The sequence below is a fragment of the Janthinobacterium sp. CG_23.4 genome, assembly GCF_029892305.1.
Taxonomy (GTDB): domain Bacteria; phylum Pseudomonadota; class Gammaproteobacteria; order Burkholderiales; family Burkholderiaceae_D; genus Janthinobacterium; species Janthinobacterium lividum_D.
Window position 1 is genome coordinate 573,835 of sequence record NZ_JARXUX010000001.1, and the last position, 922,746, is coordinate 1,496,580.

Consider the following 922,746-nt stretch of genomic DNA (forward strand, 5'->3'; position numbering starts at 1 on the left):
CATTTTGCTCGAACAGCAAGCCATTCCAGCTTTGCAGCGGCTTTTTCGACAGGTTCAGGCACGGCGTCTCGGGGAAGTGCGGCGCGCCGATCAATTTCCCCTTCAGGTCGTAGGTCCAGCGGTGCAGAGGGCAGACGATATGGTGCGCATTGCCGCGGCCATTGAACATCAGCGCCTGCCGGTGGCGGCACACGTTGGAGAGCACTTCGATGCCATTGGCGTTGCGCACGAGCATGCGCCCCTCGTTCTCAGACGCCAGGGTCGCAAAATCGCCGGTTTCCGGCACCATCAGCGCATGCCCGACATAGCGCGGGCCGGCTTGGAACAATTGCTGCATTTCACGCTGCAACAGCGTTTCGTCAAAATAGACGTGGACCGGAAGTTGCGCGTTTGAACGCGCCAGCTTGGCGTGAGTAGCCAGATCGGACATCCCAACCCCCCATAAATGTACAACGGTCAGCAGTGCCCCAGGCCATTCCCTGGGCAGCCGCTACAGAGAGAAAGAATCCGCAAAGACCTGAATTCAAATTTGTTGAAACGGTATTTCGGACACAACCGGCGATTATAGCGTGTATCGGCCTCGGCATTGCCAAAACCCTCCAGCAAATAGGCGGCTTTAATGAGATTAATGAGAAATATTGTCATTTGCAGTACAATTTCCGGCCGCAGGGAACGATTGCGCTAGAATTCGCCGCCAAGCCGGCAGCGTGTTTGCCTTTGAGCACACCGCTTGCGCTTTAGTTTTCACTTAATAGTGTAGTTTGTTCTAAAATAACGCTTCTATGCTGGCCGGGAGTCCCCGGCGTCTCCCTACATACCCCTCGTGCCACGAAGAGATCTGAGTCTATGTCGAAGAAATTAACTGCCGCTGCCGCCGCGCCGGCCTCGTTTGAAGAGGCAATGGCGGAACTGGCGCAGCTGGTAACGCAAATGGAAGCGGGCCAGTTGCCGCTGGAAGCATCGGTCGCGGCGTATCAGCGCGGCTCGGAACTGGTCAAGTATTGCGCCACCCAGCTCGATAGCGTCGAAGCGCAGGTGAAAGTATTGGAAGGCGACATGTTGAAACCGTTCGTCGATGCCGGCGAGGCCGCGCTATGATGGCCAATGTGCAACAAGACGGCGTGACCTTCGGCGACTGGATGCAAACTACGCAGTCCGGCGTGGAAGGCCGGCTCGATCAATTCCTGCCAGCGCCAGACGTGGTGCCGCACAAGCTGCACGCGGCCATGCGCTATGCGCTGCTGGGCGGCGGCAAGCGCGTGCGCCCGCTGCTGGTGATGGCGGCCGGTGAATTGTTTGATGCCGATCAAGACACCCTCGCGCGTGCCGCTTGTGCGCTCGAAATGATACACGTGTATTCGCTCGTTCACGACGACATGCCTTGCATGGATGACGATGCCTTGCGCCGTGGCAAGCCGACCGTGCACATTGCCTACGATGAAGCGACGGCCCTGCTGGTGGGCGATGCGCTGCAATCGCAAGCGTTCATGCTGCTGGTCGACGGCACGGCCATTCCACCGGCGCGACAAATGGCCATGCTCAAGCTGCTGGCGCACGCCTCGGGTTCCTTTGGCATGTGCGGCGGCCAGGCGATTGACCTCGATAGCGTCGGCCTGGCCTTGACCTTGCCGCAGCTGGAACAGATGCATCAATTGAAAACGGGTGCCTTGTTGCGCGCGGCCGTGATGCTGGGCGCGCTGGCGGGCAAGGACTTGACGTCGGACGAGGTGACGGCGCTCAATGCTTATGCACGCGCCGTCGGACTGGCGTTCCAGGTGGTCGACGATGTGCTCGACGCGACGGCCGATTCGGCCACCCTGGGCAAGACGGCAGGCAAGGATGCGGCGGCCAACAAGCCGACCTACGTATCGATACTGGGGCTGGAACCATCGAGAGCCTTGGCAGAACAATTGCGGTGCGACGCCCATGCGGCGCTGGCGCCATTCGGGGACAAGGCACGCCGTTTGCGCGAGCTGGCGGACCTGGTCGTGCAGCGGAAGGCATAAATGAAACTGTTAGAAACCATCAATGAACCAGCACAAGTGCGCAAGCTGGCCCGCTCGCAACTGGTGCCGCTGGCGCAGCAATTGCGCAGCTTCCTGCTCGACTCCGTTTCCAAGACGGGCGGCCATCTGTCGTCCAACCTGGGTACGGTCGAGCTGACCGTCGCGCTGCACTATGTGTTCAACACGCCGCATGACCGCATCGTCTGGGACGTGGGTCACCAGACCTATTCGCACAAGATTTTGACGGGCCGCCGCGAGCGCATGCATACCTTGCGCCAGAAGGATGGCATTTCCGGCTTCCCGAAACGTGACGAGAGCGAGTACGACACCTTCGGCACGGCGCATTCGTCGACGTCGATCTCGGCGGCGCTGGGCATGGCGCAGGCGGCCAAGATCAAGGGCGACCCACTGCACGCGATCGCCGTGATCGGCGACGGTTCGATGACGGCCGGCATGGCCTTCGAGGCGATGAACAATGCAGGCGTGCAGGAAGACGTCAACCTGCTGGTGATCTTGAACGACAACGATATGTCGATCTCGCCACCCGTGGGCGCGCTGAATCGCCACCTGGCGCGCTTGATGTCGGGCCAGTTCTATGCGGCGGCAAAAAATGTCGGCAAGTCGGTCTTGCCCGGCCCCGTGCTGGAGTTGGCGAAGCGCTTCGAAGAGCACGCCAAGGGCATGGTCGTGCCGGCCACCATGTTCGAGGAATTCGGTTTCAACTATATCGGCCCCATCGACGGCCACGACCTCGATTCGCTGATCCCGACCTTGCAAAATATCAAGCAATTGAAGGGCCCGCAATTCCTGCATGTGGTGACCAAGAAGGGGCAAGGCTACAAGCTGGCCGAGGCGCAACCGATTTTGTACCATGGCACGGGCAAGTTCAACCCGGCCGAAGGCATCAAGCCGGCCACGGCACCGGCCAAGATGACGTATACGGAAGTGTTCGGCAACTGGCTGTGCGACATGGCGACGCACGACAAGCGCCTGGTGGGCATCACGCCGGCCATGCGCGAAGGTTCGGGCATGGTCAAGTTCGAACAGCAGTTCCCCAACCGATATTTCGACGTCGGTATTGCCGAGCAGCATTCCGTGACCTTCGGCGCGGGCCTGGCGTGCGAAGGCCTGAAACCCGTCGTGGCCATCTATTCGACTTTCCTGCAGCGCGCCTACGATCAACTGATCCACGACGTGGCGCTGCAAAACCTCGACGTGACGTTTGCGCTGGACCGCGCCGGCCTGGTAGGCGCCGATGGCGCCACGCATGCTGGCAATTACGACATGGCCTTCCTGCGCTGCATCCCCAATATGGTCGTCATGGCCGCGTCCGATGAAAACGAATGCCGGCAAATGCTCACCACGGGCTACCACTACCCAGGCCCGGCAGCCATCCGCTATCCGCGCGGTGCCGGTGCCGGCGTGGCCATCGTGCCGGAATTGACGAGTATCGAAATCGGCAAGGGCGAGATCAAGCGCCAGGGCAAGCGCAGCGCCATCCTGGCCTTCGGTTCCATGGTGGCACCTAGTGTGGCGGCGGGCGAGAAGCTCGACGCGACGGTCGCCAACATGCGCTTCGTCAAGCCGCTCGACGTAGCGCTGCTGAAACAGCTTGCCGCTGAGCACGATTATCTGGTGACGGTGGAAGAGGGCTGCATCATGGGCGGCGCCGGTTCGGCCGTGGCCGAGGCTTTGGCAGCGGAGGGCATAGTCAAGCCGATTTTGATGCTCGGCTTGCCGGACGTCTTCATCGACCATGGCGACCCCGTGCAACTGCTGAAAAGCGTGGGCCTCGATGCTGCCGGCATCGCTGCCTCGATCGAACAGCGCTTCGGCGCCTCTCAGCCGCGCCTGGCCGCCGTCAGCTAACGCCGTTTTCCTGCGGACAGAAAAACGGCACTGTGGTGTTAATGCCGTTCAGTTAGTATGTTAGTGATGCTATTTTTAGCCCAAGAACTTGGACAGGGGTCGGTCACTTCGTGATCGGAATGTGCTCCATTGAAGCACATTCCCCCGGCGGGTCCGACCCAGCTCTTTGCCTCTGGGGTTAGCGAATTTACTGGCGCTCATCAATCACGCCAAAACCCTTAACTGAACGGCATTAGCGCTGCGGGGCCGTTTTTTTTCGCCTGCAGCGATGTTACGCTGCACTGCAACATTTTTCGTCCGGGAATGCTACGATGACGCTTTGATACCTTCTCAAAGTCGACCTTGCATTTCAGGAAACTTCACCGCCGTACACGCGCACTGGCCGCCCGCTCGCTGACGGGCATGCACGCCTACACCGACACCCTGGCGCAGCGCCGTCCCCTGTGGATGGTCACCCTGGCCATCGACGAAACCAATCTGTCCGAGGGCTTGCGGGCCGCCTGCGCCTCGAGCGCCATGCTGCTGCTGGGCCTGTTGTTCGAGCATCCCGATTTTTCCTGGGCCGCCATCGGCGCCTTCTGGACTTGTCTTGCCGACGCGGCCGGCACGCGGCGCATGCGCTTCGTCTCGATGCTGGGCTTCGGTTTGCTGTCGACCGTTGCCGGCGGCTTGACGGCGCTGGCGGCCGGCCAAGGTGTGGCGGTGGCGGCTATTGCCGTGCTGCTGTTTTCCTGGGCCGGCGCGCTGGCGCGCATCTGGGGTGCGGCCACGGCGCAAGTCGCGATCCTGGCGGCCACGGCCTGCGTAGTGATGGTCACGCATCCGCTGGACTCGATGACGCAGACGGCGCCGTTCCTGGGCCTGTACATGTTTGGCTGCCTGTTTGCCACCGTGCTCAGTTTTACGCTGTGGCGCATCCACCCGTTCGGCCCAAGCAGGCGCGCCATCGGCATCGCGTATTCGCGCCTGGCCGGCATCGCGCGCGACAATGCGCGCTTCCTGGCGCAGGGCCAGGCGCTGCCGGACGCCGCTGCGCATGGCGCCAACTACCGCTCGCAGGCGCGCGCCGCGCTGGAGGCGGCGAGAGTAGCGCTGGCCGCCGTGCCGCCTGCGCGCGCGGGCCGCAGCATCCTGTACGACAACCTGTTGCTGGCGCTCAGCGATGCTGAACGCATCTTCGCCTATCTGATCGCCGTCACGCATACCTGCGAGCGCGAGCAGCAGCGCTTGCACCAGGACCCGCGCGCGCGGCGCAGCCTGGAAGTGATGGCCGTGCTGTTGCGCCGCCTGGGACTAGTCGTGCAGCGCCAGCCGGAAACGCCGCCCCTGCTCCTGCAGCGTCGACTGGCTGTGTGCGGACGGCGCCTGGAAGCGGCACTGGGTGCCTTGCTGCCCTTGCGCCTGAACGTCGACTTCATGGAACTGGGCTTGCCGCGCGCGACGCAGTTGCCGTGGCGCCAGGCGGCCTTCCTGGCGCTGGGGCAGGCGTGGCAGACGGCGAAAGTCAACGCCACGCCACAGTCGCTGGGCTGGCGCCATGCGGCGCGCGTGTCGCTGGCGACGACGGCCGGCTTCCTGCTGGTCGAGGCGCTGCAGATTCCCTTTGGCTACTGGGCCACCATGGCAACGTTACTGATATTGCAGCCGTCCGTATCGACCACTTGGCCGCGCGGCATCGAGCGCGTTGCTGGCAGCGTGCTGGGCGCCGTGCTGGCCGTGCTGATCGGCCTGGCCGTGCACACCCCGCTGGCCATTTCACTGGTGGTGTTTCCCCTGATCGTCGCCACCATGGCTTTGCGCCGCGTCAGCTACAGCCTGCACGTGTTGTTCATGACGCCGGCCTTCGTACTGGTGGCCGACTATGCGGCGCCCGCCAGCGAAATGGTGTATGCCGCCAGCCGCCTGGGCAACAATGTGCTCGGTTGCGTGCTGGCCCTGGTGGCCACGTTTTTCCTGTGGCCGGACCGCGAGGCGGACGATTTGGACCAGCGCCTTGCGAAAGCCGTGTCGGCCAATCTGAAATACCTGCTGGCCGTGCTGGTGGCAGGCGGACGCTGGGATAGCGCCATCGCGCACTTGCGCCGCGAGGCGGGACTGGCCAGCAATAACGCGGAACAGGTGTTGCAGCGCCTGCGCATCGAGCGCCGTCTGGATCGCAGTAGCGGCGTGGGCCTGGCGGCGCTGCGCACCTTGCCGCTGCTGCGCCGCGTGGCGGGCAGTACGGCTCGCATCAGTTTGAGTCCCCAGGCCGAGCCGGCGCCGCCCGCGCTGCAGCAGTGGATTGCCGCAGTCAGCGGGGAAATCGATGCGCTGCTGCGCGGTGTGTCGGGCACGCCTTCCTGCGCGCCCTGCGCCAGCGACGGCTTGACCGCCCTGCAAGCCGATGCCGTGGCCCAGGTGCAGTTACTGCGTGGCTTGCTGCGCGAGCATGTGCACGTTCAAGGGGCGCCGGAAAAAATTGACGCAGGCCGCAGACTAGGGGCCGCCCACCCTGTCCCGTGATGACTGCCATGGCGCATGGTTCTCATTGCGCGTTAGCAGTGTTGATACCCGATGAGGCAGCGTGACGCGTGACGGGGTGGCGATAAAAAATGCAGCGCCGGCGGCCTTAGGCGCGCGCGCGGTCATGCCGCCACAGCACGTCGCTGCCGCCGGCAAAGCGGTTCAGCACGCGCGACAGCACGAACAGCAAGTCCGACAAGCGGTTCACGTACTGGCGTGGATGTTCGTGCAGGGTTTCCGCATTGGCCAGCGTGACGATGCTGCGCTCGGCGCGGCGGCACACAGTGCGGCAGACGTGCGCCAGCGAGGCTGCGCGTGAACCGGCCGGCAAGATGAATTCACTCAGGGCGGGCAAGTCCGCATTGTATTTCGCCAGTAAATCATCAAGGCGCAGCACATGCTCTTCCTTGATCAGCTGGTAGCCGGGGATGCAGATTTCTCCGCCCAGGTCGAACAGGTCGTGCTGGATGGCTACCAGCTCTTCGCGCAAGGCGTCGGGCATGGCTTCGCACAGCAGCAAGCCGATATTGGAATTGAGTTCGTCCACGTCGCCCATGGCGTGAACGCGGGCGCTATCCTTGCTGGTGCGGCTGCCGTCGCCCAGGCCTGTGCTGCCATTGTCGCCCGTGCGGGTGGCGATTTTCGAAAGTCGGTTGCCCATGATGCTGATCCTGTCAAAGAAGAATGGAAGCAGCATACGACACTGCGCGCCGCCTGACCGCAGATTTGCCTGCAAATTGGACAAAAAATGCGCTGCGCGCCACTTTTGTGCTTACAATCAGTACACGACCATGCCTGTCTGCCCCCTATCTTATGCTCAAAGCCGCCCCTAAATCCGGATTCACCGTCGCACGCCAGCAAGCTGTCGTCGCGGCCCTGCTGGCCGTGCTGCCGGCTCGCTGCGTGCTGTCCGACGCCGAAGATACGCGCCCGTACGAATGCGACGGCCTGGCCGCTTACCGTCAGTTGCCGATGGTGGTCACCTTGCCCGACACGGAAGAGCAAGTCATCGCCATCCTCGGCGTCTGCCGCGAGTTGAATGTGCCGATCGTGCCGCGTGGCGCCGGCACGGGCTTGTCGGGCGGCGCCTTGCCCATCGCCGACGGCGTGGTGCTGTCGACGGCGCGCCTGAACCGCATCGTGCGCCTCGATGCCTACGCGCGCACGGCCGTGGTGCAGCCGGGCGTGCGTAACCTGGCCATTTCCGAAGCGGCGGCGCCGTACGCGTTGTATTACGCGCCCGACCCTTCGTCGCAAATCGCCTGCAGCATCGGCGGCAACGTGGCGGAAAACTCGGGTGGCGTGCATTGCCTGAAATACGGCCTGACCGTGCACAATGTGCTGCGCGTGCGCGTCGTTACCATCGCTGGCGAGGTGCTGGAATTGGGCGGCGAATGCCTCGATTCGCCCGGCCTCGACCTGCTGGCCGTCTTCATCGGCTCAGAAGGCATGCTCGGCATCGTCACCGAAGTGACGCTCAAACTGATCCCGAAGCCGGCCACCGCGCGGGTCATCATGGCGTCGTTCGGCGACGTCGTCACGGGCGGCAATGCGGTAGCCAACGTGATCGCCGCCGGCATCATCCCGGCCGGACTGGAAATGATGGACCAGACGTCCTCGCGCATGGTCGAACCATTCGTCAAGGCTGGCTACGACACCGATGCGGCGGCCATTTTGCTGTGCGAAGCGGACGGCACGCACGAGGAAGTGGAAGAGGAAATCGCCCGCATGACGGCCGTGCTGGAAGGGGCCGGCGCCAGTGCCATCGCCGTCTCGCAGTCGGAAGCTGAGCGCATGAAGTTCTGGTCCGGCCGCAAGAACGCCTTTCCCGCCGCCGGGCGCATCTCGCCCGACTACTACTGCATGGACGGCACCATCCCGCGCAAGCGCCTGGCCGAAGTCCTGACCGGCATCGCCGCCATGGAAACGACGCATGGCTTGCGCTGTGCGAACGTGTTCCACGCGGGTGACGGCAATCTGCATCCTTTGATCCTGTTTGACGCCAACGAGCCCGGTCAATTCGAGCGCGCCGAAGCGTTTGGCGCGGACATCCTGGCCCTTTGCGTAGCAGTGGGCGGCACCATCACGGGCGAGCATGGCGTGGGCATGGAAAAGATCAATTCCATGTGCGTGCAGTTTACGCGCGCCGAACTCGATGCCTTCTTTGCCGTCAAGCGCGCCTTCGATCCCCACGCCTTGCTGAACCCGGACAAGGCGATACCTACCTTGAACCGCTGCGCTGAATTTGGCAAGATGCATGTGACGGCCGGACGCCTGCCGTTTGCCAACCTGCCGCGTTTTTAATTTTCCGGAGACTCCTTTGCAAGCGATAGTGGAACAATTCAGGCAGCGCATCGTCGCCGCCAGCGCAGCGGGCAGCCCCTTGCGCTTGCGCGGCAGCGGTAGCAAAGACTGGTATGGCCAGCAATTCGACGGCGAGGTGCTCGATACGCGCGCGTATGCCGGCATCATCGACTATGAACCGACCGAGCTGGTGATCACGGCTCGTTGCGGCACGCCGCTGGCCGAGATCGAGGCGGCGCTGGCCGCGCGCAATCAGATGCTGGCCTTCGAGCCGCCGCATTTCGGCCCCGGCGCGACGGTCGGTGGCGTTGTCGCTAGCGCCTTGTCCGGCCCACGCCGGGCCAGTGCCGGCGCGCTACGTGATTTTGTGCTGGGCGCCGTGCTGATGGACGGCCATGGCGAACGCCTGGCTTTTGGCGGGCAAGTCATGAAAAACGTGGCCGGCTACGATGTCTCGCGCCTGCTGGCCGGCTCGCTGGGGACATTGGGCCTGATCCTGGAAGTGTCGCTGAAAGTACTGCCCTTGCCGCTGCGCGAAGCGACCTTGCGCGTGGCGTGCGCGGAAATCGCCGCCTTGCGCATGCTCAATGAATGGGCGGGAAAACCGTTGCCGATATCGGCCAGCTGCTGGCATGACGGCGTGCTGACGCTACGCCTGTCCGGCGCCGAAGCGGCCGTGTCGGCGGCGCTGCGCACGCTGGGCGGCCAGTTGCTGGCAGCCGAAGACGCGGCCGCCTTCTGGTTGTCCGTGCGCGAGCAGACGCACGCTTTCTTTACAGACGCGGACAGCCTGTGGCGCTTATCGTTGCCGCCGCACGCCAGCGCCATGATTTTAAAAGGGCAGCAACTGATCGAGTGGGGTGGCGCGCAGCGCTGGCTGAAGCTCGATGCCGCCGCCGACGTGCAAGGTGCTCAGGAAATCCGCCAGGCGGTGGCTGCCGCCGGCGGCCACGCCACCCTGTTCCGCGGCGGCGACAAGACGGTGGGCGTGTTCCATCCGCTGGCGCCGGCTGTTGCAACTATCCACCAGCGCCTGCGGCAGGCTTTCGATCCTGCCGGCATCTTCAACCCGCATAGAATGTATTGAGCGCGCATGCAAACCAATCTCGCCGATTTCATCAAAAATACGCCGGCAGGCGACGAAGCCGAAGCCATCCTGCGCGCCTGTGTGCATTGCGGCTTTTGCACGGCCACCTGTCCCACTTACCAGCTGCTGGGCGATGAACTCGGTGGCCCGCGCGGACGCATTTATTTGATCAAGCAAGTGCTCGAAGGCGCGCCCGTCACTGCCAAGACACAGATGCACCTGGACCGCTGCCTGACCTGTCGCAACTGTGAGTCGACCTGTCCCTCGGGGGTGCAGTACGGGCGCCTGGTCGACATCGGCCGCAACGTCGTCGATCAGCGCGTGCAGCGCCCCTTGCGCGAGCGGGCCTTGCGCTTCGCGCTGAAGCAAGCCTTGCCGCGCCGCTGGCTGTTTACGCCCGTCTACAAGGCGGGGCAGGCGCTGCGGCCCTTGCTGTCAAAAAGCTTGCAGGACAAGCTGCGTCCGGGCGCCGAGGCTGGCACATGGCCCACACGCCAGCATGCGCGCAGCATGCTGCTGCTTGACGGCTGCGTGCAGCCGGCCATGTCGCCGAACATCAACGCGGCCACGGCGCGCGTGCTCGACGCCTTGGGCGTGCAGCTGGTCAATGTGCCGAAGGCCGGCTGCTGCGGCGCGCTGCGCCATCACTTGAACGACCAAGAGGCGGCGCTGGACGATATGCGCCGCAATATCGATGCCTGGTGGCCGTATGTCGAGAGCGCGGAAGCCATCGTCATGACGGCGTCTGGTTGCGGCGCCACGGTGAAGGAATATGGCCATCTGCTGGCGCACGATGCGCAGTACGCGGACAAGGCGCGGCGCATCGCCGCGCTGACGCGTGATTTGTCCGAGATCATGCCGGCGTTTGAAGCGCAGCTGGTGGCGCAGCTGAAGGGCGGCATCGGCAAAAGAGTCGCCTACCACCCGCCATGCACCCTGCAGCATGGCCAGCAAGTGCGCGGCAAGGTGGAGCAGGTGCTGCGCGCCGTCGGCGTCGACGTGCGCCTATGCGCCGACAGCCATCTGTGCTGCGGTTCGGCCGGTACGTATTCGATCTTGCAGCCGGCACTCTCGCAGCAGCTGCGTGACAACAAGGTGGCGAACCTGGAAGCGTGCGAGCCGGAGATGATAGTGTCGGCCAATATCGGCTGCCTGAGCCACCTGCAGTCGGGCACGCAGACGCCCGTGCGGCACTGGATCGAGCTGATTGACGCGGCCTTGAGCGCCGTTAAATAGGCGTTTCGCTGTACTGCGCGATGCGCCATTGCGGGGCAGGGATGAAATTATTTGCCCACTCCAGCACGGCGTCAGCCTGCATGGGGCGGGCGATACCGTAGCCTTGCGCGAGGTCGCAACCGAGCTGTATCAGGCGTGCGCCATGCTCGACGCTTTCCACGCCTTCGGCGATCACTGTCAGGGAAAATGAACGGGCCAGGCCGATGACGGCGCGCACCAGGTGCAGGTCGTCGCGGTCGTTGAGCATATTGCGCACGAAGCTCTGGTCGATCTTGACGATGTTCGCCGGCAGGCGCTTCAAATAGGACATCGACGAGTAGCCGGTGCCGAAATCGTCGAGCGCGAACGTGATGCCCAGCGCCTGGCAGGCGCGGATGATGCGGCGCACGTCCTCGATGTCGTGCAGGGCTGACGATTCGAGGATCTCCAGTTCCAGCATGCTGGCGCACACGCCGGGAAATTCGCCAAGGATGGTTTCCAGGCGCGAGACGAAGTTTGCTTGCTGGAAGTGGCGTGCCGCGATATTCACGCTGACCACCCAGTGCTTGCCGGCGGCGCTCCAGCGCTGCATCTGCCGCAGGGCCTGGCGCAGCACCCATTCGCCGATGTTGATGATCAGGTCCGTCTGCTCCACCAGCGGCAGGAATTGCGCGGGCGCCAGCACGCCGCGGCGCGCATGCTGCCAGCGTAGCAGTCCTTCCATGCCCACCACGGTGCCGGCGCGCATGTCCACCTTGGGCTGGTAGTACAGCCGCAGCTCGCCGTTGATCAGGGCATGGCGCACTTCCGTACGCTGGTTATGGTGAGTGCGCACTTCTTCATCGAGGTTGGTGTCGAAGAAGTGGTATTGGTTGCGTCCCGTCAGTTTCGCCTGGTAGACGGCGTGGTCGGCGTGGCGCAGCAGGCTTTCCGTATTCAGATCCTTGCCCGCGTAGACGGCGATACCGACGCTGGCCGTCATGTGCAGCGCCTGCTGGTCGCACTGGTAGGGGTGGCTCAATTCCTGCAACAATTGCGTGACATTGTGTTCGATGCTGGCGATGTTGGCCTGGCCGCACAGCAGAATGACGAATTCATCGCCGCCCAGGCGCGCCGCGTAGTGGACCTGGCCCGTAAAGCTGTGCAGCCGGCCCGCCACCTGCTTGAGGATTTCATCGCCCGCTTCGGCGCCATGGCGGTTGTTGATGGCCTGGAAGTGGTCGAGGTCGAACAGGCAGATGGCCAGCAGGCGCTGACGTTCGCGCGCGAGGAACAGTTCCTGTTCGAAACGGGCGGCCAGCGCGGCGCGGTTCGGCAAGCCCGTCAGCACATCATTGTAGTTCTGCCATGACATTTTTTGCATCGCTTGCTGCATGTGCACGGTCTCGTTCAGTTGTTCACCCAGTTGGCGCTGGCTGGTCTTGAGTGAGCTCAACAGCTCTTCGATATCGCCGGCCATGCTGTTGAACGACTGTGATACCGCGTGCGCTTCGGGCGTGGTACCGGCTGCCAGGCGCACGCCGAAGTTGCCTTCACGGAAGCGGTCGGTCGCTTGCACGAGCCGCGCCAGCAGCCGCCGGTGCGATGCCAGGATCATGCCCAGCAGGAGGAAGACCAGCACGATATTGATGGCGCTGAGGACGGCCTGCTCGCACACCCTGTGCCACACCTGCGCCAGGGGCAGGCCGGGCGTATAGTGCAAATCGAGGACGCCGTCGCCGCCGTCGGGCAGCGCCACTGTCAGGCGGCTGCGCATGGCCGTGATGCCGGCCAGGTGCGCGAACCAGACCGGTACGCTGGCCGTAGCAGTGCCGGCCAGCGCTGTGTCTGCCAATACCTCGACCTGTCCGTCAGATGTATGCCAGCGCGCGGAGGCGAGGCTGCGGTTCAGCGGCAGGGCGCTGCGCAGCACTTGGCGCACGCTGTCGTGCATTGCGTGGCGGTCAGTGCGCACGGCCAGCGGCAGCACCTTATTGGCCAGGAACAGGTCGAGTTGCCGGGCATCGCTCTGGTAGCGCGCGCTGGCCAGCGCGCTTTCAGTACTGAGCAAGGCATGATAACGGACAGCGGAAACGACGAGTATCAGGCAGGAAATAGGAATGAATAGGCGGCAATAAATGCCCATCCGCATCCATGAAGCTATTATTTTCCCAAAGACTGGCATCGTTTTTTGATCGATATTGACGAATAATTATGTCAACATTATCACCGAAATTTGCTATTGGAAACACAATAATAATATCAAGCATGAAATAAACACGGATAGCTTGTGAACTGACCCCGTAAAGTTGGACGGTTAAGTTTGTTAGGCGGCCAAGGGCTGGGTTCTGTATTGCACGGGACTCCCCCTATGTCAGGATAGATGTCGCGTCACTTGAATCACTTTAATCCATCCGGGGGCGGAGCAAAGACGTATAGTGAATCAGTATCCAGCAGAGCGCAAGGAAGCCATCCTTCGGCAAATGATGCCGCCGGAGAACAGGCCGGTATCGGCCTTGGCGAAGGAGAATGGTATCTCGGAACAGACACTTTATACTTGGCGACGAAATCTACAATCTCAGGGAGTGGCGGTGCCGGGAAATGGAAAGAATGCCGTGGTGTGGTCGTCGGCGGATAAATTTGGGGTGGTGCTGGAGACAGCACGCATGAACGAGGCCGAACTGGCTCAATACTGCAGGAGCAAAGGCTTGTTCGTCGAGCAGGTTGCCGATTGGCGCGAGGCCTGCCAGCAGGCCAATGAAGCGCCGGCCGAGCGTCACCGCGAACTGCGCGCGCAAGGCAAAAGCGACCGCAAGGAAATCAAGCAATTGAAGAAGGATTTGCAGCGTAAAGAGAAGGCACTGGCGGAGGCGGCGGCGCTGATCATTCTCAGAAAAAAAGCCCAGGCGATCTGGGGGGAGCCAGAGGACGATTGATCTGCGCCCCAGATCGCCAGCAAGTGATTACGCTAGTTGAAGAAGCTGTTGACGGCGGATGTCGCCGTGCGCAGGCGTGTGGTGCGCTGGAGATCAGCCTTCGAACCTACCAGCGCTGGATGCAGGGCAGTGATGGCAGTCAGGCGGACGGGCGCAAAGGCAGTCGGCGCGTGGCACCGGCCAACAAATTGAGCGAAGAGGAACGCCAGCAGATTGTGAAGGTTGCCAACAGCCCTGAATTTGCCAGTAGTCCACCTAGCCAGATCGTGCCGACCTTGGCTGATCGGGGCGAGTATCTAGCATCAGAATCGACCGTCTACCGGATATTGAAAGACGAGAAGCAGCAGCATCACCGCGGCCGAGCCAAGAAGCCCAGCACAAGGGTCGTCACAAGCCACTGCGCAACCGAGCCGAACCGCTTGTGGGCGTGGGACATCACTTGGCTGCCGACCAGCGTGCGAGGCTTGTATCTTTACTGGTACATGGTTCTTGACGTCTACAGCCGCAAGATCGTCGCGCACGAAGTGAACGTCGCCGAGTCTGCGGAAATGGCGTCGCTGCTGATGCGCAAGGCCAGCTTGGCCGAGGGGCTGGCCGGGCGTGAGGTGGTGCTCCACTCGGATAATGGCAGCTCAATGAAAGGCTCCACAATGTTGGCGACGCTGGAAAAGCTTGGGATCATGCCGTCGTTCAGCAGACCCCGTGTGAGCAACGATAACGCCTACGCCGAGTCGCTGTTCCGGACTTGCAAATACCGGCCAAACTATCCGAGCAAACCGTTTGAAAGTATCGAAAAGGCGCGACAATGGACGCTGTCATTTGTGCAGTGGTACAACCATCAGCACAAGCACAGCGGCCTGAAATTCGTGACGCCTGCGCAGCGCCATGATGGTCGGGACGGAGCGATCCTAAAATACCGCAAGCAAGTCTACGAGGCCGCCAAACAACGCCATCCTGAGCGCTGGGCCGGGACTACGCGGGATTGGGAATTGAACGATGAAGTCTGGCTGAATCCAGAACGGAAACCACCAGAGGAATTAAGAAAAGCTGCATGACTTGACGCGACATCTTTGTTGACAACTACCGGACTCAGCCCTTTTAGTTTCATCTTAATACGGTCGTGATTATAGTAGTGAATGTATTTCTTGATGCCGGTTTGTAGCTCTTCGACGCTGCTGAATTTGTTCAGGTAAAAGAACTCCGATTTCAGCACTGCGAAGAAGCTCTCCATTGCCGCGTTATCGAGGCAGTTGCCCTTACGCGACATGCTTTGCACAACGTGCTTGTTCCGCAACGCCCGCTGATACGCAGGCATTCGGTATTGCCATCCCTGGTCCGAATGAAGAATGGGGTTCTCGCCCGCTTTAAGCTTCGCCAGCGCCTTCTTGAGCATGACACCCACCAGTTCGAACGCTGGCCGCCTGGCGGTCTCAAATGCAACGATTTCGCCGTTGTACAAGTCCATCACCGGAGATAGATACAGCTTCTCGCCAGAGACATTGAATTCCGTCACGTCGGTGACCCATTTCTGATTGGCGCATGGTGCATCAAATTGCCGCTTCAGAACGTTAGGGGCAGCGTGGCCTACTTCGCCTTTGTACGAACGGTATTTCTTTGGCCGCACCAGTGACTTGAGACCGAGCTTGCCCATCATGCTTTGAACGGTCTTGTGGTTGACCTTTTCGCCCAGCTGCCGAATCGCCGCTGTGACCCTCCGATAGCCGTAGCGCCCCTTATGGAGGGCAAAGATGATGCCAATCTGCTTTTTCAGTTCCTGATGCTTGTCGCAGACCTGCGCCGCCTTCTGTTGATAGTAAAAAGTGCTGCGCGCCAAGCCGGCCAGCTTGAGCAGGCCAGCCAGGGGAAAGTGCTGCCTTAGTTCAATAATTACTTGCGCTTTTTGCGTGCTGTCGCCTGCGGTAGCTGCTGTGATTGAACTAAGGCCCGCAACTTTTTTAGGTAGGCCACCTCCATGCGCAACTGATTCACCTCTGCGACCAACTCCTCGTGGGTACGCTCTGAATCATTAACGGGCAAAGATGGCTTTGTGTCTGGAAGGCTGGGCATTTTCGTGGGTCTGCCACGGCGACGTGGCATGAGGGCGTCTATACCGCCCGTATGATAGCAGCGCTCCCATACGCCCACGGCGGCATGATGCCGAATATTGAAAACTGCAGCAGTCTTGCCATAAGACAAGTCATTGGCCCACATATGTTGCAATACCGAAAGCTTGAAGTCTGCATCATAGTGGCTGAACTTCTTTCGCAAGCCGTCCTCACCATGCTGGCGAAATAGTCCCACCCACTTGCGAACCATGGAGTAAGGAACACCATGCTGGTTCGCCAAGAATTGGAAACCACTCGCGCCGGCAAGGTATTGCTTGACCACTGCCAGCTTGAACTGTTCTGCGTACTTCGACATGAAAAACCCCAATAGGTTGGTGTCCAACTTATTGGGGTCAGTTCACTTGATTTCAGCGTTTTTTGTTACAAATCAAATCATCGAATCGCTATTCTTGCAGCAATTGCCGAATGTCAGCCGCCAGGCTGGCCGGTTTGCTGGTCGTCGCGTAGCGGCGAAACACGCTGCCATCCTTGCGCACCAAAAACTTGGTGAAATTCCATTTGATGGACTGCGTGCCCAGTACGCCGGGCGCTGCCTGTTTTAGTTGCGCAAACAGGGGGTGAGTATGCGGGCCATTGACATCGATCTTGGCAAACAGGGGAAAGGTGACGCCGAAGTTCTTTTCGCAAAAGGCTTTGATTTCCTCGTTCGAGCCCCTTTCCTGCTGGCGAAATTGATTGCAGGGAAAGCCCAACACGACCAGGCCCTGCGCATGGAATGTGCGGTACAGCGCTTCGAGCCCCTGGTATTGCGGCGTGAAGCCGCAGGCGCTGGCCGTGTTGACGATCAGCAATACCTTGCCCCTGTAGCGCGCCAGGTCGACCGGCGCGCCGTCCAGCGCCTTGGCCTGGAAATCGTAGATGCTGCTCATGTCAGAGCAGTCCCAGTGTGGTGGCGTTCGCCGGCGCCGCTGCGAACGCCGTTGAGCCCTTGAGCTTGATTGCCAGGCGCAGGTCGTTGACGGAGTCCGCATTGCGCAGCGCGTCTTCATGGCTGATGGCGCCCGCCTCGTGCAAGTCGAACAGGGCCTGGTCGAAGGTCTGCATGCCGTGCTCGCGCGACTTTTTCATCAATTCCTTGATTTCGTGCACCTGGCCCTTGAAGATCAGCTCGCTCATCAGCGGCGAATTGAGCAAGATTTCCAGCGCCGCCTTGCGTCCGCCACCATCCTTGTTGGGGATCAAACGCTGTGAAATCATGCCTTTCAAATTCAGTGACAGGTCCATCAGCAGTTGCTGGCGCCGCTCTTCGGGGAAGAAATTGATGATACGGTCCAGCGCCTGGTTGGCATTGTTCGCGTGCAGGGTCGCCAGACACAAGTGTCCCGTTTCGGCAAACGCGATGGCGTGGTCCATGGTATCGCGGTCACGGATTTCGCCGATCTGGATCACGTCGGGCGCCTGGCGCAAGGTGTTTTTCAGGGCCGTGGCCCAGTCGTCCGTGTCGACGCCTACTTCGCGCTGGGTGACGATGCAGTTGCCGTGCGGATGGATGAATTCCACGGGGTCTTCGATGGTGATGATGTGGCCATGGCTGTGGGCGTTGCGGTGGCCCAGCATGGCGGCCAGCGTGGTCGACTTGCCGCAGCCGGTGGCGCCGACCATGATGACGAGCCCGCGCTTGCTCATCACGATATCTTGCAAGATGCTGGGCAAGCCCAGTGCGTCCAGCGTGGGGATGGCGGTATTGATCAAGCGCAAAACCATGCCTGCCTGGCCCATCTGCATGAAGGCGGACACGCGGAAGCGTCCCAGTCCGTCCGGGCTGATGGCAAAATTGGCTTCGCGGCTGGACTCGAACTCGGCGGCCTGGCGTGCATTCATGATGGCGCGCACGTAGCCAGCCGCCTGCTGCGCGTCGAGCACGCCACCGGCCAGCGGCGTCAGTTTGCCGTCGAGCTTGATGGCGGCGGGAAAGCCGACCGTGATGAACAGGTCCGAGCCGCCGCGCGCGCGCATCTGCGCCAGCAGCGCGTGCATGGCGCCATAGTGTTCGTGCGTCGTTTGCATGGCTTATCCGGGGAAGTTTTCAGGGGCCTTGGCGGCCGTGCGGGCCGTTTCGGGCGAGATTGTGCCGCGCCGCACCAGGTCGGACAGGCACTGATCGAGTGTTTGCATGCCGACGTTGCTGCCCGTCTGGATGGCCGAATACATTTGCGCCACTTTCGCTTCGCGGATCAGGTTGCGCACCGCCGGCGTGGCCAGCATGATTTCATGCGCGGCCACGCGGGCGCTGCCGTCTTTGGTTTTCAGCAAGTTCTGCGAAATGACGGCTTGCAAGGATTCGGACAGCATGGCGCGCACCATTTCCTTTTCCTCGGCCGGGAAAACGTCGATGATGCGGTCGATCGATTTCGCCGCCGACGAGGTGTGCAGAGTGCCGAACACCAGGTGGCCCGTCTCTGCCGCCGTCAGTGCCAGGCGGATGGTTTCCAGGTCGCGCAATTCGCCCACCAAAATCACATCCGGATCTTCGCGCAGGGCCGAGCGCAGTGCATTGCTGAACGAATGCGTGTGCGCGCCCACCTCGCGCTGGTTGATCAGGCATTTTTTTGGCACATGCACGAATTCGATCGGATCTTCGATGGTGAGAATATGCTGGTGCAGGCGCTCGTTGACGTGGTTCACCATCGCCGCCAAGGTGGTCGACTTGCCGGAACCGGTCGGGCCCGTCACCAACACAAGGCCGCGTGGACGCATGGCCAGCTCGCCGAAGATGCGCGGGGCGTTGAGTTCGTCCAGCGTCAGCACCGTCGAGGGAATCGTGCGCAGCACGGCCGAGGCGCCCCGTTCCTGGTTGTAGGCGTTGACGCGGAAGCGTGCCAGGCCGGGAATCTCGAACGAAAAATCGCATTCCAGCGCTTCTTCATACGCCTTGCGCTGGCTGTCGTTCATGATGTCGTAGATCATGCCGTGTACTTCCTTGTGCTCGAGCGGCGCCACGTTCAGGCGGCGCACATCGCCATGCACGCGTATCATCGGCGGCAGGCCGGAAGACAGGTGCAAGTCGGAAGCCTTGTTGCTGACGGAGAAAGCGAGTAGTTCGGAGATGTCCATTTATAATCCCTGTGCCTGCATTGATGGGTTGGCGCACTGTGCCGCAGCCCCTATACACTAGAAAATGATTATGTCCACAATCGAACAGAACTTGCAAGCCGTGCGCGACAGTATTGCGCAAGCGGCGATGGCGGCGCAGCGCGCGCCGGACGAGGTGAGCCTGCTGGCTGTCTCGAAGACCTTCGGCGCCGATGCCGTGCTGGCAGCGATGCGTGCGGGCCAGACGGCGTTTGGCGAAAATTATTTGCAGGAAGCGCTCGACAAGATGGCCGCCGTCGCGCTGGCAGTGCCGCAAGGCGGTCCCGTCTGGCACTTTATCGGCCCCATCCAGAGCAACAAGACGCGCCCCATCGCCGAACACTTCGACTGGGTGCACACGGTGGAGCGGGAAAAGATCGCCGTGCGCCTGTCCGAGCAGCGCCCGCCCGGCTTGCCGGACCTGAATATCTGTCTGCAAGTCAATATCAGCGGCGAGGCCAGCAAGAGCGGCGTGACGCCGGCAGAACTGCCGGTGCTGGCGCGCGCCGTGTCGCAACTGCCGCGCTTGCGCTTGCGCGGCCTGATGGCCATTCCCGAGCCGGAAACGGAACTTGCACGCCAGCGCATTGCGTTTGGGCAATTGCGTGCGTTGTACCAACAATTGAATGCGGATGGGCTGGCGCTCGACACCCTCTCGATGGGCATGTCGGCCGACTTGCGCGCCGCCGTGCTGGAAGGCGCCAGCATCGTGCGCGTGGGCAGTGCCATCTTCGGTTCCCGGAATTACTCCTGATTATTCCTGATTTTTTGAAAGCACAGCCATGACGACAGAATTAACTATCGCCTTTGTGGGGGGCGGCAACATGGCCGCGGCCCTGATTGCCGGCCTGGCAGGCAAGCTGACCCTGGGCGGCAACATCCACGTGATCGACCCGTATGCGCCTGCGCTGGAAAAATTGCAGGCGCAATTTGGCGTCACGACGGCCCCTTGCGCCAGCGACGCGCTGCGTGCCGTGGACGTGATCGTGCTGGCCGTGAAGCCGCAAAGCATGCGCGAGGTGGCGGCGCAGTTGCTGCCCTTCCTCGATGGGGAACGAGCGCCATTGATACTCTCGATTGCCGCCGGCATCCGCGCCGCCGACCTGTCGCGCTGGCTCGGCGATTATCGCGCCATCGTGCGCTGCATGCCGAACACGCCGGCCCTGATCGGCATGGGCATCACGGGCATGGTGGCCAGCGGCGGCGTCAGCGAAGAGCAAAAGAAGACGGCGGACGCCATCCTGCGCGCCGTCGGCCAAACCGTCTGGCTGGCTGACGAAGCCAAGATCGACCCTGTCACGGCGCTGTCCGGCAGTGGCCCGGCATATGTGTTTTACTTTATCGAAGCGATGCAGCAGGCGGCCACCGAACTGGGCTTGACGCCGGAGCAGGGTACGCAACTGGCGCTTGCCACCTTCACGGGCGCAGCGCAGCTGGCGGCGAACTCCAGCGAAGCCGTGTCGCTGCTGCGCGAGCGCGTCACCTCGAAAGGCGGCACGACGTACGCAGCGCTGACCAGCATGCAAGAGAGCGGCGTGAAGGAGGCCATCGTCAAAGGCATCAAGGCGGCCGCGCAGCGCGGGCGCGAGATGGGCGAGGAATTGGGGAAGTGAGTGGGGAAATGAGTGGTAATGCCGTTCAGTTAGTGTGTTAGTGATGCTATTTTTAGCCCAATAACCAGGACAGGGGGCGGACCCTGAGGGGGAATGTGCTTCAATGGAGCACATTCCGATCACGAAGTGACCGACCCCAGCTCTTTGCCTCTGAGGTTAGTGAATTTACTGGCGCTCATAAATCACGCCAAAATCCTTAACTGAAGGGCTTTAGGAAATGTGTGGGGAAATAAGTGGCTGAGTAAGCATATCAGCTTGCCGCCGCGTCAGCCCGCCTGCATGGGCCGGCCCGGCGCTCGATCCTGCGGCCGCCAGCAGTAGATGGCGGCAGATAGCGGCAGATAGCAGTAGATGGTAGTAGGTAGCCGGGTGCACTAGCTGCTTGCAGCCGCACGCTGAACATCACGGCCAGTACTGCCGCGACCAGCGTGGCCGTGGCCGTCCTGTTATTTTTTCTAAAACGCTGCATTAGCGCCAGATAGGACAGGAAACGCAGCGATTCTTCTTCCATGTCCACGCCCGCCAGTGCCAGAGGGGTCTGGACGATGGCGGCCGCGTCGCTGCGGCTTGGGTGCCAGGGCGCTAGGGCAGCTGGCTGCACGATAGCCATCTGCTGCCTTTCGCGTCAGGCGACGGTCGGCGCCGCCGGTACTGTGCTGTCTAGCGCCGTGACGAAGCCAGCAGCAGGCCGAACAGCACGCCCACGACGGCGCCTGCGCCTACGGCTTTCCATGGATTGTCCTGCACGTATTCGTCGGTGGCCTTGGCTGCCTTCTTGGTGCGTTCGAGCAAGTCTTCTTCCAGCTTGATCAAGTCTTTCTTGGCCGTTTCCAGGGTGGCGATGAACTTGTCCTTGACGGCTTTGACATTCTCGCCCGTCTGATCCTTGGCGCCGTCGAGCCAGCCTTCCGCTTCATTGATGACGGTCTTGAGGTCGCCGACCAGTTTGTCGCGGGCCTTGTCGGCGTCGGCGAGAAAGCTGTCGCTGCTGGATTTTCCGGTATGTATTGAGCTCATGTATTACCTCATGGAAGTGAAACTGCACAGTGAAATACCAGTGTAGGCAGCAGCGGACGGCTTAGCCTTGCATCGGCGCAAGGGCTGCCGCAGCGCAAGGATCGTTGATTAGCGGAAAGCAAAGTCCAGCACCACGCCCGCAAACACCGCTGCTCCTAGCCAGTTATTATGCCGGAACGCCGCAAAACACGGCATACGCTCGCGTGCGCGGATCAGGGTGTAATGGTAAGCGGCGCAGCCGGCCGCCACCAGCAGGCCCGCCGCATACCAGTAGCGCAAGCCCAGGTGCCAGCCGCAGACTAGCCACAGCAGCAGGAAAGCGCCATAGCACAGCATGATGATAGTTACGTCGTAGCGGCCAAAGGTGATGGCCGAGGTCTTGATGCCGATCTTTATATCGTCGTCGCGGTCGACCATCGCGTATTCCGTATCGTAGGCTACGGCCCAGAAGACATTGCCCAGCAGCAGCAGCCAGGCAACGACCGGCACGCCATCCGTGATGGCGGCAAAGCCCATGGGAATGCCGAAGCCGAAGGCGATGCCCAGGTAGGCTTGCGGAATCGCAAAGAAACGCTTGAAGTAAGGATAAGTGCCGGCGATGATGACGGCGGCCACCGACAATTGCTTGGTGAGGGCGTTCAAGGGCAGGGTCAGGCAGAAGGCCAGCACGCTCAGCACGCCAGCGACGGCCAGCGCTTCCTTGCCGCTGATGCGCCCGCTGGTGATCGGGCGGTCCTGCGTGCGCTTGACGAATTTGTCGATATCCTGGTCGGCGTAGTCGTTGATGGCGCAGCCAGCCGAGCGCATCAGGAAAGTACCGAGGGTGAAGATGAGCAGCATTCGCCAGTCCGGTACGCCCTGCTGCGCCAGCCACAGTGCACACAGGGTAGGCCATAGCAGCAATACGGTGCCGATAGGCTTGTCGAGCCGTATCAGGCGGAAATACAGCGCCAGCTTGTTCATGGAAGACTCAATCTTGTTGAAGAGAAAAGTCGATTATCGCAAATAGTATGTGAATGTACTATTTTGCGCTTGGGGCGCTAGTGTTTTTCCTGGCCCAAGGGGGTGATGCCGGGCAAGTCGCAGCTGGCGATCGCCGCGCACAGGGTATCGATGGCCGCCTTGCGCGTAAAACTCTTGCGCCATAGCATCACCACCCGGCGCGATGGCACGGGAGCGGCAAATGGCCGGTATTCGAGCATGCCTTCGGCGGTATGCATATTCGATACGGAGGCACGCGGCAAGACGGTCAGGCCAATGCCGCTGGCCACCATGTGGCGGATGGTTTCCAGTGAGGAACCCTCAAACGTGCGTTGCATGCCATTGCCTGGCGAAGAAAAACGCGCCATTTCGGGGCACACTTCCAGTACCTGATCGCGAAAGCAGTGGCCATTGCCTAGCAACAGCATGGTTTCCGATTTCAAGTCTTGCGCGGCGATTTTTTCACGCGCCGTCCACGCATGCTGGCGCGACATGGCCACGACGAACGGTTCGTCATACAGTTCCTGCATGGCCATGCCGTGTTCGGGCAGGGGCAGGGCCATGATGGCCACGTCCAGTTCGCCCTGGCGCAGCAATTCGAGCAGGCGAACCGTGAAGTTTTCCTGCAAGATCAAGGGCATCTGCGGCACTTGTTCTATCATGGCCTTGACCAGGGGCGGCAGCAGATAGGGGCCTATCGTATAGATGACGCCCAGGCGCAGGGGACCGGCCAGCGGGTCCTTGTTTTGCTTGGCGAGTTCCTTGATGGCGGCCGTCTGTTCCAGCACGCGTTCGGCTTGCGCAATGATCTGCGCGCCCAGGGGCGTGACGGAGATTTCCGTGCCGCCCCGTTCGAACAGCAGCACGCCCAATTCGTCTTCGAGTTTCTTGATGGCCACCGAGAGGGTGGGCTGGGCGACGAAGCAAGCCTCAGCGGCATGGCCGAAGTGCTTCGCTCGCGCGACTGCAACGATATATTTCAGTTCAGTCAGTGTCATGGGGTGATTGAAACACAGGAAGTGCTTACTTGCAATGAATGAAAGGTGGCGCAAACGTAAAACTGTGGCGCCGATGGCGTATTGTAGCGGATCGCCCCCTATAATGCGGGACCGGACCGGGCCGCGCAGGGCGGCGGCGATGCTACTGCAGATGCAGATGCAGATGCAGATGCAGGCGCTGGAAGCGGCAATCAATGACTGGCGTCGCAGGCAAGCGTCGCGCGGCAATGCATATGCGCCGTCGCCGCCCGTCAGCTGTCTGGTCAGCTGTCTGGCCGGCGGGGATGCTTTGACGATTTAATCTCGGCAAGAGTGCATCGCCGAAGACTGTCTGGAGCCGGCTATCCTGGTGTGGATCGATGCCTGGTGCCACCGTGGCGGCGGCAGGCAAGGCGATAGCCACGCCGGAGCGTGCCCATATTTAACCCAACAAGAGACATCCATGCCTGATTTTGAAAACAAACTGTGCGCTCGTGACGACCTGCGCGCGCGCGCGCAAGCGCTGCCGAAACCGGTGGTGGTGACGAATGGCGTGTTCGATATTGTGCACCGCGGACACGTGACCTATCTGGCGCAGGCGCGCGCGCTGGGCGCCTCGCTGGTGGTGGCCGTGAATACTGATGCTTCAGTGAAACGCTTGGGCAAGGGCGACGACCGCCCCCTCAATAGCTGTGAAGACCGCATGGCCGTGCTGGCCGCACTCGAAGCGGTGAGCCTGGTGGTGCCATTCTCGGAAGATAGCGCTTTGGCCGTGGTGCAGGAAATTGAACCGGAAATCTATGCCAAGGGCGGCGACTACGACATGACGGCCATCCCTGAAGGGCAGGCCGTGCTGGCGTATGGCGGCCAGGCCGTGGCCATCGACTTCGCGCATGACCGCTCGACCACCAAGCTGCTGACGAAGGTGCGGATGCAGCAGGGCTGAGGAAGGTCGTCAATGTTTTCACATAGATAAAAAGACGATACTATGAGAAGTGCCAGGGCTGCGACTTCATTGTGCCAGCCCCAGCACCCGTTACACCGTCCGATATGCATTGCTTGTCATAGAAAATACATGGATCTTAAAACTTCTGGGGATTGGGCAGTGCCCTCCGGCGTCTGGTACGTCGATGACGATGGCGCGTGGACCATGCAGCGTAGCGCGGGCGGCCAGAATGTCTCGTCTTTGTTGAGTGCTGCCGATATCGGCAAGCTGATGCACGCGCGGCGCTTGCCGGCAGCAGCCGGCGCCCCCGTGCGGCAGTTTCCGCCTGAATTCTCGTTCGATCCCGTGTCGGGCGCGGCCTTGCAAGTGCCGTCCGACACGGCCGTCACGCCGCCTTGGGTGCCACCCTACGCGGCGCAGCCCGTCAGCGATGTGCCGTCGGCTGGCGCAGCCGGCTTGCGCCAGGCCAGCGTGCCACTGAAATTGCTCGACCGGTGCGCGCGTGAAGAGCATGCGCAGGCCGACGCCTCGCTACCCATGCCGCCGCCGGGCGAGTACGAATTTTTTTCCGCCCAGTTTGGTACCAGCGCCGCTGCGCTGTTGGCGCTCGACCCGCGCAAGGCCGTCTTGCACACCTGGCTGCCCGCCTCGAAACGCTGGCTGGCGCTGGACCCCGAGTATGGCGGCTTGCTGGCCGAGTCGGACTTGGCCCACGGCGCATGGCGTGCCGAATTGGTACCGCAGTTCAACAGCGTGCTGGTCTTGCCGACCAGCCATGGCCTCGCGTGCATTCGTCCCGACGTGCCTTCGCTGAGTTACGTCGTCGAGCATGTGGGCGACGCGCCGTGCGCGGCTGCCCCCGTCTGGTTCCAGAACCGTCTGTGGGCGCCCTTGCGCGATGCCGATGGCCGCATCCGCTTCGTCAACCTCGATGCGCAACAAAAGCCTGGCAGCGATGTGCTGCTCGATGGCATGGTGGACCTGGGTGCCGTGAGCGCCCCCGTGGCCTACCACCGCATGGCCGTGTGGCCTTGCGCTAACGGCCAGCTGCGGCTGCAACTGCAGCCCGATGGCAACGTGGCCGCCTCATTGACGCCCTGGCCCGAAGGGCTGGTGCCGCGCTTTGAATTCGGCAGCCCCTACCTGTCGCGCGACGGTGGCCTGTGGCAACTGTGCTTTGCCAGCCGCCGTGACACCTATGTGTATGTGAAACTCGGTGGCCAGGTCGAGATGGCCGACGCGCTGGCGCCGCGCCTGTGTTCGGGCAGCTTCAATTACCGCTTCGCCACCAAGCTGAAGACGGCGCCGTGGGAAGAACCGGAACACGGCGACGATGGCGGCAAGAACCAGGCGGTCATGCCGCTGCTCGAATCGGGCGGGGGCAACAGCGTCTTCGGCGTCAAGTTCGCCACCAGCGCCGGCCTGTCGAGCGTGCTGCGCTCGAACGAACGCGTGGCGGCCCAGCTGGTGCAGGACGATCAATTGCGTGAAACCGCGTTTCACACCTTTGCCGTCAGCGAGCCGTGGCGCATGCGCCTGTTTGTCCATGAAGGCATGCTGTGGGCATATCACCGGCTGCTGTCGCGCATCGATGGCTGGACCTTGCAGGCATGAAGGCGCATGTCCTGAGCGCGGCCTGTGCCGCTTTATCTTTATTCAGCGCAGCCGGTGTGCAAGCGGTGGGTATCCAGCAAGCGTTTCTGGTGCAAAACTCGGGCTGGATGGAGCCGTTTTATACGGATGAGCATTCGCAATTGAAGGCCCTGGTGGGCGCCGTGGCGCAGGCAGCCACGCAGCCGTCCGATAAAGTTTATACGCTGGCCTTCAGCCAGAGCAGCGGTGCGCACGTGTCGCCATTGCTGCTGGGGCAGGGACAGGGCGGCGCCGGCGTGGCGGGCCAGTTGGCCAGCCTGGGCCTGGCGCGCAAGGGCAATGGCGGCGCGCTGGCCGACACGGATTTTCAGGAAGCCGTCACAAAAACCATCACCGGCCCGTTCCAGTCGGCCTCCGGCATCGTGTGGATCTTTACCAATAACAAGAACAGCCCGAACAACGACAGCCAGACGGCCGAACGCAACCGCGATTTTTATCGCTTGCTGCACCTGGAGCCGTCGATCACCAAGACGCTGGTGTTTCCGCTGCGCATGCCGGTGCAGGGCAAGCTGTACAGCGCCAAGGGCTTGATGGTGTATGCGCTCGCATATGGCCAGCCGGCATCCGAGGCTCTGACCCGCATCCTGGCCGAAGGGCGCTTGTCGCAAGTGCTGACGCGCCCGCCCGCGCGCTTGAAACCGGTAGACCAGGATGGCGTGCGCATCGTGCCGCAGTCCGTCAAGAACAGCGCAAATGTGCATGCCAGCCTGGGCCGCGACGGTCGCACCATCGTGCTCGACGTCGATGCGGCGAACCTGGTGCCGCAAGTGGTGCTGCAGGCGTCGCTGCAAAACATGTTTTTCCCGTACGTCATCGACAGTGCCAAGGTGCACGCCAGCCTGGTGGGCCAGAATGCCTCCTTGCACGTTGCGCCAGACCAAATCCACCAGTTGCAGCCCGGTGCCAGCCAGTCCGTGCAAGTACAATTTTCGTTGCCGATGGCGCAGATTGCCTCGCCGTGGTCGGCGCAGGCGATTGTCGCCATGGGCAAGCAAGTGATGCTGCCCATGCAGGCGCAAGTGGGCCTGTCGCAGCAGCGGCTGGCGCTGGCCGGCAGTTTTAGCAAGGACTTGCAGGAACTGTTTCCTGGCGACCCAATCTCGGACATGTTTACGTCGCCCGACAGCGTGCGCGCCTCGCAAGCGACGATACCGTTGCTGGTACGCATACAGTATCCGCTGCTGCCCGTGCTGGTGATACTCGCTGCTGTGCTGGCACTCGTGCTGGGCTTGCTGGCGCTGGGCCTGCTCGGCACGCGCGCCACGCGCTACAAGGTGATGGCCGACGGCGTGCAGCGGCAGGTGGGTTTGAAGCCGTTCAAAAGCGTGCAGATTCGCGATGATAACGGCCGCGAGATCGGCGAACTCAAGCGTGGACTGGGCAAGCCGGTCGTCGTGCGCGTGACCGAAGGCCATACCCTGCGCCTGGCCTGAACCCCGATTCCTTAAAAATTACTTCCATTCAACAGAGGCATAATATGGCGCAAGATACTCCCAAAGACAACACAGGCTTTACCTTGCCGTCCCCGGTCCCGGTCCCGGTCCCGGTCCCGGTCCCGGTCCCGGCCCCGGTCCCGGCGTCCGCGCCGCCCGCCGCCGATGCCTTCGCAGCCAGCGGCAGCACTGAGTCAGTGCCGACGCTCGATTCTGCCAGCATGACCGATACCTCGTCGCGCGACACCCTGCTCGGCGGCGTGGTACTGCTGCTGCTGTTCATCGCCTTTTTCTTTGCCAAGAATGCCTATGCGAACGGCCTGGTGGCCAAGCGCGTGCCGCCGAACAAGGCCAACGCCTCGGGCTGGTGGCTGTTCATCTTCCTGGCCAGCTTGGCCACGGGCGTGGTGCTGGCCGCCGTGAATGCGCATAAATTTCTTGCGCCACTGTTCATGGGACCGCTGGTGCTGGTGGGCCTGGTCGCGTTACTGTTGACCTTTACATCGAGCCGCCGCTAAGAATTGACCGTTGCACGCATCATCGAAGGAACCACCATGGCAGAGAACCTGAACCTAACCATCACCGGCGGCGCCAGCGAGCGCAAGCAGGACAAGATCATCGAACTGCGCCCGACCTTGTTCATCGGCATCGGCGGCACGGGCATGCAAGTGCTGATGCGCGTGCGCCGGCGCATCCTCAACACCGTCTGGGGCGGTGCGGGCAAGCGCAAGCGCATTGAGGGGCTGGCGGACTTCCCCATCGCGCAATTCATCCATTTCGACCTCGACAATGGCGCCGTGATCGAAAGCGGCGAGTCGCAGGCGAAGGACTTGCAGTTCGACCAGGTGAAGTTCACGGATGACGACAAGGTGGTCGAATCGTTCGATATGGACAAGTACAGCCGCGATGAAGACTCTCTGGAAAAATATCCGCACATCAAGGAATGGCTGCCGCTGACGCCGCAGCGCATCCGTGAATTGCGTTTCGACATGAGCAGCGGCGCCGGCCAGATCCGCGCCGTCTCGCGTCTGTATTTCTTCGATAAATATGCCAAGATCCGCGACAAGATCCGTTTGAAGTTGAAAGCCCTGAAGGCGGGCCTGTCGCACGAGCGCCAGCTGGCCGAACTGGGTTTGCGCATGGAAACAAACCGTTTCCGCATCGTCATCGTCGGTTCCGTGGCAGGCGGCACGGGTTCCGGTTCCTTCCTCGACATGGGCTTGCTGGCGCGCTGGCTGGCGCGCAGCGAAGTGGGCGCGGCCGACGTGGAGCTGATGCTGTTCTTGCCGACCGGCTACACCAAGGCCAATAAGGACCGGGTCGAGGCCAACGGCTATGCGGCGTTGATGGAACTGGAATCGGCCATGATGGGCAACAAGGGCTATGTGGGCCGCTGGGATATGTATGATCGGCCGGAACTGACGCGTGAGCCGTACAGCGAAGTCTACCTCATCGATTCAGGTAATCTTGCCCAGCAGCACACCAAGGATGTCAGCGATGTTTACCATATGGTGGCCGACTCGCTGTTCGAGGATTTCGCCTCGGCCGACTTTGCGCGCGCCAAGCGCTCGATCGCCGTCAACCAGGCGCAGCACAAGAATTCCCCGTACAACGCGCCCGTGCCGCAAGACCGTTTCGGCGACATGCGCCTGTATTTTTCGAAGCGCTTTTCCTCATTCGGCATGGCCGTGCTCGATACGCGCCAGGAAGCGGCGCGCGACGAACGGGCCCACCGCTGGGCCGGCGCCATGCTGCAAGCGTTCTTTGGCGTCGGTGGCACGGATGCGGGCGCCAACCGCGCCACCGATACGCAGCGCGACCATTTCCTGGCCGCCAATATGTTCCTCAAGGGCACGCCGTTCAGCGATTTCCCCGAGTTTTCCGACAGAAGCATTGAATTGAAGCGCTCCAGCGGCGACTTCATCGATTTCCGCCTCGTCGACGAATTGCTGGAAGACCGTCACGGCCATTTGCTCGCCGGCGTGGAAAATCGGGTCAATACGCGCATCAACGATATCCGTACCGGCTTTGACCGCAGCGAATGGCCGGCGCAGGTGCGCGACGCCATGAAACACCTGGAACGCGACGCCGTGCGCGACCAGGATTCCACGGCCGACACGACGGAAGACCGCATCAGCAAGCGCCGCCGCGAAGTGCTCGAAGACGTCAAGAAAGTCGTGCGCGACCAGTTGTATGGTTATCTCGATAATAAAGAGTTTGGCGGCCTGGAATACGTGCTGTCGCTGGTGGAACAGATCAAGGACCGCATCGAGGCGCCCGGTAGCGGCTTGACGGCGCAGATCGGCGCGAATGCCGAGCGCTACCGAGAAATCAAGGAGGCCGTGCGCTCGCGCGAATACGAGCGCCTGTTGAATAATCTGGAGCAGACGCGCAGCACCTTCGGTTTCCTCAGCAATGGTGAAAAGCAGGCTGGCGTGGTGATGGACCATTTGCGTACGGAAATGGCAAACGCACTGAAATTCCATTTGCGCGCCAAGGCGGCGGACGAATCGGTCATCCTGTTGGGCGAATTGTCGCGCTGGCTGGGCAACCGCGTCGGCGTCGATGCGCAAGGCCGCGCGCAGTGGAATGGCTTGGTGGGCGAACTGCAAACGGGCCGCGAAGGCGTGCTGGCCATGCTGGCCGAATTGAAAACGGCCAATATTATCTTGCAAAAGGACTTGCTCAAGGAACACGCGACCCTGATCGTCATCCCCGTCACGGAAAAAGACATTGTGCTGCCGTCGGCGGCCACCTTGCGCCAGTGGGCCGATGAAGCGTTCAAGGACATGGGCGGCTCGAAAGCACTGTTCCCCATGCTGGGCGAAGCGGCGCAACGCGGCTTGATACTGTCCAAGGTCACGCGCATGGCCGAGAACATGATCGCCACGGCAGGCTTGGCCGAAGGGGCGACGAGCACGCCCGAGCCCCTGTTCGAGGCGCTGGAACAGATGGACGTGTCCGAACGCCTGGACCGCTTTCGCAAGCTGCTGGCCTGCGCCATGCCGTGGATCGACGCCAATATGGCAGGCGACTTCACGGTCGTGTCGGACCAGTTCAAGTGCGTGATCGGCGTGGCCAACGCTGCCGCCTTCAAGGCGAAGTTCGGCGCCGAACTCGAATCGTGCTTGCCGACCCAGGTGGGCATCACCGTGAGCCAGCTGGAAATCGTCGAGACGGGCATACGCGGGCGCGCCGTCTGCTATTGCGAGCTGGCCGGCGTGCCGATGACGGTGCTGCGCGGCCTGGAAGGCTGGCGCACCAGTTACCGCAAGGAGGGCGACAACGACAAGGCGCCGACCCACACGCATATCGATCCCACCCAATTTACGCACCCGATCGCACCGAACACGGACGAAATGAAGCGCCTGGCGGAAGATTTCGGCGAATTCCTGCAAGCGATCATGCTGGGCATACTGACGCGCCACACGGGCCGGGTCGTGCCGCCGGGGCAGTATCAGTTTGCGGTCGAACCGGGCGACCTGCGCCGCATCGGCAATGAACGGGCCATACGCCAGAACGGCATGCCCGCTTCCTACGCAAAAAATATCACCATGCGTATCGAAGAAAAGCTCGCTGCGCTTGACGCCGTGCAGACGGCGGCCCTGGCGGCGTTGGCAAAATACTATGAACGGGGCGTGTATGCGCCCAAGCTGGTGGCCCAGGCCGATGGCTCACAACTGCCCTATATCGGCTTCGGTAGCGCCATCGCCGCCGAAGTGGGCAAGCGCCTGGGTGAGTCGGCGCGGCGCAAGGGCATGGCCGGCGATGAGCTCGACCGCACGGTACAAGCCTTGCTGGGCCGCCTGAAGGAATGGGCGAATGTCATCGGCGACTCCGATAGCGATGCGTATGACTGGGAAGTGCGTGAGCCGGAAGCGGATGGCCAGCCGCGTTTGAAATACGCGATCAAGGGGGAAATGCTGGAAGCGGGGCGTCTGGAGCAATTGCTGCGCCCGGCTGCCACGCCGGCGTCCCCCGCGACGCCGGTTTTTGGCATGGCGCCACCACCGCTGGGCGGCATGCCGCCGCCGCTGGTGGAATACCAGTATTTCCTGGGCATCAATGGCCAGCAGCAGGGGCCGTTTACGGCCCAGCAGATCGTGCAGTACGTCCAGGCGGGGCAGGTCGTGCCAAGCACCACCAAGGTGTGGCGCGCCGGCTTGCCGGCCTGGCTAGACTTGGTCCAGTTTCCCGAGCTGGCGCTGCTGTTGCTGAGTGCACCGCCACCGTTGACGCCGCCGCCGCTGTGAATCCTGGAATGACGTATGACGTTGGAATGAAGGATTAGTTGTGGATATCTGCATCAAGTGTCAGGGCGGTCTGTTCAGCGCGGTCAGCCATTGCCCGTACTGCGGTCGCGCCGTCGCTGGCGCTGCCCGGCCAGCCGTGGTCGCACCGCCGCCGCTGCCGCCTGTGTCCGCTTCAGCGCCAGTGGCGCCCAAGCCGCCGCCCCAACCGCTTGCTGCGGCGCCTGTGCCGAAAGCAGCACCGGTGCCGATGCCACCACCGGCGCCAGCCCCGGCTCCGGCCCCGGCAATACTGCTGCCGCCATCGCCATCGCCATCGCCACCGCCACCGCGCAAGTGGCTGCGCTGGCTGGGCGGCGTGGCTGTGCTGGCGCTCGTCATTATCTACATGCATGGCAAGCCGGGCGGCAGCAATGACGCCGCTTGCAATGACGCCATCGATAGCGGCTTGAAGCTGGTAGTCAATGGCAGCCTGGACGGTGCCCGCCAGAAACTGGCGACGGCGAAAAATGCGTGCACGGGCCAGTCGAGCGCCAAGGCCGACGATTTACAGGCGGCGATCAGCAAGGCGGGCGCCGCGTCCAGTGCTTGCCAGCGCGACGTGCGTAGCGTCAAGCGCGCCATGGATGAGCATCAATTGCAAAACGCCACCCGCCGCATCGCCGCACTCGACGTTGATTGCGCCGGTGCTGCCAGCGTGGCATCGTTGCGCAAGCAACTGGCGCGCCAGCAGGCGGCGGCCGCATCCGTGCTGGTGGGGGTGCGTCAGGCGCTCGATGGCAACGATGCGGTGGCGGCACGCAGTCGCATCGCCCGTCTCGAAGCGATCGACCGCGAAGCGGTGGAATTGCCGCAGTTGAAGGCGGAGGTGCAAGCGTTGTCGGCGGCCCCTGCACCTGCGCCCGCTTCTGCTGCGCCAGCGCCGGAAACGGCACCGGCCCGCGTCGTGACAACGGAACCGGCGCCCGTGCGCGCGGTCGAACGTTCAGCGGTGGCTGAACGCCGTCCGCTGGAAACGTCGCCGCGCGATAGCGGCGCGGCCACGCGCAACGAGATGGCGCAATCATTCTTGCGCGATGCCGAGCGTTCTTTGCTGGAAGGCAAGTTCGATGCGGCCAAGACGTATCTGGAAAGCGCGCGCCGCGTCGATCCCGGCAATACGCGCATCGACAATCTGTCGCGCCGCATCCGCGAGCGTGAACGGCAAGTGCTGCAGACGGAAACAACGATCAATTAGTCACAGGGGGAGTCACCATGCTCAATTACACCACCTTGCGCGCGGCTGCAGCACTCACTATCGCGGCCATGCTGGCTGGCTGCGCCACGCCGACGATGTCGCCGAACGGCGGGCGCCACGATGGTCGCCATCGGCAAGACGTAACCCAGTCCGCAACGGATGAAGACCCGTGCAGCGTGGGTACGTCGGCGGCGGCCGGCGCAGCCGTGGGGGCGCTGCTGGGCGCGCTGGCGGGCGGCAGGGATGGCGCACTCAAGGGCGCGGCCATCGGTGGCGGCCTGGCGGCGGCAGGTTGCCTGGCCATCAATGTCAATTCGCGCCAAACCAAGACGGCGGCACAGGCCGATCGCGACTACATTCGCGCGCGTGGCGCGCTGCCGCGCGAACCGCAAGTGGTGTCGTACACGCCGCAGCTGAGCGCGTCGACCGTCAAGCGCGGCCAGCCGTTCAAGGTCACTTCGGTGGTGGAGCTGGTCAATGGCAGCGCGCAAAGCGTCAACGACGTGCGCGAAGAGCTGGTGGTGCTCGACCCGCAGGGCCAGCCATTCAAGTCCGGCTCGAAAGCGCTGGCCAGCAGCAATAAATCGGGCGGGCGCTTTGAAAACTCGTTTGAGCTGACCTTGCCGGCCGGCGTGTCGCAGGGCCTGTATGGCATCAAGACGAATCTGTACGTGAACGGCAAGCTGGCCGCTACGCGCGACTTGCGCACGCAGCTTGTGAGGCTGGACGAGCATGGCGGCGCTGCGCAGCTGGCGCTGCGCTGATTGCCGTATGCAAACGCGTAGGTCGGATTAGCGGGGTAAAGCCCCGCGTAGTCCGACAACACCACTAACGCCAACAACGTTGTCGGATGACGGCCCCTTGGGCCTAATCCGACTTACGCGCCGCCCTGGTACCCGTGCTGGCGCCAGGCTTCGTAGACCACCACTGCCACCGTATTGGACAGGTTCAGGCTGCGGTTGTCGGGACGCATGGGCAGGCGGATGCGCTGCTCGGCAGGAAAACCGTCGCGCAGGGCGGGGTCCAGGCCTTTTGTTTCCGAGCCGAATACGAACACGTCACCCGGTAAAAACGCCACCTCGCCGAACGGGCGCGAGCCACGCGTGGTCATGGCGAACATGCGACTCGGGTCGGGCTGGGTGTCGAGCAGGAAAGCAGCCCAGTTCTTGTGCACCTTCATCTTGGCGTAATCGTGGTAATCGAGGCCGGCGCGCTTCATCTTGGCGTCGTCGAGCGGGAAGCCCAGCGGTTCGACCAAGTGCAGCTGTGCGCCCGTATTTGCGCACAAGCGGATGACGTTGCCCGTATTGGGCGGGATTTCAGGTTCTACCAATACTACGTGAAACACGATGCTCTCCTCATGATGTTCTCTTGATATATATAAAAAATCTATCGTTGCCGCGGCGGCGTGCGCGCCACGACCAGGATGCTGACCTTCGCTGCTCCCGCGCGCTTGCAGGCGGCGGCCAGCGCGTTGACGGTGTGGCCGCTGCTCATCACGTCGTCGACGATGCCCACATGGCATCCTTGCAATAACGCCACATGCTGCGGCGCGATGGCGAACGCGTGCGCCAGGTTGGCTTGCCGTTCCTGCGGCGTCACGCTGCTTTGCGCACGGGTTTCGCGCACGCGCAGCGCCAGGCGAGGCTGCAAGTGTACGTCCAGCAGGCGCGCCAGCGGACGGGCAATTTCCAGCGCCTGGTTGTATCCCCGTTGCGCCAGTCGCGCCGGACCCAGCGGTACGGGACACAGCAGTTGCGGTGCGTCCCAGCGTGATTGTTGCTCAATAGCAGCATGTAGCAGTTGCGCAAACAAGGGCGCCAGTGCCAGGCGCGCGCCGAACTTCAGCTGCAACAGCAGCTGGTCGACCGGCGCCGCGTAATCAAACGCCGTGATCGTGGCGTCGTAGGCGGGCCTGTGGCGCAAACAACGGCCACACAGCGTTGCCACATCAATGTCCGCCAGCCGATTGGCGCACTGACGGCAGCGCGGCCGGATCTTTCCCAAGTACTGCGCGCGACACGGTGCGCACAGCACCTCCGGGCAGCCGATGCCGCATAGCGCGCACTGTGCCGGCAGTACTGTCGCGCCCAGCCAACGGTGCAGTGCCTGCCATGCGGCATCAAGGCGGCGCTGGGTGGCGGTCCGCATCGCGATGGCGTCGTTCCATGTACACTGCCGACATTATCTCACCTCACCGGTTTCAACATGCCAGTTCCCACCACTCCGCCCAAAATGAGTGCGCCCATCGATGCGGTGCAAGTACGCGATTTCTTTTCCCGTCCGACGCGCATCGCGCCGTCGGACTTCCTGCGCCGCGAAGTCTCAACGCGCATGCACGAGCGCCTGGAGTTGGTGAAAATCACGCCGCAGCGTGTGCTCGATGCAGGCTGCGGCTGCGGTGCGGACCTGGCGCAGTTGCAAAAGGATTATCCCGCCGCGCAGATTATCGGTCTCGATGCAGCGCAAGCGATGGTGCAGGCGGCGCGGGCGCCAGCCTCGAAACTGGCCAGCCTGAATCACTTCCTCAGTAAGTTGCTGCCAGCCAAGGCAGGCGTGGATTTGTTGTGCGGCGACCTCGGCGACTTGCCGCTGGCGCAGGGCAGCATCGACCTCGTGTGGTCCAATCTGGCGCTGCACTGGCATGCCCAGCCCGACCGCGTGTTTGCCGAATGGCGGCGCGCCTTGCGCCTCGATGGCTTGCTGATGTTTTCCTGTTTTGGCCCCGATACGTTGCGCGAAGTGCGCGACGCCTTTGCCGAGGCGGATTTGTTTGCGCATGCCTTGCCTTTTGTCGACATGCATGACTTTGGCGATATGTTGGTCGAGGCGGGCTTTTCCACGCCCGTGCTCGATATGGAGATCATCACTGTTACCTACGCTACGGCGGAAAAACTGCTGGCAGATGTGCGTGCCTTTGGCGGCAACCCGCTCACCACGCGCCGGCGCGGCTTGATGGGCAAAGCGGCCTGGCAGCGCATGCTGGACGCACTGGAAAAAACGCGCCGTCCCGACGGCAAGCTGGGCCTGAGTTTCGAGGTGATCTATGGCCACGCCTTCCGTCCCGCGCCACGCGTGACGCGCAATGGCGAGGCGATCATCCGTTTCGACCTGCCGCGCAAGCCGACATAAAAAGGCAAAGAAACCGATACTTGGTCGGCCGCCGCGCTTGAATGCCACAGCAAGCGTTGCAAAGCGCGCGGCGGCCAGGAGAAGGGCGCGCACAAAGCCGTATAGTGCTTGATGGATTGAAGTTTACTTGATTATAATCGTTGACTGTTTGTCAGCTTGCTAAGTAACCTCAAGCAAATAATTTCCCGAGGATTACTCAGTAAAAAACAAGGGCTGCATACAAAATAAAAAAAACAAAGCAAGACTTATTGGAAGTTACTGCATTAGTATAGTAACCATGTTCCGCGCGATGCTATTTCAAGGTGTGGAAAAAAACAGGGTTCCAGCATGCTTGCGCGCCGCCGTTTTTGCTGCCGCAGCCAGCATGGGATTCGCTGGTGCTTGACGCATATGGCCGTGTTCTGGCCGTGATGCTTTCATGGAGGAGCGGCAGCGGTCCAGTACGGAGAAGTCCGCAGCCGTTTAAAATATCATTATTTTTTGGGTGGTTGGGGAAAACATGACACATGCAAAGCGACTTCAATCGTTGCTGCTCGGGCTGTCTTTGACAGCGTTTGGCATCGGGCGATGGGCCACGGCGGCACCTGCTGCGGGCACCTATCCCGGCACCGGCGGTCCCGTGCCGTTTGAAATGAATCTGCAACCACCGGCGACGCAGATCGCCCATGAAATCTACGATTTGCACACCTGGATGATGATCATTTGCCTGGTGATCTTCGTGGCGGTGTTCGGCGTCATGTTTTATTCCATCTTCAAGCACCGCAAGTCCCTGGGCCACAAGCCGGCTACCTTCCACGAAAGCACTACCGTCGAGATCGCCTGGACCGTCGTGCCTTTCCTGATCGTCATCGGCATGGCCCTGCCTGCCACGCGCACCGTGGTGGGCATGAAGGATACCTCGAACGCCGATATCACGATCAAGGCTACCGGCATGCAGTGGAAATGGGGCTATGACTACCTGAAAGGCGAGGGCGAAGGTATTTCCTTCCTGTCCAACCTGGCCACGCCGCGCGCGCAAGTGGGCGCGCCAGGCCAGCCGGCGACGGAAAAGCGGGGCGAAAACTACCTGATCGAAGTCGACAACGAAGTCGTCGTGCCGGTCAACAAGAAGATCCGCATGGTGCTGACGGCCAACGACGTCATCCACGCCTGGTCCGTGCCCGCCTTTGGCGTGAAGCAGGATGCGATTCCCGGCTTCGTGCGCGATACCTGGTTCAAGGCCGACCATATTGGCACCTTCCGCGGCAATTGCGCCGAGCTGTGCGGCAAGGAACACGCCTTCATGCCCATCGTCGTCAAGGTCGTATCCAACGATGACTACAAGGCCTGGGTCGCGGTAAAACAAAAGGAAATGGCGGCACTGGCTGATGATCCAAGCAAGGTGTGGACCATCGACGAATTGAAGGTCAAGGGCGAGAAAGTGTATGCGGCCAACTGCGTGGTCTGCCACCAGGCGACAGGCAAGGGCGTGCCCGGTGCCTTTGCGCCGCTCGACGGCTCGGCCTTGGTGAACGGTCCGAAAGCGGAACAGATCCATGTCTTGCTGAACGGGCAAAAGAGCGGCAAGTACCCCGCTGAAATGCCAGCCTGGAAACAGCTGTCCGACACGGAAATTGCGGCAGTGATCACTTACACGCGCAATTCCTGGTCGAACAAGGCCGCAGAGAACATCGTTCAACCAGCCGAAGTCGCGGCTGCACGCAAGTAATGAGGAGCCGTACATGAGCACGAGCACTAGCACCTTGGACCACGCCGGTCACGACCATCACCACGACCACCCCACTGGCTACCGCCGCTGGCTGTTTGCCACCAACCACAAGGATATCGGTACCTTGTACCTGTGGTTCTCGTTCATCATGCTGCTATCGGGCGGCGTGCTGGCCTTGATGATACGTACGGAACTGTTTCAACCAGGCTTGCAATTCTTTCACCCTGAATTTTTCAACCAGTTGACCACCATGCACGGCTTGGTGATGGTGTTTGGCGCCATCATGCCGGCCTTCGTTGGCTATGCCAACTGGATGATCCCGCTGCAAGTGGGGGCCTCCGACATGGCCTTTGCGCGCATGAACAATTTCTCCTTCTGGCTGCTGCCGCCGGCTGCGCTGCTGTTGGCCACGTCCTTCCTCGTGCCGGGCGGCGCCACGGCTGCCGGCTGGACCCTGTATGCGCCGCTGTCGACGCAGATGGGCCCTGGCATGGACATGGCGATTTTTGCCATGCATCTGATGGGCGCTTCATCCATCATGGGTTCGATCAACATCATCGTCACCATCCTCAACATGCGCGCTCCCGGCATGACCCTGATGAAAATGCCGATGTTCTGCTGGACCTGGCTCATTACCGCGTATCTCTTGATCGCCGTGATGCCCGTGCTGGCTGGCGCCATCACCATGACGCTGACGGACCGCCATTTTGGCACTTCCTTCTTTAACGCTGCAGGTGGCGGCGACCCCGTCATGTACCAGCATATCTTCTGGTTCTTTGGCCATCCCGAGGTCTACATCATGATCTTGCCGGCCTTCGGCATCGTCTCGCAGATCTTGCCCGCGTTCGCCCGCAAGCCCCTGTTCGGCTATGCCTCGATGGTGTATGCCACGGCGTCGATCGCGATTTTGTCCTTCATCGTCTGGGCGCACCACATGTTTACCACCGGCATGCCGGTGACCAGCCAGCTGTTCTTCATGTACGCGACCATGCTGATCGCCGTGCCGACGGGCGTGAAAGTATTCAACTGGATCGCCACCATGTGGAAGGGTTCCATGACGTTCGAGACGCCGATGTTGTTCTCGGTCGGCTTCATCTTCGTGTTTACCATGGGCGGCTTCACGGGCCTGATCCTGGCCGTGACGCCGATCGATATCCAGCTGCAAGATACCTATTACGTGGTGGCGCACTTCCACTATGTACTGGTGGCCGGTTCGCTGTTTGCCCTGTTTGCCGGCTTCTACTACTGGTCGCCGAAATGGACCGGCCACATGTACAACGAAACGCGCGGCAAGATCCACTTCTGGCTGTCGCTGATCACCTTCAACGTGACCTTCTTCCCGATGCACTTCCTGGGCCTGGCCGGCATGCCGCGTCGCTACGCCGACTATCCGGCGCAGTTCACGGACTTCAATATGATCGCCTCGATCGGCGGCTTCGGTTTTGGCCTGATGCAGGTGTACTTCCTGTTCTTCGTGGTCTTGCCGACCATACGCGGCGGCAAGGCGGCGTCAGCAAAGCCATGGGAAGGCGCGGAAGGCCTGGAATGGACTGTGCCAAGCCCGGCGCCGTTCCACACGTTTGAAACGCCGCCTACCGTCAAGTAGTCATTGTTAATTGATGCCAGTGTCACGGGCCGGCGCTGCTGCCGGCCCCTTTGAATAGAGTGTCTGCCATGACCGAAGTGAAAACTGAGCGCAAGAAACCGAACAACCTGCGTACGGGCTTGATACTGGGGGCCCTGGCGGCCCTCTTCTTCGTGTCCGTATTCGTCAAGCGCATGTGGCTCTGACGTGACGACGCCCCTGCAACAGGAAACACGCGGCCTGAACCGCAAGATGCTGGGCAAGCTGATCGTCATTGCCATCCTGATGTTTGGTTTTGGCTATGCCTTGATTCCCGTCTACAAGCAGATTTGCGAAGTGATGGGCATCAATGTGCTGACGCAAAAAGATGGCACCGTCGCCTACGATAACAATACGCAGGTCGATACGACGCGCAGCATCACCGTCGAGTTCGACGGCAATGCGCAGGGGCCATGGCGCTTCCGCCCGACGGTGTCGAGCATGCAGGTGCACCCGGGCGAACTGGTGACGGTCATGTATGAAGTGGTCAATACACAAAACCGCGTGGTCAACGCGCAAGCCATTCCCAGCTACGCGCCGCAGAGCGCCACGCCGCATTTCAAGAAGGTCGAGTGCTTCTGCTTCCAGCAGCAGACCTTGAAACCGCACGAAGCGCGGCAAATGCCGGTGGTGTTCTTCCTCGATCCAGCACTGCCGAAAGAGGTGAAAACCATCACCCTGTCTTACACGTTTTTCGAGATTGCCGGTCTGAGCCAGGCTCAAACGCCGGCAGTCCAATAGGAGAGTGGCATGGGTGAACCCAAGCAGCGTGAAAAAGCCTCGTTCCTGTATTCGCTGCGGGCCGTGGTGTGGTCATTTACGGGGCTGCGCCGCAAGAGCGATTTCGACACGGATTCGGCCAAGCTTAATCCTGTGCATATCGTCATCGCCGGCTTCCTGGCGGTGGCTTGCCTGATCGGCATATTGATTTCAATTGTTCAATTCGTCGTTTGATAAATTATAAAAAAACCACCGTAAAGTTTTTGAGGAGATGATGATGAGTTCCAACCACGCCGCCGTACCTTATTACTTCGTGCCCGGCCCATCGCGCTGGCCCATGCTGGGCGGTGCCAGCCTGCTGCTGGCCATGATAGGCGCCTCGGCCTGGGTCAACGACGTCGCCTGGGGCCCGTACGTGAATTACGTGGGCATCGCCGGCATCCTGCTGGTGCTGTACTTCTGGTTTGGCGACGCCATCAGCGAATCGGAACAGGGCTTGTACAGCGAGCGCATCGACCATTCCTTCCGCTGGAGCATGAGCTGGTTCATCTTTTCTGAAGTCATGTTCTTCGCCGCCTTCTTCGGCGCCCTGTTCTATGCCCGCAGCATTTCCATGCCGTGGCTGGCCGATCTTGACCACAAGGTGATCTGGCCCGATTTTGCCGCCCAGTGGGGCAGTACGGGCCCGGCCGGCACGGTGCAGGAATTTACCACCATGACGCCGTTCTGGATTCCCACCATCAATACGGCCCTGCTGCTGACTTCGGGTGTCACCCTGACCATCTCGCACCACGCGCTGCGCGCCGGCCACCGCGCCATGACGGCCCTGTTCCTGTTCGCCACCATCGTGCTGGGCGCCATCTTCATGGGCTTCCAGGTCTATGAATACATGCATGCCTACAGCGAACTGAATTTGAAACTGACGTCCGGCATCTACGGCGCCACCTTCTTCATGCTGACGGGCTTCCATGGCTTCCACGTGACCCTGGGCGCCATCATGTTGTCCGTCATCCTGTACCGCGTGCTGAAGGGGCATTTCACGCCCGATCAGCACTTCGGCTTCGAAGGCGCCGCCTGGTATTGGCACTTTGTCGACGTCGTCTGGCTGGGCCTGTACGTAGTCGTGTATTGGTTATAATGGCTGGGCCGGGCGCGCGCCGTTGAAGGGTGCGCCTGCAGCATGAAAAAAGCCGTACCGGGAGATCCTGGGTACGGCTTTTTTCTTAGTTTAAGAATTTTGCTAACCAAGCAACGTCGTTAGCACCGGGGTCAGTCCCTGCGGGATCGGAATCCGCCCCATTGAGGCGCATTCCCCCGCGGGTCTGACCCCAGCATTTAATGTATTCCCGTCGGCTGAATGTAGCCCAGCTTGTGCGCCAGCAGTATCAGCAAAAACATGGTGATCGACAAGCCCACGCGCAGCGCCAGCGCATGCACGGTGCGATTGCTCTTGCCCTTGTCGCGCATGAGGAAGAACAGGGCCGAGCCCAGGCTGCCCAGAATCAGGATGAAGGCGATGGCAACGAGGATTTTCATGTATGGTAACGCCAGGCTTGAGGAGGTTTTATTGTAATGCGTATCGGCTTCCATTTTAGGGTGATTCCATTTGTTGTAATGCTGCTACTGGTGGCGCTGGGTATTTCTCTGGCGCAATGGCAGCAGCGCCGTGGCGACGACAAAATCGCCCGCGCCGCCCGGCTTGCGGCAGGCAATCTGGCCGCCCCCCTGGCATTGACGTCCGCCCCCCTGCTGGCGGCCGATGCGCAAGCTATCGAGTACCGCCGCGTCACCGTCACGGGCCGCTTCGTGCCTGCCTGGACGGTGTACCTGGACAACCGCCCCTACAAGGGGCAGGCCGGTTTTCACGTGCTCACGCCATTCCAGATCGACGGTTCGCAGATGCACGTGCTGGTGGCGCAGGGCTGGTTGCCGCGCAACAATGCCGAGCGCACGCGCATTCCCAACTTCACCACGCCCACGGGCACGCTGACGATACATGGCATTGCGCGTCTGAACGCGGGCCATGTGATGGAACTGGGTAAGGCACCGGCCCTGGCGCCGCACGCCATCGTGCAAAATGCCGATATCGGCCAGCTGGCCCAGGCCAGTGCTCTGGCCCTGCAGCCCTTACTCTTCGAGCAAACAGTGGACCCAGTTGCTCGTGCCACAGCCATCGTGGCCAGCGCGCTTCCCGTGCGCGACTGGCCAGCGCCCGACCTGGGCGCCGACAAGCACCGCGGCTACGCATTCCAGTGGTATGCACTGGCACTGATGGCTTTTCTATTTTTTGTCTTTACAGGATTTCGACGTGCAAACAAACAAGCGTGAAGCAATGCAAGACAACCCAGACAAGCAGGCACAGAACACGGGGCGCTGGAAACTGCTGGCCGTGGTGGCCGTGTGCGCTTTTCCCATCATCGCCTCGTATTTCACGTATTACATCATCAAGCCCACGGGCCGCAACAACTATGGCGCCCTGATCGATCCCCGTTTGCACCCAATACCCGAGCTGGCGTTGCAGGTGACGGAACTGGACGGCAAGGCCGCGCCGCTGGCGCAATTGCGGGGCAAGTGGGTGTTGCTGCAAACGGGGCCATCCGACTGTCAGGAAGCATGCAAGAAAAAGTTGTTTGACATGCAACAACTGCGCTTGATGCAGGGCAAGGAGCGTGAGCGCCTGGAACGGGTCTGGCTGGTGACCGATGGTCAGCCGCTTGACACACTGGTGATGCGCGAATTCGACGGCACCAGCATGTTGCGCGTGAATAGCGCCGCCCTGAAGGCTTGGTTGCCGGTGGCGCCCGGTGGCCACAGTAGCGACCACCTGTACTTGATCGATCCGCTGGGAAATTTGATGATGCGCTTCCCGAAAGACGCAGACCCGAACAAAATTAAGAAAGACATTGCCAAGCTGCTCAAAGCTTCGGCGATTGGTTAAGGAGCTGTATGACAATGATGAATTTTTCCGCGCTGGCCCAGCTGGGCTTGACGGGCTTGCTGGTGGCGCTGCTGCCATTGACCATGGTCTGGGTGTCTGCGGACGCCAATAAATATCGCAAGCTGGTGTGGGTTGCCGTCTTTTTAACGATGGACTTGATCATGTTTGGCGGCTTCACGCGCCTGTCCGATTCTGGCCTCGGTTGTCCCGACTGGCCAGGATGTTATGGTTCTGCCAATCCTTTCCTCGCACATGAGCACATCGTGGCGGCGCAAACCCTGATGCCGACGGGACCCGTGACGGTCGTCAAAGCGTGGATCGAAATGACGCACCGCTACCTGGCCATGGCCATCGGCGTGCTGATCGTGGCGATGCTGCTGCAGGCGTGGCGCCAGTGGCGCAAAAGCAAACGCGCACAATTCGCTCCGGCTTTGCCGACGGCGCTCTTCTTCTTTGTCTGCCTGCAGGGCGCCTTCGGTGCCTGGACCGTCACCTTGAAGCTGCAACCGGTGATCGTCACCATCCACCTGTTGCTGGGCATGGGCTTGCTGGCCATGTTGACGTGGCTGGGCGGGCGCCAGGACAATGCCGTCAAGCCCTTGCAGCGCGCCGATGCCGATGTGGCCGTGCTGCGCCCCGTGCGGGCGCTGGCCGTCATGTCGCTCGCGCTGTTGACGTTGCAGATCGCGCTGGGCGGCTGGGTGAGCACCAACTACGCCACCCTGGCCTGTATGGATTTCCCCCTGTGCGGCGGCAAAGTCATTCCGGAAATGGATTTCGAGCATGGTTTCCATTTGTGGCGCGAGCTGGGCAAGACCGCTGCCGGCCACTATCTGCCGTTTTCCGCGCTGACGGCCATCCACTGGGTACACCGCAATTTCGCCTTCGTCGTGCTGGCCGGTGTCGGCTATACGCTGTTGCGCGCATGGAAACTGCCGTCCTTGCGCGGTACGGTGCGCTGGGTGGTCTTGGTGCTGGCCTTGCAGGTCGCCACGGGCCTGGCGACGATTTATCTGAGCTGGCCACTGTCGATTGCGGTGCTGCATAACGGTGGCGCGGCGCTGCTCGTGTTGTTGCTGACCATGTTAAACTACAAGGCTAAATTCCAACTCGATGTAGCGCGGACATCTGCTTGCGCCCCCGCGACAGTGCCCACGGCACCAGCCAGTCCTTCCCGTATCGCATAAATGACTACTCAGACCATCAGCCGTAAACCTTCCCCCCGCATCGCCCAGTACTGGGCGCTGACCAAGCCCCGCGTGACGCAACTGGCCGTATTTTGCGCCGTTATCGGCATGTTCTTGGCCAGCGACGAGTTGCCTGACTGGCGCGCGGTGGTGTTTGGCACCCTCGGCATTTGGCTGCTGGCCGGCGCCGCGTTTGCCGTCAACTGCCTGGCCGAGCGCGAAATCGATGCGCGCATGGCCCGCACGGCGCGCCGTCCGATGGCCATGGGCGACATCACTGTCAAGCAGACGGTGGTGTTTGCGCTGGTGATCGGCGGCCTGGGCATGGCGATTCTGTATAACCTTGTCAACCCGCTCACCATGTGGCTGACCTTTGTCACCTTCGTCGGCTATGCCCTGATCTATACCATGCTGCTGAAACCGGCCACGCCGCAAAATATCGTCATCGGCGGCCTGTCCGGCGCCATGCCGCCCGCGCTGGGCTGGGCCGCCGTCGCCAACGATGTACCGATGCAAGCCTGGTTGCTGGTCTTGATCATTTTCGTCTGGACGCCGCCGCACTTCTGGGCCCTGGCCATGTACCGCCGCGACGATTACGCGCGTTCGGGCTTGCCCATGCTGCCCATCACGCACGGCTTGAAATTCACGCAGTTCCACGTCTGGCTGTACTCGATCGCGCTGGCGGCCACTACCTTGCTGCCCTTTGCCGTGCGCATGAGCGGCCTGATCTACCTGGCGTCGGCCGTGCTGCTCAATGCCGGTTTCCTGTATTACGCGTGGAAGATGTACCGCCACTACACGGACTTGATCGCGCGCAAAGCCTTTACGTATTCCATCATTTATCTGGCATTGCTGTTCGCGGCCTTGCTGGTCGACCACTATATTCCGCTCGGAACATGAAAAAAATCCTGATGCTGTTGTTGGCCGTTACCTTGGTCGCCGTCCTTGCCGGCTGCGGCAAGCCGGCCGCAGCCAAGCTGGCATTCAAGAACACGGATGTGACGGGCCTGGGCTACGCGCGCCAGTTCGCGCTGACGGACCACACGGGCCAGCCGCGTACACTGGCCGACTACAAGGGCAAGCTGGTGCTGATGTTCTTCGGCTACACGCAATGCCCGGACGTGTGTCCCACTACCATGGTCGAGATGGCGCAGGTGATGCAGGAAATGGGCCCGCAGGCGCAGCAGGTGCAAGTGCTGTTCGTTACCGTCGACCCCGAGCGCGACACGCAAGCCTTGCTGGCGCAGTACGTGCCAGCGTTCGACCAGCGCTTTGTCGGCCTGTATGGCGACGCCGCCGCGACGGCCAAGGTAGCCAAGGAATTCAAAGTGTATTACGCCAAGGTCGAGGGCGAAACAGATCGTAGTTATACGGTCGATCACACGGCCGGTACCTATGTATTCGACCGCGAAGGCAAGATTCGCCTGTTCGTGCGTCACGGCGAAAAACCTGCCACTATCGCGCACGATCTTAAACTTCTGCTATCCTGATCCGCTCGCGCCACCAGGCGCCATCTTCAGGATTTGCAGTACATGGATAAACGTTTCGAGCCTTACGCCCGCCTGGCAGCCATCATCTTCTTGCTGATCGGCTGCTTTTTTGTCTTGCGGCCCTTCCTGGCCGCCATGCTGTTCGCCGTCTGCGTGTGCATTTCCAGCTGGCCCTTGTATGTGCTTTTGCTTGAGCGCCTGAAAGGCCGGCGCAACTGGGCGGCCGCCATCATGACCGTGTCGCTGATCCTCGTCATCGTGCTGCCGCTGGCTCTCGTGACCTACAACCTGGCCGATAATGTCTCGCGCGTGTACGAGCAGATCCGTGTCGCACTGGAATCGGGCGGCCTGCATCCACCGGCCTGGCTGGCCAGCATTCCCGTGGTGGGCGAAACCATTGATCGCTATGTGCGGCGCTTGCTGGAAGACCGCCAGGAACTATTGAATTTGGGTAAGACCATGCTGGAACCGGCGCGCCATTTCCTCGCTTCCGGCGGCATCTTGCTGGGCACGGGCCTGGCGCAGACCAGCCTGGCCGTGTTTGTCAGCTTCTTCCTTTACCGCGACGGCCAGCAACTGAGTCGTGCCCTGATGACGGGTGCCGGCCGCATCATCGGCGACAGCGCGCCGGGCGTGGGCCTGACCATCAGCCGCACCGTGCGCGGCGTGATGTATGGCTTGCTGGGTACGGCGCTGGCACAAGCGCTGGTGGCCGTAGTGGGCTTCTTGATCGCCGGCGTGCCAGCCGTGGCGCTGCTGGGCGTGGCCACCTTCATCTTTTCGCTGATACCCGTGGGGCCGCCCTTGATCTGGGGTGGCGCCGCCATCTGGCTGTTGAACGACGGGCAGACGGGCTGGGGCATTTTCATGCTGGTGTGGGGGGCGCTGCTGATCAGCGGCGTGGACAATGTGGTCAAGCCCATTTTGATCAGCCGCGGCAGCAGCCTGCCGTTCCTGCTGGTGCTGCTGGGTGTGCTGGGCGGCGTGCTGGCCTTCGGCTTCGTCGGTATTTTTATCGGACCGACCCTGCTGGCGGTGTTGTACAGCCTGCTGCAAACGTGGACCCTGGGCGAGACCAGCGTGCCGCAGGGCAAGGATACGCTGACGCGCAAGAAGTAATCAGTCCCTTAAATCTGCATCCAGATCGCGCTCCTGCTTGGGGATCACCTTCAGTAGCACGATGCGCGGTCCGTTCATCTTCTTGACGACGATGTCGAAGTCGACAAAAGTGATGCGCTGGCCCTGCTTCGGAATGTCCCCCAGCTTGACCATGATCAAGCCGCCCACCGATTCCACGTCATCGAGCCCCAGTTCCTCATTTTCGATATCGATGCCGAGGATGCGTTCGAGTGAGAAGATGGGCAGGCTGGCCTTGCCGATCAGGGTGCCGTCGCTTTGCTTGAGCCAGTCGTTTTCATTGCGGCGGAATTCATCGCGGATTTCGCCAACCATGGCGCCGAGCAAGTTATCGAGGGTGATAAAGCCCAGCGGGCGCTTGCCCTTTTCGCCGATCAGGGCGAAGTGGGGCGCGCCGTCGCGGAAGCGACGGAACAGTTCCAGCGCCGGTGTGCGCGCAGAAATGATGTCGACGGGCCGCAGGAAGGGCGTGAGCGAGGTGATCGGTTTGCCCGCCTGCTGGGCAAAGAACAGGTCTTTCAAGTGCACCACGCCCAGCACGTCGTCCTCATTCATGTCGAAATACGGGTAGCGGCTGAAGCGGTTGCGCAGCACCGTGTCGAGGTTTTCTTCCAAGGTGCTCGAAGCGTGCAGGGCGATCACTTCATTGATCGGGCGCATCAAGTCCGACACCGTCATTTGTTCGAAATCGAGCGATTGCGCCAGGATGTTGCGCTCGTCGCGCGTGAATTTCTCGCCCGGCTGGCTGGTGCGCAGTATCAGTTTCAATTCATCGGACGAGTAATGGGCATCGTGGCCGCCCTTGCCGGACAGACCAGCCATGCGCAGCACCCAGTTGGCGCTGGCGTTGAGCAGGTAAATGGCAGGGTACATGGCCCAATAAAAACCATACAAGGGAATCGCGCACCACAGGCCGACCGCTTCCGGGTTGCGGATGGCCATCGACTTGGGGGCCAGTTCGCCCACGACGATGTGCAGGAAGGAAATGACGCTGAAGGCGACGACGAACGAGACGCCGTGGATCAGCTCTTGCGAGGTGACGCCGATGGCGCCGAACACAGGTTCGAGCAAGCCGGCAAAGGCCGGTTCGCCGACCCAGCCCAGGCCCAGCGACGCCAGGGTAATGCCCAGCTGGCAGGCTGACAGGTAGGCGTCCAGCTGGCCATGCACCTTGGACAGGATGCGGCCGCGCAGTCCTTGTGTCTTGGCGATGGCGCGGATGCGCGTGCGGCGCAAGGTGACGATGCCAAACTCGGCGGCAACAAAAAAACCGTTCAGCGCGACCAGGAAGAGGGCGAGCAGGACTAGCAAGGCATTGTGCATGGGGGCGCTGAAGATGGGCTGTAAAAACGTCATCTTAAACGACGAAGGCCGGCATAGCCTAATTTAGCCGCGCGCCGCGCCCGTGCCGGCGCGCGCGCGCTCGGTTGTTCAGGCTGCTTTAGTCTTTGGCCGCCGTTTGCTGCCCGCCGGGCATGACAAAGAGCATGGCCGCCGAGACGATGGCGGGGATGGCGACGACGAGGAAAATCGTGCTGTTAGGCCAGTTCAGGCGGATCAGCTCGCCACCGAGCACGGGGCCGATGATGGAACCGATGCGCCCGATGCCCAAGCTCCAGCCGATGCCCGTCGAGCGCAGGGTCGTCGGATAGTAGCTGGCCGCCAGGGCATTCACGGCAGGCTGCCCGCCCACCACGCAAAAGCCGGCGATGAAAATCGTGATGAAGAGGAAAGCCAGCGACACGTCGGGACGGCCGATCAGGGCAATTGCCACGGCAGCGACCAGGAAGCAGGGCAGCAGTACGCGGCGGAAGCTGGAGCGGTCGATCAGCTGGCCCATGACCAGGGTGCCGATGGTGCCGCCCACTTGCAGGGCCGTGCCGGCCAGCACGGCGTTGGCCGTGGACAGGCCCGCTTCCTTGGCGATGGTCGGCAACCAGTTGGACAGGAAATATAAATTCAGCAAGTTCATGAAGTTAATGACCCACAACAAAATCGTCATCTTGGCGCGACCACCCGTAAACAATTGCAGCACGGGCGCGCCCTTGTGTTCCTTTTCATGCACGACACACTGGGTCTCGGCCGTGATGCTCAGCGTCGGGTCGATGCGTTTCAGCCATTGCGCCACCTTGTCGAGCTTGCGTTTCTTCAATACCAGGAATTGCATCGATTCCGGCAGCAGGAAGAACATCAGCACGCCGATGATCAGCGGCACCACGCCGCCCACGTAGAACACGGATTGCCAGCCGAATGCGGGAATCAGCGCAGCGGACAGCAAGCCGCCCAGCACGGCGCCCAGGGTAAAACCGCAGGACACCAGCATCATCAGGGTGACTTTCTTGCGCAGCGGGCTGTATTCGCCGGCCAGCGCCATGGCGTTCGGCATCACGGCGCCCAGGCCCAGTCCCGTGATGAAACGGATCAGCTGTAATTGTTCAATGTTGGTGGCCAGCGGCGTGACGAGCATGCATAGCGAAAAGAAAATAGTCGAGCCGATCAGCACCGGGCGGCGGCCGAACTTGTCGGCCGTGATACTGAAGACGAGCGAGCCGACCAGCATGCCCAGCAAGCCCGCGCCAAAGACGGGGCCCAGGTTGGCCTTGCTGACGTGCCAGTCGGCAATGATGGCGGGCGCCACATAGCCCATCGCTTGTACGTCGAAGCCATCCATGATGACGCACAGGCCGCACAGGATCAGCATGCCGACCTGGAAGGAGCCGATCTTGTTGTTATTGATGAGATCGGGAATATCGATGGTCTTGCCTGCCGTGGACATGCTGCTGCTCCTGTTTTTTTATGGTGGTCGCGCCCTGCCGTCGAGGGAAGGGCGCGTGTTTGTTGCAGGCTTCATTACAATCGCTTTTGATTAATTATTCAAACGTTATTTTCGAATGGATTTATCAGATTTCCTTGTGAATCCTGGGGCGACTCTGGATGGCGGCCAGGATCACATCCAGCGCCGGGTGCATGATCTTGCGCTCGTTCGAGATGACGTAAAATTGTTCGCGCAGGGATGAGGCGTCGCCCACCAGCACGGCGCCGAACTGTTCCTCGATGTCGGCTGCCAGGCTGGCCGAGGCGAAGAACAGGCCCAGGCCCTTGCGGCCAAACGCGTTAAGCATGGCGTTGTCCTCGAATTCACCGACCACGTCGGGGCGTACGCCTTGCTGCACCATCCATTCATCGATGCGCCCGCGCAGGGCGTTATTGCGCGCCGGCAGTAAAAATGGCGCGCCGTGCAGGCTGTGCGGGAAATTTTCGCGGTATTGTGCGGCCAGCGCGGGCGTGGCGAACAGCTTCATGGCGCTTTCGCCCCACAGGTGGCTCGACACGCGCAGGCTGGCGCCGGCCGGCACGGCGCGGTCCGTCAGCACCAGGTCCAGCTTGTGCAGTGCCAGGTCGGCCAGCAGGGACTCGAATTCATCTTCCAGGCACACCAGCTTGACGGGCTGCTCCAGGCTGCGCGTGGCGTCGAGCATGCGATAGGCCATCAGTTTCGGCAGGGAATCGGAAATACCCACCGTCAGGCGCATCTTTTCCGCGTCCGCATCGGCCAGCGCTTCCTGCATCTGTTCGCCGAGCAAAAAAATCTGGTCCGCATAGCCGAGCGCCAGGCGGCCCGCTTCCGTCGGCACCAAACGCCGCCCCTGCGGCTGCAGCAGGGATTTACCCAGTTCCTTTTCCAGTAGGGCCAGCTGGGTGCTGATGGTTTGCACGGCTAAGCCCAGCCGTTCAGCCGCGCGCGTCACGCCGCCTTCCTTGGCGACTACCCAAAAGAAATACAAATGGCGGTAATTGAAACCGGTGGTTTTCATCGCTGTACTCTCTATCTTCTGTTTTTGCGAAGTAACACTTCCATTATCTTCTATTTTTAAATGTTACACACATCCCTATACTAGCTTCCATTGAATTGAGATAAAGGGAACTATCGATGAAGCATTTCAGAGTGTCATTTCTAGTGACATTTATCTGCCTGGGCATATCCGCCTGGTGGGGTTACACGCACGGTGGCGTGCAAACGATGCTGGCAGCGCTCGGTATCGCGGTGATCCTGGGCGTGATGGAAGTGTCGCTGTCGTTCGACAATGCGGTGGTCAACGCTTCGGTGCTGAAGAACTGGGACAAGTTCTGGCAGGGCTTGTTCCTGGGCGTTGGCATCATCATCGCCGTGTTCGGCATGCGCCTGTTGTTCCCGCTGGTCATCGTGGCGCAAGCGGCCGACCTGGGCTTGCTGGAAGTATGGAATCTGGCACTGAGCAATCCGGAAGAGTATTCGATGCACCTGACGAACCACCATGCGGAAGTGGCGGCCTTTGGCGGCATTTTCCTGTTGCTGGTCTTCCTGAACTTCCTGCTGGACTCGGAAAAAGAAACGCACTGGCTGGGCCGTATTGAAGAGAAACTGGGCGCGCTGGGCAAAATTTCCTCGCTTTCCGTGATGATCGCACTGGGCACCCTGATGGCCAGCCTGTCGATGATCGAAGAAGGCCAGAAGCTGGTGGTCTTGACGGCTGGCCTGTGGGGCATCCTCACTTACGTCGGCGTCGATGTGGTCAGCGGCTTGCTGGAAGGTGATAACGGCAACGGCAACGTGGGCGACATCGTCAAGCGCGGCGGTATTGGCGGCTTCCTGTACCTGGAAGTGCTCGACGCCTCGTTCAGCTTTGATGGCGTGATCGGCGCGTTTGCCATCACCAAGGATGTCGTGATCATCATGCTGGGCCTGGCTATCGGCGCGATGTTTGTGCGTTCGATGACGGTATTCCTGGTACGCAAGGGTACACTCGACGAGTTCGTTTATCTGGAGCACGGCGCGCACTATGCGATCGGTATCCTGGCCGTAATCATGTTGGCCAGCATGAAGTTTCACATTCCCGAGATCTTTACGGGTCTGATTGGGGTGGCCTTCATTCTCGCCTCGCTATGGTCGTCGATCCGTTACAAGCGCAGGATGGCGCACGAAGAGGGCAAGACGCAAGCGCTGGAAGCCGTCAAGGCAACAGTAGCGTAAAGAATGCGCGGCAAACGACTACACCGGTTTGTCGGCAAGTTGTAGCAAGCGCCGCCGCCGGCCTGGGGAGCCAGGCCGGTAGAGGGCGCCAGGTGTTATTTATTTCATTAGCTGGACTTTATTTCACATAGGAGAAATACATCATGGCAATCAGTCTGCAAAAAGGCGGCAACGTCAACCTGAGCAAGGAAGCCCCTGGCCTGTCGAAAATGATCATCGGCCTGGGCTGGGATGCCCGCGCCACCGATGGCGCCGCGTTCGACATCGACGGTTCCGCGTTCCTGTTGAAGGCCGACGGCAAGGTACGCGCCGACGTCGACATGATTTTCTACAACAACCTGAAATCGAGCGACGCTTCCGTCACCCACTCGGGCGACAACACCACCGGCGCCGGCGATGGCGACGATGAAACCGTCATCGTCGACCTGGCCAAGGTACCAGCCGAGATCGACAAGATTGCCGTCTGCGTGACGATACACGATGCCGAGGCACGCAAGCAAAACTTTGGTATGGTGTCCAAAGCGTACGTGCGTTGCGTGAACGCCAACGGCAACACGGAAATCGCCCGCTTCGACCTGTCGGAAGACGGTTCGGCGGAAACGGCCATGGTCTTTGGTGAAATCTACCGCAATGGCGCCGATTGGAAATTCAAGGCCATCGGCCAGGGCTACAAGGGCGGTTTAGGTCCTTTGGCAGCGTCGTTCGGTGTTGGCGTTTAAGTTGTAGGGTCAGGGCGGTCCGCAGTGCGGGCCGGCACCATCATCACCTAGTTGAAGAAGGAATAGGTATGCCAGTTTTCAATATTACCGGGGACGTCGACCCGTTTCTGCATGTGTCGCTGGCCAAGGGCGAGAAGATTTATTGCGAATCTAACGCGATGGTGATGATGGAAACCAATCTTGAGCTGAAAGGCAAGATGACGGGCGGCATCGGCGCTGCGCTGATGCGCACCTTTGCCAACGGCGAATCGTTCTTTCAGCAGCATATCGAGGCCGTGCGGGGCGACGGCGATTGCCTGCTGTCGCCCACCTTGCCCGGCGCGATGCGGGTGCTTGATGTGGGCAAGGAGCTTGGTGCCCAGCAATACATGATCAGTGACGGCGCCTTCGTGGCGGCCAGTGCAGGCGTGGAATTGAAGGTGCGCACGCAAAGCCTGGGTAATGCGCTGTTTGCCCAGAGCGGTGGTTTTTTCATCACCGAGACGGCAGGCAGCGGCCAATTGGCGGTGTCCGGTTTTGGCGCCATGTCGATACTCGAAGTGACGCCTGGCAAGGACGTGGTGATTGATAACTCGCACGTCGTATGCTGGGATAGCCGCCTGCAATATGAAATTTCCATGACGACCGGCAGTAGCGGTGGCTTTCTGGGCAATCTGATCAATAGCCAGACCAGCGGCGAGGGCATGGTGCTGAAATTTTCAGGCACGGGGAAAATCCTCGTGTGCTCGCGTAACCGCGCAGCCTTCCTCGCCTGGACACAAAGCAAGCCGGCGTAATTAGTACTTGATGCAATTAAACAAACAGGAGCAATGCGTATGTCTGTCAATTTGAGCAAGGGCCAGAAGATTTCTCTGGACAAAGAAGCTGGTACCACCCTGAGCCGTATCACCATGGGCCTGGGATGGGATGCGGTCAAGACCAAGGGTTTCCTTGGCTTCGGTTCGAAGACCGAAGCGGTCGACCTGGACGCTTCGTGCGTCATGTTCGACGAGAACAAGAGCACGTCCGATATCGTCTGGTTCCGCCAGCTGAAAAGCAAGGACGGCAGCATCGTTCATACGGGCGACAACCGCACGGGCGCAGGCGATGGCGACGACGAACAGATCAATGTTGATCTGTCGAGCGTGCCGGCGCATGTGAAAAGCCTGGTCTTCACCGTCAACAGCTTTACCGGCCAGAACTTCGCGCAGGTAGAAAACGCCTATTGCCGCATCTTGAATGCCAGCAATAACCAGGAAGTCGCGCGTTTCAACCTGTCTGTGCAAGGTTCCCACACGGCACAGATCATGGCCAAGTTGTATCGCCATAACGGCGAATGGAAGATGCACGCCATCGGCGAAAACGGCAACGGTCGCACCTTCGACGACCTTATGCCGCAGATTGCTGTGCATCTATAAACGTCAGGCCAAATCTGCTGCGCGCCGCGATTTGCGGCCTGTGATGCTCACTGTGCCTACGCACAGCTGCGCTTCTCGGCCACAACTCGCCTACGCTCGCGACGATTTTGCCAGACGTTATTAAAGAGCAGTACGCAGCGGGCGGGGGACGGACCGGATACCGGCCATTGTCCGCTGCTCTACATTGAAGGAGAGTATGTTGTGATGCGATTGCTGATAGCCTTGCTACTGCCGTGTCTCACGTTTTTTATGCTGGGGCGCCCGCTGGCCGGTGCCGCCGCCTTGATCTTGCAGTGCACTGTGATCGGCTGGGTGCCGGCGGCCCTGTGGGCCCTGTACACGGTGAACCAGCATAAAACGGAGCAGGAATTGGAAGGTGCATTAAGCCGCAGCTACATGCGCAGGCGTAGTCGGTTGATCTAAATCAGCCGGGCGCTTGGAATCCTTGCGCTAATGACACTCACGAGTTATCGTGCGTGTCATTTTTTTTAGCTGGAAAAATATCGATGCGACACAACACTTTCACCGCTTCATTTTGCTGAAGATAGCGCTGACACCCGAGGACGCGCGTTTGCCTGTCTTCGAGGGGTAGTCTGCGCGCCCTGGCGTTTAGCCGGCGGGCGCGCCCTGCGTAATTTTTACTTTGACCCGATACGTGGGCGCGGCCTCGTTCAGCGCCGGCGGCGTGGCCGGGTCGACGTCGAGCAGCGTGAACGTCAAGTGCTGGACGCTGACGGAACTGGCGGCACCGGGCATGGAATCGGACAAGACGATATCCGTGGCGCCCGCGCTGTTGCGCAAACTGAAGCTGTAGCTGACGTAGCCTTTCCACACGCATACGGCGCCCTTGCGGCAGCGGCTGTCGTTGACACGCTCCAGTTTCAGGGTATCGGTGGCCGTGATGGCAAACTGTTCGCCCGGCGAGAGCACGTGGCTGACGCTACGCGGTGTGTTTTCCGCCTCGCCGGCGCTGCCAGCCGCGCCGCAGCCAGACAGCATTGCCAGGCAGGTGATCAGCAGGGAGAGCAGCAGCGGAAGCAGCAGGGTACGATCAGAGCCGCTTAAATAAGCCATGTTTTTCCTTTCAGGTAAAGCGTCCCCGGCGTGGCGTCCACGCATGGGATAATGATATTAAAATGATATTTCTGCGGCGCCCTATTGGCGCGTGGCGAATGAATTGATGCGCCGGCCCACGCGGCACGCCGATTACTGCGTAGAATGGCTGTTTTGAAAATCAGGAAACAACCATGAAAAAAACTGCCCTGGCGAAAAGCGATGCCAAGAAACTGATGGGAAAGATGAATGTTCCCGGCGCCGGTGCATTCGGTAAGGAAGCGGTGGTCATCGACCGTCGCGAGCAGCGCAAGCGCGATCAGGCGCTGGGCCTGGTGCCATTCGCCGTCAAGCTGAACAGCGATCTGGTCTTGCAATTGCAGACCCTGGCCAAGGAGCGCGATGCGGATCTGAATGAACTGGTCGCTGAAACCTTGCTCAAGGGCCTGGCTGCAGCTTAATCGCCTGCCATGTTTATCTGTTGATAAACATCAAGTCATAAAACTAAAAGGCGCCTTGCGGCGCCTTTTGCATTGCGGCATTGCTTGTGCTTACACGTAGGCGGCCAGCGCGCCCTTCATTTTTTTCAGCGCCGCCACTTCGATCTGGCGGATGCGCTCGGCCGATACGCCGAATTCTTCTGCCAAAGCATGCAGGGTGGCGCCAGAACCATCGTCGTTGGCCAGCCAGCGCGCTTCGATGATGCGGCGCGAACGGGCGTCGAGCTTCGACAGTGCCGTTTCCAGGCCTTCCGATTGCAGGCGCGTCACCTGTTTCGCTTCCAGTACCTTGGTCGGCTCGCTGTGTTCCGACGCCAGGTAGGCGATTGGCGAGAACTTGTCGTCTTCATCGTCGGTCGGCGATTCCAGGGCGATATCGCGGCCGCTCAAGCGCGTTTCCATCTCGATCACTTCTTCGCGCTTGACGTCGAGCAGCTTGGCCAGTGCATCGATCTGTTTGGGCGTCATCGCATCGAGGCCCGTCTTGTGGCTACGCAGGTTGAAGAACAGTTTGCGTTGTGCCTTCGTCGTTGCCACCTTGACCAGACGCCAGTTTTTCAGGATGTACTCGTGCATCTCGGCTTTCACCCAGTGCATGGCGTACGATACCAGGCGCACGCCCTGGTCCGGGTCGAAGCGCTTTACGGCTTTCATCAAGCCGATATTACCTTCTTGAATCAGGTCGGCGTGTGGCAAGCCATAGCCCAGGTAGCCACGCGCAATCGAGACCACCAGGCGCAGGTGCGACAGCACCAGTTCTTGCGCGGCAGCCAAGTCATTTTTTTCGCGCAAGCGTTTTGCCAGCGAAATTTCTTCGTCGTGGGTCAACATGGGCAGGCGGTTCACGGCCGAGATATAGGCGTCGATATTGCCCAGATTGCCAGTGAAGCCGAGGCCCAGTGCATTATTTTTGGTCGGAACCAATGCGGACGTTGCGGACATCATAGTCATGCTTTCTCCCTCGTAGTCTTGCTTTGTTCCAGTCGGCCATGTCACGCGACATGGCCCGATTGTCTGTTCAGTTTTGCGTATTCGGTCTTGTACTTTGCGGATCGTGGCGCCACCTATATCTGGCGCTGATGGGGCTGATGGCGGTTCTGCGCTTGGTATGTGCTTATATTAGCACTCTCTGCTTGAGAGTGCCAATCAGCACTTTTAATCATCCCGATAGCCTAAATGCTATGACGATTCATCGGCCAATAATTTTTACAAAAGGCGCCCCCAGGGCGCTTGACCACCTTAGTATGCGCCCTTTCGGACGCGCCTGAAAGGGCCGCACGGCGCTTGGCGACAACAGGGCTAGTCTACGGTCGCAAGCTGAAGAGTAGCTTAATAATACTTGCTAAACATCAAGATAATTAGCGTATCGGATAGCGCCCGACAAGTGGCGCTGTGACGCATGGCGGCGCCAGCGGCGCCGCCATGGAAGGGCAGGTCAGTTCAGGCGCGCCAGATGGCGCTGCACGCAGAGGAAGGCGCCGATCAGGCCCAGGCCGGCGCTGACGGCCAGCAAGCCGGCCATCGGCAGCGGTGCCAGCGGCACCAACTGGAATTCGGACGCATACAGGCGGGCAAATTCGGCGATCGCACTATTGAGTGGCTGCAACGCAAGCGCCACGGCGCCCAGGGCCAGCGCACCGGCGCACAGGCCCAGCAGGGCGCCCGTGTAATAGAAGGGGCGGTGGATGAAGGTATCGGTGGCGCCGATCAATTTCGAGATGCTGATTTCATCGCGCTGCTGCATCACTTGCAGGCGGATGGTATTGAAGACGACGGCGATCACGGCCACACCCAGGGTAATGGCGAGCAGCAACAATACCAGGCGCAGCACGCCCAGCAGGGCTGCCAGGCGCTTGACCCAGGCCGAATCGACTTGCGCCGACTCCACGAATGGCAGGTGGCGCAATTGTTCTGCCACCGCATCGACATCCTGCGCTTCGCTGGCGCTGCCGAACGCATCGAGCTTCAGCACATAGCTGTCGGGTAGGGGATTGTCACCCAGGGTGCTGAGCACGTCGGCCAGGCCATTCTTGTTTTTTAGCGAGTCGAGCGCCTGTTCACGCGGGATGAAGACGATCTTCGCCTGTTGCGCGCCGACGATCTTGCGCATGGCGCTGGCCAGGGCCACTGCTTGTTCGCGCGGTGTGCTTATTTTCAAGAAAACGCTGATTTCCGGGTCGACCGACATTTGTTCCGACATGGGGCGCACATTGTCGAGCATGGTCAAGCCGGCGAATGGCAGCGACAGGGCGATGGCAACGACGACGACGTTCAACAAAAAGCCGCCCGGCGACTTGCGCAAATGGATCAGCGCCGAGCCGAGCGCAAAGCGGTGTTGACGGAACCAGCCTCTCATGCCTGCTCTCCCTGTGCGTCGTCCGGGTTGAGGGGCGGTGCGAAATCGGGATCGGGCGGTGCGAAGACGGGCGCCTGCGTGGCCTTGTCGATGGCTACCAGCTGGCCGTTTTTCAAGTGGATCACGCGGGCGGCGGCGTCGAGCATCTGTTCGTCATGGCTGGAAATGAGGCAGGTCACGCCCACCGAATGAAACGCTTTCAGGGCGTCGAGCACCTTGTTGGCGCTGGCGCGGTCGAGGTTGGCCGTCGGTTCGTCGGCCAGGATGATCTGTGGCCGGTTGACGATGGCGCGCGCGATCGAGACGCGCTGCTGTTCGCCGCCCGACAGCGACAGGGGGCGCGCCATGGCGCGGTCCAGCAGGCCCACCTTGTCAAGGGCCGCGCGCGCGCGCTGCTCGGCGGCCGCCTTGTGTGCGCCCACGACCAGCAGCGGCAGCATCACGTTGGCCAGGATGGAGCGGTCGTTCAATAATTTTTGCTGCTGGAAGATCAGGCCCATGTTGCGGCGCAGGAAGGGAACGCCCGCTGGCTTGATCTTGGCCATGTCCTGGCCATTGACGATCAGCTTGCCCGAGCTGGGGCGTTCCATGGCGGCGATCATTTTCAGCAGGGTTGACTTGCCGGCGCCGGACGGGCCGGCCAGGAAGACCAGCTCGCCTTTGGCAATACTCAGCGAAATGTCGCTGAGCGCCACGGCGTCGGAAGAGTATTGCTTGGAGACGTGCTGAAATTCAATCATGTATAGGCTTATCCGAGCAGCGCTTCGACAAATTCGGCAGCCACGAAAGGCTGCAAGTCTTCAATTTTCTCACCGATGCCGATGAAATACACAGGCACCGGGCGCACGCGGGCAATCGCCGCCAGCACGCCGCCCTTGGCGGTCCCGTCCAGCTTGGTGATCACCAGGCCGCTCAGCTGCAGGGCATCGTCGAAGGCCTTGACTTGTGTCAACGCGTTCTGCCCCGTATTGCCATCGATGACGAGCAGTATTTCATGCGGCGCACCGTCCATGCCTTTGCCGATCACACGCTTGATTTTCTTCAATTCTTCCATCAAGTGTAACTGTGTCGGCAAGCGCCCTGCCGTGTCGACCATGACCACGTCGATGCCGCGCGCTTTCGCCGATTGCACCGAGTCGTAGGCCACGGCGGCCGGGTCGCCCGATTCTTGCGAGATGACGGTGACGTTGTTGCGCTCGCCCCAGACCATCAATTGTTCGCGCGCGGCGGCGCGGAAGGTGTCGCCCGCGGCCAGCAGCACGGATTGATTATTTGACTGCATGTGCTTGGCCAGCTTGCCGATGGTAGTGGTCTTGCCGGCGCCATTCACGCCCGAAATCATCATCACCAGCGGCTTGTGGCGGCCCAGCTCGAAGCGTTTTTCCAGCGGGCTCAAGAGGTCGATCAACAGCACCTTCAGCGCGGCCTTGACGGCGGCGGCGTCGAGCAGCTTGTCTTCCTTGACCTTTTTCTTCAATGCCGTCAGCAAGAATTCGGTGGCGTCGATGCCCGCGTCGGACATCAGCAGCGCCGCTTCCAGCTCTTCGTACAGCGCGTCGTCGATCTTCGCGCCGACGAACAGCACGGATAAGGTGTTCGAGGTTTTCGACAGGCCGGCCTTCAGGCGCGTCATCCACGATTTTTTCTCGGGTTCAGCGGCCACGATCACGGGCACGAGCTCGGCCGGCGCGCCGCTCAGGGGAGCAGCGCCCGGCTGCGCGGCAGGCGGCGTGGTGGCAGGAAGAACGAGGGGCTCGGCTGGCGCAGCCTCGGGAGTGACGGGTTTTTTCTTGAAGAAACTAAACATGGATGTGTGGTGGCGGGTGCTGACCTAAGGCCCGGCGGCGCCGGACACTGTTGTTGCGGACTATTTTACCAGAGCGCGCCCAGCCCTTCATGCTTTACTGTTCGATTGGCAACATTGCGCGGCTATCCGAAATCCGCGATCCAGTCAGCGCTTGCACAATATTTGTATAGGCTCGCATGCCAACAGAATACGCGCGGTATGTATCTCTGCCATCGCTGCGCTGCAAATAGCTGAATCCAATTGAAAATTGTCGGCGTATAAGTTTTAGAATGGCTCAAGGAGCCGATTGACATAGGTCAATATTTGACTGACTATGAACTTATTTCGTCCAAGGAAAACATGAAACGGGTGCAGCCATGAAAATCGCCGTCGTCGGAGCGGGAATTGCCGGTTTGTCTTGCGCGTATCGGCTGGCGCAGGCTGGCCAGGATGTGACCTTGTATGAGGCGGGTGAGTATTTTGGCGGTCACAGTCATACGGTGGATGTCACGCTCGACGGCGTCACGCATGGCGTCGACACGGGTTTTCTGGTGTTTAACCACGCTACTTACCCGAACCTGGTGCAACTGTTCCAGGAGCTCGGTGTCGAGGCAGCCGATAGCGATATGTCGTTTTCCGTCAAAATGCCCTTGGGCACCACGCCCGATGCCCGCGTGCTGGAATGGGCGGGCGCCAATCTCGATACCGTGTTTGCCCAGCGTAGCAATCTGCTGCGCCCCGCCTTCTTGCGCATGCTGCGCGACATCGTGCGTTTCAACCGCCAGGCCAGCGCTCTGGCTACGGCGAGCGTGCCGGGGCCGGCCATGTCGCTGGGCGATTTTCTCGACCTGCACGGCTACGGCGACGAATTTCGCCACTGGTATTTGCTGCCGATGGCCGCCTGCATCTGGTCGTGTCCGGCGCGCCAGATGCTGGCCTTTCCGCTCGCCACGTTCATCCGTTTCTGCCACAACCATGGCTTGCTGCAAGTGAGTGACCGGCCGCAATGGCGCACGGTGCGCGGTGGCTCGCGCGTGTATGTGGAAAAATTGCTGGAGGGCATCCCCCAGCAGCGTCTGGCGTGCCCCGTACCGGCCGTGCGCCGCCAGCAGCACGGCGGCGCACGCACGGTCGTGCTACACACGGCTGCGGGCGTCGAGCATGTCGATCACGTGGTGCTCGCTTGCCATAGTGACCAGTCGCTGGCCTTGCTGGCCGATATACGCGACGACGAGCGCAAGGTACTCGAAGCCGTGCGCTACCAGCCCAACCGGGCCGTGCTGCACACGGATACATCCTGCCTGCCGCAACGCCGCCGCGCCTGGTCGGCCTGGAATTACCAGGGCAGGCCGGCCGCGCACGGCGAGGCGCCGCAGGTATGCGTGCATTATTTGCTGAACCAGTTGCAGCCGCTGCCATTTTCCACGCCCGTCATCGTCTCGCTCAATCCACTCGACGAACCAGACCCGGCGACCATCATCGACGAGTTTTCCTATGCCCACCCGGTGTTTGATGGCGCAGCCATTGCCGCCCAGGCGAGCCTGGCCGGTTTCCAGGGTGCGCAGCACACCTGGTTTGCGGGTGCCTGGACCGGGTATGGATTCCATGAAGATGGCTTGAAGTCGGGCCTGGGCGTGGCGCAAAGCTTGCTGGGCCTGGCGTCTGCGGAGCTGGTGCATGCCGCGTGATTCCGCGCAAGCCGCGCCGGCGCAGCCGCAGCTGTGCCTGGGACGGGTGCGCCATGCACGGCTGCGTCCGCGCACGCATGTTTTCAGTTATGGCATGTTCTATTTGCGCTTGCCCTTGCGCAGCCTGGGCAACCAGGATTTCCCGGCTCGCATGATTTCGCGCAACGGCGCCAATGTGCTGGCGTTTCGCGACAGCGACCATGGCGATGGCACGACACCGTTGCTGGCGTGGATCGATGGCCTGCTGCGCCAGCATGGCGTGCTGGACGCGGATGGTGAAATCTGGCTGCAAACCATGCCGCGCATGTTCGGCTATGTTTTTAATCCCATCAGTTTCTGGTTTTGCCACCGTCCCGACGGCGCGCTGCGCGCCGTGCTGTGCGACGTGCGCAATACCTTTGGCGAGCGCCATCTGTACCTGCTCGAGCACGGCGCCGTCATCGCTTATGGCAGCGAGTTGCGTGCCAAGAAGATTTTTCATGTCTCGCCGTTTTGCAAGGTGGAAGGGGCGTACCGTTTCCGTTTCCTGCGCAACAGCGAGCAGGACGGCGAGCGCCACCTGGCGCGGGTCGATTACGACGATCTCGACGGTCCGATTCTGGAAACGAGCTTGTCCGGCACGGCGCAGCCGCTGCGCGATGGCGCCATCGCCTGGGCTTTGCTGCGCTACCCACTGATGACGTTTGGCGTGATGGCGCGCATCCATTGGCAAGCCTTGCGCCTGTGGCTGCGCCGCGTCCCGTTTTTCAGCAAACCCTTACCTCCACAAGAAAAGGTGTCCCGATGAGCTCCGATTCCTTGCCGACCGGCCTGCATGGGCGCCGCAGCCCTACTCCCGCGCCCGTCCATGAACAGAGGGACATGCCCGCCGCCGGGCGCATTATTGTGCGCCTCTTGGAAGCATTGCAAGGCGGTGCCCTGCGCCTGCGCACGCCGGATGGGCGTATCGTGCTGTATGGCGATGGCAGCCATCCCGTTACCCTCGATTTGCACAACTGGCGCCTGTGTGCGGCCGTGCTGCGTTCGGGCGACATCGGCTTTGCCGAAACGTTTATCGCCGGCGGCTGGCGCACCGACAATTTGCCGGGCTTGATCGAGTTGATGATACGCAACCGTGCGCAGATCGAGTCCCTGATCTACGGCAACTGGTGGGGCAACCTGATTTACAAGATGCGCCATCTGCTGCACCGCAATTCGCGCGCCGGCAGCAAGAAGAATATCCATGCCCATTACGATATTGGCAACGCCTTTTATCAGCTGTGGCTGGACCCGTCGATGACGTATTCGAGCGCCCTGTTTACCGAAGGCGCCAGCCTGGAACAGGCGCAGGCTGCGAAATACCGGCGTATCGCCGACCAGCTGCAACTGCAGCCGCAGCTGAGCCAGCGCGTGCTGGAAATTGGTTGTGGCTGGGGTGGCTTTGCGGAAACGGCGGCGCGTGACTACGGCGCCCACGTGACGGGCCTGACCTTGTCGACCGAACAGCTGGCGTATGCGCGCCAGCGCCTGCAAGATGCGGGGCTGGCGGCGCAGGCCGATTTGCAGCTGTGCGACTACCGCGACAGCCATGGCCAGTACGATGCCATCGCCTCGATCGAGATGTTCGAAGCGGTGGGACAAAGCTACTGGCCCGGCTATTTCGCATGCGTGGCGCGCAACCTGAAGCCGGGCGGACGCGCCTGCATCCAGACCATCGTCATCGCCGACGCCTTGTTCGAGCGCTACAGCAAGAGCACCGATTTTATCCAGCAATACATCTTCCCGGGCGGCATGCTGCCTTCGCCGACCGAGTTTCGCCGCGCCGCCGAAGCGCGAGGCTTGCGCGTAGTGGACGCCTTCAGCTTTGGCCTCGATTATGCGCAAACCCTGCGCCTGTGGCGCGCCAGCTTCCTGGCCCAGCGCACGGCGCTCGAAAAGCAGGCTTTCGACGGCCGTTTCCTGCTGACCTGGGAGTTTTACCTCGCCTATTGCGAGGCTGCCTTCCAGGCGCATAACACCGATGTCATGCAATTTACCTTGGTCAAGGAGTAATCATGCGCCGTTTGCTTGTTGCTATTGTGTTGTACTTGAGTATGTACGCTGCCGTGGCCGCGCCGCCGGCCTTTGTGAATGCCGACGTGCCCGAGGCTCGCTTGGCGGGTGAGGGCGAGTATAAGTGGTTCGGCATGCGTATTTACCGGGCGCAGCTTTGGGTCGGTACGCAGGGTTATCAGGGCACCGCGTCGGCAACGGCACCTTTTGTGCTGGAATTGCGCTACGCGCGCGCTCTCGATGGCAACAAGATCGCCGAGGCCAGCTATGAACAGATGCAGAAAATTGGCGTCGGCACCGAGGCCCAGCGCCTGGGGTGGCTAGCGACCATGCAGCGTATTTTTCCTGACGTCAAGGAAGACCAGCGCATCGCGGGCGCTTACCGGGCCGGTATCTCGCCCGGCGTGCGCTTTTACCTCGATGGCAAGGTGCTGGCCGACGTGAGCGATGGCGATTTCGCGCGCGCCTTCTTCGCCATCTGGCTGTCGCCCGCTTCGACGGCGCCCAAGCTACGCGGTGCGTTGTTGCAGCATGCGGCACCGCTGCCATGAGTTCCGGTGCCAGCGCGTTGACCTTGCCGGCCTTGTTCCAGTATGGCCTGTTCGGCTTGCCGCTGGCCATGCTGGCGCTGCCCATTTACATTTATGTGGCGCCGTTTTACGCGCAGCGCAGCAGCCTTGATCTGGCGCAGATTGGCGCCGTGCTGCTGGCGGCGCGCATCGCTGCCGCCTTCATCGATCCGGCCCTGGGGGCCTGGATGGCGCGCGGCGGGCGCAGCTATGCCGTGTTTGTCGGTGCCGCGCTGCCCTTGCTGCTGCTGGGCTTTGGTGCCCTGTTCCATCCGCCATCGCTGTCGCATGGGGCCACCCTGGCTTGGTTCCTGGCATCGTTGCTGCTGGTATATACCGCCTATGGCCTGGCCGGCATCGCGCACCAGAGCTGGGGCGCGGCCCTGAGCCAGGCACCCACGCAGCGGGCGCGGGTGGCGGCCGTGCGCGAAGGCTGCGGCTTGCTCGGCGTGATCCTGGCGGCGGCCCTGACCTCCGTGCTCGGCTATGATGGCTTGTCAGTGGCCTTTGCCGTCTGCCTGTTGGCGACGGGTGCGCTACTGCTGGCGCGAGCGCCGCGCCCGGCCTTGCGCAGTGCCGCAGGCGTGGTCGCTGGTAGCGGCTGGAAGCTTCCTTTGCGCCAGCGTGCATTTCGCTGGCTGTTCGCCGTCTTGCTCGTCAATGGCGTGGCCGCCGCCATTCCCGCCACCCTGTTCCTGTTCTTTGCCGGCGACTATTTGCGCCTCGAGCATTACGCCGGGCCATTCCTGATAGTGTATTTTTGCGCGGCAGCCGCGTCGATGCCCCTGTGGGTGGCCCTGGCGCGCCGCTTTGGCGAAGCGCGTGCGTGGGGCGGCGCCATGCTGCTGGCCGCCTCCGTGTTTGTCTGGGCGTATGGCCTTGAGGCAGGCGCGGCCTGGGGCTTTGCCAGCATCTGCCTGCTGTCCGGTCTGGCACTGGGCGCCGACCTGGCCCTGCCGCCGGCCCTGCTGGCGGGATTGATCGGCGCGGCAGGCCATGCCGGTCGGCATGAGGCGGCGTATTTCGGTTGGTGGAACTGGGGCGTGCAAATGAGCCTGGCGCTCGCTGCCGGCATCGCCTTGCCCCTGTTGGCCTGGCTCGGCTATGTGCCGGGCAGCAGCAGTGGCTTGCCAGCCTTGTCGGCGGCTTACGCTTTGCTGCCCTGTGCGCTGAAACTGCTGGCGGCGCTGCTGCTGTGGCGCGCGCCTTTACAACATATAGATAGTCAACCCAGGGAGAAGCGACGATGAAGCTCATGAAATATTACCGGCGCGGTATCACGGCGACGGCCTTGCTGCTGGCGCTGACCGCCTGCTCCACGCCGCCCACGCCGGCCACCTACGCACAGGAACTGCCCGTGCTCGATTTGCAACAGTACTTCAATGGCACGCTCGATGCCCACGGCATTTTCCAGGACCGTTCGGGCAAGGTGGTCAAGCGCTTCACGGTGGTCATGCGGGCCAGCTGGGTGGGTGACAGCGGCACGCTGGACGAGGATTTCACGTATTCGGACGGCACTAAGCAGCGGCGCGTGTGGACGCTGCGCAAGACGGCGCCCGGACGCTTCATCGGCACGGCGCCCGACGTGATCGGAGAAGCCACCGGCGAAGTGGCCGGCAATGCGCTGCGCTGGCAATACGTGCTGGCGCTGCCCGTCGATGGCACGGTCTACCACGTCGACTTCGAAGACTGGATGTTTCTGATGGATGAGAAGGTTATGCTCAACCGTGCTGCCATGAGCAAATTCGGCTTCAACCTGGGCGCTGTGACTTTATCGTTTAGCAAGCGCCCACAGGCGGCCCCATGAATCGCAAGATCAGCAGCTGGGCCGGCAAGCACGTGTGGATCATCGGCGCCTCCAGTGGCATCGGTGCCGCGTGCGCCACCTTGCTGCTGGAGCAGGGCGCGTGCGTGGCCTTGTCCGCCCGCCATCGTGCCAGCCTGGAGCTGCTGTGCCAGGGGCAGCCGCTGGCGCAGGCATTGCCGCTCGATATCACCGAGCCCGCGCAACTGCAAGGCGTCTGCGCGCAATTGCAGCAGCAGTGGGCACATATCGATCTGATATTGGTGGTCGCTGGCGGCTATCAATCCATGCGCGCCGATAATTTCGACCTGGACGCGGCGCAGGGCTTGCTGGCCTTGAATGTGGGCGGCGTCTTCAATTGCCTGGCGCAGGCCTTGCCGTGGCTGTTGCGCCAGGGCAGTGGTGGCATCGGCATCGTTGCCTCGGTGGCCGGTTATGGCGGCTTGCCGAAAGCGCTGGCGTATGGTGCCAGCAAGGCCGCACTGATCAACCTGACGGAGTCGCTGTATTTGGATTTGCACGGACGTGGGATTGATGTATATCAAATCAATCCCGGTTTTGTCGCCACGCCGCTGACGGCGCGCAATGATTTCAAGATGCCTGCCTTGATGACGGCGCACGACGCGGCCGTCGCGATGCTCGACGGCATCGAACGGGGCCAGTTTCACATTCACTTTCCCAAACGCTTTACAAATATGCTGCGCCTGGCGCGGCTGTTGCCCTACCGTGCCTATTTTTGGCTGATCCGCAAGGTGACGGGCCTATGAGCGCCAGCATGCTGGACGCGGCGCAGATGGAGCTTGCGCTGGCGCGCCTGGTGGCGTTTTACGAGCACTTGAGCATGGATAGCCTGGCTCAGCTGGGCGACGTGTATGCACCACACGCGCATTTCAAGGACCCGTTCAACGAAGTGGCGGGACATGCCGCCATCCTGGCCATCTTCAAGCATATGTTCGTGCAAGTCGATGTGCCGCGGTTTGTCGTGCTGGAAAGTATGGGACAGGGGGCGCAAGCCTTCCTGACGTGGGAGTTTCGTTTCCGCATGAAACGCCTGGTATCTGGCGAACAATGTATTCGCGGCGCAACACATGTGCGCTTCGATGCGCAGGGGCGGGTGGTCTTGCACCGCGATTACTGGGATGCCGCCGAAGAATTGTATGAAAAACTGCCTCTGCTGGGCGGTTTTATGCGCATGCTCCGGCGAGCAAGTCAGCGCTGAGCGTGCTTTTTGATGCTTTTAAGCAAAAAAGCAAAAGATGCACTGCGTGAAACCGCACCGTGGGAAACGTGATTTCGATCAATGTGTAGTTTTTTTGACACAAATATATCAAAATATTGAGAAGGCAACATTGTAAGAAATTGTTTCAATTGATGCGCAATTTGCAAGCAAGAGTCGTCCTCATCCTTTCCTTTCGGCCAGCCGGTGCACGCACTGGAAAACAAGGAAAACATTTCTGCGCGCATAATTTAAGTTACCGTTAAGTCAGTAATTAAGTTAATACTCTGGCTATTTTTTTTGCATGTACGTCGACGTGAAAATTTGTCCCTACGCCCCTGAATAATGCGGCAACGCACCAAAAAAGGGCACGTCATTTCCCACTTTTGTGCATCCGGCAGCAAATATTGGCGATGCCGTGTATGCTTCTTCCCGTTTATCCACGATCACCTGACAAATTGAGTGCTTTGTCGCGCAAATCTTCGACGGGAAATCGTGGCTAAAGCATGTTGATGTTTTAATCACTCGCCTGATACTGTTGCACTAATACAACGGATGGCATGAAGCCATGCGCTATGATGGAATGGTTAATCAGGTCCATGCATTGCTTGGTAAGGGGCGCTAGCCCTGTCGCGTAGTACGGTTGGCGATGCTCGGGATACCTGAAAAGGCCCCCGGACTGGTACCGGAAGTAACATGTGGGAACTTGATGGAATGTGAAGCGCTGGTTATAGTGCCGTTTCCGGTGCCATTTGAGCACCGAACCGGCGCACGAATGACGGTCGTTATGCAGCCTTCAAGCTTATCGGCGCAATAGCGTGCCGATATCGACATGAATGTTCCCCTGATCGGAACAGCAATGTGGCAGGTGGAGACCTTGCCCTCACTCATAAAAAGCGCTCTGTTAGAGCGCAGCTCGAGATGCATAGGCTGTATTACTTTTTGCTTCAAAAATTAAAGGAAATCGCAATGAAAAAAACTCTGATCACCCTGGCAGTCCTGGCAGCAGCCACTGGCGTAGCCCAAGCTCAATCGAGCGTTGTTATTTACGGTACCGTTGACGCTGGTTTCGTCAGCGAGCGCGGCGGCGTTAAAGGCAATGTTAATAAACTGGACAGCGGCGTTGCTTCGGCTTCCCGTCTGGGCTTCAAAGGTACTGAAGATCTGGGCAGCGGCCTGTCGGCAATGTTCGTTCTGGAATCGGGTTTCAACGTTGACAGCGGTACGCAAGACAAAACTGGTTCGATCTTCAATCGTCAAGCCTACGTTGGCCTGAGCAGCAAAACCACCGGTACCCTGACCCTGGGTCAACAATACACGCCTTGGTACAACACCCTGTCGAAAGTTGCTGATCCATTCGCAGCTGGCTACGCTGGTTCCGCCAAGAACCTGTTCCCAGCGAACACCCGCACCAGCAACACCGTGCTGTACACCTCGCCTAACTTCAACGGCTTTGACGCTGACGTGGCTTACAGCTTCGGCGAAAAAGCTGAGTCGAACAAAATCGACCGCAAAATCGGCGCGTCGGTTGGTTACTCGAACGGTCCTTTGAATGCTCGTCTGGCTTACAACAACACCAGCAACGACACCGCAACCAAAGAAGCGGGCAGTGGCCGCAACTGGTTGGCAGCCGCTAACTACGATTTCGCAGTTGCGAAAGCATACGTCGCATACGGCGCAAACAAAGGCACGGGCAGCGCAATGCGTAACAACAGCGATCGTAACGCGTACAGCCTGACCCAACTGTCGGCAGCTCCTAGCACCGACAGCAACAACATCCTGGTCGGCGCAACCGTACCTGTTGGTCCAGCTGGCACCGTGATGGCTTCGTTCATCCGCACGAACGACAAAACCAGCTTCAATGCTGACGCTGATCAATGGGCACTGGGCTACTCGTACGCTCTGTCGAAGCGCACCAGCACCTACGCTTCGTACGCTAAGATCAAGAACAAAAACAACGCTGGCTACACCGTTGGTAACAACAGCAATGTTGGTACGGGCGACAAAGCCTTCAACGTTGGTGTTCGTCACTCGTTCTAATATTCGCGCAAGCGAAGCTTAGTATCGCCAAGGCATCCCTTCGGGGATGCTGCAAGCAAAGAAACGCGCTGTCTGGCTTCGGCCTGGCGGCGCGTTTTTGCATGTGCGGCGCCAGTTATAATGGTGCTGTTACTCAAGTAAAGGAATGCCATGTATGCATACACCTCGCCGCGCCTGGCTGCCATGCTGGCCGCGCTGCTGCTCGCCAGTGCCAGCGGTGCCGCCCTCGCCGCAGCCAAGGGCAAGAAGCCCGCTGGACTGGAACGTTATGGCGTGAGCGTCTACTCGGACCTGTGCCTGCAAAAAGATAGCGGCGAAATCGGCGGCCAACGCGTGACCCTGCACCGCTTTGCCGAGGCCGATTCCGTCATCTATGAATTCACGGCCGGTGCCCTGAGCTGGCCTATCGTCGCCAACGACGTCAACCTCAACGCCGCCACGGGCGCCTTCGATTTCACCATCGCCGGTGCCGACAGCGAAGAACGCACCATCGTCGGCAAGTTTTCCAGGGATGGGCAAACCCTGACCCTGGACGGTGATTACTGTGGCGGCAATGTGCGCATGCCCATGAAATTGAGCCGCGTGCGCGATTTTGGCCGTCCCTTGAAGCATTGCACGCCATGTCCGCCGCTGCCGGAAGCGCCGGCGCAGTTGCCAGCGCAAGATAGTGCAGGATAGTGCAGGATAGGGCCAGATAGAGCATTACGGTGCAGGGTGGCGGCGAGGCGCCCGTCGCCTGATACTGTGTTCACCTGCGCATGAAAAAGGCCCGGTATCGACCGTAATGCCGTTCAGTTAAGGGTTTTGGCGTGATTTATGAGCGCCAGTAAATTTGCTAACCCCAGAGGCAAAGAGCTGGGGTCGGACCCTCAGGGTCCGACCCCTGTCCTGGTTCTTGGGCTAAAAATAGCACCACTAACACACTAACTGAACGGCATTACCGGTATCGACCGGGCCTTTGTTGTTTCTCGCCTTGCAGCACGCTTATTTGGCTGCCTGCGCTTTTTCCGCCGTGGCGCGGATGGTGGCCAGGGTGGCGTTCGGCGTGATCAGGTTGCCGTCATAGCGCAGCTCGATCAAGGCCGGCAAATTGTGCGCCGTGGCGTGCGCCAGCGCCCGCTGCAGCGCAGGGGCGAATTCTGCTGTAGTGTTCACCACTTCGCCATGCGCGCCATACGCTAGGGCCAGTGCCGCAAAATCCGGGTTGTGCAAGGTCGTGCCGGAGACGCGGCCCGGGTAATCGCGTTCCTGGTGCATGCGGATGGTGCCGAACATCTGGTTATTGAAGACGATGATGACTACGCCCGCCTGGTATTGTACGGCCGTCGCCAGTTCCTGGCCATTCATCATGTATTCGCCATCGCCGGCAAAGGTGATCACGGTGCGTTCTGGGTGCACGATCTTCGCCGCCACGCCCGCCGGCACGCCATAGCCCATGGCGCCATTCGTCGGCGCCAGTTGCGTGCGCATGCCGCCGTAGCGGTAGAAGCGGTGTGCCCACGAGGCGTAATTGCCGGCGCCATTCGTCAGGATGGTGTCGTGCGGCGCTTGCGCCATGATCTCTTGCGTCACTTGCCACAGGTCCAGCGGCGCCTGGCCATCTTGGAAGATGGGCGGGCGCTGCTGATAGGCGGCCAGCTCGGCCTTGGCTTCGGCCGGTGTGTGTTTCCATGCGCTAGCGTCGACGGGGGGCATGGCGGCCAGCATGGCGCACACTTGCGGCATGCCGCTGTTGATCATCAGCTCGGCCTGGTAAACGCTGCCCAGCTCTTCGGCGTCCGTGTGGATATGCACCAGACGCTGGCGCGGCACGGGCGAGTCGAACAGAGTGTAGCCGCCCGTCGTCATTTCACCGAGGCGTGGGCCGATGGCGATGACCAGGTCGGCATTTTTCACGCGCGCAGCCAGTGTCGGGTTGATGCCGATGCCGACGTCGCCGATATAGTTCGGGTGGGCATTGTCGAGCAAATCCTGAAAGCGGAAGGCGCAGGCGACGGGCAAGTGATTCGCTTCGGCGAACTGTTGCAGGTCGGCGCACGCTTGCGGCGTCCAGGTGGTGCCACCCAGCAAGACCAGCGGCTGCTTTGCGGCGGCCAGCATGGCGCGCAGCTGCTGTAGCTGCGTCTGTGATGGCGCGGCCTGCACGGGCTGGTAAGCGCGCGTGTCAGCCACCGTGGCCAGCGAGATGAGCATGTCTTCCGGCAGGGCCAGCACCACCGGGCCTGGGCGCCCGCTGGTGGCCACCTGGAAGGCGCGCGCCAGGTACTCGGGGATGCGCTCGGCGCGGTCGATCTGTGCCACCCACTTGGCCATCTGGCCGTACATGCGGCGGTAGTCGATTTCCTGGAACGCTTCGCGGTCGACGAAATCATTGCCCACCTGGCCGATGAACAAGATCATGGGGGTGGAATCCTGATAAGCCGTGTGCACGCCGATCGAGGCATTGGTAGCGCCCGGTCCGCGTGTGACGAAACAGATGCCCGGCTTGCCCGTCATCTTGCCGTAGGCTTCGGCCATGAAGGCGGCGCCGCCTTCCTGGCGGTTGATGATGAAGCGGATGCCCGAGTCATGCAGGGCGTCGAGCACATCCAGGTAGCTTTCGCCAGGCACGCCAAACGCGGTGTCGACACCATGGATCTGCAGGGCATCGACCAGGATCTGGCCGCCGGTACGGGATAGTTGCGTCATGTTCGGCTCTTTATATTCTAGTGGGGTGGCAAAGAAGTGGGGCAAGCGCTGCGCATGCGCTTGCATGCAAGCAGCTTGCCCCATTCTATGTGAGCCGATTTGCTCAGGCTTTTGAAATGGCGACACCGAATTACATAATTCCCCGACTGCCGCGCCGCTCTTTTGCAGAAACATGCTGCGGCGCGGTACAATGAGCGGTGAAGCAGGCCAGACAGTCGCTGGTCGGCGCAGCAATGCGCTGGCGGGAGGAAGGTCCGGACTCCATAGAGCGGGGTGACGGTTAACGGCCGTCCGCCGAAAGCCGACCCGGCGTACTTGTATGCCGGGGGAGTATAAGGCGAGGAATAGGGCCACAGAGACGAGCGTATTAAGTTACGGTGAAACGCGGTAACCTCCACCTGGTGCAATTTCAAATAGGCACGCGATGATGCTGCTCGCGGAGCGTGCGGGTAGAAAGCTTGAGCGCCCGAGTAATTTGGCGCCTAGAGGAATGACTGTCATAGCACCAACCTGCAAGGGAAGGCGCCGTAACAAAATCCGGCCTACCGGCCTGCTTCACTTGAATTCTTGCTCCCTGGTCTGCCAGGGAGCGTATCGGTCACGGCAGTTTTCCTGCTGTGCACCACCCAAAAAGCCCCTGCAGAGGGGCTTTTTTTGTTTCTAAAAATATAGCAATTAAGATAAAGTTGTATATACAACTAAAAAATGAACAATTGGTTAAAGTTTCCCTGTAACAAATAATTGCCGCTGTGTCGAAATCGTATATCCACCTCAGGCTAGCCCCGGAAAACAGCGCCGGCAAGCGTCACGAACGATTTTTTTTTGACGTAAATCACGTCTTTTGCGGTGCTCGCTTACCGATGTGTATGGGCGGCGAAAATATTGTCATATGTCAACTAGCTGTAAAAAATTCAATTTTTCCATTTCGTCTTTTTTGATGTTTACGGTAGGAAAACACATGTGTGCAGATGAGGTAGCACATTCACTATCTTTCATAAGTATCTAATTTATCGATATATTTTATTTGAGACTGCTTCAACGATATGCGCTAAGTCCTTAATTTCATTAATAAAATTCCTGTTTTGCCAATCGGAAACCGCTTGACCACTATCTGTGCTTACTCTAAAGTAGGAAACTGTGTGAAAAAGTGTATTTTTGTGGGAAATTTCCCCTTTTCATCATGATGCGCAAGTGTCGCAACCCAAGTTAAAAAAGGTCTTTCGTGTTTCAAGGCGCGTCCGCAATCAATCTCGATGCCAAAGGCAGGATGTCTATCCCTGCCAAGCACCGTGACGCGTTGACGATCCACTGCGAAGGCCGTCTGACCTTGACCAAACACCCCGATGGCTGCCTGCTGTTTTTCCCCCGTTCCGTGTGGGAAAGCCATCGCCAGCAAATCGCCGCCTGGCCTATGTCGGCGCGGGCCTGGCAACGCATCTTCCTCGGTAACGCCGTTGACGTCGAGCTGGACTCGGCCGGCCGCGTGCTGATCTCGCCCGAATTGCGCAACGCCGTGGGGCTGTCGCGCGAGGTCATGATGATCGGCATGGGTAGCCACTTTGAAATCTGGGATGCCGCCAAATTGGCTGACAAAGAGCAGCAGGCGATCGATGCTGGTACCCCCGATGTACTTTCCAATTTTTCTTTTTAAGGCTCCGTAATGACACAACTCACGGTGCCGCAATTTCAGCATCGCACGGTGCTGCTCGATGAAGCGGTCGATGCGCTCGACCTGACGGGCGAGCGTGCACACGGCATTTACGTCGATGGCACGTTTGGCCGCGGCGGCCATAGCCGCCTGATTTTGTCGCGCCTTGCGCCCGACGCACGCCTGGTCGGCTTCGACAAGGATTTGCAAGCCATCGCCACGGCTGAACAGATCGGCGACCCGCGCTTTGCCATTGTCCATGACAGCTTTGCCACCATGACGGCCAGCCTGGCCGCGCGCGGCGTGCAGCAGGTGGACGGTATCTTGCTCGACCTGGGCATCTCGTCGCCACAGGTCGACGATGCGGCGCGCGGTTTCAGCTTCCGCAACGATGGACCGCTGGACATGCGCATGGATACTACGCGCGGCATCTCTGCGGCCGAATGGCTGGCGGTGGAAACCGAGCAGAATTTAGAGAAAGTGATACGCGATTATGGGGAAGAACGGTTTGCTTTTCAGATTGCAAAGGCGATTGTTGCTGGCCGGGCAGTCCAGCCAATTTCAAGCACACGACAGCTTGCCAGCATCGTGGCAGGCGCCGTCAAGACCCGCGAGAAGGGTAAGGACCCCGCTACCCGCACCTTTCAGGCCATACGCATTTTCATTAACAAAGAGCTCGAGGATCTCGAGATCGGGTTGAACCAGGCGTATGCCTGCCTGGCGCCCGGCGCGCGCATGGCCGTGATCAGTTTTCATTCGCTGGAAGACCGCATGGTCAAGCGCTTCTTTGCCTCGAAGGCGAACGTGGAGCAGCCTGACCGCCGCCTGCCGATCCGCGCGGTCGATTTGCCGCAGCCGGAAATGAAGCTGATATTGAAGATGAAGCCGTCCGACGCCGAGATCGAGGGTAATCCCCGCTCGCGTTCGGCCGTGATGCGCGTGGCGCAGCGCCTGCCGCTGCCCGCCCCTGCCAATGGCGGCCCTCGATGACTGGCAAGCTGTGTGTCGTGCTGTCGGCCCTGCTGGTGTGCTGCGGCCTGTCGCTGGTGAACGCGCAGTACCAGTCGCGCCATCTGCTGATCGACCTGGAACGCGCACAAGCGCTGTCGCGCCAACTCGACATCGACTGGGCGCAGCTGCAACTGGACCAATCCACCCTGGGCAAGCATGAACGCATCGAAGCGATTGCGCGGCGCGATCTGAGCATGACGCCGCTGACGGCGGCGCGTACGCAATACCTGACGGAGGGTGAGTAATGAAGTTGGGCGGTAACAGCAACGGCCGGGTGGCGGCATCGAAAGGTGTGCCATTCTCGAAGAACCCCGTACTGGCAGTGCGTCTGCCCGTCTGGCGTTCGCGCGTCGTGCTGTTCCTGCTGTTCTTCGCTTTCGCCGGCCTGGGCGTGCGCGCACTGTGGCTGCAGGGCGTGTCGACGCAGTTTCTGCAAAAGCAGGGCAAGGCACGCTACGAGCGCACGCTCGAACTGCCGGCCACGCGTGGCAAGATCACCGACCGTAACGGCCAGGTGCTGGCATCGTCCGTGCCCGTGAAAGCCATCTGGGCCATTCCCGACGACGTACTGCAGGCCTCGCCCGAGAAAATCGATGCGCTGGCCGGTTTGCTGGAAATGAACGTCAACGAATTGCGCAAGAAGCTCGATTCTGACCGCAGCTTCGTCTACCTCAAGCGGCAGGTCGAGATGGACGTGGCCGACAAAATCTCCAAGCTGGGCATCGACGGCATCGACGAGCGCAAGGAATACAAGCGCTTTTATCCACAGGGCGAAGTGATGACCCACGTGGTGGGCTTTACCAACGTGGAAGACGTGGGCCAGGAAAGCATGGAACTGGCGCAGCAGAAAACCTTGGTCGGCGCCACTGGCAGCCGCCGTGTGATCAAGGATCGCCTGGGCCACATCGTCGAAGACATCGGCTTCATCCACGAACCGCACGACGGCAAGGACTTGACCCTGTCCGTCGACAGCAAGATCCAGTACATCGCCTTCACGCAGTTGAAGGAAGCGGTAGAAAAATTCAACGCCAAGGCCGGCGGCGCCGTGGTGCTCGACGTGCACACCGGTGAAGTGCTGGCCCTGGCCAACTATCCCAGCTACGACCCGAACGACCGCCGTAAGCTGACGGGCCAGCAACTGCGCAACCGCGTCATGACCGATACCTTTGAACCTGGTTCGACCCTGAAGCCGATCACGGTCTCGCTGGCGCTCGACACGGGCAGGGTCAAGCCGACCACGCTGATCGACACAGGACCGGGCCGCTACACCATCGCCGACCGTACCATTACCGACACCAAGCCACACGGTGTGATCAGCGTCTCCGAGATCATCGAAATGTCGTCGAACATCGGCACCTCGAAAATCGCGCTCGGCATGCCGTCGCAGGAAATGTGGGAAATGTTTACCAAGGTGGGCTTCGGCCAGCAGCCGAAATGGGGTTTCCCCGGCGCCGTGGCTGGTCGCGTACGTCCTTACAAATCGTGGCGTCCAGTGGAACAGGCCACCATGAGCTACGGTAACGGCATTTCCGTGTCGCTGATCCAGCTGGCGCGCTCTTACATGATGTTCGCCCGCGATGGCGATACGATTCCATTGTCGTTCCAGAAGGTCAATGAGCTGCCCGTGGGCCAGCAGGTGATCAAGCCCAAGACGGCTGCCGACATGCGTGGCATGCTCGAACTGGTGGTGTCCGGCGCGCACGGCTCGGCCAAGCGCGCGCAAGTCGCCGGCTACCGCGTCGGCGGCAAGACGGGTACCGCCTACAAGGTCGAAAACGGCCGTTACGCGATGCCGCGCAAATACATCGGTTCTTTCGTCGGCATGGTGCCGATGTCGGCGCCGCGCTTCATCATTGCCGTGATGATCGATGAGCCGACCGGCGCTGCCCACTATGGCGGCCAGGTTGCCGCTCCTGCTTTCGCAGCGATTGCGACCAACGCGCTGCGCGCGATGAACGTACCGCCCGATTCCTCCGTTACCGAAATCGTGGTCCCTGCCAATGCTGGCCCGGAGGCCATGTGAAGTTACTCATGACCATACAAGATATCAGTTCGTGGATCAAGGCGGCTGCCCCGTCAGGGCAATTGACCTCCGATTCTCGCCGCGTGCAGCGTGGCGACGTATTTTTTGCCTACGCGGGCGCCACCCATTTCATCGACGCTGCCATCGGCCAGGGCGCCGCCGCTGTCGTGCATGACGCCGTTGAATGGAATACCGCATGGAATGTGCCGCATCTGCTGGTCAGCGACCTGAAACGCCTCGCTGGCCCGGTGGCGCATGCTGTGTACGACATGCCCGATAGTGCCATGTTCAGCGCTGGCGTGACGGGCACGAATGGCAAGACCTCGTGCGCCTTGTGGCTGGCGCAAGCCTTAGCACGACTGGGCGAAACATCGTCCGTTATCGGTACTTTGGGCGTCGGCCTGTGCAAGCCGCGTGGCGGCATCGAATTCGACGTCACCGGCTACACCACGCCCGACGCCGTGCTGCTGGCGCGTAAGCTCGCTGCCATGCGCGACGCAGGCGCCAAGGCTGTAGCCATCGAAGTGTCTTCGATCGGCCTGGACCAGGAACGTGCGTCCGGCATGCATTTCGATGTCGCCATGTTTACCAACCTGACGCGCGATCACCTCGATTACCACGGCGACATGGCCACCTATGAGGCGGCCAAAGTCAAGCTGTTCGACTGGCCGGGCCTGAAGACGGCCGTCATCAACCTCGATGACGCCATGGGCCTGCGCCTGGCGCGGCACGTCAAGGCCAAGCTGGCGGGTGAGTACCCGGTCATCGGCTACACCTTGCAGGATGCGGCCAGCCAGCCAGATTTGCCGGGCGTGCTGATGCTGCGCGCCAGCCAGTTCCGCAGCCGCAATGCCGGCACCGACTTCCACCTGGAATGCGCGCTGGGCGTGGCGCAGGTCAAAACGCAGCTGGTGGGTCACTTCAATATCAGTAACGCGCTGGCCGTGCTGGGTGCCTTGCTGGCGCATGGCATCGGCCTGCGCGCCGCCATAGATGGCATCGATTCGCTGCAGCCGGCTCCCGGGCGCATGCAGCAGGTGGGTGGGCAGGAAGCGCCGATGGTCGTCATCGATTATGCGCATACGCCGGACGCGCTGGAAAAAACCTTGGCTGCCTTGCGCCAGGTGGCGCAGGAGCGCGGCGGCCAGCTATGGTGCGTGTTTGGCTGTGGCGGCGACCGCGATCCGGGCAAGCGTGCGCAGATGGGTGCCATTGCGCAGATGGCCGATCACGTGCTGGTCACCAGCGACAATCCGCGCAGCGAAGACCCGCACGCCATCATCGCGCAGATCGTCGCCGGCATGCGCGCAGATGGCCCGCAGCCGCAGGCCATCGAAGACCGCGCCGCTGCCATCCTGTCGGCCGTCAAACATGCTGCCAAGCCGGATGTGATCCTGCTGGCGGGCAAGGGCCATGAGCCGTACCAGGAAATCAAGGGCAAAAAATTGCCGTTCTCCGATGCCGACCATGCGCAGCTGGCACTGTCCGCGCGCCTGACGATGATGAGGACGAACTGATGCACCAGCGTATTGATCACCCCATGCACGCGACCCTGGCCGAACTGATGCCTGCCCTGCACGGCGCGCAGCTGACGGGCGACGCCGTTTTTGACGGCGTATGCACAGACAGCCGCAGCGCGCCAGCCGGCTCGCTGTTCGTCGCCCTGCGCGGCGAAAGTTTCGATGCGCATGATTTCCTCGACCAAGTGGCCGTCAGCGGCGTTGCCGCCGTGGTGGTGGAGCGCTTGCCAGAAAACTGGGATAGCAGCAAGGTGCCCGCCATCGTGGTCGCCGATACTCTGGTCGCGTTGGGCCGCATCGCTAATTACTGGCGCTGCCGTTTCAAGCTGCCCGTCATCGGCGTTACCGGCAGCAACGGCAAGACCACCGTCAAGGAGATGATTTCGTCCATCCTGGCGGCGGCCTTTGGCGAAGACGCACGCCTGGCCACGCGCGGCAACCTGAATAATGAAATCGGCGTGCCATTGACCTTGTTGCGCCTGAGCGAGCGGCACCAGGCGGCCGTGATCGAAATGGGCATGAATCATCCTGGCGAAATCGCGCGCCTGGCGGCAATCGCCGCGCCGACGCTGGCGATGGTCAACAACGCGCAGCGCGAACACCAGGAATTCATGCACACGGTGGAAGCGGTGGCGCGCGAGAACGGCGCCGCACTGGCGGCATTGGGCGATGACGGCGTAGCCGTTTTCCCGCATGGCGATGAATTCACGCCCTTGTGGCACGAGCTGGCCGGCGCGCGCGCCGCCATCAGCTTCGGCCTGTCGAAGGATGCCGATGTCAGTTGTACGCACCGCGCGGCCGAAGATTTTGGCAGCGACATGTTCGTCAGTGTGCGCGCACAGGACGGCAGCTTGCGCCAGTTTTTTGTCGCCTTGCAGGCAGCGGGCGAGCACAACGTGCGCAATGCGCTGGCTGCGGCGGCGTGCGCCGTTGGCGCGGGCATCGCCATGGAACATATCAAGCAGGGCCTGGAGTCGTTCGCGCCTGTGAGCGGCCGCCTGCAGAAAAAACGTGCCGCCAACGGCGCCACCATCATCGACGACACGTATAACGCCAATCCGGATTCGGCGCGGGCTGCCATCGATGTACTGGCGCAGGCCGCAGCACCGCGCATCCTGGTGCTGGGCGAGATGGGTGAAGTCGGCACGCAAGGGCAGCAGTTCCACGAAGAGATTGGCGCCTACGCCGCCGCCAAAGGCATCGAATACGTGCTGGCGACGGGCGGCCTGGCGCGCCATCTGGTCAATCCGGCGCAGGCTGCCGCGAGCCAGGAATCGGGCACGCTCGTGGAGTATTTCGAACAGTTCGACGGTTTGCTGGCGGCGCTTGATGCGCATTTGTTCGGCCGCTCGGATGCAACAGTATTAATCAAGGGCTCCCGCTTCATGAAAATGGAACGGGCCGTGCAGCATTTGATTGGTTCAAACAACAATAACAAGGAAGCTCACTAATCATGCTGCTCTGGCTCGCTCATTATTTCCAGGACGACATTGGCCCACTGCGGGTCTTTAACTTCATCACCTTCCGCGCCGTCTTCGCCACGCTGACGGCGATTTTGATCGGCCTGTGCGCCGGTCCCGCCGTGATCCGCATGCTCACGCGCATGAAGGTCGGCCAGGCCGTGCGCACGGACGGCCCACAGACGCATCTGAAAAAACACGGCACGCCCACCATGGGCGGTGTGCTGATCCTCATCGCCATCGGCATTTCCACCCTACTGTGGGCCGACTTGTCGAACCGCTTCATCTGGCCCGTGCTGATCGTCACGCTGGGCTTTGGCGCCGTCGGCTGGGCCGATGACTACCGCAAGGTGGTGCATCAGGATCCGGAAGGCATGCGCTCGCGCGAAAAATATTTTTGGCAGTCGCTGATCGGTATCGCCGCCGCGTTTTACCTGGCGTTTTCCGTCTCGATCTCCGAGCCCAATGCTGGCCAGGTGTGGAATCTGATCTACGCCTGGGTGCAGTCCGGCTTTGCCATGGATTTGCCGCCGAAAGCCGATTTGATCGTGCCATTCTTCAAGACCATCAGCTATCCGCTGGGTGTATGGGGTTTCATCGCGTTGACGTATTGCGTCATCGTCGGCACCAGCAATGCTGTCAATTTTACGGATGGTCTCGATGGCCTGGCCATCATGCCGACGGTGATGGTGGGCACGGCCCTGGGCCTGTTCGCCTACCTGACCGGTAACGCCACGTATGCGCGCTACCTGTTCATTCCGCACATCCCGGGCGCCGGCGAACTGGTGATCTTCTGCGGCGCGCTGGCAGGTTCCGGCCTGGCTTTCCTCTGGTATAACACGCACCCCGCGAAAGTGTTCATGGGCGACGTGGGTGCGCTGGCACTGGGCGGCGCATTGGGTACCGTGGCCGTCATCGTGCGCCAGGAAATCGTATTGTTCATCATGGGCGGCATCTTCGTCGTCGAGACGCTGTCCGTGATCATCCAGGTTGTCTGGTTCAAGTACACCAAGAAGCGCTATGGCGCGGGCCGCCGCGTCTTCCTGATGGCGCCCTTGCATCACCATTTCGAACAAAAAGGCTGGAAGGAGACGCAGGTTGTCGTGCGTTTCTGGATCATCACCATGATGCTGGTGCTGCTCGGCCTGACCACCTTGAAGCTGCGCTGATGATGTACGACGCTAAAACCGCATTGGTACTGGGCCTTGGTGAGTCGGGGCTGGCGATGGCCCTGTGGCTGGCCCGCAGCGGTGCGACCGTGCGCGTGGCAGATACCAGGGAAACCCCGGAGCGCCTGGCCGCCTTGCAGGCTGCCGTGCCGCAGGCACAATTCATCGCCGGCGCCTTTACGGCCGACCTGCTCGACGGCGTCGACTTCGTCGCCGTCAGTCCGGGCCTGGCGCCTGGCCGTGAACTGGCTGGAATCGTACCGGCCGCCGCTGAAAAAAATATCCCTGTGTGGGGCGAGATCGAACTGTTCGCGCAGGCACTGGCCGCGCTGAACGCAGAACGCGGCTATGCGCCGAAAGTCATCGCCATCACGGGAACGAATGGCAAGACGACGGTGACCAGCCTGGTGGGCTTGCTGTGCGAACGCGCAGGACTTGTTACGCGCGTGGCCGGCAATATCAGTCCGGCGGCGCTCGACGTGCTGCGCGAGGTACTCGATGCCGAGCCAGTGCCGCAGCCTGTTGTCAAGGGCGAGGGCGAGGAAGCGGCGCAAGCCGTCGCCAGCACCTTGCCGCAGGCGTGGATACTGGAACTGTCCAGTTTCCAGCTGCATACGACCTTCAGTCTGCAGGCCGATGCAGCCACGGTCTTGAATCTGTCGCAGGATCACCTGGATTGGCACGGCGACATGGCCTCCTATGCGAGCGACAAGGCGCGCATCTTTGGCCACCAGAGCGTGCGCATCTTGAACCGCGACGACGCCGCCGTGATGCAGATGGCCAATCCGCTGGCACAGACGATCACCTTCGGTACGGGCGAGCCGCTTGCGGTGGACAGCTTTGGCCTGGTCAACGAACGGGGCATCTTCTGGCTGGCGCAAGCCGTGCCGAGCGAAGAAGTCATCGAGAAAAAACGCAGGAAGAATGATCCGGCGCCGGAACCTGTGCCAACGATGGCCAAGAAGCTGATGCCGGCCGATGCACTGAAGATACGTGGCCAGCACAATGCCTCGAATGCGCTGGCGGCGCTGGCCCTGTGCCGCGCCATCGGCCTGCCATTCGCGCCGTTGCTGCATGGCTTGCGCGAATACCAGGGCGAGCCGCACAGGGTGGAATTGATCACCGCCGTCAATGAAGTTGAATACTACGACGACAGCAAAGGCACCAACGTGGGCGCGACAGTGGCCGCGCTGTTCGGCCTGGGCAAGGCGTTTGGCGGCGCAGAACAGCGTCTGGTGCTGATCGCCGGTGGCGATGGCAAGGGACAGGATTTCTCGCCGCTGGCTGAACCCGTGTCGCGCTATGTACGCGCCGTGGTGCTGATCGGCCGCGACGCGCCGGCGCTGCGCACGGCCCTGGAACCTGCTGGCGTGGACATCTTCGACTGCGCCACCTTGCCGCAAGCCGTCAAGCGAGCCAGCAGCCTGGCCTTGGCCGGCGATGCCGTGCTGCTGTCGCCTGCGTGCGCCAGCATGGATATGTTCAAGAACTATGCGCACCGCGCGCAGGTGTTTGTCGACGCTGTGCGCGATATCGCACTGGAAAACGGACAGGATATCTGATGGCTTTCCAGCTGCCCTTCAGCTTTGGTTCCGGCTCGGCTGCCAAGCCGTTGGATAGCCGCGCGCGGCAATCGAAGATGATGGACTATGACAAGCCGCTGGTGTGGGTAGTTCTGCTGCTCATGTTGTTGGGCATGGTGATGGTGTATTCGGCGTCGATCTCATTGTCGGACGCGCGCAAGTTTGCCGCTTATACGAACAATTATTTCGTCGTGCGCCAGGCGCTGTTCATCGGCGTGTCGATCATCGCTGCGGCGCTGGTGTTTCGCATCCGTGTCGCGACCTGGCAAAAAATGGCGCCATGGCTGTTCATCGGTACGCTGGTGTTGTTGGTGATGGTGCTGATACCTGGCTTGGGCGTGTCGGTCAACGGTGGCCGCCGCTGGCTGAATTTGCCGGGCCTGCGGCCGCAGCCGTCCGAACTGATGAAGGTGGTGATGGTGCTGTACGCCGCCGACTACACGGTGCGCAAGCAGGAATACATGCACAAGCTGACCAAGGGCTTCATGCCGATGGCGCTGGCGGTCAGCTTCGTTGGCCTGCTGCTGCTGATGGAGCCCGACCTGGGGGCTTTTGGCGTGATCGTTTGCATCGCCATGGGTATCTTGTTCCTGGGCGGCGTCAACGCCATCTGGTTTGGCGGCATTGGCGCCATGCTGACGGCAATTTTCGTCACCATCATCGCCTTGTCGAAATTTCGTCGCGAGCGGTTTTTTGCGTATCTCGATCCATGGCAGGAAGACAATGCGCTCAACAAGGCTTACCAGCTGACGCACTCGCTGATTGCCTTCGGGCGCGGCGAACTATTTGGCGTGGGCCTGGGCGGCAGCGTGGAAAAGCTGCACTACCTGCCCGAAGCGCATACGGACTTTTTGCTCGCCGTGATCGGCGAAGAACTGGGACTGGCGGGCGTCCTGGTCGTGATCGGCATGTTCTACTGGATCATCAAGCGCGCCTTCGATATCGGCCGCCAGGCGATTGCCATCGACCAGACCTTCGCCGGACTGACGGCGAAAGGCATCGCCATCTGGATCGGCGTGCAGACGTTCATCAATATGGGCGTGAACCTGGGCCTGCTGCCGACAAAAGGGCTGACCTTGCCCCTGATGAGTTATGGCGGCACGGGCGTACTGATTAACTGTATCGGCCTGGCGATTTTGCTGCGCATCGATTATGAAAACCGGATCCTGATGCGTGGAGGCCGGCTATGAACAACGTGACGAACTTGAAAACGACGAAAAGATTGATGATTATGGCGGCCGGTACCGGCGGCCATATTTTCCCTGGCCTGGCGATTGCGCAGACGATGCGCGCGCGTGGCTGGGAAGTGAGCTGGCTGGGCACGACCCATGGCATGGAGCAGGAACTGGTACCGAAAAGCGGCATTCCCATGGACGCCATCGCGTTCTCCGGCATGCGCGGCAAGGGCCTGGCGCATACGCTCAAAGGCGGTTTCAAGATGCTGGCGAGCTTTTTTGCCATCCGTCGCTTCATCGCCAGCCGCAAGCCGGACGTGGTGATGGGCATGGGCGGCTACGTGACCGTGCCGGGCGGCCTGATGGCGCGCCTGAAGGGCGTGCCGCTGGTGCTGGTCAATGCCGACGCGGCGCTGCTGCTGTCGAATAAAACGCTGGTGCCGCTGGCGCAAAAGGTGTGCTTTGGTTTCCCCGCCGATTTCGGCATCGCTGCGGGCAAGGCCGTCGTCACGGGCAATCCCGTGCGCGCGGAGATCCTCGCCATGGCGCCGCCGGCATCGCGCTTTGCGGGCCGCAGCGGGCCGCTGCGCATCCTTGTCGTTGGCGGCAGCCTGGGCGCGAAAGCGCTGAACGACAATTTGCCTGCTGCGCTGGCCCTGATGCCTGAGGGCGAACGTCCGTTGGTGACGCACCAGTCGGGCAAGAAGAATATCGACGCCCTGCATGGCGCGTATGCGCAGGCGGGCGTGCAGGCCAATGTGGTCGACTTCATCGACGACATGGCCAAGGCCTATACCGAGGCCGACTTGGTGATTTGCCGTGCAGGCGCCATCACCCTGTCGGAACTGACGGCGGCCGGCGTGGCCAGCGTGCTCGTGCCGCTGGTAGCGTCGACCACCAGTCACCAGCGCGACAACGCGCAATGGATGGCGAAGCAGGGCGCGGCGATTCATCTGCCGCAGACGGAAATGAGTGCAGCATCGCTGAGCGCGATGCTGGCGTCCTTGACGCGCGATAGCTGCCAGCAGATGGCGCAATTGGCACTCGCAGCAGGCAAGCGCGACGCCAATGAGGCGATCGCACACGTATTGGAAAAATTGGCATGAGGTTAGCTCTGTGAAGCATAAAGTAAATAATATCCACTTTGTCGGCATTGGCGGCAGCGGCATGAGCGGCATCGCCGAAGTGCTGGTCAACCTGGGCTACAAGGTGTCGGGTTCTGATCTTGGCAGCAATGCGGCGACGCAGCGCCTGGCGAGCCTGGGCGCAACCGTCATGCTGGGCCACGCGGCCGACAATATCGGCGACGCCGATGCGGTCGTGACCTCGGGCGCCGTCCCGCAAGACAATCCGGAAGTAGTGGCCGCGCGCGCGCGCAAGATTCCGCTGGTGCCGCGCGCCGTGATGCTGGGTGAGTTGATGCGTCTGAAACGTGGCATTGCCATCGCCGGCACGCATGGCAAGACGACGACGACCAGCCTGGTCGCTTCGGTGCTGGCCCAGGGGGGGCTCGATCCTACTTTTGTGATCGGTGGACGCCTGACCAGTGCCGGCGCGAACGCCAAGCTGGGCTCCGGCGAATATCTGGTGGCTGAAGCCGATGAATCGGACGCCTCGTTCCTGAACCTGACGCCGATGATCGAAGTGATCACGAATATCGACGCCGACCACATGGACACCTACGAGCACGATTTCGAAAAGCTCAAGCAAGCTTTTGTGCAGTTCACGCACCGCTTGCCGTTCTATGGCCGCGCCATGCTGTGCATCGACGATCCGCACGTGCGTGCCATCATCCCGTCCGTCACCAAACCCGTCACCACCTATGGTTTCGCGCAAGACGCGGAAGTGCGCGCCGTCAACGCACGCGCCGTTGGCCTGGAAATGCATTTCACCGTGCTGCAGGAAGGCTATCCCGACCTCGACGTGGTGTTGAACCAGCCTGGCATGCACAATGTGCAGAATGCTTGCTCGGCGATTGCGATCGCGCGTGAAATCGGCATCGACGACAGCGCCACGCAGCAGGGCCTGGCCGAGTTCTCTGGCGTGGGTCGCCGCTTCACGCGCTATGGCGACGTGGCGCTGCCGAATGGCGGCAGCTTCGCCCTGGTCGACGATTTCGGTCACCATCCAGTGGAAACGGAAGTGACCCTCGCCGCTGCGCGCGCGGCCTACCCTGGCCGTCGCCTGGTGCTGGCTTTCCAGCCGCACCGCTACAGCCGCACGCGCGACCTGTTCGAGGATTTCGTCAAGGTGCTGGGCGCGCCCGATGTGCTGCTGCTGTCCGAAGTGTATGCAGCAGGTGAAGCGCCTATCGTCGCCGCAGATGGCCGCGCACTGGCGCATGCGCTGCGCGCGCGCGGCAAGATCGAACCGATTTTCGTCGAGTTCATGACGGACATGGCTGACACCATCATGAGCGTGGCGCGCGACGGAGACGTCGTGCTGACCATGGGAGCGGGCTCCATCAGCGGCATCCCGCAACAACTGATTACGTATCAATCCAACACTGTAAAGGCCTGACGTGAACCAAGCTTCAGCTATTGACGTAAAACAATTGGGCAAGGTTGGCGTGCTGTTCGGCGGCAGTTCGGCCGAGCGCGAAGTGTCGCTGATGTCCGGCACCGGCGTGCTGGCCGCGCTGCAAAGCCGCGGCGTGGACGCGCACGCGTTCGATACGGGCGAACGCAGCCTGGCCGAACTGGCTGCTGAAAAATTTGACCGCGTCTTCATCGCGCTGCACGGCCGCTTCGGCGAGGACGGCAGCTTGCAAGGCGCGCTCGAGCAGCTGGGCATTCCCTACACGGGCAGCGGCGTGATGGCGTGCGCGGTGGGCATGGACAAGGTCTACACCAAGATGATCTGGCTGATGCACCAGTTGCCGACGCCGCAATACGCGGTACTGGACGCGCAATCCGACCTGGCCAAGGTCGCCGCCGAACTGGGCTTGCCGCTGATCGTCAAGCCGCCGCATGAAGGTTCGAGCATCGGCATCACCACCGTCAACGAAGCATCGGCATTCCAGGCGGCCTATGACATTGCCGCCAGCCTCGATGATTCGGTACTGGCCGAGGAATTCATCAAGGGCCGCGAATTCACCGTTGCGATCCTCGGCAAGGGCGCCACGGCGCGCGCGCTGCCGCCGATTGAAATCGTCGCCCCGCAAGGCAACTACGATTATCAGAACAAATACTTCACGGACGATACCAAGTATTTCTGCCCGCCGCAGCTCGACCCGGCGATCGTGGCGGAGATGGAGCGCATCGCCGTGGCAGCTTACCGCGCTCTCGGCTGCGAGGGATGGGGGCGGGTCGATGTGCTGATGCGCGCGGCCGACAGCAAGCTGTTCCTGCTGGAAGTCAATACCTCGCCGGGCATGACGAGCCATTCGCTCGTGCCGATGGCGGCGCGCGCGGTCGGTATCAGCTATGAAGACCTGTGCCTGGAAATCGCCGCTGGTGCCCGCCTGAAAATGCACAAGGGACAGCACTGATATGTGGCATGACGCTAAAAGCCTCAATACGACAGCCAACGGCTTGCTGGCCGCGGTGCTGGTCGTATGCGTGGCGGCAGGCGTCTGGTGGGTGTCGCAGCGTCCCATGTTCGAGCTGCGCACCATCAAGGTGGAAAGCGCGGATGACAAGGGCCTGCGCCACGTGAATTACCTGACCCTGCGCAGCGGCACTCTGGGCCGCATCAAGGGCAATTTCTTCACGACCAACCTGGAAAGCGTGCGTGGCGTGTTTGAGTCGGTGCCTTGGGTGCGCCGTGCCAGCGTACGGCGCGAATGGCCAAACCAGCTGATCGTGGCGCTGGAAGAACACGAAGCGCTGGGCACCTGGGGTGAGGATGGACGCCTGCTGTCGGTCAAGGGCGAGGTGTTTACGGCGAATGTGGCGGAAGCCGAAGATGACCACGAATTGCCGGCCTTCGCCGGTCCCGATGGCAGCGAGAAGGAAGTGCTGGCTACTTACCTGCAGCTGGCAAAGTGGTTTGCGCCACTGAAGATGGTGCCTGAATCGCTGTCCTTGTCGAGCCGCTATGCGTGGACTGTGAAACTGGATAACGGCATGAGCGTGGCGCTGGGGCGCGAGCACAATCATACGACCCTGAAGGCGCGGGTCGACCGGCTGGTGGGCATCTATCCGCAGCTTGCGAGCCGGCTGGAAAATATCGATACGATCGATATGCGCTATCAGAATGGCCTGGCGCTCAGTTCCGCCGGCCTGGTGATACCTGCCGAAGGCAAGGATGGCAAGCCAGTCATGAAGAAGAAAAGTGGCAGTGCGCTTAAAAAAACGACTTAACCGAATAATTAATTTAACAATAGCCCAAAAAACTAGGCGACAGAAATGACAAAAGACGCAAAAAACCTGATCGTCGGCCTCGACATCGGCACCTCGAAAGTGGTGGCGGTGGTAGCCGAAGTGATGTCCGACGGGCGCCACGAAGTGATCGGGCTGGGCCAGCATGAATCGAAGGGCCTGAAAAAAGGCGTGGTGGTCAATATCGAGGCCACGGTGGAGTCCATCCAGCGTGCGCTGGAAGAGGCCGAGCTGATGGCTGATTGCAAGATCCGCAATGTCTATGCGGGCATTGCGGGCAGCCATATTCGCAGCTTCAATTCCAGCGGCATGGTGGCCATCAAGGACAAGGAAGTGACGGCGACCGACGTGGCGCGCGTCATCGAGACGGCAAAAGCGGTTAACATTCCGACCGATCAGCAATTACTGCACACGGTGCCGCAAGAGTTCATCGTCGACAGCCAGGAAGACGTGCGCGAGCCTATCGGCATGAGCGGCATTCGGCTGGAAGTGAAGGTGCATATTGTCACCGGCGCCGTGTCGGCGGTGCAGAATATCGTCAAGTGCGTGCGTCGCTGCGGCCTGGAAGTGTCGGACCTGATCCTGCAGCCGATGGCATCAGCCGATGCGGTGCTGACGCCCGATGAGAAGGAACTGGGCGTGGTGCTGATCGACATCGGCGGCGGCACGACCGATGTGGCGGTGTTCTCCGATGGTGCGATACGCCATACGGCAGTCATTCCCATCGCCGGCGATCAGATTACCAATGATATCGCCATGGCCTTGCGTACCCCGACCGCGGAAGCGGAAGAAATCAAGATCCGCTATGGCGTGGCCAAGCAGGTCCTGGCCGATCCCGGCGAATCGCTGGAAGTGCCGGGCCTGGGCGACCGCGGCCCGCGCAACCTGTCGCGCCAGGCGCTGGCGGCGGTGATCGAGCCGCGCGTCGAGGAGCTGTTCGCGATGGTACACCAGGTGGTGCGCGAATCCGGTTATGAAGGTGTGCTGTCGTCAGGCATCGTGCTCACGGGCGGTACGTCCATCATGCCAGGCATGGTGGAAATGGCAGAAGATATTTTCCTGAAACCGGCGCGCCTGGGCACGCCCGAGTATCGGGGCCAGCTGGCCGACGTGGTGCGCAGTCCGCGCTACGCCACGGTATTGGGTTTGCTGCTGGAAGCGAAGAAGCAATATCTGCGCGGCCACATCGTGACGCGTCAGGACGGCTCGGTGAAGGCAGTCTGGCAGCGCATGAAGGAATGGTTTTTAGGGAATTTTTAAGGGCTTGATTTACGCCCGGCAGTACAGGTTTTTTTGGCAGCATCGCAGGTACACACACATAACTTTATTTTATATTTAACCGCAGTTTTCAATCTCCAGTTCTCCTACGAATATGAGGCCTGGCGCTTGGAAACCGCATCTGATAGGAGTACATCATGGAGTTCGATATGGTCGATAACACAGCTTTAGGTACCGTCATCAAGGTCGTCGGCGTCGGCGGTGCGGGTGGCAATGCAGTCCAACACATGATCAACAAAGGCATGTCGGGTGTGGAATTCATTGCCGCCAACACCGACGCACAGGCTCTGTCGACGTCGAAGGCCCACAACATCATCCAGATCGGCGATACCGGTCTGGGCGCTGGCATGAAGCCTGCCGTCGGCCGCCAGTTGGCCGAAGAATCGCGGGCACGCATCGCCGATTCGCTGCGCGGCGCGCACATGGTCTTCATCGCTGCCGGCATGGGCGGTGGCACCGGCACGGGCGCCGCTCCTATCGTCGCCGAAGTGGCCAAGGAACTGGGCGCGCTGACGGTCGCCGTGGTATCGAAGCCATTCTCGTACGAAGGCCAGAAGTGCATGGATATCGCCGACGAAGGCCTGGAGCAGCTGTCCCTGCACGTCGATTCGCTGATTATCATCCTCAACGAAAAACTGGAAGAGATCTACGAAGACGAAAGCATGCTCGAATGGATGCAGCATGCCGATGATGTGCTCAACAACGCGGTCGCCGGCATTGCCGAGATCATCAATGTGCCTGGCCATATCAACGTCGACTTCAACGACGTGAAAACCATCATGGGCGAGCAGGGCAAAGCCATGATGGGCACGGCGACGGCCTCGGGCGTCGACCGCGCGCGCATCGCTGCCGAACAGGCTGTCGCATCGCCGCTGCTCGATGGTATCGACCTGTCCGGCGCGCGTGGCGTGCTGGTCAACGTCACGGCCAGCCGTGGCTTGAAGGGTAAAGAGATCAAGGAAGTCATGGCTGCCGTGCGCGCTTTTGCGGCGCCAGATGCGTCGATCGCGCAAGGCATCGCCTACGACGACGCCATGGGCGACGACATCCGCGTCACCGTGGTGGCCACGGGCTTGGGCCGTGCGAAGAAAAACATCCAGCTGGTACCGCAACAAATGCTGCGCACCGGTACGCACAACAGCCCGCTGACGCCATCGGCAGCGATGGGCGGCGCGCAGGCAGTGACGACCAGCGTGGGCGTGGCGACGCCGGCAGCCGGTTTCGACGGCATGAAGGCGCCAGCCGTATGGCGCCGCGAATCGGCTTCCGAGCAAGTGCGCGCGATGGAAAAGAATGGGATGGAGACGTATGACATTCCCGCTTTCCTGCGCAAACAAGCTGACTAAGACTAAGACTAAGACTTAGACTTAGACTTAGACTTAGACTTAGAGGTGAGATGATGTCGGCAATCACGACGGCGGCCTGAGTTCATGAGGGTCGCCGTTTTTTTTGCCATTTTTTGACTTTTGATTTTGCTTTTATGGCCATTTTCTGCATAAATGCGGCAAGTCAGGCATACTATTGCGCAGTGTCGGCAGCATGCCGGCAGAACCAGATCCCGGGCGTTGTCCGCTGTCTGCTGCAGGCAAGCGGCTGCGTCCTTAACCGACATTACATAAGGAGTCAACATGACCATCAAGATCGGCGACACCCTGCCAGAAGGCACCCTGGCTGAATTCATCGAAAGCGAAACCGAAGGTTGCGCACTGGGCCCGAACACGTTCAACGTGCAAGACCTGGTCAAGGGCAAGAAGATCGCCATCTTCGGCCTGCCAGGCGCTTACACCCCGACCTGCTCCGCACAGCACGTGCCCGGCTACGTCAAGCACGCTGCCGACCTGAAAGCTGCGGGCGTCGATGAAATCTGGTGCATCTCCGTCAACGATGCGTTCGTGATGGGCGCCTGGGGCCGCGACCAGAAAGCCACAGGCGTCGTGCGCATGATGGCTGATGGCAACGCCGCTTTTAGCAAGGCACTGGGGCTGGACGCCGACTTCAGCAAGTTCGGCATGGGCACGCGCTCGCAGCGCTATTCGCTGCTGGTCGACAATGGCGTGGTGACGCAATTGAACGTCGAGCAGGGCGGCAAGTTCGAAGTGTCGAATGCCGAGACGCTGCTGGGCCAACTGGCTTAAGCTATATGGGGTCAGACCCGGCGGGTCTGACCCCTTCAAACGGCGGGTCTGACCTCTTCAAAAAACGGTGCCACTGGCGCCGTTTTTTTATTGTACCGACGGTTTTGTCGCCTCGAACATGGCCGCATCGATGCTGAACGAATAATCGTCCTGCAGCGCGAAATACCGTCGCGCTTCCTCGGGCGCGCCATCGAACAGCTTGCGGATGGCTGCTACGCGTTCGGCGGGTGTGCGCATGCGTGCCATCCACGCGTCGAACTGCACAGGCAGCTTCCATACGCTGCGCAAGCTGTGCGTGAATCCTGCATTATCGAACATGGCGCCCCACTCGCAGGTGCGGTAGTGGCGTACGTGCGAGGCATCGCGCAGCATTTCCACCGCCTGCAAGGTGTTGTCGTACAGGGCCGTTTTCGGCGCCACGCTGTCGATCACCAGCAAGGTGCCGTTGGGACGCAGCACGCGCCAGGCTTCGGCCAGCGCGCCTGCCACGTCGCTCCAGTGGTGTGCGCAAAAGCGCGTGACGAGCATGTCGAAGCTGGCGTCGGCAAATGGCAGGCGTGTCACGTCGCCCTGCTGCGTGCTGATGTTGTGCAAGCCCCGCTGCGCCTTGGCGTGTTCGACCTCGTCGAGCATCGGCTGTGCCAGATCATAGGCGACGACCGATGCTGCCACGGGTGCGACGGCGAAGCTGGCGTGACCGGTGCCGCAGCCCAGGTCCAGCACCTTTGGTTTTCCTTGTTTGCCGTGGCGGCGCGCGCATTCCTGCAGCAGCACCAGGTCGGCGCCTTGCGCGAACATCGCGCTGCTCAGGTAGGCATGGGCCGTCTTGCCAAACTGTTCGGTGACAACATCGTGCTGCTGCATGGTTTTCTCCTGGTGATGGGGGCATCCCGGGAGAATAAGGATAAAATTATCCTGTAACAAGACCATAACTTATACTGGTATATTAAGTACCATGCATCCTTGTTATGTCAAATAAACTCGCTCAATTCATCCGTGCCCGGCGTGAAGCCGTCACTCCTGCCATGGCCGGCTTGCCCGGTGGTGGGCGCCGCCGCACGCCAGGCTTGCGACGCGAAGAGCTGGCGCAGCTGTGCGGTGTCAGCCCCACCTGGCTGACGTGGCTCGAGCAGGGGCGGCCCGTGTCGGCCTCGGCCAAGATGCTGGCGCGCCTGGCGCAAATACTGCAGCTCAGTACGGCAGAGCGCGCTTACCTGTTTGACGTGGCCGACAAGCATGACCCCAGCCACGGCACTGGCGAGGGCGAGGGGCCCGCTAGCGCCGAGCTGGCCGCCATCGTTGCCGCCATCGCCGCGCCCGCCTACATCCTCGACCGTGCATGGAATGCCGTGGTGTGGAATGGGGCCGCTTCCACGCTGTTTGCGGCCTGGCTGCATGGCGCAGCGGCCATGCCGAACCAGCTGCGCTTCATGTTCCTGGAGCCTGGCGCGCGCGACTTGATCGTGGGCTGGCCCGAAAGAGCGCAGCGCCTGGTAGCCGAGTTTCGCGCCGACGTCGGCCGGCAGGCGGACCAGGCACCGCTGGCCGGCCTGATCGCCGAACTGGCTGGCGCCAGCCTTGAATTTCGGCAGTGGTGGGGCGCGCAGCAAGTACAGGGCCGCGATGGGGGGTTGCGCCAGTTCCAGCACGCGCAACAGGGGCTGCTTGAGTTCAATCAGGTGACCTTGCACCTGGCGCGCCAGCATGAGTTGAAACTGGTGATGCTGTTGCCGCTGTCATAAGGTAAACGGTCGCGCTTGCTATAATCGGGCGGACGGTGTGGCTTTGCCTACCGGTCCTGGCTCCGGCCGTCGCCATGATGACGGTCCCGTTTTTTGTCCGGAGTCTGTCCTGATAGCCCGCAATCAAAATTTGCGCAGCATTTATGTGATGCTGGTCGCAGTGGCCATGTTTTCCCTGATGGACGCAGCCATGAAGCTGCTGTCCGCCCATTATCCGCCCATGCAGGTGACGGCCTTGCGCGCCCTGTCATCCTTGCCGCTGGTCTGCCTGTACCTGCTGTACCTCGGTGCCTTTAACAATGTGCTCAAGGTGCGCTGGCCGCTGCACTTGCTGCGCGGCGCGCTGGGCGTGTTGATGATTGCCCTGTTCGCCTATGGCTTGAAGCACATGTCGCTGGCCGAGACGTATGCGCTGTTTTTCATCGCACCTTTGCTCATTACGGTCTTGTCGGTGTTTGTCCTGAAGGAAAAAGTCGACTTGGCGCGCTGGTGCGCGATCGCCGTAGGTCTGCTGGGCGTGCTGGTGGCGCTGCGCCCGGACGGTGCGGGATTCTTTTCGCTGGCCGGCCTGGCCGTGCTCGGTTCGGCCGCCTGCTATGCCATTTCGGCTGTCACAGGGCGCATTCTGAGCCGCACGGACGCCAGTGAAAGCATGGTCTTCTGGCTGATGCTGATGATGGCTATCGGCGGCGTGGCCTTGTCGGCGCATGAGTGGGTGCGCATTCGGCACGAACACTGGTGGCTGCTGGCAGGCTTGTCACTCAGTGGCTTCCTGGGCCAGCTGGCCATTACGGAGGCGTTTCGCCATGGCAAGGCATCGAGCGTGGCGCCATTCGAGTACTCGGCCCTGGCCTGGGGCATGGCCCTGGACTGGATGCTGTGGCGCGCCTTGCCCGATAAATACACCTTGATCGGCGCGGCCATCATCATCGGCAGCGGGATTTACCTGGTGCGGCGTGAATCGGTGCATGCGGAAAGCGAACATCCCTGACGGCCGGATGTGGTTTTTCTGGCCTGGCTCATGCCGTGTCGCAACGAAAACTCAGCAAATAGATATAATCGACAGATGTTAAAACAACGCACTATCAAACAACTGGTCCGCACCATCGGTGTCGGTTTGCACTCTGGCACCAAGGTGGAGCTGATCTTGCGTCCTGCCGCGATCAACACGGGCATTGTGTTTCGCCGCATCGACCTCGATCCCATCGTCGAGTTTCCCGCCAGCGCCATGGCCGTGGGCGATACGCGCATGGCGTCGGTGCTGATCAAGGATGGCGCCAGGGTGTCTACCGTGGAGCATCTGATGTCGGCCGCGGCCGGCCTTGGCATCGACAATATGTTTATCGACGTGAATGCGGAAGAAATTCCCATCATGGACGGTTCCGCCTCGTCCTTTGTTTACCTGCTGCAGCAGGCTGGCGTGGAAGAGCAGCAGGCGCCGAAGAAATTCATCAAGGTCGTCAAGCCTGTGGAAGTGCGTCACGGCAAGGGCGACGCCGAGAAATGGGCGCGATTGTCGCCGTATGACGGCTTCAAGCTCGATTTCTTCATCGAATTTAATCACCCCGCCGTCGATGGCACGATGCAGCGCGCCTCCGTCGACTTTGGCGACGTGTCCTACGTGCACGACGTGGCGCGCGCGCGCACCTTTGGATTCATGCAGGACGTGGAAAGCTTGCGCGGCATGGGCCTGGCCCGTGGCGGTTCGCTGGAAAACGCTATCGTCATGGATGAATACCGCATCCTTAATGCCGATGGCTTGCGCTATGAAGACGAGTTCGTGCGCCACAAGATTCTCGACGCCATCGGCGACCTGTATCTGGTGGGCCACCCCTTGCTCGCCTATTACACTGCGCACAAGTCGGGCCATGCACTGAACAATCAGCTGCTGCTGGCGCTGCTGGAACAGCCCGATGCGTATGAAATCGTCTCGTTCGCCACCAACGAGGCGGCGCCGCAATCATACTTGCGTCAAATGGAGCGCGAATGGGCGTTGACGTAGGTCGGATTACGGCCCGAAGGGCCTAATCCGACCTACGTGCTGCCGCCTGGCGTTGCTAATCTTTAGGCTCGCGGTGGTGGCGCACTAAACTGCGCAGCGCCGCGATCAGCTGCTCGTTCTGCTTCGACGCGGGCAGGGCCGTGCTCAGCTCTTCCAGGGCCGACATGGCTTTTTCCGGCAAGACCAGCGCCCGCGTGTGCACGATGGGCGCGATGCTCTTGATCACCTGCACTTTCAGTCGGATGCCTGAAATCTGCCAGCCTTTTCTTTCCAATTCTGCTTGTAATTTCGGCAATTGCTGCTTGAGCTTGGCTGCCAGTGCCGCGTTCGGTATGGCCAGCACCAACTGGCCGCTTTCGAATTGCAGGATGTCGCAATGTTCGAACATCGCCGGCAATGCCTTGGCACAATCTTTTTGCAGGGCGGCCAGGCGCATGACGGTGGGCATCAGGGATGCCATCGTTGCATTGCCGCGCAGAAAATCGGTTGCGCCCGTCACGGCCGGGCCTGAGCGGGCAAAGCCGTAGCTGCGGCGCTCTGCCTTCAAGTAAGTGGGAGTTCGCATGGCCGAAACATAGCACACTCGCCCGCGCATGACGAGTGCGCTGGCCCGCGTGATGCAAGCGCGCGGGCTGGTTTGCTTTACAGTATGGCAAATGTCCGCAATTTCTGCCATTTGTTTGCTATTAAGATATTGTTATATAGTGCATTACCCCAACCTTGACGGTAACGCATGATAAAATCATCGTCTTTTGCCATAGTCGAACTCCGTGCGGTCACGCGATTGTTACCTCGTTGTTACCTACCGAGCTTTTTTTAACGGCGTTTTTTCAAGAATTCAAGCATGTCATTACTGACCCAGATTTTCGGTAGCCGCAACCAGCGGCTGCTCAAGCAATACCAAAAAACGGTACGCGAGATCAATGCGCTCGAGCCGGCCATCGAAAAGCTGTCGGATGCCGAGCTGCAAGCGAAGACGCCGGCCTTCAAGGAACGCATCGCCGCTGGCGAATCGCTCGATGCCTTGTTGCCGGAAGCGTTTGCCGTTTGTCGCGAGGCCAGCAAGCGCGTCCTGCGCATGCGCCATTTCGATGTACAGATGATCGGTGGCATGGTCTTGCATTTTGGTAAGATCGCGGAGATGGGCACGGGCGAGGGCAAGACCCTGATGGCCACCTTGCCAGCGTACCTGAATGCCTTGTCGGGCAAGGGCGTGCATATCGTGACCGTCAATGACTACCTGGCGCAGCGCGATGCCGAGACCATGGGCCGCCTGTATGCGTGGCTGGGCCTGTCGACGGGCGTGAACATGTCGCAGATGGAGCACAGCGCCAAGCAACAGGCGTATAACTCCGACATCACGTACGGCACGAATAATGAATTTGGTTTCGACTTCTTGCGCGACAACATGGTCTACGAAGCGCGCGAGCGCGTGCAGCGCAGCCTGAACTTCGGCATCGTCGATGAAGTCGACTCGATTCTGATCGATGAAGCGCGCACGCCTTTGATCATTTCGGGCCAGGCCGAGAACCACACGGATCTGTATTACAAGATCAATGAAGTGCCAGCGCTGTTGACTTTGCAGATCGGCGAAGAAACGCCGGACGGCAAGGGCAAGGTTGACGTACCGGGCGACTACACCAAGGATGAGAAGGCGCACCAGGTGTTGCTGACGGAAGCGGGCCATGAAAAGGCCGAGCGCATCCTGATGGAAATGGGGCTGCTGCCAGAAGGCGCTTCGCTGTACGATTCGGCCAATATCACCCTCGTGCACCATCTGTATGCGGCATTGCGCGCACACGCGCTGTACTTCAAGGATCAGCACTACGTGGTGCAGAACAGTGAAGTCGTCATCGTCGATGAATTCACGGGCCGTCTGATGACGGGCCGTCGCTGGTCCGATGGATTGCACCAGGCCGTCGAAGCGAAAGAAGGCGTCAAGATCCAGAACGAGAACCAGACCCTGGCCTCGATCACCTTCCAGAACTACTTCCGCATGTACGCCAAGCTGGCCGGTATGACCGGCACGGCCGATACCGAAGCGTATGAATTCCAGGAAATCTACGGCCTGGAAACGGTCGTGATTCCGCAAAACCGTCCGTTGCAGCGCAAGGATCGTCAAGATCAGGTCTACAAATCGTCGGCGGAAAAATACAACGCGATGTTGAACGACATCCGTGACTGCTACGAGCGCGGCCAGCCCGTGCTGGTCGGTACGACCTCGATCGAAAACTCGGAACTGCTGTCGGGCATCTTGAACAAGGCCAGTTTGCCGCACAACGTGCTGAACGCGAAACAGCATGCGCGCGAAGCGGAAATCATCGCCCAGGCAGGCCGTCCCAAAGCCATCACCATCGCTACCAACATGGCAGGTCGCGGTACCGACATCGTGTTGGGCGGTAACGTCGAAAACCAGATCAAGTTCATCGAAGCCAATGCTGAACTGAGCGATGCCGACAAGGCCGCCCAGTCGCAGACCTTGCGCGATGAATGGCAATCGCTGCATGACCACGTGGTCAATGCGGGCGGCTTGCACATCATCGGCACCGAACGCCACGAATCGCGCCGCGTCGACAACCAGTTGCGTGGCCGTGCCGGTCGCCAGGGTGATCCGGGTTCGTCCCGCTTCTACCTGTCGCTCGACGACGCGCTGTTGCGCATCTTCGCCGGCGACCGCGTGCGCGCCGTGATGGACCGTTTGAAAATGCCGGAAGGCGAACCGATCGAGGCGGGCATCGTCTCGCGTTCGATCGAATCGGCGCAGCGCAAGGTCGAAGCGCGCAACTTCGACATCCGCAAGCAATTGCTGGAATACGATGATGTCGCCAACGACCAGCGCAAGGTGATTTACCAGCAGCGTAACGAGCTGCTGGAAACGACCGATATTTCGGAAATGATCGGCTCGTTGCGCCATGGCGTGTTCACCGACCTGGTGTATGAGTACGTGCCGCGCGAATCGGTGGAAGAACAATGGGATATCAAGGGCCTGGAAAACACCCTGTCGGGCGAATGGCAGCTTGACTTGCCGTTGCAGGCCATGCTGGAAGCCGATTCGACCCTGACGGACGAAGAGATTCTGGAAAAAGTGCTGGTTGCAGCCGATGCCGTGTACCAGTCGAAGATCGATATCGTCGGCAAGGACTCGTTTGGCGGCTTCGAGCGCAATGTCATGTTGCAAAGCGTGGACAGCCACTGGCGCGAACATCTGGCGGCGCTCGATCACCTGCGCCAGGGTATTCACCTGCGCGGTTACGCACAGAAGAATCCGAAGCAGGAATACAAGCGCGAAGCGTTTGAACTGTTTGGCCAGATGCTCGACATGATCAAGAACGATGTCACCAAGCACGTGATGACGGTGCGTATCCAGTCGCGCGCCGAAGTCGATGCGGCTGAACAGGCGATGCAGCAGTCGCACGTGGAAAACGTGCACTACCAGCACGCCGAATTCGACCCCAACGCGGCGCCGGAAGAATTGCTGGCGCCTACAGCCGGCGGCAAGATGGATAACGTCGACGACATGAGCGTGAGCATGGGCCTGAAAGTGGGCCGCAACGACCCATGTCCTTGCGGCAGCGGCAAGAAGTACAAGGCTTGCCACGGCAAGCTGGCGTAAGGCGGTTTCATAGCCTGACAAAAAACGGATACCGCGGTCTCCGTTTTTTTATGCTGCGCCCTGTTGGTAGCTTATTGGGCGAGGAAGTCAAATGCCCCGCTACTCGCATCCTTTGATACCACAAGCTTGACGACGGGGATGGGAGCGCTGCTGCCAGATGAGCCCCTTACCGCCCCCACATCGACTGATTTGGATGACAGTACGCCACCGCTGGAGGTGGACACCTGGACTGTTGCAGTGCGCCCGGTCGCGCCGGAGAAGTTGTTGATGCCGAACGAGTACGTTCCAGCTTGCAGCACTTTTGCATCACACGAAGCGAAATAATGCTCGGGTCCGTTTGCAATGACATTATCGACATCGAGACGTCCGACGTTGCCATTGCGGTTGGCGTAATAGACCTGCATGCCGTTTGGCTCAAGGCTGTGCAAATCGACATCGCCCTGGCCGTCCCAGGTGAGCGTCACGGTAAATGCGCCGACGTTACCCTGCTTGGGCGGCGCCTGCAATTGCTGCATGGCTCTTTCCACCAGCGATTTGACCTGCGCGCGGGCCGGCCGGCTCGCATCAAGATAGGTTTCCACCAGCATGTGGCCGGAAGCATCGGCAGTCGATGCAGGCAGGTTCAAGTTAATCGGCGGCACTGAAGTGATGCCTGTCAAACGCAGGCCGTTGATGACCAGGTCGATGTCTGCCAGCAGATGGCCGCCGCGCAGGGTCGTCGATGCAGGCGCAATTTGCGCAACAGCGATGCTCGATGCGCTGATTTTTGTCAGCGCATAATCGTAGGCGCGGTTGACGAATAGATTGCCTTGCGAATGAGCAACGAAAATCAGCTTTTGTCCTTCTACTGAAAGCGCTTCGATCCGCGTTTTGTGCAGGGAGTAGGTGGCCTCGGTTGGCGGATTGCTGACGAGCGAACTGATTGCTCCGATCAGTTTGTTCATGATGCTTGTCGCGATCTGATCGAGTATCAAGGCGGCGGACGGCAGAAAATTGCGGATTTTATTGGTGAACGATTTGTCCCCAGAAAGATTGTCCCAGAAATACTCAAATCTGTTGCCCATTTCGCCGCTGGAGTCGATTTCGCGCGCGCGTTGAATAAATACCTCGGCAACATCTTGCATCATCGTTGCGCCGCTACCGGGATTTTTTCCGCTGTAGTTATAAAAGGTTTCGTACTTGACGTTCTCGCTGTTATAGCTGTCAGTCAGCAGATTTCGCAATGCATCGCGTCCATTGTCAGCTTCGAACTTGGTATTCCAGACGCCATTAAAAAAGCCGAGCGTATAACCTTTCGGCGTGCAAAGTGCATTTGCAGGGATGGCTGCGTGGGCCGGAGCCAGCAAGGCAGGGATCAAGATCAGGGCCAGCAGTTTGCGGAAAAAATAGGCCTTAATTTTCACAGCCGTCTCCTGCCGGTGCCAGGGAAGTCGTACCGCTCAGGGCTGCATTGTATGCATCATAGGCATCGAAACGCTGCCTGGTATTGATATGTAACTTTTCCATTTCTCTGGCGCGCTTGCTCGCAAGCGGACTCGGATATCGGCTGAACAGGCAAGACGATGCATTCGACAGTTTGGTGGACGACGCCGTCAACGCGCTGCTGTCAGCCAGATTCGTGGTGAGTACCGAGGTAAATGCCTGCGCGGTTTGCCGAAGCGCGTTCTTTTGAGTTGCGGTATCTGGCATGCTATTGATATGGGTTTCAATATCGTCGCGTATGCCGTTCGCATTGCTGTCCGTGCCTGACAGCGTCGCGCTGCGATCGAGCACAGGAATGCTCCCACTAGTTTCAGCCTTGCGAACCGCTTCGGTGAATGTCTTGAAGGTTGGGATGGGCGCTGGTATCTCGGGAGCGGGAGCATCCTTGCCTCCTGAACCGCATGCCGCAAGCAGCACTGCTGAAAGCAGAATGCTCAAAGAAGTTTTTTTCATATAGGAACTATAAATGCCGTTATTTTTTTATAAATAACGAATGGGTGGCTGGAGTCTCCAGCGCGCCAGCCATTCAGGCTTGCGCGAAGGGGGGCGAAATTCTACTGCATATTGGGATCATTAATATGCAAATATAATTTTGCAATTTCTTAAATTATACGCATGTGCAATGCTGCTATCCAAAGTGCACGCTGACCTAATACCTTCCATCTGACTTTATTGAAGATGTCCGATATGACTGCTGTGGCCGTGACGCGAATGGGTAGAGCGGAGATTGGAAGTAGCCGCGTGGCAGAAGTGAGCGCATGGACAGATGGCTTGTTGCATGCTGCATATGTGAGCGGCGCCGCGAAGGCGCTACAATAGCGTTTCCTTTTTCCCTCGCAGAAGAACTCCTATGGCCGTCAATTCCCCCAAGCCCGTCGCCGCCGACCTGAAAGCCGTCGCCGGCATTGAAATCGGTGTTGCCGAAGCCGGCATCAAGAAACCCAACCGCAAAGATTTGCTGGTATTGAAACTGGCGCCGACGGCCACCGTGGCCGGCGTGTTCACCCTGAACCGCTTCTGCGCTGCACCCGTGCAAATCTCGAAAGCCAACCTCGCTGCCGTGACGGCCGGCGCTGCGCCTATCCGCGCGCTGCTGGTCAACACGGGTAACGCGAATGCAGGCACGGGCGAATCGGGCCTGGCCGATGCACAAGCGAGCTGCGCCGCACTGGCCGAGCTGCTGGGCTGCACGCCGCAGCAGATTCTGCCGTTTTCCACCGGCGTGATCCTGGAACCGCTGCCCGTACAGCGCCTGGTCGCCGGCTTGCCGCAAGCCGTGGCCGCGCTCACTTCAGACAACTGGTTCTCGGCGGCCGAAGCCATCATGACCACCGATACGCAGCCGAAAGCGGGCTCGCGCAGCGTCACCATCGGTGGCCACACGGTGACGCTGACGGGCATCAGCAAGGGGGCCGGCATGATCAAGCCGAACATGGCCACCATGCTCGGTTTCCTCGCGTTTGACGCCACCGTGTCCCAGCCCGTGCTGGACCAGCTGGTGAAGCAGGCGGCCGATAAATCGTTCAACTGCATCACCATCGATGGCGATACCTCCACCAATGACTCGTTCATGCTGGTGGCCACGGGCGCTGGCAGCCTGCATATCGATTCGACCGATTCGCCGCACTATGCCGAACTGGCCGCTGCCGTTACCGAACTGTCGACGTTCCTGGCGCAAGCCATCGTGCGCGACGGCGAAGGCGCGACCAAGTTCATGATCGTGACCGTGGAAGACGGCCGCAACGTGGAAGAGTGCCGCAAGATCGCGTATTCCATCGCCCATTCGCCGCTGGTGAAAACGGCCTTCTTCGCCTCAGACCCGAACCTGGGCCGCATCCTGGCCGCCATCGGTTATGCGGGCGTGGACGACCTCGACGTGGGCCAGTTGAATCTATACCTGGACGACGTGTGGGTGGCCAAGAATGGCGGCCGCAACCCGGACTACCAGGAACAGGATGGCCAGCGCGTGATGCAGCAAAGCGAAATTACCATCCGCGTGAAGCTGGCGCGTGGCGATGCCACGGCGACCCTGTGGACGTGCGACCTGTCGCATGACTACGTGTCGATCAACGCCGACTACCGCTCATGACCACACTCGATCAATTCCTGATCCGCGCCGAAGCCTTGCTGGCGCGCGTGGAAGCGATCCTGCCGCAGCCGACGCCCGCGCCCGACTGGAACAGTTTTGCCTTCCGTTGGCGCCGGCGCCAGGGCGCAGCAGCCTATTTGCAGGCTGTGGCCCACGTGTCATCGATCGCTTTGGATGACTTGCACAATATCGGCACGCAAAAAGCGCAAATTGAACAGAACACGCGCCAGTTCGTCGGTGCACGTCCGGCCAACAACGTGCTGCTGACGGGCGCGCGGGGGACGGGCAAGTCTTCCTTGATCAAGGCGTGCCTGAACCAGTTCGCCAGCCAGGGCTTGCGCCTGATCGAAGTGGACAAGGCCGATCTTGTCGACCTGCCCGACATCGTTGACTTGGTGGCGGCGCGCCCTGAGCGCTTCATCATCTTTTGCGACGACCTGTCGTTCGAAGAGGGCGAGAGCGGCTACAAGGCGCTGAAGGTAGCGCTCGATGGCAGCATCGCCGCGCAATCGGAGAATGTGCTGATCTATGCTACGTCGAACCGCCGTCATCTGATGCCGGAACGGATGTCGGACAATACCAGCTACAAGACGGACGACGATGGCGATTTGCATCCGGGCGAGACGGTGGAAGAGAAAATCTCGCTGTCCGAGCGCTTCGGCCTGTGGCTGTCGTTCTACCCGTTCAAGCAGGATGACTATCTGGACATCGTCGCGCACTGGCTCGCTAGCTTTGGCTGCACGCCGGAACAGATTGCGGCAGCGCGTGGCGAGGCGCTGCGCTGGGCCTTGCAGCGCGGTTCTCGTTCGGGCCGGGTGGCCTGGCAATTTGCGCGCGATTACGCGGGAAAGCTGGCGCAATGAGCGAAGTGAGCTTGAAGGATAAAGTCCAGCCTGTCGATGTGGCCGTGGGTATCTTGATGAAGCCGAATGGTGACGTGCTGCTGGGCCAGCGCCCGGCTGGGAAGCCGTATGACGGTTATTGGGAATTTCCAGGTGGCAAAGTCGAACCGGGCGAGGCCATCTTTGACGCCTTGAAACGCGAGTTTGTCGAGGAGTTGGGGCTGTATATTGACAGTGCCGAGGCCTGGTGCGGCGTCGAATATGTGTATCCGCATGCCCATGTGCGCCTGCATTTTTATATCAGTCGCCATTGGCGGGGCGAGCCGCAAAGCCTGGAAGGGCAGGCGTTCGCCTGGCAGGGCACGGTCGGCGTGGAACCCTTGCTTCCGGCCACCATTCCCTTGCTGGAATGGCTCGATGAGGTGCGCCGGGAATTGCTGGCGTCTGCCTGATCTTCAATAGTGCCAGCGGGCAGCGCCATGCTGCGCGCTGGCGCAAACTTTCCTTTTGCTCTCCTTGTATCTTGCGCGCTGTGCGCTACAGTGCTTGCATCAAGCACCGGGGAGTTTCGCATGCCGCTGACACTGACCTTTACCGATACCGATGAATTGCTGATTGCCGCGCTGCACAAGCGTGCCCGAGCGCATGGGCGCAGCATCGAAGATGAGCATCGCGACATCCTGCGCAGCGCCTTGCGGCCGCTGCCGAAGCGTCCGCTCGACGATATTTTGGCCAGCATGCCCGACGTCGGGCTCGATACGGATTTCGAGCGCCGCTCCTGACCGGCCATGCCTATGCTCGCCTATCTGGTCGATACGGATGTGATCGTTGCGGCGCGCATGGGTAGCGTTGCGCCGACAGGCGTGCTCGCCTTTCTGGAACGGGTGCCGCCCGAGGCGCGCTATGTGCCGGTGCAGGTGATCGCGCAGTTGCGCGCAGGCATACAGCACAGCTGGCGGCGCGAAGCGGCGCTGGAAGCACTGGCGCTGGAAGGCTGGCTGGAGGCTGTGCTGGCAGAGTATGCGCCGCGACTGCTGGAATTTGACCTCGATTGCGCACATGTCTGTGCGCGTCTGCATGCTCGCGGCCACGCGCACGGCGTGGATGGACAGATCGCGGCGATGGGTATTGCCTACGGCTTGACGGTGGTAAGCGGCAGGCTCGACAGGTTCGTCATGCAGGCGCTGCGCCTGGAAAATCCGTTTAGTTGTGGCTAATTGCGGCTTACTGCGGCTTGTTGTCTTCGTCCGCCAGAGGATCTTCAAACGGGTCGGCGGCGGGGATCGTATATTTTTCCTCGGCCCAGGCACCCAGGTCGATTTGCTTGCAGCGTTCCGAGCAGAAGGGGCGGAATGTATTGGCTTCAGTCCATTCGACTTTGGCAGCGCAGGTAGGGCAGTTAACGACGGTCATGATGGGGCAAATAAGTAGCAGTTAAAAATTACAGAGCGTGAGCTCGAACGGAACATCTTCTTCCAGCGGCTTCGGTTTCAAGTCGCCGCCCTGGGTAGTGAAGCGTATCCATAGCATATATTTGTTGGCGGAAATTTCCGGGATGGCGCCGCTGTTCTCATCCAGGCTCAGGCGCAGCATCTGGTACACCTTGCCCTGCAGCATTTGCTGGTAGCTGCCGCCATTGGCGATCAGTTTCACGGGGCCGCCGGAATCGCGCAGCAGACGCAATACCAAGGCCAGCGCATCGAACAGCGGTGCCAGCGGCGCAAACCATGCGTGGATATCGTTCAGGCGCTGCTCGGAACTGCGCTTTTGCCAGGCGAAGTAGGAAGGCAAGTCGAATTCGCAGGCACCGCCCGGGATGATGGTGCGCCCGCGGATGCTCATCAGCCATTCATTGTCGCGGATATTCTGGCCCGTCTTGCCCTGCGCGGCCACCAGGGCGCCGCTGACGCTGTCGAGTTCAGCAAGGATGGCATCGAGGGTTTCCGGCTCCACGTTCGGATTGCTGCGGTAACCGAGCAGGCTTTGGCGTTGGCGTTCGAGTTCTTGCAACAGGTCGGACTTCAGGTCGGCGCGGCCGGCCACTTCGAGCATGTCAAAAATAGTCGCCAAGGCAACATGATGCTGCATTGCATGTTCTTGCTGGATGAAGAACTTGAATTTGTCGTACAGGTCTTCCAGTCGCAATAAGGTACGTATGCGTTCGTTGAAAGGGTATTCGTAGACAATCAAAATAATTCCCTTAAGTAAGGACCTGCAAACAATCCCGTGATTTTGAACCAAGCGTCGACAAATTACAAACGTTGCGGCCCGATTCCGGCCATTCTTTTTGAAAATGCCAGATATAAATCGTGCAACTGGGCAATCTGCGGTGTCAGGGCGTCCAAATCGGCATGATTGTCGATCACATCGTCCGCCGCCGCCAGGCGCATGGCGCGCGTGGCTTGCGTGGCCATGATGGCTTTGACTTGTTCTTCAGATAAGCCGTTGCGCGCCATGACACGTGATACTTGCAAACTTTCCGGGCAATCGATGACGAGCACGCGGTTGACGCGCTCCACCCAGCCACCTGACTCGACCAGCAGGGGCACGGCAAAGATCACATAGCTGCCCGTCGCTTCGGCGGCCGCCGCCAGCGTGGCCTGGCGGATGCGCGGATGCAGAATGGCTTCCAGCCTGGCCTTGGCGGCGGCATCGGAAAACACCAGCTTGCGCATTTTTGGGCGATCGAGGGCGCCCCGAGCATCGGCGTAGTCCGCGCCAAATTGCGCCAACAGGTCCGGCATGGCGGCGCCGTTTGGCGCTGTCAGGCTGTGGGCGATTTGGTCGGTGTCGACGATGGAAGCGCCGCGCGCGGCGAACAGGTCGGCCACGGTGCTCTTGCCGCAACCGATGCCGCCGGTGAGACCGACGCTGAAATAAGGGGCGTTTTGTTGTTGCATGTGTTTATCCATCAGGTGCACGCTGCTGCGCCGGTCAGCCGGTCAGGCCCAGCGTCAGCCGCGACAGTGGCGTGCCGTACAGCAGGGCGATCAGACCTGCTGCTGCCAGGTAAGGGCCGAACGGGATCGGTTTGTCGCGGCCCCGTTTGGCGAAGACGATCAGGCCGATGCCGACCACGGCGCCGACCAGCGAGGACAACAATATGATCGTCGGCAACATGCTCCAGCCCAGCCAGGCACCGAGCGCCGCCAGCAATTTGAAATCACCATAGCCCATTCCTTCCTTGCCTGTCGCCAGCTTGAAGGCCCAATAGACGGCCCACAGGGCCAGATAGCCGGCGGCTGCGCCGATGACGGCGTCTTGCAGCGGCACGAAGGTGGCGTTGATATTGACCAGCAGCCCCGCCCACAGCAAGGGAAAGGTGAGGTCGTCGGGCAGCATTTGCGTGTCGGCATCGATGAAGGTCATGGCGATCAGCAGCCAGGCAAACACCAGCGTGGCCAGGCCCGTCCAGCCGCTGCCGAAGTGCCAGATCAAGAGGGCCGACAGTGCGCCCGTCAGCAGCTCGACCAGTGGATAGCGCACGGAGACAGGCGCTTGGCAGGCGCTGCACTTGCCGCGCAACAGTAGGTAACTGATGACGGGAATGTTTTCCATGGCCGTGATGCGGTGACCACAAGCGGTGCATTGCGAGTGCGGCAGCATCAGGTTGTAGCGCTGCGTGTGCGGCAGGGGCAAGCCGCTTTCTTGCGCCACGTAATTATCAGACTCGCGCTGCATCATTTTTGGCACGCGGTGGATCACCACGTTGAGGAAGCTGCCCACGATCAGGCCGAACAGGGCGGCGATGAGGGCGACAGGCAGGTTGCCGGGCGCAGCGAACAGCAGGGTATCTTGCAGCATGGTGGATTTGTCTGAGGTGAAGATCGTTGCCGCGCAAACATTGCCTGGCACGACCGTAGTGTAAAACATCTGCCAGCACATGGGGATGTTTTGCGCAGGGCGCAGTCAAATCACGGCGCCCAGCTTGAAAATCGGCAGATACAAGGCGATCACGAGGGCGCCGACCAGCACGCCCAGCACCACCATCAGCGCCGGTTCCAGCAGCGTCGAAAGGGTGGCGACCGTGGCGTCGATGTCCGCCTCGATGATATCAGCCGCGCGCGACAGCATGGCGTCGAGCGCGCCAGATTCTTCGCCGATCAGCGCCAGCTGCGTCAGCAGCGGGGGGAACACGGCGCTGTGTTGCATGGCCAGGGCCAGGCTGCCACCGGCGCGGATTTCCCGTTCGATGCGCGTCGTCGCTTCCTGGTACAGCGCGTGGCCGGAGGCGTCGCCTACCAGGCCGAGCGAGTCTAGCAGCGGCACGCCTGCGGCGAACATGGCGGCCAGGGTGCGCGTCCAGCGGGCAATTGCCGCCTTGCGCAGCAGCGCGCCGAACACGGGCAGGCGCAAGGCCCACAGTTGCATCTTGCGCCGCAGGGCAGGCCAGCGCTGCCAGGCCAGGTGCGCTAGCAGCGAGGCCAGCAGCACTGCCGTCAGCAAGGCCAGCCAGTGGCGCACGAGAAAGGCGGACAAGCCCATGACGAGCAGGGTCGGTAATGGCAATGGCGCACCGAAGCTGTCAAATACCTGGCGGAAGGCGGGCACGACTACGCTCATGATGATGGCCGTGACAGCGATGGCAACGCACACAATGGCCAGCGGATACATCAGCGCGCCGCGTATTTTTCGCCGCAGGGCAAAGGCCTTTTCCTGGTGCGTGGCCAGGCGCGCCAGCAAATCTTGCACGATGCCAGCCTGCTCGCCGGCGGCCAGCAGCTTGCAATACAGTTCGTCAAACAGCAGCGGGAATTGGCGGAAGGCCTGCTGCAGGCTGCTGCCCGCTTCGATGTCGTGGCGCAAGTCGCGCATCAGCTCGGTGACGGCGGGCTTGACCTGGCCCTTGCCGGCAATGTCGAAGGCCTGCAGCAACGGCACGCCGGCCGCCATCATGGTCGACAGTTGGCGCGTGAACAGCGCGATATCCTGGCCGGTGATGGCCTTGCCCGGCGCGGCCCGTGCAGCCTGTACCTTGGTGGCGAGGATGCCTTGGCGCCGCAAGGCCATGCTGGCAGCGGTGGCGTCGGCGGCGCGCAAGATGCCATCGACCGCCTTGCCATGGCGGTCGATACCCTTCCATGCAAACCGCCGCTCTGCCGCCATGCGCACCTCCTGCCGTCACGGTAGCAGCGTCAGGTAAAAGCACCAGCGGCGCTTGCGGCAGGCTTGATCTGGTTCAGCCTTTTGTACTTTTTACTGCCGTCTGTACGAGGGCCAGAGCCTTCACGTCGGCCGTATCTTCCGCGTCGCGGTCCGTGCCCTTGCTGATGCTTTCGCCATCGTCGCGGCGCAAGGTCCAGAAGGTCAGCGAAGACAGCACCGTCAGGGCGGCCAGTGTCAGGAAGGTGTGGTGCAGGGCGGTGCTGAGCATGGCGCGATCCGACTGCGCCATGTCGCCCAGGTACCAGCCCGTGATCAGCGAACCGAAGGCCAGGCCAAAGCTCATCGACAGTTGCTGCATCGAGCTGGCGATGGTGCTGGCCATGCTGGAGTCGCTCTGGTCGACATCGGCATAGGCGATGGTGTTCATGCTGGAAAATTGCAGGGAATTGAAAAAGCCCAAACACAGGCTGATGGCGACGATCAGGGACAGGGGCGTGCCCGCGCCCACCTGCGAAAACATGGCGATGGTGATGCCGATCAGCACAGTATTGACGACCAGCACCTGGCGGTAACCGAAGCGTGCCAATACGCGCGCGGAAATGAATTTCATGCCCATGGCGGCTGCGGCCGACGGCATCATCAGCAAGCCCGATTGCCAGGCGGGCAAGCCCAGGCCCAGCTGGTACAGCAGCGGCAAGAGAAAGGGCAGGCTGCCCACGCCCAGGCGCGTGACAAAGCCGCCCACCACGGAGACGCGGAAGGTACGAATCTTGAACAGGGTCAGGCGCAACAGCGGGTGCAGCACTTCGCTCGCATGCCAGACGTACGCGGCCAGCAGGCTGATGGAAATGAATAACAGCACGGCCGCCGAGGTGGGATCGATCTTGTGCTCACCGAAGATTTCCAGCAGCCACGACAGCAAGGCGATGCCGGTACCGAACAGCACTAAGCCGATCAGGTCCAGCGGACGGGACTTGTCGCCGTAGTAATCGGGCATGTAGCGATGCGCCAGGTACAGCGCCGCCAGGCCCACGGGCACGTTGACGAAGAAAATCTCGCGCCACGACAGCCAGTGCACGATCAGTCCGCCCACCGTGGGACCCAGCAGGGGACCGATCAGCGCCGGGATGATGACGAAATTCATGGCCGCCAGTAATTGCGACTTGGGAAAGGTGCGGATGATGGTGAGCCTGCCCACCGGCATCATCATGGCCGCGCCCACTCCTTGCAGCAGGCGTGCGGCCACCAGCATGGGTGCATTCACGGACAGGCCGCACAGGATGGAGGCGAGGGTAAAGATGGCAACAGCGGCGGAAAACACGCGCCGCGTGCCGAAGCGGTCGGCCATCCAGCCGCTGATGGGGATGCACACGGCCAGGCTCAGGATGTAGCTGGTGACGACGGCCTTCAGGCTGAGCGGCGTCACATGCAGGCTGGCGGCCATGGCGGGGATGGCGGTGTTGACGATGGTGGAGTCGAGTTGCTCCATGAACAGGGCGGTGGCAACCACCCACGGAAGGTAGCTTTTAACGGGAGAACTGCTCATGGATGCGCGCCTGGGGAGTAAAGCCGACAGAACGGCGAATTGTTACATAAATGGCGCTGGCGTGCCGCCCGCGCCCCTTGGCCTTCCGTGATTGCAAAGTGGATATGTCTCGCGCCGCGCAGCACAATGCCGTCATCGCCCGCTGAAAGTGGATGTATTGCACCGTGAAAAAAATGAGTTCGATGTGAATAACAAGACGGCATTGGCGACGGCGCTGGCCGTGCTGACTCAGATGTTGCCGTATAAAGTCTATAGAACAATTGTTCCATAGTAATAACTTCCGTCTGGATCTAGCATGAGTGCTGTCGTTGCGGTTTCCGTTACTCGCAATTTGTCCTAGAATCTTGGAAGGTCACTGATGAAGAATACAATTTCGATCGTTTTGTTGGGCGCGGCCCTGTCCGCATGCGGTGGCGGCAGCGATGGCGGCACGCCGGAAGTACCGGTCAAGCCCCCCGTCGTGGTGACGCCTCCCGTCGTCCCCGCCGACAGCGTGACGCTGGCGTCGCAAGCGGTGGCGAAAGAGGCTGGTCTCAATCTCATTGCCGGCGCCAGTGCTGACGAAAGCGTGTATGACGTGGCCGCCGATATCGGCGACACCTGGCGCATCACGTTTGACAGCGTCAAGAAAACCTATGTCATCCGTGTCTTGTCGACGCAGTTCGGCTTGAGTGACCGCAGCGGTACGTTTAGCGCTAGCACCAGCGGCAATCTCACCACTTACACGGACACGGCGACAGATTTCAGCGTCACCGTCGATGCGCGCACGCGTCTGCTGTCGGGCAATATCAAATTGGGTAATATGCTCTCGACCGTCAGCGGCAGCGGCTATGCGGTCAGTGACGTGGCCAAGCTGGCCGGCAACTATATTTTCCTGGGGACCATGCGCAATGCTTCGAACGGCGCTTTCCCTTTCCATCCGAAAGGCACTCTCAAGATCGCAGCCGACGGAGCGGCCCAACTGTGCAATGGCGGCGTCTTCAACGCGCAAGGCGTGTGCTCTGCAGTATCGCCGCAACTGGCAGCGGAAAACGCCAGCCTGACGCTGGTCAAGGATGCGAAGAGCGGCTTGCTCGTCGCCCGCCAGGGTGATCAGGACTTCGGCATCGTGCATGTGCATGCGGGGGACCGGGGGCTGGCGCTGTTTATCGATCGCTACGGCCGCAACCAGGAAAACGTCATGCGCGTGGGCACCATCGTGGCCGCCAAACAGCAGAAGATCGGCACGGAACTCAATGGCAGCTACGCCTGCGCAGCGCAGGGCATCAGCGGGAAGATTGTCGTTGCCGGCAGTACCGCCACCGTGACGAATAATACGACTGGCAAGACGCATGCGGAAACCATCACCGTCAACAAGCTGGGCCTGGGCGCGCAAGCCGTCGATTTCGATGGCGTCGCCGTATTCAAGGACCCGGCCGATGTGCCAGCCGACTATTCGATGTTCATGCCCGTGTCGTCGAGCATGGCAGTCGAGTTTTCGACCGACCGTTCGTACATGGGCATGTGCCTGAAACAATAGTCGCTAGCGTTGGAGGTGTTCCAGGGCGGCCAGCAGCGGCAGCGCCGCATCGGCGATACGCTCCAGGCTGGCCTCGCGCAGGGCGTCGGTGTCCACCGTGTGGCGGGAGTCCAGCCCCGCCCAGCGCAGCAGCGCCGTACACGCGGCGGGCGTGTCGAACATGCCGTGCAAATAGCTGCCCAGGATGTTCCCGTCATCCGACACGGCTCCTTCTGCGCGGCCATCGATGACAAAGGCCGGCTGCGCCAGCGCCGCGCCATGCGAGACGCCCATATGGATTTCATAGCCTGACACGGGCGCATCGGCCGCGCCGGCAAACGCGCAGTGGCCAGCGACCTGCTGCAGGCGTTTTTCTGTCGTCAATTCTGTCACCATGTCGAGCAGGCCCAGCGCCGTGGACTCACCCGCCGCGCCTTCCACGCCCAGCGGATCACGCACGCTTTGCCCCAGCATCTGGAAGCCGCCGCAGATGCCGAGCACCTTGCCGCCATAGCGCAGGTGTTTTGCCAGGTAAGTGGGCCAGCCCTGCTGCTGCAGCCAGGCCAAGTCGCCGCGCGTATTTTTGCTGCCGGGCAGTATCACCAGATCGGCTGGTGGAATGGGCTGTCCATGTTGAATGAATTGCAGGTCGATATCGGGGTGCGCGCGCAGCGCGTCGACATCCGTGTGGTTGCTGATGCGCGGCAGTTGCGGCACCACTACCTTGAAGGCACCACGTTCGGCCTGCATCGTTGCCACGCCATCTTCCGCATCGAGAAACAAGCCTTGCAAATACGGCAGCACGGCCAGCACGGGCTTGCCCGTTTGCTGCTCCAGCCAATCGATGCCCGGTTGCAGCAGCGATATATCGCCGCGGAAGCGGTTGATGACAAAGCCAAGGATGCGCGCGCGCTCGCTGTCGGACAGGCAGGCCAGGGTGCCGATGATGTGCGCGAAGACACCGCCGCGGTCGATGTCGGCTACCAGGATTACGGGGCAGTCGACGGTTTCGGCAAAGCCCATGTTGGCGATATCGCGCGCGCGCAAGTTGACTTCGGCAGGACTGCCGGCGCCCTCGACGATGACAGCGGCGTATTGCTGGCGCAGGCGCGTGTACGATTCGAGCACGGCGCCCATGGCGATGGTTTTGTATTGCTGATAGTCGCGCGCATCCATTTCGGCGCGCACCTTGCCGTGAATGATTACCTGCGCGCCCGTGTTCGATGATGGTTTCAACAGTACCGGATTCATGTCCGTGTGCGGCGCGATGCCGCAAGCCAGTGCTTGCAGGGCCTGGGCGCGGCCGATTTCGCCGCCGTCGCTCGTCACCGCGCTATTTAACGCCATGTTTTGCGGCTTGAACGGCGCCACCGTCACGCCACGCCGTTTCAAGAGGCGGCACAGGGCCGCGACGACGGTGCTCTTGCCCGCGTCGGAAGTCGTGCCCTGCACCATCAGGACGGGGAAGGCGGCGTTCATGCCTGCTGCTGCTGCCACTGGGCGATGATGTCGCTGATTTGGCGCAAGCCTTGCGTGATGGCGGCCGGACCGGGCGAAAGAATGTCGGGCGACTTGATCTCGAACAGCATCTTGTTTTGCACGGCGGGAATCGCGTCCCAGCCGGGGCGTGCCGTAAATTGCGCGGGCTGGAACTTCTTGCCGCACCAGCTGGCGATGATGATGTCGGGTGCGCGCCGCACCACCTCCAAAGGATCGGCGATGATGCGTTCCCTGGCGCCCGGATGCACGGATAATTGCGGGAAGGCGTCCGTACCGCCGGCGATGCCGATCAACTCTGCCGCCCAGCCGATGCCGCTCATCAGGGGATCATTCCACTCTTCAAAGTAAATCACGGGTTTGCGCGTCCAGGAGGCGGCGCGGGTCCGGGCGGCGGCGATGTCCACGCGCAGGCTGGCGATCAGTGCGCGCCCTGCCTCCTCGCGCTGCACCAGCGCCGCCAGCACGGCGATCATGCGCAAGATGCCGTCCACCGTGCGCTGGTTGAACTGATGCACTTCGATGCCGGCCTTGACCAGGTCGCGGCAGATATCGGCCTGCATGTCGCAAAAGCCGATTACCAGGTCGGGCTTTACGGCCAGGATGCGTTCCAGGCTGGAAGACGAAAAGCCGCTGATCTTGGTTTTCTCGGAACGCGCGCGGGGCGGGCGCACGGTAAAGCCTGAAATACCGGCGATGACGTCTTGCGCACCGAGCGCATACAGCGTCTCCACGGCTTCTGTCGAGAGGCAGGCGATACGCTGGTAGTGACTCGCGGTGTGGCTCATTTTGCACCCTTGGAGGCGGGATTGGCGCGGCGCTGGCGTGCCACTTCCAGCTGCTCGCACATGGCGGCCGTGCCCTCGATCATGCGCGGACCGGCGCGGTTCAGCAGATCGCCATTCAGACGGAACAGGTTATTGCTGCGCACGGCCGTCATCGATGGGAAGGCGCGCCACATGGACAAGCCGCCTTCACTGCGCGGATCGCTTTTTTCGCTGGTGCCGAAAATGACTTCCGGGTCTTCCTGTAACACGCCTTCCGGCGTGACGACGGGCGCCACCACCTTCATCGCGGCAAAGATATTGTGCGCGCCGCACAAGCGCATGGAATCGCTGACGATGCTCGCGCCGCTCAAGGTATATATCGGTTTGTCCCACACCTGGTAAAACACGCGCACTGGCGGGCGCTGTGCATATTGCAGCGTCAAGCTGGCCAGTTTGGCGCGCAGCTGGGCGGCGGCCGCTTTGGCGACTTTTTCCGTTCCCATCAACTGGCCCAGGCGCTCCATGCTGTCCGGGATGTCGGCCAGCTTGCGCGGTTCACTATGATAGATCGGTACCTTCAACTGGCGCAGCATGGCGATCTGGCGCTCGGCGCTGCCATGCATCCAGACGACGATCAAGTCGGGCTTCATGGCGATGATGCGCTCCATATCGTACTGTCGGTTGTCGCCGACCTGCGCGATTTTTTTCGCCGCTTCCGGATAGTCGCTATAGCTGACGACACCGGCGATCCTGTCGCCGCCACCGGCTGCGAACAGCAGCTCTGTGACGTGCGGTGCCAGTGCCAAGATGCGTTGTGCCGGCTTTTCCACGGTGACGGTATTGCCGTCGTCGTCGCGCACGGTGATGGCGGCATGCGCCTGCAGCGAGATCAATCCGGCCAGCAGCAGTGCGGTTTTCAAGTGCTTCATATGTGCTTCCATGCAGTGAGGGCCTGCTGCAGGCGCAGCCAGGCATGTTCGTCGGGGGGCAGGCCCAGGCGGATGCCATGGGCGGCGTGGCGGAACAGGCGCACCCAGATGCCTGCTTGTGCCATGTGGCGCCAAAAAGCGGTGGCGCGTTCTTCCGGCCACCATTGAAACAGCGCCGTGCCAGTGCTGGCGATGTCGTGTGCTGCCAATAGCTGGTGCAGACGCAGGCCTTCGCCGCGCAGGCGCTCGCGCATTGCCTCCTGCCAGTGCGTGTCGTTCAGGGCGGCCAGCGCCATCTGCTGCGCCGGGCCGCTGACGCTCCATGGCCCCAGCATATCGGCCATCTGGGCCAGCAAAGCGGGATGGGCGGCGACAAAGCCCAGGCGCAGTCCTGCCAGGCCAAAGAATTTGCCCACCGAGCGCAGCACGATGAGTCCCGGCTGGCCCGTGTGCGATCCCAGTCCGGCTTGCGTTTCCGTGTCGCCAAACGCTTCATCGAGCACCAGCCAGCCACCGCGCGCGGCCAGCTTGGCGGCCCAGTCCAGCAGCAGCTCTGGCGCGATGCGTTCGCCCGTGGGATTGTTGGGATTGCAGACGACCAGCACGTCGCAGCCGTCGACGGCTGCGCCCAGTTGCACATACGGCACTTGCCGCAATTGATGGCCATGCTGGCCCCAGTGGTGCGCGTGTTCCGCGTAGGATGGCGCGGCCACGACCACGCGCGAGGGGGCGCGCAAGCGCGGCAGGGCTTGGATGGCAGCTTGCGTGCCTGCGACCGGCAGCATGGCTGGCGCCTTGTAGTAGGCGCAGGCAGCGCCCGCCAAGGCTGGATCGGCTTCCGGCAGACGGTGCCATGCACTGGCGTGCGGTGCTGGCGCTGCATACCAGTGTGGGTTGATGCCGGTCGACAGGTCGATCCAGTCGGCCAGCGCTCGTCCATACTCGCGCGCGGCGTCGCGCAGGTTGCCGCCATGTTCAAGCAAGGTATCGCCCCTGCAGGTAGTACAGGCCGGCCAGTAACGCCATCCAGATCAGCCACAGCACGGCCGTTTCAGCCACCAGATGCCAGGCGCGGTCGATGTCGCGCGCTTCGGCGGGGCGTCCTGCGCCCAGCGGCGGGCGGCGTTCCAGTTCGCCGTCGTAGATGGCATCACCACCGAGGGCCAGGCCCAGGGCACCGGCGCCGCTGGCCATCACCGGGCCCGCGTTCGGGCTGCCCCAGTTGCGGGCCTGGCTGCGCCAGCAGTGCCAGGCGCGCTGCTTGTCGGCCATAGTCTTGCCCAGCAAGACATAGGACAGGGCCGTCAGGCGCGCCGGCAGGTAATTAAGGATGTCGTCGATGCGCGCGGCGCAGCAGCCGAACCAGTCGTAGCGCGCAGTGCGGTAGCCCCACATGGCGTCGAGCGTATTGGCCAGGCGGAACAGCACCGCGCCTGGCCCACCGGCCACGGCAAACCAGAACAGCGTGCCAAAGACGGCGTCGTTGCCGTTTTCCAGCAGGGATTCCGTGCTGGCCTTGGCCAGGCTGGTCGCGTCGGCGTTGGCCGTGTCGCGGCTGACGATGCGCGCCGTCAGCAGGCGCGCCTTGTCCAGGTCATCCATGGCCAGGGCATCGGCGATCGGTTGATTGTGGTCGCGCAGGCTGCGCAAGCCCAGGCACAGGTACAGCAAAAAAACATGCAGCGTCGCACCGGCCAGGCCGCACAGCCAGTAGGCGGCATAGCTGATCGGCAGCACGGCCAGCGACCAGGCCAGCGCGCCGCGCAGAAAACGTCCCCGGCCCCGGTTCAGCAGGCGCTCGAGCGCGCTGGAGAGGCGGCCAAAGCCCACCAGCGGATGCCAGCGGCGCGTCTCGCCCAGAACCAGGTCGAGCAGCACGCCAGCCGTCATCAGCGCCGCCAGCATGGGCAGCGACAAGCCGCTTAACATGGGCCGCCTTTCAGGTACAGGGGCAGGCCGGCGGCGACAAACACGGCCCGCTCGCAGATGGCCGCCACGGCCTGGTTCAAACGGCCTGCTTCATCGGTGAAACAACGCGAGATGGCGCCATACGGCACGATGCCCATGCCCACTTCATTCGATACCAGCACAAGGTCGGCGCCGGTTTCTTCCACTTCGGCGAGCGCGTACAGCAGGTGCGCGCGCTCGCTGTGGAACCGTTCGGGCAGGGCGATATCGCCGACGTCCGGATAGGTCTCGCCGGTGGAAAACATCAAGTTGGTCAGCCACAAGGTCAGGCAGTCGACCAGTAGCAAACGGCCTGGGCGCGCCTGTTGCAAGATGGCGTCGCCCAGGCGCAACGGTTCTTCCACGGTGGCCCATTGGGCCGGGCGCTGTAGCCGGTGATGCGCGATGCGCGTGGCCATTTCGCCATCGCCCGCCTGCGCGGTGGCGAGGTAGACGACTTCCTTGCCCGACTCGCGGGCCAGCTTTTCCGCATAGGCGCTCTTGCCGGAACGGGCGCCGCCGAAGACCAGGGTGCGCGTCATGGCGCTGCTACCACTCGGTGCCGATTTGTGCGCCGATGCCGGCCGCATACGCATGCTTGACGACGGCCATTTCGGTGACAGTGTCGGCGATGGCGATCAATTCGTCCGGCGCGCCGCGGCCCGTGATGACCACGTGCTGCATGGCCGGGCGTTCCAGCAGGTCGGCGATGACCTTGTGCACGTCGAGGTAGTTGTACTTGAGGGCGATATTGAGTTCATCGAACAGCACCAGGCCGTAGCTTGGGTCGGTCAGGAAGGTCTTCGCCTGTTCCCATGCCAGTTCGGCCTTTTCGATGTCGCGCTCGCGGTTCTGCGTTTCCCAGGTATAGCCTTCGCCCATCGCATGAAAGCTGATTTCGTCGGGGAAGCGGCGCAGGAATTTTTCTTCGCCGGTCGACATGGCGCCCTTGATGAACTGCACCACGCCCACTTTCATGCCGTGGCCCATGGCGCGGATAGCCATGCCGAAGCCGCTCGAGCTCTTGCCCTTGCCATTGCCCGTATTGACGATGATGATGCCGATTTCCTTGTCAGCCTTGGCGATCGCTGCGTCGATGATGGCCTTTTTTCTCTCCATGCGTACGCGGTGGCGTTCGTTTATAGCGTCGATATTAGCTGCGGTATTGGCAGCCAAATCCGCGTCGATGTTGTTGCTCATGTCAGTCTTCTTTCGGTATGAATATCTTGCGTTTGCCGTGCTCGATGATGTCGATCGGGTGGCCCAGGTAGTCGCCCAGGATGGATGCCTGCATTACTTCGGCGACGGTGCCGGCTAGCCAGGCGCCGTCGCCCATCAGCAGCAGTGCGTGGGTCGAGACGCTGTGCGCCAGGTTCAAGTCATGCCCCACCATCACCACGGTTTTCTGCTGTTCGCGGCACAAGCTCGATAGCAGGCGCATGACGCTGACCTGGTGCGCCAGGTCCAGCGCGTTGGCCGGTTCGTCCAGTAGCAGCAAGGGCGTGTCCTGCGCCAGCATGGCGGCAATCGCCACGCGCTGGCGTTCGCCGCCGGATAGGCTGCGCACATCGCGCTCGGCCAGGTGTTCTACTTCCATCGAAGCCAGCGCCGCCAGGGCGATGCGCTGGTCGTCGCTGCCTTCCCAGTAATGGTTGTCGTGATACGGGTGGCGTGCCGACAGCACGGTCTCGATCACGCGATACGAAAACGCATCATGGCGCGCCTGCGCCAGGAAGGCGCGTTCACGCGCCAGCTTTGCCAAAGGCCAGTCGATCAGGGCACGGCCTTGTATTGTCACGTGGCCTGCGTCCGGTTCGCGCAAGCCGGCCAGCGCGCGCAGCAAGGTGCTCTTGCCGGCGCCATTGCGGCCGATGACGCTCCAGCATTCTCCATCCCTGATTTGCCAGGTGAGGTTTTCCACGAGGGAGCGCGTGCCCGCTTTCAGGCCCAGTTGGTAGGTGCGTATCATGTTTGTTTCATCCCCTGCGCAATCGATGCAGCTGGTACAGGAAGACGGGCGCGCCTATCATGGCCGTGACCACGCCGACGGGTAACTGCAACGGCGCCAGCACGGTGCGCGCCAAGGTATCGGCCAGTACCAGGAAAGTGCCACCGGTCAGCGCGGCGGCCGGTATCAGCAGGCGATGATCGGGGCCGCAGGCAAAGCGCAGCGCATGCGGCACGATCAGGCCGACGAAGCCCACGCTGCCGGCGCTGGTGACGGCGCTGGCCGTGAGCAGGGCGGAACAGAAGAACAATCCTTTGCGCAGGGCGCCCACGCGCACGCCCAGCGTGCTGGCCGCTTCCGCATGCAGCGCCATGACGTTCAGCGAACGCGCGCAGCGCAGCGCAAATACCATGGCGCCGGCCAGGACTAGCCAAGGCATCAGCCGCGCGGGGGCGCCAGACAGATCACCGATCATCCAGAACACCATGCCGCGCAAGCGGCTTTCAGGAGCGATCGAGAGCATCAGAGTGACGATGGACATGCAGGCCGAGGCGAGTATCACGCCCGTCAGCAGCAAGAGCGACGCGCCGCCTTCGGCCGCCGTGCCGCCGCGCAGGTCGCGCCGGGCAAAGAAGTACAGCAGCAGCGACACGCCGACGGCGCCGGCAAAGGCGGCCGCGTCAACTACCCACAGCGCGCACATGAATAGCAGCGCGGCCAGCGCACCGACGGAAGCGCCAGCGGAAATGCCCAGCACATACGGGTCTGCAAGGGGATTGCGCAGCAGGGCTTGCATCATCAGGCCAGCCAGCGACAGCGCCGCACCGGTGACAAAGGCCGTCAGTGCGCGCCCCAGGCGCAGGTCGAGCAGGGTGGCGGCGAGCGTATCGGGCTTGCCCTGCACGACATGGAACAGGGCGGAAGGCAGGTCGGCGAGCGCAATCGCGATCGAACCGATCATGCCGGAGAAAATAAGGCTGGCAATCGCGCATACGACCAGCACCGTCAAGATCACGGTGGCACGGTGGCGCATAGTGCGGAAAAATGGGTGCATGGACTGCCTTAGGTGAAGCGGGAGCGGTGCAAGTGGCTGCGGACTTCTTTAGATGCGTTGATGGTGAGAATACAAAAAATGGCCCGCATGCGGATGCGCGTACGGGCCATTGTAGTCAACTCCTGGCCACTTTAGAAATCGTAGCGTGCCGAGAGTTTCATCTGTCGGCCATTGCTAGGATAGATGCCGCCTTTGCATCTGTAGGCGTTGGTGAAGTACTGCTTGTCGGTCAGGTTTAGTGCATTGACCGCAACTTCCCAGGCGCCGAACTTGCGTGCATAGCGAGCATCAAAGGTGGTGAATGAAGGCATCTTGGCAGCGCAGGTATTGGTAAAATCGTTGCCATAGCGCTGGCTGTCCACCCATTGCGCGCCGATGTCCGCGCTCTGGCCATCTTTCGGTACCCATGACAGGCGGGCCGACAGCGTATTTTTCGGGATCAGTGTCAATTCCTTGCCCGAGTTGATGCCTTCGGTGAAGGTCGCCTTTACGTGCTGGTAGTGGCCGCTGACGCGCCACTCAGCCGCAATGTTCGCGCTGGCATCGAGTTCAATACCCTGGTGTTTGGTTGGATCCAAGTTGGTGTTGGCACCCCAGCCCGATTCGCCTGCCGTCGGATCGAAATAGATCTCGTTGCTCAGCTTGTGGCGGAAGATGCGTGCATCTAGCTTGACGATACTGTTGTCGTAGGTCGCGCCCAGCTCCAGGTCATGCGAGGTTTGGCCTTGCAAGGGTTTGTTAGCGATAGGGGTGTAGCCGTTTTCATCGGCGTTAGCAACGCGATAGCTCTGGCCAGCCTTGGCGTACAAATTTACCTGCGGCACAACATCGAAGCTGCCTTGTACGTCCCAAGCATTGAGGTTCTGCTTGATGTTGTAGGCATTCGTGGGGAATCCGATAGCGTCGTTGAAGTCCTTGTCGAAGGTTTCATGGCGTACGCCTGCGGCGATGCGGAAATTTTGTGGGTTGGCGAATTTCAGCTCATCGCGTACATAGAATGCCTGCGATTTTTGAGTCGCCTTGGCCAGCGAAAAGGCGCTGTCGATGTTGGAGTCCCATTTGATGAAGTCGAAACCTGCAACGATCTCATTGAGCATGCCGTCAAACTGCCCCAGATGACGCAGGCGTGGTGAAAACTGGTTTTGTTTAGTTTTGGCTTGCCTTGCGCTGCCGTAGTTCGACTTTGCCGTCTTTTCGCTACGAGATAGTTCCGCTGCCAGATCCACTGCTCCCAGGCGGCCTTCGGCGAACGCGGTGTAGCGGTCGCTGTCAATCGAGCCAAAATGCTTAGGCGTATTTGTCTGACGTGGATTGGCTTCAAACTGAGCCATTGTGAGATCGCCCGGCAAGCGGAAATTCTGGCGTGTGCTGTCGATACGCAGGCCGGCGCGAACATCCTTACCGCTCCATTGTGCGCCACCGCTGAAGGTATTTTGTTTGTATTCGTTGTTATCGCGGTAGTTGTCCGTTTCGAGTCGGCCGATGGCGGCGTTCAGCGCCACGTTGTCCCAAGATTGAGCAACGGAGGCGCGCACTTCGCGCTGGCCCAGTTGGCCTGCTTCCGCAAAGACTGTGCCGCGGCCAGCTTGCTTGCCTTGACGCTTGGTGACGATATTGATGATGCCGCCCGTCGCGCCGTCGCCGTACAAGACGCTGCTGCCGCCGCGCGTGATCTCGATTCGCTCCACGCTATCGATGGGAATGGTTGTCAGCAGGGGATCGGCCAGCTCATTTTCCGACAGGCGCACGCCGTCGAGCACCACGACCATGTTTTGGCTGGCGGTGGAGCCGAAACCGCGCAGGTCCAGGGTGAAGTTATCCGGATTTCCTTGCATGCTTTGACGGCCGTAGATGCCACCGATCTTGCGTATAGCCTGGTTGACGTCCGTGACGCCCGCGCGGCGGATTTCGTCGGCCGTGATGACGGTGGCGCCAATCGGCTGCAATGCCGGGTCGCTGTTGAAGCGGGAGCCCGTGACGACGATCTTGTCTAGCGTCTTGTTTGCGATTTGCGCGAATGCTGGAGCGGCGACGACGAAACACAGGGAGATGGCGGAAACCAGGGCGCGCGGCGCCATTGCCGGCGTGCGGCGGTGTAATACGGGAGCAGTCATGATATCGTTTTCTTCGGAAAAAGCACCCAGCCTGCGTCCCCGCAAGCCAGATTCAACGGAAGGCGCGGCGCCCGGCAAGGCCCGCGCTTCCACCTGTCCTGGCCGGTATCCGGGCTGGCAAGTACGGCTATCCCACCTTCCCATGCTCGATGATTGCAAGCACAGTGGTTGTTAGAGATAGCTTGTCGTCCGCTTCCTGTAGGAAGGGGGAGACACTTGCTTACCGTTGCGGGGGCAGCACACGCGCGCCGCGGTTGCGGCATCGTGTTTCCCGTTTAACTGCGCTCATGGACATGAGCGCGGGCACCAAAACCCCGCCATTATACGTGCAGCGGGCGTGGACTGAAATGGCTGGCTGGACGATTCGACATCAGAAATCGACGACAACCGTCTCACCGTAGGCGATTTTGTGGGCGCTATTGGCGGCCTGCAGAGCGGTTTCCTCCAATGGCAACCGGGCCTGTAGTGCCAACAGCAGACGGATGGTGCCCGCATGGCAGATGATGATGGCTGTTTCGTGTTGTTCGCACAACAGGTCGCCTAGAAATGCATGGACGCGGGTGGCCATCGCCAGCACATTCTCGCCTCCACCAGGGCGGTAATAGGCCAGGTCGGCAGCCCAGGCATCGATGTCCGCGCGCGCTATCGCGTGCCACGGCTGCATTTCCCAGGCACCGAAATCCATTTCTGCCAGCCGCGCATCGAAGCGCAAGGTGCTGGAAGGCAAGTCTTGCGCCAATGCTGTTGCCAGCCCGGCGCAGCGGCGCAGCGGGCTGGTGTAGAGTGGCACACCGGTCGGCAAAGTCGCTTGCAGGTTGGTGCGCACCGTGGCCATTTCGTGCGGCGCCACCGCCACGTCGCTGCGGCCATAGCAAGTGCCGCTGTTCACTTGCGGCGCGGGGTGGCGAACGAGAATCAGGCGCATGAGGCGAATAGTAGTTAGAAGTGTATTGGTGGCTGAAAGCTGGACAGGATGACCAGGTAAATCGCCACTTCCGCCAGTTGCTGCACGGCGCCCAGGCAGTCACCCGTGTAGCCTTGCAGGCGGCGCTGGCATTTGCGGCCCAGCCAGAATGCGGCGGCTGCAGCCGCCAAGATGGCAAAGACCAGCGCTGCCCAGTCAATTATCCCCAGCAGGGCGCAGGCGATGATGGGCAACAGGGTGCAGACGGCGGCGATGAGGAATTCTGTCGTCGTCATCTGCTGCGCCATCGGCTTGGCCTTGCCTTCGTCGCGCGCATAGTCCATCAACCAGATCAGCGAGACGGCGGCCAGGCGCGAGAGCGGATGGGAGACGAATAAGGTCGCCACGACGGCCGCTGGCGGCAGCGAAGCGAGCGCCGCGCACTTGATGGCCAGCAGACAGACGATGCCGATGGCGCCATACGCGCCGATGCGCGAATCCTTCATGATTTCCAGCACCCGCTCGCGCGTCAGTCCGCCGCCAAAGCCGTCGCACATGTCGGCGAAACCGTCTTCATGGAAGGCGCCCGTCAGATAAATGCCGGCGGCGACGGCCAGCAGCACGGCCATCGCCGAAGGCAGTAGCCAGCTGGCCAGCAGATACACGGCGCCGCACATTGTGGCTACCACGACACCGACCAGCGGAAAGTAGCGTGAGGCATGCTGCAGCCAGGCCGGCTCGAAACCCACCCAGCGCGGGATCGGCAGGCGCGTGAAGAACTGTAGCGCAATGAAGAACAGGCGGCACTGATGGACTGCAGCGGAAACGGGATTAGTCATCGTCTTAGTCCGGCGTGGACTTTTCGCTGACCTGGGCCGAGGCGAAGGTGGCCATCTCGCGCATGAAGTTGACGGCCGCATGCAGCAGCGGCAAGGCCAGTGCCGAACCCGTACCTTCACCTAAGCGCAAATCGAGGTGCAGTAGCGGACGCGCTCCCAGATTGGCCAGCAGCTGGCGGTGACCGTTTTCATCGGAGCAGTGCGAAAACACGCAATAATCAAGGATGGCAGGTTGCAGACGCGCCGCTACCAGCAAGGCGCTGCTGACGATGAAGCCGTCGATCAGCAAAATCATGCGCCGTTCGGCTGCTTTGAGCATGGCGCCTGCCATCATGGCGATCTCGAAACCGCCAAAGGTGGCTAGCACGTCGAGCGGATCATTGATTGCCGCATGATGCGCGACGGCCGCTTCGATCACATGCTGTTTGTGCAATATGCCTTCCTTGGACAGGCCGGTGCCGGCACCCACGCAATCGGCGACCGGTGTTTGCGTCAGTTTGTGCATGAGTGCGGCGGCGGCGGTGGTGTTGCCGATGCCCATTTCGCCAAAGCCCAGCACATTGCCATCGAGCGTAGCGGCCAGGTCCATCCCAGCCTGCATGGCGGCCATGCACTGCTCCTTGCTCATGGCGGCTTGCTTGGCAAAGTTGCGCGTGCCCGGGCCTTGCTTGCGGTCGAGCAAGCCGTCGCGTGGGCCAAAGTCGTGGTTCACGCCCGCATCTACTATATAGAGGACGCAATCGGACTGGCGGGCGAAGACGTTGATGGCAGCGCCGTTACCGAGGAAATTTTCCACCATTTGCCAAGTTACGCTTTGGGGATAGGCGGAGATGCCTTCGGCGACCACGCCATGGTCGGCCGCAAAAACGATGATGGCCGGTTGCTGCAATGTCAATTGCGTGCTTTGCTGGACCAGGCCGATCTGGTGGGCCAGAGTTTCCAGGAGGCCCAGGCTGCCCAGCGGCTTGGTTTTGCTATTGATACAGTGTTCGAGTTCGCTAGCCAGTACGGGATTGGCGGTGGGGGGGATGTGTGGAATAGGCATGAGAGTCAAGGTGAATGAGGCAGGGTATTGCCAGCGCTAAGATATCACACAGCAATATTTGCCCAGCTGAAAAAGGCCGCAAAATAGTCCTTGCGACGCAAGCGGGCCAGGGCTATAATTCGCCCCCTCGCTGAACGACGCATGTAAATGCAGAGTAAAGCAGGGTGAAAAAAGAAGGTTGACGAAATAGCCGAAACGCTTCATACTCTTTCTTCTTCGCAGCTGACAAACACAACGCTTTGTCGATAGCGCGAGAGTGGTAAATAAGTAGTACCGAATACGTTCTTTAACAATTAACAGTCGATAAGTGTGGGCATTTGATGTAAGTGCAGCAGCGATCTTCGGATCGCTGTAAAACTTAAAATATCAAATGTTCACAAGAAATAATGAAATAGGCGCTACGAAAGTAGTGGCCTGTCAGTTTTTTGAGTGAGCGACCCATCAGCAATGATGGTGCCGGTAAAACGGCAAAGTAACAGAGATTAAACTGAAGAGTTTGATCCTGGCTCAGATTGAACGCTGGCGGCATGCCTTACACATGCAAGTCGAACGGCAGCACGGAGCTTGCTCTGGTGGCGAGTGGCGAACGGGTGAGTAATATATCGGAACGTACCCTAGAGTGGGGGATAACGTAGCGAAAGTTACGCTAATACCGCATACGATCTAAGGATGAAAGTGGGGGATCGCAAGACCTCATGCTCGTGGAGCGGCCGATATCTGATTAGCTAGTTGGTAGGGTAAAAGCCTACCAAGGCATCGATCAGTAGCTGGTCTGAGAGGACGACCAGCCACACTGGAACTGAGACACGGTCCAGACTCCTACGGGAGGCAGCAGTGGGGAATTTTGGACAATGGGCGAAAGCCTGATCCAGCAATGCCGCGTGAGTGAAGAAGGCCTTCGGGTTGTAAAGCTCTTTTGTCAGGGAAGAAACGGTGAGAGCTAATATCTTTTGCTAATGACGGTACCTGAAGAATAAGCACCGGCTAACTACGTGCCAGCAGCCGCGGTAATACGTAGGGTGCAAGCGTTAATCGGAATTACTGGGCGTAAAGCGTGCGCAGGCGGTTTTGTAAGTCTGATGTGAAATCCCCGGGCTCAACCTGGGAATTGCATTGGAGACTGCAAGGCTAGAATCTGGCAGAGGGGGGTAGAATTCCACGTGTAGCAGTGAAATGCGTAGATATGTGGAGGAACACCGATGGCGAAGGCAGCCCCCTGGGTCAAGATTGACGCTCATGCACGAAAGCGTGGGGAGCAAACAGGATTAGATACCCTGGTAGTCCACGCCCTAAACGATGTCTACTAGTTGTCGGGTCTTAATTGACTTGGTAACGCAGCTAACGCGTGAAGTAGACCGCCTGGGGAGTACGGTCGCAAGATTAAAACTCAAAGGAATTGACGGGGACCCGCACAAGCGGTGGATGATGTGGATTAATTCGATGCAACGCGAAAAACCTTACCTACCCTTGACATGGCTGGAATCCCGGAGAGATTTGGGAGTGCTCGAAAGAGAACCAGTACACAGGTGCTGCATGGCTGTCGTCAGCTCGTGTCGTGAGATGTTGGGTTAAGTCCCGCAACGAGCGCAACCCTTGTCATTAGTTGCTACGAAAGGGCACTCTAATGAGACTGCCGGTGACAAACCGGAGGAAGGTGGGGATGACGTCAAGTCCTCATGGCCCTTATGGGTAGGGCTTCACACGTCATACAATGGTACATACAGAGCGCCGCCAACCCGCGAGGGGGAGCTAATCGCAGAAAGTGTATCGTAGTCCGGATTGTAGTCTGCAACTCGACTGCATGAAGTTGGAATCGCTAGTAATCGCGGATCAGCATGTCGCGGTGAATACGTTCCCGGGTCTTGTACACACCGCCCGTCACACCATGGGAGCGGGTTTTACCAGAAGTAGGTAGCTTAACCGTAAGGAGGGCGCTTACCACGGTAGGATTCGTGACTGGGGTGAAGTCGTAACAAGGTAGCCGTATCGGAAGGTGCGGCTGGATCACCTCCTTTCTAGAGTTTGCACGAATCAGTAATGATTCACGCATCAAATGTTCACACTTATCGGCTGTTTAATTAAGAAGAAACAGTAGTCGTAGTAGCACCGCGTTGGGGCTGTAGCTCAGCTGGTTAGAGCACCGTGTTGATAACGCGGGGGTCGTTGGTTCGAGTCCAACCAGCCCTACCAGCTAATTAGTACATAATTCCCGGGGGATTAGCTCAGCTGGGAGAGCACCTGCTTTGCAAGCAGGGGGTCGTCGGTTCGATCCCGTCATCCTCCACCAATACTTTGAAAGTGCAAACGTAAGCCAGTCAACAAGACTTGGGTTTAGGTTTGATCTTTTAGCGATCAAAGCTGTTTCGTTCTTTAACAATCTGGAAGAAGTAAAGATTATTTATTGATCAAGTCTATGCGTGCAGCAATGCATGAGGCGACTTGATGGGTAATGATTGTATGTATCAACAAACAAGCAACAACGTTGTACTTTCTTATCCCTGTAGCGCTCTTTGGTCACCTCGGTGAACAGAGGCTAACGTTATAGGGACAAGCGAATAAGTGCACATGGTGGATGCCTTGGCGATTACAGGCGATGAAGGACGTAGTAGCTTGCGATAAGCTGCGGGGAGTGAGCAAACACACTTTGATCCGCAGATTTCCGAATGGGGCAACCCACCCTTTTAGGGTATTGCATACTGAATACATAGGTATGCAAGGCGAACGCGGCGAACTGAAACATCTAAGTAGCTGCAGGAAAAGAAATCAACCGAGATTCCCAAAGTAGCGGCGAGCGAAATGGGAAGAGCCTGTACGTGATAGTCGGACCGATAACAGAATCCTCTGGAAATAGGAGCCATAGTGGGTGATAGCCCCGTATGTGAAATCGGACCGGTGATACTAAGCGTACGACAAGTAGGGCGGGACACGTGACATCCTGTCTGAATATGGGGGGACCATCCTCCAAGGCTAAATACTCGTAATCGACCGATAGTGAACCAGTACCGTGAGGGAAAGGCGAAAAGAACCCCGGAAGGGGAGTGAAATAGATCCTGAAACCGTGTGCATACAAACAGTAGGAGCGGACTTGTTCCGTGACTGCGTACCTTTTGTATAATGGGTCAGCGACTTACATTCAGTGGCAAGGTTAACCGCATAGGGAAGCCGTAGAGAAATCGAGTCCGAATAGGGCGATCAGTCGCTGGGTGTAGACCCGAAACCAAGTGATCTACTCATGGCCAGGATGAAGGTGCGGTAACACGCCCTGGAGGTCCGAACCCACTAATGTTGAAAAATTAGGGGATGAGCTGTGGGTAGGGGTGAAAGGCTAAACAAACTTGGAAATAGCTGGTTCTCTCCGAAAACTATTTAGGTAGTGCCTCAAGTATCACCATCGGGGGTAGAGCACTGTTATGGCTAGGGGGTCATTGCGACTTACCAAACCATTGCAAACTCCGAATACCGATGAGTGCGAGCTTGGGAGACAGACGTCGGGTGCTAACGTCCGGCGTCAAGAGGGAAACAACCCAGACCGCCAGCTAAGGTCCCAAAGATTGGCTAAGTGGAAAACGAAGTGGGAAGGCTAAAACAGTCAGGATGTTGGCTTAGAAGCAGCCATCATTTAAAGAAAGCGTAATAGCTCACTGATCGAGTCGTCCTGCGCGGAAGATGTAACGGGGCTAAGCCAGTCACCGAAGCTGCGGATATTGTTCTGTGATTTATCACAGATATATATGGTAGGAGAGCGTTCTGTAAGCCTGCGAAGGTGTCTTGTAAAGGATGCTGGAGGTATCAGAAGTGCGAATGCTGACATGAGTAGCGATAATGGGGGTGAAAAGCCTCCACGCCGTAAGCCCAAGGTTTCCTGTTCAACGTTCATCGGAGCAGGGTGAGTCGGCCCCTAAGGCGAGGCAGAGATGCGTAGCTGATGGGAAGCAGGTTAATATTCCTGCACCGTCGTATGATGCGATGGGGGGACGGATCGCGGAAGGTTGTCCAACTGTTGGAATAGTTGGTTTTTGGCTCATAGAAGGCACTTAGGCAAATCCGGGTGCGCAATTCAAGGGGTTGAGACGAGTGAACTTGTTCACGAAGCAATCGGAAGTGGTTCCAAGAAAAGCCTCTAAGCTTCAGTCATACGAGACCGTACCGCAAACCGACACAGGTGGGCGAGATGAGTATTCTAAGGCGCTTGAGAGAACTCGGGAGAAGGAACTCGGCAAATTGGTACCGTAACTTCGGGAAAAGGTACGCCCCGGTAGCTTGATTGGTTTACTCCATGAGGGTGAAAGGGTTGCAATAAACTGGTGGCTGCGACTGTTTAATAAAAACACAGCACTCTGCAAACACGAAAGTGGACGTATAGGGTGTGACGCCTGCCCGGTGCTGGAAGATTAAATGATGGGGTGCAAGCTCTTGATTGAAGTCCCAGTAAACGGCGGCCGTAACTATAACGGTCCTAAGGTAGCGAAATTCCTTGTCGGGTAAGTTCCGACCTGCACGAATGGCGTAACGATGGCCACACTGTCTCCTCCCGAGACTCAGCGAAGTTGAAATGTTTGTGATGATGCAATCTACCCGCGGCTAGACGGAAAGACCCCATGAACCTTTACTGTAGCTTTGCATTGGACTTTGAACCAATCTGTGTAGGATAGGTGGGAGGCTTTGAAGCGGGGACGCTAGTTCTCGTGGAGCCAACCTTGAAATACCACCCTGGTTTGTTTGAGGTTCTAACCTTGGTCCGTTATCCGGATCGGGGACAGTGCATGGTAGGCAGTTTGACTGGGGCGGTCTCCTCCTAAAGTGTAACGGAGGAGTTCGAAGGTACGCTAGATACGGTCGGACATCGTGTTGATAGTGCAATGGCATAAGCGTGCTTAACTGCGAGACTGACAAGTCGAGCAGGTACGAAAGTAGGACATAGTGATCCGGTGGTTCTGTATGGAAGGGCCATCGCTCAACGGATAAAAGGTACTCTGGGGATAACAGGCTGATTCCTCCCAAGAGTTCATATCGACGGGGGAGTTTGGCACCTCGATGTCGGCTCATCACATCCTGGGGCTGTAGCCGGTCCCAAGGGTATGGCTGTTCGCCATTTAAAGTGGTACGTGAGCTGGGTTTAAAACGTCGTGAGACAGTTTGGTCCCTATCTGCCGTGGGCGTTGGAAATTTGAAGGGGGCTGCTCCTAGTACGAGAGGACCGGAGTGGACGAACCTCTGGTGTACCGGTTGTCACGCCAGTGGCATTGCCGGGTAGCTAAGTTCGGAAGAGATAACCGCTGAAAGCATCTAAGCGGGAAACTTGCCTTGAGATGAGATTTCCCAGAGCCTTGAGCTCTTTGAAGGGTCGTTCGAGACCAGGACGTTGATAGGCTGGGTGTGGAAGTGCAGTAATGCATTAAGCTAACCAGTACTAATTGCCCGTACGGCTTGTCCCTATAACCTTAGCAGGTACAGAGGATAAGACAGTACAACGTTGTGAGTTTGTTGATACCATTCATTACCCAAAAATCTTTGCTTCTTCCAGATTCAGGCCTTGTTGCTCTACAGAGAACAAGCGCCAGTACAAGTTATGCCTGATGACCATAGCAAGTTGGTCCCACCCCTTCCCATCCCGAACAGGACCGTGAAACAACTTTGCGCCGATGATAGTGCTGCAACCAGTGTGAAAGTAGGTTATCGTCAGGCTTGTTATTTGGTGCAACAGCCCCCGGCTGTTGCACCTAGAGAAAAACCCCGCCAGCAGTGGCGGGGTTTTTTTTCGTCTGTTGGTTTTAGTGTTAGCCCCAAGCGAAGTCTGGGGTCAGACACCCTCGCCCATTAGCGTGACCTTTGCGTTAGCGGCATTGAGGGGCTGAGCCCGGCTGTTCAGTGCTACAGTGTTGCATAGACCATAAGCACATATACAGATGGATTATCAACAGCTCTCCGCCCAGCGGCGCAATCATCCGGCGTGGCGCCTACTTGCCGCCGATCATGCACCCATGATCGCCAGTTTCCTGCATCTTCATTTTATTGCACCCAATATCCGCACCATCGCACGCCAGCAACTGGCATCCCGTCTGGACGACCATCTGTACCATCTGCATGAACTGGCTGGCGAGGTGTTGTTTCCCAAAAGCGCGACCGCGTATCTGGACGACTGGGCTTCCGACGAGCGGGGCTGGTTGCGCAAATATTATCCGAGCGGCCAGGATGAACCACACTATGATCTGACATCGCCGACCGAACAGGCGATCGCCTGGCTGCTTGGCTTGGGGCAGCGCCAATTCATCGGTACCGAATCGCGCCTGATGACGGTATTCGATTTGCTGCAGCAGATTATCGATGGCACGGAATTGAATCCTCGTACCCGTATCGCCGAGCTGCAAAAACGCAAGGCGGCGATCGATGCCGAAATCGCGCAAATCGCGCAGGGTCGGCTCGACATGATGGAACCGACCCAGATACGCGAACGCTTCCTGCAAATGTCGTCGACGGCGCGTGAGTTGTTGTCCGACTTTCGCGCCGTCGAGCATAATTTTCGCAGCCTGGACCGCTTAGTGCGGGAGCACATTGCTACCAGGGAGGGTAGCAAGGGGGAATTGCTGCAGGAAATTTTCGGCAAGCGCGATGTGATCGCCGATAGCGATGAGGGTAAAAGTTTTCGCGCCTTCTGGGACCTGTTGATGTCGCCATCGCGCCAGGATGAATTGACGGCATTATTGAATGCAGTCATGGCGCTCGATCCGGTGCGTGAACTGGCACCCGATGGCCGCTTGCTGCGGATTCATTACGACTGGCTGGAAGCGGGTGAAGTGACGCAGCGTACGGTGGCCCGTTTGTCCGAACAGCTGCGGCGCTATCTTGATGATCAGGCTTGGCTAGAAAATCGCCGTATCATGCAATTGATACGCGATATAGAAAAAAGCACTCGATGCACGCGCGGTGGTCGAGCATGCGGCCTTTATCGACATCGACGCCGCAGCGCCGAGTGTGCTGGCACCAATGGACCGCACCTTGTTTGCGCCACCGTTCAAACCCGTCATCTTGCAGGGCGTGCTCGATGAAGCGGCCGAACCGGTGCCGTCCGATGCCTTGTTCGAGCAGGTCTATGTCGATCGCCTGAAGCTGGCGTCGAATATCCGGCGCGCTTTGCAGGAGCGCAAACAAGTGTCGCTCGCCGCGCTGATCGCCGAGTATCCGCTCGAACAAGGCCTGGCCGAACTGGCGACTTATCTGAGCCTGGCGACGCAAGAATTGTCCAGCGTGATCGACGATACGCAAGAAGAAACGATACACTGGACCGACGCCCAAGGTCGTGCGCGCATTGCCACGATGCCTCTCCTTATTTTTAGCGCATGATGAACTCTTCCAGCGAAACCCATTACAGCCAGATCCTGATCGCCTTGATGCAAGGCGTGTTGTATCAGGAAAACGATGTCGCCTTGTGGCAGCCGCTGCTGCTGTTGCAAGCGCGTGTGCGCGACTATTGCCAGCACATCGGCCTGGAACTGATACTCGATGAAGCCGAGGGCTATGCCTATCTGCGCCAGCGTGCCACGCCGGAAGGGGAGGTTGCGCTGCCGCGCCTAGTGCCGCGCCGCCAGGCTGGAAAAGCAGGCGCGTGACCTGGCATTGCGTATTAGCGCGCATGGCGCGCGCATCAGCTCGCTGAAGCTTGAACGTCAATCGTATCAGGATCGTCTTGGTCAGTGGCAGCAATTGGCGGTGTTCCAGCACTTTGGCGAGCAGGACTGGAAGCCGCTGCTGCTGGCGATCGAACAACTGCAGCGTGAAAAAGAGGCACTGGAAGCTGCGTCTGATCTGCTGCAAGAGCTGCAGGGCCAGCTTGAGGTGCTGACGCGAGCGCAAGCCGGCACGGATGAGGACATCAGCCGTCACACCACCGAACATGCCAAGCTCAGCGAACGCCAGGATCAGGCGCGGCGCCAGTTAGCCGACTGCGCCCAGTTGCTGGACGCCACCCCGGTGCCTGCGCGCGAGCTGTATTTTCCTCTGCTGCGGCAGTTGCAGCCGGAAGCCCTGGGCGAACACAAGCTGACGGTGGAGTCGTGCGACAACCGTAAAAAAGACATGCGCAATTTTTTGCAGACGCGTATCGATGCCGACAGCAAGAAAATTGCCAGTTTGCGCGATCGTATCATCAATGCCATGAGTGATTACGTGACGGCCTGGCCGCTCGATACGCGTGAAGTCGATGTCAGCATCAATGCCGCCGGTGAATTTGGCAAGATGCTGGCGGCACTGCAGGCCGATGACTTGCCGCGCTTTGCGCAACGCTTCAAGGAGCTCCTCAATGAAAACACGATCCGCGAAATTGCCGGTTTTCAATCCCAGCTCAAGCGCGAGCGCGAGACCATCCGCGAGCGCATCGATATCATCAACCGCTCGCTGCACGATATCGATTACAACCCCAACCGCTATATCGCGCTGGAAGCCGAGCCCAACCTGGACGCCGACTTGCGCGATTTCCAGGCTGACTTGCGCGCCTGCACCGAAGGCGCGCTGACGGGATCGAGTGACGAGGAATATTCAGAAGCCAAATTCCTGCAAGTGAAAACCATCATCGAACGTTTCCGTGGCCGCAGCGGCAGCGCCGAGGTGGACAAGCGCTGGACGCGCAAGGTCACCGATGTGCGCAACTGGTTTGTCTTTTCGGCCTCCGAGCGCTGGCGTGAAGACGACCGCGAGCATGAACATTACACCGATGCGGGCGGCAAGTCTGGCGGCCAAAAAGAAAAGCTGGCCTATACCGTGCTGGCTGCCAGCCTGGCATACCAGTTCGGCCTCGAATGGGGTGTGGTGCGCTCGCGCTCCTTCCGTTTTGTCGTGATCGACGAGGCGTTCGGCCGCGGCTCGGATGAGTCCGCACGCTATGGGCTGGAACTGTTCAAGCGCATGAATCTGCAATTGCTGATCGTCACGCCTCTGCAAAAAATCCATATTATCGAGCCGTATGTCGCCGGCCTCGGCTTCGTGCACAGCGAAGAGGGGCGGCAATCGATGTTGCGTTGCCTGAGCATCGAGCAGTACCAGGCTGAGCGCCAGGCGCGCAGCGCATGAGCGACGTGAGCGACATGAGCAGTAAATGGACCACGCCGGCTGCCATCGAGGCGCACTTGCTGCGCCTGTGGAACAGCGGCAGCTGGCTGGCCGCGCATGTCACAGCAATATCGCTGTTTCCCATGACGCTGCCTGTACGTCAGCCCGGCGCCGCGATGATGGGCGAGCAGTTCGATGCGGTACGGCGCTGGATACGGCAACTGGAGGACGGCAGCAAAAGTCACAAGGGCTACGGTTATGTGATCGAGTGGCGTGAGATCAATCATCGCCAGCTGGGGCGCAATCGGGTGCCGGTGCAAGTGGTGGTGGCCGACGAAACCGAGGCCTTGAAGCTGATCGGCAAGGCAGCTGACAAGCGGCGTTTCGAGCAGCTCGCGGCCATCACCCTGCAGATGTTTCCTGCGCTGGCCGGCTGGCTGCAGCGCCGTCCGATGACGATGCTGGAACAGGCGGGTGCATGGGCACGCATCCTGGCGATCTTGCAATGGTTTGTCGCCCATCCACGACCGCAGCTGTATTTGCGCGAACTCGATATTGCCGGCGTCGATGGTAAGTTCATTGAAACGCGCAAGACCCTGCTGGCGGAATTGCTGGACCAGTTGTTGCCGCCTGAAGCCGTCAATGCGGATGCCGTTGGCGCGCGTCAATTTGAAGCGCGTTATGGCCTGCTGGCCAAGCCTGCGCTGATCCGTTTTCGCTTGCTCGACGCCCACTATCATATCGGCGGCCTGTCCGACCTGAGCGTGCCGGTGGCGCAGTTCACCGCCTTGCGCGCCACGGTCAAGCGGGTCTTCATTACCGAAAATGAAATCAACGGCCTGGCGTTTCCGGAGGTGCCGGACAGTATGGTGATCTTTGGCGGCGGCTATGGCATCGAGCGCCTGGCCGATGTACGCTGGCTCGATGACAGGCAGATCATTTACTGGGGCGATATCGATACGCATGGCTTTGCGATTCTCGACCGCTTGCGCTCGTTCCTGCCCCAGGCGCGCTCGATGTTGATGGATCTGGCGACCCTGGAAGCGCATCACCTATTGTGGGGCAGTGAAGAGACGCACAAGCGTTATACCGGCAGCCTGAGCCGATTGACGCCGGACGAGTATGCATTATTTCAAATGCTGCGTGACGATGTGTTGGGCGAACGCTTGCGCATGGAACAGGAGCGCCTGGGTTTTCATTGGGTCAGCGCCGCGATTCGTGCTGTCCAAAACGCTGGGTAATGCGGCCGAGGATAATCGTCAGAGGCACCACGCATAGTCTGTTTTCAACCCCTGGGCCCGCGTCCAGTCGCAAGCATTTTCTTGATGGTTTGATTCGCGGGCGCTGGCCGATGCGCTGTTGCGCGATGGCCGGCTGGCCAGCTTGCCGGTGCCGCCCCTGACTAACTGGTGCGGCTACTTCCTGGTGCAGCCGCGTGGGCGTGAGCCATGGGAAGCGCTAGACAGTTTTCGCGAGTGGATCGTGGCTGCTTGCGAAGGGCTTAAATAGTGCTTGCGGGCCACGCGGCGCTTGGCTATAATTCGCCTCCTCGCTGAACGACGCATGTAAATGCAGAGTAAAGCAGGGTGAAAAACGGAGTTGACGGATTTAAAAAAATGCTTCATACTCTTCCTTCTTCGCAGCTGACAAACACAACGCTTTGTCGATAGCGCGAGAGTGGTAAATAAGTAGTACCGAATACGTTCTTTAACAATTAACAGTCGATAAGTGTGGGCATTTGATGTAAGTGCAGCAGCAATCTTCGGATCGCTGTAAAACTTAAAATATCAAATGTTCACAAGAAATAATGAAATAGGCGCTACGAAAGTAGTGGCCTGTCAGTTTTTTGAGTGAGCGACGCATCAGCAATGATGGTGCCGGTAAAACGGCAAAGTAACAGAGATTAAACTGAAGAGTTTGATCCTGGCTCAGATTGAACGCTGGCGGCATGCCTTACACATGCAAGTCGAACGGCAGCACGGAGCTTGCTCTGGTGGCGAGTGGCGAACGGGTGAGTAATATATCGGAACGTACCCTAGAGTGGGGGATAACGTAGCGAAAGTTACGCTAATACCGCATACGATCTAAGGATGAAAGTGGGGGATCGCAAGACCTCATGCTCGTGGAGCGGCCGATATCTGATTAGCTAGTTGGTAGGGTAAAAGCCTACCAAGGCATCGATCAGTAGCTGGTCTGAGAGGACGACCAGCCACACTGGAACTGAGACACGGTCCAGACTCCTACGGGAGGCAGCAGTGGGGAATTTTGGACAATGGGCGAAAGCCTGATCCAGCAATGCCGCGTGAGTGAAGAAGGCCTTCGGGTTGTAAAGCTCTTTTGTCAGGGAAGAAACGGTGAGAGCTAATATATTTTGCTAATGACGGTACCTGAAGAATAAGCACCGGCTAACTACGTGCCAGCAGCCGCGGTAATACGTAGGGTGCAAGCGTTAATCGGAATTACTGGGCGTAAAGCGTGCGCAGGCGGTTTTGTAAGTCTGATGTGAAATCCCCGGGCTCAACCTGGGAATTGCATTGGAGACTGCAAGGCTAGAATCTGGCAGAGGGGGGTAGAATTCCACGTGTAGCAGTGAAATGCGTAGATATGTGGAGGAACACCGATGGCGAAGGCAGCCCCCTGGGTCAAGATTGACGCTCATGCACGAAAGCGTGGGGAGCAAACAGGATTAGATACCCTGGTAGTCCACGCCCTAAACGATGTCTACTAGTTGTCGGGTCTTAATTGACTTGGTAACGCAGCTAACGCGTGAAGTAGACCGCCTGGGGAGTACGGTCGCAAGATTAAAACTCAAAGGAATTGACGGGGACCCGCACAAGCGGTGGATGATGTGGATTAATTCGATGCAACGCGAAAAACCTTACCTACCCTTGACATGGCTGGAATCCTGAAGAGATTTGGGGGTGCTCGAAAGAGAACCAGTACACAGGTGCTGCATGGCTGTCGTCAGCTCGTGTCGTGAGATGTTGGGTTAAGTCCCGCAACGAGCGCAACCCTTGTCATTAGTTGCTACGAAAGGGCACTCTAATGAGACTGCCGGTGACAAACCGGAGGAAGGTGGGGATGACGTCAAGTCCTCATGGCCCTTATGGGTAGGGCTTCACACGTCATACAATGGTACATACAGAGCGCCGCCAACCCGCGAGGGGGAGCTAATCGCAGAAAGTGTATCGTAGTCCGGATTGTAGTCTGCAACTCGACTGCATGAAGTTGGAATCGCTAGTAATCGCGGATCAGCATGTCGCGGTGAATACGTTCCCGGGTCTTGTACACACCGCCCGTCACACCATGGGAGCGGGTTTTACCAGAAGTAGGTAGCTTAACCGTAAGGAGGGCGCTTACCACGGTAGGATTCGTGACTGGGGTGAAGTCGTAACAAGGTAGCCGTATCGGAAGGTGCGGCTGGATCACCTCCTTTCTAGAGTTTGCACGAATTAGTAATGATTCACGCATCAAATGTTCACACTTATCGGCTGTTTAATTAAGAAGAAACAGTAGTCGTAGTAGCACCGCGTTGGGGCTGTAGCTCAGCTGGTTAGAGCACCGTGTTGATAACGCGGGGGTCGTTGGTTCGAGTCCAACCAGCCCTACCAGCAAAAACAAGCCTTACCAGCTAATTAGTACATAATTCCCGGGGGATTAGCTCAGCTGGGAGAGCACCTGCTTTGCAAGCAGGGGGTCGTCGGTTCGATCCCGTCATCCTCCACCAATACTTTGAAAGTGCAAACGTAAGCCAGTCAACAAGACTTGGGTTTAGGTTTGATCTTTTAGCGATCAAAGCTGTTTCGTTCTTTAACAATCTGGAAGAAGTAAAGATTATTTATTGATCAAGTCTATGCGTGCAGCAATGCATGAGGCGACTTGATGGGTAATGATTGTATGTATCAACAAACAAGCAACAACGTTGTACTTTCTTATCCTTGTAGCGCTCTTTGGTCACCTCGGTGAGCAGAGGCTAACGTTATAGGGACAAGCGAATAAGTGCACATGGTGGATGCCTTGGCGATTACAGGCGATGAAGGACGTAGTAGCTTGCGATAAGCTGCGGGGAGTGAGCAAACACACTTTGATCCGCAGATTTCCGAATGGGGCAACCCACCCTTTTAGGGTATTGCATACTGAATACATAGGTATGCAAGGCGAACGCGGCGAACTGAAACATCTAAGTAGCTGCAGGAAAAGAAATCAACCGAGATTCCCAAAGTAGCGGCGAGCGAAATGGGAAGAGCCTGTACGTAATAGTCGGACCGATAACAGAATCCTCTGGAAATAGGAGCCATAGTGGGTGATAGCCCCGTATGTGAAATCGGACCGGTGGTACTAAGCGTACGACAAGTAGGGCGGGACACGTGACATCCTGTCTGAATATGGGGGGACCATCCTCCAAGGCTAAATACTCGTAATCGACCGATAGTGAACCAGTACCGTGAGGGAAAGGCGAAAAGAACCCCGGAAGGGGAGTGAAATAGATCCTGAAACCGTGTGCATACAAACAGTAGGAGCGGACTTGTTCCGTGACTGCGTACCTTTTGTATAATGGGTCAGCGACTTACATTCAGTGGCAAGGTTAACCGCATAGGGAAGCCGTAGAGAAATCGAGTCCGAATAGGGCGATCAGTCGCTGGGTGTAGACCCGAAACCAAGTGATCTACTCATGGCCAGGATGAAGGTGCGGTAACACGCCCTGGAGGTCCGAACCCACTAATGTTGAAAAATTAGGGGATGAGCTGTGGGTAGGGGTGAAAGGCTAAACAAACTTGGAAATAGCTGGTTCTCTCCGAAAACTATTTAGGTAGTGCCTCAAGTATCACCATCGGGGGTAGAGCACTGTTATGGCTAGGGGGTCATTGCGACTTACCAAACCATTGCAAACTCCGAATACCGATGAGTGCGAGCTTGGGAGACAGACGTCGGGTGCTAACGTCCGGCGTCAAGAGGGAAACAACCCAGACCGCCAGCTAAGGTCCCAAAGATTGGCTAAGTGGAAAACGAAGTGGGAAGGCTAAAACAGTCAGGATGTTGGCTTAGAAGCAGCCATCATTTAAAGAAAGCGTAATAGCTCACTGATCGAGTCGTCCTGCGCGGAAGATGTAACGGGGCTAAGCCAGTCACCGAAGCTGCGGATATGTGCGCTCCTTTAAGCGCATTGATAGAGCAGAGCTGGGCAATACTTACTTGCGAAGCAAGTTAGTAGAGACCAAAGCTCTTGCGAACATCGAGTGTATTTAAAGGAGCGCACATATGGTAGGAGAGCGTTCTGTAAGCCTGCGAAGGTGTCTTGTAAAGGATGCTGGAGGTATCAGAAGTGCGAATGCTGACATGAGTAGCGATAATGGGGGTGAAAAGCCTCCACGCCGTAAGCCCAAGGTTTCCTGTTCAACGTTCATCGGAGCAGGGTGAGTCGGCCCCTAAGGCGAGGCAGAGATGCGTAGCTGATGGGAAGCAGGTTAATATTCCTGCACCGTCGTATGATGCGATGGGGGGACGGATCGCGGAAGGTTGTCCAACTGTTGGAATAGTTGGTTTTTGGCTCATAGAAGGCACTTAGGCAAATCCGGGTGCGCAATTCAAGGGGTTGAGACGAGTGAACTTGTTCACGAAGCAATCGGAAGTGGTTCCAAGAAAAGCCTCTAAGCTTCAGTCATACGAGACCGTACCGCAAACCGACACAGGTGGGCGAGATGAGTATTCTAAGGCGCTTGAGAGAACTCGGGAGAAGGAACTCGGCAAATTGGTACCGTAACTTCGGGAAAAGGTACGCCCCGGTAGCTTGATTGGTTTACTCCATGAGGGTGAAAGGGTTGCAATAAACTGGTGGCTGCGACTGTTTAATAAAAACACAGCACTCTGCAAACACGAAAGTGGACGTATAGGGTGTGACGCCTGCCCGGTGCTGGAAGATTAAATGATGGGGTGCAAGCTCTTGATTGAAGTCCCAGTAAACGGCGGCCGTAACTATAACGGTCCTAAGGTAGCGAAATTCCTTGTCGGGTAAGTTCCGACCTGCACGAATGGCGTAACGATGGCCACACTGTCTCCTCCCGAGACTCAGCGAAGTTGAAATGTTTGTGATGATGCAATCTACCCGCGGCTAGACGGAAAGACCCCATGAACCTTTACTGTAGCTTTGCATTGGACTTTGAACCAATCTGTGTAGGATAGGTGGGAGGCTTTGAAGCGGGGACGCTAGTTCTCGTGGAGCCAACCTTGAAATACCACCCTGGTTTGTTTGAGGTTCTAACCTTGGTCCGTTATCCGGATCGGGGACAGTGCATGGTAGGCAGTTTGACTGGGGCGGTCTCCTCCTAAAGTGTAACGGAGGAGTTCGAAGGTACGCTAGATACGGTCGGACATCGTGTTGATAGTGCAATGGCATAAGCGTGCTTAACTGCGAGACTGACAAGTCGAGCAGGTACGAAAGTAGGACATAGTGATCCGGTGGTTCTGTATGGAAGGGCCATCGCTCAACGGATAAAAGGTACTCTGGGGATAACAGGCTGATTCCTCCCAAGAGTTCATATCGACGGGGGAGTTTGGCACCTCGATGTCGGCTCATCACATCCTGGGGCTGTAGCCGGTCCCAAGGGTATGGCTGTTCGCCATTTAAAGTGGTACGTGAGCTGGGTTTAAAACGTCGTGAGACAGTTTGGTCCCTATCTGCCGTGGGCGTTGGAAATTTGAAGGGGGCTGCTCCTAGTACGAGAGGACCGGAGTGGACGAACCTCTGGTGTACCGGTTGTCACGCCAGTGGCATTGCCGGGTAGCTAAGTTCGGAAGAGATAACCGCTGAAAGCATCTAAGCGGGAAACTTGCCTTGAGATGAGATTTCCCAGAGCCTTGAGCTCTTTGAAGGGTCGTTCGAGACCAGGACGTTGATAGGCTGGGTGTGGAAGTGCAGTAATGCATTAAGCTAACCAGTACTAATTGCCCGTACGGCTTGTCCCTATAACCTTAGCAGGTACAGAGGATAAGACAGTACAACGTTGTGAGTTTGTTGATACCATTCATTACCCAAAAATCTTTGCTTCTTCCAGATTCAGGCCTTGTTGCTCTACAGAGAACAAGCGCCAGTACAAGTTATGCCTGATGACCATAGCAAGTTGGTCCCACCCCTTCCCATCCCGAACAGGACCGTGAAACAACTTTGCGCCGATGATAGTGCTGCAACCAGTGTGAAAGTAGGTTATCGTCAGGCTTGTTATTTGGTGCAACAGCCCCCGGCTGTTGCACCTAGAGAAAAACCCCGCCAGCAGTGGCGGGGTTTTTTTTCGTCTGCTGGTTTTAGTAAAAGCAGCGCTATGCGCTGCCTTTATTGTTTAAGGTCGCTCAACTCCCTCGATAAGTCGAATACGACCATGGCGACACCACCAGCGGCACGTGGTAGTTTTCATCTGTATGCGCAATGCCGAAGGCCAGCGTCACCAGGTCGATGAAGCGTGGTGTCGGCAGATCGAGACCCTGGGCAGCGAAGTAGTCGCCTGCATTGAATACCAGTTCATACTGGCCAGCCTTCATGCTGTCGCCTTCCAGCAAAGGCGTGCTACAACGGCCGTCACTATTGGTCATATCCATCTTCAACAGTACTTTCCCTTCCGGCGCGACTGAAAACAAGGCCACCTTGACGCCGGCTCCCGGCCTGCCGTGGGCGATATCGAGTACATGCGTGCTGAGTTTTCCCATTTGCTATCCTGTATATAGGGTGAGTGAATGTGCTTATCGTGCAAATCATATACCGGTGACCGCGCCGGGCTATATGATTGGGCGTATAGCCAACATTGTCCTCCTATAGGCGCGCCTCCGCATGAACAATTACGAACATTATCCACGCGACTTGATCGGCTACGGCCGCACGCCACCGCATCCGCAATGGCCGGGCAAGGCCCGCATCGCGCTGCAATTCGTCCTTAATTACGAGGAAGGGGCGGAAAACAGTGTGCTGCATGGCGATCCCGCCTCGGAAACGTTTTTATCGGAAATCATCGGTGCGGCCGCTTTCCCTGCACGTCACCTCAGCATGGAGTCGATTTACGAATACGGCTCGCGTGCCGGACTATGGCGCTTGCTGCGCATGTTCGAGGAGCGGCGCCTGCCGCTGACCGTATTTGGCGTCTCGATGGCCCTGAAGCGCAATCCAGAAGCGGTGGCTGCGTTTCAGCAACTGGGACATGAAATCGCCTGTCATGGCTTGCGCTGGATTTCTTACCAAAACATGGATGAAGCAACGGAGCGCGAGCACATGCGCGTAGCCGTGCAAATCATCCGTGAATTGACCGGTGCCGCGCCGCAAGGCTGGTACACCGGACGCGATTCGCCCAATACGCGCAAACTGGTGGTGGAACATGGCGGTTTCCGCTATGACGCCGATTACTATGGCGATGACCTGCCATTCTGGGACACGGTGGCGTACACGGATGCCGCCGGCATGGCCGCCGTGCAGCCGCAGCTGATCGTGCCCTATACCCTGGACACGAACGATATGCGCTTTGCCGCAATGCAAGGCTTTAATTCAGGTACGCAGTTTTTTGATTATTTGAAGGACGCCTTCGATGTGCTGTATGCGGAAGGTGATCCGAACGGCTTGAATCAGCCGAAGATGCTATCGGTGGGCTTGCATTGCCGCTTGGTGGGTCGCCCGGGACGGGCCGCAGCCCTGGCGCGCTTCCTCGACTATGTGCAGGGCCATGAGCAGGTGTGGATCACGCGCCGCATCGATATTGCCGAACATTGGCATGCGACGCATCCCTATACCGTTTAATCATTATTGAAATTGAATGATAAGTAAAATCAATCTTCAAATATAGTTGTCGCATATGCTGGTGTTAATCTCCTATACTGGGACTATACCGAGGCCAGCATGTCAGAACCTATCCGCTTTTACTACCGTGGTGCCGTACAGGAAGTACGCAACGCCGCCCCTACGCAGACTGTGTTGCAGCACCTGCGCGAGGATTTGCATTGTACGGGTACCAAGGAAGGTTGCGCCGAGGGCGATTGCGGCGCCTGCACGGTGCTCATCGGCAGCCTGGTCGATGGCCAGGTCGAGATGAAGGCCGTCAATGCCTGCATCCAGCTCATTCCCACCCTCGATGGCAAGGCCCTGTTTTCCGTGGAGGACTTGCAGCAGCCCGATGGCGCCTTGCACCCGGTGCAGCAGGCGATGGTCGAATGCCACGCTTCCCAGTGCGGCTTTTGCACGCCCGGTTTTGTCATGTCGCTGTGGGGCATGTACCTGGAGAAAAATGGCGCTAGGCCCACGCGCTGCGAAATCGACGACAGCCTGTCCGGCAATTTGTGTCGCTGCACCGGTTACCGCCCCATCATCGATGCGGCCAGGCGCATGGGCGAATTGCCGCATGTGACATTTGACCGCGCTGCGCTGGCGCAGCAATTGCAGGCCTTGCAGCGCGCTAGCCTGACTTCTTACGAGCACGGTGGTCAGCATTTCCACTCGCCGCGCAGCATCGATGAGCTGGTGGCCTTGCGCGCGGCAAAGCCGCAAGCGTGTTTGCTGGCCGGCTCTACCGACGTGGGCTTGTGGGTCACCAAGCAACTGCGCGACCTGGGCGACATCATTTATCTCGGTAACGTGGCTGCGCTGAAAAATATCGCCATCGTAGGCGACAAGCTGCATATAGGCGCTGGCGCCACCCTCAACGATGCCTATGCGGCGCTGTGCGTACATTATCGGCAAGAATTGTCGGAACTGTGGCAACGTTTTGCCTCCTTGCCCATCCGTAACGCCGGCACCCTGGGTGGCAATGTCGCCAATGGCTCGCCCATCGGCGACTCGATGCCGTGGCTGATTGCGCTGGGCAGCGAGATCGTGCTGCGCGGCCCCGGTGGCCAGCGTGTGATGCCGCTGGAAAATTTCTATCTGGCTTACCAAAAGAAAGACCTGCGAGCCGGAGAATTCGTCGAAGCCGTGCACGTGCCCTTGCCGCGTGCCGATGTGCATTTCCGCACGTATAAACTGGCGAAACGCTTTGACCAGGATATCTCGGCCGTATGCGCTGCGTTTGCCTTCCAGCTCGATGGCGAGCGCATCGTCGATGCGCGCATCGCCTACGGCGGCATGGCTGCCACGCCGCAGCGCGCCGCGCAAACCGAGGCGTTTCTGCGGGGGCAGGCGTGGACGCAAGACAATGTGCTCATTGCCATGCGCTTACTGGTCGACGATTACGCGCCCCTGTCCGACATGCGCGCTTCGAACACCTACCGCATGACGACGGCGCAAAACCTGTTACGCCGCTTCTGGCTGGAAACACGCCCCGGTGCGCCTTTGCTGGGCACTGCCGTCAACGCCTACGCCTGCCGCGCCTGAAAGGACCAGCATGAACTATCCTGCCACGCCTGAGTTGCAAGCGGCCGCCTGGAGCGCCGTGGGTAAGTCCAGCCCGCATGAATCGGCGCAATTGCATGTGCTGGGGCAAGCGACGTACACCGACGATATTACCGAATTGCAGGGTACCTTGCACGCGGCGTTGGGCCTGTCGCAAAAGCCGCACGCACGCATCAGTGCCATGGATTTGTCGGCCGTACGCGCCGCCGCCGGTGTTGTCGCCGTCTACACGGCGCAGGACATTCCCGGCACCAATGATTGCGGTCCCATCATCCATGACGACCCCATCCTGGCTTTTGATCTGGTGCAATACGTGGGCCAGCCCATCTTCATCGTGGTGGCCGATACGCACGACCATGCGCGCCGCGCGGCCCGCCTGGCGCAAGTGGCGTACGAGGAGTTGCCGGCGATTATGACGCCGCAAGCGGCCAAGGCGGCACAATCCTACGTGCTGCCGCCCATGCAGCTAACGCGCGGCAACTACCAGGCTGCGTTCGAGCAGGCGCCGCACGTCGTCAGGGGCCAGTTGTACGTGGGGGGGCAGGAACAGTTTTACCTGGAAGGACAGATTTCCTACGCCATCCCAAAGGAGGCACAGGGCATGCTGGTGTTGTGTTCGACCCAGCATCCGAGCGAGATGCAGCACGTGGTGGCGCATGCGCTGGGCGTGCATTCGCATAATATCACCGTCGAGTGCCGACGCATGGGCGGTGGTTTTGGCGGCAAGGAGTCACAGTCTGCCCTGTGGGCGGCGGCGGCATCGATTGCGGCAGCGAAACTGAAGCGTCCCGTCAAATTGCGCGCCGACCGCGACGACGACATGCTGGTGACGGGCAAGCGCCACTGTTTTTATTATGAATACGAAGTGGCTTATGACGACGCTGGCCGTATCCTTGCCGCCAAGGTTGACATGACCACGCGCGCCGGTTACTCGGCGGACTTGTCCGGCCCCGTCGCCACGCGCGCCGTCTGCCATTTTGACAACACCTATTACCTGTCCGATGTGGATATCCGCGCCGCCTGCGGCAAGACGAATACCCAGTCGAACACGGCCTTCCGCGGCTTTGGCGGGCCGCAGGGCGCGATTGCCATCGAGTACGTGATCGATGAAATCGCCCGCCACTTGCAACGCGATGCGCTCGATATCCGCCTGCTTAATTTTTATGGTCGCAATGATGCCGAGGGGCGTAACGTCACGCCTTACGGGCAGAAAATCGTCGATAACGTGATCCATGAACTCGTTGCCGAACTGGAAGACAGCAGCGATTACCGGGCGCGCCGCCGCGCCATCGATGCCTATAACGAGGCCAGCCCGGTCTTGAAGAAGGGGCTGGCACTCACGCCCTTGAAATTCGGGATCGCCTTCAATGTCACGCATTTGAACCAGGCTGGCGCCCTCGTGCACGTGTATGTGGATGGCTCAGTGCTGGTCAACCACGGCGGCACGGAAATGGGGCAGGGCATCAATACCAAGGTCATGCAGGTGGTGGCGCACGAGCTGGGCCTGGACCTGGAGCGCGTGCGTGCCACGGCCACCGACACCAGCAAAGTAGCGAACACGTCGGCCACGGCAGCCTCGACGGGCGCCGACTTGAATGGCAAGGCGGCGCAGGATGCGGCGCACCAGATCCGTGAACGCCTGGCCGATTACGCGGTCAAACTGTATGGCGGTGAGGCCGCTTGCGTGCGCTTCTTCGATAACCATATCCATGTTAACGGCCATGTCGTGGCGTTTGCCGACCTGGTGCAGAAGGCTTATCTAGCTAGAGTGCAACTGTGGTCGGACGGTTTCTATGCTACGCCCGGCCTGTCGTGGGATGCGAAGACGATGACGGGCCATCCGTTTTCTTACTATGCGTATGGCGCAGCCGCCGCCGAAGTGGTGGTCGATACCTTGACGGGCGAATGGAAACTGCTGCGCGCAGACGCCTTGTACGATGCGGGCCAGTCGCTCAATCCAGCGATCGATCTGGGGCAGGTGGAAGGTGCATTTATCCAGGGCATGGGGTGGTTGACCACGGAGCAGCTGTGGTGGAATGCGGCGGGCAAGCTGATGACGCATGCGCCATCGACATATAAAATCCCCGGCATTTCCGATTGCCCGGAAGATTTTCGCGTCAAACTGTTCCAGAACCGCAACGTTGAAGACAGCATCCACCGTTCGAAAGCCGTGGGCGAGCCGCCGCTGTTGCTGCCGTTTTCCGTGTTCTTTGCCATTCGCGACGCCATTTCCAGCGTGGGCCATCATGCCGTGCAGCCGCCGCTGAATGCACCGGCTACCAGCGAGGAAATCCTCAAGGCCATCATGGCTGTGCAAGCGGCCGGCGTTGCTATTTAGGCGGCGATGATGAGCGACTGGCTGACAGCGATGGCGAACGGCACGCAGGCATCCGTGCTGGTGACGGTCGCCCTGGTGGAAGGTTCCGGGCCGCGCGAGGCGGGCGCGAAGATGTACGTCAGCCTTGATGGCCAGGTCGATACCATCGGTGGCGGTCACCTGGAATTGCGTGCCGTGGAAATCGCCAAGACCATGCTGTCCACGACAGAGACCCATGCGCGGCTCGAGCGTTTTGCGCTCGGTCCCAGCCTGGGACAATGCTGCGGCGGTGTCGTCCACCTGGTGTTCGAGCCGGTCGATGGCAGCTTGAAAGAGGTGCTGGCGAGTCTGCAGGAACGGCGCCAGCAAGATAGCTGGAAAGTCACGGCGCTCGATGGCGACAGTGTGTCGGCCCTGTTTGATGCTTCAGGACAATTTATCGCTGGCACGCCAGCGGGAGCGCCCGCTACGTTTTCGCGCGAGCGCGCGCGCCAGCACGATACGCATGTGGCGCAGGGCAGTGATGGGCGGCGCTGGCTGGTCGACCCATGCCTGGCGCCGCGCGCGCATCTGACGCTGTTCGGCGCCGGCCACGTGGGTGCCGCCATCGTGCGCGCGCTGGCCCACTTGCCCTGCACGATTACCTGGGTCGATGAGCGCGAAGACATGTTTCTTGCCGCGTTGCCGGCGGGGGTGCCAGACAATGTGCGCATCGCCGCCACCGATACGCCGGAGCAATTCGTCGCCATGGCGCCGCCCGGTGGCAGTTTTCTCGTCATGACCCACAGCCATGCGCTCGATCAACGCTTGACCCAAGCGATCATGGAGCGCGAGGACGCGGGCTGGTTCGGCTTGATCGGTTCGCACACGAAACGCAAGCAGTTCGAGCACCGCCTGCAGGCGCGCGGCGTACCGGAGCAGCGCATTGCCGCCATGGTCTGTCCGATCGGCATGCCCGGCATTCGCAACAAGGCCCCGGCCGTGATTGCCGCCTCCGTGGCCTGTCAATTACTCATGGTGTGGGAGCAGGCCGCTAGCGCGGCCCTGGCCGCACCGCTGCGGTTTGCCTCTGCCAGCGCGCCATCGCGCCGCCCGGCACGCGCCGCCATTTATCCCTTATAGAAAGAAGTCATGCCGATTGTTCCTGCCTCATTGCAAGCTTACCGTGCCAGCTTGCTGCACTTCCACGCCGATCCTGCTGTTACGGAGGACGCGCACGCCTGGCATGCGGATGGCTTGCTGATCGTCGCCGACGGCAAGGTCGTGGCAGCCGGCGATTACGCGCAACTGCTAGCGACTTTGTCGCCTGGCACGCAGATCGTCGATTACCGGGGCAAACTGATCGTGCCGGGCTTTATCGACACGCATTTGCATTTCCCGCAGACGGAAATGATCGCCTCGCCCGCTCCTGGTTTGCTGCCGTGGCTGGAAACATATACCTTCCCCACCGAGCGTGCGTTTGAAGACCCGGTGCACGCGCGTAATGTAGCCGAGTTTTTCCTCGATGAATTACTGCGCTGCGGCACCACGACGGCCATGGTGTATGGCAGCGTGCATCCGCAATCAGTGGACGCCTTCTTTGGCGCCAGCGAGGCGCGCGGTTTGCGCATGGTGGCGGGCAAGGTCATGATGGACCGTCATTGCCCCGAGTTCTTGCGCGACACGGCCGAGTCCGGCGCGCGCGAAAGCGAGGCGCTGATCCAGCGCTGGCACAAGCGCGGCCGCTCGCTGTACGCGATTACGCCCCGCTTCGTGCCGACCTCGACGAATGAACAGATGCACCTGGCTGGTGAACTGGCACGCGCTTATCCGGATACGTATTTGCAAACCCATGTGTCGGAAAACGAGGATGAATGCCGCTGGGTGCGCGAACTGCATCCGCAGGCGCGCAGCTACCTCGATGTGTATGATCAGTACGGCATGCTGCGCCCGCGCGCCATGTTTGGTCACTGCATCTGGCTCGATGAGCGTGACCGCGCGCGCATGGCGGAAACGTCTTCGGCGGCCGCCATTTGTCCCACCTCCAACTTGTTCCTCGGTAGTGGCCTGTTCGATTTCGAGCGGGCCGACGCGGCGAAAGTGCTGTTATCGCTGGCCACCGACGTGGGCGGCGGCACCTCGTTCTCGATGTTGCAAACCATGAACGAAGCCTATAAAGTAGCACGCTTGAAAGGCAGCCATCTGCCCGCCTTGCGCATGTTCTACCTGTCGACTCTGGGCGCCGCGCGCGCCATGCAACTGGAAGGCACGCTGGGCAATTTCGCCGCTGGCACGGAAGCGGACTTCATCGTGCTCGACAAGCAGTCGACGCCGCTGCTCGAGCGCCGCACGGCCCGGTGTCAAAGTCTGGAGGAATTGCTGTTTGCCTTTGCCATGCTGGGCGACGACCGGGCCGTGGCCGCCACCTATTCTGGCGGGCAATGCGTGCATGTGCGGGGGCAGGGCTGACCTATTTGTTGTCCAATAAGAATTATCCTGAGCGAGAACAAGAATGCACAAGAAACTCATAGGCCTGGCGCTTGGCGCCGCGCTGGCATTGACCGGAACGGCGCAAGCGGCCAAGGCAGTGGCCACCCCGTCCGCCAACGAAGCTGCCACCGCGCGTCACTTTGCAGCCTTGCTGGCGGGTGCGCAGCCTAAGACAGCCGAGTTGAGCCTGTTCTTTTCCATGATGCCCAAGGGCGGCGATTTGCATCACCATTACTCGGGCGCCATTTACGCCGAGCAATTCCTCGATTGGGTCGATAAGGAAAACTATTGCGTCAACAAGACGACTTACCGCATCGAAAGCAATAAGGATGTCGTCGCTGCCGAGCGCGCCAAGCCATCCGCGCAGCGTGGCTGCCTGTCGTCCGAGGAAGTGTACGCCGATGCTGGCCTGTATGCGCAATTGCTGCAGCGCTGGTCGACCAAGGATTTCTATAACCACGGCGCCATCCAGACGCCGCCGGACCGCACTTTTTTTGATACCTTTGGCTACTTTGGCCCCGTCGCATCGAGCAACACGGCCGATGGCCTGAAAACCCTGAAGCAGCGCGCCATCGCGGAAAACCTCAGCTATATCGAGACGATTTTCGAGTTGTCGCCATTCGTGCAGAATGTGCAGTTCGACCAGCAGGTGCTGACACCGGGCTTGCAGCCGGCAGCGTTGCAAGCCGTGCTGGCCCAATGGACGCAGAGCCTGGAGCAGGATGCCAGCTTCCAGAAAAGCATTACTGCTTACAATGATAATGTGAATGCCAGCAGCGCTGGCATCGATGACGCCAATTTCACCATGCGTTACCAGGCGTATGTGCTGCGTTTCCTGTCACCATCGCAAGTATATTCCTCCATGCTGGCGGCGTTCAAGGCGGCCAGCCTGAATCGTCTGCTGGTGGGCGTCAACATCGTCGGCCAGGAAAGCGTGAATGTCTCCATGCGCGACTACAGCCTGCACATGGAAATGTTCAAGTTCCTCAAGGCAAAATATCCGCACGTCAAGATCGCCCTGCACGCCGGCGAACTGGCATTGGGCATGGTGCCGCCGGAAGGCATGGCTTTCCACATCGCTGAAGCCGTCGACGTGGCCGGCGCCGACCGGATTGGCCACGGCATGGACATCGCCTACGAGCGCAATGCACTGGCGACCATGCAAAAGATGCGCGAACGGGGCATCCCCGTGGAAGTGAACCTGACCAGCAACGATTACATTCTTGGCATCAAGGGCCAGGCCCATCCGATTACCCTGTATCGCAAGTACGGCGTACCCTTCGTGATCTCCACCGATGACGCCGGCGTCTCGCGCAACACCTTGTCGAATGAATACGTATTGTTTGCCAGCCAGTACAAGACCAATTATGCGGAAATCAAAAAGCTGTCCTACAACAGCCTGCGTTATTCCTTCCTGGCACAAGCGGACAAGCAACGTTTGCTGAAAGCACTCGATGCCCGCTTCACCCGTTTTGAAGCGGACATTGCCGCCGCCGAGAAGGCTGGCAAGCTTGGCAAGCCGTAAGTTGTACGACGTTCTCAACTTATACCCTCAGGCGGCCGGATCTTCCGGCCGTTTTCGATAGTCCTTCCAACGCGTAAAAATATTATTTTGTCAATTTTGTGGCTGCCATGCGACACAATTAACGGCAGATGCACGACTTTATCCAATTTCCTGGATGAATCAATTTCAAGTACATATTGCTCATTTATAATCACGCGCCATGAGCCCGGACGCTGTCAGACGATATCAATCCAACTAGTTCCTCTCTGCTATTTATACTGAAAATATATAAATATGTAAAAAAAAACGTATTTGTCATCCATTTTTCGATGATGCATAGTGGGACGCTGCTGATATTAAAAAGTTAAAATTAATATGGCTGATAGCGTATAAAGATGGGTATTTGCAGTAAATAAAGGTGAGATGCGGAGTGAAACAAACAGTTGCGCAGCTAAGTGACGACATTCCTCAGTATTTCGCCGCCGTGTCACAGTCTTGAAATATTTAACAATTACACTCGCGGCTTGCCATGTTAGCCGGGTAAGCCTGTTGGGCGAATGACACAGGTGTTAGCGCCCTGGGTCGTACGGATCGGTGGTTATTTTCCCGTCGTCATTGTCTAAATAGGAATAGTTGTGACGTGTGGAGCGGCGTTTGTGATGGTCTTGTCAGGACCACAGCCAGTCCAGCCGGCGTAACAGTTGCAGCATCGTAAAGAGGAAATCTTGTGTTTGTGTTGCTGTGCGGCGCAGCCGGACAGTTGGACAAGCCAGGATTTTCAAAAAATAATAGTCTTTTCTGGGGTTAAAGATGATCAATCACAAGCGACTTCGGCTAACGCAAATCGCGTTAAGCCTGTCTATTGCACTGGCGGCGGCACCATCGTTCGCACAGAACACTACGTCTTCCATCGGCGGCCGTATCTCGGCCACCGACGGCAAGCCGGCAGCTGGCGCCACTGTTACCATCGTACACATTGAATCGGGTTCCGTCAGCAATGTGACGACCGATGCGGAAGGCCGTTATGTCGCGCGCGGCTTGCGCGCTGGCGGTCCTTACACGATTACCATCACCAAGAATGGTGAAGTGGAAAAACGCGAAGGCGTTTTTGTGGACTTGGCTGAAACAGCCAACATCGATGCCACATTAGGTGCGCCGATGCAGGTGGTTAGCGTGGTTGGCTCTGGCGTGCGTGCACAGATTTTCAATCGCAACAATATGGGTGCCGGCACCAATATCAGCTCGGCAGAACTGGCTTCCCAGGCATCTATCTCGCGTAGCCTGCAGGACTATGCACGTGCTGACCCGCGCCTGTCGCAAACCGACAAGGATCGTGGCGAGATTTCCGTTGCCGGCCAGAACTCGCGTTACAACTCGATGACGATTGACGGCGTAGCCGTAAACGATACCTTTGGCCTGGAGGCTTCCGGTACTGCTACCGGTAAACAGCCGATTTCGATTGAAGCCATCCAGTCCGTGCAAGTGAACGTCGCCAACTATGACGTGACACAAAAAGGCTACACGGGCGCCAATATCAACGCGGTGACCAAGTCCGGTACTAACAAGGTCAAGGGTAGTGTCTATTATGTCTTCCGCAATGACAAGATGGCCGGTGATCGCTACAACGACACGACTGGCAAATATTATGCGCCACCGAAATCGAAAGACACTACCAAGGGTATCACCCTGGGCGGCCCGCTGATTGAAGACAAGTTGTTCTTGTTTGCAAACTACGAAAAGAGTAGCAGCAGCCGCAGTTCGCCGACGTTTGGTCCGATTGGCAGTGCGCTGACTAACGTGACGATTTCACAAGCGGCTATCGATAGCGCCATTGCGATTGGCCAGAATACCTACGGCATGCCAATCGGTACGTCGGCTGTACCTGGTGGCACCGAATTCACAGCCACTGAAAAGCTGTTGAAGTTGGACTGGAACCTGACCGATACCCAGCGGATGATGCTGCGCTACTCGAAGACCGAACAGTCGGAACCAATCTTCCCTGGCTTCTCGAAAGATGGCTTGTCGCTGAGCTCGTACTGGTATGCCCAGAACAAGAGCTTGGAAACTCTGGTGGCCCAATGGACCTCCGAGTGGACGCCGACTTTTTCGACCGAAGTGAAATTCTCGACGCGCAAATATGATAGTGTGCCGCAGAATAATGCCAATCTTCCATCTATTGGCCTGAAATTTACTGGCGCCGCGCCAATTGGCTCGCCTTCCGGTTTGAGTACTGCAGACCGTTACCTGAATTTCGGTACAGAATCGAGCCGTCAAAAAAACGTCTTGAATAACAAGGCACTGGACGCCTACGTCGGTGCCACGTGGTCGTTGGGTGATCATGAAATTAAGTTCGGTACTGACTATAACGCAACCAAGGCTTACAACGCCTTCTTGCAAAACGTCAATGGTAACTATACATTTGCTTGCTTGACTGGTCTCAGCTACTCGTTTGGTGCCTTGGACTGTGCACAGGCAACGGTTGCTCAACAGCAAGCTGCAATCCTGGAAAACTTCCAGAAGGGGCGCCCTGCTTCCTACACGCTGCAGGCGCCAGTCGCTGGTGGTTCGCTCGATGATGCGATTGCCCGCTTCACGCTGAAAAATATCGGCCTGTTCGTGCAAGACAGCTGGAATGTCAACAAGCAACTGACTGTAATGGCCGGTCTGCGCGTCGACGGTACGCGTATCGGTGAAAAACCAATCCGCAATGTGATCGCAGCTCAGCCTGTAGGCCCTGTCGTCGGTGGTCGTCAAACAGGTGGATTTGGCATCGATAATACGCATACGATCGATGGTGAAAACCTGGTCCAGCCACGTCTGGGCTTCAACTACAAGCTCGATGCGGCACGCCCAACGCAGGTGCGCGGTGGTTTCGGCTTGTTCCAGGGCGCTGCCATGGCCGTTTGGCTGGGTAATCCGTTCCAGAATACGGGTGTGGCCACGCTGAACTATACCTGTAGCTCAACCGGTAAAGCATGCCCTACGAACGACGGTTTCTTCAGTACCGATCCGTTGACCCAACCTAGGAACGTTGGCGCCACTGTCCCTGCCATGAAAGTTGACGTGCTGAGCAGCGATTTGGCACAACCTTCTGTCTGGAAGGGTAATCTGGCGCTGGAGCATGAATTGCCATGGATGGGCCTAGTGTTTGGTGCGGAATACATGCGCACGCAAACCAAGGATGCGATCTACTACCAGGAGCTGAATCTGGGTGCGCCGACCAAGACTGGTACGGATGGCCGCGCATTGTACTGGGGAGCGAATGCTTACCTGAACAAGTGCTGGGATGTAAGCAAGGGTTCCTTGACAGGAAAATCTGATTGCCGTGCTGACACCAAAGCTGGTAACAATGCCGCATTTGGCCAGGTACTGATGGCAACTAAGACCGATAAAGGCGCAGGTAATATCCTGACACTGTCGCTGCGCAGTCCAATGCGTAGTGGTCTCTCGTGGGGTACCTCGTACACCTACACGGACGCTACCGAAGTGTCGCCGCTGAGCTCGTCGACCTCCAGCTCGAACTGGGGTGGCCGTGCTTCGTTCAACCCGAACGAAAACGTTGCCTCCAATTCGAACTACATGGTTAAGGACCGCTTTACTGCCAACGTGAATTGGCAAAAGCGTTTCTTCGGCGAATACAAGACCGGATTCGGTCTGTTCTATGAAGGCCGTAGCGGCAAGCCATATAGCTGGACTTTCAACAATGACTTGAACGGCGACGGCTTGGCTGGTAATGACTTGATGTACATTCCAAAAGCACCAGGTTCGGGCGAAGTGGCTTTCTACGGTACGACTGCAGCTGCTCAGGCCGCTAATGAAGCAGCATTCTGGAAAGTCGTTGATGGAAACGGCGATCTGCGCAAGGCCGCTGGCGGCGTTACTCACCGTAACGATAGCTTCTCTCCCTGGACCAACAGCTTTGATGTGCGTTTCAGCCAGGAGGTGCCGGGCTTCTTTAAAGGAAATAAAGGTATCTTTACCTTTGATATCTTGAACGTTGGTAATATGATCAACCGTAAATGGGGACGTATCAACGAAGTTGCTTTCCAACCGCAAGGTGGCCAGGTACGCAGCTTTGTCGATTTTGTTGGCATCGACCCACAGGGCCGTTATATCTATAACACCCGTCCTGTAACGGAAGGCACGGAAACGCGCCAAGCCAAAGGCGAATCGCAATGGGCACTGCAGGCAACGATCAAGTACGAGTTCTAATCTCGTAGTTGCCTCGTAGCTTGGCAGGTGAAAAACGGCTGGTGGAGACACCCGCCGTTTTTTTATCGACCAGATGGTTTACTCTTTTCTCTTTTTGACAAATATCATTCCATGGCTCACTTCCTACGTACTCCGGCCGCTGCCGCGGCTCTTATTCTGTCTCTGTCTGCCTGCAGCAATTTCGCTTCGGCACCGCAGCCTGCAGCAAGCGGCCCGATTGAAGTGAATTTGGTCGCCCTGAACGATTTTCACGGCAACCTCGACCGCAGCACATTTACTTACACGAGCGCCGCCGATGCCGGGCGCAAGACGGTGCAGGCGGGCGGCATCGATACCTTGTCCGGCGCGTTGACGGCGTGGCGGCGCGAAGATGCGCAGCTGATTTTTGTCGGCAATGGCGACTTGGTGGGCGCCAGTCCGGCCATGTCGGCGCTGTGGGCCGATGAACCGAGCATCGTGGCCATGAACATGCTGGGCATGAAGGCCAGCTCGGTCGGCAACCATGAATTTGACCAGGGCAAGGCGGAACTGCTGCGCCAGCAGCGCGGCGGTTGCGAATCCGTGCGCGCCGACAAGGCATGCAAGTTCACGCCCGATTTCAAGGGCGCCAGCTATACCTATATGGCCGCCAATGTCATCGATACACAAACGGGCAAGTCGCTGTTGCCAGCCTACCGCATTGAAGAGGCGCATGGCGTCAAGGTGGGCTTGATCGGCGCCGTGCTGAAAGATACGCCATCCGTGGTGACGGCCGCCGGCATTGCCGGCCTGCAATTCGGCGATGAGGCTGACGCCATCAACGCCACCTTGCCGCAGTTGCGCGCGCAAGGCGTGGGCGTGTTCGTCGTGTTGCTGCATCAGGGCGGCGAGACGAAGGAAGCCGTCGATCAGCCCGATTGCAGCCACCTGAAGGGCGAAGTGGTCGACGTGGTGAAACGTCTCGATCCGGCGATTCAACTGGTCATCAGCGGTCATTCGCACCAGGGCTATCTGTGCCGTGTCGATGGCCGGCTGGTGACGCAGGCGCAGATGGGCGGACACATGTTGACGCGCATCAAGCTCAAGGTCGATCCCGTCAAGAATGCGCTGATCGATGCCAGCGCACAAAACGTCGTCATGCTGCCCGGCATGTATGCGCCGGACCCGGCCGTGGCCGCCTATCTGGAATCGGTGAAGCAGCGCAGTGCGCAAGAATTGTCGCGTCCGGTGGCCGCCATCGCCGTGCCTATCGTGGGCCGCAGCACCAAGGGTAGCGGCGCTTCGCCGCTGGGCGACCTGGTGGCCGACAGCACCCTGTTCGGCGCGCTCTCTGCCGGTGCACAAATCGGCCTGATGAATAATGGCGGCATCCGCAAGGACCTGGAAGCGGGCGCCGACCTGATGACGAACGTGGGGCAGAACCAGGCGGTTGTCCCGTTCGGCAATACCCTGATCGTGGTCAGTCTGTCCGGCGCGCAAATGCGCACCTTGCTCGAGCAGCAATGGCCGGGCGAAGAGGCAGGCGAGGGTAATGTGCTGCAAGTGTCCGAAGGTTTCAGCTATCGCTGGGACAGCACGCAGCCCCAAGGCCAGCGCGTGCTGCCGGGCAGCATCATGCTCAATGGCATTGCTCTTGAAGACCATCAACAATACCGTGTCGCCGCCAACAGTTTCCTCGCTGGCGGCGGCGACCGCTTTACCGTGCTGGCAGCCGGCACGCGCCGGCTCGACACGGGCGTGCGCGACATCGACGCCTTCAGCAATTACCTGATAGCCCGCGCGCGCGCCGGCAAGCCCGCTGGCAGCGCCACGGCGGCCGGGCGCATTGTGCGCGTCAAATAACTCTACAAGGAAAAACCATGCGTCGCTTATTTGCTTCCGTTCTTGTTTCGAGCCTGTTCGCAGGCACGGCGCACGCCGATTTCAGCATACCCGGCTTTGAACTCGTGCATACCTCGCCGGTGGAAACCAGCTTGACCAATCCCGACCTGCGCGAGCCCGTTGCCGTGTGGAGCGAGCTGTTCGATTCAGCCAAAAAAGAAATCGTCATCGCCCAGTTTTACGCCGTCAGCAAGCCGGGCACGGCTTTTGAAAAAGTGCTGGCCAGTTTGACGGCCGCTGGCCAGCGCGGCGTGAAAATCCGCTTCCTGCTGGACCAGAAGGGCGTGGGCCTGTCGGAAGCGGCGACCATCGCCCAGCTCAAGGCGATTCCCAATCTGGACTTGCGCCTCATCGACTTCAATAAAATTACGGGCAACGGCATCGTGCACGCCAAATACCTGGTCGTCGATGGCCAGGTGGCGTATATCGGCAGCCAGAATTTCGACTGGCGCTCGTTCGAGCACATCCATGAAACGGGCTTGAAGATCACGCAAGCCGCCATGGTGAGCCAGGTGCAAGCCATCTTCGAGCAGGATTGGCAAGCCCAGGCGTTGACGTCGCAAGGCGGCCGCGCCGCGGTGCTCAACAGCAAGGTCGTGCAGGCCAATTACGCGCAAAAATGCATTCCTGCTGGCCAGCCCGAATGCCTATAACCCGGCAGGCGTGGGCGACTCGGAAACGGGTTTGCCCGCCTTGCTGGCGGAAGCGAAAAGCGAAGTGCGCATCCAGTTGCTCGATTACGCGCCGCTGTCGTACGGCCCGAACCGCACGCGTCCGTACTACGCCGTGATCGACAATGCCGTGCGCGCAGCCGCCCAGCGTGGGGTGAAAATCAAGCTGATGGTGTCAAGCTGGAATACGGAAGCGCCGGCTATTGCCTACCTGAAAAGCCTGGCCCTGGTACCGAATGTGGAAATGCGCATCGTGACGATTCCTGCCGCCTCGACGGGTTTCATTCCATTTGCGCGCGTGATCCACAGCAAGACCATGAGCATCGACGGCAAGCTGGCCTGGGTCGGCACGAGTAACTGGGCTGGCGGCTATTTTGACTTGTCGCGCAACCTGGAAGTGGTGCTGCGCAACGAGCAGATGGCACAGCGGATTGCCGCGCTGCATGAGCAGACGTGGAGTTCGGTCTATGCGCAGCCTATCGACATCAATAAGCGGTATCCGAAACCGGCGAAAGCCGCGCCGCAAGACAAGGAGTCGTCGTGAGCATGAAAAAATTAATCTGCGTGCTGGCGCTGGGCGCCGCCTTCACCTCCGGCAATGTGCTGGCCTGGGGTAATGACGGCCACCGCGCCGTGGGGGCCATTGCCGATCAATTGCTCAAGGGTAGTGCCGCCCAGCTTTAGGTGGCCAAGTTGTTATTGCCGGGCGAAAGCCTGGAAAAGATCGCCAACTGGCCCGATTGCGTGAAGGGCACGTATTGCGGCCCGCAATCGCCGGAAATGCTGAGCTATGTGGCGGCAAATCCCAAACATGGTGAATATCATTACACCAACGTGCCATTCCAGAACGCGCACTACCATGATCATGGCGTGGGCACGGCCGACGACGATATCGTGCAAACCTTGAAACGGGCGATTCTGGTATTGCAGGGCAAGGCTGATGCGCTCAGCAATCCGCACGGTTTCAGCCAGCGCGAAGCGCTGATCTTGATCACGCATCTGGTGGGCGATATTCACCAGCCTTTGCATGTGGGCAATGCGTTTCTCGGCAAGGATGGTCAGTTTTTCGTGCCCGCCACGCAGGCGCAGATCGACGACGTCAGCATTTTCAATGCACGCGGTAGCAATGATTTGTTGCTCGACGATGCGAAGGTGACGGCGCTGTCGGAGGCCCTGATTCCTGCGCCGCTGCCGGTGCAAGAAGGCATGGCGAAAGCGCCTGCCTATCCGAAGTCGCCCACCAAGCCCTTGCACTCTTACTGGGACAGTACGGTAGTCGATTACGCCATGCGCCGCCTGAGTACGCGCACGCCACAGCAGTTTGCCAGTACGGTGATCAGCAGCCAGCCACAAGTGAGCCGCAATACGGGCGAGCCCGTTACCTGGCCGTATCAGTGGGCCGATGCCTCGCTGGCGGCGTCCAAGGTTGCTTTCACGGATGTGCGAGCCGGTCCGGCCATGCCGCAGACCAGCCGCAAGGGCGAGCTCTACCATGTGTGGGCTTTGACGGTGCCAGATCACTATCCGGTGCCCAGCTCGGCGCTGGCGAAGCAGCAGCTGATCGAGGCGGGCTATCACCTGGCTGCCGTGTTGCAGGCGATCTGGCAAGAATAAGCTGGGTAATGGAAAGCGATATGCAAAAACCCCGCAAGTTGCTTAGCAACTTGCGGGGTTTTTGCATTGCTCAGTGCACTCTGAAACTTAGCGCGATTTGACGAACGGTATGCCGATAGCCTTGGGGGCGATGGACTTCGCCATCAAGCCTGCCAGCACGATCACGGTGACCACGTACGGCACCATCTGGATCAGCGAGCCTGGGATGCGGCCCACGACCGGCAAATCCACGCCTTCGATCTGGATCTGGATGGCGGCGAAGAAGCCGAACATCAAGCAGCCGAGGAAAGTGTAGATGGGGCGCCAGTTGCCGAACACCATCGCCGTCAGGGCCAGATAGCCGGCGCCGGCCGACATGTCGCGCAGGAAGAAGCCGCTTTGCACGATGGCCAGGTAGGCGCCCGAGAACGAGCACAGGATGCCGGCCACCAGCATGGCCAGGTAGCGCGTCGCTTCCACGCTCACGCCGGCCGAGTCGGCCGCATGCGGGTTTTCGCCGCAGGCGCGCAGGCGCAGGCCGAAGCGCGTGTGGTACAGCAGCCAATGCACGAGTGGTATCAGCAGGAATGCCACATACACGAGGATGGAATGGCCGCCGATCAGGTGGGCATAGACCCAGCCGATGACGGGAATGTGCTCCACGTACTGTGTGCCAGGCAAGACCACGTCAAACAGCCGCGCCGAACCGAGGTCGGGCGCCCGCCCGCCTTGCTGGAAGAAAAATTGCGCCAGAACAAAGGTCAGGCCGCTCATGGCGATGTTGATGGCCATGCCGGCCACCAGCTGATTGCCCTTTTGCGTGATGCTGACATAGGCTTGCAGCAAGGCCAGGGCGACGCAGACGAGCATGCCCGCTGCCATGCCGTAATACGGGTTTTGCGTGGTGTAGGCTACGGCAGCGGAAGCGAAGGCACTGGCCAGTATCTTGCCTTCCAGGCCGATGTCGATCATGCCGCTGCGTTCGGCGAACAGGCCGGCCATGGCGGCAAAGATCAGGACGGGCGCATTGCGCACGGTCGATACCAGGATGCTGGCGAAATGAAAGTCGTCGAGTGTCATGGTGTTAGCCTTTGGTGCGCTTGAGCAGGGCGGAAATGGCCGGTGCGTAGAAGTTTTCCATGGCGCCGCAGAACAGGATGATCAAGCCCTGGATGAAAATGAAGGTTTCCGTCGGGATATTTGGTTTTTCCAGCGACAAATCAAAACCGCCCTGTATCAGCGCGCCAAACAGCACGGCCGATAAAAAGATGCCGACCGGATGCTGGCGGCCCATCAGGGCGATGGCGATGCCGATGAAGCCGGCGCCACCGACGAAATTGAGCGACAGATAATGCGTCGAACCCATGATGGAATTGACGGAACCGAGGCCGGCCAGCGCGCCGGAAATGAGCATGACGATGATGATCATCTTGCTGATCGACACGCCCGCATAGTGGGCCGCATGCTTGTTGAGGCCCGTGGCGCGCAGCTTGAAGCCCCACGACGAGCGCCAGACCATCACGCCGTAAATCACCAGCGCGGCAATCGCCAGCAAGAAACTGATGTTCAGCGGGGTGTCGCCCAGTGCCGGGAACCAGGTGGAGAGGCGCGGCATTTCGCCGCTTTCCGCAAACACGCGGCTGGCCGTGTTTTGCTCACCCGGCGGAATCAGGTATTTCACGATCACGAAGTTCATCAGACTGGCGGCGATGAAATTGAACATGATGGTGGTGACCACGATATGGCTGCCGCGCTTGGCTTGCAGATAGCCGGGCAGCAAGCCCCACAGCGCGCCGAACAGGGCCGCGCCCAGCATGGCGGCGGGAATCAGCAGCCAGGCAGGCAGGGTCTGGTCGAAGGCCAGCATGGCCACCGTCAAGCCCAGGCCGCCGATATACATCTGGCCTTCGGAACCGATATTGAACAAGCCGGCCTGCATTGCCACGGAAACCGACAGGCCCGTGAAGATGAAGGTGCTGGCGTAGAACAGGGTGTAGCTCAAGCCTTCCGGATTGAGGATGGCGCTGTTGACGAGGATACCCAGCGATTCGGCCGGGTCCTCGCCCAGCATATAAATGACCAGGGCTGCGACCAGCAAGGCCGACAGCAGGTTTAACATGGGCATGACAAAGGCTGTCGCCCAGCGTGGCAAGTCGTTATTCATGATTTATGCATTCCCCCCATCAGCAGACCGATGCGGGTGGTATCGAATTCTTCAATTTTCAGTTCGCCGGTGATGCGTCCGCCGCACATGACCAGAATGCGGTCGGCCAGCGCCCGCACTTCTTCCAGTTCGACGGACACCAGCAGGATCGCCACGCCCGCGTCGCGCAGGGCCAGCAATTGCGTATGGATGCTTTCGATGGTGCCGATATCGACGCCGCGCGTGGGCTGGCCCACCAGCATCAGTTTCGGCTTGGCCAGCACTTCGCGCGCGATCACCACCTTTTGCTGGTTACCGCCCGACAGCAGGCCTATGCGCAAGTCCGGGTTCGCCGGGCGTACGTCGAAAGTCTTCAGCAGCTCCGCGCAGCGCGCGCCGATGGCCTTGAAGTTGAACAAGCCCCAGCGGTTTTTCAGCTGGTCCTGGTAGCCGAGGATGGTGTTTTGCATGACGGAGAAATTTTTCACCACGCCATCGCGCAAGCGGTCTTCCGGAATGTGGGCGATGCCCAGTTCGCGGAAGGCCAGCGGCAAGCCGTCGGCATCAGTACGCTTGGCAAATGGCAAGTCCTTGTCCAGGAAGCGCAGCTTGCCCGAGGTGGGCAAACGCATGCCGGACAGAATTTCCAGCAGTTCGCTCTGGCCATTGCCGGAAACACCCGCGATGGCGACGATTTCGCCGGCGCGCAAGTTGAAGCCTATGTCGGCCAGCAACTTGACTTGCTGCGCGTCGGCCAGTTGCAAACCGTCCACTTCCAGCACCGTGGCGCCCGGATTGTAGGGCGCGCGTGGCAGATGACTCTGGATAGGGCGGCCCACCATCATATTGGCCAGTTCCTCTTTCGAGGTGCTTGCCGTGGTAACGGCGCCCACCACCGTGCCGCCGCGCATGACGGTGACGCTATCGGTGATTTCCAGGATCTCTTGCAGCTTGTGCGTGATCAGGATGATGGTCTTGCCTTGCTCCTTGAACAGGCGCAAGATTTCAAACAGCGAGGCCGTTTCCTGGGCCGTCAGCACGGCTGTCGGCTCGTCGAGGATCAGGATGTTGGCGCTGCGATAAATCTGCTTGAGGATTTCCACGCGCTGCTGCGCCCCGACGGACAGGTCTTCGATCTTCGCCAGCGGGTCGACGTCGAGGCGGTAGCGCGCGCAAATGTCGCGCAATTTGGCTTCCGCTTCGATGCGGTGGCTGGCCAAGCGAAAACCGCCTTCCGTGCCCAGCATGATATTGTCGAGGACGGTGAAATTCTCGACCAGCATGAAATGCTGGTGCACCATGCCGATACCGAGATTGATCGCTTCCTGGCTGTTGCGGATAGGCTGTACTTTTCCGTCGAGCAAGATTTCTCCGCCGTCGGCACGGTAATACCCGTACAGGATGCTCATCAAGGTCGATTTGCCGGCGCCATTTTCCCCCACCAGGCCGTGGATACTGCCCTTGGCGATGGAAAAACTGACGTCGGCGTTCGCCTTCACATGTCCAAAATGCTTGGAAATGCTGCGAAATTCTACTGCTGGCTGCATAGGTTCATAACTGGATAGTTTCATGGAAACGCGCCGCGCGGAGACAGGCCCCGGCGGCGCGCTAAAAGATACGGAGAAAAATTAAACCGGGCAGCTGCTGCCGACGCGGTAATCGATCACTTTGATCTTGCCATCGATAATGTCCTTACGCGCACCCAACACGCGCTTCTCGATTTCTGGCGTAATCAGCTTGCGGTTGTTGGCATCGAGCGCCCAGTCCACGCCGCCTTCTTTCAAGCCTTTATAGCTGACGCCACCCTTCCAGGTGCCGTTCTTGACTTCCATGAAGCTGTCGTAGACGGTGTTGTCGACGCGCTTGACCATCGAGGTCAGGATGCTGCCTGGGTACAAATGGTTCTGGTTCGAATCGACGCCGATGGCCAGCTTGCCTTTTTCCTTGGCCATTTGCAGCGTGCCCATGCCGCTGCCGCCGGCGACGGCGAAGACGACATCGACGCCGCGCTCGAATTGCGAGCGGGCCAGTTCGCCACCCTTGGCCGGGTCGTTCCAGGCGCCGGACGTGGTGCCGACCATGTTTTGCGTGATTTCCGCCTTGGCATTGACGGCCTTGACGCCTTGCGCGTAGCCGCAAGCGAAGTTGCGGATCAGGGGAATATCAATGCCGCCGATGAAGCCGACCTTCTTGCTCTTGCTGGCCATGGCCGCAGCCACGCCCACCAGGTAGGAGCCTTCTTCTTCCTTGAAGACGACGGAATTGACGTTGCTGCCGGTGGCCTGGCCGTCGATCAGCACGAATTTGACGTTCGGGAATTCCTTGGCGACCTTTTGCACGGCTTGCGTTTGCGCAAAGCCGATGGCGGCGATCATGTCGAGTTTCTTGCGGGCCAGGCCACGCATGACTTGTTCAGCCTGCGTATCGCTCGAGGCCTGCACTTCGATGAAGGAAATGCCCGTGTCTTTTTTGAAGCGCGAGGCGCCTTCGAAAGCGGATTGGTTGAACGACTTGTCGAACTTGCCGCCCGCGTCATACACGACACCCAGTTTTGGGGTAGCCGCGGACGCTTGAGCAGCTAAAAATGCAGCTGCGATCGTCAAACTAAATTGTGTAAGTTTCATGAGTGGCTCCTGGAAGATCGATATTGTATATTTTTTATAGGTCAAACATATAATTTGGGGCCGATTTAGCCTGTTTTTGATGCACGAGCTGATGATTCCTTATCAACATTGCACCGTATTGCACAAGATTATGCACAAGATGATTGCTGGCTTCGTGTATTTCCCTGCCATCAGTGTGATGCTCGCGCAACAGTCGCGCCCCATCTCTTTTATAGTGACAACATCGAATGGGGCTGCCGGAGCGGGCTGGAATACGCCGTCAGCTGACGCGCAGGGCAGGCGCAGGACCGGCGCCACGATGGGCGTCCGGTTCACTATGCATCATGCTAGATATGTATGACAAATACGTTTTTGTTTGGCTATTTATATGATAGCCATATAAATTGGAATGCAAACCCAAAACGAAGGGTTGGAGTCGGACCCTGAGTCCGCCCCGGTCTTGCTGCTTTTCGGGTTGGCGTTGCTTGCTGACACTTGAGGCTTTGCCTCAATTCGCTGGGGGATTGAGGATATTGAGGAAGGCCCGCACGACGGGAGCGTCGTCGAGCGTCGTGTAGCTGATGTACAGGTTGGCCGATGGCGGATTGGTCTTGATCGGCAGGAAGACGACGCCGGGCCAGCCGATGCGGCTCGTCGTTTCCGGTACCAGGGTGACGCCCAGGCCCGCGCCCACCATGGCCAGCAGGGTTTGCGGTTCGCTCGCTTCCTGAAAGATCACGGGTTCGAAACCGGCATTGATGCAACATTGCACCAGGTAGCGGGGAAAGGCGGATTTATCGAGGTTGAGGGTGAGCATGGGCTCAAGGGCGATGTCGATCAGCTCGATGGCCGTGTTTTTCGCCAGCGGATGGTGTTCGTTGACGGCCACGCACACGTTTTCGCGAAAGCATAGTTCCTGGCGTAAATTATCGTGACGCAAGTCGTCGTCGTTGAGCTTGGGTTCGCGCCAGAAACCTACATCGATTTGCTTGGCGCGCAAGGCTTCGTATTGCACCGTGGGACCGAGTTCGTGGATGGTCCAGGTGACGCGGGGAAATTTGCTTTGGAACTCTTCGAGCAGGCTGGGGATGGGGCCCCACATGGCCGAGCCGACGATGCCGACGCGCAAGCGGCCCACTTCGCCACGGTCGATCTGGCGGATGGTGTCGATGGTCATGCGCATCTTGGCCAGCAGGTCGGCCGCCTCTTGCATCAGCGCCTTGCCGGCCACGGTCAGCTCGAACGTGCGCGTGGTGCGCGCAAACAGGCGCACGCCCAGTTCGCTTTCCAGTTTCATGATCTGCTGGCTCAGGGGCGGCTGCGAGATATGCAGGCGCTCGGCAGCGCGGCTGAAGCTTTTCTCCTCGGCAACGGCAAGAAAATACTTTAACTGTTTCAGATCGATGGACATGCTTTCCTTGGCGTTGCGTGTTGCTAGGCGATAACGCTGTGTGCGCAGCGCGGGCAGTACGCACACTTCTATACAGCAGTCTTATTATCGTGCCACGACTACCTGCATGGCAATGGCCAGCTTGCTTCCCACTTGCGCATTGTGCTTGACCAGGGCGATATTCGTTGCCAGGCTGCGGCCATCCGTCAACTGCTTGATGCGTGACAACAGGAATGGCGTGACTTGCTTGCCTTTCACGCCGCCCGCATCGGCTTCTTGCAGTGCTTGCGCGGTAATGGCATCGATTTCTTCCTTGGGCATGGCTTGCGCGGCCGGCACGGGATTGCTGACGACGACGCCGCCTTGCAAGCCCAGTTGCCACTTGGTGTTGATGAAGGCAGCCTGCTCGGCGGCCGTATCGAGGCGGAAATCTGCCTTGAAACCGCTTTCGCGCGTAAAAAAGGCAGGAAAACCTTCCTGGCCCACGCTGATGACGGGCACGCCGTGCGTTTCCAGGTATTCCAGGGTCAGGCCAATGTCGAGGATGGATTTGACGCCCGCGCAGACCACGGCGACCGAGGTTTGCGCCAGTTCTTGCAAGTCGGCGGAAATGTCGAAGCTGGTTTCCGCGCCGCGGTGCACGCCGCCGATGCCGCCCGTGACGAACACGGCGATGCCAGCCAATTGCGCGCAAATCATGGTGGCGGCCACGGTGGTGGCGCCCAACTTGCCTTGCGACAAGACGAACGGCAGGTCGCGGCGGCTCACTTTCATGGCCTCGGGCGAAGTGCCCAGCAATTCCAGTTGCTCGGGCGACAGGCCGATGCAGATCTTGCCGTCGATGATGGCAATGGTGGCCGGCACGGCACCGCCGTCACGGATGATCTGTTCCACTTCGCGCGCCATTTCCACGTTTTGCGGATACGGCATGCCGTGCGAAATGATGGTCGATTCGAGTGCCACGATGGCCTTGCCGGCGGCGCGCGCGTCCAGCACTTCTTGCGAGAACGAAAGGAAATTATTCAATTGCGTCATGTTTCAATCCTGTTGAAAGAGGGTAGGGGGAGGTGGCGCCAGATCGGCGTCGTCAATGTCGTCGAGTGCGCCGGCCGAAATCAGGGGCGAGACGGTGGCCGCCGATTCCAGCGTCATGGCGGCCAGCTTCAGGCCGCGCCGGCAGGCCAGTTTCAAATCGCTGCTGTCGTGATAGAGCGACCAGCAGACGGCGGCGGAAAAGGCGTCGCCGGCGCCTGTCACGTCGACGGCGTCCACTTCGCGCGCGGCCAGGTGCATGACGGGCGCGTCCTGGCTGTCGCCATCGGTGAAGTACACGCCTTCGCTGCCGCAGGTGACGATCACCTGGCGCGCACCCTGGCGCTGCACTTCGCGGCAGGCAGCGCGCACATCAAATGCCGTCGGCAAAGCGCGCGCCACGCGCGTTTCCAGTTCGCCCCGGTTGAGGATCAGCAGATGCAAGCCCGTCAGGTCTTGCGGCAGGTGCGCCATCTTTGGCTGCGAGACGGCGACGATGACCAGCGGCGTAGCGTGAGTCGCATCCTGGCGCGCGTCGGCCAGCAGTGCCTGCACGCTGTCGTGGCCCAGGTTCAGGTCACAGACGGTGAGGGCGGCGGCGGCACGCTGCGGCTGGCGGCTGTGCAAAAATGCCGGCGTCAGCTGTTCATACAGTTGCATGTTCGCCATCGCCAGCAGCATTTCGCCATGTTCGTCGAGCACCGCCGTGTAAGTGCCGCTACTGGTATTGTTCAAATGCAAGCTACCGCGCATGTCGATGCCCGCGTCTTCCGCGTGCGTCTGCAGGGCGTGGCCTGCGGCATCGTCGCCCAGTGCCGTCAGCAGGGCCACGGGGAGCGACAGGCGGGCCAGGTTTTCCGCAATGTTGCGGCCCACGCCACCAAACACTTCTTCCGAGCGCACGGGATTCGAGGTGCCCATCTGCAGGGTCGCCAGGGTGCGCATCTTGCGGTCGAGGTTGGCGGCGCCTATGCACAGCACGGGGCGGCTGTCGGGGAGTACGTAGGCGCGTCCCAGCAAACGGCGCTCACGTATCAGTCCGGCGATATGGCCGGCGACGGCCGAGCGCGACAAGCCCAGTTCGCTCGCCAGGTCTTGCTGCGAGATGAAGGGGTTGTTGCGTATCAGCGTGTATAGCTGGTCTTTTTTATTGGGATCGGTCACAAGGTAGTCGCGGAAGTTCTAAACATTTGTCTAAAACTGTAAACATTTGTCTTTTTTCTGTCAAGCTTGTATTTTGCTTGTATTTAGCCTGCATAGGAAGCTTGTGCCAATTTCGCCTCAGTCATGCCGGGAAAGTGCGCGTATACAGCTTGTACACAGGTATTTTGCGCACATCGCAAGGGCCGTGTGGGCGCTGGCAGGTGAGTGCCTGCCTGGACTATAATATCGGCCATTTATATTTGAATTGTATAAATGGGCAAGAAAAATGGTATTTGCCATACATAATCCGTTTGATGCATAGTGGCGGAAAATAGTGGCAATACGCATCTGGATAGTCCAGCAACACCCTTACATACCCGATACCTGGGCGCGATACTATGCGTACACCGCCGCGCAGGCCGCACCATCATCATTAGCCAATCAGAGGATAACCATGTCGAATAACACCCCTTTCTACGCCGCCGAAATCATCCGTGCCCGCATCCCAGAAAATTTCAAGCCGCGCGTGGCAATGATCCTCGGCTCCGGCCTCGGTGTGTTGGCCGAGCAGATGACGGATGCCGTCAGCATCAGCTTTGACGAATTGCCAGGTTTCCCGATCAGCACCGTGCACGGTCACGCTGGCGAACTGGTGGTCGGCACCCTGTCGGGCGTCGCCGTCGTCTGCATGAAGGGCCGTGGCCACTTTTATGAAGGCTATGGCATGGGCGTGATGACGAGCGCTATCCGCACCCTGAAGCTGCTGGGCTGCGAAATGCTGTTCGTCACCAACGCCGCCGGTTCCTTGCGCCCTGAAGTGGACGCCGGTAGCCTGGTGGCCATCAGCGACCATATCAACCTGCTGCCAGGCACGCCGATGGTCGGCCCCAACGATGACCGCTTTGGCCCGCGCTTCTTCAGCATGGCCAACGCCTATGACGCCGAACTGCGCCAGCAAGTCAAGGACACGGCGGCCGCCAGCGGCATCACCCTGCACGAAGGCGTATTCGTCGCTTACCCAGGTCCGAACTTCGAGACGGCCGCCGAAATCCGCATGATGGCCCGCCTGGGCGCCGACACGGTCGGCATGTCGGTGGTGCCGGAAGTGGTCTCGGCCCGTCATTGCGACTTGAAAGTGGTGGGCGTGTCGGTCATCACCAACCTGGCCGAAGGCATGTCGCCATTCGCCCTGTCGCACGAGCAAACCTTGAAATACGCGGCCATTGGCGCGAAAGACCTGGTCAAGCTGATCCTCGCTTTCCTGGCCAAAGTGGCTGAAAAACCGCAAGCCTAAGATTGTAAAACGTTTCATTTTTTATGCAGTAGCGGCGCGCTGATCATCGGCGCTGCCGCGCGGCAGGCCGGAAAAATCCGGCCTACACTGTCCGCATCCTCCACAAAGCGAGCCTTATCATGTCACGCGCATTTATCCTCCTGCTTGATTCCTTCGGCCTTGGCGCGACGCCAGACGCTGCCAAGTATGGCGACGCAGGTGCCAATACCTTTGGCCACATTGCCAGCACTGTCGCCAAAAGCGGCAAGACCTTGAAACTCCCGAACATGGAACGCCTGGGACTGGGCGCAGCGGCGCACCTCGCCAGCGGCGAATGGGCCGTGGGCTTCGACCAGCGCGACGGTTTCACCGGCGCCTACGGCGCGGCGCGCGAGCGCTCCACCGGCAAGGACACGCAGAGCGGCCACTGGGAAATCGCCGGCGTGCCCGTCGAATTCGACTGGGGCTACTTCCCCCGCACCACGCCGTCCTTCCCCGCCGACCTGACCGACAAGCTCAAAGCCATGTCGGGCGTGCCCGGCTTCCTGGGCGACTGCCATGCCTCGGGCACGGACATCATCAACAAGCATGGCGATGAACACGTCGCTACCGGCAAGCTGATTATCTATACCTCGGGCGACTCGGTGATGCAGATCGCCGCGCATGAAGAATCGTTTGGCCTGGAGCGTCTGTATGCCGTGTGCGAAATGGCTTTCAAGCTGGTGGAACCGTACAACATTGGCCGCGTCATCGCCCGTCCGTTCACCGGCAGCAATGGCAACTACACGCGCACCAGCAACCGCCACGACTATGCCGTCGCGCCGCCAAGCAAGACCTTGCTCGATCACGTCAAGGATGCGGGCGGCGAAGTTGTCGGTCTGGGCAAGATCAGCGACATTTTCGCGACCCAGGGCATTTCGCGCGTCGTCAAGGGCGTCGACAACATGGCGCTGTTTGAAGCGCTGTTGAAAACGGCCGATGAAGTGCAGGACAAGTCGCTTACTTTTGTCAACTTCGTCGATTTCGACCAGGCGTTCGGCCACCGTCGCAACGTCGAGGGCTATGCCGATGCGCTGCGCGAAATGGATGGTCGCCTGCCGGAATTCATCGCCAAGCTCAAAGATGGCGACCTCGTCGTGATCACCGCCGACCATGGCTGCGACCCCACCTGGCCCGGCTCCGACCATACCCGTGAACATATACCGATGATTTTCTTCGGCCCCGGCATCGCCCCGCGCGCACTGGGCATTTCCGAGACCTTCTCCGATATTGGCCAAACCCTCGCCAAGCATCTTGGCGTGCCACCACTTGCTAATGGAAGCAGCTTGTTATGACACTCATGCACCCCGACTTCAAGCGTAACGAGGCCGTTGGCCTCGACCTGGGCTGGATCAACCAGATCCGCGTCAACCGCGCCGCGACAGATCGCCGCGCGGCCAGCCTGGCGAACCGCCGTACGGTGAAAAAGGAATACCAGGCTGCCTGGCTGGTCAAGGCCATCGAGGTGATCGACTTGACCACCCTCGGTGGCGACGATACGCCGGGTCGCGTCGAGCGCCTGTGCATGAAGGCCATGCGCCCGCTGCGCGCCGACCTGATGGCAGCGCTGGGCTTGACCGAATTGAGCACCGGCGCCGTGTGCGTGTACCACGAAATGATTCAACCGGCCGTGAAAGTCATCCAGGGCCGTTTGCCCATCGCTGCCGTGTCGACCGGTTTCCCGGCTGGCCTGACGAGCATGGAAACGAAGCTGCGCGAGATCGAACTGTCGGTCGCGGCAGGCGCTTCGGAAATCGATATCGTCATCACGCGCCAGCACGTCTTGAATGGCAACTGGCAGGTGCTGTACGACGAAATGCTGGCTTACCGCAAGGCTTGCGGCGCAGCGCACGTGAAGGCGATTCTCGCCACTGGCGACTTGCTGACGATGGAAAACGTGGCCAAGGCGTCGTGGGTCTGCATGATGGCAGGCGCTGATTTCATCAAGACGTCCACAGGGAAAGAGGGCGTTAACGCCACCATTCCCGTGGCCCTGACGATGGTGCGCACGATCCGCGAATACCACGAGCAAACGGGCTTTCAGGTGGGCTTCAAGCCGGCCGGCGGCGTCAGCTCGGCCAAGAGCGCGCTGCAGTATCTGACCCTGATGAAGGAAGAGCTGGGTAATGAATGGCTGCAGCCGCACCTGTTCCGCATCGGCGCTTCCAGCCTGCTGACCGACATCGAGCGCCAGCTCGAGCACTACGTCACCGGCAGCTACTCGGCCAATCATCGTCACGCACAACCTTAAAGAACATTCGTCATGCCTACAATTAACGAGATTCTCACTACTATGGACTACGGCCCTGCTCCCGAAAGTCAAAAAGAAGCACAGGCGTGGCTCGACGGCCATCAGCGCAAGTTCGGCCTGTTTATCGACAATGCCTGGAGCGAGCCGGCGCAACTGTTCGCCTCGACGAATCCGGCTGACGGCAGTGCCCTCGCTGAATTGACGCAAGCGAGCGACGCCGATGTTGCGCGCGCGGTGGAAGCGGCACGTCGCGCGCTGCCTGTATGGCAAGGCATGGGTGGCCATGGCCGCGCGAAAGTCATGTACGCGCTGGCCCGTTTGCTGCAAAAGCATGCGCGCCTGTTCGCCGTGCTGGAAACGCTGGACAACGGCAAGACCATCCGCGAAACGCGCGATATCGACCTGCCGCTGGCCGCGCGCCATTTTTACCATCACGCCGGCTGGGCGCAGCTGCAATCGGAAGAGTTTTCCGACTATCGCGCGGTGGGCGTGGTAGGCCAGATCGTGCCATGGAATTTCCCCTTGCTGATGCTGTCGTGGAAAATCGCTCCGGCCCTGGCCGCCGGTAACACGGTCGTCTTCAAGCCGGCCGAATTCACCTCGCTGACGGCCATGCTGTTCGCCGAATTGTGCCTGCAGGCGGGCGTGCCGGCCGGCGTAGTCAACATCGTCACCGGCGACGGCCGCGTCGGTTCGGCCATCGTCAACCACCCTGGTGTCGACAAGATCGCCTTTACGGGTTCCACCGAAGTGGGTCGTTTGATTCGTGTCGCGACGGCCGGCAGCGGCAAGAAGCTGTCGCTGGAGCTGGGCGGCAAGTCGCCCTTCATCGTCTTCGAGGATGCAGATCTGGACAGCGCCGTGGAAGGCCTGGTCGACTCGATCTGGTTCAACCAGGGACAAGTCTGCTGCGCCGGTTCGCGCCTGCTGGTGCAGGAATCGATCGAGGAGCGCTTCCTGAACAAGGTACGCGCGCGCATGCAAAACCTGCGCCTCGGTTCGCCCCTGGACAAATCGATGGACGTGGGCGCGCTGGTCGATCCGGTGCAGCGCCAGCGCATCGCCGCGCTGGTCGATTCGGCCCGTGCCGAAGGCTGCGACGTATGGCAGCCGGCGTGCGAACTGCCGGCAGACGGCGCGTGGTTCCCGCCTACCCTGATCACGGGCGCGTCGACGTCTGCTGCCGTGGCACAGGCTGAAATCTTTGGCCCCGTGCTCGTGGCCATGAGCTTTCGCACCCCGCCCGAAGCGGTACAGCTGGCGAACAATACGGTGTACGGCCTGGCTGCCAGCGTGTGGACCGAGTCGATCAGCCTGGCCCTCGATATCGCTCCGGCCATCAAAGCCGGCGTGGTGTGGATCAACAGCGCCAACCAGTTCGACGCCGCTTGCGGCTTCGGCGGCTACCGCGAATCGGGCTTTGGCCGCGAAGGCGGCCGCGAAGGCATGCTCGAATACATGACGGCCCTGGCCGAAGATGCGCGTCCGGCCTTGCCAGTAGTGGAAGCGAAGGCGAAAGGGAATGCGAAACCGGCGGCAGCCGATCCGTTCGCCATCGACCGCACGGCCAAGATGTACATTGGCGGCAAGCAGGCGCGCCCTGACAGTGCTTACAGCGCGCCTGTATTTGGCGCCAATGGCGCCTTGCTGGCCGAAGTGGGCGTGGGCAGCCGCAAGGATATCCGCAACGCCGTCGAAGCGGCCCATAAAGCGTCTGGCTGGAGCAGTGCCACGGCGCACAACCGCGCGCAAGTGCTGTACTACATCGCCGAAAACCTGGCGGCGCGCGCCGACGAATTTGCCGCCCGCATCGCCGCCATGACGGGCAGTAAAAATCCGGAGAAGGAAGTGCAGGCATCGATCGAACGCCTGTTCTACTACGCCGCCTGGGCCGACAAGTACGATGGCCTGGCGCATCAGCCGCCCACCAAGGGCATCACCGTTGCACTGAACGAAGCGATTGGCGTGATCGGCATCGTCTGCCCGAATGAAGCGTCATTGCTTGGCTTCATTTCGCTGGTAGCGCCGGCCATCGCGCTGGGCAACCGCGTGGTGGTGGTGCCGTCGCAAGCCCATCCCTTGTCCGCGCTGGACCTGTACCAGGTGTTCGATACCTCCGACTTGCCGGGCGGCGTCGTCAACATCATCAGCGGCAACGCCGATGAACTGGCGCGCACCCTGGCCACGCATGCCGACATCGATGCCGTCTGGCGCCATGACGGCTCGGCCGACGGTTGCGCGGAAGTCGAGCGCCTGTCGGCCGCTACCCTGAAGCGCACGTGGGTCGGTGGCGCCAGAGGCCGCGACTGGTACAGTGCCGCCCAAAGCGGTGGCCGCGCCGTGCTGGCGCATGCGTCGCAAGTGAAAAACGTGTGGATACCTTACGGTGTTTAACTGACTGATAACTGGCATTGTGAAGCTGGGGTCAGACCCTAATATCGTTCAGTTAAGGGTTTTGGCGTGATTTATGAGCGCCAGTAAATTCGCTAACCCCAGGGGCAAAGAGCCGGGGGCGGTCATTTCGTGATCGGAATGTGCTCCATTGAAGCACATTCCCCCGTCGGGACTGACCCCAAACCTATTTTTATTGGAGTTATTCGATGTTTTTAACCCAAGAAATCATCCGCAAGAAGCGCGACCAGGGCGTGCTGAGCACCGAGGAAATCCAGTTTTTCGTGCGTGGCATCACTGACGGCAGCGTCAGCGAAGGCCAGATCGCGGCGCTGGGCATGGCCGTCTATTTCAATGACATGAACATGGACGAACGCGTCGCGTTTACCCTCGCCATGCGCGATTCCGGCCAGGTGCTGGACTGGCGTTCGCTGAACCTGCCCGGTCCTGTCGTCGACAAGCATTCGACGGGCGGCGTGGGCGATGTGGTGTCCCTGCTGCTGGGTCCCATGGTCGCCGCGTGCGGCGGCTATGTGCCGATGATCTCGGGCCGCGGCCTGGGCCACACCGGTGGCACCCTGGACAAATTCGACGCCATTCCCGGCTATTGCACGGTGCCGGACAATGCATTGTTCCGTCAAGTGGTCAAGGACGTTGGTGTGGCCATCATCGGCCAGACGGCGCAGCTGGCGCCGGCCGACAAGCGTTTTTACAGCATTCGCGACGTCACTGCCACGGCAGAATCGGTGGCCATGATCACCGGCTCCATCCTGTCGAAAAAACTGTCGGCAGGCCTGGATGCGCTGGTGATGGACGTGAAAGTAGGCACGGGCGCCTTCATGCCGACCTACGAAAAATCGGTGGAACTGGCCGAGAGCATCGTCGCCGTGGGCAATGGCGCGGGCATGCAGACGTCGGCGATTTTGACGGACATGAACGAATCGCTGGCGCCGTACGCAGGCAATGCGCTGGAAGTGCGCGGCGCCATGGATTACCTGACCGGGCGTTCGCGTCCCGCGCGCTTGCATGAAGTGACGCTGGCGCTGTGCGCCGAGATGCTGGTGCTGGGTGGCCTGGCGGCAACCGAAGAAGAGGCGCGCATGAAATTGATGGCGGCGCTACATTCGGGTGAAGCGGCCGAGCGTTTCTCGCGCATGGTGTGCGCCCTCGGTGGTCCGGCTGATTTGCTCGAGAAGCCGGACAAATACCTGGAAAAAGCACCATTCGTCGTGCCGGTGCCGGCGCTCACAGGCGGTTACGCGCATGTGCGCGATTGCCGCGGCATTGGCCTGGCCGTCGTCGCCCTGGGCGGCGGGCGTCGTCGTCCGAGCGACAGCATCGATTTCGCTGTCGGCCTGACGGACCTGGTGGGACTGGGCGAGCAAGTGGCCGTTGGCCAGCCGCTGGCCATGGTGCATGCGCGCACGCAAGCGGCGGCGCAGCAAGCCGTCAAGGAAATACAGGAAGCGTATGCGATCAGCGCAGTGGCGTTGACGGCCAGCCCGGTGATTTACCGGACGATTCGAGCATAACTATTTTTAGCCCTAGAGCAGGGTCTGGGGTCGTACCCTGAGGGTACGACCCCGGCCTTTGCGGGTTTTACAGGTAAATAATCAAATGAACAACCAAGAACTGATCGCCGAAGCCAATGCTGGCCGTGAATTGGCCTACGCGCCGTATTCGCGTTTCAAGGTGGGCGCGGCGTTGCTGTGCAAGGATGGCCGCGTTTTCCGTGGCTGTAACGTGGAAAATGCCGCCTATGGCCTGTGCAACTGCGCCGAGCGCACGGCGTTTTTCAGCGCCATCGCGCATGGCTGCAAGCCGGGCGACTTCGCCAAACTGGCCGTCACAGGCGATACGGCAGAACCGATCTCTCCATGCGGCGCCTGCCGCCAGGTGATGTTCGAGATGGGCGGTGCCGATTTGCCGGTGATCCTGACGAACCTGAAAAACGACATCATGGAAGTGACGGCGGGCTGGCTGCTGCCACACGGTTTCGGCAATTCCGACCTGGACATGAAGTAACAGGCTGCGCTTGAACAAGACGATCGACATCCAGGCCGCTGTTGCCATCGCTGCGGCCGAAGCCATGGCTGCCAAGACGCAGGGTACGTTCGGCGTGGGCGGCGTGCTGCTCGATGGCGCCGGCAATGTGCTGCAATCGATGCACAACAACGTCGTGCGCCGGGGCCTGGTGTTCGACCCTACCGCGCATGGCGAGCGCCAACTGGTGGACTGGTATTTCGCCGAGCGGGCCAAGGGCACGCCCTTGCCGGCGCCGGGTGAGCTGACCATCGTCACCTCGCTCGACCCCTGCTGCATGTGCACGGGGGCGATATTGGCAGCCGGTTTCAACGTGGTGGTGGCCGCGTCCGACGCCAAGGCGGGCATCAATTACGATGGCGCTGCCACGTTCACGGCCTTGCCAGCGCCGCTGCAGGCGCAGGCTGGCCGCAGCTTTTGCTACCCGGCCGTGCGCGGCGCGACCGAGTATGCGCGCGGGCCGTCCGGTGCCGCGCCCAAATCTTTTTTCATCGGCAAGAGCATCCACGAGGCGACGCAAGCACTGTGCTCGCTGGTGTTCGAAGCGACATCGGCCCAGGTGATGCAGCTGCTGAGTGCCGGCGACGATGGGCCCCGGCGCGATCCTGTCACCTTGCCGTCCGAGCACGCCGTGGTGCGCGCCTTGCGCCGCCGCTATCCCGATGCCCTGACCTACCGCTGCGACCCGCATGCGCCCGACGCGGGCCTGGCACCATTCCTGCAGGCGGCCATGGAGCAGGACGTGCGCGATGGCGGCCAGGGCGATGCGGCGGCCTTGCTCGATTCCTTTGGCAACCTGCTGCTGTGCATGCCGGGCCAGCTGGCGCGTTCGCCCATCCGCACGCCATTCATGGAATGCACGCGCCAGTACGCGCAATTGCGTTATGAATTGATGGCCGGCGCCGAGCCGGCGCTGCAAGAAGAAATCAAAAGCTACCTGGGCCACCCCAAGCATGGCACTTTCGTGCTGGCCGTCGGCCCGGACGACAGCGCCGCCAGTTTCATGACTCTGGGCGCCTACGGCTCGACCATGGAAGGCGCGCTGCCGGAGAATAATCCGGCACAATTCCAGTACGTGCGCCCGGCCATGACGCAAGACGCGTTGCTGGCGCTGTGCAACGCCATGCCACCGCTGTACCGCAAGTTGATACGCATCCGACCGTGCCAGGTGGCCGACCAGGCGCTGGTCAAGGCCCTGGCCCTGGCCCAGGCTTAGGCGTCGTCGTCCGGCTGGTTCTGGAGTAAAAAGTGCCCGCTATGCGGCTAATGCCGTTCAGTTAGTGTGTTGGTGATGCTATTTTTAGCCCAAGAACCAGGACTGGGGTCGGACCCTGAGGGTCCGACCCAATCCACCCAAGTTAAGGAGCAAGCCCGCGCAATTGCTGGCAATTCAATGAAATAGTGCTTGACGTGGCACTGGCTTTGCGCGGCCGCCGCCTTGCTGACCTCTCTTTTTTCGACAGCGGCAAGGCGGCGGCCAATGAAGGTCTTTTGATCTTCATTGGCCCTTCATGTCGCTCGCTTCCTTGCTGTCCGATTTCTCCGACCATCTTCAATCCGACCAGTTTCGGCTTAGCGCCCGCCATCCTGATCATCCGATGGCGTTTCAACGTCGCCGCAAACTGCCGCTGCCATCCTTGGTGGCGCTCATGCTCACCGGCATGCGCAAGAGCGTGCAAACCGAACTTGATGAATTCTTTGGCCATCTGCAACAGCAGGCGCAACTGACGCACCAGGTGAGCGCCCAGGCTTTCGCTCAGGCACGCTCAAAACTTGCTACCACGGCCATCCCAGAGCTTAACGACTGGCTCATTGCACAAGCACAGCAGCATGGCTACCTGCCGCGCTGGCACGGTTTCAGGCTGGTCGCCGCTGACGCCTCGACCGTTCGCTTTGGCTTGCGCGCCAGCCATGTCAAACGCGCCGCCGTGGCCGATCAACTGGTGTTTGGCTTGTTTCTGCCCGGTGCCGAATTGATGCTCTCGGCCTCGCTATACAGTACCGACGTCGGCGAACGCCAGATGCTGTTCGAACAGCTCGACCAGCTTGGCAAGGAAGATCTGCTGTTGCTGGACCGAGGCTATCCATGTTACTGGATGCCCGCCGTGTTGAACCAGCGCCGCATTGCCTTCTGCATGCGTGTCGAGCAGGCCCGCGGCGGAGGCTTTCCCTGCGTCAATCAGTTTCTGAAGTCGGGGCTGCGGGAGCAGATCGTCACGCTGCGGGCGCCGGATCGGCGCGATGCGCTTGACTATGAATGTCCCGCTGAACCGCAGACCGTGCGCCTGATACGCCACGTTGCCTCGACCGGCAAGGTGCGTGTTCTGATGACCAATTTACTGGACGTTGAACAATTCCCTGCCGCATTGTTCGGAGACCTCTACCACCAACGCTGGCGCATTGAGGAAGCCTTCAAGCGCATCAAACACCGCCTCCATCTGGAGCACGTGACGGGACTGTCACAGCAGGCCCTGATGCAGGATCTGGCTGCCAAGGTACTATGCGATAACCTGCAGGCGTTGGCGAGCTGTGCCGCCGGCCAGCAAGATGCATTGCCGACGGACAGACGCATCAACCGCGCCTATGTCCATTCGGTACTCAAGCCGCTCTTGCCATCGTTGCTGCTTGGGCTGGCGGCAGCCCACTTGCTTGCCGACGCGCTGGCTCTGATCGCCAAGCGAACGTTTCAACATCGCCCAGGACAATCAAGGTCACGGCAAACCAACGCCTACAAGCCCCATAAATACATGGCCTACAAGGCTGCTTGATGGCAGCCTGTTGCTTAACTTGGGTGGATTGGGGTCCGACCCCAGCTCTTTGCCTCTGGGGTTAGTGAATTTACTGGCGCTCATAAATCACGCCAAAATCCTTAACTGAACGGCATTACCGCTATGCGGCCGATTTTCGCCTTTGATAAGCCCGCATCGAGCAGCGCCTCGTTAGCCCGTTGCAAGCGAGGAAAGTCGACATGTCCACGCTGGCTGTCGCGGTTCAGCTCGCGTTGTCGGGCAGGGCAAGGCTGGCGGCGAGGCTGCTGCTCATCATCGTTCTGCGTCTTACCATGGATCGTAGGTGCCCAGGCTCCAGATATGGCCTTCCGGGTCGCGGCAGGTAAAGCCCCGTCCGCCGTAGTCTTCATCCTTGATGTCGAGCACGATCTCGGCACCGGCCTCGCGTGCGCTGCGGTAGACGGCATCGGCATCGCTGACGACCAGGTAGCAGTTTTGCGTGTTGGCGCCACCGATGTCGCCAGGCAGTCTCATCAGGCGGCCATAGTCGCTGTCGAGCGCCGGTGCCACCATGACCATGCCGTTACCAAAGCTCAGTTGTGCGTGGGCGACGCCACCGTTACCGTCAGGCACGATCAATTGTTTTTCAAAACCGAGTGCGCTGCACAGCCATTCGATGGCGGCGGGAGCATCGCGGTAGCGCAGGCAGGGAATGGTCGTAGCTGCAGTCGCTTTTGCTGTCGTAGTCATCAGAAAACTCCTATGGCAGATGGGGAGTAGCTTCGATCATTCATCGGGCGCAGCGTTCCGTATCGAGGCCATCCATCAGGATGGCCTTGATGTCCGTCAGTGCCGCACCCAGACATAGTGCCATAAAATAATCTTGGCACTCCTGCCACGACGACAATTTTTATTGCGCTGACTGTCAACGATTTTCCGCCTGCGTGCCCGCGTGCGTGTCGTCGCTGCTGCTTACCCATCGCAACAGCATGACGAGGGCAAACAGCATGATGGCCAGTGGCAAGATGGTGATCAGGAACGCCAGTCCCAGGCAGCACCCCAGCAACATGGGCCAGGACATGATGCGCAGGGCGGCCAAGCCCTCGCGCGCATAGGTACAAAGTTCGCTCCAGAAAGAGCGGAAGGAAGTGTTGCCCGGTGCCCAATTGATGTCTTTCATGCCGTTCTCCAGTGGTTGCCGCTGCCGTATGCAGGCTGGCGATGAAGCCACTGTAGACAAAACCTTGTTGTCGGACATCGCGTATGCGACGAGTGGCAGGAATGGCGGAGCGAACGGTGAAAGACGGGGACGAACGGCTATTCAAATACCTTGAGTTTCAGCTGGAAACTGAGGGCGCCATACAAGCGGTCCTTGTAGGAAGGCACGATGGCGATATTCACACCCACGCGCTGGTATTCATAGCTGATGGTGGGGACCAGGGCCGGGAACCAGCCGCCGTCGCGCATTTTCGGATAGCCGCTAAAACCGCCAACGACGGCGCCCACGCGCAGCGGGCCCACCTTGATGGGCTGATAATACACGCCCAGATAGTTCGAGTAGGCGCGGTCGCTATTATAGAAGCGCCCGGCCGTGGCCGATGCGACCGTGGAAAATCGGTATTCGGCGCCCAGACCCGGATTGCTATCATTCAAATTCTTGTCGCGTTGAAAGTGATGCGAATAAAAGCCCGCATTGAGCCAGGTTTCGCTGAGCGGCGCGTTCTCTATCATGCCCACTGTCTGCGCCTGTGCTGTCGATGCTACTGCCAGCAACAGCGTGCCGGCAGCCTTGCCCAGCAATGACGCCGTGCGCGCCGATGACCATTGTTTCATGCCTGCTCCTTATCCTGTCGCTCTGGCGCCGCGATTGCAAACGCTCTAGCGCGTCATGCTATCACTGCCAGTTTATTCATTGGAAATTTCCTCACGCGCCCGGCGCTGCCGCAGGCAGAGCAATGGCCGTCTGTACCATGCGCGTGATCAGCATTTCGGCGTCCTCGTAATCCTTGCGCGTGAGCTGCTTGCGTTCCAGCACCAGGGCCATCTGCGCTGAAAAATCCGCATATGATTGCGTCATCGCCCAGATGGCAAACATCAGGTGCGTGGCGTTGACAGGCGCGATCCTGCCGGCGGCGATCCAGGCCTCGAAGACGGCGATATCCTTGCGCAGCAGCGGCACGACCCTGTCGCGTATCTGCGTGCCGTACAGCGGAGCGCCATTGATTACCTCCAGCGCATACACGCGCGAGGCCCACGGCTGTTCGCGCGAGAAACGCAGCTTGGCGCCGATATACGCGCGCAGCACGTCATGCGGTTCGTTGTGTTCATTGGCCAGCGACGCCATGCGCGCCAGCCAGTCGTCGAGCACATCGTCGAGCACGCGCTGGTAGAGCAACTGCTTGGAGGGAAAGTAATACAGCAGGTTTTGCTTCGACAAGCCGGCCCGCTTGGCGATGCTGGCGATCGAGGCGCCCTCATAGCCGCTTTCTGCAAATGCGCGCACCGCATGCTGCAGGATGTCCGCTTCCAGGCGGTCGCGGTTTTGCAGACGCCGGCCAGCGGCATTTTTTACGCAAACGGCAGGGGAGTTTTCGCTGGCCATGGCTGATTCTTTAGCGTGGACGTATCGATTGCAGGAACGCTTGCAGCACGGGGGTGTCAGTGTAGGCCACGTTGAAGCGGAACCACACTGTCTCGGGCGCGCGCAGCATGAAAAATTCGTTTGGCGACAGCAGGATGCCTGCCTTCAAGGCCATGTCGGCGATGATCTTGCCATTCCATTCCGGCGTCTGCAGCTCGGGCCAGCCGGCGCTGACGAACATGCCGCCGCGGGGCCGCGCCACGGGCGCCATGCCCGTCTGCGCCAGGCAATCGATGCTGCGCTCGCGGGCCGCATCGAGCTGCGCCACCAGGCGCTCGACCATGCGCTTGTAGGGGCGCGCGGAGATGGCGTGGTAGACGGCGCGCTCGTTGATTTCCGACGTCGTCAACCCCGCCAGCATTTTCACGCGTACCAGTTCGGCCACCAGCGATGGCGAGGCGCAGATGGAACCGACACGCAGTACGGGCGACAGGGTCTTGGAAAAACTGCCCACGCGGATCACGCGGCGCAAGCCGTCCATGGCCGCCAGCGATGCTTCGCCGCGCGCCGCCAGTTCACGGTAGATATCGTCTTCCACCAGCCAGAAATCGAACTGCTCGGCCAGCGCCAGCAAGCGGTGCGCCTGCGCCTGGCTGAGCGAGGTGCCCAGCGGATTTTGCAGCACCGTGTTGACGAACATCAGCTTGGGCTGGGTACGCGCGGCCTCGCTGGCCAGCGTATCGAGATCGAGGCCCGCTTCGCCACGGTTGACGCCGACGGGGATGCAGCCATGGTGGCGGATCAGCGAATGCAGATTGCTATAGCCGGGTTCTTCCACCAGCACCGTGTCACCGGGCTTGGTCAGGCTGCGCAGTATCAAATCGAAGGCATGCGTGGCGCCATGTGTCAGCAGGACCTGCTCCTGCTCTACCTGGAACAGGTCTGCGGACAAGGTCGTCGCCAGGTGCTGGCGCAGCGAGGGAAAGCCCAGCGGGTGACCGTAGCCGCGCAGCCGGCTGGCGGGAACGCGCATGGCCTGGCGCACGGCATCGAGCACGGTCGCTTCGCCGTACATCTGGGGTGGCAGCCAGCCCGCGCCCACAGGCAGGGCATCCGATACGCCCGAATACAGGTCAGGCGTGAGGGCGTCGATGGCGGTGGGGCTGGCAATGGTGTTGGCACTGAGGGCCGTATGCGGCGAGGCGGCGATATCGTGGCGCGCAACGAAGTAGCCGGAGCCGCGCCGCGACGACAACAGGCCCAGGTTGACCAGGCGGTCATACGATTCGACGACGGTAAAGGTCGACACGCCATTGCACTTGGCGAACTGGCGCACGGACGGCATGCGCGTGCCGATGCGCAGGGCGCGGCTGCCCACCATGACGCTGATGGCGCTGACGATCTGTTCTACCAGTCCGCCTTTTTTCTGGCGTTCGATTTCCAGCACGGGCCAGCCGCTGGCTTGCTCGGGGGCATCGTCTGTGCTCTCGCTGGGCTTCAATGCGACTCCTTATGCTGCCTTGCACAAAACTGTAGTGTTTTTTTCGACCTGTACGGTTGGAATACTTTGCCGTTTGTGTACCTGTGCCATTGGGGATGGCCTGTCTATTATTACATCAGATTTTTGCCAACTGGTAAATTATTTTATGCCGCGTCAAAAACCATCTGGGCGTTGCAGCAGCCGATCCAAAGGAGAATGTCATGAACGAAACAAGGCCAGAATCGATGTCGGCATTCTGGATGCCTTTTACTAACAACCGCGATTTCAAGGCTAATCCGCGCCTGTTGGTTTCGGCCGAAGGCATGTACTACAAGGACGTCGATGGCAACGCCATCCTCGATGGCACGGCCGGATTGTGGTGCGTGCCATGCGGCCATGCGCAGCCAAAAATCGTCGGCGCCATCCGCGAGATGGTGGGCCAGCTCGACTTCGCGCCTACTTTTCAGATGGGGCATCCGTCCGCCTTCGAGCTGGCGGAAAAGCTAATGCAGTACACGGGCCACAAGTTCGGCCACGTGTTTTATACCAACTCCGGTTCCGAGGCTGTCGATACGGCCCTCAAGATAGCGCTGGCCTACCACCGGGCACGTGGACAGGGCGCACGCACGCGCTTGATCGGCCGCGAGCGCGGTTATCACGGCGTCGGCTTCGGCGGCATTTCCGTGGGCGGCATCGGCGGCAACCGCAAGAACTTCGGACCCCTGCTGCCGGGCGTGGACCACCTGCCGCACACGCACAACCTGGAAAAGAATGCCTATACGGTGGGCGAACCAGAATACGGCACGCACCTGGCCGACGAACTTGAACGCATCGTCGCCCTGCACGATGCCTCGACGATTGCCGCCGTCATCGTCGAACCTGTGGCCGGTTCCACTGGTGTATTGATCCCGCCGAAAGGCTACCTGAAACGCCTGCGCGAGCTGTGTACCAAGCACGGCATCCTGCTCATCTTCGATGAAGTGATCACGGGTTTCGGTCGCATGACGACGCCGTTTGCGGCCGACTATTTCGATGTCGAGCCGGACCTGATGACGACCGCCAAAGGCTTGACCAACGGTATGGTGCCCATGGGTGCCGTGTTCAGCAAACAGTATATCCACGATGCCTTCATGGATGCGCCACCGGGCATCGAACTTTTCCACGGCTACACCTATTCCGGCCACCCGCTGGCGTGCGCCGCTGCCCTGGCGACCCTGCAAGTGTTCGAGGAACAGGACATCCTCGGCCAGGCTAAAAACATGCAGGCGTATTGGCAAGATGGCGTGCATTCGCTCAAGGGAATGCCGCATGTGATCGACTTGCGCAGCATAGGCCTCATCGCCGGCATCGAACTTGAGCCCATCGCCGGCAAGCCCGGCGCGCGCGCTTTCAGCGCCTTCAAGCAGGCATTCGCTGATGGCCTGCTGATACGCACAACGGGCGACATCATCGCCCTGTCACCACCGCTGGTGCTGAAGAAACAGCATATTGACGAGCTGTTCGGCAAGCTGGCCAAGGTATTAAAAAATCTCGATTAAGGAAGCACATGAACGAACTCGACATCATCACCCATTACATCAACGGCGCCAACGTCGACACGCAAAGTGGCCGCTACGGCGACGTCTACAACCCGGCCCTTGGCGTACCCGTGGCCCGCGTGGCGCTCGGTCCCGTGGAAGACGTGGACGCAGCCGTGCAGGCGGCGGCCGCCGCCTTTCCCTCGTGGTCGGCCACGCCGCCGTTGACGCGTGCGCGTGTCCTGTTTCGCTACCTGCAGCTGTGCCAGCAACACACCGATGAATTTGCCGCCATGCTCACGCGCGAGCATGGCAAGACCTTTGCCGATGCGCAGGGGGAAGTGGCGCGCGGCATCGAGATGGTGGAATTTGCCGTCGGTATCCCGCAACTGTTAAAGGGTGAATTCACGGACCAGATTTCGCGCGGCATCGATGCCTGGTCCATGCGCCAGGCACTCGGCGTGGTGGCCGGCATCACGCCATTCAACTTCCCCGTGATGGTGCCGATGTGGATGTTCCCCGTCGCCATCGCCTGCGGCAATACCTTCGTCTTGAAACCATCCGAGCGCGATCCCTCTGCTTCCTTGCTGCATGCAAGGTTGCTGAAAGAAGCCGGTTTACCCGATGGCGTCTTCAACGTGGTGCAGGGCGATAAAGTGACGGTCGATGCCTTGCTCGATCACCCCGTGGTGCAGGCGATCAGCTTTGTCGGCTCGACGCCGATTGCCGAATATATTTATGCGCGCGGCAGCGCCAGCGGCAAGCGCGTGCAAGCGCTGGGTGGCGCGAAGAATCATATGGTGGTGATGCCCGACGCGGACATGGACATGACGGTCGATGCGCTGATCGGCGCCGCCTACGGTTCGGCGGGCGAACGCTGCATGGCCATTTCGGTGGTGGTGGCCGTGGGCGATGCGGGCGACAAATTGATCGACGCACTGGCAACGCGCACGGCTGCACTGAAAGTGCGCGACGGTATGGATGATGGTGCGGAAATGGGTCCGGTCGTGTCGCTGGCCGCCAAGCAGCGCATTGAAAACCTGATCGCATCAGGCGTGGAACAGGGCGCGACCCTGCTTGTCGATGGCCGCAACCATGTGGTGCCTGGACGTGAAAATGGCTTCTTCGTCGGCGGTACCTTGTTCGACCACGTCACGCGCGACATGAATATCTACAAGGAGGAGATTTTCGGTCCCGTGCTGTGCGTGCTGCGCTGTCCTGACGTGGTGCATGCGGTGCAACTGATCAATGCCAACGAATACGGCAATGGCGTGGCTATCTATACGCGCGATGGCGGTGTGGCGCGCGAATTCGTGCGCCAGATCCAGGTCGGCATGGTGGGCGTCAACATTCCCTTGCCCGTGCCGATGGCCTTCAATAGTTTTGGCGGCTGGAAGCGCAGCATGTTCGGCGACCACCACGCCTATGGTCCCGAAGGCGTGCGTTTCTACACGCGCCACAAAGCCGTGATGCAGCGCTGGCCGAACACGGCAAGCGCTGGCGTGGAATTTGCTTTTCCCCAGATGAAGTGACGCTTGCAAACCAAAAAACCACTGCCGGATAAGATAAGGAAAACGCGATGATCGAGTCCTTGAACTATTTGCCGCATCCCGCCCTGCCTAACGAGGCATTGGCGGGCCATTTCACGGACTTGGCGCCGCCCCTGACGGCGCGTCAGGCGGCCATCGAAAGCGCCCGCTGCCTGTACTGCTACGACGCACCGTGCAGCCGCATCTGTCCGTCAGAAATCGACGTGGCGAGCTTCATTCGCAATATCCACGAGAAGAACATTAACGGCGCCGCAGCCGGCATCCTGAAACAGAACATCCTCGGTGGCAGCTGCGCTCGCGTCTGTCCCACGGAAATCCTGTGCGAGGATGTTTGCGTGCGCAACCACGATGCGGAAGCCCAGCCCGTCAAGATAGGGCTGCTGCAGCGCTACGCCGTCGATCATATGCATTTCGCCAGACATCCGTTCCAGCGCGCCGCCGCCACCGGCAAGACGATTGCCATCGTCGGCGCGGGCCCGGCTGGCCTGTCCTGCGCGCACCGCCTGGCCATGCTGGGGCACGCGGTGGTGATCTTTGAAAAGGCAGGCAAGGCTGGCGGCCTGAATGAATACGGCATCGCCAAATACAAGCTGACGGACGATTTTGCGCAGAAGGAAATCGACTTCCTGTTGCAGATAGGCGGCATCGTCATCCGATGTCGCCAGGCCTTGGGCGAGAACCTGCAGCTGCGCGAGTTGCACGCGCAGTATGACGCCGTCTTTCTGGGCCTGGGCCTGGGTGCCAGCCGCGCACTCGGCCTGACGGGCGAGGATGCACCGGGCTTGCTGGCCGCCGTCGACTACATCAGCGCGCTGCGCCAGGCGGACGACTTGGCCGCGCTGCCCGTTCCCCGGCGCGCCATCGTTATCGGGGCCGGCAATACGGCCATCGATATGGCGGTGCAGATACAGCGCCTGGGCGCCGAGGAAGTCACCTTGGTGTACCGGCGCGGTTTCGACGCCATGACGGCCACTGAGCATGAGCAGGACATCGCCAAGGCGAACCAGGTGCGCATGCTGACGTGGGCCCAGCCGCAGCAGGTCTTGCTCGACGCTGGTGGCAAGGTTGCCGGCATGCGTTTCGAGAAGACGCGCATGCAGGGCACGCGTTTGACAGGTACCGGCGAGACGTTCGACGTGGCGGCCGACGCCATCTTCAAGGCCATCGGCCAAAGCCTCGATGCGCAGGTGCTGCATGACCCGATGGCCTCGCTGCTGAAACGCGAGGGCGACAAGATTGCCGTCGACGCGCGCTTTCGCACGGTACTTCCGGGCATTTACGCGGGCGGCGACTGCGTGGCGCCGGGACAGGACTTGACGGTGCAAGCGGTCCAGCATGGCAAGCTGGCCGCACTCACCATTCATGCCGATTTAATGAGTAAATTGGAGGCTGCATAATGGCTGATCTCAGCATCGATTTTTGCGGCATCAAGGCGCCGAATCCTTTCTGGCTGGCATCCGCGCCGCCGACCGACAAGGCGTATAACGTGGTACGCGCGTTCGAGGCGGGGTGGGGCGGCGTGGTGTGGAAAACGCTAGGCGAAGACCCGGCCGCCGTCAACGTCTCGTCGCGCTACTCGGCCTTGTATGGCAAGAACCGCGAAGTCGTGGGCTTCAACAATATCGAACTCATTACCGACCGTTCTCTGGAAATCAATCTGCGCGAAATTACGCAGGTGAAAAAGGACTGGCCCGACCGCGCCATGATTGTCTCCCTGATGCTGCCCTGCGAAGAGCACTATTGGGCCGACATCCTGCCCAAGGTAGAGGCGACGGGGGCGGACGGCATCGAGCTCAATTTCGGCTGCCCGCACGGCATGCCGGAGCGGGGCATGGGCGCCGCCGTAGGCCAGGTGCCCGAGTATGTGCAGATGGTGACTGCCTGGTGCAAGAAGTACAGCCGTCTTCCCGTTATCGTCAAGCTGACACCGAACATCACGGACGTGCGCATGCCGGCGCGCGCGGCCAAGGCCGGTGGCGCGGACGCCGTCTCGCTGATCAACACCATCAACTCGATCACCTCGCTGGACCTGGACCGCATGGTGGCGCTGCCCATCGTGGGCGGCGCCAGCACGCACGGCGGCTATTGCGGCTCCGCCGTGAAACCGATCGCGCTGAACATGGTGGCGGAAATCGCCCGCGATCCACAGACGCGCGGCTTGCCCATTTCCGGCATTGGCGGCATCGGTAACTGGCGTGACGCGGCCGAATTCATTGCCCTGGGCGCCGGCTGCGTGCAGGTGTGCACGGCGGCCATGCTGCATGGTTTTCGCATCGTCGAAGAGATGAAGGATGGCCTGTCGCGCTGGATGGATGAAAAGGGCTATGAACGCATCAGCGATTTTTCCGGCAAGGCTGTGGCCAACACAACGGACTGGAAATACCTGGACATGAATTACCAGGTCATCGCGCATATCAAGCAGGATGACTGCATCAAGTGCGGCAAGTGTTATGTGGCCTGCGAAGATACCTCGCACCAGTCGATCGCGCAACTGATCGACGCTGCCGGCACGCGCACGTATGAAGTGATCAAGGAGCACTGCGTGGGCTGCAACCTGTGCGAAATCACTTGTCCGGTGCAGGGCTGCATTACGATGCTGCCGCAGGCCACGGGCAAGCCTTATATGAACTGGACACAGGACCCACGCAACCCGCATGCGTTGGTGGAGACGGCATAGGGCACGCTTTTTGCGTGTATTTATTAGATAAACGGCGGCGGGTCTTTGCGGTAAGCTAAACTGCAGCCGTTTCTATAATACCGATCCCCTCCCAACCGATGGAGCATAGCTGTGAACCAAGACTATTCAGGCAACACCCAACTCTGGAATGAAGACCTCGCACCCACCACGGCGGCGCAGCGCACCTGGCGCTGGTACCATTTCGCCGCGCTGTGGGTGGGCATGGTGATGTGTATTCCCGCCTACACCCTGTCGGCCAGCCTGATCGACAGCGGCATGTCCGGTTATCAGGCCGTGCTGACGGTCTTTCTCGCCAACGCCATCGTGCTTCTGCCCATGCTGCTGATCGGCCATGCGGGCACCAAGTACGGCATCCCGTATGCCGTGCTGGCGCGCGCTTCGTTCGGCACCATGGGTGCGCGCTTGCCGGCGCTGATGCGCGCCATCGTCGCCTGCGGCTGGTATGGCATCCAGACCTGGTTCGGCGGGCAGATGATCTATACCCTGATGGGCGTGCTGATAGGGCATGAACTGGGCGGCGAGAAGATCGCAGGCCTGGGCATCAACGGCAGCCAGTTGCTGTGCTTCCTGGCTTTCTGGGCCATCCAGTTCTATTTCATCCTGCATGGCATGGAATCGATCCGCAAGCTCGAAACGTACACGGCGCCGCTGAAAATCCTCATCTGCTTCGTGCTGCTGTACTGGGTGCATAGCAAGGCTGGTGGCGTGGGCGCGCTGCTGGACCAGCCATCGCAATTCATCCCCGGTGGTAAAAAAGCGGGCCAGTTCTGGAGTGTTTTCTGGCCATCGTTGACGGCCATGGTGGGTTTTTGGGCTACTCTGGCACTGAATATTCCCGACTTTACGCGCTTCGCCAAAACGCAGCACGACCAGATCGTGGGTCAATCGGTCGGCTTGCCCGTGCCTATGGGATTGCTGGCCATGCTGGCCGTGATCGTCACGGCAGGCTCCGTGGTCATGTATGGCAAGGCCATCTGGGACCCCGTCGATCTGGCCAGCCGCATGACGGGCGCGGCCGTGCTGATCGCCCTGATCATCCTGTTGATCGACACTGTTAGCGTCAACCTGGCGGCCAACCTGGTGGGACCGGCCTATGATTTTTCTTCGCTGGCACCCAAGCAGATTTCGTACAAGATGGGCGGCTACATCACTGCCTTCATCGCCATTGTCATGATGCCGTGGAAGGTGCTCGAGTCGACGCAGGGCTATATCTTTACGTGGCTGATCGGCTACTCTGCCCTGCTCGGTCCCATCGCCGGCATCCTCATCGTCGATTACTACTTTGTGCGCAAGACGCAGCTCGATGTCAAGCAACTGTACCGCGATGACGGCATCTATTCATATGGCAATGGCTGGAACATGGCGGCGCTGATCGCCTTTGTCGTCGCCGTGCTGCCCAATATCCCGGGTTTCCTGAATGCGGCCTTTCCCACGGCGTTTCCCGACGTGGCTGAAGGCTTTAAAACGATTTACACCTATGCCTGGTTCGTGGGCGTGGCCATCGCCGCAGCCGTCTACGGCGTCATGATGAAGGGCAAGACGGCGGCGCGCGTACAGCAGGTGCCGCAGTCCTGATCGTTTCGATAAGGAGACAAGATGACTACACTGATACGTGGCGGTACTGTTGTCAATGCTGACCGTGCCTTCCGCGCCGATGTACTCATCGAGGGCGACACGATTGCCGCCGTCGGCGAGAATTTGGCGCTGCCGGTGGGCGCCACTGTGCTCGACGCGGGCGGCCTGTATGTGATGCCGGGCGGGATAGACACCCACACGCACATGAACTTGCCCTTCATGGGCACCGTGACATCCGACGATTTTTTCACCGGCACTGCGGCTGGCCTGGCGGGCGGCACCACCACCATCATGGACTTCGTCATTCCCGCGCCGAAGCAGTCCTTGATCGAGGCATATCACCAATGGCGCGCGTGGTCGGCCAAGGCCGCCGGCGACTATACCTTCCACGTGGCGATCACCTGGTGGAGCGAGCAGGTACATGCAGAGATGGGCACGCTGGTGCGCGAGCATGGGGTGAACAGCTTCAAGCACTTCATGGCGTACAAGAACGCCATCATGGCTGACGATGAAACGCTGGTGAAAAGCTTCAGCCGTTCGCTGGAACTTGGGGCGCTGCCTACCGTGCATGCGGAAAACGGCGAGCTGGTTTTTCAATTGCAGCAAGCCTTGCTGAAAAAAGGCATTACCGGGCCGCAGGCGCATCCCTTGTCGCGCCCTCCCGCCGTGGAGGCCGAGGCGGCCAACCGCGCTATTGCCATCGCCAATGTCCTCAATACGCCCGTCTACATCGTGCACGTCTCGTGCGCGGAGTCGCTCGACGCGATCACGCGCGCACGCGCGAATGGCCAGCGTGTGTATGGCGAAGCGCTGGCAGGCCATTTGGTGATCGATGACAGCGTCTACCAGAGCGATGATTTCGACTTTGTGGCGGGCCACGTCATGAGCCCGCCGTTCCGCGGCAAGCATCATCAAGCGGCGCTGTGGCACGGCCTGCAAAGCGGCAACCTGCACACGACGGCCACCGACCATTGTACTTTTTGCGCCGAACAGAAGGCGGCCGGCAAGCACGATTTCACGCGTATTCCGAATGGCTGCGGCGGCGTGGAAGAGCGCATGGCCGTGGTGTGGGACGCGGGTGTCAATTCCGGCATGCTGACGCCCTCGGAGTTCGTCAAGGTATCGTCGACCAATGCGGCGCAAATCTTCAATATGTATCCGCGCAAGGGTCTTATCGCTGCGGGTAGCGATGCCGACATCGTGCTGTGGGATCCGCAAGGCACGCGTACCATTTCCGCCGCCACGCAGTTCGCCAAGGGCGGCTTCAACGTCTTTGAAGGACGCACCGTGCGCGGCATCCCGCGCACCACGATTGCCGCCGGCAAGGTGGTGTTCCATCAGGGCCAGCTGACGGCCATCGAGGGCGCAGGGCGCTATATTGAGCGCCCTGCGTTTTCCACCACCACCGCATGAATTCAGGAGGTAAAAATGGCTGATCTACGCGATGATCTACGCATTAATGGTGAACGATTGTGGGCAGCGCTGATGCAACTGGCGCAGATCGGCGCGACGCCGAAGGGCGGCGTGAAGCGCCTGGCCCTGACGGACCTGGACAAACAGGGGCGCGACCTGGTGGTGGGCTGGGGCCGCGCAGCGGGCATGAGCATCACCATCGACCAGATCGGCAATGTCTTCATGCGCCGCGACGGCACGGACAATAGCTTGCCGCCCGTGATGACGGGCAGCCATATCGACACGCAACCCACGGGCGGCAAGTTCGATGGCAATTACGGCGTGCTGGCGGGCCTGGAAGTGGTGCGCACCCTGAACGATCTGAAAATCAAGACGCAAGCGCCGATCGAGGTGGCCTTCTGGACCAACGAGGAAGGCTCGCGCTTCGTGCCCGTGATGATGGGTTCCGGCGTGTTTTGCGGCGCCTTCTCGCTCGAAACCGCATATGCGGCGAAAGACACGGAAGGGAAAACGGTGGGCGAGGAGCTGGCGCGCATCGGCTATCGTGGAGACCAGGTACCGGGCGAGCATCCCATTGGCGCCTATTTTGAAACGCATATCGAGCAGGGCCCCGTGCTGGAAGACGCCGACAAGGTCATCGGCGTGGTGCCCGCCGTGATGGGACTGTCCTGGTATGACTGCGTCGTGATGGGCATGGAAGCGCACGCGGGACCGACTCCCATGGGGCTGCGCAAGGATGCGTTGCAGGTGGCCACTGGCATCATGCAGGAAGTCGTCGCCATCGCCAATCGCTATCCGCCATACGGACGCGGCACGGTGGGCATGGTGCAGGTGTTCCCGAACAGCCGCAACGTGATCCCCGGCGAAGTGACGTTCAGCATCGACCTGCGCAATGTGAACGATGATCTGCTCAACGCCATGCACGGCGAAATCACGGCCTTCATCGACGCCACGCGCACCGCTACGGGACTCGATATCTCTCTTGAGCGGGTTTCCTATTACCCGCCATGCCCGTTCCACACCGACTGCGTGGACGCCGTGCGCAATGCCACGGCAAAGCTGGGCTACTCGGTGATGGACGTGGTTTCCGGCGCTGGTCACGACGCCATCTACGCGGCCCGGCTGGCGCCGGCCGGCATGATCTTCGTGCCCTGCAAGGATGGCATCAGCCACAATGAAATCGAAGACGCCAAGCCCGAACACCTGGAAGCTGGCTGCAATGTGTTGCTGCACGCGATGCTGGAGCGGGCCGTGGCCGTGTAGCTGTCGCTGCGCGGCGATGCTATGCTGGGCGTCTTGCGACAGCAGGCGGCCCAGCGATGAGCATTTCCGATACCGATACCGATACCCGGCAGCGTCCGGCCGCGCAGCACGCTGCGCGTGGCGGCGAACTGCTGTCGATGGGCGACGCGGCGGGCGCGCAGGCGTGTTTCCAGCAGGCGCTGGCACTTGACCCCGACAACGTGTTTGCCCTGGCCAACCTGGCCTGGATGGGGGAACAGGAGGGCGCACTCGAATACGCCGTGGCCTTGTACCTGCGTGCGCTGGCGCACATGCCGGACGATACGCATCTGCTGCAAAACCTGGGCGCGCTGCTGCTGCGCATGCGTCGCATGGAGGAAGCCGAGCAAATCTTGCGCCGCGTGCTGGCGCTGGAGCCCGAACGCTCTTCCGCTTGGTCCAACCTGGGCGTGCTGCAGGCCAGCCTGCAGCGCGAAACACAGGCAGAGCGTTGCTACCGCCATGCCATGGAACTCGATCCGGCCTACGCGAACGCGCGCTACAACCTCGCCTACCTGCTGCTGCGCCAGGGACGCCTGGCGGAAGGCTGGCAAATGCTCGAAGCGCGGCCGCAACCGTCCGCGTTTGGCGACTACTTTGACTTCCCGCGCTGGCAGGGGGAGTCGCTGGCCGGCAAGTCGCTGCTGATCTGCCCCGAAGCGGGCATGGGCGATATGCTGCTGCTGTGCCGCTACGTGCCCTTGCTGCGCGATATGGGCGCGGCCAGCGTGTCGCTACTGTGCCATGCGCCGCTCAAGGCGCTGCTGCAGACCGTGCCTGGCATCGACGAGGTGCTGGCCATCGGCGAGGCGGTCGCGCAGGGCGGACGCGATTATTGGGTCGCCCTGCTGAGCATTCCCGGCCTGTGCGGTACGGTCCTGGAAACGATACCGTCGAACGTGCCGTATGTGCACGCGGATGCGTGCGCCGTGGCCGCCTGGGCCGCGCGCTTGCCACCCGCGCCGCTGCGCGTGGGCCTGGCCTGGCGAGGCAATCGCGCATTTGAAAACGATGGCGAGCGTTCGCTGGCGGCGCTCGACGCTCTGGCGCCGCTGGGAGCGGTGGCCGGCGTGCAGTTTGTCAGCTTGCAGAAGGGTGCCGGCGAGGATGACACTTCGGCGTCACTGGCCCTGGTCGGCGGTGGCGCAGCGCTGGGCGACATGGCCGATACGGCGGCGCTGATCGCCAACCTGGACCTGGTGATCAGCGTCGATACGGCCGTGGCGCACTTGGCGGGCGCATTGGGTACGCCGTGCTGGCTGCTGTTGCCGCACTACCGGCCCGACTGGCGCTGGCTGGCGGGGCGCAGCGATAGTCCCTGGTATTGCGCGATGCGCCTTTTCCACCAGCCTGCGCCAGGCGGCTGGGCACCATTGATCGCGCAGGTGGCCGAGCAGCTGACGCGCTGGCGACAGAAGACGCTCCGCGCCGGGAGTGACTCTTAGTCGTGGGGCTTGGGCTGGAACTGGCGCAAAAACGCCAGCAGTGCGCGCGCTGCCATGTCGGCGTCGTCCGCCGTCATGGTTTCCAGCGGATTGTGGCTGATGCCGCCATTGCCGCAGCGCGTAAACAGCATGGCGACGTCGGTGATGGCGGCCATGGCCATGGCGTCGTGGCCGGCGCCCGACAGCAGCGCATATGGTTCGATGCCGACCGATTCCACGGCCCGCGCCAGCTGCGCCATCAGCCATGGCGCGCATGGCGCGGCACGCGCCGACAGCAGCAGTTCCAGCTGGCAGTCGATCTGGCGCCGCGCGCAGATGGCGGCGATGCCATCGAGGATGTCGTCGACGGCCGCCTGGCGTACCGCGTCGCTGGCGGCGCGGATATCGAGCGACAGGGTGCAGGCGCCGGCGATCACATTGACGGAACCGTTGGGCACCTGCAACTGGCCTACTGTGCCGACCAGCGCCTCGCCCTGCTTGCAGCGCTGTTCCACCAGCAAGATGATTTCGGCGGCCGCGCTGGCGGCATCCTTGCGCATGGTCATGGGCGTGGTGCCCGCGTGGCTGGCCACGCCGCCAAGATTGACCAGGTAGCGCGAGCTGCCGGCAATCGCCGTCACCACGCCCAGCGGCAAATCGCGCTCCAGCAGTACGGGCCCTTGCTCGATATGCACTTCCACATAGCCGAGCAAGTCGGACGGAACACGCGCGATGGCGCCGATGGCGCTGGCCTCGTGGCCGGCGCCAGCCAGCGCCTCGCGCATGCTCACGCCATTCGTGTCGCACTGTTCCAGCAGCGACAAGTCGAACTTGCCGGTGACAGCCGTGCTGCCCAGGAAGGTGCTCTTGAAGCGCACGCCTTCCTCTTCGGCGAAGCCGACGATCTCGACATGAAACGGCAGTTTTTCACCCCGCGCATGCAGGTGGCGCACGACGGCGATCGGCAGCACGATACCTAGCCGGCCGTCGTACTTGCCGCCGTTGCGCACCGTGTCGTAATGCGATCCGGTCATCAGTGTCTTTGCGCCCGGCACGTCGGACAGGTAGCGTCCGACGACATTGCCGACGGCGTCGATTTGCACCTGCATGCCCGCGTCGCGCATCCAGTCGGCCAGTTGCGCGGCCGTCTTCTGGTGGGCCGGCGTCAGGTAGGCGCAGGTCAGGTTGTCATCGCTGTCGCTCCAGGCGGCCAGCGTTTCCGCATGCTGCATGATGGCCGGGCCGAAGTCCAGGCGCACGTCGAACAAGTCATTGAGGCGCAGTTCGGCGATGCGCTTGATCTGGCGCAGCGATTCGGCCAGTTCGTCGGCGTGACGGTTTTTCAGGCGTCGTGCAAACGTGGCGATGATGTCTTGGCGTGTCAAGCCTTCCCCCGTCGGGCCCTTGACGGCGAGGATGAAGGGAAAACCGAACTTGGCGTTGTACTCGCCGTTGAGATGCTGCAGCGTGGCGAATTCCTCGGTGCTGCATAGATGCAAGCCGGACTTGGCCTGCTCGCGCGCCGATTCCGCCGTCAATTGTCCCGCGATGGCGGCTTTGCCGGCCAGTTCGGGATGGGCGCGTATCAGCCCCAGCTGCTCTTCGGGGGAGGCCAGCGCGAGTACGCGCTGGAGTTCCGTCTTCAGTGCCGTCAGGCTGGCAAACGGCCGGGCTGCGGCCGCGCGCTGGGCGATCCAGGGCGAATGTTCATAGATGCCATGTAGCTGCGCGATAAAATCGGCCTGGCTGCCGGTGTTCAGGTCTGAAAGGGTGGTCATGGTTTTCCGATCATGCAAGCGGTGATGATAGCGCCCCGTTCCTGCGTCCATTATATGCGCGCGTTGATAGCGGCTATCGTTGTACCAGCGCCTTGGCGGCAGCGCTGACCAGGTCGCGCAGCCATTTGTGTTCTGGGGCCTGGTGCACGCGCTGGTGCCACAGCTGGTAAAAGCGCATGGGCGGGAATTTCAATGGCACCGTATACGTCTTCAGCGGCAGGGTTTTCTCATAGAAGCGCATGAATTGCCGGCCCGTGGTGAGCACCAGGTCGGTCTGCGTCAGCATATAGGGAATCAGGCCGAAATATGCCGACTCCACCACCACGTTGCGCTGCAGGTTCTGACGCTCCAGAAAGGCATCAATGACGCCATGGTAGCCCGGCATCATCTGCGACGGCGCCACGTGGGGCAGGCTCAGATAATCGTCGAGCGTCATGGCGTCGCTTGCCGTGCGGCGCGCATAGGCGTTTTCCGCATGCATGGCGCAGATGATGGGATCTTCGAACAGCTTCGAGATGTGCAGATGAGCGGGCGGCTCGTCCCAGTTGGCGATGACCAGGTCCAGCCCGCCGTCGGACAGTTGGCGAATATGGTCGATGCCCGGCCCCAGGCTGTGCAGCACCACGCGGCTTTTCGGCGAACCGCGACGCAGCATGGCCACCACATTGGGCAGGAACTGGCTGTCCAGGTAGTCGGGCGCAGCGATATGGAAGGTGCGCGCCTCTTCCTGGGCCACGAACGGCGTCTTCTTGATGAACAGGCTCTCGGTCTGGTCGAGGATGCGCTTGGCCGGATTGAGCAGGCTTTCACCATGCTGTGTGGGGACCATGCCGCGCGCGCCGCGTACCAGCAGCGGGTCGCCCGTTAATTCGCGCAGCTTGCGCAAGGAGGCGGAAATCGACGGCTGCGGCTGATTGAGTTTGAGCGCCACGCGCGAGACATTCTTTTCCACCAGCAGCAGGTAAAGGATGCGGATCAAGTGCAGGTCGAGGTGTTGTGGCAAGCTGGACATGGGGTGGCGGCTTCGTTGTATATCGATTTGAATATGTCGAATATACGATATTTTTCATGTGAAGGGCGGTAAATCCGTTTATCTTGTGTAGATTGGCACGAATATGGCTTCGGTCTGACTTGAGGAAATTTATGGAAGTATTTGCCTACCTGATTCCGTACGGCCTTGAGTGGCTGAACCTGATCGTTCGCTGGTTGCACGTCATCACGGGCATCGCCTGGATCGGTGCGTCCTTCTATTTCGTCTGGCTCGACAACTCGATCCGCCCGCCGACACCCGGTTCCGAGCTGGCGAAGAAGGGCGTCTCCGGAGAATTATGGGCCGTGCACGGCGGCGGCTTCTACAACCCGCAAAAATATCTGCTGGCGCCGGCCGAACTGCCGAAGGAACTGCACTGGTTCAAGTGGGAAGCGTATTCGACCTGGTTGTCCGGCTTTGCGCTGCTGACGATTGCCTATTACTTCAATGCCCAGGCCATGATGATCGACAAATCCGTGGCCGACATCAGCAGCGCGCAAGCCGTTGGTATCGGCATCGCCACCCTGGTCATAGGCTGGATTGTGTACGACCTGCTATGCCGTTCCCCGCTTGCCAAGCATGAACTGTGGTTCGGCGTGACGGTGTTTGCGCTGATCGTCGGCGCTGCGTATGTGCTGACGCACTTGTTGAGCGGGCGCGCCGCCTACATCCACGTGGGTGCCATGATTGGCAGCATCATGGTGGCCAATGTGCTCATGCTGATCATTCCCGGTCAGCGCAAGATGGTCGAAGCCATGGCTGCCGGCAAGCTGCCCGATCCCAAGCACGGCCTGAAAGCCAAGCAGCGCAGCGTGCATAATAATTACTTTACCTTGCCGGTGCTGTTCATCATGATCAGCAACCACTACGCGATGACCTACCGGAACGATCACGCCTGGCTGGTGCTGGCGCTGATCATGGCGGCCGGTGTCTTCATACGCCATTTCTTCAATCTGCGCCACAAGGGCCGGGTTGAGTGGCGCTATCCGGCCATCGGCGTGGCACTGTTGTTGGGCGTGGCCGTGGCCATCGCGCCGAAAGCGCCCGTGGCTGTGGCGGGGGCGCCTGCGCTGGACCCGGCAGCGCAGTTCAAGAGCGTGCATGCCATCATTGCCCAGCGCTGCGCCACCTGCCACTCGGCGCGGCCCACGCAGCCCGGTTTTGCCACCGCGCCAGCGGGCATGATGCTCGATAATGAAGCGCAGATTCGCCAGCACGCAGCGCAAATCTACCAGCAGGCCATCGAGCTCAAAGCCATGCCGATCGGGAACCTGACCAACATCACCGACGCCGAGCGCAATGAACTGGGCGCCTGGCTACAACAGACCATGCAAGGAGCAAAATGACAACGCACGCAGAACGGATCACCGCCTGGATCGACGATCACTTCGACGAGGAAGTCGCATTTTTACAGCAGGTAGTGCAGCAGCCGACGGATACGCCGCCGGGCAATAACGCACCGCATGCGCAGTTGGTGGCGCAACTGCTGCAAGCCTATGGCTGGCAGGTGGAAAAGCACGCGGTGCCAGCCGAGCAGGTAGCGGCGTACGGCATGCAGAGCATCACTAACCTGATCGTGCGCCGGCCGTATGCTGCGGGCGGGCCGACGGTGGCGCTCAATGCGCATGGCGACGTGGTGCCGCCTGGTGACAACTGGACGTATCCGCCGTATGGCGGCCAGATCGAGGGTGGCTTTATGTATGGCCGCGCGACGGCCGTGTCAAAAAGTGATTTCGCTACCTATGTGTTTGCCGCGCGCGCGCTCGAAGCGCTGGGCGTTCCCTTGCAAGGCCAGCTGGAACTGCACTTTACATATGACGAGGAATTCGGCGGCTTGCTGGGGCCGGGCTGGCTGCTGGAACAGCAGCTGACGAAACCCGACTTCGTTATCGCCGCCGGTTTCAGCTACGCGATCGTCACCGCCCACAACGCCTGCTTGCAGCTTGAAATTACCGTACACGGCAAGTCGGGGCATGGCGCCATGCCCGAAACGGGGCATGATGCGCTGCAGGCAGCGAACAAGATCCTCAATGCCATCTATGGCCAGCTGCCGGAGCTGAAAAAGATCAAGTCCAAGGTGGCGGGCATCGATTCCCCGACCATGCTGGTGGGGCGTATCGACGGTGGCACGAATACCAATGTGGTGCCGGGCAAGGTGGTCATGAAGATGGACCGCCGCATGATTCCGGAAGAAGATCCGGTGGCGGTGGAAGCGCAGGTGCGCGCGCTGATCGAAGATGCCGTGTGCGGCGAGCCGGGCATCCGCATCGAGATCCGTCGCCTGCTGCTGTCGCACGCGCTGCGCCCCTTGCCAGGCTCCGAGCAACTGGTCGGCAGCCTGCAAAAGAACGCGCAGGCGATTCTGGGCGTAACCATTGCCGCCGTCGGCACGCCCTTGTACGCGGATGCGCGCCTGTATGGCGAACGCGGCATTCCTGCCGTGCTGTATGGCGCCGGACCGCGCACGGTACCCGAATCGAACGCGAAGAAGGCCGATGAACGCCTGGCGCTCGACGATTTGCGCAAGGCTAGCAAGATCGTCGCCCTGACACTGCTCGACTTCCTGGGAGAAAAATAGGCCGTCATCGGCCGCGCCGTGCCGGCGCTGCTGCGGGAGAGTGAAAAAGAATAGTGCTGCAGTGCAGGAAAATGCCAACTCTGTCATGATGGGCGGCATTGATATGAAATAGTCGCGCTTGCGCGCCGGCAAACTTCACACTGTGCACCAATACGACCTGATTAGCTGTCATGACTGCGGCGTGTTGTATCGCAAACGTCCGCTGCGTCCACGTGAGAAGGCGCGCTGTAGCCGTTGCCGCTCGGTTCTGTACCGAGCCGCATCGGGTCGGGGCGCCAGCGCAGGTCTGGACAAGGTGCTGGCGTTGACCCTGGCCGCCGCGCTGGCCTTCCTGATCGCGCAGTTCTTTCCGATCGTCGAACTCGACGTCAATGGACTGACCTCCAGCGCCACCTTGCTCGGCTCCATCCGCGTGCTGTGGTACGAGCAGATGCAGGTGGTGGCGAGCATGGTCTTCCTGTCCACCATCGTCTTCCCGGCCGTTGAACTGGCGTCCCTGCTGTATGTGGCGCTGGGCTTGCGTCGCGGCGTCAAGGTGCCCGGCTTTAACCGCGTGCTGCGCGCCGTGCAGATAGCGCGCGAATGGGGCATGACAGAGGTGCTGATGATCGGCATCCTGATCACTGTCGTCAAGATGAGCAGCCTGGCCACCGTGCTGCCGCAACCGGGACTGTTCGCCTTCGGCGCGCTGACGCTGCTGCTGGCCATCGTCGTCTCCTTCGATCCCAAGGCGCTGTGGAACCTGGGTGATGATTTGACGCCGCAGGCGCAGCCTGGCATCGCCTGCCAGGGCTTCGCGCAGAGCGCGAAGGTCGTGCCCTGCCACGCCTGCGCCCTGGTGGCGCCGCCCCTGCACAAGGACAAGGGCAAGCGCCTGGCGTGCGTACGCTGCGGCTCGACCCTGCACGTGCGCAAACCGAACAGTATCAGCCGTACCTGGGCTTTGCTGATCGCCGCCATGATCCTCTACATTCCCGCCAATCTGCTGCCCGTGATGGTGACGCATTCCCTGTTGGGCGCACAAAACGACACGATCATGAGCGGCGTGGTGCTGTTCTGGAGTAGCGGCTCGAAGGGCCTGGCCATCATCATTTTCATCGCCAGCGTGGTCGTGCCCATGCTCAAGCTGGGCGTACTGGCGCTGCTGGCGTTCACCGCGCAGCGGCGCTCGCGCTGGCGGCCGCGCCAGCGCACCATCTTGTACCGCATGGTCGAATTCATCGGCCGCTGGTCCATGCTCGATATCTTTGTCGTCACCCTGACAGTGGCGCTGGTGCGCTTCAACTCGCTGGCCGTGATCACGGCCGGGCCTGGTGCACTGGCCTTTGGCGCCGTGGTGGTGCTAACCATGCTGGCGGCGATGCAGTTTGACCCGCGCCTGATCTGGGACGCCGTCGATGAGCAGGTGCCTGGAGAGGAAGAGCCCGTGATGATGACAAATGCCGCAAACAATACCGTGATTGGAGAACCGCATGGCTGACAAAGCAGCAAACGACCTTGCCGAAACGGGGGGCCACCGATTGCCCGAACCCGATGTGGAACAGGGCAGCCGCTGGCTGCCGTCGCTGGTATGGCTCATTCCGCTGCTGGCCGCGTTGATCGGCGCCGGTCTGGCTGCCAAGTCCATCCTCGATCAGGGACCCACGCTGACGGTCAGCTTCAAGAGCGCCGAAGGGCTGGAGCCGGGCAAGACCAAGGTCAAGTACAAGGATGTCGACATCGGTCAGGTGCGCGCCATCACTCTCGGCGAGGACTTGAGCAAGGTGCTCGTAACGATAGACATGAGCAAGGAAGCACGCCGTTTTGCGACCAACGATTCGCGCTTCTGGGTGGTGCGTCCGCAGATCGGTGCCAGCGGCGTGACAGGGCTGGGTACCTTGCTGTCGGGCGCCTACATCGGCGTTGATACGGGCAAGTCGGAGCAGAAGAGGGAAAACTTCGTCGGCATGGAAAACCCACCCGCCGTGGCCGGTGACCAGAAGGGCAAGCTGTACACGCTGCATGCGGACAGCCTCGGTTCCATCGACGTCGGTTCGCCCCTGTTTTTCCACCGCCTGCGCGTGGGCAAGGTGGTCAGCTTCGCGCTGGACAAGGATGGCAACGGCATTAGCATGTCCGTCTTCGTGAATGCGCCGTACGATCAATTCGTCGGCAAGAATGCGCGCTGGTGGCATGCCAGCGGCGTCGACGTGCGCCTCGATTCGAACGGCTTCAAGCTAAATACGCAGTCCCTGGCCGCCATGCTGGTGGGAGGTATAGCCTTCGAGGCGGAAAATGGCCGCAAGCCGGAAGATCCGGCGCCCGCTGGCACCAGCTACCGCCTGGCGGCCGACGAGGCCAGCGCCATGCGCGAGCCCGATGGTGACGCCATTACCACCGTATTCTATTTCGACCAGTCCCTGCGCGGCTTGCAGCCTGGCGCCAGCGTCGACTTCCGTGGCATCGTACTGGGCGAGGTGCGCTCGGTGGGCATCGAGTTCGACCCCGTGAAAAATAATTTCCGCATGCCTGTCACCGTCAATCTGTATCCTGCACGCCTGGGCACGCGCTTCAAGGCGGCCGTCGATGATGCGGAAGGCTCGGCCGGTCATCAGTTGCTCGAACGCATGGTCAGTCGTGGTTTGCGCGCCCAGCTGCGCACGGGCAACCTGCTCACCAGCCAGTTGTATATCGCGCTGGACTTCTTCCCGAAAGCGCCGAAAGTGGCCTTGGACTTGAACAGGTATCCGCTGGAAGTGCCCACCGTGCCCAATACCCTGGATGAACTGCAGACGCAGATCGCCAGTATCGCGCGCAAGCTGGACCAAGTGCCCTACGCCGAGCTTGGCAACAATTTGAACGCGACCATCAAGCAGGCCAACACCCTGTTCAAGCAGCTCGATGGCCAGGTAGTGCCGGAAATGCGCGATACCCTGACGGCGGCAAAACAGACCTTCGGTACGGCCGAACAGGTGCTGCAAAAGGATTCGCCGCTGCAGTCGGACGTGCGCCAGGCCTTGCAACAGCTGACGCAAACCCTGCAATCACTCAATGCCCTGTCGGATTACCTGGAACGGCATCCCGAGTCCCTGATCCGCGGTAAAAAAGGAGATGAAAAATGATGAAGCCCGTCCTTGTAAGCTGCGCAGCGCTGCTGGCGAGCGTCTTGCTGGGCGCCTGCTCCACGCCCCAGCCCGAGTATTTCTATACGCTCGGTGGCGGCGTTGATGCGCAGCCGGCCAAAGCCGTCAAATATTATGTCGAGGTGCTGGCCGTCAGCGTGCCACAACAGGTGAGCCGCAATCAGTTCGTCGTGACGGCGCCGTCTGGACGCATCGAATTGCTCGAGCAGCAGCGCTGGGCAGGCCCGCTGGCCGGCGAGATCGGTCAGGCCTTGTCGACGGCCTTGACGAATGACCTGGGCGCCATCGATGTATTTCGCACGCCGCACTCCGACAACCTGCCCGTGTACCGCATCAGCACCAATGTGCAGCGCTTCGAGTCCGTCATGGGCCAGTATGCGCTGATCGATGCCGTGTGGAGCGCGCGCCAGTTGGCCAGCAACAAGGTGCTCACTTGCCGCACCATCGCCAATGAAAAAGTGGGCGCAGGCTACGCTGAACTGGTGCGGGGCCACCGCCGCGCCGTCGGGCGCATCGCTGCCGATGTGGCGAATGTGGTGCGTGCTTTTGACAACGGCCACGCTGCCTGCCCGGCCGCCTGAGCCGCTTTCTGCTACCCAGTCCCGCCGGCCGCTGGTAAAATGCCGGCATGGGAATGACCTCTTTCACACGCCGCTGCGCCGCCTGGATCGCCTGTTTCGCGATTCTGCTGGCGGCGCTCGCGCCGTCGATTTCCCACGCCGTCGCCAATGCCAAGCAGCAGTCCGGCTCCGGCTGGGCGGAAATCTGTTCGGTGGCCGGCATCCGTTTCGTCCAGCTTGTCCAGGTCGATGACGGCGCCGGCGACGGCAAGACCGGCGGCAAGGCCATGCAGATGGAGCATTGTGCCTTCTGTTCCACGCATGCGGGCTCCATAGGCTTGCCGCCCAGTCCCGTGCTGCCGCTGCTTGTGGCCAGCGGCACGGCCATTTTCCCGGCCCTGTACTACCAGTCGCCGTCCCCGCTGTTCATCTGGTCTACCGCGCAATCGCGCGCGCCGCCCGGCCTCGTTTAATTTCTAGCATCTTTAGTGCTTGCCTCTTGCGCCCTTGAGCGTGACGGGCGGCATCCGCACATTTAAACGAGAATCACATGAATAAAAGATTATTGGTGCTGGCCGTGGCCATCACCTTGGCCTACCCCTGCGCGCAGGCGCAAGCCGATCACGCCATCGATACCGTCGTCGTTTCCGGTTCGCGCGCACAATCGTGGCTGTCCGAGACGCCGCAAGCCATCGGCGTCGTCAATGCGGCATTGCTGGAACGCGACAAGCCCAAGACCATGGGCGATATCCTCAACCGCATCGCCGGCGTGTACTGGAATGATCTGGGCAACGAGCAGCACAGCATGAGCATCCGCCAGCCTATCGGCACGAATGCCGTCTACCAGTACCTGGAAGATGGTATTCCGATCCGCCCGCTGGGCGTCTTCAACCACAACTCGCTCAACGAGATGAATATGGCGGGGGCGAGCGGCGTGGAAGTGGTGAAGGGCGCTGCTTCCTCGCTGTATGGCAGCAATGCCGTGGGCGGCGCCGTCAATTTCCTCAGCGCTGGCGCCAGCGCCACGCCGACGGCCAAAGTGGACATCCGGCGCGATAATGTGGCCGGCTTCAGCCGCTATGACACCTCTGCCAGCGATACCTGGGGGCCGCTGGGACTGCGCTTTTCCCATTACAGTTCGCGCCGTTCGCGCGACAACTGGCAAGAGTACAGCTATGGCGACAAGGATTCGTTCTCGCTGCGCGCCGACTATGCGCTCAGTCCTACCTCGCAGCTGCGCGCCACCCTGGTCCACATGGATCTCGATGCGGCCATGACGGGCAGTCTGTTTGAAAATGACTACCGCAATGCGCCCGGCAAGAGCCTGAACACCTTTACTTACCGCAAAGACAAGACCACGCGCATGAATCTGGCGTGGGAAGGCGAGACGACGGTCAACGGCACAAGCACCGTCACCGTGTTTACGCGCAAGAACGACCATGGGCAGATTCCCGCGTATTCCATCGGTAGTTGCGTCGGTACGCTGTGCAAGGGTGTCATCAATAACAACCACGTCGATTCGCTGGGGCTGGATGTGAAACACCAGCAGGAATTCACCTGGCTGCGTTCGCGCCTGGTCGCTGGCGTGTACGTGGACAAGAGCGACAACCCTTTTGTCAGCGACAACCTGTCCATCGTGCGCGATGCCGCCACGGGCCGCTATCTGCGCTATACGCTGGCCAATGCCGTCAATCCGCAGGGCGTGCGCGACTACCAGACGGACATTCTGAATACGGCCGTCTTCGCGCAATGGGAATTTTCTCCGCTGGCGGGCACGCGCGTGGTGCTGGGCGCTCGCTCGGATGCCATTCGCTACGATTACCATAACAAGCTGGCGCCCGGTGGCAGCGTCAATTACGGCGCACCGGACGAGTCGCGCAGCTTTTCGCACCTCAGTCCGAAGCTCGGTGGCACCTACGCGCTCGGCCATGCGGGCAGCGCGTATGCCAACGTCAGCCAGGGTTTTACGCCGCCAGAAGTGAGTCAGCTGTATGGCAAGACGGGCATCGCCGACCTGCAGCCGTCGGTCTACAACAACTATGAGCTGGGCTTGCGCTGGGCCTTCTTGCAGGGCCGCCTGAAACTCGATACGGCCGTGTACCGCCTCGATGGGCGTGACACCATCGTCAGCTATACGCTTTCGCCGGGCAACAGCGAAAACCGCAATGCGGGCCGCACGCGCAGCGAAGGCCTGGAGCTTGGGCTGAACTACGATAGCGGCCCGTTCGACGCGCGCTTCGCCACGGCGATCGCGCGTCACCGCTATCTGCGCTACCAGGTGTCTGCCAGCCTCGATTACAGTGGACGCAGCATGCCGCAGGCGCCGCGCGACATCACCTCGGTCGAGATCGGCTACAAGCCTTTGGCCGGCGCCAGGGTGGCGCTCGAAGCCGTGCATCAAGGCCGCTACTGGATGAACAACGCCAATACGGTGCAGTACAAAGGCCACGCGTTGCTGAACCTGCGCGCCAGCTACCAGCTGGCGCGTGGCCTGGAAGCGTGGGCGCAGGTGCGCAACCTGATGGATAAGCGCTATGCCGATTCGGCCAGTAGCAGCTACTCGGGCGTGGGCAGTTACGCGCCGAACAGCCAGAACCAGTACACGCCCGGTGCGCCGCGCAGCGTGATGCTGGGCCTGGGCTATACCTTCAATGCACTGTGAAGACGGCCATGGACGACGCAACTTTTCTCATCGCACGGCGTAAAAGCCTGTACTGGCGCATCCACTTCTGGGCCGCGCTGATCGCCTCGCCGTTTGCGCTGGTGGCTACCTTGACGGGCATCTTGTATGTGTTCACGCCGCAGATCGAGGCCAGGCTGTACCAGCAACTTGACCATGTGGCCCCGCAAGCGTCCATGCTGGCGCTGGACGCTGCCGTGGCGGCAGCGGAACAGGCGGCGCCGCGTGGCTGGGCCGTGCAGCACGTGGTGCCACCATTTCAAGGGGACGACGCGGTGCAGGTGGCGTTCGCGCCGCCCGGCGGCGGCGTGGACGAGCATGCGGGCCATGGCGGACATGGCGCGCCGCGCAAACCGAAGTTCGGCCTGCCCGCGCAAGCCGTCATCGTCTACGTCAATCCGTATGATGCGCGCGTGCTCGGTAGCCTGGTAGGCGCGGAGCGCTTCGGCAACTGGGCCAAAAAGCTGCATTCGCGCCTGCTGCAAAACGATGGCTGGCGCTGGATGATCGAGCTGGCGGCCAGTTGGCTGATGGTGATGTTGGTGACGGGCGTAGTCCTGTGGTGGCCGCGCGGCAGCCAATCGGGCTTGCCCAAGCGCGGCGCGCGCGGGCGCAATGGCTGGCGCCAATGGCATGCCTTCCTGGGCGTGGCGCTTGGCGTCATCAGTTTGGTCATCTTGGCGACGGGCTTGACGTGGAGCCAGCAGGCGGGCGGGCGCATACGCGCGCTGCGCGACATCAGCGGCCAGGCGCCGCCGCCCGTGCCGCGCGGCTTGCACTCAAGCGAGCATGGCGCGGGAGGTCCGCTCGACTGGCAGGACGCTTGGCAGGTGGCGCGCAGCCATGCACCGGCCATCGCCTTGCAGCTGACCGCGCCGGCCAGCCAGGACGATGTGTGGCGCGCCACCATGGCCGACCGCAGCCAGCCCACGTTGCGCTTCGACCTGCAATTCGATGCCTATAGCGGCAAGCCCCTGTATTACGCCGGGTGGGAGGCGCAGACGGCGTTCGGCAAAGCCACCGCCATCGGCATACCGTTTCACCGGGGTGAGTTCGGCTGGTGGAACCAGGCGCTGTTACTGCTGTTTGGCGCCAGCGTGCTGTTCTCGCTGGTATCGGGCTGGGTGATGTTCTTCAAGCGGCGCTTGCCAGGCTCACTGGGCTTGCCCCGCTTGCTGCCTGACGCCTGGACCTCGCCTTCAGCGCTGGCCTGGCTGCTTGGCGCCGCCATGTGTGCACTGATGCCATTGCTGTTCATTTCCGCCTGCGTGCTGATGCTGCTCGAACTGGGGCTGGCAAAATGGGGTAAGCGTATCGGCAGGGCGGGCCTGCGCTAAAAGTCTGCGCTAAAATAGGGGGTGCGGCCCGGCTCGTTGCCTGGGGCCGCCCCCTTGTATTGGTTGACGCATGTTATTCATCGACTTTCCCGCCTTGTCCGTGCTGGCCGCCGCTTCGGCACTGGTAACAAAAAAATGCAGCTGCTGCACGGTGTCGCTGGCCGCGTGGCAGCGCCTGCCCACCTCGCTGCAACTCGACCGTTTCGAGGAGGTCGGCACCCTGCGCGAAGACCCGTACGAGGAGCCCACGTTTGAAGAGTACCATCCCGATGGCACGCGCTATGACAGCGTCGATGCACCCATCGCGCCGCGCTACTATCCCGCCAACCTGAGCCAGGTGGCGCGCTGCCTCAATTGCGCCCGCCACTACCTGCGCTACAACGAGGCGGGCGGCTACTTCACGGAACTGCGCATCCGCGCGCTGCGCCCCGAATTGCTGGCCGACGCCGCCTTGTAATCCGCGCCAAGCGTTACAGGCTGGTCTTGGCCTGTGCAAGGCCGTGTTCAGCGTAGATGGAATACACGGCGGCGAGGACGTTTCCAGTTCCGACGATCGCTCCAGATGCCGCATATTGAACAGTATGGTCGAGAACGCATGAGGAAGCTCAGTACGCCAGAACTATCAGGAACGACATAAGAGCGTACCCTAGTGCGATCAAAGTGCTCAATTGTTTAATTAATAGTGTACTTCCCGATCACACGTCAACGCGCAGATCAAATATTGCGGTGGCGTAATAGATACAGATGCCTACGGCCAGCTATTCCACTGTCGCGTTGGCCTTGCCGACGAGCGAGCATCCGCATGCCGTCTTGCAGCCATGTACGGCCACCGGTATGCCCCCGGCGGTGAGGGTTTCATGCGCAGTAATGATTTTATTGACGCCATGCGGCGCGCCACCGGGATAGCGCTGCGGGCACATGACGTCGTCGCCCAGCCGCGCAATCGCCTTGCCACCGATATCGTGTGTGGGTGAGCCGCTGATGACTTTCCCTCCATGGTCGGTAGAATCACCTACTGTGATGATTTTCAAGGGCATGTGGTTCTCCTGTTTGTTCTTGCTAGTCTCAGTAAGTGGGACGGCCGTTGGATTCGGGCTCCACAGCGCTATCCACGCCGGACCATTTCGGTAGTGGGGCTGGAGGCAATGGAAGTACTTGGTCGAGCCTGCTCAGTTTCAAGTCCGGATTGACATCCAACACTTCGGAAACGGTCTTGTATCGACTGCTGCGTTCCCGGTCCAATGTGACGCCGAGTAGTTTTAAGGCGGATTTTTCCTCATCCTTCGCATTGGTCCAATGCCCATCGTCAAATAACAACCATAGGGCAGCCGCGCAGTTCGAATTTCCAAATTTTACGCCCTCTTGGTAGATTGTTATGGCCTCCGTGAAGCGTTTATGGATTCTTGCAGTCATTCCCAACTCATACGCGGCGGGGCCATGACCTTGTTGGTATGCACATTGCTGCATAGTTTTTTCGTCGCCTAATCTTCCAGCGTCGCTATAGGCCTGGGCAAGTGTCATCTGTGCCTCTGGACTGCCTAGTTGGGCTGCCCTCAGATAGTATGCCCAAGCCAAATCGACATCGTAAGGTGCCCCTCCATAACCATGCTCGTAAGCTACGCCAAGGTCATACAGTCCCCAAGGTTGCATCTCCTTTGCCGCCATGCGGGCGATTTCGACACTCTTGGCGGGGTCTGCATCAAGCACGTGGTTGGTTTCGAGAACGCCGAGTCCGTGCAGATAAAAATGAGCCATCAGTGCACGCGCTCCCCAGTCCGCCAACTCGGCGGCCTTTTTCACATCGGTGAGTATGCGCGTGGTCTCCTCTCGGGTGAATTGCCACGCTATCTTGCTACGCCATACCTTGCGAGCCTCGATATAGAGCCGGTATGCTGCCGGGTCGCGGCTTGCCGGCATGTGGTCCTTCCAGCGCGCGCATGCGGGTAGCGGGTCAGACATACTGAACTTCTTGAATCCATATGGCAAGGCGTGCAAGGCTCTCTCCTGTAAATAGAAGTTGAGGGAAAATGCGCCTGCCGCCAATACCACTAGCAAGGTGAACGCATATATCAGGCGCAGTCGGTAATTGCTCATGTCTATACGACAGGCGAGCCAGGTTTGCGGTCCACATAGAACGGCATAATCTGGCTTTCAAGTGCCAAACCCGCTGCCATCAATTTCTTATTTTGGAGCGCCACATCCCCCCAGTTCCTAAATGTCTTGGACATATCACTGAATTGCGCTGGCCCCGCCATCCCAGAGCACTGGCTGAACAAATCACAGCGCAATTGAAACGCTACCTCCTTCGCCTCGCTCAGCACGTTAAGCTCGCTGTCTAATGCCATGCTGCGTAGATTCAGGTTGGCCGAGCCTATCGTGAACGCGGCGTCATCCACAATCGCCACCTTGGCGTGGATATAGATTTCTTCATAGTCCGTCGCTTGCAGCCTGTCTTTGTCCCTGGCACAAGTCCAAAGCGACCCCATAAAAACCTTGACGCCACGCTCGGCCAGTTCTTCCGCAGTAATCGGCGGTTTGGTCTTTTTCTCCCGCGCCAGCTTCAAGGCTTCTTCGTGCTCCACCTTCATTGCCTCACTCCTGCCCACCTTGCTGGCTACATCGTAGGTCGGCACGTCCATGCCATCATTTTCCGGGGTGGAGGTCAGGATGAACACATATATCGGCTTCAGGTAGCCGGCCGAACGCAGGCGGCCGACGCATTCGATGAGATGCTCCGCCCAAGGCTCATACTGGATATATTGGTTCTGTATGAAGATGTAGCGAAGAGTTTGCCGACTCAGGTTGGCGTAGCATTCCTTAATGGTTTTCTCTGTATGCTGCGGCTCGGTGCGCAGCAGCTGTACATTGTGTAAGCCGTTTTGTAGTCTGAACGCGCTCAATGGTATCTTCGCGCGCCGCGCGATGAACTCCGGGTCCATCTCATCATGAAGCCAGTCCCCAGCTTTCTTAACGATACGCTTGATTGGCGGATTAAAAAACCAGGCCGTGTCCATGAAGAGAGAGGAAGGCCTGGTTGACTTTTCCCACGCTTGGCAGAAATTATGATTGAGGTCGTAGAGAATCGGACCATGCAAGCGACAGGACACATCCTGATACGGTTTCACCACATGGCTATTCTTGTCGATGTATGATTGGACAAGCCACTCCTTGGCCGCCTGCTGCTGCGAACTCAATTGGTATCCTGGACCAGCACTGTCATAACACTCGCCTTCCTTCCAAGCCGCCTTCTGTAGCTTCACATGCTCCATGTGGTAGATGCGCTCGCGTCTGATGTCGCGGAAGTGGTGCTCTGACGTGTCCCAGAAGTCGGTGACGGAATTGTGTCCCATCACATAACCTATCGCATTGACCGGATTTTCATAGTCAATTAACAGCATTTTTTGGTGGTGCGTGGCAAACCTCCTGGTGACTTGTGTCATAAAACCAGTGGGCGCCAGCTCTCCCGACAATGAATTTTCTAACAAAGCGATAGGAACTTTGCGCACATGAAAATGAATATTCGGTATCGCGTCGTCGCAAACCTGCGCATACCATTCTGCGTTATAGGCTTGGTGCGATTCGCTAAAATAACCGCCCATGGCGCATCCGATATATGGAAATCGTCTGCCGTAGTAGCCTGGATTGTTTTTCATTAACTTTTGCGTCACGGCGCTGTCGTGCCATACCAGCAAACGAACTTTGACCGGATTGGGCGTGCGCGAGGCAATCTTCTTCAGTAAATCTCCATAACGTATGCCATCCTCGGCGCTCTTGCCGCGCACCAGCACCATGCCAGGGTCGAATCCCCATGTGATGATGTCGACGCTATGCTTGGCGCTTTCCACGTCCTTCGCTATTTTCCTGAAGACCGTTTCTCCGCAAATCAATGGTTCAATAAAACAGCGATAACGCGGCGGATGGACGGGGTATGGAACATGCACAAACCAAGGCTGTGCGAGGCATTGGTAGGGCGCGTCGTTGTCGCGATAGGATAGAGTTTGCTTGTAGAGGTCTACGTTGCTGTTCATGCCACTCATGGTGCAGTCCTTAAAAAAGTCAGCGATGGCGTCATACTTCGGATGAATCTTCGCCGTCGTCCAATGCAGGATTTGACAGCACACGACTCTGTTCCAGCGTCGCGTAGCCCTCGTTGGCAGCCCCGCCCGAATTGGTGTACCCGTGGTACCCGATGCCAGCGCTCATTTCCTGTTTCTCGTCATGTGGGTTCGACGCGACGGTATAGCGGTTGCCGTTGGGGAGCTCCAACTCGTAGGTGGACTGCTTTTCCAGCTCGTGCTGGAAAGTCATGTTGCCGTTGTCGTCAAACACCCCGTGTTCCGTCAGCGCGCCATCCTTGTAGAGTTTGTAAGGCAAGCCAGCATTGAGGGCGCCGCCCGCCGCCGGATGACTGTTCAAATGAAACGTGCCCGCGCCCTTCAGCTGGGCCTGTGGCGGTTGCACCTGGGCTATCTGCAGGTTTTTCGGGCCGCGCAAACTGTGGCTCACTGCATGCGCGACAAAAGTGCCGTTGCTGCCTTGTTCGATGCCGCCGGCGCTGAACCTGGCGTAGCTGCCGCCGCCGTTGATGAGCACTTCCTCCTTGGCGCTGATGGTGATACGGTTGGCCGTGTGCGTGATGTTGAGCTTGGCAAAGATGTTGATGCTGTCCTTCAACGCCCGCACATCGATATCGCCGGCTGCTGCGACTAGGCGCATGCCGGCCTGCTGCACGAACAGGCGCAATGCTTGCCGCACGCTGGCAAACAGGCTGGCGCCGCTGGCGATGGACAGGTCTTGTCCGGTGGTAATGGCCGTATGCTGGTCGCTGGCCAGATGGGTGCTGCCTCGGGTCGTGGTCTCGATGCCGGCCGGGCTGGCCAGCACCAGGTGCGGTGCGGCCAGTTGGGGAAAGCTGCCCTTGGCGCCCGCGCCGCCCTGGATGCTGTCGTTCTGCGCCTTAATGGCAGCCACCGTTTTGGCCTGGTCCTCGCCGTCCTGCGCGCCCGATTGCAGGGCCAGCTTGGCCAGCGTCTCTTGCCGGGCCTGGGCGGCCTTCAGGCGCAGCTGTGTCTCGCCCATGTCTTTGATGTGCGAGGCGCCATCGGGGCGCGCCTCGGTGGTGATGAGCATGCCCCGGTTCGCACGCGCCACGCCCCAGGCATTGGTCGCCAGCTCCCAGCCGTCGCCGCGCGCGTCCATGCGGCCGTCGGACGTGTCAATGCGGGTGATGCTGCCCAGCGACAGCTGGCTGTGCTCGTGGTCGCTCTTGAGCTGCGCCTGCAGAGCACCCTTGGTATCGTCCAGTACCAGATGGTTGCTGTTGCCATCGCCGCCGCTGTTCAATTCGCGGCTGCGCAATCCCGCCAGCGAGCGCTGTGCCGGCAAGTGCCAGGGCGGCATGTTGTCGCGGTTGTAGACGACACCAACGACGATGGGATGGTCGATATTTCCATCGACGAACTGCACCAGCACTTCCTGGCCCACGCGCGGCAAGCACATCTGGCCGAAGTACTGGCCGGCCATGGGCATCATGACGCGTATCCACGGCGAACTGGCCTGGTCGAATGTACCCAGCCGGTCCCAGTGAAATTGCAGTTTGACCCGGGCCAGCGCGTCGGTATAAATATCCTCGCCGGGCGGGCCGACGACGATGGCCGTCTGCACGCCGGGATTGCCACACGGCACGCTGTTATGCTGACGTCCCGGGTGCCAGCGTATGTCGCGGCGTAGGCAGACGAGGGTATTGCTGTATTCCGATTTGCCGTCCGGGCCGGCGGGATAATTGTTGCTCGCCACATGTTCCACCGACACGATGAGATAGTCGCGCGCACCGATACCCGGTTTCCTGTCTTCGCCGGGCGCCGGCGCCTTGACTTGTGCGCTGAAGTGGCCGGTCAGCTTGAACGTGCGGCCCGGCTGCGCGGCGCGGTCGTTGCCGCCCGCTTCGAAATACTGGGTGCGCTGGTTATGTTCTTCCATGCGGCGCTGCGCCAGGGTCTCGCCGTCCCGCAGATTCGGGTAGCCGTAGGCGCCGGTGTTTTCGTAGAGTTCATAGCCGTCCACGTCGCCCTGCGCGTTCAGGGAGCTGCCCTGGACCCGTTGCGGATGCGGGCTCTTATAGTTAAAACTGGCCAGTGTCAGTTTGCCGGAGCCGAGTTCCCGTACCGCTTGCCAGTCGTCAATCCCGTCCGCTTCCTCGGATCCGGCCTGGGCGCGAAACTGCATCTGGTCCGCAGCATCGGCGACATGCGCGTCGTCGATGGCTTCGGCGAGGGTGGAGTTGTCGCTGAGAATGAGCGTGTGGCCGTCGGCCCGGTGCTCGTAGTGGTAATACAGTCCCGCGTCTTCCCAACGACGGTGCAGATGGTTGTAGTCCGTCTCGTTATGCTGGTTGGCGCAGGTCAGTTTTTTATCGTCGTAACCGGGGCCTAGACTGGTCTTCCAGTCGCGCTGGCGGTAGTGTGCGAAGGTGGTTTCGGTCAGCTCGATGGTGCTGCGGTGGTGGAAGGAGACGTTGTCTTGGCGCAGCTTGGCGAAGGCCAGCCAGGGCGACAGCAGCATCTGGTAATAGGCGAAGCCGCCGTCGGTACGGACAAAACGGAAACTGCCGACGTAGCCGTTCATGTAGCGCAGGCTGCCGTTCTCGCGCACCAGGGAAATGGTGACCATCTTGCCCATCATGCTTTTGAGGGGGATGCCGGCGTCATCCGACAGCACCTCGGCCTCGATGCGAAAATCGCGCGATAACTCCTCGCGCATGCGCACCTTGTTGACCAGCATGACGGCATTCGCGGGACTGTCCACCTGCGGGAAGTCCATGCGCATGAGCCGATTGGCTTGCGATTGGGCGCCAAATACGGACAGCGCCGCCATGCCAGCGTCCACGATGTTGCGTATCATGCAGCCTCCGATGTGCTTCCCGCCGACGGCGGATGAGATGGGTCGTTATTTATCCTGTATCCGCCACTGTAGGTGCGGGTCGGGGCAGCCGTATTGAGGGGACTCAAGGGAGCTCATCACTGGTGAGCCGGTCTGCGCGCACTATCGTGGGGGAAATGAACATCACCTTGCGCAGCGACAGCCGCGGTCCGTGCGCCTGCATGCGGAAGTGGCCGCGCCGCCAGTGCGGCGACATCTCTCCGGACGCGCTGCGAAGATGGGCTGGCAGCGTGTCCGGTCCCAATACTACGCGGTCATAGAGGCGTTCGGTCTGCCGGAGCAGCTTGGCGGCCTTTCTGGGCCCCATGCCCTGCAAGCGCCGCAACGCGTCGCCATGCGGCGTCAGGCTTACATGGCGTGCCTGTTCGATGCCCCAGTACAGAAAAACCTTCGTGCAAAGCTGTGCCAGCGCCGTTTGCTGCGCCAACAAGGAATCGGACTCTACCGTCCCCCCGCACTGACTCCGGATGACGCTGAGCAGGGATTCCTGCTCGTCCTCGATGACAAAATCGAGGCTGCTGATGCCCAAGGGCTCGTCACGGTCTGCCGCATAAATCGCCACAATGGAAATGGCTCGTTTACCGTTGTACGTTGATGCGAACACATAGGCACCTTGGATGCGATGAACGCCGGTCTCTACGGGCAGCACGACTGCTTGCCGCATCGCCTCGCCGAATCGGATATAGCAGGCCGCCATGCGCGGTCGCAACTGGGCGGCGGGAATGTCTTCGCCTAGGTCGGAACTCGTCAGCAGCCGCTCCAATGCCGGTGTCAACTCAATGACCATGTTGGGCCGCTGCCAGAACATCAGGGCCGCCGTGGTGAACATGGCGTCGCATTCGATGGCGTCCCGGGAAAAATTGCGGGGCGAGTGGCGCAGTAAAATATTGCGTACCAGGTCGTCGTTCTCGGCGAAGCGCAGATGCAGCCTGGCCAGCACGTCTGCGGCGCTCAACTGGGCGGCCCCGTCTTCGCGCTGCGCGGCGCATCGTTGCCATGTTTGATAAAAACCGATATTTCGCACATGCATAGGATGCACATCGTCGCCGCGCGCGCGGCAGGCTGCTATCGCCATGAAGCAAGCCGACATGGCTGGGCTGCTTACGGATAGAAGTGGTCTCATCGCCTTACTCCTGCTCAAAGGCCACTTGGCCGGATTGAAGCATCTGCATCGCGCACCCCAGCCGCTTTCGGACTGTCGCCGCGTGGGCCAGCATCGATGGGCCGCAGCAGGTAGCTGGCCGTGTCTCTGGAAACTTTGCCATCTTGTCGTAACAGACAGGCGTCCCAATTCAGACGCCGCCCCACGCCGGGTTTGCTCGTCAGGATGAGGCGTTGCAGGCACGACGGCTTGAATAAAATCCGCACCTCGAATTGCAGATTCGGTAGTCCGAACATCGCCAACCTTTGCGCCAGCCCCACGGCGGCGCTTCCGCGTGGCAGAAAACGCTCGGCATCGGCCTCGTCGAGGGGGCCGATGTTCAAGCGCACGCGCAGGTCCTTGCGCCGCAAGCGCCCGCCCAGCGCCGCGCCGAAACCCAGCCTGGCGACCCTGCCACCGAGCTTGCTGCGTTTGTTTTTCGGGATGACATCCCAGACTTCGACGAAAGGTTCGAGCGTGACCTGCACCCCGAAGTGATGCGTCAACACGCGCGCGACCGAGCTTGCCGCCACCGGCCGGGTGCGCAACAATGCGGCATAGAATCCCGCCATATCGCAGGTGCCATCGTCTGCGCCGCCGGGCAGCGCGTCACGGCGAATACCCGCCAATGCAGTCAACAGCGGCAACTGACCATCCTCGCCACCCATGTCGAGCCGGTGCTCCAGGCGATACTTGCCCCAGGCTTGAAAAAACATGGCCACCATGCGCTGGGAAAATAGGTCGATAAACGCACGGGTGCTGTCGTCCCTGTCCCAGCGCTGCGCGGCGCTAATCCGCTCCGTGCGATGTAAAGGCAGGCCAGCGTTCACGCCAAGGAGCCCCAAGAACGCGGGCGTCAGGAATATCTTCGTGCCCGGCGCTTCCCGCATGGCCCGCAGCAATTCGATATCGGTCTCGCACGTCGCCGGCTGCGCCCCCAGCGCCTCGATTTGGCTGGCCGGAAAGCTCAGCGACAGGCTGTTCTGAAAGCGCAGTACCTGGCACAGCGCTTGCTCGTGGTCGTAAGGCAGGCCGGCCTGGCGCAGCCAGCGTACCAGGATGCGCACAGCCTGGATAAAATGGAACCGCTGGGGTTCATCCATTAAACCCTGGATTACACTAACGTCAGGTAGCCGCTTCTTGGCTTGCATCGCATGAGTTCCTTGTCGGATTGTTTGGATAGAACAAGCAATTCGATGAAGCTGTTCACCTGCACATACAGGCCCAGGAACTGGTCGATGACTTCCACAAACAGCAGCAAGCCGCTGCCCACAAAAGCTTCTTCGTCGAGTGTCATGCGCATCTCGGTTCCGTGCACCAGCGCGGCGCCATGCTTGTGCCGCATCCAGGTCACCGTCGCCGCTTGTTGCAAGTTAGTGATGCCTTCTATCTGACGCCGCGAAATCGGCGAATGTGGCAAGTCGTACAGGGCCAGCATTTCGCGCAAAGCCGGCAATCCGCCTTGCGACAGTGCGTGCTGGTTCACCGTCAGATGGGAAATCAATCGCCATTGCTGGCTCCCTTTGGCAAAACGGTAGGTGCGGGTCGGCCGACGCAGAAGGCGAACCGAGTAGCTGTCGGCGTCGCGCAGCGGCGTCAAGTCGCCACCGGCCTGCCCGTACTTCAGCGCGTTGGGCAAGTCCCTGTTGGTGCAGCTAAGGGCAATCGACAGGCTCGTCTTTTCGACCTCCATGGGGTTGAAGCCGCTGTCAATCAGGGTGATGCGCTTTTCGTGGCCGGGGCTGAGTGCAGCCAATTCGTCATCGCTGCGCAGCATCCAGTAATGCCCATTCTTTGAGGACGCGTTCTCGCCGTGGCGCAGCGAATAAAACGGCCGGAATTCAGTCACTGCCTCCTTCTGCCCGCGCCGGCGCACCATCTTGACCGAGTCTATCGAGTACACCTCGAACGACTTGGCGTGCGCGGCATCCGCCACCACCGCATAGTCGGCAGTCAACTGCGTCACGGATATCGGCTGGCCCGGCCGCTGGAACAGGTTGACCACCGGGCTACAACCGAGCAGCAAATTCGTCTCTGACAGACTAGCCAGAATGCGGGCGCGCGAGGAATCTGGCCGTAGTCCGGCCAAGACCACATGGAGCGTAAAGCGACGACATCCCTGTGGCAGCAGCGCCCGCAACGCCACCAGGTCAATGTCGAAGAAATTGAACTTTTCGGGAAAGACAAAATACTCGCTGAGCACCCGGTATGCCACGTGCGAGCGGGCGTCAAACGGGATGAGCGCCTCGTCCTCGGCGAAACCGACCGGCGCCAGTGGCACGGCCGGCAACGCCGTCCAGCGCCCCGGCTCGGTTTCAACATAGGCGCACACGGCGTGCATGAAAAGTGCGTCGCGCAGGGCCGCGCAAAACGAGGGCTCGCCATCGATGAACACGCGCAGGGCGGGGAGCTCGGCCGGCGCGGCGCCGTCGATGACGATGCTCAGTGCGGCGCTGGCAGATGACGGTAAGGTAACGCTGGAGGGCGCGCGTACTACCGGTCGAAGCGGGCGGCGGCCAGCGTCATCGACGAGAGTACGATGTCGTAGGCGGTCTTGAAACTGCAGCGTACGCCGTCGACGGCGCTGGAGTCCATCTCGGTACCGCGCGCGATGGTCAGCATCGGTGCCTCGCCCGCCGACTTGATGGAAGGATACGTGGCGCGCACTATCGAACAGGAGGGGAAGGGTCTCAGGTAGTGCGGAAACAGCGTCTCCAGCAGCGCTTCGGTCAATTCAGGATAGCTGTCGTCGAGCCGCTTCGCCACGCGCGCGGACAGCAGCGCGACGGACTGTATCAGTTGTTCGACATGCGGGTCCGGGCAAGTGTCGTCGCCCAGCTGCAGGGCGCCACCCACCCTCGGATAGCGCTCGTAAAATTCGCGGCCGAGGCGACGCAGATACACCAGTTCACGCTCGAAATACGGCAATAAGTCTTCCATCAAGCTCTCCTTGCCCCTCACGGACGAAAGCCGTGTGCAGATGTTCAAGTATCAATCAAGCGATGGCGAATATGTTGCGGTTGCGCAATATTGGTGGCAGTGGAGGGTATTGCTCGTCGTCATCGTGGCAACGGCCGGGCTTGGGACCTTTCTTGCGAAAACTCAATGAGTTTCCTAAATGCAGCGTCAAACTCTATCGACGAGCAATGCATGCCAATGGAGAGAACATGAGCATCTCATTAAAAGTCTTGTGGGCCGAAGGTCTCACACTCGATGCGCAGCATTTCCAGCAACTGGACCTGTATCACGAGGCCCGCTTGCGCCATATCGCCTCGGCCATCAATCCCTACACCTGGGGCGTCCAGCTTGCACGCTGGAGCATTGAAGGCGTGCCGAGCAACACCCTGTATGCACAGGCGCTGACCCTGATTTTCAAGGATGGAGAAATCTACCAGGCGCCGCTGTCCGATGAATTGCCCTTGGCGATAGACCTGGGCAAGCTGCCTGCGGATGAGCAAAGCTTTGTCTTTTACGCGGCCCTGCCTGTCGTCAAGGCACATGGCGGCAATCTTGCCAGCGGCGAGGTCCGCTACGATGACACCCGCTACGCGCCATTCGATGCGCAAACGCTGGACCTCTACACCGATGCGCTCAGCACCAACGTTTCCTACATGAGAAAAAAACTGCGGCTGCTGTCGCATCTCGATATGCGTGACGCCTACGATTGCATCCCGCTAGTTAAGGTGCGTCGCAAGGAGGACAGCACCTTTGAAATCGATCCGACGTTCATGGCACCAAGCCTGTCGGTTGACGTTGACCCGGCCATGCGGGAAATGCTGCGCGGCTTGCTTGGCAAGTTGAGCGCGAAAGCCGAGGCACTCTACCGTCTGCAACGCCAGCCGCGGGGAAACGCCATCGAGGCGCACAGTGGCGACGTGTCTTCATTCTGGATGCTCAGCACGGTCAGCGCCGCGAACGCGTCCCTGGCCCATTGCGCCAAGTCGGGACATTGCCATCCGGAGCGGCTGTTTGACAAGCTGATGGTGCTTGCGGGCGGCCTGATGGCGTTTTCCCGGAAGTATTCGGTATCAGATTTACCCGCCTATGACCATGAGAATCCGGCTCCCGGTTTCGACGCGCTGAACGCCATCATTTGCGAACTGCTCGATACGGTGGTGTCGTCCAGATACGTCGTCATTCCCCTCAGCTTCGACAAGGAACAAGGCCCTTATCATCAGGGAAAAATCGACGCCACGCTACTCGACCGGAAAGCTGGGCTGTACCTTGCCGTCACCGCTAATATGCCAGCGCTCAATCTGGTCGCGGAGGTGCCACGTCAGTTAAAAATCGCATCGCCCCACGACATCGAGGCCTTGATTCGTAGCGCCTTGCCCGGACTGCAATTGGTGCACATGACCCAGGTGCCGATGGAAGTGCCGGTCCGTCCAAACGCTTATTATTTCTCGATTGATAACCGTGGTGGGCTTTACGAAGCGATGATGAAGGCCCAGGCGATAGCCATTTATGCGCCTAGCACCCTCACAGAACTGCGGATGGAGTTGTTCGCCATTACCGACTAGGCTTAAATTTCGCGCACACGCACGAGATCCCGAGAAGACTGGAAGTGTTTCTTTGTCCCGTTTGGAACGTTCGTGGTTTTGCTTACATCAGAAGCATGAGGCAATACTTTCAATCAGTGCTGCATGAGTGGCATGAATATCAAGTTAAGCCAACAGCCCATCGCGCCTGATGCGCCATCTGATGCCAGGGCTGTCGCTTGAGATAATTCCATAATTCGAGTATTATTGAAATATGGAAAATGAAAAGACAATAGCCAGTCGGGTAACGCCGCTGACGAGTGCTTCCGCCATCGTTGCCTTGGCGGCATTGGCACAGGAATCGCGGCTGGCCGTGTTCCGCCTGCTGGTACAAGCGGGGCCGGAGGGCATGGCCGCGATGAAAATCGCCGAGGCGCTGACCATTGCGCCATCGTCGCTGTCGTTTCACTTGAAGGAACTGGCGCACGCCGATCTGCTGACGGCGAGCAAGGCTGGGCGCTCCATCATCTACGCCGCTAACTATGCGGGCATGAACGGCTTGCTGGCCTTTTTGACCGAGAACTGCTGCGCCGGCGCCCCTTGCTGCGTCACGGACAGCGGCCATATAACCAACGAAAGCACACCATGAGTGTCACGATTTATCACAACACGGCTTGCGGCACCTCGCGCAACACCTTGGCTCTGATCCGCAATACGGGCGTCGAGCCCGTCATCATCGATTACCTCAAGCACCCGCCATCGCGTGAAGAATTGGTCGACCTGATCAAGCGCGCCGGACTGTCCGTGCGCGCCGTGATGCGCGACAAGGGCGCCCTGTACGAGGAACTGGGCCTGGCCAATCTTGAGCTGAGCGATGCGGCCCTGCTCGATGCCATGCAAGCTCATCCTGTTTTGATCAACCGCCCCATCGTCGTCACGGAACGGGGCGTGCGCCTGTGCCGGCCTTCCGAAAAAGTGCTGGAGATCTTGCCGCTGCCGCAGCTAGGCGCCTTCGTCAAGGAAGATGGTCAGCCCGTGGTGGGCGACGGCGGCAAGCCGGTAGCCTGAGATGGATGATTTTCCCGAGGAACTATCGAATGCGCTGCCCAACATCAGCGCCGCTCACCTGGACCTGCCCAGCCTGGATAAATTGGCGCCGCTCACGGTTTCTACTCACGCGCCGCGCATCCTGCTGCTGTACGGTTCCTTGCGCGAACGCTCGTACAGCAAGCTGCTGACCCTGGAGGCGGAACGCATCTTGCGCCACTTTGGCGCCGACACGCGCGTGTTCGATCCGCATGGCTTGCCCATGGTCGACAGCGTCTCGCCCGAGCATCCGAAAGTGCAGGAGCTGCGCGCGCTGTCGCTCTGGTCGGAAGGGCAAGTTTGGTGCAGTCCCGAGCGGCATGGGGCCGTCACGGGCGTGTTCAAATCGCAGGTCGACTGGCTGCCGCTGGAGACGGGCAGCGTGCGCCCGACGCAGGGACGCACCCTTGCCGTGATGCAAGTGTCGGGTGGTTCGCAATCATTCAACGCCGTCAACGGCTTGCGCGTGCTGGGGCGCTGGATGCGCATGGTGACCATTCCGAACCAGTCTTCGGTGGCCAAGGCGTATCAGGAATTCGACGATGCGGGTCGCATGAAGCCGTCGCCGTATTACGAGCGGCTGGTCGACGTGATGGAAGAATTGTATAAATTTACTTTGCTGGTACGCGACCGCCGCGATTACCTGGGCAGCCGCTACAGCGAGCGGCTGCAAGCGGAGCCGGCCGTCGTGCGCGCATTGGCGGACGCGGCCATGGAGCATGAGCGCAAGTAGGGCGCCAGTAGGGCGGCCATGAAAAAACCGCGCAAGTTGCTATCCAACTTGCGCGGTACAGTGCAGTGCTGCCGCTTTGCCTTGTGTGGAGTGAAACGCGATCAGTGATTGCGGTCGACGGCAAACGAGCACAGTTGCAGCATGGATTGCTTGTAGGCGCTGTCCGGCCAGCCGGCGATGGCATCGGCGGCGCGGCGGCCGGCGATTTCCGCCTGCTGGCGCGTGTAGTCGAGCGCGCCGCTGCTGGTGATGGCGGCCAGGATGGCGTCGAAATGCTGTTCGTCGCCCTGCTCGATGCAACTGCGCACCAGTTCGCGCTGTTCCGGCGTGCCGTTTTCCATCAACCAGATCAGCGGCATGGTCGGCTTGCCTTCGCGCAAGTCGTCGCCCACGTTCTTGCCGATTTCGCTGGCATCGCCTGCATAGTCGAGCACGTCGTCGATCAGCTGGAAAGCCGTGCCCAGCGAACGGCCGTATTCGGCCGCCGCTTCGATATCGTCTTCGCTGGCGCCGGCGATCAGGGCGCCCAGTTGCGCCGACGCTTCGAACAGCTTGGCTGTCTTCGAGCGGATGACGTTCAGGTAGCTGTCTTGCGTCACGTCCGGATCGTGCATGTTCAGCAATTGCAGCACTTCGCCTTCGGCGATCACGTTGGTGGCGTCGGAGAGAATTTGCATGACGCGCATATTGTTCAGCGATACCATCAGTTGGAACGAGCGCGAGTGCAGGAAGTCGCCCACCAGCACCGAGGCGGCATTGCCGAACAGGGCGTTGGCCGTTTGGCGTCCGCGGCGCATCGACGATTCGTCGACGACATCGTCGTGCAGCAGGGTGGCGGTATGGATGAATTCGACGACGGCAGCCAGTTCATGGTGCGCCGTGCCGCGATAGGCATGGGCATTGGCCACTAGCAAAATCAGCACGGGACGAATGCGTTTGCCGCCTGCGCTGATGATGTATTCGGCGATCTGATTGATCAGCATCACATCGGAGTGCAGTTTTTGGCGGATCACTGTGTTGACTGCATCCATGTCGGCGGCAATCGTTTGCACGATGGTGTTTTGGTTAACGTGTTTGTTGGCGTCAGACAAGGCGAACCTGCATTAGATTGTGGGTGCGCCGATTATACGACAAGGCATGCGCGGGCGTGATGTTTGCCTATGGCTGCGGAGCAATTGTTTGACCTTATTGGCACTGGCGCACACTTTCCTGTCCGCTTGGCGCAAGCCTGACACGATGGTCAGGTTGTCGACATACCACGATCGTCAAGCTTTGTGAATAGTTTTTGACGCAATTTCTCAGTCCATGTATAATTGCAGGCTCCCCCTGTTGTGTACGGCTTGCTTTGCGTAGCAGTGGGACATATTCTTTCAACATTTGATGAGGTTTCAAATCATGTACGCGGTCATAAAAACCGGTGGCAAACAATACAAAGTTGTCGCTGGCGAAAAACTTAAAGTAGAACAGATACCGGCAGACATTGGTTCCGAAATCACCATCGATCAAGTTCTCGCAGTAGGCGCGGGCGACACCATTAAATTTGGTGCGCCATTGGTCGAAGGTGCAACGGTACTGGTTACGGTTGTGGCGCATGGTCGCCATGATAAGGTCAAAATTTTCAAGATGCGTCGTCGTAAGCACTACCAGAAGCATCAAGGCCATCGCCAGAATTTTACCGAAATCCAAATCGTTTCGATCAACGGCTAATCGCCGCTGTTTGAATTAATCAGCTATCAAGGAGTCTTAAATGGCACATAAAAAAGGCGGCGGCACAACGCGAAACGGCCGTGATTCAGAATCAAAACGTCTGGGCGTTAAAGTCTACGGCGGCCAAGCTATCAATGCTGGCGGCATCATCATTCGTCAACGCGGCACCCCAGTGCGCGCCGGCGAAGGCGTAGGCATGGGCAAAGACCACACCTTGTTCGCGTTGATCGCGGGCAAAGTGAAGTTCGTTGTCAAAGGTGCTGGCTCGAAGCAATTCGTGACCGTCGTACCTAACGCAGCAGTACCAGCGTAATTCATCGCGGAGCCAGTTTGCTCCGCTGTGATCGCATGATGTAAGGCGCAAGCCTTCAATCGAAAGGCTCTGCCCAAGGTAGAGCCTTTTTAGTTTTATGGCGGCAAAATTATGAAGTTTATCGACGAAGCAAAAATCGAAGTCATCGCGGGCGATGGCGGCAACGGCTGCGCCTCTTTCTGCCGTGAAAAATTCCGGCCTTTCGGCGGTCCCGATGGCGGCGATGGCGGCAAGGGCGGCACCATTTGGGCAGTCGCCGACCGTAACATCAATACGCTCGTCGATTTCCGCTTCTCCAAAATGCACAAGGCTCGCAATGGCGAGCCTGGCCGTGGCGCAGATTGCTATGGCAAGGGCGCCGATGACATTCACCTGCGCATGCCTGTCGGCACCTTGATCATCGACAACGCGAGCGGCGAAATCCTGGCCGATTTGACCGAACACGGCCAGACCGAAATGCTGGCCAAGGGCGGCGAAGGCGGCTGGGGCAATATTCACTTCAAGTCCTCGACCAACCGCGCGCCACGCCAAAAAGGCGAGGGCAAGGAAGGCGAACGCCGCGAACTGCGCCTGGAACTGAAAGTATTGGCCGATGTGGGCCTGCTGGGCATGCCGAATGCCGGCAAGTCGACGTTCATTTCGGCCGTCTCGAACGCGCGCCCGAAAATTGCCGATTATCCATTTACCACCCTGCACCCGAACTTGGGCGTCGTGCGCGTGTCGCACGAGAAGAGCTTTGTGATCGCCGATATTCCTGGCTTGATCGAAGGCGCTTCCGAAGGCGCGGGCTTGGGTCATCAATTCCTGCGTCACTTGCAGCGTACGGGTCTGCTGTTGCATATCGTCGACCTGGCGCCGTTTGAAACCAACGTCGATCCTGTCAAGGAAGCCAAGGCGCTGGTCAAGGAACTCAAGAAATACGACGAATCGCTGGTCGACAAGCCGCGCTGGTTGGTGTTGAACAAGCTCGACATGGTGCCGGAAGACGAACGCAAGAAGATCGTCAAGGACTTCCTCAAGCGTTTCGCCTGGAAAGGTCCCGTCTTCGAGATCTCCGCGTTGAACCATCAGGGTTGCCCGGAACTGGTGAATGCGATTTATCAACATCTGGAAGCGAAGAAACACAGCGAAAGCCGTGCCGAAGAAACGCAGATGACCGAAGAAGCACGCGGTATCTCGTCGATCGACCCGGATGATCCGCGTTTCAAGATTATCGACTAAGGCTGTATCTTGATGTCAGTACAGGCGGTCGCTGTCGCGCCCTCGCGCAAGCAAGCGTGGCAGCGCCGTGTATTGCATCTGATCGCGTATGCTTACGGGCTGAGCGCGGTCGCCTGCCTGCTGTTCGCCGATGAGTTGGCGGCCGGCATGGGCATCTTCCTCAATGGCGTCAACGGCTACAGCCAGTTCTACGCCTCCCATGTCGGTGTCTGGGGCGCTACCGCGCTCCTGGCGCTGTTCGCAGCACGGCAGGGCGAACCGCCCATGCTTGGCGATATCACTGCAATGTTGGTCCTGGCGCAGCCCGCTGGCCGTTTGTACGCGGTCCTCAGTTTCGGCTTGCCCCAGGGTTTTGTGTTGTTCATGTGCGCAATCGAGCTGCTGGCGGGACTGGCCTTGCTGCTGCTGCGTCCTGCGCGCTGACGTCTATTAAGTGAAGAGCGCCGCCCCATGGATTCCGTGATTCAAAAAGCTACCCGCATTATCATCAAAGTCGGCTCCTCGCTGGTCACCAACGATGGCCGCGGACTCGACCATGCCGCGATTGCCCGCTGGGCTGCGCAGATTTCCGGCTTGCGCGCACTGGGCAAGGAAGTCGTGCTGGTCAGTTCCGGCGCCATCGCCGAAGGCATGTTGCGCCTCGGTTTCGAGCAGCGCCCCACCGATATCCACGAATTGCAGGCTTGCGCCGCCGTCGGCCAGATGGGCCTGGCGCAAATCTATGAAAGCAGCTTCCGCGCCCACCAGCTCGGTACGGCGCAAGTGCTGCTGACGCACGCCGACCTGGCTGACCGCGAACGCTACCTGAATGCGCGCTCGACCCTGACGACCCTGCTGCGCCTGGGTGTGGTGCCGATCATCAATGAAAACGACACCGTCGTCACCGATGAAATCAAGTTCGGCGACAACGATACCCTGGGCGCGCTGGTGGCCAACCTGATCGAGGCCGATGCGCTGGTGATCCTGACTGACCAGCATGGCCTGTTCTCGGCCGATCCGCGCAAGGACCCGAACGCTTACCTGATCACGCAGGGTATCGCTGGCGATCCAGCCCTGGAAGTGATGGCCGGCGGTGCCGGCAGCAGCCTGGGGCGTGGCGGTATGCTGACGAAAATCCTCGCCGCCAAGCGTGCCGCCAAGTCCGGCGCGCACACGATCATTGCCTGGGGCCGCGATAGTGACGTGCTCAGTCGCCTCGCCCGGGGTGAAGCGATCGGCACGGAGTTGCGGGCACAAACGGGACAATTGACGGCGCGTAAGCAGTGGATGGCCGATCATCTGCATACTGCTGGCGCCGTCGTGCTGGACGCGGGCGCCGTGCAAAAGCTGCGCCAGGAAGGCAAGTCGCTGCTGCCGATCGGCGTGACGGGCGTGAACGGCGAATTCGGCCGCGGCGCCGTAATCACTTGCGTCGATGCCGCCGGCGCGCCCGTGGCGCGCGGCCTGTCCAACTACACGAGCGGCGAAGCGCGTCGCATCATGCGCAAGCCGTCCACCGAAATCGAGTCCATTCTCGGCTATATGGAAGGCCATGAGCTGATACACCGCGACAATATGGTTTTGCTGTAAGCGCTAGCTTGCAGTGCCTGACAGATCAAAACGGCCCAGATGGGCCGTTTTTTTTGCTAGACCACGGCCGGCATCGGCAACTTGTCCTTGTAATCGCATAGGTCGGCAATCATGCAGTTCCAGCATTGCGGTTTGCGCGCCGTGCATGTGTAGCGGCCGTGCAAGATGAGCCAGTGGTGGGCATCGTGCAGGAATTGCTTGGGCACGAATTTCAGCAGTTTTTGCTCGACGATATCGACATTCTTGCCCGGTGCGATACCGGTGCGGTTCGAGACGCGGAAGATATGCGTGTCGACCGCCATGGTCGGTTCGCCAAATGCCGTATTGAGGACCACATTCGCCGTCTTGCGACCCACGCCGGGCAAGGCTTCCAAGCCGGCCCGATCGCGCGGCACTTCGCCGCCGTGTTGCTCGAGCAGGATCTGGCAGGTCGCGATGACGTTCTTGGCCTTGGTGCGGAACAGGCCGATGGTGCGGATGTAGCTGGCCAGTTCGTCGACGCCCAGGGCCAGTATCTTGGCTGGTGTATTGGCGAGCGGATACAGCAAGCGGGTCGCCTTGTTGACGGACACGTCTGTCGCCTGCGCCGACAACAGCACGGCGATCAGCAGTTCGAACGGCGTCGTGTATTCGAGTTCCGTTTTTGGCGATGGATTGGCAGCGCGCAAGCGCGTAAAGATTTCCAGGCGTTTGGCAGCGTTCATGCGTCTTTTTTCGGCGTATCGGGGGCGGTGGCTTCGGTGCTGGCGGCGGCCTTGGCGCGCGCGCGTTCAATGGCGGCGGCGATGATGGCGCGCTTGCGCTCTTTTTCAGCCTGTTCGTCGGACGTGACGGATACTTCCTGTGTCACTTCCTGCATCTTGGCGACGGCCTTGGCGGCCAGGCGCGCATCGTTGGCCTCGGCTTCGCGGCGCAGTCGCTGCGTGCGCAAATCGTGGCGTGTGCGCGCGTCGTCGGCGTCCATCTGGCTCCAGGCATCCCAGCCGCTGGTATCGTCGTTGACGGGATACATCACGATGCAGTCGACGGGGCAGGGAGCCACGCACAGGTCGCAGCCCGTGCATAGGCTGGTCACCACCGTATGCATCTGCTTGGCGGCGCCAACGATGGCATCCACGGGGCAAGCCTGGATGCACAAAGTACAGCCTATGCAGAGTGATTCGTCGACGTAGGCAACAGATCGCGGACGTTCGATGCCGTTGACCGGATTGAGTGGAATAAATTTTTTATTCAGCAAGCTGGCCAGGCGCACGATGCCTTGCGCGCCGCCTGGTGGGCATTGGTTGATGTCGGCGTTGCCGTCGGCAATTGCTTGCGCATATGGGCGGCAGCCGTTGTAGCCGCATTTGGTGCATTGCGTTTGTGGCAGCAAGTCTTCGATTTGGTCGGCAAGTGAGGGAGAGGCGGGATGCGGCACGGTCATCTTCAAGACGATAAAACATCATTATCGGCCATCTGGGCCGCCTGTAAGTAAAAACCTGTGTCGCTATAGGGGATAGGGCGCGTCGCGGCTGGCTGTTGCAGGTGCGCCGCAAGCCTATTTTATTGTTCATATTGATATCAAAATGAAAATAAAAAACTTTGCAATTTCTATTTTTTTGTGGGAGCATGATTTTTATGCAGCCCATTATCAAAAAAAGCCGACGCCAGCCCTGTTGCCGCGCCTGCACTGTAAGGTGCGCCTAGCCATAGGAGCAGAACATGCGTTTCCTCCGGACAGTTGGTTTGCCCTTCTGTTTGTTCATGCACTGTACGCTTGCCGTTTCGCACGGGCAGGCGGGCTCTCCTGTGGCATCGTCGGGCGCTGCCAGTTTGCGCATCGTCCGCTTCGCGGCGGAAGACTGGCCGCCTTTCATTTCCCGTAGCCTGCCTGCCGATGGCATATCGGGTGTCATGGTCAGCAGCGTGTTCGCGCGTCTCGGCTATACCGTCAGATATGAATATTTCCCCTGGAAGCGCACCGTGCAGTTTGGCCTGACCAGTCCCCGCTACGCCGGCTTTCTGGCCGTCTGGCGCACGCCCGAACGGGAAAAACTCTGTCATTTTTCTGTTCCTGTTGGCAACACGCAGGCGGTGCTGGCCTACCTGAAGGAGGATGGCTCGCCCGGTGCCACCCTGGCACAGATGGGCAAGCTGCGCATCGGCACCGTGGCCGGCTATGCGAATGGCGAGCAGTTCGATGGCATGGTGGCGCGCGGCGAACTGAAGACGGAAGAGGGCTTGAACGACGCCACGAATTTGAAGAAACTGTTTATCAAGCGTTACCGCGTGATCCTTATCGAGCGCCAAGTCCTGCAGCATTTACTGATGGGACGCAACTTCAGCAAGGCCGAGCGCGAGCGTATCGCCATCATTGATACCATTTTCAAGAAGCGCTCCGTGCATGTGTGTTTCAAGCGCGACGAGGAAGGTGCTGCGTATCAAAAACGCTTCAACGAGGCGGCGCGCGATATCGACATGCTCAGGCTGGAGCGCGATTACTGGAAGCGGATCGAGTAGAGTCTGGCTATAAAAAAATGGCACGCCAGGCTTGCCCGGCGTGCCATTTTGATCGAAACGTGGTTTTTAGCCGTGTTTTTGTATGAATTCGCCGATTTTTGGGCAAATGATTTCGCGCCAGCGGCGACCCGAGAAAATTCCGTAGTGGCCGCATTTCGGCGCCACGAAGTCTTGCTGCATCTCGGCAGGGATGCCGGAACATAAGTCATGCGCCGCCTGGGTCTGGCCGGCGCCGGAAATATCGTCCAGTTCGCCTTCTACCGTGAACAGCGCCACGTTCGTGATGTCTTGCGGACGCACCAGCTGGCCACCCACTTTCCAGGTGCCCATCGGCAGGCTGAATTCCTGGAACACCGTTTTGATGGTGTCCAGGTAGTACTCGGCCGGCATGTCGAGCACGGCGTTGTACTCGTTGTAAAACTGGCGGTGGCCTTCCGCCGGCTCGTCATCGCCGGTCACCAGGTGCATATAGAACTCGCGGTGGCTTTGTGCGTGGCGGCCCGGGTTCATGGCGATGAAACCTGCGTGCTGCAGGAAACCCGGATATACCTTGCGGCCAAAACCTGGGTAGTTGGGCGGTACCGCGTAGATCACAGTGTTTTCAAACCACGAGAATTTCTTTTCCGTCGCCAGGTTGTTGACTTGCGTGGGTGAGCGACGCGGATCGATGGGGCCGCCCATCATTGTCATGGTCTTCGGCATGTGCGGATCTTTGGCCGTCGCCATCAGCGAGATGGCGGCCAATACCGGCACGGTCGGCTGACAGACGGAAATCACGTGCAAGTCAGGTGCCAGCAGGCGGATGAACTCTTGCACGTAATAAATGTAGTCGTCGAGGTGGAACGGGCCTTCCGTCAGCGGTACCATGCGCGCATCCGTCCAGTCGGTGATGTAGACATCGTGCTCGGCAAGCAAGCCGCGCACGGTATCGCGCAGCAGGGTCGAGTGGTGACCGGACAGGGGGGCAACCAGCAAAACTTTGGGCTGTTGCAAGCCAGTGGCTTCTTTTTTGAAGTGAATCAGACGGCAAAACGGTTTTGTCACGACAACGTGTTCGCGAATGTCGACGCTCTCGCCCTGGACGAGCACGGATTGGATGTCGAATTGCGGTTTTTCGTAGTCTTTGCCAAGGCGGTACATCAGCTCGTAGCCGGCTGCGATGCGTTGCGAAAACGGAGTGTGGGCCAGTGGGGACACCGGGTTGGTAAATAACTTGGAGGACATGTCTGCCCATTGCATCACCGGAGTGAGGAAAGAGCGTTGCAGTTCGTGCAGTTGGTAAAGCATATAGAGTCCTTGTTTAATTCCAAGCGCCAATATCGGCCCATTTATCATAATCCAATTCTACGATATTTGTTGAGGACAAAATGTGCTTTACCGCGCGTAGGTTCACAGTTTGCGCAATGCTGTGACAGCGCGCCACACTTGCGTGGATAGACCTACAACGATGTTTTAAAAACAAAAAAAGCAGCGTTTCCGCTGCTTTTTGTTCTTTTTTTACCGCCATGCCCCTGCGGCGAGGGTTATCCTCGCCGGAATGGCCGTCGCACTGTCGTGCGCTTAGCGCACCAGCATGTCGAGCTTATCCTTGACGTCTTTGTATTGCTCGGCTTCCGGCAAGGCAGCCTTCGTCTTGGTGATCGACGGCCAGTTGCGGGCCAGATCGACGTTGATCTTGATGAAGGCTTGCTGGTCGCCCGGCACGTCTTCTTCCGCAAAAATCGCGTTCACCGGGCACTCTGCTACGCACACTGCGCAGTCAATACATTCGTCCGGATCGATCGCCAGGAAGTTCGGGCCTTCCCGGAAACAATCTACCGGGCAGACATCGACGCAGTCGGTATAGCGACAGGCGATGCAGGATTCGGTGACAACGTGGGTCATAACAGTCCTATCAATTTTGGGGGGAGGTGCTGTAGCGCCTGCGGGAACGTCGGCGGCGCATACTAAAGCAAAGCATTGTATTTTAAGGCAATTCGCTGCTTCTCACAAATCCCGCTTATATACAATACATATAAGCAAATTCATTTTTTCGCGTTGCCGTTGCCACGTAGAGAGCGCAATTGTGCGACTATCAGGGACGTAGTCGTGTAGAACGCGGCAAGAAAGCGACAGTCGCCCGATACGGCAGGGCGTGGGGTGGGCGGCGTGTTGTGTTGCCGTGTGGTGTTTTTGTTTTACTCAAATCAAGATCGACACAAAATGCCTGCCAGAAAAGTCAGGCGCTGACACGTATTTTTGTCAGCAACTGTTGCCAACGTGCATTTTCAGCACTGCCATCCTCGTTAAACCTGATGGTGTGGCGCGCGGTGGGCGCATCGACGGTGATTTGCCAGTACGCGATATCGGCGCCCAGCTGTTCGCTCGTGGCCTGCTGGTGCGTGAAAAAGCCACTGCTGGCCAGTGCCGCTTCCAGCCCGGGGCCAGCCGGATGGGCTTGCGTATCGATATCATACTGTTCACTCAAGCCGGCAAAGCCGCCGCTGCTACGGGCTGAAATTTTCATGCTGCTCCTTGCTGTCAATATTGCTCGGACGGGCTATGGCCTGCCGTTGATCCGGCTGGCCTGAAGTGGTGCGCTGCTGTGCTATTTAGCGGGCGCCGTAACTGCGGCACCAGGCGGCCAGTGCTTCGCGTTCTGCTTCGAGCAATTGATCTGACTCGCTGTACTGCGCATGGTTCATGGTACCGCAGCAGGCGCGCCGGTCTTGCACGGCGCCGCCCTCGTCGACGACGTCGGGCGCAAATGTCATTTGGCCATCTTCTGTCATGGCATGAGCCTTGAGCACTTCGCGCACGCTAAAGCTGTTACGGATATAGTCCAGATAAGCGCTATTGCCATCGGCCTGTGCGAGCGTCAGCATGTGCCCGGCCACATCGGCATACGTGGCAGCTTGCTCGGGCGATGCCACCAGGGCGCGCAGCACAAGGCTGCGCAGGTAGTCGCCGCAGCGGTGCAGCACGGCTGCATCGTCTTCCAGCTGGGGTTGGCGTTCGTGGGCAAAGATGTCGGCCAGGATGTCGTAGATGGCGCCCGTAAATACTTGCGAGATGGCGTGCACTTCCGTGCCTGCTTGCGATAATTTGATGTCATTGTCGGCATTACGCAAGCCGTTTGGCCGGCCCAGTGCCAGGCCGAACTGTTCCGCCAGGTCGGCCAGGAAGGTTTTGTCGTGTAGGTCCGATTTCGTTTGGGCGATCACCGCTTCCACCTGGTCCAGCTGCGACAGGGCCAGGAAGATGGCTGTCAGGTCGCCGAACGATTCGTGCAAGCCGCCCGTTTGCGGCGGATTGTTGCTGAGCAGCCAATTTGGCTTCAGGCCATCGAGCACGGCGTGCCCCGTTTCATGCGAGACGATATCGAGCGAGTGGCAGGTGTAGACGCGCTCGGTGGCGCCATTGGGAATGAAGTCGCCGAACTTGAGAGCCTTGTCGCTGCGACTGTAATATGCATTCATGACATTGGGCAAGCCGTGCGGAAATACGCGCAGGGGTGCTGTGTCGCTGGCGCTATTCCATTGCCAGGGCAACGGTGGCGCCGTTTCCTTGCTGGCCAGCGCGCGCTGGTACATGGTGAGCGTCATGCGCACGATGGCAAAGGTGTGCACGGCGTCGAACTGGTCTGTGTTGGGCGAGACGATAAAGTCGCCGAAGGCATTCGGGCTGACCTGCGCGATACCCGGTTCGCCAAACGTGATGCGCGCATCGCGCGGACCTTGCAGGATCAGGCCGGGCAGGAAGGCCTTGCGCGTGCCAAGGTCGCTGACGGAGGGGTCTTGCTTCCAGATCAGCACGCGCGAACCGATGGGCACGGCGGCAAGCTTGCGCGCCGTGGCCTGGTTCAGGTGGGGGGCGCTCAGGCGGGGCAGACCCGGCTGCAAGGTCAGCTGTGCATTTTTGCGGTGCTGGCGGTATGGCGCCGAGGGGGTCGGGACATAGCCGACCGGCAGGGAAATGCATTTGCTCGGCACGGCTTCGACCGGCACGATGACTTTCTGCTCCATGGTAGCTCTCCAAGACACGCGCAGCTGGAACTGGAATAGTCGTCCCGCTTCGGCATGTCCGGTTTGATCCCGCGCAAACGAGATGCAGGGGGAGCGTTTTTCGCCAGGCCGCTGCCGGGCATGGTCGCGCCTGCCCCATGGCGGCTGGTATGATGCTGGCCGTATTGCCCCCGTATTTAATAAAAGGATAGTTTGATGGCGGATATAAATATAGTTCAGCAACATAAGCTGACAGCGCTGAAAGCGCGCGAAGCGGCGCAGCAAGTGGCCGACAAGCTGGCCCAGGAGTATGACTTGGCGTGCGCCTGGGATGGCGACGTGCTGCGCTTCGAGCGCAGCGGCGTCGATGGCTCGCTGACTCTGGAAAAAGACCTGGCGCAACTGCAAATCAAGCTGGGCTTCATGCTTAGCGCCTTTGCTTCCACCATCGAAGGCAAGATTGCCGAGAAGATGCGCCAGGTGTTTGCCGAGCAGGTTTGACGCTGGGCCACCGCCCCACCCAACCTTGTCAGGCACCATGTTTAGTGCTATTGAGTGCGCCACAGCGATGGGCGAAAAGACGATGAAAACACATCTCTTTTCGCCTTTTTTACGTCTGACTGTGCGCTAGATAACATTGCTATCACATTTCCATTTGGAAAGCCATTGGACTTTTTTGTTTTTTTGCGTTACACTTGAGTCATATTTACAACAACTACACCGCGTTTCATCCTCTGCTTCGCAGTACTCCCACTGGCTCAGTGGTGAATAATTCTTCGGGTTTTACACCCGCATCCAATTAAAAGTAGCTTGGTCGATTTTTTCTCGACTAGATACATTTGGTGCCATGTATTTGCATGGCGCTAGCGTTGTTAAAAGTCCTGAACCACAGCCTCTTTTAGCACGCACATGGCACCCCGGCACCGGCTTTTGCCATCCGCCGGTCACACGCGTGTCACCCCCTGTTTGCTGTCGCTCCCGTGCGCTGTGCGCCGTGGCGTAGCCGACGCAGCAGGGTTTGCTGATACCCGCCGCAAGCTAGCAGCTTGTTGGGTTTCATTCCATTCGTCAAATCGAGGGAGAACCACATCGTGGCAAAACAAATTACGATCGACCATGTGTTCAAAGTGTTCGGCGACAAGCCAACAGAAGCACTTGAACTCGTCCGCCAGGGCGTTCATAAGCAGGACATTCTGGCCCAGACCGACTGCACCATCGGCGTTTTCGACGCCAGCTTTACCATTGAGGCGGGCGAGATCTTCGTCATCATGGGCCTGTCCGGATCCGGCAAGTCGACCCTGGTGCGCATGCTGAACCGCCTGATCGAGCCCACTGCCGGTCGCATCCTGATCGATGGCAATGACATCAATACCTTGCCGGATGCCCAGTTGCGCGCCTTGCGCCGCAAGGACATCAGCATGGTATTCCAGTCGTTCGCGCTGCTGCCGCAAATTACCGTGCTCGACAACACTGCCTTCGGCATGGAACTGGCTGGCATGCCCAAGGCCGAGCGCCATGCGCTGGCCCAGCAAGCGTTGGAGCAGGTAGGCCTGGACGGCTACGGCGCCAGTTATCCTGACGAATTGTCAGGTGGTATGCAGCAGCGCGTGGGCCTGGCCCGTGCGCTGGCTTGCGATCCATCGATTTTGCTGATGGATGAAGCATTTTCCGCGCTCGATCCGATTATTCGTACGGAAATGCAATCGGAACTGCTGCGTTTGCAGCAAATCAAGCGCCGCACCATCGTCTTTATTTCGCATGACCTCGACGAAGCCATGCGTATCGGCGACCGTGTTGCCATCATGAAAGACGGTCACGTCGTGCAAGTGGGCACGCCGGAAGAAATCTTGCGCAAACCCGCCAATGACTATGTGCGTAACTTCGTGCGCGGCGTCGATGCGGCGGCCGTTTTCAAGGCCAGCGATATCGCCCGCAAGAGCCAGATCGTCGTCTCGGAATCGCCGAACCGCGGCTCGCGCGCCGCGTTGTCGATGCTGGAAGAGCAGGATCGCGCCTTTGCCTATGTCGTCAATCCTCAGCGCAAGTTTCTCGGTGTCGTCTCGGTCGATTCGCTGCGCAGTGCGCTCGACGGCCATGTCGGTCCGCTGGGCCTGGCGCATGCCTATCTGCCCGATGTGCAGAGCATCAATGCAGATGAGCCAGTCGCCGGCCTGTTCGGTCAGGTGGCGCAACTGCCTTATGCCGTTCCTGTGGTGGCCGATGACGGCAGCTTCCGCGGCGCCATCAGCAAGACGACCTTGCTGAAGTTCCTCGACCGCGATACGCCAGCCATAGCCGAACAACAACAGAAAGGACAAGCATGAACCCTAGCACCGATTCCACAGTAGAAGCTGTTGTTGAGCAAGCCGCCCAGATCAATCCCTGGGCCCTGACGCCGCCCACCGACGCCAGCACCGCCTGGCTGGACGCCGCCGGCTCTGCCGTGCAGCCGGAACAGGCGAGCGGCTTTCACCTGACACAAATTTTCGACGGTTCGCTGCCGCTGGAGAGCTGGATCAACCAAGGTCTGGGCTGGGTCGTGGCGCATTTCCGCCCCTTCTTTCAGGCCGTGCGCGCGCCGATCGACAGCGTCTTGTCCGGCATGGAGGGCGCACTGCTGGCCGTTCCGTCGCTGACGCTGATCGCTATCATCGGCTTGCTGGCATGGCAATTTACCAGCCGCACCCTGGCCCTCGGCAGCGTGCTGGCGCTGCTGCTCGTATCGATGCTGGGCATCTGGCCGGAAGCCATGACCACCTTATCGCTGGTGCTGACGTCGCTGGCTTTTTGCCTGGCCATCGGCTTGCCGCTGGGTATTTTCCTCGCCAGCAGCGACCGCGCGCAAAATATCCTGCGCCCCTTGCTGGACGCCATGCAGACCACGCCCGCTTTCGTTTATCTGGTGCCGGTGGTGATGCTGTTTGGTATCGGTAATGCGCCCGGCGTCATCGTGACGATCATTTTCGCCCTGCCGCCGCTGGTACGCCTGACCAACCTCGGTATCCGCCAGGTGCGTCCTGACCTGATCGAAGCGGCCCGCGCGTATGGCGCTTCGCCGTGGCAGTTGCTGACCCGCGTGCAGTTTCCGTTGGCCATGCCGTCCATCATGGCCGGTATCAACCAATCGCTGATGCTGTCGCTGTCGATGGTCGTGATCGCCTCGATGATCGCCGTCGGTGGCCTGGGTCAGATGGTATTGCGCGGCATTGGCCGCCTGGACATGGGTCTGGCAACCGTGGGTGGCCTGGGCATCGTGCTGCTGGCCATTACCCTGGACCGTTTGACGCAAGCGATGGGCCAGCCACGCCGTGGCGTGCGCCACTGGTATCAGACGGGGCCTGCCGGTGTCGTACTGCGTCTGGTGCGCGGCAATGCCGCCAAGCCTGAAGCCCATGCTGTACAGCAAGCTACGCTTGCCAACGCACAATAACAAAGACAAAGGAAGCACATGCATCAAATTGACAATTTTAAAGTGACACAAAAATCGCAACGCAAGTTCCAGCTGTTTTCTGCCCTGGCGATCGCCGTCCTGGCCCTGACCACCAGCCTGGCCATGGCGCAAACACCAGCCGCTCGCGCCGATGCGCTGCCCGGCAAGGGCGTCAAGGTGCAGCCATTGCAAAGCTCGATTGCGGAAGAAACCTTCCAGACCATGCTCGTTGGCAAGGCGCTGGAAAAGCTCGGCTATGCAGTGCAGCCGATCAAGGAAGTAGAGTACCTGACCGCGCATGTCGCCATCGCCAACGGCGACGCCACTTTCATGGCCGTGCACTGGGATCCCATGCACAAGGATTTTTATAGCAATGCGGGCGGCGACGCCAAGTTGTTTCGCACGGGCCAGTATGCCGGTCCTGCCGCACAGGGTTATCTGATCGATAAGGCGACTGCGGATAAGTACAACATCACGAATATCGACCAGTTGCGCGATCCCAATCTGGCCAAGCTGTTCGACCATGATGGCGATGGCAAGGCCGACTTGACCGGTTGCAACCCTGGCTGGGGCTGCGAAACGTTGATCGAGCACCACATAGATGCCTACAAATTGCGCAAGACAGTGGCGCACGTGCAGGGCAGTTATGCGGCCCTGATCGCCGACACTTTGGGCCGCTACAAGCGTAGCGAATCGATCCTGTACTACACGTGGACGCCGTACTGGGTCAGTGGCGTGCTGGTGCCGGGCAAGGACGTGGTCTGGCTGAAAGTGCCGTTCTCGGCCAATCCGGACAAGTTGAACACCCGCCTCGACGATGGCAGCGATTACGGCTTTGCCGTCAACACGGCGCGCATCGTGTCCAACAAGGCCTGGGCGCAGAAAAACCCGGCGGCGGCCAAGCTGTTCGAGGTGATGCAGCTGCCGGTGGCGGACATCAATGCGCAGAACGAGCGCATGCGCCGCGGCGAAAGCACGCAGGCCGACATCGCCCGCCACACGGCAGGCTGGATCAAGTACCACCAGCAGACGTTTGACGGCTGGATCGCGCAAGCGCTGGCGGCGGCGAAAAAATAAATTTGCCCTGCTGACAGGCGTAAAAAAGTGGCTACCGGTTTGGTAGCAACTTTTGCGTTTTTAGCCTGTTTTTGTGGGTTTTAGTGATTTTTTAGCCGTCTTCGGCCAGTTTTAGGTGCAAAATGGGGAATGGCTTGCCGAATGGGTCGAGTTCCGAACGGCTGGCCTCGACAAAGCCCAGATGGAGGTAAAAGCCATGGCCTTGCGTGTTGTGCGCGTTGACGTCGACGGCCGCGGCTTGTAAGTCTCTGATGGCGTACTGGAGCAGCGTGCGGCCGGCGCCGTTGCCACGCTGGTCCGGGTGGACGAACAGCATCTCGATCTTGGCGTGCTCGACGCACAGGAAGGCATAAGCGCTGCCATCGGCAGCGCGCAGCACGTACAGTAGGCCTTCGACCGTGACCCTGGCCAGCTCATCGTGCACGAAGGGCATCAGAAAGGTGATATCGCTGTCAGCGAGGAAGTCGTGGGTGGCGCGGACGGACAGGTGCCAGACGTCGAACAAACGGGGCAGGTCGGCGACGTGCGCCTTGGAAATTGGTGTTGTTGTCATACGGGAATTATAACTCTGCCCCGGCGCGTGCCGGGGCAGGCAAACATCAGTCTTTCAGGTCTTCGATCAGGTCGATGTACTGTTGTTGCGCGTCTTCTTTCGATGTGCCGGCCAGGGCCGCCCAGGCGTCGAACTTGGCGCGGTTGACGAAGTCGGTCATGCCAGGACGCTCGCCGGTGGCGTCGCCGCTCGCGGCTTGCTTGAACAAGGCATAGATTTTCAACAAAGTCATATTGTCCGGACGCTCGGACAGGGTCTTGGAATCGAGTTGCGCTTGTTCGAATTGCTCTTGTAAATTCATGATGGCTCCTGTGTACTGATGGAATCGCTGGAAAAGTGCGGCAGGCCTGGCGGAGTGGCCACCGTGCGTGCTGCAGTGCCTGACATCATAGTGAAAAAAGGGCGCCATGCATTAGAGGGGATACTCAAAAAAAAAGCGCCGCCGCACTATGTAGTGTGGCGGCGCCTGGCGCGCGCATTTAAGCGCGGCCTGCTTCCGCGAGAGCCAGCTTATACGCCCAGCAGTTCAACGTCGAAAATCAAGGTGGCGTTCGGTGGAATCGCGCCGCCGGCGCCGCGTGCGCCATAGCCCAGTGCTGCCGGGATGATCAACTGGCGCTTGCCGCCCACTTTCATGCCTTGCACGCCTTCGTCCCAGCCTTGAATGACGCGGCCTGCGCCCAGCGGGAATTCGAATGGATCGTTGCGGTCCTTGCTGGAGTCAAATTTCGAACCGGCGCTGCCGTCGTCGTTTTGCAGCCAGCCCGTGTAATGCACAACAACATTGTTGCCGGCTTGCGCTTCAGCGCCTTCGCCGACGACGGTGTCGATGTATTGCAAGCCGGAAGCGGTAGTGGTGGTGGTCATGATAATCCTTGTGTAGGCGATGAAAGCTTCAGATTGTAGAGCAATGAGTTACAAAGCGCCATTCCATGCACGGCACAGCTAAAAAGGGCAAATTACGGCGCTGTCTGGCTGCCGCGCGCATTTAAGGGGGGATTTAATACAAAAAATACAGTGTTCCACGTAAAATGCCTGTTTTGTATTTAACGGTGACTTCTTCCATGTTCCGCAGTCTACGCCGCCTTGTTTTTTCCTCGCTGTGCCTGGTTTCCGCAATGTCCACGGCGCAAGCCGAAGTGGTGGTGGTGCTCAATTCTCGTGATGCCACGGTGCAACTGCTGGACCAGAAAACCTATGCTCCCTTGTCTACCTTTGCCGTCGGCAAGGAACCGCATCACCTGATGGAAACGCCGGACGGCAAGTCGCTGATCGTCGCCAGTTCCGTCGGCAACGAGCTGATCTTCCTCGACCCGGTGTCGGGCCAGATCCAGCGCCGCATCAGCAATATCCTCGATCCCTACCAGATCGGTTTTTCGCCTGATCAGAAGTGGTTCATTTCCAATTCGCTGCGCCTGGACCGTATTGACCTGTACCGCTATGACGGCAAGACCCTGACCCTGGCCAAGCGCATTGCGCTACCCAAGCTGCCCAGCCACATGGTGTTTACGGCCGACAGCAGCATGGCCTTCATTACCCAGCAGGGCAGCAACCAGGTCAGCGCCATCGACCTGGCCACGCAAAGCGTCAAATGGACCATGCCGGTGGGCCCTGCACCGGCCGGCATCACGCTGACGCCCGATGGTAAATATTTGTTGGTGGGCATCATGGGCAGCGATTACGTGGAAGTGATCGACTGGCGCACGCAAAAAACTGTCAAGCGCATCAAGGCCGGTGCCGGCACGCATAATTTCCGCGCGCTCGGTGACAAGCGCATGACGTTTGTGTCGAACCGCGTGTCGAACACGATCAATATCATCGACCAGCAAACCCTGGAAAACGTGGGCACCATCAATGTGCCAGGAGGCCCGGACTGCATGGAAATCACGCCCGATGGCAAGACCATGTGGGTGACTTTGCGCTGGATCAAGAAGGTGGCCGTGGTCGATTTGACCACGCGCAAGGTGATCAAGATGATACCGGTGGGCCGCTCACCGCATGGCGTGTATTTCGCCACCCATGCGCCGCGCATATGACGACGCAGCGTTTGATACTGACTGGCAGCTTGCTCTTTATGCTGCTGTGCGCGGGCGCCACGCAGTCGTGCGCGCATGCGAGTGCAGCTGTTGTCCCGACCGCCTCTGCAGCGCCGGCTGCCTGCAAGGGCAGCATCTACATGACGTTCGACACGGGCAGCCAGTCGCAAGCGCAACTGATCGCCGATGTGCTGCATAAACGTCACGTGAAGGCAACGTTCTTCCTGGCCAATGAAAAAACCACGCTCGGCGACGATGCGCTCGCCCCATCGTGGGCGCCGTACTGGAAAGCCCGGGTTGCCGAAGGCCACGCGTTTGGCACGCATACGTTCGACCACGTGTACTGGAAGAAGGATCTGGCCAACGGTTTGATCCAGGTCAAACCACAGTTCGGCAAGGATGGCGGCCAGCTGGCGTCCTGGACCGAGCAGCAGTTCTGCGAGCAATTGCGCCGCGTCGATACGCGCTTCCAGGAGCTGACCGGGTATAAGCTTGATCCATTCTGGCGCGCGCCGGGCGGCTACACCTCGCCGCGCACCCTGGCTGCCGGCAGCGCCTGCGGTTACCAGCATGCGGGCTGGGCACCAGCGGGCTATTCGGGCGATGAATTGCCCAGCGACAAGTATCCGAACGCCATGCTGCTGAAAAAAGCCCTGGCGAACTTGCGCAGCGGCGACATTTTCATTGCCCACATGGGCATCTGGTCGCGCAAGGACCCGTGGGCACCGGCTAACCTCGATGCCCTGATCGTCGGCTTGCAAGACAGGGGTTTTTGTTTTGCTACCCTGCGCGAGCATCCTGCGTATGCGCAAAAGAAGGGCCAGCCATGATCGCCGCCGAGCTCGGTGCCATCGTGCACGCGGCCATCGACGCGGTGGTCGAGGCCTTTGGCGTGGCGCAAGGATGCTTATTCCAAAGCATCGTCAACCCGCTCGTGTACCACCTGGGCTTTGGTGAATTCACGGAAGAGGCGTTCGAGGGTACGGAGTGGCTGCTCATTGGCCTGTGCGAACTGGTGCTGCTGTTTCTCGTGCTGCGCCCGCTCGAAGCCTTGATTCCCGCGCAAAAGATCACTGACCCGCGCGCCCGCTGGAACGACTTTATATACACGCTGCTGCATCGCATCGGCCTGTTTTCCGTGCTGATCTTCTTCACGCTCGATCCCTTGATGGATGCATTGGCGGGCGTCTTGCGTTTCGACAATATCCATCCCTTGAACCTGGAGTCGCTATTGCCTGGCATCAGTCCCTTGCTCAGTTTTATCATTTATTTTGTGATACTGGACTTCGTCGACTATTGCTACCACCGTGCCTCGCACCATGTCGGCTGGTGGTGGGGCTTGCACAGCCTGCATCACAGCCAGCAAAACATGAATTTGTGGAGCGATGACCGCAACCATTTGCTCGATGACTTCTTGCGCGACGTGGTGATGGCGCTGGTGGCGCTTGGCATCGGCGTGCCGCCCGGACAATATGTGCTGCTGGTGTCGCTATCGCGCATCTTGCAAAGCTTGCAGCACGCGAATGTGAGGATACACTTTGGCTACATCGGCGAGCGGCTGTTGATTTCGCCGCGTTTCCACCGCACGCATCACGCCATCGGCGTGGGGCACGAGTCGAAAGGCAAGGGCAGCATAGGCGGTTGCAACTTCGGCGTCGTTTTGCCGATTTGGGATATGCTGCTGGGCACCGCGAATTTCTCGGCCGGCTATGCGCGCACGGGCGTGCGCGACCAACTGGCGCGCATCGACAGCCACGGCGTGGGCCGGCCGGGACGCAACTATGGCCGCGGCTTCTGGCAGCAGCAATGGCTGGGCCTGCGCCGCATGGTGGAATTTGCAAGATTAAAACGAAAAGGACGCCGTTGATGCGTAATGTATTGAATTCGTATGGGCGCGCCTTGCTGTCGCAATTGCACGGCAAGATACTGCTGCTCAGCGTCGCCCCCTTCATCCTGTCGCTGATACTGTGGGGTGCGGTGCTGTACGCGGGCCTGCAACCGCTGATCGACAGCCTGCATGCGCTGTTTGCCGACTATGATTTCTTCCGCACCAGCGGCGAGGTGCTGGCTACCTTCGGCTTGGGCATGCTGAAAGCCGTGATCGTGCCCCTGATCGCCATGTTCATGCTGCTGCCACTGATGATATTGACGGCGCTGATCTTCATGGGTTTGTTTGCCATGCCGGCTATCGGCCGCCATATTGGCGGGCGCCACTTTGCGCAACTGGAAAAGAAACATGGCGGCAGCCTGCTCGGCAGCGTCGGCACCTCGCTGGCCACGTTCTTGCTGTTTATTGTCGTCTGGGTCATCATGCTGCCCCTGTACGCGTTTCCGCCCGCCGCGCTGGTGGGCCAAGCCGTGCTGTGGGGCTGGCTGACATACCGCGTGATGGCGTATGACGCCATGGCCGATTACGCCAGCGTGGAAGAGCGCCAGGCCATCATGCGCACGCAGCGCTGGCCCCTGCTGGCTATCGGCATGGTGTCCGGCGTAGCCGGCGCCGTGCCGGGCATGCTGTGGATGGGCGGCGTGATGGCCGTGGTGTTTTTTCCCTTCCTGGCGGCGTTTGCCATCTGGCTGTATGTACTGATCTTTATCTTCACGGGTCTGTGGTTCCAGTATTACTGCCTGGAAGCACTGTCGCGTTTGCGGGGCGTACGTGGCATGAGCGACGTGGCGCCGGCAGACGCCTGACTTGCGTTCATCCTGACCTTTAATCGAATTGAACGAGGAAGTTCCATGGCTATCGGATTAATTATCATCGGCGACGAAATCCTGTCGGGCAAGCGTCCTGACCAGCATTTCCCGAAAGTAGTGAGCATGCTCAAGCAGCGTGGCTTGCAGCTGAGCTGGGCGCAGTACGTGGGCGACGAACCAGCCCGTCTGGTGGCCTTGCTCAAGCGCAGCTTTGCCAGCGGCGACATCGTTTTCAGCTTTGGCGGCATCGGCGCCACGCCGGACGACCATACGCGCCAGGCGGCGGCCGATGCGCTGGGCTTGCCGCTGGTGCTGCATCCGCAGGGCAAGCGCAATATCGAGCAGCGCATCATGGAAATGGGCGCAGAGGCGGGCGTGCCGGCGGACTTGAACTCGCCGGAAAACTTGCACCGCCTGAAAATGGCAGAGTTTGTCGAGGGTGCCGCGCTGATTCCGAATCCGTACAATAAGATTGCCGGCTTTGCCGTGCGCGAGCATTATTTCGTGCCCGGCTTTCCCGTCATGTCCTGGCCCATGATCGAATGGGTGCTCGAGACGCATTATGCGCACCTGTTCAACCAGGTGCCGCATGCGGAACATGCCTTGCTCGTATATGAAACGGCCGAGTCTTCGCTGACGCCGCTGATGCTGCGCCTGGAAGCGCAGTTTGCGCTCATCAAAGTGTTCAGCCTGCCTAGCGTGGGCGATGCGCAAACGCGCCGGCATATCGAACTGGGCGTCAAGGGCGAACCCGCGCAAGCGGCTGCCGCCTTCGCCGCGATGCGCGCCGCGCTCGACGCGCTGCAGGCCGAGTACACCCCTATCTGAGATGTTGCCAGTCCGGCACCAGTAGCCTTGTCGCTGGCGTCCGGCCGGTCTTGCATGCAGGTACGCAAGCAACCGTTACAAGACGTTGTTTTTTTGCGAAAATCTTCGATGAAGCAAGATTTTTGTGTGCGCTCGTCAGGTGTTTTCAGGCCAATGTGGTGGAATGGTGAGCAGGGACCTGGCGTGTCAAACGTGGGGTTGCCTGCCTGTGTAGTAAGAAGTTTTTTTGATTCACCGGTATGGACATCATGTTAAGCAAGCTTTGTTGTGAGCGGCCCTGGCTGGCCCCTGCCTTATCCTGCGCGGAGCGGTATCGCTACCGTATTTTTCGCGCTGTCCACATCCAACCTTTCCCCAGCATCCCATGAAAGACACAGGCGTCAATCTGGCCGCGCAAGAGCGGCCCCCCTCGGATCCAGTTGCCGAGGCGCCGCCGCCGGCGAGCCGGCCGAAGAAGCGCCGTTCGCGCATCTGGCCGATCTTTGCCATCATTGCGCTGGCGCTGATCGCCGGCGTGGCGTGGTTCGTCATGCGCGAAGTGCGCACCTCGGCCCTGCAGGCCGAGTTTTTTACGCGCCTTGACCGCCAACTGACGTTCAAGGTCGAGCCTGGCCCAGCAGCGGCCGGTGCCATCCGCTATCCGCAGCACGGTCCGTATGACGAGCGGCTCGGCTATGCCAGCCTGCCCGATTTCATTGCCAAGCTGAACGCGCGCGACTATGCCGTCACGGCGCAGGCGCGTATGTCGCCGAAGATGGTGCAACTGGTTGACCGGGGCATCTTTGCTACCTATCACGAGAAAAACCGGGACGGACTGAGCATCCTCGATTGCCGCGCCGCGCCCCTGTTCGCGGCCAGTTATCCCGAGCGCATGTTCGACAGCTTTGCCGAAGCGCCACCCGCGCTGGTGCAAAGTCTGCTGTTCATTGAAAACCGCGAATTGCTCGATCCCGGTATGCCCATGCGCAATCCTGCGGTGGAATGGGATCGCCTGAGCAAGGCGGTTCTGGACAAGGCGCTCAACCTGTTCGGCGGCCACCGCAGCGGTGGCGGCAGCACTCTGGCCACGCAGATTGAAAAATACCGTCATTCGGAAGACGGGCGCACCACTTCCATGCAGGATAAATTGCTGCAGATGGTGTCGGCCAGCCTGCGTTCCTACCAGGATGGCGAGAACACCATGGAAGCGCGGCGCAAGATCGTCGTCAATTACCTCAATACAGTGCCGCTGTCGGCCAAAAGTGGTTTTGGCGAAGTCAACGGCATTGGCGATGGCATGTGGGTTTGGTATGGTCGCCCCTTTGCCGAAGTGAAGACTTTGCTCAAGGGTAATATGGACCAGCCAGGCAGTGCGCTGGCCTACAAGCAGGCGCTGAGCTTGCTGATCGCGCAGCGCCGTCCCTCGCATTATCTGGTGGCCGGTGGTGCCGACCTGGAAGAATTGAGCAACAGCCATCTGCGCCTGCTGGCGCAAGCGGGCGTGATTTCGCCGCAGCTGCGCGATGCGGCTATCGCCGAGAAGCTGCAGCCGTCGACGGCTTCGGGCGTGCAATCGGAAGCGTCCACCTCGTTCGTCACGCGCAAGGCTTCGAATGCCGTGCGCAACCACTTGGCCAGCATGCTCGGCGATCCGCGCTTGTACAACCTCGACCGCCTCGACCTGAAAGTGGTCAGCACGCTCGACGCGCAGGCGCAAAATGCCGTTACCAAGGTCTTGCGCGAGTTGCGCGACCCGGAAGTGGCAAAAGCGGCCGGCTTGACGGGCAAGGGCATGCTGGGCAATGGCGACCCCGCCAACGTGGTCTACAGTTTCACCCTGCTGCAAAAGGGCGAGCAAGCCAACTTGCTGCGCGTGCAGACGGACAATTTTGACCAGCCACTCGACATCAACGAAGGCGCCAAGCTGGACCTGGGCTCCACGGCCAAGCTGCGCACCCTGGTGACGTATCTGGACATCATCGACCAGTTGCACCAGCGCTATAGTGACATGGGCGCCGCCGAGCTGGGCAAGATCGCCGTCGATCCGAAGGACATGCTGTCGCAGTGGGCGATTGCCTACTTGAAACCATTGCCGCTCGGCGAAGCGCGCAAGCTGCCGGCCATGCTGGCGGCCGCCATGGAGCGCAAATATTCGGGCAACCCGGGTGAAGGCTTCTTCACGGGCGGCGGCTTGCATCATTTTGGCAACTTTTCCAAGCTCGATGACAGCCGCATTTTGACGCTGCAGCAGGCGCTGCGCCAATCGACCAACCTGGTGTTCGTGCGCCTGATGCGCGACGTGGCCCGCTACTATATGTTCTCGCGCCCCGATTCCTCGGCCTCCCTGCTGGCGGACGCGGACGATCCGCGCCGGGCCCAGTACCTGAGCCGTTTTGCCGACAAGGAAGGGCGCGAATTTCTGCAACGCTTTTACCAAAAGTATCGCGGCAAGAGCGTTGATGAGCAGGAAAAGATTTTGCTGGCCAGCATACGCCCGACGCCCGTGCGCCTGGCCAATATCTTCCGCAGTACCAATCCCAAGGGCACGCTGGCGGAATTTGGCGATTTCCTCAATGCCAACTTGCCGTCGCAAAACGAAGTGCCGCCCGAGCGCGTAGCCAAGCTGTACCAGCAGTATGCGATGGAAAACTGGTCGCTGGCCGACCGCGGCTATTTGGCCAATGTGCATCCGCTGGAATTGTGGATGGTGGCGTATCTGCGCCAGCACGACGGTTCCACCCTGTCGCAGATGGTGGCGGCGAGCGAAAAGCAACGCCAGGAAGTCTATCAATGGCTGTTCAATACGCACCGCAAGCATGCGCAGGACCGCCGCATCGCCAATTTGCTGGAGGTGGAAGGTTTCCTGGAAATCCATCGCCAGTGGAAGAAGATGGGGTATCCCTTCGATTCGCTGGTGCCGTCCTATGCGACCACCCTGGGCGCGTCGGCCGACCGTCCTGCGGCGCTGGCCGAGTTGATGGGCATCATCATCAACGATGGCGTGCGCAAACCCAGCGTGCGCATCGATTCCATGCATTTCGCGGCCAATACGCCGTACGACACCATGCTCAAGCGGGGCAGCAAGGTGGAGGCGGAACAAGTGCTGTCGCCGGACGTGGCCAAGGCCGTCGCCAAGGCCATACGCGAAGTGGTGTCGGACGGCACTGCAAAACGCGCCAAGACGGCGTTTGTCGGCGCCGACGGCGTGCCTATTGCCATGGGCGGCAAGACGGGGACGGGCGACCAGCGTTTCGACGTATATGGCGCCGGTGGCCGCCTGATCGAGTCGCGCTATGTGAATCGTTCGGCCACATTCGTCTTCAATATCGGCGAGCGCTTCTATGGCAGCATGACGGCCTATGTGCGGGGACCGGAATCGAAGAACTACGATTTCACCAGCGCCTTGCCGGTGCAATTGTTGGTGTCCCTGGCGCCGAGTCTGATGCCGCTGATTGAGCCGCCCGCGCCGGCCGAGGGCGTGGCGCAGCAGTGCACGAATTAAGACGCCGTTGCCGCTGAAGAGCAGGCCCCTACGGCTAATGCCGTTCAGTCTAGGGTTTTGGCGTGATTGATGAGCGCCAGTAAATTCGCTAACCCCAGCGGCAAAGAGCTGGGGTCGGTCACTTCGTGATCGGAATGTGCTCCATTGAAGCACATTCCCCCAGCGGGTCCGACCCCTGTCCTAGTTCTTGGGCTAAAAAATAGCATCACTAACACACTAACTGAACGGCATTAGGCCGCTGTGGCCGGTTTTTTTGGTACGCTACATGACGCCAGCTTCGCTGCAGGGCGTGCGCCGCGCTCGCGCTTGCGCTTGCGCTTGCCATGCCATCGGCGGCAGGCGCGATGCCATCGTGCCCGGCTAGCCGGCAAATACGGCGGTTTTATCTTCCAGGCGCGCGTGGAAGGCGGCAATGGCGGGCGTGTCCGGGCGTTGCATGGGCGCCATCAGCCAGCGCTTGACGGACAGGCCCAGCACGATATCGGCTAGGCTGAACTGTTGGCCGCACACATACGCGCCCGTGCGCTGTAACTGCTGTTCGAGCACGCCCATCATCTTGTTCCATCCGGCAATCCCGGCCGCCAGCTGCGCCGCATCCTGGTGTGCGGGGCTGTGGCGCACCAGCGACATGAAGGCGTAGCGCCAGCTATTGTTCAAGTCGCCCATTTGCCAATCCATCCACTTTTCCACTTCCGCGCGGGCGCGGGGATGAGTCGGCAGCAAGTCCTCGCGGCCCGCCTGGGCGCACAGGTAACGGCATATCGTGTTCGATTCCCATAGCACCAGGTCGCCATCGAGCAGCACCGGCACCATGGCGTTCGGATTCAGGGCCAGGAAGGCCGGCTCGTCGGTGGCGCGAAAGCCGCTGCCCCAGTCTTCGCGTTCGTACGGCAGGTCGAGTTCCTCGCAGGTCCACAAGACTTTGCGGACATTGATCGAGGCGGCTTTTCCAAGAATTTTCAGCATGCAGGGCTCCAAGGCGCAGGTGATGGATCTGCCACTGTAGCCGAAATGGCCACGCCGCAGCGGCGAAAGTGCCTTGCGTAGTTGCGCTTTTCTTGGCATCGTAGCCACCCATGAAACCCATGCGCCACCACATGTCCAAAATCCTCGCGTTCAGCCGCTTTTCCGTGCGCGATTTCCTCGCCACCGCCGGTCCCACTGTGCTGCTGGTGGGCGCGTTTTGCGCGCTCGCTTATTGGCTGGTCGACCCGGCGCCGCCGCGCCAGGTGAGCTTGTCGACGGGGCAGGACAACAGCGCATATGAAGAATTTGGCAAGAACTATGCGGCTACCCTGGCCAAGCACGGCATCAAGGTGAGCTTGCAGCCATCGCTGGGCTCGCAGGACAACTTGCAGCGCTTAAATAGCGGCAAGACCGATATTGCCTTTGTGCAAAGCGGCTCGACAGAGCACGCCGATGCCGAGCGCCATGGCTTGATTTCGCTGGGCAGCTTGTTTACGGAACCTGTCTGGCTGTTCCTGCGCGAAGACAAGGCGGTCACGCAACTGACGCAATTGAAGGGCATGAAGATCAATCTGGGGCCGCCAGGCACGGGTGTGCCTGGCCTGTTCCGGCAGTTGCTGTCCGCCAATGGTGTGGATGCCACGGAACTGAGCGTGAGCGACTTGCAAAATACGCCCGCCACGGTGGAACTGCTGGAAGGGCGCATCGATGGTCTCGTATTCAGCTCGGCGCCGGAAGCGCCGCTGATCCAGATGCTGCTGCAAACGCCGGGCATCAAGCTGTTCGATTTTTCGCAAGCCGAGGCGTACACGCGGCGCCTGCCTTTTCTCACGCATGTGGTCTTGCCTCGCGGCATCGTCGACCTGGGCAAAAACATCCCCGCCCAGGATTACCACCTGATCGCGCCCACCGCTACCCTGGTTGCGCGCGAAGACTTGCATCCTGCCTTGATGGATCTGTTCGTCCAGGCGGCGGCCCGCATTCACGGCGGCACGGGCTGGTTCCAGCAGCAGGGGCAGTTCCCGTCCGCGCGCTATACGGAAATTCCCGTCGCGCCTGAAGCGCTGAAATTTTACAAGGATGGCGCGCCCGTGCTGCAGCGCTACATGAGTTTTTGGCTGGCCAATTTCTTTGACCGCATGTGGGTGCTGGTGGTGGCGCTCGGTGCCTTGATCTTGCCGCTATCGCGCGTGGTGCCACCGCTGTATGTGTGGCGTATCCGCTCGCGCGTGTACCGCTGGTATGGCCAGTTGCGCACGGTGGAGCAGGCGCTGGAAGACGTGCCGCAAGCGCAGCGCGCGCAAGTGTATGCGGCGCAATTGCAGCGGCTGGACCAGATCGAGGAAATGGTCAACCAGATCTCGATTCCGCTGTCGTTTGCCGATGGCCTGTATGGCTTGCGCAGCCACATCAATTTCGTGCGCAAGCGCATCTTGGGCCTGATGGCAGAGCCTCCAGCGCTTGACGCGGGCGAGCGTGCCTGAAGCGTCCAGCCACGCTGGCAACGGCATCTGGCCGAGGCCCAGCCCTGGCCCTAGCCCGGATACACAGCGCTTCAGTTGCTCCTGGCCTCAGGCGCCCAGCCACGGCAGTCCCGCCTTGCACCAGCCGCCGATCTGTTTGCGGTGGCCATCGGCGTCCTTGTCGCCCTCGAAGCCTTCGAGGATGTCGAAGCAGTTCGCATAGCCGTGTTCGCTCGCCAGCTTGGCCGCATGGCGCGAACGCACGCCGGAGCGGCACAGGAATAGCAGTACCGCGTCCTTGCCGGTCTGGGCTGCCAGTTGCGCGAGGAAGGCGGGATTCGGTACGCCGCCCGGATACGTGGCCCATTGCACCGCGACATGCTGGGTGTCGGCGATGTCAACCCGACCGACCCAGTCGCGCTCGGCATTCGTGCGCACATCGATGAGCTTGACGCCGGCATCGCCCTGCAGCAGTGCATACGCTTCGTGCGGCGTGACGGCACCGGCATACGGCGTACCTTCATTGGCCCGGCTGCGGGCAGTGCTCAGGATGTCGGCGGCGGTAGTCATGGCGTCCTCGGTGAAAGTGGAAAGGGATAAACGATTATAGTGCGCCGTGCGCATCGCGCAAATGGGGATACGCGCTGCACGGCGCATGCACCACAAGAAGGCATTTTTCAGGAATCCGCAAAAAATGCACGATAATAGTGCGTTGTTTGTTTTTTGCACTTGCATAGTGCATTCTGAACGTGATGCAAACGCGTGTGAAAAACCCGGGCATGAAAATTTTCACGGGGATGGCAGGTATTCTGCTGTCGCTACCACGCTGCTTCTGGAGCTGGCATGGAATCTGCTATGATCCTTGTGAGTTTTGGTGGCACGCAATGTTTGCTTCGCTGCATCAGCCCAGACGCATTAAGGTCGGCTCACCCCACATTCATTTAGGAGATACGCATGGCAATGACAGCCGCAGAAGTCTTGAAGATGGTAGAAGAAAACGAAGTCAAATTCGTTGATTTCCGCTTTGCCGACACCCGTGGTAAAGAGCAGCACGTGACGGTTCCCGTGTCGCACTTCGACATGGATAAATTCGAGTCGGGCCACGCCTTTGACGGTTCTTCGATCGCTGGCTGGAAAGGCATTGAAGCGTCCGACATGATTTTGCTGCCGGATCCAAACACCGCCAATATCGATCCGTTCATGGAAGAAACCACGCTGTTCATGCAGTGCGACGTGATCGAACCATCGGACGGCAAGGGCTATGACCGCGACCCGCGCTCGATCGCGAAACGCGCCGAAGCCTACCTGAAATCGTCGGGCATGGGCGACACCGCCTACTTCGGCCCTGAGCCAGAATTCTTCATCTTCGACAGCGTGCGCTGGAAGATCGACATGTCGGGTTGCTTTGTCAAGATCGGTTCGGACGAAGGTTCATGGTCGACCGGCAAGGATATCGAGGGCGGCAACAGCGGCCACCGTCCTACCGTCAAGGGCGGCTACTTCCCGGTGCCACCAGTGGACAGCTTCCAGGACATGCGTTCGGAAATGTGCCTGATTCTGGAATCGCTGGGCATCCCGGTTGAAGTACACCATCACGAAGTCGCCGGCGCCGGCCAGAATGAAATCGGCACCAAGTTCTCGACCCTGGTCGAGCGCGCCGACTGGACGCAAAACCTGAAATACGTGGTGTGGAACGTGGCGCACAGCTATGGCAAAACCGCTACCTTCATGCCGAAACCTATCGTTGGCGACAACGGTTCGGGCATGCACGTGCATCAATCCGTATGGAAAGATGGCAAAAACCTGTTCGCTGGCGACGGCTATGCCGGCCTGTCCGATTTCGCCCTGTACTACATCGGCGGCATCATCAAGCACGCCAAGGCATTGAATGCGATCACCAACCCGGGCACCAACTCGTACAAGCGTCTGGTACCAGGCTATGAAGCTCCGGTGAAATTGGCGTACTCGGCGAAAAACCGCTCCGCCTCGATCCGTATCCCGCACGTGGCCAATCCAAAAGGCCGCCGCGTCGAAGCGCGTTTCCCGGATCCACTGGCGAACCCGTACCTGTGTTTCGCTGCACTGTTGATGGCTGGCCTGGACGGCGTTGCCAACAAGATCCATCCGGGCGAAGCAGCCTCGAAAGATCTGTACCATCTGCCGCCAGAAGAAGACGCACTGATCCCTACCGTGTGCGCTTCGCTGGAAGAAGCACTCGATGCGCTGGACAAGGATCGCGAGTTCCTGACCCGTGGTGGCGTGTTCAGCGATTCCATGATCGACGCTTATCTAGAATTGAAAATGCAGGACGTGCAGCGCATGCGCATGACCACGCATCCAGCCGAGTTCGACATGTACTACTCGCTGTAATGGCGCCATGCCGGCAACTTGCCGGTAGTGAGTGAAAAACGCGGGTGAGGCGATGGTCTTGCCCGCGTTTTTTTATGCAGTACGCCCATGCGGCGGCAGCACGTGTTGTATAGTCGGCCCAGGAACGATGCGGCAGGTGCCGACAGGAGTCGAGATTGAGCAAGTATGACAGAATCGCGTTGATGGCCGCATTGCTGGCTGCAGCGGCGCAGGCGCACGCGCAGTTGTATGTGTGCGCCGATGCGCACGGACACAAGACGTACACGGACAAGCTGGCGGGCAAGCATTGCCAGTTGCTCGATTTGCCTGGCGCCATGACGCAGCCGCCACGCAAGACGGCGCCGCTGACCGGCCCGCTTGCGCGGCCCGCCACGCAGGCGCTGGCCACGGCGGTGCCTGCCGCCGGGGCGTTTCCCAAGGTTGACGGCGCCGAGCAGCGCGCGCGCGACCTGGACCGGCGCCAGATCCTGCAGGACGAATTGCGCAGCGAAGAACAGAAATTGGCGGCCCAGCGCCTGGAACTGAACGCCGGCCAGCCCGAGCGCCAGGGTAATGAGCGTAACTATGCGAAATATCAGGAACGCGTGGCGCAGTTGAGGGACAACCTTGGCCGCACACAGCAGAACGTCGAAGCGCTGAAACGCGAGATCGCCAATATCCGATGAGCAGACCATGACAATACACAACCCTCCCAGCCGTCCCGCCCACCTGGCGGGTCTCGATTTGCTGGCTTCTGCCGTGATCTTGCTCGATCGCGACGGGCACATCAGCTATGCCAACGCGGCGGCTGAAAACTTGCTGGAAAGCTCGCTGAAAGCGCTCTCGCGGCAGAAGTTGACGGCGCTGTTCCTCAATCCCGAAGAGCTGGCCGGCATCTGCGCGCAGGCGCTCGAACATAAATTCTCCGATTTGCGCCAGGATCTGAGCCTGGAGCGCCTGGGGCGCGAGCCGCTGCGCGTGCACAGCATCGTCAGCGCGCTCGACGCGCCGAGCGACGGCGTACTGATCGAGCTGCGCGAAAACGTGCAGCAGTTAAAACTCGACCGCGAGGAGCGCATCCTCGACCAGAGCCAGGTCAACAAGGAGCTGATACGCAATCTGGCGCATGAAATCAAGAACCCGCTGGGCGGTATCCGCGGCGCGGCCCAGCTGCTGGAGCTGGAATTGCCGGCCCTGCACCTGAGCGAGCTGCGCGAATACACGCAGGTCATCATCAAGGAAGCGGACCGGCTGCAAACCCTGGTCGACCGCCTGCTGGCGCCGCACCGCCGCCCGCACATCGTGGGCGACGTGAATATCCACGAAGTGTGTGAGCGCGTGCGCAGCCTGATCCTGGCCGAATTTCCCAGTGGGCTGACCATTGCGCGCGATTACGATGCCTCGATTCCCGAGTTTCGCGGCGATAAGGAACAATTGATACAAACCGTGATCAATATCGCGCATAACGCGGCGCAAGCGCTGGCCGAGCGCATCGAGGCGGGCGATGCGGAGCTGATTTTCAAGACGCGCGTGGCGCGCCAAGTGACCCTGGCCAAGGTCCGTTACGCCCTGGCATTAGACTTGCATATCATTGACAATGGACCGGGCATCGCACCTCAGATCCGTGACCGGATTTTCTACCCGCTGGTGTCGGGCAGGGAAGGCGGCAGCGGTTTGGGGCTGACCTTGGCGCAAACCTTCGTGCAACAGCACCTGGGCGTGATCGAGTGCGAAAGCCGGCCTGGATACACCGATTTCAGGATCGTTCTACCCTTGCCATAAGCGAGGGGGTATCCCACCCATGAAATCCATTGCGGGACGCACACACTAATGAAGCCAATCTGGATAGTTGACGACGACGAATCAATCCGCTGGGTGCTGGAAAAAGCCCTGGCGCGGGAAAATCTCGCTACCAAGAGTTTTGCCAATGCACGCGATGCTATCGCGGCACTGGAATTTGACACGCCGCAAGTGCTCGTGTCCGATATCCGCATGCCGGGCGCGTCTGGCCTGGAATTGCTGCAGACGGTCAAGTCGCGCTTTCCCGGCTTGCCTGTGATTATCATCACGGCTTTTTCCGACCTCGATTCAGCCGTCGCGTCCTTCCAGGGCGGCGCCTTTGAATACCTGGCCAAGCCGTTTGATATCGACAAGGCTGTCGAACTGATCCGCCGCGCGCTCGACGAGAGCCTGCGCGAGGCCAGCGTCGAATCGGGCCCGTCGGAAGCGCCGGAAATCCTTGGCCAGGCACCGGCCATGCAGGAAGTGTTCCGCGCCATCGGCCGCCTGTCGCAATCGAATGTGACGGTGCTTATCACGGGCGAATCAGGTTCCGGCAAGGAACTCGTGGCGCGCGCGTTACACAAGCATAGTCCGCGCGCGGCGCAGCCTTTCATTGCCCTCAATACGGCGGCTATACCGAAAGATTTGCTGGAATCGGAATTGTTCGGCCATGAACGCGGGGCATTTACGGGCGCGCAGACGACGCGCCGTGGCCGCTTCGAGCAAGCCGAGAACGGCACTTTGTTCCTCGATGAAATCGGCGACATGCCGTTCGACCTGCAGACGCGTCTCTTGCGCGTACTGTCCGACGGCCACTTCTATCGCGTCGGCGGGCATCAGCCCATCAAGGCGAATGTGCGCGTCATTACCGCCACGCACCAGAATCTTGAGCAGCGCGTGCGCGACGGCCTGTTCCGCGAAGACTTGTATCACCGCCTGAACGTGATCCGTTTGCGCCTGCCCAGTTTGCGGGAGCGGCGCGAGGATATCCCCATCCTGGTGCGCCACTTCCTGGTGCAAAGCGGGCGCCAGCTGGGCGTGGAAGCGAAGCGCATGAGTGAGCCGACGATGCAGTTCCTCAGCAGCCTCGATTTGCCCGGCAATGTGCGCCAGCTGGAAAACCTGTGCAACTGGATCACCGTGATGGCGCCGGGCCAGACGGTGGAAATCAAGGACTTGCCCTTGGAATTGACGCAGGGGCAGGGCGACGTTGCGACCGCGTCTGCCTGCGCTGACGTGGCGCCAGCGAACGTTGCTCATGCGCATGGTGGCCAGGTATTCGAGGCTGCCGTACCCGTCAACGGCGCGCCGCCGGGCTGGATCGGCTTGCTGGAATTGCAGGCCGCCGCAATGCTGGGCGCGGGGCAGCAAGAAGTCATGGCCGTGCTGGGGCGGCAATTCGAGTCGGCCCTGATCAAGACGGCGCTCAAGCATACGCACGGGCGCAAGAATGACGCCGCCGTGCGCCTGGGCATCGGCCGCAACACCATCACCCGCAAGATCTCGGAACTGGGCATCGACGGCGCCAAGGACGATTGATGCATGGCTGGACGGGCACTCGCCCCGTCCGCTTTTCCGCGCGGCGTCGATGGCACGCCACAACACCCACAACAATGACAGGCGATAAGGTAAGCTGGCGCTTGCCGGACTGTTTCGTCCGGTCTTAACTTTCATTGTGGAACTGTATGCTGATTAACTGCGTGGCCTACCAGGATGGCAAAAAACTGGCCGACTTGCCGATTGACGATATCAGCGATTACGTCGAGCGTCCCGACTGTTTCGTCTGGGTTGCGCTGCTTGATGCGACGCCGGCCGAGCTGAAACAGATGCAGCACGAGTTTTGCCTGCATGAACTGGCCGTCGAGGATGCGCAGCGCGGCCACCAGCGCCCGAAGATCGAGGAATATGGCGATTCCCTGTTTGCCGTGGTGAAAACCGTGGAAATGATTGCGAACGAACTGGTACTGGGCGAAGTCGACATTTTCGTTGGCGCCAATTATGTGCTCTCGTCGCGCAGCAATAGCTCGCAAGGTTTCCTCGGCGTGCGCGCGCGCGCCGAGCGCGAACCGCACTTGCTGCGCCAGGGGGCGGCCTTCGTGTTGTACGCGCTGATGGACGCCGTCGTCGACCGCTACTTCCCCGTGCTCGACGCGCTGGAATCGGAGCTGGAATTGATCGAGGACCGCATCTTTGACCGTGGCACCGAGCGCGACAATATCGAACGCCTGTATCAGTTGAAGCGCAAGGTCATGGTTTTGCGCCACGTGGTGGCGCCTCTGATGGAAGCGGTGGGCAAGCTGCATGGCGGACGGGTGCCGCCGCTGTGCCACGATACCCAGGAGTATTTCCGCGATGTGCACGACCATCTGGCGCGCATCAATGGCACGCTCGACACCATCCGCGACACTATCAGCACGGCCATCCAGGTGAATTTGTCGATGGTGGCCATCGACGAGAGCGAAGTGAACAAGCAGTTGGCGGCCTGGGCGGCCATCTTTGCCGTGTTCACGGCGTTTGCCGGGGTGTGGGGCATGAATTTCAAGTTCATGCCCGAGCTGGACTGGCAATACGGTTATCCAGTGGCCGTTGGACTGATGAGCTGTGTCTGCGGTTATATGTATTACTTGTTCAAGCGTTCCGGCTGGCTGTAAAAAATTCCTGCCTATCTGTATTATTAAACAATAGGCGGAGTACAATCGCGGCATACCTGCTCGGGCGGGTCATGGCCGAGGGGTGCCACGCCGGCAGGTTTGCTGGTGCTTCCAGTGTTGTACAGGAGCATACATGAGTATTCCCTTGTTTGATGTGAATTCGCGAGAACCTCTGTTCGATCCCGAGCAGCGGCGTACCCTGGCGGAAGCGGCGCTGCGCTCGATTACCGACTCGACGGCGCGTGCCCGCGGCGACGACTTCCTGCGCATCCTCGTCAAGGATCTGGCCGAAGCGCTCGACGTGCACTATGTGATCGCCGGGCGCCTGGTGCGCATGGATGATGGCAGCGAAGGCATCCGCACCCTGGCCCTGTGGGGCGGCGACGGCTACCAGGCGAATGTCGAATACAGCTTGCAGCACACGCCTTGCCAGGACGTGACTTGCCAGAGCATGTGTTTTCATGGCAGCGACATCCAGCGTCGCTTTCCACTAGACACCCTGCTGGTCGACATGCAGGCCGAAAGCTATATCGGCATGCCACTGATCGATACTGAAGGCAAGACCCTGGGCATCTTGTCGGCCATCGACACGCGTCCCATCGATGAAAACAAGCGCTTGCTGGCCTTGTTGTTGCTGTCGATCTTTTCGGCCCGTGGCGCGGCCGAGTTGCAGCACCAGGAGCGCACGCAGCAGCTCGAAGAAATGGTGCGCGTGCGCACTGAGTCGCTGCTGGCGGTGCAGGCCAACCTGATCGAGCAGGAACAGATGGCGGCCCTCGGTTCGCTGGTGGCCGGCGTGTCGCATGAAGTCAACACGCCGATCGGCGTGGCACTCACGGCGGCCTCGAGCATGGGTAGTTATGCCGACCAGTTGGTGCAGCTGCTGGGCGGTGCCAAGGTCAGCCGTGCCGAATTGATCGACGTTGCCGAAGCCTTGAAAGGTGCGGCGGCCTTGATCGAGCGCAACTTGGCGCGCGCCGCCGACCTGATCGGCAATTTCAAGCAGTTGGCCGTGGACCAGGTCAGCGAATACGTGGCCAACCTGGTGCTGCACGACTATGTGCATGGCCTGGTGTTGGCGCACAGCCCGGAACTGCGCAAGGCGGCGCTGAGCGTGGAAATCGATATCGCGCCCGATTGCCAGGTGCGCCTGGCGGCTGGCAAGCTGTCGCAAATTCTCTCGAACCTGCTGATGAACAGCGCCCGCCACGGCTATCCGCACGGTGGGCCAGGGCGCATCACGATACGCGCGCGCATCGAGGAAGGCGTGGATGACGCCCCCGCGCAATGGCTGCTGCTGGAGTTTTCCGACGACGGCATCGGCCTGGCACCGGCCGTGCGCGAACATCTGTTTGAACCGTTTTTTACCACCAAGCGTGGCCAGGGCGGTTCCGGCCTGGGCATGCACATCGTCTACACCATCGTGCAGCAACTGGGCGGCCAGGTGTGCGCCATCGACGGCACGCCCGGCTGTCACATACAGATCAGGCTACCGCTGGGCCACTGATCTGCGGTACGGGTCTCAGGCGGCTGCCATCGACAGAGCCACCGCTTCAGCCACCTTGATGCCATCGACAGCTGCCGACAGGATGCCGCCCGCATAGCCGGCGCCTTCGCCGGCGGGGAACAGGCCGCGCGTGTTCAGGCTTTGCAAGTCGTCGTCGCGGCGCTTGATGCGGATCGGTGACGAGGTGCGCGTCTCTACGCCTGTCAACACGGCATCGGCCTTGTAGTAGCCCTTGATCTGCTTGTTGAATGCTGGAAACGCTTCACGCAGGGCCGTGATCGCATACTCGGGCAGCGACGGCGCCAGGTCTGTCAGGTGCACGGCTGGCTTGTACGACGGTATCACGCTGCCGAACTCGGTCGAAGCGCGGCCTTCGACGAAATCGCCGACCAATTGCCCCGGAGCATCGTAGTTGCCGCCGCCGAGGGCAAATGCGCGCTCTTCCAGGTCGCGTTGCAGGGCGATGCCGGCCAGCGGGTCGCCCGGGTAGTCGGCTGGCGTAATGCCGACGACGATGGCGCTGTTGGCGTTGCGCTCGTTGCGCGAGTACTGGCTCATGCCATTCGTCACCAGGCGGCCCGGTTCCGACGCTGCCGCCACCACCGTGCCACCGGGGCACATGCAAAAGCTGTAGACGGAGCGGCCATTGCTGGCGTGGTGCACCAGCTTGTAGTCGGCCGCACCCAGAATCGGGTGGCCGGCGCTGGGGCCGAAGCGGCAGCTATCGATCAAGGATTGCGGGTGTTCCACGCGGAAACCGATCGAGAACGGTTTCGCTTCGATGTACACGCCGCGGCGGTGCAGCATCTCGAAGGTGTCGCGCGCGCTGTGGCCGATGGCCATCACCACGTGGTTGCTGGCGATGGTCTCGCCGCTGGCCAGTACCACGCCGCGCACCTGGCCACCGTCGGCGCCTGGCGCGATATCGAGATCGACGACTTTGCTCTCGAAGCGGTACTCGCCGCCCAGCTGTTCGATATTTGCGCGCATGGCTTCCACCATCTTGACCAGGCGGAAGGTGCCGATGTGCGGCTTGCTCATATACATGATTTCTTCGGGCGCGCCAGCCTTGACGAATTCCGTCAATACTTTGCGGCCATAGTGCATGGGGTCTTTGATTTGGCTGTACAGCTTGCCGTCCGAGAAGGTGCCGGCACCGCCTTCACCAAACTGCACGTTCGATTCCGGGTTCAGTTCGCGCTTGCGCCAGAAGCCGAAGGTGTCGACCGTGCGTTCGCGTACCTGCTTGCCCCGTTCCAGGATGATGGGGCGCAAACCCATCTGCGCCAGGATCAGCGCCACGAACAGGCCGCAAGGACCCGTGCCGACGACGATCGGGCGCGCTACATTGGTATGGCCGGCCAGCTGTTCGCCGCCGGCGACGAATTTGTAGTCGGTGTTGGGCGCGGGCATCAGATGGATATCATGCTGCAGGCGCGCCAGCACGGCGGCCTCGTTGTTGATTTCAACATGCAACGAGTAAATCAACACCACGGCGCTGCGCTTGCGCGCGTCATAGCTGCGCTTGAAGACGGTAAAGCCGAGCAAATCGGCTGCATCGATGCCCAGGCGCGCCAGGATGGCGGCCGGCAGGGCGGCTTCGTCGTGTTCGAGGGGGAGTTTTACTTCGTTGAGTCGCAACATGATGTGTATCCGAAAAGTGCAGGGCTCCGTATCTAGCGGAGAGCGGGCAACCGGCGCATGGCGCGGCGGAAGGCGGCATTTTACTCCTTCCAGCGCTCAATGTATTGCCTGTGGCGCCCCCGCCGGGAAGCGGATGGGCGTGACAAATACCGTCCTGGCTCTGGCTGCAGAGCCCATCGGCTGCGCATCGCCATGTTGATGAGACCAAAAAACAACATTTCATCAGGGCCGAAGTCGGCGCCGTCAGGGCGCCGCGTATGGACCTTGAAAAATTTCCATTTGCTGCATTTGCACAATCGTAATTGGACAGGGGGAAACAGTTTATTTCGCCAATAGTAAGAAAGCTAAAGAAGCGTGATTTGGCACAAATTAGTAACAGTGTTTTAATTAATGGACATAATAATTTTGCTGCAGTGCAAGGTAAATATTAATGCACCAAAAAAGGGCAGTTGCGCACTAAATTGGATGGTTTATGCACTATTTCCGAATAAGTTATGGCGCAAAACATGTTTATAAAAATTATCCCGTTGTTTTGAAGTTATCGTCGTCGCCTAATGAATTGACACCGTTCCATGCCATATGGTTCCATGTAACAGCTGCGTCACATTTGTAACGTGTGGACACATTTATCAGGAAAACCTTTACCCAAGGGTTTCCTTAAAAAAATTCAGGCACATGCCCAGAAGGAGTTTTTTACATGAAGTTACGTATTAAGCCTATGCCAGTTGCGATCTTGCAAATTATTGCAAGCGGTGCATTTTCCGTCGCTGCCATTGCCCCGGCAATGGCTCAACAAGCATCAGCCAGTGAGCCTGTGCAACGGGTCATCGTGACTGGTTCGATGATCAGTCGCGCCGATACCGAAACCGCCACGCCAGTACAAGTGGTAACTGCGCAGGATATCCAGCGCAGCGGTAAAACATCGATCGCTGAACTGCTGAGCGACTTGGCCTCTAACGGCGCCGGTACCCTGGGCACCGGTTTCAGCGGCGCTTTCGCAAATGGCGCTTCCGGTATTTCGCTGCGCGGCTTGACCGTGGGCGCGACCCTGGTGCTGCTCGACGGCCATCGCGTGGCGCCATACGCCCTCGGCGATGATTCGCAACGTTCCTTCGTCGATGTCTCGAACATTCCACTCGACGCCATCGAGAGCATCGAGATCCTGAAGGCCGGCGCTTCGTCGCTGTACGGTTCGGATGCCGTGGCCGGCGTGGTCAACATCAAATTGAAAAAAAGCTTCCAGGGCACCCGTTTCGCCGCTGAAGGCGGCAAGACGCAGCATGGCGGTGGCGCAACTCAGCGCGCGTCCCTGAGCACCGGTTTTGGTGATCTCGATGCCGACGGTTACAACATCTACGCTACCGCCGAGTGGCGTCATCAGGGCGCCATCAAGGTGGCTGACCGTGCCAAGAACGAGTGGGCTAGCCGCGACTGGCGCGGCCGTGGCGGCAACGACCTGACCCTGGGTGTGCCAACCGCACTGAACAGCTTCCTGACGCAGGGTAGCTCGCCATTCCTGTACAACCCGAGCGGTGCAGGCGGCGCCAACAATGCAGCCAACTTCACGTTCCTCGATGCGAACTGCAACTTCGCCAAGTACCGTGCAGGTCAGTGCGCAGTGACCGACAATTCGTCCTTCATCCAGCCACAAGTCGATAACATCAATGTTCTCGTCGGCGCCACCAAGAAACTGGGCGGGGATTGGGAACTGGGCCTCAAAGCTTCCTACTTCAAGCGTGACAGCAGCAACAACCGTGGCGTGCCGCCGGTCTTCTCGACCGCCAGCTTCGCCGGTAACAACGCCCTGAGCCCGGACGGCACCTTGCGTCCTGCCGTTGGTGCCATTGGCGCTACCACCTTCGCTCCTGGCGCTGCCGTCGGCGCAGGCATCATCAATACCTTGCCTGGCACTGCCCGCTTGTACGGCTACATCCCGGGCGCGGCGCCTGCCCAGACTTCGGACAATACTGCCACGGCTACCCGTTTCGCGGTGGACCTGAGCGGTACTGCTTACGGCTGGGACGTTCGCGCCGCTGGTGGTGTGACCGAGTCCAAGGTCGCCATCGACTATAGCGGTTACGTCGACCGCAACGCTTTGTACAATGCGCTGAAGGCTGGTACGTTTAACGTGCTTGGTGGTAACACGCCACAGCAGCTCGCTGCTGTGTCGCCGACGTTCTCGAATACGAACGATTCGAAGCTGAACTACCTCGACGCGACGGCCAGCCGTGAAGTGATGCAACTGGGCGCCGGTCCCCTGGTACTGGCAGCTGGTTTGCACTATCATAAGCGTGATTGGAATGCGCCGCCGTCCCCGCTGACCGCGAACGGCCAAGTCGCCAGCACCTCGGCTTTCGTGTTCGGTTCGGAAACCAACACCGCTGTCTTCGCCGAGCTGCAAGCAACGCCGATCAAGAACGTGGAACTGGGCGTGGCCGGCCGTTATGATCACTTCGACACCTATGGCAATTCGTTCACCCCGTCCGCCAACATCAAGTGGACGCCGACGAAGCAGTTCGCCATGCGCGGTAACTTCGCACGCGGCTTCCGCGCGCCAAACCCGGCCGAGTCGGGCAGTGCCGGTTCGTTCTTCCAGTACCACGCGATCAATGACCCGATCCTGTGCCCAACGAGCAACAAAGCCGCAGTCGGCAGCGTGCCAGTCTTCTGTGCCTTCACGCCGGCATTCGTCCAGCAAACCTCCAAGAATCTGTCGCCGGAAAAATCCAAGTCGTTTGACCTGGGTATCGTCCTGGCACCGGTCCCTGGTCTGGGTGCAACGCTCGATTATTACAAGATCACGCTGAACAACCAGATCGTCAGCGCTGCAACCAGCGATCCTAGCTACGTGCCAGCTTTCGTTCGCGGCGCGCCTGTTCAGATGGATACCGTGCAGGCCGATGGCACGACCAAGTCGGTACTGTCACCGGTGGGCCCGATCCTGTACGGTACGTCGGGCTACATCAATGCCGGTGAAACCACCACCAGCGGTATCGAAGCGGCCATCAACTACCGTTTCCGCCTGCCGGGTGAACTGGGCACGCTGCGCGCTGACCTGAGTGCAGCGCATACCTTCGATTACACCCAGAGCGTCAATGGTATCAGCTATCAGCTGGCCGGCACTCAGGGTCCATCGGGCGTAGGCGGTGCAACCGGTAATCCGAAAGATCGCGCTCAGTTCTCGCTGAACTGGACCCGTGGTCCGCTGGACATTACCACGAGCATGAACTACACCAGTTCATTCTCGACGCTGGATCCATCCGTTGACTCCAACGATTGCGCCAAGACCGGTGTCTCCACTGGCGGCCGCAATTACTTTGCCGGTCTTGTTCAGCCTAGCCAATACTGCCACGTACCTTCGTTCACCGTGACGAACCTGAACGTGCAGTACAAGCTGTCGCCGAACCTGATCCTGAAAGGGACGATCCTGAACGTGTTCGACAAGGCTCCGCCTATCGACGTCGGTACCTACGGCAATGCGGGCGTCCAAACTTCGTACAACGCATCGATGCATCAAGCGGGCGCTGTTGGCCGCTTCTTCAGCCTCGGACTGGCATACACCTTCTAATATAGTAAGGTGAACAAGGCGGCAGCAATGCCGCTGCCTTCTTCCGAAGGGCGCGATGACTGAGAAGTCATCGCGCCCTTTTTTCATGTCTGTATATCAGACACTGTTGGATACTATTAGATACCGCCCCAAATGGCGGCCAGAATAGACAGTGCCGCCAGGCCGGCTGTCTCGGTACGCAATACGCGCGGCCCCATGGACAGGGGCAGGGCACCAGCGGCGATGGCAGCCTCTTCCTCGGCGTGCGTATAGCCGCCTTCAGGACCGACCAGCAGGCAGGTGGCGCGCGGCGGCGTGGCCTTGGCCCACTGTGCCAGCGACTGCCCTGCACGCGGACTGAGCAGGACGCGCTGCATGTCTTCGGCGGGTGCCGTGACCCAGCGGTTAAAATCTTGCACAGATGCAACGCTGGCCAGGCGGTTGCGCCCGCATTGTTCCGAAGCGGAAACGATGATGCCTTGCCAATGCGCGAGTTTTTTCTCGGCCCGCTCGGCCGATAAGCGCACCACGCAGCGCTGCGCCGCCAGCGGGACGATGCCGGCCGCGCCCAGTTCGATGGCTTTTTCGATGATCCAGTCCATTTTTGATGCTTCCGGCAGCGCTTGCGCCAAGGTCACGGCATACGGCAGTTCCGCTTCGCGCGCCACGTGCGCCTGTACTTCAGCCGTTACGCTGCGTTTGGCCACTGTTACCAGGCTGGCCTGCACTTCGCCGCCTTCGCCATTGAACAGGGTGATGATGTCGCCTGGCGCCAGACGCACGACCTGGATGTGGTGAGCGACGGCGTCGGGCAGAGCGATAGTGGCGCCTATGGCGAGTGGCTGGGGACAGAAAAAACGCGGCATGCAACATCCTGGCGGAGAGAAATAATGGGAGGTGCCGCGCCGCGCGCTGGTGGGGGGCACGCGGCTGCGACTCGAGGGTGCAATTTTAGTGCCGCTGCGCGCGGCCGGGTGAAATTCTTGCCGCTGGGCTTGCGTGCGGCGCATCCGGGGCGGGAAATCACATGGAGATAATAAGTTGGATAAAAATGAAATGTTGTTTTTTGATCTCATAAACCATTGCATTATTGACAGTGATGCTTTTGGCGTGGTTTTATGACTATACAAGTTGTGTTGAACGACATCAATTGTTTCCGGCAATCTCGTCCGTGATGTGATTCGGTATGTTTTTGGGAGACGCCGCACGTTTTAATGCCTGGGCCTATGTGGCCCCAGGCGCGTTGCGACCAGCTTAAGTTGTTTGGAAAAGCATCACACTGTAGCGGGAGGGCCTTGCAGTTTTTTGCAAGTCTATGAGAGATTTAAGCGATTATAAAAATACAAACTAACCGCTTATCAAGTGACACCAGAGATCATTAAAAGGAATAAGTTATGATGTTTCGCGAAAAAAAGAGTGTGCAAGTGGTGAGACTGGCGTTGGCCGCGTTCGCCGGCATCGCAACGATGAGCGTCCACGCGCAGCAAGCGACCGATGCGCCGGCGCCCAAGCTGCAGCGCGTAGAAATCACCGGTTCGAGCATTAAACGCATCGAAGCCGAAGGTATTTCCCCGATCACCGTGATGACGCGCGAGTCGATCGCCCGCTCGGGTGCGACGTCGGTGCTGGACCTGATGCGCAACCTGACTTCGGCTGGCGGTAACGGCGGTGAGCTGGCGACATCGAGCTCCTTCCGTAACGGCGCCACCAGCGTCTCGCTGCGCGGTCTGCCGACCCTTATCCTGTTGAACGGCTACCGCCTGCCGGCGTCAGGTTCGGACGAGTACAGCGGCCAGACCTCGGTCGATCTGAACGCTATTCCACTGGCGGCGATCGAGCGCATCGACGTGCTCAAGGACGGCGCCTCTGCCATCTACGGCACCGATGCCGTCGGCGGCGTCATCAACTTTATCCTGCGCAAGGATTACCAGGGCTTGACCCTGGACGCCAGCACCGGCTCGACCACTTATGGCGACGGGCAAAACAATAAGGTGTCCGTATCCGGCGGTTTCGGCGACCGCGACGCACAGAAATTTAACGTGACCTATTCGGCCTCGTACGAAAAAACCAAGGCCATTCACGGTGTCGACCGCGATTGGGCGAACAGCACCGATTTCACCGGCCACAAGGGTGGCCTGTATCAGGGTGGCGTCTACGGCGCCAAGGGTAGCGATCCGGGCACCATGTCGCTGGGCGGTTCGCAGCGCATGCCTGATCCGGAGTGCGACGCAGCCCACCGCAAGCCCTATCCGAACGCGCCGGAATGGGTGGCTGCGCCTAACCGCAACGCCTGCCTGTATTCCGCCGCCGAGTCGGTAGACTTGGTGCGCCCGTCCACACGCTACGGCGGTGCAGTGACGGCGAACTGGGATTTGACGCCGGATGTGTCGCTGTTCGCCAATCTGTTCTACAACCACTTCGACACGCGCATCCAAGGTTCGCCGGCCTGGATCCAAAACGCCGACCGCTCGGGCGTGCTGCGTGTGGCGGCGGACAACCGCTTCAACACCTACGGCGTGCCGGTCACCATCCGTCGCCTCTTCCCTGCCGCCGAGGGTGGTACGGGTACCAATGTTGATACCACCTGGCTGGTCGGCGGTGCTACCGGCCGCGTAGCCAACTGGGACTGGACCGTGTCCTTGGGACACAGCCAGGAGAAGGGTGAAACGCGCGTCTACGGCTCCTTCCTGCACGATAAATTGCACAGTTACCTGGCGCAGGGCAAGTTTAACCCCTTCGGCGGTAACCATAATTCGGAGCAGGTCATCAACGAACTGACTGCGGACCAGTACACCAAGACCAAGTCCTCCACGGACTTTGCCAAGGTGACCGCTTCGAGCGAATTCGGTCAACTGCCCGGCGGCAAAATCGGTGTAGCCGTTGGTGCCGAGTACAAGCGCGAGAAGCTCACCTACGATCCGTCGCAGGCTTGGCGCGACGGCGAGATCGGCATCTACTCGACCCTGCGCGGCATCGACGGCTCCGAGTCGCTCGGCGCCGTGTTCGGCGAGTTGGCCCTGCCGCTGCTGAAAAACCTGGAAGCGCAGGCGGCCATCCGCTATGACCGCTACCAGATGGCCGGTGGTACCACCAATCCGAAGCTTGGCCTGCGCTGGACCGTCTTGCCGACCTTGATGTTCCGCACCAGCTACAGCACCGGTTTCCGCGCGCCGACGCTGTCGCAGCGCTTTAACGAAGGCCGTGGCGGTTTCGTCGCGACCAAAGATCCGAAGCGTTGCATCGTGGGCGATGCGTATTTCGACACCGCTTGCAGCGGTTCGGCGCTGTCCCTGCTGTCCGGCACCAAGGATTTGAAGCCCGAAAAATCGAAGCAGTTCAACCTGGGTGTGGTCGCCGAACCGATCAAGAACCTGACGTTGGGCTTGACCTACTGGAACATCAAGTGGAATGACCGGGTCGAGAACCTCGACAACGAAACCGTGCTGGCGGGCGAGGATGGTCAGTACAAGAACGCCGTCACGCGCTACGCCGTGACGGCGGAAGACCAGGAGAAGTACAACGCGCTGAGCGCCGCCCAGCGCGCGACGCTGGGTCCGTTGGTAGGTCGCCTGAAGCAGCTGCAGGTTGGCTTGATCAACCGCAGCAAGGTCGTCACCGACGGTCTGGATGTCGAAGCGGCGTACACAATGCGCACGGCCGACATGGGTCGTTTCAAGGTGTCCGGTGAAGCGACTTACACGCTGTCCTACAACCGCGTGCTGCTGCCTGACGATCCGGCGATCAATTGCCCTAACAACACGGCTTGCGAGGCTGGTGAATACGGCTATCCTAAGCTGCAGGCCAAGCTGGGCCTGAACTGGGATCGCGGTGCTTGGGCAGCGACGACGAGCGCTAACTTCACTTCGCACTACCACGTGGAACGGACACCGTCGGCAACGATCAATCTTTACTACGATACGTACGCGAGCGGCTTGATGATCCCGAGCGCGACCCTGGTCGATGCCTCGTTGTCCTACAGCGGCTTCAAGAACCTGGTGCTGCGCGGTGGCGTCAACAACGTGTTTGATCGTACACCGGCGTTCGATCCATCGTCGAACATCGGCTACGACAACGCCTACGGCAATCCGCGTGGCCGCTACATGTACGTGTCGGCGTCGTACTCCTTCAAATGATGTGAGGGCGGGCTGATGCGCGGAGCGGGCCGATTGACGGCGCGCTCCGCAGCGGCGCAAGCTGCAAAAGAACCGGGCCCGGCCCGGTTTTTTTTCGTCCCTCCGGGGCGCAGGAGGGGTAAGGTGCAGCGGCGTCGCGCGCGGTTTGATTTTTCCCCTTGTTGGTCTGGTAAAATACGCAGTTCTGACTGCGCCCAGCTGCGCTGCAAACGAATTTAAACTCCGCGATCGACCACACACGATGAACTCTACGCTCCCTACCACCAAAATGGCCAATGCGATCCGCGCACTGGCAATGGACGCTGTACAAAAGGCCAATTCCGGCCATCCAGGCATGCCGATGGGCATGGCCGAGATCGCAGTTGCCCTGTGGAGTGGTCATTATCGCCACAATCCAGCGAATCCAAAATGGCAAAACCGTGACCGTTTCCTGTTGTCGAACGGCCACGGCTCGATGCTGCACTACGCGCTGCTGCACCTGACGGGCTATGACTTGTCGATGGATGACATCAAGGCCTTCCGCCAGATGCATTCGAAAACCCCGGGCCACCCGGAAGTCGACATCACGCCAGGCGTGGAAACGACCACCGGCCCGCTGGGCCAGGGCATCGCCAACGCCGTCGGCATGGCCTTGTCGGAGCAATTGCTGGCAGCTGAATTCAACCGCCCCGGCCACGATATCGTCAACCACTATACCTACGCGTTTGTGGGCGATGGTTGCCTGATGGAAGGTATTTCGCACGAAGTGTGCGCGCTGGCCGGCACCCTGGGCTTGAACAAGCTGATCGCGCTGTACGACGACAACGGTATTTCCATCGATGGCAAAGTCGAAGGCTGGTTCACGGACGACACCCCAGCCCGCTTCGAAGCGTATGGCTGGAACGTCATCCGCGCCGTCGACGGCCATGACGTTGCCGCCGTGTCCGCTGCCATCGCCGCCGCCAAGACGGCCAGCAAGCCTACCTTGATCTGCTGCAAGACCATCATCGGCAAGGGTTCGCCGAACCTGCAAGGCGGCGACAAGGTCCACGGCGCCGCGCTGGGTGACAAGGAAATCGCTGCCGTGCGTGAATACATCGGCTGGGATGCCGCACCGTTCGAGATGCCCGCTGACGTGTACGCCGCCTGGGATGCCAAGCAACAAGGCGCCCTGCTGGAAGCGGATTGGAACGAGCGCTTTGGCGCCTACAGCAGCCAATTCCCGCAGCAAGCTGCTGAACTGACCCGCCGCATGCAGGGCGAGTTGCCACAGGCATTCGAAGCGGCCCTGAGCGCCGCCATCGCGTCCTGCGTCGAAAAGAAAGAAAACATTGCCACCCGCAAGGCCAGCCAGAACGCCATCCAGGCACTGGCCTCGTCTTTGCCGGAATTTTTGGGTGGCTCGGCCGACCTGACCGGTTCGAACCTGACGAACTGGAAAGAGTGCGTGGCCGTGCGTTCGGGCCAGCCTGGCAATCATATCAATTACGGCGTGCGCGAATTTGGCATGAGCGCCATCATGAACGGCATTACCCTGCACGGCGGTTACATCCCGTTCGGCGCCACGTTCCTGACGTTTTCCGATTACAGCCGCAATGCCTTGCGCATGGCCGCGCTGATGAAACTGCGTTCGATCTTCGTGTTTACCCACGATTCGATCGGCCTGGGCGAAGATGGCCCGACGCACCAATCGGTCGAGCACGTCTCGTCGATGCGTTTGATCCCTAACCTGGACAACTGGCGTCCATGCGACACCGTCGAGTCGGCCGCTGCCTGGGGCGCCGCCGTGCGCCGCAAGGATGGTCCGTCGACCCTGATTTTCTCGCGCCAGAACCTGCCATATCAAGAGCGTAGCGCCGAGCAGATCGAGAACATCTATCGCGGCGGCTATGTGCTGAACGATGTGGCCGATGCCAAGGCGATCCTGATCGCCACCGGTTCCGAGGTGGAACTGGCCGTCGCTGCCGCCAGCGCGCTGGCCTCGGAAGGCATCAACGTGCGCGTGGTGTCGATGCCATCGACCGACGTGTATGACCGCCAGGACGCCGCCTACAAGGCCAGCGTGCTGACCAAGGGCGTGCCGCGCGTGGCCATCGAAGCTGGCGTGACCAGCTTCTGGTACAAATACGTGGGCCTGGAAGGCGCCGTGGTCGGTATCGACACGTTTGGCGAATCGGCACCTGCCGGCGTGCTGTTCAAGCATTTCGGTTTCACGGTCGAGAACGTCGTCGCCAAGGTGAAAGCGGTTATCGCCGGCTAATATTGATTTTGAGCAGACCCCGTCCACGTGCTGGCCGGGGTGCTGTGCTGATACCTTTTTTTTTAATCAGGAGCAGAGTATGACGATCAAAGTTGCAATCAATGGCTACGGCCGTATCGGCCGTAATGTGTTGCGCGCTTTCTACGAAGGCGGCAAGAAACAGGATATCCAGATCGTTGCCATCAATGACCTGGGCGATGCCAAATCGAACGCTCACCTGACCCGCTACGATACCGCGCACGGCAAGTTCCCGGGCACCGTGACCGTCGAAGGCGATAACATGATCGTCAATGGCGATCCGATCCGCGTGTTTGCACAGCGCAACCCGGCTGAAATTCCATGGGGCGAGTTGGGCGTGGACGTGGTGCTGGAATGCACGGGCTTCTTCACCACCAAAGAAAAAGCTTCGGCTCACCTGAAGGGTGGCGCCAAGAAAGTCATCATCTCGGCACCAGGCGGCAAGGACGTCGATGCGACCGTCGTGTTCGGCGTCAACCATTCGGTATTGAAATCGACCGACACCGTCATCTCGAACGCATCGTGCACCACCAACTGCCTGGCACCGCTGGTCAAGCCGCTCAACGACGCCATCGGCATCGAAACGGGCTTGATGACCACCGTGCACGCCTACACCAACGACCAGGTGCTGTCCGACGTGATGCATGAAGACCTGCGCCGCGCGCGTTCGGCCACCATGAGCATGATCCCGACCAAGACCGGCGCTGCTGCCGCCGTTGGCCTGGTGTTGCCTGAGCTCAATGGCAAGCTGGACGGTTTCGCTATCCGCGTGCCGACCATCAACGTCTCGCTGGTCGACCTGTCCTTCATCGCCAAGCGCGATACCACCGTGGAAGAAGTCAACGCGCTGATGAAAGCCGCGTCGGAAGGCGCCCTGGAAGGTATCCTGACGTACCAGACCGAACCGCTGGTATCGATCGACTTCAACCACAACCCTGCTTCGTCGAACTTCGATTCGACCCTGACCAAGGTATCGGGCCGTCTGGTGAAAGTATCGTCGTGGTACGACAATGAGTGGGGTTTCTCGAACCGCATGCTCGACACCACCGTCGCGCTGATGTCGGCCAAGTAATTTTTGGCTAGCCTAGAAAAACGCCCTTCGGGGCGTTTTTTTATTCGTGGCTTTACGACGCCTGACAAAACTTACAGGCGGCGCCGGTAAAAGCGCCACAGCAGGCGCAAGTCACGTAGCACCGGCGCGCCCGACAGCAAGGTCAGCACGCCGGCCAAGATGATAGTGGCGGGCGGGAAACCGATGTGCTTGAAGGCCAGTGCGCCGCTGACGCCGCCGATGAAGAAGCAGATGATCAGCAGGCTGTGCGTTTTCAGCTTGTCGCGGTTGACCTTTACCACCCGGTCTGGCAATTGCCTGCGGTTGTAATACGCCATCTTGCCCAGTTCGATGCCGATATCGGTGGACAGACCCGTGACGTGCGTGGTGCGGATGACGGCGCTTGAAATCTTGGTGATGATGGCGTTTTGCAAGCCCATGACAAAGCACAGCAGCAAGATGGTGACAGGGCCCAGTATGTCGGGCATGGCCGCCAGGTAGTTGCCCGCCAGGCCAAATAGCAGCAACAAGGCCGCTTCGAGCAGGAGGCTGGCGGCAAATTGGCTGTGCAGCCGGCGCCGCTTGCCCCAGTTCACCATGATGGCCGTCACGGCCGCGCCGCTGACGAAAGCCAGCCAGGCGCCCAGCGCGGCCAGCGCCAGCGTGATATTGCCCAGTGCCAGGTCATCGGCCATGCCGGAAACGATGCCCGTCATGTGCGAGGTATAGCCGCCGATGGCGAGAAAACCACCGGCATTCACGGCGCCGGCGACCAGCGCCAGTACGCAGCCCAGTTGCAGATTGGCTTGTGTATCGCGTGCCGATCCGCTCAGGCGGGCCAGGTAATGGAGTGGCATGCGGGGCCGGTTTCCTCTTTGCGTTGCTTATTCGCTTATTTATAGATGCCGGAACCGACGATCATATTGTCGACCCGTTCGACGTAGCCCGATTTTTGTTCGACCACCTTGGTCAGCGGATTGGGCCACTTGAAGTCTACCCAGCCGCGTCCGGCCGGCGTGCTGGCAGTGGCAATCAGCGATTTGACGATGTCCTTGCCTTCATTGTCCTTCAGGTCGATCAGATTCTTGCCGACCATCTTGGGATTGTTGCCGTGCGCCAGGGTGATGCCGTTCGTGTCGTACACATAAATGTACAGGTCGCGGTCATGAAAACTGGTGTTGGCAGGATCGGTAATGGCGGCAAAGGCCTTTTCCTTGCCTTCAGCCTTGATCATGGCTACGGCGCGCTTGGTCATGGCGATGGCTTCGTCGGCGCTGCCTTTGGGGGCGGCCCATGCCGCTGCCGGCATGGCGCAGAGGATGCAACTGGCAACGAGGGCATTGACGCCCGTTTTTATACTCGTTTTCATACGCTGTCTCCTGGGTTGACAGGCAATCCCGGCGCGCCCTGTTGTACGGCACTACTTGGAAGTGGAATTGCCTATATGTATCATACGCCGCCGCCGGGCTTATGCAATCGCTGCGGGAAAGATCGTGTGCCACAGGCGCGTCACGTTGCCGGCATGTAGGCGCACGCGTTCCGGTTCCACGCGGGCCAGGTCTTGTCCCTGCAGGCGTAACTGGTGCTGCAGCTTGCGCAGCGCGCGGTAGGCGTCGGCGACCAGGGCGGCCAGCTGCGCGTCAATCAAGCCCAGTTCGCCGCACAGGCGCAGCAGGGCGATATTGCCCGAGTTGGCCGTCAGCTGCGGATACTGCGCCGCGTGTTGCAGCACCAGGTATTGCACCATGAACTCGATGTCGATCATGCCGCCCGGATCTTGTTTCAGGTCAAAGCTGCCAGGGCGCGATGGGTGGGCATCGAGCATCTTCTTGCGCATGGCCACCACTTCGCCCTTGAGTGGGCCGTTTTCGGGACGCTCCTTGCGCAAGATCGTGTCGCGGATGCGTTCGAAATGCTTGCCGATGGCGATGTCGCCGGCGCAGAAGCGCGCGCGCGTGAGCGCCTGGTGCTCCCACACCCAGGCGGCGCTGCCCTGGTAGCGCTCGAAGGCCTGCACGCTCGAGACCAGCATGCCCGAGGCGCCATCGGGGCGCAGGGCGATGTCGATGTCGAACAGGATGCCGGCCGAAGTGTGCGAGGTCATCCAGGTAATGAACCGCTGCGCCAGCTTGGCGTACAGGCCCGGTGCTTCCTGGTCGTCGTCGTCGAACAGGAAGATGACGTCGAGGTCCGAGACATAGCCCAGTTCCTTGCCGCCCAGCTTGCCATACGCGATGACGGCGAACTTCGGCACCTCGCAGTGGCGTGTCGGCAAGGTTTGCCAGACCGCTTGCACGGTGGCGGCGACGATGATATCGGCCAGCTGCGACAGGTAGTCGGCCAGCTTTTCCACACTCAGGTCGCCCGCCAGGTCTTGCGCCAGGCACTGGAACAGCTGCGCATGATGTGTTTCACGCAGGATATCCATCTGCCGCTCCGTGTCGCCGGGAGCGTCGTCGAGCTGGCGCTGCAACTCCAGCGCCAGCGCGTTTGGATCGGGCACCGTATTGCGGATGCCTTCGTCTAACAGCTCGTCGAGCAGGATCGGGTGTTGCGTGAGAAAGGTGGCGGCCCAGCCGCTGGCGCACACCATGCGCACGACGCGCTCGAGCGTATGCGGATATTCGGTCAGCAGCGACAGATACGCCGAGCGGCGCGCGATGGCTTCCAAAAAGTCGAGCAGCCGGCCCAGGGTGGCCAATTGGCTGGCGTTACCGTTGGAAACGGAGCAATCGGAGATCAGGGGCAGGGCGGCATTGACGAGGGCGACGAGGCGCGTGCGGCTCGCCTCGGGCAAGGACTGCAGGCGCGGTGCCTGCCACGTGGCCAGCAAACGGCGTGCGCAGGTGGCGCTCTCATGGAAGCCCAGGGCGGCAAAGCGCGCCTCGATGGCTTCCTGCTGGTCCGAGGCGGCGCAGTCGTTCGAGGTCTGCGGGTCGATGCCCGGATCGACCGGCGGCGTGCCGCTGCTCTTGTCGCTGAACATCTCGTCGAATTGCGCTGCGACAAACACGCGGTGCGTTTCCAGTTGGGCCAGCAGAGTGGGCGTGTCGGGCAAGCCCATCATTTGCGCTACGCTCAGGCGGTCGGCCTCGTTGGCGGGCAGGGTGTGGGTTTGCGCATCGTCCAGGTATTGCAGCCGGTGTTCGAGATTGCGCAGGAAAGTGTAAGAGTCCAGCAACTGTTGCACGATGGCTGGCTCCAGCAAGCCCTTCTCTGCCACCGTGCGCAAGGTGGCGCGCGTGGGGCGCTCGCGCAACTCGGCATCGCGTCCGCCGCGTATCAATTGAAATACTTGCGCCAGAAATTCGATTTCGCGGATGCCGCCACGGCCCAGCTTGACGTTGTTGCTGCGGTCAGGATGCAAGCGTTCCTGGCGGTTGACCTCGGCGCGGATCTGGCCGTGCATGGTGCGGATGGCGTCGATGACGCCGAAATCGAGGTAGCGGCGGAAAACGAAGGGACGCACGATGGCGTCGAGCGAGGCGATGTCGGCCGCCTTGCCCGTCACGGCACGTGCCTTGACCCAGGCATAGCGCTCCCATTCGCGCCCTTGCACGATCAGGTATTGCTCCACCATGCCCAGGCTGGCGGCCAGCGGGCCGGAGTTGCCGTTCGGGCGCAAGGCCATGTCGACGCGGAAGGTAAAGCCGTCTTGCGTAATCTCGGACAGGGCGGCGATCAGTTTCTTGCCCATGCGAATGAAAAATTCGTGGTTGGACAGGCTGCGCTGGCCCGGCACGGTGATGCGCGTGTCGCCATCTTCCGGGTAAACAAAGATCAGATCGATATCCGACGAGACGTTGAGCTCGCCGCCGCCCTGCTTGCCCATCGCCAGCACCATCAAGGCCTGTTCCTCGCCCGATTCTTCGCCAACCGGCATGCCGTGCAGAGTCACCATCTCGGCCATGATGGCGTCCACATGCGTGCGGATGGCAAAATCGGCAAAGGCCGTCATGGCCGTGACGACTTCGTTCAAGTCGGCCTGGCCGTTCAGGTCGCGCTCGATCAAGCCGCACACCAGCAGGTTGCGCAGGCGGCGCATGGCCCGTTCGGTCGGTAGCGGCGGCGTCGCGGCGTTCGATTGCTCGGCCAGTGCAGCGGCAAAATCGAGGCTGTCGAGCGGCGCTTGCACCAGTTGCGCGACCTGCGCTGTGCGCTCGGGGGCGGCGCCCAGCCAACGCTGGTAGAAACGGGAGGCGGAGATCAAAGGCTGTGTGCTCATGGTGTCGGTAAGGCTCTCGTGAATACTGCTTGCATGGTTCTTGATAACTTGGCTGCGAACGGCGGGGGATGCGGTAAAATTGTGCCGCTGGCGCAAATGCCGCCGGCAGTGCGTGCGCTTCCAGATGATGGTAAGGGAGGCTTTGCTCAGAAGCAAGCGCAAGGAGGCAGGCGCGCACCACGAATGCAGACGATTTTTGCCATTATTTGACGCCGGGCCAGTTTATTAGCTTATTGATGCAAAAACCGCCAGAAGCAAGCGTGACAGAGCATGTGCCCTTGGCCCTGCGCTGGCAGCGGCTGCGTGCCGCCTATCGCATGGCCAACCTGGCCACCCACCATGTGTTGGGTTTTACCATCAAACTGGTGCTGCTGGCGTATTTCGCCTTCGCCGTGCTGTTTTTATTGCTCCGTTACGCCATCTTGCCCAATATCGATTATTACAAGGGCGATATCGAGCGGGCGGCCAGTCGCGCGCTGGGCAACCGTGTCAGCATCGCGCGTATTTATGCCTCCTGGCATGGCGTGCGGCCCAATCTCTTCCTGGGCGACGTGAGCTTGCGCGACCAGGCGGGCCGCCAGGCGCTGAGTCTGCCGAGCGTCTCGGCGACCGTATCGTGGTGGAGCGTGCTCGGTTCCGTACGCTTCTATAATCTGGAAATCACGCGCCCCGACCTGGCCGTGCGGCGAAGCAAGGGTGGCCAGCTATACGTGGCCGGCGTGCTGCTCGACAGCACGCAAGGCAGCGATGGCAAGGGCGCCGACTGGCTGTTGTCGCAGCATCAGATCATCATTCGCGACGGCAAGGTGCGCTGGACGGATGAAGTGCGCGGCACACCAGAGCTGGCACTGGAACAGGTCAACTTGCTGCTGCGCAACCGCTGGCGCAGCCACCGGCTGGGCTTGCAGGCCACGCCGCCTGCCAGCCTGGCGGCGCCCATCGATGTGCGCGCTCACTTCGTGCATCCGCCCTTCAGCACGCGCATCTCGGATGTGTCGATGTGGAAGGGGGAACTGTACGCCGACCTGAAAAACGCCGACCTGGCCGCCTGGCGCAGCTATTTCGACTACCCGTTCGAGCTGAGCCAGGGCAAGGGCGCCCTGCGCGCCTGGCTGAGCCTGGATCACGCGCGCCTGGCCGGTTTTACGGCCGATGTCAGCTTGTCGCAGGTGCAGGCGCAGCTGGGCGAGCATATCGCCCCGCTCGACCTGTTGTCGGTCAGCGGGCGCATTTCGGCAAAGGAAGAACTGTCGGCGCAAGTGCCCGACGGCAAGCCCACCTTTGGCGCGTATGGGCACCAGGTGGAGTTGACGAATTTCGCGTTGGAAACACATGATGGGCTCAGCCTGCCGCCCACGACCTTGTCCGAACATTTTGTTGCGGCCACCAGACGCAAGCCGGCGCGCACGGAAATCACGGCCAAGTCGCTCGATTTGCAAACCCTGGCCGCGTTGGCCGACAAATTGCCGCTCGGCGAGCAGCAGCGTCAGCGCCTCGATGCCCTGGCGCCACGCGGGCGTTTGCAGGATTTTTCAGCGCAATGGGAAGGCGACATGGCTACGCCCGCCAGCTATCGCCTGCGCGGCAAGCTCATCGACCTGGGCCTCAATGCGCAGCCGGCGCGCCTGGCCGTGGCGAAGACGGCGACCAGCGCCGCGCAGGCGGCTGCGCCGGCTATTCCAGGCTTCGACAAACTCAGCGGTAGCATCGACGCCAACGACAAGGGTGGCAGCATCAGCATCGAGGCACAAGACCTGGTGCTGCAGTTCCCCACCTACCTGAGCGAACCGGCCTTGCCGTTTGAGCAATTTACCATGCAGGCGCGCTGGGCCTTCGAAGCGGACAATATGCTGCAAGTCGGCTTGGACAAGCTCGACTTCAATCAGCAAGGCTTGCGCGTCGTTTTGCAAGGCACGCACCGCCTGCCGCTCGACGGCAAGAACCTGGGCCAGGTCGACTTGACAGGCACGCTCGATAATTTCCAGATCAACACCATCGGTCGCTATCTGCCGCTGCAAACCCCCGAGCACCTGCGCCATTGGCTGACGGGCGCGCTGGAAGGCGGCATGGCGCGTGATGTCAGCCTGCGCTTGCGTGGCGAGCTCGAGCATTTCCCCTTCAAGGCCGACACCGCGGCCCAGCGCAGCCGTGGCGATTTCCGCGTGGCCGGCAAGATCGAGAACGGCATCCTCAATTATGCGCCCGGCGAATTGGCGGAAAACGGCCCGCTGGCAGGCAAGGCGCCGTTGTGGCCGCAGGCGGAAAAAATCAAGGGCAGTTTTGTCTTCGAGCGGGCGCGCATGGACATTCGCGCTGACACCGCGACCACGGGCGGCGTGGCTTTGACGAATGTCAAGGCCGTGATTCCCGACCTGACCGTATTCGACACCTTGCTCGATATCGACGGCAACGCGGCCGGTCCGATGCAGGAATTTCTCAAGTACGTGACGGCCAGCCCGGTGCTGGGCTGGATCGAACATTTTACGGATGAAACGACGGCGACGGGCAATGCCAGGCTGGCGCTCAAATTGCACTTGCCGATCGAACGCATGCTTGAGTCGACCGTGCAGGGCAGCTTGCAGCTGGCGGGCAATGACGTGGTACTGTTCCACGACATGCCGCCCGTGCTGGGCACGCAAGGCAAGATCGAATTCAATGAAAAGGGCGTCAACCTGAATGGCTTGAACGGCAGCTTGCTGGGCGGGCCGCTGGCCATCTCGGGTGGTACGCAGCCGGACAATTCCATCCAGGTGAAACTGGCCGGCAACATGACCATCGATGGCTTGCGCAAGACGTATGCGGCGCCCGTGTCGCAGCGCCTGGCGAAACATTTGAACGGCGGCGCGCGCTATAGCGGCCTGATCACGGCGCGCGACCATCAGGTGGTGGTCAATGTCGAGTCGCCGCTGACGGGCCTGGGTCTGGATTTCCCCGCCCCCCTGAAAAAGGCGGCTGGCGACAGTTTGCCTGTGAAATTCACACTCACGGGCAACGCGGCGAACGGCGCCGGCCTGCGCACCGACGATATCCGCATCGTGCTCGGTGCTGGCATCGCTGCGCGCTACCAGCGCCAGAAGCAGGGCAAGGATGCCTGGCGCCTGGTGCGCGGCGGCATCGGCGTCAACGTCGCGGCACCGGAACCGGACAGCGGCATGATGCTTAACGTCAATATGAAAACGCTGGACGTGGATAGCTGGATCGCCGTCGGCAGCGAGATCGCCGGCAGCGCCACCGCGCCAGCCGAGGCGGGCGGCAATGCCAACGATGCACCCGATATCGCACAATACGTGGTGCCCGACAGGATGGCGGCGCGGGCCAGTGAACTGATGCTGGGCGAACGCAAGCTGGAAAACGTGGTCGTGGGTGCCACGCATCAAAAAGATGTGTGGCAAGCCAATATTGACGCTAAACAAGTGTCGGGCTATGTGACGTGGCTGGAAACACCGTCCGGCCTGGGCAAGATGACGGCGCGCTTGTCGTCGCTGATCATTCCGGAATCGGCCGCCAATGATGTGAAGAATTTGCTGGAAGGCAAGAGCGGCGCCCAGTCGATTCCCTCGCTCGATATCATCGCCGAGCAATTTGAACTGTTCAACAAGAAGATCGGCCGGCTGGAGTTGCAGGCCTACAACACCATGGCCGCTGACGTGCGCGAGTGGCGCGTGGGCAAGCTACAACTGTCCAATGCTGATGGCGCGCTGAGCGGCAATGGCAAGTGGGTCATCAAGGATGGGCAAAGCACGACCAGTCTGCGTTTCGGCCTCGATATCGTCGATGCTGGCAAACTGCTCGAGCGCTTTGGCTTTGCCGACACGGTGCGCCGCGGCAAGGGCCGCCTGAGCGGCGACATCGCCTGGAACGGCTTGCCGTATTCGCTCGATATTCCCTCCCTGTCGGGGCAGATCGAGATGAACGTGGAGTCGGGCCAGTTCCTCAAGCAGGACCCGGGCGCGGCCAAGCTGTTGGGCGTGCTCAGCCTGCAAGCCTTGCCGCGTTTGCTGAAACTCGATTTCCACGACGTATTTTCCGAAGGCCTGGCCTTCGACGGCATCACGGCCAACGCCAGCATCAAGCGCGGCGTGGTGAGCACCGACAACCTCAAGATGCACGGCGTGGCGGCCACGGTGCTGATGGATGGCAAGGCCGACATCGCCAACGAAACGACGAATTTGCACGTGGTGGTGATCCCCGAATTTAATCTGGGCACGGGGCCGCTGGTGTATGCGCTGGCCGTCAACCCCGTCATCGGTCTGGGCAGTTTCCTGGCGCAATTGTTCCTGCGTGCCCCCGTGATGAAGGCGCTCACTTACCACATGCAGATCGCCGGTCCGTGGAAGTCGCCCGTCGTGACCAAGCTCGATGGTGGTAAATTGGAGCCTGTCGCCGTGCCTGCCGCCTCAGCCGGGGAGGCAGTGGCGAAATAGGCGAGGCGTTCGAATGGATAAGAGATGGCAATGATGGATACAGTCGCAGCAGTACAAATGATTTCCTCGCCTTGCGTGGAAGAAAACCTGGCCACGGCGCAGCGCCTGGTGGCGCAGGCCGCCGCCGCTGGCGCGCAACTGGTGGTGCTGCCCGAATACTGGGCCATCATGGGCCAGCAGGAAACGGACAAGCTGGCCCATGCGGAACAGCCCGGCAGCGGACCCATCCAGGATGGCATGGCGCAGATGGCGCGCCAGCACGGCATCTGGCTGATCGGCGGTACCTTGCCCTTGATCTCCGGCGAGGAGGGCAAGGTCTTGAATACCACGCTGGTATACGACCCGCAGGGCGAGCCGGCCGGTCGCTACGACAAGATCCACTTGTTTGGTTTTACGCGCGGCACCGAGTCCTACAACGAATCGCACACCATCGTGCCGGGCGCGCAAGTGCGCGCTATCGAGACGCCGTTCGGCCGCGTCGGCCTGTCCGTCTGCTATGACTTGCGCTTTCCCGAACTGTACCGCGCCATCGGCGATTGTGCGCTGATCGTCGTGCCGGCCGCATTTACCCATACGACGGGCAGCGCGCACTGGGAAGTGCTGCTGCGCGCGCGCGCCATCGAAAACCAGTGCTATGTGCTGGCCTCGGCGCAGGGCGGCTTGCACCCGAATGGCCGGCGTACCTGGGGCCATAGCATGCTGATCGACCCGTGGGGCGATGTGAAAGCCGTGTTGCCCGAAGGCGAGGGTGTTGTGAGCGGTAAAATCGACCTGGTGTTTTTGGCTGGCGTGCGCGAATCCTTGCCTGCCCTGGCGCACCGGACGATGTGAATTAAACTGTGAGAAAAAGCGATGAAGCCATTTGAACCCAATCTGTCCAGCCTGGCCGTGGCGCGCAGCATTCTGCTCACGCCCTTCGGCCTGGACGAAGACAAGCTGCTAAAAGCCCTGGGCACGATGTTTACGCACAAGGTCGACTATGCGGATCTGTATTTCCAATCGACCAAGAGCGAAGGCTGGAGCCTGGAAGAGGGCATCGTCAAGACGGGCAGCTTTTCCATCGACCAGGGCGTGGGCGTGCGCGCCGTGTCCGGCGACAAGACCGCCTTTGCCTATTCCGACGACATTTCCGAGCAGGCCTTGCTGGAAGCGGCGGCAGCGACGCGCACGATTGCGCGCGCCGGCGCGGGCAGAGTCAAGATCGCGGGCCAGATGCAGCCGCAGGGTGGGCGTTCCTTGTATCTACCCAATGATCCGCTGGCCTCGCTCGATGCCAAGGCCAAGGTGCAACTGCTGGAGCGCGTGGAAAAGATGGCGCGCGCGAAAGATCCGCGCGTGGTGCAGGTGATGGCCGGCCTGGCCGGCGAATACGACGTGGTGCTGGTGCTGCGCAGCGATGGCGTGCTGGCGGCCGACATTCGCCCGCTGGTGCGCGTCTCGCTCACTGTGATCGCGGAACACAATGGCCGGCGCGAAACCGGTTCGGCCGGTGGCGGCGGGCGTTACAGCTATGACTATTTCAGCGATGCCGTACTGGAACAGTATGCGGCAGATGCCGTCAATTCGGCCTTGGTCAATCTGGAAGCGCGCCCAGCGCCGGCCGGTCCCATGAGCATCGTCTTGGGACCGGGCTGGCCCGGCATTTTGCTGCATGAGGCGATCGGCCACGGCCTGGAAGGCGATTTCAACCGCAAGGGTTCCTCTGCATTTTCCGGATGCATCGGCGAGCGCGTGGCTGCCAAGGGCGTCACGGTGGTCGATGATGGCACCCTGGTTGGCCGCCGAGGCTCGCTAAATATCGATGACGAGGGCAACCCGACACAGTGCACGACCCTGATCGAGGACGGCATCCTGAAAGGTTACATCCAGGACACCATGAATGCGCGCCTGATGAAGATGCCTGTGACGGGCAATGCGCGCCGCGAATCGTTCGCCCACCTGCCCATGCCGCGCATGACGAACACGTATATGCTGGGCGGCGACAAGGACCCGGGCGAAATCCTCGCTTCCGTTAAAAACGGTTTATATGCCGTCAACTTCGGCGGCGGCCAGGTCGACATCACGAACGGCAAGTTCGTCTTCTCGGCCAGCGAAGCGTACATGATCGAAAACGGTAAGCTCAGCTATCCAGTGAAGGGCGCGACCCTGATCGGCAATGGCCCGGACGTACTCAACCGCGTCTCCATGATCGGCAACGACATGCGCCTGGACTCCGGTGTGGGCGTGTGCGGCAAGGAGGGGCAGAGCGTGCCGGTGGGCGTCGGGCAGCCGACCCTGCGCCTCGATGGCATCACCGTTGGTGGCACGGCTTAAGTGCTGAAACGCCCGCTAGGTCCGCCACGTTGATGAAGATCAGAACGTGTACTTCAGCCCGGCACGGATCCGGCGTGTATGCGAAGGTCAGACGGGAAAAGGTGGGGCACCTGGACGCGCCTGCCACGGTGGCCTCAGCATTGATAGCGAGCCGCCCGCGCATGTGCGTGCGCAGCGCACAACTTTTTATGCTTTTTTTCGCCCTTTGCCGTGTAAAACGGCGGCAGCATGCGGCTTTGCCGACAAATATGCTTGCCTATCCTTGCAATTTAGGTTTATAGTCGTTCATCACTTATGGATCACTCGCATGTTCGCTCGCCACTTTTTTACCGCTTATTTTTACTTTAGCAATTCCAACCCAAAGGCGGTGGAGTAGCGGTCGGTTCACGTAGCAGCAAAAACGAGATCCCAGCAAATTCTAAAAAACCGCCACTGATGGCGGTTTTTTTTTACCCAGATGTTTTACCCTTCCTTAAATTTTGGAGAAAATGATGCCCCGCACCGATGATTTGCGCATTCGCGAAATGAAGGAATTGACCCCGCCGTCCCACCTGATCCGCGAATTCGCCTGCTCGGAGCAAGCCGAGCAGACCGCTGCCAGTGCCCGCATCGCCCTGCACCGCATCCTGCACGGCCAGGACGACCGCCTGATGGTGGTGATCGGGCCTTGCTCCATCCACGATACCAAGGCGGCGATGGAATATGCGCGCCTGCTGGTCAAGGAGCGCGCGCGTTTCGCAGGTGAACTGGAAATCGTCATGCGCGTCTACTTCGAGAAGCCGCGCACCACAGTGGGCTGGAAGGGCTTGATCAATGACCCGTACATGGACAACAGCTTCCGCATCAACGATGGCTTGCGCATGGCGCGCCAACTGTTGCGCGATATCAATGAGCTGGGCTTGCCAGCCGGCACCGAGTTCCTCGACGTGATCAGCCCGCAATACATCGCCGACCTGATCAGCTGGGGTGCCATCGGCGCACGCACCACGGAGTCGCAGGTGCACCGTGAACTGGCCTCGGGATTATCGTGTCCCGTCGGTTTTAAGAATGGTACGGACGGCAATGTCAAGATCGCCGTGGAAGCCATCAAGGCCGCCTCGCAGCCGCACCATTTCCTCTCCGTCACGAAGGGCGGCCACTCGGCCATCGTCTCGACCAACGGCAACGAGGATTGCCACATCATCTTGCGTGGCGGCAAAACGCCGAACTACGATGCAGCTAGCGTGGATGATGCCTGCAAAGCCATCGCCGCACAGGGCCTGGCAGCGCGCCTGATGATCGACGCCTCGCATGCGAACAGCTCGAAAAAACCGGAAAACCAGATTCCCGTGTGCGCCGACATCGCCAGCCAGGTAGCCGGCGGCGACAGCCGTATCGTCGGCGTCATGGTGGAGTCGCACCTGGTGGCGGGGCGCCAGGATTTGATCGAGGGCAAGGAATTGATCTATGGCCAATCCGTCACGGATGGCTGTATCGACTGGAGCGCCAGCGTGGCCGTGCTGGAAAACCTGGCGGCCGCCGTCAAGCTGCGCCGCTTGCAGGGTGGCGCGAAATAGCCTTGTTTGAAAGCAGAAAAAAAACCCCCGACGGAGTCGGGGGCTGCTGAAAAGAGCATGAGCAGGGCGCCGAGGCGCCCTGTTTTTCATGCTGATTACTTGAAGGTATAGCCTGCGCTGGCGTAGATGAAGCGGCCGCGTGGGTCATACTGGTTGATGTCATAGCCCGACTGGAACTGATTGCTGACGGGCACAAAGACACTTGGCTGCTTGTCGAACAGGTTACGTACGCCAAAATTGAGCGTCACGGCCTTCATCGGTTTGTAGCTGACGTTGGTGTCGTACAGTGCTTGCGCACCGACGAAGTTGCGTACCTGGTCAACTTGGCGATTGCCGGTCTCATAGCGTGACGAGTAGTTCTGGGTCAGCGTGACAGCCCATTGACCCTGGCTCCAGGTGCCGCTCAGCGCATGTTTCCAACGCATTACCACACCGCCTTGAGCCGCGCCCAACACCGGGTTACCGTCTTTGTCGACGATGGTGCCAACCTTGTGCGAGACGTCGCCGCCAGGGCTGGTCTGGTCGTAGGTATCCATATAGGTACCGTTCATGTTGACGTCAAACCGGCCGACGCTGCTGTTCAGGCGATAGTTGGCAAACAAGTCAACGCCGCGCACGGTGGCGTCGCCGGTATTGGCCAGCGTCGTAATGATGCTGTCGACGTTGTTGCCGTTCAGAGTCACCAGGCCGGCATAGGCTTTATCGCCTGCGCGGAAGCGCGACACGACTTCCTGTGCCGATGGGGTAGCCAGGATGTCCGTGATCTTGATACGGAACCAGTCCGCGCCCACGGTGAAGTTCTCGAATGGCGACAGAACCGCGCCGAGCGACAATTGTTTCGATTTTTCCGGCTTCAGATTAGGATTGCCGCCATTCAGTGAGTTGACTTGCAACTGCGTCTGGTTCGTCGCCGGATCGTTGAACTGTTCCGAAGTTTGCAACGATTGCGGGGTCCACAGGTCGGTCAAGCTAGGCGCGCGGAAGCCGGTGCCGCCCGATGCGCGCAGCAGGACTGCCTTGCTTGGCTGCCAGCGGCCGTTCAGCTTGAAGTTGGTCGAATTGCCGACATCGTCGTAGCGGTCATGACGCACGGCCAGGCCCACGTCCAGCTTTTTCATCAGTGGTACATTGGTTTCGCCGAAGATCGATTTGATGACGCGATCACGGTTCACCGGTGGCACGCCGCCACCCAGGCCGGCGATGTCGCCAGATTCCAGGGCAGCGCTAGGCGAGGTCGTATAGGTTTCCTTGCGTGCCTGCACACCCACCGCGTATTGCGCCGTGATGCCGGCAAATTGCGGCAGGTCGCCAGCCAGTTTGGCATCGAAGATGGTGTTTTTCGATTTTGCGACCAGGGTGTCACCAGTGTATATCGCGCCTTTCAGCTTCTCGGCCAGGGCGCCCGTTTGCACGCCGCCATTGGCCCATGGGTTCCAATTGTTGCTTGGGTCATTGATGATTTTTGCATACGCCACTTGCGAGAAATAGCCGCCAGGAACGGTGCCGTGCGTCTTGCTTTCGTTACTGCTCAGTGCAACCTCATAGTCTTGCTTGCCTATCGTGCCCTTGGCACCCAAGACCAGGCGCGATTGAGTGGCTTCATCTTCGCTGGTACGGTTGCCGTAGTCAAACACGCGGCTGGTGATGGCCAGCGGCTTGCCAATCAGGTCGTTATGGCCCTGGCTGGTCAGATAAGGTACGGCGATCGATTGGTATACCGGGTTACTTGGGTACAGGATCAAGCCTGGGTAGACGCCCTGCTTGCCGAATTCGGCATCGCTGACCAGGAAGCTGCGGCGCAGGGGGCTGCCTTGGAACGATTGGGTTACCGTACTCTTCGAATACAGCATGTCAGCAAACAGTTCGGTGGTCGAGTTCAGCTTGTATGTTGCATTGCCTGTGAAATTGTTCAGCTTGCGTTTCGGGATCAGGCCGACAAAGGCATTGCTGTCGAAGGCGCAGTATGGCGAGCCCTTGGTGGTGTTGGTGTCGTTCTTTACCATGTTGATCGCACCGCAATTATTGCTGGCGGCCAGAGGGTTACCGTAACCTGCGCCCGGGTTAGCGCCGAAGCCTGGCAGGCGATCATCAGGGTACTTGCTTGGATCTACGCCGCCTTCGATATTGCCCTGGCCCGTAGCGCCAGCTGTGTAGTACGGTGACCGGTTGCCGGAAGACGCGTACTTGCGGTCTTTTGCGAACAGTGCTTTTTCATTTTCGGCCGAAGCTGACAGGACGACCGCGTAGCCATCCGATTCCAGGTTGCCGAAGCCGCCCGTGACCGATACTTTGTTGTTCTGTCCGCCGCCGCTGTTGCTTGGGCTGCCGTAGCCCGCGTTGACTTCGATACCTTCGAAGCTTTTCGACAGGATGAAGTTGACTACGCCTGCCACCGCATCAGAGCCATACACACCGGATGCGCCGTCTTTCAGCACTTCGACACGCTCGATGGCGGCCAGCGGAATGACGTTGACGTTGACGGCAGCGCCGCCGCCGCCGGCAAAGGCGGCCAGACGGCGACCGTTGACCAGGACCAGGGTGCGTTCGGCGCCGAGGCCGCGCAGCGAGATCGAGGACAGACCGTAGGTAGAGCTACCAGCGCCCGTGGCGTTGGCAGTTGAACCGGACGAGGACAGGGCGGAAATCGATGTCAGCAATTCTTCCGTGCTGCTGGCGCCGGTACGCGCAATTTCCGCTTTCGTCATAATCTGGACTGGCAGCGCCGTTTCGGAGTCAACCCGTTTCAGCGAGGAACCTGTCACTTCGACTTTTTGAATGGCAGTCTCTTGTGCCAACGCATTGTTAGTCAACAATGCCATACCGGCGACGATGCCGGTCGAGCAAATAATTCTGATGGAACGTGACAGCTTTTTTTCTTCGATCATTATTTTTCCAAAATAGTAAATTAATTGGGATATTGTATTGAGTATCGATTTTTTGTTGGTAGTTTGTCTTTAAACTCATTCATTTCCATCATTATTCAAGACGAGCTTGAATAAAATCAGGCATTCATCAGACCACTTCTGTCGCCGCACTGTCAAGAAGCCTTATTGATAAGTGAGACAAAAAAACAACAGTTGATTTCATGAGTTTTAGGGAGAGTTACAGAACAAGCCACTTGCCAAATACTTAGGCAAGTGGATGCATGGATAGCGCCGATAGAATGGCAGCGTCGGGCGCAGCTCTCCAGTGGCTGACCAGGTAGCGCGACAGGTGCTAAAACGTATAGCTTCCTCGCAAGTAGTAGGCGCGTCCGAGCGGATCCGTGTAGCGCGGGTCATAGCCTTTCTGGAACAACGTTCCCTGATTCGAGAATGGTGGTTCCTTGTCGAACAGGTTTTTCACGCCGGCCGTCAGCAGCAAGCCTTTCCACACGTAGCTGCCCGACAGGTTGAGCAGGCTGTATGACGGGACATCGTGCTTGTATTGCTCAGCAACATTGTTCTGGTCTGTATAGCCGGACTTGAACGATTGCGACACGGTGGCGCCCCAGTTGCCCATGCGCCAGTTCAGGGCTGCCGTATGTTTCCAGCGGAACACTGGGTTGTTGTCCGCATAGCGGCCCACGTTGGCAATGAATGCGCCGCCGCGCTCGTTCTGGTAGTCATACTTGTGGGTCCAGGTGCCGTCGACAGACAGGCTGAAGTCGCCATAGGCACTGCGTCCCAGGCGCGCATTGAAACTTGCGTCGATGCCGTCCGTCTTGACTTCGCCGAGGTTGTCATTCATATCGAGAATCGCAAACGGCGAGCCATCGGGATTGCGCAGGAACAGGGCCTTGTATTTCTCGTAGTTGCCGTAGATGGACTGTTCGGGCAAGGATGAAATCTTGTCCTTCAGGTGGATGTTCCAGTAATCGACGGCAACCGTGATTTCCTTGGTCGGTTCGAGCACCACGCCGAAGGCAAACGTGGTGGATTTTTCGGGTTTCAGCTTTGTATTGCCGCCTTGCAGCTTGAATTGCTGCAAGTCGCAGTCGCGCAGCGGATTGGCGCCCGGTTGCGGCACGCCACCGGGGCACAGGATGGGGTCATTGTAAGAATCGTTGGTATCGTTTTTCGACGGCGGCGCATTCTTTTCAAACAGCGTTGGTGCGCGGAACCCCGTGCTGGCCGAACCGCGCAGCACTAGCGCGTTGCTGGCCTGGTAGCGCAGGGCCAGCTTGGGATTGGTGGTGCTGCCGACGTCGCTGTAATGGTCGAAGCGGGCCGCCAGTTGTACTTCCAGGTCCTTGATAAGCGGCAAGTTGACTTCGCCGAAGACGGCCTGGATGGTGCGCGAGCCGCTCTTCGAGAGCGAACCGGACAGGCCTGAACTGGTGGCCTGGCTGGCGATCTCGCGATTCACATTGAAGTCGGCTTTTTCACGCCGCAGTTCGCCGCCGAGAGCGATGGCCAGCGGGCCGCCGGCCAGTTGCATCAGTTCACGGCTACCCTTGATGTCGAAGCCCGTGGTGGTGACCTTGGCACTCTGCACCTCGCCGCGCAGGGCGGTGCTGTCCAGGTAAGCCTTGCCGGCCGTGTCTTGCATGCCGAAGGGATTGAGGATGCCGTTCAACACGCCGGCGGCAAACGCGGCATCTTGCACATAGCCGCCTGTAAATTTCTCGGACGACTTGCTGATGGCATGGCTCAGGCCCGTCTTGTAGTCCCAGCCAGCGAGCTCGCCTTCGACGGCCAGCACCAGGCGGTCGGCCTTGCCGTCCGAATCGATCTGCCGCTGTCCCGCTTCCACTGGGCGCCAGTTGACGCTCAGCGGCTGGCCCGACAACCCAGGCTGGGCCGGCACGCCGCCTGCGTTGCCCGGATAGTATTTGCTGGTATTGGGCAAGATCAAGCCCGTTTGCGGCGGCGGCGCCGTGCGTGCTTTTACCTTGTTTTCCGAATGCAAGTATTCGAGCGTGGCCAAGTGGCTGCCGCCCAGCTTGAAGGCGCCCTTGCCGAAAAAGGCCATTTGCTCCTGCGCCGGCAAGTCGTCGATCTGGCGCGTGTAATCCTGGCGGCAGGTGCCGTTGGCCGCCGCCACCGACAAGGGCGGATTGCAGCCGCTGGCCGCGTAGGGATTGCCGGCCAGGCCCTTGCCGGCGTTGGCCGCTGCATCGAAGTAGTTGCCGGGGAAAGTGGTGCCGCTGGTGAGCGACAGGCCCCGCTCGGGAATGATGCCGGTCTTGGAAAAATCGCGATCCTGCGACGTCAGCACATTTTGCTTGTGGTAATCGAGCATGCCGAAAATATTGTAGCCGTCCGTGTCGAGCTTGCCGAAACCCGTCGACAGGTTGAGACGGTGCTCGCCGCCGCCCTTGTGTTCGGGCGCGACGACCTCGGCAGTGATGTTGGTGACATTCACCGAGCGCTTGGTGATGAAGTTGATGACGCCGCCAATGGCGTCCGTGCCATAGATGGCCGAGGCGCCGTCGCGCAGCACTTCGACGCGCTCCAGCGCGGCAATCGGGATGATGTTCAGGTCGACGCTGGCGCCGTCATACGGATGGTTGGCGATGCGCCGGCCGTTGAGCAGCACCAGGGTCTTGTCGCCGCCCAGGCCGCGCAAGTCGGCGCTGGCCTGGCCGCCCGTGGGCAAGCCGCTGGTGTTGCCGCCGACGGCGTTGCCGCTGCCCATGCTGGAGGAATTCGAGGGTATCTTGCTGAGCACTTCCTGGGCCGTGGTCAGACCCTGCTTGGCAAAGTCTTCGGCCTTGAAAATGGACAGTGGCGTGGCCGTTTCCGAAACGAGTCGCTTGATGGAAGAGCCGGTGACTTCGACGCGCTGCATGGTGCTCGTATCGCTGACTTCTTGCGCCAGCGCCTGCTGGCCGAACAGGCCGGCGGCGAGGCCACTGGCGCAGATCAAACGGATGGAACGGGACAAGCGTGTTTCTCTGATCATATTCAAGACTCCTGGAAAAGCGGTTGCCTAAAAGGACGAGAACGGCTGCGCCGGAAAGCGCGTCCGAAAATATTGAAAAAGTGAAATGATTTATCTATTTTCAATTAATTGAATGTAATGATCTGTAAAACTCTTTGTCAACACTGCTTTGAGCTTTGTGTATTTAAACAACGCCTGGAAATAGGCATCTTGATTTAAAACAAACACCGTATGTCTTGTGTCCTGTGTTCCTTGCCTGCTCAATCCTGTTTTTTAGCCCGCCGTGCAGGCCGTGGCATCGAATGCTGTGCTGCAGCGCAGACGGGCGCCTGTATATTTTCCCAAGGAAGAAAAAGTGGCATATTGCATCGCAGCAAATCAGGCTTCTGCAGCGCCCCGTGCCTGCACACGCGGGATTTCTCTTTGTCGACTAGGGGAAATATGCGTTATCGTTACGCGTTTTTCAAACCGACGGGAGCGCATCGGCGACCCCGACAAACAAGGCATAGATCTTGCGGTGACGGACTGTTTTTGGCGGTGGAATCCTGTATCGCAGGGCGACGCCAGTACAAGCGCACCAATACGGTGCGACAGATAATCGAGATGAAGGGTATGACATGAAGTCACCATGGATGCGGCGCGTGGCGCTGCTGGCCTGCCTGGCCACTTTGCCGCTGGCGGCCATTGCCGCAGATGCTGCTGCTGCTGCTGCCGCGTCGGTGAAAACCTTGCGCTATATCTTGCCGGCCGCCGAGACCGGCTTTGATCCGGCCACCGCGCGCGACCTGTATTCGAACCACATCACGCAGGCCGTCTTCGACACCCTGTACACCTATGATTATCTGGCGCGCCCCGTGAAGGTGGTGCCTGGCGCGGCGGCCGCCATGCCGGAAGTGTCTGCCGATGGCAAGACCTACACCATCCGCTTGAAGAAAGGCATCTTGTTTACGCCCGACGCTGCGTTTGGCGGCAAGCGCCGCGAACTGACGATGGCCGACTACGTGTATGCGTGGAAGCGCTTGTTCGACCCGCGCCTGGCCTCGCCGCATAGCTGGCTGTTCGAAGGCAAGGTGGTGGGGCTGGACGAGCTGGCGAAGGAGGCGGCCAAGTCGAACAAGCTCGATTACAGCAAGAAAGTGGCCGGTCTGGACATCCTCGACCCGTACACCTTGCGCATTACGCTGACCAAGACCGATTTCAATTTCCCCATGATCCTCGCCTATGTGCCGACGGCCGCCGTGGCGCGCGAAGTGGTGGACAAATATGGCGACGTGAAGGGTGAGGTGGGCTCGAATCCCGTCGGCACCGGCTATTACACGCTCGGTGAATGGACGCGCGGCAACCGCATCGTCCTGAACCGCAATCCACGGCATTTGCCGGAAACGTGGAATTTCATGGCCGGTGATGACCCGGACGACCAGCGCATCGTGCGCCAGATGCAGGGCAAGCGCATCCCCGCCATCGACCGCATCGAAATTTCCGTGATGATTGAAGACCAGTCGCGCTGGCTGTCTTTCCAAAGTGGCGGTACGGACGTGTTCTGGCTCGATGGCCCGCTGGCGCCGAAGGCATTGCTGAACGGCAAGCTGCGTCCCGAGTTGGCGGAGAAGGGCGTGCAACTGTCGCGCCTGCTGGACCCGGAAATCAGCTATTACTACTGGAATATGCAAGACCCGACCCTCGGTGGCTTCAGCAAGGAAAAGATCGCCCTGCGCCGCGCCATTGCCATGGCGCACAATATTGACGAGGAAATCCGCATCATCTGGAATGGCCAGGCCAAGCGCCTCGACTATCCGATCCCGCCCGGCGTGGTCGGCTACGATCCCCACTACAAGAGCTTGTTGCAATACGATCCCGTGCTGGCGAACAAATTGCTCGATAAATTTGGCTATAAGAAGGGTGCCGATGGCTGGCGTACTTTGCCGGACGGCAAGCCGCTCTTGATCCGCTACGCTTCGCGCAACGAAGCCAATGGCGTGCTGCAGGCGGAAATGTGGCGCAAGACGTATAACTCGCTGGGCATCCGCATGGAAAACGATCGCATGATTTTTTCCGATATTTTAAAGACGGAAAAGCAGTGCAAGATGCAGACGCGCACGGCGCCGTGGCTGGCCGACTATCCGGACGGCGACAATTTCATGCAGCTGTTCTACGGGCCGAACACGCACCAGAACAACAACGGCTGCTATCAGGATCCCGAGTACGACAAGTGGTACGCGGCCAGCCAGGCCATGCCTGCCAGCCCCGAGCGCGATGCGCTGTTCCACAAGATGGCGCGCCGCCTGGAAGTGAACGCCGGCGCCCTGATCGGCTACGCGCGCTACCGCAACATGCTGGCGCAAAAGACGGTGCAAGGCTACAAGAAGCACCCGATCCTGTTCCAGGAATGGGCGTATATGGATGTCGACAGCACGGGCACACCGGTGGCTACTCCGGCCCCTGCTGCTCAATAAGCGCAGCGGCCTAGATACGACATACACAATATATACAAGACATACAACAAGGAATCATTATGTTCGCTTATATCCTGCGCCGTTTGTGGCAGATGCTGCCGACCATGCTGGGCGTGGTCCTGCTGGTGTTCATGCTGTTCAATTGGGTAGGTGGCGATCCTGCCTACATTTTGGCCGGCAAGATGTCGAGTGCGGAAAGCATCGCCAACATCCGCCGCCAGCTCGGTGTCGACCAGCCGTACTACGTACAGCTGTGGATCTTCATCCAGCAGATCGTCACCTTTGACTTCGGCCAGAGCTGGGCCACGGGAGAATCCGTGTCTCACATCATCACTTCGCGTCTGGGGCCGTCGATGATGGTGCTGATCCCGCTGACCGTGCTGGAAACCTTTTTTGGCGTGGCGCTGGCGCTGGCCATCGCCTTTGTCCGCGGTTCGCTGACGGACCGCGCCGTCATGATCGCCTGCACGGTGGGCATGTCGGTTTCCATCCTCGTCTACATCATCGTCTTCCAGTACGGCTTCGCTTATAAACTGGGCCTGTTCCCCGTGCAGGGCTGGGGCGACAGCTTCTGGGAAAACCTGCTGCGCTATGCCACCTTGCCGATCCTGATCGGCCTGGCGGTGTCCATCGCACCGACGCTGCGCCTGTTCCGCACCTTCGTGCTCGACGAGGTGAACCAGGATTACGTGCGCACGGCGCGTGCCAAGGGCTTGACGGAAGGGCGCATCATGTGGGTGCACGTGTTGCGCAATGCCGGCATTCCCATCATCACCTATGTGATGTCGAACTTGCCGGCCCTGCTGATCGGTGCCTTCCTGCTGGAGCGCTTTTTCGGCATCCCCGGCATCGGGCGTGAAGTGATTTTGGCGGTCGAGCGCAGCGACTTTCCGGTGATCAAGGCGATCACCGTGTATGTCGCCGCCGCCACCATGCTCTTCAACCTGCTCACCGACCTGCTGTACCAGGCGGTCGATCCTCGCGTACAACTGAAGTAGAAAGAGATGATGTCGAAACCCCATACTTCGCCCGGCCTGTGGGCCCTGGCGTGGCGCCGCTTGCGCGGCGACAAGATTGCAATGGTATCGCTGGCCGTGGTCGCGGCGTTTTTCCTGCTGGTGCTGGCGTCCGCCAGTGGCCTGGTAGGGGCAAACTGGGAAGATGAAGTGGCCCTCAGCTATGCGCCGCCGACCTTCATCGGTGCCGACCAGGATGCGTCCGCAGCCGCTGACGGCGCCATCCCCTTGTCCGACGAGCGCAGCGCGCCCACCCCGGTCAATGTGCTCGACCCGCTGGCCGAGGATATCGCGGAGCTGCGCGCCCAGATGGGGAGTAACCCTGCTGCCGGCGTGGACATGTATGGCGTTGCCGATCCGCTGGCCGACGACTTGACGGCCTTGCGCGCCGGCATGGGCAAGACGAAGAAGCTGATCGCACACAAGGCGTCCACCTTGCCGTTCGGCGCCGACAAGTGGGGCCACGACATCGTGCAGAAAACCATCAAGGGCGGCGAAACGTCGATCGTCGTGGGCCTGGTGGCAGCCTTGCTGGCCGTCGTGCTGGGCACATTGTTTGGCGCCGTGTCCGGCTATTTTGGCGGCATGGTCGATGACTTCTTCAACTGGTTTTACAGCATTTTCACCTCGATTCCATCGATCCTGATGATCTTGACGGTGGCGGCCGTGCTGCAGCAAAAGGGCGTGCTGACCATCGTGCTGATCCTGGGGCTGACTGGCTGGACCGGGCCGTACCGCTTGATCCGCGCCGAATACATCAAGCACAAGGCGCGCGAATACGTGATGGCGGCCGACGCCATCGGCGCCTCGCATTGGCGCAAGATGTTTTCGCATATCTTCCCGAACGTGAGCCATGTGGCTTTGGTGCAAATGTCGATCCTGGTGGTGGGCTTCATCAAGGCCGAAGTGATTTTGAGTTTCCTCGGCTTTGGCGTGCCGGTGGGCACCGTGTCGTGGGGCAGCATGCTCAACGAGGCACAAAATGAACTGATCCTGGGCAAATGGTGGCAGCTGAGCGCCGCCGCCACGGCGATGGCCGTGCTGGTGACGGCGTTCTCGCTGTTGACCGATGCCTTGCGCGATGCGCTCGACCCGAAAGTGAAATAGGAGTTGCTCATGGACCAGAATAACCTGTTGGAAGTGCGCGACCTGCGCGTTACTTTCCGCCTGGACAAGAAGACCACGTTCGAAGCCGTCAAGGGCATCTCGTTCAACGTGCCGCGCAACAGCACCGTCGCGCTGGTGGGCGAATCGGGCAGCGGCAAGTCCGTCAGCTCGCTGGCCGTGATGGGCCTGTTGCCGCCCGATAACACCATCATAGCCCCCGCGTCCAGCATCCACTTCGGCGGGCGCGACCTGCTGCAATTGTCGATCGCCGAGCGGCGCACCATGTGCGGCAAGGATATCTCGATGATCTTCCAGGAGCCGATGTCGTCGCTGAACCCGGTGTTTACCGTCGGCTTCCAGATCGCCGAAGTGTTGCGCCAGCACATGGGCATGAACCGCAAGCAGGCGCGCGCGCGTACGCTGGCCTTGCTGGACGAAGTGGGCATCCCCGATGCGGCCAGCAAGATCGACGCCTACCCGAGCCAAATGTCGGGCGGCCAGCAGCAGCGCGTGATGATCGCCATGGCGATCGCCTGCGAACCGAAACTCTTGATTGCCGACGAACCGACGACGGCGCTCGATGTGACGATCCAGAAGCAGATCATGGACTTGATCGCGGCGCTGCAAAAGAAGCATCAGATGTCCGTGCTGTTCATTACCCATGACCTGGGCCTGGTGGGAGAAATTGCCGACCAAGTCATCGTCATGCGCCACGGCGAAGTGCGTGAAACGGGGGCAGTGCGGCAAGTGTTTGACACGCCCAAAGACCCGTACACCAAAGCATTGCTGCATTGCCGTCCCTCGCTCGACGAGCGGCCGTGGCGCTTGCCTGTGATTGCCGATTATATGCAGGGCAAGGCCGGGCCCGGCGTGGCAGTGAAACAGCGCACGCGCGGCTATACGCCGGGTGACGAACCCGTGCTGGTGGTGAAGAATCTGAGCAAAAGCTTTTATACGCGTGTAGGCCTGTTCGGCAAGCGCGAATTCCAGGCCGTCAAGGATGTGTCGTTCACTTTGCCGCGCGGAAAAACGTTAGGCGTGGTGGGCGAGTCCGGTTCCGGCAAGACGACGGTGGGCTTGACCCTGCTGCGCCTGCACCAGGCCACGGGCGGCACCGCCATGTTCCATGGCAAGGATTTAATCGCCATGCCGAACAAGGAGTACTTGCCATATAAACGCCGCATCCAGATCATCTTCCAGAACCCATACGCGTCCTTGAACCCGCGCTTTACGGTGGGGCAAATTTTGCTCGAGCCGATGCGCATCCACCAGATCGGCGCGAATGACCAGGAACGCATCGCCAAGGCTTACTGGCTGCTAGAGAAGGTGGGCTTGCCGGAGCAGGCTTTCCACCGCTATCCGCACGAGTTTTCCGGCGGCCAACGCCAGCGCATCGCCATTGCCCGCTGCCTGACCATGCAGCCGGAAATTCTGGTCTGCGACGAATCCGTCTCGGCGCTGGACGTATCGGTGCAGGCGCAGGTACTGAACCTGTTGCAGGACTTGCAGGATGAATTCGGTTTGTCGTACATTTTTATTTCGCATGATTTGTCGGTCGTCAAATACATTGCCGACCAGGTCATGGTGATGCACAAGGGGCAAGTGGTGGAACTGGCCGATTCGGACCAGTTGTACCGCAATCCCTTGCATCCGTACACGCGCTCCCTGCTCAGTGCCATACCCAAGGGCTTGCAGTTGTAAGGGGCTTTTTACGGTAAGATAGCGGCCATGCCCAACCTCATTTACCTGCTCGAACATTACGGTGTCCTGATTGTCTTCGGCATCGTGCTCGTTGAGCAGCTTGGGCTGCCGATTCCTGCCTTCCCCATCCTGGTGGTGGCGGGCGCGCTGGCCGTCGATGGCGACATGCAAGGGGGGCCGGTATTGGCCGCTGCGCTGGGCGCTTGCCTGATCAGCGACTTCACGTGGTTTCGCGCGGGCCGCCATTTCGGCAAGCGCATCCTGCGGCTGTTGTGCCGCATTTCGCTGTCACCCGATTACTGCGTCAGCCAGACGGAAGACAAATTCAAGCGCTGGGGTCCGAAAGCCCTGATCGTTTCCAAGTTCGTGCCGGGCTTCAATACCGTCGCTGCGCCCATGGCGGGCGCGCTAGGCACGCCGGCGCGACTGTTCTTCCTGTACGCGGGCCTGGGCGCCTTGCTGTGGAGCGGCACGGGCATCCTCGTTGGCGTGATTTTCCATGCCAGCGTGCAACAGGTGCTCGACGTGCTGAGCACCATGGGCAGCACGGCCTTGCTGGTGCTGCTTACCTTGCTGGGCCTATTCCTGCTGTATAAATTCCTTGAGCGCCGGCGTTTCCGCCAGGCCCTGCAGATCGAGCGCATCGGCATCGATGCCTTGCTCGCGCTCATAGAGCAAGGCGAACAGCCGCTGATGGTCGACGCGCGCAGCGCCACGGCGCGCTCTTTGGACCCGGCCGTGCCGGGCGCCTTGTTCTTCAACGGCAAGGAAGCCGTACCCGCCATGATCGCCATGGACAAGGACCGCCATGTCATCGTTTACTGCAGCTGTCCCAACGATGTGACGGCCGCGCAAGTGGCCAAGCTGCTGCAGCAGCACGGCTTTCACCGTGCCAAGCCCTTGCATGGCGGCCTCGATGCATGGAACGCCGCCTACCGCTCGGATCAGCCGGCGCCCGCCAGCGTGCCGGGCTAAAGCTGCTCATCCGGATAGGCGCTGCCTCTGGCACGCCAGCTTGGCAGTCAACATCAGCAGTAAAAATCAGCAATAGAAATCGGTAGTAATAATACGAAAACATTGTCGCTGAGGCATGGGGATAGCAGTGCTGGCCCTGCGCCGCCGCGCACAAGGCGGCTTTGCGCAAACGCCTGCATACGCTGCTTTGGCGGCGATTCCTGCTGCTGTGCAGCATGATTTTAATGCGCTCAGAGAGTGCGAGTACTTACTATAATGCATTGTCCTTGAGCAACTTTTGTCCTGCATGCTACATTTGGAGCGGAACTACCAATCAAGGCTTGTTTTGATGTACTTAAACTACAAACTTTGCTTGCCTCCGGGCGCATTCATCCTTTAAGCTGGGCGTCCCATGCGTCCCACTTCATCATTTAAAATCATGAGCGCTTCGTCTTTCCCCGTACTGCCGACTTCTGCCTTTGCCGATGGACCGCGCCTGTTGGCTGACGTGGGCGGCACTAATGCCCGCTTCGCCCTGGAAGTGGCCGCCGGCCACATCACCCTGGTCGAAGTGCTGCCCTGTGCCGATTACCCGAGCCTGTCGGCCGCCCTGCAAGCCTATCTGGCCCTGCCGCATATCGCTGCCGCCGGCGGGCAAGCCGTGCGCCATGCCATGATCGCCATCGCTAACCCGGTCGACGGCGATTTCCTCAGCATGACGAACCATCACTGGTCGTTCTCGATCAGTGCCATGCGCGCAGAGTGCGGTTTCACGACCCTGGACGTGGTCAACGATTTCACGGCCCTGGCGCGCTCCCTGCCGCAGCTGTCGGCTGAGCAAAAGCATCAGATTGGCGCAGGCACGGCCCGTCCGAACACGGCCATCGGCCTGATCGGCGCCGGCACGGGTCTGGGCGTGTCGGGCCTGATCCCTTCGCACGGCGGCTGGATCGCGCTGCAAAGCGAAGGCGGCCACGTCAGCTTTGCGCCGTTCAATGAAGTGGAAGTGAGTATTTTGCAATTCGCCTGGCGCGCATACGAGCACGTCTCGGCCGAGCGCCTGCTTTCCGGCGATGGCTTGGAACTGATCTACCGCGCCCTGGCCGACCGCGCGGGCGTAGTGGCCGAAGACTTGCCGGCGGCCGAAATCACGCGCCGCGCGCTGGCTGGTGAATCCCAGCTATGCGACGACGTCATCGAAGCGTTTTGTTGCATGCTCGGTACGGTGGCGGGCAATGTTGCCGTCACCCTGGGTGCGCTCGGCGGTATTTATATAGGCGGCGGCATCGTGCCACGCCTGGGGGCGCGCTTTGAGCGCTCCGGTTTCCGCGCCCGCTTCGAGCGCAAGGGCCGCTTCGCCAATTATGTGTCGCAAGTGCCGACGTTTGTCATCACGGCGCAATACCCAGCTTTCCTGGGTGCATCGGCCATTCTCTCGGAGAAACTCGCCGCCCTGTAATACGGGCAGTGGGCGATGTGTCGCGCCAGGGCCGGGTAAAACGCGTGTTTTACCCGGTTTTGCGCTTTTCCGCTTTTTATCAGGTACAATTGACAGCGTTGGATGAAACGACGACTGCTTCTCTCGCGTCTGGCTGCATACTCGCTACGGGGAAAGTCGCTACTCAGGAGTGCGTTTCATTGCTGGTTATTCAAAGTCAGCACCATGGATGGCAGGACTTTCACTGCATCCGCTTTAGTCCCGCTTTGCGCGCATCGGCCAAGGCGTCGGAAAAACAGCCTCAACTAGTAACCCAGCATGGCGTCACCATCGATGTCTGCCATCTGTTACGTTGAAATGAACGTTTTTGATTTCTTTCTCTGCACACGAATTGCAATACACATCCGCACAGAATTGCTATGAATACAATTGAGGCTAAAAAAGTCCTCGAAACCGCGCTGCTGTGCGCTCGTGAATCGCTGACGATCCACAGCCTGAAAAAGCTGTTCGTCGATGCGGACGAGAGTGGCCGCGTGCGTGGTGTCGGCGTCGGTGCCGATACGATCAAGCAATTGCTGGAAGAATTGCGGCAAGAGTGGGAAGGGCGCGGTATCGAAATCGTCAGTCTGGCCTCGGGTTGGCGCTTTCAAAGCCGCCCGGAAATGAAGATGTATCTTGATCGCATGACGCCTGAACGGCCGCCCAAGTATTCGCGGGCGACGCTGGAAACTTTGGCCATCATCGCCTATCGCCAGCCGGTGACGCGCGGCGATATCGAGGAAATTCGCGGCGTTGCCGTCAACTCGCAGACGATCAAGATGCTGGAAGACCGTGGCTGGATCGATGCGATCGGCTACCGCGATGTGGTGGGGCGGCCCGCCTTGCTGGCCACTACCAAGCAGTTTTTGGATGACCTGGGTTTGCATTCGCTGTCCCAGCTGCCGCCTTTGCAGCAAATCAGTGAAATGCAGGGCAATGGGCTCGAAGCCCTGGAAGCTGCCCTGCAGGAAAATTTTGACAAGGCAAGCAATGAGCTTGCCCCCCAGCTTGGTGCAGGTAGCAATACGGCTGTGACAGATGTGACAGCAAGCCTTGATGCCGGCCCCGATGCTTCGCCCATGGACGAAGCCTACACTCACGACCCTGCGCCAGAACTAACGGTTGACGCTGCGCCAGGTCAGCACAGCCAAGAAACGAAGAATGAATAATCCGAATACACCCGAGACAGTAACCGCCGCCGACGAAGCCATCGTTGCCAAGCCCAAGCGCCGCACCAAGGTGCAGATCGAAGCCGATGCGGCTGCTGCTGCCGTAACTGCCGCTAGCGGCGACAGCGTCGCTGTCAAGCCGAAGCGCCGCACGAAAGCCGACGTGGCCGCCGATGCGCCAGTCGCCGCCGTTGATGTCGCTGTCGTTGCCACTGCCGAAGCGGCACCTGCCGCCAAGAAAAGCCGCGCCAAGCCAGCCTTGAAGGCCGTGGCTGACGCTGCCGAAGCCGCTGCCGATGCGGTGGCTGACGTTGCCAGCGCCCCGGCGCCGCGTCCGCCGCGTGCCCGCGCCGCCGCCAAAGCTGCTGCTGCCGTCGCTGAAGCGGCGCCGGAAGTGGTCGCTGACAAGCCGGCCGAAGCGCGTGCTACGCGCGGTCCGCGCCAGATGCGTGGCGTGCAGGCAGAGCGCGCACTGCGCCAGCCGCCGCGCGCCGAAGCGCCGCAGGCAGTCGAGGTCGCTGCTGCTGCCGAGCAAGCTGACGCGCCCGTCGCCGATGTGTTCGATGCCGACGGCAATCTCGTTTCCGGCCCACGCCTGCCGCGCGGTCCGCGCAACGACGTGCCGGGCGCTGGCAAGAATGCCGGCAAGAGCCGTAAAAAAGGCAAGGGCCGCCAGGCTGCGCCCGGCAAGCTCAGCGACGCCGATGCCGTATTCTCGTTTGTCACCTCCGATGCATTCGACAGCGAAGAGGGTGGCACGGGCCGCGTGCAAAAAGTGGCTGTGCGCCGCGACCTGACGTCCGACGACGACGCGCCGAAGCTGCACAAGGTACTGGCCGAAGCCGGTCTCGGTTCGCGCCGCGACATGGAAGACCTGATCATTTCGGGCCGCGTGTCCGTGAATGGCGAGCCGGCCCACATCGGCCAGCGCATCTTGCCGACCGACCATGTGCGCATCAATGGCAAGTTGATCCAGCGTCGCGTCAGCAAGAAGCCGCCACGCGTGCTGGTGTATCACAAGCCGGCCGGCGAAATCGTCAGCCATAACGACCCGGATGGTCGTCCCTCCGTGTTTGACCGCCTGCCGACCATGAAGGCGGGCAAGTGGCTGGCCGTTGGCCGACTCGACTTCAACACCGAAGGCTTGCTGCTGTTTACTACCTCCGGTGACCTGGCCAACCGCCTGATGCACCCGCGCTACGGCATCGACCGCGAGTACGCCGTGCGTACCCTGGGCGAGCTGGAAGAGGGCATGCGCCAGAAGTTGCTGGCCGGTGTGGAGCTCGAAGACGGCCTGGCACAATTCTCGAAGATCGCCGATGGCGGTGGTGAGGGCATCAACAAGTGGTACCGCGTGGTCATCGGCGAAGGCCGTAACCGCGAAGTGCGCCGCATGTTCGAAGCCATCGGCCTGACCGTCTCGCGCCTGATCCGTACCCGTTACGGCGCCATGACCCTGCCGAGCGGCCTGAAGCGCGGCCGTTGGGAAGAGATGGATGAAAATACCGTGCGCGACCTGTTGACCGCCTACGGCATCGAAAAGAAAATGCCGGCATCCGGCGATCCGCGTGCCGCAGGCGCCGCCAAGGGCCGCGAAGCGCGCAAGGTCGAGCGCAAGGACCGCGATGACGAGCCGAATGGCAACCGCATCGATGTGAGCAACCGCAACGCCGATCCTTTCCCGGTCGCGCCGCGTCGTGGCCAGCCTGCCGGCCAGTTTGCCCGTCCGCAAGGTCAGGGTCGCCCAGGCGGCGCCGGCCGTCCAGGCGAGGCGCGTGGTCCTGGCCGTGGCCAGCCGCAAGGTCCGTTCCAGGGTGCTCAGCCACGTTCGTCGGCATCGTTCGAAGGTGCGCCGCAAGGTCAGGGTCGTGCGCCGCGTGCGCCAGGTCAGGGTCGTCCTGCCGGTGCTGAAGGTCGCGCACCGCAGCGCGCTGCGCGCCAGCCGGATCCGCTGCAAACCACTTTCGGCTTCGCCAACACGGGTCCGCGCCGCAATGCGGGCGGTGCTGGTGGGCAAGCGCGCTCCGGTGGCCAGCCGCGTGGCGGCATGGATCGTGGTGGTATGGACCGTGGTGGCATGGATGGCATGCCGCGCCGTCGCAGCAAAGGTTAATTCAGAGGATTTCTTCTCGCGCGCCCGGTCATTTGCTGCGGGCGCGCGCTCTTGTAACTGTTGTAAGCTGGGCCTCTCCTTGTGTGCGGCATTGCGGCGAAGTTAATAAGAGGTTATAATCTGCAGCCTAATAAAAGTTCTCCGCAGGGTTTTTTGGTGGGGAGTGCTTGCATCTGGTTGGGGAAATACAAGAAGATGGGCAGATGCCCATTTTTTTTTTGTTGAACCGTTTGTCATGGCTCCGCAAGGGGCCATATATGACTTGAATGCGTGTTTTTTGCATGTTGTTGGCGCTCAATGCGGTGCCGCCATGCCGAAAACGGGCCTTATTTCTGGAGAATTTCTTGCAGCAGTTGGGATTAATTGAAAAGACAGTGATCGGTCTGGGCTACGAGCTCGTTGATGTCGAACGTGCCGAGCGCGGGCTGCTGCGCGTCTTTATTGATTTCAGCGCCGCCGATGCCGCTGAAAAAGGTCCGATCACGGTCGAAGACTGTGCCACGGTGAGTCACCAGTTGTCGCATGTGTTGACGGTAGAGAACGTTCCTTACGAGCGTCTTGAGATTTCTTCCCCGGGTCTGGATCGTCCGGTGCGCAAGCTGGAAGACTTTGTCCGTTTCGCAGGCCAGGAAATCATCGTCAAGCTGACGGTGGCGATGCCGGGTACGAACAACCGGAAATCGTTCCAGGGGATCTTGCAAGAACCCGTGGGCGATAAATTGTCGTTAGAATTTGAAGGTAAGGATGGTCCGGCGATGTTGGAGTTTACACTCGCCGATGTGGATAAGGCACGCTTGGTGCCGCAGGTGGTTTTTAAGGGACGCAAAGCATGAGCCGCGAAGTTTTATTATTGGTTGACGCGCTGGCGCGCGAAAAAAACGTCGATAAAGATGTCGTCTTCGGCGCTCTCGAGTTCGCGTTGGCGCAAGCCACGAAGAAACGGTATGAGGGTGAGGTAGACATCCGCGTTTCGATCGACCGCGAAACGGGCGAATTCGAATCGTTCCGCCGCTGGCACGTGGTGCCCGATGAGGCGGGCCTGCAATTGCCGGATCAAGAGATCCTGCATTTCGAGGCAAAAGAACAGATTTCCGATATCGAAGTCGATGACCACATCGAAGAGCCGATCGAGTCCGTTGAATTTGGCCGTCGTTTCGCCCAGGATACCAAACAGGTCGTCCTGCAGCGCGTGCGTGATGCCGAGCGTGAACAGATCCTGGTCGACTTCCTGGAGCGCGGCGATTCGCTCGTCACCGGCACCATCAAGCGCATGGAACGTGGCGACGCCATCGTCGAATCGGGCAAGATCGAAGCACGCCTGCCGCGCGACCAGATGATCCCGAAAGAGAATCTGCGTATCGGCGACCGTGTGCGTGCCTACATCTTGCGCATCGACCGCAATATGCGCGGCCCGCAAGTGATACTGTCGCGCACCGCGCCAGAATTCATCATGAAGCTGTTCGAGCTGGAAGTGCCGGAAATCGAGCAAGGCATGCTGGAAATTAAATCCGCAGCCCGCGACGCCGGCGTGCGCGCCAAGATCGCCGTCTACACGGCCGACAAGCGCATCGACCCGATCGGTACTTGCGTCGGCATGCGCGGTTCGCGCGTGCAAGCTGTTACCGGCGAACTCGGTGGCGAACGTGTCGACATCGTGCTGTGGTCCGAAGATCCGGCGCAGTTCGTCATCGGCGCCCTGGCGCCGGCGAACGTGTCGTCGATCATGGTCGATGAAGAAAAGCACGCGATGGATGTCGTCGTGGACGAGGAAAACCTGGCAATCGCAATCGGCCGTTCCGGCCAGAACGTGCGCCTGGCCTCGGACCTGACCGGCTGGAAGATCAACATCATGACGGCCGAAGAATCGGCTGACAAAGCTGCCCAGGAAACGGCTGCCGTGCGCATCCTGTTCATGGAAAAGCTCGATGTCGACCAGGAAGTGGCCGATATTCTGGTAGAAGAAGGTTTCGCCAGTCTGGAGGAAATCGCTTACGTGCCAATTTCCGAAATGCTGGAAATCGAATCGTTTGACGAAGATACTGTCAATGAACTCCGTACCCGTGCGCGTGATGCGCTTGTGACCGAAGCGATTGCTTCGGAAGAGGGTTTGGAAGGCATGGACGAGGCGTTGGTCGGTCTGGAAGGCATGGACCGCATTAGCGCCGGTAAGCTGGGTCTGGCTGGTATCAAGACCGTTGAAGCATTTGCAGCACTGGCATACGACGAATTTGGCGCAATCCTGGCCTTGTCTGCGGACCGTGCGCGTGAACTGATTACAAGTGAATTTAAAGATGTGACCGACGATGAGATGAAGTTGGTTGACTCGAAATATGACGATCGTGCCAAGGCGTTGCAAGCCAAGGCATGGAGTCTGGCCGAATCCGCAAAGGCTTAATTTGAGTATCTTTATCATCTCCGCGACACATAGAAAAGAGGACTGAATGGCGAGTAACAACGTAGCCCAATTTGCCACCGAACTGAAGATGCCTGCAGATTTGCTGCTGACGCAGCTGCGTTCTGCCGGCGTCGAGAAAAGTTCGACGTCAGATCCATTGTCGAAAGATGATAAGGACAAGCTTTTGGATCATCTGCGCCGCACACACGGCGCAGCGGCTGACACAGAAAAGAAAAAAATCACCGTGACCCGCAAGGAAACGACTGAAATCAAGCAAGCTGACGCAACCGGCAAGTCGCGCACCATCCAGGTGGAAGTGCGCAAGAAACGCACTTTCGTCCAGCGTGATGAAGCTGCGCCGGTCGCCGCAGAACCGGCCGCACCTGCCGCGCCGGTGATCGATCCCGCCGATGTGGCGCGCCGTGAAGAAGATGCCCGTAAACAGGCTGAACTGATCGCCCGCCAGGAAGCCGATCTGCGCGAAAAGCAAGAACGTCTGGCCAAGCTCGACGCAGAAAAAGAAGCCCAGGCGAAAGCCACGCAACAGGCTGAATTGGCTGCGAAGAAAGAAGCCGAAGCGGAAGCGAAGAAAGCCGCTGCCAAGGCTGCTGCTGCGCCTGTCGCCACCGCCGCTGCGCCTGTCGTTGACGACGCCGCCGCCGAAGCGAAAAAAGCGGCTGCCGCTGAAGAAGCGAAGAAGAAAGCCGCTGCTGCTGCTGTTGCCGCCAAGGAAGCCGCTGACAAAGCGGAAGCCACCGACCGTGCACGCAAGGCTGTTGCCGACGAAGTCGCCCAGATCAAGGCCATGATGAACGCGCCACGGCGCGCCATCAAAGCGCCGGAACCCGTACCGGTTCCGGTCAAGCCGAAGGCGCCGGAAGGCACCTTGCACAAGCCTGCTGACAAGAAACCTGGCGACAAGCCGGCCGACAAGAAGCCTGCTGTTGCAGACAAGAAATCCATCAAGTCGGCCAACGTGTCGTCCACCTGGTCCGATGACGCGAAAAAACGCGGCACCACCGGTGGTCCCAAGCCACGCGGCAATAGCGGCCCAGGCGGCCGTGACAGCTGGCGCGGTGGCGCGAAGGGCCGTCGCCCGACGCATCATGATGACCGTGAATCGAACTTCCAGGCGCCGACGGAAGCCGTCGTCAAAGACGTGCACGTACCAGAAACGATCACCGTGGCCGAATTGGCACACAAAATGTCCGTCAAGGCATCCGAAGTCATCAAGCATTTGATGAAATTGGGCCAGATGTGCACGATCAACCAGGTGCTGGACCAGGAAACGGCCATGATTCTGGTCGAAGAAATGGGCCACAAGGCGTTCGCCGCTGAACTGGATGATCCGGAAGCGCTGCTGGCCGATGTGGGCGAACACGCGCACTTCGAATCGAAGCCACGCGCACCGGTGGTCACCGTCATGGGTCACGTCGACCATGGTAAGACCTCCTTGCTCGACTATATTCGTCGCGCCAAAGTGGCGTCCGGCGAAGCGGGCGGCATTACGCAGCATATCGGCGCTTACCACGTCGATACGCCACGCGGCATGATCACCTTCCTCGACACCCCGGGTCACGAAGCGTTTACCGCGATGCGTGCCCGTGGCGCCAAGGCAACCGACATCGTTATTCTGGTGGTTGCCGCCGACGATGGCGTGATGCCGCAAACGAAAGAAGCGATTGCCCATGCGAAAGCAGCCGGCGTGCCGCTGGTGGTGGCGATCAACAAGGTCGACAAACCCGGTGGTAACGTCGACCGCGTAACGCAGGAACTGGTCGCCGAACAAGTCGTGCCGGAAGAGTACGGTGGCGAATCGCCATTCGTGCCGGTGTCGGCCAAAACGGGTCAAGGTATCGACGAGTTGCTGGAACAAGTGCTGTTGCAAGCCGAAGTGCTGGAACTGATGGCACCGGTCGATGCGCCTGCGCGCGGCCTGGTTGTCGAGGCACGTCTGGACAAGGGCCGTGGTCCTGTTGCGACGATCCTGGTGCAGTCCGGTACCTTGAAGCGCGGCGACGTGATTCTGGCTGGCTCTTCGTATGGCCGTGTTCGCGCCATGCTCGATGAGAACGGCAAGGCCATCACTGAAGCCGGTCCTTCGATCCCGGTCGAAATCCAGGGCTTGACGGAAGTGCCGGTCGCCGGTGAAGAAGTCGTCGTCATGGCCGACGAGCGCAAGGCGCGTGAAATCGGTCTGTTCCGTCAAGGTAAGTTCCGCGACGTGAAACTGGCCAAGCAGCAAGCTGCGAAACTGGAAAACATGTTCGACCAGATGGCCGAAGGCGAAGTGAAAAACTTGCCGCTGATCATCAAAACCGACGTGCAAGGTTCGCAAGAAGCGCTGGTTGGTTCGCTGCAGAAACTGTCGACCTCTGAAGTACGCGTACAAGTGGTGCACGCGGCAGTCGGTGGTATCACGGAATCGGACGTCAACTTGGCAGTTGCCTCGAAAGCGGTCATCATCGGCTTTAACGCCCGTGCTGATGCCCAGGCGCGCAAGCTGGCCGAGTCGAATGGCGTGGACATTCGCTACTACAACATCATTTACGATGCGATTGACGAAATCAGATCGGCGTTGTCGGGCATGTTGGCACCAGAGAAACGCGAAACGGTCATCGGCCAAGTCGAGATCCGCCAGGTTATCCTGGTCTCGAAAGTGGGCGCGATTGCCGGTTGCCTGGTCACCGATGGTGTGGTCAAGCGTGCTTCTTCGGTCCGCCTGTTGCGCAACAACATCGTGGTGTGGAGTGGCGAGATCGACTCCCTGAAACGCTTCAAGGACGATGCGAAAGAAGTTCGCGCCGGTCTCGAGTGCGGCCTGTCGCTGCGCAACTACAACGACATTCAGGTTGGCGACACGCTGGAAGTGTTCGAAGTCCAGGAAATCGCTCGTACCCTGTAATCTCAGCAAGAACAATCGCGCGGACAGCATATTGTCCGCGCAAACACGTGGGGCGCATTGGTCAGCGGGCAACCGTTTGACTCATGCGCCCTGCGGCACTTAGGACAGCATATATCATGGCTAAACATAGTAAAACCATGCCAGCGCGCGGCTTGCGCGTGGCCGACCAGATCCAGCGCGACCTGGCTGAAATCGTTTCCTACGAATTGAAAGACCCGCGCGTGGGCACGATGATCACCATCACCGAAGTGCAGATCACGCCCGATTACGCGCATGCCAAGGTGTTTTTCACGATGTTGAAAGACAGCAAGGAAGCCATCAAGAACACCACCGAAGGCTTGATGGCCGCTTCTGGCTTCATCCGTGGCTTGCTGGGCAAGCGCTTGCACATCCACACCCTGCCGATGCTGCATTTCGTGCACGATAGCTCGACTTCGCGCGGCATGGAAATGTCCTTGCTGATCGACAAGGCCAACGCCACGCGCGCGGCCGATGCCGAGCCGGACGAGAAGCCTGCAGACAAAGCGGACGAGCAATAAGCGTGGCGGGTCCGAAGAAACCGCCCGGCATCAAACGGGTGCGCGACCTGATCGATGGCGTCTTGCTGCTCGATAAGCCCGTCGGCTGGTCCAGCAACGACGCCCTGATCAAGGCCAAGCGCGTGCTCAATGCGAAAAAAGCGGGCCACACGGGCACGCTCGATCCGTTCGCCACCGGTTTGCTGCCGCTGTGCTTTGGCGAGGCGACGAAGTTCTCGCAAGACTTGCTGGAGGCCGACAAAACCTACGAAACCCTGGTGCACTTGGGGCAGACCACGGATACGGGCGACACCGAGGGCGAAGTGCTGGAAACGCGCGACGTGAACGTGACGCCGGAGCAGATCGAAGCCGTGCTGGCGCAGTTTCGCGGGCCGATTTTGCAGACGCCGCCCATGTACTCGGCCTTGAAACGCGACGGCAAGCCCCTGTATGAGTACGCAAGAGCAGGCATCACCTTGGAGCGCGAAGCGCGCCCGGTAACGATTCACAAACTCGAGTTTCTCGGCTACGAAGCGCCGTTCCTGAAATTGTCGGTGATGTGCAGCAAGGGCACGTATATCCGCGTGCTGGGCGAAGACATCGGCCGCGCGCTCGGTTGCGGCGGTCATTTGAACGCCTTGCGCCGCACGCAAGTTGGCAGCCTGACCCTCGATGGCGTCATCACGCTCGACGCGCTGACGGCACATGCCGCGCCGTTCAGCCTGTTGGCACCCGTCGATGCACTATTGTCGAGTTTTCCCGCCGTCCAGTTGACAGAAGAATTGGCCAAGCGTTTCTTGCACGGCCAGCGCATCGCGCTGGGCAAGGAAGACGTCGCCGTACCGAACGCGCCGGGCAGGGTGCGTGTCTATCACGACAGCAAACTGCTGGGCACGGGCCAGTTGCAGCAATATAGTATCCTGGCGCCGGAGCGACTGATCGCCACAGCGCATCAATAAAAGCTGGGGGTAGCCCCTAATTCCGTTCAATTAAGGGTTTTGGCGTGATTGATGAGCGCCAGTAAATTCGCTAGCCCCAGAGGCAAAGAGCCGGGTCGGACCCGCCGGGGGAATGTGCTTCAATGGAGCACACTCCGATCACGAAGTGACTGACCCCAGTCCTTGTTCTTGGGCTAAAAATAGCGCTATTGAGGGTCTGACCCCAGCATACACTCGTTAAGCAGTGTCGCTTTTTTAAACAAATCGTCCACGACTGTGCGAGCCGCCAGCATTTTTAGATAGCGTTGCAGCGCAACATGCTATACTACGCGGTTCCAGTTTCAGTCAGCAACAAAAAGCTACGTACGGTACCGTACGCACTCCGCAGTTTTTCAGTAACTACTATGACCATGTCAAATACAAAACGCGCAATTCGTAATATCGCCATCATCGCCCACGTTGACCACGGCAAAACCACACTGGTGGACCAGCTGCTGCGCCAATCCGGCACCTTCCGTGAAAACCAAGCGGTCGACACCCGAGTCATGGACTCGAACGACCTGGAAAAGGAGCGCGGCATTACGATTCTGTCGAAGAACTGCGCTGTTGAGTACGAAGGCACCCACATCAACATCGTCGACACCCCAGGCCACGCCGACTTCGGCGGCGAAGTGGAGCGTGTTCTGTCGATGGTTGACTCGGTCTTGCTGCTGATCGATGCCCAAGAAGGTCCGATGCCGCAAACCCGTTTCGTCACGCGCAAAGCGCTGGCACTGGGTCTGAAGCCTATCGTTATCGTCAACAAGGTAGACCGTCCAGGCGCGCGCCCGGACTGGGCCATTAACCAGACGTTCGAACTGTTCGACAAGCTGGGCGCTACCGACGAACAACTCGATTTCCCTATCATTTACGCTTCGGGCTTGAACGGCTATGCCGGCCTGACCGAAGACGTGCGCAGCGGCGACATGAAGCCGATGTTTGACGCCATCCTGGAACACGTCCCAGTGCGTGACGACAATCCTGAAGGCCCGCTGCAAATGCAGATCACCTCGCTCGACTACTCGTCGTACGTCGGCAAGATCGGCATTGGCCGCGTCAACCGCGGTACCGTCAAGGTCGGCCAGGACGTGCTGGTCATCAATGGCCCAGGTGCTACGCCTATCAAAGGCCGCATCAACCAGGTGCTGAACTTCAAAGGCCTGGAGCGCGTGCTGGTAGACGAAGCTGTTGCCGGCGACATCTGCCTGATCAACGGTATCGACGAAATCGGCATCGGTTCGACCCTGTGCGCACCCGATACCCCGGACGCGCTGCCTATGCTGACCGTCGACGAGCCGACCCTGACCATGAACTTCATGGTCAACAACTCGCCACTGGCTGGCCGCGAAGGTAAATTCGTCACCAGCCGTCAGCTGCGCGACCGTCTGGACCGCGAACTGAAAGCCAACGTTGCTCTGCGCGTATCGCCGACCGACGACGACACGATCTTTGAAGTATCGGGTCGCGGCGAGCTGCACCTGACGATTCTGATCGAAAACATGCGTCGCGAAGGCTTCGAGCTGGCCGTATCGCGTCCACGCGTCGTGTTCAAGATGGTCGATGGCGTGCGCCACGAGCCGTTTGAAAACCTGTCGGTCGACGTTGAAGAAGTCAACCAGGGCGGCGTCATGGAAGAACTGGGCCGTCGTCGTGGCGACCTGCAAAACATGGAATCGGATGGCAAGGGCCGCGTGCGTCTCGAGTATCTGATCCCTGCGCGTGGCCTGATCGGCTTCCAGGGCGAATTCATGACCCTGACCCGCGGTACCGGCTTGATGAGCCACGTGTTCCATGAATACGCGCCTGTCGACAATACCCGTGGTGAAATGGCTGGCCGTCGTAACGGCGTGCTCATTTCGCAAGACGACGGCGCTGCTGTTGCCTACGCCATCTGGAAACTGCAAGATCGCGGCCGCATGTTCGTATCGCACAATGACCCAGTCTATGAAGGCATGGTCATCGGTATTCACTCGCGCGACAACGATCTGGTCGTCAACCCGATCAAGGGCAAGCAGCTGACCAACGTGCGTTCGTCGGGTACCGACGAAGCAGTGCGCCTGGTGCCGCCAATTCAGATGTCGCTGGAATACGCAGTCGAATTCATCGAGGACGACGAACTGGTGGAAATCACGCCTAAATCGATCCGTCTGCGCAAGCGCTTCTTGAAAGAGCACGAGCGTAAAAAAGCGTCGCGCGATTCGTAATCTGTTGTAGAGCATGGCCTGCGGGCCATGCCGCTCCCGGCCCGCTGCGCCGCCTTGCCATCATTGGCGAGGCGCGCAGCGGGTTTGTCGTTTGTAGAAGCTGTTGTGTATTGACCTGTTCTTATTGATCCTATGACTACGTCCTCCCTGCCTTCCCGCCGCCTCTCCGTCGCCCCCATGATGGATTGGACCGACCGCCATTGCCGCAAGTTCCACCGCGAAATCACGCGCCATACCTGGCTCTACACCGAGATGGTGACGACCGGTGCGCTGGTCTACGGTGACGTGGAACGCCACTTGCGCTTCAACGAGGAAGAGCATCCGGTGGCGCTGCAGCTCGGTGGCAGCGATCCGACGGACCTGGCCACGAGTGCGAAGCTGGGCCAGCAATGGGGCTATGACGAGGTCAACCTGAACTGCGGCTGCCCCTCGGAGCGCGTGCAGAAAGGCGCTTTTGGCGCCTGCCTGATGGCCGAGCCGCAACTGGTGGCCGACTGCGTGAAAGCGATGCGCGACGTGGTCGATATCGACGTCACCGTGAAACACCGGATCGGCATCGACGATAGCGAGTCGTATGACTTCGTGCGCGACTTTGTCGGCACCGTGGCCGACGCCGGCTGCAAGACATTTATCGTGCATGCGCGCAATGCCATCCTGAAGGGGCTGAGCCCGAAGGAAAACCGCGAAGTGCCGCCCCTCAAGTATGACTATGCCTACCGCTTGAAGCGCGACTTCCCCCAGTTCGAGTTCATTATCAATGGCGGCATCAAGACGCTCGATGAGATCGACCTGCACCTGCAGCACCTCGATGGCGTGATGCTGGGCCGCGAGGCTTACCACAACCCTTACCTGATGGCACAGTTCGACCAGCGCTATTACGGCGACGACACGCCCGTGAAAACGCGCGAGCAAGTGCTCGAAGTGATGATCCCCTACATACGTGCGCAGCTGGAAAAGGAAGCCGGGCGCCTGAAGCTCAATAGCGTCACGCGCCACATGCTGGGCTTGATGCAAAACCTGCCCGGCGCGCGTGGTTTCCGCCAGACCCTGTCGGACTCGAAGAAGCTGGCCTCGGGCGACCCGCGCCTGCTGCTGGAAGCGGCAGCGCGCCTGTCCCTGCCTGCCGAATAAGCGGCGATTGCCACAGACGTGCGCGCCTGTACGACAGTGACGAGCACGAACTGGCCGAACTGCCGGGCAGCGCATCGCATGGCGATCAGTTGCTACTTCAAGAGCGATGTCACCGGCTATGCCATGTGTTGTAAATGCGCTGTTTCGGCGCACGCCCGCACTGTGATGGGGCATTTCCAGGGAGGTAAGAAACGGCGTTGTTGCCATTTCTCCATAGAAAGTTAATCAGGCATTTATTCAGGTACTTATTGCTTGCTTTGAGGCAAAAGTTGCACCTATAATTGACTATAGACAAATATTTTTCATGTAAATATCTGATCGCGATCTCACATCGACTGCGTCATAAATTGCGTGTGTATCACTAGTTGCATACGCAGTGACTGGCGTTTTCATTGCTGTTCTAGAACAGAAAGTACCCGAGGCTGCGTGCGTCCGGAGACCGTCTTCATACCCTTGGGTAGGGGCCGATACCGGCGTCCCGCAGCCTTCGTCTTGTTGCACCGGGCAAAAATTCTTATCCATAGTTTCATTTACCAAGAGCCGAAATGAATTTAGCAAAAATGAAGGTTGGTACTCGCCTGGGCCTCGGATTCGCCCTGGTACTGGTTCTGCTGGTGGCCGTGACGGTCCTCGGCATCGCGCGCATGGCGCAAATTCAGGCACGTCTCGATCACGTGATTGATGTCAACAATGTCGTCACCCGCCTGGTGATCGAGATGCGTGGCAACGTCAGCGACCGCATCACCTCGCTGCGCATACTTACCCTGATGACCGACGCGAGCGATATGGAGCCGGAAATGGCGCGTATCAAGACGCAGACCAGCACCTATCAGGAAACGCAGAAAAAGCTTGAAGAGAAATTCGCCGCCGAGTCGACTGCCGAAGAAAAGACCTTGCTCGCTTCGATCAAGGAATATGAAGCGGCAGCCATGCCGGCCATCGCCAAGGCATCGGCGCTGTGGATGGCCAATGAGGCGGAAGCGGCCACGCGCGTGATGATCAAGGAAATCCGCCCGGTACAGAAAAAATGGATGGATGCGCTGGAGCAACTGGCCACCCTGGAAGACAAGTTGAACGAGCAGATGCAAGCGGATGCCCGCAAGGCATTCGACAGTGCGCGTCTGTTCATGATCATCCTCGGCGTGCTGGCTGTAGCGATGGGCGTGGCGGCGGCACTGGTGATTACCCGTGGCCTGCTGAAACAGCTGGGCGGCGAGCCTGACTACACGGCCTCGATTGCCGGCAGCATCGCCAATGGCGACCTGTCGATCGGCATCTATACCCAGCCTTCCGATACGTCCAGCCTGCTGGCGGAAATGAAGGAAATGCGCAACAGCCTGGTGGGCATCGTTGGCCAGGTACGCGTGGGCACGGAAACCATCGGCACGGCTTCGCGCGAAATCGCCGACGGCAATCTCGACTTGTCGTCGCGCACGGAAATGCAGGCCAGCGCGCTGGAAAAAACGGCTTCGGCCATGGAAGAGCTGACCTCGACCGTGAAGCAGAATGCGGACAATGCACGTGAAGCCAATAAGTTGGCCGCTACCGCATCGGACGTGGCAGTGAAGGGCGGTTCCGTGGTGTCGCAAGTGGTGGACACCATGAACTCGATCAATGAATCGGCGAAGAAAATTGTCGACATCATCGGCGTCATCGACAGCATCGCCTTCCAGACCAATATCCTGGCGCTGAATGCGGCCGTGGAAGCGGCGCGTGCCGGCGAGCAAGGCCGCGGCTTTGCCGTGGTGGCCTCGGAAGTGCGCAACCTGGCGCAGCGTTCCGCTGGCGCCGCCAAGGAAATCAAGATCCTCATCGACGATTCGGCCGAGAAGACCGAACGCGGTACGCGCCTGGTCGGCCAGGCTGGCGTGACGATGGGCGAAGTGGTCGACAGCGTGCGCCGCGTTACCGATATCATGAGCGAGATCGCCAGTGCCAGCCAGGAGCAAAGCGCCGGCATCGAACAGGTCAACCTGTCGATCATCGAGATGGATGGCATGACGCAGCAAAATGCGGCGTTGGTGGAGCAGGCCGCCGCTGCGGCGCAAAGCTTGCAAGACCAGGCGGCCGAACTGACCCATGTAGTGAGTATCTTCAAACTGGTCGAAGGCGAAGAGAAGCCGGCAGCGTATGCGCCGCCTAAGGTAGCGGCCGCAGCAGTTGCCGTGCGCAAGCCGGCGCCGGTCTCGCGCCCGGTGAAGTCGCTGGCCCGCAAGGCCGAAGCGCCCGCTGCTGCGCCACGCAAGGCGGCAAGCGCTGGCAGCAATGATGATTGGGAAGAGTTTTAAGCGCCAGGCAGCATGAGGCGGGCGTGGTGCTGGTAGCGGGGGCAGACATCCCGGCGGCACCCGCCTTCTTGGCGGGCAAGAAGTTGTAATTACCGTATCTGATAATCATGGGGAAGCACATGTTTGAGAATAAGCGTTTGATGAGTGTTGCAGCAGCCTTGCTGTTTTGCGTTTCTTCCGCCGCCTTCGCGGCCGAGGTGCCGGCGTCGTTCGATGCCAAGAACTGCAAGGCCGACTATCCAAAAGCCTCGCTGATGAACGAAGAGCAGGGCACGGTGTCGATGTCCTTCCTGGTGAATGCCGATGGCAGCGTTGCCGATTCGAAAATCGAGAAGAGCAGTGGCTTCAGGAACCTGGACAAGGCTGCCATCAAGGCCCTGTCCGCATGCAAGTTCAAGCCGGGCACCAAGGATGGCGCCCCGGCGCAAACCTGGACCAAGGTCGATTACGCCTGGAAGCTGGACTGATCCAGCTGGCGCCGGGAGCGCGTCTCCCGGCATGGCCGTATTCGCTACGGGCGGTACCTGCAAGGGTGCCGCCCGTTCTGTTATGTGCGCCAGCCAACGGCGCTGTCGCTGCCGATTCTGTTACCCTCGAAACACACCTTCGGCATATCTGATCACAAGAGGCTTACCATGCAGCGCATCCTGACACTGTCTTCCCTGGCCGCCACCGGCTTGCTGCTTGCCGCCTGCGCATCGCCGGGCGTGCCTGCCGGCCTGCAGGCGGGGCAGGCCGTGGCCATCGTCAATAGCCTGAGCTGGGACAATCCCCTGACGGGCAAGCGCGATGGTGTGCGCACCAGTTGGCCTATCAAGGATGGCAAGCTTGCCCCTGAATATTTTCCGCTGGCGCAATTGAAGCAATGCGTTGCGGACGGCAAGCCTTGCGCCTGGGGCGTGATGCGGGCACAGCGCAGTGCGCCCACGCTCGCTTACGCCGACGGCGGCGTGGACTTTGCCGTGAGCGTGTCCATCGACGTGGCGCGGCGCCAGGATGCGCGCCAGGGCGAGATGCATACGGCCATGGCGATTCCGCAGGATGTGGCGGCGCTGGCGGGCCGGCAACAGTTGCAGCCTAGCTGGAAATTGAAGTATGGCAAGGTCGAGCAGCTCGAACTCGATTACGGCGTGCGTTACCAAGTATGCGTGCAGCGCTACGATGCCGCTGGCAAGGCCATCGATACCTGCGCGATTCCGTTTATTTGAGGCAAGCTGTCGCCCGGCCTGATTGTGGCAGCGTTGCGACATTTCATGTTGCAACGCGCGTCGGGGTGTAACAATCGGTAAAAGCACAGCAAAGCATGGCGTAATTTCTTATAGTACTTAATTAAGTAGTGAAAAGTGGTATATCAAGATGCGTACTAGAGGAGAGTGGCAATGAAAACCCTGTTGGCAGCAATCTCGCTGGCCGCCCTCGGCGGCTGCGTCGTGGCGCCGCCCGGCACCGCGTATTACGCTACGCGCGCACCTCAGGCGGCCTACAATCCCTATGAATGGCATACGGTGTCGTCCGAACCGGTACAGTCGGGGCGCGTGATGCGCGAGCCGCGCGTGGAATACACAAATGAGCCTGTGTATGTGCGCCAGCCGACGGTGTACGTACAGCAGCCTGTGTATGTGCCGGCACCCGTGTACGCGCCGCAACCGTACTACTACAATCCACCCATATCGATCGGGCTGGACTTCATGTTTGGTAGTGGACGCTATGGTGGGCACCGTGGCGGCTGGGGCGGTCATGGCCGCTACCACGGCCGCCGCTAGGCGCCGAACATCGGCCGTCTGGCGTGACAATGCGCTGTGCCTCGTGAAATACGGAGCACGGCGCGCATTGTTATCTGGCGAGACGCTGTGACAGAAGATGAAATCAGTGGAAGTCAGTGAAAGTAAACCGAACCCTGGTGCAGTACGTCCGCCGAGCATAATATGACCATCGCCGCCACTGCCAGACCTATTTGCAAGGCACCAAAGCTGATCGGGATGAGGCGGGACATGTCGTACTCCTGGGTGGTGGGGAAGGTGTGGTCAGGCTTTCATCATAGCTAGCGTTGATGCTCTCGGGCATCGGATGAAAGTCCGCCGCGATGTAGGACAACACCTCGTGTCCGGCTCCCCGACTTGCTCTCTTCGTGCTTAGCGGTTTTTCCAGCGCACCACCGACTCTTCCGGCGCCGTATCGGGCACGTTCGAGATTTCCAGCCAGTGCGTCAGGCGTTCCGGATGCTTGAGATTGATGCCCATGCCATCGATGATGCCAACCTGTTCCAGCATGCGTGCAGCGAGCTTTGCCTTCGATACCGTGGGCGCGCCCATGACCATGCGGTCATACGCCTTGCGCGCCTTGTGTTCCCACTTGTGCAGATTGCTTTCGTCGAAACGGTTCGCTTCGAAATACACGGTCAGGGTGCCGTCGAGGTTGCCGAAGCCGACGATGCCCGCGCCCTTGCGGATGGTGGTGGTATTGTCGATGTCAAATTCTGCCGTGGGCACGAAAATGCCGGCGCGGCCATCGATGTCGGGACGTCCCACGGGCGTATCCTTGCCGTAGGAACTGGTTTCGCTGAGGGTTTTTTCTGCAGACATGGTGCGTGTGTGGCGGTCGTGCCGGGAGTGCTAACAGGCCCGGAAGTGCCAGTCATCCTGTTCAAAAAATGCGTGCTGATGATCAGGGCGGGGTAGTGGCCCTGGCGGAGCGATGCTTGGCATTGCTTGATATGTCGCTATTGTAGCGCTAATTTAGTTCTATTTGGCAACATCTACAGAAAAATGATGCGCTTGTTTACCCACGAAAAATTTAGGCTTCCCCTTCTTTTTTGCGAGCTGATTTTGTCTGCCGTGAGCAGGCTTGCTTAACGCTGGCTTGGTGTGGCAACTACCGAACGGCGGCGAAGTCAGGCCCGCAGTGTCAGGGTTTTTTGTCACTCACTGCGCTGGCTAGCACGCTGGCGGTGATCGTAGCGATCAATGCCGATGAGTACAATGCTGTTCAGGCGAGCTCCCTTCAGAAATGCAAACACCCTATCAGTTTGCTAACTGATAGGGTGCAGGGGGAACATCGCATCCCCCGCCAGCCTAGACGGGGGGCGGCTGTGACGCGACGACGGTCCGGACTCAGGCGGCAGTCTTGCGGCGTGCCATGAAACCCAGCAAGCCCAGGCCCAGCAGCATCATGGCGTAGCTTTCCGGTTCCGGCACGGCAGTCATCACCGAAACCTTGTCCAGGTAAGAACCATAGGTCGGTGCGGAGGCCGGGCCGACCGATTCGAAGCGCAGCAGGGTGGACGAACCGAGCGCGGACACGTTTTGGCTGAAGACTTGCCAGACGCCGCTGGTGTTGCCGACCAGCGGACTTGGCGTCAGCAGGGTGGAACCCCAGTAGACATTCATCAGGCTGTTAGCGCCGCGTGCCGTATCCGGGCGGCCCGAATAGGCAAACGACAGCGCATAGGTGCCGCCGGCCTTGGTGGCGAGCGATTGCGACACGGACGTCTGGCGATCGGTATTGAGTTCCAGGTATTGCTTGCCGTCAGCGGCGAAGGGGTTGAAGCCGCTCACGCCGCCTTGCTTGGCGCCCTTCTGGATTTCAAAGGCGGAATTGCCTTTGGTGGACGAGGTCCAGCCGGTCACGGCGCTCAATTGCGCGAACGGGGTGTTGATGGCATTGCTTTCGAAGCTGCCATTCACGACCAGTTCGGTCGCGGCGTTGGCGGCGCCGGTGGTGACCAGGGTGGCCAAGGCGGCAATCTTCAGGAGGGTGGTTGGCATTTTCATCGTGTTCTCGGTTTATTGATTAAAGGAAATTTTAATTTCTTGTATGACATTTAAATAGTACCATGGAAACGCATCCCGAGAAGAATTACTCACTCAAAATATTTGCAATTTTGAAATAGCATGTGTATCTATTGCAACTAATTTTCATGTTGACGCAATTGCTGCCCTCGTCCGGGGCGAGCTTGGTTTTGAGCCTTCTTGCATCACAGTATTTTTGTGACATCAGGCCATAAAAAAACCTGCATCGTGACAACAACGATGCAGGTTTTTTGTGGGCGATGAGCACGCGTGGTGGCATATCGATTCGATAGACGCCGCCGTGCGCGGGTGGCCGGACCTTAGAACGCCAGCCGTCCTTGCAGGTAGAGCATGCGCGGCGCCCCCACTATCTTGCCCAGGTTGCCGTCCGAAGTGCGCGTGAAGTAGCGCTTGTCGGCGAGGTTGTTGATGCCGGCGACCAGCTCCAGGCCGGCCTGGCCCGGCACTTTCCATTTCACTTGCGTGTTCCAGGTGCGAAAGCCGGGAATGACGCCCAGGTTGCCGGCGGCATTTTCTGCCAGGGTGTTGGCCTCGTCGGCAAATTGGCGGCTCTGGTGGCTGCTCGACAGGTCGAAGCCCCAGGTGCCCAGCTGGTAGTGGGCGCCCAAGGTGTCCGTGTTGCGCGAATAGAAGGGCACGTCATTGCCCGCGTGCACGCCATCTTGCAAGGTCGCCTTGGTATAGCTGTAGGTGGCATAGGCGTTCAAGCCAGCCAGCGGGCCGGAGCGGTCGAAATGGTAGCCGATGGCCGTTTCCAGGCCGCGGTGATGCGTGGCGCCGACGTTGTAGAAAATGGCGTTCTCGCCGCTGCCCACGGATTGGATCTGGTTGTCGAACTTGATATTGAACAAGGTCGCCTCGGCTGACAGCTGGCTGCTTTTCCAGCGCGCGCCCAGCTCGGCTGTTTTCGCCAGTTCCGGTTGCAGCGGATTCTTGCTTGACTGCGCGTTGAGCTGCGTATTTTGCACGGCGCCAAACGAGCTGTTGTAGTTGCCAAACAGGGTCACGTTGTTGTCGAGCAAATAGGCCACGTTCAGCGAGGGCAGGGCCTTGCTGTTGAGCAACTCGATCTTCTGCTCGGTCGGCAAGTGGTTGTAGCGCACCGTCTTGATGTGTTCGTAGCGTACGCCCGGCGTGACGCGCCAGGCACCGATGGCGATCTTGTCGTCGATATACACGGCTTGGGCATCGGTGGCATTGTTGGCAAAGCGCGTCGGTGCTTGTTGCACGCCGCTGGCGACGACCACGTTGTAGATGGTTTCATCGGCCCGCTCGGCCAGGTAGCGGTAGCCCACGGTGACGTCTTGCGAGACCTTGCCCGTGCTGAAACGCTGTGTGTAGCGCGGTTCGATGGCCGTCGTTGCATAGTTGCGCGGCTGGTGGCCCAGGCCTTTCAGGTTGGCGCTGATCAGGGTGCTTTCGCGCGAGCTCTTGTTGTAATAGGCGCGCACTTCCACTTCCTGCGTGCCGGACAGCGCATTCAGGTAGCCGATGTCGAAGGCCTTGCGTTCGCCGCTCCAAAAGTCGGTCGGGCGCGTGTTCTGGAACGGGTCGGCCTTGTATTGCGCCACCGTCAGGCCGCCTGGCGTGCGCGAGCTTACATCATAGTAAGACAGCTTGCCGTACACCTCGGCCGTCGGGCTTACGTCGTAGCGCCATTTCAGGGCGAAATCGTTGACTTTTTCATCGCTGCCCACGCGCCAGTCGCTGCCACGGATGCCGGAATACAGCACTGCCAGGCCCAGGCCGCTGTCGAGTTGTGTACCGGCAAAGACGCTGGTCTGCGTATTGTGGCCCACTTCGCTGTACGCATTATGGCGCACGTTGGCGTCACCCGTGATGCCTGGCGTGGTAGGCACGCGGCGCGTCTTGAAGTTGATGATGCCGCCCACGTTCTGCGGCCCGAAGCGCACCGCGCCGCCGCCGCGCACCACGTCGACCGTCTCGACATTGGCCAGGCTGACGGGCGCGAACGACAGTTGCGGCTGGCCATACGGTGCGACCGACATCGGGATGCCGTCGAGCAACACCGTGCTGCGCGGCGAATAGCGCCCGGTCAGTCCCCGCACGCCGATGTTGAGCGAGATGGCGCTGCCGGCGCTGCCCGCGTTGTCGCTGATTTGCACGCCGGGAATGCGGCGCATCACGTCGCTGATACTCGATGCGCCCGAGTTCTCGATGTCGTCCTTCTGCACCACCGTGCGCGCGCCCGCAAAATGCTTCGTGCTGGCGGCCATGCTGGTGCCCAGCAGGTTGCCGCTGATCCGGATGGATTCCAGGATGGGCCCGGCGCTATCGGCTGTGCTGGCCGTAGCCGTGTTGGCGTCTTGCGCCTGCACGGCAAGCGGGGCACCCAGGCAGGCGAGGGCGATGGCCAGCGCGCACGGGCGCAGCGACAAGGACAGTGGGGTTAGTATGGCGGCCATGCATGAATCTCCGTAGTGACAATGTTTGCGCGGGCAATCTGGCAGCGCAACAACTGTGTGGCGTGGACATCCGGCGCAAGGGGATGATAATGATAATGATTCTTATTTAATCCGTCAATGCGCAAACTGCGTAGGGTTGGCGTGCCCCGCGCGAAGGCGGGGACGTGTTACTGGCGCGCTACAGCGGATGGTCAGGATTGCCGCTTGGCAGCAGTGCTCGGGTGCGGCGGCATTTCACGTGCAGCTTGTATACTGCCGCTTTTGCAGCCGTCAGACGTGAGCCCACAATGAACCCGACAACTGAAACGACATCAGGCAACTCCTGCGTGGAACCCATCGAGGGCGACCAGCCGACAAGTACCGCGCGTAAATTGAATCTGTTGGTAGTCGACGATAACCAGGAAGTGGGCGAATCGCTGGCCATGTTGCTCGAAGCGCTGGGTCACAACGTGGTGGTGGTGCGCAATTGGCAGACGGCCGTCGAGCAAGTCAAGCTGTGCCTGCCCGACGCCGTCTACCTCGACATCGAAATGCCCGGCGTCAGCGGCATCGAAATCGGCCGCCGCCTGCAGCACAATGCCGAGACGGCCAGCGCCGTGCTGATCGCCGTCACGGGCCACAGCCTGCCCATGTATATGGACGACGCGCTGGCCGTAGGCTTTCGTCACTTCCTCGTCAAACCCGTGCGCCTGGAAGACCTGGCAACGACGGTGCAGTCGGTGCTGGCGGGCTAATCCTCCCACTGCTGCCGCCCCGGCGTAGGGGTGGTCAAGTGTTCAGCGTCATCGGGAAACGCAGTGGTTCCCGTTAGCGTTCCACTGCCGCACGATGCCACCAGAATCGACAGTGAACGTTATCGAGCATGCGAGAGCGATGTTCGTCGCTGGCCCTTGTGTCGGGACGTAAGTAGTCGATTGCTGGGTGTAGTTGCCTGCAGATGGGAGCGTGCCCTGATTCAGGGTGACGTTCCCTGTTGTATGCGTCGTCACAGGCTGCATCGTCGTCGCACCCGGTATCACGATGTTACTCGACTGCGTGTACTGCAAAGCCTTGGAGCCATCCTGTAGTTGATAGGAGCCTTGCGGGACGCCATAGGCCATTATCAATGCCCGTTCCGACTGTCCAACAAAGGCGTCCATCTTCGTGGTGAACTTGGCCGAGGTGGCACACCCGGACATCAGCAGCGCAGCAGCTAAGGCAGTAGTAAATTTCATAGACGGTTCCTTTGTGTAAAGTATTGTAAAGTCTGGGCAGGCTAAAAGTGGGTGCTGTGACAGTAATGCCGTTCAGTTAAGGGTTTTGGCGTGATTTATGAGCGCCAGTAAATTCGCTAACCCCAGAGGCAAAGAGCTGGGGTCGGACCCCAATCCACCCAAGTTAAGGAGCAAGCCCGCGCAATTGCTGGCAATTCAATGAAATAGTGCTTGACGTGGCACTGGCTTTGCGCGGCCGCCGCCTTGCTGACCTCTCTTTTTTCGACAGCGGCAAGGCGGCGGCCAATGAAGGTCTTTTGATCTTCATTGGCCCTTCATGTCGCTCGCTTCCTTGCTGTCCGATTTCTCCGACCATCTTCAATCCGACCAGTTTCGGCTTAGCGCCCGCCATCCTGATCATCCGATGGCGTTTCAACGTCGCCGCAAACTGCCGCTGCCATCCTTGGTGGCGCTCATGCTCACCGGCATGCGCAAGAGCGTGCAAACCGAACTTGATGAATTCTTTGGCCATCTGCAACAGCAGGCGCAACTGACGCACCAGGTGAGCGCCCAGGCTTTCGCTCAGGCACGCTCAAAACTTGCTACCACGGCCATGCCAGAGCTTAACGACTGGCTCATTGCACAAGCACAGCAGCATGGCTACCTGCCACGCTGGCACGGTTTCAGGCTGGTCGCCGCTGACGCCTCGACCGTTCGCTTTGGCTTGCGCGCCAGCCATGTCAAACGCGCCGCCGTGGCCGATCAACTGGTGTTTGGCTTGTTTCTGCCCGGTGCCGAATTGATGCTCTCGGCCTCGCTATACAGTACCGACGTCGGCGAACGCCAGATGCTGTTCGAACAGCTCGACCAGCTTGGCAAGGAAGATCTGCTGTTGCTGGACCGAGGCTATCCATGTTACTGGATGCCCGCCGTGTTGAACCAGCGCCGCATTGCCTTCTGCATGCGTGTCGAGCAGGCCCGCGGTGGCGGCTTTCCCTGCGTCAATCAGTTTCTGAAGTCGGGGCTGCAGGAGCAGATCGTCACGCTGCGGGCGCCGGATCGGCGTGATGCGCTTGACTATGAATGTCCCGCTGAACCGCAGACCGTGCGCCTGATACGCCACGTTGCCTCGACCGGCAAGGTGCGTGTTCTGATGACCAATTTACTGGACGTTGAACAATTCCCTGCCGCATTGTTCGGAGACCTCTACCACCAACGCTGGCGCATTGAGGAAGCCTTCAAGCGCATCAAACACCGCCTCCATCTGGAGCACGTGACGGGACTGTCACAGCAGGCCCTGATGCAGGATCTGGCCGCCAAGGTAATATGCGATAACCTGCAGGCGTTGGCGAGCTGTGCCGCCGGCCAGCAAGATGCATTGCCGACGGACAGACGCATCAACCGCGCCTATGTCCATTCGGTACTCAAGCCGCTCTTGCCATCGTTGCTGCTTGGGCTGGCGGCAGCACACTTGCTTGCCGACGCGCTGGCTCTGATCGCCAAGCGAACGTTTCTACATCGCCCAGGACAATCAAGGTCACGGCAAACCAACGCCTACAAGCCCCATAAATACATGGCCTACAAGGCTGCTTGATGGCAGCCTGTTGCTTAACTTGGGTGGATTGGAGGCCCCCCTATGTCAGGATAGATGTCGCGTCACTTGAATCACTTTAATCCATCCGGGGGCGGAGCAAAGACGTATAGTGAATCAGTATCCAGCAGAGCGCAAGGAAGCCATCCTTCGGCAAATGATGCCGCCGGAGAACAGGCCGGTATCGGCCTTGGCGAAGGAGAATGGTATCTCGGAACAGACACTTTATACTTGGCGACGAAATCTACAATCTCAGGGAGTGGCGGTGCCGGGAAATGGAAAGAATGCCGTGGTGTGGTCGTCGGCGGATAAATTTGGGGTGGTGCTGGAGACAGCACGCATGAACGAGGCCGAACTGGCTCAATACTGCAGGAGCAAAGGCTTGTTCGTCGAGCAGGTTGCCGATTGGCGCGAGGCCTGCCAGCAGGCCAATGAAGCGCCGGCCGAGCGTCACCGCGAACTGCGCGCGCAAGGCAAAAGCGACCGCAAGGAAATCAAGCAATTGAAGAAGGATTTGCAGCGTAAAGAGAAGGCACTGGCGGAGGCGGCGGCGCTGATCATTCTCAGAAAAAAAGCCCAGGCGATCTGGGGGGAGCCAGAGGACGATTGATCTGCGCCCCAGATCGCCAGCAAGTGATTACGCTAGTTGAAGAAGCTGTTGACGGCGGATGTCGCCGTGCGCAGGCGTGTGGTGCGCTGGAGATCAGCCTTCGAACCTACCAGCGCTGGATGCAGGGCAGTGATGGCAGTCAGGCGGACGGGCGCAAAGGCAGTCGGCGCGTGGCACCGGCCAACAAATTGAGCGAAGAGGAACGCCAGCAGATTGTGAAGGTTGCCAACAGCCCTGAATTTGCCAGTAGTCCACCTAGCCAGATCGTGCCGACCTTGGCTGATCGGGGCGAGTATCTAGCATCAGAATCGACCGTCTACCGGATATTGAAAGACGAGAAGCAGCAGCATCACCGCGGCCGAGCCAAGAAGCCCAGCACAAGGGTCGGTAGTTGTCAACAAAGATGTCGCGTCAAGTCATGCAGCTTTTCTTAATTCCTCTGGTGGTTTCCGTTCTGGATTCAGCCAGACTTCATCGTTCAATTCCCAATCCCGCGTAGTCCCGGCCCAGCGCTCAGGATGGCGTTGTTTGGCGGCCTCGTAGACTTGCTTGCGGTATTTTAGGATCGCTCCGTCCCGACCATCATGGCGCTGCGCAGGCGTCACGAATTTCAGGCCGCTGTGCTTGTGCTGATGGTTGTACCACTGCACAAATGACAGCGTCCATTGTCGCGCCTTTTCGATACTTTCAAACGGTTTGCTCGGATAGTTTGGCCGGTATTTGCAAGTCCGGAACAGCGACTCGGCGTAGGCGTTATCGTTGCTCACACGGGGTCTGCTGAACGACGGCATGATCCCAAGCTTTTCCAGCGTCGCCAACATTGTGGAGCCTTTCATTGAGCTGCCATTATCCGAGTGGAGCACCACCTCACGCCCGGCCAGCCCCTCGGCCAAGCTGGCCTTGCGCATCAGCAGCGACGCCATTTCCGCAGACTCGGCGACGTTCACTTCGTGCGCGACGATCTTGCGGCTGTAGACGTCAAGAACCATGTACCAGTAAAGATACAAGCCTCGCACGCTGGTCGGCAGCCAAGTGATGTCCCACGCCCACAAGCGGTTCGGCTCGGTTGCGCAGTGGCTTGTGACGACCCTTGTGCTGGGCTTCTTGGCTCGGCCGCGGTGATGCTGCTGCTTCTCGTCTTTCAATATCCGGTAGACGGTCGATTCTGATGCTAGATACTCGCCCCGATCAGCCAAGGTCGGCACGATCTGGCTAGGTGGACTACTGGCAAATTCAGGGCTGTTGGCAACCTTCACAATCTGCTGGCGTTCCTCTTCGCTCAATTTGTTGGCCGGTGCCACGCGCCGACTGCCTTTGCGCCCGTCCGCCTGACTGCCATCACTGCCCTGCATCCAGCGCTGGTAGGTTCGAAGGCTGATCTCCAGCGCACCACACGCCTGCGCACGGCGACATCCGCCGTCAACAGCTTCTTCAACTAGCGTAATCACTTGCTGGCGATCTGGGGCGCAGATCAATCGTCCTCTGGCTCCCCCCAGATCGCCTGGGCTTTTTTTCTGAGAATGATCAGCGCCGCCGCCTCCGCCAGTGCCTTCTCTTTACGCTGCAAATCCTTCTTCAATTGCTTGATTTCCTTGCGGTCGCTTTTGCCTTGCGCGCGCAGTTCGCGGTGACGCTCGGCCGGCGCTTCATTGGCCTGCTGGCAGGCCTCGCGCCAATCGGCAACCTGCTCGACGAACAAGCCTTTGCTCCTGCAGTATTGAGCCAGTTCGGCCTCGTTCATGCGTGCTGTCTCCAGCACCACCCCAAATTTATCCGCCGACGACCACACCACGGCATTCTTTCCATTTCCCGGCACCGCCACTCCCTGAGATTGTAGATTTCGTCGCCAAGTATAAAGTGTCTGTTCCGAGATACCATTCTCCTTCGCCAAGGCCGATACCGGCCTGTTCTCCGGCGGCATCATTTGCCGAAGGATGGCTTCCTTGCGCTCTGCTGGATACTGATTCACTATACGTCTTTGCTCCGCCCCCGGATGGATTAAAGTGATTCAAGTGACGCGACATCTATCCTGACATAGGGGGGGGTCGTCACAAGCCACTGCGCAACCGAGCCGAACCGCTTGTGGGCGTGGGACATCACTTGGCTGCCGACCAGCGTGCGAGGCTTGTATCTTTACTGGTACATGGTTCTTGACGTCTACAGCCGCAAGATCGTCGCGCACGAAGTGAACGTCGCCGAGTCTGCGGAAATGGCGTCGCTGCTGATGCGCAAGGCCAGCTTGGCCGAGGGGCTGGCCGGGCGTGAGGTGGTGCTCCACTCGGATAATGGCAGCTCAATGAAAGGCTCCACAATGTTGGCGACGCTGGAAAAGCTTGGGATCATGCCGTCGTTCAGCAGACCCCGTGTGAGCAACGATAACGCCTACGCCGAGTCGCTGTTCCGGACTTGCAAATACCGGCCAAACTATCCGAGCAAACCGTTTGAAAGTATCGAAAAGGCGCGACAATGGACGCTGTCATTTGTGCAGTGGTACAACCATCAGCACAAGCACAGCGGCCTGAAATTCGTGACGCCTGCGCAGCGCCATGATGGTCGGGACGGAGCGATCCTAAAATACCGCAAGCAAGTCTACGAGGCCGCCAAACAACGCCATCCTGAGCGCTGGGCCGGGACTACGCGGGATTGGGAATTGAACGATGAAGTCTGGCTGAATCCAGAACGGAAACCACCAGAGGAATTAAGAAAAGCTGCATGACTTGACGCGACATCTTTGTTGACAACTACCGAGGCGGTGGAGGGGCGTGTTGGTAGTTTGCTTGAAATCGCAGTCGTGCAGCTATAAAAAAGCCCGCGTTTGCGGGCATGTACTTAACTACTTGATGCGCGTTAAAGTTGGCCTGCTGACCTTTTCTGACATCTGTGGCGGCAATGTGTCCTGCTCAACTTGGACAGAAGGCACGGGCATGTCGGATAGCGCGATAAGTAAACCTTTCGCCTGCGCAATGCAATTATCAGCATCAATCCTCGCTATCGCTTGAGCGCGAAAATAGTCGGATTTGATACGCTGATCATGGAGCGTCTTCATTAGGTAACCAATTTTCATGGACTTCAGAAAATCAGGATCAACTCTCTTTAGGCTTGGTTTGCAAAGCTGTTCAATCAGATCCCTATGCATCCCCCCTCTGCTCTCCGCGCGGAGAGTTCCAGGAGTTGGGAGTTTTTCGTGGAATGCTTTTCCATCTTCATAAATCGCATAATACGAGCGGGAGCAAACACCGCGCCAATCAGCCTCGTTTGTCGACAGCGTATGGTTTTTTTCAACTGAGGTGATGATTTCTTGGGACGTAACGGTCATGAAGTCGCCCCGCCAAAGCTCACATGAAAACCATCCGGCATATCGATCTCACGATAAAACAACTGCTCAATGAATTTCATGTATATGCTTACCGCATCAGTCGCACTGGCAGCGATTCGATAGGTGAGATGCACTGCGCGTCTTTCCCCACCGTCATTGACGATCTCTACCTCTGGTCCAGGGCCGAGAAACATGAAACCATGTTCGGAAAGGACCCTGCCAGCAAGCTCCATTACCCTTCCTGCATTGGCATCTGTGATGCCAAGGTCATCGAGAACTTCATCGATCATATAAATCCCCTCTAACGAAATGGCGCTTTTGCTCTGCAGCTGCATGCGCTCGGCCTCACGTGCAAACTCAGCAACCTGTCGAAACGCACCGATCGGATAGGCAAATGGGATACATCTCCAAAAATTCCCGCTTTTTGGACTGCAGTAACTGGCAAAGATTTCCTGTGCAGCAGAGCATCGACTATAGTTCGACAGAAGCACCATATTTCGTAACAGATCTTTATGCTCTCTCTGCTCTAACACGGTAATTGCACTGTCAAGGTCGTTACATAAGTGCAGGACTAGTGCGCGCAGATTGAGCGACTCATCAGGATCTGCGTGCTCGAGCTTATCAATGCTTGCAAATAATGCTAATGCCTCGGGTGAGCTGCTATTGAGCATCACACCTTTTTCCAAAATGGCATCGAGGTCGGCCAGAATTTCATTGCTGGTCGTCTGAGGTTTTATTGTCATTTATTCATTGTTGCATGCGTTTTTCTTCATTCATTCTACGCGTTTTTAATGTTGATGCCTGAAAAGCAGTAAATTAACAGATGATTTTCCGCAAGAAAGCATCACTTTAATCAGAATTTGTAACGTAGCGGCCCTTACCGGTTGCGTGCGTGAGGATGGCTCTCACTGCCAAGTAGGGCGCAGCTAATCTTGCATAGTGGCGATTTGTTGCATACGATGCAACACGGCAGCAGGGAGCGTTGGAAAATTTAAAAAACCGTTGGAAAATAGAAAAAAAGGGCTACAAGCCGAAGCGTGTAACCCTTTGATTTCCCTACTCATTCTGTGGGGTGGCTGATGGGGCTCGAACCCACGACAACAGGAATCACAATCCTGGACTCTACCAACTGAGCTACAGCCACCACTGTCTTACTTACCTATTTAGCTGTTTTGCTGAACAGGTGCCGAATTATACAAAGAACTCGGCAAAGTGGCAAATCTAAATGCAGTCTTTTTGAAAGAATTGAAAACGCGCATGAAAATGCGCGTTTGCGCTCACACGGACAGGTGGGTGACTGGCGGCTGCAAGTCCAGCAAACCGGCGAAGGCTTTCGCCAATGCTGCGACGCTGGCCGTCGTGTAGCCCTGCAGTCGCGGGGCGCCGTTGTCGCTGCGGCGCAGACTTGCCGCGTCGAGCAAGCGGGCCAGCTGGCGCGCTACGGCATCGCCCGTGTCGACCAGGGTGATCTGTTCCTGCGTATGCGCGCGCACTGTGCGGACGATGGCGTCTTGCACGAAAGGGTAGTGGGTGCAGCCCAGCACCAGGGTATCGACGCCTTGCTCCAGCATGGGCGCGATGTAGCGCTCCAGCATGGCGCTGGTGGCGTCCTGCGGGTCGTTACCCAGCTCGCACTGTTCGATGCGGTCGGCCAGGCCGATGCAGGGCTGCAAGATGAATGTCGCGCCCGTGGCGGTGCTCACCTGCTCGCGCAGGGCCAGCAGCTTGTCGCCGCGCAAGGCGCGCTCCGTGGCCAGCACGGCGATCTTGCCATTGCGGCTGATGGCGGCCGCCGGTTTGAGGCCCGGTTCGACGCCGACGATGGGCAGGTCCGGGTAGCGCGCGCGCAGCGCCTTGATGGCGGCGATGGTGGCCGTGTTGCACGCCACTACCAATGCTTTCGCGCCTTGCTGTAATAAGAAGGCGGTGATCGCCAGCGAGCGCTCGACCACTTGTTGTTCCGTCTTGTCGCCGTATGGCGCATGGGCGGAATCGGCAAAGTAGATCAGGTCTTCCTGCGGCAGTTGCGCGCGGACATGGCGCAGCACCGACAGGCCGCCCACGCCGGAGTCAAAGATGCCGATGGGTAGCGTGACCGACCCCAGATTTGCGCTATTACGTAAGGTAAAAGTCATATAAAACCGAAGAAGATAAAAAAACGCCGCGCGATGTGCCGCGCGGCGTTGATGCTAGTGCTTGTTTAAGCGACCGTCACGGCAATCTTGCTGACGCTAGTGAGTTGCTCGATCTTCGCCTGCCATTCTTTCGGGCCGGTGTTGTGCACCGATGTGCCTTTGGCATCCACCGCCACCGTCACTGGCATGTCGACGACGTCGAATTCGTAGATCGCTTCCATGCCCATGTCGGCAAAGCCCAGCACCTTGGCGTGCTTGATGGCTTTCGACACCAGGTAGGCGGCGCCGCCCACGGCCATCAGGTAGGCCGACTGGTGCTTCTGGATCGATTCGATGGCGATCGGGCCACGTTCGGCCTTGCCGATCATGGCGATCAGGCCGGTTTTTTCCAGCATCATGTCGGTGAACTTGTCCATGCGCGTGGCAGTCGTCGGACCAGCCGGGCCGACGGCTTCGTCGCGCACCGGGTCGACCGGACCGACGTAATAGATCACGCGGTTCTTGAAGTCGACCGGCAGCTCTTCGCCCTTGGCCAGCATGTCCTGGATGCGCTTGTGCGCGGCGTCGCGACCCGTCAGCATCTTGCCGTTCAGCAGCAAGGTCTGGCCCGGCGTCCAGGAAGCGACTTCTTCTTTCGTCAGCGTGTTCAGGTCGACGCGCTTGGATTTTTCCGTGTCCGGCGTCCAGTGCACTTCCGGCCACGACGACAGCGATGGCGGCGTCATGTAGGCCGGGCCGGAGCCGTCGAGCACGAAGTGACCGTGGCGCGTGGCGGCGCAGTTCGGGATCATGGCGACGGGCTTCGATGCCGCATGCGTCGGGTGCATCATGATTTTCACGTCGAGCACGGTCGTCAGGCCGCCCAGGCCTTGCGCGCCGATGCCCAGCGAGTTGATCTTGTCGCACAGCTCGATACGCAATTCCTCCAGTTTGTTCTGTGGACCACGTTGTTTCAGCTCAAACATGTCGATGTCTTCCATCAACACCTCTTTTGCCATCAACATGGCTTTTTCAGCCGTGCCGCCGATGCCGATACCCAGCATGCCAGGCGGGCACCAGCCGGCGCCCATGGTTGGCACGGTTTTCATGACCCAGTCCACTAGCGAGTCGGACGGGTTCATCATGATCATCTTCGATTTGTTTTCCGAACCGCCGCCCTTGGCAGCGACTTTCACGTCGACGGTATTGCCTTCAACCAGCTCCATGTGCACCACGGCTGGCGTGTTGTCCTTGGTGTTCTTGCGGTCGAAATGCGGGTCGGCCACGATGGAGGCGCGCAGCTTGTTGTCGTCGAAGTTGTACGCGCGACGCACGCCTTCGTTGACGGCGTCGGTGACCGTGCCGCTGAAACCTTCGAAGCGCACGCCCATGCCGATTTTCAGGAAGACGTTGACGATACCCGTGTCCTGGCAGATCGGACGCTTGCCTTCGGCGCACATGCGCGAGTTGGTCAGGATTTGCGCGATTGCATCTTTTGCCGCCGGGCTTTGCTCGGCCGTGTAGGCGCGCGCCAGGTGCTCGATGTAATCAGCAGGGTGGTAGTAGCTAATGTACTGCAACGCTGCGGCGACGGATTCGATCAGGTCTTCTTGCTTTATGACAGTCATGGTGTTCTCGCGGTGGATAAGAAGGGTAGGACTCTTTGCTGAAAGCCCATGGCCGCCGCTGGCAGCCATGGGCGATTGTTTCAATGGGGGCGTGCTTGATTCTGGGTTACCGTCATGATGCGGTCCGTGTATGCAATCGCCATCGCTGACAGGATGAAAACGATGTGGATGGACGTTTGCGCGATGATCACTTCAATCTTGTACGAGTTGGCGTTGATGAAGGTCTTCAGCAGGTGGATCGACGAGATGCCGATGATGGCCATCGCCAATTTCGTTTTCAGCACCGACGCATTCACATGCGACAGCCATTCCGGCTGGTCCGGATGGTCGTCTAAGTGCATGCGCGAGACAAACGTTTCGTAGCCGCCAATGATGACCATGATCAACAGGTTCGAGATCATGACGACGTCGATCAGGCCCAGTACTACCAGCATGATGGTCGCTTCATTGAGCTTGGTCGGCAGGGCGCCGCCCGGCACGGCCACGGCCGTCAAGACGTGTTGCAGGGCCGCATCATTGCCGAACACGGCGCCGATCAAGTCCGACAGCTCCACCCAGAAGTGAAATACGTACACGCATTGCGCGAGGATCAGGCCCATGTACAGCGGCAGTTGCAGCCAGCGCGACATGAAGATGAAGGCGGCCAGGGGGTGCAGTTTGCTATGTTTGGGTTTTTGTGAGTGGTCGATCATCTGGGGTTTCCTGGTGGTAAATACCAATTTTTGGTATGCCCGACATTTTACACTTGCAGCTGATCCCTGCGCATGCCCTCGGTTTGGATTCTTGGCCTTGCTGAAACACAAAGTGGCTGCAAGTTCTTGCGTTGTTGTCGTTTTTTCATCTTGTTGGCTGCGCAGCGCGCGCTTGACGCCCTTCAGCACTGGCGATTATGGTGTGTGTGGATAGAATGGATCGAAGAAAACGCTGCATGTAAGGCGTCCGTAAGACAGCAGGAATATGGTGTTAACAAACAATTACTACACTGGAGACGAATATGGCCGCTATAGAAAACCAAGGGCAGGGCACTGAGCAGCAGGGACCGGAAGAGTCGCGCGTGTTCGAACCGTCGGCAGCATTTGCCGCACAGGCAACCATTTCCGGCATGGGCGCCTACCGCGCCATGGTGGCGGACGCCGAACGCGACTACGAAGGCTTCTGGGCCAAGCTGGCGCGTGAAAACCTGAGCTGGAAAAAGCCGTTCACCCGCACCCTGAACGAAGACAATGCCCCGTTCTACAAATGGTTCGAAGACGGCCAGCTGAACGTGTCGTACAACTGCCTCGACCGCAACATCGAAAATGGCCTGGGCGACAAGACCGCCATCATCTTCGAAGCGGATGACGGCAGCGTCACCAAGGCAACATATAAAGAGTTGCACGAAAAAGTCTGCAAATTCGCCAACGGCTTGAAAGCCAAGGGTATCAGCAAGGGTGACCGCGTGATCATCTATATGTCGATGTCCGTCGAAGGCGTTGCAGCAATGCAAGCCTGCGCGCGCATCGGCGCCACCCACTCCGTGGTATTTGGCGGCTTCTCGGCGAAATCCTTGCAGGAACGCATCATCGACGCCGGTGCCGTCGCCGTCATCACGGGCGACGAGCAATTGCGCGGCGGCAAGAAGCTGCCATTGAAATCCATCGTCGACGAAGCGCTGGCGCTGGGCGGCTGCGATTGCGTGAAAAACGTCATCGTCTACAAACGCACGGGCAGCGACCTGCCGATGCACGCTGGCCGCGACACCTGGCTGCACGACCTGGTCGAAGGCCAGAGCGCGCAATGCGAGCCGGAATGGGTCGATGCCGAGCATCCACTGTTTATTCTCTACACCTCCGGTTCCACCGGTACGCCCAAGGGCGTGCAGCATTCGAGCGGCGGCTACCTGCTGTGGGCCGCGCTGACGATGAAGTGGAGTTTCGACATCAAGCCGGACGACGTGTTCTGGTGCACGGCCGACATCGGCTGGGTGACGGGCCACAGCTACATCGCGTATGGCCCGATGGCCGTGGGCGCCACGCAAGTGGTGTTCGAAGGCATCCCGACCTACCCGAACGCGGGCCGCTTCTGGGAAACCATCAAGAAGCACAACGTCAGCATCTTCTACACGGCGCCGACGGCCATCCGTTCGCTGATCAAGGCCGCCGACGTGGACCCGAAAGTCCATCCAGTCAACTACGACCTGAGCAGTCTGCGCCTGCTGGGCACGGTCGGCGAGCCGATCAATCCGGAAGCGTGGATGTGGTACTACAAGCACATCGGCGGCGAGAAATGCCCGATTGTCGATACCTTCTGGCAAACCGAAACGGGCGGCCACATGATCACCCCGTTGCCAGGCGCGACGCCAATGGTACCCGGTTCTTGCACCCTGCCATTGCCGGGCATCATGGCCGCCATCGTCGACGAAGCGGGCCAGGACGTGCCAAACGGCCAGGGCGGCATTTTGGTGGTGAAGCGCCCATGGCCTTCGATGATACGCACGATCTGGAACAACCCCGAGCGTTTCAAGTCCAGCTATTTCCCGGAAGAACTGGGCGGCAAGATGTACCTGGCAGGCGACGGCGCCATCCGCAACAAGGACACCGGCTACTTCACCATCACGGGCCGCATCGACGACGTGTTGAACGTCTCGGGCCACCGCATGGGCACGATGGAAATCGAATCGGCGCTGGTGGCCAACCCGCTGGTGGCCGAAGCGGCGGTAGTCGGCCGTCCGGACGACACGACCGGCGAATCGATCTGCGCCTTCGTGGTGCTGAAACAAGCGCGTCCGACCGGTGAAGAAGCGAAGAAACTGGCGCTGGAGCTGCGCAACTGGGTTGGCAAGGAAATCGGCCCGATTGCCAAACCGAAGGAAATCCGTTTCGGCGACAACCTGCCAAAAACCCGCTCCGGCAAAATCATGCGCCGCCTGCTGCGCGTGCTGGCCAAGGGCGAGACGATCACGCAAGACGTCTCTACCCTGGAAAACTCGGCCATCCTGGATCAGTTGAAAGAAACGTCCTAATGTTGCTTGGGTAGTCGAAACCCAAACCAACATCCGGGGTCGGACCCCAATCCACCCAAGTTAAGGAGCAAGCCCGCGCAATTGCTGGCAATTCAATGAAATAGTGCTTGACGTGGCACTGGCTTTGCGCGGCCGCCGCCTTGCTGACCTCTCTTTTTTCGACAGCGGCAAGGCGGCGGCCAATGAAGGTCTTTTGATCTTCATTGGCCCTTCATGTCGCTCGCTTCCTTGCTGTCCGATTTCTCCGACCATCTTCAATCCGACCAGTTTCGGCTTAGCGCCCGCCATCCTGATCATCCGATGGCGTTTCAACGTCGCCGCAAACTGCCGCTGCCATCCTTGGTGGCGCTCATGCTCACCGGCATGCGCAAGAGCGTGCAAACCGAACTTGATGAATTCTTTGGCCATCTGCAACAGCAGGCGCAACTGACGCACCAGGTGAGCGCCCAGGCTTTCGCTCAGGCACGCTCAAAACTTGCCACCACGGCCATGCCAGAGCTTAACGACTGGCTCATTGCACAAGCACAGCAGCATGGCTACCTGCCACGCTGGCACGGTTTCAGGCTGGTCGCCGCTGACGCCTCGACCGTTCGCTTTGGCTTGCGCGCCAGCCATGTCAAACGCGCCGCCGTGGCCGATCAACTGGTGTTTGGCTTGTTTCTGCCCGGTGCCGAATTGATGCTCTCGGCCTCGCTATACAGTACCGACGTCGGCGAACGCCAGATGCTGTTCGAACAGCTCGACCGGCTTGGCAAGGATGATCTGCTGTTACTCGACCGAGGCTACCCGTGCTATTGGATGCCTGCCGTATTGAACCAGCGCCACATTGCCTTCTGCATGCGTGTCGAACAGGCGCGCGGTGGCGGCTTTCCCTGCGTCAATCAGTTTCTGAAGTCGGGGCTGCAGGAGCAGATCGTCACGCTGCGGGCGCCGGATCGGCGCGATGCGCTTGACTATGAATGTCCCGCTGAACCGCAGACCGTGCGCCTGATACGCCACGTTGCCTCGACCGGCAAGGTGCGTGTTCTGATGACCAATTTACTAGACGTTGAACAATTCCCTGCCGCATTGTTCGGAGACCTCTACCACCAACGCTGGCGCATTGAGGAAGCCTTCAAGCGCATCAAACACCGCCTCCATCTGGAGCACGTGACGGGACTGTCACAGCAGGCCCTGATGCAGGATCTGGCCGCCAAGGTAATATGCGATAACCTGCAGGCGTTGGCGAGCTGTGCCGCCGGCCAGCAAGATGCATTGCCGACGGACAGACGCATCAACCGCGCCTATGTCCATTCGGTACTCAAGCCGCTCTTGCCATCGTTGCTGCTTGGGCTGGCGGCAGCACACTTGCTTGCCGACGCGCTGGCTCTGATCGCCAAGCGAACGTTTCTACATCGCCCAGGACAATCAAGGTCACGGCAAACCAACGCCTACAAGCCCCATAAATACATGGCCTACAAGGCTGCTTGATGGCAGCCTGTTGCTTAACTTGGGTGGATTGGGGTCCGACCCCAGCCCTTACCGGGTTACTGCACTGTGCTACTTTTACCCCCGGGCAAATAACTTTGGCAGTCTGTAGAATATTTGCTATAATCTACGGCTTCGCGACAAGCGATATGCAGTACACAATGTGAGCAAGCAAGACGCACGCATTGCCTTCAGGAGAGATGGCTGAGCGGCTGAAGGCGCACGCCTGGAAAGCGTGTATAGGGTAATACTCTATCGGGGGTTCGAATCCCCCTCTCTCCGCCACAGACGAAAAAGAAAAAGCTACCCTCGGGTAGCTTTTTTTTCGTCTGTACGCGGAGAGAAGCACGCCCCCTGCGGGGCGTGCGCGGGGGATTCGAAGGGTCGGGCCTACCGGCCCGGCCCGCTCCGAATCGACTGACTGCTGCCGCTGCGCGGCAGCCCCGCGCGCCGTAGGCGCGCGTTTGTGGTTCTAATTAGGTTTCGGCTGAGCAAGTTTCTACGGCGGCCAATGCTAGAGTTCACGGCCAAATGGCAGACCTTGCCCCAGCACCAGAGGCGACATCTTGCGCATGTTCATCTGCGAAATGTGCGGATTGTAGAGGCTTCTGCGTTCAGTAAGCTGGACCTAAATTTATAGGCTCCAAAACCGGCGCTGGCCGCGACCAGGCCTAGTCCATAGAAGCCGAGTCCCCAGCCGTCTCCGATCTGCATGCCTAAATATTTGTTGAAAACCATAGGAAGAACGTACACCAAGGCAAAGCCTACGATACCAAAGATAATGAACCCCATTTTCGAAGCCTCTGCCAACTCCTGACTTGTTGCGCCATAAGTGATATCACCGCGACATCCTTGGCAAACATATGCTCCGATGTTGAATTCGTAATGACAGAGACCGCAACTACTTGTTTTATGCCCCAATTAATTCTCCAGTGTAAATGTTGATTTATGGAAATTATCATAAGTTGCATATGATTTAATTGTCAAGTGGCATTCGAGAGGACGCGATCAATTAGGTACTCCTATGGGATGGCCGGTGTCACGAGGGCCGGGGTCAGGTCCTCCGTTTGGACACGAGCTGATGCATTGAGCACTGCAGAAGCCAGCTTAGTCAGAACCACGAATGCACGTCCCCAGCGCGCGAAGCTGACTGGGCTTCCTCTGCGGGCAGCAATTGGTCGGTTCGAAGAGGGCCTGTAGGTCCGCCCCTTCGAATCCTCTGATAGGCTATGAACCCGTATCGAAAAAGACCTAAAGGCTTCTACTGCACCCAAAGCATCAATCCATGTCCAAATGGCGGACCTGACCCTGGGTCGTTCATTAATCGAAGGAGTGCGTCATGACCACGACCAAAAAATTCCTCCGCTTGCCTGCGGTAATCGAGGCCACCGGCTGGTCCCGTGCCACGATTTGGCGCAAGGTGAAGGCGGGTGTGTTGCCAGCGCCTATTCCCATCGGCCCCAAGTCCATCGCTTGGGACGCAGAGGAGATTGCTCAATGGCAGCAGCGCTGTATTGACGCTAGGCGTGGAGTCGCTTGAAATCGGTAGTTGTCAACAAAGATGTCGCGTCAAGTCATGCAGCTTTTCTTAATTCCTCTGGTGGTTTCCGTTCTGGATTCAGCCAGACTTCATCGTTCAATTCCCAATCCCGCGTAGTCCCGGCCCAGCGCTCAGGATGGCGTTGTTTGGCGGCCTCGTAGACTTGCTTGCGGTATTTTAGGATCGCTCCGTCCCGACCATCATGGCGCTGCGCAGGCGTCACGAATTTCAGGCCGCTGTGCTTGTGCTGATGGTTGTACCACTGCACAAATGACAGCGTCCATTGTCGCGCCTTTTCGATACTTTCAAACGGTTTGCTCGGATAGTTTGGCCGGTATTTGCCCCCTATGTCAGGATAGATGTCGCGTCACTTGAATCACTTTAATCCATCCGGGGGCGGAGCAAAGACGTATAGTGAATCAGTATCCAGCAGAGCGCAAGGAAGCCATCCTTCGGCAAATGATGCCGCCGGAGAACAGGCCGGTATCGGCCTTGGCGAAGGAGAATGGTATCTCGGAACAGACACTTTATACTTGGCGACGAAATCTACAATCTCAGGGAGTGGCGGTGCCGGGAAATGGAAAGAATGCCGTGGTGTGGTCGTCGGCGGATAAATTTGGGGTGGTGCTGGAGACAGCACGCATGAACGAGGCCGAACTGGCTCAATACTGCAGGAGCAAAGGCTTGTTCGTCGAGCAGGTTGCCGATTGGCGCGAGGCCTGCCAGCAGGCCAATGAAGCGCCGGCCGAGCGTCACCGCGAACTGCGCGCGCAAGGCAAAAGCGACCGCAAGGAAATCAAGCAATTGAAGAAGGATTTGCAGCGTAAAGAGAAGGCACTGGCGGAGGCGGCGGCGCTGATCATTCTCAGAAAAAAAGCCCAGGCGATCTGGGGGGAGCCAGAGGACGATTGATCTGCGCCCCAGATCGCCAGCAAGTGATTACGCTAGTTGAAGAAGCTGTTGACGGCGGATGTCGCCGTGCGCAGGCGTGTGGTGCGCTGGAGATCAGCCTTCGAACCTACCAGCGCTGGATGCAGGGCAGTGATGGCAGTCAGGCGGACGGGCGCAAAGGCAGTCGGCGCGTGGCACCGGCCAACAAATTGAGCGAAGAGGAACGCCAGCAGATTGTGAAGGTTGCCAACAGCCCTGAATTTGCCAGTAGTCCACCTAGCCAGATCGTGCCGACCTTGGCTGATCGGGGCGAGTATCTAGCATCAGAATCGACCGTCTACCGGATATTGAAAGACGAGAAGCAGCAGCATCACCGCGGCCGAGCCAAGAAGCCCAGCACAAGGGTCGTCACAAGCCACTGCGCAACCGAGCCGAACCGCTTGTGGGCGTGGGACATCACTTGGCTGCCGACCAGCGTGCGAGGCTTGTATCTTTACTGGTACATGGTTCTTGACGTCTACAGCCGCAAGATCGTCGCGCACGAAGTGAACGTCGCCGAGTCTGCGGAAATGGCGTCGCTGCTGATGCGCAAGGCCAGCTTGGCCGAGGGGCTGGCCGGGCGTGAGGTGGTGCTCCACTCGGATAATGGCAGCTCAATGAAAGGCTCCACAATGTTGGCGACGCTGGAAAAGCTTGGGATCATGCCGTCGTTCAGCAGACCCCGTGTGAGCAACGATAACGCCTACGCCGAGTCGCTGTTCCGGACTTGCAAATACCGGCCAAACTATCCGAGCAAACCGTTTGAAAGTATCGAAAAGGCGCGACAATGGACGCTGTCATTTGTGCAGTGGTACAACCATCAGCACAAGCACAGCGGCCTGAAATTCGTGACGCCTGCGCAGCGCCATGATGGTCGGGACGGAGCGATCCTAAAATACCGCAAGCAAGTCTACGAGGCCGCCAAACAACGCCATCCTGAGCGCTGGGCCGGGACTACGCGGGATTGGGAATTGAACGATGAAGTCTGGCTGAATCCAGAACGGAAACCACCAGAGGAATTAAGAAAAGCTGCATGACTTGACGCGACATCTTTGTTGACAACTACCGTTTGCAAGTCCGGAACAGCGACTCGGCGTAGGCGTTATCGTTGCTCACACGGGGTCTGCTGAACGACGGCATGATCCCAAGCTTTTCCAGCGTCGCCAACATTGTGGAGCCTTTCATTGAGCTGCCATTATCCGAGTGGAGCACCACCTCACGCCCGGCCAGCCCCTCGGCCAAGCTGGCCTTACGCATCAGCAGCGACGCCATTTCCGCAGACTCGGCGACGTTCACTTCGTGCGCGACGATCTTGCGGCTGTAGACGTCAAGAACCATGTACCAGTAAAGATACAAGCCTCGCACGCTGGTCGGCAGCCAAGTGATGTCCCACGCCCACAAGCGGTTCGGCTCGGTTGCGCAGTGGCTTGTGACGACCCTTGTGCTGGGCTTCTTGGCTCGGCCGCGGTGATGCTGCTGCTTCTCGTCTTTCAATATCCGGTAGACGGTCGATTCTGATGCTAGATACTCGCCCCGATCAGCCAAGGTCGGCACGATCTGGCTAGGTGGACTACTGGCAAATTCAGGGCTGTTGGCAACCTTCACAATCTGCTGGCGTTCCTCTTCGCTCAATTTGTTGGCCGGTGCCACGCGCCGACTGCCTTTGCGCCCGTCCGCCTGACTGCCATCACTGCCCTGCATCCAGCGCTGGTAGGTTCGAAGGCTGATCTCCAGCGCACCACACGCCTGCGCACGGCGACATCCGCCGTCAACAGCTTCTTCAACTAGCGTAATCACTTGCTGGCGATCTGGGGCGCAGATCAATCGTCCTCTGGCTCCCCCCAGATCGCCTGGGCTTTTTTTCTGAGAATGATCAGCGCCGCCGCCTCCGCCAGTGCCTTCTCTTTACGCTGCAAATCCTTCTTCAATTGCTTGATTTCCTTGCGGTCGCTTTTGCCTTGCGCGCGCAGTTCGCGGTGACGCTCGGCCGGCGCTTCATTGGCCTGCTGGCAGGCCTCGCGCCAATCGGCAACCTGCTCGACGAACAAGCCTTTGCTCCTGCAGTATTGAGCCAGTTCGGCCTCGTTCATGCGTGCTGTCTCCAGCACCACCCCAAATTTATCCGCCGACGACCACACCACGGCATTCTTTCCATTTCCCGGCACCGCCACTCCCTGAGATTGTAGATTTCGTCGCCAAGTATAAAGTGTCTGTTCCGAGATACCATTCTCCTTCGCCAAGGCCGATACCGGCCTGTTCTCCTGCGGCATCATTTGCCGAAGGATGGCTTCCTTGCGCTCTGCTGGATACTGATTCACTATACGTCTTTGCTCCGCCCCCGGATGGATTAAAGTGATTCAAGTGACGCGACATCTATCCTGACATAGGGGGTTGTCGACCCTCGTTGGCAAGCTCAATGAGTGCTAGGGACGTAATTCACACTCGCTGGGATGCAAGTCCGGAAATGGACCGACACAGGGACTGTAGGATCTACAAACGACAAAGCCAACCTTGGATGGTTGGCGTTGCGTAAAAATTTTCTTAGTGGTAGGGTGGAATCGAATCACCAACATAAAGTTTTTCAATCTTTAGATCGAATGGATCATTTTTGCAATAATCTATAGTCCAATTAGCAACTTTACAGTGAGGGCATAATTGAGGGTATTCATCAATCTACAATTCATCCCAATCAGCCATCCATAAGCATTTCCAGCTATTATTCGAATCCCCCCTCTCGCTACGCAACGCGCAGACGCAAAAAACCCGCCGAAGCGGGTTTTTCACTCTACAGCCCAGCCTAAAGCTTAGAACTGGTTCATGGTGTTGTCTTTACCAGCCGCCTTCAGCGCCGCTTCGCCGCTGAAGTAATCCTTGTGATCGTCGCCGATGTCCGAACCGGACATGTTTTGATGTTTCACGCAGGCGATGCCCTGGCGGATTTCCTTGCGCTGCACGCCAGCCACGTAGCCCAGCATGCCCTGGTCGCCGAAGTATTCCTTGGCCAGGTTGTCGGTCGACAAGGCGGCCGTGTGGTAGGTTGGCAGGGTGATCAGGTGATGGAAGATGCCGGCTTCGCGGGCCGAATCGGCCTGGAAGGTACGGATTTTCTCGTCGGCCGTGATCGCCAATTCCGTCTGGTCGTATTCCACGCTCATCAGCTGGGCGCGTTCGTAGGCGGACACGTCCTTGCCGTCGGCCTTCATGATGTCATACACCTGCTGGCGGAAGTTCAGCGTCCAGTTGAACGATGGGCTGTTGTTGTACACCAGCTTGGCGTTCGGGATGACCTTGCGGATTTCGCTGACCATGCCGCCGATTTGCGCGATATGCGGTTTTTCTGTTTCGATCCACAGCAGGTCGGCACCGTTTTGCAGCGAGGTGATGCAGTCGAGCACGCAACGCTCTTCGCCGGTGCCGGCGCGGAACTGGAACAGGTTGCTTGGCAGGCGTTTTGGACGCAGCAGCTTGCCTTCGCGCTTGATGATGACGTCGCCATTGCCCAGCGCGTCGGCCGACACTTCTTCGCAGTCGAGGAAGGAGTTGTATTGGTCGCCCAGGTCGCCTGCTTCAGTCGTGACAGCGATCTGTTTGGTCAGGCCGGCGCCCAGCGAATCGGTGCGGGCGACGATGATGCCGTCGTCCACGCCCAGTTCCAGGAAAGCGTAGCGGATGGCGCGGATCTTGGCCAGGAAGTCTTCGTGCGGCACCGTGACTTTACCGTCTTGATGGCCGCATTGTTTCTCGTCGGACACCTGGTTTTCGATCTGGATGCAGCAGGCACCCGCTTCGATGAACTGTTTCGCCAGCAGATAAGTGGCTTCGGCATTGCCGAAACCGGCGTCGATGTCGGCGATGATGGGCACGACGTGGGTGACGTGGCCGTCGATCTTGGCCTGGATCGCTTGCTTGTCAGCACCTTGGGCCGCGTCCAGTTGGCGGAACAGGCCGCCCAGTTCGCGCGCATCGGCTTGGCGCAGGAAGGTGTACAGCTCGCGGATCAAGCTGGTGACAGCGGTTTTTTCATGCATGGACTGGTCTGGCAGCGGGCCGAACTCGGAGCGCAGGGCGGCGACCATCCAGCCGGACAGGTAGAGGTAGCGGCGGTCGGTGCTGTTGAAGTGCTTCTTGATCGAGATCATCTTTTGTTGACCGATGAAACCGTGCCAGCAACCGAGCGACTGAGTGTATTTGGATGGGTCTGCATCGTAGGCAGCCATGTCGTTGCGCATGATCTTGGCCGTGTAACGGGCGATGTCCAGGCCGGTCTTGAACTTGTTCTGGGCGCGCATACGGGCGGCGGACTCGGGGTTGATCGCATTCCATGCGCTACCTTGTTGCTCTTTCAAACCGGCAACAGCCTTGATGTCGTCTTGATATTGGGACATGTGTATCTCCTAAAGAAAAACTAAGTTTGAGAAAATCGTCGAGTACGCCGCTATGTGTTTTGATGCGAACTGCATGACTAAATAGTAGGCCGATTGACACCGATGTTCAAGTCTTATATAAGACATATAACTTAAATTTATTCTTTATTTTTCAATGACTTAATTTATATTTTTCGCGATATGGAATGTTTTTTCAAAAAGTGAGAGCGTGAGTGGCTGAGTTTGATGTTCAGGATTTCGCGATGTGAAACGCCTTTTCAGATTTTGGTGCAGCGCGATAAATCGGCGCCAAAAAAAGGCCACCCGAAGGTGGCGCTGGCCGCAGGCGGCTGGTTTAGCGTCCGACCGTCTGGCGCTGGTCCTTGATGAAGAGCGCCGTCAGCATGCCGATCATGCACACGCCGATCACATAATACGCGGGGCCCAACACGTTGTTTTTCAGCATCAGAGTGACGACCACGGGCGTCAGGCCGCCGAAAATCGCATACGACAAATTATAGGAAAACGACAGCCCCGAAAAGCGCACCTGGGCCGGGAACGCTTGCACCAGCACGTAGGGCACGGCGCCAACGACGCCAACGCACAGGCCCGTTATCGCGTACAGCGGCAGCAGCAGGTCGGGACGGCTGCCGATGGTGGTGTAGAAAGTATACGTGGAAATGGCCAGCAGCAGGGAGCCGACGAAGATCACGCGCTTGCCGCCCAGGCGGTCGGCCAGCATGCCGGAGATGATGCAACCGGTGGCCAGGCACAGGGTCGCCAGGCTATTGGCGAGCAGGGTGGTGCGCGGGGCGATGTGGTGGAGTTTTTGCAGCAGGGCTGGCGTCATCAAAATGACGACGATGATGCCGGCCGACAGCATCCAGGTCAGCAGCATCGATACGGCGATGGCGCCGCGGTGGCTGCGCAGCACCGCTTTCAAAGGCATTTCCGTCGACAGCGCCTTGCGCTGCTGCATTTCCGCGAAGACCGGCGTTTCATGCAGCCAGCGGCGCAGATACATGGCGCCAAAACCAAAGACGCCACCCAGCAGGAAGGGATAGCGCCAGGCGCCATCGGTGATTTCCTGCGGGGTGTAGATGGTGTTCAAGCCTGTCGCCACGAGCGAACCGAGCAAGATGCCCACCGTCAGGCCGGACGTCAGCACGCCGCAGGCCAAGCCGGTGAAACGGCTGGGTACGTGTTCGGACACAAACACCCAGGCGCCCGGCACTTCACCACCCACGGCGGCGCCCTGGAAGACGCGCATCAGCAGCAGCAGCAGCGGGGCGGCCAGGCCGATGCTGGCGTAGGTGGGCAGCAGACCGATCAGCAGGGTCGGCACCGCCATCATCAAGATGGAGAGAGTGAACATGCGCTTGCGGCCCAGCAAGTCGCCGAAGTGGGCCATGATGATGCCGCCCAGCGGACGCACCACGTAGCCGGCGGCGAAGATGCCGAAGGTTTGCAGCAAACGCAGCCATTCGGGCATTTCCGGCGGGAAGAACAATTGGCCGATGGCGTTGGCAAAGAAAACGAAGATGATGAAATCGTAGAATTCCAGCGCGCCGCCCAAGGCGGACAGCGACAGGGTTTTATAGTCTTGTGAGTTGAGGGGGCGGCTTGCGGCGTTGCTTGCGGCGGTGTTGGAAGTAGGCATGTGTCTCGTTCTTATGTTTTATGGAATATTGCCATCCAAGCATACTCATTTCCGCCGCTTGAGTAAATGCTAACGCAAGGGGCCGTGCGCGGGGGGCTCCCTGGTGATACTGAATACAACGCCGCTATCATCAGTGTTGACTTCATTGGAAAAAATAAGGTATGCAGCGCATGATCGTGGGCAGCCATCAAGGCCTGGACATCGCGCGCCGTCTGATCGAACGCGCCTTCTACGCTGTCGAGGCCAGCGGCGCGCAACGGCTGTTCCTGGCGTCGAGCAGCAAGCTGGCGCCCGCCATCGGCCTAGCTGAAAGCAGCGGTTTTACGCGTGTGGCGCGGCCCGCACGCCAGCGTCATCGGCTGGAATTTCTGCAAGAATTAGTTGCGCTGATGCGCAGCGAAACTTGCAGCTTGTACAATGGCGCGCAGCGATTGCGTCCTTTTTTGATACCTGTGAAAAATCCCATGCCTGCTTGCCGCCTGCTGTCCTGTCTTGCCGCTCTCTTGCTGTGTGCTTGCGCCAGCGTCGGTCCATCCACGCCATCGGCGGCTGAGGCGCAAGCGTTCGAGCGTGCCGCCCAGCAAGACAGCCTGCGCAGCGAATGCGACTGGAACGTGAGCTATGCGCCCGTCGCGCCCAAGGACGCCAGCCTGGCACAGCTGCAGGCCATCGCCACGGCGCGCCTGGCGGCCTTGCAGCTGGCACCCGCCTGGACCCTGGCCATGCCCGGCAGCGAGGCGCATGCCTTTAGCGACTCGGCGCAAGACCGCGCCGGGCTGCAATTGTTGCTGAGTATCGTTTTGCCCGCCATGGAACGCTACCCGGCCGGCGTCTTCGCTCGCACAGGCTTGCACCACGTCGTCCTGGTCAAGGATTTGAGCGTGGACGGCCAGCGCCGCCTGGCCATGCCGGCGCCCGAGATCGACAGCGTCGTCTACGCCGACAACCTGCTGGCCGCGATGTGCCCATCGGGCATGGAGCTGCGCGTGCACCACGAGTATTACCACTTCATCGAATACCGCCTGTTCAACGATTTCTATTACCGCGACCCCGCCTGGCTGGCCCTGAACCCACCCGGCACGGCCTACGGCCAGGGCGGCGCCACGGCCTACGGCAAGGGCTTCCAAAACCTGGGCCACCCGCAAGCGGGAATCGTCAGCCTGTACGCCGCGTATGGGCCCGAGGAAGACAAGGCCGAAGTGTTCGGCTGGATGATGACGCCTGCGTATGCGCGACGACTGGAGCAATGGACGAAGCTTGATCCCGCTTTGCTGGCGAAGCGGCAAAGCTTGATGGAAGTATTGGGACGCTGGGCCGGTTCTTACTAAATATCAAGTATTTCCCCTCCATCGCGTGGCATTGTCGCTTTTCCTGCTGGTTGAAACACCAGAGCGCATAAGGAGAGTGCCGTGGATGATGACGCGTCGGTATCGGGTGCCCAGCGCCCCTTGCGCCTACGCCTGGGGTGGGCGCCCAAAGTGCCTCCCGGTGCGCTGATACCGCAGCATATCGCTGGCAGCGAGGCCATTTGTGGTGGCATCGAATACCGCGTGCTGTGCTTTTCGACGCATGCCGATCTGCCTTTGAGCAGCTTGATTGCCTTGCCCGCCGCGCTCGATATTGTCACCGACCAAGGGCAGTTGCGCAGCATCTGCGGCCTGGTCACGCAAGCGAGTGCCGGTGACAGCGATGGCGCGCTGGCCAGCTACCAGCTGGTGCTGACAGATGCCTTGTCTATCATGGAAAAACGCTGCAATACCCGCGTCTTCCGGCGCCTGACGGATATCGACATCGTCAAAATCCTGCTCGACGAATGGATACGCAGCAATACCGTGCTGGCGCACGCCTTCCAGTATGCGTTTGCCGATTTCTTCGAGGCGCAAACGTATCCGCAGCGCGAGTTTGTCATGCAGCACAATGAATCCGATGCGGCCTTCGTGCGGCGCCTGCTCAAGCGCAGCGGCGTCGCCTGGTTTTTTCGTGCCGAGGGTAATACGCATGCACATGCCGAGCCAGCGCATACCCTGGTGTTGTTCAACCATGCCGATGGCTTGCGCAAGAACGTGGCGGGCAGCGTGCGCTATCACGCAGACCGTGCGACGGAACAGCGCGACACCCTGACGTCGTGGAGCGAAGTGCGCAAGCTGCAGGCGGGCAAGGTAACGCGGCATAGCTGGAATGAACAACACCCGCGTGCGCGGCCGTTCATGACTGCCGATGCCCTGGGGCGTGGGCAGCAGGGCATGCATGGTAACGCCATTTCCGCCACGCTCGATGATTACCGCGTACTGCCACCGCGCGCAGGCAGCGATCATGACGCCTTGTGCCAGCTGGGCATGCTGGCCATGCAGCAGCACGATTACGCAAGCCATTGCTTTCATGCCGAAGGCAGCGTACGCGACCTGTGCCCGGGCGAATACTTCAGCCTGGCCGAGCACCCCGACATCGACACCTTGCCAGCGGCCGAGCGCGATTTTGTCGTCACAACGCTGCAGGTAGCGGCGCAAAACAATTTACCGAGGGAGCTTGCCGCCAGGGTGGCACGCCTGTTTGCGCGCAACCGCTGGCTGGCCGATAAGACATCGCTGCCGCAGTGCGACGTGGCGGCGCTCGACGATGGCCCCTTGCGCATGCATATTGAACTGACTGCCGTGCGGCGCGGCGTACCCATCGTCCCCGCCTATGACACGCGCACCGACTTGCCGCCAGTTCCCCTACAAAGCGCCGTGGTGGTGGGGCCGGCGAATGAAGAAGTCTATTGCGATGCGATGGGCCGGGTCAAGGTGCGTTTTCCCGCCACGCGCAAGCTGGACCACGCGCATGCAGGCGGCACGGGCGCCCTTGACACGGATGCCGATTCGGCCTGGGTGCGCGTCGCATCGAGCTGGGCCGGTAACGGGCCTGGCAGCATGCAGCAATGCGGCTACCTGGGCTTGCCGCGCGTGGGCAGCGAAGTGTTGCTGGACTTTCTCGGCGGCGACCCGGACCGGCCGATTATCGTGGGCCAGTTGTATAACCACAGTGCGCAGCCGGTTGCCTTGAGCAAGACGGGCGATTTGCCCGGCAACCGCTATTTGTCCGGCATCAGGAGCCGCGAAATCAAGGGCACGCGCGGTAACCAGCTGCGCTTCGATGATGTGCATGGGCAGATCAACGCTCAGCTCGCCAGCGATCATGCTTCCAGCCAGCTGAACTTGGGCTGGCTGACGCAGGACCGGCGCAATGGGCAGGGTGACGCACGCGGCGAGGGCGCCGAGCTGCGCACCGACGAGCAGTTGGCGATGCGGGCAGGCAAGGGCATGCTGATCTCGGCCTGGAAGCGCCTGAACGGCGATGGCGGGCAGATGGCGCGCAGCGAATATCTGGGCTTGATGGAAAACTGCCTGGAACTGTTTCGCTCGCTGGGCAGCTATGCGGCCACGCACCAGGCGCTGGAGAACGCGGACGAAGCGCAGCAGGAGTTGCAGCAAAGCTTGAAAAGCTGGGAGGGCGGCAGCAATACGCAGCCCCGTGCCGAACTGGGCGGTGCGGCGGCGATTGCCGTCACGGCGCCGGCCGGTATCAGCTTTGCCAGTTCAAAGGCCATCGTCAGCTATGCCTCCAGCAATATCGATACGGTGGCGCAGCAGCATTTGCAAGCGGTGGCTGGCCAGCGCTACAGCGTGAACGCGGGCAAGGGCATTTCCTTGTTTTCCCACGCGGACGGTATCCGCGCCATCGCCCACCATGGCAAGTTTTTGCTGCAAAGCCAGCACGACGACATGCAACTGAATGCGGGGAAAAACCTGAAGCTCACCGCCAGCGAGGGCAAGCTGACGGGCATGGCCGATGAAATCGTGCTCATTTCCAAGCATGGCGCTTTTATCCGCATCGCCGAAGGCATCACCTTTGGCTGCAAGTCGCCGCTGAACTTCAACGCGCCCAACTTTGTCTTCAATGACCCGCAAAGCATGGAGGTGCAATTGCCAAGCTTTGCCGAGGGCAAGGCCGACCAGCAATTCATTTTTCAATACGAGGGCGACGACAGCCCTGTCGACGGCGTGCCGCAACAACCGCAACTGGCACCGCAGGCGCACTTTGCCGTGAAGCTGGAAGATGGCTCGGCGGCCGACGGCCGCAGTGACGGGGACGGCAAGACGCAGGTGCTGGAGCGCGCGGCGATGCATCTGGCCGCTATCAAAGTGTTCAACAACAAGGATTGATGACGCCAGGAGAGTGCGATGGGCAGCTACCCGAAAGTGCCGTACACAGTGGGCGACGACGTGGCGCTCCTGCATTGCGAACGCAGCGTCTGCAAGAAGGTCAAGATACGCCGTAACCTGCCGGGCAATATCATCGTCATCCATGGCGTCAACGATGTGGGCGTCAGCTACAAGGCGGTGGAAGACGGCTTGTGCACCGGCCTGGCCGCCAGGCTGGGGCGGCCATTCACACCGGCCACCTACCGAATGCCTGTGGCAGCCGACAAGGACAAGTTGGAAGACGATCCCGACGCCGTCTTCTTCAAACGCACCATAGCCAAGGAGACCAATAGCCCCGTGATTCCGTTTTACTGGGGCTACCGTGAAGTGGACGCGAAATGCCGCACCGTCAACGGCCAGTTCGTCGACCGTTACGGCAACCGGCTGGACAAGGACCTGTCCAAGGAAGGCGGCCCGTTTGGCAACGCCACCAGCAGCTTGCCCGACATGTGGCGTCCGGGCATATATGCACCTGTGGACCCCATGGGCGATGCCTTGCGCCCACTGAAGACAGCACCTGGGCGTATGTATATGGTGCTGGCGGCCCAGCGCCTGGCCGCGCTCATTGCCATGATCCGCGATTACGACGCGGATGATACCGTCAGCATCGTTGCGCACAGCCAGGGTTGCCTGCTGTCGCTGTTGGCGCAAGCCATGCTGATGGAGAAAGGGTTGGCGCCAGCCGATAATTTGATACTCACGCATCCACCGTACAGCCTGGTGGACAGCCTGCCTCTGTTGATGCGAGGTGCTGCCTGGTTCGATGGCGGCGAGGATGCGGCGATGAAGCCCTATTACCATTTGCTCAGCGGCGCACAGACCATGGGGGCGCGCCTGAAGACCTTGGTAAATATAGTTGCGGGCGTGGCGAAGGGTGGCGGACAGGCTTGCCAGCCGTCGTTTGCCGACTTGAAAAAGGATGAACATCGCGGCATGGTCGGCAGCCGCTGGCAGAGCGCGGAAGACCGCGACAATCGCCGCAAGGTTTATCTGTATTTCTGCCCAGAAGACATGACGGTGGCGCTCGATAACATCCAGGGCATAGGCTGGGATGGCGTGCCCGATCATGCACTGGGAAGTGAATTGGTGGAAGAAGAGGAGACCTCGAGTCTTGATGGCTACAGTATTTCCTCCGGACATACCAAGATGGTGGAACACAAGCAGGTACGCGGCGCGCTGGCGGAACTGGGCGGCAGATTCTATCAACGGGTATTCAGCGACAAGACCAGGCTAGATACGGCCACGGGCAAGACCACGCTGTCATTGGTAGGCAAGCCGCCTCCTTTTGACTTTGCGTTGCGCTTGCCGAGGGAAACTGAGCAGTCGCATGTGGAAGTTTCTCTACGAAAACACCGCGCACAACATCAAGCGGTGGCCTGGCCTGTCAACACACGGTTGAGCAAGATGGAGCAGCGCAATGGCATGCGCACCATTACGGGCGAAGCATTGAAGCAGATGGTGGCCGCCGACTTGCGCGGCACGTCGCAAATCGATCCGGCGAATATCCCGGCTACGTCCATGATGCGAAACCGGAAACCTGAAGAACAGGGACCTGCGGAGGAAGTTGATCCTTGCGATGCGACTGTTGCGTTGACAAGTGGCACTGGCATGCAGCTACGCAGTGAATATCGTCCAGATCCCGGCGGATATCAAAAGTTTCCCGAACGGTTAGAAAACCTCAGCCTACGAGAGCTCGCATTGATGACGGCAAGCTACAACAAGGAAAAAGGACTGGATGTGAAAGACAAGCTCGATCAACGTGAAATTGTCTCGGCGCAACGCTACCCTGACAGTAATGTCGTGGCGAAAATTCAGGAAAGTCCGAATGAGGCGCGCTTGCGTTGGCAGCGCGAAGTCAGTGCCAAGTCCTTCCACAGTTCGATTATCGGCAGCGCCAAAAATCACAGCCAGGTGACGGCGTATGACGTGGCCATTGGCAGCGGTAAGGCGTCGTCGGATCCGCAGTTTTATGCGTATTTATGTACGGTGGCGGATTGGCGGGTAAAGGACCTAAAGAACGGCGATAAAGGACGTCAGGGAATACGGATAAAAGAACAGTTCATATTGGAGTTTGCGCCATATTTATCCGTAGAACCCGGATGGAGAAGTGCGGCGATCAATGGCAGCATTGACTATTACAACACAGGAGTCTTGCCTGTAGGATTGCCCTTGCTATCAGGGCCGTTGTGGAAAATTGTAGTGTCACAAACCAAAAATATGAAGGTAGTGAGTACTGAACGAAAAAAGCAAAATAAATGAATTGTCGAAGCCTCGTCAGTAGCAACATGCTTTGACTAATTATTGTTTCTCCGGAACTGCAAACCAAAAGGTGAGAGCCATGATGACGCTTCGGTGGTTGGGAATGTCGATAGTTGTTGTAATTGTATTTTTTGGTTTGTTGTGGCTCAATGCTTTATCGAAGAGCCAGGCGCGTGAAATTGCATTACAGGTTCAGGAAAAACAACCAAAGAAACCGCTGGAGCCACGGCAAGAGTATGTGCTGGAAGTGATCGGATTGGGTGTGACGCTGGACAAATATCGGCAGGGTAAATTGTGGAGAGCCTTGCAAAAAGGAAGTCCTTACACGAGCATACGCGAACAAGATCCCAAGAAGTATCCGTGGACGGGCGATGACAAGAATGGCTACGGCGGTAGCAGAGCCTACGATGCGCTGGAAAATGGCATCAATTTCACACCGATGTATTGGAACCTGCCCTCGTTTTATGCGGGTACACCCATTCTTGACCCGACTGCACAACCGAGCTTGATAGAGCCGATGGCGGGACTCGTGGCTGGCGCGGCTACGGGGGGCATGCCCATGCATCTATTTTCCGTGGCTTCCTGGAAGCTCGATGAGCATCCTGATCAATTGCTGATTGATGTGTTTGATTTTTTCGATAAGCATCCTGACGTACCTTACGTCGCCTTACACTCCGAGGATAGCGTCGGCACGCGAGATGGCAACCGCAAGCCAGGCACTGCAAGGAAATTGGTAAATGGATATTTTATTCCAGATATGCCTGATGCCACGGCAGTATTTGTCCTCGCGCGCCGTGAACGCATAGAACCGTTGCGCCCTTTTGTATGGGATGACCCGGAGAATAAGTTCGTCCATGAAAAACTGCGTGTTATGTATTACGACGTCATGCAGGCGCTGCCTTCACGCGCGAAACAGCAGCGACCCGAAGCCTTCAGCGAGCGTCAACCCACCGTCGCCGAATGGCTCGCCGCTGCCGCCGCCTTCGCCCAGCGGCCCGATATCCGCGGCGTCGGCTTGCATACCTTCGACAGGCTCAATCCTTGGGAAAATCATCCCCCGCGCGACTGGAAACCGACGCCGTGGTTTCCCATTCCGTGGAACCGGGAGCAGATGGAAACCTTCGACCGCCTGCCTTCGTTCGGTTTCGTGCACCGGCCCGTATTCGTCAAGTTCGCCGATGAAGAGGGCAAGCCCGTCACGCGGCGCGATGCGCGGCAGAAGTTGTTTAATGCGGGCTGGCAGCAGGCATTACAAACTTTACCCGAGGCAGAGCGCGCCAAGGGCGCGGCGCGCATCGTGGCCGGCACTGGCAAGCAGCCAGAACAGTTGCTGATGTTAGACAGCATGCTGCACGACTACGCGGCGCAGGGCGGGCCGGAAATCGACAGCGGCAAGAGCGCGCAGTTCATCAATACGGATCTTCGCCTGGGCAACACGGGCGCAGCTACCTGGTTCATGCAGATGGCCATCGGCGTGATTGGCAGCTATCGCGACGGTGGTGCCAGTGCGGCGATTAACTTGCGCGACCGCAATGAGGCCAGCATCATCTTCATCACGCCGCCATCGGACGCCAAACGCCAGCAGCAGGACATCAATGGCGATATTTTCCGTAGCCGCATCACGCCGGCCATCGACCCGGCCAACTATGCGGCGCCATCGGTGGACGCCATCCTGGAAAGCTCGGCGGCCAAGTAGAAAGGAGGCAGCATGCGCAAAGTCATCCGTTTGGGCGACGCCACCTCGCACGGCGGCAAGGTGCTTAGTTGTGCCGCCACACATTTTACGGTGCATGGGATTGCTGTCGCCTGCGTCGGGGACTTGTGCAGCTGCCCCATCAAGGGGCATCAGGGCTGCAAGATTGCCAGTGGCTCGTCCAGGCATAGCATCAACGGTATTGCCATCGCTTTCGAAGGCGACAGCACCACTTGTGGCGCCAAGTTGCTCGCTGGTGGCGTCAACTTGCGCACGTCCTGACGTCCGCTCCTCCTAGTATTTCATGGTAACTATATAATCTGCGCTTGGGCGACACCCGCCCCTGAACTCGGATTGAAGGAATGCCATGCCAGTATCGCTGCCAAGATATATCGTGCGCCTCTTTGCGCTGTGGCTAGTAGCGGCCACGTGCCTGTCTGCCAGTGCCGCCGAGGTGGTGGCGGTGGATGCACCGCAGCGCGCGTCCTTGCTGGACTTTTATAAGCAGCAATATCCGGGCGCGCCGGCTGCGCGCACCGTGTTCGAAAGCGTGCCTGTGGTGGGTAGCCGTGGCAGCGAAGTGGTGGGCAGCGTGGAAACGCCGCCGTATCGCGGTCATGGCGCGCTGTGCCGGGCGCAGCGCAGCAAGTTCGTGCTGCACGGCGAGGGCAAGCAGGCGCGCTGGCAAGAGGCGGGCATCGAGTATTACGCCTGGCTGGACCGTGGCACCTGCCGCGCGGTGGCCGAACCCGTGCGCATGCTGCAGCGCATTGCCGATGCCGAACTTGAAGGCGTGTTGTTACACCAGAAGCCGTTGCTGGAACGGGCGCGATTACTGATGGCAGGCAATACCGCCTGCGCCCCCTTGCGCGCGCTGAAGTTTGTGCTGGCGGCCGTCGATGTGGGCGCCGCTGCGCCGCGTGCCGAAGAGCGCTATGCACTAGTGTTCAAGAGTGACCGCGACAGCTACGCCCGCGTCTGGCTGCGCAAGAGCGGCGCCCAGTATGACGCCTGGGATGTGACTTGCCCGCCAGTGCTGTAAGCTGCGCATCCTCGATTTATTTTTTGACTGTTGCAACCATGAACCAGAATTCCACTTCCGCCCGCAGCTGGGGCACCATCGTCACGCATAGCGATGAGATGGCCATCATTTACCGCTATGTCGATGCTTTCCATGACGACTGGGATTTGTCGTCGCAGCCGGACCGCATCATCATCGCCTGGCGCTACGAGGACGAGACGGGCATGCCCGCACCGAACGAGCGCGAGCATATGGAAGAGCTGGAAGCGGCGCTGGCACCCGTGGTGGAAGAGGGCGGCTTCGCCACTCTGGCGCTGGTGTCGACGGGTGAGAACTTGCGCGAATGGATTTATTACACGCAGTCGGGCGAAGAGTTCTTCAACCGCCTGAACACGGCGCTGGCGTCGCGCCCGAAATTCCCGATTGAAATTCGCAGCGCGGCCGATCCCGCCTGGTCGACGTATGCGGGTTTCATGGCCGCACTGCCGCCATCGACTTGATCCACTCTGCTGCGCGTCCGCTTGCGACGGTTTTATCCGCCCTCGACCGCATCAGGCCAGCGCGGCCGTCGCGATGCGCGTGGCGGCCGTGATGATGTCCTCGTTGGTGTCGGCGTTTTTCTGTTCGCGCGTGTAGTACACGGCGATGACCAGCGGCGCGCCGCTGGCCGGGTAGGCGACGCCGATATCGTTGACGCTGCCGTAGGCGCCCGAGCCCGTCTTGTCGGCTACCTGCCAGCCAGCAGGCACGCCTGCGCGGATGCGCTTGTCGCCCGTTGTGTTGCCGCGCATCCAGGCGTCCAGTTGCTGGCGCTGCACTGCCGGCAAGCTATGCTCCAATAACAATTGCTGCAAGCTGTGCGCCATCGACGCAGGGCTGGCCGTGTCTCGCACTTCGCCGGGAATGGCGCTATTGAGTTCCGTTTCCCAGCGTTCCAGCTGGAACAGCGTATTGCCGATGCTGCGCGCAAACGCCGTCACCGCCTGCGGCCCGCCTAATAATCTCATCAAGAAATTGGCCGCGCTATTGTCGCTGTACTGCAAGGTGGCGGCGCACAGGTCCGCCACGTTCATGCCCTCGGCCAGGTGCTTCTCCGTGATGGGCGAATAGCTGACCAGCTCTTTCTTTTCGTAACGCACGCGCTGCTCCAGTAAGCCAGGCTGGCTGACGCTGCGGGCCAGCACGGCGGCCGCCAGCATGGCCTTGAAGGTGCTGGCCAAGGGGAAGCGCTCGTCGGCGCGATAGGCAACGCGCTGTGCGCTGCCGTGGCGCCAGGCGGCAACGCCGAGGCGTCCGCCTGCGCCCTGTTCCAGCGCAGCTAACTGCGTCTGGGCGGCGGTGACGCCGGTGGCGGGCGCGGCAAACAGCAGTGGTGTCGGGCATAGCAGGGCTGCGCCGCTGGCCAGCACAAGGTGGCGGCGGACGAGGTTTGGCGATTCAGTCATGGTCGGTCGGTGTTGTTGGTGTTGTAGGTGTTGTAGGTTTGGCGAGGGTGGCCATGAGTTCGCCGATGGCGAGCAGGTTGGCTGGTTTGGTCAAGTGGTGATCGAAGCCTGCCGCGCTCGATTGGCTGCGGTCGTTTTCGGCGTCCCAGCCCGTCAATGCGACGAGCACGACGTTGGCGCAGGCCGGTATCTGGCGCAACGCGCGCGCCACCTCGTAGCCGTTCATGCCGGGCAAGCCGATGTCGAGAAAGATGATGTCTGGCAAAAAATGCGACGCCACGGCCAGCGCTTGCGCGCCGTCGTGGGCCACTTGCGTGGCATGGCCCGTCATGTCGAGCACGGCGGCTAGGGTCTCGGCCGCATCGATATTGTCGTCCACCACCAGCACGCGCAAGCGTGCGCTAGCTGTTGTGCTGGCGGGCGCGGCCAGCGTGATGGCTGCGGCGCTCTCCTGCGTCAGCAGGGGCAGGCGTACGCTGAAGGTGCTGCCCAGGCCGGCGCCGGGACTGGCCACCGTCGCGCTGCCGCCATGCAGCTCGGCCAGGCGCCGTACCAGCGACAGGCCGATGCCCAGGCCGCCCTGAGCCCTGCCCATGTTTTGTCCCACCTGGGTAAACATGTCGAAGACGGTGGCGATCGACTCGACGGGAATGCCTACGCCGCTATCCTTGACCTCGATCAATACCTGCTCGCCATCGCGTATCGCGCGCAAGCTGATGTGCCCGCCGGCCGGCGTGTACTTGGCGGCATTATTGAGCAAATTTCCCAGCACTTGCGCCAGTCGCGTGGGGTCGGCATCGAGTGGCAGCGCCTGTGCATCGAGCGCCACCTGCAACTGATGATGACCCGCTTCGATCAAGGGCATGCTCGTTTCCACGGCGCTGGCGATGATGGTTTTCAAGTCCGTGTGTTCGCGCTTGAGTTCGATCTGGCCCCGCGTGATGCGGGCCACGTCCAGCAAATCATTGACCAGATGCACCATTTGATTGACTTGCCGTTCCATCACGTCGCGCACGCGCGCCACGGTGGCGGGCTTGTCAGCGGCCAGGCGCATGATTTGCAAGCCGTTGCGGATGGGCGCCAGCGGGTTACGCAGTTCGTGCGCCAGGGTGGCCAGGAATTCCGTCTTGCGCCTGTCCATCTCGGACAGGTTGTCGGCCAGCTGGCGCAGCTGCTGTTCCGAGCGCTTGCGCTCGCTGATGTCGCTGAACAGCACCGTTAGCAGACGGCTGCCGGGGCCACCCAGGCGCGCGGCGAAGACTTCGAACCAGCGCCCCATGGACACGGCTGCGTTTTCGTAACGCACGGGCTCGCCGGTTTTCAGGACCTGGTCGTACAGGTCGAACCAGTGCTGGTCGTGGTCGGGCACGAAGCTGCGGATGGTCTTGCCGATGGCGTTGTCCAGCCCCGACTGCTTGACGAAGGCGGGGTTGGCTTCCAGGTAGCGCAGGTCGATAGGGTGTCCCTGCTCGTTGTACAGCATTTCGATGACGCAAAAGCCCTGGTCCATCAAGTCGATCAGGGTGCGGTAGCGTTCCTCGCTGCGGCGCAGCGCATCTTCCACCTGTTTCTGGCGCGTGATGTCGAGCAAGACGCCAGGAAATTGCAAGGGCGTGCCATCGGGGGCGTATTCCGCGCGGCCTCGCGCGATGACCGAGCGGTACTGGGCATCGCCGGTAGTGATGCGATAGTTGGCCTCGAACGGCGTGTGCGACTGCACCGCCTGGGTAATCTGCGCACTGACTTGCTCGCGGTCATCGGGATGGATGATATCCAGGTAGCGCGCCAGCGGCGCCGCCTCGTCTGCACCGGCATGCATGGGGAACAAGCGCGCCATATTGCTGTCTGCCGTGACGCGATCGGCCACGATGTCCCAGTTCCAGGTGGCCACGTCACCGGCCTCCAGGGTCAGGCGCAGGGCTTCTTCGTTTTTCTTGCTGGCCGTCAGGTCGAGCGAAATGCCGGACAGGGCGATCACGTTGCCGGCGCCGTCGCTGGTGCAGCTGCCACGCATGTGCGCCCAGTGCAGCGCGCCATCGGGCCAGCGCACGCGGATGTCGATCTCGAAATCGCTGGCGCTGGCGATGGCTGCGTGCACCATCGTTTGCCAGTGCTGCAGGTCGCCGTCGAGTATGGCGCCTGTCAGTCGCGCGTAATCGATGTGGTGCGCTGGCAGCAGCCCCAGATTAGCCTTGAATGCGTCGGAGCCGGCCATGCTGCCGCTGCCCAGGTCGATTTCCCACGTACCCATGCGGCCGCCCTGCATGGCCAGGCGCAGCCGCTGTTCCGTTTGTCGTTGCTGCGTCACGTCGCAATGCGAACCGAGCCATTCAACGATGCTGCCGTCGGGCGCCAGCACCGGCAGCATGCGCACGACCATATTGCGATAGGTGCCGCTGACGTGGCGCAGCCGGTATTGCACTTCGAACACGCTCGTCAGATGCGAGGGCATGACGTAATGCAAGTTGCGGTCGTCCGGATGCAGGGCATTGAGCCAGCCACGGCCCAGCAGTTCGGCTGCGCTCTGGCCAGTGAAGGCGCGCCAGGATGGTTGGTCGGCATCGAACTGACCGAAGGTTTTCGTGCTCCAGACGATGTCGCAATGCGCGCCCAGCAGTAAATGTGCGGCCCGAGCGGCGGCGATGGAGGACGGGAGGGCGTTGCTGGGTTGGCTCGGTTCTGACATGGAGGCGATCGACGATGGTGCAAGGGGGAGGCAGGGGGCCGCGTTGCACTGTAATGGGGCGGCCTTGCAACTCATTTCTAACGATATTACAACTATTTTTACCCTCTTGGCTGCCTTGCAGGACGCTAATACTGCTTTCTGCAAGCCAGCAGAAAAAGTCGCGCTTTACGGCAAATTATCGGGTGAAACAGCAAGGCGAGAACGCTATTGCGGCTGCTATTGTGGCTGATTAACCACTAGTCGCCGCTTTATCTACATGAATGAAGAATTTACATAACAATATTCTTGCAGCGCATAAGGCGCTTGCATTAAATTGGCGCCTTGCTCAAAAGTTGGTGTTCACCAGACATCCCAGAGATGCGGCCGCCGCCGCTGTCAGCTCGGAAGACAGCCAGGGCAGAGCCAGTGACGCCAGGGTGGAGAAACATCCGCTCGCGCTGCTGCACCATGACGGTGCAGACAATGCCAGCGCCGAATATAAGCCGGAGACAGCTTGGAAGACAGATTTCGCAATTCTTTTTTTAAACTTCTGGGAAACAACATGATCAAGATGTCCAAGATGCACCAGCGTTTATGCGCCAAAAGCGCTGCCATGCTGGCACTGTCCGCTGCCTTGCCTATCGGCTCGGCTTACGCTGATGAAGTCGCTGCTGATACGACGCCTGCCGCCAGCCAGCTGGAAACCGTGACCGTGACGGCGCAGCGCCGCAAGGAAAATATTCGCGACGTACCGGTTTCCGTCTCGCTGTTGCGCGACGAGAAGCTCGACGTGCTGGTGTCCGGCGGTCAAGATATCCGCGTGCTGGCCGGCAAAGTGCCTAGCCTGAATGTGGAATCGTCGAACGGCCGCACTTTCCCCCGCTTCTACATCCGCGGCTATGGCAATACCGACTTCAATATCTTTGCATCGCAACCTGTTTCCCTGATTTACGACGATGTCGTGCAAGAAAACCCGATTCTCAAGGGCTATCCGATTTTTGACGTGGCTGGCGTGGAAGTGCTGCGCGGTCCGCAAGGCACCCTGTTCGGTCGCAATACGCCTGCCGGCGTGGTCAAGTTCGAATCGGCCAAGCCGAACCTGGACAAGGTTGAGGGCTATTACAACGTTTCTACCGCCACGCACAACACCAGCAATGTCGATGGCGCCGTCAACGTGCCGCTGAGCAAAGAATGGGCCATGCGTGTCTCGACCCTGCGCCAGCACCGCGACGACTACGTCGACAACACCTTCACGGGCCAGAAAAACGCGCTGGACGGCTACAACGAACACGCCGAACGCGTGCAATTGATGTATGCACCGAACACCACGTTTAACGCCCTGTTCAATGTGCATCAGCGCAGCACCACGGGTAGCGCGCGCGTGTTCTTCGCCAATGCCATCAAGCTTGGCACGAATGACCTGGTCGACGGTTTCGATCCGACCAAATCCTACACCGATGCCCTGAACTTCCAGGAGCTGCGCACCAACGGCGCCAGCGCTCGCCTGAGCTGGGAACTCGACGGCGTCAAGCTGTACTCGATCACCGGTTTTGAACGCGTGGGCAAGTATGTGTCGCACGGCGACATCGACGGTGGCGCACCAGGCATGGTGCCAAAGATTCCATTCCCGGTGGAAACGGCTGGCGGCATCAGCAGCGTGAAACAATACTCGCAAGAATTCCGCGCCGAATCGAAGAATGCCGGTCCGCTCAATTGGCAGGCTGGCGTGTACTACTTCAATGAAGATGCCAACGGTTTCACCGACAACTTCAATGCCGACACGCATGTGCTGACCACGCACCTGGCCAGCCGCCAAAAGAACTCGGCCTGGGCAACGTTTGGTTCGGTCAACTACGCCGTCAATGATGACTTCATGCTGCGCGCCGGTTTGCGCTACACCAAGGACAAGAAAGATTTCAACACGGTGCAACCGAGCAGCGCCCCGCAAGCCAACCCGACCAGCGCCGATGTCAGCAAGGCCAAGGTCAACTGGGACTTGAGCGGCACGTATAAGTACAACAAGGACGTGAACTTCTACGCCCGTATCGCTACAGGTTTCCGCGCACCAAGTATTGCCCCAGCCAGCGCAAACGTACCCGTGACGGTGGCTGATGCGGAAACCATCACCTCGTTCGAAACCGGCGTCAAGGCCGACCTGTTCAACCGTCGCGCCCGCGTTGCTTTCAGCGTGTATGACTATCAGGTGAAGAATCAGCAGCTGACGGTGGTTGGCGGTACGTCGAACATCACGCGGTTGATCAATGCAGCCAAGACGAATGGCCGTGGCGCAGAACTGGAACTGGAAGGTTTTGTCACGCCTAGCCTGAAGATGTCGCTGGGCGGCAGCTACAACTTCACGGAAATCAAGGATCCATCGCTGTCAGTGGCTACGTGCCGCAGCTGCACCGTGACCGATCCGCTGACCACCGGCAACCGTGCCATCATCGACGGCAATCCATTGCCGCAAGCGCCAAAGTGGACGATCACCGCCACGGGCCGCTATTCGATCCCGATGGAAAATGGCGAATTCTTCGTCTTCACGGACTGGGCTTACCGCAGCAAGATCAATTTCTTCCTGTATGAGTCTACCGAGTTCACCGGCAAGGCGATGGTCGAAGGTGGCTTGCGAGTAGGTTACACCTGGGATGCCGGCAAGTATGAAGTGGCCGCTTTTGGCCGCAACATCACCGATACCCAGCGCATCACGGGTGCCATCGACTTCAACAACCGCACGGGCTTCATCAATGAGCCACGTCAATTTGGTGTGCAATTTAAAGGCAACTTCTAATTGCCCGATACCAGGCGCCGGCCATGTGCTGGCGCTTGTATTGCTACCCGCCCGGTTCGCGCCGTGGCGGGTTTTTTTTATGTGCGTACGGGAAGTTGCGCCAGCCGCTGCGCCCAGGCGGGAACGGCTTGCCGCCAGAAGTCGTCCACGTTCTCGGCGCGCACGTCGAGACCAAGGAAGCGAGCGGCCGGCAGCAGTGCCGACCCCAGCAGTTCGGCGGCGTGGGTGCCCGTATCGAAGGCGAGCGCACCCGTTTGCTTTGAGAGTTTCTCGCCGCTGTCATTGTTGACGACGGGCACGTGTAGAAAGCCCGGATGCTGCAAGCCCAGCAGCTCTTGCAGATACAGCTGGCGCGGCGTGGAATCGAGCAAGTCGGCACCGCGCACCACCTGCGTGATGCCTTGCACGCCATCGTCGACCACCACGGCCAACTGGTAGGCCCAGTAACCATCGCCGCGCAGCACGATGAAGTCGCCCACTTCGCCAGCCAGGTCCTGCTGCTGCGCACCATGCCAGCGGTCGGCAAAGCCATACACGGCTTGCGGCCCCTCTGGAACGCGCAACCGCCGGGCCCGCGCCGCCTTGCCCGCCGCCAAGCCATGGCGGCAAGTGCCCGGATACACGGCAGCGCCGTGCTTGTGCATACCGGCCTGCAGCACTGAATCGTGGATCTCCTTGCGCGAACAGCCGCACGCATACACGAGGCCAGCGTCCTGCAAGCGCTTTAGCGCCGCCTGGTACAGCGGCAGCCTGCGGCTCTGCCACGTCGCCTCGCCATCCCACGTCATGCCGCAGCGTTGCAGGGTGGCCAGGATCGCCATGTCGGCACCCTCGACATTGCGGTCATAGTCCAGATCCTCGATGCGCAGCAGCCACGTGCCGCGATGCACCTTCGCATCGAGATAACTGGCCATGGCGGCAACGAGCGAGCCCATGTGCAGGGGACCGGAGGGAGAGGGGGCGAAGCGGCCGATGTAGGGAGCGATCGTTGAGGTCATGCGGTGCGTGTGGCTGGTAGTGACAGGTGCTGATGGTTTATTGCTCAGGGTGGCGAGCTTAGGTGTTTAGTTTCGTGCGATCATATTCCTCGTCGCAGCATGGCCCTGTTCCGGGCCAAAGCTGTGCTTGACGAGTTGATCGGCGGTTTGCCACCGAGATCGTCCCACCAGTTTCAGCACATCGCATAAACTTCAGTCCATGAGCTCACGCATTCATCCCCAAGCCCGCACCACCCCAAAGATCCGGCAGGAAATCAAGGACTCCGGACTGTCCGACCGCGAGGCCGCCAAGGTCTTCAATATTACGCGTGCCACGGCTGCCAAGTGGCTCAAGCGGGACGATGTGCAAGACCGTTCGCACCGAGCCCATACGCTGCATACGACCCTGAGCGCGACGCAGGAGGCCATCGTGCTGTCACTGCGCCAATCGCTCTATCTGCCGCTCGACGACCTGCTGTACATTACCCGGCAATACATCAATCCCGACGTCTCGCGCTCGGGCATTGCCCGTTTACTCAAGCGCGAAGGCATGGCCCGCCTGGAAGACGTCATTCCCAAGGCCGAGGGAGAAACGATCTCGGCCAAGAAGACCTTCAAGGACTACGAACCCGGCTTTGTTCACGTCGACATCAAATACTTGCCGCAGATGCCAGACGAAACCTCGCGCCGCTATCTGTTCGTGGCCATCGACCGCGCCACGCGTTGGGTGTTCCTGCATATCTACGGTGACATGACAGACAAAAGCAGCGTCGACTTCCTACGCCGGCTCAAACTGGCCTCGCCGATCAAAATCACCAAACTGCTGACTGACAACGGTTCGCAATTCACCGACCGCTTCACAACAAAGGACAGGAAGCCCAGTGGCCAGCACGCCTTCGATAAAGTCTGCGCTGCCATGAGCATCGAACACCGTCTGGCACCGCCTCGGCATCCGCAAACGAATGGCATGGTCGAACGATTCAACGGCCGTATCAGCGAATTGTTGCAGCAAACTCGATTCGACAGCCGGGCCGACCTGGAGAAGACCTTGCTCAACTATTTAAAGCTTTACAACCACCACATTCCACAACGGGCCATCGGTGCCAAAACACCCATCCAGGCTCTCAAAGAATGGCAGCACAAGAAGCCGGGTCTATTCGTGAAGCGCGTTTATGATCAAACGGGACTGGACACCTAGCCCATCCGTCAGCTCGCGCGGCGTGCCCAGGTGGTCGCAGTGGTAGTGGGTGATGCGGTCGTGTGCTGCCGCGCCGTCGGCTGTCGCCTGGATGCGCTGCCATGCCGAAGCATGCAGCGTTTCGGTGTCCGTTTGTTCTTGCGCAATCGCTGCCTGCAGTTCGGCGTCGTGCCGCGTGGCGGGTAAATCCCATTGCGCGACGCGCGGCAGGTGGGCCGTGCTTGCCTGGCGAGAGGCTTGCGAACTGATCCTGGCCAGCGGCACAAAGCTGTCCGGCTCGTACAGATATGTGACCGTTTCTTCGTGCCCAAGTTCCTGTGCCAGCGTGTCGCCATCCCAGACGAAGAAGCTGATGCTGCTACCGCAGTTGCCGGGCTGGTCCTTGGTGATGTTTTGTTGCTTGTTCCAGCGTGCATCCTCGACGCGTTTGGCGATGCGGCGGCTGAACGCGTCATAGAAATAGTGGGCGCGGTGGCGTGACTGGCGTTTCGTCCTGGTAGCGTGGCTGAGGCGGTTTTCGGCGTCGTATTGCAGCGTCAAATCACTCCAGGTCGACTCCCTGCCCGGCGGATGGAAGCGCTTGCTGGTGGCATTGCCTTGCTCGTCGTAATCGTATTCCGTATCGCCGTAGCATTTCAGTACGTTGCCGGGCGCGGGCGCCGTGTCGAGCAGATTGCCTGCCGGATCGAAGGCGAAGTGTTCGGCCAGGCCCGGTTGCACGGCGGACAGTAGCTGGCCGACGGGGTCATAGGTATAGCTGAGTTTGCCGAGCGGGCCGGCAGCGGTGGCGCCTGTTTGAAAAATGGTGCTCAGCTTGCCTTGCGCATCGTATTCGAAGCGGCGCTCGCGCACGGGGGCGGGCGCGTCGGCGCCACGCGCCAGGGTCAGCTGCGTGAGGCGCGATTGCGGGTCGTACTGGCGTGTGGCGAGCAAACCGCTGCTACCGAGCTGCCGCTGCTTTTCGCGGTGCAGCTTGTCGCGCTCGACATCGACCACGGCCTTGCCTTGCCACAGCACGCCATGCCAGTGGCCGGAACCGTAGCGCAAGGTGTCGATGCGGCGTCCGTTCGGCAGGACCGTCTGGATACGGTTGCCCAGCTCATCATAGGCGTGCGTCATGACGAAGTTGGCATCCGGCACGCGCGGGGCGTTGGGCAGCCTGCCGGCGTCGGGCAGGGATTGCAGGAAATATGCGCTGCGTTCTTCGGTCAACTGGCCCAGGGCATCGTGGACAAAGCGCTGTTCCGCTTGCGGCGCGGATACGGCCGTCAGACGGCCCAGCGCATCGTAGGCGTAGCGCACCACGCCGTCCGCCGTGGTCTTGACTTGCAACAAACCGAGTGCGTCGCGCAGCAGCTGCGTGCGCTGGCTGCCGCACTCGCTGGCGGTGAGGTTGCCGGACTGGTCATAGCTGTATTGCGTGCGCTTGCCGTCGAAGCCCGTTTCCGACGTCAGCCAGCCTTCCGCGTGATACGCGAGCTGGTAGCTTTCGCCCTTGGCGTTGATCAATTCCGTCAGTTGCAGCGCGCTATCGTAGCGATACTGCAAGGCCTGGCCGACGGCGTCCGTGCGCTCCACGGGCAAGCCCTGGCCGTTGTAGCGGTAGCGCGTCTGCTGGCCGGCGCCATCCACGTGCAAGACCAGATTGCCGTCTGCATCGTAGGCGTAGTGTTCGCGTGTTTTGTCTGGTGCGATGAGCCCGGTCAGGCGGCCAAGGCCATCGTACTCATAGCTGCTGACGTGGCCCATGGCATCGCGTGCAGCCGTCAATTTTCCCTGCTTGTCGTAGCTGTACTCGCTGCTGTTGCCGGAGCAATCCGTGTAGCTGGTCAGCCAGCCCTGGCGCTTGTACTGGAAATGCTTGCTGCCGCCCTTGGCGTCGATCAGTTCCACCAGCTGGCCGCGCTGGTCGTAGCGGTAGCGCGTGACGTGGCCCAGCGCATCCGTGATGCTGACGGGACGACCTGCTGCATCGTATTCGCGCAAGTTGGTGTTGCCCAGCGCATCCGTGAAGGCGACGGGCTGGTTCCAGTCATCGTATGCGACGCTGCTGGCGTATCCCTTGGCATCGGTGCTGCGGATCAGGTTGCCTGCTGCATCGTAGACGTAGCGCGTGGCGGCGCCGTTGGCGTCGATGTCGGCCAGCAGCATGCCATCGCGGTCCCACTCGCGCCGGCCCAGCGAGGCGGCCTTGCCATCGATGATGCGGCTTACCTCGGTGACCAGCCAGTTGGCGTCAAAGGTGTATTCGAGAATGCCGCCGTTTTCCGTGACGCGGCTGGTGTCGTTGTCCACGTAATCGATGCGTGTGTACTCGCTGCCATCGCACGCCCGGGTGGCGGTGGCGCGTGCCTGGTAGCTGTTGGCGATGGTGACGGGATGGCGCTGCGCCAGTTCCTGCTCGCTTAGTGGGGAGCCACTCCAGCGCTCGCGCAGCGCGTCCAGGCTGACCCAATCCAGCTCGTAGCTAAAACCCGTATAGCTGCTGCATGAGGTGAGCAGGTGGTGACGATAGCTGTAATGGCGCGTGTCACCCAGCGCATTCGACTGGCTGAGCAGGTTGTAGCGGGGCGCGAAGGGCGGCTGGGTATCGGTCGTCTCAAGGGCATAGGCGTAGCGGACGTGGCAGAGGCGGCTGCCGTCGGCAAATACCTCGTCGATGCTGGCGATGTGGATGGCCTTTTCCTCAGCGCCACGCATGGCTTCGAGCACGCTGCCATCATCGCTGCGCAGGCGCAGCAGCACTGCGCCCGGTTTGGCATCCATGCATCGCTCGATGCTGATGCCGCGCCCATCGCGCCCTTCGCTACGCACGAGGGCAAAGCGCTGCATGGCGACGGGAGCGGACGGGGCCAGCATGGCGTTGACGCCGTCGTAGCCGTGCGGCAGCGAGCCGCTTTCAGCGCGCGCGTAGCGGTCGACGCTGCCGTCGCGCCACAGCACGGTAAAGGTGTCGGCGCCGTCGCGCGTCAGCGTAAAACCTTCCTTGCGGCTGTCGTGTTGCTGGCCCGGTTTCAGGCCAGGCAGGCGCAGGGCGCGGCCGCTGTCGTCGTGCACCACGATGCCTGCATCGCACAGCGACAGGCTGGTGGTGTAGGGCGTGGACCAGCGCGCGCCCAGCAAACCCCAGTCTTCGCATTCGGCGCCGGAGCGGTAGCAACGCGTCCAGGCGATGGGTATGGCGCCTTCCAGGGCGAAATCGGTCTGGTACAAGATTTCCTGCCCCGTGCCGAAATGCACGGGCTTGAGGCCTTTGACGGGTTTTTTTGCGGGGCCGCTATCTTTTGGGCAGCAATCGGACGGCGGCTCCGATTTCGGTTCCTTCTTGCCCCGGCTCTTGCCGTCGTCGCCGCCGTTTTTTGGGGGAGGTTGGTCGAGTTTTGGGGGCGGCCTGTCCGGTTTTTTGCCGACTAGCTTGTCCTTGACCTGCTTGACGCTCGGCGCCGCTTTTTTACCGAGGAACTTGCTCAGCATTTTTCCGCCTGGAATCTTGCTGAAGACCGCCGTTTGTAGCAATGTATCTGCCGCATGCATGACGATGTCTGAGGCGGTATTGATCAAGTCAGGTGTTTTGCCTGTCAATAGGTAGTCGGCCGCCTGATCAAACACCGTGGCCGAGGCTTGCACTGCGGTTCCACTGGCAACGGTCGCCGTGCCGGTAACAGCGCCCGTTGCTGCCGCTGTTTCCATCGCGGCAGCTGCCGGCAGGCCAATGCCCGTTGCCGCCACGCCCAATCCGGCGACTCCCAGCACCGCGCTGCCTGTCAAGATGGTGCCGCCCGCGTCCACCAGGTCTTCGGCGGCGCCATGCATTTTTTTGGAGCCATGATCCTTGTAGTCTTGCACCGCTTCCCGTATCGCCGCCTTCAGTTCCTTGAGCACGGGCTTGGCCGCCTCTGCGCCTCGCTCATAAATCTTGCCCACGGTATTGCGCGAATTCATCCATACTTCGCGCCCCATCTGCACTAAATTAGCACCGTTGGCGCGGTGGATGGCGCTGGCGACCTTGGTGTCGACCTGCTTGCCGACGGTACCGCTCTTGACGCCGCCCGCCTTGCCGGCCGCGTCGCCCTTGACGGCGGGAATGATGCTGCGCTGGTGCAGGATGACGGGTTCGCTGTGCGACTTGACGTTGGGCGAGGCGTTCTGTGCTTCAGCAAATTCACCGATGATGCTGTAGGGAATAGGCGGCGTGCTGGAGCCGACGGGCGTCTTGCAGATGTCTGGGCTGAGGCTGACGCAATAGAAACGCGAAGCTTTGGTGACGGTTTCATTTGTCATTGTTTTTACCTTGCTCTGCCGCCTTGCCCAGCGCTTCCTGCGCCTGTTCCAGCAGTTCGATGCGGGAGATTTGTGCCGCCTCCGTCAGGTGCAGCAGGCGCGACGCGACTTGGCCCGCGTCGGCCGGTACGATGGCGCGCCACACCAGTTCCACGCTGGCCGCCTCAGGATCGAGCAGCACCGTGTCGATGGCCAGGCGCCAGACGAGCAACTGGTCGTTCTTGTCTGCCAGCAGCAGGCACAGTACTTGTTGGGGCAGCGCGAAGCGCAGCACGGTGTTGCCGCGCGAGTCGATGCGGGCCGAGCGATGGTCGTGGCGGCACAGATTGGTCAGCGTAAATTGCTCCTGTCCCGCCAGGTACGGACATTGCTGGTCCGGAGGCGTGCTGTTCCAGTAGGCGAAATCGAAGTCTTCCGGCAGGGCGGGGACTTCATCGGCATCCCATTTTTCCTTGACGATGATGCTGCCTGCCAGCGCGCGGCGCGGCAGCCAGCCTCGGCCGATAGCGGCCAAGCCCGCCGGCGCGGGCAGCGCCTTGCCGCCCGCGCCTTGCCAGAACTGGGCGGCCGTGCATGGCAGAGATGCATCCGTGATCGATGGTTGTGTGATACGGGGCGCTGGCACCTCATTGATCTGTTTCGCATCCAGGTACCAGTGCCGCACAAAACCCCTCCCCAGCGGATTGGCCTGGCAAGAATCGTGTTGCGCCGCGTGGCAGTCATCGGCCTCGATGCGGCATTGGCCGCCATGGGCATATGCATAGTGCAGCGGCAATTGCAGGAACGCTTCCGGCGCCGACAAGTGCCATGGATTGGGCCGCAGCAAACCCACGGTGGCGATGCGGGCGCAGCCTTGCGCCAGGCGCGTGAGCACGGCTTTCTTGCGGAAGGCGCGCTCGCCACTTACTTGCAAAGTCTTGTCGATCAGGATTTTCTTTTCTGACTGTACCTTCAAGTTGACGAGAAATTGTGGCATCGCCTGCCCGCGTGGTGCGTGCGCCACGCCATTGACGATCACGTCGCAGCGTGGCTTGTACGGTGCGAAGTCGCTTTCCTGCATGGTGCCTGCCTGCGTGTCGCCGCCCAGGTGCTGGTCTTGCGTGGCCAACGGCGACTGACGCGCCATGGGCTGCAGGCTGGCCAGGCCGTCCGCGCCGCAGGGGCCCAAGGTGTAGCCCATGCGCGCTACCACCACATGAAATGCCGTGCCAAACTGGTCGACCATGTCGAATTGGCAGGCCGCGTGCGGCGTGCGGTTATCGAAGAGCAGGTTGGGGATGTTGAAATGGGCTGTGCCGGCGTCATTCATCGTCAGCCCGGATTGTTGTCGATATCGTCGCCATGGACCTGCACCTTGGACCTGCCGCGGATGATGATTTCATCGGCAACCAGTTCGATGCGTCCCGGCGTGATGGTGATGCTGGACGTGCCCACCGTCATCGTGTGCGAATCGGTGGCCGTGAGCGTGCTGTCGGCGCCGACGATGACGCTTTTCGCCAGGCCGATCTGCTCGGCCTGCGCCAGCACTACGGTGGTGTTCATGGCGCCGATGACGGTGGTCTGGTAGGCCGCGCCTATGGTCAGCACCTTGGCCAGGCCGATCGTTTCGTCCTTGGCCAGGGTCACCCGTTCCGAACGGTGGCCGTCGATCTGCACCTGCTCGTTGCCGCCCACGTGTTCGCGGCGGTTGTCGCCGATGTCGATGTGTTCTTCATGGTCGACGCGCTCACGGCGGTTGTTGTGCACGGTGATGTCTTCATCGTGGCCCACCGTTTCCGTGCGGTCGCGCTTGATGTGCACGGTTTCATCGCGATCGACAGTCTTTTTCCGGTCATTGCCGACCCAGTGCGATTCGTCATGCTCGACTTCGATGCGCTGGTCTTTTTCCGCATGCAGCCATAGTTCTTCCGCATCCTTGCGGTCTTCAAAGCGCAAGGCGTTGGCGTGTGCGCTGGAGCCCTTCTTCGAGGAACGGCTCAGCATGCCGCTTTGCGTCTTGTTCGCTGGCAAGTCCCATGGCGGCATATTGCGCGCGTTGTAGACGCAGCCGATGATGATGGGCATGGCGACGTTGCCGTCGAGAAATTGCACGGCCACTTCCATGCCCACCCGGGGCAGGCTGATGTGGCCGAAGTTTGGGCCGGCCCAGTTCGATATCACGCGTATCCACGGCGAACTTTTGTCGTCGAAGCTGCCCAGGCGGTCCCAATGGAATTGCACTTTGACTCTTCCGTAACCGTCCGTATGGATTTCCTCGCCGGGCGGCCCGACGACGGTGGCCGTCTGCACGCCGTAGATCTTCGGCTCGCGGCTATGAAAATGGCGGCCGGGGCGCCAGGGAGTGGCGCGGGGGATGCAGCTAAATGTGTTGCTGTAGTGTGAGGTGGCGCCATGCCCTTGCTGATAGTTATTGCTGGCGTAGTGCTGTACGGACAGGATCAGGTATTCGCCAGCGGCTTTGCCCGAAGCTGCACTGTCGAAATGCCCATCCAGGGTGAACCAGCGCCCCGGCTGCGCGGTGCGGTCGTTGCCCTGCGCTTCGAACAGCTGGCCCTGCGCATCAAGCTCTTCCATGCGTCGCTGCGCCAGGGCTTCGCCGTCGTCGATGTTTTTAAAACCATAGCTGCCCGTGGTTTCATACACTTCCAGGGACGGTACAGCGCCTTGCCGGTTCAGCGAGTCGCCGCTGGCGCGGGCGCTGCGCGGATTCTTGAAGTTGAAGCTGGCTAGCGTCATCCGGGCCGAGGCCATGCGCCGCACAGTGCCCCATTGATGCACGCCATCATCTTCCATGGAACCGGCCTGGTGCTGGAAGGGCATGGCGCTCGATGCGCCATCGATGGGCTTGCCGGTGGTGCTGTCGTCGTCCAGCCACAAGGTGTGGCCGTCGTGGCGGTGTTCGTAGCGATAGTGCCAGCCCAGCTGTTCCCAATGGCGGTGCAGCAGGTTGTGGTCGCTCTCGTTGTGCTGGCAAATGTAGGTGATGGCGGGATCCGCGCCGCTGGCGGCCAGCTTATAGTCGCGCATCAGGTAGTCATCGAACACCTTGTCGGTCAGCGCCGCCACCGTCAAGCCGTGGAAGGCGACATTGTTTTGCCGCAAGCGCAAATGCGATAGCCACGGTTCCAGCACCATTTCATAAAAGGCGAAGCCGCCATCCGTGCGCAGGAAGCGAAATTCAAACACATAGCCGTTGAAGTAGCGCAAGCTGCCGTCTTCGCGCACCAGTTCGACGGTCACCATTTTCCCCATCACTTTGTCGAGGGCGATGGCCGCATCATCGGACAGCACTTCCACCACATAGGAAAAATCGCGCGACAGGCTTTCGCTGGCGGCCAGGCTGTTGGCCAGGAACTGGCTGTGGGCTGGCGCATCGCCATACGGAAAATGCAGGCGCAGCAGGCGCTGGCCCTGCATCTCGCCCACTAATGCCGTCCATGCCGCCGTCATCTCGGGGAACTTGCTCATCGCGCATCGCTTCACGGTAGGAATCGTTGAGCGACTGTAGCAATAGCGAACACTAGCGTTTTGCGCAGCCGCAAGCTTCAATCGTTGATTGAAGGCATCAGTTGCATTTCGTAATGCATGTCGTCGCAGTGGCGCGGTGTCGTGCCAATGCCGAGGAAACTGTTGCAGCCGAGTCCAGCGTGTGGCGCGGTCGTCAATGCCAGTCCCCGCACCTCGCTGGCGTGCAGTACCAGCACGATGTCGTAGCGCATGAGCGGCTGGCCGAACAGCATCAGCATGCGCCGCAGCGCTACGCTACCGGGCGCGCGCGGCAGGAAGCTCGCGTGCTGCTGCTTCGTGAGCGGACCGAGGCGCAGGCGCACGGCCAGGTCGGGGCGGCGGCAGCGCTCGCCGATGGTGGCGCGCTGGCCCAGCACGGCATTGGCCATGCCCAGCGCCGTTTGTTCGCGCGGCCCCAGCACGTCCATGCCCCCCGTCGCTTCGTCGATGTGGCAGGGCACGCCGAAGTGCTCGCCGAGGATGCGCGCCATCACGATGGATGAGATGGTGCGCTGCTGGAGCAAGCCCGAGTACAGGCCGATCGCCGCCTCGTCCTGGCGCTGGCCCTGACCCCGACTCGGCTGGCACGCGGCCAGGGCCAGCAGGCGCGACAGGAAGGCGCCGCCGTGGCCGGCGTACTCGATGCGGTATTTTTGCCAGGCCTGGTAAAACAGGGTGACGGCACGGCTGGAAAACAGGTCGAGAAAAGCGCGTGCGCTGGTGTCGCGTTCGCTATGCTGGTGCGCGGCGATGCGTTCCGAATAGTGGCTGGGCAAGCTACCCTGGCAGCCCAGCAGGCCCATGAAGGCGGGCGTGAGGTGGATGTGCTGGTTCTGGCCGGACAGCAGCGCTTGCAGCAAGGCATCGGCATCGGCTATGCCACCTGTCGCCAGCGCCTCGATCTGGCTGGCGGGAAAGCGCAGCGAGACGCTATTGTCGAAGCGTATGATTTTTGCCAGCGCCGTGTGTTCATCGATGCCGTGTTCGGCCAGCCACGCCAGCAGCAGGCGCAGCGCCTGGAAGCACTCGAAGCGCTGCGGCGCATCGAGCAATTGCTCGATCACGCTGGGGTGGCGTCGGCGCTGCGTTCCGGGCATCGGATGAGTTCCTCGCCGCTGCGCTGCGACAGCAGCGTCAGTTGGCTAAAGCAGTTGAGCTGGCTGTTCAGGGCGAAATAGCGCTGCAGCACTTGGGCAAAAACATAGATGCTGCTGCCGACGAAGGCTTGCTCGTCGATGCCCAGGCGGATGGCGATGCCGGGCATCAGGGTGGGAAACGGCACGGTCGGCATCCAGGCGCGCGTGCTGCCGTGTTCCAGCGTGACGATGCCCTGGATCAGGCGCTGCGTGGTGGGCGAACGGGGCAGGTCGTACAGGCTGAGCATTTTCTGGAACTCACCCAGGCCCGCTTGCGTCAGGCTGGCGTAATTGAGCGACAGGTGCGCAATCAGGCGCCAGTGCGTGTCGGCCAGGAAGCGCATGCTGGGCGTGGGCTTGCGCAGGAAGCGCGCGGGGATGCCGTCGGGCACGTCTTCGGCCAGCAGGTCGCCGCCGGGCAAGCCGTAATGCAATTGCGTGGGCAAGTCGCGGTTGCTGCACAGCAGCTGTGTCGAGACGGTGGCGCAGGCGGCGCTAGTCGGTGAAAATTGCGGGTCAATCAGGCAGAGGCGCATTTCATGACCGGGACTGATGGCTGCCACGGTTTCGTCGCGGCGCGCCAGCCAATATTGGCCATGATCTTGGCCACGGTCTTTGCCACGGTCTTTGCCATATTCCCGGCCCTGCTCGGCCTGGGCGCCTCGCAGCGAAGCATATAGCGGCAAGAAGGTGCTCAGGCGCTCGCCCGCCTCATCCTTGCGCAGCACGGTGACGGCCTCGATGCTGTGGATGTCGTAGGCAAACGCATGCGTGGCATCGGCCAGCAGGGCGTAGTCGGGCTCGGTATGCGTGAGGCGGATCGGCACGCCGGACTTGGCAAACAGGTTGACGACGGGCGTGCAGCCAAACAAGAGGTTGTTGCCGCTGACGCCGGCCAACAGCCGCGCCTCGTGGCTGTCGCTGCGCACGCCCTGCAGCGTCAGGTGCAAGGTGAACTGGCGGCACTGTTTTGGCAGCAAGGGCGCCAGCAGTGACCAGGCGATATCGATGAAATGAAACTTTTCCGGGAAGGCGAAATACTCGGTCAGCAGACGCAGTGCCGGATGCGAACGGGCGGAAATGGGGATCAGCGCATCGTCTTGCGCATAGCCGGCCGGCGTCAGCGGCGTGCCATCGACGGCCAGCCACGGGCTGTGATCGTCCAGCGCGACGTAGGCGCCCGCGCCGCGCAGGAACAGGGCGTCGAGCAGGGCCGCGCGCACGGACGGTTCGCCATCGGCAAACAGGCGCAGGCTGGAAAAGCCGGCCTGGTCCAAGTGGTAGTTGTCGCTGCTACTGCTGAATTGAATGCTGAGCAGGGCGCTGGTGCCAGCGGACAGGCGCAGGCCGGGCGGCGCGTCGATAAGCGGCGAAAAATGCAGGCGAGAAATGACCAGCGGCGCCAGAGTCACGTCATATGCACTGGTGAACTTGCAAGCCACGCCTTGTACCGGCTGCGAGCGCAGCAGCGTGCCGCGCGGGATATGCACAAGCTGGGCCAACTGGCCGCCGCCCGCTGCTTCATCGGCAGCGATGCGCACGATGGAGCATGAGGGAAATGGTCGCAGGTAGTGCGGGTACAGGGTGTCGAGCAGGGCGTGGGTAAATTGCGGATAGGCGTCGTCGAGGCGCTTGGCGACTCTGGCCGTGAGCAGGGCGACGGATTGGATCAGGCGCTCGACATGCGGATCTTCGCAGCTGTCGCCGGCGATCAGCAGGCGCCCGGCCGCTTTCGGGTAGCGGCTGGAAAACTCGCGCGTGTACTGGCGAAACAGGCCCAGTTCACGCTCGTAATACGGCAATAGTTGTTCCACGGTCGCGCTCTCGGCCAGCAGGAAAGCTTCATGCTGGCATCAGGCGCGCGCGTGGATGTTGACGCGTGACAATGATTCTTAGAAATGGTACTCCGCGCGTATCATCGGCGTCTTCGCCGTCTGGCCCACATTGCCCGTGGTGGTGGCCGCGTTGCCGAACTTGTTCTTCCAGTACTGGTATTCCAGGCCCACGCGGAAGGTGTTCTTGGCGCTACCGAGGGCCGCACCCACGTCGTACATTACTTGCATGTCAATATTCGTTTCCACCGCCGTGTCGCGTCCCACTTCATCCTTGCCTTTTGCATCGATGAGGTTAAAGAAACCTTCGAACGAGAACAGCGGCGACAGGGGGATGGCCCAGGCACCTGCCAGCATGGCGTGCGTTTTAAACGTGTAGCGGCCGCTTACTTGCGAGATAGGCGGGAAGGCGCCACTAGGGGCGTTGCTTTCACGCAGCAACAGCAGGCTGGTGTTGAAGAAGCCGGGCACGTCCCACATCAGGGTAGGGCCGGCCACCAGCATGCGCTTGCGCGAGTTGTAGCCAACGTCATTTTTCGTGTTGACATCAAAACCCAGGGTGACGCCGACACCGCGCACGGGGCCGAACTTGATGTCGCTACCGCGCACCTTGCCGATGTCGATGGTGTTGCGGTACACCAGGTAGGCCTCTTGCGCGCCGGAAGTCTTGCCCAGCGCACCCGGATCCTTGCTGTCGGACATGAGGAAATCGAGATTGACGAAGTTGCTGCCGTATTTGTAGCCGCTGGCATGCGTGATGGCAAAGATGTTTTTCTTGATGTCGTTCGGATTGAACGGCTCGCGGTAGTCATTGCCGGCGCGCCAGCTCAGCGCGGTATCGCTCCAATCGGCAGCCTGGGCGGTCGCGCCCATGCCGAGGGTGGTAGTGAGGCAGAGCAACAGACACGGTATGGTTTTTGGCACTTTCGGCTCCTGATGGCGGTGTTGAAAAATGGTAACTAATGATGGCAGGGCGCGTAGTGCGCAGGAAGCGATGCGATGGGCATATTGGCGCCTGTGAATCCATGATGCGAGCATCGCCGCACCGGACAATATGCATTTTCTGCATACTTACTATCATTTCTTGCATATAATCATCGCATTTTCTCGCTCTTACCGGGCAAGGCGGTAGTGCTAAAGCTGATAATTTTTTTCAAAATTGTATACAGGTGTTGTTTTTTTGCGGAAATAGAAAGTACGCGCCGCCCGGCCCGTCCCCAAGCGTTGCGGATGCCGATACGATAGAGATAGCAATTGAGAGACCGCAGTTTGATTTCCCCCACCGGCATCGATGCCGGCGACCATGCAGTGAGGCACGAAAAAACAATGACGACACGCCTGGAATTACACGACATCAGCAAGCGCTATCCGTCCGTGGTGGCCAATGACGGCATCCACCTGAGCGTGGCACCCGGACAGATTCACGCCGTGCTCGGCGAAAACGGCGCCGGTAAATCGACCTTGATGAAAATCATCTATGGCGCCGTGCAGCCCGATGGTGGCCGCATCCTGTGGAATGGCCGCGAGGTCGAGATCGCCAACCCGTCGGCCGCGCGCGCGCTGGGTATCGCCATGGTGTTCCAGCACTTTTCCCTGTTTGACACCTTGACGGTGACGGAAAACATCGCCCTCGGTTTGCCTGCCGGCACCAATATGGCGGAACTGGCGCAGCGCATCGAGGCGACGGCGCGGCAGTACGGCCTGGACCTGGAGCCGCAGCGCCACGTCCACACCTTGTCGGTGGGTGAATGCCAGCGCGTGGAAATCGTGCGCGCCTTGCTGGCCAAGCCGCAACTGTTGATTCTCGATGAACCGACCTCGGTGCTGACGCCGGGCGCCGTGGAAAAACTGTTTGGCACCTTGCGCCAACTGGCGGCCGAAGGCTGCAGCATCCTTTACATCAGCCACAAGCTCGACGAGATCCGCGCCCTGTGCCATACGTGCACGGTGGTGCGCGCGGGCAAGAATGCGGGCGTATGCGACCCATCGCAAGAGTCTGCGGCCAGCCTGTCGCGCCTGATGATAGGGGCCGAGCCGCCCGCCGTCACGCGCGTGGCGCGCACGCCGGGCGCGGCCATGCTGAGCGTGCGGCAGTTGGACTTGCCGAAGAGTCATCCATTCGCCACTGAGTTGCGCGATATTAACTTCGACGTGCGCGCGGGCGAGATCGTCGGCATCGCTGGCGTGTCCGGCAATGGCCAGCAGGAATTGCTGGCCGCCCTGTCGGGCGAGGACATGCGCGCGGCCCCCGCCAGCATCGTGCTGAACGGCACCCAGGCGGGCCGCTTGCCGCCGGGCCGGCGTCGCGCCCTGGGCTTCGGCTTCGTGCCGGAGGAAAGGCTGGGGCGTGGCGCCGTGCCCGACATGGGGCTGGCCGACAACGTTTTGCTGAGCTTGCAGACACCGGCCACCATCCGCCACGGCTTCGTGCGTCACCACGTGATCGCGCAGCGGGCGGCCGCCATCATCGCGCGCTTCCAGGTGAAGGCGGGCGGGCCGCAAGCGCTGGCGCGCAGCCTGTCGGGTGGCAACTTGCAGAAATATATAGTCGGGCGCGAAGTCATGCGCGAACCCACCGTGCTGGTGGTGGCGCAGCCGACCTGGGGCGTGGACGTGGGCGCGGCCGCGCAAATCCGCGCTGAATTGCTGGCGCTGCGCGACGCTGGCTGCGCCTTGCTGGTGGTATCGGAGGAACTCGATGAATTGTTTGACATTAGCGACCGCTTGCTGGTGATGGCGAAAGGAAAAATTTCACCGTCGCTGGACGTGGGCGAGGCCAGCGTGACTCTCGTCGGACAGTGGATGAGCGGGCTGTGGCCGCAGGAGGCGACCCATGCTTAAGTTTGCCTTGCAGCTGGAAAAGCGTCCCGTATACCCGAAGGGGGCGGCCCATGACTAAGTTCGCCTTGCGCCTGGAAGCCCGGCCTAGCCCGTCGCGCCTGATGTCGTGGCTGTCGCCCGTACTGGCCGTGCTGCTCACCGTGCTGTGCGGCGCGCTGTTATTTAGTGCGCTGGGACACGATCCGCTGGCGGGACTGGCCGTCTTCTTCGTGGAACCCTTGCGCGACGCGCACGGCTGGTCCGAGCTGGGCCTCAAGGTGGCGCCGCTGCTCTTGATCGCCGTGGGCCTGGCCATCTGCTTTCGCGCCAACATTTATAACATCGGCGCGGAAGGCCAGCTGACCCTGGGTGCCATTTGCGGCGGCGCGGCCGCGCTCTACCTCGACGATGGCATGGGTGGTGCTGCCATCATCGGTATATCGCTGCTGGCCGGCATGGCGGGCGGCATGTTGTGGGCGGGCTTGGTGGCCTGGCTGCGCGACCGCTACAACGCCAGTGAAATCCTGGTCTCGCTGATGCTGGTCTACATCGCCCAATTGCTGCTCAGCTATCTCGTCTACGGTGTGCTGCGCGATCCGGAAGGGTTTAATTTTCCGCAATCGAAACTGCTGTCCGACGGCTTGCTGTTGCCGATGTTGATCAGCGATACGCGCTTGCACGTGGGCATCGTCTTCGCCTTGCTGGCCTCGCTGGGCGGCTGGCTGTATTTGTCACGCAGCATTGCCGGATTCCGCCTGCGCGTGGGCGGCATGGCGCCGGCCGCCGCCCGTTATGCGGGCTTTTCCTCGCGCAAGACCTTGTGGTCTTCCTTGCTGATCTGCGGCGCCCTGTCCGGTCTGGCGGGTGCCTGCGAAGTGCTGGGGCCGATGGGGCAGCTTACGCCCACGGTCTCGCCCGGCTACGGCTTTGCCGCCATCATTGTCGCTTTCGTGGGGCGCTTGCATCCTGTGGGCGTGATTTTTTCCAGCTTCGTCATGGCCCTGTTCTATATCGGCGGCGAACTGGCGCAATCGCGCCTGGGGCTGCCGAGTGCGATTACCGGCGTGTTTCAGGGCATCTTGCTGTTCGCCTTGCTCGCTTGCGACGTGCTGATTCAATACAAATTGCGCTGGAGAAAAAATGGATAACCTGGCCCTGACGATAGCGCCCTTGATTGCCGCCAGCATCAATGCGGGGACGCCGCTGATGCTCGCCGCGCTGGGGCTGCTGGTCAATGAAAAGGCGGGCGTGGTGAACCTGGGCGCGGAAGGCATGATGCTGGTGTCGGCCATCACCGGCTTTGCCGTGGCCGTCAACACGGGCAGCCCGGCCCTGGGCTTTCTGGCGGGGGCGGGCGCCAGCGTGCTGCTGTCCGGTTTCTTCGCCTGGCTGACCGTGTGGCTGGGCACGAACCAGTATGCAACGGGCCTGGCCTTGTCCCTGTTTGGCGCGGGCGCGTCGACGTATATCGGCTTGAAGTATGTGGGCAACAGCTTGCACAATGGCCGCTTCGGCATCCCGTTCCTGGAAGACATTCCCGTGCTGGGGCCGGCCCTGTTTCGCCAGCATCCGATGGTGTATCTGTCGCTGCTGCTGTGCGTGGCCATCGCCTGGTTTTTGTACCGCACGCGATCAGGCCTGGTGTTGCGCGCCGTGGGCGAGTCGCCAGCATCCGCGCATGCGCTCGGTTACCCTGTGCGGCGCATCCGCCTGGCCGCCGTGCTGTTCGGCGGCGCCTGCTGCGGCCTGGCCGGTGCCTTTTTGTCGCTCGTCTACACGCCGTTGTGGGTCGAGGGCATGGTAGCGGGACGCGGCTGGATCGCGCTGGCGCTGACCACGTTTGCCACCTGGCGCCCGGCGCGCGTGGTGGGCGGCGCCTATTTGTTTGGCGGCATCACGATATTGACGTTCCATGTGCAGGCGCTGGGCGTGCCCATCGCCTCGCAACTGCTGTCGATGCTGCCGTACCTGGCGGCCATCGTCGTACTGGTCTTGATCTCCAGCAATGCCAATTACATCAAACTGAACATGCCAGCTTCGCTGGGCAAGCATTTCAATCCGGGTAGCTAGCCCGTACCGTGCCAAGGCGCGCCGTCATTCCCCCGCGGCGCGCTGTCTTCTTTATTTTCGATGGGGGGCCATCACAAGGAAAACCATGTCCAAGAAACTATTCTGCGCCGCCGTCTGCAGTGCTGCGCTGCTGCCCGCCATGTCCGTCATGGCCGCCGCACCCGCGTCCGCGACGGCGCCGCTGAACGTCGGCTTCGTGTATATCAGCCCCATCGGCGATGCTGGCTGGACCACCCAGCACGACCAGGCGCGCAAGGAAATGGAAAAGGCGTTGGGCAACAAGATCACGACCAAGTATGTGGAAAACGTGCCGGAAAGCGCCGATGCGGAGCGCGTAATCCGCGATTTGGCGCAAACTGGCAGCAAGCTGGTCATCACGACTTCGTTCGGTTACATGAATCCCACCTTGAAAGTGGCGAAGCAATTTCCTAATGTGAAGTTTATCCACCTGACTGGCTACAAGACGGCGCCGAACGTGGCCAACACCAACGCCCGTTTCTACGAAGGCCGCTACCTGGCCGGCGTGTTGGCCGGCAAGATGAGCAAGACCCATGTGGCCGGTTATGTGGCGGCCTTCCCGATCCCGGAGGTGTTGCAGGGCGTTAACGCCTTCACGCGTGGCATGCGCAGCGTCGATCCCAAGGCGGAAGTGAAAGTGGTGTGGGTCAATAGCTGGTTCGACCCGGGCAAGGAACGCGATGCGGCCATCACCCTGATCGGCCAGGGCGCCGACGTGGTCACCCACCACACGGACTCGACTGCCGTGGTGCAGGCTGCGGAAGAGAAGGGCAAGTATGCGATCGCCTACCACTCGGACATGAAAAAGTACGGGCCAAAGGCGCAGCTGGCCGCCGTCACCCATCATTGGGGCGAGTACTACACGCAGCAGGCAAAAGCCGTGCTGGACGGTACGTGGAAGTCCAGCAGCACCTGGGGCGGTATCAAGGATGGCATGGTCAAGCTGGAAGGTATCAACGCCGCCGTGCCTGCCGATGTGAAACAGTTTGTTTTGGCACGCGAAAAAGAGATGGTTGCTGGCAAGCTCAATCCTTTCAGTGCGCCGATCAAGGACAACGACGGCAAAGTGCGCCTGGACAAAGGCGTGTTGGACGATGCAGCGCTGACGAAGATGGATTATTTTGTCGAAGGCGTCGCAGGTAAAGTTTCCGGAAAGTAATATCTTTGCATATAAACTTGCTGTAATATTGCCGGAAACGGGGGCTGGTCCGGGAGTGCATGCGCATTCCCGGATCACCCACATAGCAGTGCTTGAACAAGCCCGCACCGGAGGTTGACCCATGGACAGATTGGAAGTATTCAAGATTATCGCGCTGCAAGCGAGCAAGGGCGAGCTGACGTTCCCCGCCAACGTCAAGGCTACCTTGAAGCTGCAGGAAGCGCTGGACGACCCCGAGTGCCATATCGAAGCAGCTGCCCGCATGATCATGGCCGAGCCGCTACTGTCGGCGCGGGTCGTGGCGCTGGCCAACTCGGCCGCCTACAACCGTTCCGGCAATGAAATCGCGAATGTGCGCGCAGCCGTCTCGCGCCTGGGTTTTGCCACATTAAAGTCGATGGTGGCGTCCGTCATCGTGCGCCAGCTGGGCAGCCAGATCACGGACCCGCAATTGCGCGCCAAGTCGGCCAAGCTGTGGGAGCACACGGCGCACGTGGCCGCGCTGAGCCAGGTGATCGCCCGGAAAGTCACGCACGTGGATGTGGAAACGGCCATGTTCGCCGCCATCGTGCACGAAGTAGGCGGCTTTTATCTGCTGTCGCGCGCCGAGGAATATCCGGGCTTGCTCGACGATAATACGCAAGACTGGATCGAATACGGCGAAAAACTGATCGGCCGTGGCGTGCTGCGCCAGCTGCAAGTGCCCGACATGGTCTTGCAGGCAGTCGAAGGCATGTGGCATGGCGGCAGCCCGTTCCCGCCTCGCACCTTGGGCGCGACGCTGGTGCTGGCCAACGATTTGTCGCCCGTGGGCTCGCCCCTGCATGCGCCGGAAAGCGCCGCGCGGCGCCTGGAGGCGGCGAAGATCGACTTCGGCATCGGCGGCAGTACCTTGCACACCATTCTCGACGAATCGGCGGAAGAGATCGAATCACTGGCGGCGGCCTTGCTGGTCTGAGGCTCTTCCCACTGTTATCCCCGCCCTTGTTGCGGGGATTTTTTTGGTCTGCATTTTGATGTGCCTGCTGCATGGCATACAATCGCCGGCCCGGCTATCCGTCGGCCCGATTGTCTCCTCTTACCCAAAGGATCTTATGCAGCAGCTGTATTTTTCCCTGGCCGCCACTGTCCTCGCTTCCAGCCTGGCGCTGACATTTTCTGCGCATGCCGCTCCCGCTTTGCCCTTGGTACAGGAAGCGCCCCTGCGCGCCCACCTGGCCTTCCTGTCCAACGATTTGCTGGAAGGGCGCGGCACGGGCCAGCGTGGCGCCGACTTGACGGTGGCGTATTTGGAAACGCAGGCACAGATGGCCGGTTTGCGCCCGGTGCGCGGCAATAGCTATCGCCAAAGTGTGCAAATTGCCGGCGTGAAATCCTTGCCACAAGATAGCAGCCTGCAAGCCGTCGCCGCTGGCAAGATCGTGCCGCTGGCGTTCGGTCCAGACTGGGTCTGGGCCACGGGCGACTCCGTTGCCGCCCACGCGTTTGACGCGCCGCTGGTGTTCGTCGGCTACGGCATCACGGCGCCGGAAGAAGGCTGGAACGATTTCAAGGGCGTCGATGTCAAAGGCAAGATCGTCGTCATGATGGTCAATGACCCGCAGCCCACGGTCACCGAACCGCAGCGCTTCGCGGGCAAGGCGCTGACCTATTACGGCCGCTGGACCTACAAATTCGAGGAAGCCCAGCGCCAGGGCGCGGCCGGCGTATTGCTGATCCACACCAAACCGTCCGCCTCGTATGACTGGAGTGTGGTGCAAAATAGCTGGAGCGGTAGCGAGCGCTTCCAATTGGCGCACCGCGCGGCCGGCACGCCGCTGCAAGGCTGGATTGCGCAAGACGCGGCGCGCCGCTTGTTTGCGGCCGGCGGGCAGGACCTCGATGCCTTGCGCGCGCAAGCCGAAAGCAAGGACTTCAAGGCCGTTGCGCTGGACGCCAAGCTGAGCGGTGAAATGAAATCGGCCGTGCGCAAGGTCGAGCAGTTCAATATTGCCGGCATGGTGCCGGGCACCGATCCGCTATTGAAAGAGGAAGCCGTCATCTACAGCGGCCACTGGGATCACCTGGGCAAGCAAGGCCAGGATGACGAAAAAGCGGGCGACATCATCTACAACGGCGCCGTCGATAACGCTTCCGGCACGGCCGGCTTGCTGGCCATGGCGCAGGCAGCCGTCAAGAAACCTGCCAAGCGCACGCAGATCTTTCTGTGGGTGGCGGCCGAAGAGCAGGGTTTATTGGGCAGTGCCGCGTATGCGGCCGACCCGCTGTGGCCCTTGAACAAGACGGCGGCCGCGCTGAACCTCGATAGCTTGAATTTCGTGGGCGCCACGCATGACATCGGCGCGCAAGGCAGCGAGCGCACGCAATTGCAAGAGATGGCCGCCGCCGTGGCGAAAAGCATGGGCATGCACATTGCGCAAGCACGTCCCGACCTGGCCGGAGCTTATTTCCGCAGCGACCATTTCAGCTTTGCCAAGGCGGGCGTGCCGGCGTTTTCCATCAATGGCGGCCGCGAGTACGTCAAGGACGTGGCAGCGTCGCAAGCCAAGGCGGCTGCCTACGGTCCCCGTTACCATCAAGTGAGCGATGAATACGATGCCAGCTGGGATTTGTCCGGCATGACGCAGCAGGCGCAATTTACCTTGAACCTGGGGCAAGCTGTGGCGAATGCAGCGAGGATGCCGCTCTGGAAGGCAGGCGATGCGTTTGGCAAGGTGCGCCAGCCGGCCAAGTAAATTGTCTCGGCATAAAAACCGCGCAATCTGAGCGGTTTTTTGCGTCTCAGCTAGCCCGTTCCAGCCAGTGCAGACAGCGTTTTTATGCCTGCTGCGCCAGCGCCGCATGCACTTGCGCCGTGATTTCATACGAGCGCAGTCGGTGCTGGTGTTCGAAGATCTGCGAGGTGATCATCAGCTCGTCGGCACCCGTTGCGGCAATAAAGGCGGCCATCTTCGCCTTCACCGTGTCTGGCGCGCCGATGGCCGTGCATGACAGGACGGCATCGAGCATGGCCCGCTCCTGTGGGCCCAGCTGTTCCAGATAGCCGGGCACGGGTGGCTGCAAGCGCGATGGGCGGCCCGTGCGCAGGTTGACGAAGGCTTGCTGCATCGAGGTGGCGCGCAGATGCGCTTGTGCATCCGTGTCGGCGGCAAACACATTAAATCCCAGCATGACATACGGTTTTGCCAATTGCGTCGATGGCTTGAAATGTTCGCGGTAATACGCCACGGCTTGCAGCATCATTTGCGGCGCGAAGTGCGAGGCGAACGCATATGGCAAGCCCAGGTGGGCGGCCAGCTGGGCGCCGAACAGGCTCGAACCGAGTATCCACACCGGTACTTTCGCACCCTTGCCGGGCACGGCCAGTACGCGCTGGCGCGGCGCGTCGGACATGTAGTCGATCAATTCCAGCACGTCTTGCGGAAACTCTTCCGCGTCGGACTGCAAGTCGCGGCGCAGTGCGCGCGCTGTCGTCTGGTCGGAGCCGGGCGCGCGGCCCAGGCCCAGGTCGATGCGGCCCGGATGCAGCGCTTCCAGGGTGCCGAACTGTTCCGCGATGAGCAGCGGCGAGTGGTTCGGCAGCATGATGCCGCCCGCACCCACGCGGATGGTTTTCGTGCCAGCCGCCACATGGGCGATGACGACGGCCGTGGCGGCGCTGGCGATGCCGGGCATGCCGTGGTGTTCGGCCAGCCAGTAGCGTTTGTAGCCCCAGCGTTCGCCATGCTGCGCCAGGTCCAGCGTGTTCTTGAATGACTCGCTGGCGTTGCTGCCTTCGGCGATGGGCGCGAGGTCGAGTATGGAAAATGGGATCATGGTGGCGATATCGGGACGTGGTGAAAAATCACAATGGACGATTTGTCTATCCCCTGACGCTGGCACAGTCGGCCAGCAAGAAAGCATGGCGGGGAAGACAGGCTGCGCACATGATAATGCGAATCGGGAATTTGCGTACTGATCGGTAAAAAACTCATATTGATTCGAAATCACTGCCGGCGGTGCTGAAGTGGGCCGCCCCGACTTTATGCGTCGCGCCGTAACCGCGACGAGCAGGGGGCCTGCACTGGCCGCAGGCATGGGAACTGGAGCACAAACTGGAGTACAAGCTGGCGCAGATGCGGGGCTGGCTGGAACGCGAGCGTGCCGATGCCTTGCACCAGCTGTTCGGTAGCCGTCATGCGCGATTGAGCCAGATCAAGCGTCTAATTGTTGTGCTTGGTATAAACGATGATGGTAATCACTAGGGCGTGCCCCCGCACGTTTCCTCATTGCTCAATTGGGAGAAAAAATGTCATCTGGTCCTACCGCAAAACTGATCGATGAGTTGGTGCTGGCCGTCGTCGGCACAGCGCGCGACACCCGTGCTCGCCATGTACTGGCGCAGGCCTTGCATGGCCTGGTGCGGCAGGCGCGTGCGGAACAGTTGCTCGACATGCAGCGCGATGCGGCACGCGCCGTGGGCGCCGGCAGCCGGCGCGAGACGCGCGCCCTGATGCGGCGCCTGGGCGCATGCAGTCAGCGGCAGTTGCGCCTGGCATTGCAGGACGGCGAAGCGGACCGCGCCTGAGCGCCAGTGCCTGCGCCAGTTCAGGCTTCGGGCAGCTGCGCGCGCTTGCCGAGGGCGGCGACGACCATTCTTGGCCAGAGGAAAAACAGCAACAGGCAGACCGCCGCTGCGGCCGTGATATCGACCACCCAGTCGCTCACGGCGCCACGACGGTAAGGCAGGAAACTCTGGATGAATTCGTCCAGCGCGCCCATGGCCGCCACCATCAGCACCGACAGCAGCGCCCGGCGCGCCATGCCGCCGCGCGTGCCGCTGAACAGGATCAGGGCCAGCACGCCATAGCCGAAGCAATGCAGTACCCCGCCCGAGGCATAGTGGCCCACATCCGCGCGCACGCCCGGTATGTCGCCGACCAGGATCACCAGCAGATACAACAGCAGTGCCGTACGGTAGCGCAGGCGTGCGTGGCGGTCGGCAAAACACAGTTCGAGCAATGGGGTAGGCATGATGCGTCAGGAAAAAAATGAAAGGCAGCCACAATATCATGCGCATGGAGGCAGCCGGTTTTTTGCGCAAAAGCTTGCCTGTCAGGCAAAAAAAAGGCCCGCGGTAGCGCGGGCCGAAAACCCAAATGAAATGGGTCAAGAGTTGAGAGTTGCTCGGTACTACCATGTCGCCTGCCTTGCGGGCCCGCGCCACAGTCTTTAAAGGGGATGGTGTGCCATTGCGGCACACCTGTCTGTGGTCAGGCATATCGGTTGCCTGTACAGCAGATGAAGCAAGTATAGGTGGCGAACATGACGAGCCGATGACACGGCGCAACATATTTTTCGGTGGACGGCATTACTGGAAAGATTGTGCGTCATGGCAAGAATAGCCATGTTTCAAGAGTGGCAGCAAAAAAAAGCCCGCTGATGAAAGCGGGCTTAAAACTATTTTCTTGGAGGAGAATAGTGGAGACAGGTGCATTATGCTGCGTCGCACGATATGTGTCTAATGATCTTTTTAGATATGCATTATTCTTTTTTAATATAACTGTCCTGTTTCAGTCTCACTCCTTTACCGCTACCGTGTAGTTGAGCGCCAGGCGTCCGCCATCGACATAGATGGTCTGGCCCGTCATGTAGGTGGCGTCGTCGCTGGCCAGGAAGGCGGCGATACCGGCCACTTCTTCCGGTTCGCCGCAGCGGCCCAATGGCGTGCGCGAAAGGATCGTGTGGCGTGCCTGCGGGCTCGACAAGACCGCCTGCTTGGCCAATTCCGTCAGGATGGTGCCCGGCCCGATGCCGTTCACGCGCACGCCGTGTGGCGCCAGATTCAGGGCCATGACCTTGGTCAGCTGGTTGATGGCGCCTTTCGACACCACGTAGGGTACTTGGTTCGGGATCGCCAGCTCCGCATTCACGCTGGACATATTGATGATGCAGCCGCTGTTGCGCTTGACCATCTCTCGCGCCACAGCCTGGCCGCACAGGAACATGGATTTCAGGTTGATGCGCATGACCCTGTCGAAATCGTCTTCGCACACGTCGAGAAAATCGGCCGCGTGCGTGACGCCGGCATTGTTGACGAGGATATCAATCTGGCCGAACTGGACCAGGGTTTCTTTCAGCATGGCGTCCACGTCCGCCTTCTGGCTGACGTCGGCGCAAAAGAAGCGCGCTTGCGGGCCGAGGGTGGCGGCCGCCTGCGCGCCCTCTTCCTTGATATCGACCAGCATCACCTGCGCCCCTTCGGCGATCAGGCGCGTGGCGCAGGCCAGGCCGATGCCTTGCGTGGCACCGGTGACGATGGCGGTTTTATTGATCAGTTTCATCAGAGGACGATGGCTTCGTTCGGCAATTGGTTGCCGCGCGTGCCATGCGCGGGGAAGTGGCTTTGCAGCAAGGTATTTAGCTGCGCCAGTGCGGCCAGCGTGCTGTCGTGGTAATTGCCGTCCTTGGAGCCCCGGGTCATGCTGCGGCACACGCCTTGCCACTGTTCCGGCGTGATGCGCCGGCCCACGTTGCGGTCGGCAACGATATCGACCTGGTGTTCGGCCAGGTTGATATAGATCAGCACGCCAACGTTGTCTTCCGTATCCCACACGCCATACTCGGCGAACAGTGCGCGCGCCCGCTCGCGGTTGCTCACGCCCTGGTAAGCCATGCCCGGTGTCAGGGCCGCTTCGACGATCAGGCGCACTTCCGCCTGGTGCATCGCTTCACCGTCGGCAATGACCGTCTCGATGGCTTTCAGGGTGCGTTCGGGAAACGCCTGGCGCGCCGTCGCGGGCGTACCCCGTAAATGTTTCAGGGCACGTCCGCAGCGTTGTCCAAATGTCAGTTGTTGCATCATTACCAATCTCCCGAGGCGCCGCCGCCGTCAAAACCGCCGCCGCCGCCGCCGAAACCTCCGCCGCCGCCGCTACCGCCACCGCCGCCAAAGCCGCCGCCACCACCGCGGTTGTTCAGCGCCTGGCTCAAAATGCTGCCCAGCACAACGCCCGTGGCGCCGCCAGACCAGTTGCCGCCGCGTTGCAGCCGCTTGGGGCCGCCGCGCGAGCGCAATACGCTCAGCACGATGAGAAAGCCGAAGAATAGCAGCGGCAGCCAGAAGGTCAGAGCGCCCGCTTCCACGCTGGCCGGGGCTTTCTGCTGTGCTGCAGCGGGGAATTGCTCTTGGTTGAGCAAGGTGGCAATCGCCCCCACGCCAGCGACCAGGCCACCATAAAAATCGTTCTGCTTGAAGTGGGGCGCGATCACGTCTTGTAGTACGCGTTTCGATTGCGCATCCGTCAGCACGCCCTGCACGCCACGGCCCGCTTCGATGCGCAGGCGGCGCAGGGACGATGGATTATCTTTCGCCACCATCAGCAGCACGCCGTCATCGACGCCCTTGCGGCCCAGCTTCCAGGCATCGCTCACGCGGATGCTGTATTGCTCGATCGCTTCCGGTTCGGTGCTCTTGACCAGCAGCACGGCGATCTGGCTGCCCGTCTTGGCTTCGTAGTCGGCCAGTACGCCTTCCAGTGCCGCTTTCTGCTTGGCATCGAGCATGCCGGCGTTGTCTGTCACGCGCGCGGCCAGCGGCGGCACGGGCTGCAAGCCCTGCGCGCTGGCCGGCAGGCTGGTGCACAGCAGCAGTGCCGTCGCCAGTGCCGCCAGATAAGACCAGGCTTTCATCTTATTTGCCGAAGTTGACGGTCGGTGCGGTCGAGATGGCTTTTTCATTTTCCACCGTGAACGATGGCTTGACCTTGTAGCCGAAGACCATGGCCGTCAAGTTGTTGGGGAAACTGCGCGCATGCACGTTGTAATCCTGCACGGCGACGATGTAACGCTGGCGCGCCACGGTGATGCGGTTTTCCGTGCCTTCCAATTGCGACTGCAAGTCGCGAAAACTGGTGTCGGCTTTCAAGTCCGGGTATTTCTCGGACACCACCATCAGGCGCGACAGGGCCGATGACAGCTGTCCCTGCACTTGCTGGAATTTCTCGAACGCGGCCGGATCGTTCAGCACTTCGGGAGTGATCTGGAAACTGGTGGCGGCGGCGCGCGCCTTGGTCACCGCTTCCAGGGTTTCGCGTTCGTGCGTGGCATAGCCCTTGACGGTGTTGACCAGGTTGGGGATCAGGTCGGCACGGCGTTGGTACTGGTTGACGACTTCGCCCCAGGCGGCCTTGGTGGCTTCGTCCTTGCTCTGGAAGTCGTTGTAGCCGCAGCCTGTCAGGATGCCGGCCAGGACGGTGACGCTCAGCGCCAGGCGCAGCCATTTGGTGAATTGATTGGTGATGTGCATGATGGGTTCCGTGCAGAGTAGAAGGGATGCGGCAAATATACCTGAAACGGCCCGCAATGTCGGTTTAAATAGGCGCAGGCCGCTGGCACCGCCTGACTTGACAGGACCGCGCCGCGTTACAATACGGGGTTTGCAACTGACTATAGAGAAGGTGTGCCGTGAATTTCATCAATAAATTATCCGCCGCATGGACGGCCAATAATTCCCTGCTGTGCGTGGGACTCGATCCCGATCTGGCAAAACTGCCGGCGGAACTGCGCGACTTGCCCGATGGAATCACCACCTTTTGTACGCGCATCATCGACGCCACGGCCGATCTGGCCTGCGCCTTCAAGCCGCAGATCGCCTATTTTGGCGCGCTGGGTGCGGAAAAGCAGTTGGAAGACATCTGCCGTTACGTGCGCGAGAATTATCCGCATATCCCGCTGATCCTCGACGCGAAACGCGGCGACATCGGCGCCACGGCCACGCAATATGCGCGCGAAGCGTTCGAGCGCTACGGCGCCGACGCCGTCACCGTGAACCCCTACATGGGCGAGGATTCGCTTGACCCTTACCTGGCGTGGCAAGACCGCGGCGTGATCATCCTGTGCCGCACCTCGAACCCGGGCGGCTCGGACCTGCAATTTCTCGACACCGATGGCGTACCCCTGTACCAGCGCGTAGCGCGCCTGGTGGCCGAGAAATGGAACAAGAATGGCCAGTGCGCGCTCGTCGTCGGCGCCACTTTCCCTGAAGAACTGGCGCAAGTACGCGCCATCGTCGGCGACATGCCGCTGCTGGTGCCTGGCATCGGCGCCCAGGGCGGCGATATTGCCGCCACCGTCGGCGCTGGCCAGACGGCGAACGGCATGGGCATGATGATCAGTTCCTCGCGCGCCATCATTTACGCCACGGCGCAAGCGGGCGAGGATTTCGCCGACGCGGCGCGCCGCGTGGCGATCGAAACGCGCGATGCGATCAATCAACACCGCGCAGCGTAGGTCGGATTAGCGGCGTAGCCGCGTAATCCGACACCACCACGCTCGGGCCAACAATGTTGTCGGATTACGCGGGGCTTTGCCCCGCTAATCCGACCTACGGCTGGGGGCAGACCCGCCGGGTCTGACCCCGGGTTTTAATCCCTCTGTGGCGCGACGATCTCTGCGTAATCGTACAGTTCACCGAGAATTTCTTCTCCCCGCTCATCGACCGATTCCGACAGCACGTCGATTTCGGTAAACAGCATGTCGATGCTGCGCGCGCCGGCGTCGCCGTCGAACAATCGGGCGGCGCGGTGCTGTTCCCAGCGCAGGCTTTCCGCTACGCTCAGGGTTTGCGGAAAATTGCGGGCACGATAGCGAAACAGCAATTCCTGCAGGCGTTCGTCGGCAAACGATGGGCGTGCGGCCGCCAGCTTGGCCGGCGTGTCGCGGCGTAGTGATTCGAGCAGGCGGCGGTCGTCGTTGCTGACGAAACCATTGTATAAATCTTCATCCACGTCTAGCGCAACATTCACGCCCGGGCGCTGGAATACGTCGGCCCAGATCGCCTCCATGTTCGGCGCCGTGGCGGCCAGCTGGGCGTTGGCGCGCGCCGCTTCCAGGTCGATACCCCAGTGCGCAGCCATGGCTGGCGACAGGGTCTTTAAATTGCCGACCAGCATGGGCGACTTGTTCAGGTGCACGCTTTTCACGGGGAGGCGCGTCATGCCTTCCGGCATGGCTTCCTTGCGCGTGAACATGCGCGCGCGGATAGTGTCGGCGTCCAGGCTGAACAGCTCGCGTGGGTCGTAGGCACAATCCCAGACCAGAATTTCATTCTTGTTGCTCGGGTGCGTGGCGAGCGGCCAGACGACGCCCAGGCAACCCCGTTCGGCGGGGAACATGCCCGACACGTGCAGGAAGGGTTGGCGTTCGCTGGCGGCCAGGTGCATGCCCATTTCGCTGGCGACCCTGTCCTTCTTGTGTAGCGCCAGGCAGAACTCGAACAGCTTCGGTTGCTTTTCGCGGATCAGGCGGGCCAGGGCGATGGTGGCGCGTACGTCGGACAGCGCATCGTGCGCCGCTGCGTGGACCAGGCCATTGGCCTTGCTCAAGTGTTCGAGTTTAAAACTGGTCTGGCCATCGTCGCGTTTCGGCCACTCAATGCCTTCCGGGCGCAGCGCGTGCGTCATGCGCACCACGTCGAGAATGTCCCAGCGGCCGCAATGGTTTTTCCATTCGCGCGCATACGGGTCGATCAGGTTGCGCCAGAATAGGAAACGCGTGACTTCATCGTCGAAACGGATGGTGTTGTAGCCTACGCCGATGGTGCCCGGTTCCGAAAAAGCCGCTTCGATGGTGGCCGCGAACTGGTGCTCTGGCACGCCCAGCTGCAAGCATTGCTGCGGCGTGATGCCCGTGATCAGGCACGCTTGCGGGTCTGGCAGGAAATCATTGGCAGGCTGGCAATACAGCATGATAGGCTCGCCGATCTCCTTGAGTTCGGCGTCCGTGCGGATGGCCGCGAACTGGGCCGGGCGGTCGCGGCGCGGCTGCGCGCCAAAGGTTTCGTAGTCGTGCCAAAGGAAAGTCTGGGTAGTCATTGATGGTCGTTGCTTAATTGGTTATCTGGGCCGCTCAAAGAGTCGCTGCTACAGTTTTCTGAAAACCTGCCGATACTACACGAGAGCATGAGCAGCATTGCGTTTCCCGCATGGTGGCATACATTGCCCGTTCAAGGAGGTCTATCGTGTCAATTCCCATCGCCGCAAGCAGCAATTCCACTCCTTCCGTGACTTCCGTCAGTACGGGCGTTGCCGGCAAGGACGATAAAGTTCAGCAAAAGGATGGCGTCAAGACGGAAATGAGCGTCAATGAGCGCAGCAAGCTGCAGTTGAACGCCTCCATCATGCAGGCGTCGATGAATGTCTCCATCGCTTCGGAAAACGCGCCGCTGGCGCTGCTGTACAAGACCGCCATCACGAATATCAATGAAGCGCTGAAGGGCCAGTACGGCGAGGATGCGATCGGGAACGCGGCGTCGCAAGATAATAGCGCCGAAGCGACGGCCAGCCGCATTGTATCGCTGTCGACGGGTTTTTTTGACGCCTACAAGAAGCAAAATCCTGGTCTGGACGACGCTACGGCCCTGAGCAAGTTCATGGATACCATCAGTGGCGGCATGGAAAAAGGCTTCAAGGAAGCGCGCGATATCCTCAGTGGCTTGAACGTGCTGAACGGCGATCTCGCCAGCAATATCGACAAGACGTATGAATTAGTGCAAAAAGGCTACGCCGATTTCATCGCCGCGCGCAGTAGCAACAAGGATGACGGCGCCAAGCCGGCCGACAGCAAGGCCGCCTGATCTTGATGACACCTGAGGCGCCTGGGAAAATGTCCAGGGCCAGGCGCATTGCCGAAAGCAGTGCGAATGTACGACCAGGCAATGCAACGACGCCATGGGCGTTTTATCAGGTGCTTACGCGGTTGCGGCCCGATGCTTTGGCGCGGTACAGCGCCGCATCGGCTGTCGCGATCAGCGCTTCGTCATCCTGTCCGGCAGCCAGGCTGGCTACGCCGAAGGAACCGGTGATGTGCGGCAGGGCGCTGCGCATGTCGGTGAAGATAAGGGCTTGCTGCATGCGTTCGCACAGGCGCTCGGCGACCCGCAGGGCCACGTTTTCGCTGGTGTCGGGCAAGATCACCATCATTTCCTCGCCACCATAGCGCACGGCAAAATCCGTGGGGCGCAGGGCAGCGCCCAGCACTTGCGCGGCGATGCGCAGCGCCTGGTCGCCCGCCTGGTGGCCGTGGGTGTCGTTAAAGCGCTTGAAATGGTCGAGGTCTATCATTACCAGCGACAGCGGCGAGCTGCTGGCCTGGGCGGTAATGACCATGTTCGGCAGTAAATCGGTGAGCCAGGCACGGTTGTACAAGCCCGTCAGGCTGTCGACCATCGATAGCTGGCGGTAGAATTCGCCCAGTTTCTGGCGCCGGCGCAGCAGGGCATTGGCGGCGCGGATGCGGAAGGAGAGCAAGCGCAGCAGGTTACGCGCCAGGCCGTTCGATTGCTCGATCAATTCCCATACGACGGCCGCATCGATCACCAGCAAATCGGTTTCTTCCAGAGCGGAAATGGCAGCCAGGTTGCTCGCTTCATCAAGCACCGATTGTTCGCCCACGCTTTCGCCGGGCAAGACCTTGCTGACGGTGCCGTCATCCATGCCCGTGTGGGTGTCGGCCGCTACGGCCAGCGAGCCGCGCAGGACAATGTACAGCTTGGTGCCTTGGCTGTCGACAATGGCTTCGCCTGCTTCGAGGCGCATCACGGGGCAGGGTGCCAGCATGGCGGCCGTCCGGCTGTCCGCTGCATCGCAAAATAGCTGTAAATCACCGATGTTGCAGCCTGAAGCGCCGAAGTTGCCGATCTGTTCCACAATCACACTTTCAAAAAGCCGGCGCGCGGGAGGAGGGAGCCGGTGGTTTCATGATAGCGTAAAGCGGCCTCGGCTGTAACGGCAAAGGCTTGCTTGAGGTCACTTACTGTGTGAAATACGACAATTATTTCACTGTCGCGTCAAGAAGCTGGAACGGTGATACTTTTGGCATTGTTGTTGCCGTGCGCAACAGGCGGGGCGGATGCGACAAGGCAGCCTTGAACGGCTGCCCTGGTCTCTGAGGAATGCTGCGGTGGGGTGAGTTACTCGGCGGTTTCTTCCGCTTCGGCCGTATCGATCACGGCATTCTTGCCGCTGGCGTGGCGCTTGCTGTCTTGCAGGCGGCCCAGGGCGCTATCGATGGCGCGTTTCAGTTTCTCGGTGGCACCGGCAACGGCTTGATGCACGGTGGCGTTTTGTTCGGTGACGGCAATTGCTTGATAGCCAGCAATGCGTGCTTCCATGACGCAGCGGATGTCGTCGGCACCGCCTTTCGGGCCGTTGGTGTCGCTGATGTGGACTTCGATGCGGGTCAGGTTGTCGCGGAAGCGGTTCAGTGCGTTTTCCAGTACGGATTGTACATGTTCGTTCAGTCCAGCAGTGTTGGCGATGGTGCTGTCGGTATGAATATTGATTTGCATATGCTTACTCCTGTCAATTCAAAAAAAACCCATCTCGGGCGCCATGCCCTGCAGCGGTCAAATCGGCTGCGCGCGCATCAGCGCCCGGTTACTACCTCATGCACTTGATTGCTGTGCATAACCTCACTTACGTAGCTTATCTTACTCCAGTTTTGACAATTTCAAGGGCGCTGCATGATTAAGATGCGCTTAACCCTGCAGTCAGGTCAAGTTTCCTGATGGAATTTTTTCCCGCTTGCTTATCCATTGATCAAGCCGGCGGCAATATTGATGGACAGTCCCAGTACGACCAGATTGAAGAAAAAGCTCAGTACGGATTGCCCCAGTACGATCTGCCGCATCGGCCGCGTCTGCACGCAAACGTCCGACGTTTGTACGGCGACGGCGATGGTGAAGGCGAAATACAAAAAATCCCAGTAGTCGGGGTTTGCTTCGTCGCCGGGAAATTTCAGCGGGCGCAATGCGGGGTCGGCCAGGTAAAACAGGTGCGCATAGTGAACGCAGAACAGCGTGCCGACGAGAAACCAGGAACCGACCAGGGTGAGGATCGTCAGGCCGTAATGCAGCGCGCGCTCATCCGGCGCCATGTCTTTCATCGAGGACAGCTGCGAGACGATGGCCAGCAGGCTCATCACGGATGCGACGCTCAGGGCCGACAGGACCGTGGTAGCCCGCTCATCCTGGCGCGCCGCCATCACCTTCACCTTGTGATGGTTGGCGCGCATCATCATCCAGGCCATCGTCGCCAGGTAGAACCAGACGGCGACATTCCACGCTGTCAACACGCGCGTCATCTGCTGCCAGGACGAGGGCAGCAGCAGGAAGGCCGCTACACCGATGGCTGTGGCCAGGCTCAGGTGGGGGCGGCTGCGGATGAATCGGTACAAGGGAAACGTGATTTTCATGCGACGACTTGATCAGTGGGAATGGCCCATCTTAGCCCTTAGTTTGCGCTTGCGGTGCGCGTCCTGGCAGCGGCTTCTTTTTCGTCGTGGGGAAAGCGATCCATGCGCGATAGCACGGGAAACAGCACGGCCCATATGCCCGTCACAGCCAGGGTGGCGGCGCCACCGAAGAGCACGGCGCGCACCAGGCCGAACCAGCCTGCCGTCAGGCCCGATTCAAATTCGCCCAGTTCGTTCGAGGCGCCGATGAAGACGGCATTCACGGCGCTGACCCGGCCGCGGATCTCGTCGGGCGTCTCGAACTGCACCAGCAGGTGGCGGATGTAGACGCTGACCATGTCGCCGGCACCCATCAGGAACAGCGCCGCCAGCGCCAGCGGGAAATGGCTGGTGCTGCCCAGCACCAGGGTGCCCAGGCCGAAGACGGCGACGCCGCCGAACATCCAGATGCCCACCCGGCGCGTGATGGGGAAGATGGCCAGTGCGATCGAGCACAGGGCGGCGCCGGCGCCCGGTGCCGTGCGCAGCAGGCCCAGGCCGCCGGGGCCGACATGCAGCACGTCATGCGCGAGTGCCGGCAACAGGGCCGTGGCGCCGCCGAATAGCACGGCGAACAGGTCGAGCGAAATGGCCCCCAGCATGATGGGTTTCGACCAGACGAAGCGCAAGCCTTCAAGCAGGGTATGCCAACTGACGGGTTCGCGCTTGACCACCTGCGGCGCAGGCGTGGTGGCACGCATCAGCAGCACCGATAGCACCAGCAGCGCCGATGAGATCAGGTACACCACCTTGGGGCCGAAGTAATATAACAAGCCGCCCAGGGTCGGCCCCAGGATGATGGCCACGTGCGAACTCGACGAGCTGAGGGCGACGGCGCGGCCGAAGTGCTGCGTGGGCACCATGTTGACCAGCACGGCTTGCGTGGCCGGCATCATGAAGGCGCGCGCGCTGCCGAACAGCAGCAGCACGGCAAACACGGGCCAGACGATGGACATTGCGCTCAGGGTGAACGCCAGCAGGGCCAGCGCGCAGGCCAGTTGCGCCGCCAGGCACCAGGCGATGATGTTGCGGCGGTTGCAGCGGTCGGCGACGTGGCCGGCCGGCAAGATCAGCACGAGGAAGGGGGCAAACTGCGCCAGGCCGATCAAGCCCAGGTCGAACAGGCTGCCCGTGATCTGGTACACCTGCCAGCCGATGGCCACGCTTTGCATCTGCACGGCCAGCGTGCCCAGCACGCGGGCGGACAGGTAAAAGGCGAAATTGCGCTGGCGCAGGATGCTGAAGCCGTTGCCGGCAGGGGCGAGAGACATGAAATTTCCAGGGCGCAGCGGGGACGGTGGCAGCCGATGGCGCGCCAGCAGTACCCCGCTGTCTACAGGCTTACTTGGCCAGGTCGGCTTCGGTGGTGAAGGCGTCCGCGTAAAACTCGTCAGCTGGAAGTTGACACAATTGTACGAAATCACGGTTGGCCGATTCGACGACAATCGGTGCGCCGCAGGCATACACTTGATAAGCGGACATATCGGGCAAGTCGGCCATGACGGCCTGGTGCACGAAGCCCGTGCGACCGTCCCAGGCATCTTCCTCCAGCGCTGCCGACACCACGGGTACATAGGTGAACTGCGGCAAGTCGGCGGCCCATTGGCGGCACAGCGCATCCATGTACAGGTCATGCGGACGGCGTGCGCCCCAGTACAGGGTGATCGGGCGCTGTGATTTTTCGTTGATCATGTGCTCGACGATGGCTTTCAGGGGAGCAAAGCCGGTGCCCGAGGCCAGCAGTACAACCGGCTTGTCGGAGTCTTCGCGCAGGAAGAAGGTACCCATCGGGCCTTCGAAGCGCAGGATGTCGCGCTCTTTCATGCTGCCAAATACCTGGTCGGTAAACAGGCCGCCGGGCATGTGGCGGATGTGCAGGCTCACGGGGCCGCCGTCGACGGGGGCGCTGGCCATGCTGTAGCTGCGGCGCTTGTTGTCGCGCAGCATGATTTCGATATACTGGCCGGCGCGGTAGTGCAGGCGTTCGCTGGCCGGCAACTGCAGGGTCAGCACGACGACATCGGGCGCGACTTTGTTGATGGTGGTCACGCGCGACGGCATTTTCTTGATCGGATAGTCGCTGTTGCCCGTCACTTCGCGCGCCTGCACCACCAGGTCACCCTGCGGCACGGCGCAGCACAGCAGCGAGTAGCCTGCGCCCGCTTCATCTTGCGTCAGGGAGCGGGCCTGATATGGCTTATGCTGTACGCTGCCGGAAACGATCTTGCCCTTGCAGGAGCTGCAGGCGCCGCTCTTGCAGCTATACGGCAAGCCTACGCCGGCGCGTATCGCTGCCGACAGGACGGTTTCGTCCGCTTCACAGCTGAATTGGTGGCCGCTGGGCTGAACAGTAATTTGAAAAGTCATACAATCCTTGAGATGAAAAATATGTTAGAGCACTCTTTGCGCAAGCCGCTGGGCTTGCCGCGCCTGCTGATCCTGGGCTGCGGCGACGTCGGCATGCGTCTGCTGCCCCTGTTGCGCGCGCGCTTTCGCGTCTTTGCCGTCACCAGTCAGCCGGCGCGTTGCGCGCAGCTGCGGGCGGCCGGCGCCGTGCCCATCGTGGCCAATCTCGACGATCGCGCCAGCTTGAAACGGCTGGCGGGACTGGCGACGATGATCGTGCATCTGGCGCCGCCTCCGTCGTCGGGCTTGCTGGACCGGCGCACGCGCAATCTGCTCGCCATTTTACCCGAGCATGCCCGCATGGTGTATGTGAGTACCAGCGGCGTGTATGGCGATTGCGCCGGCGCCTGGGTAGATGAGACGCGACCGACAGCGCCGGCAAATGCGCGGGCGAAGCGGCGCGTCGATGCGGAGCAGGTTTTGCGTCGCTGGGGCGCCCGCCGCGCTGCCAGCGTGGCCATCTTGCGCGTGCCTGGCATTTATGCACACGACCGCCTGCCGCTCAAGCGCCTGCGTGAAGGCACGCCTGCCCTGGCCGCCGGCGACGATGTGTACACCAACCATATCCATGCCGATGACCTGGCGCGCATCGTCGAACGGGCCTTGTGGCGGGGCAAGCCAGGGCGCGTGTATCACGCCAGCGATGATAGCGAACTCAGAATGGCAGAATATTTCGATGCCGTAGCCGACACCTTCGGCCTGCCGCACCCGCCGCGCCTGCCGCGTGCCGAACTGCAGCAAGTGGTCACGCCGATGCTGCTGTCGTTCATGTCCGAATCGCGCCGCCTGGACAATACGCGCCTCAAGCGCGAGCTGGGCATGCGCCTGCGCTACGCGCGCGTGGCCGATGCCTTGCAGTCGCTGTCCGCCGCTACGGCTGGCATCGGGTAAAATGGTCGGTTATCTGCGCACTTTGCTGGGCCGGCGCGCAGCGCGCCGTTGCGGCGGTGCGCCATTCACTTAAGGACTACAGCATGAGCACCCTCACTTACGAACAATACCTGGACGAGGTCACCACCATCCTGACGGAACTGTATGACCTCGACGACGATGCCGCCATCAAGCTGGTGGTAGCGGCGCAGGATGCCGAATTTTTTGTCCCGCACGATGCGCACGAGGAAATGCGTACCGCCGAGCAAGCCAAGAAAGATGCGGTCACCCTGTTCGAGCGCAAGCAGAATCGCCAGCAAACGCAGGAAAAACAGCAGCAGCGCGTGCGCCAGCAAAAAAAATAAGCGTCAAGCAAGGCAGGTCATAGTCCGCCATGCCGCCGGCGCATGCGGCAGTGTGGGTTCGTCGCAACAGCGTGGCCTGGCCATTTGATGCAACGCAAGGGCGCCATGGCGAACTGGCGATATGCTGAGCAATGTCGTCACGCGTCCAGGCTATTTGTGGCCAGCACTATCATGAGCGTGACGTTGTTTGCCGTCAGCAGGAGCGAGCCATGCGAACTGCGAATCATCCCAGCAAGGAAGAAGTGCGCGCCTATATGCGTGGCCGCGAATATGCGCAGCAGCCGCCGCCGCCGCCCGATGAAATTCGCCGGCAACTGGCCTGGTGCCGCATACGCGCCTCCCCCTATACCTGCCTGACGATCACCCCGGCCGGCGTGGCAGCGCAAGGCTGGTATTTGGCTGCCGACATGGCTCGCCTGAGCACGCTCATGGCGCTAGTGTGGTTGATACGCAGCGGTATTGCGTATTTAAAAAATGCATGACTTGCAGCAAATTTTTCTGTTTTGAGTTATCCTCTAGCACATCGAACGTGCGTCAATTCTCTTCAATTGTCACAATTTTGCTTTAAGTTACGCAAAAATCAACAATAGCGTGTATTATATCGTTTGTGGCGTAAAAGCCGCATAAGTGATGGCGCTTTTTAGTGTGTTTATCCTGAATTATTGCAAAAGAGACATTCTGTTTCTTTGTGCACCAATACAACAAGTACGGATTTTGATCATGTCTCTCAAACAAATTACCTCTTTGCCTACCTACAACCCGAATCGCGTGCTCGATGCGATCATCGACAAGCTGCAACTGAAAAACGATGCCGCCCTGTCGCGAGCGCTTGAAGTGGCGCCACCTGTGATCAGCAAGATTCGTCACAATACCTTGCCGATCGGCGCCACGATCCTCATCCGCATGCATGAAATCAGCGATTTCAGCATTCGTGAATTGCGCGAGTTGATGGCTGCCTAAGAGCACCTGACAGACGGCAAACTGAGAGGTGCCGTCTGGGTAAGACAGGCTTGCCGCGTGCGGTAGCCGCAGCTGTTTTGCGCAGTTCTATTGCGGGTCGCGGTTCAAGACCGGACGATCGATATAGAAACGCCGCATTTCCGCGCCAGTCGTGGATGATTTGACTATTGCGCCGGCCAAGGTGGCAGGCGCGCTGGAAAATGCGGTATTGGCAGTTCCTGTTGCGCGGCCCGAATACGCCGTCGCTTGCACCGCTGCACTGGAAAATGCTGTTTGTACGGCCCTTCCCGAATACGCCGTCGTCTGCACCGCTGCGCTGGAAAACGCCGTTTGCACGGCACGCCCCGAATACGCGGCCTGCACCGCCCTTCCTGAATACGCCGCCTGTACGGCACGCCCCGAATACGCCGTTTCTGCGCGGATATAATCTTCCCCGAACGTTTGCTCATACAACTGCTTCATGCGTTCGCCCACGCGCTGGTGCGCCGCTTCGTCGTCTTCGCCACGCAGGCCGATGTACGGGAAATGATGCAGGAAATAGCCGAAGACCTGGTCGCAGTCGGCCGCATACTTCAGGGTGTCGAGGATGTGGTAATGCCAGAAGGTATCGACGTCCATCAGTGGCGCCGTTTCTTCTTGCGGAAACTGTTTCATCAGGATCAGGAAGCGCCGGTACTCGAATTCCACCGCATTTGCCTTCTCCAGGCTCCATCCTTCGCCTGACTCCCGGTGCATCAACTTGACCTTGATCGCCTCCAAATTCAAATCGGCAATTGCCTTGAAACTGTCGTTCGTATTCATGAGTATCCTTTGGTAAACAGTGTTGTGGGCAATACAGTGCAACAAGCAAGAGCGCTGGTGTGTACTCCTTGTCAATGGTCGAGGCATGCCTGGCCCATGGCGGGCAGGCGCTGAGTTGTTCTGCATTAATATTGCATCTAATTGCAGAATACGCAAATTGTGCTTGCTGCTTGCTGCAGGCTGGAACTGCCTGTCAGGCCTTGGCTCGGCGTTCGTCTTGGTAGGGAAACGCGCTAGCGTCTGCGTTCAGCGGCACGCTGACACGCACGCTCATGCCGGCACCGGGACTGCTTTCTATGTAGAAAGTGCCACCCAGTAACTTGATACGCTCCTCGATCCCCACCAGGCCAAACGAGCCCGGCTTGTTGCGTCCGTTGATCGCCGCGCCCACGCCGTTGTCGCTGACGCTCAGCGAGACGCTGTCGTGGCACTTTTCCAGCTTGACTTGCACGCGGCTGGCATTGGCATGCTGCAAAACATTGCTGAGCGACTCTTGCAGGATACGGAACAGGGCCGTGGCGCACTCGTCGCTCAAAAAAATGTCGTCATGGCTTTCGCTTACTTCGCAGGCGATGCCCGTGCGCCGACAAAATTGCGTCACCTGCCATTCGACGCTTGCATTCACGCCCAGGTCCAGCACGGTAGGGCGCAAGTCATTGATGATATGGCGCACGCTCTTGATGGTAGCGTCGATCTGCGCCAGGGTCGAGCGGGCGCGGGCGTTCAAGCGTGGGTGATGGCGCTGCGTGCGCGAGGCCAGCATGTCGGCATCGATGCGCAAGACCAGCAGGTTCTGTCCCAGGTCGTCGTGGATTTCGCGCGCGATGCGCTTGCGCTCTTCTTCCTTGGCCCGGTCGGCGTGGGCGGCCAGGCGGCGCAGTTTCTGGTGCGACAGCTGCAGACGGATCTGACTGGCGCGCAATTCCTGCGTCATGCCCGTCGCCATCTGGACGGCCCTCTGGCGCGACGAGGCCATGGTATGGAACAGCATGTACAGCAGCATGGTGCCGCTAAAGCCGGTCAGCAGGGCCAGCCAAGGCAGGAAGGTTTCAAAGCGCGTATACAGCTCGCTCTTGCGCACGCTGAACATTGCTTGCCACGCGCGGCCATTGTGCTCGATCAGCTTCGTGCTGCTCAGATATTGCCCCGAGTTGCTGGGTAGCCACCATGGTGTCTGCACGTCCGCCGTCGTGCCGTCGAAGATGGGGCGCATCGTGTGTGGCAAGTCCAGCGGCTTGTCCAGCTGTCCAGGCGTCCGGGAGCCGATATCGAACAGAGTCAGGCGGACATTGCGTACCGGCATGTCGGCCAGCGCGGTGCGCATCATCGTCACCAGGTCGTAGCCGATGCCGACGGAACCCTGGTAGGCCGCGCGCCTTTGCGCCACGGTGTCGGTCGGCATGCCGAAGCGGTACACGGGCAGGCGCATGGCCATGCCCGTCAGTTGCGGCTGGCTTTGCATCGGCACTGGCACGCCGGAGTTGCTGATCTGTCCCGAATCGCGCGACTGCGCCAGCACTTCAGCGATCAAGGGGCGCTCGGCGATGTCGTAGCCATACTTGTCCGGGGCGCTGGCAATCGGCGCGAGGTACACCAATACGGAATAGTCGGGGCGCGGGGCGGGTGGATGGATGGCAAACGCCGGATAGCCGTCGCGCCCGGGCGGATAGTCGCGCTGCATGGCCGCTTCGAAGGCGCTGCGCTGTGCATGCTCGAGCGCCCGGCTGTAATTGAGATTCATCACGCCCGGGTAGTTCTGCGGCAAGGCCATGTTCGCCACGTAGCGGTGGAATTGCTCGCGGCTCACGTGCTCGTTGGCGCAGAACAGGCTGGCCGTGCCGCGCAGCAGGTTGGCATATGACTTGAGGCGCGATGTGATGTTTTTCTGGCTAGTGCGCGTCAGATTATTGAACAGGTCGCTGGCATCGTTTTCGATCGACAGCGCAGCGGCCATGTAGAACAGTATGCCCACCATTACCGAGAGCATCAAGCCGAGCTGCCAGAGTGGTCCTTTTCCAACAGATAGGGGGCGTTCGCCGGCAGTAGAAGACATCGCAATGCGCATCAGGAAGAGGAATCGGGTACGGCCTGTGCGGGCGAGGCGGTATTCGCGGGCACAAGGACTATCGAAATTGCAAATTGCAAATTTCCTAATAGCTGCCTAATATACAAAATTATCCTGATGATAGTCAACAGGCAATGTTTCTCTCTGAAGCGAAAAAAAACCGCCGCAGCGGTTTTTTTGTGAGCGACGAGAAGGCTTATTTTGCCGGCTGCCAGCTATCCTTCAGGGTGACGATGCGGTTGAAGACAGGCTTGCCAGGCTGGCTGTCAACGCGGTCGGCTGCGAAGTAGCCGTGGCGCTCGAATTGGAAACGCTGTTCTGGCTGGGCCAGTTCTGCGCCCGGTTCCAGCCATGCTTGCACGACTTCCTTGGCCAGCGGATTCAAAGCCAGCTTGAAGTCCTTGCCGCCCGCGTCCGGCTGTGCGTCGGTAAACAGGCGGTCGTACAGGCGTACTTCGGCGGGAATCGCCGTCGGCGCGCTGATCCAGTGCATATTGCCCTTGACCTTGTAGTTGGCGCTGCCTTCGGTCCCCGACTTGCTGTCCGGGAAATAGGTGCAATGCACGGCGATGACCTTGCCATCGGCATCCTGGTCGTAACCGGTGCACTCGACCACGTAGCCGTAGCGCAGGCGAACCTTGCTGCCGGGCTTGTCGGCGACGGGCGGATACAAACGGAAATAGCCTTTGTTTGGCACCTCCATGAAGTCGTCTTCCTCGATCCATAGCTCGCGCGAGATGGGGAAGGTGCGCAAGCCCCGTTCCGGGAAGTGCGGATGCACGGGCGCCGTGCAGGCCACACTCTCGTTTTCCGGGAAATTGTCGATGATTAACTTCAAAGGACGCAGCACGGCCACCGTGCGCGGCGCCTTCGGGTCCAGGTCTTCGCGCAAGCAGCCTTCGAGCACGCTGTAATCGATCCAGCCGTCGGATTTGGTCACGCCCGTGCGCTCGCACATCAGTTGTATCGCTTCCGGCGTGTAGCCGCGGCGGCGCATGCCCACCAGGGTCGGCATGCGCGGGTCATCCCAGCCGTCGACGATTTTCTCTTCCACCAGTTGGCGCAGCTTGCGCTTGCTGGTGACGATGTATGTCAGGTTCAGACGCGAGAATTCGAACTGGCGCGGCACGGGCTGCTGGAAGAAGCCGCCGGCCGACAGGGTTTCCAGCAGCCAGTCATAGAACGGGCGGTGGTCCTGGAATTCCAGCGTACAGATCGAATGCGTGATATTTTCCAGCGCATCCGAGATCGGGTGCGTGTAGTCATACATCGGATAGATGCACCAGGCGTCGCCCGTGCGGTGGTGGTGTGCATGGCGGATGCGGTAGATGGCCGGGTCGCGCAAGTTCATGTTCGGCGAACTCATGGCATCTTCGCTCATCTTCGCGCGCAAGATGTGCTCGCCATCCTTGAACTGGCCCGCCTTCATGGCGCGGAAGAGAGCCAGCGATTCCTCGCGCGGCCGCTCGCGGAACGGCGAATTCTTGCCGGCCTGGCCAAAATTGCCGCGGTTGGCGGCCATCTCTTCGGCGCTCTGGCTGTCCACATAGGCAAAGCCAGCCGTGATCAGGTACTCGGCCATCGCGTACAACTGGTCGAAATAGTCGCTCGCGTAGTGCAGGTGGCTCTTGCCATCGCCATGCTTCGCTTCCCAGTCAAAGCCCAGCCATTTCACGCTGTCCATGATGGTATCGACGTATTCCTGTTCTTCCTTCGCCGGGTTGGTGTCGTCGAAGCGCAGGTTGCACTGGCCGGCGTAGTCGCGCGCCAGGCCGAAGTTGACACAGATCGACTTGGCGTGGCCGACGTGCAGGTAGCCGTTCGGCTCCGGCGGGAAACGCGTGATCACCTGGGGCAGGCCGGGACGCACGTGGGTGCCGGCAGCCAGGTCGGCTTCGATGATGGTACGCAAGAAATTGGGCGCCAGCGCTGGCGCGGCGGTATTCGGTTTATCGTTGCTCATTGATCAATGCGGAAGAGTGACAGTAAAAAGCATTTTACCGTACCGCAAGCGCTTTATAAGCACGTATTTGCCTGCATATCGAGGACGTAAGCGACGCCGGCGCCGTTCTATAGGATAATTCGTCTTTAATTAGTGAACAAAACGTGACCCCGGAGCCATTTATGGAAAATTTATATAACGTCCTCGGTGTCGCGCCCAATGCCAGCGACGATGAAATCAAGAAGGTTTACCGTTCGCTGGCCATGCGTTTCCACCCCGACCGCAACCAGGCCCCCGGTGCCGAGGCGCGCTTCAAGAGCGTTACCAAGGCATATGAAATCCTGGCCGACCCGGCCAAGCGCGCCGAATACGACCAGAGCGTGAACCACCGCATCATCATCGATCCGGAAGCGGAAGCCTATGCCCTGTGGTGCGGCGTGTTCCGCCTGCATGGCACCGTCCTTCCAGCGGACTGAGTCTGCCGGCAGCCGCCATCAGGCGGCTTGAATAACATTTAAAACAACAACAATGGCGCTTTTGCAATATTTAACAGCGCCGCGTATTACATTGGAAAGCACAGCATGAGAAGAGTACACCCCGAATTCGCGTATCAGTCGCGCGAGCTGGAAGGCCAGATCGATGGCATCCTCGGCGACCCGCCGAACCGCAAGAACTATAAAAGCATGGTTGACGCTCTGGTGAGCGAGTACGCCAGTGGTGGCGGCATCGAAGACGTGAACATGCTCGCTTTCGCGCTGGTTGACCACATCACCTTCAGCGACCCGAAAGGCTTGCTGGCCGAAAGTGAAGACTACGAGTTCGGCGACCCGGCGCGCGTGTTTTCGATGGCTGCCTGTGCCGCGCCGGAAGCGGCCAAGATGTACGCCGCCATCGAAGAGAGTTTCCCGGACCTGGCGCGCCAGGCCATCATCACGGCCTTTTTGCACAAGAATCCGCGCCTGTGGGACGACGATGACCAGTCGCTCGACCAGTTGGCGGCGAATGACGACGGCGACGACGATCACGCTGAAGATGAAGCCACCGATGATTTCTCGCAGATGTTTGACCAGGATGGAGATGAGCATGGTCGATAAGAAAGAGGATCAAAAAAGCAACCTTCCCGCGCTGACGAAACAGGTCACGGAATTGGTGTTGTCCGGTTCGCTGGGACACGCCGAGCAAGCGTTTGCCGATGCCGCCGACCTGTACGGTGATCTTGCCGTGGTGGAAGTGCTGAGCGCCATCCCGCCGCAAGTGACGGCCTTGCACCTGGCCGGCTTTGACGGCGGCAAGATGTCGCTGGCTACCCTGCTGGTGCCGCCGAAAGCCTGGGCCGACAGCCTGGCCTTCATCGCCGCCACCTGGAGCGACGACCAGATCGAAGATGATCCGGAACGCATCGCCGAGTCGCTGTTCGCGCACATCCACGGCGTGGTGTTTTCCACCGACGACGCCGAGCGCCGCCGCGAGCTGTTGCTCGAAGCGTCCGCCACCGACTGGGGCGCCACGGCGTTCGCCATTTTGTTCTCGATGGCACCGAAGGAAATCCTCGAAGTGGCGGGCGAAATCGTCATCAAGGGACCGTATGTGACGGGCGTGACCTCGTCCGACAATGATGTCGTGCCGCTGGCCATTGAATTGGCGCAAGCCAATGAAGACGGCTGGGACCGCTCGCTGTTCGAACTGTTCCCCGACTTCCGCCACAGCGCCGACCTGGCCGATGCCGAATACTCGGACGACCCGGACGAAGAGCCGACCATGTTGCAGCGCAGTACCAAGGAATTGCTGTACCGCTTGCGCAAGCAAGTGCCGAGCACGCGCAGCGCGCCGCGCTCGAGCACGCGCCGCAGCCTGGGCAGCGGCATTTTCTCGTGATGAAAGCAGGGAACGTCTAATGCTGCCAGCCATTGTTGTAGAAAATCTTCCGCGCCTGGTGCGCGCCATCAAGCTGTTGCCCAACGATACGCGCGAGGATGCGGCGCTGGACCTGGCCGACGAATTGACGGGCATCACGGCCATGGTGGCCGAGAAGTTCACGAATGAACGCACGGCCGACGGCATCCAGAAAGCGCTGTTCCTGACGGTGGGCGCCGTGTCGCTGGGCCTGGAGCAGGCCGTCACGCATGAAGGCGACCAGGCCGCCCTCGATTTTCTCGTCGAGCACGGTGCCGAACACGCGTTTCAGGTGGGCTTTCGCCTGATCAAGGAGCTGTCGCAGTTGCCGGAAGACGCCCTGGTCGGTGAATATGACCAGGACCCCGTCTACCTTGCGCGCCGCCTGCGCGAGCTGTTCATCGATATTTGCCAGGCCGACCCGAACCAGAACTGGGCCGGTTATGAAAAGTATGCACTGCAGTTGCAACAGCGCAAGGAGGTTCAAGCCGTGGTACGGCTGGCCAGCTGGCTGCGCCGCCATCACGACAACGGTCCCGTCAGCGACAGCGATTTGAATGCCGAGGGTGTCATTGCCGTGGCCATCATCTTCGCCATCGAAGGCGGCGGGCGCATCATGGCGCGCACGGGGCAGAAGGAGTTTGAGCGTTTCGTGCGTTGCGTGCGCAAGAACAAGCCCGACTTTGAGGAAGGTTGGGCCGCCTTGCTGGCCAAGGTGCCCGTACAGCATCACCCGGTGCTGCTCGAGCGCATCGCATCCTATCGCCGCAGCTGCACCGTGGTGCATAAAATCCTTACGCGGGCCAGCATGAAAAGCCTGTTCGAAGACCTGGAAAATTATGCCGGTTCCGAGCTGGACGCGGATTATTCGTAATCCAACGCTGTTGTCGGATTACGCGGCGGCTTCGCCACCGCTCATCCGACCTAGGACTCAACGTAGGCCGGCCCGCGCCGGCCTATTCTTTTTCTTCCAGCGCCGCTTGCTCGGCCAGTTTGACAAAAGCCGCCACCAGCGGCGATGTCTCTTCTTTCCGTTGTGCAAGTAATAAGCTGGTCGTGGCCTGCGGGTCGGCGATAGGGCGGTAGCACACGCCATCCATGCGGATGCGGTCGAACGAGGCGGGCAGCACGGAAATGCCGCAGCCGGCCGCCACCAGACCGATGATGGTCGACGCCTCGCCCGCTTCCTGCGCCAACTGGGGCACGAAGCCGGCCGCCTTGCACAGGCGGAAAATCTGCCGATAAATGCCCGTACCCGCATCCTTGGAATACATGACAAAGCCTTCGCCCGCCATGTCGGCAATGCTAATGGCGTCCTTGTCTGCCAGCGCATGGGCGACCGGTAGCACCAGGCATAGCGGGTCTTGCCGCAGTGGCGTCAGCTTGATATCAGATGGGTACGTCGTTTCTGGCGGGCGCACGAAGCCCAGGTCCATCGTCCTGTCCGAGATCGCTACCAGCTGGTGCAATGTCGCCATTTCATGCAAGGTCAGGCTGACGTGCGGAAATTGCTGGCGGTAGCGGTTGATGACGGTGGCGAAATACGGCGTAAAGGGCGTGGAAAAGGTAAAGCCGATGCGCAATTCGCCCGCTTCGCCGCGCTGGGCCCGGCGCGCCGTGACGGCCGCCTGTTCCGACAGGGCCAGGATGCGCCGCGCATCGTCGAGAAACAGCGCGCCCGCTTGCGTCAGCCGCACGGAGCGCTTGTTGCGCTCAAACAACTGCGCACCGAGCTCCGCTTCCAGCGCCTGGATTTGCTGGCTCAGCGGCGGCTGGCCGATGTGCAGCCGTTCAGCTGCGCGCGTGAAGTGCAGCTCTTCTGCGACGGCGACGAAGTAACGCAGGTGACGCAATTCCATGGCGGATCCAGTAATCGTTTTAAAGTATGAGTTGGGCCTAAAATATATATTGGACGATATGAGTTGGCAATCCTAACATGGAAACTCGCTTCCTCTTTTGAAACACGGCCATGTCTGATTCATCGCTCGCTTATGCCTCCGCCGCCACCTCGGCGCTTTCTGTTTCCTCTGTTTCTAGTGTTATCACGGTTTCTCCTGTCGCTCCCGTTTCCCCTGTTGCCCCCGCCGCTCCCGCCGCCCGCTCTGCCATCGCCAAGGGAACGCTGGAATTCAAGCGCAGCAACCGCGCGCTGTTCTTCGGCGGCTTTGCCACCTTCAGCTTGCTGTATTGCATACAGCCGCTGTTTCCCCTGCTGTCACAGCAGTTCCATTTGACGCCGGCGCAGAGCAGCTGGTCCTTGTCCGTGTCGAGCGGCTTGCTGGCCATCTCGCTGGTGCTGCTCAGTGCCGTGTCGGACCGCATCGGGCGCAAACCGCTGATGGTGGCGTCGCTGTTTGCCGCCGCGGTGTTGACCATCTTGTCCGCCTTTGCACGCGATTATGCGCAATTGCTGATGATACGCGCCGCGCTGGGCGTGGCCCTGGGCGGCATGCCAGCCGTGGCCATGGCTTATCTGGGCGAGGAAATCGAGGGGCCATCTTTGGGCCTGTCGATGGGTTTGTATATTGCTGGCAGCGCCTTCGGCGGCATGTCGGGACGGCTGGTGGCGTCCATGCTCAGCGACTTCCTCTCGTGGCGCTGGGCCCTGGGTGTACTCGGCGTGGCCGGCCTGCTGGCGGCAGCCGAATTCTGGCGCAGCTTGCCTGCATCGAAAAACTTCGTGCCCAGTACGCGTGGCTGGAATGCGCTGCCGCACGCCATCAAACAGCATTTTTCCGACCAGGGTTTGCCGTGGCTGTTTTGCCTGGCGTTCGTGCTGATGGGCTGTTTCGTCAGCCTGTACAACTACATCGGCTATCGCCTGTTGGCCGCGCCCTTTGGCTTGCGCCACAGTACGCTGGGCTTGCTGGCGTTGTTGTACTTGATCGGCATCTTCAGTTCCGTCTGGGCGGGCCGCCTGGTGGACCGGCTGGGTCGCCGGGGCGTGCTGTGGATCATGCTGTCGGTGATGCTGTCGGGTATTTTGCTGACCCTGTTCGATTCCCTGCCGCTGATCGTCATAGGCATGGCGCTGGCCACGTTTGGCTTCTTTGCCTCGCACTCGATCGCCAGCAGCTGGGTCAGCCGCCGCGCGCGCGCGCCGCAAGCGTTGGCGTCAGCCTTTTACCTGCTGTTCTATTACCTGGGTTCGAGTCTGATCGGTTCCGCCTCGGGCATGATGTGGGGCTACGATGGCTGGACTGGCATCGTCACCATGCTGGGCTTGTGCCTGGCCGGCGGCCTGCTGGTCGCCCTGCGCCTGCGCCATCTGCAACCGCTGGGGGCGCGTGAAGCGGCCTGAGCGAGCTTTACTTCGGACACATGCCTATCATCGTTTCCCCCTGCTTGCCCGCGCGCGTGGTCACGCACAAGGTGCCGAGCGCGCTGGTGATCTTGTAGGTGCGGCTGCCCCCGCTTGCATTCGCGCCCACTTCCTCGATTTTTGACGCCTCATACCATTTCGGCGGCACGGCTGCGTAGGCCTCGGCAAAGCCTTGCTGCATGCGCTTATAGGCAGTGTCGTCGAATTTCTCACCGCCCCGCGTCGGGAATTGCTTGCGCAAATCCCTGTCGATCTGGCCCACGTCGCGCTTGGCTTGCGCCAGGATGTCGGCTGCGCTTACTGGCGCGGCCAGCGCGATCGCCACTGGTGTGGCCGGCGCTGGCGCTGGCTCGACATCGACGCTGGGGGCAGGCAGGCGATGGCTGATGGGCGCTGCAATCGGCTTTGGCAGGCGCGCCGCCGCTGGTTTTGCAATGGGCAATGCGGCTGGCTTGGCGCGCGCAGGCAGGGGCTGGCGCAACCAGGTAATGGCTGGACCCTGTGGCAGGTTCTCGTCAATGGCAAGGCGCGGCCGTGACTGCATGACAATGTATGCCATGCCCACGTGCAGCAGCACGATCAGCAACAAGCCGGGAGCGCGGCGGGGCAGGATGGGTAAGGAGGTCATGGGGGCATCGTGGTTCAGGTATGCCAATATATCTGAGGTATTTGATAATTATCTAAAATGTCACACGCACTTACAAAAAAGTGTCGCATGGAAATTGTGTTGCTGAGGCTGCTGGCGCGGAACCCTGCGCGGCCAGCAGCGTGATGCCGGAAATGCACAGTGCCGTGCCCAGGGGCCATGCTGCATGAGCGGACCTGAAACCATCGCACCCGAAGCGGGACCTGAAGCGCCGGCTGCACCAGGCCTTGTCGCTTGAGCGCCTTACATCTGGCGGAACAGGTGGGCATACAAAGGACTGACGCGCAGCTGTGCCGGATGCTGGCGCAGGGTCAGTGACAGCTTGCCTGCCTCGTCGCGCACGGCCGTGGCGATGGCGCTGGCATTGACGATGGTGCCGCGGTGGATTTGCCAGAATTGTTGCGCGTCCAGCTGCGGCAAGAGTTCCTTCAGGCTGGTGCGTATCAGCGCTTCGCTGTCGCGGCACACGACGTTGATGTATTTGTCCAGCGCCTCGAAATACACGACGTCGGCCAAGGCGATCATGCGCACGCTGTTGCCAACGGCCGCGCGTATCATTTGCAGCCGCGGCGCGGCTGGCAGCATGGCTTGCAGCTGGCGCAGCAAGCGTGCCATATTGTCATCGTCGGCGGATGCTATTTGCGTCGCCGCCGTGGCGGCTGGAGCTGCCGCCGCTGCTGGCGCTGCTGTAGCACTGGCGACGGCGCCGGCACTGTTGCGCAAGCGCTGCTGCAGGCGTTCCACCGTCTTGCCCAGGCGCGCATCGTTGACGGGTTTTAAAACGTAATCGGCGGCTGCCTGTTCGAAGGCGGCCAGCGCGTATTCATCGTAGGCGGTGACGAACACGATGTGGGGAAACGCCACGCCGTCGGGCCATTGTTCCGCCAGTTCTTCGGCCGCTTCCAGGCCCGTCTTGCCTGGCATCTTGATGTCGAGAAAGAGTATCTCGGGTTGCAATGCCAGCCCTAGTCGCAAGGCTTCCACGCCGTTCGGACAACTAGCGATTATGTCGAGTTCTGGCCACAGCCGCTGCAAGGCGTGCGCAAGGGCGGCGGCGAGGATGGGTTCGTCTTCGGCGATCAGGGCGCGCGGTGGGCGAGGGGTGTGCTGGCTCATGCGAAGGGACTCGTAATGGAGGGTGGAAGGGGGAATGTCAGGCGAGCAGTCGCGCCTGAACTATGGTTGGCGGCCAGCGACAGGCTGGCGGCATCGCCATGCATGCCGCGCAGGCGTTCGCGGATATTTGCCACGCCCAGGTGCGTGCCCTTGGTCTGGCCCGGATGATCGAGGCCCAAGCCATCGTCGCAGACGGTGAGTATCAGCACGCCAGCGTCGGTGGATGCCTGCACGCGGATATGGCCGCCTTCGATTTTCGGTTCCAGGCCGTGCTGGATGGCATTTTCCACCAGCGGTTGCAGCAGCATGGGGGGCACCTTGATCTGCTGCAAGGCCTCGGGCAAGTCCAGCGTGAAGCGCAGGCGCTCGCCCATGCGGATGGACATCAGCCCCAGGTAGGCTTGCATGAGGGCAAACTCCTGCCCCAGGGTGGTGGACTCGGCGCGCGATGATGAAAGGGTGGCGCGCAAATACTGGATCAGCTGATCGAGCAGCTGCTGGGCGCGGTGCGCATCAAAGCTGATCAGGCCCTGCAAGTTGGCCAGGGTATTGAACAGCATGTGTGGTTCAATCTGTGCCTGCAGCAGTTGCAGCTGGGCTTGCATCGCCTGGCGCGCCACGGATTCGGCGCGGGCCTTTTCCTGGGCCGCCTCCATTTGCAGTCTCGCAATTTTCTCGCGGCTGCTAAAGAACAGGATGGCCGCCCCCGCCACCGCCAAGGTAAACATGGTCATGCCGACATTACGCGGCGACAGGGCGATGGGTGCGGCAACGTCGATATTGGCTAGCCAGCCGAACAGCATGGTGCCGCCGACTTGCGCCACGCCGGCGCTGACGATGATGAGGGCAGCGAAGGGGAGCTTTTGTGGGCGGCGTTCTTCGCCCCAGCATGCCAGGCGGATGCCGTCGATGAGCAGGAAGGCGATGCCACCTATGCACATGGACGCAAGCAGGTTGAGCCAGAGGCTGCGTCCGTCGTTGAGCACGAAGGTGATGAAAAGCCCGCACAAGACATTGAGCAACAGCATATAGCGGGCATCGCTCAGCAGGCGCCGGTAGGGAAAGCCCGTCTTGCGGGGGGCAGCGTCGGTAGTGTGCATGCGGGACTGCTTTCAGGTGGGCGCTCTGCTTGGCAATACGGCAATTATGAGCGGCTCTGCACGCGCTGGCAACGCCGCTGCGACGAAACGGGCCAGGCGTGGCGCCAATCGCCTGCTCGCGTCCTTTACAGTCCTTTACATGGCGCTGCTTGCACGCGATGATGGCAAGACGTTCTGATCGATCACCTTATCACGCTAAAGGAACACCATGTGGCCCTATCCACGCACCCTGGCGCACCGCGGCGGCGGCACTCTGGCGCCTGAAAACACCTTGGCCGCCCTGCGCTGTGGCCTGGCCCACGGCTATCGCGCCGTGGAATTTGACGTCATGCTGGCGTCCGACGGCGTGCCTGTCGTGGTGCACGACCCGCAGCTGGGGCGCACCGTGGCTGGCAGCGGACATGTCAACGATTACACGGCTGCGCAACTGGGGAGCATGGAGGCGGGCGCCTGGTTTGGCCCGCAGTTTGCAGGCGAGGGCGTGCCCGCGTTCGACGCCGTGGTGGCGTATTGCAAGGCGCAGCGCATCTGGATGAATATCGAAATCAAGCCAGCGCCCGGCTTCGAGGTGGCCACGGGCGCGACGGTGGCGCAGGCCACGCGCGATTTTTTCGCGAAGGAAATCGCTACGGGAGAATTATTGCCCCTGCTATCCTCGTTCAGCATCGCAGCCTTGCAAGCGGCGCGCCAGGCGGCGCCGGAACTGGCGTGCGGCTGGCTGCTCGAACAACTACCGCAAGACTGGGCACGGATGGCGCGCGAACTGGGCGTGGTGGCCATCCATTGCGACCATCGGCAACTGACGCCAGCATTGGCGCGAGAGGTGAAAAGCGGGGGATTTGGACTGTTTTGCTACACCGTCAACACGCCCGAACGGGCCAGCGAGCTGCTGGCCTGGGGCGTGGACGGCTTTTGTACGGACCGGATCGATTTGATCAAGCCGTACTAAGGATTAAAACGTGACGCGCATTCCCACAGTCAAGTTGCGTCCCATCAACGGCGCCGCATTCTTGATGAACGAGGTATGGCTGTACGCCAGTTGATTCGTCAGGTTGTTCGCCTTGATGTAGAACTGGGCGGGCGTGGTGCCGATGCGCGTGTCATAGTTGGCAGACAGATTAAGCATGTTGTAGCCCGGCGTTGCCGTTTCGAACGCTGCCACTTTATCTTGCTTGCCCACGCGGTAGAATTCGGCCACGCCGCTCCACGCCTGCCAGTTGGCGTCAACTTTCACGCCCACGCGCTGGGCGGGGATGCGCGGCAAATTGCCACCGCCGTCGGCCAGTTTGGCCCGCACATAGTCGCCGAACACGCTGGCGCCGAATATGGGGTTCAGTTGCTGGCGGATTTGCCCTTCCACGCCGGTGAACGTGGCGTCGCGCTGGGCGTACTGGATCAGCTGGAAGCCTTCGTGGCTATCCAGGGTGCTGCCAAAGATGTAGTTGTCGACCTTGTTGCGATAGGCGCTGGCCGAGAACGTCGTGGCACCCGCATATTTACGCAAGGTCAAATCGATATTGTTCGACGTTTCCTTGCCCAGGTTTTGATTGCCCAGTTCATACGTGGCCGTGGCCATGTGTACGCCGTGTGCATACAGTTCCTCGGCGCTGGGCAAACGGTGGGTGCGGGAAATGCTTGAGCCGAGCGAATACTGGGGCGCAAATTTCCACAAGGCACCGAATGACACGGACGTGCCCTTGGCGCTGCGCTTTTGCAAGGTGGCGCTGTCGACGGCAATGTCTTGCCATTCGTGGCGCAAGCCCGCTTCGAAGCGCCATTGCTGCAGATGGTATTCTTCCACCAGGAAGGCTGCATGTTTCTTCGTTAGCGTTGGCGCCACATAGGCTTCCTCGCCCAGGGCGGAGAAATCGCGCTTCGATGTTTGCAGGCCGAGCACGCCGCGCCAGCCGAAGACGGGGTAGTGTTCCATTTCCAGGCGCGCATCGTGGCCCTTGTTCTTGAAGGTGGTGGCGATTTCCGTGCCTTCGATTTCGTCGTGCTTGTAATCGGTGAACGCGGCGCGCAGGCGCAGCTTGGCGAAGCCGGGCACGGGATCGCGCAATTCACCGCGCACATCCCAGCGTTCGCTCTTCAGTTTGACATATGGCACGCTTTCATGATCGTGCCCATGTTCTTCTTCAGCACCGTGGTCGTGGCCGTCGTGGCCGCCGCAATGCAGGTGCGTGCCGTGCGGATGGCAGCTCGCGAATTCGTGGTTGTGGCCAGGCAAGCCGTACTCGGCATGCTGGCTGGTGAAGGCCAGACCCAGGAAACCCTGTGATCCCACCCACGACACGCCCACGCTGCCCGTGTCCGTCTTGTTGTCGCTGCCGGCCACTTTGGCGCCGCCTTCCCAGCCGCTGCCGACCTTGTACTCTTTTGCGTCGCGCTTCACGCCTTCTGCGTGGAAGGCGATGTTGCCGCTGCCGCCAGTGACTTCAAAGGCGCCCGCCTTTTCGCGCGCGCCCGAGTTGGCGCGCACTTCCGCGCTGCCTTCAAAGCCCTTGGCCGGCACGCGCGTAGGAATTTTCTTGTCGATCACGTTGACGACGCCGCCGACGGCACCGCCGCCATACGCCAGCGCGGACGGGCCGCGCAGGACTTCAATCTGTTCCGACAGCATCGGTTCGGCCGCCACCGCATGGTCGGGACTGATGGTCGAGGCATCCTGCACTTCGGCGCCGTCGGAGAGGATTTTCACGCGCGGGCCATCCATGCCACGGATGATGGGACGGCTGGCGCCGGCGCCGAAATGGCTGGCCGTGATGCCGGGCTGGCCAGCCAGGGTTTCGCCCAAGGTCGCTTCCCGTGCCAGTACCAGTGCCTCGCCTTCGAGTACGCTCACGGGCGTGCTCATGTCGTCGCTGCCCAGGGCCAGGGCGCTGGCCGAGACGGTCACGGCCGGCAAGGTCGCTGCCTGCTGCGCCAGTGCGCTGGCCGGTGCGGCGAAGGCCAGCATGATGGCCAGTGCGAGGGGAGTTGGTTGTTGAAGACGAACGGACATGGTTAAGATTTCCTTTATCTGCTATCGGTGTTTGCGACGTTTGGGCAGGCTATTGCCGTATGGGCTGACTGCCATAAGATGATAATGATAACCCATTATCATTATTGTGTGACAGTTTTCCGGACGGTAGATGGACACGGATGGTGTATTCTGTCGGCTATGGAACGCACAACACGTCAAAAAACCGCTATTCAAGCCGCCATAGAATCGGCCCAGCGCCCTCTGTCGGCGCAGGAAATCCTCGAACAGGCCAGCTTGCAGGTGACGCAACTGGGCATCGCTACCGTCTACCGCAACTTAAAATCGCTGGTGCTGGAAGAAAAAGTGCACGTGGTCACCTTGCCGGGCGAAAACCCACGCTATGAGTCGAACACGGCCGCCAATCACCATCACCACCATTTTCAGTGCAGCACGTGCCAGCGCGTGTTCGATGTGCATGATTGTCCGGGCGACTTGAAGCGCATGGCGCCGCAAGGCTTTGTCGTCGAGCGCCACGAGCTGACGCTGTACGGCCGCTGCGCCGACTGCAATGGTGCCGTCGCTGCCAGGGTGGCGTCAACGGGCGCCGCCCCGCACGCCTGCGCCAAGGGTCACGACCCGGCCTGAGCGGGCTGGCGGTCCGGCTGGGCACGGGTGCACAATGGCCTTGCCTGGCGTAATTGCTACACCCCATATCACGTATAATCTTCCCTTTAAAGCTGCCGCCACTCTTTGCCAAAAAAACATGAAATCATCTGAAATCCGCGACAAGTTCCTCAAATTTTTCGAATCTAAGGGCCATTCCATCGTCCGTTCCAGCTCCCTGGTGCCAGGCAACGATCCGACCTTGCTGTTGACGAACAGCGGCATGGTGCAATTCAAGGATGTGTTTACGGGCACGGACAGCCGTCCGTACACGCGTGCCACCTCGGTGCAGCGCTGCGTGCGCGCCGGCGGCAAGCACAACGACCTGGAAAACGTCGGCTACACGGCGCGCCACCACACCTTCTTTGAAATGCTGGGCAACTTCAGCTTCGGCGACTATTTCAAGCGCGATGCGATTCACTACGCGTGGGAACTGCTGACCAAGGTGTATGGCTTGCCGGCCGACAAGCTGACGGTCACCGTGTACATCGAAGATGACGAAGCGTATGACATCTGGGCCAAGGAGATCGGTGTGCCTACCGAGCGCATCATCCGCATCGGCGACAACAAGGGTGCGCGTTACGCTTCGGACAATTTCTGGCAGATGGCAGACACGGGCCCATGCGGCCCGTGCACGGAAATCTTCTACGACCACGGCGCCGACATTGCTGGCGGCCCGCCGGGTTCGCCGGATGAAGATGGCGACCGCTTCATTGAAATCTGGAACCTGGTGTTCATGCAATTTAACCGCGACGAAGCGGGCGTCATGCACAAGCTGCCCAAGCCTTGCGTCGATACGGGCATGGGCATGGAGCGTCTGGCAGCGGTGCTGCAGCACGTGCATTCAAACTATGAAATCGACCTGTTCCAGCATTTGATCGGCGCTGCCGCGCGCGAAACGGGCGCCACTGACTTGGAAAACAAGTCGTTGCGCGTGATCGCCGACCACATCCGCTCCGCCGCCTTCATGATCGTCGACGGCGTCATTCCTGGCAGCGAAGGGCGCGCCTATGTGTTGCGCCGCATCATCCGTCGCGCCTTGCGCCATGGCCACAAGCTGGGCCAGACGAAACCGTTCTTCTACAAGCTGGTGGCCGACCTGGCCAGCGAGATGGGCGGCGCCTATCCCGAGCTCGAAGACGCCAAGGACAACGTGGCCAGCATGCTGAAAGCCGAGGAAGAGCGTTTCGGCGAAACCCTGGAAACGGGCATGAAAGTACTGGAAGCGCAACTTTCCAAGGATGCCACTGGCATCGACGGCGCCACCGCCTTCACCCTCTACGAAACCTATGGCTTCCCGCCAGACCTGACGGCCGACATTTGCCGCGAACGCAATATCACGTTCGACCAGGCAGGCTACGACGTGGCGCTGAAGGAAAGCCAGGAACTGTCGCGCAAGGGCGGCAAGACGCACAAGGATAGCAAGGTCGAGTACGCGGGCGAGAAGAATAAATTCGTCGGCTACGATCAATTGACCTTCAGCAGCAAGGTCGTGGCGCTGTATGCAGCCGGCACGCCGGTGCAGCAACTGAACGCCGGCGTGGCGGGCATCGTCGTGCTCGACACCACGCCGTTCTACGCGGAATCGGGCGGCCAGGTGGGCGACCAGGGCGTGATCGCCACGGGTGCGGGCAGCTTTGCCGTCAGCGATACCCTGAAAATCCAGGCCGACGTGTTTGGCCACCATGGCGTGCTCGAATCCGGTGTGTTGAAGGTGGGCGACGCCGTCTCGGCCGAAGTCGATACCGCCAAGCGCGCACGCACGATACGCAACCACTCGGCCACGCACTTGATGCACAAGGCCTTGCGCGAAGTGCTGGGCAGCCACGTGGCGCAAAAGGGGTCGCTGGTCGATCCGGATAAAACCCGTTTCGACTTTAGCCACAATGCCCCGATGACGGCCGAGCAGATCGCGGCCGTGGAAACCATCGTCAATAAAGAGATCCTGGAAAACCGTGCCACGCAGGCGCACCTGATGTCGTTTGACGATGCCGTCAAGCATGGCGCGATGGCATTGTTCGGCGAGAAATACGGCGACGAAGTGCGCGTGCTCGACATCGGCAGCTCGAAAGAGCTGTGCGGCGGCGTCCATGTGCAGCGCACGGGCGATATTGGCCTGTTCAAGATCATCGGCGAAAGCGGCGTGGCCGCCGGTATCCGCCGCGTCGAAGCGGTAACGGGCGAGGGCGCGCTGGCGCTGGTGCAAAGCATCAACCGCCGCCTGGTCGAAGCGGCCAACACCCTGAAGGCGCAGCCGGAAGAGCTGACGGCGCGCATCGTCCAGGTGCAAGAGCATGTGAAGGCGCTGGAGAAGGAATTGGCCGCGCTGAAATCGAAACTGGCTTCCGGCCAGGGCGATGAACTGCTCACGCAAGCGGTCGATGTGAATGGCATCAAGGTACTCGCTGCCGTGCTGGAAGGCGCCGACGTGGCCCGTTTGCGCGAAACCATGGATAAGCTGAAGGACAAGCTGAAGACGGCTGCCATCGTGCTCGCCAGCGTCGCTGACGGCAAGGTCAGCCTGATCGCCGGCGTGACGGCGGACGCCACTTCCAAGGTCAAAGCGGGTGAGCTGGTGAACTTCGTTGCACAGCAAGTGGGCGGAAAAGGCGGCGGACGCCCCGATATGGCGCAAGCGGGCGGCACCGATGCCAGCGGTCTGGCGCATGCCTTGGCAGGCGTGCCGGCCTGGGTCGGCGAACGCGCAAGATAAGGCGTAAGCTAGCAGGCATGCGGGTTTTTTATCCCTCAGCGCCTTGAAAACGGCCCGCAGACGATGTTTGCGGGCCGTTTTGCCGTGTGCAATCTCGTTGTGACACCACAACAGCCGATGAACTATTTTGGTGCAGCGCGTCAATGCTCCTGATTTAGAGTAGTATGTCGAAAATCAGTACAACAAAACAATGCTGGGATATTGATGATGAGCGACACACTACTAGATACCGAGATTATGGAATTTCACAAAGAGCTCGACGCGCGGGGCTTGAATTGCCCGTTGCCGATTCTAAAGGCGAAAAAAGCTTTGTCAGAGCTGCAGAGTGGTGAAGTACTGCGCATCATGGCAACCGACCCTGGTTCCGTGCGCGACTTTCAGGCTTTCGCCAAGCAAACGGGCAATGCCCTGCTGTCGCATGTACAGACGGGTACCGAATTCGTCTTCCTGATGCAACGCAAATAATTGTGCCAGCCGGGGCCGCCGTGGCGCGGCCTGGTGAATACCCTGCCGCGTCTTTTTCACGTCTTTTTGCTGCCCTGCAGCGTAGCGGCAGACTACCTTGAAATCGTCGAAGCTGTACAGTTTAGATGGATTGTTCTAACAAAAAATCGCACGATCGTGCTTAAATTCGGTTCAGGATTCAAATTTCTCTTATAATCGAACGCAGAATCAGCACTTGATCCGTCATTTTTATATTTTCCCAAAGGCATAGCTATGAAAGTCTTGGTACCCGTCAAACGCGTGGTCGACTATAACGTCAAAGTCCGCGTCAAGAGCGACGGCACTGGCGTCGATACCGCCAACGTCAAAATGTCGATGAACCCTTTCGATGAGATCGCGCTGGAAGAAGCGATGCGCTTGAAAGAAGCCGGCAAGGTCACTGAAGTGGTCGCCATCTCCTGCGGCGTGACGCAGTGCCAGGAAACCTTGCGTACCGCCATGGCCATCGGCGCCGACCGCGGCATCCTGGTAGAAACGACGACCGAACTGGAACCGCTGGCAGTGGCCAAGCTGGTCAAGGCTCTGGCCGACAAAGAACAGCCGCAACTGATCATCCTGGGCAAGCAAGCCATCGACGACGACAGTAACCAGACTGGCCAGATGCTGGCAGCCTTGCTGGGTTGGCCGCAAGCCACGTTCGCCTCGAAAGTCGTGCTGGAAGATGGCAAAGTGACCGTCACGCGCGAAGTCGACGGCGGCCTGGAAACGCTGGCATTGACCTTGCCAGCGATCATCACCACCGATTTGCGCCTGAACGAGCCACGCTATGTGACTTTGCCGAACATCATGAAGGCGAAGAAAAAGCCGCTCGAGACCGTCAAGCCGGAAGACCTGGGCGTCGACGTTGCGCCGCGCCTGAAAACCCTGAAAGTCGTCGAGCCAGCCAAGCGCTCGGCCGGCATCAAGGTAGCGGACGTGGCCACCTTGGTCGCCAAGCTGCGTACCGAAGCCAAAGTCATCTGAGCGGTTTGCCGCCAAAACATAAAATCCGGGGTCAGACCCGCCGGGGGTATCAGTTCCAATGGAACTGATACCGATCTCGAAGAGACTGACCCCGGCACTTGCTAACTATTAGGAATAATCATGGTCGCATTAGTTATTGCTGAACACGACAACGCTACCTTAAAGGGTAGCACCCACCACACCGTGACAGCTGCTGCCCAGTGCGGTGGCGACGTGCACGTGCTCGTTGCTGGCTCGAATGCATCGGCCGCTGCCGCTGCCGCTACGCAGATCGCCGGCGTGACGAAAGTCATCGTGGCTGACGCGCCTTACTTTGCCGACGGCCTGGCCGAAAACGTGGCCGAGCAAGTGCTGGCCATCGCCGGCAACTACAGCCACATCCTGGCGCCAGCCACCGCCTACGGCAAGAATATCTTGCCGCGCGTGGCCGCCAAGCTGGACGTGGCGCAAATCTCGGAAATCACCAAGGTCGATACGCCTGATACCTTCGAGCGGCCGATCTACGCCGGTAATGCCATTGCCACCGTGCAATCTGGCGACAAGGTCAAGGTCATCACCGTGCGCACCACCGGCTTCGACGCCGCTGCCGCCACCGGCGGTTCGGCTGCCACCGAAACCATCGCCGCCGTGGCCGACGCCGGCAAATCGGCCTTCGTGGGCCGCGAACTGGCCAAGTCCGACCGCCCTGAACTGACCGCCGCGAAAGTCATCGTGTCGGGTGGACGTGGCATGGGTTCGGCCGAGAACTTTCATATCCTGGAACCGCTGGCCGACAAGCTGGGCGCCGCCATGGGTGCTTCGCGCGCTGCCGTCGACGCCGGCTTCGTGCCGAACGACTGGCAAGTGGGCCAGACGGGCAAGATCGTTGCGCCGTCGCTGTACATCGCCGTCGGTATCTCGGGCGCGATCCAGCATCTGGCCGGCATGAAAGACTCGAAAACCATCGTTGCCATCAACAAAGATCCGGAAGCGCCAATCTTTTCCGTGGCCGACTACGGCATCGTGGGCGATCTGTTCGAGATCGTGCCGCAACTGGTCAACGAACTGGGTTAATTCAGCCCGATCCGGTTTTGTGTAGAGCGTATCGCGGCAGATGTAGTCATTTGCCGCGATACGCTCCGACTACAAAGCCACGCCGGCCCGCCCCACACGGCGAGCCGCGCGTGGCTTTTTTCTTGGAGAAAAGAAGATGAGCTATCAAGCCCCGCTGAAAGACATGTTGTTCGTCATGAACGAATTGGCCGGCCTAGCCGAAATCCACACCTTGCCGGGCTGCGAAGACGCCACGCCCGACACGGCCGAGGCCGTGCTGGAAGAGAATGCCAAATTCTGCGGCGGCGTGGTGGCCCCCCTGAACTGGCCCAGTGACAAGGAACCGAGTTTTTGGCACGACGGTCAAGTCACTACCTCGAAAGGCTTCAAGGAAGCCTTCAAGGCCTATGGCGAAGCAGGCTGGCAGGGTGTGCAGCACCCGACGCAATTTGGTGGCCAGGGCTTGCCCAAGCTGCTGGCGACGCCCTGCATCGAAATGCTCAACTCGGCCAGCATCTCGTTTGCCCTGGTCGCCCTGCTGTCCGATGGTGCCATCGAAGCACTGCTGACGGCCGGCAGCGACGAGCAGAAGGCTGTCTACCTGGAAAAGCTGGTGTCGGGCAAGTGGACCGGCACCATGAACCTGACGGAGCCGCAAGCGGGGTCCGACCTGGCCGCCGTGCGCACGCGCGCCGTGCCGCAGGGCGATGGCAGCTATAAAGTCTTCGGTACCAAGATTTACATCACCTATGGTGAGCACGACATGGCGGAAAACATCGTCCACCTGGTGCTGGCCCGCACGCCGGACGCGCCCGCTGGCGTGAAAGGCATTTCGCTGTTCATCGTGCCGAAGTTCCTCGTCAATGCCGACGGCAGCCTGGGCGCGCGCAACGACGCCCATTGCGTGTCCATCGAACACAAGCTGGGCATCAAGGCCAGCCCGACAGCGGTGTTGCAGTTCGGCGACCACGGCGGTGCCATCGGCACTCTGGTAGGTGAGGAAAACCGCGGCCTCGAATACATGTTCATCATGATGAACGCCGCCCGTTTCGGCGTCGGCGTGCAGGGCATCGGCCTGGCCGAGCGTGCCTACCAGCAGGCCGTGGCATTTGCCAAGGACCGCGTGCAGTCGCGTGACCTGACGGGCTCGCCTGGCCCCGTTTCCATCATCCACCACCCGGACGTGCGCCGCATGCTGATGTCCATGCGCTCGCAAACCGAGGCGGCGCGTGCGCTGGCCTACGTGGGCGCGGCCATTAGCGACGTGGCGCACCATCATCCGCAGGCGGACGTGCGCGCGGAAAGCCTGGCGACCTATGAATATCTGGTGCCCATCATCAAGGGCTGGGCCACGGAAATGGCGCAGGATGTGACGCGCGACGGCGTGCAAGTGCATGGCGGCATGGGCTTCATTGAGGAAACAGGCGCCGCCCAGCATTACCGCGACGCCAAGATTCTCACCATTTACGAAGGCACGACGGCGATCCAGGCAAATGACCTCGTGGGCCGCAAGACGGTGCGCGATGGCGGCGCTGTTGCCAAGGCGATCATCGCCCAGGTGCGCGCCACGCAAGCCCAGCTGGGCGAGCTCTCCGGCGCCGACTTCCAGGCCATGCAGCGCCACCTGGCTGAAGGCAGCGCCGCGCTCGAAGCGGTGGTGGAATACGTGGTGGCGAACATGAAGACGGACATCAAGGCCGTGTTTGCGGGCAGCGTACCCTATTTGAAACTGGCCGGCATCGTGCTCGGTGGCTGGCAAATGGCGCGGGCGGCCATCGTGGCGCAGCAAAGGCTGGGAGAGGGTAGTGGCGACGTCTCGTTTTACAAGGCAAAAATCGCCACGGCGCGCTTCTTTGCCGACCACATCCTGTCGCAAGCGCCGGGCTTGCGCGCCAGCATCATCGACGGCAGCGCTGGCGTGCTGGCCATGTCGGAAGAGCAGTTTTAATCTTAGCCAACCCAACTGCAAATGCCGGGGTCGGACCCTGAGGGTCCGACCCCAGTCCTTGCTTTTGGGTTCGGCTTATCTTCTGACAATGCCATTGCCCGAGTTGCGTACCAGGTCGCCAGCAGCCAGGCCAGGGTCTTGGTCAAACGCGAAATCGGCCTTGGCCCCTGTTTCATACTGTACCGTGACGGTCCAGGTCTTGGCATTCTTCATATGGCCTTCGACTTGCTTGCCGGCGTAAGCACCGCCAGCGGCGCCTGCCAGGGTGGCCAGGTCCTTGCCGAGCCCGCCACCGACCTGGCGGCCCAGCAGGGCGCCCGCCACGCCGCCGCCTATCATGCCCAGCGCCCCGCCTTCGCCCGCTTTGTCAGCGACGTTGACCGCCAGCACCTTGGCGCAATCGGCGCAGATTTGCTGCGGCTTCTTGGAGGGCTGGCTGGCGTAGGAATTGCCTGCTTTCTGCGCAGCCTTGGCGTCGCGGATAGCCTGCTCGTGTTCGCTCTTCGCGTCGCGCAGGCATTGCATGCGCGCTTTCGAGCTGCTTTCTTCTGCGCACAATTTCTTGTCATCTGCATAGCGCGTGCTCGCTTGCTGCGTGTCGTAGGCGTATTGCGCCTTCGGCGAGAGATTTTGCGCGAAGGCGGAAGTGCTGAACAGGGCCGTGATGGCCACTGCGATGATGTATGGGCGACGCAGCATGATTTTCTCCTGAGGGGGGGTGGCAGTAATGTTGGTATTCTGAGTGCAGTATAGAAGTAAATCATGATTGCTTACCAATACTTACATGTGCGTGCCGGGCGCCGGAAATGTCGCTATTCCTATGTAAAAATTAGCCGTAGGCGCCGCCTGTGTACAGCAAGTCGAACAGCCGCGCCATGGTGGCGATCAGCACGCCTGCGCCTAGCATCAAGGTAGCGACCAGCACCACGGCCAGGGGCCAGCCCGTGTCCGACAGGCGGCCAGAGGCGGCGTTGTAGCGCGCATCCCACTTGTCATCCGGCATCAATCCCAGTACCAGTGCTTCGAGGAAGCCGATCAGGGCGGACAGGACAAGGGGCAATATCTGGTAAAACCAGTCGGCTTGGGGAAGCAGCTGGTGCAGCAGCAGGCTGGCGGGCAGGGCGGTCATGTGTAGCCATCCCCAGCGGTCCTTGGCGCCATGCAGATAGAAGCGGTGCGCACCCAGCATGCCCAGCAGGAAGGCGAGCAAGGTGGTGCCTGCCTTGTTCTTGTGCGACTGTTGCAAAATGCTTGCGGTGGTCATAAGATTTTAGAGTTGCTCATCGGTAAAGATTGCCAGTATCGGTCATTGCCTGTCGCAACGATAGCACTTTCATGTGCCGTCCAGGCGGTGCTGTCGCGCAATGGCACCGGCTTGGCGCACCGGCGTGGCGTTGTCGGCACGATACACGCACGCGGCTATTGCGTCTTCGGCCATGACTGGTCATAATGTTTGATTAGCCCAAATTACACGCCCGTCATCATAACGCTTGCTGCCTGGCGGTAAAGCGCGCTATAATTTGCGGCTTTTTCCGCCTCAGCACACTTTTTGGAAATATTATGGTCGTTATTCGTTTAGCTCGTGGAGGCGCCAAGAAGCGCCCGTTCTTCAACATCGTCGCTACTGACTCGCGCAATCGCCGCGATGGTCGCTTCATTGAGCGTATCGGTTTTTACAACCCGATGGCGCAAGGTGGCGAAGTTCCACTGCGTATCACCGCAGACCGTCTGGCCTACTGGCAAGGCGTTGGCGCACAATTGTCGCCAACCGTTGCTCGCTTGGTAGCCAGCAACAACAAAGCAGCAGCTTAATTAGATCACTGGTTTGACGGTCAAGACTGCATCCGGGGTGAAAGTCCCCGATGACCTGGTACAGGTAGGCTATGTCTCCGGTGCCTATGGTATTGCTGGCGGCGTAAGGATCACTCCTTTCTCCGACGACGCGGATGCATTATTAAGCGTCAAAACCTGGTGGTTTGATAAACCGACCTTGCATGATGTTCAAGTCAGGCAAGCGAAGTTACACGGCGGCGACGTCGTGGCCCAGCTGGTGGGTGTGGTCGGGCGGGATGCCGCAGAAGCGCTGAAAGGTGTCTCTGTGCAAATTCCGCGTAGCCATTTCCCGACGCTGACGGCCGATGAATTCTATTGGTCCGATCTGATCGGGCTGACAGTCGAGAATTTGCAAGGCGAGTGCCTTGGCACAGTGCACGACATGATGAGCAATGGTCCGCAGTCGATCTTGCGCGTTACGCCCGTTGCAGATGCTGATGCCGATGAGACCGTTGAAAAGGCGCCTGAGCGCCTGATCCCGTTTGTTGGTCAGTTTGTCATTAGCGTTGACAAGGCTGCCAGCAAGATCACGGTCGACTGGGGCCTCGATTATTAAACCGCCTGCGCATCATTTTGCGCCGGGCAAACTTTGCTGGATGGTGAGCGATGCAATTTGATGTCGTGACCCTGTTCCCGGAAATGTTTGCCGCGCTGACGCAGTCGGGTGTGACCCGGCGTGCCTTCGAGCAGGGTAAATGCGGCTTGTCGCTGTGGAATCCCCGTGATTTCACGACCGACAATCACCGTACCGTGGATGACCGCCCTTACGGCGGCGGCCCCGGCATGGTGATGATGGCGCGCCCCCTCGAAGCGACAATCAATGCCGCGAAGCAACGTCAGGCCGATCTCGGACTGGCGTTACCCCGCGTGGTGTTTATGTCGCCGCAGGGTCGCGCGCTGACGCACGAGCGCGTCACGCAGTTGAAAGCCGAACCTGGCTTGGTGATCCTGTGTGGCCGTTATGAAGCCGTGGACCAGCGTTTGCTTGAGCGCTGTGTCGACGAAGAAATCAGTGTTGGCGACTTTGTCCTGTCGGGCGGTGAATTGCCCGCCATGGCGCTGATGGATGCGGTGATACGCCTGTTGCCCGGTGTGTTGAACACCGAGGCATCGGCCGTCGAGGATAGCTTCGTCAATGGCTTGCTCGATTCGCCGCACTACACGCGGCCGGAAACCTATGAAGGCATGGCCGTGCCGCCCGTCTTGATGGGGGGTAATCATGCCGAGATCGTCAAGTGGCGCCGCCAGCGCATGCTGGAAGCGACCGCGACAAAGCGGCCTGACCTGCTGGTCAGTGCGCGCGCCGCCGGCTTGCTCAGCAAGACCGACGAAAAATTCTTGGCCAGCCTGTAAGTTGTCTCCGGACGGCCTGCAGGGTGGCCAGTAGTGCCGGGCATGTTGCCCATATTGTGTTACCCATCCTCTACCGGGCGGATACTTGCTATCCACAGTGCGCCGGCATGATGGTTTTCGGAGTTATAAAATGGACTTGATTCAACAATTAGAGCAGGAAGAAATTGCTCGTCTGGGTAAAACCATTCCTGAATTCGCACCAGGCGATACCGTTATCGTCAGCGTCAACGTAGTCGAAGGTACGCGCAAGCGCGCCCAGGCTTACGAAGGCGTCGTTATCTCCCGTCGTAACCGTGGCCTGAACTCGAACTTCATCGTTCGTAAGATCTCGTCCGGCGAAGGCGTTGAGCGTACGTTCCAACTGTACTCGCCGCTGATCGCTTCGATCGAAGTGAAACGCCGTGGTGATGTTCGCCGCGCCAAGCTGTACTATCTGCGTGAGCGTTCGGGTAAATCGGCGCGTATCAAAGAAAAATTGCCAAATCGCCGCGTTGTGGCGAAAGCAAGCGCGTAATATCAGCGTCTGCGTTGGGAAAAGGGGTGCCTCGCGGCGCCCCTTTTTTTATTGATGGCGTTGTGATGAGAGAGATAGCAATGGCGATAGCATTTGATCCGCAGCAATTAGCCATCGATTCGATCGCCGGCGAGGCGGCGCTGGACGCCATGCGCCTGACGCCGGACTGGTTGCGCCAGCGTCTGGCCTATCCGCCTCACTGGCAGCCCGAGATGACTCAGGATTTCCTCTCCGTGCGCGCCATCCCGGTGCGCGCCGCTGTGCTCATTGCCATGGTGCAACGGCCGCAGGGTTTGACCATCTTGCTGACCATGCGCACGCAGCACCTGAGCAGCCATGCGGGCCAGGTCAGCTTTCCCGGTGGGCGCAGCGAGGCGTTCGATGGCTCGTCCGTGGCCACGGCGCTGCGCGAAACGCAGGAAGAGGTGGGGCTGGCGAGTGAGCATATCGAAGTGCTGGGCTGCCTGCCCGACTACCTGACGGGCACCGGCTACCAGGTCACGCCCGTGGTAGGCTTGGTCATGCCGCCGTTCGACCTGCGCGCCGACCCATCCGAAGTGGCGGAAATCTTTGAAGCGCCGCTGGCCTTCCTGATGGATGGCCTCAACCATCAGCGCCTGTCGGTGGAATTGCCCGGCGGACGGCGTTCGTTCTACGCCATGCCGTACGAGCGTTTCTATATTTGGGGTGCTACGGCGGGCATGCTGCGTAATCTGTTTCACCTCTTGCGCGCGTAAAATGGTGTCCCGCACGTAATAAGTTTGATTCCAGCACTGCACTGCGCTATCGTAGCGGGCATTGCGGCATTGCTGAAAAAGACAAAAAGGACGTTTGATGACATTTCTCTCCATACTTTGTGCATTGCTGATCGAGCAGCTCAAACCTTTGCGCGCGGACAATCCGATCTACGCCGAAATCAAGAGCCTGGCAATGCGCATGGAGACCTGGTTCAATGCCGGCCATGCCAGCCATGGCCGCATGGGCTGGTTCCTCATGATCGGCGCGCTGATGCTGCCGACGGCTGGCGTGTATTGGCTCTTGCAGCATTATCAGTTGTCCCTGCTGGCCTTTGCCTGGAACGTGCTCATCGTCTACCTGACGCTGGGTTTCCGTCATTACAGCCACTACTTCACCTCCATCCAACTGGCCCTGAGCGCCGGTGACGAAGCGACTGCGCGCACCTTGCTGGCAGACTGGACCAAGCTCGACACGGTGGGCATGGAAGCGAGTGAGATCGCCCGCATCGCCGTGGAAAAAGCCCTGATCACGACGCATCGCAATGTGTTTGGCGTATTCTTCTGGTTCCTCATGCCGCTCGGCCCTGCTTGCGCGGTGATGTACCGCGTGGCCGAATACCTGGCGCGTGCCTGGAATGAACCTGAGCACATGCGCAATGAAGCATTCGGCCAGTTCGCCGCGCGCGCCTTTTACTGGATCGACTGGATACCCGTGCGTCTGACGGCCGTGGCGTTTGCCGTGGTCGGCAATTTCGAGGATGCCATCTATGCCTGGCGCAATTTCGCCCAGCGCTGGCAGGACGAAGCTATCGGCATCATCCTGACGGCCGGCGGCGGTGCCATGGGTGTACGCCTGGGCACGCCAGCGGAAACGGCAGCGCGCGTGCTGGTGACGCCGGACTTGGCCGTCGATGACAGTGACAGCGAAAGCGATATCCTGCCCGGCGAAGAGCCGGGCGCGCGCGCCTTGCAGAGCACGGTGGGCCTGGTATGGCGCGCCTTGCTGCTGTGGATGCTGCTGCTGCTGTTGATGTCGGGCGCTGTTTTCCTCGGCTGACAAGGGCGCTAAACGCGTGCATACGCGCTATCCATGCGCCTTGCGCGTGGAACAGGGTTACAATAGGGGCTGGCGGACGACGCCTGCCGGCCCCTGTTGGCAAGGGCAGGGTAGATCGAGGTAGAACCCAAGTCTTCTATAAGATATAATACTGGCTTACCGCAGCAAATGTAGTTGAATTACCAGCCCGGCATACCCACCGGGGCCATTCACGCAATCCAGTCCCGACAAGCCACATGGCCGAGTTATCTCAAAAAACAGGGGAACTCTCAGACGAGTTCTTCATCCTTGGTCTCACCAGCAATGGCAAGCAATTCCGACCCAGCGACTGGGCCGAGCGCCTTTGTGGAGTGATGTCCTGTTTTAATCCCGAAGGTGGCGGGCGCAATGCGCACCTCCAGTATTCGCCCTACGTGCGCCCGACGGTCGTCAATGGCGTCAAGTCGGTGGTGGTCAACACCAAGCTGCGCGAGATCGAGCCGATGGCGTTTCACTTCGTGCGCGAGTTCGCCAAGGATAACGACCTGCAGATCGTCGAAGCCTGCTTCCTGCCGCCCCCCGAAGAAAAGTAAGACCCGTTTATTTGATCTCGCGTGTGGCCTGCCATGGCGACGTCTGCATCCTGCATCCTGCATCCTGCAAAGCGCCCATCGCCAGCGTGACATCAGCATGCCACTAGCGGCGCTGCTGCTGCGCCAGCATGATCTGGGCCACCTGAGCGTGGCTATCCCTCAAATGACGAGCGCGTGACCGTCGGCATCCTCGCCGACCGCGATACGGTCATTTCAGCGTCATTTAATCATCATGGCCGTGATGGCCCCGGGCCTTGATCCCGCCAGCGTGCTGCTGTCTGTGCGTGGCGCTCGCCGACTCTTGCTGTAGGTGGACGACCGCACCGCGCCCGCTGCCGAATGAATAATATTGGATTTTGCTGCGATGCGCAAAACTGCATGGCGCCGCCTTCTATATATTCTTTCGGGGCCCGCCATATAATCGCCGCCGACGAGCTCCCCATTGCCGTGCTAATAACAGGCGTGTTGCGGGTACATATATTGCACTGCAATAAGTGCTGCTATCTGGTATTGGGAAATGCGCGCCGCTGGTATTAATTGGTACTTAATTCGGCCACGAAGTCATACATATCGCCGCGGAAGTAGGAGCGGCAAAATTCCACGGCGCGGCCATCGCGCAAAAAACCCAGCCTTTCCACCGACAAGCCCGCGTCGCCTTCTTGCGCCTGCAGCAGGCTGGCTTGCTCTCCCGTCAGTAACAGCGCGCTGAGGCGCTGCAAGGCGCGCACCGGCCGGTTGCCCGCCTGTTCCAGCGCGTCATACATGGAGATGTCGACGGCGTCGAGTGATGGCAGGCAACTGGCGACGATGGTGGCGTATTCCAGGCACATCGGCACCTCGTCGGCATAGCGGATGCGGTGGAAGCGGTACACGGGCGCGCCCGGCGACAGCCGCAGGCGCAAGGCCTCTTCAGGCGTGACCGTGCCTTCTGCGCGCTTGAGCCAGACACTGCGCGGCGTGCGTCCGCGCGCGCGCATATCCTCGGAAAACGAGGTCAGCTTGGCGAAATTTTTCTCGATGCGCGTATTGATGAAATTGCCCGAGCCGGGGCGGCGCACCAGCAAGCCCTCGCTGACCAAGCCATCGATGGCCTTGCGCACGGTGATGCGCGAGACGGCCAGGTCGCTGGCCAGCTGGCGTTCGGCCGGCAGGGCTTCTTCTGGGCCGAGGATGCGCTTGTCGATCGCTTCACGCAAAGCGCGCTGCAGTTGCTGGTACAGGGGCAGGCTACTCGTCTGCCCCAGGCCTTGCATGATGTGAGCCAGGGTTGTCATACGCTGAGGGTCTCCGTTACGGCGCGTTGCAGACGCGCTCTGTATCTGTTTTGTGTCGCTGGATAATACCAAAAAAGACCGTTATAAAACCAATTTGAATTGTCCTTCCGGCAATTTGAGCGCGCCTCACTGGTATTTATTCGCGCTTGCAAGGGCTACACAGCGATTTAGCTGAAGTGGTGTGTGTGATTCAAACAACGTTATAAAAAATAAGTTGTAACTGGTAGTGTTCTGGTATTGGATAGTAGTATATTGGCGTTGAATTGGTTTTGTAAGTGGTTGTACAGAAGGGTCTGCAGCGTACCGGCGAAAGTGGGCGGGCTGGAAAGAAGACCTACGTTAAAAATGAAAAGGATCCAATCCTGGAGCCTAAATCAAGGGGGAGTACATGAAACGCAATTTGACACCTGCAGCTGCCGTCGTGAAATCCGGATCGCGTAGCCGTACGCCGATCGCTACGGCTGTTGCCGTGATGGTCGCCGGCCTGGCCTTTTCGGCGCAGGCGCAGGAAGCACCGGCCGACGACGTGTCCACCGTAGTGACGGTGACCGGCGTGCGTGCCTCACTGGAAAAATCGCTGAAGCAAAAACGCAATGCGGATTCCGTGGTGGAAGTGGTTACCGCCGAAGATATCGGCAAGATGCCTGACCGTAACGTGGCTGACGCTATCCAGCGCCTGCCAGGTGTGAATACCCAATCGTCGGCCGGTGGTGAAGGTGGCTTCGGTGAAAACGACCGCGTCAGCCTGCGCGGCACCAGCCCCAGCTTCCAGCAAACCCTGTTCAATGGCCATGCCATCAGCACGGGCGACTGGTTCGTCTTGAACCAATTCGGCGGCAACGTGGGCCGTAGCAGCAGCTTCTCTTTGCTGCCATCGGAACTGGTGAGCTCCGTCGTCGTGCACAAGAGCGCCACGGCCGACCTGCCTGAAGGCGGTGTCTCGGGCGTGATCGATGTGATCACCCGCCGTCCGCTGGAATTCAAGAACCAGGTCACGGCCGAAGGTTCGATCCAGGCTTTCCACAATGACTTGGCCGGCAAGACCGATCCGCAGTTTTCCGGCCTGGTGAACTGGAAGAATGACACGAACACCCTGGGCATCATGGTACAGGGATTTTCGCAAAAATCGACCGTGCGTCGCGATGGACAGGAAATCCTCGGCTACACGCCGATCTCCGCTACCAGCAAGGCGGCCCTGGCTCGTCCAGAACTGGCCGGTGTGAAAGTGCCAACCTTTATCGGCGCCAGCCTGTTCGAGCAAAAGAAAACCCGTGAAGGCGGCGCATTCGACATCGAATTCAAGCCGAACAAGGACTTGACCTTAGATGTGAACGGCTTCTATTCGCAACTGAAGGCACCGCATCAAAATACCAACTGGCTGGCCGCGCCGGCGAACTCGATCAACAGCGCCAACCAGGTACCGACCAATTACACGGTCAAGAGCGGTACCCTGACGGCTGCCACGTTTGGCACCAATTCGGGCGAGGTCGACAATATCTACCGTCCTGACGCCGGTGGCGAATCGTACTACCTCGATTTCAACTTCAAGTATCGCGCCACCAAGGACCTGACCCTGAGTGGCAAGCTGGGCAAGACTCATGGCGTCGGCTATGACCGCAACGATGTCTACTATCAGAACAATGTCGATGGTGGCATGACTTATCAGTTGAACGGCATGAGCCCGGCCAGCGTGTCCTACCCGGGTGGCACCACCACCAAGCCAGGCTCGACGGCATGGGCGGGCGGTGGTGAATCGCGTTCCGTTGACCAGGAAAAATATGCCCAGATCGACGCCGAGCTGCGTCTGTCGTCGGGTATCTGGGATTCGATCAAGTTCGGTGGACGTATGACCGACCACACGCGCTCTGCCGAGCATCCGTTTGAAACTCGTCCGGGCGCACTGGGCTTCTCCAATCCAGGCCCGGTCTGGAATGGCACGATGTACCCGAGCGACTTCGCCAGCAACCTGGGCGGCAACCTGTCGAGCAACTACTTCAAGTACGATGGCGCAGCACTGGGCGCCTGGGGCGCGGCCAACGGCAACCGCCTGTTCGACTACGTGCGTCGCCACAACTGGACCGACGAATTCAAGCTGCAGGAAAAAACCTCGGCCGCCTACGCCATGGCCAATCTGACGGGCGACAACTGGAGCGGTAACTTCGGCCTGCGCGCAGTGCACACCAAGCAGTCGACGCTGGTCAACCAGGCTGGCGGCCCGATCACCGGTTCCGACTGGGGTCCGTACTCGCAGTACCTGTACGAGCGCAGCTACAATGACTTCTTGCCTAGCGCTAACATCAAGTTCGATGTGCGCAACGACGTGGTCGTTCGTGCTGCAGTAGCGCGCACCATCGCCCGTCCTGACTACAGCGCGCTGGGCGGCTCGGTATCGCTGAACGACGATGCATTGAGCGGTGCAGGCGGCAACGTGAAGCTGAACCCGGTCAAGTCGGATAATGCTGAAGTTAGCGCCGAATGGTATTTCGCGCCGAAGTCGGCCGTTTCGGTGGGCCTGTTCTATATGGACTTGAAATCGGTCGTGTCGAACGGTACCACCAGCGCCACTTACTTCAACAGCAAGCGCAATGCCAATGCCGTGTACCTGATCACGTCGCCCTTCAACACCAGCGGCAAGAACAAGGGCGTGGAATTGAGCTATCAGCAACCGCTGTTCGGCGATTTCGGTATTTTGGCCAACTACACCTATGCTGATGGCAAGCTGGACAACGGTGACGAACTGGTCAACGCATCGCGCAGTACGTATAACCTGACGGCCTTCTACGAGGCCAATGCTCTCAGCGCACGCCTGGCCTACAACTACCGTTCGTCCTACAAGGCGGGCGTGGACCGTGGCGCCAGCCAGCACGTCGAAGGTGCGGGCGGCCTGGCCGGTTCGCTCAACTACAAGATCAACGAACACTTCACGGTCACGTTCGATGCGCTTAACCTGACGAACACGACCATTAAGATGTACGCTGAAAACCGCGATCAGCCACGCGCGTTCTACAGCAATGGCCGTACCTTCTACCTGGGCCTGCGCGGCAAGCTGTAAGCAATACGAGCTGGCCTGGCGCACATGCACCGGGCCAAGTCTTCCTCGGTCTTTTCAAGGCAAGTTCCTGTTTCAGGGGCTTGCCTTTTTTGCTCAGTGAGTGAAGTTTTTCCTCCTTTTCTATCCTGCGGCAGTTTCCGTATGGCAGGCTACGCTATCGGTGCTTGCCAGCCCTTTTCACTGGCCTTCAGCGGTATCGCTCCTGGTCCAGCCGCTGGTGGATAGATATTTTTTCATGGCATTATTATGACCATTGCATCTCAGCGCTACCTCGCCCTCGACGTCCTGCGTGGCCTGACCGTGGCCCTGATGATTGTCGTCAATACGCCCGGCGATTGGGGCAGCGTGTATGCGCCGTTCCTGCATGCCGAATGGCATGGTTTTACCCTGACGGATCTGGTCTTCCCCAGTTTTTTGTTTGTCGTCGGCAATGCGCTGGCCTTTGCGCTGGGGAAATATGAAAATTTGGGCCATGGCGCCGTGTTGGCCAAGCTGTGCAAGCGCAGCGCGCTGATCTTTTTACTGGGCTTCTTGCTGTACTGGTTCCCCTTCTTCAAGATTGACGATGCGGGCCAGTTTGCCTGGTCGTCCCAGTCGCAGACGCGTATCCCCGGCGTACTACAGCGCATCGCCGTGTGCTACCTGGCCGCCGCCCTGATTTTGCATTACTGGAAGACACGCGGCGCGCTGCTCTTCAGCGCCGCTGCCTTGCTCGGCTACTGGGCCATTCTGGCGACCTGGGGCGATTACAGCTTGCACGGCAATGCGCCGGCCAAGCTCGATTTGATCCTGCTGGGGGATAGCCACTTGTACCACGGCGAAGGCATCGCCTTCGACCCGGAAGGTATACTCGGCACCTTGCCGGCGATCGTCAATGTGATTGCGGGTTACCTGGTGGGCAGTTTTTTACGCCAGACGGCGCCGGCGCAGCTGCGTTTCAGCTTGCTTCAACTGGCGGTGGCTGGCGTCATCTGCGTGGTGGTGGCACTGTGCTGGAATGAAGTGTTGCCGATCAACAAAAAATTGTGGACCAGCTCTTATGTGATGCTGGGCATAGGCCTCGATTTGCTGCTGCTCGCTTCGCTGATGTTGATCATCGACGTGCGTCAAATGACGGGCTGGACCTATTTCTTTGAAGTCTACGGCAAGAACACCCTGTTCATTTACCTGGTCTCGGAAGTGCTGGTGATCATCGCGTTTACCGTGCGTGTCGGTGGCGTCAATCTGTACCAGTGGCTGTACCAGCAGTGGTTCACGGGCTGGGCTCCGGCGCGCGTGGGTTCGCTGCTGTTTGCCGTCAGCTTCATGCTGCTGTGCTGGCTGATCGCCTACGCGATGGACAAGCGCAAGATCTACATCAAGGTCTGACACGCCACATCAAGCTTCGCCGCTTCGACAGGGTAGCGATGTTCAGCTATCGCCGGATGGATGAAAAAAGTCGAAAAAAAAGCAGCCCCGGCCTGAGCCGGGGACTGCCTTGCGCTTACGCTAGGGAGCAGGAATTACTGTGCCGCTGCCGGTGTCGCCGCTGCCGTGGCAGGACGGTTCAGCCACAGGATCCAGTAGCGCGCCAGGTCACCCACGCCGTCGCCGCCCTTGACTGTTTCCAGGACTTTGATGGCGTCGTCTGTCTTGCCGGCCATGGCGTAGGAGTAGCCGAGGCGCAGCTTGGCGTCTTCCGGGCGCTTCAGGCCGCCCTTGGCGATGCCTTTCTGGATCAGATCGATACCTTTGTCGAACTGGTCCATCGTCACGAAGGCGTAGCCCAGGTTGATCAAGCCCGTGCCATCTTTGCTCTTCATGGCCGAGGCTTCGCCGCTGGCGATACTTTTCGCATCATCGGCGGCCGCCTTGTTGGCCTGGTCGCGCAGTTTCTTGTGCTTGGCAGCATTCGCACCCGTGCCCAGCACGCTTTTTGCAAAGCCCGCGTCGAGGACTTTTTTCGCTTCCGTCGGGAAGGCGTTCAGCAGTGCAATTTCAGCCATGTCGCTGTAATCTTGCGGCGGCATGGTGGCCACGGCCTTGAATTGCAGGCGCAGCACGTCCAGCGCGAAGCGGTCCGAATAGCCAGCCTTGCCCTGCAGTCGGCCCAGCAGATCGCTCCAGTAATCGTCCGACGGGAAGTAGCGCACCAGGTTTTCCATGGCGATCAGGTAGGTGGCCGGATCCTTGCTCTTCGAGCCCGTATTGGCCAGTAATTGCAATTCTTCGATGGACGGCGTCTTGCCTGCTTGCTGCTTGGCGCTCAGGTCGGCCATCAGTTCCTGTTTCGCGCGCGCGAAATCATTGCTGAAGTAATAGGCGCGGATAATGTAGGGGCGCACGGTGGTCAAGTCACCTGTTTCCGTCTGGTAACGGGTGAACCATTTGATAGCGTTCGGGTAATCCTTGGCGTTGTAGTGGTAGTTCGCCAGCGCCTGGATGAAGTCGCCCTGGGCTTTCTTCTCCAGCTTGCCCGATTCGATCACCGCTTCGAGTGCCGTCATGGCCATCGTCTTATTGTTGGTGGTGGAGGCCAGCGCTACGCGCAGGCGGTTCAGCACGAACAATTCATAGGGCGTCAGGGCGGGAATGGCTGCTGTCTGGTCGATGCGGCTTTGCACATCGTCGTAGTTTTTTGCATCCATCGAGGCCTTCACGGCGGTCGGATCGAGCAGTTTGAATACTTCAGGGCGCACCGTGTCTGCGGGCACGGCAGCGGGCGCACCGGCGGCAGCGGCTGGCTTGGTGTCCTGTGCGTGCGACAGGGCTGGCAGGATGTTCATGCCGATGGCAGCGAGGATCAGGCTGAGACGGGCAAGACGGAATTGGGACATGGCTTATCCTTCAATCAATAACAAAAATACGCACCGGCACTGTCTGCCGCAGCATCGCGCAGCAGCATCGTAAAGGGGCAGGGAATCTTAAAAAATATATTTCCGCCATTGCGCCCGCTGAAGTCCAAGGGCGATGGCATCGTAAACAGCGGCTATTGTCACATAAACTGCTGGGCTGGTGCGGCAAACGTGTGCGCCAGTGCTTGCCCTTTGGCATCAAACAGCAGGCAGCGTTGCGGCGGCAGATACAGGCGCAGCGTCTCGCCCGTGCGGCGCAAGCCATCCTCGGCCGGCAGCTTGACGGCCAGCATCTCGGCCACACTTGGCATGCTGGCGTAGACGATGGCCACGTCGCCCAGGTATTCGACATGGCTGACGGCGGCGTCGAGCACGTTGTTTTCTGCATGACTGCCCACATCAGCATGCTCGCGCAGGCTGATATGTTCGGCGCGCACGCCCAGCGTCAGCCGCTCGCCTGGCACCACGGCGTCACCTTGCGCCTCGACCTCGATGACGCTGCCGCCGGGCACGCGCACGGCCACCGTGCGGCGGCTACAGGCAACGACCTCGCAAGCGATGAAGTTCATTTTCGGCGCGCCCAGGAAGCCGGCCACGAAGAGGTTGCCGGGATGGTTGTACAGTGCGTGCGGACTACCCACCTGCTCGATGCGCCCGCCATTGAACACCACAATGCGCTCGCCCAGTGTCATCGCTTCGACCTGGTCGTGCGTGACGTAGATCATGGTGGTTTTTAATTCCTGGTGCAGGCGCGAAATCTCCACGCGCATCTGCACGCGCAGCGAGGCATCGAGGTTCGACAGCGGTTCGTCGAACAGGAACACCTTGGGCTTGCGCACGATGGCGCGGCCGATGGCCACGCGCTGGCGCTGGCCGCCCGACAGGTCCTTGGGTTTGCGCTTGAGCAAAGGCGTGATCTGCAGGATCTCGGCCGCACGCTCGACGGCGGCGCGCACCTCCGCCTTCTTGTGTCCGGCCAGGTTCAGGGCAAAAGCCATGTTCTCGAACACCGTCATGTGCGGATACAGGGCGTAGCTCTGGAAGACCATCGCCAGGCCCCGCGCGGCCGGCGCGATATCGTTGGCCAGCTGGCCGTCGATATGCAGCTCGCCGTCGCTGATGTCTTCCAGCCCGGCGATCATGCGCAGCAGGGTTGATTTGCCGCAGCCTGACGGCCCCACGAAGACGACGAATTCGCCGTCACCGATAGCGAGGTCGATACCGTGGATGACGGCCTGCTTATCGTCGTAGCGCTTGACGATATTGTTTAAAACGATGTGTGCCATGTAATGGTTCTATCCTAGCTGGCGCTGGCGGGCGTCTGGGGGGTATCGGCCTTGCAGGGGGCAGTTTCGCCGGCATCTGCCTTGGCGCCGATACGCATGAAGCGCGACAGGATCAAGACGGGCAGGGCCGACACCAGCACCCACAGGAAAAAGGTCTTGTAGCCGAGCGCCGTCTGGATGTCGCCGCTGATCATCTTGAACAGCACGAAACCGAGCTGCATCACGCCAGTGGCAAACGCATAGTGGGCCGTCTGGTACTTGCCGACCGAGACCACTTGCATCATGAACAGGATCAGGCCCACGAAGCCAAAGCCATAACCGAACATTTCCACGCTGAGCGCGGCCGTGATCAGGGTCAGATCGGTCGGCATGCTGTGGCTCAGGTAATAGAACACCAGGTTCGGCAAATTCATGGCCAGGATCAGGAAGAACATGGCGCGTTTCAAGCCTAGCCAGGAAGTGAAATAGCCGCCGCCTATGCTGCCCAGCAAAAAGGCCACGGTGCCGGCCGTGCCGTACACGGCGCCCACTTCCGTCGTCGACAAGCCCAGGCCGCCCAGCTCGCGCGCTTCGCGCAGGAACAACGGGCCGATGGTCTGCACTTGCGCCTCGCCGGCGCGGAACAGGATGATGAAGGCGATCATGCCCCAGATGCCGGGCTTGTTCAAGAAGTCCACCAGCACGTCCCACAAGGTGCGGCTGATGCCTGCCACGCTCTTGTCGGCCACGGCCGCGTTGCGCACTTGCGGCAGCGCCCACAGGTGGTACGCGGCCAGCGACAGCATCATCGCGCCGATGATCAGGAAGATCACCGACCATGCAGGCTTGATGCCGATTTCTTTCTCCAGGTAGCCGGCCAGGATCACCAGGCCGCCCAGCGAGATGAATTTGCCGGCATTGAAGAAGGCACCCTGCCAGCCCGCGTAGGCCGCCTGCTGCTTGTCCGACAGGCTGGCGATGTAGAGGCCGTCGCAGACGATGTCGTGCGTCGACGAGGCCAGCGCGGCGACGAACAGCACGGCGATGCAGGCGGCAAACCATAGCGGCGTTTGCAGCGCCAGCGCGATCAGGCCCAGGCTCAGGCCACCGGCGAACTGGAACAGCACCACCATGCTCTTCTTGCTCGACGCCAGCTCCAGGAAGGGGCTCCACAGCGATTTGAAGACCCAGGCAAAGCCGATCAGGCCGGTCCAGCGGGCGATCTGGTCGTTCGGCACGCCCATGCTCTTGAACATCAGGCCGGCCACCAGGGCGACCGCGTAAAACGGCAAGCCCTGGGCGAAGTATAAGGTGGGCACCCAGGAAATCGGGCTGCGTATGCCGCCCTTGCTACTGCTATTGCTATTGGTCTTGTGGTTCATGGATGCTTCCTCGGGTCGTCTTGAAAGTCGGGTATTGCGGTCGGTAAAAAAGCGCGCTTACTGGCAGCGCCGCCTGGCCTCGGCCATGATGATGCAGTCAGCCGCCTCCTGCGCGTATACGTCGCTGCCAGCCGGATAGCGTGCGGCCAGTGCCGCCAGGCGCTGCAGCCGCGCACCCACGCCTTGCAGCGGCAAGGTGCCAGACGCCAGTGCGGCGCTGACGGCGGCCAGCGCTGCCGGTAGCTGCGCCGCATCTGCCAGCAGGACCATGTCGGCGCCGGCGGCCAGGGCGCGCGCGCCGACATGCTCGCCGTGCGCGGCTATGCCGGGCGTCAGCAGCACGCCGTCATAGCCCCACTGCTGGCGCAGCAAGCCATGCATCACCGCAGGCGACAGGCTGGCGGGTTGGCGTGCATCGAGTGCCGTATAAGTTACGTGCGCGCTCATCATCGAGGCCGTCTGCGCGGCGGCCTGGCGAAACGGTACGAAATCGTGTTCTTCCAGCTGCGAGCGGATCTTGGCGACGCTGGGCACGATGGCGCTGGCGCCAGGTTGCGGCAGGTACAGCCGGGCGCAGCACGCCACGCCTTCGGCCTGGCAGCCCGCCGTCCAGGCTTGCGTCATGGCGGTCGCTTGTGCAGGATCGCCGCCAAACGCCTGCGCAGCGTCAGGTGCCTGTGCTGCGCCGGTGTCGAGATTGATCAGGGGGGCCAGCAGCCAGTTGATGCCCAATGAGCGCAAGCCGCGTGCCGTCGCCGCGCCCATGCCGTTGGCCAGTTCTGCGTCACCCAAGGCACACAGTTGCATGGCGCTCGGTGGCTGTGGCAGCCAGGCCGGATAGGCTGAGGGCATGCCGGCCGTATCGATGGCGATCAGCGCCTGCGGGCCCAGGGCGAGCCGCAAGTGCGCGCTCAGGCGCGTCAGTTGCGCCGCATCGCGCAGATTGCCCGCGCGCAGGCACACGGCGCGCACGCCGTTCGCCTGCAGCCATTGGAGCGTGGCTGCATCGAGCTCGGTGCCGACGACGCCCGTCATCAGCAACTGCCCGGCAAGCCGGCGCAGGTCGGTGGCGATGGTGGCACTCATTTGACGGCGCCGTCCATGCCGCGCATGAAGAAGCGCTGGGTGAACAGGAACGCCAGCAGGGTAGGCACAATGGTGATCAGGGTGCCGGCGGCGATCACGCGCGTGCTGCTGCCGAAGGTGCCGCGCAAATACAGCACGCCCACCGAGAGGGGAAATTCATCGGGTTTGCTCATGACGATGGAGGGCCAGATGTATTCATTCCACGATTCCACAGCCGTCAGAATACCGACGGTGGCCAGCCAGGGTGTGATCAGGGGCAGCATGATGCGGCTGAAGATCACCCATTCGGAGGCGCCGTCGACTCTGGCCGCATCGATCAGGTCTTGCGGCACTTCCTCGAACGCCTGCTTGAGCAGCAAAATGGCCACGGCCGTCACCACGTTGGGCAGGATGACGCCCGTGTAGGTGTCGACCAGGCTCATTTGCGTGATGGTGATGAAGTTGACGAGGAAATTGACTTCCGATGGCAGCACCAGGGTGGCCAGGATCAGGCCGAACACCAGCTTGCGGCCACGGAATTTCAGGCGCGCCAGCGGGTACGCGGCGAGTGAACATAGCAGCAGTTTCCAGAACACGGTGAACACGGCGATCAGCACCGAGTTCTTGAAAAATGACCAGATGGGAATCGCCTTGAACACTTCGACGAAGTTTTCCAGCGACGGCGCCTTCGGCCAGAAGGTAGGTGGAAAGGCGAAGATATTGCCCTGCGTGGAAATGGCTGTCACCAGCGTCCACCAGAACGGGAAGACGCAGACGACGGCGATCGCGCACAGCACGGCATAGTGGCCCGTGTATTGGACTAGGTGCTGCAAACGTGTTTGCATGGGGCGGGAACGGGTTTTCATGGTCATTCCGCTGTCAGCGATGCCTGGGTTTGAGATAGCGCAGGCATAGCAGGGCGATGCCGATGCAAAAGAGGGACACGACGAAGCTGGCGGCCAGCGCGCGCGGCAGTTTCAAATGTTTGAGGCCCTGATCGTAGGCATAGTACAGCGCCGTGAAGGTGGAATTCATCGGGCCGCCCTGGGTCAGCACGTCGACTTCCTGGTAAGCCTTCAATGCCGCCAGCACGGACAGGATGGTGCACAGCATGATGGTCGGGCGCAGCATCGGCACGGTGATCTTCCAGAAGCGCTGCCAGCGGTTGGCGCCATCGAGCATGGCCGCTTCCTGCATGTCCGACGGGATCGACTGCAGCGCCGCCAGGTACATCACCATGTACCAGCCCAGGCCGCGCCACAGGGTGACGAACATGACGGCAAACAGGGCCAGGCTGTCGTTCGTCAGCCAGCCCACGGGCGCGTTGACGAGTTTCAGGGTCAGCATCACGTAATTGAGCGCACCTTGTTCATGGAACATGAAGCCCCACATGATGCCGACCACGGAAACGGTGGTCACGACGGGCACGTAGAAGGCGGCACGGAACAAACGGATGCCGGGCAGGCGGTTGTTGACCAGCACGGCCAGCACGATGGCGCCCACCTGCACGAAAGGCACCATCAGCAAAAACACCAGCGAATTCTTTAAACCCGAGACGAACATCTCGTTGTTGAAGATGTAGCGGAAGTTATCGAGGCCGACGAAGCGCGTCTCGCGTATCAGGCTGTAGTCGGTGAAGGCCAGCACGGAGCCGTAGCCGACGGGCCAGAAGGAAAAGGCGGCCAGCAGCAGCAGGGCCGGGGCGAGGAACAGCCAGGCTTGCACGCTGTGGCGGTGAGCGAGTTTCATGGTGTCCTTAGTGGCGTGGCAGGGTGGCCAGCTTCTTGTTCCAGATGGCGACGGCCTGGTCCAGCGCCTGCTTGACATCTTGCTTGCCCGTGACGCCCGCCTCGACGGCTTTGACCAGCGAGCGGCGCAATTCGTCGTAGTCATCGATGCCGGCCACGTACAGCGTGCGCGAGTGGCCCATCGACAGGGCGCCAGCGGCAACGGCCTTTTCGGCCGCGCCTGCGTCCTTGGGCGTGGCGAGGAAAAACGGGTCGGCCGCCGCCTTGATGGTGGTCGGGAAGACGCTGGCCTGGCGCGCGAAGTTCAACTGGTTTTCGTCGTTCGTGAGGAAGCGCGCGAACTTGCCGACCGATGGCAATAGGCGCGCCGGCACGCCTTTCGGAATGGCGAAGTGCACCAGCCAGCCGCCATCGGCAATGCCGGTGGGGCCCAGCGGCGCGGGCGCCACGTCGGTGATGGCGTAGATGTCTTGCGCATCGCCGCCGATGCGCTGCATGGCCGTCGGCGGTGCCAGCAGCATGCCCAGGCGGCCGCCCTTGTAAGCATCGATCACGGCGGGAAAGTTATCCTCGGCGAACAGGCTTTCTTTCAGCAGACCGCCGACCTTGTAGGTGTCGGCCAGTTTTTGTACCAATGCCACGTGCTGCGGCGAATTGAAGACGGCGCGCTTGTCGACGATGACGGCCAGGCCCTGCTGCATGAACAGACCGTCGATTTTAGAGAGCGCTGGGGCGATGCCGGCCTTGCCCGTGCGTTGCGCGATCTGGCGCGCGAATGCCAGTTGTTCATCCAGGCTGGCAGGGCCGCGCGTGAGCCCGGCCTGCTTGAAAATGGCGGTGTTGAAGGCGATCACCGCGACATTGCTGTACATGGGGAAGCCGTAGGTGTGGCCCTTGAAGCGCAGGTCTTCCAGCGCGCTCGGAATGTAGCTGGCGCGTGCCTGCGCGATCAGGCCATCGACTGGCGTGAGCAAGCCGTCGCGCGCGTATTCATCAGCCCAAGGCACGTTCAGGCTCACCAGCGCGGGCGGCGTACCGGCCACGATGCGCGTGACCAGCTTGGTCTGGATGACGTCCCACGGGAAGTCGATCCATTCAATCTTGAGGCCGGGATTTTGCGCCTCATAGCGCGCCACCAACGCGCTGAAATAGGGCGTGAATTTGGGCTTCATGCTGAAGGTCCAGAATTCGATTTTCTCGGCAGCCCATGCCTGTGGCGCGAGCAGGCCCGCGCAGGCAAACACTGCCAACAGTCTCTTGATCATTATTATTATCCCGGCCAGTGGCCCCGTAAGTGCCGGGGTCGGCCCCTTAGGAGCCGACCCCAGTCTTCGCTTTCGGGTTGGGTATTGCTTAGTTTGTTTTTGTTACTTTGCTCAGGTGACGCGGTGCGTCCGGGTCCATGCCGCGTGCGGCCGACAGTTTTGCCGCCATCACGTAGAAGGCCTGGATGGCGACAATCGGGTCGAGATCCGGCGTGGCCGCCACGGGCAGGGTCAGGTCGCGTTCGGCCACGTCGGCGGGGGCCGCCAGCAGGACCTTGGCGCCGCGGCCGCGCATTTCCGTCGCCAGTTGCAGCAGGCCGGCCTGGGTTGGGCCGCGCGTTGCAAAAATGAGCAGTGGGTAGCCGTCTTCGATCAGGGCCATCGGGCCATGCTTGATTTCGGCACCGCTGAAGGCTTCTGCCTGCAGGGCCGAGGTTTCCTTGAATTTCAAGGCCGATTCCAGGGCCACCGGGAAGCTGATGCCGCGTCCCACGACCATGATGTTGCGCGCCGGCGCCAGCACGTCAATCGCTGGCGACCAGTCTACTTGGGTCGCTCCGAGCAGCGCTTCGGGCAGCGCTTCGAGGCCTGCTTGCAGCTCGGGGTCGTTCTGCCACTGGGCCACCATGCGCGCGCCGGCAACCAGGCTGGTGATGAAGCTTTTGGTGGCGGCGACGCTTTGTTCCTTGCCAGCGCGCAGGGGCATGGCCCACTCGGCGGCGTGCGCCAGCGGCGAATCGATGTCGTTGACCAGGGCCACGGTGGTAGCGCCGCCGTCGCGGAAGTAGCGGATCGGCTCGACCACGTCCGGGCTCTGGCCCGATTGCGAGATCGAGATGGCCAGGGTGTCGCGCGTTACCAGCGGCGATTTGTTCAAGGTCACCAGCGACATCGGCAGGGACGCCACGACACGGCCCAGACGCGCCATGATCAGGTAGGCGACGTAGTTGCAGGCGTGGTCCGAGCTGCCGCGCGCGATGGTCAGCGCGGTCGAGAACGAGGTGCTCCTCAATTTGCGGCCCAGTTCCGCGTAGCGATCCGTGTCGCTGGCCAGTTGCAGGGCGACGCATTCGGCGGCGGAAATGGCTTCTTTAAGCATCATTGAGGTCACAGATTTCTCCTTCTATATACACAGCTTTGAGTTTGAGATCGCGATCGAGTACCACCAGATCGGCGTAAGTGCCGGGGGCCAGCCGGCCGCGTTCTTCCAGGCCCAGATAATCGGCGGCGTTGGTCGACACGCGCTTGGACGCGTCGGCCAGGTCCAGTCCCAGTGCCACCAGGTTGCGCAGCGCCTGGTCCAGGGTCAGGGTGCTGCCCGCCAGGGTGCCGTCGGGCAGGCGTACGCCGCCCATGCATTTCTGCACGGCGTGGCGGCCCAGCATGTATTCGCCGTCCGGCATGCCGGTGGCGGCAGTCGAATCGGTGACGCAGTACAGGCGCGGGATGGCGCGCAGGGCGACCTTGATGGCACCCGGATGCACGTGCAGCAGGTCGGGGATCAGTTCGGCGTATTCGGCGTGCGCCAGGGCGGCGCCGACCATGCCCGGCTCGCGGTGATGCAGGCCGCTCATGGCGTTGAACAGGTGCGTGAAGCCCATGGCGCCATGCTCCAGCGCGGCGACGCCATCTTCATAGGAGCCGAGCGTGTGGCCGATCTGCACGCGCACGCCGGCGTCGGCCAGGGCGCGCACCAGGTCCAGGTGGCCGGCGATTTCCGGCGCCACGGTAATGACGCGCAGTTTGGCCAGCGTTTGCAGGCGTTCGATTTCGGCCAGGGTGGCAGCGCGCGCGTAGTTCGGTTGCGCGCCGAGCTTGCCCGAATTGATGTATGGGCCTTCCAGGTGGGCGCCCAGCACGCGCGCCGTGTTCGGGCGGCGGTTGTTGGCCGCGATGCCGATGGCCGTCAGGGCCATGTCGATATCTTCGGGCGGCGCCGTCATGGTGGTAGCGAGCAGGCTGGTGGTGCCGTGGCGCGCATGGATGGCCGCGATGGTGTAGACAGCTTCGCCGCCTTCCATGATGTCCTTGCCGGCACCGCCATGCACGTGCAGGTCGATAAAGCCGGGCAAAATATAATCGTCGCTGTTGTTCGACGGGTGGCGCGAATCGCCGGTGATGCTGTCGACGCGTTCGCCGAAGGCGATGGCGCCGTGGATCCAGCCGCCGGGGGTAAGGATATTGCCTTTGATAGTGCTGCTCATCTGCGCGACTCCGCTACGAATTCATAATAATCACTGCGGCAATACGAGTGGGTCAGTTCCACCGCTGCGCCGTTGTCGAGATAACTGACACGGGTGATGTGTAACATCGCTTCACCCGTCTTGATATTGGCCAGCTTGGCCTGTTCCGCCGTGGCGTTGACGGCGCGGATATGCTGCAGCGCGCGCATCGGAATGGTGCCGCGCGACTCCAGGTAGCCGTACAGCGAATCGGTCACTTGCTGCGGGTCCGGCATGTATAGCGCGGGGATGGTGGTCGTCTCGATCGCCATCACCACTTCGTCGGCCGTGCGCAGGCGGCGCAGACGCGCCACCGGCATGTGCGGCGACAGGCCCAGTGACAGCAGTTCCAGTGGCGCGGCCACGCCGATATCGCGCTGCAGCCAGCGCGAGCCCGCGGTAAAACCGCGCTGGCGCAATTCTTCCGAAAAGCTGGTCAGGCGCGACAGCGGCTGTTCCAGCTTGGGCGTGATGTAGGTGCCCGAGCCGCGCTTGCGCGTCAGCATGCCCCGGTCGCACAGCATGTCGATGGCTTTGCGCGCCGTGACGCGCGAAATGTCGAGGATTTCCGACAGCACGCGCTCCGAGGGCAAGGCCTGGTTGGCGCGCCAGTCGCCGCTGGCGATGCCGTCCGACAGCATGTTCGCCAACTGCATATAGAGCGGCGTGTCGCTGGCCGGATTGGGTTTGAAGGCAGACAGTTTGGCCAGCATGCTCATTGCTCCTGCAAATGCTTGCGTATCAGGCGCAGGGCGCCTGCCGCCGAGTCGCCCTGTGCCGGCACGACCCGTTGCAACAGCGCCGCCGGCAGGTAGCTTGACAAGGGCGCCGCCAGGCCGCCGCACAGGGCCACGGGCAAGGTGCCAGTCGGGTCGAGGGCTCTGGCGATGAGGGCGATCTGATGGCCCGCTTCGCTCAGGATGTCATGCGCCACCGCATTGCTGGCCGCGTGTTCCAGCACCAGCGGCGCCAGTTGCGCGAACGTGGTCTGGCTGGCGGTAGCCAGCCAGACCTGCATGGCGTCGCGTTGGCCGCCGCAGGCGTCGATGACGGCCGTGGCGAAGGCACTGCCGGGCAAGCGTCCGTCGACCACTTGCTGCACGTGGTTGACGGCGCGCATGCCGATCCAGGCACCGCCCGCCTCATCGCCTGAGGGGAAACCCCAGCCGCCCACTTCGTGATGGCTGCCGTCCGCATGCAGTACTTCGCCCACGCTGCCGGTGCCGATAGCCACGATCGCACCCGGCAGGCCCGCGTGCGCGCCCAGCAGGGTGGTCAGGGCATCCGATTCCAGTGCCACAAAGGCATAGCCGGGATTGTCTGCGATGAAGCTGGCGGCCCATTGCTTGTTGTGCACGCCAGCGAGGCCCAGGCCGATGGCCATGCGCTGCAGCGATGGCTGTTCCAGGCCGGCGCTGCGCAAGGCCAGGGTGACGGCATGCGCGACGGAAGCCCAGGCCCGCTCGATACCCAGTCCGAGGCCGGAAGGACCGCTTTGTCCCTGAGCCAGCTCCTGGCCGTCGAGGCGCGCCAGGCGTACGCGGGTGCCGCTGCCCCCGCCGTCGACGCCGATTATGTATTCGATCATGTTGTGCAGTCCCGCATATGGTTGATTGCGCCTGTCTCGGTTCTTTTATTTGTCGGGCGGCGAAAAAGCTGAAGGCACTATATTGTCGCCTCGATGGCTTGTCAACAGGTATTTAAGTGGTATTAATCAATGCCTGGTCCCATGTCGTGCCACGACTGATGGAATTATTGCAAGTCATTGTTAATAAAGGTTTTTTTGTATGTCGTGAATGGTATTGAAATTGGCCTTGTTTAATGCCAATTTTTCTTCAGTGGTCTATGTCTGATGTTGCAACATTGCTTGTATGCCTGCTTGGCAAGGTGCGCCATGAAGAGTAAAGTCGGCCTTTTACACCTGAGTTGGAAGAGCATGATGAACGACAAGGCAGCAAAGAGCGATTACTGGGACGACTGGCAGCAAGAGGCGCTGGCCGCTGGCGTGTCGGCGCCGCTGGCCGCGCTGGGCATGGAAATGATGCGCACGCACCGCAAGAACCGCTGGCCGAAAGATTTCCTGGGTCGCGAAAGCGATGGTCCGGTGATGATCGAAATGTGTCTGGAAGATGAGGCGGAAACGGAATTGTTCTTTATCGAGAACCTGTATCCCTATGATGCAGCGCTGATCGAAAAGACGCGTCGTCGCCTGTGCCTGCACTAGACTGATACGCGCGTATGATGGGAGCGGCCGCCGTGTGCGGCCGTTTTGCTTTTCGGCTGGTATTTTCATGCGGGAGTGTCATAATGGGTCAGGCATTTCCGCCCAAGTATGGAGTAGATGATGAGCAAGGCACAGGACAGTAAGAAGGAAGCCAAGAAGGAACCGGCCAAGACCATGAAGGAAAAGAAAGAAGCCAAGAAGGTCAAGAAAGACGAGCGCAAGCACTGATCATGCGCATGCGCCGTGCATGGACGCGCTCGTGGCCTGCGCCGGCCGTAGCGGCGGCGTTTGCCCTGCTGGCCTTCGGTGTACCCGTGTCCGGCGTACTGGCACAGCAAAAGGCAGCGCCGACGACGTTCGGGCAAGTGGTGGGCAATGCCGTGCTATGCATAGATCAGATCGACAACAAGGCCTTCTATGCTTATTTGCTGACGTCCTTCGGTCCTGCCTACAAGCATGAAGGCGGTGCCTACTGGTTCCGCACGGAAGCGACCTTGTGGGGCGCGCCCGTGACCGACGTGATCGTCAGCGACGATACCAGCGCCCTTGTCTTCATGGGCGTGGTGGCCGATTCGACGCCGGAAAAGCTGGAGCCGGCCATCCGCAGCGCCTCGGGCCTGCGTTTTAATAAGCTCGACAATTCCGCTTTTCCCGTCCGCGGCTCCATGCCTGGCAGTAAAATCGTCTACTTCCGTAGCAAGGCGAAAGTGTATTGCGCCAAATACAAGCCGTTGCCGCCGGCCCGCACCCGATGAAGGTATCGGCTTGCTGTCGCGCATTTTGATCGTTCCATCCGCAGGGTCTTCATGTACACGCATTATTTCCAGCTCAAGCAATCGCCGTTCTCGATCGCCCCCGATCCGCGCTACCTGTTCATGAGCGAACGCCACCGCGAAGCGCTGGCGCACTTGCTGTATGGCGTGGGCAGTGGCGGCGGCTTCGTGCTGCTGACGGGAGAAATCGGCGCCGGCAAGACCACTGTCTGCCGCTGCTTCATGGAACAGATGCCGGAAAACTGCCAGCTCGCTTACATTTTTAATCCGAAACTCTCCGTCGAGGAATTACTGCACTCGATTTGCGAGGAGCTGCATATCGCCCTGGCACCTGGCGTGGCCAGCGTGAAAGGCTATGTCGACGCCATCAATGCGCACCTGCTGGCCAGCCATGCGCAGGGCAAGAATAATCTGCTGATCATTGATGAAGCGCAAAACCTTTCCGCCGCTGTGCTCGAGCAGCTGCGTTTGCTGACGAACCTGGAGACGAGCGAGCGCAAGCTGTTGCAGATCATCCTCATCGGCCAGCCGGAATTGCGCGCCATGCTGGCCCGGCCCGAACTGGAACAGCTGGCGCAGCGCGTGATCGCTCGCTATCACCTGGGCTCGCTGACGGCCGAGGAAACGGCCAGCTACATCCGCCACCGCCTGGGCGTGGCGGGCAGCACCGCGCAGACGCCGTTCGCGCCGCGCCTGATGGCGCAGATCCATGCCTTGAGCCACGGCGTGCCGCGCCGCATCAACCTGCTGTGCGACCGCGCGCTGCTGGGCGCCTATGTTGAAAACCAGCCGCAGGTGACGCGCCAGATACTGCGCCGTGCCGCCGAGGAAGTGTTTGCACAAGAGGGGCAGCGAGCTAGCGGGCGGGGCCTGCGCTGGCCGCACGTGGCAGGCGGCGTGCTGGCCGGTGCGCTGCTGACGGCCGCGCTGGCCTGGCACTTCATGCCGCGCGCTGGCATGCCCGCATCGACCGCCGTCGCCGCCGCCGTGCCGGCCGTGTCCGCCATAGTGGTCGCAGCGGTGGCCGCGTCCGCACCTGCTGGCGTGCCGGACCGCAATGCCGTGCTGCGCCAACTGGCCGCGCTGTGGGGCGAGCAGTTGCCGCCCGGCGACGCTTGCCAGGTGGGCGCCCGCGCCGGCCTGCGCTGTCTGCATAGCCGCGGCGGCATCGCCGAGCTGCGCGTGCTGGACCGTCCGGCCATGCTGGCCTTGCGCGATGCGCAAGGAGTGCAACAGCTGGCGCTACTGACGCGGCTGCAGGGCGAGACGGCCACGCTGATGCTGGACGGTAAGCCTCAAAGCTTGCCCCTGGCTCAGTTGGTGCAGCGTAGCGATGACAGTTTTACGACCTTCTGGCGCGCTCCGCGCAGTTGGCGCGACGAGGTGCCGCTGGGAGCGCGCGGCGCCGACGTGGACTGGCTGGCGCAGCGCTTGGCGCAGCAGAGGGGCTTGCCGGCGCCGGCCGCCAAACTGGCGCTCGACGCCGAGATGCAAGCGCAGCTGCGTGCTTTCCAGCAGAGCCAGAACTTGCGCGCCGATGGCTTGGCAGGCCCGAAAACATATATACGCCTGATGCAACTGGGTGACAACGCGGAGCCACGCCTGAGTAGCGCCGCGCCGGCCGTGGCAGCACCCGCTGCGACGGCGATGCTGGCGGGGAAATAAGATGTCCTACATACTTGAAGCATTGAAAAAATCGCAGGCCGAGCGCCAATTGGGCGAGTTGCCTTCGATCCACGCACCGCACGTGCCGCTGCACGCTGCAGCCGCGACCTCTGCGGCGCGGCGCCCCTCCGTCTGGCTGGCGCTGGGCGGCGTCAGCGTGGCCGTGGCTGCCGCGCTGCTGCTGTGGCAGCCTTGGCAGGCGGGCGCTGCCGCTGCCGCTCCTACCGCTGCCGCTGCTATCACTGCTGCCGCCCCTAGCGCTGCTGCCGCAGCTTCCGTTGTCCCCGTCGTGCAGGCCCAGGCTATGTCCGCAGCCTTGCCGGTGGCTGTCTCGCCAGCGGCTCCTGCGCCGGTGCCCATGCCCGTGCTTTCTCCGAGCGTGCCGCCAGCTGCCAGCGCTGCGCCCGTGCATCATGCGAGGCCCGTGGCGGAACCCCGGCAAGAGACGCCCGGCCAGCCCGCGCCGCCGCCCCTTGCCAGCCCAATGCCTGCAGCGGCACCCGTGCCTGTTCTCGCGCCTGGCGCAGAGGAAAGCGTGCCCGGCGCACGTGACTTGCCCGAGCCGATACAGCGGCAAATCCCGCCGCTCGCCATCGGCGGTTATATCTACTCGAAGAATCCGGCTGACCGATTGTTGCTGATCGACAAGGTCCTGCGCCACGAAGGCGAGGAGCTGGCGCCTGGCCTGGTGCTGGAAAAATTGCAGCCCAAGGCGGCCATCTTCAGTTTCAAGGGCTATCGTTACCGCGTGCCGTATTGAAGCATTGCGCGTCAAGGCCGCGCCGACATCGATGGCTTGCAGCTTAGCCATGCCAATTGGCGCGCGGGCGTGGCCTACCCTATGCACGACTGCGGTGCACGGCCAGCCATGCGCCGGCCGCGCATGGCACGCCAGCGTTCGGGGCGGCGCGCTGGCGCCAGCGCGGCTGCGTATAATCACTGCTTCTCAATCAAGGAGTGACCATGCACGATGCGATGCCCGCCCACCCGGTACTGGGTGTGATCGGCCGTTCCGGTAGCGGCAAGACGACCCTGCTGGAATTTGTGGTGAAGGAACTGGCGGCGCGCGGCTTGCGCGTCAACCTGGTCAAGCACAGTCACCACGACCTGGCGCTGGAGCCGCCGCAGAAGGATAGCGCCCGCCTGCGCCTGGCCGGGGCGGCAGAAGTGCTGGTAGCCTCGCCGTACCGTTTTGCCATCGTGCATGAGCTGCGCGGTGCGCCGGAACCGAGCCTGGCGCAGCAATTGGCCCGCATGGGGCCGGCAGACCTGACGCTGGTAGAGGGTTTCAAGACGGACCCCATCCCCAAGCTGGAAGTGTTCCGTCCGGAAGTGGGGCAGGCGCCTCTGTATCCGCATGACCTGCAGGTGATCGCCGTCGCCTCGGACAGCCCGGCGCCGGCCGACTTGCGCGACGGTGTGCAATGGCTGGACCTGAATGCGCGCGAACAAGTGCTAACCTGGCTGCTGAACAGACTTTAAAAAATAGGCTAAAGGTTTGCCGCCGCCATCCGTTAACCTTGGTAGATCCTTATAGGAGAAACGTATGAACGTCGGAAGCATTGCTCAACTGTCAACTACGATGGCGCAGACAGGCACGCAGCAAGCCGTCGGTTTGACTGTCCTGAAAAAAGCCCAGGATATCCAAAGCTCGACTGCCACTGCCTTGCTGGCAGCGCTGCCACCAGTACAGCCGGCCTCGAATCTGCCGCCTAACCTCGGCAACCGCATCAATACCACAGCCTGAGTTCAGGCTTGCGGCGCCAGTCTGGCGCTAGCCAGACCAACACCCATGCCAGCGCCAGCGTCGCCGACGATGGCGCGCTGGCGCGTGGGCAATGCTGTGCTATCCACATAGCTCATGCCTGCCTTTGCGCTTGCATCGAAATGACTGGCTGGCGATAGTTCCCCACGGCGCGGCCGATTCAGTAAAATGATAGTCATTACAGCGCATTGCCCATGGCGCACCCTGGGGCGTGCCTTTACTTTGACCCGTGCAAGAGGATTATCCATGAACAAACGTCAAGCTCTCATCGCCGCCGCCCTTGCGGGCATCTGTGCCGCTACTGCCGTCAACGCGGCCGAGCACGATGCTCCTGCCTCTGGCAGCAAGGAAAAATGCTATGGCGTCGCCAAGGCAGGGCAAAACGATTGCGCCTCGTCCGATGGCGCGCATTCTTGTGCTGGTCAGGCGCAGGCCGACAACTTGCCCACGGAATGGACCTATGTTGCCAAGGGAACGTGCCAACAGGCGGGCGGCTCCGTGAAGCCCATCAAAGCCGGCAAGGCGACAAAACCGGCCACGCAGTCGTAAGCGTCCACCATCAGCTCATGCCGCAGCCAGTGCTAGCGCTTGCCGGCGCCGGCGTCGGCTTGCGCGCCGCGCACTACCGCGATTTCCTGGAGCGCCGTCCCGCCGTGGGCTGGCTGGAAGTGCACACCGAAAATTATTTGCAGCCATCGGGCTGGGATGGTCATGTGCTGCACACGCTGCGCCAGGATTATCCGCTCAGCCTGCACGGCGTGGGGTTGGGCCTAGGTTCGGCGCGCGGCTTTTCCGATGCCCATTTGCAGCGCGTGTGCGCCGTGGTGGAGCGGATCGAGCCGGTTCTCGTGTCGGAGCACCTGTGTTGGGGTGCCGTGGCGCAACGGCAACTCAATGATCTGTTGCCGCTGGCCTTGAATGGCGCCGCCCTCGACGTCATGTGTGCAAGCGTCGGACGCGTGCAAGATGCGCTGAAAAGGCCGATCTTGGTGGAGAATGTCTCCACTTACCTGCGCTTTGCCGACGATGCCATGAGCGAGGCGCAATTCCTCGCGGAACTGGTGCGCCGCAGCGGCTGTGGACTGCTGCTCGATATCAATAATCTATATGTGAACCAGTGCAACCACGGCGAAGATGCCTTGCTTGCCATGCAGGCGATCGCGCCGGGCAGCGTGGGCGAGTTGCACCTGGGCGGCCATCTGCTGACGCCTCGCGCCGTGATCGATCACCATGGCGCGGCCGTGGCTGATCCCGTCTGGGACTTGTACGCAGCCGCGTTGCAGCGCTTTGGCGCGGTGCCCACCCTGGTCGAATGGGATACGGATTTACCGCCGCTCGATATCCTGCTGGGCGAAGCGGACAAGGCGCAAGCCATGTTGACGCGCCACCAGCAACATCGGCCGTGGCATGGGATGTCGTCCTCACCAGCGCCAGCGCCATCGCTGTCCGTGTCGTTAGATGCGCTGGCGGCCGGGCAGCAAGCGTTTGCCACGGCCTTGCTCGATCCCGCGCAAGGCGCGCAAGCCCTGCCAGGCTTCGCGGGAGCGGCGCCGCTAGAGCGTTTCTCTTTGTATCGCGGCAACTTGAGCGCCACCTGGCGCCGCACTCTGGGCCAGGTCTATCGCGTTGTGCTGGCGCTGGTGGGCGAGGATTTCTTTGCTGGCCTGGCACGCGCCTATGGCCGGCAGATGCCATCCGATAATGCGGATTTGAACCAGTTTGGCGCCCGTTTCGCCGATTTTCTGGCTGCGTTCCCGCCGGCGGCCAACTTGCCCTACCTGCCGGACATGGCGCGCCTGGAGTGGGCCTTGCATTTGGCCCATTACGCGGCAGATGCGCCAGCGCTGGCGCCCGAGTCGCTGGCTGCCTTGCATCCTGAGCAACTTGAAGCACGCCGTTTTGCCTTGCATCCCGCTTGCACCTTGTTGGCATCGCACTGGCAAGTGGCAGCCTTGTGGCAGGCGCATCAGGAGCATCAGGAGCATGCGGGACGGGGCGAAGGGCAAGGGATATTTCCGCAAGAGATGCACGTGGCGAGCTGGGCGCTGGTATCTCGTGTGCGCTGGAAGGCGCAAGTGCTGGTACTGGATGCGGGGGCGCATGCGGCCTTGCTGGCCTTGCAGCAGGGACAGACCTTTGGCGCCGCGCTCGATGCGGCGTTCGAGCGGGACAGCGCATTTGACTTGGCGGCATGTTTGCGCCAGTGGCTGGCGCATGCAGTGTTGTCGGCGTGATCGCTTACTCGAAGGCACGCAGTACGCGCGCTTCGCCCGTCTGATCGCGGTACACGGCATTCGCGGCCAGGGTGGCGTCCATCATGTGCGTTACTTGTTCTTCTTCAAAGCGGGCCAGTTCGGCAGTAGCTGCGACGAGGGCCTGTTCCAGCCTGGCGCGCGCGCTTTGATATAGGCTGCTGGTGTATTTTTCTGTGTTGCGCAGCAATTCCTCCGCGCTTTCTATCACTTGGCGCAAGTCGCCGATCAGGCGTACCTGGTTGCGCGTACCTTGTTCGGGTTGGTCCATGGCGCTTCCCTTCTGCAATCGATATTTATCTGACAATAGCGACGTGTTGCAGCTCGATCCAGGCAGCCGGGCCGGCAGGCGCTGGCAGGATGCATGGGGTGCCTTCGCGCCCCATGCCGGGGTCAGGCTGGAGCGACGACCGTGATGCGGATGTCGCTCACGCTGACGACCTGGCCAGCGCGGATCTTGGCAGTCTTGCGCAATTCTTTCTTGCCATCGACCTTCACCACGCCGCTATCGACCATGACCTTGCCTGCGCCACCACTGTCGCACAAGCCCACCAGCTTCAATAGCTGGTTCAGCTCGACGAACTCGGATGTTAAATCAAAGCTTACTTTTTGCATTATATCCCTTATTGCAATGATGTTTTTTAAGTACCAAATGATGGCATCAACTCAGGGTATAGTTTACATGAAGCTAGCGATAATGCGGGCTGAGCCTTAACTTTTGTTGGGCCGCGTCATCTCCAGGGGCACGATCCACGCACGCAATTGCGCTTCTGTCACGAAGCCCAGTCCCAGCGCCGCTTCCTTCAAGGTCGTGCCTTCGTGCTGTGCCCGCTTGGCGATTTGCGCCGCCTTGTCGTAGCCGATATGCGGTGCCAGGGCCGTGACCAGCATCAGGGAGCGTTCCATCAGTTCGGCGATGCGTACACGGTTCGGTGCGATGCCGTGCGCGCAATGCGTGTCGAAGCTGCGCATGCCGTCGCCCAGCAGGCGCGCGCTTTGCAGGAAGTTGTGCGCAATCAATGGCTTGAAGACGTTCAGCTCGAAATTGCCCGAGGCGCCGCCGACGGTGATGGCGACGTCGTTGCCAAACACCTGACAGCACAGCATGGTCAGCGCTTCGCACTGGGTCGGGTTGACCTTGCCCGGCATGATGGAGCTGCCCGGCTCGTTTTCAGGGATGCTGATTTCACCGAGGCCGGAACGTGGGCCGGATGCCATCCAGCGCACGTCATTAGCGATCTTCATCAGCGCCGTCGCCAGGGTTTTCAGCGCGCCATGCGCGGCCACCAAGGCATCGTGGGCGGCCAGGGCGGCAAACTTGTTGCTGGCCGTGGTGAATGGCTGGCCCGTCAGGCGCGCCAGTTCGGCGGCGATGCGGTCGGCAAATTCGACGTGCGCATTCAAGCCGGTGCCCACGGCTGTGCCGCCGGCGGCCAGTTGCCGCAGCGCTGGCAGCGCTGCCGTGAGGATCTGTTCGGCAAAGTCCAGCTGTGCCACGTAGCCGGAAAACTCCTGGCCCAGCGTCAACGGGGTCGCGTCCTGCAAATGGGTGCGGCCGATTTTGACGATGTCGGCAAATGCCGTGGCCTTGGCGTCGAGGGTGGCGCGCAGCTGGCGTAGCGGCGGCAAGACCGTGTCGGCGACGGCGAGGACGGCTGCCACATGGATGGCGGTGGGGAAGATGTCGTTCGAGGACTGGCCCAGGTTGACGTCGTCGTTCGGGTGCAGCAGGCGCTGCTCTCCTCGCAAGCCGCCGATCAGCTCGGAACCGCGGTTGGCCAGCACTTCGTTCATGTTCATATTGCTTTGCGTCCCCGAGCCCGTCTGCCAGACGGCCAGCGGAAATTGCGCTGCATGCTTGCCGGCGAGTACTTCGTCGGCCGCCTGCGTGATGGCGACGGCTTTGCGGCCATCGAGCAATCCCAGCTCCAGGTTGACGTGGGCGGCCGCGCGCTTGACGGTGGCCAGGGCGGCGATCAGTTCGGGCGGCATCGTTTCTGTGGAGATATGAAAGTGCTCAAGCGAGCGCTGCGTTTGCGCTCCCCAAAGCCGCTCGGCGGGTACGTCGATCGGGCCAAAACTGTCGCGTTCGATTCTGCTGCTCATGGCATCGCTTTCATCGGTGGAGGTGGATCGAGTGTACTCCAGACGCCAAAAAGGCACAGGATAATGCTGTAAGGCATCATTTTTGCCATGACCCATCTATATTTTTGCGATTCCCTGCCGTTAAAGAAAGACGAGTTCCGATTATTTATCTTGTTATCAAAGCGATCAGTCCATGCAAAGCAGCATTGTTCCCCGTTGGTCCCTGCTCGCGTGCGCCGCCGCCAGCCTGGCCTTGTCGCCTGTCATGGCGGCCGAACTGGGCGAGATGGCGCTGCTGTCGCATGTGGGCCAGCCCTTGCTGGTCGAGATCGAATTGACGGCCCTGGCTCCCGAGGAAGCGGGCGGCGTGTCCGTGCGCCTGGCCTCGCCCGATGTCTACCGGGGCGGCGGCATCAGCATGGACCCGGCCCTGAAAGCGTTGACGATCAGCCCGCTGGAGCGGGGCGGGCGGCGCTATGTGCGCGTCAGTACGGCGCAAGCGATCCAGGCAGGCTACTTGCATTTGTATTTGTTACTGGGCAATGGTAATGGTGCCATCGTGCGCCTCGCTACGTTGTGGCTGACGCCGGCACCGCCGGCCACCGCCATCGCCGCCGCCAGTGCGCCAGTCAGGCCCGCCATTCCTGCACCCGTGCCACTGCCTGTGCCGCTATCGCCGCCACTGCCACTGCCGCGCGCTGCGCCCGGCGCGCCGCCACCCGATCTCGCCGCACTGGCGGCCCGCGCGCGCGCCGAGGGTCTGGTGCGTCCGGCGCGCGTGTTTGTGCCGCCGCCCGCTGCACCCACGCTGGCTGGCCCGCCGCCATTGCGCCGCGCCAAGGCGCCAGCGGGCGCTTGCGTGCCGCAGGCCAAGCTAGAGCAGGCACAAGAGTGCGTGGCGCTGGATCAGAAAAATGCCGCACTTAATGAAAAGCTGGGTGAGTTGGAAGGCAAGATCGGCGCCTTGCAAAAGGCACTGGCGCTGCCCGTCGTCGCCGCCGTACCGGTTGCCGTGGCGGAGGCGCCGCATGCCAAGCCCAAGCCCCTGAAGGCGGTAGCGTCAGCTGACAAGGAAGCGAAGGCAGGCGGAAATGGCTTGCTATGGCTCGGTATTGGCACCCTGGCCTTCGTGTTGTTGACGGCGCTTATTGTGTATGTCGTGCGCAAGCGCAAGCACAAGCGCAAGCAAGCGCCTGGCACGAGCGCGCCGTCAAAATACTGGGTCTTGCTGCGCAAACCGTTTGGCCGCAAGAAAGAGGTGCCAGTGTTGACGGAGGCGGTGGAGGCAGAGGTGGCCGAGCCCGAAGTGGAGCCGTTCTCGCGTTAATGCTGCTGCCAGGTTAGCTAAATTTGATATTAAAAAAGATATTCAAAAAAGATAGAAAAATACCTGGCTACGGTGTTGCCTATATTTTAAAGATGGTGATATGATCAACTCAGTGGACTTGCTCTACGACAAAACAGTCCCAGCCTGTCGCAGTCACCAACGATAGTGTGGCGCGGCAAACAGGTGTAGCGTTGCATAAACGCCTGGGCCTGGAAGCGGTTTGCGATGCCGACGATGTGCTCGCGAACGCCGGATGCAACCGGCAGCGAGGCGACGCCAGGAGATACCTGGGGTTCGCCTTCCATATTCCGCCTCCCTGCTGCTTGAGTGTCACGAATGCTGCGCTCGCGGCACGGCGGCAGATGTAAAAAAAGCACCCTCAGGTGCTTTTGTCGTTACTGGTGCGACGAACTTATTTACATGTGGGCGCGCGATTCCGGCATCCTGCTCGACAGTTGTGTCATCCACGGTTCCGTGATGGTGCGGATTTCGCGGTCGTTTGCCAGGATTTGCTTGAGTAAATCGATCTTGCGCTGGCGCGAGGCGCCGGTCTGGGCAGGCACCTTGCTTGTCATGGTAGGGCTGGCGGCGGCGGCGCACTGATTTTCCAGGGTATCGAAGCCATCCCAGTCGCTCGAACGCGCTGCGACCACCATTTTATTGGTCATTCCTGCAATATTTTCATACATCGAGAGAACGTCGTTGGAGGTCATGAGCACACCCGTAACTAGTGAATGGATTACCGCTTGTCTAGATTAACGGCGTGCTCATCTGGAACTTTAGGGTATGTTTTAAAAAAAGTGAAAATAATTTGCAGCTAGCCTGGCGGGCAGCACAATTGCCCGCCAGGCTGCATGGATGCTGTCTGGACACTGTCGCCACCGATGCCTTTATTTGACGAGTTCTTCCAGTCCCGCGCTCAGTTCGGCTGGCGGCGGCATCTTGTCCACCAGCGCCAAGGGCGGCAAGTTCAGCGCTTCAGCCACCTCGCTGGGGTAGCAAGCGATAATTTCTTCATGGCTCAACTGGTTTTCATCAATGCGCGCGCGCCAGGCGGCCAGGTGCACGATGGCGGCCAGGCGATTTAACGGTGCCTTGGCCAGCGGATCGGGAAAGGCGGCGAGGGCCTCGGCAAAGGTGGCGGGAAACTTCCAGCGGCGCGCCAGTTCCGCGCCCACTTGCGCATAGTCATAGCCCAGCGACGCGCGCTCGGCGTTGAGCCGGCGCGCGTCAAACGGCGGCGCGATCTTGTCGAGCTGCATGGCTTGCTCGGGCATGACGGCATGGATCACCAGTTGGCCGATTGCATGCATCATGCCGATGGTGAACGCCAGATCCTGGTTGTCGCCCGTCTGCTTGGCGATCCAGCGGGCCGACACGGCACTATGCAGGCAGTAGCGCCAGAACTGCGGCAGGTTCAGGCCGGGTACGGCCTTGTAGCCGCTGACCAGGCCCGAGCTGATGACGAGCGTGCGTACAGTCACAAAACCAAGCATCAGCACGGCGTCTTCGACCGTGCCGATGCTGCGCGAGACGTGGTAATAGGCGGAGTTGGCCAAGCGCAGCAGCTTGGCGCTCAAGGCAGGGTCGGCTCCCAGCTGGCGCGCGATCTCCTCGGTGGCAATGGCGGGGTTGTTGAAACTGCGCACCAGTTCATCGACGATCTTCGGGGCGGCAGGCAGGGCGTGGGGATGCTGGAACAGAGCTTCTAGTTGCATGGCAATAATCTCCTTGGCATTCGCGCGTCATGGGATGAAGCAACTATATGCCGGTTTTTTGTCCGTATGCAAAAAAATTTCAGGGGCATTTTTTCGGCCCGAAAACATGATGATTTTGGCTGTGCAGCACGGACATTCCCGCTGACCGCAGCCGCCGGGACTCGTTCGCCATCCTCGCTAATGCGGCCAAGGAGCGCATCATCGGTCTCGTCGAACGCATGGGCGCAGCGCCACAGACGGACGCGGCAGTGCGCCAGCTCAGCGATTTTTACTATTCCTGGATGGATCAATCGACTATCACAATGCAAGGCTGGTGGCCGACGTCGAGCCGCTTAATGCCAGCAATTTTTATACGCAAAACCTGTTCGACCCGTGGGGCGCGTAAAACTTGAATGACGCGACGCGCCATGCGGCTGATGTTTTGCAAGGTGGGCTGGGCTTGCCCGAGCGCGCCTTCTGCCCATCGGCGATGCCGCTGCTGTGTTAGGAACCGTACAGAACCTTTGATCGTCGCTGCGTACTATGAACACATCGACACGCAGCAACAGTTTGCCGCAGCGTGTGAGCCGCAGCGCCGGCCCTGTTGGGCCGGACAGCAGATGAAGCAACTACAGTGAGGAATTATCATGAACAAAGATCAAGTCGAAGGTAAGTTGAAGGAAGTCGGCGGTAAAGTCCAGGAAGCCGCTGGCAAAGTCGTCGGTAGCGAAGAACAGCAAGCCAAGGGCCTGGCAAACCAGGTCGAAGGCAAGGTACAAAAGAAAGTTGGCGATGTGAAAGACGCAGTGGAAACCATCACGCGCAAACCGTAACTCGCCGTACACATGAAAAAACCGCCGCCTGTCGCAAGACAGGCGGCGGTTTTTTTTGTGGGTGCAGCGCGAAACTTATGGCGCCGGATTGGCCAGCTTTTGCTTGAAGAACATTTCAATTTTCTTGTACACGTGGCGCTGGCCCGCGCGCGACGAGATGCCGTGCTTGGCGCCCGGATAGGTCATCAGGTCGAATTGCACGCCGCGGTTGACCAGCGCGTCGATCAAACGCGTGCTGTTGCTGAACAAGACGTTATCGTCAGCCATGCCATGCACCAGCAGCAGCGGCGATTGCAAGCCGTCCAGGTGGGCGAACACGGTGCTGTCTTTGTAGCCGTCCACGTTTTCCTTAGGCATGCCGAGGAATTGCTCCGTGTAGTGGGTGTCGTACAGCGACCAGTCGGTCACGGGCGCCACCGAGACCCCCATGGCGATCTTGCTGGATGCAGCTGACAGCAAACGCAGCGTCATGAAGCCGCCATAGCTCCAGCCAAACACGCCGATGCGCTTGGGATCGACGAAGCTTTGCTTGCCCAGCCAGGCTATGCCGACCAGCTGGTCCGCCACTTCGGCAGCGCCCAGCTTGTGATAGATGGCGTCCGTGAAGGCGCGCTCGCGGCGCGACGAGCCCCGGTTATCGAGGCGGAAGACGACAAAGCCTTGCTGTGCCATGTACTGGTCGAAGTTGTTGCCCCAGCGGCGGGCCACGTGCTGCGAGTGCGGGCCGCCATACGTCGACAGGTAGACGGGATAGCGTTTGCTCGCGTCGAAGTTCGACGGTTTGACGATGGAATAATGGAGCGTTTGGCCATCGTCGGCTTGCAGGGTGCCGTACTGCGTCGGCAGGTGGTCCGCCTTGTACTTGAAATACGGATGGCTGGTGTTGAGCGCATTTTCTTCCAGCCAGCCCACCATGCTGCCGTCCGGACGGTGAATGCTCACTTGCGGTGGCGTGGCCGGATCGGAATACGTGTCGACGAAGACTTCGCCATTGCGCGAGAACGTCGTGTCGTGCCAGCCGTCGGCTTTCGTCAGACGCTGCGGCTGGTCGGCCGTGCTGCCATCGAGGGCCAGGGCGTAGGTCTGCTTGTCGATCACGGCGTCGCGGTTCGACGAGACGAACACTTTGCCGGTTTTCTGGTTCACCGCCAGCACGCTGTCGATGCCCCACGCGCCTGAAGTGACCGGGTGCAGCAGCTTGCCGTGCATGTCGTACAGGTACAAATGGTTGCGGCCCGTGCGCTCGGACGACCAGAGGAAGGTACCGTTCGACAGGAAGCGCAGGTCGTCATGGATGCTGACCCAGCTTGTCGACTTTTCCGTCAGCAGCGTGCGCTGCGCCAGGGTGCTCGCATCGACTGCGACCAGATCGAGTGTCTTCTGGTCGCGCGATTGGCGCTGGTAGACCAGCGACTTGCCATCGAAGCTCCAGTCGGCGCGTACCAGGTAGATGTCCTGATTCGAGCCCAGGTCCACCTGGCGCTGCGCACCCGTTTCCGGCGAGACGATTAGCAACTGCACCAGCACGTTCGGATCGCCGGCTGCAGGGTAGCGCTGCTCGACGACGTCGGTGCGGTCGGCGAAGATTTCAAAGCGGCGCACGACGGGTACGGGCGCTTCGTCATAGCGTTTATACGCGATGGCGGAATCGTCGGGGGCCCAGTAATAGCCGGTGCGCTGGCCCATTTCTTCCTGTGCCACGAATTCGGCTTCGCCGTTGCGGATCGTGCCCTTGCCATCGCTGGTGAGCTGGCGTTCCTGGTTCGTCTTGAGGTCGATCACATAGATATTTTGATCGCGCACGAACGACACGTAGCGGCCTTTTGGCGAGATCTTCGGGTCCAGCACATTGCCCTTGGCGACCAGGCGTGCTTGCTCCGGGTGGGCTGCATCGACCAGGTACAGATTGCCGGCCAGCGGCACCAAGAGCTGCTTGCCATCGGGCGACCAGCTATAGCTGAGAATGCCGTTCAGGCTGGCCGTGCGCTCGCGTTCGCGGCGCGCTTGCTCTTCCGGCGAGATGATTTCATTTGGCACCAGCGCCTTCGAGTCGACCAGGCGGTGCGTGCTCTTGTCCTTGAGCTTGAATTCCCACAGATCGAGCTGGAACTGGTTGTCGGCGCGGCCGCGCAGGAACGTGACGCGCGCGCCGTCGGGCGAGACCTTCAGGTTGCGCATGCCGGGGCCGGCCAGCGCCGGATCGGCGTGGATGCGTTCCAGGGTCAGCTTTTCAGCCGATGCGGGAACGCTGGCCATCGCGGCCAGAAAACAAAGAATAAAACGCATGGATGTCTCGGTAGTTGGAAGAATGAATAACGCTGCATGCCGAACAGGGCATCCAGGGTCGAGCGTTGCCTAAGCCTAAGACGATACCAGAGCGTGCCTGTTTACGCGATAGTCCCTGCCACGGAATAAGACCTTCCTGACCGTATTTCCTTTGCCGAAAATATCCGACAGCCGCCCATTCCATGGCGCTTTCCCTAGTTCAGGCCAATATCGTACCTGCTATCACGGTCAGGCAGGCGCCACCTATCCAGGCGTGGTCATCGCGGAAATTGACGGACACGCGGCCGTCGCGCTGCAGGCAGGTGCCCTGGCGTACGCGGTAGTCGGCGCCTGCCAGCAGGTGCGCGATGCAGGCGTTGGCGCTGCCCGTGACAGGGTCCTCGACCAGCGCACCGTGCTCGCTGAGCAGCGCGCGCACTTCGTAATCGGCCGGTCCGTCGGCGCCGTGCGCGCCGTAGAGGGCAAGTCCGTCAGCCATTGACGCGGCCAGTAATGTCGTCAGTGCCGCGATGTCGGCATGGACAGCCAGGCAGGTCGCGGCGCTTTGCAGCGGCACGCACAGCCAGCGGATGCCCATGTCGACGATGGTGCCGCCAGCGGCCGCCGCGCCGCCCAGCGCTGTTTGCAGCAGCGGCAGCAGCGCGGGGGCGAGCGCGCGCGCGGTGCAGGGCGGCGCCTGGAACGCCAGCATGCCACCGGCGCCGCGTTCTATCTGCACCAGGCCGACGCCGCATTCCTGCACGATGCGCGCACCCTTGGGCCGCATGCCCGCATCGAGCAGGGCATGCGCCGTGCCCAGGGTCGGGTGGCCGGCGAACGGGAATTCCATCTCCGGCGAAAAAATCCGCACGCGGTAATCGGCGGCGGGATTAAGCGGCGCCAGCACGAAGGTGGTTTCCGACAGGCCGGTCCAGCGTGCGATCGCCTGCATCTGCGCGTCATCGAGGCCATTCGCATCGAGCACCACGGCCAGCGGATTGCCCGAGAAAGGCACCGTGCTGAAGACATCGACTTGCTTGAAGGGGCGTTGTTGCGGCATGGTGTTTTCCTCGTTGGATTATCGGGCCGCGCGCAGGCGCTGCAGCGACAAACGGTTTAAATACCAGCTTAGCAGGATGGCAGCCACTGTCAGGCCCGTGACCAGGCCTATCCAGAAACCGGCGGCGGCCATCGGTTCGCCTGGCGACCAGGGGAAGCCTTGCGGTGCCAGTCCCAGTACGTAGCCGATGGGTAGCGAGAAGCCCCAGAAGGCCAGCAGCTGGATCAGCATCGGCTGGCGCGTCACCCTGTAGCCGCGGATGGCACAGGAAGTGGCCACCTGCGTGGCGTCGGACAGCTGGAACAGGGCCGCAAACAGCAGCAGTTGCGCGCACAGCGCTTGCACCTGCGGATCGGACGTGTAGGCTTGCGCGATCTGGTGGCGGAAGATGGTGATGAGGGTGGCCGAGACGATGGCCGCCGTCAGCGACATGGCCACGCCCACCCACGAAATGAAGCGGGCGCGGCGCAAATTGGCTTCGCCCACGGCGTGGCCCACGCGCGTGACTAGCGCGATGCCAAACGTGAGCGGCACCATGAAGACGACGGACGAGAAATTGAGGGCGATCTGGTGCGCCGACACCTGGATCACGCCGAAGCGCGCCACCAGCAAGCTGATGACGCCAAAGGCGCTCGCTTCGGCAAAGTAGGTCACGCCGATGGGCAGGCCCAGGCGCAGCATGGGGCCGATGGACGACAGTTGCGGCCACTCCCAGTGCGTGAACGGATACGTGGCGTGGTAGGCGGGGGCGATCCTGATCCAGGCCAGCATGGCCAACAGCATCATCCACACGCAGCAGGTGGTGGCCACGGCGCAGCCCACGCCGCCCATCTTCGGCATGCCCCAGTGGCCATAAATCAGCAGGTAGTTGATGAGGATGTTCAGACCCAGCGCGGCCAGCGCGATGAGCATCACGGGCTTGGTCTGGTTGATGCTGGTGCTGTAGCCGTACAGCGCGCGATAGGCGGCGAACGGCGGCAGCGCGCAGCTGATGATGTGCACGAACAGCTTGGCCTTGGCCGCCACATTTGCTTCGAGCATCAGGTGGTCGAACACCAGTGCCGCCATGTTCGTCAGCAGGCAAGCCACCAGGCCCACGAGCAGCCCCTTCCACAGCGACTGGCGCACGATGTGCGGCACTTGGTCGTGGCGTGCGGCGCCGATTTCGTGCGCCACCAAGGTATTGATTGCCATCATGACGCCGCTCACGGTGACCAGCACGATGGACCAGATGGCCGCGCCCAGCGACACGGCCGCCAATTCCTCGGGATTCGTATGGCCCGTCATCGCCACGTCTGCCGCGCCCATGCCGACGGTGGCTAGCTGACCGATCAGGATGGGCCAGGCCAGCTTCCACAGTAAAGAAACTTCAGTACGGACGGCGGACAGGGTGAGCGAGGTAGTGTGTGGCATTGGCTGCAAACGTGGCTAAACGCGAGATTTTACCGGCATTCGCCGTGCTTGTCCGCCGCAGTGCCCTTGGTACCCAGGAGCGCGCTGACGCATGTGTGTTGATTCTGTGCGTTGATCAAGGCGCATGGCAATCACATGCTTGGTGCCGCCTGTGATTGCTTTTGGTAACAATATATTGTGCTTTTCAGATACTTTGTTACACCGTTTTTTTTATGCACGACTACACTGACAGTCGTTGTTATGGAGATCACTTGTCGCTGGATGAAGTTTGACGCCGTGCAGACGACAAGGCCTGCGCCGGCGCGGTGTTCTTGCGCTTTTCCATGGCCTCGTATTTGTTACACTAGCAGCCTGGCGCAACGGTCAGGATCATCATCATCCAAGAATGCACAATGGAGTTAATCATGACGGGCCCTTTGAAACACGCGTTGGCATGCGCTGCGACCTTGCTGCTCTCGCTGGGGGCGCATGCGGCCGCTCATGCGGGCGATATCACCTTGTTCGAACATTCTGAGTTTCGCGGCCGCGCCGTGAGCCTGCGCGAGACGACGGACGATCTGTCGCGTTTTGGTTTCAATGACAAGGTGTCGAGCATTCTGGTGCGTTCGGGCACCTGGGATGTGTGTACCGATTCCGGCTTCCGCGGCAGATGCAAGACCCTGGGGCCAGGCGAATACAGCGCGATGCCGGGCATGAACGATGCCATCAGTTCGGTGCGCGAGTCGGCTCGTGGCGATGGCTACAATCCGGGCCGGCCGGGGCGCGATCCTGATCGTGGCAATGGCGGTTATGGCCGCGGCGGCAGCCTGGAAGTGTATTCGGGCGCAGGCCAGAATGGCGGCTCGGCGCGGCTGAATCGCGATACGGACGATTTTGTCAGCATTGGTTTCAACGACCGCACCACCAGCATCGTCATCCACAACGGCTACTGGCAGCTGTGCAGCGACGCGAACTATAACGGCGTGTGCCGCATCTTCGGGCCCGGCCGCCACGACGACCTGGGACGCGGCCTTGATGGGCGCGTCTCGTCGGCGCGCATGCTCGACGAGAGCGAAGTGCGGCGCCAGCAGCAGTATGATCAGCCTTACCAGCAGCCACAATATCCGCAGTACCAGCAGCCACAATATCCGCAGTATCAGCAGCCGCAATACCAGCAGCGTGGTGCCGTCCTGCTGTTCCCCGGAGCGGGCATGCGCGGCGAACCGCTGGCGCTGGACCGCGATGCGGAAGATCTGGTGCGCTACAACTTCAACGACTGGGCCTCGTCCATCGTCGTCAACGAAGGCCAATGGGAAGTATGCAGCGATTCGAACTTCCGTGGTCGCTGTGAAGTGATTGGGCCAGGCCAATACGGCCACTTGAACAGCATGGAAAACCAGATTTCCTCGCTGCGCCGCGTGCGCTAGGGAGCCGCTGGTCAATTCGCTTTCTTAGTCGGTAATCGGTAACTGTGCAGTCGGACGCCAACGCCAGCAACGTTGATCGATTTTTGGCGCGCTACGACAGCAATTTGAACCGATTTGACGCCCCATCGGGCGCCTTTCGCCGATCAAGACGCTCTTCGGGTTTCGGTGACGGTAAAGCGCCTGCCGGCGAGCACCAGAAAGGACTTTTGCAGGGGCGGTGTCGGGCGATGAACGTAGCGTAATCGTCACAGGACGCGGCACCGACGTGAACGGGGGGCGAATAAATCAGTGCTTCCTTAGCTATCGCCGAGTATCATGGAGTTGTAAGCGGACTGTCTATCCGTGAGGTGCGATGGCTTGCAGCGGGAATGGTTATGTTGTACCGTCAACTCTGGACTTGTCTGGTAGGGAACGTCAATACTCTATCTTGCCTGGCGAGCCGTTGCCCCAATACGAAAGGACTATCGCATGCTTGATCCGGCGTCCACGATTCCCGAATACGTGCTGGATAAATGGCAGCATACCGTCGATGTCATGGCCGAAGTATTTGAGGTGCCAGCTGGCCTGATCATGCGGGTGCGGCCGGGGCAGATTGAAGTGCTGGTGGCCGCCCAAAGGGTAGGCAATCCATACCACGCCAACGAGATGGCCGTGCTTAATACGGGCCTCTATTGTGAGACGGTGATGGAAACTCGCGCCTTGTTGTACGTGCCTAATGCGTTAGACGATATTGACTGGAAGGACAATCCCGACGTCGCGTTGGACATGATTTCGTATCTAGGCGTACCTTTGCTTGCGCCGAACCAGAACGTGTTCGGCACTATTTGCGTCCTCGATAACAAAACTCGTAGCTACCATGAAAAGTACGTCGAGCTGATGTGGGAAATAAAAAAGAGTATCGAGCGCGATTTAGAGTTAATGGAGCAGCAGCAAAGGCTCATAGAGCAGCAAGAGCAGCTTAAGCGAAGTAATATCGAGCTGACTGCCGCCATTGCCCGCCAACACAGCGATGCCGAGCAACTGCAGCGGTCAAATGAAAAACTCAATCTGGCACTTGCCACGCTGACAGCGATGCAATCCGAGCTGTTGAAATCGGCCAAGAATGCGGCCCTGGGTGCGCTGGTGGCCGGCGTGGCGCACGAGCTTGGCACGCCTATCGGTAACAGCATGCTGGTGGCCAGCACAATCCAAGATCAGGCATCGGCTTTTCGCGACAAGATGGCGACGGGCCTGACGCGTACTGACCTAAGCAGCTTTTGTGAAGCGATGCATGATGGCACCTTCCTGCTGACGCGTAATCTGGAGCGGGCGTCGCAGCTGGTAGCGAGCTTCAAACGGATTTCCGTGGATCCGACGGATATGACGCCGAGCCACTTCAAGCTGCGTCATACTATCGAGACCGTGGCCGCGGCCGTGCCAGGTTTGCGTCTCGTCAACACCGTCAACGAAGACCTTTCGATGACCGGCTATCTCGGCGCTTTTGCCGATGTGCTTGCCGAATTGTTGGAAAATGCTGCACGTCACGCATTCGTTGGTCGCGCCCCGGGCAATGTCACGGTCGCTGCCCGCATGACGGATGCACGCTGCATCGAATTGACAGTGAGCGACGATGGCGTTGGCATATCGGCAGCGGACCAAAGCCGTGTATTCGATCCGTTCTTCACGACGCAACTAGGTCAGGGGGGCAGCGGCCTTGGCTTGTATACTACATACAACCTGGTCAGTACCGCCATGCGAGGGACGATAGTGCTGGTCAGCACTCCGGGAGTTGGTAGCTGCTTCTCCGTGATGATACCGGACAGCGCATACTAGTGGCGGTAGCATTTTTCTTCATGGCCACATGCAAGGTCACGGATTTGCCTGGAATATAGGGGCGCTTTCGACGACTCGTGGCCCGCGTCGATGCCGACGACGGCGGCAATGGCCTGGCTGTCGTAAATCGCATCCGCAATGCCTTCGTCGGATAAACCGAAGCATAGCAGGCTCACAAACACGCGCTGCAGGCGTGCCAAGCCGATCGGCGGCCGACTCGCATCCTCGACGTTGGGATAGAACGGTTCGACCGCTTGTGAAACTCAAGCAACGCGTCACGCTATCGATCTCAGCCAGGATCGGTCTTGCCGCGTGCGCTTTTCTTGGCGGCGTATTCGAGACCAGAGAGGGACTTTGGCATGCGCCATGTCGGCGCTGAACGTGGCGCAATCGTGCCCGCTCGCGGCCCTGACGGCAGGGGGGGGACGAATAAATCAGCGTTTCCCTAGGTGTTTTGCTCATTCCTTACAGCGCCCGCTTGAGCGATGTTTTGCGGGTGCTGTTGTATAGCCTGTTGTATAGCCTGTTGCATTGCGCGCGCGCTGTGGCATGGCCAATTCGTGTACTCTTGCCACAGGCACTTCAACCATGGGGAGCAAGCACGGTGGAATACAAGGACTATTACAAGGAGCTCGGCGTCGAGAAGAACGCTACCGAGGCCGAGATCAAGAAGGCGTACCGCAAGCTGGTACGCAAATACCACCCTGACGTGAGCAAGGAAGTGGACGCCGACAAGCGCACCAAGGCCCTGAATGAGGCTTACGGTGTGCTGGGGGATGCGGAAAAGCGCGTCGCCTATGATGAACTCGGGCGTCACCAGGGCGCCCAAGGGCAGCCGTTCCGGCCGCCGCCGGGCTGGGGCTCGGGCTACGAATCTGCGGGCGCCGACGACAGCGACTTCTTTGCCGACCTGTTTGCCCACGTGGGCGGGCGTCGCCGCGCCGGTGGCAGTTTCCAGATGCCGGGCGAGGACAGCCACGCCGCCATCAGCATCGATTTGCACGACAGTTATCACGGCGCCAAGCGCCACATCGTCATGCGCGTGCCTGAAGCTGACGCGCAAGGCCAGGTGGTGACGCGCGAGCGCACCCTGGAAGTGACGCTGCCGAAAGGCGTCACGGAGGGCCAGCAGTTGCGCATGAAGGGGCAGGGGAGTCCGGGCAGCGGCGGTGCGCCCGCCGGCGACCTGTATCTGGAAATCCGCTTCCAGCCCGATGCGCGCTACAAGGTGGAAGGGCGCGATGTGTTCGAGACGGTGCCTGTCACGCCTTGGGAGGCGGCGCTGGGCGGCGAAATCGCCGTGCCCACGCCATCGGGCACGGTGGCCGTCAGCGTCCCGCCCAATTCACAGACGGGGCGCAAGTTGCGCCTGAAGGGGCGCGGCATTCCCGCCGCCCAGCCGGGCGACCTGTATTTGCTGCTGGAAGTGGTGCTGCCGCCGGCGAACGATGACAAGGCGCGTGAGCTGTATGCAACCATGGCGCGCGAGATGGCTTTCAATCCACGCCAGAAGCTGGGAGGGTAAATCATGGCAAACAAGATAATTGGCGAACTGCTCGAAGATCGTGCCCTGAGCCTGGAGGAGCTGGCGCGCGCCTGCGCCGTGGAGCCGGACTGGGTGGTGCAGCATGTGCAGACCGGCGTGCTGCTGCAAAATGGCCCGCCAGTGGGGCAGCTCACGACCTGGCGTTTCACCAGCCTGGATCTGGTGCGCGCACGGCGCCTGCACGAAATCGAATCCGTGTTCGACGCGAACGCCGAAATGGCCGCGCTGGTGGTTGATTTGTCGGAAGAAGTGGCGCGCCTGCGTCGCCGCCTGTACGTGCTCGGCGTCGAGTAGCCCTTATGCGGGCTCGCCGTGGCGTGTCACGGTGAGCCTGGCAATATAAAATTGTCCATCGACGACGACACGGTGCGGGATGCCGGCCACGTCGAAGCCGGGGCCGCCGTCTTCCATCCATTCCTGCGCCACGCTGTCGAACTGCTGCGGCGTCATGCGCAGCATCTGCGCCGTGATGACGAAGCGCGCGCCAGGTTTTTGTTTGTTGACGAAGTCGTCGATGCCGGCCATGGTGGTTCTCTTCAAGGTTGTGTCTGAAATAGGGGTCAGACCCGACGGGTCAGACCCCAGCAGTTGTTTGGGGCTTGCTGAGGCATGATACCTGTCCGCGCGCGCTTCTAAAACCCCTGCACCAGCAACGGCAGCTGCTCCGCAAAGCGCTCTGTCAACCACTTGCCTGCCTGGCCGGACGGCGTATCGGCGCGCTGGATCAGGTAGATCGGATAATTTTCGCCCTTGTCGACGGCCAGCGTCAAATGCACCAGGCGCCCGGCCTGCAGGTCGTCGCGTACCATCGCTTCGGGCATATTGCCCCAGCCCAGGCCTGCGCGCAGCAAGGCGTGCTTGGAACCGAGGTCGCCCAGGCGCCAGTTGCGCAATCCCAGCACGCCGAAATCCTGGCCCTGCGTCAGGTCGCTGCGGTCGCTGAGCACCAGTTGCACGTGTTCGCGCACCACGTTGGAGGCGATCGGCTGCGCCAGTTGCGCCAGCGCGTGGCTGGGTGCGGCCACGGGAATGAGGCGCACATGGCCGACGGCCAGGCGCTCGAAGACGCCGGCCGTGGTCGTCATCGAGCCACCGAGGCCGATGTGGCAGCTGCCATCCATCACCAGTTGCGCTACGGCGCCCATGGCTTCGATGCGCAGGCGCAGGGCAACGGTGGGGAACTGCGCCTGGAAGGCTTCCAGGACGCGCACCAGCACGCAGGTGGGGAACATCACGTCGACCACTACCGACACTTCCGCCTCCAGTCCGCCGGCCAGCGCCTTGGCGCGCGCGCGCATGCCATCGACCTTCAGGGCCACGGCGCGCGCATCGGCCAGCAGCGCCTTGCCCGCGTCCGTCAGGGTGGGCTTGCGCTTGGCGCGGTCGAGCAGCACCACATTCAGTTGTTCTTCCAGGTTGGCGATGGTGTAGCTGATCACCGACTGCGTGCGGTGCAATTGGCGCGCCGCGTGCGCGAAGCCGCCCGCGTCGATGACGGCGACGAACACGCGCAACTGGTCGAGCGAAGGTTGGCCCGGTTCTCTCATGCTGGCTCCATATCTAAAAATTCGATGCTAAACATTGGCATTTACACGGTTTCATCGATGGTAGACCCGAACTATGCTGTTTGCAAGGGTTGCAAGGGCTGCAACATGGCCCAAGCCCACCCCATTTCCACAGGAGCAATTCACGAGCAGGGTCTGACACATCATTAGCCGCGTGCGCAACAGCGCCTACCTGTTGCGCCAATTGTGCGGCGAATTCGCGGCGAAACTGGCAGCGCAGCGCAGGCGGCTGCGGCCGTGCAGTTGTCCGATGCCTTGGTCGATGAATTGCTGGCCGCCTGCACTCGATCTTCAAGTGGATTGCTAATTTGCTATGCTTGACATAAGCTTGTCGACGGCACGCCCCCGTGCCAGCCCGGCGAACGGTTCGCCATGAAAGTTTTCCATGCATAAGTTGGCAAGCGCAGTACTGTTCGGATGTTCCCTGTTGGCGGCCGGCGCGGCGCAGGCGCAGACTGCGCCGGTGGCGCCGCCCCACGTGGGGCGTCATGCTTCCACGCCCGAAGATATCCGCGCCATCGAAAAAGTCGTCGCCGACTTCCAGGCGGCGCTGCTCGCCAAGGATATAAAATTGCTATCGTCGCTGATGCTGCATACGAACATTTTGTTCGCCGCGCCGGCCGATGACGGTTTTATCAAGAAAATGCGCGACACGACGGATGTGCATTTCGATGGCGTCCAGGCGGCCGGCTATGTCGGTTTCGCCAACTTTATCAAGCGCGAACCGCAGCGCACGGAAGAAAAATTCTATAACGTCAAGATCACCCAGGACCGCCATGTGGCGTGGGTCAACTTCGACTATGCATTTCTGGTCGGCGACAAATTGTCGAACTATGGCGTGGAAGCGTGGCAGATGGTCAAGCGCGACGGCGAATGGAAAATCCTCAGTGCCGTCTGGTCCATGCATCCCGCAGCCGAGGCAGAAAAATAGGTGCCTGCCATGGCGTGTCAGTCGCACGGCGGCGTGCAGATGTTAGCCTGCCACCTGCGTTCAGTACGCGGTTTGCGACTAATAATTCTTTTGCATCGTCTATACTTTCAGTCTGCACACGTAGATAGTCTGACAAGTGTGGCATGCGTAGTCCGGCTCGGCCCGACTCGTGTCGTCATGCATGAAGATGCCTTAGTCATGCATCCTTTTTTCTGTGCCGCGCGATCAAAAAGAGAGCTGAGTTGAATAGCCTGAGCGATCGCGCGTGCATGGTTTTACCCTCACCGCGCCAGTCCGTGGAGACAAGCTGTCCGGCCATGTCATTTTTGGAGCGTACATCGTGCCGATAAAGTATGTTGATTTTTATGAGGTAAATTACACGGCAGAGCGCTTGCAGGGCTGCAAGCTATGGGGCGCGTACGTCGCCATCTATGCCCCCTCGTCCAACCCCATGCATCGCTTGAATCTGCTGCGCAAGCGCCGCGTGTCGGCCGATCACCCGTTTGCCACGGCGGCGGACGCCGTGGCGCAAGCGCGCGAGGCGGCTGTCAAGCTGGTCGAGCAGCGCCAGCGCCGTTATGTCTTCCACCCCTGATGCCATTGCGTCGCATCTTGCAGCGCGCGCCATGGCAGCATTTGCACGCGGCCGGAATGTACCGCTTCCAATTGCACATGCGTGACCGGTTCATCCGGTGTGGCCGTTGCGCATAGCTTGACGACGAGGAAGTGTTTTTCCTTGTTCGCTGGCGTGACGGCCGTCCATTTGCTGTTGAGTAATTTATTCGGACGCACGTTATTGTGATTGAGAATGTTCATGGCGGCTCCTGGTTTGGCACGATGGCGATGTTGCCATTATGATGCAAACTCCGCCACGCACGAGGACCGCCATGAAACGCCAGCTGCACCTGCTTGTCATCGACCCGCAAAACGATTTTTGCGACTTGCCCGCCACCTGGCTGCCGCCGGATGGCGCACCTGCGCTGGCCGTGCCAGGGGCCCACGCCGACATGTTGCGCGTGGCGCAGCTGATTCGTGAAGGCGGCGGCGGCTTGACGCAGATTAGCGTGACGCTCGACGCCCACCACCGCTACGATATCGCCCACCCCGCCTTCTGGCGCACGGACGAGGGCGCTGCCGTCGCGCCGTTTACGCAGATCAGCGCGCAGCAGGTGCGCGACGGCCTGTTCTTGCCGGCCGCCAGCGGCGCCTTGCCGCGCGCGCTGGCCTACCTTGATGCCTTGCAGCAAGCGGGGCGCTATCAATTGATGGTGTGGCCCGTGCATTGCGAGATTGGCAGCTGGGGGCAGAATGTCCATGCGGCCGTGCGCGCCGCCTACAATGCCTGGGAAGTGCAGCAGTTGCAGGTCGTTGCCAAGTTGAGCAAGGGGTCCAATCCCTGGACCGAGCATTATTCGGCCGTCATGGCAGAAGTGCCCGATGCGCAGGATGCGGCGACCCAGCGCAACCTCGATTTCCTCGCCACGCTGCTGCCGGCGCAGCAGATTTATATCACCGGCGAAGCGGGCAGCCACTGCGTGAAAGCGAGCACGGAAGACATCGCCGACTATCTGCAGGCGCAGCAGGGCCGGCAGGCGTTGGCGCGGCTGGTGCTGCTGACCGATTGCATGAGCCCCGTGATGGGCTTTGCTGCGCAGCAGCGCGATTTCCTGGCCGCCATGCAGGCGCGCGGTGCGCGCCTTGCCACGTCCGCCGAGGTCTTGCCCGAATTGTTGGCCAACGCGCTGGAGCAACCGGCTGCCTGAGCCAGTGTCCAATTTGCGCTGCTGAAATGCTTGCGGTGGCGTACTATTCTGGCTTCAGGAAGTTGGAGAACACACACATGACCCCGATAGTGCGCAGTTTGCTGGAAACCGATCTGTATAAATTTACAATGTGGCAAGCATTGCTGCACGGTCATCCGAACACCCATACCGAATACGAATTTGTTTGCCGCAGCGCGACCGCCTTCCCCTTGGCTGAACTGAAGGTCGAGCTGGAAGAGCAGCTCGACCACCTGTGCTCGATGTCGTTTGCCGACGACGAACTGGCCTATTTGCGCACCTTGCGCTTCATGAAGAGTGACTTCGTCGATTTTTTGACGGTGTTTCGCTTCCAGAGAAAATTCATCGACGTCAGCACCGATGGCGACACCTTGCTGGTGCACGCGGCCGGACCGCAAGTTCATGTGATGGGCTTCGAAATTTTCGTGCTGTACATCGTCAACGAACTGTATTTCCGCCGCTTCGACCTCGATGCGGCCATGCGCGAAGGGCGTCACCGCCTGGGCTTGAAAGTGGCGGCCGTGAAGGAATTCGGCAAGTTGCCGCGGCGCAAGCATCCGTTTGAATTTTCCGATTTCGGCGTGCGCCGGCGCTTTTCCGGTGCATGGCACGACGAAGTGGTGCTGTGCCTGGCGCAGGAAGTGCCCGAATATTTTAAAGGCACGTCGAATGTGTACCTGGCGAAAAAGCTGGGCGTCGTGCCGATAGGCACCATGGCGCATGAATACATGCAGTCATTCCAGTCCTTCGGCGTGCGCCTGCGCGATTTTCAAAAGGCGGCCCTGGAAGACTGGGTGCAGGAATACCGTGGCGACCTGGGCATCGCCCTGACGGACGTGGTGGGCATGGACGCCTTCCTGGCCGACTTCGACCTGTATTTCGCCAAGCTGTTCGACGGCTTGCGCCATGATTCGGGCGACCCTGTCGCGTGGGGCGAGAAAGCCTTGGCCCACTATGCAGCCCTGCGCATCGACGCCAATACCAAACGCCTCGTGTTTTCCGACGGCCTGGACCTGGACAAGGCCTTCGCCCTGTACCAGCACTTTGCCGACCGCATCATGACGGGCTTTGGCATCGGCACCAATCTGACCAACGACGTCGGTTTGACGCCGCTCAACATCGTCATGAAACTGGTGCGCTGCAATGGCCAGTCGGTGGCGAAATTGTCGGATTCTCCGGGCAAGACCCTGTGCAAGGATGAAACTTTCCTCGCTTACTTGCGTCAGGTGTTTCACCATCCTGCCGTCGAAGTGCCGCGCTAGAAGCCTGCGAGCACCGTGTCCATGTGCTCGACCTGGGGCGGGGCGGCGAAGAATTCGCCGACGAGACCGCGCCAGGCCTGGAAGTCGTCGCTGCCACGGAAATGCACGGTATGGTCTTCCAGCGTGGCCCAGCCAACGACCAGGCGATACGCATCGCCATTTTCGATCGAGCGCTCCAGGCGCATCGATTCGCAGCCGCGCGCGCGCTGGAACAGGGGCACGGCTTTGGCGACGGCCGCCTCGAAAGCGCCATGCGTGGCCGGTTTGATCTGGATGTGGGCAATTTCAAAAATCATGGCAAGTTCCACTGTGGAATGAAAGAAACTTGATCTTGCCATAATTTTGCGCATGCGTGGGAGGGCGTCAGCGCTTGCAGCGCCTGCGACGACGAGGCGTAACAGGCGGTACATCGGCCAGGTTGCACCTGCGAGCCTGTAAAAAATTCCGCTTCAAGCGATAAAATCCGCGATCAAGGCGCAAAGCTTGCTTGAAATATCCGGTATGGCTGCCAAGTCGCGCTAAGATACGCCTTGCGGTGCATGCTGCAGGCATACGGGGTCTATCTTGCGGGGTCTATCTTTTATAGGAGAACTACATGGCGGCGAAGAAAATTCTGTTTTTGACCGGCGATTTTGCAGAAGATTATGAAACGATGGTGCCGTTCCAGGCCCTGCTGATGCTGGGCCATACCGTGCATGCCGTGTGTCCCGGCAAGCAAAGCGGCCAGACGATCAAGACGGCGATTCACGATTTCGAGGGCGACCAGACTTACACGGAAAAGCCCGGTCATTTGTTCACCTTGAACGCCAGCTTCGACGAGATCGACCCGGCCGACTATGACGCCGTGATGATCGCCGGTGGCCGCGCCCCCGAATACCTGCGCCTGAACGAGAAAGTCATCGCCGCCGTGCGCCATTTCGCCGACGCGGGCAAGCCCGTCGCGGCTGTCTGCCACGGCGCGCAATTGCTGGCCGCCGCCGATGTCATCCGCGGCAAGCGTATTTCCGCCTATCCCGCCTGCGCGCCCGAAGTCAAGCTGGCGGGCGGCACGTATGCCGACATCGCCGTTACGGACGCCATCACCGATGGCCAGTTCGTCACGGCGCCCGCCTGGCCAGCGCATCCGGCCTGGCTGGCGCAGTTCGTCAAGCTGCTCGGTACCGAGATCCGTTTGTAACGTCATACCTTCCCGGCCTGCCAACATGCCGGGTATTTTTCTTCTCTAAAATCGATTTGAGTCTTTCATGCATGCGCCGCGCAGTCAATCTTCCCGTAAACAACTTCCAGCGTCGCGCTGGCGCCAGCGCCGCCTGGCGCAAGCCGAATCGGGGCTGAGCACGGCGCAGGAACGCCAGCTGGCCACCCTGCATGACATTTCCACCCTGCTGGCAGGCCAGCACGCCATCGATGCCTTGTGCCGCGGTTTCCTGCACCATGTGATGCAGTTCGCGCAAGCCCAAGGCGGCACCGTGCGCATCCTCGATGCGCAGCACGATACCGTGCACATCATCGTGCATGAGGGTATTTCGGATGGCATGGTGGAAGAAGAACATTGCATCCGCAATAACGATTGCCTGTGCGGTGCAGCCGTGGCGCAGGGCGTGATCCAGATCCGCGATTTCCGCCAGGTCGATGCGCTGCAGCGCTTTCGCTGCCAGGATGAAGGTTTTATCGCCATCGCCGTCTTTCCCATCCTTGCGCGCGAGCAGGTGGTGGGCAGTTTTTCGCTGCACTTTGCGCGTCCGAAAGCCGTGCACGCGCAGCAGCAGGGCTGGCTGGAAACCCTGGGCCAGAGCCTGGGCATCGCCATCGAGAACCAGCGCCTGATCGCGCGCGAGAAGGAATTTGCCGTAGCGCGTGAACGCAGCCTGCTGGCCGAAGGCTTGCATGACAGCATAGCGCAAAGCTTGAACTTCATCAGCCTGCAAGTGCAGATGCTCGACGACTCCGTGCGCAGGGGCCAGCTCGACGAAGCGGCCGAAGTGCTGCCGCTGATGCGCATGGGTGTCGAGCAAAGCTATCAGGATGTGCGTGAATTGCTGGTCAATTTCCGCACGCGCTGGCATGGCAGCGACCTGGAAAGCAAGCTCAACGAAGTGCTGGCCAAGTTCGAGTTGCAGACAGGCGTCGCCGGCACGCTCGATATGCGCGGCAATGGCGCGCCGCTGGCGCCTGAACAACAGTTGCAGATCCTGTTCATCGTGCAAGAAGCGCTGTCGAATATCCGCAAGCACGCGCAAGCGAGCAACGTGGCCCTGTGTGTGGAAAACGGGCGCGATTTTTCGCTGCGAGTACGCGACGATGGCGAAGGTTTTGCCGCCAATGTGCGCGACAGGAAAACGGAAGTGCAGATCGGCTTGCGTATCATGCAGGAAAGAGCCGAGCGGCTCGGTGCACAATTTACCATCGATAGCACGCCCGGCGGAGGCACGACGATCTCGCTGGCCTTGCCGGCCGCCCGGCGCCAGGCCGCGTAACAGAAGATTCATTCCTACCAGGTAAAAGATACAAATACGTGAACGCTCCAATCAAAATCCTGCTGGTCGACGACCATACCTTGCTGCGCAGCGGCGTCAAGCTGCTGCTGCAGCGCAACCCTCTATTCCAAGTGGTGGGTGAGGCATCGAACGGGCTCGACGGCGTACGCCTGACGGCCGAGTTGCTGCCCGATGTGGTGCTGATGGACTTGAATATGCCCGGCATGAGCGGCGTCGACGCGCTGCAACTGATCTTGCAGGACTTGCCGCAGATGGTGGTGCTGATGTTGACCGTGTCCGAAAACGCGGCCGATCTGGGCGCGGCCTTGCGCGCAGGCGCACGCGGCTATTTGTTGAAAAATATTGAAGCCGAACAACTGGGGCAGGCCATTTGCCGCGCCGCAGCCGGCGAATCCGTGATTGCCGACGCCATGACGGCCAAGTTGGTGTCGCAGTTTCGCGCGGGGCAAAACGCGCCCGAGGCCGACTATGACAAATTGACGCCGCGCGAACGCGAAGCCATGGCTTGCCTGGCGCGCGGCCAGAGTAACAAGGAAATCGCGCGCCAGCTGGACGTGGCCGAAAGCACGGTGAAAATCCACGTGCAAAACATCCTCAAGAAGCTTAAGCTCAGCAGCCGGGTGCAGATCGCCGTGTATGCGGTCGAGCGTGAGTTAGGTAAATAGAGATCAAGCAAAGCGCAAATAAACCCAGACAATGCGCGATTATTTGATCTGTATGCCGCTCCGGCCTAGACAACCCTAGTTCCTTTGACGTATGGCCTTGACGCTACCTGCCCATTACACTATTAGCCATTCGCTAATCTAATAAGAGAGTGTCATGCATAAGGTCAACGTCGATGGCTTGCTATCGAGCCAGGCTCTGTTCCGCCATATTTCCCCTTCGCAATTAGAACAATTGCGCCAGGATGTCGTGCGCGTCGAAGTGGAAAAAGGCAAAGTGCTGTTCCGTAAGGGCGAAGTGGCGGAAGGTGCTTATGTCGTGGTTTTCGGCCTCGTCAAGCTGAGCGTGTTTTCCATGGAAGGTACCGACAAGGTACTCGAACTGATCCGTCCGGGCCAGAGTTTCGGCGAAGCCATGATTTTCCTCGATGAACCGTACCCGTTCTGCGCCGAAGCGCTTGAGCACTGCCTGCTGCTGCGCATCCCGCCGCACGCGCTGCTGCGCCTGCTGGACCAGTCGCCGCGCATCGCGCGCCAGATGATGAATAGCCTGTCGCACCACCTGATGGGTTTTATTCGCAACGTGGAACGCTGCTCCGTGCAGAACGCCACCCAGCGCGTGGTCGAGTATCTGTTGCAGGCGTCGGACCAGCAGCGTTCGAACGAGGTCAAGCTGGACTTGAAGAAAAGTTTGCTGGCGTCGTTTTTGAACCTGGCACCCGCCACTCTGTCGCGCGTGCTGCACCAGTTGACGGACTTGCATTTGATTAAAGTCAGCGGTTCGCTGATCCAGATCCAGCCCGATGCCTTGAAGACCTACCGTCACGGTGCGATCACGCCGGTGTTGAACTAATTCTTTCAGTAGGCAAGGTCAGCCGCCAGAACAACAGGGCGAGCAAGCTGGCCGCCGCACCGAGCGCGCATACCCCATGCCAGCCCGCCAGCGCATACACGCTGGTGGCGGCAATCGCACCCGCACCGCTACCCACCGCATAAAACAGCATATAGCAAGCCACCAGGCGGCTGTGCGCGTCGCTATCGTGCTTGAAGATCAGGCTTTGGTTCGTCACGTGGATGGCTTGTCCTGCCAGATCTAAGGCGATGATGCCGATGATCAAGGGCCACAGGGCCGTACTGGCAAAGCCGAGCGGCAGCCATGCGGCCAGCATCAATAGCAGGGCTGCGCCCGTCGTCCACTGGGCGCGGCCCTTGTCGGCCAACGCCCCGGCACGCGCCGCGCCCAGCGCGCCGATCACGCCCACCAGGCCAAACGCGCCGATGGCCGCATGGCGATAGCCTTGTGCCGTCAAGGGCAGCACCAGGGCACTCCAGAAGATATTGAACACGGCAAACATCAGCAGGGCCAGCATGCCGCGCACGCGCAGCACCTTGTTATGCATCAACATGGCCAGCATGGAGGAGAACAGGGCACCGTAGGCCAGCTTCTGATGGGATGGCTGCGCTGGCGGCAGCTTGCGCCACAGCAGCAACAGCAGGGCGCCAGCGATGGCCGCCGAGACAAAATACACGGCGCGCCAGTCGGCCATATCGGCCACCACGCCGGACAGGGTGCGTGCCAGCAGCAAGCCTATCACTACGCCGCCCTGCGCCATGCCGACCACGCGGCCCCGCTCGTGGCTGGCCGCCGCACTGGCCGCGTAGGCGATCAAGCCCTGCGTCATGGCCGTGCCCAGCAAGCCGACCATCAGCATGCCGCCCAGCAAGGCGGCCGTGGAACGGGCGCAGCCCAGCGCTGTCAGGCAGATGGCAAGCAAGCCCAACTGGAACAGCGTCAAACGGCGTCGGTTGAGCATGTCGCCCAAGGGCACCAGCAGCAGGGCCAGCGCGCAGCCCAGTTGCGTGGCCGTGATGACCATGCCGCTGGCGGCGTCCGTCATACCGAATTGCTGCGCCAGGGTGGCCAGCAAGGGCTGGGCGTAATACACATTGGCCACGCTGAGGCCGGCTGCCGTGGCAAACAGCCAGACGAGGGAGGGGGGAAGTGCTGTCGTCAGGGGAGGGTTTGTATCGCGCATGGAATGGTAGGTAAGTGGTTTTAAATTAAAACCACTTGGAGTCTGCGCCGGGAAGTTTTAAAATGCAACCACTCAATCGTGGAGACTGCCTGTGGCCAAGCGCAAAAGCCTGAAAACCGACCCCTGTCCCGTGGCGCGCGCGCTCGACGTCATCGGCGAGCGCTGGTCGCTGCTGATCGTGCGCGACGCCTTCGACGGCATGCGCAGGTTTGGCGAATTCCAGAAAAGCCTGGGCGTGGCGAAGAACATCCTGGCCGACCGCTTGCATACGCTGGTGGAAGAGGGCATTTTTACGGTCGCGCCCGCCTCGGACGGCACGGCCTACCAGCAATATGTGCTGACGCAAAAAGGGCTGGCGCTGTTTCCCGTCGTCGTCGGCCTGCGCCAGTGGAGCGAGGAGCAATTGTTCGAGCCGGGGGAGGCCCATTCCAGCCTGCTGCAGCGCGGTTCAGGCTTGCCCGTGCGTCGCATCGACGTGCTGGCCGAGGATGGACGCGTCTTGCAGGCGGGCGATACCGTCGTGCACAAGGTGGTGCCCGAATGACGCGCGTGGCCGTCATCGGCGCTGGCATCACGGGCGTCACCACCGCTTATGCGCTGGCGAAACGGGGCGTGGACGTGACCTTGATCGAGCGTCACCGCTATGCCGGCATGGAAACGTCGTATGCGAATGGCGGGCAATTATCGGCCTCGCACGCGGAAGTGTGGAACCACAGGGCGACGCTATGGAAGGCCTTGACATGGATGGCGCGGCGCGATGCACCGCTGCTGCTCAATCCGACTCCCAGCTGGCACAAGCTGAGCTGGTTTGCGCAATTTCTCGCCGCCATGCCGCACTACGAACGCAACACCATCGCCACGGCCCGCATGGCGATCGCCGCGCGCGAACATCTGTTTGCGTGGGCGCAAGCTGAAAACATCGCTTTCGATCACCGCTGCGCCGGCATCTTGCATATCTACCGGGACCGGCGTGGCTTCGAGCGGGCGGCCGGCGTGTCGCGCTTGCTGGCGCAGGGCGGCTTGCAGCGGCGCGCCGTCACGCTTGCTGAAATGCGCGCCATTGAACCGGCCCTGGCCGGCGACTTTTACGGCGGCTATTACACGGACAGCGATTCCACGGGCGACATCCACAAATTCACCAGCGGCCTGGCCGACGCCTGCGTCCGCCTGGGCGTGGCCTGCCGCTACGGCGCGCAGGTGAAGACGCTGGCGCGCGAGCATGGCAAGGTGCGCGTCAGCCTGGGCGAGGACAGCACCCTGTTCGATGCCGTCGTCATTTGTGCGGGCACGGCCAGTCGTGCCCTGGCAGCAATGCTGGGCGACCATGTGAATGTGTATCCAGTGAAAGGTTATTCGATTACCGTGCAGCTTGATGACGCAGCGAGCCGTGCTGCGGCTCCTTGCGTCAGCTTGCTCGACGACGCTACCAAGCTGGTCAGCAGCCGCCTCGGCGAGGACCGGTTGCGGGTGGCGGGCACGGCGGAATTCAATGGCGATAACCACGACATTCGCGCCGACCGCATCCGTCCGCTATTGCAATGGGTGGAGCAGTGCTTTCCTGGCGTCAATACGCGCAAGGTGGTCCCGTGGGCGGGCTTGCGTCCCATGCTGCCCGCCATGCTGCCGAAAGTGGGGCCAGGCAAGGCGCCCGGCGTGTACTACAACACCGGCCATGGCCACCTGGGCTGGACCCTGGCCGCCGCCACGGCCGAGATGGTGGCGACGCTGCTGACGAGGGCGGTGGCGGCTAGTTCTTCGGCAACAAGTCGCTGAGCGCGACGCGGCCCTTGGCGGTGAGTAAGGAGCTGACCTTGCTGTCGTCTTCCACTGCGCACGATGCGCTGCACCTCAGCTATGCGCCGGGGCGTTCCTGCGCCACCACGGCCATCGCCGCACCCAGGTATTGCAGCATGGCCGCGTCGACGAAGCTGCCTTCCATCAAACGCGGTTCCTGCTGGTGCGCCTGGCGCAATTTGTGCTGCGTGGCCGGGTCCGTGCCCGCATATGAACGGAACAGCTCCAGCGACTGCCGCGCCAGTTGCAGCACGGCCGCATCGGTGGGTGGCGTGCGCGCATCCATGGCGGCGCGCACGGCGGCGATCAGGGCCGGCCACTCGCCCGAGCGCTTGCCGTAGTTGGCGGCCAGGTATGCGTATTCCTGCTCGTCGAGGAAAGGGCGATACAGCGCAATGCGCGAGGCATTGAAGGCGGCAATGATGAATTGCATCAAGTGCGCATCGACGCTGGTCGTCGCTTGCATGGCCGGCTCCTGCGCGTGCATGTCGTTCAGGCGCGCGAACAGGCCGGGATGGGCGCCCGTTTCGCGCACCAGCTTGACCATCCATTGCGTGGCCAGGGCCTGTGCCTCGGCATCGCCGGGGGCGGCGCCCGTCGCCTGCAGTGCGCGCACGCTTGCCACCAGCGCTTTCCATTCCTGTTCCACGGCTGCGTCCGATAGCAGCGGTAGTTGTTGCAGTTCTTCAGGGCTAAAGTATTTGTCGTACATGGTCATCAACTCCATCGTGGTGAGCCACTCGGCCAGTTCCGGGGCTTGCCCTTGCGCCAGTTGCGTCTGCAAGGTGCACAGGCGTGCGCGCAGGGTGGACGCCTGTGCGATCTGGCGCTCCAGCATGGCGATTTGCCGCGCCACGATGGAGGAGAGCGGCAGATCCGGCCCGGCGAGTGCGTTGGCGATCTCGGCCAGCGACAGCCCGAACTTGCGCAGCGCCATGATCCGGTGCAATCGGTCCATGTCGCCATGCTGGTACAGGCGGTAGCCAGCGGGCGTGCGCGTCGAAGGCGAGAGCAGGCCGATGCTGTCGTAGTGATGCAGGGTGCGAATAGTCAGGCCCGTGAGCCTGGCCAGTTCACCGATTTTCAATAGCATGGCTTGCTCCTTGTTTGGCGCGTACAGACAGCATCGACCCTAACGCAGCGTCAGGGTCAAGCGAAATGTTCAATGGAGTCAATCGATCGTCAGCCGCTGCCGCAGTTCCTGCAGCAGGGTGCCGGTTTTGGGCCTTAGCTGGCGCGCCAGCGGCCAGGCCAGATACAGGGGCAAGCCTGGCGTGGCCAGTGCCGGCAGCACTTCTACGATGGCGCCCGTGGCCAGGTATTCTTGCACCAGCCAGGTGGCCAGCTGCGCCACGCCCAAGCCCGCCAGCACGGCGGCGGTGCGCGCTTGCGCGTCGCCCAGCGTCATGCGGGGCGACGCCAGCCGGTATTCGACCTGCGCGCCCTTGTCGTGGCCTGGGAACAGCCATGGCATGGGCGAACCGTCGCCGCGCCCGTAGGCGATGCAGTCGTGGCCATCGAGATCGGCGATGCAGGTGGGTGTGCCGCGCCGCGCCAGGTAGGCGGGCGCCGCGCACAGGATCAGCTGTTCGTCACCTAGGTGCATCTGTCCCAGCGCAGCTGGCCAGTGCGAGGGCGCGCCGATGCGCACGGCGATATCGATGCGCTCCTCGAACAGGTCGACGAAGCGGTCGCTGAAGGCGATCGACGGCTGCAAGCGCGGATATTGCGCGCACAGGTCGAGCAGCGCGGGCATCACGCGCAGACGGCCATACGAGGCCGGCACGCCGATGCGCACCTTGCCCGCCAGTTCTGTCGCGTGTTCGGCCAGGACGTCTTGCGCATCGGCCAGTTCTTGCAGTACGCGCTTGCAGGTGGCGTAGTAGGCGCGCCCAGCATCGCTCAGTTTCAGCCGGCGCGTGCTGCGCTCGAACAGCAGCACGCCCAGCCGTTCTTCCAGGCGCGCCACACTCTTGCTGACGGCCGAACTGCTCAGGTGCAGGCGCTCGGCCGCCTTGGTAAAACTGCCCGCGTCGGCCGTGGCGAGGAAGGGCGTGAGGCCCTTTAAATGTTCCGATGAAAACATGATTCGAGAATATTATTCATGAATAAGATGAAATAGTATCGCGGATCAGAATTGATGTCGCGTATATGATGATTTTTTCTTTTGGAACTACTCTCTCATGCAAAAACACGCCCTCATCATCGGCGCCAGCGGCGTCATCGGCAGCAACTTGGCCACGCATTTGCTGGCGCAAGGCTGGCAGGTGACGGGCGTCTCGCGCGGCCGCACGCCCGTGCCCGCCGGTTGCGTATCGTTGCAACTCGATGCGACCGATGGCGCCGCCGTGGTCACTGCGCTGGCGGGCCTGGACGTCAGCCACGTCTTCTTCACGGCCTGGGCGCGCCAGGACAACGAGCAGGAAAATATCCGCGTCAATGGCGCCATGGTGGCCAACGTGCTGGCAGCGCTGGGTCCGAAGGGCCACTTGCGCCATGCGGCGCTGGTGACTGGCGTCAAGCATTACCTGGGGCCGTTCGACGCGTATGCACAGGGCAGCGTGCCCGTCACGCCGCTGCGCGAAGAGCAGGGCCGCCAGGAGGTCGAGAATTTTTACTATGCACAGGAAGACCGCTTGTTCGAAGCGGCCACGTGCTATGGCTTTACGTGGAGCGTGCACCGCCCGCACACCATCATCGGCTACGCGCTGGGCAATGCCATGAACATGGGCTTGACCCTGGCCGTGTATGCCAGCCTGTGCAAGGCCAGCGGCCAGCCTTTTGTGTTTCCCGGTTCATCCGCGCAGTGGCATGGCCTGTCCGACATGACGGACGCTGGCCAGATCGCGCGCCACCTGGCGTGGGCGGCGCACAGCCCGGCCGCGCGCAACGAGGACTTCAATATCGTCAATGGCGACGTGTTTCGCTGGAAGTGGCTGTGGCCCCGCCTGGCAGCGTACTTTGGCGTGGCAGCGGCGGACTTGCCGCAGACCATGGCGCCACTGGCCGGGCGCATGCACGATGCGCCTGCACAATGGCGTGCCATCGCGCAGCAGCATGATCTGGTGGAAACGGATATCAGCCGCCTCGCTTCCTGGTGGCATACGGATGCCGACCTGGGACGGCCGATGGAAGTGATGACGGACATGGGCAAGAGCCGCAAGGCGGGCTTCTTCGATTACCAGGATACGCAGGATGCCTTCTTCAATCTGTTCGAGAAGTTGAAGGCGCAGCGCATCATTCCACGCTGACCTGGTCGCGGCCAACGAGGTTGTCGGCTTACGCCGTTCCGGCTAAGCCGACCTACCAGACTGCGCGTGCATGGTGGCGCAGCGTAGGTCGGCTTAGCGCGCAAGCGCGTAAGCCGACATCCTGTTATTCGGCCTTGCGCCGCTCCTGCGCCCGCTGCCATTCCAGGCCCGGGCGGTCGACACGAAATTGCAGCAAGCGCCCCTGCACCACTTCCGTCACATACGCCGTGCGGCCATCGGGGCCGCCGAAGCTGATGTTGCTGGGCTTGGCGCCTGGCACGCTGATCTCGCGCAGGATGCGCCCCTGCGGCGACAGTTTGACCACGCTGCCCTTGCCGTAGCGCGTCACGTACAGGTTGCCGTCGACGTCCACGCGCATGCCATCCATGCCGAAATCGTCAAACTTGATCAGCAATCGCTTGCCACTCAGGCTGCCGTCTGCGGCGATGTCATACATCCAGATATTGCGCTGCACGCTTTCATTGATATACAACATCTTGCCGTCCGGGCTCACTTCGATGCCGTTGGCCGTCCCCATGGTATCGAGCGCCAGTGTCACCGTGCCATCGGCCGCGATGCGCCACACGCGGCCCGTGTTTTCTTTCCAGTTCGGGTCGCTCGCATACAGCACGTCATCGGCAGTGATGGCGATATCGTTCGGCTGCGTCATGCGCGGCTCGCGCGCGTGGACGGACAGCGCGCGCGTGGCCGGGTCCACCCGGTAGATCGTGTGCTCGACATAGTCGGCCAGATACATCTGGCCCCGGCTGCCGAAGCGGATGCCGTTGGCGATGCTGGTGCCGGGCAGGCTCAGCCACACTTCGCCGCTGCCATCGGGGCGCACCTTGCCGATGGTTTGCTGGCGCGCAAAGTTGACGGCATAGATATTGCCATCCGCATCCACGGCCGGGCCTTCGATGCCCTTGGTAAAGGAATGTGCGGGCGTGAAGGTGGTGCTGAGGAACAGCGCTTCGTGCGCGGGCGCGCTGGCGCAGGCGGACAGATTGAGCAGCGCGGTGGCTATCACGGCGCCGCGCAGCCAGCGCAGGGTGGTTCGGGAATCGGGCATGATGGATCTCTGTATAGCAACGGTGGCCCATGTTACCCGACGCGTACTGGCTGCGGCGATCCCTGGTCCATGTGAACCATGGAGTAATGCAGGCAAGGGTATCGAGGGGCCATATTTTGCACGCGATGCCGACCGCTGCCCATGCGCGCGCTACCCTTGCGGCGGCCTAAGGCGCATGTAGTTGATTTAAATGAAAATTCACGCCGCATTGCGGTTACACTGGGGCCGCCTATACTGCAGTAGCAGCCTTGGGGCTTGTTCACGGTGGCGCTGGCAATGCCGCGCAGACCCGCTGTCGTAGGCGAATCCCACCATCTATGATGGGTTCCCGGGCTCGGCCCATGCCTGCGAATCTTCCGAGGGTTGCTGGCAGGGACAGTTGGTGCCGAGTAAGTGTGGCTTTGACGATGTCCGGCAAGCCAGTCCGGAAAAATGCAGCACGCGGCACGCAGTACGCGGCTGAGCAATCGGCCTTGGCCATGGGGGGGCAGTTCGCCAATGACGTGCTGCCCATGCGCACCGTTGACGATAAGTAGTCGCATACTTGTATTTTAGAGTATTGTGCCAAATGAGAATGTAATACACCGTAGGCAGCAATAGAGCTGGCGTGCGCGGCGATGTCTGAGTGAACGCTGCGGAACGAAGAGTAGTCCTTGAGGCCGGCCCCCACAGGCCGTACATCGTTACCATGCGCCACACAGCACTCTCGCCCGATCCTGAGGATGCGCCCCAGCAGTTGACCTCCGAGCAAACTCTGCATGCCTCGCATAGCCGCGAAGTCAAGCTGCTGCGCGAGACAATCAATCAATTGTTGATCATGGCCAAGATGCAGGTGCAGGAAAAGGATCAATCCGACACCTTTGGCCCATTGATCAAGCAGTTGCGCGAAGCTAATCAAAATCTGGTACTGGCGACGTTTGGCGCGCAGGATATGCAAGCTTCGGCCGAAGCGACGACCTTGCGCCAGACGGAATTCCTGGCCATGCTTGCGCATGAATTGCGCAACCCCTTGCAGCCGCTGGCGATGGCCAATGACTTGCTGGCCAAAAAGGTCGACCTCGACCCCCAACTGGCGCATGTGCATGGCGTGATCGGCCGCCAGGTGGCGCACATGGCGCGCCTGATCGACGACTTGCTCGATGCCTCGCGCGTCAGCAGCGGGAAGATCACCTTGCAACTGGCACCCATCGTGCTAAGCGAAATTATCGCCAGTGCCGTGGAAGTGGGCCAGGCCAGCATCAGCCAGCGCCAGCAAGGGCTGAGCGTGAGCATGCCGAAAGAAGCGCTGGTCATCGAAGGCGATCTGGTGCGCCTGACGCAAGTGTTTGCCAACTTGCTCATCAATGCCAGCAAATTTACGCACGAGTTTGGCCACATTGACATCGTCGCCAGGCGCCGCGATGATGTGGTGGAAATTGCCGTCAGCGACGACGGCGCCGGCATCGCTCTCGATATCCAGCCCTTCATCTTCGATCTGTTTACCCAGGGCTACCGTTCGCTGGAGCGGGCGCAGGGAGGCTTGGGCATCGGCCTGTCGCTGGTGCGCATCATCACCCAGTTGCATGGCGGTACCGTGGATGTGTTCAGTGCTGGGGTTGGCTTCGGCAGCCAGTTTGTCTTGCAACTGCCCTTGTCCTCGCTGGCGCTGCCGTCGCAAGACATGCACACGCAAGCTGCGGCGTGCGTACTGCCGCGTCGCGTATTACTGATCGAGGATAATGCCGATGCGGCCGAAATGCTGGCGCTGCTGCTGACGCAGGACGGCCACCATGTCGACGTGCGCAATGATGGCCCCAGCGGCTTGCGCGCCGCGCTCGATGCGCCCTACGATGTCATCGTATGCGATATCGGCTTGCCTGGCATGGATGGTTTTCAGCTTATCAGTGCGGCACGCGCGGCGTTGTTGCCGCCACTGCCATGCTTTGTCGCTGCATCGGGCTACAGCCAGCTTGGCGGGTACGACCGCGCTGGCGAGGCAGGGTTTGACCATTATCTGGTTAAGCCTATCAATATCGACGCTTTGTCGAAAATAATCACGGCAACGGTTCCCCGCGGATGGGCGAGGAAATCCTGATGCTTTTGTTTAACATGGTTCAAGTACCGAAAACCGCAGAGAAAAGATCCGATTATGGCCACAGCCCATGCACAGCGGCAGCGCAGGATAGAGCGCGCGCTGTTACGCGACCCAGGTGTGGTGGTAGACGTCAGTATTCGCCTGTGGGAGCAACTGGCCGCTGAATTGAATCAAATCATTGGTGAGCGCGGCGTGGAGTCGATGTATGCCCGCAGTCTGCACCAGAGTCAGAAACAGTTCAGCTGGTTGACGCCCCATTCGCCGCAAGCACTGGATGCCGCCATGACCGCCTTGCGCGCCAGCTTGCAAGGACAGGTGGACAGCGTCGCTTGCGCGGCAAGCACGGCGATGTTGATGCACTTCATCAACACCCTTATTTTATTAATTGGCGAACTCTTAACGAACAGCATCCTCCTCAAAGCCTGGGGTGATGACGTTGTGAATAATGCTGGAACGGAGCCGAACGAATGAACAAAGTTACCATCCAACGCCTGGCCACTGGCGTGCCGGGCTTGGACGAACTGCTGGGCGGCGGAATACCGGAATTTTCTTTTAACCTGCTGGCGGGCACGCCCGGCAGCGGCAAGACGACGCTGGCGCACCAGATCATGTTTTCCCTCGCCACGCCGGAGCGCAAGGCGTTGTTTTTTACGGTCCTGGGCGAGCCACCGCTGAAGATGCTGCGCTATCAGCAGCAGTTTCCCTTCTTCGATGTGGACAAGATCAACCAGTCGATCAAGTTCGTCAATCTGTCGGCGGACTTGCTGGATGGCGATTTCGAGCGCGTGCTGGTGCGCATCGCCGAAGAGGTCGAGGCATTCTCGCCCAGCTTGGTGTTCGTCGATTCCTTCCGCTCCGTGGTGCAATCAGCGAAGGCCATGGATGCGGGCGCTGCCGGCTTGCAGCATTTCGTGCAGCAGCTGGGCACGCAAATGACCAGTTGGCTGGCCACGACCTTCCTGATCGGTGAATACCTGGCGCCCGAGGCCGAGTCCAGCCCTGTGTTTACGGTCGCCGACGGCATCCTGTGGCTGTCACAGCTGGTGCACCGCGAAGCCATGGTGCGCAAGGTCCAGGTGGTCAAGATGCGCGGACAGGCGCAAAGCCTGGGCGTGCACACCTTCCGCATCAATGACGATGGGGTGGAAATCTTTCCCCGCGCCGTGCTCAAGAACAGCGGCATGGGAGGGGGCGGGATTTCCGGCAATGAGCGCCTGTCGCTGGGCGTGCCGGAACTCGACGTCATGCTGGGCGGTGGCTTGCCGGCCGGCTATTCGCTGCTGCTGGTGGGACCATCCGGTTCTGGCAAGACCGTGCTGGCAACGCAATTTCTCAGCGAGGGCGTGCGCTGCGGCGAGCCTGGCGTGATTGCCGCTTTCGAGAAGAGCCCGAACCAGCTGCGCAGCTACCATCTGAATACGCTCGTCAGCTCCGGCCAGGTCGGCGTGATCAACACGCGCACGCTCGATCTGTCGCTCGATGAAGTCTTGCATGACTTGGTGAGCATGATTACCCGCATGAAGGCCAAGCGCGTGGTCATCGATTCGCTGTCCGGCTTTGAAATGGCGCTCGCCTCCATGTTTCGCGAGGATTTCCGCGAATCGCTGTACCGCCTGGTCGCGACTTTGACGGACATGGGCGTGTCGGTGCTGATGACGGCCGAACTGGAAGACCAGTACACCATGCTACGCTTTAGTTCCTACGGCAATGCCTTTCTGGCCGACGCCATCGTCATGCAGCGTTATATCGAGCTCGAAGGCCGGTTCAAGCGCGTGGTATCGGTAGTGAAGGTGCGCGGTAGCGGCCACAGCAAGGATATCCGCTTCTACGATATCGATGCCGGGGGGCTGAAGATCGGCAGCACGCTTAGCCAGTACCAGGGCATCCTGTCGGGCGAGCCGTACCGGGCTTAGAGGCGATGCCACCAGTGGGTGCATTTATTTACTGGCGTAGGCTCTTGGGCGCGGGCGGTTGGTGACAGCTGAGTAAAGGCGTATGATGAAACTGCAGCCATGCTGCTGGCGCTGGCTGTCACCAGAGGGGACGGAGGATGCGTCTTCCGTGTTTCCGAGCCGATCAAGAGGAGATATGATGGAAAAACCCGAATTTATCCTGGCCGCGAAGGCCATGGAAACGCTGGAAATGTATCAGACCTTCTATGGCCATTCGCAGCAATACCAGGAGCATCAGCAAGAAGTGTTGACTCTGCTGCGCCACAAGGGCGCCTCCTTGCTGGTGTCGGAACATGGCCAGGCGAAGTTCTTGCTGGCCTTTGCCGATGCGCTGGAAGCGGCCAGCTTGCCGGGCGAATATGTACCGTTGAGCCGGCGATAGGGCGACAGGGCGATAAGACGCTAACGCGCCTAGCCTGGCGCCGTCTGACGGCGCCAGGCAAAGCCGTGCTAACAAACCGCTCACGCGATGCGATTGCCGCTGCGCGCATTGACGCCGGAGTAGCCTACGTAGCCGTCGCGCTCAGGCGCGCACGAGCTTGCCTGCATGGCCTGTGCGTTCCCTTTTCGCTGTCGTTCGCCGATCAAAGCCGGTTCAAATTGCACCAAAGCCGCATGACCAAGAGCAGCAGATTTGCCTTTGGCGAGTCTGCGCCGGCAGGGCATAAGCTAAGTTGACAGGATCAGTATTGAAGATCTGTCCCTGGGCCAGAGTGCCGCCTGGAAAAATTTCAATACGTGTTTATCCCACAAAATGCAGCTACCGCTGACGAGGCTAGAATTGTTCCCAGTCATCGGATAACGACGCGCGTGGCTTTGCCGCCGCCGGCGGCACTGGCGGGCGCTGCGCCGCAATGCGCACCGGAACGGGTTTCTTCGTTTGGAGGGCAGCGCTGGCCGGGCTTGGCTTTGCACGTTGCCGCACGGCTGGCGATGCTGCAGCCGCAGCGGACACGCGATCAAGCCTGAATACCTGCACCACCTGCTCAAGATTTCCGGCCTGGTCTTGCAGTGACTCGGCGGCGGCAGCGGCTTGCTCGACTAGGGCGGCGTTTTGCTGCGTCACTGTGTCCATCTCGGTGATTGCCTGGTTGATTTGCAAGATGCTGGCTTCCTGTTCCTGGCCCGCCGTGCTGATCTCGTCCATGATGTCGGTGACCAGTTTGACGCTGGCCACGATCTCTTCCATGGTGGTGCCTGCTTGGCTGACCAGCTTGCTTCCAGCCTCGACTTTTTCAACCGAGTCCCCAATCAGCAGTTTGATTTCTTTCGACGCAATAGCGGAGCGCTGTGCCAGGTTGCGCACTTCGGACGCAACGACCGCAAAGCCGCGCCCCTGTTCGCCGGCTCTTGCCGCTTCGACCGCCGCGTTGAGCGCAAGGATGTTGGTCTGGAACGCAATACCGTCGATCACGCCGATGATGTCGACAATCTTTCTGGCCGAAGCATTGATCGAGGCCATCGTCTCGATCATCTCCGTCATCACGGTACCGCCCTGGACAGCGACGCCGGAGGCGGAGATGGCCAAACGATTGGCCTGGCGTGCGTTGTCGCTGTTCTGCTTGACATTGGAGGTGAGTTCTTCCATCGACGCGGCGGTTTCCTCCAGCGAGCTCGCTTGCTGTTCGGTGCGCGCGGAGAGGTCCAGGTTGCCGTTGGCGATCTCGCGGCTCGCAACGACGATGATCTCGACACCTTGCTGCACACCAGCCATCGCCCCGTGCATACGCTGCACCGCCCCTTGCAGCAGTTTGGCGCTGGCGCTTTGCGCCGGCTGGGTCGCCATGCGCAGATCGACAGTGCCGTCGTCGCCACCGGTCAAGGTGGCAACACTAATCGTCAGTTCGGCAGCCTGGACGGCATCGCGGTGCAGCATGACGGCGATGTAGCACAAGACGCTCGATTCAGCCACGACATAGAAGGCATGGATGAGGATGAGGCCGGTTGCCGGCTGTGTCAGGCAACGCACGCCGTAACCGAGTTCCTGCAAATAATTGAAGCTCAAATGATGCGCTGCAATGACCGCTGCCGCGACCACGATCACGGACCAGTCGCGATAGCACAGTAGAAAAGCGAGCAGCACAAAAATGCCGAAATGGGCCTCGGTCATGCCTGCTGCCTGGTGGATATGTAATGCGGCCATGATCATCAGCGCGGCGCCGATAAACTGCCGAGTGAGCCTTGTCCCGCCAGCGTACAGTACCAAGGCCGACGCGATCAGGACGGTAGGCAGCCCGGCGAACAGCGCCCATTTCAGGGTGTCGTGCAAGCTAGCCAGTCCCAGGGCTGCGATGAACAGGCCCCACAGTACGCACAACATCAGCCTGTCGGCGCGGCGATAATTGATTTCAAGGAATGAATTGAGGGCGAGCACTGGCTTATCCTATTGTAGAAATTGATCAGGGTGCGCAGGAACGATGGGCCTTCACTGCGCTGGTAAAGTGTCGATTATGTGCCTGTTGATGTTGAAAAATGTTTCCCTAGCAAATGTTCTTGACATGCGCGCATTGGAAGGCCCACGACTGGAACGAAAGCCCGTTTGCACAGAATTCATTACCGCCCAATTTACCCGGTGTTCCACGGCCCATCACACCGCAATAACAGAACAATAGCAGCAAGGGACGCCTTGGCGAAGCGAACACCTGCTTAGGGCGGAAGCGCGCAGAGCCGATTAGCGCGCTCAATCGCCACCACTAACTTCAGACCGCGATTTTCAGCGCGGCAATTTATACCTGACCAACAGCGTCGGTCCTTTGCCGCCGGGTGGCGTCAGCAGTATCTCGTCACCGGGCAGCATCTCTTCATACATCACCGTGCAACAGGTCGGCATCGAGTGGCCGCGCGCGGGATAAACGCCAACGTCGGTATGCAGGGTCGCAGCGCGTACGTCCACGCTGTTTTCGCCGGTCTTTCCTGCTTCTTGCAGCTGTTTGCGCAGTGCAGTGACGAAGTCCCCTTTGCTGAGCCTGGCAGGTGTTTGGCTTGCCTGCGGGCGAGCGCTTGCGTCGTTTTTCATGGTAGTTCCCTTCAGTGTATACATTTCCGCCACTATATCATTGGCCTCGAATGTTGCATGATGGTCAGCCGGTAGATTTTAGCGGGTAGGGCCAGGTCTGTCATCCTGATACGACCTGAGCGGCTGATGTTGTTGCTAGGAAAAACCGCCTGCGGCGCAGCTCCAGCGGCTTGCATCGACCGCATCCGGCTAAAAGCGGTCGTGGTGAATGGCACATAAGGCTTCGTATCGAGAAGGACGATACGCGACTGGTCTAGCTGACCTTTCTACTGTAAGTGAGTGCAGCAGAGACAATTCGATTCATGTCTGGCCCGGCATTTTGGCAATTAGCTAAATGTATTATTGATGTACGGGTCTGGGGTAGGCTACGGTCTTTCCCGTTTGCCGAGCGCCTCCAAGAGCGCGAGGCGCCTGGCTGTTGTGCGCGCTGGCAGCGGTCGCCGATACCATCCACGCGCAGTATGGCGTGATGATGGTCGCTACCATTGCCTCGCCGCGAACAAGCGCGCGATCCCGACCGAGTGATGCATCAGCCATTCGGCAGCACGGCACTTTGGACATCGTCAGCGTTACGCTGAACGAAAAAGGGCTCGGTTCTGCATCCGCAAAACCCAGCCCGTAGCAATCTGCGAGACTTTAAGACTTACTTAGGCATGACGACAGTGTCGATGACGTGGATCACGCCGTTGTCGGCTACGATGTCGGTCTTGGTGACGTGGGCCTTGTCGACCATCACTTTGCCCTCTTTGACGGTGACGGTCAGCGATTCGCCTTGCACGGTCTTGACCTTGCCCGACTTGACGTCGGCGGCCATCACTTTACCCGGCACCACGTGGTAGGTTAGCACTTTGGCCAGCGCGGCTTTGTCCTTGAGTAGCGCGTCGAGCTTGGCCTTTGGAATCTTAGCGAAGGCTTCGTCGGTCGGCGCGAACACGGTGAACGGGCCCGGACCTTTAAGCGTGTCGAGCAAACCTGCCGCTTGCACTGCGGTCACCAGCGTGTTGAACGAGCCAGCCGATTTGGCGGTGTCGACGATGTCCGCTGCGCTTGCTGCGCCAAAAGCCATGGTGAAAGCTGCTGCCATCAAGATCTTCTTCATGTGAATCTCCTTTGAGTGAACGGTGTATCGAACCCGCATGTGCATAATCTATAGGTAAATATGAATCTTGTCCGTTAGTTGGCGTACTGTGCGCTGGTCTATACCGTTCATTTTACGGCGGCAAGGAACGAGGTCCGTCATTTGCAAGGAACGAGAAGGAACGAGGGTCAGGTCCGGCATTTGCACACAGCCTGAGCGGCTGATGTTGTTGTTAGGGAAAACCGCCTGCGGCGCAAGAGCCAGTCAGAAGAATCGGGGAGCCGTTGCGCTGCAGCGCAACGTCGCTGCGCGGGCGCCTCGCATGCGAGGCGAATTCCCCGCTGCGCCCCGCGTCCGTACCGGACGCGGATTCGGTTCCGGCTGTTTCGTCGTTGGATAAAAAAGTAAGGGCCCCGTCGCTTGCGCTCGGGGGCCCTTACTTTTTTATCCAGTGGTGGAGACGGCGGGAATCGAACCCGCGTCCGCAAGCACTCTACAGACAGTTCTACATACTTAGCACTATCATTTAATTTAACTCAGCCAGCACGGATGTGCACGTTATGGGCAAGCGAGTTACCTATTATTTAGTCGGACGCTAAGTAACCCAGCATACGACGAGTCCCTGTAAATGACTCTAGAGCTTTTAACGGCCCACCCCAGGGACGAGGTGTTCTAGAGCTAACAGCAATTAAGCTGCCAGTGCGTACGAGTTATCGTTTGCAGTTAAGTTTTTTCAGGTTGTATTTACGAGGTAGCCCGCCCTCGGTATGCCCTGCGCTGCTTTGCAACCCACGTCGAAACCAGGTCGTCCCCACAGAACCTTCATTGTAGCGCAATCCGCCCACTCTTGCATGATGCTTTCGCGCTATCGAAGCAAGGGGGCTGGTCTAATGGGGCAGTCCGGTGTGCACTAGGGGCAGGGGCCTGGTTCAAGCCGCCAGTTGCCGCTCCTGCGCCGCCTTCACTACGCCAGTCACCAGCTCGAGCAAGGCTTGCGGCGTGTCCAGCAAATGGTCGGCGTTCCAGTGCAGCGGTTCGACGGGGCCGCAGTAGCCCCAGGCGCAGGCCACCGTGCGCATGCCGGCGGCGCGGCCGGCCTGGATGTCGCGCAGGTCGTCGCCCACGTACCAGCAGTCTTCCGGCGCCAGTTGCAGGCGGCGCGCCGCTTCCAGCAGGGGGGCAGGGTGCGGCTTCGGGTGCGCCATGGTGTCGCCCGAGATTACGCAGCCGGCCGCGCCCAGGCCGATCTGTCCCACCAGTGGGTCGGTGAAGCGGGCCGCTTTGTTGGTGACCACGCCCCAGGCCAGGCCCAGCGCTTGCAAACCGTCGAGCAGGGCGGGGATACCGTCAAATAAACGGCTTTCCACGGCCAGGGCTGCTGCGTAATTACTCAGGAAGCCTTCTTTCAGGGCTTCATAGTCGCTTTCGCCAGGTTGCACGCCATACGACGCGCCTATCATGCCGCGCGCGCCGGACGAGGCAGTGGGGCGCAGGATGGCATACGGGGTCGGCGCCAGGCCGGCGCGCGCGCGCAGCAGATTGATGGCCGCTGCCAGGTCGGGCGCGGTATCGGCCAGCGTGCCGTCGAGGTCGAACAGGATGGCGCGCGGGGCTGGCAGATGGTCTGTGGTCATGGCGGGAAAAGTGTGTCAAATAGGAATGAAAAATGGCGGCCGCAGCCGCCCTGTATTGTGCGTGATGGTTACAGCGGCCGGGTGCAAGCCACCAAATAATTGACGCTGGTATTGTTATTAAGTGAGTAAATCTTGGTCAGCGGATTGTAGCCCATGCCGCGCATGCTGTTGACGTCCAGGCCGGCGCTGCGCAGGTAGTGCGACAATTCGGCCGGGGTGATGAATTTGTCATAGTCGTGCGTGCCTTTCGGCAGCAGGCGCAGAATGTACTCGGCGCCCAGGATGGCGAACAGATACGCTTTCGGATTGCGGTTCAGGGTCGACAGGAACAGGTGTCCGCCCGGCTTGACCAGCGTGGCGCAGGCCTTGACGATGGCAGCGGGGTCTGGCACGTGCTCAAGCATTTCCATGCAGGTCACGACGTCGTACTGGCCCGGCTCTTCTTCGGCCATGGCCTCGGCGGCAATGAGCTTGTAGCGTACCTTGACACCCGATTCCAGGCTGTGCAGGTCGGCCACTTTCAAGGCCTTCTCGGACAGGTCAATGCCCGTCACGTCTGCACCCTTGCGTGCCATTGCTTCGGCCAGGATGCCGCCGCCGCAGCCGATGTCGATCACGCGCTTGCCGGCCAGCGGTACTTTCGCGTTGAGCCATTCGAGGCGCAGGGGGTTAATTTCGTGCAAGGGACGAAACTCGGAAGTGGGGTCCCACCAGCGGTGGGCTAGCTCACTGAATTTTTGGATTTCAAGAGGGTCGGCGTTCATACATTGAATAATAGCGGCATTTTGACAATCGGGTATCTGCGGGCGAAAAAAAACCCCGCCTTGGCGGGGTTTTCCTTGCCGTCCTTGACTTGCGCGACGACTTGCGGCAAGTCCGGGAGGCTCAGCTATTACTTGTTGCGGGTACCAACAACTTCGATTTCCACGCGACGGTTTTTCGCACGGCCTTCGGCAGTTTTGTTATCAGCAACAGCTTGCTTCTCGCCTTTGCCTTCGGTGTACACGCGGTTGCTTTCAACGCCTTTGGTGACCAGGTAGGCTTTAACAGCATCAGCACGACGTACCGACAGTTTTTGGTTGTAAGCATCGGTGCCGACGGAGTCGGTGTGACCCACAGCGATGATGACTTCCAGGTTGATGCCACCCAGTTGCGCGCTCAGCTCGTCGAGCTTGGCTTTGCCTTCTGGCTTCAGCGTGGCTTTGTCGAAATCGAAGAATGCATCAGCAGCGAAGCTGACTTTTTCCGAGGTAGGAGCAACAACGACTGGTACTGGTACGACAACGGCTGGTGCCGGTGCTGCTGCGGGTGCGATTGGCGCTGCTGGGGCCACGCATTTGCCATCTTGCAGGGTTTCTGGTGCTACGCACAGTGGCACGTCGCAACCTGGCACCGCGTCAGCAGGTGTCCAGTAGCCAGTGCGCCAGCAAAGACCGAATGGATCGCGCACGATCACGCCGCGGGCATCTTGCACGTAAGCGCTTTTTGGGCTTGGTGCCTTGATGTCAGTGGTCACTGGCGCGAATGGTGCCGAGGTTGGGGTTTGGGCCGAAGCCGAGCCAGCAATCACTGCGGATGCAGCGAAAAACAGCGTTACAAATTTATTCATTCTTTTTTCCTTTCGGGGGGTGATATCCGCAGAACAACACTGCGCTACTGGTACTACGTGCCAAGATTTTATCATGTAGACCATATGCGCTCGTTTCAGATTGCGAAACTAGCAATTAACTTCTCAGCCATTTTGCCACACGCATCAAGGGCGCACGACCGTGGTTAAATCAAAGCTGGCTCGATTTTAGATTGCGCGTTGTTTTCGCGCAACGAAATAGCCTGTTTGTAACAGATCTGTAACATTTGATCACTTTTTTTGCCACTTTAAAGGGCTGGTGTCTTGAACTGGTGTTGCCATTGTGCACTATCGCTAGGCCATGCGTGCATGGTCCCGGTGCAATCTGACAAGATTGTCGGCCTGGCCAATTTGTACAGGTAGCTGGGCGCGCATGCTAAAATCGTGCGCTTGACTGTTAAGAGTGTCGAGCAAATGCCCACGACGGCACTGCATGGCCAGGACGTACCCCTGCGGTACGCTTACTCGCCGTGCTGCGTGTCAGCCGATTTGCCCGGGCACTCTGCGACATGGAAGCCGGGCCGGGCCAGCAGCGCGCGGCGCGGCGTCCACGACGACAGCCGCCTAGGATATGCAGTATTGCGTCATACATTGCGTAACAGATTAAGTTAACCACAGCCTGAGATCAGTCGAACCGCCAATGGATCAATTCGCAAAAGAAACAATTCCTATTTCCCTCGAAGAAGAGATGCGCAAGAGTTACCTCGATTACGCCATGAGCGTGATCGTCGGTCGTGCCTTGCCCGATGCGCGTGATGGCTTGAAGCCAGTGCACCGCCGCGTCTTGTTCGCGATGCATGAAATGAATAACGTGTGGAATCGCCCTTACGTTAAGTGCGCCCGCGTGGTCGGCGAAACCATGGGTAAATACCATCCCCACGGCGATGCCTCGATCTACGACACACTGGTGCGCATGGCGCAAGATTTTTCGCTGCGCTACATGCTTGTCGATGGCCAGGGTAACTTCGGTTCCGTCGATGGCGATGGCGCCGCAGCAATGCGTTACACCGAGTGCCGCCTGGACAAGATCGCCAGCGAACTGCTGGCCGATATCGACAAAGATACCGTCGATTTCCAGCCCAACTACGATGGCAAGGAAAAGGAACCGACGGTCTTGCCGACGCGTATTCCGAATCTGCTGATCAATGGCTCGTCCGGTATCGCCGTCGGCATGGCGACGAACATTCCGCCACACAACATCACCGAAGTCATCGATGGCGCGCTGCATGTGCTGCGCAATCCCGAGTGCACGATCGATGAATTGATCGAAATCATTCCCGCTCCCGATTTCCCTACCGCCGGCATCATCTATGGCGTGTCGGGCGTACGCGACGGCTACCGCACTGGCCGTGGCCGCGTCGTCATGCGCGCCAAGACCCACTTCGAAGAATACGGCAAGGATGGCGGGCGCATCGCCATCATCGTCGACGAGCTGCCATTCCAGGTCAACAAGAAATCCTTGCTGGAACGCATCGCCGAGAACGTGCGTGACAAGAAGCTCGATGGCATTTCCGACATCCGCGACGAATCCGACAAGTCGGGCATGCGCGTGGTGATCGAGCTGAAGCGGGGCGAAGTGCCGGAAGTGGTACTCAACAATCTGTACAAGCAGACCCAGTTGCAAGACACCTTCGGCATGAATATGGTGGCCCTGGTCGATGGTCAGCCGAAGTTGCTGAACCTCAAGCAGATGCTGCAATGCTTCCTGTCGCACCGCCGCGAAGTGGTGACGCGCCGCACCGTGTTCGAGCTGCGCAAGGCGCGCGAACGCGGCCATGTGCTCGAAGGCCTGGCTGTCGCGCTGGCCAACATCGATGACTTCATCGCCATCATCAAGGCCGCGCCGACGCCGCCGATCGCCAAGGTCGAGCTGATGGCCAAGGCCTGGGATTCGTCCGTGGTGCGCGAAATGCTGGCCCGCACGGGCGACGGCACGACGCCGGGCGGCATCGATGCCTACCGTCCGGAAAACCTGCCGAAGCACTATGGCATGCAAGCAGATGGCCTGTACAAGCTGTCGGACGACCAGGCGCAGGAAATTTTGCAGATGCGCCTGCAGCGCCTGACCGGCCTGGAGCAGGACAAGATCGTCAACGAGTACAAAGACGTGATGGAACATATCGCCGACTTGCTCGACATCCTGGCCAAGCCGGAACGCGTTACCGTCATCATCACCGATGAAATGACAGCGGCGAAGAATGAATACGGCGCCGGCAACAAGGACGTGCGCCGCTCGCAGATCGAGCTCAATGCGACCGACCTGGAAACGGAAGACTTGATCACGCCGCAAGACATGGTCGTGACCCTGTCGCACACCGGCTACATGAAAGCGCAGCCGATTTCCGAATACCGGGCGCAGAAGCGCGGCGGACGCGGCAAGCAAGCCATGGCGACCAAAGAGGAAGACTGGATCGACCAGCTGTTCATCGCCAACACGCACGATTACATCCTGTGCTTCTCGGATCGCGGCCGCATGTACTGGCTGAAGGTATGGGAAGTGCCGCAAGGCTCGCGCAATTCGCGCGGCAAGCCGATCGTCAACATGTTCCCGCTGCAGGACAACGAAAAGATCACCGTGATCCTGCCGCTGTCGGGCGAGAACCGCACGTTCCCGGAAGACCATTACGTGTTCATGTCGACCAGCCTGGGCACCGTCAAGAAGACGCCGCTGAAGGACTTCAGCAATCCACGCAAGGCCGGCATCATCGCGGTCGACCTGGACGACGGCGACTTCCTGATCGGCGCGGCGCTGACCGATGGCCAGCACGACGTGATGCTGTTCTCCGATTCGGGCAAGGCAGTGCGCTTCGATGAAAACGATGTGCGTCCGATGGGCCGCACGGCACGCGGCGTGCGCGGCATGAACCTGGAAGAAGGTCAGCACGTGATCGCCCTGCTGGTGGCCGAGAACGAGCAGCAGTCGGTGCTGACGGCAACCGAAAACGGCTACGGCAAGCGTACGCCGATCACCGAGTACACGCGCCACGGACGTGGCACGAAAGGCATGATCGCCATCCAGACCAGCGAGCGCAACGGTAGAGTGGTTGCCGCGACCCTGGTCAATACCAGCGATGAAATCATGCTGATCACCACCGGTGGCGTGTTGATCCGTACTCGCGTGTCGGAAATTCGCGAGATGGGCCGCGCGACGCAGGGCGTAACCCTGATCGCAGTGGAAGACGGCACCAAGCTGTCCGGCCTTCAGCGCGTGGTGGAAACCGATATCGACGAAGTCGAGCTGACGACGGAGGCGGGCCTGGAGGCCGCCGCTGCGCCGGTAGCGGCTGAACCAGCCGATCCGGCTGCGGTCGATCCGGTCGACCCGGCCCAGCCGGAGTAAGATGATTGGGGCTCTTTCGGGAGCCCCAATTGCTATTGGCGCGCCAGTTGCGACGCGGACGGTCGTTAGGTCCGTAGGTCGGCTTAGCCCAAAGGGCGTAAGCCGACAAGCCTCCCGGGCGCAGCCCATTTACCCGTCATTCAACATCGCGCATGCCATGAGAAAAATTCTCGCCACTTTCTTTGCCGCGTTTTCGCTGGCTTTTCTTGCGACCTTGCCGGCCCTGGCCCAGGGTGCGCAAGCCATGCCTGCGCACCAGGCGGCGCCCAGCGCTGCCATGAAAGTGGCCGTGCGGCGCATGCTCGATGCGATGCAGTTCGCGCAGCTCACGCGCAGCATCTTCGAGCAGATGCTGCAATCGATGCCCGCCATGATCCGCCAGTCGGCGCAGCAGCAAATCAGCAGCAACCCGAATCTGGATGAGCAGCGCAGGGCCCGCGCGCTGGCCAGCGCCGAGGAAGAAATACCCCTCGCCATGGCCACCCTGACACAGGTACTGGCCGATCCGACCCTGATCGATGAACTGAGCGCCGAAATAGTGCCCCTGTACGCGCGTTTTTACACAGTGCCGGAAGTCGAGCAGCTGACAGCCTTCTACAAGACGCCGCTGGGGCGCAAGATGCTGGCCACGATGCCGCAACTGTCGGCCGAATCGATGGCCATCAGCCAGCGCGTGCTGATTCCGCGCGTGAATGCCGTACTTGAGCAGGTCATGCGGGCGGCCACGCAGTCGCCTCAATAATTCCACTTTTCCAAGGACCGTATCGTGACCCCTCAAGCCTCAAGCCCTATCTACAACTTCTCCGCCGGCCCCGCCGTCCTGCCCAAGGAAGTGCTGGCGCAAGCTGCCGCGGAAATGCAAGACTGGCATGGCAGTGGCATGTCGGTGATGGAAATGAGTCACCGTGGTCCTGAATTCATTTCCATCTACAAGCAGGCGGTGGCCGACCTGCGCGAACTGCTGGCCGTGCCCGAGAACTACAAGATCCTGTTCCTGCAGGGCGGTGGCCTGGGCGAGAACGCCATCATTCCCATGAATCTGGTGGCTCTGGCGGCGCAGCAGCCGGCCACCATCGACTTCGTGCATACGGGATCGTGGTCGGGCAAGTCGATCCAGGAAGCGGCCAAGTACGCCAACGTCAACGTCGCCGCGTCGTCCAAGGCCACCCATTTCACGGGCGTGCCGCCAGTGTCCGAGTGGAAGCTGACGCCGGGCGCCGCCTACCTGCATATCTGCACGAATGAAACCATCGATGGCGTGGAATTCCAGCAGGCGCCAGGCGTGCCGGCCGGTACCACCATCGTGGCCGATATGTCCTCGCACATTTTGTCGCGCGTCATCGACGTATCGCAATACGGCGTCATTTTTGGCGGTGCGCAGAAAAATATCGGCCCGGCCGGCCTGACGCTGGTCATCGTGCGCGAAGACTTGCTGGGCAAGGCGCTGCCGATCTGCCCATCCGCTTTCGACTGGAGCAACGTCGCTGCACATGAATCGATGTACAACACGCCGCCCACCTACGGCATCTATATTGCCGGCCTGGTTTTCCAGTGGCTCAAACACCAAGGTGGCGTGGCCGCCATAGAACAGCGTAATATGGACAAAGCGGCGCTGCTGTACGCGGCGCTCGATGCGGACGACTTTTACCAGAACAGGGTCGCCCCGCAATACCGCTCGCGCATGACCATCCCGTTCTATCTGCGCGACGAAAGCTTGAACGACGCATTCCTGGCCGGCGCCAAGCAGCGCGGCCTGCTGCAACTGAAGGGCCACAAGTCCGTCGGCGGCATGCGTGCATCGATCTATAACGCGATGCCGATCGAGGGCGTGCAAGCCTTAGTGAATTATCTGAACGAGTTTGCCGGACGCTAGCATGCCTGCCAAAAAGTCCAGGGTGTTGTTGCATTGCCTTGTCGTACATTTGTACTTTGTACTGCCAGCGGCAACGTGCCTAGCCCTGATCATTTTGTCCGGCATTCTCATGCATAAGCGCGCCGGCCCGCCGCTGGCGCAGGCCGCGCGGCCATGATTGAAGTACAGCTGACGAAATACACCGACATGACTGATAAATTGAAACCGCTGCGCGAACAGATCGATGCGATCGACGCGCAAATTCTCGAACTGCTGAACCGGCGCGCGCAAATCGCCCAGCAAGTGGGCCACGTGAAAGCCGAAACGCAGGCGCCCGTGTTCCGTCCCGAGCGCGAAGCGCAGGTTTTGCGCGGCGTGGCCGAACGTAATCCCGGCCCCATGGGTGACCGCGAAGTGCAGACCATCTTCCGCGAAATCATGTCTTCCTGCCGCTCGCTGGAAAAGCGGGTCACCGTGGCATATCTTGGCCCGGCCGGCACCTTCAGCGAACAAGCCGTGTACCAGCAGTTCGGCAGCGCCGTCGAAGGCTTGCCGTGCGCCTCCATCGACGAAGTGTTCCGCTCCGCCGAGGCGGGGACGGCCGACTTTGGCGTGGTGCCGATCGAGAATTCCTCGGAAGGCGCCGTCAACCGCACGCTCGATATGATGCTGCAGACTAGCCTCATCATCAGCGGCGAGGTCGCCATTGCCGTCCACCATAGCCTGATGACGAAGAGCGGCAGCATGGATGGCGTCACCGCCATCTGCGCCCATTCGCAGGCGCTGGCGCAGTGCCAAGTGTGGTTGAACCATCACTACCCGCATATCGCGCGCCACGCCGTGGCCTCGAACGCCGAGGCGGCCCGCATGGCCGGCGAAGATGGCACGCTGGCGGCGATTGCCAGCGAACTGGCGGGCGCGCAGTATAAACTCGGTGTGGTCAAGGGCCATATCCAGGACGACCCGCACAACCGCACGCGCTTTGCCGTCGTGGGGACCTTGCAGACGGCGCCATCGGGCCAGGACCAGACTTCGCTGGTACTGGCCGTGCCGAACAAGGCGGGCGCCGTGTACCAGTTGCTCGCGCCCCTGGCCAAGCACGGCGTATCGATGACGCGTTTCGAGTCGCGCCCGGCGCGCATGGGCAGCTGGGAGTATTATTTCTATGTCGACGTGGAAGGCCATGTGCACGACGCGGCCGTCGCCCAGGCGCTGGCCGAGCTGCAAAGCAATGCGGCGTTTTTCAAGGTGCTGGGGTCGTATCCGGTCAGCTTGTAACCCGGCAAAGGCGGGGTCGGACCCTCAGGGGTCCGACCCCGGTCACTGCTTTTGGGGTTCACCAATCATTCACCAACTTTTAAAGAACACCATGTCTAAAAATATCGGTCCAGAATACGTTCGCGCCATCGCCCCTTACCAGAGCGGCAAACCGATCGCGGAAGTCGCGCGCGAATTCGGCCTCGACGAGGCAGCCATCGTCAAGCTGGCGTCGAATGAAAACCCGTACGGCATGCCGGAATCGGCCAAGCAGGCGATGCTTGCGGCCATCGATGATCTGGGGCGCTACCCTGACGCCAACGGCTTTGACTTGAAAGCCGTGCTGTCGAAGCGTTATGACGTGCCAGCCGACTGGATCACCCTCGGCAACGGCAGCAACGACATCCTGGAAATTGCCGCGCGCGCCTTCGTGCAGCACGGCCAATCGGTGGTGTACTCGCAGTATTCGTTTGCCGTCTACGCGCTGGCCACGCAAGGCATGGGCGCGCGCCACATCGTCGCGCCGGCGCAAGCCTATGGACATGATCTCGACGCCATGGCGGCGGCGATTGCCGACGATACGCGCCTGATCTTCATCGCCAACCCGAACAACCCGACCGGCACCTTCCTGTCGGCCGCGCAGCTCGAAGCGTTCCTGCAAAAAGTGCCACCGCACGTGGTGGTGGTGCTCGATGAAGCCTACAACGAATTCCTCTCGGCCGACGAGCAGTACGAGTCGACGGCGTGGGTGCGCCAATATCCTAACCTGGTAGTGTCGCGCACGCTGTCGAAGGCGTATGGCTTAGCTGGCCTGCGCATCGGTTTCGCCATCGCCCAGCCGGTGCTGACTGACTTGATGAACCGCATCCGCCAGCCGTTCAATGTCAATTCGCTGGCGCAGACGGCCGCGATTGCCGCCCTGAACGACCAGGCATTTCTTGCGCAAAGCGCGCGCAACAATGCCGCCGGCTACCAGCAGTTTACGCAGGCGTTCACGCAACTGGGCCTGCAATTCGTGCCTTCGCACGGCAATTTCGTGCTGGTCAAAGTGGGCGATGATGACGGCGCTGGCGCGCGCGTCAACCTGGCACTGCTGCAACAGGGCGTGATCGTGCGCCCCGTGGGCAGCTACGGTTTGCCGCAATGGCTGCGCATTTCCATCGGCCTGCCGCAGGAAAACGCCGTCTTCATCGCCGCGCTGACGAAAGCGCTGGCCTGACGCTATGACGACGCCTGCACTGAACAAGGTAGTCATCTTTGGCGTGGGCCTGATCGGCGGCTCTTTCGCGCGCGCCTTGAAACATGCGGGCGCGGTAGCCAAGGTGGTCGGCATGGGCCGCTCGCGGGCATCGATGGCGCGCGCGCTCGACCTGGGCATCATCGACGAGATCGGCGGCGATATGTCTGAGGCCTTGCTTGGCGCCGACCTGGTGTTGCTGGCCGCGCCCGTGGCGCAGACCGGCGCCATCCTCGCCTCCATCGCGCCCCACCTGCAGCCTGGCACCATCGTCACGGACGCGGGCAGCACGAAAAGCGACGTGGTGGCGGCCGCGCACGCGGCGCTCGGTGGCAAGGTGGGGCAGTTCGTGCCCGGTCACCCGATCGCGGGGCGCGAGACGAACGGGCCTGACGCTGCCATCATCGATCTGTATCAAGGCAAGAAAGTGGTGCTCACGCCGCTGGCCGAAAATGCAGCTGCCGATGTCGAGCGGGTGGCGGCTGCCTGGCGCGCCAGTGGCGCCATCGTGCACACATTGACGCCCGAAGAACATGACAAGGTGTTTGCCGCCGTCAGTCATCTGCCGCATTTGCTCGCTTTTGCGCTGGTCGACGACATCGCCAGGAAGCCGCATGCGGGCCTGCTGTTTCAATATGCGGCCAGCGGCTTTCGCGACTTTACGCGCATCGCCGGCTCATCGCCGGAAATGTGGCGCGATATCAGCCTGGCCAACCAGCCGGCGCTGCTGCACGAACTGGACGCCTACCTGGCGCAGTTGAGCACCTTGCGCGCGCACTTGGCGGCCAACGACGGCGTCGCCATCGAGGCCGTGTATGCGAACGCCCAGCACGCGCGCCAGCAATGGAGCGAGGCGATCGAAACGGCGGAAATTCCAGCCGCGCCCGCAGAATAAATACTCAAGGATTCCAGCATGACCAAGACTAAGCACTACCCCCACCATATCGACTTGAAGCCGGTGATGCACGCCGAAGGCACGGTGCGTCTGCCTGGCTCGAAAAGCATTTCCAACCGCGTGCTGCTGCTGGCCGCGCTGGCCAAGGGCACGACAAAGATCATCGACCTGCTCGCCTCCGACGACACCTTCGTCATGCTCACGGCATTAACGTCGCTGGGCGTCAAATGGAAGCAAGATGACATGACGGGCGACCCCGCCACGGCGCACCAGGTACACCACGTGGAAGGCTGCGCTGGCGTGTTCCCGCACCACGCGGCCGACCTGTTCATGGGCAACGCCGGCACGGCCATCCGCCCGCTGACGGCGGCGCTGGCTGTCATCGGCGGCGACTACACCCTGCATGGCGTGTCGCGCATGCATGAGCGCCCCATCGGTGACCTGGTCGACGCGCTGAACGCCGTCGGCACGCAGATCGAATACACGGGCGAGCAGGGCTTCCCGCCGCTGCGCATCCGCCGCGGCCACATTCACGCGCAGCGCATCGCCGTGCGCGGCAATGTATCGAGCCAGTTCCTGACGGCCCTGCTGATGGTGGCGCCGCTGATGGCGCGCCAGCATGCGGTGACCATAGACGTGACGGGCGAGCTGATCTCGAAGCCGTACATCGAGATCACGCTGAACCTGATGCGCCGCTTCGGCGTGACGGTCGAGCATGACGGCTGGCAGTCGTTTACTGTGCAGCCGGGCCAGCAATATCAAAGCCCCGGCACCATCCACGTCGAGGGCGATGCTTCTTCAGCGTCGTATTTCCTGGCGGCCGGCGCCATCGGCGGCGGTCCCGTGCGCGTCGAAGGCGTGGGACGCGACAGCATACAGGGCGACGTGCGCTTCGTCGAAGCCTTGCAACAGATGGGGGCCACCATCACCATGGGCGAGAACTGGATCGAAGCCCGTTCGAGCGGCGTGCTGAAAGCCGTCGATATGGATTTCAACCACATTCCCGATGCGGCCATGACGATCGCCGTGGCTGCCCTGTACGCGGACGGCACCTCGACCTTGCGCAATATCGCCAGTTGGCGGGTGAAGGAAACGGACCGCCTGGCTGCCATGGCGACGGAATTGCGCAAGCTGGGCGCCGAAGTGGAAGAGGGCGCGGACTATCTGCGCGTGACGCCGCCGGCGCAGATTCTTGCCGCCAGCATCGACACCTATGACGACCACCGCATGGCCATGTGCTTCTCGCTCGCGGCGCTCGATGGCGCCGCGCGTCGCGGCAATACAATGCGCATCAACGACCCGAAATGCGTGGCCAAGACCTTCCCCGAGTATTTCGCCGCGTTTGCGGGGATTGCTAAGGATACATTGATATAACCTAAAACAAGTGCCGGGGTCGGACCCTCAGGGGGAATGCCTTCCAATGGAAGGCATTCCGATCCGCCAGGACCGACCCCAGTCTTCGTTTTGGGTCTCGTTTTTAAAGTGACAAAATAATGCCAACCTCTCATATTCCCGTCATCGCCATCGATGGCCCCACCGCTTCCGGCAAGGGCACGGTGGCGCACCGCGTGGCCGATAAGCTGGGCTTTCATTACCTGGACTCGGGCGCGCTGTACCGTCTGACTGCCTTGACGGCGCTGCGCCGTGGCACGGATTTGCGCGACGAGCACGCGCTGGCCAAACTGGCCGAACATTTGCCCTGCCATTTTGCGGGCGGCGAGATCCTGCTGGCGCAAGAAAACGTTAGCGAGTTGATCCGTGCCGAAGAAGTCGGCAATACGGCGTCAAAAATTGCTGTGTTGCCAACCGTGCGCCATGCATTGGTAGGCTTGCAGCTGGGTTTTCGCAAGACGCCTGGCCTGGTGGCAGACGGACGCGACATGGGCACGGTGATCTTCCCGCACGCGCCTTTAAAGGTGTTCCTTACCGCGAGCGTTGAGGCGCGCGCGCAACGCCGCTACAAGCAATTGATAGACAAGGGTTTTTCTGCTAATATGGAAGACCTTCTGATGGATTTGCAAGCGCGGGACGAACGTGATACTCACCGTGCGATTGCGCCGCTGGTCCCTGCGGAAGGCGCGCATGTCCTCGATACCTCGGCGATGACGGCAGATGATGCCGTCGAAACCGTGTTGAAATGGTATGCGTCATTAGTGAAATAGTGTGATTTCCATGCTATGTGGTGCCCGTTGACGGCTCCTGGCCTGTCCGGGTGTGTCAAAAACCTAACCCAGTTTAAGTCGCATGGTGCGATCTCTGCTGGATAACCTGTGTGAACCCTATGTCTACTGTTACAACTAACGAATCTACCGGTATGGAAAGTTTTGCTGCGCTCTTCGAGGAATCGTTGTCGCGTCAAGATATGCGCTCCGGCGAAGTTATTTCCGCTGAAGTCGTGCGCCTCGACCACAATTTCGTGATCGTGAACGCTGGCCTCAAATCCGAAGCATTCATCCCTGTCGAAGAATTCAAGAACGACCACGGCGAACTGGAAGTCAAAGTTGGTGACTTCGTTTCCGTGGCGATCGAATCGCTGGAAAATGGTTTCGGCGATACCATCCTGTCGCGCGATAAAGCCAAGCGTCTGGCTTCGTGGCTGGCTCTGGAAAAAGCGATGGAATCGGGCGAAATCGTCGTCGGTACCGTCAATGGTAAAGTCAAAGGCGGTCTGACCGTGTTGACCAACGGCATCCGCGCATTCCTGCCGGGTTCGCTGGTTGATACCCGTCCTGTTAAAGACACCACCCCATTCGAAGGCAAAACCCTCGAATTCAAAGTGATCAAGCTCGATCGCAAGCGTAACAACGTGGTTCTGTCCCGCCGCGCCGTCATCGAAGCTTCGATGGGCGAAGAGCGTCAGAAGCTGATGGAAACGCTGAAAGAAGGCACGGTCGTGACCGGCGTCGTCAAAAATATCACCGACTACGGCGCGTTCGTGGATCTGGGCGGTATCGATGGCTTGCTGCACATCACCGACTTGGCATGGCGCCGTGTACGTCACCCGTCGGAAGTACTGACGGTTGGCCAGGAAATCACCGCCAAAGTCCTGAAATACGATCAAGAGAAGAACCGTGTTTCGCTGGGCGTGAAACAACTGGGCGACGATCCTTGGACCGGTCTGTCCCGTCGTTACCCACAAAGCACCCGTCTGTTCGGTAAAGTAACGAACCTGACCGACTACGGCGCGTTCGTTGAAGTGGAACAGGGTATCGAAGGTCTGGTACACGTTTCCGAAATGGACTGGACGAACAAAAACGTTGCTCCTAACAAAGTTGTCCAACTGGGCGACGAAGTAGAAGTGATGGTTCTGGAAATCGACGAAGAGCGTCGTCGTATCTCGCTGGGTATGAAGCAGTGCAAAGCCAACCCTTGGGATGACTTTGGCGTGACCCACAAGAAGGGCGATAAAGTCCGCGGCGCGATCAAATCGATCACCGACTTCGGCGTGTTCATCGGCCTGGCCGGTAACATCGACGGTCTGGTGCACCTGTCCGACCTGTCCTGGACCGAAACCGGCGAAGAAGCCGTGCGTCGCTTCAAGAAAGGTGACGAACTGGAAGCCATCGTTCTGGCCATCGACGTTGAGCGCGAGCGCGTTTCCCTGGGCGTCAAGCAACTGGAAGGTGACCCATTCAACAACTTCGCAGCCATGAACGACAAAGGCTCGCTGGTAACCGGTACCGTGAAATCGGTTGAGCCTAAAGGCGCCGTGATCCAACTGTCCGAAGAAGTTGAAGGCTACCTGCGCGCTTCCGAAATCTCGCGCGACCGCGTTGAAGATGCTGGTACGCACCTGAAAGTCGGCGATACCGTCGAAGCAATGGTGTTGAACATCGACCGTAAAGCCCGTGGTATCCAACTGTCGATCAAAGCGAAAGACAACGTTGAAACCCAGGAAGCCATGCAGAAAATGGCCGCTACCGACAACAACGCAGCTTCGGGCACCACCAGCCTGGGCGCCTTGTTGAAAGCTAAGTTCGATAACAAGAACTAAGACTGCGGATACGGCAGATGACAAAGTCCGAGCTGATCAACCGCCTCGCTGAGCGTTATTCTCAGCTGGTGGCGAAAGATGCGGAGTATGCCGTCAAGACCATTCTCGATGCGATGACCAACGCCTTGGCGACCGGCCAGCGTATCGAGATCCGCGGTTTTGGCAGTTTTGCCCTGAACAGCAGACCACCGCGCATCGGTCGCAACCCGAAATCCGGCGACAAGGTGATGGTGCCCGAAAAACGGGTGCCCCACTTCAAACCGGGCAAACAGTTGCGCGAGCGGGTGGACGCGATGGTCGGGCAACCGATAATCGAGGATTAATCGTCTGCTGGAAGGCGACATAGAAAGCGGCGTCCTTGGATGCCGCTTTTTTTTGTTAATATGCTGAGAATACCTGACATACGCTACTGCGCGTCGCGCTTCGCGGCCTGCGATGCTCACCGTACTTCAGTACGGTTGCGCTTTTCGGCCACAAATCACTGACGCTCGCTACGCTTCTGCCAGGCATTCCGAGGTTGTGCCATACGGCATTTTTTGTACTTTCTGGGCGTATCGATGAAAATCATCTCCACCATCGTTGGCTGTGTTCTTTTCGTCCTGTTCTTCAGTTTTGCGCTGAAGAATGCGCAGGTTGTTGACCTGCATGTTTTCCTCAATTATGAAATTCGTGGCCCTCTGGTCTTGATGCTGCTGGGCTTTTTTGTCGCCGGCGCCAGCCTCGGCGTACTGGCCCTGACGCCGACCGTGTTCCGTCACCGCCGCGAAGCGAACAAGCAAAAAACCACCATTGCCGCGCTGCAGACTGTTGGCGTGGCCAGCAATGTCCAGCCGCAACCGGACAGCGTGAGCGCGCAGTAATCGGCGCCGTCGCTCCTATTTCTCTTACTCGAATAAAAACAATCGCATGGATTTTGAACTCTGGTGGCTATTGGGTATCCCGGTGTTTTTCGCGCTGGGCTGGATTGCCGCGCGTGTGGACATTCATCAACTGGTGTCTGAATCGCGCAGCCTGCCGCGCAACTACTTCAAGGGCTTGAATTTCTTGCTCAATGAACAGCATGACAAGGCTATCGATGCCTTCATCGAAGTCGTCAAGCTGGACCCGGAATCGGCCGATATGCACTTTGCGCTGGGTAACCTGTTCCGCCGTCGCGGCGAAACGGAGCGCGCCATCCGCGTACACCAAAATTTGCTGGCGCGCCCGGACTTGCCGCTGGAGCAGCAGAGCCATGCCGCTTACGAATTGGGCATGGATTACCTGAAGGCGGGCTTGCTGGACCGTGCCGAAGAAACCTTTAACAGCCTTGTCGATACGCAATATGCGGCCCAGGCGCGCCGCGCCCTGCTGGAAATCTACCAGCGCGAAAAGGAATGGTCGCGCGCCATCGAAGCGGCCGTGGGGCTGCAGGAATCGGGTGCTGGAGCGCGCCAGAAGGAAATCGCCCAGTTTTATTGCGAGCTGGCACATGACGCGCTGGTGCATATGAAGCCGGACGAGGCCATGCCGCTGTTGGAAAAAGCCCTGCAAACGGACCGCAAGAGCGTGCGCGCCACCATCCTCACCGGTGACGTGCTGCTGGCGCGTGACGACGTGGAAGGTGCGCTGACCACCTGGCGTCGCGTGGAGCAGCAAAGCGTGCCGCACGTGGCCTTGGTAGCACAGCGTCTGATGGATGGCTACAGCAAGGTGGGCCGCGCACAGGAAGGCGTCAATCTGCTGCGCTCCTATCTGGAAGAGGCGTCGTCGATCGACTTGATCGAAGTGGTCTTCAAGGCTGTCATCGAACTCGACGGCGTGGAAGCGGCGAAGCTGCTGGTCAGCGCCGAGCTGCGCCGCACGCCGACCTTGCTGGGCCTGGACAAGCTGCTCGAGGCACGCATGATGGATGCCCCGGCCGCCATCTGGTCCGAGCTGTCGATGGTAAAAAACCTCGTGCACGGCTACACGCAGAAGCTTGCGCGTTACCAGTGCAGCCACTGCGGCTTCAAGGCACGCCAGTTTTACTGGCATTGCCCGGGCTGCAACAAGTGGGAAACCTACCCACCACGCCGCACGGAAGAGTTAAATGTCATGAACTGATTAATCGTACACGCCACCTTGCCTTGCGCAACGTGGCGTGTACTCGTATGTAACACCTATATTTCAGAAATACGGCACAACCATGAAAATTACCATTATCGGCACGGGCTATGTGGGCCTCGTGACGGGCGCCTGCCTGGCGGAGCTGGGCAACGACGTTTTTTGTCTCGATCTGGACGTACAGAAGGTAGCCTTGCTCAACAGCGGCGGCATCCCTATCCATGAACCGGGCCTGGAAGAAGTCGTGGCGCGCAACCGCGCCGCCGGTCGCATGACCTTTTCCACCGATGTCGAGGCTGCCGCTGCGCACGGTGTGATGCAATTCATTGCCGTCGGCACGCCACCCGATGAAGATGGCTCGGCCGACCTGCAATACGTGCTCGCTGCCGCACGCGGCATCGGCAAGTACATGACGGGCTTCAAGGTCATCGTCGACAAGTCGACCGTGCCCGTAGGCACGGCCGAAAGAGTGCGCGCCGCCATCCAGGGCGAACTGGACGCGCGCGGCGTGACCGCCACGTTCTCGGTGGCGTCGAACCCGGAATTTCTCAAGGAAGGCGCGGCCGTCGAAGACTTCATGCGCCCGGACCGCATCGTTATCGGCGTCGATGCCACGGCGGACGGCGAGCGCGCGCGCGAATTGCTGAAAAGCCTGTACGCGCCATTCAACCGCAATCACGAGCGCACCTACTGGATGGATGTGCGCTCGGCCGAATTTACGAAGTATGCGGCGAATGCCATGCTGGCCACGCGTATTTCCTTCATGAATGAACTGGCGAACCTGGCCGACAAGGTGGGCGTCGATATCGAAGCCGTACGCCACGGCATCGGTTCCGATCCGCGCATCGGCCATAGCTTCCTGTACGCGGGCTGCGGCTATGGCGGCTCGTGCTTCCCGAAAGACGTGCAGGCGCTCGAACGCACGGCGCGCGGCCACGGCCAGGAATTACTCATCCTGCGCGCCGTCGAAGCCGTCAACGACCGGCAGAAGCAGGTGTTGGGCGGGAAAGTGGTCGCGCGCTTCGGTGCGGACCTGACGGGCCGGCATTTTGCCGTATGGGGACTGGCCTTCAAGCCGAACACGGACGATATGCGCGAAGCGTCTGCGCGCGTGCTGCTGGCGGACTTGCTGGCGCGGGGCGCCACGGTAGCCGTCTACGATCCTGTTGCAATGACCGAGGCAAAGCGGGTGCTGCAACTGGACTTGACGCCGGAGCAATTGGCGCAGGTGCGCTTTGCCGACAGCCCGCTCGACGCCCTGACGGATGCCGATGCCTTGGCCATCGTGACTGAATGGAAAGCCTTCCGGAGCCCGGATTTCGAGCAGATCAAGGCGCGCCTGAAGCAGCCCGTGATCTTTGACGGGCGCAACCTGTTCGAGCCGGCCATCATGGTCGAGGCGGGCATCGAATATCACGGGATCGGTCGCTCGATCCTGACACGCGCATGAGCGCCCACGCGGTGGCAGCCTTGACGGCGCCGGCCGCGCTGGCCCAGGTGCGCCTGCTGGTGGTGGGCGATGTGATGCTCGACCGTTACTGGTTCGGCGATGTCAGCCGTATTTCGCCGGAGGCACCGGTGCCTATCGTACGCATCGAAAAGCGCGAAGAGCGCCTCGGTGGCGCTGCCAACGTGGCGCGCAACGCGGCCGCGCTGGGAGCGAAGACGAGCTTGCTGGGCGTGGTCGGCGACGACGAGGCTGGCAGCGAAGTCGAGCGCCTGCTTGAAGGTGGCGGCATCCACAGCTATCTGCAGCGCGATGCGGCCATTTCCACCATCATCAAGTTGCGCGTGATCGGTCGCCAGCAACAAATGCTGCGCATCGACTTCGAGGATGCGCCCAGCGATACGGTGCTGCGCGACAAGCTCAAGCAGTTCAATGCGCTGCTGCCGCACTACGACGTGGTGATACTGTCGGACTACGCCAAGGGCAGCCTGGTGAATGTGTCCGAGATGATCAAGGCGGCCAGGGCCGCTGGAAAGATCGTCATGGTTGACCCAAAGGGTGATGATTTTAATCGCTATGCGGGAGCGTCAGTGCTCACTCCGAACAAGTCCGAACTACGCCGCGTGGTTGGAAACTGGAATACGGAAGAGCAATTGACGCAACGCGCGCAGCAGATGCGCGCGCAACTCGGCCTGGACGCTTTACTGCTGACCCGCTCGGAAGAGGGCATGAGCTTGTACACGGCCGATGAGGTGCTGCACATGCCGACCGATGCGCGCGAAGTGTTCGACGTTTCGGGCGCTGGCGACACAGTGATCGCCACCATGGCGGCCATGCTGGGCGCCGGCATGGGCCTGGGCGATGCCGTGCGTACGGCCAACCGGGCCGGCGGCATCGTCGTCGGCAAGCTGGGCACGGCCACCGTAACCCGCGAAGAGTTGTTCCCGCAGTAATCCGCCTTTGTATTGCCTCTCCGGCCTGCGCCCGCTGTTTGATCTGGCGCAGGCTTTCTGTGCCTTGCGCGGTGCCGTCTTGTCAACCGTATCACCTCCCAGCCGTTAAAACGCTCAAGGCGCTGTTCCTCCCTTGCGTTCGAGTTATCTTGCAACCACACCACGGAGAGATACCCATGTTCAAAAAAATATTGTTGGCCATCGTCACCCTGATCGCGACAATGGGATTTGCTTTTGCCCAGGTCGATGTCAACAAGGCGGACCAGGCAGCACTCGACAGCGTCAAGGGCATCGGCCCCAGTACCTCGAAAGCCATCGTTGATGAACGCAGCAAGGGCGGCGCCTTCAAGGATTGGGCCGATTTCGAAAGCCGCGTGAAGGGCATTGGACCGAAAAGCGCCATGAAACTGTCCGAGGCGGGCTTGCAGGTAAATGGCCAGGCCAAGTCCGGCGCGCCAGCGGCGCCGATGGCGAAAGCTGCTCCGGCAAAAGCTGCTGTGAAGGACGTTGCAGCGAAAGAAGCCGCAGCGAAGCCAGCTGCTGCGATCGACACCGCTGCGGCGCCAGCCAAGACAGCCGCTGAAACGAAGAAGGAAGCCAAGGCTGCCGCGGCGGCTGCGAAGAAAGAAGCGAAACTCACTGCAGCCGATGCGAAGAAGGCTGAAGCCGAGAAGAAGTAACGGTGCAGCTGTCAACCGTATAGCTGTCAAGCGTGTTGTGTGGTGGTGCCGCGCAACACGTGCAGAAAACCCCGCGTGGTACCGGCCGCGCGGGGTTTTTTATTGTATCCGCCTTGCGGCTGATCGGTGGTGCCGGCCGCATACTGGCAGGCCTTGCCGTCGCGCTACGCTGACGACAGGGAAATCTGCTGCATACGGGCCTGGAGCCCGAGGCGACTGGCCTGGGCTGGCTCGTCTGGGTGGCTTCGGGCATGAGTTGGGCCGTGCTGCCGGGTATCACTGATGCATGGACTGAATAAGCAAATTACTAAAATAACTAATCGCCACGCGTCCAGTGCAGGCGCGTGCAGCCAGCTGGAACAGCGTGCGCGGCAAGCTTTGCATGGCGCAAAGCCAGGCGCCATGCGACCTGGCACGCGGCTGGGTGGAGCCGGCGTTGCCTGGCAGCACGGCAGTTTTTAGCCATGCGCCGTCCAGCATCTCATATTAGAATGGGTCTTTGTTGACATGACTTAAATAGACACGATGGCTTACAAGACACTTGAAGATACGATAGGCAATACCCCGCTGGTGCAACTGACGCGCTTGCCGGGCGCTGATGCGATAGCGCGCAACAATGTCATCCTCGGCAAGCTGGAAGGCAATAACCCTGCCGGCTCCGTGAAGGATCGCGCCGCCATGTCCATGCTCAAGCGCGCTGAAGAGCGCGGTGCCATCAAGCCAGGCGATACCTTGATCGAGGCTACCAGCGGCAACACGGGCATCGCGCTGGCCATGGCCGCCGCCTTGCGTGGCTACAAGATGCTGTTGTTGATGCCGGACAATCTCAGTGTGGAGCGCCGCCAGAGCATGGCCGCCTATGGCGCCGATATCTTGCTCACGCCGAGGACCGGCGGCATGGAATATGCGCGCGACCTGGCCGAGCAGATGCAGAAAGATGGCCGCGGCATTATTCTCGACCAGTTCGCCAATGAAGATAATTCGCGTGCGCACTATGAAAGCACGGGCCCTGAAATCTGGCGCGATACGCATGGTCAGGTGACGCATTTTGTGAGCGCCATGGGCACGACGGGCACCATCATGGGCGTGTCGCGCTATTTGAAGGAACAGAATCGCGCCATCCAGATCATCGGCGCACAGCCCGAAGATGGCTCGCAGATTCCTGGCATCCGTAAATGGCCGGAAGCGTACTTGCCGAAAATTTTCGAAAAGTCGCGCGTGGACCAGGTGGAATACGTGAGCCAGGGCGCGGCCGAGCGCATGGCGCGTAGTCTGGCGGCGCAAGAGGGCTTGTTCTGTGGTGTTTCGGCAGCCGGCGCCTGCGAAATCGCGCTGCGCATCTCGCAAACGGTGGAAAACGCAACGATCGTGTTTATCGTCTGCGATCGCGGCGACCGCTATCTCTCGACCGGTGTCTTTCCGGCCTGAGTACGCACGCCCAGGCAAACCCACTGCGCGGCGCACCGCCTTGGTGCGTCGGCTTGGCTGCCGCGTGCGGCTGCCCGCTGGCGTTTCTTGGCCATATATCGCTGCCGCTCGCTACGCTTCGATTGCGCGTCGGTACAGCGTGGGGGGGGGGGAGGGAGCGGATATTGGCCAGATCGGCCTGATAATGACGAGAAATACCCCCTCCCCACGGCAGGGAGGGAAAACCTGCGCAAGCGGCTGGATCAGCCTTGTGACGTTTCGCCTTCTTTTGGCTTGAATTGCTTGTCGCTGATGCGGAATTTATTACGACGGTCACCCATCAGGTAACGCAGGTCGCGGATGCTCAGGTCGCTCACTTCGTGCATGCGGATCAGCAGAGATGCGCCGACAGGCAGGCGGTGGTGACGGATTTTGCTGATCACTGGTGGCGCCACTTCCAGCGCGCGGGACAGCGCTGCGTCGTTTTTCAGGCGCAAGTTTTCGATCAGGGTATCGAGCAATCTGTTTGGGTTGTATTGGAGCAGATCGTCGGAGTCCGAATCGCTGTTCATATCAATGCCGACTTGGTTTGTCATGATGTTAATGTTCCTTCTGTAGTTGCACTGCAAAGTAAAAAACACTCGGAGCTCGCTCTTGCTGCGTTCATGTTCATTCTTTACTAAAAGGAACGAATTCACACACGGGACGATCCGGGATACAGTTTTTCATGATATATACACAATTGTACAGCAGGATTCAATTTCAGACTGGAAAGTCTCAAAATCTTGCTTTGTATAAAATAAGTGTTGTCTTGCTGCAACAGATATTTATTCTTTATTATGCTCTATGGTAGAGCAAAAATTGTATTTTTAAATAAGTTAATTATAAAGTAATTTCTGTATCCGGCGTCGCACAAAGGCTGGCGAGTGAGGCTGGCTCATGGTATCGGCCCTACCATAGACTTATTTGCTGCTTGCTTCAACATCGCTTACGCTTTCTTACAAGTAATATTATAACCTTAGACTGACTTTCGGTTAGCGTGCGCGTACTTGGCTGATGGCCTTGCCCAAGTCGATCACGGACATGGCATAAAAGTAACTTCTATTGTACTGAGTTATAGCAAAGAAGTTATTGCTTGCCAAGTGGTACTCAGTTGCTTCTGAACCATTTTGCAGGTCAATCAAGCCGAACAGCATGTTGCGAGGCGTGGATGTCATGCTGCTCACGCCGGCCTCTTGCAGTTCTTCCAGCCGGTACTTCGCTTGCAAGCCTTGGCCGATGAACTTTTCCCACGCGTGGCTGGACGAGACGCTGACGCGGTACGTGCTGATGGCCGGGTCATCGCGCCGCCAGCCGTGTTCGACCAGGAAATGTGCCACGCTGCCGATGGCGTCGGCGGTAGAATTGCGCAGGTCGATATGGCTATCGCCATCGAAGTCCAGCGCGTATTTCATGATGCTGCTGGGCATGAACTGGGGCAGGCCGATAGCGCCCGCATACGAACCGAGCAGTGTCAATGGATCGATGCCATCCTTGCGCGCATACAGTAGCGCGTTTTCCAGCTCTCCCTTGAAAAACTCCATGCGCGCAGCGCGCGTGGGGCTTTCCGGGTAGGAAAACGCCAGCGTCGTCAGCGCATCGAGCACGCGGAAACGACCGGTGTTGCGTCCGTACACGGTTTCCACGCCGATGATGCCGACGATGATTTCGGCTGGCACGCCATACTCGCGCTCGGCGCGCGCCAGCGCTTCCGCGTTCTCTTCCCAGAATTTCACGCCCGCATCGATGCGCACGGGCTCGATGAAGCGCGCGCTGTACGCTTGCCAGTTCTTCGGCTTGCCCGGCGGCGCTGGCTTCATCAATTGCGCGGTCGACTCGACGTAGCGCACTTTGCCAATCAGGGTATCGAGTTCGGCGCGGTCAAAGCCATGCTTGGCGGACATCTCGTCGAGGAAGGCGCGTACTTCTTTCCAGTTGGCATAGTCGACAAACTCGCCTTCGAAGTCGAATTTTGCCGGTGTTTGCTTGGCCGTCGCCTTGCTGGGCGGCGCCTTGGCCGCGCGCATGGCACGGGCGCGGTCGGCGGCAGAGATATTGTTGTTTTCGCTAGCGTGTGCCGTTGCCAGGCACAGCGGGAGGGCGAGGAGCAGGCACAGGGCAGAGGTTTTGATCGGTAACAAGGAGCGTCTCATCGGCATTGGGTTGGCAGGCGGCGCAAGCTGCGCCGCACGCGGCATTATTTATCTGGGTTGGCATCACCATACTGCATCGTGGCATAGATTGCCAGAACCTGAGTGATGGTGGCGTGCGCCCCGGTTTTGCTGTCATCGAGGCCGGCCAGGGCGCAGCAGGGCGGGCGCTGCCGCAGCGCTGCTCGCACCCGGTTGGTGTGCACGGCGTGAGCAGCTCGCTGGTGTATTTTTAAAAGCGTAGTATTTTTATCACAGGAGCATGGATTATTTAATTTACAATCGCTTTGACCAGGTCAAACGGCGCCGACCGCGCGCCACGCGCCCGTGGTAGATTAGCATGACAGCAAAAGTGGCAAGGAAGGCATAGACCAGCCGGTGATTGTATGCGAGAACGCGCCAGGCAGGAATGCCTTGCAGCGATTCCGGCGCGCTTCCCGGCATGGATAGAGAGCAGAGACAGAGGTAACCAGTACAGCGCATGAGCACAGCCATTTATACCCATCCCGATTGTCAGCGCCACGAAATGGGCGACTGGCACCCTGAATCGCCGGCCCGCTTGCAGGCCATCAACGATCAATTGATACTCGCGCACATCAGCGACCTGGTCGAGCACCGCGACGGCGCGCGCGCGCAATTGTCCGATATCGAGCGCAATCATAGCGCCATGGCCATCGGTCTGGTGCGCGACAACGTGCCGTCCGAGGGCGATTACTATCCGCTCGACGGCGATACCTTGCTCAACGCACACAGCTACGACGCGGCGCTCGCTGCCGCTGGTTCGGCCGTGACTGCCACGGATGCCGTCATCGATGGCGAGATCAGCAACGCCTTTTGCGCGATCCGTCCGCCCGGCCACCATGCACGGCCCAGTGAACCCATGGGTTTCTGCCTGTTCAACAATGTCGCTATCGCTGCCAAGCATGCGCTCGACGTGCGCGGCCTGGAACGCGTCGCCATCGTCGACTTTGACGTGCACCACGGCAATGGCACGGCCGAATCCGTGGCGCACGATCCACGCATCCTGATGGTGAGTTTTTTCCAGCACCCTTTTTATCCCTACAGTGATGTCGAGTCCTACACGGATACGCGCGTCAACGTGCCGGTGCCGGCCCGCTCGAAGGGCGATGCGGTGCGTCAGTTGGTGCTCGACCACTGGCTGCCGGCGCTGCACCGGCAGCAGCCGCAGATGATTTTCATTTCCGCTGGTTTTGATGCCCACCGCGAAGACGACGTGGGTGGCATGGGCTTGGTGGAGGCCGACTATACTTGGCTGACGCAGCAGATGATGAGCGTGGCCGAGCAGTATGGCAAAGGCCGCATCGTCAGCTGCCTCGAAGGAGGCTATAACCTGTCGTCGCTGGGCCGTAGCGTGGCCGCGCATGTGAAGGCGCTGGCGGAGCTATAAGGCTCGGGCTATAAGGCTCGGGCTGTAATGCTTGCGCTGTCCTGCGTGGGCTGTCACTACAGCAAGCTGGGCAGGCTGCGCGAATGCGTGTGGCGGTGGGTCTGGTAGTCGAGTGCGTCGCCGGCCATGAAGCGGTGCCACGCTTGGGTGTAGACGAGCGATGATTTCTCCGCGTCGAAGCTGTCGAGCTGCAACATGTCGCGCTGGTGCTTGATTTCATTGACCAGCTGGTCATACAGCATTTGCAAGCCATAGCTGTCGGCGCTCTGGCGTTTCAGGCGCTCTTCGAGTTGCATCACTCGCTGCTGCCACTGCCGGCATTGTTTCTCCCACTGCTGCATGCTGCCATGGCGCGGCACGGCCTTGGCGGGGCGCGCGCTGGCACCGTCGCATTTCGTGTGCGTCGCTGGCGCCACGCCAGTGTGTTCCATTATCATCATATCGAGCTTTACCCAGCGCGTATTTCCCTGCACCTGGTGTCGCTAGCCTGGAAATAATTGCTTTTAATTTAAGAGGCGATATTAGAGCACACTTTTTTGTTGCTTGCAGTAAATATAAAGATCCTTGCGGAACTAATCGACTTGACTTCCCTGCTGCGTATCACTGGCGCAGCGGTGCTTTGATGGGCGCTGCGCGGGCGGCTCCAGTCATGTTGCCGTCGTCGGCGTACGTCATGGTCAGCAAGGTATTGTCGTCCCAGTTCAGGTCATGCAAGGGCGGCACATAGCGCTGGCGGTCTTGCGTGACGTGGATATCGAGCGTGCGCTCGCCCGAGCGCGCCTGTACCGCAAGCAGCTTGCGCAGTACGGGAAACGGCACCTGGATCAGCGACGAGTGGCACGGCCCGCCTGCCATGCGGAACAGGTTGCGCTGGACAAAAGACAGGCCATCTTGCTCGACGGCCCAGCGGATTTCGCACTCCAGGCGCAAGTCGCCCAGGCGGCGCACGTTCTGCGCCAGGCCCGGCGTGTGGATGTCGGGGCGCCAGCGCAGCGTGTCGCGTTTCTTGTTGCTGAGCAGGTCAGCATTCGCGTCGTAGGCAGTCTTGTCACGCGTCAAGGTGAAGCTGCCGTCCGCCGCCAGGGGCACGGGGATAGACAGCTTGTCGGCCGACAGGTGCAAGGTCACGCCATCGAGCCTGGCGTTCGGCGTGGCCGGGAACAGCATGAAGCGCAGCGGCGCGCCCGGCGCCAGACGCTGGTGGTCGGCATACGCGTCGAGTCCCTTGAGCATGGTGCGGTAGGGGCGCAGGTCGGGATCGCGCGTACCTTGCACCTCGACAAGTTGCTGCACTTCCTCGCCGGCCGTGTCGGCGGGCGCCGCCGCTTGTTCCTGGGCCATGGCCGGCAGCAGGCAGGCACAAAGGGCGGCGAGGACGGGGAAATGGGAGAGATGCATGGAATGCGTGCCAGGTTGAGCGTGCAATGGGGTAAACCGGCCAGGCTGGACGGACTGTGGATATTATCATTCAACTAACTGCTAAATTATCACCAATTGTCTCGTCCGCGTCGCATGGCCGGCGCTGGCGGCGGAAAATGGGACGTCGTGGCGGCAACCACGTAAAATAGCGGATTGATTGAACGAACTGAAGGCAAGAGCATGGCGATACAATGGTACCCAGGACACATGAACGCGGCCCGCAAGAAAGCGGCCGAGACCATGGAAAACACCGATCTGGTGATTGAAGTGGTGGATGCGCGCCTGCCAGCAGCCAGTTGCAATCCCATGGTGGACGAGTTGCGCCTGTTCCGCCAGCGCCCTTGCCTGAAGATCCTCAACAAGATCGACCTGGCCGATCCCGCCGCTACTGCCGCGTGGGTGGCCTATTTCAATGCCCAGGATGGCGTGACCGCGTATGCGATGACGACCAAGAAGCCGGGCGACGTGGCGCGCATTCCGGACCTGGCCAAATCGCTGGCGCCGCACCGCGGCGTGCCCACGAAGCCACTGCGCATCATGATCATGGGCATCCCCAACGTGGGCAAGTCGACGCTGATGAATGCGCTGCTGAAAAAGCGCGTGGCCAAGGTGGGCGACGAGCCGGCCGTGACCAAAATGCAGCAAAAGCTGTATCTGGACAAGAACACCATCCTCGTCGACACGCCCGGCATGCTGTGGCCGAAGATCGCCATCCCTAGCGACGGCCTGATGCTGGCGGCCAGCCACGCCATCGGCTCTAATGCGCTGATCGAAGAGGAAGTGGCCGTGTTCCTGGCCGAGGAATTGCTCAAGCGCTATCCGAACATGCTGGCAACCCGCTATGGCACCAAGGTTGGCGAAGTCGACGCCATCGGCGTGGTTGAAGGCATTGCCGCCAAGCGCGGTTTCCGCATCAAGGGCGGCGACTACGATTTCGAGAAAGCCTCGCATACCTTGCTGCTCGACTATCGCAGCGGCATCCTTGGGCGTATCTCGCTGGAAACGCCGGACACGCGTGCTGCCCTGCTGGCCCAGCACGCCGCCGAAATGGCGGAAAAAGCGGCGAAAGCGGCAGAGATAGCGGCCGAAAAGGCCAAGAATGCGGCGCGCGGCAAGCGCGGTACCTAAGGTGCCGCCCAAGTTACCGCTTCACTAAGGAAAACGCCGCGACATGGCTGTCGCGGCTTTTTTTTTAAGCGGCGGCGCCTTCTCCGAACCTGAAACTGCTCACCGCCAGCGCGCCAAAAAAATTCTCCTCGTGGTACACCACGTGCGCCGCTTCTTGCTCGGCCGCACCGAGCGCCACCATCAGGGGCAGCAGATGGTCTTCCTGTGGATGGGCCTGGCGCGCACCGGGCGCGCTTTCCCAGGCCAGCAGTTGTTCCAGCCTCTGTGCCGGCGGCAGGGCCATCGCCTGGCGCAGCCAGGTGTCGAACTGTTGCGAGGCGACGGCGCCGGCCTGTCCGAACTGGCGCAGATTATGGTAGGACAGGCCGCTGCCAATGATCAGCACGCCCTGGCTGCGCAAGCTCGCCAGCGCGCGGCCCACCTCGACGTGCGCCAGCGGATCGTAGTCGTGCTGCAGCGATAGCTGCACCAGCGGCATGTCCGCCAGTGGATAAATGGGGAACAGGGCGCTGAAGGTGCCGTGGTCGAAACCGCGCTCGTGGTCCAGGCGCGCCGGATGGCCGGCCTTGTCGAGCAACTGTTTTACCTGCGCCGCCAGTGCCGGTGCGCCGGGCGCCGGGTACTCGATTTGATAGGTGTGCGGCGGGAAGCCCGAATAATCGTAGATCATGCCCGGCTGCGGGCTGGCTGAGACGAGGAACTGCGGCCCTTCCCAGTGCGCCGTGACGACTAGGACCGCTTTCGGACGCCTACCGATCTGGCGCGCGATGTCTTGCAGTGATGCTTCGAGCACGGCGTAGCGGTCGCCGAACTGGTCTTTCATGAATGGCCACGGGCCGCCGCCGTGTGACACGAAGTAGATGGGGAATGTGTGTTCTTGCATGGCGGCTCCTGAGGGTGATGGCTGATGCTGTCGATGATAGTCATGCAAATTCAGTTGATCAAGATCGAAATTATTCAGATATCATTTCCATTTTGTTGATGATGCGGTGCTCATGGATACCTTGCGCAGCATGCGCGTATTTCGCGCCGTGGTGGAGCTGGACAGTTTCGTGCGCGCCAGCGAGCGCCTCGATCTGTCGCCGGCAATGGTCAGCAAGCATGTGATGCACCTGGAGCGCCATCTGGATGCGCGGCTGCTGAACCGCAGCAGCCGCCACCTGAGCCTGACGGAAATCGGCAAGGTGTATTTTGAACAGTGCCGCGACATGCTCGACACTCTCGACGAGGTGGAAGCGACCGTGGGCCGCACGACGGTGGTGCCGCGCGGCATGCTGCGTCTGAGCGCCCCCGTCTGGTTTGCCAACGCCATCTTTACACGCACCCTGGTAGCTTACCGCGAGCGCTACCCGGCAGTAACGTTTGACATCGACTTGAGCGGGCGCGTGGTCAACCTGGTGGAAGAGGGCTTCGATCTGGCCCTGCGCGTGAGCCAGGCACCATCGCCGACGCTGATCGCGCGGCCCATCGGCAGCATCGCCTTTCACCTGGTGGCGGCGCCCGCCTATCTGGCGCGCGCCGGGCATCCACAGTTGCCGCAAGACCTGGCGCAGCATGCCATGATCAGCTATTCCTTGTTATCAAACGGCAACGAATTAAGGTTTGACGGCCCACACGCAAGCGTGACGGTGAAGTTTGAGCCCGTGCTGCAATGTAATAACGAAAGCTTGCTGCACGCCGCTGCGCTCGATGGCATGGGCATCGCCCTGTTGCCATCGTGGCAAACGGAGGCGGACCTGGCGGCGGGGCGGCTGGTGCGCCTATTCGATGATTTCAAGTTGGCCGGCGGCAAGGTCTACGCCGTCTACACGAGCCGCCGCTATCTATCGTCGAAAGTGCGTACCTTCATCGACTTCTTGGCCGATGAAGCTCGCCTGGGGACGTAACGCTAACGCTAACTACGTGAGCGAGCGCTTGAGGCCGATCAGCGCGCACAAGCGTGCGCTGCGCGTCCGCGCCAGCACCAGCGCCGCCAGTTGCGTCGCCAGCAGCGGGACGCCGATTTTAATATATTAATAAAAATTCTAAATAATCAATAAGATAACGGTACTTGGAAACTACCGTTGGGCTGGTGCTTGCGGTACCGCGCGCCGTGCGTATAATGTTTTTCCTTTGCCATCCCTTCATCTCTCCATTGCGCTACCGTGCTGCGGCAGCGCAGCCAGCTTTCTATCATGATGCCAGCCCCGTCCGCCCTGACCATCGCCACGCGCATCTTGCTGCTGTGCGCTCTGGCCATGCCGGCGCGCGCGCAGGAGCTTGTGGCGCCAGCGGCGTCGCCGGGGGGCGGCGCGGCTGGCGTCACGCATGGCGACTTCTCCAGCGAACTGGGGCAGGGTGGCCAGCATAGCGTGCGCGGCGCTCTGTCGCGCGACCAGGACGGCATGTCGCTTGATGCGGCCATCGAAGGGCTGCGAAATGGCAATTACCGCGATGGCAGCGTGTTCCACCAGCGCAGCGTCAACCTTGGCGCGGAATGGAAGCTGCGCCAGGGCCGTTTCGGTTTCAGTGCCGATCAGCTGAACCAGGATACCCACTACCGCGCGCCCGAGGCGCCGTTCCTGGCCCTGCTGGCGGCCCGCCCGGAAGACCTGTATCGCTATGAAGTGCGGCGCGCCAGCGCCTTCGTGCAGCGTTATGTGGGTAATTTTGAGCTCGGCGTGGAACTGTCGCAGCGGGAAAAGTACGCCACGGCCTACTATGCGGGCGCGAACGGCAGCAGCGAATCGCGATACAGCAGCCGGCGTCGTCAACTCGCGCCCCGCATGCGCCATTACGGCAAGGTGGGCGGCGTGGGCACGGATACCGAAGTGGGCCTGGACCTGATGCAGTGGGAGCGGCGCTCGGGCCGCGATGGCGATGCGCAGCGCCGGCAGTATTCGCGCGCGCTGTTGCTGCGCGAAGAGCTCGCTTTCGGCGGCGCGTATGCGCCGCGCCTGCTGCTGGGCTTGCGCCATGAACAGTTCCAGCTCGATCCGGCCGACCTGCCCGCCGCTGGCAGCGATTGGGAAAACCAGAACGCCTGGGACTTGCAGGGCAGCTTGCAGCTGCACCCGCAATTGAGCGTGTACGCCAAGGCCGCATGCAGCTATCGCATCGATGATGATGGCTATACCAGCGCCGGCTACCGCCCGCTGGCGGGACAGCAGCGGCGTGAAACGGAAGTGGGCGCCACCTTCGGCGACGCGGCGCGCAGCGCTTCCGTGCGCGTTTTCAGCGAGCGTCTGAGCAACCAGATCGTCTTCGACCAGAGCCTGGGCCAGCTCGGTTTTGCTGGCAATCTCGACCCTTCGCGCCGCGACGGCATCGCCATCGAGACCAGCATGGCGCTGGCGCCCGACTGGCGCCTCGACGTGGAGGTGCGGCAAGTGCATGCGCGCTATGACGACTACGCCTACGACGGTCCCGATATCGCTCTGGTGCCCAAGACCCTGGCCAGCCTGCGTCTGTACTGGACGGGGCACGCTGGCGCCAGCTTTGATGCGGGCGTGCAGTGGCTGCGCGCCCTGCGCTATGGCCGCGATTTCGACAATAGCTGCCTGGCGCAAGTGCCCGCGTTTGCCAGTGTGGACGGGCGTTACGTGCGCAAGCTTGGTGCGTGGGAGCTGGAACTGGCCGGCAGCAACCTGGCCAACCGCCACCATTACGGTGCTGCGCCGGGCTGCCGCTCCAGCATTTATCTCAGGGATGCGCGCCAGCTGCGCGTCTCGGCGCGCTACCATTTCTGAGGCAGACGCGTAACGGCGCTTAAGAGTGGCTTAATCAGGCGCAAACGGAGCGCGTAAAGTGTTATTTTTCCACCGCAGCTTTATCGCCCAGTGCAAAAAGTGGTAATCTGCCACCGTTCACGACCACTTTATGATGAAGGATTAATATGCGTTTTCTGCGTTTCTTGCGTCCCCTGTTCGCCGCCGTCACCCTGGTAGCGGCCACCGGCGGCGCCATGGCGGCCGATACCGGCTTTACCACCCTGTCGACGCCAGTGCGCACCGACACGGGCAAGAAGGTGGAAGTGGTCGAGTACTTCATGTATTCCTGCCCGCATTGCTATGCGCTCGATCCGCTGATGCACGACTGGGTCAAGAAACAGGGGGACAAGATCGCCTTCCGCCGCATCCACCTGGCCTTCTCCGGCCTGAAAGACGCGCAGGCGAAGGCCTATGCCACCTTGGAGGCGATGGGCCAGCTGGAGCAGTTCCACGACAAGATCTTCCGCGCCATCCACGTCGAGCGCAATCGCCTGAACCGCGATGACGCCATCCTCGATCTGCTGGTGAAAAACGGCATCGACAAGGCCAAATACCTGGACATGTTCAACTCCTTCGGCGTGCAGACCAAACTGAAACGCAACGAGCAACTGATCGCCGCCAGCAAGATCGACAGCGCGCCGACCATCGTCATCGATGGCCGCTTCGTCACGTCGCCGGCGCAGCTGTCGCGTCCGGGCCAGTCCGAGCCGCAAACCCAGGCCGCGACCTTGAGCGTGATGGATGAACTGGTGGCGCGCACGCTGAAAGAGCGCGCTCCCGCGCCGGCGAAGAAGTAAGCGCGTAGCGCACCATGAAACAGCTGCCCTGGACTTTGTGCGCACTGGCCTTCGCCCTCCTGGCGTGGCTGGCGATCGCCATCGTCAACGTGGAAAACCAGCGCAATGCGCTGGCCGGCAAGGCTTGCGTGGACCCCACGTTCAAGAACGAGATCGATGCGAAATGCCTGGCGTCGGTGCAGTCGCGCGAGCACTGGTGGCAGCATCTGGGCTACGCCATGACGCATTTCAGGAATTGAATGCGTTGCACGAAGAACCCGCCGCGCGCGGGTTTTTTTTGTCCGCGCAGGATGAAACCAGACTAGCATGCCGGGGCAATGAAGGCACTGCTCTTGACGCCCGATAGCAGCCATGGCCATGCCGTCTGCGTCAACTATGCGTCCGAGTTGCTGGCTTGGACTCGCGTGCAGAATGGGGCGTGATGACGACGGTGCAAGTCGTGCCGGCCACCAGGGCCTGGTTCTTGTCTTGCTCGTCGATGTGGATGCGCACGGGCACGCGCTGCGCCAGGCGCACCCAGTTGAAGGTGGGATTGACGTCGGCCAGTAATTCGCGGCCCGTGGCAGCATCGCGGTCGGTGATGCCGCGCGCGATGCTTTCGATGTGGCCATGCAGAGTGGCGCCGCTCATCAGATTCATCTCCGCCTTGTCGTCCTGCGCCAGCATGCCTAGCTTGGTCTCTTCGAAGTAGCCGACGACATAATACGAGGCGCTGTCGATGACGGCCAGTTTGGCCGCGCCGACGGCGGCGAAATCGCCCTTGTGCACGTTCAGGTTGGTCACGTAGCCGCTGACGGGGGCGCGCACGGTGGTGCGATCCAGGTTCAATTGGGCCAATGCGCGCGCGGCCAGCGCCGCCTGCACTTGCGACGAGGCCGAACTGGCGGCAAAGGCCGCACTTTCGCGGCTTTCCGTCGAGATGATGCTGGCGTCGAGATTGGCGCGGCGCTGCGCCTCCTTGCCACGGCGGCCCTGTTCTGTCTTTTGCATGGCCAGCACGGCGTTGGCCTGCGCCAGCGCGCTGGCATAGCGTTCCTGGTCGACGACGAACAGGATGTCGCCCTTTTGCACTACCTGGTTGTCGCGCACCAGCACGTCGATGACGGTGCCGGCCACGTCGGCGCTGATGTTGACGATATCGGCCTTGATGCGCCCGTCGCGCGTCCATGGCGATTCCATGTAGCGGTTCCAGACGGTCTTGCCGGTCCAGAGGGCCGCAGCCAGCAGCAGCACGGTGATGGCATAGCGGGTCAGTTTGCTTACCATGTCGGTAGCCCTTCCTTGATTAGATTGAACATCATTGGTACAGCGATAAAGCCAGCGCGCCAAAGATGACGACGAAGATGCATAGCCGCGCCAGTGACGGGTGCCACACCATGCGGTACACGCCCAGCGATCCGAGGATGCGGTCGAGCAGGGTTTGCAGGCCGATGCTGAGGATGAACAGGGGTAGCAGGGTAGGAATCAGAATGCCGAACAGGGCAAATTCACGCGTCATGACGGTCTCCGGCGCCAGGCGCCATGTTGTCGAGTAATGAGGTGTAGATCGAATGCAGGTCGACCAAGGCCGTGTGCAGGCGCAGGTCTTGCTCCTGTTGGTGTTCGGCTGTGGCAGCGGCGTCGGCCGCCGTGTCCTTTTGCGCCGCACGCACCACGGCGCCTGCCTGCAAGGTGGCAGCCAGTGCCCCCTGCAGTTGCGCTTCGCCGCGCGTGTGCAGCCAGGCGGCGATGCTGTCCACGCAGCGTTGCAGCGCGTCGCGCGCGCGGCTGTTGGCGCAGGCGCTGGCGATCAGTTCGCGCAGATCGATCACCGAGTGGCCGATTTCCAGCAAGGTCAAAGCCTGGCGCACGATGGCGCGCGTGGCCTCGCCCGGCGCCGGCCCGGCCGCCGCATTGAGCTGGCTGAGCAGATCGCGCACGCGGTTGTCGAAGCGGTGTTTCACGCGGTGCGCAGGTGCCGTGCACGCCTGCAGCGCTTCGCGCCACAGGGCTGGACCGACATGGTCCTTGTGGCCCATGGTGTGCTCGGGCAGCAGCACGGCGAACACGAGGGCGGCCAGCATCAGGCCGACGATCAGCGCCATGCCCGTGTTCAGGAACGCCGCACCATCGATATGCATCAGGTTGCTCGGCGCCATCTGCGTGATGAAGGTCGACATGCCCAGGCCCACCCCCAGCTTGGCAGGATTGGTCATCAGGTACAGGCCCACGGCCAGGAAGGGCGCAAAACTGAGCACCAACATGGGGAAGCCGTCGCCATGCACCAGCACGCAATACACGCACACGAGCGACAGCGGCAGGGCGATCAGGAAGCCCGCCAGCACCTGGCGTATCATCATGATAGGGCGCGGCGAGGACGAGGCCAGAGCGCAGAACACGGCTGCCATCAGCATCGCCGTGCTGGCATACGGCCAGGCCAGGAAGTAGGCGCCCAGCGCCAGCAGAGCCAGGCTGATGCCGGCGCGCGCGCCACTGGCGATGACCAGCGCGGGCGGCGTCTTCGGCGCATACGCCTGAGGCGTGCTCAGGTTCAGCGGCGTATCGTGCGCCAGGCTGGAATACACTTCGTGAAAGCGGCTCATGTCGCGCGTGTAGCGTTCCAGCAGTTCGCACATCGTGTCGAAGTCGATACGCTGCGCATGCACGATGCCGGTCGCGTCGATGTCCGCGCGCGCCAGCGCCAGCGCCGCTCGCAAATGGCGCTGCATGGTGTCGAGCGAGCCTTGCGAGGGCGTTGCCTGCAGCGCTTCGGCGACGATGGCGTACAGCGGCGCGCAGGCTTGCAGCACCTGTGTCTCGCCGTCGCGCTGCAGGCGTTCGAACAGGCGGTGGAAGGTATAGAAAGTGGTCAGCGCCGTCATGAAGGTGGCGTTGAAGGCGTGCAGCTTGCGGTTTTGCGCGCGCGCGTGGCCCACGGCGCTGCTCACTTCGAACAGGGCGGCCGAGCGGCCCAGTTCCAGCGCCGCGACGTCGGCGGCAAACTGCAGGTGCGTCAATTCCACCTGCGCCGGCGTGAGCTTTTGCTGTAGTACGTCCTGGCAAAAGGTAAGCAATTTGCTGTAGCGCGCCTGCACCGAGCGCATCACTTGCGTGCCCTGGTGGCGCGGCAGCAGCACGCTCGAGACGACGGCCGAGCAGATGATGCCCAGGCCCACTTCGGCCACGCGCGTGACGGCCAGCGAAAATACCTGCAGCGGCTGCTCGATGGCGGGCAGGACGATCATGCAGGCGGTGTAGCCGGCCAGCACATACACATACGACTGGGCGTTGCGGTGCAGGGCCGAGCCGCTGGTGCACAGGCCCACCCACAGGGCCAGGCCGGCCAACAGCAGCACCGGCTGTTGCGGGAATAGGCCGATCAGAGTCAGCGCGGCCGTGCATCCGAGCACAGTGCCACACAGGCGGTAAAAGCTTTTTTCCAGCACCATGCCGCTGCTGGGCAAGGCCAGGATGATGGTGGTGGTCATGGCCGTGCTGGGCGAATCGAGTCCCAGCCGGTAGGCCAGCCACAGGGCGCAGAACGCGGCGACCAGGGTCTTGAGCACGTAGATCCAGCGTTCGCCTTCCGTCGTGTGCCAGTCTTGCAGCGCCAGCGCCAGCCAGCGGGCCGCCCGGCTCAGGGGGCCTGGCGTGAATGTTGTTGCTGTGGCTGGCGTCATCGATAGGCGATCAGTTCTGGTTGTTGAGATTGTTGAGGTTGCGCAACTGGCGCAGGTACAGCTTGTCGAGCACTTGCAGCTCTTCATCCGTGAAGCCTTGGTACAGGGCAGAGGTTTCCTGGTACACGTCGGGCAGTGCCGTTTCGATCAGGGCGCGGCCCTTGTCGGTCAGCGAAATCATCACCGAGCGGCGGTCGCCGGGGCGCGTGCCGCGGTGGATCAAGCCGCGCGTTTCCAGGTCGTTGCACACGCGCGTCAGATTGGCCGGCTTTTCATGGCAAGCCATGCCCAGGGTGCAGGCGTTCGAGGTTTCCTCGTCCGTGCCGTACAGCACGGCCAGCACCATGTAGCTGGCATCGACTAAGTCGTGCTTCTTTAACGCGGCATTGGTCAAGTCTCTCATGCCTTTTTGAATGTGGTACGTCATGCGCAACAGGCGCATCAGTTCCATGGGGAAACCTGGCATGCGCGTGCGGATGTTTTGCAGCCGCTTGGAGGTGGCGTCAAAAGCGGTCATGTCCTATTCCTTCATGTGTGAATAAAGTCCCGATTGTATCTTGTTGAGCCATGGCAATGCCAGGATTGCAAGTTTAGATTCCGCCCCCCAGTGCATTCATCAAGGAAACGTAGAGATCGAGCTCGCGCGCCCCATTTCGCGCCCGCTGCTGTTCTTCCGCCAGCAGCGCCACTTGCGCGTTGAGCATGTTAATGGCGTCGCTCATGCCCGCCTTGTAAGTCTTTTCCGCCATGTCGCGCGCACGCTGCGCCGTGCTCAGCGCCTGCAGCGTCAATTGCTGCTGTTTTTCCAGCGATTGCGCCTCGGTGACGGCATTCGCCACCTCTGACATGGCGTTGATGACGCTGGCGTTGTATTGCTCCACGGCAGCGTCGTAGATGGCTGTCTGGCTACCCAGTTGGGCGCGCAGGCGGGCGCCGGCAAAGATGGGCAGGCTTAGCGCAGGGCTGGCGCCGCGGATCTCCGAGCTGGTGTCAAGAAAGTGGCTGAAGCCGAAGGCTTGGAAGCCGGCAAAGGCTACCAGGTTGACGTTCGGGTAAAACTCGGCCTTGGCCGCATCGATGCGCTGCGCCGCCGCTTCCACGCGCCAGCGCTGGGCAGCGATATCGGGCCGGCGGCCGATCAGGTCGGCCGGCAGGGCGGCCGGGATGGCCAGTGGCTGGTCCAGGCGCAGCACGGGGCGCGTGAGCGCCGCACCGGCGCCCGGGCCCTTGCCCGTCAGGGCCGCCAGCTGGTTGCGCAGCAGGGCCAGCGACTCGGCCGATTGCTCCAGCTGGCGGCGTCCCGCCGGCAAGGTGGTTTCGATTTGCGCCACGTCAATATCGGTGCCGATGCCGGCCGCCTTGCGCTGGCGCGTGATGTCGAGGATGCGCGCGCGCTGCGCCAGGCTGCGTTCGATCACGTCCTGCAGCTGGAATGCATACGCGAGCTCGATGTAGGTGCGCAGCAACGCCGTTTCCAGGGCCAGACGGGCCATCTGCGATTCGGCCGAGGCCATCTGCACGTCGCCCAGGGCGGCGGACAGGGCGGCGCGGTTGCGGCCCCACAGGTCCAGGTCGTACGCGACGGTGACGCTGGCCTGGTTGCGCCAGGCGTAGTTGCCGGCCAGCGGCGCCGGGGTGCTGCCGTGCTGCGAATACAGCTCGCGGTTGAGGGAGACGGTCGCATCGGCTTGCGGACGGGTCTTGTCTTCAAACGCGCCTGCCAGCGCCTCGGCCTGGCGCACGCGCGCCTGGGCGCCGCGCAGGGTGGGGCTGTCCGCCAGCGCCTGCTCGATCAAACGGTTCAATTGGGGATCGTGCAAGTCTTGCCACCATTGCGTGCGTGGCCACTGTATGGCGGCAATGGCAGCGGCCTGCATGGCTTTGCTCGCTTGCAGCTTGTTGGCGTCGAGCATGGCTGATTGCGGCGCGATATGAGCCATGTCGGCGCAAGCGCTCAAGACAAGGATCAGGCTGGCGGCAAGCAAACGGCGGTGCAGGGACATGCAGGAACTCCGGGGTGGCTAAGTGTAGGGGGTGTTGCTGGCAGCATCACGGCTCGCTGCGGTGAGCGCCGGGAGTGGCCCGGCCGGGGCAGGCTCGAGTGCTGCGCCACAACTGAGTGCTTACTGACGCAACACGGATGCTGGCTGGTTTCTTATTTCACAACGTGCTTGGTCGTTTGCGCTACATCAAAGTCCGCTTCCGTTTGCGCGATCAGGCCAGCCTTGCGGGCGGCGTAGAACTCGGCCATGACTTGTTCGCGTGTCACTTTGCTGGCGGCGGCGACCGGCGTTTTCGGGTAGTCGACTTCGCTGCTGGCGATTTCGCCGGCATTGCGGGCGCGGATGTATTCGGCCGTGACCTGCTCGCGCGTGAGTTGCTCGCTGGCGGCTGGCGCGGCGCTTTGGGCGAAAGCCGAGGTAGCGGTGGTGATGGCAAACAATGCTGTGATGAGTGATTTGGCTTGCATGATGAAACTCCAATATGTGCATGATGGCTGGGTGCATGGGCCGGTTCGCCACGGACCGGTCGCTTCGGTGGCAAGGTGCTGGTGGGCGCCGTGCCGCCGATGAAGCAGTTTCTGGATGAGAAGATGCTTACTTAAGTTAACTATAGCAATGAATATTACATTTGTGAAGTAATTGATGAAAATAGTGCTGCGGTGCCGCATTTTCGCCGGGAAAAATGCCGTGCAGGCGTGCGCCGCTGGCCAGGTCAGGGGAGTAAGCTCATTTTTTATTAATGGGAGGCAGCCATGAGCAGCAGTTCACTCGATCCGGATAATTTGCCCGTCACCTCTGACCGCGTATTGGGCAGCGGCCATGGCAAGGGCGCGCTGGGGCCCAGCGACAGTTCCGACAGCGGCAGCGACATGCAGGGCGTGCCCGGCCAGGATGCGGAAGAACTCGACAGCGACAGCGATGCGGCCGGCACCGGCGAACGGGCCGGCGTGGAGTCGCATAACGCGGCGCCCGATGGCGGCGACATCGATGTCGATCATGTCGAGCGCCTGGCGCCCGTCACCCCGGCAGAGCAAGCCGAGGATGAAGCGCGCGCTGCTCCGGTGCCGCTGCCGGTGCCGCTGCCACGTCGCTGATGCCGGCGGTGGCGCATGGCCGCCACGAATTGCTGTTTCTGCTGCGCCATCAGCGTAAAATGCGGCCAAGGCGGTGCGCGCGCCGCCATGGCCAGTCGGCCGACACACGATAGGATGTCAGAGGATGCAAACGCAGATGTCGCAAGAGAAAGAAAAAGACTTGATGTTGATGTACCGCGAGACGCGGCCACGCGAGTTCTTTGGCGAAAAAAGTAACACGAATCACTTGGCCTGGAGTTTGCTGGTGGTGTTGCTGGCGCTGGTATTGTGGCTGGTCTTGGCCCTGGCAGCAGCAGAAAATCAGCGCTATGCGCTGGCTACGAACGCGTGCCAGGATCACGTGTTCCCTGCAGAAATCGACATGTCTTGCCTCAAGCAGGTCAAGTCGCGCGATCACTGGTGGCAGCATGTAGGACATGCGCTGTTACGCATGGGTGCCTGAGCCTAGCGCGATCCGGCTGAATTTGGTGGCGGCGAGGGCCGCTGCGGTGACAGGGCGCAGGAACTGCTGGCACTGCTGCCACTGCTGCCACTGCTGCCACTGCTGCCACGGCCCTTGTCGCCGCCGTATATGTCGTAGATGTCGTAGATGTCGTAGATGTCGTATATATCGTAGATGTCGTATATATCGTATATATTGTATATGTCGTACATGCTGTACATGCCCGACACGGCCCGCGATGGACCTTCCCAAAGGTGAATGTGGCCTTCCCGCGCCTGCACGTCGATGGCCGCCAAGTCCAAGGCTCTACACGCCAACTGCTGCAGCGCGGCCACGCTTTTGCGGATTTGCGCACCGTTGATGGCACCGGCCAGCGTCGAGGTGACGCGTGGATCGCGCAGTACTCAGGCCAGCGCCATCTGCGTTAGAGTCTGCCCCCGCTGCGCAGCGATCTGCTTCAGTGCGCGCACGCGGGCCAGGTTTTCCGCGCCCATCCTGCGGCACGCGCCTTACAATACATGATAGGCGATAGGCGATAGGCGCTGACGAATCTCACAAGGAGTGGGCATGGAAATCGAATTGAAATTGTTGCTGGCACCGCAAGACGCGCCGCGCCTGCGCGCGCACCCCCTGCTGGCGCAGTCTGCGCAAGGCGAGCCGCAGGTGCTGCAGATGCACGATATCTATGTCGATACGCCCGATTTGCAGCTGTGTCGCCACCAGGCGGGCTTGCGCGTGCGCCAGGTGGATGGGCGCTGGGTGCAAACCTTGAAGGCGGGCGGCCATGTCAGCGGCGGCTTGCACAGCCGCCATGAATGGGAAAGCGAGGTGGCGGGACCGCAACCGGACCTCGCCGCGCTCGACTTGCTCATCGGTCGCAAGCAGCCCATCCGCGCGCTGCTGCGCCAGGATGCCATCCGCGATGCCTTGCAGCCGGTGTTTACCACGCGCATCGAGCGCACCGTATGGCAGTTGCGCACGGCGCAGGGCGAGCAGATCGAGTGCGTGCTGGACCAGGGGGTGATTGAAAGCGGTGTGGCCGCTGGCGATGGTGCCCTACGTAGCGTGGCCGTCAGCGAGATCGAGCTGGAATTGAAGCAGGGGCAGGCCGCCAGCCTGTTCGGCGTGGCGCTGGCCCTGCTGCACGACGTGCCGCTGCAGCTGGGCCACATGAGCAAGGCGGAGCGCGGTTACCGCCTCGCAGCGCCACAGCCCCTGCGCGCCGTCAAGGCGCAAGCCCTGGCGCTGCATGCGGCGATGTCGGTGGAGCAGGTGTTCCTGGCTATCGCCAGCAATTGCCTGGAGCAGGTCAGCAGCAACCAGGATGGCGTGGCAGCGGGCGAGGACGTGGAAAGCGTGCACCAGATGCGCGTAGGTTTGCGCCGTTTGCGCTCGGCGCTCGGGATGTTCAAGTCCCTGCTGGCGCTGCCGCAGGTCTTGACGCGCGAACTCGACTGGTTGGGTGAGGTGCTCGGTGAGGCGCGCGACTGGGATGTACTCGCTGGCGTTACCCTGGCGCAGCTCGATGGCGAGGCAGCTGCGGACGCGGCTGTGCTGGTAGCGGCGGCGCAGGCGCAGGCACGCCTGAAGCACGTGCAAGCGGCCCAGGCCGTCACCTCGGCGCGCTATACGGCTTGCATGCTGGGCTTGCAGCGCTGGCTGCAGGCGCGGGCCTGGCGCGACAGTTGTTCAGTGCGTCAAGTGGTGCGTCTCGACGCGCATAGCTGCCCATTTGTCCGCGCTACCGTGCGCAAGGATCAGCGCCGACTGTTAAAGCGGGGAAAAGACTTGCCGCAGTTGGCGCCGCCGGCGCATCACCGGGTGCGCATCGCGGCCAAGAAAGCGCGCTACGCCACTGAATTTTTTGCATCCTTGTATGACGCCGGGCAAGTCAGGCGCTACGTGAAGCGACTGTCCGCCTTGCAGGACGAACTGGGCTGGCGCAACGATAGCGCTGTGGCGGACGCCTTGCTACGCGCGCTGGCCGAAATGCAGCCTGATCTGCTATCGCAGGCGGCCTATGTGCGCGGCTTCTTGGCGGCGCAATTGCAGGGCGGTGCAGGCAAGGCGCTGGCGCGGCCATGGCGACGCTACGCGCACGCCCCTTTGCCGTCGAAGGACAAGGCCTGACAAGCTTGTCCAGCCGTCCTGCCGTCGAGCCTGTCGCCATCGTGAGATATCTGTTCCGCTGACACTTTGCAAGAGTGCAGACGGCGTCGATCGTCGTCGCATGGCGCAGCATGCGAGCGGCGCTGCACAAATTTTTCCAGGTCCGTGAGCGTCAAGGGGCGGCTGAAGAAGTATCCCTGGTAGGCGCGACAACCGTAACGCGCCAGGAAATCACGCTGTGCCAGCGTCTCGACGCCCTCCGCGATGACAGCGATGTTCAGGCTGTGCGCCAGGGCGATGATGGTTTTGGCGATCGATGCATCGCTAGGGTCATGCGTCACGTCGCGGACAAAGGACTTGTCTATCTTTAACTGGTCCAGCGGCAAGCGCTTGAGATAGGCCAGGGAAGAATAGCCCGTGCCAAAATCGTCGAGTGAAAAACCGACGCCGTGCGCTTTGATTGCGGACATCTTGGCGATCACGCCACCGACGTCGGACACCAGCAGGCTCTCGGTCAGTTCAAGCTTGAGAAGACGAGGGTTGGCACCGCTGCTGGCCAGGGCGCACAGTACCTGATCGACAAAATTGTCCTGGTTGAACTGGCGCACGCTGACATTGACCGCGATGCTCAGATAGCGCATGTCCGGGTGTCCGGCCCAGGCGACCAATTGTGCGCAGGCCGTTTCAAGCACCCATTGTCCCAGCGGCAGGATCACGCCGATTTCTTCGGCCAGCGCAATGAAGTCGCTGGGCGGCACCAGCGCGCGCAGCGGGTGTTGCCAGCGTACCAGCGCTTCGACGCCGGTAACGTCCCCACGGTGGTCGATTTGCGGCTGGTAATGGAGTATCAACTGCCGGCATGGAATAGCGTCGCGCAAGTCCGTTTCCAGCGCGGCCCGTTCCAGCATGGCCACCTCCATGGCGGGATCGAAGAAGCGCAAGGCATTGCGTCCCACCGCCTTGGACTTGTACATGGCCAGGTCTGCCTGCTTGAGCAGATCGTCGATACTGGTCAGATTGCCCATGAAGAGCGTGGCGCCGATACTCGATGTGCTGCGGTGGCTAAGCTGCTTGAGCCAGTAAGTCTGGCTCAGTTCTTGCAGTATCTTGTTGCCGATGATATCGACCTGGGCTGCCGCCTGTTCCGCATTCACATGCAGGTCCGTCAGCATGACGACGAACTCATCGCCGCCCAGGCGCGCTACGGTGTCGCCAGCGCGCACGCAGCCGACCAGGCGCCGCGCGACTTGATTGAGCAATAGGTCGCCCATGCCGTGCCCAAGCGTGTCGTTGAGTGTCTTGAAATTGTCCAGATCGATGAATAGGACGGCGCCATGCTTGCCGCTGCGCATGCTCGATGTCTTCGCCTGCTTCAGGCGGTCCCGCAGCAAGATGCGGTTGGGCAGATTGGTGAGTTGATCGAAGAAGGCCAGTTGCTGTATTTGCTTCTCTGTCTTCTTGCGCTCGGCGCGCCGAAAGCGGTGCCGTTTTTGTATCAGCAGCAGCCCGAGCGTGCTGAAAACGGCGACCAAACCGAACAGGATGCTTTGCGCATACAAGCTCTGGCGCCACGGCGCGAACAAAATCTCGGTGTCGCGGCTCACGGCGATGCGCAGCGTCGTCCCGAAGATGGACGCGCTCGACGGCACGTCGCGCTCGGCGACCATGCGATGCTGCTCGGCGCTGCGCGCCAGGCCGGGCATCCGGGCGTCGGTCTGGCGCGAAGAAGCCAGGTACATCTGGCCGTCTTCGCGTGAAATCGAGCTATGCACATCGTGCGCATAACGAATCGAATCGAGCAGGTCGGAAAAATAGGCGGGCGCCAGGCTGACCATGACGATGCCGCCAAAACGGCCCTGAAACCCGCTGATGCGCCGGCACAGGCTGATCGCGCCGGGAACGGCGGTGTCGCCAGGCGGTGCGCTCACGTGCAGCAATTGCGGATCGGCGAGTCGCATGGCTTTTTGGAAGCAATCGTTTTGCCGGAAGCTTTCGGCCGCCATGTCGGCGTCGCTGCCCGCGACCACCTGCCCGTCAGGACCGATGACCAGGATGGGGCGGATGCCGATCAGCGTATCGTTGATCACTTTGAGCCAGTGGTTGGCCCGCCGCAGGTGATCGCCTTGCGCCTGCCAAGTGGCCAGTTCGTCGATGATGCTGTCGATCACCCGCTTGCTCAACTTTAATTGCGGCGTTAAATTCTTTTCCACGATTTCCGCCTGCATCGCCAGCCGCTCGTGTTCCTGGCGATTAATCCGGTGATATTCCTCGTACTGGGTAAATGCAATGAAGCCGGCCAATGCCGACAACAGCATGGCGTGGATCAGCCATTGCTGGAGAAAGTGTTCATTTTTAATCTGCTGCGGTGCGGACATGGAAGGTATGCGAGGTTCTGGCGCGGCAACCCGTTGCCACTGGCTTGCTTCGATCCAGATGGCCAAATGCTTTTGTTGCGAATGAGAAAGTGTAGCGGGGCATGCGTAAGCAAAATGTAAATTGCTTAGTCGGGCATGTAAATGTTTCGTAAATTCTGCACAGATAAAAAAGGAAGTTATTACCTTTCGGTAAAAACTTCCTTTGGGAAAATATGACAATTTTCAAGTCATATTTTCATGTCAACATGTCGTTGACGTTGACAAGAGAGACGCGCTTAGGCGAAGTTCTTGGCAACGAATTCCCAGTTGACCAGGCCCCAGAACGTTTCCACGTACTTGGCGCGCAGGTTGCGGTAATCGATGTAGTAGGCGTGTTCCCATACGTCGCAGGTCAGCAGTGGCTTGTCGCCGGTGGTCAGAGGGCAGCCGGCGTTCGAGGTGTTGACGATGTCGACGGAGCCGTCGGCTTTTTGTACCAGCCAGGTCCAGCCCGAACCGAAGTTGCCTATGCACGACTTGGTGAATTCTTCCTTGAACTTGTCGAACGACGACCATTTGGCGTTGATCGCGTCAGCCACGGCACCGGTAGGCGCGCCGCCGCCGGCCGGCTTCATGCCGTTCCAGTAGAAGGTGTGGTTCCATACTTGTGCTGCATTGTTGAAGATGCCGCCCGACGATTTCTTGATGATCTCTTCCAGCGACAGGTTCTCGAACTCGGTACCCTTGATCAGGTTATTCAAGTTGGTGACATACGCCTGGTGATGCTTGGCATAGTGGTATTCCAGGGTTTCTTTCGAAATATGCGGCGCCAGAGCGTCCATTTCATACGGCAGTGGTGGCAGAGTATGTTCCATGTGATGTCCCTTTATGGTGAGTATTCGGAGTCTTCCGGCCTGGGCCGGAGGGTTGAGCCTTGCGTGCTTGAACCAAGCATTCTTGCTGAACGAGCCACTATTGTAAAGCGGATGCGCCATTGCTGCAGATTCCGGCACGCGTGGCGGATGCTGTCGGCGTAGTGATTCTCGTTTAGCTTAAGTTGCGAGGAAATGGTCGCTGCCGCAAGCCTCAGCGGACGCTGGCGCACGGATAGCCTGCGTCTTTCAAGCCTTCTTCGACGCCATGCAGGCTTGCGTTGAAGAAGGGGCTGGACCTATCGTGCACCATGCATCGTGCACTGTGAGGCGTGCACCACCATGCCGATGCTCATCGGGTGCTCTGTGTTACGTTAGCGTCGCCTGTACGCTGGCGATGCCGATCTGCGCGCTGCCTTCGGCCAGGCGCACATTGACGTTCTGGCGTGCCTGTAGCTGTGCCGGCGAGCGCACGATGGCGCCCTTTTCATCGCGCACGATAGCGTAGCCGCGCTCCAGGGTGCGCTGGGGATTCAATAGTTCCAGCTGCGCCGTCAGGCCGTCGAGGTGGTGGCGCCGCTGGCCTAGTTGCTGCGCCATGGCCGCGCCGCTGCGGCGCTGCATTTCCACCAGGCGCACGCGCGGCGCCGTGACGTCGGGCCGCAAGGCGACCCAGCGCGAACGCAAGCGCTCGAGCGCGAACTGCGACTGCCTCACGGGCGCGCGCGCCGCATGCGTCATGGCCGTCGACAGGGCCAGCAACTGCAAGCGCTGTTGCTGCAACTGCGCTTTCGGGTTGAGCAGGCGACGGCTGTGGCGGTCCAGCGTTTGCGCTGCATCGTCGAGGCTGCGGCGCATGGCGCGGCGCAAGTCTGCCGCATCGGCGCGCAGCGATGCCAGCCAGTCGGCGCGCGGCGTGGCTGCCAGTTCGGCCGCCGCCGTCGGCGTGGCCGCGCGCAGGTCGGCCGCGAAGTCGGCGATGGTGAAATCGGTCTCGTGACCCACGCCGCTGATGACGGGCATGGAACAATCGGCGATCGCGTAGGCCACGGCTTCATCGTTGAACGACCATAAGTCTTCGATGCTGCCGCCGCCACGGCATACCAGCAGCACGTCGCACTCGGCCCTTGTCGATGCCGTGCGGATGGCTTGCGCGATTTTTTCCGGCGCTTGCTGGCCCTGTACGGGCGTAGGGTACACAATGATATTGATGTGCGGTGCACGGCGCTTGAGCGCGATCAGCACGTCGCGCAGGGCCGCCGCTTGCGCGCTGGTGACGATGCCGATGCTGCGCGCAAACATCGGAATGGGGCGCTTGCGTTCCTGCTCGAACAGGCCCTGTGCGGCCAGTTTTTCCTTCAGGCGCTGAAATGCTTCATACAGGGCGCCCACGCCGGCGCGGCGGATGGCTTCCACGTTGATCTGGTAATCGCCGCGCGCGCCATACAGGGTGACGAGGGCGCGCACTTCGACTTTGTCGCCTTCGCGCGGCGTGAAGCCGGCGTACTGGGCGCGGCCGCGGAACATCACGGCGCGCACCTGGGCGCCATCGTCTTTCAAGGTGAAATACCAGTGGCCCGAGGCGGCGCGCGTGAAGTTGGAAATCTCGCCGGCGATCCAGGTCAGGGGGAACGAGCGCTCGAGCAGGCGCGCGACGGCCTGGTTCAGGGCGCTGACGGTCAGCACGGGCGGGGCGGCAAAGCCGCTGTCAGTCGGGGTGTCGGTCATCATGAAGTGGGAGAGGGAAGGGAACTGTCCACATATTATCGGCGAGGTCATGCTTATGTCATATATCGCGCAAAACAACAAGTTCTATTTCTAAGTATTTGATTTTATGTGGAATTCCTGTATGCCTGATTTGCGTGCACAGGGAAAAAATCCTTTAATATCAAGCACATCAACGCAGCCCCTGCTACTTACGCACAAAGTTATCCACAGAAAGTGTGCGGAACTTTTTTCCATGCACCAACGTTGCCGAGCAGAGCTGTTTTGGCGAGGAAAAATGCCTTGCTACATTTTTGCGCACGGCAATAAAATGCTGAGGAATCAATCGCTTAGTCTGCCATGCATGGCCTTGCGCACAATCTTATCCACAAAAAATGTGCAGAACTCCGATCTGGCGTGTGAATTATCCACCGACATGCCCATGGCACGGCTTGCCTGAATTTTGCGCAGCATAAGAATATTCATATAAATCAATAGTTTAGTATCGCAGTGTGTGCATTGCGCACAATCTTATCCACAGAATATGTGCAAAACTGCCTAAACCGTAGCGTCTCTTCGCCGGATTTTTCACTGCACGCGCGGGCTGTGAGTCTGCCTTATTTTTAAGCATGTAAAAAAAATCCTTTAAAATCAATGCTCTTCCAGGGAGTTAATCAGCTTGCTCACAATCTTATCCACACTTTATGTGTGGAACTGCACTGGCGCCGGAAAAGTACAGTATCGCAGCGAAACGCGGCCATCAAAATGCCTCTTTTCGGCTCCTGCCACATTTTTATGCAAGCTAAAAAAACGATATAAATCAATGTACTTGGCGTCTATTCTTGCGCTTGCACACAATCTTGTCCACAGATTGTGTGTGAAACTTTGACGCTGACTAAGTCGCCTATTTTTCGCCGCCTGCCACTTTTTTGCGCATTGATTTAATCTCCTTTAAAATCAGGCACTTAATCGAATTACTTGGCTTTGCGCACAATCTTGTCCACAGTAAATGTGCAAAACTCTTCAACTGTTAATTTATTGACATTGACTATGCTCGATAAACTGCTATGCCTGTATTTTACGCATACCGACAATACCCATGTAAATCAATGACTTGCATGCTGCATTTCATGCTTGCTCACAATCTTATCCACACAAAGTGTGCAAAACTGTGCACTGGCGGTATACGCCCGGCGCGTGGTGTGGGCCAGTGCGCAGTCAGTCACCACTTGCCGCCGACGCGGCAACGCGCTACATTGCGCCATTCCCGCGCCGACATGTCATCGCATTTCGGCGCTCGCTACAATACGGTTTGTCCGGGCGCTGCATCGCCTTCTCTCGCCTTCTCTTTACCAGGAGTTTCTTTTGCTTGCTATATTCCAAGCCGCTGGCTGGCCCATCTGGCTGTTGTTAATTGCTTCCATCGTCGCCCTGGCCCTGATCATCGAGCGCGTGTTTTACTTGCGTCGTGGAAAGATCTTGCCCCGCAAGCTCTTCGATGAAGTGGTACAGGTGTATCGCAGCGGCAAGATCACGCCCGATACGGTAAGCAAGCTGGAAGACAATTCGCCGTTGGGCGTGGTGCTGGCCGCCGCCTTGCGCAATGTCAACGCGCCGCGCGAGGTGATGAAGGAATCGATCGAGGAGGCGGGCAGTGGCGTGGCCCACGTGCTGGAGCGCTACCTGACCACCCTCGGCACCATCGCCACCCTGGCCCCACTGATGGGGCTATTTGGCACGGTGGTGGGCATGATTGAAATCTTCGGTTCGCAAAATGCCAGCGGCTCGAATCCGGCCCAGCTGGCCCACGGCATTTCGGTGGCGCTATACAACACCGGCTTTGGCCTCGCCATCGCGATGCCGGCACTGATCTTCTACCGCCATTTCCGCGCCCTCGTCGACAGCTTCGTTATTGACATGGAGCAACAAGCGGTCAAGTTCGTCGACATCGTCCACAGTGGCCGTCAATGAACTTCCGCAAAGGCAAGGGGCGTGAAGACCCCGAAATCAATCTGATCCCGTTCATCGACGTGCTGCTGGTGATCCTGATCTTTCTGATGGTCAGCACCACCTACAGCAAATTTACGCAGCTGCAGATCACCTTGCCGACGGCCGACGCCGAGCAAGCGAAGGACAAGCCACAGCAGATCGACGTCACTATCGATGCCAAGGGTAACTATACTGTGAACCGCGAACCGGTCTCGTTTCGCGACGTCGCTGGCCTGGCCGATGCCTTGCAGAGCGCGGCCAGGGCGGCCAATGGCGGCAAGGCGCCCGCGCAGACGCCCGTGGTGGTGCTCAACGCCGACCAATTCGCCATGCACCAGATGGTCATCCATGTCATGGAAGCGGCGCGCCTGGCCGGCTATGAAAAGCTGACGTTTGCGGCGCAGGCGGGCGGCAAGTAAGGCAAACCTCCAACCCCAACCGAAGTGCCGGGGTCGGACCCTCAGGGTCCGACCCCAGGTGTTGATTTTGGGTTCCAATTTTATTTGACACCCATGCCCACATCCTCCCCCGCCAAGCTTGAAACGACTCTCACCCGCGCCTGGCTGACGCGCGGTCCGCTGGCGTGCGCGCTTTGGCCTGTCTCTCTGCTGTTCGGCGCCCTGAGCGCGCTACGGCGCGGCCTGTACCGCGTCGGCGTGTTGAAATCGACGCGCCTGCCCGTGCCCGTCGTCGTCGTCGGCAATATCTTTATTGGCGGCACAGGCAAGACGCCGCTGACGATCTGGCTGGTGCAAGCCTTGCGCGACGCCGGCATGCGCCCTGGCGTCATTTCGCGTGGCCATGGCAGCGCCGAGCGCTTGCCGCGCGCCGTCACTGCCGCCTCTACGGCGCAGCAGGTGGGCGACGAGCCGCTGTTGATGTTCCAGCGCGGCGCTTGTCCCGTAATGGTGGGGCGCGACCGCGCGCAAGCGGGGCGGGCGCTACTGGCGGCGCACCCGGACGTCGACGTACTGGTCACGGACGACGGTTTGCAGCATTACGCTTTGCAGCGCGACGTGGAAATCGTGCTGTTCGATGGCCGCGGCGTTGGCAATGGCTGGTTGCTGCCGGCCGGCCCTTTGCGTGAATCGCCGCGCCGTCGGCGCGATGTGACCGTGCTCAATGCGCCCGAGTTGGCGCCGGCACTGCTGGGCAACGTCGCGCCCGCAGCTTCATTGGTGGTGCAGATGCTGCTCGATGGCAGCGTGGCCGAGCGCCTGCTCGAGCGCAGCGTGCAACTGCCGTTGGCGACCCTGGCGGCCAGCGGTCAGCGCATCGTGGCGGCGGCCGGCATCGGCAATCCCCGGCGTTTCTTTGCCATGCTGCGCGCTGCCGGATTGGACTTTGTGGAGCTGTCCTTGCCCGACCATCACGACTTCCTCGACCAGCCATTTGCGGCACTCGACGCCGATGTGATCTTGATCACCGAGAAGGATGCAGTAAAATGTGCGCAAATTGAATATCTCAAAGATGACCCGAGACTGTGGGTCGTCCCCGTCAGTGCGCGCATCGATAGCGCGCTGGCCCAACAAATTGTGGAGAAATGTCGTGGACGCTCGATTGCTTGATATCCTGGTCTGCCCTGTTTGCAAGGGTCCGCTTGAACACGATAAAAAGGCGCAGGAATTGATTTGCCGCGCCGACCGCCTGGCCTATCCTATCCGCGATGGCATCCCCATCATGTGGGCGGACGAAGCGCGCACCTTGCAAGACGCAGTGGAATAACGATGGCGTTCATCGTCATCATCCCGGCCCGCCTGGCCTCGACGCGACTGCCGGGCAAGCCGCTGGCCGACCTGGGCGGCAAGCCCATGGTGGTGCGCGTGGCCGAGCAAGCGCTGCTCTCGGGCGCCACACGCGTCATCGTTGCCACCGACCATGACAGCATCCGCGCCGCCTGCGCCGCGCACGGCGTGGAAGTGTGCATGACGCGTGCCGACCATCCGTCGGGCACGGACCGCATCGCCGAAGTGGCGCGCACGCTCGATTTGCCGCCGGACGCCGTCGTCGTCAACCTGCAGGGCGACGAACCCTTGATCGATCCCGCCCTGCTGGCCGCCTGCGCGGCGCAGATCAGCGCCAGCGTCCCCATGGCCACGTGCGCCCACCCGCTGCATGATGTGCTTGAGGCCTTCAACCCGAATGTCGTCAAAGTGGTGCTGGACAAGGCGAATCGCGCCTTGTATTTTTCGCGCGCCTGCATCCCCTGGCACCGCGACGGCTTTGCACAGTCGCGTGAAACCTTGCCGCAAGGCTACGTGCCGCTGCGCCATATCGGCCTGTATGCGTACAGCAATGCGTTTTTGCAAACGTACCCCAGCCTGTCCGCGTCGCCGCTGGAAGCGATCGAGGCGCTGGAGCAGTTGCGCGTGCTGTGGCACGGTGTTGCCATCGCCGTGCACGTCACCGACTCGGCGCCTGCAGCCGGCGTTGATACGCCGGAAGATCTTGTCAGGGTACAAGCCCACTACGGCGTTCTGTAACGCGCTGGCGGCAAAGCGGCAAAGCGGCAGGTGTGCAACGGTGGTTTGTATGCCTGCAGCAAAAACCACATTTTGAAACCCCTGTCTCGCTTATTACTGGCTTTGATCAATCAGGGCATGACAATTCGACAGCAAACTGGCGCTGCGGGGATTTTTTGTGGTAAGTTTCGTAGAGAAAGATAGTCATAGCAACATCATCTAAAAATAATTACACATACCACCATCCAAAATCTGTTTTTTAGGAACTTTTCAATGCGTCTGATACTTTTAGGAGCACCCGGTGCCGGCAAGGGCACCCAAGCTAACTTCATCAAAGAAAAATACAACATTCCACAAATCTCCACGGGCGACATGCTGCGCGCGGCGATCAAGGAATGCACAGAACTGGGCCTGGCAGCGAAAAAAGTCATGGATGCGGGCGGCCTCGTGTCCGACGACATCATGATCGGCCTGGTCAAGAACCGCTTGCAAGAAGCCGATTGCGCCCATGGCTACCTGTTCGATGGCTTCCCACGCACCATCGCGCAAGCGGACGCCATGAAAGATGCCGGCATCAATGTCGACTATGTGCTGGAAATCGATGTGCCTGATGCCTCGATCATCGAGCGCATGGATGGCCGCCGCAGCCACCCCGGTTCGGGCCGCGTCTACCACGTCAAATTCAACCCGCCCAAGGTAGACGGTATCGATGACATCACGGGCGAAGCGCTGATCCAGCGTGACGACGACAAGGCCGAAACGGTCAAGAAGCGCCTGGACGTCTACCATAACCAGACCAAGGTCTTGCTCGGTTACTACAACGAATGGGCCAAGTCCGGCCTGTCAGGTGCGCCGAAATACCGCCGCATCGCCGGCGTCGGTCCGGTTGAGCAAATCCGCGACAGCGCCTTCGCTGCCCTGGCTGAATAAGCAGTGATGTAAAAGCGGACCTCAGCGTCCGCTTTTTTTCTGCCCGCATCGCTGAAGGCATAACGTTTTCGTAGTTCAGGTTTTTTGCAGGTCGTGTTTTCCTGGCTGCGCGTGCCTACCCGGTGCGTTCTGCAGCTGTTGGCAATGACGTCGGATAAAAACAGAAGGGGACGATATGGCAGCCAGTTTGTGGTTTGCGGTAGCCTGCGGCTTGCTCGCAGTCATTTACGGTGTGATGTCGCGTAGCTGGATCTTGCGCCAGGATCCCGGTAACGCGCGCATGCAGGAAATCGCGCTAGCCATCGAGCAGGGTGCGGCCGCCTATCTGGCGCGCCAGTACCGTACCATCGCGTTTGTGGGCGTGGTGTTGCTGATCGCCATCTATGCGCTGCTTGGCCTGCATACGGCGCTGGGCTTTTTGATCGGCGCCGTGCTCTCGGGCGCCTGCGGCTTCATCGGCATGAATGTCTCGGTGCGGGCCAATGTGCGCACGGCCCAAGCGGCCACGCTGGGTATCAACCAAGCTTTGAGCGTGGCCTTCAAGGGCGGAGCGATCACCGGCATGCTGGTGGTCGGCTTGGGCCTCTTGGGCGTGACCCTGTTCTACTGGCTGCTGGTGATGAAGGGTGCGCCCGGCCTGAGCCAGCATGACTTGATCAAGCCCCTGATCGGACTGGCCTTCGGCGCTTCGCTTATTTCCATCTTCGCTCGCCTCGGTGGCGGCATTTTTACCAAGGGCGCCGACGTGGGCGCTGACCTGGTAGGCAAGGTCGAGGCGGGCATCCCCGAGGACGATCCGCGCAATCCTGCTGTCATCGCCGACAACGTGGGCGACAACGTGGGCGACTGCGCCGGCATGGCGGCCGACCTGTTCGAAACCTATGTCGTGACCCTGATCGCCACCATGCTGCTGGGCGCATTGCTGATGGCGCAGGCCAGCAGCACGGCCATCATTTATCCGCTGCTGCTGGGCGCCGTCTCCATCCTCGGGTCCATCGTCGGCTGCGCGATGGTGAAGACCAAGCCGGGCGCGAAGATCATGTCGGCCCTGTACACGGGCCTGTGGTGGGCTGCTGGCTTGTCGCTGCTCGGCTTTGCCGTGGTGACGTGGCTGCTGTGGCCCGACGACGCCATGCGCTACAAGATGATGGGCGCTACCTTCGTCGGCATCGTGCTCACCGGCCTGATGGTCTACATCACCGAGTACTACACGGGCACGGATTTCAAACCCGTGCGCCATATCGCCGAAGCGTCGACGACGGGTCACGGTACGAATATCATCGCCGGCCTGGGCGTATCGATGAAGTCCACCGCTTACCCGGTGCTGGCCGTTTGCGTCGCCATCCTCGTCTCGTATCAATTGGCCGGCCTGTACGGCATCGCCATTGCAGCGACGGCCATGCTGTCGATGGCGGGCATCATCGTCGCGCTCGACGCGTATGGCCCGATCACCGATAACGCGGGCGGCATCGCCGAAATGTCGGGCCTGCCCGACTCCGTGCGCGCCATCACCGATCCGCTCGATGCCGTGGGCAACACCACCAAAGCCGTCACCAAAGGTTATGCCATCGGTTCGGCCGGGCTGGCCGCGCTGGTGCTGTTCGCCGACTACACGCATGCGCTCGAATCGGTGGGCCAGCACATCACCTTTGATTTGTCTAACCCCATGGTCATCGTTGGCCTCTTCATCGGTGGCCTGATACCGTATCTGTTCGGCGCCATGGCGATGGAAGCGGTGGGCCGCGCTGCGGGTGCCGTGGTGGTCGAAGTGCGGCGCCAGTTCCGCGATATCAAGGGCATCATGGAAGGCACGGCGCGGCCCGAATACGACAAGGCCGTCGACATGCTGACGGCGTCGGCTATCCGGGAAATGATCGTACCCTCGCTGTTGCCGGTGGTGGTGCCCGTCGTTGTCGGCATGCTGCTGGGGCCAGCGGCGCTGGGCGGGCTCTTGATGGGCACCATCGTGACGGGCCTGTTCGTGGCCATTTCCATGACCACGGGCGGCGGCGCCTGGGACAACGCCAAGAAATATATCGAGGATGGCCACTTCGGCGGCAAGGGCTCGGAGGCGCACAAGGCGGCCGTCACGGGCGACACGGTGGGCGACCCGTACAAGGACACGGCGGGACCGGCCGTGAACCCCTTGATCAAGATTATCAATATCGTGGCCCTGTTGCTGGTGCCGCTGCTGCCGGCCAAGGGCTGGCTGGAGGTCAGGGCACCGGTGTCCAGTCATGTGATCGCAGCGCCGGTCCTGGCGCCGGTGACACCGGTGCAAGTATTGCCGGCGCAGTAAGGCTACTCCTGCCCGCCCCGCATCACATGCTGCGGGGCGGTGCCGCGTCAGAAGCGCGACGTCAGGCCTGCAAACATGCGCCGCCCTGGCACGTAATAGGTGACCAAGCCATCGTTTGCCGGGCCCTTCTTGAACAGGTTTTCCACGCCGCCGCGCAGCGTCCAGTGCGGCGTGACCTTGTACGACACGACCGCGTCAACGATGGTGTAGGCCTTGTTGGGCGTGCGGCGCGTCGCGGAACGTGACTCGGCGTCCAGTTCCTTGCCCGTGTATTGGGCCGATACTTCACCGAACAACTGGTCGTTCACTTGCCAGCCCAGTGCCGAATACAGCGACACTTTCGGCGTTGACAGCAAGTTCACTCCGGTAGTCAGGTTTTTCGCTTCCGCCATGTAGGTCAGGTTGTTACGCCAATTCACATGTTTCGTCAGGGGGATGGTGAGTGTGCCTTCGAGCCCGCTGGTGCGCGCTTTCTGGATATTCGTCATCTTGGTCCACCATTGTCCCTGGAAGAAGCCCAGCGGCGCATAGTCGATCTTGTTCTTGAAATCCGTGCTGAAATACGTCAGCCCGGCATCCCAACCGTTGTGTTCGTACGCCACGCCGATTTCGGTCGCGGTGCTCGTTTCCGGCGTCAACTCCGCGTTGCCAGCCATGTAGCAGCCGCCCTTGATGTAACCGAGTGGACGCAGGCCGTTGCAGCCGCCGCCGCCCGACTGTGTGGCGGCGCCCGGCGAGTTTTCCTTCAGGCTGGGGGCACGGAAGCCTTGCGACACGCCACCCTTGATGGTCCAGGCTGGCAAAGGGTGGTACACCAGATACAGGCGCGGGCTGTAGTGGTTGCCGAACTTGCCGTGGTGATCGAGGCGCAGGCCGGCCGTGGCCGTCAAGTCCTCGCGCAGGAACAGCTGATCTTCCGCGAACAGTGCCGAGGTGGTGCCGGACAAGGTTGCGCCGCTCACGGGATTGCCCAGGTAATCGGTGGGCAAGGTGCCGATGGTGTCCGTATTCGTCAATTGCTGGTGTTTCCATTGGCCGCCCATCACCAGCAGTTGCTCGACGCCCCAGCCCAGGCGTTTTTCCAGGGCCGCGTCCAGCGTGCTGTCCTTGGACTTGGCCAGCGTCCCGATGAACTGGTTGTCATAGTCGTTATGGTACAGATTGACCTTGGCCTTGCCGAAATCATAGCGGCCTTCATAGTCGAGGCCCACGCTCTTACGGATCAGCTTGCTTGCGCCCCAAGCACCGAACAGTGGCCTGCCGTTCTGGTTCAGCGTGGGCGAATCGCTCGCTTCCTGGCGGCCATAGCTGGCGTCCAGCGACAGGCTGTGCTTGTTATTTATGGCCCAGTTCAGCTGGCCGCTCATGGTCTGGTTACGTTCGCCACCTATGCCGCCTGCCTTGCCGTTGCTGCGTTCATCGGGTTTTTGTTCCGATTGCCCGATGCCGATGCGCATGCCGACGGACTCCGACAGGGGGCCGGCCAGATTCAATCCCAACTGGTGCGCCGTGCCGCGGCCGCTGTCCTGCGGCTGCGTGTAGTTGGCCGTAGCCGTACCGTTCCACTTGCCCGGTACCTTGCGCGTGATGATGTTGATCACGCCGCCCATGGCGTCCGAACCGTACAGCGAGGACATGGGGCCGCGCACCACTTCGATGCGCTCGATCATGTCGGGCGAGATCCAGTTCAAGTCCTGGCGGCCCAGGTCGGGGCGGTAAGCCGTGTCGGCCGAGCTGCCGACGCGCTTGCCATCGACCAGGATCAAGGTGTATTTGTCGGGCAAGCCGCGCAGCTTGATCTTCGATTCCTCGCCGACCGGGCTGGTGCCGCCCGTCACGCCGGGAATGCGGCGCAGCAAGGTGTTGAGGTCATACACGGGCTGGCGTTCGATTTCTTCGCGCGTGACGACGCTGATGCTGGCCGGCGCATCCTGGATATCGATGGCCGTACCCGATGCGGTAACGACGACCGTGTTCATGCTGGGATCGGCGGCTACATGGGCTTCGGCCCAGGCGCTGCTGACGGCCAGCGACAGCAGGCAGGGCAGTAGCCGGGTGGCACAATACACGGCGCGGGCGGGATTGGAAACGGGGCTTACGAAGGTGGGACTACGCTTGGTCATGGTGAGTTTTCCGGAACTTGTTATTGCCTGGCTACCGTCCGGGTGGCTCGGGTATGAATGAATGAATGAATGAATGAAAAGAAAATATACTGTGCTCGAATCCTGCCAATGAGAATAAGAATCGTTAGCATTCTAATGCCATCCTGGCAAGAAGGAAAGTTTTGAACGGAAATAAAACACCGTTGCAAGCTGCGCATGGCAGGGGCAATTGTCAGCTTGTTAGCTTTGCTGGCATGTGGCATGGCGTGTGCCAATAAAGAAAGTCGTGCGATGGCAACAACGATCAGGGCAGGCGCATGTGCGCTGTTGCTGCAAGTTTTCGCTGAGAGAGCGTAAAAGTGGCTACAATTGTCGCCGACATTACGTTTACGTTTACGTAAGCGTAATGCATGACGCCATGCACCATGCAACCATCGGATGCTGGGAAAGCGGCCCTTATCACTCAGGAGATTTCATGCAGATTCAGGACAATGTATTCATCATCACCGGCGGCGCATCGGGTTTGGGCGCGGCCACGGCGCGCATGCTGACGGCCGCTGGCGGCAAGGTCGTGCTGGCCGACGTGCAGACGGAGGCGGGCCAGGCATTGGCCGCTGAACTGAACGGCGTGTTCGTGCAGTGCGATGTCACGTCGGAAGAAGATGGCATGGCCGTGGTGGCAGCGGCAGGCAAGCTGGGGATATTGCGCGGCTTGGTCAATTGCGCCGGCGTAGCGCCTGCCGTGAAAACCGTGGGCAAGGATGGCCCGCATCCGCTGGCCCTGTTCCAGAAAGTCGTCAACATCAATCTGGTGGGCACCTTCAATATGTGCCGCCTGGCGGCCGACGCCATGGCCAGGCAGGATGCGACCGCTGAAGGCGAGCGCGGCATCATCATCAACACCGCTTCCGTGGCCGCTTACGATGGCCAGATCGGCCAGGCCGCGTACGCGTCGTCGAAGGCGGCAGTGGTAGGCCTGACCCTGCCGATGGCACGCGACCTGTCGCGCAGCGGTATCCGCGTCATGACGGTGGCGCCTGGCATTTTTGAGACGCCGATGCTGCTGGGCATGCCGGCCGAAGTGCAGGATGCGCTGGGCAAGATGGTGCCGTTCCCTTCGCGCCTGGGCAAACCCGGCGAATACGCGCAACTGGTGAAAGCCATCGTGGAAAACATCATGCTCAATGGCGAGACCATCCGCCTTGATGGCGCGATTCGCATGCAGCCGAAATAACAGCATCCGGGCACTGCCCAGGGCGTCGCTGCATGCTCCGGGCTTGTCATGCTGCGTGCCATCCGCCCTGTTTTCGGCCACGCGCCTGCCCCTGTAGATTGCCATGCACTCTGACGCGGACAGTGCCCTGGCGGGTATTTGATGTAGGATGCCGCCGTATGGGGCGTACAGCCTTGCCGGGCTGTACGCCCTTTTTTTATCGGAGAATCCATGATCATATTGAAGCCGCTGGTGCTGAGCCTGACCTTGCTGGGAGCGCTCGTTGCCAGTCCCGTATTTGCCGAAGTGCCGCAAAGGGCGCCGGAAATTGCCACCGCATATACGGAAAAATCGGGTTGGGCGGCGCAGAAAAACATGGTCGCCGCCGCCAATCCTCTGGCCGCCGATGCCGGCTACCAGATGCTCAAAATAGGCGGTAGCGCCATCGATGCGGCCATCGCCACGCAGTTGGTGCTTACTTTGGTCGAACCACAATCGTCGGGCATCGGCGGCGGCGCCTTTTTGCTGTATTCCACGGCCAAGGGCGTGCAAGCGTTTGACGGGCGCGAAACGGCGCCTGCCGCTGCCGACGAACACCTGTTCCAGAATGCCGACGGCACAGCTGTTTCGCGCGCGACGGGCGTGGTGGGCGGGCGTTCCGTGGGCGCGCCGGGCGTGCTGCGCATGCTCGAGCTGGCGCACAAGGAGCACGGCAAGCTGCCGTGGGCGACCCTGTTCGGCCCCGCCATCGGCCTGGCGCATGACGGCTTTCCCGTCAGTCAGCGCCTCAACGGCCTGTTGAACTGGGATCAGGCACTGAAGCGCGACCCTGTCGCCGCCGCCTATTTTTATGACCAGCAAGGCAAGCCCTGGCCCGTTGGCCATGTGCTGAAAAACCCGCAGCTGGCACGCACCCTGCGCGAGATCGCCCTCGGTGGCGCCGACGCCTTTTACCAAGGCCGCATCGCGCGCGACATCGCCGCCAAGGTGGCGTCGCACCCGAGCAATCCGGGCAAGCTGACGGCGCGCGATATCGCCGCTTATCAGGCCAAGGTGCGCGAACCCGTGTGCAGTGACTACAAGGCCTGGACCGTGTGCGGCATGCCGCCGCCATCGTCGGGCGGCATCGCCATCGCGCAGATGCTGGGCATGCTGGAAGTGAAAGATATCCGGCCGTATGCGCCCGTCGATGGCGTGCTCGATGCGCAAGCGATCCATTTGTTTACGGAAGCGGGACGCCTGGCCTACGCCGACCGCAACCGCTACGTGGCCGATACCGACTTCGTGCCGCTGCCGGGCAAGGGCATCGCCTCCCTGCTCGATAAAAACTACCTGGCGCAGCGCGCCTCGTTGATCGGCGAGAAATCCATGCGCCGCGCCTTGCCCGGCACGCCGCCCGGCATGCAGGTGGCGTGGGGCATGGATAACGCCCTGCAGCGTCCGTCGACCTCGCACCTGGTGGCGGTGGACGCCTTCGGCGGCGGCCTGTCGATGACCAGCAGCGTGGAAGACGCGTTCGGCTCGCGCCAGATGGTCGACGGCTTTTTGCTCAATAACCAGTTGACGGATTTCTCGTTCGATTCGCGCGATGCCGATGGCCCGATCGCCAATCGCGTCGAAGCGGGCAAGCGTCCGCGTAGCGCCATGTCGCCCACTCTCGTGTTTGAGAAGGGCACGCACAAGCTGGTGCTGGCGACGGGATCGCCCGGCGGCTCGTCCATCATCAATTATGTGGCCAAGGTACTGGTCGGCACCATGGATTGGGGCTTGAACGTGCAGCAGGCGATCAGCTTGCCCAACTTCGGCAGCCGCAATGGCCCGACGGAGCTGGAAAAAGGGCGTGCGCCGGCAGCCCAGGTCGCGGCGCTGCAAGCCATGGGCCACGAGGTGCGCGTCATCGAACAAAATTCCGGCTTGCAGGGCATCATGCGCCTCAATGCGCATGGCAAGGATTTTTGGTTTGGTGGCGCGGACCCGCGGCGCGAGGGCATGGTCCGAGGAGATTAATTTGTCCTAAACTTTTCCACAAAGCATCCAGACCCTGCTAATCTGCCAGCATGGGAATGCAAAATAAAACAGGCTTGATACTCACTGGAGGGGGCGCTCGTGCCGCCTACCAGGTGGGCGTGCTGCAGGCGATTTCGGCGATTCTGTGGGAAGCGGGCTGGGCGCCGGCGCGCAACCCGTTCGACATCATTTGCGGCACCTCGGCTGGCGCCATCAACGCCACGGCGCTGGCCTGTCGGGCAGACAATTTCGGCGAAGGCGTGCAAAAGCTGCTCGACGTGTGGCAGCACATCCAGGTCGAGCAAGTCTACCGCGCCGATTCGCTGGGCGTGATCCGTTCGGGCGCGCGCTGGTTGTCGCTGCTGTCGTTCGGCTGGCTGCTGCGCCAGTGGCATGCGTCGCCGCCCAACTCCCTGCTCGACAATACCCCCTTGGTCAGCCTCTTGCACCGCATGCTCGACTTGCCGCGCCTGGACGCGGCGCTGGCCGATGGTTTGCTCCATGCGCTGGCCGTGACGGCGTCGTCGTATACGGGCAGCCGCCACATGACGTTTTACCAGACGGCCGCCGAGATCGCGCCCTGGGTGCGCACGCAGCGCGTGGCCCTGCAAGACCAGATCGGCGTGGAACACTTGCTCGCCTCGGCTGCCATCCCCTTCATTTTCCCCGCCGTGCCCCTGTACGTGGGCGGCCAGCGCGAGTACTGCGGCGATGGATCGATGCGCCAACTGGCGCCAATTTCCCCGGCCATCCACCTGGGTGCGAACAAAGTGCTGGTGGTGGGGGCGGGGCGCATGACGGAACCGGCGCCCGGTCCGGGCGATGCGGCGCCCTACCCGAGCCTGGCGCAGATCGCCGGCCATGCACTATCGTCGATCTTCCTCGATGGCCTGGCCGTCGACATCGAGCGCTTGAACCGCATCAACCTCACGCTGTCGATGCTGCCGCCTGAATTTCTGGGCAAGACGGCATTGAAACCGGTGCAATTGCTGGTCATCGCGCCTTCCGAACGGCTCGATGCCATCGCCAGCCGGCACATCGGCAGTTTGCCCCGCCCGATACGCACCATGTTGTCGGGCATCGGTGCGGCCGAAGCGCGCGGCGCGGCATTGGCATCGTATTTATTGTTTGAATCGACGTATACTAACGAGTTGATCCGTCTCGGACAGTGCGATACGCAGGCCCGCAAGGACGATGTACTGACGTTTTTTGGTTCTTGAGACGGCCTGCGTAACAGTAGCCGGAATTTTCGCGTTTTTTTGACAGGACGATTGTGGTGGTATTTGGACGTGCGTGCGTATTGGTATCGCTATTGCTATTGTTTTTTCTGCTGCCTGGCGGTTCGGCCGCTGCGGCGCCTGCGCCCACCCTGCGTTTCGACCAGCTCAGCGTCGAACATGGCCTGGCGCAGGAGTCGGTACTGGCCATCGTCCAGGACCGGCAGGGCTATATGTGGTTCGGCAGCCAGTCTGGCCTGAGCCGCTACGATGGCTATCGCATGGTCGTCTACAAGAATGTCGAGGGCGACAAGACCAGCCTGGTCGACAACTGGGTGGGCGAACTGCATGTCGATGGGCAGGGGCAGCTGTGGGTGGGCACCGACAACGGCCTGGATCGCTTTGACGCCGCCAGCCAAACCTTCACGCATTACGCCCCGGCCGAAAAGAGCAAGCGCGGCAACGGCAATCGGCGTATCCACGCCATTGTCGACGATGGCGCGCGCGGCTTCTGGATCGCCACCTCGGACGGCTTGCAGCATTTCGACCCCGCTACCGGCACCTTTCGCACCTGGCACCATGAAGAAGGCAATCCGCACAGCCTGGGCGACAATGAAATCAAGGCGCTGGTGCTGGACGCGCAAAAGCGCCTGTGGATAGGCACGGTCACGGGCCTGGACATGCTGGCGCCGGGCAGTGAGCGCTTCGAGCATTTCGCCGTCGATGCCAAGCCCGGTTCCAAATATAACGTGATCCAGTCGCTGCTGGTCGACCGCCAGCAAAATCTGTGGATAGGCACCATGGCCGGTGCCGAGCGCTGGCGTCTGGGAGGTGCCGGGCAGGCGCCGCAGGCACGCCTGCGCCTGAATGAAAAACAGGGCTTTTCCGCCATCCGCGTGGCCAGTTTGTACCAGGATATCGACGCCACCGTCTGGCTGGGCAGCAATGCCGATGGCCTGTTCCGCTGGCTGCCCGAGAGCGATACCTTTCTGCAGTACCGCCACCAGACGGGCGACAAGTACAGCGTCGCCGACAATCAGCTGTCGTCGCTGTACCGCGACCGCGCCGGCACTTTCTGGGTCGGCTCCTGGTACAACGGCGTGAGCCGGGTCGACCTGGGCGGCGGCGGCTTTTCGCGCATGGCGCTGCCGTCCGGTGACGTCGGCGCGCTGGCCGACAAGAAGGTGCGCGCCGTGGTCGATGCGGGCAATGGCAAGCTATGGCTGGCCACCAAAGCCGGCTTGAAACTGTACGATACGCGCGACGGCAGTTCGCGGCTGTTCGACCTGCGCAGTTCGCCCGGTATGTCGCGTGATGAGCAGGTCACCACCCTGTACAAGGCGCCGGACGGCACCCTGTGGTTGGGAGGCTCGACGGGCTTGCACCGTTTCGATGCGCGACAGGAGCGTTTTTTTACCATGCGCTTTGCCGCCGGTGATCCGAACAGCGATACTATCCGCAATGTCGTGAGCGATCGCAGCGGCATGCTGTGGGTGTCGACGCGCGGCGGCGTGCACCGTTTCGACCCCGTTAGCCGGGCCTTTACTACGTATCGCCACGACCCTGCCAACCCGAACAGCCTGTCCGACAACATGGTGCGGCCCGTGCTGGAAGACGGCAAGGGACAATTGTGGATAGGCACATTCCATGGCCTGGACTTGCTCGACCGCGCCAGCGGCCAATTCCGGCATTTCCGCCACGATCCGCAAAATGCACATAGCCTCAGCCACGACGAGGTGCACTACCTGCACGAAGACAAGCGCGGCGTGCTGTGGGTGGGCACAGCCAATGGCCTGAACCGCATGGATGTCGATGCGAAGGGCGAGATCCGCTTTCGGCGCTTCGTGCGCAAGGACGGCATGGCCGACGATGCCGTCGCCAGCATCCTGGGCGACGATAAGGAGCAGCTGTGGCTGAGTACGAATAGCGGCATCACGCGGCTCGACATGCGCAGTGGCCTGTTGCGCAACTACGACAGCGCCGACGGCACGGTGGAAGGCTCGTACTTCGATGGCGCGGCCCTGCGCGCTACGGATGGGAGCATGTATTTCGGCGGCTTTAACGGCATGACGGTGTTCGTGCCGCAAGATATCCATGACAACCGCGTGCCGCCACTGGTGACCATCACGGAGCTGCAGATTTTTAACAAGCCGGTGTTCATCGGCCGCGGCGAGTTCGCGCACGTGCTCAAGAAGGCGATCGAGCATACGCGCGAGCTGGTGCTGACCAGCCGCGAAAGCGTCTTTTCGCTGGAATTTGCAGCCTTGCATTTCGCAGCACCGCAGCGCAATATGTTCGCCTACCGGCTAGAAGGCTTCGACCAGGAATGGGTCATGACGGATGCGGGGCGGCGCTTCGCCACCTACACCAACCTCGATGCAGGCAATTATGTGTTTCGCGTCAAGGCGGCCAACAAGGACGGCGTGTGGAACGAGAGCGGCGCCACGCTGGCCATCACGATTCTGCCGCCGTTCTGGAAAACCTGGTGGTTCCGCACGCTGATGGCGGCGCTGCTGCTGGGTGCTGTGTATGGCGCTTACCGGCAGCGCGTGCGCGCGCTGCGACGCCAGCAGAACGAGCTGGAAAAACTGGTCGGTGAACGCACGGCCGAATTGCAGAGCAAGGAAATCGAAGTGCTGGCGCAGTCGGAAAAGCTGGCGCAGGTCAATAGCAGCCTGACGAAAAACGAGGAAAGCCTGCGCCAGGCCAAGCGCAAGGCCGAGGATGCGACTCGCCAGAAGTCGGAATTTTTGGCCAATATGAGCCACGAGATGCGTACGCCACTGGCTGGCGTGATCGGCATGCTGGGCTTTGCACTGCGCGACGAGCAGTTGCACGACGCCACGCGCGAGCAGATTTTGCGCGGCCAGGCCAATGCCCAGTCGCTGCTGGTGATCATCAATGACTTGCTCGACTTTTCCAAGATCGAAGCGGGCAAGCTGAGTATAGAGAATATCGATTTCGCGCTGGGCGCTGCCATCGAGACGGTCGTCAGCCTGTTCGAGGAGCAGGCGGCCGCGCGCAGCATCGGTTTTTCTATCGATTTTGCGCCTGACCTGCCGCTCTTCGTGGTGGGCGACCCGACTCGTTTGCGCCAGGTGCTGGTCAACCTGGTCGGCAATGCCTTCAAGTTCACCCAGCGCGGCGGCGTCAGCGTGTGCGTCGAGCGGGCCGGCGTAGCCAGCGGCGCTGGCGCAAGCCGTGTCAACCTGATTCGTTTTACCGTCAGCGACAGCGGCATCGGCATCGATGCGGACGCGATGGCGCGCCTGTTCCAGAAGTTCGAGCAGGCCGACGCCAGTACCACGCGGCGCTACGGCGGCACGGGGCTGGGCTTGGCGATCTGCCGTCAGCTGGTCGAACTGATGCAGGGCGAGATCGAGGTGAGCAGCACGCCAGGGCAGGGCAGCACGTTTGCCTTCACCTTGCCGCTGGCCGATGGCGTGGCGCCGCCGCTGGTGCCGCAGGTGGCGCTGGCGCCGCACAGCCACCAGTTGCGCGTGCTATGCGCCGAAGACTTCCCCACCAACCAGATCATCATCCGCGTCATGCTTGAAGACTTGGGGCACCGCGTCGATGTGGTTGCCAACGGCGTGCTGGCCGTGGCAGCGTGCGTGCAGACGCGCTACGACCTGATCCTGATGGATGGGCGCATGCCGGAGATGGACGGTGCCACGGCGACGCGCCTGATCCGCCTGGGTGGCTGGCCGGACCAGCCCGTGCGCGACCAGGAGCTGATGATCGTGGCCCTGACGGCGAATGCCAGTGAAGAAGACCGCAGCCGCTATCTCGGTGTCGGCATGGATGATTTCCTCAGCAAACCAGTGGACGAGGCGGTGCTGCATGGTTTGCTGGCGCGTGCCATCGAGCGCCAGCTGCAGCGCGGTTTTATGTTGCCGCGCATGCCGAGCATGCCGTCGCACGTTTCGCGCGGCGCCTCGCGCGGCCAGGCCGAACTCGATGCCCTGTTCGGCATCGCGCCGACGGTCGCCGTGGCGGCAGCGTCCCCAGCGGACCGTAGCGGCGAACTGCAGCGGCGCATCCGTGTCGCCTTCGCCGCCGGCCTGGAGGGGCGCCTGCGTGAAATCGACGCCGCCCTGGCGGCGCAGGACAAGGACAACGCCGGGCGCCTGCTGCACGGCTTGAAGGGCAGCGCCGCCTATCTGCATGAAACCCAGCTGCACCAGTTGTGCACGCAACTGGAGGAGGCTGCGGACGGTGGGCGCTGGACGCAGGTAGCCTTGCATTTGCCGCAATTGCGCGCACTGTTGGCGCAGATAGCCGTTTCGGGCAAGAAAATGTAAAATAAGCAATGCCGACCATGTGGCGCGCGGCGAAACTGGGTAGAATATCGCCAGGCCCCCGACGCTGCCGGCAATGGAGAAAGCAATGAAAGTACTGGTAGTTGACGATGATGTCGTGTCGCGCATGGTGTTGATGCATCTGATCGACAGCTGCGGCGTGCACGATATCGTGGAAGCTGAGGATGGCGCAGCGGCTTGGGAGCAGCTCGAAGGGGGCTTGCGTCCGTCGCTGTGCTTTTGCGATTTGCGCATGCCGCGCCTGTCGGGCATGGAACTGCTGCAGAAAATCCGCGCCGACAGCACGCTCGATGCCATGCCGCTGGTGCTGGTGTCGTCGGCCAATGACCAGGACACGGTGCGTGACGCCGTGCAGGCCGGTGCTGCTGGCTATATCGTCAAACCCTTCCAGCCGCAGCAGGTACGCGAGCATATCGATGCCTGCTTCGAGCTCTGCGCATTGCCGGCCGAGACGCCGCGCGACACCTTGCAGCGGCTCGATATCGACGGCGAACGCCTGCAGTCCTATTTGACGGGCTTCCAGGGCCAGATAGAGGCGGCCAGCGAACAGGTCGACGCCTTGCTGGCGCGCGGCGAACCGGCGCAGGCGCGCCAGCAGCTCGAACGCCTGCACCTCGGTTGCCGCACCCTGGGTTTGCATGGCGCGCAGGCCGCGATGATGGACGTGCTGCAGGCATCGGTGCTCGATGGCGGCCAGATACAGGCGGCGCTGGCTGCCTTGGCGCGCAGCGTAGTACAACAGGTGCGCCTGCTGCGACAATAGGACGGCGTCGACTGAAACACCATAACAAAACCGACTGCGCGTCGCCATTTGCGGCCTCCGATGCTCACTGTGCTAAAGCACAGTTCCGCTTCTCAGACCAACGGGGGTGCCGAGCCGCACATCGGCTCGCTACGGTTTGTCAGGTGTATTGAATTTGCTGTTTTTCGCTTGCTGGAAAAATACTTTAGGTTTAAAGTATTTACTTCCGGGCCCTGTGCACGCGCCCGCCACCAGCCAGGATGAGCATGAGCAGCGACCCTACGCCCAGCATGGCATCTCCCCAGGACGACTTTGCGCGCGCGCACCTGCCGCCGCGCGCACTCTGGCCGCAGCTCTGCCTTGACTTGCCCGAGCTGCAGTATCGGGCGCGTCTCAATTGCGTCACCGAACTGCTCGATGCTGCCGTCGCCAGCGGTGGCGGCGAGCGCATCGCCATCCTTGCCGATAGCCAGCGCTGGACTTACGCGCAGCTGGCGCGGCAGGTCGACCGCATCGCCCATGTGTTGCAGACCGACCTGCGCCTGATCCCCGGCAACCGCGTGCTGCTGCGCGGCGCGAATACCCCCATGATGGCCGCCTGCCTGCTGGCCGTGTTGAAGGCCGGCTGCATCGCCGTGCCCACCATGCCGCTGCTGCGCGCGCGTGAATTGTCCACCATCCTGGCCAAGGCGCAAGTGAATGCCGTGCTGTGCGCGCAGCCCTTGCGTGCGGAACTCGATAGCGTGTCGACATGCCCGCCGATGCTGTGCTTTGGCGCCGATGACGGCGAACTGGAACAGCGCATGGCAGCGCGCGACACCGCGTTTGCCGCCTTTCCTGCGCACGATACGGCGGCCGATGATGTCTGCCTGATCAGTTTTACCTCGGGTACGACGGGCGTGCCCAAGGGAACCATGCATATGCACCGCGACTTGCTGGCCATTTGCGACTGCTTCCCCCGCTCCATGCTGCAGGTGCGCGCCGACGATATCTTCATCGGCACGCCGCCGCTGGCCTTTACCTTCGGCCTGGGCGGCTTGCTGCTGTTCCCCCTGCGCTTTGGTGCTTGCGCCGTGCTGCTGGAAAAATGTACACCCGAGACTTTGCTGCGCGCCATCGATGCATACCAGGCCACGATCTGCTTCACGGCGCCGACCTTTTACCGCCTCATGGCGCCGCTCGCTACTCGCCATGAGGTGCGCAGCTTGCGCCTGTCCGTGTCGGCCGGCGAGGCACTGCCGCTGGCCACGCGCGACGCCTGGCAGGTCGCGACGGGACTGGCCATGGTGGACGGCATCGGCGCTACCGAGATGCTGCATATCTTCATTTCTGCCACCGGCGAGGGCATACGCCGAGGTGCTGTCGGCAAGGCCATCCCCGGCTACCAGGCTTGCATCGTCGACGATGCCGGCGTGCCGCAGCCGTCCGGCGTGACGGGCCGCCTGGCCGTGAAAGGCCCCACCGGTTGCCGCTACCTGTCCGACCCGCGCCAGCGCGAATATGTGCAGAACGGCTGGAACCTGACCGGGGATAATTTCGAAATGGACGGCGACGGCTATTTTTATTACCGCTCGCGCAGCGACGACATGATCGTCTCGGCCGGCTACAACATCGCCGGCCCGGAAGTGGAGGAGGCGCTGCAGTGCCACCCGGCCGTGGCCGAATGCGCCGTGGTCGGGCGCGCCGATGCCGAGCGTGGCCAAATCGTCGAGGCGCACGTGGTGCTCAAGGACGGCTGCCTGGCCAGCGATGCGCTGGCGGCCGAACTGCAGCACTTTGTGCGCCAGCAGATCGCCCCGTATAAATATCCCCGCGCCATACGCTTCCTGTCTTCCCTGCCACGCACGGAAACGGGCAAGCTGCAGCGCTTCAAACTTCGCACGGATACCGCATGAATATTGTCTGCATCGGCGGCGGCCCCGCCGGCCTGTATTTCAGCCTGCTCATGAAAAAGCAGAACCCGGAGCACCGCATCACGGTTATCGAGCGCAACCGCCCGTATGACACGTTTGGCTGGGGCGTGGTGTTTTCCGACCAGACCCTGGGCAACCTGGCCAATGCGGACGAGCCGACCGCGCGCGCCATCTTGCAGGCGTTCAATCACTGGGACGATATCGAGATTCGCTTCAAGGGCGAGAGCGTGCGTTCCGGTGGCCATGGCTTTTGTGGCATAGGCCGCAAGCGCTTGCTCAATATCTTGCAGGCGCGTTGCGAGGAACTTGGCGTGCAGCTGAAGTTCGAGACGGAAGTGCAGGACGACCAGGCCATTGCGCGCCAGTACGGCGCCGACCTGGTGATCGCCAGCGACGGCTTGAACAGCCGTATTCGCACGCGCTATGCGGCCAGCTACCAGCCCGAGATCGATCAGCGCCATTGTCGTTTCGTCTGGCTGGGCACGCGCAAGAAGTTCGAGGCTTTCACGTTTGCCTTCCGCCAGACGCCATACGGCTGGTTCCAGGCGCATATTTATCAATATGACGGCGATACATCGACCTTCATCGTCGAAACGCCCGAACACGTGTGGCGCGCCGCGGGGCTCGACAGCATGAGCCAGGAAGAAGGCATTGCCTTTTGCGAAACGCTGTTCGCGCAGGAACTCGATGGCCATGGCTTGCTGAGCAACTCGCCGCATTTGCGCGGCTCGGCGCAGTGGATCACCTTCCCGCGCATCGTTTGCCGGCAATGGGTGCACCGGCAGGATGGGGTGCCTGTCGTGCTGATGGGCGACGCGGCCCACACGGCGCATTATTCGATTGGTTCGGGCACCAAGCTGGCACTGGAAGACGCCATCGAGCTGGCGCGCTGCTTTGGCCAGTCTGCCGACGCTGCTGCTACCGCTTCCGCTTCCGCTGCTGCTACCGACGCTGCGCTGGCGGCTTACCAGCAGCTGCGCGCCATCGAGGTACTCAAGATCCAGAGCGCGGCGCGCAATTCCATGGAGTGGTTTGAAAACGTCGAGCGCTACAGCGCCATGGAGGCGCCGCAGTTTGCCTATGCCATGCTCACGCGCAGCCAGCGCATTTCGCATGAAAATCTGCGTCTGCGCGATCCCGCCTACGTGGCCGATTACGAGCGCTGGCTGGCGCGGCGCGCGGGCGAACAGGCAGGCGTGGCGATGCCCGACGAGGCCATGCCGCCCATGCTTACGCCCTTCCGGCTGCGCGGCGTGCTGCTGAAAAACCGCATCGCCGTCTCGCCGATGGCGCAGTACAGCGCCGTCGATGGCGTGGCGGGTGACTACCATCTGATGCACCTGGGCGCACGCGCCATGGGCGGCGCTGCGCTCGTGTTTGCGGAGATGACATGCGTATCGGCCGACGCGCGCATTACGCCCGCCTGTCCTGGCATGTACACTGAAGCGCACACGCAGGCCTGGCAGCGCATCGTCGATTTCGTGCATGCCAGCAGCGATGCGAAAATCGCCCTGCAACTGGGCCACGCGGGGCCGAAGGGGTCTACGCGCCCCATGTGGGACGGCATCGACCTGCCGTTGGAGGACGGTAACTGGCCGCTGCTGGCCGCATCGAGCCAGCAATATCTGGCCGGCGTGTCGCAGGTGGCGCGCGCAGCCTCGGCTGGCGACCTGGCGCGCATCGAACACGATTTTGTGCGCGCCACCCTGGCCGCCGCCGTCGCCGGTTTCGATTGGCTGGAACTGCACTGCGCGCATGGCTATCTGCTGTCGAGTTTTATCTCGCCGCTGACCAACCGCCGCACGGACGAGTATGGCGGTAGCCTGGAAAACCGCTGCCGCTATCCGCTGCGCGTGTTCCGTGCCATGCGCGCCGCCTGGCCGCAAGATAAACCCATGAGCGTGCGCATTTCGGCCCATGACTGGGTTGAAGGCGGCATCACGCCCGACGATGCGGTCGTCATCGCGCGCCTGTTCAAGCAGGCCGGTGCCGACCTGATCGACTGTTCCTCGGGGCAGGTCAGCAAGCTCGAACAGCCCGTGTACGGGCGCATGTTCCAGGCGCCGTTCGCCGACCGCGTGCGCAATGAGGCAGGTATCGCCAGCATGGCTGTCGGCTCGATTTTTGAAGCCGACCACGCCAACAGTATTATCGCCGCCGGGCGCGCCGACCTGTGCGCCGTGGGTCGCCCGCACCTGGCCAACCCGGCCTGGACCCTGACGGAAATGGCGCGCATCGGCTACAGTGGCGCCGGGGCAGGCGCAACGTGGCCGAAACAGTACCGGCCCGCGCAGCTGCAACTGGAGCGCAATCTGCAGCGCGAACGCCAGCTGGCTGCCGCCAGCACTGGCCTGACCCCGCAACAGGTGGCCGCGCGGCTGCTGGAAGGATGACATGAACAAGGAACGACGGGACGGCGCGTTGGCCGACAAGCACGCGCTGCTGACGGGCGCCGGCAGCGGCATCGGCCTGGCCTGCGCGGGCGCCTTGCTCGACGCGGGCGCCCGCGTTACCCTGGCCGGGCGCGATGGCGCGCGGCTGGCGCGCGCGCGCCTGCAACTGGAAGAGGGCGGTTATGCTGGCAGGGTGGCCATCTGCGTGCTCGACGTGAGCGTGGAAGCGTCCGTGCAAGCGGGCTTCGCGCAGGCCGCCGCGCATTTTGGCCGCATCGATATCCTGGTCAATAACGCCGGCCATGCCCACGCGGCGCCGTTCGGCAAGACCGACGCTGCCATCTGGCAGCAGATGCTGGCCGTGAACCTGACGGGCGTGTTTCACTGCTGTCAGGCAGCCATGCCGGCCATGCTGGAAGCGGGCTGGGGGCGCATCGTCAACGTGGCGTCGACGGCGGGCCTGAAGGGCTATCGCTATGTCAGCGCCTATGTCGCCGCCAAGCACGGTGTGATCGGCCTGACGCGCGCGCTGGCCCTCGAAGCGGCACCGCACGGTGTCACCGTCAACGCCGTCTGCCCTGGTTACACGCAAACGCAGATGCTGGCGCAGGCGGTGCAAAATATCGCGCGCAAGACGGGGTGCGACGAAGACGCGGCGCGCGCCCAGCTGGCTGCGGCCAATCCGCAGCAACGTCTGGTGCAGGCGCGCGAAGTGGCCGATGCGGTGGCCTGGCTATGCCTGCCAGCATCAGCGGCCATGAATGGACAATCGATCGCCGTCGCCGGCGGTGAAGTCATGTAGACAATGGATAAAATGAATAATCAACGCGACCTTCTGCAGGCCGAACCGGAGCTGGACCTGGCCAGCCGCCTGACACAGGATCACCACCAGTCGCTCAAACTGTGGCTGCGCATGCTCTCGTGCACGGTGAAAATAGAAAACGAGGTGCGCATACGCTTGCGCGCCAGCTTCGGCATCACCTTGCCCCGCTTCGATCTGATGGCGCAGCTCGAGCGCTTTCCCGAAGGCTTGCGCATGGGCGAACTGTCCAAGCGCATGATGGTTACGGGCGGCAATATCACGGGCATCACCGACCAACTGGAGCAGGAGAAGCTGGTGCTGCGCGTGGTCGATCCGCAGGACCGCCGCGCGTATAGCGTCAAGCTGACGCCGGCCGGGCGGCGCGCCTTTGACGACATGGCCAGGGTGCACGAAGGCTGGATCGCTGAACTGCTGCAGGGCGTGACGCCGGACGACAAAAGCCAATTGATCGACCTGCTGTCGCACATGAAGCAGCAGCTAAATGACATCGCCATAAAGGACTGACCATGCGCCATCTACCGGGCCAGCCGCAAGACCTGCCAGGCAACCGCGCCAGCTTGGGCCATTACGCCGCGCGGCATTTTCTGTTCTCCGTCGAAGCAGGCGTAGCGAGCCTGACCCTGCACCGCCCCGAGCGCAAAAACCCGCTGACCTTTGATTCGTATGCGGAGTTGCGTGATCTATTCCGCGCGCTGGCGCATGCGCACGATGTCAAGGCCGTAATCATTGCTGGCAGCGGCGATAACTTCTGTTCGGGCGGCGACGTGCACGACATTATCGGCCCGCTGACGCAACTCGATATGCCCGGGCTGCTGGCGTTTACGCGCATGACGGGCGACGTGGTGAAAGCCATGCGCGCCTGCCCGCAACCGATTATCGCCGCCATCGACGGCATTTGCGCCGGCGCCGGCGCCATGCTGGCGCTGGCCGCCGATATGCGCATCGGCACGGCGCGCAGCAAGACGGCCTTTCTGTTTACCCGCGTGGGCCTGGCCGGCTGCGACATGGGTGCCTGCGCCTTGCTGCCGCGTGTGATCGGCCAGGGCCGCGCCGCCGAACTGCTGTACACGGGACGCTCCCTGCCGGGCACGGAGGCCGAGCGCTGGGGCTGGCTCAACCGCCTGGTCGAGCCGGCAGAACTGGCACAGGCGGCGCAGCTATTGGCCGCCGGCCTGGCCAGCGGCCCCACCTTTGCGCACGGCATGACCAAAAAAATGCTGCAGCAGGAGTGGAATATGGGCGTCGATGAAGCCATCGAGGCGGAAGCGCAGGCGCAAGCCATCTGCATGGCCACCAACGATTTCCACCGCGCCTATCACGCCTTCGTGGCCAAGGAAAAACCGCAATTTGAGGGCGATTGACATGCGTAGCAGCACAATGAGCAGTACACGCGACACGACTTACCTGGACTGGCCATTTTTTGAGCCGCATCATGCCGAACTTGAACGCGAACTCGATGCCTGGGCGACGCTGCACCTCGACGCTGCCCACGACAGCGACGTCGATGCGGCCTGCCGCGCGCTGGTGGCGCAACTGGGGCAGGGCGGCTGGCTCGCACATGCCACCGGCATCGATGGCAAGATCGACACGCGCGCCATTTGCCTGCTGCGCGAAACCCTGGCGCGCCACGACGGCCTGGCCGATTTCGCCTTCGCCATGCAAGGCCTGGGTTCGGGCGCCATCGGCCTGTTCGGCAGCGCGCAGAACAAGGCACGCTATTTGCCGGACGTGGCCAGCGGCAAGCGCATCGCCGCCTTTGCCTTGTCCGAGCCGCAAGCCGGTTCCGACGTGGCGGCCATGGCATGCGCGGCGCGCCGCGATGGCGACGCGTATGTGCTCGATGGCGAAAAGACGTGGATCTCGAACGGTGGCATCGCCGATTTTTACGTGGTGTTTGCCCGCACGGGCGAGGCGCCCGGTGCGCGCGGCATCAGCGCCTTCATCGTCGACGCCGACAATCCCGGCCTGGAAATCGCCGAGCGCATCGCCGTGATCGCGCCGCACCCGCTGGCGCGCCTGCGTTTCAATCACTGCCGCGTGGACGTGTCGCAGCGCCTGGGAGAGGCAGGCCAGGGCTTCAAGGTGGCGATGGCGACCCTCGACGTGTTCCGCACATCGGTGGCCGCCGCCGCCCTCGGCTTTGCCCGGCGCGCCTTCGATGAAGCGCTGCGCCATGCGACAAAGCGCCAGATGTTCGGCCAGATGCTGGCGGATTTTCAGCTGACGCAGGCCAAGCTGGCGCAGATGGCCACCGGCATCGACGCGGCCGCGCTGCTGACCTACCGCGCCGCCTGGCAGCGCGACCAGGGGCGCAAGGTGACGAAGGAAGCGGCCATGGCCAAGCTGACGGCCACGGAAACGGCGCAGCAGGTGATCGACGCGGCCGTGCAACTGTTCGGTGGCATGGGCGTGGTCAGCGGGCACCCTGTCGAGCGCCTGTACCGGGAAATTCGCGCCTTGCGCATCTACGAGGGCGCCAGCGAAGTACAGCAATTGATCATCGCGCGCGAACTGCTGCGCGAGGCGGACAACGCATGAACGGCATGAAGCGCACACAGAGTGAGGAAAGCAATATGCAAGTTCTACAACCGCCAGGGTGGGCCAGGCCGCGCGGCTATGCGAACGGCATCGCCGCCAGCGGGCGCACGGTGTACGTCAGCGGCATGATAGGCTGGGATGCACAGGGCCAGTTCCATACGGACGATTTTGCAGGGCAGGTACGCCAGGCCTTGCACAATATCGTCGCCGTGCTGGCCGAAGCGGGCGCCTTGCCCGAACACATCGTGCGCATGAATTGGTATGTGCTCGACAAAAAGGAATATGTCGCGGCATATCCACAAATCGGCGTGGCTTACCGGGAAATTATCGGCAAGCATTTTCCGGCCATGACGGCGGTGCAGGTGGCTGGGCTGATCGAGGATAGAGCGAAGGTGGAGATCGAGGTGACGGCGGTGTTGGCCGGCTGACTTTTCGATATTGCATATTGGCATGCAAATAATAAATATAAAAAAAATATCTTTCATGTTATATTTGGCAACCGGAAAGTGTACCGGTTTTAAATACTGACAGTCGAGGTAGCGAATGCAGAACAATTTTAGAGCAGCAAAAAGCATGGCGCTGGCGCTGGCCGGCATGGTTGTTTGCCTGGGTGCGAAAGCCGATTCCGGCACCTCGCTACTCTCTCCTGGTTACAAGACGCAACTGGAAACGTGGCTCGGCGAAGGGCGCCTGTCGCTGACGAATATTTATACCAAGGCTGCGGGCGATACCTCGCTGGACTTTCACAAGGCGTCCGATGGCAAGGGGCGTACTTTTTCCGTCATGGAGGCCACCAACGCATCGGGGCAGACCTGGCTGGTGGGCGGCTACAATCCGCAAAGCTGGAGTTCCACAGATGGCATGCATGTGACCATGGATGACAGCGCGCGCACGGCTTTCCTGTTCAATTTGACGGCCGGCTTCATGCTGCCGCAACTGAAGCAGTATTTTAATGGCGACGGCATTGGCAAGGATCAGACTTACAACCAGGCCGAATACGGCCCTACCTTTGGCTATGGCCACGATTTGTACGTGCCGCAGGACCTGACGAGCGGTGGCAGCTCTTTCCTGTACACGTATAACTATCTGGGTCAGTCATCGACCGGCGTCAGCCTGCTCGATGGTTCTATCTGGAATGGCAGCAATGTGACCTTTGGCGCGATACAGGTTTTCACGATCAGTGCGGTGCCGGAGCCAGCCACGTATGGCTTGCTGCTGGCGGGCCTCGGTGTTCTGGTCGCTCTTAGGCTCGGCAAACGTCCTGCCGTCCCGGCGTAACCTGTCGGCTCGCGCTTGCCACGCTGTCAATGGCAGGCGCTTGCCTGTATAATGCCGCTGCGCGTGTCGCCATCGTACAATGGATAGTACAAGGTCCTCCTAAGACTTAAATGCAGGTTCGATTCCTGCTGGCGACACCACATTCCACGCAGCGCGCGTCGGCGGCCCGAGTCCCTGCGGGCGAAATTACTGGTCGATGGCGATTGAAGTCCGAGATATCGGTACAATGCGTGCTTCATTCATCTAATCGGCGGCTGTTTTGCACACCATGCGGTGTGCAGGGAACGGCGCCCGAGCACTCTTACTCATTATGGCTGTCATTTCTCTCTCATCGGCGCAACTTGCGTTCGGTCACGTCGCGCTGCTCGATCACGCGGAATTTTCACTGGAAACCACGGAGCGGGTCGGCTTGATCGGCCGCAACGGCACGGGTAAATCGTCGCTGCTGAAGGTCATTTCGGGCAAGTTCAAGCTCGACGACGGCTTGTTGGTGATGCAGCAAGGCATCAAGATCGCCTATGTGGAGCAGGAACCGCAATTCGACCCGGATATGTCCGTGTTCGACGCCGTTGCCTCCGGCATGGGTGAATCGCAGGCGTGGCTGAAGGAGTACGATGCGTTGACGGGTCAGTTTGGCCAGGGCAATGACGACGAATTGATGGAACGCATGCACGACATCCAGGTCAAACTCGACGCGGCCGATGCATGGAGCTTGCCGAACAAGGTGGAAACCGTGCTCGACCGTTTAAACCTGACGGGCGACATGCTGATGAAAACCCTGTCGGGCGGGATGCAAAAGCGCGTCGCGCTGGCACGCGCGTTGGTGTCGGCGCCCGACGTGCTGCTGCTCGATGAGCCAACCAACCATCTGGACTTCAGCTCCATCTTGTGGCTCGAAGGCTTGCTGCGCGACTTCAAGGGCAGCGTGCTGTTCATTACCCATGACCGCTCCTTCCTCGACAACGTGGCCACGCGCATCATTGAGCTCGACCGCGGTCGTTTGCTGTCGTATCCGGGCAACTTCACCGCTTATCAGACTCGCAAGGCCGAGCAGCTGGAAATCGAAGAAGTAGAAAACGCCAAGTTCGACAAGTTCCTGGCGCAGGAAGAAGTATGGATACGCAAGGGCGTCAAGGCGCGTCGCGTGCGTGACGAAGGCCGCGTGCGCCGCCTGGAAGCACTGCGCCTGACGCGCAATGCACGCCGTGACCAGCAGGGGCAGGTAAAACTGGACGTGTCGGCCGGCGAACGCTCGGGCAAGATCGTGGCGGACCTGGAAAACGTTTCCAAAATTTATGGTGACAAGGTCATCGTCAAGGATTTCAGTGCCACCATCTTGCGTGGCGATAAAGTGGGCCTGATCGGTGCCAACGGCGCCGGCAAGACCACCCTGCTGAAGATGATCCTGGGCCAGGAAGAGTCCGACACGGGCAGCATCCGTCTGGGTACCAAGTTGCAAGTGGCGTATTTCGACCAGATGCGCACGCAGCTGAACGAAGAGGCGAACCTGATGGAAACCATCGCGCCAGGCAGCGACTGGGTCGAGATCAATGGCCAGCGTCGTCACGTAATGACCTATTTGAACGATTTCCTGTTCGCGCCGGAGCGCGCGCGTTCACCCGTCAAGTCGCTGTCCGGTGGCGAGCGCAACCGTTTGCTGCTGGCGCGCCTGTTCGCCAAGCCGGCCAACGTGCTGGTGCTCGACGAGCCGACCAATGACTTGGATATCGATACTCTGGAATTGTTGGAAGAGTTGCTGGAAGAATATACTGGCACCGTCTTCCTTGTTAGCCATGACCGCACCTTCCTCGACAACGTAGTCACGCAGGTGATCGTCGCCGAAGGCGAGGGCAAGTGGCGCGAATTCGTCGGCGGCTACACGGACTGGGAGCGCGTGCGCACCTTGCCTATCGCCACGGCGCCAGCCAGCAAGCCAGCCGTGAAGGTTGATGCCGCTGCACCGGCCGCCAAGCAGAAAAAGCTCAGCTACAAGGAACAGCGCGAACTGGAAGAATTGCCCAAGCTGATCGCCAAGCTGGAAGACGAGCAATCGGTGTTGGCCGCCGAGCTGTCGCACCCTGACTTCTACAAGAAGACGCCGGCCGAAGGCAAGCGCCTGAACGCGCGCGTGGCCGAAATCGAAGGCCAGCTGCTGGAAGCGTTGGAGAAATGGGAGCTGATCGAGGCGCGCGCCAACGGTTAATGCTTTTTTGCATTTCTTGTTGTAATTAAATCAGTATTATTTGCCACGGAAACGTTCTGGTTTGATATAATTATATAATTATATTTATTACATCGGGGAATGCATGTTTTTCATAAAAAACACGCGCTCCGGACCACTGCGTCCGGTGCGTGGCTCCTTTCCCGATGCGCGGCACTATGTTTGACCGCGCTGCCTTGCCCAGGGTGGCGCCATTCCTGGCCTATCTGTCCTTCATCTTCATTGCCGACATGCTCGCTCGCCTGGGTGTTGCTTCGCAGGAATTGCGTTGGCTGTACGCCGTCAAGATCGGCGTCGTGTTGGGCATGCTGTGGTACTGGCGCCGTAGCTATACGGAATTGGCTTGGCGGCCCTTGGGTGCGCGCGCCTTGGCGGTGGCATTGGCCACGGGAGTCGTGGTTTTTCTGCTGTGGATTAATCTGAGCGCCAGCTGGATGACGATCGGTAGCGCCGCTGGCTTCGACCCGCGTAGCGACGGCCAGATCGCATGGAGTCTGGTGGTGCTGCGTATCGCTGGTGCTGCCCTCGTGGTGCCCGTGATGGAAGAGCTGTTCTGGCGCTCTTTCCTGCTGCGCTGGATCGATGCTGCTGATTTCCTGAAATTCCAGCCATGCCTGGCGAGCGCCAAGGCTTTTATTGTCAGTGTGGTACTGTTCGGCTTTGAACACAATTTGTGGCTGGCCGGCATCGTTGCCGGCGCCGCCTACAGTCTGCTGTACATGCGTAGTCAGAACCTGTGGTCGCCGATTCTTGCGCACGGCGTCACGAATGGCGTACTGGGCCTGTGGATTGTTTATGGCGGACACTGGACTTACTGGTAATATTGCCGATCAACTGTTTGCTCTCTCAAAAGACGATACCCATGTTGAATTCCCCGCAAAAAAAAGATGTCGATGACGGTGTCTGCCTTGCTGCGGCATCACGCCGTTTTCCGGCTGCATCAGCATTGCGTGTCGGTTGTTTATTCCTGCTGGGTAGTATGGTCAGCCCGGCTGTTCATGCCTCATGGAGCGACACGATTTTCCCATTCTTGGCCACGTCATACTCATACGATGATAACCTTTTGCGTCTTGACGACAACACGCCTGGTTACACTGGTCCCCGTTCCGATACTTCGCGCCAGATCCAGGCTGGCTTTCTGTTTAATCGGCCGATCGGACGCCAGGTCCTGAGCGGGCAAGCCAAGTGGTCGCGGGCATCGTTCCAGCATTTCGATAATTTGAACTATAACGGCAAGGATTTGCAGGCCGACCTGGAGTGGCATATTGGTAATCACCTGGACGGCCATGCGGGAGCGACGTATTCGGAGACACTGACGCCGTTCAGCGACTTTCAATCAACGGGTAGTGACCGCAATATGCGTACGCGGCACAGGACTTACATTGACGGCGGCTGGCTGCTTCATCCGAGTTGGCACCTGCGCGCTGGCGTCAGCCGCGAACGCTACTACTATGATCTTTCACGCCTCAGTTATGCGAATCGCGTGGAGGATGCTGGCGAACTGGGGCTCGATTACTTGGCTTCGAGTGGCAGCAAGATCGGTGTCCAATTGCGGCACTTGAAGGGCAATTATCCGAATCGCCTGGTCGGTTCGCAATTTAGCCTGGTCGATGGTTATACCCAGGATGAGGTGAAGGCGAATATCTACTGGCGCTTCAGCCAGGTGACGCAGATGCAGTTGCTTGCCGGCTGGGTTCGGCGCGGCTATGCCTCTTTTTCGGGTCGTGATTCGAAAGGCGCGAACGGGCGCCTGATCGTCAATTGGGCGCCGCTGGGAAAAGTGCGTTTTACGGGTAACTTATGGCATGAGTTTGGTGCGGTGGAAAGTGCGCTGGTATCGAGCAGCCTGAATAACGGCGCCAGCCTGGCCGCTGCCTGGGATATTTCATCGAAAGTGCGCATGAATACTGAGGTACGGCGCCAAAAACGCGACTTTTCCGCAGCCAGTGGCCTGATTTTCCCCGTCGGTATCACAGACTCCAGTCACACCGAGTCCTTGGGGCTGACCTATGCGCCACAGCCGAATATTCAGCTGGGTCTGAACGCCTTCCGCGACACCCGCAAAGGCGCTCCTATTATCAATACAGGCAGCTACCGCGCCAAAGGCGTTTCCTTTAGCGCCAGTGTTCAGTTTTGAGAGTATTATGACCGTCAACGATATACCCCTGATTTCGTTTTTCCAGCGCATCCTTGATCCATTGATCATCATGGGAACGCTGTACCTGCTGTCAGTCCTGTTTGACTCGCCTTTCACCGGTTATTCGCTGGTATTGATGATCCTGGCGTTTTTTATCTCATCGTCGGTCTTCCAGTATGTCGACCCCTACCGGACGTGGCGCAGTGGCCGCATGCTTGCCTATGCCCGCGATATATTCGTCGGCTGGGTGATCACCGCGCTGATACTGCTATTTCTTGGCTACGCCACTGGGCTAGCATTCCATTACAGCCACGATCTGGTCTTGGCCTGGTTTCTGCTCACGCCGTTTGTGTTGCTGATCAGCCATCTTGCAGCGCGGCGCGTCGTCGCTGATCCCGGGCGTGACAGCGAGGTGCGTTCCGTGGTGATCATTGGCGCCAATGATGCCAGTTTGAAATTTGCCAGTACGTTGGAGCGCAATCCTAATCTGTTCATGCAGGTGCGGGGTTTTTTTGACGACCGTACCGATGACCGCTGGCCTGAAAAGATGCGCGAACCCATGCTGGGTAAGATGGCGGATATTGCCGCCTATGTGCGCGAAAATAATATCAAGATGATATTTATTAGCCAGCCTATTTCTGCTCAGCCGCGCATATGCAATATGCTCGATGAATTGCAGGATACGACCGCATCCGTATATTTTTTGCCAGATATTTACATCTTCGACCTGATGCAGGCGCGCTTCGACAATGTTGGCGGCATGCCTGTGATCGCCATTCGTGAATCGCCTTTTACCGGCTTTAATAGCATGGTCAAGCGCGGTAGCGATATCGTACTGGGTTTGTTGATCCAGATCATGTTATTGCCAGTGATGCTGGTCATTGCCATCGCTGTGAAGATGACATCGAAAGGTCCTGTAATTTTTCGCCAGCGCCGCTACGGCTTGTATGGCGAGGAAATTATTGTGTATAAATTCCGCTCGATGACGGTCAGCGAGGATGGCGACAAGGTAGTACAAGCCACGAAGAACGACCAGCGCGTGACGCGTGTGGGTGGCTTTCTACGTCGCAGTTCGCTCGATGAGTTGCCGCAGTTCATTAATGTCTTGCAGGGACGAATGAGTATTGTCGGGCCGCGTCCACACGCCGTGGCGCACAACGAGCAGTACCGCAAGTTGATTAAGGGCTACATGTTGCGCCACAAGGTTAAGCCGGGTATTACAGGTTGGGCTCAGGTGAATGGCTTGCGCGGCGAGACGGAAACGCTCGACAAGATGGAGGCGCGCATTCATTTCGACCTAGATTACCTGCGCAACTGGTCGCTGTGGCTCGACTTGTGGATCATTTTGCGTACCGTCAAGGTCGTGCTGAAGCGCGATAACGCGCATTGAGCGGGGGCCGGAGGAGAGACCCGCCACACTTGTCTTGAATATTTTTTGCAGTGAATTAATACGCGTTAAAATGGCGCAACCATGCAAGGTTTCAAATATCCGGCTCCCGGAGTTGTTGGATAGTGACGTAATGAGACATCAGACCATGATGAGGCAAGCACAGTGACATGTATGCACAATAACTTGCTCCGCTTGCTTGGCTGCGTGCCAGCTTTTGGAGTGTGGAATGCGTACCAGCGCCTCACCCGGCCAGCCTGGAGTTAGGTTGCTGGGCAAGAAAAGCTGCTCTACAGGAGAAGCCCCATTCCTGCCGCTCGCCGATATTGGTCCGCCCCAATGCTTGTACGCTATGACAGCTGGTCTCCTTGCTGTAAGAGAATTATTGCCCAATAAAAATTACTCCAGAGGTGCATCCATTTCAAGGTGTGTGCTTGTGACGAGGTAGTTGTTTTTAAGATATTTTAATAGTTTTTAAGCAAATAGTTTCCTAGCAAGCTAGTACACTGTGTATCATATTTATAATATTGAAAAACATGCGGTCGTAAGCCCATAATTTCAATCGAAATCTGCCTTTTTAACAATGTTTTGTTGTTAAGTGAGTTACCATCACTTGCACAAATGGATAGGCGGATTTCCTTACCTGAACTGAAGGAGTCATTTTGAACCAACCGCAAATCGCCCGTGTGTATTCGAGTAAGAACGCCATACCTTCCCGTCTGCTGTGTGCTGGCCTGGTCGTGCTGGCCGTCGTAGGATTGTCTGCTTGTGGCAATAAAGAAAAAAAGCCTGGTCAGGCGCTGGCGAGTGTGAATGGGGAAGAAATCACTGTTTTGCAGCTTAATGAAGAGATGCAGCGTGCCAATGTCCAGGCGCCGCAGCAGGAAGCGGCCAGTAAGCAGTTGCTCGAATCGCTGATCGACCGCCAGTTGTTGCAGAACGAGGCGGCCAAGGACAAGACGGACCGCGATCCCAAGGTGGTGCAGGCGATTGAACGCGCCAAGGCGCTGATCGTCGCACAAGCCTACATGCAAAAGCGCGTCGGCACGGTCGCGCGTCCAACCAAGCAGGAAGTGGAGGAGTACTTCCACAAGAATCCGCAATTTTTCACCGAACGCAAGCAGTTCGACATGCGTGAACTGGTCATTGCCAGCGCCGACATGAACGACAAGCTGAAGGCTGCCATGGATGCGGCGAAGACGCTGGATGATGTTGCCGCCTGGCTCGATGCGAACAAGGTCAATTATGCCCGTACCCAGCTGTCGCGCACCAGCGCCGACCTGGCGCCCGAGCTGAGCGCTAAATTGCTGTCGATGCCGAAGGGTCAGTTGTTCATTATTCGCGAAGGTGACCGCACCTTGCTCATTTCCCTGGCCAATATCAGCGACAATCCCGTGACCCTGGCGCAGGCAGCTCCTCAGATCGAGCAGTTTATGTTCAACAAGAAAAACAAGGATGCTGCCGACGCTGAACTGAAACGTTTGCGTGCCACGGCCAAGATCGAGTATCTGAACAAAGATAGCGCCGCGGCGTCGGCAGCAGCCAGTGCTGCGGTCCCTGCAGCAGCGCCGGCCGTTGCCGCACCGGTAGTGCCAGCACCGAGCGTACCAGTGGCGCCAACGGCGCCGGCGGCAGGTTCTTCTGAATCAAATGATCGTGGCGTTGCGGGCTTGAAATAAGCCGCAGCATTTCAAGTTAAGCAACTCATTATGGATTGAACGAATCATGAAACGACTAGTTATGTGGTGCCTGACCCTGCTGCTGGCCATTGCTACAGGTGCTGCCAGTGCTGCCGATGTACAGCTGGGTGCGGGTGATGTATTGAAAATTTCCGTATATGGCAGTCCTGACCTGGCGCTGGAAACGCGCATCAGTGAAGCTGGCGAGATTACATTCCCTCTGGTCGGGAACGTGGTGCTCGGCGGCTTATCAGTCTCAGCAGCAGAAAAGAAGCTGGGTGGCTCTCTTGAACGCGGCGGCTTTCTGCGCAAGGCACAAGTCAATATTATTGTGACTTCGCTGCAAAGCCAGCAGGTGTCGGTGCTGGGTCAGGTGAACCGTCCAGGACGCTATCCGATCGAAGGGCGCCGCAGCGTGATGGATATGCTGGCCATGGCTGGTGGCGTCAGTGCTGACGGTGGTGATTCGATCAACTTGATCCGCAAGCGCGATGGCAAAACCAGCCGGGAAGTGATCGATATCGTTGAAATGGTACGCAGCGCCGATCTGAACCGCGATCTCGATGTGGCTGGCAATGACGTGATTTTTGTCGAACGTGCGCCGCGCTTTTATATTTATGGCGAAGTACAGCGCCCAGGCCCATTCCGTCTGGAACGTTCGATGACCGTACTGCAGGGCTTGTCCGCAGGTGGCGGTCTGACACAGCGCGGTACGGAACGCGGCATCCGCATCAAGCGTCGCGATCCGCAAGGCAAGCTGCAGGTTCTTGAGGCCAAGCATGACGACATGCTACAGGTCGATGATGTCGTGTATGTCAAAGAGAGCTTGTTCTAGTCTTGAGCAGGGCAAGCGCCCCGTTCTTATCATTTAGTATTGAAAGTTCCAACATGAATTTTTCTCAATTTTTGCTGATTTTACAAGCGCGCAAGAAGATTATTTTCTTGACTTTGATCGTGACCGTGCTTGCTACGTTGTCTGTCAGCCTGCTTTTGCCGAAGAGCTACAAAGCCACCAGTTCGCTGGTCATGAACTACAAGGGCGTCGACCCCGTTACGGGCTTGGCCATGCCTGGACAGTTGTTGCCTGGATATATGGCCACGCAGATCGATATCATTAGCAGCAAGAATGTGGCCTTGCGCGTGGTTGATAACCTAGGCTTGGCCAATAGTCCTGCTGTCATCGAACAATTCAATGCTGCGACGGAAGGCAAGGGAACTGTACGCGACTGGCTGGCCAATCTACTGCTGAAAAAGCTGGAAATCGTACCGTCGCGCGAAAGCAGCGTAGTCGACATCAGCTTCAAGGGTTCCGATCCGCAATTCGTGGCGGCCGTCGCCAATGCTTTTTCCGATGAATATCAGAGAGTCAGCATCCAGTTGAAGGTGGAGCCGATGAAGAAGGCGGCTAGTTACTTCGATGAGCAAACCAAAATGTTGCGCGATAACGTGGAAAAAGCACAGAACCGCCTCTCCAAGTATCAGCAGGAAAATGGTATTGTCAGCGTTGACAACCGTCTCGACGTCGAATCGAACCGCTTGAACGACCTGTCCGCACAGCTGGTGATGGCGCAGGGCCAGTTGATGGAAGCAAATTCGCGCCAGCGCATGGCGGCTGGCGGCAATGGCGTAGAGTCGCCGGACGTGGCGTCGAATCCCTTGATTCAAAGCTTGAAGATGGGACTCGGCAATGCTGAAGCCAAGCTGGCCGAACTGGGTCAGCGTCTGGAAAAGAATCATCCGCAGTACCAAAGCGCGAAGGCCGAAGCGGACAAGCTGCGTGCTGATCTGCGCGAGCAGCTGAGGGTCGCCTCGAACAGCGTAGGCAATGCGGCCCAGATCCAGCAGCAGCGAGAGGCATCGGTACGTGCAGCGCTGGCGGCGCAAAAGTCGAAGGTGCTGGAACTGAATCGTACTCGCGACGAAATGGGCGTACTGCAGAAGGACGTGGAAAGTGCCCAGCGTGCTTTCGACGTGACGTCGCAACGCTTCTCGCAAACCAAGATCGAGGGTCAGTCTGACCAGTCCGACATCGCTGTCCTGAACCCAGCGGTTCCTCCGATCGAACCGTCCAGCCCGCGCGTGCTGATGAATACCTTGTTGTCTATCGTACTCGGAACGTTCTTGGGTATCGGTCTGGCCCTGCTGATTGAAATGCTGGATCGTCGCGTGCGTTCCGACCATGATCTGGCTGACTTGCTGCAAGTGCCGGTACTTGGCGTGGTCGACTGGAAAGCCTCGCCGGTCCGTCGCAAGGGCCTGCATCGTTTTTTGCCGGTTCACCGTCTGAGTGCCAATTAACTGATGGAATTAAATATGAACTTCCCCGCGCATCCTGTTTCGAAACCGTCACCCCTGCGGGGCGGCGACTCCAGCATTGGCGCCTTGTTGCTGGCCTCGGGTAAAATCACTCCGGAAAATGCCGAACGCGTGCTGCGCATGCAGAAGGAACTCGGTATCCGTTTTGGCGAGGCCGCCTTGCGTCTCGGTCTGATCAGCGAAGCCGACATCCAGCAAGTGCTGGCGCGGCAATTCGATTATCCGTATCTGCAGGAAGGCGAGGGCAAGTTTGCCAGCGAGTTGGTGGCGGCGTATCAGCCTTTCAGCCCGCAAATGGAAACCCTGCGCGCCGTGCGCAGCCAGTTGATGCTGCGTTGGTTTTCGCTGGGCCGCAAGGCGCTCGTCGTGGCCAGCGTCGATAGCGGCGATGGCGCCAGCCTGTTCGCCGCCAACCTCGCAGTGGTGTTCTCGCAGCTCGGTGAAAGTACTTTGCTGGTCGATGCTAATCTGCGCAAGCCGCGCCAGCATGAGATTTTTGCACTGGAAGAACGCCAGGGTCTCTCCGATGTGCTAGCGGGGCGTGCCGGCCAGGATGCCATTTCCGTCATCGACTCCTTCGTCGATTTGTCTGTGCTGGGAGCGGGAACCTTGCCGCCGAATCCGCAGGAACTGCTGAGCCGCCCCGCCTTTGGCGCGCTCAATAAACAGCTGGAAGAGCGCTACGATGTCGTGCTGTACGACGTGGCGTCCGTTTCCTCGGGATCCGATACGTTTGTGATGGGCGCCCGCGTAGGCGGCGTTTTGCTAGTCGTGCGTAAAAATAAGACGCGCCTGGCCGATATCGACGCCATGCGCGAGCAGCTGCAGCGCAGCGGTTCGGAAGTGGTTGGTTCCGTACTGGTTGATTACTGACATGGCGACGCTTGCACGGTCGCGACCAGCCGCCTCGCTGGACTGGAAACAGTTGCTGCTGCACTGGTGGCCTATGCTGCTGGGTTTGCTGGCCATGTACGTGCCCACCTTCCACGACTTGGCTTTTGGTCTGTGGTCCACGGAGAGTTACGCGCACGGTCCGATCATCCTTCTGCTTGCCTTGTGGCTGCTGGGGCGGCAATGGCCGGCCATGCTTGCTGCCTCGGGCAGCACGGGCGGCTCGGCTGCAGGTTGGCCGCTGGCCATACTGGCAGTGCTGTTGTATGTAATGGGCCGTTCGCAGAGTATCCAGAGCATGGAGCTGACTTCCTTCATCGTGATGCTGGCCGCCTTGTTACTGCTGTTCTTTGGTGCACGCGCCTTGAAAACGCAGTGGTTTCCCTTCTTTTTCATGCTGTTTATGATTCCCTTGCCTGGTGCTGTCGTCAGCGCGCTGACCATGCCGATGAAAATGGCCGTATCGTATGTCACCGAGCACCTGCTTTTCTGGGCCGGCTATCCGATCGCGCGCAGCGGCGTCATCTTGCAGATAGGCCAGTACCAGTTGCTAGTGGCCGATGCCTGCGCCGGGCTGCAGACATTGCTGACCTTGGAGTCATTGGGCCTGTTCTACATGAATGTGGTGCGCCATACGTCGGCATTCCGCAATATCATGCTGGCCATTCTGATCGTGCCGATTTCGTTTACGGCCAACGTTGTGCGCGTGATCGTGCTGACATTGATTACCTATTACTTTGGCGACGCTGCTGGGCAGGGTTTCCTGCATGGCTTCGCAGGAATGGTGTTGTTTATTAGCGCACTTATCCTGATCATTTTCGTTGATTCGTTGTTGCAATGGTTCGTGAATATGCGCCAGCGCCGTCACAAGGGGGCAGTATGAATCCATCGCGACTTTCCATGTTTGTCCTGAGCGGCATGATGGTGCTCGCTTCCCTAGCTGCGGCGTATGCCAAGCCGACCGTCCGCCTAGCCGAGACCATGCCGATGCCGGCGCTCGAGAAGATCGTCCCCAGCCAGTTTGGCATATGGCACGAGGAAACGAGTTCTGTTGGTGCTGTAATCGACCCGCAAATCCAGTCCGAGCTCAAGCGTATCTACACGCAGATACTCTCGCGCACCTATATTAATGACCGGGGCGAGCGCATCATGCTGTCGATTGCCTATGGCAAGGACCAGAGCGATACCACGCAAGTGCACTATCCGGAAATCTGCTATCCGGCACAGGGCTTCCAGATCGGTTCCACGCGGGAGGAGGTTCTGTCGACGCGCCAGGGCGATATCCCCTTGAAGCGACTGGAGACAAGCATGGAAAACCAGCGCTACGAGCCTGTGACGTACTGGACGACGGTGGGTGATGTAGTGGTGACGAATCGAACGGACAAGAAACTGGTAGAAATGCGCTACGGCTTCAAGGGGCAGATTCCTGATGGCCTGCTGTTCCGCGTTTCGTCGATCGACCGCGACGCGGCTGCTGCTTTCCGCCTGCAGGACGACTTCGTTAAGGCTATGCAGGCGGCGCTCGATCCCGCCAGCAAGCTGCGCCTGATGGGCATACACGGCTAGACAGATGGTGCGTGCCGCACCATTTGCCGTTTCACTTACCTAGAAAAACATGACTCTCGCAGCAAAGACACTCGGCGCGGTGAAAAGTAACTACGCAGGCACGCTGATTCGCGTGTTAGCTCAATTCGGCGCACAAGTCGTCATCATGCGCGAACTGGGGCCGGAGCTGGTGGGAACATTCGGCTATGCGCTACTGGTGTTCGGCGCTCTGGCGCTGGTGATCGACCAAGGTTTTGGCTGGGCGCTAATACAGGGCGATTTTTCGGAAGAGGAACTGCGCGTGGTGTTATCCCGGCTAATGCTGGGGTCGGTATTGGGCATGCTGTTCGTCTTCGGCATGTCCTATCCGCTTGCCATATGGCTGGACAATCCGCTGGTGGGCACCTTGTTCCGCTATTCGGCGCCCTCGTATCTGGTCATTGCCGTGTATGGCATTTCCCAGGCTCGGCTGCGCGCTGAATTGCGTTTTCGTGAAATCCAGTATGCCACCACTGGCGCTTACCTGTTCGCCTACCCCGTCGTTGGTGTGGGTCTGGCCCTGGCCGGCACAGGTGTCTGGGCGCTACTGGCGGCCTGGTATGTGCAGGCGATATTGCAGTTTGCCCTCAGTTATTATTTTAGTCCTCATCCCTTGGCTTTCGGTAATCCTTTCCGTTCCTGCAAGGCGGAAGCACTGGGCCGCCAGGTGGCAGGCATCAATGTATTGAATTGGGCGGTGGATAATGCCAGCGGCGTCTTTGCCGGTGCGCTGGGACCGCAGGCACTGGGCAATTTCAATGCCGCCTCGATGCTCTCGCGTACGCCGGCCATGCAATTGGCGCAGACCATGCAGACCATTCTGTTTTCCACCGCATCTGCGCTGGCGGGCGACGTGGCACGCATACGCCAGCTTTATCTGAGCGCGCTGGCATCGATTGCCATCCTCGTGCTGCCATCGTATGCGTATGCGCTGACGCATACCGATTTTCTCGTGCATCTAGTGTTTGGCGAGAAATGGCTGCAAGCCGCACCGTTGTTTGCTGCCATGACGGTCGGCATGGTGTCGCTGGCCATGAGCACTCTGTCCGGTGCGGTACTGACGGCGACGGGCGGGCAAGGCACGGTGCTGCGCTCGCAGGCTTATTGCCTCGCCTTAATGCTGGTTGGGCTGTACTTCGCCGTCCATCTTGAGCTGGTCTATGTGGGCATCGTGATCAGCATCGCTTATACGGTGCGCCTGCTGCTGCAGATGCGAACCATCGCCGTCAGTGCCGGGCTTACCGTGGCGGACTTTGGCAATGTACTGCGCGGCCCGCTTGTGCTGGGTCTACTCTGGTCCTTGCCCCTGGTGTCGTGGCTGGCGTCGGGGCATCCGGGACTGCTTGCCGAGTTGCTGGAACTGGGCGGCAAGCTGGTCTTGAGTGTGTGCGTGTGCAAGCTGTTCCCGAGCTTCTTCTTCTGCTCAGAGCTGATATATATATTGAAACGTTTTAGCCCCGGCCGCCATCTGGCGAGTGCCTTGGGCCTGTGAGAAATTGATGAAAAAAAATAGTATGAAAGCGAGCTAAGGGCTATCCATGGAAGAGTTAATCATCTATTTTCTGCTACCTGTGGGCGCCTTGCTCTTTGCTTTGCTGGCAATTGGCGGCGCCGTTTTCGTCGCTGGCATTGCCGCACGTTGGCGCGGCTGGGCATTTGCGACGATCTTGTTGCTGACGGTGTCTGCCAGCATCAGCAGCATCGTCCTGTCGTTCCGCAAGCTGACCTTGAGCGAGCAGGGGTTGGTGAACCTGAGCGATGGCGATGGTGCCTCAGGCTTGGTGTCGAAGCTGATCCTGATCGCCGTGATCGGCAGTTCCTTCGCCCTGTGCCTGGCATGGTTGTTCGATTTCAACAAGAAGCTGCGTCAGCACTCGCGCTTCACGCGCCGTGATATACGCGCACCCAACGATATCGTGACCGCCTTTATGGTGTTTTATGTGGCGTTTAGTATCGTGCCCATCTTTATGGGACAGCGCTATTACTTCCACGTGTCGCTGATCTACCCATTCTTTGTTTACCTCGCCATGTTCCTGTATCTGCAGGTATCGGACATCGATCCTGTGCGGGTTGCAAAGTATTGCTTGGGAGCTCTAGTGTTCGGCAGCTTAGCCGCGGCGGTCGTCACGCCCAGCGCCGCTTTCCAGCCTGGTTATAACGGCTTGATCCCTGGTTTCAATCTGCGTTTATGGGGCGTGACGGCACATGCCAATGCGCTCGGCGCTGTCGCCTGCGCATTTTTCCTGATGGAGATGGCCGAGCCAGAAAAAAAACGCTGGCTACATTTCGGTATTCTTTTTGCGGCAGGGCTGACGATGATCATGTCCCAGTCCAAGACCTCGATCCTTACCGCCTTCATGGGTGGCGTGATGATCACTGGCATGCAGATATGGAACTATCTTGGGACGCAAACCCGCGGCTATAACCGTAACAGTTCGACCTTCCTGGCTGTGCTGCTAATGGGTATTTGCTTCGTGATCGTCATGTTGGGTATCTGGATCATGTTTTCGGATGTGAATTTATTAACGGTGATCGAGAGCAAGCTTGACTCACGCGCAGTGGGCGACCTCAGTACGGGCACCGGCCGGCTGTGGATCTGGTCCGCAGCCATCAAGGGCGGGATGGAAAACCCCCTGTTTGGCCAGGGTGCATCTTTCTGGAACCTGGAAAACCGCCTGCGCTTGGGACTGAGTGGCGCAGTCTCCGCCCATAATCTGTACCTTCAGGTGTTCAGCCGCTCGGGTTTGATCGGACTCGCATCGTTGCTGGTATTCTTGTTTTTCCTGATCCGCTATGCGATGCGCGCCTCGAAGACGACCAATGGCGCCAGCCTGGTAATGCTTGCCGTGTTACTGGTGCGTTCGATGACGGAGGTGCCGATCGCACCGAACGGTATTTTGGGCGCCGAGTTTTTCGGCACCATGGCGTATATTTTTTATATCATTGACCGCGGGGCGCGGCCGTTGAGCAAGCGCAGTATCATCGAAAAAAAACAGCAGGCATACTTTGCCAACGGCCGATTCAGGGTGCAGGCATGAGTTGCCCAGCTATTGCTCTCTATCAACGGCCGGCGCCTGGGTGTGCCAGGGAGACGCGATGCTGACCATTTACCGGATTGCGCACTTTCTCGCACGGATTCGGATTCCCCTGTTGCCGCGCCTTCTCTACATGTTTAACCGTATCGTATTTTCGATCGTGCTGCCGCCTACCAGTATTGTTGGCCGTGATGTGCTGTTTGGTTATAGCGGACTGGGTATCGTAGTGCATGCGCGCTGCAAGATCGGCGACCGCGTCAATATCGGCCCGCATGTGACACTCGGTGGAAGGGCAGGATTGAACGGGGTGCCGGAAATCGGCGACGATGTGCTCATCGGCAGCGGCGCAAGGATTCTTGGGCCCGTGCATATCGGCAATGGCGCGCGCATAGGCGCAAACGCCGTCGTGCTGCACGACGTGCCTGCTGGCGCCACAGCCGTTGGCATTCCCGCACGTATACGCGGTGGACAGGCCGGCGGGCCGCTACCGACAGATGGACTGGACAGCTCTACACAGGTGGATAATGAAGTTAGCGATCTTAATTAAGACATACAACGAAGCGCATAATATTGAACGCTGCCTCAATGCCGTGTTTGATGCCATTGCCGGGATTGCCGGGGGCGCGGAGGTGATTGTTGCCGATTCCTTGTCGACCGATGCCACTGTCGCCCTTGCACGGGCCTATCCGGTTAAGATCGTTCAGTTGACGCAGCCCGCCGATCGCGGTTGCGGCACCGGGGTGCAGCTTGGTTATCAGCATACGCGGGCACAATTTGTGTATCTGCTCGACGGTGACATGGAACTGCAGAGTGATTTTTTGAAGCAGGCCCTGGAACTCATCGAAAACGACGCGACGCTGGGCGGCATTTCCGGCGTGCTCCGCGATCGGCAGATTAACAATCGGTTTGACCGTCACCGACTGAAAAACAAGCCTGCCGCGCGCGCCGGCAACGTCGAGTGGCTGGCCGGTGGCGGACTTTATCGCCGCGCCGCGCTGGATAAGGCAGGAGGGTACGCGGGGAACCGCAACCTGAAGGCTTATGAGGAGGCGGAACTTGGCTTGCGCCTGGGAAGTTACGGATGGCGAATGCTTCGTCTCGACACGGTGGCGGTGTATCATACGGGGCATGCTGAATCGACGGGCGCACTGATCTGGCGCCAATGGCGTAGCGGTCGCATGGATGCCGGTGGTGTTTTGCTCAAGTCTGCCGTGGGAATGCCTTGGTTCAGGCGCGTGCTGCGTATGTGCTTGCATCCGCTGGGCGTGATTGGTTTCTGGACGCTGGTGATCGGCGCCGCGCTGTTAATCCCCGACTGGTGTTGGCTGGCTGCATGTCTCGGAATGGGAGTGCTGGCGGCATTGGCTTTGTGTATCAAGAAGCGCAGCGTCAAAGATGCCATTTTTTCCATTTCGCTATGGCATCTTTCTGCTGCGGGTCTGATACGCGGTTTCGTCACGGCTAGGTTACGGTCGCCGTGTGAGGCTATTCCCAGCCAGGTTCTGTCCGAGAATGCCACGGCGCAGGCCGGTGCAATTTGACACATTGATAAATGTCGTACACGTAGTAAAGATATCGGATGAAGAAGAATATAAAAAAAGAGCTGTTTTATGGCCTTCGTTCGTTGCTGCGCGATAATTTTCTGAGCCGGCACCTACTGGTGTGCCTGCGTCGAAATGCGCAACTGGACCAAGCTGGCATGGACCGTTTGCAGTTGAAGTTGTTGCACGCGACCTTACAATGCGCGATCGACAAGCTGCCGTATTACGCCCATATCGATAAGAATTTTCCCGTAGGCGACGCACTGCAAGTGTTGCGCCGGGACTTTCCCATCATCGACAAGAGTACCTTGCTCGCCAACCGGTCACGCTTGTATCCGAACGGCGGCAAGGCTAGGCCCTGGTGCAGCGTTGGCAAGACTAGCGGTACCACGGGTACTCCGCTGACGATCTTCCGCAGCCCGCTGTCTGTGCTATATGAGATGGCGTTTGTGTGGCGTCACTGGGAGTGGAACGGTTTTCACCGTGGAGCGCGCAGCGCCGTGCTGCGCGGCGATGTCGTTGTGCCGCAGTCGCGCGAGGCGGTGCCATTCTGGTTTTATAATCGATATGACAAGCAGTTGCTGATTTCCTCGCGCCACCTGAAGGAAAACTATATGGCTGCAATCTGCGACCAGCTCGAAGCCTATGCCCCGGCCATGCTGCAGGCCTACCCATCAACGGCCTTCACCCTGGCCAGCTACCTGCAGCGCCAGCAGCGCTATCTATCCATTCCACTGGTCTTTACCAGTTCCGAGCCTTTGTATTCGCATCAGCGTGCGCTGATCGAAGAACGTTTCCGCGCGCGAGTCAGCGATATGTATGGCATGGCTGAACGGGTGGCGTTTGCGAGCGCCTGTGAATTTGGCGCCATGCATGTAAATTCCGACTATGCATATGTGGAAGTTGTCGATGGCGATGGTCAGCCGACGACGGATTTTGGTTTTGTCGTCGGTACGACGCTGCATAACCATGTCATGCCGCTGGTGCGCTACCGTTTATCGGACCGCGCGTGCTGGAAGGCGGGAGCTTGTGACTGCGGCCGGCCGTTTCCGGTGCTTGAAGAAATCAGCGGCAAGTACGAGGATGCGATCTTTGGCGGGGATGGCCAGCCCGTGAGTCCATCCGTGCTGACCTTCGCTTTTAAGGGGGTTGAACATATCCTCAAGTCACAGGTGGCGCAGGTGGCTCAGGACCGCTGGCAAATCCGCGTCGTGCCCACACCCGAATTTTCCAAAGTGCAGGAACAGGCGCTCATCAATAATATTCGGCAGTTGGTAGATAAGGATATTATGGTCGAAATTGTATTAACGTCGGATATCCCCAACACATCGTCTGCCAAGTTCCGGTGGGTTGTTAATGAGCATGAGAAAAAAAAATGAAATGCGTATAATAAAAGTTAGGCGTCAACTTCAAATTGAGGCCTGTCCAGGTCTTTCAAATCTTGCGTTGCAACACAAATAATCTTGCGATGCAAGACACCGTTTTTTTGCCAGCCTTATTGCTCCTGTCTCTCAGAATCAGTTCCGATCTCATTGTCGTTGCCCCGGAGGCTAAGTTATGAAATTCTTTCCCGTGATGCTGCCGATATTGCTGGCATCTGGCGCGTTGTCCATCGCCATGCCTGCACGTGCTGATTGGGTGCAATCCGCCGATCCGGTGGCGGTTGCGCCTGCACCGACCAACTTACAGATTCAGGCGCAAAATCCGCCCACTTTTACCTGGTCACGCCATAGTTCGGGACCCGCGTCGTACACGGTGGAAGTAAAGTCCGCCAGTGGCGCAGTGAGTATCTATACGTCCACCCGTAACTGGTTGTTGCCTAGCCAGATATTGCCATTGGGTAGCTATTCCTGGCGCGTACGCCCGACGGCGACACAAGAATGGTCCGACTATCGCAACTTCAGCATCACGACCGCCTCCGTGCCGTTCGTCGTGCCGGAAAATGCGGAATTGCGCGCGCGCATCGCTAAAATGCCGAGGCCACGCAGTTTGCTGGGGCTGCCTTTGTATAGTGCCTGGAGTGCGCCACTGAAAGCCGAGCGCAATGCAGCCATGCTCAAGATGCGCTCCGAAGTCGATTGGGTGACTGTCAAGCCAGGTGCGGGAGTGCTGGATTCCAATTGGAAACTGGTGACGGGATCCGTGCTGACGGCGGCAAACGCTGCGCAAACTTCAAATATCCGTGCGCTGGTGTCGGCGAATGGACGGCAACTGGAAGCCGCCTCGTTGTTGTACCGACTGACGGGGGAGCAGAAGTACCTGACCGAGGCGTTCTACCGTGGCGATATGCTGGCAGCGCTCGATCCATATGGACCCACCAGCTATGTTAATCAGGATCAGGGTACGCGCGTTATCGCGCTGACGCTGATTAAAGCTATCGATACGCTGGGCAGTGCCATTGATGGTGCCCGCCGCGCTGCCTGGCTTAACGTTGTGCGCTTGCGCACGATCGATATCTACGCCGATCTGGCTGGTAGCAATGGCCGCATGGATCAGTATCCGTTCGACTCGCATGGCGGCACGAATTTAGGTTTCCTAGCCTTGATCGCTACATTGTCGCTCGGTGAAATCAAGGAAGCCGATACCTGGTTTGACTTTTCTTTCCGCGCTTACGCGGCCGCATTTAGCGCATGGAGCGGTCCGGAAGGCGGTTTTGCGAACGGTACTGCGTATGCGCAATACACGGCGGACCTGGCCCTGCAGGTATGGCAGCCTCTAGCTAGCGCTTCCGGCGTTAATATGTTCCGCAAGCCATGGTCGACGGGCTTCGTGCGCTATTTCATGCACTTTGTGCCGCCCGGTACTCCGCGGCACCTGTTTGGCGATGAAACGGAAGTCGTGCCTACCTTTGCGGTGCTTAAGGCTTTCGTATCGCATTATGCGAGTCCAGAGGCGGCCTGGTACTTTCGCGCGTTGCCGGTGGAAATAGATGCGCTGACTTTACTGCAGGCACCATATCCATTGCCAGTATCGTCGGTCAGCACGCCGCTGCCGCCAGAGAACGCCCGCCTGTACCCCAGCATAGGCTGGGCTGCCATGCACAGCAGTATGGCGGACATCGGGCGGACCTCGCTATATTTCAAATCCAGCCCGTATGGTTCGTATAACCATAGCCATGGTGAACAGAACAGTATCGTGCTGGTACGCAACGGCGTGGCGCTGTTGGGCCAGTCGGGCTATTCCGACTACTATGGTTCCCCGCTTGCCAGCACCTGGTATCGTCAGACGCGGGCGCACAATGCCGTTACTTTCGATGGTGGCCAGGGCCAGGCCATTGATGGCTATACGCCGCAGGGCTACACCAAGACCAAGGCCTATGGTGGCAAGATCACGACATTCTCGACCACGCCACAACTCGACTATGTGGAAGGCGATGCGACGCCGGCGTACGGCGGCGCCCTAACGCAGGCGGTACGCAAGGTATGGTATCTGCGCGGCGCTAACGCGGCGGTGGTGGTGGATTTGCTGGCGTCAGCCACGCCGCGCAAGTTTGAATGGAATTTTCATTCCTATGCGCCGATGCAGACAGGAGAGAATGGCAAGGTGATTGTCACTAATAAAGGTCAAACGGTGTGCTTAATTCCCGTGTCGACGGGAACGCCAATCGCCTTTGAGAAACGTTCCGGGCCTCCACCGAAAGCGGGTGTGGTGGAAGACCATGGCGCGTTTGTTAATACGGTGCTGCAACCAAGGGCCCAGTTCGTGGTGGTGCTCGATGTCGGTTGCAACAATCCGGCACCCGTGTTCGATCCTGTCGCGCGCACTTTGAAGGTTGGGGCGCAAACGGTCACCATACCGAAATGACTGCCTGCCCGGCAGCCGGATCAGTTCGCATCAGAAAGCTCGGTGTGGGACCGGTTTAGGCACTGTAGGCAATGGTTGGGTAAGTTATGGGCGCGTTTTTCTGCCGCTCCCCTGACGCACTCCTGATATGAACTAACCTCTCCTCGCATCACTGAAGGAGAGGTTTTTTTTATTCATCGGACTTTGCCGGGGAATGCATTGGTGATTTTGAGGAAGAAGTATGACGAGTCCCGGAGGCCGCGGGTAGCTCGTTAAGTTTGATAGCGTGTTCATCATCGCGGTTATCGTGATTTTGCAGCAGCAGCCAACGACTACGCTTGATGACTTGGCGCTCCTTAGAAGCGTCGCGCAGCGCGTCGGCTTGGTCAACGCGCACCGGACGACTACCTCACGGCCGAAGCGCGCAGCGACGTGAAAAAGGTCGTAGACGGCTTCAGCGTTGAGGCATTGTGCACGCACGTCGAGTTCCATCGCCGTGTTCATATCCATCGCCGCAGCCTCGATTTGGGCGCAGCCTTCTGCGCCTAATGCCTCGAAAAATGGACGGGTGGCCGCCTGGTTATTGCCTTCGCCAACACAGAGCACGCGCATGCGTTGAGCATCGAGAGCGACCGTGGCATAGAGATAGCCTTTGTGCAAAGCGAATTCATTCATGACGGCGCGCCGCACGTCGCTGGTCGCGAACTGGTCGTGCAGGTGTTCTAACCGCTGTTGATCAGTGGCCTTGGTCGTGTGTCAGTGCAGGCCTGTCAATTGGGAAATGTGCTTGATTGGCAGTAACCGTACCAGCGCCTCGCCCCAGGTGCGGACGCGGTGAGTCATGCGTGAGCGCCGCTCCAGCCAGGCGATATGCCCGGTGACGCGAGCATCGCAATAGTGGCAGTCCAGGCGTCGGATTGGCACCCTCAGCCAAACTCGCCGGTCCAAAAATCACGGTCCCGAATGCGTCGCCAGCGCCGGTCATGAACCAGCGCACAGGGCTGGCGAAAGCTACCGCAAAGTGCGTTGGCATTTGGGCAGGCATTGAGAACGATGAGCGGCGAATCATCGTCCTTTTCGATGACGGAATCGACAAGATACCCTTCCCAAAATGGAAGGGGCGACATAGTATTGAGCATGGCTGCGAGGGGGGCAGATAATTGTTTTGTTTAGCGACATCAATTTACCAATTCAAAACTCTCGCTGCCATTCCTTTCCAGCAAAAACGTCAAGCCCATCTTCCCCTACCAACCGCGAAGATTTTTTTGCCGCAGGCGGTCGATGCCTGTTGGTAAACCGATGTTGAGAGAAAAGAAAAAATTTCCACGCGTCATGATTTATGTTTGGCGCCTGGTTTTTCAGATGCGTGTAGAGCTGAAAAGTGCCGTGCTTCGGTTGACAATTATGGCAATGAATGCAATGATTGTGTTGTTTTTGCATTATTTTCTATCGATCATATTGCAGGTGTACAAAGTATTTTTTTGCAATCGCATGCATGCCTTGAATAAACTCAAATTGGGAGATGATGGATGGACGTGTTACTTGTCACGGTGGGCTGGCATGGGATGGCAGTGTGAGTTACAAAAGGCCGCAGGCATTGATGCTTGGCACCGCGCCGGAAGGCAAGGGTGGCGTGGCTGCCGTTGTTTGCGTTTTGCTGCGCGAGGGTTTTCTCGATGAGCATGGCGTGCGCTATATCGTGACGCATGCCGAAGTGCCGGCGATGCGCAAGCTTGCCCTTGCCTTTAACGCGTTGCGCCAATTGCTCGCGATTCGCGTGACCGGGGTGAAACCGCTCGTGCATGCGCATTGTTCGTCGCGCGCCAGTTTCTACCGCAAGTCCATCCTGCTGGCCCTGGCCCGCAGCATGGGATGCAAAACCATCTTTCACTTGCATGGCGGGGAGTTTCGCCAGTTCACCATGGATGAGGTGGGCACCGTGGGCCGATGGTGGATCCGTCACACCCTGGAAAAAAGTTCGGCCGTGATCGGCCTGTCGCCATCCTGGGCTGCGTTTCTGAAGGCTTTTGCACCGCGTGCGGACGTGCTGGTCGTTGCCAATTCGGTCAAGCTGGCCACCTTGCCTCCCGTGCTGGCGGAAGAGGAGGGGCGCTTATTGTTCCTTGGCCGTGTGGAAAAGAAAAAAGGAGTTTTTGAGCTGATCGAAGCCGTGGCTAGTCTGAGCGCACAATTTCCCCACCTGCGCCTGGTCATGGGCGGTGAGGGTTCACTGGCCGAGGCCCGTGCGCGTGCTGCTGAACTGGGTATTGCCGACCGGCTTGAATTGCTCGGATGGATAGATTCAGAGCAGAAAGTCGCGGAAATGGAGCGTGCGAGCATCTTTGTGTTGCCTTCTTATCATGAAGGGTTGCCTATGGCAATGCTCGAGGCCATGGCGGCCCAGAAGGCGGTGGTGGTAACGGCGGTCGGCGGCATCCCCGAAGCGGTGCAGGATGGTATAAATGGCTTGCTGGTCGAGCCTGAGAATGTCGCGAGCCTGACCGATGCATTGCAGTGTTTGCTAGCCGACAGGGCGCTGCGCGCACGCCTTGCGGCGTCGGGGCGGGCCACGATAGAGCAGCGTTTCGATACCCAGTTGATGCTGGATAAGCTGGCGACGCTTTACGCGCGCTTAAAGGGAACAGCACGATGAGTGTGGCGACGAGCGTAGTGCGCGTGCGGACTAGTCGTCTGGGCTGGCTATGGAACCGTCTGCGCTGCATGCCGCCAGGCGAACCTTTGTATCGCCTGCGCCAAGTGTTCCAGTCGCGGCTGTTGCGCCATGGCCTGCTCAGCACAGCCATCCCGGTACCGCTGGTGCAAACTTGTACCTCCTCGCCGTACGCGGCCCCACGGCTTGCGGACACGGCATTGTATCTGCGCGAAGCCGACGCGATCATGGCGGGCGAAGTGGTACTCTTTGCCACAGCGCATTTTCAGGTGGGCGCATCGCCGCGCTGGAATACCGACCCCCTGACGGGCGTGACGGGGCCTGCCAGTTTCAGCCTTGCGCTCGACATTACCGACCGTGCCACTGTGGGCGATATCAAGCATGTGTGGGAGTTGAACCGGCATTTGCATCTGGTGCGGCTGGCGCAGGCCTGGGCCCTGAGTGGCGACGCGCGCTACCGCGATGCGCTGGCCGAGCAGTTGGACTCCTGGCTGGAGCAGTGCCCGTCATTGACGGGGCCGAACTGGACCAGTTCCTTGGAGCTGGGCATCCGGCTGATTAACTGGAGCCTGATCTGGCACATCATGGGCGGTCATGGCGGCGCCTTGTTCGCGGGAGATGTCGGGGCACGGCGGCGATTGCGCTGGCTGGACAGCATTTTTTCCCATTGCCAGTTTATCCAGCGCCATCTGTCGCGCCACTCATCGGCAAACAACCATTTGATCGGTGAATTGGCCGGCCTGTATGTCGCGGCGCAGACGTGGCCGTACTGGCAGCACAGTGCGGTCTGGCGCGATCAGGCCGCACGCGAACTGGAACAGCAAGCGCAACTTCAGCATTCAGCTGACGGCGTCAACCGCGAGCAAGCATTTGCCTATCAGGTATTCGCCGCCGAATTCCTGCTGTTAGCGGGCTTGAGTGGTGCGCGCGCCAAAACGCCGTTCAGCGACGCTTACTGGCAGGTTCTGCAGCGGGCCACGCATTTCCTGCGCGCCGTGCGCGATGTCGGCGGCCATGTGCCAATGGTGGGTGACGCCGATGACGGCATCGTTTTTCGTTTGGAGCCCCTTACGATGGACGACCGGCCGGCAATGCTGCTGGCGTTGGCCGATGTATTGTGGGGGGGGCAGGCGCCATCGCAGTACAGCGCGACGGCGCAATGGTTGCTTGGTGGTACTGAGCTGCCAGCCGTGCCTGCCGTGGATGGACTGGCCAGCGACTGGAATTTTGCCGATGGCGGTTACCTGCTGTTCGGTACCGATTTTGACCAGCCCACAGAAATCAAGGGCATGGTCGATTGCGGTCCGCTCGGCTACCTAGGCATCGCTGCGCATGGACATGCAGATGCGCTGGCGCTGACCCTGTCAATTGCCGGCGAGGAGTGCCTGGTCGATCCCGGTACCTATTCGTATTGGCAGGATATGAAATGGCGCGATTATTTCCGTGGTACATCCGCGCATAACACCTTGCGGGTCGACGGCCTGGACCAGTCGGTTAGCGGCGGCCGCTTCATGTGGTTGCGCAAGGCGGCGAGCAGCGTGCTGCAGATGCCGCAGGATCCTGCTCAGTTCGTTTTTCGTGGGGCGCATGACGGCTATTTGCGCCTTGCCGATCCCGTGCGCCACGTGCGCAGCGTGCAATTCGATGCAGCAACTCGGCGCTTGAGTGTGCAGGACCGGGCCGAGGCACGCCAGGCGCATCGTCTGGAACAGTTCTGGCATTTTGCTCCTGGCCTGTCGGTGGCACTTGAAGACGAGGTGCTGATCGTACGAGGTGCGCGTTTCCGCCTGGAGGGGCGTTTTACCGGTAGCCAGCTGCGTCTACAGTTGTCCAGCGCTAGCGAACAGCCGCCGCTGGGGTGGTATTCGCGCCACTACGAAGTCAAAGATACCTGTACGACCTTGTGCGTGACTGCCGAGGGTAGCGATATCGCGGCAGCATTTACGATGGCATTATTTTAGACCTCATTAACGTTGAAAGAACATTCGATGCCTACCCTCTACCTGGTTGCCGGAGCGCGTCCCAATTTTATGAAAATCGCACCGATCGTGCGCGCCTTGCAAGCCCATAACGGGCTTGGATTCAAGATCATTCACACCGGTCAGCACTATGACCGCGAAATGAACGACGTCTTCTTCGAAGAACTGGGCATTCCCCAGCCGAACGTCTTCATGGGGGCCGGTGGCGGCAGCCATGCGCAGCAGACGGCCAAGATCATGCTGGCTTTCGAAGAGCTGTGCCAGGCCGAGCGTCCCGACGCCGTGCTGGTAGTTGGCGACGTGAACTCCACGCTGGCCTGTTCCATCGTTGCCAAAAAACTCAATATTCCCGTTGCCCATGTCGAAGCCGGTTTGCGCAGCGGCGACATGACCATGCCGGAAGAAATCAACCGCCTCGTCACCGACAGCATCAGCGACTGGTTTTTTGTCACGGAGCCCAGCGCGCTGGAGCACCTGCGGCGTGAAGGCAAGCCTGAAGCGGCCGTGCACTACGTGGGCCACGTGATGGTGGACAATGTGCTATATCAGGCCGACAAGCTCGGTGCCTGCGTCGTCACCGAAGGTGAGGGAGCGCTTTTCAAGGCGGCCCATACGGGCGCCGGACAGCGCTACGGTGTGGTAACCCTGCACCGGCCCAGCAACGTGGATAACGCAGACATGATGCAATCGATCGGCGGTGCGCTGCGCACGATCGCTCAGGACTTGCCGTTGATTTTCCCCGTGCATCCGCGCACGCGCGCCAACCTGGACAAGTTCGGCATCGACTTGGGGCCAAACGTGACCCTGGTGGGACCGCAGGGATACATGGCCTTCCTGAACCTGTGGAAGGATGCCTGCATGGTGCTGACGGACAGCGGCGGCTTGCAGGAAGAAACTACGGCGCTGGGTGTGCCGTGCCTGACGATCCGCGAAAACACTGAGCGTCCCGTTACTGTCGACGAGGGTAGCAATGTGCTCGTAGGAACAGATCCGCAACGCATCGTGTCCGAGGCCGGCAAAATACTGCGTGGCGAAGGAAAGCGAGGACAGCGTCCACACCTGTGGGATGGCAAGGCTGCCGAACGTATCGTGGCCGTACTAGCCGCACAGCTGTCATGAGTGCCCGTATCACGATGATGGGCTGTCAGATTGATAATCTGACGATGGAAGAAACCCTGCAAAAAGTCGAGGGATTCATCCAGTCCGGCCATCCCCATCAGCATGTGGTGGTCAATGTGGACAAGCTGGTCAAGGCGGAACGCGACGCCGAGTTGCGGCGCATTATCAATGACTGCGCGCTGATCAATGCCGATGGCATGCCCGTGGTGTGGGCGTCGCGCCTGCTGGGTAAGCCGCTCAAGGAGCGCGTGGCGGGCGTCGATTTGTTCGAGGCCCTGATGCGCCGCAGCGCTGACAAGCAGTGGCGCGTGTATCTGCTGGGCGCGCGCGAGGAGGTCGTCAGCGAGGTCAAGCGTCTGTACGAGCTGAAGTATCCGGGATTGACCGTGGTCGGTTATCGCAATGGCTACTGGAGTGCGGAGGAGGAGCCTGGCGTCGTCGCGCAGATTACGGAGGCGCGCGCCGACCTGCTTTTTGTTGCTATCAGTTCACCCAAGAAGGAACATTTCCTGGGACAGTACCAGGGGCAGATGAAAATCCCGTTTGCAATGGGCGTGGGCGGCACCTTCGACGTCGCCGTCGGCCGCGTAAAGCGTGCACCCGTGTGGATGCAGAAATCGGGACTGGAATGGTTTTATCGTTTTTTACAGGAACCGCGGCGCATGTTCCGGCGCTATTTTATCGAGGACATGGGCTTTATCCGCCTGTTCATCAAGGAAGCGCTGCGCCGTTAGGCGCCATCGCCGAATAACGATTTCCACCTTTTAGATTGAAAGTATTGTTATGACTACTATTGCCGTGATTGGCCTCGGTTATGTCGGTTTGCCCCTGGTTGCTGAATTTGGCAAGCAGGCGCGTACCATCGGCTTTGATATTGTTCAAAGCAAGGTCGACAGTTGCCTGCGTGGCGTCGATCCGTCGCGCGAGCTGAGCGACGAGCAGATGGCCGCCGCTGTGCATGCCGAATACTCGTCCGACCCAGCCATTCTGGCGCAGGCCGACATCATCATCGTCGCCGTGCCGACGCCGGTCGACGTGGCCCATAGTCCCGACTTCGGTCCCCTGATCGGTGCCAGCAAGAGCGTCGGCCAGCACATGAAGAAGGGCGCCATCGTCGTCTACGAGTCGACCGTGTACCCGGGTGCGACCGAGGAAGTTTGTATTCCCGTGCTGGAGCAGGCGTCGGGCAAGCAGTGGAAGCGCGATTTCTTCGTCGGCTATTCTCCAGAGCGCATCAACCCGGGCGATCGCAAGCACATGCTGACGAACGTGGTGAAAGTGGTCTCGGGCGACACGCCGCAAACCCTGGAAACCGTGGCCGCCATGTACGAGTCCATCGTCGAGCCGGGCGTGCATCGTTGTTCCAGCATCAAGGCGGCGGAGGCGTGCAAGGTGATTGAAAATACCCAGCGCGACTTGAATATTGCGCTGATGAACGAACTGGCGATCATCTTTGACAAGATCGGCATCGATACTTCCGAAGTTCTGACGGCAGCCGGCACGAAGTGGAACTTCCTGAAGTTCAGCCCCGGCTTGGTTGGCGGGCATTGTATCGGCGTCGACCCGTATTACCTCACGCACAAGGCCGAGACGCTGGGCTACCATCCCCAGGTAATCCTGGCCGGTCGTCGCATCAATGACGGCATGGGGAAGTACATCGCCGAGCAGACCATCAAGAACATGATTGCTGCCGGAAGCTATATCAAGGGCGCGCGCGTGAATGTGCTTGGCTTGACGTTCAAGGAAGATTGCGCCGACCTGCGTAATTCCAAGGTGGGCGATGTTATTAACGAACTCAAGACTTATGGTGTGGAAGTGTTTGTGCACGATCCGTATGCCGATGCTGAGGAAGCCATGCACGAGTATGGCGTGCGCCTGTTTGCGTGGGATGAGTTGCCGCGTGCCGATGCTATTGTCGCGGCTGTCTCGCACCGCGCGCTGACGTCGCTGCCCGTGGAAGACTTTCAGCAAAAACTGATCAAGGGTGGCTGCTTCATTGATGTGAAGGCGTGTTTTGACGAGGCGGCGTTGCGCGCCGTGGGCGTCAAGGTCTGGCGCCTTTAAGAGGCATCGTGCAGGATGGCGGGCAGGTGGCACCGCTTGCCCCGTCAATGTGCATCTCTTTTGCACTTTATCAACTTCTTCCCTGGGTGCCCTGCGTACACTGGGCCTGGCCATCTTGTCGGGTCCGGGGCACCTCAGCTGCCACATTGCAGGTCGGTATGTTGGGCTAGCGTAGATGTAGGCTTCGCCGTGGCCTTGTATCGGCTTCTCTCCCCCCCCCTACCCAGCGGTGGCGCGTGATTGACGCGCAAACCGTCATGGCAGCTCGGCATTGCGGCCTGTATGCCAGCACGTCCATGGAAGAGTGCGCTATTCAGTCGACAGGAGTCCGATATGAAAATTTACCCTGTGATCCTGTCGGGAGGCGCCGGTAGCCGTCTGTGGCCCTTGTCGCGCCAAGCGTTGCCGAAGCAACTATTGCCGCTGCTTTCGCAGCAGACCCTGCTTCAGGAAGCCGTGCTGCGCGTGCGTGAATTGAGCCATGCGGCGCTCGAGGCTATGCCGCCGCTGGTGGTGTGCGGCAATGAGCACCGCTTCATGGTCGCCGAGCAGTTGCGCGAGATCGGTCTGCCGCCGCTGGGCATCCTGCTCGAGCCGGTGGGGCGCAACACGGCGCCGGCCGTGGCCGTGGCCGCGCAATACCTGTTGGCTATCGACCCGCAGGCGCTGATGTTGGTCTTGCCAGCCGATCACGTGATCACCGATGTGGCCGCGTTTCACCAAGCCATCGCCGAGGCGGCATTACTGGCGGCCGAGGGCGCGCTGGCCACCTTCGGCATCGTGCCGACGGCGCCCGAAACGGGTTATGGCTACATCCGCAGTGGCGCACCCGTGAGCCCGGGCGCCCTGTGCTGCAAGGTCGAGCGTTTCGTCGAAAAACCAGATCTTGCGACGGCGCGTGGCTTTCTTGCCGATGGACGTTATCTGTGGAATAGCGGCATGTTCATGTTCCGTGCCGCAAGCTACCTAAGCGAGTTGCAGCAATTTGAGCCGACCATGCACGCGGCGTGCGGCGCCGCAGTGGCTGACGGCTGCCATGACCTCGATTTTTTTCGCCTGGCAGCGGATGCTTTTTCGTCCTGCCGCAGCGTTTCGATCGACCACGCTGTGATGGAGCATACGCGCCGCGCCGTGGTGCTTTCCACTACCATGGGCTGGAGCGATATCGGTTCATGGTCCGGCATGTGGGACGTACTGCCAGGGGATGAGCAGGGTAATGTCGTGCGCGGTGATGTATATCTCGACGGCGCCCGCAACTGCATGATACGGTCCGAAAGCCGCATCGTGGCAGTGCTGGGGGTGCAAGACTTGGTGATCGTGGAGACGGATGATGCCGTCCTGGTTGCGCGGCGTGATCAGGTGCAGCGCGTGCGGCAAGTGGTTGAGCATCTTGAGCGCCATGGGCGCACCGAGCACCTGCAGCATCGGCTCGTGTACCGTCCCTGGGGTAGTTATGAAGGCATTGATGCGGGCGAGCGTTTCCAGGTCAAGCGCATCGTTGTCAATCCAGGCGGGAAACTATCGCTGCAGATGCACCATCACCGTTCCGAGCATTGGGTGGTCGTGCGCGGTACGGCGCGCGTCACGTGTGGTGAGACGGTGCGCCTGCTGACAGAAAACGAATCGACTTATATTCCGCTCGGCATGATCCACCGGCTGGAAAATCCTGGCAAGCTGCCGCTGCACCTGATCGAGGTGCAGACGGGCGCTTACTTGGGAGAGGACGATATCGTGCGCTATGCGGATGCGTATCAGCGCGGCTGAGATGCTGACGTAGCGAGCGGTGCTGCATTCATGACGTCGGGAACGCAGTCGCTAGCAATGATCTTGCCGGGATTGCCTGCGACGATGGAGGCTGGCGGCACGTCTGCCACGACTACGGTGCCGCCGGCGACGCGGCTACCCTGTCCGATGGTGATCGCGCCGGTAATAATGGCATGGGGACCGATCCAGACGCCGTCCTCCAGCGTCGGATAGGCGCTGCTGCGCTGGTCCGGGGCGGTGATGCGGTCGCGCCGGCCCAAGGTTGCGCCGTGGAGCAGGGTGACATTGCTGCCGATGACGGCGCCAGGCGAGATGACGGTGCCCCATCCATGCGTCAGGGCGAAACCGGGACCTACGTGGGTCTGCCAGGAAAAGTCTATGCCCGCGCGGCGGGTGGCGCTGCGATGCAGCAGCTTGCAAAGCGGCAACAGATATTTCCAGGGGGCGTCGGCGTCGCGCGCGGCCTGGCACAGGCGCATGGTGACAATTGCGCGAAAGGGACGGCTGCCGACGGCCCCTTTCAACGTCAGGTGCCAACCGCTGCGCTTGTATAACCGGTATGTATCGGCATGCAATGCCGTCCAGGTAGACATATGACTTCCTTTTCTTGAGATGATCCATCAATATGGTAAAAATTTGCCAATTATAACTGCTGTGTGCGCTGGCCTCGGGGCGAGGCGGAGATGGTTTTGGCCTCTTGATTTGATGCTATAAAGAAACTTCTAATTAAAAATTAAATAACTTAAGATGTTACTTTATGCTATCATCACTGTTGGTTTAATTATATAAATTCATGTGGCTGCGTCGTGGCCACAATTTTGCTCTGTGGAGTCGCATGAAGAACAACACTCGCTCTATTATGGTTGCCCTGGCATTTGCCGGCTCAGCTTTGTTCGCGCAGTCAGCCGTTGGCGCGCCCGTAGATATCAGTTCCACGCCTGGCGCCTTCAATCTGGCAGCGGGCGGTTCGCTGACATTCGGCGACAAGTTCAAAAACAATCAAAAGAGCAATTTTTTCAATGACATGTTCAAGTTCAATGTGGCGCAGGCCAGTGACCTGAGCGTGGTACTGAACTCGCGCAGCAGTAGTGCAAAGAACGGCCTGAACCTGACAGGTTTCGGCTTGTACAGCAGCGTTGGCAATACCTTGGTGCTCGGTGGTAATCAGTTGTTGACCGGCATTGATGATAAATGGACCTTGTCGTATGCCCACCTGGCTGCCGGTTCCTATTACTTGAAAGTCAGCGGCAACGTGGTGTCGAATACGGGCGCCGCTTTCAGTGCGAACGGCAGTCTGGTATCGGCCGTGCCTGAGCCTGGGACGTATGCGATGTTGCTCGCTGGCTTGGGCTTGCTGGGTTTCATGGCACGCCGTCGACAAAAGGCTTGAGCCCAGCTGGGCTGATTGGCACCCTCGTTTGCATTTCCATCCCGCAGCTGGCCTGAGCCGGTTGCAGTCATCTTGGTGAAAAGTATGAAAAAATTTCTGAAATCCCTGTTTGTGGCAGCCATGTTTGCCGGCAGCAGCCTGGCAGCCCATGCGGCGCCGGTTGATATCAGCCACGCCACGGTAGACCTGACGCAAGACTTGCTCGACTATTCCAGTAGCGATCTGCTAGGCTCGTTTTCGTTGGCTCCAGGCCAGTTGGCTGGCGCGGGCAATAACTTTTTCAGCGACAAATTCACGTTCAGCGTCCAGGGTCTCAATGACCTGAGCGCACTGGCGACGTCGCTCAAGCCGAGCGCTAATTCCGGCCTGACATTGACCGGCTTCAGTCTGCGTAATGCCAACGGCATTCTGTTCAAAGGCGCGCTTGACTTGATTAATTTCACAGCGAAAGACCAAGCGTGGTCGTTGCAGTCCGGTTCCATGCCTTTGGCTGCGGGCAGCTATTTCCTGCAAATTGATGGTTATGTTGCTTCGCCAGCCGGCGGTAGCTATAGCGGCATCTTGGCAGTTACGCCGGTACCTGAACCAGAAACCTACGGTATGTTGCTGGTGGGCTTGGGCCTGGTTGGCTTCATGGCGCGCCGCCGCAAGCTGCAAGCTTGAAGATAAAAATTCTGTACCTGAAACGGAGGCTGCGGCCTCCGTTTTTTTTCGCCGTCGGATGATGTGGGGCTATAATCGTGACGTACAGTGGGCGGCCGCAGCATGGCTGTTTCGATCTTTCTCAACGACGATATTGACCTTGCATAAATCTCTCTTCCTTTCGCTGGCGCTGGTCGCCGGCACCGCACATGCCGACGCGCCATCCATGCCGCCGGGATTGAATGCGCTGCAATTGGCTGTTGTGATCAATGACGCTGAACCGAATAGTATCGAGGTGGGGGAATATTACCGCCAGAAGCATGGTATTCCTGCTGCCAATGTCGTGCACGTGCATATCCCGAACAGGCCGCGCAAGCTGAGCACGGACCAGTTCGCGCAACTGAAAGAGCGCATCGACGCGCAGTTGAAGCCGGGCATCCAGGCCGTGCTGATGGTGTGGAGCGCACCGTATGCGGTCGAATGCAATTCGATCACCTCTGCCTACACCTTGGGGTATGACGCCGCGCAGTGCGCCAAAACCTGCAGCGCCGGCAAGGCAAGTACTTATTTCAATAGTGATGCCGGCCAACCGTTCAGTCAACTGGGCTTGCGTCTGTCGATGTTGCTGCCGATTGATTTTGTCGAAGAGGCCAAAGCGGTCGTCGACCGCGGCTCCGTTAGCGCTTTTTCCGTACCGGCCGCCAGTGCCTATTACCTCAATACGAGTGAAGGTGCGCGCAATAGTCGCGCGGCATTTTTTCCGCCGGCCGGGGTGGTGCGCCAGCGTAAGCTGACGATTAAGAACATGAAGGCAGATGTGTTGGAAGGCGCACAAGACATCATGGTGTACCAGACGGGCATGGCGAAGGTGGGCAAGCTGGAAACCCTGCGTTTCCTGCCCGGCGCCCTGGCCGATCATTTGACGTCGTTTGGTGGTGATTTGCAGGGTACGGCACAGATGAGCAGCCAGCGTTGGCTGGAAGCTGGCGCAACGGCCAGTTACGGTACGGTGAGTGAACCTTGCAACTATTGGCAAAAATTTCCCAATCCTACTGTGCTTCTGCGCCGCTACCTGAACGGTATGACGGCACTGGAAGCGTATTGGGGTAGTGTGCAGTGGCCCGCACAGGGCATATTCATCGGTGATCCCCTGGCGGCGCCGTACTTGGTGTACCGACGCTAAGCTATTGCCGATGGTGCGCGCAAGCATGTCGGTGATGAGAGTGCCAGCTTAGCCAGCTTTAACGCTCCGCTTTCTGCGTGTCGCGAATGCCACCAGGCCGAGGCCGGCAAGCAGCATGGCATAGGTTTCCGGCTCAGGAACGACGGCGATAGGTGGAGTGGGAATGCCGATGCCGCTATTACCGGTATCGATGCCGCCTGTCGCGCCACCGCCGCCCACGCTCGAGCCGCCCGCCGGTGAGTTGGTGTCGCGCGAGGCAGACGTGATCAGTGGTGCATAGATATCGGCTCCGGCGGCGCCCTGTTGGGCGCGTCCCTGTCCTCGGTAGCCTGCCGCGCCATTGATCGGCGGAAAGTCCTGACTGGTGACGAAATCGCGGGTGCCAAACCGATAGCCTCCCGTATCGCGCGCCGGACGTGTACGCGCGCCGCCCGCCGTATCGCCGCTATCGGCAAACTGATTACTAAGGCGGTGGCCACTGCCGCCAAAATTCGGATTGCGCAATTCCTGGTCTGAAGCGCCGCTGCCGAATTCTGGCGGCGTGCTAGTACCGTCGTTGATGCGTGCGCCGAAGCCGATGAATCCGTCAACGAGGCTGCAAGCGCTGTACGTGCTGTCGAGGTCGGAGTCCTTAGCCTTGCCGCCCGTGTTGCTGGATGAACCCGTTGCCTGGCAGCGTTTCTCGTCGCCACTGGCGCGCTGTGCGCCATTTTGGGCTTGTGCCGTGGCAGTCGCCAGCAATAATGCACTGCAGGCAAACAGCGATGCGAACTTGAATGGGGTGGCTGGTTTTAACATTACTTACCTCTTGAAAATGCATTCTGAACGCGGCGAGCATCGCCAAGCGCTGAGGATGTGATTGGTGCTCGCGCTAACGGTGCGACGTTGTTCGTGCACTGACAGGGCAGCATCTGAAGAGCCAGGCATGGATGGGGCCTACTCAATCTATTTGTATTTCAAGGTTCTCAAAGTTGCCAACGGCTTGTTAAGAACAAAACTTATTTTCCCAAAATATATCATATATTCCAGTCGTTGCCTCTTTTATCGTGCCATTGTGAACCAGATGTTGCTTATTGGATACTAAAAATCATAGTTGTCCGCGCATTAAGTGAGAGGTATCTACGCCATTCAACATTAATTAAATGTCATCAAGTTGTCATATCCGGACTTTAATATGCAAATAACAAGTCTGAAATACTTTTGTTAATTGTAGCGTGCCGGCCGATCATGTGGGGCCGGCGTCATTTATTTATCGACCGGGATCTTCATGCACACTTCGTTTTCCCCCTTGCGCACGCCGCTGCGCTTGACCGTCATGGCCGCCGTTCTGGCCAGTCTGTCCTTGCCAACAGTGGCTTTGGCTGCTTCCGATATCGTCATCAGCCAGGTATATGGCGGTGGCGGCAATGCGGGGGCGCTGTATCGCAACGATTTCATCGAACTGTTCAACCGCGGTGCCAGCCCGGTGAACCTGAGCAACTGGAGCGTGCAATATGCGTCCGCTGGCGGCTCAAGCTGGGCTGTGACGGCCTTGCCGGCTATCGATTTGCAAGCCGGCCAGTATTTGCTGGTCCAGCAAGCCAAGGGTACGGGCGGTACGCAGGACTTGCCCACGCCGGACGCCTCGGGCAGCCTGGCCATGTCCGGTACAGCGGGCAAGGTGTTGTTGAGCAATAAAAAGACGGCCCAGACGGGCACCAACCCCACGGGTGCTGCCATCGTCGACCTGGTCGGTTTTGGTACTGCCAATGGCTTCGAAGGCAATGTGGCGCCCGCGCCATCGAATACTCTATCTATTGCGCGCGCCAATGGTGGCTGCGGCGACACGGACGATAACAGCGCCGACTTCGCCTCCGGCAGCGTGACACCGCGCAACACGGCTTCCCAGCGCAACATGTGCGGCGGCCCCGTCGTACACCAGATCCTCACCACCTGCCCCGCCAGCCTGGCCTTGGCCGTGGGTAATGGCGGCAGCGCCGTGTTGCGTGCCGCCGATGTCGATGGCATCGTGAATGCGGCAAGTGTGATTTCCCCGGCCGTCGCTGGCATCAGCCTGGCCAATTTCAGCGCCGCTGGCGTGGCCGGCGAGAGCGCCAGCGTCAATTTGCGGGTGGCCGCTGGCGTGCCAGTGGGTAATTATCCTGTCGTCGTCAATTTCAGCAATGACCAGCAGCAAAGCGTTAGCTGCAAGATCGATGTTGCCGTGCAAGGCTTGGCGGCTGTCAGCCATACGATTCCACAAATCCAGGGTTCGGGCGCGGCTAGCCCCTACGCCAATTCCGTGCAAACGACGCAGGGCGTGGTCACCTTGAAAGTGGGCACGGGCTTCTTTATTCAGGATATGGCCGGTGACGGCGACCCGTTGACGTCGGACGGTATTTTTGTGTACACGGGCGCGACGGTCAGCACCGTGCAGCCGGGCGAGCTGGTGCGCGTAACGGGCACGGTGTTCGAGTACACCCCGACGGGCGCGAAAAATTCCTACACGGAATTGAAGGACGTGACGGCCATCCTGACGCAAAGCGCGGGTCACAGCATCGTGCCTGTGAACGTGACATTGCCGAACGAAAAGCTGGCCGCCGTGGAAGGCATGCTGGTGCGCTTCACGCAACCGTTGACCGTGTCGCAAAACGCCTACCTGGGCGCGCGCGGCGAACTGAGCCTGTCGGCGGGACGGCGCGAAGTGCCGACCAACCGTTATCCGGCCGGCTCGGCCGAAGCGCAAGCCTTGATCGCCGCCAATGCGGATAACCTGATCGTGCTCGACGATGGCATTTTCGTCACGCCGTCGAGCATTCCTTACATCGGCCAGGATGGCACCGTACGCAGCGGCGACACGGTGTCGGACTTGACGGGCGTGGTCGATTTTGGTGCTATCGGCGGCGGTGGCGCCGCGTATAAACTGCAGCCGACGCAAGTGCCGCAGTTTTCGCGCGACAACTCGCGCACGGCAAGGCCGGAGCTGTCGCCAGGCAACGTCAAGGTGGCCAGCGCCAACGTGCTGAACTTCTTTACGACCTTTACGAATGGCAATAATATTTTTGGCCAGACGGGGCAGGGTTGTACTTTGGGCAGCTCGACTGCCAAGAGCAATTGTCGCGGCGCCGATAATCTGGCCGAGTTCTTGCGTCAGCGTGACAAGATCGTGGCCGAGCTGCAAGCTATCGACGCGGACGTGGTGGGTTTGATGGAAATCCAGAACAATGCTGAAATAGCCGTCACCTATCTGGTCGAGCAGCTCAATGCGGCCATGGGCGGCGTTACTTACGCGGTGGTGCCGAAGCCAGCAGCGACCGGCACGGACGCTATCCGTGTGGCAATGATCTACAAGCCTGCCAAGCTGGGCCTGGTGGGTGGTGCTTTGTCGGACGCCAATGCCATCAACAACCGTCCGCCGATGGCGCAAACCTTCCGCGCCGCGAATGGCGAAAAATTCTCGCTCGTCGTCAACCACTTGAAATCGAAGGGTAGTTGCCCATCGACTGGGCTCGATGCTGATCAGAACGATAGCCAGAGCTGCTGGAACGCCACGCGCGTGAAGCAGGCACAGCGCCTGATGGGCAGTTTCGTGCCGCAGGTGGCCGCTGCCGCCGGCGACGCCGACGTGCTGGTTATCGGCGACTTGAATTCGTATGGCGCGGAAGATCCGATCCAGGTCATCACAGGCGCCGGCTTCGTGAATGAACTCGAGCGCTTCGTGCGTCCGTCGGGCATGCCGTATTCGTATGTCTTCGGCGGCCAGAGCGGCTACCTCGACCATGCGCTGGCGAGTGCCTCGCTGAGCCCGCAAGTGGCCGGCGTGGCCGAATGGCATGTGAATGCGGACGAGCCGGAAGTGATCGACTACAACATCGATGCGGCCAAGCCGCAAGACTTGTACAACGCATTGCCTTACCGCGCCTCGGACCACGATCCCGTCGTCATCAGCCTCGACTTGCAACCCGCCTACCGCGATATCACGGCCGGCGTGGCGCAAGCCAGTTCGGGCCTGACGTACAACCGCGTGACGCAAAAGTACACGGGTACATTTGCCTTCACCAGCAAGGGCACGACGGCCATCAGCGGCCCGTTCCAGGTGGTGTTCGGCGGCTTGCCGGCCGGCGTGACCCTGGCCAATGCCAGCGGCAGCCATGCGGGCGCGGCCTTTGTCAGCGTTAATGCGGCCAGCCTGGCGCCCGGTGCGACCGCATCGTTCGCCGTCAGTTTTACCAATCCGTCGAAAGTGACGATCAATTATTCCGCCAGCATCTTTGCCGGCAAATTCTAAGGAACTATCATGTTGACTACGAAACTACATCTGACCCTGCGCCGCGTCGCGCTGGCCGCCATGCTCGCCGCCAGCAGCAGTGTGGCGCTGGCGGACCCGCTTGGCTATCACGTGGAAATCGATACCCGCGCCTTTTCCGGCGCCGGTTTCCTCGACTTCGCCTTTATCGCTGGCAATGACCCTGCGCCCGGCGCCAGTGCCACCTTGAGTCATTTTTCGGGCGCGTTCGGCGCACTGGAATCGAAGGAAGGCAGCGTCAGCGGGAGCTTGCCCGGCACTTTGGTCTTTGGCAATAGCGGTGCCTACAACGACTGGTTTCATCATGTGACCTTGGGTGGCAAGTTCGGTTTCAACATCGTCTTTGGCGGCGATTTCCTGAACAAGTCCGGCAACGTGGGCACGACTTTTGGCGTGGGCTTGCTCGATGCCTCGGCCACGTCCTACCTGGGCAATGTCAATGGCAATTTGCTGCAATTCGAACTGACCCCGCTCAACGGCGGCTTGCCCGCCAGCATAGCCGGCAGCACCTACGCCAGCATCGCGACGATCTCGGCGGTGCCGGAAGCGTCGGAATGGATGATGTTGACGGGCGGCCTGGCACTGATCGGTTTTGCCCTGCGCCGACGCCACTCTGTTACGCCAGCATAGTCCTTGCAACGTGAACACAGCGCGCCCATGGCCCGCTGTGTTTTTTTTCATCAAAAATCTGACTCCGGTTGAAACCCCGTCCTTCAGGGCGGTAGCGAAGGAGTAAATTTCCCGGCACCGACCGTAATGCCGTTCAGTTAAGGGTTTTGGCCTGATTGATGAGCGCCAGTAAATTCGCTCAACCCAGAGGCAAAGAGCTGGGGTCGGACCCCAATCCACCCAAGTTAAGCAACAGGCTGCCATCAAGCAACCTTGTAGGCCATGTATTTATGGGGCTTGTAGGCGTTGGTTTGCCGTGACCTTGATTGTCCTGGGCGATGTTGAAACGTTCGCTTGGCGATCAGAGCCAGCGCGTCGGCAAGCAAGTGGGCTGCCGCCAGCCCAAGCAGCAACGATGGCAAGAGCGGCTTGAGTACCGAATGGACATAGGCGCGGTTGATGCGTCTGTCCGTCGGCAATGCATCTTGCTGGCCAGCGGCACAGCTCGCCAACGCCTGCAGGTTATCGCATAGTACCTTGGCGGCCAGATCCTGCATCAGGGCCTGCTGTGACAGTCCCGTCACGTGCTCCAGATGGAGGCGGTGTTTGATGCGCTTGAAGGCTTCCTCAATGCGCCAGCGTTGGTGGTAGAGGTCTCCGAACAATGCGGCAGGGAATTGTTCAACGTCCAGTAAATTGGTCATCAGAACACGCACCTTGCCGGTCGAGGCAACGTGGCGTATCAGGCGCACGGTCTGCGGTTCAGCGGGACATTCATAGTCAAGCGCATCGCGCCGATCCGGCGCCCGCAGCGTGACGATCTGCTCCCGCAGCCCCGACTTCAGAAACTGATTGACGCAGGGAAAGCCGCCACCGCGCGCCTGTTCGACGCGCATGCAGAAGGCAATGCGGCGCTGGTTCAACACGGCGGGCATCCAGTAACATGGATAGCCTCGGTCGAGTAACAGCAGATCATCCTTGCCAAGCCGGTCGAGCTGTTCGAACAGCATCTGGCGTTCACCGACGTCGGTGCTGTATAGCGAGGCCGAGAGCATCAATTCGGCACCGGGCAGAAACAAGCCAAACACCAGTTGATCGGCCACGGCGGCACGTTTGACATGGCTGGCGCGCAAGCCAAAGCGAACGGTCGAGGCGTCAGCGGCGACCAGCCTGAAACCGTGCCAGCGCGGCAGGTAGCCATGCTGCTGTGCTTGTGCAATGAGCCAGTCGTTAAGCTCTGGGATGGCCGTGGTAGCAAGTTTTGAGCGTGCCTGAGCGAAAGCCTGGGCGCTCACCTGGTGCGTCAGTTGCGCCTGCTGTTGCAGATGGCCAAAGAATTCATCAAGTTCGGTTTGCACGCTCTTGCGCATGCCGGTGAGCATGAGCGCCACCAAGGATGGCAGCGGCAGTTTGCGGCGACGTTGAAACGCCATCGGATGATCAGGATGGCGGGCGCTAAGCCGAAACTGGTCGGATTGAAGATGGTCGGAGAAATCGGACAGCAAGGAAGCGAGCGACATGAAGGGCCAATGAAGATCAAAAGACCTTCATTGGCCGCCGCCTTGCCGCTGTCGAAAAAAGAGAGGTCAGCAAGGCGGCGGCCGCGCAAAGCCAGTGCCACGTCAAGCACTATTTCATTGAATTGCCAGCAATTGCGCGGGCTTGCTCCTTAACTTGGGTGGATTGGGGTCCGACCCCAGTCCTTGTTCTTGGGCTAAAAATAGCATCACTAACACTAACTTAACGGCATTTGGCACCGACCGGGCGATTTCCTACGTAGCGCTTGGGGAGGGGATATAAACCCCTTCCCAAGCTTATTTAATCGACAGGCCCATCGGCCTGGAGCCATTCAATTGCTTTTCAGGCTGTTGCATTTCCTGATTGACCATCCGCGCGGCATCGCGCTGCGCCTGCTCAGCCATTAGCGCTGGTCTTGCGGCGGGGCCGGTTTCTTTCCATTGCTGTCGCTAGTATGCGTGTGCTCGACGCTAGTGGGCGATACCTGCGCCACGTCCGGGCTCGCTCTCAGGCGCGCCACCTCGTCCGGCGTCAGCATGGCCGCGAAGCCGTTCAGAGTGACCGTGTAGCGGTATTGCACGGGAGCCCCGGCCACTAAGGCCAGCACGGCGCGCTGGCGCTCTTCCAGGTAGGCCGTGTAGCGGCGCGCCGCCTCGCTGCCGGTATCGAGGCGACTGCCCTCCGAGACGGTGGGAACGAGGCCGGCTACGCCCCCCGTGTACGAGGCCAGCGGCGCATCCTTCAATTGCACGATGTAGCTGTGTCGCGCTTGCTGCGCCGGTTTGTGCTGCTCCGTCTGCACGGCACCGGCCAGGCCGGCGACTGCGGCAATGATGATAAATATCCAGTTTTTCGAGGGCATGGCAGCCTTTCCGGGCGGTTGTCAGGTCGTGTCACGCCGATTCTACGCCTGTATCGGCGGCACCATAAAAAAACGCGCCCCGCAGGGCGCGCTGTGTTGCCGATCCAACGGTGTGCTTACAGCTTGGCGTCTGTTTTCACGTTGCGCATGCTCGGTACGGCCAGCGGCAGCGGGCTGTTCGTTTCCACGGACAGTACGGTGGTGGAGGCCGCCGCATTGTTGCCATCGAGGAAGATCACGCCGCCCAAGTAGCGCTTGCCGCTTTCCAGCGCCGACCAGCTGACGCCGGCCGTGGCGGTGCCGCCCACATACACCTTGCCTGGCAGGGTGGCTTTCAGGTTGCCGCCTTTGTCGGCCGTCGTGACGACCGCTGACGACAGGCTGAAGCCGGTCGATGCGCCATTTGCCAGCGCGTAGCCGACCACGCACAACTTGTAGCTGCCCGTCGCCGGGGTAGTCACACTGATCGACTCGTTCGAGCCGGAATTGGTCGAGGTGGCGACGGTCGCACCGGCGCTGTTGAATAACAGCAAGTCGAGGTCATTGCCGGCGCCTTCCGTGGTGTCGCGGTCGAAGGTTTCGAAGCGTGCCACCACCGTGTTGGCGGGAATGCTCACATTGACCACGCGCACGCCGCTGCCGCCTGCCTTACAAGCGGTGACTATCTGCGCCAACGTTTCCACGCTACCCTGCGGGGCCTGGCTGATGCTTTGCTCGCTGCGTGCCACTTCCTTCAGGCCGCCCGTCGCCGCGCCGACCTTGCCGGCAAAGCCGGTGGACAGAGTCAGCGAGCGCAAGCCGCTGACCTTGTCGGCCCGCAGCAATGCCGGCGACTGCACCGCGCGACCCGAGCGGGCCGTGACGGGGCTACGGACCGTGTGCACGCCGTCGCTCCACACGAGGGCGCCGTACTGCCATGCGTTTTCCGGCGCCGTGGTGCGCGTCAGCGTTACGGTAAACGACTTGGTTTCTCCGGGCGCCAGCACCAGTGTGGCAGGCGCCACCGCCACGCTATAGCCGCTGACCGAGGCGCTGGCTGTGTAAGCGGCGCTGCTGCCGCCCACGTTGGTGACGCGGCGCGTCACCGTTTGCACGCCCAGCACGTTGCCGATGGTGATTGACGGCACGTTCAGGTTGTAGCCGGCGATGGTGCCGCCCGCACATTCTGCCGTCATGCCGACGCCGCACATGTATTTCTTGTAGTCAGCCAGGCTGGCGTCATACACGAGGCCTGGATCGGCGGCCTTGTTCGGCGTCACGTGGCCGGCGCCCTGGCCCCATGGCAGGATGCCGCGCGCGTCACCGGTCTGGGTGTCGGGCAGGGTGGTGCTGCCGGTGGTCATCAGGGCCGACTTGATGGCGGCAGGGCTCCAGCCAGGATGCTGCTGGCGCAGCAGGGCCGCCAGGCCGGCCACGTGCGGGCTGGACATGGAGGTGCCTTGCAGGAAGACATAGGCTTGCGCCGGCGTCAGGCTGCCATCTTGCACCGCGTCGCGCTGTGCGCGCGACAGGGCAGGCGAACCGCCGGCCAGGATGTCCACGCCAGGCGCGGTGAGGTCGGGCTTGAGCAGATTGGCGTCGTACAGGTTCGGGCCGCGCGAGGAAAAGTCGGCCACGATGGGGGCGGCAGCGCCGTTGCCCGTGGTGACGAAGCGCGAGATGGCCGCCGTTGCCGCTCCCGTTTGCGCCTGGGCGTTGATCAGCGCGCCATCGGCGGCGCTTACATGCACGGCCGGCAGCACGTGCGGATCCGATACCAGGCCCAAGCCCGTATCGACCAGCACCATGCCTACGCCACCGGCGTCGCGCACGGCGACGCCCTTGTCGGTGCGCGCCGTGGTGCCGCGCAAGCAGCTGACGACCTTGCCTGCGACCTTGGCCGGATCGAGCAGGGCTACGCCGCCATTGTCGCCGGCGCGGTAGCACAGGGCCAGTTTTTGCGCATCGGCACCGGGCAGGCCCGCATCTTGCGCGCGGATCAGGGTGCTCGCTGGCAGCGGGTTGTAGTTGAGCGAGGCGCCCGTGTACCTGGCGCCATTGCCCAAGGTCACGCTGGCCTGGTTGGCGCGGTTGTGCGTCGAGGCGGCCACTGTGGTGATCCATGGGCTGACGTGGGCCACCGTGTTCGCCGGTCCCGCGTTGCCGGCCGAAGCGGCAACGAAGACGCCCGCGTTCGACGCGTGCAGGAAGGCTTGCTCGACGGGGTCGTTGACGCTGCCGCCGCCGCTGATCGAGTAATTGATCACGTGTACGCCGTCCTGGACGGCTTTTTCAATCGCCGCCACGCTGTCGCCGCCGTAGCAGCTATTTTTTGCGCCCGTCGGCTGCGTGTCCAGGTTGTAGGACCAGCACACTTTGTAGACGGACAGGCGGGCGCGTGGCGCCACGCCGGAAATGGCGCCCAACGGCGCGCCGTTTACGGTCACTGGCACGCCCGCATTGCCGCCCGCGGTGGACGAGGTGTGCGTGCCGTGGCCGCCTTCGCCGCTGGGGTTGCCAACGGAATCGCGCGGCGAGGTGAATTCGCTCCAGTGCTGGATCTTGTCCGTTTCGGTCAGGCGCACGGCATTGAAGTATTGCGCGCCGAGCAGCTTGTTATTGCAGTGCTCTTGTGTAAAGCCCTCGCCCGTCTGGCAGCTGCCCTTCCAGGCGGCAGGCGCGGCGCCGTATGCCAGCGTGGCGTTCGGGTCGAAGGTAGGGATGCCGTTGGCGTCGACCTTGTCCGCATACGACAGGTTTTCCGGCCACACACCGCCATCGACGATGCCGATGATGATGTCTTCGCCTGCATGCTGCTTGCCGCCCAGCTGGCTCCACAGGCCACCGGGCTGGTCCAGTCCCAGGAAGGTTGGCGTGTAGTTCGTTTGCAGTGCGCGCGGCTCGTCGGGGGCGATGCTGGCCACTTCGCCGCTGGCCTGCAATTGGCGCACTTCGGCATCGGTCAGCAGGGCCGAAAAACCGTTGAGGACGATCTTGTACTGGTATTGCACGGGGGCGGCGGCGACGAGCGCTTGCACCCGCGCTTGTTTCTGCTCGAGATAGTCGCCGTACAGCTGCACTTCCGCGCTGGCCAGGTCGAGGCGGCCGCCGGCAGCAGGCTGGGTTGCACCGAGGCCTGCTACCGAGCCGGCGTAGGAAGCGATCGGCTTATCGGTCAGTTGCACGATGTAAGGACGGCGCAGGTCGTCGGCCTGGGCCTGGAAGCTCAGACTGGCAAACAGACTCAGTACGGCGAGTGACATGGGACGTAAAGCGGGACGGAAGGTCATGTAGGATTTCCTGTAACGGTGGCGGAAAGGGGAAAATCAGGCTTGCTGGCGGCGACGCGCCGCGAAACCAACGCATGCCAGGCCGAGCAGCAGCATCGCGTAGGTCGATGGCTCAGGTACCGAAGCGACGATATTGTCGAGCGCGAACTGGCCCTTGTTGGTACTGAAGGCGTTGCAATTGCCGGCCGTGTTACAAGTGAAACCGAAGAAGGCCAGCGAGGCGAATTGCTGGCTGCCGAAGTTGGCGCTGGTGTTGTAGTGCTGGAACTGGAAGTTGCCGCCGACTGGGCCGCCCAGCTGATACGTTTCATACAGGGAAGAACCGTTAGCATAGAAGCCTTGCACGCGCAACAGACCTGCCACCGCCGGGTAAGTAACGCCCTGGGCGTAGCCGATGAAGCTGGCGTCGAAGCCTTGCAGGCTGATACGGCCGCCCTGGTTCAGTGGATCGAGGTAGGCGATGCCATCGTTGAGCGATGCATAGTAATTGCTTGTATTGTTGGTCGGACACGCCATGCCGCAGGCGGCCGGGTCCGTGCCGTCGTACACCGCGCCGACCAGATCGCCAAAACTGGCACCAGCCACATTCGAGGCACCCGTGAGCCGGAATTTTCCGATTTCCAGAGCGCTTCCATGGCCGACATACTGGCTATCGAGATTGTTAAAATTGATCACATCAGCCATGGCGGCTGGTGCGCAGGCGGCGGACAGGGCCAGAATGGCGGCGCCGGTCCATTGTTTGGCCGAGAAAGGACTTGCTGCGGAAACTACCTTCGGATGCACGATACGAGTCATGAATTTTCCCTTGGTGATTATGTAGGATGCAATATGCTTTGCGTTTGGCTGCTTTTTTCTGCGCGGTTAGACACTACGAATACGCAGAAAAGCGATTTTTACTATAGCAAAAGCGACAATTCTATTGTTTTATATTCTTGCAAATTTAATTTGAAAGTTACAAATAATGAATGAATAATATTCATCGTGTACTATGATTTAGTAACCAAAAGTAGATGGTTTTTGGATTGAAAATAGTCGAGTAATCCAGCAGCCAACGCAGCGCGCGCGGCACGGCGGCCGTTTCGCGCGCACGCGATGGTTTCCCCCTGCAATTTGTTGTTCGCAGTACAAATAAAAGATTGTATTAACCATAAGCGGCATGGTAGGCTGATAAGGATCGGGCAAGCGCGTGTCGCCCGGGTGCGGCGATTCGCCGCGCGTAGCGATGCAATGGATTGAAGGCAGGCGATAGGGAGTTAGCGGATGCATGCAGCACACAGGCAGAACCTTGCGGCAACACGCGATGCGCGTGGTTTTACCTTGCTCGAATTGTTGGTCGTGATCGTGATCATCGGCTTGCTGGCGGCCTATGTCGGCCCCAAATATTTTGCCCAGTTGGGCAAATCGGAAGTGACAGTGGCCAAGGCGCAGATCGAGGCGTTTGAAAAATCCCTCGATACCTATCGCCTCGACGTAGGGCGCTATCCCACCACGGAAGAGGGCCTGGCCGCGCTGCTGGCCGCGCCGCCCGCCGCCGGCACGCGCTGGAATGGCCCCTACCTGAAAAAAGCCGTGCCACTCGACCCGTGGGGCCATGCCTATCAATATCGCGCGCCCGGCAGCAAGGGCGAATATGACATCGTTTCGATGGGCAAAGATGGTCAACCTGGCGGCAGCGGCGACAATGCCGACATCAGCTCGCAGTAAGGCCTGCGCGCTTACTCTTTCTCCACGGACAAGCCATCATGCAGTTTGAAGTACGCGCGCTTTCTACGGACCAGGCAGTTGCTAGCTTGCACACCTGCGTGATCGACGGCCGCGACGAGGCCGACGCGCGCCGCCAGGCCGAAGCGCGCGGTTTGTTCGTCAGCGCCATCCGTCCCGTGCGGGCCACGCCGTTCAGCGCTGCCGGTCGCCAGCGCGCGCGTGCCTTGCCACTGCTGCTGTTCAGCCAGGAGTTGCTGGCGCTGTTGCAAGCGGGCCTGGGCATCGTCGAAGCGCTGGAAGCCTTGCTGGAAAAGGAAGCGTCACCGTCCACGCGCAGCGTGCTCACGCGCCTGCTGGAAGGCTTGCGCGAAGGCAAGCGCTTTTCCGCCGCCTTGGCCGAGCAGGCCGAACTGTTTCCCCCTTTGTATATCGGCATCGTCAAGGCGGCCGAGGGCACGAGCGACTTGCCGCGCGCGCTGTCGCGCTATATCGACTACCAGCAGCGCATCGATACGGTGCGCGGCAAGATCGTCAGCGCCGCTATCTATCCCGCCATCCTGCTCGCTGTGGGCGGCGGCGTCAGTGCCTTCCTGATCAGCTACGTGGTGCCCCGTTTTGCCGAGGTCTACCAGGGCGCGGGACGCAATTTGCCGTGGATGTCGCAAGTCATGCTCAGCTGGGGCCAGTTCGTCACCGAACATGGTGTACTGCTGTTGCTGGGGCTGGTGCTCGCCGGCAGCGCTTTGTTCATGGCCGTGCGGCGCGTGCTGCGCCATGGCGGCGTGGCGCGCCTGTTGGCGACACTGCCCGGCATCGGCGAGCGCGTGCGCATTTATGAGCTGTCACGCCTGTACCTGACCCTGGGCATGCTGGCCGAAGGCGGCATCACCATCGTGCAGGCGATCGCCACCGTGCAGGCCATGGTTTCGCCTGGCATGCAGGCATCCTTGCAGCGCGCGCGCGGCGATATCGAGGCGGGCCAGCCGCTATCGTCGGCGTTTGAACAGCATCAATTGACGACGCCCATTTCCCTGCGCATGCTGCGCGTGGGCGAGCGCACGGGAGACATGGGGCCCATGCTGACGCAGTCAGCCGCCTTCTATGACGGCGAAATCAGCCGCTGGATCGACCGTTTCACGCGTACTTTCGAACCCTTGCTGATGGCGGCCATTGGCCTGGTCGTGGGCGCCATCGTGATCCTGCTATACATGCCCATCTTTGACCTTGCCGGCGACATTTCATGATGCAAACTGATTCCGCGCCCGTCGTGGCCATCGACGCTGCGCTGCTGCAGCGCGCCCGCTCCCTGAGCCGGCAATCGAAGCGTAGCCTGGTGGAGGAATTGCAGCAGCTGAGCGGCATCGAGGTGCGCGCCGTGGTGCGCGAACTGGCGCGTCCGTTTGGCCTGGGCGTGCTGGAAACGGCCGACATGCTGGCCCATGCACCTGCGTTCGACTTGCTGCCGCTGTCGCAGGCGCTGGCGCGCCACTGCGTGCTGCTGCGCGCCGCCGACGGCCAGCTGGTGGGTGTGATCGCCGACCCATTTGACCTTGACCTGCAAACCTGGCTCAGTACGCGCGCCGGGCTGGGCGCCTTGAACGTGCGCCTGGCGCTGCAGGCTGACATCGGCGCCTACCTGTCAAAGCAGGAAGAGTCGGCGCGCGCCGTCGATAGCCTGCTGCCGGGCGCCGCCACTGACGCGCGGCGCGATGGCAAAACGGCGGCCGTGCTGTCGTTCGCCAGCGTGTCGGAAGCGGCCAGCCCCGCCGTCAAGCTGGTCAATTCGACGCTATACGACGCTTTGAAGGCCGGTGCTTCCGACATCCACCTGGAGAGCACGGCCGGCGGCCTGGCCGTCAAGTACCGCGTCGACGGCGTGCTCGATCACGCCACCGCCGTCAATGGCATCGAAGTGGCCGAGCACATCATCTCGCGCCTGAAAGTGCTGGCCGAACTCGATATCGCCGAGCGCCGCGTACCGCAGGACGGCAGCTTCCGCGTCGAGGCGGGCGGGCGCGAAATCGATTTGCGCGTCTCCATCATGCCCAGCATCCATGGCGAGGATGCCGTCATCCGCATCCTCGACAAGCGCGCCATGATCGAGGCGTACGGCGCCCTGACACTGGAGGCGCTGGGCTTTGATGCGGCGTCGCTGGAAGCGCTGCGCGCGCTGGCGCAAGAAGCCTATGGCATGCTGCTCGTCACCGGCCCCACGGGTTCGGGCAAGACGACGACCTTGTATGCGGCGCTGACGGAAATCCACAACGGGCGCGAAAAGATCATCACCATCGAAGACCCCGTCGAATACCAACTGCCCGGCATTTTGCAAATCCCCGTGAATGAAAAGAAGGGGCTGACCTTCGCCAAGGGCTTGCGCTCCATCCTGCGCCACGATCCCGACAAGATCATGGTGGGCGAGATCCGCGACCGCGAGACGGCGGAAATCGCCATACAGTCGGCCCTCACGGGCCATTTGGTGCTCACCACCGTGCATGCGAATAATGTCTTCGATGTTTTCGGCCGGTTTACCCACATGGGCATCGATCCGTATGCGTTCGTCTCGGCCCTGAACGGCATCTGGGCGCAGCGCCTGATCCGCACCAACTGTCCCCATTGCGCCACCGACTACACGCCCGACGATCTGGAACTGGCCAGCGTGGGCCTGGCGCGCGCCGACGTGGCAGGCTATCAGTTCAAGCAGGGCAAGGGGTGCGGCGACTGCCGCGGCACCGGTTACAAAGGGCGCCGCTCGATTGCCGAAATCCTCGTGCTGACCGATGAAATCCGCGAATTGATCGTCGATAAAAAGCCGATCCGCCAGATCAAGGCGGCCGCGTATGCGAACGGCACGCGCAGCCTGCGCCTGGCGGCGCTGGAACTGGTCAGACGGGGCGCCACCACTATCACGGAAATCAAGAGGGTCACCCTGCATGCGTAGAGGCATAGGAGAAGGACTGCGCCTGGGCGTGGCGGTGGGCAGCATGAGCCTGTGGCGCAGCAGCCGCTGGCGCTCGCCGGCCTGGACCTTGCTGGGTGAGGCGGCGTATGCGCCGGACGACACGCTGCATGGCGATTTTGCCGCCCTGGGACAGGCGCTGGCGCAGTTGCTGGACCGGCTGCTGCCGGCGGGGCAGTGCGCGCGCTGGCCATTGTCCGTGGTGCTTGACGACGCCTTTGCGCGCCTGTGGCGAGTGGACATGCCGCAAGGTGCCGCGCGTCTGAGCGACATCGAGGCGGCCGCCGCGCTGCGCTTTCAGTCGCTGTATGGCGATGCCCCCGGCCTGTGGCACAGCAGCAGTGCCTGGGATGCGCGTGCGCCGTTCTTCTGTGCCGTGCCGCGTGCGCTGCTGGCGCAGTTGACGCATGTGGCGGCCGCACGCAAGCTGGCCCTGATTTTTATTACACCGCAATTCGTGCGCCACTGGAACCGCTGGCACGGCGCGTTGAAGCCGGGCGCCTGGTTTGGCCAGTTGCAGGACAATATCTTGACCCTGGGCGTGCGTCACGATGGGCATTTGTGTGCCGTGCGTGCGCTGCCCGTGCCGCCTGGCGTGGGCGGTGATTGGCTGCTGCAGACGCTGGCGCGCGAAGCGCTGCTGCATGGCGTGATCGCGCCCGCGCTGCTGCAGCTATGCGGCGCGCCGCCAGCGGGCTGGCTGGCACCGGTGGGAGCGTTCCACTGTCAGGTATTGTCCACGCCAGACGGGGACGGCGCCTTGTCGCCGGCGGCCCGGCTGGCCCGCAGCGCAGGTGCCGCATGACGCGCCTCGATATCGATTTCGCGCCACCAAGCTGGCGCCGCAGCCTGTACCGCGTGCCTGCGTGGGCGTGGTTTGCAGGTGCGCTGGGCGTGGCGCTGAGCGTCACGGCGGCGTACAGCTGCAGCGCCGCGCTGCAGCGCCAGGCGGCAAGCGAGGCACGCTGGCGCCTGGCGCAGCAACGCGTGATGGCAGCGACGCAGCGGCCGGCGCCTGCATCGCAAGTGCTGATTGCGCCAGCGCAGGCGGCGGCCGTGAATGCGGCCATCCTGCAATTGAACCTGCCGTGGCGCGACCTGCAGGATGCGCTGGCGAGCGCCACGCCGCCCGCCATCGCGCTGCTGGCGCTGGAGCCGGATGCGCGCAAGCGCGTGCTAAAGATTACGGCCGAGACGACTGGCAGCGACGCCATGGTGGCTTACATCGCGCAATTGAAGCAGCAGGAACTGTTCGGCGAGCGCGTGCGACTGCTACGCCATGAAATCAACGCGCTCGATCCACATCAACCCTTGCGCTTCCAATTAGAAGCGCGCTGGGGCATGCCATGATAGCCATCGAGATCAATCTCTTGCGCCTGCGCGCGCAACTGCTGTTGCGCCGCCTGGGCGCGCCCGCCTGTCTGGCCGTGGCCTTGCTTGCGCTGGGCGCGGCCGCTTGGGTCTGGGCCTGGCAGCAGCGCGCCATGGCGGCGCAACTCGAGGCGCGGCCGTTGCCGCAGCCGTCCCTGGCCGTGGCGACTGCAGCGGCGGCGGCGCCGGCGACGGCCAGCGAAAACATGGCGCGCTTTTATGCCGCCCTGGGACAGCAGCGTCATGCGGAGCAGCAGGTCAAGCAACTGTTTGACCTGGCTGCGAAGAATGGCCTGGTGCTGGCGCAGGGAGAATATAAAAGTGGCTACGACAAGGCCAGCCGCGTCACCACCTGGCAGGTGACCTTGCCGCTCAAGGGCAGCTATACGGCCGTATGGCAGTTCGCGCTGCAGGCGTTGCGTGCCATGCCCTTCGCTTCGCTCGACGAACTGAGTTTTCGCCGCGAACAGATCGCCGACACGCAGCTCGAAGCGCGCCTGCGCCTGACCTTTTATCTGGCCGATACGCTGTCCGACAGCGTGGGAGATGCACCATGACGCCGCGCCATGGTCTCATGCTCGCCGGCGTGCTGGGCGCCGGCGCCTTGCTGCTGTTCGGCGAGCGCCAGCCCGTGGCCGAGGTGGCTGAGGCGGTGGAGCGGGCCGTCGCGCCCGCGCGCCATGCCGGCGGCAGGGCGCAGGCGGCGCAGCCGGCCATCCTGGTGCTGCTGCCGCGCAGCGAGGTGGCGGGCGAGGATGGCGACACCTTTGGCGGCGCCAATGGCGTCTTCCAGAGCCAGGACTGGAATCCGCCGCCGCCGAAAATGGCGCTGACGGCTGCGCCACCACCGCCGCCGCCGATGGCGCCGCCGCTGCCCTTCGTCTACCTGGGCAAGGCGGCCGCCGACGGCGCCTGGGAAGTGTTTTTGTCGCGCGCCGACAAGACGTATATCGTGCGCGCCAATACCGTCATCGATGGCGCTTACAAGGTCGTGACGATCGCGCCGCCCGTCATGACGCTCACCTATCTGCCGTTGAACCAGGTTCAGCAGCTTAACATTGGAGTACTCGATTGATGTCTCGTTCCTTTTCATCTGCGCCTTTGCTGGCGCTGCTGGTGCTGCTGTCGGGCTGCGCGGGGCAGCAGGCTTACCGCGACGGGCGCGAGCTGATTGCGCAAGATCACATCGCAGCTGGCCTGCAAAAGCTGCAAGAAGCGCTGCGGCAAGACCCCGGCAACGCGCAATACCGCAGCGCCTACCTGCAGGCGCGCGAACGGGCAATCTCTAGCCGCTTGCAGCAGGCCGAGCGTCAGGCGCAGGCGGGCCAGAGCGAGCTGGCGCGCGCGGGTTTTTTGGGCGTGCTGGAAATCGATGCGCAGAACGAGCGTGCCAACAGCGGCTTGCGCGCGCTCGAGCGCGAGCAGCGCCAGGGTAAATTGCTGGCCGATGCACGCACGGCGTTTGAGGCAAAACAGTACGACCCGGCGCGCCAGCGCCTGAAGTCTATCCTCACGGAGCAGCCGCAACACGCCGGCGCGCGCGCGCTGCTGCGCGAGGTCGACGAGAAGACCGCGCCGCCCGTCGTCGAATCGGGCCTGGCCAGGTCGTACAAGCAGCCGATCACTATCGAGTTTCGCGATGCACCGTTAAAACAGGTGTTCGAGCTGATCGCGCGCCGTTCCGGCCTCAATTTTGTCTTTGATAAGGATGTCAAGGCGGACGCAAAAACCTCGATCTTCCTGAAAAACAGCACGGTGGAATCGGCCGTGTACTTCCTGCTGGTGACGAACCAGCTCGAACAGCAGGTGATGGATGCGAACACGATCCTGATTTACCCGAACGTGGCGGCCAAACTGAAGGAATACCAGGAGGTGCTGGTCAAGACGTTCTTCCTGGCGAACGCGGACGCCAAGCAGGTGGCCAACACGCTCAAGACCATCCTCAAGACGCGCGACGTGGTGGCCGATGAAAAACTCAACATCGTCATCGTGCGCGACACGCCCGAGGCAATCCGCCTGGCCGAGCGCCTCATTGCGCTGCAGGACGTGCCGGAAGCGGAAGTGGTGCTGGAACTGGAAATCCTCGAAGTCAAGCGCAGCCGCCTGCTGGAACTGGGCGTGGCCTGGCCATCGAGCCTGTCGCTGACGCCGCTGAGTACCTCGGGCGGCGCCGGGCTGACCATCAACGACTTGAATAATCTGAACCAGCGCAGCATCGGCATAAGCAACTTGGCCGTGACGGCCAATGTCAATAAGACCGACGGCGACGCCAACATCCTGGCCAACCCGCGCATCCGCGTGCGCAACCGGGAAAAGGCGAAGTTTGTCATCGGCGACAGGGTGCCCGTGGTGACCACCACGATTTCGCCGGGCATGGGTGGCTTCGCTTTCGAGTCCATCAGCTACCTGGACGTGGGCCTGACGGTGAATGCCGAGCCGACCATTTATTTGAACAATGAAGTGGGGATTCGCATCTCGCTCGAAGTGAGCAACCTGGGCGCGCCGACCATCACCAAGAGCGGCTCGACCCTGTACCAGATCGGCACGCGCCAGGCCTCGACCATGCTGCAGTTGAAGGATGGCGAAAACCAGGTGCTGGCGGGCTTGATCAATAATGAAGAGCGCAGCTCGGGCAACAAGGTGCCAGGCCTGGGCGATATTCCCGTAGTGGGACGCCTGTTCGGCAGCAGCAAGGATGACAGCCAGAAGACGGAAATCGTGCTGTCGATCACGCCGCACCTGGTGCGCACGGTGCAGCGTCCGGAAGCGAATGAATCTGAATTTCCGGCCGGTACGGAGGGCAGTTTCCGTCGCCGTCCCGACATGGCGGCCAAGGCGCCCACGCAGATGCCGGGCACGTTGATCGTGCGTTCCGGCGCGTCGGCAGTGGGCATGCAGCCGGCGCCGGCGCAGCCGCTGATGGAGCCGGTCCAGCTGCCATCGAGCATACCGCAGAGCGTGCCCGCGCCGGTAGTGGCGCCATCGCCCGAGCCGGCCGCCTCGCCCCTGCCGATACCGGCAGGCCAGCCAGTGCCGTTGCAGGCGGCACCCGTACCGCTGTCATCGAGCCAGCCGGTGCCGCTGGCACCATTGGCACCACCGCCTGCCAAATGAGACTGGCGCGCACGCAGTGGCGAGACGGCGGCTTCAGCTTGATCGAGCTGCTGGTGACTCTGGCCATCCTGGGCGTGCTGGCCACCCTGGTGGTGCCCATCACGCAGGTGACGTTGCAGCGACGCCAGGAGCAGGAATTGCGGCGCGCACTGCGCGAGATCCGCCAGGGGCTCGATGCCTATAAACGCGCCGGCGACGAAGGCCGCATCGTGCGCTCGCCCGACGCCAGCGGCTACCCGAAAAGCCTGGAACTGTTGGTCGAGGGTGTGCCGGACCAGCGCAATCCCAAACGCAGCAAGCTGTTTTTCCTGCGTCGCCTGCCGCGTGACCCGTTCAATCCGGACGCGGGCCTGACGGATGCGCAGACTTGGGGCAAGCGCAGCTACGCCAGCGAAGCGGCAGCGCCGCGCGAGGGCGACGACGTCTACGATGTCTATTCCACGTCTGACAAGACGGGCTTGAATGACGTACCTTACCGCAAATGGTGAACCATGCCTGTCCATGATCGCAGCGTCCGCATGCGCGGCTTTACCCTGATCGAACTGCTGGTGGTGCTGGGCATCGTGGCTTTGCTGCTGACCCTGGCCGTGCCCCGGTATTTTCCCAGCCTCGACAAGGCCAAGGAAACTGTGCTGATCGATAACTTGCGCAATCTGCGCATGACCATCGACCAGTACCATGGCGATACGGGCCGCTATCCCGAGTCGCTGGAGCAACTGGTGGACAAAAAATACCTGCGCTCCATGCCCATCGATCCCATCACCGATAGCGACGCCAGTTGGATCATCGTGCCGCCACCCGACGATACGCCGGGGCGGGTGTACGACGTCAGAAGCGGCGCGCCCGGCAAGGACCGCAGTGGCACGCCATTTGCCGACTGGTAGCGATGATGCGCCGTCCGCAAGCCATCGCGCATCGCCTCCAGTGCGGCTTTACTTATCTGGGGCTGATCATACTGGTGGCCATCCTCGGCCTGGTGGGCGCGGCCGGATTGAAGATGGGTTCCCTGCTGCAGCGCCAGGCGGCGGAACAGGAATTGCTCGACATCGGCGCGCAATTTTCCGACGCTCTCTATAGTTACGCGGCCGCCACGCCGCCAGGACAGCCGCAACAGCCGCCGAATCTGGCCGCCTTGCTGCGCGATCCGCGTTTCCCCCAGGTGCGCCGGCATCTGCGCAAGCTGTTTGTCGACCCCATCACGGGGCGCGCCGAGTGGGGTCTGCTGTACCAGCCGGGCAGCAACCTCATCATAGGCGTGCATAGCCTGTCGAAGGCGACGCCATTGAAGGTCGGCAACTTCGCGCCGCGCTTTGCTGGCTTCGAGGGCAGGGTTCATTTTTCGCAGTGGCATTTCATGCTCGACCCACAAGCGCAAGCGGCCCAGGCTAGCGCAGCGGCGACCGCGCCTGGGGCGGAGTTGCCAGCGGACGCGCCTGACTTGCAGGCGCCGTCGTTGTTTTTTAAGCCTATTGCCTCACCGCAAGAACAGTCGCCGCGAGAGCCTGCTGAGGAGCATGAATCGCTAGATTCTGCCGAAAACGTTGCCGAGCCAGCCGTTGCACCTTAAAAATGCAGGAAAAACCGTTAGATCTGCTGCTAACTATTTTTTCAGGGAAAGTCGTCGATTTAGGAAAATATTTCACTCAAAAAATTGTTATCCAGTAAGAAACTTTGGTATGTTATTTATAATTAATTTAATGCATTTATGCTACTATTCTTAACGGTACTTCTGGTACCGTAAGCATTGGTGGCCTGCGCTTTGCAGCCATAAATCACTTTTTGGGGAATACACTATGAAATTGAAATTTATCGTTGCAGGCGTTTTAGCAGCCGCATCGTTGAGCGCTTATGCAGGCGATCAAGTCCTTGATATTACCGCTGACGGTAACACCCACACCTTCAACGCAGTTGTTGGCAATGGCATTTTGTCCGGTGGTCTGGATGAGATCATCCTGGGCGGCCTGGGTGCTGGCAAGTACAATATCGGCTTGTCGATTACCGGCCAGAAACTGACGTTCAATGCCCTCACGTCGAACCTGAATGCTCAGTTGGGTGAGTCCTTCTCGGCTGGCGGCCTGAAGTTCTTCGGCGTGGAATACAGCGGTGTTGGCCCGTTCAAACTGCAACTGTTTGGTACCGCCCAAGCTGGCGCTAACTACAGCGGCACCTATACGGTAAGCGCCGTACCAGAGCCAGCAAGCTACGGCATGCTGCTCGGTGGCTTGGGTCTGCTTGGCTTCATGGCCCGTCGCCGTTCGGCAAAAAAAGCTGCCTGATATCGCTGCTGTGCAAGATGCAAAAACCCGCTTCGGCGGGTTTTTTTTTGGTGCGTCCAGCATGGACGCACTCTTGCGGGTGCAAGTCCCGTCGTGAGCTGACCACAGTGAACGAAGTGAAGCGCAACTGCGGAAGGGTGACCGACCGTGGAGAGGAAGCGTGGAGCGAATCTGCGAGCCGATGGACAAGAACCGGATAGAAGGCGCTGCCGAGCAGGGCGAGCGGGCCAGAAACCGCGAAGCTCTTGTGGTCAAGGCGAAGTGGCGTAAATCCGGCGGTTGTGCAGGGAAGGAGTGCTTTCTTACCTGGAGAGATCTCGCCTCATGCCTGAAAGGGCGACGGCGCAAGCCGGAGCGAGAAGTCAGCAGAGGCCATAGTAGCCTGAATTTTTTTTTGTTGAGGCGAAGGGCCGAACGAGAAGGAGCGTCAAACACCATGTCGATGGGGAAGGCATTGCATCAGATGTCCGCGTCAGCGGAGCGGTGTGCGGCGGGCGATGGTGAAGCCATCGTTGAAGCACGCAGCGATGAAGCTCGTCCCACGCGGCATGGCACCGTGGACGCAGGGCCAAACCTGCTTGCGCAGGTGCTGGCGAGAGAGAACATGCAACGCGCGTGGAAACGCGTGAAGGCGAACAAAGGTGCAGCAGGCGTGGACGGTCTGGACATCGCCGCGACCGGCCGCTATCTGGTAACCGCATTGCCGACCATCCGCGATCAAGTGATGGCAGGCACGTACCGGCCCAGTCCGGTGCGTCGCGTCGGCATTCCCAAGCCCGATGGCAGCGAACGTGAACTGGGGATACCCACCGTGGTCGACCGGCTGATTCAACAGGCCGTCCTGCAAGTGTTGCAACCGCTGCTTGATCCCACCTTTAGTGAACACAGCCATGGCTTTCGTCCGGGGCGTCGCGCACGCGACGCCGTGCTCGCCGCGCAGCAATATGTGCAGCAGGGTTACCGGGTGGTGGTCGATGTCGATCTGGAGAAGTTCTTTGATCGCGTCAACCACGACGTGCTGATCGACCGGCTACAGAAGCGTATCAGGGACGCCGGCATGATCCGGCTGATCCGGGCGTTTCTGAACGCCGGCATCATGCACAACGGCGTGGTGGCCGAGCGCGAACGGGGCACGCCGCAAGGCGGGCCGCTGTCACCGCTGTTGGCCAATGTGTTGCTCGACGAGGTGGATCGGGAGCTTGAACGCCGGGGCCATCGCTTTGCCCGCTATGCTGATGACTGCAATATTTATGTACGCAGCCGGAAAGCTGGCGAGCGGGTGATGGCCCTGCTCAAGCGTTTATACGACAAGCTGCGCCTGACGATCAATGTGTCGAAAAGCGCGGTGGCCAGTGCGTTTGGCCGCAAGTTTCTGGGGTACGAGCTATGGCAAGGCCCAAGAGACGAGATCAAACGTGCGGTATCGTATAAGGCGCAGGCAACGTTCAAGCAGAGGATCCGGGAACTGACCCGGCGCACCTGTGGGCGCAGTATGACCGAGCTGATCGAACCGCTGCGGCGCTACATGCTCGGCTGGAAAGCCTACTTTGGATTGGCGCAAACACCGGGAGTCTGGCGCAGGCTGGATGAATGGATACGTCACCGATTGCGGGCGATTCAGCTCAAGCATTGGAAACGTGGCAAGACGATGTATCGTGAATTGCTGGCCTTGGGGGCATCGGAAAAGGTGGCGCTGCTGGTGGCGAAGAACAGCCATCGCTGGTGGCGTAACAGCCGGTTGGCACTGAACAATGTGCTGACGATTGCTTACTTTGATCGACTTGGCATGCCTCGCCTCTCATAACCTCAACTACTCGAACCGCCCGGTGCGGACCCGCATGCCGGGTGGTGTGGCAGGGGACCGGTCAGTTACTGGCCGCCCCTATGCCGATATCTCAGTTATCTGCGCAAGGCGAGGTGCCGGCAACGACCTTCTGCGTGGCTGCTCACACGCTGCGCTTGAAGTCGCGGAAGCGGAACCCTAGCAGCAACAGGGTGGCAAAGTAAGCTACGGCGCACAGTGCCACCAGCAAGGCCAGTGCGCCGGCCCGTAACAGCGGATGGGCTTGCATAGCGATCCAGTCGATGCGCAGGGCGCCGAAGGCCGCCACGCCACCCATCACGATGAGCGCCGGCAACAGGCGCAGGAAGAACTTGGCCCAACCCGGTTTCGGCTGGTAGATGCCACGCTTGCGCAAGCCCCAGTACAGGAAGCTGGCGTTCAGGCAGGCACCCAGGCCGATCGACAGGGCCAGGCCGGCCACGGCGATGTAGGGCACGAATAATAGATTCATCAATTGCGTGGCGATCAGCACGCCGATGGCGATTTTCACGGGCGTGCGGATGTCTTGGCGGGCATAGAACGCGGGCGCCAGGGTTTTTACGAGGATGATGCCGATCAGGCCCAGGCTGTAGGCCACCAGCGGCTGCGTCGACATGCTCACGGATTCGGCTGTAAATTTGCCGTAGTGAAAGAGGGTCGCGATCAGTGGCGTGGCCAGGGTTGCCATGCCGACGGCGGCTGGCAGTGCCAACAGGAAAGTCAGGCGCAAGCCCCAGTCCAGTAGGGCCGAGTATTGCGTCTTGTCGCCGTCCACATTCGCCTTTGACAGGCTGGGCAGCAAGATGGTGCCCAGGGCTACGCCCAGCATGGCGGTCGGGAACTCCATCAGGCGGTCGGCATACGACAGCCAGGAAATGCTGCCTTCGGCCAGGCGCGACGCGATACTGGTATTGATCATCAGGCTGATCTGCGCCGCCGAGACGGCGAACACGGCCGGCCCCATTTTCTTGAGCACGCGACGCACGCCGCCGTCTGACAGGCCGATGGCGGGATTGAGCGACAGGCGCGGCAACATGCCGATCTTGATCAGTGCAGGAATCTGCAGGGCCACTTGCAGCAAGCCGCCGGCGAACACGGCAATGGCCATGGCGTAGATTGGCTGTTTCAATTGTGGCGCGAGCAATAAGGAAGCGGCGATGAACGATAGGTTCAGCAGCACGGGTGTGAATGCGGGAATCTTGAATTCGCGCCAGGTATTGAGAATGCCGCCGGCCAGGGCCACGAAAGACATGCAAGTAATATATGGGAACATCAGCCGCGTCATCCACACGGCGGCATCGAAGGCGCCCGCATCCTTGCTCAGGCCCGTGGCGATAGCGTACACGAACCATGGCGCGGCGACGATGCCGATGAGGGAAACGAGCACGGTGGCCCAGACCAGGGTGGTGGCCACATGATCGACCAGTTGCTTGCTCGCTTCCTGGCCATGCTGGTTCTTGTATTCCGACAAGATCGGCACGAAAGCTTGCGAGAACGCCCCCTCGGCAAACAAGCGGCGCAACAGGTTGGGGATGCGGAAAGCAACAATGAAGGCGTCCGTGTAAGCGCCGGCGCCAAAGGCGCGCGCGAACAGGCTTTCGCGCAATAATCCGGTTACACGGGACAGCATGGTCATGCTGGAGATGGCGGCGAGTGTTTTAAGCAAGTTCATGGGGGCAGATTATAGCCGGGTGCGGGGCCGGTAAACGCTTAAAATATGCTCACCGGTGCTGCCGATTCGCCCTTGTCCCGCCCATTTGCAGGTGTTTTTGGCACCATATACGGTTTTTTGATTTGCCCCCGCTTGAAAATATCGCTATAATCGAAGGCTGTACAGAATTCTGTTACGCAGACACTAATGTTTGACAGGCACTGGTTTGGCACACATGGTTCGGCAGACGCACAGAACGCACCGGTTGGCAAACACTAATGTTTGCAAACGCACTTTGACCCTGTTTTAGGAAATTCCATGGCAAATACCGCACAAGCGCGCAAACGCGCTCGTCAAGCAGTTAAGCAAAACGCACACAATTCGTCCCAACGTTCGACCTTGCGCACGGCTATCAAAGCTGCTCGCAAAGCGATCCAGGGCGGCGACAAGGCAGCAGCTGCTGCAATCTTCCAAGCATCCGTGTCGACCATCGACCGTATCGCTGACAAGAAGATCATCCACAAAAACAAGGCAGCTCGCCATAAGAGCCGTCTGGCAGCTGCTTTGAAAGCACTGTCCGCTTAATATTCGCCAGCAGGCAAGCCACCCAGGTGGTCTTGCCTGTGCCGGTACGCTGGCACTGGTTGAAAAGCAAAAACCCGCAGATTCGTTCTGGCGGGTTTTTTCGCGTGCGCGCATGATTTTTGCCGCCTCGTTTGCCACCTCTTTTGCCATCCTGATGGCCATCCTCGGCCGCGTTTTCTGGCAACACCCTGTTGCCGGCCGCCACGGCTTAGTGCAACGGGGGCAAGTTGCCGATGCTCATGCCTGGCTTGATGTTCTTTTGCCTGAACCAGCCCAGGTTCATTTCCAGCGCATAGCGCACGGGGACTGCCTTGCTGGAGCAATGGCTGTCGAGCGTGAGCGCTTGCATGTCTTCGATGTTGACGATCTTGCCACTGGCATCGATAAAAGCCACAGATAGGGGCAGCGGCGTGTTTTTCATCCACATGCATTGCGTCGACGAGTGGTCAAAGACGAATAGCATGCCCGCATTCGGCGGCATCTTTTCGCGGTACATCAAGCCTTGTTCGCGTTGCTGTTCCGTGGCGGCTACTTGCGCCTGTATCAAATGCATGCCGGCCGAGAGTTGCACGCTCTTTTGCGGTGTCTGTGCTTGTGCAGTGCTGGCACACGCCATCAGGACGATGCACAGGCTGAGGCGGCGAAGGGACGTTTTCATGGGGCGTGACGGTGACTGCGAAGCGCCGATTAAGCGATGCTGGTGAGCGTCAGGTCAAGCATGCTGTCTGGTCGCGCTGAAAGCGTGGGGTCACAGCAACATGCTCGCTGCCGTAAGCCCCGGTGATGCCCTTTTTTCACGCGCTTGCCGGCGTCCGAGAGCGGCTATTTTGCCTTGCGCGCCTGGGCAATCAGACTTTGCTGGTGCTGCTCACGCTTTTCCAATGTTTTGGGCCGGCACCTCGTACCATTCGCCGGGGAGCAAGGGGTGGCTGGCCAGCGAGAACGGGCCGATGGCGCTGCGCACCAGGCGCAGGGTGGGCAGGCCGACGGCAGCCGTCATGCGCCGTACTTGCCGGTTTTTTCCTTCTTTCAAGGTGATCGCCAGCCATGAGGTGGGCTGGTCGGCGCGCGCGCGGATGGGTGGATTGCGTGGCCACAACCAGTCCGGCTCGGCGATGCGCACAGCCCGGCATGGCTTGGTGATGAAGTCGCCCAGGTCCAGTGGCGCCTGCAGGCGTGCCAGGCTGGTCGCGTCGGGTACGCCATCGACTTGCACCAGATAGGTTTTCGCTTCCTTGCGGGCGGGGTGGCTGATGTCGTGCTGCAGGCGGCCGTCGTCCGTCAGCAGTAGCAAGCCCTCGCTGTCGGCGTCGAGTCGGCCGGCCGGGTAGATGCCGGGAATGCTCAAATGGTCGGCCAGGGTGACGCGGCCGTCTTGCGCTGAAAACTGGCACAAGACCTGGAATGGTTTATTGAAGAGGATGAGTGGCATGCTGATAAATGAATGGATGCAAACAATGGTGGCCGCAGGATGGCGCCGTAAAAGTGTGGCGCCATGTAAGATACTGGTACATAATGTGAAACGCTAGTCTTATATCTTATAGAAGACCTGATGCCAGTGTGGCGATACGGTCCTCTGGCGCTGCATGCTGCAGTGTGAAGCAGATGGCCCGGCCATTCTTTCCCTGCTAGAGTGCGCTGTTGCCGCCATGTTCGGACTTGTTTTTGTAAACTCTGCAACCGCAGAGCGCGTCGCCGGCCAGTGTTGCCCGCCAGCGGTGTGTCCCACTTCGGAGATCACGATGTATCAACATATCACTGTACCTGCTGACGGCAAAAAAATCACCGTCAATGCCGATTTTTCGCTGAATGTACCAGATAATCCCATCATTTCCTTCATTGAGGGCGATGGCACGGGCGTCGATATCAGCCCGGTCATGCTCAAGGTGATCGACGCTGCCGTGGCCAAGGCCTACGGCGGCGCTCGCAAGATCAGCTGGATGGAAATCTACGCAGGCGAAAAAGCGACGAATGTGTACGGCCCCGATGTGTGGCTGCCGGAAGAAACGTTGGCCGCGCTGAAAGATTACGTCGTCTCCATCAAGGGTCCGCTGACTACGCCCGTCGGTGGCGGCATCCGCTCGCTGAACGTAGCCCTGCGCCAGCAGCTGGACCTGTATGTCTGTCTGCGCCCCGTGCGCTACTTCACGGGCGTGCCGTCGCCCGTGAAAGAGCCGGAAAAGACCGACATGGTGATTTTCCGCGAAAATTCGGAAGACATTTACGCGGGCATCGAATACCAGCAAGGCTCGCCCGAAGCCAAGAAATTGATGGATTTCCTGATCAATGAAATGGGCGTGACCAAGATACGCTTCCCGGCCACCTCGGGCCTGGGCATCAAGCCCGTGTCCATTGAAGGCACGCAGCGCCTGGTGCGCAAGGCCATCCAGTACGCGATCGACAATGACAAGCCATCCGTGACGATCGTACACAAAGGCAACATCATGAAGTACACGGAAGGCGGCTTCCGCGACTGGGCGTATGCGCTGGCGCAAAAGGAATTCGGCGCCGAACTGATCGATGGCGGTCCCTGGTGCAAGTTCAAGAGTCCGAAGACGGGCCGCGACATCATCGTCAAGGATTCCATCGCTGATGCGTTCCTGCAACAAATATTGCTGCGTCCAGCCGAATACAGCGTCATCGCCACCTTGAATCTGAACGGCGATTACATTTCCGACGCGTTGGCGGCGCAAGTGGGTGGCATCGGCATTGCGCCGGGCGCCAACCTGTCCGATTCCGTCGCCATGTTTGAAGCGACGCACGGTACGGCGCCCAAGTATGCGGGCAAGGATTACGTGAACCCCGGTTCCCTGATCCTGTCGGCAGAAATGATGCTGCGCCATATGGGTTGGCTGGAAGCGGCCGATCTGATCATTGCGTCGATGCAGAAATCGATAGCCTCGAAGCGCGTCACCTATGATTTTGCCCGCCTGATGGAAGGCGCGACGCAAGTGTCGTGCTCGGGTTTCGGCAAGGTGATGATCGAGCACATGTAACTGGCGCGCCAGGGCAGGGTGCTGCGCACCTTGCAGGCGAAAAAAAACCCCGTCGGACAACGGGGTTTTTCACATCTGAGGGCCGGCGGTGCTTAGGCTGCTTGGATGTTGGAAGCTTGCTTGCCTTTAGGGCCTTGCGTGACTTCGAATTGAACTTTTTGACCTTCTTTGAGGGTCTTGAAACCGTTCATGTTGATTGCGGAGAAATGCGCAAACAAATCTTCGCCGCCGTCATCTGGGGTGATGAAGCCAAAACCTTTGGAATCATTGAACCACTTAACTGTACCTGTTGCCATAAAAAGAACTTTCAAAATTAAAACAAATCACACGAGCCATAAAAGCAAGAAGCTTCTTGCCCCCTCCTCGACGTCTCATTCTTATCAAGCTGTACATTACTGCAACAGTCGATACAGCATTGTTGGCGGAATAAATAATGAAGTCAAGCGCTTTTCCATCGATATTGCCAAATTCTTCACAACAACCAAAAAAAGCAACTCTTGATTTTGACGGCAAGGTCGCCATCTGCGCAGTATTAAGAAAACGCGTAAGATTGAGAACAATTGGAAAGGCGCAGATATTGCGCATGACAACCACTGTGAAAGCATTAGAATAAGCGTATGGCAACCAAGCACGACACAGAAACCCTGCTGGAGCGGCAAGTGCTGAAGCCGCCACCGCTCTACCAGGTAGCCTTGCTCAATGACGACTACACCCCGATGGAGTTTGTGGTGGCCGTGATTCAGGAGTATTTCAACAAGGACCGTGAAACGGCGACGCAAATCATGCTCAGTGTTCATCGCTACGGCAAAGGAGTGTGCGGCGTGTTCTCTAAAGATATAGCGTGTACCAAAGTGGAGTTCGTTTTAACGCATGCGCGCAAGGCGGGGCATCCCCTGCAGTGCGTGATGGAGGAAGTATGATTGCGCAGGAATTAGAAGTAAGTTTGCACATGGCGTTTGTCGAAGCTCGGCAGGCACGGCACGAATTCATCACGGTTGAGCATTTATTGCTGGCACTGCTGGACAATCCCTCTGCTGCCGAGGTGTTGCGTGCCTGCGCGGTCAATATTGAAGACCTGCGCAAGACGCTCGCCAATTTCATCGGCGACAACACGCCGACTGTGCCTGGCACGGGCGAAGTTGACACCCAGCCGACGCTTGGCTTCCAGCGCGTGATCCAGCGTGCGATCATGCACGTCCAGTCCGCCTCGAATGGCAAGAAGGAAGTTACTGGCGCCAATGTGCTGGTAGCCATCTTCGGCGAAAAGGATTCGCATGCTGTCTATTACCTGCACCAGCAGGGCGTGACACGTCTCGATGTGGTCAATTTCATTTCGCACGGCGTGCGCAAGGACCAGTCGACGGAAAGCGCAAAAGCCTCCGAAGGGGTGGAAGAAGCGCCTGCCGATGGCCAGCCGAAGGAAAGCCCGCTCGACCAGTTCACGCAAAACCTGAACAAGGCCGCCGCCGAAGGCAAAATAGACCCACTGATCGGGCGCGAGGAAGAAGTCGACCGTGTGATCCAGATCCTGTGCCGTCGCCGCAAGAACAATCCGCTGCTGGTCGGCGAGGCGGGCGTGGGCAAGACCGCCATCGCCGAAGGCCTCGCTTATCGCATCACGCAAAACGATGTGCCGGAAATCTTGCAAAATGCCGTCGTGTATTCGCTGGACATGGGCGCCTTGCTGGCCGGTACCAAATACCGTGGTGACTTCGAGCAGCGTCTGAAAGCCGTGCTGAAACAGCTGAAGGACAATCCGAACGGCATCCTGTTCATCGACGAAATCCACACCATCATCGGTGCCGGTTCGGCTTCGGGCGGTACGCTGGACGCCTCCAACCTGTTGAAGCCGGCACTGGCGAATGGCCAGCTCAAATGCATAGGCGCGACCACGTACACGGAATTTCGCGGCGTGTTTGAGAAAGATCATGCCTTGAGCCGGCGGTTCCAGAAAGTGGATGTCAACGAGCCGACCGTCGAGCAAACCGTGCAGATCTTGCGCGGTCTCAAGTCGCGCTTCGAAGAGCACCATGGCGTGAAATACACGGCGTCGGCCCTGACGACGGCGGCCGAACTGGCGGCGCGCTTCATCAACGACCGCCATTTGCCCGACAAGGCGATCGACGTCATCGATGAAGCCGGCGCAGCGCAGCGCATCTTGCCGAAATCGAAGCAAAAGAAAACCATCGGCAAGGCCGAGATCGAGGACATCATTGCCAAGATCGCGCGCATTCCGCCGCAAACGGTCAACCAGGACGACCGCAGCAAACTGCAGACGATAGACCGCGACTTGCGCAATGTCGTATTCGGACAAGATCCCGCCATCGACGCGCTGGCCTCGGCCATCAAGATGGCGCGCGCTGGCCTGGGCAAGACGGACAAGCCGATCGGCTCTTTCCTGTTCTCCGGTCCGACGGGCGTGGGCAAGACCGAGGTAGCCAAGCAACTGGCGTTCATCCTCGGCATCGAGCTGATCCGTTTCGACATGTCGGAATACATGGAACGCCATGCCGTCAGCCGTTTGATCGGTGCGCCACCGGGCTACGTTGGTTTCGACCAGGGCGGTTTGCTGACGGAAGCGATCACCAAGAAGCCGCATGCGGTCTTGCTGCTCGATGAAATTGAAAAAGCCCATCCGGACATTTTCAATATCCTGTTGCAAGTGATGGACCACGGTACCTTGACCGATAACAATGGCCGCAAAGCCGACTTCCGCAACGTGATCATCATCATGACGACCAATGCGGGTGCGGAAAGCTTGCAGAAGGCCTCGATCGGTTTCACCAATTCCAAGCAGGCAGGCGACGAGATGGCCGACATCAAGCGCATGTTCACGCCGGAATTCCGTAATCGCATCGATGCGACCATCAGCTTCCGCGCGCTGGACCAGGAAATCATCCTGCGCGTGGTCGACAAGTTCCTGATGCAGCTGGAAGAGCAGTTGCACGAGAAAAAGGTCGAAGCCGTGTTCACCGAGAAGCTGCGTGCTTTCCTCGGCAAGAAAGGATTCGACCCGCTGATGGGCGCGCGGCCAATGGCACGCCTGATCCAGGATCTGATCCGCAAGGCCCTGGCAGACGAGCTCTTGTTCGGCCGCCTGGTCACCGGCGGACGTATCACTGTCGACATCGACGACAAGGAGCAGATCTTGCTGGAATTCCCGGAACCGCCCGATGCGGCGCCGACGGCTGCACCGGAAACGGTGGAAGTGGAATAAGAACACCGAACCAAACCTTCTGCGCGTCGCGATTTGCGGCCTCCGATGCTCACTGTGCTCGAGCACAGTTCCGCGTCTCGGCCGTAACTCGCTGCCGCTCGCTACGGTTTTGTTCGGCGTTCAGAGCGTTTCTGCTCTTGTCGAAAAACCCGCCCACGCAAGTGGCGCGGGTTTTTTTACGTTTTTGTGGCCAATAAAGAAGGTTTTCTTCGGTCGTGCTTATGCCAGAATTGCTGTCCGGTATCGACATGATGTCCATGCCACCTTATTGCCCTGACCGCTATCTGGATGCTTGCATGAAAATTTCCCGCACTCTCGCCACCCTCCTGTTTTCCGCTGGTCTGCTCGGCAACGCTGCCGCCGCTCCTGCCAGCAGCTATTTCCGCTTTCCCGCCGTGCGCGGCGACAGCGTCGTCTTCACGGCCGAAGGCGATTTGTGGAAAAGCAGCGTGCATGGCGGCGCGGCGCAGCGCTTGACCACGCATCCCGGCTATGAAACGAATGCGGCAATGTCGCGCGACGGCCTGTGGCTGGCGTTTTCCGCTGCCTACGAAGGGGCGCAGGAAGCCTATGTGATGCCGCTGGCCGGCGGCTTGCCGCGACGTATTTCGTATGACAATGGCGCTGTGCTGGTGCTGGGCTGGACGGCGCAGGGTGAAGTGCTGGTCAGCACGCAAGGCACGGACGGTCCCGCCTCGCGCCGCATCGTCGCCGCCATCGACCCCGTGCAGCAGACGCGACGCGTGTTTCCCGTCGCTGACGCCAACGATGCCGTGCTCGACGACGCGGGCAAGACGCTGTTCTTCACGCGTTTCGGCCTGGCCATGACGAATGACAATGTGCGTAACTACCGGGGCGGCGCGCATGCCACCCTGTGGCGCTATGCGCTCGATGGCAAGGGCGAGGCCGTGCGCATGCATACCGAGCCTGCAGTATTGGCAGGCAACAACAAACGCCCCATGTGGTGGCAGGGTCGTGTGGTCTATATCAGCGACGAGGGCGGCAGCGATAACCTGTGGAGCATGCTGCCCGACGGCTCCGATCGCCGCGCATTGACCAGCCACACGCAGTGGGACGTGCGCAACGCCGCGCTGGGCGATGGCAAGGTCGTCTACCAACTGGGCGCTGATCTGCATGTGCTGGACCTGGCCGCCCCTGCAACAGGCGCCTCGCAGCCGCTGGCCATCAGCCTGCTGTCCGATTTCGACCAGCAACGCGCGCGCCAGATCCGCTCGCCACTCGATACCTTGAGCAATGTCCAGCTATCGGCCAAGGATGAGCGCGTCATCCTCACGGCAAGGGGCCGTGTCAGTATCGCTGGCACGGGCAGCTTGCGCCGCGTCGATATCGCCATTCCCGAAGGAGCGCGGGCGCGCGATGCGGTCTTTTCCAGCGACGAAAAATCCGTCTTCGCCATCGTTGACACGAGCGGGGAAAACGAAATCTGGAAGTACGCCGCCGATGGTACGGGCAAGGGCGAGCAGCTGACGACGCACGGCGACAAGCACCGCTGGAAACTGTATCCGTCGCCGGACGGACGCTGGCTGGCGCACACGGACAAGAAGGGGCGTTTCTGGCTGCTGGACCTGACAAGCAAAGCGAACCAGCTGATCGATGATGCGGGCAAGGCGGGCGTGGACAAGCACGACGCAGTGCAATGGTCATCCGACAGCCGCAACCTGGCCATCGTGCGCGTGGCCAGCAACGAGCAGCGCGAGCAGATCGGCCTGTATAACATTGCGTCGAAGCAGTTACAGTTCGTCACCAGCGACCGTTATACATCGGACTCGCCCGTGTTTTCGCCCGACGGGCGCTGGCTGTATTTCATGTCGGCGCGCAATTTCCAGCTGGCCAACGGGTCGCCGTGGGGTGACCGTAATATGGGCCCCGTGTTCGACAAGCGCATCGGCGTGTATGCGCTGGCGCTGCAGCCGGGCAACCGGTTTCCCTTCCAGCCCGACGATGAGCTGAGCCGCCCCGGCATCAAGCCGGCCGAGACGGATGACGAAAAGGCAGCCGAACTGGCGGCGGAAAAGGCGCTGGAAAAGGTCGCTGGCAAGACGGCCTCGAAGAAAGCGGCGGCCGTGCTTCCGGACGTCGTCTTCAAGGGCCTGGCCGAGCGCCTGTATGAGGTGCCGCTGGCGGCCGGTAATTACAGCGCGCTCGCTGCCGACGACAAGCGCCTGTATTTCCTCGAGCGCGACAGCGGCGAGCACAAGTTCAGTCTGAAGACACTCGCCATCGGCAATACCGGCTCCAAGCCGGAACTGCTGGTGGCCGATGTGCGTGAATTCGACCTGGCCCAGGATAAAAAACATCTGTACTACAGGACAGCAAGCAGCGCGGCCGCCACCGGGCCGGGCGAGATGCTGGTAATCGAGGCGGGGGCCAAGCTGCCGGCCGACCTGTCGAAGGCAAAAGTCAAAGTCGACGATTGGACATTTGTCTCGAATCCGCGCCTGGAATGGAAGCAGATGTTCAACGACGCCTGGCGCTTGCATCGCGACTTCCTGTACGACGCGAAGATGCGCGGCGTCAACTGGACGGCGGCGCGCGACAAATATGCGCCGCTGGTCGAGCGGGTGACGGATCGGGCCGAGCTCAATGACGTGCTGGGCATGATGGTGGCCGAAGTGGGTGCCCTGCATTCGCAGATCCGTCCCGGCGAATTGCGCCGCACGGAACAAGAAGGCACGCCGGCTGGCCTCGGGGCTGTGCTGGTGCGTACCGGCGACGGCTATCAGGTCGAGCATGTCTATCGCAGCGAAGTAGAATTGCCTTCGGCGCGCTCACCCCTGTCGCGCCCCGAGGTAGACGTGAAGGCGGGCGACGTGATCACGGCCGTCAATGGCAAGGACGTGCTGGCCGCGCGCGATATCAGCGACCTGCTGCTGAACCAGGCCGACAAGCAGGTGTTGTTGCAGGTTAAACGTGGCAAGGGCTTGCCGCGCGCCGTCATCGTCACGCCCGTCAACATGGCAAAGCAGACAGCGCTGCGCTATGGCGACTGGGAATTGAGCCGCGCCGAGCAGGTGGCAGCCGCTTCGCAAGGGCGCATCGGCTACCTGCATTTGCGCGCCATGGGCGCCAACGACATCGCCTCGTTCGCGCGCGACTTTTACGCCAACATCAACCGCGAAGGCTTGATCATCGACGTGCGGCGCAATAACGGCGGCAATATCGATAGCTGGATCATCGAAAAACTGCTGCGCAAGGCCTGGGCCTACTGGGCGCCGCCGGGCGTGCAGCCGTCATCGAACATGCAGAACACGTTCCGCGGCCACCTGGTGGTGCTGGTCGATGAACTCACGTATTCGGATGGCGAGACTTTCGCCGCCGGCATCAAGGCATTGAAACTGGCACCGCTGGTGGGTAAGCGCACCGCCGGCGCCGGCGTCTGGCTCAGCGACAATACGCGCCTGCTCGATAACGGCATGGCGCGTGTGGCTGAAAACGGCCAGTTCGGCATCGACGGACAGTGGCTGATTGAAGGCGTGGGCGTGGTGCCGGACGTGGAGGTGGAGAACCCGCCGCACGCCACCTTCCTGGGCGCCGACCGCCAGCTGGAAGTGGCGCTCGACATACTGGCGAAAAAGCTCAGGGAGCAGCCGCGTCCCGCCTTCCAGGCGCAGCCTATCCCCGCCTTGAAGTAAGGAGCTACAGCTTAGTGACGGCCTTGAACTGTTGCGCGCGGCGGCGCGACACCTCGACCACGCTGCCATCGAGCAGGTGCAGGTCGAGGCCATCGGCCGCATTCGGCGCCACTTGCGCCACCTGTGCCAGGTTGACGATCTGGCGAAATGCACGCGCGTGTAGTTACCTTCCGATTCGAGCAGGTGGATATCGTCAAACGCGACGAACCAGCAGCGCTCCCCATCCTTGATGAAAACCTTGCGCGGTGCGGGTAGCGGCACGGCTTGCGCCCGCGCGCCTGCACGCGCCAGCGCCGTGGCCAAGCGCGCAGCCTGCACGGGTTTTTGCAGGTAGTCAAGGGCGCTGACCTCGAATGCCTGCAGCGCGTACTGGTCGAAAGCCGTGCAAAAAATGACGTCGGGCACCGCGTCGAGCGTGGCCAGAAGGTCGAAGCCGGAGCCGCCCGGCATCTGCACGTCGAGCAGCAGTAGATCGGGCTGCAGCTTGCCGATCTGCGCGACGGCGTCGGCCGCGCTGGCCGCCTCGCCCACGATGTCCACGGCGCCCCGCTGCACATGCGGCGCCAGCAGCCGCCGCGGCTCGGCGCGCGCCAGGCGCTCGTCATCGACCAAAAGTACCTTGAGCGGCGCTACGTGCATGCTTGCTCCGGCAAATGGATGGTAGCGTACACCCAGCCCGCCTGCTGGCGTAAATCCAGGCTGGCGCGCTCGCCGCAGGCCAGCTGCAAGCGCTGGCCCGCATTGCGCAGTCCAACGCTGGTGGAGCTGCCGGGTTCGCGCAAGGCGCCCGTGTTAGCGACCTCGATCTGTAGCATGGACGTGCCGTCGCTAGGGCTGGCGCGTCGCGCCGCGATGCGGATATCGCTGCCATCGGGACTCGCCTCCACGCCATATTTGACGGCGTTTTCCACCAGCGTTTGCAAGACCATGGGCGGTATGCGCACCTGTCCGATCCTTGATGAACATCCTACCGGCCCAGACGCCATGCAAGCAGCGCTGCGGGATGAGCGGCGCCAGGGCGGGATGAACGGCTCAGATCCATGCGTCCTGATCCTGGCAGTGCTCGGGAAAATAGAGCGGGTATTGCACCATGCGCGTCGACGGGCCATGGTTGGCAGTGGCGCAATGGGGCAGTGCCTGGTGCCAGATAAGAAAATCGTCCGCGTTGCCTGCGACGGCAACGGGCCGCAAGTCGCTGACGGCCCAGTCGGATGTGCCGCTGTGCCTGTTGCAGCGCGCCCATAAGTCGTGCAAGAAAATCCAGTCGCCCATGGCGCGTGTCGGGGGGCGGGCGTCAGCCTGTACGCAGCCGGCGCCATAGCGTCGTGCGGCTGATGCCCAGGTAGTCGGCCGCGGCATCGCGGCGGCCGCCAAAGCGCGCCAGTACTTCGCTGGCGCTTTCGGGCCGGACAGGTGGTGGTGCCGGCAAGGCGTCGCTGGCCGGCATGCTTGCCGCCTGGGCCGCCTGGGCCAGCTCGGGGGCGACCCCCAGCACGAAGGCCGGCGTCAGCGCCTGCAGTGGTTCGGCGGCCAGGAACAGGGCCAGGCGTTCGGCCAGGTTGCGCAATTCTCGCACGTTGCCGGGCCAGTCGTAGCGGCGTAACAGCGGCGCGCAGGCCTGGATTTCCGCGTGCAGGTTGGGGTGCGGACGGGCGCCCAGCGCAGCCAGTGCGTTTTTCAGCGACCATTCGGCCAGGCCGGCAATGTCGTCGGCGCGTTCGCGCAAGGCGGGCAAATGCAGGCGCAGCACCGCCAGGCGGTAGAACAGGTCGGCGCGGAAACGACCTTCGCGGATGCGTTGCTCTAGGTCGCAGTGGGTGGCGCTGATGATGCGCACACTGATGGCGATGGGCCGCGTGCCGCCCACGCGCACCACTTCGCGCTCTTCCAGTACGCGCAGCAAGCGCGTTTGCAGGGCCAGCGGCATTTCGCCAATTTCATCGAGGAACAGGGTGCCGTGGTTGGCCGCCTCGAACAGGCCTGCATGGCCGCCCCGGCGCGCGCCTGTAAACGCTCCGTCCTCGTGGCCGAACAGCTCCGATTCGAGCAGGGATTCGGCGATGGCGCCGCAATTGATGGCGATGAAGGGCCGGTTCGCACCCAGGCTGCGCGGGCTTTCTCGGTGGATGGCCTGCGCTACCAGTTCCTTGCCGCTACCCGTCTCGCCCTGGATCAACACTGTCGCCGGCGAGCGGGCATACAGCACCACCGACTGGCGCAGCGCTTCCATCGCTTCCGATTCGCCGCGCAAATCATGCAGGCCATGGCGCGCGCGCAAAGTGTCTGCCACTACCGCGCGCCGGCCCCGGTTCGATTCGATCTGGGTCAGGCGCGCCAGTTCCAGCGCATCGTCGAAGGCGCGCCGGATGGCCGTGGCCGAATACACGAAGACGGCGGCCAGTCCGGCCTCTTCGGCCAGGTCGGTGACGAGGCCCGCGCCAACGACGGCCTTGATGCCGGCTGCCTTCAATTCGTTGATCTGCGCGCGCGCGTCTTCCTCGGTGGCATAGGTGCGTTGCGCAATATGCAGGCCGAAGGTGGTGGCAAATTCGGCCAGTTCCGGCATCGGGTCCTGGTAGGTGATAACGCCGATTTGCGGCGAAATGCGCCGTGCGCGCGCCAGCGCCTGCATTACGTCGTAGCCGCTGGCCTTGGCGATAATGACGGGTACCGACAGCCTTCCTTTCAGATAGGCGCCGTTCGAGCCGGCCGCGATGACGGCGTCGCAGCGCTCGGTGGCCATGCGTTCGCGGATATGGCGTACGGCGTCGTCGAAGCCCAGGTTGATCGGTTCGATCGTCGCCAGGTCGTCGTACTCGAGCGTGATGTCGCGGAACAGGTCGAACAAACGCGACACGGAGACGGTCCAGATGACGGGTTTGTCGCGCTGGTCGAGCGGAGGTTGAGGAGGGCGGCGCATGCTTTATTTTAAACGATTTGTTTCATTTTTTTGCCATCGAACGGCTTTGCAACGGGCGTGTTGCAAACAGCCTGTGACGTTTCATATATGGTCCATAATGAATATGGAAAAACCGCCGAAAACTGGTTTATGATCTAGTAGCAGCATGACGCTTGAAAATTTTTCCCAGGCGTATGTTTACTTTGCCTTTAACCATCGATGGCGTCCATGCACCGCGTACCGACCAGTCCCGATTTCATCGCCGAGGCCTTGCAGCTGATCGCCTTGCCTGCCTGCGCCTGCGATGCCAGCGGCATGGTGGTGGCGGTGAATGACGCCTTGAGCGCCTTGCTGGGCAGGGATGTGTCTGGCCGGCTGCTTGTCGAGTGTTTTGCCGAGGCCTACCGCGCGTCGAGTACCAGCATGCTGCGTGGCGCGCTGGGTGTGGCCGGGCGCGAACGGCACTGGGACAGCAGCCTGCAGGGAGCCGATGTCGCCATCGCCGTGCAGGTATGGGCCAAGCCGCTGCCGCTGGGCGAAGGCTTGCCGGGCGCGACGCTGGTGTTTGCCGATATCAGCGTGCAGCAGCGCAACCAGCAAGCCTTGCGCAAGACCTTGCTGGAACAGCAGGCCATCTTGGAAAGCGCGGCCGTGGGCATCGTGTTTTCCAAGGGGGGCTTCATCGAGGAGTGCAATATCCGCGCCGCCGAGATGCTTGGCTATGCGCGTCACCAGTTGACGGGCATGCCAGGCGCGGTGCTGTACCGCTCCGCCGAGCATTGCCGCACCCTGGGGCTGGAAGCGGCGCCGCTGCTCTCGAAAGGTAAGCCCTATCGCACCGAACTGGAATTGCGGCGCCAGGACGGTACGCTGTTTTGGAGCCGCCTGCACGGGCGCGCCGTCGATCCTCTCAATACGCATGACGGCACGGTGTGGATCATCGAAGATATCAGCGACCATCGGCGCGATGAAGACCAGTTGCGCCGTGCCTTGCTGGAAATGCAGGCCGTGATGGACAACGCGCCGCTGGCGATCGGTTTTCAGCGCGACAAGGGCGTGCTGCGTTACAACCGCCGCTTTGCCGAATGCTTTGGCTTTGATGGCGACAGTGGCGTGGGCCTGGCCGTCGCCGACCTGTATCCGTCGCGCGCGGCGTATGAGAACGTGGTGCGGCAGGCGTCGCCACTGCTGCGGCGCGGCCAGCCGTTCCAGGGCGAGATGGAGATGCGCCGCCGCGATGGCTCCACATTCTGGGCGCTGGCGTATGGCTACGTGCTGAACCCGGAGAGCCAGACCGACCGCGGCTTGCGCGACACGATCTGGCTGTTCGACGACCGCAGCGCGCAGAAGGCAGCCGAGGAGGCCACGCGCCAACTGATGCTGGAGCAGCAGGCCATCCTCGACAATGCGTCCGTCGGCATCCTGTTTTCGCGTTCGCGCCTGGTTTTGCGCTGCAATCCCCGCTTCGCCGAAATGTTCGGCTACGCGCAGGAAGAGATGATGGGCTTATCCACCGCCGAGCTGTTTCCCTCACCCGCCGCCTACGAGGAGTTTGGCATGCAGGCCAAGCCCCTGCTGGGACAGGGCTTGCCGTACGAGCAGGATGAAGCGCTGTTCCGCCGCCGCGACGCCAGCCTGTTCTGGTGCCGCATCCGCGCCAAGGCCGTCGACCAGGCGCACAGCGAGCAGGGCACTATCTGGATCATTGAAGACGTCACGGCCAGCCGCCAAGCGCAGATGGAGGTGGCAGCCATCATGACGAATGCATCGGTGAGTATTTTGTTTACCAAGAACCGCCAGATCTCGCGCTATAACCTGGGCTTTGCCGCGATGTTCGGCTACAGCGGCGACGAGGCGCTGGGCTTGCCCGGGCGCGCGCTGTACGTGTCGCAGCAGTCCTACGAGTTGCTGGGCGCGGCAGCCTTCCCCTTCCTGTCGCTGGCCAAGCCGTTCCAGACGGAAGTGGAAATGATGCGCCGTGACGGCAGCACCTTGTGGGCGCAGTTGATCGCCTATGTAGTCAATCCGGACGATCCCGCCGCTGGCACCATCTGGATTATCGAGGACCGCACGGAAGCCAAGCGCGCCGAAGAATCCTTGCGCAATGCGCTGCTGGAAAACCAGGCCATTCTCGATAGCGCCGTGCTTGGCATTTCGATGGTCGAGGGCGGCTACAATTTGCGTGCCAACAGCAAGATGGAAGAACTTTTCGGCTATGCCTCCGGCGAGATCAACGGCCTGTCGGTGCAGGCGCTGTATCCGGACGAGGCCGCGTGGGAAACCGCGCGTGGCGAGACGGCGCGCGATTTCTGCGCGGGCCGCGTGCACATGTCGGAATACCAGCTGGTGCGCAAGGATGGTAGCCGCTTCTGGGCGCGCCTGTCCGGCCGGCCGTTTGACCTGGCGCATGCGCATGGCCGTTCAGTATGGCTGGTTGACGACGTGACGGCGCGCCGCGAGGCGGCCGAGGCGGTGCGCCGTGCGCGCGACGAACTGGAACTGCGCGTGCAGGAGCGCACGGCCGAACTGGCCGGTGCCAATTTGCTGCTGCAAGGAGAGATCGTTGAGCGGCGCCAGGCCGAGGCACGCGTGCTTCACATGGCTTATCACGACAATCTGACCGGTTTGCCGAACCGCGCGCTGCTGTCGGACCGCCTGGAACGGGCCATGCTGGCTGCGCAGCGTTCGGCGCGCAAGCTGGTCGTGATGTTCATTGATCTGGATCGTTTCAAGACCATTAACGATTCGCTGGGCCACATGACGGGCGATTTGCTGCTCAAGGAAGTGGCTGTCCGCCTATGCCACGCGGTACGCGCCAGCGATACGGTGGCGCGCCTGGGCGGCGATGAATTCGTCGTACTCTTGCCAGGCATCCACGACACCGACGAAGCGGCGTGCATGGCCGAGAAGATCATCGAGGCGCTGATGCCCGCCTTTCCGCTCGACGGCCATGTGCTGCACGTGACACCGTCGATCGGCATCTGTATGTATCCGGACGATGGCGGTGATGTCGATACCCTGATGCGCCATGCCGACGCGGCCATGTACCACGCCAAGGGCAATGGGCGTAATAATTACCAGTTTTTCACGCAGACGATGAATCAGACGGCGGCCCTGCACTTCGACCTGGAAAGCAGCTTGCGCACCGCGCTGGCGCAGCAGCAGTTTGAACTGTTTTACCAGCCCATCATCGATATCGCCACGCGCCGCCTGCATAGCATGGAAGTGCTGCTGCGCTGGCGCCGCCCCGGTCACGGCCTGGTGCAGCCAGACCGCTTCATTCCCATCCTGGAGGAAAACGGCTTGATCGTGCCGGTGGGCGAATGGGTCATGCGCCAGGCATGCGAGCAAAGCATGGCCTGGCAGTGCCAGGGTTTGCAGTCAGTGCCCTTGGCGGTGAATCTGTCGCCGCGCCAGTTCATGCACAGGGGCTTGGTGGCGGCCATCGGCGCGGTGGTGCGGGAAACTGGCATCGATCCGGCACTGCTGGAATTCGAGATCACCGAGACGGCGCTGATGCAGCACGGCGAGCATACGCTGGAGATTTTACGGCAGATTAATGGCATGGGGCTGCGCCTGTCGATCGACGATTTCGGCACTGGCTATTCCAGCCTGGCCTACCTGAAGCGCTTCCCGGTGAAAAAGGTCAAGATCGACCGTGCCTTCATCAAGGACCTGGAATACAGCGCGGAAGACCGCGCCATCGTGGCGGCCATCATCGCGCTGGCTGACAGCCTGCAGTTATCGACCGTGGCCGAGGGCGTGGAGACGGAAGAGCAGTTCGCCCTGCTGCAGGCGAACGGCTGCCGTTATGCGCAGGGCTATCTGTTTTCTGCCCCCGTACCGGCAGCCGATGCGCAGCTACTATTGGAGCGACGCAGCGCTTAATTGACGGTGGCCATGACGGGTGCATGGTCGGAAGGCTGTTGCCACTTGCAGTGGTCCACTTTCGATGATGCCCGCATGGCTTAATCGATGGTTGCCACAACCGGTGCATGGTCGGATGGCTGTTGCCACTTGCAGTGGTCCACTTTCGATGATGCCCGCATGGCTTAATCGATGGTTGCCACAACCGGTGCATGGTCGGATGGCTGTTGCCACTTACAGTGGTCCACTTTCGATGATGCCTGCATGGCTTAATCGATGGTTGCCACAACCGGCGCATGGTCGGATGGCTGTTGCCACTTACAGTGGTCCACTTTCGATGATGCCTGCATGGCTTAATCGATGGTTGCCACAACCGGTGCATGGTCGGATGGCTGTTCCCATTTACGGGGCACTCGGTCGATCACGCAGGCCGTGCAGCGGGCCGTCAAGTCTGGCGAAAGCAGGATATGGTCGATGCGCAGCCCCTTGTTCAGGCGGAAGCCCAGTTGGCGGTAATCCCACCAGCTGAACGATTTTTCCGCCTGCTCGAACAGGCGGAAAGCGTCTGTCAGGCCGATGTCGAACAGGCGCTGCAAGGCGGCGCGTTCCTTGTCCGAGACCAGTATCTGCCCAGCCCAGGCGACAGGGTCGTGCACGTCGCGGTCGTCGGGCGCGATATTGTAGTCGCCCACGACGGCCAGTTGCGGGTGCAGCAGCGCTTCTTCGGCCAGCCAGTCGTGCAGGGCGGACAGCCAGCCCAGCTTGTATTCGTACTTGTCCGAGTCGACACTCTGGCCGTTTGGCACGTAGGCGCACACGACGCGCACGCCGCCGATTGTCGCGGCCAGGATGCGTTGCTGCGCATCTTCATAGCGAGGATTGTTTTTCACCACGTCGGCGATCGGCAGCTTCGACAGGATGGCTACGCCGTTATAGGTTTTCTGGCCGCTGAAGACCACCTGGTAACCGGCCGCCTCGATCTCGGCGACGGGGAACTTGTCATCCGTGAGCTTGGTCTCTTGCAAGCAGAGTATGTCGACCGGGTTGTCTGTTAGCCACTGCAGCACTTGCGGCAGGCGCACTTTGAGCGAGTTGACGTTCCAGGTGGCAATTTTCATGGGAAAAATCCTTGCTTGAATAGGTATCGATAAGCGCGAATCTTACCGCATGCGTGTCGTCGACGTGCTGCTCCCCGCTTGTCGTGCAAGTACTTTATTTTCCCACAGGGAAAAATAGTGCTCATAAAGTGTTTATATTTAGCCAATCGTGGGGCAGGAATATTATGTTTTTGTGTATGATTGATCAATCCTTATGTTTGATTTAGCATAAGTGCTTGGCGTGGCGGGCTTTGTCGTGCCGTTTAACGCGACAAAGGTGTAAAGTTTCTCGCTAAAACGCGATAAAAACTACTAAAATGGCACAATGTAACAACTGTGTCATACGCCTTTGTTACAGCCAAGTTGAGAACCGAACAGGAAGCAGTTGTAATTAGTTGTAATTGCTATTCCGATTACATGACCACTGCGCCGTTACGGAGTGTTAATTCCGTCACTGGCGCCGCCAGACTTGTTATATAAATTGCAGTACTATATCTATGATACTATTTTGCAACATCAATAGATGGTACTATTTTGAAATGTTGCAGTTTTAATAGTGAGACTTGCGCGTAGCATTTGCAAAGGAAGAAAATGCGAACTGCATTTGAAGCGTGGGCGCAGCGTGACGGCCACATTGTGCGGCGAAGAGAAGATAAACCGGATGAGTACCTGATTTTCGAGACTCAGCGTCGCTGGGTGATCTGGCAGGCAGCTCTGACGCATGGCAAGACGCCGGCCAAGCCGCGCGTGAGCGCAGCCGAAAAGGCGGCGAAAGCCCAGCGCGCGCTGGAGATGTCCTCGGCTGAAGCGAGCGTGCGCAACAAGGTGCTCAATGAGGTGCTCGACGCCTTCAGCGGTGCCGATGGCGCTGCCGGCATGGAAGGCATACTGCAAGTGATCCAGGGCCTGAAGATGAAGCAGAAGGCACTGGCCGACGAGAAGAGCGAAGATTCAACGGCTTGAGGGGGCGACGATGCGTTATCGGCATTACAAGGGCGGCATTTATGAACTGGTGTGCGAAGCCACGCTGGAGGCAGATCTGACGCCGATGATCGTGTATCGCGCCGCGGACGGCACCATCTGGACCCGGCCGAAAGACGTGTTCTTTCAGCTGATCGAAGTCGAAGGCGTCATGGTTCAGCGTTTCGCTCCTATTAACTGATGGCAACTGACGGCCGCGTGCGTGCGTGCCTGGGATTATCTTCATGCGTAAATTGCTGCCAGCCGTTTTAGTGCTGGGTTTTGCCTGCGCCGTGGCGCAGGCCGAAACTATCGGTTCTGTCGACACGGTGTTCAAACTGATCGGCCCTGACCACAAGATCGTCGTCGAAGCCTATGATGATCCGCGTGTCGCTGGCGTTAGCTGCTACCTGTCGCGCGCCAAGACCGGTGGCATCAAGGGGGCCATCGGCCTGGCCGAAGACAAGGCTGATGCGTCCGTGGCTTGCCGCCAGGTGGGGCCGCTGCAATTCAAGGGCCAGCTGCCGCGCCAGGAGGAAGTGTTTACCGAGCGCGCCTCGATCTTCTTCAAGCATGTGCGCGTGGTGCGCATGGTCGACAGCAAGCGCAATGCGCTGGTCTATCTCGTGTATTCCGACCGCCTGATCGAGGGTAGCCCGAAAAACAGTGTTACCGCCGTCGCCGTGCCTGGCGAGCAGCCGATTCCCGTCCGTTGATTCCTGTCCCTTAAGCGAGCTTCCCATGCGCCTACCATCGTCTGCCGCCCTGGCCGTCAGGACGCTGCTGCTGTTGGCGTTGGGCGGCTGCGCCACCCTGACTGGCAACACCGAGCAGATGGTGCTGGTGCAAACCGTCCTGGATAACCGCGAATTGAATGGCGCGGGCTGCATCCTCAGCAACGATGTCGGCAAGTGGTTTGTCACGACGCCGGGGCGCATTACCATCCGCAAGAGCCAGGAGCCTTTGACAGTCGACTGCCGCAAGCACGGTTCGCCCGCCATTGCGACGGATGACCACATCGACCCCAAGCTCAATGGCAGCGTCTGGGGCAATATCATCCTGACCCTGGGCGTTGGCTATTTCGTCGACCGCAACACGGGGGCGGGCTTTGACTATCCATCGATTTTGACCATCGTCATGCAAGACCCCGCGCGCCTGGCTCCGCCGCCCGCGGCGATTTCCGCGTCGCTGCCAGCGCCCGCCGTGCCGGAGGCCGTGGTGCAGCCGAAAGTGGCGCCATCGCCCTTGCCCAATTCCGTCGTCTACTGATCCAATGACACATAAAAAAACCGCCAGGTCAGTGACCGTGGCGGCTGTCTTCTTACGTAGCGACGCCTGACAAAACCGTAGCGAGCGGGAGCTAGTGGTGGCCGAGAAGCGCAGCTGTACTTCATGTACAGCGAGCATCGCCGGCCGCCAATAGCCCCGCGCAGTAGCTTTGGTCTGGCCTTCTCTTAGACGCGGTTGATCAGGAACGTGGTCAGCAGCGGTACTGGGCGGCCGGTTGCGCCTTTTGCGCCGCCCGATTTCCATGCCGTGCCGGCGATGTCCAGATGCGCCCAGGTGTACTTCTTGGTGAAGTTTTCCAGGAAGGCCGCTGCCGTCACCGAACCACCGCCTGGCGTGCCGATGTTGGCCAGGTCGGCGAAGTTCGATTTCAGCTGCTCGTTGTACTCCTCTTCGATCGGCATGCGCCATGCCGTGTCGCTCGACTGTTTGCCCGCTGCCAGCAGTTCATTGGCCAGCTGGTCATGCGCTGCATCGCTGCGCGTAAACAGGCCGCTGTTGTGGTGGCCCAGGGCGACGACGCAAGCACCCGTCAGGGTGGCGATATCGACCACGACTGCAGGCTTGAAGCGTTCGGCGTAAGTCAAGGCGTCGCACAGCACCAGACGGCCTTCGGCATCGGTGTTCAGTACTTCGATGGTCAGTCCGTTCATCGAGGTGACGACGTCGCCTGGCTTGGTGGCGCGGCCCGACGGCATGTTTTCGCATGCGGCGATGACGCCGATGACGTTCAGCTTCAGATTCATTTCGCCGATGGCGCGGAAGGTACCGAGTACCGAGGCGGCGCCGCACATGTCGTACTTCATTTCATCCATGCCAGGACCAGCCTTGAGCGAAATGCCGCCCGTGTCGAAGGTGATGCCCTTGCCAACCAGGACCACCGGCGCGTCCTTGGCCTTGCCGCCCATGTGCTTGAGGACGATGAATTTCGGCGGCTGCTCGCTGCCGTTGGTGACGGACAGGAAGCTACCCATTTTCAACGCTTCGAGCTGTTTGCGGTCCAGGATTTCGACTTCGAATTTGTAATCCTTGGCCAACTGCTTGGCCGTGTTGGCCAGGTAGGTTGGGTTGGCGATATTCGCTGGCAAGTCGCCCAGATTGCGCGTCAGGTCGGAACCGTTGGCGATGGCGATTGCCTGCGTCAGTGCGCCGCGCGTGGCTGCCGTTGCTGGCGCTGCCAGGACGATCTTGCGCACGCCTGCTGGCGCCGGATCTTTTTTACTTTTTTGCGAGTCGCAGCGGTATTGGCTGTCATGTGCGGCTTGCACCACGCAACGGATTGCCCAATTTACGTCACGCTCTTTCACTTCCGTCAGCGGTAATGCGATAATGGCGTCCGCAGCGCCCAGCGAAGCGAAAGCCTTGAGGGTCGCTTGTACACCGATAGCGAAACTTTTTTCGCTGACAGTTTCATCGCTGCCCATGCCTACCAGCAGAACACGTTCGGCGACGACGCCATCGACTGCGCGCAGCAGCAGGGTGCTGCCAGGCTTGCCGCTGATGTCGCCGGACTTCAGCGCAGCCGAAATTGCACCCTTGCTGTCCAGCGATTTTGCCGCAGGCGACAGTTTTTTGTTTTCGAATACCGCAACCGCGATGCATCCGCTTTTGGCCGTGCCGAGGGTGCTCTTGGTATCGAATGCTTTTATGCTAAAGTCCATTTGGTTCTCCGTTTTCATTTACTAGTAACGTGTTACTCAACTAACTGACCCGAATTATAAACTCCGAATGATCTTTCAACGCGCCCTTCGACGTGAATTGGCTAGTGCTGCCGGGGCCACCTTCACTGTTTTGTTCAGCATCCTGCTCACCTGGATGCTGATCGGTATTCTCGGCAAGGCGGCGGGCGGCAAGATTGCGTCGGCCGACGTCATGTCGCTGATGGTCTTTTCCGCCCTGATGCAACTGCCCACCATCATCATCCTTACCGGTTTCATTTCGGTGCTGATGGTCGTGACCCGCAGCTACAAAGAGTCGGAGATGGTGGTGTGGTTCGCCTCCGGTCTGAGCCTGTCGCGCTGGATCTGGCCGGTCCTGAGTTTCGGCTTGCCGCTGGTGCTGGTCACCGGCATCCTGAGCCTGTATGCCACGCCGTGGGCGCAAAAGAAAAGCGATGAATATGTGGCGCGCTTTGAAAAGCGCGAAGACCTGCAGAAAGTCACGCCGGGCCAGTTCCGCGAATCGGCTGGTAGCAACCGCATCTTCTTCGTCGAGGGTGTCAGTGGCGAAAAGAACGTGGTGCAGAACGTCTTCGTCAATACCGTCGATGAAAAAGGCAGCGCCGTCGTCGTCGTCGCCCGCGAAGGCGTGATCAATACCGACGCCAAGGGTGAACGCTTCCTGGTGCTCAAGAGTGGACGCCGCTATCAGGGCGTGCCGGCGCAAGGGGACTTCCAGACCATGGAATTCGAGCAGTACATCATGCGCATCGAGAGCCGGCAGCAGGAACTGGGCGCGGAACTGGGCGTGCGCGCCATGAGCACCATGGCACTCATCGCCGATCCGAATCCCTATACCATGGCCGAATTGCTATGGCGCGTTAGTGCGCCCCTGATTGGCCTGATGCTGATTTTGCTGGCCATTCCGCTGGGCTTTGTCAATCCGCGTGCGGGCAGTTCTGCCAACCTGATCGTGGCCCTGCTGATTTTCTTTTCTTACAACAATCTTATCAAGGTCGTCGAAGCGAGCGTAAAACAGGGACGCCTGACATTTGGGCTGGCCTGGTGGCCGCTGCACCTGCTGGCGGCACTGGCCGTCGTGGCGCTGTTTGCGTGGCGCCTGAATGTGAATCACCGTTATCATCCGCTGGTCTTGCTGGCGTTCTTCAAGCGCGCGCGCCGCGCCGGTAAACCAAGTAAAGCGGCATCGAAATGAAGATTTTACAGCGCTATTTTACGGTCTCGATATTCCAGGCAGTGCTGTTCGTGCTGCTGGCATTCCTGGCACTGCAAGCCTTCATCGACCTGACGGGCGAGCTGCCCAAGGTGGGCCGCAACGGCTACACCATCCAGTATGCATTCCTGTATGTGCTGGTGCTGGTGCCGGGGCATGTGTACGAGGTGATGCCGATTGCAGCACTGATCGGCACGATCTACACGATGGCGCAGTTTGCCGCCAGTTCCGAATTTACCATCATGCGCGCCTCGAGCATGTCAACGGCGATGGCGGCCGGTTTCCTGTTACGCATCGCTATCGTCTTTGTGGTCATTACCTTTATCTTCGGTGAACTGATTACCCCGCGCACCGAGCAACTGGCCGAACGCCTCAAGCTGACTTCGCGCGGCGCGGCCGTGTCGAGCGAATTTCGCTCCGGCCTGTGGACCAAGGATATGGTCAAGAGCGATGGCCTGACGGGCAGCGTCACCGGTTCGCGCTTTTTCAATGTCGGCGAAGCGCGTCCGGACGGCCAGCTGAAAAACGTCAAGCTATACGAATTTGACACCGATTTCCGTTTGCGTACCTTGACCGTAGCGAAGGGGGCGACGTATCAAGGCAATAATACCTGGCGCCTGACCGATGTGACGGAAACCTCGTTTTCGAACAGCGCGGCGACCTCGCCCGACTTCGAGCCGAAGCTGGCGAACTACTATGAGCAGGAAACGAGCATGGTACGCACCGTGCATAGTGCCAGCAAGGACATGGTGTCCGAAGTGACGCCGAAGATCCTGACGGTGTCGGCTTCGGATCCCGAGCGCATGTCGGCCAGCGAACTGGCCGTGTACACGCGCCATCTGGCCGAGAACAAGCAGGAAACCGAGCGTTTTCGCATCGCCTTCTGGAAAAAGCTGATCGATCCCCTGGCCATCTTCGTGTTGATGGCGCTGGCGCTGCCGTTCGCCTACATGCACACGCGCAGCGGCGGCATCAGCCTGAAGATATTTATCGGTATCATGATCGGCGTGAGCTTCATGCTGGTCAATACCCTTTTTTCGCATCTTGGGCTGCTCAGCACCTGGCCAGCCTTCCTGACTGCAGTGGCGCCGAGCACCCTGTATTTGCTGCTGGCGCTGGGCGCCCTGTGGTGGGTGGAACGGCATTGATGGAGAAGAACTTGAAACAGGCACTGATTTTGTTTGCACATGGCGCGCGCGCCGCATCGTGGGCCGCACCCTTCGAGCGCTTGCGCGATTTGACCCAGGCGCGCATGCCCGACACCAGCGTGCACCTGGCCTTTCTGGAATTGATGACGCCACGCCTGCCCGAGGTGGTAGCAAGCCTGCTGGCTGACTTACCCGCAGGTGCAACCCTGGACGTTACGGTGGTGCCGGTGTTCCTGGGGCAGGGCGGGCATGTGCTGCGCGACTTGCCGCTCCTGGTGGAAGAACTGCGCCAGCAGCATCCGCAACTGCGCTTGAAGGTGGTCGAGGCGGTGGGTGAGAACGCCAGCGTGCTCGCTGCCATCGCCGATTACTGCGTGGCGGCGCCATGCTCCAGTGCTATCCCTTGAGCTGCGCCGCCAGCGCGATGCCAGCGACGCGCATCGACATCGTTTATCTGTGGGTTGATGGCGCCGATCCGGCCTGGCATGCGCGCCGACAGCAGGCATATGCCGACTGGGCGCAGGCGCATCCCGGCCAGTTGGCCCTGCACGGCAACGTGGCGGGGCGCTACCGCGACAACGGCGAACTGCGCTACAACCTGCGCGCGCTCGAGCGTTTCTTTCCCGACCACGGTCATGTCTATTTGCTGACGGACCGCCAGGTGCCTGCCTGGCTGCGTGCTTCTGCGCGCCTGACGGTGATCGACCATGCCAGCCTGATGCCTGGCGCATCCCTGCCGGTGTTCGATTCCGGCCATATCGAATCGTATCTGCACCATATTCCAGGCTTGTCCGAACGTTTCCTTTATCTCAATGACGATGTCTTTATCGGCGCGCCGTTCGTGCCCGCATTCTGGTTTGGCGAAGATGGCGACCGGCGTTTGAGCGTTTTTACGGAGAGCGCGCTGCAGCCTGATGTGCAGTGCTTGCGCGCCGACATGGCCGCGCCTGTCAATTGCGCCACCTTGTCGCGGCAATGGCTGTCGGCGCAGTACGCCGATTATCGGCATGAACCGCAGCTGTATGCGCATGCGCCGCGGCCGATGCTGAAAAGCGCGCTGCATGCGCTCGAGGCGCTGGCGCCGGCCATGTTTGCCGGCGTGCGCGCGACAGTGTTTCGCTCCTGGCAGGTGCCAGCATTGCTGCCCGATCTGGTGCCGCGCTGGATGGTGCATCAGGGCATGGCGCGCGCGCGCATGCTCGACCCGCTGCATATCGCCAGCGGCGATGTGGAGGCGCCGCAGCAGCTGGAACAACTGCTGGCGCAATTCGGCAGTTTGCCGTTTTTCTGTATCAACGATACCTGCGACGAGGCCGACGATGACGACCCGCGCCTGCTGCGCGTGGCCGCCACACTGCAGCGGCTACTGCCGCTACCTTCCTCTTTTGAACACGCCTAAGCGCAGCCAGGCAAAGTGGGTTCGCGCAGGATGACTACGCGCTTGCATCTTGCCGGCACAGCTTTTTCAGGCGGCGCAACAGGCTTCTTCTGCAGACATCTGCTCACTGCAAGGTCGCTCAAATACGCTGTATTTAGTCAGCCATAGCGCGCCAGAATGGCAGTGTCCTCGACGCCCTGGTGCGCGCGCGCGGCCATGGCATCGCCCAGCATCACCAGCACGGGGCCGTGGGTGTCGCCCAAGCCATGCGCGAGGGCGCTCAGCGGCAGGCGCACGATGCGCTGTTCCGGACGGCTGCAGTTTTCAATCACGACCACGGGCGTGTCAGCGCGCCGGCCCTGGGCCAGCAGGCGCTGCGCCGTGGCGATGGCTTCGCGGCCACCCATGTATTGCACCAAGGTGTCGCAGTCGGGAATGCGTGTCTGGTCCGGTTCGCCCGGCGCCGTGCTGGACGTGAAAAAGGCCACGCTGCGCGAGACGCCCCGTTTGGTCAGCGGCTGCTGTGTGGCGGCGGCCGCCGCCAGCGCAGTGGTAATGCCGGGCACCACTTCGACAGCGATGCCCGCTTCTTCCAGCGCCCGCAGCTCTTCGTCGGCGCGGCCGAACAGCATCGGGTCGCCGCCTTTCAGGCGCACCACGATGGCGTGCTTGCGCGCATGGTCCACCAATTGCTTGTTGATGAACGCTTGCGCCGTCGATAACTGGCCGCAGCGCTTGCCAACAAGAACCTTTTGCGCCTGCGGGCACAGCTCCAGCATCTCTGCGGTGACTAGTGCATCGTGCAGCACGACGTCCGCCTGTGCCAGCAGGCGCGCACCGCGCAAGGTCATCAAGTCTTGCGCGCCGGGGCCGGCGCCGATCAGGTAGACCTTGCCGGGGTGAGATGTGGAGTGGTTCATGTTTGCTTTCTTCAGTCGAGACGCCGCTTACAGCCGAATCATGCCCGCCGCGACGGTCTGGTGGGTCACTTCATCGATCAGGATAAACGCACCGGTGGCGCGGATATCGGCATACGCGTCGGCCGCCAGTGCCTGCTGCACGTTCAGGCTGATGCGGGCGATATCGTTCAGCTTCAAGCCTTCAGCCGGATGGCGCTGTTGCGTATTGATATCGAGGATAGAATCAATCGCCGTCACTTTCGCCGCCGTCTGCTTGGTGCCGTGCTTGATCCAGTACTTGCGGCGCAGATCCAGCGCGTCTTCCGAAAGCCAGCACACGTCGGCCACCACTTGTTTCAGCAAGGTGGCGGGACGGTCGGCTCCGGCCAGCAGGTCGCCACGCGAGATATCGAGGTATTCATTGAGCAGCAAGGTCACGGACTGGCCCACCACGGCAGTTTGCAGCGAGCCGTCCAGGGTGACGATATCCTTGACGCTAGCCGTCTGGCCCGATGGCTGTACCAGCAGCGTGTCGCCGATGCTGACCTTGCCCGCTTCGATACGCCCCATATAGCCGCGGAAGTCGTTTGCTTCGTGGCCATTGTGGCGTGCCACCAGCTGCACCGGGAAGCGGAACGGCGTGTCGTGCGATTCGTCGTAGACGGACAAGGACTCCAGCAACTCGATCAGGGTCGGGCCCGTGTACCAGCCCAGCTTGTCACCGCGTTCGACGACGTTGTCGCCCGTCAAGGCGGACAGCGGGATCGGCGTGATGTCCTTCAAGCCCAGCGACTGGGCGAACTCGCGGTAGGCGGCGACGATGCGCGTGTACACCGTCTCATCGTAGTCGACCAGGTCCATCTTGTTGACGGCGACGACCACATGCTCGATCTTGAGCAAATGGGCAATCGTCGAATGGCGTTTGGTCTGGATCAACAGTTCCACGCTGCCATCGTCACCGAGTTTGACTTTCGACACGTCGATCAGGATGATGACGGCATCGGCGGTCGAGGCGCCCGTGACCATATTGCGCGTATATTGCTCGTGGCCCGGCGTGTCGGCGATGATGAATTTACGCTTGGGCGTGGCAAAGTAGCGGTAGGCCACGTCGATGGTGATGCCTTGCTCGCGCTCCGCTTCCAGGCCGTCCGTCAGCAGCGACAGGTCGACCGTGTCGCCCACCGTGCGCTTGTGCTTGGAGCGCGACATGGCGTCGAGCTGGTCGGCAAAGATGCCCTTGCTGTCGAACAGCAAACGGCCGATCAGGGTGCTCTTGCCGTCATCGACGGAACCGGCCGTGATAAAGCGCAACATGCCGCGCTCGACATTGACGGGTGAGGTGGTGTTCTGGCTTGCTGCGTTCATTAGAAATATCCTGCTTTCTTGCGTTTTTCCATCGAGGCTTCGGAAGTCTGGTCATCCATGCGGGTGGCGCCGCGTTCCGTGATTTGCGTAATTGCCGTCTCGGCGATGATGGCGTCGACTGTCGCCGCGTCGGACGACACGGGGCAGGTGCACGAGATATCGCCCACCGTGCGGAAGCGCACGACTTGCGTTTCCACCGTTTCGCCTTCGCGCGGCGGCGTCAGGTCCGTCAATGGCACCAGCAAGCCGTTGCGCGCGATCACCTGGCGTTCGTGGGCGAAGTAGATCGGCGGTAATTCCAGTTTTTCGCGGGCGATGTATTGCCACACGTCCAGTTCGGTCCAGTTCGAGATGGGGAAGACGCGCATGTTTTCACCGGGATGCACGCGCGTGTTGTACAGGTCCCACAGTTCGGGACGCTGGGCTTTCGGGTCCCAGGCGCCGAATTCATCGCGGAAGGAAAAAATGCGTTCCTTGGCGCGGGCCTTCTCTTCGTCGCGGCGCGCACCGCCGATGCAGGCGTCAAATTTGTGTTCGGCGATGGTTTCCAGCAAGGTCACCGCTTGCGCTGCATTGCGCGAATCCGTGGCCGGGTTGCGCAGGCGCACAGTGCCGCGCTGTATCGAGTCTTCGACGGAGCCGACGATCAGGCGTTCGCCCAGTTCAGCCACCTTCTTGTCGCGGAAAGTGATGACTTCCGGGAAGTTGTGGCCCGTGTCGATATGCACGAGGGGAAACGGGAATTTGCCTGGGCGGAAGGCTTTCTCGGCCAAGCGCAGCAGGACGACGGAATCCTTGCCGCCGGAAAACAGCAGCGCGGGGTTGGCCGATTCGGCCGCCACTTCACGCATGATGTGGATGGCTTCAGATTCAAGGCTGTCGAGATGACGCTGGTTCAAAATATTGCTCATAGGTGTGCTTTCTTGTTCTGCTGAGTCTGTTGTGTCTGATCAGGCTGCCACGGATTTGATGCGTATCAATTTGCCGTCCACCATGTGCAGGCCGCATTCCTTGGAGTCCGGGTTTTCCCACCACCAACGCCCGGCACGTACATCTTCACCAGGCTGTATTGCCCGCGTGCACGGTTCGCAGCCGATCGATGGGTAGCCCTGGTCGTGCAGCGCGTTGTAGGGCACATCGTTGGCACGGATATAGTCCCACACATCCTGCTCAGACCAGTCGGCCAGCGGATTGAATTTTGTCATTGCATGTGCGGCGTCTTCTTCCTGCACGTGCAGCTCGGCGCGCGTGCTGGACTGGGCGCGGCGCTGGCCCGTGATCCAGGCCTTGTTGCCGGCCAGGGCGCGTCCCAGTGGCTCGACCTTGCGGATGTGGCAGCATGCGCGGCGCATCTCGACGCTGTCATAAAACGCGTTGAGACCGTGCTGTTCCACGTAGTCAGCCACCGCTTCCGGCTGTGGACGGTACAGGATGATGTCGTGGTCGTAGCGGGCCTTGACCTTGTCGAGTACGGCCAGGGTTTCCTGGTGCAGTCGGCCTGTTTCCAGAGAAAAGATGCCGATTGGCAGCTTTGCCTTGAGAATCAAGTCAGTCAGCACCATGTCTTCGGCGGCCAGGCTGGACGCGAACACGGCCGGCGAAAAGTCCGCCGCGATGCGTGCCAGCGTTTGCCCGGTGGCGTCAATTAATGTAGTCAGATCACGCATGAGGCGTCCTCAGATGCCGGCCGCGTTGTCGCGGTCAGGATTCTGGCCTTCGCGCTGGTGGCGGCGGAACAGCGGTGATTTTTGATCCCACGAGGCCTGGTAGGTTTCCGAAAAGACAGACAAACCTTTCAGCGCGTCATGGATGCTGCGGTCAGGCCGCGTCGCATACGCGTCAAAGCCGACCCTATGCATGGAGAACAACTGGTCGCGCAGCACGTCGCCGATGGCGCGCAATTCCCCTTGGAAACCGAGGCGGGCGCGCAAGTTGAAGGCGATGGAATAGCCGCGGCCATCCGTGAATTTCGGGAAGTCCACGCCGATGACGGGCAGTTGCGCCACGTCGGCGGCCAGTTCTTCCGGGCGCTCGTCGCTGGCCAGCCAGACGCCGATGTCTGGCTGGCGCGCCAGCAGGGTCTCGCGCTGTGCTTGCCAAACGGACAGGGGGACGATGACCTTGCCGGCAGGCACGATGACCGTTTCCGGCGTCTCGCCCTCATCGAGGCGCAGCAAGCCCCAGCTATTGGGCACGACAGCGGCGTTCTTGATAATTTCTTCGCGTACTTCAAACATATTCGTCTTCTCCCACCAGGTTGCCGATCGTGATCGGCGTTGCATACACGTGTTCCTTGAACGGCGCCAGGCCCAGGCGCTGCGCCGTATCGACGAAGCGCTCGCCTTCATGGCGGTCGCGCACGTAGACGTGCAGCAGGCGGCCGATGACTTCAGGCATTTGCAGCGCAGAGAACGATGGTCCGATGATCTTGCCGATGGCAGCATGGTTGCCCTGCGCGCCGCCGATCGACACTTGATACCATTCGCTGCCATCCTTGTCGACGCCGAGGATGCCGATGCTGCCCACGTGATGGTGGCCGCAGGCATTGATGCAGCCGGAAATATTGAGTTCGATCTCGCCGATGTCATGCTGGAAGTCGATGTTGTCGAAGCGTTCCGCGATGGCGGCCGCGATCGGCAGCGACTTGGCGTTGGCCAGCGAGCAGAAATCGCCGCCCGGGCAGCAGATCATGTCGGTCAGCAAGCCGATGTTCGGCGTGGCCAGCCCGTGTGCCTTCGCTTCCTGCCACAGTTTGAATAGTTTCGATTGCTCCACGTCGGCCAGCACCAGGTTTTGCTCATGCGTCACGCGCAGTTCGCCAAAGCTGTAGCGCTCGGCCAGGTCGGCTACGAAGTCGATCTGCTCTGCCGTCGCGTCGCCCGGCGGCACGCCCGTTTTCTTTAGCGACAGCACCACGGCCACGTAGCCAGCGCGCTGGTGCGGCTTGGCGTTGCGCGCCAGCCAGTTCATATAGGCCTTGTTATCCGCGTGTTCCGCCTTGTAGTCGAGTTCTGGCAGGGCAAGGTAGGCGGGCGGATTGAAAAAGTCTGCCACGCGCTGCATTTCCTCGGCCGTCAATGTTTCCGCGCCATCCTTCAAGTCGACCCACTCGGCTTCCACCTGGCGCGTGAATTCTTCCACGCCGATGGCTTTCAACAGAATCTTGATGCGCGCCTTGTATTTATTGTCGCGGCGGCCGTGCAAGTTATACACGCGCATGATGGCCTGGACATACGTCAGCAAATGTTGCCATGGCAGGAAGTCGCGCACCACGCTGCCCAAAATCGGCGTACGGCCCATGCCGCCACCGGCCATGACCTTGAAGCCCACTTCGCCAGCGTCGTTGCGTACGGCCGTCAAGCCGATATCGTGCACGGCGATGGCCGCGCGGTCTTCCTTGGCGCCATTGATGGCGACCTTGAATTTGCGCGGCAGGGCGATGAACTCGGGGTGGAAAGTACTCCACTGGCGCAACACTTCAGCATAAGGACGTGGATCGATGATTTCATCGGCCGCAACGCCGGCGTAGGGGTCAGATGTTGTATTACGGATACAGTTGCCGGAAGTCTGGATCGCGTGCATTTCTACCGACGCGAGCTCTGTCAGGATATCGGGAGTTTGCTCCAGCTCGATCCAGTTGAACTGGATGTTCTGGCGCGTGGTGAAGTGGCCATAGCCGCGGTCGTACTTGCGCGCGATATGCGCGAACATGCGCATCTGCTTGGACGACAGCAAGCCGTACGGCACGGCGATACGCAGCATGTAGGCGTGGCGTTGCATGTACAGGCCGTTTTGCAGGCGCAGCGGAATGAATTCCTCTTCCGTGAGTTCATTGGCAATACGGCGCACAACCTGGTCTCGGTACTGGGCGATGCGTTCTTTGATGATGAGGTGGTCGTACTGATCGTAATGGTACATATCAATTCCTAAAAAAGCCGGGGTACTGGAAGACTGCCTGGGATGATGTTCTTGATTTTGCTCTTGTTACATGGTGGGGCACTAATAGATTAGCTTCACTGCCACGCCGGTCAAGGTCATCGCCAGCAGTACGCGTAAAAACTTTTCTGGCACGGAGCGGGCGATCCAGGAACCGAGCGTGATGCCAGGCAGGGAGCCGACCAGCAGTGAGGCCAACAATTCCCAGTCGATGGAGCCGAGCCACCAGTGGCCCAGGGCGGCGATGGCTGTCAGGGGCACGGCGTAGGCGATATCGGTGCCCGCCACTTCGGCCGAGCTCATGCGTGGGTATAGCATCACCAGCAGGGTTGCGCCGATGGCGCCGGCGCCGATCGACGAGACCGTCACCAGCACGCCCAGCACGGCGCCGGCGATGCTGGTCGCGGCGGCAAGTTTCTTGCCCTGTAATTGTTTCTCAGGGTGTGCATTGATCCAAGCCAGCATTCGCCCCTTGAAGATGAGCGCCACGACGGTCAGCAGCACGGAGCCGGCGATCGAGTAACGAATGATCTGGCCGATTTCCGGCGACAGGGTGCCGAATGACTTCAATGCCAGGGTTGAGACGACGGCGGCAGGCAGGGCGCCGATGCACAGGCGCTTGACGATATCCCAGCGGACGGTGCCACGCAGGCGGTGCGTCAGGGTGCCGGCGCTCTTGGTGATCGAGGCGAACGCCAGGTCGGTGCCCACCGCCACGGAGGGCGACACGCCAAACAGCAAGGTTAACAGCGGCGTCATCAGCGAGCCGCCGCCCACGCCGGTCATTCCTACGAGTAATCCTACGGCGAATCCTGAGACTATATAAGACAAAGTCATGCTTGCACCCCCAAAGTACCCGCAATAGTAATAAACTTCGTGTTTATCCCAAACTACTTAGTACGCATTTGCTTATATGCGATATGCGTATAAGCATGAACGCAAAATCATGGGTGGTGCGGAAACTTGGCAAATGACGGCAATCTAGGGTAAACCAGCAATGAATCTCCATCAACTGCGCTTCGTGCGCGAAGCGGTCCGTCAGAACTATAACCTGACGGACGCCGCCAAGGCATTGTTTACGTCGCAACCGGGCGTGTCGAAAGCCATTATCGAGCTGGAGGAAGAGCTGGGCGTCGATATTTTTACGCGTCACGGCAAGCGCATCCGTGGCTTGACGGAGCCGGGTCGCCTGGTGCTGGAATCGGTCGAGCTGATCATGCAGGAAATCGACAGCATGAAGCGCATCGGCAAGGAATTCGCGGCGCAAGATAGCGGCAGCTTTACCATTGCGACCACGCATACGCAGGCGCGCTACACCTTGCCCAAGGTCGTGCAAGCGTTCATGCTGAAGTTTCCCAAGGTCAGATTGTCTTTACTGCAGGGTAACCCGCGCCAGATCGCCGAGATGGTGCAGCGCGACCAGGCCGACCTGGCCATCGCTACGGAATCGATCGCCGCCATCGATGGCTTGATCACCTTGCCATGTTATCAATGGGAGCATGTGGTGGTGGTGCCGCTCGACCATCCGCTGCTCAAATCGAAGTCCGTCACCCTGGAAGAAATTGCCGCATTTCCCCTCATTACCTATGACAGCGCGTTTGCCGGACGTAACAAGATCGACCACGCTTTCGTGCTGCGTGGCCTGAAGCCGGATGTCTTGCTGGAAGCCATCGATGCCGATGTCATCAAGACTTATGTCGAGTTGGGCATGGGCATTGGTATCATAGCGGGTATGGCCTTCGATGCCGAACGCGACAAAGGCTTGCGCGCCATCCCTGTCGGCCATCTGTTTGGCATGAATGTGTCGCGCGTGGCCGTCAAGCAGGGCGCGTATTTGCGCAGCTATATTTATACCTTTATCGAGTTGCTGACGCCAACCCTGAACCGCAAGCTCATTGAGCAGGCGATGAGCGGTGATAAAGAGCACTACGAACTATAACAATGCATGAAGTCGGCCGGGTGATGTGCCTGGCCAAGATTATTTAAGAAGAGAATAAACGATGATTACCGATCAGCTTGCCAAATATTACGCCACCATCGCGCAGCAGTACGAGCGCGTCTATGACAAGCCCGAACGCCAGGAAGACCTGGAAGTGTTGCGCGACAAGGTCGCTGACGTGCTGGAAGGGCACACCGTGCTGGAACTGGCCTGCGGCACCGGCTACTGGACGCAATTGGTCGCCGAGTCGGCCGTGTCCGTGCTGGCCACCGATATCAACGATGAAATGCTGGCGCTGGCCCAGGCACGCGGCTTGCCCGACAACGTCACCATCGCCAAGCTCGACGCATTCAATTTGCCCGATGACTTGTTGGGCAAGTTTACTGCTGTCTTCGCCGGCTTCTGGTGGTCGCACGTCAAGCGCGAAGACCAGGACAAATACCTGAAGCAATTGCGCAGCAAGCTGGGCAAGGACATCGTGCTGGTGCTGATCGACAATTCCTATGTCGATGGCAGCAGCACCGTCATCGCGCGCACTGACTTGGAAGGCAATACTCACCAGTTCCACACGACGCCGGCAGGCGAGCGCTATGAAGTGTTGAAGAATTTCCCATCGGACAGCCACCTGCGCAAGAAGTTTGCCCATTCGACCCGTGAAATCCGCATGAAGCGCCTGGAATATTACTGGCTGCTGAGCTGCCGTCTGAAATAAGGCTGGAACGGTAAGCTGAACCGCCTGCGGGCGGTTTTTTTTCGGCTGTTGTTTTTATGTCACACGCTATTGTGATAAAAAGCAACATCTTGTCGATGTCATATTGTTGAAGTAATTCGTGGGCATGATTCTGTTCAGCAGCTAAGCAGCAGCTCAACTTGTCCAACTTAATGTAGAGAATCTCAAGTGAAAAAAATTACTCTGGCAGCATTGATCATCGGCACCTTCGCAGCGGCGACTGCGCAAGCTCAATCGAACGTTACCGTCTACGGCGTGGTCGATCTGGGTATTGCCAAGACCACGGGTGCGGCGATGCTGGAACGTGAAAACCAGGCGTCGCGCATTGGTTTCAAGGGAACGGAAGATCTGGGTAGCGGCTTGAAGGCCATTTTCAACCTGGAAGGCGAATTCAAGGGTGATACTGGTGCGCAAGCGTCCACCAACACCCTGTTCGATCGCCAGGCATGGGTTGGCCTGACCGGTGACTTTGGTACCGTCTACCTGGGCCGTACCAAGGACCTGATCGACGGCACCCTGGCACGCGTTGATCCATTCAACACTTACGGCGTCATCGGCAAGATCAATGAGCCAGTCATGCGCGGCGGCCAGTCGCCAAACGGCGCACAAGCCATTCCGGCCACATCGGTCGTGGGCGTGTCGCGTGTGAGCAATGCTGTGACCTACAACAGCCCATCGTTCAGCGGTTTTGTCGTCAGCGGCCAATACGTTGCCAGCGAAATCAAAGATGCCGATTCGGGCTTCAGCGTGGTTGCCACGTATGACCAGGGTCCAGTGAGCGCACACGCCGGCTACCAGAAGAAAGTACAGTCCGTTGCTAACGCAGCAGCCGAGCCGAAACTGTGGATCGTCGGTGGCGGTTACAAATTTGGCCCTGCCAAAGTCACCTTTGATTACTCGAAAGCAGATACCGATGTTGCCGCTACCGGCGATTTCAAGAGCTACCTGCTGGGTCTGGCTTATGACATCGGCGGCGGCGCAATCAAGGTCAGCTATGTGAAGCAGAAGCAAGACAGCCGCACCGTCAGCGGCAAGGAAACGGCCAAGGCCTATGGTCTGGGCTACGACTACCCGCTGTCGAAGCGTACCGCTGTGTACGTCTACGGTGGCCGCGACCAGTTCAGCGAAAAATCGATGTATCAGCTGGGCATGACCCACAAATTCTAAGCATCAGTTGATGTGATGAATGAAAAAGGCGCCTGCGGGTGCCTTTTTTTCTTATGCCGTGGCTGTTTGCGTCACTTCCGCCTGCACGGGCAGCGAGATGTCGATGCGTGTGCCGCCCAGTTCGCTATCGGTGCCGATATAGATGCTGCCGTTCAAGCCCCATACCCGTTCGCGCATGCCTAGCAGTCCGAGTGCCGTGGCTTTTTCCAGGTCGTGTTCAGCAATGCCGTGGCCATCATCCTGGATTGTGATTGCCAGAGAGGAATTGATGCGGTGCAGGGCGATGGTGATGTGGCTGGCCTCGGCGTGACGCGCGATATTCGTCAGCGCCTCTTGCACGATGCGGTAGATGGCCGTGCTACGCGCGTCGTCGAGCACCAGGTCGGCCTCGTCGGCCAGCAAGTCAAAATGGATGGTGCGGCGCAACAGGAAGTCATGGCGCAGTTTTTGTAGTGCAAAATACAATCCCCCCTCATCAAGCGCGCGCGGCCGCAGGTTGCTGGCGATGCGCCGCAGCGAAGTGATGGCCGTCAGCAGCAAGCCATCCATGCTGTGCAGCAACGCTTGTAGCGACAAAGTCGTGTCCGTGTGCTGGCGTACCAGCGTCAGGTCGCCTCGCAAGGTAGCCAGCAATTGCCCTAGGTCATCATGCAGTTCGCGCGCGATATGCTTGCGCTCTTCTTCGCGGATGGATTGCAGCGCATTCGACAATTCACGCAGTTGCGAAAAGGAGCGAGCCAGTTGCTCGTGCATCTGCTGTCGCGCGCTGATGTCGCGCACGATGATGGTCAACACGCTGCCGCCATCTGCCTGCATGGCCGAGAGTGAACCTTCGAGCGCAAACATGGCCCCATCGCTGCGCCTGCCCGTCAGGGTGTAGTCGGTGGCGCGCCGGCCCGACAGGCGTAGTCCTTGATTGATATCGCCAAACGGCGCATCGCCATCATGGTTGCTCAGGCTGCAAAGAGTGCGTAAGTCGCGCAAGATGTAGTGGCCTAGGCGCATGCCGCGCATGTGGGCCGGCGTGTCGTCAAATAATCTGGCTGCCGCCGCGTTCGCATGCACGATGATTCGTTCGCTATCGATGCTGATGATGGCTTCGCTGGCGCTGGCGCTGTCAATGATGGCCTGGCCGTGCGCCCGCCGTTGCCGGCCGGCGTTCAAAGCAGGAAGCAAGCACAGTAAAAGCGCTGCCGCCATGCCCAGCGGCAAGATGCGCAGCAGGCGTGGACTGCCTCGATCAGGCATGGGCTTCTCCTTGCGAACGTGTACGAAGGCCGGCCGGACAGCGATGGCGGACAGGACTGTAGATAGCCTAAGCCGGCCACTGCGGCGCGGCTTGATGTGGCACAGAAAGGGGAAGAAAGAGGACTATGCGCCGCGCCGGCATGCCGGGCGGCGACTCGCTTACATTTGCTTGAATAGGTGCAAGAAGCTGCGGCTCACTTCGAGCTTGTCGGATTTGCCTTTGATGAGTACCAAGTGACGGCCGCGGATGTCGCGCGTCACGCCTTCGATGGCATTGACGTTGACCAGTGTGGCACGGTGGATTTGCCAAAATAGCGAAGGATCGAGCTCTTCGGCCAGATCGCGCACAGGCTTGCGGATCAGTGCCTCATACTTGGCTGTCTGCACGCAGGTGTATTTCTCGTCAGAACGGAAAAATAAAATCTCATCGACGGGGATCATGCGCAAGTCCTGGCCGATGCTGGCCTGTATCCATTGCAGGTAGCTGGGCTTGGCCGTAATTTTTTCTGCCAGCTGCGACAGCATGGCCGTGACGCTGCCATTGACATCGAGCGCTGGCTTGTTCAAATGCGTTTTCAGGCGCTCGACCGTCACCAGCAAACGTTCATGCTCGGGTGGCTTGAGTACGTAATCGACTGCGCCCCGTTCGAAGGCTTCGACGGCGTGGGTATCGTAGGCGGTGACGAAGACGATATGGGTCTTGCCGCCAATCACTTGCGCCGCTTCCATGCCTGTCTTGCCCGGCATGCGGATATCGAGGAATGCAAAGTCGGGCTTGAGTTGCGCCACCAGTTCAATTGCTTCGTCGCCATTCTTGGCTTCGCCGATGATTTCCAGTTCGGGCCAGGCTTGGCCCAGGCGCAGGCGCAGCTGGTCGCGCATCAGTCTTTCGTCGTCGGCAATAATAGCGGTAGGCATAGGTCTCAAGTGTGAACAGGCGAAGATTGATTATTCAATGAATTAGCGTTTTTATCAACTATCTTATTGAGCTCGCTTATTTGGATAGTTGATACGGTACTTCGATCACGGCGCACACACCGCTGGGCTGGTTGGGTGTGATGGTCAGGCTGCCCTGGTCGCCATGCAGCAGTTTTAAGCGCTCGCGGATGGTGGGCAAGCCCAGGCCCGTGCCATCGCTGGGTACGACACCAAAGCCCAGGCCGTCATCGGTGACGATCACGCGCAGCTTGCTGTGTGCTACTTCGGCCAGGATGCGCAAGGTGCCGCCTTCCGGTTTGACTTCCAGGCCGTGCTTGATGGCATTTTCTACCATCGATTGCAGCATCATGGGAGGAAAGGCGGCGCTGCGCAGGCCGTCTGGAATCTGGAAGTCGACGGTCAGGCGTTCTTCCATGCGCATTTTCAGCAGGTTCAGGTACGCTTGCACCATGTCCGCTTCACGGCCCAGATTGGTAATCAGGGCGTTGTCGCGCATTTGCGGCAGTACGGCGCGCAGATACTGGATCAGGCTGCGTTGCATCTTCGCCGCACGCGGCGGATCGGTCTGGATCAGGTGCTCAACGGAGGCGAGGGTGTTGAACAGGAAATGAGGTTCGACTTGCGCTTGCATCATTTGCATTTTTGCTTCGCTGAGCTGGCGCTGCATGGATGCGCGTTCGGCCGCCTCATTTGCCGTAATGGTTTGCGCTTCCGCACGTTTCTTGCCGCCAACCAGAGCTTTCATGGCGAACAGGGCCAGCACCAGCAAAGACACAAAGCTCTTGAACCAAGTCGACGCTTGCTGGTGATAGCGTGATACTTTTTGTTCCGCAGCATCATCGACCGCTTCTTCTATGGCATTCGACAACTCTTCGCCGATTTGTGGCGGCAATTCGATATGGACCTCTTCCCCTGAAGCATTGGTGGTCACCGGATAGCTGGGTTTGGTGGCGGCGGCGGGCGGTTCGGGCGGTGCCGGCGGCACCGCTTTTGCCTGCTCGTCCGCAGTGGCGGCATCGGTCGGATCGCTGGCTGCATCAGCCGTGCTGCTACGCCGGTTCTTGCTGTTGCGCGGATTGAAATGGATGCCGGTATCGTCGATCAGGATATTCGTCTCACCCGAGCCTTTGCTGCTGCGCTTATGCGATTTGATGACGACTTCCTCATCCGGGTTGGACGAGAACAGTTCGTCTTGCAAAATGGAGCCGGCGATCAGGGCCAGGGCGGCGAACAGGAAAAATTTCCACCAAGATAGCTGGGTTACCCAAGTCGTCGTTGCGTCGAATGCTCGTTGCAACCAGGCGAGGATGGTTTTCAACAATTGAGGCAGGCTGGAAATCGGAAGCATGGAGAGCACTTTCAAGTACAAGAGTTAAGCGGCGCTGGGGGCAAGTGCGAGTCCTTGTTGAGCAGCGTCAGAATCTGATGTTGCCACTGTGCCTAAAGACCTCGAACTATGCCAGTCGATTGCGACAGGCTGCACAAAAAGGCGCTTGAAGTGAAGACAATGCTTGCTGGGCAGAGAGGACATGCTGCGGCGAAAAAGAAGGCTTGCAGAGTTTGCGGGCCAGGGCTATAATTTGCCCCCTTGCTGAACGACGCATGTAAATGCAGAGTAAAGCAGGGTAAAAAAGTTTTAAAGCGCAATGCGCTGAAAAACGGAGTTGACGGATTTAAAAAAATGCTTCATACTCTGCCTTCTTCGCAGCTGACAAACACAACGCTTTGTCGATAGCGCGAAAGTGGTAAATAAGTAGTACCGAATACGTTCTTTAACAATTAACAGTCGATAAGTGTGGGCATTTGATGTAAGTGCAGCAGCGATCTTCGGATCGCTGTAAAACTTAAAATATCAAATGTTCACAAGAAATAATGAAATAGGCGCTACGAAAGTAGTGGCCTGTCAGTTTTTTGAGTGAGCAAACACCTCGCAATGCGAGGGGTTTGAACTAGTTAAATAGTTCGACCATGCCGGTAAAACGGCAAAGTAACAGAGATTAAACTGAAGAGTTTGATCCTGGCTCAGATTGAACGCTGGCGGCATGCCTTACACATGCAAGTCGAACGGCAGCACGGAGCTTGCTCTGGTGGCGAGTGGCGAACGGGTGAGTAATATATCGGAACGTACCCTAGAGTGGGGGATAACGTAGCGAAAGTTACGCTAATACCGCATACGATCTAAGGATGAAAGTGGGGGATCGCAAGACCTCATGCTCGTGGAGCGGCCGATATCTGATTAGCTAGTTGGTAGGGTAAAAGCCTACCAAGGCATCGATCAGTAGCTGGTCTGAGAGGACGACCAGCCACACTGGAACTGAGACACGGTCCAGACTCCTACGGGAGGCAGCAGTGGGGAATTTTGGACAATGGGCGAAAGCCTGATCCAGCAATGCCGCGTGAGTGAAGAAGGCCTTCGGGTTGTAAAGCTCTTTTGTCAGGGAAGAAACGGTGAAAGCTAATATCTTTTGCTAATGACGGTACCTGAAGAATAAGCACCGGCTAACTACGTGCCAGCAGCCGCGGTAATACGTAGGGTGCAAGCGTTAATCGGAATTACTGGGCGTAAAGCGTGCGCAGGCGGTTTTGTAAGTCTGATGTGAAATCCCCGGGCTCAACCTGGGAATTGCATTGGAGACTGCAAGGCTAGAATCTGGCAGAGGGGGGTAGAATTCCACGTGTAGCAGTGAAATGCGTAGATATGTGGAGGAACACCGATGGCGAAGGCAGCCCCCTGGGTCAAGATTGACGCTCATGCACGAAAGCGTGGGGAGCAAACAGGATTAGATACCCTGGTAGTCCACGCCCTAAACGATGTCTACTAGTTGTCGGGTCTTAATTGACTTGGTAACGCAGCTAACGCGTGAAGTAGACCGCCTGGGGAGTACGGTCGCAAGATTAAAACTCAAAGGAATTGACGGGGACCCGCACAAGCGGTGGATGATGTGGATTAATTCGATGCAACGCGAAAAACCTTACCTACCCTTGACATGGCTGGAATCCCGGAGAGATTTGGGAGTGCTCGAAAGAGAACCAGTACACAGGTGCTGCATGGCTGTCGTCAGCTCGTGTCGTGAGATGTTGGGTTAAGTCCCGCAACGAGCGCAACCCTTGTCATTAGTTGCTACGAAAGGGCACTCTAATGAGACTGCCGGTGACAAACCGGAGGAAGGTGGGGATGACGTCAAGTCCTCATGGCCCTTATGGGTAGGGCTTCACACGTCATACAATGGTACATACAGAGCGCCGCCAACCCGCGAGGGGGAGCTAATCGCAGAAAGTGTATCGTAGTCCGGATTGTAGTCTGCAACTCGACTGCATGAAGTTGGAATCGCTAGTAATCGCGGATCAGCATGTCGCGGTGAATACGTTCCCGGGTCTTGTACACACCGCCCGTCACACCATGGGAGCGGGTTTTACCAGAAGTAGGTAGCTTAACCGTAAGGAGGGCGCTTACCACGGTAGGATTCGTGACTGGGGTGAAGTCGTAACAAGGTAGCCGTATCGGAAGGTGCGGCTGGATCACCTCCTTTCTAGAGTTTGCACGAATCAGCAATGATTCACGCATCAAATGTTCACACTTATCGGCTGTTTAATTAAGAAGAAACAGTAGTCGTAGTAGCACCGCGTTGGGGCTGTAGCTCAGCTGGTTAGAGCACCGTGTTGATAACGCGGGGGTCGTTGGTTCGAGTCCAACCAGCCCTACCAGTAAATACAAACCCGGGGGTAAGGTGGACACTAGTCCAGCCAGACCTACCAGTAATGTAATACCCACAGGGGGATTAGCTCAGCTGGGAGAGCACCTGCTTTGCAAGCAGGGGGTCGTCGGTTCGATCCCGTCATCCTCCACCAAGTTTTACTCGAAAGTACAAACGTAAGCCAGTCAATAAGACTGTGGTTTAGGTTTGATCTTTTAGCGATCAAAGCTGTTTCGTTCTTTAACAATCTGGAAGAAGTAAAGATTATTTATTGATCGGTTTGCCGTAAAAAGCAAATCGATGGGTAATGATTGTATGTATCAACAAACAAGCAACAACGTTGTACTTTCTTATCCCTGTAGCGCTCTTTGGTCACCTCGGTGAACAGAGGCTAACGTTATAGGGACAAGCGAATAAGTGCACATGGTGGATGCCTTGGCGATTACAGGCGATGAAGGACGTAGTAGCTTGCGATAAGCTGCGGGGAGTGAGCAAACACACTTTGATCCGCAGATTTCCGAATGGGGCAACCCACCCTTTTAGGGTATTGCATACTGAATACATAGGTATGCAAGGCGAACGCGGCGAACTGAAACATCTAAGTAGCTGCAGGAAAAGAAATCAACCGAGATTCCCAAAGTAGCGGCGAGCGAAATGGGAAGAGCCTGTACGTGATAGTCGGACCGATAACAGAATCCTCTGGAAATAGGAGCCATAGTGGGTGATAGCCCCGTATGTGAAATCGGACCGGTGATACTAAGCGTACGACAAGTAGGGCGGGACACGTGACATCCTGTCTGAATATGGGGGGACCATCCTCCAAGGCTAAATACTCGTAATCGACCGATAGTGAACCAGTACCGTGAGGGAAAGGCGAAAAGAACCCCGGAAGGGGAGTGAAATAGATCCTGAAACCGTGTGCATACAAACAGTAGGAGCGGACTTGTTCCGTGACTGCGTACCTTTTGTATAATGGGTCAGCGACTTACATTCAGTGGCAAGGTTAACCGCATAGGGAAGCCGTAGAGAAATCGAGTCCGAATAGGGCGATCAGTCGCTGGGTGTAGACCCGAAACCAAGTGATCTACTCATGGCCAGGATGAAGGTGCGGTAACACGCCCTGGAGGTCCGAACCCACTAATGTTGAAAAATTAGGGGATGAGCTGTGGGTAGGGGTGAAAGGCTAAACAAACTTGGAAATAGCTGGTTCTCTCCGAAAACTATTTAGGTAGTGCCTCAAGTATCACCATCGGGGGTAGAGCACTGTTATGGCTAGGGGGTCATTGCGACTTACCAAACCATTGCAAACTCCGAATACCGATGAGTGCGAGCTTGGGAGACAGACGTCGGGTGCTAACGTCCGGCGTCAAGAGGGAAACAACCCAGACCGCCAGCTAAGGTCCCAAAGATTGGCTAAGTGGAAAACGAAGTGGGAAGGCTAAAACAGTCAGGATGTTGGCTTAGAAGCAGCCATCATTTAAAGAAAGCGTAATAGCTCACTGATCGAGTCGTCCTGCGCGGAAGATGTAACGGGGCTAAGCCAGTCACCGAAGCTGCGGATATGTGCGCTCCTTTAAGCGCATTGATAGAGCAGAGCTGGGCAATACTTACTTGCGAAGCAAGTTAGTAGAGACCAAAGCTCTTGCGAACATCGAGTGTATTTAAAGGAGCGCACATATGGTAGGAGAGCGTTCTGTAAGCCTGCGAAGGTGTCTTGTAAAGGATGCTGGAGGTATCAGAAGTGCGAATGCTGACATGAGTAGCGATAATGGGGGTGAAAAGCCTCCACGCCGTAAGCCCAAGGTTTCCTGTTCAACGTTCATCGGAGCAGGGTGAGTCGGCCCCTAAGGCGAGGCAGAGATGCGTAGCTGATGGGAAGCAGGTTAATATTCCTGCACCGTCGTATGATGCGATGGGGGGACGGATCGCGGAAGGTTGTCCAACTGTTGGAATAGTTGGTTTTTGGCTCATAGAAGGCACTTAGGCAAATCCGGGTGCGCAATTCAAGGGGTTGAGACGAGTGAACTTGTTCACGAAGCAATCGGAAGTGGTTCCAAGAAAAGCCTCTAAGCTTCAGTCATACGAGACCGTACCGCAAACCGACACAGGTGGGCGAGATGAGTATTCTAAGGCGCTTGAGAGAACTCGGGAGAAGGAACTCGGCAAATTGGTACCGTAACTTCGGGAAAAGGTACGCCCCGGTAGCTTGATTGGTTTACTCCATGAGGGTGAAAGGGTTGCAATAAACTGGTGGCTGCGACTGTTTAATAAAAACACAGCACTCTGCAAACACGAAAGTGGACGTATAGGGTGTGACGCCTGCCCGGTGCTGGAAGATTAAATGATGGGGTGCAAGCTCTTGATTGAAGTCCCAGTAAACGGCGGCCGTAACTATAACGGTCCTAAGGTAGCGAAATTCCTTGTCGGGTAAGTTCCGACCTGCACGAATGGCGTAACGATGGCCACACTGTCTCCTCCCGAGACTCAGCGAAGTTGAAATGTTTGTGATGATGCAATCTACCCGCGGCTAGACGGAAAGACCCCATGAACCTTTACTGTAGCTTTGCATTGGACTTTGAACCAATCTGTGTAGGATAGGTGGGAGGCTTTGAAGCGGGGACGCTAGTTCTCGTGGAGCCAACCTTGAAATACCACCCTGGTTTGTTTGAGGTTCTAACCTTGGTCCGTTATCCGGATCGGGGACAGTGCATGGTAGGCAGTTTGACTGGGGCGGTCTCCTCCTAAAGTGTAACGGAGGAGTTCGAAGGTACGCTAGATACGGTCGGACATCGTGTTGATAGTGCAATGGCATAAGCGTGCTTAACTGCGAGACTGACAAGTCGAGCAGGTACGAAAGTAGGACATAGTGATCCGGTGGTTCTGTATGGAAGGGCCATCGCTCAACGGATAAAAGGTACTCTGGGGATAACAGGCTGATTCCTCCCAAGAGTTCATATCGACGGGGGAGTTTGGCACCTCGATGTCGGCTCATCACATCCTGGGGCTGTAGCCGGTCCCAAGGGTATGGCTGTTCGCCATTTAAAGTGGTACGTGAGCTGGGTTTAAAACGTCGTGAGACAGTTTGGTCCCTATCTGCCGTGGGCGTTGGAAATTTGAAGGGGGCTGCTCCTAGTACGAGAGGACCGGAGTGGACAAACCTCTGGTGTACCGGTTGTCACGCCAGTGGCATTGCCGGGTAGCTAAGTTCGGAAGAGATAACCGCTGAAAGCATCTAAGCGGGAAACTTGCCTTGAGATGAGATTTCCCAGAGCCTTGAGCTCTTTGAAGGGTCGTTCGAGACCAGGACGTTGATAGGCTGGGTGTGGAAGTGCAGTAATGCATTAAGCTAACCAGTACTAATTGCCCGTACGGCTTGTCCCTATAACCTTAGCAGGTACAGAGGATAAGACGGTACAACGTTGTGATTTTGTTGATACCATTCATTACCCAAAAATCTTTGCTTCTTCCAGATTCAGGCCTTGTTGCTCTATCGAGAACAAGTGCCAGTACAAGTTATGCCTGATGACCATAGCAAGTTGGTCCCACCCCTTCCCATCCCGAACAGGACCGTGAAACAACTTTGCGCCGATGATAGTGCTGCAACCAGTGTGAAAGTAGGTTATCGTCAGGCTTGTTATTTGGTGTAACAGCTCCCGGCTGTTGCACCTAGAGAGAAACCCCGCCAGCAATGGTGGGGTTTTTTTTCGTCTGCCGGTTTTAGCCATGTCATATTGGCGGGTTTTTGAAAGGGATATTTTGTCTACTTTGCATACACTGGAACAATTGCGCACTGGTGAACTGGCCGGCGTGCGCCGCTTGAAGCTGTCCTGCGGCTTAACCGACTTTCCTCGTGAGATCTTCGATCTGGCCGATAGCCTTGAAATCCTAGATTTATCCGGCAATGCGCTATCCTCCCTACCCGACGATTTGCCGCGCCTGCACCAGTTGCGCATCATTTTTTGTTCGGATAATCTGTTCACCACCTTGCCTGCCGTGCTCGGTTCCTGCCAGAAACTGAGCATGATCGGCTTCAAGGCGAACCGCATACGCGCGGTGCCGGCTGCAGCATTGCCGCCGGGACTACGTTGGCTGACACTGACCGACAATGCCATCGAAGTGTTGCCCGATGAGCTAGGCAATTGCCGTGAATTGCAGAAACTCATGTTGGCGGGAAATTGCTTGACCAGCTTGCCTGCTTCCCTGGCTAACTGCCGCCAGCTCGAACTGGTGCGTATCGCCGCCAACCGCTACACTGCGCTTCCCGACTGCCTGCTGTCTTTGCCACGCCTGAGCTGGCTCGCGTATGCGGGCAATCCCTTGACTGAAGGTCGGGAACTGGCGGCGCTGGCCGATGCCGGCGCAGCTGGCGTGGCGTGGCAGCGTCTCGCATTAGGGCAGCAGCTGGGCGAGGGTGCTTCAGGCGTGATTTATCGCGCAACGCTCGATGAGCACACTGATGTCGCCGTCAAAGTGTTCAAGGGTGCGATGACCAGTGACGGCTTGCCGCGCAGCGAAATGGCTGCCTGTATCAGCGCCGGTGCCCATGCTAGCCTGATTCCTATCATTGGAGCGCTTGATGCGCATCCACAAGGTGCATCCGGGCTCGTCATGCCGCTCATCGACGCTGCTTTCGGCAATCTGGCGGGACCGCCGAGCCTGGCGTCATGCACGCGCGATGTGTATGCCGATGGCGTGCGCTTTGATGTGCCACAAGTGCTGGCGATTGCCCATGGCATCGCGTCGGCCATGTGTCAGCTGCATGCGCGCGGTATCGTGCATGGCGATTTGTATGGCCACAATATCCTGCATGCGCATGGTGGCACCTGTCTGCTGGGCGACTTTGGCGCAGCGTCCATGTTTGCGCCCGACTCGCCGCAAGGACACTTGCTGCAGGGTATAGAGGTGCGCGCCTTTGGTGTGCTGCTGGGCGAGTTGCTCTTGCACTGTACGACTCCTTTGCCCATCTTGCAGGCTTTGCAGGATGCTTGCGTGCAGGAGGAAGTGCTGCAGCGGCCCAAGTTCGAACGGATCGAACGGGCATTGCTGGCAATGTGACAGGCATAAAAAATGGCGCAGCCTTCGCAAGCTGCACCATTTTTATTTCAGGCTGAGAAGATTCAGGCCTGCACTTCTTTTTCCGGCAGGGCGATCTGGTTGTCGACGCTGAATTGATAGTCCTTGAAGACGTGTTCGGCCGTCAGGATCTGATATTCGCCATTGTCCAGCTTGTGCGTAGTGTCCTTCAGGCGATACGTGTAGTGGCCGCAGGTCCAGCAGTTGAAGTTGCGCATGTGCGTGCACAGGCAAGTCTTGTCCATCACGACGACGGTTTTTTGCTCGGGATGAGCCGCCACTTCGCGGTTGTAGGAATTGATGTAGGCACAGTTACCTGTCGCGTCGAGCAAATAGCCATACGATTCGCAGCCTGGACGGATGCCGGCGCCGATGGCGGGCGTGCCTTTGAGCATGCGCATTGGGTAGCCGGTCGGTGAAACGCTGTTGACGATGATGTCTTCTTCCGAGGCTCTGTAATATTCCTGCTTGACCTTGGGTGGCAGACCGCATTCCTCGGTGACGGTAAAACGTGTTGCCACTTGCACGCCAGCTGCGCCTGCTTCCAGGAAAGAGACGGCATCGCTGCCCGTGAAGATGCCGCCGGCGGCGATCAGAGGGATGTCGAGCTGTTCCGCTTTCAGATAGGCCAGCAGTTCCGCAGTAATCGTGTGCAAGTCGTAATTTGCCCAGTCCATGCCGAAACCCAGGTGCCCGCCAGCCAATGGTCCCTCGACGATGATGAAGTCGGGCAGGCGGTCCAGCTTGGCGTTCTTGCGCAGGAAAATCTGCAGGGCGCGTACGGACGAGACGATGATGCCCAGTTTGGCATCACGGAAGCGCGGATTGTCCGCCATCAAGGCAAACGAGCCGAAGTGCAAACCGGCCGACAGCGTGATGCCGTCGATGCCGGCGTCCAGCGCCGCATTCAGGCGCACGCGCAAGGTTTCGCGGGGGCCGTTCATGGTCAGTTTTTCCATGCAATTGACGAAAATCAAGCCATCGCCTTTTTTTGCTTCCATGGTGCTGCCGATATGCCGGCGTTGTGCTTCCGCCAGGCGGCCCAGGTCGAACTGCACTACGGCCTTGTCGCTGTTATTGATGTTGAACTTGTACAGTTTCGTCTTGTCTTTGACGTAGGTGGTATCGAAGCGACGATCCGACACATCTTCCACCATGGCATCGGAGATATGCCCGATACCGTTCAGCCGTGCCGCTTCCAGGGCCAGCTCCGACGTGGAAATATCCACACCCATTCCGCCTATCATGATGGGCACATATTCTTTTTTGCCAAATCGCAGGCGGAAATCATCAACACGTTTCATTGCTATCCTTAGACTACCATGGTTATCACTGAGCCAGATGCACGGTCAAGCCCGCTGCCGCTAAGGCGCGCGGACACATGTAGCTGTGCGCAGCGTCAATTCTACCCCAAGCGGGCAGACCTCTCCGAGGCAGCTTGCGACCATGCCGGTGCACGCGCATGCCGGATCGCGCGCCTCATCGAAATTAATCGCGGAAATTGTTAAATTCGAGCGGCATGTCGGGCACGTCCTTGCGCAGCATGGTCATGGCCGCTTGCAGGTCGTCGCGCTTGGCGCCCGTGACGCGCACTGCTTCGCCCTGAATGCTCGCTTGTACTTTCATCTTGCTATCCTTGATGACACGCACGATTTTCTTGGCATCATCCGATTCGATGCCATTTTTGATCTTGATGATCTGCTTGACCTTGTCACCGCCGATCTTCTTGATGTCCCCTTCGTCAAGGAAGCGCACATCGACCTTGCGTTTTGTCAATTTGTTCGTCAGTACGTCGCGCACCTGGCTGAGCTGGAATTCCGAATCGGCAAATGCGGTCAATTCGTTTTCCTTGTGTTCGACGCGTGCGTCGCTGCCCTTGAAGTCGAAGCGGGTCGTGATTTCCTTGTTGGATTGCTCGACTGCGTTCTTGACTTCGATCATATCGGCTTCGGAGACTACATCAAATGATGGCATGGTCTGTTCCTTTCGTGTTGGAGCGAACGCGCTGGTAGCGCGCCGGGCGCGCGCATTCTTTGCAAAATGGCACAGCCTCGTTAAAGATGCGACATTTTAACGGACAACGGACGACCTGCCCTTGTCCTGCGCTGGTTTTTTGTCGGTTTCATTCTATAATCGAGCAAAATAATCGCTATCCCTTGTCTGCAGAGCACACCATCGAACACAATTACCCCCTCCAGCGCCTGAACACCTTCGGCATCACGGCCAACGCGGCCGCCTATATACGCATCACGTCGCAAGCCCAATTGCAGGCGGCGTTGCAAGATTGCTCGCTCTCTTCCATGCCCCGTTTGATACTGGGCGGCGGCAGCAACATCGTCCTGACTGGCGACTTTCCTGGCGCTGTGCTGCACATGGCCACGCGCGGCATGCGCCTGGCGCAGGCGGATTTCGAGACCATCCTCGTCACGGCCGCCGCCGGTGAAAACTGGCACGACTTCGTGCAGTGGACCCTCGCGCAAGGCGTGGGCGGACTGGAAAACTTGTCGCTGATCCCCGGCACCGTGGGCGCGGCGCCTATCCAGAATATTGGCGCGTACGGTCTCGAAATCAAGGATTGTCTGCATAGCGTGAGCGTCATGCATAGCGCCAGCGGCATAGTCTTCGACATGGACCGCGACGCTTGCCGCTTCGCCTACCGCGACAGTATCTTCAAGCAGGCAGACGGGCGCGAGCTGATCGTGCTGGAAGTGACGTTCGCCTTGCCAGCCCAGTGGCAGCCGAATTTGCGCTACGCTGAACTGGCAAATGCCTTGGCCGAGCGCCATCTTGCCGAGCCGACGCCGCAACAAGTGGCTGAAACGGTGATGGCGATACGCCGGCGTAAATTGCCCGACCCGGCCGTGATCGGCAATGCAGGCAGCTTTTTCAAGAACCCTGTTGTGCCAAGAGAGCAATGTCTTGCCTTGTTGGAACGTTTCCCCACGCTCGTGCACCATGCACAAGCCGATGGCACGGAAAAACTGGCGGCCGGCTGGCTGATCGATCAGTGTGGCTGGAAGGGGAAAAACCTTGGGCCTGTGGGAGTGTATCCCAAGCAGGCACTCGTTTTGGTGAATAATGGTGGCGCTCGTGGCGCGGACATTACCCGGCTGGCGGCAGCGATACAGGATGATGTAGAGGCGAAATATGGCGTGCGCCTATCACCTGAGCCTGTGTTTGTCTAATTAAGCAAAGTGGCAGACATAGTCGACAGTTTCGACGGTTTCGATATCAAAATAGCTATTGCCGGGCACCTTGAATTCTTGACCCGCGCCATAGCTGTTCCATTCACTGGCGTCAGCTAGGCGTACCTTGCATAGGCCGCCGACGATTTCCATCGTTTCTGGTGCGCCCGTGTTGAAGCGCAGCGATGACGGGAAAATCACGCCTACGCTTTTCTTCGTACCATCGGCCAAGATGACGTTGTGCGAGACGCACTTGCCGTCAAAATAGATATTCGACTTTGTGACGACGCTGACATTGTCCAGTTGTGTGCTCATGCTTCACTTTCCTTCAGTTAAAAATCAGTCCTCGACGTCATCGGCGCTCAACACGCTGTTGCGTCCGCCGCGCTTGGCCGCGTACAGGGCCTGGTCGGCGTGGTTGATCAGTTGCTCGACCGACGAGTTCGGTGAAGGCATCATAGTCGCCACGCCGATTGAGATGCTGACGATGCCCTGGTGGGACGCCGGATTCTCGATCCGCAAGCCCTCCAGGTGACGCCGGCACGCTTCGGCGATCAGCAAAGCGCCTGCCGCCTCCGTTTCGGGCAGGATCAGCGCGAACTCATCGCCCCCATAGCGGGCCGCCAGGTCGGCCGGGCGCTTTAAATGTTCGGTCAGCACGGCGGCTACTTTTTTCAGGCCAAGGTCGCCCGCCAGGTGGCCGAAGTGATCGTTGTAGCTCTTGAAATCGTCGATATCGCAAAAAAGCAGACTTAGCGCTGTCTTGTCGCGCTGGCCACGCTGCCATTCAAATTGCAAGGTTTCATCGAAGCGGCGGCGGTTGGCGATGCCCGTTAAGCTATCGAGAGCGGCTAGTTTCTGCAATTCAATATTTGCATCGGCCAGGTTTTTTTGGCTCTCGCGCAGGAAACGAAATGCCTGGTCGCGCTGCAGGCGGCTGATGTGCGCGTTGGAATGGTGGCGTATGCGCGCCAGCAATTCCAGGCGATCCGGCAGTTTCACCACATAATCATTGGCGCCGACGGTGAAGCTGTGGGCCTTCAGTTTCGGGTCATCCTTGGCCGACAGTACGATCACCGGCACATGCGCCAGCACCGCGTTTTCGCGGTACAGTTGGATCAGCGTGAAGCCGTCGATGCCCGGCAGCACCAGGTCTTGCAAGATGACAGTCGGTTGCAAGCGCAGCGCCATGTCCAGCGCCTGCGTGGCGTCAGTCACGTAATGAAATTCGATGTCCTGCTGGTCGCTCAGCATGCGCCGGATCGCTTCGGCAATGATCAACTGGTCGTCCACCAGCAGCACGCTGACCTTAAATTCTGTCAATGCGGGCTCATGCAGGGCGAAACTAGAGGAAAATTCTGGCATTACATTCTTTTCAGATGTTGGGGGAGGGTTCCCACCCATGGTTGAGTTTTGCACCCAGGCGGCTGCGCAGGTTGGCGCCTATTCTATCCAACGGCAGGATGTGCTGCGCCGCATCGAGTTCTGCCGCCGCGCGCGGCATGCCATATACGGCACTGCTGGCCTGGTCTTGCGCTATCGTCGTCTTGCCCGCGCGGCGCATCGCCAGCAAGCCGTCGCCGCCATCGCGGCCCATGCCTGTGAGCAACACGCCAATGGCGTCGCCGCGCCAGTGCTGGGCCACGCAATGAAAGAAGACATCGACCGACGGACGGTAAACATAGTCGCGTGGTGCTGCATCGTAACCCAAACGATAATTTTGATCTAGCAGCAGGTGATCATTGGTCTTGGCGACCAACACGCTGCCTGCCACCAGTTCGTCGCCTTCGGCGATCACGCGCACCGGCATGTCCAATTGATCGTCCAGCCATTTCGCAAAATGCGAGGCGAAGCTTGCATCGATATGTTGCACCACCACGATGGCACAGCCGGGCGGCGCTGTCCAGCCGGACAGCACCTTGGCCACCGCTGACGGCCCGCCCGTTGAGGCGCCTATGGCCACCAGGGTGGTGGCTTGGCCGTCGCCGCGTTCGCCATTGGCTTGCACCTGGCGTAGTGGCGGCACTTCGGTGCTGTGGCGTATCAGCTTGCCGATGGTCTTGATCTTGGCCAGCAGTTCGCTGTCGCCGCCCACTTGTCCCTGCAGCACTGGGGTAGCAGTCACGTCGAGCGCGCCGGCGCCTAACGCACGGAAGACCTGGTTGACATTGTCTTGCGGACGCCCGGTGACGACCAGGATGGCGCATGGGTTTTGCTCCATGATCAGGCGCGTCGCCTCGACGCCATCCATCTCCGGCATGTTCAGATCCATCAGGATCAGGTCGGGGCGGTTGCCCTCGCACATGCGCACCGCTTCGAGTCCCGTGCGCGCTATCCACAGCACCTGGTGTTCCTGCGTGCTCGCTACTACCCGGCGCAGGGCTTCTGCGGCCATGGCGACATCGTTGGCAATGGCAATTTTCATGAAGTAAAGCTCATATGCGGGCATCTCCTATCAGGTCCGCCACCGCGTCGAGCAAGGTCTCGTCGTGGAAGCTGCCTTTGGTCAGATAATAGTCGGCGCCAGCGGACAGGCCGCGCGCGCGGTCTTCCGGACGGTCCTTGTACGAGACGATCATCACCGGCAGCTTGTGCAGGTGTAGATCCTTCTTGATCAGCGAGACCAGTTCGATGCCGTCCATGCGCGGCATGTCCACATCGGTGATCAGCAGGTCGTACTCGCTGCTGCGCACTACGTTCCAGCCGTCGATACCGTCGATGGCCACATCGACTTCGAAGCCGCGCGCCAGCAGCAGCTTGCGCTCCATTTCGCGCACCGTCAGCGAATCGTCGACCACCAGGATGCGCTTGGCGCGGCGCTGCTGCGCGTGGCCCGCCTGCGCCAGCTGGTGCAGGCCGCCCTCGTGCAGCAGCTTGTCGATCGATAGCAGCAGGTCGGGTACATCGAGGATCAGCACCGGTTCGCCATTATCGAGCAGGGCGGCGGCGGAGATATCGCGCATCTTGCCAAAAATCGGGTCGATGGCCTGCACCGCCAGGCTTTGTTCGCCGCGGATGGCGTCAACCACCAGCGCATAGCTTTGCTTGCCGCGCCCGATCACCACGACAGCCAAATCGTCGGCGCTGCTGGGCGCTGTGCCCAGTTCCAGCACCTGCGCCGCCGACACCAGACCCAGATGCTCGCCCTTGAGTTCAAAGAACTGCTTGTTTTCCAGCGTATGGATGGCCGCTTGCGGCAGGCGCACCACGCTTTCCACCTTGACGATGGGGATGGCATAGGCTTCGCCCTGCACGTCGATCACCAGCGCGCGCACGATCGATTGCGTCAGCGGCAGGGTAATCAGGGCGCGGAATCCCCGACCGGGTTCTGATTCCAGGCGCACCGTGCCGTTTTGCTGGCGTATCGTCTCGTGTACGATATCGAGGCCTACGCCGCGCCCGGATAGCTCGTTGGCCGTCGCTTTCAGGCTGAAGGCAGGCAAGAACAGAAATTCCAGCAACTCGCCCGGCGATAGTGCGCCAGCCATGGCGGGACTGGCCATCTTGCGCTCGATGACGCACTGGCGAATTTTTTCCAGGTCGACGCCGCGTCCGTCGTCGCTGATCTCGATGCTGAGCATGCCGGCGCGGTGGCGCGCCTCCAAGCGGACCGTGCCCAGCGCTGCCTTGCCGGCCTCGATGCGCTCGTATGGGCCTTCCATGCCATGGTCGATGGCATTCCTGAGCATGTGGTTCAGCGGGCTTTCGATCTTCGCCAGGATGTCGCGGTCGACCAGGGTATCTTCGCCGTCGATTTCCAGTTGCACTTCCTTGCCCAGGCTGCGCGCCAGGTCGCGCACCATGCGGGGAAACGCGTGGATGCCGTCGCGGAAAGGACGCATGCGCAGGGCCAGCACTTCCTCGACCATGCCTTGCGAGACGGCCAGCAGGCGCCGCTCATAGGCTTCGATGTCGGCGATGTGCTCCAGCATGAACTGCTTCAGAGGCTGTGTCTTGTGCAGTGCCAGCAGTGATTTTTCCATCAGGGTCGGGTCGCCGCATCGGGCTATGGCCTCGTGCAGCTGCTCGATGGCGCAAAACAGGCTGCTCTGGTTGCGCTTGAAGCGCTGCAGGGCACCGACAAACGGGTGCATCTGGTGCGCATTGATGCGCGATTCGCTGGCCAGCGACAGCAATTTGTCGAAATTCTGCGCCGGGGCCTTGGCTGGCGTGCTGGCCCGCAGCGCGGGTGCGGTCGTCGACTCCATTTCTTCGCCCGCCAAGTCGCCGGCCACCTGCGCTTGCGGCTCAGCCGTTTCAGGCGGCAAGCGCCTTGCTGCCGGCGGTGGCGCCAGCATGGGCGAGGGCAGGGCCGGCAGTTCGGGCAGCTCGGCGATGCCGGCGATGGCCTTCAGGGTCTGGTCGATCTGCGCCGCGTTGCTGGCCAGCCACGCTTCGGCGCTCGCATCGTCCAGGCGTGACAACTGCACGATCAGGTCGACGCCGGACAGTAGCACGTCAACCCGTTCTGGCGTGAGCTTCAGACGGCCATGCTGGGCGGCCACAAAGCTGTCTTCCATGCCATGTGCCAGTTGCACGACCACTTGCAGGCCGACGATGGCGGCGGCACCCTTGATCGAGTGCGCCGCGCGCATCATCGATTCGACGGCGGCCGCGTCGCCCGCATGGCGCTCCATGGCCAGCAAACCATCGGTGAGAATCTGGGTCTGGCTGTCGGCCTCCATACGGAACAGGTCCAGCATGGAAAAGGCACTCAGGTCGCCGTGCTGGTCCTGGCTCATCGTAATAGTCTCGCAAGTTGAAAGCCGATCAGCGCCGTGTCCAAGCAGCCGATACGCAGGTCGCCCTCGGTGATGACACCCAAAAGAAAGCGCGACAGGCCCTTGTTGATGGTGGCTGCAGGTGTTTGCAGGCTGCCCGATGCATAGCGCACGATGCCGTGCAGGTCGGCTACGGGCAGGGCGTAGGCTTGCTCTTCCCAGCGCATCAGCAGCAGGCGCGCAAAGGTGTGGCGCCCCTTGGCCGGTGGCGCGCCCTGTTCGTCGATACCCAGCAGTTGTGCCAGCGACATGCACGGATACAGCGTGCCGCCGATATTGACGATGCCGGACAGGCCGAAACCACTGCGGTGCGGTAGTGCGTGCGGCGTGGCTTGCGGCGCTACGGAGTCGAACACCTGTGTAGGTAGCGCCAGCCATTCGCGCCCGATGCGAAATACCAGTGCCGAGCTGTCGCACACTGCGCCGCCCGCGTCAATCTGGCGGAAGTGGCTGGCCCAGTCGCGCTGGTAGTGTTCGTCCACGGGCCGCTGCAGGTTGCGTTGGGCGGCGCCCGCATACACGTCGCAGTTGCGGCAATGCACGTAGGCTGGCAGCTTGGGACAGCTCTGGTCGCCGACTACGCCGATATGGTTCCAGCAGTCGTCGATGGTGGCGGGGGAATCGGTGGCGATGCGCTTGGTCATGCGTGCCCCTTAGTTGGACGCCTGGCGGCGCTGGTAGATGCGCGCCGCGCGCGCCTTCAGAGTCGTGGCGGCAGTGTGATTGCCATTGCGTTCGGCCAGCAGGGCCAGATGGCACAGCGCTTCGTAGTGGTCCGGCTGCAGGTAGATGCAGCGGCGCCAGTAGTCGTCGGCCAGGTCCATCTTGCCGGCCAGTTCACTGATTATGCCCAGCATGAAATACGCTTCCGCGGCCTCGGGTGCGCGTGCCAGGTGGGCGTGGCATTTTTCACCGGCCTCGCGCAGTTGGCCACGGTCCGCCAGCAAGCGCGCCTCGGCCAGCAAATCGGCTGGCGTCGCTGCTGCTGGTGCCGTCGAGGGAGCGAGCACGGACACGGGGCGCGTGCGCGGCGCCGCAGGCGCGCTGGGCGGTGCAAGCACGGCCGCGCGCTTTGCTGCCGGCAGCACGCTGCGCAGAGTAGGCGCACTCGCCAGCGGCAGCACTTGCACGGTGGCAGCCGGTGCCGCCGTTTCCTTCTTCAGGGCAAAGGCTTGGCGGTATTGCAGTGGCGTAAAGCCGTTCTGGCAAAACGACGGCACTTCCGCATAGCCAGCTAACAGCATGCCATCGTCGGCCAGCAGGGCGGACAGCTTGTCGATGGCCGCGCGCGTGGTCGGCTTGTCGAAGTAAATCAGCAGGTTGCGGCAAAAGATGACGTCGTAGTGGCCGCTGTAGCTGGCGGTATCGAACTGCAGCAAATTGCCCTGCCTAAAGCTGATCTGTTCGCGCAGGGCGTCGACGATGCGGTAGGCGTCGTCGGTCACGTGCGTGAAATAGCGTTCGCGGAAGGCCACGTCCTGCGTACGGAAGGCGTTGCGCCCATAGACGCCTGCCTGCGCCCGCTCGATGCAGCGCGGGCTCAGGTCATAGGCATCGATGCTGAACGCCTGTTTTGGCATGCCGCCGTCGCGCAGCGCCATGGCCATCGAATACGGTTCCTCACCGCCCGCGCACGGAATCGACAGGATGCGCGTGGCGCGCCCGCGCGCCCAGCGTTCCTGCACCAGTTCGACGGTGGCGTAAAACGCCTGCGGATCGCGGAACAACCACGATTCGGGTACCACGACCAGTTCGATCAGTTGCGTCATTTCGGCTGGCGTGAGCGTCTGCAGGTAGACTGTGCGATCGCTAAAGCCGGTCTGCTCCATGCGTTGGCTGACGGCTCGTTCGGCGACAGGCTTGGAAATGGAGAGGCCGGTCGCGCGGCGCAGCAGTGCTTGTGCCGTCATGCCGCACTCGCGTCTTGGAACAGCAGCGCACGCACGTCGGGTGGCAGCAGGTGTTCCAGTTCGACCAGTTGCACGATGCCGTTGGCATCACTGGCCACCTGACCCAGGAACGGCGCAGTCGTTACGCCGCTGTCTGTAAGTTGTTGCGATTCGATGTCGGCGATGCCGCGCACCTGCGATGCCAGTAGTCCTAGCGCATGTGTCGCGCCGCTCGGTGCGCGGTAATCGACAATGACGATGCGCGTGTCAAACTGCGCGGCGGCGGCCGGCAGCCCGGCCAGGCGCGACAGGTCGATCACGGGTACCGGCACGCCGTGCAAGTCCATCAGGCCGGCTACATAAGGGGGCGTAAGCGGCAACTGCTTCAGTTCCAGCAGCGGCAAGACGCGCACGATGCCAGCCAGGGGCAGGCCATAGCGGTCGCGTCCGATGTGAAAGAGCAGTACTTTCATGGGATCAGATGTTGACGGCGAAGCTAGAGACGCACGATTGCAGGTCACCTGCCGCATATTGCAGCTGATGCACCGCTTCGCTGGTGGCTTTCAAGGATTCTACCGTCTGCTGGGTCGCATCGTTGAGCTGCATCATGGTGTCGGAGATTTGTGACGCGCCTATCGCTTGCGACTGCATGCCTTGCAGCACGACATCGAATTGCGGCGTGAGTTTTTGCACCTGGTCCATCACGGACGACAACTGCTCGGCCACTTGCCGCACCTCGCCCACGCTGCGGCGAATTTCCTCAGAGAACTTATCCATGCCCATCACACTGGCCGATACGGCCGACTGCATTTCCTTGAGCATTTGCTCGATATCCCAGGTGGAGACGGAGGTCTGGTCGGCCAGGCGACGAATTTCCGTTGCCACTACGGAAAAACCACGGCCTGCCTCGCCCGCTTTTTCCGCCTCAATGGCGGCGTTCAGCGACAGGATATTGGTCTGGTCGGCCACTTTTGTGATGGTAATGAGGACGCTATTGATATTGCTGGCCTTTTCCGACAGGGCGGCCAGCTTGGCATTGATGGAATCGGTGGCCGAGACCATGTGCTGCATGGTGGCATCCATGCGTTTGAGGTTGTTTTGCGCCTCGGCAGTGGCATTCGTCGTGTAGTCGGCCACGGCGGTGGCGTCTTCCATGGTTTTCAGCAACTGGCTCGTATTGGCCGATATTTCCTTGGTGGTGCTGAGAATTTCCACGCTGGTTTGCGCTTGCTCAATGCCCGTGGCTTCTTGCTGGCGCGCCGAGGCGGCGATTTCCGTGGCGGACGTCGTCACCTGGATGCCGGCTTTTTGCACATTGTTGAGCAGACTACGCAGGTTTTCGAACATCTTCGCCAGGCCGTTGCCCAGTTGGCCGATGGCGTCGCTGCCTGTGATGCTGACCTTGCCCGTCAAGTCGCCAGAGGCTGCCTTCGATACCACGTCCAGCAAGGAATCGACCTTGGCGCGCAAGCTGTTGGTCGCGGCCAGTTCGTTGGCTTGGTTGTCCTCGATGGTTTGCGCCATGCGGTTGAATTCCTCCGTCACCTTGCCCAGCTCGTCGCGTGAGACGATGGTGGCGCGCGCGCTTTGCTCGCCACCGGCGATGCGTCCGACGGCCTGCGTCAGGTTGTCCAGCGGGTTGAGGATGGAACGCACCAGCAGGTAGGAAATGCCCAGTGCCAGCAGCACGCACAGCAAGCTACCCAGGGCCAGGGTCAGCACCATGTTTTCCTGCAATTTTGCCGTGTTGGCTGTGCGTTCGACCAGCAAGCGGCTTTCCTCGGCAGCGACTTCGTCGAGCAGCTTTTTGGTTTGTGCAACGGCCGGGAAACCGGTCGGCGACATGGTGCGCGCCACCGTTTCCGTGGCGCCCGGCGCATCGCCCAGCGCGCGGCGCTTTTCGATCAGCGGTACGATCCATTCCTTGACCCAGACGCTGGTCAGCTGGTCAATCTTGCGGAAGCGCTCCGACTGTTGCGTGTTCTCGAGCGTCATGCTGATGGCTTTTTGCGTATGCTTGTTCAACAATATCGTTTCATCGGTTTCCGGCGTCAGCGAGGTTTCGTTCCCGGTCAGGATGAAACCGCGTACTTGTACCTGGATTTGCAGGATGGTATTTTGAATCTTGTCGATCTCGACCAGCACTTCCATCGTGTGGCGATCCAAGGCACTGGCTTGCGACAGGCGCGAAAAGCTGTTGTAGGCAACGGCCAGCAGGATCAGGACGATGGCCACGATGGAGCCGAAGCCCAGGTATAGTTTATTCTTGATACTCAGGTCTTTGAACATGGTGGCTCCGGAAGCGGGAAGTTTTCGATGAAGAGCGCCGGACAGAAGCATAGCTGATGTCAGGTGCTCTAAATTGCACGGTAGTATTTTGCCATGCTGGGGGCGATACCGGGGGCATGCAGCCCGGTAAATCGTCGTCGATTGCGGTGTAAATGTAAAAAGCCGCCCGTGGGCGGCTTGGAATGGCGCGGGAGGTGGTGCCTCCCGGCAACTATTTACTTCTGGCCGCGCTTTTCGCGGGCGATGGCCGCGATGCGCATGCGCAAGGCGTTCAGTTTGATGAAGCCGCCAGCGTCGGCCTGGTTGTAGGCGCCGCCGTCTTCGTCGAAGGTGGCGATGTTCATGTCGAACAGCGAGTCCGTCTTCGAATCGCGCGAGACGACGATGACATTGCCCTTGTACAACTTGATGCGTACCCAGCCGTTCACGGTTTCCTGCGTGTGGTCGATCAGGGTTTGCAGGGCGACGCGCTCGGGCGCCCACCAGTAGCCGTTGTAGATCATCGACGCGTAGCGCGGCATCAGGTCATCTTTCAGGTGGGCCACTTCGCGGTCCAGGGTGATCGATTCGATGGCGCGGTGGGCTTTCAGCATGATGGTGCCGCCCGGGGTTTCATAGCAGCCGCGCGATTTCATGCCGACGTAGCGGTTTTCCACCAGGTCCAGGCGTCCCACACCATGCTTGCCGCCAACTTTATTCAGTTCGGCCAGCACGGTGGCGGGCGACATGCGCACGCCGTTGATGGCGACGATATCGCCTTTTTCGTATTCGATGTCCAGATACTCGGCTTCGTCCGGCGCATTTTCAGGGCTGACGGTCCAGCGCCACATGGTTTCTTCCGCTTCGGCGCTAGGGTTTTCCAGGTGGCGGCCTTCAAAGCTGATGTGCAGCAAGTTGGCGTCCATCGAGTACGGCGCGCCGCCGTTCTTGTGCTTCATGTCGATGTCGATGCCGGCGTCTTGCGCGTATTTCAGCAGTTTTTCACGCGACAGCAGATCCCACTCGCGCCATGGAGCGATGATTTTCACGCCTGGCTTCAGGGCGTAGGCACCCAGTTCGAAACGCACCTGGTCATTGCCCTTGCCGGTCGCGCCGTGCGAGATGGCGTCGGCGCCGGTGGCGTTGGCGATTTCGATCAGACGCTTGGCGATCAAAGGACGGGCGATCGAGGTGCCGAGCAGGTATTCGCCTTCATACACGGTGTTGGCGCGGAACATCGGGAAGACGAAATCGCGCACGAATTCTTCACGCACGTCTTCGATATGGATGTTTTCCGGCTTGATGCCGAATTTGATGGCCTTGGCGCGCGCCGGTTCCAGTTCTTCGCCCTGGCCCAGGTCGGCCGTGAAGGTGACGATTTCACATTGGTAGTTATCTTGCAGCCATTTCAGGATGACGGAGGTGTCGAGTCCGCCGGAATAGGCCAGGACTACTTTTTTAATGTCGCTCATATTGCTTCCAGTTGTCGTTGTCGATGTAGGTATTGCGATGCTGCCAGAGTATAAGCACCTGGCCAATTAGCTGATTTTACCCAGTAACAGGTACTCGATCAGCGCTTTTTGCACGTGCAGGCGGTTTTCTGCCTCTTCCCACACCACCGATTGCGGGCCGTCGATCACTTCGGCGGCCACTTCCTCGCCGCGGTGAGCAGGCAGGCAGTGCATGAACAGGGCGTCGGGCGCGGCGCGGGCCATCTTCGCGCCATCGACGATCCAGCCATCGAAAGCGGCGATGCGGGCCGCGTTTTCCGCTTCGTAGCCCATGCTGGTCCACACGTCCGTGTTGACCAGGTGCGCGCCCTCGCAGGCATCAAGCGGGTTGGCGAAGAAGCTGTAGCGCTCGGTTTTGACCTGCGACAGGTCGATGTCGTAGCCTTTTGGCGTCGACACGTTGACGTGGAAGCCGAACACTTCGGCCGCCTGCAGCCACGAGTACAGCATGTTATTGGCATCGCCGATCCAGGCGACGATCTTGCCGGCGATCGAGCCGCGGTGTTCGATGTAGGTGAAGATGTCGGCAAACACCTGGCACGGATGGTGTTCATTGGTCAGGCCATTGATCACCGGCACGCGCGAGTTGGCGGCGAAACGCTCGATGATCTCCTGGCCAAACGTGCGCACCATGATGATGTCGCACATGCGCGACATGACCTGGCCCGCGTCTTCCACCGGCTCGCCGCGGCCCAGCTGGGAGTCGCGCGTGTTCAGATAAATGGCGGCGCCGCCCAGCTGGTGCATGCCGGCTTCGAACGACAGACGCGTGCGGGTGGAGTTCTTTTCAAAGACCATCACCAGGGTGCGGTCGATCAGTGGATGGTAGATTTCATAATTCTTGAACTTGCGCTTGATCAGATGGGCGCGTTCGATCACATATTCGTACTCTTCTAATGTGAAATCGGAGAACTGGAGGTAATGCTTGATCGGTTTTTTTGTCGACATAATGACCACTTGAAGATGCGCAGGCCGCCGGCGGCGTGCCTTTCCCGCCGGGTTGCATCAGCGTACTACATCTCGTCTGATGACTGCCTCGCCCGGCGCGCTGCTGTGTTGATCGGTGCCCGTGCCTGTTTGTCGCGCGGGTCGATGCGGTTTGCCAAGTTGAAAATAATGCAATGACAGGGACTTCAGCCGTTTAATTATAAGGGTTTTGCTTTTAGATTGGAAAGACTGACAGGACGGGTACCTGTGTAGACAAGTGCTTGCGTCCAGCCAGGGTATCGCCCTGTCAATAGATGTTGGCCGGGGTGGCCGCATTGATCTGCGGCGCCAGCAGGGGCAGGTCCAGCGTAAAGCGCGTGCCGGCGGGGCTGCTGGCCACCTCGATGGTACCGCCCAGCAGGGCCGTGACGATGTTGTAGCTGATCGACAAACCCAGGCCGCTGCCACCCTGGCCCAGCTTGGTAGTAAAGAAGGGGTCGAAGATGCGCGACAAATGCTGTTCGGCGATACCGCCGCCATTGTCGGCGAAGACGATCTGCACGTGTGCGCCATCGCGCGTGGCCGACAGGCGCATGCAGCCGGTGCTGCCGGCGCCATCGTTGGGTGCCGGGGCGAAGGCGTGCAGCAGGGCGTTGTTGATCAGATTGGTGATCACTTGGCCCAACGGACCCGGATAGCTGTCCATGGCGATGCCGAAATCGATGTCCGTTTCGATACGGTGGCCCGAGCTGCGGATGCGGTTCATGACGGTGGCGATGATTTCATTGCTCACTTGTTGCAAGTCAAACTGGCGCCGCTGTTCTGGGGTGCGGTCGACCGCTACCTGCTTGAAGCTATTGACCAGGTCGGCAGCGCTGTGCAGGCCGCGCATCACCAGCGCCGACGCCTTGCCGGCATCGTCGATGTAGGCGGCCAGGTCTGAGCGGCGCAGGCCGGGACCGTTCATCAGGCGCTCCACGTCTTGCGTCTTTTGCTGCATGGTGCTGGCGATCAATAAACTGTTGCCGATGGGGGTATTGAGTTCATGCGCCACGCCCGCCATCAAGGAACCCAGGGCGGCGAGTTTCTCCTGTGACACTAATTGTGCCTGGGCATCTTGCAGCTGCCGGTAGGCGCTGGCATTGTCGAGCGCGATGGCACCATACGCGCACAGGGTGCGGAAGATCAGCCGCTCGCGTTCGCCATACGCATGCGCATGGCAAGCCTGCACCGTCATGACGCCCAGGATGCGCTCGCCCACCATCAAGGGCACGTACAGCACGCTCTGGTTGTGCAGGGTGCCCGGGACGGTGTAGGCGTGACGCTTGGGCGGCACCTGGTCGATATACACTTCGCACCGTCCCAGCAGGCAGCGCACGGAGTAGGCGCGTGGATTGCTCATGGGAATGGCATTGTCGGGTAGGCGCTGGCCTGCTTCCATGCCGTGCGCGCGGCGTAACGCCATGCCCTCTGCATCGAGCATATAGACGGCGAAGGTGTTTACTGGCAGCAAGGCATGCACGTGGCGATCGAGCACCTGGAATACGGCGCTGGCATCGAGGTGGGTGGTGATTTCCTGGCCGATGGCCGACAGCCGCTCCAGCGTGTCGCTGGTCTGTTGCAATACTTCGGTACGGCGTGCTTCGGAGGTGGCTAGTTCGCGGTGATGATAGCCTTCCGAACGCGCATGTTCGGTCTGGCGGTAGACCTGCATGGCGGCGGCACGGTTGCTGGCCTGCTGCGTGTGGCTTTTTTCGCGCGCCTCGCCCGCATCGAGGGCGATATCGTAGGCGCGCGCATAGTCGCCCGCATGCGCATATTCGCGCGCCAGCGCATCGAGCAGTTCAGCGGGTGGTGAATAGCCGTCGATGCCGGCCGCTACCTGCAGCGCCTGATGCAGGTAGTGCAGGGCCGGATTGTATTCCAGCATGCCTGCTGGCGCTGGCAGCTCGTGGCGTGCATGCAGCATGGACAAGACGCGCAGCGCTGCCACCTGGTGCATGGCGTCGCCCTGCTCGGTGGCCAGCTGGCGCGCCCGCTGTGCCGCCTGCAGTGCCTCGTCCGGGCGGTCCAGATAGGAGAGCGCGTGGGCGCTGCCGCGCTGGGCCATGCTGCGAAAATCGGCTTGTCCCAGTGCTTCGGCGCGCTGCGCCAGGCGCATGAAAGCGTCGAGCGCCGTGTCGTAGTCGCCTTTGTCCAAGCTCAGCTCGCCCAAGTGGAACAGCGCGTTGGCATACGTGCGCGCGCCCGCCAGGGGGGCCAGCGTGTGTAGTGCTTCGCGCAACAAGCCTTCGGCTGTGGCCAGGCGTCCCAGTTTGCGCATGGCTTCGGCCGTATGCGTCTGGCAGGCGCCGATGCTGCGCGGCCAGCCGGTGGGGTGCGCCATGTCCTGCGCGCATTGCATCCATTCGAGGGCCGATGCATTGTCGTTGAGGCTGGCGAAGCAGTCGCCGATATTGATGGCGGCCGTGATGGCGTCACGCAGTTGGCCGCTTTCCAGCGCCGCTTCATAGCTTTGCATGTAGTGGCCGGCGGCCGTCCCCAGGTCGCGCGACGCGTGCGCCAGCAAGCCGCGGAAGTCATGCACCCAGGTGGCCAGCGGCGCTGGCAGCTTGCCGCTGGCGCTGTCGGCCTGGAAGTGTTTGCCCCAGCGCGCCTGGGCGGCCGGCGCATCGCGCAAGACAGCCCAGCGCGCCATGGCCGCGTCGGCCAGGCTGGCGCGCATCGCATCGCCAGCGCTGCGCGCTTGCTGCGCCGCGGCCAGCAGCTCGGCATCGCAGCGCGCATGGTCGCCGCGGTCGACGGCAATTGAAGATAGCAGCCAGTGGGCGTCGGCGCAGCCGGCGGCGTCGCCGTGCGCGCACAGGATGGCGCGCGCCGCCAGGGCCATGCTTGCGGCTGCATCGAGCGAACCTTGTAACCACGTCACTTCCGCCCGCACCAGTTGCAGGCGTGCCTGCGCGATGGCCAATGCCGGTGCCGGCAGCTTTGCCAGCGGCAGCCAGCCTTCTGCTTCGGCCGCGTAGTGTTGCGCCTGGGCACAGTTGCGCTGGCGTAAATGCCAGGCCAGCAGCATCAGCAAAGGCAGGCGCTCTACAGCGCGTAGCGGCCGCAGGGTGTCTTCCCACTCTGCAATCTCATGTTCGAGTGCGAACATTTCCATTCGAAATCTCCCGCAAGTCGATGGTGCTGGCCCACGGCCAGTGACACCTTATTGGATCGCATTGTAAGCTGCATCCGGATGTTTGTTGAGCCGCATGGAGAGTATTTTCTACACTCTCCGGCCGCGCTTCCGGTGATTTCTTACCGGGCGTGAAGTAGCCGATAGCCACCCACTTGCTGGCACCCACTTGCTGGCGCAGCAACAGAACAGATCAATACAGCGTCTGCGCCGATTCGTGCAGCAGTTGGCCATACAGGGTGTGGCGCATCTTGGCGATCTTGCCGTCAGATAATGCTTGCAGGATGGCGCACTGCGGCTCGATCAGGTGGCGGCAGTTGTAGAACTTGCAGCTACCCAAGTAGGGCTGGAATTCGCGGAAGGCGCGCTCGAGCATACCCTCGGACAAGTGGTACAGGCCGAATTCCTGGAAGCCGGGAGAATCGATGATGGAGCTGTTCGCGCCCAGTACGTCGAGCTTGTACAGGCGCGTAAAGGTCGTCGTGTGCTTGCCCGTATCGAGCGCGGCCGAGATTTCGCGCACGGCGATGTCGGCGTCCGGCACCAGCAGGTTGATCAGCGACGACTTGCCCATGCCCGACTGGCCGATCAGGATCGACGACTGGCCAGCGAGCAGCGGCGCCAGGGTGGCCACGGCATGTTCCGGTTCGGCGCGCGCCGACACTTCATCGACGCGATAGCCCATCGAGGAATACGGCAGCAGGCGTTCGCGGGCGCGCTCCAGAGAAGCGGTCACGTCTGTTTTATTGAGGATGATGCGCGCCTCGATGCCGGCCGCGTCGGCCGCTACCAGCGAGCGCGAAATCAGATCGTCGGCAAAGCCCGGTTCTGTCGCCACGACGATAAACAGCTGCGTCAAATTGGCGGCCAGCAGCTTCGATTTGTACTGGTCCGAGCGGTACAGCAGCGTCTTGCGTTCCTCGATGCGGTCGATGACGGCCTGGTCGTTGGAGGTGCGCGTCAGGTGGACGATATCGCCCACTGCCACATTGGTCTTTTTGCCGCGCGTCACGCATTGCAGCTTGGCGCCGTCCACGTCGGCCAGGTAATGGCGGCCGTGGGCGGCGATGATGACGCCCGTCAACTTGCCTTCACTCATGGAGCCACCTGGCTGCTCTGGTAGATCAGATCGGCCTTGGCGGCGCAGATGAAGTCGTTTTCGGACAGGCCGCCGGCGCCCTGGTTGACCGAGTGCGTATCGAAGCGCACGGCGCAGGTTTTGTAAGTAATGATGAGCTCCGGATGGTGGTCTTGCGTATGGATCATATAAGCGAGGGCGTTCATGAACGCCAGGGTCTGGTAGTAATTCTTGAAGCCGAAGTCGCGGCACAGCTTGCCATTTTGCAGCGTCCATTGGGGCAGCAGTGCAAGCAGGGTGGCGCTGTCGGTGTCGCCCAGCGCTTGTTGGCGCGGTGCGCACGACAGTTGAGCCAGGTCTTGCGTAGTCATTGGCGTATTCATGTGGTGGCCCCTTTCAGGTGGCGGATGCGCACGCTGGCCGGCGGATGCGAGTCGTAGAAGGCCGAGTGCAGTGGGTCGGGCGTCAGGGTCGACGCATTGTCTTCATACATTTTTACCAGCGCCGTAACGAGGTCGTCGGCTTGCGTGTGCTTGGCGGCAAAGGCGTCGGCTTCGAATTCATGCTTGCGCGAGCTGAGCGAGGTCAACGGTCCCAGCAGGAAAGTGAAGACGGGCAAGGCCAGCATGAACAGCAGCAGCGCCAGCGCGTCCGTCGGCTGGCCCGTCAGTGCGAGGGCGACGGGATCGATGCCCAGGCCCGCGTAAAACCACGGCTGCGTCTTCAGCAAGCCCAGCAGCGCCAAAAAGCCCAGCGAGATGACGAACATCATGGCGATGCGCTTGACGATGTGCTTGAGCTTGAAATGCCCGAGCTCATGCGCCAGCACGGCTTCGATTTCCTGCGGCGCCAGGCGCGACAGCAGGGTGTCGAAGAAGACGATGCGCTTGTTGGCGCCAAAGCCCGAGAAATACGCATTGCCGTGGGCGCTGCGCTTCGAGCCGTCCATCACGAACAAGCCTTTCGAGGCGAAACCCACGCGCTGCATCAAGCCTTCGATGCGGCTTTTCAAGGATTCGTCGGCCAGCGGCGTGAATTTGTTGAACAGGGGAGCGATGACGGTCGGAAACAGCACCATCATCAGCAACTGGAAGCCGCTCCAGACGAACCACGCGTACAGCCACCACAGGTCGCCCGACCTGGCCATCAGGGTCAGCACGACCCAGATCAGCGGCAGGCCGATGGCCGCGCCCAGGCCCACGCCCTTGAGCATGTCGGTGAAGAACAGCTTGCGTGCCATGGTGTTGAAGCCGAAACGTTGTTCCAGCACGAATTGGCGGTAGTAATCGAAAGGCAGGTCGATCAAGCCGGAAATGCCGGCAAAGGCGGCGATCAGGCCGATCTGGTACAGCATGGGCGAACCCGCTCCCATCCACGCATTCAATGACAGCGCCAGCCACTGCAAGCCGCCCAGCAAGGTGAAACCGATCAGCACGGCGTAGTTGACCAGCAGGGTCAGCAAGCCGAACTTGGTCTTCGCCACCGTGTAGTCGGCCGCCTTCTGATGCGCGGCCAGCGGGATCTTTTGCGCGAATTCGGGCGGCACCGCGGCGCGGTGGGCCAGCACGTGGCGAATCTGCCGCGAAGCGAGCCAGAAGCGCACGGCCAGGGTCAAAACGAGGACGGAGACAAACAAAATCGAAAACGCGAGTGAATACATTCTGTGCCTGTGAGAAAATGGCTGATTATTTAGTTTGATTAGATCAAGAGAGAATTATGTCACAAGCGACCGACTTAACTGCCCCCACCTCTGCATCCACCCCAGCACCGGCGGTGCCGGCACGTCCAAACGAGATGAACCTGGTCTGGGTCGACATGGAAATGACGGGCCTGGAGCCCGATACCGACCGCATCATCGAAGTGGCGGTGGTGGTGACGGACATGCACTTGAACCTGCTGGCAGAAGGTCCCGTGTTCGTCATCCATCAATCGGATGAAACCCTGAACAAGATGGATGCCTGGAACAAGGGCACGCATGGCCGCTCGGGCCTGATCGACAAGGTCAAGGCGTCGACCGTGACGGAGGCGCAGGCGGAAGCGGAATTGATCGCCTTCCTGAAAAAATACGTGCCAGCAGGTAAGTCGCCCATGTGCGGCAACACCATCGGCCAGGACCGCCGCTTCATGGTGCGCGGCATGCCGAAGCTGGAAGCGTTCTTCCACTATCGCAATGTTGATGTATCGACATTTAAAGAGCTGTGCAAGCGCTGGAAGCCCGAAATCGCCACCGGTTTCAAGAAGCACCAGAAGCACACGGCGCTGGCCGATATCCTGGAATCGATCGAAGAGCTGAAATACTACCGCGAACACTTTATTAAACTGTAATGGTGTTGTCGGCTTGGCGCCCTGGCGCGTAAGCCGACACATCCGCCGCCTCAAAGGCAAGGCTGCGCCAAGCGCCATCTTCATCTTGCCACTTCAGCGCAAACGCTCCCGTTTGCCGTAAAGCCGTGGTCCAGCGCACTTCGCCAGGCTGGCGGAAATAGTCCGAGCACTGCTCGAACGGCTGGCCCAGCCGGCACAGCACCAATCCCTCGCCCGCCACGGCGCACCACTGTTCATCGGCATCGATCAAGGCCACGGCCGGGTCACCATAGAATTGCCCAGGCTGGCTTGCCTGTCATCGGCCGCCGTCACCGTGGCTTGTTCATATTCATGCTGGACGCGATATGTGGCGCTGCGCCCCAGTTCCCTGTGCGTCATGCTGTCTGCACGCTGGGCCAGACGGTTTCCTGGTCGGCGCGCGCCTCGGCGATCAGCCATTCGCAGAAGGCATGCACGAGCGGGCGTGTTTCCGCCTGCGGCGAGCGCAGCAAATAGTAGCAGTGGGGGCCACGCACGGCGTGTTCGAACACGCGCACCAGGCGGCCCGAGCGCAGGTCGTCGCCGATCAGGGGGCTGGCGGCAATGGCCACGCCCTGGCCGCTGGCGGCCGCGTCCAGGCATAAATACGTGTGCGAAAAGCGCGCGCCGCTGTTGCCGCTATTGCCGCTGTAATGCACGCCGCAGCTGTGCAGCCAGCGCGTCCAGTCGATTTCGCCGGGCAGGTGTACTTCCGGCTCATCGTGCAGCAGCGGGTAGCGCAGCAGGTCTGCGCTCTGGCGCAGGCTGGTGGCGTTGGCGCGAAAGCCTGGGCTACAGACGGCGGAAAACCATTCTTCCATGAGTAAATCGACCTTCAGGCCCGGATAGCGACCCGGTCCCAGGCGGATGGCGACGTCGACGCCGTCGCGCGCCAGGTCGACCGGATGCATCGACGCCAGCACGCGCAGTTCGATTTGCGGATAGCGGTCGCGCAGCCGGCCCAGGCGCGGCATCAGCCAGCGCGAGACGAGCGAGCTGGTGGCCGTCACCGTCACCACCTTGTCATCGCCCTGGCGCCGCGCTTGCTCCGATACATCAGCCAGTTGCTTGAGGATGGGGCCCAGTGACGCCGCATAGCGCTGGCCGGCGCTGGTGAGCACCACGCCGCGTGGCAGGCGCTGGAACAGCACCACGCCTAGCCACGCTTCGAGTTGTTTCACGTGATGGCCGATGGCGCCGGCCGAGACGTGCAATTCTTCGCCCGCGCGCTGGAAGCCTTCATGGCGGGCGGCCGCCTCGAAGGCGTGCAGGGCGGCGAGGGGCGGCAAGGAACGTGACATAGCACTCTTCAAGAGAATTGAGCCTCAATAATATTTGGCCTATCCGTGAAGAATATTGGTTTGTTTCATTTCGCGCAAGGGAATATGATGCCGTCACTGCGTGAAGTGACCCGCAATATGATTCACGCATGCATTTCACGTACGCATCACCTTCCAGCCTTGCTTGGCATTAATATTTACAACGCCTGGGAAAACCGTCGCGAGCTGCAGTGATTTGTGGCCGAGAAGCGCAACCGTACTTCAGTACGGTGAGCATCGCCGGCCGCAAAGCGCGACGCGCAGCAGGTTTACCCTGGCGTACTCAAAGAGGTTTAGTCATGTCTGATCGCCGCGCTGTTGCGCTGGTGTTGCTGTCGGCTGCCGGTTTCGGCAGCTCCGCAGTGTTTGCCAAGGCGGCATATGCGTCCGGGGTCAACCCGTCGAGCATGCTGGCCTTGCGTTTCGTTATTGCCGCCATGCTGTTGCTGCCGCTGGTCTGGCTGGGCGGCTGGCGCTTGCCGCGCGGCCGCTTGCTGGTCGGCTACATGCTGATGGGGCTCATGTACACGGTCCAGTCGCAAGGTTACTTCAATGCCCTGCTGTATGCCAGCAGTGGCCTGTGCGGCATGTTGCTGTATGTCTATCCCGTGCTGGTGACCATTCTTGCGCTGGCGCTGGGCTGGGAAAAGCTGGACCGGCGCATGCTGGTACTGATGGCGCTGGCCATTGCGGGCATGGCCATCACCCTGGGCGGCAAGCTGCAGGGTCAACCTATCGGCATTGCCCTTGCATTGATGGCCGCCGGCGTGTACGCCGTGTACATCCTGGTTGGCAATAGCCTGTCGAAAAGCCGCGACAATATTCACCCATTGGCCGCCTGTGTGGTGATCCTCGGTACGGCTGGGCTGTCGAATACTGCGATTGCCATGTGGCAAGGTGTTTCTTTGCCAGGCACGGCAACGGGTTGGCTGGCAGTCAGCGCCATCGCCCTGTTCTCGACGGCGATCGCGATAGCTGCATTTTTTGCCGGCGTGGCGCAGATCGGTGCCGCCAAGGCATCCATCATTTCCACGTTTGAACCCGTCATCACGATGGCGTTCGGCGTGACCTTGCTGAAGGAATCGGTCAGCGGCACGCAGTTGCTGGGCGGTGCCATGGTGCTGGCCGCCGTGGTCCTGCTGGCGCAGCGTCCCGCACCCAAGACGGCGGCCATGCCGGCTGCGCAGGCGAGCGCTTGAGTCTGCTGATCCTGTTTTCTTGAACTGATCGGCTGTATCGATCGGTCTCCTTTGGCGCCGCGACGGGTTTCCTGTCGCGGCGCTTTTTTTTGCGCGCAAATGTTGCGTACAAATAAGTCTTGATTGCGAATGATTCTCATTTATAATTGACGTCAAGATTCCCCCATCACCAGCCAGCCGATGCCAGCCAGTGTTCGCCTTGAAAGGAGACGCCGTGTTGAGTACCTTCCCCATTTGCAATACCGAGCTGCTTGCCAGCGAGTTTGCCCGCTTGCGCCGCGAGAAAAAAGCCCGCCAGCGTGACATCGCCGAAGAACTGGGCATTTCTGAAGGCGAACTGATTGCCGCGCACGCAGGGCTGTCGCTGGCCGATGGCGCCTTGCTGGGCGCCGAGCGCCTGCAGGCACACTGGCCTGCCATCATCGCCGCCCTGGAGCCGCTGGGCGAAGTCATGGCGCTGACGCGCAACGCTTCCTGCGTGCATGAAAAAACCGGCGTCTACCGCAAGGCCAGTCACAACAACCATGTGGGCCTGGTGCTGGGCGGCGAGATCGACCTGCGCGTGTTTTACCGTCACTGGACGCATGGCTTTGCCGTGCGCGAGGCAAGCGAAAAAGGCGGCGAAGCAGAAATGCAGCGCAGCCTGCAATTTTTTGATGCCGCCGGCCATGCCGTGCACAAGATTTTTCTGCGCTCGGAAAGCGACCTGGCGGCCTATGACGCCCTGGTGGCGCGCTTTGCCGACGTCGACCAGGCGGCCGGCATCGTCGTGACGCCGCCACCGCCGGCGCCGCTGGAATTGCCCGACGCGCAGGTCGATGTGGCCGGTTTTCGCGCCGCCTGGGCCGATTTGCGCGACACGCATGAGTTTTTCACCCTGCTGAAAAAGTATTCGGTTTCGCGCCTGCAGGGCCTGCGCCTTGCCGAAGCGCGCTTCGTGCAGCCGTTGGACAAATCCTGCGTGCTCGACCTGCTCAACGAGGCCGCCCGTGAAAAGGTCGCCATCATGGCCTTCGTCGGCAATGCGGGCATGCTCCAGATTCATTCGGGGCCTGTGCACAAGGTCGCCGTGATGGGGCCGTGGATCAATGTCCTCGACACGCGCTTCAGCCTGCATTTGCGCGAAGACCATATCGCCAGCGCCTGGGTGGTCAGAAAGCCCACCGTCGATGGCCTGGTGACATCCGTGGAGCTGTTCGACGCCAAGGGCGAGAGCATCGTCATGTTCTTTGGCGAACGCAAGCCAGGGGTACATGAATTGTGCGAATGGCGCCACATCGTCGAGCGCGTCGTGCAGGAGGACGAATTATGCGCCGCATGATCGCCGCCAGCGTGGCGCGCCGCATCGCGCTGAAAAAAATGGGGGCAGGGGCGTTGGCGCTGGCCGCGCCGATGCAGGTGCTGGCCGCCGTCAGCAACGCCGGCAAGCCGCTGCTCAAAGCGCGGCGCATCGTCAGCGTGGGCGGGGCCCTGACGGAAATCGTCTATGCGCTCGGGGCGCAGGGCGAACTGGTGGGCGTCGATACCACCTCGCTGTATCCGGCCGTGGCGCAGCAGTTGCCGCAGGTCGGCTATGCGCGCACCCTGTCGGCAGAAGGCGTGCTGTCGCTAGCCCCCACGCAGCTGATCGCCACCGAGGAAGCGGGGCCGCAAACGGTGCTGCGCCAGGTGCGCGACGCGGGCGTGACGATGACGGTACTGAACGCCAACAACAAATTTGAAGGCTTGCTCGAACGCGTGAAACAGGTGGGGCAGATCACGGGACGTGCCGATCCCGCCGCACGCCTGGTACAAACGTTGCAGCAGCAGTGGAACGGCGCCCTGGCCAAAGTGCGCCAGCGTAGCCAATCACCGGTACAATCAGCCGTGCGCGTGCTGTTCATCCTCGCCCATGCGCCCAACCAGGTGATGGTGGGCGGACGCGAGACAGGTGCCGACGCCATGCTCGCGTATGCGGGTGCCATCAACGTGATGGGCGGCCAGGGTGGATTCGCCGGCTACAAGCCGCTCACGCCAGAAGCCGTGATCGCCGCGCGGCCCGACATCGTGCTGGTCACCGAGCAGGGCTTGAAGGCTTCTGGCGGCGTGGACGGTATCCTCACATTACCGGGCCTGGCGCAGACGCCGGCCGGGCGCAAGCAGCGCATCGTCTCGCAGGAAGCCATGCTGCTGCTGGGCTTTGGCCCGCGCATGCCGCAGGCGCTGACCGAGCTCGATGCCGCCTTCGCCAAAGCCATGGCGGCATGAACCTGCGCACGATGACGGCGCCAGCGTCCTGGCGTTTGCCACACTGGGGCGCTGCTGGAGTGCTGCTGGCTGCACTGGCTTGCGGCTTGCTCATCGCCGTACAGGCGGGCGCCGTACCGGTGGCGCTGGCCGACTGGCTGGCGCCGTGGCAAGCTGGCGACCAGTCACTGTCGGGCGGCGCGTATGTGCTGTGGCATATTCGCTTGCCGCGCGCCTTGTTCGCCATCCTGATCGGCGCCGCGCTGGCGCTGGCCGGCGGCTTGACGCAAGGACTGTTTCGCAATCCGCTGGCCGACCCGGGGCTGCTCGGCGTGAGCAGTGGCGCCGCCTGCGCTGGCGCGGCCACCATCGTCTTTGCCGCCAGCCTGCACATAGCGCCCGAGTTGCGCGTGTGGCTGCTGCCGGGAGCCGCGTTTGCCGGCGCCATGCTCATTTGCGTGTTGCTCGACAGAGTCGCCCGCTGGGCCACGCCGGGCTCCATCGTCGGCCTGCTGCTGACGGGGGTGGCGTTGAACGCTATCACGGTGGCCATCATGGGTCTGTGCATCTACCTGGCCAGCGACGATCAATTGCGCACTCTCACTTTCTGGACCCTCGGCTCGCTATCGGCCGGCAGCTGGCAACAGGTGGCGGCCCTGCTGCTGGTACTGGCGGGCGCGCTGTGGGCCACGCGTTTCCTGCTGCGCTCCTTGAACGCGCTGGCGCTGGGCGAGGCGCAGGCGCTGCACGTGGGCATCGACGTGGGCCGGTTGCGTACGCAAGTGATCGTGCTGGTGGCCGTGTTGACGGGCTTTGCCGTCGCCTGGTGCGGCGGCATCGGTTTCATCGGCCTGATCGCGCCGCATCTGGTACGCACCTGGCTGGGGGCCGACCAGCGCCGCGTGCTGCCGCTGGGGATGCTGATGGGCGCCTTGCTGCTGCTGTTGGCCGACACGCTGGCGCGCACCGTGGCCATTCCCGCAGAAGTCCCGGTCGGCATATTCACCGCCTTGCTGGGCGGGCCTTTCTTTTTGATGCTGTTGCGGCGCTTCCGCCACGGCACTGCCTAGGAGCGATACGCATGACGCCCTTACTTGAGCTGAGCTTCGCCACCACGCAACTGGGCCAGCAGTATTTCGGCCCCTTCAACGTGCGGGTAGCGCCTGGCGAGCGCATCGCCATTCTCGGCCCCAGCGGCGCGGGCAAGTCGACCCTGCTCAAACTGATGGCAAACGAACTGCATCCGCAGGCGGGCACGGTGGTGTTCGCAGGGCGGCCGCTGGCGCAGTGGCCGCTGGCTGAGCTGGCACGGCGCCGCGCCGTCCTGCCGCAAGGTTCGAACGTGGCCTTCGGGCTGCAGTGCGCGCTGGTGATTGGCTTGGGACGCGTGGCGCGCCTGGTCGACCCGCAACTGGGGCGTATCGTGCAGGACGCGGCCGCCCTCGCGCACGCCGCGCATCTGCTGCAGCGCCGCCTCGATACCTTGTCCGGCGGCGAACAGGCCAGGGTGCAGTTGGCGCGCATCTTTGCGCAGATGTGGGATGTGGAAAACGGCTTGATACTCGTCGACGAACCGCTGGCAGCGCTCGATCCCGGCCTGCAGTTCGATCTGCTCGATAGCCTGCAGCAGTTTTGCGCCGCACGCGGCCACGCCGTCATCGCCATCGTGCACGACATCAATCATGCTTTGCTGGGTTTCGAGCGGCTGCTGCTGGTGCGCTCCGGCCAGCTACTGGCCGATATTGCCAGCGACGCCGGCGCCGTGCCCGCGCTGTCCGCGCTATATGGCATTGCCCTGAGGACGGCGAGCAACAGCGATGGCGACGTCTGCGTCATCCCAGCCAGAAGCGTGGCGCGCAGGGCCGCCTGAATCATTTGCTACACGTCCGCCTCGACTGACGCCGGGCCCCGACAAGGGGCGGCCGGCATCAGGGGCAGGGGCGTGGCAGTGTTACTCGGCTGCCGGCTCGGCGCCGCAGCATTTCTTGAACTTCTTGCCGCTACTGCATGGGCAGTCGTCGTTGCGGCCCACTTTCGGCTCTTCGCGCTTCATGGTTTGCACCGGTGCCTTGCGGCGCGGTACCCAGAAACGGTGGATGGCTGGCAGGTTCGCTTCCAGCTCCTGCGCCAGCTTGTGCGCCTTGACCGGGTCTTCCACCAGTTTCAGCTCTTCTTCCTTGATTTCGTCGGCGCCCAGCAAATAGATCGGCTGCATCAGCTCGGCTACTTCGGACTCCCAGATTTCATTCCACGCGCCAGGACGCAATTCCATGCCGTCCCAGAAGCCCCAGCACCAGGCTTCGGCGTCGATCAGGGTCTGGCCTTCGTAGTCGTGCTCGACGAACAGGGCTTCGAATTCCTTCGGCGCCACTTCAAACGTCACCAGCACTTCGTTCATGAAGCGCATGATCAGGTTGACGATGCGTTCTTCTTCCTTGCTGTTCTTGAATTTCGGTGCATCTTCGGCATCTTCGCCCCAGACGCGCGGCAACCACTCTGCCGGCATGATCGGTTCCGGGCCGATGGCGACGGCCGTCAGATAGCCGTGCAGCATATCCATGGTCATCGCGTCCTCGGAGCAGCGCTCCGACAACAGGAATTGGTCTAATTCGTCGAATTCTTTTTCTGATAATGGCTGTTCGAGTTGCATGGCTTGCTCTTTGATTGAATGTAAGGCGCTAGTATACGCTTAGCTGGGCTTCGTCACAGAAGTGTTTGTGCCGGCGGCCCGCGCGCGCCGTACAATGTCGCTTATGCACAATGAAAATCAGCCGCACGAGGACGACCGGCCCGTCCATCCCTTTTCCGCCCTGAGCCCCGATTGCGTGCTTGACGCACTCGATAGCGTGGGGTTGCGCGGTGATGGTCGCCTGCTGGCCCTCAATAGCTATGAAAACCGCGTCTACCAGGTGGGTATCGAAGACAGCGCGCCCCTGGTGGCCAAGTTTTACCGCCCCGAGCGCTGGAGCGATACTGCTATCCTGGAAGAGCACGCGTTCGTCTCCGAGCTGGTCGAACGTGAAATCCAGGTGGTGCCGGCGCTGGAGATCAATGGCAGCAGCCTGCACCAGTACCAGGGCTTCCGCTTTGCCGTCTTCCCCCGTCACGGCGGGCGCGCGCCAGAGCTGGATGATCCGGCGACGCTGGAATGGATAGGGCGCTTCATCGGCCGCATCCATGCCGTCGGCGCGCTGTCCACCTATCAGGAGCGACCGGCGCTCGATCACCAGACGTTTGGCGTCGAGCCGCGCGAATTCTTGCTGGAGGGTAATTTCCTGCCGCCTGAACTGGTGGCCGCCTATTCCAGCGTGGCGCAGCAGGCGCTCGATGGCGTCAAGCGCTGCTATGACCGCGCAGGTGACGTGGCCGTCCTGCGCACGCATGGCGACTGCCATGGCGGCAACGTGCTGTGGACAGACGCGGGCCCGCATTTCGTCGATTTCGACGACAGCCGCATGGGCCCGGCCATCCAGGACCTGTGGATGATGCTGTCGGGCGAGCGTGGCGAGATGGTGCGCCAGATGAGCGACATCCTGGCCGGTTACGAAGATTTTTGCGATTTCGACCCGCGCCAGCTGTACCTGGTCGAAGCGCTGCGCACCCTGCGCCTGATCCATTATTCGGCCTGGCTGGCGCGCCGCTGGGACGACCCCGCCTTCCCCGTCGCCTTCCCGTGGTTCAACACGCAGCGCTACTGGCAGGACAGGATATTGGAACTGAGGGAGCAAGTTGCCTTGATGGAGGAGGCGCCTTTGTGGCCGGTTTGACCTAAACGCGGGAAAAGGGCGGTAAACGCCCCTCTACTTGCCGCGCTGATTTGTGCATGCCTGCTCGATAATGGTGCTAACAAATTCCTATAAGCAATGGAATTCACCCGAATAAGCGAGAAATCATGCAAGCACAGCAAAATCAGCGTCAGGCCGCTTCCCTCACCGTCGCCTATGCGGCTGACGACGAGTTCGACCAGGGCAGCATGGTGTCGCTGCATGATTTCAAGGATTTGGAGCGCAAGACCGAGGCGCCGGCTGCATCTGCTGCATCGGTTTCTGCTCCTGCTCCTGCCACCCCTGCCACCCCTGCCACTCCTATGCTGCAGCCGCAGGCCGAGCCAACGGTGGAAGCCGATAGCAAGGCGCCTGCTGCGCAACGCCAGAAAATGGAATTGAAGGCCATCCACGAAGCGATTGCCCGCGTGGAAGCGGAAGCGAAGGCCACCTGCGCCGCCGAGAGCCGCGCGCTGGCCGAGGCGCGCGTGCGCTCGCTGGCCGAAGACCGCGCCGCCATCGACGCTGCCGCCGCCGCCGCCGCACAGCAAAATGCGCAGGCGGCCGAAGAAGCCATCGCCGCCAACCGTGAACGTCTCGATACCATGCGCGCCGCCGCGCAGGCCAGCGTAGCCCGTCTGGAAGCGGTCAAGCAGGAGACGGCCGAACTGCGCGCCCGCGTGGAGTCCGACAATGCCATCCGCCTGGCCGCTGAACAGCGTTCGCGCGTCGAGCAGGAAAGCCGCTTGCGCGCCAGCGAGCAAGTGGCCGTGCAGTCGGAGCTGGCCGAGCAGGCCGCCCGCGCCGCCGAAGAATTGCAAGTACAGACGGAGCAGGCGCGCCTGCAAGCGGTCGAGCGGGTCGCCGCCGTGCAGGCGGCCAAGGAAGAAATGGTAGGCATCGCTTCGGCCGACGCGCGCGTCGCCGTGCTGGCGCGTGAACGCGAGCGCCATGCGCATGGTGCGCGCCAGACCGCGCAGATGCTGGCCGAAGCGGAAAGCGAAGCGCTGGACTTGACGGTGCAACGCGAACGCGCCGACCAGATCGCGCTGGAATCGGCCTTCAACCGCGCCGCCGCCGAAGTGCGCGCGTTGGAAGAAGCGCGCGCGCTGGCGCACCTGGAACAGGAACGCGAAGCCATCGCGCTGGCGCAGGCGGAATCGGAACGCCATGCGGCGCAGTCGCTGCGTTTGCGCCTGCAAACGGAAAAGGAATTGCGCGACGCGGCCATCCACCGCGAGCGTTTGGAAATGGTTGCCGTGGCCAGCGCGCAGGCGCGCCGCGATGCCGACGTGCGCATCCTTGCCGCCACCGAAGCGCGCATCGAGGTGGACCGCCAGCTGCGCGCCGTGGCACTGGCCCGCGTGGCCGCCGAACAGGATGCTGAAATCGCCGGCCACGCCAAGCTGGAGGCGGAAACGGCGGCTCTTGAAGAAACCAAGGCCCGCGAAGCGGCCGAGCAGGCCGCCGCCGTGGCGGCAGCGCGCGAACTGGAAGAGCAGCAGCGTGCCGCCAGCCTGGCGCATGCACGCGCCGAACTGGCACGCCAGGCGTCGCAACTGGCCGCCAGCCAGAATGACGCCGAGCAGGCCGCGCTTGATGCAGGCACGGCGACATTGGCTGCGCAAGCGCAAGCGGCGCAACTGACGCAGGAAAAAGCGCAGCAGGCAGAGCAGCTGCTGCAAGCCGAGCAGCAGCGCCTGGCCGCCGAACAAGGCGCCCTGGCCGCCTTGAAACAGAAACTGGAAGCCGAAGCGCTGGCGTTCAACGCGGCGCAAGAACGCATCGCCGCCGAAGACGCGCAAGCGCAATTGTTGCGCGGCCAGCACGCGGCCGAACAGGCCTTGCGCGAAGCGACGGAAAAAGAAGCCAGTGCCCTGCGTATCCTGCGCGACCAGGCCTTGCTCGAAGGCGAGCAGAAAGCCGCTGCCGCGCAAGCCGTGCAGGCGCAGGCGCGCCTGGCCGTGGAACTGGGACAAGTGCATAGCGAACGCGCCCGCGTGGAAGAAGACAAGGCGCAAGCTGCCGATGCGTTACTGGCGTCGGAGCGCGATTTCGTCGCTGCCGAGCGTGAGTCGCTGGCCTTGATCGCGCAAAAGCTGGTGCAGCAACGTCAGACCAGCAGCGCCGAAGAGCGCGCCGCGCAAGCCATCGCCGGCCGCCTGGAAGCGGAAAAGCAGGCGACGGTGGCCGCTGAAACGCGCGCCACCCTGGAACAGCAAGCGCTCGATGCCATGCGTCGGCGCGAGCAGCTGGAACGGGTCGCGCAGCAGGCGGCCAGCGAGAAGCTCGCCGCGCAGCAAGCCTTGCTGGCCAGTGCCCAGGCCCATGCCACCCTGCAGCGCAAGGTTGCCGACACCACGCGCGCGATGGCGGCCGCCAAGCAGCAGTTGCTGGAACTCGATACGGCCCGCGCGCAGCAGCAAGAGCATGAGCTGGCGGCGCTGCGCGCCAGCCTGGAGCAACCGCAAACCGTCTTTTCCAGTTCCTTGAGCGCCGCCCGCGCGAAAGCCGAACAAGTCAGTTCGGCCAGCTTGACGCGCGAAGTGATCGAGCGTTTGACGCAGCCCAATGACGCCGGCGCCGTCTGGCGTTCGCGCTAGGCAAAATGCCGAAGCAAACCGACTGCGCGGCCTCTATTGCAGTATCGCGAGCGTCACTGCCGCTCGCGATACTGTTGTTCGATATGGGTATCTGAGCGTACGGACCTGCCGCGGCCCGTTTTTCTTGCTGGCAGTGACTTGCTGCTGGGAGGGGAAGGCAATGGCGCCGGCGCTAGTATCTAGTATCTATGATCTAGCATGGCTGGCCGGCGCGCTATTGCGGAAAGGGTGCTGTTACTGGCTCAGTGCTACTTTGTCGGCAAAATACTCGGTCTCGCCGAAGCATTGCGTCGGCACGCCCTTGTGCTGGCTGTAGGTGACGACGATGCGCTTGCCGGCAGCGGCCGACAGTTGCTTCGCCACTTCCTCGTCGCGCACGCTGAACTGGAATTTTTCAGGGATGGTGCCCGGCAGCGCCGTCAGCAGCAATTCACCTTCCCAGGTTTTGCAAATCCAGCCCCGTTTGGCGAACTTTTGCAGGTGGCCCGCCCGTTCGCCTTCCGAGTACGAGAAACTGAGGGCCGTCCAGGCGTAGGCGGCCAGCAGCAGGACGCCGGCCACGAGGAAGATGACGAAGGCGAAGGTGACTTTTTTGGTCGTAGGGGTCATGTTGACTTTTATCGTTAAATTGAAGAAAACCCGGGGTCAGACCCGAAGGCCGTTCAGTTAAGAGTTTTGGCCTGATTTATGAGCGCCAGTAAATTCGCCAAACCCAGAGGCAAAGAGCTGGTGGTCGGACCTTCAGGGTCCGACCCCAGTCCCAGTCCTTGTTCTTGGGCTAAAAATAGCATCACTAACACTAACTTAACGGCATTCGGGTCTGACCCCAGCCTTCCGCTAGTGGCGACGTACACTCAGTCTTTGCTGCCTGCTTTCCAGTTCAGGCCAAAGCTGTAGCGTTCGTCCATGGCCTGGTGCGCCGTGATTTTACCTTGGCCGCCGAAGTATTCCACCAATTTTGTCACCTGCAGGTTGCCGCCCTGGTTTTCCAGCATGGCGATGGCGCACATGGCGTGCGAGCTGTCTGTATCGAGGCGCACCTCCACGCTCGGTTGGCCGGGAATGTCGATCGTCACCACGCCATCCGTGGCGGCCCAGTTAGGTACGCCTTCGTAGATGAAGGCATACACGAGCACGCGCTTGATTTGCTCGAAATGGGTGCCGTTGATGAAGATGTTTTCACCGTTGCTGACGCTGCCCGTGCGATCGTCGCCTTCCAGGTGGATGTAGGGCGCCCTGTCGTAAGCGCCCCAGCTGTTGCCCAGTGCCTGCACGGCGCTCTTGCTGCCATTGCTCATTTCGAACAGGCAGCCGATATCGAGGTCGATGCCGCCCGCGCGGCCGGCCGGCTTGTTAAATAGCTTGCCGAGGAAGCCCGTGTCGAGCTTGGAGGCAGGCGCCTGGCCTTGCGCAGCGTTCTGGTTCCAGTTCAGGTTGACGCGGATGCGGCCATAACCGCCGCTGTCGCGCTTGTCGAGCGAGATCTTGTCGCCGCGCTTTTCCAGGCGGATTTTCGACAGCGAAATTTTGTTTGCCGCTGGCGCTGGTGTGGGCGCGGGAGTGGGAGCGGACGCAGGGGAAGACGCTGCCGCTTCGCTGCCGCCAAAGTGCTTCAGCAGCGCCGCCAGGCCACCCGCAAAGCCCTGGCCCACGGCGCCGAAGCGCCAACTGCCGTCGCGGCGATACAGTTCGCCGATGATGACCGCTTTTTCTTCCTGGAAGTCATTGCCCGTGAAGGCGAAGGTGGCGGCCTGGCCCAGCGCCATGCTGGAATTGCCCAGGGTGCGCATGCTGCCTTGCTCGGTCGCCGCCGTAAACACCAGCTTGTCGATGCTGGCAGGCAGGCGGGCAAGGTCCACCTGGAAGGTGGAGCGCGAGCCGTTCAGCTCCACCGTGACAGCGTTGTCCGGCGTACTTTTCTGGTTGTAGAACACCATATAACGGTCGTCCGACAGCTTGCCGGCCGCATCGACGCCAAAGCAGCTGACATCGACTTCCATTGCGCCGGAAGCGATATCGAGAGTGACGGCAAAGGGACCGTTCAAGCTCAGGTCTGCCAGTTTGCCTTTTTGTCCGCGTGTGAAATTGTTCATGGTGGTGCAATCCCTTCGTCGCTTGAGAGTTGAGTCAATGAATTGTTGGCCTGGTGCGCCGGTGCCGCCTCGGCCGCATGGCGGATGCCGAACAGGCGCGCCTGTTCGATGATGCGCAGCGCCCAGCTTGAATGGGTGGCCACTTCGCACATCGATTCCTGCATGCGAAAAACGGCCGGGCTGTCCGGGTCGATGATGCGCAGCGCCAGTTCGATGTCTGACTGCGCCACCTGGTAGTGGCGCTCGATCTGCGGCACCTGGTCTGGGTGGATGGCGGTCTTGGCGATCATGCCGTGCGCCATGTCCTGCGCCACTTCGGCGTCCAGCCAGTTGCCCTGTGACAGGTGCTCGAAGACGGGCGCCGTCAGCTGGAAGCCGTGCGGCTTGAAGATGGTGATCAGGCGGCCGATGACTTGTCCCAGCGGTGTCTGATAAATGGTGCCGCTGGTAGGGCGGCGCAGTCCCAGCAGGGCCAACAGATCATTACCGCCGATGCGCAGCGCCAGGATACGCCGACGCACTTCCGGTGCCGACAGGATGAGGCGAAACTGCTTCATTTCCTCGTCGTCGAACACTTCCACCGTTTCCAGTGTCGGCATCAGCAAGTGATGCGTGTGGCGCACCAGCTCGAAATACGCGGCAAAGTTGTGGCGCGTGGACTTGGGGAGCACGAAGCCGCTCAATTTTTCGGCGCCGGGCATGCCCAGCACGCGCGCCAGCACATCGAGATTGCGCACGCGCACGAAGCGCAGCGTGTCCGATTCGGCACCCATGTTTTGCAGCGCCAGCGAGAGGTTAAACAGTGCGTAGCTGAGGTCGCGCTCGGCGATGGCGTCTTCGGTGCACAGTATGACCGAACGCAAATGACTCAATTTGTCGCCATTGGCAATCGCCAGCAAGTCCTTGTGCGTGGTTGGCACATACATGGAGGCGCCCAGCGCTGCCTTGTGTTCGCTTTGTGGGTGTAGCGAGTTGTTATCCATCGACTGCGCTCCTGATAAGGGCGACCGCCTGGTAGGGCAGCGCCGGTTCTACGCTGACGGGGATGGCTTTTTCGTGTGCCAGCAGCAGTAAATGTGCCACATCCGGTGCATTCATGTCGCGTACGATCAGGCGTTCGGGGACGCGGCGCAGTAGTACGCGCGTCGCTTCGCCGAGGCCTGGCTTGATCAGATTGATGTCGCTGATGCCGTATTGCTGCTGCGCCTGCGCCATATAGGCTTGCGAGCGCGCCGCCATGGCTGGCGCATCGGTCGCCTCAGCGAGCGGGATGCCGCTGCTGGCGGCGATCGCCACGGCATCGGCCACCAGGCCGTCGGCAAAATCGCGCGACTGATCGTGTTGTTCGAACTGCGCGTAGTAGACGCAGCCGTGGAAGTCGTCGGGGCCGATGGCGTCATTGAGCACGGAGCGGCTCACCAGGCCCGAGACGGTGGCGTTCAAAATGCTCGACGCGATCAGGTAGTCGTCGCAGGACGCGGCGCAGGCTGCTGTGCCGGCCAGGTCGGACAGCACGAACAGGCCGCCGTCGATGGCCGTGCCCTGCGCGGCGTTGAAATCACTGACCGTCTGGCGCAGCTCGCGCGAAATCACGCCCTTGCCTGTCCAGCCATCGACGAAGACGATGGATGCATCGGCGTGGCCCTGCGCCAGGATGTGTTTGAGCGCATTTGCATCGATGCCGCGGTCGCGGATGATGGAAATGGAATAATGGCTGCATTCGCGCTGCAACACCTGGCGCAGCAAATGACCGAGGATGACGCCCACGGGGGTGCCGGCGCGCGCCAGCGACACTAGCGTGATCGGGCCCGTGCGGCGCGCCGTGATCAGGGCCGCCAGGCGCAGGCAGTCGCGCGCCATCTGCAGGCGGTTGGCCGCAAACGCGTTCTGGAATAGCGCCAGGTAAGCGGGCGAGGGCAGCGACTCCGGCGACAGCATTTCGCTGTAGTGGCGCTGTCCGGACTGGATCAAACGTTCCTTTTCGGCCAGGTCCAGGATGGGTTCGAGCGCCATCGGCGTGAGCAGGAACTCAACGTCATCCTGGCGGTAGCTGCCGCTGAAATGCTGCGCGCCTTCGGTCATAGCGCCGCCACGGTGAGTGCTGCCAACTGGGTGCCGTTGGGGATGATGGCGTAGTCGCAGGCGGCCATGAAACGGGCGTCCGAGCGGCTGTCGCCCATGCCGAAGCTGAGAATGGGGCCATGCTCGGCTTCCAGTTCCGCGCGCAGGTAGGCGACGGCGCGCGCCTTGTTCAGGGTTTTCGGCAGCACGGCCAGGTTGTTGCCGTTGCGGTGGATAAAGTAGTCGCTGCCTTCCTTGGCAATCCACTGTTGCAGCACCTGCTCTTCGATGTCGGCCAGGCGCTCGCCGCGCGCTTCATGGTCCTTGACGACGATGTAGAACGGCGTGTTGTAATCCTCGATCAGGCGCGCGCGCGTAGGCATGCCCGCCTTGATCTGGAAATCGTCGATGATGCGCATGGCGTCTTGCAGACCGGGCAGCGCCGTCTGCATGTCGTTTTGCATCAGTGCCAGCCAGCCCGCGTCGAGCGCGCCGCCTGGCTGCAGTACGATGCCGCCGTAATCGAGCACGCTGTAGCTGGTAAACGGCAGGTCGACCCGGCGGAAGGCGTCGCCATTTCTCGCCGTGGCGGGAATCAGTGTCATGCCGCTTTGCGCAAATTCAAAGAAGGCGCGCTGGCGCGCCGTCGTATACGAGCAGGCATCGCCATTTTTCAGGTAGGCCGCTGGCTGCAGGTCGGTCTGGCCCGGGCATTTTTTCGGCGTCTGGAACAGTGTGTCGTCCAGATCAACAAACAGGAATTTCTTCAATTTTGGTCTCTGATTGAAAGTGAAACAGGCGGCCATTCAGCTGGCCGGCGAGTTGCATGAGGGCCGGACTGGCCGGCGTTTCATGGCAGATGAAAACGTGCTGGTACTGGCCAGGTGCCACGTTGTACAGGTAATTGGCGATACCTTCGCCGTAGTTATCGTCGCAACGCAGGATATGGCTAACGGAGCCCCACGACAGGATGGGCGAGCGCGTAGTCGATTGCACCACGACGTTCTTGCCCAGCGCTTCGAGTTCGCGCGCCAGCAGAAATGACGGGTGCATGAATTCGCCCGTACCCAGCACCAGCACCGAGTCGCCAGCGCCGATTTCCTGTGCCAGTTGCACCGCCAGGCCTTGCGGCGGCGTCAGCGCGCGCCCCACGCCAATGCGGCCAAAGGCAGGGCTGGCGCCCCGTTCCGCGTTGGCCTCGAAGCGCTGCGCGCTGGCCGCTATCGGCGCAGGCGCATCGCCGGCCTGGAAGGCGTAATGGCCGGACAGCGCCGCGCCTATGGTAGTGGGCAGACCAAAACGCTGGGTCAGGCCGGCGTTGGCGGCCTGACCCATGAAATTGGTAATCACGCCCAGGTGCAGCTTTTCCAGCTGAGGATAGCGCGCGCGGCACACTTGCACCAGGTTGGCGAAGGTATTACCGGTCGATGCTTCATCGTCGATCAGCACCAGGCTGCGGGCCGAGGAAAACACGGCGCTGGCGGCGTCGGACAGGTGCAAAAACTGGCGCGGCGCGTGGCTGTGCGACTCCTCGAATTCGAAGAAGGGCACCGTGCCCACGCGGTAGCGCGAGCTGTGCAGGAACAGGGCCTGGCCATTCGGATGGGCGCGCAGCCATGCTTCGAACACGCCCTGTCCCAGGCCGACGGCCGTTTCCGCCATGGCGATGAAGACCACGGGGCCGGGCAGGCTGGGGGGAATCTGCGCGGCCAGGTTGTCGTGGATGGCTTCCATGGCGCGCGGCGTGACGGGCCAGTGCTTGCCCAGTACCTTGGACAGGAACAGGAAGCCGCGCTTGGCGTTGGCGCGCGCGGCAAAGCCGATCAGCCAGTCCAGCGGAAAGCGTGCCTCGTCCACCTTCAGGGTCAGTTCGCCCGTCGGCATCTGCTTCTTGACGATGTTCATGGCAGCTCCACGGCGTAGGCGGCTTCGGCCACGCGCATGCCCTCGCCGATGGCAGGCACGCTGAGCTTGTCGTAGCCTTGGTCGAAGCCGGCCAGCGCCAGGTAGGGCAGGTTCGGTCCGGCCGCGCACGCCATGCCGATGCCGCCCGACATGCGCGGGTTAATCTCCAGCAGCGCCAGGCCGTTGGCGCCTTCTCGGAACTGGATGTTGAAGACGCCATTGAGGCGGTAGTCGCGCGCCAGTTTTTCGCAGGCGGCCAGCAAGTCGGCGCGCAGCTCGATCAACTGGCCGTTGCCGCCCACGTGCAGCTTCTTGCGCGGCACGGCGCAAATGAGCTTGCCCTGGTCGGCCACGCAGTCGGCGCTGTATTCGTGGCCATCGAGGTATTCCATCAGCAGTAGCGTCTTGAAGGTTCCCATCTGCGCCAGGCCGCTGCGCAGCTCCTGCGCATTGATCTGGTAGGCGGCGCCGGCCAGCAGCAGCTGGGCGCTGGTGCGCTCTTCATCGAGCACGGCAAAGCCCAGGCCATACACCGATTCCGATGGCTTGATGCACAGCTTGCGATGCAGCGGCTGCAGCTCGGCATAGGCGGCGTCGTATTCCTCGATACTTGTCACGGCACGGTAGTCGGCCGGGGAGGCCATGGGCAGATCGAGGCCGTCGCAGAAGCGCGCCTTGTCGTGCATCAAAGCGAGCGTGTCTTCACTGGCCACGCTAAGCACGCGCGTGCCGAGGGCGGCAAAGCGCGCGCTGGCGCTGCCGATCAGGCCTGCTTCCTTGCCGGGCCAGAAAATCGTGATCGCGCGGTCGCGGCAAAATTCCAGGCACCACTCGACATAATTGAGGCCCGTCAGTCCCGACGGTTCGACTGCATATTCGTGGGCCGATAAAAAGGCCGCCGCATGCGCATTCGTATTGCTGCACACGATGTGATAGCGCGGCTGGCCGCTAGTGGCGGCCATATCGGCCTCGCGGATCAGGCGCATGGCCGTGCCGACCGAGGAAAATGTTTTGTTGAACCAGACTCTTTGCATGTACGGGGACCGGGTGGAAATGGGGAAGCCGCGCGCAGGTGCGCGCGCGGGAATTCTATATAGCCAGACTTAACTTGGCCTTAGCAATTTTTTGAACTGCAACGTTGAACAACAAACTAACAACGCATGACAAAATCGTAGCGAGCGCACGGAAGAGGTGGCCGAAGAGCGCAACCGTAATGTAGTACGGGGGCGCCGAGCCGGTGCGCATCGCAGGGCGCCTATCTCAACGCGCAGTAGGTTTGCTCGGTTGCTCTTAGCTGGCTTTGCCGGAGGCTGTCCACTTGAGGAAGGCGTCGCGGTTGCGCGAGCAGATGAAGACCTTGCCCGAGCCGGAAAAACGCAGCACGATGCCTTCGCCGCTAGTCACGCTATTGACCATATTGCCGAGGAAGCCGCCGATGCCGCCGCCGCTGGCGCCGCCGCCCGTGGTCACGGAAATGTCGTATTTCAGGCTATTGTCCCAGCAGACTACGTGGGAATTGTCGATCACGACATCCTTGCCCGGCTCGACGTCGAGCTGGAACATGGAGCCGAAGCCCGATACGACTACTTGCCCCGTGCCTGCCGTCTCCATGACGAAGAAGCCGCCCGACTGGGCGAACAGCGCGTTGCCGATGCTTTGCGTACGTACCTTCATTTCCGTACCCGAGGTGGCGGCGACAAAGGCGCCGTCGTTGAGCAGGTACTGCCGCGCGCCCACGTCGACCACTTCGATGGCGCCCGGCAGGGTGGGCGAAAGCAGGCAGTCGCCGCTGCCACGCACCGCTTCGATGTGCTGCTGGAAGAACGATTCGCCATTTGCGAAGCGGCGCATGATGGCGCTGCCCAAGCCGCCCGTCATCTTGCCTTTCAAGTCCAGCGCCGTTTCCATCATCACCATGGCATCGGATTCGCAATAGATGGTTTCGCCCTGCTTCATGCTGACGTGCAGGAATGGATCGACGTCACCGGTGACACTAAATACTGGCATGATAAATCTCCAAAAAAAAGCCGCCTGAACTGTTCAGGCGGCAGCAATGATATGACATTAGCCCCATGCATCGCGCGAAACCGTAGCAATCAGGCCCGAAGTGCGCGGCACCGCAGGTTTAGCGCGTGTGTATATTAGGCATTCACGCCGAAGGAGCGTGCGAGGGGGCCCAGGCCGCCATTGAAGCCCTGGCCGATGGCCTTGAACTTCCATTCGCCGTTGTAGCGGTAGATCTCGCCAAAGATCATCGCCGTTTCCGTCGAACTGTCTTCGGACAGGTCGTAGCGGGCGATTTCTTTTTCGCCTTCCGCGTTCAGGCAGCGGATGAAGGCTTTCGAGACCATGCCGAAGTTCTGGCGGCGCGCGTCGGCGTCATGGATGGTCACGCTGATGCTGATGCGGTCGATGTCAGCGGGCACGCGCGTCAGGTCGATTTCGATGCGCTCATCGTCGCCTTCGCCTTCGCCCGTGGTGTTGTCGCCCGTGTGGAGCACGGAACCGTCGGTCGACTTCAGGTTGTTGTAGAAGATAAAGTCAGAGTCGCCACGCACTTTGCCGTCGGTTTTCAGCAGGAAAGCACTACCGTCAAGGTCGAAGGTAGCGCCATCGGTCGAGCGGGGATCCCAGCCAAGGCCGACGATGATCTTCTTCAGGTTCGGTGCTTCCTTGCTCAGGTTGACGTTGCCGCCTTTTTGCAAACTGATTGCCATGTGGTGCTCCTTTTAGTAATTAAACTCAAACATGCCTTCATGGGATGAGCGCAAGGCGCTCGTGCCATTACTTTCTTAACTGGGGACGCAAGCGCCGATTTCAAGCTTGCGCTGCGTGCCGTTTGCGATAGCGCAAGGACGACCACAGCGAAACGAGGATGAAGGCCACGCCCGACAGGCCGGTGAACCACTCCGGAATATGGTACTTGATGGACGCCAGCATGATCAAGGCGAGGATGCCGATCGCGTAATGGGCGCCGTGTTCCAGATAGACGAATTCGTCCAGCGTGCCCTTGTGCACCAGGAAGACCGTCATCGAACGCACGAACATGGCGCCGATGGCCAGGCCCAGCATGATGATGACGACATCGTTGGTGATGGCAAAGGCGCCGATCACGCCGTCGAAACTGAACGAGGCATCGAGCACTTCCAGGTACAGGAAGCCGCCGATACTGCCGCGCGCCACCGTTTTGACCAGGTCGCCATTGCCACTTTTTGCCGGCCCCGCGCCTTCGTCGCCGTCCTGCGCGTGCGCTTCGCCTTCTTCCAGCAAGCCGCTGATCCAGTTCACGCCGATATACACGGCGATGCCGACGATGCCCGAAGCGAGCACGCTGTATTTTTCTTCCGCGGGACCCATCGCCACGCAGGCGGCCACGGCGCCCATGGTGATCAGGACTGCCAGGCTTTCGGTGCCCAGCGCGTTGACTTTTTCCTCGGCCCAACCCAGCCAGTGCAATTCTTTCTCATCATCGAACAGGAAGTTCAGGAATACCAGCAGCAAAAAGGCGCCGCCGAACGCCGCCACTTGCGCATGGTTGTCCGTCAGGTGCTTGGCATACACGTCCGGCGTGGTGGTCGCCATGGTCCAGACGTCAAGCAGGCCCAGGCCCGTGGCGACGGAAACGATGACCAGCGGAAACAGCAGCCGCATGCCGAAGACGGCCACGAGGATACCCACGGTCAAGAAGAGTTTTTGCCAGAATGCATTCCAGTGGCGCAAGACCGAGGCATTCACCACAGCATTGTCAAACGACAGCGACACTTCCATGATGCCCAGCACGCCCGTGATCCATAGTGCCTGGAGCAGACCGGACATGCCGCCATGGCTGTAACCCCACCAGCCTGACACCGCCATCAGGATAAAAGTGACTAAAAAGGAAATTCTGAAATGCCGCATGAGGACCCCGTTGCAAGTATGAAAGACGTTTGATTATCCGCGCCGCTGTGCGCGCCGCACTCAGTGTTGATATACGTCAATTGTTGTATATGCCATGAGTTTATAGTAGTTGCCGCCCGGGAGCGGCGTTTTATAGTCCGATGACAGACAGTTCTGCTGGCGCCGATGATCTGCGATAATTGCGGCGCGCCGCCGTTGGCGGCCGCAGCTGCCCGCACACTTTACAGACATATAAGAAGGAATACTCCGTGGATATCGCTTACCTCGTCACGCCCCTGATCACCTGGATCCTGGTCGGACCGATCAAATTCCTGATCAACAGTGTCCGCACGCGGCAATGGGCGTTCGGCCTGGTCGGTAATGGCGGCTTTCCCAGCAACCATAGCGCGGTCGTTTCCAGCATGGCAACACTGATCGCCTTGCGCGAAGGCATCGGCCATCCGGCCTTCGGCGTGGCCGTCACGCTGGCGTTCATCGTCATCATCGACGCCAACAGCCTGCGCCAGCACGTGGGCAAGCAGGCGGCGGCCATCAATCGCCTGGCCGGGGAAGCGGTGAGCGCCGCGCACAAGACCTTGCGCGAGCGCATGGGCCATACCTTGGTGGAAATCGCCGGAGGCCTGTGCACGGGCGTGGCGATCGCTTTCCTGATCAACGCTGTTTTTGCCCGCTAGGCGTCCTGTTCCCTGAAACGCAAAACCCCGCCAATGGCGGGGTTTTGCGTTTCAGGGCGTAAAAACTACGTTTCGTCCATGGATTAAAGCATTCCAGGAAAGCGCCGATTGACATGCCCGGATACGCTCATGGATACTTTGGCACTTGTGGTTTTAATAAAAATAAATGCTTGCTAACGCTTGCCGGCCCTATCCGGGCCGGTGCGACGGTAGCGCTGCTATCTATCCGGAGAATTATCCATGTTGCGCAAAACCCTGTTTGTTCTGGCCATCGCTTCTACCCTGGCCGCCTGCGGCAAAGAGTCCAAAGATCCTGGCAAAGGCGCTGGCAAGGGGACCAAGGAGCAAGCGGGTGCCGCCGTCAATTTGCTCGTCTCGCCGGAAGACCTGCTGACCATACACAGCAATGCGCTGGCGTCGGGGCCCGTCATTACCGGCTCCGTGCAGCCCGAGCGCAACGCGGACTTGCGCGCCGAGGTGTCGGCCGTGGTGATCCAGGTCATGAAAGAAAACGGCGAGGTCGTCAAGCGGGGCGACGTGCTGGTGCGCCTGGACGAAACGTCCATCCGCGACAGTCTCAATTCGGCCGAGGAAGCCAGCCGTGCCGCCAGCCAGGTGCTGGAACAGTCAGAACGCATGTTCCAGCGCATGAAAACCTTGCGCGCCTCGGGCATGACCTCGACGCAGGCGCAGGAAGATGCGGAAATTCGCCGCAACAATGCGCAAAGCGACCTGTCTGCTGCGAAGAGCCGCGCCGCCCAAGCCCGCCAGCAGTTGCAGCGCACCCTCGTGCGTGCGCCGTTCGACGGCATCGTGAGCGAGCGCAAAGTATCGAATGGCGATACGGCGCAAATCGGCAAGGAATTGATCAAGGTCATCGATCCGACCAGTATGCGCCTCGAAGGCTTGGTGTCGGCCGACAAGATCGGCGTCGTCAAGGTGGGCCAGCCCGTGCTGTTCCGTATCAATGGTTATCCAGGCCAGGACTTCTCGGGCAAGGTGCGCCGCGTCGATCCTGCCGCCAACGCTGTCACGCGCCAAGTGGCCGTGCTGGTCGATTTTAATGACAAGCAACAGCCGCGCGTGGCCGGCCTGTATGCGGAAGGACGCATCGAGACGGAAACCGTCAGCGCCTTGATGATACCCGACTCGGCTCTGGTGAAGGCGGGCGACCTGACCTATACGTGGAAAGTCAAGGACAAGGCCTTGCATAAAGTCACACTGCGCATCGGTGCACGCGACGTGCGCACGGGCCAGTGGGAAGTGCAAAGTGGCCTGGCCAGTGGCGACACCGTGCTGCGCACGCCTGGCTCGACTTTCAAAGATGGGCAGAAAGTGGAATTGACAGCCGACAAGGCCATGCCAGCCGCCGCCATGGCCAGCAGCAGCACCGCCGTTGCCGGTAAAGGAAACTAAGCCATGTTCCTTTCCGATTTCAGTATCAAGCGGCCCACCGCCACCATCGTCCTGATCCTGGCCATGATGTGCGTCGGTTTGCTGGCGCTCAAGAAACTGCGCGTCAACCAGAATCCCGATGTCGAAGTACCTTTCATCGTCGTCAGCATTCCTTACCCTGGCGCATCGCCCGATACGGTCGAGCGCGAAGTGGTGAACCGTCTGGAAAAGTCGTTGCAAAGCATTTCCGGCGTCACCGAGGTCAATAGCGACTCCAATGAAGGTTCCGCTACCATCTTCCTGAAGTTTTCCTTCAAGACCAACTTGATCGAGGCGTCCGATAATATCCGCAATGCGATTGCCGCCGTGCGCTACAAGTTGCCGACGGAAATGCGCGAGCCTATCTTGCAGCGCATCGACCCGGCTGCCGAGCCGATCATGCAGCTGGCGCTGTCGTCGAGTACGCAAAGCCATGCGGAAATTTCGCGCCTGGCTGAAGACGTGCTGTCGGACCGCTTTCGCACCGTCGATGGCGTAGCGCTGGTCAACGTGGGCGGTTCGCTCAAGCGCGAACTATCCGTGCTGCTGCGGGCGGAAAAATTGCGTGAATACAATGTGTCCGTCAGCGACGTGGTCACCGCATTGCGCAACCAGAACACGAATGCGCCGGTAGGCAAGGTGCGCGGCACGCTGGACGAGAAAAGCATCCGCCTGGTGGGCCGCATCGAGTCGCCCAGCGACTTCGAGAAAGTGGTGATCAAGCGCCGCGGCGAAGAAATCGTGCGCCTGGCGCAAGTGGCCACCATCAGGGATGGCTTTGCCGAAGTCAACAGCCTGAGCATGCGTAGCGGCAAGCCCAACGTGGGCATTTCAATGACCCGCGTGCGCGACGCTTCCACCGTCAGCGTGGCCAACAAGATCCGTGACATGGTAGCGGAGATCAACAAGACCTTGCCGAAAGGTACGCTGCTGCAAGTGACGCGCGACGGCGGCGAAAACGCCCAGCGCAGCTTGAACAATGTGATCGAATCGCTGGTGCTGGGCGCCGTGCTGACAATTTTCGTCGTCTACGCCTTCCTCAATTCCTGGCGTTCGACCCTGATCACGGCGCTGAGCCTGCCCACGTCCGTGATTGCCGCCTTCATTGCCGTGTGGTTGTGCGGCTTCACCCTGAACTTCATGACCTTGCTGGGCCTGTCGCTGGCCATCGGCGTGCTGATCGACGATGCCATCGTGGTGCGCGAAAACATCGTGCGCCACATGCAGATGGGCAAGGACCGCCGCACGGCCGCGCTGGAAGGCACGGCTGAAATCGGCATGGCCGTGGCCGCCACGACCTTCTCCATCATCGCCGTCTTCATTCCCGTGGCCTTCATGCCCGGCATTTCCGGAGAATGGTTCCGTCCGTTTGCCTTGACGGTGACATGCTCGGTGCTGGTCAGCTTGGGTATCTCGTTTACGCTCGACCCGATGCTGTCGGCCTACTGGGGCGACCCGCTCGAGGAAGACGCGGCGCCGAAAAAGGGTATCGGCCGCGTGCTGGAGAAATTCAACCACTGGTTCGACCACCAGGCCGACCGTTACGGCCGCGTGATTGCCTGGGCCCTGCATCACCGCCGCTGGATGGCCGTGATCGCATTAGGCAGCCTGGTGGGCGCCATCGCCCTGCATGTAACGCATGGCGGTACGAGTTTCTTGCCAGCTTCCGATTCGGGCAATCTGATGATCAATGTGCGCACGCCGTCGTCGAGCAGCATCGAGTATGCGCGCCTGAAACTGGAAGCGGCGGCTGTGCTGGCGCGTACCTTGCCGGAAACCAAGGACACCAACAGCTCCATCAATGCGGGCGGTGGACGAGTCTATGTGGACATCGGCAAGCGCAACACCCGCAAGCGCTCGGCCAAGGAAATCGCGGTCGAACTGCGCGAAAAGATGGCGCGCCTGGTGGGCGCCGAATACGTGGTGCAGGACGACTTGAGCAACGGTTCGCAAAAACCCATACAGGTGGAATTTACGGGGCCCGACTCGCGCAAGCTGATGGCCATCACGAATGCCTACATGGACAAGCTGCGCCTGATTCCCGGCGCCGTCGACGTCGGCCTGTCCGAGCAAGATCCGAAGAACGAGCTGCAAATTGAGCTCAACCGTGGCCTGGCCAACTCGATGGGCATTTCCGTCAATGATGCGGCGCAATCGTTGCGCGTGGCGTTTGCCGGCGTGGAAGTGGGCGACTGGGTCGATCCGACGGGCGAAACGCGCGACGTGGCCGTGCGCCTGCATCCCGATGACCGCGTGGCATCGGAAAACATCGAGCGCCTGCCGATCAGTGTGACGGGCACCTCGCAAATGGTGCCGCTCGACCAGATCGCCACCATTACCATGGGTAAGGGCCCGTCCGGTATCGAGCACAAGAATGGCAAGCGCACGATCACGGTGTCGGCCAACGCGCAGGGCCGCTCGAACGGCGAAGTGACGAGCGACGCCATGAAGCTGGCCAACTCGATCGACTTCCCGCCCGGCTACGGCCTGGCGCTCGGTGGCGCTGGCCAGGACCAGCAAGAGCTGTTCACGGAAATGCTGATCGCGCTGGTGATGGGTATCGGCCTGATGTATTTTATCCTGGTGATGCAGTTTGGTTCCTTCACGGCGCCGGTGGCGGTGATGATGTCCTTGCCGCTCAGTTTGATCGGCGTGGTGGTGGCGCTGGTGATCACCAACAATACTCTCAACCTGATGAGCTTTATCGGCATCATCATGCTGATGGGCCTGGTCGCCAAGAACGCCATCTTGCTGCTCGATGCGGCGCGCAAGCGTGAAGAAGAGGGCCATGGCCGCGAGGAGGCGCTGATGTATGCGGGGCGCATGCGCCTGCGCCCGATTCTGATGACGACGTTTGCGCTGATCGCCGGCATGTTCCCAGTGGCGCTGGGCCTGGGAGAAGGGGGCGAGTTCTACCGTCCATTGGCGATCGCCATTATCGGCGGCACCATCACTTCGACGATTTTGACCTTGCTGGTCGTACCGACCTTCTATGACAGCATCGAAATCGCCCGCGATAGTGCAGTCGCCAAGTTCCACCGCCGCGCCGCGCGCATGCCCGTGATCGTGGCCATGATATTGACCTTGCTCGAATGCGTGCTGACCTTGCTGCTGGTGCGCTTCGTCTACCGCATGCTGAAAAAGGCCGTGCTGTTCCTGATGGGACGCCGTACGCCGAAAGCGGCGTCGGTCAGCCTGCAAAAGTAAGACCGGGCCAAGGCCAGCTTGCGCTGCGCCTGGGTGTTGCAAGAGCCTTCCATCGGAAGGCTCTTTTTTTGCCTCGCCAGATGGCGCATCTGGAGCGAGGCAGGTAGCGCTTGCAACATGGTGCGCAGGCGCACCGTCGTTACAATGGTGTAGCGTTGTTGCGATGCGTATAAGTGTTGGCTTTGACGTGGTACAAACCTGTTGCGGATAGTGCCAGACGGGCCAGGACAGGATGTCCCGGCCGCAGCTAGGTTTATTTCGACGACGACACCTTGCTCACTTCCACTTCCCAATCTACGCCTGAGGCGACGTGGTATTTGGCGGCAAAGTCACCCTGGCTGATGGCCACGGCCACGTCGAGCAGGCTGTTCAGGTAGACCAGGGGCTTGCCCTTGGCGACGCCGCCAAACGTGTGTTCGAAGGGTGCCGTGACCTTGGCCACTTGCTTGCCCTTGTGCAAGATGCGCACTTGCAGCGGGTCATGCAGTTTCACCTGTAATTCGTCGAGCAGCGATTTCGGAATATTCGTCCACACATTGCCATATTTCACGTCCAGCACCGGCACGATGCCGCGGATGGTATTGCCGTCGCGAACAGGTTTTTGATACGCAATCTTCACCACGGATTCGCTCGGCAATGGCGGACCCACCTGTTCATAGCTGATGGCGCCCGACGCCAGGCGCGCACCGACATACGCGTACACGTCGCGGCCATGGAAGGTGTACGACTCGGCGGATCCCGCCAGGCGGTTGACCTTTTCATCGATTTCGCGCAGTTCGGCTACGCCGTCGCGCTCGGCGATCAGCGTGAACAGGCCATTGTCCGGCCCCACGAAGTAGCGGCCACCCTTGGTTTTCAGCACCACCGACTTGCGCTTGGTACCGACGCCCGGATCGATGACGGAAACAAACACCGTGCCTTGCGGCCAGTAATTGGCCGTCTGGTACAGGCGGTAGGCACCCAGCCAGATGTCGTAGTCGGGAATCTGGTGCGTGAGGTCCGAGATGGTGAGCTTGTGGTCGACGCCATAGGCCACGCCATGCATGGCGGACACGGCGCCGTCGGCCGTGCCAAAGTCCGTCATCAGCACCAGCGGTGCGGCAGCCTGGGCGGGCGACAGCAGGAGGGCGCTCAGGCAGGCGCCGGCGACGAGGTGGGAGATGCGTTTGATGATCATATGTTCTTTCCGTGACTTTAAAACGTGTAGTTCAGCTTGGCGTAGAAATACGCGCCATTGACGCCGATGGGGTTGATGAAATTGTAGGGCAGGGCGCCGCCATACGTGGCGTTATTCGTCTGGCGCACGCGCTGCGGATAGCGGTCGAGGATATTGTTGCCGCCCACGCTCACCGTCAGTTGCTTGCTCAGTTTTAACTGGCCTTCCAGGTCCAGCGACCAGACGGCGCCGAAGCGCTGTGCGGGAATGCCGTCGATCAGGGGCGCATCGCTGTCGTAGGAAAAATCTTTCAACTCGCCGAAGCGCGTGGCGCGCGCCTGCACGCCCCAGCCGGCCGCTTGCCAGTCGGCACCGAGGATCAATTTGCTGGTCGGTGACGCATGTTTGATGCGGAACAAACTCGTCTCCGTCAGCAGGGTCAAACTCGGATCGATATTGGCCAGCGTAGCGGAACTCTGGCGCACCTTGTCGAGACTGGTCTTGTTCAGGTTCAGCGCCGCGTTCAGGTTCAGCTTGCCTGACGTGAAGGCCAGCTCGTGATTCAGCACCACGTCCAGCCCCTTGGTACGCGTGTCGAGCAGGTTGGCCAGGTAGGCCACGGACTGGATGTCGCTGCGGCCATTCGCGGCCAGGTAGGCGGTGACGGCGTCGCTCTGCAAATCGCTCGAGCGCGTGATGCGGTCGCGGATGCGGATCACGTAGGCGTCCACCGTCACGCTGGTGGCGGCCGCCGGTTTCCAGGCCAGGCCCAGCGAGACGTTGGCCGATTTTTCCGGTTTCAGCTGTTGCGCGCCGAAGCTGCGCGCCAGCGGGTCGCTGGCCGGCAGCAGGGCCGATGTTTGCAGGGCCGTGCCATCGGCGTTGAAGTTTAATGTGGCGAAGCGGAAACCCGTCTGCACGAGGGCCGGTGCGCGGAAGCTGTTCGACAGCGAACCGCGCACGAGAAAGGTGTCGGTTACTTTATAGCGCGTCGACAGCTTGCCCGTGCTGGCGCTGCCGAAGTCGCTGTAGTCAGAATAGCGGGCGGCGGCGCCCACCAGCAGGCGCGGCGTGAGGTCGTTTTCCACGTCTGCATACACGGAGCGTACTTGTCGGCTGCCGTCGTAGGCGTCCGATGGGCGCAAGCCGGGTCCCGCCTGCGCGCCCGGTGGCGCGTCGGTAAAACCGCCGGCCGCATACGACGCGGGGTCGCCGGCCGAGCTGGTGTAGGTTTCGCGCATCCATTCGGCGCCCACTGCCACGCTCAACGGTGACGGCAGGCCGATGTCGACGGTGCGCGTGGCATCGAGATTCAAGGCGTTCTGGCGGAAGTCGAAGCCGGCCAGCTTGAAACGCGTGGGGCTGGCCGCGCCCAGCGAAGCGTTGACGGAGTGGCTCACGCCGTAGTCAAAGCGGTCGCTGCCGTGGCGCGCGCTGGCGTCCCAGTTCCACTCGCCCGCGCTGCCGCGCACGCCGGCCACGATGCTGAGGTCGCGCTTGTCGCCGTTGGTGACGGGGCGGTAGCCGTTCGGATACAGGGCCGGCACGTTCGACGGGTCGCCCGGATAGCGGAAGTAGGCGCTGCCGTCCGATTTGCGCTCGTTGAGGGTGGCAAACGAGTACAAGTCCAGGCCATTTGCCAGGGTGAGCTGGGTGTTGTAGAACAGGTAGTTGTTGCGCTGGCGTGAGTCACCCGACTTGAATACGACCTTGCCGTCGAGCGCCTGGTCAGCCGGCGTGAAGTTGTAGGAAGTCCAGCCCGCGTCGCTGGGGCCGGCCCGTTCCGTGGGCGAGCGGCGCCGCGTTTCCGCGCCGAAGCGGAAGAATCCCGCCTCGCCCAGCGGCACGCCATAGTCGGCGTTGACGATGACGCTCTGGCCATCCGTCAGGGTTTGATCGGTGGGCTCGAAATGCGTGTGGTTGGCGCCATAGCTGACGGAGGCGCCGCCGCCCGTGCGGGCTTTTTTCAGCACGATGTTGATCACGCCCGCGACGGCATCGCTGCCGTACTGGGCACCGGCGCCGTCGCGCAGGATTTCGATGTGGTCGATGGCGTTCGGCGGAATGGCGTTGATGTCGACCGGTACGGTGCCGGCGAAGCTGCTTTCCGTGTCGAGCACGGCGCTCGTATGGCGGCGCTTGCCGTTGATCAGCAACAGCACCTGGTCGGGCGCGAGGCCCCGCAGCTGGATGCCGCGCACGGAGTCCGATGCGCCGCTCGACTCGATGCGGGGGAAATTGATCGACGGCGACAGGTTTTGCAGGGCCGCGCCGACGTCGCCCGTCGACAGCGCGTTGCTTATTTCGCGCACGCCGAAGCGGTCGATGGGCACGCTGCTGTCGAACACCGTGCGGTTGCGCGCGCGCGAGCCGACGACAGTGACCTGGTCGATGCTGGCGCCGGCCGTTTCATTGGCGCTGCCGGTGGTGGGTTGCGCATCTTGTGCCCAGGCGCACGGTGCGCCCAGCATGGCGCAGGCCAGCACGATGGCGCGCAGCGGCGTGGCGGGAGTGGCAGATACAGGATAGAAGTGGCACGTATGCACGGCGTGGTCCTTTGGGTTCGATTAGTGTCGGTTTGGAAACAGTTGCCATGAGCTTAAGGGAGGCGCCCGCCGGCGCTAACGATTCTTTCTGGATATGCTTATGCTGTTGTTTTTATGTCGCCAGGAACGCAGCAGGGAAGGCGTGATGTAGGCAAGGCGTGCTGTCGATAGCGTCCACGCAGGCCGCTGAAGGATCAGGATTTGGGCGCGGCCGGCATGTCGGGCTGGGCCGTGACGGGGGTGCCGGCCGCTTCCAGCGGCGCGACGAAGTTGCACAGGTCCAGCTGCAGCTTGCCGTGCCTGCCCAGGGCGGGGTTGAAGGCATACGAAGTGATGCCGCAGTTGGGCACGTCGGCCGCCTTGTCGATGGCCAGGATGGCGTGCTCGTCGCAGCGTTCCAGCAGGTAGCGCAAGCAGTTGACGATGACCTGGTGGCCGACGATCAGCACCCGTTCGCCCCGGTATTCGCGGGTGATGGTGTCGAGCACGCTGCGCAGGCGCAGGATGACGTCGCACCAGCTTTCGCCGCCCGGTGGGCGGAAGTAAAATTTACCGACGTGCTGGCGCTGCTCGTACAGTTCCGGGTACTTGCTGGCAATGCCGTGCACGGTCAGGCGGTCGAGAATGCCGAATTCCTTTTCGCGCAGGCGCTCGTCGGCCACCACGGAGGCGAGGCTGTCCGCATCGATGCGCGCCAGCACGGCTTGTGCCGTTTGCTAGGCCCGCACATACGGCGAGTACAGCACGACGGTCGGTTGTTGATCAGGGGGGAGGGTGGCGAACCAGTCGCCCAGGGCGTGCGCCTGGCGCGCGCCAAGCTCGGAGAGGGGGACATCGACATCGCGCTCGGCGATGGCGATCAATAACTGTTTTTCCGCTTCGGCTGCATCGCGTGCCACGTTGCCGGCACTTTGGCCGTGACGCACGATCCAGATTTGCTGCGGCCATTTCTGCTCCATCGCCTTGCGCCTTCCTCTGTATTTATTGTGAATAAATATAGACGAAAGCGGCAAGGCGCGGCGCGCCGGTGGATGCCTTCTTAGGCGGCGTGTTCCGCTTCGTCCAAGTCGGGTGCGTCGTCGCTGTTGTAGATGGCCAGGTCGGTCTGTCCCATGACCCTGCTGGTGACGGTGCCGGCCGTAATTGAGCCGCTGACGTTGAGGGCCGTACGGCCCATGTCGATCAGCGGTTCGACGGAGATCAGCAAGCCGGCCAGTGCGACGGGCAAGTCCATCGCCGACAGCACGATCAGCGCGGCAAACGTGGCGCCGCCGCCCACGCCGGCCACGCCGACGGAACCGATGGTGATGATGGCCAGCAAGGGCAGCAGGAAGCTGACGGTGAACGGGTCGACGCCGACGGTAGGAGCGATCATCACGGCCAACATGGCAGGGTAGATGCCGGCGCAGCCGTTCTGGCCGATGGTCGAACCGAACGAGGCGGCGAAGTTGGCGATGCCTTCCGGCGTGCCCAGGCGCTGGGTTTGCGTCTGCACGCTCATCGGGATCGAACCGGCGCTCGTGCGCGACGTAAACGCGAAGGCCAGCACGGGGAAGACCTTTTTCACGAAACGCAGCGGGTTCAGTCCCACGCCGGCGATGATGGCCAGGTGCACGAGGAACATTAATATCAGCGCGCTGTACGAGGCGACAACGAAGTTGATCAACTTTAAAATGTCCGTGTAGCTCGACGAGGCCACCACTTCAAACATCAGCGCAAACACGCCGTACGGCGTCAGGCGCAGCACCAGGGTGACCATGCGCATGACGATGGCGTGCGCCACTTTCATGAAGCTTTCGAAGGAAGCGAAGATTTCCGGCTTTTTCGCCGCGATGCCCGTGGCCGAGATGCCGATGAAGATGGAGAACACCACGACGGCGATGGTCGACGTCTTGCGCGCGCCCGTCATGTCGAGGAAGGGGTTGGTCGGCACGAAGCTGACCAGCAATTTTGGCAGCGACAGGGCTTTTGCCGTTTCCAGCGAGCCTTGCAACTGCACGCCGCGCGCCACTTCTGCCGCGCTCGAGGTCAGGCCGACGGCCGTCAAGCCGAACAGCTTGGCCATCAAAATGCCCAGCGCGGCGGCGATCGTGGTGGTAATGAGCAGGGTGCCGATGGTCAGCGCGCTGATCTTGCCCAGGGAACTCGCATCCTTGAGTTTTAGAATGGCGGAAATGATGGAGACCATGATCAGCGGCATGATGATCATTTGCAGCAGTTTGACGTAGCCGCTGCCGACGATGTCGATGTATTCATTGGTGCCCGCGATGATGGGCGAACCGGCGCCATACAGCGCTTGCACGGCCGCACCGAGCAGCACGCCCAGGCCCAGACCCGTGAATACGCGCACGGTAAACGTTGCGTGTTTGCGTTGCTGGTGGAACATGAAGGCGAAGACGAGCAACGCAACGAGCAGGTTCAGAATGATGTTAATTGCCATGAAGGGGGCCTTATCTTGGTTTTATTCGAGACTGCACGCAGCACATAAAACTGTACTACCACTGACAGCTGCCCCAGCCCGGGGCGGAAGGGCAAGTACTGTACAGTACTATGGTGGCGTTTTGCGCCATACCGCTGCGAATATTACGCTATATAAATATGCTTCACAGGCATAAGCGCAGGTATAGGTCTGCCGGATGATTGTGAAAAGGAAGATTTCATGCCAGCATTGCACGTTTGTTCGTTTGCTAATCTGGCGCACTATTTTTAAGGAAAAAGATGAATGCTTTAACGGAAGCCCAAGTACTCGATGCGGAAGAGCGCTTGCGCCTGGCCATGATGGCCTCCGACGTGGCTGTACTGAATGTGTTGCTGGCCGATGACTTGTTGTTTACCAATCACCTGGGGCACTTGCTGAGCAAGCATGCGGACCTGGCAGCACACGAGCAGCGCCTGCTGGCCATCACGGACTTGCGCGCCTCCGAGCGCCATGTGCGCGTCAACGGCCACGTGGCCGTGGTCTCCGTGCGCATGCAGCTGACGGGCAAGTATCACGACGTGGAGACGCATGGCGACTTCCGTTTTACGCGCGTCTGGACGCAGGATGCGGCCGGCGCGCTGCAAGTGATCGCCGCCCATTCGGGCGTCGTGGCTTGAGGAGCAAGGTTTAGTGGATCATCGTTCCAAAGGGCAGCTGTTTGAAGCTGTCATCGCCGCCGGCCCGGCTACCCTGGCCGTCACGGCCGGCTATCCGGTGCTGCTGTATAACCTGGTGCGCACCTGGGCCGACGCCCCCGGAGACCATGCCCTGGCCGCTCTGTTGCTGACGGGTGGCCTGTGGGCCTTGCTGGAATTCTGGCGCATCGCCCTGGCGACGGTGGCGCGCAAGGCATATGCGTTCAACTGGCGCTTCTGGCTGGCCATCGCCGCTTTTCTTGCCTGCTTCGTGCGTTTCGTGCCGGACATGCCGGCCGGACTGATGCTGCTGTTGCTGGTGTTGCCGGCGCTGGCGTGGATACATTTCATTTTGCTGCAGATTAAGCGGCCGCGCGACCTGTAGGTTTTACTCTTCCTCTTCGGCTTCAACTTTTAGCCAGGCTATCCGCCCATTGCCCGCCTCATGCAGATGGGCCAGCAGGGCGGTGGCCGCCGTTTCCGCCAGGCTGAAGTCGAACAGCACGGCGTCGCCGTGTTCCACGTTCAGCAAGGTGGCGCCGGCGCCATCGAGTTCGCGCCGCAGCATGCCTTCCATCGCATATGGCACCGTGCAGCGCAAGGTTCGCTGGCGCACGATGGCCGTCTGTTCCGCTTGCAACAACGCTTGCGCCACGCTGTCCGTGTAGGCACGCACGAGGCCGCCCGCGCCCAGCTTGATCCCGCCAAAGTAGCGCACCACGGTGGCCAGCACGCCTTCCAGGTCCTGATGGCGCAGCACGTCGAGCATGGGCCGCCCGGCTGTGCCGCTCGGTTCGCCATCGTCGACGGCCGCCGACTGCCCACCCGCCAGCAAGGCCCAGCACACATGGCAGGCGCCCGGATGCTGCGCCTTCAAGTCATTGACTACCTGCTGCGCGCTGGCGCGGTCCGTCATCGGCTGCACGCAACCGATGAAACGGCTTTTCTTGATGATCAGTTCGCTGTAGACGGGGGTGGCGATGGTAAACGGCATGGCGGGTGCGAAGGCGGGCAAAGCAACATGATAGAGGAAATGCGCGCCGGGCACGAGTCAGTCCCCCCGTTCACGCGGCGGCGGCCACCAGTTCGCGCAGCGCCGTGTCGCGCACTTGCAGGATATCGAACAGGCCCAGCGCGTGCAGTGCGGGCAAGGCGTCGAGGATGTCGTGCTCGGCGACGGCCTTTTCGTCGATGCTGCTGGCGTCGTCCAGCCATAGCCTGGCATTGGCGAGGAAGGCGCCCACCGTGCCCTTGCGCACGGTGACGCCGTTGAACTGGCCCTGGTTTTGTTGATCGGCTAATACGTCTTCTGCACGCATGCTGAACTCCTGAATATTGGAAAGACTTCACTGTATGATGGCCGGATTGTCTTGCCTGCGTTGTTTATGTCATTCGATACGTCAAAGCCGCCAATTTTTGCAGCGTCGTCGCCGTCGCCGCTGCGCGCCATGCGCATTGCCCAGCCGCAGGAACGGGTGACGGCGGCGCACCGCCATGCCAGCGGCCAGCTGTTCGGCGCCATGCGGGGCTTGCTTTCCGTTGCCGCCGACAGCGGACAGCGGACAGTGGGTAGTGCCGGCCAGCCACTGCGTATGGATGCCGCCCCATCACGTCCATGCGCTGCGTTCGCATGGCCCGTTTGCGGGCTGGAGCGTGTATGTGGACGAGGCCAGTTGCGCCAGCTTGCCCGCTGCGCCTTGCGTGATGCGCGTCTCGGGCTTGCTGCGCGAGGCAGTGGCCCGCGCCAGCGCCTGGGACGAGGGTGCGCTCGATGCGCGGCAAGCCCGCGTGGCGGGCGTGATCCTCGACGAGATCGCCGCTTCGCCGCACGAGTCCTTCGGCTTGCCCCTGCCCACGGACCCGCGCCTGCTGCGCGTGGCGCGCGCCGTGCTCGATGACCTGGCCGACGAGCGGGGCGTGGAAGCGTTTGCCACCTGGGCCGGCGTCTCGCCGCGCACCCTGGCGCGCCGTTTCACGATCGAGACGGGCTTTACGCCCTCGGCCTGGCGCCAGCGCGCCCGCATCCTGCGCGCCCTGGAATTATTGGCCACCGGCCAGCCCGTCACGACCATTGCGCTGGACCTCGGCTACGACAACGTCAGCGCCTTCATCGCCATGTTCAAGCGGGTGATGGGCGTGACGCCGGGGAGGTATGGGGAAGGGCATGGCAGTGAATCGAGCAATATCGGTGTTTTATAAAATGCAACTTGCTGAAGATGGAGACGGCCAAGGCTGAAATCGTGTACGAATGGCGGACTTGAACCCATTGGATTACACACAAGTCAACCACCCAAGGCGCCCATCTGGCGCAGCATCCTGATTGTTTGAGCTGACACATGGACATCGTGCAGACCGCGCCAGATCGTCATGACGCCGGGCTCGCCATCGCACTTGCGGGCGAGGAAGCCGCCGACGCGGGCGATCAGGCGTAGCACTTCGTTGAGCGACGAGGTCGGTGGTGGCAGCTTCTTGTTGAGCATATAGGCTGCCTGGATTTCGTCGGGATCGAAGAACAGGCTGGCGTCCAGATCGGGACAGGTCCGTCCCATGCGTATCAGGTAGGCGATGCGCCAGGCAACCACCATGTACAAGGCCAGCGCCCGCTCCAGCCGGTCGATGGAGGACAACTGCATTTTTTCCACCTTGCAGCCGTTCTTGAGCACGTTGAAAAAGAGCTCGATCTCCCACCGCGCGCGATACCAGTCGATCACCTGGCATGCCTGCTCCAGCGTTGTCGCCGGGCAGTTGGTCAGCAGGCGCCACGCCACCGGCGTGACGCCTTCGGGCGCATCGACTTCGCGCGCGATGACACAGGTCGCTTCGACTGTGTCGCGCCTGCCGTCGCGCAGCAGCACGCGATCGGAACGCTAGTTGAGCGTTCAAGCAGATTCACCATGCTTGTCCACCTGCCTCGCGAGGAAGGCTACGGATTGATACCTAGGACGAAAAATGGCCCTGCGTTGGCTGGCTACGGAGCTGTCACGATGGCTAATGCGCTCAAGAATACCGTGACGGACATGCCCACCCTTTTGTGGCAGTCATTGACCTGGGATCGCGGCAAAGAACTGTCGGATCATGCCCGCTTCACGGTCGAGTCCGGGGTGAAGGTATTCTTTGCCGACCCGCATAGCCCATGGCAGCGCGGCACAAACGAAAACACGAATGGCCTAGATGGAGACTAGTGGCAAACCACAAATTTGCTACCGCTAGTGGCGAAGCAAGCCAGCCTGCTTTGATGGGGCTGTGCTTGTTTTGCAGCGACCAGAGAGCGACCAGAAACAAAAAAGCCCACGAACCGAAATTCGTGGGCTTCTCTGAAGTATTTGGTAGGCCGTGCGGGATTCGAACCTGCGACCAACGGATTAAAAGTCCGCTGCTCTACCAGCTGAGCTAACGACCCAAAAACTTTTTACAACTGAACTGCGGTAACACTGTGCGGTACGTGCTTGCCATGAAGACTTGCAAACGAACCACAAATTCTTGGTAGGCCGTGCGGGATTCGAACCTGCGACCAACGGATTAAAAGTCCGCTGCTCTACCAGCTGAGCTAACGACCCAAGGGCGGCTATTATGACGGCCAATGGCGCTTTTGGGAAGGGCGGGAATGGAAAAAACCTTGCATGGTGCCAGGGTAGGGTATAATATAGGTAGATAGCCTACCTACTTATATATTCCTATGTCCACTACCGAAGACCTCCCCATCCCCGCACGCGCGCTGGCGCTGTCCGATGAATTGCGTACTGCCTTCAAGCGCCTGCTGCGTTCCATGCAGCGCGAAGGGGGCGAGCTGGAAGGCGGCGTGTCGATGATGCAATACATGCTGCTGGCGCTGATTCACGAGCAACCAGGCATCGGCGTGGCCGCGCTGGCGCGCCTGCAGAATGTGCGCGGGCCGACCGTCAGCGCGCAGGTCAAGTCGCTCGAAGAGGCGGGCCTGGTCGAGCGCAGCGCGCCCGATCCGCAAGACCGCCGGCGTTCGGGCCTGCAGGTGTCCGCGCAAGGGCTGGCGATCCTCGAAACCTTGCGCGCGCGGCGCCGCGATGCGCTGGCGCGGCGCATCGCCCGTCTGACGCCGCAGCAGATCGATGCACTGGCCGCCGCCATGCAGCCGCTGCTTGAGATTGGCCAGGCATGAGCGGCCACGATCAAGCTTCCGATGCCGTAAAACCCGTCACCGAACGCGAAGTGTGCGCCATCTATCTGGGCCTGATGACCGTGCTGGGCCTCGGTGCGCTGGATCAGAGCATCGTCGCCACGGCCTTGCCGCGCATCGTCGACGACCTGGGCGGCATGGCGCATCTGTCGTGGGTGGTGACGGCATATGTGCTGGCCTCGACGGCCACCATGCCCCTGTACGGCAAGCTGGCTGACCAGTACGGCCGCCGTCCCATGATCTTCACGGCCCTGCTGACCTTTTTGCTCGGTTCCGTGCTGTGCGGGCTGGCGCAGAACATGACGGAGCTGATCATCTTCCGCGCCATCCAGGGCCTGGGTGCAGGCGGCTTCATGCCGCTGGCGCAAATCATCATCGGCGACATCGTGCCGCCGGCCGAACGGGGCAAGCGGCAAGGCATGGTGCCCATGGTGTATGCCGTCACCAGCGTGCTGGGGCCCGTGCTGGGCGGCGTCATCACGGATGCCTTGTCGTGGCACTGGATTTTCTATGTCAACCTGCCCATCGGCGCGGCGGCCTTTGTCATCATTGCGCGCGCCATGCGCAAACCCGCGCGCGCGCATGCGCACAAGATCGACTACCTGGGGTCGGCATTGCTGACGGGCGCCATCACGGCGGCCCTGCTGGTGCTGGCGCTGGGCGGCACGGAGTGGCCGTGGGATTCCTTGGCCATCAAGGTGTGCGGCGGCATTGCCGTGCTGCTGGGTATCTGGCTGGCCTTCCACGTGAGCCGCGTGGATGAACCGGTGCTGCCGCCCGATCTGTTCGAGAACCGCACCTTTAATATTGCCAGCCTGGTGATGGCCATGACCTTCATGGGCTTGATGGGCGCCAGCGTCTTCTTTCCCCTGTTCTTCCAGCTGGTGATGGGCACCAGCCCGGCGGAGTCTGGCGTGATGACGGTGGCGATGATGGTGGGGCTGGTGGCGTCGTCGATGTTCAACGGCCGCGTGCTGTCGCGCTCGGGCAAGTACAAGATGGTGCAGGTGGTGGGGCTGGCCGTGGCGGTGCTGGCGTTTGCCGTGCTGGCGTGGGCCATGGCAACGTCGCGCGGGTACTGGATCATCGAGCCGGCCATCTTCTTCCTCGGCACGGGGCTGGGACTGGTGATGCCGAACATGACGATTGCCGTGCAAAATGCCTTGCCGCTGGCGCGCCGCGGCGTGGGCACGGCCATGCTGGCCTTTTTCCGCTCGCTGGGCGGCTTGCTGGGCGTGACGGCGTCCGGCGCCATCCTGGCGCATCAGCTGCACCAGCATGGCGTGGAAGCCGTCTCGGCGCTCGGTGCGCAGGCGGCGGCGCAGACGGTGGAAGTCTACCGCCATGCGATCGCCAGCGTGTTTGGCGCCGGCGCCGTGCTGCTGCTAGTGGGACTGGTCTTCCTGCTGTTCTTGCCGGAACTGCCCCTGGAGGGGCATCCGGCAACGCTCAACGATGATCAATAGCGTTCGAGCCAGTGCGCGTACGGCGCCGGCAGGGTCCACGAGGCGCGTTCCACGCCGAGTTCCTTGGCGGCAAAGTATGCCCAGTGCGGATTGGCCAGGTGCGCCTTGCCCACCATCACCACGTCGAGTTGCTCTTCCTTGACGACGCGCTCGGCAATGGCCGGCGTGCCGAAGCCCCAGGCGGACGAGACGGGCACGCCCGCTTCGCGGCGCACGCGCTCGGCAATCGGGCCCATGAAGGCCGGACCCCACGGAATCGAGACGTCGGGAATGGTAAAGCCCATGCTGACGCTGAGCATGTCCATGCCGGCCTCCTTGAACTGGCGCACCAGGCCGATCGATTCGAGCAAGGTTTGTTCGTCGCGGCCGTCAAATTCCAGCACGCCGAAGCGGATCGTCAGCGGCAGGTGCTCGGGCCATACGGCACGCACGGCTTTCAATGTTTCCAGCAAAAAGCGGCTGCGGTTTTCCACGCTGCCGCCATAGATATCGTCGCGCTGGTTCGCGTGGGACGAGAAAAAGCTTTGCGCCAGATAGCCGTGGGCGAAGTGCAGTTCCAGCCACTCGAAGCCCACTTCGCGGGCGCGCACGGCCGCGTCGACGAAGTTCTGTTGCACGCCGGCGATATCGTCGAGGTTCATGGCACGCGGCACTTTCGGCAGGCCGCCGCCAAAGGCGATGGCGGACGGCGCGATGGTTTGCCAGCCGCGCGTGTCGCCGTCAAGAATATGGTCGTCGCCTTCCCATGGGCGGTTGGCGCTGGCCTTGCGGCCCGCGTGGGCGATCTGGATGCCGGGCACGGAGCCGGCCGCCTTGATGGCTTTGACGACGGGCACGAAGGCTTGCGCCAGATCATCATTCCAGATACCCGTGCAGCCGGGCGTGATGCGGCCTTCCGGCGCCACGGCCGTCGCTTCGACGATCACCAGTCCGGCACCGCCGCGCGCCATGCCTGCGTAGTGCGACAGATGCCAGTCGTTGGCCTGGCCATCGACGGCCATGTACTGGCACATGGGTGGCACGGCGATGCGGTTGCGCAGGGTGATGTCTTTGAGAGTGTAGGGCTGGAAGAGGGCGGACATGGTGGCCTTTGTGTGTGTGGGGGGGGTAGATAGGGAAATGCTGATTCGGTAGTTCGTAAATATTCGAAGAATGGAATTAGTATAGCGCATGCTGTATGATTCTGCTCATGCGTCCACACAAACATCCTCCCGCCAGCGAATTCGTCCTCGAACGCGTACTCTACGCCTTGAGCGATTCCATTCGCCTCGACATCGTGCGCCACCTGGCCAGAGTGGACGCGGCCGCTTGCGGCGACCTCGACGGCGGGCGGCCGAAGTCGACCGTTTCCCACCATTTCAAGGTTTTGCGCGAAGCGGGCCTGGTGCATACGGAAAACGCCGGCACGACGCATATGAATACCCTGCGCCGCGCCGATATCGAGCACCGTTTCCCTGGCTTGCTCGATGCCATCCTGGCGCAGCAGAAATAGTACCCTCGGCACCAGCGGCGCTGTAGGCAGCGTAGGCGAGCATATAGGGCGTGTAGCCGCCTGTCGTGCCCCGCCACCCTCCAGGCTCGGCTATGATATCGGCCTTTCGGTAAATCCTCAGCCGCGCGCCTTTTGCGCGACGGCTGGCGACACTGCCTGGCATGGCAAGGGATGGGAATGACGGCAGCAGCAGTGGCATCACAGGCGGACCTGGCAAATCGTCCGCAGTTTGGCTGGATCAATGGATTAAAGGCGGGTGCGGCGCAGTTGATCGTCTTGCACCACCTGGCATTTTACGGGCCCATGTCCGACTACGTGCAGCCCCTATGGCCTGCGCTGCTGAACTGGCTCGGTGGTAGTGCGCGCATCGCCGTACAAGTATTCCTCGTCATCGGCGGCTTTCTGGTCGCCAAATCGCTGTCGCCCGCCGCCCGTCCCGGCATTGCTAACCCGCTACAGGCGATCTGGCGCCGTTATGCCAAGCTGGCGCCGCCTTTCCTGGTCGCCACCGTGCTTGCGGCCGTGGCGACGCCCGTGGCCGGCATCTGGATGCTGCACGACTCCATGTCGGCCGCCGCCACCCTGGGCCAGCTGAGCGCGCATGCCTTGCTGCTGCACGGCGTGCTGGGCTATGCATCGCTGTCCGCCGGCGCCTGGTACGTGGCCATCGATTTCCAGCTCTACCTGTTGACGCTATCGCTGCTGTGGCTGGGTGGCCGCCTGGCGGGCCAGCGGCGCATGGGCTGGCTGATGCCGCTGGTCATCACCGCGGGCATCACTTTTTCCTTGCTGTATTTTAACCTCGACGCCGCCTGGGATAATTGGGCGCCGTATTTCTTTGGCAGCTATGGCCTGGGGATCATGGCCTGGTGGGCCAGCGACCCTGCGCGCAAGCCCGCGACCATGACTGCGCTCATGCTGATGGCCGCCGTGCCTGCGCTGCTGGCACTGGCCATCGACTACCGCAGCCGCATCGTCCTGGCGCTGGTTGTTGCCTGCGCGCTCTTCCTGTTTGGCCGCGCCCGCACGCCTTCGCGCAGTCGCGCCTGGGGCGTCATCAATGCTCTAGGGCGCATCTCGTATGCCGTTTTTTTGGTCCACTTCCCCGTCTGTCTACTGGTCAATGCCTGGTTTATTGCCCATGTCCCATTGGTGCCAGGCTGGCAGGCGCTGGGCATGCTGGTGGCCTGGGGTGCCAGCTTGGCGGCCGGGGCGGTGTTTTACCGCTGGGTGGAGGTGCCGTTGGGGCGGGTGGTGGGCCAGGTGGTGGCGCATCTGGCTGGGCGACAGGCGTGGGTATCGCGGTAAAAACTGGCGCTTGAAGTGAGGCGGATGAGGAAGGGGGCGTCGGGAAATGGCGCCCCCGATGTGCTTGTCAAGCGCAAGTGCTGCTGGCCGATTGCGTGATGAGATGGCTGTGATGACCGCGCCCTAGTGTGCCGCTGATGCTGCTGCAAAACAAAAAAGCCAACCGCGAACGGTTGGCTTCTTCATAGTATTTGGTAGGCCGTGCGGGATTCGAACCTGCGACCAACGGATTAAAAGTCCGCTGCTCTACCAGCTGAGCTAACGACCCAAAAACTGTACAACAACTTCGGTAACACTGTGCCGTAGGAAAATGCTTGCCGTAAAAGATTGCAAGCAGATCAGTACTGCGTATTCGTGGTAGGCCGTGCGGGATTCGAACCTGCGACCAACGGATTAAAAGTCCGCTGCTCTACCAGCTGAGCTAACGACCCGAAGAAGGAAGATTATAGGGGGTGCCCGCGATTCTGTCAAACCCAAGGGGCAACTTTTTCCCCGCTTTTACTTTTTGCCGACCCGTTCCTTGGCCGCTTGCGCTGCGCTCGAGCCTGGATAGCGCGAGATCAGGGCGTTCAGGGTCTTGGTGGTATTGGGCTTATCTTTCAGCTCCGTGTAGCAGCTGGCGATGTTGAGCATGGCGTCAGGCGCCTTCGGGCTGTCCGGGTAGAGCTTCAGTACTGCCTGCTGCGCCGTGATGGCGTTCTTGCAGTCGCGCTGGGCGTAATAGGCATTGCCCAGCCAGTATTGCGCGTTGGCCGCATAGGCCGATTCCGGGTAGCGTTTCACGAAGGCGTCCAGTGCCGTGACGGCGCCCTTGTAGTCGCCCGACTTGAACAGGCCGAATGCCGATTCATAGGTGCTTTGCTCGGACACGCCCACGGCCGCTTCCTGGCCATCGATGGTGACCTGGCGCGGTTCGAGCTTGCGCAGGCGCGCGTCGATATCGGTGTAGAAATCCTTCTGACGCTTTTGCGTATTTGTCAGGTCGTTACCCAGCACTTCGATCTGGCCGCGCAGGCGGGCGATCTCTTGCATGGTCTGGTCATGCTGGTTGAGCAGGCTCAAGGTGCTGGTCTTGTCCGCCTTGGTATCGATACGGTTGTTCAGGTCGCGCGCCATGGCGTCGACCTTGGCGCGCAGCTCCAGGATGGCTTTGCGCGCTTCGTCGTCGTCGAACAGGGCGGCGTTGGCGTGCAGGGGCAGGTAGGCAAACGCGGCCATCAAGGCGGCGGCGACGCCGGCTTTCGAGAATGTCATCATGGGTCGGGCTTTCAAAGGTTACGCAAAACATGCAAACGGGGCGCCGGGCGGTGAATCACCGCGCTGCGCCCCATTATTATGCCTATGACTGGCCAGTTAGGTAAGCGTCAATGCTGCAGCGCTTACCCGTCAACATCAATAAACGATGTCAGCGCGGCGGTTTTCAGCCCATGCTGCTTCGTTGCTGCCTTGTGCTTTAGGCTTTTCTTTGCCCAGCGATACGGCTTCCATTTGGCCTTCTGGCACGCCCAGGGCGGCCATCGACTTGCGCACGGCTTCAGCACGTTTCTGGCCCAGGGCCAGGTTGTACTCAGCGCCACCGCGTTCATCGGTGTTACCTTGGATCAGGATCTTGCGGCTAGGCGTTTTCACCAGGTAGCCAGCGTGGTTTTGCACGACTGCGGTGTCCGCTTCACGCACGACGTATTTGTCGAAGTCGAAGTAGATGCTGCGGTTAGCCAGCACGCCTTTTGGATCGTCCAGTGGATCGACCGAAGCGGTCGTCACTGGCTGAACTTGACGGGTGTCAACTGGTGCGGCGACTTTTTCAGGAGCGCGCTCAACGACTGGGGTTTCTGCTACTTTGACTGGGGTGCTGCAAGCGGACAGCAGGGCTGCGGTAGCGGCGATGAAAGCCAAACTTTTAAAGTTACTCATTTTTATTCTCCGGGTCATGGTTAAAGGTGAAACTGTACAGCATTTACTTCATAAAAGGACCCCAGGTGGGCTCCTTGATATTGCCAGCTTGAGTAGTCAAGCGCTGTTTGACGCGGCCATCCACCGATACCACTGCCAGCGACTTGCGTCGTCCGGATTCGGTCGCGTACATAATATATTTCCCGTTCGGCGAAAAGCTCGGTGATTCGTCGTTGGCGGTGTCCGACAGGCGCAGTTCCTGGCCACTAGCCAGGTCGAGCGCGTAGAGCTGGAAATTGCCATCGCGACGGGAAATATAAGCGAGAGTCTTCCCGTCGGACGAAATCCGCGGGCTGATGTTGTAAGAGCCGCCAAACGTCACGCGCTTGGCTTCGCCACCGCTGACCGACATGCGGTAGATCTGTGGTCCGCCGCTGCGATCGCTGGTGAAGTAAATGCTTTGTCCGTCTGCCGAAAATTGGGGTTCCGTATCGATGCCGCTGCTGTTGCTGACGCGGCGCAAGCCGCTGCCGTCGGCATTGACGGTGTAGACCTGGGTATGGCCATCGCGCGACAGCGCCACGGCCAAGCGCGCGCCGTCCGGGCTCCAGCTTGGCGCCGAATTGCTGCCTTTTTCGTTCGACACGATGGTGCGCTCGCGCGTCACCAGGTTTTGCACGTAGACGATGGGCTTTTTCTTTTCAAACGAGACATACGCCACCTTGGTGCCGTCCGGCGACCATGACGGCGAAATGATCGGTTCGTTCGAGCGCAGGGCGACCTGGATGCCTTCGCCATCGGCGTCGGCCACTTCCAGCCGGTATTCGCGGCCCGATTGCGTGACGTAGGCGATGCGCGTGGCGAACGCGCCTTTGACGCCCGTCAGTTTTTCATAGATGTCATCGGCAATTTTATGCGCCAGCAGGCGGTTGAACTGCGGCGCAGCCGCATTGTTCATGCCCGACAGCTGCGCGCCCTTGATGGTGTCGAACAGCTTGTAGCGCACGTCCAGGCGGCCATCGGCCATGCTTTGCACGGTGCCGGCCGCCAGCGCGTCGGCGCCGCGCGACTTCCATAGATCAAAGCTGACCGGCGCCGTTTCCGAGACGGGCGCATCGGCGTCGATCAGCTTGAACACGCCGCTGCGCGCCAGGTCGGCCTTGATGATGCCAGACAGCGATTGCGGCGCCGCCGATTCATTGACAAAGCTGGCGACAGCCACCGGGATCTGGTTGCTGCCGATCCCGGTAATCTCCACGCGCAGCTGCGCCTGGGCGCCGGACGCCCCCAGCATCAGGCCCGCGCAGAGCACGACATAGCTCATTTTTTTCATGGTCATCATTTAGGCAAATCCTTCATCTCGAATATGAGTTCAATCTCGCGTTCCACAGTGCCATCTTTTTTCTTTGGCAGTGGCGACGATTTATTAATGGCGTTTTCCACCGAGCTGTCATACGCCGGCAGGCCGCTACTTTTAATCTTTCGGACCGAAATAATTTCCCCAGTTGGCAGTTGCTCGATCTTGAACACGGCGCGCGGGTTGCCCGGCACGTCCGTGCTGCCGCTGTACGCGATATTGCTCTTGATCTTGCTCGTCAGGGCAGCGACATAGCCGCTGTCCTTGCGTGGCGCGGTCGCTTTCGCGGCCGTGCCCGTTGTGCCATTGCCTGCCTGAGCCATCAGCTGTTTCATGGCATCGGCATGCAATTTGTCGGCTGCGGCTTTTTCAGCCGCCGCTTTCTTGGCCTTGGCCGCTTTCTCGGCCGCCGCTTTTTTCTCGGACAGTTCTTTCTCGGCTTTTTCTTCCGCCGCTTTCTCTTTGGCCAGCTTGGCTTTCTCCAGCTTGTCGGCCTTCTCTGCTTTTTCTGCCTTTTCTTTTTCCAGCTTCTCAGCCTTGTCTTTTTCTTTTTGCTGCTGTTTTTCCAGTGCGCGCTTTTCTTCCTCGCGTTCTTTCAATTCTTGCTTGCGGCGTTCTTCCGCTGCCGCTTTCTCTTCTTTCAGTTTGGCTTTCTTGCGCTCAAGGGCGATTTCCGCCTCGCGCAGGTCGACCTTCGGCTCGGGGGCTGCCACCGGCGGCGGTGGCGGCGGGGCCGGCTGTTCCACTTGCGGTTGCGGCGGCGGCGCCGGTGTCGGCTCCGGTTCGGTCGCTACCTCAGGCGGCGGCGCGGCCGTCTGCACTTTCAGGTCCCACACTTCCGCTTCGACGGCGACAGGTTCCGTATTTTGCCAGTGTACGCCCACCCACAGGAAAAACAGCAGGCCAAGGTGCATCGCCAGCGCCAGGCCCAGCGAGGGCCAGCGGCTGCGTTCGCGCGGCACGCTATAGGGCTTGCCGAGTACATGGTCGATTTGTTTGGTCTGCAAAGTCTAGTCTATCTAAAAACGGTCAAGTCTGGAAATACGCTGCGGTGCTTACTTGGTGGCCAGGCCGACGCGGGTAATGCCCATCTTTTTCGCTTCCGAAATGAGCTGGATCACGTCGTCGTACTTGCTTTCCTTGTCGCCCGCAATCATTACGGGAAAGTCGGGATTGCTCTCGTGCAAGCCGCGCAGCTTACGCAGCAGGGCATCGCGGTTCGGTTCCGTTTCCGGCGCCAGTTGTTCCTTGCCGATGACGCCGATCGATAGCGAACCATTCGGCTTGAGCACGATCTGGATATAATCATCGGGCGGTTTCGCCGACCTTTCCGCATTGGGCAAGTTCACCACGCTGGGATTGTTCGACGATGGCATCACCATGAAAATGATCAGCAGCACCAGCATCACGTCGATATATGGCACGACGTTGATTTCGGACTTGAACTTGCGGCCGCGGCCGCCGCGCATGCCGCCGCTATTGAATGAGGAACCCATGGACGCTCCCTTTTAGCGCGACTGGCGCTGCAAGATGTTGGAGAATTCTTCGACGAAGCTCTCGAAACGGATCGCCAGGCGGTCGATATCATGCGAAAAGCGGTTGTAGGCGACGACCGCCGGAATGGCCGCAAACAGGCCGATGGCGGTGGCGATCAAGGCTTCGGCAATGCCGGGCGCGACGGCAGCCAGGGTGGCTTGCTGCACGTTGGCCAGGCCGCGGAAGGCGTTCATGATGCCCCAGACGGTACCGAGCAAGCCGATGTAGGGCGAGACGGAGCCGACCGATGCGAGGAAGGCCAGGTGCGATTCGAGCACGTCCATCTCGCGCTGGAAAGCGGCGCGCATGGCGCGGCGGGCGCCGTCGAGTACGGCACCTACGTCCAGCGCTTCGCGCGCACCGTAGGAAGCCTTGCCCTTGATGAATTCGCCCATGCCGGCATCGAAGATGCGCGCCAGCGCGCCGCTCTGGTCGCGGTTGCCGCTGGCATTTTGGTGCAGCGCATGCAAGTTGCCGCCAGCCCAGAAGCTGCGTTCAAATTCGATCGTTTGCTTGCGCGCCTGGCGCACGGCAAACATCTTGCGGAAAATGTAGGTCCAGCTGGTCAGGGAAATGAGCAGCAGCAGGGCCATGATCAGTTGCACGATCAAATGGGCATTGCTGATGAGCGCGAGGAAAGAAAGATCTTGTGTAACGTTCATTGGCTGGCAGTCTGTTGGGTGAATTGTCCGGGGGTGGCGGGTAGGGCTCAGGCGGCGCGCATGCGGGCCGCCACTGCATCAGGCACGGCGCGCGGGCGCAATGCCGAGTCGACGCAGCCGATCTTGACGCGGGCCGTGTTCAGCAGGCGCTCGCCGCACCAGGCTTGTTGCAGAAAAACAATGGAGGCGCGTCCCATTTTTTCTATGCTTAATGTTAATCTTACCGTGTCATCGAGTCTGGCTGGCGCATGATAGTCGGCGTTGACGCTTTTGACAACGAACATGGCGTCGTGCTGCTGCAGCAATGCTTGCTGGCTTACATCGATGGCGCGTAGCCATTCGGTACGCGCGCGCTCGAAAAATTTCAGGTAATTTGCGTAATAGACGATGCCGCCGGCGTCGGTATCTTCATAGTAGACACGCACGTTCCAGGTAAAGACTGAAGGCATGTTTATTGTGCCAGTAGTGAGATTGAGCAACATTTTACGCGATTTTTCTTCTTGTGACTGTGGGCTTTTGCTGGAAAGCCATGCAAAAACCGCATAAAAGTGGCCTAAAAGCGGGATGCAAGTTGCACCGCGGCATTGTAAATGCGGGGTGCATAATGACAAGTCCCGTAACATACGCTTACATACCGCCGCCAGGTTTAAGCACAGCTTAAGCGTCGCAGTCTCCGCTGCGGGCTGCGGCCTTGTCCGCTTCACCTTGGCGCACCGCCTTGGCGCACGGTGGCATGGTTGCATTCCTTGCTCAATTTGGGCACTTGACTTACAATTTGATTTCCATTACGTCTCACGTGACTGGCGAAAAGTCGGAGCGATCCCCATAATGTGGCGGTCGGCAATCCGGCGAAAGGTGGGCACCCACCGGGAAACGTGAGATTTTTCATCAGCCGTTCGCCTGGGTAGCCACTATGGAACAGTACGAAGAGGCTGCCTATCCAATGTTGTTATTCAATTAACGCCGGCTCCCCTCATTCGATCCAATCTGCCAGTACAAGCACCCTCATACTTGGAGTTTTTACATGTTTGCAAAAGATCACACCCTCGCCAACGTCGATCCTGAATTGTTCGCCGTTATTCAAAAAGAAAACGTGCGCCAGCACGATCATATCGAACTGATCGCGTCGGAAAACTATACGTCGCCAGCCGTAATGGAAGCGCAAGGCTCGCAGCTGACGAACAAGTATGCCGAAGGCTATCCAGGCAAGCGCTACTACGGTGGCTGCGAATACGTCGACGTGGCCGAGCAGCTCGCCATCGAGCGTGTCAAGCAATTGTTCGGCGCCGAATGCGCGAACGTACAGCCGAACTCTGGTTCGCAGGCGAACCAGGGCGTGTTCTTTGCCGTGCTGAAACCGGGCGACCTGATCATGGGTATGTCGCTGGCCGAAGGCGGTCACCTGACCCACGGCATGCCGCTCAATATGTCCGGCAAGTGGTTCGACGTCGTCTCGTATGGCTTGACGCCGGAAGAAGACATCGATTACGAGGCGATGGAGCGCCTGGCTCGCGAACGCAAGCCAAAGCTGATCATCGCTGGCGCGTCGGCCTTCTCGAAAAAGATCGACTTCGAGCGTTTCGGCAAGATCGCCAAGGAAGTGGGCGCCTACTTCCTGGTCGACATGGCCCACTACGCCGGCCTGATCGCCGCTGGCCTGTACCCGAATCCGGTGCCGTTCGCCGACTTCGTCACCTCGACCACGCACAAGTCCTTGCGCGGCCCGCGCGGCGGCATCATCTTGATGAAGGCGGAACACGAAAAAGCCATCAACTCGGCCATCTTCCCTGGCATCCAGGGTGGCCCGCTGATGCACGTGATCGCCGCTAAGGCGGTCGCCTTCAAAGAAGCGCTGAGCCCGGCATTCGTCGAATACCAGAAACAAGTGATCAAGAACGCCGACGTGCTGGCGAAAACCCTGATCAAGCGTGGCCTGCGCATTGTTTCCGGCGGCACCGAATCGCACGTCATGCTGGTCGACCTGCGCGCCAAGAACCTGACGGGCAAGGAAGCCGAAGCCATCCTCGGTTCCGCGCACATCACCTGCAACAAGAACGGCATCCCGAATGACCCGCAAAAGCCCTTCGTCACCTCGGGTATCCGCCTGGGCAGCCCGGCGATGACGACGCGTGGTTTCAAGGAAGCGCAAGCGGAAGAAGTGGGCAACCTGATCGCCGACGTGCTGGACAATCCGCATGACTCCGCCACCATCGAGCGCGTGAAAGCGGCCGTGAAAGTGCTGGCCGATGCACATCCTGTATACGCGGCATAATTATTTGTCCAGAATGTGTCATACGGAGTAAGATTCTGTCTGACCCATTCCAGCCGTGCCCAAGGGCGCCCGCAGTGATTGGGGCGCCCTTGTATTTCAGGGCGGCGATTTCCCGTAATTATTACTATAAAGTTGTAGCCAGCCCATGAAATGTCCATTTTGCCAGCACGGCGATACCCAAGTTCTCGATACGCGCGTATCGGAGGACGGGGATGCCATTCGGCGGCGCCGCCGTTGCGGCAAATGCGACAAGCGCTTCACGACCTACGAGCGGATTGAACTTATCATGCCGGCCGTCGTCAAAAAGAATGGCAGCCGGACGGACTTCGCTGCGGATAAGTTGCGCGGCAGCTTGATGCTGGCCTTGCGCAAGCGACCCGTCGCGGCAGCCTCCTTGGATGCGGCCATCGCTTCCATCCAGGAAAAATTGCTGACCAGCGGCTTGCGCGAAGTCGATTCCGGCTATATCGGCGAATTGGTGATGCAAGAACTCAAGCGCCTCGACAAGATCGCTTATATCCGCTACGCCTCCGTGTACAAGAATTTCGAAGACGTGGCCGAGTTCCAGGATGCGATTGCCGAAGTGGGACAGGCGCGCAGCAAGCCCTGACGCTGTTTCGCCATGCCGTGTATCAGCTGCATCAGCTACAGCAGTTACAGCAGCGACATCAGCGACATCAGCTATATCAGATGCCGCTGAGGCAGCCTCCCACGCGCACCACGCCAGCGCTCGATTGGCAAGTGGTCTGATCAATCCAGGCGCTTTTTTCTGCGGCCGTTTTTCCTTCTTCCCTCCCTATATTGGCGACGTTTGCGCTGCCTCATGCCCGCGTCTTTGCGCACGCCTATCGTGTAACTGGGCCGGACGTCCGTGCGGCTCCAGTCTTGCTGCAGGAGAAGCTCATGCACAGCGGCGCGCGTGGTCCCATGGATGGCAGCAGCCTTGTCGAGGTGCTGGTGTCGCTGCTGCTGTTGGCGCTGGGTTTGCTGGGCGCCAGCATCTTGCAACTGAGCTCGCTGCGCGCGCGCCATGAATCGGCGCTGTTGTCGGCGGGCGTGCAACTGGCTGCCGGCATGGCTGAACGCATGCGCGCGAACAGCGTGCTCATGTATGGCCCCGATGCGGGCAATGCCTACCTGAACGTCAGCTACGCGGCAGCGGACGACGCCGAGCCTGCTGGCGGCGCACCCGATTGCTTCGGCCCTGCTGCCTGCAGCGCGGCCGAATTGGCGCAATTCGATATCGCCGAGTGGAAGCAGCAGTTGCAAGCGGCCTTGCCCGGCGCGCGCCTGCGTGTCTGCCGCGATGCTCCCGCTTGGGATGGCGCCGCCCAGGGCTTGCACTGGGCGTGCAGCGGCGGCAAGGGCGCGCCCATCGTCATCAAGCTCGGTTGGCGTGGCCGCCAGCCCGACCGATCACCGGCCGTAAATGGGGCTGGCGAGTCGCTGCCCCGGTTGGCATTCCAGCTCGGCGGAGGTGGCACATGAACACTGTCTTGCGCGGGCACCACGGCATGAGCCTGGTCGAATTGCTGGTGGCCCTGTCGCTGGGGGCGCTGTTGATGCTGGCGGCCAGTAGCGTACTGCTGGCCGCCAGCGGCAGTTATGGCGAGCAGTCCGCCAGCGTGCGCCTCGATGACAACGGCCGCTATGCGCTCGATAGCATCGCCCGCGCCGTGCGCCAGAGCGCGTATGTGAACTGGGACAGCAGCGCCGCGCCCGTGGCCCATGCCGATGACGATAGCGCCAATATCGCCGGCCTCGACGCGCGCAGCCTGGTCAAGAACAGTGAGGGCATCAGCGGCGCGTTGCCCGGCGCCTTGCATGGCAGCGATGTGCTGGCCTTGCGTTTTTATGGCAGCGGCCAGCAGCAGGGTGGCGATGGCTCTGTGCTCAATTGCGCCGGTTTCGGCGTGGGCGCCGCGAAAGCCGAGACACAGCGCGGCTGGAGCATTTTCTATGTCGCGCAGGGCGCTGATGGCGTGGGCGAACTGCGCTGTAAATACCGTGGCGCGAACGGCTGGGGCGCGGACGCCATCATCCGTGGCGTCGATACTTTCCAGGTACTGTATGGGCTCGACACGGATACGCCGCCCGATGGCGTGGCAAACCGGTATGTCAACGCCAGCGTGCTCGACGCCCGCGATGCCGCGCTGGTGCTGGAGGGGGCCGATGCGGCCGAGCGTCAGCGCGATTTTCATCGCCGCACGCATTGGAAGCGCGTGTCTGGCGTGCGCGTGGCGCTGCTGTTGCATGGCGAGGTGGGGCAGGTGGACAAAATGGCGCAACTGGGACCGTCGCAGTTCGACCTGTTCGGCAAAGCATACGCCGAGGCGCACGGCGCCAGCGACACGGGCGTGCGCATCGCGCGCGCGGCCTTGCCCGCAGCCACGCGCTCGCGGCTACGGCAACTGGTGCAGACCAGCATTATGCTGCGCAATGGGCCAGCATAGGCCGGCGCCATGATGGCCGGCATGGGCGCCTGCGCTGGCGTCGCCAGAGGCGCTGCTGGCGCGCGTTGGCGTGGCGCGACCCTGGTGTATGTGCTGTGTCTGCTCGTGATCATCTTGCTGCTGGGCATATCGGCGGCGCAGATGGCTTTGCAGGGCGAAAAGGCGGCGCGCGTCGAGCGTGAACGGCAGATCGCGTTTCAGGCAGCGGAGGAGGCATTGATGGATGCGCAGAATGATATCGAAGGCTTGCCCGGCGTGCCCGGGCGCAGCAGTCTCTTCGCGCCGGGCAGTGCGGCAGGCTTCGCGACCGGCTGCGGCGAAGGCGGTGCACTCGGCCTGTGCCTGCCTGCGCCCCCGGAGGCGCCGGCGCTCTGGCTGAGCATGGATTTGGCTGGCGCCGAAGCGGGCAGCCGTACGGTGCCGTTTGGCCAATTTACCGGCACCGTCATGCAGACGGGGCAGGGTTTCCTGCCGTCGCGCCGGCCCCGCTACCTGATCGAACTACTGCCATTTCACCGGCCCGGCGCGCAGGCAGCGGCAATAGCCGGCGGCCTGGCCACGGAAAGTTATGTGTATCGCATCACTGCCATCGGGTTTGGCGCGCAGGAAAGCACACAAGTTGTGCTGCAAAGTTACTACCGCAAAGAGGCGGCGGGAGGCGGACCATGAGGGCTGCGTCGTTCGCTGTATTGTCCGCTTGCTTGTTCGCTCGCTTGTCATATTGCTTGTCCGCCTCGCGGCGCGCTGGCCGCGTCTGCTCGCTGCTGCTCGCTGTCCTGGCTGGCGGCGGCGCCTTTGCCGCGGTTCCCCCGGTGGCGCTGGTGCGGGCCGACGCTGGCTTGCACGCTGCCCGCGTGCCGCCCAATCTGCTGCTCAATCTATCGTTGACGCATGCTGCGGCCGCTGCCGCGCACGGCGGCGACTATGCGCCGCAGCGCGAGTACGCCGGCTATTTTCATGCGCGCATGTGCTATGGCTATCCGTATCGCATCAAGGATGGCGCCATGTTGCCGGACTTGCGCGTAGCGACCGCTTACTTTTCCGCGCTGAAACCGGCCGATGCGCTGCACGGCTGCGGCGGCGATAGTTTTAGTGGCAACTTTCTTAACTGGGCCAGTGCCAGCATGCTCGACATCGTGCGCTATGCCTTGACGGGCGGCGACCGCGTCATCGATGAAGTGCGCAAGACGGTGCTGCAGCGCGCGTATCTGCCCAATGCCGACGGTCCCATCGACTTTTTTGCCCATCCTCTCTTTTTTCCGCGCAAGGTCTTGCAGGACGGCGTGGCGGCGGCGACACCGTTTGCGCTGGCGCGACTGGCCATCGTTTCCTGCCGCAACCGCCTGCTGTTCAGCGACGCCAGCCTCGGCCAGCCTGTGGGCGGCAGTTGCGACGCGCCCGGCAGCGCTGCCACGCACGGCGTGTTCCTGGCGCGCGTGCGCGTCTGCGACGCCGATGAGGGGCCGTTGCGCGACGACTTGTGCTTGGCGTATGGCAAAAACTACAAGCCGGTGGGTGCCGTGCAGCGCCATGGCGGCAGGGTGCGCGTGGGCGTGTTTGGCCACTTGAACGGCTTGCCCGCCAGCCTAGGCCCCGTGTATGGCGGCGTGTTGCGCGCGCCGCTGGCCCACGTGGGACCGCAGCGTTGGACGGCGCCCGATTTCTTGCCGCAAGACAATCCCGATGCCGAGTGGAATCGCGTCAATGGCGTGTATGTGGCGCAAGCTGCCAAATCAGGCGGCGCGGTGGGCGCTTACATCAATGGCCTGGGCCGCAGTAATGCGGAGCGTCCCGGTGCCTACGCCAGCGCGGCTCCGCTGGCCGAATTGCTGTACGAATCACTGCGCTACCTGCAGGGACGCCAAGCGAGCGCCGTACTGCCGCCCGCCACGGTGCCGCCCGCCATCGACGACGGCTTGCCGGTCGTGACGGTTTGGCGCGACCCGCGCAGCGTCAGCTGTCAGCGCCATAGCGTCGTCAGCCTCGGCGATGCGGGCATGGCAGGCGACCGTTACGTACCCGGCAATATTGCGGCGACGCCCCCGTCAAACGGCGACCGCGCGCGCGCCGCCGATGGCTTTGCGTCGCCGCCGTTCGATGCGATGGCCTGGACGCATGCGGTCGGTAGCCTGGAAAGTGGCGCTGCGCAAGGTAATCCTGCACCACGGCCCGAGCTGGCAGCACTGGAATTGCTGGCCCACGGAGTGCGCGGCGCCAGCTACCATGCGGCGGGCTTGGCCTACTGGTCGCATGTGCAGGCACTGCGCCCTGGCGCCAAGAACGCCGGCATGGCCCGCATCGATCACTATGCGGGCGACTTGCGCCAGGGCGACCCGGCGGGCGTGCCCGATGCTACTCCCTTATTTCTGGCGGCCAAATATGGCGGTTTTCTCGATACGAACGGCGACGCCAACCCCTACAGTAGCGCGTCGGGCAATGCGCTGGAGGAGTGGAGCGTGGATGGCCGCTGGCCCACCCATTACCTGCCGGGCAGTGATCCGGCCGCCCTGATCGCGGGCTTGCGCGCCGCTTTTGTGGCCGCCGACAAGGGTAGCTTGCCCGCGACGCTGGCGGGGCCGGCCCTGCTGGCGCTGGCCAGCGGCGCTGAAGAGGCATATTGGTTCCAGACGCAGATGCGCCTGGCCGATGGTGCCATGAGCTTGTCGCGCACCGCGTTTGCCGTGGCTGCCGATGCTGCATTGCTTCCCGGTAAGTCATTGTGGCGCGTTGGCGGGCAGGAGAAGTTGCTGCCCGATGCTGCGCCTGCCGCCTTGCGTCCCGTCTATACGCTTGCCCCCCAGGGCAGCTTGATGCCGCTGGAATGGAAGCGGCTCGATGCACAGCAGCGCAACGCATTCGAGGGTGGCGATGGCCAGGCGGGCCATGCGGAGGCGCGCCTCGCATATCTGCTGGGCGAGCGCACGCACGAAGTGGGCCAGCCAGGCGGCTTCCTGCGGCGCCGCACCGGCAGCCTGGGCGCGGCGCCGCACGGCAATTTACTGTATGTGGGCGCGCCGGGTCTGGGCATGCCGGGCACCGCTTATGGCTTGCACCGCAAGGCGTTGCTGCAGCGCCGGAAAATGCTGTACCTGGGCGCCAACGATGGCTTGCTGCATGCATTCGATGCGCGCACGGGCAGGGAATTGTTTGCCTATCTGCCGCAAGCCCTGCTGCACCTTGCTCCAGCCGCTGCGAGCACTCACTACAGTGCGGGACCGCTGCTCGACGGCGCGGCGGCAACGGCGCAAGTGCAGGCATCGGGACGCTGGAAGACGGTGCTGGTGTCGGGCATGGGCGGCGGCGCGCAGGGCGTGTTTGCGCTCGATATCACCGACCCGGCGCGCTTCGCGCAGGACGGGGCGCTGTGGGAATTCACGGACCGCGATGACAAGCTGATGGGCAATGTGCGCGCAGCGCCCGCCTTTGCCCGCATCAACATGGGTGGCAAAGAAGGCGCGCTGGCCTACCGCGATTTCGCCATCGTCGCCAGCGCTTATAACAACTATGTGAGCGATGGCAAGAATACGACGGCGCCCGCATCGGCCGCCGCCATTTTCCTGCTGGCGTTGGACAAGGCGCCCGGCACACCCTGGGTGTTGGGAAGCAATTACTTCCGGCTCAAGGTGCCCGTGGCCAGCGGCGGCGATGGCGGCCATGACAGTGGTGCGGACGCACACGCAAACCCGAATGCGGACGCAGACGCGGACGCCTTGCCCCAGGCGCTGGGTCCGCCCGCCGCCGTGGTGGCGGGCAGCGACGGCGCGCTGGCCCATGTGTATGCTGGCGATTTGCAGGGCAATATCTGGCGCCTTGACATGGCTGGCGCGCCGCCGTGGAAGGATGGCCAGGGGCGCAAGCTGGTGTTTGTGGCGCGCGATGCGCAGGGCCGGCGCCAGCCCGTGACGCAGCAGTTGAATGTGGCTTATGCGCCCGGTGGCGGCTATCTGCTGTTGTTCGGCACGGGCAAGCTGGTCGAAGCGGCCGATACCTGGCCGGCCGCTTTTTTGCCACAGTCGTTTTATGCCGTGCACGATGATTTGCAGGCCGCTTCTCCTACGCGCAGCCGGGCTGACCTGGAGCCGCGCAGCTTGGGCGAGGCGGTGGGCGGCGTGCGTCTCGATGGCGCCGAGCTCCGTTATACGGGTAGCGCCGCCATGCGCGGTTGGTACTTCGATTTTCTCAATCCTGCGCAGACGGGCGAACGCAGCATCAGCAGTGCCGTGCTCGCTGCCGGCAAGGTGATGTTCAACACCGTCCTGCCTGGGCGCGACCCTTGTGCCAAGCCCGCCACGCGCCTGTATGTGCTCGATGTACTGAGCGGCTTTGCCGCCGATAGCGCCGGTATCGTGCAGGCGGGCGCGCAGACGGGGCGTTTGTTCGATGGCCTGGCGCGCGCGCCGCCGCTGGCATTGGAACTGAGCAGCACGGTGGGCGCCGTGACGGCGGCAGGGCGTGCCGAGGGACGCAAGCAACTGCTCGTGTTGCAGCCCGGCTTGTCCGCTGCCGCCAGCGCGGTGGGCATCAAGGTCCTCAGCGCACCGTTGCCGGCGCGGCGCCTCAGCTGGCGAGAAGTGGCGAACTGGCGCGAATTGCACCAGGCGGCGAAGAAAAAATAGGGCCGGCATGCTTGGCATGTCGACGTTGACGAGCTGAAAGCGGACGCAGAGGGCGACGCCAGCGCAGCGGCTGGCGTTTTTGCGAGAGAGGAGGGCGCATGGCTGCGCTTGCAAGGCGGTACAGGCCCGTTGCAAATAGCGGCAGCATCTGCGGCTTTAGCCTGATCGAACTGCTGGCCGCGCTGGCGATCACGAGCCTGCTGCTGGCGCTGGCCGTGCCCGCTTATCACGGCCATGTCGTACGCGCCAAGCGGGTGCAGGGGCAGGCGGCCCTGCTGCGGCTGATGCAGCAGCAGGAACGTTATTATTCGCAAAATAATCACTATCTGGCCTTTTCATCGGCCTTGCCGGCGCCGCAGGTGCAAGCGTTTCCATGGTGGTCCGGCGAAGGGGGCGCCGCTGGCAGCGCGTATGAAATCGAGGCGCTTGCCTGTCCCGGATTAACAATCAAGCAATGCGTGTTGTTGCGGGCCCTGCCCGGCACCGCCAAGGTCGATGCGCAGTTTCAGGATGCCGATTGCGGCGTCCTCTCCTTGCGCAGCACGGGTCAGCGCAGCAGCAGCGGTCCCGCCAGCCATTGCTGGCCCTAGCTCATGCTCGCGCAGCGGCGGCCACGCTGGAACGGGCATACCTTGCTCGAATTACTGGCCGTGCTGGTGATTGCCGCGTTGTTGGCGGCCGCTGCCATGCCCGCCTTGCCGCATTTGCTGGCGCGCCAGCAAATGCGCGCGGCAGTCATGGACTTGTTCTCGGCTATCGAATTGACGCGGGCGCAGGCGATGGCGCGCGGACAGCGCGTGCTGTTGATGCCGGCCGGAGCCGGCGGCACGGACTGGGGCGCTGGCTGGCTGATCTTTGTCGACCAGAATGCCAATCTGGTGTTCGACGGTGCTGACGAATTGCTGTTGCGCCAGGGGCCGTTGCCGTCAGGCATCACGACCCAGTTCGCGTTTTCGTCGGCCACGGCGCCGTTTTATATCGCCTACAATGGCGCAGGGCGCAGTTGCAGCGCAAGCAATAGCCTGGCAGCGCGCTGGGGTACCTTGACCCTGACTTTGGGAAAGCAGGTGCGGCATATTAAAATCAATATGCTGGGCAGGGTGCGTGTGTGCGACCCGCAGCAGCAAACGGTCAATTGCAGCGGCGTGGCCGACAGTTCCTGAGCCGGCTCATCTGAATCACCTGGATCACCTGAAACACCTGGATCACCTGAAATACCTGTTGCTTACCCATTACTCACTATTAAAGAAGCCCGTGGAAATACTGAACGATATCGATGGCATGCGTCTGGCGCTGGAATGGGCGGCGCGCGGTTTATACACGACCTCGCCGAATCCCCGCATCGGCTGCGTGATCGTCAAGGATGGCCAGGTGATCGGTGCCGGCGTGACGCAGGCGGCCGGGCACGATCATGCCGAGGTGCAAGCGCTGGCCAATGCGGCGGCGCGCGGCAACGACGTGCGCGGCGCCACCGCCTATGTCACGCTGGAACCGTGCAACCACCATGGCCGTACGCCGCCTTGTTCCGATGCGCTTGTGCGCGCCGGGCTGGGGCGCGTCGTGGCCGCCATGACGGACCCGAACCCGCTGGTGGCGGGGCAGGGGCTGGCCAAGCTGGAAGCGGCCGGCATCGCCGTCACCACGGGGGTGCTGGCGGAGCAGGCACATGAAATGAACATCGGCTTCTTTTCGCGCATGCAGCGCGGCAAGCCGTGGGTGCGCATGAAAACGGCGGCCAGCCTCGATGGCATGACAGCCTTGCACAATGGGCAAAGCCAGTGGATCACGGGGGCGGCAGCGCGCGCCGACGGCCATGCGTGGCGTGCGCGCGCCTGCGCGATCCTGACGGGCATCGGCACGCTCAAGGCGGACGATCCGCAATTGAACGTGCGCGCCGTCGAAACGCCGCGCCAGCCGCGCCGCATCGTCGTCGACAGCCGGCTCGACATCAGCCTTGATGCACGCATCCTTGCCGGCGGCGGCACGTGGATCGTGGCCGCTGTCGCCCATCCCGAGAAGCAAGCGCAGCTGCGCGCCTTGGGCGCGGAAGTCATTCTGTTGCCGAACGCGGCTGGCAAGGTAGACCTGGCCGCGTTGATGCAGGAACTGGGTCGCCGGCAAATCAATGAAGTCCACGTCGAGGCCGGCGCCAGGCTGAACGGCTCGCTGATCCGCGAAGGCTGCGTCGACGAACTGCTGGTCTACCTGGCGCCCACCTTGTTGGGCGATGCGCAAGGCATGTTTGCCTTGCCCGCATTGACGGATCTCAAACAGCAACGTACTTTGCAATTTCACCAGGTTCAGCAAGTGGGCGAAGATTTGCGTATCCTTGCTAGATTCGCCTAGCGCAATTGATATTTTTTTTATACTTTTTTAAGGTTAGCTCCATGTTTACAGGAATTGTTGCCGCCATCGGCAAGATTGAAACCGTGCAAGCGCTCGACGGCGGCCTCGATGCAGGCGTGCGCTTGAGCATCCATGCGGGCGGCTTGCCGCTGGCCGACGTGGCCCTGGGCGATTCGATCGCCATCAATGGCGCTTGCATGACGGTGGTGGAAAAAACGGATACGGGCTTTGCCGTCGATGTCTCGCGTGAAAGCCTCAATTGCACCGCGGGCCTCGATACCGCCACGGAAGTGAACCTGGAAAAAGCCCTGACCCTGGCCGAGCGCCTGGGCGGCCACCTGGTATCGGGCCACGTCGACGGCTTGGGCATCGTGCGCAAATTTGAAGCCGTGGGCGAATCGTGGGAACTGGTCATCGAAGCGCCGCACACCTTGGCGAAATACCTGGCCATCAAAGGTTCTGTCGTCGTCAATGGCGTGTCCCTGACCGTCAATCGCGTGGAAGACCTGGGCGCGGGTGCCGTCAACGGCTGCCGCTTCTCGATCAACCTGATTCCGCACACGATCGCCATGACGACCCTGAAACACATGACGGTCGGTGGCAAGGTCAACCTGGAAATCGACTTGATCGCCCGCTATGTCGAGCGCATGCTGTCGCTGGACAAGGCTGGCGCTGAACACGGTACCGAACACAGCTACCAAGCGTAGTGATGCAGCGAAGCTATCGAGTGTAGCAATACAGCGGTGCCTGGCCTAGCGTGTGCCGCTTGTCGTCACTACGCGCATACTATGTAGCTTTGCGTAGTGGAGGCCAGGCATGGACCCGATTTCGCGCGCAAGCGTGCCTAATGCCATACCGGCGACGCCCCGCGTGGGCGAGGCGGCGGCGCTGGCGCCAGCATCGCCTGTGCCGTCGTCTGGCGCGCCAGCAACGCTTGCCGTGCTGCCATCGACCCAGGTCGAGCTCTCTGCGCTGGGCCAGTTTCTGTCCGGGGTGGCCTTGTCGCGCCGGCAACTGCTGGCCTTGCAGGGCGTCACGGACGAGGCCATGGCAGCCAATGCCCGCGTCAATGTCAATGACGACTTGCTGGTGCTGGCGCGGCAGTTGACGGCATCGTTGAGCCAGCTGCAAACGAGCACGATCAATGCCAGCCAACTGGCGACGGCCGGCGACACGGCGGGCAGCCTGGCGCAGCGCTACGATGTGCTGTCAGGCGATGGCACGATGAATGCGACGGCTGCGCTGGCGCAGGCGGGCTTGGCCCGCATCGGCATCGATTTGCGCAATGGAGAGGTGAATGCAGCAACGTTGCAGGCCGCGTATGCGGCCGACAGCAATGCCACGCTGGACGCCCTGCAACAGGGAACGGACGTGCTGGCACAGGCCGGTGCCGCGCTGGCCCGGCAGCAGGGCGCTTTACTGGCGACCAATGTCGAGGCCGATCTGACGCTTGTCGCGCTGCCGACGCAGCAAGAGGAGGTCGCGCGTGCTGCCCCGGCGCTGGCAGGCGCAGCGCAAGTGCAGGCCGATGCGGGCCAGGCGACGGCGCAAGCGCAGTTAGCCCAGAAAAATGCGCAAGCGCAAGAGCTGGCCGCGCAAAATGCGGGCATGGCCATGCCGCCGCCGTCAGCGCAAGACCCGTCCGTGGCTGCGGCCATCGCCGCGTATCATGTGAACAATGCCGCCCTCAATCCTGGCTTGATGCATGGGCCAATGCCGGCCAGCGACTCGCGCCTGCCGCTGGTGGCCCCGGTGGCCCCCGTGGAAGCCGTCAAGCCCGTCCCTAAAATCTAGGGCAGCAGGCTTGCTTCCACGGTAATAAGGAGCGCCTGCTACGGTGCAAACTAAGGGGTGCGAAAAGGAACAAGGAGCGCCTGCTACGGTGCAAACTAAGGGGTGCGAAAAGGAGCGCCTGCTGCGGCGCAAACTACGGGGTGCGAAGCGGCAGTCAATGTGCCGAGCCGAATGTGCTGAGTCGAATGTGCTGAGTCGAATATGCCGGGCCCTTTGCAAGGCCGGCGGCGCGCGTTTTGCCGCCTTTGTCTGCGCCGGGTCGGGCAATTGGCGCTTTGTGGGGCAGGCTGCGGCGCGCATGCCGCAAAGCTGTCTTATTTCAGGCCTGCAAGCGCTAAATCCTTTAAAATAGCAGACTATAAGAAAATTCCTGCAAATTCGCGGAATCTTCGCGCTCCATGTTGCAGTTTTTAGTTTCATTAACAACGCTAGGCAAAATCGTGGCGAGCGCAAGGGAGAGGTGGCTGAGAAGCGCAAGCGTACCAAGGTACTTTGCCCGTCGCAGGCCGCCCGTACTCACGCGCAGCAGGTTTTGACAGGCGTCCTAAGAGGATGAATAATGTCTATTTCCAGCACCGAAGAGATCGTCGCTGAATTGCGCGCGGGCCGCATGGTGATACTGGTCGATGAAGAAGACCGGGAAAATGAAGGCGATCTGGTGCTTGCCGCCGATTTCGTGACGCCTGAAGCCATCAATTTCATGATCACGCATGCGCGTGGCCTGGTGTGCCTGACCCTGACGGAAGAGCGTTGCGACGAGCTGAACCTGTCGATGATGACGTCGCGCAACGGCACCGCCTATGGCACCAACTTTACCGTCTCGATCGAAGCGGCCGAAGGCGTGACGACGGGTATCTCCGCTGCCGACCGCGCCAAGACCATCGAGGTGGCTGTTGCCAAGGGCACGCAGCCCAGCGATATCGTCCAGCCTGGCCATATCTTCCCGCTGAAAGCCCAAAAAGGCGGCGTGCTGATGCGCGCAGGCCACACGGAAGCCGGTTGCGACCTCACTGCCATGGCTGGCCTGACGCCCGCGTCCGTGATTTGCGAAATCATGAAGGACGACGGCACCATGGCGCGCCTGCCGGACTTGCTGGTGTTTGCCGAGCAACACGGCTTGAAAATCGGCACGATTGCCGACTTGATCCATTACCGCAGCCAGACGGAATCGCTGGTCGAGCGCGTTGCCGAGCGCACCTTGCGCACGGCGCACGGCGATTTCCGTTTGATCGCCTTCCGTGACAAGCCCAGCTCGTCGGCCCACCTGGCCCTCGTGCACGGTGATCTGGTATCCGACCAGGAAGCGCTGGTGCGCGTGCACCAGCCTGTCTCGCTGCTCGATGTGCTGGAAAACGAAGCGACCACCCACTCGTGGACGGTGGCCGCCTCGATGGCTGCCATCAAGCAGTCCGAGCGGGGCGTGATGGTCTTGCTGAACTGTGGCGAGACCTCGAGTGAACTGTTTGCGCAGTTCGCTGCACTCGACACGCCGCAAGCCAAGCCGAAAGGCCGTGCCGCCAGCATGGACTTGCGCAGCTACGGCATCGGCGCGCAAATCTTGCGCGACCTGGGCGTGAGCAAGATGAAATTGCTGGCGAGCCCGCGCAAAATGCCGTCGATGGTCGGTTTCGACCTGGAAGTGACGGGTTTTCAGTGCCCTGGCGAGCAGAAGTAATTGATACACAATCTTCAGCGGCCCGGCGCGCGGCGCCGCCGCTGAACACTTATAAAGAGGCATATGATGACCGTAGGAACCTATGAAACCAATTTTGCCGGCGAAGGTTTGCGCGTCGGTATCGTCCAGGCACGATTCAATGAAATCGTCGGTGGTGGCTTGCTGTCGGCATGCCTGGAAGAGTTGAGCAAGCTGGGCGTGGCCGATGAAGATATCCTGCACGTGACCGTGCCGGGCGCCCTGGAAATCCCACTGATTCTGCAAAAAATGGCAGAAACCGAGCAATTCGATGCCCTGATCGCATTGGGCGCCGTGATTCGCGGTGAAACCTATCACTTCGAGCTGGTATCGAACGAATCGGGCGCGGGCATCACGCGCATCGGTCTCGATTACGGCATTCCTATCGCCAACGCAGTGTTGACGACCGAAAACGACGAGCAGGCGGAAGTGCGCATGCTGGTCAAGGGAGCCGAAGCGGCACGCGTGGCAGTGGAAATGGCTAATTTGGCGCAAGCGCTAGAAGAGTTGCAAGAATCCGACGAAGATTAAGCGCGGGTGACAAGAATGCCATGGCTGCGTTGCAAGGCCTCGCCGTACTTGCGTACTGTCTTCGGTTTCGCGCCTTGCCCTGACATCCTTCTCACGCACGCTTTAATTGCGGCTGCGCTGCCTAAAAGCACGCCGCAATGTCTCGCCGGAATTTGTAGTGAACACGTACTTAAGAACAGGTAACAATCATGACTGAGAAAAATTTGCTCGCCAATCCCAGCAAAAACCGCACGCCGCGTCACCGCGCGCGCGAGTTTGCGCTGCAGGGCTTGTATCAGTGGCTGCTGAACAATGAAGACGCGACCACCGTCGTCAACAATATTCGCGCCGCGCACGGCTTCGACAAGGCCGATGGCGATCATTTCACGGTGCTGCTGTACGGCGCCATCAAGGATTCGCTGGCGCTGCGCGACAGCATGGCTCCTTTGATCGACCGCAATATCGCCGAACTGTCGCCCATCGAACACGGCATCTTGCTGATCGGCGCTTTCGAGCTGAAGAACAACATGGAAATCCCGTACCGCGTTGTCATCAACGAAGCGGTCGAGCTGGCCAAGTCGTTTGGCGGCATCGACGGCCACAAATATGTGAACGGCGTGCTCGACAAGCTGGCAGTGAAATTGCGCGAGGACGAAGTCAACGCCAACAAGCGCAAGTAATAGAGACACAGATTCTGCGGTGATAGCCGCAGCCAATAAAAAAGCCACCGGCACTTTGCGTGCGGTGGCTTTTTTATTGGAGACTATTTTTGCTAGCCCTGTGAGGGCTTCTAAAGGGTCACAGGCCGGCGATCTCGTTGTGCGTTGCCATCTTGAGGCTGATGCTGCCGCTTTCGGCCAGCGTGGCCTTGGCTGGCGCTGGCGTGTTCGATGCCATCACTGGCGTGGTGGTCGGCACGCGCTGGCCGTTCGATACTTGCTTCAGACGACGGTATTCGGCCAGCACGCGCGAGCCGTAGCCCGAGTCGGTGGCGAAGTTGGCGGCGCCCACGTAGGTTTTCAAGCCCGCTTCGACGGAGCCGCCACGCGTGACATAGTCTTTCAGGATCAAGGAGCCGACGCGGATGTTGGCGACCGGATTCAGCGCTGCTTGCACGCCACCCATTTCCTGGAAGCGTTCATGGTGTACTTTTGACATGACTTGCATCAAGCCTTGTGCGCCCACGGGGCTTTCGGCGAATGGGTTCAAGCCCGATTCGACGGCCATCACGGCCAGGATCAGCAACGGGTCGAGCTTGATTTCACGCGCCGTCAGATAGGCCGTCGAAACGAGCATATTGGTCGCATCGTTGGCTACGCGGTAACGCTTGGCAAGCCAGGTGGTAACCCATTGCTGCTGCTTTTGCGTGCCCAGCAAGGCTTTTTCTTCCTTGGTCAAAGGTGCCTCGTTGGCGGCGGCCGTTTGTACGGAAGCAGGCGCTTCCATCAGTGCCGACAGCGCCGGTGCTTCAACAGCTTGTGCTTCTGCCATCGGCAGCGGGAACAGGCTGTGCGTCAGTTGCTTGCCCAGGTCGGGGCGGAACATCAGCAGGGCGATCAGCGCCAGGGCGGAAATGCCGAACACTGTCAGTGTGTGTTGCGCCGTTGCTAATACGCCGCGTGCCGAAATGGCTTGTGCGCGGGCGCGCAAACGCGCCAACGCTGGCTGTCCAGCCATGGTTGAAGCAGACAAGGCTGCTTCAGTGCTACGATGAGTCATAGAGTTCCCCGAAATGTCGCGTCAACAGGCAGTCCCTCCGCAGGGTCGCGGTGTCGTGGGTGCTGCCAATGCCGTGCATCAGAAATATCACATCGTTACCGCCGCGTATGGATGCGTGCGAGAAACGCCGTCATTGCTTGCTTGAGCTGATCCGTCCCATCTTGGTATTGGATCAGTCGCAATACAACTTTTACCGGGGGTAAGGCAGACGCCTTTTGAAAACACTCCTTAAAATGTCATGTGGAGCCCCGACTCCGTGAATGAAAGAGAAACGCTAAAATCAAGCTCTGGGCCGGCGTGCTCTTTCAAGTTGGGCGAATTGTAGAAGCCGTTTTATATCAAGTCAATACTAACGAATCGATTCTTTATTACTTTTATGTCTAACTTATTGTCTTGCATTGTGCCAAAAGCCAATAAAATCAATTACTTGGCATCTATCCTTCAGCAACGGCGTCCGACGTCAAAAAAATTTAAAAACACATGAAATATTCAGATTTGCGGGATTTTATTTCCCAGCTGCAACAAATGGGTGAGCTTAAGCCCATTTCGACCCCTATTTCACCGATTTTGGAGATGACCGAGGTGTGTGACCGCACCTTGCGTGCGGGCGGACCGGCCTTGCTGTTCAATAATCCCACGGGACACACGATGCCGGTGCTGGGCAATCTGTTCGGCACCACCCGCCGCGTGGCGTTGGGCATGGGGGCGCAAGATGTCAGCGAGTTGCGCAAGATCGGCCATGTGCTGGCGCGCCTGAAGGAGCCGGAACCGCCGAAGGGTTTCAAGGATTTGCTGGGCCTCGGTTCGCTGGTGAAATCCGTGTGGGATATGTCGCCCAAAGAGTTGCGCGGCGCGAAGTGCCAGGAAATCGTCTGGGAAGGCAATGACGTCGACCTGGCGCGCCTGCCCATTCAGCACTGCTGGCCTGGCGATATCGCTCCCCTGATCACCTGGGGCCTGGTGATCACCAAGGGCCCGAACAAGAAGCGGCAAAACCTGGGTATTTATCGCCAGCAAGTGCTGGGACGCAATAAGGTCATCATGCGCTGGCTGGCGCACCGCGGCGGGGCGCTGGACTTCCGCGAGCATGCGATTCAAAACAAGGGCAAGCCGTATCCGATCGCTGTCGCGCTCGGCGCCGATCCCGCTACTATATTAGGCGCCGTGACGCCGGTGCCCGATAGCCTGTCCGAATACCAGTTCGCCGGCTTGCTGCGCGGCAGCCGTACGGAGCTGGTGAAAGCCATCGGCAGCGAATTGCGTGTGCCCGCTTCGGCCGAAATCGTGCTCGAAGGTCACATCTATCCCGATGAAAACCATCCGAGCGGCTATGAACATGCGCTGGAAGGGCCGTATGGCGACCATACAGGCTACTATAATGAGCAGGACAGTTTCCCGGTATTTACCATCGACCGCATCACCATGCGCCGCGATCCGATTTACCATTCCACGTACACGGGCAAGCCGCCGGACGAGCCGGCCATACTGGGCCTGGCCCTGAATGAAGTGTTCGTGCCGCTGCTGCAAAAGCAGTTTGGCGAAATCACCGACTTTTATCTGCCGCCCGAAGGCTGCAGCTACCGCATGGCCGTGGTGCAGATCAAGAAGCAGTACGCGGGCCACGCCAAGCGCGTGATGTTCGGCGTGTGGAGCTTCTTGCGCCAGTTCATGTATACCAAGTTCATCGTGGTGGTCGACGAAGACGTGAATATCCGCGACTGGAAAGAGGTCATCTGGGCCATCACCACGCGCGTCGACCCGATCCGCGACACGACGCTGGTCGACAATACGCCCATCGATTACCTGGACTTTGCCTCGCCGGTCAGCGGCCTGGGCAGCAAGATGGGTATCGATGCGACGAATAAATGGCCGGGCGAAACGACGCGCGAGTGGGGTACGACCATCGCCATGACGCCGGAAGTGAAGGCCAGGGTGGATGGCATCTGGCAAGAGCTGGGCTTGTAGAGCCAACCCAAGAGCAGATGCTGGGGTCGTACCCTCAGGGTACGACCCCAGATTTTGCCTTTGGGGGTACGCTGGTTTTGTGTGACTTCCCCAATCTTGCGCAGGTCGGTTATAATTATCCCCGGCGGGCCCCTGCGCATCGTGGCATGGCTAACCTGGTCAGGTCGGGAACGAAGCAGCCACGGCTATTAACCATGAGTGCCGCAGATCAGGCTCGCCTCCTTCGGGAATGTTGTATGAGGATCATCAAGCTAGCTGCCATGGGCAGCTTTTTTGTTTTTACGGCGACATTTTTCCCTAGTGCCGCAGCATTGCCGAGCGTGCCGTGTTTTCCCTGTCTCTCACGGGCCATGTTATACAATTGCTGCTTTGCCGCGTTTGCCATAGTGTATGGCCCGGCCATGAGGCTTGCGCCCGTCGCGCAGGATCACCCGCAAAATCGCATGGTAAAATCTCAGCATGTCCTATCAAGTCCTCGCCCGTAAATACCGCCCCAAGAATTTCGAGACGCTCGTCGGCCAGGAGCATGTCGTGCGCGCGCTCACGCATGCCTTGCACAGCGGTCGCCTGCACCATGCCTACCTGTTCACGGGCACGCGCGGCGTCGGCAAGACGACCCTGTCGCGCATCCTGGCCAAGTCGCTCAATTGCATCGGTCCCGATGGTAGCGGTGGCATCACGGCCCAGCCTTGCGGCGTGTGTGTAGCGTGCACGGCAATTGATGCGGGACGCTTTGTCGACTATATAGAGATGGATGCGGCGTCCAACCGCGGCGTTGACGAAATGGCGCAGCTGCTGGAACAAGCGGTCTACGCGCCAAGCAATGCGCGCTTCAAGGTCTACATGATCGATGAGGTGCACATGCTGACCAACCATGCGTTCAATTCCATGCTGAAAACCCTGGAAGAGCCGCCCGAGCACGTCAAGTTCATCCTGGCTACGACGGATCCGCAAAAAATTCCCGTGACCGTGCTGTCGCGCTGCCTGCAGTTCAACCTCAAGCAGATGCCGCCTGGCCACATCATCAGCCACCTGGACAATATCCTGGGGCAGGAAGGCATCGCCTTCGAGCAGCCGGCCTTGCGCCTGCTGGCTCAGGGCGCACACGGTTCCATGCGCGATGCCTTGTCGCTGACGGACCAGGCTATCGCCTATGCGGCCGGCGCAGTAACGCTCGATGCCGTGCAAGGCATGCTCGGCGCGCTCGACCAGTCCTACCTGGTGCGCTTGCTCGACGCTCTGGCGCAGCAAGATGGCGCCGACCTGCTGGCCGTGGCCGACGAGATGGCGGCGCGCAGCCTGTCTTACAACGGTGCCCTGCAAGATTTGGGCACCTTGCTGCATCGCATTGCGCTGGCGCAAACTGTGCCCGCCGCCTTGCCGCAGGATTTGCCCGAATACGCTGACATCGTGCGCCTGGCATCTGCTTTTGACGCCGAAGAAGTGCAACTGTTTTACCAGATTGCCGTGCATGGCCGCAATGAACTGGGCTTGGCGCCTGACGAATACGCGGGCTTTACCATGACCTTGCTGCGCATGCTGGCCTTTCGGCCCGGCGTAGGCGGTGCCGATGGCGTACCGGCGGCAGCGCCTGTGGCAGCGCCGGGCAACCGTCCCGCTGCCGTCGCTGCCGCGCGCGCCGCAGCAGGAGCTTCTGCACCCGCTGCCCGCGCCGCCATGAACAGCGTGGCCAGCCATGCTGCCGTGACACCGCCCGCCGTCGCCGCCGCCGCTGCCGCCAGCATGGCGCGCAGCGAAGCGCCGCCACCACGCGTGGCTGCCTCTGCTGCTGCACGTGCTCCTGCGCCGGCACCCCTAGCCACGCCGTCGCCAGTGCCGGCCGCGCCGCTGCCAGCAGCCTCGGCTGCGGCTGCACCGGCTGCACCGGCTGCATCGGGCGCACCTATCAGTTCCGCGCGTGCCGCCATCAATGCGGCGCTGGAAGCGGCGCGTGCCGCCTCGAAAGGCCGTCCGGGCAGCGCGCCAGCGGCGCCATCGTCGGCACCCAAGCCGGCGGCGCCCGAAGTCGCCGCTGCGGCTGCGGCTACGGTACTGACGCCAGCTCCGGCCGCGCCGGTCCAGGCAGCGCCGCCACCGCCCGCCGCTGCGAAAGCGCTGGCGCCGTGGGACGATGCGCCAGCCGTGGTCGTGGTGCAAGTTGGCGCGACCGCGCCTGCCTCTGCGCCGTCGGCACGCCAGGCTGCGCTGCCACAGCAGGCCCCGGCGCCGGACGACGACGACTTGCCGCCGTGGGTTACCGAATTTTCTGACGACAGCGCCTCTATCGCCGTCTCGGCGCCAGCCGCGCAGAGCACCGAGCAGCCCGCCGTCGTCATGCCGCAACGTGCTGCCAAGCAAGCTGCGCCCAGCGGGCCATATGTGATTACGCCCGTGCCGGGGCTGGACTGGGACGGCAACTGGCCCGCCGTCGCCGCCGTCCTGCCGCTGCGCGGCGTGGCTCAGCAGCTGGCTGTGCAAGCCGAGCTGATCGAGTGCCTGCACGATGGCCACAGCACCACGTTCCGTCTGCGCGTGCCCATCGACACGTGGCGCAGTCAGGCCAACGTGGAAAAACTGGCCGCAGCCCTGAGCGAGCGCTTTGACCGCAAGGTCAACGTCGATACGGAACTGGGCGCCGTCTGGTACACGGCCAGCGCGCAAGCGCAGGCCCACCGCGAAGCGTGCCAGCTGCAAGCGGAAGCGACCATCGCAAGCGACCCCTTCGTGCTCGACATGCAGCGTGCATTCGACGCTTTTGTCGTGCCGGGGACGATTACCCCTGCACCGGCCGGCTCTGCTGCGCCGACCCTGCATTGATTATTACTAAACTGAATTGAACGGAGCATTCTTATGATGAAAAATCAACTGGCTGGCCTGATGAAGCAGGCGCAAGCAATGCAAGACAACATGAAAAAGGCCCAGGATCAACTGGCGCTGGTGGAAGTGGAAGGCCAGTCCGGCGCCGGCCTCGTGAAAATCGTCATGACGTGCAAGAACGACGTCAAGCGCGTTTCCATCGACCCGTCGCTGCTGGCCGACGACAAGGACATGCTGGAAGACCTGGTGGCTGCCGCCTTCAATGACGCCGTGCGCAAGGCAGAAGCGACATCGGCGGAAAAAATGGCAGGCTTGACTGGCGGCATGAACTTGCCAGCCGGCTTCAAAATGCCATTCTGATGCCACGCCGCATGCGCACGATCTGTGGCACGGGGCAGGGTTGATCCATGTCCAAGTCGCTTGAATTTTTGACCGAGGCGCTGCGGCGCCTTCCCGGCGTCGGCCCCAAGTCGGCGCAGCGGATGGCATTTCATTTGTTGCAGCACGATAGGGAAGGCGCGGCCATGCTGTCGCGCGCCCTGTTCCAGGCCGTCGATGCCGTGCATCACTGTGGCCTGTGTAATACCTTTACCGAACATGAAGTGTGTGAGACTTGTCTCGACGAAGAGCGCGACAAGCGCTTGCTGTGTGTGGTGGAAACGCCTGCCGACCAGTTGATGATCGAGCAAACACTGACCTACAAGGGCTTGTATTTCGTCCTCATGGGGCGACTCTCGCCACTCGACGGCATCGGTCCGAAAGATATCCACCTGGAAAAATTACTGGGCCGCGCCAACGATGGCGTGGTCGGTGAAGTGGTGCTGGCCACCAATTTCACGAATGAAGGCGAAGCGACGGCTCACTACATCAGCGAAATGCTCAAGGCGCGGGGCTTGCGCGTGAGCCGTTTGGCCCGTGGCGTGCCCTTGGGCGGCGAACTCGAATACGTTGACGCGGGCACGATTGCCCGCGCGATGCTCGACCGCAGGGCAACCTAAATCATGCAAGAAAATATCTCTGCTGGTCCTTTGGCGGGCATCAAAGTGCTGGAGCTGGGCACCCTGATCGCGGGGCCATTTTGCGCCCGCATGCTCGCTGAATTCGGCGCCGACGTGATCAAGATCGAGTCGCCCGATGGTGGCGACCCCATCCGTACCTGGCGCGTGCTCAAAGATGGCACTTCGCTGTGGTGGTCGGTGCAAGCGCGTAACAAGAAAAGCCTGACCCTGAACCTGAAAACGCCGCAAGGGCGCGCGATTGCCCGCCAGCTGGCCCTGGAAGCGGACATCATCATCGAGAATTACCGCCCCGGCGTGCTCGAAAAGTGGGATCTCGGCTATGCGCAGCTCAAGCAAATCAAACCGTCCCTGATCATGGTGCGCCTGTCCGGCTTTGGCCAGACGGGACCGATGAAGGACTTGCCCGGTTTCGGCGCCATCGGCGAATCCATGGGCGGCTTGCGCTATGTGTCCGGCTTTGCCGACCGCCCGCCCGTGCGCGTCGGCGTGTCCATCGGCGACTCGGTGGCAGCCCTGCACGGCGTGATCGGCGCCATGATGGCGCTGCGCCACCGCGATGTGACGGGTGGACGCGAGCACGGCGAAGGACAGATGGTCGACGTGGCCCTGTATGAATCGGTGTTCAACCTGATGGAGTCGCTGGTGCCCGAATATGACCAGGCGGGCGTGGTGCGCGAGCGCACCGGTGGTTCCTTGCCTGGCATCGTGCCCTCGAATACCTATACGACGGGCGACGGCGAAAACATTGTGATTGCCGGCAATGGCGACGCCATCTTCAAGCGTTTGATGCTGGCCATGGGGCGCATCGACATGGCGGGCGACCCGCAACTGGCGCGCAATGATGGCCGCGTGACGCGCACGCAGGAGATCGACGATGCCATCGGCGCCTGGTGCGCCACACACACGATCGATAGCGCACTGGCCGTGTTGAAGGCGGCAGACGTACCATCGGGTAAAATTTACTCGGTGCGCGATATGCTGAGCGATCCGCAATTTATCGCTCGCAATATGTTCGAGCAACACCATTTTGCCGATGGCACGCCCGTCAAACTGCCTGCCATCAGCCCGAAATTATCCGCCACGCCGGGCAAGACCCAATGGCTGGGGCCGACCCTGGGCCAGCACAACGATGAAGTGCTGGCCTCGCTCGGCTATGACGCGGCCGCCATCGCGCGATTGAAGGCCGATGGGGTGGTGTAGGTTTAGCTTGGCAAATCATTTTGACCCCAGGCAAGGACTGGGGTCGGACCCTAAGGGTCCGACCCCAGATTGTGCCCTTTGGTTTTAATAAAGGAATTTAGTGAAGCAGTCGTCCCTCCTTGCCCTGCGCGCGCGCCTGATCCCCGCGCTAGCCGTATCCATCCTTCTCAGCGCCTGTGCCAGCTTCCCGCATGAGGCGCCGATTGCCGGCCTGCGCCTGATCGGCGAGCAGCGCATCGACTTGAAACAGGCATTCCAGGGCACCACGGTGGGCGGCTTGTCCGGCATCGATTATGATGCGGTGAAGAATAACTGGGTGATAGAAAGCGATGACCGTTCGGAAATCAATCCGGCCCGCTTTTACCGCGCCACCCTGGCCTATGACAGCAAGGCGTTTACCGGCGTGAGCCTGACCAGCGTGCATTTCTTCACGCAGCCCGACGGCAGTCGCTATCCGAACCTGGCGCATGCCAAGCTCGACACTGGCGACCAGGTGCCCGATATCGAAAGCATTCGCGTCGATCCGCAGGACGGCAGCCTGTGGTACGCCAGCGAAGGCAACCGCAAGGTAGGCTTGCACCCGTTCGTGCGCCATGCCGATAGCGAAGGGCGTTATCTGGCCACCTTGCCCACGCCCGCCATGTTCAAGGTGTCGAAGGAAAAAACGGGATCGCGCAACAACCTGAGCTTTGAAGCGCTGTCGTTTTCCGCCGATGGCAAGAGCCTGTGGCTGGGCATGGAAGCGGCCCTGTACCAGGATGGCCCGCCGGCCACGCCCGAACACGGTTCCGTGACGCGCATCACGCGTCTGGACCGCACTGGCAAGGTGCTGGCCCAGTATGCGTATCCGATTGAGCCGGTCGCTTCGCGGCCGGCACCGGGGCGCGAGGCGGACAATGGCGTGTCGGAAATCCTTGCCGTCAATGACCATCAGTTGCTGGTGGTGGAACGGGCCGGCGTGGAAAACGCCGAGGGCGTGTATGCCAATCATGTGCGTATCTACGCGATGGAAACGCAGGGCGCCACCGATATTGAGGCCCTGCCGGCGTTGGCGGGTGCCACGTATGTACCGGTGCGCAAACGATTGCTGCTGGACCTGGAAAAGATCGGCCTGGCGAAAATCGACAATATCGAAGGCATCAGCTGGGGCCCGCGCCTGGAAAATGGCCACCGCAGTCTGATAATGATTTCTGACGATAATTTTAACGCGCAGCAAGTCACGCAAATCCTTGCCTTCGAAGTACTCTAGTTTTGTCGCTGAGCAACTGGCCCGTCTGTCGGGCCAGCATGGCCGTGATCGTGTCGTGCGGCAAGGGATGGCCCAGGAAATAGCCTTGCGCCATGTCGCAGCCGTACTCTTCGAGCATCAGCAGTTGTTCGTCCGTCTCCACGCCTTCGGCCACGACCACCATTTTCAAGCCATGCGCCATGGCGATGATGGCGCGCGTGATGGCCGCGTTTTCTGTGTCTTGCGGCAAGCCGGCGATAAAACTCTTGTCGATTTTTAAGGCTCGCACGTCGAAGCGTTTCAGGTAATTCATCGATGAGTAGCCGGTGCCGAAGTCGTCGATCGACAGGTACACGCCGATGCCGCGCAACTGCTCCAGAGTCGCCATGGTGGCGCGCGCATCGTCCATCAAGGTGCCTTCCGTCAGCTCCAGCTCCAGCAGGCGCGCGTCCAGGCCCGTGTCGGCCAGGACCGAGAGCACGATCTGCATCAGGTTCTCATCCTTGAATTGCTTGGCCGACAGGTTGACGGCCATGCGGATCGCCCGTCCGCCATCGCCTTGCCAGGCCTTGGCCTGGTTGCACGCCGTGCGCAGCACCCATTCGCCGATGGGGACGATCAGTCCTGTCTCTTCGGCCAGCGGAATAAATTCCGTGGGTGAAATGATGCCCCGTTCGGGATGGCGCCAGCGCACCAGTGCTTCCACGCCGACGATTTGCGTGCTGGGCACGTCGATCTGCGGCTGGTACAGCAAATACAGCTCGTTGTTTTGCAATGCCTTGCGCAAACCGACTTCCATCTTGACGTGGCTCATGATTTCCATCGTCAGTGAAGAGCTGTAGAGCTTGGCATTGTTCTTGCCGCAGTTCTTCGCGTGGTACATGGCCGTGTCCGCATATTTGAGCAGCGAGTTGCAGTCCTCGCCATCTTCCGGATAGAGCGAAATGCCGATGCTGGCCGTGACGAAAATCTCGTGCCCCTCGATCATGAATGGTCGGCGCATGGCTTCCTTGACCCGGTGCGCCACGTTCAGCGCATCTTCCACCCGCTCCAGGTCGGGAATCAAGATCGTGAATTCGTCGCCGCCCAGGCGCGCCAGGTTGCTGCCGCCGAAGGTGGCTACACACTCGTGTTCGGCGTGCAGCACCAGGTCGCTGGGGCGGATGGTTTCATGCAGGCGCTCCGACACCACCTTGAGCAAATGGTCGCCCACGTCATGCCCCAGGGTATCGTTGATGCGCTTGAAGGCATCGAGGTCCATGAACAGGACGGCGAATTTCTTGTCGTGCTCTTTCGAGCGCTGCAGCTCGTGTTCCAGCGTTTCCAGGAACGCTTGGCGGTTGGGGATGCCCGTCAGGCTGTCGCAATAGGCGAGGCGACGGATCTGCTCTTCGGTGCGCTTGCGCTCGCTGATGTCGCGCACCAGGCCCAGCACCTCGTCGGTCCCCGTCGCGACCAGGCGCGCTTCAAAATGACGCGTGCTGTCTTCGTGCGTGAGTGTGTAGTCGACCGAGCCGATGTGCTGCGTGGCCAGCACGGCGTGCGCCTGGTCGAGCAGGCGCGCGGCAATTTCGGGCGGCAGCACGTCGCCGATATGGCTGCCCACGCAGTCACTGATGGAAAAGCCCGCGCTGGCCTCGTGGCCCTGTTCATAGTCGAGATAATAGCCTTCGCGGTTCAGGCGAAAGAAGGTGTCGGGAATGGCAGCGAGCACCGCGCGGTTGTGCGCGTCGGCGATGCGCAGCCGGGCGATGGCGTCGCTGGCGCGCAGCACGTATAGCACGCGGTGTCCGAGAATGGGCCAGTTGATGGGCTTGGAAATGAAATCCGTGGCACCCACTTCATAGGCGTGCGTGACCGCTTCCAGTTCGTCGCCGCCGGTGACCATGATGATGGGCACCGTGCCCCCGACTGCCTGGAGCCGGATTTGGCGGCACACGGCAAAGCCATCGAGGCACGGCATGTCGACGTCGAGCATGACCAGGTCCGGCTCGTTGTGTTTGTAGCTGGCCAAGGCTTGCACGCCGTCTTCGGCCTCGATCACGTCCAGGCCCACCTGCGTGAGCATTTGGCGCATCAGCAATCGCATCACGGGATCGTCGTCGGCGACCAGCACCAGGCCGCGTGGGGGGGAGAGGTGCGCTGTCATGTCAGTGTTCCTTCACGAGGATGGCGCTTAGCGATTCGCTGACGGCCAGGAAGGCTTGCTGCATCTGCTGCAGCAGGATAGCCGCGCCCTCGGTACTGCCGGCGTGGCCCAGTTTTTCCATCTCCTTGCACAACTGCGACAGGCCATCGGCGCCCACGTTGGCGCTGCCCGACTTGAGGCTGTGCGCCACCTTGCGCAGCGCCTGCGCGTCCGCGCCGGCAATCGCTGCGCGCATGGCGTTCAATTGGCGCGGCGTCTCGCCGACGAAGGCCTGGATGACCCGCTCAAGCAGGGCATCGCCATCGGTGCGCGACAGGGCGCGGATGTTGTCGAGCGCCTGCCGGTTCAGTGCCTGGCCCGCTGGCGGGGAGGCGGGCGGCGTCACCTCGGGTGGCACTACTGGCGGCGTTTGCGGCTGCGGCACTTCGCTGTGGTGCACGGTGGCTGCGCGCGGTAGGGTGATCCAGCGGGCGATCGTGTGGCCCAGGTCCTGCTGCGTGAAAGGCTTGCTCAGGTAATCGTCCATGCCCGCCGCCAGGCACGCTTCGCGGTCGCCCTGCAGTGCATTGGCCGTGATGGCGACGATGGGCAGCACGCGCGCGTGGCCGCACTGCTGTTCGTGGCGGCGAATTTCCGCCGTGGCGGCAAAGCCGTCCATCACGGGCATCTGGCAATCCATCAGTATCAAATCGAAATCCTCGGCCTGCGCCGCCTGCAAGGCTTCTTCGCCGTTACGCGCGCACACCACGTCCAGACCCAAGCTGTCGAGCATGGCCAGCGCCACTTCCACGTTGACGTGATTGTCCTCGGCCAGCAGTACGCGGCGGCGCTGGCGCCGGCCGGGATGGCGTACTGCAGGGCGCGCTGCGTGCGGTGCCACCAAGCGCAGGCTATCGCCGGCGCGCGGCGGCGTGACGATGCAGTCGAACAGGTCGCATTCGCGGGCTGGCTTGATCAGCTGGAAAGCCACGCCCGCCTCGCGCCGCTGCACCGGATCGGCCGCCGTGCGCTGCGTGCTGAGCAGCAAAAGCTTGAGCTCGGCCAGCAGCGGGTCGCTCTTGATGGTGGCGGCCAGGGCCAGGCCGCTGGTGCGCGGCAATTCCATGTCGAGCAGGGCCACGGCATACGGCGTGCCGGCCTGCGCGGCCGCGCGCAGCTTGCGCAGGCAGTCGCTGGCCGTGTCGGCGCTGTCGCTGACGATGTGCCAGCTGGCCAGTTGCCGCTCCAGCACGGCGCGCGTGGCGGGTGTATGGTCGACGATCAAGGCGCGTAATCCTCGCGTGGTTTTCAGGTTAAAGGACGGGTCGTCGCTGTCGACCCGCCGCTTATCGAAATTTACTTCGAACCAGAAGATTGATCCTTGCGTTAAAGCATTATCAACGCCGATAGTGCCGCCCATCAGTTCCACCAGCTGTTTCGAGATCGTCAATCCCAGGCCCGTGCCGCCGTGCTTGCGCGTGGTCGAGCCGTCCGCCTGCGAGAACGATTCGAAGATGCGCGCCTGCGCCTCGTTCGATACGCCGATACCCGTGTCGTGCACTTCGAAGCGCAAGCCCACGCCAGGCGCATCTTCGCTGCATACGGCCACTTTCACAGTGACCTTGCCCGTTTCCGTAAACTTGATGGCGTTACCGAGCAGGTTGACAATGATTTGGCGCAAACGGTATGGGTCGCCGCAAATGGCGATGGGGATATCAAACGCGATATCGAATTCCAGGCTGATATTTTTCGCCTCCGCTTGCGGTGTGAACACGTGTTCTATGTCATCGAGCAATTCGCGAAAATTGAAGCGGATGTACTCCACGCTGAGCTTGCCCGCCTCGATCTTGGAAAAGTCGAGGATGTCGTTGATAATCACCAACAAATTCTGCCCCGAGCGCTGTACCATGCTCGTGTAGTGGCGCTGCTGCGGGCTCAAAGCGCTGGCCAGCAGCAGTTCCGTCATGCCCAGCACGCCATTCATGGGCGTGCGGATTTCATGGCTCATGGTGGCGAGGAAGGCGCTTTTTGCCTGGCTGGCAGCCTCCGCCGCATCCTTGGCCTTTTCCAGCTGCGCCGTGCGCACGCTCACCTGGCGCTCGAGCTGGTCGCGATAATTGGCCAGGGTGCTGTCGCGGCTATCGATCTGCGCCAGCATATCGTTGAAACTGTCGATCAGCACGCCCAGCTCGTCGCTGCGCTGGTGCGCGATACGGTGGCTATAGGTCTGGCTGCGCGACACTTTTTGCGCCGTATCAATGAGCTTGGTGATCGGCTCGGCAATCACGCTCTTGAAGCGCCGCGCCAGGAACACGGCCACCAAAAAGGCAAATACGGTGGCGCCGACCAGGGCGCCCACGTGGCGCCCGATGTTACGCCACATGTGCTTCAAGTCCGCCTCGATCAGTACGGCGCCGATCAGCTGTTGCGCCTCGCCTGGCCAGTAGATGGGACGGTACAGACGCATGGCGGAGGTCAGCGTCGGGCCGCCGCCCTGCGTGATCGTCTGCTTGACCGGCTGCTTGACCGTCTGCGCGGCGATGTCGGCCAGCAGTGCCGGGTCCAGGTCTTCCGGCATGGCCAGTGCCCCCCGCTCCTTTTCATGCTGCGCCGAGCGGTACAAGGCGAATAGCCGTCCGTCCCGGTCGAACAGGGCCGCCTGGGTAATTTCCTCGCGCGCCGCCAGCGCCGCCAGCACTTGTTGCGCCTGTGGCTGCGCCGATGTTCCCGCCAGCAATGGCGCCGCGCTGGCCGCACCGATCACCTGCGCCAGCGACAGCAACTGCTGGCCTTCATCGCCCTTGTGGCTGAGTACGGACGTCAGCGCAAACGCCACGAACACGAGCAGCAGCGCGCAGCCCGACGACAGCACCGAGATCATGGTCAGCTTCTGACTGATGCTGGAGCGTTGGAAGTTGAACATGGTGGCGGCGCTTCTCCGGTTGACCTGTTGACTGTTTTTTAATGCCTATTGGAAAAATATAGACGTGAAGACACGTCCCGATGTTGATGTGGGTCTAAGGGAAGAGGGGGGAGGGGAACTAAATATAGTCGGGGTCGGACCCTTCGGGTCTGACCCCAGTATCTGCTTTGGGGTATGAAATCAAACCTGTCGCCAAGCTACAGGCAAACCCTGAAAAAAGCTGGGGTCAGACCCAAAGGGGCTGACCCCGGTATTAGCAACAACCGCCGCGTTTGCCGGCGCCGCCATAGCGCGCCTCCTGGCGTTCGCGGAAGAACTCTTCATACGTCATCATCGGCTCGCCGGGATGGGTCACTTCCCGGTGCGCCACGTAGGTGTCGTACTCGGGCAAGCCGCACATCAGCCGCATGCTTTGCCCCAGATACCGTCCAGCCTTGATGATCTCATCGATCATTATTGCACCGTGGGCATAGCCTGGAACGGTGTTTCCCTGGTGCTTGGCTTGCTGTCGGCGCGTGCCTTCATGACGGTGCGGATACCGAAGAACAGCACGCTGATCACGACGATGACGAAGAAGGCGGCCAGGCCGGCGTCCAGGTAATCGTTGAAGATGATCTGCTGCATCTGCGCTACCGACTTGGCTGGCGCCAGCAAGGTGCCTTGGTCGAGCGCGGCCGAGTACTTCTTCGCATGCGCCAGGAAGCCCACGCGCGGATTGGCGTCGAAAATCTTGTGCCAGCCTGCCGTCAGGGTGCACAGCAGCAGCCAGATGGTCGGCGTGATGGTCACCCAGGCGTACTGGCCCTTTTTCATCTTGAACAACACGCAGGTGCCGAGGATCAGCGCGATGGCCGCCAGCATCTGGTTGGCGATGCCGAACAATGGCCACAAGGTGTTGATGCCACCCAATGGATCGACCACGCCCTGGTACAGGAAGTAGCCCCAGGCCGCCACGCACAGGCCCGTGGCCAGCAGGTTGGCGATGACGTTTTCCGTCTGTTTCAGCGCTGGCACGAAGCTGCCCAGCAAGTCTTGCAGCATGAAGCGGCCCGCACGCGTGCCTGCATCGACGGCCGTCAGGATGAACAGCGCCTCGAACAGGATGGCGAAGTGGTACCAGAAGGCCATCATGGCCTGGCCGCCGATGGCGCCCGAGAGGATTTGCGCCATGCCAACCGCCAGGGTCGGTGCGCCGCCTGCGCGCGAAATGATGCTGTGCTCGCCAACGTCCTTGGCCGTTTGCGTCAGCATTTCCGGCGTCACATAGAAGCCCCATTGCGAGATCGCCTGTGCGGCGGACTCGGCCGTGGTGCCGATCAGGGCGGCCGGGCTGTTCATGGCGAAATAGATGCCCGGCTCAATGGTCGAGGCGGCCACCAGGGCCATGATGGCAACGAACGATTCCATCAGCATGGCGCCATAGCCGATGAAGCGGGCGTGGCTTTCGTTTTCAATCATCTTCGGCGTGGTGCCCGAGGAAATCAGCGCGTGGAAGCCGGAAACGGCACCGCAGGCAATCGTGATGAACAGGAAGGGGAACAGATTGCCTGACCAGACCGGGCCGGAACCGTCGATGAACTTGGTCATGGCCGGCATTTTCAGGTAGGGCGCGACGACGATGATACCGATGGCCAGGCCCAGAATCGTGCCGATTTTCAGGAACGTCGACAGGTAGTCGCGCGGCGCCAGCAGCAGCCACACGGGCAGCACCGAAGCGATGAAGCCGTAGCCGATCAGCATCCACGTCAGTTCCGTGCCCGTGAAGGTGAACATCGGGCCGAGAACGGCGTGTTCCTGTACATATTGGCCACCGATGATGGCCAGCATCAGCAGCACGAAGCCGATGATGGAAATTTCGCCGATGCGACCCACGCGGATGAAGCGCGAGTACACGCCCATGAACAGGGCGATGGGGATCGTCGCCATCACGGTAAAGCTGCCCCATGGGGAGCCGGTCAGTGCCTTGACCACGATCAAGGCCAGCACGGCCAGGATGATGACCATGATCATGAAGCAGCCGAGCAAGGCGATCATGCCGGGAATTTCGCCCAGTTCAGCCTTGATCAGGTCGCCCAGCGAGCGGCCATCGCGGCGCATGGAAATGAACAGCACGATGAAATCCTGTACCGCGCCGGCAAACACGACACCGGCCAGTATCCACAGCATGCCAGGCAGATAGCCCATCTGTGCTGCCAGCACGGGGCCGACCAGGGGGCCGGCGCCGGCAATCGCGGCGAAGTGGTGGCCGAACAGCACATATTTATTCGTCGGTACATGGTCGAGGCCATCGTTGTGCTTGAAAGCGGGCGTCATGCGGCGCGCGTCTAGCCCCAGCACCTTGTCGGCGATGAACAGGCTGTAGAAACGATAGGCGATCAGGTAGACGCAGACGGCGGCGATGACGATCCAGATCGCGCTGATCGGCTCGCCACGTTGCAGGGCGACGACGCCCAGGGACCCGGCGCCGGCTAGCGCAAGCGCTGCCCAGCCGAGCTGTTTGAAAATGCGGTTCATGCTTCCTCCAGAGATTTGACGGGCGCTATGCCGTGCGATGATGGTGTACTGTTCCTGGTCGTCGCCAGTTTGATGTTACTTTTGGTGTATTTACAGCTTATGGCGAGTATTCAGGAATCGTATAATTGCCGCAAGCGCACCACTACGCAGTAGCGATCAGTATTACTACGTAGGGTGGTCGCGGCCCGGCGACGTAAAATCACACATTCCCACCCGTATCCACGCCGCCGGAGCGCGCAAGGCCATGAAACTCAGACAGAAAGTCATCTTCCTGGCCATCACGCCGCTCATTCTTGCGCTGTGTGCCATCGCGTTTGCCGTGCGACACCAGGCGATCAGCCTGGCCGAGCAGCAGCGCGCCACCATCCAGCAGGCCTATCTGGCCAGCAAGGAAGCCGAACTCAAGCATTACGTCACCCTGGCCAGTCACTCCATCGCGCAGCTAGTCGAGTCGGGACGCAAGGATGGCGCTACGCAAGAGCAAGCCAAGCGCATCCTGTCGGCCCTCAGCTATGGCGACGATGGTTATTTTTTTATCTACGATTTGCAGGGTAATTCGCTGATGCATCCGCGCCAGCCCGAACTGGTGGGGCAAAATTTGTGGCAATTGCGCGACGCCGACGGCAATCTGACCATCCAGCGCCTGATGCGGCGGGCGCGCAGCGGCGGCGGCCTCGAGCGCTACAACTGGATCAAGCCGTCGACCAACAAGTCCGCGCCCAAGCTTGGCTATGTGATATTGATGCCAGAATGGGGCTGGATGATGGGTACCGGCATCTACATGGATGACGTGGACCAGGCGCTGGCCAAGGTCGACGCCCAGCAGTCGCGTAATATCCGCTCGACCATGGAATTGATCGCCGCCATCGCCATCCTCGGTTCACTGGTGGTGGCCGCCTGCGGTCTGGTACTCAATTTGCGCGAATTGCGCGTGGCCGATGCGAAGCTGAAAGTGCTGGCGCAGCGCGTGGTCGAGTCGCAAGAGGAGGAGCGGGCGCGACTGTCGCGCGACTTGCATGACGGTATCAGCCAGTGGCTGGTGTCCATCAAACTACAGATCGAGGCGGGCATCGCGCGCCTGGCCGGCAATGCTGAACAGAAAGAAAAGGCGCCTGCCACTTTCGAGCGGGCCGCCGATCAACTGAACAAGGTGCTCGGCGAGGTGCGGCGCATTTCGCACAACCTGCGCCCGGCCATTCTTGACGACCTGGGCCTGGCCGCCGCGCTCGACCACCTGGCGCATGAATTTAATGACAGCAGCAGCGTGCGAGCCAGTTTCACGGCCAGTCCGGCGGCGGCGGGCGAGGGCTTGCCCGACATGGTCAACACCGTGTTGTTCCGCATCGCCCAGGAAGCGTTGACGAATTGTGAGCGCCACGCCCACGCCAGCGGCGTGGAAGTGAGCCTGCACGAGGCGGGCAGGGCGGTCGAGTTGCGCATCGAGGATAACGGCGGCGGCTTCGATTTCGATGGCATCGCCCTGCACCCGCAGCGCGGCATCGGCCTGCGCAACATGACGGAACGCATGGAAGCCATCGGCGGCAGCCTGCACATCACTTCTTCACCGGCCGGCACTCTGGTGCTGGCGCGGCTCGGTCTTCCATCCACACACTGATAGATACGCAATCATGACCAAGACGATCAACATCCTGCTGGTGGACGACCATCCCCTCGTGCGCGACGGCTTGCGCGCGCGCCTGGAGGCGGTAGCGCATTTCGACGTGGTGGCCGAAGCGGGTGGCGCCGACGAAGCCTTAAGTCAGGCGCGCATGCATCAGGTGGACCTCGTGTTAATGGATATTAATATGCGCGGCACGAATGGGATTGAAGCAACCGCCCTGTTCAAGCAGGCGTTTCCGCAGATTGCCGTGCTCATCTTGTCCATGCACGACAAGCTCGAATATGTGTCGCAAGCCATCGCCGCCGGCGCGCGCGGCTATGTGCTTAAAGATGCCCCGGGGAAAGATATCGTCTTCGCCATCGAGACGGTGATGTCCGGCGGTATTTATTACAGCGCTGGCCTGGCGCGGCAATTGTCGCGCCCGCAAGTGCACGATTCCTTTCTCACCACGCGCGAACAGCAAGTGCTGCAGCACATCGCGGCGGGCCAGTCGAACAAGCAGATCGCGCGCGACCTGGACTTGAGCGTGCGCACGGTGGAGACGCACCGCCTCAATATCAAGCGCAAGCTGGGGATCGAGGGGCAGGCTGAATTGATCAAGTATGCGGTCGAGCATGCACATGGTGGCAGTGCCTGAGAAGGTGCGCGCGGTGCCGGGTCTGTGTCACGCAACGATACAACTGCATGACGCAGAAGACAGGCTGACAAGCTGAGAATTGCTTGACTTGCAAGGATTAGTCTCCCGGCGAACTGTTTTTTTTGAATATATATTGCTAAAATTAAACTGTTTCTTGAGTGAGATTCGGATAGAATGACCCTCGCTGTTGAAATGGCACCCCTGTCGGGCCAGGGATGCCTATGCTGTTCAGTTTACTTACTATGGCGCCCTACCCACACTGAGATACCGATGTCAGCGTCTGAATCAAACCTGTTTCCGTTGGTGGGATTGCAAGCAGTGTCCAATGCTCATAACGAGTGGGTCGCTGTCACCTTGCATGTACCGCAGGCCTCGATGGCACCACTGCTGGCGGCGCTAGGCGCTGCTGATGCGTATGCCTTCCTGGCACCGCTCGACTGCATCATTCCCTTGCTCGACCCGCATGGCGTGGACGAGGCCGTGCTGGCGCAACTGGCGCCGCAACGCACCATTTTCCGCTTGCCAGCGCATCTTGCCGGAGACAAGCAGATCCAGAAAAAATGCCAGCAATGGCGCGACGCTGGCTATCGCATCATTCTCGATGGCGCCGATGCCGGTCCCGTGGCGGCGGCGCAGGTCGACGCGCGCGCGCTGAGCTTTGACGCGGCCGGCGTCCGTCCGGCCCTGCATCAGCTGCTGCCCTTGCCGGGACCGCATCTGGCCTACAACATCGTCGACGCCGAACAGCTTGCCGAGTTGCGAGAAATCGGCGTGAGCTGGTTCGCCGGCGACTATGCCTTGCAGCATGCGCGCCAGAAAAGCACGCCGGAAGATGCGACGTCGCGACGCCGTGTGCTGGCGCTGCTGGGCCTGCTGGCCCGCGATGCCGACGCGCACGAACTGGAAGTGCCGCTCAAGCAGGACCCATCGCTCAGCTATCATTTATTGAAACTGGTTAATTCAGCCGCCTTCGGTTTCACGGCGCCGATTTCCAGCTTCAGCCAGGCTATCAGCTTGCTGGGCCGGCGCCAGTTGCAGCGCTGGCTGCAACTGCTGTTGTATGCGCGCCAGCAAGACGATGGCAAGATCCACGCGCTACTGCCGCTGGCGGCCGTGCGCGCGGCGCAGATGGAAGCGCTGTGCCAAGTGCGCGGCGGTGACCGCGACGCGCAAGACCTGGCCTTCATGGCAGGCGTGTTTTCCCTGCTCGACGTCTTGCTGGGCATGCCCATGCAAGCCATCATCCCGAGCCTGAACCTGGCGCCTGAAGTGAGCGCCGCCTTGCTGGAACGCAACGGCGAACTGGGCAACTTGCTGGCGCTGGTTGAAAGCGCCACGCCGTCGCCCGAAGCCTTGCGCCGCGCCGACATCGATGGAGCAAGCTATTGGTGCAGCCTGTTACAGGCCTACCAGTGGGCCATCCAGGTTAGCCGGAACCTCTAGCATGACCTTGCTGCCGGTGTCGGATTACCTCGGTGACAGCGCCGCCCTGTGCGATGCCGTCATGCGTTTGCGCGGCCCTGCGCTGGTCGATGAGCTGGGGCGTATCGCCAGCGTCGTGATGGCCAGCCCGCATGGACAGTTCCTGCCTGCGGCCAGCGTGGACGCCGCTGCACTGCCCGCGCTTTCCCCGTGCGATACACCGGCCTTGCTGCAGGAAATCAGTTTCGATGGCCATTGCTTCGGCCATTACCGCGTGGCGGGACGCAGCCTGTACGGCGACGCTGACCGGCGCCAACTGGCCAGCCTGGCCTCGCTGACGGCCGGCGTGCTGCAGGTGCATTCGCTGGCGCAACGCTCGACCCATGCCTTTGCGCAGGTTGAAGCCTTGCTGGCGCAGCAGACGCAAATCCTCGACCAGTTGCACGAATCGGTGCTGACGATGGACTTGACCGGCTACATCACCAGCTGGAACAAGGGCGCCGAACGCCTGTTTGGCTACACCTCGGTGGAAGCCGTGGGGCGTAATATTTTGTTCCTGTACGACGACGAAGATACGGCGTTCCACGACGCCTTCCTGGAGCAGGGCGGGCGCCTGATGGAGGTGCGCCGCCGAAAAAAATCAGGCGAGATCTTCTGGGCCAGCCTGTCCTTGTCGCCATTGCAGGATATGGACGACAAGCCGATCGGACTCATCGCCTACCTGACGGACATCACGGAACGCAAACTGGCTGAAGAGCGCCTGCATCACCTGGCCTACTACGACCCGCTGACGAGCCTGCCCAACCGCACCTTGCTGGCCAAGCTGGTCGACCAGGCCCTCTCCGTGGCGCAGCGCAGCAAGATGCTCGGCTGCGTGCTGTTCATCGACTTGAACCGCTTTAAGCTGATCAACGACACCCTGGGCCGGCGTATCGGCGATGAACTGCTGCGTCAGGTCTCCGTGCGTTTCCGCACGGTGTTGCGCGAGCAAGACCTGGTGGCGCGCCTGGGCGGAGACGAGTTCGCTGTTGGCCTGTTCGACATCAGCCAGCATTTCGAAGCCAGCATGGTGGCGCAAAAGCTGCTCGCTTCCCTGGTGCAAGCTTTCCTGATCGAAGGCCACGACTTGCGCGTGGGCGCCAGCATCGGCATCAGCGTGTATCCGCAAGACGGGCAAGACGCGGAAACCCTGCTGCGCCTGGCCGACATCGCCATGTACCGCGCCAAGCAGGACAGCGGCGGCGAAGCGGAAAGCGTGGCCTTCTACAGCCATGACATGAATGTGGGCATGCAGGCACGCATGCGCCTGGAAACAGGCTTGCGCCAGGCTTTATTAGAACAGCAATTGTTGCTGCACTATCAGCCAAAATACGCGCTGGCGAGCGGCCGCATCATCGGCGCCGAAGCGCTGGTGCGCTGGCTCCACCCGCAGCACGGCATGATCCCGCCCGCCGAGTTTATTCCCCTGGCCGAATCGACGGGCCTGGTAGTGCAGGTGGGTGAATGGGTGCTGGAGGCGGCCTGCGCCCAGGCGCAAGCGTGGAAACTGGCGGGCCTGCCGCCGATCCGCCTGGCCGTCAACGTCTCCGCACGCGAATTCACGTCAGCGCTGCCCGCCAGAGTAGCGGCCACCCTGGCCCGCTACGGCCTGGAGGCGGCCTGGCTGGAACTGGAAATCACGGAAAGCACGCTGATGCACAACATCGAGCGCGTAATCGGCATCATGGACCGCATCACGGCGCTGGGCGTGGCCCTGTCGCTGGACGACTTCGGCACCGGTTACTCAAGCCTGTCCTATTTGAAACGCTTCCCCATCGACACCCTCAAGATCGACCGCTCATTTACCACCGGCATCCCCACCGACGCCAGCGACTGCGCCATCGCCAGCACCATCATCAGCATCGCCCAGCAGCTGCACCACAAAGTGATCGCAGAAGGCGTGGAAACGGCCGAACAACTGGCCTTCCTGAAGAGTGCGGGTTGCGACGAAGTGCAAGGCTATCTGTTCTCGCGTCCGCTACCTGCGCTGGCGTTTGAAAGAGCGCTGCGGGAAAACTGGGGCTTATAGGGCTTCCGTTCATGATGCCAGCGCATACACAGACCCCGCCCCTTGCCGCGAGTAAAAATCAGCCGCCACCACCACTAGCCATTGGTAAGCCGCCGACCTTTATGTATAATGCTGCCAACAGGAAGCGTGGCCGAGTGGTTGAAGGCACTAGTCTTGAAAACTAGCGACGGGTTACACTGTTCGTGAGTTCGAATCTCACCGCTTCCGCCAGAAAAATAAGATAAGCCCTTGATTTTCAAGGGCTTATTTTTTTTCTTGCGTCTTTTTTTAATCTAATTCAAGCCATGCTTGCTACTCACAACGTTCTAGTTGCGGAAACGGTTTCCGCAACTGTCCAAAGTGTTGCTATTGTAGTATTCAAGTATGTACTCCTACCAGCCGGTAGTTCATTCATTCGCTAAACCGTTCAATTTGGGTACTTTTCCGGCCAAACTTTGCGGTTGACTTTGGCAGAAACTCACGTTCGTGATACGATGTGAAGCATCTAATCGGTCTAGACCGTGTTAGCAATACGTATTCGTAAGATGTTTTTGCATTCAACCGCATCCAATATTCATCCAAAGCGAATTCGCTTTTCATTGATAGGGAGGGGTATTATGTTTAAGTTCAGTATGTCAACCGACGAAAATTTCGCTTCTTTCCGCGATGGAGAGACTGGACGATTTGTTTTTGTTGACTCTTTTGATAACGAAGAGTTTAATGTCCGCTTCGGCACGCTTAGCGAGTCAAGGGAGTTGGGCGTTATCACAGCTAAATCTGATGAAATTCTCAACAAAAAATTACAAGAGCTCGTCGAGTACAATAGTTAAAGAATAACAATGACAATTTCAGCAGCAGATTTACATGGCCTTGAGCAACGAGTCAACGCAACGCTCTCTCAACATAACGCAAAATTTGTTATGACTGTGCATTTCTCCGCTGAGAGGCTGAACGATGCACGCAATGTACCGCCGCTGAATATTGCTGAGTTGGAGGACGTTTTCGTGCGTTTGATAGACCAGCACATCATGTCAATCCTTGTGCTCAACGACCAAGACACGTTCAATATTCGTTGTTCTCAGTCGCATATCAATATGCCTTGTGCTGTTCAGAAGACGTCGTCAGTGAACAGTGGCGTGACCCATAAAAATATCATCATCACAGTCATGCGTAAGAAAACATTCAAGGCTAAAGATCCTGTGGAATTCGTTGTTGCATGACATAGGACCAGCCCGGCCGATGCCGGGCTTTTTTTATCTCGTAGGCCTCACTGCTTGTCCAATGCGCCGATAGACCTTTTCCGTGATGACTTTTTCACTATGCCCTAGCAGGGAGCTGGCGGCGCCCAGGTCGGCAATGTCACTGGCGGAGCGCGCCCGGATATCGCGGAACTGAAAGGCCTTGACACGGCTGGCCAGCTCCTCGTCACCTGCCTTTAGCGCCAGATCGGCAGCAGCTTTCCGGGCGCTATCGAAGCGCAGGCGCAAATGCCACTTCTTTACCTGGCAACCGTTCGGCAGCGCGACGATGAAAGTGGTGCGCGGCCGATGCGGGCGAGCGTGGATGCGCTCGATGACCTTGGCCAGCTCCGACTTGATGCCGTCATGCTCCAGGACGATGCGCAACAGCTTGTTGCTCTTGCCCTGGCGAACCTGCAAGGCGCCGTCCTTCAAGTCGCTGTCGCGCATCTTGAGCACGTCCGCCGGCCGCTGCCCGGTCAGGTAGTTCAAGTCCATGGCGTCCTGCAGCTCTTCGCAGCCTGTATTGCGTACCGCCTCCCACACGGCCTTGTCGGCATAGAAGTCGCGCGGCACTTCCTTGTTCTTGCGCACGCCACGGCAGGGGTTTTCCCGCTTCGTGTAGCCCCATTCCCTGGCCATGTTGAACACGTGCGACAGTAGCGCTATTTCGCGGTTGGCGCGCACCTTGGCGCTGCGTGCGTCGCGGTAGCGGGCGATGTCCTGCGGCGTGATGGCGTCGATGGGCGCGCTGTCGAAGACCGGGCGCAGCTGGCTCAAGGAGCTGGCGTTCTCGCGCTGCGTGCTGGGCGCCTTGCCTGGCAGGATGTCGCGGGCGTACTGCGCGAACACGTATTCCATCAGCGTGGCGTCCGTTGGAACCGGCTTGCATTCGTATTCTGCCCACAGACGCTTGGCCTCGACCAGATCCGTGCCCAGTGGGTATTCCTTCCGGTTCCCGGCGTCGTCCCGGCCGTTGTAGTAGTAGCCGGTCCAGGTTTCGCCCGATTTCAGCTTGCGCACGCGGCGCAGCATGCGCGGCGGCAGTTTGTAGCCAGTGCTCTTAGGTCGCATTGCTTTCTTTCTATTTTATTAACGTACTTTAGACAGGTCCGGCGCCCAGGCCGGCGTGCTCACCAGGCTGGCGGGATTGATGCCGCTCAAGCGCAGCCTGGCGTACAGGCGCCCGATGATGGGCGCGCCCGCGCGGTTCTTGATGAAGGTCCAGCCGTTTTGCTGCAGCCATTTGATTTGATCCACTTTCCGGCAGCAGCCTGAAATGGTTTCCAGCTCTTCCGCAGTCAAGGTTTCGGACTGGATCGAATTGTCAAATAGGTTATTCATTGGATGCTGCTTTCTTTGTGGCCGGGCTGCATGCTTGGCATTTGTTCGTGGCCAAGGCGAACGCTTCGGCCTCCGTGTATTGAGGGACTTCGGCGCCAGGTTTGCGGTGGTCGCGCAGCCGGCAGAATTCTTTGTACTGATCCATTTTTTTATGCCCCCTCTAGTCTGTGCAACCGCAATCGGTCAGCGCATCATCGAACGGGAACAATTCACCGTGATTCATCGCCATGTCATACATCGCCTGGTAACTGGGCCTGTCCTTGCGGAACCAGCCGCCAGCACCCGATCCGGCCGTTTGGGCGTTCTTTTCCTGCTGTATCCACCACAGCGCCCGGCTGGGCTTTTCGCGGATCAGGGATAGCACCTGGTTGCCGCCTTTCAGGAAGCACAGATCGCAGTTACCGTGCATCGTCTTGCCGCTCATGTTCGGCAAGCCCAGGTCAAAATCTTGTCCCACCCAAAATGCGCTGACATCGGCCACGGTCAGGCCAGCCGCCGCCAGGGGCGCTTCTTTCACTTCGTGCTTGCCGTAGTCCTGATTTGCCAGCCGCGCCACGCGCAAGGGCTCGTCGGCACGCATGCCGATAAACGTGGTCCACTCGACCAGGCCTATCGACTTCAAATAGCGCTGCATCGGCCGCACCTTGAGTTCCGCCGTGCAGAAGCGTGCGACAGGGTTCGGCAGGAATTTCTTTTCGTCGTGCAGATCGGCGAACGGCTCGCCGCGGCGGCTGGCCGTTGCAAAGTCCACGATGGCAAATTCCTTGCCGCGCACTTCATTGCGAGGACGGTTTTCTATCCAGACGATGGGAACGCCCCAGCGCTCGCCGCAGTCGCGCACGAATTCAAGAGTCGCTTCCTCTTCCTTGCCGGTGTTGGCGAAGCACACCACGACGTCAGCCGGCAGCGTGCCGCCGTAGGCCTGAATCGTCATCCACAGCATCATGCCGCTGGTACGGCCGCCGCTGAACGAAATGACGCCCGGGCCGTCGAACAGGAATGGGCTGTTCATGCTGGCACCGCGCATTGTTGAGCCAGGGCTACCAGCCAATGCGCCAGCTCGGCGGGCGTGTGTTCACGTTCTGCCTTGCCGCATTCCGGCCGCCAGCCTGGATCGCCTTTCCGGCGCCGCTCGCCGGCGCGGTTGCGGCCGGACGGGGCGATCACATGCGAGGCGTCGCCCAGGACGATGGGCATGGCCGGTATTTGAGCCGGCGCACAGCCGACGATGTACAGCAAGGTGGCCTTTTCGGCGCGGTGGCCAAAGGAGCTTTGAAAAATGGGCAGTGTCCAGCCGCCGAATTTGTCCCGCTCGCCGATCGCTGGCAAGCCGCAGTGTGGCCAGAGGGTCGAGCGCTTCGGGTGCTCAAGCACGCCGCCGAACTTGCACACCTGGGCGACGGCCCACACCGCCAGTTCCTTTTCGTCCGGGCGCGGCTTGGCCAGGTGGCGCAGCGTGCCCCAGGAGCGGCATGGCGGATGCGCTACCACCGGCACGCCACCCGGCCAGGCGCGGGCGTCGCGTTCCGCATCCCAGGCGTCAACCGCCGGCATGGTCTTGTAGATCGAATTGGCGCGCACGAACAGGGCCGCCACGGCAGGCATTGGGCGCTCCGCTGTCATGGCTGGCATCCCAGGGCTGCAGGTGCGCGCTTGACCGCTTCGATGGCGCCCAGCGGCACGGCCCGGAACATGCCCGGCCACTGGTGGTCCAGCTCCACCCACGCATGCAGTTCGCCATTGCCCACGTCGCGGCGCAGGTCGTTGACGGTGCCGGCCTGGTAGCCTTCATCGGTATCGAATGTCACGCGGTCGCCCAGGGCGATTTGCCGCGGCGAATTGGTCGAAGTGTTCAGCATTGCGGTGCTCCTTTCAGTTTGGCGGTAACGCCGCACACGCCGAAGCGGTCGATGGCGGCCTGGATCACGTCACCGCTGGAAGCGGCAAGCGCGGAATATTCAAAGCGTTCGGTTTGCGTGCGAACGATCACGGCATAGGTGCTCATGTGCCATTTCCTTCATGGGGTGGGTTGTCGGGGACGATCAGCCGGGGATATGGGCAGGCGTTGACGGCCGCCCAGGCAGCAATCAGCGCTGTTTTTGCCTCGTCAGGCAGGTTTGGTGCGGGCGCCGCCGGCGGCGTTGCCGGGGCAGGGCGGTCGGGGTGCGTACAGTTATTTACACGAGTCCGAGGAACGGCAACCCCAACAGCCACCCCGCGCCCGCCTGTGGCCTGTACCGGCGTCCACGTATGGCGCACGGACTTGAAGACCACGCCAATCAGATCGCTGCAGCGCACGCCGTAGGGCGTGATGCGCTGGGTTTCGCCGTAGCGGCCGATGACGGTCTTTTCGTCCTTGGCCAGGGTGACGACCAGTTCCTTGCGCGGCACCAGGGCGCCGCCCTGGGCGCGCAGGTATTCGGCCCAGCAGGCGCGCTTTTCGCCGTCAATCTTTTGCACGGCATTCCAGGCGCGGCGCATGGCGGCCGGCGCTTCGTTGAGCATGCTTTTCTCGATGCGGCGTAGTTCGCGCCACACGGTGACGGGCGCGCCGCCCCATTGCTGGAATTGGCGGATGCCCCAGCACGCGGCCCAGGACTCGACGCGCGCCGATGGCGTCAGTTCGACATCGCCTTCGGTGTCGGCCTTGACGACATAGCCTTCCTTTGTTTTGTGGTCGGCCACGCCGTCGATGTTCTTGGCCACGTACTTGGCGATGTAGCCGGCGGCGCTGCCCTTGGCCCAGTCGATGCGTTTCACGTCGAGGCGGCGCGCGAAGGCGCCCGGTTCGCCACGGTCCACGCGCCAGGCGTAGCGCTTCATGATGCGGATGGCGCGGCCCGCCACGTCCTGCAGGTGGACCGTCTTGTATTTCGCGGTCGGGCGCACGAACAGCAGCAGATGCCAATGTGGGCAGCCGTCGTGGTGCGGCTCGGCGATGCGAAAGCCGTACAGGCCGATGCCTCGGCGCGCCAGTGCGGAGCGGCACAGCGAGGTCATCTTGCCCAAGTAGGCGTTGGCTTCGCGCGGCGTTGAGCCGTCGAACTTGTCGTTTGGTTTGCCGCTGTGCTGCATGGCGTGGAAGCGTGATGGGCACGTCCAGGTGATGAAGATTCCCTGGTCGCCGCACTCGCGGGCGATCTGCTCAAAGCCGTTGATGCGCAACATTAGCTCGCCGCGCCGGATGGCCTTGTTGGCCGTCGTTTTTTCGGCCAGTTCGGCGATGCTGAATTGCTGGCCGTTTTCGTTCTGCACCAGGGTGGCGGCCAGCGCTGCCGCGTTGCGCCGGTTCTGCGCCAGGCGCGATAGCACGGCATCGTTGCTGGCGTAGGGTTCGCCGCGATAGTTCACGTAGCCCAGGCGGATATTGCCAGCTTCAAAGGCGCGCTTGACCCGCTTGCGCAACTGGCGGCGCCACCAGCGGGCGTCCACCAGGCGGGCAATGGTGTCGGTCAGCGCATCGAATTCGGGCAGCTCGATGCCATACGAGGCGCATTCGTCTTCCATGATCTGCAGGGCGTGCGTGTCGGACACGGCCATCCACAGCATTTTGGTCACGCCGGCTGCAGCGCGTTCGGCAGTGGCCACGATGTCGGCATCGCTCTGCGACAGGTCGACGCCGGCCGGCACGTACTGTTCGGCAAACTCGCGCACAAAGCTGGTGGCGATGGATTCATAGACTTTGTACCAGGACGACCAGACCATCTTAGCCATGGCGGCCGTGATGACGCGGTTGCGCCATTTGTAGGGGATGCGGGCCAGCTCGGGCGCGAACTGGGCGGATCGCAAGAAGGCTTCGTGGCGTTGCGGGGCAGGCAGCAGGATTTGTTTAGATTGCATTCAACAGTCTTTCGTACACACGGATAGCGGCAGAGGTGGCGGCGCGCAGTTCGATGCGCTCTTCCTCGGTAAATGAATGGATGGGCGATTCCCAGCGGTCTGCGTCCATGCCGGCGGCAATCAGCACGGAGCGGCGCGCGCCACGCGGCGACAAACCCCACGCCTGGGCCATGAAGGGCGCCAAGTTGCGCGGCTTGATGCTGCGTAGCTGGGCCTTGGCTTCGGCGATGGCGGCCAGCGCATGCCCGGCACCTGGTGGCGTCGGCATGTCCTTGTCGCGCGCGGCTAGAATCTCGGCGGCAGGCTGGAAGGACAGGTGATTGTCGATAAGGGACGCCGGCATGGCTCAGTCCTTGATGAAGCCAATGGCCCGCAGCACGCCGGGGGCGATGACGATCAGGAGCGACAGCAGCCAGATGCCGCAGGTTTTGGCCAGGCGCAGCATCAGCGTGCTCCTGCCTTGAAAAAATGTTCTGCCCAGTACGGGAGCGTGTGCGATGCGCCGCAGCAGTGGCGGGAACCCGCTTCGTTGGCGAAAATGTAGTTCACCTCAATGGGTAGCTTACCGACCAGGGCGCGCTGCTTGGCTGGTGCAAAAAAACCGTCACGTTCCAGTGCCCGCGCATCGCTGACGATGAAGGTCAGATTGGCAGCGCCGTAGGCGTGATAGGTCTTGGCAATCTCATGGATGTGGGTGGTCAGCGCTGCAATGCCGATGCCAGCGCCGGCTTGCAGCAGAAAACACGTTGGCGCCACAGGGACAATACAATTTTGCAAGGTCGGGCGGATCGTGCTTGATGCCATGGATTGGTCGGCATGACTGGTGGCGTGCAGCGTGTTTTCCATCGGTTTTCCTTATTTCAGGTTGAACGAATCCCGCACGCTCAAAAGGGAGCGCTGCAGGGCACAGCAAAAGAGGGGAGTTACAGCGGCCGGGCTACGGCGGCGCGAGGATAGGGATAGCCATCAGCATCCTGCCGTCAGGTCCAGGGCCAGTTGGCTGGTGGCCGCCGTGCGGGCATGCTGGGACAGCGGGATGCGGATATCAGGCTTCGGCATGGCGGACAGCGAGAGGGTGCGCAGTACTTCAAGGCCTGCCACGAAGGAGTGCCCGCATTCGGGGTTCTGGCACATGTAGGTGATTTCCTTGAACATGGCGGACATCGTGCGGCTTTTGACGGCGCGGACGGTGTATTCGCAATGCGGGCAGGGCAGGCCGATGACTCTCATTTGTTCTTTCTTTTCACTTGATACAGGGCACGGCCTCGGCCGCTCATCTTGCGAATCCCGATTCGTACGTTATCCTTAATCAACCACTCGATAGCCTGGTCGATGGTGTCCAAGCCCTGCTGTATTCGGACACGTTCAAACGTGTCTTGGTCTTCATCGCATGTTTCTACAGGTACGGAACGGTCGGGCATATTTTCGGCTGCTCAAAAGTTGCTGATTGGTGACTTCATTTAGGCAGCAATGCTGGGTAAGGTGGCACTGTTGTCGTCGCCAAGTACTATTGCCGCCTGGCGAAGCGCGAGCTGCCGCAGAAACGGCGCCAGTTCCTCGCCCTGATAATTGGCGATGGCCGCCAGGACGTCATACTCATATTCGTCAAGGCGCACCATGACACGGTTGTTACGGACGCGTTTTGGATCGGGATACATGGGCCTGCTCCTGTGCTGTTAGGCGTGATGGACAAGGGAGAATTGTTCGAGTTCGGCCTCGTAAGACTGAAGGCCACGTAGCAGCATCAAGCGCATAAATGAGGCCCGAGAGCGGGAGTCGAGTTGGGCAAATTTTTCCACGCGCTCGATCTCAGGAGGGAGCAAGCGAATCGGGATTGGCTGCGAAAGTGGGTTCTTCGGCTGGCGCGTGACTGGAGCGGTAGATGTCATAGGATATGATTTGTATACGTCACATGGTAATGACGTCACTTTAGTACAAAAAATTGTACTTTGCAACTAAAAGATAGACATATGGATACATTAGGGCAGCGCTTAAAAAGCGAACGGAAGCGACTAGGCATGACTCAACCGGAATTCGCACTGGTTGGGAAGGTCGAGAAGGGCACACAAATTAATTACGAACAAGATAAGAGATTTCCTAGTGCGGATTATCTAATTGCTATCGCATCAGTGGGCGTCGATACGCAATATGTGTTACATGGCACGGCCGCAAGCGCTACGTTGACCGACGACGAAAATGAGCTGTTGGTCGGATATCGTAAGCTGGATCTGCGAGGAAAAGCACGGGTACTTGGCGTTGTTGAGGGGATTACGGAGCCGGCTGCCTCCCCGTCACCAAGAGGAATCGAACGCAACACGCAAATGGTTTTTCATGGCAAAGTAGGCCAGCAAATTCACGGAGATATTACGGCTCCGCAAACGATCAACATGGGTCGCAAAAAAAAATCACCGACGTAACTCGTGGCGAAAGGGTAGGTTCTCTTTGTCAAGGAGCGCAGGGAAGTGGAAAGTTGCCGCTCTAGCCCCATTGCTTTTTGCTTGCTGCTGGCCACAGTATAAATGTGAAATGAAGACTTCCACGGCTACAAGGTTTGTCAAGAATTCATGTTATTACGATGGGAAGCCGTATTCACTTGGTATCGTCATCGAGACGGTGCACGGGGTCAAATGTGAGTGCGCTTCCACTTCCTCAGATGGTTTGCCAATTTGGGTGCGCGGTAGCTTGGGTTAGCAACTTTGGCCCGGCTGGTCGCCTTTTGGCCAGAGGCGGCCATTCACGAGAACGTGACAATGTGTGAGTTTTCCCACTTGGCAACTTGTTATGATCTTGGACCGCTGTCGGCCAGAAGCGGCCCTTGAGCGTTACTTAACTATGGGAGTACGAAATGTCAACGGAAAAGAATTGGCCTGCGAGCCGTACGCGTGCTACCGCCTTGGCACTGGTGTTACTCGGTAGCTCCTTTGCGATATTGGTGGTGCCGCCGATTTTGCACATTTGGGCCCGCGTTCTCGGTGTAAGCGATGAGTCTGCAATGGGCGCTATTTCTGTAGTGTATTTGCTGTTGGCGACGATTGTTTTCCTAAAACTACGGCGCACGAGGAAGCACTGATCCTACCGTGACTCAGTATCGTTTGCGTCGATGCAGTTACAGTAGGCCGCTTTGGGGCGAAAGCAGCCGTTGATCTGGGGTAAATGCACCACATTCATGTTGTTACTCATCCCGCCACAGGCGTTCAAGGCTCCTCGCTGTTCTCCCTGATGATGTCGCGCACTTCTTCGATATGCTTCCAAGCATGCAGCGCCGCCCGCTTGGCGGCCTGCTTGCTTTTGTAAACATGCTCCAGCGTCTTGAGCGTGCCCTTGGCACCAGCCTGCTCCTGTCCCGCTTTTTTCTTCTTCCTCGCCACGTCCTTCCACTTGGCCACCACGCCCGTGATGCCTTCGTCCGGGTCTTTCTCGTCCTCGCGCTCCGCCTCGACCGCTTCCGTCTTCGTTTCAAACTCCACGCGCGTGGTAAAGCCGTTGCCGCCCAGGCTGTGCGTGACCTTGACCGATAGCCATTCGTTGGCGTCGATCTCGGGCTTGAAGCCTGTCACAGTCACGGGCGATTGCGGGAACACGGCCGGGTTGCCCAAAGCCAGGCTCATTTCAAAGGTGGCCAGGCCGCGCAGGATGCGCTGCCATTCGGCGACGGCCGCCGCGCGCGCATCGGCCTCGCTGGCAAAGGTGGTGCGCAGGCGCTTGCTGTTGCCGGGCACGCCGGCCACGACGCTGCGGCGGCGCGCGTAGCGCTCGTCATGCCAGAAGGCGCGCACGCCCGTATAGGCGTCGCTCTCGGCGCTGTGGTAGCGGTGGCCGTCGCCCAGGGCGCGCGTGATGGTGATGACGGGCAGCGCCTTGCCGCTGGCCGTGCGGCTCTGGTTGATGGGGATGAATAGCAAAGTGTCATTCTTGACGGTGGCCACCGCGTCGTATTTCCTGCCCAGCCGGCGCAGGAAGGCCGCATCGCTTTCGTGGGTCTGGTCGATGTGCTCGACGGCGGTATCGCGCAGGCGCGCTGACACGCCCGACGCCAGCTCGTTGCGAAAGGCGATGGCCTCGATGATGGCGCCCAGGGTGGTCTTGTGGAAGCTGTGTTCCTGCTGCTGTTTGAAGGTGTCGATCAGGTTGGCCGACCTGGCGCGCAGGGTGATGGTGTCGGGCGCGCCGCTGTGCTCCACCTCGTCGACGGTGAACTTGCCCATGTCCACCAGGCCGGACGCTTGCCAGCCAAGCGCCAGGGCAATCTGCGCGCCGCGCGGCGGCAGTGCCAGCTTGCCGTCGCTGTCGTCCAGGGAAATGTCAAGCTGGTCGCTCTCGTCGCCACGGCACAGGGTCAAGGTCAAATTGATTAACCGCGGTGAAACGATGGCCGTCAAATCCTTGTCCTCGATGCTGACTTTGAAGGTGGGAATGTGCTCGCTCATTTGAACTTGTCCGCCGCGCTGCCGATGGCGCCGCTGATGCCGGCGCCGATCTTGTCTTTCATCTCGCTGACGACGCCGCCATATTTCGACGTGATGCCGCCGACCACGTTGCCTACCACGCTGCCCACGGCGCTCTTCGCCGCGCCGGCCACGCTGCTGGTGATGCCGTCGATGCATAGCATGTTTTTCAGGTCCCCGATGTCGCCCAGGCCGACCATGGCCAGCACGCCGTCGTCGTCGCGTTTCAGGGTAATCGAAAATTCCACGCGCCGGGCGCCGCCGCTGCCGTCCAGGATGGTGCGGCCCTCCGTCATGCTGGTGATGCGGTAAGAGCCAAGGATACGGCCGGTGCCCTGGATCAAAATCCACGATTTACCCGTGTCGGCCATCATGCGCAGCGCATCGAGCGAATACAGGGAGCCGGTCAGTTCCGGCGCCACCCAGCCGGACAGGGTAATCGTGTCGTCACCTGGCCCCACGTACTGGTGCGCGTCGCGCAGGCCCACGCGGGCCGTGCTGGCGTGCTTCCATTCCGTTTGCCGCTGCAGCTCGTGATAGGCGAGGGTGGGCAGGCTGAACACGAACATGCCTAAAATCATCATCATGGTGGTGCTTCTTTCTTAATCGTGGTCGCGCAGGGAAGAGCGGATGCGTGCCGCCTTTTCGCGGTCGCGCTGATCGAGCGCCACGCTCACGGCGCGCGCGATGGCTTGCGGATCGGTGCCGGCCTGTACGTGGAAGGTGATTTCGATCTTGTCGCCTTGGATGGTCATGCCGGCGCCGAACCCGCCCACGGGCAGCGGCGCACGCGTATCAAAGGCGCTGGCCGGTAGCGCCGTGGCCGTGCCGATGGCGATGCCGGCGCCCAGTTGCGTCAGGCGCTGCGCCAGGCCCGATACCTTGGCAATCGGCGCACTCTCGCTGCGGTCCAGGCCCACGGCCAGGCCCTGCATGGTGTAGTCGCCCAGTTCGGCAAACACGCGGCTCGGGCTGTGGATGCCCAGCTTTTCCTTGAACCAGGCAATGGTGCTGCTACCGGCGTTGCTGATGGCGTCCTTGACGGCGCCCATGGAACCCGTGATGCCGTTGACCAGGCCGCGCAGGATGTTGGCGCCGAACGCGGTGAACTTCGCAGGCAGCTCGATGCCGAACCAGCCGAGCACGCCCGCGAACGCCTGGTAAAACACGCCCAGCGGTGACCAGTTGATGACCAGGGCCGTGATGCTGCCCATGCCGCCGGCGCAGACGGTGCGCAGGCGCGCCCAGATGTCGGCAAAGAAGGCGGCGATAGGTTGCCACGATGCGGTGATGCGCTGCAGTATGGTGGCGCCGAAGTCGGTGAACTTCGCCGGCAGCGTGATGCCGAACCAGCCCAGCACGCCCGCGAAGGCGCGATAGTACAACCCCAGCGGCGACCAGTTGAGGATGAGGGCGCTGACGCCGCCAATGCCGCCGGCAAAGGCGGTCTTGATCTCCGACCAGATGCCAGTAAAGAAGCCGGCCAGCGGCGCCAGGCCTGTGGCGATGCGCTCCCGGATGCCGGCGGCGAAGTCGGTGAACTTGGCCGGCAGCGCAATACCGAACCAGCCCAGCACACCCGCGAAGGCGCGGTAGAACAGGCCCAGTGGCGACCAGTTGGCGATCAGGATATTGATGCCGACGAAGCCGCCGGCAAACGCCGCCTTGACGTCCGACCACAGGCCGACGAAGAAAGCCTTGATCGGCTCCCAGTTTTTATAGATCAGATAGGCGGCGCCGGCAATCAAGGTCACGGCAATGCCAATCGGGTTCATGAAGAAGGCGCGGCCCAGCCACAGCACGGCGCGGCCCACCCACATGAAGGCGCCGCCCAGGCCGCGCAAGATGGGAGTGAGCACGCCGCCCGTCACGCCCATCTTGGCGAACATGACGTGCAGCATGGCATACGGGCCGATCATGGCGGCAATGCCCAGCATCAGCGGGCCGAGCACCAGCAGGATGCCGGCAAGGACTGAAAAGCCGACGATCATGACCTTGGCCACGGTGGGGTTGCGCTCCATGAAGCCATTCAGGCGCGTCATGGCGGCAATCGCCATTTTCAGCCCCTGCGTGTACATAGGCAGGATTTTTTCACCCATGACCAGTTTCAGGTCGGAAACCTTGGCCAGCGCTTCCCGCTCCGCGCCGGCGCCCAAGCCACGTGCGCGCACGTGCAGGCTGTCCATGCCTTCCGAGTTTTGGTTCAGGCGTTCGCTTTTGCGAATCTGCAAGCGCTGGTCGACCATGCGCATCAGGAAGGCAGCGCCGTTGCTGTTGGAAACCAGGGCGCCGATCTTGCTGTTGATCTCGTCCTTGTCGGTGATGCCCTTGGCCGCCAGCTTGGGCAGGAACACTTTCTCGATCCAGTCGAGCGGGCTTTTTTGGAACAGTTCGCCTTCCAGCAGGGCGCCGGCCTGGATGTATTTGATTTGCCCCACCTTGTCATACTTGATGTGCTTGCCGCTCAACAGGCCCAGGCTTTGCATTTCCCTGGCCGCGCGCTGCGTGCCCTTGCCCTGGTAGATGTTGTTGTACAACGACCGCCAGCCCACGCCTGCGGTCGAGCCGCCCAGTTCCTGCAGCATGGGTTCCATTTGGTTGAAGAAGGCATTGTCGTTCAGGCCTTTACCGGCGACTCCGCTGCGGATGGTAAATTGCCGCCAGTCTTCGCCGCCGACCCGGCCGCCCGTGGCAGCAATTACCTTTTGTATCCGGTCAGCATCGCTCTTGAAGGCTTCGACGGAACCGGCGTTGCCGCGCAGCTCGATGACCTTTTGCATGGCGAACAGTTGCGCATTGCGCTCGCCGGCCGATTCCGGGTACAGCGTATCGTTGATGAATTTCATCTTCGACATAGTCGGCAGGGCCATTTCAGCGTGGTGGCCATCGGCGAAGATCGAGATGGAATCGCGGATCATTTCCGTCTTTTCCAGCTGGCTGACGCCATACGTCTTGAGTTCCTTCGCAAAAGCAATCGCGTGCTCTTTTTCCTTGGCCGTGCGCGTGCCCAGCGCGCGGATACGCGCCGTTTCGATTTCGTAGTGTTTCGCTTCGTGCAAGCCCTTGACGACAGGCGCGGCGACCACGGCGCCAGTGGCGGTCGCGCCGGCGCCCGCCATGGCAATACTGCCCGCCTTACTGCGCAGCTTGTCGGCGTGCTGGGTGGCGTTGGTGACGCGCTGCTGCTTGGCCGCTGATGCGGCCAGGCGCTTTTGTTGCGAGGCCAGTTCAACGTTCGTCAACTGGATACTGTTTTTAAGCCACTCCTGGGCCTTGCCCAGTTGGCGCGTGTCAATGCCGGCGTCCTTGAGACTGGTGCGCAGGACGCGGAATTGCTGGCTCTGCTCTCGGCCTTTCAGCGTCAAGTCCTGCGTGACCTTGGTCGCAGCCTTCAATTCACGCGTCATGGCGCGCGTGGGTGCCTCGGTCTGCTTCATTTTCGCAGCAAGGTCATTGAGTTTGTCTTGCGCTTCCTTGAGCTTGGTTCGCGTCGCATTGATACCGCTATGCAGTTCGCGGAATTTGCTGATGTTCTTTTGCTGGGCGTTCAGCTCACGCAAGCGGTCGCTGGTGGCCTTCAATGCTTTGGCCGTGTCGCTGGAACCGCCCATGATCTTTTTCAGCGGGCCGGTGATTTTATCCAGCGCTGCAAACACTACCTGTAACCTCAAATCCCGGCCTGCCATTTATTCTGCTCCGCTTCGCTGCCGGGCGCGTTCGCGCCAGGCCATCAGTTCATCAATCGTAAAATCGTCCATCGCTGCCGGCGTCCAGTGGAAGACGCCGGCAATGTCGGCCATGGCGTCTTCTACTTCGCTGGGGATACCGAAAGGCGATCGGCTTTGCTCGCCAAAAAACCGGCAACCTCGGCGCCCACGGCCAGCAGGTCGGCCGGGTCCATGTTGGCGATGTCGTGCGCCGTCAAGGTCGGCTCGGTGATGCGCGGCAGCACGATCTGCAGGGCCGACACGTTCAGGTTGGCCAGTTCGATCAGGGAAATGCCGCGCAGGGCGCCCGCCTTGGGTTTGCGCACGGTCAGCGAGGTGATGAGGCTGTCGCCGCGCTTGATCGGTTCGTCCAGTTCGATGACGGCGCTGTTTTGGGTATCGTTGTTCATGGTGTTGTCCTTGTGGTGTGGTGGTAAGTAAACGGGGGATTACATGCCGATGGCGCGGCGCACGGCGTCGTTGCGGCTGACGCCGCCCATGATTTCCGTGCCGCTCATGAAGTCCAGCTCGATGATGGTGGCGCCGTCGATCATCAGCTTGTAATAGCTGCAAGGCATGGTGTATTTGTGGGTGGTGTCGTCGCCCATCTTGGCCGTGCCCATATCGACTTCCTTGTAACGGCCGCGCACGACGACCTCGACGGCGGCCACCGTGCCGTCATCGTCTTCCTGGTAGGCGCCGGCAAAGCGCAGTTGCACGGCGCCGTGCGAACTGGCCCCGTAGTGCTGCAGGGCGCTGGCGATCAGGCCACCGGCACTCCATTCCAGCTGGATGGCTTCGTTGCCGAAGTCCACCGACACGGGGCCGCTCATGCCGCCGGCGCGGTACTCTTCCATCTTGCGGCTGAGTTTGGGCAAGGTCACTTCGGGCACTTGCCCCATGTACGAAGTACCGTCTTGAAACAAAATAAAGTCTTTCAGCTTGCGGGGCAGGCCCATGGTGTTCTCCAATTTTCAGTTGCGCCCGCGCGCGGCGGGCAGAGTGGTGTTGGCGATTACGCGGCGATGCGTGCGGCGAAGTCGGCCAGGTAGCGGTCGGTAATGCGCTGCTGGAAACGCAGGTTTTCCAGCGGTGGCACGGGCGTGTAGTCGTAGTCGATGGCCAGCTTGCCGTCTTTCAGTCCGTTCTTGTCGTTGTACTGCTCGTCATACCAGGCATGGCCGTCAATGATGTAGCCCTGCCGTTTCAAATCGCGGAACTTGGCATTGATGCTTTCCAGCAGATCCCGGACCAGCGACGGATGCAAGGGCACATCGACATAGGCGAAATGCGCTTCGGCAATGGTGTCGGCCAGCACCTGGGCCGTGCGCGTGTAGCTCTCAAAGTAGAAGAAGCCGCCCGGCGCCTCGCAGGTGCGCGAACCCCAAAAGCGGTAGCCGCCCATGTTGATCAGGGTGGTGACTTCCTTTGCGTTGAGCATGCCGGCATCGGTGGCCGGGTCTTGCAGGTCGAAAAACACATCCTTGCTGATGCCGGTGGGGCCATTCACGACCACGTTGGAGAGCGTTTTGTGCCAGCCCGTTTCCTCGTCGATCTTGGCGCGCAGGCCCATGGCGTAGGTGACGGCCGACATGCTGGCCTCGGCGTCCGTGGCGGTATCCCAGTTCACAAAATCCGGCCAGATGACCATGACCTCGCGCTGGCCGAACTGGCCGCGATAGGTGGTGGCCGCCGTGACGGTGGCGCAGCCATAGGCGGACGCATACACGAAGCCGCGCAGGCGCTGCGCCACGCTGGCCAAGGCGTTGGTCACGGCCTGGGTGTCCAGGCCCGGCGCGCCCAGGATGCGCGGTTTCACGCCAAGCTTGCTTTGCGCGGCCAGCAGCGCCTTGGCGCCCAGGTACTTGCCATCGGGCGACACGCCACCCACGGCGTTGCTGGTGGTTTCCGCTTCCGTCTCGCCTTCGGCCACGCGCACCACGACGGTCAGGGGTTTGGTTTGCGCGGCGATGGCCGCCAGGCTGCGGTACAAGGTGCCCGTCTTGCCGGCCTTGCCCATGGCGGCCAGCACGTTGGTGACGAGCACGGGCGTGTCCAGTGGAAAAGCGATAGGGTCGGCGTCGTCGGCCGTGGCGATCAGGCCCAGCACGGCCGTGGACACGGTGCGGATGGGGCGCGAGCCCTCGTTGATTTCAATGACGCGCACGCCATGGTGGTAGTCGGTGGCCATGTGGCTCTCCTGGTGAGTGGTGAATGTGACGTTACTGGGGTGCTGCCGTGCCGGCGGTATCATCGAAGGCGCGCCGCGCCTCGCCGGACAGGGTGGCGGCAATGCGCGCGTATTCGGCGTTGACGGCCGCTTGCAGCGCCTCGATGTCCTGCGCGGCGGCAACCGTCTGGCAGGTGGTGATGTCGAGCAGCCAGGTGCGTGCCGCCGCGATGGCTTGCACAGTGTCGGCGTCGCCGTCGGCCATGGCGGCAAAGCCGATGCCGGCCAGGCGGTTCAGGATGGCGTCGCGCGTCTGGCGCACGGCGGTCAGAACCGGGGCGGTCAGCACGGCGAACGTCGGCGCCGGGGCGGCGGTGATTTTCCATTTCCCGCCAGCGGTCAGGCGGATGGATGCGCACGCGGCGATGGCCTCGCGCAAGATCGCTTCGCCCTCGATCGAAACTTCCCGCGCATCGTCTGGCCAGGTGCCGGCGGCGTCATAATCGTCGCGCATCGCAGACGGATAAAAGCCCAAGGTGGTTTTTGAAAAAAAGGTCGTCATGATTAATCTCCGATGGCACGCCAAACAAGAACATCGCCCACTGCATTGATGCCGTCCGAATTGGAAACCCAGGCACCCGCGCGCGTCAGGCTGGCGACGCGGCCGGTGTAGCCGGCCAGCGAAGTGGGGTTCATGCATTGCACGTGAATGCTTCTGCATGCATTGGGGAAGGCGATGGGAAACGCCAGGTTCTGGCTAAAGGGCGCCATCGCGGTCGCGCCGTTGATCTTCCCCCATTGCTCGATATCGCCGCTAGGCAGGCGGCGATGACCGGAAGGGCCAGTACTTGCGGAAAATGATGCGGAGGCCGAGAGGGTGCCAGTCCCGATTGCGGCCCACTGATTTGACCCGATGACAACAAATGTCAGCGAGTCACCCCCAGCTACTTTGACGTTGGCGGCGATACCCCCGTTGACTTGAATCGTATTGGCACCTTGCGCGGCACATGTCACCGGCATGGACGCGATCCCGCCCTGGTTGGAATAGGTGATGCTGGACCCCGTCGGCAGGCCGGTGATGGACGGGAGGTTTAATGTAAAGCCGCCCGTGCCAAAGGTATAGACGAAGCCGCCCACCTGTTCGGCGGTAAGCGTCGCGGCTGCGGAAAAGCCAAACGATGCCGAATGCGTGATACCGCTGCGTTTCAGCGCTTCGGTTGTGGCAATTCTGGTGCTGACGTCAAAGCGTGCAGGTGTCGGAGCAACGTTATTGAAATAATTGGCGAAGTCGGCATTGCGCCACATTTCGGCGGTCGAGTCGATGACTTGCCACACGTTTGGCCCGGTTTCCATGAGGGTAAGGTATTGCCCCAGCTTGATCGTGATGCTTTGCACCATACCGACATCAAATCCGATGTTCACGCCTGGTGCGGCAATAAGGGTTCCTGTGCTGCCTAGCCCAAAGAACTTGACGCACTTGCCGGAATTGTGGGGAATACCCAGCGATTCCGGGGCGGGAATGGTGAGCGTCCTGCCCGAATAAGGGAAGTACAGGGCACAGCCCATGTCCTCGGCGGTGAGCGTGCGGCTTTCGATTACGTGGGAATAGCGCACCATGTTGCCTTGCGCCTGCTGCACAAAATCGGCATTGACCAGCTTAGCGGAGGCGTCAAACTTCGGCAGTGTTGCCACTTCCTTCATGCTGTATTGCAGATGCGGATCAGCCGCCACTGCGTGCTTGGCCAGTTGCTGATCGCCATAGGTGCGTGCGCTGGCGTCCTGCTGATCGACATAGGCAGTTCTGGCCAAGAGCGGGTGCGCGTCTGCAGCAGCCTGGTGCTTGGCCAGTTGCTGGTCGCCGTAAGTGCGTGTATTGGTGTCCTGCTGATCGACGTAGGCGACCTTCGCCAGGAGTGGATGCGGGTCGGCGGCAGCCAGGTGCTTGGCCAGTTGTTGGTCGCCATAGGTGCGCGCACTGGTGTCCTGCTGATCGACGTAGGCGACCTTCGCCAGCAGCGGGTGCGGGTCGGCAGCGGCCTGGTGATTGGCCAGTTGCTGATCGCCATAGGCGTGTGCGCTGGCGTCCTGCTGATCGACGTAAGCGACTTTGGCCAGCAGCGGATGCGGATCAAGAGAGGCCAGGTGCTTGGCCAGTTGCGCATCGCTGTAGGCGCGCACGGTAATGTCCTGGTCATCGACATACTTGCGCGTGGCCAGGATGATGGACGGGTCGATTTTCAGTTCGATGGCGGCCGTGCTGGCGACGATCAGCACGATGCGCACCACTTGCGTGCGCCCGCTGCCTTCCATCATCAGGGGCTTGTAGCTGGGCGGGCAGTTGGCCACTGCGCACAGGTCGCCGGCCTCGTCAAAGATACCGATTTCGCGTATCCACCAGCCGCCCACGTCCTCGGGCAAGACTTGCTCGACGATGATCTGGCTGGTGTTGGCCGGGTCGATGGTCAGCTGGTTCAGGCCCGCGCGGCGTACCTCGCGCACCAGTGCCTTTTGTGTGCGCACAGGCATGGGTAGATTGCCGTTGCCGTCGCCCACGGCCAGGCTTTTCAGTTTCAGGGTTTGGCCCAGGGCGATGGCGTTGGCCAGCTTGGCCTCGCCCACTTCGGTCAGGATGGCAAAGTATGTGCTCATGGATAGATGGTCAGGGTGTCGATGGTATGGGATGCGCCGGCCTGCAACAGCGTGCCGCGCACTTCGATGGTTTCCGCGATCCAGGGATACACGGTCATGCTGTCGCCGTGGTATGCACAAGCGCCCGCGTAGATGCTGCCGCGACTTTCCAGATAAATGGCCAGGCCCGTCATGTGGCGGCTGACGGGCTTGGCGTCGGCAATCAGGCGTTCCATTTCCTGAAACATGGCGTCCGTGATGCCCGTGTCCAGCACGCCGACGTCGAGACGGAAGGTGCCCGGCACGCCCGGTGGCGTGGTTTGCCACCATTCGGTAATGCGGATCAAATAGCCCAGGGACTCCACCACGCGGCGCACGGCGGCAATCGTGCCCTTGTGCTTGTGGATGAAATAGGACGCCTTGATGGTGCCGCGCTTGGTCGATTCGGGCCAGGCGTCGTCCCAGCGGTCGACGGAACAGGCCCAGGCCAGGAACGGCAACAGGGTAACCGGGCATCGGTCGGCGTTCCACAGGTCGCGCAGCGGCACGGGCACGTTGACCAGCTCGGCGCAGGCCACGGCAATGGCGCGCTCCAGCGCCGTGGTGTTGGGTGGCAGGGTGGGCACGGTCTTATTCATCGCGCACCACGACATTCAACTTGATGGCGGTGCAGCGCGCGGCCTGGGTGGCGTTCAGTTCGATGTCCGCCGCCGGGCTGGTCAAGACGACCTTGCGCACGCCTTCGACGTGCACGGCGGCGCTGCAGGCGGACCGGTAGATGCTGTGGCCCAGCGGGCGGCGCGGCTGCGACACGCGCACGGCGTTGGCGCGCGCGGCGTCCAGCAGGATCGGCACTTCCGGGCCGACGCCGATAAACAAGGTGGCCTCGATCTGGTAGTCGATGACCTGGGCGGCCCGCACTGTCAGGCGGTCGCCCAAGGGGCGCACTTCCTCGGCGTTGAGCGCGCGCGCCACGATGGCCAGCAGCGCGGCGTCGGCGTCGGCGATGCCGGTGTCGTTGTTGGCCAGCACCGTGACGGTGACGCTGGCCGGCGCGGGGCTGGTGGCGCTTGCGTCCTTGACGCGGCCGTCGCTGCTGCGCGCGTGGAATTCGTAGGAGGCTTTCGGGCCGGCCACGGACAGGCCGTCCGGCGCTTCCTGGATGCGCAGGCGGTAGGCGTCATCGTCTTCCATGACGGCGGCCACGGGCGGCATGGCGTTGGGATTGGCCGGCGTGATGACCAGGCGCGCCACATTGACGTTGGCGCCCAGCTGGTCGAGGTCGCCATCGAGGGCAAACGCCAGCATGACGGCCTTGCCCGCTTCGTTGACGCGGTTGCGCAGGATGGTTTCCTGATACGCGTTTTCTTCCAGCAGCTTGGTGGCCGGTTCCGATTCCAGCTCAAGCAAGGCCGTGACGGCCGCGCGCTGGGCTTCCGGCAGCAGGCTGACCAGGTGGGCTTTACGTGTGGCGAGGATGGCTTCGAAGTCCAGCACTTCCACCACGCTGGGCGCCGGCAACTGGGTTAGGTCGATGGGCGTGCTCATGCGGCGCCTCCTTTGACTGGCACGGCCAGGGTGATGCCCTGGCCATTGGCCGTGCCATCGAGCAGCAGCGCGATGGCGCCGTCCGTGTCGCGCGTGAGCTGGACGCTGGACAGTTGCAAACGCGGCTCCCAGCGGCGTAGGGCAAAGGCGGTGGCGGCATAGATGCGCAACTGCGTGGCGCTGTTCAGGGGTTGGTCGATCAGCTCGGGCACTTCGGAGCCATAGCGGCGACGCCGGATGCGTGAGCCCATAGGCGTGGTGAGAATGTCGGTGACCGACTGGCGCAGGTGGCCCAGGCCCGTCAAGCTGCGCCCGGTGGCGGCGTGCATGCCCATCATGATTGCGGCCCACCCGACTGGTCGCCGCCCGCCCTGACGCCGCCGTGCGGATGCTTGGCCAGGCTGATGGCGCCGGCCAGCACGTCCTCGCTGGCTTTGATTGTTCCTTGCACGGCCATGGCCACGCCGCCAGCGGCGCCGGCCTTGGCGTTTACGCCGCCATTCAAGGCGGTGGCGCCGTGGACGGTCGCCGTCTGCATGACGATCAGGTTTTTCATGACGGTCAGGTCGCCCGTGCAGATGGTGCTCGGTGCGTTCGACGTCACCTTGTCGGCGGTGATGGTGGCGGTGCCGCCTGGCAGCGTGGCCGTCAGAGCATGGGCCGCATGGTCGTATTGCACCACGGCGCCGTCCGGGTAATGCGTGGTGTGGATGCTGTCGCTGGTGTCGGGCGCGTCAAATGCCTGCGAGTACAGCGCTGGCAGGATGACGCCGCGCGTCAGGTCGCCGCCAGGGGAAAAGACGATGACCTGTTCTCCGATGGTCGGGGCCGACCAGGTGCGCGTGCTGCCGGCGCGCCGGGTGGCCCATTTCAGCCATTCGGTGGTGAGTGTCGGGCCGAGCCGCACGCGCGCCTTGGCCCCTTTGACCTCGGCGATGGAGCCAAGGCGGATCAGGTTTTGCAGCAAGCGGAGGAGGTCGGACAGGTCGGCGTTCATGCAATGCATGTTGCCGAAGTCCGCGTGCGGATGCACGCGGGAGCGGGTTGATATGTGGTTTAGTGCCCCCTCATGTATCTGACAAATGTTTCATGTCAAAAATGCGAGGTTGAGAAATTCGTCGCAGGCTAGGCACTGCCGTAGAATTTTCCTAACGCATTTGCTAGAAATCCGCCTGCGGTTGCAATGCCAATCTGCCAGCCACCGCCAGCGGCTTTGCCCACCATCTTCCCAATCCAATTGCTGACCTTTGGCCCAAACTCATCAGGAGTGCTTGGTTTGGGGTCCTCGCGTACAGCACACTCTAATTCTTTAACGTCATCTTGACTTACTCCATTTTGAGTCAAATGGCGTGCTAACGAGGAAAAATCGGCAGCCGTAATTTGCTGCGAATTTGTCTGATTGACTGAGGAACCTCCATCGACATTGCCCAAGATCCCTTGGAAATTTTGTCCGCTTATGTTGTGCATCGCTGCTTGCCTTTCTCTTTCAGAAAATAAAAGCCCCTCTCCTAGAATACCGTCTGATTCGAGTGTCAACGCCCACTCTAAAATCCGTGTCCTAACGGCGCTCAGAATGGCCATCAATTGATTGACTCCGACGGTACGTAGCGGCCTAAGTTGTAGGTTGCCCTGTTGAGCATCCATCAGTTTTTTCTCAATTTCAGGCGAGAAATGGTATGCAATAGTTCCTTTTTTGCCATATTTTGTGCTGTTTGTAAGTTGCAATATGGATTCTAATGACTCACTCACTTCGATCCTTGAAATAGCATCATGCCAGTCAGGTGGAACTTGAAAGGGTATCAGGCCATTCATTGGATTGTGAACCTTAATTTCACCGTGAATCACACGATACGCTGGAAGATTCTTGCGAGAAACTTCTTTGTAACCGTTTAATTCTGATAGTGCCCACTGGCGCATATCGGCCAATCCCAATTTTGTCGCAATCATCAAGGTTTTTCTAAGTAGGTCACCGATGCTATTGTCGCCATTAGAAGCGAGTTCTTGAAGTTCAATAACGACAGATTTAGTCATGTGATTTTTGGCTTTGAAAAAATAGGTGGCGAGTCTCTTTAGTTCGATTGCGCCTCCGCTGTGTTTCGACGTGTGGCAGAAGTTTTTTAGACTGAGATTAAATATACAGGACACATAGCGAGAACTATCCTAGAACACAGTTTGTGTAAAGGTCATACCTTGCCAAAAGAAATTAAAAAGCATCCGGTCGAATGAACTCAAGTCCAGTGATTTCCGATGCCATGCCATACACAAATTGTCCTGGCGCCATGCGAATAAATTCAGAAAGTAGCCAGTTGTGATTTACGTTGAAATGGCCCGATAGAGAAATGGGGTCATATCGACTAAGTTCACTTAGACGATGCATGGCAGCAAATATTAAAACGAGTTGAGAGTTCAAAATTCTATTATGTCCAGTAACGGATTTTTTTAGATACCATCTATTTTCAGATGAATATATAGGAACAACTCGGCGGCGAATTTGTTTGTGGTATGTTTTGAATTGAATGATACTATTTTCGATGTCGTGCCCAGACCATCGGAATCTGCGCTTCCTACGAATGAAAAAACGATCATTTTCTTCGAAAAGTTCAAAGCCAGGTTGAATTGATTTTTTTGTACTTGAGTTTATGTATCGGCGATCTATTTCAGCCTGAAACCAAGCTTCCTTAGAGCCATCTCTACGCATGAAGTTATTATTCACAAGTGGAATGAAAAGTTCAGTCTGCCCTTTATAGGAAAGACAAAAGGAGCGATGAACAAACGGCATTTGCCAGAAAATTTCGCGTAAAGTGAAGCTTTTTCCAGCATTATCTGGTTCTGCAAGGTATTTGCATAGAGCGGGGAGAATGCCGCTTCCCTGAAAATCTACAATTTCGTTAGCTAATGATTTATGACCAGCTACGGACCTGCCGCCAATTCCGTGGTTTTCAACAAAATTTTCATTTTTTGAAACCAAGAGAGCTTTTGTTGCATTTAGAAAGCAGTAGTAGGAAGTAAGAGGAGACGATAAGTCTGGAAGAGATAAAGATGCTTGGTAGAAATGCTTAGCTTGATCCCAGTAAAAGAGTGCGTCTTTACGATGATTTCTCTTTAACCATAGGGAAACGAAATCCCATGGGTCTGAGCAGAGAACACGCTGCGTTCTGAAGTCAGGAGTGATAAGAGATCCGTGTAGACGTACTGCTTTACCTGCTATATATAGTTTATGTGCCGGCATGAATGTGTCTAAAGTAAAAATATAATGTGGATTTGCTTTGACCTAGCTGCCAAGAAAGACAATTTGAAGGTAGCGTAAGTGCCATTTTATTTTTTTAAATTTCTGATTGTATGTCACTCTAACGCATCTGATAACTAATGTCAGTTGAATTTTTCATTGAAGCATCTTAGGTTTTTTTCATATGACGTAACAAGGATTCGCGTATCAACGTCCGATCCGGTTCTTTCAAGCCCAGCAGCGGCCGCTCGGGGTACTTGTAGGCGGCCCCTTTTTTTGTAACTCGGTCTTGCTGGCCAAACTGATGCACCCGCGCCACGCGCGCCACCCAGCCAAAGAAGCCGACCTCGATCTGGTCGCTGGTCGCCTTTACTTTCAGGTGTTTGGCGGTGCGAATCTTGGCGAACATGGCCGCCTTCTGTCGCTTGATGCGTCCATTCTTCCCCTTGAACTCCTTGCGCTTCTTGCGCGCCGGGTAGGCCGTGCCATCTGGCCCCCGCTGCGCCTTGATGCGTTGCGCCTGGCTGCGGCGCAGGTCGATGGCCACTTTGTGGTTGATGGCGCGGCGCTGTGCTGGCTGGAGCTTTGCCAGCAGGGCGCCGACCCACGCTTCCAGCGCGTGCAGGTCATCGCTCATGTGGCCGCCTGCGGCACTTGCCATTCAGCCAGCATGGTATCTCCGTCATACAGCGTCCAGAACTCGTCCGCATAGCCGGGCGTGCCCTGTGGCTCGGCCGCGTGCTTGATGTCGTGGCGGCCACCTTCGCCGCGCTTGACGATGACGCGTTCGGTCAAGTCCAGCTTGATCGAAATATCGACTGTTTCATGGTTATTAAAATCTACTTCGAAGCTGATGCCGCGCTTGCGCTGTTCCTCGTTGGCCATCAGTTCGGCCTGGTGGACTTTCAGCCAGGCGATCATGGCCACCATGATGGCGTCGGCGTCGCCCGCGTAGTCGGTCACGATCAGGTTCAATTTAAAACGGTATTCGAAGGAGAGGGAGGCGGTGGCGGTGGCGACCACGTTGCCTTCGTCGACGAAGACGACGAGGCGGTCGGGATCGCGCTGCAGCTCGGGGATGGCGGCGGCCAGGTGCTGGCGCAGGCTATTCGGTTTGTACATGGTAGGTGTCTCGCATTAGGTTGTAGGCGTCGATGCAGGCGTTGAGCTGGCGGGTGGCGGCGTCGCCGTCGCTGGCGATGGCGTCAAGAGCTGCCGCAGCCGTGCCGTCAAGTTCGGCACGCGCTTGCTGGCGATTGCTGCCGGCAGCGGCGGAATTTGTGGTGCTGGCGGTAGCGCCGGGACAATGCCCGGCGACGGGGATTGACAGGCGCAGAGCGCCGCTGCGCACGTCAGCCATAAAGCGGTCGCGGTCAGTTTGTGCATGCTGGTTTTCCTCGTTAAGTTGATCGGTGCGCGCGGCGAGCTGGCCGGTGGCCGCGCGTTCCAGTTGCAGCACGCGGCCTGTGGCTTGCACCAGTGCGGCGGCGGCCGTTGCCTGGGCGGTGGCCGCCGCGCCGCGCAAGTCGGCCAGGGCGGCGTCCTTGTGCCAGCCCTGCACTGTCCAGCCCAGCACGGCGCCCGCCAGCAGACTCACGGGCAGCGCGCGCCAGGGCGGCGCGGCGATCACGGCGCCACCCGCGTGCGCAGCCAGCCGAACAGGAAGCGGCGCTGCGTCTTGTTCGTTTCGGTGATGTCCAGATAGCGCGCCGCCTGCAAGCCATTCAGGGCGCGCAGCATGACGGCCGCGCCTTCGTGGCCGCGCCAGGCGAGGAAGGCTGCCAACGCACCCAGCGACTGCGTGCCCAAGTTGCCATCGACGGTGAGCACGGGATAGCGCGCGCCCGTATCGTTAAAACCGTTCAGCCAGCGCTGCAGGAATTCGGCCGCCACGCGCGGGCCCATGTTGACGCCCGTGTCGATCAGTTCCGCGCCGATGCCGGCATGGATGGTCAGCACCTGGTCGAATTTGGGGGCCGTGATGTAGCGGGCTGTGTAGATGGCGCGCGCCAGCGCCACGGGCAGCTCGCGCATGGCGCCCTGGTAGCCGTTGGCACGGGCCACGGCCACGGTGATGCCGAAGTTGGTTTCTCCGCCCTTGTCGTGCGCGTCGTTCACATAGCCGCCTTCGGCGCGCAGGACGTCATCGATGGCGCGCGCGATCAGCGGGTTTTCCGTGGCGGCCATCAATGCTCCTTCACGTCGTTGACCAGCTCGGCGATGTCCTTGTCGCTGCGGCGCTGGAACCACAGGGCCACGGCGCGCGATACCCACCAGCCGGGTGCGCCCACGATCAGATCGACGGCGGAAGCGTTGACCATGGCGCCGATGGCCGGCAGTTGCGCGCACAGCAGCTGATACGCGGTGCCGCCCAGCAGGCAGGAGAACACGCCCGCGCAGGCCAGGCGGGCGACGAATTCGCCCTTGTTGAAGGTGCCGTCGCTGTTCAAGGGCGGCAGCACGATGTACAGCATGGCGGCGCCGATCATGCCCAGCGCGGCCTTGAAGCCGTACAGTTTGACCAAGGCGGCGAAGCCACCAAACGATTCTGCGGACATAGCTTGTTTCTCCATGATGAGGATAAGTGAAGGTTGTAAAAAAATTCAGTCCCATAGCTGCACAACGTCGGCCACGGCGGCCACGCTGGCGGCAGGTTCCGGCAGGGTGACGACCAGGCCGGCCGGCAGCACGGCGCCGTGGCGCGCCAGGGCCGGATTTATTTCCAGGGTTTGCTCGACGTAGCCGGCGCCGTCGCCCAGGTAGCGCCACACCAGCGCGTCTACCGTGTCGTGCTGCTGCGTGCGCACCTGCATCAGATCAATTCCACCGTCAAATGCGTGCGCCCGACCATATCGGCGATGGCCCATTGCGCATTGCGCCGCTGCGCGCCGGGTGCCTCGTCCAGCCATTCCATGCTTTTCTTGTCGCTGGCCGACGACGCCGTGGTGTCGTAGTCGCGGTAACGCTCGATCAGGTCGGCCTTGGCCGTGCTGTAGACGGCGCGCCGGTATTGCGCCAGCAGGCGGCTTTCGCGGTTGATGCGCGTGGCCGGCACGTCCGCCAGCGTGGCGATGCCGGCCGCCGCATGCTGGCCCTGCCAGGCGGCCAGCTCGCGGTTGACCTGCAGGATGGCATCGACCACGGCTTGCACCAGGCGCGCGTCGGTGACGGTGCCGTCCAGGCGCATGGCGTCGCGCATTTCGCTGAGAAGGATGTCGGGAAACCAGCCATCGTTTTCCACGATGCCGGGCGCTGGCGCGGGCGGCGTGCTGGCGGCACCTGGTACGCGGGGAGGAAGGGCGATAAAGGACATAGTGTCTGCGGTGGGAGTGAAAGGGTAGGCGGTGGACGGGGTTCATCAGGCCGCTGTGTTGGCCAGAGTCCCCCCGTGCCGCCTGTGCGCCGGGGGCTGCTCTTTAACTGGAATCGGCCGCGCGCTTGATGCGCCGCTCCAGCCGTTCCATGTCTTTCTTGACGCCGACGGACTCGGACAAGGCCCGCGCACGCTGCAACTGCGCCATGGCGGCGCCGGCTTGTTCCAGCAGGGCCGGGGCGATGTCCGTCGCGTCCTGCTGGTCCAGCACGGCCACCATGGCCAGGCCGATGGCCTTGTGCAGCTTGGCGCGCGCCTGGTCGGGCGCGTCGCTGGCGGCCGTCATGGCTTCGACGGTGCCCAGCACGGCCACGGCATGCTGCGGATCGTCGCCCAGCTTGCCCTGCAGGTAGGCGGCGGCGAATTCGTCCAGCATCATGGTCGGAATGTCGCGGCTGTAGCCGTCGGGCAGGGTGAATTTGTGCTCCATGCAGTAGGCGGCGATGACCAGGGCGCGGTCGTATTCGCCCGTGTCGATGTGCCACACCAGCAGGGTGGCCACGACATCGTCTTGCGCGCCCTTGCCGCCGGCCAGCACGCCGTCGATCCATTGCGCATAGGTCGCCAGCATGGTGGCCTTGACCTCGATCTTGCGTTCTACCGACTGGATGGACTTCAGGCGGCGCCGGTCGTCGGACAGCTTGTAAAGCATCAGCTCATACGCGCTGCCGGTGGTCACGCCCAGCGGCTCGGCGGCGCCGGCCGTGCGCTCGGCCAGCATGCGCGCGCGGTGGCGCAGGGCAGGGGACAGGTTACCCATGGCTTAGGCTTTCAGCTCGATGTGCTCCACCAGGGCGGCCAGGCCCAGGTCTTCGATCACGTAGGCGTCGTTGGACGACTCGTAGTTCTCGATGCGGTCGCGCGAGGGCTTGTCCTCGACGCGGCGGCGGCGCGCGCCGTCCTGGAAGTAGATCGACAGATTGTCGAAGCGGGTAATCAGGATGGCGTTGTCCGGGAAGTAGGGCACGCGCACCGCTGGCAAGCCGCCAATGCGCTTCTGGCTGATGATGATGTCGGCCGCCAAGGTTTCCGTGGGTGCCTGCGTGGTGTTCACCAGCGGGAAGTATTTGTCGCTCAAGAGCTTGCGGCCGATGATGGCGACCAGGCCCGTGTCTTCCTGATACCACGGATCGAGCAAATTGACGGCATCGACCACGGCGGCGTCCAGGTTGGCGTAGTCGTCATCCGCGCCCTCGCCGATGATGACCTTGCCGGCCAGGCCGCTGCCGACCAGGCCCAGCACGCGCTCGGGCGCCTGTTCGCGCAGGTGCTGCAGCCAGCCCTTGTTCACGTCCTGCAGCAGCGGATTGGCGGCCAGATCGGTGTTGGCCATGACTTTTACACCATTGAAACCGATGACGATGCGGTCCAGCGCCTGGCGAATGATGATGGCATTGGCCACGCGCGCCTGGAAGTCGGCGAACTTGGCCCAGGCGTCCAGCTTGGCATACGTCAGGTGGGTGTCGAAATTGGTTTGCTCGCAGCGGTATTTGGTGCTGTCCAGGGTGGACAGATCGCGCGTCTCGCGTTCCTTGGCCTTGGTGTCGGTGCGGCCGGCAATCGGGCCGGACACGCCCAGGCCCAGCTTTTCGCCTTCCTGTTCGGCCACGCCCATGATGTTGATTTTCGACAGGAACTCGCTCGATTCCTGCATCTTCGTTTCCAGTTTCTGCTGCACGCTGGGCGCCACGCTGAAGGTCTTGGCCACGCTGTCCGTGTCATTCAGTTGGCCCAGGCGGGTTTCGTACTGGCTGTAGACCTGGCGGGTTTGCTTTTTCATTGATTGGTGCTCCGTTGTTGGATAAATGTGGGGTGAGGGCGCGGACGCTTAAAACTCGGTCTGCACGGTGCCGTCGTTGCCGGTGGCCGATGGGCGGCGCGGCGCGTTGCCGGGCGCTTCGTCCATCTGCTTCTTGAAGGTGGCCAGCTCCTGCTGCGTTGCCGTCAAAGCCGTTTCGGTTTTTTCCAGGCGGGCCAGGGTGCTGGCGTAGTTGTCGTTGGCGGTGACCACGTGGCCGGCCAGGGTTTGCACGGCTTCGCTGATGTCGGCGAATTGGGCCGCGTCGGTGCCGGATTTATTGGAGAAGCGCGACAACAAGTTTTTGACGGCATCGGCCAGCTTGACGCCCGCCGGTTCATCGAATACCAGTTCGACCTCGACGCCAGTGCTAAACAGGTTGGTGCTTTGCTGCTTGCGGTTCGCCGAGAATTTCAGGGCGTCGGTGCCCAGGCTGGCGGGGCTGTCCGTGACGCCCAGGCCGACCAGGTAGGGCATGCCCGAATCGGCAAAGTCGGGATTGATTTCCAGACTGGAATACAGCTTTTGCTTGGCCTTGTTGATGGCGACCAGTTCGGGCGTGGGCTCGATCTGCGCGAACAGGGCCAGGCGTTTGCCGCTGTCGGTGTCCACTTCTTCCGCCTTGACGGCGATCACGTCGCCGTAGGCCTTGAATTGGCTGTCGGGCAGGATGCCGCGAATGTGTTCCAGCCAGATGCGCGCACCGTAGGTTTTCGGGTTGTAGCTGGCGGCAAGCTGCTCGATGGTGGCGCGGTCGATGTTGCGGCCGTCCGTGGTGGCGCCTTCGGTGGCGACGCGGAAGAACTGGGATTTAGGCATGGTGGCGTGTCTCGGTTGATCGGATAACGCCATGGTCACCGTTGCTGCCCGGCGATTCAATGCGGGGCGGGTTGCTATGGGACATAGCGACTTCTGCCTTTCCCCGTTCCACGCGCGCGCGGCCTACGCTGGCGGCATGTTAGACATTGACAAAATAAGCGAACAAAGCCCCGACGAGAAAATCGCCGAACTGGCCGTGCCCGAATCCGAGCCGCGCCGCGCGGCGCGCGGCCTGTACTGGAAGGGCTGGCGCATTTCGTCCATCGCCCGCCACCTGGGGATCAAGCGCAGCACCATCAATAGCTGGAAGGCGCGCGACGAGTGGGACAAGGCGCAAGGCATCGAGCACGTCGAAAACGCGGTCGAGCTGCGCATCATCAAGCTGGTCGAAAAAGAGGTCAAGAGCGGCAGCGACTTCAAGGAAATTGATTTACTTGCCCGCGCCATCGTGCAGATGGCGCGCGTGCGCAGGTACGAGCAACCCGGAGGGAATGAGGTCGATCTCAACCCCAAGCTGGCGAACCGCAATGCCGGCCCCAAGAAGAAGCCGACGCGCAACGATTTTAGCGAAGAACAGCGCATCCAGCTGCTCGACGCCTTCCAGGATTCGCTCTTCGACTATCAAAAGGTTTGGTATCGCAATGGCGATCAGCGCACGCGCGCCATCCTCAAGAGCCGCCAGATCGGCGCCACCTGGTATTTCGCCCGTGAGGCGCTGGCCGACGCCATGCAGACGGGCCGCAATCAAATCTTCCTGTCCGCCTCAAAAAGCCAGGCCCACGTCTTCAAGCAATACATCGTGCAATTCGCGCGCGAGGCGGCCGGCATCGACCTGACGGGTGACCCTATTGTGCTGCCGAACGGCGCCCACCTGTATTTCTTGGGTACCAACGCGCGCACGGCGCAGGGCTACCACGGCAATTTCTACTTCGATGAATTCTTTTGGACGCAGAATTTCCAAGAGTTGAACAAGGTCGCCTCGGGCATGGCCATCCACAAGAAGTGGCGCAAGACGTATTTCTCGACGCCATCCTCGACCACGCACCAGGCTTACCCGTTCTGGACGGGCGAGCTGTTCAACAAGCGCCGCGCCAAGGCCGAGCAATTCAATATCGATGTGAGCCACCGGCGCCTGTCGTCCGGCTACACGGGCGAAGACAAGCTCTGGCGCCAGATCGTCACGATCCTCGATGCCGAGCGGGGCGGCTGCAACCTGTTCGACATCGACGAGCTGCGCAACTTCGAATACAGCCCCGACCAGTTCGAAAACCTGTTGATGTGCAATTTTATCGACGATTCGGCGTCGGTCTTCCCCTTGAACGAACTGCAGCGCTGCATGGTCGATTCCTGGGTCGAATGGGACGACTACAAGCCGCTGCTGGGCCTGCGTCCGTTCGGCAACCGCGCCGTGTGGATCGGCTACGACCCGGCCCTGAACGGCGATAGCGCCGGCTGCGTCGTGCTGGCGCCACCGATGACGGCCGGCGGCAAGTTCCGCGTGCTGGAACGCCACCAGTGGCGCGGGCAGAGCTTTGAGGATCACGCCGAAGCCATCCGCCAGATGACGCAGCGCTACAACGTCGAATACATCGGCATCGACACGACCGGCATGGGCATCGGCGTGCTGCCCATCGTGCGCGGCTTTTTCCCGGCCGTGACAGCCCTGAACTACTCGCCGGAAGTCAAAACCCGCATGGTCTTGAAGGCCAAGAACATCATCAGCAAGGGCCGGCTGGAATTTGACGCCGGCTGGATCGACATCGCGCAATCGTTCATGGCGATCCGCAAGACCCTCACGCCCAGCGGGCGGCACGTCACCTATGTGGCCGGGCGCAGCGACGAAACGGGCCACGCCGATCTGGCATGGGCCTGCATGCACGCGCTCGACCACGAACCCTTCGAAGGCAGTACCGACAACAACCAATCCATCATGGAGATTTATTCTTGAGCAAAGCACGACATCAGCGCGCCCGCGCGCGCTCCGCACCTGCTGCAATCACGACGGCGCCGCCGGACGCCGCCGGCATCCAGGCGTTTTCCTTCGGCGACCCCACGCCCGTGCTGGAGCACGGCGACATTCTCGACTGCTTCGAATGCTGGAAGAATGGCCAATGGTACGAGCCGCCCATCAACCTGGCCGGCCTGGCCAAGTCGTTCAATGCCGGCGTGCACCATTCCAGCGCCATCCACTTCAAGGCCAACGTGCTGGCGTCCACCTTGATGCCCAGCAAATACCTGTCGCGCGACGCCTTCAAGCGCCTTGCGCTCGACTTCCTGACCTTCGGCAACTGCTACCTGGAAGACCGCCCCAGCCGTAGCGGACGCCCGCTGACGTTTGCGCATGCGCTGGCCAAGTACATGCGGCGCGGCATCGACTGGGACACGTATTTCTTCGTGACCAATCACGGCACCGCGCACCAGTTTGAAACGGGCCGCGTGTTCCACCTGATGGAACCGGATGTGAATCAGGAGCTGTACGGCGTGCCGCAATACCTGAGCGCGCTGCAATCGGCCTGGCTCAACGAGGCGGCAACCTTGTTCCGTCGCAAGTATTACAAGAACGGCTCGCACGCCGGTTTCGTCTTCTACATGACGGACGCGGCGGCGAATACCCAGGATGTGGACAACCTGCGCCAGGCCATGCGCGATAGCAAGGGGCCGGGTAATTTTCGCAACCTGTTCATGTACGCGCCGAACGGCAAGAAGGATGGCATCCAGATTTTGCCCGTGTCGGACGTGGCCGCCAAGGACGAGTTTTTCAACATCAAGAGCGTGACGCGCGACGACCAACTGGCCGCGCACCGCGTGCCGCCGCAGCTGATGGGCATCCTGCCGAACAATGCCGGCGGCTTCGGCGCCGTGGAGCCTGCCGCGCGCGTGTTCGCGCGTAACGAGCTGGTGCCGCTGCAGTCGCAGTTCATGGCGATTAACGAATGGGCCGGCGTGGAAGTGGTGCAGTTCGCCCCGTATGAGCTGGCCAAGCCGGAGGGGGCAGCATGAGCGACCACATCGACAACACGGACAAGATCATCTTCGCCGAAGTGGCGCGCGGCCTGGCTGCCGTGCGCCGCCGGCCGGCTCTGGCTGCGCAGGGTTCCTGCCACTACTGCGACGAACCGCTGGCGCCCGGTCTGCCGTTCTGCAACGTGGATTGCCGCGACGATTACGAGAAGGAGCAGGCGGCCAAGGCCCGCGCCGGCCGTCCAGGATGACCGTCATGCCGCGCTAACCGGCAGGCCGGGGCACGATAGCCCAGCCGCGCCGCAGCGCCCCAGCCACCGCACAGGCCGCCCATGAGGCGGCTTTTTCACGTCCTGATGAATGATATTGCCATGAGAGCAAGAAAAAGTCCCATTTCGGCCCGGCGCGCGCAGTTGTCCCCCCTCCACACCTGCCCGCTATGTAGGGGTCTTTTGACTCAAATGTGCGCCATGGCCGAAGGCGCATGAGGACTGGCGCGGTGGGGTGAAGAGGGGGCATGAGATTTGACGCATTTTGACGCACTTTGAGCGGTTATTCGTGCGGCTGGTGTGATGGCGTGGGGAAGCCTTTTTTTGTGTGCTGGCGGGTCTGTATCGCAGCCGCAAGGCCCGTTGTTATTCGGTTCTGGTCAGTGGCTCGGCTACCTGCGGCCCATCCGCGCCACGGTTCAATTCCGTGCTCACGGCATGCCATTCGAACAGAGCGGCATCGAGCATGGCCGTGCGCGCGATGTGCATGACCTCGTCGGTTGTCAGCTTGGGATCGAGCCAGCGACGCGCGTCGTCGGCGCTGACGGTGACGGGGCGGCGGTCGTGAATGTCGACCATTCCCCCGACTGAATCCGCGGTGACCAGGACGAAGCCCGCTTCCTCGCGGTTTTCCTTGAACGGCGCGAAGTTGGCCAGCGAGAGCAAGAACAGCGGCTCACGGTCTTTGCGGTGAATGTGCCAGGGCTGCTTTTGGCCCTTTTCCCCGGTCCATTCGTACCAGCCCGACGCGCAAACGATGCCGCGCCCGGCGCGCAGCAAGGGTTTCCAGTAGGCGCCGGCGAGTTTTTCCACGCGGGCATTGATGGCGATGGGGATTTTTTTCTTGCCAGGGACGGGTGTCGCAGCGGCGGCCCAGGCTGGTCGGTAGCTCCAGAACGTGTCATCCAAGTGTGGTTGATCGTCCTTGAGGTGCAGCACTGGCACGTAGGTGCCGGGCATGACGTTGAAGCGTATCTGTTCCTGGCTGTCGATAGCCGCATCCGTCCACCCGATGGCATTCAGGTAGAGCCGGGAGTTCTCACTCATGTCAACGCGTCCGCACATGGAAAGATGATAGCCGGTTTTTAACTTTGATATACTGTATATATATATACAGTATTTTTTGTAGGTGATGCGATGAAAATTAGGATGGTGATGATGCGCAAGCTGGGGGTGGAGATACCGCGCCGCATGCTGTCGGACCGGTACACGGTGACCCATCGCGGAATGCTCACGAACATGGACGTGACAGACCAGGGATTGCGGCGCCCGGTCAAGGTCGCTAGGTTGACCCAAAGCGCGCGCGATGGGTATGAGCTGATTGACCCACACATCTTATGGGCGAACGACGGCCGCTTCACGCTGTCGGGTTTCGAGCGCGTCCGTAATGATGTCGGGGAGTTGGTGAGCTACGCCCAATCCTGGCTTTGCACTCTAGATATCGAAGTAGAAGAGGCGTCCGATAGTGAGGTGCGTTTTCGAAAGGTTCGGCCACATCATTAAGACCTTATGGCTTGGAATGAGATTTTTTCCACTTTTACGATGTTTTACCGGAGAGATGGCCGAGATTGTAGAAAAGTTAGTGATCACTCTTTCTCACCATGGCTATGAGTCCATGGCCTGAAAAGTCAACCGAAATCGTATATGAAAATACAAAAAATTACCCCGGCGGATGCCGGAAAACTATTGCATCGATGTCCAAGCGTCACTACAATTAGACTCATTCCTTGGTTCAACTACTACATGTAGGGGGATATAAGTGGATGATAGGTGAGGCGAGACAGTCAACGCGCCAACGTTGACCGCCTCTTTTTTGAACCCAGCCGCTGAGAGGCGGAACATAACTAGCAATGTATTGAGCTAGGAAGGCAGGGATCGGATATGGCAAAACCCCATATGATCAGAAGATCGTAGGCTTTACGCGTCAGGACACTTTTGCGGTGCCCTGACTCCATTCTAAGCAAAATTTCGACAGATTTCATCATATTTTTTCAATTGTATTTTTTGATACCTGTTGACTTGATCCGTTTGTTTATAGGAGTAAAAACATGGCCACTAAGCCTGCAACAACCAAAAAAATGCCTATTAGCGCAGTCACGGGACGTATCGTGACTCAGCAGTACGCAAATACCCATCCTAAGACAACTGTTGTAATGACAGTACCTGTCCGTAAGCATGTTAAATCGAAGTAATTATTAGCTCTATGCTAGAGGAGGCTATGGGAAACCATAGCTTTCCTTCTACCTTGTGAACTCGTAGCGATTCACAGACCACTCTCGCACAAAAAACGTTTCCGCATCGTCCGTGTGGGGCGGTGAAAACAGCACGTTGCAAGGTGGTGGAAAAACCTTGCATGCGGAACGAAATTACGCGTAAGTGTTTGAAATGTATGAAGTATTTTGAAGACTTGAAAACTAGCGACGGGTTACACTGTTCGTGAGTTCGAATCTCACCGCTTCCGCCAGGAAATAAAGAAACCGCCTTCGGGCGGTTTTTTATTGCCTGGCGGAAGCGAGCAGGGCGCCTTCGCGCCCTGCGTGTGAGATTCGAATGGCTGGGCCTACCGGCCCAGCCCGCCCCGAATCCTCCAACTGCTGCCGCTGCGCGGCAGCCCCGCGCGCCGCAGGCGCGCGTTCGTGGTCCTAATTTGCTTTTCGACTGAGCCTGCTTCCACCGCATCGCTCGCCTCAGTGCGTGTCTGAATGCCGGACCAGATCCTCGCGCCCGTACTTCAGCATGAGCCTGCCCCAATACTCTTACCAGTTCGCAAATTCAGACCGATAAAGCATCGGTATTCTTTGCCATTATGATAGGTGCAATAGAGATTGCCTTTACGTCGATCACGGTCGCCTTTCTCGCCGCTGCATGTGGGCTTGAAATCTGGAGGCATGGAAGTAAACATGTCGCGCGCCATTTGGCCTGTAACTTCGATGGCAAGCTTACGGTCAATCTGGGTTGGCGCCTCTTGCTCTCCCAGTTCGCCAGAATAGATCAGATATGAGCCTTTAAGTGGCTTGTATTCAGATGTCCAGCCGGAACTATCATTTGCATAAGCGAGGGTGAATAGTGCTGTTACGCCAAGAAGTAATCCCAGTATTTTTTTCATGTCAGCCTCGCAATTTCACGTGGAAATGATGATCATGGTTTGCCTGATAAGTTACAAATGGGATATGACTATCGTTAAAGTAGATTAATACGACAGAAGAGTAAGTGCGAAATAGCTCAATGAGCTTGCCCGTTCCTACCTGGTCGTACTCTTCGTTGTACCAATGAACTGCGACCTGGCGACCGTCTTTGCGCAGTGGGCGAACATCGACCTCAAGCCCGCTTCGATGCGTCGCGTGTCCCTTATACTTTACGCCTTCGGCTAAGCTGATGTTCCCAACCCCGAATTTGCGTTTATCGATAGCTTGCCATTCCCGCTCTACCCGCAAGATCGCGGTCATCATCGCTGGGTGGGCGTATTGGCCAGCCCCGTCGCCAGGGGTGCCATACACGTAGTAACCGGCATCTTCCGGGGCTTGAGGAATGATGAAGAGGCCGCGTTTATCCTTGCGTTGGACTTCAAGCATGCTCCGTTCCTCCTAGGTCATGCGATTAGTCGATAGGTTCCAGCCACCGGTCGTGTTGCCACTGGCGCCGCCGCCAATCTTTTGTTGGGTGTATTTCCAGATGACTTTTGAGAATTTCAGTCCAATAGCGTCGTGCAAGACGCTGCCTTCATGCACGATCTGCTCCATATTGCCTATCAAGACATTTTCTAGCGCTACCTCGTAGTACTTGACAGGCCTGCCGTCGCCATCGGCACGCATGAATTCAAGCTTGGCCTTGGGGATCGTCTTGCCGGAAGAACAGGTCTGCATCAGGAGTGGTGATGAGATGTCTGCCAGCTTGGTGATTGAAAGGCTTCGATGCTCACACCGCTCGGCGGTATGGCCGCCAGCAGTCGATGCGGTCGCACTTTTTGGTTGCGTGACGCCCCACTGTGCCGAAGTAATTTCAATCCAGCCTGAATGCCCGGAGTCGGTCGATTCGCCTTTGATGCCGTCGATTTGGAGGTATACGTCGATTGCCATGATGTCTCCGAGAGTTGAATGGGGGATCACAGGCATTGTTCCGCAGTCTTAGGAGTATCTAATTGCGAAATCTCATAATATTACTTAAGTAGCAATTTTTAAGGTGGAGGGGTTGGCCGATGGCGCTAGGCGCCCCGAATCCTCCAACTGCTGCCGCGCACCGCAGGCGCGCGTTCGTGGTCCTAATTTGCTTTTCGACGGCGCCTGCTTGCACCGCATCGCCCGCCTCAGTCCGTGTCTGAATGCCGGAACTGACCCTCGCGCCCCGCCCGCTCTGGATCTGGAGCGCATCGCCCAAGAGCGGCAGCGCCATGCCCTCCCACATGGCCCGCTCAATGACAACAACGGTCTGCACTACTGCCCAGGTCGCTAGTCCGGCTGAGCGTTTCCCCGCACTTCAAACGGCACATCATTTTCTCGGGTAGTATGTCCGCTGGCCTAGTCAAATACGACCTAGGGTCCCAGAAGATAGGATGTTAAAGTGTCAATTAATCAACTCATTTACATAAGTCAAGCCACGCGTAAGATGTCTCCAGAAGACCTCTCTTCGATACAAGAAAAAGCCAAGACAAATAATGGACCAATCGATGTAACAGGTAGTCTGTTTTACAACGGTGGTTGGTTTTTGCAAGTATTGGAAGGTCCGATAGCTGCACTCGATAAGCTGTATAAAAAAATCGAACTCGATCCGCGACACAAAAATTCGCGGGTACTGTACAACGAGCCGGCGAGCTTTCGTACCTTCCCCCGCTGGAATATGAATATGACCAACTTGAACGACAGGCAAGCCGACAAATATGATGAACTTGTCGAAGTCCTCGATGCGGCTCAAACAAACCGCAAGATCGGTTCAACGTCCCCGGCAGTGGCATTGCTGAAGATGTTTAAAGGCTGAGAAACATCTGTCCGGGTTCTAGTGCGCGTAGGAAAAGTTGTTTTTTCCGTGCCTGCCTTTGATACGGAAACAGTGCGTTTTGACGGCACTTTTTATGTCAGTCACCGTTGGCAATCACGTAGCGGTGGCGCTGGTCATTGCTTGCCCATGGGCCTTTGAAGCCGGCCTGGCTTGGCCCTTCACCTTGGGCCGCGGTGATCGAGTTTGAAGCGATCGCCGCGCTTGGCCAGATTGGCGTTGCTCGCTGAAGAATTCAGCCAACAACCATGGGCTGCTTGCCATCCTGGCGCCCGCCGTTGGCAGTACACACCCAAGCAATCTGCAAGCGCATGGGCAGTACTGCTGCACGAAGTACAGTGCTTCCTGAACCGTTAAACCACCGCAGCGCTGAACGACTCGGGCCGCTGCGCAAGCAGATGCGACAGTCGTTGAAGACCCGCTTGCAAGCGTCCACGGTCTCGGATGCAACCCAAAGAGATCCGAATGGCATTTACCGATACGCTGCCAGTGGCGAATGCCTGCGCAGGCGTGACTGCGATGCCGGAGCTGGCGGCGGCATGCGCAAGCTGTGAGCAGTTCCAGTACGCCGGCAACTCGAGCCAGACATGCAGGCCGTCACCCAAGCCGCTGTAGCGCCCCGCAAGGATGTCGCGCGCCATCCGGTGGCGCAGGCGTGCCTCCTTGCGCACGCCTTGCATCAATCTGTCAGCCGAACCGTCGAGTATCCACTGGGTGGCCAGTGCCGCCGTCAGGGGCGCGACCATCAGCGCAAATGATCTGAGCGAGACCAGGAAACGCTCGCGTTCGTGCGCGTCGCGTATCAGCACGAAGGCGACGCGCAAGCCGGGCGTCAGGCATTTCGACAGGGTGGAGATGTAGTACACCTGCTGCGGGGCAAGCGTGGCAATAGGCGGTGGCGCGGCATCGGCAAGAAGCCAATAGGGATCGTCTTCGATGATGCGCACCTTGCAGCGCTTCGCGATGCTGGCGAGCTCCTTGCGCCGGCGTTCCGGCATGGTGATGGCAGTCGGGTTCTGTAATGTCGGATTGAGGTAGACCAGCCCTGGCTTGTGCTGGCGGCACGCTTGCTCCAGCATCTCAGGCAGCATCCCGTGCTTGTCCGCTGGCACCGCGATGAGGTGTCGGCCGAATTGCGCCGCTGCCGCACGCAAGCCGGGATAACTCGTGGGCTCTGCCAGGATGACATCGCCAGGCTGCGTCAGCGCCAGGATCAATGCGGCGATCGCCGCTTGCGCACCGGGACAGACAACAAGCTGCGCGTCATCCAGAGGTCCAAACATTGGTGCCAGCCATGCGGCGCCAGCCTTGCGGTCGGACTCGCTTCCGCCGCCCAAGTGGTAAGTCATCAGCAATTCATTGTCTGCCCTCATCAATACTTGCGACAAGCCTTGCTTCAACATGTCGTCGAAGTCCACGCCATCCGGTGGCGGCGGGGTATTCATGCTCAGGTCGAGGACTGCGGTCAATTCGACTTTCGGCGCCGCCACATAAGTGCCTCGCGCGCCGCGGCCCTCCAGCAAGTTGCGGCGTCGGGCTTCGTCGTAGGCGCGCGTGATCGTCGTCAGGTCGACGCCCAGCTGTGCCGCCAACTGGCGCTGCGTAGGCAGACGCTCGCCCGGCGTCAACGATCCATCTGCCACAGCCGCTTGCAATGCATCGGCAATTTGCAAAAAACGTGGCCCCTTGTTGCGGGCCAAGCGCGGCAACCAGATGGGCAAATTGTCATCTTGCATGGTTTTCAACTGGGACATTTTGTCTCAATGTATGGAAATTGTTTTCAAGTAGTATGCATCAGAGCGTGCAGCAACACCATCTTTGCATGGCAGTCGCTGATGCTTTCCCACCTTTCACCTGCATTTGGAAAATCGCTGCGCTCGATGCCATCGTGATCGCATCGATAGATATAATGAAAGAGGCAAGCACGATGCCTGGTGGAGTGGTGGAGTGGTAGTAACAGAAGCTGCGCAAGCGGCGTTTGAGGCAGTGCTGCTCACGATCGATAGTGTCAAGTAATAACCTGGAAAGACTCAAAATGATGGACTGGACCCCGATAGTGTTCGTGACGTTCAAGGCGCTCGTGCTCGGCACGGGCATGTTTTTTGCCATCAAGTGGCATTACGATCAAGGCAAGAAGGATAAGGACAAGGCAAAGCAGAATCGCGCGCTGCTAAGCGCGAGCGGCAAGGTGGTCGCACTGTTCACGCTATTGCTGCTGGCCTTGGGGATCGTCACCTTTTTCGCTGTCAGGATGGCCGGTTTGGAGATGACCTTCTTATGATGGCAAAGCATAGTCGGCCCCTCAATTGCCCGCCGCAGCGATTGACGCTGCCGCTACAGCTTTCCCCTGGGTCTGCTGGCCAAGGCCTTCAGGCTGTAAAGTGAAACTCCAGCACGTCATCGCCGTACTTGTCGACGGCACCCGTTGCAGTCCAGCCCAGATGGCGGTAAAAACCGTAGGAGCGCGAGGCGGGGTCGCTGGAGCAGCCAAGAAATAGCCGTGCATGGCCGTGTGCGCGCAGTTGCGCCATGATATGTTCCAGCATGCTCTTGCCGATGCCCAAGCCTTCGAATTCCGGCAGCAGCGCCAGGACGATGATTTCGCCCGTGTCGCGCTCGCCAAAGCAGTAGCCGACCAGTTTGCCGTCGTGGTGGCAGACCTGGCCAGGCAGGCTGCCCGAGTGCATCATCTGGGCCCAGGACTCGGCCGTGATACCCACTTCCGCCAGGCGTTCCTTGGAAACGGCGTTTTGCCGCGTCATGCCGCGCAATGTGATGAAGGCGGCGGTATCGTCCGCATTGGCGGCATGGAAGGTGATGCTGGCGCGATGTATCGTCATGTTTTTGTTGGCAGCTTGGTCAGTGCGCCGGCCGCGTCGAGTTCATAGCTGTCGAAATCGCGCGCCAGGAACAGCTCTCCCGAGTAATGCAGGCGTGCTTCCGCTGCCAGCTCGGCCATGCCGTCCGCATTGTGATAGCGGGCGCTGAAGTGGGTGAGGATCAGGTTCGGCAAGCGGACAGACTCGGCAAACTGCGCCACGCGCTGCACGGAACTGTGCGTGGGACCGGGGCCGACCTTCTGCAGCATCGCTTCCGTGTAAGTGGCTTCATGCACGAGCAACTGCGCCCCGTTGCAGGCGTTCGCCAGCAACGCTGGCGTGTCGTTGTCGCCGCCGATCACCACCGTGGCGCGTTGCGTTTCCACCTGGCGGAAAGCGGCGGCGCGCAAGAGCGTGCCATCGTCGAGCAGCGCATCCTGGCCAGCTTGCAATAATCCCCAGGCGCGGCCCGGTGGCGCGCCAGCCGCCTGCAGGGCCGCCTTGTCCAGCTTCCAGCGGCTTATTTCCAGCGCGAAACGATAGCCGACACTCGGTGCGCGGTGCGACAGCGCATGGCGCTCGATGCTCAAGCCCGCTTCCTGATGGACGACTTGCGCGCTGTCGACGTCGATATGGATCAGCCGATACGTCAGGAATAGTTCGGTGTGCAGCAGGGTCGCGTCGATCCAGGCCTTGATGGCGGCCGGGGCGATCAGCAGCAAGGGCTTCTTGCGCCCCGTCATGGAGGCGCTGGCCAGCAAGCCCGGCAGTCCGTAGCTGTGGTCGCCATGCACGTGGGTGATACAGATGCCCACCAGGTCGTGCACGGACAAGGGCAGGCGCTGCAGCCGATGCTGCGTGGCTTCGCCGCAATCAATCATCCACCAGTCGCGGTTGTGCGTGGTTTGCAGGGCCAGCGACGTGACGTTGCGGTGGCGCGTGGGCACGCCGGAAGACGTGCCGAGAAAAGTCAGTTTGAACATGCTTGCATTATGCGGCAGCCGTTTCGGCTTGCCAACGTTCTGCCCTTCAGGGGCCGCAAACAGTGCTTGCGCAATTGCGTGCGCATCGCCGCCGAGATCACGGCCAGCGACACGGAAAAGACGGATGCGCGCACCTGCCGCAAGGTGCAGGTCGCCTTGAGCGCCAAAGGCCAGGAACAGACCCTCAAACTGAAGCTCTGCCAGGCTGGCGATGCAGCGTGGAAAGTGGCGAAGTCCTGATTTCCTGCCTCCGCAGGACTGCCCCTGCCGGCGATCAGTGCCGGCAGGGCGACGATTTTCTCATTGGTAAGCAATCCACGCGTTAGAATCACGCTTTACCCTCACTTTTCCCACCTGCATGCAGCAAAGTCGCCTCCTGTTTTTTCGCCTGGCCGGCCAGTTTCGCCGCTATGGCGCCATCGTTGCAGCCACTTTGCTGGCTGTCGGCGTGGCGTCCGCCACCGATGTATTGTTAATCCGACAGTTGCAAAACGTCGTCGATGCCATGCGCGCGACGGCCAGCACACAGGTCGCGCCCGCCTCCGGCATGATGGGCATGCTGCAGGGCTGGGTCGATCGTTTCTTGCCGGCACACGCAGGACAAGTCGATTTGTGGGTGATTCCCGCCACCATCCTGGGCCTGGCCGTCCTGCGCATGGTCTCCAGTTTTTCCGGCGATTATGGTTCCGTATGGCTATCGAGCCGGGTGCAGGCGGACCTGCGTGAAAAGATGTTTGCCACCATCATGCGCCTGCCCAGCCGTTTTTTCGATACTACCACCACCAGCCTGACGCAGTCGCGCGTAGCCTTCGACGCCAGCCAGGTGTCGCAAGCGGGCTTGAACGTGCTCAACGTGATGGTGCGCGATTCCGTCGCCACCATCGGCTACCTGGTTTTATTGTTCAGCATCGACGTGAAACTGGCCCTGTTCTGCATGACCTCGATGCCCATCGTGGCCATCGTCGTGACCCTGGCGGGACGCCGCATGCGCCACCTGAGCAAGAGTTCCCAGCAAGCCGTGGGCGAGCTGACGTCGGTGCTGGATGAAAGCATCGCCGGCCAGCGCGTGGTGAAAATCTTCGGTGGGCAAGATTATGAACAGGCGCGCTTCGTCGACGTCGTCAAGCGTAATCGCCAGTTGGCCGTCAAGCACGCAGCCACCTCGGCCATGAATTCCGGCTTCATCATGATGCTCGTCGGCATTACCCTGTCGTCCGTGATTTATTTTGCCATGCTGCGCGCGCAAAGCGGTGCCATCACGCCGGGCGCCTTCGTCGCCTTCATGGGCGCGCTGATGGCGATGCAATCGCCGATAAAGAATTTGACGAAAATCAATGAGCCATTGCAACGGGGCCTGGCGGCGGCCGAGTCCGTGTTTGGCTTGATCGATACGCCGCTGGAACCGGACCCGGGCAGCATTGCGCCATCGGCGGTGCACGGTAATTTGTCCTTGCAAAACGTTCACTTCCGCTACAACAGCGACGATCCCGATGCGCCCACGGCCTTGCGCGATATCACGCTCGACATCCGCGCCGGCGAAACGGTGGCCCTGGTGGGTGGCTCGGGTGGCGGCAAGACCACCTTGCTGGGTTTACTGCCGCGCTTCTATGACGTCAGCGGCGGCCAGATCCTGCTCGACGGCGTCGATGTGCGCGACTACGCCTTGCTGGACCTGCGGCGCCAGTTCGCCCTCGTCAGCCAGGATGTGATCTTGTTCAACGACACCATGGCGGCAAATATCGCGTATGGCGACCCGGCGCCGGACATGGCCCGTATCGTAGCGTCGGCGCGCGCCGCCTACGCCCACGATTTCATCACGCAGTTGCCGCAAGGCTACGCAACGCAGGCTGGCCAGAACGGTTCGCGCCTGTCGGGCGGGCAACGCCAGCGCCTGGCCATTGCGCGCGCGCTGTACAAGGATGCGCCGATTCTCTTGCTCGACGAAGCGACCAGCGCGCTGGACACGGAGTCGGAGCGACAGGTGCAGGCGGCGCTGGAAGTGCTGATGCGCAACCGCACCACCATCGTTATCGCGCACCGGTTGTCGACCATCGAAAGCGCCGACCGCATCGTCGTCATGCAGGGCGGGCGCCTGGTGGAGTCGGGCAGCCATGCCGCCTTGCTGCAGCAGGGCGGCGCGTATGCACGGCTGCATGCGAGCCAGTTGTCGCCCGTCAAGGGTGGCGCGGGCTGAGCCTCTGCCCCAGCCTGTTCCTGCCCCCGCTGGCTCCAGCATCGCTTGCGCGGCGGGTAAAGCCGTTGCTGTTCCTTATCCGGAGCAAGCTGCCGACCGGCGCTTGCTTGTTTTATGAGCACGCCTGCCTTTGCAGGTATCATGCAGCGATTGCGGCCCACCAGCAGGTGCGAAGCCGGATCTTATAATTGGAGGCAATGGTGGTGGAAGCGGAAGTTTCGGCGTTGGTCAGGGCGCAAGGCTTGGCCTTGCAAAACATGCGCGTCGTCATGCGCGCGGCGCAGCGGCACTCGGCGCAGATCGAGAAGCAATGCGGCGTATCGGGCGCGCAATTGTGGGCGATGCAGGAATTGCTGGAGCAGCCAGGCCTGCGCATGGGCGAGCTCGCTGGCAAGATGTCTATCCACCAGACGACGGCCAGCAACCTGGTCGATGCGCTGGTGAAAAAAGCCTATGTGCGCAAGGCGCGCGACCAGCCCGACCAGCGTGTAGTCACGCTGACCCTGACGCTGGAAGGGCAGGCCGTGATCGCCGTCGCGCCGCAGCCGGCGCGCGGCTTGTTGCCCAGCGCGCTGGCCCAGTTGGACCCCGACAGCCTGGCGCACTTGAACCAGGGCTTGAGCGCCTTGCTGGCCGTGGTCGCCCCCGATGACAGGCAGGCGGGCATGCAGCCGTTTCCGTTTAATTTGTAATGTTCGGGCAAGCGTGTGGCTGCACCGCCCCGCGTGCTTTTGTCGTCAGCGCTTAGACGAACAGCTCGTGCCGCGCGCTCTGGCTGATGGCAACGGTGGCCGGGTGGCTCAAGCGCCGCTCCGTGGTGATCGCATACACTTGCTCGACCAGGCTGTCGACCCGCCCCAGCGCCACCACGGCGTATTGTTCGCAAACCTGGGGTGCGATCACGGTGGGTGCAAAGAACAGGCCGGCGCCGGACTGGCCGAAGGCGTTCATCATGGCGCTGTCGTCGAACTCGCCGACGATGCGCGGGTGCAGATGGTTGTCGCCTAGCCACTGCAGCAAGCGTCCGTAAATGGCGAAGTCTTCGCCCGGCAGCAGCAGCGGCGCGCCATCCAGACAGTGCGGAAAGCCCCCTGTCAGGGTGGCGGCCAGGGCGGGCGTGCCGAACAGGGTCATGCCGCTTTCACCGAGTAAATGGTTAAAACCGCGCACGCTCAAATGGGCCGGGATGGGGCGGTCTGCCATGATCAGGTCCAGCCGGTGCACGGCCAGGTCCGCCAGCAGGCTGGCCAGCCGTCCTTCGCGGCAAATGATGCGCAGCGGCTCGGCCAGGCCCAGCGCGGGCGCGACCAGGCGGCAGGCGATCAGTTTCGAGACGGAATCGGCGCAGCCCACGCGAAAAGTTGTCGTCACGGTGCGTGACTGGTCGCGCACGATTTCCAGTAATTCATCGCCGGTGCTGAAAATCGATTCGGCATGGCTGAGGATGCGCCTGCCGGTGTCCGTCAATTCCAGCTGGCGCCCGCTGCGGCGGAACAATTCCACGCCCAGGGTATCGGCAAACTCGCTGAGCTGCCCGGAGATCGATTGCGGCGTCAGGTGCAACTGCTCGGCCGCGCGCGCGATGCTGCCTGTCTTGGCGACCATCCAGAAATAGCGCAAGTGCTTGAAGTTGAGTGTAGACATGGGCTTCCCGGAAATTTAATACATCGAAATTTACGATGTATTTGTAAATTATATTCGATTTGTTCGATGTTTGTATTCGGACTATGATGATTGCTCCATTCATGCAAGGAGACAGCCATGGCTATCAGGATAGAGACAAACAGTTGCGGAGGCTACCAATGAACGGCATGGAAAGCATTGCGACGGCACCCATGTGGGCCGGCTTCATCGTATTCGTTCTGTTCATGCTGGCGCTGGACTTGTTCGTCTTCGGCGGCAACAAGGCGCACAAGGTGGGTGTCAAGGAAGCGGCGACGTGGTCGCTGGTGTGGGTCAGCCTGGCCCTGCTGTTCAACGGCGGCCTGTGGTGGTATCTGAATGGCACGGCCGGACCCGAGATCGCCAACCAGAAGGCGCTGGAGTTTTTCTCCGGCTACCTGATCGAGAAAGCCCTGTCGGTCGACAACGTCTTCGTCTTCCTGCTGATCTTCAGCGCCTTCCAGGTGCCGCTGCAGTACCAGCGCCGTGTCTTGATTTACGGCGTGCTGGGCGCGATTGTTATGCGTGCCGTGATGATATTGGCTGGTGCCTGGGTGGTGAGCGAGTTCAGCTGGGTGTTGTACCTGTTTGGCGCCTTCCTCTTGATTACCGGTATGCGCATGCTGGTGGCGGCCGATGCGGAGCCAGACGTGGCGAACAATCCCGTGCTGCGTTTTGCCCGCCGCCATTTGCGGGTCGCCGACGGCGACCATGGCGAGCGTTTCTTCGTGACAAAAGGTGGCTTGCGCTATGTCACGCCGCTGTTCCTGGTGCTGATCCTGATCGAGGTGACGGACCTGATCTTTGCGGTCGATTCGATCCCGGCGATTTTTGCCATCACGACCGACCCGTTCATCGTCTTCACGTCGAACCTGTTCGCCATCATGGGCTTGCGCGCTCTGTACTTCCTGCTGGTGGACGTGGCGGACCGCTTCCACATGCTCAAGTATGGCCTGGCGATGGTGCTGGTGTTCATCGGCGCCAAGATGCTGATCATGCCGTGGTACCACGTGCCGGTGGAAGCGTCGTTGCTGGTAGTGGCGGTGCTGATCGTGTCCAGCTGCGTGGCGAGCGTCTTCATCACCCGCAGCGACAAGAAATAAAGTGTAGTACGGCGCGCCCCGCAGGGCGGTGGCGTGCCTTTTAATCAACTGAGAAAGTAGAAAATCATGCGTACCTATGCAATGAACAGTCCCCAGGCAGCTGGACGTATTTTGGCCTTGATGATGGTGGTCGACGGCAACCTGGCCGGCGCCGAGCTGCAAGCCATGCATCGCAGCAAAATTCTCGAACATATCGACCTGGCGCCGGCTGCCTTTCAGCAACTGCTGCAAGACTTGTGCGATGACATGCTGACCTCGACCGTGCATGGCGCCGTGCAGCTGGCCAATGGCGTGATCGACAGCCTGCTCGATGAAATCGATGACCCGGACTTGCGCCGCAAGCTGCTGCAAGCCATGTGGAAGATCGCCGATGCCGACGACTGGCTGGCCGATGGCGAAGCGGTCTTGCTGGCCCGCGCCAGCGCCGTGTGGTCGGCGGAGACGAACTTCCGCGCGCATGGCGCTTGATATAAATCAAGCCGCCTTGTGTCCCAGGGCAATGACGGCGGCACCAGCCAGGGCCAGGCTCACGCCGGCGATGTCCGTCCAGGCCGGCGTGATGCCGTCCACCAGCCATAGCCATCCCAGCGCCGTGGCGATGTAGATGGCGCCATACGTGGCATATACCCTGCCGCTGGCGGCTGGATGCAGGCTCAGCAGCCAGACGAAGAGCAAGAGGCTGATGGCGGCCGGCACCAGCAGCCAGGCGCTGCCCTTGTTGCTGAGCCACAGCATGGGCAGATAGCAGCCCAGTAGTTCAGCCACGGCCGTGACGGTAAACAGCCCGAAAGTGCGGGCAAGACTGGTCCATTCGATGGCGTCGCTCATGCTGTTCCTATGATGTGTGCAAGATGCCATTCTAGCTGCCAGGCAATTTGGTACCCGCTGGCACCGCTGCTACCGATGGCGCGGGCGGCGTCGGCCCTGCTATGATCGGGGTCCGATACCGGAGGAAACACGATGACGACGACCCCAGCGCCGCGCGCCTTGCTGCAAGCCATGTTCCACGCCGCCATCGCTGCGGCGCAGCCATCGCACTGCGTGCCGCCCCATCTGCCGCCCGCCCCCAAGGGGCGCTTGATCGTCATCGGCGCCGGCAAGGCGTCGGCGGCCATGGCGCAAGCCGTGGAGCAGCACTGGCCGGGGCCGTTGTCTGGGCTGGTCGTCACACGCTATGGTTACGCCGTGGCGTGTGAACGCATCGACATCGTGGAAGCATCGCATCCCGTGCCGGATGCGGCCGGCATGCAGGCCGCGCAGCGCATGCTCGACCTGGTCGCCAACTTGCACGCTGACGACACTGTGCTGTGTTTGATTTCGGGGGGCGGCTCGTCCCTGCTGGCCTTGCCGCTCGAGGGCATCAGCCTGGCAGACAAGCAAGCCTTGAACCGTGCATTGCTGGCCTCGGGCGCCAGCATCGGCGAAATCAATTGCGTGCGCCGCCATTTGTCCGCCATCAAGGGCGGGCGCCTGGCGGCGGCCTGCCATCCGGCGCAAGTCATCACCCTGGCCATTTCCGACGTGCCCGGTGACAAGCTCGGCGATATCGCTTCCGGTCCCACGGTGGGCGACGCCAGCACGTGCGAAGACGCGCTCGCCATCGTGCGCCGCTATGGCATGGACTTGCCGGACAGCATACGAGCAACGTTGGAAAGCGGGCGCGGGGAATCCGTGAAACCCGATGATGCGCGGCTGGCGCGCACGCATACGACCCTGATCGCCACGCCGCAACTGGCGCTCGAAGCGGCCGCTAGCGTGGCACGCGCAGCTGGCGTCACGCCGTATATATTAGGCGACAGCCTGGAGGGCGAAGCGCGGGAGGTAGGCAAAGTCATGGCCGGCATTGCACTGCAAACGGCCGTGCGGGGCCAGCCGTTTGCCGCCCCGTGCGTGCTGCTGTCGGGAGGCGAAACGACGGTGACGATACGCGGCCATGGCCGGGGTGGGTGCAACGTGGAATTTTTGCTGGCGCTGGGCATCGCGCTCGACGGTGCGCCGGGCATCCATGCGCTGGCCGGCGACACCGATGGCGTCGACGGCCAGGAAGATATCGCCGGGGCGTGGCTGGCGCCGGACACCGTGCAGCGCGCCTGGGCGCTGGGCATCAAGCCACGCGATAGCCTGGACAACAACGATGGCCACGGTTTCTTTCAGGCGCTGGGAGACAGTGTGATCACTGGCCCGACCTTGACCAACGTGAATGACTTCCGGGCCATTTTGATTAGCTGAGTTTAAAAGCCTTCGAGCACAATCTTGCCCTTCGCCGTATTGCTCTCCAGCAGCGCATGCGCGCGTTTCAAATTGTCTGCATTGATCGTGCCAAAGCGCTCGCTCACGGTGGTCTTGATGACGCCGGCGTCCACCAGCTGTGCCATTTCATCGAGCAATACGTGTTGCTCGAGCATATCTTCCGTCTGGAACAGCGAACGGGTAAACATCAGCTCCCAGTGCAGCGATACGCTCTTGCCCTTGAATTTGCGCACGTCGATGTGCTCGGGGTCGTCGATCAGGGCGAACTTGCCTTGCGGGGCGATCAATTCCACGATTTGGTCGAAATGCTTGTCGGTCTGGTTCAGGCTGATCACGTAGTCGACAGGCGGCAAGCCCAGGCGCGTCATTTCCCCCGCCAGCGGCAAGCTGTGGTCGATCACATGGTGGGCGCCCAGTTGCTTGACCCAGTCGGCAGTTTCCGCGCGCGAGGCCGTGCCGATGATGGTTACGCCTGTCAATTGCCGCGCCAGCTGCACCAGCACGGAGCCGACGCCGCCGGCCGCGCCGATCACCAGCAGGGACTTGCCCGTAAGATTTTTGTCGCGGCTCAGTTGCAGGCGCTCGAACAGCAATTCCCAGGCCGTAATGCTGGTGAGGGGCAGGGCGGCGGCCGCAGCGAAATCGAGGCTGGCCGGCATGTGGCCGACAATGCGTTCGTCCACCAGCTGGAACTCGCTGTTGCTGCCGGGGCGGTTGATGGCGCCCGCGTACCAGACTTTATCGCCCACCTGGAACAGGGTGACGTCGGGGCCGACGGCGGTGACGACGCCGGCCGCGTCCCAGCCCAGCACTTCGGGCTGGTCTTCTTTCGGCGCGCGGTTCTTGCGTATCTTGGTATCGACGGGGTTGACGGAGATGGCCTTCACGGCGACGAGCAGGTCGCGCCCCGTGGCGGCGGGCGTGGGCAGTTCGATGTCGAGCAGGGCGTGCGCATCCGTGATGGGCAGGCTGTGGTGGTAGGCGATGGCTTTCATGCTAATCCTGGGTCAAGAGTGGGGTGGCGATGACGTATGATGGTGACTTCCGCGTCCAGGAAAAAGAGGGCGCGTGCCGAAACACTTTCAAAGGAATACTGAAAATTGCTGCGACTCGATGACTTGCAGGTGTTTGTGTGCACGGCCGACCGGGGCAGCCTGTCGGCGGCCGCGCGCGAGCTCGGCATTTCGCCCGCGCTGGCCAGCGCCGCCGTCAAGCGCCTGGAAGCCGAGCTGGGCTTGCGCCTGCTGGCGCGCACGACGCGTTCGCTGAGCTTGACGGCGGAAGGCACGCAATACATCGAGCCTGCGCGCGAAGCGCTGCGCCTGCTGCGCGCAGGCCACGATGCACTGCTGGCCGGCAAGGACAGTTTCGGCGGAACTTTGAAAATTGCCATGCCTTCCGACTTGGGCCGTAACCTGATGCTGGGCTGGCTGGACGAGTGCCAGTCGCGCCACCCGAAGCTGCAATACCAGTTCAGCGTCAGCGACCGGGTGGCCGACATGGTGCGCCAGCAAGTCGATATTGCCCTGCGTTACGGGCAGCAGGACGATTCGGGCATGGTCGCCATGCCGATCGCGCCCGCCAACGACAGAGTGCTGGTGGCCTCGCCCGATTACCTGCGTGCGCATGGCCCTCTGCTGGCGCTGGAAGAATTGTCGCAGCGCAATTGCCTACGCTTTGCACTGGAAGATGGCATGCACGACCGCTGGACCTTTTACCGCCTGCCTCAGCGCGAGCAAGTGAGCGTGCAAGTGAGTGGCAACCGCAGCGCCGATGATGCCGACCTGGTGCGCCGTTGGGCCGTGGCGGGCCTGGGCATCGCTTATAAATCGCGGCTCGATGTGGCTGGCGACGTCGCCGCCGGCCGCCTGCACGTGCTGCTGCCCGAGGTCGCGGGTGAGGCCGCGCCCTTGCAACTGGTATGCATGCACCGGGCGCAAGTGACGCCGCTGGTGCTGCAATTGCGCGATTTCCTGCGCGATCAGTGTGCGCAATGATCAACATGACGTCGGTGATTACAAATCGTTGCAAATGGTAATCATGTGCAGCTCAAGCTGAGCGTACCCTCAGCTAGTGTGCATGCCACCGCCCTAAAAACTGCCCCAAGGATAGCCATGCGCCCCAGCCGACTGTTGCCGACGACCTTGATGTCCCTGCTGTTGCTGGCCGGCTGTGGTACTGCCGAGCCTGCCTTGCAGGCCGAGCATCGCGTACAGACCAGTCCCGCGCAGGACATCGCCATGCTGCAAAGGGTCAGTTGGGGCGTCAATGCGGGCAGCGTGCGCCAGGTGCAGGCGCAAGGCTGGAACGCTTACCTGCAGGCGCAGTTGCATCCACGAAAGGCAGCCTTGCCAGCGGCCATCGCTGCGCAGATCGACGCCATGACTATCAGTCAGGTGCCGCTGGATCAATTGGTGATTTCTATGGAGCAAAAGCGCAAGGAGTCGGCCGGTGGCATGGACGACATGGCAAAGCAGCAGGCGCAAAAAGATTATCAGCAGGAACTCAATCGCCTGGCGCGCGAGGCGGCCACGCGTTCCTTGCTGCTGGACGTGTATTCGACCAATCAGTTGCAGCAGCAGTTGAGCTGGTTCTGGCTCAATCACTTCAGCGTGCACCAGGGTAAGCACAACTTGCGCGCCATGGTGGGCGATTACGAGGCGAACGCCATCGCGCCGCATGCCTTGGGGAAATTTCGAGACTTGCTGGGCGCTACCGCCCACCATCCGGCCATGCTGCGCTATCTGGACAATGAAGCCAATGCCGTCAAGCGCATCAATGAAAACTATGCGCGCGAGCTGATGGAATTGCACACCCTGGGCGTCAACGGCGGCTACAGCCAGGCTGACGTGCAGGAGCTGGCGCGCATCCTGACGGGCGTGGGCGTCAACCTGGGAGCGGACACGCCAAAGGTGAAGCCGGCGCTGCAATCACAGTATGTGCGCCGGGGCTTGTTCGAATTTAATCCGAATCGCCATGATTACGGCGATAAGCAATTCCTTGGGCAAACGCTGAAGGGCAGAGGATTGGCTGAGCTCGATGAAGCGCTGGATCGCCTCAGCCGCAGTCCCGCCACCGCGCGTTTCATCAGCGGCAAGCTGGCCCAGTATTTCGTTGGCGACCATCCGCCCGAAGCGCTGCTAGTGCGCATGGTGGCCACCTTCCAGAAAAGCGATGGCATGATCGCCGACGTGCTGCAGACCATGTTCAGCAGCCCGGAGTTCCGGCTATCGCTGGGCAAGAAATTCAAGGACCCCATGCACTACGTGGTGTCGGCCGTGCGCCTCAGCTATGACGATAAGCCCATCCTCAACGCCGGCCCCATGCTGAACTGGCTCGCGCGCATGGGCCAGCCGCTGTACGGACGCCAGACGCCGGACGGTTACCCCTTGACCGATGCGTCGTGGGCCAGCCCTGGGCAGATGACGACGCGCTTCGATATCGCCCGCACCATCGGCGCGGGCAGCGCCGGCCTGTTCAAGACGGAGGGACCGCAGCCGCAGGAAAAGGCCGCGTTTCCGCAGCTGGCCAGCGCCTTGTTTTACCAGTCGTTGCAGCCGACCTTGAGCCTGGCCACGCGCCAAGCCCTGGAGCAGGCCGCGTCGCCGCAGGAATGGAATATTTTCCTATTGTCCTCGCCCGAAATGATGCACCGCTAAGTTGACACTGAAGGAATCGCCATGTACCGTCGTGATCTGTTGAAAGCCCTGGCTGCCGCACCCCTGTTGTCGCATGCAGGCAGCTTGCTGGCCGCGCCCGCCACGCATGCCAGACTGTTGTTGGTCTTTTTGCGCGGCGGCTATGACGCCAACAACCTGCTGGTGCCGCTCGGCAGCGATTTTTACTATGCATCACGACCCAATATCGCCATTGTGAAACCCGGTGCGGACAACGGCGCTCTGGCATTGAATGCTGACTGGGCGCTGCATCCGGCCTTGCGCGAGACGATCTACCCGATGTTCAACGCCGGCGAGGCGGCTTTCATTGCGTTTGCCGGCACGACGGATTTGACGCGCAGCCATTTCGAGACGCAGGACAGCATCGAACTGGGGCAGGAGATCGGCGCACGCCGCGATGTGCGCTCGGGCTTTTTGAACCGGCTGGCGCAAAGCCTCAATAGCGATCAGGGCCATTACGCGTTTTCCTTCACCGAGCAACTGCCGCTGATCTTCGAGGGCCGCGCGCAAGTGCCGAACATGGGGTTGCGTTCGGTGGGCAAGTCGGGCATTGATGCGCGTCAAAGCGAGCTGATCGCCGCCATGTACAAGGGTATGCCCTTGCAGCAAGCGGTCAGCGCGGGCTTTGCCGTGCGCGACGATGTGAGGAAGGAATTGACGGGAGAAATGCTGGCGGCCAACCGCAACGCCATCAGTACCGGCGGCTTTGCACTGGAGGCGCAGCGCATCGCCCGCTTGATGAAGGACAAATACAATATCGGCTTCGTCGACGTGGGCGGCTGGGATACGCATGTGGGGCAGGGCGGGGCCAACGGTTACCTGGCGGGGCGCTTCGATGAACTGGGACGTGGCCTGGCCGCGTTTTCGCAGGAAATGGGCAGCGAGTGGCGCAATACCGTGGTGGTGGTACTGAGTGAATTTGGCCGCACCTTGCGCGAAAACGGCAACCGCGGCACGGACCATGGTCATGGCAGCGTGTTTTGGGTGCTGGGCGGCGCGGTCAAGGGCAAGCAGGTGGCAGGCGAGCAAGTGGCGATTTCGCAGGCGACGCTGTTCCAGAACCGCGACATGCCGGTGCTCAATGAATACCGCGCCGTGCTGGGTGGCTTGCTGCGCCGCACGTTCGGCTTGACGCCGGCGCAACTCGATTACGTGTTTGCCGGCGTGAAACCGCTGGAACTGGGGCTGCTATAAGTTGGGAGGTGGGAGGTGGGTTTGGTATGAGGCAAATATTTTTTATGCTGCAACACCTGCCAGCCCGGCCGCACCGGAACGCACACAGTAATGAGGGGGCGGCCAGCGTTGCCGCTGGCCGCTACTGGCGCGCTTCCGGCATGGCCGGGCCAGGCTTTCAAGCAAGGTCGTCGAAAGCCCGGGAATACGCCGAGAAAAATCGTGGCGAGCGGCAGCGAGTCGTGCTCAAGAAGCGTAGTTGTACTGAAGTACAGCGAGCATCGCAGGCCGCAAATCGCGCCGCGCAGCAGATTTTTACGGCGTATTTAATGCGCCTTGGATAAGATAAGCAACCAACGGCGCATCAGCAGCACTTCAACATAGCCCGGCTCGATGCCCGTACCGCACTCGATCAAGGGATTGACGGTGTAGTAGCGCTTGCGGAAGTCGCGGCAGACGAGGATTTCGCGTTTGCCCATGCGGACGAGGAAAGAGCTTGGGGCGTATTCCAGGCCGAAGCGTGAGCCAAAACCGCTATTCAATGTTGCCATGACAATTCCTTTGAGGGAGATGTGTTGAACGAGTCATCAGAATAGCATAACTACTGTATGAAAACACAGTTACTGTATGAATAAACAGTATTTTTTGCCGGTGTGGTTTTTTTGACCAGCACCATCAACAGGAAAGGGAGAGCAGTTTGCAAGAGAAGAATGATATGCCCATGAGCGCGGGCTGGAGCACGAAACTGCGCCGCTTTGTCGAAGCGCGCCTATCGCCCGAGGGTGAACTGGGCCTGCACATGACGGTGGGCGTGGCCTTGATGCTGGTGGCCATCGTGGTCTTCCACGAGATCGCCGAAGCCGTCATGGGGATGGCCCAGATCACGGTGATCGACTTGCAGGTGGCGCAGTGGTTCAACCAGCATGCCGTGCCGTGGGTCACCCGTTGCCTGCTGCTCATTACGCACATGCATGGCGTGATCGGCGCCATCACCCTGGCCACCTTGCTGGGCTGGTATCTGCACCGCAAGGGCGCTACCTACTGGTTGTTTACTCTGCTCATCACCATGCCGGGCGTCATGTTTTTGAACGTGCTGCTAAAGTATATTTTTGTCCGCGCGCGGCCCAGTTTTGACGAGCCCATCTTGCAGACGGCCTTGAGCACCTACAGCTTCCCCAGTGGTCATACGGCTACCTCGACGGCCCTGTACGGCTTGCTGGCCGCCTACCTGATTTGCCAGACGGCGCCAGGCGCCTGGGGCAAGCGCATCGCCATCGCGCTGGGCGCCTTCCTGATGGCGGCGCTCGTGGGTTTCAGCCGCATCTACCTGGGCGCGCATTACTTGAGCGACGTGCTGGCGGCCATGGCGGAAAGTTATGGCTGGCTGGCCATTTGTATTGCCGGTGTGTCGACCCTGCGCCGCCGCCGACATATCCGTCTATCCAAATAAGGGGAATGATCCTGAGTAAAATTGTCGTCATTATCAACGGCGCCGCCGGCTGCGGCTATGCGCTCGACTGGGCGCAGCAGCTCGAAGCACAGTTCCAGGCCGTCGGCCTCGACGCCGCCATCACCCTGGCGCAAAGCGGGTCCGAGATGATCGCCAAGGCCGAGCAGGCCCTGCGCGATGGCGCGCCCATCGTCGTCGCCGGTGGCGGCGACGGCACCATCAATGCCGTCGCCTCTGTCGTCGTGGGCAGCGGCACGCCGTTTGGCGTCTTGCCCTTGGGTACCTTGAACCATTTTGCCAAGGATTTGAACATTCCCTTGGCGCTAGACGCGGCCATCGCCAATGTGGCGCAGGGCGTGCTGCAGCAAGTCGACGTGGGCGAAGTGAATGGCCGCATTTTCCTGAACAACTCCAGCCTGGGCCTGTATCCCGATATCGTGCGCGACCGTGAAAAGCAGCAGCGTCGGCTGGGCCGGGGCAAGTGGCTGGCCTTCAGCTGGGCCCTGGTCGCTGCGTTGCGCCGCTATCCTTTCCTCAGCGTGCAATTGAAACTCAAGGACGCCGTGCATGCCCGGCGCACGCCGTTTGTGTTCATTGGCAATAATGAATACCTGATGCAAGGCTTGAATATCGGCGAGCGCGAGCGGCTCGATGGCGGTCAACTGAGCCTGTACGTGGCGCAGCGACCAGGCCGCCTGGGCTTGCTGAAGCTGGCCTTGCACGCGCTGTTCGGCAAATTGTCGCAAGCCAAGGATTTCGATATGCTGACGGTCAATGACCTGGAAATTGCCACGCGACACCGGCGCCTGCGCGTAGCCACCGATGGCGAAGTGAGCATCATGAATACGCCGCTGTATTATCGTATCCGTCCGGCTGCGCTGGCCGTGCTGGTGCCTGCCGCGTCACTGGCGTCCGATTAAGACCATGCGCACACTCGTGCATTTATCCGATTTGCATTTTGGCAGGGTCGATGCGGCCTTGCTGGCGCCGCTGCGCGCCTTAGTCGAGCGCCTGGAGCCCGATGTGGTGGTGGTCTCGGGTGACCTCACGCAGCGCGCCCGCAGCGTCCAGTTCCAGCAGGCGCGCACCTTTCTCGATAGCTTGCCGGGGCCGCAGATCGTGGTGCCGGGCAACCATGACGTACCCCTGTATAACGTCTTTTCGCGCTTTTTGACGCCGCTGGTGCAATACCGGCGCCATGTGACGCCCGATTTGTCGCCCGAATACGTGGATGCGGAAATTGCCGTGCTGGGCATCAACACGGCCCGTTCCCTGACCTTCAAGGATGGGCGCATCAGCCACCAGCAGATCGATGTCCTGCGCCAACGCCTGGGGCGTTTGCCGCCCGGCTTGACGCGCATCATCGTCACGCATCATCCATTCGACTTGCCCGAGCATTTTGACAAGGAAAAGCTGGTGGACCGCGCGCCGCTGGCGCTGCAAATGTTTTCCGAATGTGGCGTGGATTTATTGCTAGCTGGCCATTTGCACGCCAGCCATGCGGGCGACACGTCGGCGCGCTACAAGATCGATGGCTACGCTGCCCTGATGGTGCAGGCCGGTACGGCCACGTCCACGCGGGGCAGGGGCGAGTCGAACTCGTTCAATGTCATTCGTATCGAAGACAGCTGTATCCGCGTCGAGCGCTACGGTTGGAGTGAAGACAGTAGCGACTTTGAAAAGGTCAGCACGGAAGCGTTCGAACGCGCCGACGGCGTGTGGGCCAGCTTGCGCCCGCTGTAGGTCGGATTAGCGGGGCGAAGCGGCGCGTAATCCGACGCTATTGTTGGCGGTGGTGGTGGTTTTGGTGATGGTGTCGGCTTACGCTGCGCTAAGCCGACCTACGCCGACCTACGCCGACCTGCCGGGGCACACTTCTGTGCCTTATAGCCAGTAGTTCATGAAACGCGCCGCCCACTCCTTGATGCGGTCCGAGACGGGCCGCGTATCCCATTTCGCCTTGGTCATCTCTTCCGAGTCGCGCAAGTCTTCCTGGAAGGCGTTTTCCATTTCACGGCCGAAGCTGTCGCCCAGCACGATCAGGTTCAGTTCACTATTATGCAGAAAGCTGCGCATGTCGATATTGGTCGAGCCCACGGTCGACCAGGCGCCATCGATGACGGCCGTCTTGGCGTGCAGCACGGCGAGTTTCAAATGAAAAATGCGGATGCCGCCGGCCAGCAGTTGGTCGTACAGCGCGTGTCCTGCATGAAACACCAGGCCGCTGTCGGACACGCCAGGCAGTACCACGGTGACATCGACGCCGCGTTTGGCCGCTGCCACCAGGGCATCGACTGTCTGCTGGTCGGGCACGAAATAGGCAGAGGTGATGTGAATAGACTTTTTTGCTACCTGGATGGCTAAAATATAGGCTTTGTAGATTTCAAAGCCGCCATCGGGCTCGCTGGCCACCACGCGCACCAGCTTGTCGCCCACTTCCGCCAGGATCGGGAAATAATCGGCGTGCGGCAAATCGGACTGGTCTTGCTGGGCCCAGGTGCGGATGAACAGCCATTGAAAGGCGGCCACGGCCGGCCCTTCCACCTTGACATGCGTATCGCGCCAGCCTACGTCCTTCTTGTCTGTGGGTTTCGATGTCGAGCGGAACAGCGAGCTCTTGGCATAGGTATCGCTGATATTGATGCCACCCGTAAACGCCGTCTTGCCGTCGACGATCAGCACCTTGCGGTGGTCGCGGTTGTTGATCTTCCATTCGTCGCCCTTGAGCTTGGCCGGATTGACGGGGTTGAATGCCACCAGGTGCACGCCGGCCGCGCGCATGCGCTCGAAGAAAGCTTGCGGCACACCCAGCGTGCCCACGCTGTCGTAGATGACGTTGACCGTTACGCCCGCCTGCTGTTTTTCGATGAGCATGTCGGCAAATTTCAGGCCCAGCGGGTCCTGGTCGAAAATGTACGTTTCCAGGTTGATGCTGTTTTTCGCGCCGCTGATGGCCTGGAACATGGCGGCCATGGTTTGCGGGCCATCAAACAGCAGGGTCACCTTGTTGCCCTTGATTAAAGGCACGCCCGTGGCCGCCTCTTCCAGTGCGGCCTGGGTCTTCAAGTCCATGCCGGACTTGGCCCAGCGCTTGTTGAGCAGGGCGGCGCGGCTGTTGACATTGAGCACGGCACCCTTGCCCGTGATCACCTTGGGCCTGGCGACAGGTTCCAGGGTGGTGTTGAGGTTTTTAACATTGGGCAGCGAGGCGCATGCAGCCAGGGTCCAGCACAGCATTAAGGCGGTGAGGCAGGGTTGCATGCGCCTGGCGATCATTTTTGAGCCTTGGTCGTGGGATGGAGGTTAGCCGAGTCATCGGCCAGTGCCAGTGGCGGCGGATTTTTCGAGCCGAAGAAGAAGACGATGGGCGAGCGCAGGAAGCGCTTGCCCAGAATTTTCAACAATTGCATGCCGTGCTTGAAGTGCACCTGGCGCGAACGCAGCGCTACCCACAGCGCCAAACCAAAGCTGACCAGCAGGTTGGCCGTGCCGATGGCGAAGATGCCCGATAGCGACTTGACAGCCAGTTGCCAGCTCATGTTATGGTCCAGTCCCACCAGCGCGGTCGCAAAGTTGGCGGCCGAGAAAGTGATGTGGCGTATATCGATCGGCAAGCCGATCAAAAAGCCCAGCGTGCCGATGGAGCCCAGCAGGATGCCGAAATAGAAATTACCCATCAGGCCGCCCAGGTTGTTTTCCAGGTATAGGCCCAGTCGCTGCAAGCGATGCTGGCCGATCACGCGGCCCAGGCTGCGCAATTGCGCGATGCGCTGCGCCCAGCGCGTGTACAGCGCCTGATTGTCATAGTAGCCCGAAATCAGGCCAGCGACGAACAGGCACACGCCGGCAATCATGGCGTAGAAGATGGCGGGGCTGCCGATGGGGTCGATATCGTGCAGCAGATGCATGGCTTTTTCCGGCGACACCAGGTGGTGGCCCGTGATCGCCTTGTAGCCCAGCGCGATCAACCAGGCTGTAGGAATGGCCGTGGCCAGGTTGCCCAGCACGGCCATGTTTTGTGTGCGGAAGACCTTGTTGATCAGTTCAGCCATGCTGTCGAGGTCGATATTCCTGCCATCCTTGCTGTGCAGGCCGGCGGCGATGCGCGAGGCCGTCATGGCCGGCTGCTTGGTCGCCACCGTGAAGTGCAGCAAGTGGATGAACATGAAGCCGATCGAGTAATTCATGCTGAACATGAACGCTTCCACCAGCGGCGCCGAGCGCAAATACGACATCAGGATCTTGAACAGGGCCATGAAGCCGATGATGATGCCCGCGCCCGCCGAGGACAGGAACATGGCCCCCATCTCGCGCCGGCTTTCCGCGATGTAGTGTTCGCCCGTGCGGCTGGCGTTTTCCGTCACATTGCGCGCCAGCAAGTTGATATTGTCGGAAAACAGATCGCTGACCTTGTACTTGTGGTTGTGCGCGCGTATCAGTTCCAGCGCCAGCGCGACGGCGCCTGCGCGGCGGCGGCTAACGGGCTGCGGATGCAGCAAGTCTTGTGTGGCGTCCACCGTGATGGCGGCGATATCGACGTTGGCCGAGCTGGGCAGCTCGCCACTCGTGTCGACCAGGAACAGCAATTTGCGCAGGCGGTCGATGCTTTGCGCCAGCGCCACCAGTAAATACGTGAGGGCAATGCTGGTACCCTGGTATAGCGCCTTCTTGCGGATCTTGGCGATGACGGCGTCGCACTGGTCCAGCATCACCAGCAGGTGGCGCGCGTCCTCGATGTGCTCGATATTGCCATGCAACAGCTTCGTGTAGGCGTCCAGGTAGGCGTTCACTTCCGTGTTTTGCACCATGAACGGCGACTGGAAGACTTCGATTTCGTTATGAAAACGTGTCAGTTCCGGTTCCAGGCCCATGGCGCAGACGCGGTAGGACAGGGTGCGGATAGCGTCGAGCATGCCCGGCAGCATGATGTTACCATCGCCGACGGCCAGTTCGATAGTGTCGGCGGTGAGCACGTCGAACAGTTCCAGCCAGTCCGCAGCGGGCACGTTGCTGATCCACACATAATCGGTCTTCAGGTATAGCACCTGGTCGAGCGCGTCGTTCAGGTACTCGTCGCCCAAGGCGGGTGGCAGCATGCGGTAGGCGATGCGGCGTTTCAATTCGGTGAAAAAACCGCTGTTCGACAGCACGCCGATGTCTGAGTACAGGCTGGCGTGGCGGCGTGCAGCCAGTACGCGCAGCACGTATTCATGCAGGGCGCGCGCCTGTGCGGGGTTACCTTTGAGAAGCTGGCGCAGGGTGCGCACATTGGCGATCGCGGTAGCGCTGTCGTGGGGGCGCTTGGGACGCAGTGAGTTGAATAATTCCACCAGCAAGTCGATATTGCTGGAGTTGGGGGCTATGCGTTCGAGGATAGCTAGCATGCAGAAAAAACGGGCGAGCCGCTGTCGGTAAAACCGGTAGTGTACCGCCTGCGTCAAATCATGCAACGTTCGCTACCGAACGTTGCATCAAGGCAGGGCCTACTTTCCACGCCATTTTGCCGCAAATACCGTAATGATGCTCACGCTTGCGTGTTGTCAGTGCACGACGCATTTCTGGACGCTAAGCTGAAGTTTCTGTTGCACAACGCACGGAGGGCTGGACAAAAAGCGAGGATAAGGTAACACTCAGATCAGACATACAGCGCATGTCCTGATCAATACCGGGAATTTTCACCCACGTCACCGAGATATTAATCATGAAAATCTTGTATTTCGCGCTTGCTGTGACAGCGATGGGGGCAGCGGCGGCGCAGGCTGCCGATGGCGCGGGCAGTGCCACATCGAGTAACGTTGTCGTGTACGGCGTGCTCGACGCCGGTATCGTTGCCGAACGCGGCTGTGTTGCCAATTGCGCCGGCACCAAGGTGTCCGGCGGCGTCGCATCGGGCTCGCGCCTGGGGCTGCAGGGAAGAGAAGCCTTGGGCAATGACCTGTCCGCCGTATTTACCGTGGAAGCGGGCGTGCAGAACGACACGGGCCAGTCGGAAGACGGGCGCTTGTTCGGTCGCCAAGCTTATGTGGGCCTCGACAGCCGCCTGGGCGCGCTGACACTGGGCCGTCAATACAACCCGCAATACCTGGCCCTCACCGACGTGGCCGACCCGTTCAAGGGCGGCATGGCCGGCAGCGCAAGCAACCTGGCTGGCTACAGCGTGAAACGCTACGACAACACCGTCAAATACGTGACGCCCGCCTTGCGCGGCGTGTCCGCCAGCGCCATCTATAGCTTCGGCGAGTCGCCTTACAGCAGCGCCAACAACCGCGCCTATGGCGCCACGCTAGGCTACTCGGCCGGCGCCGTGAATGTCAGCGTATCGCACCAGCGCAAAAGCAATTTCATTCTCGCCTCCGGCACCTTGCCCGCCATCGACATGTCGTCGCGCAACACCCTGATCGCGGCCAATATCGACCTGAAAGTGGCCACCGCCTTTGCCGCCGTGGGCGTGAACAAGGGCTATGGCAGTTCGCCTTGGGACCCGAACAACGCCTACAGCTCGCTGGCGTTGTCGATGTCCTCATCGGACAGCCGCGACACCTTGCTGGGCGTGTCCGTGCCCGTGGGCGGCTTCAAGCTACTGGCCTCGTATGTGCGCAAGGATGACCGCGACCTGGCCAACCGCGACGCCAGCCAAGTGGCCGTCGGCCTCACGTACTCCTTGTCAAAACGCAGCGATTTCTACGCGTCTTACGCGAAGATCCACAACAAGAACGGTGCCCGCTACACGGTGGGTAATGCCAGCGACAGCGGACGCGGCGACGCTGCTTTAAATATGGGTTTTCGTCACGGTTTCTGAGCGGCAGCGCTCGATGGCGCAGGACACGTTGCCCCCAGCCATTTGCCCTTACTTGTCACATTCACCTGTTCCGGCGCGCCGCGCGCGGTCGTCGTCACCGCCAGTTGCATGCTGAAAGCCTGGTCGCCAAGGAAGCGCACCTGGCCTTCGCCGCTCGATTTCGGCTTGCTGCAGGAAAATGACACTTGCATGCCATCCGCGATGTCGCTGTTCTTCGACTTGCAATCGCCGGGCTGGCCCGTGGGAATCTGTCTGCGCGCCGCCATTTCCGGCGTCACGCAAGCCGTCACGCGCACGGCGCCGTCGGCGCCCACGGTGGGCATGGCCATGCCGCGGCTGGCGGCCATGCTTTCGAGCTGCTTGCGTTGATCGGGAGGAAGGTTGCCCAGCTGCTGCAGCAGCAGGGACATGGTGTTGTCGGTGGCGGCGTCCGGCGAGGCCATCTTGCTGTCGACTTGCCACAGGCCCGGCTTGATGGCGGTGGAGGGCGAGGCGGCCTGGGCAGCGGCTTGCGCGCCGATGGCGGCGCAGGCCAGCAAGCTCAGGCGTAGTAGGCAGTGGTTCATGTTGGCGTCTCCAAAAAAGGCAGACCTCAGCATACGGCATGGCAAGCCAGTCACGCTTGCCATTGTGTTACAAACTGTGATCGGGCTCGATGCGGCGCACGTCCACGCAGGCGATGCGGCGTTCGTCGGCTTCGACGATTTCGTAGCGCAAGTCATCGAGCTCCAGCACTTCGCCCACGGCTGGCATGTTTTCAAAATGCGCCAGCAGGAAGCCGGCCAGCGAGTTGTATTCGCCATCTTCGCTGACCAGGGTTTCCTTCTCGAACACTTGCTCCAGGTAATGCAGGTCGGTGGCGCCATCGATGCGCCAGTGGCCGGGGGCCAGCACTTCCACGTCGGGTAGCTCGTCCTCGTCGGGGAATTCGCCGGCGATGGCTTCGAGGATGTCGATGGGCGTCAGCACGCCTTGCACGGTGCCGAACTCGTCGACTACCAGCACCAGCTGCCCGCGCGAGCGCTTCAGGGTTTCCATGGCTTTGAGCACGCCGGCCGCTTCCGGCATGACGATGGCTTCGCGCATGCTGGCCGGGTCGATCTTGGCGTGCGATACCAGATCCTCGATCAGGTCCTTGCTGCGCGCGATGCCGATCACATTATCGAGGTCATCCTTGCAGACAGGAATCATGCTGTGTGGCGTTTCGCGCAGCAGTTGCAGCATCTTCTCGCTGCTATCGTTCAGGTTGACCCACGAAACGTCGCCGCGCGGCGTCATCACCGAGCGGATCGAGCGTTCGGCCAGGGTCAGCACGCCGCTGACCATGTTGCGCTCTTCCACGCCGAAGGCGGAGACGTCGGGCAATTCCTTGACTTCATGCTCTTCAGCGGCTTCGCGGCCCGTGCGTCCACCCAGCAGGCTCAGGACCGCTTGCGCCGTGCGGTCGCGCAGCGGTGCGTTCGACTGCAGCTTGAGGAAGTTGCGGCGCGCCAGCTGATTGAAGAACTCGATGACGATCGAGAAACCGATAGCGGCGTACAAATATCCTTTCGGAATGTGGAAGCCCAGGCCTTCGGCCACCAGCGACAGGCCGATCATCAGCAAGAAGCTCAGGCACAGCACCACGACGGTGGGGTGGGCGTTGACGAAGCGCGTCAGCACTTTTGAAGCAAGCATCATGACGACGATGGAAATGATGACGGCGGCCATCATCACGTACAGATTGTCCACCATGCCGACGGCCGTGATGACGGCGTCGAGTGAAAAGACAGCATCGAGCACGACGATCTGCGCCACTACCAGGCCGAAGCCGGCATAGACTTTCGGCCCCGCCTGGGCATGCGTGACGCCTTCGAGACGCTCGTGCAACTCGGTGGTGGCCTTGAACAGCAGAAATACACCGCCGAAGAGCAAGATCAGGTCGCGTCCCGAAAAGGCGAAGGTCCATAGGGAAAACAATGGCATGGTCAGGGTGACTAGCCAGGAAATCAGGGAAAGCAGGCCCAGGCGCATCACGAGGGCCAGGCTCAGGCCCAGCACGCGCGCCTTGTCGCGCTGGTGCGGCGGCAGTTTCTCGGCCAGGATGGCGATGAAGATCAGGTTGTCGATACCCAGTACGATTTCCAGTACGACCAGCGTCAGCAGGCCGACCCAGATTGTCGGGTCAAATAACCATTCCATGTGTGTAACCTTGTAAAGTCAATTAATATAAAGCGCGCCCGGCGGCCGATGGCCCCGGCTTGAGTGCGATGCGTGCTGCGGTGTCAGTGGCGGACGCGCGGCGGCCGGGTGGCCTGCCGCGCGTCCGCTTCGGCAAGTGCGCCCGGTCCCGCTTGCCAAATGATGGCGCAAAACGGCGCGCCTTGGTGCGAGCTCGGGTATAGCGTGATGGGGTCGTTGTCGCATTCTTCGGCCTCGCAGCGCTCGCCGGGCAGGCCCGTATGGGCGGCGCTCTCAGGGCAATCGGCATTGAGGGCAGGCACGGCAGTAGTGCCTGCCGCGACTGCAGGCTGAAATGGGGAAGTGCTGGCGTCAGCCATGCTGGCGAACGCCTGGGGTAGGGCGAGGAAAACAAAAAGGCAGAGCAGGACGAGAGCTCGTCTCATATACAGGCAGTTAGTTCTGGAACTGTGGAGTATAGCATGGGCAAATAACAGCCCGATGACAGCACTTGCATAACTGGTAAGTATGCCGTAAATTGAGATTGCAATGATTTCCCTGGGCGGCGAAGACGCAGCGCGGGCCTGTGGCAATTTTTGCGTTTGTATCGCCTTGCGCTTGCGCATTTTTCGTTTGCGCATCTTTCGCATCTTTCGCATTTTTTATATCGTAGTGTTACTAGGACTCCGACTTGAAACCAATTACCGCCCTCCTGCTTGCCGCCGGCATCGTCTCGCCGTCGTTCATCCTAGCCGCCACCGCAGTGGACGCTGCACCGACCCAGAAAACCGCCAAGGCCGCATCCCAGCGCGCCGCCGTCAAAGTCACTTCTGTCGAAGGCATCACCGAATACCGCTTGGCCAATGGCTTGCGCGTGCTGTTGTTCCCCGACGCCAGCAAGCCGACCCTGACCACCAACATCGTCTACATGGTCGGTTCACGCCATGAAAACTATGGCGAAACGGGCATGGCCCACTTGCTTGAGCATTTGCTGTTCAAGCCCAGCGCCAACTTCGGCGTCAAGAAGGGCACGAAAACCCCCGTCGAGATCCTCAATTCGACGGGCGCGCAGTTCAATGGCACCACCTGGTATGACCGCACCAATTACTACGCCACTTTCCCCGCCAACGACGATAACCTGCGCCAGATGCTGGCCATGGAAGCGGACCGCATGGTCAACGCCGCCATCGACCAGAATGACCTGTGGAATCCGAAGACGCAAAAGGGTGAAATGACGGTCGTGCGCAACGAATTCGAGATGGGCGAGAGCGACCCGATCGGCGTAACCAGTGAACGCATCCAGGCCATCGCCTACGATTGGCACAACTATGGCAAGTCGACCATCGGCGCCCGCTCCGACATCGAGCAGGTGAACATTCCCCGCTTGCGCGCGTTCTATCATAAATATTATCAGCCGGATAATGCCGTGCTGATGGTGGCAGGCCGCTTCGATGAAGCCAAGGTATTGCAGCAGATCAATGAGCTGTTCGGCAAGATCGCCAAACCGACGCGCGTGATCGAGCCGACTTACACGGCCGAACCGGTGCAAGATGGCGAGCGCGCCGTCACGGTGCGCCGCAGCGGTGGTACGCAGTTCGTCGGCGCCGGCTATCACGTGGCGCCGTCCGGCAATCCCGATGCCGTCGCCATCGAGGTGCTCGGTCACGTGCTGACGGACGCCCCGGCCGGCCGCCTGCACAAGGCGCTGGTGGAAACCAAGCTGGCCAGCAAGATCGAATACAACTCCGTGAGCAATCTGGAGCCCGGCTACAACCTGTTCGGCGCACTGGTACCCGTCGATGGCAACCTTGATGCGGCGCAAGCGGCCATGCTGAAAGTGCTGGAAGAGCTGAAATCGCAGCCGATCACGGATGCGGAAGTGGCACGCGTCAAGCAGCAGCTGAACAAGCAGGTCGAACTGATCACCTCGAACACGGCGCGCATGACGATCGCCCTGACGGAGTCCTTGGCGGCCGGCGACTGGCGTTTGTTCTTCCTGCAGCGCGATCAGCTCGACAAATTGACGACGGCGCAGGTGCAGGCGGCAGCCGAGAAATACCTGAAGAGTTCGAACCGCACCCTGGGCCGCTTCATCCCCACCGATGCGCCGGACCGCACCGTCGTGCCGGCCTACGCCGACGTGGCGCAGCAACTGGCCGGCTATACGGGCCGTGCCGTGGTGGCGCAGGGTGAGGCGTTCGACCCGAGCCCCGACAATATCGAGGCGCGCACGCAGCGCTTCACTTTGCCAAACGGCTTGAAGGGCGCTTTGCTGGCGAAGAAAACCAAGGGCAATACCGTCAGCGTCGTGTTGAAATTGCAGCTCGGTAGTGAAGACAGCTTGCGCGGCAAGGCGCAAGTGGGCAGCTACACGGCCAATCTGTTGTCGCGTGGCACGGATAAACTGTCGCGCCAGGAAGTGAAGGACAAGTTTGACCAACTGGGCACGCAAGTGGCCATCTCGGGCGGCGCCGAAGGTGTCACCGCCATGTTGATGGGCAAGCGCGAGAACTTGCCGGCCGCCATGGACCTGCTGGCGCAAGTGCTGCAAAAGCCGGCCCTGAGCGAGACGCAGTTCCTGGAATTGCAGCGCGAGCGCGTGGGCCGCGCCGAGCAGGAATTGCCTGAGCCGCAGCCGCAGGCAGTGAACGCTTTTCGCCGCTTGCTCGACGCCACGCCGGAAGGCCATGTGCGCCACGTGGCGACCTTGCCGGTTGAGCTGGCACAGTGGAAAGCCATCAGTGTTGCCGATGTGAAAGCCTTCCATGGCGCCTACTACGGCGCGTCGAACGCCACCTTTGCCGCCGTGGGCGACTTCGACCCGGCCGCGCTGAAGGCGCAAGTGGCCAGCCTGTACGGCAGCTGGAAGGCGCAGCAGCCGTATGTGCGCATTCTTGATGCCGTCAAGCCCGTCAGTGGCGAGAAAGTCACGCTGGAAACGCCGGACAAGGCCAACAGCGTGCTGTTCGCGATCCAGCCGATTGCGCTCAAGGATGATGCAGCGGCCTATCCGGCGCTGGTGATCGCCAATCACATGCTCGGTGGCGGCGCCTTGCGCAGCCGCCTGGCCGATCGCATCCGCCAGAAGGAAGGCCTGTCGTACGGCGTCGGTTCGCAAGTGACCGTGCCATCGCGCGAGCCGGCCGGTTTCTGGATGGCGTATGCCATCAGCGCGCCGCAAAACACGGCCAAGGTGGAAGCTGCCCTGCGTGAGGAAATCGCCAAGGTGCTGGCCGACGGGTTCTCGGAAGCGGAACTGGTCGAAGCGAAAAAGGGCTGGTTGCAATCGGAAGAAGTGGGCCGTACGCAAGACAGCGGCCTGGCGCGCGGCCTGGCCGATTACCTGGCGCAAGGCCGGACCATGGCGTACGACAAGGACCTGGAAGCGAAGGTGGCAGCATTGACCTTGGCACAAGTCAATCAGGTCTTGCGCGATTACCTGAAGCCGGCGGCCATTTCGATCGTCACGGCGGGCGATTTCGCCAAGCTGGCGAAAGAGGGCGCAAGCGGCGCCAAGGCAACGACGTCGAAATAAGCTGTTTCAGCTGCAAAAAAACCCGCTGGCAAAGACCTTGCCAGCGGGTTTTTTTTATAGATGCATGTCCACTTAGCGTGGCGCTAACTCTGCAACGTAGATTTCCACGCGGCGATTGCGCGCGCGTCCCGAGGCATCCGCATTCGAGGCGATCGGCTCGCGGGCGCCGCGGCCTTCCGTGACGATGCGCGTTGGCGACACGCCGCGCATGGACAGGTAGTCGCGCGTGTGGGCCGCGCGTTCCACCGACAGCGGTTCGTTAATGGAAGCGCTGCCGGTGCTGTCCGTGTGGCCGACGATGCTGACCGTGGTGTTGCGGTTTTCATTCAGGGTGGCGGCAAAGCGGTCGAGAATGGGGCGGAAGTTGCCCTTGATGTCGGCGCGGTTGGTGTCGAAGGAAATATCGCTTGGGATTTCCATTTTCAGGCGGTTATCGGCCGTCTGAGTCACTTGTACACCAGTGCCCTGTGTCGCTTGTTCCATCGCGCGCTTCTGGTTTTCCATGCGGTTCGACCAGATATTGCCGACCACGGCGCCCGCTGCAGCACCGAGCAGGGCACCACCGGCCGTGCGGCCGCCGCTGCCACCGCCGGTAGTGCCGCCGATCAAGGCACCCAGACCCGCGCCGATGCCAGCGCCCGTGGCCGTACCACGTTGTGTCGAGGACATGTCCGCGCAGCCCGTGGCGGCCAGCGCGAGGACCAGCATGCCGATCAGAGATTTGGCGCCAGCGCCGTTTTTGTATGTTTTCATGGATTTTTCCTTGTTTTGTGATGGGGACATACCCAGCGATTACCTGCACACGTTACTGCAAAATGCCGCTGCGTGCCAGCGCGCGCACTGTACACAAGAGGCGGCAAAAAGGCGGCGCCCGTTTGCACGTGCGCCGCCCTGTCATCCTGTGCTAACGATCTGGGCTATAAGCCGCGCCCGCTGATCAGGCGCAACAGGACCATGATGACGGCTACCACCAGCAAAATGTGGATGAAGCCGCCAATGGTATAGGAAGTTACCAGGCCCAGCAGCCAAAGAATAATGAGTACGACGGCGATTGTATACAGCATGATATGTCCTCCGAGAGTAATGTGTGGATGACGGCGACTGCCTTGGCCTTGGTCTTGTGCGGCGCTGGCATCTGGCGCTGTCATCGGTTTTTGTCATTGCGCGGCGACTGTGTCGCTGAACGCCGATGCCATGACTGAGTGTCTACTTTGTTTCCCTAGCCTTCTGTACGCTGTCGTACACAAGGATCAACTATCGGGGCCGGTCGGCGTGTTCATCGGCCATGCCCGGTATCCAGGTCAGCATGCCGGCCATGCCGACGGCGCCCGCCAGGCAACTGAGCATGCCGCCTGTCAGCAGCAGCATGACGCCGAACACGGACGAGCTCGCTTGCAATGGCGCCAGGTCCAGCGCGCAGAAGCCCAGCGCGGTAGCGAGGATGCCGGCGCCGATAAAGCCGAGCCAGATTGTGTTACTTGTGTTGCCGCTAGCCGTCTGGTTTTCCATTGCATCTCCTGCAAGACATTGATTGAGCTTTCCTGGGTGCATCATCCAGCACGGCGGCAAGCTCATCTGTGCGTCAACGAACATTGCTAAAAAGAAAACACCAGAACAGGCCGGGCGGGGGGCGATGTGCCTCGCCTGGCCTCGCCGCGCCTAGCCCATGGCGCGCAAGCCGCCGTTGACGACACGCACGCGGTCGCCCTGGCGCCAATTCGGCGCGGCGCTCTGATGCACGGTGCGCGTCTTGCCGTTATCGAGACGTACGACGATGTTGTAGCTGCGCGTGGCGCGCACGCTGCCTTCGATCTGGTTGCCGGCTACGGCACCGCCAACGGCGCCCAGCACGGTGGCCAGCTGTTTGCCGTGGCCGCCGCCTACCTGGTTGCCCAGCAAGCCGCCGACGACGGCGCCGCCCGCGGCGCCTACGCCGCTGCCTTCGGCGCGCGTATTGACTTCGTGGATAGCTTCGATCACGCCGCAATTGCTACACACCTGCGGCGCCGGGGCTGTCGCATATTGCTGCTGAGGTTGCTGAGGTTGCTGAGCTTGCTGTGCTGGCTGCTGCGCTTGTTGTTGCGGCTGTGGCTCGGGTACGGACTGTGGCGGCCGGTTCTCTTGCAAGCTTGCCAGTTGTTCGGCCGAGGTGCTGGCCGCCAGTGTCTGGGCACCGCCCTGGGACGAGGGCAGCCAGCCCATCAGGGCCGCCGTGCCCACGCCGCAAAACAGCAGGACGGCGACGGCGGCGGCAAGCACCAAAGGATGGAGCGATTTGGTAGTGGACATGGAGATTTCCTTGGTTTGTTTGAATAATGGAATGGGTAGTGCGTGTTGTGCTCGCATGCTGCCAGTGTGCTGTGCCGCGTGCCGCGCTTCCGTGCGTCACCGTACATACAGGGACGGTACCGCACCGTAGGCTAAGTAAACATCATGTCGAGTTGTAACGACACCAAGGAAAAGCAATGCCACCAACGAACGCCAGCATGATCCTGTCCCGCGACGCAGGCCGACCCGGCCCGGGTACGCTTGCCGGCAAGCCTGACGCTGGCAACCGCTTGCTCGCTAGCCTGCCCGAGCCTGACTTGCGGCACCTGACGGCGCTGTTCGATACCGTCACGGTCGAGGTGGGCGAGGTGCTGTACGAACCGGGCCAGCCTATCGGCCACATCTATTTCCCCAGCGACTGCCTGATCTCGCTACTGGCCGTGGCGGAAGGGCGAATGACCCTGGAAGTGGGCTCCGTCGGCCGCGAAGGCGTGCTGGGAGCTGCCGTTGCGTTGGGACATGACTTGGCGCAAGTGCGTGCCGTGGTGCAACGGTCCGGCACGGCCAGTTGCATCGGGCGGGCCGAGTTCTGCGCCGAGTTTGCACAGCTCGATTCGCTGCAGCGCCTGCTGTACCGCTACACGGACACCCTGTTGGCACAAGCTATCCAGATTGCCGTGTGCAGCCGCTTTCACGTGCTTGAGGCGCGACTGGCACGTTCGCTGCTAATTACGCGCGATCGCCTGCAGTCGGAAAAATTTCACCTGACGCATGAATTTCTTGCCCATACTCTGGGCGTGCGGCGGGTCGGCGTGACCAAGGCAGCGAGCGCCCTGCAACAGCAAAAACTGATCACCTACAGCCGCGGCAATATCGAAATCCTCGATTCCGCAGGCCTGGAAGCGGTCTCCTGCCGCTGCTATGCGCTGGTCAAGGATAGCGGCGCCATCGGCATGGCGAATGTCTTCGTCTGATTTTCCTCATGATAACTTTTTAATGTCGTCAATGGACTCCGGACGACGGACAAGGGACGCAAGAGGGCGGGGCGGACACCTGGGTGCCTACCTCGCTTTCTTGTGCAACGTCATGCGACGTCATGCGACGTTATGCAGCGCTTACTTCGGCTTGACCTGATTGCCGATGACGCCGCCGACGGCGGCGCCGCCAACGGCGCCGACGGCGCTGCCGCCCGTCAGCACGGAGCCGGCGACAGCGCCGATACCAGCGCCGATGGCCGTGTTTTTATCCTGGCCGGACATGTTGGCGCAAGCAGTCAAGCTCAGCAGCAGAGCGGCAACGGATGTGGTGGCGGCGATTTTTTTAATGATTTGCATGATAGTTCTCCTATGAATTCGGACCTCGTGACGCCGGCTTGGTAGGGGTCGGTGGTATTTCGTCTCGCCACGTGTTGCAGGCATGGTCACAGAATAGGATCCTGACTAGGCAGGGTCTGTTCGATAACGCACATAGGGGTGTAACAATTGTAATCGCCGCCGGTTGCCGTACTCATCAGCGGCTCTTGCGCCCAGTCTTGTCCGCTTTCGGCGCCGCCGGCTTGACGCGTGCCTGCGCCAGCAGGGCGGCGCATTCGTTGTCTTCTGCAGGGCCGGTCGCGGGGCCGGTGTTGACCAGCGGCAGCAGGGCAGCCACGGGCGCTACCACGGCCAGCGCCAGGGCGCCGCCGGCGCGCAGGGCTAGCACGCCCTTGTCGACGCTCACCTCGGGCTTGCTGAATGTGCCTTGCACATACAGGGGCGAGCGCAGCGAAAAGATGCGCAAGCCCTTGCTGTCCGGCCGCAGGGTCAGATCGAGCCGCTCATTGGCCAGGCTCACCGTGCCGTCGACATGCAACACGGCATCGTCCGTGTCGACCAGAAATTGGCGCGTGCGCATCAATCCCTTGTCGACGGCGAAATCAGCGACCATGCAGTTCAGCTTGACTTGCTTATCGCCGACCATCTTGGTGAGCACGATACTGCCGATATTCAAGCCCATTTCTTCCAGCAGCAGCTTGCTGATGCTGCCCCGGTTGATCAGCGCGCGTACTTCGCCGTTCGAATTGCCCAGCAGGCTGGCGACGGAATTGCCCGTGGCCGACAGCGACACGTCGCCATTGATTTCACCCACGCTCGCCTGCAGGGCCTGCAGGCGGGGAAACAGTTGCTCGATGTGCAGATGGCGGGCGCTGGCCTTGAGTTCGGCCACGATGCCGTCGGTGAGGGCCTTGCCGCTGCCGTCGAGCTTGATCTGCGCGCTCAGAGTGCCGCCCGCCAGATTGAAATTGAGCGGCGTCAAAGACAGCACGCCATTGCTCAGCACCACATGCGTGTCGAGCTTGCTGATTGGCAACTCTGCGTCGCGCGTGATTTTATCGGCCGTGTAGCGCACATCGGCGTCCAGGCTGCTCCAGCGCTCGCTCTTGAACGTTTCCACCGGCAGCACGCGCCCTGCCGGCTGCGTCGACGGCACGCCCCGTTCTTTCTTGCTGGCGCTGGAGTCGGCGCCTACCAGCGGGCCCAGGTCGGAAAATTGCAGCAGGCGCGAGTGCACTTCGCCCGTCAGGCGCTTGCGCGGCGTACTGGCTGAAAAGCGCAGTTTGCCTTCGACATCGCTGGAACCGACTTTGCCGCGGAACTGCTCGTACACCCATTCGCCGCCGTTGGGCGCCAGGGTGCCTGTCAAATGGCCTTCTGTGCTGAAGTGCGGCGTTTCCGGCAGCAGCAGGCCCGTCAACGGATACAGGCGCGCCATGCTGGGTCCAGCGATTTTCAGGCGCACGTCGAGCGCGGCCAGGTCGGCCGGGCGCGTCAGGGTGCCTTCGATAGCCACGCTGCTGGCGCCGACGCGTATGTCGGCCTCGATGGGGAAGGGCGTGCCTTGCTGCTGCAGCGACAGCACGCCGCCCGCCTTGCCGCCGCCCTCGATGCTTGCCCCGCCGTAGTTGCCCGACAGCGTCCAGGCGATGCCGTAGCGCTTGTCGTGCGCGATGGTGTCGACGTCGGCGCGCATCGCCGTGTGCGTGACATCATCGTCGAGCAATACCGTGCCCTTGCTGAAGACCACGCTTTGCAATTCCAGCTGCCACGGCGATGGCCGTTCCTGCTGGTCGAAAGTCCAGTTGTTCTGGCCATGCTTGTTGCGCAGCAAATGCACCTGCGGCGTGTCCAAGCGCAATTGCTGGATATGGATTTTTTTGTCCAGCAAGGCCAGGGGATTGAGGGAAAATGTTATCTGGCGCACGCTGGCCAGCTGCGCCTGCTCATCCGTTCCTGTCATGCCGCGCGGGTTGCCCAGGCGCACGTCCTTTGCTTGCAAATGCGGCCATGGCAGGTAGGCGCGCCAGCTTTGTTGCCCCGCAGTCGGTGCTTGCTGCCACGTCAGCGACAAATCGCCCACAATGGCAAACGGCCGGCCCAGCGCTTCGCTGGCGCGCGCATCAAGCCAGGGCTTGGCGCGATTCCAGTCCATATTGAGCATGACGACGATGGCCGTGACGCTCAGGGTGACGAGTACGGCGGCGCTGGCAACGGTGATTTTCTGACGGCGCGAGAGAGTAGTAAAACGTGGCATAGGGGTGCAGGCGATTCTTTCTGGACTGGAGCACGATGCTACAGGAATCGCCACCAAGCGGCGTGCGTTTCAGGTTTTTTTGGCCTGCACGTGCGCTGGCGCACGTTGTCCACGCAAGTATTGTCGATTTCTTACTCTATGTGCGGCACCGAACGGATCTGCGGGGAGTCTGAGCCTATAACGTCATACATCCAACGCCGTTGCTGATGTCAGAGGTATCGGCGTATGTAAGCTGCCAATAAGCTGCCAATAAGCTGCCAACAAGCTACCAATAAGCTACCGATCAACATTGTCCAGGAGAAAAAAATGACAAATCAAAATTTCAAGATGTTCCCACTGACCGCCTTGGCTGCTTGCGCCACCGCCGTGGTCCTGATGACGGGCTGCTCGAGCTTGAAAACGCCTGCCACGGCCGATGTCGCCGTATCGCGTGCCGCCGTCGATAACGCCGCCAGCGCCGGCGCCGCCGACCTGGCGCCCGATGAAATGCGATCTGCCCGCGAAAAAATGCGCATGGCCAACCAAGCCTTGAAAGACCGCGACTACAAGATGGCGCGCGACCTGGCCGACCAGGCGCAAGCCGATGCCAAGCTGGCGCAAAGCAAGGCCAACTCCGCCAAGGCCAGCAGCGCCGCCGATGAAATCAACGAGAACATCCGCGTCATGCGCGAAGAGCTTGAGCGTGCCAACGAGCAAGCTCCAAAACAATAACTAACAACAATAACCAGGACCCCATCATGAAAAAAGCTACGTACACCACGATTCCAGGCCTGCTGGCCATGGCCGCTTTTGTTGCCGCCTGCAGCTCCGCACCAACCGCCACCAGCCTGCTTGACCAGACGCGCGGCGACTACATGGCGGCGCAATCGAACCCGATGGTGTCGACCTACGCGCCACGCGAAATGCGCGAAGCGAGCGCTGCGCTGGAAGCGGCGAATGCCGCCGCCACGCGCCAGGACGACAGCGAAAAAGTCGACAAGCTGGCTTACCTGGCCAAGCAAAAAATTGCAACAGCGCAAGAGGTAGCCAAGCAGAAAGCGGCTGAAGCCGATATCGCCAACGCCGGCAAGCAGCGCGACCAGTTACGCCTCGATGCGCGCACGCAGCAGGCCGACCAGGCCACGGCGCGCGCGCAGGCGGCACAGGCCGATGCGCAGGTGGCCAAGGCCCAGGCACAATCGGCTGAAGCATCGGCCCGTGATGCTACCGCCCGCGCTGCCGCACTGGAGGTGCAGCTGGCCGACCTGGCCGCCAAGAAAACCGAACGCGGCATGGTCATTACCCTGGGCGACGTGCTGTTTGGCACCGACAAGGCGAACTTGACGGACAATGGCGCGACGACGGCGCGCAAGCTGGCCGACGTGCTGAAAAACAACCCGCAGCGCACGGTGCTGATCGAAGGCTTTACGGATAGCACTGGCGGCTCCGCGCACAATCTGGACTTGTCGCAGCGTCGCGCCGAATCGGTGCGCAATGCGCTGCTGGAACAAGGCATCAGCCGTGACCGCATCGCCACGAAAGGCTATGGCGCTGCCTATCCGGCCGCTGGCAACGACAGCGCGGCGAACCGCCAGCTGAATCGCCGGGTGGAAATCGTCTTGTCGGAAGATAACACGGCCATTCCCGCGCGCCGCTAAAACACCACACCAAACCTGCTGCGCGTCGCCACTTGCGGCCTCCGACGCTCACTGTGCGATAGCACAGCTCTGTTTCTCGGCCACAATTGACTGCCGCTCGCTACGGTGTTGTCCGGTGTGTAATTCGTTAGAAGGCAGCACCGGCCGCATCTTGGCCGGTGGATACCCATGCAAGACTTGAAAGGAAACATCATGACCCTAACATCTGTTGACATTCCAGCTGGCATCGACACGGCCGCCATCCGCGCTGCCGCAAAAAACCTCGATGATGGCGCCGTGACGGCCGGCTATCAGGGCGACCGCCAGGAGTTGATCACCCTGCTCAATGGTGCGCTGGCGACCGAACTGGTGTGTATCGCGCGCTATAAACGTCATTACTACACCGTGAGCGGGCGCGACAATGGCAGCATCAAGGCCGAGTTTCTCGAGCATGCGCAGCAGGAGCAGGAGCACGCCGACTGGCTGGCCGAACGCATCGTGCAACTGAATGGCAAGCCAGATTTTAATCCTGCAACATTGCTTGCACGCAGTCATGCCGAGTATGATGACTCCGAAGACGTGCAAAGCATGGTGCGTGCCAATCTGATCGCCGAACGGGTGGCGATCGAGTCGTATCGCCAGATGATCGTAAAAATTGGCGATACAGACCCCACGACACGCCATTTGTTGATCAAAATCATGGCTGTCGAGGAAGAGCACGCCGATGATATGCGCGATCTAATGGAATAGTGTTTTTGAGTAAAGTAGGTATAGTAACGACATTCATCCATAGCTAAGGAGCTAAACCATGTTGGAAAACAATATCACCACCGTCAATAACGATGTCAAAACCCTGGTCAAGGATGCGCAAGCCCTGTTCAGCGCCGCTGCCGCCCTGACCGGCGAAAAAGCCGATGAAGTTCGTGTCAAAGGCATGAAAACTCTGGATGCCGCCCTGGTCAAGGCGCACGAAGCGCAAGCATCGGCCATCGTTGCAACCAAGCAACTGGCCTCCCAGGCAGACGGTTATGTCAAGGAAAACCCATGGCGTACGGTGGCCGTCGCCGCAGGCGTCGGCGTGCTGGTTGGCTTCATCCTGGGCCGCAAGTAATCCACTCTCAGGAGCGATATGGACAAGTCTGCTTCGTCTCACCAGGGGCCGGGATTGATCGGCTCGGTCGCCGGCCTGGCCAAAAACGCCGTCGGACTGATGTTGTCGCGTCTGGAACTGGCCAGCATCGAGCTGTCGGAAGTGCGCAATCACATGCTGCAGCTGGTGGTCGTTTTTGCGCTGGCGGTCATGGCGGGCTTGTTTGCCATCGCTTACGGCAGCGTGCTGGTGGTTTTCTTGGCCTGGGATAGCTTGGGCTGGAAGATCCTGGCGATCATGACAGTCGTATTTCTACTGCTGGCCATGGCGCTGCTTGTGTATGCGCGCACCATGCTGCGTCAAGGAAAGTTGTCGATGCCCGCCACCATGGCGGAATTGAAGGCCGACCGCGACATGCTGATGTAAGCTGCTGGCGGGAACGCGCCGGACCTGTGTCGGCGCGTTGCTCGCCATGTCCAGTCAGTTCTACTAGGAGAATTCATGTCGGAAAACGACAAACTGGCGGCGCAAGCCGCCCGCAAGCGCCTGCTGATTGCCCAGGGGGAAATGTACCGCGTGGGTATCGTACATGCGCGCGCCAACGTGGGCTACTCCTTGCGTCCCGAATCGCTGCTACAGGGCGTGGTCGAGACGGCGGTCGGCTTTGCCGGCCAACGTGTCGAGTCCCTGCTGGCGCCGGGCGGCATGCGCCTGCAAGGCGCCATGCCCTATGTGCTGACGGTGCTATCGTTTATTGGACGCAAGAAGCTGGTCAAGCCGGCACTGGTCCTCGTGTCCGTGGCCGCCGTTGCCGCCAGCTGGCTGCGCCGCAAGCGTTGAAACTAGCAATGCCGTGGTGGGCACTTCGATCGGCGCTAACAGGGCGCTTGCACTTCTTGGTTACCTCGCCGTTCAGGGTTTGCTGCGCCTACCCTATTTCGCTTCTCTTAAGCGCTGTGCAAACTCGCGCATCGTCTCCGTAAACGTATTTGCGTCGACGACTTCCAGGCGGCGGGCGTGCAATTTGGAAATATATTGAAATTGCAAGGGATCGCTCTCGATACCGCCCATCGACCACTTCTGAAAGATCCGATTGTTCGCTGGAGAAATGTAAAGAATTTCTGCAGCGCTGTGTCTCGGGTCATCCAGAATCTTTACATATTTCCGCAACACTTCCTGTTCCGGCCCTTCTAAAACTTGCATGAACAGTCCGCCACCGTGGACGAGGATACCAGTGATACCGGTGTTCGGATTATTTCGTCGCGAGCACTGCAAGATGTCCTGCACTTGTTCATCCGATATGGTGGGGGCGGCACGGCTGATATACAAAAGTCGAAACATTGCGTTACCTCCATCGGTGGACAAAGTGGCTGGCTGTATGGAGGGCTTGCAAGCAACAGCATGATGCGACTACTGTCATGAGTTGATCAATTTCTGGCTCGACACCGGCCAACGCCAGCGCATCTCGTTGCAAGTGCCTGGCTTGCGAGCCCTTGTCTTTTGACACCCGCTTACAGCCAATTCGCTTTTTTAACCATATTAATTATACGTTTTATTGCGTGACAAATCGTTGTTGTCATTTCAAGAAGACGATTGCACCACTCTTCTGATGCGTACGCCGCCCGTGAGCACCAAAGCGTCACCGAAACCCTTGCTCGATGACGCTTTGGCGCGCCGGGTCGATCTGGCTTCGTACAGACGGCGTGACAGGGCCGCCCAAGGCAGCTTGAGGAGCATGTTTTCTAAAGAGTAATTGCGCCCGAATTTCTGTTACATTATGTCTCGGCAGAGCCGTTTACGTGTCTTAAATTAAATGACCAGTTAATTAACTATTGTTGACGACCTTCAATCACTAGCGGAGACTGTCACACAAGCTACCATATAACTGACAGATAAAATCGTGTTAATTCGATATGTGCGGGTATGGAAGGCCGACGCGTCGAAGGCCAGGCACTTGCAGCGAGATGCGCTAGAGCTCGCTGGCGTTGATCCAAAGTATTTCTACGAAGATCAGGCATCGGGGAAACGGGAAGATTGGCCCGGCTTGACAGCCTGTCTCAAAGCGCTGCGCGAAGGCGATACGCTGGCAGTTTGGAAGCGCGACAGCCTAGGCCGGGATTTGCGCCATTTGATCAACACTGTGCATGAGCTGACAGCGCGGGGAGTCGGATTGAAGGTGCTGGCCGGGGACGGCGTAGTCGAGGGCGCTCCTTCAAGATGACCCCAGCCAAGCTGCGTCTTGCATTGGCATCCATGGGCAATCCCGAAACCAAAATAAGCGTTCTTTGTGAAGAGCTTGGCGTTACCCGGCAAACACTATATCGTCATGTTTCGTCCGAAGGCGAGTTGCGTCCAGATGGTAGGAGGCTGATAAAGATATCACAAGGCAGCCGGCCGTGTAGCTTGTGCAGCACTTGATTTGATACGCTTCTGGTGTTTTGCAAGCACCGCAATAGATAAGCTTAAAAGATTAAGTTTATTGATTTTAGTTTGTTTCTTGAAGAAATAGAGTTGTTATGAATATTATAAAAAGAAATAATGTCAGAGTAAGTGGTGCTGGATCTCAAACGATCGTTTTTGCGCATGGCTATGGTTGTGATCAGGCAATGTGGCGTAAGGTCAGCCCATCCTTTGAGAAAGACTATAAGGTTGTACTATTTGACTATGTCGGTGCGGGCATGTCTGATCTGGACGCTTATGATACAGAAAGGTATGCAAATCTGGCAGGATATGCCCAAGATGTCATCGATATCTGTGAAGCGCTTGATCTTCACGATGCCATTTTGGTTGGGCATTCTGTCAGCAGCATGATTTGCTTGTTGGCCGCACGTGAAATTCCCGAGCGGATTTCAAAATTGGTGATGATTTGTCCATCAGCACGTTATTTGAATGATGCCCCCGATTACATAGGTGGTTTTGAGCGTGAGGATATTGAAGGCTTGCTCGATATGATCTCCCGCAATCAACCCGGTTGGGCAAGCTACCTGGCGGGAGTCGTCGCAAAAAACCCTGATCAGCCGGATTTGGCGCAAGAGCTGGAAGCGAGTTTTTGTGCAATGGACCCGCCGATTGCAAGGCGTTTTGCAGAAGCCACCTTCTTGGCTGATAATCGCCTTGACCTTAGCGATTTCGCCAAGCCGTGTTTGCTCCTTCAATGTCAGGACGATGCTGTTGCGCCACTTGCCGTTGGTGAATATCTGCATCAACATTTGCAAAATAGTAATTTTCAAAAAATGCAAGCCACCGGACATTGCCCGCATATGAGTCATCCGGAAGAGACAATCGCGTTGATGGAAAATTTCCTTTCCAGTCAGCCATAGCGTCATTTGAATATATGGACATTTCAAGGTTTAATTTTCAGGAAGCACCTTGTGGCTTATTTGTATTTGACAGCAATCTGAAAATTGTCGCTGCAAATCAAACGTTGGCGACGATGCTTGGTTTTTCGTTGGATGAGTTAAATAATAAAAGTTTGAATGCGTTATTGACATCGGCAGAGCGTTTAATGTTTCACATGCAGGTTATGGCGTTGCTGCATCTTCAAGGGCGAGTGGAAGAAATCGCAATAATTCTCGCTGGCGCTGATGGGAAAAATATTCCCGTCATTTTTAACGCTGTACAACGCAATATTGATGGTAACGTCGTTACCGAATGTGTCGTCGTTCGCATGAATGAACGTAAGCGCCTTGAAGAAGAATTGTTGCGCGTAAAAAAAGCAACTGAACAAGTACCCGGTACGATTTACCAATTCCTGCTGCGTGCCGATGGTAGCTCCTGCTTTCCCTACGCCAGTGAGGGCGTACGCAATGTGTATGAGTTAAACCCTTTACAATTACAAAAAGATGCCAGTCCGGCCTTCAATCGGCTTCACCCCGATGATATTGAAGCGATTAATCAAGGCATTGCTGATTCTGCTAAAAATCTCACTGTCTGGCATCAAGAGTATCGGGTAATTTTGCCTAAGCGCGGCATCCGCTGGCTACAAGGTAGTGCAACCCCGGAGTCGCGCGTCGATGGCAGTACACTTTGGCATGGTTACATCAATGACATTACGGAAAAAAAAGCCTTAGAACTGGCACTGTCGAATGAATTTGAACGTACACGTGTCACTTTAAGTTCGGCATTCTCTAAAACCAAGTGCAACACCTGCTCCTGTAAGGTGTTGCGATGCCCAGAATCTATTTCCACTTAACGACCCAAGAGCGCGCCGTCGTGATGACGATGCGCGATGACCAGTGCAGCGTCCGAACTATTGCTAAACGCCTTGGCCGTTCACCCAGTTCGATCAGCCGCGAAATCCGGCGCAATGCCGGCCTTGGCGCCTATGATGCGAACCTGGCGCATTTGCAAAGTGCGGCGCGTCGAGTGATGCCAAGGCGCACACCCAAGATGGAATCGGGCAGCGTTCTTTTTCAAGTCGTGCGGCACTATCTCAATCGACTCTGGTCGCCCCAGCAAATTTCCAACATACTGAAGGCCATGTGGCCTACTGAAACCGATAAAACCGTCTCGCACGAGACCATCTACAACGCTATCTATCTGCACCCGCGTGGCGAACTCAAGCGCGAGCTGATCGCCTGCTTACGACACCACAACCAGGTTCGCAAACCGCGCAGTCGCGGCACCGATCGGCGCGGTCAGATAAAGGACATGCAAAGCATCCACATCCGCTCTCCAGAAATTGAGGACCGCGTCATCCCTGGGCACTGGGAAGGCGACCTGATCAAGGGTGAAAGCAACCGCTCGTCGGTGGGCACGCTGGTCGAGCGCACCACGCGTTTCGTGGTGTTGGCCAGGATGGAGAACGCTGGCACCAAGTCGGTCGTCGACAGTTTCTCGGCCGTGCTGAACCGTGAACCGGAAGCACTGCGCAAGTCGATGACCTACGATCAGGGACGCGAAATGCATGGCCATAAAATATTAACCGAACGTACCGGCGTGCAGATCTACTTTGCCGATCCGCACAGCCCCTGGCAACGCGGATCGAACGAAAATACCAACGGCCTGCTGCGCCAGTACATGCCCAAGGGCTCAGATCTATCGATTTATTCCCAGGAGGAACTCGACGCCATCGTACTATCGCTGAATACAAGGCCAAGGCAAACGCTCGGCTGGAAAACGCCATTGGCCGTTTATACTGAACACATGATCAGATTGCAATTACAAGCCGATTCGATTCATTAACCCGGTGTTGCACTTGATACTTGAGACCGCCTTCTATTGGCGATGCAGTCATTGTCACCAATGATCGCCAAGAAGTCGAATACCTCAATCCTAGTGCAGAGAAGTTGACTGGCTGGGCATCGGCTGACGCCATAGGTCTGCCGGTGACAATGGTGTTTAATATCGTTAATCAATTTACGCGAGAAATTGTAAAGAATCCCACTGCGCATTGTCTGGATGAGCGTGCGATCGTTGGCTTGACGAACGACACCGTATTGATCAGTAAAGACGGTAGTGAATATGCAGTTGAAGATTCTGCTGCGCCGATTTTTACGGCGGGTGATGTCATTATCGGTGTCGTGATGGTTTTTCGTGATGTGACTGGCCAAAGGATACTGAGGCAGGAGGTGGAGCGCCGAGCGAGTCTTGATCATTTGACCGGGCTTGCTAACCGTGCGCAATTTGATCGGGTACTGCTTGAAATGTATGAGTCTTCGATTGCTACAGGCGTTTCGCATGCCCTATGTTGCATCGATCTGGATCAGTTTAAGATCGTCAATGACAGTTGTGGGCATGCCGCCGGAGATGCTTTGTTGAAAGAGGTTTCAGCCTTGCTGCTAAAATCCGTGCGTGCCAAGGATTTGGTGGCACGCTTGGGTGGCGATGAATTTGCGCTGTTGCTTGAAGGCTGCGATTTGAATGCGGCGCACCGTATCTCGCAACAGATTTGCGAGAAAGTGGCGCGAATCCGTTTTCAGCACAGTAGTAATTTTTTTCGTATTGGTGCCAGTATCGGGGTGGTGCCCTTAGATGGTAGATGGGCTAATGCGCAGGCAGCACAGCAAGCCGCCGACGGCGCATGCTTTGCTGCAAAAGATGAAGGTCGTGGGCGTGTGCACCTGTATGTGGATGCAGATAGAATCATCATAGAGCAACGAGATCAAATGCAATGGGCAGCCCGTCTGCAGCAAGCAATTGATGAAAATCGCTTTGAACTTTTTGCGCAACCGATCATGCAACTCGGCGAGCATGCTGAATCAGGATTGCATTTTGAGATTTTATTGCGCCTGCGTGAGATGGATGGAACCTTGGTGCTGCCCGGTGTTTTCATCCCTTCCGCTGAGCGCTTTGGATTGGCACCGCAAGTCGACCGCTGGGTTGTTAGTCATGTTTTTGAATGGATGAAGTTGCATGCTGACAGGCTTGATAAAGTAAAGGTAATCGCGATCAATTTGTCAGGGAAATCTATCGGAGATAAAGACTTTTACCAGTTTTTAATGGATGCACTCGATCGCGAAAAAATACCTGCACACAAAATTTCCTTTGAAATCACTGAAACTGCTGCTATTGGGAACTTGGACATCGCTACTGAATTTATCGCTATGCTGCATCAACGCGGCGCGCGAATTTCTCTCGATGATTTTGGTAGTGGTATGTCTTCAATGGCTTACCTGAAACATCTGTCGTTCGATTATCTGAAGATCGACGGACAGTTTGTAAAAGACATGGCAAACGACGCCGTTGATTGCGCGATGGTGCGCAGTATCAATGAGATTGCGCACCTGACCGGAAAAATAACCATCGCCGAGTTTGTTGAAAGTGCCGATATTTTGATGCTGTTGAAAGATCTCGGTGTCGATTGCGCGCAGGGGTATCACGTTGGCAAGCCTGAGCCAATTGACGAAATATTTTCTTGGGAAAATATGAATTAAGCGGCGCTATTCAGGCGTGACTTTGTGCGCCAAGATACTGAAAAATGACGCAGGTGGGCAAGCTGAGAACTACCGTCCAGAAAAATGCTGCGGTGACCCTCTGAAGTGACAAAAGGTGCCGCAGCGTCTTTTTTACAACCTGCCCGTCAGTAATAGCAGTATCAGTATCACGACGACCAGGCCGGCGATGCCGCTAGGGCCATAACCCACCCCGTTATACACAAGTATCCAAGAAAATCTCGGAATCACCGTCCATGTCAAAAATTGCCTAAAATTCGAGCAATTTACGGCTGAAAGCTAAGAAAAATAGCATTTTTCTGGCGCCACCACTGTGGGGTACGCGCTGAAGAAATTGCTGTAACCCTTTGATTTTAAAGTGGTAAAAAGTTGTGTATAACGAGGTGGCCATAACCCCAATTGCGGCTATGCGGCCAAGTAGGCAGGACGCCGACCAGGGCCAGGATCAAGATGATCAGAATGATGGTGCCCATGGCAACTCCTTGTTATCGTACAACGCATGTGGGATGGCAGGATGCCTGCTGGCAAGCTGCGCCGAAAATTAATAGCGATAGACGCGGCCGTCAACGACGCGCACGCGGTTGCCCGGACGCAAGTCATTGGCCGTGTCCTGCACCACGGTGCGGTATTCGCCGTTGTCGAGGCGTACGCTGATTTGGTAAGCCTGCGCTTGCTGCCTGCGGCCTTCTACCTGGTTGCCCACGACTCCGCCGGCAACGGCACCTGCGACGGTGGCGGCCGTGCGTCCGCCGCCCGAGCCGATGGTGTTGCCCAGCAGGGCGCCGGCGATACCGCCGACCACGGCCCCGGCGCCGCTGCTTTGAGCGCCACCTTGGACGATCTGGATGGAGTCGACGGTGCCGTATATGGCGGACTCAGGCTGATTGGCCGGGTAATATTGTTGTGATGCTGAAGGACCGGTGGCACAACCGCTCAATACGGCGGTGGCGGCGAGCATCAGTGCAGCCAATGTGGCATAGTTTTTCATTTTATTCTCCTGACGAGGTGAGGGTGTGGTACTCATCTTAGTCACGCCCCTGTCCCCGGTCTGTACGCTGCCGCACGCACTTATTTCGTGTCGAAATCGTATTTTTGGCGTGTGCGATGCTGCCAGACCTGGTGTCAAAACCTTGTTTCAAAACTTTGTTATTTCTCCCTGTCTGCCTCCCGCTTTCAAAATAAATTGCTTGTGTACGGCAGCGTACAGAAGAGCGGCGACTATCCACGTAAAACGGTAGTCATGCCAAGCAGACATGCTTGTCACCACCAGGGAGAAATAGATGAACCAGAACAAACTCTTCACCGCCATCGTCGTCAGCTTGGCGTGCGCCGTCTGGGGCGGCCAGGCATTGGCCGCCACGCCGGAAGCGAAAGCAGCCTACAAGACGGCCAACGAACAGGCTGGCCTCAATTACAAGCTGGCGCATGCGCAATGCGAAAAAATCACCGCTAACCCGAAGGATGTCTGCATCGCCGAAGCGAAGGCTGTGCGCACCTATGATGAAGCAGTTGCTCAGGCGCAATACACGAACACTTTGCGTGCCTATACCAAGGCGCGCATCAAGATTGCCGATGCCAACCATGACGTCGACCTGGCCCGCTGCAATGCGCTGACGGGCAACGACAAGGATGTCTGCGTCAAGCTGGCCAAGTCCACCAAGGTCGCTGCGCTGGCCGACGCCAAGGCAGACAAGAAAGTCATCGAAGCGCGCAGTGATGCGCGTGAAGCAAAGAGAAAAGCCGAGTACAAGGTCGCGACAGAAAAATGCGATGCATTAGCCGGCGCAGCCAAGGATGACTGTATCAAGGCTGCAAAAACCCAGTTTGGCTACTGAACGCCATCCGGCGCGCAGTCACCAGATTGGTATAAGAAGCTCGTTGTGAGCACATTGATTGACCACTCCTAAGGAAAAAACCATGAAATTCACTAAATCTATCGCTACCGGCCTGTTCGTCGCTTCCCTGTTCGCCGTTGCAGGTTGCGCTTCGACTCCAACCAAAGAAGGTACGGGCGAATACATCGACGATGCAGCCATCACCACCAAAGTCAAAGCCAGCATCTTTAACGAGCCGACCCTGAAATCGACGGAAATCAACGTTGAAACCTTCAAGGGTGTGGTTCAGCTGAGCGGCTTTGTTGCCCAGCCAGCCGACGCCGCCAAAGCGGGCGACATTACCCGTGGCATCAAAGGCGTGAAGTCGGTAAAAAACGATATCCGCGTCAAGTAATGGCATGAGCTGCCGCAGCGTCCAGCCCGGTGGCTGGCGCTGTGGCCCCCACCGACCGCTGCGGGAATCGCATGCCTATTGAGCCTAAAAATGCCCCGCCCGAGCCGTTGACGGCTAGCTCCAGCGAGCCAGCGGGGCCACCTCCCGGCACTCCCGGAGAACACCTGGACCCCTCCTTGCGCCTGCCGCTACATGTCAATGCGCGCGGCCTTGCCTTGGGCACCATCGCTACGGTCAGCTTCATCTATGCGCTGCAATGGGCGCAGAAATTCCTCATTCCCGTCATCTTCAGCATTTTTATTGCCTATACGCTTAATCGTGTCGTCGCCTGGCTGGAAAAGCTGCGCCTGCCGCGCGCCGTCGGCGTCACTGTCGTCATGGCCTTGATCCTGTTCGGCTCGCTTGTTGTGGTCGAGCGCGTGCAGGGCGAATTTGAATCCATCGTTGAAGCATTACCTGCCGCCACGCAGAAGCTGTCGCGCTTGATTGCCACCAGCACGGGCGGCAAGAGCAGCACCTTGCAGAAAATGCGGGTCGTAGCCAATGAAATCGAGCAAGTCGCCGCTGGCGCCGAAGCGCGTCGCAACAACCGCCGCGCCGCCGCTGCCGAGGCGCCCAACTTCAAGATCATGGACTGGGTCTGGGCCGGTTCGCTGGGCCTGGTGGGCTTTCTTAGTCAGGCCAGCATCGTTATCTTCCTGGTGTTTTTCCTGCTGTTGTCGGGCGACACCTTCAAGCGCAAGCTCGTCAAGCTGACGGGACCGTCGCTGAGCCGCAAGAAGGTCACCGTGCACATCCTGGAAGACATCAATACCTCGATACAGAACTATATGTTCATGCTGCTCGTCACGAATGTCTTGCTGGCAGTGCTGATGTGGATCGCCTTGCGCGTGATCGGTCTGGAAAATGCCGGTGCCTGGGCCATCGTGGCCGGCTTGCTGCACATCATGCCGTATTTCGGCCCTTTGCTCATCACCATCGCCACGGGGCTGGTTGCCTTCCTGCAGTTCGAATCGCTGGAAATGGTCTTGCTGGTGACGGGCACGTCAATGGCGATCGCCACCTTGGTGGGCACCTTTGTCACTACCTGGATGACGGGGCGCATCGCCCGCATGAATCCCGCGGCCGTTTTCATCAGCCTGCTGTTCTGGGGCTGGCTGTGGGGCGTCTGGGGCTTGCTGCTGGGCGTGCCTATCATCGTCATCGTAAAAGTGGTGGCCGAGCGCGTAGAAGGCATGGAAGTGGTGGCGGAATTGCTAGGCGAATAGCTTGCCGCAACACCAACGCCACCCACGGTTGTCGTTCGCATGTGGGGGGCAGATCATCAGGACTGGTGGCGTTTCAGTATCTTCACTTGGACATCGCCGTCCTGCGTCTTCGGCATATCCTTCATGCTGCCCAGTTGCAGGGTGAATTGACGCGTGAATTCGGCGCCCAGGAAGAAGATTTGCGCCGAGTAATACACCCATAACAGCAGTGCCACCAGCGAACCGGCCGCGCCATAGCTGCTGGCCACGCCGCTATTGCCGATATACACGCCAATTGCATATTTTCCCAAGGAAAACATGCAAGCCGTGCCCACGGCGCCGATCAACACGTCACGCCACGACAGGCGCACGCGTGGCAGCATCTTATAGATGACGGCGAACAGGCTGGCGATGACGGCAAAGCCGATCAGGTTAGACAATATGGTAAACAGCACGGCCGTGTCTTTCCACACGCCTTCCCAGAAGTTGGCAAGAATGGCCATGGCCGCGTTGACCACCAGCGACACCATCAGCAGGAAGGCCAGCACCAGCACCAGACCGAACGACAGCAGGCGCGTGCGCAGCATGTCCCAGGCGCCCGCTTCCTTCAGGGGCGGCACTTGCCAGATTTCATCGAGACTGGCTTTTAGTTCGGCAAACACGCTGGTGGCGCCAAACAATAGCAGGGCGCTGGCGATGAGGGTGGCGATGCGGCCCTGTTCATGGTTCTTTGCGCCGGCCAGCACCAACTGGATGGCTTCGGCGCCTTGCGTACCGAGCAAGCCTTGCAACTGCCCCATCAGTTCGCCACGCGCGGCGGCCGGGCCGTAGAAAAAGCCGGCGATGGCGATGACCAGCACGAGGATGGGGGCGATGGAAAACAGGGTGTAGTAGGCGAGGGCGGCGCCCTTGCTTGAGGCGCGGTGTTCCAGCCATTCGGTGACGGAGCAGACGATGACGCTGCGCATTTGCCGGCTGAACGGCCCCAGAGCGGCCAGTTTAGGATAATGGGTAAACAAATTCATGATGGCTTTCAATGCAAAAAGGGGCGTGAGCCCCTTTTTTATTCACAAGTGGCGTGCCACTGTTGCGCTTACTGTACGCGGCGTTCGATGGTGATTTGTTCTACTTCAACGCGGCGGTTTGGTTCCAGGCACTTGATCAGATCGGCACGTTTCTTATTATCGCAGGTGACGACAGGATTGGTGGAACCCTTGCCTTCGGCCGTCAGGCGGTTGGCGGCGACACCATGAGCAAGCAGGTATTGCTTGACTGCATCAGCGCGCTGCTGCGACAGTTTCAGATTGTACTTGGGCGCTCCGATGCGGTCGGCATAGCCACTGATGACGACGTTGGTGACGTCCGGTGCAGCGTTGAGCATGCTGGCGATCTCGTCCAATTTGGTCTGTGTCGGACCCAGCTTGTCGCTGTCGAATGCGAACAGTTCCGTTGCCGCCATCGTCACTTTTTCAAAGCGTGGCGGCGGTGGCGGTGGTGGCACGACCACGACGACTTGCTCGCGCACTATCGGCGGCGGCGGTGGTGGTGGCGGCGGCGCAGGTGGTTTGTCGAACGCGAAGTTCAGGCCCACGGTGACGTAGTAATTGTTGGACTTGCTGCTCGGATCGAAGGTATTGCCGCGCAGGAAACCATGCACATTGCGCACGTCAGCCTGTAAAGACAGTTGATCATTGATGCTGGACTGGAAACCGAGACCGACGCTGGCGTAGGGCGAACTCTTGCTCCGCTCACCGAAGGCGAAGCTGGTGTCCTTGTCGCGCTGCATGCCGGCACCGACGAGCAGGAAGGGGCGGAAGGCTTGACGCGAGAACAGGTACAGGCCATCTACGCCCAGCGTATTTTGCTCGTAGCGCTGAGCGCCATCCTTGGCGCGGGCGTACGTGGTGCCCAGCTGGATATCCCAGTCCGGGGAAACAGGCTTACCGAAGCGCAAGCCTGCGCCATAGCCGGTTTTATCCGTGGCAAAGTCGGAATCTGGCTTGAGTGCGTTGATGCTAGGTTGAATATACCAGGAAGGATTGATTTCCTGGGCCTGCGTGCCGAGGGCGGAGCACAGGACCGCAGCGGCAACGGCGATTTTTTTTTGATTAGTCACAAGTAACTCCCAACGTTGATTAGAGATTTTCCCTGCAGCATCAAAGCGACATCATGCTGCACCTGCTATTGCTAGCGATAGACAACAATTCCAGGTGCGCCCGTCTTGCGATAAATGCACTGCTGTTGGAGCAGAGAATACGATTTCAGTTCAAAGTGATCCGTACGCTGGCGCACAAAGCCATGTTGTGTATCAAAGCTGTTGCAGATTCACGACAAACACTTTTGTCTTGAAAAAAACTAATTGAAGCGGCGGGATTTTTACCAGCACGGCCACTTCCTGGCGCCGCAGCAAGAGGCAATCGTACGACTTATTAGCAGCATGCCACTGTATATTAGTAACAATGATGAGCTTGATAACTAATCTGATCTGGATGTTGTATTCCGGCCCCATTCTGTTGCCTTACCGGGCTCGCTGCGGCCATTTTTGCGCGCTGCAGCCAGTTGCGCCACTTTTCATCAAGGAGTTTCCCGTGCCTGACCTGTCCCGTATTTTTTCTTCCCCGCTCACTGGCAAGCTGGGGGCGCTATGTCTGCTGCTATCGCTGGGCATGGCTACGCCGGTACGGGCCGATAATGGCGTGTCCCAGTTTTCGCCCAGCGGCACGGTGAAGGCCGTGCGCCAGGTGCGGGTCCAGTTTGCCACGCCGATGGTGCCGTTCGGCGACATGGGCTTGCCCGCGCCGTTCGCCATCGATTGTGGCAAGGCCGAGCCTGGCGTCGTGGCGGGTGCCGGACGCTGGGCCGACGAGCGTCACTGGAACTTTGATTTCGAACGCGACTTGCCCGCCGGCGTGGCTTGCAGTTTCACCTTGAACGGGGGGCTGAAGGACCTGGCGGGCAAGCCCTTGCAAGGAGCGGCGTCCTACCACTTTTCCACGGGCGGCCCGGCGATCGTCGAGTCCATCCCCTATGACGGCCAGTCGTATATCGATGAAAACCAGATCTTCGTGCTGGGCCTCGACGCCGCGCCGAACGAGGCCAGCATGGCCGCGAACGCGTATTGCCGCGCTGATGGCATCAATGAAAAGATCCCCGTGCGGCGCCTTGTGGGCAAGGAACTGGAGCAGGTTTTAACCCTGCGCAAGGGTTTTCTCGAGCGCTATCTGAGCGTCTACTTCAAGAAGCAGGGCCTGCTCTGGAAAGTGGGCATGCCCGTCGCCAGCAAGGGCGCGCCACCGCTGCCCGTCACCGTGCTGCAATGCAAGCGCAGCTTGCCCGCGAACGCCAAGGTGTCGCTGGAGTGGGGCGAGGGTATCGCCAGCGCCAGCGGCATCGCCACGGACAAGGCGCAAACCCTGCAGTTCAGGACACGTCCCGATTTCACGGCCAAGTTCAGCTGCGAACGCAGCAACCCGAAAGAACAGTGCATCCCCTTCCTACCCATGCGCGTGGAGTTTTCCGCACCCGTGAGCGCGGCGCAGGTGCGCGCCATGACCTTGAAGGGCGGGGGCAAGACGTATGCGCCGACGATCGCGAAGGAAGAGGAAAAAGCGCAATTCGTGCAGTACGTGACCTTCAACGGGCCGTTTCCCGTGCAAGCCAGTTTTGTCCTGAACCTGCCGCCGAAACTGACGGATGACGCCGGCCGTGCCTTGCTCAACCGCGCGCGCTTTCCCATGACGGTGCGCACCGGCGAACAGCCGCCGCTGCTGAAGTTTCCAGCCCCGTTCGGCATTATCGAAGCCAAGGGCGACGCCTTGTTGCCCGTGACGGTGCGCAATATCGAGCCTATGCTGTCGGGCAATGAAATCACCAGGGAATCGGCACCGGCATCGGCGGCCACGGGCGCCACCTTGCGCGTGCCCGACAATGACGACAAGTTCATCATCGAGTGGATGCAGCGCCTGGCCGGCAATGGCGACAGGAGCGAATACTGGCAACCGTATGCCCAGTATGCGGGCAATATGAGCAAATCCGTGCTGGCCGACGCCGCCGGCACGCGCCCCATCAGCCTGCCACGTCCCGAGGGCAAGAAAACCTTTGAAGTGATCGGCATTGCGCTGCAGAAACCAGGCTTTTATGTGGTCGAGCTGGCCAGCCCGATCCTGGGCAAGGTGCTGCTGGGTAAACCGCGCACGGCGTATATCCGCACGGCCGCGCTGGTGACCAACCTGGCGGCCCACTTCAAGCACGGCGCGCAATCGTCGCTCGTGTGGGTAACGTCGCTGGACAAGGGCGCGCCTGTTGCAAAAGCGCAAGTGGCCGTGCGCGACTGCGCCGGCAAGCTGCTGTGGCAAGGCGCCACGGGGGCGGACGGCGTGGCGCACATCCCAGGCGAACTGGCCAACTCCAGCTGCAAAAACAATGCGCGCTACTTTATCAGTGCGCGCAGCGGCGGCGACATGACGTTCACCCTGTCGGACTGGGTGGGCGGCATCGAAGCCTGGCGTTTCAACCTGCCCACGGACGACACGCGCGCCGACAACACCTTGTTGGCCACGGTATTCGACCGCACTTTGCTGCGCGCCGGCGAAACCGTGCATATGAAGCATTTCATCCGCAAGCACACGGCCGAGGGCATGAGCCTGGTCGACAGCAACAACGGCCCCGGCAGCGCCACCGCCGTCGTCATCACGCACCAGGGCAGCGAGCAAAACTATCCATTGCCCCTGCGCTGGTCGGCCAGTGGCACGGCGGAAAATGACTGGCGCATACCCGCCGACGCCAAGCAGGGCGAATACCTTGTGACGATGGCGGGGCGCCCGTCCGGCAGTTTCCGGGTGGAAGCGTTCCGCGTGCCCACCATGAAAGCCGTGCTGCAGGGCCCGATAGCGCCCGCCGTGCAGGTGAAACAGCTGGCCCTCGATGCGCAAATCACGTATCTGGCCGGCGGCGCCGCCACCAACGCGCCCGTCAAGCTGCGCACGCTGCTGCAGGACAAGAGCGTGATGTTTCCCGACTATCCCGATGTCAGCTTCAGCAATGGCGACGTGAAGGAAGGCCTGGTGCAGCAGGGCACGGGCTATGACGACGATGAGGGCGCATGGCAGGACGAAGGCAGTGGTGGACCAGCCGGCCCCGGTGCCACGGCGGCGCGCACGCAAAGCCTGACTCTGGATAAGGCGGGCGGCGCGCGCATCGTCATCGACCAGTTGCCGCAGCTGTCCGCGCCGCGCGACCTGGTGGCGGAGCTCGCTTTCCAGGATGCGAATGGCGAGACCGCTTCCGTTGCCACGCGCGTGCCGCTGTGGCCATCGAATGTTGTGATCGGCATCAAGCCCGACGCCTGGGCCTTGAGCAAGGATGCTTTCAAGTTCACGGTCGTCGTGCTGGGCACCAATGGCAAGCCCGTGGCGAATGCGGCAGTCGACGTCGACTTCTTCCAGCGCAACAGCTATTCGCACCGCCGCCGCTTGATCGGCGGTTTCTATGCGTATGAAAACAGCAGCGAAATCGTCAAGCTCGGTTCCGCCTGCATTGGCAAGACGGACAAGCAGGGCTTGCTGGTCTGCGACGTGAAGGCACCGGCCAGCGGCAATTTGATATTGCGCGCCCGCACGCAGGACAGTGCCGGCAATGCGGCTGTCGCCAAGCGCGAAACCTGGGTGGCCGGCAGCGGCGACTGGTGGTTCAACGCCAGCGACAATGATCGTATTGACGTCTTGCCTGAAAAGAAACGCTATGAGCCGGGCCAGGAAGCGAGCTTGCAAGTGCGCATGCCTTTCCGTTCGGGCACGGCCCTGATCACGGTCGAGCGCGAAGGCATCCTCGACACCTATGTGCGCCAGTTGAATGGCCGGGAACCTGTGGTCACTATCCCGGTCAAACCGAACTACGCGCCGAATGTGTATGTGTCCGTGTTTGTCGTGCGCGGGCGTGTCGATGGCGTGCAGCCCACGGCCCTGGTCGACTTGGGCAAGCCAGCCTACAAGATGGGCATCACGCCGCTGAACGTCGGGTGGCAGGCGCATGAACTGAACGTCATGGTGGTGTCTGACAAGCAGGTGTACACAACGCGTGACAAGGCAGAAGTGTCGGTGCGCGTGCGCCGCGCCGATGGCAAGCCCTTGCCAGAAGGTGCCGAAGTGGCGCTGGCGGCTGTCGACACTGGCTTGCTGGAACTGATGCCCAACGATAGCTGGAAATTACTCGATACCATGATGGCGCAGCGCAGCTTGCAGGTGGCCACGGCGACGGCGCAGATGCAGGTGATCGGCAAGCGCCACTTCGGGCGCAAGGCCTTCCCGGCTGGCGGTGGCGGCGGCAAGGGTGCCAGTCGCGAGCTGTTCGACACTCTGCTGTTCTGGAAGGCCACAGTCAAGCTCGACGCCAAGGGCGAAGCGACGGTGCAAGTGCCGCTCAACGACTCGCTGACGGCTTTCCGCATCGTTGCCGTCGCCAGCGCGGGCAAGCAATTGTTTGGCACGGGCAGCACGGATATCCGCAGCTCACAAGACCTGATCTTGATGTCGGGCTTGCCCACCCTCGTGCGCGAAGGCGACCAGTTGCGTGCAGGCTTTACGCTGCGCAATACTTCGGCCGCGTCCTTGAGCGTGGACCTCGATGCCAGCGCGGCTGGCAAGGCACTGCCACGCCAAAGTGTGAGGCTGGCGGCCGGCGAAGCGCGTGAAGTGGGCTGGGATTATCAGGTGCCGCTCGGTGCGGTAAGCATTGTGTGGGAGATCGCCGCCAAGGCGGGCAGCCATAGCGATAAACTGAAAATCACGCAAAAGGTAGCTCAGGCCACGCCCGTGCGCACCTATCAGGCGACCTTGCTGCAGGTCGACAAGCCGACGAATATGTCGGTGCAAATGCCAGCCGGCGCCTTGCCGGGCCGGGGCGGCATCCAGACCAGCTTTGTCGCCAGACTGGGCGGCGAGCTGCCCGGCGTGCGCGAGTACATGGCCGCCTACCCCTACACCTGCTTCGAGCAAAACACCTCGAAGGCGATCGCCCTGCAAGACCAGGAGGCGTGGAACAAGCTGGCCGCCAGCTTGCCCGCTTACCTGGACGGCGATGGCATGCTGAAATACTTCCCCCTCATGGAGCAGGGCAGCGACAGCCTGACGGCGTATGTGCTGTCGGCAACAAGGGAAGCGGGCTATGCGATTCCCGAACAGACGAAGAACCGCATGGAAGAAGCCTTGACGGCCTTCGTGCAGGGGCGCATCGTGCGCCATTCCGCGTTGGCGACGACCGACCTGGCAGTGCGCAAGCTGGCCGCGCTGGAAGCGCTGTCGCGTTCCAACAAGGTGCCACCCGATGCCTTGGAAAGCATCAGCATCAGCCCTAACCTGTGGCCCACGTCCGCCGTCATCGACTGGAGCTTGCTGCTGCAACGCACACCAAGCTTGGCGCGCCGCGATGCGCTGCTGGCCGAAGCGCAGCAGATTTTGCGTTCGCGCTTGAATTTCCAGGGCACGACCATGGGCTTTTCCACCGAGCGCAAGGATAACTGGTGGTGGCTGATGGTCTCCGGCGACGTCAACGCCAACCGGCTGCTGCTGGCCGTAATGGACGACCCGGCGTGGAAGGACGATATCGGCCGCCTGGTGCGCGGCAGCATGGGCCGCCAGAAGAAGGGCCGCTGGGACACCACAGTGGCCAACGCCTGGGGCACCCTGGCGATTGCCAAATTCTCGGCCAAGTTCGAGTCCACAGCCGTGACGGGGGCCAGCGCCGTGAAGCTGGGCGGCGATACGCAAGCGCTCGTGTGGAATGGCGCGGCGAAAGTCGGCCCCGTGCTGCAAGCGTGGCCGAAGGGCATGGACACCCTGGGCCTGGCGCATAGCGGCACGGGCAAGCCCTGGGTCACCGTGCAAAGCCTGGCGGCCATCGCGCTCAAGGCGCCCGTGTCCAGCGGTTACACGATCAAGAAAACCGTGACGCCCGTGGAACAGAAAATCGCTGGCCACTGGTCGCGCGGCGATGTCTACCGCGTGCGCCTGGATTTGTCGGCGCAGTCAGACATGAGCTGGGTGGTGGTCGACGACCCGATACCGGCCAGCGCCACGGTGCTGGGCAATGGCCTGGGGCGCGATTCGCAGCTGCTGACGGCTGGCGAAAAGAACACCGGCTGGGTCTGGCCCACGTTCGAGGAACGCGCGTTTGATGCTTTCCGCGCGTATTACGCGTTTGTACCAAAAGGCACGTGGAGCGTGCAATACACGGTGCGCCTGAACAATGCCGGCGATTTCAGCCTGCCGGCGACGCGCATCGAAGCCATGTATGCGCCCGAAATGTTTGGCGAGTCGCCAAATGCGAACGTGAAGGTGGCGCAGTGAAAGCTAGTGTTTTACTGATGGGCTGCCTGCTGGCCGGCCCGGTCTTCGCGGAAGCGGTATTGACGCCGGGACAGGTACAGGCCGCCTATCGCAGCTCGGAAGCGCAGTTGCTGGACCGCAGTGGCGCGCCCCTGCAATCGTTACGCGTCGACATGCAGGTGCGGCGTTTGCCGTGGGTGGCGCTGGCCGATATTTCCCCCGCCGTGCAGCAAGCGGTGCTGCTGGCGGAAGACCAGCGCTTCATGCGCCATGCTGGCGTGGATGTGTCCGCGCTGGCCACGGCCGCCTGGGATAATCTGCTTTCGAAAAAGCCGCGCGGTGCCTCGACCATCACCATGCAACTGGCGGGTCAGCTCGACGCGCACTTGCAGGCTCAAGCAGGCGGACGCAGCCTGCGCCAGAAATGGGACCAGATGCGTGCCGCCCAGGCCATCGAAGACAGCTGGAGCAAGGCGCAGATTTTCGAAGCGTATTTGAATCTGGTGTCGTTTCGCGGCGAGCTGCAAGGCATCGCGTCTGCGTCATACAGCCTGTTCGGCAAGGCGCCGTCGGGCTTGAGCCAGACGGACGCCATCATTCTGGCCAGCCTGGTGCGCTCGCCGAATGCGTCACCGGCCATCGTTACGCGGCGTGCCTGCGCGCTGGCGCAACAATGGCGTATGGACAGCAGTTGCCAGCTGATCGGCCAGCGCGTGCAAACGGCCTTGCAGCGCACGGCCCTGTACGCGGAGCTGGCGCCGGCGCCGCAAGTGGCGCAGCAGCTGCTCAAGCAATCGGGCGCCTCCGTGCGTAGCACCCTCGACGCTCCCCTGCAGCGTTTCGCGCAGGAAAATTTGCGCCAGCAACTGGCATCCTTGCGCGAGCGCAATGTCAACGATGGCGCCATCATCGTGCTCGACAACCGCAGCGGAGAAGTCCTTGCCTATGTGGGCAATGCGGGCGGCAGCCATGTCGATGGCGTGACGGCCCTGCGCCAGGCCGGTTCCACCCTGAAACCATTCCTGTATGCGCTGGCTATCGAGCGCCGCCTGATGACGGCCGCCTCCGTCATGGACGACTCGCCGCTCGATGTCGCCACGGCGTCGGGCATGTATGCACCGCAAAACTACGACCGCAACTTCAAGGGTTACGTCAGCGCCCGTACCAGTCTGGCCAGCTCGCTCAACATTCCCGCCGTGCGCACGCTGCTACTGACAGGGCAGGACGGGTTCTACAACCGTCTCAAGGAAGTGGGACTGGCCAGCCTGACGGAAGCGGCCGAATACTACGGCCCTTCGCTGGCACTGGGCTCGTCCGAAGTGACCCTGCTGGAACTGGCCAATGCTTACCGCGCGCTGGCCAATGGTGGTCTGTACAGCACGGCCAGCCTGCAGCCGGGGCAGGCTGGCAAGGATAAGCGTCGCGTGATGGATTCGGGCGCTGCCTTCATCGTCGGCGATATCCTGGCCGACCGCGCCGCGCGCAGCATGACCTTTGGCTTGCGCAACGAACTGGGGACGAATTTCTGGAGCGCCGTCAAGACGGGCACCAGCAAGGACATGCGCGACAACTGGTGCATGGGCTATTCGGCGCGCTACACGGTGGGCGTGTGGGTGGGTAATTTCGACGGCAAGCCCATGTGGGACGTCTCGGGCGTGACGGGCGCCGCTCCCGTGTGGCGCGACGTCATGGATTATCTGCACAAGAGCCTGCCCAGCCATGCGCCGAAAGCGCCGCCCGGCGTGCTGCAGCAGATGGTGGCGTATCAGCCTGCGCTGGAAGCGCCGCGCCGCGAATGGTTTATCTCTGGTACGGAAAGCCCCGTCATCGCCGTGCTGGGCGACACCATGAAGCCGCCCGCCATCGTGTATCCGGCCGAGGACAGCATCCTCGCCATCGACCCCGACATTCCGCCCGTCCTGCAGCGCGTGTTCTTCCAGGCCCAGGGCAGTCACGCCTTGCGCTGGGTGCTCGACGGCAAGGACATGGGGGCCGCTAGCGAGAGCATCCGCTGGCGTCCCGTGCCGGGCAAGCACGCACTGGCGCTCGTTGATGATGCCGGCAAGACGGTAGCGCAGGTGGCGTTTCAGGTGCGGGGCAATGCGCTGGCGCAGCGAAATTAGTTCTGACGCTGTTGCCGCTGCCATTCGCCTGTCCTGCTGTTTGAATCATGCCCGTTGATTCATTTATCAAAAAAGTGTGGTGTTGCGCCTGTCATCGATGCTGTCTTTGTCGGAATAGTATGTGAAATATCAAAGTGCAAATATCGGCAAAAATGTGTAGATGAAAAGTTCCAAAAAAAAGCGGAAAAAATATTTACATTTTAATAGTGGGAAGGATATTCTCGCTGTCTTCTGCTTCAAGATCGCTAGCGGCTGCTGTATGGCGAAAGAAGATGCGAAACAAGCTTGCCCTGTTTTTATGTTGAAAAATAAATTTCAGAAATATTTTGCGGGAGTTGAAATGCGGAACTTCTATTTTCTTGTTATTTTTTTGGGGTTTGGAGTAATTCTGCCACCAGGGCATGCTGCCGAGAGAGTAGTAGCTGCTGAGGAAAAAACTGTCAATGTCAGAGCATTGGATTTTAGTTTTATGAAGGAGCCACCTAATCGGAAAATAAAAAACAGGGTGGATCTTTCTGCAATCAAGACTGCCGAAGATTTGGCTGTGGTGAAAGAGGCTATTAATCCAGTGATGGAATTTTTCCAGGTTTATAGTCAGGTTCGCGCAATCCCGTCATCATTTTCCGCGCTTGCTACCAGTAACGGGATCAAGCAGATGCGATTTCCTCCGAAAATAGATCACCTAAATTATTACATATCGAAAAAAATGTGGAATTGGGCGGTGCACGATCCCCAGACTATTTTCTTGAGCGTGGATTTTCGCGGCATGCCGCCCGACAACGGCGCTCATCGTGAGACTTTTGTATTTGTGAAAAGGGATGGCGCATGGTTGTTTGATCGCCATGATTTCTAGCTGCAGCGGGGGCGGGGGGGCGACTCTAGTGCTGGGACAGTTTTTTGTCTGCCAGGCCAGGCGCCAGCCACAACAGCAATATCCAGAGTAGAAAAGAAAGACTACGCTGCAGCGGCACCCAGCATAGGCTGAAAATAGTGACCCTAGCCAAGGAGTACGTGCGTGGTACTCGCGCGCAATCGAGTAGCCACAGCGTGGTGCCCATGGCGATTAACATGACAGGCATGGCAAACCACCATTTGCGTTCGATCGGCGACATGATTTCCTGATAAGAAGTAGGTGCTGGTGAGGCGAGCACAACGCCGTCAAAAATGATGACGGTGCGCTGTGGATGCCCGTCGTCAGCTCCATGCCTTCGTCCACCGTAGGCGCCGCCTGTCAGCCCGCGGTGGCCAGCGCGCCTGCCGTGACTGTCGTCACTACCCCACGGCATGCTGCTTGCATTGCGATCCAGACTATCTTGTAACAGCGCGATGATAGCTGCCAAGGAGCAATCTGGCGCAGCGCTGGATGCGTGACTTAGCGTGCCGGTGTTGCTGGTCTTGCCGGTGCTACCGGCGTGGTTGGCGGCGAGGTTGTCGCTCCGCTGTCTGCCCGGGTGTCCGGCGTGGCCACGGGCTTGCTGCGCCGCATGCGCTTATCCGTGCGCGCCTTGGCTGGCTTGGCGTCGTCGACGACCTTGCCTTTGTTGTCGAGCTTGTCGGATTCGTCCGATTGCTGGCCCGGATCTTTGGCATTGTTGGTGTGGTCGCCCGTCTGGTTCACATTCGTCGTCGACTGGGCTTGTACCCAGGCGCCGCCGACGGTCATCAGGGTGGCGGCCAGCAAGACGGTGGCGGTTTTCATGGCAGGGTCCTGTGCAAGTGTTGATTCGAGCTGGCATTCTCACACGTGCGCCCGCCTGAACGGGTAGGACGCCGCCGCATGGCTGTGTCGGAAAATTGCTTGCAATTAACGGAACTGCTCGGTCGAGATATCAAATCGCTTGAGCTTGTCGTACAGAGTTTTCTTTGGAATATTCAGGCTGGCAGCCGCATCGATGACGTTGCCGTTGTGGCGGCGCAAGGCTTGCTCGATGATGGAAATTTCGAAGGTGTCGACCTGCTCGGCCAGCGAGGCTTCGCGGCAGCGGGCCGGACTGAGCGTATCGTCGAGCAAGCCCAGCACGAAGCGGTCGGCCACATTGTGCAGTTCGCGCACATTGCCGGCCCAGCGCTGCGCCATCAGGGAGGCGATCAGTTCGCCGCTGACGATGGCGGCCGGCTGGCTGTAACGCAGCGCTGCCTGCAGCACGAAAAATTCGAACAGCAGGGGGATATCCTCGCGCCGGTTACGCAGCGCCGGCAGGGTCAGGCTGGCCACGTTCAGGCGGTAATACAGGTCGGGACGGAATTTCCCCTGTTCCGCCAGCACGCTCAAGTCTTCCTTGGCGGCGGCAATCACGCGGAAATTAACGGATATCAATTTGTTCGAGCCCAGGCGCTCGACTTGCCTTTCCTGCAGCACGCGCAGCAGTTTCACTTGCAAGGCCAGCGGCATGCTTTCGATTTCGTCCAGAAACAGGGTGCCGCCGTTGGCGTATTCGATCTTGCCGATGCGCTGGCGCTGCGCGCCCGTGAATGCCCCTTCCTCGTGGCCGAACAGTTCCGATTCAAAAATCGATTCGGGCAGGGCACCGCAATTGATGGCCACGAAAGGATGATCGCGCCGTTCGCTGAAATCGTGCAGGCAGCGCGCAATGAGTTCCTTGCCGGTGCCTGTTTCGCCCAGGATGATGACGTCGGCCGATTTTGGCGCAAGGCTCAGCACCAGTTGGCGCACCTTGGCCATGGCCGCGCTGCGCCCCACGATGCGCGCTTCGATGCCAACGCGCTGCGCGAGCTGGCGGCGCAAGTCCATGTTTTCCAGCACCAGATGGCGCTTGTCGAGCGCGCGGCGGCACACTTCCACCAGCAAGTCGGCGGAAAACGGCTTTTCGATGAAGTCGTAGGCGCCACGGCGCATGGCGCCCACGGCCATCGATACGTCGCCGTGGCCGGTGACGAGGATCACGGGCAGGCTGGCATCCTGCGCCACGGCGATATCGAGCAGTTTCAAGCCATCCATGCCGGGCAGCTTGATATCGCTCAATAAAATGCCGGCAAATTCAGGCACCAGATAGGGCAGTGCTTCTTCCGCCGTGGCCACGGCCGTCACTTGCAAGCCCGCCAGTTCCAGCGATTGCCGGGCGCCTTTGCGCACCACGGCATCGTCTTCCACCAGCAGCACTTGCATGCCTTCAAAATTATTCTCGTGCATCAGATGTTTCCTTCGTCTCTCTCCCTCGGGGCGCAGCAGAGGGTGATGGTAAATTGTGCGCCGCCCCCTTCCTGCGCGCTGCGGTTGCGCACGGCCAGTGTGCTGCCGGCCGCGCGCAGTATGCCTGCGCTGATCGACAATCCCAAGCCCAGCCCGTGTTCCTTGGTGGTATAGAAGGGGTCGAAGATCTTGTCGAGCGATGCCAGCGCGATGCCGGGGCCATTATCGGTGATATGCAGCACGGCGTAGTTGCCTTCGCGGCGCACCTCGAACCATATCTGCACGGGCTCGCTTTCGGGCACGGCATCCATGGCGTTGGTGATCAGGTTGCTAAACACCTGTTCCAGGCCGATGGCGTTACACAGCACGATGATGTCGTCGGTGGGCCAGCTTTCATGCAGGGTCAAGCGCTGCGCATTTTTGCGCGTGCGCATTTGCAGCATGGTTTGCGCAAACGCCTGGCGCACGCTGACGGGCTTGCGCGCATCGTCGCTGCGCCGCGCAAAGCCTTTCAGTTGCGAGGTGACATAGCCGAGGCGTTTGACGAGCTCGGAAATGGTCGCCAGATTATCGAGTGCATCGTCGATGCGGCCCCGCGCCAGCAATACCTTGGCATTGTCGGAAAACGTTTGCAGCGCGGCCAGCGGCTGGTTCAGCTCGTGCGTGACGCCGGCCGCCATCTGGCCGATGGCGGCCAGCTTGCCACTTTGCACCAGTTCCGCCTGGGCATAGCGCAGGGTCTGCTCAGCGCGCTCGCGCTCGGCCACTTCTGCCTGCAGGCGGCCATTCGCATGCACCAGATCGGCCGTGCGCTGCGCGACCTTGATTTCCAGCTGTTCATAGGCGCGCGCCAGTGTCTGTTGCGCATTGAGCTTGTCGGCAATGCGGCGCCGGCGCTGGCGCGCATACATCAGGGCCAGCAGCAGCAAGGCCCAGCCCAGCACGGCGGCGATGGCTGCGTTGCGCGCCGCCGCATTCACATCGTCGAGTTCGGCCAGCACCGTGATTTGCCATTGCAGCGGACCCAGTGCGCGGTTTACGGCCAGGTAGTTCACTTTCTCGGCGCTGCCGGACAGGGCCGGAGTGTCGCCAGCCTGCGGGCGCTCCAGGGTCATCACGCTGGCGCCATCGACGAACTGGCGCTGCACCTTGTGCGGCAAGATGGGCAGATTTTCGTTCAGGAACTGGCGCTGCGCGCTGATATCGTTCTTCGCAGCCGGCGACAGCGGTGTCAGGGTCTTGAACTTGAAGGCGGGCGTGGTGGCCAGGATGATCACGCCATTCGCATCCTTGACCCAGATCTGTTCGCCCGCGCCGGGCGTGCGCCACGACTGCTCGATCCAGTCCAGGTTGACCTTGGCGGCGACGATGCCGATGATGCGCCCGTCACGCAGCACCGGCTGCGAAATGAAATAGCCGGCCTCGAAGGTGGAGAAACCGATGCCATAGAAGCGGCCGATGCCGCCCGCAATCGCATTCTTGAAATAGGGACGGAAGCCGTAGTTGACGCCCACGTAGGAGCTGCGCTCTTGCCAGTTGCTCGACGCTAGGGTCGTGCCCTTGTCGTCGAGCACGTAGACGGCAAAGGCGCCTGCGCGACGGTTCATGTCGACCAGATAGGCGTTGATCTGCGTGACTTTGTCGGCGCTGGGTTGCTCCAGTAATTGCGCCACAGCATCACTTTGGGCCACGGCCAGGGGCAGGAATTCGTATTTATTGAGGGCGCCGCCGATGGAGGCCACATACAGCTGCGCGCGCGAATCTAGCGTGCGATGCAATTCATCGAGCTGGCGCTGCTTGACCCAGGCATACGAAGCCCACGTCAACAGCACCAGCGACGCCACGGCCAGCAGGGGGGCGAGCGCGGGTCTCAGGGGCCATTTGCCGAATGCCATGGTGCTCCGTGTGTCGGGTTAAATACGCCGGTATTGTAAAGCTGAAACCCGCAAGGCTAAGACTGGGGTCGGACCTTAAGGTCCGACCCCGGCACTTGCTCTCGGGTTTGCTTGCACGACCATTAGTCAGCGGTGCTGGCCATGGTCTCCGCATTGTGATGACGTTGCTGCTCTTCCATCACCATCTCGCCCAGCATGCGCTTGAGGCGGTTGAACTCCGGGTCGCTCGGGTCGCGCGGGCGCGGCAGATCGATGGCCACGTCGCGCTTGACGGTGCCGGGACGGTAGGTCATGACGATGGTGCGGTCGGCCAGGTAGACCGATTCCTCGATCGAGTGCGTGACGAAGACGATGGTGGTGCCGAAGACTTTCCAGATTTTCAGCAATTCATCTTGCAAGTTGCGCCGCGTCAAGGCGTCGAGCGCGCCGAACGGTTCATCCATCAGCATGATCGGAGAATCGAGCGCCAGCACGCGGGCGATCGCCACGCGCTGGCGCATACCGCCTGACAAGTCTTTCGGGTAGCGGGCACGAAATTCCGTCAAGCCCAGCATGCTCAGCAGCATGTCGACCCGTTCGCCGATTTCGGCCGGCGTCTTGCCGGCGATTTCCAGGCCGAAGGCGATATTGCTTTCGATGCTCATCCATGGGAATAGCGCGTATTCCTGGAACACCATGCCGCGGTCGGGACCGGGCTCGGTGATCAGCTTGCCGCCGGCCAGGATCTGACCGGAAGTCGGCTGCGAAAAGCCGGCGATGGCGTTGAGCAGGGTCGACTTGCCACAGCCGGACGGCCCCAGCAGGCAGATGAACTCGCCGCTGGCGATTTCCAGATTGATGTCTTTCAGGGCGATGACGTCGGCGCCGCCGGTGGTGAAGATTTTATTGACTGCATTGATATTGATCGTGGTCATGGCCGTTCCTCTTAGTGTTCCAGGCCGCGGTGCCACTGCAGCAAATGATTATTCAGTGCATTCATGGCCATATCGATGGCCAGGCCGAACAGGCCGATGGTAAACATGCCGGCGATAATTTTGTCAGACCAGAAATACTCGCGCGCTTCCAGGATGCGGAAACCCAGGCCGCTGTTGACGGCGATCATTTCCGCCACGATCACGACGATGAAGGCCGTGCCCATGCCGATGCGTGCGCCGGCCAAAATATACGGCGTGGCAGCGGGCAGGATGACGCGGCGGAACATCGTCATCTGGCTGGCGCCTAGGTTGCGCGCGGCGCGGATATAAATACCATCGACCTGGCGCACGCCGGCGATGGTATTCATCAGCACCGGGAAGAAGGAACCGATGCTGATCAGGAAGAAGGCGGGCGGGTTGCCCAGGCCAAACCACAAAATTGCCAGCGGAATGTAAGCGATCGGCGGAATCGGGCGCAGCACCTGCACCAGCGGGTCGAACAGTTTATAGATGGTCTTGTTGGTGCCCATCAGCAAGCCCAGCGGCAAGGCCAGGCCGGCGCCGATGGCGAAACCGCCCAGCACGCGCGACAGGCTGGCCCAGGCGTCATGCGGCAGTTCGCCCGAGAACATCCACACCAGGTAACTGCCCGTCTCCGGCGTGTACGCTTGCATGGGAATCAGGTATTCATACCACTTCACCAGCACGGCCAAGGGCGAGGGCAGGATTTGCGGATTGATCCAGCCAAACGTCGACAGTGCCTGCCAGAACAGCAGCACGAGCACGGGCACGATGGCACCGTGCGCGAAGCGTTTCATCATTTGAATATTCATCGTGACACTTTCAGATTAGTGTGCTCGTGCTTAGCGTGGCACATAGGATTTCTTGGCTTTTTCCAGCAGGTCCAGCTTGACCCAATCCTGCGCCGCAGGTGGGTTGGCCATGCGGCCCACGCCGAATTTCACCATGTAGTCGGTGGTCAGTTGCACGTGGCTCTGGCTGATATCTTCCGTGAAAATCGCATTGTCGATGGCATCGCGGTAATCCTCGCTAGTGATCTGGTTCTTGAACATCGATTCGCGCACGTATTTTTCCGCCAGCTTTGGGTCGGCCAGGAAGGCGCGGGTGGCGGCGACGAAGCAATCCATGAAGCGTTGGGCCACGGCCGGCTTTTCCTTGTACATTTTTTCCGTCATCACCAGCGCGCGCACGGGCTCGCCCAGCGGCGTGTCATACGGCTTGATGATGGCCGCGCCGTATTTCTTGTGGATCGCTTGCGTGGAATAGGGTTCGGACTGGCTCATGACGTCAATGTCGCGGGTCAGCAGGGCCTGGTTCAGGTCCGGGTAGCCCATGTACAGAATTTGCACGTCCTTGCCCGGCTTATCGGACCAAGTCAGCTTGGCCTTGCTGAGTTCGGCAAACAGCAAGATTTCCTGCGGGCCGCCGCGCGTGACGCCGACTTTCTTGCCTTTCAGGTCGGCAATGCCCTTGATGTTCAGGTCGGGACGCCCGACGATTTGCACGCCGCCCTTGGCGAAGCCGCCCACCAAATACACGGGCAAGCCGGTGGCACGGCCCGTGATGGCCGCTTCCAGCGCGCTGGCGGAGACGTCGATTTCGCCGGCGATCATGGCCGGCACGATGTCGAGGCCCTTGGCAAAGATGCGCTCCTCGATCTTCAAGTCGTATTTCGGCGCGATTTCCTTCATATAGGCGACGGCGCCGTAATGGGCGAATTTCAGGTTGCCCAGGCGTACCAGGTCGGCCGCATGGACGGCCAGCGGGAATTGCGCAGCCAGTGCGACGGCCACGGCGAGTGCCTTGGGGTTCAATAAGGACGAGATGCGGAAGGTGCTTGCCATGCGGTTGTCTCCAAAAAGTTGTTAGTTTTATATAGTCGATCATGCTGCCGCTCTGGAGGCGGTTATGAACATATAAAAGCATCTTCCGTGCCAGTGGAGCGCATTTTGGAGTTTATTGCAAGTGATTGTTTATAAAGGATTAATCTGAATCTGTTGAAAACGGGAAATGGCGCTATTCCGTCTTTTCGCACGGCGAACGTTACGCGAGTGCGGATTGCCGCATTCGCGGCGGACCGCTTCGATGCTGTCCGGCGCTGCGCCTGTCGTGGAACCTTCGTGGCGTGGCTGACTCTAATCGTAAAAAAGCGCGTTGCAAACAGGCTGGCAACGCGCAACTCCCCCGTGGAGTAGGGGCGGCGCCGCGTGGGCGCCTGATGGATTGCCCTCTGGCGCGCTTACTTCGGCGCCGTGGCCGGTGGCAGTGCTGGCGTGGTGGCCGGATCGGTCAGCGGCGCAGGCGGCGTTACCCGTCCCGCACCCGTTTCCGGCATGGCCGGCGTGACGGGGGCCGGCATCACTTGTGGGGTGGACGTAGGGTTGGGCGCCGTTGCTGGCAGCGGCGCCTCGGCTGGTTTCTTGCAGGCGGACAGGGAGAGCAGGGCAGCAGCGGCTAGCAGGGCAGGCATGTTCATGATGAGTCCTTTGTAAAGTATCAAGATAGTCGCGATGGGGTCGGCGCAGGTGGATGGGCGTGCGCCTCGTACTTGCGCCTCGCGTGAAGCTTGAATTTATTGCAAGAATGCCGATGATTCTGTTCGCCACTTCACCTTGAACGCAGAAATATCACGGCATTTAGATGTCGCACAGAAATAATTCTCCGAGGAAATAATTCGCACTTTCTTGCTTCTAATGTTCGTTAACGCACAGACCAAGGGGAAGCAGGGTGGCATTCTGTGCCCAGACGCTCAGGATTTGTCGTGTTCTGGCATAAAAATTGCCAAGAATTTAACAATCCGGGCTACCGGCAATCGTTTAAAAGGAGTATTCAAATGCATGCAATGACTCAGTCTCACGTGAAGAGCGAATTAAAGGCAGCGCACCAGGAACTTCGTAGCCCCGAAAAAGGTACGCAAATGATAGAGCGTGCGGCCCCGGTCCCTGCGGAACGCATGAATCCCATCTCCATGGCACCGATCGAGCGCGTGCGTTCGACGTCGGCCACCCTACGCCGCATCGAAAACATGCAAAAGTTGATCGGCGAATTGTCGCTGCACGAGATGCTGGCCGATGAAATCGCCTGGTTCCTCAAGTTTTCGCCATCGGGTGCACGCAAATATATTCGCGACCTGCGCGAAGCGGGCGTGATCGAACTGGCCCGCTACATCGAAGGTACCGCCACTTATTTGGGCAAGGCAGTGTACCAGCTCACGCCAGACCCTGAGCGCGTGCGCGCCTTCCTGGCCGCCATTGTCCAGCCGAAACGCGAAGGTGCGCCACCACGCAAAGACCGTCCCGGCCTGCGCGAACAAAGCATGGCAGGCAGCGGCCGTCACTTCCATATCCTGGCCGATGACACGCATTACGCCATCCGCGTCAACCGCGGTCCCGTGACGCGCGACCCGCTCGTTGCCGCGCTGTTTGGTGCGCCTCAGCAAAAGGCAGCAGAGTAAACAAGTTTGTGCCGCAGTGCCGCAGTGCCGCGGTGCCGCAGTGGCCGCGCGGCTGCTGGCTGCTGGCTGTCGGCCCGATGCCTGTCGTTGGCACAGTTGGCACTATTATTAGTTGGTATGATTCAGTTGGCATGATTCCTAGCACCTTGACAGCCGGGTTGCGACCCGGCTTTCGGCGTTCGAGCCGACCCTTTGAGCTTGGTGGATTGAAAAGATATCAATCAACCCCATGTGGTCTGGACTGTCCGCCCATTCCGCTGCGGCTTCATTCGAAGGAGCTCGTCCTTGTGTGCCTACGCCGTCTGCCTTAGTCTTATGCGCCCTCTTGCCCTCGTTGCTCCCGCTGCCATGCAGCGTGTCGCTGCATGAACCCGCTACTGTGGATCGTCCTCGTCACGGCCGCCATCGCCTTGTCGCTGTGGTTCCCCCGCTGGCGTCTGCGGCGCGCCCTGGCACGGCCCTTGCCACCTGAGGCGCTGGCCATACTGGAAAAAAACATTCCCGTGTATGCGCGCATACCGGCCTCGCTGCAGCAACAATTGCGCGATCTCGTCGTGCAATTCCTGTATCAAAAGAAATTCGTCGGCTGTGGCGGCCTGGAGATCACCGATGAAATGCGTTATACCATCGCCGGCCAGGCCTGCTTGCTGCTATTGAATCGCCAGACCCGCGTGTATCCGGAACTCGACACCATCCTCGTGTATCCCACGCAATTCATCGTCACGCGCAATGAAGTGGGGCCGGGCGGCGTGGTGACGCCATCGAGCAACGGCTTGCTCGGTGAATCCTGGGGCGATGGCCGCGTGGTGCTGGCCTGGGACCACGTGCAGCGCGGCGCCGCCGACTGGACCGATGGCCACAATGTGGTGCTGCATGAATTCGCGCACCAGCTCGACAGCGAATCGGGCGCCGCGAATGGCGCGCCCTATCTGCCCAGCGTGTCGAGCTACCGTAGTTGGGCCACCGTGCTGTCACGCGACTTCGATAACTTGCGCCACGACGCCATGCTCGAGCAGCAAAGCGTGATGGACCACTATGGGGCCACGAATGCCGCCGAATTCTTTGCCGTGGCCACGGAAACTTTCTTTGAAAAGCCGTATCAGATGGCCGAGCACCATGCCGAGCTGTATGCGCAATTTCTGCAGTACTACAAGGTCGACCCGCGCGACTGGATGGCGCCGCCTGTCGAGCCCGAACACAGGGCCGCGCCATTCCCCAACTTTGCCCAGCATTGGTAAGCGGCCACCTCAGGCCTGCAGCCGCCCCTGATTAGCCTAGCCTAGCTTGCCAGCGCCGCGCTGCGGCGCTTTGCGTTTGCTGGCCCGATCAAAGGCCAGTGCTGGAGCGAGTCACTCCCGAGGATTTCTTTGCGCGGGCGCAACATGCCTGCGCACGACAATCACTGTCCGATAGCCGCAGCCCGCTTGCCACATGCGCATCACTGCGTATGTGATTGAGCAGCTATGTGCGTAAGCGAACGGTATTTCGCGCTGGGCGGGCGCACGCTGGAACGGTGGCGCACGGTGCGTCCGCAGCCGACCAGGAGGGCCGAACCATGTCACACATCATTGCAGCTCATTTTCAATTGCATGAACAGATAGATGCCGCGCGCGTCGCCCTGAGCCGGGTGGGCTTTCCCGCCAGCCGCATCAGCGCCTTCTTTGTCAATCAGCCGGGGCAGCATGATCTGTATGGGCTCGGCGGTGACCGCGACGTCTCACCCGGCGCCCGCGAGACGCCGGAAGGCGTGCTGGAAGGCGTGGCCGTCGGGGCCGCCGTGGGCGCGGGCATTGGCGCCGCCGCCACGCTGGCGACAGGACCGCTGGGTCCGGTGGTAGGGGCGCTGGTGGGCGCCCACGTTGGCTCGCTCTACAGTTTCAATAAAATGAAGGAGGCGGGTGAGTCGGAAATGCATGGCGACCGAGATGGCGACCGACATGGCGAAAATCGCCGCCAGCCACGGCATCCGGGCATGCTGGTCGCCGTCGCGCTGGGCGGTCCCGACGAGCGTGAGCTGGCGCTCGGGGCGCTGCGCCGGCTCGGCGCCGAGCATATCGAGGAAGCGCAGGGCACGATTGCCAATGGCGACTGGCATGACTTCGATCCGCTCAGCATTCCCGTGCTGGTGGCGTGACGCAGCGTAGCTATGGTGCAACATGCATACATTCCGCGCTGTACGAAATTTAGGTATGATACCTCTCAGTATTCGTCATTATTAATAAATAATGGCGACAGGAATAGTTTCCGTGCGCCCGTAGTGAGACTGGACCAAGGTGACTGCCTGTAGTACTTGCCTCGCATGCTAACGAGTATGGATAGGAGGGCGCGTCATGACACAGGCATGGTTCATTCTGACTAGAACCGATGGGCGCGACATCTGCGCGCCCTCGCCGGCACAGCTGGCCGATGCGCTGGCCGAAGTCTATTCCGGCGGCATGGCGCCGGACGGCAGCCCTGCCTCAGTCTTGTTGCGCTTTGGCTACGACGACGGTTTGATGTATCAGGTCGAGGTCGCTAGCGGAGGCGAAGTCACTTTCGAGGAGTGGTCGGACCGCGATTGCGAAATCGCCCTGGCCAACCCGCGCCACATGTCGGCCCTGCCGCAGGATGACGCGCTGCAGCTGTGGCAGTGGCTGGCGCAGCGTCAGGTGGCGAAGATCCGCGGCCAGCCTTGGCAGGGCAGTTAGTGCGCGGCTCCCAAGCGGCCTTAGTGCGCCATCAGCACCGGGATCGTCATGTTCTGCAGAATCGTGCGCGTGACGCCGCCCAGGATGGTTTCGCGCAGGCGCGAATGTCCATACGCCCCCATCACCAGCAAATCGGCCGACAGCTGCATCGCCTGCGTTAGCAGCGCTGCGCCGATATCGCCGCGTCGCACGCCGCCGCCATCGAGCAGATGCAGGTGCGCTGCCACGCCGTGGCGCGCCAGGTAGTGCGTCAGTTCGGCGCCCGGCTGTTCGCCGTGCTCGGCCGCATGTACCTTGGCATCGAAGATGGCCACATGGACTTGTCCGGCGCGCTGCAGCAGAGGCAGGGCGGCCGTCACGGCGCGGCTCGCTTCCTTGCTGGCATTCCAGGAGATGAGCACATTGCGCGCCGCTGCGGGCGGCGCTAGCAGCGGCAGCGGCGGCGCGTACGGCACGATCAGCACGGGGCGGCCCGAATGCAGCAGTACATAGGCGGGAAAGTCGCGCATCACGGATGGCGATTTATCCTTGGCATTGTATTGGCTGATGACGACCAGATCCGCATAGCGGGCCAACAGGCTGATGCCGCCCGCCGCCTCATCGTCGAGCACGCGCTGCTCGAACGAGGCGACGCCGGCCGCGCGCACTTGCTGATCGAATCCGTCGAGCGAACGCGTTGCCCGTTCCCTGAGGAAATTGAGGTGCAAGCTCAGGTTCGGGTCGGCGTCGAGGTCGGGCTGGTTCTGGTAGAGCAGGCGCGACACGCCCGTCAGCGCCACGCCCGTCAGGTGGCCGCCGCAAGCCTCGGTGATGTTGGCTGCCGCTGCGATGCGTGTGGCGCGCCCGGCGCCGTCGTCGATGTGGAGCAATACGGTTTTATACGTCATGGCCTGGCCTCTCGCGGTGCAGTAATGGCCATTCTGGCACAGACCGGGGTGCCTGCCGCGCACGACTGCGTCAGGTTGAGCACTTGATCTTGCGCAAAGCTGGCGATAAAAACTGCTCCTACACTTGATGCCACGCAGAACAACCATAACAAGCGGGGAGAGATAACAATGAAAGAACACAGGGTGGCGCTGGTCACGGGGGGCATGGGCGGGCTGGGCACGGCCTTGTGCCGTCGCCTGCATGCGGCAGGCTTTGCCGTCGTGGCCGCGCATACGCCGGGCAATGCACGCGTGGGTAGCTGGCTCGACGAGCAGCAGGCGCAAGCGTATGTTTTCCATCCCCTGGCCCTGGACGTGGGCGATTTCGCTGCCTGCAGCGATGCCGTCGCGCGCGTGCTGGCGCAGTTCGGCCGCATCGATGTGCTGGTCAACAACGCCGGTATCACGCGCGACCAGAGCATGCACAAGATGGAATTGCCGCACTGGGCCGAGGTCATGCGCACCAATCTCGACAGTGTGTTCAACATGAGCAAGCAGGTGCTCGAACCGATGCTGGCCAAGCGCTGGGGCCGCATCATCAATATCTCGTCCGTGAATGGCCAGAAGGGCGCGTTTGGCCAGTGCAACTATGCGGCCGCCAAGGCGGGCTTGCATGGCTTTAGCAAGGCGCTGGCGCTGGCACTGGAAGTGGCGCGCCATGGCATTACCGTCAACACGGTCTCGCCCGGCTATCTGCGCACGCGGATGGTGACGGCTGTGCCGGCCGATATCCTGGAGACGAAGATTTTGCCGCAAATCCCCGTGGGCCGCCTGGGCGAGCCCGATGAGGTGGCGGCCTTGGTCGCTTACCTGACATCCGACGAGGCGGCGTTCGTCACGGGCGCCAATATCGCCATCAATGGCGGACAGCACATGAGCTAAGCAAGCGTATCGCTTGCAGTAGGGCAAGGGCAGTAGGGCACAGTCATCCGTCCAGCCGGCAAGCACAATGGGCGCTGGGGCGCGGACGCATGGCAACGACAGTCGCGGCAGCAAAGGCAAGAAACACGGGGAAGGGCAGCGATGCCTTGCCTTGGGTCATGCCTTGCCATGGCGGCGTTAGCGTTGTGCCTTTTCCAGCCGCGTCTGGCAATCGATACACAGGCGCGCCTCGGCGCGCGCGTTCAAGCGCTTCAGACCGATGGCTTCGCCGCAGTTGTCGCACAGGCCGTAGCTGCCATCGGCAAACTTGGCCAGCGCCTGCTTGATCATGCACAGCTGCGCCACGTTGTGCTCGGCCGCTTCGCTGACGAGGGCGTTCAAGGTGCGCACGCTGGCGTTGTCGGCAGGCGAGGCTTCGATTTCATTGAGCAGCGAGGCGCGCGCGTCGGCCTCGGCCACTTCGTTCTCTATCTGTTCGAGCAACGCCAGCTTGCGTTGCTCGAGCACGCCTTGCAGGTGCTGCAGCTGGTCTTGCGGTAATCGATTCATGGTCATCACCCGGTAGCACTTACTTCCATGATGCTAGCCCAAAATTGGCCGCCCTGCTTGCTTTACTGCCTGCGCTGTCGTGCATGATCTGCTGGTACCAGTTTGTCTCGCCTCGCTGCTGGCTGAATCAGCCAGGTGCCCTATCTTGTAGCCGCTCTCGCACCTTGTCCAGGGTACCGAGGATGCGTATGGGATTGCCGCCGAGCACGGCGCTGCCCAGATGCAACAAGCTCGTCGCCAGGCTGATCCAGTGCCGTACGTCGTCGTTGCGGGCGATGTGCAAACGCACTGTGTCGAGCAGGCCGCTGAGCTGGCGCTGCGCCGTTTCCAGGCCAGCGACTGTGTGCCCGGCGGCATCGGCATACAGCTGGTTGGCTTGCTGGCGCAAGGCCACTTCCAGGGCGAAGACGGTTTGTGCCTGACTGTGGCTGATGCCGTTTTCGCCTTGGCTTGCGCGCTTGCGGATGGCGCGCATGACGGCGCCATGCAGGGTAACGGCCGCCTGCGACAGGCTGTCGGCCAGTTGTTCGACGCGCATGGCGCTGCTGAGAGCGGCTTCGCGGCGTTCGCTGCCGCTGCTCCTGCCTACTGATCCGTCCATTTTTCCTCCGTAGTGGTCAGGCTGGCGGCGAGCCGGGCGTGTTCGCGCGCCAGTGCCGCCAATTGCTGGCGCGCCAGCGTATGACGCAAGCCATACAGCCGATATTCTTCGGCTTTGCTTTGCTGCATATTTTTCGCCAGTACGGCCAGCAGGCGCTGCTGCGGCGTGTCGGCATACGCAATTTCCACGTCGAGCAAGCCGAGCACCATGTCGCGCTCGTTATCGCCGCTTTTGTCGTACAGCGCCAGCAAGCTGTCGAGCGCGGCCAGCAAGGCTTGCAGCGGCGCGTCGCCGTCGTGCAGCACTTGCGCCAAGTGTGCCTGCTGGCTGGCGGAGCCGCCCAGGCGCGACAGTTGCTGCAGCAACAGGGTGTAGGCGTTAACATGGCGATCGTCGATGCCGCTGCCCGGCCAGGCGCGGATGGCGGCGCCGGCGCCGGCCAGTTCGGGCTGTACGTCATAGGCATCGGCTTGCGCCAGCCGGCCCAGCGTTTGCAGGTATAGGCGCACGGCCTGCGTCAGGCGCGTGACATCGGCTTGCGCGGCGCGGCGTTGCGCATCGAGCAGGCGTTCGCGCGCGTCTTCGGCCGGCGAAAGATACGGACGCGCGCGCTGATAGCTGTCCACGTGGCGCTGCGACAGTTCGCTGAAAGCGTTCAGGGCATTGGTGCCGCTGGCCAGGGCGCGCACTTGCGCCAGGTCGTAGCGGGAAGTGGCGCAGCCGCACAGTGCGACGGCCAGGCAGATGTGCAGGCAAAGGGCGCGCTGATGGCGGATAGGCAGGGCGGACACGTGAGCTCTCGACAGAAAATACTGTATGGAAAGGTATTCTCAGGCCGGCCTGCGCTGGCTGCCTTGTGCGGGCGCAAGCGTGCTGCGATCAACTGTGCTTGCTGTCTTAAATTCCCGCGATGCCCGCAGTCCCCGCAGTTCCCGCAGTTCCCATCAATTGCTCGCGCCAGCCCAGTCCTGCCACGGTATCGCTGGCAGGGCGGTATTCGCAGCCGACCCAGCCTGCGTAGCCGATCTGGTCCAGTAGCTTGAATAAGTGGCGGTAGTTGATCTCGCCCGTACCCGGTTCGTGGCGGCCAGGCGTGTCGGCGATCTGGATGTGGCGGATCAGGGGTAGCATGGTACGGATGGTGTTGCTCAGTTCACCCTCCATGCGTTGCATGTGATAAACGTCGTACTGCAAGAAAACATTGCTGCGCTGGCAGTCGGTGATGATGTCGGCTGCTTGCTGGCTATGGTTTAGAAAGTAAGCGGGCATGTCGTAGCGGTTGATTGGCTCGATCAGCACGTCGATGCCGTGTGGAAGGCAGGCGTCGGCTGCATATTGCAGGTTGCCGATCAGGCTTTGCCGTGCCAGTCCCAGACTCATGCCGTGCGCTACGATGCCCGCCATGCAGTGCAATTGCTTCGCACCGAGTGCCAACGCGTAGTTGAGCGCCACTTGCACATAGTGACGGAATTGTTCGCCCCGGCGCGTATCGCAGGCGATGCCCCACTCACCGTGTTCCCAGTCACCGGGCGGGAAGTTGAAGACGGCCAGTTGCAGATGGTGACGTTCGAGTCGCGTAGCGATCTGGCGCGCCTCGACGGCATAGGGGAACAGAAACTCGACAGCATCGAAGCCCGCCTCCCTGGCGGCGGCAAAGCGCTCCAGGAAAGGCAATTCGGTAAACATCATGCTGAGGTTAGCGGCGAAGTTCGGCATGGCAGTACGCAGGTGAGGACGATGGACACCATCCTAGCTCAAAACCGGCAAAGGTAAGCATGCGTAAAAAAACCGTTCCAGAAGCAGGTTCTGGAACGGTTTTACCGTCTTGTTGATACAGACAAGCGCCGCCTGAAAGGGGCGCCTTAAGGCCGCGTTTTAGCGGCCGCGACCGCCGGAACGGTGCGATGCTGCCGAACGCGGCGCATTGCCGCCACGGTTGCCACCACCACCACCGCCGCCCGCTGGGCCGGCGCTGCGTGGCTTGGCGCCGCTGCCGCCGGTTTTTACGCGCACCACGGCGCCAGCTGGCGCGCGGCTGTTGTTGCGGTGGCCGCCGGTGCCGCTGCGCAATTGCACAGGCTGGGCGCGAGCGTTCAGGTCTGGCTCGAAGCCTTCGATGACTTCGCGCGGCAGGGTTTGCTTGATCAGCTTTTCAATGTCTTTCAACATTTCGTGCTCATCCACGCAGACCAGCGACACGGCTTCACCCTTGGCGCCGGCGCGACCCGTGCGGCCGATACGGTGCACATAATCTTCCGGAATGTTCGGCAAGTCGTAGTTGACGACGTGCGGCAACTGATCGATGTCGATACCGCGCGCGGCGATGTCAGTGGCGACCAGTACTTGCAATGTGCCATCCTTGAACTCGGACAGTGCGCGCGTGCGCGCCGACTGGCTTTTGTTGCCGTGGATGGCCAGGGCGCCGATGCCGTCCGCACCCAGTTGCTCGACCAGTTTATTGGCGCCATGCTTGGTGCGCGTAAATACCAGCACTTGCGTCCAGTTGTTCGACTTGATCAGGTAGGACAGCATCGGGTGCTTCTTGTCGCGGTCGACCGGATGGATCTTTTGCTTGATCACTTCCACGGTCGAATTGCGGCGCGCCACTTCGATCATGGCTGGCTTGTTCAGCAAGCCATCGGCCAGGGCCTTGATCTCTTCCGAGAACGTGGCCGAGAACAGCAGGTTCTGACGTTTTGGCGGCAGCACGGCCAGCACTTTCTTGATGTCGCGGATGAAGCCCATGTCGAGCATGCGGTCGGCTTCGTCGAGAATCAGGATTTCCACTTTCGACAGGTCAACCGTGCCCTGGCCCATGTGGTCCAGCAAACGGCCCGGCGTGGCGACGAGGATGTCGACGCCGTGCTTGAGCTGTTTGATTTGCGGGTTGATGCCGACGCCGCCGAAGATCACGGTGGAGTTCAATTTGGTGTACTTGCTGTAGGCGCGCACGCTTTCCTCGACCTGCGCGGCGAGTTCGCGCGTCGGTGCCAGGATCAGGGCGCGGATCGGGCGCGTCGAAGTGGTGCTGGTGATGGACGCGCCATTCGCGTCGGTCGACAGACGGTGCAGCACGGGCAGGGTAAAGCCGGCCGTCTTGCCGGTACCGGTTTGTGCGCCGGCCAGCAAGTCGCCGCCAGCCAGCACGGCGGGAATCGCCTGCGACTGGATGGGGGTCGGCACGGTGTAGCCGTGTTCGGTAACGGCACGTACGATAGCGTCGGACAATCCGAGGGAGGAAAAGGACATGGTAACTTTATTGTGAGATCGGCCTGTCGCCGTCGTGAGGCGCCAGTCGCAGGCAATCAGATTAGGGGTCGAAAGACAGCGGCAAGGGGACTGGTCATATGTGCCGCACACGCGAAGTATAACAGCATGGCAAAAAACCGCCGATTTTGTTTCAGGTGCGCAAGGCCACAGGTAAAGGAAGTGCATGCCTATGGCGCGCTCACCATGCGCATTAGTGACTAATATTGGTGCTAGCACTCCATGCGCGGGTCTTGCCGTGGTGCCGGGGTGCTCACTCCTGGAGCAATATCATGCGTATCGCCGATCTTCGCATCGCCACCCGCCTGTATGGCGGTTTCGGCAGCATCGTTCTGTTGCTGGTCGCCCTGGTCAGCGTCGCCACGCTGAATGTCTCGCGGCTGGCCGACGCCACTGCCATTAATACCCATACTTACCAGGTGCTCGCTGAAAACAGTGCGATCCTGGAGAGCTTGATTAATATGGAAACTGGCCAGCGCGGCTACGTCATCACGGGCGAGGAAGCGTCGCTGGACTCATACAAGGAAGGGCAGGCCGCGTTTGGCACGCACCTGGCGGCGGCGCGCGCCTTGACCAGTGATAGCCCGGCCCAGCAGGAGCGCCTGGCGAAGCTCGATGCTGCCAAGCAAGCCTGGCTGGCCGCTGCGCTCGATCCCGTGATCGCCATGCGGCGTACCGTGGTGCACGGCACGGCGACCATCGAGCCTGTGTTGGCGCGGGTGAAGGAGGGCAGGGGCAAGCGTGGCATGGATACCATGCGGGCGCTGCTTGGCGAGATCAGCCAGGTGGAAATGGGCTTGCTGGCCCAGCGCACGGCAGCGGCAGCGGCCCTGCAGGTCCGCACGCGCTGGACTTTACTGGGCGGCGGTGCGGCGGCGCTGGTCCTGGGCGTCCTGCTCGCCTATTGGCTGGCGCGTAACATCAGTGCGCCCTTGCGCTCGGCGATCGACATCGCCCGGCAGTTGGCGCAGGGCGATTTGACGGTGCAGGTAGAGGTGCATTCGAAGGATGAGACGGGCGAGCTGATGCAGGCCTTGAAAGACATGACGGCCAGCCTGCTGAACATCGTCACGCAAGTGCGCGGCGGCACGCAGGCCATCGCCACGGCGTCGCGCCAGATCGCCGCGGGCAATAGTGACTTGTCTGCACGCACGGAGCAGCAGGCCAGTTCGCTGGAAGAGACGGCCTCGTCGATGGAGGAGCTGACCAGCACGGTACAGCAAAACGCGCACAGTGCCAGCGAGGCCAACGGCCTGGCGGCGTCGGCTTCTGTCGTGGCAGGCAAGGGCGGCAGCGTGGTGGCGCAAGTGGTCGATACCATGGGCTCGATCAACGATTCATCGCGCAAGATCGTCGACATCATCGGCGTGATCGACGGCATTGCCTTCCAGACGAATATCCTGGCCCTGAACGCGGCCGTGGAGGCGGCCCGGGCGGGCGAGCAGGGGCGCGGCTTTGCCGTCGTCGCCACCGAAGTGCGCAACCTGGCACAACGTTCGGCCGCCGCCGCGAGGGAAATCAAGACCCTCATCAACGACTCGGTGGCGCAGGTGGAGAGCGGCGCGCGCCTGGTCGACGAGGCCGGTCACACGATGCGCGAGATCGTCGATAGCGTGCACAGGGTCAGCAGCATTGTCGGGCAGATCTCGGCCGCCAGCGACGAGCAACGGGCTGGCATCGAGCAAGTCAACCAGGCGATCAGCGAAATGGACCAAGTGACCCAGCAAAACGCTGCGCTGGTGGAAGAGGCTGCCGCAGCGGCTGAATCGATGCAGGAGCAGGCTGCCCGGCTGGCCGAGGTGGTGAGCGTGTTCAAGACGGCGCAGGTGGACGCCGCACCGCTGGCGCCGCGCCGCAAGCCGGCGAGCGCTGGCGCACGCTGGTCGGCGCGTCCGCCTGCCATGGCGTCGCGCCCCGCAGCCAAGGTGTTGCCGACTAAGACGCCGCCACCGCGCAACGTGCAGGCGGGCGACGGCTCACGTCTCGCCAAAAATGACAAATGGGAAGAGTTCTAGTCAGCGCTCTCGCCTGGGGCGCCTCGCAGGCCTAGTCATCGATCTCTTCGACGGTGTAGCTCATGCCACTGGCATCGAGGTAGGCGCGCAATGATGCCAGTGCGTGCCAGGGATCGGCGCGCAGGTGCTGGCAGATATACAGGCCGGCGTCCGTCAAGCGGATATCGGTTTCGGGCAGGGCGGCGTCGGGCGCGTCGGGTGCTTGCGACCGTGTGGCCAGCAGTTGCGCGATGTGCTGGCGCTGCTCCTGCGTCAGGCTGGCCGTAATTCTGAATTCAAATCCCATGTTTTCTCCCGGTGTTGTGGCGCGCCGATGCGCGTAATTTTAATCATCGAAAAAATCGTATATAGCTTGGCATTCTTTCCGTTTTTTTTCAAGATGTCTCGTGCATACTGCACCGCACTGGCCTGGCATGCAGCAACTGCACCAGTTTGCGGGCGGAAACGCCACGAAAGTAATACATTTTATATATTCAATTATTTTCACAAAGGAAAACATCATGCCTATCGCTACCGCCCAAGCTGCACAAAAACTGCTGACTCCAAATGATCATACCCTGATCATGATCGATCACCAGTCGCAGATGGCGTTCGCTACCCGCTCCATCGACCTGGCCCTGCTGCGCAACAATGCGGCTCTGATGGCCAAGGCGGCGGCGCAATTCAAGGTGCCGACGATCCTCACCACCGTGGCCGCCAAATCGTTCTCCGGCCCTATCTTTGATGAAATCCAGACGGTCTTCCCCGCACAGGCACCGATCGACCGCACGACCATGAATACTTGGGAAGATGTGCGCATCGCCGACAAGGTGAATGGCTACGCCAAGGGCAAGATCGTGCTGGCCGGCCTGTGGACGTCTGTTTGCATCGTGGGTCCCGCGCTGTCGGCGCTGGAACAGGGATTCGAGGTGTATGTGATCGCCGACGCCAGCGGTGACGTGTCCGACGAAGCGCATGCGATGGCCATGCAGCGCATGCTGCAGGCGGGTGCGCAGCCGATGACGTCGGTGCAATACTTGCTCGAACTGCAGCGTGACTGGGCCCGCAGCGACACCTACAACGAGACGGTGGCGACGGCCGTGGCGCACGGCGGCGGCTATGGCCTGGGCTTGATCTACGCCAAATCCATGTTCAACGCCAGCGAAGGCCATTGATGGCTCCTTAATTGCTCATAGACATGATTTGTCCCCGCCGCTTGCCGGCGGGGCAAGTGTTAGCATCTGATTTCGGAGATTTAGCATGAGCGCAAGCATGATTTTACACAATGGCCGTTTCCACACGGTCGACAGGACGCAGCCGCTGGCGTCCGCCGTTGCCATCGCCGACGGCAAATTTCTCGCCGTGGGCGACCTTGAAGACGTGATGCGCCATCGCGGCCCGGCCACGCAGGTGATCGACCTGGACGGCCGCACGGTCATTCCCGGCCTGAACGACTCGCATTTGCACCTGATACGCGGCGGCTTGAACTATAACCTCGAATTGCGCTGGGAAGGCGTGCCCTCGCTGGCCGACGCCTTGCGCATGCTGAAAGAACAGGCGCTGCGCACGCCGAACCCGCAATGGGTGCGCGTGGTGGGCGGCTGGACCGAATTCCAGTTTGCGGAAAAACGCATGCCGACCCTGGATGAAATCAACGCCGCCGCGCCCGACATGCCCGTCTTCATCCTGCATCTGTACGACCGCGCCCTGCTGAACCGCGCCGCCTTGCGCGCGGTCGGCTACGATAAAAATACGCCGAACCCGCCAGGCGGCGAGATCGTGCGCGACGCAGCCGGCAACCCCCACGGGCTTGCTGATCGCCCGGCCCAACGCCATGATTTTATATGCGACCCTGGCGAAAGGCCCCAAGTTGCCGCTGCAATTGCAAGTCAATTCCACGCGCCAGTTCATGCGCGAACTGAATCGCCTGGGCATCACCAGCGCTATCGACGCCGGTGGTGGCTTCCAGAATTATCCCGAGGATTACGCCGTCGTCGATGAACTGGCGCAAAAAGAGCAACTGACCATCCGCATCGCCTACAACCTGTTTACGCAAAACAAGGGCGCCGAGCTGCAAGACTTTCAGAAGTGGACCGGCATGCTGAAACCGGGCGACGGCACGGATTTCTTGCGCCACAACGGCGCCGGCGAAATGCTGGTGTTTTCCGCCGCCGACTTCGAGGATTTCATCGAGCCGCGCCCCGAACTGGCCGCTGGCATGGAAGACGAGCTGGAAAAGGTCGTGCGCCACCTGGTCGAGCAGCGCTGGCCATTTCGCCTGCATGCCACCTATGACGAATCGATCAGCCGCACGCTCGACGTGTTCGAAAAGGTTAACCGCGATACGCCGTTCGCCGGCTTGCACTGGCTGTTCGACCACGCGGAAACCATCAGCCTGAAAAATATCGACCGCGTCAAGGCGCTGGGTGGCGGCCTGGCCATCCAGCACCGCATGGCTTTCCAGGGCGAGTATTTTGTCGAGCGCTACGGCGCCCACGCTGCCAGGGCTACGCCGCCCGTGCAGCGCATGCTGGACGCGGGCGTGCCCGTGGGCGGCGGCACCGATGCCACCAGGGTCGCCAGCTATAACCCCTGGACGGCGCTGTACTGGCTGGTATCGGGGCGCACCGTGGGCGGCCTGGCCCTGACGGATGCAGCGGGCAGATTGTCGCGCGACACTGCGCTGTAGCTGTGGACGGCGGGCAGTGCCTGGTTTTCCAGCGAGCAGGGCAAGAAGGGACGCATCCGCGAGGGCATGCTGGCCGACCTGGCCGTATTGTCGGCCGATTATTTCATGGTGTCGGAAGAGGCGATCAAGTCCATCGAATCCGTGCTGACCGTGGTGGGCGGCAAAATCGTCTATGTCCAGGGGTCATTTTCTTCGCTGGCGCCGCCTTCGATTCCCGTGTTGCCCGAATGGTCGCCCGTGCGCACCGTGCCGGGCCATTACCGTGCTGCGGCCACGCCGGCGCAAGCGTTGCCGCCGCACCAGTGCGCGGGCGCCTGCGGCGTGCATGCGCATGCGCACGACCGGGCGCGCAAGTCGGTCGTGCCGATTTCCGATTTTTCCGGCTTTTGGGGCACGCTCGGGTGCAGCTGCTTCGCTTTCTAGGGGAACTTCATGCAATACAAAAAAGTGATTTTGGGGCTGCTGCTGGCCTTTGTCGTGGGCTTCGTCTGCCAGTTGGCGCACATCCCCGTGCCGGCGCCGCCAGTGCTGGGCGCTGCGCTGCTGGTGTTTCTGACTAGCTGCGGCTATTGGCTGACGGGCCTGTACCTTGAGCGCCGCGCACCAGCACAAGCGCAGCGGGAGGCGCCATGAACGTCATGCTGGCCGGCGCCGTGCTCGGCGTGCTGGTGGGCGTCGTGTGTCGCCGGTTCGACCTGCCATCGCCCACGCCACCCACGCCGACAGGCGCGGCGATGGTGGTGGCCATGACTTTGGGCTTTGTCGTGGCCGGGCATGTCAGTCCCTGAACGTAAAAAAACCGGCCTAGGCCGGTTTTTTCAGTATGCCGCGTGCGCGGCGCCGATGCTTAACCTTACGCGAAAGGCGTCAGCAAGGTAATCATCTGGCCAAAGATCTTCGGGCTGGCGGCAATCACGTCACCCTTGTACAGGTAGTCCGATTCGCCGCTGAACTCGCCGACGATACCACCCGATTCCGTGATCATCAGGGCGCCGGCAGCGATATCCCAGGGCTTCAAGCCTTTTTCGTAGAAGCCATCGAGGCGGCCGCAAGCGACGTAAGCCAGGTCCAGCGCGGCCGAGCCGGCGCGACGTACGCCCTGGCTGCGTTCACCCATGATCGCGTACATCTTCAGGTATTCATCGAGTGCGCGGGCGCTGCCTGCCACGTAGCCGGTGCCCAGCAGGGCGTTCGAGATGCGGTCCAGCTTGGTGACGCGGATGCGTTTTTCATTCAGGTAGGCGCCGGCGCCCTTGGTGGCTGTAAACAGGTCGTTGCGTACCGGGTCGTAGATGACGGCTTGCGTGACGACGCCGCGATGCGCGAGCGCGATCGAGATGCAGTACTGCGGGAAGCCGTGGATAAAGTTGGTGGTGCCATCGATCGGGTCGATGATCCATTGAAATTCATTCTCGTCATGGCTATTGGCGGAAGCTCCCGATTCCTCAGCCAGGAACGCGTGGTCCGGGTAGGCTTTGGACAGCACCTCGATGATGGCTTGTTCGGCCGCCTGGTCGACGTCGGTGACGAAATCGTTATGTTGTTTTTCCGTGACGACGACGCGGTCGAGGTCAAAAGAGGCGCGGTTGATGACGGCGGCGCCGCGGCGGGCGGCTTTGATCGCCGTGTTGAGCATTGGGTGCATGTGAGCTTCCGTTAAAAGCACGCGACCGCCCAGCGTCGCCTTTCGGCGCCGGTACGATAGAGTGCAAGAATGAATTAAAGAGCGGAGCGGTGTCGAACTGCTTAAAATCCCGGCCCGGCGTCAGCGTTTTGTGACTCCGTTTCCCGAAATTTTCTGTATCGATACCGCGCAATAGCGCTATTTTAAATGAATCTACCGGAAACCAACACGTCTCTTTTCAAGCGTCTGCGATTTATTCTTGCTGAAGCTAGTCGCCCTGGCAACATTGGCGGCGTTGTACGCGCCATGAAAACGCTGACTTAAGCGTTATACAATGGAACGCCTTTGCCGATGCAGCTTTCACGTCATTCGTCGCATCGTATGTAGAAAATGCGCAGAAATGTGAATTTTTAAATTGAATATGTCACGATTTATATCGCTGTGCAGGCAATTTTTCCTCAGGGCGCGGCGACTTGCTTGCCGGTTGCACGAGTTGGCCGTTCCAGGCGACGACCCATCGCGCCGCCTGTCCTTTTTCTTGCCGACTTCTCGCGTTAAGGAAACGCTCCATGGCCAAGTTAAGCCGAAGCTGGGCATACATTTTTCTCATACCGCACGTGTCACAATCACCGCCATCCCCGACTGTTGTCTGCATCAATACGATAGGCGCTTTCTTCATTTGCTCGACTCAAGTTAATTGCAATGTGCACGGTTCGGCCGGACGGCCATCATGTCTTGGGTGCGCCAGTTAGTTACCGGACAGGGGTGACTAATATATTGATACAAAAATTATAGCAGTTGCCGCGCAAAATTGCTTGATTGCTACCATTTATTCGACGGTTGATATGAAGCCTTAAGCCAGACCTCTGGCTCACTACATCTCACAGCGCATACTTTGGGGCGTGTTCAGACGGTGAGTGTCGGGTACACCGACATTGGGCGACAGTTGTTGGCAGCATGGAGGGCCAACGGCCAAGTCATTTTGTTGAAAAGCCTTTGCAGTAACGCTTTTCAGGCAGTCTGGCAGGCGGTACGCGTCAAAACAGTGATTGCCTAGTTGTGCCAAGTGTTTCTCATTTACAATGTCCGCACGCGTGCGACATCGAGTATATCGAACATGAAACAGCCTATCTCCCCCATGCGCATGAATCTGTACTTGATACTCGCTACGATCATTATGCATGGGCTGATGATGTTGGCGAACGAACTCTTCTTTGCGAGAGCACAATTCCTGAAAGGCATCGGGTGGATTTATTTGCCCGCCGGTACGCGCCTCTTGTGCACGCTGCTGTTCGGCAGGTCGGGCGCGGTTGGCTTGCTGATCACCGGATGGTTCGCCTGCTACTGGTACTACTTTCCAGGCGATCCGTTGCGAGCGACGATGGGCGCGATTGCGGGGGCCATTGGCCCTTATCTGGTCTACGTGATCGCGCAAGAGCGATTGGGCTTACGCGCTTCGTTGACGAACCTGACGCCTCAGCGGCTGTTGCTGTGCGCCGTCGGCTGCTCGCTTGCGAGTCCGCTATTGCACCACCTCTGGTTTGCCATACGTGATGACCCTCACTTGATGAGCGGCTTTGCCGTGATGTTTGTCGGTGACTTAATGGGGACATTGATCGTGGTGTACACGGCCAAAGGCGTGCTTGCGCTATTGCCCCCGCCTGCGTATTCTCGTTGATCAGTCATTTGCGTGCTAGAATTTATAGCAGTAAAGACTGTCGCTTGAGCCGACAATTACACAGTAGTTTACAACCGCGCCATGACAACTCCTAAACGCCCCGCCGACATCTATATGCGCTTCCTGCAATTAGCAGAGGCATTACGTGGTTTGCCATCCCTGCCGTCGCTCGATCCCTTGGAAGAGCGTATTTTGGGTATCATAGCGCGTGCCGGACAGGAGCAGCAGCGGCTCTCCGTACGCGACATGATGGGAAAAAAAGAGTTAGGCTCACCGGCGACACTGCACAGTCGGCTGACCTCCATGCGCGAGAAGGGCTGGATCATGCTGTCCGACACCGACGACGCGCGTCGCAAGCAAATCGAGCTTACGCAGGCTGCGTTACTGCATTTTGACAAGCTCTCCAAGTGCCTGCAGCAGGCGACAAAACTCGCTTGAGCAACAAGGAGAGCAACAGCATTGTCGTCTAAATTGTTCTGTAATTTATAGCGGCATGTGGTGGTTGACGTCAGCCTGGCAATATCGAAAAGTGCAGCGGGTGAAATGGCTGAGCGAGACCTTGATGCGGTTCGGGTTCCAGACGATGGTGATCCTGTCGCTCTGGCATGAAAGATCAAAAAAATTAAATAAAATACAATTTTAAAAATTAGGGACAAGTGCGGCTGCACAGGCGAGTACGGGGTAAAATCGAGCCTTGTGGGGCAAAGTAGCGGTCAATTCGCTGTCATCCCCTTGTTTATTGATACTGCACAATGTGCCCCTTAAATGAATCTGCCTGAAACCAATACATCTCTTTTCAAACGCCTGCGATTTATTCTTGTAGAAACTAGTCGTCCTGGTAACATTGGCGGCGTCGCGCGCGCCATGAAAACGATGGGGTTTTCCGATCTGGTGCTGGTCAACCCGCGTTTTCCCGATGCCTTGACGGATGCCGAAGCGGTGGCCTTCGCCAGTGGCGCGCAGGATATATTGTCTGGCGCGCGCATTGTCGGCTCGATTGCCGAAGCGCTCGAAGGCTGCAATTACGCGGCCGCCGTCTCGGCCCGCCTGCGCGAATTTTCTCCGCCCGTCACGGCCCCGCGCGCCATTGCGGCGCAGCTCGTCGCCAGCGCTGACCTGCATGCCGCCGTCATCTTCGGCAATGAGCGCTTCGGCTTGCCCAACGAGATCGTCGAGCAGTGCAATGTGCTGATCAATATACCCGCCAATGCCGAGTATTCATCGCTCAATCTGTCGCAGGCGGCGCAAGTCGTCGCCTATGAATGTCGCGTGGCCGCTCTTGGCGACGGGCAGATCGCCAGTGCCGTCGGTTTCCATGGCGACGCGGCCAGCCTGGCGCAGGTCGACGGCATGTACGATCACTTGCAGCAGGCGCTGGTGGCCATCGATTTCCTCGATGCCGACAACCCGAAAAAACTCATGCCCCGCTTGAAACGCCTGTTTTCGCGCACGGGACTGGAGACGGAAGAAGTCAACATCCTGCGCGGCATCGCGCGCCATATCCTGGCAATGGCCAAAAAAGCATCCTGATCGAGATCTGGCGGCCGCGCCAGTGCATTCCATTGCTCGCTTGCTCGCCATCTCCAAGGCGCCCAGTTCGCGCCGCGCAGCCGTCTCCGCCGCAGGCCATCGCCTGGCTCGAAGGCGCGCATGGCCGATGCTTTCAGTCGAAAAAATAGATGCGGTGCTCTAAGTTTTGCGTGCAGGCAAGCACTTCCTTTGGCGTACACTGGTTTGTAAAAGGCTGTACAAAACAAGGGGAGACAAAGTGGTGGAGACATGCTGATGCGACGCAGATCGTTTCTGAAATTGGGCGTGCTCGGCGCCTGCGCGCTGGCCGTCGGCGGCGTCGCATACCGCGCGCTGCGGGGGCCTGCGCCGCCTGGCCGCTTCGTGCTCGATGGCGAGGCGCGTGCGGCGCTGACGGCCATCGTGCCGGCCATGCTGGGCGAGGCATTGCCACCGGCCGGCGCTGCGCGCAGCAAGGCCCTCGATGGCGCCATCGCCGGCGTGGACACGGCCATTCATGGCCTGCCCTTGGCGGCGCAGCAGGAAGTGCAAGACCTGTTTGGTTTGCTGGCGCTGGCGCCCGCACGGCGTTTCGTCGCCGGCGTTGACCAAGGCTGGCCCGGGGCCGACCCGGCCCAGGTCGCCGCCTTCCTGCAGGCGTGGCGCACGCACCGCCTGGCCACCCTGCAGACGGCTTATCTGGCGCTGCACGACCTGATCCTTGGCGCCTGGTACGCCGATGCCTCCCACTGGGCCGCCATCGGCTACCCGGGACCGCTGCCTGAATTGAGTTGACAAGGCCATCATGAGCACATCTCCCATTCCCGACCCTATCGCCATCGGCGTTGCCAGCGGCTGGAACGTCACCGACGCCAGCACCTTGAGCGCCGAGCGCACCTTCGAAGCGGACGTCGTCGTCATCGGCACCGGCGCCGGCGGCGGCGTGACGGCGGAAATCCTCGCGCTGGCCGGCTTGAAAGTCTTGCTTGTCGAAGAGGGCGGCCTGAAGTCTTCGAAACACTTCAAGATGCGCGAAGCCGATGCGTATCCCACTTTGTACCAGGAATCGGCCGCGCGCAAGACGCGCGACAAGGCGATCAACATCTTGCAGGGGCGCACCGTCGGCGGTTCCACTACCGTCAACTGGACCTCGAGCTTTCGCACGCCGCCCGGCACCCTGGAATACTGGCACAAGCACTTTGGCTTGGCAGGCTATGGCGTCGATGCGATGGCGCCGTGGTTCGCCATGATGGAAAAACGCTTGCACGTGAGCGACTGGGCCGCGCCACCGAACGAAAACAACGACTTATTGCGCCGTGGCGCCACGGCGCTGGGCATCCCCACGGCAGCCATCCGGCGCAATGTGAACGGTTGCTGGAACCTCGGCTACTGCGGCATGGGGTGCCCGACCAATGCCAAGCAGTCGATGCTGGTGACGACGATCCCCTCGGCGCTGGCGCTGGGCGCGGGTCTGCTCGTGCATGCGCGTGCCGAACGTTTCATCTTCAAGGGCGAGCGCATCGACAGCCTGCAAGTGAGCGCGCTCGATGCCAGCGGTCAGGCACCGACGGGCGTACGCCTGAGCGTCAAGGCGAAGCATTTTGTGCTCGCTGGCGGCGCCATCAACTCGCCGGCGCTGCTGTTGCGCTCGCAGGCACCTGACCCGCATGGCTTGCTGGGCCGGCGCACCTTTTTGCATCCGACGGTGATCTCGGCGGGCCTGTTCCCTCAGCGCGTCGATGCCTATGCGGGCGCGCCGCAGACGATTTATTCCGACCATTTCCTGCACGTGGCGCCCATCGACGGTGCTATCGGCTACAAGCTCGAAGCGCCGCCCTTGCATCCGCTGCTGATGGCTACCACGATGGGCGGCTTCGGCGACGAACATGCGCGCACCATGCGCGAATTCCCCCATGTGCAGGGCTTGCTGGCGCTGCTGCGCGACGGTTTTCACCACGATTCCGTGGGCGGCAGCGTGTCCATCGACAGTTTCGGCGCGCCCGTGCTCGACTATCCGCTCACGCCTTTTATGTGGGATGGCGTGCGGCGCGCGCTGTTGTCGATGGCCGAAATCCAGTTCGCCGCCGGTGCGAAAAGCGTGTATCCCGTGCACGAGCTGGCCAGCCACTACACCAGCTGGGCGCAGGCGAAACAGGCCATCAATGCCTTGCCATTGAAGGCGCTGCTGACGCGCGTGGTGTCGGCCCACGTGATGGGCGGCTGTACCATGTCGGACGATGCGCGCTTGGGCGTGACCGGGGTCGATGGGAGCTACCACGGCGTGCGCAACTTGTCTGTACACGACGGTTCGTTGTTTCCCACCTCGATCGGCGCCAATCCGCAACTGACGATCTATGCGCTAGCGGCGCGCCTGGCCAGCGGCCTGGCGCAAGCGATGACCGGCAAGCCGGCCCCCGTACCCATGCCCACCCCAGCGACGGCATGATCGCGCGCATCCTCAAGTGGCTGATGCTGCTGCAGGTATTGGCCGTGCTGGGGTTCGCCTATCTGCTCATGCATGCCTGGGGCGTCGCTTCGCCCGGCATCGCCGTGCTGCTGGCGCTGACCATGTTGCTGGCCATGCGTGCGCTGATCGAGGCATACAATTTTCGCCTGAGCCGGCGCCTTGGCAGCCCGGTGCCAGCGCAGTATCAGCTTGGCGTACAGGGCGCCGCGCGTCTGTTCCTGGGCGAATTGCGCGCCACCTTGTTGACCTCGTCATGGGGCATGCTGCGCCCGCGCCTGCACGCGCCAGACGCCGCCACGGATGCTTGCGGTTTGCCGGTGCTGCTGATCCACGGCTATGTCTGCAACCGCGGCTACTGGACGCCACTGAGTCGCCAGCTGGCGCGGGCAGGCATCGCGCATGACGCCGTCGACCTGGAGCCCATATTTGCCGATATCGAGGATGTCGTGCCGCAAGTGGCGCGCGCCGTCGAAGCGTTGTGCGTCCGCACGGGCAGCGAGCGCGTCATCATCGTTGCCCACAGCATGGGCGGCTTGGTGGCGCGCGCCTGGCTGCGCCGCTACGGCGCCGCCCGCGTGGCGCGCATCATCACCATCGGCACGCCGCACCACGGTACGGTGCTGGCCAACTTGGCGACGGGAACGAATGCACGCCAGATGCGCCGCAGTCATGGCGCACTGGGCGGCGCGCCGCACGCCTGGCTGGTGCAGCTGGCCGCCAGCGAGACACCGGAACTGCGCGCCTTGATCACCTCGATGTATTCGCATCACGATAATATTGTCGCGCCGCAAACTTCCGCCCACTTGCCCGGTGCGCGCAATCTGGCCTACGGCGGCATCGGCCATGTGGCGCTGGCCAGCGATCCGGGCGTGCTGCACCAGCTCTTGGCGGAAATCACTACCAAGCACGAAGTCGCGCGGCCCCTTTCTTGCGCCCATTTTTCCTGAATCTTGTTGTGTTTTGTCTGCAGGGCGAGACGCTCTCTTTGAACGCTGCTGTTGCCCGGCTTTAACAGCCCCAGGGCCAGAAAGTGCTGTTTTCCACTGGTGTCCTGTATTAAGCTAGTATTGCGAAGGTGATGACTAGCAATGATTGCCGAGGCCGCATGCGCCGTTCCGTTCAGATACGCATGTGAGTTATTTTGCGTCGATGTATGGCAAAATATTGTAGGATTAGCATGGTGCCGTACAAGCGCAATGATGAGGGCAGTCAGATAATGAGTCTATGCAGTTTTCCTGGGGGTGCTAATTGTCTGCACGTATCCTGATTATCGAAGATAACGCCACCAATATGGAATTGATGGCGTACTTGCTGCGTGCCTTCGGGTACACGCCGCTGGCCGCCTATGACGGCGAAGAAGGCGTGCGCATGGCGCGCAGCGAATTGCCGGACTTGATCATTTGCGACGTGCATTTGCCCAAGCTCGATGGCTATGGCGTGGTGGCGCAACTGAAGAAAGACACGCTGCTGTGCAAGATCCCGGCCCTGGCCGTGACGGCGCTGGCCATGGTGGGCGACCGCGAACGCCTGCTTGAAGCGGGTTTCAATGGGTATATCGGCAAGCCGATCGAGCCGGACCTGTTCGTGGCGGAGCTGGAATCTTTTTTGCCCGGGGCGCCGTCGACGCCAGTTAAAAACGACATAGCGACCATCTTGATCGTTGACGATCATGTGTTGAACCGTGAATTCCTGACCGCTCTGCTTGGCTACGGCGGCCACCGCCTGCTGCAGGCGGGGAACGGCGCCGATGCGCTCGAAGTGCTGCGCACCGAGCGGCCGGACCTGATCATCTCCGACATCCTCATGCCGAACATGGACGGTTACGAATTCGTCACGCGCGTGCATGCCGATCCCGCGCTGAGCGACGTGCCCATCATTTTCTATACTGCCACGTACCGAGAGCAGGAAGCGATCTTGCTGGCGCAGGCGTGCGGCGTACGCTGGGTGTTGCCCAAGCCGTCCGACCCCGAGCTTATCTTGCGCACGGTCGACGAGGCGCTGGGACTGCTGCCGGCGTCCCCCCAGGTGTCCGCTGTGCCAGGCGCGGGCGGCGGTGCGGCCTCTCTCGCCACTGGCCAGCTGGCCGACATCGAGCACCAGGTCAGTGGCTACCTCGACGAAGTCGAGTCCAGCAGTCAGCAGATTTCGCAGTTGGCCAGCCAGCGCGAAGGCCACGCCGCCATGCCCGAAGACCTGAGCATCATGACGGAGCGCCTGTCGCGCTCTTTGTCGAGCCTGCAGGCGGTCAGTCTGCGCCTGACGGCCTTGATCGAGCTGGGCATCAAGCTGGGCGAAGAGCGCGACCCGCGCGCCTTGATCGAGGCGGGCTGCAAGGTGGCGCAGAATATCTGCGTCTCCAAGTACGCCTGCATAGGCGTACTCGAAGAGGGTGCCGAAAAGCTCAGTTATTTTTCCTCCTGCGGCGCCGAGAAAAGCCTTGAGTGCATCGCCAGCGCGCCGCGCGCGGGTATCCTGAGCCGCTTGCTGGAACAGCGCCAGCCTTGCCGTGTGAATGGTTTGAAGGGTGACCCTGGCGCGCTGGGACTGCCCGACACGCATCCGCCCGTGCACTCCTTCCTGGGCGTTGCCATCGCCTCGCGCGAGCGCAGCCATGGCTGGTTGTACCTGGTCGACAAGCTGGGCGCGAACGAGTTTTCGGAAGTCGACGAGCGGGTCGCTGCCACGGTGGCGGCGCAGATCGCCGTCGCCTATGACAACCTGCTGCTGTACGAGGAGATCAAGCGCCATCACGAGCAGCTGACCCTGGACATGGCGGCGCGCATCCGCCTCGATGAAGACTTGCGCCGTTTCCGCCTGGCCATGGATGCCACGGCCGATGCGATTTTCCTCGTTGACCGCGCCGGTATGTGCTTCGTCGATGTCAACCAGACTGCCTGCCGCATGTTGGGCTTTGAACGCGAGGATTTCCTGCGCGTGGGGCCGAAGGGCGCGAACGAGGGCGAGATCCAGCTGGAAGAGCTCTACAGCAAGCTGTTGGCGGGCGACCAGACCGGCCCGATGAAGGAATTGCAGCTGCATCGCAAGGATGGCTCGCCGCTGTCGGTGGAAGTGCAGCGGCGCACCCTGCGCTCGGGACAGAGCTGGATTCTGGTGGCCGTGGCGCGCGACATCACCGAGCGCAAGGATGCCGAGCAGCGCCTGATTAAGCTGGCCCATTTCGATACCTTGACGGGCTTGCCGAACCGCAGCCATTTTTATGCCTCACTGACCCATTCGCTGTCTCAGGCGCAGGAGCACCAGTGGACCGTGGCCGTGCTGTTCATGGACATTGACCGCTTCAAAAATATCAACGACACCCTGGGCCATGCCATCGGTGATGACCTGCTGCGCCAGTTTTCCAGCCGCCTGGTCGATTGCCTGCGCGTGCGCGATACCATCGGCCGCTTTGGCGGCGATGAGTTCGCCACCATCCTGGTGCTGCCTGAAGGCGCCCAACACGCCGTGGGCGTGGTCGACAAGATCCGCGAAGCGATGCGCAAGCCCTTCGACTTGCAGGGGCACGAGGTGACGGTGACGGTGAGTATCGGTATTTCCGTGTTCCCCGAAGACGGCGTCGATGCCGACACCCTGATTCAGTATGCCGACACGGCCATGTACCGCGCCAAGGATTCCGGGCGCGACGCCTTCCGCTTCTTCACGGCGGAAATGAATGTGCAATCGATGGCGCGGATGGACATGGAAAATGCCCTGCGGCGTGCCATCGACAATGGGGAATTCGTTTTGTTCTTCCAGCCCAAGGTGAACATCCTCTCGGGGCGCGTCAGCGGCGCCGAGGCGCTGATACGCTGGCGTCGTCCCGGCCATGGCATGGTATCGCCGGCCCTGTTCATCCCGCTGCTGGAAGAAACGGGGCTGATCGTGCGCGTCGGTAACTGGGTGCTTGACGAAGCGTGCAAGAAGATCAGCGAGTGGGGTGCCAGCAGCTTCGGTCCTGTGCACCTGTCGGTGAATGTGTCGGGCATCCAGTTTTTCGTCGGTGGCCTGGAAGAAGAGGTGCTCAAGGCGATCAGCAAGTACGATATCGCGCCCGATCTGCTGGAACTGGAGCTGACGGAAAGCTCGCTGATGTCGAACGCCGAGGAAACCATCGCTGTGCTGCGCAACCTGAAGTCGCTCGGCATCCAGATTTCCATCGATGATTTCGGCACCGGCTATTCCAGCCTGGCCTACCTGAAGCGTTTCCCCATCGACAAGCTGAAGATCGACATCGCCTTCGTGCGTGAAGTGACCAGCAACCCTGACGACGCGGCCATCGTGCTGGCCATCATCAGCATGGCGCACAGCATGAAGCTGGAAGTGATCGCCGAAGGCGTGGAAAACGATGCGCAGCTGGCTTATTTGCGTCGTCATGGCTGCGACGAGATGCAGGGCTATTATTTCAGTCGGCCCTTGCCACAGGAAGAATTCGAGCAGATGTTGATGGCTGGCAAGCTGCTGCAGGCGCCGCAGGATGCCGATAGCGATGAGCAGCAAACCTTGCTGATCGTCGACGACGATGTCTTCATGCTCGACGTGCTCAGCGACTTCCTGGCGCAGGACGGCTACCGCATCCTGACGGCGCAGACCGCCGCTGCGGGTTTCGACATCCTGGCGCGCCTCAAGGTGCAGGTAATCCTGTGCGACCAGTGCATGCCGCTCATGAGCGGCACCGAATTCATGGAGCGGGTCAAGCACCTGTGCCCCGATACCTTCCGCATCATGCTGTCGGCTTTTGCCGACCTGACGCCCATCATGGCGGCCATCAACCGTGGCGCCGTCGACCGTTTCTATACCAAGCCCTGGAAAGGCGCCGTGCTGCGCGAGAATATCCGCGAAGGCTTCCGCTTGCACAAGCTGCTGCATGGACCGGTGAAAGCGGCGGCCTAGGCGCTTGCCACTGCGTGTGCTGGCGCGCGTTGAGACGCAGTTTTCTATCGCATTAGACGCCCGTCTCTAGTTTTGCTCACTAGAATAAAAATCACCCATGAAGTGGCATGGCCTTGCAGATGACGGGAGCTGGCGATGGTGAAGAAATTGAAAGAGTTGACGCAAGACCAGGAATTGATGAGTGCGGTGCGTTCGTCCGCGCAGCAGATTTGGCAAGCGGGCCTCGGTGCCTACGCCAAGGCGCAGGAAGAGGGCGGGCGCGTGTTTTCCAAGCTGCTGAAGGAGGGCTCGCAATTCCAGCGGCGCACCGAAGACAAGGTGGGCGATGTCAGCGATAGCGTCAGCAAGCTGGCCGATGGCGTGGGCAAGCAGGCCAGCGGCTCCTGGGACAAGCTGGAACAGGTGTTTGAAGAGCGCGTGGCGCGTGCCCTGGCCACCATCGGCGTGCCGACGCAAAACGATATCGTCGCACTGCACGCCAAGATCGATGCCTTGAGCTCGCAGGTGGCAGCGCTGACGGGCAAGGCCGCGCCGGCGCCCAAGTCCAAGCTTGTGCCCAAGCCCGCCGTGAAGGGGGCGGCGAAAGCCATACCGAAAGCGGCGCCGAAAGCGGCCGTCGCCAGGGCTCCGGCCAAGCTGGCCGCGGTGGCCGCACCGCGCGCCGCAGCCAAGTCTACGAGCAAGCCCAGGAGCAAGCCAGTGAGCAAGCCTGTTGCGACAGCGGCGGCGAAGAAAAAAACAGCGCCCGCCTGAGTTGGTGCAGCATTGCTCCGGCCTGCGCGTGCGGGCTTTTTTTTGCCTGCGTTTTTCGCCGGTGCCGTGGGGCAGAGTGTTTCATTGCAGCTATCTTAGGTGGTATGCTTGCGGCAGAACACAGAGAGATTGCCCGTTATGCCACAAAAAGTACCACGCCGTACCCGCGAACGCATCCTGGAGTTGTCGCTACGTCTGTTTAATGAGTTTGGTGAGCCGAATATCACGACGACCGTGATTGCGGAAGAGATGAATATTTCGCCGGGAAACCTGTATTACCACTTCCGCAACAAGGACGACATTGTCAATTCGATCTTCGTCCAATTCGAGGCGGAAATCGAACGCATCCTGACCGTGCCTGACGGGCGCCGCTCGAATATCGAGGATGTCTGGCTGTACCTGCACCTGATGTTCGAACTGATCTGGCGCTACCGCTTTTTCTATCGCGACCTTAATGATCTGCTGTCGCGCAACCGCAAGCTGGAATTGCATTTCAAGCTGATCCTGGCGCACAAAATTAAGGTCGCTACGCAGCTGTGCGAAGATTTGCGCAGCGAACAGTCTTTGGAAGCGTCGGACATGGAAGTGGCTGCCATGGCGACAAATATGGTGGTCGTTGCTACCTACTGGCTGTCGTACGAATATGTGCGCAACCCGCGCAAGTACAGCGAGCAGCAATCGATGTCCGATGCGCTGGCGCGCGGCTGCTATCAGGTGTTGTCCCTGATCGGGCCGTATCTGCGCAATGAAACGCATTTGCTGTTTCGCAAACTCTCGGAAGAGTATGTGACCAAACTCAACAACGACTGAGCGTGCCGCTGCGGCTAAGCGGCAAGTCGTTATTTACAGGAGACATGTATGGCTTGGAAACAATTTCCCTATCCTGAAGAAGCATATGTCTACACGCCGCATACGCTGGAGGCAGCCTGGGCGCGCCTGCATGCGGGCGATGTGGAACCGTTTCCCACGCACCCGGCGCTGGTGCAGGCCTGGCTGGCTTTCCATGCGGGCGACTTCGAGCGCGCCGTGAAGCTGGGCTTGGCCGTCGGCGTGCCCGGCTATGCGGTGGCGCACAAGGCGACCTGTATCTATGCCACGCACCTGGAAGTGCAAGACAGCCAGAAACTCGACATGTATGAAGCAGTCGCGGAGCGCTGCGAGCGCCAGCAAAGCGAGCAGCCCGATAACCCGGCCGGCTACTACTGGCATGCTTATAGCCTGGGCCGCTATGCGCTGGGCACGTCTGTCGTCAAGGCCTTGGCGCAGGGTATGGGCGCGCGCGTACGTAACAGCCTGGACCGCACGATGACGGTGGCGCCCATGCATGCGGAAGCGCATATCGCGTTTGGAATTTATCATACGGAAATTATCGATAAGGTCGGCAGCATGATCGGCAGCCTCACCTATGGCGCCAACAAGGAAGATGGCTATCAGCACTTCAAGACGGCGCTGGCCCTGACGCCGCATTCGGCGCTGGCGCACAGCGAATATGCGCGCGCCTTGAATATGCTTGACGGAAAGAAAAAGCTGGCGGAAGCGCTGGCCCTGTATGAAAAGGCGGCTCAGTGCGTCGCACTGGACGCCAAGGAACGCCTCGATATCGAGGTGGCTATCGACGAATTGAAAGATTAAGGATTACCGTGATCAAGGCTTTATGTGTGTACTGTGGCGCCAACGCGGGCGTCTCGCCGGACTATGCCGTGGCGGCGCGGGAACTGGCGCGCGTGCTGGTGGCGGAAAATATTTCACTGGTGTATGGGGGTGGCAAGGTTGGCCTGATGGGTGTGATCGCCGATGAAGTGCTGCGCCTGGGAGGCGAGGTGACGGGCGTGATTCCCACCCAACTGGTCGAACGCGAAGTGGGTCACACGGGCTTGACGCGCCAGTTCATCGTGAAGGACATGCATGAGCGCAAGGCGATGATGGCCAGCCTGTCCGATGCCTTTATCGCCATGCCCGGCGGTTATGGCACGCTGGAAGAGCTATTCGAGATGCTCACGTGGGCCCAACTGGGACTGCACGCCAAGCCTATCGGCTTGCTCAATGTCGAGCGTTTTTATGATGGCTTGCTGGCCTTCGTGGAAAATGGCAGGGAGCAGGGCTTCATCCGCCCGCAGCACGCAGCTTTCCTGAATGCCGATGCCGATCCGGCAGCGCTGGTACAGCGCTTGAAGGATAGCGCACCCTAGTGCGCGTGCGTCGTTGCCAAGCCCGACAGCCATGCCCTGGAAAGCGCATGGCTTTTTTATTGCCACACGAAAATTTTGGACCGGAACAATATTAAAGTTGCCAATTCATCCATGGTACTTCTCAATAGACATGTTTTTTTTGAAATCTAAAATATCTTTTATATACGACGGTGCCAAGCTAGTGTTGTCCAAAAGACAGATATATCAGACGTCCGCCGCGGCTCGCCTGAGTTTCCTGCGACAACGTGCAGGTAGTGCAAAGTGCCACAACCTTGCTGCTTGCCCATCTTGAAAGCATGTTATTTTGAAAGCTTTGACCCTCTTGCGCACGGCTGCCGTCGCTGCCATGCTCGCCGCTGGCGGCGCCCACGCGCAAACTAGCACCATTAACTTCAATGCGCTGGAGACCTCCGGCATCTTTGCTGCCGTTTTACCCTCCTACTCCGAAGGTGGCTACGATCTGTTGTCGGCATCGTGGAAAGAAGGCCTCGTGCATACCTTCCAGGTCGATAATATCGCTGCCAACGTAAGCGCCGTGCCGGAACCGGCCACATATGGCATGCTGCTGGGCGGCTTGGGCCTGCTGGCTTTCATGCGCCGCAGCAAGAACGCCGCCTTAACCTGAGCTTGAACTTGAATTGGCGCCGGCGCTGCCGGCGCGCATGAAAAAAGCCGCCGCTGCTTGAGCTGGCGGCTATTGCTTACTTGTCGCCACCGGTGCTCACGACCACAGGCGCTGGCCCGACAGGTCGAGTTGGGTCAAGTACAGTCGCACGTCGAACTCGTACTGGTGGTACTGCGGTTCCATATACGCGCACAGCTTGTAGAAGGCCTTGTCATGTTGCTTTTCTTTTACATGCGCCAGTTCGTGCACGGCGATCATGCGCAGGAATTCCAGCGGCACTTCCTTGAACATGGTGGCCACGCGGATTTCATGCTTGGCCTTGAGCTTGCCGCCTTGCACGCGTGAAATCGACGTGTGCAAGCCCAGCGCGTGCTGGATCACATGGATCTTGCTGTCGAACGCCACCTTGTTGATGGGCTCGGCATTGCGCAGGAATTCATTCTTCAACTCTTGTACGTACTGGTACAAGGCCTTGTCGTTGCGCACCTCATGCGCGTTCGGGTAGCGTTTTAGCAACACTTCGCCCAGCTTGTCTTGCGCGATCAGTTGTTGCACTTGCGCTTGCGTTTGTTCGGAATAGGCGCTCAGGTATTTCAGGGATGGCTGCATGCGGGGAAGGGCGCGGTCGAGAGTAAGGCGAGAATGTACCATACCGCCGCGCCCCGCGCTGTGCCAGCGCCGACATCGGCCGCTGCGGCCACCCCACGCCCCACGCCCTTGTCTAGCCTGGCCTGGCGTGGCAGATCAGCGCGGTTCTGCCTTGTGCTCGTCGTCGTGGCTGCCTTGCAGGCTCGCCTTGGCTTGCTGCTCGGCGTTGCCGCTGCGCGACGCGCTACTGTTGCGGCCTTCATTAGCGCGTTGGGCCGATTGCCGGCTCTCGCCGCCTTTCCTGCCGATTTCCGCCATGTGTACACGGTTGCGGCTGACCGCTTCGCCACCTTTTTGCCCCGCCCGGCGTGCTTCTTCCGAGTCAAATTCATGCGCCGTGCCCTTTTGATGGGCTGCCTGACCGCCCTTGCTGGCAATTTCGCGTTGCTGGCCTTCGCTCATGGCGGCGAAACCGCGTTTGGCCGTGCCTTTGCTGCTGCCCGATGCGCTGGCTTTCTGGCTGCTGCCAGCGCCTTTGCCCTGCTCATTACTGTTCGCCATGTCGCTCTCCTTGTTGTCGGGTAGTGGCCCGGTGTTCAATACGGGTCAATACGGGTGCTCAATGTGCTTGATCGGATTGCCTGCCGGGATCGCTGCTGCGGCCCGCACCGTCGCGGTGGCCCGTGGCATGCAGTTTTGCGAGCATTTCGCGCTGGCGCTGTGTGGCTTTTTCCGTTTCTTCGGCCGTCTTGCGCACCACTTCGTCAGCGAAGGCCACGGCCGTGCGGCTCGCTTCGGGCAAGTGATACTCTGCCGTGCGCTTTATTTCGACATTGGCGTTGGCGACGAGATTGCCGAGTTGCTGCTGGTACTGGCGCAGCTTGTTACTACCCGGCTGCAACTGGGCAGCGGCCAGCGACAGGAACTCGCCCGTGTCGCGCGCGCACAGCAGTTGCTGGCTGGCGCTGCCCCATTCCTGCAGCAGTTCTTGCGCCAGCCGCAGATGCAGCTCGCTCAGTTGCTGCGCCGTGTCGAACAGCTTGCGTGATAGTTCTGTGGCGAAATTGCACTGGATTTCCAGGTGCGACTTCAGCGCTGGGCTGAGATGGGGAGGGATGCTGTTTGTGAACATGTTCTACCTCAATGAAAATCTGGTCCGAGAAACACCCGGTGTAGCGGATGCGACGTGTGCTGAAACAAGCAAAGAGATAGACGCCGTATGGCGTCCCAGGTTCCCTGCGGGATGCCGGTTTGCTGTGAGAATTCGGGCTGGCAGACGTAAAAACGCGATGACTTTGTGCCAGATCAAATGAAGATGTAGCGCTTTGCCAACGCTGGCAGTCATGCAGCGCGTGTGGAAAATGCAGGCTTGCAGGCCCGGCCGTGCGACAATAGCCGGCTCGCGGCAGCGCAGCCGATGGCCGGCGCGCCTGGCTTAGCCGAGCATAGCCCTCTTTTTTGCATTATTCCTCGACCATGACGCATCCCGAATACATCCTGACCCTGTCCTGCCTGGACCAGCGCGGCATCGTGCACCGCGTGTCCGGCTTCCTGGCCGAACACGGCTGCAACATCCTCGATTCCGCCCAGTTCGGCGACCAGGAATCCCAGCTGTTCTTCATGCGCGTGCATTTCGCGCTGGAAGACGGTAGCGTCAGCGACACCCAGTTGCGCAGCGACTTCGCCGACCTGTCGCAAGTCATGCAGCTCAATGGCCAGTTGCACGATGCGCGCGTCAAGCCGCGCGTGATGCTGATGGTGTCGAAGATCGGCCATTGCCTCAACGATTTGCTGTTCCGCTACAAGAGTGGTTTGCTGAACGTGGAAATTCCCGCCATCGTCTCGAACCACATGGAGTTCTACCAGTTGGCGGCCAGCTACAATATTCCCTTCCACCACCTGCCCCTGGCGGCCGGAGCACCGGAAGCGGCCAAGCTGGCGCAGGAAGCGAAGATCATCGAGCTGATGGACACGCACAAGATCGACCTGGTGGTGCTGGCGCGCTACATGCAAATCCTCTCGCCCGGCCTGTGCCAGGCGCTCGATGGCCGCGCCATCAATATCCACCATTCCTTCCTGCCCAGCTTCAAGGGCGCCAAGCCGTACGCGCAGGCGCACCAGCGCGGCGTCAAGCTGATCGGCGCAACGGCCCATTTCGTCACGGGCGACCTCGACGAAGGCCCGATCATCGAGCAGGACGTCGAACGCGTCGACCATGCGATGGATGCCGAAATGCTGACCGCCATTGGCCGCGATGTCGAGTGCGTGGTGCTGGCGCGCGCCGTGAAATGGTTCGTCGAGCACCGCATCTTGAAAAATGGCGACAAGACCGTGGTCTTCCGCTGATAGCGCCGCCCGTACAATATTGATATCCACTTTACAGAGACAGAAACACGATGGCCCTCAAAGCAACAATTTTCAAAGCCGATCTGCAGATCGCTGACATGGACCGCAATTACTACCAGGATCACGCCCTGACCCTGGCGCGCCACCCGTCCGAAACGGACGAGCGCATGATGGTGCGCCTGCTGGCGTTCGCCATCCACGCCAACGAGGCGTTGACGTTTACCAAGGGCTTGTTCGATACTGAAGAGCCCGACCTGTGGCAGAAAGACCTGACAGGCGCCATCGAGCTGTGGATCGAAGTGGGCCAGCCCGACGAAAAACGCATCCTGAAGGCTTGCGGGCGTTCGGCGCAGGTGATCGTCTACAGTTACGGCGCAACCAGCCATATCTGGTGGAAGCAAATCGCCAACAAGCTGGAACGGGCGAAGAACTTGACCGTGATCAACCTGCCATCCGAGGCGGCGCAAGACATGAGCAAGCTGGCGCAGCGCAACATGCAACTGCAATGCACGATCCAGGATGGCCAGATCTGGCTGACCGACAGCGTCAACACAGTCTTGATCGAGCGCGAGCCGGTCAAGCCGGCGCGCTGATTGTGATCGTTTGAAACGCAAAAAGCCCGGAGCGATCCGGGCTTTTGTCATTGCTGGCGTTTATATCGGCGCGCTGCCCAGGCGCTCGATGCTGCTTGAGCGCTGCATGCTGCGGCTGATACGCGGATCGCCGTAGTAGCGCACTGCGCCCGAGCCGCCGATGCTGATGCTCAAGTCATCCTTGGCCCACACTTGCGCCTCGCCCGAGCCACCGATGCTCACCTGCACGTCGCGCGCGGCCAGGCGGCCTGCCTGGATATTGCCCGAGCCGCCGATCGATGCCGTCAGTTGCCGCGTCTTGCCGCTGGCCGTAAAGTTGCCGCTGCCACCGACGGCCACGGCCACCTGGCGGCTATCGAGGTCAGGCGCGTGGATGGCGCCGGAGCCGCCCACGTCGAAGCGCAGCTTATCGGCGCGCAAGCCCATTGCCGTGATGCTGCCCGAGCCGCCCACGCTGATGCGCTCCACCTGGCGCGCCTGGATGACAATGCTCAGGCTGCTCTGACGGAAATGCATGTTGCGCTTGGCGCTGCGGATGCGCAAAGTGCCGTTTTCCACCACCGTCTCGATCAGCGGCACGATATTGTCGTCGGCCTCGATGGTGATGCTGTCCGTGTTGCCGATGCGCAATTCGACCGTGCCCGGCACATTGAGCGTCACGCCTTGGAAACTGGCAAGCTCGCGCGTCTGCTTTTGCAGCTTGCCGCTGCCCTCGATGCTGTTGCCGGAGATCCAGTCGAGTGGCGACGCCAGCACCGGCGCGGCCGGGATGGCCAGGGCGCAGGCGGCCAGCAGCAGGGCGCTGGCGATGCCGGCGTGGCGAAGGCGGCGAAGGTGGCGAGGTTGGAAAAGTGGCTGTGTCATTCTTGCTCCCTGTTTTGAATTAGTCTGCAGCCATGGTAGGCCAGACACCCGCGCCTGTGTAGCGCGCTGCGACAGACTGCGGCAGCGGCGGCACAGAATGCAGCAGGCTGTGACGCGATGGCATGAGGTATCATGCGGGTATTGGACATACGACGACCGGCTCGCGCCGCTCACACTACTGGAATTACATGCTGATCATTACCATCAAACAGGGCAAGGAAAAGAGCTTGCTGGGCCAATCCTGGATTTACGCGTCTGCGATTGAAAAAGTCGAAGGCAAGCCGCAGGAAAAAATGAAGCCCGGCTCGACGGCCATCGTGCAAAGCTCGGCGAAGCAATTCATCGCCCGCGCCGCCTACAATTCGAAGTCGCAAATCCGCGCGCGCATCTGGAGCTTCAAGGAAGATGAACCGGTCGACCATGCGCTGATCAAGCGCCGCGTCAAGGCTGCCATCGAGAAAAAACTGCCAGTCATCAAGAAGGCGGGCGAGAACCAGCTGTTGACCCTCATCAAGGGCGAAGACGAGGGCTTGCCGGGCCTGGTGGTGCAGTTATTTGGCGGCGTGCAAGGCTATCTGATTTGCCAATTCAATGCCGGTGGCGTGGATGCGTGGAAAGTGGCCATCGTGCAATCGCTGATGGCTTCTACCGGCTGCGTGAACGTGTACGAGCGCTGCGATGATTTGATGCGCAAGGGCGAAGGCTTGCCCCTGATCGACGGCGCCCTGGCCGGCGAAGAGCCGCCCGATGAAGTCATGCTGACGGACAACGGCGTGCGCTATGCGCTGGACTTGAAGACCGGACATAAAAGCAAGTTCCGTTGAGAGCGGCTGCCTGACGTGAAAAAAACCGGCGCCGGCCGGTTTTTTTATGGCTAACCCGCGCATCACCGGAGTCGGATCCTGAGGATCCGACTCCGGCTGTAGCAGGGCTTGGGAATGATGGACGGCTAGTCCAGCGGCACGCTGCGGTACTTGTTGACTTCTAATGCAGAAACCGCCGGCGCATTATTGCCCCACGAGGCACGCACATACGTCACCACGGCCGCTATCTCGGCGTCATCCATGGCGGCACCGAACGGCGGCATGCCATAGGGCCGCGGGTTGCTGCTGGTCCCGGGCGCAAAGCCGCCGTTGAGCACGAGGCGGATGGCGTTTACGGCCGAGTCCGTCGTCAGCGCGCGCTTGCCGGCCAGCGGCGGGTAGTCAGGCGGCACGCCTTTGCCGTCGGCCTGGTGGCAACTCGCGCACTGCGCCCGATACAGTTTTTCCCCCAGTGCCAGTTGCTGCCGAACTTGCTCTGACGTTTCGCGCGGGGGGCGTGCTGCCGCCTGCGCCGGGCCGGGCAAGCTTTTCAGGTACACGGCCATCGCCTGCAGGTCGTCGCTGCGCATATGCTGCGAGCTTTGCCGCACCACCTCGGCCATGGGGCCCAAGGCGGTGGCGCGCGGCGAGACGCCCGTTTGCAGCAATGCCACGATATGCGCCGTGTCCCAGTCGCCCAGGCCCGTTTGCGCATCCGATGTCAGCGCGGGCGCGTACCAGCCCAGTACGGGTATCAGGCCGCCCGACAGTGTCTCGTCGCTACCGCCCAGGGCATTGCGGCTGCTATGGCAGGCGCTGCAGTGGCCCAGGCCCTGCACCAGGTAGGCGCCACGATTCCATTCCATGCTGTGCGTCGTGAGCGGCTGGTACACGCCGGGCTTGAAGTACAGTGCGCGCCAGGCGGCCAGCGCGATTTGCTGGTTGTAGGGGAAGCGCAGCGCGTGCGGCGCGTTCGCCTGCCTGTGCGGCGGCACGCGCTGGAAATATGCGTATAGGGCGTCGCTGTCTGCGCGCTGCACCTTGGTGTAGTTGGTGTAGGGGAACGCCGGGTACAGCAAACGGCCGTCTTTCGACTTGCCGTTGTGGATGGCGCGCCAGAAATCGTCGGCCGTCCAGCTGCCTATGCCCGTTTCCTTGTCGGCCGTGATGTTCGGTGAGAGCACTGTGCCGAACGGCGTCTGCAAGGCCCGCCCCCCCGCGTACGCCACCCCGCCGCGCATCGTGTGGCAGGCCATGCAATTGCCCGCTTTGGCCAGGTAGGCGCCACGCGCGACCAGCTGTTGCTGGCTAAGGGGGCTGGCAACGGCGGCTGGGCCGAGGTCGTCGTCCGGATACAGCAGGACGTTGGCGCTAACGCCGGCGAGCAGTAGCAGGCCGGCCGCGATCATCCATTTTTTCATGGCGCCACCTGCGCCGCAGAACCTGGCACGCCGCCGCAGTGCAGCGGCAAGGGCAGGGTGATGCTGCTGGCAGGGCGCGCGTCGGCGCTGGCCACTTGCGTGCCCAGCCAGGCCGAGACGGCGCCCACGTCCGCATCCGACAGGCGCTGGGCCACTTGCGCCATGCAGTCGGGCGCATGGGCGCGGCGTATGCCATTCTTCCAGGCACCGAGCTGGGCGTTGATATAGTCGCGCGGCAAGCCCAGCAAGCCGGGGATGGCTGGCGCCACGCCGGCCAGTTGGTGGCCATGGCAGGCGCTACAGGCTGGAATTTTTTTGCCGGCATCGCCTTGCAGCACCAGCTGCTTGCCGCGCGCCAGGGCCGCCTTGCCGGCGCTGCTGGGCTGGGCCGGCGGCGGGGCAGGGTGCTGCGCCGCAAAATACTCGGCGATTTCGCGCAGGTAATCGTCGGGCAAGTGTTCGACCATGTAATTCATCGTCGGGTACTGTCGCCTTGCTTCGCGGAAGTTGAGCAGCTGGTTGTACAGATAGCCGGCCGGCTTGCCGGCGATACGGGGAAAGAAGGCATCATGGCGCTCCTTTGGCGCATGACAGGCGGTGCAAGCCTTGATGCGCTGTTCCAGGCTGTCGTGGCGCGCTGGTAGCGTCGCCGCTGCTGCCAGCGCCAGGCCGGGCAAGGGCAGTGCCAGGGCCAGCACCAGTGCCAGTGCCAGTGCCAGTGCCAGTGCGCAGCGGCAATGCAGTGCTAGCGAAAGTTGTCTGGAAAGTGGCATGGCAAAATAAGCTCTCTCGTCGGTCGCAACGGCGTGCCGGTCTTGCTGCACGGATCATTTTTTACCCTAGCATATACCCGCCACGGTGATTCTGACAGCATCAGTTGTGAAGAACACGACAGATCAGTTATCAGTTATCAGT

Annotated in this window: 798 protein-coding genes, 15 tRNA genes, 9 rRNA genes, 3 other RNA genes, 15 pseudogenes and 2 riboswitches (1 of these 842 only partly in view); of the genes and pseudogenes, 486 read left to right on the top strand and 354 right to left on the bottom strand. The window is 60.5% G+C overall.

The genetic code is table 11. From position 1 onward, the window contains the following. A protein-coding gene (locus H4V96_RS02580; protein WP_196857041.1) for an aromatic ring-hydroxylating dioxygenase subunit alpha crosses the window boundary here: on the bottom strand, positions 1–430 show its 5' portion. It extends 671 nt beyond the left edge of the window; 430 of the gene's 1,101 nt are visible here — the first part of the coding sequence; its start codon is at positions 428–430; its stop codon lies beyond the left edge, outside the window. A 416-nt stretch (positions 431–846) separates the two neighbouring features. Between H4V96_RS02580 and H4V96_RS02585 the strand changes: the two genes are divergently transcribed. The 4 genes from H4V96_RS02585 to H4V96_RS02600 all read left to right on the top strand — a co-directional run bounded on the left by H4V96_RS02585 (position 847) and on the right by H4V96_RS02600 (position 6,377). After that, positions 847–1,098 carry an exodeoxyribonuclease VII small subunit gene (locus tag H4V96_RS02585; RefSeq protein ID WP_010394784.1) on the top strand — a complete coding sequence of 84 codons (252 nt, stop codon included), beginning with the start codon at positions 847–849 and terminating at the stop codon, positions 1,096–1,098. Further along, a complete protein-coding gene (locus H4V96_RS02590; RefSeq protein ID WP_261980777.1) occupies positions 1,095–2,006 on the top strand; it encodes a polyprenyl synthetase family protein in 912 nt (303 codons plus the stop codon). The genes H4V96_RS02585 and H4V96_RS02590 overlap by 4 nt, the downstream gene beginning before the upstream one ends. Continuing rightward, positions 2,007–3,875: a 1-deoxy-D-xylulose-5-phosphate synthase gene (gene dxs, locus H4V96_RS02595; protein WP_010394789.1), complete on the top strand. Its 1,869-nt coding sequence runs from the start codon at positions 2,007–2,009 to the stop codon at positions 3,873–3,875. A 342-nt stretch (positions 3,876–4,217) separates the two neighbouring features. Further along, positions 4,218–6,377, top strand: coding sequence for an FUSC family protein (locus tag H4V96_RS02600; RefSeq protein ID WP_280720677.1), 2,160 nt, complete (start codon positions 4,218–4,220; stop codon positions 6,375–6,377). A gap of 106 nt (positions 6,378–6,483) precedes the next feature. On the opposite strand, the gene H4V96_RS02605 is transcribed toward H4V96_RS02600, so the two are convergent. Continuing rightward, the gene (locus tag H4V96_RS02605) at positions 6,484–7,038 is read right to left on the bottom strand and encodes a cob(I)yrinic acid a,c-diamide adenosyltransferase (RefSeq protein ID WP_010394792.1); all 555 of its coding nucleotides are present in this window, start codon (positions 7,036–7,038) and stop codon (positions 6,484–6,486) included. Between the two features lie 152 nt (positions 7,039–7,190). Between H4V96_RS02605 and H4V96_RS02610 the strand changes: the two genes are divergently transcribed. From H4V96_RS02610 to glcF, 3 genes are read left to right on the top strand one after another with little or no spacing between them, the layout of a single operon-like run. Beyond that, complete coding sequence (locus tag H4V96_RS02610) at positions 7,191–8,681, top strand: FAD-linked oxidase C-terminal domain-containing protein (RefSeq protein ID WP_196857039.1); 1,491 nt, start codon at positions 7,191–7,193, stop codon at positions 8,679–8,681. Between the two features lie 16 nt (positions 8,682–8,697). Continuing rightward, the gene (gene glcE, locus H4V96_RS02615; RefSeq protein ID WP_196857038.1) at positions 8,698–9,768 is read left to right on the top strand and encodes a glycolate oxidase subunit GlcE; all 1,071 of its coding nucleotides are present in this window, start codon (positions 8,698–8,700) and stop codon (positions 9,766–9,768) included. 6 nt (positions 9,769–9,774) lie between these two features. Further along, the gene (gene glcF, locus H4V96_RS02620; RefSeq protein WP_196857037.1) at positions 9,775–11,004 is read left to right on the top strand and encodes a glycolate oxidase subunit GlcF; all 1,230 of its coding nucleotides are present in this window, start codon (positions 9,775–9,777) and stop codon (positions 11,002–11,004) included. On the opposite strand, the gene H4V96_RS02625 is transcribed toward glcF, so the two are convergent. Then, a complete protein-coding gene (locus H4V96_RS02625) occupies positions 10,997–13,108 on the bottom strand; it encodes an EAL domain-containing protein (protein WP_196857036.1) in 2,112 nt (703 codons plus the stop codon). The two genes, glcF and H4V96_RS02625, sit on opposite strands and share 8 nt — an antisense overlap. A 337-nt stretch (positions 13,109–13,445) precedes the next feature. Here H4V96_RS02625 and H4V96_RS02630 point away from each other — a divergent pair. Continuing rightward, positions 13,446–14,953 (top strand): IS3 family transposase gene (locus H4V96_RS02630; RefSeq protein ID WP_280721166.1). Its coding sequence is split into 2 segments (ribosomal slippage): positions 13,446–13,863 and positions 13,863–14,953, totalling 1,509 coding nucleotides; the frame shifts between segments, so codons are not numbered across the junction. A gap of 26 nt (positions 14,954–14,979) precedes the next feature. On the opposite strand, the pseudogene H4V96_RS02635 reads toward H4V96_RS02630, so the two are convergent. From H4V96_RS02635 to H4V96_RS02650, 4 genes and pseudogenes are all read right to left on the bottom strand, one after another. After that, positions 14,980–16,319 (bottom strand): annotated as a pseudogene (locus tag H4V96_RS02635) (IS3 family transposase); the annotation flags it as partial. Positions 16,320–16,407: 88 nt separating this feature from the next. Further along, entirely contained in the window at positions 16,408–16,893 is a 486-nt protein-coding gene (locus tag H4V96_RS02640; RefSeq protein ID WP_196856257.1) for a glutathione peroxidase, read from the bottom strand. A gap of 1 nt (position 16,894) precedes the next feature. Next, positions 16,895–18,031 carry a PilT/PilU family type 4a pilus ATPase gene (locus H4V96_RS02645; RefSeq protein ID WP_196856256.1) on the bottom strand — a complete coding sequence of 379 codons (1,137 nt, stop codon included), beginning with the start codon at positions 18,029–18,031 and terminating at the stop codon, positions 16,895–16,897. A 3-nt stretch (positions 18,032–18,034) separates the two neighbouring features. Beyond that, positions 18,035–19,078 carry a type IV pilus twitching motility protein PilT gene (locus H4V96_RS02650; RefSeq protein WP_196856255.1) on the bottom strand — a complete coding sequence of 348 codons (1,044 nt, stop codon included), beginning with the start codon at positions 19,076–19,078 and terminating at the stop codon, positions 18,035–18,037. A 70-nt stretch (positions 19,079–19,148) separates the two neighbouring features. Between H4V96_RS02650 and H4V96_RS02655 the strand changes: the two genes are divergently transcribed. Both H4V96_RS02655 and proC read left to right on the top strand, forming a co-directional pair. Beyond that, complete coding sequence (locus H4V96_RS02655; RefSeq protein WP_196856254.1) at positions 19,149–19,850, top strand: YggS family pyridoxal phosphate-dependent enzyme; 702 nt, start codon at positions 19,149–19,151, stop codon at positions 19,848–19,850. A 28-nt stretch (positions 19,851–19,878) separates the two neighbouring features. Next, positions 19,879–20,709, top strand: coding sequence for a pyrroline-5-carboxylate reductase (proC, locus tag H4V96_RS02660; RefSeq protein ID WP_196856253.1), 831 nt, complete (start codon positions 19,879–19,881; stop codon positions 20,707–20,709). A 250-nt stretch (positions 20,710–20,959) separates the two neighbouring features. On the opposite strand, the gene H4V96_RS02665 is transcribed toward proC, so the two are convergent. The 4 genes from H4V96_RS02665 to H4V96_RS02680 all read right to left on the bottom strand — a co-directional run bounded on the left by H4V96_RS02665 (position 20,960) and on the right by H4V96_RS02680 (position 23,705). Next, a complete protein-coding gene (locus tag H4V96_RS02665) occupies positions 20,960–21,319 on the bottom strand; it encodes a hypothetical protein (RefSeq protein WP_280720678.1) in 360 nt (119 codons plus the stop codon). A 50-nt stretch (positions 21,320–21,369) separates the two neighbouring features. Continuing rightward, positions 21,370–21,726 (bottom strand): DUF883 family protein, encoded by a 357-nt coding sequence (locus H4V96_RS02670; RefSeq protein ID WP_010394811.1) that lies wholly within the window; start codon positions 21,724–21,726, stop codon positions 21,370–21,372. Between the two features lie 108 nt (positions 21,727–21,834). Then, the gene (gene ubiA, locus H4V96_RS02675) at positions 21,835–22,689 is read right to left on the bottom strand and encodes a 4-hydroxybenzoate octaprenyltransferase (RefSeq protein WP_196856251.1); all 855 of its coding nucleotides are present in this window, start codon (positions 22,687–22,689) and stop codon (positions 21,835–21,837) included. A gap of 77 nt (positions 22,690–22,766) precedes the next feature. After that, positions 22,767–23,705 carry a hydrogen peroxide-inducible genes activator gene (locus H4V96_RS02680; protein ID WP_010394816.1) on the bottom strand — a complete coding sequence of 313 codons (939 nt, stop codon included), beginning with the start codon at positions 23,703–23,705 and terminating at the stop codon, positions 22,767–22,769. 139 nt (positions 23,706–23,844) lie between these two features. On the opposite strand from H4V96_RS02680, the gene H4V96_RS02685 reads away from it, so the two are divergent. The 8 genes from H4V96_RS02685 (at position 23,845) to H4V96_RS02720 (ending at position 33,967) form a co-directional block, all read left to right on the top strand. After that, entirely contained in the window at positions 23,845–24,006 is a 162-nt protein-coding gene (locus H4V96_RS02685) for a DUF3717 domain-containing protein (RefSeq protein ID WP_196856250.1), read from the top strand. Between the two features lie 141 nt (positions 24,007–24,147). Continuing rightward, a complete protein-coding gene (gene rfaE2, locus H4V96_RS02690) occupies positions 24,148–24,630 on the top strand; it encodes a D-glycero-beta-D-manno-heptose 1-phosphate adenylyltransferase (RefSeq protein ID WP_070345795.1) in 483 nt (160 codons plus the stop codon). 129 nt (positions 24,631–24,759) lie between these two features. Beyond that, on the top strand, positions 24,760–26,244 hold the full coding sequence (locus H4V96_RS02695; RefSeq protein ID WP_196856249.1) for a hypothetical protein: 1,485 nt from the start codon (positions 24,760–24,762) through the stop codon (positions 26,242–26,244). Continuing rightward, positions 26,241–27,716, top strand: coding sequence for a hypothetical protein (locus tag H4V96_RS02700; RefSeq protein ID WP_196856248.1), 1,476 nt, complete (start codon positions 26,241–26,243; stop codon positions 27,714–27,716). The genes H4V96_RS02695 and H4V96_RS02700 overlap by 4 nt, the downstream gene beginning before the upstream one ends. Before the next feature lie 221 nt (positions 27,717–27,937). Further along, on the top strand, positions 27,938–28,234 hold the full coding sequence (locus tag H4V96_RS02705; protein ID WP_280720679.1) for a hypothetical protein: 297 nt from the start codon (positions 27,938–27,940) through the stop codon (positions 28,232–28,234). Between the two features lie 36 nt (positions 28,235–28,270). Then, a complete protein-coding gene (locus H4V96_RS02710) occupies positions 28,271–31,969 on the top strand; it encodes a tubulin-like doman-containing protein (protein ID WP_280720680.1) in 3,699 nt (1,232 codons plus the stop codon). 40 nt (positions 31,970–32,009) lie between these two features. Further along, a complete protein-coding gene (locus tag H4V96_RS02715) occupies positions 32,010–33,203 on the top strand; it encodes a hypothetical protein (RefSeq protein ID WP_196856246.1) in 1,194 nt (397 codons plus the stop codon). A 17-nt stretch (positions 33,204–33,220) separates the two neighbouring features. Beyond that, positions 33,221–33,967 carry a hypothetical protein gene (locus H4V96_RS02720; protein WP_010394835.1) on the top strand — a complete coding sequence of 249 codons (747 nt, stop codon included), beginning with the start codon at positions 33,221–33,223 and terminating at the stop codon, positions 33,965–33,967. A 113-nt stretch (positions 33,968–34,080) separates the two neighbouring features. Here the strand turns inward: H4V96_RS02720 and trmL are convergent, their stop codons facing one another. Together trmL and H4V96_RS02730 are read right to left on the bottom strand one after the other, a co-directional pair. Continuing rightward, entirely contained in the window at positions 34,081–34,551 is a 471-nt protein-coding gene (gene trmL / locus H4V96_RS02725; protein WP_010394836.1) for a tRNA (uridine(34)/cytosine(34)/5-carboxymethylaminomethyluridine(34)-2'-O)-methyltransferase TrmL, read from the bottom strand. 41 nt (positions 34,552–34,592) lie between these two features. After that, complete coding sequence (locus H4V96_RS02730; RefSeq protein ID WP_334686028.1) at positions 34,593–35,153, bottom strand: phosphoribosyltransferase family protein; 561 nt, start codon at positions 35,151–35,153, stop codon at positions 34,593–34,595. Positions 35,154–35,411: 258 nt separating this feature from the next. Between H4V96_RS02730 and H4V96_RS02735 the strand changes: the two genes are divergently transcribed. The 7 genes from H4V96_RS02735 (at position 35,412) to H4V96_RS02765 (ending at position 41,525) form a co-directional block, all read left to right on the top strand. After that, positions 35,412–36,335, top strand: coding sequence for a methyltransferase domain-containing protein (locus tag H4V96_RS02735; RefSeq protein WP_029496146.1), 924 nt, complete (start codon positions 35,412–35,414; stop codon positions 36,333–36,335). 499 nt (positions 36,336–36,834) lie between these two features. After that, the gene (gene coxB, locus H4V96_RS02740) at positions 36,835–38,043 is read left to right on the top strand and encodes a cytochrome c oxidase subunit II (RefSeq protein WP_029496147.1); all 1,209 of its coding nucleotides are present in this window, start codon (positions 36,835–36,837) and stop codon (positions 38,041–38,043) included. Between the two features lie 13 nt (positions 38,044–38,056). Then, positions 38,057–39,649, top strand: coding sequence for a cytochrome c oxidase subunit I (gene ctaD, locus H4V96_RS02745; protein WP_070345790.1), 1,593 nt, complete (start codon positions 38,057–38,059; stop codon positions 39,647–39,649). 68 nt (positions 39,650–39,717) lie between these two features. Next, positions 39,718–39,834 carry a cytochrome oxidase small assembly protein gene (locus H4V96_RS02750; RefSeq protein WP_222838417.1) on the top strand — a complete coding sequence of 39 codons (117 nt, stop codon included), beginning with the start codon at positions 39,718–39,720 and terminating at the stop codon, positions 39,832–39,834. A 1-nt stretch (position 39,835) separates the two neighbouring features. Then, complete coding sequence (locus H4V96_RS02755; RefSeq protein ID WP_010394849.1) at positions 39,836–40,408, top strand: cytochrome c oxidase assembly protein; 573 nt, start codon at positions 39,836–39,838, stop codon at positions 40,406–40,408. A gap of 9 nt (positions 40,409–40,417) precedes the next feature. Further along, complete coding sequence (locus H4V96_RS02760) at positions 40,418–40,621, top strand: DUF2970 domain-containing protein (RefSeq protein WP_010394851.1); 204 nt, start codon at positions 40,418–40,420, stop codon at positions 40,619–40,621. A 43-nt stretch (positions 40,622–40,664) separates the two neighbouring features. After that, positions 40,665–41,525 (top strand): cytochrome c oxidase subunit 3, encoded by an 861-nt coding sequence (locus tag H4V96_RS02765; protein ID WP_010394854.1) that lies wholly within the window; start codon positions 40,665–40,667, stop codon positions 41,523–41,525. Positions 41,526–41,722: 197 nt separating this feature from the next. Here the strand turns inward: H4V96_RS02765 and H4V96_RS02770 are convergent, their stop codons facing one another. Continuing rightward, complete coding sequence (locus tag H4V96_RS02770; protein WP_010394856.1) at positions 41,723–41,923, bottom strand: twin transmembrane helix small protein; 201 nt, start codon at positions 41,921–41,923, stop codon at positions 41,723–41,725. A gap of 78 nt (positions 41,924–42,001) precedes the next feature. On the opposite strand from H4V96_RS02770, the gene H4V96_RS02775 reads away from it, so the two are divergent. From H4V96_RS02775 to H4V96_RS02800, 6 genes are read left to right on the top strand one after another with little or no spacing between them, the layout of a single operon-like run. Continuing rightward, the gene (locus H4V96_RS02775) at positions 42,002–42,715 is read left to right on the top strand and encodes an SURF1 family protein (RefSeq protein ID WP_348533188.1); all 714 of its coding nucleotides are present in this window, start codon (positions 42,002–42,004) and stop codon (positions 42,713–42,715) included. 4 nt (positions 42,716–42,719) lie between these two features. Next, entirely contained in the window at positions 42,720–43,325 is a 606-nt protein-coding gene (locus tag H4V96_RS02780; protein ID WP_070345789.1) for a cytochrome C oxidase subunit I, read from the top strand. Between the two features lie 17 nt (positions 43,326–43,342). After that, positions 43,343–44,512, top strand: coding sequence for a COX15/CtaA family protein (locus H4V96_RS02785; protein WP_196856264.1), 1,170 nt, complete (start codon positions 43,343–43,345; stop codon positions 44,510–44,512). Further along, positions 44,513–45,412: a heme o synthase gene (gene cyoE / locus H4V96_RS02790; protein WP_010394865.1), complete on the top strand. Its 900-nt coding sequence runs from the start codon at positions 44,513–44,515 to the stop codon at positions 45,410–45,412. Then, positions 45,409–46,002 (top strand): SCO family protein, encoded by a 594-nt coding sequence (locus H4V96_RS02795; RefSeq protein WP_196856243.1) that lies wholly within the window; start codon positions 45,409–45,411, stop codon positions 46,000–46,002. The genes cyoE and H4V96_RS02795 overlap by 4 nt, the downstream gene beginning before the upstream one ends. Before the next feature lie 42 nt (positions 46,003–46,044). After that, positions 46,045–47,121 (top strand): AI-2E family transporter, encoded by a 1,077-nt coding sequence (locus H4V96_RS02800; RefSeq protein ID WP_196856242.1) that lies wholly within the window; start codon positions 46,045–46,047, stop codon positions 47,119–47,121. Here the strand turns inward: H4V96_RS02800 and H4V96_RS02805 are convergent, their stop codons facing one another. The 3 genes from H4V96_RS02805 to nhaR (H4V96_RS02815) form a co-directional block, all read right to left on the bottom strand. After that, positions 47,122–48,462, bottom strand: a complete 1,341-nt coding sequence (locus tag H4V96_RS02805) for a hemolysin family protein (protein ID WP_029496150.1) — start codon at positions 48,460–48,462, stop codon at positions 47,122–47,124. 118 nt (positions 48,463–48,580) lie between these two features. Further along, the gene (locus tag H4V96_RS02810; RefSeq protein ID WP_196856241.1) at positions 48,581–49,915 is read right to left on the bottom strand and encodes an MFS transporter; all 1,335 of its coding nucleotides are present in this window, start codon (positions 49,913–49,915) and stop codon (positions 48,581–48,583) included. Between the two features lie 124 nt (positions 49,916–50,039). After that, a complete protein-coding gene (gene nhaR, locus H4V96_RS02815; RefSeq protein WP_010394875.1) occupies positions 50,040–50,954 on the bottom strand; it encodes a transcriptional activator NhaR in 915 nt (304 codons plus the stop codon). Positions 50,955–51,070: 116 nt separating this feature from the next. On the opposite strand from nhaR (H4V96_RS02815), the gene H4V96_RS02820 reads away from it, so the two are divergent. The 5 genes from H4V96_RS02820 to H4V96_RS02840 all read left to right on the top strand — a co-directional run bounded on the left by H4V96_RS02820 (position 51,071) and on the right by H4V96_RS02840 (position 54,689). Further along, positions 51,071–52,150 (top strand): DUF475 domain-containing protein, encoded by a 1,080-nt coding sequence (locus H4V96_RS02820; protein WP_029496151.1) that lies wholly within the window; start codon positions 51,071–51,073, stop codon positions 52,148–52,150. A gap of 143 nt (positions 52,151–52,293) precedes the next feature. Continuing rightward, positions 52,294–52,869 carry a TerD family protein gene (locus H4V96_RS02825; RefSeq protein WP_010394880.1) on the top strand — a complete coding sequence of 192 codons (576 nt, stop codon included), beginning with the start codon at positions 52,294–52,296 and terminating at the stop codon, positions 52,867–52,869. Between the two features lie 68 nt (positions 52,870–52,937). Continuing rightward, positions 52,938–53,645, top strand: a complete 708-nt coding sequence (locus H4V96_RS02830; protein ID WP_010394883.1) for a TIGR00266 family protein — start codon at positions 52,938–52,940, stop codon at positions 53,643–53,645. A gap of 39 nt (positions 53,646–53,684) precedes the next feature. Further along, positions 53,685–54,266: a TerD family protein gene (locus H4V96_RS02835; protein ID WP_010394886.1), complete on the top strand. Its 582-nt coding sequence runs from the start codon at positions 53,685–53,687 to the stop codon at positions 54,264–54,266. A 204-nt stretch (positions 54,267–54,470) separates the two neighbouring features. Continuing rightward, positions 54,471–54,689 carry a hypothetical protein gene (locus H4V96_RS02840; protein ID WP_010394888.1) on the top strand — a complete coding sequence of 73 codons (219 nt, stop codon included), beginning with the start codon at positions 54,471–54,473 and terminating at the stop codon, positions 54,687–54,689. A 186-nt stretch (positions 54,690–54,875) separates the two neighbouring features. On the opposite strand, the gene H4V96_RS02845 is transcribed toward H4V96_RS02840, so the two are convergent. After that, entirely contained in the window at positions 54,876–55,340 is a 465-nt protein-coding gene (locus tag H4V96_RS02845; protein WP_196856240.1) for a hypothetical protein, read from the bottom strand. A gap of 173 nt (positions 55,341–55,513) precedes the next feature. Between H4V96_RS02845 and H4V96_RS02850 the strand changes: the two genes are divergently transcribed. Next, positions 55,514–55,780: a hypothetical protein gene (locus H4V96_RS02850; RefSeq protein WP_010394892.1), complete on the top strand. Its 267-nt coding sequence runs from the start codon at positions 55,514–55,516 to the stop codon at positions 55,778–55,780. Between the two features lie 90 nt (positions 55,781–55,870). Here H4V96_RS02850 and rpoH read toward each other — a convergent pair whose 3' ends face one another. The 4 genes from rpoH to ftsY all read right to left on the bottom strand — a co-directional run bounded on the left by rpoH (position 55,871) and on the right by ftsY (position 59,982). Then, complete coding sequence (gene rpoH / locus H4V96_RS02855) at positions 55,871–56,770, bottom strand: RNA polymerase sigma factor RpoH (protein ID WP_029496152.1); 900 nt, start codon at positions 56,768–56,770, stop codon at positions 55,871–55,873. A 484-nt stretch (positions 56,771–57,254) separates the two neighbouring features. Continuing rightward, positions 57,255–58,175, bottom strand: a complete 921-nt coding sequence (gene ftsX / locus H4V96_RS02860; protein WP_010394896.1) for a permease-like cell division protein FtsX — start codon at positions 58,173–58,175, stop codon at positions 57,255–57,257. Further along, entirely contained in the window at positions 58,172–58,915 is a 744-nt protein-coding gene (locus H4V96_RS02865; RefSeq protein ID WP_010394898.1) for an ATP-binding cassette domain-containing protein, read from the bottom strand. The genes ftsX and H4V96_RS02865 overlap by 4 nt, the downstream gene beginning before the upstream one ends. Positions 58,916–58,923: 8 nt before the next feature. After that, the gene (gene ftsY / locus H4V96_RS02870; RefSeq protein WP_196856239.1) at positions 58,924–59,982 is read right to left on the bottom strand and encodes a signal recognition particle-docking protein FtsY; all 1,059 of its coding nucleotides are present in this window, start codon (positions 59,980–59,982) and stop codon (positions 58,924–58,926) included. A gap of 356 nt (positions 59,983–60,338) precedes the next feature. Between ftsY and H4V96_RS02875 the strand changes: the two genes are divergently transcribed. The 10 genes from H4V96_RS02875 to H4V96_RS02920 all read left to right on the top strand — a co-directional run bounded on the left by H4V96_RS02875 (position 60,339) and on the right by H4V96_RS02920 (position 69,987). Continuing rightward, positions 60,339–61,649 (top strand): FAD-dependent oxidoreductase, encoded by a 1,311-nt coding sequence (locus H4V96_RS02875; protein ID WP_280720681.1) that lies wholly within the window; start codon positions 60,339–60,341, stop codon positions 61,647–61,649. Then, positions 61,639–62,436 carry a DUF1365 domain-containing protein gene (locus H4V96_RS02880; RefSeq protein WP_010394902.1) on the top strand — a complete coding sequence of 266 codons (798 nt, stop codon included), beginning with the start codon at positions 61,639–61,641 and terminating at the stop codon, positions 62,434–62,436. The genes H4V96_RS02875 and H4V96_RS02880 overlap by 11 nt, the downstream gene beginning before the upstream one ends. Positions 62,437–62,510: 74 nt before the next feature. Further along, complete coding sequence (locus H4V96_RS02885) at positions 62,511–63,680, top strand: cyclopropane-fatty-acyl-phospholipid synthase family protein (protein WP_280721172.1); 1,170 nt, start codon at positions 62,511–62,513, stop codon at positions 63,678–63,680. Between the two features lie 2 nt (positions 63,681–63,682). Further along, complete coding sequence (locus H4V96_RS02890) at positions 63,683–64,231, top strand: chalcone isomerase family protein (RefSeq protein WP_010394906.1); 549 nt, start codon at positions 63,683–63,685, stop codon at positions 64,229–64,231. After that, entirely contained in the window at positions 64,228–65,499 is a 1,272-nt protein-coding gene (locus tag H4V96_RS02895) for an MFS transporter (protein WP_010394909.1), read from the top strand. Before H4V96_RS02890 ends, H4V96_RS02895 begins: the two co-directional genes overlap by 4 nt. A gap of 5 nt (positions 65,500–65,504) precedes the next feature. Continuing rightward, positions 65,505–66,056 (top strand): DUF3833 domain-containing protein, encoded by a 552-nt coding sequence (locus H4V96_RS02900; protein WP_043460729.1) that lies wholly within the window; start codon positions 65,505–65,507, stop codon positions 66,054–66,056. Next, a complete protein-coding gene (locus tag H4V96_RS02905) occupies positions 66,053–66,820 on the top strand; it encodes an SDR family NAD(P)-dependent oxidoreductase (protein WP_010394914.1) in 768 nt (255 codons plus the stop codon). Before H4V96_RS02900 ends, H4V96_RS02905 begins: the two co-directional genes overlap by 4 nt. Next, entirely contained in the window at positions 66,817–67,272 is a 456-nt protein-coding gene (locus tag H4V96_RS02910) for a nuclear transport factor 2 family protein (protein WP_196856237.1), read from the top strand. The genes H4V96_RS02905 and H4V96_RS02910 overlap by 4 nt, the downstream gene beginning before the upstream one ends. A 966-nt stretch (positions 67,273–68,238) precedes the next feature. Next, the gene (locus H4V96_RS02915; protein ID WP_196856236.1) at positions 68,239–69,309 is read left to right on the top strand and encodes a porin; all 1,071 of its coding nucleotides are present in this window, start codon (positions 68,239–68,241) and stop codon (positions 69,307–69,309) included. A 150-nt stretch (positions 69,310–69,459) separates the two neighbouring features. After that, positions 69,460–69,987: a hypothetical protein gene (locus H4V96_RS02920; protein WP_196856235.1), complete on the top strand. Its 528-nt coding sequence runs from the start codon at positions 69,460–69,462 to the stop codon at positions 69,985–69,987. A 306-nt stretch (positions 69,988–70,293) separates the two neighbouring features. Here the strand turns inward: H4V96_RS02920 and H4V96_RS02925 are convergent, their stop codons facing one another. Then, the gene (locus H4V96_RS02925; protein ID WP_029496155.1) at positions 70,294–71,997 is read right to left on the bottom strand and encodes a thiamine pyrophosphate-binding protein; all 1,704 of its coding nucleotides are present in this window, start codon (positions 71,995–71,997) and stop codon (positions 70,294–70,296) included. Positions 71,998–72,196: 199 nt separating this feature from the next. Between H4V96_RS02925 and rnpB the strand changes: the two genes are divergently transcribed. The 17 genes from rnpB (at position 72,197) to H4V96_RS03010 (ending at position 91,321) form a co-directional block, all read left to right on the top strand. Continuing rightward, positions 72,197–72,558: RNase P RNA component class A (rnpB, locus tag H4V96_RS02930), an RNA gene on the top strand. A gap of 661 nt (positions 72,559–73,219) precedes the next feature. After that, a complete protein-coding gene (gene mraZ / locus H4V96_RS02935; protein ID WP_196856234.1) occupies positions 73,220–73,648 on the top strand; it encodes a division/cell wall cluster transcriptional repressor MraZ in 429 nt (142 codons plus the stop codon). Positions 73,649–73,657: 9 nt separating this feature from the next. After that, complete coding sequence (rsmH, locus tag H4V96_RS02940; RefSeq protein ID WP_010394927.1) at positions 73,658–74,635, top strand: 16S rRNA (cytosine(1402)-N(4))-methyltransferase RsmH; 978 nt, start codon at positions 73,658–73,660, stop codon at positions 74,633–74,635. Next, on the top strand, positions 74,632–74,901 hold the full coding sequence (ftsL, locus tag H4V96_RS02945; RefSeq protein ID WP_010394930.1) for a cell division protein FtsL: 270 nt from the start codon (positions 74,632–74,634) through the stop codon (positions 74,899–74,901). The genes rsmH and ftsL overlap by 4 nt, the downstream gene beginning before the upstream one ends. Beyond that, positions 74,901–76,679, top strand: coding sequence for a penicillin-binding protein 2 (locus H4V96_RS02950; RefSeq protein ID WP_196856233.1), 1,779 nt, complete (start codon positions 74,901–74,903; stop codon positions 76,677–76,679). The genes ftsL and H4V96_RS02950 overlap by 1 nt, the downstream gene beginning before the upstream one ends. Before the next feature lie 8 nt (positions 76,680–76,687). Next, positions 76,688–78,196, top strand: coding sequence for a UDP-N-acetylmuramoyl-L-alanyl-D-glutamate--2,6-diaminopimelate ligase (locus tag H4V96_RS02955; RefSeq protein ID WP_196856232.1), 1,509 nt, complete (start codon positions 76,688–76,690; stop codon positions 78,194–78,196). A gap of 23 nt (positions 78,197–78,219) precedes the next feature. Next, positions 78,220–79,650, top strand: coding sequence for a UDP-N-acetylmuramoyl-tripeptide--D-alanyl-D-alanine ligase (murF, locus tag H4V96_RS02960; protein ID WP_196856262.1), 1,431 nt, complete (start codon positions 78,220–78,222; stop codon positions 79,648–79,650). Between the two features lie 2 nt (positions 79,651–79,652). Then, entirely contained in the window at positions 79,653–80,828 is a 1,176-nt protein-coding gene (mraY, locus tag H4V96_RS02965) for a phospho-N-acetylmuramoyl-pentapeptide-transferase (RefSeq protein WP_010394938.1), read from the top strand. Further along, positions 80,828–82,390 carry a UDP-N-acetylmuramoyl-L-alanine--D-glutamate ligase gene (murD, locus tag H4V96_RS02970; RefSeq protein WP_196856231.1) on the top strand — a complete coding sequence of 521 codons (1,563 nt, stop codon included), beginning with the start codon at positions 80,828–80,830 and terminating at the stop codon, positions 82,388–82,390. The genes mraY and murD overlap by 1 nt, the downstream gene beginning before the upstream one ends. Continuing rightward, a complete protein-coding gene (ftsW, locus tag H4V96_RS02975) occupies positions 82,390–83,601 on the top strand; it encodes a putative lipid II flippase FtsW (RefSeq protein ID WP_010394943.1) in 1,212 nt (403 codons plus the stop codon). Before murD ends, ftsW begins: the two co-directional genes overlap by 1 nt. Beyond that, complete coding sequence (gene murG, locus H4V96_RS02980) at positions 83,598–84,692, top strand: undecaprenyldiphospho-muramoylpentapeptide beta-N-acetylglucosaminyltransferase (protein ID WP_196856230.1); 1,095 nt, start codon at positions 83,598–83,600, stop codon at positions 84,690–84,692. The genes ftsW and murG overlap by 4 nt, the downstream gene beginning before the upstream one ends. A 10-nt stretch (positions 84,693–84,702) precedes the next feature. Continuing rightward, positions 84,703–86,106 (top strand): UDP-N-acetylmuramate--L-alanine ligase, encoded by a 1,404-nt coding sequence (gene murC, locus H4V96_RS02985; RefSeq protein ID WP_196856229.1) that lies wholly within the window; start codon positions 84,703–84,705, stop codon positions 86,104–86,106. A gap of 1 nt (position 86,107) precedes the next feature. Next, positions 86,108–87,076 (top strand): D-alanine--D-alanine ligase, encoded by a 969-nt coding sequence (locus H4V96_RS02990; protein WP_050855862.1) that lies wholly within the window; start codon positions 86,108–86,110, stop codon positions 87,074–87,076. Position 87,077: 1 nt separating this feature from the next. Beyond that, complete coding sequence (locus H4V96_RS02995; RefSeq protein WP_010394954.1) at positions 87,078–87,890, top strand: cell division protein FtsQ/DivIB; 813 nt, start codon at positions 87,078–87,080, stop codon at positions 87,888–87,890. A 45-nt stretch (positions 87,891–87,935) separates the two neighbouring features. Next, positions 87,936–89,168 carry a cell division protein FtsA gene (ftsA, locus tag H4V96_RS03000; protein ID WP_010394955.1) on the top strand — a complete coding sequence of 411 codons (1,233 nt, stop codon included), beginning with the start codon at positions 87,936–87,938 and terminating at the stop codon, positions 89,166–89,168. A 155-nt stretch (positions 89,169–89,323) separates the two neighbouring features. Further along, positions 89,324–90,532 carry a cell division protein FtsZ gene (gene ftsZ, locus H4V96_RS03005; protein WP_010394957.1) on the top strand — a complete coding sequence of 403 codons (1,209 nt, stop codon included), beginning with the start codon at positions 89,324–89,326 and terminating at the stop codon, positions 90,530–90,532. 282 nt (positions 90,533–90,814) lie between these two features. Then, on the top strand, positions 90,815–91,321 hold the full coding sequence (locus tag H4V96_RS03010) for a peroxiredoxin (protein ID WP_010394960.1): 507 nt from the start codon (positions 90,815–90,817) through the stop codon (positions 91,319–91,321). 87 nt (positions 91,322–91,408) lie between these two features. Here H4V96_RS03010 and H4V96_RS03015 read toward each other — a convergent pair whose 3' ends face one another. After that, positions 91,409–92,185, bottom strand: a complete 777-nt coding sequence (locus H4V96_RS03015; protein WP_196856228.1) for a class I SAM-dependent methyltransferase — start codon at positions 92,183–92,185, stop codon at positions 91,409–91,411. Between the two features lie 104 nt (positions 92,186–92,289). Here H4V96_RS03015 and H4V96_RS03020 point away from each other — a divergent pair, with 104 nt between their 5' ends. From H4V96_RS03020 to lpxC, 3 genes are all read left to right on the top strand, one after another. Continuing rightward, positions 92,290–93,063 (top strand): helix-turn-helix transcriptional regulator, encoded by a 774-nt coding sequence (locus tag H4V96_RS03020; RefSeq protein ID WP_280720682.1) that lies wholly within the window; start codon positions 92,290–92,292, stop codon positions 93,061–93,063. A gap of 148 nt (positions 93,064–93,211) precedes the next feature. Further along, positions 93,212–94,054, top strand: a complete 843-nt coding sequence (locus H4V96_RS03025; protein ID WP_070346553.1) for a DMT family transporter — start codon at positions 93,212–93,214, stop codon at positions 94,052–94,054. Positions 94,055–94,129: 75 nt separating this feature from the next. Beyond that, positions 94,130–95,065, top strand: coding sequence for a UDP-3-O-acyl-N-acetylglucosamine deacetylase (gene lpxC, locus H4V96_RS03030; RefSeq protein WP_010394970.1), 936 nt, complete (start codon positions 94,130–94,132; stop codon positions 95,063–95,065). A gap of 55 nt (positions 95,066–95,120) precedes the next feature. Here lpxC and H4V96_RS03035 read toward each other — a convergent pair whose 3' ends face one another. Next, a complete protein-coding gene (locus tag H4V96_RS03035) occupies positions 95,121–95,630 on the bottom strand; it encodes a DciA family protein (protein WP_280720683.1) in 510 nt (169 codons plus the stop codon). A gap of 279 nt (positions 95,631–95,909) precedes the next feature. Here H4V96_RS03035 and secA point away from each other — a divergent pair, with 279 nt between their 5' ends. Continuing rightward, positions 95,910–98,678 (top strand): preprotein translocase subunit SecA, encoded by a 2,769-nt coding sequence (gene secA / locus H4V96_RS03040; RefSeq protein ID WP_010394974.1) that lies wholly within the window; start codon positions 95,910–95,912, stop codon positions 98,676–98,678. A gap of 71 nt (positions 98,679–98,749) precedes the next feature. On the opposite strand, the gene H4V96_RS03045 is transcribed toward secA, so the two are convergent. Both H4V96_RS03045 and H4V96_RS03050 read right to left on the bottom strand, forming a co-directional pair. Then, positions 98,750–100,081 (bottom strand): hypothetical protein, encoded by a 1,332-nt coding sequence (locus H4V96_RS03045; protein WP_196856227.1) that lies wholly within the window; start codon positions 100,079–100,081, stop codon positions 98,750–98,752. Further along, positions 100,071–100,613 carry a hypothetical protein gene (locus tag H4V96_RS03050; protein WP_196856226.1) on the bottom strand — a complete coding sequence of 181 codons (543 nt, stop codon included), beginning with the start codon at positions 100,611–100,613 and terminating at the stop codon, positions 100,071–100,073. Before H4V96_RS03050 ends, H4V96_RS03045 begins: the two co-directional genes overlap by 11 nt. Positions 100,614–101,010: 397 nt before the next feature. Between H4V96_RS03050 and argJ the strand changes: the two genes are divergently transcribed. The 5 genes from argJ (at position 101,011) to H4V96_RS03075 (ending at position 104,308) form a co-directional block, all read left to right on the top strand. After that, positions 101,011–102,249: a bifunctional glutamate N-acetyltransferase/amino-acid acetyltransferase ArgJ gene (gene argJ / locus H4V96_RS03055; protein ID WP_196856225.1), complete on the top strand. Its 1,239-nt coding sequence runs from the start codon at positions 101,011–101,013 to the stop codon at positions 102,247–102,249. Beyond that, entirely contained in the window at positions 102,246–103,112 is an 867-nt protein-coding gene (locus H4V96_RS03060) for an ATP-binding protein (RefSeq protein WP_010394983.1), read from the top strand. Before argJ ends, H4V96_RS03060 begins: the two co-directional genes overlap by 4 nt. Continuing rightward, positions 103,109–103,543: an NUDIX domain-containing protein gene (locus tag H4V96_RS03065; protein WP_010394985.1), complete on the top strand. Its 435-nt coding sequence runs from the start codon at positions 103,109–103,111 to the stop codon at positions 103,541–103,543. The genes H4V96_RS03060 and H4V96_RS03065 overlap by 4 nt, the downstream gene beginning before the upstream one ends. A 120-nt stretch (positions 103,544–103,663) precedes the next feature. Further along, complete coding sequence (locus H4V96_RS03070) at positions 103,664–103,873, top strand: DNA-binding protein (protein WP_196856223.1); 210 nt, start codon at positions 103,664–103,666, stop codon at positions 103,871–103,873. A 6-nt stretch (positions 103,874–103,879) separates the two neighbouring features. Beyond that, the gene (locus tag H4V96_RS03075; RefSeq protein WP_196856222.1) at positions 103,880–104,308 is read left to right on the top strand and encodes a PIN domain-containing protein; all 429 of its coding nucleotides are present in this window, start codon (positions 103,880–103,882) and stop codon (positions 104,306–104,308) included. Positions 104,309–104,315: 7 nt separating this feature from the next. On the opposite strand, the gene yacG is transcribed toward H4V96_RS03075, so the two are convergent. The 6 genes from yacG to H4V96_RS03105 form a co-directional block, all read right to left on the bottom strand. Beyond that, on the bottom strand, positions 104,316–104,507 hold the full coding sequence (yacG, locus tag H4V96_RS03080; RefSeq protein ID WP_029496160.1) for a DNA gyrase inhibitor YacG: 192 nt from the start codon (positions 104,505–104,507) through the stop codon (positions 104,316–104,318). Positions 104,508–104,525: 18 nt separating this feature from the next. Then, complete coding sequence (gene zapD, locus H4V96_RS03085; RefSeq protein ID WP_010394995.1) at positions 104,526–105,281, bottom strand: cell division protein ZapD; 756 nt, start codon at positions 105,279–105,281, stop codon at positions 104,526–104,528. Between the two features lie 62 nt (positions 105,282–105,343). Beyond that, positions 105,344–105,991, bottom strand: a complete 648-nt coding sequence (coaE, locus tag H4V96_RS03090) for a dephospho-CoA kinase (RefSeq protein WP_010394997.1) — start codon at positions 105,989–105,991, stop codon at positions 105,344–105,346. Between the two features lie 34 nt (positions 105,992–106,025). Further along, positions 106,026–106,895 carry an A24 family peptidase gene (locus H4V96_RS03095; RefSeq protein WP_196856260.1) on the bottom strand — a complete coding sequence of 290 codons (870 nt, stop codon included), beginning with the start codon at positions 106,893–106,895 and terminating at the stop codon, positions 106,026–106,028. A gap of 105 nt (positions 106,896–107,000) precedes the next feature. Then, positions 107,001–108,197, bottom strand: a complete 1,197-nt coding sequence (locus tag H4V96_RS03100) for a type II secretion system F family protein (RefSeq protein WP_196856221.1) — start codon at positions 108,195–108,197, stop codon at positions 107,001–107,003. Positions 108,198–108,270: 73 nt separating this feature from the next. Next, positions 108,271–109,743: a DHA2 family efflux MFS transporter permease subunit gene (locus tag H4V96_RS03105; protein ID WP_280720684.1), complete on the bottom strand. Its 1,473-nt coding sequence runs from the start codon at positions 109,741–109,743 to the stop codon at positions 108,271–108,273. A 358-nt stretch (positions 109,744–110,101) separates the two neighbouring features. Between H4V96_RS03105 and H4V96_RS03110 the strand changes: the two genes are divergently transcribed. Beyond that, the gene (locus tag H4V96_RS03110; RefSeq protein WP_196856220.1) at positions 110,102–111,262 is read left to right on the top strand and encodes a hypothetical protein; all 1,161 of its coding nucleotides are present in this window, start codon (positions 110,102–110,104) and stop codon (positions 111,260–111,262) included. Between the two features lie 3 nt (positions 111,263–111,265). On the opposite strand, the gene H4V96_RS03115 is transcribed toward H4V96_RS03110, so the two are convergent. The 13 genes from H4V96_RS03115 to cobT all read right to left on the bottom strand — a co-directional run bounded on the left by H4V96_RS03115 (position 111,266) and on the right by cobT (position 124,285). After that, positions 111,266–112,720: a cobyric acid synthase gene (locus H4V96_RS03115; protein WP_280720685.1), complete on the bottom strand. Its 1,455-nt coding sequence runs from the start codon at positions 112,718–112,720 to the stop codon at positions 111,266–111,268. Continuing rightward, positions 112,717–113,526, bottom strand: a complete 810-nt coding sequence (locus H4V96_RS03120; RefSeq protein ID WP_196856219.1) for an ABC transporter substrate-binding protein — start codon at positions 113,524–113,526, stop codon at positions 112,717–112,719. Before H4V96_RS03120 ends, H4V96_RS03115 begins: the two co-directional genes overlap by 4 nt. Continuing rightward, complete coding sequence (locus H4V96_RS03125; RefSeq protein ID WP_196856218.1) at positions 113,523–114,434, bottom strand: cobalamin-binding protein; 912 nt, start codon at positions 114,432–114,434, stop codon at positions 113,523–113,525. Before H4V96_RS03125 ends, H4V96_RS03120 begins: the two co-directional genes overlap by 4 nt. Continuing rightward, positions 114,431–115,417, bottom strand: coding sequence for a threonine-phosphate decarboxylase CobD (gene cobD / locus H4V96_RS03130; protein ID WP_196856217.1), 987 nt, complete (start codon positions 115,415–115,417; stop codon positions 114,431–114,433). The genes H4V96_RS03125 and cobD overlap by 4 nt, the downstream gene beginning before the upstream one ends. Continuing rightward, positions 115,410–116,363, bottom strand: a complete 954-nt coding sequence (gene cbiB, locus H4V96_RS03135; protein WP_196856216.1) for an adenosylcobinamide-phosphate synthase CbiB — start codon at positions 116,361–116,363, stop codon at positions 115,410–115,412. Before cbiB ends, cobD begins: the two co-directional genes overlap by 8 nt. After that, positions 116,357–116,923: a bifunctional adenosylcobinamide kinase/adenosylcobinamide-phosphate guanylyltransferase gene (cobU, locus tag H4V96_RS03140; RefSeq protein WP_196856215.1), complete on the bottom strand. Its 567-nt coding sequence runs from the start codon at positions 116,921–116,923 to the stop codon at positions 116,357–116,359. Before cobU ends, cbiB begins: the two co-directional genes overlap by 7 nt. Before the next feature lie 7 nt (positions 116,924–116,930). Then, a complete protein-coding gene (gene cobO, locus H4V96_RS03145) occupies positions 116,931–117,581 on the bottom strand; it encodes a cob(I)yrinic acid a,c-diamide adenosyltransferase (protein ID WP_070345774.1) in 651 nt (216 codons plus the stop codon). A gap of 1 nt (position 117,582) precedes the next feature. Further along, entirely contained in the window at positions 117,583–118,350 is a 768-nt protein-coding gene (locus H4V96_RS03150; RefSeq protein ID WP_196856214.1) for an ABC transporter ATP-binding protein, read from the bottom strand. 7 nt (positions 118,351–118,357) lie between these two features. Beyond that, positions 118,358–119,383 carry an iron ABC transporter permease gene (locus H4V96_RS03155; RefSeq protein WP_010395025.1) on the bottom strand — a complete coding sequence of 342 codons (1,026 nt, stop codon included), beginning with the start codon at positions 119,381–119,383 and terminating at the stop codon, positions 118,358–118,360. A 131-nt stretch (positions 119,384–119,514) separates the two neighbouring features. Further along, on the bottom strand, positions 119,515–121,497 hold the full coding sequence (locus H4V96_RS03160; RefSeq protein ID WP_196856213.1) for a TonB-dependent receptor: 1,983 nt from the start codon (positions 121,495–121,497) through the stop codon (positions 119,515–119,517). A gap of 82 nt (positions 121,498–121,579) precedes the next feature. Continuing rightward, a riboswitch (cobalamin riboswitch) is annotated at positions 121,580–121,823 on the bottom strand. A 44-nt stretch (positions 121,824–121,867) separates the two neighbouring features. Beyond that, entirely contained in the window at positions 121,868–122,422 is a 555-nt protein-coding gene (locus H4V96_RS03165) for a histidine phosphatase family protein (protein WP_196856212.1), read from the bottom strand. Between the two features lie 14 nt (positions 122,423–122,436). Beyond that, positions 122,437–123,240, bottom strand: coding sequence for an adenosylcobinamide-GDP ribazoletransferase (locus H4V96_RS03170; RefSeq protein ID WP_196856211.1), 804 nt, complete (start codon positions 123,238–123,240; stop codon positions 122,437–122,439). Positions 123,241–123,244: 4 nt separating this feature from the next. Next, the gene (gene cobT / locus H4V96_RS03175; RefSeq protein WP_196856210.1) at positions 123,245–124,285 is read right to left on the bottom strand and encodes a nicotinate-nucleotide--dimethylbenzimidazole phosphoribosyltransferase; all 1,041 of its coding nucleotides are present in this window, start codon (positions 124,283–124,285) and stop codon (positions 123,245–123,247) included. A 484-nt stretch (positions 124,286–124,769) separates the two neighbouring features. Here cobT and H4V96_RS03180 point away from each other — a divergent pair. From H4V96_RS03180 to rrf (H4V96_RS03245), 15 genes are all read left to right on the top strand, one after another. After that, positions 124,770–126,300 (top strand): 16S ribosomal RNA (locus H4V96_RS03180). A 98-nt stretch (positions 126,301–126,398) separates the two neighbouring features. Next, positions 126,399–126,475, top strand: a tRNA-Ile gene (locus tag H4V96_RS03185). A gap of 21 nt (positions 126,476–126,496) precedes the next feature. Next, positions 126,497–126,572 (top strand) — tRNA-Ala (locus tag H4V96_RS03190). Positions 126,573–126,830: 258 nt separating this feature from the next. Continuing rightward, positions 126,831–129,720 (top strand): 23S ribosomal RNA (locus H4V96_RS03195). Between the two features lie 137 nt (positions 129,721–129,857). After that, positions 129,858–129,970 (top strand): 5S ribosomal RNA (gene rrf, locus H4V96_RS03200). The 16S, 23S and 5S rRNA genes sit together here with 2 tRNA genes alongside, the layout of an rRNA operon. A 221-nt stretch (positions 129,971–130,191) precedes the next feature. Beyond that, on the top strand, positions 130,192–131,331 hold the full coding sequence (locus H4V96_RS03205) for a DUF3375 domain-containing protein (protein ID WP_348533189.1): 1,140 nt from the start codon (positions 130,192–130,194) through the stop codon (positions 131,329–131,331). Next, positions 131,237–131,626 (top strand): DUF3375 family protein, encoded by a 390-nt coding sequence (locus H4V96_RS22450; RefSeq protein WP_343029811.1) that lies wholly within the window; start codon positions 131,237–131,239, stop codon positions 131,624–131,626. Before H4V96_RS03205 ends, H4V96_RS22450 begins: the two co-directional genes overlap by 95 nt. Next, on the top strand, positions 131,623–131,892 hold the full coding sequence (locus H4V96_RS03210; RefSeq protein ID WP_343029809.1) for a DUF4194 domain-containing protein: 270 nt from the start codon (positions 131,623–131,625) through the stop codon (positions 131,890–131,892). The genes H4V96_RS22450 and H4V96_RS03210 overlap by 4 nt, the downstream gene beginning before the upstream one ends. A 7-nt stretch (positions 131,893–131,899) precedes the next feature. Beyond that, a complete protein-coding gene (locus H4V96_RS03215) occupies positions 131,900–133,348 on the top strand; it encodes an SbcC/MukB-like Walker B domain-containing protein (RefSeq protein WP_348533190.1) in 1,449 nt (482 codons plus the stop codon). Next, entirely contained in the window at positions 133,345–134,568 is a 1,224-nt protein-coding gene (locus tag H4V96_RS03220; protein WP_280720686.1) for a Wadjet anti-phage system protein JetD domain-containing protein, read from the top strand. Before H4V96_RS03215 ends, H4V96_RS03220 begins: the two co-directional genes overlap by 4 nt. Before the next feature lie 664 nt (positions 134,569–135,232). Then, a 16S ribosomal RNA gene (locus H4V96_RS03225) occupies positions 135,233–136,763 on the top strand. Positions 136,764–136,861: 98 nt separating this feature from the next. Next, a tRNA-Ile gene (locus tag H4V96_RS03230) sits at positions 136,862–136,938 on the top strand. 40 nt (positions 136,939–136,978) lie between these two features. Continuing rightward, a tRNA-Ala gene (locus H4V96_RS03235) sits at positions 136,979–137,054 on the top strand. Positions 137,055–137,312: 258 nt separating this feature from the next. After that, positions 137,313–140,290 (top strand): 23S ribosomal RNA (locus H4V96_RS03240). A gap of 137 nt (positions 140,291–140,427) precedes the next feature. After that, positions 140,428–140,540: ribosomal RNA gene (gene rrf / locus H4V96_RS03245) — 5S ribosomal RNA — on the top strand. A 131-nt stretch (positions 140,541–140,671) separates the two neighbouring features. On the opposite strand, the gene uraH is transcribed toward rrf (H4V96_RS03245), so the two are convergent. After that, positions 140,672–141,025, bottom strand: coding sequence for a hydroxyisourate hydrolase (gene uraH, locus H4V96_RS03250; RefSeq protein ID WP_010395048.1), 354 nt, complete (start codon positions 141,023–141,025; stop codon positions 140,672–140,674). 121 nt (positions 141,026–141,146) lie between these two features. Between uraH and puuE the strand changes: the two genes are divergently transcribed. The 12 genes from puuE to H4V96_RS03300 all read left to right on the top strand — a co-directional run bounded on the left by puuE (position 141,147) and on the right by H4V96_RS03300 (position 158,331). Beyond that, entirely contained in the window at positions 141,147–142,100 is a 954-nt protein-coding gene (puuE, locus tag H4V96_RS03255; RefSeq protein WP_196856961.1) for an allantoinase PuuE, read from the top strand. Between the two features lie 99 nt (positions 142,101–142,199). After that, positions 142,200–143,666 (top strand): xanthine dehydrogenase small subunit, encoded by a 1,467-nt coding sequence (gene xdhA, locus H4V96_RS03260; protein WP_196856962.1) that lies wholly within the window; start codon positions 142,200–142,202, stop codon positions 143,664–143,666. 10 nt (positions 143,667–143,676) lie between these two features. After that, positions 143,677–146,022: a xanthine dehydrogenase molybdopterin binding subunit gene (gene xdhB / locus H4V96_RS03265; RefSeq protein ID WP_196856963.1), complete on the top strand. Its 2,346-nt coding sequence runs from the start codon at positions 143,677–143,679 to the stop codon at positions 146,020–146,022. 9 nt (positions 146,023–146,031) lie between these two features. Next, entirely contained in the window at positions 146,032–147,123 is a 1,092-nt protein-coding gene (gene xdhC / locus H4V96_RS03270) for a xanthine dehydrogenase accessory protein XdhC (protein ID WP_196856973.1), read from the top strand. A gap of 9 nt (positions 147,124–147,132) precedes the next feature. After that, positions 147,133–148,449: a guanine deaminase gene (gene guaD / locus H4V96_RS03275; RefSeq protein WP_196856964.1), complete on the top strand. Its 1,317-nt coding sequence runs from the start codon at positions 147,133–147,135 to the stop codon at positions 148,447–148,449. 43 nt (positions 148,450–148,492) lie between these two features. Continuing rightward, complete coding sequence (locus H4V96_RS03280; protein WP_196856965.1) at positions 148,493–149,995, top strand: adenosine deaminase; 1,503 nt, start codon at positions 148,493–148,495, stop codon at positions 149,993–149,995. Positions 149,996–150,784: 789 nt separating this feature from the next. Further along, positions 150,785–154,186 carry a TonB-dependent receptor gene (locus H4V96_RS03285; protein WP_196856966.1) on the top strand — a complete coding sequence of 1,134 codons (3,402 nt, stop codon included), beginning with the start codon at positions 150,785–150,787 and terminating at the stop codon, positions 154,184–154,186. A gap of 222 nt (positions 154,187–154,408) precedes the next feature. Continuing rightward, positions 154,409–156,007 (top strand): bifunctional metallophosphatase/5'-nucleotidase, encoded by a 1,599-nt coding sequence (locus H4V96_RS03290; RefSeq protein WP_196856967.1) that lies wholly within the window; start codon positions 154,409–154,411, stop codon positions 156,005–156,007. Positions 156,008–156,024: 17 nt separating this feature from the next. Continuing rightward, positions 156,025–156,699 (top strand): phospholipase D-like domain-containing protein, encoded by a 675-nt coding sequence (locus H4V96_RS22455; protein ID WP_334686060.1) that lies wholly within the window; start codon positions 156,025–156,027, stop codon positions 156,697–156,699. 10 nt (positions 156,700–156,709) lie between these two features. Then, the gene (locus tag H4V96_RS22460; RefSeq protein ID WP_334686061.1) at positions 156,710–157,261 is read left to right on the top strand and encodes a phospholipase D-like domain-containing protein; all 552 of its coding nucleotides are present in this window, start codon (positions 156,710–156,712) and stop codon (positions 157,259–157,261) included. A 2-nt stretch (positions 157,262–157,263) separates the two neighbouring features. Continuing rightward, positions 157,264–157,401 carry a hypothetical protein gene (locus H4V96_RS22465; protein ID WP_334686062.1) on the top strand — a complete coding sequence of 46 codons (138 nt, stop codon included), beginning with the start codon at positions 157,264–157,266 and terminating at the stop codon, positions 157,399–157,401. After that, positions 157,402–158,331 (top strand): S1/P1 nuclease, encoded by a 930-nt coding sequence (locus H4V96_RS03300; RefSeq protein WP_334686063.1) that lies wholly within the window; start codon positions 157,402–157,404, stop codon positions 158,329–158,331. Positions 158,332–158,418: 87 nt separating this feature from the next. Here the strand turns inward: H4V96_RS03300 and H4V96_RS03305 are convergent, their stop codons facing one another. The 7 genes from H4V96_RS03305 to H4V96_RS03335 form a co-directional block, all read right to left on the bottom strand. Beyond that, positions 158,419–159,390: an ABC transporter permease gene (locus H4V96_RS03305; protein ID WP_196856968.1), complete on the bottom strand. Its 972-nt coding sequence runs from the start codon at positions 159,388–159,390 to the stop codon at positions 158,419–158,421. Between the two features lie 4 nt (positions 159,391–159,394). Continuing rightward, complete coding sequence (locus H4V96_RS03310; protein ID WP_010395063.1) at positions 159,395–160,474, bottom strand: ABC transporter permease; 1,080 nt, start codon at positions 160,472–160,474, stop codon at positions 159,395–159,397. Then, complete coding sequence (locus H4V96_RS03315; RefSeq protein ID WP_196856969.1) at positions 160,471–162,000, bottom strand: ABC transporter ATP-binding protein; 1,530 nt, start codon at positions 161,998–162,000, stop codon at positions 160,471–160,473. Before H4V96_RS03315 ends, H4V96_RS03310 begins: the two co-directional genes overlap by 4 nt. Positions 162,001–162,081: 81 nt before the next feature. Then, complete coding sequence (locus H4V96_RS03320; RefSeq protein WP_029496166.1) at positions 162,082–163,077, bottom strand: BMP family ABC transporter substrate-binding protein; 996 nt, start codon at positions 163,075–163,077, stop codon at positions 162,082–162,084. Positions 163,078–163,564: 487 nt separating this feature from the next. After that, entirely contained in the window at positions 163,565–164,467 is a 903-nt protein-coding gene (locus tag H4V96_RS03325; RefSeq protein ID WP_010395069.1) for a LysR family transcriptional regulator, read from the bottom strand. 84 nt (positions 164,468–164,551) lie between these two features. Then, entirely contained in the window at positions 164,552–165,472 is a 921-nt protein-coding gene (locus H4V96_RS03330; RefSeq protein WP_196856974.1) for a pseudouridine-5'-phosphate glycosidase, read from the bottom strand. A 12-nt stretch (positions 165,473–165,484) separates the two neighbouring features. Then, on the bottom strand, positions 165,485–166,642 hold the full coding sequence (locus H4V96_RS03335) for a carbohydrate kinase (RefSeq protein WP_010395072.1): 1,158 nt from the start codon (positions 166,640–166,642) through the stop codon (positions 165,485–165,487). A gap of 433 nt (positions 166,643–167,075) precedes the next feature. Between H4V96_RS03335 and xapA the strand changes: the two genes are divergently transcribed. From xapA to H4V96_RS03375, 8 genes are all read left to right on the top strand, one after another. Then, positions 167,076–167,915, top strand: a complete 840-nt coding sequence (gene xapA, locus H4V96_RS03340) for a xanthosine phosphorylase (RefSeq protein WP_010395075.1) — start codon at positions 167,076–167,078, stop codon at positions 167,913–167,915. Positions 167,916–168,034: 119 nt separating this feature from the next. Further along, on the top strand, positions 168,035–169,228 hold the full coding sequence (locus H4V96_RS03345) for a phosphopentomutase (RefSeq protein ID WP_196856971.1): 1,194 nt from the start codon (positions 168,035–168,037) through the stop codon (positions 169,226–169,228). Beyond that, positions 169,225–170,184 (top strand): deoxyribose-phosphate aldolase, encoded by a 960-nt coding sequence (deoC, locus tag H4V96_RS03350; RefSeq protein WP_010395077.1) that lies wholly within the window; start codon positions 169,225–169,227, stop codon positions 170,182–170,184. Before H4V96_RS03345 ends, deoC begins: the two co-directional genes overlap by 4 nt. 42 nt (positions 170,185–170,226) lie before the next feature. Then, positions 170,227–172,578, top strand: coding sequence for an aldehyde dehydrogenase family protein (locus tag H4V96_RS03355; protein ID WP_196856975.1), 2,352 nt, complete (start codon positions 170,227–170,229; stop codon positions 172,576–172,578). A 206-nt stretch (positions 172,579–172,784) separates the two neighbouring features. Beyond that, the gene (deoA, locus tag H4V96_RS03360; protein ID WP_196856972.1) at positions 172,785–174,107 is read left to right on the top strand and encodes a thymidine phosphorylase; all 1,323 of its coding nucleotides are present in this window, start codon (positions 172,785–172,787) and stop codon (positions 174,105–174,107) included. A 58-nt stretch (positions 174,108–174,165) separates the two neighbouring features. After that, positions 174,166–174,600 carry a cytidine deaminase gene (locus tag H4V96_RS03365; protein ID WP_334686064.1) on the top strand — a complete coding sequence of 145 codons (435 nt, stop codon included), beginning with the start codon at positions 174,166–174,168 and terminating at the stop codon, positions 174,598–174,600. Positions 174,601–174,610: 10 nt separating this feature from the next. Further along, the gene (locus tag H4V96_RS03370; RefSeq protein ID WP_280720687.1) at positions 174,611–175,834 is read left to right on the top strand and encodes a nucleoside deaminase; all 1,224 of its coding nucleotides are present in this window, start codon (positions 174,611–174,613) and stop codon (positions 175,832–175,834) included. A 295-nt stretch (positions 175,835–176,129) separates the two neighbouring features. Beyond that, positions 176,130–177,386, top strand: coding sequence for an IS4 family transposase (locus H4V96_RS03375; RefSeq protein ID WP_280720688.1), 1,257 nt, complete (start codon positions 176,130–176,132; stop codon positions 177,384–177,386). 288 nt (positions 177,387–177,674) lie between these two features. Here H4V96_RS03375 and H4V96_RS03380 read toward each other — a convergent pair whose 3' ends face one another. The 5 genes from H4V96_RS03380 to H4V96_RS03400 all read right to left on the bottom strand — a co-directional run bounded on the left by H4V96_RS03380 (position 177,675) and on the right by H4V96_RS03400 (position 181,429). Beyond that, positions 177,675–178,097, bottom strand: coding sequence for a VOC family protein (locus tag H4V96_RS03380; protein ID WP_070345756.1), 423 nt, complete (start codon positions 178,095–178,097; stop codon positions 177,675–177,677). A gap of 175 nt (positions 178,098–178,272) precedes the next feature. Next, positions 178,273–178,527 carry a hypothetical protein gene (locus tag H4V96_RS03385; protein WP_196856700.1) on the bottom strand — a complete coding sequence of 85 codons (255 nt, stop codon included), beginning with the start codon at positions 178,525–178,527 and terminating at the stop codon, positions 178,273–178,275. Positions 178,528–178,664: 137 nt separating this feature from the next. Next, a complete protein-coding gene (locus H4V96_RS03390) occupies positions 178,665–179,180 on the bottom strand; it encodes a hypothetical protein (protein WP_070345755.1) in 516 nt (171 codons plus the stop codon). A gap of 91 nt (positions 179,181–179,271) precedes the next feature. Then, the gene (locus H4V96_RS03395; RefSeq protein WP_010395086.1) at positions 179,272–179,949 is read right to left on the bottom strand and encodes a TetR/AcrR family transcriptional regulator; all 678 of its coding nucleotides are present in this window, start codon (positions 179,947–179,949) and stop codon (positions 179,272–179,274) included. Positions 179,950–179,959: 10 nt separating this feature from the next. Continuing rightward, positions 179,960–181,429, bottom strand: a complete 1,470-nt coding sequence (locus H4V96_RS03400) for a PLP-dependent aminotransferase family protein (protein WP_280720689.1) — start codon at positions 181,427–181,429, stop codon at positions 179,960–179,962. 200 nt (positions 181,430–181,629) lie between these two features. On the opposite strand from H4V96_RS03400, the gene H4V96_RS03405 reads away from it, so the two are divergent. From H4V96_RS03405 to H4V96_RS03440, 8 genes are all read left to right on the top strand, one after another. Beyond that, positions 181,630–182,946 (top strand): aspartate aminotransferase family protein, encoded by a 1,317-nt coding sequence (locus H4V96_RS03405; protein WP_196856698.1) that lies wholly within the window; start codon positions 181,630–181,632, stop codon positions 182,944–182,946. An 8-nt stretch (positions 182,947–182,954) separates the two neighbouring features. Next, positions 182,955–184,457, top strand: a complete 1,503-nt coding sequence (locus H4V96_RS03410) for a CoA-acylating methylmalonate-semialdehyde dehydrogenase (protein WP_196856697.1) — start codon at positions 182,955–182,957, stop codon at positions 184,455–184,457. Between the two features lie 47 nt (positions 184,458–184,504). Next, the gene (locus tag H4V96_RS03415; protein ID WP_196856696.1) at positions 184,505–185,872 is read left to right on the top strand and encodes an NAD(P)-dependent oxidoreductase; all 1,368 of its coding nucleotides are present in this window, start codon (positions 184,505–184,507) and stop codon (positions 185,870–185,872) included. Then, complete coding sequence (preA, locus tag H4V96_RS03420; RefSeq protein WP_196856695.1) at positions 185,872–187,152, top strand: NAD-dependent dihydropyrimidine dehydrogenase subunit PreA; 1,281 nt, start codon at positions 185,872–185,874, stop codon at positions 187,150–187,152. Before H4V96_RS03415 ends, preA begins: the two co-directional genes overlap by 1 nt. Before the next feature lie 111 nt (positions 187,153–187,263). Then, the gene (locus H4V96_RS03425) at positions 187,264–188,748 is read left to right on the top strand and encodes an NCS1 family nucleobase:cation symporter-1 (protein ID WP_010395100.1); all 1,485 of its coding nucleotides are present in this window, start codon (positions 187,264–187,266) and stop codon (positions 188,746–188,748) included. A 21-nt stretch (positions 188,749–188,769) separates the two neighbouring features. After that, positions 188,770–190,161, top strand: a complete 1,392-nt coding sequence (hydA, locus tag H4V96_RS03430) for a dihydropyrimidinase (protein WP_196856694.1) — start codon at positions 188,770–188,772, stop codon at positions 190,159–190,161. A 15-nt stretch (positions 190,162–190,176) separates the two neighbouring features. After that, positions 190,177–191,424 carry a Zn-dependent hydrolase gene (locus tag H4V96_RS03435; protein WP_196856693.1) on the top strand — a complete coding sequence of 416 codons (1,248 nt, stop codon included), beginning with the start codon at positions 190,177–190,179 and terminating at the stop codon, positions 191,422–191,424. Between the two features lie 56 nt (positions 191,425–191,480). Then, a complete protein-coding gene (locus H4V96_RS03440; protein WP_280720690.1) occupies positions 191,481–192,887 on the top strand; it encodes a tetratricopeptide repeat protein in 1,407 nt (468 codons plus the stop codon). On the opposite strand, the gene H4V96_RS03445 is transcribed toward H4V96_RS03440, so the two are convergent. Then, positions 192,884–194,644, bottom strand: a complete 1,761-nt coding sequence (locus tag H4V96_RS03445; RefSeq protein WP_280720691.1) for an allantoate amidohydrolase — start codon at positions 194,642–194,644, stop codon at positions 192,884–192,886. The genes H4V96_RS03440 and H4V96_RS03445 overlap by 4 nt on opposite strands. A 73-nt stretch (positions 194,645–194,717) precedes the next feature. Further along, on the bottom strand, positions 194,718–195,656 hold the full coding sequence (locus tag H4V96_RS03450) for a LysR family transcriptional regulator (RefSeq protein ID WP_010395109.1): 939 nt from the start codon (positions 195,654–195,656) through the stop codon (positions 194,718–194,720). Between the two features lie 131 nt (positions 195,657–195,787). On the opposite strand from H4V96_RS03450, the gene H4V96_RS03455 reads away from it, so the two are divergent. The 9 genes from H4V96_RS03455 to H4V96_RS03495 all read left to right on the top strand — a co-directional run bounded on the left by H4V96_RS03455 (position 195,788) and on the right by H4V96_RS03495 (position 206,408). Continuing rightward, positions 195,788–197,020, top strand: coding sequence for a urate hydroxylase PuuD (locus H4V96_RS03455; RefSeq protein WP_196856690.1), 1,233 nt, complete (start codon positions 195,788–195,790; stop codon positions 197,018–197,020). Continuing rightward, positions 197,017–198,252, top strand: coding sequence for a M20/M25/M40 family metallo-hydrolase (locus H4V96_RS03460; RefSeq protein WP_070345750.1), 1,236 nt, complete (start codon positions 197,017–197,019; stop codon positions 198,250–198,252). The genes H4V96_RS03455 and H4V96_RS03460 overlap by 4 nt, the downstream gene beginning before the upstream one ends. Positions 198,253–198,394: 142 nt before the next feature. Then, positions 198,395–199,732, top strand: a complete 1,338-nt coding sequence (locus tag H4V96_RS03465; RefSeq protein ID WP_196856689.1) for a paraquat-inducible protein A — start codon at positions 198,395–198,397, stop codon at positions 199,730–199,732. Beyond that, the gene (locus H4V96_RS03470; RefSeq protein WP_196856688.1) at positions 199,725–201,353 is read left to right on the top strand and encodes an MlaD family protein; all 1,629 of its coding nucleotides are present in this window, start codon (positions 199,725–199,727) and stop codon (positions 201,351–201,353) included. The genes H4V96_RS03465 and H4V96_RS03470 overlap by 8 nt, the downstream gene beginning before the upstream one ends. After that, the gene (locus tag H4V96_RS03475) at positions 201,350–201,955 is read left to right on the top strand and encodes a PqiC family protein (protein ID WP_280720692.1); all 606 of its coding nucleotides are present in this window, start codon (positions 201,350–201,352) and stop codon (positions 201,953–201,955) included. Before H4V96_RS03470 ends, H4V96_RS03475 begins: the two co-directional genes overlap by 4 nt. Before the next feature lie 53 nt (positions 201,956–202,008). Beyond that, the gene (locus tag H4V96_RS03480) at positions 202,009–202,407 is read left to right on the top strand and encodes a DUF2946 domain-containing protein (protein WP_196856687.1); all 399 of its coding nucleotides are present in this window, start codon (positions 202,009–202,011) and stop codon (positions 202,405–202,407) included. A 77-nt stretch (positions 202,408–202,484) separates the two neighbouring features. After that, entirely contained in the window at positions 202,485–204,596 is a 2,112-nt protein-coding gene (locus H4V96_RS03485) for a TonB-dependent receptor (protein ID WP_280720693.1), read from the top strand. 8 nt (positions 204,597–204,604) lie between these two features. After that, a complete protein-coding gene (locus tag H4V96_RS03490; RefSeq protein WP_196856686.1) occupies positions 204,605–205,951 on the top strand; it encodes a PepSY-associated TM helix domain-containing protein in 1,347 nt (448 codons plus the stop codon). 70 nt (positions 205,952–206,021) lie between these two features. Then, positions 206,022–206,408: a hypothetical protein gene (locus H4V96_RS03495; RefSeq protein ID WP_196856685.1), complete on the top strand. Its 387-nt coding sequence runs from the start codon at positions 206,022–206,024 to the stop codon at positions 206,406–206,408. Between the two features lie 301 nt (positions 206,409–206,709). Here H4V96_RS03495 and H4V96_RS03500 read toward each other — a convergent pair whose 3' ends face one another. The 7 genes and pseudogenes from H4V96_RS03500 to tssF (H4V96_RS03530) all read right to left on the bottom strand — a co-directional run bounded on the left by H4V96_RS03500 (position 206,710) and on the right by tssF (H4V96_RS03530) (position 216,971). Further along, entirely contained in the window at positions 206,710–206,988 is a 279-nt protein-coding gene (locus H4V96_RS03500; RefSeq protein ID WP_196856684.1) for a PAAR domain-containing protein, read from the bottom strand. A gap of 28 nt (positions 206,989–207,016) precedes the next feature. Further along, positions 207,017–208,045 (bottom strand): tetratricopeptide repeat protein, encoded by a 1,029-nt coding sequence (locus tag H4V96_RS03505; RefSeq protein WP_280720694.1) that lies wholly within the window; start codon positions 208,043–208,045, stop codon positions 207,017–207,019. A gap of 2 nt (positions 208,046–208,047) precedes the next feature. After that, the gene (locus tag H4V96_RS03510) at positions 208,048–209,988 is read right to left on the bottom strand and encodes a phospholipase D-like domain-containing protein (RefSeq protein WP_280720695.1); all 1,941 of its coding nucleotides are present in this window, start codon (positions 209,986–209,988) and stop codon (positions 208,048–208,050) included. A gap of 31 nt (positions 209,989–210,019) precedes the next feature. Beyond that, positions 210,020–212,851 carry a type VI secretion system tip protein TssI/VgrG gene (tssI, locus tag H4V96_RS03515; RefSeq protein ID WP_280720696.1) on the bottom strand — a complete coding sequence of 944 codons (2,832 nt, stop codon included), beginning with the start codon at positions 212,849–212,851 and terminating at the stop codon, positions 210,020–210,022. 103 nt (positions 212,852–212,954) lie between these two features. Next, positions 212,955–213,965, bottom strand: coding sequence for a hypothetical protein (locus tag H4V96_RS03520; protein WP_196856683.1), 1,011 nt, complete (start codon positions 213,963–213,965; stop codon positions 212,955–212,957). Positions 213,966–214,027: 62 nt separating this feature from the next. Then, complete coding sequence (gene tssG / locus H4V96_RS03525; protein ID WP_280720697.1) at positions 214,028–215,182, bottom strand: type VI secretion system baseplate subunit TssG; 1,155 nt, start codon at positions 215,180–215,182, stop codon at positions 214,028–214,030. Next, a pseudogene (tssF, locus tag H4V96_RS03530) lies at positions 215,146–216,971 on the bottom strand (type VI secretion system baseplate subunit TssF). Before tssF (H4V96_RS03530) ends, tssG (H4V96_RS03525) begins: the two are co-directional and overlap by 37 nt. Positions 216,972–217,123: 152 nt before the next feature. On the opposite strand from tssF (H4V96_RS03530), the gene tssK reads away from it, so the two are divergent. The 4 genes from tssK to arsH all read left to right on the top strand — a co-directional run bounded on the left by tssK (position 217,124) and on the right by arsH (position 220,328). Next, positions 217,124–218,551 carry a type VI secretion system baseplate subunit TssK gene (gene tssK / locus H4V96_RS03535; RefSeq protein ID WP_280720698.1) on the top strand — a complete coding sequence of 476 codons (1,428 nt, stop codon included), beginning with the start codon at positions 217,124–217,126 and terminating at the stop codon, positions 218,549–218,551. 232 nt (positions 218,552–218,783) lie between these two features. Then, complete coding sequence (locus H4V96_RS03540) at positions 218,784–219,158, top strand: metalloregulator ArsR/SmtB family transcription factor (RefSeq protein WP_280720699.1); 375 nt, start codon at positions 218,784–218,786, stop codon at positions 219,156–219,158. After that, on the top strand, positions 219,155–219,577 hold the full coding sequence (gene arsC, locus H4V96_RS03545; protein ID WP_070345735.1) for an arsenate reductase (glutaredoxin): 423 nt from the start codon (positions 219,155–219,157) through the stop codon (positions 219,575–219,577). The genes H4V96_RS03540 and arsC overlap by 4 nt, the downstream gene beginning before the upstream one ends. Before the next feature lies 1 nt (position 219,578). After that, positions 219,579–220,328 (top strand): arsenical resistance protein ArsH, encoded by a 750-nt coding sequence (gene arsH, locus H4V96_RS03550; protein ID WP_196856681.1) that lies wholly within the window; start codon positions 219,579–219,581, stop codon positions 220,326–220,328. 101 nt (positions 220,329–220,429) lie between these two features. Here the strand turns inward: arsH and ispB are convergent, their stop codons facing one another. Next, positions 220,430–221,419: an octaprenyl diphosphate synthase gene (gene ispB / locus H4V96_RS03555; RefSeq protein ID WP_043460840.1), complete on the bottom strand. Its 990-nt coding sequence runs from the start codon at positions 221,417–221,419 to the stop codon at positions 220,430–220,432. Between the two features lie 304 nt (positions 221,420–221,723). Here ispB and rplU point away from each other — a divergent pair, with 304 nt between their 5' ends. The 5 genes from rplU (at position 221,724) to proB (ending at position 225,138) form a co-directional block, all read left to right on the top strand. After that, entirely contained in the window at positions 221,724–222,035 is a 312-nt protein-coding gene (gene rplU / locus H4V96_RS03560) for a 50S ribosomal protein L21 (protein WP_038500602.1), read from the top strand. A gap of 40 nt (positions 222,036–222,075) precedes the next feature. Further along, positions 222,076–222,348, top strand: a complete 273-nt coding sequence (gene rpmA, locus H4V96_RS03565) for a 50S ribosomal protein L27 (RefSeq protein ID WP_010395157.1) — start codon at positions 222,076–222,078, stop codon at positions 222,346–222,348. Between the two features lie 111 nt (positions 222,349–222,459). Continuing rightward, positions 222,460–223,569, top strand: a complete 1,110-nt coding sequence (gene obgE / locus H4V96_RS03570) for a GTPase ObgE (RefSeq protein WP_010395159.1) — start codon at positions 222,460–222,462, stop codon at positions 223,567–223,569. 12 nt (positions 223,570–223,581) lie between these two features. Further along, on the top strand, positions 223,582–223,992 hold the full coding sequence (locus H4V96_RS03575) for a hypothetical protein (protein WP_070345734.1): 411 nt from the start codon (positions 223,582–223,584) through the stop codon (positions 223,990–223,992). Positions 223,993–224,019: 27 nt separating this feature from the next. Further along, positions 224,020–225,138, top strand: a complete 1,119-nt coding sequence (proB, locus tag H4V96_RS03580) for a glutamate 5-kinase (protein WP_196856680.1) — start codon at positions 224,020–224,022, stop codon at positions 225,136–225,138. Between the two features lie 56 nt (positions 225,139–225,194). On the opposite strand, the gene nth is transcribed toward proB, so the two are convergent. Together nth and rsxB are read right to left on the bottom strand one after the other, a co-directional pair. Next, positions 225,195–225,842: an endonuclease III gene (nth, locus tag H4V96_RS03585; protein ID WP_196856679.1), complete on the bottom strand. Its 648-nt coding sequence runs from the start codon at positions 225,840–225,842 to the stop codon at positions 225,195–225,197. Further along, on the bottom strand, positions 225,839–226,555 hold the full coding sequence (rsxB, locus tag H4V96_RS03590; protein WP_280720700.1) for an electron transport complex subunit RsxB: 717 nt from the start codon (positions 226,553–226,555) through the stop codon (positions 225,839–225,841). Before rsxB ends, nth begins: the two co-directional genes overlap by 4 nt. A 284-nt stretch (positions 226,556–226,839) precedes the next feature. On the opposite strand from rsxB, the gene H4V96_RS03595 reads away from it, so the two are divergent. Continuing rightward, entirely contained in the window at positions 226,840–227,637 is a 798-nt protein-coding gene (locus H4V96_RS03595; RefSeq protein WP_280720701.1) for a transporter substrate-binding domain-containing protein, read from the top strand. A gap of 66 nt (positions 227,638–227,703) precedes the next feature. Here the strand turns inward: H4V96_RS03595 and phaZ are convergent, their stop codons facing one another. From phaZ to H4V96_RS03615, 4 genes are all read right to left on the bottom strand, one after another. Further along, positions 227,704–228,924: a polyhydroxyalkanoate depolymerase gene (gene phaZ, locus H4V96_RS03600; protein WP_196856678.1), complete on the bottom strand. Its 1,221-nt coding sequence runs from the start codon at positions 228,922–228,924 to the stop codon at positions 227,704–227,706. A 273-nt stretch (positions 228,925–229,197) separates the two neighbouring features. After that, a complete protein-coding gene (gene fdxA / locus H4V96_RS03605) occupies positions 229,198–229,521 on the bottom strand; it encodes a ferredoxin FdxA (RefSeq protein WP_010395176.1) in 324 nt (107 codons plus the stop codon). 334 nt (positions 229,522–229,855) lie between these two features. Further along, positions 229,856–230,143, bottom strand: coding sequence for a protealysin inhibitor emfourin (locus tag H4V96_RS03610; protein WP_196856677.1), 288 nt, complete (start codon positions 230,141–230,143; stop codon positions 229,856–229,858). A gap of 85 nt (positions 230,144–230,228) precedes the next feature. Then, positions 230,229–231,641 carry a hypothetical protein gene (locus H4V96_RS03615; protein WP_196856676.1) on the bottom strand — a complete coding sequence of 471 codons (1,413 nt, stop codon included), beginning with the start codon at positions 231,639–231,641 and terminating at the stop codon, positions 230,229–230,231. Between the two features lie 195 nt (positions 231,642–231,836). Between H4V96_RS03615 and H4V96_RS03620 the strand changes: the two genes are divergently transcribed. From H4V96_RS03620 to proX, 4 genes are all read left to right on the top strand, one after another. Next, positions 231,837–232,121 (top strand): polyhydroxyalkanoic acid system family protein, encoded by a 285-nt coding sequence (locus H4V96_RS03620; RefSeq protein WP_196856675.1) that lies wholly within the window; start codon positions 231,837–231,839, stop codon positions 232,119–232,121. A gap of 590 nt (positions 232,122–232,711) precedes the next feature. Beyond that, the gene (gene proV / locus H4V96_RS03625; protein ID WP_196856674.1) at positions 232,712–233,944 is read left to right on the top strand and encodes a glycine betaine/L-proline ABC transporter ATP-binding protein ProV; all 1,233 of its coding nucleotides are present in this window, start codon (positions 232,712–232,714) and stop codon (positions 233,942–233,944) included. Beyond that, on the top strand, positions 233,941–235,050 hold the full coding sequence (proW, locus tag H4V96_RS03630) for a glycine betaine/L-proline ABC transporter permease ProW (RefSeq protein WP_010395187.1): 1,110 nt from the start codon (positions 233,941–233,943) through the stop codon (positions 235,048–235,050). The genes proV and proW overlap by 4 nt, the downstream gene beginning before the upstream one ends. An 18-nt stretch (positions 235,051–235,068) precedes the next feature. Beyond that, complete coding sequence (gene proX / locus H4V96_RS03635) at positions 235,069–236,127, top strand: glycine betaine/L-proline ABC transporter substrate-binding protein ProX (RefSeq protein ID WP_196856673.1); 1,059 nt, start codon at positions 235,069–235,071, stop codon at positions 236,125–236,127. 91 nt (positions 236,128–236,218) lie between these two features. Here proX and H4V96_RS03640 read toward each other — a convergent pair whose 3' ends face one another. From H4V96_RS03640 to H4V96_RS03650, 3 genes are all read right to left on the bottom strand, one after another. Beyond that, positions 236,219–236,680 carry a GNAT family N-acetyltransferase gene (locus H4V96_RS03640; RefSeq protein ID WP_196856672.1) on the bottom strand — a complete coding sequence of 154 codons (462 nt, stop codon included), beginning with the start codon at positions 236,678–236,680 and terminating at the stop codon, positions 236,219–236,221. A gap of 46 nt (positions 236,681–236,726) precedes the next feature. Then, entirely contained in the window at positions 236,727–236,981 is a 255-nt protein-coding gene (locus tag H4V96_RS03645; protein WP_010395192.1) for an acyl-CoA-binding protein, read from the bottom strand. A gap of 209 nt (positions 236,982–237,190) precedes the next feature. Beyond that, entirely contained in the window at positions 237,191–237,547 is a 357-nt protein-coding gene (locus tag H4V96_RS03650; protein ID WP_010395194.1) for an FKBP-type peptidyl-prolyl cis-trans isomerase, read from the bottom strand. Between the two features lie 197 nt (positions 237,548–237,744). On the opposite strand from H4V96_RS03650, the gene H4V96_RS03655 reads away from it, so the two are divergent. The 6 genes from H4V96_RS03655 (at position 237,745) to H4V96_RS03680 (ending at position 245,722) form a co-directional block, all read left to right on the top strand. Next, complete coding sequence (locus H4V96_RS03655; RefSeq protein WP_043460848.1) at positions 237,745–238,716, top strand: cytochrome D1 domain-containing protein; 972 nt, start codon at positions 237,745–237,747, stop codon at positions 238,714–238,716. Further along, positions 238,713–239,546: a polysaccharide deacetylase family protein gene (locus H4V96_RS03660; protein WP_196857047.1), complete on the top strand. Its 834-nt coding sequence runs from the start codon at positions 238,713–238,715 to the stop codon at positions 239,544–239,546. Before H4V96_RS03655 ends, H4V96_RS03660 begins: the two co-directional genes overlap by 4 nt. Further along, positions 239,543–240,583: a sterol desaturase family protein gene (locus tag H4V96_RS03665; protein ID WP_196857048.1), complete on the top strand. Its 1,041-nt coding sequence runs from the start codon at positions 239,543–239,545 to the stop codon at positions 240,581–240,583. The genes H4V96_RS03660 and H4V96_RS03665 overlap by 4 nt, the downstream gene beginning before the upstream one ends. Next, complete coding sequence (locus H4V96_RS03670; protein WP_196857049.1) at positions 240,583–241,410, top strand: EI24 domain-containing protein; 828 nt, start codon at positions 240,583–240,585, stop codon at positions 241,408–241,410. The genes H4V96_RS03665 and H4V96_RS03670 overlap by 1 nt, the downstream gene beginning before the upstream one ends. A gap of 45 nt (positions 241,411–241,455) precedes the next feature. After that, entirely contained in the window at positions 241,456–242,241 is a 786-nt protein-coding gene (locus tag H4V96_RS03675; protein WP_010395204.1) for a molybdopterin-binding protein, read from the top strand. Positions 242,242–242,605: 364 nt separating this feature from the next. Further along, the gene (locus H4V96_RS03680) at positions 242,606–245,722 is read left to right on the top strand and encodes a transglycosylase domain-containing protein (RefSeq protein WP_196857050.1); all 3,117 of its coding nucleotides are present in this window, start codon (positions 242,606–242,608) and stop codon (positions 245,720–245,722) included. A 360-nt stretch (positions 245,723–246,082) separates the two neighbouring features. Here the strand turns inward: H4V96_RS03680 and H4V96_RS03685 are convergent, their stop codons facing one another. Beyond that, on the bottom strand, positions 246,083–246,688 hold the full coding sequence (locus H4V96_RS03685; protein ID WP_196857051.1) for a glutathione S-transferase: 606 nt from the start codon (positions 246,686–246,688) through the stop codon (positions 246,083–246,085). A 131-nt stretch (positions 246,689–246,819) separates the two neighbouring features. On the opposite strand from H4V96_RS03685, the gene H4V96_RS03690 reads away from it, so the two are divergent. Next, the gene (locus H4V96_RS03690) at positions 246,820–248,172 is read left to right on the top strand and encodes a TAXI family TRAP transporter solute-binding subunit (protein ID WP_196857052.1); all 1,353 of its coding nucleotides are present in this window, start codon (positions 246,820–246,822) and stop codon (positions 248,170–248,172) included. An 87-nt stretch (positions 248,173–248,259) separates the two neighbouring features. Here the strand turns inward: H4V96_RS03690 and H4V96_RS03695 are convergent, their stop codons facing one another. After that, entirely contained in the window at positions 248,260–248,721 is a 462-nt protein-coding gene (locus H4V96_RS03695; RefSeq protein WP_029496181.1) for a rhodanese-like domain-containing protein, read from the bottom strand. Positions 248,722–249,105: 384 nt separating this feature from the next. On the opposite strand from H4V96_RS03695, the gene glnA reads away from it, so the two are divergent. The 6 genes from glnA (at position 249,106) to H4V96_RS03725 (ending at position 256,440) form a co-directional block, all read left to right on the top strand. Then, positions 249,106–250,521, top strand: coding sequence for a type I glutamate--ammonia ligase (gene glnA / locus H4V96_RS03700; RefSeq protein WP_029496182.1), 1,416 nt, complete (start codon positions 249,106–249,108; stop codon positions 250,519–250,521). A 155-nt stretch (positions 250,522–250,676) separates the two neighbouring features. Next, positions 250,677–251,186: a DUF4124 domain-containing protein gene (locus H4V96_RS03705; RefSeq protein ID WP_334686073.1), complete on the top strand. Its 510-nt coding sequence runs from the start codon at positions 250,677–250,679 to the stop codon at positions 251,184–251,186. 7 nt (positions 251,187–251,193) lie between these two features. Continuing rightward, positions 251,194–252,282, top strand: coding sequence for a nitrogen regulation protein NR(II) (gene glnL, locus H4V96_RS03710; protein ID WP_070345731.1), 1,089 nt, complete (start codon positions 251,194–251,196; stop codon positions 252,280–252,282). Between the two features lie 48 nt (positions 252,283–252,330). After that, positions 252,331–253,821 carry a nitrogen regulation protein NR(I) gene (gene ntrC / locus H4V96_RS03715; protein WP_196857053.1) on the top strand — a complete coding sequence of 497 codons (1,491 nt, stop codon included), beginning with the start codon at positions 252,331–252,333 and terminating at the stop codon, positions 253,819–253,821. A 146-nt stretch (positions 253,822–253,967) separates the two neighbouring features. Then, positions 253,968–254,933 (top strand): magnesium/cobalt transporter CorA, encoded by a 966-nt coding sequence (gene corA, locus H4V96_RS03720; protein ID WP_196857054.1) that lies wholly within the window; start codon positions 253,968–253,970, stop codon positions 254,931–254,933. A 133-nt stretch (positions 254,934–255,066) separates the two neighbouring features. Continuing rightward, the gene (locus H4V96_RS03725; protein WP_010395225.1) at positions 255,067–256,440 is read left to right on the top strand and encodes a GAF domain-containing sensor histidine kinase; all 1,374 of its coding nucleotides are present in this window, start codon (positions 255,067–255,069) and stop codon (positions 256,438–256,440) included. A 15-nt stretch (positions 256,441–256,455) separates the two neighbouring features. Here H4V96_RS03725 and H4V96_RS03730 read toward each other — a convergent pair whose 3' ends face one another. Next, positions 256,456–258,084, bottom strand: coding sequence for an NAD(P)/FAD-dependent oxidoreductase (locus tag H4V96_RS03730; RefSeq protein WP_196857055.1), 1,629 nt, complete (start codon positions 258,082–258,084; stop codon positions 256,456–256,458). Positions 258,085–258,781: 697 nt separating this feature from the next. On the opposite strand from H4V96_RS03730, the gene H4V96_RS03735 reads away from it, so the two are divergent. Further along, a complete protein-coding gene (locus H4V96_RS03735; protein ID WP_280720702.1) occupies positions 258,782–261,652 on the top strand; it encodes a TonB-dependent receptor in 2,871 nt (956 codons plus the stop codon). Positions 261,653–261,768: 116 nt separating this feature from the next. Here H4V96_RS03735 and H4V96_RS03740 read toward each other — a convergent pair whose 3' ends face one another. Next, positions 261,769–262,497, bottom strand: coding sequence for a 16S rRNA (uracil(1498)-N(3))-methyltransferase (locus tag H4V96_RS03740; protein ID WP_196857057.1), 729 nt, complete (start codon positions 262,495–262,497; stop codon positions 261,769–261,771). 528 nt (positions 262,498–263,025) lie between these two features. Here H4V96_RS03740 and H4V96_RS03745 point away from each other — a divergent pair. From H4V96_RS03745 to gap, 3 genes are all read left to right on the top strand, one after another. Then, positions 263,026–265,764 carry a TonB-dependent receptor gene (locus H4V96_RS03745; protein ID WP_280720703.1) on the top strand — a complete coding sequence of 913 codons (2,739 nt, stop codon included), beginning with the start codon at positions 263,026–263,028 and terminating at the stop codon, positions 265,762–265,764. Positions 265,765–266,005: 241 nt separating this feature from the next. Further along, a complete protein-coding gene (tkt, locus tag H4V96_RS03750) occupies positions 266,006–268,003 on the top strand; it encodes a transketolase (protein ID WP_196856727.1) in 1,998 nt (665 codons plus the stop codon). A 79-nt stretch (positions 268,004–268,082) separates the two neighbouring features. After that, positions 268,083–269,093: a type I glyceraldehyde-3-phosphate dehydrogenase gene (gap, locus tag H4V96_RS03755; protein ID WP_010395244.1), complete on the top strand. Its 1,011-nt coding sequence runs from the start codon at positions 268,083–268,085 to the stop codon at positions 269,091–269,093. 71 nt (positions 269,094–269,164) lie between these two features. On the opposite strand, the gene H4V96_RS03760 is transcribed toward gap, so the two are convergent. The 3 genes from H4V96_RS03760 to glnE all read right to left on the bottom strand — a co-directional run bounded on the left by H4V96_RS03760 (position 269,165) and on the right by glnE (position 273,342). Beyond that, positions 269,165–269,929: a YoaK family protein gene (locus tag H4V96_RS03760; protein WP_010395246.1), complete on the bottom strand. Its 765-nt coding sequence runs from the start codon at positions 269,927–269,929 to the stop codon at positions 269,165–269,167. Positions 269,930–269,964: 35 nt separating this feature from the next. Beyond that, entirely contained in the window at positions 269,965–270,441 is a 477-nt protein-coding gene (locus tag H4V96_RS03765; RefSeq protein ID WP_196856726.1) for a cache domain-containing protein, read from the bottom strand. Between the two features lie 99 nt (positions 270,442–270,540). Beyond that, positions 270,541–273,342 (bottom strand): bifunctional [glutamate--ammonia ligase]-adenylyl-L-tyrosine phosphorylase/[glutamate--ammonia-ligase] adenylyltransferase, encoded by a 2,802-nt coding sequence (glnE, locus tag H4V96_RS03770; RefSeq protein ID WP_280721174.1) that lies wholly within the window; start codon positions 273,340–273,342, stop codon positions 270,541–270,543. 215 nt (positions 273,343–273,557) lie between these two features. Here glnE and H4V96_RS03775 point away from each other — a divergent pair, with 215 nt between their 5' ends. The 4 genes from H4V96_RS03775 (at position 273,558) to aroG (ending at position 281,590) form a co-directional block, all read left to right on the top strand. Further along, positions 273,558–277,721: a YhdP family protein gene (locus H4V96_RS03775; RefSeq protein ID WP_334686050.1), complete on the top strand. Its 4,164-nt coding sequence runs from the start codon at positions 273,558–273,560 to the stop codon at positions 277,719–277,721. A 33-nt stretch (positions 277,722–277,754) separates the two neighbouring features. Then, a complete protein-coding gene (locus tag H4V96_RS03780; protein ID WP_128089210.1) occupies positions 277,755–278,552 on the top strand; it encodes a carbon-nitrogen hydrolase family protein in 798 nt (265 codons plus the stop codon). Positions 278,553–278,573: 21 nt separating this feature from the next. After that, the gene (gene tldD / locus H4V96_RS03785) at positions 278,574–280,034 is read left to right on the top strand and encodes a metalloprotease TldD (protein ID WP_070345725.1); all 1,461 of its coding nucleotides are present in this window, start codon (positions 278,574–278,576) and stop codon (positions 280,032–280,034) included. Between the two features lie 491 nt (positions 280,035–280,525). Continuing rightward, complete coding sequence (gene aroG, locus H4V96_RS03790) at positions 280,526–281,590, top strand: 3-deoxy-7-phosphoheptulonate synthase AroG (protein WP_280720704.1); 1,065 nt, start codon at positions 280,526–280,528, stop codon at positions 281,588–281,590. 95 nt (positions 281,591–281,685) lie between these two features. Here the strand turns inward: aroG and H4V96_RS03795 are convergent, their stop codons facing one another. After that, on the bottom strand, positions 281,686–284,475 hold the full coding sequence (locus H4V96_RS03795) for a TonB-dependent receptor (protein WP_196856722.1): 2,790 nt from the start codon (positions 284,473–284,475) through the stop codon (positions 281,686–281,688). 331 nt (positions 284,476–284,806) lie between these two features. Beyond that, the gene (locus H4V96_RS03800; RefSeq protein ID WP_196856721.1) at positions 284,807–287,476 is read right to left on the bottom strand and encodes a TonB-dependent receptor; all 2,670 of its coding nucleotides are present in this window, start codon (positions 287,474–287,476) and stop codon (positions 284,807–284,809) included. Positions 287,477–288,072: 596 nt separating this feature from the next. On the opposite strand from H4V96_RS03800, the gene H4V96_RS03805 reads away from it, so the two are divergent. The 19 genes from H4V96_RS03805 (at position 288,073) to H4V96_RS03895 (ending at position 313,626) form a co-directional block, all read left to right on the top strand. Beyond that, complete coding sequence (locus tag H4V96_RS03805) at positions 288,073–289,908, top strand: ABC transporter substrate-binding protein (RefSeq protein ID WP_280720705.1); 1,836 nt, start codon at positions 288,073–288,075, stop codon at positions 289,906–289,908. Positions 289,909–289,967: 59 nt separating this feature from the next. Beyond that, positions 289,968–290,906 carry an ABC transporter permease gene (locus tag H4V96_RS03810; RefSeq protein ID WP_196856720.1) on the top strand — a complete coding sequence of 313 codons (939 nt, stop codon included), beginning with the start codon at positions 289,968–289,970 and terminating at the stop codon, positions 290,904–290,906. 6 nt (positions 290,907–290,912) lie between these two features. Next, complete coding sequence (locus H4V96_RS03815; RefSeq protein WP_196856719.1) at positions 290,913–292,031, top strand: ABC transporter permease; 1,119 nt, start codon at positions 290,913–290,915, stop codon at positions 292,029–292,031. Positions 292,032–292,040: 9 nt separating this feature from the next. Continuing rightward, a complete protein-coding gene (locus tag H4V96_RS03820; RefSeq protein WP_010395266.1) occupies positions 292,041–293,732 on the top strand; it encodes an ABC transporter ATP-binding protein in 1,692 nt (563 codons plus the stop codon). A 27-nt stretch (positions 293,733–293,759) separates the two neighbouring features. Then, positions 293,760–294,707 (top strand): VTT domain-containing protein, encoded by a 948-nt coding sequence (locus H4V96_RS03825; protein WP_196856718.1) that lies wholly within the window; start codon positions 293,760–293,762, stop codon positions 294,705–294,707. Between the two features lie 418 nt (positions 294,708–295,125). After that, positions 295,126–296,145 (top strand): glucokinase, encoded by a 1,020-nt coding sequence (locus H4V96_RS03830; protein ID WP_010395271.1) that lies wholly within the window; start codon positions 295,126–295,128, stop codon positions 296,143–296,145. A gap of 398 nt (positions 296,146–296,543) precedes the next feature. Further along, a complete protein-coding gene (gene scpB, locus H4V96_RS03835; RefSeq protein WP_010395273.1) occupies positions 296,544–297,332 on the top strand; it encodes an SMC-Scp complex subunit ScpB in 789 nt (262 codons plus the stop codon). Then, positions 297,325–299,445: a 23S rRNA pseudouridine(2605) synthase RluB gene (gene rluB / locus H4V96_RS03840; protein WP_280720706.1), complete on the top strand. Its 2,121-nt coding sequence runs from the start codon at positions 297,325–297,327 to the stop codon at positions 299,443–299,445. Before scpB ends, rluB begins: the two co-directional genes overlap by 8 nt. A 344-nt stretch (positions 299,446–299,789) precedes the next feature. Beyond that, positions 299,790–300,278, top strand: a complete 489-nt coding sequence (rimP, locus tag H4V96_RS03845) for a ribosome maturation factor RimP (protein ID WP_029496192.1) — start codon at positions 299,790–299,792, stop codon at positions 300,276–300,278. Beyond that, a complete protein-coding gene (gene nusA / locus H4V96_RS03850) occupies positions 300,275–301,840 on the top strand; it encodes a transcription termination factor NusA (protein WP_010395279.1) in 1,566 nt (521 codons plus the stop codon). Before rimP ends, nusA begins: the two co-directional genes overlap by 4 nt. Before the next feature lie 46 nt (positions 301,841–301,886). Next, positions 301,887–304,745 carry a translation initiation factor IF-2 gene (infB, locus tag H4V96_RS03855; protein WP_010395282.1) on the top strand — a complete coding sequence of 953 codons (2,859 nt, stop codon included), beginning with the start codon at positions 301,887–301,889 and terminating at the stop codon, positions 304,743–304,745. A gap of 116 nt (positions 304,746–304,861) precedes the next feature. Beyond that, positions 304,862–305,284 (top strand): 30S ribosome-binding factor RbfA, encoded by a 423-nt coding sequence (gene rbfA / locus H4V96_RS03860; protein ID WP_029496193.1) that lies wholly within the window; start codon positions 304,862–304,864, stop codon positions 305,282–305,284. 2 nt (positions 305,285–305,286) lie between these two features. Continuing rightward, positions 305,287–306,222: a tRNA pseudouridine(55) synthase TruB gene (gene truB / locus H4V96_RS03865; RefSeq protein ID WP_196856716.1), complete on the top strand. Its 936-nt coding sequence runs from the start codon at positions 305,287–305,289 to the stop codon at positions 306,220–306,222. Positions 306,223–306,611: 389 nt separating this feature from the next. Continuing rightward, a complete protein-coding gene (gene typA, locus H4V96_RS03870) occupies positions 306,612–308,444 on the top strand; it encodes a translational GTPase TypA (RefSeq protein ID WP_029496194.1) in 1,833 nt (610 codons plus the stop codon). Positions 308,445–308,576: 132 nt separating this feature from the next. Next, positions 308,577–309,575, top strand: a complete 999-nt coding sequence (dusA, locus tag H4V96_RS03875) for a tRNA dihydrouridine(20/20a) synthase DusA (RefSeq protein ID WP_196856715.1) — start codon at positions 308,577–308,579, stop codon at positions 309,573–309,575. 545 nt (positions 309,576–310,120) lie between these two features. After that, positions 310,121–311,863, top strand: a complete 1,743-nt coding sequence (locus tag H4V96_RS03880; protein ID WP_280720707.1) for a methyl-accepting chemotaxis protein — start codon at positions 310,121–310,123, stop codon at positions 311,861–311,863. A 119-nt stretch (positions 311,864–311,982) separates the two neighbouring features. Then, positions 311,983–312,330: an energy transducer TonB gene (locus H4V96_RS03885; protein ID WP_196856714.1), complete on the top strand. Its 348-nt coding sequence runs from the start codon at positions 311,983–311,985 to the stop codon at positions 312,328–312,330. A 168-nt stretch (positions 312,331–312,498) separates the two neighbouring features. Next, entirely contained in the window at positions 312,499–313,071 is a 573-nt protein-coding gene (locus H4V96_RS03890; protein WP_196856713.1) for a hypothetical protein, read from the top strand. A gap of 171 nt (positions 313,072–313,242) precedes the next feature. Continuing rightward, complete coding sequence (locus H4V96_RS03895; protein WP_196856712.1) at positions 313,243–313,626, top strand: hypothetical protein; 384 nt, start codon at positions 313,243–313,245, stop codon at positions 313,624–313,626. A gap of 369 nt (positions 313,627–313,995) precedes the next feature. On the opposite strand, the gene H4V96_RS03900 is transcribed toward H4V96_RS03895, so the two are convergent. From H4V96_RS03900 to H4V96_RS03910, 3 genes are all read right to left on the bottom strand, one after another. Continuing rightward, entirely contained in the window at positions 313,996–314,445 is a 450-nt protein-coding gene (locus H4V96_RS03900) for a hypothetical protein (RefSeq protein WP_010395304.1), read from the bottom strand. 528 nt (positions 314,446–314,973) lie between these two features. Continuing rightward, positions 314,974–315,633: an FxDxF family PEP-CTERM protein gene (locus H4V96_RS03905; RefSeq protein ID WP_280720708.1), complete on the bottom strand. Its 660-nt coding sequence runs from the start codon at positions 315,631–315,633 to the stop codon at positions 314,974–314,976. 338 nt (positions 315,634–315,971) lie between these two features. Further along, positions 315,972–318,098, bottom strand: a complete 2,127-nt coding sequence (locus H4V96_RS03910) for a TonB-dependent siderophore receptor (protein WP_280720709.1) — start codon at positions 318,096–318,098, stop codon at positions 315,972–315,974. A 287-nt stretch (positions 318,099–318,385) separates the two neighbouring features. Here H4V96_RS03910 and H4V96_RS03915 point away from each other — a divergent pair, with 287 nt between their 5' ends. Beyond that, a complete protein-coding gene (locus tag H4V96_RS03915; protein ID WP_280720710.1) occupies positions 318,386–318,832 on the top strand; it encodes a response regulator in 447 nt (148 codons plus the stop codon). A 48-nt stretch (positions 318,833–318,880) separates the two neighbouring features. Here the strand turns inward: H4V96_RS03915 and H4V96_RS03920 are convergent, their stop codons facing one another. After that, positions 318,881–319,312 (bottom strand): hypothetical protein, encoded by a 432-nt coding sequence (locus H4V96_RS03920; RefSeq protein ID WP_196856709.1) that lies wholly within the window; start codon positions 319,310–319,312, stop codon positions 318,881–318,883. 316 nt (positions 319,313–319,628) lie between these two features. On the opposite strand from H4V96_RS03920, the gene H4V96_RS03925 reads away from it, so the two are divergent. After that, positions 319,629–320,885: an IS4 family transposase gene (locus tag H4V96_RS03925; RefSeq protein WP_280720711.1), complete on the top strand. Its 1,257-nt coding sequence runs from the start codon at positions 319,629–319,631 to the stop codon at positions 320,883–320,885. A gap of 109 nt (positions 320,886–320,994) precedes the next feature. Beyond that, positions 320,995–321,878: pseudogene (locus H4V96_RS03930) on the top strand (transposase); the annotation flags it as partial. Positions 321,879–321,908: 30 nt separating this feature from the next. Here the strand turns inward: H4V96_RS03930 and H4V96_RS03935 are convergent. Next, a protein-coding gene (locus tag H4V96_RS03935) for an IS3 family transposase (RefSeq protein ID WP_280721166.1) occupies positions 321,909–323,416 on the bottom strand; the annotation gives its coding sequence in 2 pieces (ribosomal slippage) (positions 321,909–322,999 and positions 322,999–323,416; 1,509 coding nt in all). A gap of 120 nt (positions 323,417–323,536) precedes the next feature. On the opposite strand from H4V96_RS03935, the pseudogene H4V96_RS03940 reads away from it, so the two are divergent. Beyond that, positions 323,537–324,208: pseudogene (locus tag H4V96_RS03940) on the top strand (integrase core domain-containing protein); the annotation flags it as partial. 117 nt (positions 324,209–324,325) lie between these two features. Here H4V96_RS03940 and H4V96_RS03945 read toward each other — a convergent pair. The 6 genes from H4V96_RS03945 to H4V96_RS03970 form a co-directional block, all read right to left on the bottom strand. Then, positions 324,326–324,808 (bottom strand): hypothetical protein, encoded by a 483-nt coding sequence (locus tag H4V96_RS03945; RefSeq protein WP_196857141.1) that lies wholly within the window; start codon positions 324,806–324,808, stop codon positions 324,326–324,328. Next, positions 324,805–325,551 (bottom strand): hypothetical protein, encoded by a 747-nt coding sequence (locus H4V96_RS03950; RefSeq protein ID WP_196857142.1) that lies wholly within the window; start codon positions 325,549–325,551, stop codon positions 324,805–324,807. Before H4V96_RS03950 ends, H4V96_RS03945 begins: the two co-directional genes overlap by 4 nt. A gap of 325 nt (positions 325,552–325,876) precedes the next feature. After that, positions 325,877–325,952, bottom strand: a tRNA-His gene (locus H4V96_RS03955). 133 nt (positions 325,953–326,085) lie between these two features. After that, the gene (gene murI, locus H4V96_RS03960; RefSeq protein WP_070345712.1) at positions 326,086–326,943 is read right to left on the bottom strand and encodes a glutamate racemase; all 858 of its coding nucleotides are present in this window, start codon (positions 326,941–326,943) and stop codon (positions 326,086–326,088) included. Between the two features lie 65 nt (positions 326,944–327,008). Continuing rightward, a complete protein-coding gene (locus H4V96_RS03965; RefSeq protein ID WP_010395318.1) occupies positions 327,009–328,550 on the bottom strand; it encodes a fumarate hydratase in 1,542 nt (513 codons plus the stop codon). An 80-nt stretch (positions 328,551–328,630) separates the two neighbouring features. After that, positions 328,631–329,242, bottom strand: coding sequence for a YqhA family protein (locus H4V96_RS03970; RefSeq protein WP_070345711.1), 612 nt, complete (start codon positions 329,240–329,242; stop codon positions 328,631–328,633). A 302-nt stretch (positions 329,243–329,544) separates the two neighbouring features. Here H4V96_RS03970 and acs point away from each other — a divergent pair, with 302 nt between their 5' ends. The 4 genes from acs (at position 329,545) to H4V96_RS03990 (ending at position 334,558) form a co-directional block, all read left to right on the top strand. Beyond that, positions 329,545–331,551, top strand: coding sequence for an acetate--CoA ligase (gene acs / locus H4V96_RS03975; RefSeq protein WP_196857143.1), 2,007 nt, complete (start codon positions 329,545–329,547; stop codon positions 331,549–331,551). A gap of 213 nt (positions 331,552–331,764) precedes the next feature. Next, positions 331,765–333,021: an IS4 family transposase gene (locus H4V96_RS03980; RefSeq protein WP_280720712.1), complete on the top strand. Its 1,257-nt coding sequence runs from the start codon at positions 331,765–331,767 to the stop codon at positions 333,019–333,021. A 191-nt stretch (positions 333,022–333,212) separates the two neighbouring features. Beyond that, positions 333,213–333,303, top strand: a tRNA-Ser gene (locus H4V96_RS03985). A gap of 1,054 nt (positions 333,304–334,357) precedes the next feature. Then, positions 334,358–334,558, top strand: coding sequence for an AlpA family transcriptional regulator (locus H4V96_RS03990; RefSeq protein ID WP_034760447.1), 201 nt, complete (start codon positions 334,358–334,360; stop codon positions 334,556–334,558). Positions 334,559–334,592: 34 nt separating this feature from the next. Here H4V96_RS03990 and H4V96_RS03995 read toward each other — a convergent pair whose 3' ends face one another. Continuing rightward, positions 334,593–334,919, bottom strand: a complete 327-nt coding sequence (locus tag H4V96_RS03995) for an integrase core domain-containing protein (protein WP_196857170.1) — start codon at positions 334,917–334,919, stop codon at positions 334,593–334,595. A 98-nt stretch (positions 334,920–335,017) separates the two neighbouring features. Between H4V96_RS03995 and H4V96_RS04000 the strand changes: the two genes are divergently transcribed. Continuing rightward, positions 335,018–336,525, top strand: a protein-coding gene (locus tag H4V96_RS04000) for an IS3 family transposase (RefSeq protein ID WP_280721166.1) whose coding sequence is annotated in 2 segments (ribosomal slippage) — positions 335,018–335,435 and positions 335,435–336,525 — 1,509 coding nt in all. Because the reading frame shifts where the segments join, the coding sequence is not laid out codon by codon here. A 31-nt stretch (positions 336,526–336,556) separates the two neighbouring features. Here the strand turns inward: H4V96_RS04000 and H4V96_RS04005 are convergent. From H4V96_RS04005 to H4V96_RS04015, 3 genes and pseudogenes are all read right to left on the bottom strand, one after another. Further along, positions 336,557–337,806 (bottom strand): annotated as a pseudogene (locus H4V96_RS04005) (IS3 family transposase); the annotation flags it as partial. Positions 337,807–338,292: 486 nt separating this feature from the next. Continuing rightward, complete coding sequence (locus tag H4V96_RS04010; protein ID WP_070345704.1) at positions 338,293–339,873, bottom strand: isocitrate lyase; 1,581 nt, start codon at positions 339,871–339,873, stop codon at positions 338,293–338,295. 334 nt (positions 339,874–340,207) lie between these two features. Then, positions 340,208–341,512 (bottom strand): MFS transporter, encoded by a 1,305-nt coding sequence (locus H4V96_RS04015; protein WP_196855372.1) that lies wholly within the window; start codon positions 341,510–341,512, stop codon positions 340,208–340,210. A 161-nt stretch (positions 341,513–341,673) separates the two neighbouring features. On the opposite strand from H4V96_RS04015, the gene H4V96_RS04020 reads away from it, so the two are divergent. The 7 genes from H4V96_RS04020 to H4V96_RS04050 all read left to right on the top strand — a co-directional run bounded on the left by H4V96_RS04020 (position 341,674) and on the right by H4V96_RS04050 (position 351,226). Then, entirely contained in the window at positions 341,674–342,840 is a 1,167-nt protein-coding gene (locus H4V96_RS04020; RefSeq protein ID WP_196855371.1) for a hypothetical protein, read from the top strand. An 81-nt stretch (positions 342,841–342,921) separates the two neighbouring features. Further along, positions 342,922–345,714 (top strand): type VI secretion system Vgr family protein, encoded by a 2,793-nt coding sequence (locus H4V96_RS04025; RefSeq protein ID WP_196855370.1) that lies wholly within the window; start codon positions 342,922–342,924, stop codon positions 345,712–345,714. An 18-nt stretch (positions 345,715–345,732) separates the two neighbouring features. Then, positions 345,733–348,012, top strand: coding sequence for a DUF3274 domain-containing protein (locus H4V96_RS04030; RefSeq protein ID WP_196855369.1), 2,280 nt, complete (start codon positions 345,733–345,735; stop codon positions 348,010–348,012). Between the two features lie 31 nt (positions 348,013–348,043). Then, complete coding sequence (locus H4V96_RS04035; RefSeq protein ID WP_196855368.1) at positions 348,044–349,708, top strand: DUF2875 family protein; 1,665 nt, start codon at positions 348,044–348,046, stop codon at positions 349,706–349,708. 12 nt (positions 349,709–349,720) lie between these two features. Then, the gene (locus H4V96_RS04040; protein WP_196855367.1) at positions 349,721–349,987 is read left to right on the top strand and encodes a PAAR domain-containing protein; all 267 of its coding nucleotides are present in this window, start codon (positions 349,721–349,723) and stop codon (positions 349,985–349,987) included. An 85-nt stretch (positions 349,988–350,072) separates the two neighbouring features. Then, the gene (locus tag H4V96_RS04045) at positions 350,073–350,747 is read left to right on the top strand and encodes a hypothetical protein (protein ID WP_196855366.1); all 675 of its coding nucleotides are present in this window, start codon (positions 350,073–350,075) and stop codon (positions 350,745–350,747) included. A gap of 38 nt (positions 350,748–350,785) precedes the next feature. Beyond that, positions 350,786–351,226: a DUF695 domain-containing protein gene (locus H4V96_RS04050; RefSeq protein ID WP_010395353.1), complete on the top strand. Its 441-nt coding sequence runs from the start codon at positions 350,786–350,788 to the stop codon at positions 351,224–351,226. Between the two features lie 51 nt (positions 351,227–351,277). Here H4V96_RS04050 and bla read toward each other — a convergent pair whose 3' ends face one another. Continuing rightward, entirely contained in the window at positions 351,278–352,171 is an 894-nt protein-coding gene (gene bla, locus H4V96_RS04055) for a class A beta-lactamase (protein WP_196855365.1), read from the bottom strand. Then, positions 352,164–354,857: a PAS domain-containing protein gene (locus H4V96_RS04060; RefSeq protein WP_196855364.1), complete on the bottom strand. Its 2,694-nt coding sequence runs from the start codon at positions 354,855–354,857 to the stop codon at positions 352,164–352,166. The genes bla and H4V96_RS04060 overlap by 8 nt, the downstream gene beginning before the upstream one ends. Here H4V96_RS04060 and H4V96_RS04065 point away from each other — a divergent pair. From H4V96_RS04065 to H4V96_RS04075, 3 genes are read left to right on the top strand one after another with little or no spacing between them, the layout of a single operon-like run. Continuing rightward, a complete protein-coding gene (locus H4V96_RS04065) occupies positions 354,856–355,086 on the top strand; it encodes a hypothetical protein (protein ID WP_157998700.1) in 231 nt (76 codons plus the stop codon). The genes H4V96_RS04060 and H4V96_RS04065 overlap by 2 nt on opposite strands. A gap of 31 nt (positions 355,087–355,117) precedes the next feature. Beyond that, a complete protein-coding gene (locus tag H4V96_RS04070; RefSeq protein WP_010395356.1) occupies positions 355,118–355,402 on the top strand; it encodes a hypothetical protein in 285 nt (94 codons plus the stop codon). Next, positions 355,399–357,624 (top strand): TonB-dependent receptor, encoded by a 2,226-nt coding sequence (locus tag H4V96_RS04075; protein WP_196855363.1) that lies wholly within the window; start codon positions 355,399–355,401, stop codon positions 357,622–357,624. The genes H4V96_RS04070 and H4V96_RS04075 overlap by 4 nt, the downstream gene beginning before the upstream one ends. 77 nt (positions 357,625–357,701) lie before the next feature. Here the strand turns inward: H4V96_RS04075 and gluQRS are convergent, their stop codons facing one another. Continuing rightward, positions 357,702–358,622: a tRNA glutamyl-Q(34) synthetase GluQRS gene (gene gluQRS, locus H4V96_RS04080; protein WP_196855362.1), complete on the bottom strand. Its 921-nt coding sequence runs from the start codon at positions 358,620–358,622 to the stop codon at positions 357,702–357,704. Positions 358,623–358,821: 199 nt separating this feature from the next. On the opposite strand from gluQRS, the gene H4V96_RS04085 reads away from it, so the two are divergent. Beyond that, positions 358,822–359,799, top strand: coding sequence for an IS481 family transposase (locus H4V96_RS04085; RefSeq protein WP_196855361.1), 978 nt, complete (start codon positions 358,822–358,824; stop codon positions 359,797–359,799). Here H4V96_RS04085 and H4V96_RS04090 read toward each other — a convergent pair. The 6 genes from H4V96_RS04090 to H4V96_RS04115 all read right to left on the bottom strand — a co-directional run bounded on the left by H4V96_RS04090 (position 359,755) and on the right by H4V96_RS04115 (position 371,428). Next, the gene (locus H4V96_RS04090) at positions 359,755–364,080 is read right to left on the bottom strand and encodes a PAAR-like domain-containing protein (protein WP_280720713.1); all 4,326 of its coding nucleotides are present in this window, start codon (positions 364,078–364,080) and stop codon (positions 359,755–359,757) included. The genes H4V96_RS04085 and H4V96_RS04090 overlap by 45 nt on opposite strands. After that, on the bottom strand, positions 364,070–365,389 hold the full coding sequence (locus H4V96_RS04095) for a DUF2169 domain-containing protein (protein ID WP_196855359.1): 1,320 nt from the start codon (positions 365,387–365,389) through the stop codon (positions 364,070–364,072). Before H4V96_RS04095 ends, H4V96_RS04090 begins: the two co-directional genes overlap by 11 nt. A 2-nt stretch (positions 365,390–365,391) precedes the next feature. Further along, on the bottom strand, positions 365,392–367,548 hold the full coding sequence (tssI, locus tag H4V96_RS04100) for a type VI secretion system tip protein TssI/VgrG (RefSeq protein WP_280720714.1): 2,157 nt from the start codon (positions 367,546–367,548) through the stop codon (positions 365,392–365,394). A gap of 77 nt (positions 367,549–367,625) precedes the next feature. Next, positions 367,626–368,684, bottom strand: coding sequence for a type VI secretion system baseplate subunit TssG (gene tssG / locus H4V96_RS04105; protein ID WP_196855357.1), 1,059 nt, complete (start codon positions 368,682–368,684; stop codon positions 367,626–367,628). Next, positions 368,648–370,537, bottom strand: coding sequence for a type VI secretion system baseplate subunit TssF (gene tssF, locus H4V96_RS04110; RefSeq protein ID WP_196855356.1), 1,890 nt, complete (start codon positions 370,535–370,537; stop codon positions 368,648–368,650). The genes tssG (H4V96_RS04105) and tssF (H4V96_RS04110) overlap by 37 nt, the downstream gene beginning before the upstream one ends. A gap of 78 nt (positions 370,538–370,615) precedes the next feature. After that, a complete protein-coding gene (locus H4V96_RS04115) occupies positions 370,616–371,428 on the bottom strand; it encodes a hypothetical protein (protein WP_010395374.1) in 813 nt (270 codons plus the stop codon). 453 nt (positions 371,429–371,881) lie between these two features. Here H4V96_RS04115 and H4V96_RS04120 point away from each other — a divergent pair, with 453 nt between their 5' ends. The 6 genes from H4V96_RS04120 to H4V96_RS04145 all read left to right on the top strand — a co-directional run bounded on the left by H4V96_RS04120 (position 371,882) and on the right by H4V96_RS04145 (position 379,357). Further along, positions 371,882–373,396, top strand: coding sequence for an ABC transporter ATP-binding protein (locus H4V96_RS04120; protein WP_070346541.1), 1,515 nt, complete (start codon positions 371,882–371,884; stop codon positions 373,394–373,396). Positions 373,397–373,446: 50 nt separating this feature from the next. After that, positions 373,447–374,523, top strand: a complete 1,077-nt coding sequence (locus H4V96_RS04125) for an ABC transporter permease (RefSeq protein WP_196855355.1) — start codon at positions 373,447–373,449, stop codon at positions 374,521–374,523. Next, positions 374,516–375,445 (top strand): ABC transporter permease, encoded by a 930-nt coding sequence (locus H4V96_RS04130; RefSeq protein ID WP_010395381.1) that lies wholly within the window; start codon positions 374,516–374,518, stop codon positions 375,443–375,445. The genes H4V96_RS04125 and H4V96_RS04130 overlap by 8 nt, the downstream gene beginning before the upstream one ends. Before the next feature lie 85 nt (positions 375,446–375,530). Then, positions 375,531–376,622 (top strand): BMP family ABC transporter substrate-binding protein, encoded by a 1,092-nt coding sequence (locus tag H4V96_RS04135; RefSeq protein ID WP_010395384.1) that lies wholly within the window; start codon positions 375,531–375,533, stop codon positions 376,620–376,622. A gap of 121 nt (positions 376,623–376,743) precedes the next feature. Next, complete coding sequence (locus H4V96_RS04140; protein WP_010395386.1) at positions 376,744–377,580, top strand: HDOD domain-containing protein; 837 nt, start codon at positions 376,744–376,746, stop codon at positions 377,578–377,580. Between the two features lie 136 nt (positions 377,581–377,716). Then, on the top strand, positions 377,717–379,357 hold the full coding sequence (locus H4V96_RS04145) for a M28 family peptidase (protein WP_196855354.1): 1,641 nt from the start codon (positions 377,717–377,719) through the stop codon (positions 379,355–379,357). Between the two features lie 82 nt (positions 379,358–379,439). On the opposite strand, the gene H4V96_RS04150 is transcribed toward H4V96_RS04145, so the two are convergent. After that, entirely contained in the window at positions 379,440–380,438 is a 999-nt protein-coding gene (locus H4V96_RS04150; protein ID WP_196855353.1) for an LLM class flavin-dependent oxidoreductase, read from the bottom strand. Positions 380,439–380,910: 472 nt separating this feature from the next. Between H4V96_RS04150 and H4V96_RS04155 the strand changes: the two genes are divergently transcribed. Further along, entirely contained in the window at positions 380,911–381,189 is a 279-nt protein-coding gene (locus H4V96_RS04155) for a hypothetical protein (protein WP_010395392.1), read from the top strand. A 20-nt stretch (positions 381,190–381,209) separates the two neighbouring features. Here the strand turns inward: H4V96_RS04155 and H4V96_RS04160 are convergent, their stop codons facing one another. From H4V96_RS04160 to H4V96_RS04180, 5 genes are all read right to left on the bottom strand, one after another. Next, the gene (locus H4V96_RS04160; protein WP_280720716.1) at positions 381,210–381,635 is read right to left on the bottom strand and encodes a VanZ family protein; all 426 of its coding nucleotides are present in this window, start codon (positions 381,633–381,635) and stop codon (positions 381,210–381,212) included. Positions 381,636–382,180: 545 nt separating this feature from the next. After that, a complete protein-coding gene (locus tag H4V96_RS04165) occupies positions 382,181–382,945 on the bottom strand; it encodes an SDR family oxidoreductase (protein ID WP_196855352.1) in 765 nt (254 codons plus the stop codon). Continuing rightward, a complete protein-coding gene (locus tag H4V96_RS04170; protein WP_196855351.1) occupies positions 382,945–383,466 on the bottom strand; it encodes a TPM domain-containing protein in 522 nt (173 codons plus the stop codon). Before H4V96_RS04170 ends, H4V96_RS04165 begins: the two co-directional genes overlap by 1 nt. After that, a complete protein-coding gene (locus H4V96_RS04175; protein ID WP_196855350.1) occupies positions 383,466–384,293 on the bottom strand; it encodes a TPM domain-containing protein in 828 nt (275 codons plus the stop codon). Before H4V96_RS04175 ends, H4V96_RS04170 begins: the two co-directional genes overlap by 1 nt. A 1-nt stretch (position 384,294) precedes the next feature. Next, positions 384,295–384,909, bottom strand: a complete 615-nt coding sequence (locus tag H4V96_RS04180) for a LemA family protein (RefSeq protein WP_010395405.1) — start codon at positions 384,907–384,909, stop codon at positions 384,295–384,297. Positions 384,910–385,067: 158 nt separating this feature from the next. On the opposite strand from H4V96_RS04180, the gene pyrF reads away from it, so the two are divergent. After that, positions 385,068–385,892, top strand: a complete 825-nt coding sequence (pyrF, locus tag H4V96_RS04185) for an orotidine-5'-phosphate decarboxylase (RefSeq protein ID WP_196855349.1) — start codon at positions 385,068–385,070, stop codon at positions 385,890–385,892. A gap of 134 nt (positions 385,893–386,026) precedes the next feature. On the opposite strand, the gene sbcB is transcribed toward pyrF, so the two are convergent. Beyond that, complete coding sequence (gene sbcB / locus H4V96_RS04190; protein WP_196855348.1) at positions 386,027–387,475, bottom strand: exodeoxyribonuclease I; 1,449 nt, start codon at positions 387,473–387,475, stop codon at positions 386,027–386,029. 146 nt (positions 387,476–387,621) lie between these two features. On the opposite strand from sbcB, the gene H4V96_RS04195 reads away from it, so the two are divergent. Beyond that, positions 387,622–388,236, top strand: a complete 615-nt coding sequence (locus H4V96_RS04195) for a DUF5610 domain-containing protein (RefSeq protein ID WP_280720717.1) — start codon at positions 387,622–387,624, stop codon at positions 388,234–388,236. 106 nt (positions 388,237–388,342) lie between these two features. On the opposite strand, the gene H4V96_RS04200 is transcribed toward H4V96_RS04195, so the two are convergent. The 5 genes from H4V96_RS04200 to H4V96_RS04220 all read right to left on the bottom strand — a co-directional run bounded on the left by H4V96_RS04200 (position 388,343) and on the right by H4V96_RS04220 (position 393,260). Next, complete coding sequence (locus tag H4V96_RS04200) at positions 388,343–389,308, bottom strand: GGDEF domain-containing protein (protein ID WP_010395413.1); 966 nt, start codon at positions 389,306–389,308, stop codon at positions 388,343–388,345. A 263-nt stretch (positions 389,309–389,571) separates the two neighbouring features. Continuing rightward, entirely contained in the window at positions 389,572–389,949 is a 378-nt protein-coding gene (locus H4V96_RS04205) for an HPF/RaiA family ribosome-associated protein (RefSeq protein ID WP_010395415.1), read from the bottom strand. A gap of 239 nt (positions 389,950–390,188) precedes the next feature. Then, complete coding sequence (locus H4V96_RS04210; protein ID WP_010395417.1) at positions 390,189–390,854, bottom strand: DUF1345 domain-containing protein; 666 nt, start codon at positions 390,852–390,854, stop codon at positions 390,189–390,191. Positions 390,855–390,892: 38 nt separating this feature from the next. Further along, the gene (locus H4V96_RS04215; RefSeq protein WP_010395420.1) at positions 390,893–392,164 is read right to left on the bottom strand and encodes an MFS transporter; all 1,272 of its coding nucleotides are present in this window, start codon (positions 392,162–392,164) and stop codon (positions 390,893–390,895) included. Between the two features lie 70 nt (positions 392,165–392,234). After that, the gene (locus tag H4V96_RS04220) at positions 392,235–393,260 is read right to left on the bottom strand and encodes a CDP-6-deoxy-delta-3,4-glucoseen reductase (RefSeq protein ID WP_196855347.1); all 1,026 of its coding nucleotides are present in this window, start codon (positions 393,258–393,260) and stop codon (positions 392,235–392,237) included. A 12-nt stretch (positions 393,261–393,272) separates the two neighbouring features. On the opposite strand from H4V96_RS04220, the gene H4V96_RS04225 reads away from it, so the two are divergent. The 4 genes from H4V96_RS04225 (at position 393,273) to H4V96_RS04240 (ending at position 395,494) form a co-directional block, all read left to right on the top strand. Continuing rightward, positions 393,273–394,190, top strand: a complete 918-nt coding sequence (locus H4V96_RS04225; protein WP_196855346.1) for an SDR family oxidoreductase — start codon at positions 393,273–393,275, stop codon at positions 394,188–394,190. Between the two features lie 83 nt (positions 394,191–394,273). Then, positions 394,274–394,534, top strand: a complete 261-nt coding sequence (locus H4V96_RS04230; protein WP_010395430.1) for a hypothetical protein — start codon at positions 394,274–394,276, stop codon at positions 394,532–394,534. A 209-nt stretch (positions 394,535–394,743) separates the two neighbouring features. Then, positions 394,744–395,016 (top strand): hypothetical protein, encoded by a 273-nt coding sequence (locus tag H4V96_RS04235; protein ID WP_196855345.1) that lies wholly within the window; start codon positions 394,744–394,746, stop codon positions 395,014–395,016. A 238-nt stretch (positions 395,017–395,254) separates the two neighbouring features. After that, entirely contained in the window at positions 395,255–395,494 is a 240-nt protein-coding gene (locus tag H4V96_RS04240) for a hypothetical protein (RefSeq protein ID WP_029496207.1), read from the top strand. An 87-nt stretch (positions 395,495–395,581) separates the two neighbouring features. Here the strand turns inward: H4V96_RS04240 and H4V96_RS04245 are convergent, their stop codons facing one another. The 3 genes from H4V96_RS04245 to H4V96_RS04255 all read right to left on the bottom strand — a co-directional run bounded on the left by H4V96_RS04245 (position 395,582) and on the right by H4V96_RS04255 (position 400,323). After that, entirely contained in the window at positions 395,582–396,295 is a 714-nt protein-coding gene (locus tag H4V96_RS04245; RefSeq protein ID WP_196855344.1) for a hypothetical protein, read from the bottom strand. 193 nt (positions 396,296–396,488) lie between these two features. Further along, complete coding sequence (locus H4V96_RS04250) at positions 396,489–398,348, bottom strand: CHASE domain-containing protein (RefSeq protein ID WP_280720718.1); 1,860 nt, start codon at positions 398,346–398,348, stop codon at positions 396,489–396,491. 208 nt (positions 398,349–398,556) lie between these two features. Then, positions 398,557–400,323 (bottom strand): glutamine--tRNA ligase/YqeY domain fusion protein, encoded by a 1,767-nt coding sequence (locus tag H4V96_RS04255; protein ID WP_196855343.1) that lies wholly within the window; start codon positions 400,321–400,323, stop codon positions 398,557–398,559. Positions 400,324–400,484: 161 nt separating this feature from the next. On the opposite strand from H4V96_RS04255, the gene H4V96_RS04260 reads away from it, so the two are divergent. The 4 genes from H4V96_RS04260 to H4V96_RS04275 all read left to right on the top strand — a co-directional run bounded on the left by H4V96_RS04260 (position 400,485) and on the right by H4V96_RS04275 (position 403,069). Beyond that, entirely contained in the window at positions 400,485–400,778 is a 294-nt protein-coding gene (locus H4V96_RS04260; RefSeq protein WP_010395442.1) for a DnaJ domain-containing protein, read from the top strand. A 105-nt stretch (positions 400,779–400,883) separates the two neighbouring features. After that, the gene (locus H4V96_RS04265; RefSeq protein WP_010395444.1) at positions 400,884–401,396 is read left to right on the top strand and encodes a hypothetical protein; all 513 of its coding nucleotides are present in this window, start codon (positions 400,884–400,886) and stop codon (positions 401,394–401,396) included. Continuing rightward, positions 401,386–402,177 carry a hypothetical protein gene (locus H4V96_RS04270; RefSeq protein WP_196855342.1) on the top strand — a complete coding sequence of 264 codons (792 nt, stop codon included), beginning with the start codon at positions 401,386–401,388 and terminating at the stop codon, positions 402,175–402,177. Before H4V96_RS04265 ends, H4V96_RS04270 begins: the two co-directional genes overlap by 11 nt. Before the next feature lie 19 nt (positions 402,178–402,196). Continuing rightward, positions 402,197–403,069, top strand: a complete 873-nt coding sequence (locus tag H4V96_RS04275) for a hypothetical protein (protein ID WP_010395451.1) — start codon at positions 402,197–402,199, stop codon at positions 403,067–403,069. Between the two features lie 82 nt (positions 403,070–403,151). Here H4V96_RS04275 and H4V96_RS04280 read toward each other — a convergent pair whose 3' ends face one another. Beyond that, positions 403,152–404,054 (bottom strand): LysR family transcriptional regulator, encoded by a 903-nt coding sequence (locus H4V96_RS04280; protein WP_196855341.1) that lies wholly within the window; start codon positions 404,052–404,054, stop codon positions 403,152–403,154. Between the two features lie 110 nt (positions 404,055–404,164). Here H4V96_RS04280 and H4V96_RS04285 point away from each other — a divergent pair, with 110 nt between their 5' ends. Continuing rightward, positions 404,165–405,496 (top strand): MFS transporter, encoded by a 1,332-nt coding sequence (locus tag H4V96_RS04285; protein ID WP_280720719.1) that lies wholly within the window; start codon positions 404,165–404,167, stop codon positions 405,494–405,496. 7 nt (positions 405,497–405,503) lie between these two features. Here H4V96_RS04285 and H4V96_RS04290 read toward each other — a convergent pair whose 3' ends face one another. The 3 genes from H4V96_RS04290 to H4V96_RS04300 all read right to left on the bottom strand — a co-directional run bounded on the left by H4V96_RS04290 (position 405,504) and on the right by H4V96_RS04300 (position 408,379). Then, positions 405,504–406,145, bottom strand: coding sequence for a hypothetical protein (locus H4V96_RS04290; protein WP_070345676.1), 642 nt, complete (start codon positions 406,143–406,145; stop codon positions 405,504–405,506). Positions 406,146–406,406: 261 nt separating this feature from the next. Further along, positions 406,407–407,279: a LytTR family DNA-binding domain-containing protein gene (locus H4V96_RS04295; protein WP_196855340.1), complete on the bottom strand. Its 873-nt coding sequence runs from the start codon at positions 407,277–407,279 to the stop codon at positions 406,407–406,409. Next, positions 407,276–408,379: a histidine kinase gene (locus H4V96_RS04300; RefSeq protein WP_196855339.1), complete on the bottom strand. Its 1,104-nt coding sequence runs from the start codon at positions 408,377–408,379 to the stop codon at positions 407,276–407,278. Before H4V96_RS04300 ends, H4V96_RS04295 begins: the two co-directional genes overlap by 4 nt. 208 nt (positions 408,380–408,587) lie before the next feature. Between H4V96_RS04300 and ugpQ the strand changes: the two genes are divergently transcribed. Beyond that, positions 408,588–409,328 carry a glycerophosphodiester phosphodiesterase gene (gene ugpQ / locus H4V96_RS04305; RefSeq protein ID WP_196855338.1) on the top strand — a complete coding sequence of 247 codons (741 nt, stop codon included), beginning with the start codon at positions 408,588–408,590 and terminating at the stop codon, positions 409,326–409,328. A gap of 3 nt (positions 409,329–409,331) precedes the next feature. Here ugpQ and H4V96_RS04310 read toward each other — a convergent pair whose 3' ends face one another. Next, positions 409,332–411,383: a TonB-dependent receptor gene (locus tag H4V96_RS04310; protein ID WP_196855337.1), complete on the bottom strand. Its 2,052-nt coding sequence runs from the start codon at positions 411,381–411,383 to the stop codon at positions 409,332–409,334. A 159-nt stretch (positions 411,384–411,542) separates the two neighbouring features. On the opposite strand from H4V96_RS04310, the gene H4V96_RS04315 reads away from it, so the two are divergent. From H4V96_RS04315 to H4V96_RS04340, 6 genes are all read left to right on the top strand, one after another. Beyond that, on the top strand, positions 411,543–411,989 hold the full coding sequence (locus H4V96_RS04315; RefSeq protein WP_196855336.1) for a transcriptional repressor: 447 nt from the start codon (positions 411,543–411,545) through the stop codon (positions 411,987–411,989). 118 nt (positions 411,990–412,107) lie between these two features. Beyond that, positions 412,108–414,720, top strand: coding sequence for an alanine--tRNA ligase (gene alaS / locus H4V96_RS04320; RefSeq protein ID WP_010395507.1), 2,613 nt, complete (start codon positions 412,108–412,110; stop codon positions 414,718–414,720). 207 nt (positions 414,721–414,927) lie between these two features. Beyond that, the gene (locus H4V96_RS04325; RefSeq protein ID WP_225317265.1) at positions 414,928–415,185 is read left to right on the top strand and encodes a sulfurtransferase TusA family protein; all 258 of its coding nucleotides are present in this window, start codon (positions 414,928–414,930) and stop codon (positions 415,183–415,185) included. 252 nt (positions 415,186–415,437) lie between these two features. Then, complete coding sequence (locus H4V96_RS04330) at positions 415,438–416,187, top strand: electron transfer flavoprotein subunit beta/FixA family protein (RefSeq protein ID WP_010395512.1); 750 nt, start codon at positions 415,438–415,440, stop codon at positions 416,185–416,187. 120 nt (positions 416,188–416,307) lie between these two features. Further along, positions 416,308–417,240 (top strand): FAD-binding protein, encoded by a 933-nt coding sequence (locus tag H4V96_RS04335; RefSeq protein ID WP_196855335.1) that lies wholly within the window; start codon positions 416,308–416,310, stop codon positions 417,238–417,240. A gap of 136 nt (positions 417,241–417,376) precedes the next feature. Next, positions 417,377–419,167 carry an acyl-CoA dehydrogenase gene (locus tag H4V96_RS04340; RefSeq protein ID WP_196855334.1) on the top strand — a complete coding sequence of 597 codons (1,791 nt, stop codon included), beginning with the start codon at positions 417,377–417,379 and terminating at the stop codon, positions 419,165–419,167. 75 nt (positions 419,168–419,242) lie between these two features. Here the strand turns inward: H4V96_RS04340 and H4V96_RS04345 are convergent, their stop codons facing one another. Next, entirely contained in the window at positions 419,243–419,866 is a 624-nt protein-coding gene (locus H4V96_RS04345) for a glycine zipper 2TM domain-containing protein (protein ID WP_196855333.1), read from the bottom strand. A 130-nt stretch (positions 419,867–419,996) separates the two neighbouring features. Next, positions 419,997–420,431 carry an NINE protein gene (locus H4V96_RS04350; RefSeq protein WP_196855332.1) on the bottom strand — a complete coding sequence of 145 codons (435 nt, stop codon included), beginning with the start codon at positions 420,429–420,431 and terminating at the stop codon, positions 419,997–419,999. Positions 420,432–420,727: 296 nt separating this feature from the next. Here H4V96_RS04350 and rpsP point away from each other — a divergent pair, with 296 nt between their 5' ends. The 7 genes from rpsP to H4V96_RS04385 all read left to right on the top strand — a co-directional run bounded on the left by rpsP (position 420,728) and on the right by H4V96_RS04385 (position 425,233). Beyond that, positions 420,728–420,979, top strand: coding sequence for a 30S ribosomal protein S16 (rpsP, locus tag H4V96_RS04355; RefSeq protein WP_010395524.1), 252 nt, complete (start codon positions 420,728–420,730; stop codon positions 420,977–420,979). Between the two features lie 13 nt (positions 420,980–420,992). Beyond that, on the top strand, positions 420,993–421,556 hold the full coding sequence (gene rimM, locus H4V96_RS04360; RefSeq protein WP_280720720.1) for a ribosome maturation factor RimM: 564 nt from the start codon (positions 420,993–420,995) through the stop codon (positions 421,554–421,556). A 50-nt stretch (positions 421,557–421,606) separates the two neighbouring features. Continuing rightward, a complete protein-coding gene (trmD, locus tag H4V96_RS04365) occupies positions 421,607–422,353 on the top strand; it encodes a tRNA (guanosine(37)-N1)-methyltransferase TrmD (RefSeq protein ID WP_010395527.1) in 747 nt (248 codons plus the stop codon). Between the two features lie 130 nt (positions 422,354–422,483). Next, positions 422,484–422,867, top strand: coding sequence for a 50S ribosomal protein L19 (gene rplS / locus H4V96_RS04370; protein WP_010395528.1), 384 nt, complete (start codon positions 422,484–422,486; stop codon positions 422,865–422,867). 80 nt (positions 422,868–422,947) lie between these two features. Further along, positions 422,948–423,604, top strand: a complete 657-nt coding sequence (locus H4V96_RS04375) for a CoA pyrophosphatase (RefSeq protein WP_196855331.1) — start codon at positions 422,948–422,950, stop codon at positions 423,602–423,604. A gap of 97 nt (positions 423,605–423,701) precedes the next feature. Continuing rightward, positions 423,702–424,661: a CobD/CbiB family protein gene (locus tag H4V96_RS04380; RefSeq protein ID WP_029496212.1), complete on the top strand. Its 960-nt coding sequence runs from the start codon at positions 423,702–423,704 to the stop codon at positions 424,659–424,661. Positions 424,662–424,897: 236 nt separating this feature from the next. Beyond that, a complete protein-coding gene (locus tag H4V96_RS04385; protein WP_029496213.1) occupies positions 424,898–425,233 on the top strand; it encodes a DUF3579 domain-containing protein in 336 nt (111 codons plus the stop codon). Positions 425,234–425,766: 533 nt separating this feature from the next. Here H4V96_RS04385 and H4V96_RS04390 read toward each other — a convergent pair. After that, positions 425,767–426,507: a GntR family transcriptional regulator gene (locus tag H4V96_RS04390; RefSeq protein ID WP_010395533.1), complete on the bottom strand. Its 741-nt coding sequence runs from the start codon at positions 426,505–426,507 to the stop codon at positions 425,767–425,769. Between the two features lie 388 nt (positions 426,508–426,895). On the opposite strand from H4V96_RS04390, the gene H4V96_RS04395 reads away from it, so the two are divergent. Together H4V96_RS04395 and H4V96_RS04400 are read left to right on the top strand one after the other, a co-directional pair. Then, the gene (locus tag H4V96_RS04395) at positions 426,896–429,559 is read left to right on the top strand and encodes a TonB-dependent receptor (RefSeq protein WP_070345670.1); all 2,664 of its coding nucleotides are present in this window, start codon (positions 426,896–426,898) and stop codon (positions 429,557–429,559) included. Positions 429,560–429,805: 246 nt separating this feature from the next. Further along, complete coding sequence (locus H4V96_RS04400; RefSeq protein WP_196855330.1) at positions 429,806–430,927, top strand: heparan-alpha-glucosaminide N-acetyltransferase domain-containing protein; 1,122 nt, start codon at positions 429,806–429,808, stop codon at positions 430,925–430,927. 134 nt (positions 430,928–431,061) lie between these two features. Here the strand turns inward: H4V96_RS04400 and H4V96_RS04405 are convergent, their stop codons facing one another. The 11 genes from H4V96_RS04405 to H4V96_RS04455 form a co-directional block, all read right to left on the bottom strand. After that, positions 431,062–432,375 carry a hypothetical protein gene (locus H4V96_RS04405; protein WP_196855329.1) on the bottom strand — a complete coding sequence of 438 codons (1,314 nt, stop codon included), beginning with the start codon at positions 432,373–432,375 and terminating at the stop codon, positions 431,062–431,064. A 158-nt stretch (positions 432,376–432,533) separates the two neighbouring features. Further along, positions 432,534–433,679, bottom strand: a complete 1,146-nt coding sequence (gene ugpC / locus H4V96_RS04410; protein ID WP_196855328.1) for a sn-glycerol-3-phosphate ABC transporter ATP-binding protein UgpC — start codon at positions 433,677–433,679, stop codon at positions 432,534–432,536. Between the two features lie 14 nt (positions 433,680–433,693). Then, positions 433,694–435,040 carry an MFS transporter gene (locus H4V96_RS04415; RefSeq protein WP_070345668.1) on the bottom strand — a complete coding sequence of 449 codons (1,347 nt, stop codon included), beginning with the start codon at positions 435,038–435,040 and terminating at the stop codon, positions 433,694–433,696. Positions 435,041–435,097: 57 nt separating this feature from the next. Next, the gene (locus tag H4V96_RS04420; RefSeq protein WP_010395546.1) at positions 435,098–436,126 is read right to left on the bottom strand and encodes a glycoside hydrolase family 3 N-terminal domain-containing protein; all 1,029 of its coding nucleotides are present in this window, start codon (positions 436,124–436,126) and stop codon (positions 435,098–435,100) included. Then, entirely contained in the window at positions 436,123–436,971 is an 849-nt protein-coding gene (locus H4V96_RS04425) for a carbohydrate ABC transporter permease (RefSeq protein ID WP_280720721.1), read from the bottom strand. The genes H4V96_RS04420 and H4V96_RS04425 overlap by 4 nt, the downstream gene beginning before the upstream one ends. A gap of 13 nt (positions 436,972–436,984) precedes the next feature. Further along, positions 436,985–437,854: a sugar ABC transporter permease gene (locus H4V96_RS04430; RefSeq protein WP_280720722.1), complete on the bottom strand. Its 870-nt coding sequence runs from the start codon at positions 437,852–437,854 to the stop codon at positions 436,985–436,987. A 7-nt stretch (positions 437,855–437,861) separates the two neighbouring features. Beyond that, complete coding sequence (locus H4V96_RS04435) at positions 437,862–439,118, bottom strand: extracellular solute-binding protein (RefSeq protein ID WP_196855326.1); 1,257 nt, start codon at positions 439,116–439,118, stop codon at positions 437,862–437,864. Positions 439,119–439,206: 88 nt separating this feature from the next. Then, the gene (locus tag H4V96_RS04440; protein ID WP_010395556.1) at positions 439,207–440,220 is read right to left on the bottom strand and encodes an SIS domain-containing protein; all 1,014 of its coding nucleotides are present in this window, start codon (positions 440,218–440,220) and stop codon (positions 439,207–439,209) included. Further along, positions 440,210–441,322, bottom strand: coding sequence for an N-acetylglucosamine-6-phosphate deacetylase (nagA, locus tag H4V96_RS04445; protein ID WP_010395558.1), 1,113 nt, complete (start codon positions 441,320–441,322; stop codon positions 440,210–440,212). Before nagA ends, H4V96_RS04440 begins: the two co-directional genes overlap by 11 nt. Further along, positions 441,319–442,053: a GntR family transcriptional regulator gene (locus H4V96_RS04450; RefSeq protein ID WP_070346539.1), complete on the bottom strand. Its 735-nt coding sequence runs from the start codon at positions 442,051–442,053 to the stop codon at positions 441,319–441,321. Before H4V96_RS04450 ends, nagA begins: the two co-directional genes overlap by 4 nt. Positions 442,054–442,055: 2 nt before the next feature. Continuing rightward, positions 442,056–442,928 (bottom strand): BadF/BadG/BcrA/BcrD ATPase family protein, encoded by an 873-nt coding sequence (locus H4V96_RS04455; RefSeq protein WP_010395561.1) that lies wholly within the window; start codon positions 442,926–442,928, stop codon positions 442,056–442,058. Positions 442,929–443,234: 306 nt separating this feature from the next. On the opposite strand from H4V96_RS04455, the gene H4V96_RS04460 reads away from it, so the two are divergent. The 8 genes from H4V96_RS04460 to H4V96_RS04495 all read left to right on the top strand — a co-directional run bounded on the left by H4V96_RS04460 (position 443,235) and on the right by H4V96_RS04495 (position 450,001). Then, entirely contained in the window at positions 443,235–443,564 is a 330-nt protein-coding gene (locus H4V96_RS04460) for a hypothetical protein (protein ID WP_280720723.1), read from the top strand. 230 nt (positions 443,565–443,794) lie between these two features. Next, positions 443,795–444,319, top strand: a complete 525-nt coding sequence (locus H4V96_RS04465; protein ID WP_010395565.1) for a hypothetical protein — start codon at positions 443,795–443,797, stop codon at positions 444,317–444,319. 51 nt (positions 444,320–444,370) lie between these two features. Continuing rightward, positions 444,371–446,002 carry an ExeA family protein gene (locus H4V96_RS04470; RefSeq protein ID WP_196855324.1) on the top strand — a complete coding sequence of 544 codons (1,632 nt, stop codon included), beginning with the start codon at positions 444,371–444,373 and terminating at the stop codon, positions 446,000–446,002. A 1-nt stretch (position 446,003) separates the two neighbouring features. Next, positions 446,004–446,762: a general secretion pathway protein GspB gene (locus tag H4V96_RS04475; RefSeq protein ID WP_196855323.1), complete on the top strand. Its 759-nt coding sequence runs from the start codon at positions 446,004–446,006 to the stop codon at positions 446,760–446,762. Between the two features lie 203 nt (positions 446,763–446,965). Then, positions 446,966–447,484 (top strand): molybdopterin-guanine dinucleotide biosynthesis protein B, encoded by a 519-nt coding sequence (mobB, locus tag H4V96_RS04480; RefSeq protein ID WP_196855322.1) that lies wholly within the window; start codon positions 446,966–446,968, stop codon positions 447,482–447,484. 64 nt (positions 447,485–447,548) lie between these two features. Continuing rightward, positions 447,549–447,749: a YjfB family protein gene (locus H4V96_RS04485; protein WP_029496221.1), complete on the top strand. Its 201-nt coding sequence runs from the start codon at positions 447,549–447,551 to the stop codon at positions 447,747–447,749. A 264-nt stretch (positions 447,750–448,013) separates the two neighbouring features. Beyond that, positions 448,014–448,316 (top strand): DUF2282 domain-containing protein, encoded by a 303-nt coding sequence (locus H4V96_RS04490; protein ID WP_070345663.1) that lies wholly within the window; start codon positions 448,014–448,016, stop codon positions 448,314–448,316. A gap of 17 nt (positions 448,317–448,333) precedes the next feature. Continuing rightward, positions 448,334–450,001 (top strand): DUF692 family multinuclear iron-containing protein, encoded by a 1,668-nt coding sequence (locus tag H4V96_RS04495; protein WP_196855321.1) that lies wholly within the window; start codon positions 448,334–448,336, stop codon positions 449,999–450,001. 4 nt (positions 450,002–450,005) lie between these two features. Here H4V96_RS04495 and H4V96_RS04500 read toward each other — a convergent pair whose 3' ends face one another. From H4V96_RS04500 to fumC, 3 genes are all read right to left on the bottom strand, one after another. Then, positions 450,006–450,290: a DUF883 family protein gene (locus H4V96_RS04500; protein WP_196855320.1), complete on the bottom strand. Its 285-nt coding sequence runs from the start codon at positions 450,288–450,290 to the stop codon at positions 450,006–450,008. 122 nt (positions 450,291–450,412) lie between these two features. Further along, positions 450,413–450,634 (bottom strand): RNA-binding S4 domain-containing protein, encoded by a 222-nt coding sequence (locus H4V96_RS04505; RefSeq protein WP_010395599.1) that lies wholly within the window; start codon positions 450,632–450,634, stop codon positions 450,413–450,415. Positions 450,635–450,730: 96 nt separating this feature from the next. Continuing rightward, the gene (gene fumC, locus H4V96_RS04510) at positions 450,731–452,125 is read right to left on the bottom strand and encodes a class II fumarate hydratase (RefSeq protein WP_196855319.1); all 1,395 of its coding nucleotides are present in this window, start codon (positions 452,123–452,125) and stop codon (positions 450,731–450,733) included. 172 nt (positions 452,126–452,297) lie between these two features. On the opposite strand from fumC, the gene H4V96_RS04515 reads away from it, so the two are divergent. Continuing rightward, positions 452,298–453,431: a hypothetical protein gene (locus tag H4V96_RS04515; protein ID WP_196855318.1), complete on the top strand. Its 1,134-nt coding sequence runs from the start codon at positions 452,298–452,300 to the stop codon at positions 453,429–453,431. Positions 453,432–453,847: 416 nt separating this feature from the next. On the opposite strand, the gene H4V96_RS04520 is transcribed toward H4V96_RS04515, so the two are convergent. Next, positions 453,848–454,099 (bottom strand): flagellar protein FliT, encoded by a 252-nt coding sequence (locus tag H4V96_RS04520; RefSeq protein ID WP_280720725.1) that lies wholly within the window; start codon positions 454,097–454,099, stop codon positions 453,848–453,850. A 222-nt stretch (positions 454,100–454,321) separates the two neighbouring features. Beyond that, positions 454,322–455,149, bottom strand: a complete 828-nt coding sequence (locus H4V96_RS04525) for an HDOD domain-containing protein (RefSeq protein WP_196855316.1) — start codon at positions 455,147–455,149, stop codon at positions 454,322–454,324. A gap of 626 nt (positions 455,150–455,775) precedes the next feature. Here H4V96_RS04525 and H4V96_RS04530 point away from each other — a divergent pair. After that, entirely contained in the window at positions 455,776–455,961 is a 186-nt protein-coding gene (locus H4V96_RS04530) for a CsbD family protein (RefSeq protein ID WP_196855315.1), read from the top strand. A 75-nt stretch (positions 455,962–456,036) separates the two neighbouring features. On the opposite strand, the gene H4V96_RS04535 is transcribed toward H4V96_RS04530, so the two are convergent. From H4V96_RS04535 to H4V96_RS04545, 3 genes are all read right to left on the bottom strand, one after another. Further along, the gene (locus H4V96_RS04535; protein ID WP_010395613.1) at positions 456,037–458,247 is read right to left on the bottom strand and encodes a S9 family peptidase; all 2,211 of its coding nucleotides are present in this window, start codon (positions 458,245–458,247) and stop codon (positions 456,037–456,039) included. Positions 458,248–458,446: 199 nt separating this feature from the next. Next, on the bottom strand, positions 458,447–459,286 hold the full coding sequence (locus tag H4V96_RS04540) for a PhzF family phenazine biosynthesis protein (protein WP_010395616.1): 840 nt from the start codon (positions 459,284–459,286) through the stop codon (positions 458,447–458,449). Positions 459,287–459,304: 18 nt separating this feature from the next. After that, on the bottom strand, positions 459,305–460,699 hold the full coding sequence (locus tag H4V96_RS04545; RefSeq protein ID WP_196855314.1) for an MATE family efflux transporter: 1,395 nt from the start codon (positions 460,697–460,699) through the stop codon (positions 459,305–459,307). 404 nt (positions 460,700–461,103) lie between these two features. On the opposite strand from H4V96_RS04545, the gene H4V96_RS04550 reads away from it, so the two are divergent. Next, entirely contained in the window at positions 461,104–462,105 is a 1,002-nt protein-coding gene (locus H4V96_RS04550) for a beta/gamma crystallin-related protein (RefSeq protein WP_196855313.1), read from the top strand. Positions 462,106–462,573: 468 nt separating this feature from the next. Then, the gene (locus H4V96_RS04555; RefSeq protein WP_196855312.1) at positions 462,574–463,917 is read left to right on the top strand and encodes a GAF domain-containing sensor histidine kinase; all 1,344 of its coding nucleotides are present in this window, start codon (positions 462,574–462,576) and stop codon (positions 463,915–463,917) included. Positions 463,918–463,985: 68 nt separating this feature from the next. Here the strand turns inward: H4V96_RS04555 and H4V96_RS04560 are convergent. Beyond that, positions 463,986–464,278: pseudogene (locus tag H4V96_RS04560) on the bottom strand (IS5/IS1182 family transposase); the annotation flags it as partial. A 243-nt stretch (positions 464,279–464,521) separates the two neighbouring features. On the opposite strand from H4V96_RS04560, the gene H4V96_RS04565 reads away from it, so the two are divergent. Then, positions 464,522–465,442 carry a DnaJ C-terminal domain-containing protein gene (locus H4V96_RS04565; protein WP_196855310.1) on the top strand — a complete coding sequence of 307 codons (921 nt, stop codon included), beginning with the start codon at positions 464,522–464,524 and terminating at the stop codon, positions 465,440–465,442. Positions 465,443–465,445: 3 nt separating this feature from the next. Beyond that, positions 465,446–465,757, top strand: coding sequence for a MerR family transcriptional regulator (locus tag H4V96_RS04570; RefSeq protein WP_010395630.1), 312 nt, complete (start codon positions 465,446–465,448; stop codon positions 465,755–465,757). 3 nt (positions 465,758–465,760) lie between these two features. Here H4V96_RS04570 and H4V96_RS04575 read toward each other — a convergent pair whose 3' ends face one another. Continuing rightward, a complete protein-coding gene (locus H4V96_RS04575; protein ID WP_070345622.1) occupies positions 465,761–465,988 on the bottom strand; it encodes a hypothetical protein in 228 nt (75 codons plus the stop codon). A gap of 107 nt (positions 465,989–466,095) precedes the next feature. Continuing rightward, positions 466,096–467,010 (bottom strand): LysR family transcriptional regulator, encoded by a 915-nt coding sequence (locus tag H4V96_RS04580; protein ID WP_010395633.1) that lies wholly within the window; start codon positions 467,008–467,010, stop codon positions 466,096–466,098. A 403-nt stretch (positions 467,011–467,413) separates the two neighbouring features. Here H4V96_RS04580 and H4V96_RS04585 point away from each other — a divergent pair, with 403 nt between their 5' ends. Together H4V96_RS04585 and H4V96_RS04590 are read left to right on the top strand one after the other, a co-directional pair. After that, positions 467,414–467,959, top strand: a complete 546-nt coding sequence (locus tag H4V96_RS04585) for a nuclear transport factor 2 family protein (RefSeq protein ID WP_196855309.1) — start codon at positions 467,414–467,416, stop codon at positions 467,957–467,959. A 340-nt stretch (positions 467,960–468,299) separates the two neighbouring features. After that, positions 468,300–468,554, top strand: a complete 255-nt coding sequence (locus H4V96_RS04590) for a hypothetical protein (protein ID WP_029496223.1) — start codon at positions 468,300–468,302, stop codon at positions 468,552–468,554. Here H4V96_RS04590 and H4V96_RS04595 read toward each other — a convergent pair. After that, positions 468,536–468,775: a TIGR02450 family Trp-rich protein gene (locus H4V96_RS04595; protein ID WP_196855308.1), complete on the bottom strand. Its 240-nt coding sequence runs from the start codon at positions 468,773–468,775 to the stop codon at positions 468,536–468,538. The two genes, H4V96_RS04590 and H4V96_RS04595, sit on opposite strands and share 19 nt — an antisense overlap. Positions 468,776–468,846: 71 nt before the next feature. On the opposite strand from H4V96_RS04595, the gene H4V96_RS04600 reads away from it, so the two are divergent. Together H4V96_RS04600 and pncB are read left to right on the top strand one after the other, a co-directional pair. Continuing rightward, complete coding sequence (locus tag H4V96_RS04600) at positions 468,847–469,722, top strand: cysteine hydrolase (protein WP_196855307.1); 876 nt, start codon at positions 468,847–468,849, stop codon at positions 469,720–469,722. Between the two features lie 77 nt (positions 469,723–469,799). After that, a complete protein-coding gene (pncB, locus tag H4V96_RS04605; RefSeq protein WP_196855306.1) occupies positions 469,800–471,002 on the top strand; it encodes a nicotinate phosphoribosyltransferase in 1,203 nt (400 codons plus the stop codon). On the opposite strand, the gene H4V96_RS04610 is transcribed toward pncB, so the two are convergent. Next, positions 470,999–471,298, bottom strand: coding sequence for an antibiotic biosynthesis monooxygenase family protein (locus H4V96_RS04610; RefSeq protein WP_010395645.1), 300 nt, complete (start codon positions 471,296–471,298; stop codon positions 470,999–471,001). The two genes, pncB and H4V96_RS04610, sit on opposite strands and share 4 nt — an antisense overlap. A 299-nt stretch (positions 471,299–471,597) precedes the next feature. On the opposite strand from H4V96_RS04610, the gene H4V96_RS04615 reads away from it, so the two are divergent. From H4V96_RS04615 to H4V96_RS04630, 4 genes are all read left to right on the top strand, one after another. After that, the gene (locus H4V96_RS04615) at positions 471,598–472,179 is read left to right on the top strand and encodes a DJ-1/PfpI family protein (RefSeq protein WP_010395648.1); all 582 of its coding nucleotides are present in this window, start codon (positions 471,598–471,600) and stop codon (positions 472,177–472,179) included. Between the two features lie 67 nt (positions 472,180–472,246). Beyond that, entirely contained in the window at positions 472,247–473,479 is a 1,233-nt protein-coding gene (locus tag H4V96_RS04620) for a GAF domain-containing protein (protein WP_196855305.1), read from the top strand. A gap of 38 nt (positions 473,480–473,517) precedes the next feature. After that, on the top strand, positions 473,518–474,165 hold the full coding sequence (locus H4V96_RS04625) for a response regulator (RefSeq protein ID WP_010395651.1): 648 nt from the start codon (positions 473,518–473,520) through the stop codon (positions 474,163–474,165). Between the two features lie 154 nt (positions 474,166–474,319). Continuing rightward, entirely contained in the window at positions 474,320–475,015 is a 696-nt protein-coding gene (locus tag H4V96_RS04630) for a Crp/Fnr family transcriptional regulator (protein WP_010395654.1), read from the top strand. Here the strand turns inward: H4V96_RS04630 and H4V96_RS04635 are convergent. Continuing rightward, complete coding sequence (locus tag H4V96_RS04635; protein ID WP_196855304.1) at positions 474,996–476,198, bottom strand: MFS transporter; 1,203 nt, start codon at positions 476,196–476,198, stop codon at positions 474,996–474,998. The two genes, H4V96_RS04630 and H4V96_RS04635, sit on opposite strands and share 20 nt — an antisense overlap. Before the next feature lie 91 nt (positions 476,199–476,289). Here H4V96_RS04635 and H4V96_RS04640 point away from each other — a divergent pair, with 91 nt between their 5' ends. Next, positions 476,290–476,742: a helix-turn-helix domain-containing protein gene (locus H4V96_RS04640; RefSeq protein ID WP_010395659.1), complete on the top strand. Its 453-nt coding sequence runs from the start codon at positions 476,290–476,292 to the stop codon at positions 476,740–476,742. Next, complete coding sequence (locus tag H4V96_RS04645; protein WP_010395662.1) at positions 476,739–477,971, top strand: D-amino acid dehydrogenase; 1,233 nt, start codon at positions 476,739–476,741, stop codon at positions 477,969–477,971. Before H4V96_RS04640 ends, H4V96_RS04645 begins: the two co-directional genes overlap by 4 nt. A 79-nt stretch (positions 477,972–478,050) precedes the next feature. Here the strand turns inward: H4V96_RS04645 and H4V96_RS04650 are convergent, their stop codons facing one another. Both H4V96_RS04650 and H4V96_RS04655 read right to left on the bottom strand, forming a co-directional pair. Further along, positions 478,051–479,085 carry a MerR family transcriptional regulator gene (locus H4V96_RS04650; RefSeq protein ID WP_196855303.1) on the bottom strand — a complete coding sequence of 345 codons (1,035 nt, stop codon included), beginning with the start codon at positions 479,083–479,085 and terminating at the stop codon, positions 478,051–478,053. A gap of 78 nt (positions 479,086–479,163) precedes the next feature. Continuing rightward, on the bottom strand, positions 479,164–480,078 hold the full coding sequence (locus H4V96_RS04655) for a LysR family transcriptional regulator (protein WP_196855302.1): 915 nt from the start codon (positions 480,076–480,078) through the stop codon (positions 479,164–479,166). A gap of 97 nt (positions 480,079–480,175) precedes the next feature. Between H4V96_RS04655 and H4V96_RS04660 the strand changes: the two genes are divergently transcribed. Then, a complete protein-coding gene (locus tag H4V96_RS04660; RefSeq protein WP_280720727.1) occupies positions 480,176–481,243 on the top strand; it encodes an SDR family oxidoreductase in 1,068 nt (355 codons plus the stop codon). Between the two features lie 124 nt (positions 481,244–481,367). Here H4V96_RS04660 and H4V96_RS04665 read toward each other — a convergent pair whose 3' ends face one another. Next, on the bottom strand, positions 481,368–482,312 hold the full coding sequence (locus tag H4V96_RS04665) for an SMP-30/gluconolactonase/LRE family protein (RefSeq protein WP_196855300.1): 945 nt from the start codon (positions 482,310–482,312) through the stop codon (positions 481,368–481,370). 407 nt (positions 482,313–482,719) lie between these two features. Between H4V96_RS04665 and H4V96_RS04670 the strand changes: the two genes are divergently transcribed. The 5 genes from H4V96_RS04670 to H4V96_RS04690 all read left to right on the top strand — a co-directional run bounded on the left by H4V96_RS04670 (position 482,720) and on the right by H4V96_RS04690 (position 486,720). Next, positions 482,720–482,848, top strand: coding sequence for a hypothetical protein (locus H4V96_RS04670; RefSeq protein ID WP_280720728.1), 129 nt, complete (start codon positions 482,720–482,722; stop codon positions 482,846–482,848). 152 nt (positions 482,849–483,000) lie between these two features. After that, positions 483,001–484,386, top strand: a complete 1,386-nt coding sequence (locus H4V96_RS04675; protein ID WP_280720729.1) for a hybrid sensor histidine kinase/response regulator — start codon at positions 483,001–483,003, stop codon at positions 484,384–484,386. A gap of 54 nt (positions 484,387–484,440) precedes the next feature. Further along, entirely contained in the window at positions 484,441–484,857 is a 417-nt protein-coding gene (locus H4V96_RS04680) for a hypothetical protein (RefSeq protein ID WP_196855299.1), read from the top strand. Next, positions 484,854–486,299 carry an ATPase domain-containing protein gene (locus tag H4V96_RS04685; protein WP_196855298.1) on the top strand — a complete coding sequence of 482 codons (1,446 nt, stop codon included), beginning with the start codon at positions 484,854–484,856 and terminating at the stop codon, positions 486,297–486,299. The genes H4V96_RS04680 and H4V96_RS04685 overlap by 4 nt, the downstream gene beginning before the upstream one ends. 178 nt (positions 486,300–486,477) lie before the next feature. Then, a complete protein-coding gene (locus H4V96_RS04690; RefSeq protein WP_029496224.1) occupies positions 486,478–486,720 on the top strand; it encodes a hypothetical protein in 243 nt (80 codons plus the stop codon). Positions 486,721–487,113: 393 nt separating this feature from the next. Here H4V96_RS04690 and H4V96_RS04695 read toward each other — a convergent pair whose 3' ends face one another. The 7 genes from H4V96_RS04695 to ompA all read right to left on the bottom strand — a co-directional run bounded on the left by H4V96_RS04695 (position 487,114) and on the right by ompA (position 493,675). Beyond that, positions 487,114–488,712 carry a methyl-accepting chemotaxis protein gene (locus H4V96_RS04695; RefSeq protein WP_196855296.1) on the bottom strand — a complete coding sequence of 533 codons (1,599 nt, stop codon included), beginning with the start codon at positions 488,710–488,712 and terminating at the stop codon, positions 487,114–487,116. Positions 488,713–489,051: 339 nt separating this feature from the next. Continuing rightward, positions 489,052–489,354 carry an HNH endonuclease gene (locus H4V96_RS04700; protein WP_196855295.1) on the bottom strand — a complete coding sequence of 101 codons (303 nt, stop codon included), beginning with the start codon at positions 489,352–489,354 and terminating at the stop codon, positions 489,052–489,054. A gap of 643 nt (positions 489,355–489,997) precedes the next feature. Next, entirely contained in the window at positions 489,998–490,453 is a 456-nt protein-coding gene (locus tag H4V96_RS04705; RefSeq protein WP_196855294.1) for a fasciclin domain-containing protein, read from the bottom strand. 431 nt (positions 490,454–490,884) lie between these two features. Further along, positions 490,885–491,245: a transfer-messenger RNA gene (gene ssrA / locus H4V96_RS04710) on the bottom strand. A 116-nt stretch (positions 491,246–491,361) separates the two neighbouring features. Next, positions 491,362–492,066, bottom strand: a complete 705-nt coding sequence (locus tag H4V96_RS04715; protein ID WP_010395687.1) for an HAD-IA family hydrolase — start codon at positions 492,064–492,066, stop codon at positions 491,362–491,364. 68 nt (positions 492,067–492,134) lie between these two features. Continuing rightward, positions 492,135–492,830: a bifunctional 2-polyprenyl-6-hydroxyphenol methylase/3-demethylubiquinol 3-O-methyltransferase UbiG gene (ubiG, locus tag H4V96_RS04720; protein ID WP_029496225.1), complete on the bottom strand. Its 696-nt coding sequence runs from the start codon at positions 492,828–492,830 to the stop codon at positions 492,135–492,137. A 128-nt stretch (positions 492,831–492,958) separates the two neighbouring features. Next, the gene (gene ompA / locus H4V96_RS04725; RefSeq protein ID WP_010395691.1) at positions 492,959–493,675 is read right to left on the bottom strand and encodes an outer membrane protein OmpA; all 717 of its coding nucleotides are present in this window, start codon (positions 493,673–493,675) and stop codon (positions 492,959–492,961) included. 658 nt (positions 493,676–494,333) lie between these two features. Between ompA and gyrA the strand changes: the two genes are divergently transcribed. From gyrA to cysM, 16 genes are all read left to right on the top strand, one after another. After that, entirely contained in the window at positions 494,334–497,033 is a 2,700-nt protein-coding gene (gene gyrA, locus H4V96_RS04730) for a DNA gyrase subunit A (RefSeq protein WP_070345614.1), read from the top strand. Between the two features lie 157 nt (positions 497,034–497,190). Continuing rightward, entirely contained in the window at positions 497,191–497,775 is a 585-nt protein-coding gene (locus H4V96_RS04735) for a DUF2059 domain-containing protein (RefSeq protein WP_196855293.1), read from the top strand. Between the two features lie 24 nt (positions 497,776–497,799). Continuing rightward, on the top strand, positions 497,800–498,906 hold the full coding sequence (gene serC, locus H4V96_RS04740) for a 3-phosphoserine/phosphohydroxythreonine transaminase (RefSeq protein ID WP_280720730.1): 1,107 nt from the start codon (positions 497,800–497,802) through the stop codon (positions 498,904–498,906). A gap of 186 nt (positions 498,907–499,092) precedes the next feature. Beyond that, complete coding sequence (gene pheA, locus H4V96_RS04745; RefSeq protein ID WP_029496227.1) at positions 499,093–500,163, top strand: prephenate dehydratase; 1,071 nt, start codon at positions 499,093–499,095, stop codon at positions 500,161–500,163. Positions 500,164–500,254: 91 nt separating this feature from the next. Next, positions 500,255–501,361, top strand: coding sequence for a histidinol-phosphate transaminase (gene hisC / locus H4V96_RS04750; RefSeq protein ID WP_196855292.1), 1,107 nt, complete (start codon positions 500,255–500,257; stop codon positions 501,359–501,361). A 4-nt stretch (positions 501,362–501,365) separates the two neighbouring features. Then, positions 501,366–502,274 (top strand): prephenate dehydrogenase/arogenate dehydrogenase family protein, encoded by a 909-nt coding sequence (locus H4V96_RS04755; RefSeq protein ID WP_196855291.1) that lies wholly within the window; start codon positions 501,366–501,368, stop codon positions 502,272–502,274. An 18-nt stretch (positions 502,275–502,292) separates the two neighbouring features. Then, positions 502,293–503,648, top strand: coding sequence for a 3-phosphoshikimate 1-carboxyvinyltransferase (gene aroA / locus H4V96_RS04760; protein ID WP_280720731.1), 1,356 nt, complete (start codon positions 502,293–502,295; stop codon positions 503,646–503,648). A 119-nt stretch (positions 503,649–503,767) separates the two neighbouring features. Then, positions 503,768–504,436 carry a (d)CMP kinase gene (gene cmk, locus H4V96_RS04765; protein WP_070345611.1) on the top strand — a complete coding sequence of 223 codons (669 nt, stop codon included), beginning with the start codon at positions 503,768–503,770 and terminating at the stop codon, positions 504,434–504,436. A gap of 119 nt (positions 504,437–504,555) precedes the next feature. After that, entirely contained in the window at positions 504,556–506,268 is a 1,713-nt protein-coding gene (gene rpsA, locus H4V96_RS04770) for a 30S ribosomal protein S1 (protein WP_071650172.1), read from the top strand. 17 nt (positions 506,269–506,285) lie between these two features. After that, on the top strand, positions 506,286–506,591 hold the full coding sequence (locus H4V96_RS04775; protein ID WP_008446215.1) for an integration host factor subunit beta: 306 nt from the start codon (positions 506,286–506,288) through the stop codon (positions 506,589–506,591). Positions 506,592–506,825: 234 nt separating this feature from the next. Beyond that, the gene (locus H4V96_RS04780; protein WP_029496228.1) at positions 506,826–507,128 is read left to right on the top strand and encodes a LapA family protein; all 303 of its coding nucleotides are present in this window, start codon (positions 506,826–506,828) and stop codon (positions 507,126–507,128) included. Positions 507,129–507,174: 46 nt separating this feature from the next. After that, complete coding sequence (gene lapB / locus H4V96_RS04785) at positions 507,175–508,350, top strand: lipopolysaccharide assembly protein LapB (protein WP_010395714.1); 1,176 nt, start codon at positions 507,175–507,177, stop codon at positions 508,348–508,350. An 82-nt stretch (positions 508,351–508,432) separates the two neighbouring features. Continuing rightward, positions 508,433–509,800 (top strand): UDP-glucose/GDP-mannose dehydrogenase family protein, encoded by a 1,368-nt coding sequence (locus tag H4V96_RS04790; RefSeq protein WP_010395715.1) that lies wholly within the window; start codon positions 508,433–508,435, stop codon positions 509,798–509,800. Beyond that, positions 509,797–510,750 (top strand): D-glycero-beta-D-manno-heptose-7-phosphate kinase, encoded by a 954-nt coding sequence (rfaE1, locus tag H4V96_RS04795; RefSeq protein WP_196855288.1) that lies wholly within the window; start codon positions 509,797–509,799, stop codon positions 510,748–510,750. Before H4V96_RS04790 ends, rfaE1 begins: the two co-directional genes overlap by 4 nt. 176 nt (positions 510,751–510,926) lie before the next feature. Next, positions 510,927–511,430, top strand: coding sequence for a helix-hairpin-helix domain-containing protein (locus tag H4V96_RS04800; protein WP_010395720.1), 504 nt, complete (start codon positions 510,927–510,929; stop codon positions 511,428–511,430). A gap of 525 nt (positions 511,431–511,955) precedes the next feature. Further along, positions 511,956–512,858 carry a cysteine synthase CysM gene (gene cysM / locus H4V96_RS04805; RefSeq protein ID WP_010395725.1) on the top strand — a complete coding sequence of 301 codons (903 nt, stop codon included), beginning with the start codon at positions 511,956–511,958 and terminating at the stop codon, positions 512,856–512,858. A 242-nt stretch (positions 512,859–513,100) separates the two neighbouring features. Here the strand turns inward: cysM and H4V96_RS04810 are convergent, their stop codons facing one another. Together H4V96_RS04810 and mltB are read right to left on the bottom strand one after the other, a co-directional pair. Then, entirely contained in the window at positions 513,101–513,433 is a 333-nt protein-coding gene (locus H4V96_RS04810; RefSeq protein WP_010395728.1) for a hypothetical protein, read from the bottom strand. A gap of 438 nt (positions 513,434–513,871) precedes the next feature. Next, on the bottom strand, positions 513,872–514,903 hold the full coding sequence (mltB, locus tag H4V96_RS04815; protein WP_261980943.1) for a lytic murein transglycosylase B: 1,032 nt from the start codon (positions 514,901–514,903) through the stop codon (positions 513,872–513,874). A gap of 604 nt (positions 514,904–515,507) precedes the next feature. On the opposite strand from mltB, the gene H4V96_RS04820 reads away from it, so the two are divergent. Next, on the top strand, positions 515,508–516,434 hold the full coding sequence (locus H4V96_RS04820; protein WP_196855287.1) for a histone deacetylase family protein: 927 nt from the start codon (positions 515,508–515,510) through the stop codon (positions 516,432–516,434). Positions 516,435–516,490: 56 nt separating this feature from the next. On the opposite strand, the gene H4V96_RS04825 is transcribed toward H4V96_RS04820, so the two are convergent. Further along, on the bottom strand, positions 516,491–516,865 hold the full coding sequence (locus H4V96_RS04825; RefSeq protein ID WP_010395735.1) for a hypothetical protein: 375 nt from the start codon (positions 516,863–516,865) through the stop codon (positions 516,491–516,493). Positions 516,866–517,034: 169 nt separating this feature from the next. After that, positions 517,035–517,832: a hypothetical protein gene (locus H4V96_RS04830; protein ID WP_196855286.1), complete on the bottom strand. Its 798-nt coding sequence runs from the start codon at positions 517,830–517,832 to the stop codon at positions 517,035–517,037. Between the two features lie 201 nt (positions 517,833–518,033). On the opposite strand from H4V96_RS04830, the gene ylqF reads away from it, so the two are divergent. Continuing rightward, a complete protein-coding gene (gene ylqF / locus H4V96_RS04835; protein ID WP_196855285.1) occupies positions 518,034–518,981 on the top strand; it encodes a ribosome biogenesis GTPase YlqF in 948 nt (315 codons plus the stop codon). Positions 518,982–519,045: 64 nt separating this feature from the next. On the opposite strand, the gene H4V96_RS04840 is transcribed toward ylqF, so the two are convergent. Beyond that, positions 519,046–519,864 carry a class III extradiol ring-cleavage dioxygenase gene (locus H4V96_RS04840; RefSeq protein WP_196855284.1) on the bottom strand — a complete coding sequence of 273 codons (819 nt, stop codon included), beginning with the start codon at positions 519,862–519,864 and terminating at the stop codon, positions 519,046–519,048. A gap of 112 nt (positions 519,865–519,976) precedes the next feature. Between H4V96_RS04840 and H4V96_RS04845 the strand changes: the two genes are divergently transcribed. The 4 genes from H4V96_RS04845 (at position 519,977) to H4V96_RS04860 (ending at position 523,766) form a co-directional block, all read left to right on the top strand. Beyond that, entirely contained in the window at positions 519,977–520,867 is an 891-nt protein-coding gene (locus H4V96_RS04845) for a LysR family transcriptional regulator (protein WP_010395746.1), read from the top strand. 288 nt (positions 520,868–521,155) lie between these two features. Beyond that, entirely contained in the window at positions 521,156–522,709 is a 1,554-nt protein-coding gene (locus tag H4V96_RS04850) for a TonB-dependent receptor (RefSeq protein WP_196855283.1), read from the top strand. Positions 522,710–522,855: 146 nt separating this feature from the next. Then, complete coding sequence (locus tag H4V96_RS04855) at positions 522,856–523,527, top strand: DsbA family protein (RefSeq protein ID WP_010395750.1); 672 nt, start codon at positions 522,856–522,858, stop codon at positions 523,525–523,527. Between the two features lie 14 nt (positions 523,528–523,541). Continuing rightward, on the top strand, positions 523,542–523,766 hold the full coding sequence (locus H4V96_RS04860) for a hypothetical protein (RefSeq protein WP_010395752.1): 225 nt from the start codon (positions 523,542–523,544) through the stop codon (positions 523,764–523,766). Positions 523,767–523,896: 130 nt separating this feature from the next. On the opposite strand, the gene H4V96_RS04865 is transcribed toward H4V96_RS04860, so the two are convergent. From H4V96_RS04865 to H4V96_RS04890, 6 genes are all read right to left on the bottom strand, one after another. Then, positions 523,897–524,793, bottom strand: a complete 897-nt coding sequence (locus tag H4V96_RS04865) for an efflux RND transporter periplasmic adaptor subunit (protein WP_196855282.1) — start codon at positions 524,791–524,793, stop codon at positions 523,897–523,899. A 31-nt stretch (positions 524,794–524,824) separates the two neighbouring features. Further along, on the bottom strand, positions 524,825–525,025 hold the full coding sequence (locus H4V96_RS04870; RefSeq protein WP_010395756.1) for a DUF1656 domain-containing protein: 201 nt from the start codon (positions 525,023–525,025) through the stop codon (positions 524,825–524,827). After that, complete coding sequence (locus H4V96_RS04875) at positions 525,015–527,186, bottom strand: FUSC family protein (protein WP_280720732.1); 2,172 nt, start codon at positions 527,184–527,186, stop codon at positions 525,015–525,017. The genes H4V96_RS04870 and H4V96_RS04875 overlap by 11 nt, the downstream gene beginning before the upstream one ends. 10 nt (positions 527,187–527,196) lie before the next feature. After that, positions 527,197–527,703 carry a MarR family transcriptional regulator gene (locus tag H4V96_RS04880; protein ID WP_070345605.1) on the bottom strand — a complete coding sequence of 169 codons (507 nt, stop codon included), beginning with the start codon at positions 527,701–527,703 and terminating at the stop codon, positions 527,197–527,199. A 73-nt stretch (positions 527,704–527,776) separates the two neighbouring features. Beyond that, positions 527,777–529,189: an efflux transporter outer membrane subunit gene (locus tag H4V96_RS04885; protein WP_196855281.1), complete on the bottom strand. Its 1,413-nt coding sequence runs from the start codon at positions 529,187–529,189 to the stop codon at positions 527,777–527,779. Between the two features lie 152 nt (positions 529,190–529,341). Further along, positions 529,342–529,656, bottom strand: a complete 315-nt coding sequence (locus H4V96_RS04890; RefSeq protein WP_010395767.1) for a DUF4148 domain-containing protein — start codon at positions 529,654–529,656, stop codon at positions 529,342–529,344. A gap of 285 nt (positions 529,657–529,941) precedes the next feature. Here H4V96_RS04890 and H4V96_RS04895 point away from each other — a divergent pair, with 285 nt between their 5' ends. Both H4V96_RS04895 and H4V96_RS04900 read left to right on the top strand, forming a co-directional pair. Further along, complete coding sequence (locus tag H4V96_RS04895) at positions 529,942–530,283, top strand: hypothetical protein (protein ID WP_196855280.1); 342 nt, start codon at positions 529,942–529,944, stop codon at positions 530,281–530,283. A gap of 136 nt (positions 530,284–530,419) precedes the next feature. Next, positions 530,420–530,725: a hypothetical protein gene (locus H4V96_RS04900; RefSeq protein ID WP_261980737.1), complete on the top strand. Its 306-nt coding sequence runs from the start codon at positions 530,420–530,422 to the stop codon at positions 530,723–530,725. Positions 530,726–530,727: 2 nt separating this feature from the next. Here the strand turns inward: H4V96_RS04900 and H4V96_RS22470 are convergent, their stop codons facing one another. Continuing rightward, positions 530,728–531,021, bottom strand: coding sequence for a hypothetical protein (locus H4V96_RS22470; RefSeq protein WP_348533191.1), 294 nt, complete (start codon positions 531,019–531,021; stop codon positions 530,728–530,730). Positions 531,022–531,292: 271 nt separating this feature from the next. Here H4V96_RS22470 and H4V96_RS04910 point away from each other — a divergent pair, with 271 nt between their 5' ends. Continuing rightward, positions 531,293–532,855, top strand: a complete 1,563-nt coding sequence (locus H4V96_RS04910) for a CYTH and CHAD domain-containing protein (RefSeq protein ID WP_196855278.1) — start codon at positions 531,293–531,295, stop codon at positions 532,853–532,855. On the opposite strand, the gene H4V96_RS04915 is transcribed toward H4V96_RS04910, so the two are convergent. The 3 genes from H4V96_RS04915 to xseA all read right to left on the bottom strand — a co-directional run bounded on the left by H4V96_RS04915 (position 532,816) and on the right by xseA (position 537,791). Further along, complete coding sequence (locus tag H4V96_RS04915; RefSeq protein WP_196855277.1) at positions 532,816–535,209, bottom strand: EAL domain-containing protein; 2,394 nt, start codon at positions 535,207–535,209, stop codon at positions 532,816–532,818. The two genes, H4V96_RS04910 and H4V96_RS04915, sit on opposite strands and share 40 nt — an antisense overlap. 275 nt (positions 535,210–535,484) lie before the next feature. Next, on the bottom strand, positions 535,485–536,063 hold the full coding sequence (sodB, locus tag H4V96_RS04920; RefSeq protein ID WP_010395778.1) for a superoxide dismutase [Fe]: 579 nt from the start codon (positions 536,061–536,063) through the stop codon (positions 535,485–535,487). A gap of 366 nt (positions 536,064–536,429) precedes the next feature. Then, a complete protein-coding gene (xseA, locus tag H4V96_RS04925) occupies positions 536,430–537,791 on the bottom strand; it encodes an exodeoxyribonuclease VII large subunit (protein ID WP_196855377.1) in 1,362 nt (453 codons plus the stop codon). Between the two features lie 1,338 nt (positions 537,792–539,129). On the opposite strand from xseA, the gene H4V96_RS04930 reads away from it, so the two are divergent. The 7 genes from H4V96_RS04930 to H4V96_RS04960 all read left to right on the top strand — a co-directional run bounded on the left by H4V96_RS04930 (position 539,130) and on the right by H4V96_RS04960 (position 545,444). Further along, a complete protein-coding gene (locus H4V96_RS04930; RefSeq protein ID WP_010395783.1) occupies positions 539,130–539,735 on the top strand; it encodes a MotA/TolQ/ExbB proton channel family protein in 606 nt (201 codons plus the stop codon). Then, positions 539,732–540,172 (top strand): biopolymer transporter ExbD, encoded by a 441-nt coding sequence (locus H4V96_RS04935; protein WP_010395785.1) that lies wholly within the window; start codon positions 539,732–539,734, stop codon positions 540,170–540,172. The genes H4V96_RS04930 and H4V96_RS04935 overlap by 4 nt, the downstream gene beginning before the upstream one ends. A 93-nt stretch (positions 540,173–540,265) precedes the next feature. Beyond that, positions 540,266–541,321: a tetraacyldisaccharide 4'-kinase gene (gene lpxK / locus H4V96_RS04940; protein WP_196855276.1), complete on the top strand. Its 1,056-nt coding sequence runs from the start codon at positions 540,266–540,268 to the stop codon at positions 541,319–541,321. Further along, entirely contained in the window at positions 541,302–541,478 is a 177-nt protein-coding gene (locus H4V96_RS04945) for a Trm112 family protein (RefSeq protein WP_010395789.1), read from the top strand. The genes lpxK and H4V96_RS04945 overlap by 20 nt, the downstream gene beginning before the upstream one ends. Positions 541,479–541,480: 2 nt before the next feature. Beyond that, positions 541,481–542,236, top strand: a complete 756-nt coding sequence (gene kdsB, locus H4V96_RS04950; protein WP_196855275.1) for a 3-deoxy-manno-octulosonate cytidylyltransferase — start codon at positions 541,481–541,483, stop codon at positions 542,234–542,236. 252 nt (positions 542,237–542,488) lie between these two features. Continuing rightward, a complete protein-coding gene (gene adk / locus H4V96_RS04955) occupies positions 542,489–543,145 on the top strand; it encodes an adenylate kinase (RefSeq protein WP_196855274.1) in 657 nt (218 codons plus the stop codon). 175 nt (positions 543,146–543,320) lie between these two features. After that, positions 543,321–545,444 (top strand): sodium-translocating pyrophosphatase, encoded by a 2,124-nt coding sequence (locus H4V96_RS04960; RefSeq protein ID WP_196855273.1) that lies wholly within the window; start codon positions 543,321–543,323, stop codon positions 545,442–545,444. Between the two features lie 47 nt (positions 545,445–545,491). Here H4V96_RS04960 and H4V96_RS04965 read toward each other — a convergent pair whose 3' ends face one another. Further along, entirely contained in the window at positions 545,492–547,567 is a 2,076-nt protein-coding gene (locus tag H4V96_RS04965; RefSeq protein WP_196855272.1) for a TonB-dependent receptor, read from the bottom strand. Positions 547,568–548,021: 454 nt separating this feature from the next. Here H4V96_RS04965 and H4V96_RS04970 point away from each other — a divergent pair, with 454 nt between their 5' ends. The 30 genes from H4V96_RS04970 (at position 548,022) to H4V96_RS05115 (ending at position 586,587) form a co-directional block, all read left to right on the top strand. Further along, positions 548,022–548,780 carry a 3-hydroxyacyl-CoA dehydrogenase gene (locus H4V96_RS04970; RefSeq protein WP_070345596.1) on the top strand — a complete coding sequence of 253 codons (759 nt, stop codon included), beginning with the start codon at positions 548,022–548,024 and terminating at the stop codon, positions 548,778–548,780. Between the two features lie 210 nt (positions 548,781–548,990). Continuing rightward, a complete protein-coding gene (gene ggt / locus H4V96_RS04975) occupies positions 548,991–550,766 on the top strand; it encodes a gamma-glutamyltransferase (RefSeq protein WP_196855271.1) in 1,776 nt (591 codons plus the stop codon). A 50-nt stretch (positions 550,767–550,816) separates the two neighbouring features. After that, positions 550,817–551,986, top strand: a complete 1,170-nt coding sequence (locus tag H4V96_RS04980; RefSeq protein ID WP_196855270.1) for a patatin-like phospholipase family protein — start codon at positions 550,817–550,819, stop codon at positions 551,984–551,986. 92 nt (positions 551,987–552,078) lie between these two features. Further along, positions 552,079–556,287, top strand: coding sequence for a two-component regulator propeller domain-containing protein (locus H4V96_RS04985; protein WP_280720733.1), 4,209 nt, complete (start codon positions 552,079–552,081; stop codon positions 556,285–556,287). An 85-nt stretch (positions 556,288–556,372) separates the two neighbouring features. Further along, positions 556,373–557,068: a response regulator gene (locus tag H4V96_RS04990; protein WP_196855268.1), complete on the top strand. Its 696-nt coding sequence runs from the start codon at positions 556,373–556,375 to the stop codon at positions 557,066–557,068. A 245-nt stretch (positions 557,069–557,313) separates the two neighbouring features. Beyond that, positions 557,314–558,942, top strand: a complete 1,629-nt coding sequence (locus tag H4V96_RS04995; RefSeq protein WP_196855267.1) for an AMP-binding protein — start codon at positions 557,314–557,316, stop codon at positions 558,940–558,942. Beyond that, on the top strand, positions 558,939–561,353 hold the full coding sequence (locus H4V96_RS05000; RefSeq protein ID WP_196855266.1) for a bifunctional salicylyl-CoA 5-hydroxylase/oxidoreductase: 2,415 nt from the start codon (positions 558,939–558,941) through the stop codon (positions 561,351–561,353). The genes H4V96_RS04995 and H4V96_RS05000 overlap by 4 nt, the downstream gene beginning before the upstream one ends. A 1-nt stretch (position 561,354) precedes the next feature. Next, positions 561,355–562,155: an SDR family NAD(P)-dependent oxidoreductase gene (locus H4V96_RS05005; RefSeq protein WP_196855265.1), complete on the top strand. Its 801-nt coding sequence runs from the start codon at positions 561,355–561,357 to the stop codon at positions 562,153–562,155. 12 nt (positions 562,156–562,167) lie between these two features. Beyond that, entirely contained in the window at positions 562,168–562,680 is a 513-nt protein-coding gene (locus tag H4V96_RS05010; protein WP_196855264.1) for a MarR family transcriptional regulator, read from the top strand. A 2-nt stretch (positions 562,681–562,682) separates the two neighbouring features. Then, entirely contained in the window at positions 562,683–563,537 is an 855-nt protein-coding gene (locus tag H4V96_RS05015) for an enoyl-CoA hydratase family protein (RefSeq protein WP_196855263.1), read from the top strand. A 1-nt stretch (position 563,538) separates the two neighbouring features. Further along, positions 563,539–564,714 carry an acyl-CoA dehydrogenase family protein gene (locus H4V96_RS05020; protein ID WP_280720734.1) on the top strand — a complete coding sequence of 392 codons (1,176 nt, stop codon included), beginning with the start codon at positions 563,539–563,541 and terminating at the stop codon, positions 564,712–564,714. A 35-nt stretch (positions 564,715–564,749) separates the two neighbouring features. Further along, complete coding sequence (locus tag H4V96_RS05025) at positions 564,750–565,142, top strand: RidA family protein (protein WP_196855262.1); 393 nt, start codon at positions 564,750–564,752, stop codon at positions 565,140–565,142. Positions 565,143–565,257: 115 nt separating this feature from the next. Then, on the top strand, positions 565,258–565,992 hold the full coding sequence (locus H4V96_RS05030) for a PEP_CTERM-anchored TLD domain-containing protein (RefSeq protein ID WP_196855261.1): 735 nt from the start codon (positions 565,258–565,260) through the stop codon (positions 565,990–565,992). 65 nt (positions 565,993–566,057) lie between these two features. Next, positions 566,058–566,132 (top strand) — tRNA-Arg (locus tag H4V96_RS05035). Positions 566,133–566,302: 170 nt separating this feature from the next. Further along, a complete protein-coding gene (locus tag H4V96_RS05040) occupies positions 566,303–568,195 on the top strand; it encodes an ATP-binding cassette domain-containing protein (RefSeq protein ID WP_196855260.1) in 1,893 nt (630 codons plus the stop codon). A gap of 176 nt (positions 568,196–568,371) precedes the next feature. Next, positions 568,372–569,034 carry a CAAX prenyl protease-related protein gene (locus tag H4V96_RS05045; RefSeq protein ID WP_280720735.1) on the top strand — a complete coding sequence of 221 codons (663 nt, stop codon included), beginning with the start codon at positions 568,372–568,374 and terminating at the stop codon, positions 569,032–569,034. Positions 569,035–569,075: 41 nt separating this feature from the next. Next, entirely contained in the window at positions 569,076–570,350 is a 1,275-nt protein-coding gene (epsL, locus tag H4V96_RS05050) for an XrtB/PEP-CTERM-associated polysaccharide biosynthesis outer membrane protein EpsL (protein ID WP_196855258.1), read from the top strand. A gap of 7 nt (positions 570,351–570,357) precedes the next feature. Then, positions 570,358–571,740 carry an undecaprenyl-phosphate glucose phosphotransferase gene (locus H4V96_RS05055; protein ID WP_280720736.1) on the top strand — a complete coding sequence of 461 codons (1,383 nt, stop codon included), beginning with the start codon at positions 570,358–570,360 and terminating at the stop codon, positions 571,738–571,740. Positions 571,741–572,399: 659 nt separating this feature from the next. Beyond that, complete coding sequence (locus tag H4V96_RS05060; protein WP_196855256.1) at positions 572,400–573,416, top strand: EpsD family peptidyl-prolyl cis-trans isomerase; 1,017 nt, start codon at positions 572,400–572,402, stop codon at positions 573,414–573,416. A 46-nt stretch (positions 573,417–573,462) separates the two neighbouring features. Continuing rightward, a complete protein-coding gene (gene epsE, locus H4V96_RS05065; protein WP_196855255.1) occupies positions 573,463–574,251 on the top strand; it encodes a polysaccharide export protein EpsE in 789 nt (262 codons plus the stop codon). Positions 574,252–574,304: 53 nt separating this feature from the next. Next, positions 574,305–575,714 (top strand): chain length determinant protein EpsF, encoded by a 1,410-nt coding sequence (gene epsF / locus H4V96_RS05070; RefSeq protein WP_280720737.1) that lies wholly within the window; start codon positions 574,305–574,307, stop codon positions 575,712–575,714. A gap of 15 nt (positions 575,715–575,729) precedes the next feature. Next, the gene (gene epsG / locus H4V96_RS05075; RefSeq protein WP_196855253.1) at positions 575,730–576,605 is read left to right on the top strand and encodes a chain length determinant protein tyrosine kinase EpsG; all 876 of its coding nucleotides are present in this window, start codon (positions 575,730–575,732) and stop codon (positions 576,603–576,605) included. A 1-nt stretch (position 576,606) separates the two neighbouring features. Then, complete coding sequence (gene xrtB / locus H4V96_RS05080; RefSeq protein WP_196855252.1) at positions 576,607–577,506, top strand: exosortase B; 900 nt, start codon at positions 576,607–576,609, stop codon at positions 577,504–577,506. 17 nt (positions 577,507–577,523) lie between these two features. After that, positions 577,524–578,189: an exosortase-associated protein EpsI, B-type gene (gene epsI / locus H4V96_RS05085; protein ID WP_196855251.1), complete on the top strand. Its 666-nt coding sequence runs from the start codon at positions 577,524–577,526 to the stop codon at positions 578,187–578,189. A 49-nt stretch (positions 578,190–578,238) separates the two neighbouring features. Further along, positions 578,239–579,699 (top strand): oligosaccharide flippase family protein, encoded by a 1,461-nt coding sequence (locus H4V96_RS05090; RefSeq protein WP_196855250.1) that lies wholly within the window; start codon positions 578,239–578,241, stop codon positions 579,697–579,699. A gap of 46 nt (positions 579,700–579,745) precedes the next feature. Beyond that, positions 579,746–581,245: an O-antigen ligase family protein gene (locus tag H4V96_RS05095; RefSeq protein WP_196855249.1), complete on the top strand. Its 1,500-nt coding sequence runs from the start codon at positions 579,746–579,748 to the stop codon at positions 581,243–581,245. A 58-nt stretch (positions 581,246–581,303) separates the two neighbouring features. Next, a complete protein-coding gene (locus H4V96_RS05100; protein WP_196855248.1) occupies positions 581,304–581,789 on the top strand; it encodes a DapH/DapD/GlmU-related protein in 486 nt (161 codons plus the stop codon). Beyond that, positions 581,767–582,783, top strand: a complete 1,017-nt coding sequence (locus H4V96_RS05105) for a glycosyltransferase family 2 protein (protein WP_196855247.1) — start codon at positions 581,767–581,769, stop codon at positions 582,781–582,783. The genes H4V96_RS05100 and H4V96_RS05105 overlap by 23 nt, the downstream gene beginning before the upstream one ends. 38 nt (positions 582,784–582,821) lie before the next feature. Then, positions 582,822–584,162: a phenylacetate--CoA ligase family protein gene (locus H4V96_RS05110; protein ID WP_196855246.1), complete on the top strand. Its 1,341-nt coding sequence runs from the start codon at positions 582,822–582,824 to the stop codon at positions 584,160–584,162. 178 nt (positions 584,163–584,340) lie between these two features. Further along, entirely contained in the window at positions 584,341–586,587 is a 2,247-nt protein-coding gene (locus H4V96_RS05115; protein WP_196855245.1) for a heparinase II/III family protein, read from the top strand. A 132-nt stretch (positions 586,588–586,719) separates the two neighbouring features. Here the strand turns inward: H4V96_RS05115 and H4V96_RS05120 are convergent, their stop codons facing one another. Both H4V96_RS05120 and H4V96_RS05125 read right to left on the bottom strand, forming a co-directional pair. Further along, on the bottom strand, positions 586,720–587,241 hold the full coding sequence (locus H4V96_RS05120) for a transposase (RefSeq protein WP_196855244.1): 522 nt from the start codon (positions 587,239–587,241) through the stop codon (positions 586,720–586,722). A 251-nt stretch (positions 587,242–587,492) separates the two neighbouring features. Continuing rightward, positions 587,493–587,705, bottom strand: a complete 213-nt coding sequence (locus H4V96_RS05125) for a hypothetical protein (RefSeq protein ID WP_280720738.1) — start codon at positions 587,703–587,705, stop codon at positions 587,493–587,495. Between the two features lie 461 nt (positions 587,706–588,166). On the opposite strand from H4V96_RS05125, the gene H4V96_RS05130 reads away from it, so the two are divergent. From H4V96_RS05130 to H4V96_RS05155, 6 genes are all read left to right on the top strand, one after another. Continuing rightward, positions 588,167–589,219 carry a glycosyltransferase family 4 protein gene (locus H4V96_RS05130; protein ID WP_196855243.1) on the top strand — a complete coding sequence of 351 codons (1,053 nt, stop codon included), beginning with the start codon at positions 588,167–588,169 and terminating at the stop codon, positions 589,217–589,219. Beyond that, positions 589,216–591,198 carry an alginate lyase family protein gene (locus H4V96_RS05135; RefSeq protein WP_280720739.1) on the top strand — a complete coding sequence of 661 codons (1,983 nt, stop codon included), beginning with the start codon at positions 589,216–589,218 and terminating at the stop codon, positions 591,196–591,198. The genes H4V96_RS05130 and H4V96_RS05135 overlap by 4 nt, the downstream gene beginning before the upstream one ends. Before the next feature lie 27 nt (positions 591,199–591,225). Continuing rightward, a complete protein-coding gene (gene wecB / locus H4V96_RS05140; RefSeq protein ID WP_196855242.1) occupies positions 591,226–592,335 on the top strand; it encodes a UDP-N-acetylglucosamine 2-epimerase (non-hydrolyzing) in 1,110 nt (369 codons plus the stop codon). Beyond that, a complete protein-coding gene (locus H4V96_RS05145) occupies positions 592,332–593,069 on the top strand; it encodes a WecB/TagA/CpsF family glycosyltransferase (RefSeq protein ID WP_280720740.1) in 738 nt (245 codons plus the stop codon). Before wecB ends, H4V96_RS05145 begins: the two co-directional genes overlap by 4 nt. Positions 593,070–593,118: 49 nt before the next feature. Beyond that, positions 593,119–594,399 carry a nucleotide sugar dehydrogenase gene (locus tag H4V96_RS05150; protein ID WP_196855241.1) on the top strand — a complete coding sequence of 427 codons (1,281 nt, stop codon included), beginning with the start codon at positions 593,119–593,121 and terminating at the stop codon, positions 594,397–594,399. A gap of 333 nt (positions 594,400–594,732) precedes the next feature. Next, complete coding sequence (locus H4V96_RS05155) at positions 594,733–596,163, top strand: mannose-1-phosphate guanylyltransferase/mannose-6-phosphate isomerase (RefSeq protein ID WP_196855240.1); 1,431 nt, start codon at positions 594,733–594,735, stop codon at positions 596,161–596,163. On the opposite strand, the gene H4V96_RS05160 is transcribed toward H4V96_RS05155, so the two are convergent. Beyond that, positions 596,151–596,756, bottom strand: coding sequence for a serine acetyltransferase (locus tag H4V96_RS05160; protein WP_280720741.1), 606 nt, complete (start codon positions 596,754–596,756; stop codon positions 596,151–596,153). The two genes, H4V96_RS05155 and H4V96_RS05160, sit on opposite strands and share 13 nt — an antisense overlap. 242 nt (positions 596,757–596,998) lie before the next feature. Here H4V96_RS05160 and H4V96_RS05165 point away from each other — a divergent pair, with 242 nt between their 5' ends. The 3 genes from H4V96_RS05165 to H4V96_RS05175 all read left to right on the top strand — a co-directional run bounded on the left by H4V96_RS05165 (position 596,999) and on the right by H4V96_RS05175 (position 599,378). After that, the gene (locus H4V96_RS05165) at positions 596,999–597,553 is read left to right on the top strand and encodes an FxDxF family PEP-CTERM protein (protein WP_196855238.1); all 555 of its coding nucleotides are present in this window, start codon (positions 596,999–597,001) and stop codon (positions 597,551–597,553) included. 84 nt (positions 597,554–597,637) lie between these two features. Further along, a complete protein-coding gene (locus H4V96_RS05170) occupies positions 597,638–598,216 on the top strand; it encodes an FxDxF family PEP-CTERM protein (protein ID WP_196855237.1) in 579 nt (192 codons plus the stop codon). Positions 598,217–598,355: 139 nt separating this feature from the next. Beyond that, the gene (locus H4V96_RS05175) at positions 598,356–599,378 is read left to right on the top strand and encodes a TIGR03790 family protein (RefSeq protein ID WP_334685991.1); all 1,023 of its coding nucleotides are present in this window, start codon (positions 598,356–598,358) and stop codon (positions 599,376–599,378) included. Between the two features lie 48 nt (positions 599,379–599,426). Here H4V96_RS05175 and H4V96_RS05180 read toward each other — a convergent pair whose 3' ends face one another. Beyond that, a complete protein-coding gene (locus H4V96_RS05180; protein WP_196855236.1) occupies positions 599,427–600,176 on the bottom strand; it encodes a PEP-CTERM sorting domain-containing protein in 750 nt (249 codons plus the stop codon). A 469-nt stretch (positions 600,177–600,645) separates the two neighbouring features. Between H4V96_RS05180 and H4V96_RS05185 the strand changes: the two genes are divergently transcribed. Continuing rightward, positions 600,646–603,645, top strand: coding sequence for an ExeM/NucH family extracellular endonuclease (locus H4V96_RS05185; protein WP_196855235.1), 3,000 nt, complete (start codon positions 600,646–600,648; stop codon positions 603,643–603,645). Between the two features lie 9 nt (positions 603,646–603,654). Further along, on the top strand, positions 603,655–604,293 hold the full coding sequence (locus tag H4V96_RS05190; RefSeq protein ID WP_196855234.1) for an NF038129 family PEP-CTERM protein: 639 nt from the start codon (positions 603,655–603,657) through the stop codon (positions 604,291–604,293). 242 nt (positions 604,294–604,535) lie between these two features. Here H4V96_RS05190 and H4V96_RS05195 read toward each other — a convergent pair whose 3' ends face one another. From H4V96_RS05195 to H4V96_RS05210, 4 genes are all read right to left on the bottom strand, one after another. Continuing rightward, positions 604,536–605,792, bottom strand: a complete 1,257-nt coding sequence (locus H4V96_RS05195) for an IS4 family transposase (RefSeq protein ID WP_280720742.1) — start codon at positions 605,790–605,792, stop codon at positions 604,536–604,538. Between the two features lie 401 nt (positions 605,793–606,193). Continuing rightward, a complete protein-coding gene (locus tag H4V96_RS05200; RefSeq protein WP_196856959.1) occupies positions 606,194–606,652 on the bottom strand; it encodes a protease inhibitor I9 family protein in 459 nt (152 codons plus the stop codon). 116 nt (positions 606,653–606,768) lie between these two features. Beyond that, positions 606,769–609,921, bottom strand: a complete 3,153-nt coding sequence (locus H4V96_RS05205; protein ID WP_196856958.1) for a S8 family serine peptidase — start codon at positions 609,919–609,921, stop codon at positions 606,769–606,771. Between the two features lie 36 nt (positions 609,922–609,957). Beyond that, entirely contained in the window at positions 609,958–610,716 is a 759-nt protein-coding gene (locus H4V96_RS05210; protein WP_196856957.1) for an NF038120 family PEP-CTERM protein, read from the bottom strand. A 465-nt stretch (positions 610,717–611,181) separates the two neighbouring features. On the opposite strand from H4V96_RS05210, the gene gspG reads away from it, so the two are divergent. The 13 genes from gspG to ltrA all read left to right on the top strand — a co-directional run bounded on the left by gspG (position 611,182) and on the right by ltrA (position 623,146). Further along, positions 611,182–611,625, top strand: coding sequence for a type II secretion system major pseudopilin GspG (gene gspG / locus H4V96_RS05215; RefSeq protein WP_196856956.1), 444 nt, complete (start codon positions 611,182–611,184; stop codon positions 611,623–611,625). 38 nt (positions 611,626–611,663) lie between these two features. Next, positions 611,664–612,869 (top strand): type II secretion system F family protein, encoded by a 1,206-nt coding sequence (locus H4V96_RS05220; protein WP_196856955.1) that lies wholly within the window; start codon positions 611,664–611,666, stop codon positions 612,867–612,869. Then, positions 612,869–614,563, top strand: a complete 1,695-nt coding sequence (locus H4V96_RS05225; RefSeq protein WP_196856960.1) for a GspE/PulE family protein — start codon at positions 612,869–612,871, stop codon at positions 614,561–614,563. The genes H4V96_RS05220 and H4V96_RS05225 overlap by 1 nt, the downstream gene beginning before the upstream one ends. Then, entirely contained in the window at positions 614,556–615,386 is an 831-nt protein-coding gene (locus H4V96_RS05230) for a hypothetical protein (RefSeq protein WP_196856954.1), read from the top strand. Before H4V96_RS05225 ends, H4V96_RS05230 begins: the two co-directional genes overlap by 8 nt. Next, entirely contained in the window at positions 615,383–615,931 is a 549-nt protein-coding gene (locus H4V96_RS05235) for a hypothetical protein (protein WP_196856953.1), read from the top strand. The genes H4V96_RS05230 and H4V96_RS05235 overlap by 4 nt, the downstream gene beginning before the upstream one ends. Continuing rightward, entirely contained in the window at positions 615,928–616,509 is a 582-nt protein-coding gene (locus H4V96_RS05240; RefSeq protein WP_196856952.1) for a hypothetical protein, read from the top strand. The genes H4V96_RS05235 and H4V96_RS05240 overlap by 4 nt, the downstream gene beginning before the upstream one ends. After that, positions 616,506–617,027 carry a hypothetical protein gene (locus H4V96_RS05245; RefSeq protein WP_196856951.1) on the top strand — a complete coding sequence of 174 codons (522 nt, stop codon included), beginning with the start codon at positions 616,506–616,508 and terminating at the stop codon, positions 617,025–617,027. Before H4V96_RS05240 ends, H4V96_RS05245 begins: the two co-directional genes overlap by 4 nt. Further along, positions 617,027–619,066 carry a secretin N-terminal domain-containing protein gene (locus H4V96_RS05250; protein WP_196856950.1) on the top strand — a complete coding sequence of 680 codons (2,040 nt, stop codon included), beginning with the start codon at positions 617,027–617,029 and terminating at the stop codon, positions 619,064–619,066. Before H4V96_RS05245 ends, H4V96_RS05250 begins: the two co-directional genes overlap by 1 nt. Beyond that, the gene (locus H4V96_RS05255) at positions 619,063–619,554 is read left to right on the top strand and encodes a type II secretion system protein (RefSeq protein WP_010395924.1); all 492 of its coding nucleotides are present in this window, start codon (positions 619,063–619,065) and stop codon (positions 619,552–619,554) included. Before H4V96_RS05250 ends, H4V96_RS05255 begins: the two co-directional genes overlap by 4 nt. Before the next feature lie 3 nt (positions 619,555–619,557). Continuing rightward, positions 619,558–619,950: a prepilin-type N-terminal cleavage/methylation domain-containing protein gene (locus tag H4V96_RS05260; RefSeq protein ID WP_196856949.1), complete on the top strand. Its 393-nt coding sequence runs from the start codon at positions 619,558–619,560 to the stop codon at positions 619,948–619,950. Between the two features lie 2 nt (positions 619,951–619,952). Beyond that, positions 619,953–620,633, top strand: a complete 681-nt coding sequence (locus H4V96_RS05265) for a type II secretion system protein (RefSeq protein WP_196856948.1) — start codon at positions 619,953–619,955, stop codon at positions 620,631–620,633. Between the two features lie 226 nt (positions 620,634–620,859). Beyond that, positions 620,860–621,342, top strand: a complete 483-nt coding sequence (locus tag H4V96_RS05270; protein ID WP_010395930.1) for an FxDxF family PEP-CTERM protein — start codon at positions 620,860–620,862, stop codon at positions 621,340–621,342. A 436-nt stretch (positions 621,343–621,778) separates the two neighbouring features. Continuing rightward, positions 621,779–623,146, top strand: coding sequence for a group II intron reverse transcriptase/maturase (ltrA, locus tag H4V96_RS05275; RefSeq protein WP_196856947.1), 1,368 nt, complete (start codon positions 621,779–621,781; stop codon positions 623,144–623,146). A 142-nt stretch (positions 623,147–623,288) separates the two neighbouring features. Here ltrA and murJ read toward each other — a convergent pair whose 3' ends face one another. Then, entirely contained in the window at positions 623,289–624,836 is a 1,548-nt protein-coding gene (gene murJ, locus H4V96_RS05280; protein ID WP_196856946.1) for a murein biosynthesis integral membrane protein MurJ, read from the bottom strand. A gap of 297 nt (positions 624,837–625,133) precedes the next feature. Here murJ and rpsT point away from each other — a divergent pair, with 297 nt between their 5' ends. Then, on the top strand, positions 625,134–625,400 hold the full coding sequence (gene rpsT, locus H4V96_RS05285; RefSeq protein WP_010395935.1) for a 30S ribosomal protein S20: 267 nt from the start codon (positions 625,134–625,136) through the stop codon (positions 625,398–625,400). Positions 625,401–625,608: 208 nt separating this feature from the next. Here the strand turns inward: rpsT and H4V96_RS05290 are convergent, their stop codons facing one another. Both H4V96_RS05290 and H4V96_RS05295 read right to left on the bottom strand, forming a co-directional pair. Beyond that, positions 625,609–626,058, bottom strand: coding sequence for a DUF192 domain-containing protein (locus tag H4V96_RS05290; RefSeq protein WP_010395936.1), 450 nt, complete (start codon positions 626,056–626,058; stop codon positions 625,609–625,611). A gap of 210 nt (positions 626,059–626,268) precedes the next feature. Beyond that, positions 626,269–626,832: a pseudouridine synthase gene (locus H4V96_RS05295; RefSeq protein ID WP_196856945.1), complete on the bottom strand. Its 564-nt coding sequence runs from the start codon at positions 626,830–626,832 to the stop codon at positions 626,269–626,271. A 310-nt stretch (positions 626,833–627,142) separates the two neighbouring features. Between H4V96_RS05295 and icd the strand changes: the two genes are divergently transcribed. Continuing rightward, positions 627,143–628,396: an NADP-dependent isocitrate dehydrogenase gene (icd, locus tag H4V96_RS05300; protein WP_010395940.1), complete on the top strand. Its 1,254-nt coding sequence runs from the start codon at positions 627,143–627,145 to the stop codon at positions 628,394–628,396. Between the two features lie 92 nt (positions 628,397–628,488). Here icd and H4V96_RS05305 read toward each other — a convergent pair whose 3' ends face one another. Both H4V96_RS05305 and H4V96_RS05310 read right to left on the bottom strand, forming a co-directional pair. Next, positions 628,489–628,692: a cold-shock protein gene (locus H4V96_RS05305; protein ID WP_010395943.1), complete on the bottom strand. Its 204-nt coding sequence runs from the start codon at positions 628,690–628,692 to the stop codon at positions 628,489–628,491. After that, a complete protein-coding gene (locus H4V96_RS05310; RefSeq protein ID WP_142303304.1) occupies positions 628,673–628,981 on the bottom strand; it encodes a hypothetical protein in 309 nt (102 codons plus the stop codon). The genes H4V96_RS05305 and H4V96_RS05310 overlap by 20 nt, the downstream gene beginning before the upstream one ends. A gap of 32 nt (positions 628,982–629,013) precedes the next feature. On the opposite strand from H4V96_RS05310, the gene clpS reads away from it, so the two are divergent. From clpS to H4V96_RS05325, 3 genes are all read left to right on the top strand, one after another. After that, a complete protein-coding gene (gene clpS, locus H4V96_RS05315; protein WP_010395945.1) occupies positions 629,014–629,316 on the top strand; it encodes an ATP-dependent Clp protease adapter ClpS in 303 nt (100 codons plus the stop codon). Next, on the top strand, positions 629,313–631,613 hold the full coding sequence (gene clpA, locus H4V96_RS05320) for an ATP-dependent Clp protease ATP-binding subunit ClpA (protein WP_010395947.1): 2,301 nt from the start codon (positions 629,313–629,315) through the stop codon (positions 631,611–631,613). Before clpS ends, clpA begins: the two co-directional genes overlap by 4 nt. A gap of 296 nt (positions 631,614–631,909) precedes the next feature. After that, positions 631,910–635,266 carry a S41 family peptidase gene (locus tag H4V96_RS05325; protein ID WP_196856944.1) on the top strand — a complete coding sequence of 1,119 codons (3,357 nt, stop codon included), beginning with the start codon at positions 631,910–631,912 and terminating at the stop codon, positions 635,264–635,266. A 4-nt stretch (positions 635,267–635,270) separates the two neighbouring features. Here H4V96_RS05325 and H4V96_RS22475 read toward each other — a convergent pair whose 3' ends face one another. The 5 genes and pseudogenes from H4V96_RS22475 to prpR form a co-directional block, all read right to left on the bottom strand. Continuing rightward, on the bottom strand, positions 635,271–635,378 hold the full coding sequence (locus tag H4V96_RS22475; RefSeq protein ID WP_334686059.1) for a hypothetical protein: 108 nt from the start codon (positions 635,376–635,378) through the stop codon (positions 635,271–635,273). 236 nt (positions 635,379–635,614) lie between these two features. Next, positions 635,615–635,905: pseudogene (locus tag H4V96_RS05330) on the bottom strand (response regulator); the annotation flags it as partial. Then, positions 635,896–636,210, bottom strand: a complete 315-nt coding sequence (locus H4V96_RS05335; protein ID WP_196856943.1) for a hypothetical protein — start codon at positions 636,208–636,210, stop codon at positions 635,896–635,898. The gene H4V96_RS05335 and the pseudogene H4V96_RS05330, both read right to left, overlap by 10 nt. Positions 636,211–636,298: 88 nt before the next feature. Next, positions 636,299–636,538: a hypothetical protein gene (locus H4V96_RS05340; protein ID WP_196856942.1), complete on the bottom strand. Its 240-nt coding sequence runs from the start codon at positions 636,536–636,538 to the stop codon at positions 636,299–636,301. A gap of 22 nt (positions 636,539–636,560) precedes the next feature. Further along, positions 636,561–638,186: a propionate catabolism operon regulatory protein PrpR gene (prpR, locus tag H4V96_RS05345; RefSeq protein WP_070345571.1), complete on the bottom strand. Its 1,626-nt coding sequence runs from the start codon at positions 638,184–638,186 to the stop codon at positions 636,561–636,563. Positions 638,187–638,393: 207 nt separating this feature from the next. Here prpR and H4V96_RS05350 point away from each other — a divergent pair, with 207 nt between their 5' ends. After that, positions 638,394–642,053, top strand: a complete 3,660-nt coding sequence (locus H4V96_RS05350; RefSeq protein WP_280720743.1) for a bifunctional diguanylate cyclase/phosphodiesterase — start codon at positions 638,394–638,396, stop codon at positions 642,051–642,053. A 332-nt stretch (positions 642,054–642,385) separates the two neighbouring features. Here the strand turns inward: H4V96_RS05350 and xth are convergent, their stop codons facing one another. Continuing rightward, a complete protein-coding gene (gene xth, locus H4V96_RS05355) occupies positions 642,386–643,150 on the bottom strand; it encodes an exodeoxyribonuclease III (protein ID WP_010395965.1) in 765 nt (254 codons plus the stop codon). Positions 643,151–643,720: 570 nt separating this feature from the next. On the opposite strand from xth, the gene H4V96_RS05360 reads away from it, so the two are divergent. Genes H4V96_RS05360 through H4V96_RS05375 form a run of 4 tightly spaced genes read left to right on the top strand, consistent with a single transcriptional unit; the run spans position 643,721 to position 645,358 of the window. Next, on the top strand, positions 643,721–644,092 hold the full coding sequence (locus H4V96_RS05360; RefSeq protein ID WP_196857095.1) for a hypothetical protein: 372 nt from the start codon (positions 643,721–643,723) through the stop codon (positions 644,090–644,092). Between the two features lie 10 nt (positions 644,093–644,102). Beyond that, positions 644,103–644,291 (top strand): DUF1653 domain-containing protein, encoded by a 189-nt coding sequence (locus H4V96_RS05365; RefSeq protein ID WP_010395968.1) that lies wholly within the window; start codon positions 644,103–644,105, stop codon positions 644,289–644,291. 43 nt (positions 644,292–644,334) lie between these two features. Next, the gene (locus H4V96_RS05370; RefSeq protein ID WP_010395969.1) at positions 644,335–644,805 is read left to right on the top strand and encodes a CreA family protein; all 471 of its coding nucleotides are present in this window, start codon (positions 644,335–644,337) and stop codon (positions 644,803–644,805) included. 25 nt (positions 644,806–644,830) lie between these two features. Continuing rightward, on the top strand, positions 644,831–645,358 hold the full coding sequence (locus H4V96_RS05375) for a hypothetical protein (RefSeq protein WP_010395972.1): 528 nt from the start codon (positions 644,831–644,833) through the stop codon (positions 645,356–645,358). Between the two features lie 185 nt (positions 645,359–645,543). On the opposite strand, the gene H4V96_RS05380 is transcribed toward H4V96_RS05375, so the two are convergent. Beyond that, a complete protein-coding gene (locus H4V96_RS05380) occupies positions 645,544–647,037 on the bottom strand; it encodes a leucyl aminopeptidase (protein WP_196857094.1) in 1,494 nt (497 codons plus the stop codon). Positions 647,038–647,104: 67 nt separating this feature from the next. On the opposite strand from H4V96_RS05380, the gene lptF reads away from it, so the two are divergent. The 4 genes from lptF to H4V96_RS05400 are packed head-to-tail and all read left to right on the top strand — an operon-like array spanning position 647,105 to position 650,815. Beyond that, positions 647,105–648,250 carry an LPS export ABC transporter permease LptF gene (gene lptF, locus H4V96_RS05385; protein ID WP_196857093.1) on the top strand — a complete coding sequence of 382 codons (1,146 nt, stop codon included), beginning with the start codon at positions 647,105–647,107 and terminating at the stop codon, positions 648,248–648,250. Then, entirely contained in the window at positions 648,247–649,416 is a 1,170-nt protein-coding gene (gene lptG, locus H4V96_RS05390) for an LPS export ABC transporter permease LptG (protein WP_196857092.1), read from the top strand. Before lptF ends, lptG begins: the two co-directional genes overlap by 4 nt. Next, a complete protein-coding gene (locus tag H4V96_RS05395; RefSeq protein ID WP_010395980.1) occupies positions 649,416–649,823 on the top strand; it encodes a CbiX/SirB N-terminal domain-containing protein in 408 nt (135 codons plus the stop codon). Before lptG ends, H4V96_RS05395 begins: the two co-directional genes overlap by 1 nt. After that, entirely contained in the window at positions 649,802–650,815 is a 1,014-nt protein-coding gene (locus tag H4V96_RS05400; RefSeq protein WP_280720744.1) for a stealth family protein, read from the top strand. Before H4V96_RS05395 ends, H4V96_RS05400 begins: the two co-directional genes overlap by 22 nt. Before the next feature lie 137 nt (positions 650,816–650,952). Here the strand turns inward: H4V96_RS05400 and cobA are convergent, their stop codons facing one another. From cobA to H4V96_RS05435, 7 genes and pseudogenes are all read right to left on the bottom strand, one after another. Further along, positions 650,953–651,714, bottom strand: a complete 762-nt coding sequence (gene cobA / locus H4V96_RS05405) for a uroporphyrinogen-III C-methyltransferase (RefSeq protein ID WP_196857091.1) — start codon at positions 651,712–651,714, stop codon at positions 650,953–650,955. A 27-nt stretch (positions 651,715–651,741) separates the two neighbouring features. After that, positions 651,742–653,058 (bottom strand): GTP-binding protein, encoded by a 1,317-nt coding sequence (locus H4V96_RS05410; protein ID WP_280720745.1) that lies wholly within the window; start codon positions 653,056–653,058, stop codon positions 651,742–651,744. Next, a pseudogene (gene cysD / locus H4V96_RS05415) lies at positions 653,058–653,981 on the bottom strand (sulfate adenylyltransferase subunit CysD); the annotation flags it as partial. The pseudogene cysD and the gene H4V96_RS05410, both read right to left, overlap by 1 nt. Positions 653,982–654,008: 27 nt before the next feature. Further along, positions 654,009–654,725 carry a phosphoadenylyl-sulfate reductase gene (locus tag H4V96_RS05420; RefSeq protein ID WP_196857088.1) on the bottom strand — a complete coding sequence of 239 codons (717 nt, stop codon included), beginning with the start codon at positions 654,723–654,725 and terminating at the stop codon, positions 654,009–654,011. Positions 654,726–654,734: 9 nt separating this feature from the next. Then, positions 654,735–655,295 carry a DUF934 domain-containing protein gene (locus H4V96_RS05425; protein ID WP_010395992.1) on the bottom strand — a complete coding sequence of 187 codons (561 nt, stop codon included), beginning with the start codon at positions 655,293–655,295 and terminating at the stop codon, positions 654,735–654,737. Then, a complete protein-coding gene (locus H4V96_RS05430) occupies positions 655,288–656,976 on the bottom strand; it encodes a nitrite/sulfite reductase (protein WP_010395994.1) in 1,689 nt (562 codons plus the stop codon). Before H4V96_RS05430 ends, H4V96_RS05425 begins: the two co-directional genes overlap by 8 nt. 81 nt (positions 656,977–657,057) lie before the next feature. Next, positions 657,058–657,831, bottom strand: coding sequence for a sulfite exporter TauE/SafE family protein (locus tag H4V96_RS05435; RefSeq protein WP_029496239.1), 774 nt, complete (start codon positions 657,829–657,831; stop codon positions 657,058–657,060). Positions 657,832–657,991: 160 nt separating this feature from the next. On the opposite strand from H4V96_RS05435, the gene H4V96_RS05440 reads away from it, so the two are divergent. The 3 genes from H4V96_RS05440 to H4V96_RS05450 all read left to right on the top strand — a co-directional run bounded on the left by H4V96_RS05440 (position 657,992) and on the right by H4V96_RS05450 (position 660,830). Beyond that, on the top strand, positions 657,992–658,933 hold the full coding sequence (locus tag H4V96_RS05440) for a CysB family HTH-type transcriptional regulator (RefSeq protein ID WP_010395999.1): 942 nt from the start codon (positions 657,992–657,994) through the stop codon (positions 658,931–658,933). A 61-nt stretch (positions 658,934–658,994) separates the two neighbouring features. Next, positions 658,995–659,645, top strand: a complete 651-nt coding sequence (locus tag H4V96_RS05445; RefSeq protein WP_010396001.1) for a class I SAM-dependent methyltransferase — start codon at positions 658,995–658,997, stop codon at positions 659,643–659,645. Positions 659,646–659,831: 186 nt separating this feature from the next. After that, complete coding sequence (locus tag H4V96_RS05450; protein WP_010396003.1) at positions 659,832–660,830, top strand: porin; 999 nt, start codon at positions 659,832–659,834, stop codon at positions 660,828–660,830. Positions 660,831–660,881: 51 nt separating this feature from the next. Here H4V96_RS05450 and H4V96_RS05455 read toward each other — a convergent pair whose 3' ends face one another. The 3 genes from H4V96_RS05455 to H4V96_RS05465 all read right to left on the bottom strand — a co-directional run bounded on the left by H4V96_RS05455 (position 660,882) and on the right by H4V96_RS05465 (position 664,365). Then, positions 660,882–662,078: a PAS domain-containing sensor histidine kinase gene (locus tag H4V96_RS05455; protein WP_280720746.1), complete on the bottom strand. Its 1,197-nt coding sequence runs from the start codon at positions 662,076–662,078 to the stop codon at positions 660,882–660,884. Positions 662,079–662,237: 159 nt separating this feature from the next. Continuing rightward, positions 662,238–662,996 (bottom strand): LytTR family DNA-binding domain-containing protein, encoded by a 759-nt coding sequence (locus H4V96_RS05460; protein ID WP_196857086.1) that lies wholly within the window; start codon positions 662,994–662,996, stop codon positions 662,238–662,240. Between the two features lie 76 nt (positions 662,997–663,072). Then, the gene (locus H4V96_RS05465) at positions 663,073–664,365 is read right to left on the bottom strand and encodes a histidine kinase (RefSeq protein WP_010396009.1); all 1,293 of its coding nucleotides are present in this window, start codon (positions 664,363–664,365) and stop codon (positions 663,073–663,075) included. 651 nt (positions 664,366–665,016) lie between these two features. Between H4V96_RS05465 and H4V96_RS05470 the strand changes: the two genes are divergently transcribed. From H4V96_RS05470 to H4V96_RS05495, 6 genes are all read left to right on the top strand, one after another. Then, a 16S ribosomal RNA gene (locus H4V96_RS05470) occupies positions 665,017–666,547 on the top strand. Positions 666,548–666,645: 98 nt separating this feature from the next. After that, a tRNA-Ile gene (locus tag H4V96_RS05475) sits at positions 666,646–666,722 on the top strand. Between the two features lie 68 nt (positions 666,723–666,790). Continuing rightward, positions 666,791–666,866 (top strand) — tRNA-Ala (locus H4V96_RS05480). Between the two features lie 249 nt (positions 666,867–667,115). Then, positions 667,116–670,093: ribosomal RNA gene (locus tag H4V96_RS05485) — 23S ribosomal RNA — on the top strand. 137 nt (positions 670,094–670,230) lie between these two features. Further along, positions 670,231–670,343: ribosomal RNA gene (rrf, locus tag H4V96_RS05490) — 5S ribosomal RNA — on the top strand. 134 nt (positions 670,344–670,477) lie between these two features. Further along, positions 670,478–671,767, top strand: coding sequence for a leucine-rich repeat-containing protein kinase family protein (locus tag H4V96_RS05495; protein WP_280721176.1), 1,290 nt, complete (start codon positions 670,478–670,480; stop codon positions 671,765–671,767). Between the two features lie 62 nt (positions 671,768–671,829). On the opposite strand, the gene H4V96_RS05500 is transcribed toward H4V96_RS05495, so the two are convergent. Then, positions 671,830–673,089, bottom strand: coding sequence for a nitronate monooxygenase (locus tag H4V96_RS05500; RefSeq protein ID WP_010396030.1), 1,260 nt, complete (start codon positions 673,087–673,089; stop codon positions 671,830–671,832). A gap of 184 nt (positions 673,090–673,273) precedes the next feature. After that, complete coding sequence (locus tag H4V96_RS05505; RefSeq protein WP_010396032.1) at positions 673,274–673,759, bottom strand: YajQ family cyclic di-GMP-binding protein; 486 nt, start codon at positions 673,757–673,759, stop codon at positions 673,274–673,276. Between the two features lie 182 nt (positions 673,760–673,941). Between H4V96_RS05505 and murB the strand changes: the two genes are divergently transcribed. After that, a complete protein-coding gene (gene murB, locus H4V96_RS05510; RefSeq protein WP_196856158.1) occupies positions 673,942–674,970 on the top strand; it encodes a UDP-N-acetylmuramate dehydrogenase in 1,029 nt (342 codons plus the stop codon). On the opposite strand, the gene H4V96_RS05515 is transcribed toward murB, so the two are convergent. The 14 genes from H4V96_RS05515 to H4V96_RS05580 all read right to left on the bottom strand — a co-directional run bounded on the left by H4V96_RS05515 (position 674,971) and on the right by H4V96_RS05580 (position 692,265). Then, complete coding sequence (locus H4V96_RS05515) at positions 674,971–675,285, bottom strand: pyrimidine/purine nucleoside phosphorylase (protein WP_010396037.1); 315 nt, start codon at positions 675,283–675,285, stop codon at positions 674,971–674,973. Positions 675,286–675,309: 24 nt separating this feature from the next. After that, a complete protein-coding gene (locus H4V96_RS05520; protein ID WP_280720747.1) occupies positions 675,310–676,293 on the bottom strand; it encodes a diguanylate cyclase in 984 nt (327 codons plus the stop codon). 52 nt (positions 676,294–676,345) lie between these two features. Beyond that, positions 676,346–677,395 carry a chemotaxis-specific protein-glutamate methyltransferase CheB gene (gene cheB, locus H4V96_RS05525; RefSeq protein WP_043461159.1) on the bottom strand — a complete coding sequence of 350 codons (1,050 nt, stop codon included), beginning with the start codon at positions 677,393–677,395 and terminating at the stop codon, positions 676,346–676,348. 10 nt (positions 677,396–677,405) lie between these two features. Beyond that, positions 677,406–679,712 carry a hybrid sensor histidine kinase/response regulator gene (locus tag H4V96_RS05530; protein WP_196856156.1) on the bottom strand — a complete coding sequence of 769 codons (2,307 nt, stop codon included), beginning with the start codon at positions 679,710–679,712 and terminating at the stop codon, positions 677,406–677,408. Further along, positions 679,709–680,395, bottom strand: coding sequence for a chemotaxis protein CheW (locus H4V96_RS05535; RefSeq protein WP_010396048.1), 687 nt, complete (start codon positions 680,393–680,395; stop codon positions 679,709–679,711). Before H4V96_RS05535 ends, H4V96_RS05530 begins: the two co-directional genes overlap by 4 nt. Positions 680,396–680,404: 9 nt before the next feature. Further along, on the bottom strand, positions 680,405–681,661 hold the full coding sequence (locus tag H4V96_RS05540) for a protein-glutamate O-methyltransferase CheR (RefSeq protein ID WP_280720748.1): 1,257 nt from the start codon (positions 681,659–681,661) through the stop codon (positions 680,405–680,407). Beyond that, the gene (locus H4V96_RS05545; protein WP_010396054.1) at positions 681,658–682,113 is read right to left on the bottom strand and encodes a chemotaxis protein CheW; all 456 of its coding nucleotides are present in this window, start codon (positions 682,111–682,113) and stop codon (positions 681,658–681,660) included. Before H4V96_RS05545 ends, H4V96_RS05540 begins: the two co-directional genes overlap by 4 nt. 4 nt (positions 682,114–682,117) lie before the next feature. After that, entirely contained in the window at positions 682,118–683,929 is a 1,812-nt protein-coding gene (locus H4V96_RS05550) for a methyl-accepting chemotaxis protein (RefSeq protein ID WP_010396056.1), read from the bottom strand. A gap of 215 nt (positions 683,930–684,144) precedes the next feature. Next, a complete protein-coding gene (locus H4V96_RS05555) occupies positions 684,145–685,380 on the bottom strand; it encodes an argininosuccinate synthase (protein ID WP_010396059.1) in 1,236 nt (411 codons plus the stop codon). A 66-nt stretch (positions 685,381–685,446) separates the two neighbouring features. Then, a complete protein-coding gene (gene argF, locus H4V96_RS05560) occupies positions 685,447–686,367 on the bottom strand; it encodes an ornithine carbamoyltransferase (RefSeq protein WP_070346529.1) in 921 nt (306 codons plus the stop codon). A gap of 286 nt (positions 686,368–686,653) precedes the next feature. Next, on the bottom strand, positions 686,654–689,509 hold the full coding sequence (locus tag H4V96_RS05565; RefSeq protein ID WP_280720749.1) for a GAF domain-containing sensor histidine kinase: 2,856 nt from the start codon (positions 689,507–689,509) through the stop codon (positions 686,654–686,656). Positions 689,510–689,720: 211 nt separating this feature from the next. Continuing rightward, entirely contained in the window at positions 689,721–690,626 is a 906-nt protein-coding gene (rsgA, locus tag H4V96_RS05570) for a ribosome small subunit-dependent GTPase A (protein ID WP_196856153.1), read from the bottom strand. After that, positions 690,623–690,988 carry a 4a-hydroxytetrahydrobiopterin dehydratase gene (locus tag H4V96_RS05575; RefSeq protein WP_010396067.1) on the bottom strand — a complete coding sequence of 122 codons (366 nt, stop codon included), beginning with the start codon at positions 690,986–690,988 and terminating at the stop codon, positions 690,623–690,625. Before H4V96_RS05575 ends, rsgA begins: the two co-directional genes overlap by 4 nt. Continuing rightward, positions 690,985–692,265: a M48 family metallopeptidase gene (locus H4V96_RS05580; protein WP_010396069.1), complete on the bottom strand. Its 1,281-nt coding sequence runs from the start codon at positions 692,263–692,265 to the stop codon at positions 690,985–690,987. The genes H4V96_RS05575 and H4V96_RS05580 overlap by 4 nt, the downstream gene beginning before the upstream one ends. A gap of 56 nt (positions 692,266–692,321) precedes the next feature. Between H4V96_RS05580 and orn the strand changes: the two genes are divergently transcribed. After that, a complete protein-coding gene (gene orn / locus H4V96_RS05585; RefSeq protein ID WP_029496240.1) occupies positions 692,322–692,930 on the top strand; it encodes an oligoribonuclease in 609 nt (202 codons plus the stop codon). On the opposite strand, the gene H4V96_RS05590 is transcribed toward orn, so the two are convergent. Further along, a complete protein-coding gene (locus tag H4V96_RS05590) occupies positions 692,920–693,186 on the bottom strand; it encodes a hypothetical protein (RefSeq protein ID WP_196856151.1) in 267 nt (88 codons plus the stop codon). The two genes, orn and H4V96_RS05590, sit on opposite strands and share 11 nt — an antisense overlap. A gap of 118 nt (positions 693,187–693,304) precedes the next feature. Then, positions 693,305–694,249: a transcriptional regulator GcvA gene (gene gcvA / locus H4V96_RS05595; protein WP_196856150.1), complete on the bottom strand. Its 945-nt coding sequence runs from the start codon at positions 694,247–694,249 to the stop codon at positions 693,305–693,307. A gap of 317 nt (positions 694,250–694,566) precedes the next feature. On the opposite strand from gcvA, the gene H4V96_RS05600 reads away from it, so the two are divergent. From H4V96_RS05600 to H4V96_RS05620, 5 genes are all read left to right on the top strand, one after another. Next, positions 694,567–695,466 (top strand): DMT family transporter, encoded by a 900-nt coding sequence (locus tag H4V96_RS05600; protein ID WP_010396079.1) that lies wholly within the window; start codon positions 694,567–694,569, stop codon positions 695,464–695,466. Positions 695,467–695,680: 214 nt separating this feature from the next. Next, positions 695,681–696,787, top strand: a complete 1,107-nt coding sequence (locus H4V96_RS05605; RefSeq protein ID WP_334686021.1) for a ChuX/HutX family heme-like substrate-binding protein — start codon at positions 695,681–695,683, stop codon at positions 696,785–696,787. Further along, positions 696,775–697,713 (top strand): ABC transporter substrate-binding protein, encoded by a 939-nt coding sequence (locus tag H4V96_RS05610; RefSeq protein WP_196856149.1) that lies wholly within the window; start codon positions 696,775–696,777, stop codon positions 697,711–697,713. Before H4V96_RS05605 ends, H4V96_RS05610 begins: the two co-directional genes overlap by 13 nt. After that, positions 697,710–698,762, top strand: coding sequence for an iron ABC transporter permease (locus H4V96_RS05615; protein ID WP_196856148.1), 1,053 nt, complete (start codon positions 697,710–697,712; stop codon positions 698,760–698,762). The genes H4V96_RS05610 and H4V96_RS05615 overlap by 4 nt, the downstream gene beginning before the upstream one ends. 11 nt (positions 698,763–698,773) lie before the next feature. Then, entirely contained in the window at positions 698,774–699,562 is a 789-nt protein-coding gene (locus tag H4V96_RS05620) for an ATP-binding cassette domain-containing protein (protein WP_280720750.1), read from the top strand. Positions 699,563–699,643: 81 nt separating this feature from the next. Here the strand turns inward: H4V96_RS05620 and H4V96_RS05625 are convergent, their stop codons facing one another. Then, complete coding sequence (locus tag H4V96_RS05625; RefSeq protein ID WP_196856146.1) at positions 699,644–700,342, bottom strand: UPF0149 family protein; 699 nt, start codon at positions 700,340–700,342, stop codon at positions 699,644–699,646. Between the two features lie 103 nt (positions 700,343–700,445). Here H4V96_RS05625 and H4V96_RS05630 point away from each other — a divergent pair, with 103 nt between their 5' ends. Both H4V96_RS05630 and H4V96_RS05635 read left to right on the top strand, forming a co-directional pair. Then, on the top strand, positions 700,446–701,459 hold the full coding sequence (locus H4V96_RS05630) for a serine/threonine protein kinase (protein ID WP_196856145.1): 1,014 nt from the start codon (positions 700,446–700,448) through the stop codon (positions 701,457–701,459). Between the two features lie 125 nt (positions 701,460–701,584). Beyond that, positions 701,585–704,059, top strand: a complete 2,475-nt coding sequence (locus tag H4V96_RS05635) for a hypothetical protein (RefSeq protein ID WP_196856144.1) — start codon at positions 701,585–701,587, stop codon at positions 704,057–704,059. A 234-nt stretch (positions 704,060–704,293) separates the two neighbouring features. On the opposite strand, the gene H4V96_RS05640 is transcribed toward H4V96_RS05635, so the two are convergent. From H4V96_RS05640 to H4V96_RS05685, 10 genes are all read right to left on the bottom strand, one after another. Then, a complete protein-coding gene (locus tag H4V96_RS05640) occupies positions 704,294–704,668 on the bottom strand; it encodes a hypothetical protein (protein ID WP_010396093.1) in 375 nt (124 codons plus the stop codon). 245 nt (positions 704,669–704,913) lie between these two features. Next, the gene (locus H4V96_RS05645) at positions 704,914–706,152 is read right to left on the bottom strand and encodes a TerD family protein (RefSeq protein WP_196856143.1); all 1,239 of its coding nucleotides are present in this window, start codon (positions 706,150–706,152) and stop codon (positions 704,914–704,916) included. After that, positions 706,149–707,135 (bottom strand): HpcH/HpaI aldolase/citrate lyase family protein, encoded by a 987-nt coding sequence (locus H4V96_RS05650; protein ID WP_010396096.1) that lies wholly within the window; start codon positions 707,133–707,135, stop codon positions 706,149–706,151. Before H4V96_RS05650 ends, H4V96_RS05645 begins: the two co-directional genes overlap by 4 nt. Beyond that, positions 707,128–708,234, bottom strand: a complete 1,107-nt coding sequence (locus H4V96_RS05655) for a cysteine protease StiP family protein (protein ID WP_196856142.1) — start codon at positions 708,232–708,234, stop codon at positions 707,128–707,130. Before H4V96_RS05655 ends, H4V96_RS05650 begins: the two co-directional genes overlap by 8 nt. After that, positions 708,231–708,983 (bottom strand): HAD family hydrolase, encoded by a 753-nt coding sequence (locus H4V96_RS05660; protein ID WP_010396100.1) that lies wholly within the window; start codon positions 708,981–708,983, stop codon positions 708,231–708,233. The genes H4V96_RS05655 and H4V96_RS05660 overlap by 4 nt, the downstream gene beginning before the upstream one ends. After that, positions 708,961–710,118, bottom strand: a complete 1,158-nt coding sequence (locus H4V96_RS05665) for a phosphoribosyltransferase domain-containing protein (protein ID WP_010396102.1) — start codon at positions 710,116–710,118, stop codon at positions 708,961–708,963. Before H4V96_RS05665 ends, H4V96_RS05660 begins: the two co-directional genes overlap by 23 nt. Further along, positions 710,115–711,152, bottom strand: a complete 1,038-nt coding sequence (locus H4V96_RS05670; protein WP_196856141.1) for an ATP-grasp domain-containing protein — start codon at positions 711,150–711,152, stop codon at positions 710,115–710,117. Before H4V96_RS05670 ends, H4V96_RS05665 begins: the two co-directional genes overlap by 4 nt. Positions 711,153–711,408: 256 nt before the next feature. Then, positions 711,409–712,125 (bottom strand): TIGR00266 family protein, encoded by a 717-nt coding sequence (locus tag H4V96_RS05675; RefSeq protein WP_010396104.1) that lies wholly within the window; start codon positions 712,123–712,125, stop codon positions 711,409–711,411. 134 nt (positions 712,126–712,259) lie between these two features. After that, positions 712,260–712,835, bottom strand: coding sequence for a TerD family protein (locus tag H4V96_RS05680; RefSeq protein ID WP_010396107.1), 576 nt, complete (start codon positions 712,833–712,835; stop codon positions 712,260–712,262). A gap of 100 nt (positions 712,836–712,935) precedes the next feature. Then, positions 712,936–714,015, bottom strand: a complete 1,080-nt coding sequence (locus tag H4V96_RS05685) for a DUF475 domain-containing protein (protein WP_010396108.1) — start codon at positions 714,013–714,015, stop codon at positions 712,936–712,938. A gap of 248 nt (positions 714,016–714,263) precedes the next feature. Here H4V96_RS05685 and H4V96_RS05690 point away from each other — a divergent pair, with 248 nt between their 5' ends. The 3 genes from H4V96_RS05690 to H4V96_RS05700 all read left to right on the top strand — a co-directional run bounded on the left by H4V96_RS05690 (position 714,264) and on the right by H4V96_RS05700 (position 719,330). Beyond that, on the top strand, positions 714,264–714,689 hold the full coding sequence (locus H4V96_RS05690; protein WP_010396109.1) for a divergent PAP2 family protein: 426 nt from the start codon (positions 714,264–714,266) through the stop codon (positions 714,687–714,689). 240 nt (positions 714,690–714,929) lie between these two features. Next, positions 714,930–716,105 carry an efflux RND transporter periplasmic adaptor subunit gene (locus tag H4V96_RS05695; protein ID WP_010396110.1) on the top strand — a complete coding sequence of 392 codons (1,176 nt, stop codon included), beginning with the start codon at positions 714,930–714,932 and terminating at the stop codon, positions 716,103–716,105. A gap of 3 nt (positions 716,106–716,108) precedes the next feature. Next, complete coding sequence (locus H4V96_RS05700) at positions 716,109–719,330, top strand: efflux RND transporter permease subunit (protein WP_196856140.1); 3,222 nt, start codon at positions 716,109–716,111, stop codon at positions 719,328–719,330. Positions 719,331–719,583: 253 nt separating this feature from the next. Here the strand turns inward: H4V96_RS05700 and H4V96_RS05705 are convergent, their stop codons facing one another. The 4 genes and pseudogenes from H4V96_RS05705 to H4V96_RS05720 form a co-directional block, all read right to left on the bottom strand. Beyond that, positions 719,584–720,507, bottom strand: coding sequence for an S-adenosyl-l-methionine hydroxide adenosyltransferase family protein (locus tag H4V96_RS05705; protein WP_196856139.1), 924 nt, complete (start codon positions 720,505–720,507; stop codon positions 719,584–719,586). A gap of 17 nt (positions 720,508–720,524) precedes the next feature. Next, positions 720,525–723,032, bottom strand: coding sequence for a TonB-dependent receptor (locus H4V96_RS05710; RefSeq protein WP_280720751.1), 2,508 nt, complete (start codon positions 723,030–723,032; stop codon positions 720,525–720,527). Between the two features lie 194 nt (positions 723,033–723,226). Further along, positions 723,227–723,991: pseudogene (locus H4V96_RS05715) on the bottom strand (histidine phosphatase family protein). A gap of 80 nt (positions 723,992–724,071) precedes the next feature. After that, on the bottom strand, positions 724,072–725,472 hold the full coding sequence (locus H4V96_RS05720; protein ID WP_196856138.1) for a cation:dicarboxylase symporter family transporter: 1,401 nt from the start codon (positions 725,470–725,472) through the stop codon (positions 724,072–724,074). Between the two features lie 278 nt (positions 725,473–725,750). Between H4V96_RS05720 and H4V96_RS05725 the strand changes: the two genes are divergently transcribed. Both H4V96_RS05725 and H4V96_RS05730 read left to right on the top strand, forming a co-directional pair. After that, positions 725,751–726,128, top strand: coding sequence for a nuclear transport factor 2 family protein (locus H4V96_RS05725; RefSeq protein ID WP_196856137.1), 378 nt, complete (start codon positions 725,751–725,753; stop codon positions 726,126–726,128). Positions 726,129–726,141: 13 nt separating this feature from the next. Further along, positions 726,142–726,531: a hypothetical protein gene (locus tag H4V96_RS05730; protein WP_196856136.1), complete on the top strand. Its 390-nt coding sequence runs from the start codon at positions 726,142–726,144 to the stop codon at positions 726,529–726,531. A 3-nt stretch (positions 726,532–726,534) separates the two neighbouring features. Here the strand turns inward: H4V96_RS05730 and H4V96_RS05735 are convergent, their stop codons facing one another. Together H4V96_RS05735 and H4V96_RS05740 are read right to left on the bottom strand one after the other, a co-directional pair. Continuing rightward, on the bottom strand, positions 726,535–727,140 hold the full coding sequence (locus tag H4V96_RS05735; RefSeq protein ID WP_196856135.1) for a YigZ family protein: 606 nt from the start codon (positions 727,138–727,140) through the stop codon (positions 726,535–726,537). Positions 727,141–727,210: 70 nt separating this feature from the next. Next, positions 727,211–727,465 (bottom strand): hypothetical protein, encoded by a 255-nt coding sequence (locus H4V96_RS05740; RefSeq protein WP_196856134.1) that lies wholly within the window; start codon positions 727,463–727,465, stop codon positions 727,211–727,213. A gap of 129 nt (positions 727,466–727,594) precedes the next feature. Here H4V96_RS05740 and H4V96_RS05745 point away from each other — a divergent pair. Beyond that, positions 727,595–728,345 (top strand): annotated as a pseudogene (locus H4V96_RS05745) (helix-turn-helix transcriptional regulator). An 83-nt stretch (positions 728,346–728,428) separates the two neighbouring features. On the opposite strand, the pseudogene H4V96_RS05750 reads toward H4V96_RS05745, so the two are convergent. Beyond that, a pseudogene (locus H4V96_RS05750) lies at positions 728,429–728,968 on the bottom strand (IS4 family transposase); the annotation flags it as partial. 27 nt (positions 728,969–728,995) lie between these two features. On the opposite strand from H4V96_RS05750, the pseudogene H4V96_RS05755 reads away from it, so the two are divergent. Further along, positions 728,996–729,316: pseudogene (locus H4V96_RS05755) on the top strand (IS30 family transposase); the annotation flags it as partial. 154 nt (positions 729,317–729,470) lie between these two features. Here H4V96_RS05755 and H4V96_RS05760 read toward each other — a convergent pair. Continuing rightward, positions 729,471–729,546, bottom strand: a tRNA-Lys gene (locus H4V96_RS05760). Between the two features lie 81 nt (positions 729,547–729,627). After that, positions 729,628–729,703: transfer RNA gene (locus tag H4V96_RS05765), tRNA-Lys, on the bottom strand. Between the two features lie 119 nt (positions 729,704–729,822). Here H4V96_RS05765 and H4V96_RS05770 point away from each other — a divergent pair. Beyond that, positions 729,823–730,281 (top strand): MarR family transcriptional regulator, encoded by a 459-nt coding sequence (locus H4V96_RS05770; RefSeq protein WP_196856132.1) that lies wholly within the window; start codon positions 729,823–729,825, stop codon positions 730,279–730,281. Then, the gene (locus tag H4V96_RS05775) at positions 730,278–731,765 is read left to right on the top strand and encodes an MDR family MFS transporter (protein ID WP_280720752.1); all 1,488 of its coding nucleotides are present in this window, start codon (positions 730,278–730,280) and stop codon (positions 731,763–731,765) included. The genes H4V96_RS05770 and H4V96_RS05775 overlap by 4 nt, the downstream gene beginning before the upstream one ends. Here the strand turns inward: H4V96_RS05775 and H4V96_RS05780 are convergent. Continuing rightward, positions 731,759–732,847 carry an NADH:flavin oxidoreductase/NADH oxidase gene (locus H4V96_RS05780; RefSeq protein ID WP_196856131.1) on the bottom strand — a complete coding sequence of 363 codons (1,089 nt, stop codon included), beginning with the start codon at positions 732,845–732,847 and terminating at the stop codon, positions 731,759–731,761. The two genes, H4V96_RS05775 and H4V96_RS05780, sit on opposite strands and share 7 nt — an antisense overlap. 107 nt (positions 732,848–732,954) lie before the next feature. Here H4V96_RS05780 and H4V96_RS05785 point away from each other — a divergent pair, with 107 nt between their 5' ends. Together H4V96_RS05785 and H4V96_RS05790 are read left to right on the top strand one after the other, a co-directional pair. Beyond that, on the top strand, positions 732,955–733,257 hold the full coding sequence (locus H4V96_RS05785) for a helix-turn-helix domain-containing protein (protein ID WP_280720753.1): 303 nt from the start codon (positions 732,955–732,957) through the stop codon (positions 733,255–733,257). 177 nt (positions 733,258–733,434) lie between these two features. Beyond that, positions 733,435–734,565: an acyltransferase gene (locus H4V96_RS05790; RefSeq protein ID WP_196856129.1), complete on the top strand. Its 1,131-nt coding sequence runs from the start codon at positions 733,435–733,437 to the stop codon at positions 734,563–734,565. 192 nt (positions 734,566–734,757) lie between these two features. Here H4V96_RS05790 and H4V96_RS05795 read toward each other — a convergent pair. From H4V96_RS05795 to ybgC, 9 genes are all read right to left on the bottom strand, one after another. Then, positions 734,758–734,833 (bottom strand) — tRNA-Lys (locus tag H4V96_RS05795). Positions 734,834–734,920: 87 nt separating this feature from the next. Next, positions 734,921–734,996, bottom strand: a tRNA-Lys gene (locus H4V96_RS05800). A gap of 67 nt (positions 734,997–735,063) precedes the next feature. Then, a complete protein-coding gene (gene ybgF / locus H4V96_RS05805) occupies positions 735,064–735,822 on the bottom strand; it encodes a tol-pal system protein YbgF (RefSeq protein WP_010396136.1) in 759 nt (252 codons plus the stop codon). Positions 735,823–735,957: 135 nt separating this feature from the next. Beyond that, positions 735,958–736,479, bottom strand: a complete 522-nt coding sequence (gene pal / locus H4V96_RS05810; RefSeq protein WP_010396138.1) for a peptidoglycan-associated lipoprotein Pal — start codon at positions 736,477–736,479, stop codon at positions 735,958–735,960. Between the two features lie 43 nt (positions 736,480–736,522). After that, on the bottom strand, positions 736,523–737,800 hold the full coding sequence (gene tolB, locus H4V96_RS05815) for a Tol-Pal system beta propeller repeat protein TolB (protein ID WP_070345543.1): 1,278 nt from the start codon (positions 737,798–737,800) through the stop codon (positions 736,523–736,525). Next, positions 737,797–738,822: a cell envelope integrity protein TolA gene (gene tolA, locus H4V96_RS05820; RefSeq protein ID WP_280720754.1), complete on the bottom strand. Its 1,026-nt coding sequence runs from the start codon at positions 738,820–738,822 to the stop codon at positions 737,797–737,799. Before tolA ends, tolB begins: the two co-directional genes overlap by 4 nt. A gap of 48 nt (positions 738,823–738,870) precedes the next feature. Beyond that, positions 738,871–739,284: an ExbD/TolR family protein gene (locus H4V96_RS05825; RefSeq protein ID WP_029496245.1), complete on the bottom strand. Its 414-nt coding sequence runs from the start codon at positions 739,282–739,284 to the stop codon at positions 738,871–738,873. A 39-nt stretch (positions 739,285–739,323) separates the two neighbouring features. Further along, positions 739,324–740,013, bottom strand: coding sequence for a protein TolQ (gene tolQ, locus H4V96_RS05830; protein ID WP_010396146.1), 690 nt, complete (start codon positions 740,011–740,013; stop codon positions 739,324–739,326). A gap of 47 nt (positions 740,014–740,060) precedes the next feature. Continuing rightward, the gene (ybgC, locus tag H4V96_RS05835) at positions 740,061–740,462 is read right to left on the bottom strand and encodes a tol-pal system-associated acyl-CoA thioesterase (RefSeq protein WP_010396148.1); all 402 of its coding nucleotides are present in this window, start codon (positions 740,460–740,462) and stop codon (positions 740,061–740,063) included. Between the two features lie 337 nt (positions 740,463–740,799). Then, positions 740,800–740,926: riboswitch (ZMP/ZTP riboswitch) on the top strand. Positions 740,927–741,037: 111 nt separating this feature from the next. On the opposite strand from ybgC, the gene glyA reads away from it, so the two are divergent. From glyA to nusB, 14 genes are all read left to right on the top strand, one after another. Then, positions 741,038–742,285, top strand: a complete 1,248-nt coding sequence (gene glyA, locus H4V96_RS05840; RefSeq protein WP_196856128.1) for a serine hydroxymethyltransferase — start codon at positions 741,038–741,040, stop codon at positions 742,283–742,285. Between the two features lie 145 nt (positions 742,286–742,430). Then, entirely contained in the window at positions 742,431–742,895 is a 465-nt protein-coding gene (gene nrdR / locus H4V96_RS05845; protein WP_010396152.1) for a transcriptional regulator NrdR, read from the top strand. A gap of 293 nt (positions 742,896–743,188) precedes the next feature. Further along, complete coding sequence (gene pilV / locus H4V96_RS05850; protein WP_196856127.1) at positions 743,189–743,773, top strand: type IV pilus modification protein PilV; 585 nt, start codon at positions 743,189–743,191, stop codon at positions 743,771–743,773. After that, the gene (locus tag H4V96_RS05855; RefSeq protein WP_280720755.1) at positions 743,770–744,738 is read left to right on the top strand and encodes a PilW family protein; all 969 of its coding nucleotides are present in this window, start codon (positions 743,770–743,772) and stop codon (positions 744,736–744,738) included. Before pilV ends, H4V96_RS05855 begins: the two co-directional genes overlap by 4 nt. 9 nt (positions 744,739–744,747) lie before the next feature. Continuing rightward, positions 744,748–745,407 carry a pilus assembly protein gene (locus H4V96_RS05860; RefSeq protein WP_196856125.1) on the top strand — a complete coding sequence of 220 codons (660 nt, stop codon included), beginning with the start codon at positions 744,748–744,750 and terminating at the stop codon, positions 745,405–745,407. Between the two features lie 56 nt (positions 745,408–745,463). Beyond that, on the top strand, positions 745,464–749,354 hold the full coding sequence (locus H4V96_RS05865) for a PilC/PilY family type IV pilus protein (RefSeq protein ID WP_196856124.1): 3,891 nt from the start codon (positions 745,464–745,466) through the stop codon (positions 749,352–749,354). 98 nt (positions 749,355–749,452) lie between these two features. Then, positions 749,453–749,944, top strand: coding sequence for a type IV pilin protein (locus H4V96_RS05870; protein ID WP_196856123.1), 492 nt, complete (start codon positions 749,453–749,455; stop codon positions 749,942–749,944). Between the two features lie 3 nt (positions 749,945–749,947). Beyond that, positions 749,948–750,517, top strand: a complete 570-nt coding sequence (locus tag H4V96_RS05875; protein ID WP_280720756.1) for a GspH/FimT family protein — start codon at positions 749,948–749,950, stop codon at positions 750,515–750,517. Between the two features lie 118 nt (positions 750,518–750,635). Continuing rightward, positions 750,636–751,700 (top strand): bifunctional diaminohydroxyphosphoribosylaminopyrimidine deaminase/5-amino-6-(5-phosphoribosylamino)uracil reductase RibD, encoded by a 1,065-nt coding sequence (gene ribD / locus H4V96_RS05880; RefSeq protein WP_193365521.1) that lies wholly within the window; start codon positions 750,636–750,638, stop codon positions 751,698–751,700. A 41-nt stretch (positions 751,701–751,741) separates the two neighbouring features. After that, positions 751,742–752,407: a riboflavin synthase gene (locus H4V96_RS05885; RefSeq protein ID WP_010396171.1), complete on the top strand. Its 666-nt coding sequence runs from the start codon at positions 751,742–751,744 to the stop codon at positions 752,405–752,407. Between the two features lie 109 nt (positions 752,408–752,516). Continuing rightward, positions 752,517–753,494, top strand: coding sequence for a hypothetical protein (locus H4V96_RS05890; RefSeq protein ID WP_196856121.1), 978 nt, complete (start codon positions 752,517–752,519; stop codon positions 753,492–753,494). Between the two features lie 559 nt (positions 753,495–754,053). Further along, complete coding sequence (gene ribBA, locus H4V96_RS05895; protein WP_010396175.1) at positions 754,054–755,169, top strand: bifunctional 3,4-dihydroxy-2-butanone-4-phosphate synthase/GTP cyclohydrolase II; 1,116 nt, start codon at positions 754,054–754,056, stop codon at positions 755,167–755,169. A gap of 66 nt (positions 755,170–755,235) precedes the next feature. Beyond that, positions 755,236–755,718 (top strand): 6,7-dimethyl-8-ribityllumazine synthase, encoded by a 483-nt coding sequence (gene ribH / locus H4V96_RS05900; RefSeq protein WP_010396177.1) that lies wholly within the window; start codon positions 755,236–755,238, stop codon positions 755,716–755,718. A gap of 188 nt (positions 755,719–755,906) precedes the next feature. Further along, complete coding sequence (gene nusB, locus H4V96_RS05905; RefSeq protein WP_010396180.1) at positions 755,907–756,377, top strand: transcription antitermination factor NusB; 471 nt, start codon at positions 755,907–755,909, stop codon at positions 756,375–756,377. A gap of 118 nt (positions 756,378–756,495) precedes the next feature. Here nusB and H4V96_RS05910 read toward each other — a convergent pair whose 3' ends face one another. Beyond that, a complete protein-coding gene (locus H4V96_RS05910) occupies positions 756,496–757,416 on the bottom strand; it encodes a lytic transglycosylase domain-containing protein (protein WP_029496247.1) in 921 nt (306 codons plus the stop codon). 480 nt (positions 757,417–757,896) lie between these two features. Between H4V96_RS05910 and ubiD the strand changes: the two genes are divergently transcribed. The 7 genes from ubiD to H4V96_RS05945 all read left to right on the top strand — a co-directional run bounded on the left by ubiD (position 757,897) and on the right by H4V96_RS05945 (position 765,666). Further along, positions 757,897–759,381: a 4-hydroxy-3-polyprenylbenzoate decarboxylase gene (gene ubiD, locus H4V96_RS05915; protein WP_010396185.1), complete on the top strand. Its 1,485-nt coding sequence runs from the start codon at positions 757,897–757,899 to the stop codon at positions 759,379–759,381. A gap of 123 nt (positions 759,382–759,504) precedes the next feature. Beyond that, positions 759,505–759,603: signal recognition particle sRNA small type (gene ffs, locus H4V96_RS05920), an RNA gene on the top strand. 237 nt (positions 759,604–759,840) lie between these two features. Next, entirely contained in the window at positions 759,841–762,198 is a 2,358-nt protein-coding gene (gene dnaX / locus H4V96_RS05925) for a DNA polymerase III subunit gamma/tau (RefSeq protein WP_196856120.1), read from the top strand. A gap of 33 nt (positions 762,199–762,231) precedes the next feature. Beyond that, positions 762,232–762,558: a YbaB/EbfC family nucleoid-associated protein gene (locus H4V96_RS05930; protein ID WP_010396201.1), complete on the top strand. Its 327-nt coding sequence runs from the start codon at positions 762,232–762,234 to the stop codon at positions 762,556–762,558. A 47-nt stretch (positions 762,559–762,605) separates the two neighbouring features. Beyond that, on the top strand, positions 762,606–763,196 hold the full coding sequence (gene recR, locus H4V96_RS05935; RefSeq protein ID WP_280720757.1) for a recombination mediator RecR: 591 nt from the start codon (positions 762,606–762,608) through the stop codon (positions 763,194–763,196). 3 nt (positions 763,197–763,199) lie between these two features. Continuing rightward, on the top strand, positions 763,200–764,417 hold the full coding sequence (locus tag H4V96_RS05940) for a CaiB/BaiF CoA-transferase family protein (protein ID WP_196856119.1): 1,218 nt from the start codon (positions 763,200–763,202) through the stop codon (positions 764,415–764,417). 100 nt (positions 764,418–764,517) lie between these two features. Continuing rightward, on the top strand, positions 764,518–765,666 hold the full coding sequence (locus H4V96_RS05945) for an esterase-like activity of phytase family protein (RefSeq protein ID WP_280720758.1): 1,149 nt from the start codon (positions 764,518–764,520) through the stop codon (positions 765,664–765,666). Here the strand turns inward: H4V96_RS05945 and H4V96_RS05950 are convergent. The 4 genes from H4V96_RS05950 to H4V96_RS05965 form a co-directional block, all read right to left on the bottom strand. Continuing rightward, positions 765,635–767,794 carry an EAL domain-containing protein gene (locus H4V96_RS05950; RefSeq protein ID WP_196856117.1) on the bottom strand — a complete coding sequence of 720 codons (2,160 nt, stop codon included), beginning with the start codon at positions 767,792–767,794 and terminating at the stop codon, positions 765,635–765,637. The two genes, H4V96_RS05945 and H4V96_RS05950, sit on opposite strands and share 32 nt — an antisense overlap. A 1-nt stretch (position 767,795) precedes the next feature. Then, the gene (locus H4V96_RS05955; RefSeq protein ID WP_196856116.1) at positions 767,796–770,696 is read right to left on the bottom strand and encodes a hybrid sensor histidine kinase/response regulator; all 2,901 of its coding nucleotides are present in this window, start codon (positions 770,694–770,696) and stop codon (positions 767,796–767,798) included. A 253-nt stretch (positions 770,697–770,949) separates the two neighbouring features. Continuing rightward, a complete protein-coding gene (locus tag H4V96_RS05960; RefSeq protein ID WP_010396213.1) occupies positions 770,950–771,150 on the bottom strand; it encodes a YbdD/YjiX family protein in 201 nt (66 codons plus the stop codon). Further along, on the bottom strand, positions 771,150–773,210 hold the full coding sequence (locus H4V96_RS05965; protein WP_010396216.1) for a carbon starvation CstA family protein: 2,061 nt from the start codon (positions 773,208–773,210) through the stop codon (positions 771,150–771,152). The genes H4V96_RS05960 and H4V96_RS05965 overlap by 1 nt, the downstream gene beginning before the upstream one ends. A gap of 244 nt (positions 773,211–773,454) precedes the next feature. Here H4V96_RS05965 and H4V96_RS05970 point away from each other — a divergent pair, with 244 nt between their 5' ends. The 7 genes from H4V96_RS05970 (at position 773,455) to H4V96_RS06000 (ending at position 780,157) form a co-directional block, all read left to right on the top strand. Further along, on the top strand, positions 773,455–774,825 hold the full coding sequence (locus H4V96_RS05970; protein WP_070345531.1) for a cache domain-containing protein: 1,371 nt from the start codon (positions 773,455–773,457) through the stop codon (positions 774,823–774,825). A 13-nt stretch (positions 774,826–774,838) separates the two neighbouring features. Beyond that, positions 774,839–775,468, top strand: coding sequence for a response regulator transcription factor (locus H4V96_RS05975; RefSeq protein ID WP_010396220.1), 630 nt, complete (start codon positions 774,839–774,841; stop codon positions 775,466–775,468). 270 nt (positions 775,469–775,738) lie between these two features. After that, positions 775,739–776,911 (top strand): HDOD domain-containing protein, encoded by a 1,173-nt coding sequence (locus H4V96_RS05980; RefSeq protein WP_196856115.1) that lies wholly within the window; start codon positions 775,739–775,741, stop codon positions 776,909–776,911. A gap of 1 nt (position 776,912) precedes the next feature. Then, positions 776,913–778,958, top strand: coding sequence for an EAL domain-containing protein (locus H4V96_RS05985; protein WP_196856114.1), 2,046 nt, complete (start codon positions 776,913–776,915; stop codon positions 778,956–778,958). 120 nt (positions 778,959–779,078) lie between these two features. Then, positions 779,079–779,168 (top strand) — tRNA-Ser (locus H4V96_RS05990). Between the two features lie 386 nt (positions 779,169–779,554). Then, positions 779,555–779,767 carry a hypothetical protein gene (locus tag H4V96_RS05995; RefSeq protein ID WP_280720759.1) on the top strand — a complete coding sequence of 71 codons (213 nt, stop codon included), beginning with the start codon at positions 779,555–779,557 and terminating at the stop codon, positions 779,765–779,767. A 9-nt stretch (positions 779,768–779,776) separates the two neighbouring features. After that, positions 779,777–780,157 (top strand): hypothetical protein, encoded by a 381-nt coding sequence (locus H4V96_RS06000; RefSeq protein WP_280720760.1) that lies wholly within the window; start codon positions 779,777–779,779, stop codon positions 780,155–780,157. Positions 780,158–780,190: 33 nt separating this feature from the next. On the opposite strand, the gene H4V96_RS06005 is transcribed toward H4V96_RS06000, so the two are convergent. The 11 genes from H4V96_RS06005 to H4V96_RS06055 all read right to left on the bottom strand — a co-directional run bounded on the left by H4V96_RS06005 (position 780,191) and on the right by H4V96_RS06055 (position 787,017). Then, positions 780,191–781,249, bottom strand: a complete 1,059-nt coding sequence (locus H4V96_RS06005; protein WP_280720761.1) for a tyrosine-type recombinase/integrase — start codon at positions 781,247–781,249, stop codon at positions 780,191–780,193. Positions 781,250–781,267: 18 nt separating this feature from the next. Continuing rightward, positions 781,268–781,519, bottom strand: coding sequence for a DUF4224 domain-containing protein (locus H4V96_RS06010; protein WP_046682344.1), 252 nt, complete (start codon positions 781,517–781,519; stop codon positions 781,268–781,270). Positions 781,520–781,679: 160 nt separating this feature from the next. Further along, complete coding sequence (locus H4V96_RS06015) at positions 781,680–782,531, bottom strand: phosphoadenosine phosphosulfate reductase family protein (protein ID WP_280720762.1); 852 nt, start codon at positions 782,529–782,531, stop codon at positions 781,680–781,682. Beyond that, entirely contained in the window at positions 782,528–783,142 is a 615-nt protein-coding gene (locus H4V96_RS06020) for a hypothetical protein (protein WP_280720763.1), read from the bottom strand. Before H4V96_RS06020 ends, H4V96_RS06015 begins: the two co-directional genes overlap by 4 nt. Continuing rightward, on the bottom strand, positions 783,139–783,378 hold the full coding sequence (locus H4V96_RS06025) for a hypothetical protein (protein ID WP_280720764.1): 240 nt from the start codon (positions 783,376–783,378) through the stop codon (positions 783,139–783,141). The genes H4V96_RS06020 and H4V96_RS06025 overlap by 4 nt, the downstream gene beginning before the upstream one ends. Next, entirely contained in the window at positions 783,372–783,524 is a 153-nt protein-coding gene (locus H4V96_RS06030) for a hypothetical protein (protein ID WP_280720765.1), read from the bottom strand. The genes H4V96_RS06025 and H4V96_RS06030 overlap by 7 nt, the downstream gene beginning before the upstream one ends. Next, positions 783,521–785,359 (bottom strand): replication endonuclease, encoded by a 1,839-nt coding sequence (locus H4V96_RS06035; protein ID WP_280720766.1) that lies wholly within the window; start codon positions 785,357–785,359, stop codon positions 783,521–783,523. Before H4V96_RS06035 ends, H4V96_RS06030 begins: the two co-directional genes overlap by 4 nt. Then, the gene (locus tag H4V96_RS06040) at positions 785,349–785,702 is read right to left on the bottom strand and encodes a hypothetical protein (RefSeq protein WP_034745810.1); all 354 of its coding nucleotides are present in this window, start codon (positions 785,700–785,702) and stop codon (positions 785,349–785,351) included. The genes H4V96_RS06035 and H4V96_RS06040 overlap by 11 nt, the downstream gene beginning before the upstream one ends. Positions 785,703–785,803: 101 nt before the next feature. Then, positions 785,804–786,205, bottom strand: coding sequence for a hypothetical protein (locus H4V96_RS06045; RefSeq protein ID WP_280720767.1), 402 nt, complete (start codon positions 786,203–786,205; stop codon positions 785,804–785,806). 120 nt (positions 786,206–786,325) lie between these two features. Then, positions 786,326–786,589 (bottom strand): ogr/Delta-like zinc finger family protein, encoded by a 264-nt coding sequence (locus H4V96_RS06050; protein WP_280720768.1) that lies wholly within the window; start codon positions 786,587–786,589, stop codon positions 786,326–786,328. Positions 786,590–786,819: 230 nt separating this feature from the next. Then, positions 786,820–787,017 carry a hypothetical protein gene (locus H4V96_RS06055; RefSeq protein ID WP_099420234.1) on the bottom strand — a complete coding sequence of 66 codons (198 nt, stop codon included), beginning with the start codon at positions 787,015–787,017 and terminating at the stop codon, positions 786,820–786,822. A 312-nt stretch (positions 787,018–787,329) separates the two neighbouring features. Here H4V96_RS06055 and H4V96_RS06060 point away from each other — a divergent pair, with 312 nt between their 5' ends. Then, positions 787,330–787,776, top strand: a complete 447-nt coding sequence (locus H4V96_RS06060; RefSeq protein ID WP_280720769.1) for a helix-turn-helix transcriptional regulator — start codon at positions 787,330–787,332, stop codon at positions 787,774–787,776. A gap of 777 nt (positions 787,777–788,553) precedes the next feature. On the opposite strand, the gene H4V96_RS06065 is transcribed toward H4V96_RS06060, so the two are convergent. The 25 genes from H4V96_RS06065 to H4V96_RS06185 all read right to left on the bottom strand — a co-directional run bounded on the left by H4V96_RS06065 (position 788,554) and on the right by H4V96_RS06185 (position 809,073). Beyond that, a complete protein-coding gene (locus H4V96_RS06065; RefSeq protein ID WP_280720770.1) occupies positions 788,554–789,786 on the bottom strand; it encodes a phage late control D family protein in 1,233 nt (410 codons plus the stop codon). Then, on the bottom strand, positions 789,783–790,391 hold the full coding sequence (locus H4V96_RS06070) for a phage tail protein (RefSeq protein ID WP_280720771.1): 609 nt from the start codon (positions 790,389–790,391) through the stop codon (positions 789,783–789,785). The genes H4V96_RS06065 and H4V96_RS06070 overlap by 4 nt, the downstream gene beginning before the upstream one ends. 15 nt (positions 790,392–790,406) lie before the next feature. Next, positions 790,407–793,490, bottom strand: coding sequence for a phage tail protein (locus tag H4V96_RS06075; protein WP_280720772.1), 3,084 nt, complete (start codon positions 793,488–793,490; stop codon positions 790,407–790,409). Then, positions 793,491–793,604 (bottom strand): GpE family phage tail protein, encoded by a 114-nt coding sequence (locus H4V96_RS06080; RefSeq protein ID WP_071650277.1) that lies wholly within the window; start codon positions 793,602–793,604, stop codon positions 793,491–793,493. It abuts the gene before it with no gap. Between the two features lie 8 nt (positions 793,605–793,612). Then, positions 793,613–793,921, bottom strand: coding sequence for a phage tail assembly protein (locus tag H4V96_RS06085; RefSeq protein ID WP_133992904.1), 309 nt, complete (start codon positions 793,919–793,921; stop codon positions 793,613–793,615). Between the two features lie 39 nt (positions 793,922–793,960). Then, a complete protein-coding gene (locus tag H4V96_RS06090; protein ID WP_096234271.1) occupies positions 793,961–794,470 on the bottom strand; it encodes a phage major tail tube protein in 510 nt (169 codons plus the stop codon). A 56-nt stretch (positions 794,471–794,526) separates the two neighbouring features. Next, positions 794,527–795,702: a phage tail sheath protein gene (locus tag H4V96_RS06095; protein ID WP_280720773.1), complete on the bottom strand. Its 1,176-nt coding sequence runs from the start codon at positions 795,700–795,702 to the stop codon at positions 794,527–794,529. A gap of 31 nt (positions 795,703–795,733) precedes the next feature. Continuing rightward, complete coding sequence (locus H4V96_RS06100; protein ID WP_280720774.1) at positions 795,734–796,243, bottom strand: hypothetical protein; 510 nt, start codon at positions 796,241–796,243, stop codon at positions 795,734–795,736. A gap of 2 nt (positions 796,244–796,245) precedes the next feature. Next, complete coding sequence (locus H4V96_RS06105; protein ID WP_280720775.1) at positions 796,246–798,330, bottom strand: phage tail protein; 2,085 nt, start codon at positions 798,328–798,330, stop codon at positions 796,246–796,248. After that, on the bottom strand, positions 798,327–798,947 hold the full coding sequence (locus H4V96_RS06110) for a phage tail protein I (protein WP_280720776.1): 621 nt from the start codon (positions 798,945–798,947) through the stop codon (positions 798,327–798,329). Before H4V96_RS06110 ends, H4V96_RS06105 begins: the two co-directional genes overlap by 4 nt. Then, entirely contained in the window at positions 798,940–799,857 is a 918-nt protein-coding gene (locus H4V96_RS06115; RefSeq protein WP_280720777.1) for a baseplate J/gp47 family protein, read from the bottom strand. The genes H4V96_RS06110 and H4V96_RS06115 overlap by 8 nt, the downstream gene beginning before the upstream one ends. Beyond that, on the bottom strand, positions 799,854–800,195 hold the full coding sequence (locus H4V96_RS06120; protein WP_280720778.1) for a GPW/gp25 family protein: 342 nt from the start codon (positions 800,193–800,195) through the stop codon (positions 799,854–799,856). The genes H4V96_RS06115 and H4V96_RS06120 overlap by 4 nt, the downstream gene beginning before the upstream one ends. After that, positions 800,192–800,863, bottom strand: a complete 672-nt coding sequence (locus H4V96_RS06125; RefSeq protein WP_280720779.1) for a phage baseplate assembly protein V — start codon at positions 800,861–800,863, stop codon at positions 800,192–800,194. Before H4V96_RS06125 ends, H4V96_RS06120 begins: the two co-directional genes overlap by 4 nt. 119 nt (positions 800,864–800,982) lie before the next feature. After that, positions 800,983–801,888, bottom strand: coding sequence for a hypothetical protein (locus tag H4V96_RS06130; RefSeq protein ID WP_280720780.1), 906 nt, complete (start codon positions 801,886–801,888; stop codon positions 800,983–800,985). A 172-nt stretch (positions 801,889–802,060) separates the two neighbouring features. Next, positions 802,061–803,086, bottom strand: coding sequence for a YaaC family protein (locus H4V96_RS06135; RefSeq protein ID WP_280720781.1), 1,026 nt, complete (start codon positions 803,084–803,086; stop codon positions 802,061–802,063). A gap of 166 nt (positions 803,087–803,252) precedes the next feature. After that, a complete protein-coding gene (locus H4V96_RS06140; protein WP_280720782.1) occupies positions 803,253–803,720 on the bottom strand; it encodes a phage virion morphogenesis protein in 468 nt (155 codons plus the stop codon). After that, complete coding sequence (locus H4V96_RS06145) at positions 803,717–804,205, bottom strand: phage tail protein (RefSeq protein WP_280720783.1); 489 nt, start codon at positions 804,203–804,205, stop codon at positions 803,717–803,719. Before H4V96_RS06145 ends, H4V96_RS06140 begins: the two co-directional genes overlap by 4 nt. Continuing rightward, positions 804,189–804,713, bottom strand: a complete 525-nt coding sequence (locus tag H4V96_RS06150; protein WP_280720784.1) for a lysis system i-spanin subunit Rz — start codon at positions 804,711–804,713, stop codon at positions 804,189–804,191. The genes H4V96_RS06145 and H4V96_RS06150 overlap by 17 nt, the downstream gene beginning before the upstream one ends. Then, positions 804,710–805,270, bottom strand: a complete 561-nt coding sequence (locus tag H4V96_RS06155) for a glycosyl hydrolase 108 family protein (protein ID WP_280720785.1) — start codon at positions 805,268–805,270, stop codon at positions 804,710–804,712. The genes H4V96_RS06150 and H4V96_RS06155 overlap by 4 nt, the downstream gene beginning before the upstream one ends. After that, positions 805,270–805,656, bottom strand: a complete 387-nt coding sequence (locus H4V96_RS06160; RefSeq protein ID WP_280720786.1) for a hypothetical protein — start codon at positions 805,654–805,656, stop codon at positions 805,270–805,272. The genes H4V96_RS06155 and H4V96_RS06160 overlap by 1 nt, the downstream gene beginning before the upstream one ends. Before the next feature lie 30 nt (positions 805,657–805,686). Continuing rightward, the gene (locus H4V96_RS06165) at positions 805,687–805,896 is read right to left on the bottom strand and encodes a tail protein X (RefSeq protein ID WP_280720787.1); all 210 of its coding nucleotides are present in this window, start codon (positions 805,894–805,896) and stop codon (positions 805,687–805,689) included. Next, positions 805,896–806,396, bottom strand: a complete 501-nt coding sequence (locus H4V96_RS06170) for a head completion/stabilization protein (RefSeq protein WP_280720788.1) — start codon at positions 806,394–806,396, stop codon at positions 805,896–805,898. Before H4V96_RS06170 ends, H4V96_RS06165 begins: the two co-directional genes overlap by 1 nt. Before the next feature lie 103 nt (positions 806,397–806,499). Next, positions 806,500–807,216, bottom strand: coding sequence for a phage terminase small subunit (gene gpM / locus H4V96_RS06175; protein ID WP_280720789.1), 717 nt, complete (start codon positions 807,214–807,216; stop codon positions 806,500–806,502). A 3-nt stretch (positions 807,217–807,219) separates the two neighbouring features. After that, positions 807,220–808,236: a phage major capsid protein, P2 family gene (locus H4V96_RS06180; protein WP_280720790.1), complete on the bottom strand. Its 1,017-nt coding sequence runs from the start codon at positions 808,234–808,236 to the stop codon at positions 807,220–807,222. 48 nt (positions 808,237–808,284) lie between these two features. Further along, positions 808,285–809,073: a GPO family capsid scaffolding protein gene (locus H4V96_RS06185; RefSeq protein WP_280720791.1), complete on the bottom strand. Its 789-nt coding sequence runs from the start codon at positions 809,071–809,073 to the stop codon at positions 808,285–808,287. A 136-nt stretch (positions 809,074–809,209) separates the two neighbouring features. Between H4V96_RS06185 and H4V96_RS06190 the strand changes: the two genes are divergently transcribed. From H4V96_RS06190 to H4V96_RS06200, 3 genes are read left to right on the top strand one after another with little or no spacing between them, the layout of a single operon-like run. Beyond that, on the top strand, positions 809,210–811,021 hold the full coding sequence (locus tag H4V96_RS06190) for a terminase ATPase subunit family protein (RefSeq protein ID WP_280720792.1): 1,812 nt from the start codon (positions 809,210–809,212) through the stop codon (positions 811,019–811,021). Beyond that, positions 811,018–812,073, top strand: coding sequence for a phage portal protein (locus H4V96_RS06195; RefSeq protein ID WP_280720793.1), 1,056 nt, complete (start codon positions 811,018–811,020; stop codon positions 812,071–812,073). The genes H4V96_RS06190 and H4V96_RS06195 overlap by 4 nt, the downstream gene beginning before the upstream one ends. Further along, the gene (locus tag H4V96_RS06200; protein ID WP_280720794.1) at positions 812,070–812,285 is read left to right on the top strand and encodes a hypothetical protein; all 216 of its coding nucleotides are present in this window, start codon (positions 812,070–812,072) and stop codon (positions 812,283–812,285) included. The genes H4V96_RS06195 and H4V96_RS06200 overlap by 4 nt, the downstream gene beginning before the upstream one ends. Positions 812,286–812,669: 384 nt before the next feature. Here the strand turns inward: H4V96_RS06200 and H4V96_RS06205 are convergent, their stop codons facing one another. Beyond that, entirely contained in the window at positions 812,670–813,368 is a 699-nt protein-coding gene (locus tag H4V96_RS06205) for an SOS response-associated peptidase family protein (protein WP_280720795.1), read from the bottom strand. Positions 813,369–813,458: 90 nt separating this feature from the next. Between H4V96_RS06205 and H4V96_RS06210 the strand changes: the two genes are divergently transcribed. Together H4V96_RS06210 and H4V96_RS06215 are read left to right on the top strand one after the other, a co-directional pair. Beyond that, a complete protein-coding gene (locus H4V96_RS06210; protein WP_280720796.1) occupies positions 813,459–813,806 on the top strand; it encodes a hypothetical protein in 348 nt (115 codons plus the stop codon). A gap of 869 nt (positions 813,807–814,675) precedes the next feature. After that, a tRNA-OTHER gene (locus H4V96_RS06215) sits at positions 814,676–814,767 on the top strand. Positions 814,768–815,034: 267 nt separating this feature from the next. Here H4V96_RS06215 and H4V96_RS06220 read toward each other — a convergent pair. Genes H4V96_RS06220 through H4V96_RS06230 form a run of 3 tightly spaced genes read right to left on the bottom strand, consistent with a single transcriptional unit; the run spans position 815,035 to position 816,379 of the window. Continuing rightward, positions 815,035–815,409 carry a hypothetical protein gene (locus H4V96_RS06220; protein ID WP_196856113.1) on the bottom strand — a complete coding sequence of 125 codons (375 nt, stop codon included), beginning with the start codon at positions 815,407–815,409 and terminating at the stop codon, positions 815,035–815,037. A gap of 1 nt (position 815,410) precedes the next feature. Next, complete coding sequence (locus tag H4V96_RS06225) at positions 815,411–815,875, bottom strand: penicillin-insensitive murein endopeptidase (protein WP_280720797.1); 465 nt, start codon at positions 815,873–815,875, stop codon at positions 815,411–815,413. A gap of 12 nt (positions 815,876–815,887) precedes the next feature. Continuing rightward, positions 815,888–816,379: a type VI secretion system tube protein Hcp gene (locus tag H4V96_RS06230; RefSeq protein WP_196856857.1), complete on the bottom strand. Its 492-nt coding sequence runs from the start codon at positions 816,377–816,379 to the stop codon at positions 815,888–815,890. A gap of 481 nt (positions 816,380–816,860) precedes the next feature. Between H4V96_RS06230 and H4V96_RS06235 the strand changes: the two genes are divergently transcribed. Next, complete coding sequence (locus H4V96_RS06235) at positions 816,861–817,274, top strand: BLUF domain-containing protein (RefSeq protein ID WP_070345461.1); 414 nt, start codon at positions 816,861–816,863, stop codon at positions 817,272–817,274. A 371-nt stretch (positions 817,275–817,645) separates the two neighbouring features. Here the strand turns inward: H4V96_RS06235 and H4V96_RS06240 are convergent, their stop codons facing one another. Further along, positions 817,646–819,046: a PLP-dependent aminotransferase family protein gene (locus tag H4V96_RS06240; protein WP_280720798.1), complete on the bottom strand. Its 1,401-nt coding sequence runs from the start codon at positions 819,044–819,046 to the stop codon at positions 817,646–817,648. Positions 819,047–819,327: 281 nt separating this feature from the next. Here H4V96_RS06240 and H4V96_RS06245 point away from each other — a divergent pair, with 281 nt between their 5' ends. Further along, positions 819,328–819,573, top strand: coding sequence for a hypothetical protein (locus H4V96_RS06245; protein ID WP_010396329.1), 246 nt, complete (start codon positions 819,328–819,330; stop codon positions 819,571–819,573). Between the two features lie 88 nt (positions 819,574–819,661). Here H4V96_RS06245 and H4V96_RS06250 read toward each other — a convergent pair whose 3' ends face one another. After that, entirely contained in the window at positions 819,662–820,132 is a 471-nt protein-coding gene (locus H4V96_RS06250; protein ID WP_196856858.1) for a GNAT family N-acetyltransferase, read from the bottom strand. Then, on the bottom strand, positions 820,129–821,094 hold the full coding sequence (locus H4V96_RS06255) for a ribonuclease Z (RefSeq protein ID WP_196856859.1): 966 nt from the start codon (positions 821,092–821,094) through the stop codon (positions 820,129–820,131). Before H4V96_RS06255 ends, H4V96_RS06250 begins: the two co-directional genes overlap by 4 nt. Positions 821,095–821,172: 78 nt before the next feature. On the opposite strand from H4V96_RS06255, the gene H4V96_RS06260 reads away from it, so the two are divergent. From H4V96_RS06260 to H4V96_RS06270, 3 genes are all read left to right on the top strand, one after another. Further along, a complete protein-coding gene (locus tag H4V96_RS06260; RefSeq protein ID WP_196856860.1) occupies positions 821,173–821,334 on the top strand; it encodes a hypothetical protein in 162 nt (53 codons plus the stop codon). A 118-nt stretch (positions 821,335–821,452) separates the two neighbouring features. Further along, on the top strand, positions 821,453–823,288 hold the full coding sequence (gene msbA / locus H4V96_RS06265) for a lipid A export permease/ATP-binding protein MsbA (RefSeq protein ID WP_010396334.1): 1,836 nt from the start codon (positions 821,453–821,455) through the stop codon (positions 823,286–823,288). Positions 823,289–823,491: 203 nt separating this feature from the next. Beyond that, a complete protein-coding gene (locus tag H4V96_RS06270) occupies positions 823,492–823,980 on the top strand; it encodes a MarR family winged helix-turn-helix transcriptional regulator (RefSeq protein ID WP_280720799.1) in 489 nt (162 codons plus the stop codon). A gap of 52 nt (positions 823,981–824,032) precedes the next feature. Here H4V96_RS06270 and nhaR (H4V96_RS06275) read toward each other — a convergent pair whose 3' ends face one another. Next, complete coding sequence (gene nhaR, locus H4V96_RS06275) at positions 824,033–824,932, bottom strand: transcriptional activator NhaR (protein ID WP_010396338.1); 900 nt, start codon at positions 824,930–824,932, stop codon at positions 824,033–824,035. A 158-nt stretch (positions 824,933–825,090) separates the two neighbouring features. Between nhaR (H4V96_RS06275) and H4V96_RS06280 the strand changes: the two genes are divergently transcribed. Further along, positions 825,091–826,053, top strand: a complete 963-nt coding sequence (locus tag H4V96_RS06280) for a TerC family protein (protein WP_280720800.1) — start codon at positions 825,091–825,093, stop codon at positions 826,051–826,053. Between the two features lie 66 nt (positions 826,054–826,119). After that, positions 826,120–826,521: a TerB family tellurite resistance protein gene (locus H4V96_RS06285; protein WP_029496258.1), complete on the top strand. Its 402-nt coding sequence runs from the start codon at positions 826,120–826,122 to the stop codon at positions 826,519–826,521. 6 nt (positions 826,522–826,527) lie between these two features. Here H4V96_RS06285 and H4V96_RS06290 read toward each other — a convergent pair whose 3' ends face one another. Beyond that, positions 826,528–826,881, bottom strand: a complete 354-nt coding sequence (locus tag H4V96_RS06290; protein ID WP_070345455.1) for a YnfA family protein — start codon at positions 826,879–826,881, stop codon at positions 826,528–826,530. A 132-nt stretch (positions 826,882–827,013) separates the two neighbouring features. Here H4V96_RS06290 and H4V96_RS06295 point away from each other — a divergent pair, with 132 nt between their 5' ends. After that, a complete protein-coding gene (locus H4V96_RS06295) occupies positions 827,014–828,282 on the top strand; it encodes a glycerate kinase (RefSeq protein ID WP_196856862.1) in 1,269 nt (422 codons plus the stop codon). Positions 828,283–828,284: 2 nt separating this feature from the next. Here the strand turns inward: H4V96_RS06295 and H4V96_RS06300 are convergent, their stop codons facing one another. Beyond that, positions 828,285–829,298, bottom strand: coding sequence for a zinc-binding alcohol dehydrogenase family protein (locus tag H4V96_RS06300; RefSeq protein WP_070345454.1), 1,014 nt, complete (start codon positions 829,296–829,298; stop codon positions 828,285–828,287). A gap of 105 nt (positions 829,299–829,403) precedes the next feature. Here H4V96_RS06300 and H4V96_RS06305 point away from each other — a divergent pair, with 105 nt between their 5' ends. From H4V96_RS06305 to H4V96_RS06315, 3 genes are all read left to right on the top strand, one after another. Next, positions 829,404–830,300, top strand: coding sequence for a LysR family transcriptional regulator (locus H4V96_RS06305; protein WP_196856863.1), 897 nt, complete (start codon positions 829,404–829,406; stop codon positions 830,298–830,300). A gap of 117 nt (positions 830,301–830,417) precedes the next feature. Then, positions 830,418–831,962, top strand: a complete 1,545-nt coding sequence (locus tag H4V96_RS06310; protein ID WP_196856864.1) for a DUF1800 domain-containing protein — start codon at positions 830,418–830,420, stop codon at positions 831,960–831,962. Between the two features lie 21 nt (positions 831,963–831,983). Continuing rightward, positions 831,984–833,174, top strand: coding sequence for a DUF1501 domain-containing protein (locus H4V96_RS06315; RefSeq protein ID WP_280720801.1), 1,191 nt, complete (start codon positions 831,984–831,986; stop codon positions 833,172–833,174). Positions 833,175–833,479: 305 nt separating this feature from the next. Here H4V96_RS06315 and H4V96_RS06320 read toward each other — a convergent pair whose 3' ends face one another. Beyond that, entirely contained in the window at positions 833,480–833,704 is a 225-nt protein-coding gene (locus H4V96_RS06320) for a hypothetical protein (RefSeq protein ID WP_010396348.1), read from the bottom strand. 146 nt (positions 833,705–833,850) lie between these two features. Here H4V96_RS06320 and H4V96_RS06325 point away from each other — a divergent pair, with 146 nt between their 5' ends. The 3 genes from H4V96_RS06325 to H4V96_RS06335 are packed head-to-tail and all read left to right on the top strand — an operon-like array spanning position 833,851 to position 836,346. Then, a complete protein-coding gene (locus tag H4V96_RS06325) occupies positions 833,851–834,603 on the top strand; it encodes a phosphatase PAP2 family protein (RefSeq protein ID WP_261980697.1) in 753 nt (250 codons plus the stop codon). 5 nt (positions 834,604–834,608) lie between these two features. Beyond that, positions 834,609–835,523 carry a diacylglycerol kinase family protein gene (locus H4V96_RS06330; protein ID WP_196856866.1) on the top strand — a complete coding sequence of 305 codons (915 nt, stop codon included), beginning with the start codon at positions 834,609–834,611 and terminating at the stop codon, positions 835,521–835,523. Positions 835,524–835,527: 4 nt separating this feature from the next. Beyond that, positions 835,528–836,346 carry a metallophosphoesterase family protein gene (locus H4V96_RS06335; protein WP_196856867.1) on the top strand — a complete coding sequence of 273 codons (819 nt, stop codon included), beginning with the start codon at positions 835,528–835,530 and terminating at the stop codon, positions 836,344–836,346. A 141-nt stretch (positions 836,347–836,487) separates the two neighbouring features. Here H4V96_RS06335 and cls read toward each other — a convergent pair whose 3' ends face one another. Continuing rightward, the gene (gene cls / locus H4V96_RS06340; RefSeq protein WP_280720802.1) at positions 836,488–837,840 is read right to left on the bottom strand and encodes a cardiolipin synthase; all 1,353 of its coding nucleotides are present in this window, start codon (positions 837,838–837,840) and stop codon (positions 836,488–836,490) included. Between the two features lie 35 nt (positions 837,841–837,875). Continuing rightward, a complete protein-coding gene (locus H4V96_RS06345) occupies positions 837,876–839,987 on the bottom strand; it encodes a site-specific recombinase (RefSeq protein WP_196856869.1) in 2,112 nt (703 codons plus the stop codon). Between the two features lie 317 nt (positions 839,988–840,304). On the opposite strand from H4V96_RS06345, the gene H4V96_RS06350 reads away from it, so the two are divergent. Next, positions 840,305–841,402, top strand: a complete 1,098-nt coding sequence (locus H4V96_RS06350; RefSeq protein WP_196856870.1) for a porin — start codon at positions 840,305–840,307, stop codon at positions 841,400–841,402. On the opposite strand, the gene H4V96_RS06355 is transcribed toward H4V96_RS06350, so the two are convergent. The 3 genes from H4V96_RS06355 to H4V96_RS06365 all read right to left on the bottom strand — a co-directional run bounded on the left by H4V96_RS06355 (position 841,390) and on the right by H4V96_RS06365 (position 843,885). Further along, positions 841,390–841,968 carry a DUF3617 domain-containing protein gene (locus H4V96_RS06355; protein ID WP_196856871.1) on the bottom strand — a complete coding sequence of 193 codons (579 nt, stop codon included), beginning with the start codon at positions 841,966–841,968 and terminating at the stop codon, positions 841,390–841,392. The two genes, H4V96_RS06350 and H4V96_RS06355, sit on opposite strands and share 13 nt — an antisense overlap. 67 nt (positions 841,969–842,035) lie before the next feature. Further along, the gene (locus H4V96_RS06360) at positions 842,036–843,583 is read right to left on the bottom strand and encodes a TerC family protein (RefSeq protein ID WP_196856872.1); all 1,548 of its coding nucleotides are present in this window, start codon (positions 843,581–843,583) and stop codon (positions 842,036–842,038) included. A gap of 83 nt (positions 843,584–843,666) precedes the next feature. Next, on the bottom strand, positions 843,667–843,885 hold the full coding sequence (locus H4V96_RS06365) for a hypothetical protein (RefSeq protein WP_128089034.1): 219 nt from the start codon (positions 843,883–843,885) through the stop codon (positions 843,667–843,669). A 368-nt stretch (positions 843,886–844,253) separates the two neighbouring features. Between H4V96_RS06365 and H4V96_RS06370 the strand changes: the two genes are divergently transcribed. Then, positions 844,254–847,097 (top strand): pitrilysin family protein, encoded by a 2,844-nt coding sequence (locus H4V96_RS06370; protein ID WP_196856874.1) that lies wholly within the window; start codon positions 844,254–844,256, stop codon positions 847,095–847,097. Between the two features lie 72 nt (positions 847,098–847,169). Here H4V96_RS06370 and H4V96_RS06375 read toward each other — a convergent pair whose 3' ends face one another. From H4V96_RS06375 to H4V96_RS06390, 4 genes are all read right to left on the bottom strand, one after another. Next, a complete protein-coding gene (locus H4V96_RS06375; RefSeq protein ID WP_010396374.1) occupies positions 847,170–847,850 on the bottom strand; it encodes an OmpA family protein in 681 nt (226 codons plus the stop codon). A 164-nt stretch (positions 847,851–848,014) separates the two neighbouring features. Continuing rightward, positions 848,015–848,161 carry a lmo0937 family membrane protein gene (locus H4V96_RS06380; protein WP_010396376.1) on the bottom strand — a complete coding sequence of 49 codons (147 nt, stop codon included), beginning with the start codon at positions 848,159–848,161 and terminating at the stop codon, positions 848,015–848,017. Positions 848,162–848,351: 190 nt separating this feature from the next. After that, positions 848,352–848,606 (bottom strand): hypothetical protein, encoded by a 255-nt coding sequence (locus H4V96_RS06385; protein WP_010396378.1) that lies wholly within the window; start codon positions 848,604–848,606, stop codon positions 848,352–848,354. A 150-nt stretch (positions 848,607–848,756) separates the two neighbouring features. Continuing rightward, entirely contained in the window at positions 848,757–849,386 is a 630-nt protein-coding gene (locus H4V96_RS06390) for a glycine zipper 2TM domain-containing protein (RefSeq protein WP_196856875.1), read from the bottom strand. Between the two features lie 176 nt (positions 849,387–849,562). Here H4V96_RS06390 and H4V96_RS06395 point away from each other — a divergent pair, with 176 nt between their 5' ends. Continuing rightward, on the top strand, positions 849,563–850,339 hold the full coding sequence (locus tag H4V96_RS06395) for a Crp/Fnr family transcriptional regulator (RefSeq protein ID WP_010396382.1): 777 nt from the start codon (positions 849,563–849,565) through the stop codon (positions 850,337–850,339). A gap of 141 nt (positions 850,340–850,480) precedes the next feature. Here the strand turns inward: H4V96_RS06395 and H4V96_RS06400 are convergent, their stop codons facing one another. Together H4V96_RS06400 and H4V96_RS06405 are read right to left on the bottom strand one after the other, a co-directional pair. Beyond that, on the bottom strand, positions 850,481–850,699 hold the full coding sequence (locus tag H4V96_RS06400) for a glycine zipper 2TM domain-containing protein (protein ID WP_010396384.1): 219 nt from the start codon (positions 850,697–850,699) through the stop codon (positions 850,481–850,483). Between the two features lie 175 nt (positions 850,700–850,874). Beyond that, on the bottom strand, positions 850,875–852,935 hold the full coding sequence (locus H4V96_RS06405; protein ID WP_196856876.1) for an AsmA family protein: 2,061 nt from the start codon (positions 852,933–852,935) through the stop codon (positions 850,875–850,877). A gap of 306 nt (positions 852,936–853,241) precedes the next feature. Here H4V96_RS06405 and H4V96_RS06410 point away from each other — a divergent pair, with 306 nt between their 5' ends. The 6 genes from H4V96_RS06410 to H4V96_RS06435 all read left to right on the top strand — a co-directional run bounded on the left by H4V96_RS06410 (position 853,242) and on the right by H4V96_RS06435 (position 856,481). Further along, positions 853,242–853,646, top strand: coding sequence for a DUF4398 domain-containing protein (locus tag H4V96_RS06410; protein ID WP_010396387.1), 405 nt, complete (start codon positions 853,242–853,244; stop codon positions 853,644–853,646). A 26-nt stretch (positions 853,647–853,672) separates the two neighbouring features. Further along, positions 853,673–854,572, top strand: a complete 900-nt coding sequence (locus tag H4V96_RS06415) for an OmpA family protein (protein WP_010396389.1) — start codon at positions 853,673–853,675, stop codon at positions 854,570–854,572. 192 nt (positions 854,573–854,764) lie between these two features. After that, the gene (locus H4V96_RS06420; RefSeq protein ID WP_029496264.1) at positions 854,765–855,301 is read left to right on the top strand and encodes a ferritin-like domain-containing protein; all 537 of its coding nucleotides are present in this window, start codon (positions 854,765–854,767) and stop codon (positions 855,299–855,301) included. 58 nt (positions 855,302–855,359) lie between these two features. Continuing rightward, positions 855,360–855,662 carry a DUF883 family protein gene (locus tag H4V96_RS06425; protein ID WP_010396393.1) on the top strand — a complete coding sequence of 101 codons (303 nt, stop codon included), beginning with the start codon at positions 855,360–855,362 and terminating at the stop codon, positions 855,660–855,662. 18 nt (positions 855,663–855,680) lie between these two features. Beyond that, positions 855,681–856,067: a phage holin family protein gene (locus H4V96_RS06430; RefSeq protein ID WP_196856878.1), complete on the top strand. Its 387-nt coding sequence runs from the start codon at positions 855,681–855,683 to the stop codon at positions 856,065–856,067. A 75-nt stretch (positions 856,068–856,142) separates the two neighbouring features. Next, a complete protein-coding gene (locus H4V96_RS06435) occupies positions 856,143–856,481 on the top strand; it encodes a hypothetical protein (RefSeq protein ID WP_010396396.1) in 339 nt (112 codons plus the stop codon). Positions 856,482–856,574: 93 nt separating this feature from the next. Here H4V96_RS06435 and H4V96_RS06440 read toward each other — a convergent pair whose 3' ends face one another. Continuing rightward, positions 856,575–856,982 (bottom strand): BLUF domain-containing protein, encoded by a 408-nt coding sequence (locus H4V96_RS06440; protein ID WP_280720803.1) that lies wholly within the window; start codon positions 856,980–856,982, stop codon positions 856,575–856,577. Between the two features lie 559 nt (positions 856,983–857,541). Here H4V96_RS06440 and H4V96_RS06445 point away from each other — a divergent pair. From H4V96_RS06445 to H4V96_RS06465, 5 genes and pseudogenes are all read left to right on the top strand, one after another. Next, a pseudogene (locus H4V96_RS06445) lies at positions 857,542–858,059 on the top strand (recombinase family protein). Between the two features lie 98 nt (positions 858,060–858,157). Next, complete coding sequence (locus H4V96_RS06450) at positions 858,158–858,961, top strand: alpha/beta hydrolase (protein ID WP_082260830.1); 804 nt, start codon at positions 858,158–858,160, stop codon at positions 858,959–858,961. A gap of 14 nt (positions 858,962–858,975) precedes the next feature. After that, a complete protein-coding gene (locus H4V96_RS06455) occupies positions 858,976–859,833 on the top strand; it encodes a PAS domain-containing protein (protein WP_196856881.1) in 858 nt (285 codons plus the stop codon). Continuing rightward, positions 859,809–860,825: an IS30 family transposase gene (locus H4V96_RS06460; RefSeq protein ID WP_280720804.1), complete on the top strand. Its 1,017-nt coding sequence runs from the start codon at positions 859,809–859,811 to the stop codon at positions 860,823–860,825. The genes H4V96_RS06455 and H4V96_RS06460 overlap by 25 nt, the downstream gene beginning before the upstream one ends. A 20-nt stretch (positions 860,826–860,845) precedes the next feature. Further along, on the top strand, positions 860,846–862,516 hold the full coding sequence (locus H4V96_RS06465; RefSeq protein ID WP_280720805.1) for an EAL domain-containing protein: 1,671 nt from the start codon (positions 860,846–860,848) through the stop codon (positions 862,514–862,516). Positions 862,517–862,648: 132 nt separating this feature from the next. Here H4V96_RS06465 and H4V96_RS06470 read toward each other — a convergent pair whose 3' ends face one another. The 3 genes and pseudogenes from H4V96_RS06470 to H4V96_RS06480 form a co-directional block, all read right to left on the bottom strand. Next, on the bottom strand, positions 862,649–862,765 hold the full coding sequence (locus H4V96_RS06470; protein ID WP_348533192.1) for a DUF3309 family protein: 117 nt from the start codon (positions 862,763–862,765) through the stop codon (positions 862,649–862,651). A gap of 158 nt (positions 862,766–862,923) precedes the next feature. After that, positions 862,924–863,007: pseudogene (locus H4V96_RS06475) on the bottom strand (DUF3309 family protein); the annotation flags it as partial. A 68-nt stretch (positions 863,008–863,075) separates the two neighbouring features. Then, positions 863,076–863,522, bottom strand: a complete 447-nt coding sequence (locus H4V96_RS06480) for a glycine zipper 2TM domain-containing protein (RefSeq protein WP_196856474.1) — start codon at positions 863,520–863,522, stop codon at positions 863,076–863,078. A gap of 292 nt (positions 863,523–863,814) precedes the next feature. Between H4V96_RS06480 and H4V96_RS06485 the strand changes: the two genes are divergently transcribed. The 3 genes from H4V96_RS06485 to H4V96_RS06495 all read left to right on the top strand — a co-directional run bounded on the left by H4V96_RS06485 (position 863,815) and on the right by H4V96_RS06495 (position 866,031). After that, complete coding sequence (locus H4V96_RS06485) at positions 863,815–864,369, top strand: hypothetical protein (RefSeq protein ID WP_196856473.1); 555 nt, start codon at positions 863,815–863,817, stop codon at positions 864,367–864,369. 82 nt (positions 864,370–864,451) lie between these two features. Further along, positions 864,452–864,763: a BON domain-containing protein gene (locus tag H4V96_RS06490; protein ID WP_010396422.1), complete on the top strand. Its 312-nt coding sequence runs from the start codon at positions 864,452–864,454 to the stop codon at positions 864,761–864,763. A 176-nt stretch (positions 864,764–864,939) separates the two neighbouring features. Next, positions 864,940–866,031, top strand: coding sequence for an AI-2E family transporter (locus tag H4V96_RS06495; RefSeq protein ID WP_196856482.1), 1,092 nt, complete (start codon positions 864,940–864,942; stop codon positions 866,029–866,031). Positions 866,032–866,087: 56 nt separating this feature from the next. On the opposite strand, the gene H4V96_RS06500 is transcribed toward H4V96_RS06495, so the two are convergent. Together H4V96_RS06500 and H4V96_RS06505 are read right to left on the bottom strand one after the other, a co-directional pair. Beyond that, positions 866,088–867,035, bottom strand: coding sequence for a YihY/virulence factor BrkB family protein (locus H4V96_RS06500; protein ID WP_196856472.1), 948 nt, complete (start codon positions 867,033–867,035; stop codon positions 866,088–866,090). Positions 867,036–867,103: 68 nt separating this feature from the next. Beyond that, positions 867,104–868,126 (bottom strand): OmpA family protein, encoded by a 1,023-nt coding sequence (locus H4V96_RS06505; RefSeq protein ID WP_196856471.1) that lies wholly within the window; start codon positions 868,124–868,126, stop codon positions 867,104–867,106. A 472-nt stretch (positions 868,127–868,598) separates the two neighbouring features. Between H4V96_RS06505 and H4V96_RS06510 the strand changes: the two genes are divergently transcribed. The 3 genes from H4V96_RS06510 (at position 868,599) to H4V96_RS06520 (ending at position 877,307) form a co-directional block, all read left to right on the top strand. Next, the gene (locus H4V96_RS06510; protein WP_280720806.1) at positions 868,599–874,352 is read left to right on the top strand and encodes an MG2 domain-containing protein; all 5,754 of its coding nucleotides are present in this window, start codon (positions 868,599–868,601) and stop codon (positions 874,350–874,352) included. Between the two features lie 17 nt (positions 874,353–874,369). Beyond that, positions 874,370–876,454, top strand: a complete 2,085-nt coding sequence (pbpC, locus tag H4V96_RS06515; RefSeq protein WP_196856480.1) for a penicillin-binding protein 1C — start codon at positions 874,370–874,372, stop codon at positions 876,452–876,454. Between the two features lie 160 nt (positions 876,455–876,614). After that, positions 876,615–877,307, top strand: a complete 693-nt coding sequence (locus H4V96_RS06520) for a hypothetical protein (protein WP_196856470.1) — start codon at positions 876,615–876,617, stop codon at positions 877,305–877,307. Positions 877,308–877,332: 25 nt separating this feature from the next. Here the strand turns inward: H4V96_RS06520 and H4V96_RS06525 are convergent, their stop codons facing one another. The 8 genes from H4V96_RS06525 to H4V96_RS06560 all read right to left on the bottom strand — a co-directional run bounded on the left by H4V96_RS06525 (position 877,333) and on the right by H4V96_RS06560 (position 884,911). Beyond that, the gene (locus H4V96_RS06525; RefSeq protein ID WP_196856469.1) at positions 877,333–877,794 is read right to left on the bottom strand and encodes a hypothetical protein; all 462 of its coding nucleotides are present in this window, start codon (positions 877,792–877,794) and stop codon (positions 877,333–877,335) included. A 32-nt stretch (positions 877,795–877,826) separates the two neighbouring features. After that, positions 877,827–878,153, bottom strand: a complete 327-nt coding sequence (locus H4V96_RS06530; RefSeq protein ID WP_196856468.1) for a hypothetical protein — start codon at positions 878,151–878,153, stop codon at positions 877,827–877,829. Positions 878,154–878,258: 105 nt separating this feature from the next. Further along, positions 878,259–879,605, bottom strand: coding sequence for a sigma-54 dependent transcriptional regulator (locus H4V96_RS06535; RefSeq protein ID WP_196856467.1), 1,347 nt, complete (start codon positions 879,603–879,605; stop codon positions 878,259–878,261). Further along, on the bottom strand, positions 879,605–881,500 hold the full coding sequence (locus H4V96_RS06540; protein WP_196856466.1) for an ATP-binding protein: 1,896 nt from the start codon (positions 881,498–881,500) through the stop codon (positions 879,605–879,607). The genes H4V96_RS06535 and H4V96_RS06540 overlap by 1 nt, the downstream gene beginning before the upstream one ends. A gap of 122 nt (positions 881,501–881,622) precedes the next feature. Further along, on the bottom strand, positions 881,623–882,414 hold the full coding sequence (locus H4V96_RS06545; protein ID WP_196856465.1) for an ABC transporter ATP-binding protein: 792 nt from the start codon (positions 882,412–882,414) through the stop codon (positions 881,623–881,625). Between the two features lie 11 nt (positions 882,415–882,425). Continuing rightward, the gene (locus tag H4V96_RS06550) at positions 882,426–883,247 is read right to left on the bottom strand and encodes an ABC transporter permease (RefSeq protein ID WP_196856464.1); all 822 of its coding nucleotides are present in this window, start codon (positions 883,245–883,247) and stop codon (positions 882,426–882,428) included. A 30-nt stretch (positions 883,248–883,277) separates the two neighbouring features. Beyond that, complete coding sequence (locus tag H4V96_RS06555) at positions 883,278–884,279, bottom strand: ABC transporter substrate-binding protein (protein WP_010396450.1); 1,002 nt, start codon at positions 884,277–884,279, stop codon at positions 883,278–883,280. A 395-nt stretch (positions 884,280–884,674) separates the two neighbouring features. Continuing rightward, positions 884,675–884,911, bottom strand: coding sequence for a hypothetical protein (locus tag H4V96_RS06560; RefSeq protein WP_010396451.1), 237 nt, complete (start codon positions 884,909–884,911; stop codon positions 884,675–884,677). 477 nt (positions 884,912–885,388) lie between these two features. Here H4V96_RS06560 and H4V96_RS06565 point away from each other — a divergent pair, with 477 nt between their 5' ends. From H4V96_RS06565 to H4V96_RS06580, 4 genes are all read left to right on the top strand, one after another. Then, complete coding sequence (locus tag H4V96_RS06565) at positions 885,389–885,889, top strand: winged helix-turn-helix domain-containing protein (RefSeq protein ID WP_010396453.1); 501 nt, start codon at positions 885,389–885,391, stop codon at positions 885,887–885,889. Between the two features lie 365 nt (positions 885,890–886,254). Further along, positions 886,255–887,127 carry a M90 family metallopeptidase gene (locus H4V96_RS06570; RefSeq protein ID WP_196856463.1) on the top strand — a complete coding sequence of 291 codons (873 nt, stop codon included), beginning with the start codon at positions 886,255–886,257 and terminating at the stop codon, positions 887,125–887,127. A 317-nt stretch (positions 887,128–887,444) separates the two neighbouring features. After that, positions 887,445–888,023: a glycine zipper domain-containing protein gene (locus H4V96_RS06575; RefSeq protein WP_196856462.1), complete on the top strand. Its 579-nt coding sequence runs from the start codon at positions 887,445–887,447 to the stop codon at positions 888,021–888,023. Between the two features lie 196 nt (positions 888,024–888,219). Then, on the top strand, positions 888,220–888,576 hold the full coding sequence (locus H4V96_RS06580; RefSeq protein ID WP_010396458.1) for a hypothetical protein: 357 nt from the start codon (positions 888,220–888,222) through the stop codon (positions 888,574–888,576). Positions 888,577–888,596: 20 nt separating this feature from the next. On the opposite strand, the gene H4V96_RS06585 is transcribed toward H4V96_RS06580, so the two are convergent. After that, the gene (locus H4V96_RS06585) at positions 888,597–889,463 is read right to left on the bottom strand and encodes a universal stress protein (protein WP_196856461.1); all 867 of its coding nucleotides are present in this window, start codon (positions 889,461–889,463) and stop codon (positions 888,597–888,599) included. 168 nt (positions 889,464–889,631) lie between these two features. Between H4V96_RS06585 and phbB the strand changes: the two genes are divergently transcribed. After that, positions 889,632–890,384, top strand: coding sequence for an acetoacetyl-CoA reductase (gene phbB / locus H4V96_RS06590; protein ID WP_280720807.1), 753 nt, complete (start codon positions 889,632–889,634; stop codon positions 890,382–890,384). A 177-nt stretch (positions 890,385–890,561) separates the two neighbouring features. Here phbB and H4V96_RS06595 read toward each other — a convergent pair whose 3' ends face one another. The 5 genes from H4V96_RS06595 to H4V96_RS06615 all read right to left on the bottom strand — a co-directional run bounded on the left by H4V96_RS06595 (position 890,562) and on the right by H4V96_RS06615 (position 894,783). Continuing rightward, complete coding sequence (locus H4V96_RS06595; RefSeq protein WP_280720808.1) at positions 890,562–890,933, bottom strand: TraR/DksA family transcriptional regulator; 372 nt, start codon at positions 890,931–890,933, stop codon at positions 890,562–890,564. Positions 890,934–891,060: 127 nt separating this feature from the next. Next, positions 891,061–891,534, bottom strand: a complete 474-nt coding sequence (locus tag H4V96_RS06600; RefSeq protein ID WP_010396464.1) for a hypothetical protein — start codon at positions 891,532–891,534, stop codon at positions 891,061–891,063. Next, positions 891,519–892,325 carry a hypothetical protein gene (locus tag H4V96_RS06605; protein WP_196856458.1) on the bottom strand — a complete coding sequence of 269 codons (807 nt, stop codon included), beginning with the start codon at positions 892,323–892,325 and terminating at the stop codon, positions 891,519–891,521. The genes H4V96_RS06600 and H4V96_RS06605 overlap by 16 nt, the downstream gene beginning before the upstream one ends. 106 nt (positions 892,326–892,431) lie before the next feature. Beyond that, positions 892,432–893,250, bottom strand: coding sequence for a 2-oxo-tetronate isomerase (otnI, locus tag H4V96_RS06610; RefSeq protein ID WP_196856457.1), 819 nt, complete (start codon positions 893,248–893,250; stop codon positions 892,432–892,434). Between the two features lie 159 nt (positions 893,251–893,409). After that, positions 893,410–894,783 carry a DEAD/DEAH box helicase gene (locus H4V96_RS06615; RefSeq protein WP_196856456.1) on the bottom strand — a complete coding sequence of 458 codons (1,374 nt, stop codon included), beginning with the start codon at positions 894,781–894,783 and terminating at the stop codon, positions 893,410–893,412. Between the two features lie 290 nt (positions 894,784–895,073). Between H4V96_RS06615 and H4V96_RS06620 the strand changes: the two genes are divergently transcribed. After that, positions 895,074–896,816, top strand: coding sequence for a methyl-accepting chemotaxis protein (locus tag H4V96_RS06620; protein WP_196856455.1), 1,743 nt, complete (start codon positions 895,074–895,076; stop codon positions 896,814–896,816). A 31-nt stretch (positions 896,817–896,847) separates the two neighbouring features. Here the strand turns inward: H4V96_RS06620 and H4V96_RS06625 are convergent, their stop codons facing one another. Then, positions 896,848–897,102 carry a hypothetical protein gene (locus tag H4V96_RS06625; protein ID WP_010396476.1) on the bottom strand — a complete coding sequence of 85 codons (255 nt, stop codon included), beginning with the start codon at positions 897,100–897,102 and terminating at the stop codon, positions 896,848–896,850. 214 nt (positions 897,103–897,316) lie between these two features. Here H4V96_RS06625 and H4V96_RS06630 point away from each other — a divergent pair, with 214 nt between their 5' ends. The 4 genes and pseudogenes from H4V96_RS06630 to H4V96_RS06645 all read left to right on the top strand — a co-directional run bounded on the left by H4V96_RS06630 (position 897,317) and on the right by H4V96_RS06645 (position 900,272). Further along, positions 897,317–897,970, top strand: coding sequence for a hydrolase (locus H4V96_RS06630; protein WP_196856454.1), 654 nt, complete (start codon positions 897,317–897,319; stop codon positions 897,968–897,970). 85 nt (positions 897,971–898,055) lie between these two features. Then, a pseudogene (locus H4V96_RS06635) lies at positions 898,056–899,907 on the top strand (amidohydrolase). 9 nt (positions 899,908–899,916) lie between these two features. Further along, positions 899,917–900,117, top strand: a complete 201-nt coding sequence (locus H4V96_RS06640; protein WP_196856453.1) for a DUF1427 family protein — start codon at positions 899,917–899,919, stop codon at positions 900,115–900,117. Beyond that, entirely contained in the window at positions 900,114–900,272 is a 159-nt protein-coding gene (locus H4V96_RS06645; protein ID WP_010396486.1) for a XapX domain-containing protein, read from the top strand. The genes H4V96_RS06640 and H4V96_RS06645 overlap by 4 nt, the downstream gene beginning before the upstream one ends. Positions 900,273–900,337: 65 nt before the next feature. Here the strand turns inward: H4V96_RS06645 and H4V96_RS06650 are convergent, their stop codons facing one another. Continuing rightward, positions 900,338–901,120: an inositol monophosphatase family protein gene (locus tag H4V96_RS06650; protein ID WP_010396489.1), complete on the bottom strand. Its 783-nt coding sequence runs from the start codon at positions 901,118–901,120 to the stop codon at positions 900,338–900,340. Positions 901,121–902,225: 1,105 nt separating this feature from the next. On the opposite strand from H4V96_RS06650, the gene H4V96_RS06660 reads away from it, so the two are divergent. From H4V96_RS06660 to H4V96_RS06715, 12 genes are all read left to right on the top strand, one after another. Continuing rightward, positions 902,226–902,786 carry a hypothetical protein gene (locus H4V96_RS06660; RefSeq protein WP_261980691.1) on the top strand — a complete coding sequence of 187 codons (561 nt, stop codon included), beginning with the start codon at positions 902,226–902,228 and terminating at the stop codon, positions 902,784–902,786. A gap of 81 nt (positions 902,787–902,867) precedes the next feature. Beyond that, entirely contained in the window at positions 902,868–903,224 is a 357-nt protein-coding gene (locus H4V96_RS06665) for a MarR family transcriptional regulator (protein ID WP_070345429.1), read from the top strand. 327 nt (positions 903,225–903,551) lie between these two features. After that, the gene (locus H4V96_RS06670; protein ID WP_029496276.1) at positions 903,552–904,316 is read left to right on the top strand and encodes an RNA methyltransferase; all 765 of its coding nucleotides are present in this window, start codon (positions 903,552–903,554) and stop codon (positions 904,314–904,316) included. 249 nt (positions 904,317–904,565) lie between these two features. After that, on the top strand, positions 904,566–905,090 hold the full coding sequence (locus H4V96_RS06675; RefSeq protein WP_196856452.1) for a hypothetical protein: 525 nt from the start codon (positions 904,566–904,568) through the stop codon (positions 905,088–905,090). 10 nt (positions 905,091–905,100) lie between these two features. Continuing rightward, positions 905,101–906,741, top strand: coding sequence for a GMC family oxidoreductase (locus tag H4V96_RS06680; RefSeq protein ID WP_196856451.1), 1,641 nt, complete (start codon positions 905,101–905,103; stop codon positions 906,739–906,741). Further along, positions 906,738–907,709, top strand: coding sequence for an alpha/beta fold hydrolase (locus tag H4V96_RS06685; protein ID WP_196856450.1), 972 nt, complete (start codon positions 906,738–906,740; stop codon positions 907,707–907,709). Before H4V96_RS06680 ends, H4V96_RS06685 begins: the two co-directional genes overlap by 4 nt. A gap of 301 nt (positions 907,710–908,010) precedes the next feature. Next, complete coding sequence (locus H4V96_RS06690) at positions 908,011–911,649, top strand: EAL domain-containing protein (RefSeq protein WP_196856449.1); 3,639 nt, start codon at positions 908,011–908,013, stop codon at positions 911,647–911,649. A gap of 135 nt (positions 911,650–911,784) precedes the next feature. Next, complete coding sequence (locus H4V96_RS06695) at positions 911,785–912,402, top strand: phasin family protein (RefSeq protein WP_196856448.1); 618 nt, start codon at positions 911,785–911,787, stop codon at positions 912,400–912,402. Between the two features lie 138 nt (positions 912,403–912,540). Continuing rightward, positions 912,541–913,212 carry a TetR/AcrR family transcriptional regulator gene (locus tag H4V96_RS06700; protein ID WP_010396509.1) on the top strand — a complete coding sequence of 224 codons (672 nt, stop codon included), beginning with the start codon at positions 912,541–912,543 and terminating at the stop codon, positions 913,210–913,212. Between the two features lie 48 nt (positions 913,213–913,260). Beyond that, positions 913,261–914,034 (top strand): hypothetical protein, encoded by a 774-nt coding sequence (locus H4V96_RS06705; protein WP_010396511.1) that lies wholly within the window; start codon positions 913,261–913,263, stop codon positions 914,032–914,034. 11 nt (positions 914,035–914,045) lie between these two features. Next, entirely contained in the window at positions 914,046–914,591 is a 546-nt protein-coding gene (locus H4V96_RS06710) for a TIGR00730 family Rossman fold protein (RefSeq protein WP_070346517.1), read from the top strand. Positions 914,592–914,895: 304 nt separating this feature from the next. Then, positions 914,896–915,216 carry a PEP-CTERM sorting domain-containing protein gene (locus H4V96_RS06715; protein ID WP_280720809.1) on the top strand — a complete coding sequence of 107 codons (321 nt, stop codon included), beginning with the start codon at positions 914,896–914,898 and terminating at the stop codon, positions 915,214–915,216. A gap of 96 nt (positions 915,217–915,312) precedes the next feature. Here H4V96_RS06715 and H4V96_RS06720 read toward each other — a convergent pair whose 3' ends face one another. The 3 genes from H4V96_RS06720 to H4V96_RS06730 form a co-directional block, all read right to left on the bottom strand. After that, positions 915,313–915,825, bottom strand: coding sequence for a M48 family metallopeptidase (locus tag H4V96_RS06720; RefSeq protein WP_010396517.1), 513 nt, complete (start codon positions 915,823–915,825; stop codon positions 915,313–915,315). 135 nt (positions 915,826–915,960) lie between these two features. Beyond that, positions 915,961–916,365, bottom strand: coding sequence for a KGG domain-containing protein (locus H4V96_RS06725; RefSeq protein WP_010396518.1), 405 nt, complete (start codon positions 916,363–916,365; stop codon positions 915,961–915,963). Between the two features lie 58 nt (positions 916,366–916,423). Further along, complete coding sequence (locus tag H4V96_RS06730) at positions 916,424–916,936, bottom strand: phasin family protein (RefSeq protein ID WP_196856447.1); 513 nt, start codon at positions 916,934–916,936, stop codon at positions 916,424–916,426. Positions 916,937–917,280: 344 nt separating this feature from the next. On the opposite strand from H4V96_RS06730, the gene purU reads away from it, so the two are divergent. Both purU and H4V96_RS06740 read left to right on the top strand, forming a co-directional pair. Next, entirely contained in the window at positions 917,281–918,150 is an 870-nt protein-coding gene (purU, locus tag H4V96_RS06735; RefSeq protein ID WP_010396522.1) for a formyltetrahydrofolate deformylase, read from the top strand. Positions 918,151–918,200: 50 nt separating this feature from the next. After that, entirely contained in the window at positions 918,201–918,743 is a 543-nt protein-coding gene (locus H4V96_RS06740; RefSeq protein WP_010396523.1) for a YaeQ family protein, read from the top strand. Positions 918,744–918,803: 60 nt separating this feature from the next. Here H4V96_RS06740 and H4V96_RS06745 read toward each other — a convergent pair whose 3' ends face one another. Next, positions 918,804–919,607: a head GIN domain-containing protein gene (locus H4V96_RS06745; RefSeq protein ID WP_196856446.1), complete on the bottom strand. Its 804-nt coding sequence runs from the start codon at positions 919,605–919,607 to the stop codon at positions 918,804–918,806. A gap of 188 nt (positions 919,608–919,795) precedes the next feature. Here H4V96_RS06745 and H4V96_RS06750 point away from each other — a divergent pair, with 188 nt between their 5' ends. After that, on the top strand, positions 919,796–920,431 hold the full coding sequence (locus H4V96_RS06750; protein WP_010396525.1) for an SAM-dependent methyltransferase: 636 nt from the start codon (positions 919,796–919,798) through the stop codon (positions 920,429–920,431). A gap of 125 nt (positions 920,432–920,556) precedes the next feature. Here H4V96_RS06750 and H4V96_RS06755 read toward each other — a convergent pair whose 3' ends face one another. Both H4V96_RS06755 and H4V96_RS06760 read right to left on the bottom strand, forming a co-directional pair. Next, a complete protein-coding gene (locus H4V96_RS06755) occupies positions 920,557–921,831 on the bottom strand; it encodes a cytochrome c (RefSeq protein WP_196856445.1) in 1,275 nt (424 codons plus the stop codon). After that, entirely contained in the window at positions 921,828–922,604 is a 777-nt protein-coding gene (locus H4V96_RS06760) for a c-type cytochrome (protein WP_280720810.1), read from the bottom strand. The genes H4V96_RS06755 and H4V96_RS06760 overlap by 4 nt, the downstream gene beginning before the upstream one ends. Positions 922,605–922,746: the final 142 nt, after the last annotated feature.

Bases quoted from the DNA above. Each gene is read 5' to 3' on its own strand.
- H4V96_RS02585 (WP_010394784.1), top strand. From the start codon at position 847: ATGTCGAAGAAATTAACTGCCGCTGCCGCCGCGCCGGCCTCGTTTGAA.
- H4V96_RS02590 (WP_261980777.1), top strand. From the start codon at position 1,095: ATGATGGCCAATGTGCAACAAGACGGCGTGACCTTCGGCGACTGGATG.
- dxs (WP_010394789.1), top strand. From the start codon at position 2,007: ATGAAACTGTTAGAAACCATCAATGAACCAGCACAAGTGCGCAAGCTG.
- H4V96_RS02605 (WP_010394792.1), bottom strand. From the start codon at position 7,038: ATGGGCAACCGACTTTCGAAAATCGCCACCCGCACGGGCGACAATGGC.
- H4V96_RS02610 (WP_196857039.1), top strand. From the start codon at position 7,191: ATGCTCAAAGCCGCCCCTAAATCCGGATTCACCGTCGCACGCCAGCAA.
- glcF (WP_196857037.1), top strand. From the start codon at position 9,775: ATGCAAACCAATCTCGCCGATTTCATCAAAAATACGCCGGCAGGCGAC.
- H4V96_RS02625 (WP_196857036.1), bottom strand. From the start codon at position 13,108: ATGGGCATTTATTGCCGCCTATTCATTCCTATTTCCTGCCTGATACTC.
- H4V96_RS02640 (WP_196856257.1), bottom strand. From the start codon at position 16,893: ATGAGCAGCATCTACGATTTCCAGGCCAAGGCGCTGGACGGCGCGCCG.
- H4V96_RS02645 (WP_196856256.1), bottom strand. From the start codon at position 18,031: ATGCAAACGACGCACGAACACTATGGCGCCATGCACGCGCTGCTGGCG.
- H4V96_RS02650 (WP_196856255.1), bottom strand. From the start codon at position 19,078: ATGGACATCTCCGAACTACTCGCTTTCTCCGTCAGCAACAAGGCTTCC.
- H4V96_RS02655 (WP_196856254.1), top strand. From the start codon at position 19,149: ATGTCCACAATCGAACAGAACTTGCAAGCCGTGCGCGACAGTATTGCG.
- proC (WP_196856253.1), top strand. From the start codon at position 19,879: ATGACGACAGAATTAACTATCGCCTTTGTGGGGGGCGGCAACATGGCC.
- H4V96_RS02665 (WP_280720678.1), bottom strand. From the start codon at position 21,319: ATGGCTATCGTGCAGCCAGCTGCCCTAGCGCCCTGGCACCCAAGCCGC.
- H4V96_RS02670 (WP_010394811.1), bottom strand. From the start codon at position 21,726: ATGAGCTCAATACATACCGGAAAATCCAGCAGCGACAGCTTTCTCGCC.
- ubiA (WP_196856251.1), bottom strand. From the start codon at position 22,689: ATGAACAAGCTGGCGCTGTATTTCCGCCTGATACGGCTCGACAAGCCT.
- H4V96_RS02680 (WP_010394816.1), bottom strand. From the start codon at position 23,705: ATGACACTGACTGAACTGAAATATATCGTTGCAGTCGCGCGAGCGAAG.
- H4V96_RS02685 (WP_196856250.1), top strand. From the start codon at position 23,845: ATGCTACTGCAGATGCAGATGCAGATGCAGATGCAGGCGCTGGAAGCG.
- rfaE2 (WP_070345795.1), top strand. From the start codon at position 24,148: ATGCCTGATTTTGAAAACAAACTGTGCGCTCGTGACGACCTGCGCGCG.
- H4V96_RS02695 (WP_196856249.1), top strand. From the start codon at position 24,760: ATGGATCTTAAAACTTCTGGGGATTGGGCAGTGCCCTCCGGCGTCTGG.
- H4V96_RS02700 (WP_196856248.1), top strand. From the start codon at position 26,241: ATGAAGGCGCATGTCCTGAGCGCGGCCTGTGCCGCTTTATCTTTATTC.
- H4V96_RS02705 (WP_280720679.1), top strand. From the start codon at position 27,938: ATGACCGATACCTCGTCGCGCGACACCCTGCTCGGCGGCGTGGTACTG.
- H4V96_RS02710 (WP_280720680.1), top strand. From the start codon at position 28,271: ATGGCAGAGAACCTGAACCTAACCATCACCGGCGGCGCCAGCGAGCGC.
- H4V96_RS02720 (WP_010394835.1), top strand. From the start codon at position 33,221: ATGCTCAATTACACCACCTTGCGCGCGGCTGCAGCACTCACTATCGCG.
- H4V96_RS02735 (WP_029496146.1), top strand. From the start codon at position 35,412: ATGCCAGTTCCCACCACTCCGCCCAAAATGAGTGCGCCCATCGATGCG.
- coxB (WP_029496147.1), top strand. From the start codon at position 36,835: ATGACACATGCAAAGCGACTTCAATCGTTGCTGCTCGGGCTGTCTTTG.
- ctaD (WP_070345790.1), top strand. From the start codon at position 38,057: ATGAGCACGAGCACTAGCACCTTGGACCACGCCGGTCACGACCATCAC.
- H4V96_RS02750 (WP_222838417.1), top strand. From the start codon at position 39,718: ATGACCGAAGTGAAAACTGAGCGCAAGAAACCGAACAACCTGCGTACG.
- H4V96_RS02760 (WP_010394851.1), top strand. From the start codon at position 40,418: ATGGGTGAACCCAAGCAGCGTGAAAAAGCCTCGTTCCTGTATTCGCTG.
- H4V96_RS02765 (WP_010394854.1), top strand. From the start codon at position 40,665: ATGAGTTCCAACCACGCCGCCGTACCTTATTACTTCGTGCCCGGCCCA.
- H4V96_RS02770 (WP_010394856.1), bottom strand. From the start codon at position 41,923: ATGAAAATCCTCGTTGCCATCGCCTTCATCCTGATTCTGGGCAGCCTG.
- H4V96_RS02775 (WP_348533188.1), top strand. From the start codon at position 42,002: ATGCTGCTACTGGTGGCGCTGGGTATTTCTCTGGCGCAATGGCAGCAG.
- H4V96_RS02780 (WP_070345789.1), top strand. From the start codon at position 42,720: ATGCAAGACAACCCAGACAAGCAGGCACAGAACACGGGGCGCTGGAAA.
- H4V96_RS02785 (WP_196856264.1), top strand. From the start codon at position 43,343: ATGAATTTTTCCGCGCTGGCCCAGCTGGGCTTGACGGGCTTGCTGGTG.
- cyoE (WP_010394865.1), top strand. From the start codon at position 44,513: ATGACTACTCAGACCATCAGCCGTAAACCTTCCCCCCGCATCGCCCAG.
- H4V96_RS02795 (WP_196856243.1), top strand. From the start codon at position 45,409: ATGAAAAAAATCCTGATGCTGTTGTTGGCCGTTACCTTGGTCGCCGTC.
- H4V96_RS02800 (WP_196856242.1), top strand. From the start codon at position 46,045: ATGGATAAACGTTTCGAGCCTTACGCCCGCCTGGCAGCCATCATCTTC.
- H4V96_RS02805 (WP_029496150.1), bottom strand. From the start codon at position 48,462: ATGCACAATGCCTTGCTAGTCCTGCTCGCCCTCTTCCTGGTCGCGCTG.
- H4V96_RS02810 (WP_196856241.1), bottom strand. From the start codon at position 49,915: ATGTCCACGGCAGGCAAGACCATCGATATTCCCGATCTCATCAATAAC.
- nhaR (WP_010394875.1), bottom strand. From the start codon at position 50,954: ATGAAAACCACCGGTTTCAATTACCGCCATTTGTATTTCTTTTGGGTA.
- H4V96_RS02820 (WP_029496151.1), top strand. From the start codon at position 51,071: ATGAAGCATTTCAGAGTGTCATTTCTAGTGACATTTATCTGCCTGGGC.
- H4V96_RS02825 (WP_010394880.1), top strand. From the start codon at position 52,294: ATGGCAATCAGTCTGCAAAAAGGCGGCAACGTCAACCTGAGCAAGGAA.
- H4V96_RS02830 (WP_010394883.1), top strand. From the start codon at position 52,938: ATGCCAGTTTTCAATATTACCGGGGACGTCGACCCGTTTCTGCATGTG.
- H4V96_RS02835 (WP_010394886.1), top strand. From the start codon at position 53,685: ATGTCTGTCAATTTGAGCAAGGGCCAGAAGATTTCTCTGGACAAAGAA.
- H4V96_RS02840 (WP_010394888.1), top strand. From the start codon at position 54,471: ATGCGATTGCTGATAGCCTTGCTACTGCCGTGTCTCACGTTTTTTATG.
- H4V96_RS02845 (WP_196856240.1), bottom strand. From the start codon at position 55,340: ATGGCTTATTTAAGCGGCTCTGATCGTACCCTGCTGCTTCCGCTGCTG.
- H4V96_RS02850 (WP_010394892.1), top strand. From the start codon at position 55,514: ATGAAAAAAACTGCCCTGGCGAAAAGCGATGCCAAGAAACTGATGGGA.
- rpoH (WP_029496152.1), bottom strand. From the start codon at position 56,770: ATGACTATGATGTCCGCAACGTCCGCATTGGTTCCGACCAAAAATAAT.
- ftsX (WP_010394896.1), bottom strand. From the start codon at position 58,175: ATGAGAGGCTGGTTCCGTCAACACCGCTTTGCGCTCGGCTCGGCGCTG.
- H4V96_RS02865 (WP_010394898.1), bottom strand. From the start codon at position 58,915: ATGATTGAATTTCAGCACGTCTCCAAGCAATACTCTTCCGACGCCGTG.
- ftsY (WP_196856239.1), bottom strand. From the start codon at position 59,982: ATGTTTAGTTTCTTCAAGAAAAAACCCGTCACTCCCGAGGCTGCGCCA.
- H4V96_RS02875 (WP_280720681.1), top strand. From the start codon at position 60,339: ATGAAAATCGCCGTCGTCGGAGCGGGAATTGCCGGTTTGTCTTGCGCG.
- H4V96_RS02880 (WP_010394902.1), top strand. From the start codon at position 61,639: ATGCCGCGTGATTCCGCGCAAGCCGCGCCGGCGCAGCCGCAGCTGTGC.
- H4V96_RS02885 (WP_280721172.1), top strand. From the start codon at position 62,511: ATGCCCGCCGCCGGGCGCATTATTGTGCGCCTCTTGGAAGCATTGCAA.
- H4V96_RS02890 (WP_010394906.1), top strand. From the start codon at position 63,683: ATGCGCCGTTTGCTTGTTGCTATTGTGTTGTACTTGAGTATGTACGCT.
- H4V96_RS02895 (WP_010394909.1), top strand. From the start codon at position 64,228: ATGAGTTCCGGTGCCAGCGCGTTGACCTTGCCGGCCTTGTTCCAGTAT.
- H4V96_RS02900 (WP_043460729.1), top strand. From the start codon at position 65,505: ATGAAATATTACCGGCGCGGTATCACGGCGACGGCCTTGCTGCTGGCG.
- H4V96_RS02905 (WP_010394914.1), top strand. From the start codon at position 66,053: ATGAATCGCAAGATCAGCAGCTGGGCCGGCAAGCACGTGTGGATCATC.
- H4V96_RS02910 (WP_196856237.1), top strand. From the start codon at position 66,817: ATGAGCGCCAGCATGCTGGACGCGGCGCAGATGGAGCTTGCGCTGGCG.
- H4V96_RS02915 (WP_196856236.1), top strand. From the start codon at position 68,239: ATGAAAAAAACTCTGATCACCCTGGCAGTCCTGGCAGCAGCCACTGGC.
- H4V96_RS02920 (WP_196856235.1), top strand. From the start codon at position 69,460: ATGTATGCATACACCTCGCCGCGCCTGGCTGCCATGCTGGCCGCGCTG.
- H4V96_RS02925 (WP_029496155.1), bottom strand. From the start codon at position 71,997: ATGACGCAACTATCCCGTACCGGCGGCCAGATCCTGGTCGATGCCCTG.
- rsmH (WP_010394927.1), top strand. From the start codon at position 73,658: ATGACACAACTCACGGTGCCGCAATTTCAGCATCGCACGGTGCTGCTC.
- ftsL (WP_010394930.1), top strand. From the start codon at position 74,632: ATGACTGGCAAGCTGTGTGTCGTGCTGTCGGCCCTGCTGGTGTGCTGC.
- H4V96_RS02950 (WP_196856233.1), top strand. From the start codon at position 74,901: ATGAAGTTGGGCGGTAACAGCAACGGCCGGGTGGCGGCATCGAAAGGT.
- H4V96_RS02955 (WP_196856232.1), top strand. From the start codon at position 76,688: ATGACCATACAAGATATCAGTTCGTGGATCAAGGCGGCTGCCCCGTCA.
- murF (WP_196856262.1), top strand. From the start codon at position 78,220: ATGCACGCGACCCTGGCCGAACTGATGCCTGCCCTGCACGGCGCGCAG.
- mraY (WP_010394938.1), top strand. From the start codon at position 79,653: ATGCTGCTCTGGCTCGCTCATTATTTCCAGGACGACATTGGCCCACTG.
- murD (WP_196856231.1), top strand. From the start codon at position 80,828: ATGATGTACGACGCTAAAACCGCATTGGTACTGGGCCTTGGTGAGTCG.
- ftsW (WP_010394943.1), top strand. From the start codon at position 82,390: ATGGCTTTCCAGCTGCCCTTCAGCTTTGGTTCCGGCTCGGCTGCCAAG.
- murG (WP_196856230.1), top strand. From the start codon at position 83,598: ATGAACAACGTGACGAACTTGAAAACGACGAAAAGATTGATGATTATG.
- H4V96_RS02995 (WP_010394954.1), top strand. From the start codon at position 87,078: ATGTGGCATGACGCTAAAAGCCTCAATACGACAGCCAACGGCTTGCTG.
- ftsA (WP_010394955.1), top strand. From the start codon at position 87,936: ATGACAAAAGACGCAAAAAACCTGATCGTCGGCCTCGACATCGGCACC.
- ftsZ (WP_010394957.1), top strand. From the start codon at position 89,324: ATGGAGTTCGATATGGTCGATAACACAGCTTTAGGTACCGTCATCAAG.
- H4V96_RS03010 (WP_010394960.1), top strand. From the start codon at position 90,815: ATGACCATCAAGATCGGCGACACCCTGCCAGAAGGCACCCTGGCTGAA.
- H4V96_RS03015 (WP_196856228.1), bottom strand. From the start codon at position 92,185: ATGCAGCAGCACGATGTTGTCACCGAACAGTTTGGCAAGACGGCCCAT.
- H4V96_RS03020 (WP_280720682.1), top strand. From the start codon at position 92,290: ATGTCAAATAAACTCGCTCAATTCATCCGTGCCCGGCGTGAAGCCGTC.
- H4V96_RS03025 (WP_070346553.1), top strand. From the start codon at position 93,212: ATGCTGGTCGCAGTGGCCATGTTTTCCCTGATGGACGCAGCCATGAAG.
- lpxC (WP_010394970.1), top strand. From the start codon at position 94,130: ATGTTAAAACAACGCACTATCAAACAACTGGTCCGCACCATCGGTGTC.
- H4V96_RS03035 (WP_280720683.1), bottom strand. From the start codon at position 95,630: ATGCGAACTCCCACTTACTTGAAGGCAGAGCGCCGCAGCTACGGCTTT.
- secA (WP_010394974.1), top strand. From the start codon at position 95,910: ATGTCATTACTGACCCAGATTTTCGGTAGCCGCAACCAGCGGCTGCTC.
- H4V96_RS03050 (WP_196856226.1), bottom strand. From the start codon at position 100,613: ATGAAAAAAACTTCTTTGAGCATTCTGCTTTCAGCAGTGCTGCTTGCG.
- argJ (WP_196856225.1), top strand. From the start codon at position 101,011: ATGGCCGTCAATTCCCCCAAGCCCGTCGCCGCCGACCTGAAAGCCGTC.
- H4V96_RS03060 (WP_010394983.1), top strand. From the start codon at position 102,246: ATGACCACACTCGATCAATTCCTGATCCGCGCCGAAGCCTTGCTGGCG.
- H4V96_RS03065 (WP_010394985.1), top strand. From the start codon at position 103,109: ATGAGCGAAGTGAGCTTGAAGGATAAAGTCCAGCCTGTCGATGTGGCC.
- H4V96_RS03070 (WP_196856223.1), top strand. From the start codon at position 103,664: ATGCCGCTGACACTGACCTTTACCGATACCGATGAATTGCTGATTGCC.
- H4V96_RS03075 (WP_196856222.1), top strand. From the start codon at position 103,880: ATGCCTATGCTCGCCTATCTGGTCGATACGGATGTGATCGTTGCGGCG.
- coaE (WP_010394997.1), bottom strand. From the start codon at position 105,991: ATGCAACAACAAAACGCCCCTTATTTCAGCGTCGGTCTCACCGGCGGC.
- H4V96_RS03095 (WP_196856260.1), bottom strand. From the start codon at position 106,895: ATGCTGCAAGATACCCTGCTGTTCGCTGCGCCCGGCAACCTGCCTGTC.
- H4V96_RS03100 (WP_196856221.1), bottom strand. From the start codon at position 108,197: ATGGCGGCAGAGCGGCGGTTTGCATGGAAGGGTATCGACCGCCATGGC.
- H4V96_RS03105 (WP_280720684.1), bottom strand. From the start codon at position 109,743: ATGAGCAGTTCTCCCGTTAAAAGCTACCTTCCGTGGGTGGTTGCCACC.
- H4V96_RS03110 (WP_196856220.1), top strand. From the start codon at position 110,102: ATGAAGAATACAATTTCGATCGTTTTGTTGGGCGCGGCCCTGTCCGCA.
- H4V96_RS03115 (WP_280720685.1), bottom strand. From the start codon at position 112,720: ATGAACGCCGCCTTCCCCGTCCTGATGGTGCAGGGCACGACTTCCGAC.
- H4V96_RS03120 (WP_196856219.1), bottom strand. From the start codon at position 113,526: ATGAGCCACACCGCGAGTCACTACCAGCGTATCGCCTGCCTCTCGACA.
- H4V96_RS03125 (WP_196856218.1), bottom strand. From the start codon at position 114,434: ATGAAGCACTTGAAAACCGCACTGCTGCTGGCCGGATTGATCTCGCTG.
- cbiB (WP_196856216.1), bottom strand. From the start codon at position 116,363: ATGTTAAGCGGCTTGTCGCTGCCCATGCTGGCGGCGCTGATGACGGCT.
- cobU (WP_196856215.1), bottom strand. From the start codon at position 116,923: ATGACGCGCACCCTGGTCTTCGGCGGCGCCCGTTCCGGCAAGAGCGCC.
- cobO (WP_070345774.1), bottom strand. From the start codon at position 117,581: ATGAGCAACAACATCGACGCGGATTTGGCTGCCAATACCGCAGCTAAT.
- H4V96_RS03150 (WP_196856214.1), bottom strand. From the start codon at position 118,350: ATGATACGCACCTACCAACTGGGCCTGAAAGCGGGCACGCGCTCCCTC.
- H4V96_RS03155 (WP_010395025.1), bottom strand. From the start codon at position 119,383: ATGCACCCATTTTTCCGCACTATGCGCCACCGTGCCACCGTGATCTTG.
- H4V96_RS03160 (WP_196856213.1), bottom strand. From the start codon at position 121,497: ATGACTGCTCCCGTATTACACCGCCGCACGCCGGCAATGGCGCCGCGC.
- H4V96_RS03165 (WP_196856212.1), bottom strand. From the start codon at position 122,422: ATGCGCCTGATTCTCGTTCGCCACCCCGCGCCGCAAGTGAACAGCGGC.
- H4V96_RS03170 (WP_196856211.1), bottom strand. From the start codon at position 123,240: ATGACTAATCCCGTTTCCGCTGCAGTCCATCAGTGCCGCCTGTTCTTC.
- cobT (WP_196856210.1), bottom strand. From the start codon at position 124,285: ATGCCTATTCCACACATCCCCCCCACCGCCAATCCCGTACTGGCTAGC.
- H4V96_RS03205 (WP_348533189.1), top strand. From the start codon at position 130,192: ATGGATTATCAACAGCTCTCCGCCCAGCGGCGCAATCATCCGGCGTGG.
- H4V96_RS03210 (WP_343029809.1), top strand. From the start codon at position 131,623: ATGATGAACTCTTCCAGCGAAACCCATTACAGCCAGATCCTGATCGCC.
- H4V96_RS03220 (WP_280720686.1), top strand. From the start codon at position 133,345: ATGAGCGACGTGAGCGACATGAGCAGTAAATGGACCACGCCGGCTGCC.
- uraH (WP_010395048.1), bottom strand. From the start codon at position 141,025: ATGGGAAAACTCAGCACGCATGTACTCGATATCGCCCACGGCAGGCCG.
- puuE (WP_196856961.1), top strand. From the start codon at position 141,147: ATGAACAATTACGAACATTATCCACGCGACTTGATCGGCTACGGCCGC.
- xdhA (WP_196856962.1), top strand. From the start codon at position 142,200: ATGTCAGAACCTATCCGCTTTTACTACCGTGGTGCCGTACAGGAAGTA.
- xdhB (WP_196856963.1), top strand. From the start codon at position 143,677: ATGAACTATCCTGCCACGCCTGAGTTGCAAGCGGCCGCCTGGAGCGCC.
- xdhC (WP_196856973.1), top strand. From the start codon at position 146,032: ATGAGCGACTGGCTGACAGCGATGGCGAACGGCACGCAGGCATCCGTG.
- guaD (WP_196856964.1), top strand. From the start codon at position 147,133: ATGCCGATTGTTCCTGCCTCATTGCAAGCTTACCGTGCCAGCTTGCTG.
- H4V96_RS03280 (WP_196856965.1), top strand. From the start codon at position 148,493: ATGCACAAGAAACTCATAGGCCTGGCGCTTGGCGCCGCGCTGGCATTG.
- H4V96_RS03285 (WP_196856966.1), top strand. From the start codon at position 150,785: ATGATCAATCACAAGCGACTTCGGCTAACGCAAATCGCGTTAAGCCTG.
- H4V96_RS22455 (WP_334686060.1), top strand. From the start codon at position 156,025: ATGCGTCGCTTATTTGCTTCCGTTCTTGTTTCGAGCCTGTTCGCAGGC.
- H4V96_RS22465 (WP_334686062.1), top strand. From the start codon at position 157,264: ATGAAAAAATTAATCTGCGTGCTGGCGCTGGGCGCCGCCTTCACCTCC.
- H4V96_RS03305 (WP_196856968.1), bottom strand. From the start codon at position 159,390: ATGACACTCGACGACTTTCATTTCGCCAGCATCCTGGTATCGACCGTG.
- H4V96_RS03310 (WP_010395063.1), bottom strand. From the start codon at position 160,474: ATGAATAACGACTTGCCACGCTGGGCGACAGCCTTTGTCATGCCCATG.
- H4V96_RS03315 (WP_196856969.1), bottom strand. From the start codon at position 162,000: ATGCAGCCAGCAGTAGAATTTCGCAGCATTTCCAAGCATTTTGGACAT.
- H4V96_RS03320 (WP_029496166.1), bottom strand. From the start codon at position 163,077: ATGAAACTTACACAATTTAGTTTGACGATCGCAGCTGCATTTTTAGCT.
- H4V96_RS03325 (WP_010395069.1), bottom strand. From the start codon at position 164,467: ATGTCCATCGATCTGAAACAGTTAAAGTATTTTCTTGCCGTTGCCGAG.
- xapA (WP_010395075.1), top strand. From the start codon at position 167,076: ATGTCGAATAACACCCCTTTCTACGCCGCCGAAATCATCCGTGCCCGC.
- H4V96_RS03345 (WP_196856971.1), top strand. From the start codon at position 168,035: ATGTCACGCGCATTTATCCTCCTGCTTGATTCCTTCGGCCTTGGCGCG.
- deoC (WP_010395077.1), top strand. From the start codon at position 169,225: ATGACACTCATGCACCCCGACTTCAAGCGTAACGAGGCCGTTGGCCTC.
- H4V96_RS03355 (WP_196856975.1), top strand. From the start codon at position 170,227: ATGGACTACGGCCCTGCTCCCGAAAGTCAAAAAGAAGCACAGGCGTGG.
- deoA (WP_196856972.1), top strand. From the start codon at position 172,785: ATGTTTTTAACCCAAGAAATCATCCGCAAGAAGCGCGACCAGGGCGTG.
- H4V96_RS03375 (WP_280720688.1), top strand. From the start codon at position 176,130: ATGTCGCTCGCTTCCTTGCTGTCCGATTTCTCCGACCATCTTCAATCC.
- H4V96_RS03380 (WP_070345756.1), bottom strand. From the start codon at position 178,097: ATGACTACGACAGCAAAAGCGACTGCAGCTACGACCATTCCCTGCCTG.
- H4V96_RS03385 (WP_196856700.1), bottom strand. From the start codon at position 178,527: ATGAAAGACATCAATTGGGCACCGGGCAACACTTCCTTCCGCTCTTTC.
- H4V96_RS03390 (WP_070345755.1), bottom strand. From the start codon at position 179,180: ATGAAACAATGGTCATCGGCGCGCACGGCGTCATTGCTGGGCAAGGCT.
- H4V96_RS03395 (WP_010395086.1), bottom strand. From the start codon at position 179,949: ATGGCCAGCGAAAACTCCCCTGCCGTTTGCGTAAAAAATGCCGCTGGC.
- H4V96_RS03405 (WP_196856698.1), top strand. From the start codon at position 181,630: ATGAACGAAACAAGGCCAGAATCGATGTCGGCATTCTGGATGCCTTTT.
- H4V96_RS03410 (WP_196856697.1), top strand. From the start codon at position 182,955: ATGAACGAACTCGACATCATCACCCATTACATCAACGGCGCCAACGTC.
- H4V96_RS03415 (WP_196856696.1), top strand. From the start codon at position 184,505: ATGATCGAGTCCTTGAACTATTTGCCGCATCCCGCCCTGCCTAACGAG.
- preA (WP_196856695.1), top strand. From the start codon at position 185,872: ATGGCTGATCTCAGCATCGATTTTTGCGGCATCAAGGCGCCGAATCCT.
- hydA (WP_196856694.1), top strand. From the start codon at position 188,770: ATGACTACACTGATACGTGGCGGTACTGTTGTCAATGCTGACCGTGCC.
- H4V96_RS03435 (WP_196856693.1), top strand. From the start codon at position 190,177: ATGGCTGATCTACGCGATGATCTACGCATTAATGGTGAACGATTGTGG.
- H4V96_RS03440 (WP_280720690.1), top strand. From the start codon at position 191,481: ATGAGCATTTCCGATACCGATACCGATACCCGGCAGCGTCCGGCCGCG.
- H4V96_RS03445 (WP_280720691.1), bottom strand. From the start codon at position 194,644: ATGACCACCCTTTCAGACCTGAACACCGGCAGCCAGGCCGATTTTATC.
- H4V96_RS03450 (WP_010395109.1), bottom strand. From the start codon at position 195,656: ATGTCCAGCTTGCCACAACACCTCGACCTGCACTTGATCCGCATCCTT.
- H4V96_RS03455 (WP_196856690.1), top strand. From the start codon at position 195,788: ATGGAAGTATTTGCCTACCTGATTCCGTACGGCCTTGAGTGGCTGAAC.
- H4V96_RS03460 (WP_070345750.1), top strand. From the start codon at position 197,017: ATGACAACGCACGCAGAACGGATCACCGCCTGGATCGACGATCACTTC.
- H4V96_RS03470 (WP_196856688.1), top strand. From the start codon at position 199,725: ATGGCTGACAAAGCAGCAAACGACCTTGCCGAAACGGGGGGCCACCGA.
- H4V96_RS03475 (WP_280720692.1), top strand. From the start codon at position 201,350: ATGATGAAGCCCGTCCTTGTAAGCTGCGCAGCGCTGCTGGCGAGCGTC.
- H4V96_RS03480 (WP_196856687.1), top strand. From the start codon at position 202,009: ATGACCTCTTTCACACGCCGCTGCGCCGCCTGGATCGCCTGTTTCGCG.
- H4V96_RS03485 (WP_280720693.1), top strand. From the start codon at position 202,485: ATGAATAAAAGATTATTGGTGCTGGCCGTGGCCATCACCTTGGCCTAC.
- H4V96_RS03490 (WP_196856686.1), top strand. From the start codon at position 204,605: ATGGACGACGCAACTTTTCTCATCGCACGGCGTAAAAGCCTGTACTGG.
- H4V96_RS03495 (WP_196856685.1), top strand. From the start codon at position 206,022: ATGTTATTCATCGACTTTCCCGCCTTGTCCGTGCTGGCCGCCGCTTCG.
- H4V96_RS03500 (WP_196856684.1), bottom strand. From the start codon at position 206,988: ATGCCCTTGAAAATCATCACAGTAGGTGATTCTACCGACCATGGAGGG.
- H4V96_RS03505 (WP_280720694.1), bottom strand. From the start codon at position 208,045: ATGAGCAATTACCGACTGCGCCTGATATATGCGTTCACCTTGCTAGTG.
- H4V96_RS03510 (WP_280720695.1), bottom strand. From the start codon at position 209,988: ATGAGTGGCATGAACAGCAACGTAGACCTCTACAAGCAAACTCTATCC.
- tssI (WP_280720696.1), bottom strand. From the start codon at position 212,851: ATGATACGCAACATCGTGGACGCTGGCATGGCGGCGCTGTCCGTATTT.
- H4V96_RS03520 (WP_196856683.1), bottom strand. From the start codon at position 213,965: ATGGCGATAGCAGCCTGCCGCGCGCGCGGCGACGATGTGCATCCTATG.
- tssG (WP_280720697.1), bottom strand. From the start codon at position 215,182: ATGCAAGCCAAGAAGCGGCTACCTGACGTTAGTGTAATCCAGGGTTTA.
- H4V96_RS03540 (WP_280720699.1), top strand. From the start codon at position 218,784: ATGGAAAATGAAAAGACAATAGCCAGTCGGGTAACGCCGCTGACGAGT.
- arsC (WP_070345735.1), top strand. From the start codon at position 219,155: ATGAGTGTCACGATTTATCACAACACGGCTTGCGGCACCTCGCGCAAC.
- arsH (WP_196856681.1), top strand. From the start codon at position 219,579: ATGGATGATTTTCCCGAGGAACTATCGAATGCGCTGCCCAACATCAGC.
- rplU (WP_038500602.1), top strand. From the start codon at position 221,724: ATGTACGCGGTCATAAAAACCGGTGGCAAACAATACAAAGTTGTCGCT.
- rpmA (WP_010395157.1), top strand. From the start codon at position 222,076: ATGGCACATAAAAAAGGCGGCGGCACAACGCGAAACGGCCGTGATTCA.
- obgE (WP_010395159.1), top strand. From the start codon at position 222,460: ATGAAGTTTATCGACGAAGCAAAAATCGAAGTCATCGCGGGCGATGGC.
- H4V96_RS03575 (WP_070345734.1), top strand. From the start codon at position 223,582: ATGTCAGTACAGGCGGTCGCTGTCGCGCCCTCGCGCAAGCAAGCGTGG.
- proB (WP_196856680.1), top strand. From the start codon at position 224,020: ATGGATTCCGTGATTCAAAAAGCTACCCGCATTATCATCAAAGTCGGC.
- nth (WP_196856679.1), bottom strand. From the start codon at position 225,842: ATGAACGCTGCCAAACGCCTGGAAATCTTTACGCGCTTGCGCGCTGCC.
- H4V96_RS03595 (WP_280720701.1), top strand. From the start codon at position 226,840: ATGCGTTTCCTCCGGACAGTTGGTTTGCCCTTCTGTTTGTTCATGCAC.
- phaZ (WP_196856678.1), bottom strand. From the start codon at position 228,924: ATGCTTTACCAACTGCACGAACTGCAACGCTCTTTCCTCACTCCGGTG.
- fdxA (WP_010395176.1), bottom strand. From the start codon at position 229,521: ATGACCCACGTTGTCACCGAATCCTGCATCGCCTGTCGCTATACCGAC.
- H4V96_RS03610 (WP_196856677.1), bottom strand. From the start codon at position 230,143: ATGAAAATTTCAGCCCGTAGCAGCGGCGGCTTTGCCGGCTTGAGTGAA.
- H4V96_RS03615 (WP_196856676.1), bottom strand. From the start codon at position 231,641: ATGGAGCAGAAAGTCATCGTGCCGGTCGAAGCCGTGCCGAGCAAATGC.
- H4V96_RS03620 (WP_196856675.1), top strand. From the start codon at position 231,837: ATGGCGGATATAAATATAGTTCAGCAACATAAGCTGACAGCGCTGAAA.
- proW (WP_010395187.1), top strand. From the start codon at position 233,941: ATGAACCCTAGCACCGATTCCACAGTAGAAGCTGTTGTTGAGCAAGCC.
- proX (WP_196856673.1), top strand. From the start codon at position 235,069: ATGCATCAAATTGACAATTTTAAAGTGACACAAAAATCGCAACGCAAG.
- H4V96_RS03640 (WP_196856672.1), bottom strand. From the start codon at position 236,680: ATGACAACAACACCAATTTCCAAGGCGCACGTCGCCGACCTGCCCCGT.
- H4V96_RS03645 (WP_010395192.1), bottom strand. From the start codon at position 236,981: ATGAATTTACAAGAGCAATTCGAACAAGCGCAACTCGATTCCAAGACC.
- H4V96_RS03650 (WP_010395194.1), bottom strand. From the start codon at position 237,547: ATGACCACCACCACTACCGCTTCCGGCTTGCAATACATCGACACCGTC.
- H4V96_RS03655 (WP_043460848.1), top strand. From the start codon at position 237,745: ATGTTCCGCAGTCTACGCCGCCTTGTTTTTTCCTCGCTGTGCCTGGTT.
- H4V96_RS03660 (WP_196857047.1), top strand. From the start codon at position 238,713: ATGACGACGCAGCGTTTGATACTGACTGGCAGCTTGCTCTTTATGCTG.
- H4V96_RS03665 (WP_196857048.1), top strand. From the start codon at position 239,543: ATGATCGCCGCCGAGCTCGGTGCCATCGTGCACGCGGCCATCGACGCG.
- H4V96_RS03670 (WP_196857049.1), top strand. From the start codon at position 240,583: ATGCGTAATGTATTGAATTCGTATGGGCGCGCCTTGCTGTCGCAATTG.
- H4V96_RS03675 (WP_010395204.1), top strand. From the start codon at position 241,456: ATGGCTATCGGATTAATTATCATCGGCGACGAAATCCTGTCGGGCAAG.
- H4V96_RS03680 (WP_196857050.1), top strand. From the start codon at position 242,606: ATGAAAGACACAGGCGTCAATCTGGCCGCGCAAGAGCGGCCCCCCTCG.
- H4V96_RS03685 (WP_196857051.1), bottom strand. From the start codon at position 246,688: ATGCTGAAAATTCTTGGAAAAGCCGCCTCGATCAATGTCCGCAAAGTC.
- H4V96_RS03690 (WP_196857052.1), top strand. From the start codon at position 246,820: ATGTCCAAAATCCTCGCGTTCAGCCGCTTTTCCGTGCGCGATTTCCTC.
- H4V96_RS03695 (WP_029496181.1), bottom strand. From the start codon at position 248,721: ATGACTACCGCCGCCGACATCCTGAGCACTGCCCGCAGCCGGGCCAAT.
- glnA (WP_029496182.1), top strand. From the start codon at position 249,106: ATGGCAATGACAGCCGCAGAAGTCTTGAAGATGGTAGAAGAAAACGAA.
- glnL (WP_070345731.1), top strand. From the start codon at position 251,194: ATGACAATACACAACCCTCCCAGCCGTCCCGCCCACCTGGCGGGTCTC.
- ntrC (WP_196857053.1), top strand. From the start codon at position 252,331: ATGAAGCCAATCTGGATAGTTGACGACGACGAATCAATCCGCTGGGTG.
- corA (WP_196857054.1), top strand. From the start codon at position 253,968: ATGCTGATTAACTGCGTGGCCTACCAGGATGGCAAAAAACTGGCCGAC.
- H4V96_RS03725 (WP_010395225.1), top strand. From the start codon at position 255,067: ATGAGTATTCCCTTGTTTGATGTGAATTCGCGAGAACCTCTGTTCGAT.
- H4V96_RS03730 (WP_196857055.1), bottom strand. From the start codon at position 258,084: ATGTTGCGACTCAACGAAGTAAAACTCCCCCTCGAACACGACGAAGCC.
- H4V96_RS03735 (WP_280720702.1), top strand. From the start codon at position 258,782: ATGAAGTTACGTATTAAGCCTATGCCAGTTGCGATCTTGCAAATTATT.
- H4V96_RS03740 (WP_196857057.1), bottom strand. From the start codon at position 262,497: ATGCCGCGTTTTTTCTGTCCCCAGCCACTCGCCATAGGCGCCACTATC.
- H4V96_RS03745 (WP_280720703.1), top strand. From the start codon at position 263,026: ATGATGTTTCGCGAAAAAAAGAGTGTGCAAGTGGTGAGACTGGCGTTG.
- tkt (WP_196856727.1), top strand. From the start codon at position 266,006: ATGAACTCTACGCTCCCTACCACCAAAATGGCCAATGCGATCCGCGCA.
- gap (WP_010395244.1), top strand. From the start codon at position 268,083: ATGACGATCAAAGTTGCAATCAATGGCTACGGCCGTATCGGCCGTAAT.
- H4V96_RS03760 (WP_010395246.1), bottom strand. From the start codon at position 269,929: ATGCCACTCCATTACCTGGCCCGCCTGAGCGGATCGGCACGCGATACA.
- H4V96_RS03765 (WP_196856726.1), bottom strand. From the start codon at position 270,441: ATGAAAACGAGTATAAAAACGGGCGTCAATGCCCTCGTTGCCAGTTGC.
- H4V96_RS03780 (WP_128089210.1), top strand. From the start codon at position 277,755: ATGGATACAGTCGCAGCAGTACAAATGATTTCCTCGCCTTGCGTGGAA.
- tldD (WP_070345725.1), top strand. From the start codon at position 278,574: ATGAAGCCATTTGAACCCAATCTGTCCAGCCTGGCCGTGGCGCGCAGC.
- aroG (WP_280720704.1), top strand. From the start codon at position 280,526: ATGCCCCGCACCGATGATTTGCGCATTCGCGAAATGAAGGAATTGACC.
- H4V96_RS03795 (WP_196856722.1), bottom strand. From the start codon at position 284,475: ATGATCGAAGAAAAAAAGCTGTCACGTTCCATCAGAATTATTTGCTCG.
- H4V96_RS03800 (WP_196856721.1), bottom strand. From the start codon at position 287,476: ATGATCAGAGAAACACGCTTGTCCCGTTCCATCCGTTTGATCTGCGCC.
- H4V96_RS03805 (WP_280720705.1), top strand. From the start codon at position 288,073: ATGAAGTCACCATGGATGCGGCGCGTGGCGCTGCTGGCCTGCCTGGCC.
- H4V96_RS03810 (WP_196856720.1), top strand. From the start codon at position 289,968: ATGTTCGCTTATATCCTGCGCCGTTTGTGGCAGATGCTGCCGACCATG.
- H4V96_RS03815 (WP_196856719.1), top strand. From the start codon at position 290,913: ATGATGTCGAAACCCCATACTTCGCCCGGCCTGTGGGCCCTGGCGTGG.
- H4V96_RS03820 (WP_010395266.1), top strand. From the start codon at position 292,041: ATGGACCAGAATAACCTGTTGGAAGTGCGCGACCTGCGCGTTACTTTC.
- H4V96_RS03825 (WP_196856718.1), top strand. From the start codon at position 293,760: ATGCCCAACCTCATTTACCTGCTCGAACATTACGGTGTCCTGATTGTC.
- H4V96_RS03830 (WP_010395271.1), top strand. From the start codon at position 295,126: ATGAGCGCTTCGTCTTTCCCCGTACTGCCGACTTCTGCCTTTGCCGAT.
- scpB (WP_010395273.1), top strand. From the start codon at position 296,544: ATGAATACAATTGAGGCTAAAAAAGTCCTCGAAACCGCGCTGCTGTGC.
- rluB (WP_280720706.1), top strand. From the start codon at position 297,325: ATGAATAATCCGAATACACCCGAGACAGTAACCGCCGCCGACGAAGCC.
- nusA (WP_010395279.1), top strand. From the start codon at position 300,275: ATGAGCCGCGAAGTTTTATTATTGGTTGACGCGCTGGCGCGCGAAAAA.
- infB (WP_010395282.1), top strand. From the start codon at position 301,887: ATGGCGAGTAACAACGTAGCCCAATTTGCCACCGAACTGAAGATGCCT.
- rbfA (WP_029496193.1), top strand. From the start codon at position 304,862: ATGGCTAAACATAGTAAAACCATGCCAGCGCGCGGCTTGCGCGTGGCC.
- typA (WP_029496194.1), top strand. From the start codon at position 306,612: ATGTCAAATACAAAACGCGCAATTCGTAATATCGCCATCATCGCCCAC.
- dusA (WP_196856715.1), top strand. From the start codon at position 308,577: ATGACTACGTCCTCCCTGCCTTCCCGCCGCCTCTCCGTCGCCCCCATG.
- H4V96_RS03880 (WP_280720707.1), top strand. From the start codon at position 310,121: ATGAATTTAGCAAAAATGAAGGTTGGTACTCGCCTGGGCCTCGGATTC.
- H4V96_RS03885 (WP_196856714.1), top strand. From the start codon at position 311,983: ATGTTTGAGAATAAGCGTTTGATGAGTGTTGCAGCAGCCTTGCTGTTT.
- H4V96_RS03890 (WP_196856713.1), top strand. From the start codon at position 312,499: ATGCAGCGCATCCTGACACTGTCTTCCCTGGCCGCCACCGGCTTGCTG.
- H4V96_RS03895 (WP_196856712.1), top strand. From the start codon at position 313,243: ATGAAAACCCTGTTGGCAGCAATCTCGCTGGCCGCCCTCGGCGGCTGC.
- H4V96_RS03900 (WP_010395304.1), bottom strand. From the start codon at position 314,445: ATGTCTGCAGAAAAAACCCTCAGCGAAACCAGTTCCTACGGCAAGGAT.
- H4V96_RS03905 (WP_280720708.1), bottom strand. From the start codon at position 315,633: ATGAAAATGCCAACCACCCTCCTGAAGATTGCCGCCTTGGCCACCCTG.
- H4V96_RS03910 (WP_280720709.1), bottom strand. From the start codon at position 318,098: ATGGCCGCCATACTAACCCCACTGTCCTTGTCGCTGCGCCCGTGCGCG.
- H4V96_RS03915 (WP_280720710.1), top strand. From the start codon at position 318,386: ATGAACCCGACAACTGAAACGACATCAGGCAACTCCTGCGTGGAACCC.
- H4V96_RS03920 (WP_196856709.1), bottom strand. From the start codon at position 319,312: ATGAAATTTACTACTGCCTTAGCTGCTGCGCTGCTGATGTCCGGGTGT.
- H4V96_RS03925 (WP_280720711.1), top strand. From the start codon at position 319,629: ATGTCGCTCGCTTCCTTGCTGTCCGATTTCTCCGACCATCTTCAATCC.
- H4V96_RS03945 (WP_196857141.1), bottom strand. From the start codon at position 324,808: ATGACCGTTACGTCCCAAGAAATCATCACCTCAGTTGAAAAAAACCAT.
- H4V96_RS03950 (WP_196857142.1), bottom strand. From the start codon at position 325,551: ATGACAATAAAACCTCAGACGACCAGCAATGAAATTCTGGCCGACCTC.
- murI (WP_070345712.1), bottom strand. From the start codon at position 326,943: ATGACTTTTACCTTACGTAATAGCGCAAATCTGGGGTCGGTCACGCTA.
- H4V96_RS03965 (WP_010395318.1), bottom strand. From the start codon at position 328,550: ATGACTGTCATAAAGCAAGAAGACCTGATCGAATCCGTCGCCGCAGCG.
- H4V96_RS03970 (WP_070345711.1), bottom strand. From the start codon at position 329,242: ATGATCGACCACTCACAAAAACCCAAACATAGCAAACTGCACCCCCTG.
- acs (WP_196857143.1), top strand. From the start codon at position 329,545: ATGGCCGCTATAGAAAACCAAGGGCAGGGCACTGAGCAGCAGGGACCG.
- H4V96_RS03980 (WP_280720712.1), top strand. From the start codon at position 331,765: ATGTCGCTCGCTTCCTTGCTGTCCGATTTCTCCGACCATCTTCAATCC.
- H4V96_RS03990 (WP_034760447.1), top strand. From the start codon at position 334,358: ATGACCACGACCAAAAAATTCCTCCGCTTGCCTGCGGTAATCGAGGCC.
- H4V96_RS04010 (WP_070345704.1), bottom strand. From the start codon at position 339,873: ATGTCCCAATATCAAGACGACATCAAGGCTGTTGCCGGTTTGAAAGAG.
- H4V96_RS04015 (WP_196855372.1), bottom strand. From the start codon at position 341,512: ATGCCTACTTCCAACACCGCCGCAAGCAACGCCGCAAGCCGCCCCCTC.
- H4V96_RS04020 (WP_196855371.1), top strand. From the start codon at position 341,674: ATGCAGCGCATGATCGTGGGCAGCCATCAAGGCCTGGACATCGCGCGC.
- H4V96_RS04030 (WP_196855369.1), top strand. From the start codon at position 345,733: ATGGGCAGCTACCCGAAAGTGCCGTACACAGTGGGCGACGACGTGGCG.
- H4V96_RS04040 (WP_196855367.1), top strand. From the start codon at position 349,721: ATGCGCAAAGTCATCCGTTTGGGCGACGCCACCTCGCACGGCGGCAAG.
- H4V96_RS04045 (WP_196855366.1), top strand. From the start codon at position 350,073: ATGCCAGTATCGCTGCCAAGATATATCGTGCGCCTCTTTGCGCTGTGG.
- H4V96_RS04050 (WP_010395353.1), top strand. From the start codon at position 350,786: ATGAACCAGAATTCCACTTCCGCCCGCAGCTGGGGCACCATCGTCACG.
- bla (WP_196855365.1), bottom strand. From the start codon at position 352,171: ATGACTGAATCGCCAAACCTCGTCCGCCGCCACCTTGTGCTGGCCAGC.
- H4V96_RS04065 (WP_157998700.1), top strand. From the start codon at position 354,856: ATGGAGGCGATCGACGATGGTGCAAGGGGGAGGCAGGGGGCCGCGTTG.
- H4V96_RS04060 (WP_196855364.1), bottom strand. From the start codon at position 354,857: ATGTCAGAACCGAGCCAACCCAGCAACGCCCTCCCGTCCTCCATCGCC.
- H4V96_RS04070 (WP_010395356.1), top strand. From the start codon at position 355,118: ATGAAGAATTTACATAACAATATTCTTGCAGCGCATAAGGCGCTTGCA.
- H4V96_RS04075 (WP_196855363.1), top strand. From the start codon at position 355,399: ATGATCAAGATGTCCAAGATGCACCAGCGTTTATGCGCCAAAAGCGCT.
- gluQRS (WP_196855362.1), bottom strand. From the start codon at position 358,622: ATGACCTCAACGATCGCTCCCTACATCGGCCGCTTCGCCCCCTCTCCC.
- H4V96_RS04085 (WP_196855361.1), top strand. From the start codon at position 358,822: ATGAGCTCACGCATTCATCCCCAAGCCCGCACCACCCCAAAGATCCGG.
- H4V96_RS04090 (WP_280720713.1), bottom strand. From the start codon at position 364,080: ATGACAAATGAAACCGTCACCAAAGCTTCGCGTTTCTATTGCGTCAGC.
- H4V96_RS04095 (WP_196855359.1), bottom strand. From the start codon at position 365,389: ATGAATGACGCCGGCACAGCCCATTTCAACATCCCCAACCTGCTCTTC.
- tssI (WP_280720714.1), bottom strand. From the start codon at position 367,548: ATGAGCAAGTTCCCCGAGATGACGGCGGCATGGACGGCATTAGTGGGC.
- tssG (WP_196855357.1), bottom strand. From the start codon at position 368,684: ATGCCCGGAACGCAGCGCCGACGCCACCCCAGCGTGATCGAGCAATTG.
- H4V96_RS04115 (WP_010395374.1), bottom strand. From the start codon at position 371,428: ATGGGCGCGACCGCCCAGGCTGCCGATTGGAGCGATACCGCGCTGAGC.
- H4V96_RS04120 (WP_070346541.1), top strand. From the start codon at position 371,882: ATGACGACACGCCTGGAATTACACGACATCAGCAAGCGCTATCCGTCC.
- H4V96_RS04125 (WP_196855355.1), top strand. From the start codon at position 373,447: ATGACTAAGTTCGCCTTGCGCCTGGAAGCCCGGCCTAGCCCGTCGCGC.
- H4V96_RS04130 (WP_010395381.1), top strand. From the start codon at position 374,516: ATGGATAACCTGGCCCTGACGATAGCGCCCTTGATTGCCGCCAGCATC.
- H4V96_RS04135 (WP_010395384.1), top strand. From the start codon at position 375,531: ATGTCCAAGAAACTATTCTGCGCCGCCGTCTGCAGTGCTGCGCTGCTG.
- H4V96_RS04140 (WP_010395386.1), top strand. From the start codon at position 376,744: ATGGACAGATTGGAAGTATTCAAGATTATCGCGCTGCAAGCGAGCAAG.
- H4V96_RS04145 (WP_196855354.1), top strand. From the start codon at position 377,717: ATGCAGCAGCTGTATTTTTCCCTGGCCGCCACTGTCCTCGCTTCCAGC.
- H4V96_RS04150 (WP_196855353.1), bottom strand. From the start codon at position 380,438: ATGATCCCATTTTCCATACTCGACCTCGCGCCCATCGCCGAAGGCAGC.
- H4V96_RS04155 (WP_010395392.1), top strand. From the start codon at position 380,911: ATGTCATCTGGTCCTACCGCAAAACTGATCGATGAGTTGGTGCTGGCC.
- H4V96_RS04160 (WP_280720716.1), bottom strand. From the start codon at position 381,635: ATGCCTACCCCATTGCTCGAACTGTGTTTTGCCGACCGCCACGCACGC.
- H4V96_RS04165 (WP_196855352.1), bottom strand. From the start codon at position 382,945: ATGAAACTGATCAATAAAACCGCCATCGTCACCGGTGCCACGCAAGGC.
- H4V96_RS04170 (WP_196855351.1), bottom strand. From the start codon at position 383,466: ATGATGCAACAACTGACATTTGGACAACGCTGCGGACGTGCCCTGAAA.
- H4V96_RS04175 (WP_196855350.1), bottom strand. From the start codon at position 384,293: ATGAAAGCCTGGTCTTATCTGGCGGCACTGGCGACGGCACTGCTGCTG.
- H4V96_RS04180 (WP_010395405.1), bottom strand. From the start codon at position 384,909: ATGCACATCACCAATCAATTCACCAAATGGCTGCGCCTGGCGCTGAGC.
- sbcB (WP_196855348.1), bottom strand. From the start codon at position 387,475: ATGACTACCCAGACTTTCCTTTGGCACGACTACGAAACCTTTGGCGCG.
- H4V96_RS04205 (WP_010395415.1), bottom strand. From the start codon at position 389,949: ATGCAAATCAATATTCATACCGACAGCACCATCGCCAACACTGCTGGA.
- H4V96_RS04210 (WP_010395417.1), bottom strand. From the start codon at position 390,854: ATGAAAATCACGTTTCCCTTGTACCGATTCATCCGCAGCCGCCCCCAC.
- H4V96_RS04215 (WP_010395420.1), bottom strand. From the start codon at position 392,164: ATGTCTCTCGCCCCTGCCGGCAACGGCTTCAGCATCCTGCGCCAGCGC.
- H4V96_RS04220 (WP_196855347.1), bottom strand. From the start codon at position 393,260: ATGACTTTTCAAATTACTGTTCAGCCCAGCGGCCACCAATTCAGCTGT.
- H4V96_RS04225 (WP_196855346.1), top strand. From the start codon at position 393,273: ATGAAAAATATGTTAGAGCACTCTTTGCGCAAGCCGCTGGGCTTGCCG.
- H4V96_RS04230 (WP_010395430.1), top strand. From the start codon at position 394,274: ATGAGCACCCTCACTTACGAACAATACCTGGACGAGGTCACCACCATC.
- H4V96_RS04235 (WP_196855345.1), top strand. From the start codon at position 394,744: ATGCGAACTGCGAATCATCCCAGCAAGGAAGAAGTGCGCGCCTATATG.
- H4V96_RS04240 (WP_029496207.1), top strand. From the start codon at position 395,255: ATGTCTCTCAAACAAATTACCTCTTTGCCTACCTACAACCCGAATCGC.
- H4V96_RS04245 (WP_196855344.1), bottom strand. From the start codon at position 396,295: ATGAATACGAACGACAGTTTCAAGGCAATTGCCGATTTGAATTTGGAG.
- H4V96_RS04250 (WP_280720718.1), bottom strand. From the start codon at position 398,348: ATGTCTTCTACTGCCGGCGAACGCCCCCTATCTGTTGGAAAAGGACCA.
- H4V96_RS04255 (WP_196855343.1), bottom strand. From the start codon at position 400,323: ATGAGCAACGATAAACCGAATACCGCCGCGCCAGCGCTGGCGCCCAAT.
- H4V96_RS04260 (WP_010395442.1), top strand. From the start codon at position 400,485: ATGGAAAATTTATATAACGTCCTCGGTGTCGCGCCCAATGCCAGCGAC.
- H4V96_RS04265 (WP_010395444.1), top strand. From the start codon at position 400,884: ATGAGAAGAGTACACCCCGAATTCGCGTATCAGTCGCGCGAGCTGGAA.
- H4V96_RS04270 (WP_196855342.1), top strand. From the start codon at position 401,386: ATGGTCGATAAGAAAGAGGATCAAAAAAGCAACCTTCCCGCGCTGACG.
- H4V96_RS04275 (WP_010395451.1), top strand. From the start codon at position 402,197: ATGCTGCCAGCCATTGTTGTAGAAAATCTTCCGCGCCTGGTGCGCGCC.
- H4V96_RS04280 (WP_196855341.1), bottom strand. From the start codon at position 404,054: ATGGAATTGCGTCACCTGCGTTACTTCGTCGCCGTCGCAGAAGAGCTG.
- H4V96_RS04285 (WP_280720719.1), top strand. From the start codon at position 404,165: ATGTCTGATTCATCGCTCGCTTATGCCTCCGCCGCCACCTCGGCGCTT.
- H4V96_RS04290 (WP_070345676.1), bottom strand. From the start codon at position 406,145: ATGACCTCCTTACCCATCCTGCCCCGCCGCGCTCCCGGCTTGTTGCTG.
- H4V96_RS04295 (WP_196855340.1), bottom strand. From the start codon at position 407,279: ATGAGCCAGCACACCCCTCGCCCACCGCGCGCCCTGATCGCCGAAGAC.
- H4V96_RS04300 (WP_196855339.1), bottom strand. From the start codon at position 408,379: ATGCACACTACCGACGCTGCCCCCCGCAAGACGGGCTTTCCCTACCGG.
- ugpQ (WP_196855338.1), top strand. From the start codon at position 408,588: ATGTGGCCCTATCCACGCACCCTGGCGCACCGCGGCGGCGGCACTCTG.
- H4V96_RS04310 (WP_196855337.1), bottom strand. From the start codon at position 411,383: ATGTCCGTTCGTCTTCAACAACCAACTCCCCTCGCACTGGCCATCATG.
- H4V96_RS04315 (WP_196855336.1), top strand. From the start codon at position 411,543: ATGGAACGCACAACACGTCAAAAAACCGCTATTCAAGCCGCCATAGAA.
- alaS (WP_010395507.1), top strand. From the start codon at position 412,108: ATGAAATCATCTGAAATCCGCGACAAGTTCCTCAAATTTTTCGAATCT.
- H4V96_RS04325 (WP_225317265.1), top strand. From the start codon at position 414,928: ATGAGCGACACACTACTAGATACCGAGATTATGGAATTTCACAAAGAG.
- H4V96_RS04330 (WP_010395512.1), top strand. From the start codon at position 415,438: ATGAAAGTCTTGGTACCCGTCAAACGCGTGGTCGACTATAACGTCAAA.
- H4V96_RS04335 (WP_196855335.1), top strand. From the start codon at position 416,308: ATGGTCGCATTAGTTATTGCTGAACACGACAACGCTACCTTAAAGGGT.
- H4V96_RS04340 (WP_196855334.1), top strand. From the start codon at position 417,377: ATGAGCTATCAAGCCCCGCTGAAAGACATGTTGTTCGTCATGAACGAA.
- H4V96_RS04345 (WP_196855333.1), bottom strand. From the start codon at position 419,866: ATGCTGCGTCGCCCATACATCATCGCAGTGGCCATCACGGCCCTGTTC.
- H4V96_RS04350 (WP_196855332.1), bottom strand. From the start codon at position 420,431: ATGACCACCGCAAGCATTTTGCAACAGTCGCACAAGAACAAGGCAGGC.
- rpsP (WP_010395524.1), top strand. From the start codon at position 420,728: ATGGTCGTTATTCGTTTAGCTCGTGGAGGCGCCAAGAAGCGCCCGTTC.
- trmD (WP_010395527.1), top strand. From the start codon at position 421,607: ATGCAATTTGATGTCGTGACCCTGTTCCCGGAAATGTTTGCCGCGCTG.
- rplS (WP_010395528.1), top strand. From the start codon at position 422,484: ATGGACTTGATTCAACAATTAGAGCAGGAAGAAATTGCTCGTCTGGGT.
- H4V96_RS04375 (WP_196855331.1), top strand. From the start codon at position 422,948: ATGGCGATAGCATTTGATCCGCAGCAATTAGCCATCGATTCGATCGCC.
- H4V96_RS04380 (WP_029496212.1), top strand. From the start codon at position 423,702: ATGACATTTCTCTCCATACTTTGTGCATTGCTGATCGAGCAGCTCAAA.
- H4V96_RS04385 (WP_029496213.1), top strand. From the start codon at position 424,898: ATGGCCGAGTTATCTCAAAAAACAGGGGAACTCTCAGACGAGTTCTTC.
- H4V96_RS04390 (WP_010395533.1), bottom strand. From the start codon at position 426,507: ATGACAACCCTGGCTCACATCATGCAAGGCCTGGGGCAGACGAGTAGC.
- H4V96_RS04395 (WP_070345670.1), top strand. From the start codon at position 426,896: ATGAAACGCAATTTGACACCTGCAGCTGCCGTCGTGAAATCCGGATCG.
- H4V96_RS04400 (WP_196855330.1), top strand. From the start codon at position 429,806: ATGACCATTGCATCTCAGCGCTACCTCGCCCTCGACGTCCTGCGTGGC.
- H4V96_RS04405 (WP_196855329.1), bottom strand. From the start codon at position 432,375: ATGTCCCAATTCCGTCTTGCCCGTCTCAGCCTGATCCTCGCTGCCATC.
- ugpC (WP_196855328.1), bottom strand. From the start codon at position 433,679: ATGGCACACATCGTTTTAAACAATATCGTCAAGCGCTACGACGATAAG.
- H4V96_RS04415 (WP_070345668.1), bottom strand. From the start codon at position 435,040: ATGAACCACAAGACCAATAGCAATAGCAGTAGCAAGGGCGGCATACGC.
- H4V96_RS04420 (WP_010395546.1), bottom strand. From the start codon at position 436,126: ATGAGTGCCACCATCGCCACCGACCTGCGCCGGCTTGCCGGGCAGTTG.
- H4V96_RS04425 (WP_280720721.1), bottom strand. From the start codon at position 436,971: ATGAAAACCCGTTCCCGCCCCATGCAAACACGTTTGCAGCACCTAGTC.
- H4V96_RS04430 (WP_280720722.1), bottom strand. From the start codon at position 437,854: ATGAAACTCGCTCACCGCCACAGCGTGCAAGCCTGGCTGTTCCTCGCC.
- H4V96_RS04435 (WP_196855326.1), bottom strand. From the start codon at position 439,118: ATGATCAAGAGACTGTTGGCAGTGTTTGCCTGCGCGGGCCTGCTCGCG.
- H4V96_RS04440 (WP_010395556.1), bottom strand. From the start codon at position 440,220: ATGATGCTTAAAGAAGCCATTTCCGCCGCCGAATGCGTCGCCCTGCAA.
- nagA (WP_010395558.1), bottom strand. From the start codon at position 441,322: ATGAGCAGCACTATCAAAGGCAATATCCTTACCCCCGGCGGCTGGATC.
- H4V96_RS04450 (WP_070346539.1), bottom strand. From the start codon at position 442,053: ATGCTGGCCAAACTGTCTGCCTTCAAACCCAATCCGGCCAGCGACACG.
- H4V96_RS04455 (WP_010395561.1), bottom strand. From the start codon at position 442,928: ATGATCGAATACATAATCGGCGTCGACGGCGGGGGCAGCGGCACCCGC.
- H4V96_RS04460 (WP_280720723.1), top strand. From the start codon at position 443,235: ATGAAGAGTAAAGTCGGCCTTTTACACCTGAGTTGGAAGAGCATGATG.
- H4V96_RS04465 (WP_010395565.1), top strand. From the start codon at position 443,795: ATGCGCATGCGCCGTGCATGGACGCGCTCGTGGCCTGCGCCGGCCGTA.
- H4V96_RS04470 (WP_196855324.1), top strand. From the start codon at position 444,371: ATGTACACGCATTATTTCCAGCTCAAGCAATCGCCGTTCTCGATCGCC.
- H4V96_RS04475 (WP_196855323.1), top strand. From the start codon at position 446,004: ATGTCCTACATACTTGAAGCATTGAAAAAATCGCAGGCCGAGCGCCAA.
- mobB (WP_196855322.1), top strand. From the start codon at position 446,966: ATGCACGATGCGATGCCCGCCCACCCGGTACTGGGTGTGATCGGCCGT.
- H4V96_RS04485 (WP_029496221.1), top strand. From the start codon at position 447,549: ATGAACGTCGGAAGCATTGCTCAACTGTCAACTACGATGGCGCAGACA.
- H4V96_RS04490 (WP_070345663.1), top strand. From the start codon at position 448,014: ATGAACAAACGTCAAGCTCTCATCGCCGCCGCCCTTGCGGGCATCTGT.
- H4V96_RS04495 (WP_196855321.1), top strand. From the start codon at position 448,334: ATGCCGCAGCCAGTGCTAGCGCTTGCCGGCGCCGGCGTCGGCTTGCGC.
- H4V96_RS04500 (WP_196855320.1), bottom strand. From the start codon at position 450,290: ATGGACCAACCCGAACAAGGTACGCGCAACCAGGTACGCCTGATCGGC.
- H4V96_RS04505 (WP_010395599.1), bottom strand. From the start codon at position 450,634: ATGCAAAAAGTAAGCTTTGATTTAACATCCGAGTTCGTCGAGCTGAAC.
- fumC (WP_196855319.1), bottom strand. From the start codon at position 452,125: ATGAGCAGCAGAATCGAACGCGACAGTTTTGGCCCGATCGACGTACCC.
- H4V96_RS04515 (WP_196855318.1), top strand. From the start codon at position 452,298: ATGCAAAGCAGCATTGTTCCCCGTTGGTCCCTGCTCGCGTGCGCCGCC.
- H4V96_RS04520 (WP_280720725.1), bottom strand. From the start codon at position 454,099: ATGACCAATAAAATGGTGGTCGCAGCGCGTTCGAGCGACTGGGATGGC.
- H4V96_RS04525 (WP_196855316.1), bottom strand. From the start codon at position 455,149: ATGCAACTAGAAGCTCTGTTCCAGCATCCCCACGCCCTGCCTGCCGCC.
- H4V96_RS04530 (WP_196855315.1), top strand. From the start codon at position 455,776: ATGAACAAAGATCAAGTCGAAGGTAAGTTGAAGGAAGTCGGCGGTAAA.
- H4V96_RS04535 (WP_010395613.1), bottom strand. From the start codon at position 458,247: ATGCGTTTTATTCTTTGTTTTCTGGCCGCGATGGCCAGCGTTCCCGCA.
- H4V96_RS04540 (WP_010395616.1), bottom strand. From the start codon at position 459,286: ATGCCGCAACAACGCCCCTTCAAGCAAGTCGATGTCTTCAGCACGGTG.
- H4V96_RS04545 (WP_196855314.1), bottom strand. From the start codon at position 460,699: ATGCCACACACTACCTCGCTCACCCTGTCCGCCGTCCGTACTGAAGTT.
- H4V96_RS04550 (WP_196855313.1), top strand. From the start codon at position 461,104: ATGACGGGCCCTTTGAAACACGCGTTGGCATGCGCTGCGACCTTGCTG.
- H4V96_RS04555 (WP_196855312.1), top strand. From the start codon at position 462,574: ATGCTTGATCCGGCGTCCACGATTCCCGAATACGTGCTGGATAAATGG.
- H4V96_RS04570 (WP_010395630.1), top strand. From the start codon at position 465,446: ATGGCAAACAAGATAATTGGCGAACTGCTCGAAGATCGTGCCCTGAGC.
- H4V96_RS04575 (WP_070345622.1), bottom strand. From the start codon at position 465,988: ATGGCCGGCATCGACGACTTCGTCAACAAACAAAAACCTGGCGCGCGC.
- H4V96_RS04580 (WP_010395633.1), bottom strand. From the start codon at position 467,010: ATGAGAGAACCGGGCCAACCTTCGCTCGACCAGTTGCGCGTGTTCGTC.
- H4V96_RS04585 (WP_196855309.1), top strand. From the start codon at position 467,414: ATGCATAAGTTGGCAAGCGCAGTACTGTTCGGATGTTCCCTGTTGGCG.
- H4V96_RS04595 (WP_196855308.1), bottom strand. From the start codon at position 468,775: ATGAACATTCTCAATCACAATAACGTGCGTCCGAATAAATTACTCAAC.
- H4V96_RS04600 (WP_196855307.1), top strand. From the start codon at position 468,847: ATGAAACGCCAGCTGCACCTGCTTGTCATCGACCCGCAAAACGATTTT.
- pncB (WP_196855306.1), top strand. From the start codon at position 469,800: ATGACCCCGATAGTGCGCAGTTTGCTGGAAACCGATCTGTATAAATTT.
- H4V96_RS04610 (WP_010395645.1), bottom strand. From the start codon at position 471,298: ATGATTTTTGAAATTGCCCACATCCAGATCAAACCGGCCACGCATGGC.
- H4V96_RS04615 (WP_010395648.1), top strand. From the start codon at position 471,598: ATGGCGGCGAAGAAAATTCTGTTTTTGACCGGCGATTTTGCAGAAGAT.
- H4V96_RS04620 (WP_196855305.1), top strand. From the start codon at position 472,247: ATGCATGCGCCGCGCAGTCAATCTTCCCGTAAACAACTTCCAGCGTCG.
- H4V96_RS04630 (WP_010395654.1), top strand. From the start codon at position 474,320: ATGCATAAGGTCAACGTCGATGGCTTGCTATCGAGCCAGGCTCTGTTC.
- H4V96_RS04635 (WP_196855304.1), bottom strand. From the start codon at position 476,198: ATGCGCGATACAAACCCTCCCCTGACGACAGCACTTCCCCCCTCCCTC.
- H4V96_RS04645 (WP_010395662.1), top strand. From the start codon at position 476,739: ATGACGCGCGTGGCCGTCATCGGCGCTGGCATCACGGGCGTCACCACC.
- H4V96_RS04650 (WP_196855303.1), bottom strand. From the start codon at position 479,085: ATGCTATTGAAAATCGGTGAACTGGCCAGGCTCACGGGCCTGACTATT.
- H4V96_RS04655 (WP_196855302.1), bottom strand. From the start codon at position 480,078: ATGTTTTCATCGGAACATTTAAAGGGCCTCACGCCCTTCCTCGCCACG.
- H4V96_RS04660 (WP_280720727.1), top strand. From the start codon at position 480,176: ATGCAAAAACACGCCCTCATCATCGGCGCCAGCGGCGTCATCGGCAGC.
- H4V96_RS04665 (WP_196855300.1), bottom strand. From the start codon at position 482,312: ATGCCCGATTCCCGAACCACCCTGCGCTGGCTGCGCGGCGCCGTGATA.
- H4V96_RS04670 (WP_280720728.1), top strand. From the start codon at position 482,720: ATGTCCGGCAAGCCAGTCCGGAAAAATGCAGCACGCGGCACGCAGTAC.
- H4V96_RS04675 (WP_280720729.1), top strand. From the start codon at position 483,001: ATGCGCCACACAGCACTCTCGCCCGATCCTGAGGATGCGCCCCAGCAG.
- H4V96_RS04680 (WP_196855299.1), top strand. From the start codon at position 484,441: ATGGCCACAGCCCATGCACAGCGGCAGCGCAGGATAGAGCGCGCGCTG.
- H4V96_RS04685 (WP_196855298.1), top strand. From the start codon at position 484,854: ATGAACAAAGTTACCATCCAACGCCTGGCCACTGGCGTGCCGGGCTTG.
- H4V96_RS04690 (WP_029496224.1), top strand. From the start codon at position 486,478: ATGGAAAAACCCGAATTTATCCTGGCCGCGAAGGCCATGGAAACGCTG.
- H4V96_RS04700 (WP_196855295.1), bottom strand. From the start codon at position 489,354: ATGAAAAACGACGCAAGCGCTCGCCCGCAGGCAAGCCAAACACCTGCC.
- H4V96_RS04705 (WP_196855294.1), bottom strand. From the start codon at position 490,453: ATGAAGAAGATCTTGATGGCAGCAGCTTTCACCATGGCTTTTGGCGCA.
- H4V96_RS04715 (WP_010395687.1), bottom strand. From the start codon at position 492,066: ATGACCACAGACCATCTGCCAGCCCCGCGCGCCATCCTGTTCGACCTC.
- ubiG (WP_029496225.1), bottom strand. From the start codon at position 492,830: ATGAACGCCGACCCTCTTGAAATCCAAAAATTCAGTGAGCTAGCCCAC.
- ompA (WP_010395691.1), bottom strand. From the start codon at position 493,675: ATGAATAAATTTGTAACGCTGTTTTTCGCTGCATCCGCAGTGATTGCT.
- gyrA (WP_070345614.1), top strand. From the start codon at position 494,334: ATGGATCAATTCGCAAAAGAAACAATTCCTATTTCCCTCGAAGAAGAG.
- H4V96_RS04735 (WP_196855293.1), top strand. From the start codon at position 497,191: ATGAGAAAAATTCTCGCCACTTTCTTTGCCGCGTTTTCGCTGGCTTTT.
- pheA (WP_029496227.1), top strand. From the start codon at position 499,093: ATGACTGATAAATTGAAACCGCTGCGCGAACAGATCGATGCGATCGAC.
- hisC (WP_196855292.1), top strand. From the start codon at position 500,255: ATGTCTAAAAATATCGGTCCAGAATACGTTCGCGCCATCGCCCCTTAC.
- H4V96_RS04755 (WP_196855291.1), top strand. From the start codon at position 501,366: ATGACGACGCCTGCACTGAACAAGGTAGTCATCTTTGGCGTGGGCCTG.
- aroA (WP_280720731.1), top strand. From the start codon at position 502,293: ATGACCAAGACTAAGCACTACCCCCACCATATCGACTTGAAGCCGGTG.
- cmk (WP_070345611.1), top strand. From the start codon at position 503,768: ATGCCAACCTCTCATATTCCCGTCATCGCCATCGATGGCCCCACCGCT.
- rpsA (WP_071650172.1), top strand. From the start codon at position 504,556: ATGTCTACTGTTACAACTAACGAATCTACCGGTATGGAAAGTTTTGCT.
- H4V96_RS04775 (WP_008446215.1), top strand. From the start codon at position 506,286: ATGACAAAGTCCGAGCTGATCAACCGCCTCGCTGAGCGTTATTCTCAG.
- H4V96_RS04780 (WP_029496228.1), top strand. From the start codon at position 506,826: ATGAAAATCATCTCCACCATCGTTGGCTGTGTTCTTTTCGTCCTGTTC.
- lapB (WP_010395714.1), top strand. From the start codon at position 507,175: ATGGATTTTGAACTCTGGTGGCTATTGGGTATCCCGGTGTTTTTCGCG.
- H4V96_RS04790 (WP_010395715.1), top strand. From the start codon at position 508,433: ATGAAAATTACCATTATCGGCACGGGCTATGTGGGCCTCGTGACGGGC.
- rfaE1 (WP_196855288.1), top strand. From the start codon at position 509,797: ATGAGCGCCCACGCGGTGGCAGCCTTGACGGCGCCGGCCGCGCTGGCC.
- H4V96_RS04800 (WP_010395720.1), top strand. From the start codon at position 510,927: ATGTTCAAAAAAATATTGTTGGCCATCGTCACCCTGATCGCGACAATG.
- cysM (WP_010395725.1), top strand. From the start codon at position 511,956: ATGGCTTACAAGACACTTGAAGATACGATAGGCAATACCCCGCTGGTG.
- H4V96_RS04810 (WP_010395728.1), bottom strand. From the start codon at position 513,433: ATGACAAACCAAGTCGGCATTGATATGAACAGCGATTCGGACTCCGAC.
- mltB (WP_261980943.1), bottom strand. From the start codon at position 514,903: ATGCGCGCGGCCAAGGCGCCGCCCAGCAAGGCGACGGCCAAGCAAACA.
- H4V96_RS04820 (WP_196855287.1), top strand. From the start codon at position 515,508: ATGAGCACAGCCATTTATACCCATCCCGATTGTCAGCGCCACGAAATG.
- H4V96_RS04825 (WP_010395735.1), bottom strand. From the start codon at position 516,865: ATGGAACACACTGGCGTGGCGCCAGCGACGCACACGAAATGCGACGGT.
- H4V96_RS04830 (WP_196855286.1), bottom strand. From the start codon at position 517,832: ATGCATCTCTCCCATTTCCCCGTCCTCGCCGCCCTTTGTGCCTGCCTG.
- ylqF (WP_196855285.1), top strand. From the start codon at position 518,034: ATGGCGATACAATGGTACCCAGGACACATGAACGCGGCCCGCAAGAAA.
- H4V96_RS04840 (WP_196855284.1), bottom strand. From the start codon at position 519,864: ATGCAAGAACACACATTCCCCATCTACTTCGTGTCACACGGCGGCGGC.
- H4V96_RS04845 (WP_010395746.1), top strand. From the start codon at position 519,977: ATGGATACCTTGCGCAGCATGCGCGTATTTCGCGCCGTGGTGGAGCTG.
- H4V96_RS04850 (WP_196855283.1), top strand. From the start codon at position 521,156: ATGATGCCAGCCCCGTCCGCCCTGACCATCGCCACGCGCATCTTGCTG.
- H4V96_RS04855 (WP_010395750.1), top strand. From the start codon at position 522,856: ATGCGTTTTCTGCGTTTCTTGCGTCCCCTGTTCGCCGCCGTCACCCTG.
- H4V96_RS04860 (WP_010395752.1), top strand. From the start codon at position 523,542: ATGAAACAGCTGCCCTGGACTTTGTGCGCACTGGCCTTCGCCCTCCTG.
- H4V96_RS04865 (WP_196855282.1), bottom strand. From the start codon at position 524,793: ATGGTAAGCAAACTGACCCGCTATGCCATCACCGTGCTGCTGCTGGCT.
- H4V96_RS04870 (WP_010395756.1), bottom strand. From the start codon at position 525,025: ATGACGCGTGAATTTGCCCTGTTCGGCATTCTGATTCCTACCCTGCTA.
- H4V96_RS04875 (WP_280720732.1), bottom strand. From the start codon at position 527,186: ATGACGCCAGCCACAGCAACAACATTCACGCCAGGCCCCCTGAGCCGG.
- H4V96_RS04880 (WP_070345605.1), bottom strand. From the start codon at position 527,703: ATGACCGCTTTTGACGCCACCTCCAAGCGGCTGCAAAACATCCGCACG.
- H4V96_RS04885 (WP_196855281.1), bottom strand. From the start codon at position 529,189: ATGTCCCTGCACCGCCGTTTGCTTGCCGCCAGCCTGATCCTTGTCTTG.
- H4V96_RS04890 (WP_010395767.1), bottom strand. From the start codon at position 529,656: ATGCAAGCCAAATCACTCATCACAGCATTGTTTGCCATCACCACCGCT.
- H4V96_RS04895 (WP_196855280.1), top strand. From the start codon at position 529,942: ATGAGCAGCAGTTCACTCGATCCGGATAATTTGCCCGTCACCTCTGAC.
- H4V96_RS04900 (WP_261980737.1), top strand. From the start codon at position 530,420: ATGTCGCAAGAGAAAGAAAAAGACTTGATGTTGATGTACCGCGAGACG.
- H4V96_RS04910 (WP_196855278.1), top strand. From the start codon at position 531,293: ATGGAAATCGAATTGAAATTGTTGCTGGCACCGCAAGACGCGCCGCGC.
- H4V96_RS04915 (WP_196855277.1), bottom strand. From the start codon at position 535,209: ATGTCCGCACCGCAGCAGATTAAAAATGAACACTTTCTCCAGCAATGG.
- sodB (WP_010395778.1), bottom strand. From the start codon at position 536,063: ATGGAACATACTCTGCCACCACTGCCGTATGAAATGGACGCTCTGGCG.
- xseA (WP_196855377.1), bottom strand. From the start codon at position 537,791: ATGATGACCGACACCCCGACTGACAGCGGCTTTGCCGCCCCGCCCGTG.
- H4V96_RS04935 (WP_010395785.1), top strand. From the start codon at position 539,732: ATGAACTTCCGCAAAGGCAAGGGGCGTGAAGACCCCGAAATCAATCTG.
- lpxK (WP_196855276.1), top strand. From the start codon at position 540,266: ATGCCCACATCCTCCCCCGCCAAGCTTGAAACGACTCTCACCCGCGCC.
- kdsB (WP_196855275.1), top strand. From the start codon at position 541,481: ATGGCGTTCATCGTCATCATCCCGGCCCGCCTGGCCTCGACGCGACTG.
- adk (WP_196855274.1), top strand. From the start codon at position 542,489: ATGCGTCTGATACTTTTAGGAGCACCCGGTGCCGGCAAGGGCACCCAA.
- H4V96_RS04960 (WP_196855273.1), top strand. From the start codon at position 543,321: ATGGCAGCCAGTTTGTGGTTTGCGGTAGCCTGCGGCTTGCTCGCAGTC.
- H4V96_RS04965 (WP_196855272.1), bottom strand. From the start codon at position 547,567: ATGACCAAGCGTAGTCCCACCTTCGTAAGCCCCGTTTCCAATCCCGCC.
- H4V96_RS04970 (WP_070345596.1), top strand. From the start codon at position 548,022: ATGCAGATTCAGGACAATGTATTCATCATCACCGGCGGCGCATCGGGT.
- ggt (WP_196855271.1), top strand. From the start codon at position 548,991: ATGATCATATTGAAGCCGCTGGTGCTGAGCCTGACCTTGCTGGGAGCG.
- H4V96_RS04980 (WP_196855270.1), top strand. From the start codon at position 550,817: ATGGGAATGCAAAATAAAACAGGCTTGATACTCACTGGAGGGGGCGCT.
- H4V96_RS04990 (WP_196855268.1), top strand. From the start codon at position 556,373: ATGAAAGTACTGGTAGTTGACGATGATGTCGTGTCGCGCATGGTGTTG.
- H4V96_RS04995 (WP_196855267.1), top strand. From the start codon at position 557,314: ATGAGCAGCGACCCTACGCCCAGCATGGCATCTCCCCAGGACGACTTT.
- H4V96_RS05000 (WP_196855266.1), top strand. From the start codon at position 558,939: ATGAATATTGTCTGCATCGGCGGCGGCCCCGCCGGCCTGTATTTCAGC.
- H4V96_RS05005 (WP_196855265.1), top strand. From the start codon at position 561,355: ATGAACAAGGAACGACGGGACGGCGCGTTGGCCGACAAGCACGCGCTG.
- H4V96_RS05010 (WP_196855264.1), top strand. From the start codon at position 562,168: ATGAATAATCAACGCGACCTTCTGCAGGCCGAACCGGAGCTGGACCTG.
- H4V96_RS05015 (WP_196855263.1), top strand. From the start codon at position 562,683: ATGCGCCATCTACCGGGCCAGCCGCAAGACCTGCCAGGCAACCGCGCC.
- H4V96_RS05020 (WP_280720734.1), top strand. From the start codon at position 563,539: ATGCGTAGCAGCACAATGAGCAGTACACGCGACACGACTTACCTGGAC.
- H4V96_RS05025 (WP_196855262.1), top strand. From the start codon at position 564,750: ATGCAAGTTCTACAACCGCCAGGGTGGGCCAGGCCGCGCGGCTATGCG.
- H4V96_RS05030 (WP_196855261.1), top strand. From the start codon at position 565,258: ATGCAGAACAATTTTAGAGCAGCAAAAAGCATGGCGCTGGCGCTGGCC.
- H4V96_RS05040 (WP_196855260.1), top strand. From the start codon at position 566,303: ATGGCTGTCATTTCTCTCTCATCGGCGCAACTTGCGTTCGGTCACGTC.
- H4V96_RS05045 (WP_280720735.1), top strand. From the start codon at position 568,372: ATGTTTGACCGCGCTGCCTTGCCCAGGGTGGCGCCATTCCTGGCCTAT.
- epsL (WP_196855258.1), top strand. From the start codon at position 569,076: ATGTTGAATTCCCCGCAAAAAAAAGATGTCGATGACGGTGTCTGCCTT.
- H4V96_RS05055 (WP_280720736.1), top strand. From the start codon at position 570,358: ATGACCGTCAACGATATACCCCTGATTTCGTTTTTCCAGCGCATCCTT.
- epsE (WP_196855255.1), top strand. From the start codon at position 573,463: ATGAAACGACTAGTTATGTGGTGCCTGACCCTGCTGCTGGCCATTGCT.
- epsF (WP_280720737.1), top strand. From the start codon at position 574,305: ATGAATTTTTCTCAATTTTTGCTGATTTTACAAGCGCGCAAGAAGATT.
- epsG (WP_196855253.1), top strand. From the start codon at position 575,730: ATGAACTTCCCCGCGCATCCTGTTTCGAAACCGTCACCCCTGCGGGGC.
- xrtB (WP_196855252.1), top strand. From the start codon at position 576,607: ATGGCGACGCTTGCACGGTCGCGACCAGCCGCCTCGCTGGACTGGAAA.
- epsI (WP_196855251.1), top strand. From the start codon at position 577,524: ATGTTTGTCCTGAGCGGCATGATGGTGCTCGCTTCCCTAGCTGCGGCG.
- H4V96_RS05090 (WP_196855250.1), top strand. From the start codon at position 578,239: ATGACTCTCGCAGCAAAGACACTCGGCGCGGTGAAAAGTAACTACGCA.
- H4V96_RS05095 (WP_196855249.1), top strand. From the start codon at position 579,746: ATGGAAGAGTTAATCATCTATTTTCTGCTACCTGTGGGCGCCTTGCTC.
- H4V96_RS05100 (WP_196855248.1), top strand. From the start codon at position 581,304: ATGCTGACCATTTACCGGATTGCGCACTTTCTCGCACGGATTCGGATT.
- H4V96_RS05105 (WP_196855247.1), top strand. From the start codon at position 581,767: ATGAAGTTAGCGATCTTAATTAAGACATACAACGAAGCGCATAATATT.
- H4V96_RS05110 (WP_196855246.1), top strand. From the start codon at position 582,822: ATGAAGAAGAATATAAAAAAAGAGCTGTTTTATGGCCTTCGTTCGTTG.
- H4V96_RS05115 (WP_196855245.1), top strand. From the start codon at position 584,341: ATGAAATTCTTTCCCGTGATGCTGCCGATATTGCTGGCATCTGGCGCG.
- H4V96_RS05120 (WP_196855244.1), bottom strand. From the start codon at position 587,241: ATGAATGAATTCGCTTTGCACAAAGGCTATCTCTATGCCACGGTCGCT.
- H4V96_RS05125 (WP_280720738.1), bottom strand. From the start codon at position 587,705: ATGCTCAATACTATGTCGCCCCTTCCATTTTGGGAAGGGTATCTTGTC.
- H4V96_RS05130 (WP_196855243.1), top strand. From the start codon at position 588,167: ATGCTTGGCACCGCGCCGGAAGGCAAGGGTGGCGTGGCTGCCGTTGTT.
- H4V96_RS05135 (WP_280720739.1), top strand. From the start codon at position 589,216: ATGAGTGTGGCGACGAGCGTAGTGCGCGTGCGGACTAGTCGTCTGGGC.
- wecB (WP_196855242.1), top strand. From the start codon at position 591,226: ATGCCTACCCTCTACCTGGTTGCCGGAGCGCGTCCCAATTTTATGAAA.
- H4V96_RS05145 (WP_280720740.1), top strand. From the start codon at position 592,332: ATGAGTGCCCGTATCACGATGATGGGCTGTCAGATTGATAATCTGACG.
- H4V96_RS05150 (WP_196855241.1), top strand. From the start codon at position 593,119: ATGACTACTATTGCCGTGATTGGCCTCGGTTATGTCGGTTTGCCCCTG.
- H4V96_RS05155 (WP_196855240.1), top strand. From the start codon at position 594,733: ATGAAAATTTACCCTGTGATCCTGTCGGGAGGCGCCGGTAGCCGTCTG.
- H4V96_RS05160 (WP_280720741.1), bottom strand. From the start codon at position 596,756: ATGTCTACCTGGACGGCATTGCATGCCGATACATACCGGTTATACAAG.
- H4V96_RS05165 (WP_196855238.1), top strand. From the start codon at position 596,999: ATGAAGAACAACACTCGCTCTATTATGGTTGCCCTGGCATTTGCCGGC.
- H4V96_RS05170 (WP_196855237.1), top strand. From the start codon at position 597,638: ATGAAAAAATTTCTGAAATCCCTGTTTGTGGCAGCCATGTTTGCCGGC.
- H4V96_RS05180 (WP_196855236.1), bottom strand. From the start codon at position 600,176: ATGTTAAAACCAGCCACCCCATTCAAGTTCGCATCGCTGTTTGCCTGC.
- H4V96_RS05185 (WP_196855235.1), top strand. From the start codon at position 600,646: ATGCACACTTCGTTTTCCCCCTTGCGCACGCCGCTGCGCTTGACCGTC.
- H4V96_RS05190 (WP_196855234.1), top strand. From the start codon at position 603,655: ATGTTGACTACGAAACTACATCTGACCCTGCGCCGCGTCGCGCTGGCC.
- H4V96_RS05195 (WP_280720742.1), bottom strand. From the start codon at position 605,792: ATGTCGCTCGCTTCCTTGCTGTCCGATTTCTCCGACCATCTTCAATCC.
- H4V96_RS05200 (WP_196856959.1), bottom strand. From the start codon at position 606,652: ATGCCCTCGAAAAACTGGATATTTATCATCATTGCCGCAGTCGCCGGC.
- H4V96_RS05205 (WP_196856958.1), bottom strand. From the start codon at position 609,921: ATGACCTTCCGTCCCGCTTTACGTCCCATGTCACTCGCCGTACTGAGT.
- H4V96_RS05210 (WP_196856957.1), bottom strand. From the start codon at position 610,716: ATGACTCGTATCGTGCATCCGAAGGTAGTTTCCGCAGCAAGTCCTTTC.
- gspG (WP_196856956.1), top strand. From the start codon at position 611,182: ATGCATGCAGCACACAGGCAGAACCTTGCGGCAACACGCGATGCGCGT.
- H4V96_RS05220 (WP_196856955.1), top strand. From the start codon at position 611,664: ATGCAGTTTGAAGTACGCGCGCTTTCTACGGACCAGGCAGTTGCTAGC.
- H4V96_RS05225 (WP_196856960.1), top strand. From the start codon at position 612,869: ATGCAAACTGATTCCGCGCCCGTCGTGGCCATCGACGCTGCGCTGCTG.
- H4V96_RS05230 (WP_196856954.1), top strand. From the start codon at position 614,556: ATGCGTAGAGGCATAGGAGAAGGACTGCGCCTGGGCGTGGCGGTGGGC.
- H4V96_RS05235 (WP_196856953.1), top strand. From the start codon at position 615,383: ATGACGCGCCTCGATATCGATTTCGCGCCACCAAGCTGGCGCCGCAGC.
- H4V96_RS05240 (WP_196856952.1), top strand. From the start codon at position 615,928: ATGATAGCCATCGAGATCAATCTCTTGCGCCTGCGCGCGCAACTGCTG.
- H4V96_RS05245 (WP_196856951.1), top strand. From the start codon at position 616,506: ATGACGCCGCGCCATGGTCTCATGCTCGCCGGCGTGCTGGGCGCCGGC.
- H4V96_RS05250 (WP_196856950.1), top strand. From the start codon at position 617,027: ATGTCTCGTTCCTTTTCATCTGCGCCTTTGCTGGCGCTGCTGGTGCTG.
- H4V96_RS05255 (WP_010395924.1), top strand. From the start codon at position 619,063: ATGAGACTGGCGCGCACGCAGTGGCGAGACGGCGGCTTCAGCTTGATC.
- H4V96_RS05260 (WP_196856949.1), top strand. From the start codon at position 619,558: ATGCCTGTCCATGATCGCAGCGTCCGCATGCGCGGCTTTACCCTGATC.
- H4V96_RS05265 (WP_196856948.1), top strand. From the start codon at position 619,953: ATGATGCGCCGTCCGCAAGCCATCGCGCATCGCCTCCAGTGCGGCTTT.
- H4V96_RS05270 (WP_010395930.1), top strand. From the start codon at position 620,860: ATGAAATTGAAATTTATCGTTGCAGGCGTTTTAGCAGCCGCATCGTTG.
- ltrA (WP_196856947.1), top strand. From the start codon at position 621,779: ATGTCGATGGGGAAGGCATTGCATCAGATGTCCGCGTCAGCGGAGCGG.
- murJ (WP_196856946.1), bottom strand. From the start codon at position 624,836: ATGAACTTGCTTAAAACACTCGCCGCCATCTCCAGCATGACCATGCTG.
- rpsT (WP_010395935.1), top strand. From the start codon at position 625,134: ATGGCAAATACCGCACAAGCGCGCAAACGCGCTCGTCAAGCAGTTAAG.
- H4V96_RS05290 (WP_010395936.1), bottom strand. From the start codon at position 626,058: ATGAAAACGTCCCTTCGCCGCCTCAGCCTGTGCATCGTCCTGATGGCG.
- H4V96_RS05295 (WP_196856945.1), bottom strand. From the start codon at position 626,832: ATGCCACTCATCCTCTTCAATAAACCATTCCAGGTCTTGTGCCAGTTT.
- icd (WP_010395940.1), top strand. From the start codon at position 627,143: ATGTATCAACATATCACTGTACCTGCTGACGGCAAAAAAATCACCGTC.
- H4V96_RS05305 (WP_010395943.1), bottom strand. From the start codon at position 628,692: ATGGCAACAGGTACAGTTAAGTGGTTCAATGATTCCAAAGGTTTTGGC.
- H4V96_RS05310 (WP_142303304.1), bottom strand. From the start codon at position 628,981: ATGCGCAATATCTGCGCCTTTCCAATTGTTCTCAATCTTACGCGTTTT.
- clpS (WP_010395945.1), top strand. From the start codon at position 629,014: ATGGCAACCAAGCACGACACAGAAACCCTGCTGGAGCGGCAAGTGCTG.
- clpA (WP_010395947.1), top strand. From the start codon at position 629,313: ATGATTGCGCAGGAATTAGAAGTAAGTTTGCACATGGCGTTTGTCGAA.
- H4V96_RS05325 (WP_196856944.1), top strand. From the start codon at position 631,910: ATGAAAATTTCCCGCACTCTCGCCACCCTCCTGTTTTCCGCTGGTCTG.
- H4V96_RS05340 (WP_196856942.1), bottom strand. From the start codon at position 636,538: ATGGGCGACTGGATTTTCTTGCACGACTTATGGGCGCGCTGCAACAGG.
- prpR (WP_070345571.1), bottom strand. From the start codon at position 638,186: ATGCGCCGCCCTCCTCAACCTCCGCTCGACCAGCGCGACAAACCCGTC.
- H4V96_RS05350 (WP_280720743.1), top strand. From the start codon at position 638,394: ATGCACCGCGTACCGACCAGTCCCGATTTCATCGCCGAGGCCTTGCAG.
- xth (WP_010395965.1), bottom strand. From the start codon at position 643,150: ATGAAAATTGCCACCTGGAACGTCAACTCGCTCAAAGTGCGCCTGCCG.
- H4V96_RS05360 (WP_196857095.1), top strand. From the start codon at position 643,721: ATGCGAACTGCATTTGAAGCGTGGGCGCAGCGTGACGGCCACATTGTG.
- H4V96_RS05365 (WP_010395968.1), top strand. From the start codon at position 644,103: ATGCGTTATCGGCATTACAAGGGCGGCATTTATGAACTGGTGTGCGAA.
- H4V96_RS05370 (WP_010395969.1), top strand. From the start codon at position 644,335: ATGCGTAAATTGCTGCCAGCCGTTTTAGTGCTGGGTTTTGCCTGCGCC.
- H4V96_RS05375 (WP_010395972.1), top strand. From the start codon at position 644,831: ATGCGCCTACCATCGTCTGCCGCCCTGGCCGTCAGGACGCTGCTGCTG.
- H4V96_RS05380 (WP_196857094.1), bottom strand. From the start codon at position 647,037: ATGGACTTTAGCATAAAAGCATTCGATACCAAGAGCACCCTCGGCACG.
- lptF (WP_196857093.1), top strand. From the start codon at position 647,105: ATGATCTTTCAACGCGCCCTTCGACGTGAATTGGCTAGTGCTGCCGGG.
- lptG (WP_196857092.1), top strand. From the start codon at position 648,247: ATGAAGATTTTACAGCGCTATTTTACGGTCTCGATATTCCAGGCAGTG.
- H4V96_RS05395 (WP_010395980.1), top strand. From the start codon at position 649,416: ATGGAGAAGAACTTGAAACAGGCACTGATTTTGTTTGCACATGGCGCG.
- H4V96_RS05400 (WP_280720744.1), top strand. From the start codon at position 649,802: ATGCTCCAGTGCTATCCCTTGAGCTGCGCCGCCAGCGCGATGCCAGCG.
- cobA (WP_196857091.1), bottom strand. From the start codon at position 651,714: ATGAACCACTCCACATCTCACCCCGGCAAGGTCTACCTGATCGGCGCC.
- H4V96_RS05410 (WP_280720745.1), bottom strand. From the start codon at position 653,058: ATGAACGCAGCAAGCCAGAACACCACCTCACCCGTCAATGTCGAGCGC.
- H4V96_RS05420 (WP_196857088.1), bottom strand. From the start codon at position 654,725: ATGCGTGATCTGACTACATTAATTGACGCCACCGGGCAAACGCTGGCA.
- H4V96_RS05425 (WP_010395992.1), bottom strand. From the start codon at position 655,295: ATGTTTGAAGTACGCGAAGAAATTATCAAGAACGCCGCTGTCGTGCCC.
- H4V96_RS05430 (WP_010395994.1), bottom strand. From the start codon at position 656,976: ATGTACCATTACGATCAGTACGACCACCTCATCATCAAAGAACGCATC.
- H4V96_RS05435 (WP_029496239.1), bottom strand. From the start codon at position 657,831: ATGACTTTGTCTTATATAGTCTCAGGATTCGCCGTAGGATTACTCGTA.
- H4V96_RS05440 (WP_010395999.1), top strand. From the start codon at position 657,992: ATGAATCTCCATCAACTGCGCTTCGTGCGCGAAGCGGTCCGTCAGAAC.
- H4V96_RS05445 (WP_010396001.1), top strand. From the start codon at position 658,995: ATGATTACCGATCAGCTTGCCAAATATTACGCCACCATCGCGCAGCAG.
- H4V96_RS05455 (WP_280720746.1), bottom strand. From the start codon at position 662,078: ATGCCTGATCGAGGCAGTCCACGCCTGCTGCGCATCTTGCCGCTGGGC.
- H4V96_RS05460 (WP_196857086.1), bottom strand. From the start codon at position 662,996: ATGCCTACCGCTATTATTGCCGACGACGAAAGACTGATGCGCGACCAG.
- H4V96_RS05465 (WP_010396009.1), bottom strand. From the start codon at position 664,365: ATGCTTCCGATTTCCAGCCTGCCTCAATTGTTGAAAACCATCCTCGCC.
- H4V96_RS05500 (WP_010396030.1), bottom strand. From the start codon at position 673,089: ATGAAACGTGTTGATGATTTCCGCCTGCGATTTGGCAAAAAAGAATAT.
- H4V96_RS05505 (WP_010396032.1), bottom strand. From the start codon at position 673,759: ATGCCATCATTTGATGTAGTCTCCGAAGCCGATATGATCGAAGTCAAG.
- H4V96_RS05515 (WP_010396037.1), bottom strand. From the start codon at position 675,285: ATGAGCACACAACTGGACAATGTCAGCGTCGTCACAAAGTCGAATATC.
- cheB (WP_043461159.1), bottom strand. From the start codon at position 677,395: ATGAAAATTGCCATTGCCAACGATGTCGCCATGGCCGCAGAAGCCCTG.
- H4V96_RS05530 (WP_196856156.1), bottom strand. From the start codon at position 679,712: ATGAGCCAGGACCAGCACGGCGACCTGAGTGCCTTTTCCATGCTGGAC.
- H4V96_RS05535 (WP_010396048.1), bottom strand. From the start codon at position 680,395: ATGACCAAGCGCATCGCCACCGATTCCCCCGCCACCATCGACGACTGC.
- H4V96_RS05540 (WP_280720748.1), bottom strand. From the start codon at position 681,661: ATGACGGCACAAGCACTGCTGCGCCGCGCGACCGGCCTCTCCATTTCC.
- H4V96_RS05545 (WP_010396054.1), bottom strand. From the start codon at position 682,113: ATGAAAGTACTGCTCTTTCACATCGGACGCGACCGCTATGGCCTGCCC.
- H4V96_RS05550 (WP_010396056.1), bottom strand. From the start codon at position 683,929: ATGTTCAAAGACCTGAGTATCAAGAATAAACTATACCTGGGCTTCGGC.
- H4V96_RS05555 (WP_010396059.1), bottom strand. From the start codon at position 685,380: ATGAGCGACATTAAAAAAGTAGTCCTGGCCTATTCCGGCGGACTCGAC.
- argF (WP_070346529.1), bottom strand. From the start codon at position 686,367: ATGTCGACAAAAAAACCGATCAAGCATTACCTCCAGTTCTCCGATTTC.
- H4V96_RS05565 (WP_280720749.1), bottom strand. From the start codon at position 689,509: ATGGAAATGTTCGCACTCGAACATGAGATTGCAGAGTGGGAAGACACC.
- rsgA (WP_196856153.1), bottom strand. From the start codon at position 690,626: ATGAGTGAAGGCAAGTTGACGGGCGTCATCATCGCCGCCCACGGCCGC.
- H4V96_RS05575 (WP_010396067.1), bottom strand. From the start codon at position 690,988: ATGAATACGCCAATGACTACGCAAGACCTGGCTCAACTGTCGTGCGCA.
- H4V96_RS05580 (WP_010396069.1), bottom strand. From the start codon at position 692,265: ATGTATTCACTCGCGTTTTCGATTTTGTTTGTCTCCGTCCTCGTTTTG.
- orn (WP_029496240.1), top strand. From the start codon at position 692,322: ATGTCACAAGCGACCGACTTAACTGCCCCCACCTCTGCATCCACCCCA.
- gcvA (WP_196856150.1), bottom strand. From the start codon at position 694,249: ATGTCACGTTCCTTGCCGCCCCTCGCCGCCCTGCACGCCTTCGAGGCG.
- H4V96_RS05600 (WP_010396079.1), top strand. From the start codon at position 694,567: ATGTCTGATCGCCGCGCTGTTGCGCTGGTGTTGCTGTCGGCTGCCGGT.
- H4V96_RS05610 (WP_196856149.1), top strand. From the start codon at position 696,775: ATGCGCCGCATGATCGCCGCCAGCGTGGCGCGCCGCATCGCGCTGAAA.
- H4V96_RS05615 (WP_196856148.1), top strand. From the start codon at position 697,710: ATGAACCTGCGCACGATGACGGCGCCAGCGTCCTGGCGTTTGCCACAC.
- H4V96_RS05620 (WP_280720750.1), top strand. From the start codon at position 698,774: ATGACGCCCTTACTTGAGCTGAGCTTCGCCACCACGCAACTGGGCCAG.
- H4V96_RS05625 (WP_196856146.1), bottom strand. From the start codon at position 700,342: ATGCAACTCGAACAGCCATTATCAGAAAAAGAATTCGACGAATTAGAC.
- H4V96_RS05630 (WP_196856145.1), top strand. From the start codon at position 700,446: ATGCACAATGAAAATCAGCCGCACGAGGACGACCGGCCCGTCCATCCC.
- H4V96_RS05635 (WP_196856144.1), top strand. From the start codon at position 701,585: ATGCAAGCACAGCAAAATCAGCGTCAGGCCGCTTCCCTCACCGTCGCC.
- H4V96_RS05640 (WP_010396093.1), bottom strand. From the start codon at position 704,668: ATGACCCCTACGACCAAAAAAGTCACCTTCGCCTTCGTCATCTTCCTC.
- H4V96_RS05645 (WP_196856143.1), bottom strand. From the start codon at position 706,152: ATGAACAATTTCACACGCGGACAAAAAGGCAAACTGGCAGACCTGAGC.
- H4V96_RS05650 (WP_010396096.1), bottom strand. From the start codon at position 707,135: ATGGATAACAACTCGCTACACCCACAAAGCGAACACAAGGCAGCGCTG.
- H4V96_RS05655 (WP_196856142.1), bottom strand. From the start codon at position 708,234: ATGACCGAAGGCGCGCAGCATTTCAGCGGCAGCTACCGCCAGGATGAC.
- H4V96_RS05665 (WP_010396102.1), bottom strand. From the start codon at position 710,118: ATGAACATCGTCAAGAAGCAGATGCCGACGGGCGAACTGACCCTGAAG.
- H4V96_RS05670 (WP_196856141.1), bottom strand. From the start codon at position 711,152: ATGCAAAGAGTCTGGTTCAACAAAACATTTTCCTCGGTCGGCACGGCC.
- H4V96_RS05675 (WP_010396104.1), bottom strand. From the start codon at position 712,125: ATGCCAGTATTTAGTGTCACCGGTGACGTCGATCCATTCCTGCACGTC.
- H4V96_RS05680 (WP_010396107.1), bottom strand. From the start codon at position 712,835: ATGGCAATCAGTTTGCAAAAAGGCGGCAACGTCAACCTGAGCAAGGAA.
- H4V96_RS05685 (WP_010396108.1), bottom strand. From the start codon at position 714,015: ATGCGGCATTTCAGAATTTCCTTTTTAGTCACTTTTATCCTGATGGCG.
- H4V96_RS05695 (WP_010396110.1), top strand. From the start codon at position 714,930: ATGTTGCGCAAAACCCTGTTTGTTCTGGCCATCGCTTCTACCCTGGCC.
- H4V96_RS05700 (WP_196856140.1), top strand. From the start codon at position 716,109: ATGTTCCTTTCCGATTTCAGTATCAAGCGGCCCACCGCCACCATCGTC.
- H4V96_RS05705 (WP_196856139.1), bottom strand. From the start codon at position 720,507: ATGATCATCAAACGCATCTCCCACCTCGTCGCCGGCGCCTGCCTGAGC.
- H4V96_RS05720 (WP_196856138.1), bottom strand. From the start codon at position 725,472: ATGGCAATTAACATCATTCTGAACCTGCTCGTTGCGTTGCTCGTCTTC.
- H4V96_RS05725 (WP_196856137.1), top strand. From the start codon at position 725,751: ATGAATGCTTTAACGGAAGCCCAAGTACTCGATGCGGAAGAGCGCTTG.
- H4V96_RS05735 (WP_196856135.1), bottom strand. From the start codon at position 727,140: ATGCCGTTTACCATCGCCACCCCCGTCTACAGCGAACTGATCATCAAG.
- H4V96_RS05740 (WP_196856134.1), bottom strand. From the start codon at position 727,465: ATGCGTGCAGAAGACGTATTAGCCGATCAACAAAACCAGGGCCAGTTC.
- H4V96_RS05770 (WP_196856132.1), top strand. From the start codon at position 729,823: ATGTCCACTACCGAAGACCTCCCCATCCCCGCACGCGCGCTGGCGCTG.
- H4V96_RS05775 (WP_280720752.1), top strand. From the start codon at position 730,278: ATGAGCGGCCACGATCAAGCTTCCGATGCCGTAAAACCCGTCACCGAA.
- H4V96_RS05780 (WP_196856131.1), bottom strand. From the start codon at position 732,847: ATGTCCGCCCTCTTCCAGCCCTACACTCTCAAAGACATCACCCTGCGC.
- H4V96_RS05785 (WP_280720753.1), top strand. From the start codon at position 732,955: ATGCGTCCACACAAACATCCTCCCGCCAGCGAATTCGTCCTCGAACGC.
- H4V96_RS05790 (WP_196856129.1), top strand. From the start codon at position 733,435: ATGACGGCAGCAGCAGTGGCATCACAGGCGGACCTGGCAAATCGTCCG.
- ybgF (WP_010396136.1), bottom strand. From the start codon at position 735,822: ATGATGACATTCTCGAAAGCCGGCGTCGCCGCCGCCTTGATGGCCGCG.
- pal (WP_010396138.1), bottom strand. From the start codon at position 736,479: ATGAGTAACTTTAAAAGTTTGGCTTTCATCGCCGCTACCGCAGCCCTG.
- tolB (WP_070345543.1), bottom strand. From the start codon at position 737,800: ATGATGACCATGAAAAAAATGAGCTATGTCGTGCTCTGCGCGGGCCTG.
- H4V96_RS05825 (WP_029496245.1), bottom strand. From the start codon at position 739,284: ATGCGCGGCGGCCGCGGCCGCAAGTTCAAGTCCGAAATCAACGTCGTG.
- tolQ (WP_010396146.1), bottom strand. From the start codon at position 740,013: ATGAACGTTACACAAGATCTTTCTTTCCTCGCGCTCATCAGCAATGCC.
- ybgC (WP_010396148.1), bottom strand. From the start codon at position 740,462: ATGCCTTCAGTCTTTACCTGGAACGTGCGTGTCTACTATGAAGATACC.
- glyA (WP_196856128.1), top strand. From the start codon at position 741,038: ATGTTTGCAAAAGATCACACCCTCGCCAACGTCGATCCTGAATTGTTC.
- nrdR (WP_010396152.1), top strand. From the start codon at position 742,431: ATGAAATGTCCATTTTGCCAGCACGGCGATACCCAAGTTCTCGATACG.
- pilV (WP_196856127.1), top strand. From the start codon at position 743,189: ATGCACAGCGGCGCGCGTGGTCCCATGGATGGCAGCAGCCTTGTCGAG.
- H4V96_RS05855 (WP_280720755.1), top strand. From the start codon at position 743,770: ATGAACACTGTCTTGCGCGGGCACCACGGCATGAGCCTGGTCGAATTG.
- H4V96_RS05860 (WP_196856125.1), top strand. From the start codon at position 744,748: ATGATGGCCGGCATGGGCGCCTGCGCTGGCGTCGCCAGAGGCGCTGCT.
- H4V96_RS05870 (WP_196856123.1), top strand. From the start codon at position 749,453: ATGGCTGCGCTTGCAAGGCGGTACAGGCCCGTTGCAAATAGCGGCAGC.
- H4V96_RS05875 (WP_280720756.1), top strand. From the start codon at position 749,948: ATGCTCGCGCAGCGGCGGCCACGCTGGAACGGGCATACCTTGCTCGAA.
- ribD (WP_193365521.1), top strand. From the start codon at position 750,636: ATGCGTCTGGCGCTGGAATGGGCGGCGCGCGGTTTATACACGACCTCG.
- H4V96_RS05885 (WP_010396171.1), top strand. From the start codon at position 751,742: ATGTTTACAGGAATTGTTGCCGCCATCGGCAAGATTGAAACCGTGCAA.
- H4V96_RS05890 (WP_196856121.1), top strand. From the start codon at position 752,517: ATGGACCCGATTTCGCGCGCAAGCGTGCCTAATGCCATACCGGCGACG.
- ribBA (WP_010396175.1), top strand. From the start codon at position 754,054: ATGTCTATTTCCAGCACCGAAGAGATCGTCGCTGAATTGCGCGCGGGC.
- ribH (WP_010396177.1), top strand. From the start codon at position 755,236: ATGACCGTAGGAACCTATGAAACCAATTTTGCCGGCGAAGGTTTGCGC.
- nusB (WP_010396180.1), top strand. From the start codon at position 755,907: ATGACTGAGAAAAATTTGCTCGCCAATCCCAGCAAAAACCGCACGCCG.
- H4V96_RS05910 (WP_029496247.1), bottom strand. From the start codon at position 757,416: ATGACTCATCGTAGCACTGAAGCAGCCTTGTCTGCTTCAACCATGGCT.
- ubiD (WP_010396185.1), top strand. From the start codon at position 757,897: ATGAAATATTCAGATTTGCGGGATTTTATTTCCCAGCTGCAACAAATG.
- dnaX (WP_196856120.1), top strand. From the start codon at position 759,841: ATGTCCTATCAAGTCCTCGCCCGTAAATACCGCCCCAAGAATTTCGAG.
- H4V96_RS05930 (WP_010396201.1), top strand. From the start codon at position 762,232: ATGATGAAAAATCAACTGGCTGGCCTGATGAAGCAGGCGCAAGCAATG.
- recR (WP_280720757.1), top strand. From the start codon at position 762,606: ATGTCCAAGTCGCTTGAATTTTTGACCGAGGCGCTGCGGCGCCTTCCC.
- H4V96_RS05940 (WP_196856119.1), top strand. From the start codon at position 763,200: ATGCAAGAAAATATCTCTGCTGGTCCTTTGGCGGGCATCAAAGTGCTG.
- H4V96_RS05950 (WP_196856117.1), bottom strand. From the start codon at position 767,794: ATGACAGCGCACCTCTCCCCCCCACGCGGCCTGGTGCTGGTCGCCGAC.
- H4V96_RS05955 (WP_196856116.1), bottom strand. From the start codon at position 770,696: ATGTTCAACTTCCAACGCTCCAGCATCAGTCAGAAGCTGACCATGATC.
- H4V96_RS05960 (WP_010396213.1), bottom strand. From the start codon at position 771,150: ATGATCGATGAGATCATCAAGGCTGGACGGTATCTGGGGCAAAGCATG.
- H4V96_RS05965 (WP_010396216.1), bottom strand. From the start codon at position 773,210: ATGAACCGCATTTTCAAACAGCTCGGCTGGGCAGCGCTTGCGCTAGCC.
- H4V96_RS05970 (WP_070345531.1), top strand. From the start codon at position 773,455: ATGAAACTCAGACAGAAAGTCATCTTCCTGGCCATCACGCCGCTCATT.
- H4V96_RS05975 (WP_010396220.1), top strand. From the start codon at position 774,839: ATGACCAAGACGATCAACATCCTGCTGGTGGACGACCATCCCCTCGTG.
- H4V96_RS05980 (WP_196856115.1), top strand. From the start codon at position 775,739: ATGTCAGCGTCTGAATCAAACCTGTTTCCGTTGGTGGGATTGCAAGCA.
- H4V96_RS05985 (WP_196856114.1), top strand. From the start codon at position 776,913: ATGACCTTGCTGCCGGTGTCGGATTACCTCGGTGACAGCGCCGCCCTG.
- H4V96_RS05995 (WP_280720759.1), top strand. From the start codon at position 779,555: ATGTTTAAGTTCAGTATGTCAACCGACGAAAATTTCGCTTCTTTCCGC.
- H4V96_RS06000 (WP_280720760.1), top strand. From the start codon at position 779,777: ATGACAATTTCAGCAGCAGATTTACATGGCCTTGAGCAACGAGTCAAC.
- H4V96_RS06005 (WP_280720761.1), bottom strand. From the start codon at position 781,249: ATGCGACCTAAGAGCACTGGCTACAAACTGCCGCCGCGCATGCTGCGC.
- H4V96_RS06010 (WP_046682344.1), bottom strand. From the start codon at position 781,519: ATGAATAACCTATTTGACAATTCGATCCAGTCCGAAACCTTGACTGCG.
- H4V96_RS06015 (WP_280720762.1), bottom strand. From the start codon at position 782,531: ATGAACAGCCCATTCCTGTTCGACGGCCCGGGCGTCATTTCGTTCAGC.
- H4V96_RS06020 (WP_280720763.1), bottom strand. From the start codon at position 783,142: ATGACAGCGGAGCGCCCAATGCCTGCCGTGGCGGCCCTGTTCGTGCGC.
- H4V96_RS06025 (WP_280720764.1), bottom strand. From the start codon at position 783,378: ATGCTGAACACTTCGACCAATTCGCCGCGGCAAATCGCCCTGGGCGAC.
- H4V96_RS06030 (WP_280720765.1), bottom strand. From the start codon at position 783,524: ATGAGCACCTATGCCGTGATCGTTCGCACGCAAACCGAACGCTTTGAA.
- H4V96_RS06035 (WP_280720766.1), bottom strand. From the start codon at position 785,359: ATGCAATCTAAACAAATCCTGCTGCCTGCCCCGCAACGCCACGAAGCC.
- H4V96_RS06040 (WP_034745810.1), bottom strand. From the start codon at position 785,702: ATGCCGGCGTCCCTTATCGACAATCACCTGTCCTTCCAGCCTGCCGCC.
- H4V96_RS06045 (WP_280720767.1), bottom strand. From the start codon at position 786,205: ATGGAAAACACGCTGCACGCCACCAGTCATGCCGACCAATCCATGGCA.
- H4V96_RS06050 (WP_280720768.1), bottom strand. From the start codon at position 786,589: ATGAGAGTCATCGGCCTGCCCTGCCCGCATTGCGAATACACCGTCCGC.
- H4V96_RS06055 (WP_099420234.1), bottom strand. From the start codon at position 787,017: ATGTATCCCGATCCAAAACGCGTCCGTAACAACCGTGTCATGGTGCGC.
- H4V96_RS06060 (WP_280720769.1), top strand. From the start codon at position 787,330: ATGGATACATTAGGGCAGCGCTTAAAAAGCGAACGGAAGCGACTAGGC.
- H4V96_RS06065 (WP_280720770.1), bottom strand. From the start codon at position 789,786: ATGAGCGAGCACATTCCCACCTTCAAAGTCAGCATCGAGGACAAGGAT.
- H4V96_RS06070 (WP_280720771.1), bottom strand. From the start codon at position 790,391: ATGATGATGATTTTAGGCATGTTCGTGTTCAGCCTGCCCACCCTCGCC.
- H4V96_RS06075 (WP_280720772.1), bottom strand. From the start codon at position 793,490: ATGGCAGGCCGGGATTTGAGGTTACAGGTAGTGTTTGCAGCGCTGGAT.
- H4V96_RS06080 (WP_071650277.1), bottom strand. From the start codon at position 793,604: ATGGCCGACATTGCCGGCGTCTTCCACTGGACGCCGGCAGCGATGGAC.
- H4V96_RS06085 (WP_133992904.1), bottom strand. From the start codon at position 793,921: ATGAACAACGATACCCAAAACAGCGCCGTCATCGAACTGGACGAACCG.
- H4V96_RS06090 (WP_096234271.1), bottom strand. From the start codon at position 794,470: ATGGGCCTGCCCCGCAAGCTGAAAGACTTTATTTTGTTTCAAGACGGT.
- H4V96_RS06095 (WP_280720773.1), bottom strand. From the start codon at position 795,702: ATGGCCACCGACTACCACCATGGCGTGCGCGTCATTGAAATCAACGAG.
- H4V96_RS06100 (WP_280720774.1), bottom strand. From the start codon at position 796,243: ATGACGACCTTTTTTTCAAAAACCACCTTGGGCTTTTATCCGTCTGCG.
- H4V96_RS06105 (WP_280720775.1), bottom strand. From the start codon at position 798,330: ATGAGCACATACTTTGCCATCCTGACCGAAGTGGGCGAGGCCAAGCTG.
- H4V96_RS06110 (WP_280720776.1), bottom strand. From the start codon at position 798,947: ATGAATAAGACCGTGCCCACCCTGCCACCCAACACCACGGCGCTGGAG.
- H4V96_RS06115 (WP_280720777.1), bottom strand. From the start codon at position 799,857: ATGAGCACGCCCATCGACCTAACCCAGTTGCCGGCGCCCAGCGTGGTG.
- H4V96_RS06120 (WP_280720778.1), bottom strand. From the start codon at position 800,195: ATGATGGGCATGCACGCCGCCACCGGGCGCAGCTTGACGGGCCTGGGC.
- H4V96_RS06125 (WP_280720779.1), bottom strand. From the start codon at position 800,863: ATGCATTGCATGAACGCCGACCTGTCCGACCTCCTCCGCTTGCTGCAA.
- H4V96_RS06130 (WP_280720780.1), bottom strand. From the start codon at position 801,888: ATGACTAAATCTGTCGTTATTGAACTTCAAGAACTCGCTTCTAATGGC.
- H4V96_RS06135 (WP_280720781.1), bottom strand. From the start codon at position 803,086: ATGCCGGCACATAAACTATATATAGCAGGTAAAGCAGTACGTCTACAC.
- H4V96_RS06140 (WP_280720782.1), bottom strand. From the start codon at position 803,720: ATGAGCGATGACCTGCACGCGCTGGAAGCGTGGGTCGGCGCCCTGCTG.
- H4V96_RS06145 (WP_280720783.1), bottom strand. From the start codon at position 804,205: ATGTACAAACCGAATAGCCTGCGCCAGCACCTGGCCGCCGCCATCCCC.
- H4V96_RS06155 (WP_280720785.1), bottom strand. From the start codon at position 805,270: ATGGCCGCCACGGAAAACCCGCTGATCGCGCGCGCCATCGATGACGTC.
- H4V96_RS06160 (WP_280720786.1), bottom strand. From the start codon at position 805,656: ATGGAGAAACAAGCTATGTCCGCAGAATCGTTTGGTGGCTTCGCCGCC.
- H4V96_RS06165 (WP_280720787.1), bottom strand. From the start codon at position 805,896: ATGCAGGTGCGCACGCAGCAGCACGACACGGTAGACGCGCTGGTGTGG.
- H4V96_RS06170 (WP_280720788.1), bottom strand. From the start codon at position 806,396: ATGTCCTTTATCGCCCTTCCTCCCCGCGTACCAGGTGCCGCCAGCACG.
- gpM (WP_280720789.1), bottom strand. From the start codon at position 807,216: ATGGGTAACCTGTCCCCTGCCCTGCGCCACCGCGCGCGCATGCTGGCC.
- H4V96_RS06180 (WP_280720790.1), bottom strand. From the start codon at position 808,236: ATGAAAAAGCAAACCCGCCAGGTCTACAGCCAGTACGAAACCCGCCTG.
- H4V96_RS06185 (WP_280720791.1), bottom strand. From the start codon at position 809,073: ATGCCTAAATCCCAGTTCTTCCGCGTCGCCACCGAAGGCGCCACCACG.
- H4V96_RS06190 (WP_280720792.1), top strand. From the start codon at position 809,210: ATGTTAGACATTGACAAAATAAGCGAACAAAGCCCCGACGAGAAAATC.
- H4V96_RS06200 (WP_280720794.1), top strand. From the start codon at position 812,070: ATGAGCGACCACATCGACAACACGGACAAGATCATCTTCGCCGAAGTG.
- H4V96_RS06205 (WP_280720795.1), bottom strand. From the start codon at position 813,368: ATGTGCGGACGCGTTGACATGAGTGAGAACTCCCGGCTCTACCTGAAT.
- H4V96_RS06210 (WP_280720796.1), top strand. From the start codon at position 813,459: ATGATGCGCAAGCTGGGGGTGGAGATACCGCGCCGCATGCTGTCGGAC.
- H4V96_RS06220 (WP_196856113.1), bottom strand. From the start codon at position 815,409: ATGAAAAAAATACTGGGATTACTTCTTGGCGTAACAGCACTATTCACC.
- H4V96_RS06225 (WP_280720797.1), bottom strand. From the start codon at position 815,875: ATGCTTGAAGTCCAACGCAAGGATAAACGCGGCCTCTTCATCATTCCT.
- H4V96_RS06230 (WP_196856857.1), bottom strand. From the start codon at position 816,379: ATGGCAATCGACGTATACCTCCAAATCGACGGCATCAAAGGCGAATCG.
- H4V96_RS06240 (WP_280720798.1), bottom strand. From the start codon at position 819,046: ATGTCCCAGTTGAAAACCATGCAAGATGACAATTTGCCCATCTGGTTG.
- H4V96_RS06245 (WP_010396329.1), top strand. From the start codon at position 819,328: ATGATGGACTGGACCCCGATAGTGTTCGTGACGTTCAAGGCGCTCGTG.
- H4V96_RS06250 (WP_196856858.1), bottom strand. From the start codon at position 820,132: ATGACGATACATCGCGCCAGCATCACCTTCCATGCCGCCAATGCGGAC.
- H4V96_RS06255 (WP_196856859.1), bottom strand. From the start codon at position 821,094: ATGTTCAAACTGACTTTTCTCGGCACGTCTTCCGGCGTGCCCACGCGC.
- msbA (WP_010396334.1), top strand. From the start codon at position 821,453: ATGCAGCAAAGTCGCCTCCTGTTTTTTCGCCTGGCCGGCCAGTTTCGC.
- nhaR (WP_010396338.1), bottom strand. From the start codon at position 824,932: ATGTCTACACTCAACTTCAAGCACTTGCGCTATTTCTGGATGGTCGCC.
- H4V96_RS06280 (WP_280720800.1), top strand. From the start codon at position 825,091: ATGAACGGCATGGAAAGCATTGCGACGGCACCCATGTGGGCCGGCTTC.
- H4V96_RS06285 (WP_029496258.1), top strand. From the start codon at position 826,120: ATGCGTACCTATGCAATGAACAGTCCCCAGGCAGCTGGACGTATTTTG.
- H4V96_RS06290 (WP_070345455.1), bottom strand. From the start codon at position 826,881: ATGAGCGACGCCATCGAATGGACCAGTCTTGCCCGCACTTTCGGGCTG.
- H4V96_RS06295 (WP_196856862.1), top strand. From the start codon at position 827,014: ATGACGACGACCCCAGCGCCGCGCGCCTTGCTGCAAGCCATGTTCCAC.
- H4V96_RS06300 (WP_070345454.1), bottom strand. From the start codon at position 829,298: ATGAAAGCCATCGCCTACCACCACAGCCTGCCCATCACGGATGCGCAC.
- H4V96_RS06310 (WP_196856864.1), top strand. From the start codon at position 830,418: ATGCGCCCCAGCCGACTGTTGCCGACGACCTTGATGTCCCTGCTGTTG.
- H4V96_RS06315 (WP_280720801.1), top strand. From the start codon at position 831,984: ATGTACCGTCGTGATCTGTTGAAAGCCCTGGCTGCCGCACCCCTGTTG.
- H4V96_RS06320 (WP_010396348.1), bottom strand. From the start codon at position 833,704: ATGGCAACATTGAATAGCGGTTTTGGCTCACGCTTCGGCCTGGAATAC.
- H4V96_RS06330 (WP_196856866.1), top strand. From the start codon at position 834,609: ATGATCCTGAGTAAAATTGTCGTCATTATCAACGGCGCCGCCGGCTGC.
- H4V96_RS06335 (WP_196856867.1), top strand. From the start codon at position 835,528: ATGCGCACACTCGTGCATTTATCCGATTTGCATTTTGGCAGGGTCGAT.
- cls (WP_280720802.1), bottom strand. From the start codon at position 837,840: ATGCTGTGCTGGACCCTGGCTGCATGCGCCTCGCTGCCCAATGTTAAA.
- H4V96_RS06345 (WP_196856869.1), bottom strand. From the start codon at position 839,987: ATGCTAGCTATCCTCGAACGCATAGCCCCCAACTCCAGCAATATCGAC.
- H4V96_RS06350 (WP_196856870.1), top strand. From the start codon at position 840,305: ATGAAAATCTTGTATTTCGCGCTTGCTGTGACAGCGATGGGGGCAGCG.
- H4V96_RS06355 (WP_196856871.1), bottom strand. From the start codon at position 841,968: ATGAACCACTGCCTACTACGCCTGAGCTTGCTGGCCTGCGCCGCCATC.
- H4V96_RS06360 (WP_196856872.1), bottom strand. From the start codon at position 843,583: ATGGAATGGTTATTTGACCCGACAATCTGGGTCGGCCTGCTGACGCTG.
- H4V96_RS06375 (WP_010396374.1), bottom strand. From the start codon at position 847,850: ATGAAAACATACAAAAACGGCGCTGGCGCCAAATCTCTGATCGGCATG.
- H4V96_RS06380 (WP_010396376.1), bottom strand. From the start codon at position 848,161: ATGCTGTATACAATCGCCGTCGTACTCATTATTCTTTGGCTGCTGGGC.
- H4V96_RS06385 (WP_010396378.1), bottom strand. From the start codon at position 848,606: ATGGAAAACCAGACGGCTAGCGGCAACACAAGTAACACAATCTGGCTC.
- H4V96_RS06390 (WP_196856875.1), bottom strand. From the start codon at position 849,386: ATGTCCACTACCAAATCGCTCCATCCTTTGGTGCTTGCCGCCGCCGTC.
- H4V96_RS06395 (WP_010396382.1), top strand. From the start codon at position 849,563: ATGCCACCAACGAACGCCAGCATGATCCTGTCCCGCGACGCAGGCCGA.
- H4V96_RS06400 (WP_010396384.1), bottom strand. From the start codon at position 850,699: ATGCAAATCATTAAAAAAATCGCCGCCACCACATCCGTTGCCGCTCTG.
- H4V96_RS06405 (WP_196856876.1), bottom strand. From the start codon at position 852,935: ATGCCACGTTTTACTACTCTCTCGCGCCGTCAGAAAATCACCGTTGCC.
- H4V96_RS06410 (WP_010396387.1), top strand. From the start codon at position 853,242: ATGACAAATCAAAATTTCAAGATGTTCCCACTGACCGCCTTGGCTGCT.
- H4V96_RS06415 (WP_010396389.1), top strand. From the start codon at position 853,673: ATGAAAAAAGCTACGTACACCACGATTCCAGGCCTGCTGGCCATGGCC.
- H4V96_RS06420 (WP_029496264.1), top strand. From the start codon at position 854,765: ATGACCCTAACATCTGTTGACATTCCAGCTGGCATCGACACGGCCGCC.
- H4V96_RS06425 (WP_010396393.1), top strand. From the start codon at position 855,360: ATGTTGGAAAACAATATCACCACCGTCAATAACGATGTCAAAACCCTG.
- H4V96_RS06430 (WP_196856878.1), top strand. From the start codon at position 855,681: ATGGACAAGTCTGCTTCGTCTCACCAGGGGCCGGGATTGATCGGCTCG.
- H4V96_RS06435 (WP_010396396.1), top strand. From the start codon at position 856,143: ATGTCGGAAAACGACAAACTGGCGGCGCAAGCCGCCCGCAAGCGCCTG.
- H4V96_RS06440 (WP_280720803.1), bottom strand. From the start codon at position 856,982: ATGTTTCGACTTTTGTATATCAGCCGTGCCGCCCCCACCATATCGGAT.
- H4V96_RS06450 (WP_082260830.1), top strand. From the start codon at position 858,158: ATGAATATTATAAAAAGAAATAATGTCAGAGTAAGTGGTGCTGGATCT.
- H4V96_RS06455 (WP_196856881.1), top strand. From the start codon at position 858,976: ATGGACATTTCAAGGTTTAATTTTCAGGAAGCACCTTGTGGCTTATTT.
- H4V96_RS06460 (WP_280720804.1), top strand. From the start codon at position 859,809: ATGCCCAGAATCTATTTCCACTTAACGACCCAAGAGCGCGCCGTCGTG.
- H4V96_RS06480 (WP_196856474.1), bottom strand. From the start codon at position 863,522: ATGAAAAACTATGCCACATTGGCTGCACTGATGCTCGCCGCCACCGCC.
- H4V96_RS06485 (WP_196856473.1), top strand. From the start codon at position 863,815: ATGAACCAGAACAAACTCTTCACCGCCATCGTCGTCAGCTTGGCGTGC.
- H4V96_RS06490 (WP_010396422.1), top strand. From the start codon at position 864,452: ATGAAATTCACTAAATCTATCGCTACCGGCCTGTTCGTCGCTTCCCTG.
- H4V96_RS06500 (WP_196856472.1), bottom strand. From the start codon at position 867,035: ATGAATTTGTTTACCCATTATCCTAAACTGGCCGCTCTGGGGCCGTTC.
- pbpC (WP_196856480.1), top strand. From the start codon at position 874,370: ATGGGCTGCCTGCTGGCCGGCCCGGTCTTCGCGGAAGCGGTATTGACG.
- H4V96_RS06520 (WP_196856470.1), top strand. From the start codon at position 876,615: ATGAAAAGTTCCAAAAAAAAGCGGAAAAAATATTTACATTTTAATAGT.
- H4V96_RS06530 (WP_196856468.1), bottom strand. From the start codon at position 878,153: ATGAAAACCGCCACCGTCTTGCTGGCCGCCACCCTGATGACCGTCGGC.
- H4V96_RS06535 (WP_196856467.1), bottom strand. From the start codon at position 879,605: ATGCACGAGAATAATTTTGAAGGCATGCAAGTGCTGCTGGTGGAAGAC.
- H4V96_RS06540 (WP_196856466.1), bottom strand. From the start codon at position 881,500: ATGGCATTCGGCAAATGGCCCCTGAGACCCGCGCTCGCCCCCCTGCTG.
- H4V96_RS06545 (WP_196856465.1), bottom strand. From the start codon at position 882,414: ATGACCACGATCAATATCAATGCAGTCAATAAAATCTTCACCACCGGC.
- H4V96_RS06550 (WP_196856464.1), bottom strand. From the start codon at position 883,247: ATGAATATTCAAATGATGAAACGCTTCGCGCACGGTGCCATCGTGCCC.
- H4V96_RS06555 (WP_010396450.1), bottom strand. From the start codon at position 884,279: ATGGCAAGCACCTTCCGCATCTCGTCCTTATTGAACCCCAAGGCACTC.
- H4V96_RS06560 (WP_010396451.1), bottom strand. From the start codon at position 884,911: ATGAACATGCCTGCCCTGCTAGCCGCTGCTGCCCTGCTCTCCCTGTCC.
- H4V96_RS06565 (WP_010396453.1), top strand. From the start codon at position 885,389: ATGAATCCCATCTCCATGGCACCGATCGAGCGCGTGCGTTCGACGTCG.
- H4V96_RS06570 (WP_196856463.1), top strand. From the start codon at position 886,255: ATGAACCCGCTACTGTGGATCGTCCTCGTCACGGCCGCCATCGCCTTG.
- H4V96_RS06575 (WP_196856462.1), top strand. From the start codon at position 887,445: ATGTCACACATCATTGCAGCTCATTTTCAATTGCATGAACAGATAGAT.
- H4V96_RS06580 (WP_010396458.1), top strand. From the start codon at position 888,220: ATGACACAGGCATGGTTCATTCTGACTAGAACCGATGGGCGCGACATC.
- H4V96_RS06585 (WP_196856461.1), bottom strand. From the start codon at position 889,463: ATGACGTATAAAACCGTATTGCTCCACATCGACGACGGCGCCGGGCGC.
- phbB (WP_280720807.1), top strand. From the start codon at position 889,632: ATGAAAGAACACAGGGTGGCGCTGGTCACGGGGGGCATGGGCGGGCTG.
- H4V96_RS06595 (WP_280720808.1), bottom strand. From the start codon at position 890,933: ATGAATCGATTACCGCAAGACCAGCTGCAGCACCTGCAAGGCGTGCTC.
- H4V96_RS06600 (WP_010396464.1), bottom strand. From the start codon at position 891,534: ATGGACGGATCAGTAGGCAGGAGCAGCGGCAGCGAACGCCGCGAAGCC.
- otnI (WP_196856457.1), bottom strand. From the start codon at position 893,250: ATGCCGAACTTCGCCGCTAACCTCAGCATGATGTTTACCGAATTGCCT.
- H4V96_RS06615 (WP_196856456.1), bottom strand. From the start codon at position 894,783: ATGTCCTTTTCCTCCCTCGGATTGTCCGACGCTATCGTACGTGCCGTT.
- H4V96_RS06620 (WP_196856455.1), top strand. From the start codon at position 895,074: ATGCGTATCGCCGATCTTCGCATCGCCACCCGCCTGTATGGCGGTTTC.
- H4V96_RS06625 (WP_010396476.1), bottom strand. From the start codon at position 897,102: ATGGGATTTGAATTCAGAATTACGGCCAGCCTGACGCAGGAGCAGCGC.
- H4V96_RS06630 (WP_196856454.1), top strand. From the start codon at position 897,317: ATGCCTATCGCTACCGCCCAAGCTGCACAAAAACTGCTGACTCCAAAT.
- H4V96_RS06640 (WP_196856453.1), top strand. From the start codon at position 899,917: ATGCAATACAAAAAAGTGATTTTGGGGCTGCTGCTGGCCTTTGTCGTG.
- H4V96_RS06645 (WP_010396486.1), top strand. From the start codon at position 900,114: ATGAACGTCATGCTGGCCGGCGCCGTGCTCGGCGTGCTGGTGGGCGTC.
- H4V96_RS06650 (WP_010396489.1), bottom strand. From the start codon at position 901,120: ATGCTCAACACGGCGATCAAAGCCGCCCGCCGCGGCGCCGCCGTCATC.
- H4V96_RS06660 (WP_261980691.1), top strand. From the start codon at position 902,226: ATGAAACAGCCTATCTCCCCCATGCGCATGAATCTGTACTTGATACTC.
- H4V96_RS06665 (WP_070345429.1), top strand. From the start codon at position 902,868: ATGACAACTCCTAAACGCCCCGCCGACATCTATATGCGCTTCCTGCAA.
- H4V96_RS06670 (WP_029496276.1), top strand. From the start codon at position 903,552: ATGAATCTGCCTGAAACCAATACATCTCTTTTCAAACGCCTGCGATTT.
- H4V96_RS06675 (WP_196856452.1), top strand. From the start codon at position 904,566: ATGCTGATGCGACGCAGATCGTTTCTGAAATTGGGCGTGCTCGGCGCC.
- H4V96_RS06680 (WP_196856451.1), top strand. From the start codon at position 905,101: ATGAGCACATCTCCCATTCCCGACCCTATCGCCATCGGCGTTGCCAGC.
- H4V96_RS06685 (WP_196856450.1), top strand. From the start codon at position 906,738: ATGATCGCGCGCATCCTCAAGTGGCTGATGCTGCTGCAGGTATTGGCC.
- H4V96_RS06695 (WP_196856448.1), top strand. From the start codon at position 911,785: ATGGTGAAGAAATTGAAAGAGTTGACGCAAGACCAGGAATTGATGAGT.
- H4V96_RS06700 (WP_010396509.1), top strand. From the start codon at position 912,541: ATGCCACAAAAAGTACCACGCCGTACCCGCGAACGCATCCTGGAGTTG.
- H4V96_RS06705 (WP_010396511.1), top strand. From the start codon at position 913,261: ATGGCTTGGAAACAATTTCCCTATCCTGAAGAAGCATATGTCTACACG.
- H4V96_RS06720 (WP_010396517.1), bottom strand. From the start codon at position 915,825: ATGCAGCCATCCCTGAAATACCTGAGCGCCTATTCCGAACAAACGCAA.
- H4V96_RS06725 (WP_010396518.1), bottom strand. From the start codon at position 916,365: ATGGCGAACAGTAATGAGCAGGGCAAAGGCGCTGGCAGCAGCCAGAAA.
- H4V96_RS06730 (WP_196856447.1), bottom strand. From the start codon at position 916,936: ATGTTCACAAACAGCATCCCTCCCCATCTCAGCCCAGCGCTGAAGTCG.
- purU (WP_010396522.1), top strand. From the start codon at position 917,281: ATGACGCATCCCGAATACATCCTGACCCTGTCCTGCCTGGACCAGCGC.
- H4V96_RS06740 (WP_010396523.1), top strand. From the start codon at position 918,201: ATGGCCCTCAAAGCAACAATTTTCAAAGCCGATCTGCAGATCGCTGAC.
- H4V96_RS06745 (WP_196856446.1), bottom strand. From the start codon at position 919,607: ATGACACAGCCACTTTTCCAACCTCGCCACCTTCGCCGCCTTCGCCAC.
- H4V96_RS06750 (WP_010396525.1), top strand. From the start codon at position 919,796: ATGCTGATCATTACCATCAAACAGGGCAAGGAAAAGAGCTTGCTGGGC.
- H4V96_RS06755 (WP_196856445.1), bottom strand. From the start codon at position 921,831: ATGAAAAAATGGATGATCGCGGCCGGCCTGCTACTGCTCGCCGGCGTT.
- H4V96_RS06760 (WP_280720810.1), bottom strand. From the start codon at position 922,604: ATGCCACTTTCCAGACAACTTTCGCTAGCACTGCATTGCCGCTGCGCA.